Below are 922,746 nucleotides of genomic sequence, written 5' to 3'. Positions count from 1 at the left end.
TCAGCCGTATAAACAATTTGCGAATTTGCTTTGCCTGCGCGGTCAGGGTGCTGTACCTCACTTGACAATTTCAAAACCTTATCCAATAAGGCAAGCTTATCCACATTCGGATTGGCAGCCTGTTGCATGAGGTTTTCAACCATTGCCAGTTGTGCTTTATCCCCTTTGCTTTCAAGCGTTTGACGAATTGGTGTTAAGACTTTCTTGAAAGCAGCAACGATTTCAGCATTTTTCTTTGTCAGTCCCGCTTGTGTTTCCGGATCAACCGCCTTGACGATTTCAGACAACAAATCTTTCACTTTTTGAAGCACTGTTGCTTTTTCTTCTGTTCCAAGAGTGAAGCCAGATTTGATACCAGCGAGTTGCTCTTCAAAGTTTGCCTTTTGACTAGCATTTGTCACCTTACTCATCAAACTTTCAGCCTTATTGATAAAGGTTTGAATCTGTTCATCCGTCACTTCTGTCTCAGATGGTTCTTCTTTTGGCTTTTCAGGCTCTTTGCTTGGCTCAGTTTGCTTGCCACCATTAGGTTTGTTTGGCTGTGTTTGGTCCTTGCCCGTATCTTGGTTCGGTTTACTTGGGTTTGTCTGTTGATTACTTTGACCAGCTAGCTTTTTCGCTTCTGAATAGTCCGTACCAGGAACAATCATCCGCGAAATTTTTTCTTCTAGTGGCGACATTTGACTATAGTAAATGAAATGATAATGATTACCATGTGGCACTGCCACCCCACTAGAAGATTTTTTAGTAATCTGTGCCGGGTCAAATATCAAACCATCAGATTCCACATGACGTTGGTTTAACGGCATCAAGTACAGTTGTTTTAACAGATTGATGATTTCTTGATGAGCAGATGGAGTATTCTGATGACTTGGTTGTGATGGCTGCGCATGATGATTATTGCCCTGATGGGTCTGTGTTCCCGGCGTTGATGGTTGGTAATGGATGGAAGGTAGTGTAGTTCCGCCATTTGATGGTCTTGATGGCGTTGGACTTGGACTCGGAGTTGATGTCGTACCGCCAGATTTGTGTTTGTTGTCCCAATAGCTCTGAGCAGCAGCTAACTCACTAGGAGACAAATCTTTCTTTGGAATATAATGGAAATGATTACCATGCGGTACGATGAAGCCATCTCCAGTATCTTCTATCACATCTGTCGGATTGAAGACATAGCCGTCATCCGTCGTATAACGACCTTGCGCACGAGCTTCTTTGACAGCTGTTGTTACAGCACCACCTTTCGCTCCCTTATGGCCTTTGCCGCTATACTCTGCCCTTTGGCGAGCAATTTCTTCTTTTGTACGAACATTACTGGTATGATTTGGATCTTTCAAGTAAAGGTAATATTTCCCATTTACCTTGATAATGTAGCCATCTTTCACTTCGTTGATAATATCAGACTGCTGCAAGGTATAGTTTGGATCCCGCATAATCAGCTCTTCACTGATAATCGCATCATAAGGGACTTTCCCATTATAATAATGATAATGATCACCGTGAGAAGTTACGTAACCTTGGTCTGTAATTTTGACAACAATCTGTTCCGCATTGATTCCTTCTTTTGCGCTCACTTCATCAGGCGACAAATTCTCTGCTTGCTTGCCCTTGTTTGCTTTAGATTTTCCATTTACATAAGCAACACGGTTATTTTCCTTGCTAGATACTGTCTGATGACGCCCCAGCTCATAGCTACACAAACTTAGGACAACAACTGCAACAGAACCGATAAGATATTTTTTCTTCATGATTCTCCTCATTTTTTCAATTCTTTTGCCAATGTCGCTAGATTGGCTTCTAGATTTTCAAGATAAGTATGATTATTTTGCGGATCAGCTTCCAAAGGGTTTAATTGTTTTAGTTTAACGCCTGTAGATTTGACCAAAGTTTTCGCAACTTTTGATGAAGCATTACTTTCCACAAAAATGGTTTTAACTTTATAAGTTTTGACAAATTCTTCAATTTCCGTCAATTGGCGCGGACTTGGTTCCTGCTCTGGAGAAATCCCGGCAATCCCCAACTGCCTCAATCCAAATCGCTTCGCCAAATAAGAAAAGGCAGTATGCTGAGTCACAAATGTTTTTTGCCTTGCAGCTTTGAAAATCGGTTGATATTTTTTAGTCAATTCTTTTGCCTTACCTGCCAGCTCTTTCGCGTTTTTTTGATAGGTTTCTTTATTTTTACTATCAATCTTCGAAAGTTTATCAGCGATAATCTGTGCTTCTTCTGCCACTTTTTCTGGGTCTAACCACGTGTGTGGATCGTAAAGAGTCTTTTCATCCACTCCTTCACCAGCAGCTACATCTTCTAATCCCGGCACACGCTCCAGCTTCATCCCTTCTGAAGCTTCAAGTACCTTCACTTTAGATTTTTTCAAACTCGGATCTAAACTTCCAGCCCAAGATTCTAACGTATGAGAATGATAAACAAAGACATCTGCATCATAGATAGCTGCTACATCGTTGGCTGATGGTTCAAAGGAATGAATACCGCTACTTGATTGAATCATCCGAACATCGTTTAAATCGCCTGATACTTCTTTGACCATGGCATAAATCGGGTAAAAACTTGTTACAATTTTCAGACCTTTACTCTGTTTTTTTGGACTTGTTCCACACGCTGTCAACAACAAAGTCAATCCTACCACAAAAATAGAAAATAGATATTTCTTTAATTTCATAAACTACTCCTTAACCAGTTTATTAACCGGTTAATATGATACCACGATAGAAATTAACTGTCAAGAATTTTTTATCTATTTTTTTAACAATAAGAAAAAGCCCTCTAAATTAGAAAACTTTTAATCTTTTATATCATTGCTCTTTTCTCTATGAATCTCTTCTAGCATTCCTTCTTCTTCGGCTGTTAATTCATATTTTTCTAATAAATCTGGACGACGTTCATAAGTCTTTTTCAGACTCTCATACAGACGCCATTTTCGAATATTTTCATGATGACCGCTCATCAAAATATCTGGCACAACCATTCCACGAAAATCATAAGGGCGCGTATATTGAGGATATTCTAAAAGACCTGATGAAAAACTGTCATCAGTATGACTAACTTCCTTACCAAGAACTTCAGGAATCAGTCGTACCGTCGCATCAATCATCGTCATAGCAGCCAACTCTCCACCGGTCAAAACATAATCTCCAAGAGAAACCTCGTCTGTCACCAAACTCTTAATCCGCTCATCATAACCTTCATAATGCCCGCAGATAAAGATTAATTCTTCTTCTTGAGAAAGTTCTTCCGCATAGGCTTGATTAAATGTTCGACCAGCAGGATCCAACAAAACGACTCGTGGCTGATTTTTTTCAATCGCATCATAAGCATCAAAAATTGGTTGCGCTCTGAGCAGCATTCCCTGACCGCCCCCATAAGGCTCGTCATCAACGTGTCTCGATTTCTCTGCATTTTCTCGAAAATTATGATAGTGAATCTCTAGTAATCCTTTTTCGCGTGCCTTGCCAACTATTGAATGCTCTAAAGGGGCAAACATCTCCGGAAATAGGGTCAAAATATCAATCTTCATCGTCCAGTCCTTCCGGAATTTCCACATCTACTCGACTATTTTCAAGATCAATATTCAATACAGCAGGTGGAATATAAGGCAACAGTAAATCACGCTTGCCTTTGCGCTTTACCACCCAGACATCATTAGCACCGGGCTGCAAAATTTCTTTAATTGTTCCAATCAAAATATCCTGTTCATAAACATTCAAGCCAATAATTTCATGATAGTAAAATTCGCCTTCATCTAAATCCGATAAATCTTCTTCAGCCACTTTCAAAGTAAAATCACGATATTTCTCAATGTCATTGATATGGTACATTCCTTTGAATTTGATAATATCAAAATTTTTCATCTTACGATGACTGGAAATTTCCACATTCGTGACAAAATTATCTTTCTTATCGAAAAGGGCTAACATACTTCCCTTTTTAAAACGTTCCTCTGCAAAATCCGTCACCGATAGTACACGCATTTCACCTTGCAAACCTTGCGTATTCACAATCTTTCCAACATTATAATAGTTCATTTTCTCTCCAAGTACTAGCATTATCTTTTTTATTTTATCATGAATAAAGGGAATTCTCAAGAAAACAAAAACCCCTACTAAGACAAATCTTAATAGGGGATGGAGAGCGATAATTGTCCCTCGCTTTTTATCGCCTCAACAATTAACATCAGACTTTAAAACTTGGCTTTCAAGCTTAACCAACCTGTAAGTAATTATTTTTCTATAATTACTGTTTATCAATTTTTGAACCACGATTTAAATACTAGTTTGAACTATTATTATATTATTTATATCTATCATAATTTGCATCAAACCATTCTAATAAGGCCTGCGCTGTTGTAAATTTAATACTCTGTACCCTTACTTTGCCATCTCTAAGATAAAATAAGCTAGTTTGAGAAACTAAGTAATTCGTTTCTTTACAAATTCTGTAAGCTGAGATTTTCTTAGCACACAGTAATTCGATAATTAGTTCAATCTTTTTTAACATGATATCAACATTTTCCACTTCCAAAACCTCTCCATAACAATGAAAAAACTACTCTTAAAAGGTACCTACTTTTCTTCTTTTAGTAAGAGATAGTTAAATCACTACCTCCTATTTTTATAAAAATGAGTAAGCTGAACAAAAATGTTTTTATCCCACTCACTAAAAAACTATCAATACATAGAGTCATTCTTTTCCATAATTGCCAATCATAGCAGTTAAGATAGTTAAACTAACAGAGGTAAATTTTAAAATTTCCGAGTGACCATTTGAAAATAGAATTTATACTTTTATAATTCTAAAATCTTATAAAATAGAACACCCTTACCCTGTCTATTTATAAAAGAAAATGAGATGGGAGTATTCCCATCCCATTTCTAAAGGAGATAACTTAACAATACATTTACATTTTATTCTTCCTTTCTCTTCCATGACTTACCAATTAAAGTAGCTGAAGACGCTAGACCGACTAAGCCTATTAAAGGCAAGAATGGAAATTCTTTAGTGCCTGTTTTTGGTAATTTAGTATTCGCAGTTCCAACAGAGGTAAACTTAGATCCCACTGATTGAACATTTGAAAACGGAACTTTTGATCTGTAACCCAAATTAGTTGGAGCCACTGAATTTTGAACAGAGGCAAATGTATTTGATTTCTTGTTTCCGACCTGATTATTATTTCCGTTTTGGATATTCTGGTCAGTTTGATGTGTATTACCATCTGGATTAGACTTACCGCCTTGATGTGTATTGCCATCTTTACCGTCTTTACCGTCTTTACCTGCGTCACCCTTATCACCTTTATCGCCCTTGTCTCCTTTATCACCTTTGAGGGATTTCACGTAATCGTCAGGGGTCTTATTGCTATTACCTGGCAATTCTTTCCAGATGTCGTAGGCTGACTTACCAGCGTCACCCTTATCGCCTTTGTCGCCCTTGTCTCCTTTGAGGGACTTCACGTAATCGTCAGGTGTCTTATTGGCATTACCTGGCAATTCTTTCCAGATGTCGTAGGCTGACTTACCAGCGTCACCTTTATCACCTTTATCACCTTTATCACCTTTGTCGCCTTTGAGGGACTTCACGTAATCGTCAGGGGTCTTATTGGCATTGCCTGGCAATTCTTTCCAGATGTCGTAAGCTGACTTACCAGCGTCACCTTTATCACCTTTATCACCTTTGTCGCCTTTATCACCTTTGAGGGACTTCACGTAATCGTCAGGGGTCTTATTGCTATTGCCTGGTAATTCTTTCCAGATGTCATAAGCTGACTTACCAGCATCACCTTTATCGCCTTTGTCTCCTTTGAGGGACTTCACGTAATCATCAGGTGTCTTATTGCTATTACCTGGCAATTCTTTCCAGATGTCGTAAGCTGACTTACCAGCATCACCTTTATCACCTTTATCGCCCTTGTCACCCTTGAGAGACTTCACGTAATCATCAGGGGTCTTGTTGGCATTGCCCGGTAATTCTTTCCAGATGTCGTAAGCTGACTTACCAGCATCACCCTTATCTCCTTTATCGCCCTTGTCTCCTTTGAGAGACTTCACGTAATCGTCAGGGGTCTTATTGCTATTACCCGGTAATTCTTTCCAGATGTCGTAAGCTGACTTACCAGCATCACCCTTATCTCCTTTATCGCCCTTGTCTCCTTTGAGAGACTTCACGTAATCGTCAGGGGTCTTATTGCCATTGCCTGGTTGTTCTTTCCAGATGTCATAAGCAGACTTACCGTTTTGACCGTCTTTACCAGCGTCACCTTTATCACCTTTATCGCCCTTGTCACCTTTATCACCTTTGAGGGATTTCACGTAATCGTCAGGGGTCTTATTGCTATTACCTGGCAATTCTTTCCAGATGTCGTAGGCTGACTTACCAGCGTCACCCTTATCGCCTTTGTCGCCCTTGTCTCCTTTGAGGGACTTCACGTAATCGTCAGGGGTCTTATTGCTATTACCCGGCAATTCTTTCCAGATGTCGTAAGCTGACTTACCAGCGTCACCTTTATCACCTTTATCACCTTTATCACCTTTGTCGCCTTTGAGGGACTTCACGTAATCGTCAGGGGTCTTATTGGCATTGCCTGGCAATTCTTTCCAGATGTCGTAAGCTGACTTACCAGCGTCACCTTTATCACCTTTATCACCTTTGTCGCCTTTATCGCCTTTGAGGGACTTCACGTAATCGTCAGGGGTCTTATTGCTATTGCCTGGTAATTCTTTCCAGATGTCATAAGCTGACTTACCAGCATCACCTTTATCGCCTTTGTCTCCTTTGAGGGACTTCACGTAATCGTCAGGTGTCTTATTGGCATTACCTGGCAATTCTTTCCAGATGTCGTAGGCTGACTTACCATCTTTACCAGCGTCACCCTTATCGCCCTTGTCTCCTTTGAGGGACTTCACATAATCGTCAGGGGTCTTATTGGCATTACCCGGTAATTCTTTCCAGATGTCGTAGGCTGACTTACCATCTTTACCTGCGTCACCCATATCACCTTTATCGCCCTTGTCACCCTTGAGAGACTTCACGTAATCGTCAGGTGTCTTATTGGCATTGCCTGGCTGTTCTTTCCAGATTTCGTAGGCTGACTTACCGTCTTTACCGGCGTCACCTTTATCACCTTTGTCTCCCTTGTCACCTTTGAGAGACTTCACATAATCGTCAGGTGTCTTATTGGCATTACCTGGTAATTCTTTCCAGATGTCGTAAGCTGACTTACCAGCATCACCTTTATCACCTTTATCACCCTTGTCACCTTTATCACCTTTGAGGGACTTCACATAATCATCAGGTGTCTTATTGCTATTGCCTGGCTGTTCTTTCCAGATGTCATAGGCTGACTTACCGTCTTTACCAGCGTCACCCTTATCGCCTTTATCGCCCTTGTCACCCTTGAGAGACTTCACGTAATCGTCAGGGGTCTTATTGGCATTGCCTGGTAATTCTTTCCAGATGTCGTAGGCTGACTTACCATCTTTACCAGCATCACCTTTGTCGCCCTTCTCTCCTTTGAGAGACTTCACATAATCGTCAGGTGTCTTATTGGCATTACCTGGTAATTCTTTCCAGATGTCATAAGCTGACTTACCGTCTTTACCTGCTTGTCCGTCTTTGCCGGCTTGTCCATCTTTACCTGTTTCTCCTTTGAAATTGCCTTTCTTGACCCATACTCCATTTTCTCGTTTGAATAGATCCTTTGTGCTTAAGTTGATATAAGTATCTCCATCTACACCTAATGTTGGCTGCGGATCGGTCAATCCACTATGAGTGGCATTAACAGTAACTTTCATTCCAACTTTTATTTTTCGCGGCTTCGCTTCTCTAGTGACTGAGTTAGAAATTTCATAGCGTCCTTCTAATTTCCCATTCACTATCCGTTTGTTATACACAATCGTCCGTTCGCCATCTTCACCTTTTTGTGTCTCGGTTTGTGTACCATATGGCAAATTATAGTCAAATTCGTACTCTGTTGTGTAAGGGATTTTTGTCGTGACGGTTTCTTTTTCAATCGTTACTTCTTGTGTCCCAACTTCAACAATCGCTTTGACAGGGTCTTTCAGACGCTTACGACTTATTTCTTTAGCGAAATACTCAAAGAAATGCTCCTTACCGTAATAGGCATGGTCTTTATCATAAGCATAAGTGACATTATCTTCTCCCGTCTCACCAAATTTGATGATATTTCGCGTCCCTTTTGGAAGATTTTTATTTTCACGGATTTCTGTTTCAAAAGGAACTTGCCGGACAATCGCTTCATAAGCATACGGTTGTTTATCCTTATTGGTTAGTTCATAGCTTTCTCCACGATAATCTTTAAAACTTTGGGCATCTTGGTCTATTTGGAAGCCTGCACGAGCCAACAAACTAGACGATGAATCTCTCTCAATTTTATCCCATCTACCACTTGAATTCCATCTACCACCTATTCCTCCTTCAATCACACCATTCGCCTGAGTTACAACATTTAGAGAATGACCTGTAGAATATTCCTTTTTGTACCAATCATCCCATCTATCGTAAACTTGCTTATGAGTTGTTCCTGTATATTGATGACTTTGGCTATCCTTTGAAATCATATCCCAGCCTTGGAGCGTGACAGTTTTGACTTCTGTCTCATAAACTTTTTGTGTTCCATCATAATAGGCAACAATTTTATATTGATAAGTCTTCGTCTCTCCTTTCGCCATTAAAGGATTCGGTTTTTCACCTACCCATTCCAACTTATAGGTGATAAAATGGCGTTCATCTTTCTGTAATACAGAATATGTATCTTTCTTGTTATAATGTCCATCATCTTCAACGGTCTTTGTTCGTTTTCCTTCCAGTTCATTTTTAATATTCCGGCGATACACTCTATAGTACACCGTTGCCAATGTTCCATCTTCTCTGCGTGTATCATAGTCCACTTTTTCATAGCCTAAATGACCATACTCGATTTTATTTTTGGAATTATCTTGTAACAAATCTAAAGCGTAAGATTTCTTATCCCAAGTTTCAAATGTGAATGCTTCGTATTTATCTTCATCACCATGTCCTTTAGTCACAACAGGTCGGATTTTTGCTGTGGGATTATGCTGAACACCACTCCATATTTTCTTGGCAACTTCAGCTGGTTTCGTTTCTGTTTCTTTTAGGCTTTCACTTTTGAAATTAAATGCAATCCCTGACTTATCTCCCTTTGTTTTGCTTTCAAGGAGTAAATCTTTATTAGAATCATCGTCCTCTTCCTTAATCTCATATAACTCTCCAAATGTATAAGTTCGTGTATATTTTTTATCTCCGTCAATATATTTTTGAACTTGCTCTTTGGTGATCATATAGAGTTTCGCATTGCTTTTTGCCAACTTTTTAGCTACTTCTGGAGTGACTTCTTGAAACTCTTTATTATTATAAAAAGAATAGCCATTCGCTTTTGCTTCCTCCGCATCTGTCAACTCCTTCGAAAAAGGCCCTTTATCATTCCTATTAGTATAATCTGCAGGTTTTTCCAATCCCAGAATACCTGCTCTATACTTTAATTTCCCATCCACATCCTCTATGACAGTATAGCCATAATCATACTTGTTATCATTTGAAGATGTGATCCGGTGTGTCACACTTTTCTTTTTTTCAACCTCTGGTTGATGTTCTTTTGCCAAAGAAAGTAACTTTTCAGCTATTTGATTTGTTTTCTTAGTATTTTCGTTTTCAGTCTGTGAACGAATATCAAGATCATATGTGCTCGGCGGGATTAGATCAGTCCCTGATGGTGAAATATTAACTCCAGATGATGGATTATTTTTCTCGTTTTCAACGGGCGCCTTTGGCGACCGAGAAACCATTTCAAGGTTTTTAGGTTGTGGTTGAGCTTCCTTATTTGCAACAGATGTGCTCTCTTTCTCAACAGCAGTCACAGGAGCATTTGGTGATTGCGATGATTCAGCTGTGGCTGGTTGTTCAACTGCTTTATCCTCATTTGTACTACTTACAGGATTTTCCGAGATTGCAGAATCTCTTGCTGTTTCTGCAACTGCTTGATTTTCTGTTGAAGTAGTTCCTGTTTTTGAAGGTGCAGCTGAAGTAGTCAAGATTTCTTGATTGTTTTTTGTTGACAAGGCGCTATCCGCATTTGTAGAAGTAGTGGCTTCTTTTTCTGTCAGCACTTCAGTTGTACTTGCGCTAAGGCTATCTGCCTCAGCAACCTGATCCTGCAAAGTAGCACCTACAAATAATTGACCAACTAACACCGAGGCTACCCCTACTGCTAATTTTCTAATTGAAAATTTCTGTCTTTTTTCCCATTCCATAATATTTCCTTCTTCCTTCTTTCTTCTTTATTATATGGATTCTATTTGTTCTTGAACGATCACTTTTTTCCAAGCATTTTGAACCATTTTATATGAAAATAACTCAAGAGACTTATCGTAAGCTGCCTGAGCAAACGAGTCTTTCTCTAACAAACGACAATACCGGACAATCTTTTCAGCTAATCCATTGACATAGTCTTTATTATTAATCAAATAACCATTTTTATTCTCATCTACATAAGCTTGATGAATCGCAACATTGCCTCTCGCAATCAAAGCGACTCCTTGGTTCATAGCTTCCACCAATGTCGTTGCAAATGCTTCTGAATACGATGAAGCAAGATACGCTTCATAATCAGAATATTTAGTCATGATATTCTTGTGAAAACCTTTTAACTGAATATAATCATTTGCCTCATGCTGATCAATCAACTCTTGCAACTCATGATATAATATTCCGTCTCCGTATATGTCGTAGCTTATATCTGAAATAATTTTCCTAGCTCGTACAACGGCTTCAATTGCAGCTTTAATACCTTTACCTGGTACAAGATTTGAAACGCTTAAAAAACTATTTCTTTTCCGAATTTTACAGATAGCATGCTCCTCCACATGCATAACCGGGACAAAATAAACTCTAGCCTTTTGATTAAAGTGCTGATGTACATAATTTCTTACTTTATCAGGCTGACCAATCTCTGTCGATAAAACAAAGTCAATCCCACGACCAATTAAGGATAAATTATCAGCTATAAAACCAAAGACTTCTCCATCATAGTTCTCTATCGTCTCATGAAGATAGTAGGCTATGCGAGCTGTCTGATGATTTAAAATGAACGGATATAATTTAGGCTCAATTCTTTCAAAAACAATTACATCTTTATTGATAATGCCCTGCTTCTGAAAATAAATCTCTAATAGTTGACTGAGGTCAAACGTTTTCCCATTATATACATATTTTTCCGAAGTATAAGTATCAATTATTTTCTTGAGAACAATTTCACCTTTTGAATTATAATAATTGTATTCTGAATTTTCTAAAAAATGAACTCCATCTTGCTCAATATCTTTATAAATAATGCTAAGGTATTTTTGAGTCGAATAATAATCAACTTCCTTTAGACTATTCTTTTCATAATGCTTCACAAGAAAAATTCGTTTCCGGTCACCAAACAAGAGGCACCTGTATATATCACCACTCTCCATAGTCACAATCAATTCATTTGTTTCTTCATTTTCTTCAATAGATAAAGGACTTGCAGGTAACTCTTCTAAAAACTTCTTTTTATCATAAGAATAATCATCAAAAGGTAAATCCGTAAATACTTGTAACATCAATTGAACATTATTTATGTCATAACCATTCTCTTTGTAATCTTGAAGCTGATTAACATTTGGATTGTGTTTTAAAGCAATATAACGATATGGAATTGATAGTTCGTCTAAAAAACGTTGCCTTCGAATTTGTGCTTTTTCAATTCCAAACGGAACTCCAGAAATCATTCCAATATCTACAAAATATAACATTCTTTACTCTTTCTATAAAATAACTGTCACACCAAATTGATGTTCAATTTTTTGAGAGGCTTGGCGAATGACCTCTCCAGCCGAAGTCAATATTCTGAACAACTGCTCTAAATCATCTTTCACAATCCCGATATGACGCAAAAAAACTTTTCCATCATTATCTATACAAAAATAATAGCTTCCCGCTTGTTCTACATTCAATTCATTTACTAGAGATTCCCACTTGGAACGCTCTTCAAGATTCCTACAATAAGCAATATTTGTAAAAACGATTTGATAAATTGCTTCCTTGTCTTCCTTATCTAACTGAATTGCAAAGTCAACCATATGAAATTCGTTGATTTGCAACTTCCCTTGATAGATCCAAGACTGATCTGTTTCTTGTTTCTTTAGAGCAAATTTCTTCCCATCTAAGAACCGTTGAAATTTTTCATTTATTTGATCCACATTTACCTCCTTATTCATCAATCAAAATTATAGATTGGAATACTCTCTTTCTCTATGTTGTTGTATTCTTTCGAAAAGGAAATAATCTTTCTATTTTTTTGAATTGTTTCTTGACTTTCTTCTATTTTGTCAGATACTTCCTCTTCCTGCTCTGATAACAAGCGAACATCGATTGACATCACCGCATTTAAATAATCATTTAACAACTTCTCAACAGAATGCTTCATACTTTGCTCTTGTACCAAGATTTGTTGCTTTAGATCCGAAAGCAAACGAATATCTTTCTCAGCAACCTCTAAGCGTTGCTGAACATCATCTTCCACACCTCTCATCAATTTATCAGCCTCTTCTTTTGCGTCAAGAATAATCTTATCTGCACTTTTCCGAGCCTCTACTAAAATCTGAGTGATTTCCTCTTCTCTAGATTGGTAAACTTTCACTTGCTCTTTTAAGGACTCACTAATATCCATATAGTAATTTAGCTTTTTCTGAATTCTTTCTTTCTCCTCTAAAAGAGAGACAATATAATCATCCGTTTTTGATTTAGAATACCCAAATAATAACTGTTTTTTCATTGACACTGATTCTCTATTCTCCTTTCTTGTTTCTATAAACGCACGGACTGCTCAAAAACAATATTTTAATTTTCTATATTTCACCTCCTACATACCCTGTAGTGGTATACGGTATATATAATATATCATAGTAAGTGTTTTATAGCAAGCCCCATATTTGACTATTGGAAAATTTTAATATAGAATAATTAAAAACATACGCTGGAGACTACACAAAATATGGAACGAGAGAAACTTATTATGCGTTTGAAACGCTCTGAAGGACAACTTAGAGGAATACAAAAGATGCTAGAAGAAGAACGTGAGTGTATGGATATTATTGTTCAGCTAACAGCAGTACGTTCAAGTATTAACCGCGTCATGGAATTGGTGATAACAAAGCATCTATATACTTGTTTAGACAATCCTCTGGACGACCCCAAAAAACAAAGAAAAAGGATAGAAAAAGTCATTAAATATCTTGTAAGGGAACATGATAAATAAAAAATAAATCGGTTGAGTAAAATCTCAATCGATTTATTTTGAAGTACGTACTAAAATCATTACCCTATTCTTTAAAATTTATTAAGTGCAGATGACACATTAATGATAGCCTTAAAAATACCAATATAGACTTCTTGAACAAATTAAGACTAGGAAGTTATCATGACATGAAATGCTTTTAACTGACATTCATTCTCAGCAAAGTTAAATCACAGCAACTTTTTTCAATAAGTTTGCAATAAAAACAAAGTTAATTTTGTTTCAATTTGCTGAATCATTGTCTTAAATTGCTCAAAAGCTTCTCGCTGATATTCAATCAATGGAATATTTTGAGCATAAGCACGCATTCCAATACTTTGACGAGTTATTTCCATTAAATCAATATGTGCTGTCCACTCTTCATCAATAATGCTTAAAAGTATTAATTTGATATTATCTTCAGAAAAAGCTTCACCTAATTGTGCTTTTTTTACTCGATAAAAAAGTAAAGCCTGCTCTGCTAAAAATCGTTCTATGAATGATTGTGTTTTAGATTCCAAGTTATGCACTTGATCGCTTGATAATACTAAGGAAAAATCCTGTAAATTGTCTAATAACTCATATATCTTTTCACTACTAGAACCTTGCCAATAATTATTTATAGTTTTATTGAGTGTGCGACGGATAATCTGTTCAAAATATCTTGATAAACCACCATTCATCTTTAATAATCGAGTGCGCTCGTTATATATAATGCGTCTTTGCTCTGCTATGACATTATCATATTGCAAAACTTTAAGTCGGTCATCATAGTTATTTCCTTCAACTTGTAATTGCGCAGATTCTATATAACGACTGAGCATTTTACTTTCTATAGGAGCAGCATCTACTTTTAGTTTTTTCAAAAGCTTTTTAATTTGTTCTCCTCCACGTCGAACAAGTAGCTCATCTTCTAAAGAAATATAAAATCGTGAATATCCCGGCTCTCCCTGGCGCCCCGATCTTCCTCTAAGCTGATTATCAATTCGACGGTTGTCATGCCTTTCCGTGCCAATCACACAAAGACCACCTAAATCACGAACTTCCTGAGTCAATTTAATATCTGTTCCTCGACCAGCCATATTGGTCGCTACCGTCACTGCATATTTTTGACCAGCTAATTTTATGATTTCAGCTTCTGCTTGGTTACTTTTAGCATTCAAAACATGATGAGGAATCAGAACATTTGTCAACATTCTTGATAGACGTTCTGAGCTTTCAATAGATACTGTTCCAACTAACACAGGTTGACCAATTGCATAGCGTTTTTGAATTTCTTTCACAACAGCATGAAACTTACTATCTAATGTAGTAAAAATCAAATCTTGATCATCAAATCTTAAAATAGGTTTATTTGTCGGAATAACATGAACAGTCATATTATACACTTCTTGAAATTCTAATTCTTCCGTCTTTCCAGTTCCTGTCATTCCAGATAATTTGCTATACATTCTAAAAAAATTTTGAAATGTTATTGTTGCAAGAGTTTTATTTTCATCTTTTATAGTAACATTCTCTTTAGCTTCTAATGCTTGATGTAAACCATGAGAAAAACGCCGCCCAATCAAAATACGTCCTGTAAAACTATCAACAAGTTGAACTTCGTCATCATTTACTACATAATCAATATTTTTCTCCATCGTATAATTTGCTTTTAATGCTTGGTCTATATGATGAACTAATTTTATATTATGGTTAGAATACAAATTACGAATCTTAAAAATAGATTCTGCTTTTTTAATCCCTAATTCCGTCAAAGCAATCGCTTTAGTCGGAATATCAATCATATAATCAGTATCTTCATGTAAACTCTTAACAAAATAATCAGCTTGAAAATACAAATTTCCAGATTTTAATGAACCACCTGATATAATCAATGGGGTTTTTGCCTCATCCAATAAAACCGAATCCACTTCGTCAATCACAGCATAATTCAATGTTCGCTGAACACGATCAGAAATATCTGTTACTAAGTTATCTCTTAAATAATCAAATCCCAATTCACTACTTGTCGTATAAGTAACATCACAATTATAGGCTGCTCTTTTATCAGATTTAGATAATTTAGAATTACTTGCATTAATACCAACGCTCAGTCCTAGCAAAGTATATACCGGCTTCATTTCTTCGGCATCTCGTTTGACTAAATAATCATTAACTGTCACAACATGAACGCCATCACCACTCAAAGCATTTAAATATACTGGTAATACTGCTGTCACAGTCTTTCCTTCACCGGTTTTCATCTCAGCAATATTACCACCATGTAAAGAAATTGCTCCCATAATTTGAACTGTATGAAGTCTAAAACCAAATAAACGATGTATAGCTTCGCAGGCTAAAGCATAAGCTTCAGGGAGAATATGATCTAAAGTTTCTCCCTTAACAAGACGTTCTCTAAACCACAAAGTTTCTTTTTTAAAGTCACTTTCTGAATAATTTTTATAATTATTTTGAAGTTGCTCAATACTACTCGCTAATTTACGATATTTGTGCAATTCTAAGAGGTTTTTACTAAATAATTTTCTTATGTTTAATTCCATTATTTTTCAATTTCTAAAACATCCTACGTTACCCTTACTTATGAATAAGAAAAATTGTCTTTCAATGTAATAACAATATTTCGCTATTTCATTAAAAACTCACAATTGGACCAAATTTTTCTTCCATTTGTTCAATAACATACACCATAACATTCGCCCCTTCATTTAATAGATCATAAATCATCTGAACATCATGATGAACTTTCGTAATGTGTCGCGCAAAGATGCGCCCGTCATTTTCTAAACCTAAATAATAATAAAGTCCCATTTCGACGTTCAATTGGTTCAGAAATTCTAACCATTCACCTCTTTTTTCATAGGATTTACAAAAGCCTACATTATTAAATATAATTTGGCAAATCGCTCCTTCTAGCATTCCAATTTTTCTAAATGAAATTGCAAAATCCAGAATATGATAGTCTGATATTTCTAATTTCCCTTGATAAAGCCATTGATTATCATTAAAACTCACTTTCATTGGAAAATCATTCTGGACTAAAAGTTGTTGAAAATCTTGATTTAGTTTTTCTAACTCTTCCATGCTCTATTTTACCTTTCTGATAGTTAATAGTGGAATATCGTTCTGATCATCTTCTTGTAAAGGAAAGTTAATAATGTTCTTTTCTTCATCTTTTTTAGCTTCTTCTTTAAGCAAATCCAATTCTTGAAGTTTATATTCTTTATCTAAAGAAAGATGTATACTATCTAAATCAGCAATGTAATGTTCTAATAGCTTTTCTAATGTCGTCATCATAGTATCACGACGATTTAAAATCTGTTTTAACATTTCATTTAAATAATCATACTCTTCTTTATTGCTTATGAGCCATTCTTCACACTGGATGTTATATTTATCTTTCATTTCAACCGAATTTTTATTGGCACTAGCTATCATTTCTTTAGTACTATTTTGAGCTTGCATTGGAATTTCGATAAGCTGAGACTCGTTTTCTTTATACTGTCTTACTTGTTCAGCTAACTCTCGCTCAACATTTTCTGCTAATGTAATTTCAACATTCAATTGACGAATTTGTTCATTTAATTTCTCAATCTCTGTTTCAACTTTATCAACATCATATCCAAAAATAGATTTCGAAAATAATTTTTTTTTCATTTCTTGTTACCCCTTATATTCGTTTCAATTGAAAATTCAGGTACAGATTCTCCCTCGCTTTCTTTCAAACGGATTTCTGCCTTATCTCTGTCTAATGATTGAATCAAGGTCATCAATCTTGTACCTAGTTCATCTATAACGGAGGTTGCTGTCTTTATATTAGAATCCAAGAGACGAGAATCTGAAGACCTTAAATATTCTAACAATTGCATTAATTTGTTTCGTATGTCGTTTTTAATTAATACCTCTTGTTCTAGAATCATTTGTTTTTTTGCTTTAATATCATCGTCTAAAAATATCTGCTCTGCTCGTTTTGATAACAGTTCTTGTCTTGTCGTTTCAATAATAGCTTCAGCCTCTCCTTCTCCCCGTGAAATCAGTTCTTCTGATAAATCAGTTGCCTGATTTAGAATTGGCTTAAATAAGTCTTCTCGACTCTTAAAGTATTCTAAATCACGCTTTAAATCTTGGTTCTGTTTGTTTTTTTCTTGTAAAAGTATTTGAAGGTCTTCCGTCCTTTTTTCTAATATTGATAGCTCTTTTCTAACCTTAGCTGGTGAATATCCAATCAACTTTTTCGATAATTCCATATTTATATTCCTTAAAAATTATTAACTTTAATCTAAATAGCAGAATAAAAGCTCTCATTTTAACTTGATTTTTTAGAAAACAAATTAAAAAGTATTCAACTGACGTAATTCTGCGAGCACTTCTGAAACAGAAGCTCCTTCACATTCAAAATTCTCAAGAATCTCTATCACTGCCTGACGATTATTCCAACTATCTGCTTTAAAAACAGGTAAATAGTTGAGCAAAATTTCTGATACTTGATATTTTGTCCAATGGAAAGCCTCTTTGCTAAACAATACACGTTTAGCACTTTCCCATCCTTGTTTCAATTCTCCCACATGGTAGGAAATCATTGCTAACTCATAATGCAACAAAAATTGATAAATTGGCAGATGTATTACAATGGCTTCCTTTTCTGGGATATGAGCATCTTTAGCAGCTTTAGCGAATACATATGCTAAGTGATAATTCCCATGTTCACGCGAATAACGAATAGCTTCATATAAACTTTCTAATCTCTGAGGATAATATTCATACCCTTTTAACCAATAATACATAGCTTTAGCTTCGTCTCCCAATTGTTCAAAACAACATCCCACACGTGCATAAGCAGATGATATTTCTTGATCCCAATAACCAATTTCTATAAATTTTAAATACCATTCACTTGCCTCTTGGATCATTCCTGCTGCCATAAAGGATTGACCAGCATAAAAAGCATAGCGTGGTTTCAAATCTACATCTTTATTTGGATTGTAAAATGCAGCAACCAGCACTTGTGCATCATCATAGTATTTATTAGGATTCTGACTACGTCCCCCAAATCGACCGGATAATACATTATAATCACCGTCAATCTTTACATGCCAATTTTTATCACCTGTCACAATATACTCATGAACAACACTTCTCCAATGAAACTCTGGATTATTCTTAAATAAGAGTAAACGGTCATATACTGCACCATTATCATCTTTTAACCTAAAAGAATATCCATCTGCTACCAGATCAGGCAAATGAATTTCACCTTCAAAACGATCGTCTGCGTCAAAGACAAAAATATAATCGCTTTTACCGTCTGCATGCCTCAAGGCCAGTGTACGATTAACAGCAAAATTTTCCCAATCATCCTGATATAATTCACCAGGAATCTCTTTCTCTTGAAAAAACTCTTGTATTTCAGAAATAGTATTGTCAGTGGAACCCGTATCACTAATAACCCAATAATCCAGTGGAATATATTGGCAAATATTATCTAAGGTCTCTTTTATAATATGAGCTTCATTTTTAACAATCATATTTAAACAAATTGTTGCCATATTTCTCCTTCACATTGTTTCATATTAAAGAGGCATATCCTCTTTTTTATAAACTGCAACCAGTCCAACAGTTTATTTAATAAGTGATATCTAGTATTTATCTATTATATAAAATCCAAACAGACAACTTTTTATATTAAAAGTTGTCTGTTTTAGAATCAAGGCAAACCTTATTTTTCTAAGATTTTATAAGAAAAATCATTTTTCCTAGACTCACCACTATTGACCATCCTTTTTACGACGCATTTGTACTACACCTAATAGACTAAGAATAGTCGCACTGCCAAGAAGGGATAAAGTCATATCATTACTTTCACCAGTTTGTGGTAAACGATTTGAACCACGTGTTACACCTTGTGCTACATCTACATTACGATTTGAAACAGAAGCTCCCGAATCTCTTCTAACAATTCTAGTACGACTTAAATTCATTGGATTAATGATTGATGTTCCGCTACCTGTGTTGCTGCCTGAACCGGTGTTAGTTCCTGAGCCGGTGTTCGTACCGCTACCTGTATTGGTTCCTGAACCTGTGTTGCTGCCGCTACCTGTGTTAGTGCCTGAACCTGTGTTCGTGCCACTACCGGTGTTAGTGCCTGTGCCAGTGTTGGTTCCGCTACCTGTGTTAGTGCCTGAACCTGTGTTCGTGCCGCTACCTGTGTTGGTTCCTGAACCGGTGTTGGTTCCTGAACCGGTGTTCGTACCGCCACCTGTGTTAGTGCCGGAACCTGTGTTCGTGCCGCTACCTGTGTTGGTTCCTGAACCGGTGTTGGTTCCTGAACCGGTATTGGTTCCTGAACCGGTATTCGTTCCTGAACCGGTGTTAGTTCCTGAACCTGTATTCGTTCCTGAACCGGTATTCGTTCCTGAGCCGGTATTGGTTCCGCTACCTGTGTTAGTGCCTGAACCTGTGTTCGTGCCACTACCGGTGTTAGTGCCTGTGCCAGTGTTGGTTCCGCTACCTGTGTTCGTACCGCCACCTGTGTTAGTGCCGGAACCTGTGTTCGTGCCGCTACCTGTGTTGGTTCCTGAACCGGTGTTGGTTCCTGAACCGGTGTTCGTGCCGCTACCTGTGTTAGTTCCTGAACCTGTATTCGTTCCTGAACCGGTGTTGGTTCCTGAACCGGTATTGGTTCCTGAACCGGTATTCGTTCCTGAACCGGTGTTAGTTCCTGAACCTGTATTCGTTCCTGAACCGGTATTCGTTCCTGAGCCGGTATTGGTTCCGCTACCTGTGTTAGTGCCTGAACCTGTGTTCGTGCCACTACCGGTGTTAGTGCCTGTGCCAGTGTTGGTTCCGCTACCTGTGTTCGTACCGCCACCTGTGTTAGTGCCGGAACCTGTGTTCGTGCCGCTACCTGTGTTGGTTCCTGAACCGGTGTTGGTTCCTGAACCGGTATTCGTTCCTGAACCGGTGTTAGTTCCTGAACCTGTATTCGTTCCTGAACCGGTATTCGTTCCTGAGCCGGTATTGGTTCCGCTACCTGTGTTAGTGCCTGAACCTGTGTTCGTGCCACTACCGGTGTTAGTGCCTGTGCCAGTGTTGGTTCCGCTACCTGTGTTCGTACCGCCACCTGTGTTAGTGCCGGAACCTGTGTTCGTGCCGCTACCTGTGTTGGTTCCTGAACCGGTGTTGGTTCCTGAACCTGTGTTGCTGCCGCTACCTGTATTCGTTCCTGAACCGGTGTTAGTTCCTGAACCTGTATTCGTGCCTGAGCCGGTATTGGTTCCGCTACCTGTGTTCGTGCCTGAGCCGGTATTGGTTCCGCTACCTGTATTCGTTCCTGAACCGGTGTTAGTTCCTGAACCTGTATTCGTTCCTGAGCCGGTATTGGTTCCGCTACCTGTGTTCGTACCGCTACCTGTATTGGTTCCTGAGCCGGTGTTCGTACCGCTACCTGTATTGGTTCCTGAACCTGTGTTGCTGCCGCTACCTGTATTCGTTCCGCTACCTGTATTCGTTCCTGAGCCGGTATTGGTTCCGCTACCTGTGTTCGTACCGCTACCTGTATTGGTTCCTGAACCTGTGTTGCTGCCGCTACCTGTGTTAGTGCCTGAACCTGTGTTCGTGCCACTACCGGTGTTAGTGCCTGTGCCAGTGTTGGTTCCGCTACCTGTGTTCGTACCGCCACCTGTGTTAGTGCCGGAACCTGTGTTCGTGCCGCTACCTGTGTTGGTTCCTGAACCGGTGTTGGTTCCTGAACCGGTGTTCGTGCCGCTACCTGTGTTAGTTCCTGAACCTGTATTCGTTCCTGAACCGGTGTTGGTTCCTGAACCGGTATTGGTTCCTGAACCGGTATTGGTTCCTGAACCGGTATTCGTTCCTGAACCGGTGTTAGTTCCTGAACCTGTATTCGTTCCTGAACCGGTATTCGTTCCTGAGCCGGTATTGGTTCCGCTACCTGTGTTAGTGCCTGAACCTGTGTTCGTGCCACTACCGGTGTTAGTGCCTGTGCCAGTGTTGGTTCCGCTACCTGTGTTCGTACCGCCACCTGTGTTAGTGCCGGAACCTGTGTTCGTGCCGCTACCTGTGTTAGTGCCTGAACCTGTGTTCGTGCCGCTACCTGTGTTAGTTCCTGAACCTGTATTCGTTCCTGAACCGGTGTTGGTTCCTGAACCGGTGTTGGTTCCTGAACCGGTATTGGTTCCTGAACCGGTATTCGTTCCTGAACCGGTGTTAGTTCCTGAACCTGTATTCGTTCCTGAACCTGTATTCGTTCCTGAGCCGGTATTGGTTCCGCTACCTGTGTTAGTGCCTGAACCTGTGTTCGTGCCACTACCGGTGTTAGTGCCTGTGCCAGTGTTGGTTCCGCTACCTGTGTTCGTACCGCCACCTGTGTTAGTGCCGGAACCTGTGTTCGTGCCGCTACCTGTGTTGGTTCCTGAACCGGTGTTGGTTCCTGAACCGGTGTTCGTGCCGCTACCTGTGTTAGTTCCTGAACCTGTATTCGTTCCTGAACCGGTGTTGGTTCCTGAACCGGTATTGGTTCCTGAACCGGTATTCGTTCCTGAACCGGTGTTAGTTCCTGAACCTGTATTCGTTCCTGAACCGGTATTCGTTCCTGAGCCGGTATTGGTTCCGCTACCTGTGTTAGTGCCTGAACCTGTGTTCGTGCCACTACCGGTGTTAGTGCCTGTGCCAGTGTTGGTTCCGCTACCTGTGTTCGTACCGCCACCTGTGTTAGTGCCGGAACCTGTGTTCGTGCCGCTACCTGTGTTGGTTCCTGAACCGGTGTTGGTTCCTGAACCGGTATTCGTTCCTGAACCGGTGTTAGTTCCTGAACCTGTATTCGTTCCTGAACCGGTATTCGTTCCTGAGCCGGTATTGGTTCCGCTACCTGTGTTAGTGCCTGAACCTGTGTTCGTGCCACTACCGGTGTTAGTGCCTGTGCCAGTGTTGGTTCCGCTACCTGTGTTCGTACCGCCACCTGTGTTAGTGCCGGAACCTGTGTTCGTGCCGCTACCTGTGTTGGTTCCTGAACCGGTGTTGGTTCCTGAACCTGTGTTGCTGCCGCTACCTGTATTCGTTCCTGAACCTGTATTCGTTCCTGAACCGGTGTTAGTTCCTGAACCTGTATTCGTGCCTGAGCCGGTATTGGTTCCGCTACCTGTGTTCGTGCCTGAGCCGGTATTGGTTCCGCTACCTGTATTCGTTCCTGAACCGGTGTTAGTTCCTGAACCTGTATTCGTTCCTGAGCCGGTATTGGTTCCGCTACCTGTGTTCGTACCGCTACCTGTATTGGTTCCTGAGCCGGTGTTCGTACCGCTACCTGTATTGGTTCCTGAACCTGTGTTGCTGCCGCTACCTGTATTCGTTCCGCTACCTGTATTCGTTCCTGAGCCGGTATTGGTTCCGCTACCTGTGTTCGTACCGCTACCTGTATTGGTTCCTGAACCTGTGTTGCTGCCGCTACCTGTGTTAGTGCCTGAACCTGTGTTCGTGCCACTACCGGTGTTAGTGCCTGTGCCAGTGTTGGTTCCGCTACCTGTGTTCGTACCGCCACCTGTGTTAGTGCCGGAACCTGTGTTCGTGCCGCTACCTGTGTTGGTTCCTGAACCGGTGTTGGTTCCTGAACCGGTGTTCGTGCCGCTACCTGTGTTAGTTCCTGAACCTGTATTCGTTCCTGAACCGGTGTTGGTTCCTGAACCGGTATTGGTTCCTGAACCGGTATTGGTTCCTGAACCGGTATTCGTTCCTGAACCGGTGTTAGTTCCTGAACCTGTATTCGTTCCTGAACCGGTATTCGTTCCTGAGCCGGTATTGGTTCCGCTACCTGTGTTAGTGCCTGAACCTGTGTTCGTGCCACTACCGGTGTTAGTGCCTGTGCCAGTGTTGGTTCCGCTACCTGTGTTCGTACCGCCACCTGTGTTAGTGCCTGAACCTGTGTTCGTGCCGCTACCTGTGTTAGTGCCTGAACCTGTGTTCGTGCCGCTACCTGTGTTAGTTCCTGAACCTGTATTCGTTCCTGAACCGGTGTTGGTTCCTGAACCGGTATTGGTTCCTGAACCGGTATTCGTTCCTGAACCGGTATTCGTTCCTGAACCGGTGTTAGTTCCTGAACCTGTATTCGTTCCTGAGCCGGTATTGGTTCCGCTACCTGTGTTCGTACCGCTACCTGTATTGGTTCCTGAGCCGGTGTTCGTACCGCTACCTGTATTGGTTCCTGAACCTGTGTTGCTGCCGCTACCTGTATTCGTTCCGCTACCTGTATTCGTTCCTGAGCCGGTATTGGTTCCGCTACCTGTGTTCGTACCGCTACCTGTATTGGTTCCTGAACCTGTGTTGCTGCCGCTACCTGTGTTAGTGCCTGAACCTGTGTTCGTGCCACTACCGGTGTTAGTGCCTGTGCCAGTGTTGGTTCCGCTACCTGTGTTCGTACCGCCACCTGTGTTAGTGCCGGAACCTGTGTTCGTGCCGCTACCTGTGTTGGTTCCTGAACCGGTGTTGGTTCCTGAACCGGTGTTCGTGCCGCTACCTGTGTTAGTTCCTGAACCTGTATTCGTTCCTGAACCGGTGTTGGTTCCTGAACCGGTATTGGTTCCTGAACCGGTATTCGTTCCTGAACCGGTGTTAGTTCCTGAACCTGTATTCGTTCCTGAACCGGTATTCGTTCCTGAGCCGGTATTGGTTCCGCTACCTGTGTTAGTGCCTGAACCTGTGTTCGTGCCACTACCGGTGTTAGTGCCTGTGCCAGTGTTGGTTCCGCTACCTGTGTTCGTACCGCCACCTGTGTTAGTGCCGGAACCTGTGTTCGTGCCGCTACCTGTGTTGGTTCCTGAACCGGTGTTGGTTCCTGAACCGGTGTTCGTGCCGCTACCTGTGTTAGTTCCTGAACCTGTATTCGTTCCTGAACCGGTGTTGGTTCCTGAACCGGTATGTACAATCGGTTTCATAGGAGTATAAACATTATTTTTATACTCTGTTAATAAAGTGGTTCTTCTAGTACTAGAAGATTCTTCACCTTCGTCACGTTTCATACCTTCTATATTGTGTTTTACAATATCCGTCAGACTCTCTAATTTAACAAGCTCATTATCAATATAATCAAAAACCATTTCGCCATTTGGCAGCGTTTTGACATATTTTAACCCGTGCATCCAAAAGGCAGTTCCTTTAGGTTCTCTATAGTGGATACCTGAATGACGACCTGGACCACTCCAATGATACTCTGGAATATAATCCTTTGTATGAAATACACCAGGTGGTATCTGAACTTTACCACCAGACTTTCCTCCCCTACGTCCCGTGTCTTTATAATCAGTTCTATATTCTGCTCCTGCAGCTAATTTAACAACAGCTCCAGTAGAAGTAAATTGGATCTTTTCAAATATCTTCTTTAACTCTTCGTTTTTCTTGAAATCTTGAACAACTTTCCCTGGATTTGACTCATTTGTCCAACTTACTGGACTTCCGTCTTGATGAACTGCCGTAGCTGCATCATTAGCTTTATGTACAATCGGTTTCATAGGAGTATAAACATTATTTTTATACTCTGTTAATAAAGTGGTTCTTCTAGTACTAGAAGATTCTTCACCTTCGTCACGTTTCATACCTTCTATATTGTGTTTTACAATATCCGTCAGACTCTCTAATTTAACAAGCTCATTATCAATATAATCAAAAACCATTTCGCCATTTGGCAGCGTTTTGACATATTTTAACCCGTGCATCCAAAAGGCAGTTCCTTTAGGTTCTCTATAGTGGATACCTGAATGACGACCTGGACCACTCCAATGATACTCTGGAATATAATCCTTTGTATGAAATACACCAGGTGGTATCTGAACTTTACCACCAGACTTTCCTCCCCTACGTCCCGTGTCTTTATAATCAGTTCTATATTCTGCTCCTGCAGCTAATTTAACAACAGCTCCAGTAGAAGTAAATTGGATCTTTTCAAATATCTTCTTTAACTCTTCGTTTTTCTTGAAATCTTGAACAACTTTCCCTGGATTTGACTCATTTGTCCAACTTACTGGACTTCCGTCTTGATGAACTGCCGTAGCTGCATCATTAGCTTTATGTACAATCGGTTTCATAGGAGTATAAACATTATTTTTATACTCTGTTAATAAAGTGGTTCTTCTAGTACTAGAAGATTCTTCACCTTCGTCACGTTTCATACCTTCTATATTGTGTTTTACAATATCCGTCAGACTCTCTAATTTAACAAGCTCATTATCAATATAATCAAAAACCATTTCGCCATTTGGCAGCGTTTTGACATATTTTAACCCGTGCATCCAAAAGGCAGTTCCTTTAGGTTCTCTATAGTGGATACCTGAATGACGACCTGGACCACTCCAATGATACTCTGGAATATAATCCTTTGTATGAAATACACCAGGTGGTATCTGAACTTTACCACCAGACTTTCCTCCCCTACGTCCCGTGTCTTTATAATCAGTTCTATATTCTGCTCCTGCAGCTAATTTAACAACAGCTCCAGTAGAAGTAAATTGGATCTTTTCAAATATCTTCTTTAACTCTTCGTTTTTCTTGAAATCTTGAACAACTTTCCCTGGATTTGACTCACTTGTCCAACTTACTGGACTTCCGTCTTGATGAACTGCCGTAGCTGTGCCGTTCTGTGTATTATTTGCATCACGCTCTTCTCCTATACTTCCTCCTTTTGTTCTTAACATATCAGAATGCGTCTTAGACTTATCATTCATTGCTTGATTGGACGAGACACTACTTGTATGAGAAGACATATTTGATTGACTTTTATCAACAGGCGAAGAAACTGAAGAGGTTTCTGCTTCTTCGGTTGAAGAACTATTCTCTGACTTATTCGCAGTTGTTGGCGTTTTCTCTGACATCGTCGCTGATGCTTCGGATTTAGAAACTATTGTTTTTCCAGTTACTGATTGTGAATCACTCGTTGTTTTTGGCTCTGGTGATACTTGCTTAGTTGGTGCTGGATTTTCTGAAGCTGTAGTAGTTGGTGCTACGGTTTCAACGGTAGGAGGCGTTGTAGAGTCCTCTTTTTCACTTGAATTAACAGCGCTAGGGGAGGTTCTCCCTGTATTTTCAACATTAGTTCCAGCATTAGCTACAGTAGAAGAAGTAGCAGCCTCTGTAGCTTGCTCATCAACCAAAGCCGCTGTCGCTTCGTCCGCTTTTACTTCTTGAACATGATTGACAAAAAATTGTCCTACCAAAATAGAAGCAACACCAATACTTAACTTTCTTATAGAATACTTTTCGTGTTTTTTCCAATCCATATCTTATTTTCTTCCTCTCTTTATATATTGATAACAGGATATGATTTATAGTTAATTTATTATTTTGAAATTTCTTCGCCTTGAACTTTGATATTCTTTAATTTTTAATACTTCCTCTCTATTCGGTTACACTTGAAGAGACATAAAATCGCCCCTCTATCTGTTTTACATAAAATTGAAATGGATGTTCAGCAGCATATTGAGGATCAATAATAGCTTTTTCTTGCCATTTTTCATATTCCTGTATAAAACCACCATGCAACAATTTTTCAGCCTCCAATCTAGCCGCCACAGCCTGTTCAAATGTATCAAATGAACCTACATTGTAACTTTTTCGTTGCAAACCGATTCTAACTTGATATTTCCCGTTGTTCTTTTGGAACACTCCACGAAAACCACTCGTGTTGTCTTTTCGTGTTTTTCTAAATTTCAACCACTCAATACAAGTCTGATCCACAAAAGTTAGTTGGTCTCTTATATTCTCAGTGATTTCTCGCTTTTTACACCCACAGCTAGTACAATGACCATGAACTAACGAGTCTTCTGAATACTCTTTCTTATTCCCACAATCACATAAACAATTCCAAATAACAGAACCTTTATAATCTCTTTTAAAAGTGTCGTTTATAACCTTTAATCTGCCAAAACGTCTTCCCGATAAATCTGTTTTACGACCGGTTCTCTTTTTAGGAAATTTGGAACAAGTTGTCTTCCAACCATGATGCAAATCCTTAGTTGTCCTAAGGTGTATTTCTCCACATTTTTGACAAGTACATTCCCAAACTACTAAACCATTCTTCCGATTATCTGTTTTTCTTGTAACAAGCAAATCTCCAAAACTTTTTCCTGTTACATTCTTGCACTTGTGCCTGTTTTCGTATTCTAAACACCCACAACTTTTTGTTCTTCCAGAAACAAGATTATAGTAGCGAATATCTTTTTTATTTCCACAACTACATGAACAACGACACCAAGATGTTCTTTCTTTGCAATATACATCTTCTACAGTCAGTTTCCCATAAACTTTTCCAATTACCTCTTTTTTCTGACAAATTGATTTTCTTGTCATATTTTCATACATCACTCCCCGATCACATTTTCCTTCAAAATGTATGTTAAATAAATCCTAAGAGTCAAACTTTTCGTAATTTTTATCATAACAGTCCATAAGAGCAAGAGCTGTCTCAAATGTAATATTTCTTATTTTAGATCGCCCTTTCGAAAGTGCAACTATTGAAGCTTCATTAACTCTTTCTGCTCTACTGATACGATAAGCTGTTATCTTTTTATCAATTACCCATTGAACAACCGACTCTACTTTTTCCAATGCAGTTTTATTCATTAGTTCTCCTTTATAACTTAAAAATTGCATCTTCACACAACAGTAAACTGCTATATCTAGTGCAAATCAACCACTTAAATTTAGATACCTTAACGGGGTATATGTATAATATATAATGGATTTTCTTTTTTGTCAATTATCTACTTCAATTTTTTTATATTTAAATGTCATTTTAGAATGTTCAAAGTATTGAATCAAGATTTTCTCAAATTGTAATAAAAACAAAAAGCCAAATTCGATTTCTTGAAAATGGCTTTGTATCAATATATTTAATAAATACAGATGATTATTTAAATAGTTTCATATAATCGCTTTTAGTTGGAAATAAATAAGCAATTCTCACGATGGTGCTTTAGTCTTGTCAAAAAAGTTCACTTTGAGAGATGTTCTAGCTAAATACTATAATCTATTCAAATTCCTTATTCGCCTCCCGAAGAACTAACCTTTCCTCAGACACTTCAGGCTTCCCTAAATGCTGATTCAATATCTCCACATAAGTTTCTAGTCTCCTTACAAGATCTTCGTAATCATTTAAATAGTGACTGAACTGTTCTTGAAGTTTTATCATATATTGATTTACTTTCTCCAAAGTAGCACTCTCTGATAAATTCAATTTCGCGAAATCATATCTCGCAGGCTTTCTACTTTCCTGATTGTCACTTTTCAGATTAATAAACACTTCCGCCATCTTGTTTAAGATGGCGATTTTTTCTTGTGTCTCATCTAGTCTAATATCTAGCTCTGCCATTTCCGTTACAAACTCATTCTTCATTTCATGATAACTCTTATCGCTAGTATTTAGCTCAATCAAGAGATTGATTTCAGAAATTTTCTGTTGAATACTAGCAACAGTCGCTCTCCTATAGGGAAGTTTTTGACTATCCTGGGTTAACTGTCTTATTAGAGTGCATCCTTTGATATAGCGGTCTTTGTCCGAACTCTCTTTATTATAGACAAAGTAAGAGGTCGTTTCTCGAATATAGACTTTGTATTTTGTTCTATCGTCCTCTTCAATCATATCCAGTTGGTAGTTCGGAATAAAGATGATACCGTTTTGTTTTATTCCAAAAGAAACTTTGATGTAGATTCCTTCGTCAACTAACTTCTCAATTTGATTCGCTGCTAATTCTACCTCAAATTCATGTACAGCATCTCGATTCTTCTTAAATTCCTCATAAGCTGATTCAGTCTCATCAATACTAACCTTTTCCTGTTCCTGCTCTTCCTTAAAGTTACGATAGTGTTCTTGTAAATTTCCCTGCTCTTCTGGTGTTATTATATTTTTCTCTCCAAAATAACTTTGAAAGAATTGAACATCATAAAGTTTCTTATCACTTATTTCTTTATGGTTTAAACTAATCCGTCGTCCATCTTCTTCTAGAGTAAAGGTCACATTTCTCTGTTTGAAATCTATAGTAAGATTTAATTCTCTAGCTTTTAAAAGTAATTCCTCTAGAGAATTTGTTTTATCTAGTAAAAATTCCAATCGTTTTTCAATATCTTGTTTGGCAAAATAGGTTCTGAAGAACTCTTCATCATACAAATCCCGTTTACTAAGTTTGTTTCCACGAATAACCTGCTTCATATCTCTATCTGTCATCAGAAAACGACTATACTTGCTAGTAAAGTCTATTTTAACATGAATCCGATCTGCTTTTTTCAAAAAGTCCTCAAAAAAGTCAGACTGCTGCATCAAAAAATAGAGACATTGTTTCAGCTCAAACTTGTGGTTCGATTTTTTGTAGACCTCATAATCACGATGCGAATAACGATTCTCAATAATCTTTGCACCAACTATTTTAGAAATACGATCAGAAATCATGCGAAAATTTCTCTCCTGGGCATAGTCCCATTTAAATTTCTTGTCTGAGTTGATGTCAATGGAATTTATCACTATATGGTTATGAAGATGCGACTTATCCGTGTGAGTTGCTACAATAAATCGAAACTGTCCACCAGTTAATTCTTGAATTGTTTCATACCCTATGCGATTGACTTCTTCTGGAGATAAGTTATCATCAGGAGAAAAAGATTGTATCAAATGATGAGCATGAATCTTTTGTTGGCGCTTTTCTTGACGATCATTTCTGAAATTATAGAGAGTGTCGTTATTCAGAAAATTAGTATTGTACATCTCCACTGTTTCTTCATAAGTTGGAAAGTCTAAGTAATTGCTCATACCAAAATCAGATACCAACTTTAAATTGTTTGTTTTGTCAGGATTAAGGATATACTTAATCAATCGTCTGCGATATTTTTCTCCATGAGTCGCAAAATGTTTAGTGACTACCATAGAATGTCTTTATTTTTTCCACCTTTATTTGAAAATCCTTCTCAACCTCTGATACAAGCTCTACCATGCCTTGACGCAACTTTTGAAACTGTTCGTGAGAAATAATATGGTTCTGATTAACTGCATGTGCAATTTGATTGACGTTATTTCCAATCCGCTTGAGTTCAAAAATCAAGTCTTGATAAGTTGTCGTATCAATCGTAAGAAAGTTCATATTAGGGTTAAGCAAAACTTTTCTAGCATATTCAGAAAAAGTTTTACATCTACTCTTAGAAAGATGATTATTCAGTTGGTTCAATTCCGAGTCAGTCAGAAAAACTTTTTTCAAGTTTGTTCGATAACGATGCTCCATAGCAATCTCCTAATCCATATATTTGTCGCGAAACTCTGGACTGAGTTGATGAATTTTGTTCACTTCTGTAATCAATTCCTGAACACAATTTAAAAGAATTGAAACATGGTCTTGAGTCACTTGCTTATTCTCTTTTGCTATAACCAATACTTCATAAACATCACGGCTAATTTGTTCTAACTTTTGAGATTGCCACAGAGAAAAACAAGACTTTATGGTTAACTTTTCTTCATCAAAGGCCAATAATTTATCCCTTACAAAAGGAGAAAAGTGTCTATAATTCGCTTGATTCATCAGTTTTTCAATTCTATCCATCTCCTCCGCAGTTAGATTGATCTCTTTTCGGACATCTCGATATTGTTCTGTCATCTCAGTTTCCCCACTTTTATCATTCCTCGGGTTTAACCCGCCCCCGTAATACATACGGAGAATTTTTAAAGACCTCACTCGTTTCTTGTTCGGTCTTTGCGAGCTCAGTTATTGTGTCCACAATAACCTAAAATCTAATCGCCAGCTAACCAAAACCTTACAGGTTTATCAGCCGACGATAAGATAACTTGGTGGCTTCGCCCCCAAACCCCCAGTGAAAAATCAAGACCTGATTTTCTTAGGAATGATATAAGGATAACAAGGTGGAGTTGGAAAAGTTATCACAGGGAAATGAGGGGATGAAAAAAAGAGCCTCGTGGCTCTCTTATGGAAATTTAGATTATGCTAAATATTGAATCTCACCAAAAATACTTTCAATATTCTTTAACGCATCTTCCAGTGTATCAGAAATGTAGATTACACAAAGTTTTATTTTTGCTCTTGAACATGCTACATAAAGAAGATTGCGAACTTCTTGAAATTGTAAATCAGAATCAGTTAAATTATTATAATTTTCAAAAAAATACTTACAATAATTTCTCTTCCTAGCAAAGTTATCTTGTAATACAACAACTACATTATCAAATTCTAATCCCTTTGAACCATGCAATGTATAATAACTAATCCCCTCATTTTTTAAATCATCAAAAATATATTTATACCACTTGATAAATTGAGTAACATCTAACCTAAAAAAATTATCAATAACTGTCATTTCTCTTTCGGAATACTCCTCCGAATCCTGCAAATAGTAAAAATAATCATAGGCACGATTTTTAATGTTCAATAAAATATTTTCAGTAGTATCATCTATCGAGAATATTTTTCTTAAAATATCTTCACCTGATATTCGTTCTTGGATATTAGCAATTTTATTAATACATTCATCAATTGTCAATGTTGACAAGTTAATTCCTCTCAAACTACTAATAAACTGTTTCATCTCTCCGAATGTTATTGTTGATTTAGACGATCCTATAAACTGAACAATTTCCTTAACAGTTGAGTTATAATCTGATGACTTTTGAATAAAGTCTATGAAAGTAAGAATCTCTCTTAAAAGCCATCCCATATGCTGCAAATTTTTCTGCAAAAATTCATTATTCACATTATCAAAGTTATTGCCACTAAATCTAGGAAATTTTTTTATAATTGCTAATAATACATCGAATCCGCGTACCCTAGCAATATCATCATTCTTCATTAAAAGGCAAGCAGTATTACTAACTAAGTTTTTTTCCTGTAAAAAAATATCTAAGTCAAAATCGTCATCAGCTATATAAAAATTATAGGCTCCATTATCAAAATCAGTATATATAGATTGTTGACCAAAATTATCATTTCTAATCTTTTCAATCAACTCTACAATTTGGTTCGACGATCTACGATTAAAAATTTTAGTTATACTCTTATATTCTTCTTTATTTGGAAGTTTTCCCACTCCGGAACTATAAATATTTTGTAGAGTATCACCAAAAAAACCTACCACAAAGTTTTTTTTACAAATTGTGAATTTTCTAATACTATCCATTATATCGACAACTTTTTCATCCGTATCCTGATACTCATCAACTAAGACATATGGATATCTATCTGAAAACAATCTCTTTAATAAATTCTGACTCGTAATGATATTCCTACAGTAAAGCAATAATGTATCATGGCTAATGACATAATTTTCAAGTTTATCACGATTTCGAATAGGATTATAGATGATTTTTTTAGATTTCTTATTCTTAATTTCTTTCAATGTTTCTTCAAGTTTGTACTTCTTATCAACATTCTTAACTAAACTGTTAAACTTATTAACATTACTTAGATAGGGGCTAAAGTATTCACTGTACCCTTTAATCATAGATTTAAAATCTCCTGCAGGACTAATTGGTGTACTATAGAATACTTTCAGAAATTCTTCATCACTAATCGCATTATGGAAATCAACCAGATTAACACTGCCAGAAAGAGGATTATCAATTATCTTTTGTTCAATTCCGTTAAGTTCCTCTTTAATTTTTTTCTCATGTTCTATAGTCAGTAACTCTTGCTGAATAGAAATAAACCCCCATAGAAATTCATGGATTGTAGAGACCAGTATTGCAGAATTTTTACCAATCCGACTAAGAATCTCATCTTTAGCAGCATTAGTGTAAGTGATACACAAGATTTTTTGATTTCGTAATTTTAAATTTTCTCCCTCCGTCTTCAAAATATGTTCAATTGACTTTTGTAATGCATAGGTTTTCCCTGCACCAGCACCGGCATCAAAACAAAAGCTCTCAAAGTTATCTAAACACTCATTAATATCTTTCTGAATGTCTAACTCTAATTGTTTATTCTCTGTACTAATTGTATATGTCATTATTTACTCCTCAAAATAATCACAAAGTAAATTCAAACCTGATTCAACATATTGAGGTCGCTTGAGACTGAACTCTTTATCGGTTATCGATAAATATACAATCCCAGTAGAAAATTTTGATTTCCCATCAGATAATTTAACTTGATACATATAAGATTTATCGGCTATTTCTGATGTTTCATCAATATCACCAAAATACCTCATGTTAGGATGGACATATTGTAGTGCTTTAATCAAGGATTTCTTGTATTTATTTTCATCTTCGTTTCCTGCATTCGTTAAAACAATCGCTTCCTCAAAGCTAGTAGCATAATATCCATTTATTTTACCTTGCGAGAACATAGTGATGTTATTGTAATCAATAATCAATTCTTCGTTGTTAATAAGCTTTTCGATTATCTTGTTATTAATCTCACAATATTTAGCTTCTTCATCTTTTAGTTCCTTTTTTATAAAATATTGCAGAGTACCGTTCGTACTCAAAGAGCTTATCGCAGTCACATAGTTCGCCTCTAAATCTGATATGTTTGATGGAATCACATCCAGTTCACCATTATCTTTTATATCAATTTTCTTTTCATCTTCAGATCTTTTTAAATCCAAATCTGTAAAAATAACAGTTTTGATTCCTAACAAATCTAATAAACTAACGAACTGATGGGCATAGGCACCATCAATTCTATAAACTTTAATATGATGATTTTTCAATATTGGATGTTTATCAATTTCATATCTTAAATAGGTTTCTTCTGAAACACCCTCAACTAAAATGACTGCATCAGCAAAGAAAATATCTGATACCTCTAGCCTTAAATATTTCTTGATATATTCATAAGCTTTTTTGTCAATATCTCTACCAGATACTATTGCGTCATCACTTATATTTTTTATAATATTATTTACACCTGCTTGGCCTAGATAACTAATATTATTTAGAGTGTTTCCTGATTGAATCTTACTGTTTAAGATATGTGTTGAGTGAGTTGTAATGATAATTTGAAAGGTATCTAGCTGCTGTTTTTTACCTAGTAATGTAGCAATTGCTTTTGAAATATTCTTTATGAATAGTTCTTGCATCTGAGGATGCATAAATGACTCTGGTTCTTCAATACAGAGAATGTTTACTGAACCATTAATATCCTTCTCGTTGTATAGCTCAATATAATCAACAATCTTTGCAATAATAACCATCAAATTTGTGTATCCCATACCAAACTGACTTTCAGGTATATTGTTATTCCCCTCTTGGTACTCATAAATAATACTATTTGCAAAAATCTTCTCTAAAGTTACATCTGGATGTAAATTCATCTCTAAATTCTTAATTGACTCAATACTAGATACGGCACTTTGAAGAATATCCTTTATATTGGCATCAACCATATCTTTTACTTGATAATTAATATCATCAACTAAACTATTAATCTCTACAATATCATTATTTTTTATATAAGTTGAGACTATTTTATTATAAGCTTGTGAAAGTGTCTTGTCACTTTTTACCGTATTTGCTTCTATAGTTTCTACTTTTAGTAATGAAGATAAAGAAAATTCTTTAGCCGGCTCCTCTCTTCCTATAGGATAAAAATTTAATACAAAGTAATTACTGCTAAATAAAGCTAAAAATTGTCGATATTGAAGCTCTTTTTTATATAGTTCATCGTACTGTTGACTATCATTAGAATAGCTAGTCTTAATTTTAACCAGATCTTCTAAAAAAGCCACTTCATCCGCAACTTCATACTTAACATCGATAGTCACTTCAGCGATCTCTTGATTTTCATGAGTTTCAACTGTCTCTATACCACTTAAAATTAATATATCTTCAAAACTTGAAATCAAATCATTTCCATCATCAATTCCTAATATCAACTGAAACTCTAGTTTAGGAAAATGAGATTTATCAATACTTTTTATCTCTTCTTCAGATTTATTGTCAATATTTTCATGATACCAATCTGATAATATTTTTAAATTAAAATCGGTATGTTTGAATATACTACGACTGCCTGACTTACTATTTTGTAGTGTATTTAATAATTTGACAATTGTACTTTTACCAGAATTATTTTTACCTACAATTAATGATGAACTTTTTGAAATATACTCTTCTGTTATATTTATCTTTTTCAGTTCATCTTCAAGGTCTGACATTTCTGGCCATTTGCTATGAGCAAAGTCAATAGTTTGTTCCTCTGCACCATATTTTCTATAATTTTTTATTGATAAACTTTTTAAATACATAAAAATTCTCTCCTATTTTGGGGTTCTCATCCTTAACTCCCTCAACCGTTCCTGCCCCAACTTCATCATCTCCTCCTCCACTTTGTTCCATTTTCCAAATAGGCATTCGTGTAGTGCTTCTGCTGCTGAGGTTTTATTTACATACGAATCATAAACACACGATTGATCTCTTTGATAGATTTGAATCCGGTTAAAAAGTTTATCATTTTCTAACTCTCGTATATTATCAACCAAGTGTTCCACAATTCCATCATGATGTTCTTTTGGTGTTGCTCTGACTTGACTAGGATCTATGTCATAAAGTTCTTCATAGCGTATCAAGGTGCTAAGATAGGATAGTTCTGGCTTTGTTGCGATGAGCGCAAGTGATACTTGATAGCCTCGTGATGTTAATAATTGAGCTGTTTTTCGAGGGACTTCTGTTGTTCTTAGTGTTCCCTCAATTAATAAATGATAGCTTTGTTTGCTGAGTTCATCAATGAGGTGTTCAACCATATTCCCCGCAAAATCTTTGGTATAATCAACGCTATCTTTGCCATACTCTTCCTGCAAAGCCAGATAATTTGGATGCTGCGAATGGAAGCTGTCTCCGTCAATAATGATGATATTTCCTTGAAATTCCTTTTGCTTGATCCGATGAATAGTCGTCTTTCCAGCTCCACTTTGACCACAAAGCAGAACTGCTTGGGGATGTAGCGAGACTGTTTTTCCACGAGTTAAGGCACGAATATTACGCTTTAAAGCTTTTTGAAACTCCGCCTCACTAAATTCTGATAAAGTCATTAGGCCACCACCTGGTGATTGGCAAGGTTTAACATCCGCTCAATACCATCTAAATAGCCATTGTAACGCTCTAACTCTTCAAAGGTATCGACAAGATAAATCTTGGTATTCACTAAATCTGCTACATCATCACTCATCAGAATCCACGGATTCGATTCATCGTCAAATGCAATCCCTTGCTCATCTTGATAGCGATACAGTCTTGATAAAATGGCAGAACCTCGTTCTTTCAAAACTTCAATTTTTATAGTCAGCTGATAATCTTCTACGGGTGTCATCAGCTTATCTTCTCCAACAATATCGACATAAGACACATTAAATTTCTGACAAATCCGATCAATGAGTTCGGTTGAAACGGAGCTGGTTCCATTTTCATATCGACTTAGACTATTGCGAGAAATTCCAATAATTTTAGCGAACTCTGGCTGCGTTAAATCATGTGTTCGTCGTAAGGACTTAATATTATCTCCAATCATTTACTGCTCCCTCCTTGTATTTACTCTTATTATACCACAAAGAACGGATAATGCACCAATTTTGGTGCATTATCCGTTCTTTGGTTTCTTTGCCTGCTTAAATTCTTCAATCCGTTTCGCCAGTTGCTCGGTGTTCAGTTTGTTCTTGACATCAGTAATGGTTTCATCTAAAGTTCGTTCCCTTGGTATAGGTTTTGAGATGGTTTCTTCTGCTCTAGTGGTCTGAGTTTTTGAATCAAAGACAACATCTAGTAATTGGTCTACCTTAAATAATTCGGCTTCAGACATCCCTGATAAGCGATGAATGAGACGTTTAAAGCTATTCTGGTTATGAGTTTTCTTTCTGAATAATCGCATATTTTTCTCCTTATAAAAAGTAGTCCAGCTGGACTGCTCTCGCTTATAGGTCATCAATAGCTGCGGAAATAGCCTGTAGCTTTTTATTTTGAATCTTCTTTTCATCAATCAGCTGATGGAGTTCTTCAATTTGCTTTTGACAAGCTGAAATGTCATTGTTGTTTTGTGCAATTGTATTCGCCAAATGTTGTTTGTAGTCACTAGTGATATTTACTTTCAGCGACTGACTTTGCTTATCTTTTTCTTCAGTCTTTGATTCTACTTTAGCTTCTGGATTCTTTTTTTGCTTTTCAAAAGCAGCCACATAATCCACTTCTTCATTTGGCTGATCATCCTTTTTATGGAAGAGTGCTGCGATTTTAGCTCGCTCTTCATTTGAAGATGTTGGTGTCGCATCGTCTAGTGGCTGATCAAAATTCCATGATTTACTCATTCTGTATCCTCATTTCTATCATTTGGGTGGAGTGGGGCTTCTTTACCAAAGGCCTGTTCTAAAGCTTCATGAAAGGATAAATGACTAGATTGTTGCCGTTTGATAAAGGTACTGTACATAACTGTTTGAAGTTGGTCACGATAGTTTTCCAATTTTTCCGTCTCTCGCGAGACTTTTTCTTCTTGTCTAGCCACTTTTTCAGCCAGACGTTCAATCACACTCATAAAACATTCCTCCTTGTCACACTCTAGCTTATGACAAGACTCTTGATTTTGTTATCACAATTCTAAAACAGTCTCTCGTTTAGGTGGAGGATGATTCCTAATGACTTGTGCTTGGACTGATTGGATAACTTCCCCTAAAGAAATTTCCCTTTGTTGTTTCACCAAATCATTCCAGTCTGACTTGGTTTCAAATCCCTGTAATGGTGGCAATTCTTGAACGATTGGAATACCTTTCTCTGACAATTTCTGACAAAAGTCTCTCCCGGCTTCATCATTATCAACTGCCAATGTTATCATTTCAGGGTGTTCATTAAAATAGAGTGTCGTATCTTTGATGGCATATAGGTAGTTGGTTAACCGATTAGGTGTGACGGTGTCTAAAAAATCTAGTTTCCCTTGTTCCTCTGCTGCTAGACACAAGACTTGGTATGTAATCACTGAAAGTTTTAAGCCTTCCATTGAAACCAGGCGAACATCTGATAGCTGCTTTTGATGAAGCTGATAATAGCTCATCATATCAATAACCGATTCACAAAAGATGAGTCGATTAGGTTTGCCAACATCAAAACTAATACCCACATGACCATGAGACCCCTTCATGATTTTCTTCAAGTATCCTCGATCATGTCTTTGTTCATTTTTGACGAGACCTTGAAGGCTTGCTCCTTCTAGCTGACCATGGTAGTTGTAGCTCTTAAAGACAAGGACAGATTCCTGAAAGGTCTTTGTCTGGTAACATGCTTGAGCCAAGATTCCTTTTCTACCGAAGGCATTAATAACATCATCACTTAATCCACGAACCTGGGTCAAGTAAGTTCTTGCTTGCTGAAAAGTTTCTTCAGGCAAATAATAACGAAAAGGTCGATAAGTTTCTTCTATCGTTTTAGCCTGTTTAAAATCTCCAGTTTCAGGATAGGACACGGCTTCTTTAAAAGAAACACCTGCCACTAACTGAACAAAGTCAATCACATCTCCTTGTATATCTCTTGAAAACCATTTGAAAGTATTGGTATCGGCAAAAATCCGAAAGGAATCATGTTCTGGGTGTTCATAAACTTGTCCTGATAAACGTCTAAAGGAATAACCCAGACTCTCAGCCACATCTAAAATGGACTTTTGTTTTACTGCTTTAATTATTGTCATCTCATCTCCCTATCAAAAAAGCAGAAGAATCTCTCCTGCTAGTTTGTCTCATGTGTGATATCTCCTTGAATGTTTGGAATACTAGAGTTAGCGCCATCAGTAGCTTCTTTTAAGTTCTCTAGTTTTCCATTACAAATGGTTAGATAATTAACCAGGAGCTTGTCTGAAACCTTGGAGTAGGACAACTTAATCGTCTTAGTTTCTGTCTGAGTAGTTCGTTGTTGCTTCTTACTCAAATCAGATATATAGGTCACTTGATAGGATACTTCTGCGAGAGCTTCATTGGTTTCCGTATTAACATAGATATGAGCGGTTTCAAAGCGGTAATCCAAAATATAGTCCTTATAGACCTGATTGATGGAATCCTCTTGGCGAGCCACTTCTTCCTTATAAACAGAATCTGTCATATAGGGTTTGATACGAGCGTTATTTTCTCCTAGCTGAACCTTAGTATAATACTGTGTCAAAAACTCTTTAACTAGCTCATCTGATAAGACCGTTGCTTTTTCTTCCTGCCTTTCCTTTGTCACTAGCTTATTTGCTTCTGCTAGTATTTGGTGCTCAGTTTGCTTTGAAACGGATTGTGAGCCAATCGTATAGCCAATCATGACCATAAAACTTACTGCGACTAAACCTCCTACTCCAATCAGAAATCTAGCCTTTACTTTATTTAACATGGCTTTCTCCTTTTTTCACAAGATAGCAACATCATAACAAGATTGCCTTGGAAAAGTTATCACAAAAATATCGTAAGAATCATTATAATTTATGATATACTAGTGATAATAAATAGTTATCGGTAGGAGATTGAAAGTGAATGATAAAGTAGATTTAGTTGAAATAGAAAAGTTTTATAATGAACATGAAGTTATCTGGTATAACAGTTGGTATAGATATACGAATAAGTCAATTGAATTATTTTTACAGAAAAATTGTAGTTTTTCTAATGATGAAATTATTCTAAATGCAGGATCAGGAGGGAATACTTACGGGCTATCAGGGAACACAATCCATATGGATATTGCTGAAAGAACATTAAGTACAGTTTCTAACAAAATTATTGGAAATATAGAGAATGTTCCTGTTAACGATGAGTACTTTAATCATATTATCTGTGTAGGTTCTGTGATAAATTATTGTGACGCCAGCAAAGTGATTAGTGAATTTGAGCGTGTGTTAAAAGTTGATGGTACTTTATATTTAGAATTTGAACCTAGCAATAGTTTTGAGTATTTTGGAAGTAATAAATATAAAAAATCCGTCTCTATAATTGAAACGGATTACTTAAAGACTAGACATCGTAATTGGATCTTTTCTATAAAATATATTGAAAATTTATTAAAATCACAAGGATTTCAAATTAATAAAAAACAGCAATTTCATATAATAAGTTCTATCATTCTGAGAATAACAAATAACTACAATTTTGCAGCAAAGTTCACTGGACTAGATAACATTTTTAAATTTTTTCCAGGAATTCGAAACTGTTCTAGTAATATAATTTTGAAATGTACTAAAATTAACTAGACAGTATCTTTCTTTAGTAAGAACGGGAGTATGCTAACGATTATGCTAGAAATTCCACCAATTATTGGGGTAAAGATTGTAGTTGTATCAATTCCAAAATAATTAAATACTTTATAATACATAATGATAATAATTGGAAAAACGAATATTGATATAAACATAGATGTTAAACTATGGTTTAGTTTCTTTTTAGGTGTAGGTAGCTTTTCAACGCTACCTGCACTTTTGATTTTATCTTTATGAACTTCAATAAACTGCAATGGTTCAGGTAACTCTTCAAGTTTATTTTGAATATTAGCAAAAGTATTTTGTATTTGCTTATTGTAACGAAGTCTTTCACTTTCACTAAAAAACGGTGTATACCAATTTATATAGTATTCAAAATATAAAGATTGAATAATTCTAATATAAGTCTCTTTGGGAATCGTCTTTATGTTAGTATTTGAATTAATCATTAATTTAGCATCAAAGCTGCTGAACTCATTATCAATCCCTAAAGGTGGTGTATGGTAATCAGCATCTATAGTGAAAAAATTCTCTATTAATAGAATAGTTTTAAATATTTTACTCTCATCGTCAACTTCAACTCCGTTATTCTTATTACTGATTTCACAAATGAAATATGTGACCTCTAATAAACTGGATATAAACATTCTCAGTTCATTTAAATAGCTAAGGTAAGTATTATTTTTTCTGTATGCATCTTCAACAGCTATATACTCAATTACAACTGTTTTAGTGGATCTTAAGTATGTACACATTGCTAAGCCAATATTTGTATCGTTTAGGAAGAGAGAGAAAAAGTAGCTCTCAAATTCTACAGTTTTATTATCTAACCAATATGTTAGCTCATTTGTGTTTGTTCTAATGTCTGAAGGAGTAACTCTTGCATAAATTCTAACAGAATCAATATAGTCAATATCGGATGATGACTTAATTAACTTAATTTTGTAATTATTTTCAAGATATTGGTTGTTCATTTTTCAATCTCCTACCGATAACTATTTATTATCACTATACAAAGTGTATAAATCAGTCTATAATAGCGTCATTATCGTTAAAGGAGACTATCATGGATTATACTATTATTTCTAATTACCTAGATTATTGCAAAACTCATAAACGTTTGAGTGCACATACCCTTCGTGCTTATAAAAACGATTTAATGCAATTTTACAATTCAAATAAAGAATGTGTGGTAAGTTATATTGAAGGTTTGACACATTCAAACTTAAAAACAAGTACTTTACGACGAAAAATCGCAAGTTTAAAAGTGTTCTATGGCTATCTACAGTCACAAAACATCATTGCAGACAATCCTTTTAATCAGTTACGTTTTCAATTTCGAGCAGAAAAAACATTGCCTAAGACAATACCTCATGATAGTTTAAAAATCCTATATACCTATCTAAAACAAAAAGTTGTCTCTTCCAAAACTGTTTATCAAAAACAAAAAGCTGAAAGAAATTTGTTAATTATTTCATTATTACTTTCAACTGGTATTCGGATTTCTGAGCTTTGTCATATTCAAATCAAAGATATTAACCTAACTGAACAAACGCTTCAAATTCTAGGAAAAGGAAAAAAAGAACGCATTATTTTTTTAGGGGATGAACGGACTTTTCAGTTGCTAAAAGCTTATATCTCTTGCTATTGTAGCTATTTAGACGATTATCTATTTCCTGGAAAATCCCCACAAAAACCACTGACAGAACAAAGTGTTCGCTTACTTCTGAAAACGGCAAAAGACCAAACCAGACTAACTACAACGATCACACCTCATATGTTTCGTCATAGCTTTGCTACGATGTTATTAGATAACGATGTCGATATTCGTTACATCCAGCAGATACTTGGTCATAGTTCTATTTCTATAACTCAGATATATACCCATGTGTCACAGTCTAAACAAAAAGAAATACTAAGTTCTTATAACCCTATTGCATCTATTTACTTCTAAAAAATATAAGACTACCTCATTAAGGTAGCCCTATTTTCATGCCATTCTACTTCTCACAACTTTTGTCACAATACCAAGCGCCAGCAGAATATTAAAGACAATATAGAATCCTGTAAAGCTCCAAATACCATTGGTTGCTAAATCTTCTGTATAGAGATTTCGTTCTGTGAGGAAGAGGTAAATCCCATAGATTTCTATAAAGACTAATCCACTGATGAGTCCGATAAGAAACAAAGCACCTGAAACTTTCACAATCTGATAAAGGACAAGTAAAATCAGTCCTATTGCGGCAACAATCAGAAATACCTGTAACACCTGTTTCACGACTTCTTGCATACGATCCCCCTATCCCAATTGCTTACGGTAATAGTTAGCTTGTTCCTTGTCGAGTTCATCTAGTTGGGCAACCAAATCAAGGTATTCTTCTTTCGTCACTTCATCCAAGTCTGGAAAGTCATTCTCACGAGTTGTGATGATGACCTCTAATTGACTAGTGATTTCTTGTTTTGAAAAGCTAACATCAAGGGTTTCATCTTCATACTGTTCCTTTAGAGTTTGGTAATTTGCTCTATCTTCAGGGCATACAAATCCTTGAGCCAACCATTCTTCTAGTTGGTATCGTAAATCTTCTATGTTTTGAGTCATCGCGTGTTCTCCTTTAGTAATTTCTTAACTTCATTTTACCGCGTTCAAAAATTTTTGTCAGCCTTTTCAAAAATTATATATCCCAGGCTTTTTTTAATCTTTTCATGCAATCAGGTATATCCTCTAATTCTATTTTACTAAATCCTAAAAACAAATGTTCATGTGGACACTCTGCCTCGTCCTGCCAAAATTGCATCGTATCATAAACTTTAACGCCCTCATCAAGTGCACGTTTTATCACTTCAGACTGATTAATTTTAGTTGGAAAATTTACCAAAAAGTATTGTCCACTAACATTATGAGAAACCTTAATAGGTATTTGAAAACTATCAAATCCATCCTGAAATGCCTCGTATCGTTTTTTAAAAATGTGATTCATCTTTCTGACCAATCGATCATAATCGCCACTACTCAATACGTTAGCGAGTGCAATCTGATTAATAAGATTCACAGTACTGTTATGTAACTTAAATCTTTCTAAAAATCCTTCAGTAAATTGTTCAGGTAAAACAATATAACTCATTCTGAAAGAAGGCGATAAAATTTTTGAGAAAGTACCTAAATAAATAACGCGATCAGGATAATCTATTGATTTCAATGCAGGAACAGGTTTTTCATAATAGCGTAATTCACTATCGTAATCATCTTCAATGACAAACGAATCGTTCTGTTCAGCAAATTCTAACAACTTTTGACGTCTAGAAATTGGCATAATCATCCCCAACGGAAATTGATGTGATGGAGTTGTATAAATCATGTCAATCTTAGATGTATTAGAAAGGTCACCTATATATAGTCCTTTATCATCTACTTTTTCCGTACTAATATTGCAAGAGTTCTTTCTAAAAATCTCTCTCGCTTTTGGATAACTTGGCTCCTCCATTAGTACGTTTTTACTTTTTCCTAAAAATTGACATAAGTAATCTAAAGATTGTTGTAAGCCACTTGTGATAATAATCTGTCTAGGGTGACAAACAACTCCTCTTATTCGCTTTAAATAACGACAGATTTCCTTTCTTAAAGCTACATCTCCCTGAAAAGGTTGTAGACTAGATAATTTTTCTGACAATTCAAGTTGATCAATTGCGGTTAGATAATGCTTCTTCCACACTTTTTTAGGAAAGAGATTACTTGTATGGCTACTGTTAGTAAGATCATAAACGACATCTTCTTGAGTCAGTATCTCCTCATCCTTATAACTTTCATCAAATGTACACTTCTCTTTTCCAGAATGGAGCATTTTGGGAAGTTTTAAAACATAAAATCCTGAATTTTTTCGACTTTCAATATATCCTTCAAGTGTTAATTGAAGATAGGCTCTATCAACAGTATTCCTACTAACTTCTAACATTTTAGCTAATGTTCTTGCTCCTAAGATTCTTTCATTAGGTGATAAATAACCATTTATAATATCTAACTTGATTTGATTATAAATCTGTTCATATAATGGACGCTGTCCCTCACCTTTTTTAAGATTAATCATGTCTCCTCCATAGTGGCACCTAAAAATTTTCTGATATTGGTACTTTTTATTATACCACTTATCTATTAAAATTTTTAAAAAAGAGGTTATTAGAGACTGTTGTTTGTTCCACGCACTCTTTGCCTTGTATTCTTACATAAAATAAAACATCTAGATGTTATCATGCTCATTACCAATTAAACAAAGATCTGTGATTATAACTTCATTTAAATCGTCAAAGTGATTGTAAAATCTACTAATCCACAAAGCTAAACTAAGTATAAAACAAATCTAAAAAATAATTAAAGAAAGGGTTTATACTGGTGAGAGTTACCCGCTAGTATACATATAAGGTTAAACAATCATCTCTATTCTTAAAGCTATAGGAAACACACCCCTAATAAAATCAAAAAAATTCATTTGATGATAATTTTCCTCAGATTTATTTGAAAATGGTCTAAGCGATGTCCAATATTTGTCTAAGAATAATACTCTTAAATCATCCATGTTAAATGCTAATAGCATAACTGTAGAAAATAATGATTTTCTTTCATCACTTAAACTACATTTTCTAAAAAATAATCGCATCATTAGCGAAACAATTATATATGTACAATAAAATAAAAGGAGTTTTTTTATAATATGAAGCCTAATCGTTCAAACTCAACCATCCATATATTTCTAACTTTTGTTGCTATCTGTTTTCTAGCAACAGGAGGAATATTCGTTAAATTAAGCTCTTTACCACCTATAAATACTGGCTTTTACCGAGTACTTTTTTCTATTCCCATGTTACTCCCTCTTATCAAAAAAGAAGACATCCAATTAAGTAAAAAACAAATTTTAACTATTGTGCTGGCTGGTGCTTTTCTAGCTGGAGACTTAACACTATGGAATATTTCTTTCTCATATACAAGTGTTGCAAATGCAAATTTACTTGCCAATTTAACCCCCTTTACAGTAATTCCTTTTAGCTACTTTTTCTTTAAAGAAAAAATGACTAAGCGTTTTTTTCTAGGAAGCATCATTACCTTTTTAGGTGTTATAATTTTAACGGGAAATAGATTAACCCTAACATCAGATAGATTATTAGGGGATCTTCTAAGTATCATAACTTCTGCTTTCTACGCTATGTTTATGCTGACTGTTTACAAACTTAGAAATTATATTAAAAGCAATGTTATTATGTTCATTAGTGCTTTTGGAAGTTTACTAATTCTAGGAATTGTTATCTTTTTTACAGAAGGTTTTCATATTCCACATAACTTTTCTGAACTTTGGCCACTATTGGCACTTGCACTTATTTCTCAAATTATTGGTCAAGGACTATTAGCTTTTTGCCTTGGAAAGGTAAATGCCAGTCTCTTATCACTAATTACATTATCTCAGCCAGTTATAGCCGCTATCTATGCATGGATTGCATTCCAAGAAAGTTTAGACACACAATCAATGATTGCGATTTTGATTACTTTAGCCGGAGTTTATTTAGCTAAGACACAAACTAAACAATAAAATAAGTGGAAAAGCAAGCAATTTCTTATGCTTGCTTTTTATGACAACTATTTCACTCCATTTCTTAAACATCAAGCAATATTTGTTGGTCTTTTTGAATCTGGGTATTCTCATTAAATTTTGTCAAAGCTGCATCAATAACTTCAATCTCTGCTTCTTGTTCCACTAATGGGGCAAGGAGGTCATATTTTGCCTTGACCAACTGATAATCCTCTTCCTTTGGAAAGACTTTCTCAACTTCAACTTTCGCTACTTGTAACTTATCTTTTAGGTCCTTTACCATCTCTTCTGTCTTTTCTTGGTCATCAATAATATGATCAATAGCATTACTAATCCGTTGAATGGTTCCCACGTCTGATTTCAAATCAAGGGCGACTGTATATTGGTTATCACCTACAATCATTAAAGAAATAGTCTCTGGCAAGGGCTCACTAGGACCTCGAGTTGTCATTTTTAAATCAAATCCTCTAAATGTGGCAAGTGTTCTGACTTCCTTCGTTTCTGAGCGGTTATAGGTAATAAGTTTACGCATGTAGTCCCCTGCTTCAGCACGATTATCCTTTTCCTGATTGTCAAATCGCATGACAAAGTCTAAGTGCTTAGTTGCGAGGGATTGAGCAATATCCTTATCATATTGACTCAATCGTTTTTCCATGATAGGGACGTACTTCTCGCAATAGGAAACGGTATGGCGGTATTCATCTTTGGAGCGGTTAAAGGCTCGTTTTTGATTTTCTAACACCGTTAGTTCATTTTCCAACTCCATTTTGAGTTTGAGATAGGGATTACCAGTCGCTAAAGCCTTAAAATCAGAAGCTGTCATGGTTTGTTCATCAATGTCTTCTGCTGCTCGAATAGGTTCTTTAGATGTCATAATTTGTTTAATATAACGCAACTTATTTTCCTGTGTTGCCCACAAATAATTATCAAAAGAACCTTTTGTAATATAATGATAAATCTCTACATTTTGGTGCAAATTACCTTGTCTAATCAAACGTCCATTGCGTTGCTGGATGTCAGAGGGACGCCAGGGAACATCCAAATGGTGGACAGCTTTCATTCGTGATTGCACGTTTAGACCTGTTCCGCCTTTTTCCGTCGAAGCCATGAGAATCCGTACTTCACCACTATTGACCTTACGAGATAAGGAGTTTTTCTTCTCATCGGTATTGGCATCATGCACAAAAGCAATCTGCTCTTTTGGAATCCCTCGATCCACAAGAAGATCTTTGAGTTCATTGTAAACATCAAAACCTTCTTCTTTACTTCTAGGCGTTCCAATATCAGAGAAAATCATCTGAGTTGCTTTATCACCTTCGCCCTCACGGTAAATCCGATCAACATTATCAACGACTTGAAGGATTTTCTGATTGTCCGCTAAAGTATAAGCAGGGTCAATCAACCGCATATCAATAGCTAGTTTTCTGGCTTCACCAGTTATCTTTAACATGTTATCGGCACTAGGATCAACACTACCTGACTTGATAGCGTCTGAACGCTCGACCAACTCTTCTAAATAGTATTTCTGAGCTTGCGTTAATTCGCTTTCCACCGCAGTTATCTTAGCTTCTGGAACAGGTAAATCAAGCATGTCTGAAGTCTGAATATCAGCAGTTTCCTTGTAGATTCGCATGAGCTCAGGCAGGTTCACAAACTTCTTAAAGCGTTTCTTGGGTTGGTACTTATCCCCTGTTGGGGCAAGCTCCATTGAGTTTTCGATGTTCCCAAAAGCTCCAACCCACGAATCAAAATTGGATACCTGATATCGTTCTAAGACATCTGGCTGAATGTAATTCATCATGGTATAAAGTTCGCTGATAGAATTGGATACGGGTGTTCCTGTCGCAAAAACGACATTTCTATCTCCATGCTCTGCCTGAACCTGTCTCACCTTCATCTCCATATCCACATTCTTTTTAGAAGTGGTATTGGTAATGCCCGCGATATTACCAAGTCCAGTAATGGGCCTGATATTCTTGAAGTGATGAGCCTCATCCACAAAGAGAAAATCAATACCAAGGTTTTCAAATTCAATAAAGGTATCTCGCTCCAGTTTTTGGAGTTCTTCCAATTGGTGTTCCAATCCCTTGATGGAGCGCTCTGCTTCTTTAACTGTATAGTCAGAATCACTTCCTAACTTAATCTCTCGGAGTTGCTCTAGCTTATCGTGAATATAGGTGACCTGCTTCTCACGACTCATGGGGATTTTTTCAAACTGGGAATCCCCAATGACAATGGCATCATAGTCTCCTGTGATAATGCGTGATACAAATTGCTTGCGTTTGGCTTTGGCAAAGTCCTTCTTGGTGGTCACATAGACTTTCTTGGTTGGGAAAAATTTCATGATTTCTTGACCAAACTGGGCAGTCAAACTAGAAGGAACTACATAAAGAGGTTTATGCACCATCCCTAATTCTTTCAATTTGAAACCAGCTCCAAGCATGGTTAAGGTCTTTCCAGAACCGACTTCGTGAGCTAGTAGGGCACGTTTTTCCTCCACAATCCGTTGAATGGCATTCTTTTGGTGAGGACGTAAGGAAATATTCTGGGCAAGCCCATCGATGGTTAAATGACTGCCATCATGGACCTTGGATACCGTGCGATTATAAAGACTGTTATAGGTGTCTTCAATCATTTGTTGAACTTCAGGATACATTGACACAAAGTCTTGAAAGAGTTCTTGTAGGTGTGTTTCCTTAGCACGAAGAACCGTTGTTTTCTCGACATCGGTCACATCCTTTTTCTTGTCTCCTTCGACAATTTGTTTTGTGATAGTCGGTTGATTGGAATTAAGGAGGTTTTCAAAGATTTTTCGGCCACTATCATAGCGTGAGGCAGGGACACCTAAACTCCTGTCCGTTGCGTTGGAATAGGTGTAGGCAAACTTAGATTGGTAAGTGATGACTCCGTCAATGGGACTAACTTCAAGAACTGTCGCCACCTCTTGGTCAGAAAGCTCATAAGTTTTCCCCATAAAGGTTTCTTGGGCAAATTTCCCATAGACCGCCAGTGGAATCCAGCGTGAACCGATCCGATAATCAATATCTGCCAAAGTAATGCGTGCTGGTTTGACCGCTTCTAAAAGTCTTGCATAGTGCGTCCAGTCAAAATCGCGATTGTCTTGTTTAATGAATAGGTCCACCACTTCTAACTTGGTGATGACATCACCTGACAGAAAGTCTTGGCGAGAAACATAGGTCAGCTCCCCATTCAAATACTTCTCAGGATCAGGCATAATAAGGTCTCCTAGCTCCTCAATCAAGGTCATCTTAGAATCCACCTGATAAATGGACATCATATAAGCGACATCAACACCACGACCGTCAGCCAGGCTAGAATTTAAGGCATCAAGGGCTGTATGGACTGCTTTAACCTCTTTTTCAGGACGCACCAAAGCCTTTTCAAAGGCAAGGGATTTGGTGTAGATAACGGTTTTTCCACTTGGATCCAGACTTTCATCTTCCAAACTAGCAAGAAGTGAATACTTATCATCACTATCAAAAAGATTGCGATTAACAGCACTATTCAAATACCCATAGCGTTTGACAAAGCTATCATAGGTACGATTGAGTTTGCCTAACAAGTGGTTAAAGGTCTCCTTATCGTAGTCATAATAGCGTTGAATGGCAATGACCTCTTGGTAAGCATTACGAATGTCTACCATTCCTTTGATTCGTGCCACTTCTTTATCAGACAGAGGAGCTTCATAGAAAACTGTCTTTTTATAATAACCCTTAAACTGATCACGTTTGGCTGCATCATCGGTCACATAAACATCCAGAGCAGTGCTATCAGTCACCTCTAAGCTATTAAATCTATCAATCTGTTTTTGGGAATGTTTGGTGTCCCATGCTTTGAAGTTGCCTTCTTCATCGACATAGTAACTGATTTCTTCCGTCTTGGTTCCGACTCGAATGCCTTTGTTATCTCGATAGTAAACTGTAGAACCCTGGTAACCAAAACTGTACTGACCTAGATTCTCCCTCATTTCAGCTGGAATGGAGGTATCAATGACTTGTTTGGTCAACACATCTGGATTGATAATGATTTCATTTCTATCAATCACTCTTGCGGCCTTTACCTGATTCAGAGCAGTCTGAACGATTGCAATTATGTTATCCGTTTTTCCCTTAACAGAAAGAGTTCCACCGTTAAAGTTTCTGACTTCATAGGTTCCTAGAACTTGGCGATTGTATTCTCCATCAAAGTAAGGATTGAGCCAAATTCGGTCATCCTTGTCATAACGAATGGAACCTGAAAAGGCTAGGTCAGCTGCCACATATCCTTTGTCCAAGTGCTTCTGGAAGAACAACATATCTGTTGTAACATTGGTTCCTGCAATGGCCTTAAAAGCAGTATCTGGTAAACGCACACCACCAAGAAACTCGGTTGTCTCACGAATATCTTGAAGAATATTCTCCGTCCGTTTATCCATGGTTCCTGTGGAGGAGATAATAGTCACTTGCCCACCATCATGCACCAAATCAAGCGACTTCTTCACAAAATAGTCATGAATCATATAAGGCTTATCGTACTTGTTATCTGCAATCCGAATATTAGCAAACGGTACATTTGAAATTACCAAATCAAAGCTATTATCATTAAAAGCAACTGTCTCAAAGCCTTTGACTTCTATATGCGCATTTGGATGAAGGTGTTTGGCAATAGCTCCTGTAATGGTATCTAACTCCACACCGTATAACTCACTTTTTTCTCTCAAATGTGCTGGAATCGTCGCAAAGAAATTCCCTGTTCCCATGGAAGGATCTAGGATTTTACCACCTGTAAAGCCATCTCTTTCCAACTTATCCCACATCTGACGGATAAGGGCAGGGTCTGTGTAATAGGCAGTCAGAGAGGACTGTTTCATATCTGAGTACTCTTTATCTGTGACTAAGTTCTTGAGCTCGTTCCGTTCCTTAGAAAATTTAGGATTATAGTCATCAAAAAAATCATTGGCGAGTCCGCCCTAACCCACATACTTGGCCAAAAGTTCTTGTTCACTTGGTGAAGCATTGCGGTGCTCTACTTCTAGATTTTTTACCAATCGAATAGCGGCTATATTTGTCTCCACCTTATCTCTAGCTGTCTTAGGGTAAAAGTCTGTCAGATCTTCTGGAAAGTGAAAATCAACAGTAGGAATGGTTTCAACGACATCAGCTACCTCTGAATCAGTCTCCATCTCAATACTTTCTGGTACTTTCTCTTCTATTGCATTGACTGGTTTTGCTGTCATCATCACTTGAGAAACTGGCTCTTTTTGTTCTTCCATATCCATAAAGGAAAAGAGATCTAATTCCTGACTGGTTTGCTCCATCTCTTCTTTTTCTTCGACAGAAGGAACATGGAGAGCTTGGGTGATGTCGTCTAGTGTCCGTAAGAAAAGGACTGGATTTTGTTCAATCAAATCCGTGAAATCATTTTGTAATTCAATCCGAATGAGGTCATTAACCCCTGACTCTTCTATGGCTATCACCTTAAAGTCTTGTCCCTTATAAGTTACCATAGAGTCAAGGGGAAAACGTTCAAGAGCTTCTTGTAGGATAGGATTGTTGGGGGTTGGCTGAGGAATGGACATTTCAGCCTCAGTTTGAATAAAGGTGTCCCTCCAGTCTTTAAAGACAAGGTCTGGAGTTTCCTGTTTTTCTGCTTCAAAAGTTCTAGCTTCTTCCAAAGATAAGTCTTCGTGTAAAAAGCCATAAGCAACTGGTCTTAAATCTTCCAAATCCAGCTGACTGGTCAAGAAAAATTCAACCTTTTCATGGCTAAGTCCCATCTGAAGCAATTCTGTCGCAAGAGCTAGTTGAGTTACTGTGGCTTTGGGATAGCCACCTAATAATGCAAGGTCCGCATTTTCCAAACGGAAGCGACCTGCTGCATCTAGCAAAAGCCCATGTTGATTCTCATCAAAGCTCGTCAAGTCTATCCCTAAACTGGTGAGCTTTTCCGTATTCTCTGTTAAAATTGTTTGCCCAATCTCACCTAAAAGAGCTTCTTCTTGTATCGTTAAAGGACGCTGAAGTTTATAAACTGTCCCATCTGCTTCCAAATACGTCAGAAGCGTGTCACCTTCATAGATTGGGGTTATTTCCATCTCATGATCAAAATCCCCACGTCTAAGGTTCGGAAGTTTAGGGAGGTCGTTTCGTACCTGGTCAAAATGGCTCAGTATCTCAAATTTCTGAGTCAAATTCAATTTCTCATAAGCTGGTAAGTATTCTGTTTGACCCGTTCGAAAATCCAGTTGCGACAGGTCTTCATCAAGGCTTGCAATCATGATAAAGCCTTCTTCTCGAAAAGTAATCTCTTGAAGTGGTTCTGGTCCTATGACTTCTTTCTCTTCTTCAATAACTTTTGGTTTCACTGCCTCTGCTTCTGGTTCATAGCTCAAAAGAAACTGTTCAATATCACGACTGATACGGTCAGACAGGTTATTAGCCACACGGTACACATTGACTAAGTTTGCGGCTCTGCCTTTTTCCAACAGAGAGGATACTGAAATGGACTGATAAGCGCCTTCTTGGTCTAAGAGTTGAAAGCGAGTCGCCAGGTTAAAGAGGGCAACCTCAATCACTAAGGCTTTCTCATTGGTTGATAATTGGGGTAACTTATTTAGTCCAGCCTGACCAAATGTTTGCGTATAGGTGAGTAAGTCATGAGCTGCTTCAAATGGACTAGCTGCCACAAAGGCAGAGACATCCGTCTCAAACTGAACCACTTGAACAAGTGGTTTGACCTCTCCCCTATGGGTCGTAAAGTGTTGGATCAGACTGTCCCAGTCCTCATCAAAATGGGCTGCCTGATAACGTAAAAAAGATTCTAAAAGGCTGGGGTCACGTGGCAATCTTGCCCGCAACATCTCTAGTAAGTGTTCTTGATTCATGCTTCCCTCCAATCAAAAATGAGCTGAGAGGTATTCTCAGCCCACTGCTTTAATCTAGGACCAAGGCTCTTTGGTCTTTTTCTTGTGGCAACTTATCCATTAAAGTCGTCACATAGTGTTGTAAGAAATCACTTTTCTGGTCCAATAAGTCTTTCTGTAAAGCCATGTAGGTCACATCTCCAAAATAATCTTGGCTGGTTAGGGTTAAATCTTTTTGGAGAATGTCCTGCAAGGTCTCTAAGGTGAGAGACGAATAATCATCCTCATCCAAAACCTCATACCGAGCAAGGGTGTCCGAAATGTTGTTGGACGCTATCACTTCCATGATGAAACTAGCTCCCTCCCCTGTTCGATAGAGTTTCTCCAACAAATCGGTCAGCTCTTCTTGAAGCTGTTCCTGATATCCTTCTGCCTTTAGGCGTAAATCATCACTAACCAAAGGCAAGTCATCTATTGCCATAAAGTCACGATAGAGGGTATCAAGTAGTGACATATTATCAACACTTAACTCCATGGCTAGAAAGGCTTTAACCATATCTTCATAGTTTTCTCGTGCCATCTCTGAAAATGTCTTAGAAATGGTTTCATAGTTCCAAGTCATAGCTTCTCTCCTTACGCTGATGTTGAGTTGGCCATAAACCTTGTTGTACTTCTTCAAGATCCGTTAGCCCATCACTATCCGTGTCACTGCTCAAGGGATTGGTTCCTAGATCTAGTTCCACAGCGTCCGTTAAGCCATCCTGGTCAGAATCCGTATTGTAAATCGTTTTAGGTTCCATCTAGTTGTCCTCCATTTTCCGCTTTGAAAAGCCATAAGCTAAGCCTAAAAGAAGCCCTCCACCAACAAGCGCCAAGAGAGACTGACTCTCCCCTGTATTTGGGAGAACACTAGCAAGAACTGGTGGCTCAGGAGTCTCAACTGGTGGTTGTGATGGTGCTGGCTGATTTGGAGTTGGTGGTTCTGGTTCAGGGGTGTGCGTCTTAACGGTGTTTGAACTGATGGTATAACCATTAACAGTATGAAGCACTGTATTTTCCACCTCACCTGAAGCGATTCGTGTCATCTGCAAGTAAACATCTGCTTGAAATTCAGATTTTTCTGCGAGACTTTCTAAAAAATCTTTATCAAAGCGAATGGTGACTGTGCCTTTTGAAGTATCCACCTCTTGTAGCGTGTACTTGGTCACTTCTGTACCTTTTGGTAGAACACTTCCATCTTTTAGGGTGACATCCACCAAAGTATAAGCCTTGTAGACACCATTATAGGCATCGTGACTTTCATCGTAATCATCGTTAAAACGATAGTCAATGAGCGGTGTCGCACGATTAGCTGGAATGCGTGCCCCTACTAAGCGATAGTTAAAGACCTGATTCATAGCAAGACTTTTGCCATCAAGGCTCTTCTCCTTTTGAGACAAATCAACCACCACATCTTTTTGTGGATCTAGTTTTGGAACATTATTGACCACGGTTTCTGTCACATAGGCCATGCCAAAGTCAATCTGATAAGCCGTATTTTCATACTTGCCACCAGTCTTTGTCAGCTCATTCTTAATGGTCATCGGCAGTGTCACGACTAAAGTTTGACCTGTTTTAACATAAGTCTCGTAAAAGGCTTTTGAATCATCGGCACTTAAGACTTGAATGGCTCCTTTGGGTGTAAACTGGCGTTTGGCCATAGCTTCTTGAATGACTTGGGGGCTTCTGATAGGCTGGCGTAGGTTTTAACAGAGACACCTTTGACAAGATTGCCTGACTTATCCATGATGTGAACACCATCTGGATTTAAAGTCAGAGCTTCTTCGGGATAGTCATCTACCATGTAGAAACCTTTAGCAAGGGTATCATCTGTCACTACCAAGTCCTTGTACTGACTGTAATCCAGAACCATTTTATAGTAATTGATGGTATTAGGAAGAATGGTCTTGCCATCAATTGTGCTACCTGCTTTATTAGTATTAGACTTGTGTGGGGTAACTTTGGGTACATGATTAGTCACCGTGTTGGTCTTATAGGCTTGCCCAAAGTCCACTTGATAAGCCACATTATCATAAGACTTCCCTGAATGAAGCATGGATTCACGAACGGTCATAGGCAGTGTAATAGTAATGTTTTGTCCCTTAGTCACATAAGTATCATAAAAGACTTGAGGCTCTTCTGCCATAAAGACTTGGAAGGCTCCTTTAGGCTCAATCTTTCGTTTAGAAAGGGCTGCTTGTAGGTTTTTAGGCGCTTCTGATAAGCTAGAATAAGTTTTCACTGTAACACCTGATACTGCTTTACCATCAGATGTGGTTAGCTGAATCGCTGTTTCATCTGGTAATAGGGCTTCTTCGGGATAATCATCTACAAAGTAAAATCCTTGTGCAATTTGAGTCTTATCTGCTTTAATGCCTCGGTATTGGTCCAAGTCCCATGACAGCGTATAATGGTTTTTAGTTCCCACAAGCATGGGCTTCCCATTGATGTCCACCTTATCCTTATTCAGGTTTTGTTTCTTAGGCTCTGGAGAAACAAGGGTATTGGTCACTTCCTTGGTTTCGTAGCCATTGCCAAAATCGACTTGATAAGCCTTATTCTTGTAGTTAACAGTTTGACCATAAAGACTCTCTTTAACGGTCATTTTGGTTAGCAGTTCCAATGAAGTTCCTGTTTTAACGTACTGGTCATAGAAGGCTTGGTTATCGTGAGGCATGAAAACTTGAAAGGCCCCTTTTGGTGTGATCTTGGCACGAGCCAGTTTGTCTTGAAGGTCTTTAGGAGCATCCTTTATAGAAGCGTAAGCTTTGACAGAAATTCCTGACACAGACTTGCCATCACGAGTGGTGATGACTGTTCCCTGATCCACTAAATCCAGCACATCTTCAGGGTAGTCGTCCACAAAGAAGAAGCCACGTGCAATGGTCTCTTTAGAAGAGCTATCTCCCTTGTATTGGTCTAAATCCCAAGTCAAACGGTAGTGATTGGTGGTTCCTAAAGCAACCACGGTATCGTTAATGACGACACCGTCCTCATTTTCATTGCATTTCTGAGGTACAATGTGGCTGGTCGTATCTCCATCATCTGGTGTCCGAATGGTTACAACATTTGAAGTGACGGTATAAGCATTTGGTGTTCCCTTGTTCATCAAGAGCTTATAGCTGTTGGAATAAGTGGCCCCATCATTTTGAACAGTTCCATAAAGTTTTGGGGCAGTCAGTTGATAAACCTTGGTTAAGTCTTTATTAACCTCCTGCAACAAGTTTTCCTTGGCAGTTAAGGTCACAAAGTTCTTTTCCTGATTAAAGGTCACCTCATAGTTTCCGTTCTCCACTTGTGTTTTTTCCTTATCAAACACATAGCCTGCTGGCAGGTAGTCTTCGAAAGTAAGGCTTGTTGTTTTGGCACGATTGGAAGAAAAAGCGTCTACTGTCAGTGGGTAAATAACAGTTGAAGCCTTTGCGACTATTTTGCCATGAAGATTAGTTTGGTCTGTATTCACCACTTTTTTCATAATTTCGGGCGTTGTTGTCAGACGGTAGTCATGGTAGTGAACCATTGGCACTTGTGGTGCTTTGGGCAAGGGTTTTGAAGTAGGAATTTTCGGCGAAGTGACCTTTGTTAAGGTCAAGCTAGGTTGTGTCACTTTCTCTAGTGGTTTCTCTTTAAAAGTCACATGTGGCTCAGGTGTAAACGTCTTTGGTGTGAAAGTTTTTGGCACCACCTTAATCGGATCAGGTACGGGATCCAGTTTTGGGGTCACATATGGTTTAGGACTATACGGTTTAACAGTCCGTGCGACGGGCAAAGTATTTAAAGCAAACCAATAGGTCTTTCCACCCACCTGCATCGGCATGTCTCCCTGCCCAAAAGTCACTGTATAGGTATTCCCTGATGTGACGGTTGAGACAATTGCACCTTTATAGGCATAGCGACTAGAAGTCGTATCCCATTCCTCTGACAACTTCAAATCACTGGTACGGTTTGAACCTAGTGAACGAGCCAAGCCTTCATTTGTCACTTGAATCGTTGAGCCACTGATAGGCACAAATTTACCAGACGAATCCTTTACATATTCCAGACCGATATCATTATGATTCAGTGAGGAGTGGGTAAAGACACCTGGTTTTTCCTTAGTGAAAGCTACTTGCGTTCCATCTTCTAGGAAATACTTGGCTTTAACACGAAACTCCATCTTATCGGTTCGCCAATTTCCTGTTCCATCATTTCGGTAAGCGATAAAACCTTCTGTTGGATCGTTTGGCACGACTAACTGCACTGCATTGGTGCCCGTTGGCGAAACAAGATTAGTAATATCATAAGTGATACGACTAATCCTCTTTCCATCAAATCGGGCATTTTGTAAGTTTTGATAAGTGAAGCTTAAGGTTTCACCTGTCTTAAAAGAGTCATATACAAAGAAGCCTGTGGAATCTAAGATGTTAGAATAGCCTCCAAGCATGGCATCGCCTTTCGCAATAATACGGTCTGGATTGCGGGTATTCGTTCCATGTTTAGCTTGTGGTTCTCCATTATTCAAATTTAGGGCTTGAGCAAGGGCTTCTGAAATATAGCCCTCTTCTCCTTTAGAAATCTCCGCTAAATCACGTTTGTATCGGTCCATTTCTTTTGCATTATAAGCGTCAATGGCTTCATTTTCTTTCTTTGCGGCTTCTTCTTTTTCCTTGTTGCGTTTGGTGATAGCTGCAATTTCATCCGCACGATCTGTGGCCAATTTCTGCTGGTTGTTATTGTACTCATCAACAGCAGCTTGACCGGCTTTGTTTTCATCATCAATTGCTTTTTGCCCGGCTTGATTTCGCTTGTCAATCGCTTCATTATCAGCCTTTGCCTTAGCTAACCCAGCTTCATTTTCCTTTTGAGTAGCCAGGTTCTTTGCGACAAGGGCGTCTGCGGCTTTTTTCTTGGTCACATATTCTGCAAGATTATCCTTATTTTTCTGATTAATAGTAGCTACTGAAGATATGTAATCCTGATAGCCTGAAACAGTCGAGCCATCTCCTGACGATACCGTTTGAGCCGTTACGGTCACATTAGCAGACTTATCTTGACACTTCAATTCCGAAATTGTGCTATCCACCGAATTGTTTAAGGTGTTTCCTGCTTGAGTCGCTTCTTTGTGACTGGTCTCTAACGTGGCATTCTGTGATTCAACACGTGTTTTATCTTGTTCATAGGTTGCTTTAGCAGATTTGTAGGTCTCTGTGACCTTAGAAATCTCCTCAGCTTGTTTGGTAGCATCGGCCTCTGCCTTGTTTAATTGTTGGTTAGTCTCGCCAGCTGATGTCGTGTTGCCCAAATCCAGTGGTTGGTCTTGAACAGTCTTGACACCTTCTGCTTTCGCTTGATTGACAGCTTGGGTCACTGTATCATGTGGAACAGTTACAGTAATCGCACCATCTGTTTGACCAGTTGAAGCAAGACTCTTCGTCTGTTCCACAACTGGTGCTGGCTGTGCTTGAGCTAAATTGGTGGCAGGATTTTCCGTTCGTTGAATGATGTTATCCTGTGGTGTCGTTACTTCGTCAGCCTGCGCCACTGCACCGCCCCATGCGACAATAGCTGTCACCATGGTTCCAAGAGCTACCGAACACAGTGTGCGATACTTCTTACTTTTACGAAAGACGTGTTTCTCGCCTTTTTCCTGATTCACTAAAAAGTGATGATGACATTGTTTTGTCATAACTAATCCTTCTTTTCTTTTGATAAGTAGCAACAAACTGTCACTCTTTCCCCATCATAAAAAAGAAGGCTTGATTTTGGTATCACATCAAGTATGAGAATAGTAAACTGTATATATAACATCTAAAAATGTTGCTTTCGTGCCGTAAAAATGGTAAAATTGCGGTACAAAAGCAACAAAGAGAGGGTCGAATATGTCTAAAAAAGAATTGTTACTTGAGTACTTAGACAGTCACAATGGCATGATTACTTATAGAGATTGTAAAAAATTAGGTATTCCAACCATTTATCTAACTAGACTAGAAAACGAAGGGGTTATCTTTAGGGTCGATAAAGGAATCTATCTGTCCTCTAGTGGAGATTATGATGAATACTATTTCTTTCAGTATCGTTACCCCAGAACTGTTTTTTCTCATATCTCTGCTCTTTATCTACAGGGACTTACAGATGAAATTCCTCAATATTTTGAAGTAACAGTTCCAAAGGACTACCGTTTTAGGAATACACCATTAAATTTAAATATTCACACTGTTTCTAAAGATATTGTCAACCTAGGGGTCATCAGTGTAAAAACTCCAATGGGAAACACCGTTAACGTTTATAATTTTGAACGTGTTCTGTGTGATTTTATCCTTAATCGAGATAGCATTGATGCTGAGCTATTTGTTAAAACACTTCAAACTTATAGCAACTTCCCTAAAAGAAATCTCGCAAAGATCTATAAATATGCTACAAAAATGAATATCTTAGATGAAGTTAAACGAACTCTGGAGGTTCTAATGTGAATAAAGCAAAATTAACAGCACTCTGCCATAAAATATCGAAGAATACTGGATTAACTTTTAATTCCGTCATGACCTATTACTTTCTTGAAGCTATTCTGAAAAAATTAAGTCAGAGTTCTTATTCAAATCACTATATTTTCAAAGGTGGGTTCCTACTTTCAAACGTCATTGGGGTCGAATCTCGTAGTACGGCGGATATTGACTTCCTGTTTCATAAACAAACTTTATCAGAAGAAAATATTCAACAACAACTTGAAGAAATTTTAACTGAAGCGAAAGATGGTATTCAATTTTCAATTCAATCCATAACAGCTATTAAGGAAAGCGATGATTATGGTGGTTATCGAGCAACCATTTTATGTCAACTAGAAAATATTAAACAAATTATCCATTTAGATATTGCGACTGGAGACATTGTCACACCTTACCCTGTTACCTATGACTATAAAGCCATTTTTGATGATGGCAATTTTCCAATCATTGCTTATACGATTGAAACAATCTTAGCTGAAAAACTCCAAACCATTTATTCACGAAATTTCTTGAACAGTCGCAGCAAAGATTTTTACGATGTCTATATCCTTTCAAAGCTAAAGAAAGATGACATTGATTTTTTACAATTAAAGGTTGCTTGTGAAAGAACCTTTTCCTATCGTGAAACTGAACTCGATTTCAATAAAATCATTGAACTACTGGAGAGATTCAAATCTGACTCTGTTCAACAGCAACAATGGCAAAATTATTCAAAAAAATATAGCTATACAAAAGACATTCTATTCACAGATATACTTAATGAGATTATCAGCCTCCTGATAGCCCTCAATTCTAATCATAACGCTTAAATCGTGACTAAAAGACTTTAAAGCTAGCAGCTGACCTTGCCATAAAAAACAAAAAGAATATGCTAACATTTTTATACTTTGTTAGCATATCCTTTTTTCATTTCGTTGTGTAGGCAAAACTGATGGTACTATCCACTCCTGATAACTTGCGGAAGGTATAGTTGGGATTGCCATTATAGTTGGTCTCTGAGATAAGAAATGACCCATCTGGATAAACTTTCTCAATAAATGCCACATGCCCGTACTGTCCACCCGCAAAGGAGACAATCGCTCCTGCTTTAGGGATGGTTCCTGTTTCACCACCGAGACTAGCCGCAGTTCGTACCCAATCTTGACCATTGCCCATGGTATTGATAATCGGAATTTTCTCACCATTTTTACCTTTGAGTTTTAATCCTAATTGGTTAATCCGTGCAGCTACTCCCCATGTACATTGACCGTAGGCATAGCCCATACCGTCACCACCACCTGGGATAGAATTGTCATAAAGGTCACCACGAACAGCTTCCAAAGCTTTTGGATCACTTTGTGCGGTCCCACCATTTGGCTGGCTAAACCCTTTTTCGATTTGGTAATACCACTCAGTTGCTCTGGTTTGGCGCTCTAAGAGCTTATCTCCGCTATTTCCTTCCCAATAAATGAGAAAGAGTTGAGCAAGGTTTGCTGGACTTCCTGAATGTTTGAAAAAGTCCTTTAACCAGTTGGTGTAATAGGGATTATCCCCATGCAACATGAAATCCAGTTGTAAGCCTAAGTCATACCACTTCTGATTCTTTCGTTTGGCATATTCTAACAAAAGTGTGTGACGGCGTGACCCATCAGCAGTATCTGTCCACTGTCCTAATCCTAGTCCACGTCTCAAGATATTAGGGTAACGACCGTTATAAATAGCTGGATCACTCAGAGATAGCCACCCCTCATCATCCCAAGAGTTTTCTCTTGCCCCAACTGGAGGAGATAGGTAGTCGCCTTCAGCTCGTTTGGGATTGATAGAGGATTCTACCGACCAGTTTCCTAAGATAGCTGCGATGGCTTGATTGGTCGCTCCTTGACTTTTCAGGTACTCATAGATCGCTTTCGCTCTCGCAAACTCATCCCCGCCAAACTGACCAATGGCTGGTATAATAGTGGTTTGAAGCTGAATCACTTTAGGAAAGTAAAAGGCTGGATTGACATAAACCAATTTGTCCGTGTCATCATCTACCTTTTGATAGGTGACTTTTAGCCCCGTACCATCTTTAGTTTGGCCAATGACCTCTCCTGCTTGGACTCGCTGACCAGCCGTCACTCGACCAGTATGAACATTATAAAGAGTGAGTTGAGTCTTGTTTAGTCCCTTGCCTGATGTGAGGATAAGATTATCCCCATCAAGAGAGACTTTCCCATCCATAGGTGCCACAATCACTTGGTTCTCTTTAGCCTCTAGAATGATATGATGATGAAGCATTGGTTTCTCATCCATTACTTCGTAGCCATAGCGAACGGTCATGGTTAGAGCATCATCTTCCGTTTGTCCTTGAAAGGGATTCTCCAATTCCTGAAGGGCAAGGTAAGCTCCTTCCTCGCTCCATTCCTTCAGGTCAGCTCGTTCTTCATCAGAGAGTTTATAAGGAGGATTCTTAGTTAGGTCTGACATGGATTGAATAGATGAGCCACCATTTAAGTCCTGCCAAAGCTGACTCAAATAAGCTTGATAGGTTTGAGAACCTTCTTCCATCACTTCGTCTAAGGCATAATCCTGATACTTGTGATTCATGAAGGCCATGACCTCATCAATCTTAGTGTAGTAGGTAATGTCTTTATCATTGGTTCTCGTGTGCTCCGCATCCTCCCAGGTCAGATGGGTATAACTCTTGGTCAACTCTATCTCATCTTGTTGGATGAGACTGGTTCCTGAAATCCCCATGACAAAACTCATCATGAGAAGAAACAGAAACAAGAGGCCTGATACCACCCAAGTCATTGGATTTGTGATAAGAGCTGAAAAGAAGGTCAGGCTCCCCTTAATGGCTTGGATTATTTTTGAAAAGCCTGCAATACCTTGCTTCCCAGCCTGTTTAAGAAAAGTTTGGTAACGTCTTCTTGGCTTTAAAGGTTTTTGGCGTTTCCAGCCCTTCCCCTTTTTAAAGTTCTGATACCGTTCCTTGCCATGAGCAATCTTGTTTTTGGCAAAACGATGTCCAGTCTGCCCACCTTTCACAACGACTTTTCCAGCTTGATAGGTAAATCTAGCATAGAGTCTGCCTTTCAGACTGGTATCTTTTAGGGTTCTAAGACCATCTAAATCATCGTCTTGAGCAACTACATCTAGCGATTCGGACTCTAGAAAACGCAACCCTCGTTTAACTTTGGTAGAGGTTTTCTTGGCCTTATGAGCCTTTTTGAGCTGATGAACCTCACGTTTGGCGGAAGTGACTTCTTTTTCTGCCTGAAGGCGGTCAAGGTTTTTCTCTTTTTGGAACTGAAACCGTGAAGTTTTCGTTTCTTTTGACTCTTTGTGATAGGTAAACTTAGGATTGACAGTTTTCTCTTTTTCTTCTAGCTTGACCTCTGCCAAGTGTTTTCGGGCAAGCTTCAGACGATTTCTTGCTTGTGGGAGACGGTACTTTCTGATTTCTTTTGCCTTTAATCATCTGGGAGATACATAGGCGATAGACTCCTTAAAAGTTTCTGTCGCAGCTGCTTTTTCATCTTGATAGGCTTCTTTAAGAGTTTTCTTCTGTTCTTTTGCTTCTGCTTTCTCAGCTCGTCTGGTGAGAAAGCGCTTCTTAGGGAGAGCTATTTGTATGGCTTTCTTCTCCCTACGGTAATGAATTCGACTAGACTTTAAACTGCTTTGAAAGGTTTTTCGTGCAGTTTTAATGCTTTTCTTATCTGATATCATTTGTCAATCCTCATCTTTTCTGGATCGGTACTCATGATGTCAAAGAGCTTGGTTTGGTGTGGTATCTTATTTCTGAAAGGCACAACCGTTGAGCCAGCTTTAATGAGACCTGCTCCTTTTTCTGGATTAACCAAGTATTTCTCTAACTCCTTGGATAAACCTAAGAGGTGAACCAATTCTTCTCGGTCATTCTTAGCCTGTTTTAGGAGAATCATGAATTCGCTATTGGCAATAATGCGTCTGCCATTGGCATCAAGAAGCAGCGTTTCCACATTCTGCGTAATCCCTGTTGGCGTTGCCCCGTACTTCCGAACCCGACTCCAGAGTTTGAAGAAGAAATCAGAAGCGTACTTATTCAATAACAATAGCTGCATTTCATCAAAGTAAATCCATGTCTTCTTCCCTAGTTTTTGATTCTTCACCACTCGATTCCAAATCTGGTCAAAAATCACCATGAGGGCAATTTGTTTGAGTTCATCGCCCAGCTTTTTGACATTGTAAATGAGGAAATGGCTATCGGTTTTGATGTTGGTGCGGTGTGAGAAAATATCTAGAGAACCTTCCACATACAGTTCCATATCAAGAGCCAAGTCCTTCGCTTCTTGTTCAGGTTGCTTGGAGAGGACAAAGACCCATTCCACCAAAGACGGTTCTTGAAAATGCTTATAGGTCAAGCGTGTCACACGGTCAATCAGAGACTTCTCACGACCATCTATTTTGCGGTCCAACAATTTCCCAATCCAAGACAGGAGAAATTCTGACTTGACCTTAACAGGGTCTTCATCCATATTCTCATCTGACAAGTCTAGGACATTCAAGAAGGTGGTGGAGTCAGGCGCAATATCAATGCTTTCCCCACCAAAGGCTTGACCGATGATACTGTACTCATTTTCAGGATCGACGATGATGATTTCGGTATCATTATTCGCTTCTTTTAATTTAGTCGAGATAATTTCATGTTTTGTGGCCATGCCTTTCCCTGATCCTGATGTACCTAAAATAAGACCTGATGGGGTATTGAGTTTCCCACGGTCAATGGTAATGATGTTACTTGAAATCTGGTTAATCCCGTAAAATTTCCCGCCCTTGTCCTGAATATCAACAGAAGTCCAAGGTGAGTTGACGGCAATGTTTGACGTTAATAGCGAGCGTGACACCCCTTCTAAATAATTCTTCCCAAAAGGTAACAGACTATTAAAGGCAGCTTCCTGCATATAGGCCAAATTGTCAATGATGAGACCATTAGAGCCGGCCACTTGTTTGACAATGTCTAAGGATTGGTTCAGCTGATCCTCAGTATCCGCAAAGACCCCAATCAAAAAGAGGGTGTCAAAGAGCTTGTCGCCAGTCTGTGTCATAGTTTTAAGCAGCTCATCAGCTTCATCAATATTGCTTTCAAGAACCTGACTAACCTTTTCCAAATAAACACCAGATCGTGCCATCTTTTGTTGCTCGCCAATTTTTTGTGATTCCATCAATGTTTTCTTGGTTCGGAGCTTCTTCATGGCTTCTGACTTAACTGAGCCTTTGGCATGCAGGCTCATCATCACTTCCAAATCCGACTGTATCAAATCACGAATAAACTTGTCCCCTAACTCCATACCGTAATCCCGAACATAGACAATCTGTAGGAGTCGATTGTCTATTTCAATATGATTTTTATGTTTGAAAGATAAGCTTGGTGGTGCAATGAAATGTTTGGTGGTTTGTCCTGAACGCACGAGGTCTTGATAAGTAAAGGGCAGATGGTTTTCTCCGCGCAACATATCGGCCAGGTGATGGACTCGCTCTTCTCCTGTCAAGAGGTTAAAGCTAGCCTCGATTTCTGAAAGACCACTCTTGAAGTATTCTCCAATTTGAGACAAAGAGCGGTAAGCCAGTTTAGGCGTTTGGTCACTTTTCCCAAAAGAAATCAACTTGACAGCTGAAAAATTATTCTCTCCTGCTTCTAAGTTAGCATCCATCATACGGTTGAGTTCCTCACGGTAGGGATCAAAACCATCTTCATGCAAGGGATAAAGGACACTTTTTCGGAATTGTTCCAAGTTGACCTTCTTGTTAAAGATGGTCAGTTGGAAATTTGTTTTATCGTCCAGCGAATTGATTAAATCTGAATACTTCTCAACCATAGCCCCCTTATCCTCCCATCCCACGGTCTGGTAATTGACATCCCCTAAGAGATAGGACTGAGAGAAATAATCTGGGCTTACCTGCATGAGGCCATTGGGAAAGAGACCTTGATAAAGAAGAGTATTAAGTGTTGTTGGTAAAACCTCCTGTTTCTTTGGGGTTATCTTTTTGACCTTAGAAGAGGTCTTTGGTTTCATGAAGTGTTTTAAGTTTTTCATGGTGAATTCCTTTCTGTTCGATTAGGGTGCGGTCTGGTACCGTCATCTCGTAATGAAAACGGTATTTTAAATAGGTTTCAAAGGGGAGATCATTAGGACGATAAACCCCAAATAACATGAGGGGGATGGTAAACGTAAAAACAAATCCATAGACAAACCAGTCCCCAAATTGCCAATAAAAGAGATTTAGCCCTAAGACAAGGATGGTGATGGCAATAGCTGGCAAGACAAAAATGACTTGCCGTGTGGTAAAGCCTAACCAAGCCCTGTGTTGAACCTTTGTAACGTCCTTAAAAACACGTGTATTCATAAAATAGTAACTCCTTCTTTGATAAAAGGACCAAGATGGAAATCTTAGTCCAGTTTAAATTGTTTTGTGACTTTGACGCAGTAGGCGTCTGAACTCTCTACGCTAGTTCCTAGCTATGACAGTTCTAGTCGTCCTTGCGGAGGTCGGACAACGAAATCGACCGTAAAGCAGTACCTTGTTCCTCTTCGATTTCCAAGGAACAACCTTAAACAGTCCACTGGACTGTTTAAGCTATCCTACTCTCACATGCCCAAAATACTTCGGGCAGTGCGTTGACTGCCCACCAAGGCAATGATTAACAAAATAGCCTGCACTAAGCTACCAAACATAATGGCTAGGCTTTCCATAATCCCTGCCCCACTTGAAACAGCGATTTTTCCAGCTGATTCAAAAAGAGGTACAAGAGAGACGATGAGGAAAATCAAAACTCCTTGCAGGGCATAGACCATAATATTTTTAAGATAGCCAATCCCAATGCCACGCCAATCATCACTAAGGAAAGCTGGAATCGTCAGCGGCGCAAAAGGAATCATGAGATAAAGCTGGATAAAGCGAATGGTAATAAGAATATTCACGACCATCACACTGACTAAACGAACCAGCCAAATCATGATGGCAAAGAGTCCAACAATCATTTTTCCAACAATACCTGAGCCTTTAAAGCCTGAGATGGTATCATAGGCTGTTCCCCCATGTGACACCACGCCTGCCACCTGTTCGATGATGTGGGAAGCGACAGCTAAGATAGCTTCCACAATCACAGTGGTGTTGGTAATCACCACAGCCACCATGATGTAGCTGACAATCATTGGGGCAATGGCTTCAAAAGTCATGGCGCCTCCCGAACCCGCAATTTTCTTAGCCATCTTAGAAAATTCCAGAATCAAAACAACCGCTAAAATCGCTACCCCCAAAGGCTGCATAATCCCTTTGGTGACAGCAGACATATAAGACCAGACGGTTGGATTGTATTCTGCCAAGGATTTGATTAAATCAGCTGTTGATTTTAAATCCACATTAAAGCCTTCAAAAAGGCTGTCGCTTGAAATTTTCTCTGAGGCTAGAAAGACAAAAGCTGAGGTTAGTTTCATTATCATGTCATACCTAACCCCCTAAATTGTAATCTGGGTAACAAAGGCACCAGCAGCACCGACCATCACCCCACCCACAATTTCTAAGATGGCATTACGGACACCTGGTCCTCCATCTTTGATATTGGTCGAAAGGTTGATAATGCCCATCACAACAAGAAAAGCCCCTACGGCAATCAAGCCTTTTTGTAAGAGAGACATGGCTTGGGCAAACATGGAGCTGGCGTCCACTCCGTAAACAAAGCCTGCAAGTTTTTGATTCATATGATTCCTCGTTTCTATTAGTGTAGTGTGGTTTCTGTACTTAAATCCCTGATCTTATAATCCGATAAGTCAAGAAGTGCTTCCTTATTGCTTAGAGGGTCAATCTCATAGTGCCACCAACGAACGTCCGTTTCCTTATCTGCAAGGTATTGCCAGTTCTTATGTTTCAATGGGAAATATTTCTTCTCCTTAAAGACTGGAACTCCTGCAATTCGTACCAAACACTCATCTCGTTTCATATTTCCGACTTCATCAGGGGTCATGAGGTCCCTTGCAATTTTTTGATGAGAAGTAGAACCAGACCCTGTTTGGCCATAAGACCGACTGGTGTTCCTCACATCAATGGTTTGTTTGCCTAAAAGACTACTCATGAACTTGAAAGTCTCTTCGTCATTCCCACCCAGATACAGCAGACTGTCACAGTTACCAAGAATGGTTTTCCAAGCCTCTTTTTCCTTATAAAGCCCTTGAAGTTGAGCAATATTTTGAAGAATAGGTACGAGACTCATGTTTCGAGAACGAACCGTTGAAGTTTGTTCGGCAAAGTCTGGGATTTCTCCACAGTTCGCAAACTCGTCTAAGTAGGCTCTCACATGAATGGGAAGTTCTCCTTTGAAGTCTACATCAGCTTGTCTGGTTAAGGCTGAAAAAACCGTGGAGAAAAAGAGTGCAGACAAGAATCTGAAGGTCGTATCATTATCAGGAATGACCAAATAGACCATCGTCTTCTGAGTTCCCCATGTCTTCAAGTCCATGGTGTCCCGCTTGGTTAAATCAATGACGGATTGAATATTAAAGAGGGCAAACTTAGCCGTCGTCACAGCAATCACTGAATCCAATGTTTTGTCCTTATAGTTCTGAAAATCTGCCCAATTTCGCATGGTAAAATTCTCCATGCCATACTTCTTGGCATGATTTTCAAACATAACTTCAAGAACACTCTTATCTTGATTGTCTCCTTTAGATAAGAGTTTAATGAGTTTTCCAATTTCTGAAAAGGCTGGGTAACGCCCGCGTTTGCGACGACTGTCGGCTTCTTCTCGGCTACTCCCTGGAGGATTGTAAAAATCCACCAAGTAGGAAGCAATTGCTCGCACCAAGGTCATGGAGGCCTCATCCCAAAAGGGATCACTTCTTGAACCACTACCTTTCGTGTTGTTAAAGTACACCGTCAGCATGCGGTTCAAATCATTCTCAGTTTCCACATAACGAAAGGGATTAAAACCATCCGAATTAGTCATATTCACTATGTCTAAGACCTTGACCTGATAGCCATTTTCTAGAAAGAGCTTCCCAGTTTTTTCTGCCAAATGGTCCTTGGGATCAACCACAATGTTGGAACAGTTAAGCTGAATCAGATTTGGTTTGACAAAGCGAAAGGTCTTCCCTGCTCCTGACCCACCAATAACGACCAGGTTCTTATTTCGGTCAAACTGTGGAGCTTTCTTTTCTAAAAGAGTCAACCTGACATTTCGAGACAAGATGGTATCGTTCAAAGGATTCTTACTGGCAAAGGCTTTACGCTCACGACTATTTCCAAAACGAGCAGAGCCATACTCAGCCCCCTCTCTGTAAACCTTTTTGCCTGTTGAGATGTAAAGATAGACAAGCCCCATGGTCACCAGTCCAAAGAGAAAGCCTAAGAAGGATTTTCCAGTGAAGTTGACATCCCACAAGGGATGAAGCACTTGGTTTTGTCCCTCTCCTAAGAGATAAGCAAGACGTTCAATGGGTGGCTGATTGGGAAGACTCTCGTACAGCAAAACCAAACGATGACAGAAATAGCCAAATACAACCCCTAAGCTCCCAAAGACGAGGGCTTTTTTCCCTGAATACACTAGAGAGTCACCTCCTTGGTCTTCACGGCAGAAGATTCTGACACCACAATCTGTTCCTTAGCCTTTTCAATTTCCTCATCAAGGGTTTTATCGAATGTTAAGTCTTGAAGTTTTTCTGGATTAGAGACTAACTTTTTCAGTAACTCATCTAGGTGCCTGTCTAAAAGAGACTTGTCCTTGGCGTAGAAATGAAGATAGTTCCCTTGCCAGCTAATGGCAATGGGAAGGTTCTCGGATTCCATCAGTTCCTTGAATTTCTCCACATCAATCGGTTTATCCAACATATCCTTGGTCACGTTTACCGATTCAATGGCATAGGGACTTTGAAGCAGTTCTTCTAACTTTTGAACCCCAATCTTATAAGCGGAGTCTTGAGCTAGGGCTTGCCTAGCCGACCACTCTAAGAGCTTTAAGAGCGTTTGAACCGTAAACAGGCTACTTCTCTCCGCATATTGCAAAGCTTGGCGTTCCTGTTGTTCTGAAGACATAACTCCCTCCTTTGTATGATTCCCTCATAAAAATCAGGGTGCCTTCATAATACGAAAGCCTTCTTGATTTTGGTATCACAGAAATGATAGAAGAAAAACCGCACCATTCCAAGAGAGATGAACCAGAGTAGACATTAAAACATCCGTTTTGAGACGAACCAGTCCTAATGTCACTCCTAAGCTGCCATAAATGAACCAAGTTATCACGCTAGAAGGGTGGTGCGCTAAGGAAAAGAGGAAACTGATCAAAACAACCTGTAGGACTGGAAAAGTCAGCTTTTCCCATAATAACTCTCGATACACCACTTCTTCCACCACACTGGCATTGACTAAAAATAGAATAAAGGAGATTTTAGGAACTTGATTTTGAATAAACAGGACTGTTTGTTGGTTAGTCTCAATTCCTGAAAGCGTGACACTCATGGCAAGAGCTATACTCACCATCACGCCAAAGCTCCCTAAAAGCCAAACTCCTCTCTTTATCCAGGGCATGTTTCTTTTGGGAATGCCATAGTGTTTCCAAAACCACAGCAAAAAAGTTAAAAAAGCAACTTGTAAGACGATTAAGCCTATCCCATCAAGCCATCCCATTAAGAAGAGACTAACTAAGAGCACATTAGCATGAATGGCTCCGTACATCAGTAATATTCGTCCCATCTCTACCTCCTAAACAAATCTTCATAATCAATCTCTAAGACTGCTACAATTCTCTCCACCCATTTGAGTTGAGGCATGAGGCGATTGGACTTATAATGACGGAAGGTCTGATAGAGACGATTAAACTCACTGGGATAGACATATTGACCTTTAAAGATTTTCCGTGCTAAATCTGCCCAAGACATGCCCTTATCAATGAGGAGGATTTCTAAATTTTCCCAAAAGCGTTCGTTCATAGATCCTCCTGTTCTGTCAAGTCCTTAAAGAGATGTTCACGAAAGAGGACTTCCTTATGGTCTCTTGAAAGAAAGGTTCGTGCCTCTTCTAAACTCATATCGGGATACACTTTCTTCTGACAAACCACGAGAGGGAGACGTAAATTCTGTTCAGGTTTTCGAAGAACCAAAGTCACCAACTCACTCAATTTCATCCGTTCCTGACGTTTAAAGCGCTGAAAGGATGGAGCTAACATCTCAAAACAATCACTGGTTTTGGCAAATAAGTCCAGTAAATCCTCATGGGCCAAGTGACCAACATCTTTACAGGTATAGGAAATGTCATGTGACCTACAAAAGTTAAGGAGTTTCTGATTACGACTGGTATTTCGACTTAAATAGATTTCTAACATGTCTCCCTCCTATACGGATAAATCCTTCTGCAATTCTTGAGTCAGTGGTGTGAAAACTTTACTCCTATCAATCGGAGACTTGCCTTCGCCGAAACATTCAATCGTAATCAGACTTGTCATCTCCACTTCAGCTTGATGGATGGCTTCATCCAGTTCTGTACATTCCCTAATACTTTTATTATGTAACAACTTCATGTTCTTCTTCCTCAATCTTTCTAAATGCTCCAGCGATGGCTTCGATGACTGTCACGGTCACACTATTGCCTGCTTGTTTATACAGCTGGCTTTTACTGGAGACGCTTTCCGCTCTTTCATAGGCCCAGTCAGGAAAACCCTGAAGTCTAAAACACTCTCTGGGAGTCGGCCGTCTGATTCTTAAACGATAGAGTTTCCCATCAATGACAATCCCTGTCACCTCATACCACTTGTCCTTGCGATATTCAAGAGCTGCCACAACTACCCCCATATTGTCAGAAGTGGTTATCGTATTAGACACCCCTTTACCGACTCGTCCCCTTCGTTTTGTGGACTCTGGATAAGCAAGGTTGACAGAATCCCCTATTGTCGCCTTGGCATAACCTAGTTTAGTAGCTTCTTTGATTTTTAAATGCGGAGCTTCTTCACGACAAAGAATCTTAGGAACTTTATCGCCTCCCTGCATGGTGGTAAGTGTTGGGGATACCCCTGAGATATCATAGATGCGTCCCGTTTGAACAAAAGATGTTGGTAAGGTTCCTGCGACAACGACACCATGCCTATCTTGAGCAGTTAGAGTAAACATAGGGGCTTGATTGTCCTTAAAGCGTCTGCCATGTTGGCGTTTCTTCAGTCTATCTGGTGTTAAAACTGATATAGCAATTTTAGCTCCTTCCCCTTTTCCTCTGGTTAGGGTTGGGGATAATCCGTGACTCAAGTAAACCTCCCCACTCATGCCTTTTCCTGATGGATTAACATTGCCTAATTGCTCAAGACCAGTTGGGCTACTTTCTCTTCGGAGAGGAAATAAGAATCGGGGACGGTATCTTCTAGAATGTCCGATAATAAAGACCCTTTCTCTGTTTTGGGGGACTTGGAAATCTTTACTGTTAAGGATTTGCCATTCAACATCATACCCCAACTCATCCAATGTAGCGAGGATTGTTCGAAATGTCTCTCCCGTGTCGTGATTGAGTAAGCCCTTGACGTTTTCCAAGAATAAAAAACGTGGTTGGATCTGTTTGGCCGCTCGAGCAATTTCGAAGAACAAAGTACCTCTAGTATCCTCAAATCCCAATCGTCGGCCTGCGAGTGAAAATGCCTGGCAAGGGAATCCCCCACAGATGATGTCCACTTGTCCTCTAAGTTGTCTAAAATTTTGGTCTGTGACTTGTCTAATGTCATGAAATTCTATCTCTCCTTCAGTCTCATACATAGCTTTGTAAGATTTCCTCGCAAACTTATCAATCTCACAAAAACCAACACACTCATGGCCTTGACGCTCCAATCCCAGTCGAAAGCCTCCAATTCCAGCAAACAAATCTAAAAATTTCATTTTTCCTCTCTTTCAAAATAAAAAGAGCCTTACTATTTGTAAAACTCTTACTTAAATATGGTCATCCGTCTCTGGTGCACGGATGATTTCAATCAATAAAATAATAAGGGAGATGAGATAGACTCCACCTAGTATCCATCAAATCATCTTAATCACCTCCCTTAGCTTCTTGTCGCCTTAGTTGCTTGGTCCATTCAGACAGCACACCATTAAACACGTATTCAGCTATCGCTTCTGCCGACCGAGCAAATCTCATATGTTCCAAAGCGTACTGATAACGGTCACTAAAATAAATCATGGCGTAATCACTAGCTACCTGTGATAAACCGACTTGTCTCAACTGGTCATGAACCAAGCCCCAAATATAATCTCGATCGTACTTGGTCACTGAGTCAACTTTGGGAGAAAAGGTATCTTCTTGTTTTTCAACTACAACTTGTCTCTCCTCCTCGTCCTCAAAAAGGAAATCACTCTTTTCAGTTTCACTATATTCAGTCTCACTTCTTTCAGTCTCACTAGGGGCTGAATTTAAAACCGGCCCTGGCTGATTTGGAGACCCCCCTAGTGTTTTTTGAACACTACCCCCGTCTGAATGTAAGACTGGGGTGGTGTCATGTTCCAACTCCCCTAAATAAATCTTATTAGCCAAACGCCCTTTTTCACTGGAAGACTGTTGGACTTCATCAATGAGTCCAAATTCTCTCAATGTCTTTTTAATCGTCAGCAATTTAGACTTGGAACAACCAAGAAGTGCCATCAATTTTGAGTTGGAATAAATGAGATAAATAGCTCCATCCTCATCAATCCATCCCTTACTCAGAGATAATTCCAATCGATCTTTTAAGACCGCATAAGCCACCTTAACCTCTAGTTTCATCTCCTTATAGCGGTCACTCTCAAATAAAAGTTTTGGGAGCTTGTAGTAACGCTCTGACGTTTGATAGTGATTTGCGGTAATACGTTTCATGATTGTCCCTCCAACAATAAAAATCCAACATTACCCAGTTCATCAAATTGAATCAACTCTGCTTTCTCCATTTCAGCAACTAAATGTGTTGCTTCATCAACATCAATTCTCATGATAGCCATGAGATGACACATCACAGCATACCGTGATGACTTTTCTTCTTTTTCCATGATTTTCCTCCTCCTGAAAATAAAAAAGCGAGAACACTTATTAAAACGTTCTCGCTAGAATAAAAAAACTTTTCTCATCTAACACAAAAGCAGATATCAATAACCACTCTGCTCAATTCATTCTTTTTTTAAAAACAAAAATCCTGCCAAAGATTTTTTTGGCAGGATTTTTGGCAGGAAACCGAATCAATTTATCAGTTTCTTCAAATCGCTATGAGCTCTAAAAGACTGGTAAATCGGGATTCCGCTCTCAAATTGCTATGTGCTTCTTATTTAAGAGTAACTGAAGCTCCAGCTTCTTCCAATTTAGTTTTGATTTCTTCAGCTTCTGCAGTTGCAACACCTTCTTTAACAACAGTTGGTGCTCCATCAACAAGTTCTTTAGCTTCTTTAAGACCAAGACCTGTGATTTCACGAACAGCTTTGATAACGCCAACTTTCTTGTCGCCTGCTGCAGTCAATTCCACGTCAAATGAATCTTTTGCAGCAGCAGCTTCACCAGCGCCAGCAGCAGCTACAGCTACAGGAGCAGCTGCAGTTACACCAAATTCTTCTTCGATAGCTTTTACAAGATCGTTCAATTCAAGGATTGAAGCTTCTTTAATTTCAGCAATAATATTTTCAATGTTCAATGCCATTGTTATTTCCTCCAAATATATTTTCGTTATTTTATTATTAGTTTGTAGCATAGGCTACGCGCAACTTAACATTAAGCCGCTTCTTCTTTGTTGTCTGCAACAGCTTTGACTGCGAGAGCAACGTTGCGAACTGGCGCTTGAAGTACAGATAGTAGCATAGATAGAAGTCCTTCGCGGTTTGGAAGAGTTGCAAGAGCAACAATTTCTTCTTTAGATGCAACAGCACCTTCAATAGCTCCACCTTTAATTTCAAGTGCATCAGCTTCTTTAGTAAAATCATTGATGATTTTTGCTGGTGCTACAACATCTTCATTTGAAAATGCAACAGCAGATGGTCCAACAAAAGCATCAGCAAGGCCTTCAAGTCCAGCTTTTTCAGCTGCACGACGTAAAATTGAGTTTTTGATAACTTTATACTCAACTTCGCTTCCACGAAGATTACGACGAAGAACTGTGTCTTGTTCAACTGTAAGACCACGAGCATCAACAACAACGATACTTGCAGCTGCTTTCATTTTTTCAGCAACTACATCAACTAGTTCCGCTTTTTTTGCAATACTTGCTTCACTCATTTAGTGTTTCACCTCCGTAATTATTTTGCTTGGGGATTTTCCAAAAGAAAAACGCGCCCAAACCTAGACACGAAAGTACAATACGTTTCTTTTACACGATCCGTTTTGTCCTCGGTAGGATTTTTATGAGTCAAGCTCCCCTACTGTCTTAGGCAGTTTTTTCAAACCATTAATGATTGTAACATAAGAAAAAAAAGATTGCAAGAGTTTTTAATAATTTTTATAACTAGAACGAAAATCTATTCTTTTTAGTTAGCAGATTTATTAAATTATTGGAAAAATAAAAAAAGCAGACCATAAAGATCTGCTCTAACTATCTTATGTTTATTATGCTTTTACAATTGGAATCCAAAGTTCCATTTTGTAGTCTTTACTATCCATATCCCCTTCATAATAATATTCAAAGTCAGGTTTTCCTGAATGGACATAACCATGTTCTGGGAAAAATACTTCCATTGCATATTTCCAACCATTATGAATACATTCCGGAACACTTCCTGTTAACTCTACAATGGCATATTCTGCTTCTTCAACTTTCAAAACATCTAAACCCATACTTTTTGCTTTATCTACATCTGTAACGATGTACCCTGCTATGTAATTAATAGTACTTGGTTGTTCTACATTGTAACAAACACCGACACTTTGACCTTCTCCCAATCTTGCTAATTCATCATGACGATATTCTCCATATAGTTTATTCCAAACACTCGGACATAATGATGAATTGATATTTTGTTCATTCCTACCTGCAACTGTAAATGAATTTTTCTTTTGAATTGTGATGTTCATACTTCTTCCTCCTCTTACACTTAGTGCTAGCTGCACTCGTGAAACTATTTTGAATGGTTTTCCATTTCTTACCTCTGAAGGTGTAAATCCATGAAATTTTTTGAATGCAGTCCCAAATGAATCAGATGATTCATATCCATACTTCATCGCTATATCAATAACTTTAATATTGGTATCTCTCAGTAAAACAGCCGCTTCTGTCAACCTTCGACTTCTAATATACTCTGACAATGTTGTATCTGTTAATATAGAAAAGAGTCTGCTAAACATAGGATAAGAATAAGTGGATAAATGGGTAATTTTATCTTCATCTATTTCGCTATCCAGCACACTTTCAATGTAGTTAATTGTTTCATTAAAAAATTGAATTATCTGCATATTTTACCTCTATTCATTTTTTTATCCTATGTAAAGATACCAAAATCTCTAACTTCTTTACCTTTAGTACAATAATCTTTCAGAGTTTTATCCCTTGATACATTGAAGGCACAAATCCCTAAACTGTCCATCCAATTGGGCAATCTCCATCAGGGTATCTGCTAAAGAATTATAGGTTTCCTGCCTGCTGTCCAGATAAGCTTGGCTAAAAAGCATAGCAATTTTTTCCTTCAAGTCTGCTCTGACAGGATCATAATCTTTCAAAAATTGACTCAAGTAAAGACTTCTAACTGCTGCCAAACGAAATGAAAAAAATTGATGAAGTTGTTTTTGTTCCGCATTTAAGCCGTTTGCTCGAATAGTTTTAGCATAGTCCTCAATTATACCAACCTCACCATTTTCATATCGTTGTTTCATGATAACAGAGACACTGTGATAAATCTCCTGACTTGTTGGAAGCTTATTTCTTTGCAAATTTCCCCACATGGAATAAGCTCCTCTTTTATAGTCAATCGCTTCTGCTTTCCACGCTTTACAAAAATCACGAAAATCCATTTTCACACAAGGATAGCCTGCCGGATCATGGAAATAAATCCAATGCTCATCCATGTCATAAACTGAAACAAAATGATCCACACCTTGTAGATGGTTATAATTGAGATTATAAGTCAGATATCCCATATCCAAAGGACCTACAATAACAGAGCCATGGTCTAGATATGTCTTGAGTTTTTCTTTTAGTTCTATCACATTGACTGGCTCTGAAGAATCACAGAAAAACTCCTCATAGTCAAATCCAAGAATTTGTAAACAATGACTAATGGACTCATCTGGCATGCCATTATCAAAGAAAACCAAAGGATGTCTGTCATCTTTTTTCACAAGGGTAGATCCATTACCCATGACCATGATCGCTTCTAGGTAGTCCGAGCGAAAATCATAGCCCGCAGCCTGTAAGGCCATAGCCGTCGAATGAGAATAACAAATCGGAATATCACCAAAGTATAAATTCATCTTCCTACCTCCTTGCCTATAGTATAAACGATAGGAAAATTTATCCCCCATCAAATTTGTACGGAATTTATAGGTTTGCGTGGAAGAAAGAAATTTCACATGTTTTATTGTAAATCAAAAAAGCTATTAAAAAATGAAACTATTGTCTAAAAACATCAAAGGCTAAGCTTTTACTGCACTAATTGACAATTTTTTCTAACTATTAACAATGGTAACATAAGAAAAAATTACAAGACTTTTTGATCATTTTTTATAATTGGAGTGAAAAGCTATCCTTTTTGATTCGTAGATTTATTAAATTGTCGGAAAAAGAGAAAATGGTAAGAACTAATACGAAAAGACGATAGAATGTTTCATTCTACCGTCTAATGTGTTTTTATTCCTTGTTCAGTTCGACACTGGTTTTTTAATCTTCCCAAAATCAACGGTAATCTATTAAAGTCTTTTCTTTTAGAATGACAAGTATGCTAAAAGCTATGATTTCCGCTAGTACAGTAGCAAGCACATCGTATACGTCAAATACTACACTAGTATTAATCAATGGTAATAACTCATTAATAAAAGACCTCAGTACAACCACTATACATATATACATAAGTGTCTTTTTAGAAAATTCAATAGTTGAGACTTTATTTGCACTGAATGTTGGACTAAAAGGTTGTTTTAGCATAGCTGTTGCAATCCATGCTCCTCCACACAAAAGATAGGAACAACTGAATTAATTGAATAATATTTTCTTAAAAATATTGTGAGTAGCCAAATTAACAATCCTAAAATCGCCATAATTTCAATGGAACTGATTCTTAATTTTCTTTTCTTCATATGTTCCAACTTCTCATCAACTTTCAATTTATCCATTTTTATTGTACTAAATATCCCACCCTTATCTCGTCATAACAAAAAATATGACAATCTTGTAATATCAGTGTTTCCATTCAGCCTAGTTTTGTCTTTTCAAACATTTCTTCTTGCAGATTTAAATGCTAAAGTCCTCCGTAATAAAAAATTCACTAGTTCATCGTAAATGTTCCCAACATTTTACAAGCCTAAAATGTTTCCTTCAATCTTCAAAAAATGAAAGAATAACGGCTTTTTCTTGCTCTGTACAAGCAACCAGTGGGAGACGGAGTGAGCCGACTGCAAAGCCTTGATAATTTAGCACAGTTTTAAGTGACGCTAGGTTTGTTACGGAAAAGAGAGCTTCTATTTTGGGTAATAACTGACGTTGAATCTGAGCAGCCTTTTTAGTTTGTCCTCATCCAACTAGCTTGCAAAATACAATGATATAAATGCTATCTCATACTTCATTTCATCTTAAAAACAACTTCTGCTGTCGGACGCACTAAGCCACGCTCATGCAGGGTTTCAGCAATTTGAACAGAGTTCCAAGCAGCACCTTTAAGCAGGTTGTCTGAAACCACCCACATATGGATACCTTTTTCAGTATCCAGATCTTTGCGAATCCGTCCAACGAATGTCTCGCGTTTTCCGACAGCATTGACAGCCTGAGGGTAAATTTGACGGCTAACATCGTCCTCTAATACTGCTCCTGGGAAGTCTGCGATAGCTGCCTTGACTTCTGCAATAGGCGCTACTTCTTTTGTCTCGATATAGACAGACTCTGAGTGCGCTGAAAGAACTGGAATACGTACACAAGTTGCAGAAACTGCAATTGTTGGATCTTCCATGATTTTTTTGGTTTCATTGGTCATCTTCATCTCTTCGTAAGTGTAATCATTGTCCGTAAAGACATCAATTTGAGGAAGAGCATTAAAGGAAATCGGATAGTGCTTTTTGTCAGCACCTGCCGGAAGAATTTCTGCTTTCAAATCTTTTGGCATTATACCATCGTTTAAAACTTCACGTAGTTCCCGTTGCGTTTCTAGAATAGCTCCCATACCAGCTCCAGACACAGCCTGATAGGTAGATACGATAATGCGCTCCACCCCCCATTTCTGGCGAACTGGCTCAAGCGCAATCATCATTTGGATTGTTGAACAATTTGGACAAGCAATAATTCCCTTATGATTATCAAGTGCATGCGCATTCACTTCTGGAACTACTAATGGAACATCAGGATTTTGCCGAAAATAAGAGGTGTTATCTACTACAACTGCACCTGCTCTTACTGCATAAGGAGCGTATTTAGCAGAAATTGAACCACCTGCTGAAAAGAGAGCAATATCAACACCAGAAAAAGCTTCCTCGGTTGTTTCTTCAATCACCACTTCTTGATCTTTAAAGGATAGTTTCTTCCCCGCTGAACGTACTGAAGCCAAATAGCGTACTTTTTCAATTGGAAGACTTGATTCTTCCAACATTTTAATCATTTGAGCTCCAACGGCACCTGTAGCTCCCACCACAGCAACTGTGTATCCCATCACATACCTCTCTGAATTTTCAAAAAATTTGTGTATTGCTTGTATTATACTACTTTTCTAAAGAATTGAAAAGACTTACAAAAAATCCCTACTAAAAAAGTAGGGATTAAGGGCACTTATGTGTGATGAGCAGGTTCACACAACTCATCAAGGTCCGCTCCTGCGTATATGACCTCCCATGCTCAATATGTGGCTTGCGCCACCTATCGACTCATCGCATGAACCAATCTTACTATACTTATCAAATTATGTCAAGAAAAACTATTACATTCTCAACTCCTTCCACGTTTGAAATTAACATTTTAAAAGAGTAAAATAATTTTAGGAGGATAAAAAGTTATGGATACAACAAAACAGCCTGTCCTTATGCCTCAGGACACGAGAATAATGGCTCTCTTACTTGGTGCTGTAGGTGGCTGCCTTGATGTTTTCTCGCATATGCAATTTAGTACGCTAATCGCAACCCAAACAGGGAATATTCTTTTAATTGTAGCCGACTGGGATGATCCAACCGTAAAGACGGCTTATCGCATTCTTTCACTTGTCTTCTTTACTTTTGGTTTTATCCTTGGTATTCTACTTAAAGAACAGGCTCAAAGTTCACATTGGCGTACTTGGGGAATCTTACCGTTGACTCTCACGACTTTCCTCTTTCCTTTCTTTCACTCTCATTATTTTATCTGGGTGATATTATTTGCAACCTCTACAGGAATGGTCATGTTAACTTATACAGGCTCAAAAGTCGAGTCTCACCCCTACATGATTATGATGACCTCAGGAAATTATCGGAAAATGGTCACTGCTTGGTACGAGTATATTCGTTTTAAAGAGCGTAGACATATTATTCAAAGACAGGCTGTTAATTACTCTATGATTGTTGCCAGTTTCATCGGAGGAGCTATTTTCACTGAAGTTCTCACACGCTTCATTCATCAATATGCTATCTGGACAGTCACTGCTATTTTAACCATTATTATCGTCCATTATACTAGATATAATCGTATCCATCATTTAGAACAAAAGAATATTTAACATTACGCAACGCTCTAAACATAATTTAGGGCGTTTTACTATTATCAAAAGCATTCATCAATAAATCGAAACTTTATATACCTTTACAAGTACTTACTTCCTTCCCTGATACTGAGAGATGTCAGACCTTCTTTATGCGTTTGGATAAAATCCCGCACCCAATCAGGGTTAGTCTTTGAATAATCACGTAGCGCCCAGCCAATGGCTTTATTGATAAAAAACTCTGTCTGCTCCAGATTATTGAGAAGGATTTGCTCCAGCAGCAGAACATCCGTTTGCTTTTTTTGAAGTAATTGGTGTTCGATAGCCAATCGGCGCAACCAAATGTCCTCATCCGTACTCCAATCCAATACTATTTTCTTTGTCTCAGGATAGTGTAAACAAATATAACCTACCGAGCGACACAAAAAGTCAATCGTGTCCCACCAAGGCTTTATTTGTGCCAATTGCTTTATCTTTGGCAAATCATTTGAGGTCAAAGATTTTTGTTTTAGTTGTAAATAATCCAGCACCACATATTGCATTTCACGATAGGGATTTTCCCAAGCCTGATTGATAAATTTCCAATCTATCGTAGACTTGTGACTTTTCTTAAAAAATATTTTAGAAATTTGCCGCCTAATAGGTGTTTTAACTCCTAAAAATTCAAACTGATTTCTCATATACGCCTTCATGTGAACCGCATCATCACTGTTAGCTACTTCTTTTAAATCTTGAAAAATATCTTCTACATTCAAACTACCGTTCATTTTCAACACCCACATCTTTGACTAATTTAATTGATTTTTCTGGTTTACCCAAACTCTTCTGCAACCACGTTGTTATCGTGCCATTGACCAAATTTGTAACCAATTTTAGGAAAATGATCCACTTGCTGGTAACCACGTTTTTTATGGAAAGAAATACTGGCATCATTCAGCAGGGCAATACAAGCTAGAAAATGGACAATGCTTTGCTATTCAATAAGCAGTTCCAATTCATCATAGAGGGAGCTACCTCCCCACGACCACGACTCTCACTAGCTACATAAACTGACAATTCAGCCGTCCAATTGTAGGCCTCTCGATCATCATAAGTCGAAACATATGCATAACCGAAAATTTCCCCATTTTCCTCTGCCACTAGATAAGGATATTTTTTCAAAGTCTTTTCAATACGATCGGTAAATTCTTCGGCGCTGGGAATCTGGCATTCAAATGTAATAGCAGTATTTTCTACATAAGGAGCGTAGAGCGCTACAAGGGATGCAACATCAGATTTATGAGCTAATCTAATGTTCAGCCTAACGACTCTTTCTTTCCAACCTTTTTATTTAAGCCTATACAACTATACATAGTTTACCAAATTCAAAAATAAAAGGCTCTTGCGAACCTTGTTATTTAAAACAGTCCAATCGCTGTACCATCTGCTGCTACGTCCATGTTGAGTGCTGCAGGTCGTTTTGGCAAGCCGGGCATCGTCATAACATCACCAGTTAGGGCGACAATAAAACCTGCACCCAATTTTGGAACTACTTCGCGGATAGTGATTTCAAAGTTTTCTGGCGCTCCCAGAAGATTTGGATTATCTGAAAAACTGTACTGGGTCTTGGCCATACAAATTGGCAGCTTATCCCAGCCGTTCTTGACAATTTGAGAAATTTGAGTTTTTGCTTTCTTTTCAAAATTAATTTTTGTTCCACGATAGATTTCCTTGACAATTTTCTCGATTTTTTCTTCAACTGTCAGATTATTATCATAGAGTCGAGTGTATTTGGCGGGTCTCGTTTCAATCGTTTTGACCACAACTTCCGCAAGAGCCAATCCACCGTCAGCACCATCTGCCCAGACACTAGCTAATTCCACAGGTACATCAATTTGAGCACAAAGTACTTTCAGCTCAGCAATTTCAGCTTCTGTATCAGAAACAAACTCATTGATTGCTACAACAGCTGGAATGCCAAATTTACGGATATTTTCCACATGACGTTTGAGGTTGGCAAATCCAGCCCGCACTGCTTCTACATTTTCTTCGGTCAAGGCATCCTTGGCTACACCTCCGTTCATCTTAAGGGCACGGAGTGTTGCTACGATAACGACAGCATCCGGTGAAGTTGGTAAGTTTGGTGTCTTGATATCTAGGAATTTCTCAGCCCCTAGATCCGCGCCAAAACCAGCTTCAGTCACTGTGTAGTCCGCCAAATGCAGAGCTGTTGTTGTCGCCAGAACAGAATTACAGCCATGGGCGATATTGGCAAACGGTCCGCCGTGAACAAATGCAGGAGTTCCATAAATAGTCTGTACTAGATTCGGCTTTATAGCATCTTTCAAAATAAGAGCAAGAGCTCCCTCTACTTCCAAATCTCGAACATAAACAGGCGTCCGATCATGACGATAACCAATAACGATACTAGCTAAACGTTCTTTCAAGTCTTCAATACTTGTCGATAAGCAGAGAATAGCCATTATTTCAGATGCAACCGTAATATCAAAACCATCTTCCCGTGGAATTCCATTAACTGGGCTCCCCAGACCGACAGTAACGTGCCGCAAAGCACGGTCGTTCAAATCTACCACGCGCTTCCAAATGATACGCCGTTGGTCAATTCCTAAATCATTTCCTTGATGAAGATGATTGTCAATCAGAGCAGAAAGAGCATTGTTAGCGGTAGTAATCGCATGCATATCTCCTGTAAAATGCAGGTTGATGTCCTCCATTGGTAGAACCTGTGCATAACCCCCTCCAGCAGCTCCGCCTTTAATTCCCATAACTGGCCCAAGAGACGGTTCTCGAATCGCAATCATGGTTTTCTTTCCGATTTTGTTAAGAGCATCTGCTAAACCAATGGTAATTGTCGATTTCCCTTCTCCGGCAGATGTCGGATTAATCGCTGTTACCAAAATCAACTTACCAACTGGACTCTTTTGCAATTTCTGAATCTTATCAAAAGACAATTTAGCTTTGTATTTGCCATAAAGTTCTAAATCATCATAATCAATTCCAACTTTTTCCACCACATCAGCAATGGGCTGCAAGTCAACACTCTGAGCAATTTCTATATCCGTTTTCATTGGGAATCCTCCAGTTTTGATAAGATTATTATACCAAAAAATAAAGAAAACAAATTCTTTTAAAGCTAAACTTCTCAAAAACGTTCGGAAAAGTCTTTTTTATTTACGAATTAACTTTTTTTGTGTAAAATTTAATTATGAAACTATTGATTACTTCTGGCGGAACGAGCGAGAAAATTGATCAAGTTCGTTCTATTACAAATCACTCGACAGGAAAACTCGGTGCACTTATTGCGGAAAGTTTTTTGGCACGAGGCGATCAGGTCACCTTAGTCACTACACAGAGTGCTGTCAAACCCGCTTCTCATCCGAACTTAACCATTCAAATTATTAAAAATGTACAAGATTTGCTGGAAACAATGCAGCCTTTGGTCAAAACTCATGATGTTTTAATTCATTCAATGGCCGTTTCTGACTATACTCCTATTTATATGGCAGGATTTGACCAAATCACTGCTTCGCAGGATTTAACAGAGTTTTTGAACAAAACAAACGTCCAAGGGAAGATTTCATCACAAGATGATTATCAAGTTCTCTTCCTCAAACAAACGCCGAAAATTATCAGCCAAGTAAAAAAATGGAATCCCAATATCCGTCTAATCGGTTTTAAACTCTTAGTTGAAGTTTCTAAGGAAAAATTATTGGCAGTTGCTCGTGCCAGCCTTGTAAAAAATCAAGCTGAAATAATTGTGGCAAATGACTTGGATCATATTTCCAATCATCAACATCATGCTTACTTAGTTAAACAAGATTCTGTAATAGAAGCAACCACTAAAGAAGAAATTGCTCAACTATTGCTTACACATATTCATGCAAAGGACAATCTATGAAACATATCACATTAGCTGTCACGGGAAGTATTGCCGCCTATAAAGCTGCTGACTTGACTAGTCAATTGACTAAAGAAGACTTTGCAGTTACGGTACTGATGACACAAGCTGCAACTGAATTTATTACACCTTTGACTTTGCAAGTTTTGTCAAAAAATCTAGTTCACTCAGATGTCATGAAAGAGCCTGCGCCAAACAAGGTCAATCACATTGAAATCGCTAAGCAAACAGATCTCTTCTTAGTGGCACCCGCTTCTGCTAATACCATCGCTAAATTAGCCAGTGGCTTTGCAGACAATATGATAACAAGCACTGCTCTCGCTTTGCCTATAACAGTCAAAAAAGTGCTATCTCCTGCTATGAATACAAAAATGTATGAAAATCCAATCACACAAGAAAATCTATCTAAACTAGAAAAATACGGCTGGCAAATTATTCAGCCTAAAGAAACTGTCCTAGCTTGTGGTGACCACGGAATCGGCGCCCTTGCTTCTGTAGAAACGATTATAAAAAAAGTAAAGGAAATGATTTATGAAAAAACAATCTAATATTGCTCAAATTGCTATCTTTTTTGCTATTATGCTCGTCATTCATCTATTGAGTTCGGTGATATTCAACCTATTTCCCGTCCCGATTAAACCAACGATTGTTCATATTCCTGTTATTATTGCTAGTATCCTTTATGGACCAAAAGTTGGTGCACTTTTAGGTGCTTTAATGGGAATTATTAGTCTAGTTACAAATACAATTGTCCTCTTGCCAACAAGTCATCTATTTAGTCCATTTGTTCCTAATGGGAATATTTATTCGCTTATCATTGCTCTCGTTCCGCGAATTTTAATCGGAGTCACACCTTATTTTGTTTATAAATATCTTAAAAATAAAACTGGACTTATATTAGCAGGAACAGTTGGTTCATTGACAAATACGATATTTGTTTTAGGAGGGATTTTTCTACTATTCTCCAAAGTGTATAACGGAAACATTCAGTTGCTGCTTGCCTCTGTCATTTCAACCAATTCTATTGCTGAAATGATTATTTCTGCGGTTTTGACGGTTACCATTATCCCAGCACTTGAAAAAGTTAGAAAATAGTCACGTGAAAACGTGATTTTTTTATGAAAAAATGCTATAATGAAAACGGTTAAATAATAAAAAGTTTAGAATTCTAAGAAAAATAAAATGTTCATCATTCCGCTAAGGAAAGAAAGTTAGCTGCTATTTTTCAGATGTTTTCATAAACTTTCCAAATTGATAAAAGGAGACTTCACAATGACTTATCAAGATAATTTCAAAAAATGGTTTAATTTTACAGAACTTCCAGACTACCTTCGTAAAGAATTGGATTCGATGGACGAAAAGACAAAAGAAGATGCTTTTTATACAAATCTTGAATTTGGTACCGCTGGTATGCGTGGCTTGATTGGTGCAGGTACAAATCGTATCAATATTTATGTCGTTCGTCAGGCAACTGAAGGTTTAGCACGTTTGATTGATGAAAAAGGTGAGGATTTCAAAAAACGCGGTGTCGCTATTGCTTATGACTCTCGCCATTTCTCACCAGAGTTTGCCTTTGAATCTGCTGCGGTTTTAGCAAAACATGGCATTAAATCTTACGTATTTGAAAGTCTCCGTCCGACACCAGAATTATCATTTGCAGTTCGTCACTTAAAAGCTTTTGCCGGGATTATGATTACAGCCAGCCACAACCCTGCTCCATTTAATGGCTATAAAGTTTATGGCGAAGATGGTGGTCAAATGCCGCCTCATGATGCTGATGCTCTAACAGCTTATATTCGTGCCATTGAAAATCCATTTACTATTGAAGTAGCTGATGTTGAAGCCGAAAAAGCTTCTGGTTTGATTGAAGTTATTGGTGAAACTATTGATGCCGAATATCTCAAGGAAGTTAAAGACGTCAACATCAACCAACAATTGATTAAAGAATACGGCAAAGACATGAAAATCGTCTACACTCCGCTTCATGGTACAGGTGAAATGTTAGCACGTCGAGCATTTGCCCAAGCTGGTTTTGATTCTGTTCAGGTTGTTGAAGCTCAATGTGTGCCAGATCCAGACTTTTCTACTGTCAAATCACCAAACCCAGAAAACCAGGCGGCTTTCTCTCTCGCTGAAGAATTGGGACGCAAAGTTGGTGCGGACGTCCTTGTCGCAACAGACCCAGATGCTGACCGTGTAGGTGTTGAAGTTCTCCAAAAAGATGGTAGCTATCGCAATCTTTCAGGAAATCAAATTGGTGCAATTATGGCCAAGTATATCCTTGAAGCACACAAGATAGCTGGAACACTTCCTGCAAATGCAGCACTTTGCAAATCTATTGTATCTACCGATCTTGTAGCCAAGATTGCTGAAAGCTACGGCGCAACCATGTTCAACGTCTTAACTGGTTTCAAATTTATCGCTGAAAAGATTCAAGAATTTGAAGAAAAGCACAATCACACTTACATGATGGGCTTTGAAGAAAGTTTTGGCTACTTGATTAAACCATTTGTACGTGACAAAGATGCGATCCAAGCGGTATTAGTTGTTGCAGAATTGGCTGCCTATTATCGTTCTCGCGGCTTGACTCTTGCAGACGGAATCGAAGAAATCTACAAAGAATATGGTTATTATGCTGAAAAGACAATTTCAGTCACCTTGTCTGGCGTTGATGGCGCTGAACAAATCAAGGCAATAATGAGCAAGTTTCGTGATAATGCACCAAAAGAATTCAATGCTACTGCTATTGCAGTCACAGAAGATTTCAAAGCTCAGACTGCCACTACTACTGATGGAACAGTCACTGCCCTTACAACACCCCCTAGTGATGTATTAAAATATACGCTTACTGATGGTTCATGGATTGCTGTACGTCCTTCAGGAACAGAACCAAAAATCAAATTTTATATTGCCGTTGTTGGAAATTCCAGCCAAGACGCTCAAGCAAAAATTGATACAATTGAAGCAGAAATCAACGACTTTGTACAATAAGCAGAAAAACTGAAGCCTTTGGTTTCGGAATCTCACTTCTATAATCTTCAAATTTCGAGTCTGGGACGATCATGTCTCAGACTCGACTGCTTTTATAATAAAGAACAGTGCTTTGAATCTGCTTTGCAAGCCACAAATGCTATTTGCTTTTCAAACTTAAAAGAATGACTAATAAAAAATAAGGGAACTATATAGTAATTTACACCAATCACAATATGGAGTATTTTAAAATAAGATTTTTGTAAATTTTACAACTAAACTTTGTGATTGTGTAAACAGGTATATAATTCCAAAGAAAATAATCTTTTCTCTATTTACAACTTCCAACAGTCTAGTAGGCTGTTGCTTTGTCTCATTCATCTTTCAATATTTTACTTTTCATTTCAAATCTCTGCATTATTTTTATATTTATGGCATACTGGAATGAGCAAAAGAAATGAGGTTATTTTATGAAAAAATTTGCACAAGATATCAAAGTTTTAGAAATGACTACTGTTAATCGTGCTCGAAAAGCTATTGCAAACAAGGAAACAGCTACATTTTTCATTGGTCGAAAAACATGTCCTTACTGTCGTAAATTTGCCACTACGCTAGCTAGTGTTGTCGCTGAAACCCAAGCACACATTTTCTTTATCAATAGTGAGGAACCTAGTGAACTGGAAGAACTCCAAGCTTTCCGTTCCGAATATGGAATCCCAACTGTGCCAGGATTTTTACACACAGAGAATGGTCAGGTGACTGTCCGTTGTGACTCTTCTATGACAGCTGACGAAATCAAGACATTCGCTAACTTATAAAAATGAAGCTGGAATTAAAATTTCCAACTTCAAAGTATATTATAAACTAACTAAGCAGTAACTTTTTACTATCACCAAACGAGTCAGGGATCATATCGTCCCTGTCTTTTAATATTTAATTTCCTTTTTGAAAAGTTTGCCACATCTTTTGCTGAGGTTTAGCAAATGGATAGTTGTCAAATTCATCAGGATGCAACCATAAAACTTGTTCCTGTTTAGGCATTTCCGTAGCATTTACTACCTGACCATAAAGTAAACGGATCTGCCACTTGCGATGACTAAATACATGCTGAATCTGTGGGAAGTGTACTGACTGCCAATCCACTACTACATCATAATCCTGTTCAAAGCTTTCTTTGGGAGATAAGTCAAATGAAACTTGATTTTCAGCTATTTCAAAAAGCGATAACTGTTCATCATCAGGAAATTCACCTACTTCAATTAAAGGAAAATGCCAAAATCCGGCCAAAAGGCCGCTAGTCTCATTTTTTTCCAAGAGAAACTGTCCTTGAGCATCTTGGATAATCAAACCATATAAATAAACTGGAACTGGTTTTTTCTTAGGAGCTTTGATAGGGTACTTCTCCATGGTTCCATGTAAGTAAGCAGCACTAAATTCCTTTACAGGGCTATCTTCTGGTCGGGGATTCACCGGCGCTTCAATATCTGAACCCAAATCCATCAGAGCTTGGTTAAAATCTCCTGGCCTTTCGGGATCAATCAACATTTCCATCATAGTTTGAAAAACTTTCCGATTGGCTGGAATACCGATGTCTAAATTCACCTCAAACAAACGACTCAAAACTCGCATCACATTCCCATCAACAGCTGGCTCTGGCAATCCAAAAGCAATACTAGCGATAGCGCCTGCTGTATAAGGACCAATCCCTTTAAGACTGAAAATTCCTTCGTAAGTGTGAGGAAACTCACCCTCAAACTCTGCCACAATCTGCTGAGCCGCCTCTTGCATATTGCGCACTCGCGAATAATATCCTAGTCCCTCCCATGCTTTTAGTAAGCGTTCTTCTGGTGCGATTGCCAAATCTTGGACTGTCGGAAACCAATCCAAAAAGCGCTCATAGTAAGGAATGACCGTGTCTACCCGTGTTTGCTGAAGCATAATTTCTGAAATCCAGATATGATAAGGATTATTACTTCTCCGCCAAGGCAAATCACGTTTATTTTCATCATACCACATTAGTAACTTTTGGCGAAAGGATGTAATTTTTTCATCCTCCCACATTTCAATTCCGTATTTCTTCAAATCTAACATGAATTTAGTATATCATAAAATAAAACAAGAACCCAGAAAGTGAACTCTGGATTCTTTGTCATTCTTCTAATAATGACCGACTACTTGGCTGGCAGTAATTAACGTCAATTTATAAACATCGTCAGCATTACATCCTCGTGAAAGATCATTTACTGGATGATTCAACCCTTGCAAAATAGGACCAACTGCTGAAAAACCGCCGAGACGCTCTGCCATTTTATAGCTGATATTTCCAGCTTCGATACTAGGAAAGACGAAAACAGTCGCTTGTCCAGCTACATTGCTGCCAGGAGCCTTTAATTCTGCTGTTTTAGGTACAAAAGCTGCGTCAAATTGTAATTCTCCATCAATGGCAAGGTCAGGTCGCATTTCCTGCGCTAGTTTTGTGGCTTCAACGACTTTATCAACCTTTTCACCAAATCCAGATCCTTTAGTTGAATAACTAAGCATCGCTACTTTCGGATCAATACCAAAGATTTGTGCAGTTAATGCTGAGTTAATGGCAATTTCTGCTAATGTTTTAGCGTCTGGATCAATATTGATGGCACAATCACTGAAAACATAACGTTCATCGTCACGAACCATGAGAAAAGCACCAGATGTACGAGAAACCCAAGGAAGGGTTTTAATAATTTGAAGGGCTGGGCGAACTGTGCTTGCAGTAGAATGAACTGCACCAGAAACCATCCCTTGTACTTTTCCAAGATAAACGAGCATGACACCAAAATAATTGACATCCTCTTTCAAGAGTTTCCGAGCTTCGTCTTCTGTGATTTTTCCTTTACGGCGTTCAACGAAAGCTGCCACCATTTCTTCAAAGCAAGAACAATTTTGAGGATCAATAACCTCATAACCATCTGTCACACTTTCAATCTCAAGATAAATCCGAATTTTTTCAGGATTTCCTAACAAAACAGGTGTAATACTTGTTTCATTTACCAAACGTTTTGTCGCTTGAAGAATACGTGGTTCTTCACCTTCTGGTAGAACAATTTTTACTTCTTTGTCTTGAAGTGCTTCACGAATCGTTTCAAAAATTTTCATGTTTTACTCCTTTTTATTGCTTAATTTTTGAATCACTGCTTGGAAATCTTCCGGAAGAGGACTCGATTTATTCACAACTTCCTCATGAAATGGATTGTAAAAACGCAATGAATGGCAATGAAGAGCTTGTCGTGTCATGCCATCTGTCAAGCTGCCACCATACAAATCATCTCCTAATAACGGAAAGCCAATATAAGAAAAATGTACCCTAATCTGGTGTGTCCGTCCTGTGTGAAGATGAATATCGACAAGATAAACATCACCATATTGCGCTAGAACCTTATAGCTCGTATGAGCATATTTCCCATTTTTCGCTACACAGCGTGTAATAATACTGCTATCTTCTCGCGCGATGGGAGCAACAATGTCTCCTTCTGGCTTTAACGGTTCAGAACCCTTGACCAAAGCATAATAATGTTTCTCAATGATTTTCTTTTGCAACTGCTTGTCCAGTCTTGCATGAGCATAACCATGTTTTGCAAACAGCATCAGACCACTTGTATCTTTATCCAAACGTGTCACAATATGAATCTGTTGATTTTCATAATGATTAGAAATGTAATAAGCTTTTACAAAATTTGCCATTGTATTAGAATGATTCACACTAGGAATGCTTGCTATACCAGATGGCTTATTCAAAATTAGAAAATGTTCATCTTCATAGACAATTTCTAATTCTCTTTCTACTGCTCGTAGACTGCTAAAACTTTCTTCAGCTGGAATATCGATGGCAACTTTATCGCCAATATCTAACAAATAAATGGCATTTTGCTTCTTACCATTTACGTGAATATCTCCACCAGAAAACTTAATTTTTGCGAGCAAACTTTTGGAAATTTCGTGCTTTTTTAAAAAGGTCTTAACTTTAACATGTTCATCTGCAGTAAATTCAAACCTCATTCCTCCACCTCGCCAATAAAAGCATCTTTTACACGATTCCAGAAACTCGTATGACTCGGTGTAGCAAGAAAGTTAATCTTATGTTGATCAATTTGAAATTCAATTTTAGAAATATTGTTTATCATAAAATTCTGATTGTCAATCGAAATCGCATGTCGGTCATTCCAAGTCGGCACGATTTCAATTTTATCTTTCTTAGGAACGATAATTGAGGAGCCTAAGGTTCGAAATACACGATTGTTTAAACTTGCAACTTCTGCAATCTGAAGAGCTTCAATCGTTGGATGCAGAACAGCTCCGCCTAACGATTTATTGTAAGCTGTACTTCCTGTCGGAGTTGATACGGAAATACCATCACCACGAAAGCGCTCAAAATGCACTTGATTAATAATAACATCGGCGACCATTGTTCGTCCAGAACGCTTGATTGTCGCTTCGTTTAATGCACGCTTTATACAAATTTCATTATTTCCATGGAAAATTTTAACATTTAAAATCGGATAGGACACTTTCGCACCAGTATCTAATTTTAAGTTATTAATTAATTTGTCCAATTCAAAATCTCGATAATCCGTATAAAAGCCCAAATGTCCCGTATGGACACCGACAAAACGAACTTTATCCAACTGCTCTTCATACTTATGAAAAGCTGATAAAAGCATCCCGTCGCCACCGATTGAAATGACAATGTCAGGATTATTATCATTCAAAATAAAATGATTTTGCTTTAATTTTTGTTTTAATTGGCGACAAATTTCTTGGCTTTGCCGTCTGCGATTACTGATAATTCCTATTCTTTTATCTGTATTCTTCATCTGTATCGTCACTATTTCCTACGCCGTCATTCAATTTGCGACTGATTGGGTCAAATAAAGCTTGCGCTTCTTGAATATCATCACGAATTTTCCCCATTTCTTCGTCCAATTGATAGGCGATTTTTGCGGTAATCTCCAGACGTTTCTTAATTTCATCTGGAAATTCACCCTTATATTTATAATTCAGCGAATGTTCAATTGTTGCCCAAAAGTTCATGGACAAAGTGCGGATTTGAATCTCTGCCAAAACTGTTTTGTTGCCATCAATGGTATCAACCGGGTATTCAATAATGACATGATAACTTCGATATCCACTAGCCTTACGGTTTTTAATATAGTCTCGCTCTTGAACAATCCGCATATCATGCCGCTTTCGCAAAACATCCAAAACTTCTTCCACATCATCCACAAATTGAACCATGACCCGCAAACCTGCTATATCTTGCATATCTTGCGCTAGATTTTCCTCTTTAATCCCGCGCAAAGCCATTTTTTCTTTGATACTTTCTATCGGTTTTACACGACCTGTCACAAACTCAATCGGAGAATGCTTTTTTTGTTTTCGATACTGTTTACGAATCCCACGCAGTTTGATCTTTAATTCACCAACCGCTTGAATATAAGGATCCAGAAACTCTTCCCACTCTAATTGCATACACTCACCTTGTCATTTTACTTAATTTTTTATAAAATAAACACAATACTTATTATAACATAAATCGCTTTCAAACAAAAGAAAAGGATTGGAAAATGAATCATTTGGAAATTGAATACAAAACGCTTCTGACAAAAAATGAGTACCAACAGCTGTTACCACTGTTTTCAAAGATAAAAGCTACCAAGCAGATAAACTACTATATTGACACAGCCGACTTTTCAATTCGAGATGCAAAAATGGCACTTCGGATTCGTACTTTTGAAACTCGTGCCGAATTAACTTTGAAAATTCCGCAGCAGGTCGGTAATATGGAATACAATCAATTTCTCACTTTAGAAGAGTCTCACACTTTCATCAATACATGTGTGCTACCTGAAGGAAAAATACGCACCCTGCTGACTCAAGCTGCTATCAACCTCGAGAAATTAAAGGTTCTAGGGAGCTTGACAACTATTCGCTATGAAAAAGAAACTACTATTGGCTTGATGGCACTTGATGAAAATCATTATTTTGACAAAACAGACTATGAATTAGAGCTGGAAGTGACAGATGCTGAAATTGGAAAAGAACAATTCAATTACTTTTTACAAGCTCATCATATCCATTATAAATATGCAAAACCTAAAGTTGCAAGATTTGCTCAAAACTTATGAATAAAAAGCTGAAATTTTGCTTATTTTTTGATAAAATGGAGTGTAGAAATCAAAAGGAGTCTTATATAAGTTATGATGGATATACTGACGGATAAAGCACAGATGAAGTTGTTTGCACTAAATTCCAATCACGATATCGCCGAAAAAATTGCTCAAGCTGCTGGCGTATCTCTTGGAAAACTATCCTCACGTCAATTTTCAGATGGTGAAATTCAAGTTAACATCGAAGAAAGTGTACGTGGTTTTGATGTATTTATCATTCAGTCAACGAGTTTCCCTGTCAATAATCATTTGATGGAACTTCTCATCATGGTGGATGCCTGCAATCGCGCTAGCGCTAACTCTGTCAATGTCGTGATGCCATATTTTGGCTATGCGCGCCAGGATCGCACTGCTGCTCCTCGTGAACCAATTACGGCAAAACTGGTAGCAAATATGTTGGTAAAAGCAGGAGTTGATCGTGTTCTAACCCTTGATTTGCATGCCGTTCAAGTTCAAGGTTTCTTTGATATCCCTGTTGATAACCTTTACACTGTCCCTCTCTTTGCCAAACATTACTGTGAAAAAGGCTTGTCTGGTGAAGATGTTGTTGTGGTTAGTCCAAAAAATTCTGGTGTTAAACGTGCTAGAAGCTTAGCAGAGCATTTAGATGCTCCGATTGCAATTATCGACTACGCTCAAGACGATACCCACCGTAACGAAGGCTATATTATCGGAGATGTAGCTGGGAAAAAAGCTATCCTTATTGATGATATTTTAAATACTGGTCGTACATTTGCTGAAGCCTCAAAAATTGTTGAACGCGAAGGTGCAACAGAAATTTATGCAGTTTCTAGTCATGGTTTATTTGTTGAGGGAGCCGCTGAAAAGTTAGATAACTCTCCTATCAAAGAAATCCTGGTTACTGACTCAGTTGCAACGAAAGAAAAAACTCCGAAAAATGTTCAATACATCACTGCAAGTGGGCTAATCGGAGATGCAATCGTTCGTATCCATAAAAGAAAACCAGTCAGTCCACTGTTTGCTTACAATAAAAAGAAATAAGGAGAAATCTTGATTTATTTCGATAATGCAGCAACAACTCCTATGTCAAAGACTGCTATGACTGCTATGACACAGGTTATGGAAAATACCTTTGGCAATCCATCTAGCATTCATAGCCACGGCAGAGCTGCTAGTAAAATTCTTCGCAAAGCCCGACAAGAACTTGCTGACCTACTTCATACTAAAAGTCAACATATCATCTTTACATCAGGTGGGACAGAAAGTAACAATACAGCCATAAAAGGGTATGCCTTAGCCCATCAAGACCAGGGAAAGCACATTATCACCACTGCTATCGAACATCATTCTGTGCTTGCAACTATTGAATATCTGGTAGATAAGTTTGGCTTTGAAGCGACTTATATCCAACCCCAAAATGGAGAAATCACAGCTCAGCAGATAAAAGAAGCTCTTAGAGAGGATACTATACTTGTCTCCACTATGTATGCCAACAATGAAACTGGCTACCTGCTTCCAATCAAAGCAATTGCTGAAGTTTTGAAACATCATCCCGCTGCTTATCATGTGGATGCAGTACAAATTATGGGCAAATTACCTGTGTATCCCGAAGAACTAGGAATTGATTTTATGAGTGCATCAGCTCATAAATTTCATGGTCCTAAAGGCATTGGTTTCTTGTACGCCAATCAGATGAAATTTGATAAATTTTTACATGGCGGAGATCAAGAAGATAAAAGACGTGCAGGTACTGAAAATTTAGCAGCTATCGCTGGAATGATTGCAGCTTTAAAAGAAAATCTTAAGGGCTATCCAGAAAATATAAGTCATGTGGAAAGCTTAAAAAAACAGCTTCTCGCTGAACTGGACGGAATAGACTACTATGTCAATAATGATTCTCATACACTTCCCTATGTAATAAATCTTGGCTTTCCTAAACAGGCTAATGACTTATTACTAATGCGTTTAGACTTGGCAGGAATTTCTATTTCAACCGGATCTGCTTGTACAGCAGGTACAGTTGAACCAAGTCACGTTCTTGAAGCTTTTTATGGTAGTGATTCAGAGCGATTAAAGGAATCTATCCGCATTAGCTTTTCAGAACAAAATACTTCAGAAGAAGTTCACCAATTTACCACAATATTAAAAGAAATTTTAGGAGGATAAATAGATGGCTTTTCAGACCACTATTCACTTAAAAGATTGCCCATACAGCTACTCTCTTGGAGAAAACGTAAAAAAATTTACTTTGCGTGATAACACTTTTTCTGAAACAAAAGTTGGAAATTATGAATTAACACGTTTATTAGAAAGTGTTCCAAATAGTGGTGATGGTTTTTTGTTAAAAATCATTATCAACAAAGAGCTTTCAGGTGTGAAAATCAATATTACAGACAAATCTGGTCTTCGCTTGGTTAACATTTTCAAATCAGAAACCAATCAGATCATTCAAGAAAAATTTTATTTTCTAATGGATAGTTTGGTTGAACGTGGTATTTTCACCAAACAAGAACATTAAGTAAATAGCTATAGCTCAACAGTTCATTTTAGAACTGTAAAAAGATAAAAAATAGAGTAGGGTGACAAATCGAAAGTTTTGGTTTTTCTCCTACTCCTTTTCTATTTCCATCAAATAAGTTGATTTTTTCACAAACTTTCTATAAAATAGTCTTTGAAAGGATGTGATTTTGTGAAATCTGAAAGAAATACAACCATTCCACGCGCAACTGCTAAAAGGCTCTCTCTTTATTATCGGATTTTTAAACGATTTAATTCTGAAAAAATTGAAAAAGCCAATTCAAAACAAATCGCAGATGCTATCGGGATTGATTCTGCAACTGTTCGTCGTGATTTTTCTTACTTTGGTGAATTAGGTCGTCGTGGGTATGGTTATGATGTAAAAAAACTCATGAATTTTTTTGCTGATTTACTTCATGATCATTCTATTACCAATGTGATGTTAGTCGGTATCGGTAATATGGGACACGCATTACTCCACTACCGCTTCCATGAACGTAATAAAATGAAGATTGTTATGGCATTTGACACCGATGATCATCCTGAAGTTGGAACGATTACAAATGACGGGATTCCTATTTATGGCATTTCACAAGTAAATGATAAACTAAAAGATGTAGATGTAAAGACCGCTATTTTGACGGTTCCAAGTACAAGAGCTCAAGAAGTGGCAACTATCCTTGTAGAAGCTGGCGTAAAAGGTATTCTCAGTTTCTCACCCGTTCACTTAACCGTTCCAAAAGATGTTGTTGTTCAATATGTTGACTTGACAAGTGAGCTGCAAACACTCCTCTACTTTATGAAAAAAGGGTATTAAATAATTAGAAAGAGCAGATATTTATTTATGAAGAAACCCATTATCGGAATTACTGGAAATGAAAGACCCAACCCTGAAGACGAATTTGCCATCATGAGCTATGCTGCTAAAGGATTTGTGGAAGGCGTAAAAGAAGTTGGTGGAATTCCTGTCATATTGCCAATTGGAGATGCAGACATGGCTCAGCATTACATCAAGATGATTGATAAACTTATCCTAACAGGTGGACAAAATGTATCACCACAATTCTATGGTGAAGAAAAAATGATTGATAGTGATGATTATCATTTGGAGCGTGATGTGTTTGAATTATCCTTAATCCATGAAGCGATCCAACAGCAAAAACCAATTTTTACTGTTTGCCGCGGTACACAATTGTTTAATGTCGCAATGGGCGGAACTCTTTATCAAGATATTGAACATCATTGGCAAGACAGTTCTGCAGAGTATACTACTCAAAAATTAGTTACCAAACCTGGTTCTGTTTTGGAAAAGATTTATGGTGAAGTATCTCATATAAATTCTTTCCATCATCAAAGTATTAAAGATTTAGCAGAAAATGTCGAAGTCATCGCCCATGATCCAAAAGATAATACCATTGAAGCCATTACTACAACTGATGAAATCGCTTATCTGGGAGTTCAATGGCATCCAGAATTCTTATTTGAAACACGTCCTAAAGATCGGTTACTCTTTGACTATGTTGTCAATAAACTTTAAATCAATTCCGTTTCTTCTCGATAGCTATAATAATCTTTCTCAGCGACGATGAGATGATCCAGTAAGATGAAGCCCATTAGCTCACACGCTTCTTTTACATGTTTGGTCACTTCATCGTCGTTTCTGCTTGGTAATACAGCTCCTGACGGATGATTGTGCACCAAAATAACGGATGTCGCCATATGCCTCACGGCATAATGCAGAATTTCTCGCGGCTCTGCAATGCTACGTGACACACTGCCGATAAAAATAGTCTGTTGATGAATGATTTTATTTTGAGTGTCTAGATATAAAGCAACAAGATGTTCCTGTTTTTTATGCCCCAATTCCTGTTGCATTTTTTTCGCTAACTTTTGACTACTTAAAATTTGCTCTTGCATAATCAATTCTGCTTTACTAATTCGCTGTCCCAACTCAATCATGGCTTGCAATTCAATAGCTTTGATACGTCCAATTCCAGAAATTGATTGTAATTCTTGTAGTGTCATATTACGCAAATCATTTAAACTAGAAATTGTTGATAAAATTCGTTGGGAAACTTGAAAAACAGTTTCTTTTTTATTGCCAGTGCGGATAAGAATGGATAACAATTCTTGATTGCTCAATTGTTCTGCACCTTCTGCTACCAAACGTTCTCTTGGCAATAAAGAATCTTCCTGAAATGAAATACTATACATAAAAAACCTCCTCATATCCTTATTCGGAAAAGGAAGAAGAAAATAAAAAATCTGAGAAATTATTCTCAAATTTTTTAAGTTAGTATTTACATTTCAACGATTTTACCTGTTTCAAAGTAAACAACCCATTCGCAGATATTTTTAGCATAATCACCAATACGTTCCAGATATGAAATAACTTGGAAATAATCACGACCTGTAACAATCAAATCTGGATTTGCCTTAATTTCTTGCGTTGCCAAATCTCGAATATCATCAAAATACTGATTAATTTTCTCATCCATAGCTGCAACTTCATAAGCCTTATCCACATCACCATTAAGATAAAGTTCAAGTGCTGCTTCCACAAAGTTCTTAACATCACGCCCCATCTTGCTGATTTCTTCTTCAACAGATTGGATGCGAACTTCTCCTTTCATACGGATCGTCGCTTGTGCAATGGAAACGGCATGATCCCCCATTCTTTCCACATCACTACTTGCCTTCAAAACTGTAATAACGGTTCGTAAATCTTGTGAAACAGGCTGCTGCAAAGCAATGATTTCTAAAGACTTTTTCTCCAACTTTACTTCATATTCATTGACCTCTGCGTCTTCTTCAATAACCTCTTTTGCCAATTCACGATCGTGGGTCACAAATGCACGAACTGTGCGGTTAATCTGTGATAACACTTCATTTCCCATCGCGTAAAATTGGTTATGAAGTTTTGCTAAATCTTCTTCAAATTGTACTCTAAGCATAAAATTTCCTTTCGTCAGATATAAAGAGGATCAATAATCCTCGTGATTGGCTGAACTAACAAAAAGTAGCATCCATCTTTCTAGCCAAATTTTCCTGTAATGTAATCTTCTGTTTCTTTATGAATTGGACTGAGAAACATTTCTTTTGTAGTATTAAATTCAATTAAATCTCCACCCAGGAAGAACGCTGTCTTGTCTGAAATACGGCTAGCTTGCTGCATCGAACGCGTCACCAATAACATCGTATATTTATCTTTCAGTCCATGCAGTGTTTCTTCAATTTTTCCGGCAGAAACGGGATCAAGTGCTGATGTCGGCTCATCTAAAAGAATAATTTTTGGACTCGTTGCCAAGACACGCGCCACACAGACACGTTGCTGCTGACCACCTGACAAGCCAATGGCTGAATCATATAAACGATCTTTCACCTCATCCCAAATAGATGCACTCTTGAGTGAAGATTCAACAACTTCGTCTAACACCTCTTTGTCTCTAACACCATTGATTCGCAGACCATAGACAACATTTTCATAAATCGTCATTGGAAATGGATTGGGCTGTTGAAAAACCATTCCAATTTCTTTTCGAAGCTCTACCGTATCTGTCCTCGGACTATAAATATTATGTCCATTGTAAATTACAGTACCTGTCGTTGTAACCTCTGGATTCAAATCTCCCATCCGATTGATTGCTTTTAAAAGGGTTGACTTTCCCGATCCAGAAGGACCAATCAAAGCTGTAATCTCATGAGGCAATACATCTAATGATACACTATTGAGGGCTTTCTTTTTGTTATAATAAACCGACAAGTCCTTGATTTGTAAAATAGGTTCTGTCATTCTGATAATCCTTTAATAAATTCTAATTAAGCAGCAATTTTCTTAGCCAAAATGACCAGAAACATAGTCATTTGTAGACTGTAACTTAGCATTTTGGAAAATATTGGCTGTTTCATCATATTCGATTAAATCACCAAGATAGAAGAAACCAGTATAATCGCTCGCACGCGCCGCTTGCTGCATGCTGTGGGTCACGATGATAATCGTATAGTTCTTCTTCAACTCTAACATCGTTTCTTCTAACTGCGCTGTTGCGATTGGATCGAGTGCAGAAGCAGGTTCATCCATTAGAAGTATTTCTGGCTTCACGGAAATGGCTCTGGCAATGCAGAGACGTTGCTGCTGACCGCCTGATAACATCAAAGCAGATTTATGAAGGTCATCCTTTACTTGTTCCCACAGAGCTGCTTGTTTTAGAGATGTTTCTACAATTTCATCTAAGATTTTCTTATCCTTAACACCGGCACGTTCATGCGCAAAGGTGATGTTGCGGTAAACAGATTTGGCAAAAGGATTTGGTCTTTGAAAGACCATTCCGATATGCTTCCGCATTTCATAGACATTGATATCTGGGCGATTAATGTCAATACCTTCATACCAAATCTCACCAGTGACCTTAGCAATGTCAATCGTATCATTCATCCGATTCAAGCTGCGAAGATAGGTTGACTTACCAGAACCTGAAGGCCCGATAAGAGCTGTAATCTTATTTTTCTTGAACTGCATATCAACCCCTTTAATGGATTCGTTTTTACCATAGTAAACATGCAAATTCTTCGTTGATAAAACAACCTCTTCCTCAGGAAAAGTAACGATATGTTTTTCATTCCAGTTATATTCTGTCATTTCTTCTCCTTTTAGGCAGATGTTAATTTCTTATGCAGATAACTTCCGAGCTTACGAGCTCCAAGGTTAAAGATTAAAATAAAGATAAGAAGTACTGCCGCTGATCCAGCTGACACTTCTACTGCATCAGGAATCGTTCCTTCACTATTGACTTTCCAAATGTGAACAGCCAAAGTTTCAGCTTGACGAAAAACAGAAATTGGGCTAGTTACACTGAAAATATTCCAATTTGACCAGTCAAGTGCTGGGGCAGACTGACCTGCTGTATAGATAAGCGCAGCAGCTTCCCCAAAAATACGTCCAGAAGCTAATACAATCCCCGTCACAATACTTGGTAACGCTTCTGGAACGACGACATGGACGATCGTTTCCCAGCGAGAGATGCCAAGTGCAAGCCCAGCTTCGCGCTGTGTATGATGCACATGCTGTAAGCTGTCCTCCACACTACGTGTCATCTGTGGCAGATTAAATACAGTCAAAGCCAAAGCACCAGAAATGATTGAGAAACCATATTGAAATTGAATAACAAAAATCAAATATCCAAAGAGACCCACAACAACAGAGGGCAAGGAGGATAAAATTTCAATACAGGTTCTGACAAAATCTGTTACCGGACCTTTTTTTGCATACTCAGATAAGTAAATCCCTGCTCCCATTGATAGAGGAATGGAAATAATCAAGGTGATAACTAACAGAAACAATGAATTATAGAGCTGAATTCCAATTCCGCCGCCCGCTTGGTATGAAGACGATTGTCCCGTCAAGAATTTCCACGAAACATGAGGTAAGCCCCTTACTAAAATGTACAAAATCAAGGAAGCAAGAATAGCAACAATGATTCCTGCAATGGTATAGAGGACGCCTGTTGCTAATTTATCCATCTTTTTAGCGTGCATAGTTCTTCTTACCTCTTTCCTTTGTAATCAATTTAATCACAGTATTGAAGGCTAAACTCATCAAAAGCAGAACCAGAGCAAGCGACCACAAGACATTGTTATTAACGGTTCCCATAACGGTATTTCCAATTCCCATTGTTAAAATAGAGGTCAAGGTTGCAGCAGGTGTTGTCAGAGAAGTTGGGATAACCGCTGAATTTCCTACAACCATTTGAATCGCCAAAGCTTCACCAAAGGCACGAGCCATTCCAAAGACAATAGCCGTAAAAATACCTGAACGAGCTGCTTTTAGCGTCACACGCCAAATCGTTTGCCAACGAGTCGCTCCCATTGCCATACTAGCTTCTCGATAATGTCGCGGTACAGCACGCAGGCTATCTGTTGTCATAAAGGTCACCGTTGGTAAAATCATGACAAAAAGAACAAAAATTCCTGATAAGATTCCAAAACCTGTTCCACCAAAGATACTGCGAACAAAGGGAACAACTACCTGTAATCCAATAAATCCATACACAACCGATGGAATTCCGACTAGAAGTTCAATAGCTGGTTGGAGAATTTTTGAACCTTTAGGAGAAACCTCCGTCATAAAAACAGCCGCTCCAATTGCAAATGGTGTCGCCAATAACGCTGATAGAAGAGTTACGAGGAAAGAGCCAAGAATCATCGGTAGAGCGCCAAACTCCTTACCAGATGGATTCCATGTTGCTCCGAAAAGAAAACTGAAGATATTTACTTTATTAACAAAGAAGGTCGAAAGACCTTTCTCTGCTACAAACAATAAAATCATTGCAACGACAAAGACAATTAAACTCATACAAAGAAAGGTAATGGTTTTTCCAAAAGATTCTAAACGAGAATTCTTTGACTTTGTCAGCATTTTTTTTGCTACTTCGTTCATGTTATTCTATACTCTTTCTGTTACTTTGAGCTAATTGTTCCATCAAGACTACGAGTCACTTTCATATCATTGATAGGAATATAGCCCATTTTTCCCACAATATTATTTTGTACTTCTGCTGTCATTATATAATCCAGAAATTTCTTAGCAAGTTTATTGGGTTCTCCCTTAGTGTACATATGTTCATAAGACCAAAGTGGCCAATTATTAAGTGTTACATTTTTCTTTGTGGGTTTATAGCCATTCAAATTTAAACTTTTTACACTTGTATCAACATAAGAAAAAGCTAAGTAAGAAATAGCACCTGGAGTCTGCGACACAATCGTTTTGACCATTCCGTTAGAATCTTGCTCCTGCGCCTGCTTAGCTTCCTTGCCCTTCATAATAATACTATCAAAAACAGCACGGCTACCAGAACCGACCGCACGATTGATAATTGTAATTTCCAAATCCTGCCCGCCAACTTGTTTCCAGTTCGTATATTCACCAGTAAAAATTTTGCGTAGTTGATCTGTTGATAAATTATTTACCTTAATTCCTTTATTTGCAATAATCGCCGTACCCGCTACAGCAACTTGGTGATCCACCAAAGTTTTAGCCCTGATTCCGTCTTTTTCTTCTGCAAACAAATCACTATTTCCAATATCTACTGCACCTGATTGAACTTGTGATAATCCTGTACCTGATCCACCACCTTGCACATTGACAATTTTTTTCGGGTTTTCTTCAGTATATTTGTCTACAACTGCTTCAATCAAAGGCTGCAAAGCAGTCGAGCCTACAGCTGTTATTGATTCACCACGGTTAATCCAGGAAGCACAAGCTGACAAACTGATACTACAAAACATAAGAGTAATAAACAAAAGTATTTTTTTATGCTTTACCAAAATAATCTCCTTTTAAGATATGAAAACGCTTGTTGATCTATGGTTTTTCTAACTTCTTTGCATCTCATCTCACTATAACATATATAGATGATTTTGGAAAGATTTTTTATTGAAATCTGAGGCCTTTTGGAAAATAATTTTTCAGAATATTTCCAGTTACTTTTGCAAATCCTAGACCATTGCCTTGAACGATTATCTGGTACCAACCATTTCCATATTTTTGATCGAGATTTACTATTTCACCAGCAACATATTTTTTAAATTGCTCCTCATCAATTTCAATTACTCGCTTCACCTCGTTTGGTTTTAAAGCAAGACCCAAAGCAAAACTTGGTTCAAAACGTTTTTTCTTAAAGACTCCCAGATATAAGCCATTTCTAGCAATTTTTAATTTCGACATATCTGGCAGCCCTAGTGGTAACAGATACAAATGATCACCGAAAGTCTGTAACTCTCCAGTCAGATCTATAGCTAGATGTTCTCTTTGAAACTTCTGCCACAACATCTTCTGCTCAGATGTCAGATGGCTCTTTTTTACTTTTAATTTTTTTGCTGACTGCTTACTACAAAGGCGAAATTTTGCAACAAATTGACCTTCACCTTTGAAATGGTGAGGATACATACGTGCAGTTTCTGGAAAGTTAATACCTGCAATCATCCCATTGATTTTAGGAATTTCGACTAATTCAAGTGGATAATTTTCTAACAACCAATCCACTATCTGTTCGTTTTCCTCTGGCGACCAAGTACAAGTGGAATAAATGAGTTCGCCATTCGTCGCCAACATTTTTACCGTATTTTCCAATATCTCACGCTGAACCTGTGCACACCGAGTCGGATAAGATTCATTCCAATATTCCATTGCTTCCGGCTGCTTTCTAAACATTCCTTCACCAGAGCAAGGTGCATCTAAGACAATCAAATCAAAATAACCCTGAAAAACTTGGCTTAACCTATCAGCAGATTCATTCGTCACCACTACATTTCTCGCTCCAAAACGCTCAATATTTTCTACTAAAACCTTCGAACGCTTTGAATTGATTTCATTGGAAACAAGCACACCTGTATTATTCAAGTATGACAACAAATGAGTGGATTTCCCACCCGGCGCTGCAGCCAAATCAAGCACTTTCATATCTTGACGCGGTGCTGCAATTTGAGCAACCATTTGCGCAGCAGGTTCTTGAGAATACACCAAGCCTGTAACATGCTCTATTGATTTTCCAGAAATCTTGCCATAATAACCCCAGTTCGTGTTGGAGATAGGATTTAGAAAATGTTTTTGATGTGCTTTTAGTGGATTTACTCGAAAAGCGGAAACCGGCTCCTCATCAAAAGTTAGAAAAAAAGAGGGAGCCTCCTCTCCCAAAAGATTGTAGTATTTTTCTTTAAATCCTTTTGGAAAATGCATCTAATCCTCTCGCTTTCGATATATGTATTTTTTAATTTCGTCCAATTTCATCATTGGAATCATCATAATCCCCTGATGACTTTCAAAATCAGGCTGCTTACCATCAAATGTCACTGTCGTATATCCTAATTTATCTCCCATAATGGAAGCTGCAGCATAATCCCAAGGGCAAATATAGGAAATATAAGTCAAAAGTTGACCTGACAAAACCTTACTAAAGCTGATTGCAGCACTTCCATACACTCGAACTCCTAAGGTTTCTTTCGCTAAGTCAGCAATTCCCCAATCATTGCGCTCAAAAATACCAGCATTTGATGCCATTAAAAATTGATTCAAGGGACGATCTTGGTAAGGGGACAATTTCTGCTCATTGCAATAGACATCAAATTGACCACCACCATGGTACAACTTGTCTCCTATCACATCATAAATGACACCAAATTGACCAATCCCATTTTCAAAATAAGCCAATACAACAGCAAAATCAGCTTTTTGTGCGACAAAATTATTTGTACCATCAATAGGATCAATGACCCAAACATTGCCATCCGAAATAGAATGACGCAGTCCATTTTCCTCAGCTAAAATGTGATCCGTAGGATAAGCTTCTAAAATCCAGGTTACTAAATTATCCTGAACTTCCTTGTCCATTTGAGTTACCAAATCAGACGGACTGGATTTGGTTTCGATTTCTAATTGATCATCCAAATGCTCTTTGATGTAAGAAGCTACATTCAGAACAATTTGTTTGGCAAAATTAAATTTCTTTTCCAAGAGAAAACATTCCTTTCTCCTTTTGTTTTGCAGCTTGAACAGCTCGATATAAGGAATAGCCACTTGCTATTTCAAATTCACGTCCAATCCGCTTTTCTTCAGCTTTGCTTGGAACAATTTTTTTGAAGAGTTGATAGGACGCCAATATCTTCTCTGCTGCTATTTTCGCTTCATAAGCCTGCTCAACATCATTCAAAAAAGAAAGCACTGAAGCAAGCTCTTCAGTGCTCCACGACATGTCTAGTGGGTAACGATAGTTTTTATTCATATTATTCAATCTCAGCTCTTAGAGTTGCATCGCGCAATTCCTGTTTTCTATATCCGCGAGGTAAAAACGCACGGATTTCATCTTCGTTAAATCCAATTTGCATTCGTTTACCTTCTAAAATAATCGGGCGACGCAAAAGACTTGGATTTTCTTCGATTAAACGAAGTAACTCAGAAATTGATAAACTTTCAACATCTAAATTTAATTTTTGAAATATTTTGGAGCGAGTTGAAATGATGTCATCTGTTCCATTCTCCGTCAGAGAAAGGATATGTTGTAATTCTGGAGCAGACAAAGGACTCGTCATGATATTGTGCTCCTCAAAAGGAACTTCATGATTGGATAGCCATGCACGCGCCTTGCGACAACTTGTACAACTCGGTGATAAAAATAGTGTAACCATGCATTTCTCTTCTTATTATTTGTAACTGTTATCATTATACTAAATTTTATGTAAGATTACTAGGCATTTTTACAAATTTTCTCCTATTTTTTTAGGAAAAATAAGAAGCTTAATACATGATTTAGTGGTTTTCATTTTTAGGAGACCAATATCTTGCGATTTCCTTATCAACTTGCAATTGCTTGACTAGCTCGTCCACATTATCGAATTTTACCATATCTCGAATTTTATCCAACCAAAAAATACGAATAGTATCACCATAAATATCTTGTGAAAAATCAAAAATATTGGCTTCAAAACGAAGTTCATCACCTTCAAAAGTAACATTTTTCCCGACGCTAGCCATTCCGCGATACATCTGTCCGTCATGCTCTACATCGACCACATAGACACCATCTGCTGGTAAAATAACTCGATCCAGCGGAGCAAGATTTGCTGTTGGATAGCCAATCGTTCGCCCTCTTGCATTGCCATGAACAACAATTCCACTAGTGGATAGCGAATAGCCCAGCAATTGATTGCTCTCTGCGACATTTCCTGCCAGTACCGTCTCTCGAATGCGAGTTGAGCTAATTTTTACTCCATTGAAATTTACAGAAGGAACTATGATAACTTGTCCTTCAAACAGTTTCTCCAAATCTTCCGCACTGCGTCGATCAGAACCAAAATGATAATCAAAACCTGCAATGACTGTTTTTGCTTTCAAACGCGAGATGTATTTTGTAAAAAATTGTTCAGCCGTATTGCGAGCAAACTGACTAGTGAAATCAACCAAATAAAGATAATCTACGCCAAGATTTTCTAATTGTTGTAAGCGCTCTTCTGGGCTTGTCAAATGAAGCATTAGCGAAGGCTGATACCGTACAAAGGCTAATTTGGGAGATTCTGGGAAAGTCAGCACTGCAATTTTCAAATCCTTTGCTGCTGCAATCTTTCTCGCCTCAGCAAACAGTGCTTGATGACCTTTATGTAATCCGTCAAAATATCCTAGCACTAATACTGTATGTTCAATTTGTTGAATGTTTTGCTCATTTTTAATTCTAATCGTTTTCATCACTTATCTATTTTATCACAAAATGTTAAAGAAATACTTTTCTAGGTTTATATTCTTTGTTACGCTTTTCTAGAATAGCAAGTAATTTCCCTTGAAAAAATCCAGCTACTTGAGTTTCATTTGAATCTACATCAATAAATCGACCAAATCGAACATTTTCAGCTTGATTTTCAGTAAGCTCTACCTTAAGCAAATCTCCTATACCCAATTCGAGTGGTTGAAGAAAGGAGAAATCCCCTACTGTTACCTGCTCTGCTATTTCATCCAAGGTCAAGGCTTCCTCCAAAAGCATACCAGCTGCAGAAGTCCGAGTCAATTGAGACATGTGAGAAGCATATCCCAATTTTACTCCAAAATCAACTGCCAACGTGCGGATATAAGTGCCTTTGCCACATCTAACTCGAAAGTTAAATCGGGCTGTCTGATTTTCATAAGAAATGGGGCTAGTCCGCTCAAAGCTGTAAATTGCCACTTGTCGCTTCGGTTTCTCTACTGCTTCTCCAGTTCGAGCATACTCGTAGAGTTTTCGTCCATTCACCTTGACAGCCGAGTACATGGGAGGAATCTGAGTAATGAGACCTGTCAAACTAGCGATAGCCTCATCTACCAATTTTGCATCCAAGGGAGCCAATACAGGAGTCTTTGCAAGCACCTCACCGCTCGCATCTTCAGTTGTTGTTGAAAAACCTAAAGTGACTTCTCCTTCATAGATTTTACCTTCGTCCTGCATAAACTCTACCAATCGCGTGGCTTTCCCGACCGCAATAGGCAAAACCCCTACCACATCTGGATCCAATGTTCCTCCATGACCGATTTTCTTAGTTTGTAAAATCTTGCGCAGCTTAAAAACCGCATCGTGCGAGGTCATCCCCGCTTCCTTTTTTAAATTGATAATTCCGTCCATTTGATTCCTTTATTCTGCTAAAAATCCTAGCAACAATTGATTAAATTCCTTATTTTTCTCATAAAGAGCATGTCCACAGTCTGCTAAAATTTCCAAACGACTATTTGGAATAAGTTTTTCTAGCTCATACGATGCATCCAGTCCGATAACTTGATCATCAGCTGCACCAACAATAAGTGTTGGACATATTATGCTCTCTAATAAATTCGCTCGATGTTCTAAACAAGACTGCGCTTGTATTGACAAACGATGCTGATCTTTTATTTTCCCAAATTGACTTAAATACCAATAAAGATAACGAAGGTAGGAATAACTCTTACTTGTATAAGAAACACGGGCTATATCCAACATCAATTCTGTATAAGTTCCTTCTCTCGCTAGCAATAACCAATTTTTAACTCGTTTTTCAAGTAAACTAGTGGATTGGTCTGCCGTCACTGCTAACACCAATTTTTTCACCTTTTCTGGAAAGTCTAAGGTTAAATGCTGAGCAATCATTCCACCTTGTGCCCCCCAATACAAAATCCGATTCAATGCTTAAAGCATTCATAGCTTTCGCTATATCTGCAGCCATGTCTTTTGTAGAATATTTTTTTGGTAACTCATTGATACGACTGAATATATATACTTGATACTTTTCCCTAGATATCTATAAACAAAAGATAAACTCTGTGCCATTCCCTTGACTGTGTTTAGTCCATTTCCCAAACCGGGTATCATAACGAGAGTTTCCTTGCCCTTTCCAAAAGTTATATAATCGATACTTTTTTCGTTAAAATATAAGATCCGCCCTTTTGCTGTAGACATTACTTTGTTTCCTCTACTATTTTTCTCATGATTTATTTGTGTTGACTTTTTAAATACAAAGCAAAGCCGGCAGTCACTTTTTCAAATCCAACTGCCTGATAAAACCAATGTGCAACATTTCGTTTAGCAGTTAATCCACTGTTTAGAGCCAGTACCTTAATTCCTTCTTTTACCGCTTGTTTTTTCAACTTATTGATGAGCTTATTAGCAATTCCCTGTCGCCTTACCTCTTTTGCAACAGACAAAGCCAAAATACGATAGTAAGAGCCAGCTACTTCAAAAAAGAAGAGCTTTGCATAACCTAAGAAACCTAAAATCTCTCCGTTTCTTTCAGCTAAAAGATAGCTATAATGCGGCTGAGAGAGAATTATTTCTAAACACCGAGCCAGATTTGAAGCGGTCGTTGGATAGCCTATGTCTTCGTATAGAGGCAATAAGGCTTCAGCATCTTTTATGGTTGCTTTACGTATCTGCATAGGATCCTTCTAGTCTTCCTTCAAGGCTTCAAACTTGGCTTTCATAGTTGGATTTTTGCGAGTCAGTTTTTTGACTGAGACATCGTCCAGTTTGTTGTTAGCTAAGCGCAGCTGATTGTCTGACGTCTGAAGTGCTTGTTTGACTGCTTCCATTCGCTTGATGGCTTTATCGATTTCTTCAATCGCCTTGTTAAAATTCTTAGAAGCTGAATTATAATTTTTAGCAAAGGCTACTTTAAAGGTTTCTAAATCGTCTTCAAAGTGGGTAATGTCAATATTCTGCTCGCGAACCAGAGCCAGCTCCTGCTTGTATTTGAGAGAATTGAGCGCAGCATTGCGCAAAAGTCCAATCAACTGAATGAAAAATTGTGGCCGCACCACGTACATCTTCTCATATTCATGGCTAACATCGACAATACCGGTATTGAAATAGTCGTTGTCTGATTCCAGCATGCTTACCAAAACAGCATACTCACATTTCTTTTCCCTGCGGTCCTTATCCAATTCTTTGTAAAAATCAGCATTTTTATGCTTCTTCTCCGTATCGTCCGCTTCATTTTTCATTTCAAACATAATAGAAATGATTTCTACTCCGTTTTCACCACACTCACGGAAAATGAAATCCCCTTTGGATCCTCGTTCAGAAATTTTATTATCCTTCTCAAAGTAAGCATTAGGAAAAGCAAAACTGCGAACTTTGTTAAATTCGCTTTCAGCGTAGTGTTCTAAACTCTCTCCAATGGCTTTAGTAGATTGTTGTGCTTTAAAGTTCTTGTAAAATTCCACCTGTTCATTGGCTGCCTTTAGCTGAGCTTCGTAATTTTGTTTAATAGATGCAAGAGATAATTCATTTTCTTTCTCTTGCAACAAAAGCTGGTTTTGAATCTGGTCACGTTCTTTTTCAATGGTTGTCAGCGAAGCTTGTAATTCATTTTGGTGTTCCAACTTCATACGATCCAGTTGCGACTGCAAGTCCAGCAACTCCTTGTCTTTATTAATGAGTTTTTCAGACAGCGCCCGCTCTGTATCCTTTTTTATCAGTTCTTTTTGTGATTCAAAATTGGAAATAGTCGCCTTGAGTTCTTGGATTTCAAATTCTTTCTGGCTTAATGTTTGCTGTTGCTCATTCTGTGCCTTTTGTTTTTCCAGAGCTAACGCCTGCTCAATTCGAACATGGATCTCTTTGTCAAACTCCGCCGTTCGCACCTGAGCCAGAAGCTCGCTGTACTGACTTTCATTGACTGTAAAGACTTCCCCACAATTGGGACATTTGATTTCGTTCATAAGACACCTCATTCAAGAAATTTCTACATTTCATTATATCATTCTTAGATACAAATGAAAAACAGTAAACTTCGCCTCTATCATTTCTGTAGTAAGTAAATCCACTGTAGAGATTAAAGGGCTTTTTTCATTGCAGAAAAAAGCCTCATATTTAAATGGGGCTTAAGGCTTAAAGGTCATTTTTTGAGACACACAAACGAGGTTTAATCGACTCATGATTCAGCGGATTCAACGACGTGATAGCTGAAATCTTTCGGCTTTAAGCACCTGTTTGATTTTTCTAGCTCCAAATCGAGCCTTGTTTTCCAAAAAATATTTTTCACTCTCATCTCTAGATCTGTTTCTAAAACTGGTTCAACTACCTTGTAGTAATAACTAGAACGATATATCTTTCTGAACCAGTTCTATCGCCTTTTTTGGTTTTTCCTAAACCCATGAAAGCTAAATTTGTCTATCTAAGTTCAATCAAAATGTTACTCATGACTTCTTCTCAATAGGGGCAATACTGGCCAGAAGTTTCTTTAATCCAATCTCTGGAAAATTGATTTTCAATTCTTGGCTACTACCGCTACCTGATACTTCCAATACAGTTCCGTCTCCCCATTTTTTATGATGCGCAATGTCACCGATAGCCCAATCAAGATCTGGCTGAGTCGCTTCCACATTCTTACCGAACGGCAACTGACTTGAGGCAATACTACTTGGTGCTGCTTGTCGTTTTCGTTCTTGTAATGCTTGCGCGAGACTCATTCCTTGACCAAACTGGATAGTTTTTCCATTTACATAGGAGGCTTTAAAAGACGTATTGACCGGTCGAGCTAATCCTTGATAATCCAACAAGCTTGAGCTAATTTCATTGAGAAAACGAGTTGGCCGATTGTAATTAGTTTTCCCGTAAAGTAGCCGTGAACTAGCATTGGTTAGGAACAAGACTTTTTCAGCACGAGTAATTCCGACATAGGCTAATCGGCGCTCTTCCTCTAGCTCATCTTCATCTTCTGCCGCACGACTAAGTGGGAAGACATTTTCTTCCATACCAATAATGAAAACAACTGGAAATTCTAACCCCTTGGCAGCATGTAGCGTCATAAGTGTCACTTCTGAGTTTTCCTGAGTGCCAGCGTCATCTGTGTCCGCAACCAAAGCCAGATCATTAAGGAAACGGCTTAACTTATTAAGCCCCGTTTCTTCTGTATCATTTTCAGAATGTTCATCAAAATTTTTGGTAACCGATAAGAATTCTTCAATATTTTCGATCCGAGCCTGACTTTCCAGCGTCCCTTGAGCTACTAATTGCTCAGTGTAACCCGTCTTTTCAAGAACTATTTCCACCAATTCTGTCACCGTCAACTCATCCAATCGTTCGCGCAGATTCAAAATGAGATTAGCAAAGTCAAAAACTGCCTGAGCGGCTTTCCCCTTGACAGGTGAAAGCATAATCTGTGAGGAGGCTTCTAAAAGAGACACATTTTGACTGGCTGCAAAATTCCGAATCTTCTCTACTGTTCCCGGCCCAACACCACGCTTGGGCTCATTCACCACCCGCTCATAGCTGATATTATCACTGGTGTTGGCAATGAGATTTAGATAGCTAATGACATCCCGTATTTCCTTACGGCTATAGAATTTGGTGCCCCCCACCATAGTATAAGGAATATTAGCCTTGAGCAGGGCTTCTTCCACCGTCCGTGATTGAGCATTGGTCCGGTAAAGAACTGCAAAATCCTTATGACTGTAGCCTTCTCGGGTCAGCTGAACAATGGTCCGAGCAACAAAGAGAGCTTCATCCTGCTCGTCATTAGCTCGATAGTAGACAATTTCTTCGCCATCTTCATTCTGAGTCCAAAGATTTTTGGGACGGCGGTTACGATTATTTTTGATAACATCATTGGCAGCCTGCAGAATGGTCTTGGTCGAGCGGTAATTTTCTTCCAGCAGGACCACCTTGGCCTCCGGATAATCCTTCTCAAAATCCAGGATATTCTGCATATCGGCTCCCCGCCAGCCATAGATAGACTGGTCAGCATCCCCAACTACACAGATATTTTTAAAGCGAGAAGCTAACAATTTTACCAGTTGGTACTGGGCGTGGTTGGTATCCTGATACTCATCGACATGGATATACTGATAGCGCTGCTGGTAGTAGGTCAGGGCGTCAGGATTTTGGTCAAAAAGCCGCAGGGTCAGCATGATCAAATCATCAAAGTCCATAGCCTCTGACTGGCGCAGTTCCTTTTGATAAGCTGTATAGCACTTATCCACAATTTCTGTATACATATCACCAGCCATATTCTCATAGGCCACCTCATCAATCAGGTCGTTCTTGGCATTGGAAATGGTGCCCAGAATGGCGCGCTCATTCCACTTCTTAGGATCGAGATTGAGATTTTTGAGAATCCGTTTCATCAGTGTTCGCTGCTCACTAGGATCGACAATCGTAAAATTGCGGTTATAGCCGATATGGTCAGCTTCCCTACGCAAAATCCGCACGCACATCGAGTGAAAAGTCGCAATTAAACAATCTTCTGTTGCGGGATTTAAGGAAAATGCTCGCTCCTTCATTTCTCGAGCAGCCTTATTCGTAAAGGTGATCGCCAAGATATTCCAAGGATTGACTAACTTTTCATCAATCAAATAGGCAATACGGTGGGTTAAAACACGTGTTTTTCCAGACCCAGCTCCTGCCATAATCAGCAAAGGACCTTCCGTTGTTTGAACTGCCTCCATTTGACGGTTATTCATACCTGTTAATAAGGGATTCATCTTTTTTCCTCTTTCAAAGTCAATGGTTCTATTATAACAAAAATAACTCATAAGCTAAACTAGAAAGAGAAGTCTTCACACATTTCGTCCTATAAAAGTTTGAAAAATCACGTAAAAAGCGTTATAATAAACTTTCTGAAAGGAAAACTCATGAATAATCCAGCAAAAAATCTTAAACTCGCAGAGCGCGGTGCTATTTTAGCTATTGTAACCTACATCATCTTATCAATTGCTAAAATTATTGCTGGCTCTACCTTACAATCCTCCAGTTTGACAGCCGATGGTTTTAACAATGTTTCAGATATTGTGGCTAATATTGCCGTTTTAATAGGGCTTCGTATGGCACGCAAACCGGCTGACACGGATCATAAATTTGGCCACTGGAAAATTGAAGACTTGGCTAGTCTTGTCACCTCCCTTATCATGTTTTTTGTTGGCTTTGATGTTCTGATTGATACCGTTCAAAAAATTATCTCTCGCCAAGAAACAATCATTGATCCTTTGGGTGCGTTAGTTGGAATGGTCTCCGCTTTGATTATGACTGGTGTTTACTTTTATAATAAATCCTTAGCAAAAAAAGCACATTCTAAAGCTCTTGATGCTGCTGCCAAAGATAATTTATCTGATGCTATCACTTCTCTTGGTACAACGATTGCAATCATCGCAAGTGCCTTAAATTTCCCGATCGTGGATAAACTTGTTGCCATCATTATCACCTTTTTCATTCTTAAAACGGCTTACGAAATTTTTATGGAATCCTCTTTTAGTCTATCAGACGGTTTTGATGAAAATCTTTTAAAAGAATACAAAGAAGCCATTTTAGAAATCCCTAAAATTTCCCGTGTTAAATCTCAAAGAGGTCGTACTTATGGTAGTAACATCTATCTTGACCTCATTTTAGAAATGAATCCCGACTTATCTGTCTATGAAAGCCATGAAATTGCCGATCAAGTTGAATTTATGCTCAAAGATCGATTTGGAGTTTTTGATATTGACATCCACATTGAGCCCGCACCTATCCCAGAGGATGAAATTTTGGACAATGTTTATCGAAAATTATTTATGAGAGAACAATTAGTCGAGCAGGGAAGCCAATTAGAGGACTTACTAGCTCCTGAATTTGTTTACATTTCCCAAGATGGCTACCAAATGAACAAAAAAGAATTTCAAATCGAAAAAGGAAAGCAATCTCCTATTAAAAATTTCCATTTAACTTCTATCAGTCAAAAAACAAAATTAATTTGTTATGAAGAAGATGGAATTATCCATACCAGCCTTTGGCGTCGTCACGAAACATGGCAAAATGTTTTTCATCAGGAAACACGAAAAAGCGAAACTGAAACATAAATTTTCAGTTTCGCTTTTTTAACATTTAATGCTACTTCATTTTAATAAAACCAAATTGATCCAAGGGGAGCACTCTAAAAGAGATAACTCCCTTAATTTGTTTCTCTGCAATCAAACCAAATTTCCGACTATCTTCCATATTTTGTCGATTATCATTTAAGATCAAATAAGATTTTGCTGGAATTATATTTGTATTTGATTTTGTTAATGTCTGAATAGTAAAGTCATGAGTGAAATAGCCTGTATTAGTAGCCTTCGCTAAATATTTTTCCTTATCTTTCGTTAAATAATCTTCTGACTTAATTTTATTATTTAAGTACAGTACATCATCCATATAAACGACAGAGTCATTTCCTAAACCAACGACACGTCCGACATATTCTTTTCCATCCACCTCATACAATACAAAATCATCTCTTTTGATTTTTTTGTTCTTATTGGCAATAACAATATCTCTGTCTTTCAAAAAATGATTCGCATCTTTTGCGGTAATGCCATATGGTGTAAAAATAAAAATTCGCAAACAAGCGATAATTATTACAATGACGGATAAAATAATAATGTTCCTAATTAAATCTCTTTTTACCATTCTCTCTCCTATTCTTTTATTTATTATATCATGTTTTCAGAAAATAAACAAAGGCGGAAAAAGTAAATTGCTATTCCTATTTTTATCTGCAACTAAAAAAACCTACCAATCAAGCTAGAAAAACGTTGATTGATAAGCTTCTTTTCTTTTAGTAATACAAATTAACGAACTGTACGGATACGCATTGTGTTTGTTCCACCAGTTCCGACCGGAACACCAGCTACAATCACAATATTGTCGCCAGATTCCACAAGACCACTTTCAAGAGCAACTTTTTCAGCAACTTCAAACATATCATCAGTAGATGCAGGTTTTTCAGTTACTACTGGAATAACACCCCAGTTCAACATCAATGAACGTTGTGTCAATTCATCAAATGTAATTGCCAAGATGTCAGCATCTGGACGATATTTAGAAATCAAACGAGCTGTATTTCCTGATTCAGTCATTGTTACGACCAATTTGATGTCCATTGAGTTTGTAGCATCTTTAACAGCTGATGCCACAACTTCTGTTTTAGAACTACGTGCGTAATCAACTGATGACAAGCGTCCATACTCGTTCAATAGAGTTTGAGCGTTTTTATCAATTGTAGCCATTGTTGTTACAGACTCAAGTGGGTATTTACCATTTGCAGATTCACCTGAAAGCATTGTTGCATCTGTTCCGTCAATAACAGCGTTAAACACGTCTGATACTTCTGAACGAGTAGCACGCGGTTTTTCAGTCATTGTTTCAAGCATGTTTGTTGCTGTAATCGCAATTTTACCAGCTGCATTGACTTTTGTGATAATCATTTTTTGGTAAACTGGAACCATTTCAAATGGAACTTCAATACCCATGTCACCACGAGCAATCATGATACCATCAGCTACTTCAAGGATTTCATCCAAGTTTTCAATACCTTGTTGGTTTTCGATTTTAGCGAACAATTTCACATGTCCATTACCAGTTTCTTCACAGATTGCACGAACTTCATTAACATCTTTTGCAGTACGTACGAATGAAATAGCGATAAAGTTGATTCCTTGTTCCAAACCGAAACGAATATCATCATTGTCGCGTTCAGCAAGCGCTGGGAAAGGAATTTTTGTATTTGGAATATTCACACCTTTTTGTTTTGCGATAATTCCATCATTTTCAACCTCTACTTCAAATTCACGTGTAGCAGGATTTTTTGCAATAACGCGCAGACCAAGTTTACCATCATCAACAAGAACTTGTTTCCCAACTTCAACGTCATCAAAGATGTCAAGTGCACCTGCTACGTTCAAAGCAATAACTTCGCGAGTTGATTTGATACCTTGTTTCGTTGCAACACGGATTTGTTCACCCGTTTTGTAAGAGTATTCTTTAGCGTCACCTTCAAATAATTCTGTACGAATTTCAGGTCCTTTTGTATCAAGAAGATAACCAACTTTTTGACCAGCAATTTCTTCTGCACGGTGCACAGTAGCCATACGATCACCTTGTTCTGCATGATCACCATGCGAGAAGTTGAAACGGAATGTATTTGCACCAGCTTGGATTAATTTTGCAATATTTTGAGCCGATGCTTCAACATCTAATTTTTCGCTCCAATAGCCATCTTCACCAAATCTTTTACCACCACGGATTTCTACCGCAGGACCTAAAGTTGCAACGATTTTTACACGTTTATTCATGATATATGAAAACTCCTTTTTATTTAAATGGTCTTTATGACCAGAATAACAAATTAAAATTACATTGAAATGCTACGGTTTAATTTAGCAAGATCAAGATCAGCTTTATGTGGATTATTAACAATAATCTTACCGTCTTCTGTTAAACTAAATAAAGCACCCTCTTCTGCTGTACCAAGGATTGGATTTTCAACCATTTGTTCATTACGAATACCAACCGCAACACCACCAATACCCTTCTTAAGAAGGGTAACGGCATGAGCACCCATACGAGAAGCAAGAACACGGTCACGAGCAGTCGGGGAACCACCACGTTGAATATGTCCAAGTTCCGTCACACGAAGATCGCTCACATCACCAGCTTCTTTCAACTTCTTACCAAATTCATCGGCCGACATAACACCCTCTGCAAGAACAATAATATTATGTTTCTTACCTTCTTCATAGCCACGTTTAATACTTGCAACGATATCTTCGATTTTGAAGTCTTCTTCAGGAACGATGATTTCATCGGCACCTGTAGCAATACCAGCCCAGAGAGCGATGTCTCCAGCGTTACGTCCCATTACTTCAACAACAAAAGTACGACGGTGACTAGATGAGGTATCGCGAATCTTATCAATGGCATCCATCGCAGTTGTAACAGCTGTGTCAAAACCGATTGTAAAATCTGTACCAACGATATCATTGTCAATCGTGCCAGGAAGTCCGACAGCTGGGAAGCCATGTTCTGTCAATCGCATAGCGCCATGATAAGAACCGTCTCCACCGATAACCACAACTCCTTCAATACCATGTTTTTTGAGTTGCTCAATTCCTTTTAATTGTCCTTCTAATTGGGCAAATTCTGGATAACGAGCTGAGTGAAGGAAAGTACCACCACGTGAAATAATATCTCCAACTGATGCGGCATCAAGCGGATAAATTTCACCAGCAACCATGCCGGCATAACCGTCATAGATACCGTAAACTTCCATTCCTTCTGAAATTGCTTTACGAACAACTGCACGGATAGCAGCATTCATACCAGGGGCGTCTCCACCACTAGTTAAAACAGCAATACGTTTCATTCGTTTGTGCTCCTTTTTCTTTTTACATTCACCCTTGATTATACCACAATCAAAATCAAAATTCTTCTTTTTTCCTAATTTTTTATTGATAAATCGTTTTCATGGTTATTTTTTTCAATTCTTTTTGTAATTTATCTGATTTTTGAACACAATATTGCGTAATTGCTACTGTCTTTCTTTCATTTTCATAACGGATAACGACTGGAATATCTCCTCGAAATTGCTGTAAAATAGCGGATATTTCTGCATCACTTTCATGATTTTCTACTTGTATCCAAAAACGTTCTGTGTTAGCTTCCTGCAAATGGTTTAAAATCATCTGCAAACGATTCTCTCGTTTCTGAATCCGACCAGTCAGATAATAGAAACCTTTTTCATGCAAACCTTTGCCAAACTGTTTAAAGGCATCTGGAAACACTGTCACTTCCATTTTTCTTTTAGTATCACTTACTTGTAAGAACGCCATATTTTCACCCGTTTTGGTACGAATGACACGAATAGACAAAATTTCTACTAAAATCGTCGCATGAGTGTTTTCAACTAACTCTTGAATAGGAGTAAAGGATTGAATAGCAGCTTTTGCAAGCTTTACCAAAGGATGCTCGCTCAAACCAACACCGATAATTTCCTTTTCTAGCTCAAATTTCTCTGCTTCTGTATAAGCCTCCGCTTCTGTCCAACTATAATTTGTATCTGCAAAAAGACTGCCTAATTCATCTGCAAAGATAAACAAATTGGGAAGATTTTGCAGGATTTTTTGACGATTTTTTTCAAATACATCAAATAAGCCGATTTGTACTAAGGGAGTTAGTAACTGAACCTTATGATATTGTGTTGGTAATTTCAAAACGAAGTCTTCTACATTTGAAAACGGACGATTTTCAATAATCCAATAAGCAACATCGCGTGGCAATCCTTTAATGTTTTTCAAGCCTAAATATATCTGCTTGTCTTGGAATTTATCTCGATAAGGAATGTTATTGATATTTAAAGAAGCGACTTGAAAGTCGAACTCTAACGCATCTGTGATGTAATCACTGCTTGAATAATTCAGCATAATATCAAAGAAAATATCAGGATAGTGCGCTTTGAAATATGCCAACTGAAAAGCAAGGGCGGAGTATGCATAAGCGTGGCTGCGATTAAATCCGTAACCTGCAAACTTTTCCATAACCGCAAACACTTCTTTTGCTTTGATTTCAGAATGTCCAAGATCAAGTGCTCCTGTAACAAATTCTGCTTCCATTCGATGCATTTCAGTAGCATCTTTTTTTCCCATAGCTCTTCGCAAAATATCGGCTTTGCCTAAGCTAAAACCAGCAAAACGCTGAGCAACCTGCATTACCTGCTCTTGATACAGCATAATACCGTAAGTTGGAGCCAAAATGTCTTCCAAACTTGGATCCAGCATTTCTACCTTTTCTTGGCCATGCTTCCTTTTTACAAAATTATCTATATAATCACTAGCTCCCGGACGGTTGAGTGATGTAGTGGCGACGATTTCTTCAAATTGCACAGGCTGAACACGCTTCAAAAGGTTAATAGCGCCTGCTTGCTCAAATTGAAAAATACCCTTGGTTCTACCCGCTGCAAAAAGCTGCAAGGTTATAGTATCCTCCAGATCAATCTTTGCAATGTTAATAGCAACACCGTACTTCTCCAAAGCTGCTTCTTTCATTCGTTGAACAAAGGTCAGATTGCGCAAGCCAAGAAAATCCATTTTGAGCAGGCCATTGCTTTCAACCCCATGTGCATCATATTGCGTGATGTACATATCTTCCCCATATTTAAGTGGAATGTGTTCTGTCAGATCATTATCACTCATCACCACACCTGCTGCATGAATCGAGGTCTGACGTGGATTCCCTTCAATTTTTTTCGCAATTTCAAAAGCTTTTTGATACTCCAGTTTACTGTTAATAATCTGACGAAAAGACATATTTTTTTCATAAGCTAAAGTCAATGTGTCACGAAAACTGATTTTACGAGTAATGTTGGTCAATTCATATTCTGGCACCCCGTAGCGTTTAAAAACGTCACGAATTGCTTGCTTAGCCCCAAAAGTAGAATAGGTCACGATTTGCGCTGTATGCATCGTCCCGTAACGATCGCGGACATAGCGGATAAATTCTGGACGATAGACATCGGGAATATCAATATCAATATCAGGCATAGTATAACGTTCCAGATTTAAAAATCGCTCAAAAATTAGATTTTTCTCAACAGGATCAATCCCTGTAATTTCAAGAGCATAGGCAACTAGGCTTCCAACTGCAGATCCACGACCCATGCCCATATAATAACCCTGACTGCGACCAAAGCGCAGCAAATCCCAGACAATCAAAAAATAATCATCGAAACCCATTTGATGAATGATAGCCAATTCTTGATTCAAGCGTTCTTGATACGCTTCTGTCCATAATTTTTTTGTTTTTAATCCAGCCTCAGCTCGTTCTCGTAGCTCTTCTACTGCCGGTCGTTCTGGATTAAAACGCGGTAATTTTAACTCTGTATTAATTTCATAATGTACACCTGCGACTAACTGCTCCAGGTTATCCAGACTCTCTGGAAAATTTTTCTGAAAAGCCTGTGTAAACTGCTTAGACGATAATAAATACTCATTGCTTGGCAAATGTCCAACTTCTCGCAAACTACTGTTTTCCCGAATGGCCCGTAGCATCTGCAATGTTTCTAAATCTCCAGTATCAAAGTAACGAACCGTATGCAAGGGTACAGTTTTATGCATGAAATCTTGTTGAGGAGTATCTGGAAATACACCTATATAAAAATCTTTTCCCAAATCCAAGTCTCGAATTCCATCAAATACAGGAACAATAATCGCTATCCCTTCCAATAAATGCTGCAACTCTTCCCACTTGCTCTTTCCTATCATTTTTAATGTAGAAAGTTTCATTAAATTGCGATACCCTTGACTATCAAGAGCTAGAAAACGGAGATTAAGAGGAACTCCTGCATAATCCAAGGTCATTTCTATACCTAAAATCGGCTGAATTTTTTGCGCAGTCGCAATTTCCATGAAATGATAAGCTCCATAGAGATTGTCAATATCCATCATCCCTAGAGTTTGATATCCTAATGCTTTAGCTGTTTTCACATATTTCTTTATAGAAATCAAACTATCCATAAATGTATAAACAGTTTTCGTATCTAATTGAGCAACCACGGCATTCTCCTTTGTTTCTTCTCTTTTCTATTATACTAAATTTCTATTTTGCTTGCTGAAGAAAAAATACAGAATTTTTTTCTAAAAACTTGCTATTTTTTCAAAAATATTGTATTGTTTAATTAGTACAAAGATACAAAAAGGAGAAATCATGAGTTGGACTTTTGATAACAATCTTCCCATTTATTTACAGATTATGGATAAGATTAAATTGCAAATCATCTCCAACCAGCTACAAGCTGGTGAGAAATTACCTGCCGTTAGAGAATTAGCTGCAGAAGCCGGTGTAAATCCAAATACTATCCAACGAGCTTTATCTGACTTGGAAAAAGATGGTTTTGTCTATTCTCAACGTACAGCAGGACGTTTTGTCACTGATAATCATGACTTGATTTTAAAAACTCGACAAAAACTTTCTAAGGAGGAAGTGGAGAAATTTGTAAATGGTATGATTCATTTTGGTTATCAGAAAAAAGAATTACCAACAATTGTTGAAGATTATATAAAAGGAGTTTAGGAAATGGTCTTACTTGCATTTGAAAATGTCTCAAAATCCTACGGCAGCACACCTGCTTTAGAACACATCAATTTTGAAATCGAAGCTGGAAAAATTATCGGCTTGCTCGGTCCAAATGGCTCTGGAAAGACAACTATAATTAAACTTATCAATGGTTTGCTCCAGCCAAATGATGGGAAAGTTCTCATCAATGGGCTTCAACCGTCACCAGAAACCAAAAAAATCGTATCTTATTTACCAGATACGACCTACCTGAATGAAAAAATGAAAGTCAAAGATGCTTTGCAGTACTTTCAATCTTTCTATGCAGATTTTGAGATGGAGCGTGCTCAAGCCTTGTTACAAGATCTTCACATTGACGAAAATCTAGCATTCAAAAAATTATCCAAAGGAAACAAAGAAAAAGTTCAGTTGATTTTGGTCATGAGCCGCCAAGCCAAACTTTATGTTCTTGATGAACCAATTGGAGGAGTTGATCCAGCAGCACGAGACTACATTTTACAGACGATTATCAACAATTATTCACCTAGTGCTTCTGTTCTCATTTCAACACATTTGATTTCAGATATTGAACCAATCTTAGATGAAATTATCTTTATTGATAATGGCAAGGTCGTTCGGCAAGGCAATGTAGATGATATTCGTTATGAGTCTGGTGGATCCATTGACCAACTCTTCCGACAAGAATTTAAAGCTTAAGATAAATGAAGGAGATTAACTATGTTTTGGAATTTATTAAAATATGAATTTAAAAATGTAAATAAGTGGTATTTAGGATTATATGGAATCGTACTCTTTCTATCTATTAGTATTGGACTTTGGCTAAGACATTTTGCAAACGGAAGGAACTTTTTCGACCGTTTGCAGTCTTCTACTAATGAAGCAGGGAGTATGACAAGTACTTTCTTCGGTTTTACAATGCTGATTTTCTCAGGTCTCCTTGTGGCACTTGCAATTTCAACACTCTTTCTGATTATTCGTCGTTTTAAAAATAGTGTTTATGAAAGAGAAGGATACCTAACGCTCACCTTACCAGTTAATGAACACCAAATTATCCTTTCAAAATTACTTGGCGCTATTATATGGACGATTCTTAGTACCATTGCATTATTTCTTAGTTTTTTCATCATTGCCCTTATTGTGGGAACTGCTTTTCATACACAATCTGAAATTGAAACAGTTGTTCGATTACTTGGTAAACACTTTTGGGAAATGACTGGTGAAGCCTTGAAATCATTTGGATACTATCTTGTAGTCCTTATCCCAAATATCCTATTGATTTATCTTTCTATCTCTATCGGTCAACTCTTCCAAGATCACCGCACTGCAATAGCCTTTCTAACTTATTTTGGAATTCATTTTTCTCTGCTTATCGTCGCTAATTTGAGCGTTTCGGCTTTCCCATCACTTAATACTTTAGGTAGTTTTGGTGAGATAGTCGTATCTCTTCTTTTAGGTCTGATTTACTATGCTGGAACTTATTATATCCTCAAACATAAAGTAAATTTACAGTAGATAATACCATCTAATAGCAATACTCACAAAAAATAAAGTCATGAGTTCATCTTACTCATGACTTTTTCATTACTCAAAGCTTCATAGCCCATTTCATAGCTTGACTACAAAGGCTAACTCCTCAAAATAAATGGTTCATCTAACTTCTAGTTTGAACATTCATCTTTTTCTATCAGATAATCATAAATTTCCTGTACCGTTCCTAGAGCCATAAGTTCCTGCTCTTTGACAGTTATTTTAAGCTCCTGATAAATATGGCTACTTTCAATAGCTTTTTTTTCTGCGTTTTTATTTACCTGCATAACCCCATCTTGAATCGTCACAAAGCCTAACTCTTCAAAAATTTGAATCATCTTAATGAGTAGGATGGGATCAATTTTGAGATAAGCAGCTAGTTCTTTCAATTTGTAGCGTATATCAAACTCTGGAAACTGATAAATCGTTTTATAGAGTTTAGCAAACTGCTCTCTTGTTCCGAAACCTGTCAAATAATAGGGCTGAACAATCTCATTTTTAAAGTAAATTGCTTCAAAATTGCCCTGTTGAATAATTGCTTTGAGCTGATTTAGGTGCTCAGGTAAGTCATACACTACAACTGCTCTGCTCTTTTTCAAATCAGGAATTTCTCCTGAAAAACGTAAAACAGGAACATTTTCAGGCAACCGAGCATTTTTACCTCGGATATTAAAAAGCTGAATTCCATCGACCCTCGCATCCATCAGCATAAGCTGTAGGCTAGTCTGACCATTCCACTTGTTGACCGACAGAGTCACTGCTAACTCTAAATTTTTAGTTTGAGAAAATTCTGTCGCAAGCTCACCTAGACCAAAAGCCACTACTTCAAGAACTGCGCTAGCCTGAGAAATTTTCAGCTTAAGGTGCGCATTTCCCATCCCCATAGTGCGGACATTTTCAACCTTAAAATCTTTCAAATAGAAAATAGGCTTTTTATTGTCCATGCCGAAAGGAGCTAACTTTTCAAAGTTTTTGAGGGTCTCTAATGTCAGATCTGACAAAGCTAATTCTTCATCCAAAAAGAGTTCATTCTTAGTTGACAAATCCAGCTGATTATTTTCAATATAGGCTGTCAAAACCTGACTGAGTTCTTCTAATCGACTGACATCAAGAGTCATGCCAGCTGCCCCTGCATGCCCACCAAAAGCTACAAATAACTCTCGGTGAGGATCTAGAGCTTCAAAAATATCAACTGCTTCAATGCTGCGAGCACTACCTTTGGCTAAACCATTTTCAATATTCAGCACAATGATCGGCTGATGCAACTCTTCTAAAAGTCGCCCTGCTACAATTCCCAAAACACCTGGATTCCACCCCTTGCCAGCTAGAACCTGAACAGGCTTCTTAGGATCAATCATAAACTTAGCTTCATCATAGATATGCTGCACCATCTCCTTGCGTTCGTCATTTTTCTGATTAATCATCAGGGCAATGTCACGCGCTTCTTCTTCATCAAAACCGGTCAGAAGTTCAATAGCAGGATTGGGATCATCCAATCGACCTAGAGCATTGAGTCTAGGGGCTATTTGAAAACCGACTGTTTCTTCGTTCAGCTCGTCAGACTGTATACCTGCTATTTTGAAAAGTTCCTGCAAACCGATGCGCTGGGTGTTTTTCAAAACAGACAAGCCATATTTGACCAAAATCCGATTTTCCCCTGTCAAGCTGACCATATCTGCGATAGTCCCAATAGCTACTAAATCCAGCAACTCTACTTGAACTTCCTCTAAAAGGGCAGTTGCTAGCTTAAAAGCCACGCCGCAGCCAGCTAAGTGCTTAAAAGGATAATCAGCTTCTGGATGTTCCGGGTGAACAATTGCATAAGCATCAGGAAGTATTTCCGGCATAGAGTGGTGATCCGTCACAATCACATCCACTCCCATAGACTGAGCTAGTTCAATAGCTTTCAATCCTGCAACTCCATTATCCACTGTAATGAAGAGGGAAATACCCTGATTATCAATAAAATACTTATAAACGCTCGCGTTAGGACCATAACCATCTGTAAATCGATTGGGCAAATAGACCTGACACTCTGCTCCAAGTTGCTCTAACGCTTCTTTAACAATGGAAGCTGAAGTCATTCCATCCGCATCGTAATCTCCATAAATCAAGATTTGTTCATCATTTTCAATCGCTTGACGAATGCGCGTCACTGCCTTATCCATATCATGCAATTCATAAGGATCATACAGCTGGTCCAAACTAGGCTCTAGAAAGTCTCGCAATGCTTCTTCTGTCTGGATACCTCTCTGGTAGACTAGATTAGCTACCGAAGTCTCCAAGCCCAGTTTTTTAGCTTTTTTAATAAAGTCCTCATCTGAAAAATTTGTGGCAATCTGCCAATCATATTTTGATGTAATCATGAAATCATCTTTCTTTTACAATATAACTTTTATTATAACACGAAAAGACTAGCTTTCACTAGTCTGAACTTCTAATTTTATACATATAGCATTTTAGGTTATCCTACATAAATCAAACCTGTACAATTCGAATCAGACAGTTTTCGAAATCCAAGGCATTGATAAAGAGATAGCGTCTTATCAGATTGATCTATCACTAACTCAATCTGATAAACATCTGACCATTCTTCCAAAGTAGTCTGTAAGAGTTTACGTCCGATGCCTTGTCTCTGATAATTTGGTAGAACCAGTAGGTCTTGGATAAAAAGAACAGAAGCTCCATCTCCTACTGCTCTAAGAAGACCGACAAGACAGTCATTGTCATACGCTGCCACAGTGTAAAGAGAATTTTGAAAGGCCTGCTCTAGTCGCTCTGGATAATCCGTATAGTTACTCCAACCAACAGATTGATAAAGCAGAAGCAATTCCTCAACAGTTATTTGTTTATTTTCAACATAATGAATCATTCTTGAATCCTTTTTGCAGCCAAATATGTTGAAAAGCAGCAATATCACGATAAGGAGACTGTTGGCAAACTGCAAGCTCTATCTTCAACATCTTTTCCTGCCAAGTGACTGCTGTTTTAACTGCATTGTCTTGCAAGCCATAAAAAATTCGAATTCCTTGATAATTCTGAACAGTCAATTCAGACGTGACCTTTTGTAATAAGTCTGCTAAATCATAATAGGTTGCTTGTCCCATTGTATGCGATTGATAAGACTGCCCTGATAATAAATCTAACGCTAAATTCGTATCATTTGCAAACACTACTGTCTGCATAATTCGCCCCACTTCATTGTGCTTAACGAGCGAAATTTGTCCACCTTTTTTCAACAATCTACTAAATTCAGCTAGATAAAGAGCTGGAGTATCCACATACTCCAGAACATTATGGCAGATAATGAGGTCAAAATGAGCATTTGGAATATCTTTCAACATTTCTAGACTGCCTTGTAGTTGCTGATAATGGAAATTCTGCTGACGTTCTGCAATCATCTCGTCATTTGGTTCTATAGCTATTACCTGATTGTTTTGTGCCAAAAAATCCGCCACCAAACCAAAACCACTCCCAAAATCTAATACCTTTTTATTTTTTATATGTGCTAACTGAGCAAATAGAATCTCATAATAAAGCTTCCCCCATGGTTGATTTAAAAATTCCTTGTAAGCTGCCACGTCCATAAACGTCTCCTACTTATAATTGAACATTTTACTAGCTAGTCTGTCACCAAAGTTAGGAAAAAGCGTATAGAGCTTGTGAGCCGCCTTCAGTGTGAAAGGCATGATCAACTCTCGCTTCTTTTTCCCAAAATTGTTCACAATCTGCTTAGCAACAGTATCTGCTTCTAAAATGTATTTATCAACCGCCTTAACATAACTACCATCGGGGTCAGCTTTGTCAAAGAAAGCCGTCTTAATCGGTCCTGGATTAACCGTCGTCACATAGACATTGTAAGGCATCAACTCTAAACGCAAAGCATTGGAAAAACCAATTCCAGCAAATTTAGTGGCTGAGTAGAGACTAGATTTAGCACTAGCAATCAACCCAGCTGTACTAACAATATTGACAATATGCCCATGACCCGCTTGCTTCATTCTCTCCCCAAAGAGACGAGATAGATTCATAAGAGCAAACGTATTCACCTCAAACATAGCATGAATTACATCATTGCTAATCTTGTCAAATTCTTCAAAAATCCCATAACCAGCATTGTTAACGAGAACATCTACCTGTGCATACTTACAGTATAATTCTTTAGTAAAGGTTTCTAAAAATTGGTCATTCGTAATATCCAACTCAACGAATTCGCAATGTGCATGATTTGAATAAAGCTTTACTAATTTTTCCCGACTGCGTCCTACTAAAATCAGCTGATCATTTGGCAACAGCTTCACCATTTCCTGAGCCACACCGCCACTGGCTCCTGTGATAACGATTGTTCGCATGTGTTCTCCTTACTTTTCTTTCAAAAAATCCGTTTGGTTTTCAATCTCAAAAACAAGCGTTTCTGTATTCAATAAACTAATGCTGCAATGTTTCACAAGAAAAAGCCGACTCTTATTCGTCCATTCTATCTGGTTCACCAAATGATAGATAATGTTTATCACTCCACCATGTGTAACCACAATTTGTGTCTCATCTGAGTTATGATTTTCCTTCAAAAAAAGTTCAAACCAAGTTTTTATCCGTTGATAAAATTCTATCGGGCTTTCTCCATTTGGATAATGCTCGTCCATTGCAAGACTTCTAAAATAAAGATAAGGAAATTTTTGATCAGCCTCGCTATTTAACATTCCTGCCAAATCGCCATTATTTGTTTCGCGTAAGTCTCTTACTTTCTCCAATGGCAGCTGAAGCTTCTCTGCTAAAATCATTGCAGTCGTCTCAGCTCTTTTCAAATCACTCGTAATCACTTTTGTAAAGTGATAGTTTTCTTTGTGTTGAGCTAAGTAATTTGCCAATGTTTCTGCTTCCCTTTTTCCCTCAGAAAGCAAATCAAGTTGACTCCATCCTCCTCTATGTTGGTCAGAATCTTTTCCATGTCTAACAAATAATAGATTCATCATTGCCTCTTTCTTGCAAATTTCAAGAGCTAGCTTGGCAGAATTTTATAATTCCACCTCTTCTAAATCCTTGACCAAGTGGACATTTTCAAAAACAGAACTGGCATCTCTACGCATTTGACCAATATCCTTTGATAGAAAACGCGCGCTGATATGGTTGAGCAGGAGACGCTTAACACCAGCCTCTTTAGCAACTTCTGCTGCTTGTAGATTGGTAGAGTGACCGTGATTGCGAGCGATTTTCTCATCTCCTTTGCCATAAGTGGACTCATGTACCAAGACGTCTGCATTGACAGCAAGCCGCACACTGGCATGCGTTTTACGCGTATCTCCCAGAATAGTAATGATCTTGCCAGGTCGCGGAGCTGAAATGTAATCTGCTGCTATAATTTTCGTCCCATCTTCTAGCACTACGTCTTCCCCATTTTTTACCTTACCAAAGAGAGGACCAAAAGGAACACCTGCGACTTTCAATTTCTCAGCATCCAATGTACCTTCCAAATCCTTCTGCATAACACGATAGCCTACACAGAAAATACTGTGGTCTAGCTTCTCGGCATAAACTGTAAATTTATCAGTTTCTAAAATTTTCCCTAAGTATTTTTCGTCAAATTCATGAAAATGAATCCGATAAGGCAGGCGCGACCCCGACACACGAAGACTCGTCATGACAAAACTTTTAATGCCGACCGGTCCATATATTTCAATATCTGTTTGCTCTTCATTAGCTTGAAATGATCGAGTGGATAAAAAACCCGGTAGACCAAAAATATGATCCCCATGCAAATGAGTGATAAAAATCTTTCTAATCTTTCTGGGACGAATCGTCGTCTCTAAAATGCGATTCTGGGTTCCTTCACCACAATCAAACATCCAAATTTCATTGATTTCATCCAATAGTTTCAAAACCAGACTAGAAACATTACGAGCCTTAGAAGGCTGACCAGCTCCTGTACCTAAAAATTGTAGTTGCATCTTTTTCTTTCTATTTTTTATTAATATAAATCATCGCAGAGCGATTCTGAGAACGATAATAAAGCTGACCGGAATAGGTTTGAGCCAGCTGACTTAACTCTTCCTGATTATAGCCTTCCAGTTTTATCCGCCCATCCGCCAATTCATAGCAGTCAGTTAGAGCGGAAAGCGCCTGCTTTTGCACAATTTCTTCAGGAGCAGCCGGTATCATCCGAATAACTTTTCCATCTTCATAAACTAGATAATGAGGGAAAAGCTGAGCAATTTCAAAGAGTAAATCCTGCTCAATCACCTCTGGAATTTCTGGAAAAATTAATCCAATTCCATCTTCGTTTTCAAAACAAAAACCATATGATTTACCTGAAAGATTCAGTCGGATAAAAGGCTTTTCCTCCTCAAAATTAGGAGAGCTGTTAAAAAGTGATAATTCCTTACTCAATTCTAAAAAATAATCCGTTGCTGCCTCTGGACTCTTTTTTTGGTAGAGTTCAGAAAAATACGCATTGATTACACTAGGTGGCGGTGTGATAAAAGTCAACTTTTGCGAATTGGACAGCTTATCCAAAATTTTTTCTAGATAAATACGATCTAAACTCGTAAAGCCACCGTATTTAAGCGCTAAATTGATATAATCAGTCATAAAATTCTTCTAGTCTCCATTTATTTTTTTCTGCTATATAGCCAGAAATCATTTCACTTTCTTCCACATACTCTCTCTTATCGATAATTGCTAGACTTTCTAATTCATACAACTTATAGGCCTTGCCAGAGCCAACCTTGATACAAAAAGGAACAAATAATTCTCGCATCTTATCCAACAGAGCTTCTTGTAAGACTGCTCTGCTATTTTCCATCTTTGCCGAAATCAAGACATAGGGAGTTAAAGTTGGAAGAAAATTTCCTGCTTTGTCAGCTTTATTATAAAGGGTCAAGCGAGGAATATCTAGCATATCCAAGTCTTTCATAATTGCCAAGACCGTTTTTTCATGTTCCTCGTGATTCGGATCACTGGCATCAATCACATGAACCAAAAGATCCACATTTTTGCTCTCTTCTAAGGTCGATTTGAAGCTAGATATTAACTCAGTCGGCAAATCCTGAATAAAACCAACCGTATCCGTCAATGTTACATTCAGCCTCCCCGTCAGATTAGCACCTTTAGTTGTCGCATCTAAAGTGGCAAAAAGCTCGTCTGCCTCATATTGATTCTTGTTCGTCAAGGCATTCATAATAGTGGACTTCCCAGCATTAGTATAACCAATCAGACCGATTTTAAAAACACTAGAATCCAAACGTTTTTCCCGCACAGTTGCTCGATTTTTTTCTACAATTTTGAGTTGTCGCTCAATATCATGAATCTGATTACGAAAACTACGACGATTGAGTTCTAACTGACTTTCACCGGGGCCACGAGAACCAATTCCCCCAGCCTGACGGCTAAGCATAATACCCTGTCCAACCAGTCGCGGCAATAAGTACTTGAGCTGAGCCAAATGCACTTGAAGCTTCCCTTCATGACTCCTAGCCCGCATAGCAAAAATATCCAAAATTAACTGCATACGATCAATAACCTTGACCCCTAGAATCTCTTCCAAATTGATATTCTGACGAGGTGTCAAACGATTATTGACAATTACGGTGGAGATCTCATCTGCCTCTACCATGTGTTTTATTTCTTCTAATTTTCCAGCACCAATAAAAGTCTTGCTATCATACTTTTCTCGTTTCTGAATGTAAGAGGACACCACTTGAGCACCAGCAGTTCTGGCTAGACTGGCTAATTCTTCCATAGACAGGGAGAAATTATCTATTCCCTGCAATTCTACTCCGATAAGGATGACTCGTTCCTGCTGTTTTTCTGTTTCAATCATTCATAAATTCCTTTATATCCTGCATCATCCGCTCTTTGTCCTTCGGTTTTGAAACCTGATAAAAGGCTGCATTCATACGGTTGCGAAACCAAGTTAGCTGGCGTTTGGCAAAGCGACGAGTATGTTGCTTGATTTTATCCGTAGCTTCCTCCAAGGTCAGCTCCCCAGCAAAGTAAGGAAAAAGTTCCTTGTAGCCAATTCCCTTACTAGCTTGAACATGCGGATAATAATCATAAAGCCACTTTGCCTCTTCTAAAAGCCCAGCCTTCAACATTAGATCCACTCGCTGATTGATACGCTCATAGAGAACTTCTCGGGCATCATCTAGACAAATTAGCAGGGCATCATAATCAGACTGTTTGTTTTCAAGGTCCTTCCCCAAATGAGCAATTTCTAATGTTCGCATAGCTCTCCTACGGTTAATCTGGGGAATAGTCAATCCTAGCTTTGCTATTGTGCTAAACAATTCCTCATCTGTTAAAATATCTAACTCTGATCGATAGGCTAAAATATCCTCACGAGAAGCTGAACCACCCAAATGATAACCTTCCAGTAGACTTTGAATATAAAGTCCTGTTCCTCCCACAATGATAGGTATTTTTCCTTTTGCTAAAATCGTTTTAATAGCAGTTTCTGCCTCCTTTACAAAATCAAAAGCTGAATAAGCTTCACTCACTTCTCGCACATCTATCAAATAATGAGGAATCCCCTCTTGCTCTTCTGGAGTGATTTTAGCCGTTCCTATATCCAGTTTTTTATAGACTTGCTGGCTATCACCGCTAATAATCTCACCATTAAAACGTTTTGCAATTTCTACACTAAGAGCTGTCTTTCCTACTGCTGTAGGGCCTATAATCACAATTACCTTTGTTTTCATCTTTTCCCTTGAAAAAAATTTAATTTTTCGTTACTATATATTATAACATAAATAAAGTTCAAAAAAGGAGAAATCTAATGGCTAAAGGATTTGTTAAAGGGGTTGTTACTGGGGTTGCTGGTACTGTTGCTGCTGTTGCAGGTGCAGTTTATACATTTAAGAAAAAAGTGATTGAACCAGAAGAAAAGAAAGCAGCTTTCATCGAAGAAAATCGCAAAAAAGCAGCTCGTAAACGTGTATCACACTAAACTAGCTTATATACCATAAAAACTCCAACAAGTAACTCACTAAAAGATGAGTAGTTGTTGGAGTTTTTTTATAAAACATTCTTTCTTACACTGTGAAGATTATCCGTTTATTCATAACGTAAGGATTCAATCGGATCCAATTTGGACGCCTTATTAGCTGGCAAAATCCCGAAAATAATCCCGATAGTCGCTGAAAAAAAGACACTTCCAACAGCAGATACTGTTGTAATAGTAGGAGGAGCTCCGAAAAATGAATCTAAGTTATGACCAATAGAGGCTACGATAAGAGCTGCTAAAGCAAGCCCAATCAGACCACCGATTGCAGTCAACACCATTGACTCAATGACAAATTGCATCAAGATATTTCCACGAGTTGCTCCAAGCGCTTTTCGAAGACCGATTTCGCGGGTGCGTTCTGTCACCGATACAAGCATGATATTCATCACACCGATACCGCCAACCAGGAGGGCGATTCCTGCAATTGCACCAAAAACTATTTGTACAATAGCAATCTGGCTTTGAATAGAAGCCAATTGACCAGCTTGGTCCAACATTTGGTACTCGCCTTCTTTCACGCCAGACAACTTTGTCATCAAACGCGCTGCTGCACTTCCATCTTTCAATACATTATCTAATTTTTTGACGTGCACCACGACATTCATAATCTCGGCAGCATTGTATTCCACCGCCAACTGGGTGTTAGCCATTAGCAAATTTCCGTTGTTCATATTGGCTAAACGATTTCGTGTTTCATTTGGATCTTTATAAACACCAATTACACGGTAGTTATTATTTTCTAGCTGAACAATCTGATTGAGTGCTTTGTCTGCACCTCCAAAAAGAATATCAGCCAATTTTGTATCTATCAAAACAACTCTTGCAAATGTTTGATAATCATTTGCTGTCAGAATCCGACCTGCAACGATTTGAAATTTCTTTACTGTAAAATAAGTTGAATTAATACCTATTATAGGAATCTTATCCGCTTTTTTCTTACCATAATTTACCGTAGCAGTTGTGTTATTTGTGACATAATAGTTATCAATCCCGCTAATCTCATTCACTGCTTGTTTGACCCAAGCTTCTTTGATTTCGGGCTCTACTTCAGTCGAAACCGTCTCATCGCTATTTCCACTGTCAGCATCTTCACGCATTTCTTGATAACTTCTAACCCCATCTCCATTTTTACTTCTTTTATGTGAATAAAATATGGAGACATCTTGCTGAGCGCCACCTAAGACATCTGTGAAAGCTTTTGACATACCACTTCCTAGAGCCACAATCACCATGACAGACATAACACCAATAATAATGCCCAACATCGTTAAGAAAGAACGCATTTTATGCCCCATAATGGAGTTAATTGCAAATTTCCAATTCTGCATCATGCTTCTCCTTTCTTAGTATCCGATGAAATGACACCATCACGAATGACAATTTGGCGCTTTGCAAAGGCTGCAATTTCTGGTTCATGAGTGACCATGATAATCGTTTTCCCTTCACGGTTTAGCTCCGTCAGCAATTCCATAATTTGCTCACCTGTCTTGGTATCCAAAGCACCGGTTGGTTCATCTGCTAAGATAATGGAAGGATGATTAACTAAGGCACGCGCAATGGCTACCCTCTGTTTTTGACCGCCAGAAAGTTCTGACGGTAAATGGTGCATACGCGTTTCTAGCTCAACTTTTTTTAGGTATTGCTCTGCTAAAGCTTTTCGTTTGAATTGAGAAACTCCGGCATAAATCAAAGGAAGTTCTACATTTTGAAGAGCATTTAATTTTGACAACAAGAATAATTGTTGAAACACAAAGCCAATCTGCTGATTGCGGACTTTTGCTAACTTCTTTTCACCTAGTTCGGCGACTTCTTCTCCTTCTAAATAATACTCTCCACTCGTTGGTCTATCGAGCATACCAATGATATTCATTAGCGTTGACTTACCTGAACCAGAAGGCCCCATAATTGCAACAAACTCACCTTCTTCAACAGCCAAATGAATATCTTTCAAGACCTGAAGTTCTTGATCTCCATTGCGATAACTTTTATTCACATTTTTTAAATCAATGAGTTTCTTCATATGATTTCACCTCTTGACCATCTTTCAAGCTATCTGTCGGATTGGTGATAACTTTACTATCTTTTGTCAAACCAGATGAGATTTCTTGATGTTTAGCATCTGCATTTCCAAGTGTCACTTGAACTTTTTTCGCAGTTCCTTTTTCTATTGTCCAAATATAGCTCTTATTGCTTTCAGAAACGATACTGCTGACTGGCACAAGAATACCTCTTGTCTTATTTTTTACTTCAATATTAATGGAGAAACCTTGCTTCAAATCACCAATTTCACTTGTAATATCAACTGTATATGGATATTTTGCTCCTGAGCTCGCATTCCCTGCACCAGCTGCTGCTGTATTTTGGTTGTCTTTCGGATAATTGGAGATATAGCTGATTTTTCCAGTCCATTTCTTGTCTGGATAAACCTTGGACGTAATCGTCACTTCCTGTCCAACGGAAAGATTTGCTAAATTGTACTCTGATAGCTCCCCTTTTACTTGAAGGTTGCCGTTATTAACAATATGAACAAGTGTTTGATTTGCTCCTGTTGTAGACTTAGAAACATCGCGATTTACTTCTACTACGGTTCCATCATTTGCACTCGTTACAGTCGTCGCATTTAGCTGGGCTTGTGCTTTATTGACATTAGCTTCTGCATCTGCACGATTGTCTTGCAAATCCTTTAGTTGGGAATCAACAGACCGTTGTGCAGATGCAGTTGTTTTATCATCCGTAGCTGCATCACCTGTCGTTTCAATAGTTGTTCCATACGTTTTTAAATCATAAATTTGGCGATCGATTTTATTTAACGCGCGAACAGCAGTATCGTAAGCAGCTTGTGCTTCCACACTCTTGTATTGTACCAAAGCTTGACCAGCTGTTACTTTATCTCCAACATTTACAAGAACACTATCCAAATCACCTTTGGTACTATCATAATAGACGTACTGCTCATTAGTAGCTGCAATATTTCCTGACAATAAGACAGACGAAGCAACTGATCCTTCCCTCACTTTTTGCACTTGGATCGTTTTCTCTTTATCAGCGACATTATTACCATTGAACAAGAGAATCGTACCTATCGCTCCTAAAATAACAACCGTAGTTACACCAATTAGGCTAAACAACTGCCATTTCTTCAATTTTTTCATCTCTTTCTCCTCCTGATGAAAATCGTCCATTATTTTTTATATTATAACATACACAATTAGAAATAAGAAAACATTTACAAACAATTTCTTTACTCTTTTATCATTCTTCTATCTTCTATTCTTTATTCTTTTTGTATTAAATATATAATACAATAATACAATTAAATAGTCAAATCTTCTATCAATTTTTGTAGCAGATTTTTGCAATCATTTTCTAAAAACGTTACAATAATTTCATACTACAGATAAAAAGGAGACTCGTATGAGAACATTTGACATCATCGCCATTGGTGGCGGTAGCGGAGGAATAGCAACCATGAACCGTGCTGGAGAACATGGTGCAAAAGCTGCCGTTATTGAAGAAAAGAAATTAGGAGGCACCTGTGTCAACGTCGGTTGCGTTCCAAAAAAAATCATGTGGTATGGTGCACAAATTGCCGAAGCTATTCAAGACTATGGACCAGATTATGGATTTACTTCAGATAATCAGCAATTTAATTTTAGGACACTTCGAAAGAATCGCGAAGCATATATTGACCGTGCACGCCATTCTTACCATAATAGTTTCACTCGGAATGGAGTTGAGGTGATTGAAGGTCATGCCAAATTCATAGACCGCCATACAGTTGAAGTAAATGGCGAGATCATTCAAGCTAAACATATTGTTATCGCAACTGGTGCTCATCCTCATATTCCAGCAATCCCCGGAGCAGAATTAGGTGAAACTTCTGACGATGTCTTTGCATGGGAAGAACTCCCGCAGTCTGTTGCCATTCTTGGTGCAGGCTATATTGCAGTCGAATTAGCCGGACTTCTACATGCTTTAGGTGTACAAACCGATCTCTTTGTCCGTCGAGAACGTCCTCTCCGTAATTTTGATGCTTATATCATAGAAGGTCTTGTAGAAGAAATGAAGAAATCAGGTCCTACTCTACACACCCACAAAATACCAAAAAAGCTTGAAAAAGTTGAAAACGATTTGCTTCGCATCACTTTTGAGGACGGAACGAGCCACTTCGCCCAACACGTCATCTGGGCAACAGGGCGGACTGCAAATACCAAAGGGTTGAATTTAGAAGCTGCTGGTGTTACCCTTGATACTCGTGGCTTTATCACAGTCGATGAATTTCAAAATACAGCAACATCAGGTATTTATGCCCTAGGAGATGTTACAGGAGAAAAAGAATTAACCCCTGTTGCTATCAAGGCAGGACGTACCTTAGCAGAGCGCTTATTTAATGGAAAATCTGAAGCTAAAATGGATTATTCTAACATTCCAACTGTTGTCTTCTCTCACCCAGCAATTGGGACAGTTGGCTTGACTGAAGAACAAGCCATTCAACAATATGGAGCAGAAAACCTTCACATTTATACCTCTGGTTTCACTTCCATGTATTCAGCTGTCACCCAACACAGACAACAAGCTAAGTTCAAACTGATTACAACAGGAACAGATGAGAAAGTCATTGGTCTCCACGGAATCGGTTACGGAGTTGATGAAATGATTCAAGGGTTTGCAGTTGCTATTAAAATGGGAGCGACCAAAGCAGATTTTGATGCGACCGTTGCCATCCATCCTACTGGATCAGAAGAATTTGTTACCATGCGCTGAGAGTGGAAACAATTCCCATAAATGTCTTACTCTTAAAATTTTTCCAGCCTTATCTCAAGAGTCAGAAATGCTGGCTGCATTTCTGACTCTTTTAGTTTACACGATAACTTCTTCTCATTCCATAACTTATTCCTTCATTTTATCCGCTGGGAGTGGGACAGAACTCAAAATTAAAAATTTTAAGTTCGTAGTTCCACCCCCGCAAAGATGATTAGGAACTCTTGCGAGCTTGAACAGCGAAGAAAGAGTCCAATCAGCTACTGCGTCATTTGTTTATCACGAAACTCTTTCAGAAGTTGAAAACTTTTGTCCCAGCCTCCCTTTTTTCTTTGATTTTTTAGTCGATAAAGATGTAAATCTTTGTTCTGATCATATCAAACCTATTTTAGGAGATTTTCCTATGAAAAAAGTAAAAATAATTCTTGTAACTATTTTACTTATCTTTTTAAATATCTTTAGACTAATTGCATTTTTGATATTATACTTTCGCAACAAAAATAAAGGAAAAGTAATATACCGCAAAAAATAATTAAACTACTTCGACAAAAGGTGAATTCAGTTTATGCTTTCACCTTTTTATTTATTACTTGACATTTTTCGTATTTACTTTATAATAGTTACCATATTATAAAGTAAAGGGTTACAATAATGAAGAAATCATTTACACTTGTCCTGCCAGCTATTGGTGCAGCTTTGATAACTGTCCTTGCTCAGATTACCATTCCTATCGGTCCAGTTCCTTTTGCTCTGCAAAATATGGCAGTTGGCTTAATAGCCACTATTTTTCATCGAAAAGAAGCTCTATTAGCAGTTACACTTTATCTTCTTTTAGGTGCTATTGGACTCCCTGTTTTTGCAGGCGGAAGTGGCGGATTGCAGGCACTTGTTGGACCAAACGCAGGCTATCTCTGGTTTTACTTGTTCTATGCTTTGGTAACAGCTGGTCTGATTTCAAAAGATAGCAGTTTTTTAACGATTTTCTTAGCCAATCTACTCGGAGATGCTCTGGTTTTTGTCGGCGGCGTACTTGGTTTAATGTTATTAGCAAGATTTAGCTTAGATAAAGCTATCACTGTTGGAATTATTCCTTTTATCCTACCAGATCTCATAAAACTTATCGTAATTAGTCTTGTTACTATTCCTATTTTTAAAAATTTAAAAAACCATCCTTACTTTAAGCTAATAAAATAAATATTGTACAAACAATCTTAAAACTCGCTCATAGCAGGTTATTTTTATATGACTCAAAAATTTTTTGAATTTTGTTCTTAACAAAAATGACTGATAGTCATATAATATTTTATATAAAAATGACCGGCGGTCACAAAAGGAGTTCACTATGCCTATTAGAAAAGCAATCCCAAGCGATATTCCAGTACTCAATCATCTTTTAGAGCAAGTCTTGCTTGTTCATCATAAAGTCCGACCAGATATTTTCAAAGAGAGTGGTCGCAAATTCAACGATGAACAGTTGAAAACACTGATGTCTCAGGAAAATACACCAATCTTTGTCTTTGAAAATGAAGAAGGAAAAATCTTAGGTCATCTCTTTTGCATCATTAAAGAACCACAAAGTCTCGCACAAACACCTATCAAAACGCTTTTTATTGAAGACCTTTGCGTTGATAAAATGCTCGTGGTCAAAAAATTGGTGAGCAGCTCTGCCATTTTGCAGAAGAATTTGCCCAAGAAATTGGCTGTTACAACTTAACCCTTGATGTATGGAATGATAATGTCGCTGCCTTGCGCTTTTATGAACGTTTAGATCTAAAGCCCCAACAAACAATCATGGAAAAAATTTTAAAGAAATAGGAAAAATTCATGAGTCAGAGAGAAAAAAACTGCAATCCGAAAAACATGACTAGCCACAACCAAACAATAAGACTGCCCAAAATATTTTTGACTCTCTCTGCAGAAGAAACTACTAAAGGAGCTTTTTATAATGATTTCAAGAAAAATCTACTAAATACAAAAAACGGCTTAAACCGTTTTTTTATACTCAATTCCAGCCGATTTTATGATAAAATTCCCTCTAAATTTACAATTATTTCTCTTAATTGTTTTTCAAGAATTTCAGGACTAGCAGTGATGCTCATTAATAAGGCATTTAAAGATTTCTCAAATTGATTGGGAAGAAGGCTTGCATGAGCTTTTGCATACGACATCATTCTCTTTTCGCCGGGGTGGGTCAATTCATTAACTGCAAAAATAATGTCAAAATAGGATTCTAAAAAAGCTGTAACACGATGATTAACGCTAACAAAGTCTTTTCGTTTTGCTGCTTTTAAAATCTGCGTATCGTAGGACGGCAAATGTCCAGTTAACAAACTAAAATTTCGTGAAATGATATTATCTTTTAATTTCGGAGGAAAGGGAACGTTAAACCGTTCTTGCAATTTACCTAATTCTCCATCCGCATCATACAGAATCTTGCAGGTTTTTAAATTGTGCCAAAAGCAGGTAGTGTAGCCATTCCCGGCTTGGTATTTTTCTATAACATTTTCAAGATCTGTTGCAAAATGACAGATATTCCTGTAAAGAATATCAATATCAACACCATTATTTAAGGTACAATCATCTTCCAATTCCCAAAACTGATTACTCATTTCCATGTAAGAACAATATTTAGTTAAAATCGACTCTCGGCTATTTTCATCTGGAATGCTTGTGCAATAAATATATAAATCATAGTCCGAAGTCTCATCATAAGTTTCTCCACTACGAGAACCTCCTAAAGCAATAGCTGTCACTTCTGGCAAGTCAGAAAATGCTTTCCAAAGCTTCGCAAAAACTGTCATTATTTTCTCCTATGTCAACTTATTTATAAAAAACTTTGCCCTTATTATACACCATATTTTTTGAAGAAGAAAGATTTACAAGATAAAAATAGGGGTGAGACTAAGAACTAAAATTTTTAGTTCTGTCTCACTCCTAGTTTTAATATTACCGCACTTCTGCACCAATCGTTTCTTCAAGAGATTTTTGGATTTTTTCCATATAGCGAGCCACTTCTTCATCTTCCAAAGTATCCTCTGGATTTTGGAAAGTCAAAGTGTAGGCCATGGACTTCATACCAAGCCCAAGTTTTTCACCTGAGAAAACATCAAACAATTTAATATCTGTTAAGCGCTTCACACGAGCAGCTTCAATAGCTGCAACCACCTCTTTATGGCTGATTTCTGCTTTAAGAAGCAAAGCAATATCACGTGTTACAGCTGGGAATTTAGTAATTTCTACAAATGGTTTTGCTGGTTGAACCGCTTTTTCAATAGCTGTTAAGTTGATTTCTGCTACATACGTTTCTGGGATATTATAATCCTTAGCAGTTACTGGATGAACTTGACCAACAAAGCCAATAACTTGTCCGTCCAGCAAAATGGCTGCTGTACGTCCCGGATGCATGCTGGCTAATGCTTGCGTCACTGTGTATTCTACTTTCAGTCCAAGGCGGTCAAACAGTGCTTCCAGAACTCCTTTTGCATAAAAGAAATCAACTGGTACAGCAGAAGTTTGAAAATCTTTTTCAGATACCAAACCTGTCAAAGCAAAGGCAAAGCTATTGATTTCAGTTGGCAATTCTGCTGTTGGATTTCCAGCTTGCTCGAAGACTTTTCCGATTTCGTACAGCGCTAAATCTTTATTTTTTCGTGCAATATTATAAGCAACAGTATCCAAAATACCAGCTACCATATTTTGCCGAAGAACACTGCGTTCTACTGTCATTGGCCACATCAATTCTGTTAAGTTACTTGGCTTCATACTAAATTGCATAGCTTTTTCAGGAGTGGTTAGGGCATAGCTGATGACTTCCGTCAGACCAGCACCTTCTGCAACAGTACGAACTTTGCGACGAAGTTTTTGGGTTTCTGTTAATTCGCCAGCAGTTCCATCATCTTTAGGCAATGTTGCCGGCAATCTGTCATAACCATAAATACGTGCAATTTCTTCATAAAGGTCAGCTTCAATATGAATATCCCAACGACGAGGTGGTACACTCACTGTGAATTTCTCTGCATTACCAGTAAGACCAAAATCAAGACGGCGAAAAACATCTTCAATATCAGTATAAGTCAATTCTGTTCCAAGCACACGATTGACATCTGCCAATGTTGAAGCAACTTCAACATCCGATGTGTCCACTTGACCTGCTGAAACGATGCCAGCTTGTACATTTGCTCCTGTAAGATCTGCAATCATGCTAGCTGCCGCATCGAGGGCTTCTGTTACTGTTGCTAGGTTAATTCCTTTTTCAAAACGAGAGGATGATTCTGAGCGAAGATTGAGACGCCCACTCGTCTGACGAATGGAAGTTCCATCAAAAACTGCTGCCTCAAGCACTACACGCCTTGATTTAGGGGAGATTTCCGTTTCACTTCCACCCATAATACCAGCCAATGCTACAGGCTTATCTGCTACGGTAATAACAAGATCACTCGTTTCTAAATCACGCTCTTCATCATCAAGAGTTACTAACTTTTCACCTGCATGCGCTTCACGTACGACAATTTGATTATCTTCGAAAGTATCTAAATCAAAGGCGTGCATTGGTTGACCAAAATATAGCAACATATAATTTGTCACATCTACTACATTATTGATTGGGCGAATTCCCTCATTCATAAGTAGATTTTGAAGCCACTGCGGACTTGGAGTAATGGTAACATTCTCTAAAATACGCACTGCATAAAAAGGTACCTTTTCTGTTTCAATAGCAACAGATAGCTGTTCTGCTGCTTGCCTATCTGTCTCTAGTAACGGAAAATCTTGAAAATGAACTGATTTGTCATAAATCGCTGCCACCTCATATGCTACCCCACGCATTGAAAGAGCATCCGCACGGTTTGGCGTAATAGAAAGCTCAATAATTTCATCATCCAAGTCAAGATAAGGAAAAACGGAATCTCCTGGTACAGCTTCTTCTGGCAAAATTTGAATCCCTTCAGAAAATTCTTTTGGGACAATCGAGTCAGAGATACCTAATTCTCCAAGAGAACAAATCATTCCAAGAGATTCTAAACCGCGGATTTTTCCTTTTTTAATCTTGTAATTATCCGCAATACGAGCTCCGGGAAGAGCTACCATAACCTTGATTCCTGCTCGTACATTTGGAGCGCCACAAACGATTTGTCGAAGTGCTTCTTCTCCCACGTTCACTTGACATACATGCAAGTGCGTCTCAGGCACATCTTCACAGCTGACCACTTCACCAACTACAATTTTTGACAATCCCTCAGCAGGAGAGCTAACCCCTTCTACTTCAATCCCTGTCGTTGACATTTTTTCAGCTAATTCTTCACTCAGAACAGTTACGTCAACTAGTTCTTTTAACCATTTATAACTTACTAGCATAATTCATCTATATGAGTACATCAAAATCTTTGAGAATTTTTTGCTTTTTCTCAAAAATTTCACCTCATATTTATTTCCTTTCTTTTAATTCGCAGAGCTATTGAGAACACGAAAACAGTGCTCAACGCTTTCTCAATTATTTTAATTTTTTCCGTATGAGCCAATCAATGTCAACCGTTTCACCTGTCACATATTCATGCTCACTAAAACGCTCAAAACCATATTTAAAGTAAAAGTTTTGGGCCTTAAAATTCTTTTCCCAAACGCCTAGCCACACCCATGAACATTTTCGTTTCATAGCTTCCTGCAGGGCAAATTCAAACATTTCCTTGCCAAAACCTTGTCCTTGATACGGTTTCAAAACATAGATGCGATGCACCTCAAAAGCATTCCTCATTGAATAGTCTGCCTCTACTGGCTCAGTCTGTTCCTGCCCCCAGTTAAATTTGAGAAAACCAACAATCTTCTCTGTTTCATCTGACGCAAAATAGGTCTCTGACTCTACCAGTGCCAAATCCTTCTGAATCCGCTCAAGTGAGAGCTCATTCGCAAAATAATCTTGCATGTCTTCTGCCTTGATGTAAGGGCCAAAAGTTTCTAGATAAGTCTGCACTTCTAGTGCTCTTAGAACTTCAGCCTGTTCTTCTTTTACTTTTATTAACATACATTTATTTAAATTGTTCTGAGAACCGAACATCTCCTTGATAAAATCCGCGAATGTCATTGATTCCGTAGCGCAACATAGCCACACGTTCTTGCCCAAGGCCAAAGGCAAAACCAGAATAAACATCCGGATCAATGCCACTCATTTCAAGAACACGAGGGTGCACCATTCCGGCTCCCATAATTTCAATCCAGCCAGTCTTTTTGCAAACATTGCACCCTTGACCACCGCATTTGAAGCAGGAAACATCCACCTCAACAGAAGGCTCTGTGAATGGGAAGTAAGATGGACGCAGACGGATCTGACGCTCTTCACCAAACATTTTTTGCACAATGAGCTCCAATGTTCCTTGAAGATCTGCCATAGAAATATTTTTTCCGACAACTAAACCTTCAATTTGATGAAATTGATGAGAATGCGTTGCATCATCCGTATCCCGTCGGAACACACGCCCTGGCGAAATCATCTTCAAAGGTCCTTTAGAAAAATCATGTGCATCCATCGCTCGAGCTTGAACCGGACTAGTGTGAGTCCGCAGTAAAATTTCTTCTGTAATATAGAAAGTATCCTGCATATCACGCGCTGGGTGGTCTTTTGGTAAATTCATCCGCTCAAAGTTGTAATAGTCTGTTTCGACTTCAAAACCATCTACAACTTGATAACCCATTCCAATAAAAATATCTTCAATTTCTTCACTTGTCTGGCTAAGAACATGACGATTCCCAGCAATAATTTTCCGACCCGGAAGAGTTACATCTACTGACTCCCTAGCCAGCTGATTAGCAACTTTTTGCTCTTCCAATAGTTTTGCAGATTCTTCAAAAGCAGCAGTCAATACATCCCGTGCTTCATTGACATGTTTCCCGATAATCGGACGCATATCAGCAGAGACATCTTTCATACCTTTTAAAATTTCTGTTAAAGAGCCTTTCTTTCCAAGGACAGAAACACGCAGATTCTGCATTTCTTTTTCATTTTCAGTTGAAATTTTTTTCAGCGACGCCAGAGTTTCTTCTCTAAGCTTATTTAATTGTTCCTCAATGGTTAACATAATTCCTCCAAATATAAAAAACCGCTTGTCAGACTCCATAAGCGGAGCGTTGACACGCGGTACCATCCGTTTTCATCTGGTTTTCCAGACCTTAATTCTAAATCCCTTTGCAAGTGAATTTACCTAGTTTTCATCTAAAAAACTCTCAGTCTCTGGTTCTTCTCCCTGTCAAACTTCCCCTAAGCTACTAGTCTTGCGGATTCTTATTTAATTAATTGGTATTATACCAAATTTTATAGGATTTGTAAATAGAGCTTATTTAAATATGTAATGATACTCATGATACATATATGTAGCTGTTAATTCTATACTAACTCACTCAAGTATTCGTAGCGCTCATATTTCTCCAAAAGGAAATCATTTTTAACATCCAGTTCTTTTTGGAGTTCAGCGAGTCGACCAAAGTCCGAAGCATATTCCAGCATTTTCCGCTCAATAGTTGCAATTTCCTCTTCAAGTTTCTCTATATCACCCTCAATAGACTCCCACTCCTGCTTTTCAAAATAGCTCATGCGTTTCTTCTCCTCACGCACCTTCACTGGCTTTTCCTTTCCAGTCTTTTTGGAAATGGCAGAACTCTCAGCCAGAAAAGCTTTTTCATCTAAATAATCCGTATAATTCCCAAAGTACTCTCTGATAGTTCCCTCTTCAAAAGCTAAAATCTTATCTGCTACTTTATCAAGGAAATAGCGATCATGGCTGACTGTAATGACTGGTCCAGCAAAACCTTGCAGAAAATTCTCCAATACCGTCAGAGTTGCAATGTCCAAATCATTGGTTGGCTCATCAAGAAGCAAGACATTCGGCTTTTCCAAGAGAAGTTTCAGTAGATAAAGACGCTTTTTCTCTCCACCAGAAAGCTTTTCAATCAAAGTACCATGAGTAGAGCGCGGGAAGAGGAATTGCTCCAATAGTTCCGCAATTGATGTTGTTCCATTGCCTATTTTAACCTCCTCAGCCACTTCTTGCAAGAAATTGATAACACGTTTAGACCCATCTAATCCTTCAATTTGCTGTGAAAAATAAGCCACACGAACTGTCTCACCAATCATAAGTTGACCAGATTGAGGTGCTAATTTCCCAGCAATCAGATTGAGCAAAGTAGATTTTCCAACACCGTTATCACCCACAATTCCAAGCCGATCTTTATTTTGAATCAATAAGTTAAAATGAGAAAGAATCTTCTTGTCACCATAAGCAAAGTCAACATCTTTAAATTCAATCACTTTCTTACCAATACGACTGGTTTCGAAATTCATTTCCAAACTACTGTCAGTTGCCTGACCCGCTAAATCTTGCTTAAGGTCATGGAAACGATTGATCCGTGCTTGCTGCTTGGTTGCTCTGGCCTGTGGCTGACGGCGCATCCAGGACAACTCTTGCTTATACAGTTGCTGCTTTTTATGTAAAAGAGCAGCATCACGCTCATCCTGTTCGGCTTTCAAACGAACATAATCTTGATAATTTCCTTGATATTCAACTAAACTACCACTGTCTAACTCAAAAATTCGAGTTGAAACAGAATCTAAAAAATAACGATCATGGGTAATAAAAAGAACTGTCTTTTTGGAATTCTTCAAAAAATTCGTCAGCCATTCAATGCTATCAATATCCAAATGGTTGGTTGGTTCATCAAGGAGCAATAAGTCATCATCTCCTAACAGAACTTGTGCTAATTGAACTCGACGTCGCAAACCTCCTGACAAATCGCCAACCTTAGCAGATAAGTCGTTCAACCCCAGCTTAGACAAAACTGTCTTAACTTGACTTTCGATTTCCCAGACCTGAAGAGCATCCATTTCAGCCATCACTTTCTCTAAACGAGACTGATTATTTTCATCATAGTTAGATAGTAGTAGCTCATACTCACGAATGAGCTGCATTTCTCGTAAATTACTAGACAAAACTGTATCTAGCACCGTTTTATTGTCATCAAAGTGCGGTTCTTGAGTTAAGTAACCGATTTTATAGTCTGAATGAGCAGAAAAGGGATTGACATCCCCGTCAAATCCAGATTTTCCAGACAGAACGTTCAAAAGAGTTGTTTTTCCAGTTCCATTAACCCCAATCAAGCCAATGCGATCAAAACCATGAATAATAAAGGAAATATTTTTAAAAACAGTCTTATCTCCTACCGTTTTAGTCAACTTTTCAACAATAAAGTCACTCATCTTTTCTCCTCTACAAAAGCTAAAATAGCTTCAAGGCAGTTGTCCAAGACGCCATTCACAATAGCCATCTCAATCTCAGTCAAGAGCTGTCCTAAAGCAGGTCCAGGCTTAAAACCAAACTTTTTGATTAACAGGCCACCATTGACGACAATCTCATGTTTATCATGAATCGTTAGTGAATTATAAGTAAGATAAATCTTTTCAAAATCAACAGCTAATCCCTGTGCTTGACGAATTTCTTCTGCTTGTATCATCAAGTCCAACTCAAAACGATAGCATTCTTCCTTATTCAGAAAATGCGTTTGGCGAATAGTATAAATCATAACAATTTGCTCTACACGCTTTTGAAATTCATTTGAAGTTTTCCAATGCTTTAGGAATTTTTTAACATTTTTTACTTGAAGAACCATTAGAAGAGCAGCCCAGGCTTGCTCTGAACTCGTAAATTTAAAATCTGCTTCAACATCAAACATCGTTTCCAATTGTGATTGGCTGCTGCGCATGTCAGGTAAATAATCCGTTGCACCACTGGCAATCAGACTTTTCAATCCTTTACGCCAATAAAACGCTGTCAGTAATTTATCAAATTCAATAAAAGTCCGCTCTACAGAAATTTTTTCTAATAGCGGAGCACACATTTTCATGGCATTGAATGTGTCTTTGTCTAACGCAAAACCCAGAGTAGCCTGAAAACGAAATCCTCGCATGATACGCAAGGCATCTTCGGTGAAACGCTCCGAAGGTGTTCCTACAGCACGTAAAATCTGATGTTTTAGATCATTCAATCCTTCAAATAAATCAATCACATTCCCTGTTTCATCTAAAGCCAAAGCATTGATCGTAAAATCGCGCCGCTTTAAATCTTCTTTTAGAGAACGAACAAAGGTAACATGACTAGGTCTACGATAATCTACATAAATATCCTCGGTCCGAAAAGTCGTCACTTCGTATTCATGATTGTCCTCTAATACTAAAACTGTCCCGTGCTCAATCCCAACATCAATCGTTCGTTCAAAAATACGTTTGGTTTCTTCTGGATAACTGGAACTCGCGATATCCACATCATGAATCGGTCGATTCAATAAAGCATCGCGGACTGACCCACCGACAAAATACGCCTCAAAACCGGCATTCTTGATCTTCTTTAATACTGGTAAAGCCTCCTGAAATTCAGAAGGCAGATTTTCTAATCTCATAATAAATATTCCAATCGTCATATTTTTCTAATCATGATGTGGCTCATTTGAAAATTATTTACTACTTAAACTTAATTGAACACACTATCGGGAAAATCTATCCCTTAGCAAAATTAGGAGCAAGCATATCTCCTAGCCATCTTGCCTGTGAAGGTTCGATGAACTTTGTAATTTCATCCCAATCACTCTAACCACAGAAGCAAAGCCATGCTCTTAATACGCTCTATCACCAACTTATAGGCATTTCCCATAAAGCCTTTTAGGATAGGCGAATTGCACCTTAGACAATCGGGATATAAGCAAGAGCAATACTTCCTGCTCCCAAATGAGTTCCAATCACACTGCCAAATGTTGCAATGGGAATTTCTCCAGTAATTCGCTCTTCTACTAATAATTTATGTAGAAGTTCTGCTTTTTCCCGTGCATTTCCATGAATAATCATCACCTGGTAATTTCCTTGTGCAGTCTGTTCTTTGACAATCTCAACCAGACGTTTCGTAGCTTTTTTCTCGGTACGAATTTTTTCATAAACCTCAATGACTCCCTCGTCATTAAAGTAAAGAATTGGTTTGATACTGAGCAAGTTTCCAAGAATTGCAGCACCGTTAGACAAACGACCACCCTTCACCAAGTGATTTAAGTCATCTACCATGATGAAAGCACCAATTCCCTTAATTTGAACTTCAAGATTGTTTAAAATTTGTTCAAACAATAATCCCTGTTTAGTCCAGTTCAAAATATGCTCCACCATCATTCCAAGTGGCGCACTTGTGATTTTTGAATCCGGAAAAGCAATTTCTAAACTTGGAAATTCATCTTTCAAATACTGGATATTTTGATAAAAACCAGAAATTCCACTCGATAAAAACAAACCAATGACATGAGTATAACCTTGTCCTTCTACTAAAGAAAGGATATTTACTAAGCTAGCAATACTCGGTTGGCTCGTCTTTGGCAATTCACTAGAAGCTGCCATTTTTTGATAAAATTCACTAGCAGAAAGATTTTTTCCTTCAATATACTCAACCCCGTCTATACTAACGGGAATATCTAGGACAAATAAATGCTCATTTTCGGCTACTTTATTATTTAAATATGCTGACGAATCAGTAATTACAGCTAATTTCATGCATTAAAACTCCAAATTGATGCCTGGTAAATCTAAGGCGATTTCTGTTACTTCATAGGTCAAACGATTTAATACAGCCAAACTTGGCTGAGCTAATTGCTCCACCTCATCCTGCTCAAATTCACTCGGTTCGTTCACAATTCGCCCAAGAATATGATTGACTTGCGAGATTGTTCCACTAATGACAAAAGCATCAAAGACAATCATAAAGCTCACAATTACAACAATAGAGGTCACTTGCCCTTCCTGATCTTGATTTAACAATTGAAAATTGACGTCCACTTTTGTTTCTGGAGTTCCATTTTCTTTTTCCCATTCTAAATTACGAGCATCATAATGATATTGACTAACAAATTCTTTTTCACGTTGTAATTCCATTTCGTTTCTCCTCAAAATATGCGTTAGTAAAATTATATCATATTTTCCAGCACCTGACTATTTTAATCAGTATGAAAATCATCTTCTGCCAATGTTTCTTTTAGGATTAAAAAGGAGTCAGAGAATTTTTTCTCCAACTCCTAGAATGATGAAACTCATCATTATTTATTCAATGGTTTACGAAGTGCTCCGAATAGCACACCACTTACAATTGCGCCAATCAAGATAAAGATGATATAGAGAAGAGCATTTGAAGTAAGTGCAATAACAAAGATACCTCCGTGCGGTGCGATTAGTTTAATACCAGCCATGCCGACAAGGGCACCTGCTAAGGCAGAGCCAACCATAAAGCTTGGAATAGCGCGAGCAGGGTCAGCAGCACCAAATGGAATGGCACCTTCAGTGATGAATGATAGCCCCATAACAATGTTTGTCAAACCTGAATTACGTTCTTCTTCGGTGAATTTGTCTTTGAATAAAAGCGTTGCAACAAAGACTGCTAGAGGAGGAACCATACCACCAGCCATAACTGCTGCCATCACAACTGAACCACCTGTTGAAACAGTTGCTGCAAGAGTTCCTGTACCAAAAATATAGGCCGCCTTATTGAAAGGACCACCCATATCAATAGCCATCATACCACCTACAACGAGTCCAAGAAGGACAGCTGAACTACCAGATAAACCTTCTAGGAAACTATTCAATCCAGTATTGATAGCTGCCATTGGAATATTCACCAATAACATCAAGAAACCAGTTAGCAAGATTCCCAACAGCGGGTAAAGTAGAATAGACTTGATGCCCTCTAGTGATTTTGGAAGACCACTCAAGGCTTTTTTAAGAAAGTTTACAACGTAACCTGCAAGGAAACCACCCACTAGGGCTCCAAGGAAACCAGAAGGGACGCCAGCAAGAGCAAGGGTTGCTTTCCCGCCTGCTGCAAATGGAATTTTTCCAAAAGCAAGACCTGCTGAAGCCATGCTACCTGCTACAAACCCTGGTGCCAAACCTGGCTTTTCAGCAATAGAATAAGCGATATAACCAGCAAGAACAGGAAGCATAAAGCCAAAAGCCAAACCACCAATATTCTTAAACATAGCTGCAAGCTCATGGTAAGTTCCAAGATTTGCCAATTGATCTTTTGGAACTCCCATCGCTTGGTCAATCAAGAAGGCAATAGCAATCATAATACCACCACCAATAACAAATGGAAGCATTTGGCTAACACCACTCATTAAGTGTTTGTAGAAACCGCCTGCTGCATTCGCTGAAGAGGACGCAGCTGCTTTATTGGCTGCATGATATACTTCTGCTTTTCCTGACAATGCCAAGTTAATCAATTCTTCTGTTTTACGAATACCATCAGCAACCGGACGATTAATCAGTGGTTTCCCATCAAATCGATCCATTTCTACAGCTTTATCAGCTGCAATAATAACTGCTTTTGCTTTTTGAATATCTTCTGCTGTCAGTTTGTTTCCGATACCACTGGCACCATTGGTTTCGACTTTGATACCAACTCCCATTTCGGCGGCTACCTTTTGAAGCGCTTCTTGAGCCATATAAGTATGTGCAATACCTGTTGTACATGCTGTAACTGCAACAAGAAAATCACCATCTTTGCTTGCCGTTTCTACCGTTGCAGACTCTGCTGCTTTATCAGACGCTTGGTCAAATAACGCAATCACTTCGTCTGGTGAAGTCACTTGACGAAGTTTATCTGCAAATCCATCTTTCATCAGGTATTGGGACAATTCTGCAAGTGCAGCCAAGTGAGTATCATTCGCTCCTTCTGGTGCAGCGATCATGAAGAATAAATCTGTCGGTTGCCCGTCTAAACTTTCATAATCCACACCTTTGTTTGATTTTGCAAAAAGAACTGATGCTTCTTTTACTGCGGCATTTTTGCTGTGTGGCATGGCAATTCCGTCACCTAAGCCTGTTGACGTTAAAGCTTCACGAGCCAAGATTCCTTCTTTGAATGTTTCAAAATCTGTCACATAACCACTGTCAACTAAACGATGAATCATTTCATCAATAGCAGCTGTTTTTCCAGTCGCTTGTAAATCAAGCAACATTACATCTTTTCTCAGTAAGTCTTGAATCTTCATATTTTTTCTACCTCTACTTTTTCATACGTTTTGTTAATGAAATCGGCTGTCGCCAAATCATCAGAGAAGGTTGTTGCAGTCCCGCAAGCTACTCCCCACTTAAAAGCTTCAACAGGATTTCCTGAACGAACAAATTCACCAGTAAAGCCTGCAACCATGGAGTCACCAGCCCCAACAGAATTTTTTACGATTCCTTTGATTGGCTTTGCAAAATATGCTCCGTCCTTTGTTACCAAAAGTGCTCCATCACCTGCCATAGAAATAATGACATGTTGGGCTCCCTTGGCTAGAATTTCACGAGCATATTTCTCAATCTCATCCAGCTTTTCCAGCTTTACTCCGAAAATATCACCCAGTTCATGATTGTTTGGTTTGACCAATAATGGCTGAAATTCCAGTGAATCAATAAGTGTTTGTCCTTCAAAGTCACAAACAACCTGTGCGCCGGTTTGTCTTGTTAAACGAATCAACTCTTTATAGACGACATTCCCCAGATTTTTGTTACTTGATCCTGCAAACACCACTGTATCTTGCTCTGACAGTCCTGAAAGGATCTCTTTCAATTCTGCTAATTGCTCTGGTAAGACGGTCGGACCCGTTCCATTGATTTCTGTTTCAGCATCTGCTTTAATTTTCACATTAATGCGCGTATCCTCTAACACTTGAACAAAATTAGTCGCAATCGCTTCATTTTCCAAGGTATCAGTAATAAATTTTCCAGTAAAACCACCTATAAAGCCAGTCGCTGTGTTATCAATTCCCAAACGTTTGAGCACACGACTGACATTGATGCCTTTGCCACCAGCAAATTTATCATCGCTTTCCATACGATTCACGCTTCCAACATTGACCTTATCCAAACGGACAATATAGTCAATAGAAGGGTTAAGCGTAACAGTATAAATCATACTTCAATAACCTCCGTTTTTTCTTTTATCTTTTCCAATTGCTCATTGGCACATGCACTCGTAATAATGCTAGCACGTTTGATAGGGGCGACTTTCACGAAAGAGGAATGACCGATTTTTGAAGCATCAGCTAAGATGTAGGTCTGCTTGGCGTTTTCAAGAATCGCTCGTTTGACTGCTCCTTCTTCCATATCAGGTGTTGTATAGAAATTTTCATCAATTCCATTCATACCAATAAAGGCTTTGTTGAAATTCAACTGACCAATTTGATTCAAAGCAACCCCCCCGATACTAGCGTCTGTTGAGCTTTTAACCACCCCTCCGATAATAACTGTTGGAATGTTTTTCTCAACTAATTTTGTCGCATGGTGAATAGAATTGGTCACAACTGTCATATGTTTATTTGAAAGTTCATTCACTAACAATTCATTTGTCGTTCCAGCATCAATAAAAATAACATCTTGTTCTTGAATCAATTCCGCTGCTTTTTGAGCAATTCGTAATTTATCTTGAACGTTTTTGATAGATTTTTCTTGATTGCTTTCTTCCTCTTGAAGGAAATGAATATTTTCTGCACCACCGTGAATTCGGCGTAGTTTTCTTTCACTCTCCAATTCATCTAAATCTCTACGAACTGTCGATTCAGACGTGTCTAATAGACGCACTAAAGTATCTAGTGAAACAACTTGATGACGATTAATTTCCTCTAAAATTACCTGTTTTCGCTCTGATTTTAAGATAATTCCACCCCTTCCTGCAATCGTTTACAGATTCATTATACACCAATTTATTTCAAAGTCAAGCATTTTCTTTCAAAAACTATCATTTTTAATAAAATATCGAAATACAATAAGAAAAGGCTGAAATTCGCATTCAACCTTTTTTATACTATTATACTGTCGCTTTGATTGCTGCTTCAACAGCTGCTTTTTCTTTGTCAATCAAATCAATACGAGCGGAAATTTCTTTGATTCCCATACTAATATTACGGCTAATTGCCAAATCAGATAATTGTGGTTCAAAGAAGGCTTTGTATTCTGCTAAACGTTCATGCGTCTTAAAGGTACTTGCTGGATAAATGACAAATTTGTCAAAACTCATATCTCCACCAAGAGCTGCCTTAATCCAATCCCAATTGTCACGCGCCCAAGTCCAGACAGTTCCTTGTGTGAAATCATGTTGTAAGAAAGTAAAATACCAGCTCATTGCTAAATCCTGCGGTTTTACAATATCTTTATTTTTCCATTCTTCTAAAAGATGAGTGAGTGTTGTTTCGTTCTTCGTATAAGAAAGAGCCGAAGCCAATTGACGTTGGAAGTTGCCGTCAACCGTTGTAATGTATTTTGCTAAATATTTATCGGTCAATTCTTTTGTCTCATGGCGTTTGATTTGGTTAATCAAAATTTGCAAGCGAGTGGCTGCAGGAAGTTTTTCCAAAGTATCGTGATAAGCTTCAAAAATTTGGCTAGCTTTTTGACTCGCTTTTTCATCATCAGCCGCAATCATATTCGCTACAACGATTTGACGAACCAATTCATCTTCATCTGTTTCGCCTGCTTTAGCTTCAAAACCAAGTCGGTCAAAGTTAGCTTGATTCAGCTTAACAAGTAATTTCTTAAAAGCAACCTCTGTTTCTGTCCCTTCATCCACAAAAATCTTCAAACTAGTTAGCACAGACTTCACTGCAGATACCACAAGATAAGATGTTTCATTAGTTAATCTTTCAACCACTGGAATCAAATCTGCAAATGAAACAAAACCAGCTTCAGCCAACAAACGACGTTCTTGCACCACTTGCAACTTACTTGTATTATCTAAGTCTGTAATAGTTGCCAAAATATTGTCTAGCAATTCGCCTTGATAATCAGTAATGTAATGCGCTGTATTTTCTGTATTAAAACGAAGTGCTCCTTCATTTTGAGCTGCAAGAGCTGTATAATTTGGAATTTCAAGCGTTTCTGTTTCTAGAGTATCTGGGATACTAGTCCAATTACTATTCAATGGTACAACCCATAGACGACCTTTTTCTTCTTTTTCACCAATAAAGAATTGTTTTTGAGAAATTTTGAGAGTATCATTTTCCACAATCGCTGTCAAAACAGGATAGCCTGGTTGTTCTAGCCACGAATCCATAAAGGCTGCTACATCACGTCCTGAAGCTGCACCAAGAGCATTCCATAAGTCACGACCAATTGTATTACCATATTGATGTTTGGCAAAATAAGCATTCAAGCCTTTTGCAAAAGCTTCATCTCCTAGCCAACGACGAAGCATGTGCATGAGACGACTTCCTTTAGCGTAAACAATCGCAGGATCAAATAAGGTATTGATTTCGTCTGGATGTTTTACTTCCACATGGACAGATTGAACACCGTCAGTCGCATCCCGTTTTAGAGCCAGAGGAACGCCACTTGTTTGGAAATCCTCAAAGATGTTCCAAGTTGGTTCAATGGCATTCACACAGACATATTCCATCATGTTAGCAAAGCTTTCATTGAGCCAAAGATCATCCCACCATTTCATTGTGACCAAGTTACCAAACCATTGGTGCGCCAATTCGTGAGCAATCACAAGAGCTACTTGCTGACGACTAGTAACAGTTGAATTTTCGTCTACTAAGAGGTAAACCTCACGATAAGTGACCAAGCCCCAATTTTCCATAGCACCTGCAGAGAAATCTGGTAAAGCTACATGTAAGGATTGAGGAATTGGATACTTCACCCCATAATATTCTTCATAAAAGTCAATAGAGCGAACTGCAATATCTAGGGCAAACTCTAAGTTTGAAGCAGGGTGGGCTTTAGTAGAGTATACCCCCACCAAAGTACCATTCTTTGTTTTAGCTGTAACACCTTGCAAATCGCCAGCTGCAAATGCTAAGAGGTAAGAAGACATACGAGGCGTTGTTGCAAATGTCCAGATACCCGTTGCTTTCCGATTTTCTACATCAATTTCCGGCATATTTGAAAGCGCTATTTCTCCTGCTACTTGGTCGAATTTCAAAGAAAGATCAAAAGTTGCTTTTGCTTCTGGCTCATCTACGCTTGGAAAAGCTTCACGCGCAAAATGACTTTCAAACTGAGTAGAAAGCACTTCTTTTTTAACTCCATCAACAGTATAGTAAGAAGGATAAATTCCTGTCATATTATCTGTAATTTTACCTGTATAAGAGAGAGTTACTTCAACAGTTCCTGAATGACCAAGCTCAATATAAACTGCTTCATTTTCATTATCTACAGAGAATGGGCGTGATTGACCAGCTACTTCGACAGATTGAATCACTAAATCTTTCTGATGAAGTGAGATTTTTTCACCTTTTGCTTCTCCGCTAATAGTTACCTTACCTGTAAATGTTTTTTGCTCCCGATTCAAATCTAAAAAAATCGTATAGTGATTTGGAACAAATGTTTCAATAAAATGTGCAACTGCTTGCATGTATTTCTCCTTAATTAATAATATAATCTGTAACTATTGTATCATAATTCATGCCTGCTAACACGTATTCTTTATAGTTTTCCTACATTTTGTGATAAAATAGAAATACGTTATCATTTTAAGGAGAAATCATGTCTGAAATTTTTGATATTACGATCATTGGTGGAGGTCCCGTGGGACTTTTTGCTGCTTTTTATGCACACATGCGTCAAGCAAAGGTGAATGTGATTGATTCACTTCCTCAGCTCGGTGGACAGCCAGCCATTCTCTATCCTGAAAAGAAAATTCTGGATGTTCCTGGTTTTACTGATTTAACTGGTGAAGAACTGACTGAACGTTTAATTGAGCAACTGAAAACGTTTGAAACAAGCATTCACCTTGATGAGACAGTATTAGATATTGAAAAAAATGATGGATTGTTTTCCTTGACGACAAGTAAAGGAAAACACATTTCAAGAGCAATTTTAATTGCCATGGGAGGTGGAGCTTTTAAACCTCGCTCACTTGATTTGGACAATGTAGAACAATTTGAAAACATTCATTATCACGTTTCCAATATCAATCAATACGCTGGACAAAACATTGTGGTTCTAGGAGGTGGTGATTCTGCAGTGGATTGGGCACTTGCTTTTGATAAAATCGCTCCGACACATATCATCCATCGTCGAGACACCTTCCGAGCTTTAGAACATAGTGTGAATGAATTAAAAACTTCAAATGTAACAATCAAAACACCATTTGTACCAAATAAGCTTATCGGCGAAGGAAACAAACTTACTCATCTTGAAATCACTAAAGTAAAGAGTGATGAAAAGGAGCTTCTTCCGCTGGATCAACTGTTTGTCAATTATGGCTTTAAATCATCTGTTGGGAACTTAAAAAACTGGGGATTGGAGCTTAATCGTCATAAGATTATTGTGAACAGCAAACAAGAAACTTCTGTTGTAGGGATCTATGCTGCTGGAGATTGTTGCAGCTATGATGGTAAAATTGATTTGATTGCAACTGGTCTTGGGGAAGCTCCTACAGCCATCAACAATGCTATGAATTATATCTATCCAGAACAAAAAGTACAACCAAAACATTCGACTAGTCTTTAAGACGCAAAAAAACTTGAAGTTCTCAAAAGAGAACTTCAAGTTTTTATATGTACTGCACCTATTTCACGCTATCCATTTTTTCTCGGCAAGCCTTTTCGATGAGATCGAGTTTTTCAACACTTTCCTTTTCGTCTTTACCAATTGAATAGATGTATAGTTTGATTTTAGGTTCGGTCCCTGACGGTCTGAGTGCATACCATGAACCATCTTTAAAGTAATATTTCAAACAGTTTTGTTTTGGAAAATCAAGGTAGCCATCTTTAAAGTCAATCACTTTTTCAAGTTCCATTGCTCCAACTGTTGTCAAAGGATGTTCTCTAAATTCTTCCATCATTCGAGCGATTCTCTCTTGACCTTCTACACCTTCTAACTCAAGAGAAACTTGTCTTTCATTATAGAAACCAAATTCTGCATAAATATCATTTAAAACATCTAACAGAGTCTTACCCTGTTTCTTAAAGTAAGCAGCCATCTCCACGATCATCATAGAAGCACTGACAGCATCTTTATCTCTAACAAATGTTCCATAACAGAAACCGATACTTTCTTCGTAACCGAAAACATACGTTTTTTCTTTAGTACGATCATACTCGTTGGCTTTGCCACAAATATTTTTAAATCCAGTCAGGGTTTCTACTGTTTCAATACCATATTTCTTCGCAATCGCTCTAGACAAATCACCTGTAACAATAGATTTCACCATGACAGGATTTTCAGGTAAATTATTGAGAGCAGAACGTTGTGAGAAAATATAATAAGAAAGCAAAGCACCAATCTTATTTCCGTTTAAAAAGACATAATCACCGTTTGCATTTCTTACTTCCAGCGCAACACGATCGCAGTCTGGGTCATTGGCAATCAAAATGTCACAATTATTTTCTTTTCCAAGCTTTTCAGAGTAAGCAAATGCTTTCGGAAATTCTGGATTTGGATAACCAACGGTTGTAAAATCTGGATCAGGAAATTCTTGTTCCTTCACGACATAGATATTTTCAAAACCTCTTCTTTTTAAAATTTCTCTAACCGGAATGTTTCCTGTACCATTCAAAGGCGTATAGCCAACTTTGATAGATTTATCAACATCTTCATTGATGGTCAAGTTAAGAACTTCTTTGTAGTAATCTTCTTCGACAGATGCATCAATATAATTTGCAAGACCACTTTCCAAAGCTTCTTCAAAAGGAATAGATTTGATGTCTTCAAAGTTGACAATTTCATCCATGTGACCTGCAATTTGGCCTGCAATGTCATCCAAAATCTGTGAACCTTCTTCCCAATACGCTTTATAGCCATTGTATTCTTGTGGATTATGGCTAGCCGTTACCATAACTCCTGCTTTACAGTACAATTTTCTAATTGCATACGAGCACATTGGCGTAGGATGAATCCCATTGTAAATATAGGTTTTGATGCCGTGAGCAGCCATGATAGAGCAGGTCAACTCAGCAAATTCTTTTGATTTATATCTGACATCATAGCTGATTGCAACACCTCTTTTAATCGCTTCTTCACCATGGTCTTTCAAGGTTTCAGCCAATGCCTGGGCTGCTTTTCCTACCATGTATTTATTCATACGGTTGGTACCAGCACCCAATTTCCCACGAAGACCAGCGGTCCCAAACTCAAGACCTTTGTAGAATCGATCTTCGATCTCAGCTTCATCATCCTGAATAGACAGCAAATCAGCTTTCGTTTCTTCATCGAAGAAATCATTGTTTAGCCATTGTTCATAAACTTCTTTGTAGTTCATATAACGACTCCTTTTAATATATTATTTCTCAATAATTCCATTCTATACTACCTTTTCATTTTTAGCAATCCTTTTTCTGATTTTTATTTAAAACGCTTGTATTTTTTAGTTTTAATGGAAAAATCTAAAATGCTTTTAGAAGGAATAACTAAATATTTTTCTGAAAAATTTAAAAATTTCTCTCATTCAAATGATTAGGCATTGGCATTTTTATACTCAGTTTTCTATATTCTCCTACTATTTCAATCATTGACTAGAGACTCAACTTTGGATAAATCAGCATCAAAAATGAGCTCTATCATCTCTGAAGTGGATTTTATCACTACAGAAATTATAGAGCCTTCATTATCATTTTTTACTATTACTTATTTCATGCTCAATTTTTCATGAAAAATAAACTTCGACATCTTAATCACGCCACAAATCCATAGCATTCAAAAAATCATCTGAAACGGTGATATTTTGCGGATTGGTCGTTTCACGTTCCTCTCGCTTCGCTTCGACTTGGCTTACTGTTGTAATACCTTCACGACGCCAATTTCGTAAGATGGCTTGGATATACTTCCAATTTGCTTTGCCGTTAAAAACAGCTTCTCGAAGAGCAGCTGTGACGAGTTCTGGGCTGGTCTTATCATCTTGAATTGTTTTTGTTAAATCTTCTATTTCAAATGGTGTCAAGAGACGACCTAATTCTCTTTGGAAAGTCTCAACCAAGTCTTTTAAATTATTTTGAGAAATAGGCTGTACGACCGTTGAGTGACTTTCTACAATTTCATCCAATCGTTCAAGTGCTGGCAGTGCATCAAAAACAGCCTCAATCTCACCATTAAGTACAATCGTTTTGTACTGCAACAACCCTTTTTCTGTCAAATTTGACATAGAACGATTGACCTCTGTGACTGACTTCCCAATACTTTCCGCAATCCGATTAGGAGAAATCTCTTCTAATGACGTTGTATTTTGTAAATAGAAAAACTGCCAAACCAAAAAGTCGTCACTATTATCAAATATCTCATGAAAATGAAAAAGAAGCTCTGTTGGCAATACTAAATTGCCCGTCTTATACGCTGATAAATAAGTCATAACACCTCTTATAAATAAGCAAACAAGAAAGCGACATTAGCTGCATTTTTCCAGTCAAATGGCGTTTCTTGGTAAACAGCATAGTTGATACAATTGTTGAAGAACAGTGCCTCAGCTAGATTCCATCGCAAACATAGAGTTGAAATAATTTTCTGGGATATGGGGATCTAGCGCAACAACTGTGTTTCCGTCACTATTTTTTGCGGCATTAAATTCAAAATCAAGATATTCTCAGATCTTAAAATGTCGACAGCTAATAATTTCTTAATTTAAAATGACATTTTCGCTTAAAGAGGATCTGGCTTTCACTTATATCTTAATAGTGCATGAGAACCTTATAATCGTAGTCGCCAATTGCTTCGCGACCTTTAAGCTCATCTAATTCAATAAGGAAAGCACAGCCTGCAACGATACCACCTAGTCGTTCAACCATCTCAATCGTTGCCTTAACCGTTCCGCCCGTTGCAAGGAGGTCGTCAACAATCAGTACACGTTGTCCAGATTTGATGGAGTCTGCATGCATTGTTAAGGTATCTATACCGTACTCTTTTTCATAACTAGCTGAGATAACCTCACGGGGTAATTTCCCAGGCTTACGTACTGGAGCAAAACCAACACCAAGCTCATAAGCTACTGGACATCCAACAATAAAACCACGCGCTTCTGGACCAACAATCATGTCAATTTTCTTGTCTGTAGCATATTGAACAATTTCTCGAATGGCATAGCTGTATGCATTCCCATCTGCCATCAATGGGCTAATATCACGAAATAAAATTCCTTCTTGTGGATAATTTTCAATGGTTGCAATATAATCTTTTAAATCCATAACTGTCTTTCTATCAAAAAGTTTTTACTCCCTATTATACCATGTTTTTTAGGAAATAGGGCAGAAAAGTTTTTTAGTACAAGATTTTTTATTCTATTAAAAATGACAAGTCGTTCTAACTCTTTCTATTTCAAAATAATACTTGCGACAATCGGACTGACAATGACATACATAATCCCTGTCACTCCAATAGCCAGACCAGCCATAGCTCCTGCAACTTGTCCGTATTTAAAAGCTGTTCCAGTGCCAACAGCGTGACCCGTTCCTCCAAGAGCTAAACCCACTGCAACTGGATCTTTGATTTTTAAAATTCTTAAAACAGTCGGACCTATCACACTTGTCAAGATTCCTGTTGCTACTACGACCACCAAAGTCACTGTCGTTAGCCCTTGCATTTTATCCGTAATTCCAACCGCCATAGCTGTTGTGACTGATTTTGGAAAGAGTGAAATGGCTAAGAAAAAATCCATTCCAAAAGCCTTTGCGACCAAAGCTGTAAAACTGGTATTAACCACTACTGCTACAAAAGTACCAAGCAAAATGCTTCTGGCGTGGTGTTTCATGAGATGAAATGTTTTATACAAAGGAATTCCTAACGCAACCGTTGATGGCACAATGAGATTATTTAAATAGGCCCCACCAACATAGTAATTCTTGTAGGAAATTCCTGTCAATTTTAAAAATACAATAACAAATATGGTGGCGAGCAGCAAAGGAGTTGTCAATGGATGAGGAAATCTGCGAAATATCAGCATTCCTACTAAATAAGCAAAGATCGATAAAGCCAAACCAAATAAGGGATTGCCCCACAAATTAGACATTTCTTGTTTCTCCTTCTCCGTAGTCGCCTTCAAAGCGATTTTTAATCAAATGAACAACCACAGCAATGACAATCACATTAATGACAATCGCTCCGACAATAATCAAAACAATCGGCAATAAATAAGGAGCAATGACATGAAATTTATCCATAATTCCTACAGCCGGCGGCAAAAATAGAATCGTCATATTGGCTAATAAAAAGTTTCCCACCATGCTCACATGCCGCAATCTTAACATCTTAAATTGCAAAGCCAAAAAGAGAAAAATTAAACCGATAATACTTCCTGGAATCGGCAAATGAAAAAGATAGGAAATCCCTTCTCCTATCAAAGAAATCGAAAAAATAATCATCAATTGTACATATAATTTCACAAGAAACCTCCAAACTTTCTAGTAACAGTCTACTACTTTTCAGAAAAATTTCAATATTTTTCAAAAAATAAATGAGTGAATTCGTTTCTCACTCATTTTATCTTCTAGTAAAAAAACGCCACCAATGAGCGTTTTGTACCAAAACGGAAGACATGGGATTCGAACCCACGCACGCTTTTACACGCCTACTGCGTTTCCAACACAGCCTCTTAAACCTCTTGAGTAATCTTCCACGTTTATAAATGGAGCCGGTGGGAATCGAACCCACGTCCAAACACCTGCCAACACATTTGTCTACAACCATAGGTTATGTATTGGATTTAACTTCGCTTTGACACATAACTCAAGCCAAAGCCAAGCGAGTCTATTAATCTCTTATCAAGTCCCTAGACAAGACTTAATCGTATCTCGCTATTATTAAGACCTGTCATCGAACACGAGCGATCCGAATCTGGTCACGCTGGCTGTTTTTTAGGCAGCTAAAGCGTAAGAATTATTATTTTTTGCAGTTATATTTAACTGGCGCTTTACATCCGCTTGATGAGTCGCAAAATGTGCCTCATAATGCCTGTCGAATCCGTAACGACCCCAAGACATGAAAACATTATACCACACTTTTACTAAAAATTTCAATTTTTTGCGCTCATTGTTTTTGAAATCTACTTTTTATAAGAACTTTTATGCTATACTAAAATGGAATTTGTTTGAAAGGTTTGTTATCTAGATATGGTATTGCATCTTGTTTGGTTTCTTCCTGCTCTGCTTTTTTTCATTTTATTTTATATAGAGCCAAGGCGACTCTTCCATGCATATTTCTTTAGTATCATTCTTATTTTATTCGCCCTAATTATTTCTGGTCGTTTTGTAGTCCATATTGAGCAACTTGCCAATAGAAATCTAACAATGCTTATTTTACTCATCCTAGCCTTTTTCATTCCATTGAGTGTCATAGCTTCATCTAGTTATCTCATTTTTAATGGCCGGCAGATGATGATTTATGAGGGTAGGCATATAGCTAATCTCCTTTCCCTCTTTTATGGTATCACCATTGCTCTTTCCCTAGTGCTTACTTTTTTCTTCCCTCATTTTATCTTTCTTCATAAGATTCTATCTCTTACAAATGGACTTCTAATTTATGGTAGCTATCTTTATACGTCCTATATCCTTTACGGTTTTGTTTATAATATATTCCCCGTCATAAAACGTCCGGACTATCTTATCATCTTAGGCTCAGGATTGATTGGTGACCGAATACCGCCTCTTCTCGCTCAACGACTCGAAAAGGGGAAGACGATGTATGAAAAATTTCATAACTATCCCAAAATTGTCGTTTCTGGAGGAAAAGGTGTCGATGAACCAATAGCAGAAGCAGAAGCAATGGCGCAATATTTAAGGCAAGTAGGTATTCCACAAGAGGATATTATAATTGAACGGCAGTCAACCAATACCTTAGAAAATTTGCAGTTTAGCAAAACTATTTTAGACGAAAAAAGTAAGGAAAATTACTATTGCTTGGTCATCACCAATTCTTTCCACTCTTTGCGAGCTGGTATTTACATGCGAAAACTTGGCTTAAAAGGGCGAAGCATCGGATCTAGGACTGCTCTTTATTTTCTCCCATCAGCTTGGATTCGCGAAACAATCGGACTGATTGTACTCTATTGGAAATGGCACGCTATTTTTCTTGGATTTTATTTCATTATTTGGTTGATTAATCTCTTTCGATAATGTAATCTTTGCAGCTATTTGCCTTAATGGAGCCATTCACAAGCCACGATTAAAACCATCAACGAGGATAACAGGCAAACTAAAATGAATGCTTGCTATCGACTAGGACAATTATGTATAAAACCCGTTCTTGTTATCAGCCTAGCTGACATGTAAAACGAAACCTATTCCCTACATCTCCCAAACTGATCGAAGAAATGGACTGTCCCCTCAAAGATGTTGTGAAAAATAGTCGCGATACAGAATGATTGCCTTTCAATCTTAGTATGATCAAAAATAAAAAACACGAACTCATCCAATTAGCTAACTGCTAATCTAGACTGAGGTCGTGTTTTCATTACTTTGAGAGGTTTTGTCTATTCTCTTACTTATTAAGCTTCTTTCTTAGCAAATTGGCTCGTATATAAATCATAATAGAAGCCTCTATCAGCTAGAAGTGATTCATGAGTTCCTTGTTCAATAATTTGTCCGTCTTTAAGCACTAAAATTTTATCAGCTTCTTGAATTGTCGATAAGCGGTGAGCAATGACAAAGCTTGTCCGTCCTTGCATGAGGTTCTTCATCGCTTTTTGAATCAAGAGCTCTAAGCGCGTATCAACCGACGAGGTTGCTTCATCCAAAATTAAGATTTTGGGATTTGCCAATAGTGCGCGCGCAATGGTCAATAATTGTTTTTGCCCCAGCGAGATATTGCTAGACTCCTGATTCATTTCCATATTATAGCCACCTGGAAGTGTCCGAATGAAATGATCTACATTAGCAGCTTTGGCAGCATCCACAATTTCCTCATCTGTTGCACTCAGATTTCCAAAACGCAAGTTATCCTTTACTGTTCCTTCATAGAGCCAAGCGTCTTGCAAGACCATGCCAAATTGCTTGCGGTAATCTTGGCGCGATAAGTTACGAATATCGTGACCATCAACAGAAATTGAACCTGCTGTTACATCGTAAAAGCGCATGAGTAGATTGATGAGGGTGGTCTTTCCAGCACCGGTCGGACCGACAATTGCTACCATTTCACCCGGCTTTACCTCCAAATTGAAGTCGCGAATGAGCGGTTTGCTTTCTACATATTGAAAATCAACATGTTGAAAACTAACCTGTCCTGTCAAATCATGTTCTAATTGCTCTTTTATATCCGTTACTTCGTCTGGTTCATCTAAGACTTGGAAAATACGATCCAGCGAAGACTTAGCACTTTGTAATTGCCCAGCTAACTGCGTTAAATTTTGAATTGGTTGGTTTACTTGCCATACATATTGTACAAAAGCTTGCATGTTCCCAATTGTTAATTGTCCAGAAATGACTTGCAAACCACCAACGACCGCTACAAGCAGATAAGTCAAATCTGAAATTGCGTTCAAAATTGGCATCATCAAGCCAGAAATAAAACTAGCTTTGAACCCGACTTCTTGGAGGTTTTGCGTGATTTCTCGAAAATCGTCTGAAGATGTTTCTTCACGACCATAGAGTTTCAGCACATTAAAACCAGTTAGATTTTCTTGAACAAATCCATTCATGACACCTAGCGTATCTGCTTGCTTTTTAAAATATGGTTGTGATTTTTTCAAAATAAAGGTCGCCCCAAAATAGGTCAACGGAATGCTAGCAATCACTATCAAAGCCAGTTGAAAATTAAGATACAAGACCATTCCGATAACTAAGGTAATGGTCAAAACCGCATTTACAACTTGTAAGAATGATTGTTGAAGCGCATTTGAGACAGTCTCTACATCACTGGTAAAGCGCCCTAGCAAATCTCCAAATTGATGCTTATCAAAGTAAGAAACTGGAATTTGATTAATTTTAGAACTCAACTCATTGCGCATGTCACGTACTGTATTTTGCACTGCATTGGTCATAAAATAATTAGAATAGTAAGCCCCAATTTCATAGAACAAACCACGCAAAAGGTAAAGTGCCATTACCCCAAAGACATATGTTGTATTTATACTGGCGCCTTCGACTCCTTTTGCTATGTCCAGCACATTTCGTGTCAATTCTGTAATAGCAAGACCAAGTACAAAAGGCTCTAGCACGCTCATCACAATACTCACCACCTTCAAAAAGATAGCAAGGATTACTGAGAGTTTATAAACTTTTAAGTAACTCCACAAGCGCATAAAACTATGTTGTTTCATCTTTCCCTCCTATTCTTCTGTTAGTGATTGACTATTAAACTGAGAATTAGCAATTTCGCGATAGATGTCGTTTTGTCGCAACAATTCTTCATGTGTTCCGCGCCCGACAATTTCTCCTTTATCCAGAACAATAATCTGATCTGCATCCATAATGGTTCCCACGCGTTGTGCTACAATCAATACAGTAGCATTTTGCGTAACTTCTTTGAGTCGACTTCGAAGAATGGCATCGGTCTTATAGTCCAACGCAGAAAATGAATCATCAAAGATATAAATATCTGGTTCTTTCACGACAGCACGTGCGATAGAAAGGCGTTGCTTTTGCCCACCTGAGAGATTGCTTCCCCCTTCAGCTAAATGGGTTTCAAAGCGTTCTTCCTTACTTTCGATAAAATCTCTAGCTTGTGCTACATCTGCCGCTTGTGTCAATTCTTCATAACTGGCATGTTCTTTCCCATACCGCAGATTTTCTGCGATTGTTCCCGTAAACAGCAAAGCCTTTTGTGGAATGAAGCCTATCTTCTGCCGCAATGCTTTTAGATTATAAGAGCGCACATCTACCCCATCCACTAAAATTTTTCCTAAAGTTACATCATAGAAGCGTGGAATTAACTGCACCAGAGATGATTTCCCTGAACCTGTTGAACCAATAAAGGCAATTGTTTCACCAGGTTTTGCTTTGAAGGAAATATTATGCAAGACTGGACTCTCTGTTTCACCAGGATATGCAAAGGTAACATTGTCAAACTCTAAATAACCATGACTGTCTGTCTCAGTCACACCATCTTCGTTTGGATTGATCGAAATGGGCATTTCCATTACTTCTTTTAACCGTTCACTCGAAACAGCAGTTCTAGGATACATAGTAAACAAGCTAGACAGCAACAGAAATGACAGCAATGCATGAAAACTGTATTCGATAAAAGCAACCAAATCTCCAATTTGCAAGTCTCCTGTACCTAGTGGTTTTAAAGCAAAGCAGACAATGGCAACAATCATCGCGATGATAATTTGAACAAAAAGAGGTTCTGTCAAACCAGTTAACTTGAACAGACGATTCGAATTATTCGCATAAATATCATTTTGTGAAGCGAAACGCTCTTCTTGAAATTCTTCTCGAGCAAAAGCACGAATAACGCGCAGCCCCATTAAATTCTCACGTGCGTATTGATTGATTTTATCTAAAGTTTTTTGTTGTTTTTCTGATAAAGGACGAGTCTTGACTGCTATATACCAAACGACAATGCCGAGGAAAGGAACAGAAATTGCAACAATCCAAGCCAAGGAAGGACTAGTGAAAAAAATCATCACCACACTAGAAATCATCATCATTGGTGTAATGACACCCATTTTTAGGGATTGTTCTGCGAACTGCATCAAAACAAAAGCATCACTGGTAATCCGTGTCACTAAGGATGAAACACCAATCTGCTCGTATTCATGATGGGAATACTCTTGCAATTTGTCGTAGATGTCATTACGCATATCACGCACCATACTCGTTGTCAACTTACCAGCTGCATAAGAAAGCACGATCCGCCCCAAAATTCCCAACAAAATCACAATAAGCATCACAAGCGCCCAATAATACAAACGGTTGTTGTCTTCTTGGTTAATCCCTTCATCAATCATCCGTGCTAAAACAGTCGGTAAACCGAGATTCACCACAACAAAGAAGACCGCACCAAAGAAATCCAATAGCAACCATTTGGGATATTTTTTCAAATAAGACCAAATATACTTCATGTTTCTCCTCCCTACATCATAAAATAATCCGCAATAAAAAAGCACTTATACACTTTTTAGACAAAATAGAGCGTGCCAAAGCACGCCTATGCAAAAACAGTATAACAAAAAGATGATAAAAATGCAAAAGCATATGGGCTATTAACTCCAAATTTAGTTGGTGACCGTCACTTCTCCTGTCTGATAATTTAATCGAATTCCTGTCTGTACGTTTGGCACAAAGACATTTATTTCCAAACTACCGTCGCTAGACTTGGCTTCAATATGTGAACCAACCGGTACTAAATCCTGCTCACTTGCGTAAATCAAGGTCACTCGATACCGAACTCGTTTATTTTTATCAAGAGCTTTACGTACTTTCGTTTCATAAAAATTTTGACCTGTAGAATGGCTAGCATTTGCTTGATTCGCCCAAGCCGTTTGCACCGCAATATTTTTAGGATTGCTAGTCGAAGCATCAAAGCCTTTCAAGTTACCAATCAAGGCATAACCTAGCAGATGTCCACGGTCAACTGCATGATGATATTCACCCGATAAATGCTTCACCTGATGCCAGCCAGCAGGTGTCCAAGTTGTTGAACCATTACCTGTTTCTTCACGATTCCTATACTGACGAGTAGCTTTGGACAAAAGAGCATCTGCTACCGTTGGAACAGTTCGACCTCTGACCAATTTTGTCTTATTATCCGCATAAGGAATACTTCCCACTTTAGCATCTAAATCATTTTTATTCTCATTGACAATAAAAGCCCCTGCGCCATTCCACTCGATTTTCCCTTTGAGCTGTCGTTTGACAGAATCTGTTAAAATGCTCTGTGCTAATTCTTGACTGGGTGCTGCATAATTCTTACGAATACTCCTGTTAATAGCAGTGCTGTCAGAATGCTTCGTACTGCTATGATTATGATAATTGCTAAAAGAATAACCTCCCAGCGCAAGAACAAGTGCAAGAAATACGCCTGCTACACTTTGCGCTACTTTCTGGTTGGATTTCTTTCTCGCCATTTCTACTCCCCTTTAAATAAATAGGAGGGGGTGGGACTACAAAGTCAATTTCTACGAAATCACGACTTTTGTCTCACTCCCTCAAAGTTATTGCCCTCTAAAAACTGATACACTCAACAACTAGAAGTCACGCAATTACTGCATCTTGTAATCGAACATTTTTGAATAAGAAGTTAGTTTTTATTTTGCCTCTTTTTGCTATTAAAATTATCGTCCTGTAAATTTGCTGATAATGGTATGCCATTTATCTAGTGATAAAATTGACCACGGATCCTTACCACCATATCCTACCACTAATCCAACTGCAAACAAAATCAAACCAAACAATAAGACTGCCAAAACAATTCCGACTTGTTTTTTAACATATTTCAAATTATTATTCATCGTCTTCTTCCTTCACTCGCTTAATATTTGCACCCAAATTAGCCAGTTTTTTATGAAATTGATAATAACCTCTATCTAAATGAGTTAGTTGACCTACTTTTGTTTCACCGTCTGCAACCAAACCTGTCAAAATTAGCGCAGCACTCGCACGCAAGTCTGTTGACATCACTTCAGCTCCTTGCAAAGCTTGACCACCAACGATACGAGCTGTATCTCGCATAATTTCCGAGTGTAAACCCATTCGACGCATTTCTTCCAGATGTTGGAAACGATTCTCAAAAACAGTCTCAATCATAGTGGATTCACCCTTAGCAACCGTCATCAAAACTGTAAATTGTGCCTGCATATCTGTCGGGAAACCAGGATGAGGAAGAGTTTTGACATTGACTGCTCTTAGTTTAGAAATGTCAGATTGAATACGGATACCCTCATCTTCCTCCGTAACAGACACACCCATTTCTAGCAATTTCGCAATAAGTGGACGATTATGCTCCCAAATAGCATCTTGCACAAGGACATTACCGCCAGTCATAGCAGCTGCTACCATAAAAGTCCCGGCTTCAATGCGGTCTTGTACTACACTGTGGCTTGTCCCCATCAGCTCCTCAACTCCAGTAATGGTTAGTGTCTCCGTACCTGCACCACGAACTTTAGCCCCCATTTTGTTCAATAAAACAGCTAAATCAACAATCTCCGGTTCGCGCGCTGCATTTTCAATCACTGTTACACCATCCGCTAAAGTTGCTGCCATCATGATATTTTGCGTCGCACCCACACTTGGAAAATCCATGTAAATATGAGCTCCATGCAATCGGTTAGCTTTGGCCTCAATAAATCCAGCCGTCTGCTTAATTTCAGCTCCCATTGCCTCCAATCCTTTCAAATGAAGGTCAATAGGACGACTTCCAATCGTACAGCCACCAGGCATAGAAACTTTGGCATAACCATTTCTTGCCAAAATCGGACCTAATACCACGATAGAAGCACGCATTTTACTCACATATTTATAAGGAGCTTCTTCGCTCAACGGCTGTGTAGCATCCACCGTAATCCTGTTCTCTTCTTGTTCAAAAATCACTTTTGTATTCAATCCACGAACCACATTGTTCATCGTAAATACATCAGATAGAACCGGAACATTGGTTAGAGTTGTTTTCCCTGTCGTCGCTAGAATAGTTGCTGCAAGCAAAGGCAAAACAGCATTTTTGGCACCTTCAATTTTAACCGAACCGACTAATGGATTCGAACTGCCTTGTATAATAATTTTATCCATATTTCTCCAAAACACCTATTATATTTCTTTTCTTATCCTATAAATTACTATTAAACATATCTCGTCCCAATGTATAGAGATTAAGGAAGAAAGAACTGAGCAAAAACCCTAACGCAATACTAAGCAATAAAATTAGGAATCGGATCTTAAGAGCATTGTCAGCATTCACCTTTAATAGTCTTTCCCAATTCACAACAGTAGAAAGCAAGTGAAATGAAAGAAAAATAAAAATCATGTAGCTACTAAGCGTAAAAATTAACTGAATCATATCCCCATTATACCAAAAAAATAGATGAGAGCAAACTATCAGACACAAATCAGGTACTGATAGCAAAAAAGCCATTATAAAAAGGCCAATTGGCCTTTTCGTATTATAATCTTGTTCCAACGTTAATTCGATTAATGGCACGTTGAAGGGCAATTCTGGCACGACGTTCTTGGTCAATTAAATGCTTTTCCTGTGCTTCTTCAATGGCACGCTCGGCACGCAATTTTGCTCTTTCAGCACGACTGATGTCAATATCACGAGCGCGTTCAGCAGAGTCTGCAACGATGGTAATCAAATTATCAGCAACTTCGACAATTCCACCATTCACCGCAATCCAATTGACATGATCTTCTTCATCAATCCGCTTCACTTTGACCTCATCGACAGCCAAAACAGCAATCATGTTTTCATGATGCGGCAAAATCCCCATTTCTCCATCAAGAGTTTTAACGGAAACAAACGTTGCATGATGATCAAAAACCAGACCATCAGGTGTAACGATTTGTACTGTCATTTGAGCCATAAGTCACCTCTTAGAATCCCATTTTTTCAGCTTTAGCAACCACATCTTCAATAGAACCAACGCCGCGAAAGGCATCTTCAGGAAGATGATCATATTTACCTTCAAGAATTTCTTTAAAGCCACGAACCGTATCAGCAACTGGCACATAAGAGCCTGGTTGACCGGTGAATTGTTCCGCCACATTAAAGTTTTGTGATAAGAAGAACTGAATCCGACGTGCACGAGCAACCAAGGTCTTTTCTTCGTCTGACAATTCATCCATACCCAAAATAGCAATAATATCTTGCAATTCATGGTAACGTTGAAGGACGCGTTTTACTTCTGCTGCAACAGCATAATGCTCTTCACCGACAATTTCAGGAGCAAGCGCACGTGAGCTAGAAGCAAGCGGATCTACTGCTGGATAAATACCTAATTGTACCAATTTCCGTTCAAGGTTAGTTGTTGAATCTAAATGAGCAAAAGCTGTAGCTGGCGCAGGGTCAGTATAGTCATCAGCTGGCACATAGATAGCCTGAATTGAGGTAACAGAACCTTTTTTCGTTGATGTAATACGTTCTTGTAATTGCCCCATTTCAGTAGCCAAGGTTGGTTGGTAACCCACAGCTGATGGCATACGACCAAGAAGGGCTGACACTTCAGAACCTGCTTGAGTGAAACGGAAGATATTGTCAATGAATAAAAGAACATCTTGACCTTCCACATCACGGAAATACTCTGCAATCGTTAACCCAGTCAAAGCTACACGCATACGTGCTCCAGGCGGTTCATTCATTTGCCCAAAGACCATAGCTGTCTTTTCGATAACACCAGATTCTTTCATTTCCCAGTACAGGTCATTCCCTTCACGAGTCCGTTCCCCAACACCAGTAAAGACTGAAATCCCACCGTGTTCTTGGGCTATATTATGAATCAACTCTTGAATCAAGACAGTTTTCCCAACGCCAGCACCACCGAAGAGGCCGACTTTCCCACCTTTGAGGTAGGGGGCTAAAAGGTCAATAACCTTTATTCCTGTTTCTAAGATTTCTGATGAAGTAGATAACTCATCAAAAGTTGGAGCTTTTTTATGGATTGGTTGACGTTCTGCATCTTCACCAAATGGAGCCTCCAAATCAATGGTATCGCCTAAAACGTTAAAGACACGACCAAGTGTTTCTTTCCCAACTGGAACAGAAATTGGTCGACCAGTATCTAGAACTTCCATACCACGAGTCAACCCATCAGTGGATTCCATGGCAATAGTTCGAACCACTCCATCACCAAGCTCAAGAGCTACTTCAAGGACGATTTTTGATTTATTTTCGTCATTTTTATAGACTACAAGTGCATTATTTATCTCAGGTAATTTATCACCAGCTGCAAACGAAACGTCAACGACTGGTCCGATAACCTGAGCAATTTTGCCTGAGCTCATTCTTTTCTCCTCTATCTATTTATTTTATGTGACACTATTCTAGTGCACTTGCACCCGCCACAATTTCAGTAATTTCTTGCGTGATAGCAGCTTGTCTAGCACGGTTATACTGAATCGTTAAATCACTGATAACTTTCTTTGCGTTATCTGTTGCTGTCTGCATGGCGGTCATTCCTGCTGCATTTTCAGCAGTTTTCGCATCAATAATTGCCCCATAAATCATACTCTCAGCAAATTGAGGCAACAATTGATCCAAAATGACATCTCGACTTGATTCCAATTCCAAATTCAAAACGTAGTCTTCATCTGCTTCATTTGGATCCAAATCCACAATTGGAAGCATTTGTTCAACACGCATTTGGCTTGTTAAACTATTGACGTGATGATTATAACAAACATACAATTCATCAAATAATTCGTTTTGATACATTTCAACCGTTTTGTTAATGATTTTACGGACTTCATCAAAGCTTGGTTGATCTGCTAAACCACGCAGTTCATAAATTGGTTGGAGACCACGAGCACGAAAGAAATCCGAACCCATACTTCCGATTGAAATAATGACAAAATCATCTTTATCATGGTATTCCGCAAAAAGTTCCATCATGGATTTGAGAATGGTCGCATTATAACCACCTACCAAGCCACGATCCGATGTGATAACGATATAAGCCGTTTTCTTAACCGGACGACTAACAAGCATAGGATGGTATTTGGAATTTTGAGCTTCATGTCCATGAAGTAAATCCGTCAATAATTTTCTGACCTTAGAAGCATAGATTTGAAAATTTTTGGCTGCTTCTTCAGATTTTCCCAACTTTGCAGCAGACACCATCTGCATAGCATTTGTGATTTGACTGGTGTTTTTTGTGGATGCAATTTTATTTTTTATATCATTTAATGAAACTGCCATCTGATACCTCTCTTCTTACTTGAAGCTAGACTGATTGATAAATTCAGTAATTGCAGCATCTAGAGCAGCTTCTTCTGGAAGATCTTTTGTCCGACGAATAGTTTCATAGATGCCTTCATGATGAGCATCAAAGTAATCAAACAATTCTGCTTCAAAACGAAGAATATCATCAACAGGTACACTATCCAAGAAGCCATGTGTCAATGCATACAAGATAACCACTTGTTTTTCAACTGGTAGTGGTTCATGAACAGGCTGTTTCAATACTTCTACTGTCCGACGACCACGGTTTAACTTTGCTTGTGTCGCAGCATCCAAATCACTACCAAACTTGGTAAAGGCTTCTAGTTCACGATAAGAAGCAAGGTCAATACGGAGTGTACCAGCTACCTTCTTCATAGCTTTTATCTGAGCAGAACCACCTACACGCGATACAGATGAGCCGGCATCAATAGCTGGTCGAACCCCCCCATTAAAGAGACTATCGCTTAAGAAGATTTGACCGTCTGTAATGGAAATCACATTAGTTGCGATATAAGCTGAAATGTCTCCTGCTTGTGTTTCAATAAACGGCAACGCTGTGATAGAGCCACCGCCTAGTTCATCTGAAACTTTTGCAGACCGTTCCAAAAGACGGCTGTGAAGATAGAACACATCTCCAGGGAAAGCTTCACGACCTGGTGGACGACGAAGTAAAAGTGACAGTTCACGATAGGCAACCGCTTGTTTGGATAAATCATCATAAACAATCAAAACGTGTTTACCATTATACATAAATTCTTCTGCCATTGCCACACCAGCATAAGGAGCCAAAAACAGCAATGGTGACGGTTGAGAGGCTGACGCCGTCACAACGATTGTATAATCAAGCGCTCCATACTGACGAAGCGTTTCTACTTGCGTACGAACCGTTGACTCTTTCTGTCCAATAGCAACGTAGATACAAATCATATCTTGTCCCTTTTGGTTCAAAATCGCATCAATTGCAATACTTGTTTTACCAGTTTGACGATCTCCGATAATCAATTCCCGTTGACCACGACCAATTGGTACCAAAGCATCAATCGCTTTCAACCCCGTTTGAAGAGGTTCTGATACAGATTTCCGTTGCATAACTCCTGGAGCAGGCGTTTCAACTGGGCGTGTCTTGTCTGTCTTGACTTCACCAAGTCCATCAACCGGACGACCAAGTGGATCAACAACCCGCCCAATCAAAGCATCTCCAACAGGTACTTCCATGATTTTACCAGTACGACGGATTGTATCACCTTCGCGAATATCAGTAAAATCACCTAGAATGATAATCCCAACATCTGTTGATTCTAAGTTTTGTGCCATACCATATGAGCCATTTTCAAAAATCAACAACTCACCACTCATGGCATTATCAAGACCATGGGCACGTGCGATTCCATCACCAATATAAGTGACGACCCCTGTTTCCGTGACGTCAAAATTTGGCTGGAAATTTTCAATTTGTTGCTTAATCAAAGCGCTGATTTCTTGTGCGTTAATCGCCAAAATTCACACCACTTTCTATTTCAATTTTTCTTTTACTGTTTGTAATTGACGTTTAATACTTGCATCAATTGTCTTATTATTAGCAGTGATGATAAAGCCACCAATAAGGCTCGCATCAAGTTCTTCTTTTAAGGAACGAACTTGCAATCCAAATTTTCGCTCAACAATTGGAATAATTTTGGATTTTTGAGTCTCAGATAAAGTCTGAATGGATTTAATCGTCACTTCAAATTCATTACTAATCATTTCAAGCTGATGAAGACTTTCTACTAAAATATCATAAAAAAGATCTTCACGATGATTGTGAATAATAACTTCAATGAAGTTGTCAATCAAAAGCGAATCAGATCCTTGAAAATAGCGAAGGCTTTTTTCTTTTTCTGTATCATCAACACCAATGTGCGATAGAAAGGCAACTAAGTTTGTATCATCCAAAATGTCTTTCATTTGATGAAGCTGTTCAAAGACATTTTTTTGTTGCCCTTTTTCAATCACAAGTTGGACAAAAGGTGTGGTATATTTTTCAACTACCGCAAATCTTTTTTTGTCCATTAAGCATCTCCTAGCTTGTCAATGTACCGGTCAATCAACTCTTTGTGAGCTTCTTGATCCAACTGTTGGCCTAAAATTTTACTAGCAAGATTTACAGTCAAATCAGCTACATCACCTTTAATACTGTTCAAGGCTTCTGCTTTGGTTTGAGCAATTTCTTGATTTGCTTTCTCTTTTAAACGTCCAGCTTCATCAGCTGCATCTGCCAAGATTCCTGCCTTATTTTTCTCAGCAGTTTCTTTAGCATTCTCAATAATGGTTGTCGCTTCCTGACGACTACCTGCTAATTCTGTTTCTCTTTTTTGCGCTAAATCTTCTGCTTTTTGACGAGCTGATTCTGCACCATCAATATCGTCTGAAATCTTTTTAGCACGTTGCTCAAAAGTACTTGTGATATTCTCCCAGGCAAATTTCTTGATTAAAATGATTAACAGAAGAAATGAGCCTGCTACAAGGATAAAATCCCCAATAAGACTACCTAAAGTAATATTCATCTCTTATCTCCCTTCTATTCCTCACTGTTAATTTTCTTACCTAGATACATAGATGTCAACATGGTAAATACATATGCTTGAATACATGAAATAAAGACTGAAAAAGCAGTCCAAACAAGATTCAAGACAAAAGCAATTGGATACCAACCAGCAGCTTGTTGTGATAAAGTCAACAACAAACCAGACAGAACTTCACCCGCATAAATATTACCATAGATACGCAGAGCCAGAGAGGCAAAATTAGTGAATTCTTCCAAAATATTCATTGGAGTCATTCCAGCAGGTGTCGCAAATGCCTTGAGATAAGCTTTCACTCCCCGTCGGCGAATCCCTTCAACATGACAAATTAAGGTAATCAAAAATGAAAATCCTAAGTCAAAGGCAAGATTGGCCGTTGGAGATGTCCACAAATTATAACCATTGGTTGTCTGCACTTTTGCCATCAAACCAAGATTGTTAGCTACTGCAACGAAAAGGAATAAGGAAAAGATAAATAGAGAATAATTCTTTATATATTTATCGCCAATATTTCCCTTTGTAAAGCCAATAACAAAATCATAGAGGTATTCTAAGACATTTTGTTTGCCAGAAGGCTTCAGCGTCATTTTCCGACTAGCCCAATAAACAAAGGCAAATACGATAAATACAGTTAGAAGAGACATAGCAAGTAGAGTCAAATCAAAAGTCACAGGACCTAAAGTGATAGTTGGATTTATACTTTCTTCCAACGAACTCCACCCCCTTTTCTAAAGGATAACTTTCTTTTCTTATTTAATGATGAATGACATCGCAAGTGTTACGAAGAAAGTACCTTCGATAAAGGCAATCCCCATGATCATGAGCGTTCTCAACTGACCAATGATTTCTGGTTGACGTGATGCTGATTTAAATAGATTTGCCATTAAAAAACCTTCAGCGAGCGAAACACCCATACAGGCAAGACATAATCCAAAAAATGTTAAATTCATGATGAATTCTCCTTTATGTTTAAAATTTACTTACTTAGTTTAGTCCTAAAAATTCTTTTTGTCAAATGTTTTTGTCTTTTGGAAACGTTTTATAAGGATTTACTTCATTTTCCAAAAAAGCAAGGTATTTCTGCAATAATGATAAACCTAGATAGCGAAAATACGAAGTTTGTTTCACTATAAATCTACCTTTATAAAAAAATAGTAATCTTGTTCTTATTTATTGAAATCTGATACTTCACAAAATCTTCCTCTATCAAATGAAATAAACTAACTTTTCAACAAAGAGGCTGGATAGGTCCCAGCCCCTAGCTTAATCCTTTTTCAGGTTCCAAATTTCTTTGGCGTATTGTTCAATCGTATCATCTGATGTGAATTTATCAGACGTTGCAATATTAACAAGACTCATACGCGCCCATTTTTCTTTGTCGCGATAGAGTTGATCAATCTTTTCTTGTGCAGCTACGTACGAAGCAAAGTCTTCTAGAAGGAAGTATTCATCATTGTGTGTAATCAAAGCTTCATAAATCTCAGCGCCTTCATTCCGGACATTTGGAATGGTTCCGTTTACGAAACTATCAACTACACGCCGAATGACTGGATTGTCTTCGTAGACACCGCGTGAATCATAATCATGACGTGCGTAATGGTCGTAGACTTCGTTTTTGTTCATACCGAAAATCACAATATTGTCATCTCCAACTTCATCTTTGATTTCAATATTGGCTCCGTCAAGAGTTGCCAAGGTAATAGCTCCTGTCATCATAAATTTCATATTAGATGTTCCTGAAGCCTCTTTGGAAGCAAGAGAAATTTGCTCTGACACATCTGCCGCAGGAATGATGAGTTCAGCTAAACTGACACGATAATTTTCAAGGAAAACAACTTTTAATTTGCCTTGTAAACTTTCATCATTATTCACAAGATTTGCTACTTCGTTGATTAATTTAATAACAGATTTTGCAAAATGATAACCTGGTGCTGCTTTAGCACCAAAAATGAAAACTCGCGGCACCATATCTTTATCAGGATTATCTTTCAAATCCCAATATAGCTTAAGAATATGGAGCAAATTGAGCAATTGACGCTTATAGGCGTGAAGCCGTTTCACTTGCACATCAAAGATAGCTTCCGTTGACACTTCCACTCCTGTAGATTCTTTGATGAAAGCTGCTAAACGTGCTTTAGCTTCCTGCTTAACATTATAAAATTCGCTCAAAACATGCTGATCATCTTTGTAGTCTAAGAGTCTACGAAGTTCATGAATATCCGTCCGCCAGCCCTTACCAATCAAACGATCAATTTCATTTGACAATGGTTCATCTGCAATTTGCAACCAACGACGTTGAATGATGCCATTCGTTTTATTATTGAATTTTTCAGGATAAATAGCATAAAAATCACGCAACGTATCTTCTTTGAGAAGTTCTGTGTGAAGTTTGGCCACTCCATTGACCGAATGACCGCCAATAATCGCCAAATGTGCCATGTGGATTTGATTATCTTTGACAATCCGAGTATGTTCAATCACTTGTGGGTCAATGCCACGCGCAGCCATATCAGCAATATAACGATTGTCAATTTCAAGAATAATTTGATAAACACGAGGAAGAACATTTTTAAAGAGTTCCGCATCCCATCTTTCTAGGGCTTCTGAAAGGATGGTATGATTGGTATAGCTCATCGTCTGAACTGTCGCATTCCAAGCGTCTGCCCATTCAAGACCGCAATCATCTAACAGAAGTCGCATAAATTCTGCTGGTGCAACTGCTGGGTGTGTATCGTTAATATGAACCGATACCTTTTCATGAATTTGCTCTAAAGGCAGACCTTGTTTCCGATAGGATTTGATAATGGTCTGCAAACCGGCACTGGTCATGAAATATTCTTGAATCAAGCGTAGCTCTTTTCCTTCATAACTTGAATCATCTGGGTAAAGAATGGCTGTAATATCCTGTACCTTGCGACGCGCTTCAATCGTTGGATAGTCTAATTCATATTCTTCAGGAATTTCGACATCCCAAAGACGAAGATTGTTGACAACGTCATTTCCAAAACCAATTTGTGGTACATCGTAAGGTACTGCACGGAGAGTTTGCGAATTTTCATAAATGGGAAGCATTCGCCCTTCTTTGTTGGCTTGCAGATAGACATTTCCAAAGATTTTAACATCTACAACATCATGATCCTTACGTGTTTCCCAAACATTTCCGAGACTACCAAACCAATCATCAGGCAACTCGACTTGGTAACCGTCCACAATTTTTTGTTTGAATAATCCATAGCGATAGCGAATTCCATTACCAAATCCAGGATAACCTGTGGTTGCCAATGAATCCATAAAAGCTGCTGCTAAGCGACCCAAACCGCCATTCCCTAGCGCCATATCGTACTCAGCCTGTTTGACAGCTGTGAAATCAACACCTAATTCATCAAATCCTTCTTTGACAACATCGAGGATTCCAAGATTTAGTAAATTGGTTTCCAGCATTCGCCCAGGCAAAAATTCAATAGAAAAGTAATAAGCAATTTTTTGCTTGTCTTCTACTAATTTGTTTCGTCGCTCCAACCACATAGGAGTGATGTATTTACGAATTGTACGTGCTAAGGTTTGAAACAGTTCTGCCGAAGTGGCATCTTCTACTTTAATCAATTGTTCTTCATGCAAAATGTCCTTAAAATCATGAAGAAACTGCTCTTTTGTTAGTTCCATTTCTTAACGGCAAACTCCTTTCTATCAATAAAGAGATTGGTACAAATGACTGTAAGCTTGGCTAGCTGTATCCCATGAAAAATCACGTTCCATAGCTTGTATTTGAAGGTTATACCATGCTTCTTTATCATTGTAATATAAGTCGATAGCCATGTCAAATGTCCATTTCAGCCAGTAACCTGAGAAATTATTAAAGCTAAATCCAGTTCCTGTTCCTTCGTAAGCATTGTAGGGTTGAACGGTGTCACGAAGACCACCAACTTCATGTACAAGTGGCAATGTTCCATAACGCATTGCCATCATTTGGGACAATCCACACGGCTCAAAGCGACTCGGCATCAAGAACATATCACAAGCTGCATAAATTTCTTGGGCTAATTTCACATCAAAAGTGATATTGGCAGATAATTTTTCTGGATAAGCTTGACCAAACCAAGCAAATGATTGCTCAAAAGATGGGTCTCCTGTTCCTAAAAGGATAATTTGTACATCATCTTGTAGTAAATTGTGTAATTGATCCACAACTAAATCAAAACCTTTTTGCCGAGTCAAACGTGATACAATCCCTACTAGAGGTACATCATCTCGAACAGGTAGACCAACTTTTTCCTGCAACGCACGCTTATTAGCAAGTTTGCCAGATAAATCATCTTTATTAAAATGATGATCCAGTAACGCATCTGTTTCTGGATTATAAATATCTGTATCGATTCCATTGACAATACCTGAGACTTTACCCGACTCCATCCGCAAAATTTGATCCAAACCGCAACCGAACTCTGGTGTCATAATTTCATGTGCATAACTTGGTGATACAGTTGTTACACGATCTGCATATAAAATCCCTGCTTTCATCCAGTTGAGGCAGTCATTCCAACGCAATGTTCCATCTGCATAGCGCTCATAACCCACTCCGAATAAATCCCAGAGCATGCCATCGGAAAATTGCCCTTGAAATTCTAAATTATGAATGGTTAAAACAGTCCGAATTCCGTGATAAGCTTGAATCCAATGGTATTTTTCTTTCACTAAAAATGGAATCATCGCGGTATGATAATCATGCACATGCAGTACATCTGGAATGAAATCTACTCTTTCCATCAACTCAACAGCAGCCATTTGGAAATAAGCAAAACGCTCACCATCATCAAAATCACCATAAACATGACCACGAAAGAAATAGTATTGATTGTCTATAAAATAGAAGGTTACACCATTTAAAACTGTACGTTTCACACCGACATATTGACCGCGCCAGCCGACCTTTACTTCAAAATGGAACAAGTCTTCCATTTGGTCGCCGAATTTAGTCTCTACCATATCATAATAAGGCAACACCACTCCCACTTCATGACCAGCTTTCACAAGAGATTTAGGGAGAGCGCCAATGACGTCTCCCAATCCTCCTGTTTTAGAAAAAGGTGCACCTTCTGCTGCTACAAATAAAATTTTCATTGAATTCTATCCTCTGTCACTTTTTCGCCTTTTTTAAGAACAACTGGGTTATCAACTGTTCCTCGAACGGTCACATTCTCAGCAACCTCAACACCCTTATCTAAGATTGCATATTCTACAACAGCATTTTCGCCAATAAGGACACGTGGGAAAAGAATACTGTTTTTTACACGACTTCCTTTTTTAATACGAGTATTACGAGAAATGACAGAACCACTCACTTCTCCTTCAATAATACTGCCAGAAGCAAATTGAGCATTTGAAACCTTAGAACCGACTGCATAATAAGTTGGCTCTTCGTTTTTTACTTTAGTATAAATCTTTTGATTTGGAGAGAAAAGAGAATAGAATTTTTGTGAATCAAGCATATCAATATTGGCATTGAAGTACGAAGTGACAGAATGAATATTTGCTAAATAACCCGTATATTCATAAGCAAACGCTTTTTCCTGAGCAGCTAAATCACGTAAAACATAACGTAATTTTTGAGGAAATTCTTTTTGTGCTTCTATTTCTAACTTTTCAATCAGCCAAGGTGTATCCACAACAAAGATATCCGTTGACATGTTGTACAAATCCTGTTCTTTTTTATCATCAAAAAGATGGTGATTTTTCACATGATCTGTTTCATCAATTTCCAAAACAGCATTGACTTCGGAAATTTCTTCTTTTGGTAATTTTTTATAGACAACTGTGATCGGTTGATCAGTTGTACCATGTAAGTGGAAGACTTGGTTCAAGTCGATGTTCACCAAAACATCACAGTTCAATGCTACCGTTTGATCGCTGCCCGAACGTTTTAAGTAGGTCAATAATTGCTCGTAGTATTCTTTACCAACAGTAGAACTTTCTACGCGCGTATTATAAATACCAAGATAGTAGTGACTCAAAAGAGTAGACAGCCCCCATTCACGTCCAGAACGGATATGGTCAAAGACAGAACTAATATTATCTTGTTGGAAAATGCCAAAGACGCTCCGAATCCCTGCATTGGCCAGGCTAGACAACGGAAAGTCAATTAAACGATATTTCCCACCAAACGGCAAACTGGCAACTGGACGATGATTTGTCAAAGTAGACATATCATGAAATCCAACTGTATTTCCTAAAATTGCTGAATATTTATCAATCTTCATCTGATGGTACCCCCACTTTCTCATTGTATCCGATAACTTGTACTTCGTCTGTTCCATCAATTTCTACACCATCAGAAATGATAGCTCCTTCACCAATAATAGCACGTTTGATTTTTGCACCTTGACCAATGATAGCACCACTCATAATCACAGAATCTTCTACAACTGCATCTTTACGCACTTGAGCTTCCGTAGAAAGAATGGAATGCTTAACCGTACCATCTACCAAACAGCCGTCCACAACCAAAGAATCTTCTACATGAGCATTTTCTCCAAGGAAGTTTGGTGGAGAAATCAAGTTACGTGAATAAATTTTCCATTGACGATCCCGGCTGTCTAAAGCATTGTTTGGGTCAATATATTCCATATTGGCTTCCCAAAGTGACTCAATCGTTCCAACATCTTTCCAATATCCCTTAAATTCATAAGCATAGACACTTTCGCCGGATTCAAGATAATTTGGAATAACATTCTTACCGAAGTCAGACATATCTACATTGCTCTTTTCAGCAGCTACCAGCATATTACGCAGGCGTTTCCAGTCAAAGATATAAATCCCCATAGAAGCCTTAGTAGACTTAGGTTCAGCTGGTTTTTCTTCAAACTCGACAATGCGGTTATTGGCATCTGTATTCATAATACCAAAACGACTCGCTTCTTTTAAAGGAACATCCAGAACAGCTACCGTCAGACTGGCGTTGTTGTCCTTGTGAGATTGAAGCATATCATCGTAGTCCATTTTGTAAATGTGGTCACCAGACAAAATCAAGACATACTCAGGATTGATAGTATCAATATAATCAATGTTTTGATAAATCGCATGACTAGTTCCTTCAAACCAACGATTGCCCTCACTTGCTGAATATGGCTGGAGAATAGAAACTCCTGTGTTAATACCATCCAGTCCCCAACTAGAACCATTTCCAATATGACTATTCAAAGCTAATGGTTGGTATTGAGTAATGACACCAACATTATGAATTCCTGAATTGGCACAATTGGACAAAGCAAAGTCAATGATACGGTAGCGTCCACCAAATTGTACTGCTGGTTTGGCAATACTTTGAGTGAGTTTTCCAAGGCGTGTTCCTTGCCCACCGGCAAGAATCAAAGCTAGCATTTCATTCTTCATCTGTTACTCCTTTTTGGACTTCTTACTTCCATTTGCTGATTTCACACGACGTTTAATTTTCCAAATACTTGCCCCTAATGCTGGCAAAGTAAAGGTCAACGTCTGAGGATAATCCTTCCACAAGCCTTCTTGAGACTGAACTGTTTGATTATACTCTTTCCATACACCTCCCCATTCTTCTAATTCGGTATTCCAAATTTCTTCATATATGGCTGTCACCGGAACACCAATGGTAAAGTCTTTGCGCTCTACCGGAGCCATATTAAAGACGCAAATTAGCATATCTCCCTTGTCATTTTTCCGAATAAAGGAAAGTACACTTTGATCTGTATTATCCGCATCAATAATTTCTAAGCCATCCCAATTCAAGTCGTTTTCCCATAAAACACGATTTTCTTTATAAAGCTGATTGAGTTGAGAAGTGAAATGTTGCATCTTAGCGTTCATATCATCTGCCAAATCACGCCATTCTAAAGATTCTTCGCATTTCCATTCTAAGAATTGTCCCCATTCGCTGCCCATGAATAGTAATTTCTTCCCTGGGTGACATATTTGATAAGTATAGAGATTTCGCAGACCAGCAAATTGATTATACCGATCTCCCCACATCTTATGCATGAGACTCTTCTTACCATGTACCACTTCGTCATGAGAAAATGGCAATAAGAAGTTTTCAGAAAAAGCGTACATGAAACTAAAGGTTACTAGATTAAAATCATACTTGCGGTAAATCGGATCTTCTTCGTAGAAACGCAGAATGTCATTCATCCAGCCCATGTTCCACTTATAATCAAATCCAAGACCACCCATTTCTATCATCCCCGTAATCTTTGTATCACTCGTACTTTCTTCTGCAATCATCATGACATCTGGATGAGCAAGCTTGATAACCGTATTCAATCGTTGAAGGAAGTAATAACCTTCATAATTTCGATTACCCCCATCAATATTTGGTTGCCATGGACCACTATCGTAATCCAGATAAAGCATGTTGCTAACTGCGTCTACACGGATTCCATCTAAGTGATAAAAATCAATCCAAAACTTAATACTAGAAATCAAGAAAGACTGTACTTCATTCTTTCCTAAATCAAAGTTAAGAGCCCCCCAGCCATAATTGTGGGCACGGTCATGATCTTGATACTCAAATGTAGGTGTACCGTCATAATAAGCCAAGGCATCATCATTGATAGTAAAATGACCTGGCACCCAGTCTACGATAACTCCAATATTATTCACATGACATTCTTCTACAAAATCACGAAACTCTTCAGGAGTTCCATACGTATGCTCAAGTGCAAAATATCCCATCAGCTGATAACCCCAGCTCAGTCCAAGTGGATGCGCCATTAGTGGCATGAATTCCACATGAGTATAATTCATTTTAACCAGATAAGGAATCAGTTCTTCTTTTAATTGAGCAAATGAGTAGGAACTGCCATCTTCATTTTGCTTCCAAGAACCTGCATGAACTTCGTAAATATTCACAGGTCGTGAGAAAAATCCCCAACGTTTTCTGCGAGCTAACCACAAGCCATCTTTCCATTTCTTTTCAGGAATTGTCCGAACAACTGCACCTGTACCAGGACGTTTTTCAAAATAGATAGCTAAAGGATCAATTTTTAAAATTTCTTGACCGCTGCTTCGTCTAATATTGTATTTGTAAATATCTCCTTCCTTTGGCAAATCCGTGAATACTTCCCAAACACCACCTTCATTGCGTGTCATAGGAATCTGATTTTCATACCAGTCAGTAAAGTCTCCAATCAAATGCACACTTTGAGCATTTGGCGCCCATACACGAAATGTATAGCCGCTTTGTCCATCAACTTCATCTTGATGAACCCCCAAATAGTGCTGCAAATGGAAATTTTCACCTGTGGTAAAAGTTCTCAATGCTTCTTGTCTATCCATTTTTTCACCTCGTTTTGTAAGCGTTTTCTATAATTCTATTTTACTATTTTTCCTATTGCTTTTCAAGTAAATTTCCAATATTATTACAAAAAATTCGCAAAACCGAACTTTTCTTCAAATAATACTCACTATTATTAAAAATAACTAGATTTTGTTGGAATTCTAAAATTTTCATTCCATTCCTACTAAATAGCCACTAACATATCAAAGCTACTTAAATGAAAATTTTCATAAAGGTCTATATAGCTTTATAAAAAGGCCGCACAATGCTGCCTTTTCTATTTATTTTATAGTAGCAAATCGCAAAATTACGATCTAATTTCAAATATTTTTCCTCCACTCTCTGATTTACTATTATTTTATCGAACTTTTCTGAAATTTTCAAGCAATATTTTCAATAAAACACAAAATTTAGGAACTATTTTTAATTTTTATGAAGAAAACATTCGTGAATAAGAGGGCGATTTATCTATTCTACTTTCACCACTTGAAGCTGTGCTCCGCCTAACAACACTAAGTATTTTTCAACTTTTTCAATACTGTATGAACGACTAAGAGCTTCAGCATAAAGTGCTAATTGTGCTTGGTAGCGCTCCACTAATTCACTTGGATTTGTATATCGATCCGTCTTGTAATCCAAGAGAATGATTCGGTCCGTCAGCAGTAGATAACCGTCCAGAATCCCACGGACTACAAAATATTGTCCACTTGCTGGATCCTGCTTTAACATAGCAAAAGGAGCTTCACGATATACTCTGTCTGTATACTTCAAAAGGAGCTGTCCAAGTTCAGTCCCAAAGAAACTAGCTATCTTTTGCAAATCAATTTTCTTTTTAACACTTGCTTCTGCCTGAACCTGTTTTAAAACTTTTCTCAAAATAGCTATCGTAGGGGCTTGATCCAAAGGAATACGCTGCATCAGTTCATGGACGGCGCTACCAATTTGCGCTCCTGTAACTGGAGCTTTTTTAGCAAAATTTGGTAGCTCAAAAGAAGCTTTTCCTACAATGGTCGGATTCCTTTTCTCCATAATTTCAACGCCATCTGTATCTATAACTGGTTCATAAAATTTCTTGATTTGACTTGGTGTTTGAACACTCGGTAGATGAATGGCAGATCGATACTGAGTATTCAGTCGATCTACATTTTCCAAAATATCCAAAGCCCTGCGAATATCCTCAGATTGGCGATTGTCTATTAAATCCTCTTCAATAACCGTATCTTTCAATTTCAGTTGACCTATTTTTTCACTTGTCAAGTCATTATCTGTCACAAATCGCGTTGAAAAAGCTAGATTATCTTTCTCAAATACTACATGTAAAGCCCACATCCAATCTTGAAAACTTGTCATACTTTGCCTGATAGATGCAGCTAAATGCCCCTTCACTGGAGTAGGGAAGCTTTTTTTCTCCAAACTGTTCTGATGACCTTTACCAACTAAATACAGTTTCCTTTCAGCGCGTGTCATGGCGACATAGAGTAGACGCATTTGTTCCGAAATGCTGGCTAAATGAATCTCACGTTCATTTTGCTCATAAGGCAGAGTATCAATAGACAAACGAACATGGTTTGGAGCTAACTTATCAGCAACATCTACTGCTACATCAGCCACATACTTGATTCCAACACCATTTTGACGACTGAGAATCAAAGCGGAACTGCTATCTTTACGATTAAATACTTTGTCCATATTGAGCAAAAAGACATATTTAAATTCCAAACCTTTGCTCTTATGAACCGTCATCAGGCGAACCGCATGTTTCGGAGCTGCACTAACTACACTAGCTAAATCATTCTGTGTTTCCAAGATTTTATCAATCATCCCGATAAAACGTGACAAGCCTTTAAAACTCATTTTTTCGTAATCATTTGCGCGCAAAGTAAGGGCATAGAGATTAGCTTGACGTCCCGCTCCATTTGGTAAAGCTCCCACATAATCGTAATAAAAACGATCTTGATAAATTTTCCAAAGCAAATCATAGAGCGAATTTGTTTTTGCATACTCTCGCCAAGCCTGTAGTGTTCCTTGAAATTGCTGGATTTTTTTTAAAAGGGGAGGCGTGATAAGTTCAGGATATTGACCGTACCCATTCAGAGCATTCTTCAACTTCTCATAGAGATTTTCCTGATGGACAACATAATTTGCCTCAGTCACCTTCTTTTGCAAAGCTAAACGTGCCAATTCATCTTCTGTAAAGTTGAACATCGGCGATTTTAAAAGCGCCACTAAAGCATAATCATTGAGAGGGTTATTAATTGTACGCAAGGTGTCTAACATCACCATGACTTCAACAGACTGAAGGTAATTGTCCTCACCACCGTCTGAAACGACAGGAATACCATATTTAGCGAACTCAGCTAGAATCATATCGTTGCGTGTGCGTGAAGCTGTTAGTAAAGTAATATCCTCAAATTGGACATTTTCTTCATTATGCAAACGAATAATTTCTTTGATAACCAGCGCCACTTCTCCTGCAGAAACAGAAGAAACATCTTTGTCATTCTCCTCATTATCTGTCTCAAGAGTTCCGTCATAAATGAGAAACTCTGTCTGATACAAGGGATTTGGTTCTTTTTTATCAAGATTTCCAGCTACCAGATAATGCGTTTCATTGTAATCAATTTCTCCCACTTCTTCATCCATGAGGCGCTTAAAAACATCATTGGTGGCTTCCAAGACTTCCAAATGACTGCGAAAATTCTCTTTTAAGACAATCAATTTCCCTTGTTGACTATCGCTTTGATACAATTTGAATTTCTCATTGAAAATCTGCGGATCCGCTTGACGAAAACGATAAATAGACTGTTTAATATCCCCCACCATAAAGCGATTACCCCCATTTGATAACAGTTCTAGCATCCGCTCTTGCGTGTGGTTGGTATCTTGATACTCATCTACCATGACTTCATGGTATTTGTTCCTATAAAACTGACGCACATCCGAACATTCTTCTAAAATCTGAATAGCAAAATGACTAATGTCCGCAAATTCAAAAGCATTTTCTTCTTTTTTGCGATTCAAATAGCTTGTAACAAACAATTTCATAAATTGTTGCAAAACAAGTAAAATTTCTTTTGCTTCCTCATGGTAGGTCAATTGAAATTCAAAACGATAAAATTGATCTGCCAAGTCTCGTAAAACTTGAATTTTTTCTTTGCGTTTTTCGTTATAGTCGTTGATAATTTCTTTTAATTCTTCTTTTCGTCCGCTGTTCGTCAAGGCTTTCCCATTGCTGACCCGCGATATTTCTACAATGTTATTGAGCGCTGTGAGATAGGCTTCCTCAGAGGATTGTCCTTGTAAGCTTGCCAGGTCATCAAGCACACGCTGCACATTTTCAAGATATTTTGCTTTGGGAAATTCCTTGGCTTCATGAACCAAATGATAGCTAAAAAAATCTTCTAAATCAAAGAGGGCTTCTTTTGTTTGTGCTAAAAGTTGCGCTTTTTCTTCTTGGAAATCTGCAAACTCATAGCCTTTCAAAAAGTCTTTTTCCAACCATTCTATTGGACTACTAGTAGACTGCAAGAAAGAATAAATCTTATAAACCTGCTCGCGAAAACCAAGCAAATCTTTTCTCTGACCTGTAAAGTTTTTGACTAATTTTTTAAACAAAGTAGCCTGATCAGATTGATAGAAGTCTTCAAAAACTTGCTCAAAAACTTCGTTTTGTAGCAATAACTGCTCACTCGCATTTTGCAAAATGCGAAAATTTGGCGCCAATTCCAATAGATAACCATATTTATTCAGGACTTTTTGGGTAAAAGAGTCCATGGTTCCAATATCTGCATTCGGAATATCGGCTAATTGCTGAGCCAAGTGTTGTTTAAGTTCCTCATCATTTGTTTCTTTCAAAGCCTTGGACAGCTCTTTCTCCAAGCGCTCTTTTAATTCACTAGCTGCTTTGACGGTGAAAGTTGAAATGAAGAGCTGCTCAATACGAACTCCCCGCATAATTTGGTCAATAATCCGCTGCACCATAACAAAGGTTTTTCCTGATCCCGCAGAAGCAGAAACCAGAATATTTTGACCAGAAGAGTAAATGGCTTCAATCTGTTCTACTGTACGTTTTTGAACTTTGTCAGACTGAACTTCCTGATCCTGCAAAGTACGAATCTCTGCTTGATTCAAAAATGGTAGTCTCTTCATTTTTCTAGCTCCTCCTTCATCTTTTCTATCCACGCTTGACGCTTCTTCTCACCCGTTGAGTTCTTACCTTCTAATTTCACTAAATGTCGGGCACTAGAAAGATGAAGATTGGCTTCAAAACCTGTAATGGACTTATATTGTTCCACAAAAGGTGCAATACTTTTGCCATTTTCTGTATAAGGATTAATCTTAAAATGCCCTGTCAATATCTGCTCGGCAGCACGATGGTACAAGAGTGCATTATAAGCTAACAAAGTTTCTAGCTCTTCTTGACTTAATAAATTGACTTTCTTTTTATTATACAAATCATTGAGCTGATAAGCTTGCTCCGATAGAAATAGCCCCTTGTATTCTAACGTTTTCATCACCTCTTTGACTGCATCACTCTGCGACTTGGTCTTCGCTAAAGGTACGAGTGGATTGGTCATCTGCAAATACATGGCGCCAAAAACCTGTGCTTCATCATTCGTCCACTTTTCTTGTTTCAATGCCATTAGATACGTAGGTAATTGAGAATTCAAACCATTGAAAAATTTTTGAAAATCAAAATCTGTGTCACTTGATTTATAATCCACAATTCCCAGACTGTCATTACTTCTCAATCGGTCAATACGGTCAACTTTTCCTCGAATTTGAAGATTGCGACCATCTGATAAGGTTAAAAATTCTGCACTCTCTTGCCCAAAAACAGCCTCTTCCTGAATAGTTTCTACTAAATCATTTCTTTCTAGAACACGCCCTGTCGCATGCGCTGCGTCAAGCAAAACTTCATGAGCAAACAATACTTTGGCACTTTCGGTATAAAGAGCTTCAAACTCCGGTTCACAGCTTACTTCCTGAATGGCTTTTTCTAGACGGATGTCGAATTGCTCGTTCGATTGATCGTGCACGACTTTTTCAAACACACGGTGCAGAAAATTTCCATGACTGCGCGCATCTGGGTAAATTGTCATTTCTTCTTGCAGAGCCAAAATATACTTCAAAAAATAAGCATACTGATTACGATAAAATTCTGTCAAAGCTGAAGTCGACAATAGAAATGCTTGATGAGGTGGATAAAGGATTTGCAAAGTCTGCTCTGACAAGGTTTCTGTCTCAAGACTTGACGTGACATTCGGAATCGAAATGCCTTCACTTTCCAATTTTTTGCGCAAAACTCGTACAGCTACTGACCAAAAAGTCTGTTCTTTCTCAGTCAAAGAATGCTCTTTATCAATATCTCCTTGATTCAACTCAATAACCCTCGCCAATAAAGCACGATAAGTACCAATATCATCACTTGTTGCCTGCGGATGCTTCACCTCAATTGGCAAAGCAATTGGTTGCTCACGCAGTTCCAACAGATATGGAGAAATGTCATTCTCTATTTCATTGACAATCTGAGGAGTGGAAAGTACCAATCTATCCGTTGCAGCATTTAGAAGTGACAAGGCGACAAAACGATTTTTCTTGAGATTTTCCTGAGCAGCAATCAGCAATTCCGAATGCTCATCTGTCACTTCGTTTAGCAACAAACGGTCCTCATCTGACAAAAGAGTCTTATTTTGTGCAATTTTGGGAAAATAGTCTTGGGTCAAACCAATCGCGTAAACAAAAGGACTTGACAACGGCTCAATCAAGTCATAAGACTGAACGGTCACAACGTCTACTGTTGCTGGAATCGTTCGATAATTAGATAACAGCATTCCTGACTGCACCAAAGTCAGAAAATCATCTAGATTGACTTTGCTAGCTGAAAAGACATTGGCAAATTGTTCCAAAACATGGCAAAAAGCTTTCCAAACTTCTTCTTGCCGTTCTTGATCTTGCGGATTCGTAAAATCTACTAAACCAGCAAAATTCTGAGAAAAAGAAATTGTTGTTAAAAATTGATGAAATTTTTGAAGCAGGCCTGTCGCTGTTTGACCGCGAGATTTAAAAAATTCCAAAAGAGGAGTGACTATATTTTTTCTTAATTGATTGATATGAACTAGATTAAATTTTCGTTGTTGATTATGAGTAAATTCTTTAGAAAACTTACTCATTCCTCTCACGTCTGCAAAACGGATATATTGCTCAAACAAGTCTAGTTCTTCTTGCTTTAAATGACCATAAAGACCTGTTTTTAAGAGATTGAGCAAATCTTCCGTTCGAAAATTGTAGTGTTTTAAGCGCACTAAAGCTTCAATAAATTGCACCAAAGGGTGATGGGCCATAGCCTCACTTCGTCCCAGATAAAAAGGGATTTGATACTGATCAAAAATCGTCTTTAACTGTAAATGATACGCTTCCACATCTCCCAAAAGAACGCGAATATCCTTATAACGAACTCCATCATGAACTAACTGACGAATGCTTTTTGCCACATATTCTAATTCTTCTTTTTGATTGACTGTTGACCAAATCTGCACATGCGAGCGATCCTGCTCCGTTAACTTTAGGTCAACATCTGAGAAATCATACCGACTTTCTAACAGTTTTGAAATCTTTCCAAAAGCATCATCTGGCTGGCTTGCTGGTATATATTCAGGTTTCACTTCAAATTTACCTGCCAACTGTCGCAAGAAATCAACACTCGCCTGATAAAGATTGCCCTCTCGAAAACTTGCACGATACGCTTTTTCACTTGCATAAGCACCGATGATAATTTCCACACCCTTATTATACAAAAGCTCGATCAAATAAGCTTCCTCAGCCGAAAAGCGCGTAAACCCATCAATAATCAAGACTAAATCCTGCAGTTCCTCATCCACATCACCTGCTATAATATGATGGGTAAAGGCCATGATATTTGAATCAGAAGTAAATTCACTCTGATTAAGCTGATACATCACTACTTGAAAAATCTTGATTAAATCTGCTTTTTTCTCTGCTTCTTCCAAATAGTCTAGGTCTGTATAACTCATCTGAGCGACTTGCAGTTCATGATAGAGCTCAACCAATTGCTGAATAAATTGTGCATCCGTCCGAATGCCACCATACACCCTCAAATCATGCTCATTCATTTCTGAAAGCACTTTATAAAAGAGCATGCTAAGCCCAATATCATCTATGTTTTCTCCCTTTTGCACATCATTGAGGACAAAATAACGTGCCATCTGCGCAAAACGTGTCACTGTAATAGCAAAGGAAGCATGGTTTTCTAAAAGAGCCAAAACAGCGCTCTCCTTTTCAAATGAAAGAGAATTAGGTGCAATATAAAACACGCGCTTACCTTCCTGTGCCAAGCGTTCTGCTTCTTTCACCAAAATCGTTGTTAAGGGATTGCGAATATCTGTATAAAGTAATTTCATGAGCATCCTGTTTCTGTCAAAATATAGTTTAATTATATCATTTTTAAGGTTTTTCAACAGCGATTGACTGCATGCCTTTTCAAGAAAAATCCCCACAAGAATACTTGTGGAGAACTATTTTTAACGATAAGCTAAAGCTTTTTTGAAACTCTTCCAAATACCAATATCATCTGTTTGCAAAATCAAGCTGGAATAAATTCGACCAATATAAACCGTCATTCCAGTGGTAAATAAGAACGCAATCACAAAGGAAATCCACGCTTCCAAACTAGTTGCATAACCATTGATAGCACGGAAAGGCATAAAAAAGGTTGAAATAAATGGAATATACGAGCCAACTTTAAGTAAAATCGTATCACCTGCATTTCCAAGAGCTGTTACACCCAAGAATCCTAGTACAACTAGCATCACAACAGGCTGAACAGCTTTCCCAACATCTTCAATTCTCGTTACCATCGAGCCTAAAAAGGCAGACAAGACTACAAACATAAAGACACTCAAAGTAATGAAAGCAATGGTATTAAAAGAAATGGCTTCACCTAGATGCTTCATCAAATTTGGATTAGCTTGCAAAAATTCTTTTACAAAAGAAACCTTGTCAGAAAATATTAGTAAGAGCACTGCTCCTATCACGTAAATTCCTACATGTGTCAAAATTACTGCAAAAATTCCAGCCATTCGACCATAAAAATATTCAGATGCCTTGATACTGGAGAAAATAACCTCCATAATCTTTGTTCCTTTTTCGCTTGCAATTTCCTGCGCAGTTGAGCTTGTATAAACAATGAGAATCATGTACAATATCAAACCAATTGCTGTTGCAACAACTGTTTGAATCGTTTTCTTAGCCTCTTTCTTTTCGTCAATTTTTTCCTTAAAATCAATCCCCCTTGAAAGCAGTTTAACTTGGTTTGCTGATAAATTAGCTTGGCTGATATTTGCAACCTGCTGTAACTGTAGTAATTTCTGTGAAATTGCTGCCTTTGTAGTGCCATTCATCCCTGTATCAGCGACATAGGTTGCTTTAATTTGACCGCCTGCTTCTGATAGCAGCAAATACCCCCCGACATCACCGTCTTTTATAGCTTTCTTGGCTGCTGCTTCATCTTTATAATCGAAGTCCAGATTCTTGATATCTTTTAAAACTTCCTTGATTTGTGCATTGTCTGTTACAACTGCAATACGGCTAGAATTGCTACTTGACATGGAAGAAAGATACCCAACTCCAAAACTAAGACCAATAAAGATGAAAGGAGAAAGAACCATGAAGACAAAACTCCATGACTTGACATGACGAAGATAAGTCTCTTTGATTACAATTAACGTCTGTTTCATACTTCCACCCCTGATTCTAATTTAAAGATTTCATCAATTGTTGGAGCTTGTTGGTCAAAAGTTGCAATATATTGTCCTTTAGTCAGCAAGTCAAACAAGTCCTTCCCAGCTGTTTCGTCATCTAATATCAATCGCCATGTTCCTTGATTGGTCAGACTAGCTCTGCTTACGTGAGGAAGCGCCTCTAATTCAACTTGAGAAAGCGCACTAGATACAAAGAGTCGTGTTTTCCCATAGCGATTACGAACTTCTTGTACACTACCATCCAAAATGACTTTACCATCACGAAGCATGATGATCTTATCACATAATTCTTCCACATTTGTCATGACATGATCAGAAAAGATAATGGTCGCTCCGCGCTCTTTTTCTTCAATAATAACTTGCTTTAAAATCTCCGTATTAACTGGGTCAAGACCGCTGAAAGGCTCGTCTAAGATAATCAAATTTGGCTCATGTAGTAGTGTAATAATCAGCTGCACTTTCTGCTGATTTCCTTTTGACAAGCTCTTGATTTTATCAGTCAATTTTCCTTTAACTTGCAATCGTTCCATCCACTGAGGCAATTTTTCTCTCACAACTGCACTTGATACACCTTTTAAATTCGCCAAATAACGCACCTGCTCATAGACAGTCAACTTAGGCATCAAACTTCGTTCTTCTGGTAAATAGCCAATTTCCCGATAAGTATCTTGAGAAATAGCTTTGCCCTCAAAAGAAATCCTACCGCTATATTCTAAAAAACGCAGAATGCTATGAAAAATCGTTGTTTTCCCAGCACCGTTTTTTCCAATCAGACCAAGGATTTGTCCTGATTCAGCTCTAAAATCGACACCAAACAGAACTTGTTTTTGCCCAAAACTTTTTTCTAAATTCTGAATTTCAAGCATCCTAAACCTCCTAAAATTCTAAGTTTACTATATGCATATATAGATTCTCTATATTTAATAGTATAATCTTTTGAAAGCGGATTTTCAAGTTTTTGTGTAAAATTTTCTTATTTTTTTTACAACAAAAAGAGAGTCATCAATAGCCGCCATTTATAGATTGACTGCCTCTCACTCTCTTACCTTGATTCTATTTGCGCTTTACTAAGCCTTAAAAGCATCCACTAATACTTGAAATTCTTCATTGGAAAGCGTAATCCCTTTCCCCATTTTTGTATGGTCAGGACTCCAGCTACGGATATCGTATTTTGCTGGCGCACCATTGAAACTCACTCGGTTCAGCTCTTTTGTCCAGCCTTTTTCATTTTCTGACAAAACCAATAATTTTTCTTCTATCTCAAATTTAAACTCTGACATTTTTTCTCCTTTTTCCTCTTTCTTGATTTATTCGTAAAAAATTTACTTTTTTAGCAAGTTTATTATATAATATATTGTAACAAGTTATGGAGAATTTAGCTATGAAAAAATTTCTCGAAATGATTTTAGAACGCGCAAGTGAATTTATCAATTACAAAAAGAATACGCAAGAAATAGAGGAGGACAACGCCAATATTTTGCAGATGATTGAAACCGCTTTGCAAAAGAAATCAGGCGTACATGTCATTTTTTTAGATAAAAGTTTTACGGGTGATCTTGTCAAATATGACAAAGAACGCCAGCAGCTCATTATAAAAAATTTCCAGAAAAGCATGTCTACCATTATTCGTATTTCAGATATTAAGCGGATTCGTCTGGTTCCTAATACTATCAGAGAAGCACAAAAAAGAAATTCCAACCTCAAATGAGATTGGAATTTTTTATTCAAACAAACCATAATAATCCGCTATGGTCATTTTGGCTTTTTCTTCCTGTTTGAGGTCTTGGATGATCTGTCCTTCTTTCATGACAATGAGACGATTGCCATATTTGAGAGCATCCTCCATGTGATGAGTAATCATAAGAGCCGTCAGTTGGTCTCTTTGGACAAAATCATCAGTCAACTCCATAAGAGCAACACTAGTTTTCGGATCCAGCGCTGCTGTATGTTCATCTAGAAGAAGCAGTTCTGGGCGCTTGAGAGTCGCCATCAGCAAACTCAAAGCCTGTCTCTGACCACCAGAAAGAAATTCAATTGGCGTATCCAAATGCTTTTCTAAACCATTGCCGATTTTCTCTATTATTTCTTGAAATTCTTTGCGATAACGCTTCAGACGACGTGGGACCAAACGACGCTTTTCACCACGAAATTTTGCAATTAACAGATTCTCTGCCACTGTCATACGAGGAGCTGTTCCCATTTTTGGATCTTGAAAGACACGTGACAGATACTTAGCACGTTTCTCTGGCGAATAACTCGTCACATTTTCACCTAGAATATAAATACTGCCACTCGTCAATGGCAATGTTCCTGAGATGACGTTGAACAGAGTAGATTTTCCCGCCCCATTTCCACCTAAAATGGTAATGAAGTCATGCTTATGAATGGTCAAGGAAACATTGTCAAGAATCGTTTTTTCATCAAAGCCATTATTCACAACTTTCGTCGCATTTTTTAATTCTACAATTGCTGTCATTTGCTTAACTTGACTCCTTTAAAGAATTTATTTTTAAAAGTCGGAATCATGAGGCAAACCGCCAAGATAACCGCACTATACAGACGGAGATAACTGGTATTAAAACCAAGTGCAATCACAACCCAAATCAGAAATTGATAGAAAATAGCTCCGACAACAATCGTTAGTAAACGTTCTGCTAATGTCAGACTAGTAAAGAGCACCTCGCCGATGATGAGGCTAGCAAGTCCGACAACAATCACTCCAATACCGCGCGAGACATCCGCATAACCTTCCTGCTGAGCAATGAGGGCTCCAGCTAGAGCAATAACACCATTAGATAGCACCAACCCCATCAGCTCCATTCTCCCTGTGTGAATACCAAAACTCCTCGCCATATCAGGATTATCTCCTGTAGCAATATAAGCTTGACCCAATTTTGTATCTAAGAAAAAGAGCAATGCAGCTATTACCAAGCTAACAAAAAGTAGCCCTGTTAGAAGATTGTTGATTTCGCTAGAAAATGGCAGAAAGTCTTGAATTTGCTTGGTTCCTAGAAGACCAAGATTCGCTCGCCCCATTAACATGAGTATAATCGAATGGCAGGAAGTCATGACCAAAATTCCAGAAAGTAGAGTAGGTATTTTCCCCTTGGTATAAAGAAGTCCTGTTGCCATACCTGCCAAACACCCTGCCAGAATGGCAACAACAGTCGCCGGAAAGGGATTGATACCTTTACTAATCAGCGTAACTGCCACTGCTCCCCCCAAGGGAAAAGAGCCTTCGGCTGTCATATCAGGGAAATTTAAAATACGAAAAGTCATAAAAATCCCCAAACCTAGTATGGCCCAAACAAGGCCTTGTGAGACAATCGAAATAATCATAATGTTGTCCTAACTTTAAAAAATATCGTTTCTTATCAATCGGATTACTCAATGATTTGTCCTGCTTTTTTCAGAACATCATCTGGAATCGTTATTCCTAGCTGAGCAGCCACTTTTTTATTTATAACCGTTTTTCCAGTATTAAAGATTTCAACCGCTGTGTTTGCTGGTTTAGCCCCTTTCAAAATCTTCGCAGTCATTTTTCCAGTCGCTACTCCAAGTTCTTTTTGATCTACTACAACGGAACCTAGACCACCTTCTTTTACCATCGCCGTCGCACTTGGATAGATAGGTTTTTTAACTGTTTGATTGCTGGAAACAACTGTTGAAAAAGCAGAAGCAATGGTGTTATCAATTGGAATCCAAATGGCGTCTACTTTCCCTGTCATCACATTCATGGTTGAAGCAATCTCATTTGTCGAAGGCACAGAATAAGGAAGCACCTTATAGCCTGCTTTTTCAGCCAAAGTTGTAAATTCTTCTACCTGCGTTTTGGAATTGTCCTCACTACTTGAGTAAAGAATACCAATTGTTTTCACATTCGGTGTTAACTGTTTAATCAGATTTAACTGTTGTTCAGCTGGATTGTGATCAGAAACACCTGTGATATTACCGCCAGGCTGTTTCAAATCTTTGACCAAATTTGCTCCAGCTGGATCAGTCACTGCTCCCATAACAACTGGTTTGTCTTTCGTTGCACTAGCTAGCCCCTGAGCAGCAGGCGTTGCGATTCCAATCAGCACATCATTATTATTTGCGACCAGTTGCTTACTCATCGTTGCTACTTTACTTTGATCACCTTCTGCATTCATAAAATCAATCTTGATTTTCTTGCCTTTGTAGCCTTCTTGTGCCAAGCCTTCTTGAATGCCCTTATAAATCAAATCCAGCGATGGATGACTAACATATTGTAGTACGCCGACTTTTACTGTTTTTGTTGTATTGTTGATTTTTGTTGTTTTCCCATCATTAATGCTAGAATAAATGATTCCTCCAACAACTAAGACTACTAAAAGTGCAATAATTGCCATTAGTCGTTTATTTTTCATATCTGTTCTCCATTTCGTATGTTTCAAATGTTTATTCAAGTAAAATCCAGAGTCGCCATCGCTTAAACATACTTCCCCTCCATTTACAATAAAAGAAAAACCCACACACAGTTCATCCTGTGTGAGGGCGTAAATCGCGGTGCCACCTCAATTATGGGAAAAATCATACACTTTTCCCACATCTCTATCTTGTCTAACAACAAGTTGCACTATAAGGTGTGCTTACCGAATTTTTATCGTTTCAAATTCAAGTTCTATTCATTAGCCCAATTTCATAAAACTCTGCTGCTTGTTTTCACCAACCACAAGCTCTCTGCCAACAAATATTTTATTACTTTTCTAATTTGATATTATTTTAGAGGTTTCTGAAATAAATGTCAAGTATTTTGTCAAACTTTTCTGATAATAATTTTTCAACCTTTTCTTACTATTTTTTGTTATAATTTTCTTTAGTACCATTCAAGGAGAAAAACCATGTCCTTTGACGGATTTTTTTTACATCACATGACAGATGAATTGCGGCAACAGTTACTGTACGGTCGTATTCAAAAAATCAATCAACCGTTTAATCAGGAATTAGTGCTACAAATTCGCAGTAATCGACAAAATCATAAATTGCTCTTGTCTGTTCACCCTGTTTTTAGTCGCATTCAACTAACCCGTACCGCCTTTGAAAATCCAGCAGTGCCCACCACATTTATCATGGTTATGCGAAAATATCTACAAGGCGCTACAATTGAAAACATTTCACAAATCGAGAATGATCGAATTTTAGAAATTTCTGTCTCCAATAAAAATGAAATTGGAGATAACGTGGCAGCAACTCTTATCATTGAAATCATGGGCAAGCACAGCAATATCATCCTAATGGATAAGGCAAGCGGCAATATTATTGAAGCTATTAAACATGTTGGCTTTTCTCAAAATAGTTACCGTACGATTCTGCCTGGTTCAAGCTATGTCACTCCACCTCAAACAGATAAGCGCAATCCATTTACCATTTCTGATGAAAAATTATTTGAAATTTTGCATACAGAGGATTTGTCGGCCCGTTCTTTACAAAACTTATTTCAAGGATTGGGGCGCGATACAGCAGCCGAACTCAGCCAGCGCTTAACAAGTGATAAGTTAAAAATCTTCCGCGCCTTCTTCACTAGCTCCACTCAGGCAACCCTGACTAGCAAGTCATTTACCCCCATTCTCTTTGCGGATAGTCAGAAAGAATTTCCTAGTTTATCACAATTGTTAGATGCTTTCTATCAAGATAAGGCAGAGCGCGATCGCGTTAATCAGCAAGCCAGTGAACTGATTCATCGAGTGGAAAATGAATTAGAAAAAAACCGCAAGAAATTAAAAAAACAAGAGCAGGAATTAGTCGCGACTGAAAATGCTGAAGAATTTCGACAAAAGGGAGAACTCCTCACTACTTTTTTGCACCAAGTTCCAAACAATCAAGACCAAGTAGAACTGGACAATTACTACACAAGCGAGAAAATTACTATTGTGTTGGATAAAGCTTTGACCCCTAACCAAAATGCTCAGCGCTATTTTAAGAAATACCAAAAGCTGAAAGAAGCAGTCAAGCATTTAACGGGACTGATTGAAGAAACTAAAGAAACCATTCAATATTTGGAAAGTGTGGAAACCGCCCTGTCACAAGCTAACTTGACAGAAATTGCTGAAATTCGTGAAGAATTGATTCAGACCGGTTTTATTCGCCGGCGTCAGCGTGAAAAGATCCAAAAACGAAAAAAACCTGAGAAATATTTATCTACTGATGGACAGACAATTATTCTGGTTGGACGAAACAATCTGCAAAATGATGAGTTGACCTTTAAAATGGCGAAAAAAGAGGAACTTTGGTTTCATGCCAAGGATATTCCCGGCAGTCACGTGGTCATAACAGGAAACCTGCAACCAAGTGATGAGGTCAAGACAGATGCTGCGGAATTGGCGGCATACTTTTCTAAGGCGAGATTGTCCAATCTCGTTCAGGTGGATATGATTGAAGTCAAAAAACTTAACAAGCCAACAGGTGGTAAACCTGGTTTTGTAACCTACACGGGGCAAAAGACCCTACGCGTTACTCCTAATGAAGCCAAAATTAAATCCATGAAGATGTAAGGTGTCTACTAACTGGCACCTTTTTCTGACTATTTTTTATATGTCCGACCCTCGGATGAAATGAATCTCTTTTCAGGCAAGCTATCCGACCCTCGGACGGAATGAATCTCTTTTCAGGCAAGCTGTCTGACCCTCGGACGGAGTGAATCTCTTTTCAGGCAAGCTATCTGACCCTCGGATGAAATGAATCTCTTTTCAGGCAAGCTATCCGACCCTCGGACGGAGTGAATTACTTTTCAGGTAAGCTGTCTGACCCTCGGATGGAGTGAATTACTTTTCAGGCAAGTTATCCGACCCTCGGATGGAATGAATCTCTTTTCAGGCAAGCTGTCTGACCCTCGGACAGAGTAAATCAGTTCTCAAGCAGGTCGTCAATGTGGACGACAGCTTAAACCAGTTCTCGTTCACTTTGTCGACCGAGGCGACGAACTTGTTCTCATTATAAGGGACTGAAAAAACTTCTTAGAATAGTAAAAGGCTTAAAATCAGTGCTTTTAATAACACGATTTTAAGCCTTTTTGGCATCATTCTTTTGAATTTTGAATGGAATTTGAGCTTTTGTCTAACTTTGTCCACTGTTTTTATTCAGATTTCTCAATATCTTTCTTTAACTTCGACACATTCAATTTTGCAGAGAGAAAATCTTGGTCTTGAAGCGGAAAATGCTGCTCCAAAGCCGCAATCGTTCCGATTTCAACCTCTCCATTTTTCATGACAAAATCCATGACATGTCCACCGAATTGGTGGTCATCAGATAGAAAATGAAGATGATAACCAGCTACGCTGACGCCGTGAAACAGCTCCGGCGTCCAAAAGCCAACAATCGTTCCTGAAATGTGTTCTGCATGATACTCCGGCTGATGAGCTGCGATTTCTGCAAACCTCTTTCCCGGAAAGGATTTTGGAGCTATTCGCACGTGCATGCTGCTAAATTCACCATGAATCTTAATTGAGCGAAAAAGATTTTCCCCGACATAGCTAGCTTCTATGCGCTTCTTCAACGCTTCATCAGTCAGCTCAACGTCCTGACGAAAACACGCTTCTGCTCTGTGAAAAGCCACTGCAGCATAAGGAACCGTCCTATCTGTTGAAACTTCTATCACTTCAGGAGTTGCTCCTATTCCCTTGGCTTGATAAGCCTTGCCGTCAAGCACAATCAGCTCTCCGTCAATAGAGTCTAAAGTACCAATCCCTAAATCTCCATGTTGAAGCAATTCTTCAATCGTCATCGTCCCCTTGTAAAGCCCCGCCATCAAAGCCCCCAAAGTATTGTAGTGAAATAATGTTACAAGCTTTGCCATTTCTCCTCCTAGGCAATTTTTACTATCTTTCCTTGAAAAAAGCAGGTCTCACATCCAGCCTTTTACTGTCTAATACTGCACATTAACCGTACAAGAAAATGAGAAATTGAACTCTCTTGAAATAGTCTTGAGCCCTTTCCCAGTTTCAATTTAATAAAACTCATCTGGTAAAATCGTTTCTCCTAGTGTACTGCTGTCCTTGTAATCCACTGGCACATCAATGATAACCGGTCCATTTTCCTTTAAGGCTTTTTGGAGCAACTGTATTAATTCTGCTGGAGATGTTGCTCGGAATCCTTTCGCACCAAAACTCTCTGCATATTTAACAAAATCAACAGGCCCAAAGTCCACTCCAGATGAACGACCATATTTCATTTCTTCTTGAAATTCCACCATATTATAATGCCCGTCGTTCCAAATAAGATGAATAATTGGCAATTGCAGGCGAACCGCTGTCTCTAGCTCCTGAGCTGAAAAGAGGAAGCCACCGTCGCCAGACACAGAAATGATCTTTGTGTTGGGACGAACCAAGGCTGCCGAAATCGCCCAAGGCAATGCCACTCCTAACGTTTGCATCCCATTTGAAAAAAGCAAATGCCTTGGTTCATAGCTCTTGAAATAACGTGCCATCCAAATATAATGCGTACCCACATCTACTGTAACTGTCATATCATCTGTCGTATTTTCCTGCAAGACTTCGACAATATCCAGCGGGTGTAGTCGTCCTGTTTCAGTTTGGCTGCGGTCAAATTTCACATCACCGTCCATTTTATCTCGCAAAACTTGCAGATATTCCCGCGACCCTTCTGGTAATTGATAACCGTTGATCGCTGGCAGCAATAAATCCAAAGTATTTGCAATATCTCCAATCAGCTCACGCTCCGGTTGGAAGTAAGTATCAATCTCTGCTGGCTCTACGTCAATCACAATGATGCGGGCAGAAATTTCCGCATTCCAGTTGCGTGCTTCATACTCAATCGGATCATAGCCGATAGCGATGACTAGGTCAGATTTTTTCAGAAGCATATCCCCCGGCTGATTGCGAAACAGACCCACACGTCCAAAGAAGGTCGCTTCTTCCAAACCACGTGAAACAATTCCAGCACCTTGGAAAGTTTCCACCACAGGTAACTGTACTTGCTCCAACAACTGACGAATAGAAGCCGTCACTTTAGCACTTGAAGCGCCATTCCCCAAGAGAAGAACAGGTAATACAGCATTTTTAATCGCTTGCGCTAGATAGTTGATGTCAGCTACCGAGCTTGACCCCAACTGCGGATCCGTCAACGGTTTAATCGCTTTTACTTGCACTTGACTATCCACCACATCCTGCGGAATGGAAATGAAACTTGCTCCCGGCATTCCTGATTTGGCATGACGATAAGCATTGGCAATAATTTCTGAAAGAGTATTGCCATCTTGCACTTCGACAGAATACTTGGTAATCGGCTTAAACAGTGCAGCATTATCCATGGACTGATGTGCACGTTTGAGAAGATCAGCTCGTTTGACCTGACCGGCTAAAGCTAGTACAGGATCCCCTTCTGCGGTCGCAGTAACCAAGCCCGTTGCCAAGTTTGAAGCGCCTGGTCCACTGGTTGCAATCACGACACCTGGCTCTCCTGTAATCCGCCCAATTCCTTGTGCCATAAAAGCAGCATTTTGTTCATGACGAGCCACGATCAGTTGTGGACCTTTGTCCTCTAAGGTATCAAACACACGGTCAATCTTTGCACCCGGAATCCCAAACACATAATCCACTTTATGATTGATTAAACTATCTACAATTAGATCAGCACCAAATTTTTCAGTCATTTTCTTCGTCCTTCCTGAATATCACGCTCATCATTATATCATAATTCCCATGCGTCTTATAGGATTGTGCTTGTTACTCTTTTTACAAACTATCGTACAATTCCTGCATGATACCGTCATCCGGAACGAGGCGAAGATAATGCTCTGCTTGGTGTTTTGCTTTTTCAAATTCACCCATTTCACGAAGTAGATAAATATATTGCTCTAAAAATTCTGGATTTTCCTGTAAATCTGAGAGCAACAGACTGTAGCGCTCCAAAGCTGCTGTTGTATGTTCCAAAGCTTGATAGGCACGTGCAATATTCCACTTCGTCAGAACATTATCTACATCTCGCTCTTCAAATGCCAAAACTTCATCAAAACGCTCTTGCTGCACATAAAGATTCGTCAAACGTAGTACGATTTCTTCCTCGTCTTCAGCATGTTCTTGCGCTTGCAGCAGATATTCTTCTGCCTTTTGCTCATCGTGTAGCTCATAAGAAAGCTGTGAAGCCAGCAACAAAAGACGTGTATCAAATGGATTTTTGCTCAACCCCTGTTGCGTGAGGCGTAATGCCTCTTCTGCTTGATGTTCTGCATGAAGCGACAAAGCATAACCGTATTCATAGCCCTCAAAGTCTTGCGAAATCGTATCAATTTGCTTAAAGTACAGATTGGCTTTTTGATATTCTTTCTGATCATATAAAATCGTTGCTAGTTCAAAGGCCACCGTATCATCGTATTCAATCTCTAAAGCTTTTTCTAAAAACTCAATCGCTGCTTCAAATTTACCAAGACTTGCATAGGAAACGCCAATGCGCTGATAAGTAGAGACACCCGTCTGCTCATAAATGATACGATTGTCTAAACTAGCATACTCTTTAATGGCTTGCTTAAAATTTCCCAATTCAAAATCTATTTCAGCCAAACCAAAAGTTACTAACGGCTCGTCAGTCAATTGCTTTGCTTCGGCTAGTTTTTCTCTTGCAACGTCCGGCAACCCTTCCATTTGGTACAAATCGGCTTTGACCAATAGAGCTGTCACGTACCAATCACTATCAAAATTAATTTCTTCTAGATAAGCAAAGGCCTCTTCCACTTGTCCATCTTCACTAGCAATCTGTGCTAAACTAATATAGGATTCTGGATAGTGGGGAGCTAAGTTTTCATAAATTCGCTTAGCTTGAGGGAAAAAGCCGATACTTTCTAAGTAATCGGCCAATTCAAGTAATTCTTCTTCTGTATCATTTGTTAGGGCTCTCTCAAAATATTTATTAGCATGCGCCAAATCCTGCTTTTGTAGAGAAACGACCATTTTTTCACTGTTGTTCAATTCTCTCTCCTGTTTCATCTACTAATTCTTCTTCGTACAAACCGCTAACTTTTTTATACCATTTAAAAATAGCAGTAATCACAACTTTTGCAGAAGCATAGATTGGAATTCCCAGTAAAACACCCCAAATACCAAACATAGAACCAGCTGTCAAAAGGACAAAAAGGACATTAATCGGATGGATATTCAATTGGCTACCGAGAATCAATGGTGATACAAACCGCCCTTCAATCGTTTGCTCTACAATAAAGACAACAATAACTTTCAATAACATAAGCGGTCCAGCAATCAAACCTAAGACAAGAGCCGGTAACATCGCGAGAAAACTTCCTAAGTAGGGAACCAAATTTAAAATCCCTGCAGTTACTCCAAGCGTAACTGCATAACGAAGTCCTATTATCTTAAAGAAAATGATAAACATAATCGCTACAATGATAGCAACAGTCACCTGACCACGAACATAATTAGCAAGCTGTGTATTGACGTCTGTCAAAATTTGACCAACAGGGTCACGAAACTTTGTTGGTATGAATTTTGTCAAATAAGATTTCAAATTTTTCCCATCTCGCAAAAGGTAAAAAAGGATAAAAGGCATGATGATAATAGCTACAATCACTTGCGAAGCCGTACTAATCAATGTGCTCACCCAATTCACTGCTTTCGATGAAAAATTACTTGCCCAAGTCGTCACTTGATCTGAAAAATTGTTGGCAATTTCTTCCAATTGAGGCTTGACATCATCAGAAATACGATTTTCCAAAAAATCTTGAATGATTTTATTCGACTTTTGCAAATTAGCTGGTAAATTCCTTACAAAGCTCACAATCTGATGTTGCAAACTTGGAATTGCCACAGCCAATCCCCAAATCAAAAGCAAAGCAATCAAAATAAAAACAATCGTAATCGCAACCAAGCGATTTATTTTATGCTTCTCCATAAAATCCACGATCGGGTTCAATAGATAATACAAAAGCCCCGCTAAAATAACCGGCAGCATAATAACCCCGATAAATTCTAGAACAGGAATAAAAATGAAACTAATTTTGCTTAATACAAAAATATTCAATCCCAGCAATAATGTCACCAAAAAAACAGTGATTGCTTTATTATCTAAAAACCATCGAAAAAACCACGATAGACTGAAATCCTTCTTTTTATGTTCCATACAGACATCCTTTTCTTTATTTATCTCATTGTAGCATTTTTCACTAAAAAATTCTTGAAGAAAAAGTAGCCATTTGTGAATTTCTTCCTTGCGTCCAAGTCAAATATAAAAAAGTGAGGTTGGGACAAAAATTCCCAACCTCAAAGTATACTATATAATAAACCAACGCCGCAGTAACTGATTCCTCAAAGCACTACTTTGAGGAAACGGATAGAACTTGCGAAGCAAGTTTCAAGGCGGTTCGCTTTTCAAGCTTGGAAGAAAATTTTTGACGAAAACTTCGTTTTCTTCATTCACCACCTCAACAGTCTAGAAAACTATTAAACAACTTTACGAGGGGAGACTACGAACTAAATTTTTGTTTCATTTAGTTCTATCCCATTCCCACTTTTAGTCTTCTTTATCTGAGAAAAAAATTATAAAACGCATTCGTTTGCCATCAACCGCCTCGAAGCGATAACGCAAGTTGTGTTTCTCCAAAATTTGTTGAACAATAAAGAGTCCCAGACCTGTTCCACCGTCTTTACGATTGCGACTGTAATCTGGACGATAAAATGGTTGAAAGATTTGCTGGATTTGCTGTTCATCCAACACATGTTCCGCATCATTTTCAATCATTAACTGACCATTTTGAATCGTTAAAAAAATTTCCCCGCCAGCTAATGCATAATGAAAAGCATTGTCCAATAAATTTTTAATCGCTTTTAATAAATACATTTTGTTACCATGCACATGAAGTTCTTCTAAATGAACGATAAACTTGTAACCTTTCATATCAGCCAGCATTTTATAAGTATTTAAATTTTCCTCTAAAAGCTGCTTAAGTGAAAACTCCTCTTCTTCCGCTTCTATACGCATTTCAATCTTAGAAATCGCCAAAATGGATTGCACAAGTTTAGATTGCTCTTCTAAAATTTCACGACATTTATGTAAATATTTATCTTTATCCTTGAAGTCACCAACTCCATAGATCATACCATCTACAATTCCCATCATGCTAGTGATTGGTGTCTTCAACTCATGAGAGGTCATACGAAGGAACTCTGCTTTCTCCCGCTCGCTTTCAGCCACTTTTTCATTTTCCAATCGCAAAGCTTCAATACTCATCAACAGATTTTGATAAAGAGTGTTAATATCTTGAGCAAGATTAGAAATTTCATCATGACCTTTGACTGGACAAATTACATCTGGAGAAAGAGTTGCCATCTTACGCGTACTTTCTGAAATTTCTTTAATGCGTTTGGTTGCAAATCGACTGTAAAGAAAAGCTGCCACACCACCTAGTGCTAAAGAAAAGAATAAGATATAAGGATAGAGGCTTAACAGCACATAATTAGCATCCGATATTGGTTGGAGGGAATATTCTCCACGCAAAGTCAATGTGGTACCTTCTGCCGTTTTTATCTTCTTACTCATACTTTTGGTTTGATTATTCAAGCTCATGTCAGAGGGTAAAATTGTTAATTGAAATTCCCCCTTTTCATTAGCTAAATCAATACGAGGATAAATAAGTTTTCCTTTTGCATCTAATATGCTAAACCAGACGCGTGTATTCTTTCGATTGTAGTCACTTAAAAGCTTTCCCATGTCATCTGACGGTTTTCCTTGAACCTGCTGGGCAATTTGGGAAAACTCACTTTTAGCCTCTCGATGTTTGACTTGATCATAATAAACAGGCATCACAAAATAAAGTGTTGCCAGAACCGTTGTCACGACAATAAAAATAATCGTTCCTGTCAAAAGGAAATGCTTTTTAGCAATTCTCACTCTTCTTCGCCCCCAAGTTGATAACCCATACCGGTAATAGTTTTAAGAGGAATTCCGGGAATTTTTTTCCGAATATTTTTCACATGGTTGTCCAAAACCCGACTATCTAGTTCGCTATAACCCCAGATTGTATTCATCAATTGATCTCGTGTCACTAAATGATTTTTTCTTTTAGCCAGAGCTTGGATGATTTCATATTCTTTTTTGGTTGGAGTCATTTTTTCTTCTTGCCAATAAACTGTACAATCATCGATTGAAACACGCAAGTCCCCAACAAGAATTTCAGATTCTGTTACTGTACTACGGAAAATATTTTCAATCCGTTTCATTAAAATAAGTGGTGAAAATGGCTTAGTAACATAGTCGCTAATCAAATGGTTAAAGCTAACTAGTTGAGTATATTCATCATCTAGTGCAGTTAACATCATAACTGGAACCTGCGAAGTTTTGCGGACTTCCTTTAGTACATCCAAACCACTCATGGAAGGTAACATGACATCCAAAACGATTAAGTCAAATGATTTTTCTTCAAATATACGCAAAGCTTCTGCACCGTCAAAAACGGGAGTCACTTCATAATGGTTTTCTTTTAAAAACTCACAAATTACTTGATTGATGGTAGTGTCATCTTCTACTACTAAAATCTTATGCATTTTTTACTCCTTAAATTATAAATATAAAATGACGAATAATCCATATAAAGATTACTTTTATTATACAACAAAATAGAGAACTTACAAAGATTGAACATTGTGATATAGTATAAAATTTTCTTCAAAAAATCAAAGCATTTTCAGAAATCAGCGACAAATTCCTTAGTCTTTTTTGATAATTAAAAACCTTTATAAAATACTTATTACAGCAAACTTCTTTATCCTTTGGAAAAATCCTATTTCGCTTCTATAAATCTATTTTATTGTAACAAAGCTATCTGTTCCCTTTCTACCTCAAATCTATTTTTTATCTATTTTTTAAGCATAAGGATGAAAGGCGCTTTCATTTATGAAAACTATTTCATCTATTTTTATGTTATAATAAAAGTATCAAATTTTTTCGAGGTGAATGATGACTCAAACAGTTTATTTTGGAACTTATACACGTCGTAGCTCTGAAGGAATTTACAAGGCTGATCTTGATACTAGTACAGGTGACCTAACAAATTTAACACTTGTTGCCAAAGAACCGAATCCTACGTATTTAGCTTTTGACAAGCAGCATCACCTGTACTCTGTCGGAGCTGAATATGGGGAAGGAGGTATTGCAGCTTACAATAAAACATTCCAATTACTCAACCATGTTGTAGCTGAGGGAGCTCCTCTCTGCTATGTGAGTGTCGATGAAACAAGAAGTCTTGTCTACGGAGCAAACTATCATAAGGGGCAAGTCTTAGTTTATAGACGACAAGAAAATGGCAGCTTAAAATTAGTTGACTCTGATGTTCACATTGGGTATGGTCCGCATGAAAACCAAGCTGCTGCTCATGTGCATTTTGCAGATTTGACACCAGATAACTATCTGGTTACGTGTGATTTGGGGACTGACGAAGTCATTACATATGACATTAGTGATTATGGTCGGTTAATCCGATTAGATACCTATCACGCGACATCTGGTGCTGGTCCACGTCATATCGTATTTCATCCTCATTACAAAATCGCTTATCTTATTTGTGAATTAAACTCTACCATTGAAGTTTTAATTTATGATGGTGATGGTCAATTTGAACGCCTACAAACTATTTCAACCTTACCAGAAGACTTTTCAGAATTTAATGGAACAGCTGCTATTCGTTTATCTACAGATGGTCGGTTCCTTTACGGTTCTAATCGTGGACATAATTCAATTGTTGTTTACAAAGTGGTAGGAGACGGAACTCTTGAACTTGTAGAAATTGTTCCAACTAACGGAAAAAATCCACGAGATTTTAATATTACACCAGATCAACAGTATATTATTGCAGTTCATCAGGACTCAGACAATGCCACTGTCCTCAAACGCGACCCAGAAACAGGAAAACTAACAGAAATCTCACATGATTTCTTTGTCCCGGAAGGCGTTTGTGTTGCTTTTACTCATTAAAAAATAAGGGGATTACATACCTATTTACACAATTGCACAGTATAGTTGTCAAATTTACAAAAATCATGTTTTAAAAAACTACATATTGTGATTGGTGTAGACTGTTATATAATTCCTAAAATAAAAAACGCATTCCTGCTGAAATCTGAGATTTTCATTCAATATAAGTAGAAGAAAATTTGAAAGACATTGGTTATAAGTTTATAAGATCAAGTTATTGAACATTTCTCAAAAACAATTAAAATTACAATAAATAAGATTGTCTGCATGAACAAGTGATTTATCTGATTCAAAATTATATGAAAAATCACTTGAGAAAATATCTTAAACGAATAAAAAATTAAACTTGTTTGAAGAAGACCAAAATAAACTGATAAGTAACTTTTTAGGAATTGAAATTTAACCTACTTTGACAGATTCTTTGCCCTAGAAAGGGAATACACTGCAAAATACAAACTATATTATTTATAGAAAAAACACCTCTAAAGCTAGACTAGACATCAAAATCTAACTTTAGAGGTGAACTTGCTTTCATCTAGCTAACAAACATCTTGTCCACAATTTTATGTTACCATCCATAATTAGGCTCCATACAAGTAACCATGGCATTTAGCAATTCTTCAGGACTCACTATCTTCAAGCCACCATAAATAGGATCTTGAACCATATAAGATGGATCTAAATAATATACATAAGCCACATCTGTTCCATCTGCTGTTAACACATAACCTACTCCAATAACATTGTGCTCACCGCTTCTACCTGGATACATTTTTGAATTATCAAAAGTGTAATACATTGGATAGCCGTCATTGATATTTTGAACCAAGCGTTTTTTGAATAATTTCATATCTTCAGAACCAGAATTTGGATTTGTCACTGTAGCCAATCTATATCCTGCCTGATTACCATAAGGGACATCATAGCCAAACATATATCTATTCAGAACTCTTATCGCATTGCTGTTATGTGTCCCGAAAGATTCATCTGTTCCCATTTCATTAGCTAATTGAGCCTGATCAACATTTATCCCTCTACTAGCTAACATCATGGAAACTGTTGCTGGAGCGCAGTAATTCCAATAACGCTGAATAACGAGAGATACATTTAACCGTACTTTCTGTCCCCCCACAGCCTGCACCTGACTGCCCTGCACACCTTTTTCAATCAACAACTCCGCTGCAACACTAGAGTCCGTCGGAGGATTTCCCTCTCCCCTCTCACTTGGCTCGACTTCTCCTGACTCCCCGCCTTGTGTTGGACTTGTTTGCGAGTCACTGCTAGACTGAGAGGACGCTGCGGAATTCTGTTCTTTCTCAGAACTTTCTGATTTTTTACTAGAATCTACAGTTGATTTCTTCGTAGCATCTGTCTTATTTTTAGGCTTAGATTGCTCAGAAACTTTCGAGGAAGACGTGCTATTGTTTTTGGAGGAAAGTGAGGAATTTTGACTACTAACACAAGCAACTAGTACCATTATTAACAGCAAACCTACTAGCATTCCAATATTCTTTTTCATGCTTGTCACCCCTTTCTTTTATTCATCAAAGGCGAGGTATCTCATTACAGAATTGTCATTGGTGAAAATTTGTCCCTTCTCAATTTCTTTTTCATCCTTTAAAAAATCAACCCAGAAAATACCTGTTTTTGATAATAGAATAATCCCATCATCATAGTTGTAATTAATCATTTTTTTAAGATCAAATAAATAATATTGTGGTCTAACCCTATCTTTATCAATTCTATCGCCTAAAAATGTAATATAATTTCCTTTATAATCAAGAGTTTCAATCCAATTGGAAGAAAAGAATTGTTTTTCTGTTTCTATATTTCCTAAAGATAAATAGTTTATTCCAAGTTTATATTCGGATATAATAACATTTTTATCATTAGAAAAAAGCCCATTATAAAAGTTATCTTTCCTAGATAATTCCTTGACTTCTTTTTTTAATTCGTCATGTTCATTATATTTAATTATCTTGGTAACTTGATGACTGTTATCTATTAAAATATAATATACATTCCCATTAAAATAAATTGGGTGACTACTATTTTCTTTTTCAATTACTTTCATGTTTCCAGACAATAAATCAAAGGAATACGTTCTATAAATATCAGACTTATAAAACATATTCATATATAATTTATTACCCTGTCTCGCTATTTGCGTATAATGAATAGGATTTACATTTAAAACTGAATGAATGATTTTATAGTCCCCCTCACGTAAATTAAAGATAAAATATATTGATTTACGATTTACTTGATCAAATTCCTCAAAAATAATGTAATCTTTATCGGCATAATTAACAATAATAGTTACTATTTCCGATGTTTTATCCACATATTTTATTTTTTTAAAACTTCTATCTTTAATGTTTAGAACTGCCAAATAATTTTCACTTTGATTATTCATATCATACGCTTCACCTATGACTAGTGAATCATCTGTAAGATAGGTAGGAGTGAAATATACCCCTTCAGGATAAGAAATTTTTATAGAAGGTTTCAATAATTCTTCAGATGCAACAGTTTTAAATGCTGTTGCATCTGAAATCTGGTTAGTTTTTGTCTCAGTTGAATTACTTGATGAGCTCGCATTATCCCTATTTGAACAACCTGTTAAAAGAAGAAGAACAATGTAAATCAAAAAGAGGGGATAAATTCTAACTAAACTATTACCATGCATAACCACGGCCACCAGTTGCATAGCTCATATTTCGAATCGTAACTCGTTGGTTCATAACAAAACCACCATATCTTCCATATCCTGGGTCAACATATGTAACCGAGTTCCCGTTATCAAAATAGTCTCCTATAACACCAAAATGATACAAAGCTGTTCCGATATTATGACCTTGAAGATACACATCCCCAGGACTTTCCATCGTATTTACCATAACTGGATTTCCCCAACTCAATGCTTCTGTAATATGATTTTTCATTTTACTAATTTGTGTATAGGTATGCCACTCCCAATTAAATCTATATCTTGAACCAGCAACAACAGCATTCAATGCATTGGCTACTCCATTACCAGCATTAGTACCATTGGTTGTAGTCCCCAATAGTGCAGCCATTTGATGTTGGCTTTTATTATATCCTAATGACCTAACAATCATAGAAGCCGATGCTGGTCCACAGTAATAATCATTAATCTGTGTTTGGAATGGTATATTTAAAATAACTTGTTGTGGCTTTGCTTTCAACGTATTTGTTCCTGACCCTATCTCAAGAGGAGGGTATTCTGAAGGTGTTAACAAATCAACACCTCCATTAACCACTTTTTACTCCTTTATTTTTTATTAAACAAATGCATTCGCTTACACTTTAATTTTAATGCTTTTCTTTTAATTTTTCAACTAATTATGTATAAATATCCAATGTCAAATTCAATGGTAATTTCTTAAAGTCACCTCCAGTTTTCATCACAAATAAGAGTTAGATTGAAATGACAAAATAGTGCAAAACATTAGTAGGACTTATTAAACTAAAATACAAACATTTAACCCTCTCAGACCGTAATGACATTCAAATGAGCATTGAACAGAAAAAGCTTTCTATAAAATCAGTTCACAAATTGCTACCATTATTCTGGGCTACTTAAAAAAACATTGCCTACTTTTTGACTGATCCGAAAGTAAAGAATTAAAAAACACCTATACATTTACTCATTGAGGATCCACGTAATTTTCTTATAAAAAGGAATGGAAAACAATCGTGTTTTCATATAATACAAATAAAGAGAAGGAAATAAACCTTCTCTTTATTTGTATAACTTTTCAATTTAAAATCGGATATTTTCTCGTGTTTTTTCATACGATGTAACAAAACGATTGGTTACACCGGGCTCTACTACATCCAATGCTTGTGAGATTTCTTCAAATGAAGCTTGATAATCAAAATCATTCTCAAAAATTTCTAATGCACGATCGAAAGCAGCTTGTACACCTTCATCAAATGAACGATAGCGATTCGAATACTGTAATAATTGTTCTGTTAACGTTGCATTTTCAACAATTCGATAGGTTTCATTTTCAAGCTCATTCATATCATTTGTCAAAATTTCCAGCATACGATTCACCGATTCAATATTGACACGATACTGCTCCAATTCTGCCACTAAACTTTCCGTGTTATCACTTGCAGTAAAGAAAATGGTCAAGAAACTTCGTGGAATACCTGGCAAATTGCGTTTTTCCATATAACGTTTAATTGTATGCAGTTTGTTGATATAAATATTGACTTTTTGTCGAGCATTGTCATCATCTTTTTCAATTTTAGCCAATTTTTCACTCAGTACTAATTGCTCATCTTCAATTTCTTTCACGCGTTTTTGAATTGTTTCAAGATTTTCTTGAAGAACAGAATAAGCTTGTTTTCTTTCTGAAGAATCTTCAATAGCTTCTAAAACAACATCATCTAAACTCGAAAGTTCACTTTGAAGGCGACGAACATGATTCGTATCACTTTCTGTCAATAGATATAATTTTGAAAGGCGGGCAATCTCTGTCAACAGATTTTGATTGTTTTCTTTTGTATGACCCAAATAACCTGGTAAACTATTGACTAACTTGACAACTACTTTATGTGACTTGATTTCTCGGTTGAACATGTCATACAAAGCATCCACTTCTTCTTGAATTTGCGTATTTTCATACTGCGCATTATCCAATTCCAAACTGGCAATGTTTTCGCTATTCCGTTTCAAACTAGTGTGTAACTGTTGGAAACGAGATTCAATATCAGTTTCAATAAAGTGATATCCTGACTCCAACAGTTTGCGATAACCAGATTCCAAATCTTCTAACTGCTCTGGCAATTTTTCCACTAATTCTGATACAAGAGTTGGAATTTTTTCAACGATATGCGTCAAAGCAAGGATGTGATCTTCTGTTTTATCCAAAATTTCTGCTGCTTCAACAGGGTCTCCTGATGAATTTAAGGTTACAAATTGAGAGAATTCAGATTGAATTTTTTCTAATTGCTTTTCAATCTCAGGAAGTGCTGAACCATAACTTTCTGTATCATTCGCAACAGATACCTGTAACTTTTCATACAAATCCAAGGCATGCAGGACACGACCACTGTTTTTTGACTCTTGCTTTTCTAGCTCAGCAAGTGCGTTACGAATAGCAGTGATATCCTCTTCAATTAGGTCAATCTGACTTTCGATTTTATCAATACCGTGTTTTGCCTTTAAAAATCGAAACGAATTATTGTAACCTTCTGTCTCAAAAAGATTGTTTTCAATATCGGCAAAAGAATTCAAAGAAAGATCAACCCATTTTTGATTCCATTCACGAAAGGCCACTTGACTTTGTCCGATTAAGTGCATATTTTTAACTGCTTCTACTTCATCGTTTACAGGAAGATTATAAAGTTCTTCTTTGTGCTCTTCTAACTTAGCAAGTAAAGCATCATTTCTTTTTCTCAATAAGACAGCAGCTATATAAGCAACAATTAAGAAAACTGCTATCACTATAATTAGTACGATTAGTCCGTTAGACATGTAAAACTCCTTCAAAATATTACTTGAAAATAATCATGATTATTATATCATAATTTTACTGGTAAATGTGAATTTTTTCAGATTTTTTTAAACGTCCAATGTACTATAAACGGCATTTTCTTCGATAAATTCACGGCGAGGCTCCACACGATCACCCATCAGCATATCAAAAATCTTATCTGCTTCTGCTGCATCATCTACTGAAACACGCGCCATTAAGCGATGTTCTGGGTTCATTGTTGTTTCCCAAAGTTGGTGATCATCCATTTCACCTAATCCTTTATAACGCTGGATGCTTGGTTTGGAGCGACCTTCAGAATAACGTTCCAAAGCTAACTGCAGCTCTTCTTCTTGATTGGCTCCAGGTTGGATATATTCTTTCACTTCACTGCCAACTTTCACCCCATAAATAGGTGGTTGTGCAATATAAACATATCCTGCTTCCAAAACAGGTTTCATATAACGATAAATCAATGTCAACAGAAGAGTTCGGATATGAGCACCATCAACATCAGCATCGGTCATAATGACTAACTTTTGATAACGAGCCTTATTCACATCAAAGTCTGCGCCAAAGCCTGTTCCCATTGCGGTAAAAAGGCTACGAATTTCTTCATTTGCCAAGATTTTATCCATACTGGCTTTTTCAACATTTAAAATCTTACCACGAATTGGTAAAATAGCTTGAAATTCCCGATTCCTACCAGACTTAGCTGAACCACCTGCTGAGTCTCCTTCCACGATAAACAATTCTGTTTCGTGCGGATCATTGGAAGAGCAGTCTGCTAATTTACCAGGTAAGTTGGAGATTTCTAGTCCTGATTTCTTGCGGGTCACTTCACGTGCGCGCTTAGCTGCAATCCTAGCTTTAGATGCCAAAATTCCCTTCTCAATAATTTTCTTAGCAACTGCAGGATTTTCCAAAAGAAAATCTGAAAAGGCTTCACTAAAGAGACGATTGGTAATTTTAACAACTTCACTATTGCCCAACTTTGTCTTTGTTTGTCCTTCAAACTGAGGATTAGGATGTTTGACAGAGATGACAGCTGTTAAACCTTCACGAACATCTTCACCAGTTAGATTATCTTCATTTTCTTTTAAAAGTTTATTTTTCTTCGCATAGTCATTGATGACACGCGTGAGTGCTGTACGGAATCCTTGTTCATGAGTTCCACCTTCGTGAGTGTGGATATTGTTTGCAAAACTCATGACTGTTTCGTGATAACCTGTTGTGTATTGTATAGCTACTTCAACAGTAATATCATCCATTTCTCCGTCTGTATATATAGGATTCTCAAAGATAACGTCTTTGTTTTCATTGATGTATTGGACATAGCTAGCAATTCCACCTTCATAATGGTAATCTTTTGTTTGTTCCAATCCTTCGCGTTTATCTGTGATAGAAATCCGCAATCCGCGATTCAAGAACGCTAGTTCCTGTACCCGTTTATTCAATTTTTCAAAATCAAATTCAACAGTTTCTGTAAAGATTTCTGGGTCTGGAGTAAAGTGAACAGTTGTCCCTGTTCGATCTGTTTTTCCAATAATTTTCAAATCCGCTACGACCTGACCGCGACGATATTCTTGAAAATGAATCTGACCATTTTTGTAAACCCGAACATCTAACTGAGCTGAGAGGGCATTGACAACGGAAGAACCCACCCCATGAAGGCCACCGGAAACCTTATAACCGCCACCGCCGAATTTTCCTCCAGCGTGGAGAATCGTAAAGACTGTTTCTACCGCAGGACGACCTGTTTTCTCTTGAATATCTACAGGAATCCCACGACCGTCGTCGACAACTGTAATCGAATTATCTTTTTCTATAAATACTTGAATATGAGTTGCAAAACCTGCTAGTGCCTCATCAATTGAGTTATCCACAATTTCCCAAACAAGGTGGTGAAGTCCTTCCTTTGAAGTTGAGCCAATGTACATTCCTGGGCGCATACGAACAGCTTCTAACCCTTCGAGAACCTGAATTTGACTAGCATCATAATCCTGTGCTTGCATTTCTTTAGTTTCTTCTGACATACGATTCCTTTTCTATATTTTTATAAATTGCTCGAGATTTTCCATATTATCAAAGAGATAAGTCGCAAAACCAGCTGTTTGACCAGCTTCTATATCAATCGGACGATCTCCAATGACTAAACCATTCTCAATCTGATACTTGTCTTTTAAGTAAAGCATCGACTCAGGATTTGGCTTCCTTTTAAAGCCTCTACTAGAAGTCACAACTTCCGTAAAATATGCCAAAATCCCTGTTTTTTCAAGAATCTCTAAAACTTGGTCATTCCGATGAGAAATCAGAAAATTACGCCCTCCTTGCGCAAGAATTTTCTTAAGCAACTCCGAAGCCCCTTCAAATAAAACAGGATGAGCTAATTCTATCGCTTCGTTCGCTTTATAAGTTTGTAAGAATGGAGGAATGTCAGGCACAAACTGAGCAACTGCATAGGGAGTGGAAATCTTCAATGCCTTGTAAACCTCATCATGGTTAGCTTGAATACCAAAACTAGCTAATGTTTCTACAAAAGCAGCCGTTGAAGTCTCGTAATTATCGAGGAGAGTTCCCCCTAAATCCCAAATATAATCTTGATAATCCATATCCTTTATTATAACATATTTTTCTAAAAAATGGCGGTAAAAAGGGATAGGAGAGCTTATTTTAGATATGAATTCCCATAAAAAAACTTACTTGGTTAATTCCAAATAAGTTTCAGTATCCCAGAAAATCAATCACCATAAACATCATTGTAAAGCATTGCCGTTGCAAGCCGCTCACTATCTCCGCCTAACTGATGAACTAATTCATAAGCAAAAACTAGAGCAGTTGCAGGTCCTCGGCTAGTAATCACTTTCCCATCAACAACAACGGTTTGCTTGATATAAGTACCAGAATCAATATCTGATTCGATACCATCGTAACAGGTAAACTGTTTATCCTTTAAGATTCCTGCACGATTGAGTGCAATCGGTGCTGCGCAAATGGCTGCTATCCACTTACCATCTTCTTGCATCTTCTGTAGAGCTGACATCAAACGATCATCATCTCGCAAACTTGTCGCCCCAGGCATTCCTCCCGGCAGCACTACTAAACCATAATCCTCTAACTCTCCAGCCCAAACTTTATCTGCTTGAACTGAAATACCATGAGAACCCGTTATAACCTTTTCAAAGCCAACCATTTCGCAAGTAATATCAGCACGACGCAGAACATCCACAACCGTCAACGCTTCAATCTCTTCAAATCCATTGGCTAACATAACAGCTACTTTCATCATACTTCTTCTCCTTTATTTTAATTGTTTTAATACTACTTTTTTATGCCTTGTAGGATAATGGGAGCGTTTCTCATCTGAGAGATTATTTTGATAACTTATCGAAAGCAAGAGTCCGACACCAATTAAATTACTAATAATCGAAGAACCACCTTGAGAAATGAATGGAAGCGGGATTCCTGTTAAAGGTAAAATTCCTGTTACAGCTCCGATATTTTCAAAAATATGAAAGAGTAACATCATGATAAAACCAGTAGAAATATAGGTGTAAAATTGATTATTTGATTTCAGCGTAATTTTTAACATACGATAAATCAATAGCAAATACAAGGCAATCACAATCGTTGCACCGACAAAACCAAAATCTTCTGCAATGACAGTAAAAATCATATCACTTTCACGTACAGGCACCAATAGATTGGATACATTAAACCCTTGTCCCCAGAGACCACCACTACCAATTGCTATTTGACCTTGTGCCTGTTGATACGTAGTTGTTTGCGCATAATCAAATGGATTCAACCAAGCCAAAATTCGATTAATCTGATAAGTTGGGATCCCAATCTGATGCAAAAAGGCTCGCCCGTCTTTTGAAATGAAAATAAGTAAAAAGCCACCACCTACAATCAGAGCTGTCAAAACAACTGGTACGATTATTTTCCAAGACACACCGGACAAGAGGACAATTCCTGAAAAGATGGCAATAAAAACTAAAGCTGTCCCTAGGTCACTCTGCAATGCCAACAAAATCAGGACAGGCAAGGTATAAAGTGCTAATTCAAAAATCAGAAAAAAGTCTAATTGAATTGTTCGCTCTCTATCTTTATAGCGCTTCAAAAAATTAACAACGACTCGTGACAACATCAGAATATAAGAAATTTTCATGAATTCAGACGGTTGGAACAAGGTGACACGCCCTATAGTTACCCAGTTTTTTGCTCCTGTCGAAGCAACTAATTCTGAACTATAAAAAATAAGCGGAAGCACCATCAGGGATAAGCCAAATACATATAAGTATGGCGTTATTTGCCAAAGAAATTTTGTATTAAATAGCATAATAATCAAACTGATAACTGTCCCCAGAGCAATCCAAGCAATCTGTTGCCCTACAATCGGCCAAACATTTTTAGGATAATCATGACTAACTGCAATATAAATGGCAACAATACCAATAAAAAGCAAACAAAATACTGGTAATATTAAACTATAATCCACTCGTGAATCAATCGAGCGTTTTTGATAAGGCATATCTCCTCCAACATACGTAATAAACATCAAAAACTTTTACGAGAAAAAGTATTGAATAATTAAGCTAGATGCAGCAACTGCAAACCAAGCAAAGGCACCTGTTACCAACGGTGCTACACCTGCTTTTCTAAATTGTCCAAAGGATACTCTCGCCCCAATCCCAGCAAGAGCCATTGCCATGAGCCATTGTGACAAGAACTTCGTTGCAGGAACAAATGAACTTGGAAAAATCCCCATACTAGTAACAATGGATGCCACGACAAACCACAGAATAAACCACGGGAAAATTTTCTTTAAATCAACTTTTTGATGACTGTTTTGTGAGCGTATATATCGGACTCCTGCAAAGATGAGACAGGCTGGTACAATCATCAAAGCACGACTTAGTTTGACAATCGTTGCCAAATCTCCCGCCGACTGACTGTAAGTGTATCCTGCTGCTACAACAGATGATGTATCATTGATAGCGGTTCCTGCCCAAGTTCCAAAAGTTGCATTATTCATATGCATCAGATGCCCTAAAAATGGGAAAATAAAAACTGCTAAAATGTTAAAGAAAAAAATTGTTGAAATAGATAAAGCGATGTCTTCATCTTTTGCTTCTAAAATCGGTGAGGCTGCTGCAATGGCAGAACCACCACAAATAGCAGTCCCGAACCCAATCAAAGTGGTTAAAACTTTACCCATCCCCAACAAACGACCTACCACATAAGCTGAAAGAAAGGCGATGAGAATCGTTAAAATACTAATCTTTAATGAGAAAATACCCGTAGCAGAGACACGACCAATGGACATGCTGAACCCCAGCAAAATAATGGAATATTGCAGTAATTTCTTACCTGAATAAGCTAGACCAGCATGATAAGTCTTTTTTATATGAAAAAGATTATTGGCTAAAATTCCCAAAAGAATGGCAAAGACGCTGGAGCCAATCAAGGGAAAGAAATTTCCCAAGACGGTTGCTACTGCCGCTAATACAAAAGCAAAACCAATCCCTGGAAGATATTTTTGATACATATTGAACCTTCTTTCTTTGTGTTTCTATTATAACAAAATTTAAAACTAGCAGCAGAGAAAATCAGTATTTTTAACAAAAAAACTCAGTTTACTTTGAACTGAGTCATTCATAAATTGAAGTTACATCGTTTCCTTCTTCAAAAATTGCTCCATCTCTTTTGGAATTTGTTTCATACTTGTGATGGATAGTGGAGCAACTTTTTCCAGAGCTGTTTGAATTTGGCGTCCATATCGTTTGGTTAAAATGCGATTGTCTAAAATAACGACTGCTGATTGCTGCTCTTGGTGTCGAATTGTACGTCCTAAAGCCTGTTTTATCCGTAAAATCGCAACAGGTAAGCTATAATCATAAAAAGGATTCTTACCTTCTTGCCGCAATTTGCGATTGAGCTTCTGCGTAAAGAAATCACTCGGATTATCAAAAGGGATTCGCGTAATAACTTCAATCATTTGTTTCTGACTAGAAAAATCTGTCCCTTCCCAAAAGCTACCCGCTCCTAGTAAAATACTACTTTCCCCTCTATCAAAACGTCGTTTAATATTAGCGGCTTCACCATTCTTATACTGGGCTAAATGAGGAAGACGCAAGCGTTCTGAAACAGCCAGTAGTAACGATTTTGATGTAAACAAAACGAGGAGAGGAACCCCTTGAGTAGCCAACTTATGTACCCATTTAACAATCAAATCTGCATAAATATCTATATCCAACTCTAAAACATTTGGAAAATTCTTATCCAGCCATATTTTTTGCTGATATTTCTGCTTTTGTGGCAACTGATAAAATGGTGCATGTTCAAAACCAAGTAAATGAGCTAAATGCACTTTTTTGCTGATTTCCAGTGTAGCCGAAACAAACAAGACTTGAACTTCTTCGGGTAGCAAGGCTCTAAAATCTAGCATTTCTAAGCAAGCAGCTTCCAACATTGTCACTCGATAATCATCAAATCGCTCCTCTTTTAACCAGAACTGGTCATATTTTGTAGCGAAAATAGCGCGTAAGTCAGAAAGAGAGGAGGTATTTATCTCTGACAAGTCTTGTCGAAGTTTAGAACAAGTTTCCTTTGCCAGTTCATTTTTTCTGTAGCGTTGGAATTGTTCTATTGCATGAGCTAACTCAAATTGGATATCCTCTAACAAACGGCGTTCTAAGATAGTATTTACTTCTTTTAGTTCCAATTGAATCTGCTGCAAACATTTTGTCATATTAAGTGATTTTCGAGATAGATTTTCCAAAGCTAAAAACAACTTCTGCGCTTCATCCACAATCAAAAGCCGATTTTCTACAATTGACTTATCATCTTCTAACCGCGTCAAAAAATAGGCATGATTCGTCACTAACACACGACTACGCTTCGATTTTTCTTGACCTTTTTGCCAAAAATCTGTATCCCCAAAATGAGATTTTTTGCTCAATTTCCCGTCATGAAGAACCTGTTGTAAATAAGTCTGATAACGATGTCGTTGGCCAATTTCATCCAGATCACCCGATTCTGTTTCTGTAAGCCAAACTAAAAGTAACATTTTGCAACGATTGACCAGACGATTATCATCTACTTGTTGCAAACTATCATAAAAGAAGTCAAGTTTCAAATAATTGGCAGGACTTTTTAAGCTATGAAGAGAAATATGAAAAATTTGTTCTAAGTTCTGTCCTTCATTTGCCACAATCTGATCCTGCAATACTTTCGTAGGAACCGTCACCAAGATTTGCTTGCTCGTTTGACCTAAAGCTGGAAGTAAGTAACCATAGGTCTTTCCTAACCCCGTCTGAGCTTGTAAAAAGCTTGATTGATGACTTTTTAAAGCCTGTTCTACCGCATGAGCAAACTCATCTTGTTCTTTTCGTTCCTCTAAATCCAACAAATTGATATTGTGTTGGAAATTTTTGGATAATTTCCTTGCTTTTTTAATCTTTTTACTTTTTCTAAGAAAAATCCCCTGCCGCTTTACCAAATCATGGCAAGTGAAATCCGACATGTGATCAAAAGCATCCTCTATTGCCAAACGTGATTCATAAATCAAACTATTGGAAAAAGTTAACAAATATTCCACTAACTCTTTTGGAAGTTTTTGGATTTTCTCCTGTATTTTTAAAAATAAGGTAGCAGTTGCTGAAGCATCCGCAATCGCTGTATGTGCATGTTTTAAAGGGATGTCTAACTGTTCACATAATATTCCTAGATTGTATTTTTCAAACATCGGGAAAAAGACTTGTGCAAGTTCTACTGTATCTACCCTCGGAGTCACCAATTCAAACCCTTCCCAAAAAAGGGCTTCTGCAAGTAAATTGGCATCAAATTTCACATTATGAGCCACAAAAATGGCATCTTCAATCAACTCATATATCTCACGAGCCACTTGAGAAAAGTCTGGCGCCTTTCTCAATCGCTTATCTGTCAATCCTGTTAATTGGCGAATATGAGAAGTCAACTTTTCATGAGGATTCACATCGGTTTCATACGTTTTGACAATTTGACTATTTTCAATAAGCACAATTCCGACTTGGATAATCTTTGCATTGCTACTGGCACTGGTCGCCTCCAAATCTACCACAGCATATTTTCTTTTTTCTTGTGTCATACTAGAAAAATTATACCATAAATCCAACTATTTCGTATCACGTTTTATGTCTTATTTTCTTTTGACGAATAAAGTAATATTTCTTTTGTGTCATTTCTCACATTTTTTGTTAAACTATGAAAGGAAGGGAGATCTCATGATAACAATTCATAAAACTTTAAATTCTCAAGCATACGAAAATACTTATTATTTAGAAAACGAGCATCATCTTATCGTAGTTGATCCGGGTAGTGACTGGGAGAAAATTGCAGCAAAAATCCAAGAAATCAATAAGCCAATTACAGCTATTTTACTGACTCATACCCATTACGACCATATTATGAGTGTTGATTTAGTTCGTCAACAGTTTAGCAATCCACCTGTCTATGTCGCTGAAAGCGAAGCTACTTGGCTCTATAGTCCGGAGTATAATCTATCTGGACTAGAGCGTCACCAAGATATTGACGACATCATCCTCCAACCTGCCGATGTTTTCTATAATTATCATAATTCTTACAGCTTAGATGATTTTTATTTTTATGTCGTACCAACACCCGGACATTCAATCGGTGGCGTTTCAATTGTCTTTCCTAACGAGCGTTTTGTTTTAACTGGTGATGCCTTATTTTGTGAAGCAATCGGTCGAACGGATCTCTATACTGGAAACTTGGAACAGCTCATTGCTGGAATTAAAGAAGAATTGCTGACCTTGCCTAATTATGATGTTTATCCCGGTCATGGTTCTCAGACTACCATTGTTCACGAAAAAATGTTTAATCCATTTTTACAATGAAAAAAGCCCTAAACAGGCTTTTTATTATTGTTTTCTACTAAATCCTCAAGAATCGTCTCATAGACAGAACTGATCCAAATGAGCCAATAATGATTCCTACGACAAAAAGGAAGGCAATCATCAATGGAATAAAGGTTTGCGGTACAATCATTGAGAGATTCTGACTGGCAAGTGATGGATTGAACGATTTATAAGCTACTTCATAAACAAAATAAACTAATCCAGCTGGAACAACTGCTCCAAGTAAGCCAATCCAAGCTCCTTCTAGTAAGAACGGTCCTCGAATATAACTGTTTTTCGCACCTACCAGACGCATGATTTGGATTTCACGACTGCGTGAAATAATCGTAATCCGAATAGTATTTGAAATTAAGAAAATAGCAATAAAGACTAAGAGGAGTGCTCCTACAATACCCCACGTACGAATAAAATTAGCCAGAGCAAAAATACGTTTTGTATTGGCTCCACCGTATTCGACCTCAGAAACTCCTTCAATCTTCTTCGCATTATTTGCGACAGAAGTAACATACTTCGGTTCTGTCGTATCCACAATATAGGCATCATGCAAAGGATTGGCGTCCCCTTCAAAGAGTTTCCAATCTTTTCCCATGACTTCCGTTAATTTCTTTAATTGTTCTTCTTTGCTAGAAAATGTAACAGATTTGACATTGGCCATTTTATTAAGAGCATCATAGACCTTATGATAATCCTCATTTTTAACTTTTTGGCCTTCTTTTGTAATCGTCTCTTTATTATCTGCCGTATCTGGACGCATATAGACCATGACCCGCACATTGTTTTCAATATCTGTTGCTAGCTTCGCTGTATTTAAAATGACTGACACAAAGATTGCAACTAATCCCAGCGTAATCATCACGGAGCTGACTGCAGCAACCGTCATCCAACCATTGCGCTTTAAACTTTTAAGCGATTCTAGCAGGTGACTTAAAAATCTACTATTCATCGTATCCGTATTCTCCTTTTGCTTCATCACGCACCACACGACCATTTTCGATGGCAATAACGCGGTGACGCAAAGTATTTACAATTTGGCTATTATGAGTGGCCATTAAAACAGTTGTTCCTTGAAGGTTGATTCGTTCCAGAAGATTCATGATTTCCCATGAATTATCCGGATCCAAATTTCCTGTTGGTTCATCAGCGATTAGAACCTTTGGATTATTGACAATAGCCCGTGCAATCGCAATCCGTTGTTGCTCACCACCTGATAACTCATTTGGAAAAGAGCGAACTTTATGTTTCAAACCAACTAAATCTAGCACTTCCATAACACGCTTTTTAATATTGCGACGACGCTCACCGATAACTTCCATGGCGTAAGCGATATTTTCATAAACTGTCTTTTTGGGTAGCAATTTATAATCTTGGAAAACGACGCCAACATTACGACGCAACATTGGAATATCACGTTTTTTAATTTTAGCAAGATTAAAGCCAGCAACTTGCAGACTTCCCTTATCAACTTTCACTTCACGATACAATAATCGAATAAAAGTTGATTTCCCAGCTCCAGAAGGTCCTACAATGTAGGTGAATTCTCCTGGTTCCACTTTGATGGACACACCACGCAAGGCTGTTGTCCCGTTGTCATATTTTTTGACAACATCTCTCATTTCAATAATTGACATATATTGCAAAGAGTCCTTTCATTAAATACTCAAGTTACTAAAATGACACTTTCTGTGATAAAAGTCTTCTTTTTAGTTTAACCGCCATTTCAAGTAGGCATCTATGAAGCCATCTAAATCACCATCCATAACTTTATCAACTTGAGCTACTTCGTAACTAGTTCGATGATCCTTAACCATAGTGTAAGGTGTAAAAACATAGGAGCGGATTTGACTTCCCCAAGAGATCTCTTTTTTATCTCCTTTGAGCGAATCTACTTCTGCTGCTTTCTTTTCTTGCTCCATTTGATAGAGCTTGGCTTGAAGCAACTTCATTGCCCGATCACGGTTTCCATATTGTGTACGGTCAACCGTTGATTGTGTCACAATTCCTGTCGGTATATGCGTCAAACGCACCCCCGTCGAAACTTTATTGACATTTTGTCCACCAGCACCACCTGAACGAAAAGTATCCATCTTGATGTCTTCATCTCGAACTTCAATTTCAATCGTATCATCTAACTCCGGCATGACTTCTACTGATGTAAAGGAAGTGTGTCGACGCTTAGCTGAATCAAACGGAGAAATCCTCACTAATCGATGAACTCCCATTTCAGATTTCAACAAACCATAAGCATGAGGCCCTTCAAAAGACAAGGTAACAGACTTAATTCCCGCTTCGTCCCCCGCTTGATAATCCAAAACTTCAACCTTGAAACCATGAGCATTGCCAAAGCGTGTATACATACGAAGCAACATATCTCCCCAGTCCTGAGCTTCTGTTCCTCCTGAACCTGGGTGAATTTCAAGGATAGCATTGTTGTTATCATAAGGTTCTGATAAAAGCAAGGTCATCTCATAACTTGCCATCATCTTGTCCAATTCAACTAGCTTTTCTTCTAGTTCCTCTTGAACAGATGTATCTTCAGCCAAGAAATCCAGCAAAATTTCTAGTTCATCAAACAAATCAGTCATTTGCTGAAAGTTATTATAGGTTTGCTTGAGTTCATTGAGCTCCTGAGATGTCTTTTGAGCTGCAATGTTGTCATCCCAAAAGTCAGGTTCTGTCATCTTATTTTCTAAGATAGCAATTTCTTCTTCCAGACCTTCTAAGTCAAAGAGACCCCCTGAAAGAAGCTAATTTTTCACGATTTGCGTCAATTTTTTGACGAATTTCTGAAATGTCCATATCTACCTCTTTTCACATATCGTTTTATTATATCACAAGTCAGTATTTTTTTCTAATTTCTGACAGAATCCAATAATAGTTATTGTATAAAATTTCTAAGTTGTAATCAAGAAATTTCATTTTTTGTTACATGATTGTTAGATAGGTTGCTGGCTGAAGAAAAATATTAAGAAGATAGATTTACCGAAATGATCTGTATGGTAGTGTTCTACTTTGCAATTTCTCGCTCAAGAACTTCTAAAACACCTGATTCTTGATTACCTGGTGCTTGATACTTTGCTACTCTCTTTACTATTTCAGATTCGTTTTTCATCGCATAGCCTGCTCTACATAAGCTAGCTTTTCTAGGTCATTTCCACCGTCTCCAAAAGCCATTATCTCTTGTGGAGCTGATCTTTTGGAAAAAACGAAGCCAGTTGGGCATATTGATTACCTGAGATGACAACTACTTTAATATCTTTATCTTGCAACATTCGATAAATTTTCTCGAAATACTTCACATCATAGGTATTGTCAGAGCACAGAAATGTACCATCCACAACAAATGCCACTAATTTGATTATCTTTTATCCCTCCTCTTTACCTCAATTTTATACTAAAAAACTTAAAAATTCCTATGATTTTTGACGACAATCGTTCCTATCTCTTTTTTTAAAATACAAGAAGAAGCACTTTAATGAAGAAATTGTAGCTACACTTATCTCTTTTGAAATCTAGTACGAAAATAAGTGAATGGTTTCTTTCAGCTCGTCTGCAAGAACTTTTTCTTTATTTAATTGGAGATAAATTTCTAATAAGCACGAACGAACATTGGAAAACTGTATGAAGTCTATTGAGTTTTCTAACGGAAAGCTAAGTGAAGTTAACCAAACCGCAACTCTGGTTTGTGAGAGCCTCTCATTTAAAACAGCTTGATAGATTACTCGTGTTATAGGAAAATCTGGATGATAGATAATCTCAACTAAAAGATCTGCACCATGAGCAAAGGCATGCACCCAACCATATTCTTCAGAATAACCAGTACTATCATTTTCATACAATAAATAAGACAGACCTTGTTCAAATAGAGCCATTCTTTGATGACTAGAAAGTCTTTTAAAATAAAGTGAATTTTTCTTAGCATCTGCATTTAGCAAATTAGCGAATAATAAAGCCGTAAAAGATCGAATCAGAGTAGCCTGACCAACTTCTTCCTTTTTATACAAAAGCCCCTGTCGTTTAAGAGCTTCAACCACTACAAAATCAAACTGGTCCTTTGTAAATAACTGTTCTTGTATGGCTCTGGCTAGAGAAACAAAGATTAAGTCATCTCGTATTTTATAATTTGGATGACCAATATGATCTAACATCCAAAGGATTTCTTCTTGTTGATAAATTGGCATATCCTGTGCTAATTTTTCTTTTAGTATTTTTTCCATATCTTTCCTTTTCAATTAGATTATTAGATTATTAGATTATTAGATTATTAGATTATTAGATTATTAGATTATTAGATTATTAGATTATTAGATTATTAGATTATTAGATTATTAGATTATTAGATTATTAGATTATTAGATTATTAGATTATTAGATTATTAGATTATTAGATTATTAGAAAAAGTCATCCGAAGATGACTTTTTCTTTCTTAAATAGCATTCTTATCAAAGCCAAGTTTGCGTTGGATAAATTTGACAATTTCTACAATGATAATCATTGAAAAACTGCCAATAAGGACTGCTGCCCATTGTGAAAGATCCAATTTTGTCACATGAAAAATTCCTTCTAGTGGCTCAATCAAAATAGTAGAAGCCAACAAGATAAAGGAGACCAAGATAGACCAATTAAAGGTTTTAGACTTGAATGGCCCGACTGTTAGAAGTGATTGATAAACAGATTTCACATTAAAAGCGTGGAAGAGCTGAATTAATCCAAGCGTTGCAAAAGACATAGTTAATGCGTCTGCATGAATGGCTCTCATATCCCCAACATGAACAGGATTCATCAATGCATAAGCATAAACACCAAGTACCAAAGCACCTTGCAAGAATCCTTGATAAATAATCGAGCTCATGACACCACCTGAGAAGAAGCTAGACTTGCGGCCACGCGGTTTATGCGTCATAACGCCCGGCTCAGCAGGTTCAACCCCCAGAGCAATGGCAGGGAAAGTATCTGTCACTAAATTAATCCAAAGTAAGTGAACCGGCTGCAGCACATCCCAGCCAAAAAGAGTTGCTAGGAAAATAGTCAAAACTTCTGCCGTATTGGCTGAAAGCAAATATTGAATGGTCTTTTGAATGTTAGAGAATACTTTGCGCCCTTCTTCAACAGCCACGATAATCGTTGCAAAGTTATCATCAGCCAAAATCATGTCAGAAGCACCTTTCGAAACTTCTGTACCTGTAATCCCCATTCCAATACCGATATCGGCTGTCTTCAGGGCTGGTGCATCATTGACACCATCACCGGTCATAGCAACAACTTTCCCCTGATGTTGCCATGCTTTGACAATCCGTACTTTATGCTCAGGTGATACGCGCGCATAGACAGAATAATGACCAACAACTTTTTCAAACTCTTCGTCTGACAATTCGTTAAGCTCGGCACCAGTCATGACATGGTCTTTACTATCATCATTGATAATTCCTAGACGTTTGGCAATGGCTTCCGCCGTAGCTTGGTGGTCACCCGTAATCATAATTGGACGAACCCCTGCTTCCTTGGCAACGCGAACGGCTTCTGCTGCTTCTAGACGCTCAGGGTCAATCATTCCAATCATACCTGTGAAAATTAAATCATTTTCAAGATTTTCAGACGTTAAGTTTTCTGGGATTTCATCAATAATTTTGTAGGCGCCAGCCAACACGCGCAAGGCTTGATGAGCCATACCTGAGTTATTATCTTTAATCAGCTGAGTCGTTGCCTCATCAATCTGTGCAATAGTTCCTGCCTTGTCACGAGACACACAACGTTTTAAGAGTTGATCTGGCGCACCTTTTACAGCAACCAAAAATCTACCGTCCGGCAAAGGATGAATAGTTGACATGAGCTTACGGGTCGAGTCAAACGGCAACTCTGCTACACGAGGATATTGCTCTAAGAAAGCTTTAACATCATAGCCCTTATCAAGTGCATACTGAACAAAGGCTGTTTCTGTTGGGTCACCAATGAGTTTCCCCTCTTGGTCGATTTTAGTGTCATTAGCAAGTACAACCGAGCGTAGCAAAGGCAAGTCGAGCCCAAGCTCAATAGCTTGTTTTGCTTCGTGCAAGCTACCATCATAGAAGACTTTCTCAACTGTCATTTTGTTCATAGTTAACGTACCAGTCTTATCAGAAGCAATAATTTCAGTAGAGCCAAGCGTTTCAACTGCAGGAAGCTTTCTAACAATAGAATTTCTCTTCGCCAAAACTTGGGTACCAAGTGCCAAGACAATGGTTACAATAGCAGGAAGCCCCTCTGGAATCGCTGCAACAGCAAGTGCGACTGATGTCATCAATTCGCCCAGTGGATCTTTTCCTTGAATAAATACACCAACCACAAAAGTGATAGCTGCAATAATTAAAATCGCATAGGTGAGCACTTTTGACAGACCATTTAGATTTTGCTTGAGTGGAGTATCTGTTTCATCAGCGTTTTGAAGCATACCAGCAATATGACCAACTTCCGTATACATACCTGTATTGACAACTACACCCATTCCCCGTCCATACGTAACATTTGAATTTTGGAAAGCCATATTGATGCGGTCACCCAGTCCTGCATCCGCAGCTACATCAACAGTCAGATGTTTTTCAACAGGAACAGATTCACCAGTCAGAGCTGCTTCTTCGATTTTCAACGTGTTCGCTTCCAAAAGACGCATATCAGCAGGTACCACATCACCAGCTTCCAGTATAACGATGTCTCCTGGAACTAATTCCTTAGAATCCACTTCTGTCACATGCCCGTCACGCAGCGCGCGCGCAGCTGGGCTAGACATAGATTTGAGTGCTTCAATTGCTTCTTCTGCCTTGCCTTCTTGGTAAACTCCAAAAATGGCATTAATAATGACCACAGCTAGGATAATAATCGCATCTGCAATATCTTCACCACCTGAAGTCACAACTGAAAGAATAGCAGCAATCAGCAAAATGAGAATCATCAAATCCTTGAATTGCTCAACGAATTTCATCAGAAGGGATTTTTTCTCTCCTTCATCTAGTTCATTGCGGCCGTACTCATCTAAACGCTTAGTAGCTTCATTGCTTGTTAAACCCTGATTAGAAGTTTCCAAATTCTTTAAAACTTCTTCCGAACTTTGCGTATAAAACGCTTGGCGCTTTTGTTCTTTCGACAAAATAGTTCCTCCTTTAATCTCTTTTTGACAAACAAAAAGAGACCTGTTTGCTGTAACAAGTCTCGCTGTTTCATACAAGGCCGGAAATTGCTTTCGTATTGACGACCTTGTAACGGATATCCCGCTAGCTACTCCCTTGAGTGTTTTTATTATATCAGATTCTTCAATTTTTTCAAGCAAAAAAGTTCAATTTCTATCTATTTTGCCCAACAAAGAATAAGACGCAATAAATAAAATAATCGCTATGACAAGTGTCCCTGTTAGGTCAAAGAACATATTAAGCTTTGTCTTGTTATAAAAAACCAAATAAATCTGCTGAGAATAAAAATAGCCGCTATTACTAAACTAAAAAGGATTCTTCCCATTACTTTCTACCTCCACGAAATTTCCATTTGATAATCCGCAAAAGTTCGACCGCCATCAGGTGTTCTCAATTGATAATGCAGTTCAAGTGTCTGCTTTTTCAAATCAACCTGGTAATGACTTGTTTTTGTGATAAATTGCTGTATGCCGACCGGTGTGGGAATTCCAATCAAGGCTTCTCCTCCTTTGATAAACCGCATCAAAGATTTAGGAGTAGAGAAGCGTGTCATGACTAGTTCTTCATCCTGAAACTTCAAAACAACATTTTCATTCTCTTCATTTTCAAAACGCAAGTAATGATAAGCTCCCTTTTTCTGCCATTCTCCGTCATAAGTTTGATCAATTTGTTCTACTTGTTCATCAAACTGTATCTGATTTTTGATTCTAATCTTCACACTATAAACTCCTCATCTACTGCTTTTCTTTTCTATTTTATCAGAAAATCTCAAAGATTTCTTCCTTTCTTTCCTTTAATTTTTTCAGTGTGGTCTTCTTCTGTTTTATGGTATAATAGAGCCATGATTGAAAAAGTATTTCGTGATCCCGTGCACAATTACATTCATGTAGATCACCAAGTCATCTATGATTTAATAAACACTAAAGAATTTCAACGACTGCGCCGCATTAAACAGCTGGGAACTTCTGGCTATACTTTTCATGGAGGCGAACACAGCCGTTTTTCACATTGTCTTGGAGCCTATGAAATTTCCAGACGCATCACAAAGATTTTTAACGAAAAATATCCAGAAGTTTGGAATCGTCATGAAAGTCTCTTAGTCATGGCAACAGCTCTCTTACACGATGTAGGTCACGGCGCTTATTCACATACTTTCGAGCGTCTATTTGATACCGACCATGAAGAAATTACACGCCAGATTATCACGAGCCCTGAAACAGAGATTAACCAAGTGCTGATTCAAGTTTCACCTGATTTTCCAGAAAAAGTAGCCAGTGTTATCAACCATACTTATCCTAATAAACAAGTTGTTCAGTTGATTTCCAGTCAAATCGATGTGGATCGTATGGATTATCTCTTGCGAGATTCCTACTATACAGGTGCTTCTTATGGACAATTTGACTTAACACGGATTTTGCGCGTTATTTGTCCAGTAGAAAATGGCATTGCTTTCAAACGCAGCGGTATGCATGCTGTGGAAGATTATGTCGTCAGTCGTTATCAAATGTATATGCAGGTCTATTTCCATCCAGCTAGCCGTGCGATGGAAGTACTCTTACAGAATTTACTCAAACGAGCTAAATTTCTCTATGAAAAGCAGAAAGACTATTTTGCACTCTCTTCTCCCAACCTTATTCCTTTCTTTGAAAAAAGAGTGACTTTGAAAGATTATCTTGCTTTAGATGATGGAGTTATGAACACCTATTTCCAAGTTTGGATGACGAGTCCTGATACGATTTTATCTGATTTAGCACAGCGTTTCATCAACCGTAAAGTCTTTAAATCCATTATTTTCTCTGAAAAAAATGAAAAACATCTGAATATCATGCGGAATTTAGTTGCAGAAGTCGGCTTTAACCCTGACTACTACACTGCCATTCATCGTAATTTTGACTTGCCGTATGATTTCTATCGACCACATGTAGAAAATCCGCGAACGCAGATTGAAATTGTGCAAAAAGATGGCAGTCTTGCTGAATTATCCACTTTATCAGCTATTGTCCAAGCATTAGCTGGTACAAGACACGGTGACAATCGTTTCTATTTTCCAAAAGAAATGCTGAAAGATGCTGGACTTTTTAGCGAAAATAGCAAAACTTTCTTGTCGTATATCAAAAATGACCAATTTATCTATGGAGAATCACACAAACATGAGTATTAAATTAGTTGCCGTTGACATTGACGGAACCTTATTGAACAATAAAAGAGAAGTCACACCTGAGGTTTTCAGTGCTGTACAAGATGCGAAAGCTGCTGGAGTAAAGATCGTCATTGCAACCGGACGCCCTATTCCAGGAGTGAGAAATTTACTCGAAGAATTACACCTAAATGAGCCAGGCGACTATGTCATTACCTTCAATGGCGGGCTGGTGCAAGATACAGTAACAGGGGAGGAATATATCAAAGAACCCCTGTCTTATGAGGATTATCTGGACATCGAATGCCTCAGCCGCAAGCTAGGAGTTCATATGCACGCTATCACCAAGGACGGCATTTATACTGCTAACCGTAACATTGGAAAATATACTGTTTACGAAGCTGGGTTAGTTAATATGCCAGTCTACTACCGCACTCCAGAGGAAATGATAGATAAAGAAATCGTTAAAATCATGTATATTGACGAACCAGAAATTTTGGATCAAGCAATCACGAAACTTCCTAAAGAATTGTACGATAAATACACACTCGTAAAATCTGCACCTTTTTACTTAGAAATTGTCAAAAAAACTGTCAACAAAGGAGCTGCAGTCGTGCATCTAGCAGAAAAATTAGGATTGACAAAAGAGGAGACTATGGCGATTGGTGACGAAGAAAATGATCGTTCTATGCTAGAAGTCGTGGGAAATCCTGTTGTAATGGAAAATGGGACTGATGAACTGAAAAAAATCGCCAAATACATTACCAAATCAAATGACGAATCAGGCGTTGCATACGCTATTAGAGAGTGGGTTTTAAACTAATGTACACTTATAAAATCGGAATCTCTGCTCAAGAACACGATGATTTTGTTAAGCAAAGTTCTCAAACCAACTTACTTCAAAGCGCTTCTTGGGCAAAGGTTAAAGATAACTGGGACAATGAACGAATTGGTTTTTACAAAAATAATCAATTAGTAGCCTCGGCTAGCATTCTCATCAAGCCACTGCCGCTCAGTATGACCATGCTTTATATTCCGCGTGGCCCTATTATGGACTATCAAGATCAGGAATTGCTACACTTTGTTCTGACTTCTTTAAAAAAATTTGCCAAAACTAAAAAAGCTCTTTTTATCAAGTTTGATCCTAGTCTTTTCTTAGTTCAAAACCAAAGTGGGGAAGAACGACAGGATAATCCAAAAACTCTTGATTTGATTAACAACTTGCAAAAAGCAGGTGCTATCTGGCTTGGACGCACTGAATTATTGGATGAAACCATTCAGCCACGCTTTCAAGCAAATATTTACAAGGATAATTTCAGTGAAGAACTTTTATCGAAAAGCACACGACAAGCTATTCGCACTGCTCGCAACAAAGGTATTCAAGTCCAATTTGGTGGTTCAGAGCTTTTGGACGATTTCTCTGCTTTGATGAAAAAAACAGAAAATCGAAAAAGTATCCATCTGCGTGGTCAAAATTATTATCAAAAACTGCTGGATACTTACCCTGAGCAGTCCTATATCACACTTGCAAGTATTAATTTAAACGAGCGTCTAGAAAATCTCCAAGTACAAAAATCCAAGGCTGAAAAAGAAGCTAGCAAATTTACTGAAAAAACCAAGCCCGGTAAAATTGAAAACAACAAGCAGGAACAAAAACGGCTGCAAGAAGAAATGGATTTCTTAGCAGAAAAAATGACTCAAGGAGTCACAACAGTGCCTCTATCTGGAACCTTAGTTCTCGAATATGGAGCTACTTCTGAAAATATCTATGCTGGAATGGACGAAGAATACCGCCGCTACCAGCCAGCCCTCCTCACTTGGTATGAAACCGCAAAGCACGCCTTTGAACGTGGCGCCGATTGGCAAAATATGGGGGGAGTTGAAAACGATCTAAACGGCGGGCTTTATCATTTCAAATCCAAGTTCAATCCAACTATTGAGGAATATGTTGGTGAATTTAACCTCCCAACTAATCCTCTCTATCATCTCTCGAACTTTGCTTATACTTTGAGAAAGAAATACCGCAGCAAACACTAAGAAAGGAATCGCATGACACTCAAACAACTTCGTCAGGAAGAATTTGTAAAACACAGCGCTTCTTGCGCTCAACGTTCTTTTATGCAGACGGTAGAAATGGAGAAGCTCTTATCAAAATGTGGCTTTACTTGTCAATATGTAGGATACACAAATGAGCATGACGAAGTGACTGTTTCAGCTGTGCTCTACAGTATGCCCATGACAGGTGGACTTCACATGGAAATCAATTGCGGTCCTGTTTCAACAAATCCTCACGACCTGCAAGCTTTTTACCGTGAACTCAAGACCTACGCCAAAGAAAATGGTGCTTTAGAGCTAATTGTCAAACCTTATGAAACTTATCAAACATTTGACAGCAATGGTCAACCTACTTCGCCCGAAAAAACAGAATTGATAAAAGATTTGACAGACTTAGGTTATGAATTTGATGGTTTACAGACTGGCTATCCCGGTGGGGAACCTGACTGGCACTATGTCAAAGATCTGGCAAGTCTTACCGAAAAAGACCTCATCAAATCCTTCAGCAAAAATGGCAAATCAACCGTCAAAAAGGCGAATACTTTCGGCATTCAATTAAAAAAGCTGAAACGAGATGAATTAAATATTTTCAAAGAAATCACTTCTGCCACTTCCGAACGGCGTGAATATAGTGACAAATCTTTAGATTACTACCAAGATTTCTACGATGCTTTTGGTAATCAAGCAGACTTTATGATTGCAACGCTTAATTTTCAAGATTATCTGCAACATCTGCAAAATGATCAAAAAAAACTCAGACAAAAAATTCAAAAATTAGAAGCGGATTTAGAAAAAAATCCTCAGTCGGAGAAAAAGCACAATCAACTGCGTGAATTCTCTAGCCAATTTGAAAGTTTTGAAACACGTAAGGCCGAAGCACAAGAATTGATAGATAAATATGGAATGGAAGACCAAGTGATGGCTGGCAGCCTTTTCCTGTACACACCACAAGAGGCAACTTACCTCTTTAGTGGTTCCTATCCTGAATTTAACAAATTTTATGCTCCAGCGCTTCTCCAAGAATACGTCATGAAAGAAGCTATCAAGCGAGGTATTCCTTTTTATAATTTTCTTGGTATTACTGGAATTTTCGACGGTTCAGACGGCGTGTTCCGCTTTAAACAAAATTTCAATGGTTATATTGTTCGCAAAATGGGTACCTTCCGCTATTATCCACAGCCATTAAAATTTAAAATTCTCAGTTTGATTAAAAAATTGCTACGGCGCGCTTAAAACTCTCAAACAGCTTTTTGAGAGTTTTTAAAGTATTCATATGTTCTATAAGGATTTATCAGATATGCTTAAACGATTTATTTCAAAAAAACTACTAGCGATTTACTTTCTGTTTATCGTGCTGACATGGGTTGAGTCGGTCTTAAATCCTACCCTCGTTCGGATGATTATTGATAGTTTTCAAGCGAAACATTTAATGATTCTCTGGCAGACCTTGCTACTAGGAATTTTGGGAAATATCCTGATTCTCTTAGGTTTAGCAGGAAAACGTTATTACTATGCTAAGGTCATTGCTGATTTTAATAAGAAGCTAAAAGGAAAGATATTTGCGGCTTTTCTTTATGACAATCAACTGTCAGATAAAGATATTCTTTCCGATTTAGAAAATGATGTAAAGCAAAATAATAGCGTTTCCAATTCCTCGTTGAATTCCCCTAGAAATAAAATTATTGTGGACAACATCGTTTGAAAATTTTAAAATTCGCCCCGTTGTAAAATGAAGTGTAATAAAAAGGTCAGCATAAATATCCTGACCTTTTTTAACTTCCACTATTATCCATCTAAAAACTTCCGCCACTGCCCCCGTGACTTCTGTCTGATGAAGATGTATGTGTGCTACTACCCCCAGAATCACTGGAGCTGCTAGGCTCCGGTTTTGCTTTCTTATCTACATTTGAGTAGAGGAAGAATTCTTGAGCATTGGTAATCTGGAGACTATTTTTCTTGATGTAATCAGTGGCTCCGGTTTGATGATAGACAGATTTGAGCTGACCTTTCATTCCTGTTACGATGAGAAAGGCGATACCAAAGCCAATAGCCAATGCTCCAGGAATCCAGTACCAACTTAAAGGCTCCTTAGGGAGATTTTTTACATCATAAGGCTGCCCTTTTCGTGCTTGAGTGAGGAATTCATCACACTGCTCAGCGTAGGTTGTAAAAGCAGCATTGTAGTCACCATCTTTTAAATCAGGCAAGAACTGCTTTGATAGGTAGTCTAAGCCAGCATCGGTAAAAGCAGTGATGCCGTAGCCTGTCGTTGAAATATGCCACTTCCGTTCTGCCATACTGATTAAGAAAAGCACCCCATCATGATTTTTTCCTTGACCGTAGCCATTGTAGTCGAAGTAGTCATCTGCGAAGTCTTGAGCACTTTTTCCTTCCAGACTCTTAACGGTCACGACAACAACATCGCATTTTTGGCGCTGACTAATGTCTTGGAGCTTTGATAGTAAGACTTTTTCTTGATTCGGCTTCAGCAAGTCCGCTTCATCTACCAGTAATGGATTGGCCGATGCATTGAGCAATTTGGTTACTTTATTGAGATAATACCGAACACCGCTATAAATATTTTTCCCACTCTCAAAAGCTTTCCAAAGTATGTCGTCACTCTTTGCTCCTAGCTTTTCTTTAGCGTTTCCGGCATAATATAGGATCCATTCATTTTTTTCTTTATCAACAGCAAGGAGAATACCTTCAGCTGTGCCTGCAGATTCTTGATAAACCTTTTCAGCATAAGACAAAATACCATCTTCACCTACTGATTTTGCTGCTAAAAAGTAAACTTTCAAATGATATTGTTCTTCAATAGCTTTAGCCGCTTTGTTAATCTCTGTTATTTCCTTGCTTGAAAAGGCTGAGACTTCATCACGAATATAGCTGGTTTCTTCTGCACAGACAGTCCCAATCATGAGAAAGGAGAGAAGAAGAGTTGTCAGTAATGTTATGAATTTCTTCAACATAATCTCATCCTCCCTTCTTACAGTAAGTGAATCATCCATACAGCCGCATAACTAACTAAACTTGCCGCCACGCCCAGTCCAATTAGCCAACGTCTATAAGCTTGCTTGTCTAAGGGCAAATCTCCGACGAATTTACCAGTCTGACCATTCATCGCAAAGACAAACTTTTTGCCCCTCCAAGTCGTATTTAAGAGCCAAACTGGATAGAGAACATACTTAGTTGAACCATTTATCAAGCGAATATTCGAAGATTCTGGGGTAACGGCAGAAAACCCCGTAACTGTATCTTCAAAGGCTTCCTCCGTGCTTTGCTTGACACGGCTGTTAGCATGAGTAATGCTCTCCTCGGCTCCGACATCATATTTATCTGCTAGGTATCCTGCTAGGTAAGCTGTCTGAAAATCAACAGCTTCTGAAAAATCAAAGGGTTCAATGGATTCCATTAATTGATCATCCAATTTACTTGAACCGTCTACTGGGATATGTTCAAACGCTAACTGACCGGAACGAATAACTGAAAAATAGCTTGTTTCGGTATAGTCATACTCACTATCACTCCATGTTCTAATCCTGCTTGCTTTATAATGAACATCCGCATCTGCTTCTGTGTCAAAAAGCCAGAACGGAACATAAACCCCCTTTACTTCATCAATATGATTTTGGTCTTTAAAAACTTTTGGCAAGAGACGTTTCCCCATGAGATGCTTGTTCAGATTCGCCTTTGCTGCCTTTTTATCTAATTTGAACGGAATCACATAATCTGGCTTTAAATCACCAGCAAAGCGTCCCATCATAACAACAGGATTATCGCAGAATGGACACGAAGTGGCTGCTGTTGACTCGTCAGCAACAATTTCACCACCACAAGATTTACAGACATAAACTGATAGCTGATCAATCTCGCCCGTATCCCATTCACCACCAGCCTGCATACTCCAGGTCATATTTTCATCAGTCTGGGTTTTTAATTGTTCATCCAATTCCTTCAAACTTGACATATCCAATTCGGAATCACAATAAGGACACTTCATTTTCTGGATTGAACTATTAAATTCAAGAGCACCGCCACAATTTGGACATTTATATTCTTGTAAATCAGCCATGATGACCTCCTTTCTACTGTCATCGAGCTATGAGATAGTTAGAAAAGCTTTTAAACAAGGTCATTTTCATCAAATACATTGCCACATTCAGGGCAGAATTTAGGTGGATTATAAGCATCTTCTGGTTGCCAGCCACAATTGCTACAACGATATTGACGGCGGGTTTCTGGTTTCGGTTGACCACAGTTTGAACAGTATTTACCATTATTGACAGTCCCACAAGTACAAGTCCAGCTGTCACTCACAGGTTTTGGTGAACCGCATTCTGGACAGAACTTGCCGGATGCTTCATGCCCATTTGGACAAGTCCATTTATCTGCAGTAGTTTGAGTTTGAGAGGTTGCACTCGCTGTTTGCGTTTGCTGACTAGCGGCCTGCTCTTGTCCCATAGCAAAAAGATTTTGGGCATTCATACCGCCTGCGCCCGCTGCCATTCCTACTCCCATAAAGCCAGTCATAGCACCGCCTGGATTTTCAGCCGCTGCTTTCATAGCATCTGCCTGTGCACCGACTAAGGTAGCCGCTGCCATGGTTGGGTCCTTCATAATAGCCACACGTTGAGCCTGCTTAATCATTTCAGCATCTTCGTCTGGAAGAGTTACTGAACCAAGAGCTACACTGATGACTTTCAAACCACGAAGCTCGCCCCATTTGCTAGAGAGTGCTTCATTCATAGCATTTTCGAGTTCTGTATTATGGCTAACAATTTGATTTGGTCGCAATTCTAAATCAGACAATGTAGCGAATGCTGGTTGAAGAGCACTGATAAATTCTGTTTTCAGTTGTGATTCTAACTCTTCACGTAAATATTCTTTTTCGACATTGCCACAGACATTGGTATAGAAAAGAAGTGGGTCTGCAATCTTATAAGAATAAACACCAGAGCAACGGACAGAAACATCCACATCTAAGCCGATTTTTGAGTCCACTACACGAAACGGAATCGGATTTGGTGTGCCAAACTTATTATCAATCAGCTCTTTGGTATTGAAATAGTAAACACGCTGATCTTTGCCTGTATCACCACCATAAGTGAACCGTTTTCCGATTTGTTTGAAGGTCTCCTTAATGGAATCACCTAAATTACCTGTAAAAATGCTCGGCTCGCTAGAGGTGTCATAAGTGAATTGACCGGGCTCAGCACAAACTTCGACAATTTTTCCCTGCTCAACAATCATCATACACTGACCGTCTGCAACAGCAATTCCAGAACCATTTGAAATAATGTTGTCACTGCCCTTCGTATTGGATGAACGTCCAGATACTTGCTTTTGTCCTTTGACCACCATGACGGACTTGTCCATGGCATCACAGTAAAAGAATTCTTTCCATTGGTCAGCCAATACGCCGCCTACAGCACCAATTCCTGCTTTAATGAGTCCCATAAGAATCTCCTTTCTCTCTTTAAAAAGCATGTTTCCGCTACCTTAAACTGTACTACTGAACGACATCATCTCCTTTGTCATAAATTTGTAAATTTTTACAAAAAATCATACGCTAACTGGCAATATTTGTCTTTTTATCGCAACATAATCAGCTATATGAAAGCGCTTTATCTCCAAAACTATTTTACCATATTTTTATAAAATTGTAACTATCAAAAATATGAAAGCTATTTTTGGATTTATAAAACGCCAGAACTTAATCGTACAAATAAAAAAACGAATAATTCCGATGTTCTGACTAACAGAATATCGAAACTGTTCGTTTTTTGTATGATTTTTATGCAACTCTCTTAGATTTCATTTTTTGAAATCCTTGTAGAGACAAGCACAGATCTATCTCGCTTAAAGTAATATGACATTACAATTTTTCAGGAACAGCTGTAAGTAACTCTTGAATAGCTGCTTGGTTGCTTCCGCCAGCCATAGCCATATCTGGTTTACCACCACCACGACCATCTACAATTGGTGCTAATTCTTTAATTAAGTTACCAGCATGAATCTCCTTTGTCTTGCTAGCTACAAGGACATTGACTTTCTCACCAATAGCCGCCACAAGGACAAGGACATCTGAATAGTCTTTTTGTTTCCAAGTATCGGCAAACGTACGAAGGGCTCCAGCATCGGACACAGAAACTTGACTGGCGATAAAACTATGTCCATTAACTTCTTGAACATTCTTGAACACTTCACCCGAAGCCGCTGCAGCTGCCTTTTCTTTCAACTCAGCGTTTTCTTTTTGCAATTGACGTAATTGCTCTTGAAGAGTTTCAACTTTATGAGAGACCTCTTTTAGTTGAGGAACTTTGAGCGTTGTAGCAATGGCTTTTAGCACATCTTCTTCCTCACGATAAGCTTCAAATGCTTCTTTACTTGTCACAGCGAGAATGCGACGTGTTCCTGAGCCGATTCCTTCTTCTTTGATAATCTTGAAAAGACCAATTTCAGAAGTATTTTTCATGTGAGTACCACCACACAACTCAATAGAGTAATCTCCAATTGTCACCACACGAACTTCTTTTCCGTATTTTTCTCCAAAGAGAGCCATCGCACCCATTTCTTTAGCAGTATCAATGTCTGTTTCAATAGTTTTAATGTCAATCGCTTCCCAAATTTTTTCATTAACTTCTTGCTCAATGCGACGTAGCTCTTCTGCTGTAACTGCTTGGAAATGAGTGAAGTCAAATCGAAGAAATTCTACTTCATTGAGAGAGCCTGCTTGCGTTGCATGTTTACCTAAGACATGATGAAGAGCCGCATGAAGCAAGTGTGTTGCTGTGTGATTCTTCATAACACGGTGACGACGATTGTGGTCAATTTCAAGCTTATACTCTTGGTTTAATGCGAGTGGTGCTACCACTTCTACTGTATGGAGCGGTTGTCCATTCGGCGCTTTTTGAACATCTACGACTTGTGCAACGAGATTGCCTGCAAGGTCAAAGATTTGTCCGTGGTCTGCTACTTGTCCGCCCATTTCAGCATAAAATGGCGTTTCTGCAAAAACGAGGTAAGCCTTACCAGAAGTCACTTCTTCTACTTCTTTATCATCTGCCACAATCGCAACCAACTTCGCAGATAAAGCCTCTTTTTCATAGTTAAAGTGGCTTTCAGTTGTAATGTTTTGCAGTGTTTCATTTTGCATGCCCATAGAGCCACCTTTAACAACGCTAGCCCGCGCTCGTTCTTGCTGCTCTTTCATAGCAGATTCAAAACCTTCACGGTCTACTGTCATACCTGATTCTTCAGCGATTTCTTGGGTCAATTCTACTGGGAAACCATAGGTATCATAAAGTTTAAAGACATCAGTTCCTGAAATAACAGACTGTCCTTTTGTTTTTAGTTCCTTTACAATACTTTGTGCAAAGTGTTGACCTGAATGAAGTGTACGAGCAAATGATTCTTCTTCACTTTTGACAATTTTTTCGATGAAATCTTGCTTTTCAAGCACTTCTGGATAATAACTTTCCATAATTTTCCCAACTGTTGGAACGAGTTTGTAAAGGAAAGGCTCATTGATTCCTAATTTTTGACCATGCATAGAAGCTCGGCGGAGCAAGCGGCGTAAAACATAGCCACGTCCTTCATTTCCCGGAAGAGCACCATCCCCAATAGCAAATGACAAAGAACGGATATGGTCTGCAATGACCTTGAAGCTCATATTATCTCCGTCTGGATTATAATTCTTACCGGATAATTTTTCTACTTCGCGGATAATTGGCATAAAGAGGTCTGTTTCAAAATTTGTTTTTGCCCCTTGGATAACCGCTACCAAACGCTCTAAACCTGCACCTGTATCAATATTTTTGTGAGGTAGCTCCTTATATTCACTCCGTGGGATAGATGGATCTGCATTGAATTGAGACAGAACAATATTCCAAATTTCAATGTAACGATCATTTTCAATATCTTCTGCAAGTAAACGAAGTCCTTGATGTTCAGGATCAAAAGCTTCTCCACGGTCAAAGAAAATTTCTGTATCGGGCCCAGAAGGTCCTGCACCAATTTCCCAAAAATTATCCTCAATTGGAATCAAATGGCTTGGATCTACGCCAACTGAAATCCAACGATTGTAAGAATCATGATCGTCCGGATAATAAGTCATATAGAGCTTATCTTTCGGGAAATCAAACCATTCAGGGCTGGTTAAGAGTTCAAAGGCCCACTCAATGGCTTCATCACGGAAATAATCACCAATAGAAAAATTTCCTAACATTTCAAACATGGTATGGTGCCGCGCTGTTTTTCCGACATTTTCAATATCGTTCGTCCGAATCGCTTTCTGCGCATTGGTAATCCGTGGATTTTCTGGAATAATAGTGCCATCAAAATATTTTTTTAACGTTGCTACACCAGAGTTAATCCACAGCAAGGTTGGATCATTGACTGGCACTAAACTAACAGACGGTTCTATAGCATGCCCTTTTGAAGCCCAAAAATCTAACCACATTTGGCGTACTTGAGCGCTCGATAATTGTTTCATTTTTTCTTCTCCTTAAAACTTTTCTTTAGATGATTTTCCTATTGCCTATCTCGAACTCTAAGAACTATTTTCGAGAGCCTCCACATAGTCAATGGCGATACATAATGAAATGATCAAATCAGCATAGGAATCCTCATAAATCGTAACCTGATAAGTGGAAGTCAGATGAAATAACTCTTTTGAAATCTCTGCAATTACTTGTCCCTGATCATCTAGCAAACGAAATTCTAAATCCCAGATGTTTCCTTCCACGCGCAAACCTAAGTTGTCAAATTCATATTTATCTCGTAAAAAGGTAAATTTTTTACGAATATAAAAATTCGAACCATTGCACAATTGAACTTCAAATTGGGGCAAAAAAGTAAGTGTTTTTTTACTAATCTGACTCACTAATTCACCTTTATAGTCATAAATGGTGAAGGTTTTTGGAATTTTTAAAAAGCTTCCTTCCACTTGATAATCAACGTTTCCTCGATCATCTTTGATATCAAACTTTTCACTACCAAAGCGAAATTTCTGCTTTACAAGGTAGGTTTTCATGACAATTCCTCGCCAAAAAACAAGTTCACTAGACGAAGGGCGAAAAACCGCGGTACCACCTTCATTCAATGAACTTGTCATTCTCATTATGTATGCAATTTTTTCTCTGAGTAGCATGGTTTTAGCTCTCACATGGCTTGCAGCACCGCCAATTCTCTGGGCTAAGAGGTCAAAAATCAATTCTCAATAGATTTATTATACTCGCTTATGAGCTTTTCGTCAACTTATTTTGATGAAGATGACGAGCTAGATGTTGATTTGCTATCTGACTTGACATATTGTGAGAACAGATTCTGGAAAGCTTGATCTTTCACTTTAATGTTAGCTGCTTGCAATTCTTTGGCAACAATTCTTTGAATAAAGGTTCGATTGTTTTGCTTTTGTGTTAAGATAACATTTTTCAGTTGTTTCTTATAGTCTTTCCAGTTTGCTGATTTTTCAGACTTACTATTTAGTTTCACAATGTAATAACTTGAAGAATAGGTTGATGATTTAACGGTGATAACATCAGAAATACCATTTGCTTCAAGAGCAAAAGCAGCCTTTTTAACAGCATCTGGAACATCTGTTGAAGCTGAGTCAAACTTCACTTCGCCACCCTTATCTTTTGTCTTCTTATCTGTAGAATTTTCTTTGGCAATTTGTCCGAAATCAGCACCTTCGGCTTTTGCTTTTGCCAATACTTCTTTTGCTTTGTCTTGGTTGTCTACTTTGATGATTTGAGCAGTCACTTCTGGTGTATAAGATTCGTATGCTTTTTTATAATTTGCATCTGTCAATTCTTTTTCTGCTGCTTTTTTGACAGCATATTCGACCAATTTGTTGGTTCTGATTTGTTCACGATAAGTATCTTCCGTCAATCCTGCTCTTGCCAATACTTGTTGAAAAGCAGTTCCGTAAGTGCTCTTACTCTTATTGAACGTTTCAGTGACTTCTTTTTCTGTAACATGTTTACCATAACTCTTTTCAAAAACTTCTTGAATGGTCATATTGAGAAGTACTTGTTGAGCAGCTGCATTATTTTTTACTTTATTATAAAAATCATTGACAGTAATTGTATTTCCCTTCATCGTGATAATGTCTTTACCACCAGCTTGTGAGCATGCTGCTAATGTTACAACTGACAAAAGCGTAATAGCTCCTGCTAGAATTTTTTTCTTCATTATGAAAACTCCTTTATTTAATTCACTTTCTTATTGTACCATAAAATCAATTTAATATCTTAAATTTTTCTAAAAACTTGTTAATAATAAGAAAATCACAAATATCTCATTTTTTTCGAATCATCAACAAACCATCACCAAGCGGTAATAAGGTAGCTGTTAAATCTGGATTATCAAGCGTTGCATCAAATAAGTTTTGCAAGCCACGATAAATGGTTCTCTGACTTCGACGTACTTCTATTATATCCTTAGCAACATCTCCACCCTGGAAAACATCGTCTATGATGATAATTCCTCCCGAATCAAGGTGTTTCAGAACTTCCGGCAGAAAAACAACGTATTTGGACTTGGCAGAATCCATAAAGACAAAGTCATAGAAATCTTTCAAGCTGGGAAGAATAGCCATTGCGTCTCCTTCAAGCAATGTAATTTGCCTGCGCTTATCAAACTTGGCAAAATTTGCTTTAGCAAGAGCAATCATTTCTGGATTGCGATCAATCGTTGTAATTTGCGCATGTGGTGCATGTTCTGCCATTAAAAGTGCTGAAAAACCAATGGCTGTCCCAATTTCCAAAATTTTTTCAGGCTGTAACGTTTCTAACAAAAAACGAAAATATGCAACTGTTTCGTGAGGAATAATGGGAATATTTTCTGCATGAGCAAAATTTTCGAGCTCTTCCAAAGAGCCCGAAACTCGTTTTTGCCGTGTCCGCATAAAATCAACTATTTCTTCCTTGACAACGGGGCGACGCATATTGTGATTGGCATTTTTACTATAGGATTTAACCATTTATGCCAAGCCTAACTTTTCTACAAGTGCTTCAAATTCATCAAGACGACGTTCAAAGACTGCAAAGGCAGCATTGAGATAGTCTTCTTTTTCCATATCAACACCAGCTTTTTTAATGACATTCAGCGGATAATCAGAATTTCCTGCTTTGAGATAATGGAGATATTTCTCTTTATCTTCTTGTGTTCCATTGACAATTTTATCGGCTAAGGCAGATGCTGCTGAGAAACCAGTCGCATATTGAAATACATAATAGTCATAGTAAAAATGAGGAATCCGTGCCCATTCGTATTGAATTTGTGGATTATCTTCTTTCGTCAATCCATAATATTTTTCGTTCAAATCTGCGTATAAATTATTCAAAAATTCACTAGTTAAGACTTGACCTTCTTGATCAGCCTTATGGATAGCATGCTCAAACTCAGCAAATTGAGTTTGGCGGAAAACAGTTCCGCGGAAGCCATCCAAGAAATGATTCAGAATCGCAAAACGAGTTTGATCGTCATCTACTTCTTCCAATAATTTCTCCGTCAGTATATTTTCATTGGTAGTAGAAGCAATCTCAGCTAAGAAAATAGAATAATCACCATAAACATAAGGCTGTGTTTCACGAGTATAGCTAGAATGCATACTGTGACCCGTTTCATGAACCAAGGTGAAGAGATTATCTAAGGTATCTTGCCAATTCAGCAACATAAAAGCATTAGTATCGTAAGAGCCGCCAGAATAAGCTCCTGACCGTTTACCTTGATTCTCACAAACATCAATCCAACGCTCTGAAAAGGCTTTTTTCACTCGGTTAAGATAATCATCTCCAAGAATTGCTAAAACTTCTTCCGCTTTCATCAAAGCTGCTTCATAGGTAAATTTATAATCTATCTCTGATAGCGGTGTATAAACGTCATACATCTTGAGATCTGAAATGCCTAAAATCTTAGCTCGCAACTGAACATAGCGATGTAAGAGCGGTAAATGTTTGTTGACTGCAGACACCAAGCTCTCATAAACACTTTCTGGAATAAAGTTAGCAGACAAGGCTGCTTCGCGTGCCGAAGAAAACTTACGTACTTTTGCATTGTAATTATGCACCTTAACATTTGTTTGGAGTGTCTTAGCATAAGTATGTTGATATTGTTCATAAACGCTATAAAGTGCTTCATAAGCTTCCTTACGGACTGTACGATTTTTTGACTCCACTAAGCTAATGTAATTTCCATGCGTCAATTGTACTTCATTGCCTTCTTCATCATGTACAATTGGAAAGACGATATCGGCATTGTCCAAAATTCCAAAAGTATCACCAGCAGCACTAAAAATTTCACCAGCACCTGCCAACAATTCTTCCTCGCGTTGAGAAAGGATGTGAGGTTTCTTTTGCAATAACTTGTCAAAGAAGTGCTGATAGATTTGCAATTCAGGTTTTTCAACTAAGAAAACCTGATACTGTTCATCTGTAATTGCCATAAATTCTGGCTCATAGAAAGCAAACACCTGCCCGAACTCGCTATAAATAGCCATGCCCTTGGCTTGATACTCTTGATATTTTGCCACACGCGTATCTTGGTCATTTTTCATGTGAGCATAGGAATAGAGCTTTTCAATACGACGCATTAAATCCATTTGGATGTCTGTCGTTTTTAAAAGGCTATCGGCTGAATCCAAAAGATGACCTGCTAAATGACTAGCTTCTTTTAATTCCTTTGAAACTTGCGCTAATTCCATTTCAAACGCTTCATCCGTTGGGAAAATCGTCGTTAAATCCCAAGTGTATTTTTCTTCAATTTCATTTCTTTGTTTTGCCATAAAATTTCCTCCGTCTTTCCTATTCTATCATAAATACTGATAAAATCCTTGTATAAAAAGCTGGAGGATAGAGAATTTGGAAATTTTTATTCTTTTCCTTTTCATAATAAGCTGAAAATTGTTGGTAATAAGGTGTGAGGTCTTGAAAAATCTGACAAAAAGAGCTGGCACGAACAGGCTGAACCTGCGGATAAAAGTCACTAGCCGTTTTAGTCAATAAATTATCACCCGCTTGATACAATTCTGCCTGTAATTTCATCCATTTAGGTTGTTGATAATAGAGCTGTTGACGAACATAACGGCAAATATTTTTATCCTCTTTTGCTAAAAAACTGGTCATCTCCTGCCGTTGAAAGGGCGTTCGCAGAACAGTCAAAAGGCTGCCCTGACCAAAAGGAAAAGACTGGACCTTATATTGAGCTCGACCATGCAAATCTTCGTGAATCAGATACTTGAGCCGAATCTCCTGCTTTTTATCATCCAATTCCCACAGATAAAAGCCCATATTTTGACTGAAATAAAGAAAATCTTTTTGTAAATTAGTTAAAGAATCTTTCAGCCAAAGTTTCTTTCCTAATAGCCAAAGAACATGATAACTGTGCTGATGATAACTGTCCGTACGCTCTTTTAAGCGCTTTTGACTCAGCGAACTGCATTGAACTTCAAGCGCAATCTGTTTCTCTACTAACAGATCTGCAATTTGTTGCAATTTAGGTAAATACGCTTCCACTTGAACTGCATGATTAGACTTTCTGGCCCAAGTAAACAAGGCAGCTTTCAAATTCAGGTGTTCTGCGCTTTCATTTTCCGTATAAAAATGACAGTCTTTTAAAGAAATATGAGCAAAATGCGGTCGCATGACTCTTCCTTTTTTAAAACGGACCGCCTCCAAACAAGCTGGACAGAGAAATTTATCCAGCGGATTTACCGTATCTTCCACAGCATTTAGTAGGTTCCCATTTTCCTGACAAGCTATTAGCATAAATTATTTTCCCCTTTTACTGAAATTATTCGCAAAAAAGAGAAACTTCCGAAAAAGTTTCTCAAATCTTTTATAAGGGGAAACAAATTTATTGAATCGCTTCAGCACCGTTCATTTCTTCTTTGTACAACTTAGTATCATACATCTTAATAAATGGATACCAAATTACAAAGGCAGCCAGAGCACAGATAAGTGCAACCACAAAGGCACCAATATTACCACCTGAACCAACGTATGCTCCAATACCAATAGGTGTTGGCCATGGTGTTTGGGCAATCGCTTTACCAACTAGTCCAAGTTGAACAGACCAGTAACCAATCGAAGCAGAGACGATGGGAGCCAAAATAAACGGAACGGTCAATATTGGATTATATACAAGTCGAAGTAAGGATTATTTTCCCGATGGGAGTCAATAGCAAAGGACATGTAGTAGCTAAAGCCAATATAGTCAACACTGCCCGCCAGCAAGTCTTCCTGATCCTGCTCGCTAAAGTCCACCTTTATTCCCTTTCTTTCCCAGTATTTGAGAATATGCTTAGGATATCGACCAAAGACATGCACGTCTGTAAAGTAATAACGCTTCTGCATAGCTTTCATAGACATAAGAATATCCTTTGGATTACAAATAGCCGGATAAATAGGACACATGGCAATCATACATCCGATTTGGAAGTCAGGATTGATCTCATGGCCGACCTTAACAGCACGCGCTGAAGCCACTAGTTCATAGTGGGCAGCCTGGTACATGATTGCTTCGCGATCATCGCCTTCCTTGTAGACAATCCCAGAGTTGGTGAAGGGAGCAAAATCTTCCTGATAATTAGCTTGATTATTGATTTCATTGAAAGTCATCCAGTATTTGACTTTATCCTTATAACGCTCAAAAACAACTTCTGCAAAACGGACAAAGAAGTCAATCACCTGACGATTTTTCCAACCACCGTACTCGGTTACCAAATGATAAGGCATTTCAAAGTGAGACAAAGTGATAATAGGCTCAATACCATACTTGAGGCATTCATCAAAAAGGTCGTCATAAAATTGTAGACCGGCTTCATTAGGCTCTCTTTCATCTCCTTTAGGGAAAATCCGCGTCCAGGCAATAGAAGTCCGGAAACACTTGAAGCCCATCTCTGCAAAAAGAGCAATATCTCCCTTGTAACGATGATAAAAATCAATGGCCTCATGGTTAGGATAGTACTTGCCTTCTAGGACCCCTGGGGTAATTTCCCGAGGCACTCCGTGACGAGCTGCGGTCATAACATCCGCCACACTGATACCTTTTCCACCTTCCTGCCAGCCACCTTCCAGTTGATGTGCCGCAACAGCTCCACCCCAGAGAAATCCATCTTTAAAAGTTGACATATCTAAAGTCCTCCTGATTTTGATATTTTCATTATACATCTAAGAAAGCGCTTTTAAAATCTATATTTTTGCCACAATAATGCGGAAAAATGATAGATTCGTATTCATAGGTAGACTTTAATAAACGGAACTTCCCTTGATTTAATATCACCTTTTACTATTAGACTATCATTTTTAGCTATCTATCGAGCTATTGATTCCATTATCTGTACATGCCTCTTTTTATTCAAACATCAAAAGTGACAAAGTACTTAATAAAGGGGCTGGAAAAAATCCAGTCCCTTTATACTTCTCTTAACCAAACAATTTCTGATTTGACTTGTTTGGTACTTTCAAAAAGAAAGCTAAAACAAGCACTAGAACCATTACACCAGCTAAGAAAAAACTCATCATTTCATAGCCAGATTTATCAATAATATCTCCTGCAATATTTTGAATAAGAATGGTTCCCAAATTGCGCGCTGTCTGCACCAAAGCAATAGCTGTGACCAAATAATTCTCATCTACTATGTTAGCAACAATCTTCAAAGTCACCATAATCAACAACATACCTGTAGCATGCTTTGACATTAAAGTTAAGAGAATTTTGGAAGTAAGCCCCAAATCCAATCCATAAATCACATACTGTAAAAGCAAAATCCCCAAAGGAATATAGAGCAATTTTTTAATTGGAACCTTATCCATAAAAAGATAAGAAAAGAAAATCAATGGCGACTCGCAAATTACAGAAATAGCTACCACAGTTGTCGCCATATTAACACTTAAACCGCTATGCTCTAGCATAGAAGGGATATATGTATGCCCTGTATTTCCAACTCCAGAATAAAGTGCCACGATAAGAAGGTAAAACAAATATGTTTTGTTTTTGAAAATTTTCCCAATAGAAGAGTCATTTTTCATTTGTGTGGCTTTTTTTGAACCTTGATTATGTTTTGGGTCAATCCCAAATACCCCAAGAATACTCACACACATCATACCGATAAACACGATGAAAATTGCTTGCGGTGAGATGAATTTATAAATCAATCCTGCTAATTGTGAGCCCATTGCATAACCAAAAGTACCCCAGATACGGATTTTCCCATAAGTATAAGGGCTTCTAGCAGCCAACACATCCATAACAGGATTGACTCCATTGACCAACATTAAAACAGCACTATACCAGACTGTCAACAATAAAAGATTATTGGCTTGCATAAAAAATATTGCAGCTATATTAATCAGAAGAAAACTATAAATGGTCACTTTTTTAATGCCAATCTTATCGTTTAAAATCCCCATGAGTGGCTGAACAATCATAGAAGAAAAGAATGAGGCAGAGACAACAAGTGACACCTGACTAGCTGAATAACCCTTATCAAGCATATATACTGAAATTAAAGTCGAAAAAAGTGCATATGCTAAAAAATAAAAGTTATACATTAAAAAATAGGCAAAATAGCTATTTTGAAATTTCCTAAACATGACTTTTTCTTTCTCCCTAAAAAATGTGATAAAACTCGACTGGAATCACCAATCGAGCTTTCTATTCTACAAATAAATGATTAACGTTTGTTACGACGAGAAAACTGAGTATTGCTATGAGAAGAGCGATTCATTCTTTTTTGCTTTCGTCTCATGATTTCAAAAACAATAATCAACAAAAAAATCACTATGGGAACTGCAATAAAAATATAATAATCTAAAAAAAGTTGCTTCAAACTTTTTCCGTTAGACTTTGCTATAGTACTTTGTACTGTTGATTTAGCTGTATTATTTTTAGTTGCTCTTTTCTTTACGTCTGTGACACTTTCTCCATCTGCAATGAGCGAAGAAAGTTGCTTCAAACCATTATCATTTTTTAACACTCCATTTTCCACAACTGGTTTTGCTGACGCCCCTTTTTTCACAGTTGCATAGAAATCTTTTGACAGGTTATATCTTTTTCCATTGATTGTTTGTTCTCCAGCCTTGAAAATTTTTTTGTACTCATAATCAGCATAAGCTTTCTCAATCAAGGCATTGCCAAATGGATGGCGGTAATATTCTCCATCTTGGTCAGACCAATTCCCAACTCCCATGATAACACTAATCAAGCGTTGTTTTCCACGCTTAATCGTTGCAATGTAGTTAAAAGCTCCTCGTGGACTTGATCCTGTCTTTAAGCCATCAACCCCCTTTATAGCATATCTTGCACCAGGAAGTGAGTAATTATAAGTTTCAAAAGTTTCTTCATACGGCGTTCCCTTTTTCACCGTTACAACTGATTTATTTGTGTAGTTTAAAATATTTGGATAATTTTTGACAAAATTGTAGCTTAAAATAGCTAAATCACGTGCTGTTGTCTGATTGGCAGCATTATTATCATAACGTTGTGGCGTGTATAATCCTTTAAAAGAAACCGCTGCAGCTCCACTGGCATTAAACCATTTTGTATTGGTCATGCCCAACTCTTTTGCTTTGGCATTCATCATGTCCAAAAATGTATCTGGATCATTGTTTGATAGATAATTCGCCAACATAACTGTCGTTGCATTTGATGAAGGAACTGCTGTCATGGTAATCAATTCAGAAACAGTATAATCTACACCGGCTACTATTTTATTGTTGGAAATCTCGTAAATATTTGCAATAGCCTGATCACGTGGTGTCGCTTTGATAACTGTATTTTCACTCAACTTTCCTTGCTGAATCGCTTCAAAAACTAAATACAAAGTCATCAATTTGCTCATGCTAGCTGGGTCACGAACTTCATCGATATTATCTTGCCAAAGAATATTTCCCGTATTAGCATCTACTATCAAGGATGATTTCGGACGATTGATTGGATTGACCTTTTCGTCTGGATACATTTTTTGCGCCATATCAACTAACTCGTCCGCATGAATAGTGATTGTTCCCACACACAACACAAAAAAACAAACAATAGTTAACAACTTTTTCACTAGAATCCTCCTGAGTTCTCACTTATCTTCTAGTATAGCATATTTTCCCTGTAAGATAAGGAATTTTTTTTAAATAATAAAAAACCTACCTAAAAATTAGATAGGAAATAGATTCTTATTTTTTTAAAATGCTTAAGGCTTCTTTATCTGCGATAACAACCACATCTTCATGTTTTTGAAGAGCACTTCCAGGCAATTCTTCTGTAATCGGTCCTTCTACTGTTCCTGCAATCGCTTTAGCTTTTGAAGCACCATAAGCAAATAAAATAATAGATTTTGCATCGAGAATATTCCGAATCCCCATTGAGTAAGCTTGCGTCGGTACATCTTCTATTTTATCAAAGAAACGAGCATTCGCTTCAATAGTTGATTGCTCCAAATCCACTACATGAACAGTACTATCAAAGCTCGTCCCTGGTTCATTAAACCCAATATGACCATTTGTACCAATTCCCAAAATTTGCAGGTCAACGGGATGCTCTACCAAAATTTGGTTGTAGCGTTTCACTTCTGCTTCCGCGTCTTCAGCAACACCATTTGGTAAAAAGCTTTTTTTAAAAGGCTTTTGATTAAATAAATGTTCTTGCATAAAATAACGATAAGACTGAGGATTTTCCCCACTTAATCCTATGTACTCGTCTAGATTCACACTGGTTAAGTCTGACAAATCAAGGTCACTTTCAACAATTTGCTCATAAAAACTCAAAGGACTGCTTCCTGTTGCCAAACCTATCGTTTTTGCTCCTTCAGCTAATTTTTCTTTTAACAATTCAAAGGCTACTCTGCCACCGGCTGCTTGATTTTCTACTTGAATAATTCTCATCGTTGAGCTCCTTTTCTTTACTTAATCATATTATATGGTATAGACCAATTTTTGTCAAGAGAATTTGTTTCTTTTTAAAAAATCCACGCTTGTTTGCACGAAAAATCGTGCTATAATAGAAGAATGTTAGTCTATTTATTCTGTTTATTTTTCATGGGAGTTGCTTTTCTTATTACTGCAATCTTTCTCAACACCAAGCAAATGTGGCGTTATCTCTTACTGATTTTAGGAATTTTACTCATGTGTCTGCCACTGCTTGCTTGTTGTTATTCGTTATGGATTTTAGTTACAGCTTAAGGAGAATATATGAATACTGCTGATTTTGACTTTCATTTGCCAGAAGAATTAATTGCACAAACCCCTTTAGAAAAACGGGATGCCTCACGTCTCTTAGTCGTAAATCACAAAACTGGTCAAATGGAAGATACGCACTTCGATGCAATTATTGATCAATTACATCCTGGAGATGCTTTGGTCATGAACGATACGCGCGTCTTACCTGCACGCCTTCACGGTGAAAAACCTGAAACAGGCGGGCATGTTGAATTGCTACTCTTGAAAAACATCGAAGGTGATGATTGGGAAGTGCTGGCAAAGCCAGCTAAACGCTTAAAAGTTGGGGCGGCTATTTCTTTTGGCGATGGACGCTTGACAGCAACTGTCTTAGAAGAATTAGAACACGGCGGACGAATTGTACGTTTTCACTATCAAGGGATTTTCTTAGAAGTACTTGATAGTCTCGGCGAAATGCCTTTACCACCTTACATACACGAAAAACTAAAAGATCGCGAACGCTATCAAACAGTCTATGCCAAGGAAAATGGCTCAGCTGCTGCTCCAACTGCGGGGCTTCATTTTACAAAAGAATTACTTGCTAAGATTGAAGCAAAAGGCGTGAAATTAGTTTATCTAACGCTTCACGTCGGGCTAGGCACCTTCCGACCTGTCTCTGTAAACAATGTAGATGAACATGAAATGCACTCAGAATTTTACACTTTATCAGACGAGGCCGCTGAAACGCTTCGACAAGTCAAGGCTAGTGGAAAACGTGTCATAGCTGTCGGAACAACTTCTATCCGTACACTAGAGACAATTGGCTCAAAGTTTAATGGAGAAATTAAAGCTGACTCCGGCTGGACCAACATTTTTATCAAACCAGGTTACGATTGGAAAGTCGTAGACGCTTTCTCTACCAATTTCCATCTGCCCAAGTCAACTCTCGTCATGCTCGTTTCAGCCTTTGCAGGGCGAGAATTGGTGCTCTCCGCTTATCAACATGCCATTGATGAAAAATACCGCTTTTTCAGCTTTGGAGATGCTATGTTTATAAAATAATAGGTGAAATATGAATAAAATTGAAAGCCGTCATCGATTAATTCGTTCGCTTGTCCTAGAGAAAAAAATTCATACACAACAAGAATTACAAGATTTGCTTTCTGCAAACGGTGTTACTGTCACACAATCTACTCTTTCTCGCGACATCAAAGCTTTAAATTTAGTAAAAGTGCACGAAGCGGATGTTTCTTATTACATTATCAACAGCATGGCGCCTTCACGCTGGGAAAAGCGCTTGCGCCTCTACATGGAAGATGCTTTGATTATGCTGCGACCCGTTCAAAATCAAGTTGTTATGAAAACGCTCCCTGGTTTGGCACAATCATTCGGCTCTATCTTAGACGCTTTGGAGTTTTCTGAGATTGTTGCAACCGTCTGTGGTGATGATGTCTGCTTGATTATCTGTGAGGACAATCAAAAAGCGCAAGACTGTTTTAACAAATTAAAACAATTTGCACCTCCATTCTTTTTCAGTAAAGATTGAACAATAAAAAAACTAGCACTTACCTTTATCGACTGCACCCCAAAAGTTAGATTTCCTGACTAACTTTTGGGGTGCTTTTTCGATGAAATTAACTTACAAAGAGAACGGACTGATTTACTATTATCATCTAAGATGTCAGTACCACTGTTACACTTACCTTTGTCGGGTATATTTTTTACTACAAAAATATACGGCTCAAAACTAAAAGAGTTTTCATTCAAAAACGACTTCTCCTACTCGAATGTCCGTCCTATCTTTCAGATTATCTTCAGGACATTCTTGAAAGGCAAGAACAAGATCCTGAGCACCTTGAAGCTTTCTTATTTTCAATGCCAATTTGGAGTCAATCAGTAAGCTTATCAAGGACCTCAAATACCTAGCTTCCGGATTTTAAAACTTTTCAAACTTTAAAACACACATTTTCATTGCCTTAAACATCAAAAGAGAGAAGACAACTTTTTGTCCTCTCTCGATGTTAGATGCAGTCAACTCACTACAGTTAATAAAGAGCCTATATGAGTACGTTACCAGACTTACTACTCTGTCTCTTCACTTTTCTTGTTACGTGCTAAACCATATAATACACCTGTACTTACAATGACAGCCATTGCAGCAGCTGTAAAGAATGGGCTATTAGTTTCACCAGTATTTGGTAAAGCTTTTGTACCTGAATTGGTATTAGATTGGTTTTCCGTTTGGTCCTTACCTTTTGGTTCGTTGCTATCCGCTTGGGTCGGAGTCTTCGTGACATGAACCTTCACTGGAACTTCATCCTTCGAGCCATCTGGATAAGTCACAATCACCTTCGCATCTTTATCGCCTGGCGTTGTGGTATCAACCGGTGTTTCGTATTCAAACTTCGTTCCTTTTGGCAATTCTGGAACGTTACCAATGGAATCTTCCGCTTTTGGTGTTTCTCCTACTTTAACCGTTTGGTCCTTACCTTTTGGTTCGTTGCTATCCGCTTGGGTCGGAGTCTTCGTGACATGAACCTTCACTGGAACTTCATCCTTCGAGCCATCTGGATAAGTCACAATCACCTTCGCATCTTTATCGCCTGGCGTTGTGGTATCAACCGGTGTTTCGTATTCAAACTTCGTTCCTTTTGGCAATTCTGGAACGTTACCAATGGAATCTTCCGCTTTTGGTGTTTCTCCTACTTTAACCGTTTGGTCCTTACCTTTTGGTTCGTTGCTATCCGCTTGGGTCGGAGTCTTCGTGACATGAACCTTCACTGGAACTTCATCCTTCGAGCCATCTGGATAAGTCACAATCACCTTCGCATCTTTATCGCCTGGCGTTGTGGTATCAACCGGTGTTTCGTATTCAAACTTCGTTCCTTTTGGCAATTCTGGAACGTTACCAATGGAATCTTCCGCTTTTGGTGTTTCTCCTACTTTAACCGTTTGGTCCTTACCTTTTGGTTCGTTGCTATCCGCTTGGGTCGGAGTCTTCGTGACATGAACCTTCACTGGAACTTCATCCTTCGAGCCATCTGGATAAGTCACAATCACCTTCGCATCTTTATCGCCTGGCGTTGTGGTATCAACCGGTGTTTCGTATTCAAACTTCGTTCCTTTTGGCAATTCTGGAACGTTACCAATGGAATCTTCCGCTTTTGGTGTTTCTCCTACTTTAACCGTTTGGTCCTTACCTTTTGGTTCGTTGCTATCCGCTTGGGTCGGAGTCTTCGTGACATGAACCTTCACTGGAACTTCATCCTTCGAGCCATCTGGATAAGTCACAATCACCTTCGCATCTTTATCGCCTGGCGTTGTGGTATCAACCGGTGTTTCGTATTCAAACTTCGTTCCTTTTGGCAATTCTGGAACGTTACCAATGGAATCTTCCGCTTTTGGTGTTTCTCCTACTTTAACCGTTTGGTCCTTACCTTTTGGTTCGTTGCTATCCGCTTGGGTCGGAGTCTTCGTGACATGAACCTTCACTGGAACTTCATCCTTCGAGCCATCTGGATAAGTCACAATCACCTTCGCATCTTTATCGCCTGGCGTTGTGGTATCAACCGGTGTTTCGTATTCAAACTTCGTTCCTTTTGGCAATTCTGGAACGTTACCAATGGAATCTTCCGCTTTTGGTGTTTCTCCTACTTTAACCGTTTGGTCCTTACCTTTTGGTTCGTTGCTATCCGCTTGGGTCGGAGTCTTCGTGACATGAACCTTCACTGGAACTTCATCCTTCGAGCCATCTGGATAAGTCACAATCACCTTCGCATCTTTATCGCCTGGCGTTGTGGTATCAACCGGTGTTTCGTATTCAAACTTCGTTCCTTTTGGCAATTCTGGAACGTTACCAATGGAATCTTCCGCTTTTGGTGTTTCTCCTACTTTAACCGTTTGGTCCTTACCTTTTGGTTCGTTGCTATCCGCTTGGGTCGGAGTCTTCGTGACATGAACCTTCACTGGAACTTCATCCTTCGAGCCATCTGGATAAGTCACAATCACCTTCGCATCTTTATCGCCTGGCGTTGTGGTATCAACCGGTGTTTCGTATTCAAACTTCGTTCCTTTTGGCAATTCTGGAACGTTACCAATGGAATCTTCCGCTTTTGGTGTTTCTCCTACTTTAACCGTTTGGTCCTTACCTTTTGGTTCGTTGCTATCCGCTTGGGTCGGAGTCTTCGTGACATGAACCTTCACTGGAACTTCATCCTTCGAGCCATCTGGATAAGTCACAATCACCTTCGCATCTTTATCGCCTGGCGTTGTGGTATCAACCGGTGTTTCGTATTCAAACTTCGTTCCTTTTGGCAATTCTGGAACGTTACCAATGGAATCTTCCGCTTTTGGTGTTTCTCCTACTTTAACCGTTTGGTCCTTACCTTTTGGTTCGTTGCTATCCGCTTGGGTCGGAGTCTTCGTGACATGAACCTTCACTGGAACTTCATCCTTCGAGCCATCTGGATAAGTCACAATCACCTTCGCATCTTTATCGCCTGGCGTTGTGGTATCAACCGGTGTTTCGTATTCAAACTTCGTTCCTTTTGGCAATTCTGGAACGTTACCAATGGAATCTTCCGCTTTTGGTGTTTCTCCTACTTTAACCGTTTGGTCCTTACCTTTTGGTTCGTTGCTATCCGCTTGGGTCGGAGTCTTCGTGACATGAACCTTCACTGGAACTTCATCCTTCGAGCCATCTGGATAAGTCACAATCACCTTCGCATCTTTATCGCCTGGCGTTGTGGTATCAACCGGTGTTTCGTATTCAAACTTCGTTCCTTTTGGCAATTCTGGAACGTTACCAATGGAATCTTCCGCTTTTGGTGTTTCTCCTACTTTAACCGTTTGGTCCTTACCTTTTGGTTCGTTGCTATCCGCTTGGGTCGGAGTCTTCGTGACATGAACCTTCACTGGAACTTCATCCTTCGAGCCATCTGGATAAGTCACAATCACCTTCGCATCTTTATCGCCTGGCGTTGTGGTATCAACCGGTGTTTCGTATTCAAACTTCGTTCCTTTTGGCAATTCTGGAACGTTACCAATGGAATCTTCCGCTTTTGGTGTTTCTCCTACTTTAACCGTTTGGTCCTTACCTTTTGGTTCGTTGCTATCCGCTTGGGTCGGAGTCTTCGTGACATGAACCTTCACTGGAACTTCATCCTTCGAGCCATCTGGATAAGTCACAATCACCTTCGCATCTTTATCGCCTGGCGTTGTGGTATCAACCGGTGTTTCGTATTCAAACTTCGTTCCTTTTGGCAATTCTGGAACGTTACCAATGGAATCTTCCGCTTTTGGTGTTTCTCCTACTTTAACCGTTTGGTCCTTACCTTTTGGTTCGTTGCTATCCGCTTGGGTCGGAGTCTTCGTGACATGAACCTTCACTGGAACTTCATCCTTCGAGCCATCTGGATAAGTCACAATCACCTTCGCATCTTTATCGCCTGGCGTTGTGGTATCAACCGGTGTTTCGTATTCAAACTTCGTTCCTTTTGGCAATTCTGGAACGTTACCAATGGAATCTTCCGCTTTTGGTGTTTCTCCTACTTTAACCGTTTGGTCCTTACCTTTTGGTTCGTTGCTATCCGCTTGGGTCGGAGTCTTCGTGACATGAACCTTCACTGGAACTTCATCCTTCGAGCCATCTGGATAAGTCACAATCACCTTCGCATCTTTATCGCCTGGCGTTGTGGTATCAACCGGTGTTTCGTATTCAAACTTCGTTCCTTTTGGCAATTCTGGAACGTTACCAATGGAATCTTCCGCTTTTGGTGTTTCTCCTACTTTAACCGTTTGGTCCTTACCTTTTGGTTCGTTGCTATCCGCTTGGGTCGGAGTCTTCGTGACATGAACCTTCACTGGAACTTCATCCTTCGAGCCATCTGGATAAGTCACAATCACCTTCGCATCTTTATCGCCTGGCGTTGTGGTATCAACCGGTGTTTCGTATTCAAACTTCGTTCCTTTTGGCAATTCTGGAACGTTACCAATGGAATCTTCCGCTTTTGGTGTTTCTCCTACTTTAACCGTTTGGTCCTTACCTTTTGGTTCGTTGCTATCCGCTTGGGTCGGAGTCTTCGTGACATGAACCTTCACTGGAACTTCATCCTTCGAGCCATCTGGATAAGTCACAATCACCTTCGCATCTTTATCGCCTGGCGTTGTGGTATCAACCGGTGTTTCGTATTCAAACTTCGTTCCTTTTGGCAATTCTGGAACGTTACCAATGGAATCTTCCGCTTTTGGTGTTTCTCCTACTTTAACCGTTTGGTCCTTACCTTTTGGTTCGTTGCTATCCGCTTGGGTCGGAGTCTTCGTGACATGAACCTTCACTGGAACTTCATCCTTCGAGCCATCTGGATAAGTCACAATCACCTTCGCATCTTTATCGCCTGGCGTTGTGGTATCAACCGGTGTTTCGTATTCAAACTTCGTTCCTTTTGGCAATTCTGGAACGTTACCAATGGAATCTTCCGCTTTTGGTGTTTCTCCTACTTTAACCGTTTGGTCCTTACCTTTTGGTTCGTTGCTATCCGCTTGGGTCGGAGTCTTCGTGACATGAACCTTCACTGGAACTTCATCCTTCGAGCCATCTGGATAAGTCACAATCACCTTCGCATCTTTATCGCCTGGCGTTGTGGTATCAACCGGTGTTTCGTATTCAAACTTCGTTCCTTTTGGCAATTCTGGAACGTTACCAATGGAATCTTCCGCTTTTGGTGTTTCTCCTACTTTAACCGTTTGGTCCTTACCTTTTGGTTCGTTGCTATCCGCTTGGGTCGGAGTCTTCGTGACATGAACCTTCACTGGAACTTCATCCTTCGAGCCATCTGGATAAGTCACAATCACCTTCGCATCTTTATCGCCTGGCGTTGTGGTATCAACCGGTGTTTCGTATTCAAACTTCGTTCCTTTTGGCAATTCTGGAACGTTACCAATGGAATCTTCCGCTTTTGGTGTTTCTCCTACTTTAACCGTTTGGTCCTTACCTTTTGGTTCGTACTTATCCTTAAGCGGAAGAACATTGATGGTAACTGTCTTAGGTTCTGCTTGATTACCTGCTTTATCTTTTGCAGTAAAGGTAATTGCGCCCTTATCTGCTAAAGTGGCTTTCATAATTGTCACTTTCATGACTTTCTTATTAGCTTCGTTAGTAAGATACTCAATTTTAACACGACCTGCAATGATATCTTTTCCATACTTAGCTTTAAGATCATCTAAACCTAGAGCAACTTCATTTTCGTCTTCAACTGTAACCGTAAAGGTAATATCTTCATCCACTTTAACAGTCTGTTGCTCTGGAGTGACGGTTAATTTTGGAGCTGTATTATCAGTTTTTTTCGATGTAACGGTTACTTTAACATTCACATCATCAACAGTACCATCTGGATAGTGAACTTCAACAATTCCGTCTTTTTCACCTGATGTTGAGGTGTCTGGTTTATGACCATCTTTCCATTTATACGTTGAATTTGATGGCAATTCATTTGTATTTGCAATGCTATCTTTTGCATCTAATTCCGCGTGTTGTTCAACAGTCCTATGCTTAGCCTCTGGTGAATACTTAATATTATCTGGATATTTCTTAACTGTTACATTAACTGGAACTGTATCAACAGTACCATCTGGGTAAGTCACTGTTACATTACCTGTAATAGCACTACCTGGTTTTGCATCAGCTGGGATCTTAACAGTTACTTCCCCAGTGTTTTGATCAACTGTAATAGGCGAATTAGGTTCGGTCTTATAAGTTGTTCCTGCTGGAATTTGCTTATTATTTTTTTCTTTGATTTTAAGATTTACTGTATCATTTGGATAGCCTGAACCATTATCATACTGCGGCGAATATTCATCGGCATCTTTAGCTAATGTAGAAACATCTACAGTTGCAATTTTACTAAAGTTATAAATACCGCGACCAGCTGGATGAGCAATGCCTCCGCCAGTTTCACGAGAAGTCATCCCAACCGTTACCCAAACTTTATTGACTAGGTCAGTATTCTCGCGAAAACGGCTCCCCCAACCCATCCAATCACCAAATTGACTATCAACATTAGGAAGCTGACCTAACTCATTTAACTCTTGTCTATTGATTTTTGTATCAAAGTTGTAAATCCGAGTACCTGATTGACTAGATGAAGCGAGCCAATCTTCAAAACCATATTTAGAGTAGTATACGTGTTTCTCAATATTATATTTTTGCCCTTTTTCTTTATTAGAACCTGTATTACCTAAGCGATCACCGTTCGTCCAATCGTCCATAAACTTAGAAGAACCTAAAATCTCCGCTTCTTTCCCGTTAACGTTAACCTTACTTGGGGTAAACAATTTTCTACTAGAAGCCCCCCATCGGTCTACATCACTAGGATAACTAGTCATAGTTTGTAGTGTTCCTGTGTAGCTCACAGACTGCACCACCATATTTTCTGGCTTGTGAAGACCACGTGAAGTGGTAAAAAGATAGTAAGGTCTAGAAAAATCCTTAGCTACCCCCATAAATTTACCTGAGGCATTGCCTTTTACAACAATTTGCCAGTGGATAGTATCTTGCTCTCTATCATATTCTGCTCTGACACGGAGAATTTCATCAGCATAGTTATCATTCCCTCCGGGTTTTTGTGACCAACCAGTTGAAAAATCATTATTTTTAAACTCTGCATATGTTACTTCGGTAACACCGTTTCTCCATTTAATTCGAGAAATTTGACCTTTACCGGTTTCAGCCATTGTTTTAGCAACACTATTATCTTCTAATTTATCATCTGGTTTCCAATCAGCGTCTCTTGTTTGTGAACCAGTCACAAATTGAGCACCTTTTATTAAATCCGAAATTTCTGTTGTTTTAGGAGCAGACTCGCTCATCAAATCGTCTGCTACATTGTTGCTAGACTCTGTTTCTGATGCCTTTTCTACTTTTTTAGTAGTTTCAGTAGTGGAGTTAGCTTGGTTAGTAGTTAAATCAGAAGATACTGAGGAAATTTCTTCCTGTTTTTTATCTTCTTTATTATTAACCGTTGTAATTTCCTCTGAATTCAACACCGAACCTTGTGTCGCAGTTTTTGGTGTAATTTCAGTTGCAGATACTGCTGCATTCGATCCCAAAAACATTAATGTCGCGATAGCAATACTCGCTGCCCCGAATTTAAATTTTCGAATAGAAAAACGTTGTCTAGTCTGTGAAATATCGTATGTTTTCTTGTTAACCTTAAACAAAATAACACTTCCTTTCTTAATTATATAATAATCATATGGGAATAAACCCAATGCTTTATTTATTTTACCATTAATAGAATATTATTTCTATACAAATAAGCACTTTTTGTTAACTATTCATAAACTAATTACTATAAACTTGTACAAATGTATAGTATAATAGCTAAAGAATCTAACGCTGATTGTAGAGATAATAAAATGAAAGATAAAACTAAAATTGATGCAGAATTCTTAAAAGCTCTTTCAATATTAATGTATTCAAAAGACTTATCACAAATAAGTGTAAGTGAAATTTGTAAAAAAGCCAATTTGAGTAGAGGAACATTCTATAACTACTACAATTCAAAAGAAGAATTCATTAATGAGTCTATTTTAATAATACTTGATGAAATCACTAAAATATTATACACAGATCTTTACTTTGAAACTGAAATTTTAGTAAAAATGTTGTCCTATCTTTATAATAACAAGGATATCATTCTAGCTTTTATACTCTATTTTCCAGATATCATCTTAATTGTAAATGAATATGCAAAAGAAATCGTTTTACATTCTAAAAAAATAAATAAACAAAAGCTTAGAGAGGCCTATGGAATTCCACCAAATTTTGCTCTAGATTTATATACTACGAGTATCATCAGTATTATTTTTATTTGGATAAAAAATGGTTTCAAAGAAACCCCCGAAGAAATTGCAAATTTCATAAAAATATCTGTAAAAATATAGGTTTCTCATTAGACTCTATAATTTCTGTCGTGGATAAATCCATCGCAGGGACTATGGAGCTTTTTAAATTCAGATAAAAATGGAAAATGGCTCTTTGTCAACTGTAGGGGGTAAGGAAAAGTCAACATCGAGAAAGGACCATATTGGTCTCTTCTTTTTTGATGTTTAACGTGATGAAAACAGGCTTCTTAAAGTTTTAAAAAGTTTCTAAAGACAAGCCCCTGATGTTTGACGTCTTTGGGTTTAGGAACTTTGAAAACCTTAAAACTCGTATTTTTATCGCTTTAAACATGCAAAAAGAGAAGACAAGTTTCGTCTCCTCTCGTGCTCAGCTATAAGTCACCCACTATAGTTGACATTGAGTCCTAAATCCTTACAATAATTATTTGTCCAATTTTCGAGGCGGTTTACCTCTAACTAATACTAGCTTTTTATTACTTGCAATTAAATAGCCTCTCCAGCCAACCGATAAATCGTTTCAGCATAAATATCCATTGCCTTATATAGATCGTCAATCACAGTTCGTTCATTCGCTTGATGTTCTGTTTGCAAAGCACCAGGGAAAAGTGCACCAAAAGCTACACAATTTGGCATAGTACGAGCAAATGTAGCACCGCCAGAAGACACAGCAGGGCTATCATCATTGGTTTTTTCTTTATAGACAGCCATTAAGGTGCTGACCAATTCACTATCAAGTGGCACATATAACGGTGCAAGATAGTCAAATTCTTCATAACGTAATTGATATTTTTCAGCAATTTGACTTAGTTCTCGTACTAATTTATCTTTGTCAGCAAGAACTGGAATCCGCAAATCAATCCGAATCTCGGACTCGTCTTGATTTATAGTTAGCCCAGAAACATTGAACGACAACGTTCCTGAAGGTTCATCTGAAATTTCACCAAACAAGCTGCTGCCTGTAGCATCTTCACCAACTGCTTCAGCCATAAATTGAATAGTAGAGTGTTGAACAAGTGGATTTAGCCCCATTGCCAAACGTACAATAGCATTCACTCCCTCGGCTGCATCTTTTGAATGCTTAGGGACACCAATGACTGTTACTGTATCTGCAGTTCGTTCGTATTCAAAAGCCTGTTTTTTCAATTCATCTTCTAATGAATCTGCTAAATTTCCCGTATAGCTTGCTTTTGCAGGTACAACATTAAAAGCTTCTCCTGCTTCAATAGCAAGTTCTTGCGAACCTGAACCATGTAACTTAACTTGCAGTAAACCTTTTTCAGCATAAGTCAGCGGGAAAGAAGAATCCGGTGCAAAACCAAGCGTCGCTGTTTCTTCCAGCTCATTGTAACGAGCCATACAGCGCCACAGAGTTTCTTCGTCTGTACCATAGATGAAACGAATCCGCTTGTTAAATGTCACACCTGCATCCATCAGTGCTTTAACAGCATAAAGTGCAGCTAGGGATGGACCTTTATCATCTTGAACACCGCGTCCATGTATCCAACCATCTTTTATAGTTGCTTCAAATGGAGGAGTTTCCCAATCGGACAAATCTCCTGCTGGAACAACGTCTAAATGGCAGAGAACGGCCAGGAGTTCTTCTCCCTGACCGATTTCTGCATATCCATAATAGCCTTTAGGATCAATGTAAGTTTTAAAACCTAAACTCCTAGTGATCTCTAGCATTTTTTCTAAGACGTTTTGAATAGATTGTCCGAAAGGTGTTCCATTTTCCCCTTCATTAAGAACTGACGGGTAGGAAACGATTGTTTTCAGCGATTCTAAATAATCAGATTTAATTTCTTCGGTTAAAAATTGTTTCATAAAGAACACCTCGTTATTTTCCTATTATAAGAACGTTCCTAAAATAAGAAGTAGGATACTTACTACAAAGATTCCAGCAGCCAATTTTGCAACGAATTTCCACCAAGTACTCAATTCGATCCGTCCAAGAGCAAGAGCTCCCATTACGATACCAGATGTTGGAGTAAGAAGGTTCAAAAGACCGGAAGCTGATTGGTAAGCAGTGATAATCAAGCTTGCTTGCACATTGACAAATTTTCCAAGTGGTGCCATGATACCCATTGTTGCACTGGCAAGACCAGAGGTTGATGGGATAAGGAATGACATTGGCAGATAGAATAGGTAAGTCAATACAATGAATACTTGAGATGATAGACCCTTGAGTCCTACTTCACCCCAGTGAAGGATTGTAGCAGTAATCATACCATCGTTCATGATAACTTGAATACCACGCGCAACAGCTACGATAAGCGCAACACTTAGAAGATCAGCCGCACCATTGATAAAGACAGTGATAAAGCGGCTTTCTTTCATGCGGTAAACAAAACCAATGATGATACCCATTACCATAAAGAGCATTGCCCCTTCTGGGAAGTACCAGGTACCCAAAGCAGATGTTGAACTACCAACAATCTTACCAATGAACGGAAGTCCAACCAACCATTTATTGAAACTTTCAAAAATAGTTACCTTCAAGTCTGTCCATGGAATGAAACTCATAATCATGAGAACAAAGGTCAAGACAAAGAGTACCAACACTTGTTTTTGTTTCTTGCTAAGAGTGGATTCTACATTAGCAACTGCATCTACATTAAAGTGCTTCAAATCTTCTTCACGATGACTGTAAACCAAAGATTTTGTAGGATCTTTTTGAATCTTATCTGCATAACGATATACGAAATAAGTACCCAAAGCTGTCATCACAACAAAGAAGATTAACCGAAGAACGATACCGTCACCAGTACCTACACCTGCTGTCGCAGAAGCTATACCTGTAGCAAATGGATTCAGAGTAGAAGCCAAACATCCAATTTGAGAACCAAGAAGGATAATAGCCACCGCAGTCAAACTATCAAATCCTACTGCCATCATAACTGGCACAAGAAGTGGATAGAAAGCCATGGTTTCTTCACCCATACCATAAGTTGATCCACCAAGGGCAAACAAAGGCATCAAGACTAAAATCAACATCTTTTCGCGACCCTTGTACTTCTTGACGATGGAAGCAATCCCTACATCAAGGGCACCTGTTTCATTCACTACTCCAAGGAAACCACCAACCATCAAGATAAAGAAGGCGACATCAATCGCTGCTGAAGTTGGTTCTTTTCCAAGCATAGCACGAATAGGAGCCATCAAGACATCCCAAATCCCTTGTGGATTTTGAGCAACGGTCTTGTAAGTTCCTGTAATCAGATTACCAGCTTTATCAGCATCGTATTGACCTGCTGGGATAATCCAGGTCAACACAGCCATAATTGCAATGATAATCATCAAAACGGTATAAGATGACGGCATCTTAAACCCTTTTTTTGCTTTTTCACTCATTTGTTTTCCTCCTAAATGTAACAAATTGTAAAAATTTAACCGAATCCCATTTTCAGAAAGCGCTTCCTTTGACTATATTTTAACATATTCATCTGGAAAAAACTAGTAATTTCCAAAAAAATTATCATTTCACAACAGTAAAATAGATCAAAAGAAAGCAAATCTAAAAATAGGAAACATTAACGTTGTTTTAAAAAGTTTTATTACAATTTTAAACGAAGCAATAATAACACTCTGTTATCCTTTTTCAATAATCGTTCCGCTTTCAGACTCAATTAAAGCGCCTAAGTTTTCAAGAGAAGTAATGACCGCTTCACCTTCTGGTCGATCATTTACAAAGGCAATAGCTGCTTGCACTTTAGGTAACATACTTCCTGGGGCAAATTGATTTTGCTTGATGTATTCTTCCAACTGAGCTACATTGACACGCTCTAACTTGGCTTGATCTGGTTTATTGTAGTTGACATAGACATAATCTACACCGGTCAAAACGATGAAGAGATCTGCTTCGACCAATTCCGCCAGACATTGTGAAGCAAAGTCTTTGTCAATTACTGCTTCTACGCCTGCAAGATGACCATTGTCTTCCTTGATGACGGGAATACCGCCACCACCAGCAGCCACAACGACGTGTCCTGCATTGATGAGTGTACGAATGGTTTCAATTTCTTTGATTCCAACTGGTTTTGGTGACGCAACTACTTTTCTCCAGCCACGTCCAGCATCCTCTTTGAAAGTAGCTCCGCTCTTTTCAGCTTCTGCTTTTGCTTCTTCTTCTGTGTAGAATGGTCCGATTGGTTTGCTTAAATTTATGAAAGCAGGGTCATTTTTATCAACCACTACTTGTGTCACAACAGAAGCAACTTCTTTTTCAATTCCTTCTTCATGAAGTGCATTTTGTAGAGCATTTTGCAACCAATAGCCAATACTTCCTTCTGTCATTGCAACAAGCGAATCTAACGGAAATGCTGGATTTTTTTCAGAATCTGCTGCTAAATGTTGCAACAAAAGATTTCCAACTTGCGGTCCATTCCCGTGAGTGATAATCAAGTCATCACCATTTTTAATCAATTTTACAAGATGACTTGCTGTTTCTGCTAATGCTTCTTGTTGTGCTTTTGCTGATGGATCAGATGAAAGGATGGCATTCCCTCCCAAAGCCACAACGATTTTACGATTTGCCATAAATAATTAGCCTCCTTAGAGTTTTCTTCTTATAGTGCTTCAATTCATTTTAATGAGCTATAACAAACTTTAGAACGAGGTTAGAATAATAATGTCTCAAACTACATTTCTTTGAGGGTGATTGCATCGGCAATCATAGTTGTTTATCTTATCGCCTTTTTCCCCTATTTAAATCATACTAAAATTGAAACGAGCACTATCAAAAATGAGGACTGGACTAAAGCTATTAGTCGCAGCCCTCATAGCTGTTGGTAAACGGTTTTAGTTTTAAATTATACTTTTGGAATATAAAGGTTTCCAAGAGTTGCTGCCATAACTGCTTTAATAGTATGCATACGGTTTTCAGCTTGGTCAAATTGGCGAGCATATTTGCTGCGGAATACTTCGTCAGTTACTTCCATTTCTTCAACGCCGAATTTTTCAGCAACATCTTTACCATAAACAGTATTTGTATCATGGAAAGCTGGTAAGCAGTGCAAGAAGATCAAATCTTCATTGTCAGCTTTCTTAATCAAATCCATATTTACTTGATAAGGTTTCAAAAGTGCGACACGTTCTGCAAATTTGTCTTCTTCACCCATAGATACCCAAACGTCTGTGTAAAGGACATCCGCACCTTTAACAGCTTCATCTGCATTGTCAGTAATTAAGACATGTGCGCCACTTTCTTTCGCATATCCTTCTGCCAATTTCACAATATCTTCAGCTGGGAAGAGTTCTTTGGGAGAAAAGATATGAACATTTACACCGAGGATAGCACCTGTTACAAGGAGACTGTTTGCAACGTTATTGCGTCCGTCACCACAGTAGACAAGAGTCAAGCCTTCCAAACGACCAAAGTTTTCTTGAACTGTCAAATAGTCAGCTAACATTTGAGTTGGATGCCATTCGTCTGTCAAACCATTCCATACAGGAACGCCTGAAAATTCTGCTAGTTCTTCTACCATACGTTGGCTAAATCCACGGAATTCAATCCCGTCAAACATACGTCCCAATACTTTAGCTGTATCTTCAGTAGATTCTTTCTTGCCAAGCTGAATGTCGTTAGCTCCTAAGTATTCTGGATGAGCACCAAGATCAATTGCTGCCGTTGTGAAAGCTGCACGAGTACGAGTTGACGTTTTTTCAAACAAGAGAGCAATATTTTTACCAGCTAGGTAGTGATGCTCAATATTGCGCTTTTTCAAATCTTTCAAGTGAGCTGCTAAACCAATAAGATATTCTAATTCTGCACGTGTAAAATCTTTTTCTGCCAAGAAGCTGCGTCCTTGGAACACTGAGTTTGTCATTCTATTATTTCCTCTTTCTAATCTTAAAGTTCTTCACGTTCAAATGGCATTGACATACAACGAGGTCCACCACGACCGCGAACCAATTCACTTCCGCGAATCTTAATCAAACGAAGTCCGTATTCTTCAAGAATCTTATTTGTGACAACGTTACGGTCATATACCACTACCACACCTGGAGCGATTGTAAGGGTGTTTGAACCGTCGTTCCATTGTTCACGTGCTGCTGCTACTGTATTTCCGCCACCGCAACGAATCAAATGAACTTTATCAATACCAAGATTCTTAGCAAGCAATTCTGCTAAATCACCTTTTTCTTCTGCAATATGAAGTTTTTCATTTTCATAAGTAACAGAATAAACGCGAAGATCGCCTTCAATTTCTGGATGAATAGTGAATTTATCATAATCAACCATTGTGAAGACCGTATCTAAGTGCATGAATTTACGATTATTAGCAAATTCAAATGCAATCACTTTCTTAAAGCCAACATTCTTCTTAAAGATATTGACCAAGAGTTTTTCAATAGATGCTGCGTCTGTACGTTGTGAAATACCTACTGCAAGAACATCTTTAGAAAGAACTAGTTCATCTCCACCTTCGATACGAGTTGTTTCTTCACGGTTATAAACCAATTCAACATTGCCACCATATACTGGATGGTGTTTAAAAATGTATTTACCATAAAGTGTTTCACGATTACGTGTATCTGAATACATGTGATTCAGTGAGACAGCATTCCCAATTGTTGCAAATGGGTCACGAGTGAAGTAAAGGTTTGGCATTGGATCAATGGCAAATGGATAGTCAGATTCTACCAAATCCGTCAAACCTTTGGCGTCTACTGGAATTTCTGGCAGTTCAGCTTTTTGGAAACCAGCCATTGTCTTTTCAACCAATTCAAGGTTATCTTCTATACCATGAAGAATATCACGGATAGCAACTTTTGTTTGTGCTCCGCGAATATTTGCTTCATTCAGATATTCTTCAATAAATTCATTACGAATTTCTGGAGAAGTCAATGATTCAGCAGCCAACTTTTCAAGGTAAAGAACTTCAATACCTTCTTTACGAAGAGCGTCTGCAAAAGCATCATGTTCTTTTTGAGCGTCTTCCAAAAATGGAATATCGTCAAAAAGCAGACGTTCCAAATGATCCGGCATCAAGTTTTCCAACTCTTTACCTGGACGATGCAGCATAACTTTTTTCAGTTTTCCTATTTCTGAGAAAACATGAATAGGATGTGTAGACATCTTATGTCCTCCTCTTTTTCTTTGTGACTTAAGTTTCTTTAAGCCCTATTTACATGTTTTATTGTAATATCTTTTGTTTGCGCTTTCACAATCAATTATACATTTAGAATGCCAAATCCTTTGCTTTTTTTAAAAGAAATTCTAATATTATTTCAAAATAAAACGCTTTCTCTAAATATTTTATGCATTTTATTGGTTTTATGAATAATTATTTTTTAGAAACAAATGAAGTTTTTGAGTATATTTTAAATGTTTAGGTTTCTAAATTAAAAAAGGACCAAAAATTGCTTTTTTGACTGCAATTCTGTCCTTCTTTTCTACATATCTTCAAAATACTTTAAAAAGTATTCTTTATTCAAAAAGACGAGTTTCTTTCGATTATATTGAATAATGTTTTCTTCTGTTAATTTTTTCAAAACTTGATTCACCGTTTCACGAGTAGTCGCACCTAGTTTAGCCAACTCTTTCATACTAAGTGCAAAAGGGATGTCATCTCTATATTGGCAAAAATCAATACATAAAATTGAAATCGCTTGAATAACTCGCTCTGTCGCACTAGCCAAAACAGAATTTCGCAAACGTAACTCATGAAAACGTAAAATATTTGACAACTTATGTGTGATAAATAACATCTGCTCTATTATTTGTTTGGAATAATATTCATACAAGTCAACAGGAATAGAAAAATATTCTAAATCTGTCACAGAAATCCCAGAATAATGATAATCTTTATCCTCAAACATGCCACCATAAGGAAACATGGTATTTTCTTTCACATAGTCAATGTAATTAAACGAATCTGTCTGGTCATACTGTTCAATCCGAACATAGCCCTTATAAATCAAAAAAAGTCGCTCTCGTTTGTCTCCAGAAAAGAAAATAATTTGCCCTTTTGGCACTTTGCGAAATTGAATCTCAACAGCTATTTTATCAAAAAATTCAACTGGTAAATTTTTAAAAGCAGGATGTTCTCTAATGTAACGATAATGCTCTTTGTTAATCATGATATTCTTGTGATCCTTTTTGCATTCTGTTTTTATTATAACATAAAAAGCTCTCAGCTAAAAGAGAGCCTTTACATTTTTAATAGAATCCTATCTTTACCAGCACAATTTTTGGAATTTGCGTCCATGCGCTTTAATTCATATTCACACGATGCCATTCATTGATAACATAAGCTAATTGACCAACTTGTGTAATACCAACACCGCTAATTTCATCACTCTCAGGAGTTGTCCCACCCAGCCCCGCTGTATAAAGAGCAATCAAATAAGGCTTTTCTTCACATACAATTGCATCTACATTTAAAGCTTCTGCAACATAACCTGGCTTTTGATAAATTGGAATATCTCTTACATACCGTTTATAGTATTCGTTTGGAAAAGATTCACCGATATAATACAAAAGATCTTTATACTTTTCCTGATGTTTCCAAAGGTAATCCAAAACCTGAATATAATAGTCAGTCGTGGTTTGATTTTGTTGGTTGATCGTCTCAACTTCCCCCTTGCCTTTTCCATAGCTCTGATACATTGTATAGGCTTTATCCAAGCCACCTAAGCGCTCAGCTAAGGCATAAGCTGGCGTATTTTCAGAATAAAGAAGGGAATACTCCTGCATTTCAGGGATGCTCATGGTCCCATTAAATGCTGCTACATAGTTATTATGTTCACCGATATACTCATAGCGAGTATGGGTAATATCAAACCGCTCGGTCATTGATAAATTTCCTTTTTCTACCTCATCAACGACCAACATATTTAATGGCAATTTGTAAGTCGAGCCCGCTGTCATCGGTTGCGTTTCATTCATAGCGTAGATTTGTCCACTCGTTAAGTCCTTATAAGAAAATGCAACCTGCGAATGCTCTATTCCCATCTCATCTAGATAAGCCTTTACAACTTGAACCAAATTTAGATTAGCATAATCATAATACAAACCATAGGCTTCCATTACAGGCAAATCAGATTTCATGACTTTCTGCCTTTCTTCCATACTCTTTGACGAAACACGAGTGACTAATTTCGACTCTTTTGACGAATTTTTTGGCTTTTCTTGACTGGTAGGATAATTTGCAGCTACTTTCGTAGGATGTGCCTTTCTAGCTTGGCCAAAGTATACAGCACTTGATACTAATACACCACACATCATAAAGCAACCAATCAAACAAAGAATCATTGTCTTTCTACTCACGCACTCCTCCTAACTTATATACCTCATTATATAGGAAGAATGGACATTTGACAAGATGGAATGCACAGAATCATCATCCGTTTTTAATTCTTACTAATGATGATTCAATAGCGTTTTCTATCATTCAATCCTTTTCTCATCCCTAGATAAAATGATAATGTAAGAAGAACCATTGCCAACCCAAATCGGAATAATCCTTTACTCTTTTTGATGCCAGTTTTGGGTAATTGCAGATTCTTTTGCTCTTTTATCCCATTAAATTCCATTTCACTATTTGTCGGCAATACTGAAGTTTTATGAGTATGGTCTGCTGAATTTGATTTTGAAATTTCACTAAAGTCTTTTGGTAAGGATTCCTCATTGTTTTTTAAGTCAATAGAAGCTGGTTCTTGGTTTTGTTTAACTTTTTTATCATTTTTATTCTCTTGATGTTGAGAATTATCTTCTTGCTTTTTGCCTGCCGGCGCTTTATGAAAATACAGATAATCATAGAGTTCTTGAGCAGTGATACCTCCACCGACCCAACCGGAAGTTAATGTGCCATTTTTAAGATAGAGTATCGTTGGGGTCCCAGGAATACCAACTGTTTTAAATAAAAATTCTTTGGCATATTCATCAAAATCTTCACCGTCCGTATTATAGTATTCTAATTTTCCACCTGTTAATTGATTAAACTTTTTTAGTTCAGGAGAGAATTGTCGACAAAAATAACAAGTTTCCCGTCCTACATAAATCGTATGTTCTTTATTATCCGAAGTAAAAGCCGAATAAACATCTTTTATCGTAGCCTTAGGAAGTTCAGCTATATTCTCACGATAAGTAGCAACATCAACCTCTTTTGATTCTTGAGAATTTGGAACGCCATTTGCTGCAGAAGTTTTGTTTGAAGTCGAAGCAGATTTATTGTTTGTCAAGTTTTCCTTTTCTACAACTGTATCTTCCTTTGACTCTGGCATACTTACGGATTTCGTATCTGTTACAATTGAATCTTGATTTGCGTCATTTTTAACAACAGCTGCTGTCGAAGCTTCAGACACTATTTCAGTTGTATCTGGGCGTTGCTCCTCCTTATGAACTCCATCAGCAAAAACCATGTCGTTTCTAAAAGCAAGCAATAGCACCGAACTAAATAAAAGTGATTTTAGCAATTGTTTTTTCATCATTTTAAACTCCTTTATGTTCTATTTACAGTATAATACAACTATCTCGGTTTCATTTTCAAAAATCCTAAAAGGTAGCTCTGATAGCCTGAATGGTAAAAAGTAAGAAACAGGAAAACAAACAAGCTGTCTTCCTGTCGATAATTTTCAATATCAAATGATAAATTTTCTTAAATATTTAAAATATGAACGAAAATATACCACAAATAGGATACTGATAGAAATGAAAGAATGATAATAAATTTCTTATGTGAAGTTACAAAATATATTATCAAGAGAACCAGTAAATATAATAAACTAATTAGTAAAAATTTTATCATCATCTTATTTTTTTGAGATTTTCTTACATTTATCCAGAAAGTAAATAATTGGTTTATCTAACCAAGTTAATATCATCATAGTGATAAAACCTAGTGCGAAACTTTTTATATCAAACATTTATTCCCCCATTTCACTTACCACCAACAAGTAGCTCCATAACCAACTCCACCAATAATAGCTCCCCCAACAGCTCCTGCAACTACTCCTTGCCATGTTCTGGTCTTGATTCCTAATCTCAATCCATTACCTGCACCACCAGCAATACCCGATTTTGCAAAATCACCCCAATTACAACCTCCTCCTTCAACACGTGCCAGCATTTCAGAGTTCAGTGCTTCAAATTTTTCCAATGTTTTTGTATTCATGATGAATACCTGTTTTTTATTTTAATAATTTCAACCTGTTGCAACTTAATAAACTTAGTATAGCACACGACGTATTTTATAAATCTGCAAATCCTGAATGGTACTTCTGACGTCCTGAATAGTGATTGTTCCAAATTGGTCTGCTAAAAATCAAAGACTCTAAGTGAATTATAACTTAGAGCCTTTTTAGAAATGCTATAAAAGTGGTCAGAAAAATCAATTTATTTATCTACAAACTCTCTTGAATACGGTATTCTTTTTCAAATGTTTTTTGAGAAACTACCCGATGATTGCTTATATCCAAATAATCACCAATATAGCCCAACACATACATACCATAACCTGCAAATCCACCGCCTATTGTTCCAACTGTACCAATTTTTAAATTCTCCACAGTAGAAGGATTCAGACCAGCCATTAAAATCCGAAGATGATCATCCAACCAATACAAGTAATTTTTAGCAAACGCTTCTTTCACCCAATCAGGTTGTTCAGCTTCTCTGCTAATTTTCCAAACATCAGCTATTTTATTTTTATAAATCGCTTTCATTTACACCCTCCCAGATATTATCGAAAATCTTTCTTGATATGCTACTCTCCTATTTTCCACACAATTTTGTGTCCACTTATTATACCATGTCCAGTACCAATCTTTTCAGTGGTCTTACATAGAAGCTAATTATCAATCCACACAAATACCTAGATTATTCTAATATGATACAAAGCCCTCAGCTCCTTTAACTGACTTGATTCAGTACTTGACAGTCGTATATTATTGTTTAAAAGTACTTTAGAAATATCAATATTCATACGATTCAATATATAAGGTGTAGATGTCCCATCAAACTTCAATTCTGTTCGATAAGAATCTAGCACTTGATATAGTGGATTCGCGTTTTTACTATCAAATTCAGAAAACATTTGGTTGATAAGAAAAATTGCTCGTCCTCTTCTTTCCTGCCCACCAGCAAACCATCTTAAAGTTCCCATAATATTACTCCTAAAACAATCTAATTTTTATATTCGCTTTTAAAAGACTTGTTAATGTCTTGGAATCTACGGACCATATTCTGCCCAGCCTTTAACAATAACATCTGTAGTTGCTTGAAATATTCCTTTAGTAACTTTATAATCTCATCGACCATTACTATAGCGACATGCATAACCATTTGCTCCTACCATAACAGGCTTTCAATATCCTGAACCTCCACCACTAATTTCGGAAAGCTGAACATCTGATAGCTCATTTACAACTTCACCTTTTAGATTTAACATAAAATTCTCACTCTCTTTCATTTTTTAATATATTATTATTTAAACACAAAATATAACCAACAGTATAAAACACAACAATAATATGACAATAGAAAAAGGACAAAATATTAGGAATATCTGAGAAGAAAATTTTATAACCAACAAATGTAATTATAACAATAAAGATCAGCAATGTTTTTTTAACAAACTTTTTGTATAAATCAAAAGTTTTTGATAAAGTAATTTCAGGTCTATTCTGTTTGTATGCAAAATAATGAATTAATATTTCTAATACCAAACTAGAGAGACCAAGGTTTAGTATGTTAATCACTTTAATTTTAAAATACATTCCTACTATAGTAATTAATATAATAGATATCAGCATTGTTATTATTGCTCTCTGTGTATTCTTCATATTTATCCCCTTTTAACCTCCTTAACAAATAAATTGTTTCCCTAATAACTAGCTCTACCAAATTTGCAAGAATTTCAGAATTCAACACTTCAAATTTTTCTAATATTTTTATATTCATCATAATACCTATTTTTTAGCTCACTTTGTTCTATTTCAATCTAATAAACTTGATATAACATTTTTATCTTTGTAGCTGTCCAAATCTTGAATAGTATAAATCTTAAAATAGTCTACCAAAAAACCAAAGGTTCTAAATAACGAATCACTTAGAACCTTTTTTCTGAAAAAACGTGCCTATTTTTTGATAAAATATTACATAAAACTCAATTTGTCACATAGTAAACTGGGGTAAAACATGTAGACAAATAAGCATCACTATAGCTGACAAAGTAATAGCAGATATCAAAGTAACTTTATTATTCAGTTTCAATATTTTTATACAGATAAAAATATAGACTGAACTCACTGTATAAGTTACAATAATCGCATAAAGTTGCTTTAAATCATGTGCCCAATAATCTAATAACATGGCTCCTATCAAGCCACACAAAATACATAATTGTAGCTTCTTTAAATAGGTCATTATGTTTATCCTCTTTATTAGTTTGTACTATAAACCACTACATGCAGCTAATACTCCCGGAACGCTACCTATTAAACTAATCGGAGCTAACATTCCTCCAAATGTCGCTCCCCATGTTGCGGCTAAACAAGTATAATGTGCTTGTGTCATACCTGTAACAGGTGCTCCTCCTGGTCTCTTTCCCCCTTCAACACTTGCCAGTATTTCAGAGTTCAGTACTTCAAATTTTTCGAGTGATTTTGTATTCATGATGAATACCTCCTTTTTATTTTCATATTTTTGTCCTGTTGCAACCTGACGAATCTAGTATAGCATATAACATATTTTATAAATCTGCAAATCCTGAATGGTACTTCTGACGTCCTGAATGGTATTTTTAACCATTTAGGACGTCAAAGCCATCATTTGGGATCTCAATGAAATGTTTTATAAAAATTTTGTAGAATAAGAATATAAGGTTACTTCAAAATAGGAGATACGATGAAGAAATTAGCATTTTCACTCATTTTTATAATACTTTTTACTATTTTACTGGCAGGTCTTCCAGAAACTTTAGCCCTTCATATTGCTATTTTGTTTCAGTGGAATTTGACAGCAGTTGGTGTTATGGTATTAATTCAAGAGATATTGATGCTGTTCTTCATCCTTTATCTCTTGAAACGAGCAGATTTATCCTCTATTTTTAAAAGGAAGAAAATCCGTAAACGTGATATCGCAGCTTTTCTTACTTTACTGTTCATCTTTTTCTTATTGGCAGACATAAGGAAAGACTTGGTGCAATATATGGCGCGAACGACTATGAATACCAAACTTTATAGTAAGGTTGGTATCTGGAGTGGAGGAAAAATTTTTGATATTTGTAGTATTCTCATAACGGTATTGATTAGTCCAATTATAGAAGAACTTTTTTATCGAGGATATGTCATGTCTCGGTTCTTTACCAATTCAAACTATTATTTAGACGTCTTGCTTTCTGCTAGTCTATTTACGTTAGGACACATGATCTTACTTCAGAGAGACTGGGTCAATCTCAGTTTTTACTTTTTAAGTGGATTGGCATTATCTCTATTTTACCGTTATAGTCAAAACATCCGACTTCAGATTCTCTTTCATGTATCGTGGAATTTATATACTTTCATAGCCTCTATCTGGTATATCCTTTATAATTGGATTTATTTTCATTTCTTTTTTTAGTAAGCAAAAACAAACTGATAGCTATAAAGTGTTATCAGTTTGTTTATTTTTTGAATCTATCGAATATTTTTATATTTTGTTCTTGTGAACTTCCAATCCTTTTTATATAATAAATACTAGAATTACACATAATTCTTACATATTTTATCAATCGGGAACATTATAAAAATGAATATTTTTATTTTAGAAGATGATCTTACTCAACAATATTATATGGAGACTATTGTTGAAGAAATTATCGAAAAACATCATCTTCAATATCATCATTTTGAAGTTGTTGGAAAACCTAAACAATTACTAGAAGCCATATCTGAGAAAGGAAGCCATCAGATTTTCTTTTTAGACATTGAAATCAAAACCGAGGAAGAAAAGGGCTTAGACGTTGCTAAAAAGATACGCGAGATAGATCCTTATGCCATCATTGTCTTTGTAACCAGTCATTCTGAATTGATGCCTACAGCGTTTAAGCTGCAAGTGGGTGCCCTTGATTATCTTGACAAATCGTTATCAAAAGAAATCTTTAAAAAACGGATCGAAACTGCACTGCTACATACTGAAAGCCTAACAGGTAAAGGGCTGGCAGACGATGCTCTTCTCTTTGAAACACCTCATACACAAATACAAGTGCCATTTAAAGATATTCTTTATATTGAAACTTCCTCTCGTCCTCACCGCTTAGTTCTTTACACACATAGAGGACGTACGGAATTTACTGCTAATCTTTTAGATATTTTAAAAAAAGAAAAACGGTTCTACCAATGTCATCGCTCCTTTGTTGTTAATCCAGCTAATGTCCATCAAGTGGATAAAGTAAATCATATCCTTCACTTCCAGAATGGTGCTACTTGTCTTGTTTCTAGATCAAAAATAAAAGGGTTAACAGAAGCCATTGCAGCCCTGCACCGGAGGGAATGATATTATGGTGCAATTATCATTGATTATCATAGACATGTTTTTATTGTTGTTTCTGTTTTCCTACATTAGTGGACAAAAATTAACAACTAGAACATATCTGATAGCAATTCTAACCAATTTACTTTATAGTATAATTTTTTCTTTTATTCCAAATAGTTTATTTTCTTATCTGATAGGTCCAACTTATTTTTTAATTTTTTCTTGGATTGTTGGAAAATCTTACAACAAAACATTAAAAATTTTTTACGGACTTTTTCCAATCACACTATGGAATTTAATTCAACGCTTGATTATTTTTTTCATATCTCCTTTATTTAGTTTTAGTGTAGAATGCCTCAATAAAAGTTTTTTTGGTCCGATTGTCACATCAATTATGGCAACGCTGATAGTATTACTTTTTTTGCGTTTAATTCAATATAATTTTAAGACATTAAAATCTCAAAAAATTAATCACAACGATAAGAAAATTATCATCTTTGTAAATATCAGCATGATTGTTTATCATCTTATTGTTCAAGTTCTATCTTATTTAGAAAACGAGAGTAACATACAGACACTAAATTTTAGAGAAAGTTTAGTAGTTCTTTATCTTATCCTTTTTGTGAGTGTTGCCAATTATTTAGACCGTCATTTACGAGAGAGAATCCAAAATGATTTAATGCTTCAAAAAGATTTACAGTTAAAAAATATGGAAAACTACAGTCATCACATTGAAGAACTGTACACAGAAGTTCGGAATTTTCGGCATGATTACGAAAATATTTTAATGACCTTAAAATTAGGAATTGAACAAAATAATCTAAGTATTGTAAAGAATGTATATCATTCTGTTTTGAAAGATTCCAATAAGCGCTTTCGCAATCCCAAGTATGATATCGGACGGTTAGTCCATATCAAAAATGAAGCTTTAAAGAGCCTGCTAGCTGCTAAATTTGCACAAGCTCAAGAGCATAATGTAGCCGTTTCATTGGAGGTTCCAGAAGATATTTACCCACAAGGAATGGAATTAGTTGACTTTATCACCATTGTCTCCATTTTGTGTGATAATGCGATTGAAGCTGCCGCTCCAACTATGACGATTGCTTATGTTTTGTCAGAAAACAAGCAGGTATTCTCCATTGAAAATACTATAAAAGAGGAACATATAGACATGTCTCGTATTTTTGATGCAGGAGTTAGTTCTAAAGGAGCTGGGCGAGGAATTGGATTATCAAATGTCTTAGCAATTCTGGATAGGTACCCAAATGTTTCTCTTACTAGCGCTAGTCAAAATTATCGTTTCCAGCATGTCCTTGAGATTCATCTGAATTAAAGAAAACCATTGCTGTAATATCAAGTACAGTAATGGTTTTTATGTTATCCTAAATCAGGTTGTCCAAGTTTGCCTAATTTATACTTTTTTAAATAAGGACTAAATAAGTCTTCCAACCAGCCGCCACCGACGACTTGTTCGAGTTCTTGACTTGTAAGTGTATGAAAATGATCCAATGTTTGTTTTTTGTCCATAATAGGAACCTCCTTTTTGATATATTTATTATAATCCAACTGTTGAATAATGAATCGTTAAATCTTAAACGGTAGTGATTTCGTCCTAAACGGTCATTCGACATTGTTTAACAGTTTGTCTTTGTAGTAATCAAAGAATGATTTTTTCGCAATGACAATAGTTACTCTTCCTTGTAGACCATACTTGATAACTTGTCCATTGGACTTAGAAATTTTAGCTTTGGTAGTTACTTTAAAAAGGTTTCCTTGTTTTGTTTCAGTAGCGGAAGTATCAATTTTATTGATATTTCCGATAATGGTGATGGACTGCTTTCCAATTTTTTCTAAAGTTAAACGAGTGGTTTGTCCTTTTTTTAAATTGGTCATATAGGCTGAAGGTACATAATAAGTGATAAGGACTTCGTTTGTTTTGGTGATATCTGGATAGATTTGGGCAATTTCAGTTCCTTTAGGTAATAAGTTGTTCCCTTTTAACTTTTCACTAATATGCAGAACACCTGTTTCGGGAGCGACTAATCTATTGTTTTGAAGCTGTACATTTGCTTGATTCAATTGATTCTGTAAATCAGTGATTTGCGTTATAAGGGTTGCTAACTGTTGGTCAGCCGTTTGGATAAATTGTGTGCGGAGCACTTCGATTTTCGTAGAAAGACTATTGTCATAAGTCGCCGCAGTTCCAGTACCAGCTTTTTGAATCTTTAGATTCGCAATGGAAGAGTTTAAATTGGATATATTGGTATCAATTTGAGACAAATACTGATTTGTGAGGGAAGTATCTGGATTAGCTTGATACTGTTTCTTATACATGTTGAATGTTGTTTGATGTGGATTACTCTTGGGTAAATGTGAAGCATTCTCTGAGATGACCTGATGCAGTTCACGATAATCATTTATCTGTTTTGTTAAATCATTGATTTGCTGATCAATCGCAGCAATTGTGTTATGAGCCAAAGAAGCTTGTTTACTGACTTCGATATTGCTTTTTGAAATTCCTAATGATAGATCCTGTGATTGTTTGATAAAATTGTTAAAAGTATTAGCATAGCCAAATTCATCTTCACCCGAAAAAAGATTTATCCCTTGATGCAAACTCGATTTGAGTGTTTCTAAGCCAACTTTTTGTCGTTGATAAGTCGCAAGTTGAGTTTTAATAGCTGTTTGTTGAGAGACTTCCATATTTTTTACATATTGAATCAACAACTCTCCTTTTACGACTGCCTTATTTTCAGCTAAATGGTTAATCAAAATCGTATTATTGCTGCTTGATTGGATCATAGCAATGACTTTCGTTGGCGTAATTTCACCGATAGATTTGACAGTCACTTCCTTTTGACCAATAATGGAAAAAAGAACCAGAAATAGAACGAACAATACCAAAGGAAGAATAAGAACGGTCGCAAAGTTATGGTATCTTCGATGATAAAATTCTACACTTTTAAACAAATTGGGATTCATAATTCACTCCTTATTTATTAAATAAATGATGATAAAAGCCTTGTCTTTCCATCAATTCAGCGTGGGATCCAGTTTCAATAATCTGCCCTTTATCAAGAACAATCACTTGATTTGTCCGCTTTGAAATGCTGAGACGATGAGCAACAAAAATAATCGTTTTGTCTTTTAAGCCCATCAGATTGTCAATGACCTTTTTCTCAGTTAGAACATCCAATCCGCTCGTTGCCTCATCAAGAATAAGAATTGGTGACTTTGTTAAGAGGGCGCGTGCTAGAGCAATTCTTTGCTTTTGTCCACCTGATAGACCAGCTCCATCGGACAATTCTGTTTGATATCCCATAGGCATTTGTTCAATATCCGAACGAATTTCTGCAATTTCACAAGCGCGAATAATCTCTTCTTGAGAAAATATTTGATTCGTCCCTAATGTAAGGTTTTCTAAGATAGAACCACTAAAAATATAGGCTTGTTGTGGTAAATAATTGATATATTGACGAAGCGTCTTCTTATCAATCATTTTAAGATCATTTCCATTGAGACGGATTTGCCCTTTATAAGGCTCATAAAAATGAACCATCATTTTGGCAAGCGTTGTCTTTCCCGAACCACTGATACCGACTAAGCTCACCTTATCTCCTATTTTTATTGTTAAGTTAATATCCGATAACGTATCTCGTCCGAAACCGTATTTATAGGAAACATTATGGAACGTAATATCACCAGCCAAGAAATTTTTCTCTGTAATGACTTGTTTGGTTTTGAATTCGGATTCTACCAGATAGACTTCATTCAACCGATTGTTGGCAACCTTAGCCGATTGCAGCTTGGTTTGCAGATTGATGATACTTTCAAGTGGACTTGTAAAATACGAAAGGAGTGCATTAAAAGTAATCAGCTGTCCAATCGAAATTTTTTGAGACATAGCCAGAGAGGCTCCAACCCATAGAATAACAACATTCAAAATAAATTGTGCTCCTTGTTTGAGAGCTGTCTGCATAATGGAATATTTACTTAGCTTGAAAGTCTTATTCAGATAATCGACAAACTCACTATCAATCTTTTGGTAACGACTTTCTTCGCTGGTTAAAGATTTAATCGTTTCAATGCCATTAATATCTTCGATAATAGCAGAATTTACCATGGAATTACTTTGCATGACGTCATGATTCATTTTTTCAAAAGGCTTTATAAAAGCAAAAATAATCACTGTATAGATAGGAATAGCAAGCAGAGTGAGGAAGAAAAGGTTAGTATTCTGTAATAATAGTACCCCTCCTACCATTATCAAAATAAAAAGGTCAAGAAAGAGTGAAAGTATTGTAGAAGCGAGAGCATCAATAATGGAATTAGCATCTGTAAAACGAGAAATAATCTCTCCAGTGCGTCTCGTAGCAAAAAAAGACATCGGTAATTCAAAAATGTGTCGAATATATGATAAAATTACATCGATGGTTAGTCGCTGACTAAGTATAATCAATAAGTAATCTCTGGAAAAACTCATCATTTGCTGCAAGATGTAAGTAATGATAAGCCCAATTGAAACGATTCCAAGAGTTGATTTCATCTGATTTGGAATGTATTCATCCAAAATCCCTTGCAGATAATAAGAACTAACAATGTTGATGAGGGTCACAAGCAAACTAGCTAAGACAATATAAAAAATCAAAGAACGCTGTTTAAAGATGAGTGGTAAAAAGCTAGTAAGCCCATTCTTCTTATCCTTATGTGGTTTATAGCTAGGTTCTGGTGCTAAAAAAATAGCAACACCAGTCCATTCTGTTGCAAATGTTTCTTTTGATATCTTAGTTATTTTTACACTTGGGTCAGGATCTCCAACTAGCAGACCTTTTTTCGTATTTTTATAGATAACATAATAATGTGGGAGTTTAGCTTTTTTCTGAACATGAACGATAAAAGGATAGGGAATAGCTTCCATATCAAACAAGGACATATCCCCTTGAATCGGTCGTGTCTCAAAGCCTATTTCTTGTGCTGCTTGAACAATTCCAAGAGCCGTTGTCCCTTCTTTACTTGTCTTAGCAAGTTCTCTCAGATGTGCAAGAGAGTAGTCTGAACCATAGTATTTTGCAATGGAAGCCAGCGCAGCGACACCGCAATCTCTTGCATCTATTTGAGGAACAAATGTTTTCTTAACATTCACAACAATGATTTCCTTTCTAAAATAAACTCGGATTATTTTTTACGTAGCTAATAGTAGACACGTAATTTGAGATAAGCGTCTATTAAAACATAATTTATCATCATACTAAAAGCAGAGCCGGTTAGTAGTATACTTAATATGGGAATAGAATGGATAAATAAATAGCTGAGTGATAAAAAAAGAATAAACAGTGCTGTGGCATTGCTATTTCCCCAATTTTGAAATTTTTCTAGTCGTAATAATGCAGTATTTGAAATATGAAATATTTTTTCTAAAATGAACATGTATACAGAAGAATTCCTTTCCTTTTTATACTCTGATTATCTCAAAATATTTCTGAAAAGCATTGAAAAAATCCCAAATGGTAGCTATAAGGTCCTGAATGGTTCAAAAAATACCGTTCAGGACCTATAATAGACCGTTCAGGATTTGCTCAGTTATCTTTCATTTGATATGGTAGGATATAAGTCAGGAGGAAACATAATGATTCAAATTCAACCTTTTTCGTTTATTAGCTCTATGTCGCTATATTTTATCGCTCTCTATCTTCGCACGATCCATCAATTATTTAAAATAAAGCTGCAATTGACGCATTCTGTACAAAGAACTTTTCGTCCAACTACTTATTTTGTGGTACAATCCAAATTTTTCTCATTTAAAGATGCCACCAAAAGAATTGAAACAATCCGAAAATACGATAAAAGAGGGAAAATTGTCCTTATTGGAGAACATATTGATTATGAACTGCTGTTTAGAAATCACTATCTTGTTTTCGGTGTCATTGATCGAACCAATGATCATTCTCTAAAATTTCTCAAGGAACAAATCTGGTTTTATTTGGCTGGAATTTATAAGTAATTCTTATGATATATGACAACAGAAAAAGACGAACCCTTTTCAGATTCGTCTTTTTCTATTTCGCTTTATATTTTATTTCGCTGCTTTGTACAATTCATCGACCTTATTCCAGTTGATAACTGAAAAGAAAGCTTTAATGTAGTCTGGGCGAACATTGCGATATTTCACATAGTAAGCATGCTCCCAAACATCAATTCCCAAAATAGGTGTTTTTCCTTCAGAGATTGGCGTATCTTGGTTAGCAGTTGACATCACTTCTAACTTACCTTCTTTGTTTACCACTAGCCAAGCCCAGCCTGAACCAAAGCGAGTCGTTGCAGCTGTCGTAAAGGCTGTTTTGAAATCGTCAAATGAACCAAAAGTTGCTTCAAGATCTGCTGCTAATTCTGCTGATGGTGCTGTTTCTTCTGGTGTCATCAATTCCCAGAAAAGAGCATGGTTGAGATGACCACCACCATTATTGATTACTGCTTGACGAATATCGGTTGGAATAGACTCAACATCAGCTAAAAGTCGCTCTAAATCCTCACCGATTTCAGGATGTTTTGCTAGTGCCGCATTTACATTATTTACATAAGTATTGTGGTGTTTGTCATGATGCAAGTGCATGGTTTCTTCATCAATATACGGTTCCAAAGCATCGTAAGCATAAGGTAGATCAGGTAAAATAATTGCCATTGGTTTTTCCCCTTTATCATTTTATATGAAAATGATAACGTAGACCCACAAAATTTTCAACTTATTTGCTTATAAGTTGTGGGTTACAATCTTTAATAAAGCTAAGTCAAATAAGTAATCTTTTTCGTAAACCCCTGATTTAATTTGATAATCTGTTTCAATCAAGCAGGAGAGAGACTTTTGTAAAATTTCCAAGGATAATGAGCGGACATCGCGCAAGGCGTATTTAATTTGATAAGGATTCACCTTTCGTCCCAAATAACCAGACAAATCTGCTACAATCTGACTTTCATTACGTCCATTTTCAAAGAGGATTTTCACTTGTGCAAATATACGAAACCGGCCCAACATAATCGCAATCAGCTTGATTTCATCTTCACCTTGCAAGGTCAAATCTCGTACCAAACTTCTCGCTGCGTCCACCTTTTGATGCAAAATCATCTGGGTAAGATCAAAAATATTATCCTGTAAAGTTTTTGGAATTGCTTCAGCAATGTCCTCGCTTGTAATGATGCCATCTTTTTTATAATCCTTTAAAAAAGCTAAGTTTTTACTAATTTCACTAAAATCGAAACCAGATTTAATAAGTAATTCTTCTAAAACTTGCGAACGAAGTTCTAACTCCTGTTCTTGAACTTGCTTACTAAAGTAGGTGCGTAATTCTTGTTCTTTGGGCTCACTTGCTTCAAAAATTTTACCATCTCGCTTGAGCAATTTTACAATTCGCCGTTTACTGTCTAACTTCCCTTCTGCAAAAATGACTAATTTTGTCGTATCTGCAGGATTTTCCAAATATTGCTCAAAAGATTTTAATTCCTCATCTGTCAAATAGCGCTTTTTAGCCGTTGTTATATCTAAAAAATGATCCAAAATAACGATTTTCTCTTCGGAAAAGAGGGGCAAACTCACTAAATCGATCTCCACATCTGGATAAGCAGCTTCTTTCATATCGAAATGGGTATAACGTAAATCTGCAGCTTCATAACAAATCTGCTGTAAGAACTGAGATTTTAATAATTCAAACTGACCCACGTCATCACCAGTCAAAATGGTTACGGCCGGCAAATTTTCTAAGCATAGCTGATTAACTTCTTCAATTGCTAGCATGATAACCTCCTTTTACGAGATTTATTTTTTAACACACTCTTTACTCTATCACAACTCTTGGGAAAAGACTGATTGGCATCTCAAACCAACTCCGTCCCACTTGCATCTTGCTTGATTTTGCCAGCTTTCATCAGACCGCCTAAAGCTTTTTTAAACTGTCCTTTGGAAATGCCAAAGGTAGTCTTTATATCCTCTGGGGACGACTTATCATTCAAAGTCATAAAGCCTCCTTGACTTTCTAGATATGTCAGAATCATTTGAGCATCATTTTCCAGCATCTCAAAAGAGCGAGGTTTGAGTGAAAGATTGAGGGTACGATCAACTTCCCGAAAGCCAATCACCCGCACATCTAGCACTTGACCGAGACGTGGCTCGGTATAACGTTCGCTGGGGTGGATAAAGCCCAGCATATTATTCTCCGGCAGATAAACAAAGGTGCCAGAGAGTTTGAGTCGATAAACAATGGCTGGCCAATTTTGATTTTGCATATTATTGTATGCAGGACGCGCTAAGCGCTGAAAATCCTCCTGATAGGCCAAAAGTCCCCAGATTCGGTCTTTTTTATCGACATCTAGGCGAATATAAAGCTGATCCCCTTTTTTTGGCCAGAGTTCTTTTATCTCCGGCAAGATGTCCAGCGACACTACGATTTGCTTATCCGGAAGTCCTGTGTCGACAAAGACCCCCAGATCTTTGCGAACTTCTGTTACCATCCCCCAACCAAAAGTCGTCTGAGTTGCTGTGACTTCGAGAGTCGTCAGGCGAAGTCTCTGTTTCATATCACTATAAGCAAAACCTTTGACCGTTTCTCCTAGCTGATACTTACCTTCTTCTTTAGCTAAAGCATAAGTCTGACCATCCTTTTGAACAAAGTAAAAGCGATCGTTTTCATCGGTTACTAGACCTGTTATAAATGTTGCAAGATTTGTATTCATTTTTCTCTTTCTATCATTTAAAGGAGCATTGCTTCAGCTCCCTTTCAAAAGAAACTCAGCTAGCCAAACTAACTGAGTTTTAGTTTTTCATTTTCAATCATGGAAAGAAACATCACACTTCAAGCAATTCTTTTTCCTTAGTAGAAGTCATTTCATCGATGTGTTTAACAGCGTCATCCGTTACTTTTTGAATGTCTTTTTCAAGACCTTTCAGTTCATCTTCAGTAATTTCTTTTGCTTTTTCTTGCTTTTTTGCTTCATCCATAGCATCACGGCGGATATTCCGGATAGCAATCTTAGCATTCTCTCCAACTTTTTTTACTTCTTTAGCCAAATCACGACGAGTCTCTTCCGTCAAAGCAGGAATGACGAGGCGGATAACAGAACCATCACTAGCAGGTGTAATACCCAGATCAGAAGCATTCAAAGCACGTTCAATATCTTTGATAGATGATTTATCAAAAGGTGTTACCAATAACACGCGCGCTTCTGGAATTGTGATAGAAGCAATTTGATTGAGTGGAGTTTCCACTCCATAGTATTCTACTGTAATGCGATCTAAAAGACTAGCATTCGCACGCCCAGCACGAATACTACCAAATTCACGCGCTAAACTTTGGTGTGATTGGGTCATTCTTTCTTTCGCTTTTTCTACAATTGCATTTGCCATAACTTAATCCTCTTCTTTTTCTACATTATTTGAAACAGTTGTTCCGATTTGTTCTCCGAAAACAACCCGTTTAATATTACCAGATTCGTTCATATTGAACACAACAAGGTCAATATCATTGTCCATTGAAAGGGTAGAAGCTGTTGAATCCATAATCCGCAATCCTTTGTTAATCACATCGCGGTGAGTCAATTCATCAAACTTCACAGCTGTCTTATCTTTCTTTGGATCTGCATTATAGACCCCATCAACACCGTTTTTCGCCATAAGAATCGCATCAGCTTCAATCTCGGCCGCACGAAGGGCAGCTGTTGTATCCGTTGAGAAATAAGGTGAGCCAACACCGGCACCAAAAATGACGATACGACCTTTTTCCAGATGGCGAAGTGCTCGTCCACGAATGTAAGGTTCTGCCACTTGCTGCATTGCAATCGCAGTTTGGACACGAGTATCCACACCTACTTGTTGCAATGAATCAGCCATCACCAAAGCATTCATAACGGTCCCAAGCATTCCAGTATAGTCAGCCTGCACACGATCCATTCCTGCTTCTGCCGCAGGCTCTCCACGCCAGAGATTCCCACCACCGATAACAAGGGCGATTTCAATACCCAAATCATGCACTTCCTTGATTTCCTCTGCCATTTTTTGAACGGTTGAAATGTTAATTCCTATCCCTTTCTCACCAGCAAGAGCTTCACCTGATAACTTGATTAAAATACGTTTATATTTCGGGACTACCATTTTTACTCTCCTTATTTTATCTGTACTATTTTACCATAATTTATAATTTTTATATAGTCCTATTTTTTAAAATATCAAAATTAACAAAAGAAATTTAGTTTTTTTGACTGTCTCCTACTTCAATAATGTATGTAGCATATCCTTTTTTCTCTTAATAGATTAATTGATTTATTCCAAAAACGTTGTTGCTTTTATCTACTGTTTTTATCAGTCTGATAAACTCCATTTTAATATGAGTTATTCATAAAAAACCCTATCCATCGATAGAGTTTTTATTTCTTAAATTAAAGCGAGTTGACATCAACCTTAATACCTACACCTTGAGTAGTAGTGATAGTAAGATTTGTCATGTATGTTCCTTTTACAGTAGCTGGTTTTGCTTTGGCAATCACATCGTGGAATGCTTTAAAGTTTTCAACCAACTTGTCAGCTTCAAATGAAACTTTACCAATAATAGCTTGTACGTTACCTGCACGGTCTGCGCGGTAAGTAATCTTACCCCCCTTAGACTCTTCAACTGCTTTTGCAACGTCCATTGTTACAGTACCAGTTTTAGGGTTTGGCATCAGGTTACGAGGACCAAGGACACGTCCAAGGCGACCTACAAGTGCCATCATGTCAGGTGTAGCGATTACCACGTCAAAGTCCAACCAGCCGTCATTGATTTTTGCAACGAGATCATCTTCACCAACAAAGTCTGCACCAGCAGCTTTTGCTTCTTCTGCTTTTGCACCGCGTGCGAAAACAAGCACACGCTGAGTTTTACCAGTTCCGTTTGGAAGAACCATTGCACCACGGATTTGTTGATCCGCTTTTTTTACGTCAATGTTCAAGTTATAAGCAACTTCTACAGTTGCGTCAAATTTTGCAAAGTTTGTTTCTTTTGCAAGTGCTACAGCTTCTTCTACACTGTATGCTTTTGTGCTGTCGATTTTTTCAAGAGCAGCACGAAGTTGTTTGCTTTTTTTAGCCATTTTCTATTCTCCTTGTAAGTGGTTCAATCGATTTTCATCTCCCACGTCCTTCTCGTCTGATGAAGTCTTGCGGGTTTGGGTGTTATTGATTAGTCAACAACAGTGAATCCCATAGAACGAGCAGTACCTTCGATCATACGCATTGCAGACTCAAGGTTTGCAGCGTTCAAATCTGGCATCTTCGTTTCAGCAATTTCTTGTACTTGTGCACGAGTAACTGTTGCAACTTTCGTTTTATTAGGTGTACCTGATCCTTTTTCGACACCAGCAGCTTTTTTCAAAAGAACTGCAGCTGGTGGAGTCTTTGTAACGAAAGTAAATGATTTGTCTTCGTATACAGAGATAACAACTGGAATAATCATGCCAGCTTGATCAGCTGTGCGAGCGTTGAACTCTTTTGTGAATCCCATGATATTGATACCGGCTTGACCAAGCGCAGGACCAACTGGTGGAGCTGGAGTAGCTTTACCAGCAGGGATTTGCAATTTTACAAGTTTTTCGACTTTTTTAGCCATTTTTAAATCCTCCTTTGTGGTTTTGGCGGCAATTAAAGATTTTTACCTCCCACAAGTATGCTCATGCATACCTTTCTATTATACACTAAAACTGCTAAATTGCAAGAAAAAATACGAAAATTTTTTCTATCTTTCTCCAGTTTTTATGGTAAAATAAACTTATGACATTATTAAAAATAGCTTCTGTTTTATTTATCTTTTTAACTATTATTTTAACTATTATTATCACCAAATTATTTCGTCTGAAACAATTTGGCTTAAATTTTGCAGATTTGGCCTTTCCACTTCTCGTGCTAGAATTCTATGTCATCTCAGATAAAGCTTTCTATCACAGCTTATTGCCAGAGCTGACTTTAGCGCTCTCTGCCTTAGCAATTGCTATTACCGTTTATTTTCTTAGAGTTAAACGCAGTTTTTACTATCCCAGATTTTTTAAATTCTTCTGGCGAGCTGGTTTTATTTTGACCTGCTTTCTATATCTCGCTATGGTGATTGGTTTGTTTTTATCAAAATGAAAAAATATCGGAAGTTTTAGATTTCCGATATTTTTTTTGCTGCTTGATATCTGTTCAACCATTGATCACATGTAGCAAATAATCGATTACTAATATATTGAAAGAATCTCATTAGCGATTCTAACATTAAAGAGAGAATGATTGTGAGGATAATGGTGATAGGTGAGATTTTAGATAAAGAAAAGATAGAGTGAAATAATAATCCTGAAACTATTAACCCAATAATATTAAAAAGTACTATCGTCGTTTTCATTCGATTGAGTGGCTGGATTAGTTTTATGATAATAATAAAACCAACTACGGCTAACAAGATAACTGAAGAAGTTGCAACTTCTTGCGTAGATAATCGAAAAATTCGACCGCACACCATGACAATCAAAACGGCTAGCAAATCAACAAGCGCTGCCGGTATAGCATTCTGCAAAACTGTTCTAATAAAACGCCCCCGAATGCGTTGTTTATTCGGTTCCAGAGCTAACATAAATCCCGGAATCCCAATCGTAAATGCACTAATCAAAGAAATTTGGGAAGCTTGTAATGGATAAGTAAAAGCAAACAAGCTAGATAAAATAGCTAGCGAAATGGAAAAAATATTTTTTACAAGAAATAAGCTAGCAGAGCGTTGAATGTTATTGACAACTCTGCGTCCCTCTGTCACAATGTGGGGCATATGTGAAAAATCAGAATCCAGCAGAACAACTTGTGCAATTTGCTTAGTAGCATTATTGCCAGATTCCATAGCAATGCTGCAATCTGCTGTCTTCATCGCTAAGATATCATTTACACCATCCCCTGTCATGGCGACTTTGTGCTGATTGGCTTGAAGCGCTTGAACAAATTTTTGTTTCTGTTGAGGAGTTACTCGACCAAAGATAGTATATTTTTCAACTGCTTGAGTGATTTTTTCATCAGTATCTAACGTTTGTGCATCTATATAATTATCTGCATGAGGAATCTCTGCTTTGGCAGCAACTGCCGCAACTGTGACAGGATTATCTCCTGAGATAACTTTAACTTCCACACCTTGAACATTAAAATATGAAAATGTTTCAGCCGCATTTTCTCGAATTGGATTTTCCAAAAGGATAAATAATAGTGGTTCTATCGTTTGAGTTAACTCACCTGTAAATGGTTGTTCTTTTGACTCAGCAAAAACAAGAACCCGCGTTCCACTTTCTGCATACTTTTGGATATAGCTGCGATATTCTTCCAGTTTTTCTTTTAATACAAATTCTGGAGCTCCTAAAATAAAGGTTCCCTCGTTAAAGCAAATGGCACCAAATTTGTTTTTTGAGCTAAACGGAAAGGTTGACAATACAACCCAAGACTCTTTTGCTATTTCTGACACAAAAAAGTTTCGAATCGCTGCAATCGTTTCATTCTCATCTGGACTTGCAGCGAGATATTGTTTAAGGGCTTCGCGTGAGGTATTTTCGTTTTGATGGACAGAAAAAATTTGTGTGACCTTCATCGTATTTTCCGTAATGGTCCCAGTCTTATCTACACATAAAACATCCACACGAGAAAGAGACTCTATCCCTTTCATGCTATTTAACAAAACTTTCTGTCTCGCCAGACTAACCGCTCCTAAAGCTAAGGCTAAAGTCATCAACAGGTAGAGACCTTCTGGAATCATACCAATAATCGCCCCTACTGTAGAGACAATACTAACCTGAAAACTTTCATGATTGGTCACATAGCTTTGGAAAAATAAGATGAGTCCCAAAGGAATAATCAAAAATCCAATCGCCTTGACCAGATTATTGACAGAATGAACCATTTCAGATTCTTCTTTTCCAGATACTTCCTTGGCTTTCAACGTTAGTTGATTGATGTAAGAATCATCGCCTACTTTTTCTAAACGAGCATAAGCTTTGCCAGATACGACAAAACTACCTGACATGATGGTGTCATTTTCTTTCTTTACAATTTCGTCAGCCTCACCAGTTAATTGTGCTTCATTGACCCTCAAACCACCTGATACAAGGCAAGCGTCTGCATAAATTTGGTCACCTGAGGAAAAAAGAACGATATCATCTTGTACTAGATCTTTCGTGTCTAGCTGAACTTCTCTTCCGTCTCGCATGGCAATTGCCGTATTGTGATGAAGCAACTGCATTTTACTCAATATTTTTCTAGCTCTTAATTCCTGAACAATTCCAATCAAAGAATTAATAATAACAATAGGTAAAAAAAGTAAATTATTCCATGATTGTACAATAACTAGCAACACAGCAAGGACAAAAAATATAAAATTAAAATAAGTAAACACATTCGACTGAATGATTTGCCAAGTTGTTTTTTCCGTGCTAACCGTTACTTCGTTGACCAAGCCTTTTTGGACGCGTGCTTTAACTTCTTTTTGACTAAGCCCTGTAAGTATCTCTTTTGACATATAGCCTCCATTTACAAGTCATGATCTAATTTTATCAAAAAAGTCGAGTTTAAACCGTAGAAAAGTTACAGAATTGAAAAACATGAGATTTTCCATACTTTTTCTACAGAACTTTTGAAAGTTGATGAAAAGAAGCGATTCTACAACAAAAATGGCTTTTTTCATAAGAACATTTGTTTCAATCAAACAAATTAGAAAATCTTCTTATCTCAACCTCAAGGAGTATAAACTTTTCAATAGCACAGTCCATTTTTAGTTGTTCAATAACACTTTTCTTGGCTTGGTTCCTTCTGCTGGTCCGATAACACCAGCAGCTTCTAGCTCTTCCATAAGCCGAGTTGCACGATTAAATCCGACAGACAATCGACGTTGGAGCATTGAAGCACTGGCCTTTTGAGTTTCTATAACTAAAGCCTTGGCTTCTTCAAAGAGTGGATCTCCTTGTTCACTCTCGCTACCTGAATCCATATCATTTTCAGATACTTCTCCCGGGTCAAAATTATCATCATAATCAGCTTCTGCCTGATTCTTGACAAAGGTTACAATGCGCTCTACATCTTCATCAGAAATGAACGATCCTTGCAGACGAACAGGATGATTTTCATCAATCGGCTTAAAGAGCATATCCCCACGTCCCAAGAGTTTCTCAGCGCCATTTTCATCTAGAATCGTTCGACTATCGGTTCCGCTAGAGACAGCAAAAGCAATTCGTGACGGAACATTTGCCTTGATGAGTCCAGAAATAACATCAACTGACGGACGTTGGGTAGCTAAAATCATATGAATCCCAGCTGCTCGTGCCTTTTGCCCTAAGCGAATAATGGCATCTTCCACTTCTTTGCTAGCTACCATCATGAGGTCTGCCAACTCGTCCACAATGACCACAATCAAAGGAAGAGGAATTTGTTTATATTCCGGTTGACTTGCATTGTATTCAGCTACCTTAGCATTGTATCCTGCAATATTGCGAGCACCGACCTTAGAAAAGAGCTCATAACGATTTTCCATTTCATCTACCACTTTTTGCAAAGCTCGACTCGCCTTGCGAGGGTTGGTCACAACAGGGATAAGCAAGTGAGGAATATCATTATAAACAGACAATTCAACCATTTTAGGATCGACCATCATGAACTTGACTTCATCTGGTCGTGCTTTCATGAGAATACTAGCAATAATGCCATTGACTGCAACAGATTTCCCTGAACCAGTCGATCCTGCTACTAGCAAGTGAGGCATTTTTGCCAAATCAAACGTCCGAACAGATCCATTGACGGCTTTTCCTAGAGGAATTTCGAGGAATTTCTTATCATCTGTCTTAGACTGTTCCCAGAGTTCACGGAAAGTGACCATCGCAATCTCTGAGTTTGGTACTTCAATTCCGACCAGAGATTTACCTGGAATGGGTGCCTCAATCCGCACATCTTTAGCGGCCAAAGCCAAAGCTAAATCGTCAGAAAGATTGGAAATACGATTAACCCGCACGCCGACAGCTGGTTTAACTTCATACTTAGTCACAGATGGTCCGATTTCAGCTCGTTCAACAGTAGCACGAATACCAAAGCTAGCAAAGGTTTCTTCTAAAATCTTGATATTTCCGCGGACAATTTTCTTTTCTTTTGATTGATTTTTAGGCTTATCAGGCGCAAACAAATTGATCGTTGGCAGTTTGTAATCGAAACTTTCTTTAGGAGTGAAATTCACTTCCACATCTTCATCTATATCATCTTGCTGATCTTCTTCGTGTGATTTCTCAGTTATATCCTCATCATAATCGTAGATTTCCGGTTCTCCCTCTTCAAATTGAATCGGAGTATGCGCCAAAACATCATCATTTAAAATTTCTCCCATTTCAGGATCAATTTGAGATTCATCTTGCTCCATCTGAATAGCATTCATTGTTTCCTGTGCAGCTTTTTCTTCTTTCTCCACAAATCGTTGTTGGCGCTTCGCTTCCCGCTTTTCATTCCATGTATGATAAACTTCACTTAATTTTTCAAAAATATCATAAATTGAATATGGACTGATAAGAAGGAAACCTAACAATATCAAGAGAACACCAATAAAGTAAGAACCAATATTTGAAAATAAAAAGGCCACAGGAGCATAAAGAGCAGCTCCTAATAAACCGCCACCAGCAAAAGTACTGACTTTAAATGAGCTTAAATCTGTTAAAATCCGTGACAAGGTTATACTCAGAACCTGCTCTTTTAAATTTAAAATATTTACAAAATAAGCTTGAAATATGAGTAGAAAGCCAATAAAAATACTGAAAAAGCCTGATTTATAACCTTCATGCTTATTGACCCACTTAAAAAAGAAAAGATAAATGAGACTACCTATAATAGCTATATAGGCCAAACTTCCTACTAACAATCGAATAAGGTTGTAAAGAGTGATTCCAACGGCACCCCATTTTAAGGCTGCAAAAAGAAGCAAAAAAGCAACTCCGAAAGTTACTAACATCCTTCGAATAGCTTTTTGACGCTCTAATTCTGCTTTTGTCGGCCGTCGTGTTGTTCGGCCTTGTCTACTATTTTTCTTATTTGCCATAACCTTTATTATATCATAAGTTAGCTGCTAATCCAATGAAAGAAAAAAGCAGAAGTTCCATGTTTCCACTTTTTAAACAACATTGCTTACTTCCAAATCACATCATCATTCCCATCATCTTCTGGCAAGACAAACCACAAAATCAAGTAAGGGATCAGACCGATTCCATATACAAAAAATGCTACTCCCCAGATTAGTCGTACAATGGTAGGATCAATGTCAAAATAATTTGCAACACCTGCACAAACACCCGCAATTTTTTTATTTCGCACGTCTCTTGTCAATCTTTTAGCCATTCTCTATCCCTCCTTTATAGATTTATTATAACATAAAATGTTTATCATTAAATTAATCTAATAAAGAATTTCCGTATACTAATTGTCAAAAATTCATCGTCAGCAGGATTAAAAACATTACTTTTGCAATCGACCTAGAATAAAGTGAGAAATTGGTCCAACAATCAGAAAATTCAAAAGAAAAGCTACAATAAAATTGGTTAGCCAAGTTCCTAGATAATTGGCTAGTGAAAGCGGTACGCTATTAAAAAATATACCATAAAAAGGCATCGGTGAAACCATGATCAGAACCATACCACCTGAAACAAGAATAATTTTCTACCAAGTTTTATGGCATTCCGTTAAAAATTTAAAAGCAAGTTCTTTTACAACGGATTCTGCTACAAGTAGGTCCAAGAAAAAAGCGATAAACAATCCTGGCACATATCCCATTGCTAAATGAATCCCCCAAAAATGCCCTACAACAGCCAACTACAAAATGCTCATTTCCAAAACCCTCATGCTACACATGAGGACTGTAAAAAATAATGATTTCCTAAAATTCTTAGGCAGCAAATGCCTCATTTCTTTATTGCTAAACGCTGTTTTAGTACAAAAAAAGAGCCCGATAGTGCCTTTTAGTTAGCATAGATAACCCTCAAAAGATTTGAAAAATTAGCTTGTTTATAGTAAAATGTGAATAGTTTTAAATTCAGAAAGGACATGTATGAAAAAATTACTCATTTTAGCATTGGCTGGAGCCTTATTTTTAACAGGCTGTGGCAGCATAAAAAAAGCTATTCGGGGAAATGAGACTTCGGGATCAAGTACAACAACATCCAGCTCAGATACCACAGATAAATTAGCTGAAGAACGAAAAAAAGTATTGACAGATAAGAATATCTCTTTCCCACAATTGTCTGATAAAGTCGCAGATAATGAAGCACAAGTGAAAATAACAACGACGGAAGGTGCTATCACTCTAAAACTTTTTCCTAAATATGCTCCGCTGGCTGTAGAAAATTTCTTGACTCATGCTAAAGAAGGTTATTACAATGGCTTGATTTTCCATCGTGTCATCAAAGATTTTATGATTCAAACAGGAGATCCCCTAGGAAATGGTACTGGCGGGGAATCAATTTGGAAAGGAAAGAATGAAAAGATTGATTCTGGAAGCGGATTTAAAACAGAGATTTCTCCTTATCTCTACAATATCCGTGGTGCGTTATCAATGGCTCGTTCTTCAGATCCAAATTCTAACGGTAGCCAATTCTTTATCAATCAAAACAATAAAGATAATTCTAGCAGACTATCAAGCGATGCTTATCCTGAAAAAATCATTGAAGCCTATAAAAAAGGGGGGAATCCTAGCTTAGACGGCGATTATACAGTTTTTGGACAAGTTACTTCTGGTATGGAAGTTGTAGATAAAATTGCTACAACAGAAACCAGTGAAAACGATAAACCTAAAAAAGAGATTAAAATTGAGAAAATTGAAATCATCAAAGATTATACATTTAAGAAATAAAGACAAAACAGAGTCTGGAACAAAAATGTTCCAGACTCGTTTGCTTTCTATACACAGTAGTTAAGTGGGCTCTAATGCGCTAATGTTTCATCTTTTACAGACCTACTAGACCTTGCAGAGGTGAGATGGTAAAATCGATTTCTTACGAAATACCGATTTTTATCCCACCCCCCCCGTTTTGTTTATTCTTACGTTAATTGATTAAAATCCCAAATCTGATCCATCCAGCCTTCATAGAAATCAGGCTCGTGGCAGACCATGAGAATGCTGCCCTTGTATTCTTTCAGAGTTCGCTTCAGCTCTTCCTTGGCATCTACATCCAGGTGGTTGGTCGGCTCGTCCAGCACCAGAACATTATTTTCTCGGTTCATGAGGAGGCAAAGGCGAACCTTGGCCTGCTCCCCTCCGGATAGGACTTGAATCTGACTTTCGATATGCTTAGAAGTTAGACCACATCTAGCCAGAGCTGCTCGAACTTCTGCCTGATTAAGAGCTGGGAAGGCGTTCCAGACTGCTTCGAGCGGTGTCTGACGATTGCCACCTTCGACTTCCTGCTCGAAATAGCCCAGCTCCAGATAGTCACCACGCTCGACTTGACCAGCTATTGGAGGAATGATACCTAGCAAACTCTTTAGCAGGGTGGTTTTTCCAATCCCGTTCGCCCCTATGATAGCCACCTTCTGATTGCGCTCAAAAGTCAGATTAAGAGGCTGGGTCAGCGGACGGTCATACCCAATCTGCAAATTCTCAGCCTGAAAGATAAAACGACCAGGCGTGCGAGCAGATTTGAAGTCAAAGGAAGGCTTGGGCTTTTCACTCTGCAGCTCAATAATGTCCATCTTATCCAGCTTTTTCTGACGGGACATTGCCATATTCCGAGTAGCTACACGGGCTTTGTTGCGCGCTACGAAGTCCTTGAGGTCTGCAATTTCCTTCTGCTGACGCTCATAAGCTGCTTCCAGTTGAGATTTTTTCATTTCATAGACTTCCTGAAACTGATAATAATCTCCAGAATAACGAGTCAAATGCTGATTTTCCACATGGTAGACGATATTGATCACATCGTTTAAGAAAGGAATATCATGCGAGATCAGAACAAAGGCATTTTCATAGTTCTGTAGGTAGCGCTTAAGCCAGTCAATGTGCTCAACATCCAGATAGTTGGTTGGCTCATCCAAGAGTAGGATATCCGGTTTTTCAAGAAGCAGCTTAGCCAAGAGAACCTTGGTCCGCTGCCCACCAGATAGCTCTGTCACATCACGCTCCATACCGTAGTCCATGACACCCAGAGCTCGTGCGACCTCGTCAATCTTAGCATCTAGAGTATAGAAATCTCGACTCTCCAAGCGATCCTGTAGCTCGCCCACTTCCTCCATAAGACCATCAACATCGACTCCTTCCTCAGCCATGCTCATATAGATTTCATTGATGCGGGCCTCAGTTTTGAAAAGCTCGTCAAAAGCTGTGCGCAAGACATCGCGGACAGACTGGCCTTGATCCAACACAGCATGCTGATCCAGATAGCCAGCAGTTACATATTTGGACCACTCAACCTTACCCTCGTCTGGTAGCATTTTCCCTGTCACAATGCTCATAAAGGTTGACTTACCTTCACCATTAGCACCAACCAAGCCAATATGCTCACCCTTGAGCAGACGGAAGGATACATCCTCAAAAATAGCCCGGTCACCAAAACCGTGGCTGAGATTTTTTACTTCTAAAATACTCATCTTTTCTCCTCTATCATTGATTGCAGTTCCTTGATTATACCATCAAAAGGGATTTTTTGGCAAGACAGAAGAAAAGGAAAAGCGAGCAACTTAAGTCTCGCTTGCTTGTTCTCAATTCGCATGATAAGTATGCTTAGTAATCCACTGGGTCAGTTTGATATTAAGCCAAAAACCATAAATACCAAAAGTAACAAGCGTCAAGACCCACCACTTAATCCAATTTCCAAAAAGCTGTATTGCAGTACCGTCAAAATAGAGACGGTGCCCGTCATTGACCGTATGCTTTACCTTCCAATTATATAGGATACACATGCCTCAAGGTGCACAGATACCCAGCGTCAAAACTGTAATCAAGATAGCTAAAATAGCATGACCAATGTAAGAAAATAGACCACCACCAAAATAAGACTCTTTGTACATACTATCTCCTCCCCTATTTAAACCAACTCTTTCAGAAACTGAATCAGGGTTTCTGCTGAGCGTTTCCCGGCTTCAAGAATGAACTCATCAAAAGTAACATTAGCATCATGACTAGCTGTGTCACTCATAGCCCGAATAACCATAAAAGGTAGGCCAATCGAGTGAGTAGCTTGGGCAATAGCAGCGCCTTCCATCTCGACAGCTAAGACATCTGGAAAATGCTCCTTGATGCGATTAATCTTATCTTGACCGGCAACAAAGCTGTCACCTGTCGCAATCAAACCAACACGACTCGTCTGATGTGTCTTTTCCAAAACTTTCTTCATTTCAGCAACCAGATAGCGACTAGCTTCAAAATAAAGCGGCTGCCGTGCCATTTGTCCGTATTCATAACCAAAAGCTGTTACATCTACATCGTGGTATACTAGACGGTCAGCAACTACAATATCGCCGATTTCCAACCCTTCGGCTACCGCTCCAGCAGAACCTGTATTGATGACAGCTGTCACTTTAAAGTCATTGACCAAAACAGCTACACTCATAGCAGACATGACCTTGCCGATGCCGCTTTCTACCAGCACAACTTCATGTCGACCGATACTTCCTGTATGGTAAACATGCCCCAAACGTAAGTGTTTTTCAGCATTTTCTAAGTTTTCCACTAAGATTTTTAATTCCTCAGGCATAGCTGCAATAATTCCGATTTTCATTATTTCCTCTCATTCTATCATAAAAAAAGCGAAAGTCTAAGCTTCTCGCTTTTTTATAGCCAAATAATAGCAGCAATCAAAGCCATCAAAAGCAGGACAATCCAAAATAAAATTTTGTTTAATTTCGCTTGAAATACTCCACGTTTTGCATTTTCAATGCGTCGGCTTTTGGTTACCGTTGGTTCCACATCAATTTGCAGCGTATCTTGATTGAAGCCACTATTTTGAGAGGAATAACCAAACTGGCTTCTAGTCGTTTTTAAAATTTTGGTTTCTTCCTCATCATGCAAAGGTGGACCTGAAATATCTTCACCACGATTTGCCCTTTCAATCATTTCATCTGTTAATAAAGGTCTTCCCATGAGCATCCCCCTATCTTCGATTTGTTTTCATTTCCCAATACTGGAGTGCAATGATGGTTTTGGCGTCACAAATATCACCACTAGCAAGGAGCGCTTTCGCTTCTTCCAATGTCACTTCATAGAGTTCTAAAGTCTCGTCCTCATCTTGTGGACGAGGATTTTCAACTTTTGTCAAGTAGCTAGCGCTATAAAGTCGGATTCGCTCATTGCAAAAGCCAATCGCCGAATAGAAATCATAGAGCAACTCCAATTCACCTGTATAGCCGGTCTCTTCTTCCAATTCACGCAAAGCAGCAGCTTTAGGATCCGCATTTTCACCGACTTCTAACTTGCCTGCCGGAATTTCATAAGAGGTTGCTTCAATAGCTTTGCGGTACTGCTTGACCAAAATCATTTTGTCTTCTGGGGTTAATGCAATAACTGCCACAGCTCCATTATGAAAAATCAAATCACGATAAGCTGTACCTTTCCCAGCCGGTAGCTGAACTTTATCCTTGACAAGGTTAAAAATAGGACCTTGATAAATTTCTGTTCGTTTTAGCGTTTTTTCTTCAAAATCCATAGCCGTTCCTACTTATTATCTGGATGATGTGGCAAGCGTTTTGCGTATTCGTCTTTGTTAATCTGACGTCCACGTCCGATGGCAATAGCGTCTGCTGGTACATCCTTAGTAATGGTTGAGCCTGCACCGACAAGAGAATTGTCTCCAAGCTCCACTGGCGCAATAATGGTCGAATTAGAACCTACAAAAACATTATTTCCAATGACTGTCTTAAATTTATGCTGTCCATCATAATTCACTGTAATCGTTCCAGCACCAAAGTTAACATTCGCTCCCACTTCAGAATTTCCAATATAGGTCAAGTGTCCAGCTTTGGTATTTTCACCGATAGAAGAGCCTTTCACTTCAACGAAATTTCCTACATGTACATTTTTAGCAAGATGTGAATTTGGACGGACATGAGCGTAAGGTCCTACCGTTACACCATCTGCAACTGTAGACTCCTCAATCATCGAATTTGTAATCACAGTTTGTTCTCCGATAATAGAGTCAACGATATACGTACCGTTTGTCAAAATGCTGCCTGCACCAATTTTCGTTGTTCCTTTCAAGGTAACATTGGCCTCAATTTGGACTTCTGGTTCAATTTCTACATCTACATCAATATAAGTCCCTTCTGGATTAACAAAACTAACACCATTTAGCATGTGAGCTTGATTGATGCGCCGATGCATAATGCCTTCTGCTGTTGCCAACGCTATACGGTCATTAACTCCCAGACTTTCATCAAAATCTTTCAGAGTATAAGCGCCGACTTTTTCACCATTTTCACGGAAAATGCTGATTACATCTGTGATGTAGTATTCTCCTTGCGCATTATTGGTGTTGATATTTTTCAATGCCTCAAAGAGACGAGCATTATCAAAAACGTAAGTCCCTGTATTGATTTCCTTGATTTGTTTTTCAAAATCCGAAGCATCTTTTTGCTCCACAATTTTGAGTACTTCTCCATGCTGATTACGGACAATCCGACCATAACCAAATGGATTTTCCGCTTCTGCTGTCAAAATCGTTGCAACATTCTTGTGATTGATATGAAAGTCAATCAGATTTTTCAGGCTTTCTCCTGTAATTAAAGGAGTGTCTCCTGCAATCACCAATGTTTGTCCTGCCAGTCCTTTCAGTGCAGGCTCTGCCATCATAACTGCATGACCAGTTCCCAACTGCTCGGTCTGACGGACAAATTCTGTCTGACCTGCCAATACTTGCTCAACCATTTCTGCTTTGTGCCCAATCACCGTCACAGTCTTTCTTGGTGCAATGGCAGTAACACTTCTAAACACATGTTCTAACATGGAAATTCCAGCAACTTTGTGGAGCACTTTTGGTAGATCTGATTTCATACGAGTGCCTTTTCCAGCTGCCAAAATAATTGCGTAATTTGTCATAATAGTTCCTTTTATCAAAGTAAATTTACTTTATTATATCACTTTTTGTATCATTTGTTAAGATTCTCTCTGTAATGCTTTAATCTGCATCTTTTATAGTGGATAAACCTTGTGAAATTCTTCTAAGACAACACCGCTTTCTTGCGAAAATTCCAAACCGACTTCTGCCAACCACTCTGTAAAAAGTTCCTGATGGACTTGCTGCCAATAAGTCAATGATTTGTCTCCCTCTCCTTCCTTGAAAGCATGGTCTGCTGAGACTTGACAAAAAGGCACTACAGAGACTTTAGTAATTTTAATGATACAGACGGCCCTGCCCTGACTGTCTAAGATGACATCAAAGGTTCCTGCTTGCGGCAAGGGTTCATTTTCAATCTTATAAAGTTCATAAGCCGAAGCTGTCGCTGTCTTCTCTCCACGCAGCACCAAATCAGCCAGTTGATCTGCAAAGACTCCGAAGGCCCAAGCATCGATTTTATCGCCAATAGCTGGATTGATTTTCCTATATGCCTGCCACATTTCTTTTGGAGTCATATTTACTCCTGCCTTTCTAAAGTGAAAATTATTATTTATAAAAAATCTTCCTACAAATCTGTATCTTTATCAAAGTCAATAAAGCTTATCATTCAAAATCTAAAAAGTCATCATGCTCATAATAGTAAAGCAGAGCCTGCAAGCACTCTTCATCAGTCGCTTCTGCTTTCTGCTCCATGACTGATTAGAGAACATCCGCAAAATCTTCACCATAATAAATCAGCTCCAGTCCTTGCTCCCTTACCTGTGTAGGGTAAACATCCTTAGCATCCACCACTTGAGGATAATCAGCAAGCAAGTAGCTAGTCTGAAAATTCAATCTTCCCTTGTCCTTAGCATACAAACAAAAATCATCATCTAGCTCTTCAGATTTTACAGCCTCAATGATGTCTTTTAAGAAATAGGTTTGGTTTTTCTTCATTGGTCAAAACTCCCTTTCCATTCATAAGCCGGATAAGCTCCTAGGCACTGATAGCCGAGGCTTTCTGCAACCTTCTTGGAAGCTCTATTGTGCGCATCCCATAGAGGAAAGAGTGAGCGCTTTTGAGCTTCTAGAATCATCTGGGCTCCTAGGATTTTGGCCAAGTCCTGCCCTTGGTATGCTGGCTTTGTGGTAATTTCAATCTTAAGGGCTCCTTGATAGACCAATCCTGTTGATACAGCAGCAATGATTTCTTCTCCCAAACAGAGTATAAAGCCAAAACCACCCGCTGCTTGAAACTGTTTAAAATCAGCAAAGTCACCCTGTAAATCCTGGGACCAAACTTCCTCAGCTAGACGCTCATATCTCGTCTCATCAATCAGAAAAAGTTGGCAGTTTGCTAGTATCCTGCTCTGCCATTTCTCCAAAGCCTCTGTGTCAAAGTCGACCCTGTCCGCAAAAGCATAGCGAGTAAACCGATGCAGCACACTCTGGCTATCCAAGAACTCCTGCCAACTAAGCTCCTCGGAGATAATGACCTTGTCAGCCAAGCTATATTTAGTGCTATACTCCTGCCAAAAATCTGAATCCGCCTGACCAGCCGGAAAGATGAAATTTCCTAATTGGTATAGGCAGGCTGTCTCAGATTCATTTATGAAGAGCTTCCCTAGGCCAGCATCCAAGCCGTAAACAACCATGTTTTTAGACCAAGAGTAAAAATACTTAGTCTTCATTGCTTTCACCTTTGATTCCCTCACTTCAAACTCCAGCCACCATCGATTTTGAGAATTTCGCCCTGCATGGGCTGAGCTTTTCCTGAGGCGAGAAATAGAGTCAACTCAGCTACTTCCTCTGGTTCTATCCAACGCTTAATAGGGGTTTCATTTGCCACCCAATCTGCTAAGCCACCTGGTTCAAAATCTGCCGCAGTCATCTTGGTTTTGACTGCTCCTGGTGCAATTCCAAAAATCTGAATTCTTGCTTCAGCATAATCAAGTGCTAATTGCCTGGTAAATCCTGCTAAAGCATGCTTAGAAGAGGTATAAGCATGACCGCCACCACCAGCTAAACTCGATGCGATAGAGCACATATTGATAATGATGCCTGAATTTTTCTTCAACATCTGTGTCAGATAATAACGAGTTAATTCTACCGGTGTCACATAGTTAATCTCGAAAATTTCTTGGATTTCTTGAGCAGTCTGCTCCAGTAAAGGTTTATAATCATCTAGTACTCCAGCTGTATTGCAGAGGACATCTACCTGCGGACACCAGTCAAAAATCGGCTGAAGCGATGCTGTCAAGTCTCTCTGTAAAAAATGAAAATCGCCCATTAGATTCGGATGTTCAGATTGATCTACACCATAAACACGGAAGCCATTTCCCAAAAAGAGCTGTGCCTGTGCCCGTCCAATTCCTGAACTGACTCCCGTCACCAATACTGTCTTAGTCATGAACTTCCACCCAGTCATCTGCTAAGACATCACAAGGAGTCGGGCTCCACATGGAAAAGCCCTCTCCTTCGCCTGACACGTTGATAAGAAAGTACGGAGTCACATCAAGTGTCAATCCATTTTGTTCAATGCTGTCAAAAAGCTGGATGTAGTTCTCTGCCCCACCCCAACCAGTACGAACGTATTTCTTCTTAGCTTTCAGACCTGGTAAAATTTCTTCAAATGTCATTATCTTATACCTCTTTCTTCTTTTCATATAACTAGTATAGCAAAATATGATGTCCTACGCTGTTTTTTCCTTGCCTTTTGCTGCTACTTTTGCTAGACTAGCAAGAGTAAATGAATTTTGAGTAAGTATTTTTGTTTTTCATCTTTACTTTTTCTATTTTTTACACAATCTTTTAGAGAAAGGAAGTAAGATGTATGACACAAGGTACAGTAAAATGGTTCAATGCTGAAAAAGGCTATGGTTTTATTTCACAGGACAATGGACCAGACGTTTTTGCTCACTTTTCAGCGATTCAATCTGACGGATTCAAGTCACTGAATGAAGGTGACAAAGTAATGTTTAACATTGAAGAAGGTCAGCGCGGTCTTCAAGCAGTCAATATTACAACATTAGCATAAAACAAGACAAGACTGGAAATCCCAGTCTTTTTATTGTTTTAAAATGACGTTATAATGTCAAGCTCACTTTTTTACCATAAACAGTCAAATTTGCAAAGATAATGAAATGTGTAGGGACATCTACTTAGTGCCTCCGCTTTTTCATTTCACTTTTTACCTATTTTTTCTTTCAGCAAACGGATGAACTCTTCATTGGTTCCATTCGTTATAATAGCATTCATCACTATCTTTCTTTGCAACAATTTAGTGAAAGTATCAGTTGGAAGTTGTTCTACTAATTCTTCCCAACTTCGTTTCGTCAACTGATTCAGGTCCTTTAAACTACTTGCTTCCAACCGTTTTCTTTCCGCTTCATTTTCAGGATAACCCATACCAAACTCGCCATCAAATAATTTATCCAATGTATATTGCAGGTTCAATTCTCCTTGCCAACCAAAATTTAACCCTAATGGCAGGGAAGCAACATTTCCTCCATTGATTCGTCCAAAGAGGAAAGCATCTTGTGGGGTCTCTATATAGCCACACAAAAGACCTGGTAAACTATTACAGGCAAGCATCATACCTTGACCTGAAGAACAACCTGTTACAACAAAATCCACTGCTCCACTTTCTATTAAGAGACTAATCATCATCGCTATCTCAACATAAGAATACTGCTCGTTCTCCTCCTCAAAAATACCAAAATTTAGCACTTCGTCAGACGCTTGGACTGCTTTTTTTACAGATTCAAATAGCAGCGAATTCATATTTCTTCGAGTGGTTCCTTGGATAACCGCAACTCTCATTTCAACTCCTTTTCCATTTTGACAAAAAGGTAACTATCGCCATTGCTTTCCTGAGGCTGCCGCCCAATCACATTGAAACCACAGCTAAGATAGAGCTTTTGAGCTCTTTGATTAAAATCTGCAACTGAGAGAGTTAGGCTTTTTACTGAGATATTTTCTTCAATAAACTGCAGAATAGTTTGTAAAAACTCTTCCCCTTGACCTTTACCACAATACTCTGGCTTCATCCCTAAACCTAGCTCTTGCTTGTCTTTGCCAACTGGGAAAAGACAGAAAAAACCATACAATTCATCATTTTTGAGAATTTGATAATAGTGATTGCCACGCGCTTCAGGAGATAAAATTTCTTCATAATCCTCAGGATCTGCTTGCATATCATAAAAGCTATAAATTCCTTCATAATGCCAATCATTAGCAATTTCTTCTGCATTACTTTGCCTTAATGGTTCAATCTTCATAGATATCATTTCTCAAAATTCCCAATAAAAACGTTTCTGATCAGCTTTTTCCTCACAATCCAATTTTCGATAAAACTCATGAGCCTTCATTCGTGAAATACCAGAGTTTATTCGAATACCTGTGTAACCAGCTGCCACGCCCTCTTCACGAATAGCCTGCATCAAAGCTTTGCCATATCCCTGACCTTGAAAATCTTTGTCAACTGCTAATGCCAACAGGTTGAGTAAAGGCGGAAAATAGAGGCAATCATAGCTAGCTGCATGAGCATAGCCAATCACTTGTCCAGTTTGGTTTTTGGCTACTAAAATAATCTGTCCTGGCTGCTGCAAAACTCGTGCTAATTGAGCTTTCGTTGCTCCAACATCATAATTGTAACCCAAGATCTCCAGGTTGATTTTTTGGATAGCTGCTGCATCTGACAATTTTGCATGATAAATCATCAAAATACCTCATTTCTGTTTCTATTATATCAAAAAACAGCCTAGCTGGCTGTCTGGATTAAAACTCATCAATTGATTTCTGAATGGTGGTAGCCATAGATAAAATAGATTATCGTTCCGACTAGTAAAGCAAGCCCAAATGCTAGCCAAGTATCAGCACCATATTGGCTCATGAAAGACAGGCAGATAATAATCGATAAGATAGGCGTCAACGGTACCAAAGGAGTTTTAAATTCCCCTGCTTGAGGAAGCCCTTTGTCCTTTCGAAACTTCAGAATAGCAACTGCTAACAACATCAAATAAGCCAATGTACAGATATTCAAAAAGGAGGCAATACTTGCTAAAGGAAACATCCCCGCACAAACTGCTGCAGCTATTCCCACCAAAATCGTAGCATTTTTCGGAACCCGGCTAGTAGCAGTTAATTTTCTAAAGGACTTTGGCAGCAAACCATCACGCGCAATGCTATAAATCATGCGTGACAGAGCATAAGTCATGGAAATGCAGACAGTAATCAACGTCAAAATAGCCACTACCGACACATAATTAGCCGCCCAGCTAAGCCCCACACTACGAAGGGCGAAAGCGACTGCATCGGCTACATCTAACTGGCTGTAGTGAACAATCCCTGTCAAAACCAATGTCACTAATATATAAAGAACTGTTACAATGGATAGAGACAACACAATCCCTCGTGGAACATTTTTTTGTGGCTCCTTTATCTCGTCCACCGCCATAGATATGGACTCAAAACCCAAAAAGGCAAAGAACATCAGAGAAGCACCAGCCATAATACCAACTTCACCACCATACAGTTTACCAAACCCAAATGGAGCAAAATGAGACCAATTTTCAGGCTTAATAAAGAAGATTCCTGCCAGAATAAAAAGAGCAAGTGCCGAGAACTTCAAGACAACCAAAGCAGAATTAAACCGCAAAGCTGCTCTAGAATTTAACAGCACCACACCAGTTACAAATACCAAAACCAGTATCGGCAGTAAATCTATATAAGTCCCCGCCTGCGGATTAAAGGTTCCATTGAGCATCTTGGGCATACTCAAACCAAATCCATTCAGCAAACCTTTCAAATAGGATGCCCAACCAGATGCCACGCTAGATACAGCTGTCATAAATTCCATAATGGTCAGCCAGCCTACTATCCAAGCTGGAAACTCACCTAAAACAGCATAAAGATAACTATAAGCACCCCCATTTGCAGGAATTCTTGACGCAAATTCTGCATAAAAGAAAGCAGACATACTCACGCAAAGAGCAGAAATAATAATCGAAACAACTAAAGCAGGACCAGCTAATGTGGCAGCTGCCGTTCCAGTAATCGTAAAAATCCCCGTTCCTACCATAGCGCCAATTCCCAACAAAATCAAATCCAACAATCGTAAATGACGCCGCATGCCAGTCCGATCTCGACTAACATCTTTTTTTCTAAATATACCCATCCCAAACTCCAATTTCCTAGATTGAATTATTCTACCATAAAAGCAACTAAAAAGGAATCCGACAGACTATTTTTTATGAAGGAAATTAAAACAAGAGTAAGATTTAACTTACTCCTGTTTTAATTACTATGTCAATAACATTTTTCATTATGCTTATCACTAATCTCCAACTTACATCGACACAATCTTTCGATAACTGCGTGATGTGATGAGAAAGACAAGTATATAGACGATAAAGAAGATAGTACAAACACTAAGCGTAACAGTTAGCATTAATGATGCATTCAACACACCTAAAACTTTCAACATGAGACTTAGCATATGATAAGCAAATGCCAGATGCACAAAAGCGAAAGCAAGCGGTAAGAAGAACACAGTCAAAATTTGTTTGCGAATGGTGCGCTTGGTCTGCTTTTCATCTAATCCTACCTTTTGTAAAATTACAAAGCGGTCTCGGTCTTCATACCCTTCTGAAATCTGTTTGTAGTAGATTACCAAAACCGTTCCCAGCATAAAGACAATTGAAAGGAAAATACCAATAAAGAAAACGCCACCTAACATACTCATAATTTCCTGCACACCTTGGATTCTTGTATAACCATACACACCGGCATTATCGGGGAGCGTCGTATTGAACTGTTTCAGCTTCTTCTGGTAAGCTGTATCCAAATCGCCCTTTTTCTTATTAGAAGCCCTGATATTCAAGCCGCCATATAATTCTGTATTAATCGTGTAATGTTGCTTTTGGGAATCCACCAATTTTTGTGGGTCATTAACCACCATAAAAAGTGATTGAGGGATAATGATATTATACTGATCTGTAATGTTTCCAAGAACAAAGTCCTCTTTTAAAAGTTCTTTAACTATCAATTCTTGCCCGTTCAGCTTAAGAGGCTGAGTTTGCTTGATAGAGATTCCTTTTGCAAAGATTACTGTCTCATTATCTTTTAAATTCAATATTTTGCCCGTCATTTTCCGATAATCATCAGCTGAAAACAGCAGAATATAAGCCTGTGGAGAAACTCGTGTTTCACCTTTTGGATAAATATCAAGCTGATTGCCCTTTTGATTTTTAATTCCCATCGAATAATATTGATAAGCATTTTTCTTAGTGACTGTTAAATGATTCTCTTTTGCAAATTCTGTCAATGCCTGATCCAATTGAGCAGCTGAAACTGCATTCCCCTTTATCGTATAATCTTGGGGATACATCACGCTTTTAAGATAACCAGCACCTGCATAAATATTGACACCTCCAGCCAGGGTGACCAAAACCATCGTTGAAAGAATCGCAATCGTTGCCAATCCCACTGCATTTTTCTTCATCCGAAAAATCAAATTGGACACAGAAATCATATTATTAGGTTGATAATAATACCGTTTATTTTTCTGAAGCAACCGTAAAAATACCGTAACTCCTGCATTGAACAGCAGATAAGTCCCTAAAATAACAAAGAGAACAGCTATAAAAAATATACCAATTGCTGTCAGTGGATTTTTGACACTCAGAGCTAGGTAATAAGCATAGCCTAAAGAAATCGATCCAATAATCGTTTGAATCAGAAGAAATCGTCCTTTTCTTTCACCGCTATTCTTTTCTTTGGCCAATTGCAAAGCATTAAAACGTAGAATCCTCAAACCGTTGACAAGCACCAAGCCCGCAAAAATAACGCCATAGATGACAACAACTGAAATAAGAACTACCCATTGAAACGTGGATACTAAGACAACTTTTAACCCCATCAATTTCAGTAAAAAGGCATAAATCAGTTTATCAAATACAATACCAAATCCAAGACCAATCGTGACAGTCGTCGCTCCTAAAATCAATAACTCAATGAACACCATGGTAAAGAGATGACGTTTATTAAGCCCTAGCATTCCATAAAGACCTAGCTCTTTCGAACGGTTTTTCATGACGAAACTATTAGCATAAAAAACGATAATCGCTGCAGCAATCGTCACAATAATCACTCCAAGAGCCAAGACAAATGAAATAGAACTTGCCCCCTGCATTTTTTGTAAATGAGGATTAAACGTTAAAGAATTAAAAATATATGAAATAGCGACGACTAAACAAGTTGCCAACGCAAATGGATAGTATAATCTACGATTTTTCACTAGGTTAGAAACCGCTAATTTTCCCGCTAATCTAAGCACCTTGATTCACCTCGCTTGCCATGACCGTTAAGGTATCAGAAATCTCTTGGAACATCTGCCGCTCCGTCTTGTCGCCTCGGAAAATTTGGTTATACAAAATGCCATCCTTAATGAAAAGTACCCGCTTAGCACGACTTGCCGCCGAAGTCGAATGCGTCACCATAAGTATCGTTTGACCACGATCATTAATGTCATCAAATACATCTAAAAGCGCCGCAGAGGATTTTGAATCAAGCGCCCCAGTTGGCTCGTCCGCTAATAAAATCTCCGGCTCAGTAATAATCGCTCGTGCCACTGCCACCCGTTGCTTTTGACCACCTGAAATCTCATACGGAAACTTCTCTTGTAAGCTGTTAATCCCTAGTTCATTACAAGTTACCACCAACTTTTTCATCATTTCAGAAATCGGACGGCGCGATAAGACCAAAGGCAGTAAAATATTGTCTTTCACAGACAAGGTGTCTAACAAGTTAAAATCTTGAAAGACGAAACCTAATTTCTCCCGCCGGAAGCTAGAAGCTTGATTGTTTTTAATCGTTGCGGTATCGGTGCCATTAAGAAAGACGCGTCCTTCGGTTGGCTTATCCAGTATGGCAAGGATATTCAAGAGGGTGGATTTCCCAGAACCGGATTCCCCCATAATGGCGACGTAATCGCCTTTTTCCACTGTGAAATGAATGTCTTTCAGCGCTTCTACTTGATTACCTTGAAAGCGCGTTTTATAAATCTTTTTAACATGTTGAACATCTAATAATGTCATCGTTTTCTCCTAATAATTTTTATACATCTATCATACTGAAAAGAAAAGCAACTTTCCATACTTTAACCTTTCATTTTTTCACTTTATCTTACATTTTTGTAAGATTGCTTGAATCTGTACTGATATAAAAGGTATATCTCAATGACTATATTGCAGCCAGAAATAATATTGACTAGTTGCACAACCCATTTTTGTCTTTTCAATCTCCTCTTTGGAAATCTTTTCTGTTCTTGCAATGGATTTTTTCTTTAATAAATTTGTTTTCATGATCTGCCTCCTTGTAAAAGTTGAATGTCATCAGAAATTCTTATAAACTTTCTGTTTTTCTTTACATTTATATGATACAACTCCAAGCACAGCCTTACCATAACTTAACCTTTCATTTAGGCTCTAAAAACTTACATTTTTGTAAGAAAAAAGGCTTGAACATGTGTTCTCAGCCTTCTGAATATAACCACAATATCGAACTTATTCTCTTGTACGATTTCTTCTTAATTTTACAAGTGCCTCATTGATTTTCTTTGTTTTTAGATAAATGTCTAAACGAACGAACAGCCAAATTAAAATGTAGATAACAATAAAATCCAACCAAAATTCAGTCCGTGCCATATTAAAAGCCCAACCATTATAGACCATCATGACACTAACCACCATTAAAGTAAGAAAAAAATGAATCGTCAACTGCAGCAAATAAGAAAAATGGTCAACCTCAAATAGCAAAGTAAACAAACCAATCAAAGCACCCATTATCAAGATGCTGATGATATTAATGGTTGTCACTGGTGATTGCTGAATACGAAAAGCCAAGACAAGTAAATAAGCTAAGGAACCAGTACGTAGACCTTCTAGCATAGATACTACAATTTTTAATGTTTGCTCCTTTCTACAAACCAAGATAATCCATTAGTAATCTGATGTATATTCGACTAACACTTGATTTAATATTGTTCGTCAATCAAGCTGTCATACTTCCCGAAAAGCTATCCGACAATGATAGTAAATGATCAATATTGATAACAGCATGTTTAGAAATCTGAATAAAATTTTTACGATTAATCCGACTTACAATGAACCAGCTCATCAGGAGCGACTTTTTGCTATAAGTCACATCAGACTTCACGAAGCTGTGGCATACTGAGTTGAAGAGGATGACGATTCGGTGAATAATGGAAAGTGTCCATTTAGTTTACCTCTCTGCTTTTTTCTTCACTTGCAGTGTACACCAAATGGGCTTTTTTGTGAAGCAAAATCAACTAGCAACAGGGGGAGCATGTTTCTTTTATTGTCAATAGAGAGTCCCATTTTAATTGAATCCCCATCATCTTTTTAAAATAATCTTGCGCTGCTGTATTATGATGAAAAGTAGTAGCTAAGTTATCTTTCATCATTACTTGCCTAAAGAGAGATGCAACATAAGTAGAGGGGGTACATTTCATAATCATTTGAGCAAACGATGGCAGAACTCCTATTGGAATGTAAGTTCCAACTAAGAAGCCAGAAGCAGCTCCGATAATTGTTGCTAACTTTCCAAGCGTATCTACTGATTTGAAACGATTCACAAGAATACCATTAAAAATAGAACATAAGAGTGCATTGAGCACCATAATAAGGAGAATTTGAGGCAGCAAAGTCCAATCAAAGACAATCTGATCTTCCCAGATAAAGTAGCCTTCCATGACAGCAAACATAATGATTTGCATCAAAAATCCAATAAAGGTCGTACTCAGAAGGTAACTGATAGACAAGCCCCAACGTCCCAAGTCTGTCAGAATCAAATCTTGTGTTACTTTGCTTCCTCTATCTTTTGCTAGTTGAGAGAAACTGGAAAATGTCGTGGTCAATCCTGTAATGGCAGGCGTTCCACTAATCAGCAACGAATCCAATAACTGATTGCTATGAGGGACTTGACTCCAAGAATCCTTGATATTTGCTTTCAAAAAACTAAGTACAAAATAAAGGAAATCATCGCGCCAAGAAGGGATAAAATCACTCCACTACGATTACGAAAATAGAGTAAGAAATTTCTTTTAATGAGCATCATCATGTTAACGTACCTCTCTTCCTGTTAATGCCATAAATGCGTCATCCATTGTTCCTGGGCGAAATTCAAATTGCCGAATAAAAGAACGACCACGTGTTAGAAGTCCTAAAGCCATTCCTGTCGTTTCTGGATGTATCAAAAATTCATTTGGTCTGACTTCCTCAAAAGAAATATTTCCTTCCATAATTTCTTTAAAGTCAGCAGAATTCGTCACAAATACCTTCAGAAAATTCTGGGCGTATTGTTCCTTAATTTGGTCAGCAGAGCCTTTGGCAATGACTTGCCCATAATCCACAATATAAATCATATCCGCATCATCAGCTTCATCTAAATAATGAGTAGTTAAGATAACAGTCATTTTTTCTTTCATTTGTAAGTGATGTATCAAGTCCCATATAACCTTTCTGGTTTGAATATCTAAACCTGTAGTTGGTTCATCAAGAAAGAGAACATCTGGGTTATTCAATAAAGCACGTGCGATATCTACTCGTCGCTTTTGCCCACCTGATAAAGTCCCATATAATTGTGTTGAAAATTTTTTCAACCCTAATTGCTCAATTAAACTATCAACTTTTCCTTTGTCAATCCTATTATATTGACCTGCCCTAATGTCTAAATTTTCTCGTACTGTTAGCATATCATCCAAAACGCTATTTTGGAAAACAACGCCTAATTTAATGTTACTATTATACAAGATCTCTCCTGTTGTAGGTTGTAAAAGTCTGGTTAACATTTGAATTGTTGTGGACTTTCCAGCACCATTTGTCCCTAAAATAGCCGTAAAACTGCCTGCTTCAATCTGAAGATTCAGATCATGAACTGCTCTCTTGTTACCATAAATTTTACTAAGATGTCGTTTTTCTAGTATCATAACGTTCCTCCAATAGATTTTATGAGCTTATCATACTCCTCATTTTTTAAAAAATCTCGTATTTTTGGATAAGAGATTTTGCTGGCTAGACAAGAGGTCAGAATTGCAAGATAAAACCACTCGCCAAAAGACGAATGGTTCAAAATACTTATCTTGCTATGATTTTTCGATAACTTCTAGATGTTAACATGAAAACAAGAATATAAACGAGTAGGAAAATCCCGCAGGTTGTAATGGTTGTTTGGATTAAAAGTGGTACATTTGTTGCGCCTAAGAGGGCTACAATCAGCTGCAACATGTGAAAGGCAGCAGCAATGTGAAGAAAGGCAAAAATAAGTGGCAAGAAGAAGACTGTTAAAATCTGCTTGCGAATGGTTGCCTTGGTTTGCTTTTCATCTAAACCGACTTTTTGCAAAATAACAAATCCTTCCCGGTCTTCGTATCCTTCAGAAATTTGTTTGTAGTAAATAACCAATACTGTTCCTAGCAAGAAAATCACTGATAAGAAGATACCAATAAAGAGGAGAGTCCCTGTTACACCTTGGTATTCTTTTTCAATCCTTTTACGTTCAGAAACACCAACGCCTCCTTTTTCTTGACCTTGCTGCTCATGAATCGCATCGAAAAGACTCTCTTGAAGTTTGACCTTTTTATCAGAAGATTGAATGCCTATAAAATAAGTGTAGGCTTCTTTAAGACCAATTTGATTAGGCTGATTAACCACCATATAGATAAATTTTTGTGATATGAAGTTAAAGTCAGTACTAATCTTTCCATGTGTGAAATCTGTTGTCAGATACTCTTTTATTTTCCATGATTTTCCGTTGATTGTGAGAGCTTGTTTTTGATTGATTTGAAGATTTTTGGTATAAAGGAGCGCTTCATCATCAGCTAAATGAACTTTCCTTCCTGTCATTTTTTCGTATTCTTGACGACTGATAATAAGAAAACCTCCAAACATTTTTTGAGCTTCTTCTATGCCTAGTTGCTTTGTATTTTCAGAAACTGTTAATTGGTTTCCCTTGATTTTTGAAATAGTGGAAATTTGATAACTATAATCTTCATACTGAGCATTGCGTATTCCCTTTTTGCGCACGACGTCTTTCACCGCCTGTAAAATTGCAGCATTTTTATCTGTCGTTGTTTCACCTGTAATTGAGATATTGTAATCCTTTGGATACAAAGAAGTCATGTAATCTTTTCCGCCAACATAAATATTAAGCGAGCCCACCAGTGTTACTAAGAGCATGGTTGAAAGAATGGAAATCGTTGCTAATCCAGCTGCATTCTTGCGCATACGAGAAATCAAATTAGAAACCGAAATAAAATTCTGCGTTTTGTAGTAGTATCTTTTTCTTTTCTTTAAAAATTGCAATAGTGTAATCGTTCCTGCATTAAAGAGGAGATAAGTTGCTAGCACAACCATGAGAACTGCGATAAAAAAATTCAAAATTGCGGCAACTGGTTTCTCAACTGTGAGGGCAATGTAATAAGCCATAGCTAGCAGTCCTAGTCCTAGGAATGTTTGCAAGCCAAGGAAGCGTCCCTTTTTTTCTCCAGCTTTCTTTTCTCTCATCAAATGAAGCGAGCTGTAACGAAGCAGGCGTATAGAGTTTAACAAGAGAATGATCACAAAGGCAACACTCAGACTGACTAGAACAGTAAAGACATTCAACCATTGAAAAGTTGAAGCAATGACGACTTTCAGACCCATAAATTTCAATAGAACAGCAAACAATAATTTGTCTAAAACGAGACCCAAACCAAGTCCTAGCCCCACAGTTACTAAAGCAAAATAAAACAGTTCAAAGAAGGTCATCAGAAGCAACTGGTGCTTTTCCATTCCTAAAATGCTGTAAATTCCCAGCTCTTTGGAGCGATTTTTCATGACAAAGCTATTGGCATAGGTCACGAGAATCAAGACGGCAATCTGAATTACCCAAATTCCAAATTGCAAGGTCGTACGAGCAGCCGATCCACCATAAGTAGATTCCAGATTAGGACTATAAGCTAACGATACAAAACTATATAAAATTGCTGTCGCTACAATGGTTGCCAGAGCAAAGGGATAGTATAAGCTCCGATTTTTTACCAAGTTTGAAAGTGCAAGTTTATTGGTTAGTTTGAACATAATCGCCCACCTCGCTTGCCATGACTGTTAAGGTATCTGAAATCTCTTGGAACATCTGCCGCTCCGTCTTGTCGCCTCGGAAAATCTGATTGTACAAAATCCCATCCTTGATAAAGAGCACACGTTTGGCGCGACTTGCCGCCGCTGTCGAATGCGTTACCATAAGAATGGTTTGTCCGCGGTCATTGATGTCATCAAATACATCTAAAAGCGCCGCAGAGGATTTTGAATCAAGCGCCCCAGTTGGCTCGTCCGCTAATAAAATCTCCGGCTCAGTAATAATCGCTCGTGCCACTGCCACCCGTTGCTTTTGACCACCTGAAATTTCATAGGGAAATTTTTCTTGCAGTTGGTTAATTCCCAATTCGTTACAAATTGTAACTAGCTTTTGCATCATTTCCGTGATGGGACGGCGCGATAGGACGAGTGGCAAGAGAATATTGTCCTTGACTGACAGTGTGTCTAACAAGTTAAAATCTTGAAAGACGAAACCTAATTTCTCCCGCCGGAAGCTAGAAGCTTGACTGTTTTTAATCGTTGCTGTATCAGTACCGTTGAGAAAGACACGTCCTTCGGTTGGCTTATCCAGCATGGCAAGGATATTCAAGAGGGTGGATTTCCCAGAACCGGATTCCCCCATAATGGCGACGTAATCGCCTTTTTCCACTGTGAAATGAATGTCTTTCAGCGCTTCTACTTGATTCCCTTGAAAGCGCGTTTTATAAATCTTTTTAACATGTTGAACATCTAATAATGTCATCGTTTTCTCCTATCTATTTTAAAATCCTAAGTAGAGAGTTTGAACAGATTGACGAACTGCATAGCCAAATTCTGATCGTTCAATTTCTTTCAAACTAGGTTGACCTTGTGAAGTTTTGCTTTTGAATTGTTTTTTCAATCGTCTCATCTTCTGCTCCTTCTTCTTTCTGACAAGTTTATTGTAAGATATCTTGTGGTGTTCATCCATAACTTAATCTTTCATTTATTGCTTTTATCTTGCATTTTTGTAAGATTCATTTTTGCACTAGATAAGCAATCAGAGCAATCAACCAGAGATGAGCAGGGTAAAATACATAAAAGAAATATTTACTCCACTTAGTCACAGGACCGCGCTCACCATTATAGAGCGAAATGAATGGCAGCACTGTAATAAAGAGCCAATCCGAATTATAAAGCATCATTGAGAGGGTTGTAACCCATGTCGGATAAATCTGAATGCTCATACAAAATAGGGCAAGCGCTAAAATACCATACAGCAGATTTCGTAAGTTTTTCTTCTCTCGACACGTGTAAGTAATCAGCATAAATGGAATCAAGGGCAGGCCACCTTCCGTTATGAAACTAGCTGCCAGCAAAACAAGAATCCCCAGAAGAAAACGAATAGAATTTTCTTTCATTCGATAAGTATGATTACTCTTGGAAATGCCGAAAAAAAGATTGAGCACAAGCACGCCACATGTCAAGGTTAAGAAAATATTATTGTTGAGCTGAACGCTTTTTGCCTGGAAAAGAAAATTGATAACTGTATTTCCTATAAACATAATAGCAGCCCAAGAAAAGAGACGGAAATTGTAAAGCAAACGGCTGCGAGTATAGATAAAACCTTCCACTGCTGCAAAAGCAAACCAAGCCGCAACACAGCGTGTCAAAGCATGAAAAATACCAGCCCATTCCCCCGATAATAAACCTGGTATTTTATCCAGATGATCAAAGACCATGAGAAAAGCCATTAACAATTTTAGCTGAAAAGCATTTAAACCTTTTGTTTTCATTTTAGTTTCTCCTAAATATGAACTTATTTTCTAACTCTATGATACAAAAAAAGAAAGGTTACCACCATAACATAACCTTTCATTTGTATCGGTTTTTCTTACAGTTTTGTAAGATTGTCAGCTTATTCAAACAGCAGTTTCTGCTCTTTAAACGTAACCATGACGGTTGTCCCTTCACCTACAACCGACTGCAAGTGCAGTTCATGTCCTAACTCGTCCGCAATCTTCTTAGACAGGTAAAGACCTAAACCAGATGATTGCTGGGTTAAACGACCGTTATAACCAGAGAAGCCACGCTCAAACACACGCAAAATATCACTGTTTTGAATGCCCAGACCTGTATCTTTCAGATAAAGCGTATCATCTTTAAAATAAATCTCAATGCCACCTTGACTGGTATATTTCAGACTATTTGAGAGAATTTGCTCCAAAATCACCACAAACCATTTTTTGTCCGTAATAATCGTTTGTTTCAAATCATGCAAGTCCAAACTTAAGCCTTGCTGAATAAAGAAAATGGCATATTTTTTGACAACTTCCTTGACCATTTCCTCTATGTTTTCTTTCTGGACACTCAAATCATCATGAAAACTCTCCAAGCGCAAATATTGCAATACCAGATTGGTATAAGAATCGATTTTAAAAATTTCTTGCTCCAGCTGCTTTTTCAGTGTTTGCTCACCCAAATCCTGCACCAAAAGCTTACTAGCAGCAATCGGTGTTTTTATCTGATGCACCCAAAGTGTATAATAATCCAACAAATCATTCTGCCTAACCCGCTCCTGTGCTTTTAGCTCCTTTTTTTCATCCTCTAATTTTTCTATTTTGGAAAATAGCAGAGCTTCTAAAGGTGTATCTGCTTGTCCCTCGCCATATAAAGCAGCTCGTCGAAAGTTTTGATAGTGCTTAACAATATCAAACACAAGACCAATCATGCTAAGCAAACACAGCATCAACATGACATAGTATAATACAGCTCGCGCATCATCATACAGTAGACTAAAAACAAATAATATCATATAAAATATCAGCAGAATAATAAAAGAAAATTGACGCGAACGCAGATAATATCTGAAAAACAACCATTTATTTTGAGAATTCATTCGTCAATCCGTACCCAATTCCTTTCTTGGTTTCAATAAAACTTTTCAGTCCAGCATCTTCTAATTTCTTGCGCAGACGGGCGATATTGACTGATAAGGTATTGTCATCAATAAAGAAATCACTGTTCCACAGTTCTTTCATGAGATCATCACGCGAAACAATACTGCCAGAATGCTCAAATAGCACACGCAGAATTTGAAATTCATTTTTCGTTAACGCAATCACTTCTCCATCATACATCATATCCATGGACTTGAGATTGAGAATAACCCCATGGTATTCCAACAAACTTTGATCTGTCCCAAATTCATACGAACGACGCAAGAGTCCTTGAACCTTAGCCAACAAGACATTATTGTCAAATGGCTTCGTCACAAAATCATCTCCGCCCATGTTAATCGCCATGACAATATCCATCGCCTGATCACGTGAAGATAAAAACATAATAGGCACTTTAGAAATCTTGCGAATTTCTTGGCACCAATGATAACCATTAAACAACGGTAGACCAATATCCATCAGGACTAGATGCGGTTCTTCCTTGACAAAAATCGTCAGCACCTGCATAAAATCCTCTACAGCAATCACCTCAAATCCCCATTGTTCCAGCATTTTTTTGACTTGTTGACGAATGACGGCATCGTCTTCCACTAATAATATCTTGTGCATGCTATCCCTCTCTTCTGTTTTCTTTTTCTATTATAACAAAGACTTGATGAAATATGCTATACTAACAGTAAATCTACGAAAGAGAATGACTATGGGAAATATTTTTAACTATTTAGAAGACATACAATACGATAACATCTATGATCAGCCCTTTACAGAGCTGGATTTTTTGCTCCTAACCGAAATTACTTACTTAAACTACGATACAATCGTCACGGACAGTCTTGAACTACAAAAAGCGATCCGTTTAATTGATGTACCACAATATATGTCTGAAGTAAACTCCCTGATGAATACCAAACATCGCTTAAAGCTTTTGACGCAGGCTGCTATAGTGAAGCGTTATAAAAACCTCAAACTCTTTGGGTATGTAAACGATATTGATCTTGAGATGCAAAAGCAATTTGCCGCTATGGTTTATAAAATTAACTTAGACACCTATGTCATTGCTTTTCGCGGAACAGATGATTCCATTATCGGCTGGAAGGAAGATTTCCATATGACTTATATGGAACATGTCCCTGCCCAGCAAACTGCTGTGCACTACGTTCAAAAGGTTATGAAGGCATTTCCAAAAGCCACCTTTATCTTGACCGGACATTCCAAAGGTGGTAATCTAGCGACTTATGCTAGCAGCCAAGTAGAGCCTGCTTTGCAAGATAGAATCAAGCAAATCTACAGTTTTGATGCTCCAGGATTAAACCATACGATTATTGAAACAGAGGGATATCAAAGCATTGCTTCAAAAATCAAACGCTACATTCCGCAGGGCTCTATCGTCGGAATGATGTTGGAAACGCCTAAACAAGCTCACATTGTTAAAAGCGTAGCCATTGGTGGAATTGCTCAACATGACACTTTCTCTTGGCAGATTGACAATAAGCACTTTGTTTTACTTAACACGCTCAATCCAGACAGCATTCAGACAGACAAAACTCTAAAAGAATGGGTGGATGCTGTTCCAGATGACGATCTAAAAGATTTCTTTGATGTCTTTTTCGGTCTCATTTTAGACGCTCAAATTACATCTATTGATGAATTTTTCCAGCCCAACAGTATCAAGAAATTACTGACTATTGTCCAAAATGCCCAAGCCCTAACAGACCAAGAAAAAGAAATGCTGAACCGCTTAACTCGACTCCTCATTTCAATCCGTTACCAAACTTGGATTGATGATTTTAAAACACCCAATCCAGCCACTTTTATGACCGATATACGAGGGAATTGGGCTAGTCTGGCGGAGAGGCTTTCATTTTTAAATAAAGATGAATAGTACTTTAACTAATTTAATCAAAAAATGAATGACTAATCACATTTGTAAGACCGTCATTCATTTTTTATTCTAATATTATTCTTTCTAAATCACCCAATCAAACTACCATTTGGTACGCTTGAGTCTACTGTGAGAAGGGTCAATTGGTCCCCATATTCGGCTGAGAGAATCATACCTTGGCTGATACGTCCCATCATTTTGCGTGGCTTAAGATTGGCTACGATTTGTACCTTCTTACCGACTAACTCTTGTTCGTTTGGATAGTATTTAGCAATCCCAGAGAGGATTTGACGATTTTCTGCATCTCCAGCATCCAAGCGAAATTGGAGTAATTTATCACTCCCTTCCACTTTAGAAACTTCTTTGACTTCTGCGACACGAATTTCCAGCTTATCAAAGTCGTCAAATTTGATTTCTTTACGGTTGAGTGTGAGCTCTACTTCTTCTGGCTTCCATTCCTTCTTAATAGCTGGCTTGCCACTTTCCATCTGCTCTTTGATATAGGCAATTTCTTCGTCCATATCAAGACGTGGGAAGATTGGTGTCCCTTTGGCAACTACTTTAATACCCGTTGGCAGTCCTGCTAAATTTAGATTTTCTAGGTCAAAATCTGCCTCCAAACCAAGCTGTTCCATGATGGCATTTGATGTGGTCATCATAAATGGCTGAATGAGATGAGCCACCACACGTAAACTAGCTACCAAATGTGCCATAACCGCTGCTAAGTCATCACGTTTAGCTTCATCCTTAGCCAATACCCACGGAGCTGTCTCATCAATGTATTTATTGGTACGAGAAATAATATTCCAAACCGCTTCAAGGGCGCGTGGATAATCCACAGCATTCATTTGTTTGTGGTATTGTGCCAAATTATCAGCAACTACTGCTGCCAAATCAGCATCGAAGTCCGTCGCATTTTCCACATAAACTGGAACTTCACCTTCAAAATACTTGTTAATCATGGCAACCGTGCGGTTGAGGAGGTTACCGAGGTCATTGGCAAGTTCATAGTTGATACGACCAACATAATCTTCTGGCGTAAAAGTGCCATCAGAACCGACCGGCAGACTACGCATGAGATAATAGCGGAGCGGATCAAGTCCGTAGCGCTCTACCAGCATTTCTGGGTAAACGACATTTCCCTTAGACTTAGACATCTTGCCGTCCTTCATAACAAACCAACCGTGGGCAATCAAGCGCTCTGGCATCTTCAAGTCCAACATCATGAGCATGATTGGCCAATAAATGGAGTGGAAACGTAAAATGTCCTTCCCAACCATGTGAAAGACTGTCCCATTCCAGAATTTATCAAAGTTGGCATGGTCATCTTGACCATAACCGAGTGCTGTTGCATAGTTAAGGAGAGCGTCAATCCAAACATAAACGACATGTTTAGGGTTTGATGGCACTTTAACGCCCCAAGTAAATGAAGTACGCGATACAGCTAAATCTTCCAAACCAGGCTCAATAAAGTTCTTGATGATTTCGTTCATACGACCATCTGGCTGTATAAAATCAGGATGAGCATGGAAAAAATCTACTAAACGGTCAGCGTACTTACCCAAACGCAAGAAGTAAGATTCTTCTGACACCCATTCAACTTCGTGACCTGATGGGGCAATTCCTCCGATAACTTTGCCAGTTTCATCACGAAAAACTTCTTCTAACTGACTTTCAGTAAAAAATTCTTCATCAGAAACAGAGTACCAGCCTGAATATTCACCCAAGTAAATATCATCTTGAGCTAAGAGACGTTCAAAGACATCTGCCACAACTTTTTCATGGTAGTCATCAGTTGTGCGGATAAATTGATCATAAGAGATATCCAATAATTCCCAGAGTTCTTTTACTTCTTCTACCATTCCATCCACATATTTCTGAGGAGTTATGCCCGCTTCTTCTGCTTTTTGTTGAATCTTTTGACCGTGCTCATCAAGCCCTGTCAAATAAAAAACATCATACCCCATGAGACGCTTGTAACGAGCGAGGACATCACAAGCAACAGTCGTATAAGCACTCCCTATATGGAGCTTGCCACTTGGATAGTAAATCGGTGTTGTAATATAAAAATTCTTTTCAGTCATCGTTTTTCCTTTCAAGGCAAATGAAACCTTTTTTAGTAACACCTCATTATATCATATTTCATAAGGTTTGAAACAAGAAATAAAGAGGCAAAAAGCTGAGCAAAAGTTTTCATTTCTTTCTAATAAGTCACTACATTCAAATTTCCATTTTCATACTCAGCAAGAAAGATATCTGACAAATTGTTATACCCTTCATTTTTCATTTTTTCCAGCAGCCACTCTTCTGTTTTATCAATAGACTCCAACACATCGGTTTGAATCACTCCGTCTGTAATCACAGGATATTTTGGATTTTCTTCACCGGATTGAACCACAATTAACTGTCCATTCTGTTCTAGAACTGCTCGCTTGACCTGTTTGATTTGATAAATCCCTTGCCCGCGCAGTTTAAGTGCCACGTCCGAAGCATCTAAACCTGCAGAACGGCAGGCTTCCACATCCAATTGACCGCGTTTAATCAACACAATCGGCTTGCCATCAATCACACGTTTGACAAAGTGATTATTTGTCTTCAACCATTTCAAACTCAAGACCAAAATCGTCCAAATCAATAAAATCACACAATATTGGAGAATGGTAATAGCTGGATTGTAAATCACGCCACCAATAATTCCCCCTAAAACATAATTCTGAACTTGATCGCTAGCTGAGTTTGGGGCTAAATTGCCCTTGCCAGATACATTGATAACAAAAACCAAAGATAATAACCCAAGTGCCAACTTAATCGCAACATCTACATAAGAAAATGTCATTTTTTAACCTCCACTAATTGGATATCTGTTGTCTTATGCAATTTAATTTTTTCCAGTAAATACTTATCTGGCTCACTGCCACTCATAGCTCGATAAAAATCTTTTCCAACTTTTAAAATTGCTCCATCCGTCGCAGCTGAAGTGTTGACATAAACCTCTGACTTATCTACTCCCAAATCTTTTGAAATAACTTCAATAAAATGAAGAGAGATTTGGAACTGGTTATTAGAGGCTTGATTCGTCTGAAAAGTGCTAATCCCAATCAGAACGATAGCAATCAAAGACAAAATGGAGATAATCGCCAATTCACGAAATTTCGAATCGCGCTTATTTCGATAAGCCTTAAAAGCAAAAAAACCTGTCACAAGTAACAACAAAATAGAAAGTCCAATCGTCCCCCAGTTTTGCTGGTTGATTTGACTCAAAACATAATCATAAGAATAAAATTTCATTTTTTCTCCCTCTATTTTTTCGGTCTATTATAGAAAATTTTTCAATATTTTTCAATATTTCTAGAAATCGTATTTTAACAAGATAATAGGAGCGAGACAAAAATCAGTCACTCAAAGAGTTCAATTTTGTCGTCCCGCTCCCACAACGATAATTAGACTAAAAAAGTTTCAAGCTAAACAGCAACTGTGTCGTACAAGTCGCATCATAAACATCTGAAATAAGAGTCTTTCTTTTCAAATCCAATCTAGCAATGAATCAGTGTATCCTTTTAGATACCCAGTAAGAATAAATCATTGGCACTACAATCATAATGATTAGAGTAAAAACAAGCACGAACGTAACTGCAATCTGAACGAAACCATTAAAGAAAATGATAATACCACCAATCACCCAAATTTTACCAGCCAGGCGGTGTGTTCGTATCCAATTATCATCATTATCCAAAGTCCATGGCAAACGTATACCAACCGTATAATTGCGACGAGTTTTTGGCATGTAATTCCCAATAGCAATAAATAGAACTCCTAAAAACATACCATTCATCAGAGCATGATTAACTGCATAACCCAAGGCTTGCGCGTAAATAACTGTCATGACTAAACAAGATGTCAAAGGAATAATCCAATAAACCAGATGCCACATTTTCAAGCTAATATTCTTAGATTTAGGATCCTTGCTAGTCACAAATAAACAAAACCAATGTAGAAGCAGCAGAAAACTAGGAATACCAAAAACTGTAAACCCTCGACTACTGAATCCATTTACTTGATTCGAAAAATCAAAATGCGTTGCGACTGTTTGGGGCAACTGTTGCCAGAAAAGGCAGCCTATCAACATAGGCACCAAAATACTAGCACTCGTTAGTATCAATAGTTTTTTATCAATCTTCATTAGTTTTATCTCCTTTCAATTCAGCTAACCAAACTACAATGTCTTCCAAGACTGAAGTATTGAGTTCATAATAGATATAATTTTTCTGGCGCGTCTCCAAAATCAAATCTGCTTTTTTTAAAATATTAAGATGGTGCGAAATGGTAGCTCCCGTCAGCTCAAAATGTTCCGCTATTTCCCCAGCGGACAGACTGCCCATTTTTAGCAAATCTAAAATCGCTCTTCTCACAGGATGAGATAAGGCCTTAAAGGTATTAGCGAAACTCATGAGTTTCCCTCTTTTCTTTTTGTAAAATGGCTAGCGCTAAACACAAGAAAGGTAAAACTGCCAGAAGTCCTGTGGGTGTCGGACCTAGAATACGCAAGGCTAATGCTTTTTCTGTTGGCAATTGAAATAAAAGACCCACGCCAACAATGGCATTAACAGCACCGTGCAAGAGTGCTGGAGCCCAGATAGAATTCGTCTTTTCCATCACCCAACTTAATAAAACGCCTAAACTAAAACAAAAAACAAACATTGCAAGCACTCCCAGCCAAGGATATGCAAAATAAGTTAGTCCATAATTATATCCCTGCAAATTAATCGGCAGATGCCAAATACTCCAGATAAGTCCAACTAATAAGTGCGCTTGAACTATTGAAAAACGCTTGCGTAGTGCTGGATAAAGATAACCACGCCACCCAATTTCCTCACCAATAGCAAACAGACTATTAAGAAAAGGCGCATACGTCAAAGCTGAAAATAGTTGTGCAAAAATAACGATCTGTATGGGAAAATTTATTTGAGAACTACCTGTTCTTCCCAGCATTTCTCGCAACGTCTCAAAACCAAGACTAAACTGTTTGCTAAAGACGATGTAATACAGTCCTGCTCCTAAAAAACTCAATACCGCAGGCAACCAAAGTGCTAATAAATAATAGCGCCAACATCCTTTGAGATTTGTTGAAAATTGAGCCTGTAATTTCATGTTTGCTGATCTCATTTTCTTTAAGATAAAAAAAGCAAAAGCTGGCATCCACATGGCAAGAATAGTTCCAGCCTGAGCGATAGGCTCGCCAAGCTTGACATCAGCTAACCATAGCCCAATCCAAATCAACCAAGCTAAGCTATAAGATAAAAAAATAAAAGTAAGCATATCCGTTTTCTTCGACATTTAAGTTACACTTTCTATTTAGATAATCTTCTAAATAGAATTATACTCTTTCTTTTAAAAAACACAAGACCTATTTAGATTTTTTTCTAAATAGTTTTAAAAAAGAAAGAGGACAGGACAAAATCAATAACTTAAAGTGTTGGATTTTGTCATTCCGCTCCGTAGCAGCAATGATTAGCTCCAGTAGTCCGAGGAGCTGTTGAAGGCTACAAATACAGCTAACGAGATCAGCGTCAATAAACTTGATTAAAACTTTGTTATTGCTTTCTACGAAAGATCTATTTATCACCTGCCACATTTTTTGAGTAAACCACACTAAACTGCGTTTTACAAACAATATTATTATAAAAACATTTTCCCAAATCTCTTTTACAAAATCAAAGATACTATCAAAACAAGAAGAACAGTAAGAATAGAAAGTGTCACAGCCAGACTTACCCAAAAACCAGCTGTGTTCCTTGGATTGATCCCAATTCCCACACCGATTTCTTTAGGTATCCAAAATGGTTCAGTAGAAGATTGCTTTCCCTTCAAACGAAGTAACCTAATAAGGTACCAAATAAAGAATATGAATAAAACAATATGTAACAATAGTCCTCCCATTATATCTCCTTTCACCAGTATTATACACTTTACTCTCCTTTTTACAACCTCAAACTCGCCGAGTCAGTCATTTTTTGATACAATAGAAAAAAATGAATCTAGAAAAGGTATCTATATGAAACTCATTTCTTGGAATATTGACTCTCTCAACGCAGCTTTGACCAGCGACTCCGCACGTGCGCAATTGTCACAAGCTGTTTTACAGACTTTAGTAGGATTAGACGCTGATATTATCGCCATTCAGGAAACTAAATTATCTGCTAATGGACCAACTAAAAAACATCTAAAAGTTTTGGATGAATTATTCCCACATTATGAAACTACATGGCGCTCTTCTATAGAACCTGCACGTAAAGGTTATGCCGGAACTATGTTTTTATACAAAGAGAATCTATCTCCAAAAATAACCTTCCCAGAAATCGGTGCACCTTCTACTATGGATGCCGAAGGGCGTATTATTACCCTTGAGTTTGAAAAATTCTTTGTCACACAAGTCTATACTCCCAATGCAGGTGATGGACTTAAACGCCTAGTAGAACGCCAAGTGTGGGATCAAAAATATGCTGATTATCTAACAGCTTTAGACATAGAAAAACCTGTCCTTGCAACAGGGGACTACAATGTGGCCCACAATGAGATTGACCTCGCTCATCCTTCTGGCAACCGTCGCTCACCTGGATTTACAGATGAAGAACGATCCGGATTTACCAATCTGTTAAATCGTGGTTTTACTGATACTTTCCGTTACATTCACGGCGATATTCCAAATGTTTATAGCTGGTGGGCACAACGCAGCAAGACCAGCAAAATCAATAACAGTGGCTGGAGAATTGATTACTGGTTGACCAGCAATCGAATTGCAGATAAAGTAACCAAGTCAGAAATGATTGACTCAGGTACAAGGCAAGACCACACACCAATTGTATTGGAAATTGAGTTATAAAAAAAGAGGTTTCCCCTCTTTTTTTTTCAATCAAAATGGTACAACTGCGGATATTGATCGCATTTAGGATTTCTAGGATGGCAAATTTCGCGTCCAAAGCAAATCATAGCCTGATGCGCAGGCAACCATTCACTTTTTGGTAAAACTTCCATCACTCGTTGTTCAACGTCTAGCGGGGTAGCTGACTTTTTGACAATATCATGGTGTTTGCAGATTCGCTCCACATGGGTATCCACTGCAAAAGCAGGAATACCAAATCCAACACTCATGACCACATTCGCTGTTTTACGCCCTACACCAGCCAAACTTTCTAATTCTTCCCATGTATGAGGAACTTGACCATCAAAGTCATCGAGCAATTGCTGAGCACACTTTTTCAAAAATTTAGCTTTATTACGATACAGTCCCAGACGAGCGATATAGCTAGCAATTTCGCTTTCTGACGCCGCAGCCATTTCTAATGGAGTCGGATAAGCTTTAAAAAGGGTTGGTGTAACCGTATTAACCGCTGCATCTGTTGTTTGAGCTGACAATATGACCGCTACCAGCAGTTCAAAATGATTTCTAAAATTTAGGCTGGGCTTGGCATCTGGAAATAGGGCAATTATCTCCTCAATCACCTTTCGTGCACGTTTTTTTGATAAAACCATTTTTTCCCTTTCCCTTTGTTTATTAAAAATATTATAACATGAACGCCAATGATACCAAAATGTAGAGCTTAAAAAAGTGGGACAACCGTCATGGTTTCAAAGAAATCCATTTCGTCATCTCACTTCCTTTTTATTCTATAAATCTAATGTCGCATACTCTGTACGGTAGCCTATTTGCAGGATTTTCCCATCTTTTTCTAAGATCGGACGCTTGATGAGCATGCCGTCTGCTGCTAGAAGATCTGCGGCTTCCTCAATTGACAATCCTGATAGTTTGTCTTTCAAACCTAACTCACGGTATTTGAGTCCGCTAGTATTGAAGAAAGATTTAAGGCTCAAATCAGAATTTTCAATCCAAGTTAGAATCTCCTCTTTACTCGGTGTTTCTTTGACAATATCTACTGCTTCAAAGTCCAAACCCAATTGGTTTAATTCAGTTTTAGCTTTGCGACAGGTCGAACATTTTGGATATTCAATAAATCGTAACATATTTTCTCCTCCATTTATCATTTATCTAAAGCTTTCTCGTTAAGCTCAACGCCCTCATGCTCCAAAAGCCACCGTTTCTTGTCCAGCCCCCCAGCATAGCCAGTTAGTTGTCCTTGACTGCCTAGCACCCGATGACAAGGAACGATGATAGAAAAAGGATTTCTACCTACAGCACCGCCAACAGCCTGCGCAGAACGATTACCTAACTTCTTTGCTATCTGACCATAAGTAACTGTTTCTCCGTAAGGAATAGTTTGCAGATAAGCCCAAACTTGTTGTTGAAAATTTGTCCCAACAGAAGCTAAAGGAAGACTCGAAAAATCTGGACAATCTCCGCTAAAATAGTGTTCTAGCAAAAGTTCCGTTTCTTTCAAAACGTCATTTTTTTCCAGAAGCAGGTTTCCTTCTTCTAAACCATGTTCAAAATATTTCTGCTGTAAAAACCAAACTCCAACAAGACCTGATTCATTAGCAACAAGAGACATTTCTCCTAAAGGAGAGAGATACATTTGTTTGTAAAAAATCATGATTTTTCTCACTATTTCGCTTGTTCATGGTACCGTGCATAAAGCGAACTTTTATTCAAACCGTATTTTTTTGCCACTTGTTTGATAGCCTGATTTTTCTTTGTCCCCGCTGCTACTAACTGTTCAATCTCTACCAACAAATCCGCTTCTGACTGTTCAACCTCTTCTTCCTTAAAACCTTCTACGATTAACAAACATTCGCCTTTTAGTGGATTTTCCGTAATAAAGCCAATCACTTCCGAAATCAAGCCGCGCTGGTATTCCTCATAAATCTTAGTTAATTCTCGTACTAGTACTACAGAACGATCCCCATAGATACTGAGCATATTTTCTAAAGTAGCTTTGACCCGATGAGGAGATTCATAAAAAATCTGAGTTTCAGGATAAGATTTCTTACTTTCAAAAAATTCTTTCTGTTGTCCAGCCTTGCGTGGCAAAAATCCATAAAAAACATGAGGTTGCGGAGCTAGACCGCTTGCTATCAACGCTGAAATTCCCGCACTCGGTCCAGGCACAGTTACTACTGCGATTCCCTCAGCAATAGCAGCCTTGACGAAATCATGCCCTGGATCAGAAATACTAGGTAAGCCGGCATCCGAAACCTGAGCAATATCCTGCCCGCTTTTCAGCAAACGAATCAAATCAGGAATTTTTTCTTTGGCATTATGCTCGTGAAAGCTAATCTGCTTCGTCGCAATGTCAAAATGTCTAAGCAAAAGACCAGTATTTCTGGTATCTTCTGCTGCAATATAATCGACTTCTTTCAGAGTATTCACCATGCGAATACTCATATCATCCATGTTCCCAATCGGAGTTGCCACTAGATAAAGCTTTCCATAAGGCGACTGATCTTTAAAACTTTTTTGAATCTGCATGCCTACTCCCTAAACAGCAACTCGTCACAAAACATGCATTCTGCATCATTTTCACGGCGTTGGCCATAAAAATCCGTACAGACATGAAAACCATCTTCGTATAATTTACGCAGATTATCGCGATTTCTTTTTGTTTTTGGTGTTGTTGTATGCTCCACTTGGCCCAATCGCTCTCGTAATTTATCATTTTCCAAACGAAGCACTACGTTTTCTTCTACTACGCCTTTCAGATTTTTCTTAATTGCCTCTACTTCTGCCAAAGTCACAAGCAGATTTTGAGAAAATTCATCCAGCGCATCAAATAATTCTTTTTTATTCATCCCCACTACCATTTTCCTATGCTAATACAGCACATCAGATTCTTTCTTGTAACACCATATATTCGAGTGCATTTTGAAAACTAACATTTGCTTGCCACATTTTCCTCGCTGTAAATATACCGTCTAAATAATAGCGTCCACACTCTGTTTCCATCTCTTTAGCAAATAAAATTTCCAGCACCTTCAAAGCCTGTCCTTGCTTTTCCTTATCATCAGCCAGACCAGCTAACTTCGCAACCTGCAAATAGGCGATTGCTTTTTGATTCAAGCAAAAAGATACAAAACATTCACATTCATTAACTAGTTCAAAAAATGATGAACTAGCTGCCAAACGCATAGCTTCTTCTTCCGTCTGACTGTAAACCGTCAACAATTCTGCTTGCGTCTTCATCACTCCAGCTTGTTCTAATTTCTCTAGTAAATAAGGACTATTTTTCGGAAAATAAAATCGCTGCGCTCGACTTTTAATGGTCGGCAAAATAAGGTTTTCATCTGCCGTCAACAAGAAAATATACACTTCACTTTGCGGCTCTTCGATGACCTTTAACAGCGAATTAGCTGCATTGACATGCATCTTGTCCGCATCACAAATGATAAACACTTGCTTGTTGCTCTCAAATCCAGACTGCGAAAAATTGCGTACCAATTCTCTGACTCGCTCTGTCTTTATAATATGATTGATTGGTCGAACAACCGTTACATCTGAAAAATCCTCTTCCTCAATCAAACGACAATTTCGGCATTCTCCACAAGGCAAGACACCATTTTTATTAGTGCAAAACAAACTCTGAGCTAAACATTTAGCCATCTCAAAACTGCCGAAAGCTCCTGTAAACAGATAAGCATGATTCAGACGATTCTGCTGTAAAATTTGCTCAAAACGCTCAAACAAGACTGGCTGTAACCGAGCTAATTCTTCTATTTTCATCTTAAACTCTCAACATGCTCTGCTAGCACTGCTACCGTATCGGAAATTACTTTTTCAAGTGGCTGACTGGCGTCAATCCTTTTCATACGATTTGGCTCTTTTTCAAGAATAGATAAATATCCTTTACGGACTCGTTTATGCCATTCCACACTTTCTTGATCTAAACGATCTGCTCCCCTATCCTTACTCTTAGCAATACGGGCTAAGCCTTCTTCTGCTTCAATATCAAAATAAAGAGTCAAATCTGGCTTCAAACCGTCTGTTGCAAAATTATTTAGCCAGTCAATGTCTGCTACCTTGAGCCCGCGACCAAATCCTTGATAAGCAACAGAACTATCAATAAAACGATCTACTAACACAAGCTCACCGCGGTTCAAGGCTGGTACGATGCGCTCTACCAAATGCTGCCTGCGGCTAGCAATATAAAGTAGCAATTCTGTTTTTTCATCGATTTCTGTATGCTTAGGATCTAAAATAATATCACGGATTTTTTCAGCAACCGCTACTCCACCAGGTTCTCGCGTTGTGATAAACGCCTGCCCTTTTGTTTCTAAAATAGGAATCAAAGCTTCTAAAACACTTGATTTCCCTGCACCATCTGGTCCCTCTAAAGAGATGAACATTCCTTTTGACATAGTAACTCATTTCTAATTTTTCTATTCTCTATTTTATCAAAAAAAGAAAGAAAAATCACCGACAAAAAAACTTTAAAAATTAGTTTCAAAATTGTACATAAGCTTTCAAGATTTGATACAATAGAGTGTGCAGAAACTATTAGGAGGTTATCATGTCTAAGTTTAAAAACTATCTGACGATTATTCTAGGAGCTGGAATTTTTGCTTTCGCCATCAATTATCTGATTATTCCAAATCATTTGTATGAAGGGGGCGCAACTGGGGTGACTCTCATCACATACTATTTACTTAAAATTCCCGTTTCACTGATGAATCTCATCATCAACATTCCTCTTTTCATCATTGCCTGGAAAGTCTTTGGCTCACGGCTATTATACTCTAGCATCTTAGGAACCTTTGCAGTCTCTGGTTGGCTGACTATCTTTGAGAAAATTCCTTTCGTGATTAACCTTGAAGGCGATCTCGTAATTGTAGCGCTCCTAACAGGGGTTATTGCTGGCGTTGGACTGGGAATTGTTTTCAATGCTGGTGGCACCACTGGTGGTACGGACATCATTGCTAGAATCGCTAACAAGTATACGAACATCTCCATGGGAAAATTGATGTTTACTGTAGACTTCTGCGTCCTTATTTTCACTGTACTTGTTTTTAAAGATGTTCGCCTAGTGACTTATACCTTGATTTTTGTCTTTATCGCTTCACGAGTGATTGACTTGATTAGTGAAGGCGGTTATGCTGGTAAAGGATTTATGGTGATCACAAATCATCCAGAAGAGTTAGCAAAGAAAATCGATGAAGATCTAAGCCGCGGAGTTACTTTCATCAATGGACAAGGTTACTATAGTGAAAACAACTTAAAACTCATTTACTGTGTCGTTGGACGGAACGAAATGCAAACGATGAAAAATGTGATTCATAGTGTTGATCCACGTGCCTTTATTACGATTACAGATGCTCATGAAATTCTGGGTGAAGGCTTTACTCTAGATGCTAATAAACAACCACTTCAAAGATAATAACTATAAAAAAACGCATGCTACTAGTTTTTACTGATTCCATGCGTTTTTATTTTGTTATAAAGCTTTTGCTGAAGTACGGGTTATATCCTCAACCTGAATGTCTTTATCTTCAAATTTTGCTTTCAAAGCTAGCAAATCAATATCGCCATCGATTTGCACTTCAATAACAACTTTCCCATCTTTTCGTGGAATATTGACAGCATTAGAGATATTAAGATTTTCTTCAACAATTAAATGCACAATTTTTTCCAACACACCGACTTCATCTTCTGTAATGAAGCGAACACGGATGCCTTCTTCTCCATAGCCAGCAATTTCCAGAAAGGCTCTAAAAACATCACGATCTGTAATAACACCATAAACTTGTTGGTTATCCACAACTGGTAAAATTCCAATCTTGTTTTTTAACATTAAATAAGTTGCATCTTCCAAGCTAGCGAATTGCGACACTGTCACCACATCACGAATCATGACATCTTTGATTTTGGTCTTGTTTAACAAATAATTCATCTCATAAATAGACAAACTCGTTGCTTTTGAAGGACTTGCTTCGGCAATTGTCCCTTCAGTTACCAAACCAACCAATTGGTCATTTTCAATCACAGGAAGTCGATGCAATCCCTGCTCACGCATAATATCAGCAGCATGTGCTACCGTCGTGTCTGGACTAATGTACACCACTTTTCGTGTCATAAAATCTTTAACTGCCATGGAAATCTCCTTTATCTCTGATTTTTCAGTTCTATTATACTGTATTTTTCAGCTTATTTCAAACGCTTTCAAAGTCATTGTTCCGCTTTCCAATAATAAATTAGTGAATAAAAAAGAAGCAGAAAACCACTTCTTTTTGTCCTCATTTCACCCACCAAGATAAGCTTTGCGAACTTCATCAGAAGCGAGCAATTCTTTTCCTGTGCCAGACAAAACAATGTTTCCTGTTTCTAAAACGTAGCCACGGTCAGCAATCGAGAGCGCTTTATTAGCATTTTGCTCAATCAATAAGACAGTTGTGCCTTGCTTTTGAATATCTTGAATAATATCAAAAATTTCTTGGATGAAAAGAGGAGCCAATCCCATTGAGGGCTCATCTAAAAGCAAGAGTTTAGGAGTAGACATGAGAGCCCGTCCCATGGCAAGCATCTGCTGTTCACCTCCAGAAAGAGTTGCAGCATCTTGATTCTTACGCTCTTCCAAACGTGGAAAACGTGAAAAAACTTTCTTTAGATTTGCTTGATTTTCATCACGATTTGTTTTCAGAAAGGCACCCATTTCCAGATTTTCCATAACGGTCAAACCTGAGAATACATGGCGTCCTTCTGGTACTTGAGACAGTCCTGCCGCCACAATTTTCTGAGCAGGAACTTTTTGAATTTCATTTCCTAAAAACTCAATTTTTCCTGAACTTGGACGAACCAGTCCTGAAATTGTCCGAAGAATCGTCGTTTTTCCAGCACCATTTGCACCAATAAGAGAAACAACTTCTCCTTCATTGACTTCAAAACTGACATCTCGGACTGCCTGAATCATGCCATAATGGACAGAAAGATTCTCAACTTTTAGCATAGACATTAGGCTCCACCTCCCAGATAAGCTTCGATAACACGTTTATCATTTTTAATCTCATCAGGAGTCCCATGTGCAATCAACCGACCATATTCTAATACATAGATTCGCTCAGTTACTTCCATGACGAGGCTCATATCGTGCTCAATCAACATAATTGTGATTTGAAATTCATTTTTAATACGACGGATTAACTCTGTCAATTCTGCTGTTTCCTGCGGATTCATTCCCGCAGCAGGCTCATCTAAAAAGAGAATTTTGGGTTCTGTTGCTAGAGCACGCACAATTTCCAACCGCCGCTGCTGTCCGTAAGCTAAATTTTTAGCAAGAGTCTCTGCTTCTCCGTCTAAGTCAAAAATTTTCAGTAATTTGAGAGCTTTCTCACGCAATTCTGCCTCATTTTTATAGAAAGCTGGCAAACGAAAGAAGCTAGCAAAGACATGTGCTTTATGATGATTTCCAAAAGCAATCAGGACATTATCTAGCACTGTCAAATCCTTAAATAATCGAATATTTTGGAATGTGCGACTAAGCCCTAACGAAGCAATCTTATAAGGAGCTTTACCATTGATCAAATGGCCATCCAAAGTCACACTTCCCTCACTTGGTTCATAAACACCCGTTAACAAGTTGAACAACGTTGTTTTCCCTGCACCGTTTGGACCAATGAGACCAACTAATTCCCCATCATTCAGCTCTAAGGTTACATCACCCACAGCGGTCAGCCCGCCGAAATTTTTTGTTAGATTTTTTACATCAAGAAGCGCCATTAGTTGACCTCCTTATCGTTTTTAAAGAAGCGTGAGAAGTTCAATTCCCAAGTACCAAGAAGTCCACCTGGTCGGAAAATCATCACCAAAATCAAAGCAAGAGAGTAAATAATCATACGAATACTTGCCACATTTTGTAGCACCATGTTTAAGATACCTAAGAGAATTGCTGCAACAATAGTACCTGTCATAGAACCAAGACCACCAAAGACCACGATAATCAAGACATTGATACTATTGATGAAGGTATAATCTTTCGGCACAACAGAACCAATAAATCCAGCCTGAAGTGAGCCTGCAATACTAGCTGTTATAGCTCCGAAGACAAACGCAACCACTTTAATTTTAGTAGTGTTGACCCCTACAGATTCTGCCGCAATTTCATCTTCACGAACTGATAAGGTTGCTCGTCCAATTGGGCTACGCAAAAAATTGATGGTCAAAATAGTTGTAATAACTACAAAGAAATATACCATTTGCCAATTGGTAAAGGCAGGAATACCCAAGATACCCGCAGCTCCATTGGTCAAATCACCACCGTTAATGATTAAAATGCGAATGATTTCAGAGACCCCAAGCGTTGCAATCGCTAAATAATCACCTTTCAAGCGAAGAGTAGGAATCCCGACAATCAAAGCTACTGTTCCTGCAATCACCGCTCCTAATACCATAGCTGCAAAAAAGGCCGGATAAGTAGCTGATTTCGAGCCAATAATCGCAGCTGCATAGGCGCCAATTGCCATAAATCCAGCATGTCCCAGAGAAAATTGACCTGAAAAGCCAACAATCAAATTTAAACCTACTGCCAAAATGATGTTAATACCAATTTGTTGTAAGATTTGTAGATAAAAATCATTCAAAACTCCTGCACTAGCAAGCAAGGTAATCAACCCATACCCAGCAAGAAGGAGAACAAACCATAAAATATTTATTTTTAAATTCTTCTTCATAGCTTACACCTTCTCTTTCACATTCTTACCAAGAATCCCTGCAGGACGAACGAGTAAAATTAAGATTAAAATACCATACACAATCGCATCACGGAAATCTGACATACCAAAAGCTGTTGCAAAGGTTTCTAACAAACCAATGACAAAGCCTCCTAATGCTGCTCCAGGGATAATGCCAATCCCACCAAGAACTGCAGCAACAAACGATTTCAGCCCTGGAGTCATTCCCATCAATGGTTCAAGGGAATTATAATAAAGCGCAATGAGCACACCTGCCGCTCCTGCCAAAGCAGAACCCAAAGCAAAAGTGAAACTAATCGTCCGATTGACATTAATTCCCATTAGTTGCGCCGCATCGCTATCGACCGAAACTGCCCGCATGGCTTTTCCCATTTTTGTTTTTTGAACGATGACTTGTAACAACACCATTAAAATTAGTGAAACAGCCAAAATCATTAATTGGATATTGGTGAGACTAATCGGTCCAAAACTATAACGAACCGTTTCAATCACTTGGGGGAACGAACGAGTATTGGCTCCTACAAAATACACCATCACGTACTCCAAGAAAAACGAAACACCAATTGCAGTAATCAAAGCTGCAATTCGAGTCGAATTTCTCAACGGACGATAAGCCAAAAATTCGACTAGTACGCCTAAAGCCGCTGTCCCAATCATTGCCAAGATTAAGGCAAGGAAAAAATTAAGATGAAGGGAATTTATCAAGAAATACCCCATAAAAGCACCCATCATGTAAATATCTCCATGAGCGAAGTTGATGAGTTTGATAATTCCATAAACCATGGTATAGCCGAGAGCGAGTAAAGCATAGACGCTCCCTAAAATTAGACCATTAACAAGTTGTTGGAGCATGGCCACCACACTTTCTAAATATAATATCGATGAAAGGATGATGTGGTGATTCACATCTTTCTTATCCTATCGCAAAAAAGAGTGAGTAAGTCGCGGTTTCAAAGAAATTAGTTCTCCTCACTCTCTATTCCAAGTTTGAGCAAAAGAAGTCGTCAGTTCCTTTTTCTCACCTTATAGCTGATTGATGTTAAACAATTTAAGACAGATCTGGCAGTTACTCTATCTTACAAATCATAATGAGCTACATTCTTAAAACTAAGATATCTATCCTAACTACTTCTTTTAATCCACATAAAGAGAAGTAACTATCTACGATGTCCACCATAAATAGTTACTCTTCTATACACTATAAAATATATTTTAAGCAGTTCTTTATGAAAGATTATGGCTTAACTGTTTCAGCTGCTGTGACTTTCCCATTATTCATGGTCATCATAAAGGCTGTTTTAACAGTGTTATGATTCTTGTCAAAGCTGGTATCACCTGTTACACCTTCAAAATTCTTTGTCTTGGCAAGATTGTCTTTGATGTCAACAGATGTTTTCGCACCCTTGGCGGCATTGGCAACAAGATAAACAGAATCATATGCTAGCGCTGCAAATGTTGAAGGTTCTTCATTGTTGTATTTAGCCTTGTAAGCTTCTAGGAATTTCTTAGCTTTCGCTGAGACATCAACTGTCGAAGAAAAACCTGAGATGTAGTAGATATTTGAGGCTTTGACTGGAGTTGCTTGTTGGACAAATTCCTCACCATTAAAGCCATCACCACCAACGATTGGTTTATCAATTCCCATACCACGCGCTTGATTGACAATTTTACCAGCTTCAGTATAGTAACCAGGGATGACAATTGCATCAAAATCTTTCCCTTTCATCTTGGTCAAAGCTGCTTGGAAGTCCGTATCACCAGCGACAAATTTTTCATCTGCAACAATCTTGCCTTTATACGCATTGCGGAAAGCTTTTGCGACACCTTTAGCATAATCACTTGAATTATCCGTATAAAGCACAACTTTTTTCGCTTTTAACGTTTCTGTGACATACTTAGAAATAATCTTCCCTTGGAAACTGTCTTGAAAAGTCCCAATGAATAAATACTCTTGATTTTTTGTCAAGCCATCTTGAGTAGCACTAGGTGAAATCAACGGTACACCTGCTTTTGTCGCATTAGAAACAGCTGCTGCCGTTGCACCAGAAGTCGCAGGTCCTACAACTGCATTGACTTTCGATTGGGTTACTAAGTTGGTCGTTACAGAAGCTGCTTCTGCTGTTTCAGATTTATTATCTTTGTCCACTACTTCTAGTTTTTTTCCGTCAATACCACCTGCTTTATTGATTTCTTCAACTGCAAGCTGAGCGCCTTTTTGCTCGGCTGTACCATAAGCAGCTGTTGCGCCTGTCTCTTCAAAGTTAAATCCAATTTTAATCGTCTTATCAGCAACTTTTGTACCTGTTGCATTAGATCCACCTGACTTCACTTCCCCACAAGCGGCAAGAAGAGCAACGCTTGCAAGAGCAACAAATGATAGCGCAATTCTCTTTTTCATATTCTTAACTCCTTGTTTCAAAATAATATGTTAAGAATATACCGAATTATCTGACAATTGTCAAGTAGTCAACAGAATTTTTTTACATGTTTACGTTTTCCTTCTCTCTAAACAAACTTCCAACGAAGTCTGTATCCAATTCTTGAATATGACAAACCCGTACTTGTTTGACATATTTTTCCTTAGATAGTTTCTCAACAATACCATCTACTTGCGCAGTATCTACATACAACTGGAGATAACGATGCTTTTTAGAATGATAGACAATATCACCAATGGACGCAATTCTTTTTATGTCACGATTATAATATAAATAGACAATGATACCTGTTCGTTCTTCTTTTTTAAACATGAGTTTTCTTTCTAACATTTTTTCATTTATAAGTATATCAAAAAAATGCCCATCAGAGGACATTTTTTTCAGATAATAGCAAAGAGAGTATTAGTTCAAGTTGTTATTTGCCATGATTTCATCAATGAAACCATAATCTAGTGTTTCTTGAGCACTCATCCAGTAGTCACGTTCAGCATCTTTATGAACTTGCTTAACGGTCTTACCAGAGTTATCTGCAAGAATTTTTTCCAAATTGTTTCGAGTTTTCATCAAATGTTCAGCAGCAATCGCCATATCGGTTTGTTGCGTACCGCCACCAGTTCCACCCATTGGTTGGTGAATCATGTACTCTGCATTTGGCAACATAAAGCGTTTGCCTTTAGCACCACTTGAAGCGATGATGGTTCCCATGGACGCAGCCATTCCCATGACAATTGTTTGAACATCTGATTTGATGAAGTTCATTGTATCGACAATCGCTAGACCCGCCGATACAGAACCTCCTGGTGTATTGATATAAAGATAAATATCCTTTGTACTATCTTGAGCGTCTAGGAAAAGTAATTGGGCAATAATGGAATTGGCCATGTTGTCTTCAACTGCTCCAGTTAGCATAATAATGCGATCTTTTAAAAGGCGTGAGTAAATATCGTACGAGCGTTCCCCACGGCTTGTTTGTTCAATAACTACAGGAATCATTGTATTCTCCTTTTCATCTGATATTTTAATCTGACCAACAATTCTTAGTAAGATTTTTCAAATATGAGACTATTATAGCCTTTTGGTCAAAAAAGGTCAAACATAAAACTTATTATTTTGTACCAAAAAGACGATCTCCTGCATCTCCCAATCCTGGAACAATGTAGCCATTTTCATTCAAGTGATCATCAAGGGCTGCCGTAAAGATTTCCACGTCTGGGTGAGCTTCTTGTAAAGCTTTCACGCCTTCTGGAGCCGAAACAAGACAGACAAATTTAATATTGTGTGCTCCACGTTTTTTCAGTGAATCAATAGCTAAAATAGCTGAGCCACCTGTTGCTAACATCGGATCCACTACGAAAATTTGACGTTGGCTAATATCTTCCGGTAATTTCACAAGGTATTCAACTGGTTTCAAAGTTTCTTCATCACGATACATTCCAATATGTCCGACTTTAGCAGCTGGTACAAGACTCAAAAGACCATCTACCATACCAATACCTGCACGTAAGATTGGGACAATAGCTAATTTTTTACCAGCTAGTTGTTTTTGAACTGTCTTTGTAATGGGTGTTTCAATTTCCACATCTTCTAATGGTAAGTCACGTAAAACTTCATAACCCATTAGCATAGCAATTTCATTTACTAACTCACGAAAAGCCTTGGTAGATGTATCTGTACGGCGTAAGATAGACAATTTATGCTGAATGAGCGGATGTGCGATCACTTGAAATTTTTCCATGATTGGTGTTCCTTCTTTCAATTTATTCTTCTTATTATAACAAAAAAACATAAAAAAGGCTTATAATAAACAAGCCTTTTCAAAGATTACCAAGTCCTTATAACCATTCGTGGTATTTTTTTATATATAAATGCTTCACAAATGTAACACTTGCCATATACAATACCATAATGAGGATTAGGAATAAGAAATACATCCCATTTAATGGAGTGACTTTTAAAAGAGCTGCAAAAGGACCGTAGGGCAATAAAGTCACAAAGAAGACTGCCGCTAGAGTGGTCATGACTACAGATAAAGCTGGTCTACTTTGAATAAATGGTAACTTGGGCGAGCGCAACATATAGATAACCATCGTTTGCGTCCACATGGACTCAATAAACCAACCTGTTTGGAAAATCGTAATGAAATTACTAGACATACCATGATGATAAACAGACCCTGTTATCATTGGTGCAATGATAAAGAACAAAATTAAAAAGGTTGTACAGTCAAAAATAGAACTAATTGGACCAATCCAGGCCATGAAACGAGTAATGGATTTTGCACTCCAAATGCGAGGCTTTTGCAAAAATTCACGGTCTACATTGTCAAATGGTAAAGCGATACAAGAAATATCATAGACCAAATTCAACACAATCAAATGAATCGGTGCCATGGGCAAAAATGGTAAGAAAATACTTGAGATTAGCAAGGAAAAGATATTTCCGAAGTTGGAACTCACTGTCATCTTGATGTACTTGGTCATGTTGGCATAGACTTTTCGACCTTCCACCAAGCCTTTTTCAAGCACCAATAAGTCTTTATCTAACAGAATAACATCAGCTGTTTCTTTCGCAATATCAACAGCTGTATCAACTGAAATACCTACATCAGCTACTTTCATAGAAGGAGCATCATTGATTCCATCACCCATATAACCAACCTTGTGCCCGTTTGCTTTCAGTTGTAAAATGATGCGCGCCTTTTGGTCAGGCGATAATTTAGCAAAAACAGTTGTGATTTCAACAACTCTGCTCAATTCTTCATCCGACATCGTTTCAATCATAGAGCCTAGCAAGATGTTCTTTGCATCTAAGCCAACCTTCTCACAAACTGCTTCTGTAACTTTTTCATTGTCACCTGTTAAAATTTTGGTAGCTACGCCATACTCGGTTAATGCTTTAATAGCAGGGGCTGCTGACGGTTTTGGTGGATCGAGAAAAGCAAGATAACCTGTCAGAATCATGTCAGACTCATCTTTGACCGTGTATTCATAATCAGCATCCAAGTCCGAACGATAACTGACTCCCAGCACACGCAGACCTTGCTCATTTAACTGTGCGACTTCTGTTAAAATTTCTTGACGGATTTCTTCTGTCAAAGGAAGGATTTTCCCCTTGTCTTCGACATAATTTGAAATGGCCAGCATTTCTTCTAAAGCACCTTTTGTCACCATGCTAACGACATTCTCATCATCTCGAACCAGCACACTCATGCGGCGACGTTCAAAATCAAAAGGTAATTCATCAATTTTCTTAAAAGTTTGGTCTAAATTGCGAACGATTTCGTGTTTTTCAGCTTCTTTTTCTGTCCGATTGATAATGGCACGATCCATCAGGTTTTTTAACCCTGTTTGATAATAAGAATTAAGATAAGCTCGACGAAGCACTGCCAAATCAAGATCTCCATGAATATCAAGTGGATACTCCAAAACAATCTCATCTTGTGTCAATGTCCCTGTCTTATCCGTACAAAGAATATCAATTGCTCCTAAATCTTGAATGGCATTGAGTTTCTTGATGACAACTTTTTCTTTTGCCATAAGAATTGAACCCTTCGCTAAGCTTGCTGTGATGACCATAGGAAGCATTTCTGGCGTCAAACCGACACCGACACTTAATGCAAATACCCCAGCTTCTAGCCAATCTCCATCTGTCAGACCATTGATAAAAAAGACAATAGGTACGAGTACCAACATAAGACGAATCAACAACCATGAAATACTGTTCATTTCTCGTTCAAATGAAGTTGGTTCATCATAAGTGTTAAGCGTTTGCTCAATAGCTCCCATTTTTGTGTCGTCGCCAACAACAAGCACAAGCGCGATAGCACGACCAGAGATTACATTGGTTCCCATAAAGGCAAGTGAGTCAGATTCAAGTAAACTCTCAGTTTCTTTTATCTCACATTTATCCAGTGCCATTTTTTCAACAGCGTCACTTTCACCTGTCAAACCTGACTGTTGTACGAAGAAGTCGCGCGAATCCAAAATTAGCACATCTGCTGGCAACATGTCTCCTGCACTCAAGCGGATAATATCTCCCACCACTAATTCTGTAATCGGAATTTCTTGCTCTTTTCCCTCACGAACAACTGTCACTGTATTGACAATCATACGCGAAAGATTACTGGCAGCTTTGTCACTCCGCAATTCTTGCACAAAGCGAATACTACCAGACAGCAAGACAAGGACAACAATAATGATAAACGTTGTCGGATCTTCTTGCCCTGGCTTTGCCAGCCAAACATTGGTAACCAAGGACACCAATGCAATGAGTAAAAGAATAACGGTAAATGGGTTGATAATAGACTCATAAATTTTTTTAACAATTGAATCTTCTTGCCCTTTGGTCAATTCATTTTCACCGTATAGATCGCGATTTTCTTCTACTTGCTCCTCTGTCAAACCCAATCTAGATGTGTTGAAAAATGTCATCGTATCCACTACAGACATACGAAGAGCATCTGTTAATCTTTCTTTTGCTGTTTTCACTTATTTTCTCCTCTATATAAGATACATCCGAGTGACAAAATAGCTGCATACAGCCTTTTTACTCAGATGTCATTCATTTGCTAGAGTCGATTCCAAGGGAGCGTGAGGAATGCTCAGATATGGTAATCGACTGTTTTCCTGTTGACTCGGGTGATCATCATTCGGCATATTCTCCACTCCTTTCCCTTGCATTTTCTTTTTAAAAAATCAGCTCAAAACAATAAAATCCTACCATGAAAAACATGGCAGGACTGTATGTCTTGTGTTACCGTTCAAGCTTTAACTCCGTAGGGCAATGAAATGACATTAGTCAAAACCTTAGCGATCTCAACTGCTAACCAGCGCATAGTGTCTCCACTACTTTGCGGTAGTCATCCGTATCCCTATGGTAGCCTCACCTACCGATTTTTCATACTAACTATACTCCTCTTAAGAACGATTGTCAACCAAAAGTGACTGTTTTCGAACATTTCTTTTTATTTTATTTGGGCAAGCAACGCACGATTCTCTTACAAATTTCTTTTACCAAAGACTTAGGCGCTGCAATATTTAGTCTCGCATGCAGCTCCCCCTCACTTCCATAATCGCTTCCTCGATTGAGAATGACTTTTGCTTGGTCATGCAATAAAGTAAAGAGTTCATCATCTGTCAAACCATAGTCACTGAAATCAAGCCATATCAGATAGGTCCCTTGTGGTTTCATAACCTTTAAACGCGGAGCTTCTTGGGCAAAATACTCTACTGCAAATTGAATATTTTCTTCTAACACAGCTTTCAAATCTACCAACCAAGGTTTCCCATAACGATAGGCTGTTTCTGTCGCAATGTAGCCTAAACTTGACACTTCATGGTGATTATTAACAAGTTGCTGGTGTTTAAACTGTGCATATAGCGTAGGATTTTCAATGACAGCATAGGAATTTTTAGTCCCTGCAATATTAAAAGACTTGGTAGCACTAGAAAGTACCAGAGCAAAGTCTTTAAAATCCGGTGAAACAGTATTAAAGGAAACATGTTGATAACCAAACAAAGTCAAATCTTGATGAATTTCATCTGATACTAAAATAACATGGTGCTTTTGACAAAGCTGACCTACTCTTTCTAGAACTTCTTTTTCCCAGACACGTCCTCCGGGATTGTGCGGGTTACAAAGAAGATAGAGCTTCACATCATTTTCGACAATATCTTTTTCCAATTGTTCAAAATCAATTTGAAACAGACCATGTTCTTCTTTTAGAGAATTGGATACTAATTTTCGATGATTTAACTGGACACTACGGGCGAAAGGCGGATAGACAGGAGAATTGATTAGGACCGCTTCTCCTTCTTTGGTAAAGGCTTGAATCGCAATAGAAATGGCTGGCACAACACCTTCCACAAAAACAATAGAATCCTTATCAAACGAATACTGATGTTCGCTTTTTTCCCAATCCAACACCGCTTGGAGCAACTCATCACTCGCATACGTATAGCCATAAACTAACTGTTCTGCATAGTCGTGAATCGCATTTTTCACTTCTGGCATGACTTCAAAGTCCATATCTGCAATCCATGCTGGTAGCAATTGAGGATCAGTCTCTGTTTCTTTCCATTTATAAGTGTGGTGAGACAAGCGATTCGGTGCTGTTTGAAAATTGTATTTGCTCATATTATACCTCCAAAGCAAATGTTAAATCTGTTATCAAATCTTGGCTATCCTCAATCCCAATGGACAATCGGAAAAAATCATCTGTTAAACCATAGCATTTTGATATCTTCGCTAGAATAGCCTAGCATTAAATATCCTTTCAAAAAAGCTGCTCTATAATTTTTATTGAAGGATTCATCATTTATAAACTTTTATTGCAAGAATAGCTATTTTTATTATAGCTTAATTTTTATAAATTTTCTACAACATTAAAAAGCCTTACGACTTTTTAATGAATATGAAATTTTTGACGTAAAACTTGAGCTTTTTCACCAATAAATCGGTCTAACAAGCGAACCCGCAAAGCCATTGCTCCATAAATGATAATTCCCAGACCACCAATCATAATTAAATAAAGCATGCTAGAAATGCGTCCATTTGGATAAAAGACAACTCCCAGTACCACTTCCACAATGGCAATTAAAAGAGACATGATAGCAGTTAAAATCCCTATCAATAAACTCCGTTTAACGAGAATTCTTTGATTGAGTCCTGTTACTTGGCGAATGTGTTGGTACATCAAAACAATTGGAACAATCAGTCCGACTGTCGTTGCAAGAAGCGGACCATAAGCTCTGAATAAATAAATAAATGGAATTTGCAAAATAAGCTTAACAAGAACTCCATAGCCAAAATAGATAATAGCTTTGCGATTTTGGAAAAGCGCTTGAATCATTGGCGACAAGACAGTATAAATGCCTAAAATAATTGTCTGTAACATAGCAAAAATGAACAAACCTAAAGCTAAACGATCTGGTCGCCCATAAAAAATTGTGTATAATGGACGCGCCACTAAGACAGAGCCAATTGTTGCTGGTAAGAGAAATAACAGTAACATACTTAAGTTATCTTGAACAAGACGTGCTGCAGACTTCAAATCACCTTTGACATAGTTTTCTGTTAGCAGTGGAATTCCTACACCCCCGATAGAAGTCGCTACCGCAATCAAAATCATAGTAATTTTATTGGGATTAGCGGAGAAATAGCTAAACATAACCACCAGCTGAGAATTCGTATAGTTCGTAAACCATTTCATAATATTGATAAAAGTTACTTGGTCAATAATCTGGAAAAGCTGAATGGCAGAACCAGTGATAATAAACGGAATAGCTTCCCGAATCGTATCCACTAAAAGAGCACGACTGTTAATGTTGGTGCTTGACACTGGCTTATGCAGAATAGATGACAGCAAATTCGCTTTCCAGAGGAAATAAACCAAAACCGCCATACTGGCAAACATGCCAATAAAAGCAGCAAATGTTGATTGTGTAACTGCAGCAGCATAGTCTTTAGAACCCAATTTCATAATAAAGAATGTTGTCAAAAGCATCCAAATAACACGAATCACCTGCTCAGCAATTTGACTGATTGCATATGGTTTTAAATTGTTAAATCCCTGGAAAAAGCCACGGATAACACTCATAGCTGGGAATACCAGTACTGCCCAAGATAGGCTTTGCATGACAGGAATGAGTTCTTTCCCAACGCCTGATACATGCGCAAAGAAAGGTGATAAGAGATACATCACCACTGCAAAAATGGCTCCCAACAAGAGCATAAATTTCAAAAATTCACGAATGAGGGTAAAACTATGATCCTTTTGATCCATTGTGTTGTATTTCGCAACTTGCTTAGCGACCGCAACAGGTACGCCTGCTGTGGAAATCAGAAGAAACCAAGCATAAATATTATATCCCATCGTAAACAAGCCATTAGCTTCTGCACCATGTTTGCCCATCCAGATATACCAAGGAATGATATAAATCGCCCCTAAAAAACGGCTGATAAAGTTACTTGCTGTCAACCAAGCTGTCCCTAGAAGCATTTGTTTTTGTTGAGTTGTTGTTTGTTGATCCATACATAACCTCTAAAAGTAGTCTTATCTTATTATAAACTTTTCCTTTCCGCTTGTAAAACCTCGCCATTAGGTTTACAATAGAAATATGATAACAATTGAGAACGCATTAAAAATTTTAAAAAATGATCACAATTTCCGCGAAATCATTGATAAAGGTGAATACTATTATAACATTACTGATGTCACATTTGATAACATCAGCTATGACAGCCGCGATGTGACTGCTTCAACTCTTTTCTTTGTCAAAGGTGACAATTTTAAAAAAGAATTTTTGGGAAAAGCGGTTGAATCAGGCTTACGGTTCTATGTCAGTGAGACGGATTTTGAAGTAACTATCCCAGTAATTCTAGTCAATGATGTCAAACAAGCCATGAGTCTTCTTGCCATGGAATTTTATGGAAATCCGCAAGACAAACTCAAACTGCTCGCATTTACAGGAACCAAAGGAAAGACAACTTCGGCTTATTTTGCCTATCACATCCTCCAACAAAGTCATCAGCCTGCTTTGTTGTCTACTATGAACACGACGCTCGATGGAGAACATTTCTTCAAATCTACTTTGACAACACCGGAAAGCTTAGATTTGTTCAAAATGATGGCGACAGCGGTTGAAAATGGCCGAACTCATCTGATTATGGAAGTTTCCAGCCAGGCTTATTTAAAAAAGCGAGTTTACGGTTTAACTTTTGACGTTGGTGTTTTCCTCAATATCAGCCCTGATCATATCGGACCAATTGAACATCCGACATTTGAAGATTATTTTTATCATAAGCGACTCCTCATGGAAAATAGCCGAACTGTTGTCGTTAATAGCGAAATGGATTATTTCCAAGTGGTGGCTGAGCAAGTTGCATCTATAGAACATGATTTCTATGGACAATATTCCGACAATCAAATTCATCATTCGCAAGCATTTTCTTTTGAAACAAGCGGAATCCTCACAGAAAAATTTGACATTCAGCTAATCGGACGTTTTAACCAAGAAAATGCACTTGCTGCTAGCCTTGCCTGTCTACGCTTAGGTGCCACTATTTCTGATATAAAAAAAGGCATTGCTGCTACACGTGTACCTGGGCGCATGGAAGTACTGACTCAAAACAATGGTGCAAAAGTTTTTGTTGATTATGCGCACAATGGTGTCAGTCTGGCTAATCTCCTATCTGTCGTTCAAGAACACCAAAAAGGCAAAATTGTTTTAGTACTTGGTGCAACCGGAAATAAAGGAGAAAGTCGTCGCAAAGATTTTGGACAACTACTCAATCGCCATCCAGAATTGATAGTTATCTTGACAGCAGATGACCCTAACTACGAAGATCCGATTGCCATTGCTAAAGAAATTGCCAGCTACATTTCTTTTGACGTTTACACGATTGCAGACCGCAAAGAAGCTATCAAAAAAGCTCTTAGCTTAACAAACAAAGAAGGCGATGCTGTTATTCTAGCTGGTAAAGGTGCTGATTGTTACCAAATCATAAATGGAGAAAAAACAGTCTATCTAGGCGATTACGCGATTGCGGAAAGGTATTTATAGAATTGAATAAAGGTCGAGATAACAGTCTTCGACCTTTAATTATTGAAAAAACAACAACTTTATATTAGTAAAGTAAAATAAGCATCATTTTTTAGAAATCAGAATCTTGCCTTATGATTTTACTTTCTCCAACTAATCAAAACATACATTAGACTTGAACCATAGATATCCGCAAGAGCATGCGCGAGGAAGAAAGGTAAGAGATTTTTAACCTTATATTTGTAAAGGCAATAATATAGAAGTCCAAAACCAACACCGATCGTCAGTGCCCAGAGCATTCCATGATAAGTGTGGAAAGAAACACGAATGATCATCGAATAAAGAAGAACCCACCATTTATATTTTTCTTTTACCGAAGTTAATAAGCCTAAGAAGAAAAATTCTTCATAAAAGCCATTTAGCAAAGCATAGAGAATCATCATCGGTGTCAAATCGGTAAATTTACGGAAAATTTCTAATAGATCAATGTATTTCCATAACTGGGGATCAAAATAGTTATATTCTCCGCTAAGGGTCGTCACGGTATCTGCTAGAATCCCCATAACTGCAAAAATAAATGGAACCCAAAAGAGTACAGACCACGATAGACGAATCGGCAACTGTCTAAAATCAAACCGACGAAGTATTAAGTAGGCTATCGTCAAAGCTAACATGAGAAGTTGTAATTCTAAGTTACTAGAATAAGCGGCTCCATCATTTGCTGTTTTACTAGTTGCATCTGCTACTGCTGTTGTAGTGGACGGAGACAAGCTAGCAAGATAAAGTTCTGTTGAACGATAGATAAATCGCCCAAATAGCAAGACCGTCACGATGACAATATCAAACCATTTCAGATACTTCGGGGGTTGAGTGGGACAAATTCTTGCTAAAAGATTCACGATATATTCCTTTCATAAAACGAAATGGGAGAGGGACGGAACTCAAAACTAAAAATCTTTAGTTTATAGTCTCACTCCGCAAGGTTGCTCAACAGTCTGGGAGCCTGTTGAGGTGGCGAGTGCAGAAAACGAAATTTTCGTCAAAAGTACTCTTCCGAGCTTGAAAAGCGAACAAACCTTGAGGCTTGCTTTAACCCCCCTATTCGCCAATTCAAAGCCGTGTTTTTGACACATCTTCATGGAAGGGTTCTTTTCAACCTCCAATAGTCCAGTGGACTATTGGAGCAATCTGCTACTGCATCGTTGATTTATTGCACCGTATCCTTTGAAGCTAGAGACTTTCATCCCAGCCTCATACCAACCATAACCATTGTACCTATAAATCTATCAAAAAATCTCAAAATTTTATTATTCTATGATGTTTATTGTAAAAGTCTACAGACTTTTGTACACGAAAGGTTAAGGTTTCTTTATCAAAATCCAGTTTCAACTCATAGTTTCCTGATTCGTTAGGTACGATATAGCCTAAAATCACTAGAGCATCTACAAAAATATCGTGCCGTTTTTGCATCAGCTCAGTTTTACGACCATACTTTAGCAGAAAAGTTGTCATATATTTTAGAGCATACTCCGGATTAACATCTCCTATCAACTTATAAAGCTTTTGTTGCTGATTATTCAATGAATATTGTTGCTTTAGCTTATAAAAATAATTGGAAAGTGTCAGCTGCTCTCTGAGAAAATCTGTTGTTTCCACTAAAATAGCCTGGTTGGTCTGATTGGTCAAGCGTGTCTTAAAGCGCACATTCCGCAATTCTTTATAAAGAGAACTGTCATCTCGTACAAATACTTCCTGATCCAAAGACAAATCCGTCACATTTTGCAGTAGAGGAAGGGTTTGTTGATACCGTTTGTTTGCTCGAACCACATAGCCTGCCTTGATATAGTCCTCTATAGAGCGATCAATATTGGAAAAGTTTGCAAATTCGCACTTTATCTCTCGCAAAGTAACATCATCATGTCGGTCTAAATAATTTATCAATTCATGAAAAAAAGGCTGACGTGTTAAACGACTGGGATTGATTACTTTAATCATCTAATCTTCCTTTATAAACTAATTTTTCGGATTGAGCCAATTGGCTAGGATTGGTTCCTGGCTGATGAAGAGGAACTGCTAAACCTAACTCTTTGTAATACTGCTGCCAAAAAGGAGCTATTTCCTCTTTTTCATCACCGAACTGCATAGGAATGGTTTCAAAAATGGGGAGGATTTCTGCAATATATTCAGAACAATAAAAGCCTGTCGTATCTGGATAAAAGCTATTATTATAAGGTTTATAAAGGTGTTGCTCTGCTCTTTTCCAGACAGCTTTTACATCTATGTCAGAACAAGCATAAACAGCATAACATTCATCAACCTGTAAAAATTGATCTATCGGTTCTTTAATGACACCGCGCTTGCTTGTCGCATGGTAAATCCAACCAGCAAAGAAGATTGCCACATGGTTATACCAACCAGTTGATCGCTGAATGGCCTCTGCTATATCAGATTGACTGGATACAAAAATTAAATCTCCATTTTGTAAATCTTGAATCTTCATAGAACTATTGTATCAAAAAAGGAGCCGAAACTCCTTTTTCTTCCAAATTTTTATCCATTAAAACTTTCAGTCAATTGTGGTACAACTTGTTTTTTACGAGAAACCGCACCAGCAAGGAAAGCATGATTATTTTCAAGTGTGAAATGGAAAGCTGCTTCCACTTTATCCATATTGCCTCCAAGTGCAAGGATTTCTGAGTTAGAATTGATAATATCGGTAATCATCAAAACGAAGTCAGAATAACCATTAGCCGCATTTGTTTTTTCAATAGCTGCTTCCAGTTCAGCTTGACGTTCTAAGACTTCTGCAATATCAACTGTGTTGACTTGTGCTACACGAACTTGGTTTCCGTTTAATTCAAATGTTTTAGCATCAATATCAATCAATTCCTCGGCTGTTTTGCTAGCTAAGTTGGTTCCAGCTTTAAGCATAGCCAAACCGTATTCTTCCAAATCAACTCCTGCAAGCTCTGCCAACTCAGGTGCAATCACTTTATCACTCGGATGAGTGGTTGGTGATTTCAGAAGAAGCGTGTCTGAAATCAAACCTGAGAGCATCAAACCTGCGAGTTCTTTTGGTACAGCTACACCAGATTCTTTAAACATGCGATAAACGATAGAAGAAGCTGAACCGACAGGCTCCAAACGCATATAAAGTGGACTAGCTGTTTCAAAATTTGCCACACGATGGTGATCCACAACGCCATAGACTTCTACTTCTGCAATGTCAGAAATAGATTGTTGAAATTCATTATGGTCTGTTAAAATGACTTGCTCAACTCCTTCTGCTTTGGCAGATGTCACCACACGCGGTGCCGTTACTCCAAAATAATCCAAAACAAAAGCTGTTTCTTCATTTGGTTCTCCCAAAGCAACCGCTTCTGTATCCAAGCCATAAGCTTCACGCGCAAGATAAGCAAAGGCCACAGCTGAGCCAATCGCATCTGAATCTGGATTTTGATGACCGAAAACTAAAATTTTAGACATGATCGTACCTCGTAAACTTTTTATATACTTTATTTTAGCACAATTTTAAGATTTTCACAAAGAGAGGAATAGAAAAGCACCCAATCGTTAGTTTTCCTGTCTAACTTTTTGAGTGCTGATCAAAATCTCACTTCCTGCTTTTATTAACTATTATGTACGCGGTTCATATACTCGGTATAAGATTCTGTTTTCATAAGTTCTTTGGCATTTGCTACTCGATCAGCAGTTGGCGGCTTTATACCTTCTAATGGATAAGGAATGCCCAATTCACGCCATTTAAATTCTCCCATTGTATGATAAGGTAGCACTTCAAATTTATCAACTGTTTTTAACGTTTTGACAAACTCACCTAATTCTTTTAAGTCGTCATCACGGTCTGTTAACGTTGGAACCAAAACATGGCGAATCCACATTGGAACACCTTTATCAGACAGATATTTTGCACATTCCAAAATATTCTTATTGGTGTGCCCTGTCACAAATTTATGCTGGGCATCATTGATTTCTTTAATATCCAGCAACACTAAATCTGTCACTTCAAGCAGGCGATCAAAAACTTTGAGATACTCTGGTGTATTGCGGAACGGCATCGCACAAGTATCTAAAGTGCAATGAATTCCCAATTCTTTAGCTTTGGTAAAAAGTGCAGTCACAAAATTAATCTGCAAAAGAGCTTCACCACCACTTACTGTAATCCCACCTTTTTTACCCCAAAAGCCACGATAACGAAGCGCTTCTTGCAAAACGTCTTCAACCGTTCGCTCTCTTGAATTATTGGTTTCCATTGCCCATGTATCTGGATTGTGGCAATATTGGCAACGCATTTTACAACCCTGTAAAAAGACAATGAAACGGATACCAGGCCCATCAACAGCTCCAAAACTTTCAGTCGAATGGACCATACCTGTTACTTTTCCATAATCAATGACTTCTTTTTCCATCGTCTTATCCTCTTGAAAACGTTTTATAATACTATTATAACACTTCTTTTCTAGATAGAGGGACAATTTATCTATTTTTTAGAAAATAATCTGTTTTTCAGTTTCATTTTCAATATTTTTCAAAAAAACGAGAGAATCTTAAAACTCTCTCGTTCATCTATTCCTTTTAATCCGTCACTTTCTTTCGCCAAAGGATGGTTGCGCTTAAGATGACAATCCCTACAACAGCGACTTCAGCGCCTGTTGTTCCTGTAGATGGTAAAATTCTCTTTTTAGTTGGTTTATCATCTTTATTTGGTGGCGTTGTACTATCACCGGAAGGAGGAGTTGGTTGTGACTCATCCTTCTTACTGAAGTCAAGCTGTGCAATGACGGGATCATGGTCTGATGCCCGACCGTGTTCTTCCATGAAAGAAGCATTAATGTGAACTGGTGAGAATACTGTTTTGTCAGCAATATTTTTTGAAACAAAGATATTGTCTAAACTTTGATTGCTACCACGGTAAAAATAAGAATAGCGGTCTGCTGCGTCGTGATTCAGCATCATATTGACTAATTCATTACCAGCCACTGCTTTGGCAGTTTCCGAAAATTCAAAGTCATTAAAGTCACCAGTTAAGACAAACTTCAAATTTGGATTTTGCTTCAAACCTTCTTTTACAAAAGCATTCAGCAACTTAGCTTGTTCAATCCGTTGTGCCAATGTATTTTGCACTGATGGTTGTTTAGAACCATATACTGCATCATCACCGAGTTTGGATTTCAAATGATTGGCAATCACGACAATATGCTCGCCCTTAAATTCAAACTCTGCTGCTAAAGATTTTCGAACTTTCGTAAAGGCTGGATTGGTTGGATCGATCCTTGCAGGATTTTTCACCAAATGCCCATCTTTGAAGGCAGCTGCTTCTGTGCTACTTCCTGCTTCACGCTCAACTAACTTCACTCGTTGAGGATTATACAAGTAAGCCACACGAATATTGGAGCCCGGCTTTCCACCATCTGCTCCATCAACAGGGGCGACTTCGGTATATTTGTATTCTTTGCCACCTAATTGTTTAATTTTAGCAGCCAGTTTTTCACCGCTTTGCACACCGCTAACAGTACCATCATTAACGCTTCCATTATTGTCTTGAACTTCTATAAGAGTAATAATATCTGGACTATGAATTTCGTTGATAAAAGATTTAGCAATTTTTTCCACTTTTGCATCAGGCGTCTCACCTGCTGCATTGTTTGCTGAGAAGTTTTCAATATTATAAGAAGCAATAGTCAATTTATCTTCACTTGGATAAATCTTAGAAACCTCTCTTTGTAGACCGCCATCTTGCAGATCTGGCAACTTCGTTGGCTCCAACTTATAAACCTTGCTGCGATAAGTTACAACACCAGAAACATCTTCATTAAAGTAATCTTTAGCTTTTGCAATATATTTATTCCCAACATAAACGGGGATAGTTGCTGTATTTTGGACATTAGGGCGAAGGTTGACACCACCGATATTATTGAGCGGCAGCGCTTGATAACCATTCGGCAAGAGATAAATATCTCCTCGATATTGTGGGCCAAGCACACGAGGTTTTTTCACTGTTGTCAACATACCCTCCAGACTTTCCCAATAATCCAATGCATCATGTTCTGGATCATAAGTAGTCGGAGTATTATCCACGATATCTTTTGGCATACGATCTGAAATATTAACTGGTTCTGGTAATGTAGCTGTGCCATCTTTCGTTACTTTTGAAGCAATCAATTGTGTTACAGTTAAGCTGTCAGTTGGTTTACGGAAAGTTTGTCCAGGACGAACACTGAGTTCTTCCATATAACCTTCTTTGATTTGACCTTCAATCGTCAACTGATCGCCAACTGTAACCTTTTCTTTTGAGACGACATAAATAGCATCTGAGGTCTTAGTATTGCCATCGGCTTTGAGATCTTGTACATAAAAACCATACCGATCTATCTTTGTTACAACAACATTTGAAACCTTGACTTTCTTCCCATTATAAGGTGATTCATGGGCTTCCCCTTGTATTTGACCGATATTTGCCACTGTTGTAAATTCAGAAGTTGTAACATGGGCTTCACCGCTTGCAGCTTCTGTCTTAGGCGTCTCTTCCCTTGTACTACTTGGCTCATTCGTATTGCTCGTTGAACTATCAGAAATTGCTTCTGATGGCTGTGATTGTGTCGTTGAAGTTGAAGCAACTGAGCTAGATTTCGAAGTAGTTACAGATGATTCTGAGCTCGAAGATGAAGAGCTTGTCTCATTCGCCTGAGCAAGAGGACTTAAAACAGTGCTAGCGAGCAAAATAGCTGTCGCAAACAAAACAGGTAATTGTTTTGATGTTTTTTTCATATATTCTCCTTTACATCATAAATTGGAAATCAGCTTTCCTTGAGATGTATTTCTACCGTAACTATTATAAATAAAACGGAAGAATATTGCAAGCGCTTTCTCTCAGGCTTTAAAAATCGGCTGAATGATTCAGTCGATTTTGGAATTTCTTACTGTATCTAGCGCTTATTCACAATAATTGCCAAACTTTCATAAGGTCTCAAGGTCACAACTGCTGCTATTTGAGCTACCTCACAATTAGAAAGGAGGACTTCACCATTCTGGTACTCCGGTAACACGTCTACTGTAATCGGATCTGAGTAGAAGTTATTGAGCACTAACAGTTTTTCATCACCCAATTGACGCTCGAAGGCATATACTTGCTGGCTATCTTCATAAGCTGGTTTGTAGCTGCCCTCCGCTATAAGAGACAATTTTTTACGAAGAGCAATCAATTTTTGGTAAAAAGTAAAAATTGGACCTTGAATTTCATTATTAACATTGATTTCAGAGTAGGATTTAGCTGCTTTTAACCAAGGTGTTCCACTTGTAAAGCCAGCATTTTCTGAATCATCCCACTGCATAGGAGTTCGGGAATTGTCACGAGACTTAACCTGAATAATCTTAAACGCTTCTTCTGGTGTTTTGCCAGCATTTAATAGCATTTGATAAGCGTTGAAAGATTCGACATCTGCATAATCTTCCATGCTGTCATAGTCGGGGTCAATCATACCGATTTCTTCTCCCATATAGATATAGGGCGTTCCGCGAGACAGATGAATGCTTGCCGCAAGCATGGTCGCTCCTTCATTGCGAAAATTCTTAACATCTACAAAACGATTCAGTGCACGGGGTTGGTCATGATTATTCCAAAACAGAGCACTCCAACCGTTATGGTCGCTCATTTCTTTGCCCCATGTATGGAAAAGGCGCTTTAATTCTTCAAAATCAAAATTCTTCAACGTCCATTTTTGTCCATTTTCATAATCTACTTTTAAATGGTGAAAATTGAAAGCCATAGATAATTCGTGGCGTTCTGGAGCTGTATAAAGAATACAATTTTCAATGTTCGTAGCGCTCATTTCACCAACAGTCATAATAGCCTCATCCGTTCCAAAAGTCTCCTCATTCAACATGTGAAGATACTCGTGTACGATAGGTCTATCAGTATAGGCTGGCTTCCCGTCATTCTCCGGACAATTCTCTAATATTTCATCCTTCCCGATGACATTAATAACATCAAAACGGAACCCCTTCACACCCTTATCTAACCAGAAATGAACAACTTTAAAAAGTTCTTCACGGACACGAGGATTGTGCCAATTGAGATCAGCCTGCGTCACATCGTAAAGATGCAGGTAATACTTACCCGTGTCTCCAAAAGGAGCCCAAGCGCTGCCGCCAAACTTAGACAACCAGTCTGTCGGCTCATCACGTAGGAAAAAGAAATCCTGATAATAGTTATCTCCAGCCAAGGCTTTTTGAAACCACTCATGCTCTGTCGAACAATGGTTGAGCACCATATCCAACATAAACTCGATACCATATTCTTTTCCAACTTGAATCATTTCTTCAAAGTCGTCCATACTCCCAAAGAGTAGATTTACCGCAGTATAATCAGAAATATCGTATCCATTGTCATGCTGTGGACTAGGATAGAAAGGATTGAGCCAAACCATATCCACCCCCAACTTAGCAAGGTAAGGAATTTTTTCAATGATCCCTTGTAAATCTCCAATACCATTTCCTGTAGTGTCTTTATAAGATTTTGGATAGATCTGATAGACTACTTTTCTTTTATCGAATGTCATTTGTTTTCCTTTTCTATTTTACAAAAGAAAGAGATGGGGCTTACGCTCCCACCCCTGTATAGTTTTATATTGTATCACGAATTTCTTCAAACTTTATACTTATCAGAGAAGAATATTTTATTGCAGACTATACTTTGTTCAGTTATTCATTCACCTAGCTCAGTCTACCTGCGATGAATGTTAGCCAATTCGTGTAGCCGTCATGAGCTTATCACCAAGTTCAATCATCCGTGGAAGTTGACCACGTTCATCTGCTTGAAATTGATCTTGGTTGGTGATAATCACCGGCGTTTCTGTCACATAACCTGATTCTTTAATTGCTGACATGTCAAAAGAAATCAACTTATCTCCCACACTAACTTTATCTCCTTGAGCCACATGAGCTTCGAAGCCTTTTCCTTCTAAATTCACCGTATCCATACCAATATGCATCAATAACTCGACACCTTCATCAGAAACGATTCCTACAGCATGTTTAGTTGGAAAAAGCACTGATACAACACCATTCACCGGTGCAATGAGTTCACCTTCGCTCGGTTCAATTACTACACCTTGTCCCATGGCACCTTGTGCAAAAACAGGATCGGTTGCTTGGCTTAATTCTTTCACTTCTCCAGCAAGTGGGCTAGCAATTTCTGCAAAATCCACTTTTGGAGCTGCTTCTTTTGCTTCGTCAATGGCTTCAATTTGCGGTGATTTGACACTTTCATCTTCTGCTTTTGTAAACACACCTGTCTTACGGAAGAAGAACGTCAAAATCATCGGTACTGCAATAGCCACCAGCATGACAAAGAAGAATGGCAGCATGTATTTCGCTTGAATAGACAAGATACCCGGAATCCCACCGATTCCGATAGCATTTGCTGTAACATTAAATGTTACAGACAAGAGGCCTGCAATAGAAGAACCAATCATCCCTGCCACAAATGGATAAACATATTTCACATTAACTCCAAATAGTGCCGGTTCTGTGACTCCAAGATAGGCAGAAATTGTTGCAGGTAGGGAAATCTGTGCTTCACGTTCACTACGACGATTCATCAGATAATAAGCAAATACAGCTGAGCCTTGAGCGATATTTGACAAAGCAATCATTGGCCATAGAGCCGTGCCACCTGTATCGGCAACGAGCTGTGTATCAATAGCATTGGTCATATGGTGCAAACCAGTGATAACAAACGGAGCATAGAGAGCACCAAATATCGCACCAAAGAGCCATTTAACGGGACCAGTCAACCCTGCCAGCACTGCTGTTGACAACCATTGCCCAAGTGTCCAACCGATAGGTCCAAGAACTGTATGAGCTAAAATCAATGCCGGAATTAATGATAAGAAAGGCACAAAAATCATGGATACAATTTCTGGAATCCGTTTCCGCCAGAAAATTTCAAGATAGGAAAGAGACAAGCCTGCAAGTAGGGCAGGAATAACTTGTGCTTGGTAACCAATCTTTCTGACGGTAAAGAAGCCAAAATCCCAAACCCATTTTTTGGCAATTTCTGAAGCTGGCGTACCAGCTACTGAGTAAGCATTGAGCAATTGCGGAGATACCAAACAGATTCCCAAGACAATCCCAAGAATCTGACTAGTTCCCATTTTACGAGAAACCGACCAAACAATTCCAACTGGTAAAAAGTGGAAAATCGCTTCACCAGGAAGCCACAAGAAAGAGTTAACACCACTCCAAAACTGTGAAACATCCACAATCGTATTATAAACTGGTGTACCATCTTTAGCATACTGTGCTACACCATCAACGATCTTTTGCCCCAGAGCTTGAATTTGCACACCTTCCAAAATATTACGGAATCCTAGAATCAGCCCCCCAACGATAATCGCTGGAATGATTGGGGTGAAAATTTCCGCCAACATTGTCATCACACGCTGCACTGGATTTTGATTGCTCTTAGCAGCGGCTTTTGCTGCTTCTTTTGAAACACCTTCAATCCCTGATACAGCTGTGAAGTCATTGTAAAAAATCGGAACATCATTTCCAATAATAACCTGAAACTGCCCTGCATTAGTAAAGGTTCCTTTAACCGCTGGAATGGCTTCGATCGCTTTTACATCTGCTTTTTTCTCATCAGCTAGCACAAAACGCATCCGAGTCGCACAATGGCTAACTGCGGAGATATTCTCTTTGCCACCAATGGCATCTAATAAAATCTTGGCATCTTTCTCAAATTTTCCCATTTTCTGCTTGGCTAGGATCAACCTAACACTCTCCTTCTTTTTTTCATCATTGTACAATTGATGTTTTTATTGTAAACGATAGCAAAGATGTATGCAAGTTGTGTGTAGCATATTCCTCATATTTTTGATAAAATTAATATAGTTGTATGATAAAAAACAAACAAGTGAGGGGATTATGAAGAAATATGAACAAATTTTTAAATTCATAGAACAAGATATTCTAAATGAAAAATATCAAGTTAATGATTATCTCCCTAGCGAGCATGAACTCGTCCAAACCTACAAAGTCAGCCGTGATACCATTCGCAAGTCACTTGATTTACTTCAAAAAGCTGGTCTTATCCAAAAACTGAAAGGGCAGGGCTCTAAAGTTACTAAACAAGAACAGATTGACTTTCCTGTCTCCAATCTGACTAGTTACCAAGAACTCGTGCAACAGCATGGGATAAATTCTAAAACAAATGTCATTCAGTTAGAAAAAATCACGGTTGATAAAAAGTTATCCAATCTCACAGGCTTTCCTGAATACCGTCTGGTATGGCGAATTGTCCGCCAGAGAGTAGTCGATGACGTCGCTTCCGTCTTAGATATTGATTACCTTGATAAGAGCCTTGTCCCTTCCATGACTCGAGAAATAGCAGAACAATCGATTTATGCTTATCTAGAAGGAAAACTAGGGCTGCACATTGCTTATGCCCAAAAAGAAATCACAATTGATCCAGCTACGAACCGCGATAAAATTTTGATGGACATTGAAAATGATCAACATGTCGTTTCTGTTAAGTCCAAAGTCTATCTTACAGATGGACAGCAATTCCAATTCACAGATAGTCGCCATAAACTGGAAAAATTCCGTTTTATTGACTTTGCTAAGCGACAAAAACGATAACTCCCCCTCAGAAATACCACTTTCACAACTTAAAAAAACTAAAAGAAGCTGAGATTATTTCTCAACTTCTTTTTCTTCTTCTACTATTTCAGAGACTTCTACTTTGAGTTTTGTCACACGTCCATTTTTCACTTTATCATTGGTTAAAATGAGCTTTTTATTCTGACTTTCTACTTCATAACTCAAACGTTCCTTAGCATCCGGTATGGAGCCAACGCCCGTCAGATAATAACCAGCAATCGTATCAACATCATCACTTTCCAGTTCCATTTCAAAATACTCATTAAAATCATTCAAACTCATGGTTCCAAGGACAAAGTAAGTATGCTCAGAAACCTGATACACTTCTACTTCAGCCTTATCTGTTTCATCATCTATCTCGCCAACAATCTCTTCCAATAAGTCTTCAAGCGTTACTAAGCCAGACATACCACCATATTCATCTAGCAATATTGCCATTTGATTTTGAGTATTCCGCAACTCTGTCAACAAGTCATCTACAAAAATCGTTTCTGGCACAAAAAGTGGCTCTTGCAAAATCTTTCGCAGCACAATGTTATCAAAACCATTGGTAAAAGCCTCATTTAATAGACGCTTGGTGTGAATCAGTCCAATAACATTGTCTTTATCATCATCATAAACCGGAATCCGTGAAAAGTTCTGCTTCAAAATGCTTTCAATAATTTCCTTGGTATCATCATTGATGTCCACCATAAAAGCATCTGTACGAGGAACCATCACTTCACGCGCCATCATCTCATCTAGTGAAAAAATTCCTTGCAACATTTCAATCTCATCAGCATCCAGGGTTTCTTCACTATTCGTTAGCATATATTCAATCTCATCACGAGTCATTTTCTCATCAGCATCGTCAAAGGTCATCGGCGTTATCCGACTAAGCAGATTAGTGGAGGCTGATAAAAGCCAAACAAAGGGACCAACAATTTTCCCTAAGAAAATGATAACTGGTGCTGTATGAACTGCTAGAGCATCTTTGAGATTCAAAGCAATTCTCTTTGGATATAATTCCCCAAAAACAATAGAAACATAAGTCAAAATAGCAACAGATAAGAAGCTTGCAATCGCTCTTGCTGTCTCAGAATTTCCCATCCAAGAAGCAATTTCCCGACCGAGTGTATTAGCCAAACTAGCTCCTGATAAAATTGTAATCAAAGTAATTCCAACTTGAATGGTGGATAAAAAGTGATTAGGTTTTTCCAAGACTTTCAATAAGCGAATATATTTTGCATCGCCTTCTTCAGCCTTTTGTTCCACACGAGCGCGGTTTAAAGACACCATCGCCATCTCAGCTGCTGAAAAAAAGGCGTTTAATAGTGTTAAAACCAATAATAGTAAAGCTTGCAGTAACAAGGTCTGACTGCTAGGGTCTTCCATGAATGTTCTCTCCTCATATATAAGTAATCTTAATTATAGCATACTTTTTGACTTCTTGCACAAGGAGTATTAAAAAGAAAAATTTGGAAGGAAATTACAAAGAAAATTATTTATTAAGATTCTAAATTTTGCAAAACGGTTTCCAGGCGTGAGATTGCATCAACAGGAAGCGCCGTTTTCGGGTATTTTTGGTTGAAAGCAAGCAAGAAATTTAACCGTACCTGCATTCTTTCTCTGATTAATTGTTTATAGCGAGAATCAAAACTTGGAACAGGATAGCCCTCACATTCCATATATTCAAAACCTTCCAACGAGCCAAATGGTTTAAAAATTGCCTCTTCATCAACAATTTTTTCAATAATACTCAGACTAATCTCTTTTGAAATTCCTTTTCCCATATAAAATCCAGTATTGATAATATAACAGTCGACACCAGATTCAAAAAGGCTGCGAAATTTCCGATAGTCTTCTACCAATGGATACACTCTAAATGGATTAGCATAAGGTTCAATCACCAAATCATCATGCTTGCCAATCACATTTTCAGCGTTAGAACGCTTGGTCATCAATGTACACCCCATCGTAGAAGCCATCAGCGGATCATTGATTTTAACTAAAGGCGGGAGAGAATCGTCTTTCATAATCCAGAAAATAGCTTGGATAGATTCATCAATTCGATCGACCCGATTTGGCGTTGCAAAACGAGACTTGACTGTCCGACCATTTCCGTTTCGAATATCTTCTGTCACTAATTTTTTTAATCCATTGTCATCTAGTGTTACACCACAATTCTGAACGGTCACAAAGAAATCTTGTTCCTTATGTCCAATTGGATAATCATTCGTTTTATCAAAGTAGGATGGTTCCAAAGCAATGGACGAGCCATCTTTTATAGAAATAATAAAAGCGTCATCATGCAAAACCTTAATATCATATTTTCCATTGTGTTTGGCATGTGTCAGTGTGGATTTCCCTGAACCAGATAAACCAAAGAAAGAAGCTACATAATCTTGTTTATCCGCTTCTTGTTTAAAAATTTTCAAGCCGCCATGACACGCCACATAACCATTTCTGGCAGCTGTTGCCCAAGCTAAGGTTAAGGTTGCTTTTTTTAACTCACCAAAGTAATTTAAGCCCAGAATAGTAACACAATTATGCCGAGTGTCAAAATAAACCAATCCTTCAGGATAATCCGGATGTTTCCATTTTGGATCGAAAAAGACAAATATATCATTTTCATCATACTTTTTAGAAGCTCTCAACCGATTTTTAAATTCTTCATCTAAAATTTGGAAATTTAAAAGCCATGAATACAAATTATTGATTTCATCCTCGGGAACCATGAGATGAGCACAAGCCATAAAAGCCTCATCAAGCCCCACAACTGCATCTGCCTTATAAAATCTCCGATGATGAGCCTGGTAGATTGCACTACGTACAATTGAAAGCAGCCTTTCATCTTCCTCACTGTCTCTACCAAAAATCCGTCGAGCCTCAGCCGTTCGACCAACAACTGCGCCAGAATTCGTTAATAAAACACGAGCATAAGAAGGTAAGCCCAGTTCCTTCGTATGAATCACGGGCATATCTAAAACAATTGTCCCAGCAGCTGCGGAAGCCAATTGATAAGCTTCTTCTACGGTTTTTATTGCAACAACCTGATTTTCATAAAAAGCTGTTTCAATGATTGCCTTCAAAGGAGAGAAATAAGAAGAATCTTTTCTTATTTCCTGCGGAGAATATTTACGACGTGTTACCATAAGTGCACCTCCTCTATCTTATTAGTTCTATTTTAGCATAAAAATACATTTTTAGTTTTAATAAAACGCATTATAAAAAAGAAGTCTTTTCCAGCTCGGAACGTAATTCAGATAACTTTAAAACAAAAAGTCTGGGATACAAATTTCCCAAACTCTTACAAGATATTGTTTTTATAACGAAGCGCAGTAGTTGAGAGTGGGCTGACAAAATCAATTGCTTTCGCAATACCGATTTTGTTTCCCTTCTTACTTGTTGATAATCCCATACTCTTCGTTTTTCTTTTGTTCCTGTGTTGATCGGTGATTATCATATAAATTTGCTAGGAACTTCGCAATTTCTTTCAGAATGGAATAAGTTGGAATCGCTACAATCATCCCAACAATCCCATAGATATTACTCGACAAAAGTAAGAGAACCATAATGGTAATCGGATGCACCTTCATCACACCACCTACAATTCGTGGGTAGAGAATATTACCATCAATTTGTTGCACAATGAGCATATAAAGAACAGCAATGACCATTTTTTGAGGGTCCATAATCAAATAGGTAATAATCATTGGAATTAAACCAATACTTGGCCCAATATAGGGAATTAAATTTGCAATAGCAGAAAAAATAGCAAATACCAAAGCATACTTCAAACCAATGACGCTATAACCAATGAAAGCCAACGTTCCTATAATAAAAGCATCAATCGAAATCCCACTAATATATCGTGCAATCGTTGCATTTAGATTGGTCAACAGCTTACTGATATTCAGCTTATCTCGCTTCAGAACAGTTCTTTCCAACATCGGAAGCAATTTGTCTCCATCAATTAAGAAATAAACCAAGAAAATCGGTGTCATAATCAAGATTAAAAGCGTGTTTAAAACAGCTGACACAACACTTCCCAAGCTATTAGTTACACCGTTTAGGATATTTTGTAAAATATCCACATAAGATAAATTTAACTGCCGCAAGATTGATTGAATATTAAAGTTTTTAAATAATTCATTCTGAGAAAGTTGATTAATCCACTTTTGTAACCCTTCATAAACATCCTGAGTAGAATTGATCAAACTAGTCAACTGCGTAATTAAAATAGGCAAGAGATAAATGATACCCAAGGTAATAAGCCCAAACAAAAGCACCAAGGTAATTAAAACACCAAAAATCCGCTTAACTTTCAGTTCTTTCTCCAAAAATTTCACCAATGGATTGGTTACATAATATAAAAAGCCTGCGACAAGAAAAGGAATTAAAACCGTATTTAAAACACTCACAAAGGGGGAAATCAGACCTTCCATTTGTCGCCAGATAAAAAAGATAATTGTCAGTAGTAAGACTTCGGTGGTCCAAAAAAATAACTTACTTTTATGAAACATACAGTTCCTCCTAACAGCTATTCTATCATATTTTCCAGGAAAAATGAGTGCTTTTTTAAAAATGAATCAAATTATTTTTTAAGAAGATGTACTTCTATCTCACAATTCCAAAAACTAGTTCATTTTTCTCGCTTGCTTATAAATCATGATAACATAGACTCGTGATTCTAGAATAAAGGGTTCGCTAATAGATTTAAATGCAAATTTTTCATACAAACCAACAACCTACTCTTGCTCCTCTATCCGAATCTCTCTTTCAAGCCATTTTTCAGCACAAGTCTCCGGATTAACTTGCACCCAAGTCCTTGACTGCGAGCAAATGTCGCCGTTAGAACACAACCAAAGTAAATAGTTTCTCTCTTTCAAATATTCTCGTTATACAAAAAACTAAGCCCAAGTTAGTAAAAACGTTGAGCTTAATCTTTTCTGTTATTGTTCATTCCTTTATGTTGACCAGAGACTAAGTGTGTGCTCAGTCTCTTTATTTCGTTTCAAAACCTTCTGCAAGCACTTGCGCAAAATGTTCTTCAACAATTTCTGCACAGTGATCACAAACAATTGCATGATAGCTACGTTCTGTGACTGTTTCATCTACTCGACGGCAACGTTCACAAACTTGACCTACTGCATGCTCTACTGTAAAAGCTACATCCTCGAAAGCAACCGCATTTTCCGGGGCTATTTCATCTGCAATTGTTAATTCGGAAACAATGAGAAGTTGAGCAACATCACTATTAATCGCTTCAAGCAATGTTCTCACTACTTCATTTGGATAAACCGTTAAGTGAGCTTCCAAGGATTTTCCAATAACCTTTTCATTACGTGCTTCTTCCAAAGCTTTTTGAGCTTGACTGCGGAAGTTCATAAAGGCTGTCCAAGTATCCAACAGTTCTTCCTCATTAGGGAAAGTCTGCGCATCTGGCAATTCCGCTAACTGAACAAACACTTCAGGTTCATGCTCTAAGTAAGACCAGATTTCCTCTGCTGTATGTGGAATAATAGGAGTCAACAATTTTGTAATGTTTACTAGAATATCATAAAAGACGGTTTGCATTTGACGACGTTCTAATGATTTAGCTGCTTCAATGTAAACAACATCTTTTGCAAAATCAAGATAGAAAGCTGATAAATCAACTGTCACAAAGTTTACAATTGCTTTATAAATATCTAAAAATTCAAAGTCCGCATAAGCTTTACGAATGGTCTGAATAAGTTGATTAAAACGAACCATCATATATTTATCAACGGAGCGAAGATCATCGTAAGCAACAGTATCTTCTTTCGGATTGAAATCAGATGTATTGGCTATCAAGAAACGGAGGGTGTTCCGAATCTTACGGTAAGTTTCAGAAACTTGGCTCAAAATATCCATAGAGATACGAACGTCGTTACTAGAGTCTACACTCGTTACCCAGAGCCGCAAGATTTCCGCACCAAATTGTTTTTCAACATCACTTGGAGCAATCGTGTTGCCGAGAGACTTCGACATTTTCTCGCCTTTACCGTCCAAAGCAAATCCTTGTGAAAGAATTTGTTTGTAAGGGGATACACCATGATTGGCAACCGATGTGATAAGTGATGAGTTGAACCAACCACGATACTGGTCTGAACCTTCAAGATACAGGTCAGCAGGATAAGTCAATTCTGGGCGATTCACAACTACGCCATTCCAGGAAGAACCTGAATCAAACCACACATCCATAATATCTGTTTCTTTAGTGAATATACCATTCGGTGATCCTGGATGAGTAAATCCTTCTGGAAGTAAGTCTTTCGCTTCCCGTTGCCACCAAACAATCGAACCATGAACAGCAAAAAGTTCTGCCACATGCTCAATCGTTTCTTCTGTCATAACCGGTGTCCCATCCTCTGCATAGAAGATTGGAAGTGGCACTCCCCAAGCACGTTGACGAGAGATAACCCAGTCGCCACGGTCACGAATCATGTTGTAAAGACGCACTTTTCCCCATTCTGAGTGGAATTTAACCTTTTCAATCTCATCCAAGATTTCTTGACGGAATTTTGATACAGATGCAAACCACTGTGGTACGGCACGCCAGATGATTGGTTTTTTCGTACGCCAGTCAAATGGGTAAGAGTGAGAGATTTCTTCTTGAGCAAGGAGCAAGTCACCAAGTTTCTCAATAACAGTTGGTGCAACCTTGTCATAGAATTGGCCTTCAAAGTCAGGACCAGCATTTTCCATCATGATACCGCGTTCGTTAACAGTGACAAACACTTCCAAGCCGTTGGCAACACCGACATTATAGTCGTCCTCACCAAAGCCTGGTGCTGTATGGACAATACCAGTACCAGAATCTGTTGTAACATGGTCACCAAGGATGACAAGTTCTTCTACTTCAATATCCCACGGGTGTTCCGTCACGATGTGGTTCAACTCTTGACCACGGTAAGTAGCCAACACTTGAACATCAATCCAGCCAAATTTCTCAGATAAGCTATTCAACAATTCAGACGCTACAATAAACTTGCGAGTTTCACCTGCTGGCTGTACCAAAACATAATCAATATCTGCACCCACTGTCAACCCACGAGAAGCTGTGACGGTGAATGGAGTTGTGGTCCATACAACAATGTAAGTATCTGTATCTAGAACGCCTTTTCCATCTTTAACTTTGTTGGCGTAGTAAAGTGAAGTTGAAACCAAATCATGGTATTCAATCTCTGCTTCAGCCAGGGCTGATTCAGATGACCAAGACCAGTAAACTGGTTTCGCACCACGGTAGATATAGCCTTTTTTCGCCATTTCTCCAAAAACACGAATTTGAGCAGCTTCATAGTCTGGAGTCAAAGTCACATATGGATGTTCCCAGTCACCTGAGACACCTAGGCGTTTGAAATCTTCACGTTGTTTATCCACTTGACTCAGTGCATAATCACGACAAAGCTTTAAATATTCTGCCAAATCCATTTCTTTTCGTTTCACACCTTGCTTCGCTAGAACTTGCTCAATTGGAAGACCATGCGTATCCCACCCTGGAATGTAAGGTGCATAATAGCCAGACATTGATTTTGAACGCACAATAATATCTTTTGAGATCTTATTCATAGCATGACCAACATGGATATTTCCATTGGCATATGGAGGTCCATCATGAAGTGTGAAATGCGGTTTTCCTTCATTCAATTCTTGACGGCGTTGATACAATTTTGCATCTTCCCATTCTTTTTGCCAAAGAGGTTCTTTATTCGGCAAACCAGCACGCATTGGAAAAGCTGTTTTTCCAAGATTAAGAGTTTCCTTTAATTTCATAAGTTCTCCTTTTTCATATTAGTAACATATTAAAATAAAAAAACCACAAATTCATCCAAAGGACGAAAATTCGTGGTACCACCTTCATTTAGACAAGAATAATATTCCTATCCCTCTTACTCGTAACGTGAGTTAAGCGCTAAATCTTACTGTTTTTCAGATCTAAGTTTGTAAAATGATAATCCTAACAAAAGGGATTACAGATCTCTCACCGTCACCTGCTCGCTGCGAATATTTTGTTAGCATCTTGTTTTTACATTTTCTTATAAAATATCTACTGATTCTGTTGAGTTCTCATCATTTGTTAAATGCAAACCCAAAACAGACTCGTCTAAAGTTTCAAATGCTTGTGTTTCTGCTAATTCACGATTTGCTTCTTCAATGCGTTGCTGTAGTTCTTCTATTTCTTCCGGAGAAAATTGACGTGTCAGATCAATTTCATCTTCTTCTGCTGTCTCAACAACTTCCCCTAGAGCTGATTGAACAACTTCTTTAAAAGCTTCATCGCTTGTTTGCAAGTAAGTAGCTGTTGGACGAAGAATATCTTCCCATTCTGAAGAATTCACAATGCTTAATTGACTTTCAATTGTTGATTTTAAACGTTGGTGGAAGACACGCGTTTTATTTTTCAACTCTTCTGTTTCAACAGCCACTTTCTTAGCATTATCTGTCGCTTGACGAAGAATTTCATTAGCCTTGTATTTTGCCTCATCCAACAAATGTTGGGCTTCTTGCTCAGCTTTATGAACAATGTTTTCAGAACGGTCATTTGCCGCTTGTTTCACACGTTCTGCTGTATCTTGTGCAATCAATACAGACTGGCTAAGGGAATCCTTCATCTCGTCAAAGTAAGTCAAACGTTCTTCCAGATTTTTAATTTTTGACTCTTGCTCATGATTCACACGAACCAAATCTTCATAATCTTGGACAATGATGTCAAGAAATTCATCTACTTCGTCAACATCATATCCTCTAAATTTGTGAGCAAAAGCTTTATCTTTAATTTCTAATGATGTAATAGCCATATTTTCTCCTTACTTACTAGACAATAATTCAACAGTTAATTTGTACTTTCCATTTTTTGAAAAGTCATTTTCTCTTAAAACTTTTACTCTTCCATATCCTCGTACACTAATCAAGTCATTTAATAACAAATGATGACTAGGATTATCCAACATAGAATAATTTACCCTAACTTGCTTTGTTGCTATCAACTTAGTCGCAACACTTCGTGACAAACGAAATGAAGCAGCTAAGACTTTATCCAAACGCATACTAGAAACAAGCACATCTCTTAGCTTTGAATCTGCTTGAACAGCTATCAGTTGTGAAAAATCCACTTGTTTCAATTTTACAGATGTCTTTGCTATCCTTGAGATATGATCGATGAAAAATTGAGTAAATTTTCTATCTACCATAATTTGTACTCTACCAGAAGCAACAAGAATATCACCAAAAACTTTGCGCTCAATTCCTAATTGATTCAGCACTGTTCCCATTATTTGCGAATGGGTTAAGTGGTGAAATTTATTCGCATAGCTGATTTCTAACAGATCTATTTCAAAATCACTTACTTGCAACTCATAGTAGAGAGGAGCAATAATGACTTTAGCCAATTCACTCGTATAATAATCCGAACTTGAAAATATTTGCAATTGCAAATGATTTCCAAGATTCCGTAAAATTTCAACTTGGTGTGGATTCACAAACGAAGTTACTTCAAAAGAATAAGAATCCTCAACTCGCTGCATCTTTTCTAAGCTTTTATCAACAAATTCACGATCTTCTTCTGTAAAATGTTGGTATAAATGTTTAATATTCCTCATGAATTTAAGCTAAAAGCAAAAGAGCATTCAAAATGATGCCAGAAACCAAATTCAAAAGAAAGATAACGATAAGAATCGTCCAATCAAGACCAGCAAATTGTAAATTGAAACGTTGAAATGGTTTCAAAACAGGCTCTACTATCCGTAAAATCAACTGACCAAGTGATGTTTGATAGGCACCTGGAAACCAAGATAAGAGAGCATACACCACTAAAATAAATGAATACACTCTTACCAAATTATAAAGTATATTTACAATCCAAACCATGTTTTTATCTACGTTTCATATCAAAATCAAATTCGCCACTTTGTAAATCCTCAGGTAATTTCAAATCCTCAACATTTACAACAACATTGATTGGTGTTAAAAGGTACATTGTACTTGCAACTTTTTTTATATTTCCTGCAAGCACATAACGAGCACCATCCAAATAATCCAAACAACGACGAGCTTGCACTTCTGTCATATATTGAAAATCAATCAAAATGCTTTCATTAACAATTAACAAATCAACAATTTCAGTTGTTTCTTCATATTTTCTTGGATAACGAACATTGATTGTCACTTTGTCATCTGAAATTGTCCGATGTTGTGCCAATTCTTGCTGACGTGCATGCAGACGAGTAATGTTCTCATTTGCTCCCGACTTTGTAGAAGATTGTGAAGAGCTACTCGCTGTATGTACTAGTCTTTCTTTGGTAGGTGTAGATTGATTACTCACACGCGGTGGCAACTCTGGCGTTTGAACGCTTGCGTCTTCACCATCTTCTGTAAAGTAATCAATGAATTTATCAAATCTATCTTTAAGAGACATAATACTTTCCTATTTAAAAAATGCGGTACCAATTCTGACAAAAGTCGAACCATTTGCAATGGCTATTGCATAATCGCGGCTCATTCCCATACTTAAATCAGTAAAAGGCATGTTGGGTAACTGTTTACGTTGTAATCTTTTTTGTAATTGATTAGCTTGTTGGAAAATAGCATTTAATTCAGCCTCATTCGCTTCAAATGGTGCCATTGTCATCAAACCAACAATCTGAATCTTTTCAAGTTTTTCTAGCTCAGGTAAAATAGTATCAATTTCCTCTACAGTAAAACCATGTTTACTGGCTTCTTTGGAAATATTGACTTGTAAAAAGCATTTAATGATATGCTCTGCTCTTTTGTTGATTTCTTGAGCTAATTTTACTGAATCCAAGGCATGGAAATAGTCTACATAGTTAATGACATCTTTCACTTTTCGCCTTTGAAGCGTACCAATTAAGTGCCAAATCACATGTTCATCTTGTAGATCCTGATATTTATCTAGAAACTTATCTACTCGATTTTCACCGATATGATGAATCCCTGCTTTAATCAGTTTTTTAGCAGTAGAGCTGTCAACATATTTGGTGACAGCTATTACTTCTACTGATTTTTCTGAGCGATTAACTTGTTGTGTAGCCTGTGCTACATTCTCCAAAATTTGAGATGTATTCTTTTCTAAATCCATTTTAGCGGTTTTTAAAGAATGGTGGTGTTTCTAATTCATCGTCATCAGAACTAGTATCTTCATAACGTTCTACAGCTGGTGTAGTATTCGTTTCTGTTGAACGAACAATATTTTCACGACGCAAATCCCAGTCACCAAATGCTGAAACTTTTGGGCTTTCTGCTCGTTGATGGCTTGGCTTTGGTACTTCAAGATTTTCAGTCAAGTCAAAGTTACGATCGTAGCCTTGAGTTCCTCGAGAATTACGATTTCCACGAACTGCAGTTGAATAAGAATTTTGTTGAGAAACTGGGCGAACACCACTTACTCGATCAATTTTTTCTTGACGAACACCTGTTGCAACAACTGTCACACGAATTTCATCTTTCATACTATCATCAATAGATGTTCCTAGCCAGATATTCACACCATGACCAGCTGCCTGATTGACAATTTCTGATGCTTCTTCTGCTTCAATCAAAGTCATATCAAGCCCACCTGTAACATTTATGATAACATCTTCAGCTCCATCAATCGTTGTTTCAAGAAGTGGTGAATAGATAGCCTTACGCGCAGCTTCAATAACACGTTCTTCACCACTACCAATACCAATTCCCATAAGAGCATCGCCTTTATTTGCCATAACTGTTTTCACATCAGCAAAGTCAAGGTTGATAAGTCCTGGGCTTGTAATCAAGTCTGTAATTCCTTGCACACCTTGTCGAAGGACATTGTCTGCCTCGCTCAAAGCTTCAAGCAGAGGGGTTTTCTTATCAACGATTTCAAGCAAATTATTGTTTGAAATGATGAGAAGCGTATCTACATGCTCACGAAGTTCATTGATGCCTTCAATTGCAAAGTTCCCGCGCTTACTTCCTTCAAAGCCAAATGGACGAGTGACAACTGCAACTGTTAAAGCTCCCAGTCCTTTTGCAATACGAGCAATAACCGGTGCAGCACCTGTACCAGAGCCACCGCCCATACCAGCTGTAATAAAAACCATATCAGCTCCTGTAAGAGCTTCTGTCAATGTTTCTTCGCTTTCTTCAGCCGCTTTACGACCGATTTCAGGCTGTCCTCCAGCACCAAGACCACGCGTCAACTTTGGACCAAGCTGAATGACTGTTTCTGCTTTTGAACCACTAAGAGCTTGAACATCTGTATTGGCAGCGATAAATTCAACGCCTGATACTCCTTCATCAATCATGCGGTTAATGGCATTGCCGCCACCACCACCGATACCAATAACTTTAATTACTGCTCCTTGTGTCGCAGCTGTATCAAATGAAAATGTCATAATGTATTACCTTCTCCTTTAATCAAACATATTACCAAGCAGATTTCGAACACGATCTGTCAATTTTTCTTTTGGCTGTTGAGATTGTGTTGGAAGTGGTTCTGGACATTCAACTTCTTCTACTGCTTCATCAACCAAAGCCGCAGTTGGCTGTTGTGGTTGAGTAAAGCGTTGCAACGGATTGAACGACTGACTTTGCTGTGTTGAACGAGAGAATTCAACTGGCTGATGCCGTAAAAGTTCATCACCATGAACAGCAGCTTGTGCTAGAACATCCACTTCAGATAAGTTTCCTGCATACTCTGATAAACTAATAACATGGGCAAACGCTGGATTACGAATACCGATTTGATTTGGAACATATAATTTAACGGGAACACCGAAAACTTCTTGTGCCAATTCAACCACGCCCGGCAAAATCGCACCGCCTCCAATAATAACAATACCACCTGGAAGCTCTAATAAATGTCTTCTCTCTAAATCTTGCTTGATTTGTTCAAAGATATGTTTAACACGCGCTGAAATAATTTCTGCTAAATAACGCTCTGTCACTTCAACTGGTTCCACTTCACCAATTACTTCCACTTGGAAAGACTCATTGCTAGCGGCAGGTACGTATGCTTCTCCATAGTTAAACTTCAAGCTCTCTGCCAACTTCTTAGATGTTTTTAAAACCTTAGAGATGTCTTTTGTAACATATTCGCCACCTTCTTGATAGATATTGGTAAATTGTAATTCTTGATTGCGAACAGAAGCTGCAGTTGTTTGGCCGCCCCCCATATCAATGACAGTTGCACCAAACTCACGCTCTCCTTCATTCAGAACGGATTTTGTCATAGCGAGCGGAGAAATGATAATGTTTTCAACTTGAACTCCTGCACGCTCAACCGTTTTTCTCAAATTATGAAGAATAGTACGTGGACCTGTATATAGAAGACCACGCATTTCTAAACGAATTCCCATCATTCCGCGAGGATCACGAATTCCTTGAAAACCATCTACGATGAATTCCTCTGGAATAAAGGTAATAACTTCCCGGTCTGGAGTCATACTTTTTGTCAAAGCAGATCGTACAACATTTTCAACATCTGCATCTGTAATTTCTTTCGTTTCACTTGTCACAGGAATCATACCTTGTGTTGCTTCAATCTGCAACAAGTTAGCAGGCAAACCAACATTCACCAACTTAATTGAAATCCCTGCTTTTTCCTCTGCTTGTGAAATTGCAGACTTTATAGCACTTGCTGCTGCTTCGATATCTACAATGATACCATCTTTGACACCAGCACTTTTGGCGTTACTAACCCCAATTACATTTAATTCATTGTTTACGTGTTCTGCTACCAAGACCTTAATGGAGCTTGTTCCGATATCTAATCCTGTAAAAAAGCCATCTCTAGCCATTAGACCATTCCTCTCTGTTTACCAAGTTTCTCACTTATCAATTTAACTATCAAAAAAGTATAGTTATTCAAAGCATATTATAACATAAAAATTTAAAAAGTGGTTAGATTTTCTGCATTATTTTAGCTAATTCGATAACTAAATATCCCTGCTTCCATATCCACAATACTTGCTTCGGTTAATTGTGGTTTAATTTTTTCATAATAAGGTAGCTTTTTGGCCACTTCTGACAGAGGAACTATAATTTTATTTCCATCTGTCATCATGAGAGTCAACAAATCCTCGGTCGCTTTACTTGGTGTATGCTGAACTGTTTGAATTTCCGATTTGATCGTATCGGAAATACCTGCTAATTGTCGCACAAATTTCTTAAGCATAGCTTTATCTGAAAAATCAAGTCTAATATAACTTTTAGGTAATTGTGATTTAGTAACTGGGTTAGCAATTTCTTCTCCGCTAGATAATACTGGAAAATATTGCTCTCCAGAATAATCATAAGCGACAACTTTATATTCTGTCACTTTAATTTTGAATGTAATGGGGAACCGGTACGTTATTTCTGCCTTTTCAGCCCATAAATTTGACTGTTTGATATTCTTAGCATGGGCTTTTTGGCTCAAATAGGTTGTCAAGGTGTAGTCCTCTTTTTGAATACTAGAAGCCTCCAGAACCTCTGTTTTGGACAGTTGCTTATTCCCCGTCACCTCTATATTCTTTAATTTTGAATAAGGACTAATAAAATAAACAGCTAAAATCAACAAAACAGAACTTAGAATCAAGACTGGAAGAGCACGGTAAACATGACGAGGAGCAATTTTTTCTCTAGTCTCTTTTTCATTTTGTTTGGCTTGTTTGCGCTCTGCTTTCTTCTTTTTTCTCAAGTCTGTTTTATCAAGAGGCTTATCTTGTTCTTCCTCAGAGAACTCTGTACTAGTGGATTCTTCCAAGTCTTCTGATTCTGCTTTTTGAGTATCAGATGTTACTTCTGGCTTTTCATCTTCCTCGCCTGCATCTAATTTCTCAGGATTTGGCAAATGCTGCTTTTTTTGCTCTGCCAGTTCTTTCTCTTTTTCAGCTTCTTCTTGAGCTTTTTTTTCAAGATATTCCTTGTTTCTTTTTTGCCACTCAGAAAGTTTTTCTGTCTCTTGTCCTTTCTGATCCTCTTGCTTCTTTTTTGTCATTTTCTTCCTTTATCTATGTCATTTTTTAAAAGGTTATAAAATTCATCTAACGATTTTATTTCTTGAGACTGTTTCATGGTTCGTTCATACATTTCTTTCCGCTCAAGCATTTCGGCAATCACTTTTTGTAGATTTTCAAAGTTTAGTTGACCCTCGTCCAACTTCTTAGCATAGCCTTTTTTTACAAAATAATCTGCATTTTCAATCTGATCACCACGACTTGCTTCTCGTCCCAAAGGAACAATCACATGGAGTTTTGCCATAGCCAATAACTCAAAAATAGTATTAGATCCGCCACGTGTTATAACGACATCTGCTAAGTTCATCAATGGTTGATAGAGATCTGTCACATAGGCAACCCGATAGAGATGATTGGATAATTCATCTAAATGAGCATCTCCTGATAAATTGATAACATTGTAGTGCTGAGTTAATTCTATTTTATTTTCCGTTACCAAATCATTAAAGACCTTAGCACCAGCCGATCCACCAACAAACAGAAGGGTCGGAAGATTTTTATCAAAATGTTGCTGAATCCTTTGAACCTGCTCATTTGGTGCAGTTATTTTTTCTCCTACTTTTGTTACAGCTCCTACATGTTCAATTTTTGTCAAAGCATGAGCTTGTTCAAAAGTCGAATACATTTTCGTAGCACATTTGTAAGCAATTTTATTGGCCAAACCAATCGAGAGGTCTGACTCATGCACATAAACTGGTACTCTAGATAAACGCGCTGCAATGACAGGAGGAACCGATACAAACCCCCCTTTGGAAAAGAGAACTTGTGGACGAACTTTTACCATAATCCCTAAAGATTGTAAAATCCCCCACGTTACTTTGAAAATATCCAGCATATTTTGCCAAGAAAAATAACGGCGTAGTTTCCCTGTCGCTATGGAATGAAAAGTTATATTCAATCCCAACTTCTGGATTTCTTTGTATTCAATCCCATGTTTGTCACCAATATAGTGAACTTGCCAGCCTGCGTCTAGGAATTTTGGAATGAGCAAAAGGTTTAGCGTCACATGACCAACTGTTCCTCCGCCTGTAAATATAATCTTTTTCATCTTAACCCTTTAATTCTTCAAATGTTGTAATAAATTCATCGCCCCGAACTTCAAAATTTGGATACATGTCCCAGCTAGCATTTGCAGGACTGAGCAGAACAATGTCGCCTGCTTGAGCTTCAGCAAAAGCTTTTCTAGTTGCATCTTTCACATCAGTAGCATCAATATAGCTAACATCTGCTTTAGCCGCTGCTCTCTTGACACGTGCTGCGGATTCTCCAAGAATAATCATTTTCTTCAATCCTTGAATATCTGGGATCAATTCGTCAAATTCGTTGCCACGATCCAGTCCACCAGCAATCAAGATAACCTTGCTATTCTCAAAACCAGATAAGGCTTTTTGTGTTGCTATAATATTTGTTGATTTGCTGTCATTATAAAATTTTACATGGTTCATTTCACCAACATATTGAAGGCGGTGTTTAACGCCACCAAAACCTGCCAATGTTTCTTTGATGACTTGATTTTCAATGCCACGTAGTTTTGCAACTGCAATAGTTGCGAGGGCATTTTCAACATTATGACTCCCTGGCACACCAAGCTCATCAGCTGCCATAATTGCCTCCCCACGAAACATCAAAACATTTCCCTCTAAGTAGGCACCATCTACTCTTTCTTTTGTTGAAAAGGGTACGACAGTCGCCTGTGTCTTTGCAGCCAACTCTTTCGCTAATGTTTGGTTGAAATTCAATACAAGAAAATCCGTTTTAGTCATATTGTTTTGAATGTTCCACTTAGCCGCTACATATTCCTCAAAAGAGCCATGATAATCAATATGAGTTGGCATCAGATTGGTAATCACTGCAATTTTTGGACGAAAGGTTTCAATGCCCATGAGTTGGAAAGAAGACAACTCCATGACCAAAGTATCATTTTTTGTTGCAGTTGTTGCAACTTGACTGGCTGGAAAACCAATATTCCCAGAAAGCAAACCATTTTGACCACCTGCAGTCAAAACTTCCGCAACCATTGTTGTCGTCGTTGTTTTTCCATTAGAACCCGTAATCCCAATAATTGGAGCATCTGAAATCAAATAGGCCAGTTCAACCTCAGTTATAACTGGAATTTTCTTTTCCAAAGCTCTTGCTACCATAGGATTGTCATAACGAATACCAGGATTTTTGACCATCAATTCAAACTCTTCATCCAAGAGTTCCAAAGGATGCCCACCTGTTACAACTTTGATTCCTTCTTCAAGGAGAGACTGAGCAGCAGGATTTTCCTCAAATGGCTTCCCGTCATTCACTGTAACAATCGCTCCTAACTTATCTAATAAACGAGCAGCAGATTCACCAGACTTGGCCAAGCCTAAAACTAAAACTTTCTTATTTGCAAAATTTGTAATGTGCTTCATAACACGCCTCTTTTTAATTCTTCTGTCTCTATTTTACCTTTTTTTCAGAAAATAAAAAAGCCTTTATGGCTTTTTATTCTTATCTGTCACGAAGTTTTGAGTGAAACGATATTTTTTTATCTTTTTGTGACAATTTTGAAATATCACGTAGCGAAAAATATGCTACGCCAATCATTGCAATTCCTATGAAAAATTCGGACGGTAATTGAAAAATTTGAAATACTGCTAATCCTAATAAAATGATAAAGGCTACTAGGGCAATCACTAAAACTACTACATTTAAAGTCCCTTTAATGCTTTGCGGAGCAGCAAAAATGTAAAATAACAGAATGAGAATCCCAAAGATTAAATAAAACATTTCTGCTCCTTTCTAGCCTATTTGCTTCTTTAATATATTAACAACGAAGCAAATCGTTCTTTCATTATTCAGCTGATTTTTTCTTTTTAGCAGCTTTGGCACGTTGATTTTTATCAAGAATTTGTTTCCGCAAACGGATCGATTCTGGTGTCACTTCCATGTATTCGTCATCATTCAAAAATTCGAGTGATTCTTCCAATGTCAAAATACGAGGTGTTTTTATAACCGCTGTTTGATCTTTCGTTGCAGAACGTACATTAGTCATTTGTTTGGCTTTTGTAATATTGACCGTCAAGTCGTTTTCACGTGAATTTTCACCAATAATCATTCCTTCGTAAACTTCTGTACCTGGATTGACAAAAATGGTTCCACGTTCCTCAATAGACATGATTGAATAAGTCGTTGCTTTTCCTGTATCAATCGAAACAAGAGCTCCGCGACGACGACCGCCAATCTCACCTGGAATCAATGGTAGGTATTGATCAAAAGTATGGTTCATAATCCCGTAACCACGCGTCATAGAAAGGAATTCAGTTGAGTACCCAATCAAACCACGTGCAGGAACAAGAAAAATCAAACGAGTCTGTCCATTTCCTGTTGATACCATATCTAGCATTTCACCTTTCCGTTCAGAAAGACTTTGGATAACCGAACCTTGATATTCTTCTGGAGTGTCAATTTGCACACGCTCAAATGGCTCACATTGCACACCGTCAATTTCTTTGACGATAACTTCTGGACGCGATACTTGTAACTCATAGCCTTCACGGCGCATGGTTTCGATTAGGATTGATAAGTGTAATTCCCCACGACCTGACACAATCCATTTATCTGGTGAGTCAGTCGGATCCACACGAAGTGAAACGTCCGTTTGCAATTCAGCCTGCAAGCGTTCTTCAACTTTCCGAGACGTTACCCATTTCCCTTCACGACCAGCAAATGGTGAATTGTTCACTAAGAAAGTCATTTGCAGTGTTGGCTCGTCAATGTGAAGAATCGGCAATGGTTCTACCACATCCGTCGGAGTAATGGTTTCACCAACGAAGATATCTTCCATACCAGATACAGCAATCAAATCACCCGCTTTGGCTTCGTCAATTTCACGACGCTCTAGCCCAAAGAAACCAAATAACTTGGTAACACGAAAGTTTTTCGTTGTGCCATCTAGTTTAGAAAGAGTAACTTGATCACCAACTTTCACCGTTCCGCGGAAAACACGACCAATCCCGATACGCCCCACAAAGTCATTGTAGTCCAAAAGAGAAACTTGGAATTGAAGGGGCTCATCTGAGTTATCAACTGGTGCTGGGATATGATCAATAATTGTATCAAAAAGTGGTGCCATAGTGTGTTCTTGGTCAGCTGGATCATCTGACATAGAAGATGTCCCATTAATAGCTGAAGCATAAACAACTGGGAAATCTAATTGGTCATCGTCAGCACCGAGTTCAATGAAAAGTTCAAGAACTTCATCCACGACTTCCGCTGGGCGAGCTGATGGTTTGTCAATCTTATTTACTACTACAATTGGTACAAGATCTTGTTCTAAAGCTTTTTTCAACACAAAACGAGTTTGTGGCATAGTTCCTTCATAAGCATCAACAACTAGAACAACCCCATCAACCATTTTCATGATCCGCTCAACTTCTCCACCAAAGTCCGCGTGCCCTGGCGTATCCATAATATTGATGCGAACACCATTATAAGCAACAGCTGTGTTCTTGGCGAGAATGGTAATCCCGCGTTCTTTTTCAAGATCGTTGGAGTCCATTGCTCGTTCTTGCAACTCTTTACGCTCATCCAATGTATGTGATTGCTTAAGCAACTCATCAACCAAGGTTGTTTTCCCGTGGTCGACGTGAGCAATAATAGCGATATTGCGAATGTCTTCTCTTAATTTTGTCATTTTGTCCTCTATATCTTATGTTTTATTTCTAACTGAACAATTATATCACAGATTGAGGTAAAAAACACGGTTAAACCAGGTGTAAATGTTTTCATTAAAAAATCAATCTTCTCCAATTTTATTTCCATTTCTTATCACAAAAAATTATGGTATGATAAGAAAAAATTCAAGGAAAATGATATGCGTTTAGATGTCCTACTAGCTCAAGCTCACATTAGCCGTAAAAAAATGAAGCAAGCTCTCCTAAAAAAGAAAATCTTGGTAGATGACTGCCCTGCTCGAAAACTTAGCCAAAATGTTGATACAAGCTTACAGACGATTACAATAGAGAAACAACCTATCTTCACCAATTCACATCAATATTTTATGATCAATAAACCACCTGGTGTTGTGACTGCTAACTCTGATATGAAACACCAAACCGTTCTGGATCTCATCAGACCTGAAGACTTCAATGAACACCTATATTCTGTTGGGCGACTTGATCGAGATACTTCTGGACTATTGTTAATAACCGACAACGGACCTCTCGGTTTTCAACTACTACATCCTCAATACCACATCGCAAAAACATATGAGGTTGAAGTGAACGGTCTCCTAGATAACCAGATGATAAAAGCCTTTCAAAAGGGCATCGTTTTTCTTGATGGAACAATTTGTAAACCAGCTCTACTTACAATTCATTCTTCTACTCCAAACAAAAGTACTGCGACAGTCACTATTTCTGAGGGAAAATTTCATCAAATCAAAAAAATGTTTTTGACTGTCGGTGTCAAAGTTACTTCTCTTAAACGGACTCATTTTGGAGCTTTTGAGTTAGACCCAAACTTAGCCGCAGGAGAATATCGAGCATTCAACCAATCAGAACTCGAAATAGTGAAGCACTACCTAGAAAAAAGCTATTAAAAGTGAGCAATCCTTTTAGATTACTCACTTTTAACTTTTCCTTTCCATCCATCTAGTCCTGTAGAGAGGATGTAAATATTTTGATAACCTTGCTTTTTCAATAGAATAGCTGCATTCATCACACGTTGTCCACGACTATTTTCATATAGTAAAACAGCCTTGTCCTTACGAATCGCTCCTAAGCTTGTTTTTAATTGCTGTGACGGAATATTTCGTGCCCCTAAAATATGTTTATGACGAAAATCGGCTGGATCTCGTAAATCAATCAACTGACCTTGACGAATCATATCACCAAATTCCGCATTATCTACCACTTTAGCCGCACGACGGACACGTACATAGTTAAAGCCCATCCATCCTAACATTCCAACAATAATTACCAATAAAATCCAGTTTAACATGTTTTCTCCTCATTCTTTTTCAAATATTGTAATTCTAATCGATGCTCTCTTCGTAAGATGCTTTCAGCTTCTAGATAGTCTAGTTTTTCTATCAAGCCTGCATCGTAAATCCTCTCTAGCTCAATTTTCATCATTTCAATATCATACAAGCGCTTCCCCATATAGATAATAATACCAAAACTTTTGAGGTATTGCTGTACATCATAAAGTGTTTTCATGAGCCTTATTTTACCAGAATTTTAAGAGTATTTCAAGGTTAAAAAGAGGATGTTTATCTCTTTAAGCATTCAAAAACAGACAAAAAAGCCACCGAGTTTGGTGACTTCTATAGGGAGATTATTATGAAAAAGAAAAGTTTAGGATTTTATCAAATAAAGTTAGGAGGTCTTCATCTGATGGTATTAGTATAACGCTATCTCCTTAAACTTATCTTAAACTCTAAAAAATTTTTTTAATTTATTTTCTACTTTCAAAATTCTATTTACAATCCTGGAACTTGTCCAATTTCTGCTGTCAACATCCAAATGTTCTTTTCCAAATCGGCTTTGGCACCAACAAAAATATCGTTCGTAACATCGTCTCCTTCTTCATCTGTTGCATCCAAAGCTTCTTGGTAAAGCTTCACCAAGTAACGGAAGATTTCGATGACACGTTCCAAACTTTCTTCGACACTCTTGCTAAATTTTCCTTCTTTTTCTTCAATATTGCTGTGTTGGATGAATTCACTCAAAGTTGAATATGGAGTTCCACCCAGAGTAATCAAACGTTCACTCACTTCATCCAAAGTTGTATCCAAGGATTCCATATATTCATCCATCTTAGGATGCCAAACCATGAAACCAGCTCCACGCATGTACCAATGTACTTGGTGAAGAGCAATACGAGCAGTGTATAAATCTGCTACCGCTTGGTTCAATACCACTTTTGTTTTGGGAAGAGACTTATTCAAAGATCCAACACTTGAGAAAGTTGCAACATCCTTGACTGCTTCGTTGTTTACTTTAATCATTTTCTTTACCTCACTTTATTTAGAATGATTCTAATTTTTATTATAATTTAATTATAATGTTTCTAAATAAGAAAGTCAACTAATTAAACTCATAAATTTCTTTTATTAGAGAAGTTGCAATTTTTTAGAATAATTTACGAATAAAAAAGTATGATTCATTTTTATTTTTTCTTGGTTGGAAGTATTGTAGCTTCCTTTTTAGGACTGGTCGTTGATCGCTTTCCTGAACAGTCTATTATCACACCTGCTAGTCATTGCAACGTTTGTGGACAGAAATTAGCACCTCGTGATTTAATTCCTGTTCTTTCACAGCTTATCAATCGGCTGCGTTGCCGTTTTTGCAACTCAAAAATTCCCATCCGTTACATCCTTCTAGAACTAACTGGTGGCTGTCTCTTTCTTGCAACATCTTTAGGTTATCTAAACATCAACCGGCTCGTTTTGCTTGCAATGGGAATGACCTTATCCCTTTATGATCAAAGAGAACAAGAATATCCTCTCCTCATCTGGTTAATCTTTCATATTTTTCTCCTTTTTTTGACAAGCTTCAATCTTTTAATGGTTGCTTTTTTAGCACTTGGGATTTTGGCTCACTTCGTTGATTTACGTATCGGTGCAGGAGACTTTCTTTTTCTGGCATCTTGCTCAACTATTTTTCATCTGACTGAAGTTCTTCTCATTATTCAAATTGCTAGTATCATTGGTCTGCTCCTTTTTGGTTTAAAATCAAAAAAAGACAGGTTAGCCTTTGTTCCCTGTCTTTTCTGTGGTAGCAGCATCCTGATAATGATACAATTTATCGTTCTTCACCAAAATGCCTTATGATTTATTTGAGAGTTGCTTTACCAAAAATTTATAAAATAGAAAAGCTAGATATCCGCCTAATGTATTTGTCCATAAGTCATCTATTTCAAAAACACGATTGGCATCAATTAAAATATCTAGTAAAATCTGGGTGCATTCGATAAACAAGCTCATTGAAAAACTGGCAAATAGCACACGCTTAGCGCTCCTCATCTTAGGAAAAAGCCAGAGAAGTTGAAAAATCAGTGGGCTAAGCAGAAAAATATTCATTATATTTTGCACAAAAACCTTAATTAATTGAAAGAAAGAAGTAATTTGCCCAAGATTGATAAAAGAATTAAAAGGAATGAGAAGCACTACAATACGACCAAACTGCTGAATCCCCGGCGTCTCCATTCCCTTTTCTGGCACTTGAGGGAGAAAACACATTAGACATAATAATAAAATGTAGAAAATGCTTCCCCAAGTAAGAAAAGTACGTCCCTTAACGGTTAATTCACCATCTGTTTTCAATAGATTGTTCAATTTAAGCATGCTTGGTAAGAGCTTTCTCCTTGTCTTGCTTCATGGTGTTTGAGCGCAATTGACCGCAAGCTGCATCAATATCCGTACCATGCTCCTGACGAACAACACAGTTAATGCCATTCTTTTTCAGAGTATCGTAGAAAGCCATTACACGTTCTTTGGGACTGCGACTATATTGATCATGTTCGCTAACTGGATTGTAAGGAATCAAATTGACATACGATAGCTTTTTGATGTTTTTGAGCAATTCAGCTAATTCCAATGCCTGCTCTACTCCGTCATTGACTTCATTTAACATAATATATTCAAAGGTCACTCGGCGGTTGGTCGTTTCAATATAATATTCAATTGCCGCAAATAACTTCTCAATTGGAAAGGCACGATTGATTTTCATAATGCTGGAGCGCAATTCATTATTGGGTGCATGAAGAGAAACAGCTAAATTAACCTGCACTCCTTCATTTGCAAAATCACGAATTTTATGCGCTAATCCAGAGGTTGAAACCGTAATGTGACGAGCCCCAATAGCCAGTCCCTTGTCATCATTGACGGTTCGCACAAATTTGAGAACATTGTCATAGTTATCAAAAGGCTCTCCAATCCCCATGACCACAATATGACTAACTCGCTCACCTTGTCCTCGCTCATCAAAATATTTTTGTACCAACATAATCTGAGACATAATCTCTCCGTTATTCAAGTCACGCTGCTTTTTAATCAGCCCACTGGCACAAAAAGTACAGCCAATATTGCAGCCCACTTGCGTGGTTACACAGACTGAAAGACCGTAATGTTGCCGCATAAGAACTGTCTCAATCAACATGCCATCTGGCAATTCAAACAGATATTTCACTGTCCCGTCTGCTGATTCCTGCACAATTCGTTGCTTCAGTGGATTTACGACAAATTCATCATCCAATTTTGTTAACAAATCCTTTGAAATATTAGTCATTTCTGCAAAAGATTGAACTCGTTTGCGATAGAGCCACTCCCAAATCTGAACAGCTCGAAATTTCTTTTCTCCTTTACTTTCTATCCAATTTATCAAGTCTTGACGAGTCAAACTATAAATTGATGGTTTCATGTTCTTCCTCTCTATACCAGCTCCCAGTTTTTGCTATTTTTGACGAATAACAAAGTGACGTTGATTGTTTGTCTGCTGCTTTCCCTCATTCTGTCTTTTTGTTCTCTGTTTTTGGCGTCTGCTACGCTGACGATTTTCACGCTTCGGCTGCTCTTGCTCCTTATAGGAGCGAGCCTGTTTAGAACGGCGTGGTTTGATTTCATTTTCCTTTTTGTGATGAGATTTTTTATCAAAGGACGCTCGACGCGGTTTCAAATTTTCCAAGACAAAATAAGCACAGCCATAATTGCAGTATTCTAACAAATAATCTTCTAAGCGACTGATTTTTTCCTCGCTTTCATTTGCCTTGTCATCTTTATAAAATCCACGCAAACGCAACTGCTCGTTGCCCCAGTCGCCAACAATATAATCAAATTTTGTTAAAATATCTGAAAAACGCTGATTAAAAGCTGTGACATCAAAACCTTCTTTGTAGTTGTCCACCAAATCAAATTCAATTGTCTCAGCCATCACTTTTGTTCCTATTTGCCGAAATTCCGGTCCAGGAAATTTATTGTAATTATATAATTCAGGTGCAATTTCTTTTCGCATAGTTATCCTTTATAAACGTTATTTACTTGTATTATCTTATTTTACCATAAAAAGAAGTGTTTTTGACAGTTGAAATATGGAATAAAAAAAGGGAATGGGACAAAAATCGATATTTCGTAAGAAATCGATTTTATCGTCTCACCCCCGGCAAAGTTGAGTAAGTCTGCAAAAGCTGATAGCCTCAGCACATTAGAAATCATTCAACTATTGCATTGTATTCTTTGAAACTGAAGACCTTCATCTCAGTCTCATATTGCCAACTGGTTCTTTTAGTTTTCTTCATTATTTAAGATTTTTTAGTACTTTTGAGGTAATCAATTGCGTCTTGCAAGGTCTTGACAGGTACAATTTTCATTTTAGTTTTAATTTTTTTAGCAGCTGCCAAAGCTGTCTCATAATTTGTTTTCGCTTTAGGATTGGATTTTTTCACTTCCTTGGTGACTGGATTATTTGGCGCAAAGAAAATTTCTGCGCCATTTTTAGCTGCTGAAACAACTTTTTTATCAATCCCACCAATATCACCAACTTTTCCTTCACGGTCAATCGATCCTGTCCCAGCAATATTTCTGCCATCTCTCAGTGTCGGGTCTGCAATCTGTGTATAAATCGCCAAGCTAAACATCAAGCCCGCACTTGGTCCACCAATCCCCGCTGTTGAAAATTCAATTGGTATATTACTTGTGACTTCTGTTCGGTCAATTAAGCTAATACCAATTCCATTTTTTCCATTTTCAAGTTTGATAATTTTACCTATAGCAGATTTTTTCTGACCGTCTTCTACATAGTTCACCTTGACCTTGCTGCCAATTTTCTGTGAGCCTACATAATCAATCAAATCTTTTGAACTGTTGAAAGTCTTATCATTCACGCCTGTCACAGTATCTGCAATATTTAGAATCCCTTTAAAGGTTGAATTCTTGGTAACTTGCAACACATAAACACCCAAATATTTCAAGCTAATATCCTTGCCCGCTTTTTTCAAACCTTGATATTTGGCTAAGTTTTGTGATGTTTCCATATAAAATTGATTGATTCGCATATATTCTTTATCAGAAGTTCCGCCAGTCAGATCTTTCGCCGAATAAATATCTGTAAAAGGAGTCAACCAAGCATAAACCAAATGAGCAAAGGTTGCATGCTGAATCCCAACAGTGACAAAGTTATAAGAACCTTTTTCCTTATCCACTTTATTATCTACACGTAATACTTGCCGAACATCTGCTGCACCACCTGGCACTTCAATGTAATAAGGCAGAGGAACTATAAAAGACATGAACAGTAGAAGCAGCCCTACTACAGCCACTATCGGCCATTTTTTAAATTTAGTTCGTGATTTTTCCATGTTGTTTCTTTAACTCCTTTACGACACTTTCGGGCACATACTTTGAAACATCCTGCTCAAAAGCAATCAATTCACGAATTCTTGATGAGCTGAGATGCTGATAAGCTGGGGTGCTAATCAAAAAGATGGTATCCAATTCAGGTGCCAATTCATGATTGAAAAAGTTGAGCTTTCCCTCATAATCCAAATCTTGGCTATTTCGTAATCCCCGTACAAAAGTTGTCACTCCTAATCTTCGTGCCACTTCTACTGCTAATTCGTCATGAGAAATGACAATTTTAACATTATCCAAATGAACTAGAGCAGCTGCTATCATTTTTTCTTTCGCTTCAATACTAAAAAAACTCGTTTTCTCAAGATTATAAAAAATACCAACATAAAGACAATCAAAGAGCTTGCTAGCTCGCTCAATCAAGTCAACATGCCCCTTTGTAATCGGGTCAAAAGAACCCGTAAATAATCCAATTTTATCTGACATAAACCGTCACCTTTGAAATTCCATATATTTTTTGCTTCCAGATGCCTAGTCCTGCGATTTCCTCTGGTAAATCCACCGACTTGTCTGTCTCACAAACAACCAGTACATCATCGCTCAGAAGCTCTCGTTCAACCAATTTTTCAACATCTGCAGCAATCCGCTCTTTTGCATAGGGTGGGTCCAATAACACCAAATCAAACTGTCCTGTGACCAATTCAAGCGCTCGATTGGAGTCCATTTTAAGCAGTTCAAATCGTTCTTTTTCCTTAGTCATGCTGATATTTTGGCTGATAATCGCTTGCGCCCTGCGGTCTTTTTCAACCAAAACAGCCGATGTTATGCCTCGCGAAATAGCTTCAATCGCTAAACTGCCACTTCCAGCATACAAGTCCAGAACCTGTCCTCCATCAAAATAAGGACCAATCATATTAAAGATAGCTCCTTTAACCTTGTCCGTCGTGGGTCTGGTTGTTTTGCCTTCTAATGTTTTAAGAGGACGCCCCCCATATTTCCCTGCAACAACTCTCATAAAGAATATTATAACAAAATCTCGAAAGAATGTATCAGTTTTTCTTCTGTGATAACTGTAAGTCAATTGGTTTTTCTGTCTAACTTTTGGAATGCAGCTCAAATATGATGATTTACCAATACAGTTTTTTTGCAATTAACTCAAGATAATTGCAAACCAAACAAAAATCCCCTGATATAAATCAGAGGACCGATTGATTATCTCACTTCAAGCAAGCCAACGTCACCATCTTCACGACGATAGAGAACATTGGTTGTGTTGTCTTCTACATCAGTATAGATGAAGAAATCATGTCCCAATAAATCCATTTGAAGAAGAGCTTCTTCTAAATCCATTGGTTTTAAGTCTATTTGTTTTGAACGCACCACTTTTGCAGGTGCAGCTTCTACTTCTTCAATAACAGCATCTGTAAATAACTGACTGGTTGATTTTTTATTACGGTTTTTACGCTCAATCTTTGTTTTATTTTTACGAATTTGACGTTCAATTTTATCTGTCACCAAGTCAATAGAACCATACATATCTTGAGAAACATCTTCTGCACGAAGAGTGATAGAACCAAGTGGAATAGTTACTTCAACTTTGGCTGTCTTTTCACGATATACTTTCAAGTTTACACGAGCATCCAATTCTTGATCAGCTTGGAAATATTTCTCGATTTTTTCAAGTTTAGAAACTACGTAATCACGAAGCGCTTCTGTTACTTCTAGATTTTCACCACGGATACTATATTTAATCATATAAGTACCTTCTTTCTAAGCATTTTGTTTTTCTTTACTTTATTATAACGCTTTCATTTTTTTTTTGCAAATTTTTTGTTATCTTGCCAATGAAAATGTCAAAATTTCTTTCACACCCGCTTCCACTAAAATATCTTTGGCAAGTTGTAAGGTTGCTCCTGTGGTATAAATATCATCTATCAAAAGAATTTTTGCTGGAAGTGTAACCTTGTCTTTCACTTTAAAGCACTGCTGACTCTGCAATCGCTCCTCTCTCATCTTGCTTGATTGAGCAATTGTATCATATTTTTCTAAAATTTCCTTAAATTTCAACTTTGTACACTCAAGAAAAGCTGTTACTTGATTAAACCCTCTTGCTTGATACTTTTCTACACTCACAGGAATTGGCACGAGTGTATAATCGCTATAATTTTTTAATTCTTGATGCAAAACTTCAGTAAATACAGAAGAAAGAGCATAATCTCCTTGAAATTTATATTGACTAAAGAAGTTTTTCATAGCTCCATTATAGACAAAACAACTCTTATGGCAAACTTCTTTTCCTTTCTTTGTCCACACATCACAGTCTATGCAGATTTCATCTATTCCGTCACGATAGCACTTAGGGCAATGTTGCGCTGAAATACGCTGGAATTTTTCAAAACAGGCATCACAAGCCTTTGCTTTGGGCTTCTTCAAAGTCAGCAAATCACAAAATATTAGCTTTTCATCAAGTAGACTTTCACATAACAGACAGTTATTCATAAACCAGCCTCCTGATTCATCTCCCGAATTTCTTTAATAGCTTTTTCTATCGCCATAGTTGTACCATCATGAAAAAAGATTAACTCGCCTGTTGGTCGCTCCATACTACGACCAACACGACCAGCAATTTGTACCAAAGCGCTGCGACTAAACAGACAATGGTTAGCTTCCACCACAAAAACATCTATACAAGGAAAAGTCACGCCACGTTCCAGAATCGTCGTTGATATTAAGATTGTGATTTCTTTTCGACGAAATTTCTCTACAACATCTAGTCGATTTTCAGTCGTCGAAGCAACAAAGCCAACTTTTTCATTAGGGAAATTGTTTTGGAGAACCTCTGCAAATTCTTGTCCTCTTTTAATCTCAGAAGCAAAAATGAGAAGAGGAAAACCTGTTTTTCTTTGCTTTTTAACAAATTGTTCCAACTTAGGAACTAGCTTTTTTTGATTCAAGTATTTTTGAAAATCTGCCAGCCAAACTTTTCGAGGAACAATTAAAGGATTCCCATGAAAACGTCTAGGGAGACTTAAGCGGCTCAACTCTCCCTTGCTAACTCTTTTGTCCAGCTCATCTGTGGAGGTTGCTGTCAAGAAAATTTTCGTGCCTTGTTCTTTGACTGCTTGATGAACCGCATGATAAAGCATTGGATTGTCTACATAAGGAAAGGCATCTACTTCGTCAACGATGAGCAGATCAAATGCTCGGTAAAATTTGAGGAGCTGATGCGTTGTGGCAATCACGAGAGGACTGCGAAAATACGCCTCTGATTCGCCATGCAGGAGTGAAATATCACAAGCAAAATCTATTTTCAGTCTACGATAAAGTTCTAAACAGACATCAATTCGTGGGCTAGCCAAGCAGACGGCCCCGCCTTGATCAATAACTTGTGCTACCACCTGATAGATCATTTCTGTTTTTCCAGCTCCCGTGACTGCATGGACCAAGCTATCTTTTCGCTTGGCAACTGCCTCCACAAGTCTTTGAGAAACCTTGGCTTGAAATTCTGTTAACGTTCCTTGCCATTTTAAGACATCCGCTTTAGGAAACTCTTCCTGTGGAAAATAATAGAGTTCTTCATCACTTCTGACCCTTCCTAAGATCAAGCAGGATCTACAGTAGTAAGCACCTATTGGCAGTTGGTGTCTTTCTTTATCAACTGCTTGCCCACAGCGATTGCAACATAATTTCCCTTTTTCTTCTTTCATTGCTGGTAAAGTTTGCGCATATAATTGCAATTCTGCTGGTAGTTGTGCTTTTGTAAACATACGACCTAAGCAATCTTGTAATTCTATCATATCTATTTATTCGAAAAAACTTTGGCAAAATACAAGTTTTTTTGTAAAATGAAGATATGGAGTTTAGAACAATCAAAGAGGACGGACAAGTCCAAGAAGAAATCAAAAAATCGCGCTTTATTTGTCACATCAAGCGTGTAACAACAGAGAACGAAGCACGAAATTTTATTCAGGCTGTCAAAAAAGAACACTACAAAGCTACTCATAACTGCTCTGCCTTTATATTAGGAGAGCGGAGTGAAATGAAGCGAAGTAGTGATGATGGAGAACCAAGTGGGACTGCTGGTGTACCTATGTTAGGCGTTTTAGAAAATCATCAACTAACTAATGTCTGTGCTGTCGTGACACGCTATTTTGGTGGTATCAAGCTAGGGGCAGGAGGTCTTATTCGGGCGTATAGCAGCAACGTTGCTTTAGCTATCAAAGAAATCGGGATCGTCCATATAAAAGAACAACTTGGACTGAGGATCGCTCTCTCTTACAGTCAATATCAAGAATTACCCAATTTTCTTAAAGCTAACCATTTACAAGAACAAGATACATCCTTTACAGAACAAGTCCAAACGACCATTTTTGTTGATAAAGATGATAAGGACAGCATTATAGAGGAGTTGATTGAGTTGTTTAATGGAAAAATCGACATTACTGACCAGGGATTGCGGAAAGTTGAAGTTCCCATTTCTTTATCCTAAATATTAAAAAAAGCTATCACCTTGATAGTTTTTTTATATTTTACAAAGACTTCTTTTCGTTTTATACTGATGGTATCAACAGAATTGAGGTATTATTTTATGGCAAAAATTTATCGTAACATTACAGAACTCATCGGAAATACTCCTATCGTCAAGCTAAACAAGCTGGTTCCAGAAGGCGCAGCAGATGTCTATGTCAAACTAGAAGCTTTTAATCCAGGCTCATCTGTCAAAGATCGCATTGCTCTCAGCATGATTGAGAGTGCTGAGCAAGAGGGCTTGATTCAACCAGGTACAACCATTGTCGAAGCAACCAGCGGAAATACCGGAATTGGTTTGTCTTGGGTAGGTGCTGCAAAAGGTTATAAGGTTGTTATTGTCATGCCAGAAACTATGAGTGTTGAGCGTCGCAAAATTATCCAAGCTTATGGTGCAGAATTGGTACTAACTCCCGGAAGCGAAGGAATGCAGGGAGCGATTGCCAAAGCTGAAGAAATTGCTAAAGAACGAAACGGCTGGCTACCACTTCAGTTTAACAACCCAGCTAATCCAGAAATACACGAAAGAACAACAGGAGCAGAAATTATCGCTGCTTTCGGTGAAAAAGGATTGGATGCCTTTGTCGGAGGAGTTGGCACAGGCGGTACTATTTCTGGTGTTTCTCACGCTCTCAAAAAAGTCAATCCAGATATACAAGTTTATGCAGTTGAAGCAGATGAATCAGCTATTCTTTCCGGCGAGGAGCCCGGGCCTCACAAGATTCAAGGTATTTCTGCTGGTTTTATCCCAGAAACACTAGACACTCAAGCTTACGACGGTATTGTCCGCGTTACTTCTGATCAAGCACTTGAACTTGGACGTCGTATCGGTGGACAAGAAGGTTTTCTGGTAGGTATTTCTTCTGCTGCAGCTATTTATGCTGCACTTGAAGTAGCCAAAAAACTAGGAACAGGTAAAAAAATTCTAGCTCTTGCTCCAGATAACGGCGAGCGCTACCTCTCAACCGCTCTCTATAATTTTGAGGTTTAGAAATCGAGGTATATACACGTATAAACTTTAATTTGAAGTTACTAACAGTTTAAAAAGAACAACTCAATGATAGAGCTGTTCTTTTTTTGATGGATGGAGATGTTGGAAGATGTTGGTAACTTTCTTATTTCAGGATGCTTCTGTAAAATTTTAGTTCAAGACTAAAGTATCTTGTTAAAAAATAATCTGCTCAATCTCTGAAACGAAAGGCTGAATATGCTACACCACAGTTTCTTTGGAAAGAGCGGAATAAAAGACATCCTGAAAGAGTTCTTTCTAAATGGTCAACAATGTAACAGGACTAAAGCTACTGTATAACAGAAATTTCGCAATGTGCAAGGATCCCAAATCCGCTTCGGCTGTGCTATCACCTGTTGACTTGTGATAATCCATAATTTCTTTATAAGCCTGCTCGTAGAAAATGCCGCTACACGTTCAAGCACCGCAAGATAAGCCAACGACACTAAATCATCCACTTGCTGAAAACCAACTCCAGTCTACCAAAGGTCGCGCTTTGCTCAATAAGGGAAATTGGGATTGTCAATATTGTATGTTGGTTTCATATTAAAATTATTCCTTTACTATCTAAAACAAAAGACTATTTCTTAATTAACTGCCTTTTATTATACAAAAAACAAGTCCAACCTTGCAGTTAAACTTGCTTAAGAGATTTATTTTCATCTTTTACCTTTAAACTTTATAAACATCGGAACGCTTTGCCACATGGACATTTATAATGGCAAAGTCCTCATCATCAACCTTGCAATAATATGATAAGATCCTACATGAAAACGAACATAAGCAGATAAATTACCTGTCAGATATTTCCCCAACGCGCTTTAGGAAAATCAACATCTACTAGATGTTTGTCAATCCATCTAGCAATGACTTTCTGCGTTCCACTATCCAGTTTGTCCATAGCCTTGAAAAAAGTTGAAGGGTAGCGAACTTGGTATTTAACCATAGTACTCCATCATTTCATCATGAGAGTAAGTCACTTGCCCATTATCAAGCCACTCCTGCATAACCAAATCAGCTTCTTGAATATCATAGAGATCTTCCAATTTTTCTGCTAAAACCTGTGCAATAAATTCAGATTTGCTAATGCAAAGTCAATTCTTTATTTAAATCATCTGACCAAACAAACTGAAGTTGGTACTACCATGAAATCACTTCTTTTAAAATTTTTCTTTGCAGTTATATTTTACTACATTTTGAGGTAAGAAACAAGTTGGATGGTTTCTAAACTTATTTATTCGGGGAAAACTGGAGAAAATATAATTCAAATAAATATATCTTTTGATTCCTTGTATTAAATACTTTTTACTGAATAATTCATTATTTCATAGAAAAATATTCTTTCATTTATTTTTCAGTAACTATCTCACTATAAATGTTACTACTAGATTATCAATCATTTGAAAACTGAAGTCTGTTTTATTGTACTATATTAGTTTTAACTATTAAACAGTGAGCAATAAAGTTATCTATTATTTATGGCTTTGTTCCCCAAAGTGCAACATTATTAAAAATAAGATTTCTATAAATTGAATGAAATTCAGTAGATAAAGATTGCGAAGCAATGTATTCTTTGATACTTTTCTCTACATTTAAACGTTCCTCTTCGTTATTCTTATTGTGAAAGAACATATATACAAACCCATATTCAACTAATCGATTATTTTGTTTCAAATGTACTGCATATCTATTAAGTTGCTCAATTCCTAATTGACACTTATCTTGCAACTTATAGTAAGATCTCCCTTCATAAACAGATTTTATAAATGAAAATTTAACTTCTATGATTGCTCTTTCTTGACCATCATTTAAATATATATCTACCGATTCCTCATCATGTTTATATGATGTACAATATTCAGGAGAAACCTCACCTTTTATTTTACTTCTTAAATACTCTAATAAAATATTACGTAATTCTTGTTCTTTTATTTCAGCTTTAATTTTACCTGAATCATTAAAACATTTATTATAATAGCCATTTTGAAATTGACACTCTATTCTAAAGACTTCAAATACTTCTTCTAATGATGAAATTGGCTTTAATGAGTTTAACTGATCTTGCATTGTTTTAGTCTTTGCTAAACAGGCTTCTACATCTGTGTTCACCTCACCATTCTGAGCAACTAGTTTCATCCCTTCATTAACAGCATAGACAATACAACTGTCTCTTTTAGAAATATCTAAAACCTTATTAATAAATTCAGATTCAGAAATTTTACATGAGCCTATTTCCATAGAGGTAATCTCAGTTGTATTTACATTTATACAATGTATTTGAGATTTGGCCGAACCTGATATCCTTTTCAACAAATCATCTAATTGTTCTGTTATTCTTGAAGTACATTGTGTACATATTACGACAGCTTTCTTCTGCTCTGCAAAGATATCTAATAATTTACTCTCACTAATTACACTTTCTGCCTGTGGGGCTCTTTTTAAAAATTTTTCAAAATCAACCATTCATTTTCTTCCCCTCAAGATATTCTTCAAAAACAAAATCCAACCAACTAATAAATGCATCATAATTTTCTAAAATAACACCAGCTGATTTTGCGTTGTTCTGAAATTTTACTAGTAGATTATAAAGTTGATTATCATTTAATGAAATTTCAGTTTTATTTCTACTCAATGCTTCTTCGATATTAGGTTCATTGAAGAAAACAGATAAAACAATCTCATCGCTATAAGATGAAATAAGATTTACAAAATAAGAAATTGCTTTTAAATCATTATTAAATTTTTCAGATTCTTTCTGCCTTTTATTACAATAATTTTTTAATTTCTCGCAAATATTGATTTTAAAACCTTCAAGTAAAATATAGTTTTGAGAATTTAACATTGCCAACGTATCCTCCATTTGAGATGCATTAACTATTCCAATTTCTGAATCTATTGTCAATTCATCTAAAATTATATTTTCATCATCATTATTTAAATATGAGCTAGCAACTGTAAATATATAGATATAGCGAAAAACTGCGTTCTTAGTTATATTTTCTTTATATCTAAGTGAATACAAGAAAAGTGACATATAGTAAAATAATTTTTTGTCCATATTATCTCCTTAATAATTTATAAATATCTAATTCTTCTATATCTTTATAATGTTCATTTGCTAGCCTTGAAATTTCTAATAAATTAATAATTTTAATCGTATCGCTATTTTTCTTTATAAGTAAACTTACCAATGAACTGTTACGTGCATTAGCAGATAAAAATAAAGTATTCCCTGATTTTATATAACTATTAAAAGTATCGACAGCATGCCCTTCAAAAAAATAATCTAAAGTACTATCAGGTGTCTCACTCATGAAATAAGTATCTTTATGGAAAAACTCTAATGTAGCTAACCTAAAGGCCATATCAACAAAAATTCTTTGTGATTCAGAGAGTGACTCTTCACTCTCACGTGGTGAATTATTTAGGTAAAACTTAAACAATGTATTTTCTCCGCTACCAACTAGTTCTAATCTAATTTTCGAATCATTTCCTAAAAATGAGTATGCATACTTATAAAATATTTTACTAAAATTTTTAAACACCTTTTTTATACTTAGATCAATATCATTAGCTAATCGGACTTCTTTTTGCTTTGTTTTCTCCAACAAGTTTAAATAATGCTCTTTTTCTCGCTCTAATTGTCTATATTTTATAATATTATCATTGGAAATAATATCAATTTTTCTTTTTATTTTTAACTGTTCATCTGTTATTTTTAAAAGCTTGGATTCTTCACTTCTTATTGACTCTTTAATATTGTCAATCTCATTTTTCAACTGCTCATATATTAAATCTAACTTTTTCTTTCTAATTTGTAGATTTTTTTGATTGATTTCTATTACTGTTAAGTCTGTTTCTGTGCTGATATGTATTGTACTTTTGCAAAAAAAACATTGTAAAATATCAGTATTAAATTCAATATGATTTGCTCCACAAAATGGACACATTCCAGAATTTATAACTGGAACAAATTTATCATAAAACTCTTGATAAGAACTAGGAAAAATATTTCCATACCATTTTTTCTCAAGCTCTCCTATTTCTGTCCTAAGTTTATCCGCTTCTGATCTATTTTGGACTCGTTCTTTATTTCTTCTATTTAAGAGTTCTCTGGCTTCATCAACTTTTTTATTAATTATCTTAATTTTTGATTCTACCTTTTCTAAATCTTCAATAGAATATTCCTCCTCCGGAGTCTTATTTAAATCTTCCCCTAAGAAATCTTTCACCATTGACATTTTATACGATTTCAATCTTGATTGACTATCATATTTTTTGATCAACTTCTGAGTTTCACTATATTCAAAGTACTTTTCTCTTGGCATAAACTTACTTAACACTAACTTACTGAGATTTTCATCCCAAAATGCAAAGTTCCTTGCCTCCGAAAAGAACATTATTTCTGTCATCATTAAAATGAATGAGTTTATATCTGGAAATCCTGAAGATTTGATTACTGCTTCATGATATTTATTAATTAAAGATTCACTAAGTTGGCTATCATTACTTGAAGAAAAATATTTTCTTTCATACTTCTCATAATCTAATTCTTTTTCTTTCTCTTCATTCTTTTCCCCATTGATACTAAAGCTAATTAACCTATGTGAATACAAGCTATGCCTGGTTAAAAAAGTGTCATTGGCAATTGAAAATTCAACTTCTACTACCGCCTTATTTGAAGGTAATTGCATCCGATTTTTAAAATAATCCTTCTCAAACATTGGACGTCTAGATTTTTGTTGATCTTTATAATTTCGAACTTCCACTTTTCCCTTGTAAGGACCTATTATCGAATATTGTATTATATTAAGTAATGTTGTTTTTCCTAAACCATTAGTACCAAAAATAATATTTAATTTATCAGACATTTCTATTTCAAGAGGACACTGATATAAATCAAAATTTTCAATTTTTAACCGTTTAATCTTAGGTAAGTAATAATTAAATTCTATCATATTATTTTTTCTCCAATACTATTACACCCTCAAGCAACTTACTGATTTTTTCTTTTTGCTGAGGACTTGGATTTAAGTAGCGTGCTTTTCTTATTTCGACGACTTCAAATCCAATGTTTTCAGCAATCTCAGAGCAAATCTCTAGTGTGTTAATTAGAACACCAAAATATGCAGAATTTGAAACATTGAAGTATGCTCGTCGGCCTTTCTTAAGCTTTTGATACATTCCTTCAAAAATAATATGCATATCTTCAAAATAAGCTACAATCATTTTTAAAATTTCTGAATTCCACACTAGAGAATTTCTACTTGAAGATTTAATTTCTGATATTGCTGCATCAAGAATTTTACTTTTTACACCTGTTAAATGAGGTATTTTTAATTGTACATGTGAACGAATCGTCTGCTCACGTATTTTTTTTATATCATTATAGTTTGTTAGAAAATCCAAAGCCTTTAATTCAAGCATGTAGGAATCCGTATAATCTCTTGAATTCAGATATGGAGGAGAAGTAATAATTAAATCTACAGAGTTGTCTTCTACATTTTCAAAAATAAGTTTTCTTGAATCGCCTAAATACAATAAATTATGATTAGAAAACTTCCCTACCTCCTTTTTCTCAATATCTTCAATGATCACATTATTTATGAAATCAAAAAAACTAGTCATTACTTGTTCTTGGGAATACTGAGTTTCTTGCCAACCTTTTTTATAAGATAAACACTTCCCATTTCGATACAAATTACTGTATCCTAATAATATATTTGCTAAACAAACAGTATAAACTTCTTTATATAAAGTCGTTGACAAACTATTGATCGCGCTCTTAAGTTTTCCAATTGCAATAAAGACTTCACGATCTATATTCCATTTCTTTTTTTCTTGCCCCTCAATTAATGTAGAAAATCCACTATCTAAATTAATTTCTTCATCATTTAAAGAAAATGCATGTTTCTTCATTTTTAAAATATGAGACTTAATTGTCCGTATTTTATATTGAGATACTTTTAACTTCGCTTTGGATAAAGTAAACATAAAAGGATTTACCTCAAACGATATACAGCTTATTCCTCTTATAGACAATTCCAAAGCTGTTGTTCCACTTCCTGAAAACGGCTCCAAGCACATCTCTATCTTTTGAGGTTGCTCGTTTACTATGGCGTTAATAAATTCTTTTGAATATCCTTCAACAAAAGGATACCACCTATGTATACTAATGTCTTTATTTTTATTGAATTGCATAATTCTTTCATATTCATTAACATAATTAACATATCTATACATTATAGTTCTCACTTCATTCAATTCATATTTTTTATTAAAAATTTAAAACAATCTGTTTTAATTATAACACAAAAACACAGCTTTTACACCGTGTTCTGTGGTTATTTAGCCAATTTCTCCATATCAGCCTTACGCGCTACAGTCGCATCATACTTAGCTTGGTAGTCAGCTTGTTTTTGTCGCTCTTTCTCGACGATTTCGGGTTTGGCGTTTTGGACGAAACGTTCGTTGCCGAGTTTACGTGCGACCATGTCCAATTCTTTTTGCCATTTAGCAAGTTCTTTGTCAAGACGTGCCAATTCTTCTTCAACGTTAAGAAGGTCAGCAAGTGGCAAGAAGATTTCAGCGCCTGTGATAACGCTAGACATTGCCAATTCTGGTGCTTCAATGTCAGAAGAAATTTCAAGTTTTTCAGGATTTGTGAAACGTTTGATGTAGTTGACATTGGCCTTGAAGAAGTCTTCCAAGTTGCTATCGCTTGTTTTAATAAGGATGGTGATAGGTTTGCTTGGGGCTACGTTGACTTCTGCACGCGCATTACGTACAGCTCGAATCAGGTCTTTGAGACTTTCCACGCCAGAATGCGCCATTTGATTTTCAAAAGTAGGATTAACAGTTGGATAAGCTGCTGTCACGATAGAACCATCTACGTATTGACCGAAGATTTCTTCTGTAACAAATGGCATGATTGGGTGAAGGAGGCGCAAAATCTTATCAAGTGTGTAAAGAAGAACAGAACGAGTAATAACTTTTTCGTCTTCATTGTCGCTGTAAAGTACTTCTTTCGTCAATTCAACGTACCAGTCAGCAAATTCATCCCAGATGAAGTTGTAAAGAATATGACCAGCTATACCGAATTCGAACTTGTCGAAATTTTCGGTGACTTTGGCAATGGTTTCATTGAGATTATGAAGAATCCAGCAATCAGTGACGTTCCCAGCTTTTCCCTCTACTACCAAAGCAACATTCTGGCTAGCTTGGTCAAGGGTCAAACCGTCATTGTTCATGAGAATATAGCGGGAAATGTTCCAAACTTTGTTAATGAAATTCCAGGCAGCATCCATCTTTTCATAAGAGAAACGCACGTCTTGACCCGGTGCAGAACCGTTTGATAAGAACCAACGAAGCGCGTCAGCACCATATTTTTCAATAACATCCATTGGGTCAATACCGTTACCAAGTGACTTAGACATCTTGCGTCCTTGCTCGTCACGGATAAGACCGTGGATAAGAACGTTTTCAAATGGACGGCGTTCTGTGAATTCCAATGATTGGAAAATCATACGTGATACCCAGAAAAAGATGATATCGTAACCAGTTACTAATGTTGACGTTGGGAAGTAACGTTTGAAGTCTTCTGCTTCTGTGTCAGGCCAACCCATAGTTGAGAATGGCCAAAGAGCAGAGCTGAACCAAGTGTCAAGGACATCTTCATCTTGCTTCCAGCCATCACCCTCTGGAGCCTCTTCGCCCACATAGATTTCGCCATCTGCATTGTACCAAGCAGGGATTTGGTGACCCCACCAGAGCTGACGAGAAATTACCCAGTCGTGCACATTTTCCATCCATTGAAGGAAAGTATCGTTGAAACGTGGTGGGTAGAATTTCACTTTGTCATTAGTATCTTGGTTGGCAATGGCATTCTTAGCCAATTGGTCCATCTTGACAAACCACTGGGTAGATAAACGTGGCTCGACCATAACGCCAGTCCGCTCTGAGTGACCAACACTGTGAACACGTTTTTCGATTTTGACAAGAGCGCCGATTTCTTCCAGTTTCTTCACAGTTGCTTTGCGTGCTTCGAAACGATCCATGCCAGCAAATTCACCAGCAAGTTCGTTCATTGTACCGTCATCATTCATGACATTAACTTGAGGAAGATTGTGACGCTGACCAACAAGGAAGTCATTAGGGTCGTGGGCTGGAGTGATTTTAACCACACCAGTACCAAATTCTGGGTCGGCGTGTTCATCAGCCACGATTGGAATAGGTTTATTGACAATTGGCAGGATGACATTTTTACCAATCAAGTCTTTGTAGCGAGGATCTTCTGGATTGACAGCGACAGCCGTATCTCCAAACATGGTTTCGGGTCGAGTTGTTGCCACCTCAAGAGCGCGTGAGCCATCTTCCAACATGTAATTCATGTGGTAGAAAGCACCTTCGACATCTTTGTGGATAACTTCGATATCAGAAAGAGCTGTACGAGCTTTTGGATCCCAGTTGATGATAAATTCACCGCGATAAATCCAACCTTTTTTATAAAGTTCAACAAAGACTTTACGAACTGCTTTTGACAATCCTTCATCAAGGGTGAAACGTTCACGAGAGTAATCGACAGAAAGCCCCATTTTACCCCATTGCTCCTTGATAGTGGTAGCATACTCGTCTTTCCATTCCCAGACTTTATCTAAGAATTTTTCACGACCGAGGTCATAGCGTGAGATACCATCTTCAGCAAGGCGTGCCTCAACTTTAGCTTGTGTTGCAATCCCCGCATGGTCCATACCAGGAAGCCAAAGGGTATCAAAGCCCTGCATACGCTTCTGACGGATGATAATATCCTGCAAAGTCGTATCCCAAGCGTGACCAAGGTGCAATTTCCCCGTCACATTTGGTGGTGGGATGACAATTGAATAAGGGGGTGCTTTTTTGTCGCCTGATGGCTTGAAAACACCCTCCTCAAGCCATTTAGCGTAACGTCCAGCCTCAACCTCGGCTGGATTGTATTTTGGTGAAAGTTCTTTAGACATAATGTGTCTCCTAAATTTATATTATTCTTTATTAACTAGTTTTACAATTCCAATTTCACTAAGATGCATATAAATTGCATCAATATCTGCTAATCCCAGTAAAGGTCTTGTTGTGATATTAGCTGGATTGTACTTTAAATTGTATTTTGTTCTTTCAACTATACAGTATTTTTTATGTACTAATCCAAAATTTTCAAGTGAAAGTTTTAAATTTATTAAATTACAATGGTGTATATTCAAAAGAAATTTATTATATTCACCATATAAAATCGTAATTGCTTCCATATAAGATTTAACCAACTTAACTGCATCAATATCATTTCTTGCCTCTATTTCATTGCGCAATTTTTTCCAATTGAAACTAGAATTTAATAAATAGTCTTTTTCAATCCAAAGACTAATAATTGCCTTTTCGTCATCGACGTAATCTTGTTTCTTATGAAGTGCAGAGATTGGAATTCCAACATGTTGTGAAAAATTTCTAAGATTATAGCAAAATCGATAAGCAAAACTATTGTCATATTGTTGACTAGTAAGTTTATGAAATTTTTTAAATTTTTGCCTATGTTTTGTTTTTATCTGATTTTCAGCAAAATCAACAAATAATTTTCCACTAGAAAGTAAGTGCATCATGAAACGATTTACATCAAGCTCATTAGTCCCCTTATTTTTCTTCTCTAACTCAGAATTCAACTTCAAAAAATCAAAAACGTCCGAAATAAACATTTTATACATTACTTTAAGTCTTTCAAATTCCTGTTGAATGTTGGAAATTTGATTAGAAATTTCTATTAAATCTTCCTTATTAATTGGAAATTCAGTAATAACCAAATTATTTTGTTCAGAATCCATTTCATAGCATCCCAGACTTTCAATAACATCAGTATCTTTCAAATGAGAATATTTTTCATCGATTCCTTTTATTTGTTCTTCTGTTAAAATAGAATTTTCTATAATCATCTCCCCTCCCACTCACTCCTCAGCAATCCATAACGCAATAAATTACAGCGTTTGCCTTGTGCGTCTTTGCGGTCACGGACGCGAGATTCGAGGGTGAAGCCAAGTTTTTCAGCAATACGCTGGCTTGCTTTGTTGTATCCATAGCATTCAATTTCGATTTTGTGAAGATTGAGTAGGGTAAATCCAACTTCCAACAGCGCACGCGCAGCTTCTGTCACAATACCTTGCCCCCAATAATCTGGGTGAAGCAAATAGCCCATTTCAAGAACATCATCAGCATGGCGATTATTAAAATCAATCGAGCCAATGACTTCATCTGTTCCTTTCAAGCAGATACCATAACCAGACGGTATTTTTTGCTCAATCCAGCGCTTTGGCATAATGTTTTCGAGATAATTTTCCTCTTCTTCCACGCTTTCTGCAGGTGGAAAACCAGCTGGCCAAGTCACCTCTGCCAAACTCGCATAAGCAAAAATCTCTTTAGCATCTGAGACTAGACGTTCGCGCAAATACAGCCGCTCTGTCTCAATATCAGGAAGTTTATTATCTTCAATTTGACCTAAAATATTTATCATAATTTCTCTCCCCATTCCGCTTATAAAAATTCGCCCCTGCCATACATGACAGGGACGAATCACTCCGCGGTACCACCCAATTTCGGGCCAAGAACCCGCAGCTTTCTTTATTTCATTGTAACCATCAGCAACCAGTTTTGACATTTGTGCGGATTTCTCAGCAGCACCGCTTTCTGTGACAAATGGGACTCAAAACACCTCTAATGACCTTATTCTATCATGTTTCCTACGGAAAATCAATAACTTCTCTCACCAAAAAGCCCGTCTGGCAAATCATGAAATCCTTTTCCTGCTCGATAATTAGCAAATTTTCCTACAAGAAACTCATAAGCATCTAACCGGCTTTCATAACGAATCGCAGCATCCTTTGCTCGCTCATCTTTATCAGCTTCATAGACAGCTTGACTTTCCTTGAGCGCCATCTGGTTAATCTTAACTTGAGTTTCAACCCAAGCTTCAAAGTCCTTTAAAAATTCCTGTTCGTACGTCATTGTTCCTTCTTTCTAATCCAAACCACGATAAACATCACCATCTATCTCACGGAAAGGTTGAATATCCTGCACATATTCCAACACCCCCTGAAATTCTCCCGCTTCATCATGTACTGCGGCATAAGTCACATGGACAAATTTTCCCCGCGATTCCGACTTGAACCACATAACAAACTTGTCTCGCTTGCCTTCACGCAATTCCTTAAAAATAAAGCGAACTTTCTCCAAAAACTTAGGCGGGTGGCACAGCTCGACATTGCGCCCCACTTGACCCGGCGTCCGTTTGAAAATCATCTCATCAGCTGGCACACTGTCATTATAATACTGGAAAATATCTTCCTTATTGACAAAGGTAATCTCCATTGGCAAATGATTCAGGATCAGATTTGCTTGCTCCACTGACAAATAGCCATGTCCAAACGGCTGTTGGTTCTGCCGATCAAAGTTGTTTTCTACCTTTTTCTTTTTTGGCTCAAAAGAAATGGTGACCTGCCCATCAGGTGTGTCAATAACTTGCTGAAACTTACCATCATTAGTTTGCTCTGAACGGGCTAGCGCTTCGCTTGTCACCTTAGTAGAATTGTCTGTTTCTTTCTCCGAGAATGAATGACGATGCGGAATCCACTTCTCTGCTGGCTGAATGATTGCATAACCATAAACATCACTTTCTTCCGCAATTTTCAACCAATCATCCTGTGTAAAAGATTCCAACAGAATCATGAGTAAAATTGATTCTTCCTTAAAAATCATGGCTTCAAACTCAGTTGCAAATAATCGAAACTTTTCTGCGACCTCTTCAATGTCTAAGGCAGGCAACTGCTCTGCCGCTGTTTTTACTTCTTTAAATAATTCACGGATTTGGTCGTCCACACCCCACATGACCTTAGGTGGTGAATCATGTCCATAGCTCTCCATGATTGGAAACATGAGTTCTTCTTTGCGCTTGTAGTGGCGCTCAAATTGTTCCACCAAGCTCAACTGTCGTTTCAAGCCCTTGCGAATTTCTTCCTGCATTTCCTCATCAGAATTTGCATAAGTATCCAGCAGTCTACCTACTCGCATCAGAGCTGCTCGCAAAGCCAAATTTTCCTGCTTGAAAATCTGCACAGGATGACCTGAATGATCCGTATCTGCAACTTCAACGTCTCTAACAGCTCCCTTAAACAGATTCGCATGGACATTGCAAAGAGACATCACATCCTCAAAGGTTACACCCGTGTCGGAATTCATCAGCTCATGTTCCATCAAGCTGATTTCAATAGCAGAAACACCGGTAAAATGTTTATTAAATTCTTCTTGAACTGCTTCTGCCTTTGCTCCATGGTGCAAATCAAGCAAAATATTCTTCAAAACCTCAATTCGTTCATCTACCATTAGTCTAGTCCTATCACTTCATAGCCATTTGCTTTTAAGGTCCTAACAATTTTCTCCATCGGTGTGCCTTCCAGCTTAGACCCCTGCTTCAGCGAAACTTTCCGCCCAACTGTATTACGCATGAGAGAATTTGCCAAAGGTTTAAACCCAAGCTCCACTAAAATTTCCAGCACCTCTGGATGTTTGTCAATCACCTCTGCAACAGGAATTGATACATCAATGATATTGTCCATTCCTCACCTCATCCTCATTTTTCTATCATTATAACATAAAAAAGTGTCGACTTCTCAGTAAAATGAAATCCAGCATTGTTCTCTTTAAGGGATTCCCAAATTCTGCTTTATAAATTGCTTTTCTTCATTGAAATAACCTATAACTATTTTTAATAGGCTATAAATTATTGTTATAGGATATCTATTTTACTCTTTTTCACAATCAATGGAATTGATAAATCAAGTGCTCAGAGTGAATTGTATCACAAATAAAAGAAATTTTAATAAATACTAGAGTTGAAAACGCTTTTCTACCCGTGATATAATAATAGAAAAAACAGATTAAGGAGATTTTATGTCTATTACAAATTTACTGAACATCAAATATCCAATTGTTCAAGGTGCTATGGCTCAAATTTCTCACTATCAGTTAGCTGCTGCTGTTTCAGAGGCAGGCGGTTTGGGAATTATCGCTTCAGGTGGCATGACTGGTGAACAACTGCGTAAAGAAATTCGTGAATTACGCAAGCTAACAGACAAGCCCTTTGCCGTTAATGTGATGCTAATGATGAAAAATATCGAAGAAATTGTCAGAGTCATCATTGAAGAGAAAGTCCCTGTTGTCACAACTGGTGCAGGTACTCCAAAATTCATTCTACCCTTTTTAAAAGAAGCCGGTATCAAAGTTATCCCAGTTATTGCAAGCGTGAAGCATGCTAAAAAAATGCAAGAATTAGGTGTTGATGCCGTTATCGCAGAAGGATCAGAAGCGGGCGGTCATATCGGCGAAACAAATACGATGGCTCTGTTGCCACAAATTGTTGACGCTGTTGACATTCCCGTGATTGGAGCAGGTGGAATTGCGGATGGGCGTGGACTTGCTGCTGCTTTTGTTTTAGGTGCACAAGGCGCACAACTTGGAACTGTATTCCTCGCCTCAGAAGAATGCCCCATTGCCGAAAGCTATAAAGAAGCTGTCATCCATGCCAATGACACAGCCACAGCTGTAACTGGGCGCATTACTGGTGCACCTGTTCGCTGTATTCGAAACGAAATGACCGATCACTACATAGAACTTGAAAACAAAGGGACCAATCGTGAAGAACTAGAAGAAATCACAATCGGTGCCCTCTCAAAAGCTGTCTATCAAGGAGATACCAAACATGGCTCCATGATGTGCGGTCAAATCGCTGGCATGATAAACGAAATCCGACCATGCAAAGACATCATTGAAACCATCGTAGCCGATGCTCAAAAAGTGTTAGAAAATACAGAGATTAGGCTGTAAATGTTTATAAAAATATTGTGAAAATAATCCGCACCCAAAAAGTTAGAGAAAAATCTAAACTTTGAGGTGCGGTTTAAAATTTTACTATTTACCACAATAATTATCTGAATTTATTATAATATTTCCATTTTTTGAAAATGCAACATTAGCAATATTTTCTTTATTGAAGAAATTAAAATTCACAATACTAGTAAATGCAAGAGAAGATATATTAAATACTGAAGAAATCCTAGGATATCTTATTGACTCTCGGAATTTGTGCAAAATTTATGAAAATATGCTCATGTATATTCAAATAGAGAATTGTCTAAAAGATTTTAAGATGAATAATGTTTAATAAATTGATTGACAACTTGTCTTTTTATTATAAGTTAATACTTCCACATTTTAAGGCAACCTTTGATTTTATTTCTCCCAATTTATAGACATATTTTGCAAACTAAACAGCAAAAATCACAAAATTTAATTCAAATACATCCATTTAAAAACACGAATAAAATAAAACGAGCATTTTCACTAAGAATTTGCTCGTTCGCTATATTCAGGATAGGACTTTTCTCCATCTATTTTTATTTCCATAATATCCCTAATGTTGTAATAGACGCTTCTTTGTCAGATAGACAATTTGGAAATCTTTGGGCTTCATTTCTGATTCATTGTCATTTTCCCACTCTATTAAAACTAATTTTTTTCTCAAGACATCATCTTTAATTGAACACAAGTCAAATTTATTTTGACCTCAGCTGTTTTCTTCCTGCTTCACCAATTTCACTACAGCCTCGGTCCTAGCTGTGTGCGGAAACATATCCACCGATTGGATATAATGGACATCATAGATCTTGCTTAATTGCACCAAATCTCTGGCTAGACTAGAGACATTACAAGAGACATAAATCATTTTCTTAGGTGCATAACGGACAATCGTCTCAAGCAGCTTTTTATCCAAGCCAGTTCGTGGTGGATCGACAATCAAAGCATCCGCCCGATAGCCTTCCTTATACCAACGAGGAATAATGCTTTCAGCAGTCCCAGTCTCATAATGAGTATTGTTAAAGCCTAAGCGAGCAGCATTTCGCTTAGCATCTTCAATAGCTTCCGGAATAATGTCCATACCTCGCAGAGACCTGACTCTTTTAGCAAAGGCAAAGCCAATCGTTCCCACGCCACAATAAGCATCAATCAAATGCTCTTCAGATGTCACATCAAGCGCCTTGACTGCTTCACTGTAAAGCACTTCTGTCTGCTCTGGATTGAGCTGGTAAAAAGCCCTAGGCGATAAGGAAAACTCGTAATCCAAAACACCTTCTTGAATTGTCTCTTTTCCCCAGATAATTTCCGTCTTATCTCCATAAATTTCACTTGATTTTGTCGTATGGTAATTGACCGCCACTGTTTCTAATTCTGGAAATTCTGCTGTTAAATCTCGAATGACTGGAGAGAAGTCCAACTTCTTTCCCGTGACAAAGATCATCTGCACCTGTCCCGTTTTCCGAGCCCTGCGAATCATAACCGTCCGAACGCCTGCTCTCTTACGCTCATCGTAGATAGGAAGATTGTACTTCCCCAAAAGGAGAGCCACTTTATTGATGATTTTCTGCGTTACCTTATCCTGAACCAAACAGTTTTTCAAAGAAATCAGATAATGGGAATTCTGCGCATAAAGCCCTGCTTTGACTTCATCTCCTAATTTCCGTGTCTGAAATTGAAGCTTAGCCCGATAGTAAAGTGGTTCTTGCATTCCAATCGTTGGACGAATCTCGTAGTTTTCATAACCAGCTGGTGCAAATTTTTTCAAAGCCTGCCGTAATAAATCCGTCTTAAATTCTAACTGTTTATCATAATGCAAGTGCATAATCTGGCAGCCCCCACATTTTTCATAAATCTCACAAGGCGGCTCTACTCGATACTTAGAATGCTTATTAATCGTCAAGAGCTTTGCTTCGACAAAATTGCGCTTAACCGTCGTAACTTGACAAAAAATATCCTCACCTTTTAAAGCACCTGGTACAAAGACTAAGGTCTTTTTATAAAATCCAATCCCTTCCCCATTAATTCCCATTTTCTTAATTTTTAAAGGGATTCTTTGCTTTACTTTCAAACTCATAAGCCTATTATACCATGCCAACACGATAATGTTGAGAATATGGTACAATAATCAGTATGAAAAAAGAAAAAGTAACTCTCACAATTTCTCAATTCCCAGAAAAATTACGAATATATACAGAGAAAGCCACTTTGTATGACAGTTCTTCCCACTCAGGCGCAACCGTGCTTTATCTAGACACAGGCTACTATCTTAAAATAGACCAAAAAGGAAAGCTAGCACGAGAGGCACAATGTGCTAAATGGTTTGACAAACAAGGGATCGGTGTTCCTGTCTTGACATACATCAGCCAAGACAGGGACTACTTGCTCACTAAAGAAGCATCCGGCATATCAGGATTGGAAGTGCTAGACCAACCAGAAGTCCTCTGCCAAACCATGGCAACAGCGCTAAGACAGCTCCATAACCTCCAACCAGGCCACTTTCCCACAAACTCACTTCTAAAGAACTATATTCAGCTAGCGGAAGAGAATTATCAAAAAGGGCTTTTCTATGAAAAAGCTCTCCTGCCACAATTTCAGATTCGCAGTAGAAAAGAAGCCTATCAGCTTATCCAAGAACAGGGACATCTTCTTACAAGAGATGCATTTATTCACGGTGACGCTTGTTTGCCCAACTTTATCTTAAAAGACGCTAAGACGTTCTCCTGTTTCATTGATGTTGGGCTATCTGGCTTTAGTGATCGCCACATTGACCTTTACTGGGCTATCTGGTCACTGAATTATAATCTAGGCAATCCAAAATACAGCGACCTATTTTTGGACTACTATGGTCGAGAAAATATCAACTCCGAGAAATTACGACTTATCGCAGCTTTTGAAGCATTTGGCTAATAGTCACACTTACTATTCCATCTATCAGCTCCAAATTTCACACAAGTTATCGAAAGAATGATTATGAAAATCACTAAAATTGAAAAGAAAAAGCGTCTCTATCTTTTAGAATTGGACGAAACTGACAAACTTTACATCACTGAAGATACTATCGTTCACTTTATGTTATCAAAAGGCATGAACATTAGTGAGCAAGAATTAAAAGAAATTCAGAACTACGCACAGTTTTCTTACGGAAAAAATCTAGCTTTATATTATCTTTCTTTCAAGCAAAGAACTGTCAAAGAAGTGCGGGATTATTTGACAAAATACGAGATTTCCTTAGATACCATCGAGAAAGTGCTAACGATTCTCATAAAAGATAACTGGATAGATGACAGACAATATGCTTATTCCTTTATTCATTCCAATCTTCTATCTGGTGATAAAGGTGCTTTTGTCCTCAAGCAAAAATTGGCTCAAAAAGGTATCACAGCTCCTATTATTGATGAAGAATTATGCAAATTTGATTTTACAGAAGTAAGTCAAAAAGTTGCTGCAAAACTACTCCGCAGCTATCAAAGCAAACTACCAAGTAAGGCCCTGCAGGATAAAATTCTTCAATCTATGATGAACAAAGGCTTTTCCTATACCGAAGCTAAGGCAGCTTATCAAACCTTAGACATCAAAGAAGATGAGGAAACTCAGCAGAAATTACTGTACAAAGAATTAGATAAGCAATACCGCAAATATTCTAAAAAATATGACGAATATGAGTTAAAACAACGCCTCACCCAAGCACTCGCTCGCAAAGGTTATGATTTTTCTGATATTGCTAGCGCTCTCAGAGAATATCTATAAAAAATGTAAGGTTTATTTATGTTTTTTCATGAAAATATGTTACAATAAGAGCGATAACCTGATTAATTGTAGAAAGTTGGTAGAAGATGAAGCTTCCAAAAGAAGGCGACTTTATTACAATTCAAAGTTATAAGCATAATGGAAGTCTGCACCGCACCTGGCGCGACACCATGGTACTAAAAACAACAGAAAATGCCATTATTGGTGTCAATGACCACACCTTGGTCACAGAAAGTGATGGTCGACGTTGGGTGACACGTGAGCCAGCTATTATCTATTTTCACAAAAAATATTGGTTCAATATTATCGCTATGATTCGCGAAAACGGAGTTTCTTACTATTGCAATCTAGCCAGTCCGTATTATCTTGATGCAGAAGCATTAAAATACATAGACTACGATTTAGACGTCAAAGTCTTTACCAATGGTGAAAAGCGATTACTTGATGTCGATGAATACGAGCGTCACAAACGGCAGATGAACTACTCTAATGATTTAGATTATATCCTCAAAGAGAATGTCAAAATCTTAGTAGATTGGATTAACAATAAGCGCGGACCTTTTTCGCAAGCCTATGTTAATATTTGGTACAAACGTTATGTAGAGCTAAAGAGTCGCTAAAGTTTCCAAAGGACCACTGGTCCTTTTTGATTTTCAAAGAACAATTTCTTGCAATTCAAGGTTATTTTATGTATCATATAGAAAATCCTTTGATGAATAAGTACAGAAAGGAAGAGACAATGGCTTTTACAAATACACGTGGACGCTATGCTAGCTTTGGCGTTGTAACAAGTTTACCAGATAATATCATTGATTCTTTCTGGTATATTATTGATAATTTTCTAAAGGGTGTGTTTGAGCTAGACGAACTGCTTCAGTTTGAACTCATCAACAACAAAGGAAAAACAACTTTCCGATTTTCACAAGATAGTCTAGCAACCATTCTTACCTTTGATTTTAATGACGCTTTCGACCCATTTTTTCCACGAGAAATTTTTGTAACTGACAATAATGGTAAAGAAACTATTATGCTACCAGACGAATATACTTTGATATGATAGCACAAAATCTGAAGCATACAAGATTGATGGCTGCTTAAAAATATCTGAGAATAAGTAAAATCCCTCAATAATTTATTGAGGGATTTTGTTATTTTTAGTAGGATTCTTTTATGTGTTTATTTTTCCGTTTCTCCGTCAGTTTCTTCTTTTGACTGATTCTGATTAAGAAAATTCATTGCTTCCTTGGTCCAAGTTGGCAAACTTTTAGCGAGCGGTGTAAAACCAATCTTGTAACGGTCATTTGAAAAACGATGACGTTTCGGTAAATGATGTTTTTCCTCTTCCAATGTTCTCATCGACAAACTAGCCTTACCTGAAAATTCATCATAGTCCATCACTTGCACCAAGACCGGATCATTCACATGCAGAATATCACGGATATTTTCGATGTAACCTGTCCGAATCTCTGAAATATGAATCAAGCCTATTGTTCCTGTTTCCAATTCTACAAATGCACCGTAAGGCTGAATTCCTGTAATTCTTCCTTTTAGTTTTTCACCAATTCTCATTTTAATCCTCAATTTCAATGGTTTCAATCACGACATCTTCAAGTGGTTTATCCATCGCACCAGTTTCAACAGCTGCAATCTTATCCAATACCTGATAAGAAGATTTATCTAATAATTGACCAAATACAGTATGGCGGCGATCCAAATGCGGCGTTCCACCATTGCTTGCATAGATTTCAGCAATTGGTATCGGCCAACCACCACGTTCCAATTCCTTTTGTGCATAAGGAATCTTGCTGTTTTGCACAATAAAAAATTGGCTGCCATTTGTGTTCGGACCAGCATTGGCCATCGAAAGTGCACCACGGATATTGTACAGTTCCGGAGAAAATTCATCTTCAAACTTTTCTCCATAAATAGATTCGCCACCCATACCCGTACCAGTTGGATCACCACCTTGAATCATGAAGTCCTTGATAATCCGGTGAAAAATGATTCCATCATAGTAGCCATCTTTTGATAAAGCGATAAAATTAGCCACTGTCTTCGGTGCCTGTTCTGGAAATAATTGAAATTTCAAATCACCGTGGTTGGTTTTAATAGTCGCTTTCGATCCTTCTGCTGTTTCCATCGTTACTTGTGGAAAATGTAATTCTTTTTCTATCATTCCTAATTCCTCCAAAGCATAAAAAATGCCATCTTCTTCTACTTTTTTTGTCACAAAGTCAGCCTTGGCTTTTATTTTTTTATGTGAAATGCTCATAGCAATACTGATACCTGCATAATCAAACAACTCTAAATCATTGAGTTCATCTCCAAAAACCATCACATTCTCAGGCTTCAACCCTAGATGCTCCACAACTGTCGCAACTCCAGATGCTTTTGAACCATTTGTTAGAACTACATCTGATGAATGCGGATGCCAGCGAACCAATCGTAGATGTTCTTCTAACTCTTTGGGCAATTGCAAGCTATCTCCGATATCTTCAAATGTCCACATTTGATAAACGTTGTGATCTTGATAAAAATCCGGCTGAATAGGTAAATTAGGATAAACAATATCAATGGCTTCATCAATAAGCGGTGTTCGCGTCGAAAGCGCTGCCTCATGACTACCAACGAGGCCAAAGTCAATCCCAACTTCCTTCGTCCAAGCGATATAAGTTTCTACTAAATTTCGATCAATCGGGGTTTGCGCAATAACCTTTCCTGCTTTATCTTCAATATAGGACCCATTCAAGGTGACAAAAAAATCAGGCTGCAACGCTTTCAACTCCGGCACCACACCAAAAATTCCTCTCCCTGAAGCAATTCCCGTCAAAATTCCTTTTTCTTTTAATTGTTTAAAAACCGTTTTGATCGATTCTGGAATGTAGCCAGTTGCTTTTACTCGCAAGGTATCATCAATATCAAAAAAGACGATTTTGATCTTCTTGGATTTGTATTTTAATTTTGCGTCCATAATCTCCCTCTAACAATAGCAATTTATTTATTTTTCTATTATACCACTAAATATCATCCTGTGGGACGAGGTGATGCTGGAAGGCATAGACAACAGCTTGTGTACGATCACTTACTGCCAATTTGGACAAAATATTCGACACATGCGTTTTCACTGTCTTTAAAGAAATAAACAACTCATCTGCTATGCGTTGATTTTCATACCCCTTCGCCAGTAGTCCTAAAATATCGCGCTCACGCGCTGTTAGCTCTTCATGTAATTCAATATGATTTCGATGGTATTCCACTTTCTGACTGACCTCTGTTTCAATAGCAAGTTCACCCTTGGCTACCTTTCGAACTGCTCGTAAGATATCGTCAGCACTAGATGTTTTAAGCATGTATCCTTTAGCTCCTGCATCTAAAACTGGGTAAATTTTTTCATTATCCAAATAAGAAGTCAGAATGAGAATCTTAGCTTCAGGCCATTCTTTTAAAATAGCTAGAGTTGCTTCAATTCCACTCATTTCAGGCATAACAATATCCATCATAATAACATCTGGTCGTAATGCTAAAGCTTTTTCAACTCCTTCACGACCGTTTGAAGCTTCTGCCACTACATCAACATCATCTTGTAAATCCAAATAACTTTTCAAGCCAAGTCGTACCATCTCATGGTCATCTACTAATAAAATCTGCATCTCAAGCTCCTTTCAATAATGGTACACGAATATCAATCGCTACTCCCTGCTTCGGAGCTGTTAAAATCTGCATCGTTCCCGCCATATCATTTACTCTTTCTTCCATATTTTTCAGACCATAACTCAACTCATCAGACGAAGTGTGCTCAAAACCAATCCCATCATCTGTCATCTTCAACTGCAATTCATTCTGAGTTTGATACAGATATACATCTAAATGATTCGCATTGGCGTGACGGAGCGTATTACTGATAATTTCCTGAGCAATTCGAAAAATATGCTCCTCAATCTGTTTCGGTAATTGTTGAACATCATGATGAAAACTCACTTCAATATCACTCTTGTCTGATAACTCCTTTAAAATAAGGTTTAACCCTTCAACCAAACTTTTCCCTTCCAACTCTGTCGGTCTCAAATGTAGAAGCAAGATACGCAAATCCCTCTGAGCAGTATTTAAAATTCCTGATACGCCCGTCAATTGTTTCGATAAGGTGTCCGTATCTAAGTTCTCCACTTGCCCTGTCACACCTGATAAAATCATATTGGCAGCAAAAAGTTCTTGACTGACCGTATCATGTAGGTCACGCGCAATTCGCTTGCGCTCTTTCTCAATAATCGTCTCTTCATTTTGTAAGGCACGGTTCTCTGACTTTTGTAGATTTTCTGTTAAATGATTTACTTTCTCTGATACCTGCCGAAAGGAAGCGTCAATTTCCGGTTGCTGTACTTCTTGTAATTTTCGACCTTCCAAAATATTTTTCAAATTCGACTGAATGGTCGACAATGTTACCGTTTGAACCACTTTGATTCCTAAAATCATCAGCATCGTTAGAGATACAGTGAGCACAATCACAAAGAAACTGAATTTTTCCAGTCTCTCTACATTACTAAAAACCAATTGCCAGTCAAAATCAAATAGAGCAAAAATATAATGAATAATAATCCCTAAAATGAGTAAGGAATAAAAACTAATCAAGAGATAGTAGACTTTTTTCATTTACGAACCACCTCAATATTCCCTACAAATGTTGATAGGATAATTTTGACACTTTTATGTGCTCGTTTAAAGTCTGGCGTCGTTAGACTGAAACTTTCATTTCGCAATTCATAGATAGGTTGGTCTAAAAACTGCAATTCACCGTATAGATTATTCACTTTCAAGCTGACTGCCACATCAACTGGCACAATAATTTTTGTATTCCCGAAAAATTTTCGCAAAACAATCACATTATCATGGTTTGTAACAATCACTTGCTCCAAATGAATCGTGTCCTTGCCCATGAGACGGAAAAGGTTGATATCGTCAAATTGACAGGTATCAGACGAAGCAAAATGATGAAGATTTCCTAACCATTGATTATTCTCTCGTTTTTGCTCCATTGCATCATCAAAGATGAGAGTTGTCGCTTCATTTTCTTTATAAATATAGGGATAAGCTACAATCATGCCATAAATGACCGCAAAGAGCAAGGCAGCAATGACATAAGGATTGAGCATAATAATGAAAAAAAGCAATATGGTAGAAGTTACTAGCAGAAAATTTCCTCTTTGTTTACCAAAATAATAATAGAGCAGCAACAAGAAAAGCACCAAAAAAAGAATAACACGTGAAAAGTGACCAGACAAAATCGTCACTAATGCAAATGTTAATAGAATAGATTCAACAAAAATGAAAAATTGGATCTTTCGCATAATCTCGATACCTTTCTGCTTCTATTGTATCAAAAACTTTTAAAAATTCCTCCGACTAAGGTATGAAAATAAAGCAATGAAATGGAACTAAATATTTTCAGGTTCTAGTATGTAGTCCTAGAAATTAACATGTTTATTTACAATATACTGGATAAACTTGATTAATCAGAAACAACGCTTATCAATGCTGTAAAACGAGCGCAAAAAAAGTGAGGGAAAATCGGTTAAAAACTACGACTTTATCCTCTCACTTGTTTAATTGCTTGCACTAGCACTTGTGTCTGGCGTTTTTGAACTTGAACCATCATTACCACTAGTTGATGAGTTACTAGACGATGGACTATTTTTTTCTGAACTACTTTCAGATTGCAAACTACTTTCAGATGTAGACGAACTTTCGGTTTTCGGCTCATATACATATAGGACAATGCGGTCGCTCTTCAAATCCAAGGACTGATTTGCTGCTGGCGTTTGTTTAATAATCGTATTTGCTTGTGTTCCCGCCGGAGCTGTTGGAACCGTTCGCTTTTCAATATTAGCACCTTGAATGCCAAGCACTTGCGTTAAATTGTTATAGGCAAATTCATAGGTTGAACCGATATAACTTGGCATGACAACACTTGAAACGGACTTGGCTACTTTCAAAGTAATACGAGCTTTTGAAGTCAAATCATATGTACTACCTGCTGCTGGCGTTTGACCAACGACTGTTCCAGCCGCATACTCACTACTTTCAACTTCTTCTGTTTTAATTAAACCTTTTGAAACCTTGTATTTTTGGACTAGATTGTTGATAGCATCCGCTCTTTTCTGACCTTTATAATCTTCCATAATAAAGGTTTTTGTACCTTTGGAAACAATCAGATCCACCGTGCTTCCGTCGCGACGCTGTGTTCCCGCTTCTGGATTGGTGCGAATAACAGAATCCTTTTTGACAGAGTCGCTATATTCATCTTTTTCCTTACCAACTTTCAAACCTGCTGTTTCAATTGCAGAACGAGCCTGTGCAACAGTTTTTCCAGTAACGTCTGGAATTTTTACATTTGACGGACTCAAATAGACTAATGCCACCAGAGCAGCAATCACTAAAACTACTGCCGACAACAGAACCTTATAACGCGTTCTTAAACGACGCTTTTTCTTTGTTTTTGGCTTGGTTGTGGGTTGAGAATTACTACTGACTGTTTCTTTTATAGGCGTAGGAGTAGTTGGTTTGCTTGCAGAAATTAAGGTATTTTGTGACACTTTAGGAAGCGTCTTGGTATCTGCTTTGGCAGTATCATCAAAAACCAACTTTTTCTCATTTCGGCGATCTGCGGATAAGCAGCTTGATAAATCCACATACATTTCTGCAACAGATTGATAACGATCTGTTAATTTTTTAGCCGTTGCCTTGATGACTACATTTTCTAGAGGCTGTGGCACATTTGGATTTTCAGCAATCACAGAAGGAAGAGGCTTTTGGAAATGTTGCAAAGCAATTGTGACAGCACTATCCCCATCATAAGGGATATGTCCTGTCAACATTTCATAGAAAATGATCCCCATAGCGTAAATATCGCTTTGAACGGTCGCTTTTGAACCACGCGCTTGTTCTGGTGATAGATAATGCACAGATCCCAGCATTGAATTTGTTTGCGTCAGGCTCGTTTCAGCAAAAGCTACTGCAATTCCAAAGTCCGTTACTTTTGCATCGCCATCTGGAGTTAAAAGGACATTTTGTGGCTTCAAATCACGATGAACAATTCCATGCGTATGCGCCAAACGCATTGCCAAAAGAATTTGTCCCATAATCCGAACCGCTTCTTCATTAGATAAAGGAGCATGCTCTTTAATATAGCGTTTTAAGTCAAGCCCAGCCACATACTCCATTGCTAGATATTGCTGACCTTCTTCTTCTCCAATATCGGTAATCCGGACAATATGAGGATGATCCAAGTCTGCCATCGCTCGCGCCTCTCTTTGAAAGCGCGCCACAGCAATCGGATCCGTCTGGTAATTCGTTCTTAGAACTTTCACCGCGACTTCTTCCCCGTCTAAAATCAAATCTTTGGCCAAGTAAACATCTGCCATGCCACCTCGCCCAATTTGTTTGATGATTCTATATCGCCCGGCAAATATCTTGCCGACTTGAATCATTCTGCATCCTCCTTATGATAATGAATCAGGGCAACTGTAATATTGTCCAAACCACCTGCGTTATTTGCAAAACGAATCAAGGTTTCTGCTTTCTCTGAAAGAGTGATGTCGCTTGTCACAATATCATAAATTTCACTTTCTGAAATCATATTAGACAAACCATCACTATTTAAAACAATGTAATCATCGTCCTCTAGACTAATCATGCCGACATCCGGTTGCACTTCACTTCTTTGACCGATGGATTGTGTGATAATGTTTCGTTGCGGGTGACGTTCTGCCTCTTCAGGCGTAATTTGTCCTGCTTTAAGCAATTCATTTACCAAGGAATGGTCGCTCGTCAACTGTTTATAACTTTCACCACGAATTAGACCGATACGAGAATCCCCCACATGAGCATAAATGGCTTGATTGCCAATAACAGCTAACGCTTCAAGCGTCGTCCCCATTCCTTTATACTCTTCATCTTGACCAAATTGGTGAACCTTTTGATTTTCTGTTTCAAGGTACTCTGCAAACCATTCACGGACACCATTAATAGAATCAATTTGAGTGTCCACCCAAGCAGCACCAAGGTCTGTGACAGCCATCTCGCTAGCAATATTGCCTGCCCGATGTCCGCCCATACCATCTGCCAAAAGAATCATTGTCATACCAGCACGATTAACAAATTGATTGGCATAATCTTGATTGTTTGTACGTTTCTGACCAACATCTGTTAATAATGAAATTTCCATACTGTCAGTTTCCTCCTGTTAAGATATTCGTTTAAATTGACTGATGAAAAATCCGTCACTTCCATATAATTCCGGTGTAATTAAGATACAACCGTCTTTTAGAATATCCTGTCTATTATGTTCTAGTTTTACCTGTTCAAAATTTGGATGAGCTGCCAAAAACTGCTCAACCACTTGAAAATTTTCTTGCGAAACAATCGTACAGGTACTGTAAGTTATTATACCACCTTTTCGCAAGCTTTGACAAACACTATCCAATATCTCTAGCTGAATTTTTTGCAACGAGATAAAATCTGCATTTTTTTTATTGTATTTAATATCTGGCTTCCGCCGGATCAGACCAATTCCTGAACATGGTGCATCGACTAAAATTTTATCAAAGGCATCCACTCCAAAAGTCTCAAAAACCCTTCTGGCATCCAATTTTTGGGTAATGACCCTATCTGCTAAACCTAAACGTTGTGCATTTTCTTCTATTAAAGTCAGCTTATGATCATAGAGATCTAATGCCATAACTTGCCCTGTCGTTAAGTAAGAAGCAATGTGCATGGTTTTGCCCCCCGGTGCACTGCATGCATCTAACACTTTCTCGTCACCTTGTAAATCAAGTGTTGGCGCAACCAATTGGCTAGACTCGTCTTGAATGGTTATTACTCCTTCTTCAAACAAGGCATGCCCTGCAAAATGACCATGATTTTTCACCAACGCACTCGGAGCTAATAGTGAATCTTCTGCCTGCAACAATTGTTTTAATTCTTCTTTGCGACTTAAGTCCGCCACTCGAACGCTAGCTTTATTCCGAAGAAATAAGCTCTCAAAAATGGCTAAAGCTCGTTTTTCACCATACTCTTCGATAATGACTTTCACTAACCAAACCGGCAGAGAATACTGAATAGAGTACCGTTTATTTTTACGCTTAATACTGGCTATATCTGCCACACCATCCTGCAATAGTCTTCGCAACACTGCATTGACGAACTTTTCGCTTCCCTTTTTTCGTGCCTTTGACAGTTCTACCGCTTCATTAACAACTGCATGCGTCGGAATTTTATCAAGATACTGTAATTGATACAAGCTCATCAACAAGAGAATATAAAGCCAAGAATCCAGCTTTTCACGGTCTTCAACAACATGAGACAAATACCATTCTAAGGTCATTTTGCGCGCAACTGTTCCGTATACAATTTCTGTTACAAGCCTTTTATCAACAGAACTTAACGACGCCTCTAGCAAGGCTTGATTCAAGGCAATATTTGAATAAGCTCCTTCTGAAAAGACCTTTTCTAAAACAGCAAAAGCTGTTTGACGCGCTGTCTTTTTCTTATCGACCAAAGAAATCACCTACCGATAATTGTCGCCCCAAACCGTTCAGAAAATCAACGACAGCCATTTTAGGCTTTCCTGCTGGCTGTACAACTTTAAGAAAGATTGCACCCTCACCAGCTGCTATAATCAATTCTTTTTTTCCAATAACAAGAATTTCTCCAGCTTGTCCTGAGCCCTCTACTGGAGTAGCTTCGTAAATTTTAAAACGTTCTCCATTTAAAAGCGTATGTGCCACTGGCCAAGGATTCATTCCTCGAATTTGGTTAAAAATTTGGTGATTTGTCTTAGTCCAGTCAATGCGCTCTTCTTCTGGTGAGATATTTGGCGAAAAAGTAACTTGATCTTTGTCTTGCGGAACTGGTTTTAAATCCCCAGCTATATAACTAGGCAAGCTCTCAAGCAGTAAATCACGCCCTACAAGTGCTAGCTTGTCAAACATCGTACCAACATTATCTGTTTCCTTGATAGGAATCGCTCGACGCGCAATCATATCACCCGCATCCATCTCTTTGACCATTTCCATGATGGTCACACCAGCTTCTTTGTCACCATTGATAATGGCGTAGTGAATGGGTGCCCCTCCACGATATTTAGGCAACAACGATGCATGCACATTGACAGCAAAACTGACCGAATCCAGTAGTCGACTCGGCAAAAATTGACCGAAAGCTGCTGTGACAATCCCGTCTGCACTAAGCGCCATTATTTTCTCCAGTTCCTCACTTCGAGACAACTTTTCTGGCTGATAAACGGCTAAATGATGATCTACAGCCACCTGCTTGACTGGTGTCATACGGATTTCTTTTTTGCGTCCTACTGCACGATCTGGCTGGGTTACAACTGCCAAAATTTCGTACTGCTTGCTTTCCAATAATCCTTTGAGCACTGTTGCAGAAAAATCCGGCGTTCCCATAAAAATAATTTTTGTCATGGTTTCCTCATATTCTTTTTACTATTATATCAGAAGAAGTCACGCTTTTCCTCAAAAAAAGCTAAAAATATCCCTACATAAAGCTTTGTGGCTCATGATCTATGCTCAAACGTAAATCTTTATTGTCCTTTTGTTGCGTCCAATCCAAAATCTGATTTAAAACATCTGGCAAATGATCTTCAAAACGGTATTTAATCATCAACTGATAATGGTAGAGATTATGCGTGCGAGCAATCGGCTTGGGAGTTGGACCTAATATCTGAACTTTATCTGACAAACCAGAACGTAGTATATTCAGCACTTCGTATGACTTTTTAATCACCGCTTCTTCTATTTTATGAGACAAGGTAATGCCCACCGTAAAATAATAAGGTGGATAAGCCAACTGCCTTCTAACACGCATTTCATAAGTATAAAAGCCTTCATAATCCTGATTTTTCGCAAATGCAATCGCATAATGATTCGGATTGTAACTTTGAATAATCACCTGACCTGCTTTTTCAGCTCGTCCTGCACGCCCGGAAACCTGAGTCAAAAGTTGAAAAGTTCGCTCAGATGAGCGGAAATCAGGTAAATTCAGAGCCGTGTCTGCATTGAGCACTCCTACGAGAGTGACATTTGGAAAATCTAGTCCTTTTGCAATCATTTGGGTTCCCAGTAAAATATTTGCTTCTCCTCCCCCAAACTCTTTGAGAATTTGTTCGTGACTGCCCTTTTTCCGAGTAGTATCAACATCCATTCTCAAAATTCGAGCTTGCGGAAAAGCTTCTACTAATTCATCATAGGCTTTTTGGGTTCCTGTCCCATAGTAACGAATACTCCGACTGGAACAATTCGGGCAACTATGAGGAATACCTTTTGAAAATCCACAATAGTGACAATTCATACTTTTGGTATCCATGTGCAAGGTCAGTGAAATGTCACAATTTGGACAAGTGTCAACCGTCCCACATTCTCTACACATGACAAAACTAGAATAGCCCCGTCGGTTCAGCATCAAAACAACTTGCTCTTTTTTTTCTAACCGGTCTTTAATTGCTTCTAAAAGAACCGGAGTAAAATCACTAGCTTCGTTTTGCCCAATATAATCACGAAAATCCACAATTTCTACTTTAGGAATCTGAGCATGCGGATTTGCTCGCTTGGTCAGTTGCAAAAAATGATAAACACCTTTGCTAGCCCGCGCTCTGCTTTCTAAACTCGGCGTCGCCGACCCTAGTACCAGAACGGCTTGATTGTACTTTGCACGTAGTAAGGCAACATCTCGTGCATGATAGCGCGGATTAGAGTCTTGTTTGTAGCTCGCTTCATGTTCCTCATCAATGATAATAGCGCCAATGTTTTTTAATGGAGCAAAAATAGCAGAACGCGCACCAACAACAACTTGTGCTTCTCCTCGCTCAACCTTGCGCCATTCATCATATTTCTCACCATTAGAAAGTCCCGAATGAAGAATAGCAACTTTTTTACCAAACCGAGAAATAAAGCGATTAGTAACTTGCGGTGTCAAAGAGATTTCAGGAACTAACATAATAGCTGTTTTACCACGGCTGAGTGCTTCTTGAATAACCTGCAAATACACTTCCGTTTTGCCACTCCCTGTTACTCCTTCTAGTAGAAATGGCTTCCCCGTGTGCCCGATTTGCTGAGTAATAGCTTGAACAGCCACTTTTTGCTCTTCATTTAACACCAATGCAGACGTCGCTGAAACATTCTCAAAATAAGCCTTAGAACGACTCACCTCTTTTTCAACGATTTGCAAAGCTGCTTGCTCTATAAAATAGTGAATAATTTCCCGTGAAAATGTTTCTTTCAAATCTGCTAAACGGTGCATTCCAGTCTGAACTTGCAAAATGTCTCGCAAGGCTTGCTTTTTTTTCGCCCGATTGGGAATGACCAATTGAGCTAAAATCTCGTGATTAACCTGATACCATTTTTCTGTTTTGATATGTTTTTGATCGGTTGCCTGATATTCCAACTGAATCGCTCCTTGCCGCGTTAAACGCATGACCTTAGCTTGCAGTTCTTTATCAAGTGATGAGAAATGCTGCTGATCTACATTGCCAAAAATGAGCAGTCGATCTTCTTCAGTCAAAGAGGGTTGAGCATGGAGAATTTTATCATAACTGGAGTTTAGAAACCTCGGCAACATAGCTTTTAAAATTGAAATTTTGTAAGAAAAAACAGATTTTCTCGATTCTTCTGCCAGCCACAGCTGCTCCTCATTTAAAACTGGCGTAAAGTCCAATACTTCCACGATTTCTTTCAATTCTGTCGTCGTTTCTTCTTCTAGCGCTACGACAATCCCTTGAATCAAGCGATTGACTTTCCCAAAAGGCACATGCACACGCATGCCAATTTCTAGCATAGTAGAAAATTCTTTCGGAACTGCATAACTATAAGGTTTATCTGTCTGCATTAGAGGAACATCCACAATGACTTTTGCAATCTGCACTTTCTCACCACCTCGCATTTCTCAGTAAAAGAAAAAATAAGATTGAGCTGACCCAACCTTAAATTTTTTCACCCTCTTCTTTTTCCTTGGCAATTTGTTCTTTAATTTTACGCTCTTCTTCTTCTTTACGAAGTCGCTCTTCTTCAAGGCGACGACGAACAGCTTCTCGCTTGCCTTCAGGATCTGGGTGAATCCCAACATTGCCAGATTCGATTTCTTCCAAAGCACGAAGTGTTGATTTGACAGACTTAAACTCTTGAGTTGGAGTAGCCCCCTCTTCCAATTCATGAGCACGTTTTGCTTCAAGAATCACCAAGGAATATTTTGAAGGTACCTTATCAAGTAAGGTGTCAATTGAAGGTTTTAACATCATAATTCTTTACCTAATTTCTAAATTCTTATCTAACTGAAAGTTGTTCTGATAGCATATCTTGATAGTGACCGATAACACGCTCCACTCGAAAATGTTCAGCTTCAATCACACGTTTGACGCGCTCTGCTGCTAAGGGAACTTCATCATTGACAATCGCATAGTCATATTCGCGCATGAGAGCAATCTCTTCTCTTGCCTTAGCAATGCGTCTAGCAATTACCTCAGCACTATCTGTTCCACGCCCCACCAAACGATCTTGTAATTCTGCCAAATCAGGTGGCGTCAAAAAGATAAAAACAGCATCTGGAACTTTTTTCTTCACTTGAAGTGCCCCTTGAACTTCAATCTCAAGGAAAACATCAATTCCTTTATCTAAGGTTTCATTCACATAATTCAAAGGAGTTCCATAGTAATTACCGACATACTCTGCATATTCCAACATCTGACCTTGTCGAATCAACTCCTCAAATTCTTCTCGCGTACGGAAAAAATAATCCACCCCGTCCACTTCACCGGGACGCTGAGCACGAGTTGTCATGGATACAGAGTATCGAAACTGATTGTCCGAGCTTTCAAAAATCTCACGTCGAACCGTTCCTTTTCCCACACCTGAGGGACCAGAAAAAACGATCAACAAGCCACGATCCGCCATCATATCTCCTTCATTATCTTTCTAACTAGTGTAACAAAAAAGCAGTATTTTTTCAACTGCTTTTTCTCATAGATATGTGCCTGTTTTTGAAAATCAATACAAGCACATTTGCTTACAGAGAGTTATATATCATAGATGCGCAACTCATTTTAAACAGTGTCTATTTTGCGTAATCCACAGCGCGCAGTTCACGAATAACGGTAACTTTGATATTACCTGGATATTCCAGATTGTTTTCAATCTTTTCACGCACATCATGAGCGAGAATCGTGACCTTATCATCCTTGATTTGACCAGGATTAACCATAATTCGGATTTCACGACCTGCTTGTAAGGCAAAACTATTTTTCACGCCTTCAAAGCTATTGGCAATTTCTTCCAAATCTTGGAGACGTTTGATATAGCTTTCCAGAGATTCACTGCGTGCGCCTGGTCGAGCGGCACTGAGAGCGTCTGCTGCAGCTACGATAACAGCAATGACACTTTCTGCCTCTACATCACCATGGTGACTGGCAATCGTGTTAACCACAATTGGATGTTCCTTATACTTACGAGCCAATTCTGTTCCAATTTCCACGTGGCTACCTTCCACTTCACGGTCAATAGCTTTTCCAATGTCGTGAAGGAAACCAGCACGGCGAGCTAAGGCAGCATTTTCACCAAGTTCACTTGCAATGACACCAGATAATTTCGCGACTTCAACAGAATGGCGCAGTACATTTTGACCGTAGGATGTACGGAACTGCAAGCGTCCCATAATCTTCATTAAATCGGGATGCAAATTTGGTGCACCGATTTCATAAGCCGCTGCTTCACCATACTCACGAATCTTATGATCAATTTCCAGACGATTCTTCTCTACCAATTCTTCAATACGAGCTGGATGGATGCGACCATCTTTCAATAATCCTTCCATTGTCATACGAGCAATCTCACGACGAATTGGATCGAATCCAGATAGGGTCACCACTTCTGGTGTATCATCAATAATGACATCAATACCTGTCAAACTTTCAAAGGTCCGAATATTCCGACCTTCCCGTCCAATAATCCGCCCCTTCATCGTATCATCTGGCAGATGAACAGTTGAATTGGTTTGCTCAGCAACGTAGTCACCTGCAATTCGTTGCATGGCTTGGACTAAAATATCCTTCGCTATTTTATCAGAACGTTCTTTGACATCTTGCTCTGCTTCACGAATCCGTGTCGCAATTTCCTTCGATAACTTATCTTCAGTCTGAGTGAGAATAATATCTCGGGCTTCTGTTTGTGAGAGTGCGGCAACACGTTCTAATTCTGCTTCTTTGTGTTGCTCCAACTCTGTCAGTTTGTTTTCACGCGCCTCAAGGTTTTTTGTTCTGTCAGAAATACTTTGTTCTTTCTGATCGAGTGTTCTTTCTTTGTTGGTCAAATTGTCATCTTTACGATCAAGACTCGTCGCACGTTCTGTCAAACGACTTTCAAGTTGCTTCAATTCTTGACGATCAGATTTAAATTCTGCCTCAACTTCTTCTCGATATTTTCTGGCTTCTTCTTTTGCCTCTAACAGTGCTTCTTTTTTAAGGGATTTACTTTCGCGCTTGACTTCTTTTAATAACAAATCCGCTTCACGCTCAGCTTGTCCACGTAAATTAGTTGCTTCTTGTTCAGCATTTAAAAGAGTAAGTTCCGCAGCTTCTTTCGCTGATTTCATGCGAGCTAAGATACTTACATACCCAATGACTAAACCAATGATGACGGCAAAAACACCTGCAAAAATCATTTCCATGTTTTTACCTCAAATTATTGATATTGAATTGTAAAATTCTTAATTATTTTATCATAAAAATCCATTTTTCACAAACTAAATTATTATTGAAAGTGAACATTTTCACATATTATTTTATTCGCCCTTCTCTCAGCCAAGGTTTCTTAAAAAAATAAATTTTTCTTTATTAAGGTAAAATATGCTATAATTTAGTAAAAGCAAAAGGAGTTCTATTTTATGGTCAAAGAAGTCATTGTTGAAAGTTTTGAGTTAGACCACACGATTGTCAAAGCCCCTTATGTACGTTTGATTGGCGAAGAAATCGGTCCAAAAGGTGACGTTATCTCGAATTTTGATATTCGTCTGGTTCAACCTAACGAGGATTCTATCCCAACCGCTGGACTACACACAATTGAGCATCTCCTAGCAAAGCTCATCCGCACTCGGATTGACGGTATGATTGACTGCTCACCTTTTGGCTGTCGTACTGGCTTTCACATGATTATGTGGGGACGACATAGTACAACCGAAATTGCCAAAGTCATAAAAGCCTCTTTAGAGGAAATTGCTGGAGAAACCACCTGGACTGATGTTCCCGGAACAAGCATTGAATCCTGTGGAAATTACAAAGACCACAGTCTCTTTTCTGCCAAAGAATGGTGCAAGTTAATTTTAGCTCAAGGGATCTCTGACGATCCTTTTGAGCGGCATCTTGTATAAAATAAAAAAACGGACAGGAAATGCAAATTCTCCTGCTCGTTTTCTTTTTTATTGACGAATCAAATAATCAAATGCTCCCAAAGCTGCCGTCGCTCCTGAGCCCATTGAAATAATGATTTGTTTATAAGCGCTATCTGTACAATCACCTGCTGCAAAAATTCCTGGCACATTTGTAGCACCATGTTTGTCAACAATGATTTCACCACGCTCATTTAAAGCCACTGAGCTATTCTTAAGCCAGTCTGTATTTGGCAAAAGACCGATTTGAACAAAGACACCACTGAGCTCAATTTTATGTTCTTCATTATTCGCACGATCGAGATAAGTAATAGCTTCAACTTGATCGGAACCATGAATTTCTTTTGTTGCTACATTGGTTAGAACCGTCACGTTTTCAAGTTGATGCACGCGGTCTTGCAACACTTGATCAGCTTTCAAAGTTGGTAGAAATTCTAATACATAAACATGCTCTGCCAGACCAGCTAAGTCAATTGCTGCTTCAATTCCAGAATTACCTCCACCGATAACAGCCACTTTTTTACCTGTGAAAATAGGACCGTCACAATGTGGACAATTAGTTACACCTTTGGTTCGGAATTCTTCTTCACCAGGAACATTGACATTTCGCCAGCGAGCACCAACAGAAAGAACTGCCGTTTTCGCTTTCAGAACAGCTCCATTTTCAAGTTCCACTTCAATCAAATCCTTTTTCTCGATGTTTTTAACACGTTGGTTCTTCATGATATCAATTGGATATTTTTTTGCATGTTCTTCTACTTGCGCCATCAGCTTAGGTCCTTCTGTATAAGGAGTACCAATCATATTTTCAATACCAACGGTCTCCATCACCTGTCCACCAAAAGTTTCAACGACCATACCAGTACGAATGCCTTTACGAGCGGCATAAATCGCTGCACTGCTCCCTGCAGGTCCGCCTCCAACAACCAACACATCAAATGGTTCTTTATTGTCAAATTCCTCACTTGAAGCAGGTCCAGAAATCTTATCAAGCAGTTGCTCAATTGTCATACGACCATTCGCAAATTCTTCACCATTCAGGAAAACCGTTGGAACAGCCATGATCTTTTTATCTTCAACTTCTTGTCTAAACATGCCTCCTTCAACCATTGTGTGGCTGATATTAGGATTCAAAATAGCCATCACATTGAGAGCTTGCACAACGTCTGGACAATTATGACAGGTTAAGCTGACATAAGTTTCAAAATGAAGCGGGGATTGGATAGCCTGAATTCGGTTTATAACAGCATCTTCTACTTTGGGTGCGCGACCAGAGACTTGTAGCAAAGCAAGAACAAAAGATGTAAATTCATGTCCCAAGGGAAGTCCTGCAAACTGCACACGCCCTGCTTGACCAACTTGTGTAACAGTAAAACTTGGTTGGCGATTAGTTTCTGTATTTTCCAGTGATAAACGTGGAGACATCGCTACGATTTCCTCTAAAAAAGCTCGTACCTGCTCAGAACGCTCATCTTGACCTAAAGAAGCCTGAAACACAACATCAGATTCTAGAAGCTCCAAATACTGCTTAAGTTGCGCTTTAATTGTTTCATCTAAAGCCATAAGAAGCCTCCTTAAATTTTACCAACTAAATCAAGACTTGGTGTAAGTGTTTCAATTCCTTCTTTCCATTTAGCTGGGCAAACTTCACCTGGATGACTCCGAACATATTGTGCAGCATGGATTTTGTCAATCAAGACAGAAGCATCACGCCCAACACCGTCTGCATTGATTTCAAGTGCTTGTACAACTCCATCTGGGTCAATGATAAAAGTACCACGTTGAGACAATCCACTTTCATCTAACACATCAAAACCAAGTGAAATGGTATGAGATGGATCGCCAATCATGATGTATTCAAGTTTTCCGATGGCATCTGAATGATCATGCCAAGCTTTGTGTGTAAAATGGGTATCTGTTGAAACAGAATATACTTCTACACCTAACTTTTTAAGAGCTGCATACTGCTCTTGCAAATCTTCCAACTCAGTCGGGCAAACAAATGAAAAATCAGCAGGATAGAAGCAAACAACGCTCCAATGACCTTTTAAATCTTCGCTAGAAACTGTGATAAACTTCCCATTTCCAGCATGATAAGCATCTGCTGTAAACTCGACAATTTCTTTACCAATAAGTGACATAAGGATTACCTCCAAAAATAGTTTAATTATAAAATAAAAACCTTATACGTTTTATTATAGCGTATAAGGTTTTTAGAGTCTAATAATTTGCTTGAAAACGTTTCCTAATAATCTAAAGCATCTGCATAACCCGCGCCATTTCCTACAAAATAGCCAGTTTTACAGTTGATACTAAAGAGATACGTTCCGTCTGTTCTAAATAGATTGTAATAACCATTTCCATTGATAATATTCACACGTTCAAGAATATAATCATCTCCCGTGAAATATCCACGTTCCCGTGAGGTTGCTAAGATTTTCTCTAACACACCAGGATTGAAATTCCAAGAAGGATTACTAGCATCATTGATTTTTGCTTGGTCGTACGGGACTCGACTTAAATGTCGCTGTAAAGTTGGATCAGAAGCTGGTGTGGCTGGAGTAGCTGCTGGTGCCTCAGTTTTCGGCGTTTGAGTTTGTGCCGGACTTTGAGACGGTGTAGTGGCGGTCTCAGATTTAGGAGCAGAAATCGCTGATTGCTGGCTCTTTCCTAGACTGATAGCAGCTTTCAAGACTTTATCCAAATCTGTATTTCCTGTTGTAATATCTGTAAATTTAGCATCATTTTTAATTTTTGCTTTAGTATCTAAAATACCATCTGTAATGGCTACTGAAGTAAACTGTGCATTCACAGTTTTTACAGCTTCAACTTGTTTGAGCAAGCTGTCGTATTTTTCCTTAGCAACATTGTATTCCTTTGTATTCTTTAACTTTTCTAATGCTGCTTTCAATTTATCTACATTGCCAAAACTACTATTTTTCAAAGCTAATTTATTTGCATCCGTAAAGAATGAATCATAAAGACTGTTGAAAGCCTTCAAATCCTTATTTTCAGAGCTAGAAGTAGTAGAAGATTTACTTGTTTGGCTTGTTGAATTTGTAACTGGTTTTGCTTGCTTTCTATTCAAAGACAGATAAACAGTCCCACCGATTAAAGCCAGTAAAGCTACACTTGCTGCAGAATACAGGACTTTCTTATTTTTATAAAATGGAACGTTCCCTGTTTCCATTTCTTCATCAGATACTGTAAAAGTTGAAAAACTTTCCATTGTCTCAGTTGAGCTCACAGGAATGTTGTCCATTTCAGGCTGAATTGCTTCCATTACTTTCGTCTCAGCCTCTGATTCCTCCGAAATCTGTGTGCTGTTTTTTTCCAAAGTTTCCTGCGGCTCTGCTTCGCTGGCTGCAAGTGCAGCGACCGTTTCATCAAAGGCAGACTCCTCAGACGCTACATCCGCAGCTTCTAAGACTTCTTCCTCTTGAACACCCTCGTGCATCTCTCGGATAAATTCTGCCAAATCTAACTGACTCAGTTGTTCCTGTCCCTCTACTTCAGACGCTGTCTCTGCAGATTGAGCCGAAAATTTTCCAGCTTCAATTTCTTGACGGTGTTGTTTAATGTATTTATCCAGCACATTATCCTCTTCCGTCACCCCTGCTTCAAGCTCTTCGCTTTTTCGAGCAGCCTGACCAATTGTCATTTCTTTAGCTGTTTCAAAATCAAGAATTGATTCTTCTTGTTCTGACAAATATTTTTCGTCTTTACTCACGGCAAATCCTTTCTAATCTATCCGGCGCTTGACTCTCTGGCCAAAATATTGATATAAATCTACTTTTAAAGTCCCGTTATAGAGTTTACGTTTTTTATCGGCTTGACTACCAAATTTTGTTTCAAATGTTTCATCACTAGTTAAGATAAATTTACTCCACGTCTTTAGTAGTGCAAAAGTCTGTCCCATTTCTTGATAAAGTTTGGTCACAGCATCATCATTCAACAATCGCTCTCCATAGGGTGGATTGGAAATAATGACACCATTTATCTTGTTGGTGTGCAAATCTTGCAAACGCATTTGCTTAAAAACAATCTGCTCAGAAACACCTGCTTCTTCAGCATTTCGCTTGGCAATCTCTACCATCCGCGCATCAATATCAGTTCCTAAAATATCCAACTGAATATCTTGCTTAATCTGCCCTAAAGATCTAGCGCGAACACAACCAACCAAGTCTGAGTCAACCCAATTCCATTCTTCAAATGCAAAATGGCGATGAAGCCCCGGCGCCATATTCATGCCAATCATAGCTGCTTCAATACAAAAAGTTCCTGAACCACAAGTCGGATCAATCAGAGGTTTATCTGGATACCAATTGGATAAGAGTAAAATTGCAGCCGCCATATTTTCTTTAATGGGCGCGCCACCTTTTTCAGTCCGATAGCCACGTTTAAAAAGGCTAGAGCCTGTCGTGTCAATCAAAACAGTCGCTACATCTTTCAAGATAGAAACTTCAATTTTAAACTCAGCTCCATTTTCCATTAGGGGGACACCCTCTGGTCGAGCATAGTGCTTTTGCAACTTTTTGACTACTGCTTTTTTAGAAATAGCTTGCACACTTGGTTCATTGTGGAGTTTTGATTTGACACATTTTGCCTTAGCAATTGGAAATTTTGCCCCAAGTGGCAGGTAGTTTTCCCAATCTAAAGCAAAAATCCCCTGAAATAATTCCTCAAAAGTCTTAGCTGGAAAGTTGCCAACAACAATTTTAATACGGTCTGCTGCACGCAACCAGAGATTGGATTCAATAATGGTCTCGACAGTTCCTTCAAATCGAACACGTCCATTTTCCACTTGACATTCTAAGCCAAGATTTCTGATTTCACGACCAACTACAGCCTCTAAACCAGCCGCAGCAGTCGCAATCAACTTAAATTTTGTTTTCATTTACCCTCTCAAAATAAAAGCTAGCATAATACGCTAGCTAAACCTATATGCAACTTTCTATAAGCCATGTTTTGTTCCAGAAATAACTAGGTATCATTTCCTTCGATAATCATCTGTCTACTGTTTCCAGTCAGAATGCTGCGTTCGTTTCCACGCATTCCGTGCCCCGACCAAAGTTTGGGTTGCTAGCTTGAGGGGTTTACCGCGTTCCACTTCTTGTGTTTCCACAAAAACTACGTCACTGTGGCACTTTCAGACCTATTTTGACTTATCAAAGACTTAGCCATTTCAGTCGCCGTAACGGATACTTCCGTCCCTAGGCTTATTGTTTCACCTAGCACAAACACTACGGGCATCACAGCCCGTGCTAGCATGGACTTTCCTCATGAAAATAAAATATTCTCACGCGATTATCCAAAAATTGCACATTACTTATTAAATTTCGTTATTTAAGATTTGCTTGCCGAATACTTCTTTTTCCAAACGATTTAAGCGTTTTAAAATATCAAAATTTGTCAGCGTAGCAGATGCCACTTGAGGGGTTTCCATGATAGATTGCGTCAAAGGTGAAGTTGTCGCCTCATTTGACTTTTTAGCGAGTTCTGCTTTCAAACGAGCATTTTCTTCACGCAGTTCCTTTACCAAAGCAGCATACGTTTCGTAATCTTTAATGACATCATCTAAAAATTCATCTACTTCTACTTTACTATAACCTCGGACGCCAACTTTAAAATCTTGATCAAAAATATCTTTCGGTGTGTAAATAATACTTGCCATTTCTCTCTCCATTCTCGTTCATTACTTTAATTATATAAAAAATGAACCGCAAAAATCAAGATTAAACATCTAATTTTCGGAAAAATTTTCTGCGACTTCGTTCAAGTCATCAAATGTTAATTTTTTGATAGAATATTGTTCTTGACTTTTCATCATTTGATAAAGATATTTCAAATTCGTCTCATTTTCTTCATCGTAAAAAATATAGGCACCATCTGTATTGTTGAGTAGAAAATGGTTGTAGTCACGAAATTGACTCGGGTTTTCATAATGCGGATAAGCATATTTTACAAAGTCCACCTGTTTGAAATGGTTTAATTTTTCTTGATTGACTTCATTCCAATTTTCCCCCTGATTCTCAAAAGTGAAAATTGTTGCCATTTGAAAATCGTAGTTTTGCTGTAATTCTTTTGCAACTTCTAGTACCCAAACTTCAAAGCCTAAATTTCCAGTGAAAATCAGCCATTCCACTCCTTGTTCCAATAATCGAGTCAAATCACGTTGAATCACTTTTTTAATAATCTTGATTCGAGGATCTTTTTCATCAAAAATTCCCAGATCAAAATTTCGATAGCCCACTACTAATATACTAACCACTTAAATTATCCCTTTATTTCCTTTTTTATGTTATAATAGAGTGATGTTATTGTACCAATAAGGAGATATATGGTCAACTATCCACATAAAGTTTCCTCGCGCAACTCATTGAAATTTCCTAAAAAGAAATCAGTTGATTTTGCCAATCGAGGAATGTCTTTTGAAAAAATGATCAATGAAACAAATGATTATTATCTTAGTCATGGGTTGGCGGTCATTCACAAAAAACCGACACCTATTCAAATCGTAAAAGTGGATTATCCTAGGCGTAGTCGGGCAAAAATTGTAGAAGCCTACTTTCGACAAGCCTCTACAACAGACTATTCTGGTGTCTACCAGGGGCGTTACATAGATTTTGAAGCAAAAGAAACTCGTCAAAAGGCTTCTATGCCTATGAAAAATTTTCATGCGCATCAAATCGAACACATGGAACAAGTCGTCAAACAAGGAGGAATTTGTTTCGTTTTATTGCACTTTTCAGCCTTAAAACTGACGTATTTGCTTCCTGCTCCTTATCTGATTAACTTCTTCAAGATTGACAAAGGGACAAAATCCATGCCACTTGATTACATTCAACAACATGGATATTCTATTTCACAGAATGGACTTCCTAGCATTCCGTATCTTGAAATCATTCAACAAAACTTACTAGGTGGTAAAATAAATGAATAAGCAATCTTTACTGACAGCTGCTAAATATGCTGCTATCGGTCTCATCTCGTTATTTCTTCTAGGAGTTGTTGCTGGCGGAGGAATCTTTCTCTATCAAGTTCACAAGGCGCCCGCCTTGTCAGAAAAGAAACTAGTTGCTACAACTTCCAGTAAAATCTATGATAGTGAAAACAATCTTATTGCTGACTTAGGCTCTGAAAAAAGAGTAAACGCAGCAACAAGTAATATTCCAACTGGTTTAGTTCAAGCTATCGTTGCAATTGAAGATCACCGTTTCTTCAACCATCGTGGTGTGGATTCTGTTCGTATTTTAGGTGCTTTTTTAAATAACTTGCGCAAAGGAAATCGGCAAGGCGGCTCCACTCTGACACAACAATTGATTAAGTTGACTTATTTCTCTACCTCAACTGCCGATCAAACGCTATCACGTAAAATCCAAGAAGCCTGGTTAGCAGTCCAGCTGGAGCGCAAAGCCACTAAGCAAGAAATCATTACTTATTATGTAAACAAGGTCTATATGTCAAATGGTAACTACGGTATGCAAACAGCTGCTAAAAGTTATTACGGCAAAGATTTGAAAGATTTGAGCTTGGCTCAAACTGCTTTATTGGCAGGGATGCCTCAAGCACCAAATCAATACGATCCCTATACACAACCAGAGGCTGCTAAAAATCGTCGGAATCTTGTCTTATCAGAAATGTATAAACTCAAATACATCTCTGCTGAGCAATATGAAAAGGCAGTCAACACCCCCATTACCGATGGTCTGCAAAGCTTAAAAAATTCTGCTTCTTATCCGGCTTACATGGACAATTACTTAAAACAAGTAATTGAGCAAGTTCAGCAAGAAACTGGCTATAACTTGCTGACGACAGGAATGGAAGTCTATACTAACGTCAATAGAGTTGTTCAAGAACGCCTTTGGAACATTTATAATAGCAATGAATATGTTGCCTATCCAGATAATGAACTGCAAGTAGCTTCTACGATTATGGATGTTACAAATGGCAAGGTGATTGCTCAACTAGGAGCTCGAAATCAAACTTCAAATGTTTCTTTTGGTACCAATCAAGCCGTTGAAACCAATCGTGACTGGGGTTCAACCATGAAACCAATCACCGATTATGCTCCAGCCATTGAAAACGGAGTTTACACTTCGACAGCTGCTTATATTAGCGATACCCCTTATCATTATCCTGGAACAACTACTCCGGTTTACAACTGGGATATGCGGTATTTCGGAAACATCACCATTCAGTATGCACTTCAGGAATCTCGGAACGTCCCAGCTGTCAAAACATTAGAAGCTGTTGGTCTCAGCAAATCAAAGAAATTCCTTAATGGACTTGGCATTGATTATCCAGATATGGTCTATGCAAATGCCATTTCAAGTAATACCACAAAATCAGATAAGAAATATGGTGCCAGCAGTGAAAAAATGGCTGCTGCCTATGCTGCTTTTGCAAATGGAGGAACTTATTATAAACCTCAATACGTCAGCCGTGTTGTCTTTAGTGACGGAACTTCAAAAAACTTCGCTAATCAAGGCACAACCGCAATGAAAGAAACAACTGCGTACATGATGACAAATATGCTGAAAACAGTTCTCACTTCAGGTACAGGAACCAACGCAGCTATATCAGGTGTCTACCAAGCCGGTAAGACAGGGACTTCCAATTATTCTGATGATGAATTGGCGAAACTAACAAAACCTTATGGTGGTTCAAGTGTTGTGACTCCAGATGAACTATTTGTTGGTTATACACAGAAATATTCAATGGCAGTGTGGACAGGTTACACCAATCGTCTCACTCCTGTTCTGGATGACGGTGTGAAAGTTGCAACAGATGTTTACCGTGCTATGATGTCTTACTTGTCTGAAAGTGGGACAGAAGACTGGGAGATGCCTAGCGGTCTCTATCGTAGCGGAAGTTATGTCTTTTTAGCCAATGCAACTAATAGATATCAACAAAATTATTATAATTCTACTTCAAGTTCTAGCTTAGAAGAATCGTCTACATCTTCAAATAGTCAAGAAAGCTCTACTCAAGAGTCATCAAGTAGTTCTTCATCAAGCAGTTCCTCATCAAGTACGGAACCCAGTGCTTCCACGTCTACAAATTCTCCTAATAACAGTAGAAATTCGGAAACTCCTCCTTCACGAAATCAATAACGAAGAAGTTTCTGAAAGCCAAGCAGTTTAGAAGATAACATCTTTAAATCAGAGTTTTGTAAAAATTAAAAAACACGAACAATTCAAATCCAGTTGCTTACTGGTCTTGATTGCTCGTGTTTTTCTATTTCATTCTCTTACAGAGTCTTTTAAAGCAAACTTAAAAATTTATCCTACTTCTTTTTATTCTTATTTGCTAGCCAGAGCTCCCATTGGATCCCACGGAGCAAGCACTTTTGGCTCTGCTTCATAGGCCGCTAGTTCTTCAGTTGTTAAAAATTCTTTGCGGACAACGATTTGATAAGTGTATTCGTCCATCCAGTCATCGCTAGCAACAAAATAGCCTTTGTTCCCAACTTTATCACCCCAAGAATTTTCCACTTTCCATTTTGTTGATTTGCCATTTTCGTCCAAGTCAACACCTGTCAAGACCATAGCATGAGTCATGAGACTTTCACTGTAATCCAAGCGCCCTGCTTTGTCTTGTATCAATTCAATATCCATGCTGGAAGTAAAATCATACATATCATTCACCATCACACCAGCCTTGCGATTGCTAGATTGACCCACATCAGAACCAAACCAAACCGTTTCTCCTGCTTGCATTTGAGCAATGGCCAGTTCTTTCAAACGATTCATATCGACATTCAAATAGCGGACGTCACGTGCTCCTACGACATTTCCTAACATCTCGACAGTGTAAGATTTACCATAAGGTTTGTCAGCTGTTGGGGCATTGATGATGGATACATAGTCATCTAGCTTAATATCCACATATTTTTTGTAAAATGCTTGTGGTGTCAGTCCAGTTTCACTGTGGAAATTGTTATCTTTATCACGATAAGCAAAATCAAAAGTACAAGGTGGGAGTCCAAATGACATTGCTAAGAAATTAAAGATTTCTTGCAAGAGCTCTTCTTTTTTAGCTTGAATAGCTGTCGCATCTGCTCCACTAGTAACCAAATCACGCAAGATTTGTGCATCTTGACGGAGTAATTTATTGAGATATTGGTTGAGCTCACGGCTATTGCTAGATGAAATGGATTCTGGGTAAACTGATTTTGGAACAACTCCATATTTTTCAAAAAGTGCCACAACCATATCCCATTGTCCGCCGTCTTGTTGAGGCGTATCTAAGAGGAATTTCACTTTGCGACTTGTTAAGTCTTGGTCAGCTGTTGCTAAGACTTGCTCTAAAAACCAGTTGGATTTTTCATATTTATCCCAGAAGAATGTATGGGCTTGTGACAATTCAAATTCTTCTAATTGAAAGCCCGCAATCATTTTGTGGCGAAATGTATTGAGTGCTGCAAACATCCAGCAGCGACCAGAAGCTTTTTGATTGCTGACCTTATCTTTGGTCAAATCAATTGAAAATACAGGATTGTTTTCAGCAGCGCTATTGCGTTTTTCCAGTGAAGTTAATAAGCCATTGTGACTGACTGCATTTTCAATTGCAGCATATTTCACATTTGCTTCATAATTAGCATATAATTTATCTGTAAATTGTTGATCTAATGAATTCATAGATACCTCCTTCTAATTCTACACACTATTATAGCTTATTTTTAAAATTCTTCAAATAAAAAGTTAGGCGCACCTAACTTTTTCGCTCTACATCTGATTTTAATAACCTACGGATTTAAAAAACGTAAGTTAGAACAATTCTTCTGCTTATTTCCAAAAATTATCGAAGATGGTAATTGGCAAATGACGTTTGTGCTCACCTTTTTTCCACCAAGATTCAATAGTCGCCTGTGCTTCTTCTGATACAGTTTTGCCTTCCAGATAATCATCAATTTCATTGTAAGTAACACCGAGAGCAACCTCGTCTGCAATCCCTGGTTTTTCTTCTTCCAGGTCTGCTGTCGGCACTTTCTCATAGAGAATGGGGTCCGCACCCAAGGCAGCCAATAGCTGTTTCCCTTGACGTTTATTGAGACGATAAAGTGGTAGAATGTCTGCACCACCATCACCAAATTTCGTAAAGAAAGCTGTCACATTTTCTGCAGCATGATCTGTTCCAATAACTGCCCCATTATAGGAACCAGCTAAAGAATACTGCGCAATCATACGGCTCCTCGCTTTGATATTGCCTTTATTGAAGTCTGAAACCTTAGCACCAGTTGCTCCCACAGCAGCTGTCATCGCATCTGCGGATTCCTTGATATTTACTACAAGGCTGACATCTGGTTGGATAAAAGCGAGCGCTCTTTGGGCATCAGCTTCGTCAGCCTGTACTCCATATGGTAAACGCACTGTGATAAATTGATAGTTATTATCGCCAGTCTCAGCTCGCATTTCTTCTATGGCCAATTGTGCTAAACGTCCTGCCAATGTTGAATCCTGTCCACCTGAAATTCCTAACACATAGGACTTCAAAAAGGAATGTTTTTTTAGATAAGCCTTTAAAAAATCAATAGACTTACGGATTTCTTCTTGTGGATCAATGACAGGTTTCACACCTAATTGCTGGATAATCGTTTCCTGTAAGGTCATTTTGTTTCTCCCATTTGGCTTGCTTTTTTGCGCATTTGATCAATCAAATCCACCTTATCTTGCCATACATCACGTGCCAAATCCACAGGATAATCTTGTGGATTGAGAACCCGTTTGTATTCATCCCACAACTTATCAAACTCTTTGCGAGCATATGTTTGGATTTCTGTTAAGTTTGGCAATTGGTACACAAGTTGACCTTGTTTAAAAATGTCTACCAACAGAGGTACTGCATCAAAATTTGTCACAGTTTTATTAATGTAAGTGTAAGTCGGATGGAACATTTCTAATGCTGTTATCGCATTGACATCTACACCGTCATAAGTGATGTAATCTCCTTCTGATTTCCCTTTTGCACGGCTAGTAATGCGCCAAACTTGTTTTTTACCTGGTGTTGATACTTTTTCCACATTATTAGAGAGCTTGATCGTATTGCGCAAATTGCCATTTTCATCTTCAATAGCCACAATCTTGTAAACTGCTCCCAGCGCTGGCTGGTCGTAAGCAGTGATGAGCTTCGTTCCGACGCCCCAAACATCAATTTTGGCTTTCTGCATTTTCAAGTTGAGGATTGTATTTTCATCCAAGTCGTTTGATGCATAGATTTTCGCATTTGGGAATCCAGCTTCATCCAGTTGCTGCCGGACTTTTTTAGAAATATAAGCCAAGTCACCTGAGTCAATCCGTACACCGAGGAAATTGATTTTGTCTCCCATTTCACGTGCCACACGAATAGCTGCTGGCACCCCCAGACGAAACGTATCATAGGTATCCACTAAGAAAACACAGTCATGGTGCGTTTCAGCATATGCTTTGAAAGCTTCATAATCATTACCATAGACTTGAACGAGCGCATGAGCATGCGTTCCCAAGACTGGAATATCAAAAAGTTTTCCAGCACGCACATTACTGGTTCCATTTGCTCCACCAATAACTGCCGCACGAGTCCCCCAAATAGCTGCATCCATTTCTTGTGCTCGGCGGGTACCAAACTCCATTAAAGGCTCATCTTCAATGACTGAGCGAATCCGGGCTGCTTTTGTCGCTACCAAAGTTTGATAGTTGACAATATTTAATAACGCTGTCTCCACTAATTGGCATTGGGCAAGTGGGCCTTCTACTTGAACAATTGGCTCATTGGCAAAGACCAAGTCGCCCTCTTGTGCAGAGCGTACTGTTAATTCCAATTTTAAATTGGCTAGATAAGCTAGAAATTCTTCATCATAGCCAAGAGAACGAAGATAGGCAATATCACTTCCTGAAAATGTCAAATGATTTAAATAATGGATCATCCGTTCCAAGCCTGCAAAAACAGAATAACCACTGTGAAAAGGCTCTTTGCGGAAGTATACTTCAAAAACTGCTCGTTTATTGTGAATATTTTTTCTAAAATAAACTTGCATCATGTTGATTTGGTACAAATCTGTATGCAAAGTTAAACTATCATCTGGGTACATAATGACTCCTTGTAAGATATATTTTCACTTATTATACCACAAATAAAAAGAGCAAGCGGAAATCTTGTCAATCTTTGAATGGCAAAAACAATTATTTTTAACTTTTAGTGATTATAAGATTGCGTTTGATTATATATTAGAATGTTTATCCATTACTTTTTTCATCAGAAACTTCTCCCTGTTGACAATCTCATTACCAATATAAAAAGCTAAGAAAGTCTTGAAACAACTTGAAAACATCGTATCATTTTTCTTAGCTTTATGACATATTTATTTTGATTTAAACTTCCATTGGCTGTACATTCCAAATCCAACTATCCAGATGGCTGATCCGATAGCACCCACAACAGTTGACTTTTGTAAAAAGAGCGTGACAAATACAAAAGCAAAGAAGAGTAAGGTGAGTGGGTTGAGAAATTTGTAAGCTGGCATTAGATAACCATCTGCCATAAATTCTTTTGATTTTCTGTATTTCAAGTGAGCAATCATAGTGAGGGCGTAGATAGCAATGTAAACACCTGATGAAGAGGCTGTAATCAAAACAAAAGAATCGGACACTCCCGGTAAAACCTTAATAAAAGCAGCCAATGCAATCACTACCGCTGATGTCAAAATAGCATTTTTCGGAACGTTCTGTCTGGATAATTTGCCAGCACCAATTCCATTCAGAAAGCGGTTTGGCGAGTCATGAGCAATTTGATACAAATGGCGTCCTGTTGAATACAAAGTAGAGTTCAAGGCCGAAGCGGCTGAGGTCAGTACCACAAAATTAATCAAAGCTGCCGCCCATTTAAGCCCTGCTAACTTAAATACGATAACAAAAGGAGAGTCTGTTGTTGCTAAATCTCTCCACGGGATGATCGCCATAATTGCCAAAAGTGAGCCACCATAGAACAAGACAATTCGTAAAGGAATTTCCTTTATTGCTTTAGGCAATACTTGACGAGGATTGGCTGTTTCTGAAGTCGTAATTCCAATAAATTCAATCGCCTGATAAGCAAAGAAAACCATTTGAAAACCCATGACAAAACTCATAAAGCCATTGGGGAAAAGTTGGAAATTTTGACTGATATTACTTAAACTGGCTACACCATTTGGGGTTTTAAAGCCTGTCAACACCATAAAAATAGCTGTCACAATCAAAGCAATAATCGCTACAATCTTAACCATGGCAAACCAAAATTCAACCTCGCCAAAGACTCGTACCGCAATCAGATTGACCATGCTCAAAATAGCAAGGAAGACAATTTGAATCAACCAAGCCGGCCAAGTTGGGAACCAAAATTGGACATATTGCGCAACTGCCGTGATTTCTGCCATACCAATAAAAATGAGGGAGATCCAATACGACCAGCCAGAAAAATAACCCCAGCCAGTACCAAGATATTTTGTGATGAAATTGATAAATGTATGCTGGTCTGGATCATAGTACAGCATTTCTCCAATCGCCCTCATCATCAAATACATAAAGACACCTGTCAACATATAAATGAGGATAATAGACGGTCCTGTCAGACTAATCGAACGTCCAGCTCCCAAAAAGAGACCCGTCCCAATAGTCCCAGCGATAGCTATAATTTGCACATGGCGATTTTGCAAACCACGTTCCATCTTGTTTTGATTTTTTTCAGAATGTTTATCACTCATACAAGTCTCCTTTTTACGTGAACTTTTCTATTGTACCACAATTCTGACAATTTCACTAGTCATTTATGAAGGCAGGAGAATTGAACAAGTCCAAAGAAGCACTCTTATTATCACTCCATCAGTGCATTGATGTGTTTTTGCTAATCAGAAAAGACTGGATATGAACCCAGTCTCAAAAATTCTCTGTAATATATTTATAAACTTCTTGTCCTGCGATTGCTCCGTCACCAACAGCTGTCGTTACTTGACGAAGGTTCTTTTCTCGAACATCACCAATGGCATAGATGCCAGAAATAGCCGTTTTCATATGATTGTCAGTCACAATCCAGCCAGCTTCATTGGTAATGCCCAAATCTTTGACAAACTCACTGACTGGCTCTAATCCAACATAGATGAAGACACCGCCAAATTCATGTTCAGATATTTCACCTGTTTTGATATTTTCTACTATAACGCTGCTAACACGCTTGTCTCCTTTGATTTCCTTCACAACTGAAGCCCAAATAAAGCGGATTTTTTCATTGGCAAATGCACGATCTTGAAGCACTTTTTGTGCACGGAGTTCATCGCGCCGATGAATAATCGTCACCGTTTTTGCAAAACGAGTCAAAAATACAGCTTCTTCCACTGCAGAGTCGCCTCCACCGACTACTAACAAATCTTCATCACGGAAAAAGGCACCATCACAAACTGCACAGTAGGAAACACCACGACTGTTGAGCTCTTCTTCTCCTAACACGCCAAGATGGCGGTGGAAAGCTCCCGAAGCAATGATAACAGTCTTTGTTTCAAAAACTTCATCTTCTGTGAATACTTTTTTCACATTTCCATGATCTTCAATCTTTTTAACATAGCCAAACAAATGCTCTACTCCCAATTTTTCGAGCGGTTCAAACATTTTTTCTGCTAGTTCTGGACCACTAATATTAGCATATCCAGGATAATTTTCAATATCTGAGGTATTATTCATTTGCCCGCCTGGAATGCCTCTCTCCAAAAGAGCAACTTTGAGGTTACTTCTAGCAGCATATAAAGCTGCTGTCATTCCCGCTGGTCCTGATCCAATAATAATTGTATCGTACATATCATCACTTCCTTTATTGTAATCACTGTTATTCTAACGTTAGTAGAGCTTTTTTTCAAGAATTATGCTTTTAAGACAAGTAAAATCCCCATCATAGCAAAAGATAAAATCGGAATTGTCATCACTGCGATTAGCAACATGTCATACAGATGAGCTTGTCGATCTCTGACCGTTTTATCAACACGCCGGACAGCGCGAAGGCCAATCCATAATCCTAAAAAACTCCCTACCAATAGTGCTGTAATCAGTAAACTCTCTAAATAAAGTATAAAAACTCGAAATAACATGTCATTCTCCCCATCAAATTAACTTTTACATAACATAAAATGCTTGAAATAAACCCAGCTAGCAAGAACTGAGCTTCTTTTTTATTATATCAAATATATGTCCGTTTGTAACTGGCAAAAAATTCTTTTGTGCGTTCTTCTTTAGGGTGGCTCATTATTTCTTCGGGAGTTCCCATTTCAATGATGTGTCCTTTATCCAAAAAGAGTACCTTGTCTGCCACTTGAGAGACAAAGGACATATCATGACTAACTAGAATCATGGTCTGACCAGCCTTGGCTGCATCTGCAATAGATTTTTCAACTTCTCCTACTAGTTCAGGATCCAGGGCAGATGTTGGCTCATCCAATAGTAACACATCTGGTTTCATCGCTAAAGCTCGTGCCAAAGCGACCCGTTGTTTTTGTCCACCTGACAGATGATGTGGATAGTGATTTTCACGATCCGACAGACTAACTTTTGCCAATTCTTCTTTGGCAAGATTCGTTGCTTCTTGGTCTGAGAATTTTTTTACAACCAACAAACCTTCTTTGACATTATCCAAAGCTGTCCGACGATTAAAAAGGTTAAACTGTTGAAATACCATCGCCAACTTTCGCCTCAAAGTTAGAATTTCTTCTTTGCTAATCTTGGAAAAATCAACTGTAAAATCATCAATTGTAATTGTTCCGCTATCTGGTTGCTCTAAATAATTCAAACTGCGTAAGAAAGTAGATTTCCCTGCACCAGATGAGCCAATCAAAGCAACTACTTCACCTTTTTGAATCTCTAAGCTAAGATTGTTTAAAACTATTTGTCCAGAAAAGGATTTGCTGAGATTTGAAATACGAATCATTAACGAACATCTCCTTTCGTTCGTATTTGTGGATTGAGATTATCAGGCACTTCAATCACCATTTTCTTTTCGATAAACCGCCCAAATAGTTCAATCACAATATTCACGCCCCAATAGACAAAAGCTACCGAGATAAAGCGCTCGAAGTAGCGGTAATCTGCACCGCCCAAAATCTGCGCTTGAGCAAAAATTTCCACAACTCCAGCACTGAAAGCCAGAGAAGTACCTTTGGTCAGACCAATCAGAGAATTAATTAGAGTCGGTGTAGCAACGACTGCTGCATTTGGGATAATGATACGACGATAAACTTGCCTATTTGTCATGCCCAAACTACGAGCCGCTTCGATCTCTCCATAATCCACTGATAAAATCGCTGCTCGAATAGTTTCGCTGGCATAAGCTGCTTCATTAAAGGCAAAAGCTACAATTGCAAATAGATAAGCTGGAATAGCATTTATATTTAGACCCGTACCGAATCGCAAGTTGATTGCTTTCAGAAGCAAAGGAATCCCATAATACGTTAGCATGAGCTGAACAAGCACAGGCGTCCCGCGCAGAAAGCTAACGAAAAAGGCTTGAAGAGGATACAAAATCTTCACACGATTGATTTTGACAATCGCAAAAATGAGAGCCAAAATCAAGCCAAAAAAAGCTCCTCCAAAAGTCAATAGCAAAGTTGTCGGTAATTTTTCGATAATTCTTGGCAGTCCGTCAAACACAGATCGCCAGCTAAAAAGCTGCCCGTCTGGAATTTTCTGAATCAATTCTTGATACCAATTAGACGCTAAAATCACTGTTGTAACAATCATTGTAACTTCTCTTTCTCAATAATGTCTAATTCTATCACAATTTTATAAATTCACCAATTATTTACTACGATAAAAATAGACTAGCAAGACTAGTCTATCACATTCGTTTTATAAAAAATAATTGTTTTTATTTATGAGAGTGATAAAGAAATTTTAAGACTAAAAGCTCTGACGTTTCGCTTTTCTTTCTGCACGACCGCGTGCTCGATTTTCAGCACGCCTGGTTTTTCGGCGTTTTTCATTGACAGCCCATTGAATTTTCTTTTTATAGCCCGGTTTGATTTTTTTCTTCTTCTTTTTAACCAAACCAATCATCTCTGTATCCAATTTTTCTTGGCGTTTTTCACGATTAGAACGACGATCTCGGTCATAAGTATCCTGAAACTCATCAGCTTTTATCATCTTAGGAATGAACTGAATTCCCAATTTCTCTAACTCGCGAATATCTGAATCATCACTTGGCTGATATAGGGTAATGGCAGTGCCTGGCAGCCCATTTCTACCTGTTCGGCCTACTCGATGAACGAAGAAAGATAAATCTTGCGGAATCGCATCATTGATAACATGACTGATCCCTTCAATATCAATCCCTCTTGCTGCTAGATCGGTCGCCACAATATATTCAAATTCCAGATTTTTCACTTGATTCATAATCCGTTTGCGCTCTCGCGGAGGAACGTCTCCGTGAATTTTAGCGACCTTAAGTCCTTGCGCTGTCAAATAACTGTGCAGCTCATCAGCTCGTGTTTTAGTATTAACAAAAATCATGGCTAGATAAGGCTGCAAAAGCTGAGTGATTTGGTAAATTTGCGCATTTTTATCCTGACCTTTAGTCGAAATCAGCCAGTTTTCAATCGTATCAGAGATGACTGTTTTGGTCTTGATCTGCTCTATGACAGGGTTTGATAGATATTTTTTTAAAAATGGCTGTAATTTTTGTGGAATCGTTGCTGAAAAGACTAAAAATTGCAATTCTTTTGGCAAACTGGACGCAATCTTATCCACTGTTTCTAAAAAGCCCATATCCAAGGTCATATCTGCTTCATCTACTACAAAGGTATTCGCCTTATGAATAGCCAAATCACCTGATTTCACCAAATCATAGATACGTCCCGGTGTTCCAATAACGATATGCGGCTGACTGAAAGCCAATTTCCCAATCTGACGATTTTTATCAGTCCCCCCAACATAATGAGCCACTCGAATTTCCTTATCAGAGAAAGTAGCAATTTGGCGTGCAGCTTGATAAATCTGCGTGGCTAATTCACGACTGGGAGCTGTAATGACAGCCTGAACATTATCTGCATCCTCATTCATCTTTTGAAAAATCGGTAATAAAAAAGTGTGGGTTTTCCCTGAACCTGTTTTGGACTCTCCAACTAGATCTCGACCCGCAAGTACGATTGGAATCAATTTTTCCTGTACTTCTGTCGCCTCGACAAAGTTCAAATCTATTAATGCCTCTTGAATATAATCTTTAAACTTAAATTCTGTAAATTTCATGTTTTCCTCTATTCGTTACTTGTCCTACCTATTATACCAGAACTTACTTTAAAAATAAAAACGAATCATTTCTTTTGTCATTTCCCGCCCTTTTCTATGAAGCTCTCTCTTTTTATGATACAATAATGTTAAGTTCACAAAAAGGGATTACCATGAAAAAATTTATTATTACTCTTGTAACAACTCTCTTACTTATCTTAACTCCTACTGTTTGGGCCGATAATTTTGACGTAGGCGCCAAGCACGCTATTGCGGTTGATGCTACAACTGGAAAAATCTTGTATGAAAAAGATGCTGATCAGCCAGTTGAAGTTGCTTCTATTACTAAATTGCTAACAGCTTATTTGGTCTATGAAGCCATTCATCAAGGAAAGTTCACTCTACAAACCCCAGTGGATATTTCTGACTATCCTTATCAACTAACCGTTAATCCAGATGCCAGTAACGTTCCGTTGGAAGCAAAACGGTACACTATCGAAGAACTATTAGAAACTTCCTTAATAGCCAGTGCCAATAGCCCAGCGATTGCTTTGGCTGAGAAGGTCGCAGGTAGTGAGAAAAAATTTGTGGATTTGATGAAAGCTAAATTACAACAATGGGGAATCAAAAATGCCACTATTGTCAATGCTTCTGGACTTAAAAATTCTGTTTTAGGAGAAGAACATATTTATCCTGGTTCAAACAAAGATGATGAAAATAAATTGAGTGCTTATGATATTGCAATTGTTGCTCGTCGTTTAATTCTTGATTACCCAGAAGTTTTAGAAATTACCAAAAAAGCTACATCTAACTTTGCAGGTATGACGCTTACATCATCCAATCATATGCTTAAAGATATGCCGGCTTTTCGAGCTGGAGTGGATGGTCTAAAAACTGGTTCTTCTGATAAAGGAGGAACTTCCTTTGTCGGAACAATCCAGCAGAGAGGCATGCGTTTGATTACAGTCCTTCTCAATGTCGATCATGCAGATAAAGATGAAAACGCCCGTTTCACAGCTACTTCTAGGTTTATGTCTTATATTTATCAGCAATTTACTGTCCAAACTCTTGTAAAAAAAGGTAAAGCCTATGATAAAAGTTCTGCTCGCATTATCAACGGTCAAAAAGATGAAGTCACTGCCGTTGCAAGTAAGAAACTCACTATTGTGCGGAGATACAATCATAAAAAACCTACTGTCCACTTTACAACCGATAAAAAAGGGTATCCTACGCCTTTAAAAAAGGGTGTCGTTGTTGGAAAATTGACCTATACAGACAATGATTTGATTGGAAAAGGCTATCTTGACAAGAAACCACCGACTATTTCCATGCTTTCAGCAGAAAGAATAGAACGCCCCTTCTTCCTCAAATCTTGGTGGAATGAATTTGTCCAATATGTCAATGAAAAATTATAAAAAATCGCGATAATGCACCGCACCCCAAAAGTTAGACAGAAAAAATCTAACTTTTGGGGTGCGGTGCATTTTTTATTTAACCTCAATTATTAATCTTTTTCAGACTTTTCAGCTTCTTCAATTGCCTTTTTAAGAGCATTCCAGCCTAAGGTTGAGCATTTAATACGCTGAGGAAATTTAGCAACACCAGCCAAAAAAGCTGCATCTCCCAATTCCGCTTGCTGCTTATCTTCTTTCCCTTGAACCATTTGAGAGAAAATCTCTGCCAACTTTAGTGCTTCATACTTCGTCTTCCCTAGGACTACATCAGTCATCATACTAGCTGATGCTGTAGAAATACTGCAACCAGAATTCACAAATGCAATATCCTCAATCACTCCCTGCTCATCAAACTGAACCGACAGACTGATGACATCTCCGCAGGTAGGATTATTGAGATTCACTTGCTCCACTCCTTCCAAACGACCTTGATGATGAGGGTGAGCTGAATGATCCGTCACAACTGCCTTATAAAGGCTATTTAGTTTAGAAAGTGCCATCGAAAAACTCCTTTGTTTTCTGCAAAGCTTCAACGAGCTTATCACAGTCTGCTTTGGTATTATACATATAAAAGCTAGCTCGAACAGTCGCTACCACCCCTAGGTAACTCAACAAGGGTTGAGCGCAGTGATGTCCGGCTCGTACAGCCACGCCTTCATAATCCAGAGCTGTTGCTACATCATGGGGGTGAAGACCAGCTAGATTAAAAGAAATAACACCTGACCGCTGAGCCAAATCCTCCAAACCATAAATGGTGAGACCCTCAACAGCTTGTAATTTGGGAAAGACATAAGCCAGTAATTCTTGCTCATATTGATGAACAGTTTCCATTCCGATCTTATCCAGATAATCAATAGCGGCAGCTAAACCAATAGCTCCAGCTATATTGGGCGTGCCTGCCTCAAACTTCCAAGGGAGCTCTTTCCATGTTGCTTTCTGCTCATAAACAAAATCAATCATTTCCCCGCCAAATTCTACCGGAGGCATTTGATTCAAGAGTTTCTCTTTTCCATAAAGCACACCGATACCCGTCGGACCTAGCATCTTGTGACCTGAAAAAGCAAAGAAATCAACATCCAAGTCTTGAACATCAATCTCCATGTGAGGTACAGATTGGGCTCCGTCCACTACCAAAAGAGCATCTGTCTGATGCACTAGCCCTGCTATTTCTTTTATAGGATTCACCACACCTAATACATTAGAAACGTGAGCCAAGGCAACAAACCGCGTCTTTTCAGTCAATTTTGACTGAAAGTCAACAAGGTCTAACATGCCGTCTTTCAAATAAGCATAAACCAATCTGGCACCTGTTTTCTGACAGGCTTCTTGCCAAGGAATGATGTTAGAATGGTGTTCCATAACAGAAATCAGCACTTCATCTCCTGGCTGCAACACACTTTCAGCATAGTGCGCCACCCAATTGAGCCCAGTCGTCGCACCTCTCGTAAAGAGAACTTCTTTCGTTGAAGCAGCATGGATAAAAGAGCGCACTCGTTCCCGCGCAGCTTCATAAGCTGCCGTTGCCTGCTCAGCTAGCGTATGAACACCACGATGAACGTTGGCATTATCTTTTTCGTAATAATCCGTAATTGCTCCTAAAACCTGCCTTGGCTTTTGAGTCGTTGCTGCATTATCCAAATAAACCAGTGGCTCATCATTGACGATCTGATCCAAAATCGGAAAATCTTTCCAAAGGACTTCTACATCAAGTTTAGACATTTCTTTTCCTATCTTTTATTTTTAGCTAAAATTTCATCAATAGTTTCAATCATCTCAACACGGACTTCTTTGACCGGAACTTCAACGATAACAGAACCTAAGAAACCACGCACGACTAACCGTTCTGCCGTTGCCTGATCTAGCCCTCGACTCATAAGATAGTACATATCTTCTGGATCTACCTGACCGATAGACGCCGCATGCCCTGCTGTCACATCATTTTCATCAATCAAAAGAATAGGATTAGCATCTGAACGTGCTTTGTCAGACAACATGAGCACTCGACTTTCCTGTTGCGCATCTGCCCCCTTAGCTCCCTTGATAATGTGACCAATTCCGTTAAAAGTCAACGTTCCCTTTTCCAAAATCACTCCATGTTGGAGGATATTGCCGATCGAATTGCAGCCGTAATTGGTGACGCGACTGTCAATCCCCTGAATCTGCTTACCACGAGAGAGAGCCACCACTTTCATATCTGCATGACTTCCGCGCCCAAACAAATCACTGTCAAAATCAGCAATCACATTCCCTTCATTCATGACTCCAATCGCCCAATCAATCATAGAATCATCGTCCAACTTGCCCCGACGACTAATATAAGCGGTCACATTTTCTCCTAGTCGATCAATAGCTGAAAACTTAATCTGAGCTCCTGTTTGGGCAATGACTTCCACCGTGATATTTGCTGTCGCAGAAACACTGCTAGAACCATAAGTTTCCAACCGTTCTAAATAAGTCACTTTAGAATGTTTTCCTGCGATAATCAGAATATGCTTGTTAAATGGCACATCACTTTCACTATCTTGGTAAAAAATGCCTTCAATGGGCTGATTGATTTCAACATTATCCGGAATATATAGCACCGCTCCACCATTGAAATAAGCTGTATGGTAAGCTGCTAGCTTATCTTCGTCATATTTAACAGCAGACATAAAATGTTTCTCAATGATTTCTGGAATTTCCTCAAGAGCAGAATAAAAGTCTGTGAAGATGACACCCTGCTCCGCCAAGTCAGCCGGCAATTGCTCTAAAACAGTCTGCGTTCCAATCTGAACTAATTTCAAATGATTATCCAGTGCTGTAAAATCAGGTACATTTGCAAGAGATTCACTTTCTGAAAGCGTGCCGTCTCCCAAGTTCCAGCGGTGAAATTTCACGCGCTCAATGATTGGTAACTTCAACTCTTCTATTTTATCAAAAGCAGCTTGACGAAGATTCGCCAACCACTCAGGCTCCGCATGCATTTGTGAAAAATGTTTAATGGTTTCTTTTGTCATTTCATTCTCCTATCTTTTTCAAGCAAAAAGAAGGGGTAACTAAACTTCTTCTTGGTAATCAAAACCAAGTTCTTCAGCTAATTTGGCATAGCCTTCCTGCTCTAAACGAACAGCTAAGTCTGGGCCACCTGAAGCCACTATTCGCCCATCCATCATAACATGCACCACATCAGGCGTAATGTAATTCAACAAGCGTTGATAGTGCGTAATAATCATAGCTCCAAAATTTTCACCACGCATGGCATTGACACCCTTAGATACCACTTTCAGCGCATCAATATCTAATCCAGAGTCAATTTCATCCAGTAGCGCAAAAGTTGGCTCTAGCATCAACAATTGCAAGATTTCATTGCGTTTCTTTTCACCGCCAGAAAAGCCTTCATTCAGATAACGCTCGGCCATTTCCTCTTTCATATTCAGCAATTCCATCTTTTCGTCCAATTTCATGATAAAATCACGAACAGAAATTTTTTCGTCGTCTTCTTTACCTGCATTCATAGCTGCACGCAAAAATTCTGCATTGGTAATACCTGGAATTTCACTTGGGTACTGCATAGCAAGAAAAAGCCCCATACGAGCTCGTTCGTCCACATCCAGTTCTAAAACATTGACACCATCGAGCAGAACCTCCCCTTCGGTTACCTCGTAATTTGGATTTCCCATAATGGCGGCTGATAGAGTTGATTTACCTGTCCCATTTGGGCCCATAATCGCAGCTACTTCTCCTGTTTTAAGAGTCAGATTAACTCCTTTTAAAATTTCCTTTCCTTCGATTTCTACGTGGAGATCCTTGATTTCTAAGACAGACATGGTAAATTTTCCTTTCTTTGTAACCATAATATACCTTATAAGTATAGCAAAAAAAAGCCAAAAAGGCTTTTATTTTGTTTTAATTTAAGATTCTATTTCTTTTTTCTATTTCTGAATTTTGTACGAATTTCTTCTCGATAAGCAGAATTTCCAATGAACCGAAGAACATTAAGGAGTGGTGTCCGATTTTGACCCAAAACACCGATAAGTTCCGATAAAAGTTCCACTCCAAAGAGCAGACTAATCACTAATAGTACACCACCAATTCGACTTGAAACATTTAGCAAAAGAGAAATCATGGCAAAAATCATCGAAATGCCATAAATAACCAAGACTGTCCCACGATGGGTCAAGCCCAAAGAGAGCAGGCGATGATGAAGGTGACGCTTATCTGGCGTATAAAATTTTTGACCAGATAAAGTTCTACGCACAATCGCTAAAAATGTGTCTGTAATCGGCACACCCAGAATAATCATCGGAGTAATCACCGCGACGGCTGTCGCATTTTTCAAGCCTTGCAGTGACAAAACAGCAATCATAAAACCGATAAACAGTGCTCCCGTATCACCCAGATAAATAATAGCTGGGTGATAATTGTAAGGAAAAAATCCCGCGATAGACATGACCAGAACAAAAATAGTTAAGGTTAAAAACACATTGTGATCCGGCAAGAAAAAATAAGAAACGATCCCCATTGTCACCAGCGAAATAATCGATACACCACTCACTAATCCGTCTAACCCGTCAATCAAATTGACGGCATTGGTAATCGAAATAATCCAGATAACCGTCAAAATAAAAGATAACCAAGGGGCAAAGTGCAATAGTGGTCCGCCAAAAGGAATTTTAAAATGATTCAAACGGAAATCAGTCAATAACCAAATCAAACTGGCAGCCAACACAATTCCTGACATCTTTGCTAAAGGCTTCAACTCTTTCACATCATCAATAAGCCCTGTTAAAGCAATGATACCGCCGCCTGAGACAACCGGCCAAATATAATCAAAATAACCCTTTCCATGAAAGGTCGCTTGCACAATCATCGGCATAAAAACAAGTGTAGCAACCGAGAAAGAAATGACAATCGCTAAACCTCCGCTGCTTGGCATTGGTTTTTTGTTGATTCTTCGAGCATTGGGATAATCAACCGCGCCTATCTTAAATGCCAATAGACGCACTAAAGGTGTGAGAATTACACCAATAAAAAAGGTTCCAAGCAACACCAAAATGAATTTTAAAGGGAAAGGAATCATGAGCATTTAACCTTTTGAAGACTGGCAACCGCCTCGTTGACAAGCAATAAATAACCATGCTCTTGCAAAACAGCTCTTGTCACATCTGTGTCTTCCGCATGTTCACGCATAGAAGCCAAAAGCCAAGCTGGATAACGCTTAGGATGTCCTTCAATATCAACCAAGATTGTTAAATAATAGTAACCATCCATTTTGTACAACTCCGAAGTGTTAACAGCATAGTCTACTGTTTTAGAAAAGACAATCGCTTCTTTCAAGCTGGAAAATTTCAAGATATAATAGATATATTTTTGAGTAAGGTCGTCACTGTTTTCTTCTTGATCTTCTATGTCAGAAGTGCTCATATTATTTTCTGCTTCTGCCGTTTCCAAAGACCGAACAGCTTCAATATCGTCTTTGCTTTTCTCAAAAATATTTTTTTCTAATGTCTTTAAAAATTCATCTGGAGACATTTGAGACAACTCTTCTACATCTGGTAAATCTGCCAAATCATCAAAGTTCAGATTCTTATCAATCTTAGACTTGGTGACAAAAACATCCAGTCGGTCTGGTTTAGGAGTTACACGAAAACTGAGCATACCGCTATCCAAAAAACTCTCTGGCATTTCCAACTCATCTAAAATTGCATAGAAAAACTCTTCTGTCTTTTCTTGCGGAACGAGAAAATCTGCCATCTCCATTCCACGTTCTTCTAAATCTTCTAATTTTATTGTGATCTTAATCGTTGTATCACTAATTTGCTTCATTTCCATCGCATTACCTCATACTTCTAGTCTTTTCATTATACTAAAATTTCGTCTTTTTTACAAAAAATAGACAGCTTTTGTTTTCTTTGACGAACTAAAAAACTCAACAAAAACTGTTGAGTTTTGAATACTTAAAAAATAGCTTTAAAGATTCCGTACACGATAAGCAAAACACCGAGCCCGATACGATATTTCCCAAAGATCGTAAAGTCGTGCTTTTTCACATAATCCGTCAAGAAACGAATCACATAGAGACTGACCCCGAACGCAACGCCCATTGCTACAAGCAGCAAGAAGAATTGCCCAAATCCAAGTGTGTTTCCTTTGATGATAAACTTCAAAATCTTCCAAGCACTTGCACCAAACATAACAGGAATCCCTAAGAAGAAGGTGAACTCTGTCACCACGGAACGACTAGTACCATTTAAAAGCCCTCCTACAATCGTTGCTCCAGAGCGACTGGTACCAGGAAAGAGTGACAATACTTGAAATAACCCAATGTAGAGAGCAGTTTTATAAGGCAATCGATCTAAGCTGGTAATTGTCGGTTCTACGTTTTTATTACGTTTTTCCAGTAAAATGAAAGCAACACCGTAGATAATCAACATACAAGCAACAGAAATGAAGTTATAAAAATGTGCATCAAACCAATCATCCAAAGGTAAGCCAATAATGGCAGCCGGCGCAGCTGCAATCACCACTTTCGCCCATAATTGCCATGTTTTCTGCACTTCACGCGCTGTCTTTCCCGACTTAAAGGGATTTAATTTATCAAAATAAATCACGACAACCGCTAAAATCGCTCCTAATTGGATTACAACATTGAACATCTCCATAAAGGCAGCATTCTGATTTTTATACTTGATAAACTCCTGTATCAAAATCAAGTGACCTGTGCTAGAAATAGGCAACCACTCTGTAATTCCTTCCACAATCCCAAAGATGATGGATTTTAAAATTTCAATGATAAACATGTTTTTCTCCTAAGATTGATTTGTTTCATTATAGCATAATTTCAAGTGAGAGAATAGGGCACTTTTTTAAAAAGCGCCGCCTCCTCCGCCTCCGCCACCACCAGAGAAGCCGCCACCGCTACTTCCACCTGATGAAACAGAGAAACTGCTAGCCGAATTAGCTGCTGCCCCATAGCCAACAAAAGCATGTGAGCTCGCATGAAAATCATACACCATATCCTGATAAACAAAAGCATTCATCGATGGATTATCAATTGTGATTTTTCGTAGTTTCATCGTCTTGGTCACCTTATCTGCACAATTAAACATAGCAGCATAAACCAATAATCTGTTCCACAAAATCACTCCTTCCACTTCTGTATCCTTTAAATGAGCAATCTCATGCAGCATATTAGCAAAACTCTTCCAGTAATAATAGTTTTCTGCCCCTTCTTCATTTAAGACGCCATCACGCTTCACCATTTTGCATTTTCTTAAAAGGTAATACAGCATTCCGCCAGCAATGAAAAAGATAACTGCAAATTGATAAAATACGAGTCCATACTCCAAGAAAATCCAAGCTAAGATGCCAAGAGAAGCAAACACAATAAGATTCATAAGGAGCATTGAAAGATATAAACACAAGAGCTCCTTTTTAGCAACAGGGCGATAATTATTTGGTAATTGCTCACGCTCAATAATTTCATGTATATTTTCTGTAATAAGTTTTAAATAGCATTTTAATAGTTGTCTCACTCTGTTGCCTGCGCTACGAACAGCTTTCTCGCCACTATTATATATCTTATCGTCAATTTTAAAATCTGAAAACAAATTTTTCACAAGCAACTGCTTGTTGTTTCCCATAGCCATTTTTAAAAATTCTTTTTCAAAATCAGCTAAACCCTTATCTGTCACTCTTTGTAATTTTGGCTGTTTCGTATCATCTGTAAAAACAAGATTACCTCGATCAATCAAATCTAATAAAGTAGCTTGGACAAGATTTTCAAATTTCAGAGATGTAGCTTGTCGCTCAGTCGGATCCAATTCTGTCAAATCTACTGAATAAACATTTGAAGCAATGACCATTGGTGGTAAATCTTGCGGTATTTCATACAAACGAGCATGCTTAGGAAACGTTACACGGGATTTTGTTCTAAGATGAAAAATAATGTAAAAAGCCAAACTAATTAGGCCAACCAATACCAAAGCAAGTGGTAAGTCCCAGTCTACTAATCTCTGGTATTTTTTTGTACTGGTGGCAACTTCCTTTTCAACTTGACGAAACTCTTGCAACCGATTGCGTTTTGTAACAGCTAAACTATTTTCAGGAACAGTTACTAGCGATCGATCCCAATATGCATGAAATTCTAAATTTCTATTTTTAGCAATACTAGAGACACGGATCAGATAGCTATCTCCCTCTCGTGTCACTTGAGCTGGCTTCATAAAATAACCCGTGTGAGCATACAATTCAGTCTGTTGTGAAGTAGCTGGAGGAGTAATCCGAAATTCTACATTATTTAATTTTTTATCCCAATCACTGATTGGAATCCAGTGTAATTCTACAATATCATTGTAGACAAACAACATATTCTTCAACTTCCAAGTAACCGTAATGGTTACACGGTCTCCTTTATTACCGGCATTATAAATTTTATATTTATAACCACCCGCAATGTATTCCTGAACAGCAGTAATATCCGTTTTTGGTTGTCCATTTCTTAAAGCTAGAATCGTCGGCTTTCCTTCCACATCAAAGCCCAGAGGAACTTTACCAGATGTCCCCAAAGTAATGATTTGTCCCCTGTAGCCGCTTGAGAAATGGTAATTGACTGTTTCAACAAATGTCGCTGTATTATCAGAATGAATCTGTAAATTGCCTTTATAGGATTCAATATCGTAACTCACTGCCAAAACTCGCTGGCTAATGAACAAACACGAGAAAAAAATCACTATACTCCAAAAGAACTTTTTCATCTGACAACCTCCTTTTACTGGTTAGATTTATTATACCATTTTTTCAAGTAAGGGTTTCCCCAATATTGAAAAGCATGTCATTTTTCGGTACAATGAAAGGAAGCTATTTTTAGATGAGGAGAAAATATGAAGAAATTATTCTTATCTCTATTTGCACTTCTGCTGCTTAGTTTCGGATTTGCAAATAGAGCTCAAGCCGATGAATATTTACGTATCGGAATGGAGGCAGCTTACGCTCCGTTCAACTGGACGCAGGACGATGACAAAAACGGCGCAGTCAAAATCGAAGGTACCAATCAATATGCCAACGGTTATGATGTCCAAATTGCAAAACAAGTCGCAAAAGAATTAGGTAAAAAACCGTTAGTGGTCAAAACGTCTTGGAATGGTTTGATTCCTGCTTTAACATCAGGAAAATTGGACATGATTATAGCAGGTATGAGCCCAACTGCCGAGCGAAAAAAAGAAATTGCTTTTTCAAATAGCTACTATACTAGTGAGCCAGTGCTACTTGTCAAAAAAGATAGTGCCTACGCCAATGCCAAAACCTTAAATGACTTCAAAGGGGCAAAAATCACGTCCCAGCAAGGTGTCTATCTTTATAATCTAATTTCACAATTGACTGGTGCTAAGCAAGAAACTGCAATGGGAGACTTTGCTCAAATGCGCCAAGCACTTGAGTCAGGAATTATAGACGGCTACATTTCTGAGCGCCCTGAAGCCCTCACTGCAGAAGCTGCGAACTCAAAATTTAAAATGATTCAGTTCAAAAAAGGTTTTGAAGTGAATCAAGAAGACGCTACCATTGCAATTGGAATGCGCAAAAACGACAATCGTATAGAGCAAGTTAATGCTGCTATCGCTAAAATCAGTGTCAAAGACCAAACTGCTTTAATGGATAAGATGATTCGAAATCAGCCTGTTGAGACAGACTCTAGCCAAGATAAGACAAGTTTCTTTGGACAAGTAACAAAGATTCTAAAAGATAACTGGCCCCAGTTTCTGCGTGGAGCTGGTTTAACTCTTCTCATTTCCATTACTGGCACAATTGCAGGACTCATCATTGGACTCTTAATCGGTGTCTATCGCACAGCTCCTATGGCCAAAAATAAAGCTCTAGCGATGTTACAAACCTTATTCGGCTGGTTCTTAAATATCTATATTGAAATTTTCCGTGGAACGCCTATGATTGTTCAATCGATGGTTATTTACTACGGTACAGCACAAGCTTTTGGGGTTTCTATTGATCGGACAATCGCTGCTATCTTTATTGTTTCAATCAACACCGGCGCTTATATGAGTGAAATTGTCCGCGGAGGAATTTTCGCCGTTGACAAAGGACAATTTGAAGCCGCAACCGCTCTAGGAATGACACATAATCAAACCATGCGCAAAGTTGTTCTTCCACAAGTCGTACGAAATATTCTACCTGCTACAGGGAATGAATTTGTCATCAACATTAAAGATACTTCTGTACTGAATGTTATCTCCGTTGTTGAACTTTATTTCTCAGGAAATACGATTGCCACTCAAACTTACCAATATTTCCAAACTTTCACTATTATTGCTGTTATCTACTTTGTCCTAACATTTACTGTCACTCGCATTCTTCGCTATGTAGAACGCCGTTTTGACACAGACGAGTACACAACAGGCGCTAATCAAATGCAAACGAAAGGAATAAAAGCATGAGTGATATCATTTTAGAAATTAAGCATCTCAAAAAATCTTATGGCCAAAATGAAGTTTTAAAAGATATTTCTCTCACTGTCCACTCCGGCGAAGTTATCTCTATCATTGGAAGCTCTGGTAGCGGAAAATCAACTTTCTTGCGCTCTATCAATCTCCTCGAAGAACCAAGTGGCGGTGAAATCCTTTACCGTGGAGAAAACGTGCTAGAAGAAAATTATAATCTCACCCACTACCGTGAAAAATTGGGGATGGTTTTCCAAAGTTTCAATCTTTTTGAAAATCTCAATGTTCTTGAAAATACCATTGTTGGACAGACAACCGTTCTCAAGAGAGAACGCGCAGAGGCTGAAAAAATTGCCAAAGATAATCTTGAAAAAGTCGGTATGGGCGAGCTTTATTGGCAAGCAAAGCCAAAACAACTCTCTGGCGGACAAAAGCAACGTGTCGCTATTGCACGCGCCTTATCTATGAATCCAGATGCCATTTTATTTGACGAACCAACATCAGCCCTCGACCCTGAAATGGTCGGTGAAGTACTAAAAATTATGAAAGACCTTGCTCAAGAAGGTTTAACCATGATTGTCGTCACCCATGAAATGGAATTTGCGCGTGATGTTTCAAACCGTGTCATTTTCATGGACAAAGGCATCATTGCTGAGGAAGGTAAACCAGATGATATTTTCACTCATCCTAAAAAAGAACGTACGAAAGAATTCTTACAACGCTATTTACGATAAAAATAGGAAAGACGAGACTAAAACATCTAGCCTCGTCTTTTTTTCTATCCAAAATAGTTACTATCTCTTTTGAAAACTAATTTTTATTCAAACAAAACAAAACGTTTGAACATATATTTCTTAGAAAATATACTATAAAAAAGTAAATTTCTAATTTTTTGGAATATTTTTTATAATATAATCTATCAAAGAAAGCGTTTTATGATTTTTTTGTAAGAATATTCGTTTAAAGCGTATGATATTTTTTTGAATAAATAAGTTTTTTTGTATATAATTATTCATTATTTTAATCTCAAGCCGCATTATTGTACGATAGTAAATAAAAAAAGCAGGCTGGCAGCCTGCTAAAAATTCGATGGTTAGTTTTCAAATTTTTCGTGATTTTTGTCGTAAAAATCAATCAATCCGAGAGCGGTTTCAAATGAAATATTCTTCACTTTAGCACGTCCTTGAGCAAGAGCAATGATAGACATTTCACGAGCGTTCGTTTCTTTACTGATGCGATAACCCGTGATTTTTTTATCACGAACCCAGCTAACAACTGATTCTACTTTTTCAAAGTTAGATTTAGCCATTTCCTTCTCCTATTTATTATTTCTAACTAAACATTTTAAATGTTTTTATTTGTTTTGTCAATGGAAAAGACAACTTATTTTGATGAATAAAATAATTCAGAATATTCTTTATTTTGCTTTAAGAGCTGATAAAATTTGCGTTCGGATACTTTCTACTCCGTCAGGATTGGCTGGTAAGAAAATTGTATTATTTCCCTTATTATCTGCAAAATTATTCAATGTATCAAGATATTGGTTGGTTAAAAGAATTGACATGATTTGTTCTTCTTTCAATTCAACATTTGCACCTTTTAACTCTTTGATAGAGTCTGCCAAGCCATCCACAATCGCTTTACGCTGTTCTGCAATCCCAACACCATGAAGACGATCTTTTTCTGCTTCTGCTTCTGCAGCAGTGACAATTTTAATTTTATCGGCTTCAGCTAATTCTTGAGCAGCGACACGTTTCCGTTGAGCAGCATTGATTTCGTTCATTGATTGCTTAACCTCTGCATCTGGCTCAACTTTTGTAATCAAGGTTTTTACGATAATATAACCATAAGTAGACATTTCTTCTGCTACTTGCTTTTGTACTTCAAGTGCGATTTCATCTTTCTTTTCAAACAATTCGTCCAATGTCAATTTAGGAACAGATGACCGCAAGGCATCTTCAATATAAGACTTAATTTGAGCTTCTGGACGAATCAATTTATAGTAAGCATCTGTTACGTTATTTTCATTCACACGATATTGCGTTGCAACATTCATCATGACAAATACATTATCTTGTGTCTTCGTTTCGACAACAATCTCACTTTGCAACAGGCGTAATTGCACACGTGCTGCGATATGATCAATACCAAATGGCAAGCGTAAATGAATTCCGCTATTACTAAGTTTTTGATATCTACCAAAGCGCTCTATAATTGCTACAGACTGTTGACGAACAACATATAAGGAACTAAAAAGAATAACAATCAGTACGACAACAATAATTGGCAATACTAAAAATAACATGATATGAAACTCCTATCTTCTTTTTCAAGATTATAGCATACTTAAACGTGTTTATCAAACAAAAGCGATAAAAAAACTTTTATGTTTTTTAGATGATTTAAGGCAGTAGTATATAATCTATTTTCATATAATTGATATCAAAGGCCTCTCACTTTTTATCAATGATGAATTGGTTTTAACATCCAGCTAGAAAATACAATTAGCAAGGTTGCCACTGTAAACAATGCTGCCATATACGGCCAAGCAGTGACAATTGTTCCACCTGATTGAAAAATATCAATAATGGAAAGGACCCAGTTTTGCGGCAATAATTTTCCTATCGCTTGCATATAGCTAGGGGTAATTTTAAGTGGCCATAAACAGCCTGCTAACATGGATGTTGGCATAATGATGAGGTTTGCCAATTGGCTACTTTGTTGACTATTTTTAGAAACTGCACCCACGAATAGACCAAAACCAATTACTAACAAGCTAAACAATAAAAAGGTTGTTAAAAGTACCCAGATTGGAATGTAAAAGCTGATATTTACAACTTTTAACATCCCTAAAATAATAGCAATTTGAATGGCATAGACTATCAAACCAACACAAACATAGCTCAACATATATTGTAGTCTTGATAATTTAGATAACGTCAATCGATTGTAAATTTGGGAAACCTTATCGGTCAAGATTCCGCTATAAATCACACTAGCGCTTCCTAACATAAGAATCAAAAGAAAACCAGTAGTAGTTGAGGAGACAGACTTACTTTGTGAACGGTCGCTTAATGTTGTTTGCTGAACTTTATAAGATACTTTGTTATTATGAGCTAAAATATTGTTAAAAATAGTTTGGTTTCCAGCTGCAGCATCACCTATCGTATTATAATTTTCTAAAAGATAGTTAGCATTGGCTTTAAACCACTCTGTCACTTGACTACTAGATATAGCTCGCAAATTCAATGTTTGCTTTTGTCCATGGAGCACTTTGTTTCCAAAGCCTTTGTCAATCACCAAAACAGCTTCTAATGTTTTATTTTTTAAGTAGTTATCAATCTGTTTTCCATCAAATTTTGTGTAAATATTATATTTCTCATTTTGTTTAATTTGCGAAATAAATTGCCGTGAAATTTGACTGTTATCCTTATCTAAAATTCCAATCTTTGCAGCACTTTCACCCGTAAAACTCAAAGACAGTGCCAATAAGGTTGTCAAAATTGGCAATAAGATAAAGGTCACATAGCTTGATTTTTTGCGACAAATCTTCTTAAAAAGAATTTTCATAAAAGAAATCATGCTGTCACCTGCTTTCTCATCCGAACTAGAGCAAAAAGGATAAAGATAGTTCCCAAGCCCAAGTTAACTACTAATGTCGTTGGAATAGGATTCGTTTGTCCTCCAAACATAAGATAAAACAAACTATCATTAACCCACTTAATAGGTGAAATAGTTGATAATTGATTAATAAATGTACTATTAAGAGTAGACAATGGAACGTAACTACCACCCAAAAAAGCAAAGACTGGAATGATTGCATTTGAAGCTACCATTAAGAACGATTCATTCCGGATACCACTAGCTAATCCAATCCCAATCCCAATTGAAAGATATACTAATGATGCTGTTACACCCACAATCTGCCAGTGATGACTTCCCCAATTCACTTGCATAACAAAGCGGGTAAAGAAATATAAGATAGCTAGTTGAACTCCTGTGGCAAACATTCCTCCTATTAACTTTCCTAAAAGAATATGTGTATTTGAAACACCTGTCAAGTGAATGCGGCTTACAGTACCTAATTGATTATCTGAGAGAACCAAATTCATCGCTGACATAATACTGTAAAATGTAATCATCGTAAACATAGAAATGGCATAGTAGTCTGCCGAAGTCATTCCTTTACTTGTTTGAATAGAAGTTGTTTTTATATAATCAACTGTTCGTTTCTTGATATTATTTAGAGCGGTTGGATAAAGGTCGCTAATAGAATCATACGTTTTAGCATTTTCTACATAGGTATCGACCAACATTCTCACTAAATCGGCATTTTGCTGATTGATACGGTTTGTCGTCACCTTAATCGTTTTATCACTTTTTACCTCTAAAGTAGCTGTCAGAGCACCTTCACTGACTTTTTGTTTATCTGCAGAAAGATTCTTACTAACAGTTGCTTCAAGTCCCAATTCTTTATTCAATGTCTTTAGAAATTTTACGAAACTTTTTTGATAATCTGTCTCAGTTCCTTCGAGCTGATAGCTAACCTTTAACTGAGGAACGGTAGTTGTCGTATTAAAACTTGATTTGAATGCAAAACTTAAGATAACAATCATCAAAATCGGAAAAATAATCATCATCAGAATTGCCGTTCGATTTCTAAAGATTTGTAGACTTTCTTTTTTTATTAAATGAAATAGAATCATAGCAACCTCTAATCTCTTAATTTCTTACCTGTTAAGTGTAAAAAGATTTCTTCTAAATTCAAATGTGTATGCCGAATTTCACTAAAATGAATATGTGCGCAATTTAGTTTTTCGATTACCGTTTGGATACTTTCATTTTCAACTGTTATGATTGTTTCATGATCTAGCTCCGTAATTTTCCAATTTGACTCATGTACAAATTCAAAGCCTTCTCCGTCTGTTATAGTTACCATGATTTTTTGAGCAAAGTCTTTTTCATAGCGTTTTTCTAAATCACCCATGCTTCCTTCTTCGATCACTTTTCCATGATCCATGATATAAATATAATCACATAGCGCTTCTACTTCTTCCATATAATGAGTTGTATAAATAACCGTTGTACCTCGATCATTGAGAAGACGAATCGACTCAAGAATATGATTACGTGATTGTGGATCGATTCCCACTGTAGGTTCATCAAATATAATCAACTGCGGAGAATGAACCAGAGCACATGCAATGTTTAAGCGTCGCTTCATTCCACCTGAAAATTGACGTGGAAAATTTTTGGCTTGATCGGTCAAGCCCACAAATTCTAAACTTTCCAGTACCTTTTCTTTTAGTGTTGCTCCCTTTAAACCATAAAGTGAACCGAATAATTCTACATTTTCATAAGTTGTAAGATCTGGATAAATAGCAATATCTTGTGGGACATAACCAATCTTTGAACTTACTTTTTTAATAGCTTTTATTGATTGACCAAACAAACTAATCTTTCCAGATGTCGTTGGAGTTAATCCTAAAATCAAATTGATTAGACTCGATTTTCCAGCACCATTTGGTCCCAATAATCCATAAATTCCTTTTTTTTCAAGTGAAAAAGATACGTGATCAACCGCTGTTTTCCCTCCTGAATACACTTTGGTAACATCTGTTAATTCTACAAGACTCATAACTGATCCCTTTCTTCAATTTATCTATGTTGTTCTTTAAAACTAATCATCATGTAAGTTAAACCGAGAAGTAACGCACCAACTAGCCAACCATATACTATGGTAGCTACCATACACCAAATACCTATATTTAAAAAGAGTAACAATGCTGCCATTCTTTCTAAATTACCTTTAAAAGAGCAAGCTTTTACAACAGAAAAGCTAAGCACAACAATAGGTAAATTTAAGCTCATTTTTCTAAAAAAAAGATTTAGAATTCCAAAATAGAGAATAGCATCTGTCAAAGTGGTCAATAAAATCAAAGCAAAACTAAGCAACGGTTGTTGTTTGGAAAATGCTAGCCATGCCATTTTTTGAAAAATTACTCGACTGTCTACTTTAAAAACAACCTCTAATAACCCAATTAAAACAAACATTGTAACTTCTATTAAGGCTAATAAGTATAATAGTAAAAATAAGAAAAATCGCCAATTCCAATTTAGCTGTCCCAAAAACAGAGTAAAATTGATTTCACTTTTCCCTACGTTTAAAAGCAGGAAACAAGCAAGAATCAGACAGAATTGAACACCTAATAAAATGATTTCAATCATTTGATGATAAGGTAAAGAACTAGCATGGTGCAAGTGCCAACGTCTCAATAGTCTCAAATGATCTCTGTTTAGCCAAAAGGTAACACAAGCAAGAAAAATCAGAGCTACAGTTATCACAATGATTGTCATAAGACTCTCTCCTTTTTCGCTTGATAAATGCTCAGGCAGTCAATCCATAAATTACCACCAACATGCACAAGGAGAACCAACCAAATATTCCCACTCCAATAATAAATCATACCATACAGAAAACCTGTTAGTAATTTTGCATACACAATCTCTTTTCCCATTAGAAGGTGATTGAAGGCATAAAAAACGGTAGTAATGATGAGCACCAAAACAAATGGTAATTTCCAATTTTGCAAGAGAATTTCAAACCATACCAAACGATAGGTTATTTCCTCAAAAAAGGCTAAAAAAAGCGTCAGTGCAACATCAATAGGATGAGAAGCCGCTCCCACAAAAGAAATTTTCAACAATAGCCACTTTTTAGCTTTTAAACAACGAAGACTATATGAGAAACTAACTTCCAAAATAAATATTCCAATCATCAAGCAAATAGCAAGAAATAGATAGGTTAAACTTACTTGCCCACGAAAGTGAATCAGTTGAGGATGCAGCAAGTTGAGGCTCAAAAATATCAATAAATAATAAATATTGACTGCTTTTAAAAATCGAGACAAATCAAATCCATAACCATTTGGATTACTTCCAAAAATCGCCTGCATAGGAATAGATGGATTTAAACTAACTAATAAAAAACATAGACTAAGGCATTGGGTGTACAAATTCATTCGTCACACCTCCAAACTGTCTCATACGCGGATGATTTGCAAATGGAAAAGCTGGAATACACATTTCAAGCAAATCTGGCATTAAGACACGTGTAACATACCATCCTTTTTCAGTCGCTTCTGGTGGAGTCATATCTAAAAAAACTGCATTGGGACTGACTTTCTTCGCATAAGCAAGTAAAATCTTTAAATCTTCTTTTTTATTCTTGCCACTATGATTCTCTAGTTCACTTAGTGTGACGTTCCCAGAAATAAGTGGTTCAAAAGCTTGCCATTTCTCCTCTAGATTCTTGGGATGTGCATAGTAGAAAACATTACTGTCCAAATCTAGAAATTGTGGACTCTCACTTTCAATATTGACCAAAGCTGCTTGATTATAGAGTAAATTATAATAGTAACTATAACTAATAGCAGCAGCTTCCATAATTCCTCTAAGAAGTGTGTGCTTCGGATCAAGACCCGCTTGAACTCCAAACAAAAGATAAGGTGCTTCTTGATATTTATTTTTCAAAATAATACCAAAAGTATAAAGAGGATTGTCCTCACCAATTGTCATATCAATCGGAATAATCTCATAAAGGCTGTCCTTACCTAAATGCGCATCTTCTAAGATAGCTAAAATCTCTGGATCATCAATTTCAATACGGCAACAAGGTTTTTTAGTATGCCAGCTTAGCATCATTGAGTCAATTTGCAAATATTCAATAACACTGTTACACATAGCAGCTTCCAAAGTTTTATGAGAAGCTGTTCCTGTTGAAAAACCTGGAATAACATACTGCTCACCTATTTCATGATTGGGTTTATAACCTACACAAAGCATTTGGACAGGAATATACATTTCTTCATCTTCAAAAAGCATGGGACATTTTACCCAGCCCAAAATATCTTTTTCTGTTACTTCCTTTTGACACATTGTCATATTCAAAGCAATATTTTGTTCAATCTGCTCTTTCGTAAAAACACGTAAATACTCTAACGGCATAACACGATTCGTTTTGCTTAATTCCTCATACGAAGCATAAACAATCTTATCTGCTAATAAATCCCCAGCAATAATTGTTGCATAACGCTCAATACTCTCGCCTACGTACTTAATTAATGCTTCTTCGTAGTGGCTCCCATATCCAATAATATGGTAACTAACTTGACTATTTTCACCAATAAATTGTTTATGATACTCTGGCATCTGCCCCGTTACACTTTTTAAATAAACATCATGAGGATGATTACAGATAGGAACTTGAGATTGATTTAAAATCCCTGTTCGATTACCACTTATCGCTTTAAATTCTGAAAAAATATGATTAAATGATGGATAAAAGTTTAACATACATCTATTCCTTGTCTTCTCTCAACAAATTTCTAACTATTTCACGTGTTGAAATTTGCTGATCCTCATATCTAAGTTTTGCTAAGGCACCTTGCGTTTGAGAATTAGCCATTTTCAAAATATCTTGCACTTGAATTTCCAAAGTAGGTAAGTAGATACTTAACAGGCGTCCCTCAAATTTTGAATTTCCCGTACGAGCTACTAAAAAAGCTTCACTAATGACTAAATTCATTAGGATATTCAATAGTGGTAAAAATGCCTGACTGACAGATTGTGTAGGTGGTAATAGTTGATTTGCAAAATGTTGATACAAAGTATGATCTTGTAAACGCGCTAAAACACGTCGTTCCAAACTATCGAAATCTGCTGTGTGTGGTGGATTCAAAGTACAAGCATGGATAAATGGACCATCCACAAACCCAACAATCAACTGCTGTTTCAAAGAAACAATGACTTCGTTTAGATGACGCATCATTGTTATGTTGAGTCGCTCTTGACATACAACAATAGCTTGATAAACTTTTAATTCTTCTATCAATATCTGCATATTTTGTCGATGAACTAAAGCATCCAGACGCGATGACACATCAGTAGTTTGAATTTTCGATTTTAGTTCATCACTTGCAACCTCAATGTTCACTCCCATCACTTTTGCTAATTCACAGGCAGAATCATTTACAAAATCAACATCGCTGATAAATAATATTGAAGCTGTATTCATTTCTTGTCCATCTTCTGCAAGAAAACGAGAGCCTCCCATTAAAATTTGCATCATATTTTCTTGAATGGCATACTTATCTTCTTGCATCAGCAAATCACTATAATACAATGCTTCAATAACCTGAGATAATTTCGCAAAATCATCTGCATCTAAACGTTCTTCAAAAGCAGTAATATCAATTGCTTGTCCTTTAAACAACGCAGAAATCATCTCGCAATAGACTGCTTTTAATACTTGAGATTCTTGACGAATGTCCAAAGTAGCTTCATTAAAGTCCCAAATTCCTTTTCTAAAACAAAATATTTCATTGAATTGAACAATTCGAACATTACTATTTAATTGATATTTCATGAAAACTCCTTATTTCCGACAACAGTCATATGTATCACATGATGATTAATTCCATCTAGACCTAACTTTTCTTCTATATATTCTTTATTGTATCCACCAATATCCAAACTGCCATATATCAACGCTGTAGAGACCAATTGAATATTTTGAGCTATTTCACCAGCTTCAATAAATGCATAAGCCGTTGCTTGATTACCATATTTTCTAGTGTTTTTTAGATAATTATAGGCATACATAAAAATAAGATTGCTATCTTCTGCATTGATTGCTCCAAACTCTGCAAGAGCTCTCATATCTTCTGCTGGAGCAATGAGATGGCATCTCAAAGCATGTTGATAGGGTAAATATTCATAATAACCATCTTCTAATCCTTCAACTTGTCTCGCATAAAAATAGAGAGTAATCGGATATAGTCCTCCCCCAGAGGCACAGTTTCTTAAAGCAACTTTTTTTTGAATCTCTTGCTTAACAGTTGCTTCCCCACTGACACCACAAGCATAGTAAAGTAAATTCGCTAAATCTTGTTTTGGCATTTTCATTGCTTTGAACCGGCGGTGGCTACGTCTATTCACAATACAGGTAGATAAGGAGGGAGCTAACTTTTTGGCTTGAGGCAATGCTATAACATCTTGAAAATCTTCAAAATAAGAACTATTGGTAAAATTTGTGACAGCTGAGTCTGTAAAAAATTCGGAAACACTCATTTTAAAACCCAAGTAATCATTATTAGCCTTATAATTCATTAAAAATTCTTGACTTAAATTATCGCTTTCATAAGGCATTAGATGTTGAGCAACTAATTGCTTTGATGTTTTTAAAACAGTTTGATGATGATAATCCGAGAAAGAGAAGTAATTGGTATTAAATTCAAATAATTGACGAGCTTCTTCTCCTGTAAGATGTCTTGGAACAGTCGAACGGATATTATCCTTTGAAAAAAATGACATACATACCTTTCTACTCTTACAATAATAAAGAGTAGTAATTCATTAACACATATGATACCAATGAATTACTACCAAATAGTTAAACTAGGTTATGTAAATATCTAATTGTACCTAATTTTATCAAAGCAAATATCATCCAGAAAGCTTTTATTAGGTTCTACTAATAGCTAGCAATTAGTGAATGTATCAACTCTCTGGATAATATTTGATAGCATTATTTACCTGGTGATGGTAAAGTTGTTGAACCACCAGTTGAATTTCCACCTACTGATATAGAGAAGCAGCATGTACAACTACAGCAGCAACATCCGCCAGGCGCAACTTGTGTTGTATCTGCCACACTAGTAGCTAAAACATTTGAAGAAAATTTCAACATAGATTTTACCTCCTTATAAAATGATGTGTAATATTACAAATTGTGATAGAAGTTAGGGAATCAAACATTGGCTGAGTCATGATATCAATTCTAATCTAGTAGACTTAAAACGGCCTAACCTCAGATAATAACATCGTACAAAGCAAAAGCTAGCTAATCTTTGTACTTTGTAGTAAGACAATCGTCCAATTTCTATCAAAATATATTATATAAGAAAAGCGTTTTCAAGTAAACTTTTTCAAACTACTTTTTGAGTAATTTTTTTCTTTTTTGCAGTATAAATACTTTATTTTGTATATAATTATGTGTTTTTTATTCACAATAGAAAACACATAATCCGGTGAACTTTGAGTCAGATAAATTTCTATCTTCGAACAACTCTATTTCTACAACCAGCCATTTTCTTAAGCAATCCGAACTGCTTCGACTCGATTTTCTGCTGCCAATTTTGTTAAAATACTTGACATATAATTTCGGACTGTTCCGTGTGACAAGTAAAATTTCTGAGCAATCTCTTTACTTGGAAGTCCTGCTGCTGCCGCTTTTAATACCGAAGTCTCTTGATTAGAAAAGGGATTCTTACTCGTCATCATGACTTCCATCAGCTCAGGCGAATACTCTTTTTCCCCTCTAAGGCGGTGTGAATCGTTTTCATCAGATTTGCAATGCTGCGCTCCTTTAAAACACAAGCATCCACATCGGTTTTCACAGCCCTTTCAAAATATCCTGAACGTTAAAAGTAGTAACGATAATCACTTTTATTTCAGAGTATTACTCTTTTAGCCACTCCAACACTTCCAAGCCTGTTTTTTTCGACATTTCTACATCTAAAATAGCCACATCTACCTTTTGAAATTGTAGTAACTCTATCGCTTCCTGACCATTTGCTACTTGATAGACTTCTTCCACATCTGGCTGCATGTTCAATAATTGATACAAAGCATTTCGTAACATACTTTGATCTTCTGCTACTAAAAGTTTCATCTTTTACTCCTCTATTGCTATCACCACTTGAATTTTAGTTGGCTTGCGGTGATTTAAAATCTCTACATTACCAGACAAAATCGTTAAACGCTCACAAATAGAATGTAACTCCTTTCCTGTTATTTCCTCAAAACCTATTCCGTCATCTTCCACATCAAGAATCAAGTTCCTTGCATCTGAAATGAGATAAATTATACAATGTTTAGCTTGAGCATGCTTGATAATATTTGCTGCTAATTCTAGTAAAATCATAGTAATGCTGGATTGCATGCTAGGTGAAATACTAGCTATATTGAGCTGATTGTCCAAATGAACACGAACATCACTCATTTCCAACATGGTCTGAATCGTTATCAACTCTTCATGCAAAGTTCGACTTTTCAAATTATCAATAATTCGTCTCACATCAGCCATTGATTGCTTGCTAATGTCATGCACTTCTGCCAATTCTTTACCTGCTTGCTCATATTGACTCATCTTGAGAAGTTGTTGGACTAATTCTGTTTTCAAACTCAGCATGGCAAAGGTGTGTCCTAAACTGTCGTGCAAATCACGTCCGATTCGATTGCGCTTATTTTCTGCTAAAAAAAGATTAAGTTGAGCAGGTACTAGCTCCATAAAATCAGACACAAGAAAACCACTTCTGTTGGATATGTCAAGAAAAAGTAGACACAAAGTTAAGTGAAAACGAGGGAAATCATTATATTTGATAAAGCATTTAAACTCTCTGCTGTCAGACTCATTACAGAGGAAGAGCAGTCTGTAAAAAGCGTTAGTTCGACTTTAGGAATTCATCCAAATAGTTTATATCGTTGGGTTCAATAATATGAAAAATATGGAGAAAGTGCATTCCCAGGTCATGGGAGCGCTCTTCATCATGCTCAATTTGAGATTAAAAAACTCGAAAAAGAAAATAAGATATTACAAGAGGAATTAGTTCTTCTAAAAAAGTTCCAGGTCTTCTTGGAGACAAAACGAAAATAAAATTCCAATTTTTAAAGGAAAATAGTTCTAGCTTAAATATTAATCATGATTGTCAAACACTTCAAGTATCTCGTTCAGGTTTCTATACCTATCCAAAACGTAAGCCATCTTCAAGACAGATAGAGAATGAAACATTAAAGGAGATTATTAAGGCTATTTTCTATGACCATAAAGAACGCTATGGTAGTGTCCGAATCACTCAAGAACTCTATCGACAAGGGATAAAGGTCAATCGTAAACGTGTTGGTAGATTACTTCATGAACTTTGTCTCTATGCTAAAGGAAGCCGCTATAAATACAAGTACTATAACCGTCGGCGTTCCTCATTGACACGTCCAAATTTGATTAATCAGTGTTTTCAAACGAAAGGTAAGAATGAAATCTGGCTAGGAAATTTAACTTATATTCCTACAAAAGCAGGAACACTTTATTTATCTGTCTTTATAGATATCTATAGCAGAAAAATTGTAGGTTGGGCGATGGGAAATCGCATGCAAGACCAGTTGGTAACAGATGCTTTTAATCAAGCTTATCATAGAGAAAGACCTAAGGAAGGATTAATAGTCCATACAGATCAAGGTTCACAATATACCGGAGCACGATTCCAAGACTTGCTTAGGAAGAAAAAATGCAAATCTAACATGAGTCGAAAAGAGAACCCTTACCTTATGGAATCCTTTTATAAAACATTAAAAAGAGAGCTTGTCAACGATGCACATTTTGCATCCATTGAACAAGCTCAACTTGAAATCTTTAAATACATTGAAACCTATTATAATCCAAAACATCTTCATTCTGCATTAGGATATCGGTCACCAATAGAATTTGAGACAAATAGTCTCTAATCCACTTAACTTTGTGTCTACTTTTTCTTGACATATCCACTAATAGTGTTTTTCTACTGTCCCATTTTGGGGGTGCAGTGCCAGCATTTTACTTCATTTTTTCTTCCTTGATTTGCTCAGAAAGCTGTATTCGATGAAGACCAAAAGTCATTAAGTCTGAAAATAGAAAAGTAACCAATAAAAACGAAAGATAGGAGATATCAACCGGATTTTTCATATAAAGACTAATTAGAAGAAGGGGTTGCAAGGTCAAAAAACTCCCAAAGCGCCAGGATTTAAAAGACATCTCCTTAAAATGATAAACAAAAAGATTGGAAAGATAAAAAATGTACCAGACAAAACCAGAATTCAACTAAATCGAGCTATAGAAAGTATAGACAAGTAAAATCAACCACGAAATCTGTTGAAACATTTTATGATTACTTAGCAAAATCGTATAATACGCACCGATAAAAATAGCTGTCCACAGCAAGGTTAAAAGCGGGTAATCACCACTTATGACACCCGCTATCGGAAAAAAGATAAAAACTACAGCAACATGAAACATATGGTGAATATTTTTAAATTTTTCCCACATCAAATTATTTTACCTCAATCCGTTTTTTATGCACAAAATCAAACCACTCACACACAAGGTAAATACAACTAAGTTAGAGTACAGAACCCCAATCAAGACGATGCTGGTTCAAATAGACAGAAATCAAGTTCATCAATTGATAAGTTGGCAAAGTTTTGCCGATTGCCTGCATCAAACTCGGAAACATCGTCAATGGAAACCAAAGCCCATCGAGAATAGCTAAGGTCATATAAACAATATTGCCAATCACAGAAACAAACTGTGTATTCGGAATCAGCGCTAGCAACAGTCCAAGTACAACAAAGGCTGCACTCCCCATCATCAATATCCCTGCCGATACAAACCAATCCATCATTGGCACATTCACATGACGGACGATATGCCCAACTGAAAATACGACTGTAATCGCAGGCAAGTAATCTATCATCATCGCCAAAAACTTAGATATATAATATTCTACCACAGAAACAGGAGAATGAACGATTGTTTTCTGCCAATTACTAATTTTATCTGTATGCAATGTACTAGGAAAAGAGAAGAAAGCTGTTGACATCATACTAAAGGCTGTCATTGAAAACAAATAATCTCGCAAAAAATTACTTGGTAGAGTATATTCCAGAGAACAATAGATAAAAATCCGTCGGCATCCCAATAGACAATAAATAGTAAGTCACTTGTCGTTTTGCCAATATCAATTCGATTTCCATTAAACTCATCAATTGTTTCATCACAAACTCCTATTCTTATGTTGTCTCAAAAATACTATCCAACAACGTTCGGTTGCGTACTTCAATTTCCTCAATCGTACAGCCATTATGGATCAAGACTTGCTATACTTTACTGGCCTCTTTAGTTGCAAAGGACAGAGCACTTTGCTTGATTTCGATTTCGGTTGCTTCAGGTAAGTTTTCTACAATAGCTTGGTAAGAAAGCGGAATAGTGAAGTGCTTTTCCTGTTCTTCACTACGCATGGCATACGGCGTCGTATCTCGGATTAGTTCTCCCTTATGTAGCACCAAAATACGATCCGCTGTATGCTCCACTTCTTCGATATAGTGAGAAGAATAAACAATAGTCACACCATTTTTCTTTAGTTCATCCACAACTTCCCAAAAATGCTGTCTTGTAGAAGTAGCCATAGCAGAAGTTGGTTCATCTAAAAAGAGTATCTTCGGACGCCCGATAAGAGCTAAAACAAAAGAAAGTAACCGTTTTTGTCCACCAGATAATTTACTGGCCAACTGTTCTTTTTGCTTATCCGTAAATTTCAACAGAATATCAACTTCCTGATCGCTCAGACTATTTGGGTAAATACTTTGGAAAAAGTTTAATAGTTCATTTACCTTCAAATCTGCCACGACTGTGTTTTCTTGTGGCAAAATAGCAACTACCTGTTTCAATTGATTATTTGTCGGCTGCAAACTCTGAATCCTGACCTGTCCACCTGTAAGAAACTTATCACCCAACAAGCAATCCATTAGTGTCGTTTTCCCAGCCCCATTTGGACCAATCAACGCCACACATTCTCCATCGTTAATTGTAAAAGAAATATTTTTCAAAATTTCTTTCCCACGAATCTCTTTGGACAAATCCTTTACTTCAATCAAATTCATCTTTTTCCTCCTTGATAAGTACATACATAAAGACTGAGCAACCAAGATTGCAAAGACACTCCAAAAATAGTGTAAAATACCAGTGGTCTTAATCCTACTTCCAAAGAACAAGCGTACAGAATACTCGTTATCAATCTTCATCAAGATATTACATTATAATGACCAATTCTCATTGATTGCTGAATCACTAAAATATAGAGAGCTGAACATCATTATCATAAGCAACAAAAGAATCAAACATCTTTTTCATAAACCAGTTGCCTTTCCTTTTGATAATTCTATTATATATTTTGTCAAAAATTCCAACTAGATGATTTTGTCATCGTTTCACATGACAAATGTCACAAAAAAGGCGACTCGGTTGAGTCGCCTTTCAGGCTCTATAATTTCTGTAGTGGGTAAAACCACTTTAGGGATTATGGAGCCTATTTTGTTGTAGAAAAAAAGTCCCATAAGACCTATAATGAAAAGTGACCAAACCATCATTAGAAAGAATCTTATGGAACAATTAAATTTTATCACAAACTTACTCGGAATAAAAGACCCTAACATCACCATCTTGGATGTTCTAGATGCTGGAACGCATAAAGAAATCATTGCTAAGCTTGATTATCCTGCGCCTAAATGCCCTCACTGCCAAGGACAAATGGCTAAATATGACTTCCAGAAAGAATCAAAAATTCCCTATCTAGAGTGTGCGGGATACAAAACGCTGATTCGTTTGAAAAAACGCCGTTTCTGCTGTCAGGCTTGCGGAAAAATGGCTGTAGCTGAGACTTCCTTAGTCAAGAAAAATCACCAAATCGCAACTATCGTCAACCAGAAAATCACACAAAAATTGATCGAGAAAGTCCCTATGACTACCATCGCTGAAAGTTTATCTGTATCTACTTCCACCGTCATTCGTAAATTGAAAGAATTCAAATTCAAGACAGATTTATCTTTCCTTCCAACTCACATGTCTTAGGATGAATATAGTTTCAAGAAAGGCAAGATGGGCTTCATTGCACAGGATTTCGACTCAAGACAGGTCATAACTATCCTAGATGGACGAACTCAAGCGAGAATTCGCAATCACTTCCTTCATTATTCTAGACAGGTTAGATGCCGAGTGAAAATCATTACCATGGATATGTTTAGTCCTTATTACGACATCGCCAGAAAACTATTTCCAAATGCTAAAATCATCCTTGATCGCTTTCACATTGTACAACATCTCAGCCGGGCTATGTGTCGTGTTCGTGTTCAAATCATGAATCAATTGGATCGAAAATCGCACGAATATAAGGCACTGAAACGCTACTGGAAACTCATTCAACAAGATAGTCGAAAACTAAGTCATAAACGCTTTTATCGACCGACTTTTCGTATGCACTTGACAAATCAAGAGATTCTTGAAAAGCTGCTCTCTTACTCTCAAGAACTCAGAGAACACTATGAACTCTACCAACTCTTACTTTTTCATTTTCAAGAGAAACAAGCTGAACATTTCTTTGGACTCATTGGAGAAACAATTTCTTGTATAAATCCTATCTTTCAGACTGTTTTTAAAACCTTTCTCAAGGACAAAGATAAAATTATCAACACTCTTGAACTCCCTTACTCAAATGCAAAGCTAGAGGCCACTAACAACCTCATCAAAGTCATCAAGCGAAATGCTTTCGGCTTTCGGAACTTTGACAACTTTAAAACTAGAATTCTCATCGCTTTAAATATCAAAAAGGAGAGAACCAATTCGGTTCTCTCCAGGGTATGACTTTTGGGTAACCCACTACAGTTGACAAAGAGTCGCCTTTCAATGATTCTTTGATTTTATTCAACACTAAAAAGATATGGATAAACTGGTTGTCCACCTTTATGGATTTCCACTTCTACATCTTCAAATTTTTCAGTAATATCTTGAGCCAATTCATTGGCCAAATCTTCACTTCCATCTTCACCGATGTAAATCGTCACAATTTCGCTGTCTGTATCTAACATTTTACTGAATGTTTCATTCAATGTTGTCAACATATCCGGATTAGACACAACAATTTTTCCATCTACCATACCAAGATTATCGTTTTCATGAATTTCCAATCCATCAATCGTTGTATCGCGAACAGCTGTTGTCACACTACCACTTATCACATCCGTAAGAGCAGCCGTCATTCGGTCATGATTTTCCTCAATAGATTTACTTGAATCAAAAGCCAATAGGCTTGTTAAACCTTGCGGAATCGTTCTTGTTTCTATTACTGCAGCAGGTTGTTCAATTACCTCAGCTGCCGATTGTGCCGCCATGAAAATATTCTTATTGTTTGGCAAGATAATGATATGGCGAGCATTGACCTGTTCAACTGCCTTAATAAAATCTTCTGTTGAAGGATTCATCGTTTGACCACCGGAGATGATGTAGTCTACTCCTTGTGCCTTAAAGATTTCTGCCAAACCTTCACCAGCCACAACTGCAATAACAGCATACTCCTTTTCTTCAGCAGTTTGCTTGTTCTCACGCTCTTCCTTTTCAACTTGTGCATCATGTTGATTGCGCATATTATCTACTTTGACTTTGACAAGGCTTCCATATTTCAAGCCTTCCTGCATGACTAAACCTGGATCTTCCGTGTGGACATGAACCTTTACAATTTCGTCATCATTGACGACAAGGAGTGAGTCCCCCAATTCATTCAAATAATTGCGAAATTCATCATAATCAAATTCTTTTACATACGTTGGACCTTTTTTCAAAGCCACCATGATTTCAGTACAATAACCGAATTTGATGTCTTCTGTTGCCACATGACTCGCTACTGACTTATGATGCTCTGCATTAATCATTTCCGTCATTGTTGCAGGCGTTGCCTGAAACTCTTCGGATGCAATGTATTCACCTGTCAACGCTGCCAAAAAGCCTTCATAGATGAACACCAAACCTTGACCACCAGAGTCCACAACTCCCACTTCCTTTAAGACCGGAAGCATATCTGGTGTCTTCGCAAGAGCTATCTTAGCACTCTCAAGAGCAGCCTTCATCACCTCAACAGCATCGTCTGTTTCTTCTGCTTTTTTTCTAGCACCGATTGCAGCCCCGCGAGAAACAGTTAAAATCGTTCCTTCAACAGGCTTCATCACAGCTTTGTAGGCCACTTCAACTCCAGACTGAAAAGCAAGAGCTAAATCTTGTCCTGTTAATTCTTCCTTTTCTTTCACACTCTGAGAGAAGCCACGGAAAAGCTGTGAAGTAATAACACCAGAATTCCCACGCGCCCCCATCAAGAGACCTTTAGCAAAAATTCCAGCCACTTCACCAACAGTAGAAGCAGATTTATCTGCAACTTCCTTTGCCCCATTTTCAATGGTCATTCCCATATTGGTACCTGTGTCACCATCCGGCACAGGAAAAACATTTAAAGAATTGACATATTCAGCCTGTTTATTCAAACGAGTAGATGCAGACTGCACCATTTCTTGAAATAAACTAGTAGTAATATTTGACACGATTATTCTCCTACAACTTTAATATTTTGGATATAGACATTTACTGTTTCAGCAGTAATTCCAAGCTGATTCTCAAGACTGAATTTCACACGCTCTTGAATATTTTTAGACACTTCACTTATCTTAGTACCATAGCTCAAAACTGTATACACATCAACAGCAATGCTTCCTTCTTCCGTTGTTTTTACTACAACACCTTTTGCATAATTTTCTTTGCCCAACAAAGCTTGGAAATTATCCTTAATGGCATTTTTACTGGCCATTCCGACTACACCAAAAATTTCAGTTGCCGCTCCGCCAACGATTGTCGCAATAACATCATCTGTCAGCTCGATTTGACCATCTTTTGTATTGATTTTTACAGTCATAATTTCTACCTCAAAAGTATTTTATAGTTTATTTTACCATATTTTATGCGGACTGTACAAGAGAGAGTACATCATTAAAAAGGATTCAATCAATACGGAATGTTTCTTTTACTTATCTTAAAATAAACATATCCGTAATCCGCTTTCTTATGCAAAAGAAAATGAACCTCTCAAAGGTCCATCCTTTCGTTAATTAAACGCGTTCAACTTTGCCAGATTTAAGGGCGCGTGCTGAAGCCCAAACTTTCTTAGGTTTACCATCAACTAAGATTGTCACCTTTTGAAGATTTGGTTTCACAGTACGTTTTGTTTGGTTCATTGCGTGAGAGCGGTTGTTTCCTGATACAGTTTTACGACCTGTAAAGTAACATACTTTTGCCATTTATACTTGTCCTCCTGATTAGTTTCACGGGCTTTATACCACATACCGTAAAATTTTATCACAATTTTTAAGATTTTGCAAGACTATTTTTCTTATATTTCAAAATTCAAGTAGATCAATGACTTTCTTAAATTTTAAATATAAATAATTCCTAAGCGACCAAAAGATACATCTCCTTTTACATAAAGAGTCTTATCTTTCTCATTGATATTACGGGGATTCGTCACTGTACCAAAAGCATTATCCACATCTAACTCTACACGCCAATTACTTGGTACATATAATGTAGCATTCCCAAAAGATACATCAATATCAAAAGTTGCAGAGTCTCCTTTAATGATAGCATTGTCAAAATAAACCGTAGCATTCCCAAAAGCACAATCTAGTGTTTCATAAGTAAAATCATCCGAATGGATATAGCGTGTACCACTTCCAAAATTGATGTCTCCATTTATGACACGACGAGCATTTTGACCATGATAAATACCCCAAATTCGTTTTGGTTTGAAAATCAATCCAATACCAATAGAAGCCAAAATCCCTGCTAGGAAAATCGTTCCAGATGAGATGGGCAAAAAATGATAGCTGCTATTTGCAACGATTAAGGAAATAATGGCTAAAATAATCCCGCCAGATAAATTTCCTCTCCAAAAATTTTCAATTGCAAAGTAAGCAAATCCAAGCACAACAAGCATTGGCCAAAAATTGAAATCAATAAGCGGAATACCAAAATTTCCTTGTAGCAGCACCCAGCCGGCTAATACCAAAAGCCCCACTCCAAACAATGTTTTTCTCATAATATTTACCTCATTTCACTTAATTTTTCTTTTAGGAATTGAAAATAATGCCTAGACACATGCACTTGCTTATGGGTATCATAAAAGCGAATACTGCTCGTTCCTGAAAAAGACTTTTCTAATGAATAAATTGCTTTAATATTCGTAATCGTTGATTTAGAAATACGACAGAAATACCGCGGCAAACATTCTTCTAGCTCATACAATTTCAGTTTGACTTCATAAGCATTATTTCGAGCATGCGCAAAAATTTTATTTCCATCCGTTTCAAAGAAGAGGATATCTGCTAAATCAACATAATATTCACTCGTATCTTTGTAAAAAAGTATAGATGGCTTGGCAACTTCTTCCAGAGAACGTTGAATGCGCTCTATCTGTTCATCAAAGCGAGGTGCCTTAATGACAATTTCTGCTTCTTCCAGATTCGAATCTAACTCTACTCGAATTTTCATAAACGCTCCCCTCGCTTTTCTTTATTTTATTATAACAATTGTCACATGAAATTCAAGCGATTTTCAGTAAGTGGTTCATTCGGATAGGTAAGTGGTCGTGAAATCTGAATAACTTACTTGTTTTTCATGAGCTGACCAGATTATAGCCCCTTTTTACGTACTGTATAAACAACAAAAAAGCCTTCAATTCAATGAAGACCTTCAATGATGCCGATTATAGGGCTTGAACCTACGACCTACGCGTTACGAGTGCGTTGCTCTACCAACTGAGCTAAATCGGCTAAATAAACGTATAAATCTATTCTAGCATGCAAATTTGATTTGTCAAGAGGAAACGAAAAAATAATGAATCCTATACTACATCACAAACAACTCAAGTCAAAAGAAAATCCCGCCAAAGCGAGATTTTCTTTTTTATTTGGTAAGCTTAATTAAGCTTTACCTTCTGAACCGAATACGTCGATACGTTCTTCAACAGCTTCTGTAATTGCTTCGAAACCTGGTTTCAAGAATTTACGTGGGTCAAAGAGTTTCTTCTTATCGTATTCTGCTTCGTTTGCTTCGTATTCAGCAGCAAATTTACGAGTAGCTTTAGCAAAAGCAATTTGACATTCAGTATTTACGTTAACTTTTGCCACACCCAATTTGATAGCTGCTTGGATTTGGTCATCAGGAATACCTGAACCACCATGCAATACGATTGGGAAGCCAGGAACAGCTTCTGTCAATTTTTGCAAGTGATCAAGGTGAAGACCTTTCCAGTTAGCTGGATATGGTCCGTGAATGTTCCCAATACCTGCTGCAAGGAAGTCAATTCCAGTTTCAACCATTGCTTTTGCATCTTCGATTGGAGCCAATTCACCGTCACCGATGATACCGTCTTCTTCGCCACCGATTGTGCCAACTTCAGCTTCCACTGATACTCCATTTGCATGCGCAAATTCAACCACTTTACGAGCTTTTTCAAGGTTTTCTTCAACTGGAAGATGAGAACCATCAAACATAACTGAAGTATAACCAACTTTGATACATTCAAGTGCATCTTCATAATGACCATGGTCAAGGTGAATAGCAACTGGTACAGTAATTCCCATTGATTCTACAAGGCTTTCAATGAGGAGTTTACATACTTTATAACCACCCATATATTTAGCAGCACCCATAGAAGTTTGGATAAGAACTGGAGCTTTTTTAGCTTCTGCTGCACGCAAGATAGCTTGAGTCCACTCAAGGTTGTTTGTATTAAATCCACCAACTGCATAACCATTGTCACGAGCTGCTTGGACAAATTTTTCTGCTGAAACGATTGCCATTAGTATTAGGCCTCCTATTTATTTTTATGGGTTTCCCCACTTACATTGTTTATTTTATCACTTTTCAGGAAAAAATACCAGCATTTCCTAATCTTTTAAGCGTTTTCTCATATAAAACAATTTTCTCATTCTCATATTTCAAAATGGCAAAACAAAAAAAACTGACCGAAGCCAGCCTATCTGATGCGGAGAGAGGGACTTGAACCCTCACGACCTAAAGCGGTCACAGGATCCTTAGTCCTGCGCGTCTGCCAATTCCGCCATCCCCGCGATTGAGTACTTTATTAGTATAACAAGATAGAACCACCTTGTCAAGAAATTTTTTTGAAAAAATGGAACTGTCAGTAAACAATCCGAAACATTCATTTTAAGCAGTATCGTTTTAAAACAGCTCTTTTCGTACAAAAAAGAAACTTCTATGAAACTTATCGTTCATAGAAATTTCTTGTACCCGTTTTATTTTACATGATTTTCATAATCATCTTGTGCTTTTTGATTAGACGCTTCTTTTTCTTTCAGCCATTTCTTTTTAGCACTTTCGTATTCTTTAGTCGTCACAATTTTATCTTGTAATTTAACATATTTAAAGTAGTTGCTTGAACCACCTTTAATCCCTACCAGAGAGTAAGAACGACTAAACGGAACAGTCTTTGTCACAGACGGAGTCCCTCCAAGAGAGAGATTAGGCATTGTCAAAGCACTATCAATCAACCACGCTTGTGCTTCAGCATATTTTTCATAACGTTTCGTCTCATTGGTTTCAGCATTTGCTTCCTCAAGCATTGTAGTATAGGTATCCAAACCAACAGCCTTTATCTTAGCATTCTCTTGACCTGGTTCTAAGCCAAAGTTCTGCAAACTACCACCATTTTTAGTATTCAAGGTATCTAGATAAGTGGATGGGTCTTGATAGTCTCCTGACCAACCACCATTGTACAAATCATAATCTTTTTGAGCGGCAGTATTGGCAAAATAACTGATATTGTTCAGTTCATCTGAGCTCATCTGCTGAATATCAATCACAACATTATCGGCTCCTAAGACAGACTCAACAGATTGTTTCATAGAACTTTCCCACTGAACACCGATTTTACTAGTTTGATCAGCTGGTACGTCTAAGTGAATGGGAAATTGAACACCTTTGGCCTGCAATTCTGCTTTTGCCTGAGCAAATTTAGCTTTTGCTTTTTCTGGATTGTAGTAAGCATCTTGCGCATCAGTCAGATTCATATTAGACCATTCTGAACCATAATTTACTAACTTAGAGGATACCACATCGCCAAAAGACTTATCTCCAATGGAAACAAATGTTGGTGGCACGAGCGTGTTCCGCAACACCTTTGTTGCACCATCTTTCCCATTACTTTGTGCACCGTAAGAAGTGCGGTTATAAGCAAAGTTGATAGCTTGACGAAAGGCTTTGTTTAGTACCGCTTCTTGCGTTGAAGATTTTTGAGCATCTGTTTTCTTAGATGTGTGATTGTAAGACTGACGATTTAAGTTAAAATTGTAATAATAACTAGTTGCATCTTGTAAACTATAGATGATATTGTTGGCATATTGTTTCTTGACAGAAGCAAAACTTGAACTATTTGGATAGAGACGAGCCGCACTATAGGCGCCATCTGTGAAGTTTCGGATAAGCGCTTCTTGGTCCGATCCATCATAATAAGTCAATTTGATATTGTCCAAGTGAACATTCTTTTTATCATAGTAATGAGGATTTTTAGCAAATTCCATAGAGGATTTAGCCGTCAAAGACTTCAGCAGATATGGACCGTTGTAAAGAATGCTACTCGGTTTCACAGAACCAAAATTCTTTCCTTGCGATTTCAAAAAGTCCGCATTTACTGGAAAGAGAATATTATTGGTTGTTTTTGAATTCCAATAAGGTTCCGTACGACTTAAAGTATACTGTACTGTATAATCATCTACAGCTTTCACACCAACTGTTGAAAAATCTTTTGTCTCCCCTTTGATATACGCATCTAATCCTTTGACAGAATCTTGCACAAGGTAAAGGGCTTCAGATTTATTATCTGCAGCATATTTCAAACCTGTCACAAAGTCTTGTGCTTTTACACCTGCGTACTCTTCACCTTCTGATGTGTACCATTTTGCGTCTTTACGTAATTTATAGGTATAGGTCAAACCATCTTTGGAGACTGTCCATGACTTAGCGAGTGCTGGAACTAAGTTTCCGTATCGGTCATTTTCTAATAATCCATCAACTAAATTGGTCACAACATCTGAAGTTGTCGCACGATTAGCCATCAGATAATTCAACGTGTCTGGATCTTGTGTATACACATATGAGTATGTTGACGTATTAGAAGTTGACTTGCCACAACCTGCTAATAAGATTCCAGTGCTTAGCACAACTCCCGTTGCAATAATCCATTTTGATGATTTCATAGATAAACCTCCTCTAATATCACATTTAATTACATCGCATATTATGCCAAAACAGTTTTAAAAAGTAAAAATCATTTTTTAACAAAAAATATTATCCATTTAAATAATAGTCATTTATTGGGTTATACAATCAAAATAGTTTTAATTATGCATAAAGAATCAAAAATTACAAATTCCGCTATCTAGACTAAGTTGAATAAACATTCTTTTTAAGTTAAAAAAATAAGATACTCTACTTTATTAAAACAGCAACCGCTACCCTCCTTTGACTAAATATTGAACCTATTATACACTTTTTTTATATAAATACAAGATAAATTATGAATTTTTAGAAAATTTTTCAGATATTATATAAAAAACTCATTTTAAAGTACTTTAAAATGAGTCACTTCTCTTATAAATATAAAATCGCAAGTGTTAGTAAACTAGCTATAAGACCGATTCCCCAGAAAAAGAAATCAACTTTCCATTCGCTCCAAGCTTGACCATGACCTGACAAACCACCTAGTTCAAAATGGTGGTGAACTGGTGTCATCCGAAAAATCCGTTTGCCTCCAGTCAATTTGAAATAAGAAACCTGCATCATAACTGAAGTTGTCTCAAAGACATAGACAATCCCAATGATAAGAAGCGTCCATTCTTGGTGAAGTGCTATCGAAATTGCTGCTAACATACCACCAAGAGCCAAACTTCCTACATCCCCCATAAAAATCTTGGCTGGTTTATGATTGAAAATAAAGAATGCAAGCAGACCACCAATCATACTCAAAATAACAATTAAAATATCTAAACGATGTTGAACTGTCGCAATGACTGCATAAGCTACTAAACTGATTGTAACAGAAATACTGGCCAATCCATCAATGCCATCTGTCAAATTGACTGCGTTGGAAAAGCCAACCAACCAAAAGAGAGTAAAAGCAATATAAAGATAGCCTAAATGAAGTGGGAAACCAAAAACATTGAGTAAATCTCCCCCACCGTGGGTATCAAAAAAGAAGTAAAAAACAATGCCACCGATAATTTGAAGAGCTAGTTTCTGCTTGGGATTTAAACCTTCATTTATTTTACGAAAAATCTTTAAAAAATCATCCAAGAAACCAACGATACCATACAAAACCAGAATAAATAGTACCATCAAGGCAGCACTTGAAAGTTCTTTAGAAATGAGAGCTGTCACAAAACTAGATAACACAGAGGCTACCAAAAACACAGTTCCTCCCATAGTAGGAGTTCCAGCTTTTGCTTGGTGTTGTTTCACATCTTCGTGCATTTGTTGACCGGAAATATGGGCTTTGTGATAAAAACGAATAAAAGCAGGTATTCCAACTAAAGTTAGAATAAAAGTCACAATACCTGCAATGATAGCTTGTAACATGCTAATCTCCTAATGTAATTGTTATTTCTTTTATTTTTTTGAGCGATGCGTTGGTCCTGACACTTTGAGCTACAACTTTTGAGCCTTTACCTTTGACATGGACTTTTATGCCTAACCAATCACCAAATGTTTCAGCATTTTTCTTCGTCCAACCATACATATCAGGCATTTCTGTAAAATCATCTGTTAGGATAAGAATTTGCTGGTTGGACTTCAGCTCTTCATCTGCTTTCGCGGAAACTTTCTTAATATTTTTACCGGTTCCCAAAACAATAGGTTGCACAAGATTGCGTCGTAATTCATCAGCCAAATCACCAGGACTAGTATTCTTAGCGGAGGGCATTTTATAAGTCAATTCTTTTGAAACAGATTTTAGAACAGGAGATTGTGTCGTCAAGTTCAGCGTATCTTTCATCGCTGCAGCCTCTTCCAATACAGGGTTAACAACTTCTTTCCAGAAAATGGGTTGGAAAGATTCTGAAGGTTGCTTCAGAGTTACATACATGATAAAATCAGGATTTTCAGCTGGTGTCATAGCCACAACAGAATAGATGTAATCATTTTCACCTGTTAGATAACCACTACCATTTTCACCTGCAATCTGCGCTGTACCTGATTTAACCGCCACATTTTGGTTAGGCACTCTGATAATTGGACCACCTTCCGCCTTACTATACAAGGTTCCGTAAACAGGATCTGTACCGACAGTTACCATATAATCTCTCGTTGTCTTAGCAGCCTCTTTTGAAACAGGACGCCCAACAATCTCTGTAGAACTCTTGCGTGCACGACCACTTTTTGAATCGTAGATAGCACTAATGAATTTTGGTTCAACCATTACGCCATCATTGGCTATGGAAGAAAAAGCCCGTAACATTTGTACTTGCGTAACTGAAATTCCCTGACCAAAGGCACTCATTGCATAGGTTACGATATTATCTGCCGGAAGACCACCGTAATCTTCATAATTCATTCCAAAACGCGTGGGTAATCCAAATTTAAATTTGCTAAGGTAGTCTAGCCATTTTTCATCTCCCATTTTCTTTTCAAGAGAAGCCATTCCCACATTACTAGAAAGGGCAAAACCTTGGGCATATGTTAGTGTTTGCCCTTCAGAAAGCCCCATATTGACAAGCCAGTCACGAATCGTCACATCTGCAATTTGCAGCCCACTATTATTATAGGTTTCGTTTGCTGGAAAAGTCTTGTTATCTATCGCCGCAGCAAGTGTCATGACTTTCATCGTTGAGCCCGGTTCATATTGATTTTGATAGAGAGCACTGGACCAAGCGAAGTCTTTTGTCAGATCTTGCTTCGTATCAGCATCAAAGCTTGGACGCTGTGTCGTTGCAAGAATCTCCCCAGTTTTTGCACTGACTAATGTGGCACTGGCATAAGTTCCCTTAGCTTTTTCTACAAACGCATTCATCCGCGTTTCAAGGAAAGACTGTAAGTCTGAGGATAAGGTTGTATAAATATCTTTTCCATCTTGTGTTTTCTTTGAAACCTTGTCAGATCCTGGTACTATATTTCCGTTTTTATCTTTTTCATAGGTGATGACTCCATTTGTTCCGGCTAATGTCTTATTTAAAGCAGCTTCTAAACCTGTCGTACCAACAAGCGTTTTGCTACCATCTTTATTTTCCTGAAGTTGCGCTAATCCAATAAACACTGAAGCAAAATTCCCATTTTTATAACTTCTATTTGGACTAGTTGTAAAATCAACTCCTTTTATTTTTGCCTTTTTCAATTCCTCACGAATGGTATTCATATTACTATAACTGATTCCATTTCCTTGGGAACCAAATGAAACTTGCTGTAATTTTTTTCGAGATAATTGCTTTTTGACGTAATCCTTATCCATGCCGAGATGCTTATTAAACACTTCAGCTACTTTGTCATATTGAGATTCTTCTACGTAAAGAATTTCTCCAGTTGCTGACTTATAGTTTTTATCAATAACAGCATAAACATTATAGGAAGTTGCGTCTTCAGCTATTGGAAGACCATTGCGATCATAAATCGTTCCACGCTTTGCGGGTACAATCCTTGTCACGTGATGCACCAGACTTGCTTGTTTAGCCAAGTTCACACCAAACTTTTTTCCAGTTCCAATGATAATTGCAAAATTGATCAAGAAAACAAAAAAGACAAAAACCGTCAAAACGCTTAGGTTTTTCCCCACTCGTCTACGGTTATAGTTAGGATTTCTCCGATTTTTCAAAGCATGGTTTAAAATTTGTCTTTTGAGTCCATTCATGCTTTATTCCGCCGTTCTGATATTTTCATTATTTTGGGTCATTTCCTGTGAACTTGCTAATTTTGACAAACGTTCACTACGAATCAATTCGTTTACTTCTTGTTTAGCATCATCTAGTTCTGTGCGCTTTGCTTCAATTTTTGAATTGACAGTCGTTAAATCACGTTGCACCTGCAATAATTTTGTTTGCATAAAGACAACACTAGTTGCTAAGATAACCGCTGTCAAGACTATCGCTCCATAAAATGCTTTCTCAACACGAGAAAATTTTTGAATTCGTGCCTGAAGTATCTGGCCAGTTGTTCTTGTTCTAGTTGCCATCTCAATCCTCACTTATGTACTTTTTGCGCCACACGCAGCTTAGCTGAATGGGCTCGATTATTTTGATCTAATTCTTCTTGACTTGGTAAAATGGGTTTCCGAGTGACCAACTTCATTTTAGGCTGTAATTCCTCTGGAATAAACGGCAACCCTTTCGGTACTTCTACTGTTGAGGCTACTTTAAAAAGCTGCTTGGTCAAGCGATCCTCCAACGAATGAAACGTAATCACCGAAATACGCCCATCAACCGTCAACAAGTCCATCGCTTGTTGAATGGACTCATCTGCCGCTCCCAACTCATCATTAACTTCGATGCGAATGGCTTGAAAAATCTGTTTAGCAGGGTGCCCCTTTTTTTTCAATTCCTTGGCAGGCTTAGCAGATTTGATAATCTCTGCTAACTCCGTAGTGGTCTCAATCGGTTTCTTTTCACGCATTTGCTCAATTTTCCGAGCAATTTGCTTTGAAAATTTATCTTCTCCATACTTGAAGAAAATCCGCACCAAATCGTGATAGCTGTATTGATTGACTACTGCATAAGCCGTCAACTTTGCATCCTGATTCATCCGCATGTCAAGCGGAGCATCCTGTTTATAGGAAAACCCACGCTTGCGCTCATCCAATTGCGGACTAGAAACCCCTAAATCATAACAAATGCCATCAATTTCTTCAACACCTAGCTCATGCAAACGTTCCTTTAAATGACGAAAATTATCATTAATAAAGGTCACCATTCCTCGCGCTACATAAAGCGCTAAGTGTTTTTGAGCATAATCAATAGCGGTCTGATCTTGATCAAAAGCATATAAATGACCGTTTTTTCCTAATTTACTCAAAAGATATTCGCTATGCCCTGCCCCACCTAATGTCGCATCAACATAGATTCCATCTGGTTTTACATTAAGCTGATCAATGGTTTCGTGTAGAAGAACTGTTACATGATGAAATTCATTTGTCATATCTTCACTATTATACCATAAAGATTTAAAAAATGAATTTCAGAATCATGTAAAGTTTTTTGTCAATTATACTTGACATATTTACTTAGTTTCTTCTATAATAATATAATTATAAAAGTCAGTTATATTTGACATCAAACCAAGGATAAAAGCATGAATCGAGTAAAAGATTTCCGAAAAAAATTAGATCTCTCACAATTGGACCTTGCTAAAAAGATTGGCGTTTCGCGGCAGACAATTAACATGATTGAAAACAACAAATATAACCCAACACTAGAACTTTGCATTAGTTTAGCGCTAGCTTTAAAGACAGACCTAAACACACTTTTTTGGAACAAGTAAAAAATAGAAAGACTAAATTCAAATGAATCTTCAACAATACAAAAAAATTATCTTACCTATTCTAGCTATTCTCCTTATCATTTCCTTCTACTTTTTCTTCACCTTGACAGATCCGATATTGTTTTGGATAGATGTGGCAGTGATTGCTTGCTGCATCTTTCTCGGTCGAAAATTTTTGAAGAAGGATTAGACTTCTTGCGCCTTCCTTCTCGTTTTTTAAGCTGCTTTGTGGTAAAATAAAGTCATTATTCTATGAAGGAAGATAAGAATGTCACGTTTTTTATCAAGATTGTCTCCTGCGAGGCGTATTTTATTGAGTTTTGCCTTCGTTATCGTGGTGGGCTCTCTTCTTTTAGATCTGCCTTTCGTGCAGGTAGCAACTTCTAAAGCCAACTATTTCGACCATCTCTTCACGTCGGTTTCAATGGTCTGTGTGACCGGACTTTTTACGCAGTCTGTTGCAGATACTTACAATATTTGGGGACAGATTATCTGCATGCTTCTTATTCAAATCGGTGGTTTGGGGCTGATTAGCTTCATCGGGCTGATTTATGTCCGCTCCAATCAGAAACTCAGCCTTTCCAATCGGACCACTTTGCAAGAAAGTCTCAGTCAAAACGAAACAAATTCTATACGTGATTTTCTCCGCTCGATTTTTCTAATCACTTTTAGTATAGAAACCCTTGGAGCCTTGATTCTCAGTTTTCGTTTTATCCCTCTTTTAGGCTGGGGAAAGGGCGCTCTAACTTCCATTTTCCTTGCTATTTCTGCTTTTTGTAATGCCGGATTTGATAATTTAGGTAGTAATAGTTTACTAGCCTATCAAACAGATGCTCTGGTTAATTTAACTATTGCTGCTTTAATTATCATGGGTGGTTTAGGTTTTTCAGTTTGGTTCGACCTAAAAACAAATATTCAAACAAATGGTCGAAAAAGAAAACTACGTTTTCATACAAAATTAGTTCTAGCTTTGACTGCCATTATCTTAATAAGCGGAACCTGTTTGACACTCTTAACGGAATATCACAATGCAAACACAATCGGTCGGCTTCCTATGGGAAATAAACTCTTAGTTAGTTTCTTTCAAACCGTCACCATGCGGACAGCTGGATTTGCAACGATTGACTATACTCAAGCTCGTCCGGTGACACTACTTCTTTACATCATTCAAATGTTTCTAGGGGGTGCTCCTGGAGGAACAGCAGGCGGACTGAAAATTACCACTTTCTTAGTTGTATTAGCCTTTGCTCGAACAGAAATTCTTGGTTTGCCTAATACAAATTTCGGACACCATACCTTTTCTCCATCCACCATTCAAAAAGCTTTCAGTGTTTTGATTGTCTTTACGACAACCTTTATTTTAGGACTGACATTCTTAACATTGACTGCAGATAATGGGCATCGGTTCATCTATTTAATGTTTGAAGCGATGTCTGCTCTTGGAACGGTGGGAGTGACTGCAAATTTAACACCTACTTTAAATCATGCAGCTTTAACAGTTATCATGTTTTTGATGTTTATCGGACGGATTGGACCGTTGACATTAATTGTCAGTCTCTCCAATCGAAAACCAAATAAAAAAGAAGCGATTAAGTTTGCCAATGCAAATATTATCGTTGGATAGGAAGGAATTTCATGGATAAACGAACAATTGGTATACTAGGGCTAGGAGTTTTTGGTCGCAGTATCATTAACACACTTTGCAAATACAACTGCGATATTATTGCAGTTGACGATCATGATGATGTCATCAATCATTTTGAACCAGTTTTGGCACGCGGAGTTGTAGGAGACATTACAGACTATGATTTGCTACAGGCAGCAGGAATTGATACTTGTGATACTGTAGTGGTCGCTACTGGGGATAATCTAGAATCCAGCGTCCTTGCCGTCATGCACTGTAAATCTTTAGGCGTTGAAAAAGTGATTGCTAAGGTAAAAAGCAAGACAACCCGAAAAGTGTTGCTAAAAGTCGGGGCTGATCGCTGCATCTCCCCTGAACGTGAAACTGGGATTTCACTTGCTAAAAATATCTTGCACCAAGCCACTACTGATGTGATTGAATTAGACAAAAATGTAGCCATTGTTGAATTTTATCCACCTCAATCCTGGATTGGTAAAAATTTAGCACAATTGAAACTTCGTCAAAACTATAATCTGAATATTATCGGTTTTCGAGAAAGTCCTAATGGTGTACTTAATATTGATACACCACCTAGCTACATTTTTAAAGATAAAGAACTGTTAATGGCTGTCGTTGATAGTCAAACATTTGATCATTTTGAGGATATTACCAAATAGCCAAAAATCGCTGAGAATATTTCTCAGCGATTTTTATATCATTTCTGTTACGAATTTGGATCATCCAAACTTCTACCGTGCAGGCCTTTTTCTCGTTGGACTTGACGGAGCTTTTCTGGCGTGATGTCATTTCCTGCTTCATCTACAATCTTGATTCCTTCGATGTGGTGACGAACGCTACGACGATACCCTTCGATATATTCTTCCCGCAACTTAGCTTGCTCTACTTTCTCTTCGGGTGTTAAGCCAACTGTTTTCTTTTTCTTGGCAAGCTCATTGATTCGTGCAATTTTCTTTGAATCCATAAAATTCACCTCTTATCATTTCGTATTGATTTGGTTAAATTGTGCCACTTTTTTAGCTTTTGTTGTTAAAGAAGCTAAGAGCGCCAAACGATTTGCTCGAATAACTTCATCTTCTGCCATGACCATGGTGTTATCAAAGAAGGCATCAATGACCGGACTTAAAGCAAATAATTGTTCAATATTACCTGCAAGATCATCAGATAAAGTCAAGTGCTCGATTGCTGTATGAAGTTCTTTTTCCTCTTCATTTTCAAACAGACTTTCATTCACAACACTCACTGCTTCTGCTTTTTCTGCCAAATTAAAGACACGTGCCAAACTTTCAACTGCTGGTTTGAAAGAATTTTCTTGTGCTTTTTCTGCTAGAAGAGCCGCCACCTCGACCAAATCACGTACAACAAACGTCGAGCTGTTGAGCACAGCTGTTACGATATCTTTCGGAATATCATTATCCATCATTTTTTCAATACGCGCACGGAAGAAATCAAGTACCTGCTCTTTGTTACTATATGTGAGACTATCAAACTGCAGCGCATAGAGCTGTTCTATCAATTCATCTAAGGCAATATGCCAACCAAATTTATCCAAAATGCGCACAACACCTTGTGTTGCCCTACGAAGAGCATAAGGGTCATTTGAACCGCTTGGAATGAGTCCGACTGAGAAGAACGAAAGAATCGTGTCTATCTTGTCTGCAATGGCTAAAATAGCACCAACTTTCGTATCTGGCAATTCACCGTCACTGGCAGTTGGTAAATAATGCTCTCGAATAGCTCTAGCTACTGCTGTGTTTTCTCCTGCAAGTAGAGCATATTTTTCTCCCATGATACCTTGCAATTCATCAAATTCTCCAACCATACCGGTCAATAAATCAAATTTGTAAATAGATGCGGCACGGGTTACATCTTTCACTTCCCGAGTAGATAAGTGTGCTTTTTCTGCTAAAAGAGCTGCGATCTTTGCTGTTCGTTCCATGTGCTCCGCTAATGAGCCAATTTTTTCATGGAAAGTTACATTTTTCAACTTGTCAACCAAGTCAGAAATAATCAATCGTTGATCTTCGCGCCAGAAAAATTCTGCATCTTCTAACCGAGCCACTAAAACTTTCTGATTTCCTTTAACGACATTTTCGAGGTGTTCTGCATTTCCGTTGCGTACCGATACGAAATATGGAAGAAGCTTGCCATTTTCATTGCGAACAACAAAATAACGTTGATTAACCTTCATAGACGTAACAAGGACTTCTTCCGGAACATCTAAGTAACGATCGTCAAAACGCCCAATAAAGGCGGTTGGATACTCAATCAAGTTCAGCACTTCATCTAACAAATTTTCATCAATTTCCACATGAACATTGTGCATTCTCTCAATTTCTTTGATTTGATCCAAAATCATGTTTTCCCGTTCCATTGGACTCGCAATGACAAAAACTTCGCGCAGATCTTCTTCATAAGAATCTGCAGACTGAATCTTCACTTCATGACCTAGAAAACGATGGCCTCGACTTGTCCGTCCACTTTCAATATCAAACAAATTCATCAAAAAAGATTCATCATCCAATAACACGGTGAGGGTATGAACAGGGCGAATATATTCAAATGTATGACTACCCCAGTGCATATTTACAGGAAAAGTTAGTGATCTCAATACATCCACAATACCGTCAATCAATTCCTCAACGGGTTTTCCGATTTCTTGTTTGGTCACATAGACATATTCCTCACCTTTTACTTCACGAAATGTGATATCTTCAACCGTCAAGCCTTTTCCACGAACAAAGCCTTGCGCAGCTTTCGTAAAATGACCATCTGCATCCAAAGCAATTTTCTTACTTGGTCCTTTGAAGTCTTCTGTCAGGTCTGTTTGCTTTTCACTTAGATTAGACACACGTACAGCCAAGCGACGAGGAGTGGAAAACATTTCAATCTTATCGAATGTCAAACGATTGTCTGTTAAAAAGGCTGCCATTTTATCACGCAATTGTTTCATGCTTGGTGTTACAACATAAGCAGGCATTTCTTCAAGCCCTAACTCAACCAATAAATTCTTCGTCATTTTTATTCCTCCTCAGCCAATAATTTCTCACGTGTTGCTTCGTCTAACAATGGATAGCCTAGCCGTTTGCGTTCAGCCACAAAGGTTTTAGCAACAATGCGTGCTAAATTCCGAATCCGAGCAATATAACCGGCACGCTCTGTTACGGAAACCGCTCCGCGAGCATCCAATAAATTAAAGGTATGAGAACATTTCAATACATAATCATAAGCAGGGTGCACAAGATTATATTCCAAGCAGCGTTTCGCTTCTGCTTCAAAATGATCAAAATTTTCTAAAAGCAAGGCTTGGTCGCTCACTTCAAAACTGTATTTTGAATGTTCAAATTCTGGCTGACGGAAAATTTCGCCGTACTTAACTCCATCTGCCCACTCAATATCATAAACGGAATCCACCTCTTGGATATAGGACGCTAGCCGCTCCAAACCGTAAGTTACTTCAGAGGTAACTGGACTGGTAGACAAACCACCGACCTGTTGGAAATAAGTAAACTGCGTGATTTCCATACCGTCAAGCCATACTTCCCAACCCAAACCTGCAGAACCAGTTGAAGGATTTTCCCAATTATCCTCGACAAAACGAATATCATGCTCCAACGGGTTAATCCCCAGCAATTCTAACGACTGCAAATACAACTCTTGAATGTTGCTTGGGCTTGGTTTCATTACAACCTGAAACTGATGATGTTGGTAGAGGCGATTCGGATTTTCGCCATAACGCCCATCTGCTGGACGTCGCGAAGGTTCGACATAAGCCGCATTCCATGGCTCAGGTCCAATGGCACGAAGAAAAGTATATGGGCTCATGGTTCCAGCACCTTTTTCATTATCATAGGCCTGCATGAGCATGCAGCCCTGTTCATTCCAAAACTGCTGCAACGTTAAAATGATTTCCTGAAAGGTTAATTTTTTAGACATTTATAACTCCTTATCCCTTATCATCAAAAAAAGTAGAACTGCATCGATACGACACCCTATACAGCTTTGCATAGGGGCGTCAAAACGCGGTTCCACCCTAGTTTATTACTTCATTGTTAATATAGCCTTAAGATAACATCAAGGACTAAAATTTACCGAAAGCTCCATCTTCATTTAGCTCTTATCTGGCTTCCACCATCCCAGACTCGCTAGCAAGTAATTGCATGAGACTTCTTTCATACAAAACATTATAGCAAGAAATAGAAAATTTGTAAAAGGAAAATATTTTATTTTACATTGGGTATCAAAAAAAGTCAACAAAAGTGTCTAATTTTTCTTTCTTGCACTCTTCACTAAAGTTTTCAAATCTATTTTTTACCTTGTTCATTCATTTCTTGCTTTCTCACAATTTCAAATTGAATTTTTGAATTTCCCGTTGTTTGTTTTAATATCTTTTCAGCCATTTTTTCAAGTGCTACCAATCTAAATGTACTATCCATAATATATTGAGTTAAATAGATTTTAAATTCATCACATTTTTCAATTAACTTCGTTTTATCTGAAAAGTCATCAGCGACTCTGGTATACTCTGTAAAATCTGTAGCCTTAGAAATTTTTTCAAAAAATCGATTAAATAAGTCAACTTCTTCATTAACTTCTGTTTTTAATTGGGAAAGCTTAACATCATCTTGAATAACTATACTTAATAACAACTCATCTCTCAAATCTATATAGTGATAATATTTAGGAATCAAGCGTTTATAATAAAATTTAACAAACTCAGTTGTGAAATTCAATTCCTCTGCAAAATTTTCTACAAACCATATCCCCTCATCACGAAACATAGCCTCAGCTTTTTTAACTCATTCAAAATTTGATAAGACCTTTCAGCTCGTTCAATAGTGAATTGTAAGAAGATTTGTTCTCGTTCATTTTCTTCTTGTTTATCAAAATATTCTCGTTGTAGCTTATGTTCTTCTTGTAATTGCTTTGTTTGTTGTTTGTTCTGGATATTCGCGACATACACAGCTATTCCACCACCAAATAACGCTCCAAGCATTGAACTGACAAATTGTGAATTAAAAAAATCAATCAAACTTTGAAAAATATCTAATTTCTCCATAATATTCTCCGTCTACACTCTTAATTTTCGTCAAACATTAATTGAAATTCTCAATTCATCTAATTATGTATTAGATCTTGAAGAATATTCATCACCTCAAATATTCAATATATCCTGAGATTTATGCTGTATATCAGGACAAATAAAGCCTTAAATTATTTTCATCCGAATCTTTTTTAGAAAATAATACATACAAAATAGTAAAATTGTACCAATAAATCCTCTAATAGTCAATAAATTCATCTCTTCTCCCTAACTTTTCAATTATCTTCTAGCATTCTTTCGTTTAGCACACATAAAGAAAAGACGTTTTTCGTACCATCACAATATCAAAACCATTCCCAAAATCCAAATAGTATCAACCACAATAATTCTCCTTTATCTATATTTTATTAATTCCTCAACAACTTCATTAATTTTATCTATCTCTTCATCAACTATTTTCATGAAATTGTCAAAATTAATATCTACATAATACTCAATAAAATCCCTAAAATAATTGTCCGGAGTTGAAAACTGGGAATAAGGAATTTCTTTAATAGAATAATGAAAAATATTATTTCTAAATTGACTATCTCTAAGAAAATATTACCTTTTACGTAAATAGTAGTTTGTATTTTTTCTGCTAAACCAGAATTAATACTTTTGGAATATTTACTTAGAATTTTTGCTAAAGAATTGACGCTAACTAGATAAGATTGGATTTTTGAACGATAGAATATATTACCTTTATTTTAGAATACTTTCGGGAATAAGCTATTTAGAAAATTGTTCTGACATAGAATATTGAATAACTGTAATTGAACTTCAAGTGGCAGATTCCCTAGTAAAATATCTTGCCTTCTGTTATCCATTAAAAACTTATCAATATGTCTTAATTTACAACTTGAAATATCCAGTTTCATTGCTGGATCTAAATTAAAATCTTTTTCAAAATTTGAAGTGACCGAATTGATAAAAGCAGACAGATCACGAGAATAATCAATAAAAATTGGTTCTATTTCTTGTTCCCACTTTTCTATAGTTGTAAATTTATTTAACCTCAAAATATATACTCATTTGACTAATGTTTCCATAAGGAATATCATCAATAGTAAAACTCCCAAATCGTGCTGCACAAAGCAATAAACAAAAAATTTTTGATAAAAATTATAGTTCGACTCTAATAGGCGCTTTCTTTCAACCGCACTATTACTTAACTTATTACAAGCTTTTGCAAATTTATTATCAGAATAGAGCTTCACGCCAATTCTAATTTTTTTCATCATGGTTACAAGGTTTACATCTCTGATGTTTGGTAATTCTAAAATGATTCCTTGTTCTTGAAACTTCTCAATCCAGCCTAAACAAATTGATGATAAAAACGGGAAAAGTGGTATGAATATCTCAGAATTATCAAAATCGTCGGTAAAATTAGTTATTATATATAAAATTTGCTTTGCTTCCATCGTTTCTTGTAATAGAAAGTATAAATGATATATTTCCCAATAATTTTTCTTCGTTCATAATAATTCGCTTCCCATTTTTCACTCACCTGCAGTTTCATCAAGTTTGTGTAGGTTTCTTTTGATAGAATTATACCACGAAACCACCAAAAATCCCCTAGAAATCATTCTAAGGGATTGACTTTACCCTGCTGCCATCTCTGCCACTTGTTCCGTTTTTGCTTTCTTGCTTGGACTGGATAGGCGGCGCTTGCTGTCGCGGATGGTGTTGAGGTCTTTGAGGAGTTTAGCAAAGTGGAGTTTTTCGGGATAGGCTTCTGCGGAGGCTGCGGTATAGCGCATAAAGAGGTCATAGATACGGGAGAGCTCGGTACGCAACTGCTTGGTTTTGCCGACTTCTTTGCTGGACTTGGCTGCACGCGCCAGAGCTTCTGCCCGGTCATAGTCTTCCTGAGCTGTTGCCACGGCGGTAAGCATCGGCAGAAGACCCAAGGTAGTCACTGCTGCATCATAAGGTTCCTCCTTGAGGGTTTTGAGGAGACTCTTGATTTCAGCAGTTGCGACATCGTTGGTATGCTTGGTGATGTCCTTATACTTCGCAAGGACTGGCGTTAGGGTTTCGTGGGCAGCTTTGAGATTGGGCTCCTTGATTTTGGCAAAGCCCCTATGCAAGGTAAACAGTCCGACTAGGGCACTGTCCCGCTCCTTATCCACTTCTGCTAGACTCAAGGTTTGTTTATTTTCTACGCTGGCCAACTGGGCTTGGAATTGCTCCAGCTTACTGTCAAAGACTTCAAGATGATCATCATACATAGCCTCATCCTTGTAGGACTTGGCAAAGCTAGTAAGAACCTGATGAGAGTCCGTCATCAAGCTCTCAAACTCACGGTTAGTAAAGTTGCTGTAAGGCAGGGGGCGAATGGTGTAGGTTTTTGTCATAATAATCCTTTCCAAAAATATGATAAAACAAGTATAGCATGTGGTGATAAATCTTTGGCAAGGCTACTCTGAAATGTTGTTTTTAAGCTCCGAAAAGGCATTTTCCTCTTTTTCAAAGAAAAAAGGCAGCAAAAATCCCCATCTGATTGCTAGTAAACCTTCAGATGGGAACTATTTGTCTATAAAAAACGAATCATCCGAGCATTCAAGACTTAGAATACCTAGAAACTTTAGTGATTAGTATCATCCTAGCCATAGAATGCCAATTAATTTTAGTAAATCCTGTCATTCGAGGGATAGATTATTTGGAAATTTTCATAAATAGGACTATCTGAAAGCTAGATTCCCTCCAAATTTTAGTAAGGAAGACGATTCGACTCCTAGATTGGAGTAGGACGTTGATAAATGATATTGACTGAAGCCTTGACTGCTTCTTTTCTTCCTTATCTTCCCACTCCCAGTAGCTCAATAACCTCCTCAATCAGCCCTTTGATTTCTTTATCGCACAGAAGAGAAAGTTTTGATTACAGTTTCAGTCAATCATCATCTAAAAATCCATCTTATCTGGATCTGGAGCGCCGCCTTCAAGACCTTGAATGTTTTTCAGCACTTCTAGATCTGCTGGACTGAGGGTAATGTCAAAGCAGTCCAGATTGCTCTTGATTCGCTCAGGCGTAACCGACTTGGGCAGGGGCAGGAAGCCCTCTTGCAGGCTCCAAGCCAGAGCGATTTGGGCGACAGATTTGCCGTATTTATCTGCCATAGCCTCGACTTCTTCATTGTGGAAAAGTTCCCCTTGACCGAAGGGACCCCAAGCCTCTAGGAGAATATCATGCTTACGACAATAATCCACCGTTTCAGCCTGATAGACACCAGGCGCCAGACGAATTTGATTGACCGCGGGCAAAATACGCGCTGTCTCAAGCAGAGGCTCTAGGTGGTGAGGCAGGAAATTGCTGACACCGATAGCTCGGATTTTCCCCTCCCGATAGAGGTCTTCCATAGCCCACCAAACCTCCCGATTGCGCTCCTTCCAAGCTTCCTGCTCCCGCAGAGGTTTCGGATTAGGCCAGTGGATAAGATAGAGGTCCAGATAGTCCAGTCCCAAACGCTCTAAGGAGCGGGCAAAAGCTTCTTGAGTCTCCTCATAAGTATGATTACCATTCCAGAGCTTGGTCGTAATAAAGAGCTCTTCTCGCGGTATACCACTGTCTTTGATTGCACGACCCACACTTCCCTCATTCTTATAAACAGCCGCAGTATCAATGTGCCGGTAGCCTGCTTCAAGTGCTGTCAGCACTGCCTGATAGGCCTCTTCACCATCCTGAGCCTTCCAAGTTCCAAAGCCCAAAACCGGAATCTCTACACCATTGTTTAATTGATAACGTTCCATCTCCGTCTCCTTTATTAAGCAAGCAGGCAGCCCAGTCAACTACCCCTTCCAACAAAAAATCTATTTCTTAGCTTTCTTTTTCAAGGATTTGGGTTTAAAGACATTCTCCTTGGTTGGTGCCATTCCCCTGCCGAGAAAACTATAAGTAATAAAAGTTATGCCAACTACAATCATGAGCATACGACTCAGATAACCTCATTATATCACGCTCCTTATTGCAATTCAAATCCTTAAAAACCTTTTCTTAACTACATGTATTTTAAAAAGTAAAATGAAAAGAGTCGGTTTCCCAACTCTTTCAAGATAAAAAGATTCTATTTAGCTTCATATCTTTTTTCGCCATCCAAGTAGGTTGCAACCAGTTCCAAATCCTTGTCAAGAACGATAAAGTCAGCGTCGTGACCTTCCTTGATTTGACCGCAAACATCCTCAATATGAACGGATTTTGCTGGATTGAGTGTCGCCATCATAACAGCTTGGTGCGCATTAGCAATGCCCCATTTTACAACATTTTTTAGACCATCTTTTAATTTCAAGATAGAACCGGCTAGGTTGCCTGTTGATTTGAGTCGAGCAGTGCCATTTTCCACTACAACCGGAAATTCACCCAGCATATAATCGCCATCTTCTAGTCCACCAGCTGTCATACAGTCGGTAATGAGGGCAATATGTTCATGACCTTTTTGCTTCATCAAAATGTCACAAGCCTTTGGATCCACATGGTGTCCATCACAGATCAGCTCAGCATAAGTGTGTGGCAGCTCGTACATAGCGCCGACCATGCCCAGCTCACGGTGAGTCAGACCACGCATGCCATTATAAGCATGAACCCAGACACTAGCGCCAGCATCTACCGCAACTTTAGCTTCATCAAAAGTTGCATTTGAGTGTCCAAGTGCAACTGTTACGCCTTCATCAGTAATGGTTCGAACAAAATCTTCAACACCTTCTCGTTCTGGAGCTAAAGCGATTTTATTGAGCAAACCATTCGATGCTTTTTTCCAAGCACGAAATTCATCCATTCGAGGATTTTTCATGTAAATTGGATTTTGGGCTCCTTTATATTTTTCTGTGAAATACGGACCTTCAAAATATAAGCCACGAATTTTGGCGCCTGTCGCTTCCTGATAATGAGCACCGATATTTTCTGTCACAGCCAAGAGTTGTTCATAGCTTGAAGTCAAAGTCGTTGGCAGAAAACTAGTCACCCCCGTCGTTAAGAGACCTTCACTCATCGTATGAAGGGTGCCCTCAATATTGTTATCCATGACATCGACACCGCCAAAACCATGAATATGGGTATCCACCAGTCCCGGTGCGATAGAATAACCTGTATAATCTATCACATCCGCACCTGCCGGAATAGCTTTCGTCCATTTGCCAAATTTACCATCTGTGATCTCTAAGTAGCCACCTTGACGGATACCATGGGGATAGAAAAATCGATCTGCTTGAATATATTTAGGCATAATAAAACCTCCTTCTTTCAGTGAGAGTTTATATAAGCTGTCACTTTAGACAACTGTAAATGGTATTTTAAATCACTCTCGCATTGTTCATTATGTCTCTTTCATTATATCGCTTTCTTTTCTTTTTGTAAATGGTATAGACCTATCTTGCTAGATTTTAAGTGATTGTATAAACACTACTGTTTATACTATTTTCTATACTGTCCATTTAACAAACTTGTAGTACACTTCGTTTAAAAGAGTGATCTAAGTTCCATATTGGCAGGAGCCGACTTTGATGCTGCTTATTTTAGGACAAATACTAGTACTCATTCCATTTGCAAGTCTTGTTTGCTAGATATTTTTCGATATTAAATTCAGACCAACCTTATAGTCGTCTTGTTTTTTCTTGTTGTTTTCATATTTTTAGTACTAAATAGATAATTTCTGTCAAATGAATCAATTAAGGCACTCAACCTAAACCATCAAGTTTATATTCGACTTTCCGGTTACTACCTTATTTAAGTCTTTATGTTCTATCTTTTATTGAATAATTATTTGTATAATGCTATAATAAAAGTAGGAAAAAGTATTTTGTGTTGATTGTTGTCACAAGGAGCTGATTCCAAATTCAAATTTAGAAGAGACAAATCAGCTTTAAATGACTTTAGTCTTCACCTAGCACACTTATCTTTGGAGGTGTACCATGAAAAAGAAAGTCTTTACAGTTGTTGTTTCCTTACTTGCTATTCTGTTTTTAACTGCTTGTGGTAATAATAAGAAATCAACAAACACATCATCTTCTGAAGTACCCAAGACTAGTTCTAGTCAAAAAGCAGAACAAAAATCAAAAGTTGTTGAATTTTCTACCACAGCTACTGATACAGTTATTTATGAAAGCAAAGGTCTTACGGTCACCTATAAAGGGTTGGAAAAAGATAATTATGAATATACTCTTAAACTAGCTTATAAAAATACTTCCAATAAGGAATATGAAGTGCAAACTCGTAATGGTAAAGTCAATAATATTTCTAATAGTGATGACCATAAAATTATCATTTGTTCTGATACCTTAAAAGCTTCTGCTGTTTCTGAAGGTGGGATTAAATTACCAATAAATGCATTGGAAGCGGTTAGTATTACTAAGCCAAAAGTTTTAGAATGCAATTTAGAAGTCATTTATGATATCACAGAAACCATAGCCAAAGTACCAATTAAGGTTACTTTTGAATAATTCAGTAGGAGCTAATGTTTAGCTTCTCTCACATCATGTATGTATACAGTACATAGCAGCTAAATTAACTTTCAATACATATTGTTCTAATAATAAATTAAACAACCAGCCATTCCTCGCTTTATGAGGATTGGCTTTTTATATGACTAGTTTCCGAACATCCTTAATAAACTAGTTATGACAATCTCCCCATCACAATAATATTCTCATCAAAAAACATGAGTCTGGCTTATAGAACATACTAAAACTTTTTTTAATTCAATACCCACAATCTACTGATAGCCAGCAATAAGAGGTTCGAATAGTTTAACAAATGCAATTTTACAAGAAAGATTTAATCAAAAATAAAAAGTATATTTCGAAATTTGTATTTTTCTCCTTGATGAACTGGTTTAGAGTTTGTAAGTTTTGATAAAGATAAACTGTGACATCTTTCAAGTTCTATTCAACCTCTATTTGCTCTATCACATTGGATTAATAACAGAGTCAAGCTAGTATTACAGCACAGATGTTCCACTTTTTCTTGTGTACCCAACTTGATCTCATAGAGCCATTATTAATAAACTTTCTACTTGATCATGCAAGATAAGTAGAGTACAAAAAAACAAACTGCACCAGCAGTTTGTTTTTCATGATTATATTTGTTCCGCTTGGACCTTTTCCGCTAAGTTCATGGCGTGATCCGCTACTCTCGTATAGTGAGAGATGATATCAATAAAGTTTACGCCTGCTTGTGTCGAGCATTCTCCTCTATTCAGACGATGAATGTGCGTTTTCCGTAGCTTTCGTTCCATTTTATCAATCGCTTCATGCTTCGTTACTAAGCTATCCGCCAACTCAAGGTCATTATTTTCTACAGAAGCCAGGGATTCTTTAATGAAAGTCAGAGTCATGTTATAAATCAATTCTAACTCTTGCAAAGCTGCTGGAGAAAATTCCACCTTTTTCCGACGGATATAATCTGTCAAGTTAATCAACGCTTCACCATGGTCTCCGATTCTTTCTAAATCTCGAGATGAATCCAAAATATTTGTCAGCACTTCACTTTCTTTTTGGCTAAGAGGCTCACTAGATAAATCAATGAGGTAACGTGTGAGATCTTCATCAATTTTATTGATTGCTTCTTCTACCTTGTGTCCCTTGTCTGCTGACTTTTCAGTATTGTTCACAATATAATCATAAGCCAACTCAAATGAACGCATCGCATAACGTCCTAAATGAAGCAATTCTTTTTTGGCATTTCCAAGCGCCAAAGACGGAGCTTGTTTGATTAAAATCGGATCTAAATAAAGCGGTTCATATTTCACAACTTCATCTTCACCTGGAATCAGTTTTGTTACCAAGGTAGCTAACAAGCCAATAAATGGAAATTGAATAATCGTATTGGTAACATTAAAAGTTCCGTGAGCAAAGGCGATGGTCATTTCTGGGCTTAAATGGAGTGCTGCTTGAAACCACTGAATTAAGCTCGTAAATGGACCTAAAACGATCAAGCATAAAACGGTACCGACCACATTGAAAGTGACATGGGCACCTGCCACACGTTTAGCAGCAATATTGGCTCCTAATGATGCAATAATCGCTGTAATCGTTGTCCCGATATTATCCCCAAAAAGGACTGGCAAAGCTCCCTTTAACTCAATCAAGCCGCTCGCATATAAATTTTGTAGAATACCAATAGTTGCTGATGAGGCTTGGATCAGCAAGGTAATACCTGTCCCTACAAATACACCTAGGACTGGATTTCCACTCAACTTTATCATATACTCACGAAAAGCATCTAAATTTTTCAATGGCTCCATAGCACCACTCATCAAATTCAAAGCAAAGAAGATCCCCCCCACCCCAAATAGAACGCGACCGATATTATTGATAGAGCGTTTTTTGGTAAAGAAGAGACAAATCGCTCCTAAAAAGAGAATGGGTAATGCATAATCGCCCAGTTTAAAACCAATGATAAAAGAGGTTACCGTTGTTCCAATATTGGCCCCCATGACAATCCCAATTGCTTGTCTGAGCGTTAAAAGACCTGCACTCACCAATCCAACTGTAATAACTGTCACACCTGAACTTGACTGAATCAAGGCTGTTAGACCAATTCCAACTAGAACACCAAAAAATGGATTGCTGGTATATTTGTCAATGAAATAACGAAGCCGATCACCTGCAGCCTGCTGCAAACCATCTCCCATCATCCGAATACTATATAGGAAAAGTCCTAAACCGCCTAAAAAGCTAAATATAATTTGCTGCCAATTGATGGACATCTTTTCTCCTCCGAAAAATCTGTAGCGGATTATCTCCTTTTCTATTTTAAAGGATAAGTGTAAAAGTAACAAGCCTTTTTTAGCATTTTTATCAAAAAAAGAAAGAAAAATAGAATTTCCTTTCTTTTTAAATATATTGATATAGCTAAAATCACGCCTTATTTTTGATCTAAATCACGGAGCATTTGATCAATTTTGTTCCCATATTCAATCGATTCATCCTTGATGAAAGTCAAATCAGGGATTTTGTACATCTTCAAGTTGTGACCCAATTCACGTTTGATGGTTCCTTTCGCCTTTTCTAAACCGGTCTGAGCTTTTTCTTGTTCAGAAGCAAGGTTGCTCATCAGCGTGTAGTACACTTTTGCCATTGACAAGTCGCCCAACATTTGCACACCTGTAATGGTAATTCCTTGAACACGTGGATCACGAACTTTTTTTTGCAAAATCTCATTGACTTCGCGTTTGATTTCCATCCCCACACGATCCACACGAAATTGATTTGCCATGATGTCTCCTTTCGCTTATTTTAGAAAAAGGTTGAGGCAGACTTCAATATATCACAGTCTGTCTCCCTTTCATTTATATTATTTTGCGATTTCTTCCATAATGTAAGCTTCAATCATGTCATCCACTTTGATGTCATTGTAATTCTCAACCATGAGACCGCCTTCTTGTCCATTTCCGACTTCTTTCACATCATCTTTATAATGTTTCAAACTAGCAAGGGCACCATCAAAGATAACAACGCCATCACGAATGACACGAACCTTAGAATCACGAGTTACTTTACCGCTAACCACCATAAATCCGCCGATGGTACCGAGTTTAGAAACCTTGAAGGTTTCACGAATGACAGCTTCGCCAATAATTTTTTCTTCAAATTCTGGATCAAGCATCCCTTTCATGGCATCTTCTACTTCTTCAATCACTTTATAAATGATACTGTGAAGACGCATTTCGACGTCATCCGCTTCAGCTTGTTGACGAGCTTGTGGAGTAGGACGAACATTGAAACCAATGATAAAGGCATTGGAAGCTTCCGCAAGAGTGACATCTGATTCGTTAATCGCACCAACTGCTGAGTGAACAATTGTTACTTTAACACCTTCCACTTCAATCTTCTGAAGAGATGCTGTTAATGCTTCCGCTGAACCTTGTACGTCGGCTTTGATAATAACATTGACAGACTTGACTTCACCAGCTTTAAGGGTATCAAAGAGATTTTCCAAACTAACACGATGCGTTGCTTGACGTTGTTTCATGAGAGCACGTTTTGCACGTTCTTCACCAGCTGCACGCGCTGCTTTTTCATCTTCATATACGGCAAAATGGTCACCAGCCATTGGTGTTTCATTTAAACCTGTGATAGATACTGGTGTCGATGGCCCCGCAACTTTCACTCGACGTCCACGGTCATTAGTCATAGCACGCACACGACCAAAAGTATTACCAACAACAATTGGATCTTGTACATTTAAGGTACCTTGTTGAACAAGCAAGGTTGCAACTGCACCTTTTCCTTTATCCAAGCGCGCTTCGATTACTGTACCAATTGCGCGAACCTTTGGATCAGCTTTTAGCTCTTGAATTTCAGCTACAAGGAGAACGGTTTCGAGCAGTTCATCAATATTTTGGTTGAACTTAGCTGAGATTTCAACAAATTCAGAATCACCGCCCCATGCTGTAGACATAACTCCATATTCAGCTAATTCACCGATGACACGTTCAGGATTAGCACCTGGCTTATCAATCTTGTTAATCGCTACAATAATTGGCACATTGGCTGCTTTTGAATGGTTAATCGCTTCAATTGTTTGAGGCATGACTCCATCATCTGCTGCTACGACAAGAATCGTAATATCTGTGACAGAAGCACCGCGCGCCCGCATAGAGGTGAAAGCGGCATGCCCTGGTGTATCAAGGAAGGTAATTTTCTTACCATTTTCTTCAATCTGGTAAGCACCAATATGTTGTGTAATCCCACCTGCTTCACCTGTAGCAACACGAGAATTACGCAAGGTATCCAAAAGTGTTGTTTTCCCATGGTCAACGTGTCCCATGATGGTCACAACTGGCGGACGTTCTACTAAAGCATCTGGATCAAGATAATCTTCATCCACAAAGAAGCGTTCGATATCTGCATTATCGACTTCAACTTTAGCATGTGCTTCAATGCCATAATCTACCATCAGAAGTTCAATAGTATCGCCGTCCAACGATTGATTCTGCGTTGCCATAACCCCCATCATAAAGAGTTTCTTGACAATTTCGGCTGGTTCACGTTTAATCCGTTTTGCAATTTCTGCAACGGTCATACCTTCTGTGTATTCAAATTCTTTAGGCAATTCATGGAACTTGCGTTCTGTAACTGGTTTTGGAGTTGGAGTGTTATTCCGATTGTTCTTGCCTTTTTTATTTTTTTTGTTATGATTCCAATTACTATTCTTTTGATTTCTCACTTGATTTTGACTGCTTCGATTCTTTTGTTGTTTTCTTGGACCATCTTCTTCGCGATCAAAGTCATCACGTTTCTTGTCTGGTCGAGCTTGTTTTTTCCGACGAGTATCAACTGCAGGAGTTGGAACCGCCTCAGGGGCAACTTGAGATTGTGGAGCCGGCTTCGTAGCCTCCACGATAGGCGCTGCTGCTTTGAATAATTCTTCTACCGGTTCTTTCCGTTTCTTCTGCTCACGTTGAGCTGCCTTTGCGGCTTGAGCTTGCTTGAAACGCTCCTCACTTCCGCGAGCATATTCGGCATTCTGTTCTGCTTTCAGAGCCGCTGCACGCGCCTTGAAATCAATGCGTGGTCCTTGATTTGTTTGAGGGCGATTCTGATTTGCAATATTTGAACGATTTTGTTCTTGACGACGATTATCCTGATTGCGATGATCGCGATTGTCGCGTTTCTCGCTGCGATTCACACGGTCATTTCGATTTTGGTTGTTTCGATTATTACGCGGATTGCGCTCTTCTCGATTTCGCTTTTCACCATTTTGTTGTTTTTGTGGCCGATTTTCTCGCTGTTTATTTCGTCGTTCTGCCTGTTCTTTCGCTTTCGCTTCTCGCTCAGCCTTAAAATTACGACTTTTTGGCTTCGCTGGTGCAGCTTTTCTTTCTACTTCCGACTTTTGTGTCGGCGCTGCTGGCTTAGGCATTACTTTTTCAGTCATTGTTACTTCTTTTGCTGCTGAAGCCGACTGCTGCTCTTTAGCCAAAGGTTGATCTGATTTTTGATTCGTTTCTTTTTTAGGAGCTGCTACTTGGGAAAAACTGGCTGTGATACGCGCGGCCACTTCATTTTCAACGCTGCTGGCATGACTTTTCACCTCAATACCAAGCTCTTTTGCACGCGCCACAACTTCCTTACTTTCTTTTCCCAGTTCTTTCGCGATTTCGTATAATCTTACTTTAGACAAATCTTGTCCTCCTCTTCTATTCCATAAGAGACCTCATTTTCTTTGTAAATCCAGCATCAGTGATAGCAAGTACTTTTCTAGACTTGCCCACAGCAGTGCTTAATTCCAGTGTTGAAAACACGGTTGATACTTCTACTTTATAGTAATGACTTTTATCAGTAATTTTTTTTGTCAAGTTCGGAGCAGCATCATTGGCTAAAAAAACCAGTTTTGCTTTTCCGTCTTGTATTGCCCTAACGACCAATTCTTCACCAGATATGATACGATTGGCTCGTTGTGCTAATCCAAGTAAATTGGCTAATTTTTGTTTATTCAAGACCTAACTCTCTTCTTTTAACCTTATGATCCACGTAAGCAATCAGCTCATCATAAAATGCTTCTTCGACTTCCATATTGAAGCTACGGTTAAAAACTCGCTTTTTCTTAGCTTTAAGTGCTTCTTCATTATCAAGCTTGATATAAGCTCCTCGTCCATTGGCCTTTCCTGTCGGGTCAATAAAAATTTGGCCTTCTTTATTTTTGACAATCCGAAGCAAATCACGCTTGTCAATAACTTCATTAGAAACTACTGATTTTCGTAAAGGGATTTTTCTTGTTTTTGCCATTTCCCCCTCCTTAGTCTTCTGCTTCAACTTCACTTTCTAAAAATTCTGTTTCCACAGGACTTTCAATTGTTGCAAATTCATCTGCTTCTTCAGCAAATCCACCAAGCTCACCTGCTTCTTCCATAGCTTCAAATTCACTTGCAGATTTGATATCAATTCTATAACCTGTCAAATGAGCTGCTAAGCGCACATTTTGCCCTCGACGCCCAATAGCAAGTGATAGCTTATTATCTGGTACAACAACAAGAGCATGCTTGCTATCCTCACTATCAAAGATAACTTGATCGACTTCTGCAGGAGCAATCGCATTGTAGATAAATTCTGCAGGATCTGCCACCCACTCAATGACATCAATATTTTCCTCTACAGGAATCATACGGCCAGATTTGGCATCATATTTAGCCGGATGAAATTTGCTGGTAATTTTCTTAATATTTGCACCACCACGACCAACAATTGTACCGATTGCATCTACATTGGGATTGTGACTGCGTACAGCAACCTTAGTCCGATCACCTGCTTCACGAGAAACACTCATGATTTCAACTGTTCCGTCATAAACTTCTGGAATTTCCTGCTCCATTAAACGCTTGATCATTTCTGGATGGCTGCGGCTGACAAAGACATTGACACCGCGAGGATTGTCTTCTACCTTATAGACAAAGACTTCGATGCGGTCATGAGAAGCAAATACTTCACCAGGAATCTGGTCTTGCTTCGACAACTGTGCTTCAATGCTACCTAGATTGACATAGATAAAACGATTGTCAAAGCGCTCGACTGTTCCTGACATGATTTCATTTTCATGTTCTTTATACTTATTGTAAGTGATTGCGCGTGTCTGCTTGCGCATTTTTTCCATAATCGTTTGCTTAGCAGACTGAGCTGCTACCCGTCCAAATTCAGTTGGTGCCTCTTCAAATTTTATTTTATCACCAAGTTCATAAGCCGAGCTAATAGCAAGAGCATCTTTTAAACTGATTTCTAAACGGCTATCAAAAACTTCGTCTACCACTTCACGAACGGTATAAACACGAAAATCTCCTGTTTTTTCGTTGAATTCAATGGCTGCACTATCTGCTTGACCATAGCGACGACGATAAGCCGAACGAAGTGACTCCGTCACCGCTTCGATAATATCTTCTTTTTTGATCCCTTTGTCTTCTTCCAAAATACGGAAGGCCTCTAGCATTTCTTTACTCATGTTTTTTCAGCTTTTGTGGAAACAAAAGCAATCCTTTCTTTATTATATTCTTGCTAAAATTTGACTGCTAATCTTGCTTTGGATACTAGCTGGTAAGGAATTTGAACAACTTTCTTACGAGTCTTATCCATATATTCCATTGTTAAATAATCTTCCTCGAAAGAAAGCAGTGTCCCCTCAAAGACTTTACTTTTATCAAGTGCTTGATACAGACTAACATGGATATATTCCCCAACTGCAGCTGCTAGTTGTTCTTTCGTTTTCAGCGGACGTTCCAACCCTGGGCTAGTTACTTCAAGAAAATACTGCTCAGGAAAGGGATCCGGCTTAATCATATCTAAAAGTGGACTGATGATGTCCGTCAATTCTGCCGTATCATTAACAGTAATTCCTCCCGGCTTATCTACAAAAATACTAAGAACATGGTCGCTCCCCATTTTACCGTACTCAATATCCACTAATTCATACGGCTCTTGAACGACCGGTTCAACAACTTCTTTTACTAATTTGACAATCGTTGTGATAAGACTACACCTCCTCACAGATAAGAGGCGAAGATATTTCCTCGCCTCTCTTTCATATTCATTATCTACATTATAGCATAAGAAAAAGGAAAATACAAGAAAATTTATTCTTGTATTTTATTTGATTTGATAATTGTGTCTAACAAATCATTCTTAAGCAAATTCACCATAACACTCAATAAAAGAAATTATCATTAAAACCACGCCCCACACAATTTTTATTTTGGACTTAAATAACAAACAATTGACCTACAAGATAAGTCACTGTCATGGTCAAAAGTCCAATGACTAAATTTCGAATCATGGCATTTTTTATCGGTGCTTTTCCTAATTTAGCGCTAGTATATCCCGTCCCTAACAATGCTAAAGCAACAACAATGACTGTTGCTGGAATGCGATAGCTAGCAGGAAGGAAAACTATGGTTAACATTGGAAAGATGGCTCCTACTGCAAAAGCAATAAAACTAGATATTGCTGCATGCCATGGATTTGTAAATTCTTCCACCTCAAGTCCATATTTTTCTTCTACCAAAGCCTTAAGCGGATTTTTCAAAAAAGCTCGATTGGTCAAGAGTTGGGCAGATGTCTCACACTCGCCATTCTGGATATAAGCTGCATAAAGTGACTGTCTAGCAATCTCTGGATTTTTTGTTAAAAGTACTCGTTCTCTGGCAACTGCAGCCTTCTCCGTATCCTTTCGGGTTGAAACAGATACATATTCACCACCTGCCATGGAAAAAGCTCCTGCAAATACTGCCGCTAAACCTGAAAGAAATATAATCCAAACACTTTCCGTTGCACTTGCTACTCCTATAACGACACCCGCAATAGAAATAATACCATCATTAGCCCCCAATACTCCAGCCCGTAAAATATTTAGTCGACCGCTAAAGTTCTTATCAATCTCCTGATTATTTGTCATCCTAAAACTTCTCTTTTCTTTTTTATTTAGAATTATTATAAATAAAAATCTCATAGGACACAATAAAAAATCGGAAAATGAGAAAAGTTCCACTATTTTAAGATAAAATTCCTTAGATATCTACTCAAAAAATGATAACTTTACTGTTTAGCAGACATAAGGCAGATAATTGTAACAAATTATAGCTAACTTTAAAGTTAAGGAAAAGCCCTCTGATGGATAGCACAATCTTCTGTAACATTTTGAATCGTTATGCTGTCACTATTTTTGTACTCGTGAATGGTTTTGAGAACACTTCTCAAAACCATTTTATTGCTTGAAATATCGGCTACTACTTCGTTATTTAAACTATTTTCCTGAAAACCAAAAAAGACCGCATGGCCTTTTTCATTATTTATTTTACATTAAAACGCTGCTTCGACTCGATAAATGACTTGGCCTTTATTAGCAAATTTTTGCTCGTATTCTGTCATCACATTGTCTTCAAAGTCACTCGCATGTAAATCCAACCAAACGCTATTTAGTTTCATACCATATTGGGAAAAACTAACAAGGCTATACTCAAAGAGACCACGATTATCTGTTTTAAAATGAATTTCACCATGATCTGGTAAAATCCGCTTAAAGGTATCTAGAAAAGATTTATAGGTCAAACGACGCTTTTCATGACGTTTCTTAGGCCAAGGATCAGAAAAATTCAGGTACAAGCGATCAATCTCCCCATTTTCAAAATAGTTAGTCAAATCAGAACCATCTACCCAAAGAAGTTTGATATTTGGAACATCTGTCGCTAAAACCTTGTCCAAAGCATAACTCAAAACAGATTTTTGAATATCAATTCCAATATAGTTAATTTTTGGATGAGCTTTTGCCATTCCTGAAATAAATGCACCTTTTCCACTCCCTACTTCAACATGAATAGGGTAATTATTTCCAAAAATCTCATGCCACTTGCCTTTTGCTTCAGTAGGATTTAAAATCACATACTGGGGATTCGCTTCTAGTAATTCCGTCGCTCCCTTACGATTCCTGACTCTCATAGTACCTTTCTTCCGTATTTTGAACGGAAGTTACGTAGTGCATAAATCTCCCGATTCACATTTTCTAAGTCTGCATTCTCATAGTACTTGGCAATCTGGCACAAGTAAGCATATTGACCATACCAGTATAATTTCTTCAATACGGTTGCATTATACCGATAGCCATAATAGGTCAACCATTCTTTCCAACGTACTTCTGGAATATAGTGGCTTAACATATGGGCTACATCAAACATTCGATCTGTCAAACGCACAGAATCCCAATCTACCAAATACACCAAACCGCTATCTGTTTCAACCCAATTGCTATGTCGAACATCGCCATGTACAATCGTTGCATAATCCTCACGAAATTGTGGCAGACTACTGTGCATATCTTTTAAAACAGATCGCAAATAATGATTATGACTAAGTGCAATTGGCGCACGATCTAACCAAGACTCAACTAAATCTGCTGGAGTTTCCAGAGCATAACCTAGCCGGCGTAATTGCGTCATTAACGGACGTGAACGGTGCAATCTTGTCAAAATATTCACAATTTGCTTTTTATCCATTTCATCCGGTGTCAAAATTTTTCCTGACAGCCACTCTTGCGCGCTCATGACATTACCATCTGCCATGCGACGACTCCACAATAGCTGTGGTGCAATTTGTTCTCTAGCTAAACCTACTAAGATTGGGGTTGTATTCATCTTGACGAAAACGCGCGCCCCATCTGGATAGGTGCCCATGTAGGCTTTTCCACTTTTACCTGCAATCGGTGTCAGAGTTAGCTCATTATCAACCAAGTCCATGATTCCCCTCCGTAAAAAGTTTCCTATCTATTTTACTAATTTTACTTCCTTTAGTCAACCAAACTTTTTAATTTAACTGGTAAATAGAGAAAATAAAGCAATAGTGTAACTCCTGCCATGAAAAACAATGCAACTCTATCTTGGAAAAATAGCAACGCCATAATTGTTTCAACTAACAGCACACTGTAACCAACAAGAACAATCACTTGTCTCACACCCTTTAACTTTAATCCGATTTCTAGAGGAAATAAGAATGTCAAATATTGATAATCAAAAGCATTGTACAAAGCGGTCAATTGAAATAGCAAAAGATAATTCAACAGTATCACAAAAACAGCCGCAATCCAAGATTGACCGAGCAAGCCAATTCCTAAAAGAGATAGAAATAGCAACCGCATGGTCAAAGCCAGAAAATCACCATTTCGCAAATAAGAGCGTAAAAACATATTCTGCCAGGTTGTTGATTGCCTTTTTGGCAAAATAGTTGTCAAACTATCAAGATAGGCTCGGCGTTTCACGCTATTGGAGATTCCTTTTACATTGGTAAAGAGAGCAAAGAAACGCAAGATTGTCTGCTTTCGTCTCTCTTCGTAGTCAATGAGATAGCTCCAATTTATGCCTACACCTTGATAAAATCTTTGGCTCTTTTTCAAAAATAGAAACCATTTTGCTATTAACATAAAAAATACAAGAATAAACCATCCCCAAAATGGTAATCCTAGCGCCAAAAGGAGTGGCGCTGCTAGTAATAGAATAGCCGTTTGAAATACACTCCATAATAAATAAGATGAACACACTTGTTTTTGTAAATAACTTTTTAATTCTTCTTCTTTGACCAACAAAAATAGACTATCTGGCTTTTCCATATACGTTGCAATTCTTCCCAAAGGCAACAAGAACACCAAAAGAACTGCTAAAGCAAGAATAATTGGCAGGTGATTTTTAGGAAAATTTCGCAACAGTTGACTATATTGAACAGCTAAAAAGCCAATAAAAACTAATAAAAATAAAACAAAATGGTCGTTAAAAACATAGCGTGAATATTTCAAACATTGATTGCGAAATACTTGCTTGCGCTTTTGAAACACTTCTTTCATAGGCTTGCCTCTTCTGTCAATGCCAGATAGATCTCATTCAGGCTAGCTTCTGGCATAGAAAATTCTGATTGCAACTCTGATAAGTTACCTTTCGCTCGGATTTCCCCCTTGTGCAAAATCACGAATGAATCACACATTCTTTCTGCTGAGTCCAACACATGCGTACTCATCAGGATAGACTTGCCTTTTGTCTTTTCATCTTTCAAAAGCTCTATCAAATCAGCAATCGCTACTGGATCGAGTCCCAAAAATGGCTCATCCACGATAAAGAGACTCGGATCAACTACAAAGGCGCAAATAATCATGACTTTTTGCTTCATTCCCTTTGAAAAGTGAACGGGGAACCAATCCAATTTTTCTTTCAAGCGAAACTTGGTCAATAATTGCTCCACGCGCGCAAAAGCTACCTCTTGATCGACATCATAAGCCATAGCAACTGTTTCAATGTGCTCTCTTAAAGTCAATTCCTCATATAAACTAGGAGTCTCTGGAATAAATCCAATTTTCTTACGATAAGCCATGGGATTGTCTTGCAGTTTAGCGCCGTCAATTAAAATTTCCCCTTTATAAGGAGTTAAAAGTCCAATAATTTCATTGATTGTTGTAGATTTACCCGCACCATTCAAGCCAATCAACCCTACTAGTTCGCCATTTCCTACTGTAAAACTAACATCTTTTAAAACAGGAATATTCACATAGCCTCCTGTAAGCCCTTTTATTTCTAACATATTTTCTCCAAATTCTGGTATAATGTTCTTATATTATAACAAAATCTAGCAAAGTGGAGGTAAATTTTGATGGAAGATTGCATTTTTTGTAAGATTATTGCAGGAGAAATTCCATCTTCTAAAGTTTACGAGGATGAGCAAGTCTTGGCATTTTTAGATATTTCACAAGTTACTCCTGGGCACACCTTAGTTGTACCAAAAGAACATTTTCGTAATATGCTTGAAATGGACGGGGAAGCAGCCGGCCAACTCTTTGCATGCATACCAACTATTGCTCGTAAAGTGATGAAGGCGACTGACGCAAAAGGAATGAATATCATCAATAATAACGAAGAAATCGCTGGTCAAACTGTCTTTCATACACATGTCCACTTAGCGCCACGTTATACTGAAGATGATGATTTGAACGTAACCTTTGTTGCTCACGAACCCGACTTCCCTGCATTGGCAGCTTTAGCCGAAAAAATTTCAAATGCCTAAGGAGAAACTATGAAATTTAGCAATTTATTGTTATTCACAGGTGCAGCTACTGCCAGTTTTTACCTTGTTAAAAATAGAAAAAAAATCATGGATGAAGCTGTTGAAACCTATGATTCTATAAATAGTATACAGCAGGACCTTCAAAACATTCAAAAAAATGTACAAATCATTCAAGCACAAAAAAGCCATTTAGAAGCTATTTCACAGGATTTGACTTACCAATTTAAACTCTTTGAACAAGAAGCTACTGCACGTCTTCAGCAAATACAAGATACCTGGAATGCTCACAAAAAATAGATATAAAAAGGAATTTAGCATTTGGCTAAATTCCTTTTTATTACTGCACATAATACTATCCATTTGGATCTGCCCCATACGAACTGTTTGAGTAGGCTGATGAATCGGTCACACCATTTACTATACCACTCCCTGATTGACCAGAACTAGGAACAGCGTTGCCATACAGTTCTTCATATACAACAGCATTTGTTTCCAATTTAGTCACTTCTTCCAAACCTAATGATTTTCTCAAAATATTTTGCATTTCCAATAAATGCTCTGATGTGACGATTTGATAAGAACCACCATCTGCTAGGGTTGCTTCTTCGCCTTTTAACTGCTTACTTTTAATATTCTTGAAAGCATCTTGATAACCTAATAATTGAGGAATACTACCAGAAGACAACTCAACATTCGTCTGCATATTATTGCTAACAGCCTTTAAAATAGCTTGATAGTGACTAACACTATTTAAACTCAATACTTTTTGGACTACTTTTTGAATCACCTCACGTTGGCGCTTTTGACGTCCATAATCCCCTTCCGGATCTTGATAACGCATCCGCGAATAGACCAGTGCTTGATCACCATTGATATGTTGTTTCCCTGGTTCAACAACTGCTTTGTATTCTGGCTCGTTTTCTTCAATCGAGATAGGAAAACCAAGGGTGTTATTGACCGTAATGCCTCCAACAGCATCAACTAATTGTACCAGACCTTTCATATTGATCAGAACATAACGATCAATGTGAATATTCATCATTTTTTGAATCGTTGAAATCGCTAGTTCGGCACCACCATTAGCATAAGCTGCATTAAGTTTTGCTTGCGTTGTCCCATCAGCGGTTTTAATTTTGGTAAGAATATCCCTTTCCAAACTCATCATTGTCGTTTTTTTTGTCTTAGGATTAACTGTTACGAGAATCATGGAATCACTATTTCCAGCCCACCGATCTGAGCGTGATCCACTACCTGTATCCACCCCCATCAAAAGCAAGGTCAAAGGTTTGGTAGCGGCAATCACATTTGTTTCTTTCCCAAAGCTTTTATAAGTCTTAGACAAAGCATCTGTTGATTGGTTATAAATAGTAAAACCATAAACGCCTAGCCCCGCGATAGTTACAAGGCATAAGCTCAAAAACATTAAGATAATTTTTTTAAACATATTTATTCTAGTCTATCAGTTTTCCCATTAGATAAACATCAAGAAATTCCCCTTCTGTAAGATAGGCCCCTCTTTTTTGAACGCCCTCAATCTCAAACCCAAATGCCTGATACAAATGAACAGCACGTTCATTTCTTGCTTGTACAGTCAATTCTAATCGCCGAATCACTCCAGAATTCTCTGCCCAATTTATCGCCTCTTCTAAAAGAAACTTTCCTATGCCTTGATTCCAAAATGCTCTTTTAACCACGATAAAGATCTGCCCAATATGTCGAATCCGCTCATGAAAATCAGCTGTGATACTCACAAGACCAGTAATTTCATTATCTAATAGTGCAATTAGATAAATCTGATTATCTGACGCGGCCTGATGTTCAATGAAAGAGCTCATCTGCTCTTCTGTCATCAAAATCCCTGCGTCATCTAATGTCATGTAATCTGACTCTTGCCCAACCTGATTAAGAAAATCAATCAAATGTACAGCATCCTGAATCTCTGCTTCTCTTATCAGCAATTCTAACTCAGCCATTGAAAAGTTCCTCAAGTAAATTCTCAGCTCGATGACCTTTTGCGTCAAAGATCAATTCTCGACCATCATTTTTTCTTAGAATCGTCAATTTGAGATAATCGCTTGGTAAACTATCTTCCAATAATTCACCCCATTCAATGACTGTTACCCCTTCACCAAAGAGAAAGTCATCTAAATCAATCGAATCTGGATCTTCCCCAATGCGATACACATCCAAATGATAGAGTGGAAGGCGACCATCATATTCCCGAACAATCGTGTAGGTCGGACTTTTAATCATTTGTTTGATATCTAGCCCACGTGCTAATCCTTTGGTAAAGGTTGTTTTTCCAGCTCCTAGATCACCTGTTAAAATCAAAACATCTTGTTTTTGGAGTAAAGCGCCTAATTTCTCACCCCACGCCATTAACTCATTTTCATTATGACTAAACATTTTACTATTATATCAAAATTTTTCGTTTTCTGCTAAAATTTGACAAAAGAAAAAGGGGTGGGACAGAACTCATTTTGAAAATTTTTAGTTCGTAGTCTCACTCCCACAAAGATGATCAACAGTCTGAGAGACTATTGAGGTAATGGATAAAGGAAACAGAGTTTTTGTTAAAAAGACTCTTCTGAGTTTGAAAAGCAACTATTCTTGAGACTTGCTTCGCAATCTCTATTCGCCTCCTCAAAGCTGTGCTTTGAGCAATCAACTGCTGTATCGGTGATTTATTCAACAGTATGCTTGAAGCTAGGAACTTTCGTTCCAACCTCATTTTTTCAATCATTAAGCCAGAGCTAGACTGATAAAGTTTAGGATAAATAAGACATCCAACACCCAGATAATGGGATGAACTTCCTTAGCTTCACCCTTGATGATTTTCACAAAAGCATACATGATGAAACCTGCAGCAATACCATGAGTAATACTGTAAGTAAAGCCCATGAAAACGGATGTAAAGAATGCTGGTACTGCTTCTGATAAATCGTCCCATTCAATATCTTTCATGCTAGAGAGCATCATCATTCCCACAATGATAAGAATAGGTGCTACCGCTACTGTTGGTACAATAGCAAGAAGTGGACTAAAGAAACTTGACACAGCAAACAAAGCTGCAACAACAAGCGCTGTCAAGCCAGTACGACCGCCCGCTTCAATTCCAGCTGCACTTTCTACATAAGTCGTAACATTTGAAGTCCCTGCAATCGCACCAATAGTTGTCCCAACCATGTCTGAGAATAATGCCTTATCCATTTTAGTTTGAAGGCCAGACGAATCTTTAGCAGCTTCTTCATCTGCAATGTTAAAGATGCCCGCTTTGCGCCCTGTACTAATCAACGTTCCAATGTTATCAAAAATATCTGTTAATGAAAAGGCCAAAATAGCAAGAAGCACTTCTGGGATACGAGAAGGTTTTGCAAATAAAGCTAACAAACCGTTTTTGCCTAAAGCTGCACCAAAAATCTTTCCTAAATCCTGAACAGCAGCACTGATATTATTGGAAGCAAAATTGATTTTTGAAAGATCTACAACTCCCACCAAAATGGCTACGATTGTGGTTGCCGCAATAGATAATACAATACCTCCACGCACACGTTTCAAGACAAAGAAAATGGTGATGAAAATTCCAAACAAAGCTACAAGAACAGCTGGGTTGTTAAAATCTACCAAGCCCGGCGTTGCCATTCCATTGGCTGTAATAGCTGCTTGTGCCTTATCAGCACCTTTTCCTGTAACGCTATAAGTTCCCGGATCAATTGAGAATTTCAAAAGTCCAGCTTTTTTAACTCCAATGTAAGCTAGAAAAATCCCAATCCCACCAGAAATAGCATATTTTAAACTTTCTGGAATTGCATGAATAATAATTGTACGAACTTTGGTTAGCGTAACAACAATGCTGATAATCCCGCAAAGAAAAACCATCGCCAACGCTTCTTGCCAAGTATAACCAAGCGCAAAAACAACGGTATAAGTAAAGAAAGCATTCAATCCCATACCAGGAGCCTGGGCATAAGGAATATTGGCATACAAAGCCATCATCAGCGTTCCAGCAACAGTCCCAATGATTGTCGCCAAAAAAACACCTTGAGCTGGCATCCCTGTTTGACTGAGCATCTCAGGATTGACAAAGAGAATGTAACTCATTGCAAAGAAAGTGGTTAAACCAGCAAGAACTTCTGTACGAACAGTTGTACCATTTTCTTTTAGTTTAAAAAACTTGTCCATTTTTAAATCTCCTTAAAATTTACGAACGATAGTAGATATAATAACACAAAACATTCATAATTTCAACAGATTTTCAAAAAACAAACAAATTATTGCAGTGAGTTTTATCTAAAATCTTTATTTAGACTGATTTTTACTCAAAAAGACCAAGGACATGATTTGAATAAAGGTAAACCCTAAAATGAACAGCAGACTCTCCCGCTGCAAAGACACTGCCAGACGCTCAAAAACTAGTGTGGGATGACTAACTAAATCCCAAGAATTAAGTCGATCATAACGACCTATATAAATGGCTAAACTAGATAAAAACGACACCGCTCCAATAGCTAAATACTCTGTCCACCAATTCAACCTTAAATAATGTACAATCATGTTCCAGCTCTCAATTCCACATAAAACTCCAAAGAAAATACTTGGAACAAATGCCATAAAAAGATGTAAGCTTTCTCGATTCCACAAGGTATCACTCACCCAGTGCATGTGTACCAAGTCCGTAATCATATAGAACGTATTGGGGTAAAATGCTAGCCAAAGAAGAATGACAGGTAGGAAAAACCATTTCTTTTTAAACTGAATGGCTAGAAAAGCTGTATCATAGGCAATCAAAGCTAAAAACATATTCCAGATCAAATCCGGTCCCTTCGTTAAAATTCCTTCGACATAAACGATAGCAGAAATGATTGCAAAGAAAATATGAATGATAATTGTTTTACGCATACTCGATGTCCTCCTTCATTATATAAGAAAACATTATATCACAAATTATGCACTTTCATCTTAAAATCTGCTATAATAGAAAACAGCACAAATGAAAGAGTAAATTATGACAAAAAAAGTAATTGCAGTAGATTTAGACGGAACTTTGCTCAATTCTGACAGCAAACTGTCTGAATTTACAAAAGAAACCATTAAAAAAATTTCTAAAAAAGGCCACCATGTTGTTATCACAACAGGACGACCTTATCGGATGGCACGAGAATTTTACAAAGAGTTGGAGTTACATACGCCAATGATTAATTTCAATGGTTCTTTGACTCATATTCCTGAGAAAAAATGGCAACAAGAAAGATGCATCACCTTAGACAAAGAATATCTATTGGATATTGTCAAACGGAAACAAGAAATTAAAGCGGACTTCATCGCTGGTGAGTACCGAAAGAAATTTTATATTACAACACCAAATGAAGCAATTGCCGATCCAAAATTGTTCGGTGTGGAATCCTTTCGACCTGAAAATCAATTCATCCCTGACTTAGTGACTAAAAATCCCAATTGTATCCTCTTGCAAACACACGCTACTGATAAATATGCCTTAGCTGATGAATTAAATCAATTTTATCAACAGCAGCTCTCTATCAACACTTGGGGAGGACCGCTAAATATCCTTGAATGCACTCCAAAGGGCGTAAACAAAGCCTTTGCTTTAAAATATTTATTAGATATTCTGAACGTAGATCGAAAAGATTTAATTGCTTTCGGAGACGAGCACAATGATACAGAGATGTTAGCATTTGCCGGTACAGGCTATGCTATGAAAAACGCTAGTCAAACACTTCTTCCCTATGCAGATGAACAACTACCACTGACCAATGATCAAGATGGAGTGGCTCATCAATTATTGAAACTATTTTTATAACAATGCTTAGAGTTGGACAGGTCTTCTGCCCGATTCTTTTTAGTAGTTTGTTACAAAATCATGTAGTAAAGTGGATTCAGTTTTATGCTATAAATTTTATATGATGAATTTAGCTTTTTGGATTTAACATTTCTCTAAATTATTTATTGAGTTTTCTTTTTCTGTTCGATGTTTTCCAAGAAAAGAAAGAATATTTTTCATACTTTCATAATTTTTTGTAAACGTTTTTCAAGGTTAATATATTGTTTAAATGACTAGCCTTATCTGTTTACAATCTGTCAAAAATATGAAAGAATTTGACTTTTTTTAGCTTAAACTATTGCATTTTTCATGAAAACGTTTTATACTTAAATAGTCTTAAATTTTTCTTAAACTTAAGTCAAACATTTTATAAGGAGGAAAGACAATAATGAGTATCGGAATCATTATTGCAAGCCATGGTGAATTTGCTGCTGGTATTCATCAATCAGGTTCTATGATTTTTGGTGAGCAAGAAAAAGTTCAAGTTGTAACTTTTATGCCAAACGAAGGTCCTGATGATTTGTATGCTAAGTTCAATGATGCTGTGGCTGCTTTTGACGCGAACGATGAAATTCTAGTTTTGGCTGACCTTTGGAGTGGTTCTCCATTTAACCAAGCTAGCCGCGTAATGGGTGAAAATCCTGACCGTAAGTTCGCGATCATTACAGGTTTGAATCTGCCAATGTTGATTCAAGCTTATACAGAACGAATGATGGATGCCAATGCTGGCGTTGACACTGTTGTCGCAAACATCATCAAAGAAGCCAAGGAAGGAGTAAAAGCTCTTCCTGAAGAACTAAATCCTGTAGCTGAAGTAGCAAGTGCGCCGACTGCACCGACTGCTCAGGCTACTATTCCAGAAGGAACCGTTATTGGCGATGGCAAGTTAAAAATCAATCTTGCACGTATCGATACACGTCTTCTGCATGGTCAAGTTGCGACTGCTTGGACACCAGATTCTAAAGCAGATCGTATCATCGTTGCTTCTGACTCAGTAGCGCAAGATAAGCTTCGTAAGGAGCTGATCAAGCAAGCTGCACCTGGTAATGTCAAAGCAAATGTTGTCCCAATCGACAAATTGATTGCAGTAGCAAAAGACCCTCGTTTTGGTAACACACATGCATTGATTCTTTTTGAAACTCCTCAAGATGCACTCCGTGCGGTTGAAGGCGGTGTCGATATCAAAACACTTAATGTTGGCTCAATGGCTCACTCAACGGGTAAAACAATGGTCAATAACGTCTTGTCAATGGATAAAGATGACGTTGCAACCTTTGAAAAATTGCGTGACCTAGGAGTCGAATTTGACGTACGTAAAGTACCAAACGACTCTAAAAAAGATTTGTTTGACTTAATTAATAAAGCCAACGTTCAATAATAGAAAGGATTTAGAATATGTCAATTATTTCTATGATTTTAGTGGTCTTCGTTGCCTTTCTTGCTGGACTTGAAGGAATCTTAGACCAATTTCAATTCCACCAACCACTTGTTGCATGTACACTTATCGGTCTTGTAACAGGACACTTGGAAGCGGGTGTAATGCTTGGTGGTTCACTACAAATGATCGCTCTTGGTTGGGCAAATATTGGTGCTGCTGTTGCGCCTGATGCTGCTCTTGCATCTGTTGCTGCCGCTATTATTATGGTACAAGGTGGAGACTTTACAAACAAAGGTGTTGCTGTCGCAACTGCTGTTGCTATCCCACTTGCTGTTGCTGGTCTTTTCCTTACAATGATCGTTCGTACTATCTCAGTTGCCCTTGTTCATGGTGCTGATGCCGCTGCTAAAAAAGGTGATATCGCAAGCGTAGAACGTGCTCACTTGTTTGCTCTTGTCCTTCAAGGTTTGCGTATCGCTATTCCTGCTGCGCTTCTTCTTGCTATCCCAGCTGAATCAGTACAAAACTTACTTTCTGCAATGCCTGCATGGTTGTCAGATGGTATGGCTATCGGTGGTGGTATGGTCGTTGCCGTTGGTTATGCTATGGTTATCAATATGATGGCAACTCGCGAAGTATGGCCATTCTTTGCTATCGGTTTTGCACTTGCAGCTGTTAGCCAATTAACTCTTATCGCTCTTGGTACAATCGGTGTTGCAATCGCTCTTATCTACCTTAACCTTTCTAAAAAAGGTGGCAATGGTGGCGGAGGAGGTTCTGCTACATCAAATGACCCAATTGGTGATATTTTAGAAGACTACTAAGAAAGGAGCTACTAATATCATGACAGAAAAAATTCAATTATCAAAATCAGATCGTCAAAAAATTTGGTGGCGTTCAACTTTCTTGCAAGGTTCTTGGAACTATGAACGGATGCAAAACTTAGGTTGGGCTTATGCGTTAATTCCGGCTATCAAAAAACTCTACACTAACAAAGAAGACCAAGCTGCTGCTCTTGAACGTCACTTGGAATTCTTTAACACTCACCCATACGTAGCTGCACCTATCATCGGGGTTACACTTGCTTTGGAAGAAGAAAAAGCAAATGGTGTTGAAATTGATGATGCTGCCATTCAAGGGGTTAAAATCGGTATGATGGGGCCTCTTGCTGGTATCGGCGACCCTGTATTCTGGTTCACAGTTCGTCCTATCCTTGGAGCTCTTGGTGCCTCTCTTGCTTCAACAGGGAACATCATAGGCCCAATCCTCTTCTTCGTTCTTTGGAATCTTATCCGTATGGCCTTCTTGTGGTACACTCAAGAACTCGGTTATAAAGCTGGTTCTGAAATTACTAAAGATATGTCAGGCGGTATCCTTCAAGATATCACTAAAGGAGCTTCTATTCTCGGTATGTTCATCCTTGCTGTGCTTGTTGAACGCTGGGTAAATGTTAGCTTTGCACTTCAACTTCCTTCAACAAAACTCTCAGAAGGAGCTTACATCAATTTCCCTAAAGGTGCTGTAAGTGGTGAACAGCTTCAAAAAATCTTAGGCGATGTCGCAAATGGACTTAGCTTAACTCCTGAAAGAGCAAACACGCTACAAGGTCAATTAAATTCATTGATTCCTGGTTTGATGGGACTTCTCCTTACTTTCCTTTGCATGTGGTTGCTTAAGAAGAAAGTTTCACCAATCACTATCATCATCGGATTATTCATCGTTGGTATTATCGCCAAGGTTATTGGTTTGATGTAAAATGAAAAGAAGGCAGAAGCCTTCTTTTTTTACTGTTAAATTTTTAAAATTTGGCAATCAAAGATACCTTTCAAAGAAGAAAATAAAAATTTTTCAATGCAAATATGGTATAATGAAAAGGAAAGATTTAAGAAAAAGAGGGAAAGATGGCACAATCACAAAATACAAAAATTGATTTTCAAACAACCGGAACTTCTTATCTGGGAATTGGAGGAAAAGTTGGTAAATTTTTAATTGGAGATAAAGCACTTGAATTTTATGCGGATGCCAATGTTGAAGATTACATCCAAATCCCTTGGGATACTATCAATCAAATTGGCGCTAATGTTTCAGGCAAACGAATTAGTCGTCATTTTGAAGTTTTTACCGACAAAGGTAAATTCCTCTTTGCCTCAAAAGATGCTGGGACTATTTTGAAACATGCCCGAAATCATATCGGTAATGACAAAGTCGTTAAACTACCAACACTGATTCAAACAATTGGTCAATTTTTTAAAAATCTATTTGCAAAAAAATAAGAATTTTTGTATAATCGTAAGAAACGGATAAGTAAATCTAGTATCTCTTTCAGAAAGTCTGCGGCAGCTGTGAGCAGATAGAGAGCTAGCTTGAAATTCTACCGTACTACTAATTTCATAAATAATCAAGTGCACTTATGTGAAGTTGGATGGAACCGTGGCCCTGCCACTCCAACAGTTTCACAGGTGCACTTTTATTCTAGGAGGTCTTATGTTAGATATTAAACGCATTCGCACAGATTTTGATACTACTGCACAAAAACTAGCAACTCGTGGCGTTGATGCTGTAACACTTGATAAAATGAAAGAGTTTGATAGCAAACGCCGTGAACTCTTGGTTAAAGTCGAAAATTTAAAAGCAGAACGAAATACGGTGTCAGCAGAAATTGCCCAAGCAAAACGTAATAAAGAAAATGCTGATGATAAAATTGCTGCCATGCAAAAATTATCTGCCAAAGTGAAAGCATTAGACGCAGAATTAGCAGAAATTGACGCTACATTAACTGAATTTACAACCACATTACCAAATATTCCTCACGATAGTGTACCAGTAGGCGCTGATGAAGATGATAATGTAGAAGTCCGCCGTTGGGGGACACCACGTGTATTTGATTTTGAAGTAAAAGCTCACTGGGATCTTGGAGAAAATCTTGATATTCTAGACTGGGAACGCGGAGCAAAAGTCACTGGCGCTCGCTTCCTCTTCTACAAGGGACTTGGCGCTCGTTTAGAACGTGCTATCTACAATTTCATGTTAGACGAGCATCAAAAAGAGGGCTACACAGAGGTCATCCCCCCTTACATGGTTAATCATGATTCAATGTTTGGAACAGGTCAATATCCAAAATTCAAAGAAGATACTTTTGAATTGTGCGACACTAATTATGTTCTCATTCCAACTGCTGAAGTTCCTTTGACAAATTACTACCGAGACGAAATTCTAGACGGGAAAGACTTGCCAATCTACTTCACAGCTATGAGTCCGTCTTTCCGTTCCGAAGCTGGTTCTGCCGGTCGTGACACGCGAGGTCTGATTCGTCTGCACCAATTCCACAAAGTGGAAATGGTTAAATTTGCCAAGCCAGAAGAATCTTATGAAGAGCTGGAAAAGATGACTGCAAACGCTGAAAACATCCTGCAAAAGCTAAATCTGCCTTACCGTGTTGTAGCTCTTTCTACGGGAGATATGGGGTTCTCTGCTGCTAAGACCTACGACTTGGAAGTCTGGATTCCAGCACAGAATACCTACCGTGAAATTTCTAGTTGCTCTAACACAGAAGATTTCCAAGCTCGTCGAGCTCAAATCCGCTACCGTGACGAAGCAGACGGCAAAGTTAAACTTCTACATACTTTGAATGGTTCTGGTCTTGCAGTTGGTCGTACCGTTGCAGCTATTCTTGAAAATTATCAAAATGAAGATGGTTCTGTTACGATTCCAGAAGTGCTACGGTCATACATGGGTGGTGTAGATGTCATCGCACCGAAGTAACATAAAAACTCTGAGATTTTCAAATCATCTCAGAGTTTTCTTATCTCTTCATTTGATTGTTTCGCTTTTTAATCATTGCACTGCGAATAACACTTATCACAGTTGGAAGTAAGGTAACAATGACAATTCCAAAAATAATAGCTGAAAAATGAGTTTTCACAAAGGGAATATTCCCAAAAAGATAACCCGCCCCTGTCGCAATCAAAGACCAAGATAAGGCAGCAAGGAAAGTTCGTTTCAGAAAAGAATGAATAGGGAATTGACTAATGCCTGCTACAAAAGGCACAAAGGTACGAATAATGGGAATATAACGTCCTAAAATAATGGAAGAGGAACCATGTTTTTCAAAATATACCTCCGCTTCTTTGATATTCTCTTCTTTTATCAACTTGCTGAAAAATTTATAATGTACAAAACGATAGCCCAAGGTTCTGCCAATAAAAAAATTACAGGTATCACCAACAAAAGCCCCAACGAAAAATAGGAGCATAAAAAGCAGAACATTAAAATGCATTTCTGGATTGGCTGATAAGGCACCGGCGGCAAAAAGTAAGCTGTCTCCCGGCAAAAACGGAAATACAACAGCAGCTGTTTCAATAAAAATCACCAAAAATAAAATCAGATAAGTCCAGCCACCTACTGCATTGGCAATATTGTAAATATGCTCGTCAATATGCAAGATAAAATCAATAATAAACATCTCTTCTCCTTTTGTCTATTACCTATTATATCAAAAAATAAAGCGAAAAAACTGATTTGCAAAAAATAAAAAGAGCAGTGTAGAAAACTATCTTCTGCTCTATTTTATTAGTATTTTCTAAATCGTTGATAGCGATTTTCTAACAATTCTTCAACCGGTTGCTTAGATAAATAAGTAAGCTCTTCTACAATTTCCTGCTTCACAGCATTCAGTAAATCTTGATTTCTAAGCCCTGTCTCAGCAATGACTTTATCTACTACTTTCATCTCAAGAAGTTCATGAGAGGTGATTTTCATGAGTTCCGCTGCTTCCATAGCACGACTGCCGTCTTTCCATAAAATGGAAGCAAAACCTTCTGGGCTGAGAACGGCATAAATCGAATTTTCGAGCATCCACACTCTATCTGCGACCGCTAAAGCGAGCGCACCACCAGATCCGCCCTCACCGATAATAATAGCGATAATTGGCACCTTTAAATCACTCATTTCGAGCAAATTACGCGCAATCGCTTCTCCTTGGCCGCGCTCTTCAGCCCCAACCCCTGGATAAGCACCAGCTGTATTAATAAAGGTCACAATAGGACGAGCAAATTTCTCTGCCTGCTTCATCAAACGAAGTGCCTTCCGATACCCTTCTGGATGAGGCTGACCAAAATTACGGCGCAAATTATCCTGAAGGTTCCGTCCCTTTTGAATCCCTACAATAGTGATTGGCTGGCTATTCAGAGTTCCAATACCACCAATTACCGCTCCGTCATCTCGGAAAGAGCGATCTCCATGCAATTCAATAAAATCTTCACAAATTCCTTGTGCAAAATCCAAAGCTGTCAACCGCGCCTGATCTCGTGCTTCTTTAATAATTCGAGTAATCTTCGTCATTGTTTACCTCCATGGAAAGCAAGCAGTCTAGCAATGGTGGAACGCAATTCCAAGCGCTTGACAATGGCATCAACAAAACCATGCTCAAGCAGAAATTCTGCTTTTTGAAAATCGTCTGGCAATTTTTCGCGGACAGTGGTTTCAATCACTCGACGACCTGCAAAACCAACTAACGCTTGCGTTTCAGCCAAGATAATGTCTCCCTCCATGGCAAATGAAGCCGTCACTCCACCTGTTGTTGGATCAGTTAAAACTGTCAAATAAAACAAGCCAGCATTGGAATGTCGTCTCACTGCTGCGGACACTTTAGCCATTTGCATTAAACTCATAATCCCCTCTTGCATGCGCGCACCACCAGATGCGGTAAACAAAGTGACAGGCAGCCTATGTTCTGTGGCATATTCAAAAAGACGAGTAATTTTTTCACCAACAACCGTTCCCATAGATGCCATGATAAAATTGGAATCCATAATTCCCAAAGCCGTCTTTTGTCCATCAATTGTAGCAATTCCTGTGAGCACTGCTTCATCCAAGTCTGTTTTTTCGCGAATCTTTTTCAATTTCTCACGATAATTCGGAAAATTCAGAGGATCCTTCGTTTCAATCCCTGTAAACAATTCCTCGAAGCTATTGGCATCTACGGTCAGATTGAGACGTTCAAAAGCTGAAATACGAAACGTATAACCACACTGTGGACAAATACATTCACTTCCTAAATCTTTTTGGTAAATGATATGTTTACAACCTGGGCACTTTGAAAATAATTCATCGGGAAACTCAGGCTTTGATTGAGGCGTTTCGCGATTAGAACGATTTGGATTGATGCGAATATATTTATCCTTTTTTGAAAACAAAGCCATGAATTCTACTTACTCCTTTATTTTTTATCTTGATAAGCTGGTAAAAATTTCTCCATAAGAAAAGCTGTATCATAATCTCCAGCAATAACATTTGGATTAGCAATCAAATCCATTTGAAAGCGAGTATTTGTCACCACACCATCAATTTCTAATTCATAGAGTGCGCGTTGCATCTTCATTAGTGCATCAAAACGATTTTCACCATGCACAATAATTTTGGCAATCATACTATCATAATAAGGTGGAATCGTATAACCTGGATAAACTGCTGAATCTACACGCAGCCCCACACCACCATTTGGCAAATAAAGATTGGAAATCTTTCCTGGACTTGGTGCAAAGTTGAAGGCAGGGTTTTCAGCATTGATTCGACATTCAATAGCGTGTCCCGTTATATGTATATCTTCTTGACCAAAAGCTAGCTCTTGCCCCGCAGCGATTTTTATCTGTTCCTTAACAATATCGATCCCTGTTACAAATTCTGTTATCGGATGTTCAACTTGAACACGAGTGTTCATTTCCATGAAATAAAATTCTCTTTTTCCTTCGTCAAACAAAAATTCAATCGTCCCTGCATTTTCATAGCCAACAGATTGAGTAGCTCGTACAGCAGCTTCACCAATTTGACAACGAAGGGTCTTACCAATTGCAACCGACGGGCTTTCTTCCAACACTTTTTGATTATTTCTTTGAAGCGAGCAATCGCGTTCACCTAAGTGAACGACATGACCATGTTGGTCAGCCAAAATTTGAACTTCAATATGCCGAGCTGGGTAAATGACCCGTTCCATGTACATAGCACCATTTCCGAAAGCTGCTTTGGCTTCACTAGAAGCCGATTCAAAGGCAGCTGCTAAATCTTCTGTCTTTTCAACTTTCCGAATACCTTTGCCACCACCGCCAGCAGAAGCTTTGAGCATGACTGGATAGCCAATTTTTTCTGCAATCGCAAGTGCTTCGTCTGACGTATGAACTTCACCATCAGAACCTGGGATTACAGGCACATTCGCCTTAATCATCTGAGCACGCGCATTGATTTTATCACCCATTAAATCCATTACCGCTCCCGACGGACCAATAAATTTAATGCCAACTTCCTCGCACATGGTCGCAAACTTAGAATTTTCACTCAAAAAGCCAAAACCCGGATGAATTGCTTCAGAGCCTGTTAAAACAGCTGCTGACAATACTGCATTCATATTGAGGTAAGATTCTGTAGACTTTGCTGGACCAATACAAACTGCTTCATCTGCCAGTAAGGTATGGAGAGCTTCTTTATCAGCTTTTGAATAAACTGCTACTGTCGTAATTCCTAATTCTCTGGCCGCTCGAATAATTCGTACCGCAATTTCCCCACGGTTGGCAATTAAAATCTTACGAAACATGGTGAAATCTCCTTTTATTGTCCGAGTGCAAAAGTTAAAGTACCACTTGCTGCTAACTTCCCGTCAACTTCTGCTTTAGCTTCCACAACAGCAATTGTTCCACGACGTTTGACAAATTTAGCAGTCATGATAAGCTGGTCACCTGGAACAACTTGTCTCTTGAACTTGACCTTATCCATACCAGCATAAAAGACTAGCTTACCTTTGTTTTCTTCTTTAGACAATTCCAGCACACCAGCAGTCTGAGCCAAAGCTTCCATAATGAGAACGCCAGGCATAACAGGATACTGAGGAAAATGTCCGTTAAAGAAAGGCTCATTAATTGTCACATTTTTAAGAGCGACAATTTCATCTTCACTGACTTCCAAAACGCGATCCACCAACAGCATCGGGTAGCGGTGAGGAAGCGCTTCTTTTATTGCATTGATATCAATCATTTAATGCGTACCAGCCCTTTCCCAAATTCAACCATTTCTTCATTTTGAACCAGAATTTCTGTAACTAGACCGTCTTTAGGTGACGGAACTTCATTCATGACTTTCATGGCCTCAATAATCATCAAGGTCTGACCTTTTTTCACTTGATCACCAACTGATACAAACGGTGGCTTATCCGGACCAGCGGCTAAATAAGCTACCCCAACCAAAGGACTTTCTACAACATCACCTTCAGCTGCATCCGACTTTGCTACAGATATTGTTTCTTCAGTTGTATCTGGAGCCAGCATTTCTGTTTGTGAAAGAGTATTTGCGATACCTACCGAAGGCTGGATTGGCGCTACTTGCGGAACTACTTTGGCAGATGGTGTCGCAACTTGTCCTTCATTTTTACTGAAAGTTAATTCATCGCTTTGATTTTTATAAGAAAATTCGCGTAAACTTGATCGGTCAAATTGAGCCATCAAATCTTTGATTTCATTAATATTCATTTAAGCCTCCCAGCGCTTGAATGCAAGAACTGCATTATGTCCACCAAAACCAAAAGTGTTTGAGATAGCATAAGGAATATCATACTCTTTCCCTTGCCCATAGATAACATTTGCCTCCATGTAGTCTGAGAGTTCTTGTGTTCCCGCAGTCATTGGTACAAAGCTATGACGCATCGCTTCAATAGTTGCAATAGCTTCAACAGCTCCAGCTGCTCCAAGTAAATGACCTGTAAAGGACTTTGTGGAAGAAACTGGTACTTCTTTTCCTAAAGCAGCGACAATTGCCTGGCTTTCACCTTTTTCATTAGCTTGTGTAGAAGTTCCATGAGCATTCACATAAGCAATGTCTGAAGGGTAAATTTCAGCTTCCTCAAGTGCCATTTTCATCGCCTTAATCGCACCAGCTCCTTCTGGATGTGGGGAGGTCATATGATAAGCATCACAAGTATTACCATAACCAACAATTTCTGCTAAAATCGTTGCTCCACGTTTTTCAGCGTGTTCCAAACTTTCTAGAACCAGCATCCCAGAACCTTCACCCATAACAAATCCATTCCGATCTTTGTCGAATGGAATAGAAGCACGAACTGGATCTTCAGTTGTAGATAAAGCCGTCAAAGCTTGGAAACCAGCGATAGCAAATGGTGTAATAGATGCTTCAGCCCCACCAACGAGCATAACATCTTGAAAACCAAATTTTATAGAGCGAAAAGCATCTCCGATAGCGTCATTTGATGAAGCACATGCTGTATTAATGGATTTACAAACTCCATTTGCGCCAAAGCGCATAGCGACATTCCCAGCTGCCATATTCGGCAAAGCTTTTGGTAGCGTCATTGGTTTGACACGTCTTGGACCTTTTTCGTGCAAGCGAAGAACCTGATCCTCAATTTCTTTAATGCCACCAATACCTGATGCGACAATAACACCAAAACGGTCATGATTGATGCTTTCAACATCTAACTTTGCGTTATTTACAGCTTCCTGTGCGGCATAAAGTGCATAAAGAGAATAGTTATCAAAACGATTGGTATCTTTTTTGATAAAATATTTATCAAAAGGAAAGTCTTGAACTTCTGCTGCATTGTGAACAGCAAAATCACTATTGTCAAACTTCGTGATTGGACCAATTCCAATCTTGCCGTTTACAAGACTATTCCAAAACTCCTCAGGTGTATTCCCAATCGGTGAAGTCAGTCCGTATCCTGTTACAACAACTCGATTTAGTTTCATATCGAACTCCTTTATTCTGATTTATAGCTAAGAAAAATATCTCTTCAAAACCTTCTATTTTTGTCCAACTTAATTTATCGTTACATGGCTAAGCCACCATCAATAGCAATAACTTGTCCTGTTAAATACTCTTGACGAGCTAGAAAGGTCGCTACTTCTGCCACTTCACTGGTATTACCAAAACGCTTCATTGGAATCTGAGCTAGTGTAGTTTCTTTTACTTTATCAGACAAAACATCGGTCATATCTGACTCAATCATGCCTGGTGCAATAGCATTTACTCGTACATTACGAGCTGCTACCTCACGTGCTACAGATTTAGTGAAACCAATAAGCCCAGCTTTAGAAGCTGCATAATTTGCTTGACCGACATTCCCAATCAAGCCGACAACACTAGATACATTGATAATAGCACCCTGACGAGCTTTTGTCATTGGCTTCAAAACCGCTTGTGTCATATTAAAAGCACCAACAAGATTCACTTTCAAAACCTGCTCAAAATCTTCCTCAGTTAATTTCAACATAAGTTTATCTTTTGTGATACCAGCATTATTGACCAGAATATCCACGCTTCCAAGTTTTTCAATAGCTTCCTCTACCATTCGCTTAGCATCTGTACTATCTGATACATCACCAGATATCGGAATCACCTGAACTCCATAATCTGAAAATTCAGAAATGAGCTCCTCACCAATCTCACGGCGACCATTTAAAACAATGTTGACACCTAAGCTTGCAAACCTATGAGCCATTGCAAGTCCAATGCCACGTGTTGAACCAGTTATAAAAATATTTTTTCCTTTAAGTTCCATACCTATTCCTTTTTTTCTAGAAGAGCAGTCAAGCTCTTCGCGTCTTCTACTTGATAAACATTAGCTGTCTTATCAATTTTTTTCATAAAACCAGACAAAACTTTTCCAGGACCAATCTCGATAAACTTTGTTACACCAGCTTCTTGCATTCTGGCAATGCTGTCATAAAAACGAACCGGCTCCATCACCTGACGGGTTAATAGCTCTTTTATCCGTTCTTTTTCCATGACAGTAGCTTCTGTATTTCCTACCAAAGGGAGTTTAAAATCAATAAATTCGACTGCTGCTAAAACTTTTGACAATTTATCACTAGCTGGCTTTAACAAAGCTGTATGAAATGGGCCAGAAACTTTGAGTGGAATCAAACGTTTCACGCCAGCTTCTTTTAACAATTCCACAGCTTTGTCAACCGCTTTAACTTCACCGCCAATAACAATCTGGCTAGGTGTATTGTAGTTTGCTGGTGATACAATTCCCAGCTGACTAGCCTCTTGACAGGCCGTTTCAATCGTAGCCAAATCAGCATTTAAAACCGCAACCATTTTACCAGAGCCAGCAGGAGCTGCCTCCTCCATAAAAACACCACGCTTTGCCACCAAATCAACCGCCGTTGTAAACTCCAAAGCACCAGCGGCTACCATAGCAGAGTATTCTCCAAGAGAAAGACCTGCTACTATGGCAGCTTGTATTCCTTCCTCCTGCAATAACCGATAGATAGCCACAGAAGTCGTCAAAATCGCTGGCTGAGTATACCGTGTCTGATTGAGTTTTTCTTCCTCACGATCAATTAAATTCCTTATGTCATAACCTAACACTTGGCTTGCTTCATCATAGGTTGCTCGCACTACATTGTACTGATCATAAAGGTCACGAGCCATTCCCAAATACTGAGCTCCCTGACCTGCAAATAGAAAGGCTGTTTTAGTCATTTCTAGTTACTCCTGCCCAACGGCTAGCCTCTTTTTGGATTACCTCTGCTGCACCGTAGTATATATCCTTCAAAATTTCTTCAACTGTCTCTTCTTTGCTAACAAGCCCCGCAATTTGTCCTGACATGACTGATCCATATTCCACATCACCCCGAACAACTGCATTTGCCAAAGCTCCTGCACCCAAGTTTTCAAAAACAGTTAAATCTGGATTTTCTTGCTTAAACGCATCCTTTTCTGCTTGATCAAATTCTCTAGTCAGTTTATTTTTCAAAGCTCGTACTGCATGACCAAAATGTTGAGCAGAAATAGTCGTATCAATATCACGGGCTTTTAAAATCATATTTTTATAATTTTGATGTGCATTTGACTCTTTTGCGACAACAAAACGTGTCCCCACTTGCACAGCTTCTGCACCAAGCATAAAGCCTGCAGCTGCACCACGACCATCTGCAATTCCCCCTGCCGCAATCACAGGGATATCAATCGCTTCAACAACCTGACGAACCAGTGTCATAGTCGTTAATTTTCCGATATGACCTCCTGCTTCCATCCCTTCAGCAATAACTGCATCTGCGCCAATTTTTTTCATTCGCTTAGCCAATGCTACACTTGGTACCACTGGAATGACTGTAATCCCAGCGTCATGAAATCGTTGCATATATTTACTTGGATTTCCTGCGCCAGTTGTCACAACCTTGACACCTTCTTCAATGACCAAATCAACAATATCTTCCACAAAAGGAGACAACAGCATAATATTCACGCCAAAAGGCTTGTCTGTTAATGATTTAATCTTATCAATATTAGCTTTAACAACTTCTTTTGGTGCATTACCACCACCAATAATTCCAAGACCTCCAGCTTTAGATACAGCCCCAGCTAAATCACCATCAGCAACCCAGGCCATCCCACCCTGAAAAATAGGATATTTAATATTTAACAATTCTGTGACACGTGTTTGCATAATACCTCCTTACATGTTGCTTAAGTAATGGCTCAATTCTTTCAATTCAAGCACTTGTATACTTTGAAAATCAAACTATTACCTAAACAAGAGGGAGCGGAACATATCATCCAACTATAGACTTCATTATCCCACTCCGACAAAATTAACTCTTTACTGTTCTTTTTTCTCAAGCAAATCGGTTATACAGTTAACTTCACTGCCTACCTCAATACTTTTTTCAAAAGAGGGCGAGAATCTTATCTCAGCCCCGTTTCAACTTTTTATTTTGTTTTTTCTTCAACATAGGCAACTAAGTCACCAACTGTGTTCAATCCTTCTTCGGTTTCAATTTGAATATCGAATGCATCCTCAATTTCTGAGATAACTTGGAACAAATCCAATGAATCTGCGTCAAGGTCATCAAAAGTTGACTCAAGAGTAACTTCTGAAGGTTCTTTGCCAAGTTCTTCCACAATAATTTCTTGTACTTTTTCAAATACTGCCATGATAGACTCCTTTAAAAATAAATATTTATATTCATGTGATTACCACATAATAACTAAATTGTAACAATAAGTGTGCCCCATGTCAAACCTCCACCAAATCCTGATAGCAAAACTGTTTGGCTGCCATCAAGATGAATGAACCCCTTTTCAACACACTCAGATAAAAGAATTGGAATACTTGCCGCACTCGTATTCCCATATTCCATCATATTCGCAGGAAGTTTTTCCCTTGCTACACCAATTTTTTTCGCCATTTTATCTAAAATGCGAATATTGGCCTGATGTAATAGTAAATAGTCAATATCCTCTACTTGAACATTACTGGATTCAATCGTGTCTTTAATAGAAGCTGCCACATCTCGAATAGCAAAATCAAAAATTTTACGACCATCCATCGTTAAATATAGTGCCGCTTCTTCCTTTTCGGAATAAGGTGAGGACAAACCATATTTACTACAAGTCAAGCTTTCCCCACGCGAACCATCCGTAAATTGACTTTCAGCGAGAAAATGCTGTCTCGAGGAACTTTCAAGAAGCACTCCTCCAGCACCATCACCGAAAAGAACCGCAGTTGATCGATCAGACCAGTCAAGGACTTTTGATAAAGTTTCACTTCCTATAACAAGACCTTTCTGATAACGACCTGAGGAAATTAACTTCTCAGCCATCGACAGGGCAAAAATAAAGCCGCTACAAGCTGCTGTCAAATCAAACGCAAAGGCATGATGGGCGCCAATATTTGCTTGAACTCGTGCAGCCGTTGAAGGCATCATAGAGTCTGGGGTAATAGTTGCTACAATGATAAAATCAAGCTCATTTGCATTGATGTTCGCCTTTTTCAACAATTGATTTGCCACTTTAGTAGCCAGATCACTCGTTGACTCCGTTCGTGACAGATGTCGACGCTTTATTCCTGTTCGACTGGATATCCATTCATCGCTCGTATCCATGATTTTTGCCAAATCATCATTTGTAACCACCTGACTCGGAGCATAATGAGCAACTTGACTAATTTTAGCATAATTCATTATTTCAAATCCTCTAGAAAATGATACAGATTAGTTAGCCCTTTCCCCATCACTTCCATCTCATTGCTGTCCATTCCGTCTATGATTCTCTCAACCATTCTCTTGTGGAATCGTCTATGCAAACGATAAATCAGTCGGCCATTTTTTGTCAAATTTAGATGAACCACACGGCGATCAACTTCCGAACGTGTTCGTTCAATATAACCTTTTCTTTCGAGGTTGTTTAAACTAGTTGTTACGGTTCCTAATGTCACCATCAATTCCTTCGCAACACTGCTAGGGGTTGCATTGGGATTCTTTCCAACCACATCAATCGTATGCATTTCTTTGATAGAGATATCCTTGAAGCGACTGCCTCTCAAACTAGATTCTTCAATAACCAATACATTATTGAAAATAGACGTTAAATAATCATTGACCAATTGGTAATCCAAAAATCTATCCTCCTCTAACAAAAAAACTTTTATCATCAAAACATTTGACTAAAAAAGTATATCAGATATCAAAATAAATTGCAACTACTTTTTTACTTCCCAGAAAATTTAGGACGACGTTTTTCTGCATAGGCTCGAACTCCTTCTTTAAAATCCTCTGTAAAAGCGAGAGATTTCTGCAATTTTAATTCCAAATCAGCATATTTTTGCCAACCTGCAAACATACTCTCCCATATCAACTCCTTAATAGCTTGGTAGGAATTTATAGAATGTCGCTTTAATTTCTTAATCAACTGACTTGTCACGTTACCTAATTTTTCAACTTCACAAACCTTATACAACAGCCCATAATCCAAGGCCTTTTCAGCATTCAATGCCTCACCTGTCATCACTAATTGAGTTGCTCTCGTCACACCGATCGCTCTTGCAAGCAAATACAATCCTCCCGCATCCGGAGAGAGACCTACTCCCACAAAAGCTTGAATAAAACGAGAACGCTCCGTCGCAATACAGAAATCCGCAGCTACTACCATATTAGCTGCTGCACCAGCAACTGGTCCATCCACACTCATAATGATCGGTTTAGGTAATTGTTTCATTGAGTAAGAAATTTCATTTACCAATTCAGCGATTTTTACCAAAGACTGAATATCATCTGCCTCCACCGCACGCTGCATTTCTGCCAAATCCCCTCCAACAGAAAACACTTTTCCATTTGCATTAATTAGCAATATTTGAACTAATTCATCTCCAGAAGCCATTTTTATCGCTCTTAAAATTTCTTCACACATGGGAACATTAAACCCATTGGAAACCTCTGGGCGATTCAAAGTCAATGTTGCAACACCGTCATTAACGCTATATAAAATATTTTCAAATTGCATTTAATTGCCTCCGACAATTATTTTCTTTGTAAATTAAATTATTTGACTATCAAATAATGCGATTACATTCTAGCATAAAATAATTGCTTTTGCAAGGAGGGAAGGTAAATTTGAAAAAAATTCAGAATTTTGCTATAATTTAAACAATTAGTCAATAGGAGAAGTTATGAAAGTTGTTAAATTTGGAGGAAGCTCACTTGCCTCTGCTACCCAATTAGCAAAAGTATTACAGATTATCAAAGAAGATTCTGAACGGCGTTTTGTGATTGTATCTGCTCCCGGAAAACGAAATGCGCAAGATACAAAGGTAACAGATGCCCTCATTAAATATTATCGAGACTATGTTGCTGGTAATGACGTAACAAAACATCAACAATGGATTATTCAGCGCTATCAAGACATGGCGATAGAACTGGAGCTCAAGCCAAATATTCTAGAAAGAATTTCAAAAAGTATCCAAAAGCTCGCAAGCCTTCCTATCAAAAATAATAAATTCCTATATGATACTTTTCTTGCTGCAGGTGAAAATAATAATGCGAAACTTATTGCAGCCTATTTCTCCCAAAATGGGATAAATGCACGTTATGTTCATCCCAGAGAAGCAGGACTTATTGTGTCCAGTGAGCCAGGAAATGCGCGACTTCTCCCCTCCAGTTATGATAAAATCGAAGAATTAAATGAAGCTGATGAAGTATTGATTATACCAGGATTCTTTGGAGTAACAAAAGACGACCAGATTTGCACCTTTTCACGTGGTGGGTCTGATATTACTGGCTCCATTATTGCTGCAGGTGTAAAAGCTGATCTTTATGAAAATTTTACAGATGTTGATGGTATTTTCGCAGCTCATCCTGGCATTATTCACATGCCACATTCCATTCCAGAATTAACCTATCGTGAAATGCGTGAATTAGCTTATGCAGGTTTTACTGTATTACATGACGAAGCACTCATTCCAGCTTACCGCGGAAAAATTCCACTCGTTATTAAAAATACAAACAACCCTACTCATCCTGGAACGAGAATTGTTTTAAAGCATAGCAACGGGGATATTCCTGTGGTAGGTATCGCTGCAGATGCCCATTTCACCAGCATCAACATGTCTAAATACCTCATGAACCGTGAAATAGGTTTTGGTAGAAAAGTTTTGCAAATATTGGAAGATCTAAATATCCGTTGGGAGCACATGCCTACTGGTATCGATGACCTATCTATTATTCTTCGGAATCGTGAATTAACCCCTATTAAAGAGGAAGAAATTCTTCGTCAATTAAGACAAAAGTTAGAAGTAGATCACGCAGAAATAGAGCATAATCTCTCAATTATTATGATTGTCGGTGAAAAAATGAAAAGTCACATTGGTTTGACTGCTACCGCAACAAAAGCATTATCAGATAATCACATTAATATCCAAATGATTTCACAAGGATCTAGTGAAGTTTCAATTATGATTGTTATTAATTCCGAACAAGAAAAAGCAGCTATTAAAGCACTATACAAAGCATTTTTTGCATAAAATTGACTCTATCATGACAGTCATGATAGAGTCAATTTTTATTACCATTGAAATATCTTAGCTACATTATACAAGAACCATAAAAAATAAAGAAGACAAAGTAACAAGCTTTACAATTCCACTTTGTGTGATAAACTATGTGCCTTTTGTATCATATTTTTCTCCCTTTACTTTACGGTAGGCCTGAGCACCGTTATTGTAGGGTGTTTGGAGTTCTTTAGGTATAACCTTTGATACGCATCCGCATAGCGGAAGATATTTATCTTCCACCTCACAGACCCAGACAGACAAAGAACACATAATAAAAGAAATCTTGTTTAAACAAGATTTCTAATCATATACAACTCCGGCAGTAGGACTCGAACCTACGACATCATGATTAACAGTCATGCGCTACTACCAACTGAGCTATGCCGGATAAATGCTAAGCGACTACCTTATCTCACAGGGGGCAACCCCCAACTACTTCCGGCGTTCTAGGGCTTAACTGCTGTGTTCGGCATGGGTACAGGTGTATCTCCTAGGCTATCGTCACTTAACTATATGAATGGACTCGGTCAAAAGTTTCGCTTCCTCTATCTCCCAAGCCAAAACATCCACTGGATATTTCGTCCACTCAAAATTGAATAACGCTCTCAAATCGTTTCAAGCATAAACTAAACATTCTGTGCTCTCAATAAAATTGTACTCGGGCTAAATCCTTGGAAAAAAGATAAATGGTCTGGTGATCATTGAACACTACTCCCATTTCCTATTTCTCAAGGGGATTTTTCACCCTTAGTAACTAATCTAGGATAAGTCCTCGAGCTATTAGTATTAGTCCGCTCCATTGCTCACACAACTTCCACTCCTAACCTATCTACCTGATCTTCTCTCAGGGCTCTTACTGATATAAAATCATGGGAAATCTCATCTTGAGGTGGGTTTCACACTTAGATGCTTTCAGCGTTTATCCCTTCCCTACATAGCTACCCAGCGATGCTCTTGGCAGAACAACTGGTACACCAGCGGTAAGTCCACTCTGGTCCTCTCGTACTAGGAGCAGATCCTCTCAAATTTCCTTCGCCCGCGACGGATAGGGACCGAACTGTCTCACGACGTTCTGAACCCAGCTCGCGTGCCGCTTTAATGGGCGAACAGCCCAACCCTTGGGACCGACTACAGCCCCAGGATGCGACGAGCCGACATCGAGGTGCCAAACCTCCCCGTCGATGTGAACTCTTGGGGGAGATAAGCCTGTTATCCCCAGGGTAGCTTTTATCCGTTGAGCGATGGCCCTTCCATACGGTACCACCGGATCACTAAGCCCGACTTTCGTCCCTGCTCGAGTTGTAGCTCTCGCAGTCAAGCTCCCTTCTACCTTTACACTCTACGATTGATTTCCAACCAATCTGAGGGAACCTTTGGGCGCCTCCGTTACTCTTTAGGAGGCGACCGCCCCAGTCAAACTGCCCGTCAGACACTGTCTCCGTAGATGATCAACCTACCGGGTTAGAGTGGCCATAACACAAGGGTAGTATCCCAACATCGCCTCCATCGAAACTGGCGTCCCGATCTCATTGGCTCCTACCTATCCTGTACATGTGGTACAGACACTCAATATCAAACTGCAGTAAAGCTCCATGGGGTCTTTCCGTCCTGTCGCGGGTAACCTGCATCTTCACAGGTACTAAAATTTCACCGAGTCTCTCGTTGAGACAGTGCCCAAATCATTACGCCTTTCGTGCGGGTCGGAACTTACCCGACAAGGAATTTCGCTACCTTAGGACCGTTATAGTTACGGCCGCCGTTTACTGGGGCTTCAATTCATACCTTCGCGTTACCGCTAAGCACTCCTCTTAACCTTCCAGCACCGGGCAGGCGTCACCCCCTATACATCATCTTACGATTTAGCAGAGAGCTGTGTTTTTGATAAACAGTTGCTTGGGCCTATTCACTGCGGCTCAGTTAAACTGAGCACCCCTTCTCCCGAAGTTACGGGGTCATTTTGCCGAGTTCCTTAACGAGAGTTCTCTCGCTCACCTGAGGCTACTCGCCTCGACTACCTGTGTCGGTTTGCGGTACGGGTAGAATATAGATTAATGCTAGAAGCTTTTCTTGGCAGGGTGACATCACTCACTTCGCTACTAAACTTCGCTCCCCATCACAGCTCAACGTTACAGATATAAGCATTTGACTCATACCACGCCTCACTGCTTAGACGTGCTCTTCCATTCGCACGCTTGAGTTAGCCTTCTGCGTCCCTCCTTCACTCTATACTCTAGTACAGGAATCTCTACCTGTTGGCCATCGGATACACCTTTCGGTCTCTCCTTAGGTCCCGACTAACCCAGGGCGGACGAGCCTTCCCCTGGAAACCTTAGTCTTACGGTGGATGGGATTCTCACCCATCTTGCGCTACTCATACCGGCATTCTCACTTCTATGCGTTCCAGTGCTCCTCACGGTACACCTTCGCCACACATAGAACGCTCTCCTACCATACCTATAAAGGTATCCACAGCTTCGGTAAATTGTTTTAGCCCCGGTACATTTTCGGCGCAGGGTCACTCGACTAGTGAGCTATTACGCACTCTTTGAATGAATAGCTGCTTCTAAGCTAACATCCTAGTTGTCTGTGCAACCCCACATCCTTTTCCACTTAACAATTATTTGGGGACCTTAGCTGGTGGTCTGGGCTGTTTCCCTTTCGACTACGGATCTTAGCACTCGCAGTCTGACTGCCGACCATAATTCTTTGGCATTCGGAGTTTATCTGAGATTGGTAATCCGGGATGGACCCCTCACCCAAACAGTGCTCTACCTCCAAGAATCTTCATGTCGACGCTAGCCCTAAAGCTATTTCGGAGAGAACCAGCTATCTCCAAGTTCGTTTGGAATTTCTCCGCTACCCACAAGTCATCCAAGCACTTTTCAACGTGCCCTGGTTCGGTCCTCCAGTGCGTTTTACCGCACCTTCAACCTGCTCATGGGTAGGTCACATGGTTTCGGGTCTACATCATAATACTAAGTCGCCCTTTTCAGACTCGGTTTCCCTACGGCTCCGTCTCTTCAACTTAACCTCGCATCATAACGTAACTCGCCGGTTCATTCTACAAAAGGCACGCTCTCACCCATTAACGGGCTCGAACTTGTTGTAGGCACACGGTTTCAGGTTCTCTTTCACTCCCCTCCCGGGGTGCTTTTCACCTTTCCCTCACGGTACTGGTTCACTATCGGTCACTAGGGAGTATTTAGGGTTGGGAGATGGTCCTCCCAGATTCCGACGAGATTCCACGTGTCTCGCCGTACTCAGGATCCTGCTAGGTATAAAGACTATTTTAAATACGAGGCTCTTACTCTCTCTGGCAACCTTTCCCAAGGTCTTCTTCTATAATCTTTACGTCCACTTCGCAGTCCTACAACCCCGAAGAGTAAACTCTTCGGTTTGCCCTCCTGCCCTTTCGCTCGCCGCTACTTAGGCAATCGCTTTTGCTTTCTCTTCCTGCAGCTACTTAGATGTTTCAGTTCACTGCGTCTTCCTCCTCATATCCTTAACAGATATGGGTAACAGGTAGTACCTGTTGGGTTCCCCCATTCGGACATCCCTGGATCTACGCTTACTTACAGCTCCCCAAGGCATTTCGTCGTTTGTCACGTCCTTCTTCGGCTCCTAGTGCCAAGGCATCCACCGTGCGCCCTTACTAACTTAACCTTATTTTGACCTTTCAGTCATAAACTCATTAATATTCACAGCGTTTCGGTTTATTTTCTTGTTACTATTTGATATCGTTATTCAATTTTCAATGGGCTAATTAGGTTCGTGTTCAACTTCTTTACCCGTTGAACACCTATCCTATCTTATCTAGTTGAACAAGAATCTCATTTCTTTGCATCCTAGATAATGGAGCCTAGCGGGATCGAACCGCTGACCTCCTGCGTGCAAAGCAGGCGCTCTCCCAGCTGAGCTAAGGCCCCACAAGACCTCTCAAAACTAAACAAAACGAACTCAATGGCTTCCGATTTTTCCTTAGAAAGGAGGTGATCCAGCCGCACCTTCCGATACGGCTACCTTGTTACGACTTCACCCCAATCATCTATCCCACCTTAGGCGGCTGGCTCCTTACGGTTACCTCACCGACTTCGGGTGTTACAAACTCTCGTGGTGTGACGGGCGGTGTGTACAAGGCCCGGGAACGTATTCACCGCGGCGTGCTGATCCGCGATTACTAGCGATTCCGACTTCATGTAGGCGAGTTGCAGCCTACAATCCGAACTGAGACTGGCTTTCAGAGATTAGCTTGCCGTCACCGGCTTGCGACTCGTTGTACCAGCCATTGTAGCACGTGTGTAGCCCAGGTCATAAGGGGCATGATGATTTGACGTCATCCCCACCTTCCTCCGGTTTATTACCGGCAGTCTCGCTAGAGTGCCCAACTGAATGATGGCAACTAACAATAAGGGTTGCGCTCGTTGCGGGACTTAACCCAACATCTCACGACACGAGCTGACGACAACCATGCACCACCTGTCACCGATGTACCGAAGTAAAGCTCTATCTCTAGAGCGGGCATCGGGATGTCAAGACCTGGTAAGGTTCTTCGCGTTGCTTCGAATTAAACCACATGCTCCACCGCTTGTGCGGGCCCCCGTCAATTCCTTTGAGTTTCAACCTTGCGGTCGTACTCCCCAGGCGGAGTGCTTAATGCGTTAGCTGCGGCACTAAGTCCCGGAAAGGACCTAACACCTAGCACTCATCGTTTACGGCGTGGACTACCAGGGTATCTAATCCTGTTCGCTCCCCACGCTTTCGAGCCTCAGCGTCAGTTACAGACCAGAGAGCCGCTTTCGCCACCGGTGTTCCTCCATATATCTACGCATTTCACCGCTACACATGGAATTCCACTCTCCCCTTCTGCACTCAAGTTAAACAGTTTCCAAAGCCTACAATGGTTGAGCCACTGCCTTTCACTTCAGACTTATCTAACCGCCTGCGCTCGCTTTACGCCCAATAAATCCGGACAACGCTCGGGACCTACGTATTACCGCGGCTGCTGGCACGTAGTTAGCCGTCCCTTTCTGGTTAAGTACCGTCACTGTGTGAACTTTCCACTCTCACACACGTTCTTCCTTAACAACAGAGCTTTACGATCCGAAAACCTTCTTCACTCACGCGGCGTTGCTCGGTCAGGGTTCCCCCCATTGCCGAAGATTCCCTACTGCTGCCTCCCGTAGGAGTCTGGGCCGTGTCTCAGTCCCAGTGTGGCCGATCACCCTCTCAGGTCGGCTATGTATCGTGGCCTTGGTGAGCCGTTACCTCACCAACTAGCTAATACAACGCAGGTCCATCTGGTAGTGATGCTCTTGCATCTTTTAACATCTTACCATGCAGTAAAATGTCTTATGCGGTATTAGCTATCGTTTCCAATAGTTATCCCCCGCTACCAGGCAGGTTACCTACGCGTTACTCACCCGTTCGCGACTCACTGATGAAATTGTAGCAAGCTACGGCTTCATCGGTGCGTTCCACTTGCATGTATTAGGCACGCCGCCAGCGTTCGTCCTGAGCCAGGATCAAACTCTCATATAAAGTTTGAGCTCTCACTCATTTCTGTCACTGACAGATTTATTTTTCTTTTGTTTGACGGACTGTCTCTCAACAGTCGCCTGCACATTGGTTCGTCTTGTTCAGTTTTCAAAGGTCTTTATCGCCCTCAAGCGACAACTATCTTAGTATATCACCTCCTCCTCTTCTTGTCAATACTTTTTTTCATCTTTTTTTATTTTCCTCTAGCTTTTTTCCCTGTGCCAAAATTCAAGTCTAAGTTTGCCCCTCTTATAAAACCAGTCTAGGAGATTTGTAATCTAATACTCTCTTTGAATAGTTATTTATCCAATTTTCAATAAATGCGACTTGTTGCTGAGTCGCATTTTTGTTTCCCTTAGGCAATTCCAATTGATTGAGCGTATCCAGTACAAAGTTAGTATCTTGACAATCTGAAATGGTGTAAGCTACAATCTCACGATTGTAGAGATCCATGACGGAAGATAGGTAGACAAAGTAGAGATAGGTAATGCCTGTGACAAGCTTCTCCATTGGCTTTTCTACTTAGAAATCACGATCTAGCTTATTCTCTGTCACATAGTAAGGCTGACCTATATTTGGCACCTTCTTAGGACGTGCACGACAGAGCCAACTATTCTCCTTCATAATTCGATAGACTTTCTTGCGATTAACAATTAGTCCATGGATTTTCTTAAGTAGTCGTGTAATAGTACGATAGCCGTAGATAAAATGATGTTCCATACAGAGTTGCACCTGTAGTCGTAGTTGTTCTACTTCAGATAGCTCCTCCAGAACCTTTACCGTAATGACCTTGTTAGACTTACCTGCTTTCTTCATTTCGATACAGGCTAACTTAGTTTCCACTGAATAGGCTTTTTTGAGCATAATAAAACACTCCTGTTTCTAGTTTCCTAGATTTCAACAGAAGTGGTTTTCTTATGTCTCATTTTGAGGGTGTAGTGCCTATTATCATAGAATTTTTATATCATTTCTTCATATATTTATTGTTTATCTTTAACAATCATATTTAGTTGTCTATTTATGACTTAACTTTCTAGTCAAAAAATCACCAGCAAACTGGATAGTAAAGATAAGAATAATGATAATCACTGTTGCTAAAATAGTGACATCATTGTTATAACGATTGAAACCATAAGCAATAGCAACATTGCCAATCCCGCCGGCTCCGACAGCACCGGCCATGGCTGTTTCCCCAATCAGAGAAATGAGAGTCACAGTCGTCACACGAATCAAATCTGGCAGACCTTCGCGTAGATAGACACCTACTAGATCACCGAAAGTCGCTCCACTAGCTTGAGCAGCTTCAATCACACCAGCATCTAATTCGGCGAGAACAACCTGAACTTGACGAGCAAAGAAAGCAAATACAGCAAAAGAAAGTGGTACGATAGCTGCATTTGGTCCAATGCTAGTTCCTACAATCAAATGGGAAAACGGAGAAAGAACGGCTAACAAAATAATAAATGGAATTGCGCGAAAGATTGACGTGATTTTATCTAAAACCCAAAAAACTACTTTATTTTCCAAGACTCCTCCCGGAGCAGTCAAAACAAGAAAAAGCCCAGCAATTAACCCTAATAATCCACCAATAATAAAAGAAGTGACTGTCATATATAATGTCAAGTAAATAGCTGTTCCCCAGCCAGCTTGACCACTCCACCCCATTCGATAAACATTCGGCAAGTATGTTTGAATAAAGTTTTCCATCTATGCTTCTCCCTTCAATACCGTTAATTGAACCCCAGCTTCACAAATAGCTGTTTTAGCCGCTACTAGATTTTCCTTTTGACCAGATAAAACAACGACCAGTTCTCCGACAGGTGTTCCCCCTAAAATTTCAATATTTCCATAAAGTATGTTGGCAGTAACTTGATGATGTTTGTAAATCTCATTCAGCAAGGGTTCATCTGTAGAGGTTCCCGCATACTTCATTTGTACTAATAGGCTATTTGAGGCTAAATGTTTGACAATCTCTTGCTGTTCAATCTTGTCCATAGCTTCATCAATCCCTGTTGCAGTGGAGATAAAGTCTTTGGTTAAATCTTGCTGAGGATTAGAGAAAATATCCAAGACAGAACCTTCTTCAATCAATTGACCATCTTGCATAACAGCAACACAATTAGCGATATCTTTGATAATTTGCATCTCATGAGTAATCAAAACAATCGTTAATCCGAGCTTTTGATTCAAATCTTGTAACAATGTGAGGATTTGTTTAGTTGTTTTGGGATCTAGAGCAGAAGTTGATTCATCCGAAATCAAGATTTTGGGGTCATTTGCCAAGGCACGCGCGATTGCAACCCGTTGTTTTTGCCCTCCAGAAAGCTGAGAGGGATAATTTTCAGCGCGATCTGCTAAACCAACCAACTCCAACAACGTATGTACTTTCTCTTTCTTTTCTTCTTTTGATAAGCCAGAATGTTTCAACGCAAACGCAACATTTTCTTCCGCTGTTAATTGACTCATCAAATTAAAATGTTGGAAAATCATGCCAATATCTTGACGTTTGCGACGCAGTTGTTCTGCTGTCAGAGTTACTTTATTGTCAAAAAGAACATCCCCATCTACAATAATTTTCCCATTCGTTGGAACTTGCAGTAGGTTAATAACACGAACCAAGGTTGATTTCCCAGCTCCAGAATAGCCAACAATTCCATAAATATCTCTTTCTTGAATATGAAGTGTCACATCTTTAACTGCTTGAATCTGACGTTTCTTTTGTTGAAAAGTTACATCAATATGATCTAACTGAATCATTTCTTTACTCATAACTTGCAATCAGCTCCTCTACTAATTCAATATGGGTGTAATAATCTGAAATGCGTACATTCTCATCACCACCATGGTCACGACTATTTGCATTACCAAGTCCAAAAGCGACCATCGGCACTTCAAGTGCTTCAAAAACAGTGTGCATGGGACCGGTTCCTGCGGTTGTAGGCAAAACAGAAACACCTTCTGGATAAAATTTCTTAGCCAGTTCAATAACCTTTAAAATCGGTGGCGCACTCATATCACTACGATAACTCATTTCGCCCAAAGTATAGACTAATTCTACCTTATCAAAACCATTTTTATCGAGTTGTTCTCGGATTAATTCTAATACTCTATGAGGTTCTAGTCCTGGAACTAAACGAACTTCTACTTTTGCTGAGGCCTCTGCAGGAAGGATTGTCTTGACCCCTTGTCCTTGGTAACCAGAAGTAATTCCTTCAATATTAAAAGAGGGTTCAAAGAAGATTCGATTTAAAAAATCTTTTTTCTCCGCTTGTAATAAAGGTAATTTCAAACCGTAAATGGTTTCTACTTCTTCTGGACTGCGCTGAGCGTATCTCTCCACCAAAGCCAATTCTCGTTGATTGGGTGTCATTACTTGTTCATAAAGTCCCTCTACTTTAATGCGTCCATCCTTATTTCTCAAACTAGTAAGGGCATTAATCAAGTACCAAGAAGCTGAATCAATCACGCCACCAAAACTGGAGTGAATGTCCACTTCTGCACTTTTAACCTTGATATCAAACGTGACAATTCCCTTATTTCCACCAGAAATTTCAAGTTGACCTAAAGAATTTTTAATGCCTTGTTCCCAAACCAACAGGTCTGCTCCATGTAGAAGAGATTTGTGTTTCTCTAGATATTTCTCCAAATCAACCGAAGCTGATTCCTCCGCACCTTCCATGATAAAAATGACAGTAACAGGCAAGTCATCATGCGTTTGTAGGTATTTTTGAACAGCCGTCAAACGTGCAATAATATGCCCTTTGTCATCATCGACTCCACGACCATACATACTACCATCCCGAATAGATAGAGTGAACGGATCATCTGTCCAAATTTGATCACTATCTGCCGGAACTGTATCATAGTGGTTGTAAAAAATAATTGTCTTAGCTGTTGGATTCTGACTTTTAAATTTTGCTATCACAAATGGCGCTGTATAGCTTTCATCTAATTCCACCTCTGCACCGGCTTTGATAAAGATTTCTTTTAGATAAGCAGCAACTTCTTGTAGACCAACCTGTTGGGCAAAGATTGATTTTTTAGCAATCAACGCCCGTAAAACGGCAATATAGTCTTGTGCCACCATATCCTCGTCAAATCTTTTAATTTGTTCTTCTTCACTTGAAAATGTCATCTTTTTTCCTCATAGTTATGGCGACAAAACTCAGTCGGCGATTCCAACTGAGTTTTGTCAAACTGAAATACAGATAAATAGGGTGAATCTTACCAAACTGGTTGATCTAGACCATCTGATGTTTCGTCAACTACTTTTTTGACTTCATCTGTATGATAGGCTTTGATAATTTTCTTAATGGCATCTGCTTTTGGAGATTTTTCCCAATCTTTTTTAGCTGCAATGATATTAAACCATTGTTTTGAGTTTTTATCTTTCGGTTCAACAAACAGAGCTTTTTTAAAATCAATTTTTGCTTCGGTAACAAAAGTATTATTGACAACAGCTGCATCTACAGATGTCAATGAACGTGCTGTTTGACTGGCATCCAATTCTGTAATTTTCAATTTCTTTGGATTTTCTTTGATATTTGCCACAGTTGCCAATTCATTCCCAGATTTGTCTAATTTAATCAGACCTGCAGATTGCAATAGATTGAGTGCTCGACTTTCATTTGTTGCATCATTTGGAACTGCGATTTCTGCACCATTTGGAATTTGACTTACCTTCGTATATTTATTTTTCCCATTTTTTGTACCAGAATAGAGGCGAATTGGGGCAATATAAGTTTCAGCTGCTGCGACTAAGTTTTGCTTGTTTTCCTTATTCCAGTTGTTCAAAAAATAGTAGTGTTGGAAAGCATTGATATCCACTTCACCATCAGCAACTGCTTTATTCGGCTGAGAGTAATCCGTAAATTCTGTAAATTGCAACTTGATGTTATCTTTTTTCAACAACTCTTGAATCTTGTTCCAACGTTTTTCTTCCGAATCACTTTTTGTCATCACACCAATTTTAACTGTCTTGGCATCAGTATTTTTATTTCCCGAACCACAAGCTGCTAAACCAATTACTGCTGTCGCTGCTAGAGCTGTTATTCCAAACCATTTTTTCAATTTCATTTTCATTCTCCTTTAAAAATCTTATGAAAATAGTATCGCACATATTTATCTGATTGACAAATTGTTATTTCATAACAAGGGTTATAGTTTTAAGCTATAACTAAATTTATTAAAAAACCAGCTGACATTTAACATCTAACTGGTTTTAAGTTTCTTATTTCACATCTGCTTCTGCTGGCAAGTAACTACCACCAAAGAATTTTTGAGATAATTTTTCCAGAGTCCCATCTTTGTACAAGTCTTGAATGCGCTTATTGACAAATGTTTTCAATTCATCTTGCCCCTTTGCTAAAAGTGGATAAACATAAGGTTGTTGATTGCTTGGTAAATCAATCACTTTTAGGTTATCCAGTTTTTGATTTTTAATAACTGTTTCAACACCGATTTTATCAAAAATCTTATAATCAAACTTTCCATCATTTAAATGGTTCATAATTTGTTGAAAATCCGCTTTTGTATAGCTAATTTTTGTTGGATTGTTAGCATGGGCTTGATTGTATTTTTCTAATTGTGCGGCAGTCGTTGTCCCTTGCACTACTTCTGTTGTCTTACCACCAATATCATCCAATGATTGAATAGTTTTATCAGATTTTTTCACTACTAAGACATTTGGATTTTTAGCAGTCGGAGCTACATACAAATACTTCCCTGCACGTTCTTTTGTATAGCTGATATTGTTCACTGCCATTTGGTAGCGATCGCTATCTAGACCAGCGAAAATACCAGACCACTCTGTCGTTTCAAATTTGACCTTATATTTATTAGAACCTTTAAAAATGGCACGAATAACTTCAATCTCATAGCCGGTTAGTTTCCCATTTTCTTCATAGTTAAATGGCTTTGGTGAAGCATTCGTTGCAACTTTGACTTCTGTTTTCCCAGATGAAGTAGCTGACTTTGAATTAGAGCACGCTGCTAACATTCCTGCCGTTAAAAGTCCAAGAGCTACTAAAGAAGAGTATTTCAATACTTTTTTCATATTCCTACATAACCTCTTTCATTAAGATAAATCCTATCATATCAAATATTTTTCTTCTTGACTATTATTTGATTTTTATCCAAGTGATAGATTTTCTTTATCAAGTAGAGCTAAACGAAATCAGATTTTTACCAAACATTGATACATTTGACAAATAGTGGAAAACTCAATTACTTTTCTAAACTAGCTACGCGTGTTAAAGCGACATCAATATTAGCACAAAAGTTGTCTGCACCAACTCTTATCAATAAAGCTTGCTTTTTCCATGACATGGTAAGGTTGTTCGTTGACATTTGCCAAGGATCTCTTTAAGAACATCCAATCCCGAAATATCCATTACAGAAACACTGCGCATACGAAGAATTAAGACATTTTTACCTTGTTCAGACTAAAGAAGTCCTTGATTTGTCCAGCGATGATTTCAACAGCTATTCCAAGTGTAAAGCCAACCGTGATGGTCTTTGAAATAAATTTAATCAGATCATCAAAATGCAACAAACCCATGCCGACGAGCATTAGACCAGCTAAGAAAGTAGCCACTGTCAGACCAGATAGACCGTACTGCGCAATAATTCCATAAATGATAACAACCAAAGCGGCTGTTGGCTCACCAATCTGAACACGACTCCCACCTAAAAAAGGAAATGAAAAAACCAACTACAGCAGCTGTATAAAGAGCTTGCTCTGGATTGACCCTCGAAGCAATCGCTAAAGCAATTGACAATGGTAAGGCAATGATTACCACGATAATCCTTACTACAAGGTCTTTGACAAATTGTGCACCCCAATAATTCTGTACCACACTAAAAACTTAGGATTGATATGCTTAAAAGCGTCCATTTTCCCCTCCTCTTTTTCTCTGTTCCCAGACGCTTGCGAGAACCTTATTACCATTGTAATATAACCCCATGTAAAATCTCTAGATGACCTGAATATGAAAACGTATCAGAAAAGGCGATAATTATTTCACCATCGCCTTTAATAATCTTTCTCATTCGTTTTTATCCTTCAGTGAAGAGATTGAAAGACTGGCTAAACCAAGGCCAAGCATTGTCAGTGCAGCCTTAGTGTCCAGTTTTCCTAAAGCAGATAAAACCACAACAACAATCCCCATGGCTACTCCAAGTCCTCTCAACACGGTGTCAACAATATCAGATTTCCCATTTTTCTTGTTTTCTTTCATCACTGTCTGTCCTTGCATCAGCTCATCTACCGATGTATCAAACAGGTCTGCTAATTTAGGAATGGTATTAATATCTGGATAGGATAAATCTCTTTCCCATTTTGAAACAGCCTTATCAGTGACCCCCATCTTTTCAGCCAGTTCTAATTGTGTCATCCCTTTTGCTTTCCTTAATGATGAAATCATCATACCTAGTGTTTGTTTTTTCATCAGATTTTTCCTCCCTCCATTTGCTAATTATATTGTAGCACCTTTTCTTACAAACTCAATCGACCAATAGTTTACTTCTCTCAACTTATAGTTTATCACTGGTTTATCTGCTTTTTACGCTCCTTATTTGAATTTTTAGAATAAGCTGAGCTACAACAAGCAGTCTTGGAAACCAACCTCACTCTTCAACTACATATTATTAGCTAGCCCACCTTTTCTACCAAACTTCATGTCTACTCTATCAAAGTAAAGAAGATACTAGCTCAAAATACTTACGGTCTTATAACTAAATTTCTTAAAAAACACTGAGAGATTAGTAAGTAACAAAAAAAGAGACTGGGACAAAATTATCTCAGTCTCAATCTGTATTAGTAAAAAACTATTGATGCAGTAGCTGTTGGACTCTTCATTTGCTTTTTAAGCTCAAAAGAGTATCTAAGCACCTCTTTCTTCACTATTAAAATCCTTCTACATTTGTATAAATCTTTTGGACATCTTCGTCATCTTCCAAAACAGCATACAATTTTTCAAATGTTTCTAAGTCTTCACCTGATAAGGTCACATCAGATTGCGGAATCATTTCCAATTCGGTAACTTGGAATTCCTCCACACCAGATTCGCGGAGAGCAGTCAAGGCTTTGTGCAAATCTGTTGGTTCTGTATAAACGGTGATAGTACCGTCTTCTGCTTCTACATCATCCACATCAACATCAGCTTCTAGCAGTTGTTCAAAGACACTATCTGCATCGTCTCCTGTGAATACAATCACACCTTTATTATCAAACATATAAGACACTGAGCCACTCGCTCCCATGTTTCCACCATTTTTACCAAAGGCAGAACGAACATTTGCTGCAGTACGATTGACATTTGAAGTTAGTGTATCCACAATAAGCATTGAACCATTTGGACCAAAGCCCTCATAACGTCCTTCAGTAAAGGTTTCGTCTGTATTTCCTTTTGCCTTATCTAACGCTTTGTCAATAACATGCTTCGGCACTTGCGCTTGTTTAGCACGTTCAATAACAAATTTCAAAGCTGAATTTGATTCTGGATCTGGTTCTCCTTTTTTAGCTGCTACATAGATTTCAACACCAAATTTAGCATAAACTTTTGAGTTTGCTCCATCTTTTGCTGTTTTCTTTGCCACGATATTGGCCCATTTACGTCCCATTGGATATTCTCCTTTAGATTTTCACTTTTTCAATCTTTTTTATTATAACACAAGTCAACCTGAATTTCACTAGCAAATTAGTGACAAGAGACTGTTCTATAAGACAATTTTTTCATCAATCTACTATAATCGGGATCCTTCCAAAATTCTGTTCCTCTAGCTTTACATTTCCTAGTTGGTAAATACGATCAGCTTGCTGCGTTAAGGAATCCCATGGCTCTTGACCAATGCGGCTGATGACTTCGATTTTCTTTTTCATCTTTTTAAGATGTTCTTGACCTGCTTGAGTAAAACCTAATACGTGAATTCCGCTAGGCAAAAGCTCATCTCTTGCACCAACCAAAATATAGGTCAAAATCCGTCTGATTCGTGCTTTCGTATATCGCTTGGTAGCCACTTGTTCAACCAACTCTTCTGTGGTATAACTGGTTTTTGCTGCTTCCCGCAAGCGCACCGCAAGTTCCTGATTAACCTGATAAAAAGTAGTCAGATCAGGATGACTAATCATCTGATAACGCAAAAAAGGATAGAGTGCTGACCAGGTCACTTTGGGAGACTGAATCAGAAGTTCATGATCTGGAGTGAATTTTGCTAGAAAACCTGAACAATTCATTCGCTTTCTCAGAGCAGTAGCCGAAGCATATTTTTCATTTTCTTCCTGTGAATGGTAGCCTGCTCCCTGACGTATGATTGGTGTCAATTGAATATCTTTTCCAGCGCAAGCTTTGGCATAAGAAAGCCCTAAAATGTGATTTGGGGTATTTCCAGTGAAGTGCACACCAGCAAATCTCTCCCACATTTTTTGTGTCTTCTGTGGATACGATAAATCAGCTGGCAAACTTTGCAAGTAATCCACCATATTCTGTTGATTATCCCCATAAATTTGTGAAAAGTGCTGATAATCCAGATTTTCTTCCGTCCCAAAAGCCAACTTATCCACACCTAGACGCTCTAAAATGTCCACCGCACCTTGTGCAAAGTAATCCGCTGACTGAACAGCCACCAAAAATGGCAATTCAACCACCAAATCAGCGCCATTTCGCAGAGCCGTTTCCGCGCGTGTCCACTTATCCACAATCGCAGGTTCACCACGTTGGACAAAATTACCCGACATAGCAACAACCTTCACACCATCAGCCTGCGACAGCAAATATTTGTGACCATTGTGAAAGGGATTAAATTCTGCGATAATACCAGTTACTGTCATCTCATTTCTCCGCTACAAAAAACCAACGCTTGCTTGTTTCTATTGGTGCCTCGTCTTCAAAATCTGCATATACCTTGACATTTTTAAAACCTGCTTGCTCTAACAAAATATCATAGGTCAAAATATCATAAGTGCGTTCTTCATGAACTTCGTCGTAGCGTGTAAAGCGCCCATCCTCATCTTGTAAGAAGAAAGTCAATTCGTGCACAACAGAATGTGGTGCCTCATCAGCATAGGTATCCCAAACCATGGCAAATTTTTCTGCGTTTTCATGGTAAGAATAGCCAGGAAAGACGGTATCTGTCTGATAGATTGAGTGCACGTCAAAGATGAATACTCCGTCCTCATTCAAACAGTCGTAAACTTGTTGAAAGACATCACCAACCTCAACTTCATCAGCCATATAACAGATAGAATCTGAGTAACAAGTCACCAAATCGTAATTTCCTGCTTGCGACAAATCAAGCATATTGCCTTGTTTGAATTCGATAACTTCGCCTGCTTCTTTAGCCCGTTTTCTTGCGATTTCAAGCATATCCTCACTCAAATCAAGTCCGGTCACATAAAAGCCAACTTTAGCAAAACGAACGGATTGAATCCCTGTTCCACAAGCTAACTCTAAAAGCTTTTTCTTATCTTTTGAAAAATGGCGGAGCGAAAAGTCAGTCCATTTATCATAAAGGCTGTCATCCATAATAGCATCATAGACTGATGCAAACGTTTCATAAGTTGTCATCTTACCTAACAGTACCAAAAACAGGTACTTTCCTTTCTCCTCGTTGAAAAGGGCTGGGACAACGTCCTCAACCCTTCATTGATATTTTTAATTACAAGGTTTGTTTCTCAAGTAATGGTGTTACATCAATACCGACCGCTTCATACCAGAGTTTTTCAAGATTATAGTGACTCCGCATTTCCTCGGAAAAGATATGAACGACCACACCACCTAAGTCTAGAAGCACCCAGCCTCCAGCAGCATCCCCTTCTACATGACTAGCTAACAGCCCTACTTCTGTGACTTTCTCACGGATATTTTCTGCAATAGCTTCTAGTTGACGACTATTCATAGAGCTAGCAATGACAAAATAATCAGTCATCGTCGTCAATCCCTGCAAATCTAGCACGGTGATATCTTCCGCTCGTTTTTCATCTGCTGCTTTTACAACAATTTCTAATAATTCTTTTTCTTTCATTTAATCCTCTTTCAAATAGTACACATGTGCATTATAGGTCTCCAAAGCTTGGGGATAGATCGGCAAGCCCTGATGAGCCAGATATTCCACTGTACGCGCTGTTTCATAAGCCACGGCTTGGTTGAGCGAAACGTGAGCAATCTCACGCGCCCGCTCCACTCCTGAAAAGTTCCGATTAGGCTCAATATAGTCTGCTACGTAGACCACCTTATCTAAATCGGACATTTGGGCAGAACCTACGGTATGAATCTCAATAGCTCGTAGAATTTCTGGATCACTCAATCCTAAATCTTCTTGAATTTTGTAAATGCCGACCATGCCATGCCAAACATTATTTCCCCAATCTTTCAGTTTTGGATCCAGATCATACTTATCAATCAGCGCCAGAAATTCTTCGTCAGAGAGCTTTTTCGCATAATCATGGAGCAGACCTGCCAAACCAGCTTTTCCTACATCTACTCCGAAGCGCTCTGCCAAGTTAATCGCTGCTTGTTCCACTCCCAGACAATGTTTAAAACGTTTTTCTGGTAACAGTTGCTGCATTTTGACTAAAAGCTGATCACGAGAAATTCCCACGTAGCTTTCATATCCCATTATTGTAAAGACCTTCTTTCTCGATATAGTTTAAAACTAGCTTAGGTAAGAGAAAATTTGGTGTTCGTCCTTGAGCCAGAAAGTCCCGAACCATGCTAGAAGAAATATCCATGAGCGGCACATCTACCCAAATAACTGGGTAGGACGTTCCTGCTTTATACCTAGGGCGTTGAACACCGACAAATTGAACCAAATCAACCAATTCATCAATCCGATACCATTTAGGAAGATAATCTACCATGTCCGCTCCGATAATGAAATAATAATCTGTATCTGGATGTTTTTCTGTCAAGAGCTTCATCGTATCATAGGTATAACTAATACCTTTTCTCTCAAGTTCAATGGTTTCAATTCCTAAACCTTTGATGCCTTCAATTGCCAACTCCAACATTTTCAATCGGTGTTTCTCATCAATCGTTGTTTTCTTATCAACATGGGGCGGCTCATACTCAGGCATGAGCAAGACCTGATCTAAACATAGCTGCTGACGAACTTGATCAGCTACGACCAAATGAGCATTATGGACTGGATTGAAGTTTCCACCTAAAATCCCAACTTGCTTTCTTTTTTTTGCTTTTACTTCTGGTTCCAACTTCACCTTGGTGAAAGGAGTCAGTAATTCAATTGCCATAGGCTACTTCCTCTAAATTTCTTTTACCTTTACTGAAATTTTGCGTTTTTCCTTTTTGCTAGACTGCTTGTACAAAATCAAAATACGACCAATTTTTTGAACAGTGTCCACCCCGATTTCTTCTTCGAGAATTTCTGCTACTTCATGAATGTTCTCATCTGTATTTTGCAGAAGAGTCACTTTAATCAATTCTCTAGCATCTAGAGCTTGACGGACACTTGTTTTAATCTGGTCGTTGAGGCCGTTTTTGCCAATCTGAATAATGGGTTTGAGACTGTGAGCTTGACTATTTAAAAAAGCTCGTTGTTTGGATGTTAATGACATAGATTCCTCTTTTGTTTCTTATTTCGTTTATCTTCTCTTTATTTTTCTAACAGCCATTTCTTCTTAGATAATGGCTTTGCGGGTCACCACTGCTACTTCCTCTGGCGCCCAAACTGCAATCTGTGCTGGTCCTATCACACGAATCCAGCCCAAACCTGAAAAGACTACATCTGTTTTGGTTTCAATTTTCAACTCATGCTTGACTAGCTGTGGAAAATCTGCCACTTCTTTTTTAGAGGGCGGTGTTAGCAAAGAACCAACATGCTTTTCATAAAATTCTCCCGCTCCTGCAAGCTTGGTGCGATGCAGCTTTAGTTCATTGTCAAAATAAGCAGTAAAACCTTGTTTGTTACCCGACACAAAATCAAAGCGTCCCAAGCCTCCTAAAAAGAGGGTTTGTTCAGGATTGAGTTGGTAAGTTTTGGGCTTGATTTCCTTTTTCGGGCTGACATATTTGAAATTTTTAGCAGATAAATAATGAGCCATTTGGTAGCGGTGGATAATTCCAGGTGTGTCGTAGATATGACTACCATCAACCAGAGGAATCTCAATCTTATCCAAAGTAGTGCCAGGAAAACGGGAAGTGGTGATAATGTCCTTATCCCCAGTGATTTCCTGAATAATAGCATTGATTAGCGTTGACTTACCAACATTAGTTACACCGACCACATAGACATCTCGGCCTTTCCGATATTGCTCAATCTTTTCAATTAGTTCTTTAATGGCTTGCTTGTTTTGAGCTGAAGTCAGAACTACATCAACAGGACGCAGACCTTCCTCGTGAGCCCTCTCTGTCAACCATTGGGTCACTTTGCTAATCTTAACAGACTTGGGAAGAATATCTTTTTTATTCCCAACTAACAGCACATCATTACCAGCCACAAAGCGTGGTAAACCTGGAATGACCGAACCATTAAAATCAAAAATATCTACTACATTGACTACGAGAGCATTACTGTCACCCACTTCGTGGAGAAGCCTAAGAAAATCATCGTCTGTCAGCTGCACATCAGTAATTTCGTTGTAGTGACGGAGACGAAAACAGCGCTGGCAATACAGTTCGCCTGTCTCCATTCCCTTTTCCAAAGCAGACTGAGGGGTATAGCCCAACTTGTCCTTATATTTTGTCTGAATCGGTGCTCCACACCCAATACAGAAAATGTCTTCCATATTTAAATTCCTTTTTTGTATTCAATCATTCCATATTTTTTAGTGATTTTTTTCAAAACTCTCCGCTCACGCGCCCGATTAATCTGAGTTTTTATTGAATCATGCTCAACCAGCGGCTTGACTAAAATCGAACGAATTCCGGCTCTATGAGCAGCTCGAATATCCGTCATAAGCTGATCGCCCACCATGACCACTTCGTTTTTCTCAAAACGGAATTCTTTCAACGCACGATTAATCCCCCAAGTGAATGGTTTCATGGACCAACAAACATAATCAATTCCAAATTTTTCAACTGCTCGCTTCACTCGTTTTTTGGTATTATTAGATACCACAATAATTCGAATCCCTGCATCTCGCACATCGTGAAGCCACTGCTTCATTTCTGGTGTTCCATCGGGATTGTTCCATGCGATAAGAGTATTATCTAAATCCACCAAAACAGCCTTGATACCGTGTTTTTTTAAACTTTCAACTGTCAAATCATAAACTGCCTCAATCGCAAAATCAGGCATGTAGTTTTCAATTGCCACATTTCTCTCCAAACATTATACTTCTACCTATTTTAACATAAAAAAAAGGTTTTCGCACCCTAGATCTTTTCATCGATTTTATGTACAATTTGCCAAAAAATGTTTAAAAATGTTATAGTAAGAATAGAGAATTTAACACGGAGGAACTTATGGCAAATACGAGTAAGAAAATGACTGCCGTCTCCCCTCTTTTACAAAAATTTATCAACTGGGCTTCTATTGTTGGAGCAGTTGGAACAGTAATTTTCTGTATCTGGGCCTATTATACTGGCATTTTACAATCTAAAGAAACCCTGTCCGCCTTTATTAAGCAGGCTGGATTTTGGGGACCACCACTTTTTATTTTCCTGCAAATCCTACAGACAGTTGTTCCTATTATTCCTGGAGCTTTGACTTCGGTTGCTGGTGTTTTTATTTATGGTCATATCATTGGAACCATTTATAATTATGTTGGAATTGTCATCGGCTGTGCTATTATTTTTTACCTAGCGCGTACCTACGGTTCTGCTTTTGTCCAATCGGTCGTCAGCAAACACACCTACGACAGGTATATCGGTTGGCTGGACGAGGACAATCGTTTTGAACGTTTTTTCATCTTTATGATGATTTGGCCTATCAGTCCAGCAGACTTCCTCTGTATGCTGGCTGCTCTTACGAAAATAACTTTTAAAAAATATATGATTATTATTGTCTTGTGCAAACCCATCACGCTTGTCATCTATACTTACGGTTTGACATACATCATCGACTTCTTTTGGCAATTATTTTCAAAATGAAAGACAGAGCAATGCGATTCGCTCTGCCTTTTATAAGATTCCTTTCCTTTTTTCTAATATCAAATCTTTTATAGAAATCAAGAAGACCGCCGATAAAATCATAAACATACCAGCAAAGTCTACAAGATAAAATTGCTCATGCATAATGAGAAAGGCAAAAAATACAGCCGATATGGGCTCAACAGCCGCTAAAAGGCTAGATTTAACAGGTCCAACTAAACTGGTTCCTTTGAGAAATAGCGTATAAGCGAGGATTGTTCCCACTAAGATAATGCCCACCAAAGCTAGGTATACTTCCATTGACAATCGCAAATGAAAATGTAAGATACCACTAAATGGTGTTAGAGCAAGGCCTGCTAATGTCATCCCCACTCCAATCACCGGAATACTGCCCCACCTTTTTATCAATTGAATTGGGATTAAAATATATAAAGCGTAAGTGAAGGCAGCAAATAATCCCCAAAAAAGCCCTGCTGGCGTTACAGATAAGTGATCGAGCTGTCCATGAGTGGCAATCAAAAAAGTACCTCCAATAGCTAATACCATAGACAACACTTCTGTTATAGTAGGTGCAACCCAATCTTTGAGGCAAGTATAAGCAAGGATTCCAACCGGACAGACATATTGCAGAACAGTAGCTGTGCCTGCATTACTTTCATAAATAGATTTTAAATAAGCAAATTGATTGAGCAAAAGTCCTAATAAAGCAAAAAGCACTAATGACATCATCGCTTCCTGATCTTTTAGCATTTCAAATAATTTTTTGCGATTGGTTAATACCATATACGATATCAACAGAACTCCCGCAATTAAAAGTCGAACATTCGTTAAAACTAAGACGGGAAATCCATGCGCCATTAAGTATTGCCCACTCGTACCTGACAATCCCCATGCAACTCCTGCTACTAATGTTAACATTGTTCCTTTGGCTGTCTTTGACATTCCACTTCTCCCTTTCATCGTATGATTATAACACAAAAAATCAGCCGAAACGACTGATTTTTTATATTTTACAATTTTTCCAACTCTTGATTGAGCAGTTTTTGGGCTACTTGTGGATTAGCTTGGCCTTTGGTAGCTTTCATGAGCTGACCAATCAGTGACTTAGCTGCATTTTTGTTGCCGCCCTTGTAGTCATTGAGAGCTTTTTCATTGTTGGCAAAGACTTCTTGAATGATTGGTAATAGCTGGGTTGGGTCTGAGATTTGGATCAGACCGGCTTTTTCCACATATTCCTTGGCTGATCCACCATTCTTCGCCAAATGAACAAAGACTTTTTTGGCAATTTTAGAAGAGATAGTGCCATCTGCAATCAAGGCAATCATTTCTGTCAGATTTTCCGGTGTCAACTTAATCTCAGAGATGGTCTTACCTTCTGCATTGAGGTATTGCGCCACTTCACCTTGCAGCCAGTTTGACACAGATTTTGCGTCTCCGCCTGCTGCTACTGCAGCTTCAAAGAAGTCTGAGAGATTTTTCGTTGCCGTTAATTGTTTGACATCATAGTCTGATAGTCCGAAGTCAGCTTTATACTTAGCCCGACGTTCTTTTGGAAAAGCTGGTAAATCTGAGCGCACCGCCTCAATCCAGCTGTCATCAATCTCAAAGATTGGCAGGTCTGGCTCTGGAAAATAACGATAATCTGCCGAACCTTCCTTGACTCTCATCAAAAGAGTCTCACCTGTCGCTTCGTCATAACGGCGAGTTTCTTGACGAATCTGTCCACCGCTACGCAAAATCTCAGCCTGGCGTTTTTCCTCAAAAGCCAAGCCCTTGCGGACAAAGTTAAAGGAATTAAGATTTTTTAGTTCTGTCTTGGTACCAAATTCTTCTTGGCCATAAGGTCGGATAGAAATATTTGCATCCACCCGCATGGAGCCTTCCTCCATCTTGACATCGGAAATACCCGTGTATTGGATAATTTCTTTGAGCGCTGTTAAGTAAGCGTAAGCTTCTTCTGGACTGCGCATGTCAGCTTCTGAGACAATCTCGATCAAAGGCACTCCTTGACGGTTAAGGTCAACATAAGAATAACCGTCACTGCCATGGGTATTCTTGCCAGCATCCTCTTCCAAATGAGCCCGCTCAATGCGAATTTTTTTAGTCGTGCCGTCTTCTAGCTCGATTTCAATCCAGCCATTATAGCCAATGGGCTCATCAAATTGAGAAATTTGATAGGCTTTAGGATTATCTGGATAAAAATAATTCTTGCGGTCAAAGTGCATTTTTTGATGAATGTCCATATTGAGCGCCAGAGCAGCCTTGATACCGTAATCAATAACTCCCTTATTCATTACTGGCAAGACACCTGGAAAAGACCAGTCAATGATATTGGTGTTGGTATTTGGATCTTCCCCGAAATGAGCCGGTGCTGGTGAGAAAATTTTTGAATTTGTTTTTAATTCAACATGGACTTCCAATCCAATAATCGTTTCAAAGTTCATTTAATATCCTTTCTAAATATTTATAGCCTTAACAGTTCTTTCTTTTTCAAAATAAATTCTTCATCTGTGATAATACCTTCATCTAATAACTTTTTGTATTTAAGTATCTCGTCAGCAGGAGAAATAGTTGATACTGTATTTACTGGCATATGTGTTTCATTCACTTTTTCTAGTATAAAGTTTTTTGCATAATTAAAACTGTCTGCAACAACTTTAGATGCTATAGATATAGAATTAGGTTGTTTAGCGGCACTTTTGTCAGGATCATTAGACCAATAACTCTTTCTAGTATTTTGCATGCCTCCAGCCGAAATTTCAAAATATCCACTACCTAGAAAACCATAATTTACTTCTGCATTTGTAATATTTTTATATGGCATTGAAAATATACCGTTACCAAATGTATGTCCTGTCATATACCCTTACTTTACTATGTAAACATTTTTATCTGTACAAAAGAGAAATTCTTTAAACGTCCCCTTAAGTGCAACATAAAGTATCTCATTATCCCCTATAACTGAGTTAGCAATATTTATCAATAAATCAAGATAAGCTGGCTGATGATAAAGTTTAGACTGATAAATACGAACCATCTCTTATTCTCCAAAAATGACTGGCTTTTGCTTGTGGTAATCTGTCGTTGCTTCAAAAGCAGCTGCGACTTGGTAAATCGTTTCTTCATCAAAGTGGTTACCAATCAGCTGCAGACCAACAGGAAGACCGTCTGCAAAGCCAGCTGGGATCGAAATGCCCGGCAAGCCAGCCAGATTGACTGGAATGGTCAAAAGGTCGGCCAGATACATGGCTACCGGATCTTGGTTTTGACTGCCCAAGTCATAAGCTACCGTCGGTGCAGTTGGACCTAAGATCAAATCATATTTTTCAAAAACCTTGGCAAAATCTTGCATAATGAGCGTCCGAACTTGACCCGCCTTTTTGAAATAAGCATCATAATAACCAGACGATAAACTGAACGTTCCTAGCATAATTCGGCGCTTGACTTCCTCACCAAAACCTTGGCTGCGAGATTTGACATAGACATCCTCTAAGTTTTCAATCTCTTCTGCCCGATAGCCGTAGCGAATCCCGTCAAAACGTTGCAAGTTGGAACTGGCTTCAGAAGAAGCGATGATATAGTAGACTGCAACACCGTACTTGCTGTGCGGAAGGCTGACTTCTTCAACAATTGCTCCCAGACTTTCCAAATGCTTAGCAGCCGCTAAAATGCGTTCTTTGACTTTTTCATCAATCCCCTCACCCATGTATTCTTTGGGAAGAGCGATTTTCAATCCTTTAATCTCTCGACCAATCTTGCTAGTGAAATCAGGAACAGCTCGTTGAGAAGAAGTAGAGTCTTTTTTGTCATTGCCTGCAATCACTCCCAAAAGCTGAGCATTTTCTTTGACCGTCCGAGAAAATGGTCCAATCTGATCTAGCGAGCTACCAAAAGCAATGAGACCAAAACGAGAAACTCGTCCATAAGTTGGCTTGAGACCAACCACTCCGTTAAAGGAAGCTGGCTGACGGATCGAACCACCGGTATCAGAACCTAGAGACAGGCGAACTTGACCAGAAGCAACTGCTGTCGCTGAACCACCAGATGAACCACCTGGAACTTTTGTAGCATCCCAAGCATTTTTCGTAGTCTTAAAATAAGAGTTTTCGCTAGAACCACCCATGGCAAATTCGTCCATATTGGTTTTACCAACGATAATCATGTCCTTGCTGTAGAGCTTCTCCACACTGGTCGCATCGAAAATCGGCTTGTAATTGTAGAGAATTTTTGAGGCAGCTGTCGTTAGAATCCCCTTAGTAGAAATATTGTCCTTAACAGCCAGTGGAATGCCGCTCATGAGATTATCCGCATCAATTCCCTTTGCATCTACTGCTGCTGCCTGTGCCACTGCTTCTTCTTCACTAATCGTAATAAAACTATCAACTGCACTTTCTCGACTTTTCATATCTTCCAGAGTAGCTTTCGTCAGCTCAACTGCTGAAAGTTCCTTTTTGACAAGGAGATCATGCAATTCTTCAATTGTTTTTTGGTTTAAAGTCATTAGGCATCTCCTCCGTCATCTAGGATGGCAGGAACCTTGATATAGCCCCGCTCTTTTTCAGGTACATTTTGGAAAAGTTCTTCTCGATTCCAACCTGCAACTGCTACATCTTCACGCATATAGTTGACATTTTCTGCCACGTTTGATGTAAAAGGCACACCAGTTGTATCAACTTCGTTTAACAACTCCACCATGTCCACAATTTTTGACAAAGTTGTCGCAAATTCTGCTGTTTCTTCAGGTGAAAAAGCTAGTTTTGACAAGTGAGCAACATGCGTTACTTCCTCTTGAGTAATTTTCATCTCTGTTTCCTTTCTCTTCTTTTATTTTTCAGCATAACTGAAAAATAATCGTCTTCTTATTTTATCACAAATAGGCTTAGTTCTTCAATTCCAAATGCAGGTCTTTCAGCTGTCTTTGGTCAACCAAACTTGGACTTTCCTGCATCGGATCAAAGCCAGTACCATTCTTCGGAAAGGCGATGACTTGGCGGATATTTTCTTCCCCAGCTAAAATCATAACCAAACGATCTAAGCCTAGAGCCAAGCCGCCGTGCGGTGGGAAGCCGTATTCCAAGGCTTCCAGGAAGAAACCAAAGTCCCGCTCATAGTCTTCTCGGCTCATGCCTAATAGCTCAAACATGGCCTCCTGAGCCTTCCGGTCGTGAATACGAAGGCTTCCTCCACCAATTTCATAGCCATTCAAGACAATGTCGTAGGCATGGCTGCAAAATTGACCTGGCTCTTGCCCATCTTCAAAAATCCCCTGTGTGAAAGGATGGTGCATGGCTTGATAGCGGTTTTGGTCCTCATTCCACTCCAGCAGGGGCCAGTCCACAACCCAGAGAAAGTTCAGCAAGCTCTGGTCGATCAAATCAAGATGTTTTGCCACTTCTAAACGCAAGTACCCTAGAGCTTCTTGAGCTTGTCTTTTCTTGGCAATAACTAGCAAAAGTAAATCACCGTCTTGTGCTTTAAATCGCTCTATGAAGGCAGCTACTTCTGTTTCAAAAGTCGAAGCCAAATCCCCTTGAAGCCCACCAGCTTCCACCTTAACGCTTGCAAACCTACTAGCTCCAAATCCTTTCATTTCCTGATAGAAATGACTAAGCTGCTTTTTAGTGAATTCATTCGCAGCATTAGGAACACAGATACCCATCACTTCCTCTTGGTTATCCAAGGCTTTCTTGATGAGAAGCGATTCATTTGCTTGGCACAAATCCGTCAAACTATTCAGCTCTAAACCAAAGCGCGTATCTGGCTTATCAGAGCCGAAGCGGCTCATAGCCTCTTCATAGCTAATAGTTGAAAAAGCTTCTGTTAGCTCTAAACCATGAGTTTTCTTAACAACAGCTTTGAGCATGCCTTCAACAAGTCTGCGAATGTCTTCCTCACTAACAAAACTCATTTCCATATCAACCTGAGTAAACTCAGGCTGACGATCTCCTCGTAGGTCCTCATCCCGAAAGCAGCGAACAACTTGATAGTAACGCTCCAGACCAGCTCCCATTAAGAGTTGCTTCAGCATTTGCGGACTTTGAGGCAAGGCATAAAATTGATTTTTAAAAACTCGACTAGGAACCAAAAAATCTCTAGCTCCTTCCGGTGTAGACTTTGTCAAGTAAGGAGTCTCCACTTCCATAAAATCCTTACCGTTTAAATAGTCACGAATTGTGCTGGTTACTTGATGACGAAGTTTGAGGTTCTCTGTCATCTTACTCCGACGCAAATCTAGATAGCGATATTTCTGTCGCAAGTCTTCTCCTGTATGGGCGTGCTGATCGAGTTCAAAGGGAAGAGACTTACTGTTTGCAAGGATTTGAATAGCCTCCGCTCGTAGCTCCACCTGTCCAGACTTGATAGCTTTGTTGACAAAGCGATTTTCTCGTTTGACAACCTCTCCCGTAACAGAGATAACATCTTCCTTATGTAGATGATCAATTCCCGCAAAAGCTGGGCTATCGCCTGCGACAAAAACTTGAAGTAGTCCTTCTCGGTCTCTTAGCTCTATAAAAGCTAATTTCCCATGATTTCGGATATTGGCAACCCATCCGGTCGCTGTCATTTTCTGACCAACCTGTTCTAAACCGTAGTTTCCGATAAAAACTTCTTTCATGTTCTCTACCTCTTTCTAAATTCATGTTCAGTTTAATCACCAATTTACCACAAATTACATATAGAAATCTACGCCCATAGATCTAATGCTATAAAGCATTAAGCAATTTGGGGTTACAGATTTTGTCCAAAGGACAAAACTGCATCCACTCCTCTATGTGCTAAGAATTATAAGGAACATAGACTTTACTGCGTAAATCTATGTCCATAGCTCTAGACTCTAAAGCATTAAGAACGATGGAAAAACGGCTTTCGCCTGTAAAACAGACGAAAGCCGTGGTACCACTGTTATTCGTTGCATTGCAACCTCTGGCTCGTAACGTGAGCAGCCGTTTGTGCTTTGATTCACACAAATCATTCGCAACAATATAATAGTTTTAAACAATATTATCTTTTGTCATAAATAGCATAGAAAAAACCATTTTATCATTGACAGTATGTTCTTCGGATTTTGCTTTCTTGGTGCTGCTCTCAGCTTTCAGCACTTTCTGTGCAAGTCAGCAAGCCTACTCTACTGCTTTTTTACTTTTAAATTGTTATCTATTATAGTCGAACCTAAAACATTTTGCAAGTGATTGAGAGCAAATTTATGATTTTCTTCAGAAAGAGAAGCTACCGCAGGTTCTACCACCTCAATTTGATACCCTAAATTGTAGGCATCGATTGCCGTATGTAGGACGCAAATATCCGTCAAGACTCCTGTCAGAATCACCGTGTCTACTTTTCTTTCTCGCAGACGTATATCCAAATCTGTGCCGGAAAAGGCAGAATAATGGCGCTTATCCATCCAAAAGACTCGAGAGTCCGCTTGATAGGTTTCATAAAAGTCAGCCAATGGTCCATAAAGATTGCGTCCACTAGTTCCTTTGATATTGTGTGGTGGAAAGAGTTTACTTTCTGGGTGGAAAGTATCTCCTTCGTCATGCGCATCAATTGCAAAAAAGATATAATCTCCTCGCTCAAAAGCTGCCTCGGTCACTTGGGCAATAGCTTCAGAAATTGCCTGAGCTGGAGCTCCAGCTGTCAACTTGCCATCATCTGCCACAAAATCCACCGTATAATCAATCGAAATCAATGCTTTTGTCATCAGTAGTCTCTCCTTTTAATCTCTTCAAAGACATCGGGAATAAGGACTTTAAGGTAGGTTCCTTTCATTCCTAAAGAACGACTCTCAATAATGCCTGCACTCTCTAGTTTACGCAAAGCATTGACAATCACTGAGCGAGTAATCCCAATACGATCTGCAATGACCGATGCTGTCAACTGTCCTTCATTACCATTTAGTTCACCTAAAATAGCTGAAACAGCTCGTAATTCTGAATAAGATAGCGTATTTACAGCCATGGTTACGGCTGTTCGACGTCGAATATTTTTTTCATCTTCTTCTCGTTGGAAGTTGAGTAGCTGAATCCCAACTACTGTACTTGCAATTTCAACTAAGATCAAGTCATCATCATCAAATTCTTTATCATTTCGCCAAACAATCAATGTTCCTAAGCGAATCCCTGATACATGAATAGGCGAAATCGTCGTCAAGCCATCTGGAAATTCATCTTTGGTTTCGACTGGAAAAATAGATAAAGCATGATTGACAGGAAGATTAGCTTCTGTATCATACATCAAATTCGCTGTGCGAACATACTCTTCTGGGAAGATTTTTGTTTGATAAAATGCTTCCACCCGGTCATTATTCGTCTTGTAGCGCATAAAATACCCCAAAAGACGCCCCTTGCTGTTTACAATACAAGCATTGCAATCCATAATCTCAGCTAACTGCTGAGTAATAGCATTGTAAGGCAATTCTTCCTGTAAGCGCTCATCTGAACGACGCAAAATAGATGTAATTTTTCGTGTTTTTGCTAATAAGTTTGCCATAATTTACCTCGCATATAATCTTATTGATTATACCATAAAACGCTTTATTCTTCAACAATTATCTGAAAATTGTTTATTGAAACACAATTAAGTCTCATTAACTTTTTCAAAACTCCTCAATCCCCATTTCCAATACCAAAAAAGCAACCTTTCGGCTGCCTGTATGATTATCTTCGATATTGCCTTAAGAAACGCGTCATTTTTTCTTGGATCTGTGCTAATTCATCTACACGTGGCAGATAAACGATACGGAAATGATCTGGATCTTTCCAATTAAATCCGCGTCCGTGTACCAGCAAAATCTTTTCTTGCTTTAAGAAATCAAGCACGAATTGTTCGTCATCATCCACTTGATACATTTCTCTATCAATTTTTGGAAAAATATACAGTCCTGCTTTAGGTTTGGTCGCAGACAAACCTGGAATTTCATTGATAGCCTTGTAAATAAAATTCCGTTGCTCATAAATGCGACCACCAGGAAGTAACAATTCGTCTACTGACTGATAACCTCCAAGAGATGTTTGGACCACATGCTGAGATAAGACGTTTGAGCACAACCGCATATTTGACAGCATATTCAGTCCTTCGATATAATCTTTCACATGAGATTTTGGACCTGAAAGCACCATCCAGCCTACGCGAAAACCTGCGATACGGTGCGATTTAGACAAACCGTTCATGCTGACGCAGAAAAGATCCGGTGCCAGACTAGCAATCGCTGTATGTTTCTCACCATCCATCACTAAACGGTCATAAATCTCATCCGCAAAAATAATCAAGTTATTTTGTCGTGCAATTTCAACAAGATATTCTAGGACTTCCTTAGGATACAAGGCACCGGTCGGATTGTTTGGATTGATAACGACAATAGCCTTTGTATTAGAAGTAATCTTTGATTTGATATCTTCTATATCTGGATACCAATCCGCCTGCTCATCACAAAGATAATGAACCGCATTGCCTCCTGCTAAGCTAACAGCAGCTGTCCAGAGCGGATAATCAGGCATCGGCACTAGAACTTCGTCCCCATTATCCAGCAAGCCCTGCATTGACATAACAATCAGCTCGCTAACCCCATTACCAAGATAAACGTCCTCAATATCGACATTTGGAATATTCTTCAACTGACAATACTGCATAATGGCTTTCCGAGCAGAAAAAATTCCTTTCGAGTCTGAATAGCCCTCGCTATCCCGTGCATTCATAATCAAATCATGAATCACTTCATCTGGTGCCGTAAAACCAAATTCGGCAGGATTTCCTGTATTCAAACGGAGGATCTTCTCACCATTTGCACGCATTCGCATGGCTTCTTCTAGGACTGGACCACGAATATCATAAGCTACATGTTCTAACTTTGTCGATTTATTAAATTCTTTCATCGAACTTTTCCTCATTTCAAAAGAGTCAATTTATTATAACGCAATTTTTCTAAAAAATCTAAAAAAGTTCTTGTAAAGTCTACCTGAAAATGCTTTACTTTTTTCATGTAAAGGGTTACAATATTAGTAAAGAAAGAATGGAGGTATCCCTATGCTACAAAGATATCAAAACATTATGGTCGCTGTTGATGGTTCTCACGAAGCTGAGCTTGCTTTTGAAAAAGGGGTAAATGTGGCACTAAGAAATAATTCACGTCTCACAATCGCTCACGTTATTGATACACGTGCATTGCAAAGTGTTTCCACATTCGATGCCGAAGTTTATGAAGAATTACAGGCAGATGCTAAAAAATTAATGGATGAGTATGCCCAAAAAGCAAAAGAAGCTGGCGTCACAGACGTTGTCACAATTGTTGAAATGGGTAACCCTAAAACCTTACTTGCAACAGATATTCCAGATGAACAAAAAGTCGATCTCATCATGGTCGGTGCTACTGGGCTCAATGCCTTTGAACGTTTATTGGTCGGTTCCTCATCTGAATACATCTTGCGTCATGCAAAAGTTGACTTACTTGTTGTTCGTGATAAGGAAAAAACATTATAATCCAAAGATAAAGAGAGATTGGCATAACCAGTCTCTCCTCTTTTTTATTCTTCATTTTTTTCACAATTCCGTTGATAAGCTTGAATTTGACGTTCAAGTTCTTTTTTGATAGCAGGCTCCGGTGCATAATTTTTTTCCCAATCATCTGGTTTTAAAATTTTATGAGTAACTGGGTCAAAGTGCGCTTTACCATCTGGGAAGAGTTTCCCCATATTCGCTTGGTGTACAATTTCAAATAAGCGCTCAGGATCTACTCCCATTAAAACAAAACTACCATAAGTAAAATATAGCATATCAATCAGTGCATCTACTTGTCCAACGAGAGACATCTCTGCATTACTCTTCTGTTTAACCTTATCGGAAGCTTTATCTATCGCTTTATGCAAAAATTGAATAGACTGATTGAAAATTTCTTCTGAAGGACTGGCTGCTCGTAAAAATTCCACTAGTTCTTCTACCTTGAAGCCTGCACGATGACGAGCACCCTCTGTTGTCCACAGGATGGGCTCTTCCTGCGTGCATTCATCCATTATCCCATGAAATTCTTTGACCTTATTAAAGTGGTGGTCGCTACTGACAAAGACTTTTTCACTCGCCAAAATACCAAAATGCTCCAAAGCCTTATGAATTCCGTCCTGACTATTACTGCTAGTAGTGTGTTTCGCAACTTCTTTCACTCGACTGGTTCCATTTCCCATGGCGATGGACATACCAACCCCCGCTAACATTTCAACATCATTATCAGAATCACCAAAAGCCATGACTTGATTGATATCAAAGCCATATTCTTTTCCAACCAGCTTAATTCCCTCTAGCTTGGACATACCCTGATTGATAATGTCAGCCGCAAAAGGACTGCTGCGAGTAAATTTTAAATTTGGAAAATCGGCTTCTATAGATTGTGTTTCTCTCGGGGTTGCCAACATTAACACTTGATAAATCGGCTCTTGAATAGATTTAAATAAATCATTCTGTTGTTGAGGAAGCGCCTTGCTGATTACATGATTGAAACTTTTATTAACCAAGTGTGTCATCTTTTTCGGAACAAAACGACTGGTCCATTGAGAAAATTTGCTCATGCCAAAACTCATGATTTTTGAGCCAACCACTCCTGATTCTGTTCCAAATGAAATTTCTATTTTATGCTGGTGAGCATACTGAATCAAGTGACGCAAGCTGGTTTTATCAATTGGCTTAGCAGAAATGACTTTATCTTTTGAAAAAATATATTGTCCATTATAGGTCACCGCAAAATCTAAATCCAACTGTTCCATAAAGGATTGGACAAAAAAGGGGCCTCTTCCTGTTGCTAAACCAACTAAAATACCTTGCTGTTTTAAACTATGGATCGCTTGTTCTGTGGATTTCAAGACCGTCCGACTATCATTTACTAATGTCCCGTCAATATCAAAAAAGACTGCTTTGATTTCCATTCATTTCTCATCTCTTTCTTTTATGATACAATAATTATAGCATAGATTCAGGAGAAGCTCACTTATGACCAAAAGAATTCTAGTTTTACATACTGGCGGTACCATTTCCATGCAAGCTGACACTGCTGGAAAAGTTGTCACAACTGAATACAATCCCATGAACCATGTCACAGTTCCTCTAGAAGGCATTCAAGTTACTGCTCTTGATGTTTTCAATATTCCTAGCCCTCACATGACACCACAGTACATGCTGCAATTGTACAAAAAAATCAGAGCAGATGGAAAGCAATTTGACGGTGTTGTGATTACTCACGGAACGGACACTCTAGAAGAAACAGCATATTTTTTGGATACGATGGAACTTCCAAATATTCCTGTTGTTTTGACTGGTGCCATGCGAAGCTCTAATGAACTAGGGAGTGATGGGGTTTACAATTACTTGTCTGCACTTCGTGTTGCAAGTGATGAAAAGGCACGCGGAAAGGGCGTTCTAGTAGTTATGAATGATGAAATCCATTCTGCAAAATACGTAACAAAAACACATACAACAAATGTCAGTACCTTTCAAACGCCAACTCATGGTCCACTTGGATTGATTATGAAAAAAGAAATTCTCTATTTTAAAACTGCCGAACCACGCGTACATTTTCATTTGAATAAGATTACTGGCTTGATTCCTATTATCCCCACCTATGCTGGAATGACAACCGAATTGCTGGATATGTTAGATTTGAAGAGAATAGATGGTCTCGTCATTGAAGCCTTCGGAGCTGGGAATCTACCACAAGAAGTGGCACAAAAGCTCAGTCATATGACTGCTTCTGGTCTTCCAATTGCATTGGTATCCCGTTGCTTCAATGGTATTGCAGAGCCAGTTTATGCTTATGAAGGAGGTGGCGTGATGCTTCGTGAAGCAGGAATTATGTTTGTTAAAGAATTAAATGCTCCTAAAGCTCGTATCAAACTTCTCATCGCCCTTAACGCTGGACTTCAAGGGCAGGCATTAAAAAACTACATAGAAGGCTAGATTCTTATATAAATAAAAAGCCTCGATTAATTCGAAGCTTCTTAGGAGATTTATGAAAAAAAGTTTTTTAACTCGCTTGTTTTTTTAGTTATCTACCATATATTTCTAACTCCTTTCCCGTTTTTTTGAATGTCTTGTTATAATTCACTTTAATGTTTACTGTCATTGGGCTTACCCCTTTCTTTTTGATGAATTTAGTATAGTCCGAAAAACTTAAAACAGGCTTATAGATTTCTTTCAGAAAACTTAATCTAAAATTTAGTTTGTAGTCTCTCCTACAAAGCTGCTCAACTGTCTCCTGGACTATTGAGGTAATGAATGAAGAAAACAAAGTTTTTGTCAACAGCACTTTTTCAAGCTTGAAAAGCAAACGAAAAGTGACTTACTTTCAAGTTTTATCTGCAACGACGTAGTGTTTTGCGTAATTAGTTACTTCGTCGTTGCTTTATTACACAGTATGCTTTGAGGCTGGATTTTGTTCCAGCCTCTTTTTCGTTTCATCTTCTAATCCAAGTAGTCCTGCTTGTCCAAATGAAGAGCTACGATATGCCAGTCTGCATGCGTTCTCCAATCAGAAATGGACACAATTTGACTAGCGACTTTTCTGGCTTCTTCTAAAATTGGATAATCCTCTATAATATCCGCCACTTGAAACTCTGGAATCCCTGATTGACGCGTGCCGAAGATTTCACCAGAGCCACGCATTTTCAAATCTTCCTCAGCCAAGATGAAACCGTTAGTCGTTTCCGTCATGATTTTCATGCGTTTCTTGCCGGATTCTGTCTTAGGATTAGCCACGAGAACCGCATAAGATTGCTTGTCTCCACGTCCTACCCGACCACGTAACTGGTGGAGCTGACTGAGCCCAAATCGATCCGCATCCATGATTAGCATGACCGTAGCATTGGGGACATTGACACCGACTTCAATAACAGTCGTGGAAACCAGAATGTCAATTTTTCCTTTCTTAAAATCCTGCATAATGGTATCTTTTTCTTCGCTCTTCATTTTACCATGTAGCAGAGCTACTTGTGCTTTGTCACCGAAATAAGCCTTTAATTCCTCTTCCAAAGCAATAGCATTTTTCAGATCCAGCGCTTCCGACTCCTCAATCAAAGGAGAGATGACATAGACCTGAGCACCTCGTTGCAGCTCTTTCTCCAACCAATTGAGAACCACATTCAGCTGCTCGTGCTTGACCCAGCGAGTGATAATCGGCTTACGCCCCGCTGGCATTTGATCAATAACCGACACATCCATATCGCCAAAGGCAGTGATCGCAAGTGTCCTCGGAATCGGTGTTGCAGTCATCATGAGCACATCAGGATTATTTCCTTTTTCTCGCAAAATTCGTCTCTGTCCCACTCCAAAGCGGTGCTGTTCATCAATAATCACCAGACCAAGCTGATGATATGTCACACTTTCTTGAATCAAAGCATGAGTACCGACAATCATATCTACCTGACCAGCCTCAATCGCTTCTAGTGCTTGTCTGCGTTCTGTCGGCTTCATTCCTCCTGTCAACAGAATTATCCGTAGTTCAGGAAAAAGTTGGCTCAAGCTATCAAAATGCTGCTCTGCCAAAATTTCAGTCGGTACCATAAGAGCAGACTGAAAACCAGCCGTATAGGTAGCATACATGGCTAAACCTGCAACCACCGTCTTTCCACTACCCACATCTCCCTGCAAAAGCCGGTTCATGTGGGTTGGTGCTTTCATATCTTGTAGAATTTCATCAAGACTCCGCTTCTGGGCAGCTGTCAATTCAAAAGGTAGCAGTGTCAGCTTTTTTTCTAATAAATCATCTCGCCAAGGAATAGCTAACCCTTGACTCGCATTCTTGCTTTCGCTCTTTAGGACTTGTAACTGCATTTGAAAGTAAAAAAGCTCTTCAAACTTGACCCGACGCAAGGCTTGTTTGTATTCTGTTAAGTCTTTTGGAAAATGCATTGCTCGTACGGCCTGACTGCGTTCCACTAACTGATAGCGCTCCAGCAGAATTTGAGGCAGATTTTCTTCCAACAGAAGTTCTAAGCCTTGGTCAAAAGCTGTCTTAATGACTTTCACCAAACTAGCTTGACTAATCCCTTGTGCCACTCGATAGACAGGCTGTAAGTCATCCTCCACTTGTGCTAAGATTTTCATACCTGTCAGACTCGCTTTTGCTTTATCCCATTTCCCGAAAATAGAAATGGTTGAACCAACCTCCACTTTGTCTGCCAGATAGGGTTGGTTAAAAAAATTGACTGCAAGCACCACTTCGCCTTGTTTTATAGTAAAACGTAGACGATTACGTTTATAGCCATAATACTGCACATTGGCTGGCGTAACGACAAGTCCTGAGATAACCGCCTTTTCACCATCTTCCAGTTCTAACACATTCTTACTTTTAAAATCTTCATAGCGAAATGGAAAATAGAGTAGTAAATCCTGTAGGTTTTCAATTCCCAGCCTAGTAAACTTTTCAGCAGATTTCGGTCCTACACCCGGCAGAACCGTTAAAGGTTGGTGTAAATTCATAATTCCTCTTTCAGTTCTGTTTCTTAAGAATTTATAAAAGCAGGCTAAAACAGACACCCTCCAATAGCTCTTTGGATTGTTTCCGACTACTTTTAGATTTCAACTCATTCTTTGTAAACTCTAGGGACGCGGTCGCTGATCAAACAAACCACCTCGTAATTGATGGTTTCCCGTTTTTCTGCCACATCTGTTGCAGAAATAGCTTCTTTACCACTTTCACCGATAAGGATAACTGACGTTCCAATAGGATAAAACTGAGGTAAACGAACAGTAATCTGATCCATAGATACGCGTCCAACAATGGGACAAGGATTCCCATCAACTAAAACATTAAAGCCTTGCATATCTCGCGTCCAACCGTCAGCATAGCCCAGCGGAATCGTCCCAATGAACTGTGGGCTATCGCTAGTGTAAGTGGCTCCGTAACCAATATCTGCCCCTACTTCTAATTGCTTGACATGAACCAATTCTGAAACCAATGAAAGAGCTGGTTTGATGTCATAAGGCAGCTCCAAAACAGTTCCACTTGGATTAAGCCCATAAATGACATCGCCCAAACGGACTGCATTCATAATCGTCTCACTATGCCACAGAGTCGTTGCCGAATTACTAGCGTGAACAATCGGTGGAATAGTTTCTAATTGCCCTAAAATTTCTTTAAAACGTGCTAACTGTGCCTCAAATTTTTGCGTATCTGCTTCATCAGCTGTCGCAAAATGGGTGAAAATTCCTTTGACCTGAGCACCTGCCTTTTCCAAACGATGAATCGCTTCTTGAGCGTCTTGGCTATTTCGAAAACCAATCCGCCCCATTCCAGAATCAATTTTTATATGAACAACCAGTCCAGTTAGGTCTATGTCTGACTTCAAAAGCAAATCAATCCATTCTAAACTAGCCACCGTATAAGTAATCTTGTATTTAATTGCCAATGGAACAGACTGGATAGTTGATACTCCCAGAACCAGAATTTTTTTTAAAATAGCTGCTTCTCTCAGCTCTACCGCTTCATCAATATTGGAAACACAAAAGCCATCCACAATTGACTCAATAGATTGCGTAACAGCAACTGCACCGTGACCATAGGCATCTGCCTTGACAACAGCCCATTTTTCTACATTGTCTGGTATATGCGCTGCAATTTGTTTAATATTAAATTGAATAGCAGCCAAATCAACAATAGCCTTAGTAGGCCGATGATTACTCGTTTTCATGATGTTCCTCCAAAATAACACTAGCTGTGACGACATTATCTGTGTGGCTGAGTGACACCCAGACCTTGCCAGAAAAAGGTGATTTGCTAAAAATAGGCGCTCCCTTTTCATCGTTTAAAATTTCTAAATCCTGAAAAGTGACACAGCCGATACCAGTCCCCCACGCTTTAGAAAAAGCCTCTTTAGCAGACCAACGCCCCGCCAAATATTCCATTTTTCGCTTACCAGTCAGTTTTTCAAATCGGTCAAATTCTGCGGCTGTCAAAACTTTCCTAGCAAAGCGAGCATTTTTTTCATAAACTTTTTGAATAGAAGAAATTTCCTCTATATCAATACCATGTCCTTTAATCATCTTTTTAAAAAGAGTTGAGACTAGTCTCAACTCCATCCTTTTTATTTTTCATTTTTAGATAGGGTAGTGTAAATTTCCTTGACTAATCTGACTGTATTATCCCAACCCAAACAGGGGTCTGTGATGGATTTTCCAAACACCTCAGGCTCATTTTGACGGCCATCTTCTAAGTAAGACTCGATCATAAAGCCGCGTACAACTTTTTTGATTTTCTCATTCCAATCACGGTTGATTAAAGTTTGACGGACAATTCGTACCTGTTCTAAATACTGTTTTCCAGAATTATCATGGTTGGTATCAATGATGATAAAAGGATTTTCTAAGCCCATTTTTTCATATTGAGCAATCGTATCTAGTAAATTATCATAGTAATAATTTGGGATGTTCTTTCCGTATTCATCAAGACCACCGCGCAAAATAGCATGCGCTAAGGGATTACCTGAAGTTTCTACTTCCTTACCAGCAAACAAGAAACTTTGTTTGTTTTGGGCTGCATAAATCCCATTAAACATAACATTAAGATTTCCAGAAGTGGGATTTTTTAAACCAGTCGCAACGTCAGCTCCACTAGCTACAAAACGGTGTTGCTGATCTTCCACAGAACGCGCTCCAACGGCCATGTAAGAAATCAAATCATCTACCAAAGGAAGATTTTCCGGATACAGCATTTCATCAGCAGTCGTCATTCCTGTTTCTGTAATCACACGATAGTGCAAATTGCGTACTGCTTTAATGCCGTTGATTAAACTTGGTGCTGCTTTCGCATTTGGTTGATGAATCAAGCCTTTATAGCCGTCACCATTGGTACGAGGTTTTGCCGTATACACACGCATCACCATAAAAATACGGTCTTTTACCTCTTCTTGAAGGGCAGATAAACGTTTTGCATATTCTAGAACAGCCGCTTCATTGTCAGAAGAACACGGACCGATGACTAGCAGAATGCGGTCATCTTCTCCGCGAATAATTGCGTTTAGTTCCCGATCTCGTGCTTCTTTTTTGGCTAAAGCATCTCCTTTTAATTTCGATAGATTGCGAACCTTTGCTACGTCAATTGGCTGACTAGTTGCTTTAAATGTCATAATCTCCCCCTATACACTACTTATCTATGGCGCCCATGACAATTTTTGAATTTCTTCCCGGAACCACATGGACATAAGTCATTGCGCTTCACTTTTGTCAAATCGATATCACTAGGTAAGCCAGATTTTTGTGCTGCAATATTACGTGTTGCCGTTGTACTGATATGGTGTTCCGTCCGTGGACGCTCTTGCTCATGAATTTGAGCTTTCATCATCAGCCGTGTAACATCAAACTCAATCGAACCAATCATATCATTAAACATGCGGAAACTTTCTGCTTGATATTCAACAACCGGATTGTTTTGTGCATAACCTCTTAGTCCAACGGCATTACGTAATTGATCTAAAGCATCAATATGGTCAGTCCATTTATTGTCCACTACACGCAGAATCAAAACTTTTTGGAATTCTCTGACTGATTCTTCATCTCGCAATTTTGCGACCTGATTGTCATATACTTCCAGTGCTCGTTGATACAAGTTTTCCTTTATTTCATCATCTGATAAGTCGATTAAGTCTGATATGTTGATAGAATCTTCGGGCACCAGATTATATTTAGCAAAATTCACAATAGCTTCGATTTTTTCTTGCTGTTCGGCACGACTATTGCCATCTACAAAACGATTAATAGTCCGCTTCATCATAGCGTGAATTTCCGGTGCTAAATCACGATCAGCCGTAATGACATCATAACGTTGTGCATAGATAATCTCACGCTGCTCACGCATGACATCATCATATTGAAGGACTTGTTTACGTGTATCGTAATTGTTCCCTTCAACACGCTTTTGGGCTCCTTCCACTTGACGAGTAAACATTTTGGATTTGATAACCGACTCTTCTTCACTCATTTTGAAGCGTTCCATAACTGCTTTAATCCGCTCTGAACCAAAACGACGCATGAGCTCATCTTCAAGTGACAGATAAAATTGCGATTCCCCTGGATCTCCCTGACGTCCAGAACGACCACGAAGCTGATTATCGATACGACGACTTTCATGACGTTCTGTACCAATGACACAAAGCCCACCTAACTCGCGAACGCCTTCACCAAGTTTAATATCCGTACCACGACCAGCCATATTGGTTGCAATCGTTACAGCACCCCGCTGACCAGCATTCATAATGATTTGCGCTTCTTTATAGTGATTTTTCGCATTCAATACTTCATGAGGAACTCCAGCTTCGACTAATTTTTTAGAAATATAATCACTCGTTTCAACAGCAACCGTCCCCACAAGCACAGGTTGCCCTTTTTCATGACGAGCTTTCACATCTTGGACAACTGCTTTAAATTTTGATTCAATACTTGGATAAAGAAGGTCTGGGTGATCAATACGAGCCACCGGACGGTTTGTAGGAATCGGAATCACTCGAATATTATAAGTTTCGCGGAATTCTTCTTCTTCTGTCTTGGCCGTTCCCGTCATTCCTGACAATTTCTTATACATACGGAACAGATTTTGGTAAGTGATAGAAGCTGAGGTCTTCGTTTCATCTTGAATTGGTACACCTTCTTTAGCTTCAATTGCTTGGTGGAGTCCATCAGAATAGCGGCGACCTTCCATTGTCCGACCTGTAAATTGGTCAACAATCAAAATTTCCTGTTCTTCACTAACCACATAGTCAATGTCCAACAGCATAATATAATTTGCACGAAGAGCATTGTCAACAAAGTGAGTCAGTGCTACATTTTCAATGTCATACAGGTTTTCTAGTTTGAAATAACTTTCTGCCTTATCAATCCCCGAATCAGAAAGTCCAATAGTCTTAGACTGAACATCAATAATATAATCATCTTTGTTTAATGATTTTACAAAGCTATCTGCCATATGATAAAGCTGATTTGTATCAGACGAAGTTGGTCCGGACACAATTAAAGGGGTACGAGCTTCATCAATCAAAATGGAGTCCACTTCATCAACCAAAGCATAGTTAAGTGGGCGTTGCACCATATTTTCAGCACGCACTACCATATTGTCGCGCAAATAATCAAACCCAATCTCTGCATTCGTTGAATAGGTAATATCACAAGCGTAGGCTTCTTTCTTTTCTGCTGATGACTTTGCGGCAAGGTTAATACCAACAGAAAGTCCCAACCAAGAGTACAATTCACCCATTTCAGTTGCGTCACGTTCTGTCAGGTACTCATTTACTGTGACAACGTGTACACCTTCACCAGACAAAGCATTCAGATAAACCGGCATGGTCGCAGTCAAAGTCTTTCCTTCCCCTGTGCGCATTTCTGGTACATCTCCATGATGTAAGACAATCCCGCCCATAATCTGTACGGGGTAAGGGAAGAGGCCCAACACACGTTTTGCGCCTTCACGAACAACTGCAAAGGCCTCATAAAGCAAATCATCTAATGACTCACCATTTTGATACCGCAACTTAAATTCATCTGTCTTTGCTTTCAAAGCCTCATCTGACAAAGCAGCCATTTCATCTTCATAAGCCATGACTTTCTTCGCCATTTTTTCTAATCTTCTTAATTCGCCTTTATCATTTTCGATAATTGTTCTTAAAATATTCGCCATTTCTTTCCTTACTTGTAATAATTCTTATTTTAAAATGTTCTTTTCATTATAGCATTTTTCACTATATCTTTCAAGAAAATAAAAGGATAAAAACGGCAGTTCCATTCAAAACTACCGTTCTATGTCCTTACTCTTTTAAGTGATAAGAATAACTAGCTACAACAACATTTTCATGCCATCTGAGAAAATATTTCAATTTCAAGCTCATTTGATTGTGCAGCATATTTTGCCAGCTATGATTTGGAATGAACTGTGGCACTAATACCGTTACGGTATAACCTTTCTTCTGCGCATTACGAGCGACTTTTGTCACATACTGTACTGTTGGTCTGATGATATTACGGTAACTTGTTTCTACATTGACAAATTGGATATCTGAAAAATGGTGTTTAAATTCACTTGCTACTTCTTCATCTTTTTCTTGTGTTTCTTTAGTAGATACGTGCATAGCAATCACTTCATCACCAATACTACAAGCATAATTCATCGCACCGGCACTAACACGCGTAACATTCCCAACAAGGACCAAAACCAGATTGCCTGCATAGTTCACTCGTTCGACTTCTTTATTCAAGCGCAGTTGCTTAGCAACTTTGTTATAATGATTTTTGATTGTTAAGAAAATCCAAAGTAAAATAATAATAATTGGGAAGAATGGCCAGATATCTCGCAAACGGAAAAGCAACAAAATCGCCACAATCGTGTAACAAATTGCTGCACCCAGAATATTTGTTACAGAATATTTTAAGAAATGTTTTCCATGCTGTTTGCGCCAATGTATGACCATTCCTGTTTGAGAAAGCGCAAAAGGTACAAATACACCAATCGTATAAAGTGGAATGAGCCGCTCAGTATTTCCATTGAAAATCAACAAAAGAAAAATTGCACCAATGGCCAAGGTCAAAATCCCATTTGAATAACCAAGGCGAGCACCTTTCTCCATATACATATGTGGCATATATTTATTTTTTGCCATATTGTAAGATAGCATAGGAAAGGCCGAAAAGCCTGTATTAGCCGCCACAGCAAGAATGAGAGCTGTTGACAGTTGGAAAATATAAAAGAGAAGCCGCCCAATAGGTGAATTTCCCAAAATAGCTTGTGCCATTTGAGCGAGTATTGTAACGTCTTTTATCGGAACGATTCCAATCCAGTAGTTTAAAAAAGTAATACCGGCAAACATGAAGCCTAAAATGGCAGCCATAATTGCTAATGTTTTCGCTGCATTTTCAGCTTTTGGTGTTTTGAAAAATGGTACAGAATTTGAAATAGCTTCCACACCTGTCAGAGAAGCTGAACCGCTCGTAAAAGCACGTAACAGAAGCACTAAGCTAACGCCTGAGATGGATTTTCCGATAGGAGCCGTTGCATGATAAGATAAATTTCCCAGCAATAATTGCAATAAGCCAAAGCCAATCAAGAAAACAGTGCTTGCGATAAACAAATACACTGGAATCATAAGAGAAACTGCAGATTCCCGCAATCCGCGTAAGTTCATTAGCATTAAAGCCAGCACTAAAACGATCGAAATATGCAAGTTATATGGATGCAATGCAGGAATTGCTGACGTAATCGCATCTGCTCCAGACGAAACAGATACCGCTACCGTCAACATATAATCAACCAGCAAACTACCACCTGAAATCAGACCAGCTTTTGGTGAAAGATTTTCCGTTGTAACCATATAAGCCCCACCACCTTGTGGATAGGCATGAATCACCTGACGATATGAAATAGTCAAACTAGCCAATAAAATCAGCACCACAATACCAATTGGTAACGACCACCAAATCGCACCAGCAGATACAGATACCAACACTAAAACAACTTGTTCAGGACCATAAGCAATCGAAGACAGAGCATCACTTGATAACATAGCTAGAGCTTGCAACTTTGTTAATAGGTTTTCTTCTTCTCCCTCATCACTTGATTTCAAAGGTCGACCAATAAAAATATTTTTCAACTTGGAAAACATATTTTTCTCCTAAATTTTTCAATATCAGCCATTATAACGCTTTTCTGAAATAGTATCAATGTTTTCTGAAAATGACATCATTTTTTAATATAACTGATAATTTCTGCATAAATAAGAGAATAAAATAGACTACTATAATTCCTTTGAAATCATCTGTAAAAATGAGTAAACTAATGAACCACTACATCATGATGCTTTAGACTTATGCTTTTAAAGAGGTTGCGGACTTTTTCCCAACCTCTGATTTTCTATATAAAAGTTATTAAGGATGACTGACAATCATTTCAAGATCTTGTCCCTCAAAAGTCCAAGCCTCCAGGTCGCTTGGTAAAATGAAATGGTCTCCTTTTGCAATCGGATAAGCTTTCTCATCTACTGTCAACATCCCTTGTCCTGCCAACACACTCACCAATAAATAAGGAGCTGTTTTCTCAATCGCAACTTTCCCTGACACTTCCCATTTGTAAACGGCAAAGAAATCACTGGCAACCAAAAGGGTTGATTGCAAATCATCTGCTTTCACAGTAACTGGTCGACTATTGGCCGGCGCACCGATATTGAGTACATCAATGGATTTTTCTAGATGAAGCTCGCGCAAATTGCCTTGAGCGTCTTTTCGGTCGAAATCATAAACACGATAGGTAGTATCACTGGACTGTTGCGTTTCTAAAATCAAGATACCTGAGCCAATGGCGTGCATGGTGCCACTTGGAACATAGAAGAAGTCCCCAGCCTTGACTGGCACCTTGGTTAAGAGCTTCTCCCATTCTTTCTTTTCAATCTGCTGGCGCAACTCTTCTCGTGACTGAGCACTGTGTCCATAGATGATTTCTGCTCCTTCATCTGCCGCGATCACATACCAGCACTCGGTCTTTCCTAATTCTCCTTCGTGCTCCATAGCATAGTGGTCATCTGGATGAACCTGAACACTAAGCCAATCATTGGCATCCAAAATTTTGGTTAAAAGCGGAAAAACAGGCTCGTTGCTATTGCCAAACAATTCACGGTGCTCAGCATAGACTTTATCCAATCCTTGTCCTGCAAATCGACCGTTTTTTATAGTAGATACTCCGTGTGGATGAGCTGAAATCGCCCAGTATTCGCCTACTTTATCACTGGGAATTTCATAGCCGAATTCATCTCGTAGCTTCGTTCCACCCCAGATTTTTTCCTGCATAACAGATTGTAAAAATAATGGTTCTGACATCATTTCCTCCTTTAATATTGTATAAACAACTTAAATATTTTTAACATCTAAAAGCGAATACCCTCTCGTGTCAAAGCGATTGCGGCTTCTCGAGTACTCAATCGGACGCCCATTTTCGAGATAAACAACTTGTTCAACCTGCAAAAGTGGATCGTCATTTTGACAGTCCAGATACATTTTATCATATTCATCTGGCTTTTCAGCTGTGATATGGCGATAACTTCCGGCAAATTTTAAGTTTAATTCATCCCATAAATAAGCATAGATAGACTGAAGTAAAATACTCTCATCCAATCCTGGCACCAAATCACACGGCATATAAGTGTGTTCCAACACATAGGGCTTCTCATCAAGCAGACGCAAACGTATGATTTTATAAACTGGCGTCGTCACTTCCACTTGCAGGCGCTCTGCAATCTCGGCTTCTGGGAATTCAACTGCAAACTGAATAATCTGGCTCGTTAATTTTCGGTCATCATTTTTGAAATCTTGACTCAACCCATTGTAATTATTCAAGCGAAATTTTGAATCTTCTTTATCCCAAAAAGAGGAATTTAACACTCTCGTTCCATTTCCTTGTTTGGAAAAAATCAATCCCTCAATGGTTAGAATCTCAACAGCTTTTTTTATAGTCATTCGGCTAACACCGAACTCTTTTGATAATTCAGACTGAATAGGCAACATGGAGTCTACTGGGTAGACTCCATTTGCGATTCTATCTCGAAGTATATTTGCTATTTCTTCGTATTTAGGCATATGATAGCTCCTGCAAATCTGTCATTCATCTCATTATAATACAGAATCAGGTTGTTTGTCCAGCATACGAAGGAATGGATACCAGATAAATCCAACAATCACCATATCCACTAACTGAAGGACACCACCTAAAATGGAATTGGTTGCTAGCATTCCGCTAAAGAATACGGGCACCGTCCAAGGAACTGCCACTCCTGTTGGAGCTGGAACAATTCCTACTGCCATCACAATATAGTTAAACGCAGTCACAACAATCGGTGCTAAAACCCATGGAATCAGAATAGTCGCATTCAAAACGATTGGCAAGCCAAAGATAACTGGTTCATTGACATTGAATAGCCCCGCGCCAAGAGCAAGTCGTCCAACGTCCTTATACATTTTCTTTTTCAGAATAAAAGCCATAATGATAACTACAGCTAGCGTCATCCCAGAACCACCTAAACCAACAGTAAATGTTTCCATAAATGATTTGGAAATAATGTGTGGCAAATGCTTGCCAGCCTGATAAGCCTCTAAGTTATCCAACATCAATGTATTCCAAATTGGATCCATGACAGAATTAACAAGAATTTGTCCATGAAGTCCAAAGAACCATAAAAATTGAACAAAGAAGATTGCCACTAAAGTTGCCCAGATACTACTTCCCAAGCCAACCAGCGGCGTTTGAATAACCTTATAAATAATATCATGAAGATTTGCATTGAAAAATCCTGTCAAACCAGCATTGACAAACAAGAATATGGAAAGAGTCAATACGGCAGGAATCAAAGCCGCAAACGACTTGGCTACTGCAGGCGGAACGCTGTCTGGCATTTTAATCTGCCAACCTTTTTTCGTTGCCCAGCAGTAGATTTCCGCTGCCAAAAATGCAACTAGCATTCCAAGGAACATCCCTTTTGCCCCTAAACGGTCTAAACTCAAGATGCCTGAAATTTTTTCACCTTTTTCTGACATGGTATAAAAAGGTGTCAAAAGAAGAAAACTAGAAAAGGAAACTGCTCCTCCAAAAATTCCTTCCACATCATAAGATTTTGATAAATAATAGCCAATACCAAACGTTACAAAGATTGTCATAATTGACATCGTTGCATTTTGTCCACTGCCAAACAGATTAGACAAAGTAGCTTTCGTTGCATCATTAAAAAATGGCAAATTGTTAAATACCACTACAATTGAGCCAAACATCGTTAATGGAAAGGAGAGCATAAAGGCATCTCGTAAAACAGCCAAATAACGATTGGAAGCGAGTTTGTTTGCCAATGGCAACAACTTATCACCGATTTGATCTAGAAACTTGTTCATCAATCTTCCCTCTTTTTCTTTTTTGATACTCTAACTATACTATACTTTTTATAAAATGTCTATACTTTTTATATAAAAGATTGACTTTTTTTAAAAAAAGTATAGTATTATATTGTAGACTATTTTTAAAAAGGAGAAAATATATGACATTTTTAACATTTCCAAAAGGCTTCTTTTGGGGAACTGCTTCCAGTGGACCGCAAACAGAAGGTCGATTTGACGGCGATGGAAAAGGAGAGAATATCTGGGACTATTGGTACAACAAAGAACCTGAAAAATTCTTCAACCATATTGGACCTGATAAAGCTTCCTATAATTATCAGTATTACAAAGAAGATGTGCAACTAATGAAAGCAACTGGACACAATTCTTTCCGCACTTCTATCCAATGGAGTCGTCTAATCCCAGAAGGCGTTGGTGCTGTTAATCCAAAAGCTGTAGATTTTTACAATTCATTCATTGATGAACTGATTACAAATGGAATTGAACCATTTATTAACTTATACCATTTTGACATGCCAATGGCACTACAAGCAAAAGGTGGTTGGCTGAATCGGGAAACGGTTGATGCTTATGTAAACTTTGCAAAAACCTGCTTTAACCTATTTGGTGACCGCGTCAAATATTGGTTCACTCACAATGAACCCATTGTCCCCGTCGAAGGTGGTTACCTCTACAATTTCCACTATCCAAATGAAATCAACATGAAACACGCTGTACAGGTGGCTTTTCACGAAATGCTCGCCAGCAGCTTAGCTGTCAAAGCCTATCACGAAAAGCAAGATGGTAAAATTGGGATTATCCTCAACTTAACCCCAAGCTATCCGCGTGATGAGAATAATCCTGAAGACGTCAAAGCTGCTCAAATTGCAGATGCTTTCTTTAATCGCTCTTTCTTAGATCCTGCCATCAAAGGCGAATACCCTGCTGATTTGATTGCTATCATTAAAGAATTGGATATGATGCCAGAATACACAGCTGAAGATTTGCAGACCATTAAAGAAAATACCATTGACTTGCTTGGTGTCAATTATTACCAGCCACGCCGAGTTAAAGCAAAGGAAAACCCTGCTGATAAAGACCCGCAAAATCCTATGCCAGATGATTTCTTTGACTACTACGATATGCCAGGTAAAAAAATGAACCCTTATCGCGGTTGGGAAATCTATGAAAAAGGAATCTACGACATTATGATGAATGTCCGTGATAACTATGGAAATCTTCCTTGCTATATCTCAGAAAACGGCATGGGCGTCGAAGGTGAGGAGCGCTATATCAACGCCAATGGTCAAATTGAGGACGACTACCGTATTGACTTCATCAAAGATCACCTCCGTTACCTACACCAAGCCATTGAAGAAGGAGCTAACTGCATCGGCTATCATCTTTGGACTTGTATGGACAATTGGTCCTGGTGCAATGCCTACAAAAATCGCTATGGTCTCATTGCCGTTGACCTTGATAAGAAAGGAAAACGAACGATTAAAAAATCAGGTTATTTCTTTAAAGAGTTGTCTGACAAAAACGGTTTTGAAGATTAAATGTGACAAAACTCCCCAAGGGTTCCGATACCTTGGGGAGTTTATGCTAAATAAAAGATAAAAAATAAACCTATAACATGTAACTAATTCACACAAACACTATAAGTTTATTCTTAGGAGGTTTAGTAATAAATTATTTTTCTTCTAGCTTTTTATATAATTCAAGCATCTCTAATGCCACTTCACGTAATGTCATTGTTGTCATCAAATGATCCTGGGCATGAACCATGATGATCTCAATCTTAATCTCAACGCCACTTGCGTAATCTTGCAACAATTTCGTCTGTGCGTGATGTGCTTCAACCAACTCTGTATTCGCGGCTTCCAATTTTTGAGAAGCTTCATCGTAGTGACCAAGTCGCATCGCTGCAAATGCTTCGTGTACCGTTGCACGCGCAGTTCCACTATGAAGAATGATTTCAAATGCTACTACTTGTAATTCTTCTGTATTCATAACACCCTCTTTATAGATTGTCTGTGACTACTTTAGCCAAAGCTGCGACTCCTGTTGGGATTGGAACATAGGCTTGAGGTGGAATTTGAACAACTGGACGTCCAACTTTTTCTCCGAGGTCAGCAAATTGTTTGAAATACATTCTTGTTTGAGGACTAATTAAATAAAGATCAAATGTGGCAGATTCAATTACTTTATTTCCTTCTGTTGCTCCAATTGCTTCAACAGTAATATCTTGTCCTTGACCTTGAAGGTATTCAGTTGTCTTTTTAGCCATGAGAGAAGAAGACATCCCTGCTGCACAGATAATTAACGCTTTTGTCATGAAATTTCTCCTTAAAATTTTGTATATGAGGTAAGTTTTTATTAACAAATTACCTATCATTGAAATTAGTATAGCACAGTTTTTGTTAAATGTATAGTCTTTTATATATAAAGATTATACTTTTTCAAAAATTTAATAACAAAAAACTCTTTCCGGTCAAAGTTTGACTAGAAAGAGTCCCTATTGTAATTTATCGTTTGTCATTTCCTTTACGCATACTCTGCGTCTTCATCGAATTGACTATTGTAAAGATCAGCATAGAAGCCATTTTCTTCCATCAATTGATCGTGATTTCCTTGTTCAATGATATTACCATTACGCATGACCAAAATCAAATCAGCATTACGAATTGTTGACAAACGGTGAGCAATGACAAAGGAAGTTCGTCCTTCCATCAACTTATCCATCGCTTTTTGGATCAATTCTTCTGTCCGCGTATCAACAGATGAAGTCGCTTCGTCCAAGATAAGCAACGGAGCATCTTTAAGAAGGGCACGCGCAATGGTCAGCAATTGCTTTTGCCCCACAGAAAGACTTACTGTATCGTCCAGCACCGTATCGTATCCTTTTGGCAAAGTCTTGATGAAGTGATGAACCCCAACAGCTTTGGCAGCTGCCACAACTGCTTCGTCAGAAATATTCTTCTGATTGTAAATCAAATTTTCTTTAATCGTTCCCTCAAATAACCAAGTGTCTTGAAGGACCATTGAGAAAGCATCGTGTACCTCAGAACGTTTCATTTGCTTGGTATCAACACCATCAATAGTAATCCGCCCTTTCTCAATTTCATAAAATTTCATCAACAGATTGACAATCGTCGTTTTCCCAGCACCGGTCGGACCGACAATGGCAATCTTTTGCCCTGCTTTGGCATTGGCAGAGAAATCATGAATAATCGTTCGATCTGGATTATAACCAAAGAATACCTTATCAAAGGCAACATCTCCTTTTAGGGTCGTGAGTTGTTGCGCTTTGTGTTCATCATTTTCCATTTCAGGCTCTGCTAAAAATTCAAATACGCGTCCCATGGCAGCGCTAGCTTGTTGAAGAGTAGTAATCCCTTGTGCAATTTGGGACAAGGGTTGAGAAAAAATCCGTACATATACCATAAAGGCAACAATCGTCCCCATCGTGACATCACCATTCAATGCCATGCTCGCTCCAACCAATACGACCATCACATAACCAAAGTTCCCTGTAAATATCATTAACGGCATCATAATTCCAGAAATAAATTGGGACTTCCACATACTACTATAAAGATTCGTATTAAGCATTTGAAAGGCTTTTTTTGATTCCTCGGTAGCATTATAGCTGACAATGACATTGTGACCAGAATACATCTCTTCCACATATCCATTGACACTAGCAAGATTCTCTTGTTGTGCGCGGAAAAACCGTTGTGATTTACCCATAATCAACGCAACAAAGACAAAACCAATCAAAACCGATCCAATCGTTACAAAGGATAGAACCACGTTGTTATAAAACATCATAAAGAGAACAGCAATAAGAAGCAAACTTGATGAAATCACTGTGCCTAAACTTTGGTTCAGAGATTGTCCAACAGTATCCACGTCATTAGTGACTCGTGAAAGAGTGTCCCCTTGCGAATGGCTATCAAAATACCGCAAGGGTAATTTATTGATTTTCTCCGCAATGGCTGTCCGCAAACGCTTTGAAAAATGCTGAATCACTGAAGAGATGATGAAGGATTGCATATAATTTAATAAAGCACCCACTCCATATAAAATCGCTAAGAAAAGAGCAATATTAGAAATAGCTTTCAGATCAATTTGGCTTGTCATTCCTTCTGTGATAAGGTTGGTAATTTCTTTTAATTTGACCGGACCATAAACCGTGATAACACTAGATAGCATTGCTCCCACAAATGCAACGAGCAATGGAAACTGGAATCCTTTGATATAGGGTTTCACTTGGCTAAATAAAGATGATTTTTTATTTTCCATTTTCCAATTCCTCCTTTGATAATTGTGAGTAAGCAATTTCTTGATAAACTTCGTTTGTCGCTAGCAGCTCTTTGTGAGTTCCTTGCCCAACAACTTTCCCTTTATCCAACACCAAGATCTGATCAGCATCCATGATCGTTGAAATCCGCTGAGCTACGATCAATCTGGTTGTAGCTTTCACTTTTTTCGCCAATTCTTCTCGCAAAATACGGTCTGTCTTATAGTCCAGTGCTGAAAATGAATCGTCAAAAATCAGAATTTCAGGTTTCCTAGCAAGTGCACGCGCAATCGCCAGCCGCTGCTTTTGACCACCAGAGAAATTGGTTCCGCTTTGTGCGACCTCTGAGTGCAGACCACCTTCTTTTTCTTCAACAAATGATTTCGCTTGTGCCAAGTCCAACGCAGACCACATTTTTTCATCATCCAATGGACTTTCATTGCTTTGTCCAAAATCTAAATTACTCTTTATATCACCAGAAAAGAGAACAGCTTTTTGTGGAATGTAGCCAATTTTATTATGCAAATCTTCCAACTGATAATCTTTTACATTCACGCCATCTACTAAAATTCTTCCTTCTGTCACATCATAGAAACGAGGAATTAAACTAATTAGGGTTGATTTCCCAGAACCAGTTGATCCGATGAAAGCTACCGTTTCGCCCGCTTTAGCTGTAAAGCTAACATGTTCAATGACAGCCTCAGAGTTTTTAGTATAGCGGAAAGAAACATTGTCAAATACCACTTCACCTTTGACATCTTTAGCTGTTTTGGGTTGCATTGGAGATTCAATCGTGGAATGCAAATCAAGTACCTCATTAATCCGCCCCGCAGACACCAAGGTACGAGGAAGAACGATAAACAGAGCAGCCATGAGCATGAAGCCCATTACGACCTGCATAGCATAGGACATAAAGACAACCATGTCACTAAAGATTGGCAAACGTCCTGGTAAAGCTGCATCTTGAATCAAGTAAGCACCAATCCAGTATATTGCCAAGGTCAAACCACTCGAAATCCCCATCATAATCGGATTTAAAATAGCCATGAGCCGACTAACAAAGAGATTCAACCGAGTCACTTCAGCATTTGCCCCTGCAAATTTATCATCCTGATAGTCTTCAGCATTGTAAGCCCGAACAACACGAATCCCTGTTAGACTTTCACGCGTAATACTATTTAACTTATCAGTCAACCGTTGAATAACAGATTGCTTTGGAAAGGCCAACGTCATCAAAACTGTCGTCATAATCATATTCACAATAACTGCGACAATAACTGCCCACAACCAGTATTCTGATTTCCCAATGATTTTTGTAATCGCCCAAATCGCCATAATCGGCCCACGAGTCACGACTTGCAAGCCCATAGTAATCATAAGCTGAATTTGCGTAAGATCATTGGTTGTCCGCGTTAAAAGACTTGGAATAGAAAATCTCTTAATCTCAGCATTTGAATAATCCAGTACACGATTGAAAATATCTGAGCGCAAGCTCGTTGTAAAGCTAGCTGCCAATCTAGCCGCAATAAAACCAACTACCACAGCACTGAGAAAACTAGCAAATGACAATCCAATCATTTTCAAGCCCGGATTCCACAAATCAGAAACGACCGTTCCTCTCGTCTGTAGGAGTTCCGTAATTTTTGAAATATAGGTTGGAACCTCTAAGTCCAAATAAACTGCCAAACAAGTAAATAAGATACTGATGATAATCATCCCTACTTCTTTGACAGTTAAACGTTTAAACAATTTAACCATTCGCTTCTCCTTTTTCTAATTTTTCAATATTCTGATAAAATCGCCCCATTATTTGAAAAAAAGTCACCAAATCTTCTTCTGAAATGCCAGTCAATAAGCAGCGATCCATCTCATCAAAGAAATCCCGAATTTTATTCATGCGCTCTTTTGATTCCGATGTCAAACGAATAATCTTAGCGCGCTTATCTGCTTCACTCACTTCCAGATAAATCAAGCCATTTTTAACCATTCGCTTCATTAAATTACTAGCAACTGACTTGGTAATTCCCAACTCCTGCTCAATATCTTTAATAAAGGTCATCTTGCCACAATCTTCTCGATGATTCACAAAATGCAATACTTGCCCTTGTGGACCCGCCATAAATTCAATCCCTCGTTCTTTGGCAATTTTTTGAATCATCAGATGTGTCTTCCGTCCAAATCGCTTGAATTCCAATAATGGTTTTTCCATTTGATTTCCTTTCAAATAGTTCTCTAGAGAACCAGTTAGTTTTCATGAGAACTATTTTACTATAATTCAAATGAATGTCAAGTAATAAGTTTCTATGAGAACTATTTTTATTAAAATAAAATAGCTGACCAAAAATTCAGCCAGCTATCCTTATTTTTTATATAAGACGTTTACTTTTCAGCACTGTCATATTTTCCAGTATGAAACTCTGTGATACTATCATGTCCCGGCAACTCTGGTAAACCTAAAGAATCCTCACGAGTAAAGGCTTCACGCAAACCAGATGTCCAGGCGGTTTGCTCTAGTTGTTCTGGACTAATTTGGTGTACAATTTCATCACCACGACCTTCTTTTATCTTTTGCCCAAACAACGGATCAATCAATGTTCCGCGACCAACTGCAATCAAATCAGTCGGATTCTGTGCAATCGCATCCTGCGCATCTTCCTCACTAAAGACACCGCCAACAATAATTAGCTTAGTTTGATTATCTAGAATGGATTTAAAATGCTCAGCATAAGTCCGATCAGAGCCAACAGGTTTTGACGCATATCCTTCCCAGAGCGACAGATGAATGTAATCCAACTCATATTTGATGACCTCTCGAATCAAGGCTTGGGCTTCTCTATAACTATAACCGACCTCATCTCCGTGAATTTCTTCAGGACTGATCCGATAGCCTACGATAAAATCTTTTGGTGCATATTCTTCTACTACTCGTTTCACTTCTTTTACGACCGCAAGAGGAAAAGCCATGCGTTTTTCTAAAGAACCGCCCCATTTATCCTCACGCACATTTGAGAAACTTGAAAAAAATTGCTGCAAGAGATAATGATTTGCACCATGAATTTCCACTCCTGAAAAACCAGCCTCAATAGCACGCTTAGTGGCACGTCCAAAATCTTTAATAATTCCTTCAATCTCAGCATTCGTCATTTCACGAACTGGATAAGACAAAAATGAAAAATCAAGAGCACTAGGTGCCAAAACCTCCTCACCTTTAACAGCGCGACCAGAAGCTTCGCGCCCACCATGATGAATCTGCAAAATAGCTTTGTTGCCATTTTTCTGCAAGGCTGCCGCAATCTTTTTAGCTCCCTCTAGATGCTCATCGGAGTAAATTCCTAATTGTTCAGGATAACCTGGTCTAGAGCAAGGTCCACCTGACTCACTCACATAATGGTACTCAGCAATCAATAATCCTGCCGCCTGTGAACGAGCATGATAATAGCGCAAGGTATCATCAGAAACGAAACCACCTTTCAAACCACTAAAGGTTAGCATTGGTGGCATAACCAAACGACTAGAGAGCTGAGCACCATGACGGAATTGAACCGTATCTATAAGACTCTTTGACATGACAAATCCTCCTTAAAATTTAAATTTTTGATTCCACTATTATTTTATTAAAACCATCATCGCAAATAATAACTCATTTAGCTAAGCATATTCCCCAGACTTCATTTCCAGCAAATCCACTTTTTGCATCACAAATCAACCATTCCCTACGCTTTTTTAAACTATAAACATTGTTCATCAAGATTCATTCGACAAAACTTACAAAATTCTAGCATTTCTTCACTATTAGTCGATTTTTTCCGACATAGCATATATTACACGTTCTTCTATATCAAAATACCTTCCAAGTGATCCAATTCATGCTGACAAATTTGTGCTGGAAAATCTTTCAAAATCAGAGTTTGCTTTTGCCAATTCTGATCCAAATATTCAACCGTAATCTCCTTATAACGCGTCGCCAGGCAACTTCCCACAAGTGACAAGCACGATTCTTCTACTTGGTAAGGTGATACTTTCTTTTTCAAAATAGGATTGAACATGATAATTGGCACCATACCATACATAAAAATAATCGCTCGTTTTTGCACCCCAATCATATTGGCCGCCATTCCGACACACCTATCTTGATTTGCTTTTAAAGTATCTAATAAATCCTGCCCAATTTCGATATCTTTTTCGGTCGCTAATTGCGCTTTCTGTTGTAAAAATAATAGATCTTTTACAATTGGTTTAATCATTTCCCTCCTCATTAAAAAAGAGCAAGTTTATTCAATATCCTTTTACTTGCTCTCAATTCACTTAATTATCCTTTGACTTTTTCACTGACTTTTTTAGCTAAGACAAAATTTCCAAGTGTTGCTGAGCCATTTCCAGCAACAGCTGGTGTCACAATATAGTCACGCACATCAGGCACTGGCAGATAACCGTTCAAAAGAACAGTGAATTTTTCACGAACGCGATCCAGCATATGTTGTTGCGCCATGACCCCTCCACCAAAGACAACAACATCGGGACGGAAAGTCACTGTTGCTTGAATCGCTGCTTGTGCAATATAATAAGCTTGAATATCCCAGATAGAGCTGTTTAGTTCTATATTTTCTCCTCGAATGCCAGTACGAGCCTCTAAGCTAGGCCCGGCAGCCAATCCCTCCAAACAACCATTATGGAATGGACAAACACCATTAAATTCTTTCTCTACATCCATCGGGTGTTTCGCAACATAATAATGCCCCATCTCAGGATGACCCGTTCCACCAACAAATTCACCACGTTGAATAGCACCAGCACCAATACCTGTTCCAATCGTATAATAAACCAAATTTTCAATACGACCACCAGCATTGTTTCGTGCTACTATTTCACCGTACGCAGAGCTATTAACATCTGTCGTAAAGAAAATCGGTACATTCAATGCACGCCGCAAAGCACCAACAATATCAACATTTGCCCAGTGTGGCTTGGGTGTAGTTGTAATAAAACCATACGTTTTTGAATTTGGATCAATATCAATCGGTCCAAAAGAACCAATTGCCAATCCCGTCAAATTCTCAAAGCGTGAGAAAAATGCAATTGTTTTATCCAATGTTTCAATCGGTGTAGTCGTTGGAAATTGTGTTTTCTCAACCACTTCAAAATTGTCGCCACCAACTGCACAAACAAATTTTGTACCACCAGCCTCTAAGCTTCCATACAATTTTGTCATTTCAAAACCTCTTTATATTTTGTTTTATTCTCTATTCATTATAGCATATATTCATGTCACTTCTGAGTACAAATTTCAGTTATTCTTCTCTTTTTCAAAGAAAAGCGAACAAACATTCATTTGCTCGCTTTATCTTACATTAGGCTTTCAACTCAATGACAGCCTCTCCCTTAGTTACTGCACCCTCTGCAACAGGAGTGACAGAAGCGTAATCAGCCGTGTTGGTAACAATCACCATGGTTGTGTCATCAAGACCAGCGGCTGCAATTTTGGCAACGTCAAATGTACCAAGAACATCACCTGCTTTGACTTTAATACCTTGAGCAACTTTTTGATCAAATCCATCACCGTTCATAGAAACTGTGTCGATACCAATATGAATCAAAATCTCAGCTCCATTTGTCGTTTTCAATCCGTAAGCATGACCAGTTGCAAATGCGATTGTCACTTCTGCATCAGCAGGAGCATATACCACACCTTCGCTAGGTTTTACTGCGATTCCTTGTCCCATAGCACCACTTGAGAACACTGGATCATTAACATCTTTTAAATCAACGATTGAACCAACGATTGGAGAAAGGATTGTTTCGTCAGTAAGAACTGGCGCAGCAGCTTCATTCGCTTCGACTACTTCTTTAGCTTCAGTAGCTTCTTCTTCAGCATCTTTATAACCAAATGCATAAGTCAAACCAAATCCAAGACCAGTTGTTACAAGTACCATAAAGATATATTGAAGAACTTGACCATTCAGATAGAGAAGCGTACCTGGGATGATGGTAATCCCAAATCCAGTCCCAGCAAGTCCAAGAATAGAGGCTAACCAACCACCAATAGCACCGGCAGCAAGACCCAGAACGAATGGTTTACCATAACGCAAGTTCACCCCGAAAATAGCTGGCTCAGTGATTCCAAGACCTGCAGAGAGAGCTGCTGGAAATGCAAGAGCTTTTAATTTTTTAGATTTTGTTTTTACACCAACTGCAAGAGTTGCACCGGCTTGGGCTGTCATAGCAGCTGTAATAATCGCATTAAAGGCATCTTTTCCTTCATTGGCAATCAATTGCGCTTCTAATAAGTTGAAGATATGGTGCACACCTGTTACCACAATTAGTTGGTGAATACCCCCAAGAATCAAACCTGCTAAGCCAAACGGTAAGGCAAGAATAGCTTTTGTTGCAGCAAGAATAACATTTTCAAGTGAATGGAAAATTGGACCAATGATAAAGAGACCCAGAACTGACATCACAAGGAAAGTCAAGAATGGCACAACAAGCAAATCAAGCACATCTGGAATTTTCTTATGCAACCATTTTTCAAGCTTCGCACCAAGTAGACCAATGAAGAAGGCTGGCAAAACTGAATTTTGATAACCAACGACCGGAATAAAACCAAAGAACATGATTGGCTTGGCATCACCAGAAGCAACAGCCCAAGCATTTGGAAGAGCTGTATTTACCAGCATCAAGCCAAGTACAATACCAATAACCGGATTCCCACCAAATACACGGAAAGCCGACCAAGAAATCAAAGCAGGGAAGAAAGCAAAAGCTGTATCTGTCAAAACGACTGTATAAGTATAAAAATCTGATGCAGCAAAAGCTTTTGAGGTTGTCCCAAATAATCCAAGAATCGTATCATTATTAATCGCACCACGAATCCCCATGAAAAGACCTGTTGCTACGATGGCTGGTAAGATAGGTACAAATACATCACCAAATGTACGAACAGCACGTTGGAACCAATTTCCTTTTTTAGCAGCTTCTGCTTTTTGTTCACCAGTTGAAGAAGTTGGTAAGCCAAGTGCAACCACTTCATCATATATTTTATTAACGGTACCAGTCCCAAAGATAATTTGATATTGACCTGAATTAAAGAATGCTCCTTGAACCTTCTCAAGATTCTCAACCCTGTCTTTAGCAATTTTAGCTTCATCCTTGACCATAATACGCAGACGGGTTGCACAGTGAGCAACACTACTTACATTGTCTCGTCCACCGATGGCTTCAATGACCGCTTTTGCAATGTCTTTATTTTCCATTTGCATCTCCTTATTGAAAATAATTAACTTTTATGAAAGCGATTTAATCGCTCCTACGACTATTATTTTAACATGATTTAAAAACATGTCAAGCGTTTTGCAGAAATTTTATTTTTTTCTGCTAAAAAGTTGATTTTTCTAAAGAAAACGTTTACTATATAAGTAAGAAAACTATATTGGAGGATAAAAGATTGGCTTGGACAACCGAACAACGCTACAAACGTTATGAAAACTGGACAACAGATGAAATCAATCAAATAAAAGAAAATATTGAAAAATCTCCTTGGCGGACTAGTTACCATGTAGAACCTCAGACAGGATTACTCAATGACCCAAATGGCTTCTCTTATTTTAATGGTAAATGGATTGTGTTCTATCAGAACTTCCCTTTTGGAGCAACCCACGGTCTAAAATGCTGGGTACAGCTCGAAAGTGATGATTTAGTCCATTTCACAGAAACTGGTCTACGAGTTCTACCAGATACGAAACTGGATAGCCACGGCGCCTACTCTGGCTCTGCTATGCAGTTTAATGACAAGCTTTTCCTTTTTTATACCGGAAATGTTCGCGATGAAAATTGGGTACGCCACCCATACCAAATCGGAGCATTGCTGGATAAAGAAGGGAAACTCGAGAAGATTGATAAAGTCTTGATTGAGCAGCCAAAAGAAGCTACAGATCACTTTCGCGATCCACAGATTTTCAATTATAAAGGCCAGATCTATGCCATTATCGGCGGACAAAATCTGGACAAAAAAGGGTTTATCAAGCTTTATAAAGCAGTTGAAAACGACTATACAAACTGGGAAGAAGTCGGCGATTTAGACTTTGAAAATGACAATACAGCCTATATGATGGAATGCCCCAATCTTGTCTTTATTGATGAAACACCTGTTTTGCTCTACTGCCCTCAAGGTTTATCAAAAAAAGTTGCTCCTTACGACAATATTTTCCCAAACATGTATAAGATGGGTCAATCGTTTGACATAGCAAAGGCAGCAATTGTCGATCCTAGTCCTCTGCAAAATTTAGATTATGGATTTGATTGCTATGCCACCCAAGCTTTCAATGCTCCAGATGGCCGTGTCTTAGCAGTCAGCTGGTTAGGTTTGCCGGATATTGCTTACCCATCTGATCGTTTTGATCATCAAGGAATTTTCTCGCTTGTCAAGGAATTAACACTAAAAAAAGGAAAACTCTATCAATATCCTGTTCAAGCAATCCAAAACCTGCGGAAAGAGAATAAAGTATTCACCAACCAAGCAAAAACAAAAAATAGCTATGAACTGGAATTAGAATTTGCAAGTGGTTCACAAACTGAAATTGTCCTCTTTGCAGATCAAAAACACAAAGGCCTCCGTATTCGCTTCGACATCAAAAATGGTCAAGTAACAATTGACCGTAGTGAAGTTGGCGAACAATATGCTCTTGAATTTGGGACAGTTCGCCGCTGTATGATTGAAAACCAAACTACAACTGCCTCAATTTTCATTGATAAGTCAGTTTTTGAAATTTTTATTAACAAAGGAGAGAAAGTATTTTCAGGTCGCATTTTCCCACATAATGACCAAAACGGCATTTTTATCACTGAGGGAAATCCAACCGGAACTTACTATGAATTAGATTATGGTCGCAAAACTAACTGATGTAGCAAAACTGGCAGGGGTCAGCCCCACAACCGTTTCCCGTGTGATTAACAAAAAAGGCTACCTCTCAGAAAAAACAATCACAAAAGTAACCGAAGCTATGCGAGAATTAGGCTACAAGCCTAATAATCTCGCTCGCAGCTTACAAGGAAAATCCGCTAAATTAATTGGACTGATTTTTCCAAATATTAGTCATATATTTTATGCTGAACTCATTGATAAATTAGAACACGAGTTATTTAATAGAGGTTACAAAACAATTATCTGCAACAGCGAACACAATTCAAGCAAAGAAAAAGAGTATCTGGAGATGCTAGAAGCCAATCAAGTCGATGGCATTATCTCTGGCAGCCATAACTTGGGCATTTCGGATTATGACCGCGTAACAGCCCCTATTATCTCTTTTGACCGCAACTTGTCTCCTTCTATCCCTGTTGTATCTTCTGACAACTATGCTGGTGGGACCCTAGCCGCAGAAACATTGGTCAAATCTGGAGCTAAAAAGATCATTATGATTACCGGAAATGATAATTCCAATTCACCAACAGGTCTCCGCCATGCAGGCTTTGCCTCTGTCCTACCAACCGCTCCTATTATCAATGTATCTAGTGACTTCTCACCCATTCGCAAAGAAATGGAAATCAAAAATATCTTAAAAGATAAGAAGCCTGATGCTATTTTTGCTTCAGATGATTTAACTGCCATTTTAATCATGAAAGTCGCTCAAGAACTGGGGATCAACATCCCAGAGGAACTAAAAGTTATTGGTTATGACGGAACTTATTTTGTGGAAAATTACTATCCACAGCTCGCCACTATTCAGCAACCATTAAAAGATATAGCTTGCTTACTGGTCGATTTATTGCTGCGAAAAATTGAAGGAGAAAAAGTTCCAACAACGGGTTACTTCTTACCTGTTCACCTTTCTTCAGGAAAAAGCATTTAACACTGTGAAATAATGAAAACCCACTTAATTTCTCCATACTTAAGTGGGTTTAATCTTTATACGTTTCCTATGGACTTCTATTAATTATTCTACAAGGAGAAACTTATCAATTGCCTGCGCGCAGCCATCATGATCATTATCAGCTACGATGACATCCGCCAATCCTTTAATACTCTCATTAGCATTTCCCATAGCAATGCCCAAGCCTGCTTCACGAATCATACTTTCATCGTTATCTGCGTCACCAACAGCAATGATCTGTTCCATAGGAAGTTGCAAATATTGAGCCAGGTGAGCTAAACCTTGCCCTTTTTCAACACCCCGCGCTGTTAGTTCAAGACCACTTACTTCTGATTTTATCATGGCAATATCCTCAGATAACAAAACCTCATACGATTGATCTCGTTCATCAGCTGTTAAGTGATAGATGTTGATCTTACCAAAATTTTCTCTTTCCTTTGCTAACAAATCACAGATATTATCTACTAATACTGCTGTTTCATCATACAGTTCAGTATAAATTTCCATATAGTAGTTCGCAATGTTCTCAAAATGAGAGCGCTGAAGATAGCCTTGTCCATTTATCATACCGACCACCATTAAATCGTGAGCTTCTGCCAACGCCTTCACTTTATCCACCACAACAGCAGGTAATGTTTGCTCCGCTAAAGTTTGCTTCATTTCCAAATCATAAATCAATGCACCACTAGCAAGAACGGCATAGCGAATCCCTTGCAAATCTTTTTTATAAAGACCTAGTTCTGACAGAGAGCGCCCTGTTGAAAGTGCAACTTGTTTTCCAGCTGCATGCACTCTGTCAATAGCTGCAATACTACTTTTAGCAATCGTCTTTTGACTGGTCAAAAGCGTTCCATCCATGTCAAATGCAATCAATTGATACATAACATTTCTCCTTTTTTTACTAAAATTAGTATAGCATAAAAGCTCAAAAATAGTAAAAAAGCTTAAAACCATGTTATCAAAAACGTTGGTTTTAAGCTTTTTTATTGTCGTTCATTCCTTAATTTTAACTAGAGACTAAGTTCTTATTTAACCTCTTTAATTGTCAACAAAGTTGAAGATCTATTTACAATTCTTTTTTATACTTTTCAACTTCTGCTTTATTAGCCCAGACAAAGTGTCCTGGACGAATTTCAACCATTTCTGGCTTATCTACTGAATAATCATGTTGAGCAGCATCATAAACCTTCAATACTTTCTTCCGCTCCAATATTGGGTCTGGAATTGGAACAGCAGATAGCAATGACTGCGTATAAGGATGGATTGGATTATTGAAGAGTTCTTCTGTTTCAGCCACTTCTACAATCACACCCTTATAAATAACAGCAATACGGTCTGAGATAAAACGTACAACTGATAAATCATGGGCAATGAAAAGATAAGTCAAGCCTAGATCTTTTTGGAATTTCTTAAGAAGATTCAAAACTTGTGCGCGCACAGAAACGTCAAGTGCTGAAATCGGCTCATCTGCAATCACAAAATCTGGCTCCATAACAAGCGCACGAGCAATCCCAATCCGTTGACGCTGACCACCAGAAAATTCATGCGGATAGCGGGTCAAATGCTCTGATAACAACCCTACCTCATGAATAATATCTTTCACCTTTTTCTGACGTTCTTCTTCATCTTTAAACAGATGGAAATTATACAGACCCTCTGAAATAATATAATCAACCGTCGCACGTTCATTCAAACTAGCAGCAGGGTCTTGGAAAATCATTTGAATCTTGCGAATCACTTCTGATTCTTCCTCTTTTGATTTCTTACCATTGATTCTCTTTCCATCAAAGAAGATATCTCCCTTGCTAGTATCGTTCAAACCAATAATGGCACGACCGATTGTTGTCTTACCAGAGCCGGATTCTCCTACAAGTGAAAACGTTTCTCCTTTATTGATAAAGAAATTAGCATTTTTTACAGCAACAAATTTCTTGCTTCCTTCACCGAAGGAAATTTCCAAATCTTTAACTTCTACTAATTTTTCAGGCATTTCCTTCCTCCTAAGCGTCTAAATGAGCAAAGCCCATTTTTGAGCTAATTTTTTCATGTAAATCATCAATAACAGCAGGTTTATTCACTTTTGGAGCATTTTCATGAAGCAACCACGTTTTTGCCCAATGTGTATCTGATACATAGATTTGAGGTGGTTTTTCCTCAAAATCAATTTCCATCGCATAATCTGAACGAAGAGCGAAAGCATCTCCTTGCAAGTGTGAATAAAGAGACGGCGGTGTGCCAGGAATAGAGTAAAGCTCTCCTTTATCATCTGCCAACTGTGGCAAGCTTGATAACAAGCTCCAAGTATAAGGATGACGTGGATCATAAAAGACGTCTTCTACTGTACCATACTCGACGATTTCTCCAGCATACATAACGGCAACTTTATCCGCAATACTTGCTACCACTCCAAGGTCGTGGGTGATAAAAATAGTAGTGAATTGATACTCTTGTTGCAATGATTTCAACAAATCAATGATTTGTGCTTGAATGGTAACATCAAGAGCTGTTGTAGGTTCATCACAGATTAGAATATCAGGACGACAAGCAAGCGCAATGGCAATAACGATCCGTTGACGCATTCCTCCTGAATATTGGAAAGGATACTCACTAAAACGCTTTTCAGCATCAGGAATACCGACTTTATTCATATAGTCAATAGCCATTTCCTTCGCTTCTTTTGCCGTTTTCTTTTGATGTTTTACAATAACTTCTGTAATCTGGCTACCAATCGTATTAATTGGGTCTAAACTTGTCATTGGGTCTTGGAAAATAGTCGCAATTTTAACACCACGAATAGGTTCCCAATCTTTATTGGATTTCAATTTTGTCAAATCTTGTCCACGATAGTTAATCGATCCTTGCGCTACTCGACCATTATCCTCTAACATTCCAGTAAAAGTCTTTGTTAAAACAGATTTACCAGAACCTGACTCTCCTACGAGAGCAAGAACTTCACCTTCGATGAGGTCAAGTGATACACCACGAATGGCGGTTAAGACTTTATCACGAACGTCAAATTCCACGACAATATCGCGGGCAGTCAATATTACATTTTTTTCTTGTGTCATATTTACTCCTATCTATGTGTACGTGGATCACTAGCATCCGCTAAGTTCTGACCGACAACGAATAGGGAAAGGGAAACCAAAATCAACGTTGTTAATGGAATCCAGAAAAGATATGCATTTGTTGTAACATTTTGTGAATAATCCGAAATCAAACGCCCTAAACTTGGCACCGTCACAGGAAGTCCCAAACCAAAGAAAGACAGAAAGGCTTCGTATGAAATGAAACTTGGAAGTAATTGTGAAGCAGTTGTCACAATCACAGAAACCAACTGTGGCATAATATTTTTTACAATGATTTTAACAGTCGGTGTTCCCAAAGTGCGACTGGCAAGGTTATACTCTAAATCACGATAACGTAGAATTTGAATACGAATATTGTAAGCAATCCCAATCCAACCAGTGATGGTCATAGCAAAAATCAAATTCCAGAAACCTGCACCGATTGAGTAAGTCAAGACAATGACAATCAAAAGCGGTGGAATGTTAGAAATGATATTATAAATCTCAATCATCACACGATCGACAGTCTTTGAAATTCCCCAGATACCACCAATAACAATACCAATCACAAGGTTAATCATGGTTGCAATAACTGAAATAAGAATAGAGTTACGTGCTCCAAACCACACTCCGTCAAAGAGGGATTTTCCGTTACTATCTGTACCAAACCAATATTGAGAATTCGGTTTGATATAACGAGCACTAAAATCATTTACTTTACTTACATCATTAAAATCGAAATTTGAAAAAATCGGATAGATGAAACTCATCAAAACAATTGCAACAAGAATACCCAACATAACAATTGTTGATTTTTTCCTTAAGAATTGACGCATAACAGATTTCCAGTAAGAATAAGCTGGTGCATCAATTATTTCAGAGGCAAAATCATCGCGTTTTACAAATGTGAACTTACTTTTATCAATTGTAGCCATTATTTACCTCCTTTTGATGTTAATTTAATACGTGGGTCAAGTATGGTCATCAGAATATCACCCAATAGAAGAGCGAAAATAGAAAGACATGTAAAGATAAATACAAGACCAACGACCATAGAATTATTAGATGCTTTAACAGAGTCAATCAGCATTTTACCCATTCCAGGGAAAGCAAAGATTGTTTCGGTCAAAGTCGCACCTGTGATAACTCCGATAATAGCGCCAGGTATACTGGATACAAGTGGTACCATGGCGTTTTTAAAAATATGTTTATTTGAAATTTCTTGTTCAGAGAGACCTTTTGCCCGTGCAAAACGAACAAAGTCTTGTGATTGCAGGTCAATCATATAACGACGAATCCAAACAGCTGTCCAAGGCGCACTCAAAAGCCCAAGAATAACTGCCGGAAGAACATAGGAACGCCAATCTCCTGCTCCCAAAATAGGGAAGGAATCCGGCAATCCAAGAGCCGAACCAATCAACCGAATGATATAAACCAAAGCGATAGTTGGCAATGACATCAAGAATGTCAAGGCTCCTGTCGAAATACTATCAAACAATGTATTCTTAAAGCGAGCCATGTAAGATCCAAGCGGAACAGCAATTAAGTAAGATAAAGCCAGACCAATCAAACCAACAATTGAAGAACTTACAATCATTGATGGATATTGGTAGTTACTTTCTGTTGCCGTATATGGATCATCTTTTCCATAATTGGCAACATCACGCGCATCGGCTTGTTTTGGAGATTTATAAGTTCTTGTATAAATGTTGACAGACGAAGTTTTCTTACCTGTCGGGAATTGAACTTCAGAAGTTTTCGTTTGTCCTTGCCCTTGCGAAATAACTTGTAAAACAGGAAGATTCGCATAAGTTGGATAAGAAATACCTAGATTTAATCTCACAAAATTCTGATGAACAAACGGAAATTGCCCATTAAAGTACAATAAATACTTATGTTTCGTTCCAGAACCAACAACAGACCAACCAATAGCAGGATCATTTTCAATACGAAGATAACGCTTCAAGTTTGGATTAGAAGCATCTTTCACAGCACCTGTATGGTCAATTTGAATCAAATTGCCATAGAAACCAAGAACGCGTTCATAAACTGGAACCTCTCGAGTTGCATAAAATTGCTTACTTTCTTTGAATTGCTGCAATTTCCAACCACGCCCCAACTTTTTGATGTAAGCTTCATAGATTTTTTTATTTGCATTAGTAGGTTCTACTGTTACAGAAGGATTCTCTTTACTAGCTTTTTCTTGTAATTCCTTCGTATCATAGTAGTCAATGTAACCCATACGCTCAAAAATTGTATTTTCATAATTAGTCTTTTTATCAGGAGTTGTAGCTATTTTATTATAGTTTGGATCCTGCTTGAAAATCAACTTTCTTGGCACCATAGTATAGATAATGGTGTAAGTCAATGTTGTTACCATGAAAATAGATACTAAAGAGCGTAAGATACGCATAAAAATATATTTCTTCATTTACCGTTTCCTTTAAAATCCCAAAAGAACTTTCTCCCCTGTTAGAGAAAGTTCTGATGAGAAGTTTATTTTACATGATCTGCTAATTCTTTGGTATTTACTGATTTAGCATGAGTCACATCAGATATTCTACTTCAATCACTATGATTAAGTTATTAAACCTAACCTGTCAGTCAAGACCGAAGGAAGGGATAGAAAAATGTCACGCGTTACGACAAATACCTATTTTCGATTTTAGAATACCTTCAATTTTAAACTGATTGTTTAAAATTATACCACAATTCTAGTCAATTGTAAAATCAATTGTCAGAATATTTTTATCATAAATGAACCTTTTTTGTTTTTCTGTTAAATTTTTTTCAATTATTTAACATGATCTGCAAGTTCTTCTTGAGCTTTTTTATTAGATTTTGATCGCTCTTTATTCCATTTAGTCATAGCTTTCTTGTACTGATCTTGTGTAACAGGCTCATCTTGGAGTTCAAGATATTTATATAGAATGATTTCACTATTCCCTTTGTTTCCTGACCAAGCAAATGGATTAGTAAATGGCACTGTGCGAGAAAGAATTGGGCGACCCGTTAGCGTTGTTGTTGGAATAACTAATGCATTATCAGTCAACCAAGCTTGGGCTGCCGCATATTTTTCATAGCGTGCATTCGTATTAGTGGTTTCTTTTTCAGCCTCGTTCAACAGCTTTTCATATTCGTTCATACCGACTTGTGCTGCTGCAGCGTTATTCGTACCTGCATCAAATCCTAGATAGGTCTTTGTGCTTTCACCGCTTGAAGGTTTGATGATATCAAGATAGGTAGATGGATCTTGGAAGTCTGGACTCCAACCAACATTATCAGAAAGATCCCAATCTTCTGCAGCTGCAGATTCAGCAAAGTAAGTGATATTATTTACATCGTCTTTAGACATTTGTTGAATGTCAATCACAACATTTTCTTTGCCAAGATTTTTTTCAATCGATTGTTTCAATGATTGTACACGTTGAACTTTATTCGTTGCCGTTTGGTCAACTGGCATGTCAATGTGGATTGGGAATTGAACACCGTCTGCTTGAAGCGCTGCTTTCGCTTTGGCTAATTTTTCCTTGGCTTTCGTTGGATTGTAAAGACCGTCTTGCGCATCATTTAAGTTGACATCTTTCCAACTTTCATCGTAGCTGACTAATTTTTCTTTGACCAATTCTCCAAAGTTCTTATCATCTGTTTGAACAAAAGTTGGTGGTACAAAGAGATTACGAAGCATCTTTGTCGCACCATCTTTACCATTCACCTGTGAAGCATAAGCAGTACGGTCAAATGCAAAGGTAATTGCTTGACGGAAATCTTTATTCAATAATGCTTTCTTAGTAGATGTCTTTTGAGCATCTGTTGTCTTTGATGTATGATTGTAAGATTGACGATCGATGTTTGTAGCCACTAGATAAGTGGTTGCATCTTGTGGAGTATAAACGATGTTGTTTTTGTATTTCTTGCTGACAGAAGCATAACTTGGACTAGTTGGAAATACTTTTGCATTGGTAAATGAACCGTCACTAAATCCTTTAGCAAGTTTATCTTGGTCTTGACCATCATAGTAAGACAATTTGATGTTATCAATGTGTACATTTTTCTTATCCCAATAGTTTGGATTTTTAGCCAATTCAACAGATGATTTTGCAGTGATAGATTTTAGCAAGTATGGTCCATTATAAAGAAGACTAGATGGGTCTGTTGCTTGTGCAAATTTATTTCCTTTTGATTTCAAAAATTCTGCATTAACTGGCGCTAAAACCCCCATCGTAGTCTTTGAATTCCAAAAGCTTTCTGGTCGATTCAGAGTATATTGAACCGTATAATCATCAACCGCTTTGATACCGACAGAAGAGAAATCTTTATTTTCACCCTTCATGTAAGCATCCAGGCCTTTGATTGAATCTTGTACCAAATAAATAGCATCGGATTTCTTATCTGCAGCGTGTTTCAAACCAGCCACAAAGTCTTGCGCTTTGACTTCGGCATACTCTTCACCTTCGGATGTATACCATTTGACACCTTTACGAAGTTTATAAGTGTAAGTCAAGCCATCTTTGGAAACCGTCCAATCCTTTGCCACAGAAGGGATTAAATTTCCGTAACGGTCATTTTCTAAAAGTCCATCAATGACATTACTTGTAATATTTGAAGTAGAGGCCTTCCCAGTTGTCAAATAATCCAAATTATCTGGATCTTGCTCATAAACATATGAAAATGTTTTGTTGCTAGAACTTGTTTTAGAGCCAGAACAAGCCGTTAAGGCTCCTGCTGCAAGTAGGCTAACAGCCGCTAAAGCAATGATTTTACTTTTCTTCATGAATATTCCTCCCAAATTCATTATTTTTATACATTCTAGCACACAAACAGTAAAAAGTAAATAGAATTTTCTAAATTTTACGACATATTTTGAAAGCTGATTTAATAAGGTTTATATTAATCTATTAACCTTTAGAAATTAAAAAAGCAGGTTTTCCTCATCTTTTAGTGAGTTTTACCTGCTTTTATCATTGTATTATTTTACATGATCAGCTAATTCATCTTGAGCTTTTTTATTAGACTCGGCTTTTTCTTTTTGCCATTTCTTCTTGGCTGCTTCATAGTCTTTCTTCGTGACAGCATCTTTACCGACTTTAATGTATTTATAGTAGGTTGAGCTACCTTTACTACCTGTTTGCGCAAATGCACCTGAGAACGGTTGAATGCGTGACACAAAAGTTCCGGCACCTGTTGAAGCCATTGTTGGCAAGACAAGCGAACTGTCTGTTAACCAAGCTTGTGCTGCTGCATATTTTTCATAACGTTTTGCAATGTCTGTTGTTTCTGCACCTGCTTCATCGACTAATTTATTATATTCGTCCAAGCCTACTGCTTTAGCACCGGCATTTTCACTACCAGAGTCAAAACCAAACCAAGTCTTCGTATTGTCAGAAGCCGTTGATTTCAAAATATCAAGATAAGTAGATGGATCTTGATAATCAGGACTCCAACCAACAGCACCTGAAATATCCCAGTCTTCTCCAGCTGCATTTGGAGCATAGTAAGTGACGTTATTAAAGTCGTCTTCTGACATCATATTCAAGTCCATGACAACATTTTCTTTGCCGAGTACTTTTTCAACAGATTGTTTTAAAGACTGCATCCGAGCAACGTAGTTCTTAGAAGTTTCTACAACAGGAACGTCTAAGTGGATTGGGAATTTCACACCTTGAGCTTGCAAAGCTTCTTTTGCTTTTGCAAATTTTGCTTTTGCTTTTGTTGGATTGTACAAGCCATTTTGTGAATCAGCTAGTTTGACACCCTTCCAGTCATCGCCATAGCTTGCTAATTTTTCTTCTACAACATCACTAAATGATTTTTCACCAACTTGAACAAAATTAGATGGTACAAACATATTACGGATTGCTGTGGCAGCACCATCTTTACCATTTACTTGTGCTGCATAAGATTCGCGGTCAAGTGCAAAGTTCAAAGCTTGACGGAAGTCTTTGTTCAACAATGCCTTTTTCGTTGAATTTTTTTCTTCATCTGTTTTCTTAGCCGTATGGTTGTAAGATTGACGGTCAATATTAAGGGCTAAAGCAGCCGTTCCAGAGCCTGCTTCTGCTGTATAGATATTGTCCTTGAATTGTTTTTCAAAAGTTGCAAAGTTTGAACTTGTTGGGAAGAGGCGTGCGTATGAGTATGCCCCATCTTTGAAATTACGAGCCAATGAGTCCTGGTCTTGACCATCATAGTAAGCAAGTTTAATGCTATCAACTTTTACTTTATCTTTATCCCAATAATGTTTGTTTTTAACATATTCTACCGCAGATTTTGCTGTGATAGCTTTCATCAAGAATGGTCCATTATAGAGGATTGAGTTAGGGTCTGTTGATTGGCCAAATTTATTTCCTTTAGATTTCAAAAATTCGGCATTAATTGGCCACATAATGGCAGAGGTTGTCTTAGAATTCCAATATGGTTCTGGCTTGTTCAATGTATACTGAACAGTATAGTCATCAACCGCTTTCACACCTACCGTTGAAAAGTCTTTTGTTTGACCATTCACGTAAGCATCTAAACCTTTAATTGAGTTTTGAACCAAATAAAGAGCCTCAGATTTTTTATCGGCAGCATGTTTCAGTCCAGTTACAAAATCTTGCGCCTTGACTTCAGCATATTCTTCACCTTCTGATGTGTACCATTTGGCACCCTTACGAAGTTTATAAGTATAGGTTAAACCATCTTTTGATACAGTCCATGACTTAGCCATTGATGGTACAAGATTTCCATATTTGTCATTTTCTAACAATCCGTCAACTCCATTTGTCACAAGATCGCTAGTGGTTGCTTTTCCTGATGTTACATAATCCAAAGTTTCTGGATCACCAGAATACACATAACCAAATTTTGTTTCAGCTGAGTTTGATTTCGAACCCGAGCAAGCTGTTAAAAAACCAGCAGTTAGTAGGGCTACCCCTGCTACTGCAATAATTTTACTTTTTTTCATAGGTACCTCCGAAAACTATGATATATTCTAATTATACTATATCTTACTAAAAAGTAAAGAATTTTCAAACAAATCTTTTACTAAAAAATGTGATTGTATTCCAAATGCCTTCAAAAAAACAGATTTACTTCTCGTATCCTATCAGTGAATACACTGTTTTTATGTCTTTTTCTCTGAACAAATGACATACGTTTCAAACTCCAGATTCGGCATACATTCTGCTAAATCGTTCTCAATGCGTTTCAGTGCTTCTAAACGCATTTCAACAGATGTATGAGCATTTCCTTGAATGATAAAAATAGCATTCTTTGTCTCGTCATCAAATTTATAGTTTTCTCCGTCACGAACATCTAGCCATGCTAAAATTCCTTTTTGATCACGATAAACATAATCAGTCTGTGAAACGTGTTTTTCCGTGGATAAAATCGGTAGAAAAACATCTTCTTTTTGACTAACCGTAAATTCAATTTGCCCCGCTATTTTATCCAAATCATGCCCACCGATGGCTAATAAAGAATGTAAAGATTCAACATTATAAATATCAATAATACTATTAATATTCGGGATGGATCCTCGATGTCGAATATTCCGAATAAGCGCCAAAACGGTAGGAGGATTCTTCTTGACACTACGTCCGACACTTTGCAACAAATCCTTGTAGCCTTGAATGACTGGAGTATCAGACACCTCATCGATATCGCAATTCAATGCCCACTTTTCCATCTCTTTTTGCTTTTTCAAAAATGAAGCAGGTAAAGGTGCATGTGGATCTACATTTTTAGCGATGCCAATAACCACATTTTTAATCCCAAGCATTGCGAGACTTTCATTCAGTATAAACTTCATCATGATCCACCTCCGTTTCATTATTTATTGAGCTCATCAACTATTCAAATTGTATCATTTTTAGGAGAAAATTTCTTACTTTAGTTTTAAAATGCTGTCTTTCATTCATATTAACAAATTTTTCTCCTATGAGAAATGCTAAAAAGACTGGAATTGCTTCCAATCTTATTTCTCACTATTTTCAACTGCTGCTGTAACAAAAGCTGTATAAAGTCCTTCTGGACGATTAGGACGGCTAGATAATTCTGGGTGGTATTGACAAGCCACAAAGAATTTATTTTCTGGAATTTCTACAATTTCCACCAAGCGATTGTCCGGTGAAACTCCTGAGAATACAAAACCGGCATCTTCAAATTGTTGACGGAATTCATTGTTAAATTCGTAACGGTGGCGGTGGCGACGCTGAACAACTTCTTGATTATCATAAGCTGCAGCGGCTTTGGAACCACGTTTCAACTTAGACGGATAAAGTCCTAAGCGAAGCGTTCCTCCCATATCTTCTACATCAATCTGATCACGCATCAAATCAATAACAGGATGCTTCGTATCAGGATTTAATTCTGAAGAATTAGCATCTTCAAATCCTAGCACATGGCGAGCAAACTCAACACAAGTCAACTGCATACCAAGGCAAATTCCAAGCATTGGCACATCATTTTCACGCGCATATTGAATGGTCGCAATCTTTCCTTCGGTTCCGCGATGACCAAATCCCCCCGGCACAATAATACCGTCTGCATCTTTCAACAATTCGGCGACATTTTCAGTTGTGACATCATTTGCATTGACCCAATTCAGCTTGATTTCTGCATCATTGGCATAACCAGAGTGCTTGAGAGCTTCTACAACAGAGATATACGCATCTGGCAACTCCACATATTTCCCAACAAGCGCAATTTTTACTTGTTTCTTCAAGTTCATGACTTTATCAACCATAGCAGACCAATCTGTCATATCTGCTTCTGGCACGTCCAACTTCAAGTGATCACAAACGATTTGGTCCATGTTTTGTGCTTGCAAATTCAGCGGAATTTGATACAAATGTTCCACATCTAGCGACTCAATCACTGCTTCTGGTGCTACATCACAAAATTGTGCCAATTTGTTCTTAATATTTTGGCCAGCCGGTTTTTCAGTACGAATAACAAGCATGTTCGGTTGAATTCCAAGACCACGCAATTCTTTTACAGAATGCTGAGTGGGCTTCGTTTTCATTTCCCCAGCAGCTTTCAGATAAGGAAGCAATGTCGTGTGGATATACATCACATTATCTGCACCAACATCTGCCTTCATTTGACGAAGTGCTTCTAAGAATGGCAAACTTTCAATATCTCCAACAGTTCCTCCTACTTCTGTGATAATCACGTCAGAGTCTGTTGTCGTTGCAGCGCGTTTAATTTTTTCTTTTAGAGCATCTGTAATGTGTGGAATGACTTGAACAGTTGCTCCAAGGTACTCACCTTTACGTTCTTTACGAAGAACTTCGCTATAAATCTTACCTGTTGTCACATTTGAATATTTATTTAAGTTGATATCAATAAAGCGTTCATAATGCCCGAGGTCTAAGTCAGTTTCTGCACCATCATCCGTCACAAATACTTCACCGTGTTGATAAGGGCTCATCGTTCCTGGGTCAATATTGATATATGGATCAAACTTTTGAATGGTTACCTTAAGACCACGATTTTTCAAAAGACGACCAAGACTTGCTGCCACAATCCCTTTACCGATCGAACTAACTACACCACCTGTAACAAAAATATATTTTGTTGCCATACATTCTCCTTATCTAAGATACAAAACTCATTTAGAAAACACACGAAAATGGGAAACGACTATTCATAAATCAACCTTTGCTTTTTCGATGTTTTCAGGCGTGTTCACTTCTAATAGCAAAAACAAAAACAGCTCCCTAGAGCTAGGGAGCTTTTGACTTCTTAAAAGAAGTGCCCGATATTATAATATCGCAGAATAAATTTTTTGTCAAATAAGAACAGAAGCAAACGTTAGCGGACTTAACTATTCTTCATCCTCTGAATCCACCTCATCATCTGAATAGTCTTCATCCTCTTCATTGAGTTCGACTTCTTCACCTAAATCATCAGGTGCAATTTCATTGATTTCAGCATCATACGCTTCTACTTCACTCTTTTCGTCGTCCGGATTATCCTCGTCATAATTAAGGGCAGGATCTGCTTCATATGAGTCTTCATCTTCTGGATCATCGTCATTGTAATCAATGGCATTTTCATCTCCGTCCATAAAGGCATTCACACGTTTTTTCTTCCGTTTCTTAGGAGTTTCTTCATCGTTATCTTCAAGGGCGATAATTTCCTCATCCACCTCGTCAATCGCATACCATGAACGCAAGCCCCATTTGTTATCTCCTAGAGGAATGAAACTGCCGTCTACATTTAACTCTGTATAAAAAAGCGGCAAGGCTTCACGAATATCACTATTTGATTTTTCAAGGTAATTTTGAATTTCATTGACAAGGTCATTAAAATACATTTCATGATTGCGACCACGTGTCTCTAAAATAGCACGCGCCACTTCAATCATAGAAAGTTCACTTTTTTCTTGTCCAGCAAATACTTCTAATTCCAAAATTGATCTCCTTTTAAGGTTTAAGAGCTTTTTTAGACTTGCTCTTAAAAATTAATTTGTTGAATTTTCGCTACTTTTTATTGTACGATAAAAATCTTCTTTCGTCAAAAAGAATTTTATTTTCCAATCAAGAAAATCACTCTTTTTCATCAAAATGACTTCTACTTTTATATAAAAGAAGCAAAAAGGCAATTCAGCCGAATCTCCGACTGAATTTGCCTTATGTATCATTAGATTATTTTACTTTTGCAGTACTTGTAATCAATTCAACGGCTTTTTTAATAACAATATCATGTTTCAACATATCTGTTGAAAGAAGTTGACGAACACGCTCCACTTCCATATTGTAGTCAGTTGCAAGTGAAGAAATTTCTGCTTCGATGTCTTCATCGCTCGCTTCAAATCCTTCTGCTTTTGCAACAGCTTCAATCACAAGATTAGTCTTAGTACGTTTTTCAGCGTCAGCTTCATGTTGTTTATGAAGATCTTCTTGAGTTGTACCAGTGATTTGGAAGTACATGTCTGGTGAAATACCTTGACGTTGCATGTTCCCAAGAAATTCATTTACAGAGCGATGAACTTCTTCGTGAACCATTTCTTCTGGCAATTCAACGATTTCTGCATTTTCTACTGCAAGGTCAAGTGCCGCAGATTCAACTGCATCATCAAACGCAATTTCTTTTGATTCAGCCAATTCTTTGCGGTATTTTTCTTTTAATTCATCCAGTGTTTCAACATCTTCATCAATGTCTTTGGCAAGTTCGTCATCTACTTCTGGAACTTCTTTTTCTTTGACTTCATGAATCGTAGTCACAAATTTAGCATCTTTACCTGCAAGATCTGTTGCTTGATAGTCTTCTGGGAATGTCACGTTTACTTCTACTGTTTCACCAGCAGCATGTCCAACTAATTGGTCTTCAAAACCTGGAATAAATTGACCGCTTCCAAGTTCAAGTGAGAAGTTATCTCCTTTACCACCATCAAATTCAACGCCGTCAACTGTTCCAACAAAATCAATCACAACTGTATCACCATTAGCAGCCTTATCTTCTTTCAATACAAGTTCTGCTAAATTATTGCGTTCGCGTTCAACTTTTGCATCTACATCTGCATCAGATACTTCTTTAGAGACATCAACAGATACTTCTAAGTTTTTATACTCACCTAATTTTACTTCGGGTTTTGTAACCACTTCCGCAGTAATGGTCCAATCTTGACCTTTTTCCATAGACGCCACATCAAATTGTGGTTGAGCAACAACTTCGATCTCTGCTTCTTTAACAGCAGCTTCATAAGCAGCTGGGAGAAGAGCATTTAATGTATCTTGGTAAAGAGCTTCTTCACCAAATCTTTGATTAAACACTGGACGAGGAAGATGACCTTTACGGAAACCTGGTACATTCAGATTTTTCTTAACTGAGTTAAATACACGATCCAATTCTGGCTTGATTTGTTCTTGACTAATTGTAAATGTCAAAACTCCGCGATTTGTTTCTTTGCTTTCAAATGATACAGACATTCTGTCATTTCTCCTTAAAATTTATTGAATACAATCAATTATACCATAAATACACGTTATTTCACAAATTTTCTAATGAAAAATTTAACGATTTTTCCGTCCATTTGCTGATTTTGCTCTTTATGCTTTTCGAATTTTATCTTTTTGGTAAGCAGCTCGCGCTCCACCGATTAGCTTTGGACGACTGGCAAGCGCAGTCACATGCGCTTCTCCGAGTTCTCTCAAAATTGGTCGTACTGGAATTTGGACGTGCTTAATATGCATACCAATTGCTGTATCTCCGATATCCATCCCTGCTTGAGCCGTAATAAATTCCACTTCAACTGGGTTGTTCATATATTTAAAAGCTGCTAGTTGACCACTTCCACCAGCATGAAGAGTTGGCAACACATTGACAATTTCCAGATTTTGTTTCTGCGCCAATTCTTTCTCCACGACCAAAGCACGATTGACATGTTCACATCCCTGAACTGCCAAGTAAATTCCGCGAAGTGACAACATATCCAACATAGTTTTGACAACAACTTCTCCCACTTCTTGACTGGAATTTTTTCCAATATGCCCTCCAATCACCTCACTGGAAGACAAGCCCAGTACAAAAATATCACCGGAAGATAGTGCTGATTTCTCTAAAACATCTGCTAAAATGGTTTGAGTTTGTTTTTTCAATTCTTGTAAATTCATCATTTTACCTCGTTTCATTTTGTCATAAATACTTCTGAATATATTTACAAATAGAGCTTTTAAAAGCCCAAGAGGACACCGCCCTTATTTGTTTAACTTTTTCAAAACATCTGTCAACAGTTTATTCAAAATAGATCCGACAATTATCCCTAAGGTATTTTGGCAAAAGTTAGGAAATATTTCTGGAAAAGCCGCTCCCCAACCATGCATGATAGTGGAAGCAACAGCATAACCTCCTACCATAACAAGCGTAGCTAACACCAAACCGAGATAACGACTTTTTCCTTTAAAACCTGCAAAATATCCTTGTAAACTATGAAAAATCAAGCTAAAGAACATCCACTGTGGATAACCTGAAAGCAAATCAATGAGAAAGCCAGCTAAACCACCGACGATGGCTCCTTCTTTTCTGCCAAAATAAAAGGCGGTAAAGAAAATACCTGCATCAAGGAACGTTAAAATCCCCGTTGGTGTTGGAATTTTTAAATAGTAGCCCAAAACAACTGTCAACGCAGCAATCATGGACAAAAGGACAAGTTTATATGTCTGATTTTTTTTCATATTGAACAACCCCATATTGATCTGAATGTTGGATAGCTTGGTAAACAAATTTTTTTGAAATTTGAACTGCTTCAACAATTGATTTTCCTAACACTAACTGACTGGCAATGCTAGAAGCAAAGGTACAGCCAGCGCCCGTGTTATTGTTGTCTAAAACAGGTGATTCCAGAAATTGAAACTGCTCTCCATTATAAAAAACATCAACTGCTTTTTGAGAATCTAGACGATTCCCTCCTTTGATAACAACGGATTTAGCACCTAAGAAATGGAAAATTCTAGCCGCTTCTTTTACGTCTTCCACCGTTCGCAACTCTTTTTGAGCCAATAGTTCGGCTTCTGGTAAATTAGGCGTGATAATACTTGCATAAGGGAAAAATTTAATCAGTTCCTCTCGAAGTGCTGAGACCTCGACATCATGAGTTTCCTTGCAAACCAAGACAGGATCTAATACGACAGGAATGCCTGCATGAGCTTTCACAAAATCCAAGGCCAAATCTGCTATTTCAACATTTGGTAAGAGTCCTAGTTTGATGGCTGAGAAAGGCACATTCTTGAGAGAATGAAGCTGCTGAGAAAAAACAGTAGAATCAACAGGAATGACTTCAAAACCTTGCTCTGTCATGGCTGTCAGGCAAGTCACTGCCACAAAACCATGCAGTTGATTGACTGTATAAGTAGCTAAATCAGCGTGCAATCCGCCACCACTAAAGATATCATTCCCTGAAATTGCCAGAATAAGATTATTCTTCATATCGTATCTCCTTTAGATAAAGTCCGTTTGGTGCTGCTGTTGGTCCAGCCAAATGACGATTTTTCTCTGTTAAAATTCTATCAATTTGCTCAACTGGCATTCGTTTATTTCCAATTTTCAATAAAGTACCGACCATATTGCGAATTTGCTTATACAAGAAGCCATTGCCAGAGAAAGTAAAAATCAGAAAGTTGCGCTTCTCATCGAAATCTAAGTATGCTTTTGTAATCGTCCGAACTTTATTTTCCACACTAGTCCCTGAAGCTGTAAAACCTGTAAAATCATGAGTTCCTTCTAACTTTTCAATAGCTTCTTCAATCAAACTCAAATCAAGCGGATAAGGGTAATGGGTTGCATAATGGCGCATCATAGGATTTTTAGGACGCCCGATATCCACTATAAATTCATAGGTCTTGCTGTGTTTACAATATCTTGAATGAAAATCTTCATTCACCTCTTCTACGCTAATAAAATCAATGTCTTCTGGTGTCTGCGTATCAAGTGCGAAACGTAGTTTTTCTTCATCCCTTTTTTGTGGTAAATTAAAATGAATTACCTGCCCCAAAGCATGAACGCCACTGTCTGTGCGTCCAGCTCCATGAACGATGACAGGCTTTCCTCTATTGATTTTAGTTAAAGTCTTTTCAATCTCTTCTTGAACGCTGCGAGCATGAGGTTGCCGCTGAAAACCAGCAAAGTCATGACCATCGTAAGAAATAATCGCTTTATATCGTGTCATGTGTTTATTGTAACAAGAAATAAATTGGAAAACAAGAAACTAAAAACACAATTGTCCGGGGACAGATTTTCATTAAAAATATGCTACACTAGAATACGGAGGAAAGATAAATGACTGATATTACTTTTTGCGAAAAGAAATCTCGATTTCGTTACAAAGCTGCTGCCGTCATTATTGAAGAAGGCGCGCTTGCTTTTATGACCAATCCAAACGAGGATTATTTTTATCCTTTAGGTGGAGCTGTTCAGCTAGGAGAAACTTCAGAAGAAGCTATTCTTCGAGAAATTAAGGAAGAAACTGGACAGGACTACGAAATCGATCGATTGCTGTTCATTCACGAAAATTTTTTCCAACAAAGTTCTGGCAAATTAGCCGGTCTGAATTGCCATGAAATTTCCTTTTATTACTTGATGAAGTCAAAAGGCCAGCAGTTCCCAAGCTTTTCTGCTGCCGAAACAGTTGAATGGATTCCACTAGATCGAATGGATGAGTATCAAGCCTACCCAAATTTTCTAGCAAAACTTGTTTCCACACAACCAACTGGTATCAAGCGCGTCATCACCAAAGATGAAGAACACACAATTTTATCCTTATAATATAAAAGAGCAGCGTCAAACTGCTCTTTTCTTATTGCTCAAAGGCATCTTTCATTTTATCAAAGAAACCTTTTTTCTTTGGATTGATTTTCATATCACCAGCTTCTGCAAACTCTTTCAGTGCTGCTTTTTGACGATCGTTGAGGCCAGTCGGCGTCACAACATTGACAGTTACATACTGGTCACCCATGCTTCCGCCACGCAAGCTCGGAGCTCCTTTGCCACGCAGACGGAAACGTTTGCCAGTCTGTGTTCCTTCTGGGATATTCAGCTCCACATCCCCGTGAACAGTTGGAATATCCACACTGTCACCAAGAGCTGCTTGGACAAAGTTGAGATTGAGCTTGTAGTAAATGGTAGATCCGTCTCGCTCAAACTTGTCGCTCGGCTCAACTTGAACTACGACATAAAGGTCACCATAAGGACCACCATTAAAGCCAGCCTCACCTTGTCCAGACAAGCGAACCTGTTGACCAGTTTCAACACCTGCTGGGATTTTTACATGGACACTATGAGCTTGTTTTTCATGCCCTGTTCCGTGACAGGTTTGGCAAGGTTCTTTAATTTCTTGCCCTCGCCCATGACAGACATCACAAGTTACTTGGCGACGCATCATACCAAGAGGAGTTTGCGTATCAACATTAATCACTCCTGCTCCGTGACAGCGACTACAAGTGACTGGACTAGTTCCTGGTTTCGCACCCGAACCATGACAAGTATGGCAGGTAGCCTCACGATGATATTTAATTTCTTTATCTGTACCAAAAATGGCTTCTTCAAACTTCAGGTTGACCCGATATTGAAGGTCATCCCCTTGACGAGGTGCATTCGGGTTGCGAGTTGAACCACCTCCGCCAAAGAAGCTAGAGAAAATATCTTCAAAACCACCAAAGCTAGAACCATCAAAGCCTCCGAAACCGCCAGTTCCACCGCCGAAGCCGCCATTAGCACCTGCGGTACCATATTGATCATAGGCTGCCCGTTTTTGCTCATCGCTCAAGGTTTCATAAGCCTCTTGGACTTCTTTATATTTTTCTTCAGCACCTGGTTCTTTATTGATGTCCGGATGATACTTTTTAGATAATTTCCGATAGGCTCTCTTGATCTCGTCTTGAGAAGCATTCTTGGAGACGCCTAGACGGTCATAATATTCTGTATTGTTCATGTAAGATACCAAGACCGTAAAATTCAACTGAAAAATAGGAAATCAGGCGACGGAGTGATGCTCCTAGGCTGATTTCTCTTTTTTCTGAGAATTTAGGTCGGGTTCAGTTCCTTTCTAATTTAGTATAAGAAAGAACCGGAAGTTTCCATTCCAATTTCTTTCTTACCGAAAAACAGAGGCTGGGCTGCAACCTCTGGATTTCTTATAACAAATTCGGATTCTCCCTGATTATATTGATAATATCTCGAGCATTAGTTATATTTTCTGAATAACTGCCACTAGTACCATCATCATCTTCGTAACTATAATTACTTGTTAATGAATAATCACTTTCAATGATGTATTCTTTAACCCAATTCCTAGTATATTTACCATCCGAGCTCCAATTGTCAAAGCTACCTTCTTCAGTATGTCTATTCCCTACTGAATTAATAAAACGCATTAACCAATCTACATCACTATCATTCAAATGAGAACCCGCAATATCAATGTACTGTGAAAGGTAATCTCTTTCTTCTCTAGTAGCCATATCATTCTCCTTTAAGTATAACTATCTAATAATCAGGAAAAATTATGTTATATATAACTAAATAAATCTTCTTATTTTTCCGTAAACTCTCCGTCTACGACATCATCACCTTTGTTATCGCCTGTATTTGCTTGATTTGCACCTTCTGCTCCTGCTTGAGCTTGTTGGGCTGCAGCTGCTTGTTCGTAAAGTTTCACAGCGAGAGCTTGCGCTTTTTCATTGAGTGTTTCAAGTTTTGATTTCATGTCATCCAAGTTGTTGTTGTCTTGGGCTTTTTTCAATTCATCAAGAGCAACTTGAGCAGCGTCACGTTCTGCATCAAAGCCTTTGCCTTCTGTTTCTTTGATAGTCTTTTCAGTCGCAAAGATAGCTTGATCTACTTCGTTGCGAAGATCTACTTCTTCTTTACGTTTTTTATCTGCTTCGGCGTTTGCTTCTGCATCTTTCATCATGCGGTCAATTTCTTCATCTGTCAAACCTGAGTTCGATTGGATAACGATATGTTGTTCTTTTTGCGTACCAAGGTCTTTAGCCTTAACAGACACGATACCGTTTTTGTCAATATCAAATGTTACTTCAATTTGAGGGATACCACGAGGTGCAGCAGGAATGTCTGTCAATTGGAAACGTCCAAGTGTCTTGTTATCTGCTGCCATTGGGCGTTCACCTTGAAGAACATGGATATCCACAGCTGGTTGGTTATCTGCAGCTGTTGAGAAGACTTGTGATTTAGAAGTTGGGATAGTTGTGTTGCGGTCAATAAGTTTTGTAAATACACCACCCATAGTTTCGATACCAAGTGACAACGGTGTTACGTCCAAAAGGACAACGTCTTTAACATCACCAGTAATCACACCACCTTGGATAGCAGCACCCATAGCAACCACTTCGTCAGGGTTTACAGATTTGTTTGGTTCTTTACCAGTTTCAGCTTTTACTGCTTCCACAACGGCTGGGATACGTGTTGAACCACCAACAAGAATAACTTCATCAATTTCTGACAAGCTAAGACCAGCGTCAGACAATGCACGACGAACAGGTTCTTTTGTGCGATCCACAAGCTCACGAGTCAAGTCATCAAATTTCGCACGTGTCAAGGTCATTTCTAAGTGGAGAGGTCCAGCTTCTCCCGCAGTGATGAATGGCAAGCTGATTTGAGTAGAAGTTACACCAGAAAGGTCTTTCTTAGCTTTTTCAGCCGCATCTTTCAAACGTTGAAGAGCCATCTTGTCAGTTGACAAGTCAATACCATTTTCTTTCTTGAACTCAGCTACCATATGATCAATAATCTTTTGGTCAAAGTCGTCACCACCGAGTTTGTTGTCCCCTGCAGTTGCTAATACATCAAATACACCGTCGCCTAATTCAAGGATTGACACGTCAAATGTACCACCACCAAGGTCAAATACAAGGATTTTTTCTTCTTTATCTGTCTTGTCCAAACCATAAGCAAGGGCTGCTGCTGTTGGTTCGTTGACAATCCGTTCTACTTCAAGACCAGCAATTTTACCAGCATCTTTAGTTGCTTGACGTTGCGCATCGTTGAAGTAAGCAGGAACTGTGATAACTGCCTTAGTTACTTTTTCACCAAGGTAATCTTCAGCATAGCCTTTCAAATATTGAAGAATCATAGCTGAGATTTCTTGTGGAGTATACTCTTTTCCATTTGCTGAAACTTTTTCAGAAGTTCCCATTTTTGATTTAATGGAGATAATCGTATCAGGATTTGTCACTGCTTGACGTTTTGCTGCGTCACCAACGATGATTTCACCGTTTTTGAAAGACACAACTGACGGTGTTGTACGGTTACCTTCTGGATTTGCGATAATTTTGCTTTCAGTTCCTTCAAGAACTGCAACTGCTGAATTTGTTGTACCTAAGTCAATACCGATAATTTTAGACATAATAATGATACCAAGAACGCCGACAATGCGACTGAAAATTAGGGAACCAACGAAGCATTCGATGAATGCCAGGCGGTTTATCTATTTTCCGAGCATTTCGTTCGGGTTCAAATCCTTTCTTATTTCCTATTTTTACTTTAATTTTCTTTTTGATACTCTTCTTAGGTGGCGACGCCGTCAGAGCTTGACTTCGTCAATCTCTTTGACTAAACTTTGAGCCTAAAGTCTCAAAGTTTGCGTAAGTAGCGCCACGACAAAGAGTATCGTCTTTGGTTCGCTTCGCTCATCAGAAGCAAAGCTAAACGAATGTTTTCTTCCTTCATAGTTTATTGTCGTTTCGGACAAGCTTTACGCAGTAGCTGATTGGCAGTTCACTTCGCAAACGCTCGTGACCAGCCTAATCACCCTTGCGAGGGTGCGTCAACGAAATCACAGATTTCTGACTTACCGTCTAATTATAAACAACCACCATTGCTGGTCGAAGAATACGATCGTGAAGTTTGTAGCCTTTTTGGAAGACCTGTGCAATAGTGTCGGCAGGGTGCTCATCATCAGCTGGAACTGTTTGGATGGCCATGTGATAGTTATGGTCAAATGCTCCGTCCGCTGCGATTTCTTCAATTCCCTCTTCCTTCAGAGCGTGAATCAAGCTTTCCTGCACCATCTCTAAGCCTTTTTTGACATCATCCGTCAACCCTTCGACAGCCAGAGCTCGCTCTAAATTGTCCAATGAAGGCAAGATAGCTTTTGCCAGATCCTGACTGCGGTACTTTTGCAGCTGCTGGCGTTCTTCACTCGCCCGACGCTGGATATTCTGCATTTCTGCATGAGCACGGAGATATTTATTTTCAAAATCTTCTGCACGCTCATTGGCTAGTTCTAATTCTGTTTTTTCAGGACTTACTGATTCAACCTGCTCAGTTGTTTCTACAGCTTCCTCTTTTACTTCTACATCTTCTGGATGTTCTTCTTGTTTATGTTTTGCCACAAGGCACCTCCTTTTTAGGAATATTTATACTATAATTAATGGACTTCATAGTGATTACTACTCAGATATCGATAAAAATCAGTCAATTTCATGGTCAGCACACGGTTGACAACATTCATCTGGCTGACCAGCCGTTGGTAATCAAGATTGACAGGCCCGACAACTGCCAGCACCCCAAAACCTCGATAAGGAATGAGGAATTTGCTGGAAATTAGAGTCAAATCAGCCAAACAGCTTTCTCTGCTGTCTGCCACGCGCACACTTTGCATCTGATCTTCAGCTAAACTATCTCGAAGTTCAAAAGCTACTTTTTGGGGCTGATCAAAGAACTGATAACTCTCTAAATCTGCAAAATCTAATAATCTTACCTTCCCAGACACAATGACATTTTCTTTGAAAATATCACTAAAGATATGCTCGAAAAGATCCAGAACATTGTCGGTCGTTGTAAAATAACGCTGGATAATCTGAGGAATCTCTGTTCGGATTTTATAGTGAATATCAAGAACTGTTTGTCCTAAAAAACGATCTTGAATCAATTCTTTCAGCTGAACTAAATCACCTCGTAGGAAATTACGGGGGATCACGAACTGGCTGGTAATCGTATTGGACTCATCTAAAGTGAAAACTGCTAAAGCTGTATGTTGGCTGAGAATCACGATGTCAAAAGCAGTCAAGCGTTGTTGACTTGGCTCTACATCAAGTGCTGCCACTGTACATCCGCTCAACATTGAAAGAACATCTGCTGCCTGTTGAAGAACATCCTCTAACTTGAAGAATTCACGATCAAATGCCTTTATCACTTCATAGAGTTCATTTTCAGCAAGACGATCAAAGGAAAGGGAGTGTTTGACAAAGTATTGAAAACCTGCAACACTAGGCTTACGTCCACTTGATGTGTGTGCTTTTTCTAAAAGGCCTTGTTTTTCAAGAATAGCCATATCATTACGAATCGTCGCACTGCTTGATTTGATTGACTCTTGTAGCGCTTTGGATCCGACTGGCTCGTGGGTCTTGGTAAAGATATCAATAATCAAATTCAAAATCTCATTTTGACGCTCCGTGACCACGGCATCACCTCCAATCAAGATTCCAATCTCAATTAGCACTCAACCGACTCGAGTGCTAACTCATGATTCTATTATACACTCTTCCACACCAAAGTCAAGACAAAAACTCAAAAAATTAGCACTCTTTTTACAAGAGTGCTAAAAATCAGACTTAAGATGAAGTATTTGCACATCATTCTTCTATTATCTTAAACCCTAAGCTAGTGCTATCACGGAGAAACATCTGAACAGTTTCCAATGAATACTCATATAGATCTTTGCCATTGAGAGATAATTTTTGAATCAAATCTGGTGTACAAGTGATAATATCTACACCTAACTCGTCTGCTTGATAAATATTGTATGCTTCTCGTGGACTCGCCCACAGCAATTCCACACTAGATTTTTGATGACATAAAGTCAAAGATTCTTTCATAATCGGTATCGGATCCACACCTGTATCAGCTATCCGCCCCGCAAAGACAGACACGATTGATGGCAGTCCTGCCTTTAAAACTGGCACAATTTCCTTGACTTGTTCTACAGTAAACACCGCTGTCACATTAACTTTAATTCCTTTAGATGTTAATCGATCAATGAGAGGAAGAGTTGATTCACCTCGAGAATTGATGACCGGAATTTTCACATAGACATTTTCACCGAGAGAAGCTAAGAATTCTGCTTCTTTCTCCATGATTTCCATCTCGTCTGAAAACACCTCAAATGACACTGGAAATTCTGTAATTTTTGTCAACACTTCTTTGGCAAATTCTACATAACTTGTAATGCCCGCTTTTTTCATTAGACTAGGATTGGTCGTAAAACCCGATACTAACCCAGACTCTAAATCCTTTAACATCTTATCCAATACCGCACCATCTGAGTAAACTTTAATAGATAATGTTTTAACCATATTTTTCTCCTTTATGTTATTCTTCAGAAATATTATTTAAAGCTGTATTTCCCTTTGTAATGATGGATGGTAACAGTAAAACCACGACTAAAACCGCTACAATCAGATAAACACCGATTTGTCCAATGGAATTTCCAACATTACCCAGCAAAATTCCAAATACGCCAAAGTCAAAATCGCCAAACGTTGTATTTGCAAAACCCAATTTTCCTAAAACGGGTAAGAGCGTTGCAGGAAGAAAGGCTAGAAACAAACCATTTACAAAAGATCCCAAAATAGCTCCACGTCGCCCCCCTGTTGCATTTCCGAATATTCCAGCAGTTGCTCCACAGAAAAAGTGAGGCACCATACCAGGAACAATCAAAACACCACCAATTGCTCCTAACACGAACATACCAAGCAAACCTCCAAGGAAACTAAAAGCAAAACCGAGAATAACAGCCGTCGGAGCATAAGGAAAGAATACAGCACAATCCACAGCAGGAACAGCATTCGGAATCAATTTCATTGCGATACCTTGGAAAGCTGGAATCAAATCTGCTAAAATCATCCGAACACCAGCATAAACGATAGCGACACCAACTGCGAATGTCAAACCGCCTACAATAGCAAAGATGAACGGATTTTTCCCTGCTGCTAATTCTGTTACAGTTTTAGGATTATTGATGAGACAGGCTACAACTGCAATGAGGTAAAATACGACCATCACCAAGCCTGTCGAAATGGTTGTATTTCTCAAAAAACTCCACTTCTCAGAGATATGCAATTCTTCCGTACTGGGACTGTTTTTGCCAACTTTAGAACCAATCCAAGCTGACAGATAGTAACCCAGACTACCAAAATGTCCCATAGCAATCTCATCTCCATCGGTGACTTTCAGAGTATACTTTTGCCCGATAGCTGGCGAAATTGCAGACCAGGCCCCAAGAATAAAGCCGCCAACCGCAACTAAAGCCATTCCTTTAAAGCCAATCGCTCCCAATACTGCAGACAAAAGACAAGCCATAAAGAAACTATGGTGTCCTGTTAAAAAGATATATTTGAATCGCGTGAAACGTGCAAACAAAATATTTAAAACCAAGCCAACAATCAAGATAGACATGGTTTCAACACCTAAAATCTTCTGAGCTACCGAAGTTACAGCTTCATTATTTGGTACAACCCCTGTAATGCCAAAGCCTTGGTCAATCAAAGTAGCCAAAGGAGCTAGGTTTTGTTGGATAACAGTCGCTCCAGCAGCTAACATCAAATACCCTAGAATAGGTCCTAATGTTCCTGTCAACACCTTGTGACTCGGAGTGCGCAAAGCGACTAAGCCAACAAAGGCAATCAGGCCCATCAAAAACGCAGGTTCGCTCAAAATATTTTGTAAAAAAGTCAGTACTCCATTCATCATAAAACCTCCATTCTTATTAAGGATTCATTTCTTCTAAAACTGGGACCAAATCTGCTTCAATCTTTTTACGATTTGTGTAGCTTTTGACAATACAGACTTTGGTTTCTACTGGAAAAATATCTTTAAATTCTTTAACTGTTACGTAAAGATCGGCACCTTTTCCGACTGCAGCATTTGAGTCACAAGACTCTACCTCCACTTCGATACCCAAATCTTTAGCTATTGCTTCCACCTTTAAACGTAGTAAAAGACTGCTGCCGATACCATTTCCACAAACTGTTACAATTTTAATCATAGCTTTCTCCTTTCTCAATTGCTTCTGTGATGATGCATAGTATTTCATCAATTGTTTCCGCCCTAATTAAGCTCCCTACTACTTCTTCATCATCCAAAATCATTGCCAGCTCCTGCAACGACTTTAGATGGGAAGTCGAATCAACTGCAGCCAAGACAAAAATTAGTTGAACTTGCTTTTCCTCATCTCCTTCATCTGTTATATCAAAATCCACAGGTTGTTTGAGTTGCAATAAACTAATTCCCAATTTATCAACTCCGTATTCAGGCGATGCATGTGGAACAGCAACCCTTGGTGCCAGTACAATATATGGTCCCATTTGCTCCACCGAATCAATCATCCCTTCCACATAAGATTGGTGGATATAACCTTGTTCCAGCAATGGAGCAGATGCCACTTGAATCGCTTTCTTCCAATCAGGCACACACTCTATCTGCCTTATTAATTTTCTTTCCAGTAAATCTACCAAACCATATCCTCCTAGTTCTTGTTTTTCTTGATTACCCATGATGTAAGTCGATAATTCTCTGCGAAGCTTACTCATATCCTTGATCTCTGCATGCCTATGGATAATCTGCAATAATTCTTCAACAGAAATTCCCATTTCATCTATATTAAAGTCGGTACAAACTTGTTTTTTCAACATGATTTTCTCCATTGAATTCATCAAAGGTTTTAACAAATAAAGTGGCTTATTCGTTTCAAAATAAATTGTTGAAAAAATCATGTCGTAAGTAGAAACACCAATTTCTTTCACCTGTTTTAGCTGGTGCACCTCTCGAAATACCATTTTAGGAAATAGCTGCTTTAACTCCGACTGAAGAATCAAAGAAGAACTAACACCATTTGGACAAATAGTTAGAGCAGTCAACTTCGCACTCTGATTTGATGTCCCAATCTGCTCCAGATACCCACCAAAATGAATGGTGAAATAAGCAATTTCATCATTGCTAATCGTCTTTTTCAAATATTTTTCCAAAGGGCTCAAACTTCGCCTTACAAGATGAAAGAGTGAATTGAAATCCTTTAGAATCTGCTCTTTTAAAGGATTATTCAATGGAATATCAAACAAAAGTCGATAAAAAGCCGGATAAAGATGAGCATATAAATCTTTTCTAAATTGAATGGAATCTCTAAATTCAATCCCTGTATAAGCTTTTACTTGATTGATAATCCGATCCATAATGAAAATCATTAACGGGTCTGGATTGTCTATCAAATCTCCTTGAATACATCCTGCTAACCGACTCATGATAAAATAACGTTTCTGCTCTAGCAAAGGATAAGAAACCACCAACTCTTTCACAAGTCTCCCTATGGAAGATTGTTCCATTTTCGATAAATATGGAGGTCCAATGACAGTCTGTTCTTCCCATTGTTGGCTAGCCAAAACCGCTAATAAGTAGCTCACTGCTTTGGTTTTTTCAAAAATAAAAACCAAATGATATTGACAGCCCAAATCATATAAGAAGTTATAAATCTCTTCAACATTTATTTGAAGCTGGCATTCATCCAGCACATATTTGATGACCCAACTGCCACTAGCTTTGGCTAAGATATTTTCTACCACTTGCTCAAGTAGAAGCATACGCTTTGTGTCGGTTGCACGTATAATGTAACCTTCTTGTCGAGTATAGACAAGTTGTCCCCCATATTTCTTTGCCTGCAATCTCGCTTTTTTTAAATCAGATAAAACCGAATTTTTACTCATCTGAAGTAAGCATTGCAAATGAGTATTAGAGACAAAATCAGTATTCAATAGAATATAAAGTATGATCATATCCAATCGCTCTTCAAAGAACAAATATTCACCTGAGTCTAATGACATCCGGGAAAATAGATCATTGAGAGAAATACCTGGCATTTGAATATACGATTCTTCTATTTGTATCCGTGGTAACCCCACACTAAACAATATATCATTGATTTTACGTATATCCGTCAGCACCATTTTTCTATTGGATTTCAGGAGAACAGCTAATTCTAATATAGAGGCATTCGGATAGCTAGAAAAGATTTGAAATTTTTCAATGAGCTCATTTGATAACACGATGATACCTCCTACAATTTTAGTATAATATAAAAAGTATCCGCTTTCAATTCAGATTCAGCCCAATTTATTACCCAGGTCATTAGCTTCGAATTGTGCTTTGGTCGAGAAATATATGAAAAAGCAGGGAAATTTCCCTGCTTTTTCATATACAAATTCTATCTAAACTCCCTTGATTTGTTCATATCAGTTGATTTTGAACACTTTATTTTGCTGACTGTTCTGCTAGTTCTTTTGCCCCCACTGTGCGATAAGACATATCACCAACATATTCAACTGTAAAGCGACCCTCTTCGTACTCAACAACCGTCACACTACCATTATCTAAACCATGCGGTCTTGTTTGGTCAATGAGATATACAAAAGTTCCAATAGTCATGCCGTGGCTAGCAATCAAAGCATTGCCACCACCAGAGGCTTCTATTTCTTTTGCAATGTCTAAAAATCCTGTCCAAATACGATTGCTCAATTTTTCCCAACTTTCAGCCCAACCAGCAGTATCCACTTCCACCAGACCTTCGGCCAACTCAGGATAACTCAATTGATGAACATGCTCTACGTTAAAAACACGCGGCATCACTCCCATGAACAATTCGCCATCATAGGCTCCATCAAAACTGCCAAAACACCATTCGCGAAGTCGTTTATCTGTGCGATAAGGAATGCGTCCTGTTAAACCGAGTTCCTCTAGCAGAATCCCCATGGTTTGAATCGTCCGCCCACTATCACTAGAAAAAGCTTTTGCAAATTGAATCCCAGACTTGCGAAGTCCAATCCCTAGCTCACGAATTCCACGTTCTCCCACAGCGGTCAAAGGTGTATCAGACCAGCCTTGTGCCCGACCGATTGTATTAAACATGGTTTTCCCATGGCGAACAATGTATAGTCTTGTTTTTGCCATATTTTACCTCCGTTTTTCTCACTATATTATATCATTTTTTGCAGAAAATCGTTTGAGAGATGAAAGAAAAATCAGGAGTAAGATAAAAGTCACAATTTGTAAACATCAACTTTTCTTACATTCCCGTTTTTATAATTATTTTTGTTTTTCCAGTATCTTAGCACCCACTTGGCGATAAGACATGTCTCCTAATGTTTGAATGGTAAATTTCCCATTTTCATATTCCACAACTGTTACACTGCCATTTTGCACGCCAGGATTTTTGGTAATCGCTTCATCAATCAGATACGCAAAAGCACCGATTGTCATACTATGACTGACGACAAGAGCATTGCCTCCGCCAGAAGCTTCTACATCTTTAGCAATCGCTGTAAACCCATCCAGAATCCGACTGCTCAATTGTTCCCAAGGTTCAGCCCAACCAGCTGTATCGACTTCAACCAAGCCATTCGCCAACTCAGGTAGACTCAGCTCCTTATAGTCATCTGTATTAAGAACTCGTGGAATCACGCCATAAAAAAGCTCACCACCATAGGCTCCATCAAAACTTCCGAAACACCACTCACGAATCCGTTTGTCAAAAGTATAAGGAATGTTGCCTGTTAAACCGAGTTCTTCAAGGACAATCCCCATGGTCTGAATCGTTCGCCCAGAGTCACTGGAAAAAGCTTTAGAAAATTTCAACCCCGACTCTCGCAGACCAATTCCTAATTCATGGATGCCACGTTCCCCTTCAGCCGTAAGTGGCGTATCACTCCATCCTTGCGCCCGACCAATTGTATTAAACATCGTTTTTCCATGACGAATAATGTATATTTTCGTTTTTGTCATTTCAATCTCCTTTTCAAAAGAAAAGGCCTGTCATACAGACCACATTTTAATTTTTAAAACTATGAATTGGTGCTGGAATTTGTCCACCACGCGCGATAAAATCAACAGATGACGCCTGATTAACTTTCATGACCGGAGCCGTTCCTAAAAGACCGCCAAATTCAATCATGTCCCCTTCTTTTCCTTTAGGAATAATCCGCACCGCTGTCGTTTTCTGATTGATAACGCCAATTGCCGCTTCATCGGCAATCATAGCTGCAATGGTTTCAGCAGGTGTTGCCGCAGGAATCGCAATCATATCCAAGCCTACTGAGCAGATAGCAGTCATGGCTTCTAATTTTTCTAGATTGAGAGATCCATTTTGAACTGCTGCAATCATCCCCTCGTCTTCTGAAACTGGAATGAAAGCACCAGACAAACCGCCGACTTGATTGCAAGCCATTACGCCACCTTTTTTGACTTGGTCATTAAGCAAAGCCAAAGCTGCCGTCGTTCCATGCGTACCGACCGTTTCCAATCCCATTTCTTCCAAAACACGAGCGACAGAATCCCCAACAGCTGGCGTTGGTGCCAAACTTAAATCAACAATTCCAAATTTCACACCTAGGCGCTCTGAAGCCATTTGACCGACCAATTGACCGATACGAGTGATTTTAAAGGCTGTTTTCTTAACCGTTTCTGCCACCACATCAAAGCTCTCACCACGGACTTTTTCCAGCGCACGCTTGACAACACCAGGACCAGAAACCCCAACATTGATGACTACATCCGCTTCACCGACACCGTGAAAAGCTCCTGCCATGAAAGGATTGTCCTCGACAGCATTCGCAAAAACAACTAATTTCGCAGCTCCCATATCAGAAAGTTCAGCCGTTTCCTTGATGACACGTCCCATGTCTGCCACCGCCGTCATGTTAATGCCTGACTTGGTGGAACCAATATTGACAGAGGAGCAAACCTTATCAGTCTCCGCTAAAGCTCGCGGAATGGAACGGATAAGGATTTCATCTCCTTTTTGATAACCCTTTTGCACTAGAGCAGAAAAACCACCGATAAAGTCAACACCGATTTCTTTTGCTGCTCGATCCAGCGCCTTTGCCAGTGGCACATAATCCTCACTATCGGTCGCTGCCCCAATTAGGGAAATAGGCGTGACAGAAACGCGCTTGTTGACAATGGGAATCCCTAGCTCAGCAGCGATTTCATCTCCGACAGCTACCAAATCTCTAGCTTTACTGGTAATCTTCTGATAGATTTTTTCCGCCGCTCGCTCAATATCCGTATCAATACAGTCGAGAAGTGAAATGCCCATAGTGATAGTCCGAATATCAAAATTCTGCTCCTCAATCATGGCAATCGTTTCAGTAACCTGCTTTATATCCATTTTTTCACCTCTGTTAGATATTGTACATGGCATCAAAAATTGCTGCACTTTGAATATTGATTTTAATATTGAGAGTTTTGCCAAAGGCTTCAAACTCCTCGCGCAAAACAGTGAAATCTTTCTTTTCATCACTAGAAACGACTGCCATCATCGTGAAAAATTCATCTAAAACCGTTTGTGAAATATCATCAATATTCAAACCAAGCTCTGCAATCTTGCTAGACACTCCTGCCACAATCCCCGTTCTATCCTTGCCAACAACCGTAATAATCGCTTTCATTCTTTGCTCCAATCAACATACTTTTTCCTATTGTAGCATAAGTAAAGGAAATTTGCATAAACTGAAAGAGAAAAATCCGAATTTTAATCCTCAAACCTTGCTTAATCGTTATCAATTGATTGTCGATTCTTTCCAATGAACACGACAATCCAGCACTTGCTGCTTTTCTTCCTGATGACGACCTTCAATCTGATCAATCAGAATTTTCGTTGCTTGCTGCCCTTCTTCAAAAGCTGGTTGGACAATTGTCGTGATGCTTGGTGAAGATAAGCTCGTCCATTCTGTATTATCAAAACCAATCAAGCCCACATTTGGTATATCAAAATCCAAGTCTTTCATAACGGTAAACACCAGTGGTAAAGCCCAGCAATTTGGTGCAAAAACTAAGGTTTTCTCTCCTGAATTGACTTCCTTTTGCAAAAATTCTTTCATTTTATCTAAGTCAGTGTGCTCATCCTCAATAATCAAACTTGTATATTCTAAGTTGGAATCTGCCAAAGCATCCATAAAGCCACTAGCTCGTTCAATCCGTGTACTCAATCGGCTAATATCTGCCGTGATGAGAATATATTTTTCATAACCTTTTGCAACACAAGCCTGTGTCACATCATAGACTGCATCGTAATTATTCGTTTTGACCCAACTTGTCCGATGTTCATACAATTGACTATCAAAAAAGACCATTCGCTTCTTTTTTTCCTCAATAATGCGAGAATATTTTCTAAAGTTTGAAGTCGGCTGAATAATGAAACCATCCACTCCTAACAAAAGCATACTTTCGATATATTTGTCTTCACTTTCTTGGTTGTAATTGCTATTTCCAATCATAACCTGATAACCATTTTGATGTGCAATATCCTCAATTCCTTTGACAATCTGATTTGAAAAACTATTGGTAATATCGCCAATCAAAACGCCAATCAATTTGGTTCGCTTGGAGTTGAGGCTGCGCGCTACAATGCTAGGCTTATAATTAGTCTCTTCAATAACCTTTTTGATTTTCTCTCTGGTTTCCTGAGACATTTTTTCATATTTACCATTTAAGTAAAAGGAAACAGTCGTTTTTGAGGTCTGAGCAATTTCTGCAATATCTTTTATGGTCAATTTTTTTGCCAATTTAAGGTCCCTCCTAAGCACTCATATTATAACATATTTTATCACAAAACGATGGCTTCAAATCCCATAAAATCAGACTTTTCTAACTTTTTAGTCTGATTTTTGTACAAGTTTTTTTGTCATAGATAACACATTTTCCTCTCATTTTAATACCATTGACCACACATAATTTTTCTCCTTTGTAAATATCATCATTTAACACTAAGATCAGTTTATTTGTGCAGTCATTTTCTATTTCAATTGCAAGTGCATTAGGAAGCCGGCGCCCATCTGTTTGATAAACTGTATGATATTTTACAGTAAATGATTGATCCATAATCAGAGTGGCATCAATGATTCGATCTGAAAATTTCTGTATTTTGACCAATTTATGACTTTCTTCCAGTTCATTGTATTTCTTAGAAATGAACGTTTTTTCTAACGCCAGCGGAATCTCGCTCCAAATCTTAAGGTCATTGACTTGACTTGGACTACCAGCAACTTGGCTGTCTAGTATAAATTGAGTTCGTAATTCATGCTCTCCAGCACATCTAATGTCATCCACTACAAGCCAAACACCTTCTTCCAACATGATGATTTTCCGAGTATGCAAGTAAGTAAATGGATTTGAAGCCAGATAACTCCCCTCTACATAGTGAATACCTGCGTTCTCTTGATATCCGCAAAACAAAGATTGTGGATAATTTTCGTAATCCCAAGAACCAGATACTATTTCAGGCGGTGTCTCATCAAGGATACATCCGGTATGACTCCAGGCACTTTTTAGAACAGAACGTTCTCCTATCTCTCTGTAGGTATAGCGACCAGAATCCACAAAAATTAGCTTGCCTTGATCCTGCAGGCAAAAGCTATTTTGATCACTGTGAGTATGGGCACTACCCATCGGTCCATTTTTGAAAAAGAAATGGCTCCGAGGCGTCTGAATACAAACCTGACCAGAATCCTTGAAAAAAGCAGTTCTTGTTCCTTGTTTTTGAGCTTTTAATGTTGCTAAACGATCAGCACCTTTTCTCCCAACCAACAGCAAACTATATGGATCTAAGTATGGATTTTTTAATGAGAGTAATTGTTCATCTTCTAAAACGAGAGCAGATAAATTCAGAATATCCCACGTATCTGTACAGTCGCTATCACCAAAAGCAATCGTCTTTCCATCCAAGCCTGTCATCATCTGAATGTAGGTAGCCATTTTCCCTAACAAAGTCGCATACTTGTGCTTCAACTCTGGTAGCAAGATACACAATTCTAACAGAGCTTTATAAACTTCTACATGATACAAAATAGACTGCTCAAACTGGGTGCCATCTTCTAAAATTTGAATTTGTACCTGTTGCTGTAATTCTTCTATTGCAGACAGATATTCTTCTTCAATATCGAGCTGTTCTGAAAAGAAATGATAGATGGCAATCATTGGAATGGTCTGCAAAATCCCCCAATTACTGAGTGTATACTTATCACGATAACACCTTCTCATAAAATGAATCTGAGTTTCAAGAGAGCGGTAAATGATTTGCAACTCCTTTTCTTCCAGCAAATCCAATTCCAGTAAAAACAGCAAAATTTTCAACCAAGTAAAACAGCGAATCCCTGTATCTAAGGTTCTAGTCGTCAAAGATTGCGGAGAAAATTCCTGTACTTGCTCTATCCAATCAAAAATGAAAAACTTCAATTTTTGAATATATCGCATGTCTCCCTCGACCAAGTAACCAATAACAAAGTTCAGTAAATACTCCTGCCGATTGAGCATGTACGTCCACTCTGGATCTTCTTCAAATAGCACTTCCCAATTCATCGGCTGAATCTGATGTTTTCTCGGGCACGGCTCCATATCCCAATTTCCATCAAACAAAAAATAATGGCTAAACATTCGTTCAAGGGAGTGCTGAATGCGGCTATATTCTTCCTTTTGATAGCGAAGAATATAATGTCGATAATACTCTATATCAAAATCTTCAAAAAAAATAGTTCGTTCTTGTTTCATATTTCCTTACCTAAAAAATGGTTGATACAGTTCTGCTTCTCTAGAAATCTGCCTTTTATCCTACCCTACAAAGCAGATTAGGTTCTCTCCATTCGCTTTTTTAAGCCTGGAAGAGAACCTAATCTGTCATCTAGTTGTTGATTTATTATACAGTACGCTTTGAGGTTAGAGATTTTTATCTCCAATCCATCATGAATAAAGCAAGCAGCATTCGTGTTACTAGATTATCAATACAAACATTATATAATGCTACACCTTACCATTAATCAGAGGTTGGAAACTTCTGTCCTTGTTCCTTTGTCTTTCCCATTATGCTTTCTTTTTCTACATAAATCGTTACATTCTTAGCAATTTGCAAGGTTACCAACTCATCTTGAATGGAAATAATTTTACCATGAATTCCAGACAGTAATAGAACTTCATCACCAGCTTTTAAAGAAGCTAGATAAGTTTTTCGTTGCTCCATCTGTTCTTGAAGCATTTTTTGCTGACGGAAATGACTGATGCTTGACAGTATAATCGGAGTTCCTGCCAAAACAATCAATATTCCATAAAGTAAAGTCGTATTCATTATGCTAAAATCTTAAGCCAGCTGCCAATAATACCAATGATAACTGTCAGAATAACTAGTTTGTAGGTTGTCCATTTCTTTTCTTTGATCAAATAGTAAACCAAAAGAGTAAAGAGAGCTGGCAGAAGCGCTGGTGCTACTTTATCAAGCATACCTTGAATGCTCACGATACTTTGATTTGTACCTGCTTTTACTTTTCCAGCGGCAAATGTAATAGGCACTGTCATCTTAACAGAAGTAGCTGCTAGACCTGCAATAACCGTCACGCCAATGATATTAGCAATCCGCGAAATAGTCGCCATTTGCTCACTCAGTTTGTCAATGACAGTTGTTCCCAACTTATAGCCATACAAACCAGTAGATAATTTAATCCCTGTCAAAATGGTATTCATAGCCAAGAAAAACAAGATTGGACCAATAATCAAACCATCTTTCGCAAAAGAAGCTGCGATTGTGGAGAAGAGTGGTGCCAAGCAGAATTGTGAAAGTGAATCTCCAATCCCGGCCAAAGGTCCCATCAATGCCATTTTAATGTTACGTGTTTCTTCTGTGGGACGATCATTTTCTAACATGACTAAGTGTAAACTCGTAATAAAGGGTAGAAAGTGAGGATTCGTATTGTAAAATTCACAATTTTCTTCTAATGCTTTGTAGAGACCTTCTTGATTATCACCATAGTGTTTTTTCAAAGCAGGATACATAACATTTGCATACCCTAACCCTTGATAATTGCTGTAGTTAAAGCCATTTTGTAAAAAGAATGCCCGCAAAGATGTTTTGAGATAATCATTCTTGTTTAATTTAGATCCAGTCATCGTGTGCTTCCTCCTCTACCACATGATCTGCTGTTTTTGGTTTGTTGTAAAATTCAATTAAAGCAAAGATTGTACCTACAATAGCAATACCGATTGTCGGAATTTTTAGATAAGCCGCACAAACATAACCTAGTAATACAAACGGGATCAATTCTTTCTTAGCCATGACAGATAAGATCATTGCAAACCCAATAGCCGGAAGCATTTTACCAGCAACCGTTAAACCAGAAAGTAATACTGGCGGAATGTAGCCTACTAATTTCAGCAAAGTATCCATTGACAGAGCACCCAAGCATCCCAAAGCAAAGCCAATCACAGCAAACAACCAAATCGTCGCATTCAACGTAATTTTGAATTTCTTCATATCACGATTTTTCAAATGCTTCATAGCTGTTTCTGGCGCACCTGCACGTACCGTATATGCAAAAGTTTGTACAAATTGAATTGCAACGGCAATTGGAGTAGATAGAGCAAGTGCTGCTTCTGGCGTAACTTTTCCTGCACTTGTAATCGCCATCAACGTTCCAAAAATACCAGGTCCGATTGGATTTGGCGGAACCGTTCCTCCAGCACCAACACCAAATCCCATATAAGCCAATTCACCAATCGCTCCCATTGTTAAAGCAGTTGGCAGGTCTCCTAAAATAATCCCTACGCCAAATGACAAAACAATACATCTGTTCGTATAAATCCCTAACAGCATTCCACTAAAACAGAACGCTGTCCATAAACCAATTAAAATCGCTTGAAATAAATTAATTGACATCATGAATCTCCTTTTTTTAAATATAATCCAATATATTTACTTCTACAGCTCCATCATTACCGCTTGGAGTTGTTTTTGTATTAAAAGTTACCTGATAAGACTGACTCAGTTCCTTAATCGCTGCCTTATCCTCTTCTCCAAGGAAAATAGAACGTGTAACCTGTTCTTTTCCTTCTGCATTGTGAATATTTCCAATATTGATTTCCTTAATTGGAACACCACCTTTTACCAAAGTTAGTGCATCTTTCATATCTTTCAAAACAATAAATATCGTTTGAGCAGGATTTGCTTTGTGAATAATATCAATAACTTTTTGCAACGAGAAGAAGCGCATGGCAATAGAATCTGGTACAACCGTCTTCATCAATGTTTGTTGAATCTTATCAGTACTCACTTCGTCATTTGCCACGATAACTGTATTGCAGCCTAGATATTTCACCCATAACTGTCCTTGGCCATGAATCAATCGTTCATCCACACGGGTCATAATAATATTTGGTGTTGTCATCTCTCTCCTCCTACCAATATAAATTCCAATCTTTATAGAAACGTATTAGAGCTTCCAAGTAATAATAATCGCCCCATATATTGCCTTCATCTACTCCTTTACCAGAATGCCATGAGTACACTCCATGAAGAAGCGTCGCTCCTCCAGGCTTGTACTGATCACTAGCATAATCTTCTATCAGAGAGCGAAGCATAGCGTGCATCGCATGTTTGTAAATGTCTTTATCTTCATCTATTTCCGGCAAGTATTTCAGCATCTCATGAATCCCACAGACCGCAATAGCTGTCGCAGAAGAATCACGAGACTGTTTACTACCATCACTAAAGATTAAATCCCAATAGGAAACATGATCTTTTGGCAGGCGATTCAAGAAGTAATTCGTTACACCTTTGAATAAATCAAAACAAGATTCATCTTTCAAATGGCGATAAGTCAATGGAATACCATACACACCCCAAGATTGTCCTCTTGCCCAGCAAGAATCATCGCTATAACCTTGTCTTGTTACACCTTTTAGAGGGTGACCTGTTTCAGGATCGAAGTAAAATGTGTGAAAAGATGAGGCATCATCACGAATGACATTATTGACAGAGGCATAAAAATGTTTTTCTGCAATCTCATAATATTTTTGCTCACCTGTTTCTTGATACGCAAAGAATAGCAACTGAATATTGAGCAAACAATCGATAATCAAACGATAATGTTCTTTCTTACCTAACTCACCCCAAGCCTGAATAAAGCCTCCTTTTTCTTGATAGCGTTCAATCAGCTTATCTGCTGCTTTTAAGGCAGCCTCTTTAGCATTTTGGTCACCATCCAACTTATATTCACTCATGCACGATGGAGTATAAAGAAAGCCTAAGTCATGGTGATCTAGTTCTACTCTTTTATTGACCCGTTCCAAGAAAGACAAGACATTTTTATGAGCTATTTCTTTAAATTTTTCATCATGACTGTATTCATAAGCCAGACACAGTTCTCCCGTCCAAAAACCATTGGTCCATTCTGTATTATCCATAATTGGATAAACATTATCAAAGGTTGCGGGAGTCGGGAAGTCTTCCTTAAAATAATCAAGATTAATCTCTAACTGCCGAATGACTTTCTCAATTGCCTGTTCTACTTCATTTTTTGTCAAAAGCGGAACTTCTACAAATCGTTCAGGAGCGTTAATTTCTTCAATCGTAACTTTTTTAATCATTCCTTTTACCTTTTTAAATTCCTGACTCAAAATCTTCTTCTATTACTTCTGAATCATCTGAAAACAACTCTCTGCCATTGACAACACCGCCATGTGCTGCTGCAACTGCTTTTTTAGCAACTTCATCAAATGAAAGTGTCATTCTCGCAAAAACGGTTTCCAGCAACATAGCTAAATTCAAGCCTGACAAAACATTCATTTGCAAATCTGGTCTATTTCCCATTATCGTGGATGCCACCTTAAACGGCGTTCCACCTAATAAATCACACAAGACTAAGACCTCTTCGTCGCTTGTAATAGCAGCTAGAATTTTTTCTTTTAGTTCGTTTGCGGACATGCCTTCCACAAAATCAATAGCATCTACTTTCTCTTGCTCGCCCGCAATCAATTTCAAAGAACTATGAATCCCTGTAGCGAAATTTCCGTGTCCTATAACTATGATTTTCATACATTCTCCTCTCTTTTAAGTTTACCGGTTTACTTACATTTTCCATTGTAGCCTATTGTTTTTTACTTGTCAATACTTTTTTAAAAAAAATATTAGCGCTTACATCTCTTTTGAAATCTATATTTCTTTTTAACATTTAGTAGATTATCTTCAAAAATCCGAAAAGCAGATTTTTACAAAGGTTCCACTACTAAATATCAAAAAAACATTTTTTATCGTTGACAAAACCGGTTTACTAGAATATAATCTTGTTAGAATGAAATCTTATTAAACTGAAAGGAAATAAAATATGACAGAAAAAATTTTCTCCATAGAACAATTTTCTCTAAAGGGAAAAATCGCCCTTATCACTGGAGCTTCCTACGGAATAGGTTTTGCCATTGCCAAAGCCTACGCTGAAGCAGGAGCCACTATTGTTTTTAATGACATCAACCAAGAATTAGTTGACCGAGGTTTAACTGCTTATCATGAAGCAGGAATCTCAGCACATGGATATGTTTGCGATGTTACTGACGAAGCTGGCATCCAAGCAATGGTTGAGCAAGTTGAGCGAGAAGTCGGCATTATTGATATTTTGGTCAATAATGCAGGCATCATTCGCAGAGTTCCTATGTGCGAAATGAGTGCGGCTGATTTTCGCAAAGTGATTGATATTGACTTAAACGCCCCGTTTATTGTTTCCAAAGCCGTCATTCCTTCGATGATTAAAAAAGGACACGGAAAAATCATCAACATTTGCTCCATGATGAGCGAGCTCGGTCGCGAAACAGTCAGTGCTTACGCCGCTGCTAAAGGTGGACTCAAAATGCTAACGCGTAACATCGCTTCAGAATACGGCAGTGCTAATATTCAGTGTAATGGTATTGGTCCTGGCTATATCGCCACTCCTCAAACAGCACCATTACGCGAATTACAAGAAGATGGCTCACGCCATCCATTTGACCAATTTATCATCGCTAAAACACCTGCGGCACGCTGGGGGAATCCAGAAGACCTCATGGGACCAGCTGTTTTTCTCGCTAGTGATGCTAGCGACTTTGTCAATGGACATATTCTCTACGTTGACGGCGGTATCCTAGCTTATATCGGAAAACAACCAGAATAGAAAGAAGAAATAAAAATGAAAATTGCTTTAATTAACGAAAATAGTCAAGCTGCTAAAAACCACATTATTTATGATGCCTTAAAAGAAACAACTGACAAAAAAGGATATGAACTGTACAACTACGGTATGTATGGAAAAGAAGGCGAAAGCCAATTAACTTATGTTCAAAATGGTTTACTGGCAGCCATTCTCTTAAATACAAAAGCTGCTGACTTTGTCATCACCGGTTGCGGTACTGGTGAAGGAGCGATGGTTGCTTTAAATAGTTTTCCTGGTGTGGTCTGTGGCTTGGCTGTCGAACCAACAGACGCCTACCTCTTCTCTCAAATAAATGGTGGCAATGCTCTTTCAATCCCTTATGCAAAAGGCTTTGGCTGGGGTGCAGAATTAAATCTAAAATTGATATTTGAACGACTTTTTGCTGAAGAAGTTGGCGGTGGCTATCCAAAGGAAAGAGCAATTCCTGAACAACGAAATGCTCGTATTTTAAACGAGGTTAAAAAGATTACCCATAACGACCTGCTAAGCGTTCTAAAAAACATCGACCAAGATTTCTTGAGAGAAACAATTGCAGGAGAACATTTCCAAGAATACTTCTTTGCGAACTGCCAAGATAATGAAATCGCAGCTTACTTAAAAGGACTTCTTGATGCATAAATCCATTTTGCAACCCGAAAGGAATTGACACATGACGAAATTATTGCTATTTGGTGAGCCACTGATTCGAATTACGCCTGTAGACGTTTCTTCTCTTGGTGACCAAGTGGTCAGCACAACTTATTTTGGCGGATCGGAAGTCAATATCGCCTGTAATTTACAGGCCTTAGGAATTTGCACAAAACTTTTTACAGGATTGCCAGATAATGAAATTGGTAATCGATTCCTAACGTTTTTGAAACAGCATGACATCGACACTAGCACTATTTTCCGACTTGGTGACCGACTTGGGGTTTATTATCTGGAAAATGGATTTGGTTGCCGCCAAAGTGAAGTTTTTTACGACCGCAAGCATACTAGTATCAGTCAGATTCGTCCTGAAATGCTGGATATGAACAGCTTGTTTAAAGGAATCAGCCATTTTCATTTCAGTGGCATCACAGTTGCCATTGATGAGCAAGTCCGCGAAGTGCTACTATGTCTTTTGAAAGAAGCAAAGCAAAGGAACATCACCATTTCTATGGATCTCAACTTGCGCACTAAAATGATTTCTGTCTTAGAAGCCAAATATGAATTTTCAAAATTCGCTCGCTATGCCGACTATTGCTTTGGAATCGATCCAATTATGGCAGATGAAACAGATCTTGACATGTTTCTAAGAGAAACAGCAAGTTTGGCGGAGATTGAAAATCGCATGCGTCATTTAAAAGAAATCTATTCTTTTAAAGCCATTTTTCATACGTTCCGCTCCACTGATGCACAAGATAAAAATGTCTATCAGGCTTATGCGCTCAGTGATACATTTGAGCAATCTGTCCAGCTAAAAACTGCTGTCTATCAACGTGTTGGAAGCGGAGATGCTTTTGTTTCTGGCGCACTCTATCAATTACTCATGCAAGCTTCTTTAAAAGATACACTTGACTTTGCTGTTGCGAGTGCGACCATGAAGTGTACTCTTGCTGGCGACAGTATGAGCAAATCTGCTACAGCCATTGAAAAATTGCTAACAACCACCAAAGATATTATTCGTTAGGAGAATAGCATGACCAAATCAGATATCATTATTGAATTAAAAACACAAAAAATTGTCGTTGTTGTTCGTGGAAAGACAAAAGAAGAAGGACTCAAAGCATCTATCGCCTGTATCAAAGGTGGTATCAAAGCTATTGAAGTTGCTTATACCAATCAATACGCTAGCGAAATTATAAAAGAGCTAAACCACCTATATCAAGATGATGCCAGTGTTTGTATCGGAGCTGGAACTGTACTGGATGCTGTAACCGCAAGAGATGCAATGCTAGCAGGTGCTCATTATATTGTTTCTCCTTCTTTCAACTCTGAAACTGCAAGAATCTGTAATCTCTATGGCATTCCCTATATTCCGGGTTGTATGACCTTAACAGAAATCACCACAGCACTGGAAGCTGGCAGTGAAATCATCAAACTCTTTCCAGGAAGTGCTCTAAGTCCAAAATATATCTCTGCCGTTAAAGCACCGATTCCTCAAGTAGCTATCATGGTGACAGGTGGCGTCAATTTGGATAATGTTTCAGATTGGTTTTCTGCTGGTGCGGATGCCATTGGTATTGGTGGAGAATTTAACAAACTTGCCAGCCAAGGTAATTACGAAGCGATTACAACAATTGCTAAACAATATACCGCACTGAAGTAAAAAATCTAGTCCTTTTCTATTAAAAAAAAGAAAAACAAGAAATCTATTATTGAAAAATACAAGCTAAACAGGCTAGGAAAATCCTAGCCTGTTTTAACTATCTTACACTATCAAAACACCTATAGAGGACGATTTGTCAAACCAGATAACCCTACCTATTTTTTCGTTTTGCTAAGTAGATACTCCCGTTAAGAACTACCAACCCTACAACAATCAAGGCACCCATAACTGTCGTTCCTGTCCTTGGTAAAATCTTTTGTTTTGGTGCTGGCGGTTGAGATGGATCATATAAATTCTTCAATACAAAACCTGATGCTGCATCACCACTAATCTCTGCACGATAAGAAGCAACAACCTCTTCAGTGATGGTATAATGAATTTCTTTTCCATTTTTATATTTTGGTTTATTGGTAAATTCTGCACGCCATTTACCGTTTTCATTTGGTTTAATCGTTTGAGATTCTATCTTTTTCCCGTCAGCCAGCAAATTCACTGTAATATGATTTGGACGTTTTCCAGCTTGATTATCTTTGTCATCCCAATGTTTCACAACCGAGATATTCGTTCTTGCCTCATCAAACTGATCTGTAATATTTAATCTATCATTTTTGACAGTTGCCGTATTATTCTTAGCTTTAAGGATATTCACTTGTCCAGCTGTTGTTACCTCAAAAACAATGTCACTGACAGCTTTGTAGCCATTAGGAGCCGTTTCCTCATGAAAAGTATAAATTCCAGGATCTAAACTTAATTCATGTGTTTTTCCTAACTCTGATGTCCAAGAAGCAACGACCTCTCCCTGTGTTCCTTCTCCTTTGTAAACATGAAGTTTGGCACCTGAAATCATTTTACCATTTGGATTTAGCTTGCTGATTTTTATCTTCTTGTTCCCTACTTTTTGATTGACAATCGTTCTCAAAACAGTTTGTTCTGTTCCAAAATCAGAAGGGGAAATCTTGAACTTTTCATCCCTTTTTTTATAACCATCTGGTGCCTTGCTCTCTTTCAAGGTGTATTCATCTTTCAAAAGATGTGACAATTCTCCCATACCATTGGCATCCGTTGTAATAGTCCCAATCACTTCTTTCGTACGATTGCGAATCACTTGAAACTCAGCATTTGAAAGAGGCTGACCGTTAGCATCAACTTTTTTAACCTTAATCGTGAAGTTTTGTCCATCAGCCTTCCCATTGGCTTTTACATATCGTGTCTCAACTTCTGTAGTTCTATCTACAGTATTGTCAGCTGTTAATTTGACCTTATTTATAAAAGCATCTCCAATCTTCGGCTCACCATTCAATTTCACTTTATAATTGATATAGTAGCCCTCATTTGAAGCAATGTCACCAATTTTGACAGTAGCTTTTCGCTTATTTACTATAATATTAGCCTTCAATTTAGCTGTCACATCTTCTGCTTGCTGCAATTCCCATTCGGAAGTTGTCGAATTATAAAGCCATACTCCCTTGATAATCTTGACAGAATCGGCTTCAATAACACCATTCCCCACAAACTCATCTTCAATAACAGCATTTTTAAAGGTTTCTTGTGTTCGGTTTATCGCTACATCATAGCCCAATCTCTCTGGATCATTGGTCAAAGGCCATCCGCCCTTTACAATTGCAAATTTTTCTGCTTCACCTGCACCAACAAAACCAGGTTTCCCTGCATTCGTTATCTTACCATCAATTTTAAATTCTAAATCAACTTTTCCGTTGACTTTATGCTCGCGATGATCAAAACGAACATGAAAATCAAATGTCCCTTTAATATCCGAATGTTTTTCAACATAATCCGTATAAGTAAGAACAATTTTTTTATTTGTTGCATCAATATTTGCTACTGCAACAATATCTCCCTGACTGCTTACAATATTGAAACTTTTATTAGGCGAGTTATAAACAAGCTGTTTAGGGAAATCAATTGTAGTCGTATCACCAGCTGCTACCGTATTATTTGGTAACGAGAAAGTTGCACTAACCTTAAAATCCTGCCATTTTTTAAGGTCACCTTGGAGAGGATTTCCGTCACTATCCGTCACCTTCATTGAAGTGATGACGTTTGGAATCGTCTTAGCATGAATTACTTGCTTCACCGTTATGTGAAAACTAAAAAGGAGAGCTAGCAGAAATAGTGCACCTCTGATAATCTTATTTGTTCTTCTTTTTATTTTAAACATTTTATCCTCCTGTCAATAGATTATATTTATCATTTTTTAGAGATCATCCTTATTTATTATACCATATAATAAATAAATTTAGGAAATGATATACCTGTTCACACAACCACAAAGTATGATTGTCAAATTTACAAAAATCTTATTTTAAGATACTATATGTTGTGATTAGGATAAAGTGCTATATAGTTCCCTGAATTTAAAACGAGTAACGATCATATAATTCTATGTAAAAATTTTATTTTTTTATTATCATGACTATGAATGAAGTAAAAACAAAAAGCCGAAAATCAAATCAATTGATTTTCAGCTTTTGGAGATTTATTTCAGCCGAAGAACAACGTAACCACTTCCCACCAATAATATGCCCAAAAGGGGTAAAATAGTGGCTCCTTCTCCCGTTTGAGGAAGAGTTTTCTTTTTTCCTTTAGGAAGGGCTGTCTCAGTCTCACTTTCTTTCATTTTCTTTCCCTTATTTTTTGATGAATTTTCATCAGTTGGTTTTGCTATTGCTAATTCTTTAAAGACCTCGTCTTTGCTAGCAGAGCTTTTTGTTTCTGGATTATAGTACGAAACTTTGTATTCATTGTCTTCTTTTCTAATAGTGTACAACCCTCGTTTCCTTACTTGGAATCGGTCTGAAATAGTCGAAACAGAATCATCATATTTCACAATGCCCCAAACTTGTTGTTGAGCATCATAAACAGCTTGCAATTTATCATTATTTTTAAGGAGAGCGCCTTCCAAATCTTTCACCATTTGATTAAAGGTGGTACGATCTACATTGGGAATCATCATATAACTATAGCTATCACCATCTCCCTTATGAGTCTGACTAATGGTAATAAAGGTATTCTGCACTTTCGCATCGGATTGAGAAGCATTGATATCTTTCCAAGTCCCTTCTTGAATCCTCTTCATCATTGTAATGTCTGTCTTTTTAAAGAAGAAATAACCGATATTTTTATTTTTGTCGTTTGACTCTAGAAAGACACTCTTCGTCGCATTATACGGATTTTCTTTGTCCGCTAAACCTTCTTCTTTATCATTAACATATACTTTGTAAGGACTTTCTGGGTTTTCTTTTCTTTGCTCAATGGTGGTTGAGACTGTATCATTTGAACGGTTTTGAATGGCACTTCCAAGAAAAGCTATGTTACCATTTAACATAAACCAACTCTTATGTGCTGTCAATGTTTTATTCCAATTTGTAAAATCCATAGCTGCTGTCGCATTTTTTTCATCTAGCTTGTTTGTCCCTACAAAACCAGATGGCAGCACGCCTTGACCAGAATCATCTTCTCTAGGAGCAGACGTTTCGGTCGTTCCTGGCAATTTATACGGATTAACAGTCGCCCAATAATGATTACTATAATGGCTCAAATCTCCATTATAAAGATAAAACATGCCATCTCCTGTATACCAACCTTTTCTGTTTTCCTTGTTCATTCCTTCATAATTTTTGGTTCGGCTGGAGAACATAGACAAGCCGAAGCCAAAATCTTTTTCAGCATGATACAAAGCTAATTTATCCATTGCATTAAAAGCTGATAAGTAACTCTCTCTTGAGATTGTTGCTACAGAGGCATCATTTAACAGATTTTCCATCAGGCTAATATCACGATATGTTTTCAAATTGTTAAATACATTATAGAACGTATCGGATTGGATAATCGTCTTAATAATTGATTTCAATTTTTGTTTTGTTGCTTCATCTGACATTTCTGCAATTCGATGAATGCCTCGAAGTACTTCAACTGCTGCCACATGGTCTTCACTATTAGCACGACTAATAGAGCGTCCGCGACTCAAATCCATTAGCTCTCCATGAACAATCAAAGGCAAGAATGATTTGTCAATCCAATGATACATGGTCTTCATTTTTTCTGTTGCTATAGGAGTTGAAGTTTTCTGAATAATCGGCAACAATTGAGAAAGCCCATCAATTAAAACATTGCCATAAGCTCCTGTATAAGCAACATTGGTATGATCGATATAAGAGCCGTCTGGATAGAAGCCTTCACCACTATTTACCAAAGTGAAAACTTGCTCAATGGAACGAATCGTAGCAGCAACTTCTTGTTTATCTTTGCGCAACAGGCCTGCAATGATTTTTACACGTCCCATATCCACTAAGTTACCACCTAAGGCTTTAAATGGCGTAGTTGTTTTCCGGAAATATTCTGGATCTGGTACGAATTTTTCAATAACATCAGTATACGTTTTTATTTCATCATTTGAAAAATATTCCTGCATCAAAGACAGTGTATTATTAATGGCTCTTGGTGTACCAATCTCGTAGTCCCACCAATTTCCAACGATATTTTTAGAGCTATTGTATACATTTTTATGAAGCCATTCCATAGCCTCTCGAACAGTACGGATAACGTTGGCATCTTGATAATAGCTAGAGTGAGGATTCGTAATCTGCTTTGCCATTTCTTCTAACTTGCGATAAGTTGCTGTCAAGTTAGAAGAAGTTTCATAGTTTGCTAATTTTTCCCATAAGTAAGTTCGATTTTCTTTAGATGAGATTGTTTTCAAGTTTTCTGTTACTTTGTCCTCTAATTCTTTGTTAAAAGTAGACATGTATGGATCTTTTGGATTGAAATAGCGATTACCTGCAATAATATCATTCCAGTCTTCCAACAGTTGACTATATTGATCTTTAGCAGACCTCGTTACCGTTAAAGGAATTGTCTTTACGACTTTGCCGTCTTTTTCAACTTTAATATTCGTCAGACCTTCTTTTAGTGGTTCAACAATTCCATTTTTTACAGAGGCTATTGTACTATTTTCTATTGAATAATTATATTCCACTTTGTTTAAAACATATTTTTTCCCTAATGGAAGATCAATCTTATCTTCTATTCCCTTTTCTGTTTCCTGCGGTTTTTCTTCCACCTTATTTCCATTTTCTACTAATTCAACATCTTTAAAAGAAACTGAGCCCGTTCCTTTATCATAAAACAACTCTATTTTAATTTTTTTAGCAGCTGAAAGAGGAACATAATCTTTTTCCAACACTTTCCAATCGGTTGTTCCTGATATTTTTTCAGAATACCAAAGATTCTTCTGAGTCCCCTCTCCTTCAATGATACGAACATAAGCTGCACCAGTTTTATTTTCTGCTTTGATTTTAAAACGGAGTTTGTATTTTTTGCTGGCATCAACAGTTAGCTCCTGATGCACAACTGCTCGAAAAGGTTCCGAACTAGACAGCATAACAGCTTGATCAATCACTTCTATCTTTCTAGAAGGAGTATTGTCTTTGTAATTGTTATCTATCCAAGCTGTCCAACCAATAGCCTTTGTCCCTGTCCAATAACCTTGCTTATCTTCTAACTGACTAAAATCTCCATTTTTCAAAAGATTATAAATAGCTTGATTTACCATGCTCTGTTGGTTTGTCTCTTCTGTAATTTTCTCTATCTGAGTATCTGCTTGTGAAGTTACTCCAGAGTTCTGAGATGGATTAATTGTTGCTTCATCTGCTCTAACAATCGTCGAAGCATTCGCCAATAAGATTCCAGATAAAAGCACAGATGAAATGGAAATAAGCAACTTTTTCGATACAAAATGATTTCTAATTTCTGAATTCATATTCAACTCCTATACATATAAATTTCAATCATTGAGAGGATTATTCAGTACATCTCTTTTTGTTAGTAAACCGGTTTATATAAAGCATATCATTTTTACTGTTTTTTGTAAACGTTTTCTGTTACATTCATCATAATTTTTTGTTTCCACTCATATTCATTACATACCTATTGTTTTATACATATTTCTGTTTTTTATCTATATTTTTCCTTGAAATCGTTTACATTTCCTGGTATACTACCTTTGTATACTTCAAATAATAAAGGAGGTTTCTTATGAAAAATTCATATAAGAAACGGTTGTACACAAATGTTCTCAGCTTATCAGCTGCCGTTCTTGTTGCAGTTTTAACGCAAGGAAATGCTGCTGCAGATACGCAAGATAGCACGGAGAAGCCTATTACTAACAAGACAGAAACAGTAGTTCCTGCCGAAAAGGCAAGTACGGAAACAAATGCAACTAGAGCGAATGTAACGCCAGATTCTTCATCAACTGGAGTTCAGCTTCCCACAACAACCCATCAAGAAGAAGCACAGAAATCGGAAAACACTCCTTCAATAGACAGCCCAACTTCTACTACAAACGAATCCGGAACAGAGACGCCTGCAACACCTGCAAAAACAGAAACACGAGCAGCTGGAACAGAAGAAAAGAAGGTCCAATTAACTGATAGTACAGTCCATATGTCTGAAAAAGCTACAATTACTGATACTGTGCAGGAACAGGGAGCTCAAGCTGGTAAGATTACCTGGAAATTAGATAACAAGCCGATTAGTGAGTGGAAAACTTGGAAGATGGCTGATGGAACCTTCTCAGGCGACCCATTTGTCACTGTAGAGGAAAAAGCTGATGGAAATGACCTCAAAGTTTCCCTTAAATTTAATGAGCTATTTGGTCAAGACTTAAGCCTGCGGACACCAAATAATATCCGCAGAACCTACCGCAACTTTATGGGTACTCATGAATTAGTCGGAACCAGTGAAGATCTAGGCCTGACCATTCGCAAGAACATCGTTCTGCGACCTTACGAAGATTTCCATACTCATGGCGAAATGCTGGCAGCTATCGAAAAGAGCCGGCAGGATGCTAAAACGGATCGTCTTGTCAAAATCGAAACGACTGGTAAAAGCGCTCAAGGACGCGATGTTAAACTTGGTATCATCAGTTCCGATCAAAAGAGCATTGACGACTATCTCAATACAACCAATCGACTCGCTCTCACTAAACCAGCTGAAATGTTAGCAGCTCTGAAAAATGGCACACTGGACTATAAACTGCCAGTCCTTATCAACAATACCCACGCCGATGAACAACCTGCTATCGACATCATCACTGGACTCTTCAATACTTTTGCGACCAAAGATCAAATTTCTTTCCAAACCACTGATGCTAATGGCAATGCTAAGACTGTCACACTCAGTGTCAAAGAACTCCTCAAGAAATTCATTTTCCTCTTTGACTTTACTGAAAATCCTGACGGAGATGTTGCCAATACCCGTGCCCTAGCTAACGGAATCGATCCAAACCGCGATACTAGCTATCAGGCCAACCCAGAAACCCGTATTGTTGCTGGACTCATCAACAAATGGAATCCAATTGCACTTTACGACATCCACGGCTTTGTCAAGGACTTCCTGATTGAGCCAGCTACTCCACCGCACGATCCAAACTTTGAATATGACCTTTTGGCAAAAAATATGTTGGAAAATGCCCACCACATGGGCCGTGCTGGTGTTGCCAATTCCAAGTATGATCACTACATCATTCCTAAACTAGACTGGGGCGATGGCTGGGATGACTCCTTCTCTGGCTACACTGGTGTCTATGCTATGTACCACGGAATATTAGGACATACCGTTGAAATCCCTGAGGGCAATCAAGAATCCTATAAAGCTGGTTATCACGCTGTCCTTGGAGGTATCTCTTACCTGTCCCAAGATCCTAATAAACTCATGGAAATGCGCCTCAACTTCTATCTCCGTGGCATCAACAAGGTTGAAGATCCAAAAGCTGAAAATGAATTAGTTGGACCAGACGGTAAAGTAGTCGGTCGTATCAAACATGGACAAAAGAAATTCTTCCCTGATTACTATGTCATTCCAATGGAACTTGACAAATCCAATGACTCTCAACAAGCCTTTAATATGATTGAATACTTCAAGAGAAATGGGGTTGTCATTCAAGAATTGAAGGAAGATACTGGCGGTTATAAGAAAGGCGATTTGGTTGTTGACATGGCGCAAGCCAAACGTGGTTATGCCAATCATATCCTCTACAAGGGTTCCAACGAATCTGCTTGGGCTGCTATGTATGCAGAACTGCTGGTTAATTTCCCAGATATGAGAGGTTTTAAGGCTGTAGCTGTTTTCAAAGATAAACTCTTTGACGGTAAACTCGGTGAAGTAACTGCTCTTCGTGCTACTCGAACCAGTGAAATTGACCACAAAGCACCGTATTATGTCATTGCCAATACTTCAGAAAGTGCCGTTCGCGCTGTCAATCGTGCAATCCGAGACGGTAAGAAAGTTTATTTGACAGATGACGGCTATATCGTAGATACTCCTACTTTTGCCAACCTGCTGAACAACTTTGCAATTTATGGAGATGCACTGTATAAAGTTCCTCAAGGTCAAGCCTTAAAAGCTTTAAAAGTTTATGCACCGCCTCATCAATATTATTGGGCTGGTGTAGATACTCCTGCTCATACTGCTCTTGCTTTGAAGAATTTGGGATTTGATATTGTCAATACCCCTGAAGAAGCTGATGTGATTGTTCTAGAAAGCGATAATTTTGACAAGTCTCTTCTCGGTTTGAAACCGACAATCATAGTTGGTGGCACTGCTATGCAACGCCTTGAAAAACTCGGTGTCCTTAGTGGCTTTGATGCGGAACATTTCAAAGGTGGTAGTGATTACGAAGGCCTGATGAAAGCTATCATTGATGATGCAGATCCGCTAACCAGTGGTTACAATAAGAATGACCTCTTCTATTCTAATTCTGGAAACTGGATTGCCAAGGTTCCTGCCAATTTCAAGACTTTGGCAACAATTGCAGGTAGCGACTACTACATTGCTGGTTGGTGGCCAGGAAATGAAAACTTAGCTAATAAAATTGTTGCGATTTCCGGCAGCTATAAAGACCAACCTATGTTCATCTATGCTGGAAATCCAACTAATCGTCTGCATACTATTCATTTCTACCGTTGGGTATCCAATGCTATCTTTGGCAGTCAATTAGCTCAACTGAAAGATCTTGAGAAAGAACAAAAACCTTCTACTGAAGTTGTTGAGATCATCAATCAAAAACCTCAGGCAGCTCAAGCGACAACCCTACGCTACACTCCTCAACCTCAAATGATGAGCACTGCTAAAAAAGCTCAACTTCCTCAAACTGGAAATAAAGAAAGCCAAAGCAATCTCATCATTGCTAGCATGTTCATTCTTGTCAGTGGCTACTTGCTCCATTTAAAGAAAAAAGAAGAATAAGTATCTTCTTTTATAACTATAACTTAAAACTTCCTCGGATTTAATATTCGAGGAAGTTTATTTTATAAAGCATCTAGCGCAACAAGAGTAATCATTGCTGCTTCATAATAATTTTCTTTTGACAAATCTTGCATAAAGATATATTTGTTCTGCTGAACCAGTTTGCGATATGCCGAATTTCGATTAGCCGCATAAAAAATTGGAGCACCAAAGCTGGCAGATTGATAATTATTTAGCGCTTTTCCTTTCAAAGTATAGCCTGCATAAAGAATCTCTTGTTTCATAAAGAAATTCATCATTTTATCTAAAATCTTCTGACTTTGTTTATCCTGACTTTGCGCTAAATTATAAGGTAAACGACAAGCATTGTAATAATAATCACCGTCATATTTAGAAGCGACCGACTTTTTCTCAACTGCACGAACCGTATTTGCCTCCACCCAAAGAAAATCTGGAAGTAGACCTGTTTTTGTTTTAGCACTCATCATTTCCAATTTAGATAGCATGTTTGATCTGATATTTAACCATTGCCTATTACCTGTCAACTTGTAAAAAGCTTGGAATTGAGCTGGAAGAACATCTGATGTTCGCATTAAACGATAGTATTTTGAGTCTGAAGTTGCCCAATTTCCAACCGTCAGCACTCCTGTTGTACTGTTATAATTATAAGTCAAAATATCCTTCAAAATTGCCTTGGCCTGCGCATTATAAACGGCAGCCTTTTGTGGCCATAGTTTAGCTGCTTGAATCAAAGCATATGCAATATAAAGATCGCCATCAGTTGCATTATTAGTTTCAGCTTTAACGATGCCATTCTTAACCGTTTGCCGCCATGACATCAGCTGCGTATTTTTTATACGATGTGCCAAATAATAATTGTACAAACGTTCAAAATCTTTCAGGCTAGCATTCCTTTGTTTTGCAGCTTCAACAGCAATCACCATTCCATAGCCTTGTGATTCAGACAAGACAACATCTTTTTTCTTATTATTGGTTGTTTTTACATAAGCTTGATCTTTTTGTCGAACAACATAACCTTTTAACCATTGTTGAGAAATCTGACTTTTTAAATGACCTGTACTATTTATTCTGACATAAGTAAAAATCGCAGTTAATGTCAATAAAATACCAACTAGCCAAACATATCTTAAATTTGTTCTTTTCACGTTTCCTCCTATCCTGCAAATCGCTTTGTTTTAACCCATTTGGTTCCATCACGGTGGAAGAGTTTGTCCAATGTAACAGAAGTTACAGCATCAATTGAAACAATAATAAATAACTGCGAGTAAGTAAAATAAGATACCAATGCTAACCAAATCTGCTTAGAAGTTGCTTGACCAAATTGGGAAGCAAGAGAGATATTGATTTGTAAGAGATACAGCATAATCATCAAAAGCCAATTAAACAACATCAATTGCGCAATGTAAATATTACTTGAATCAAATGTAAAAGGAATATGAACACTTGGGACAAATAGATGAACGATAATAGCAATCACATTTGACAAAAGGACAATATCCGATAAAATAATCGCTGCATTAAACCAGAAGAAGACACAAGAATAGTAGGCTACCTCTAATTTCACGCGCCAATTGCTCTTGTCAAACAAATGCTTGAAATTTGAAATAACAACTTCATAATTTCCTTTAGCCCAACGTTTCCGCTGCATATAATAGCTTTTAACTGTCTCTGGTTCTTGTTGGAAAGCTTCAGAATTATAAGCCAAAGCAATCAATTTCCCACTTTGCATAATTTTAAAAGAAATATCAGTATCTTCTGTCAAGGCGCCATTTCGCCACCCACCAATACTTTTTACAAATTCCGTATTGATGATAAAATTTGTACCAGGAATACGACCAATTTTAAACATATGCCACATACCAACATGCTGAATTCGTTGCGTCACGACAATCTCTTGATTGATACAACGTGTTAAGAAATTTTGATTAGCATTTCGTGTCTTGTTTCGACCAAAAGAGGCCACATGGCGTTCAGGATCTTCCAACACTTTTTTAACAAGAAAATAAAGAGCATTTTTCTCTGGCATAGCATCCGCGTCATAAACACAGATATAATCGCCCTTAGCTATTTTCAAAGCGTCATTTAACACACCCGCTTTCCCTCCGGTCCCTTTTCGATCAGTAATGGTAATATCTCTTGTAGCGTACTCTGACATCGCCTTTACGTTTAACATTTCTTGATAAGTATCATCTTCGCAATTATCTGCAAATAAAAGCAGTTCAACTTTATCATGAGGATAATTCATATCCAAAATAGCCCTTGCGGTTTGCGCAATGACCACATCTTCATTATGAGCTGGTACGACGATCGTGACCTTTGGATAATACTTTAAAGGACTAACATCTACTTTAAAATCACTATGTTTCAACCAAAAATGAACACCAGAACTCAAGGTTACTAGACTCCAAATTAAGGACAACCAAATGGATACCAAGGTTATAATCATAATCAACTGACTAATCATGGTTCACCGCCTTAAAGTTTTTATTTACTCTATTGTAAATGACTAAATAGCAAATAAATAATACAACGAAGCATAAAGTAAAAAAGATACTAATTGCTAATGCTACCCCGAAAAAAATATTGGTGATTGTCACAAATTTCCTCCTAATATTCTACAATAATGTCTGTTTCAAGTTGTCTGTCCAGATTTTTAACAAAATCATCAAAGTTTAAAAACTTTTCACAATTTTCTGAATCAATCAACAGATAGCCTGATTTATACTGCACTTCGTGCACACTTTTACTAGTTTTAAAGCGAAGCAAAGACAATTTAGCAAGCATATTGTGCTGGAATATCTCTGCTGGAGATTGCCCTTCTCCCGAACATAAAATGAGAAAATTCCCATTTGAAAGATAATAAACAGCACCTGTTCCCTGCATACATTTCTTTAAAGTCACATAGATCCGCACCAACATCCAACGGAATTCTTTAGGATAAATTTGTTGAAAATAATCATTATGTGCCCAATGAACTAATAAAGCTTGTAAACTTTCTTCTCGCCCATCTTGAATAGCTTGTAAATGATGTTGATACATTTCCCTTACTTGCTCAGTATGATCCTTGACAATAGAAAGATAGGTTCGTCGGTGAACATTGACTTGTTGTGATATGCTTAAAATAAGCGGAAAGGTAATCAATAGTAGAAAACATTGATTTGTTGGTATATACACAACACCTGCAACCAAAAAAATTGTTGCCAATACACTGCTAAAGATCAGTAACCAAGTGAGCAGCATATCTGGTAAAAGAAATACACTCAAAACCGCAAGAACTATCAAAATAATTTCAATATTTAAAATACTGCTCGCAAAATAGAAACTATAACTAACAATTGCTAAGATAATCAAGATAAGTAAAGCAATTGTCCATTCCAGTTCTCTTTTTCGATACATCTTATTCTCCTATCACAAAATTTTCTGGTCTTTCTGCACGACCAAAGTAATACGCAATCGCTTCTACAATCCGCTCAGAAGCTCTACCATCACCGTATGGATTGCTAGCTTGAGACATTTGATGATAAACAGTCTCATCTGTCAACAATGTCTCCATAGCCTCGCGAATATTCTCACTTTCTGTTCCAACTAACTTCAATGTCCCAGCAGTCACGCCTTCTGGTCTCTCTGTCGTATCACGCAATACAAGCACCGGTTTTCCTAAAGAAGGGGCTTCCTCTTGGACACCTCCAGAATCAGACATAATGAAATAACTTCTCGCTGCAATATTATGAAAATCCACAACATCTAAAGGCTCAATTAGATGAATCTGCGGATGATTGCTAAGAATTTCCTTTGCTGCCTCTTGAACGGCTGGACTTAAATGAACAGGATAAATGACCTCAACATCATCATGCGCTTCGACCACTTGCCGCAAGGTTCTAAACACACGACGCATTGGTTCTCCTTGATTTTCACGACGGTGCATGGTAACAAGAATAAGCCGATGATTTGATGGTATTTGCTCCAAAACATCATGATGATAATTCTCTTGAACAGTCAATTTTAAAGCGTCAATCGCTGTATTCCCTGTAACAAATATGGTTTTTTCATCATGATTTTCCTTAATGAGATTTTCTTTACTTTGCATCGTTGGGGCAAAATAGAGATCTGTTACAGCATCTGTCATTTGACGATTCATTTCTTCTGGAAATGGAGAATACTTTTCCCATGTCCTCAAACCAGCTTCCACATGTCCAATTCGAACTTGATTATAAAAAGCTGCCAAACTTGTTGCAAATGTTGTCGTTGTATCTCCATGTACCAAAATGATGTCAGGTTTCACTTCTTTTAAAAGTTTGTCCAGTTGGTTTAAAATTTTTACAGTAATATCCGTTAATGTTTGCTGCTTTCCCATGATATTCAAATCAATATCTGGTTCAATATTAAATGTTTGTAATACTTGATCTAACATTTGTCGATGTTGTGCAGTCACAACTGTCATAGTTTCAAATTTCTCTGATTGTTTTTTCAATTGAAGAATAAGTGGAGCCATCTTGATAGCTTCAGGTCTTGTACCAAAAACGACCATTACCTTTATTTTTTTCACGTTTTCCTCCTTATAACAGAATGACACAAATAAAAACGCCTAGCTAAAATAAGACAGCCACCCCCTACTATACACTAATATTGTACCGCTTTAAATTTATACCGTCAATATTTTAGCATATAGTTTTTATGATTTTAATCTATTCTCCATGTAAAATATCACATAGCTATTAAGATTTTCATAACAGTAGAATGCTCATAAGCTAAAAATTGCACATTTGCTATTACATCATAATTAAACTATTTTATAAATCTTTTTGCTTAGCTTTTACGACATCATTTATAAATGTCAACTATCTTTCACATTGCATAAGCAGATATTAAATATTTTGTATTTATTAAATGCTATAAAATTATTCCAACAATTCCACAGTTTTTTATTGAAATCTTTTTCTATTTTCTTTATACTAAAAAAGAAAATAAGAGGTATTTTCATATGGTAAAAGGTAATAAACAAAAAATTTTAGACGCCTTCTACGATTTAGCGATGCTAAATCCTGATGAAACTAATCTTTCGATGAGCGAGCTCGCCAAGAAAGCTGGTATTTCACGTCAAGCAATCTACAAACATCATTTTCACAATATTGATGATATCATTGCATTTATTCATGATAGTATCGATAAACCTGTTTACGAGACATTTTTAGAATATAGTACATTGACAAATAAAGACCCCTTTCTTTTCATTGCAGATAAAATTTTTCCTATCCTTTATGAAAATAGAAAATGGTTAAAGATGCTGTATTCTAGCTCAATGGACCCTCATTGGACCAATTATTTAAAAAAGATTTACACAAAATGGGCGCTTGAAAATATCAAACCGAATCAATCACTTATTGATTTACCAGGTAACTTTATCATCTCCCTACTGGTTCATTATGTGATTGCCAACATTGAAGTGTGGATAACCCAAGAAAATCCACTCCCACCACAAATCTTCAAAGAAAAATTTTTAACCCTCGTTCACACCTCAATTGATCAATACATATCGTCAGAGAAAACTGAAAACTAACTATCACAAAAGAGACTGAGCAAACAGTTCAGTCTCTTCATTTTAGACTAACTCTAATACATTGAAATAATAGTTGAGGTGAGTTTCTCAAAAATGGCACAAAAAACACCCAATGAGGTAAACATTGGGTGTTTGTAATCGTTGCTGTAAAGCGGTTCTTAACGTTTTGAGAATTGTGATGCTTTACGAGCTTTCTTAAGACCTGGTTTGAACAGAATTAGTTTTAATAAATTTCAAAACCCTTTAAAATCAGCGCTTTCCCCTATTTACAGAAAGCGAATTTTCATCTAATTTTAACTAATTTGATTTGAATGGTGTGAATTTTACCCCACAAATACACGAATTGAGCTGCTAAATACCAAAATTCACACCATTATTGTTTAAAAAACAAAGCAAGTGATTTTCTAACAGTCACTTGCTTTTTGTATCAATGATTTTCTACAAAATCTAAAATATCTTCATAGGTTAATAAGGAAACAATCTATTCAACAGTTAAATGAAGTGTTTTTTATTTTTGATATACGATAAATCATGTTTTCTAAATATCATAGGGTTTGTTATTTAAAATATATTTGTGATAAGGTTTATGTAATGCAGGATGGAGTTTTAATTAGTGATGATAAATTTGTAGTTAGGGGTGAAAATATTGCTTTTCAAAAAAGAAACTTTTGCCTAAAATTCAAATGAAACATTGGAATTTCTAAATCTTAGTTATTATATAAAGACGCTTAACCTTTCTTTATGGGGAAATATTATATTAGAGCTTGCCTATTTGAGATATTGACAATTTTGGTTAGTTAATGTTAAGATATACCTACCGACATATATATCGGTAAGGAGGATAAATGAAAAGAGAACGGCTAACAGCAAATGAAAGAAAATTAGAAATACAGAATATTGCATTGGAAGTTTTTACAATAAAGGGATATAAAAACACAAGTATGCATGATTTAGTACAAGCTACCGGACTATCCGCAGGAGGATTGTATCATCATTATAAAAGTACATCTGAAATTCTTTACGACATGATGATCCGAGGTTGTAAATATAGGGAAGATATTATTAAAAAAAAGATATCTGAAATTCCAAAACCTTTAGGTATAGAGGTGTTAGCTGAACTAATTGTTGATAAGGCACTTTCCAGCAATACATTTGTTCCAATATATGTTATGTTCTTGCAGTCGATGCAGGAAGATGAAACCTTACAACAACTTTATAAAGATATAAGGGATAGTAATATAAGGGATTTTGAGCAAATGTTAGAGGAAAACGGATGTTTGAAGATTTCTAAAGAATCTTGGAGTCTACTCAATGATTTGGTTAATACTTTCATTTTAGGTTGTGAGACATTAGGAATCAGGGAACATTTAATTTCACAACGTCACATTCTTAAAAAAATGATAATTGACGTTCTAATAGAAAACAGAGAAGAGGTGTAATTGTATGAATAAAAATAGTAAAGAGCTGTTAACAGAGCAGCCATTACAAATATTAATTAAGCTATCATTACCTGCGATATTAGGAATGATTGTTATTGGCTTATATCCGCTAATGGATGGTATTTTTGCGGGTCAAATACTTGGTGAAAAAGCCATGACGGCAGTAGGCATTGCTACCCCATTTACCTACATCAATACTGGGATTGCTACTTTGATTGGTGTAGGGTCGGCATCTCTACTTTCCAGAGCAATTGGAGAAGGAAATCAAAGAACCATTGACAAAGTTATGGGGAATCTTTGCTTTTGGGTTTTGTTATTGTCAACAATAGTTACAATATTAGGTATTTTATTTTGCGGACAGCTTCTTATGGTATTTGGAGCTAAGGGAGAACTTTTAGATCTTTCTACTCGTTATTTACGAATTATTTTTCTTGGATCCCTATTTGTGAATTTTGCACAGGCAGCTAATATGGTAATGCGTGGTGAAGGGTTAATGAAACGAGCCATGTTAATTATGTCATTGGGAGCAGGAATAAATATAGTATTAGATCCGGTTTTAATGATAATGTTTAAAGGACATGGAGTCGAGGGAGCTGCTATTGCTACAATAACAGCACAATTTATTCAAGCAGTATTTACGCTTTGGTATTTTAAGAAAAAAAGTGAAACTGTAAAAATTGGTTTGATGAGAAAAGAAAAGGAAATAACAGGAGAGATGTTTTCGGTAGGAGTTTCTGCTATGCTTATGCAGGTGCTTACTATTATTCAACAGAGCTTTCTTTATAGTCAGGCATTTCGATATGGAGGAGAAACATCAGCAGCCATTATGGCAGTATCATTAAGAATACAAGCTTTTTCTTTCATTCCGCTATGGGGAATGAGTCAAGGATTACAACCCGCTATTGGTGCCAATTTCGGAGCGAAGCAATATAATAGGGTGAAAAAAATATTTAATGTTTTTACTATTAGTTCAATCGTATTGGCAGCTTGTTTTTGGATACCAGCAGAAGGATTTGCTAAACAGATTCTTAATTTATTTGGATTGTCTGATGAAACACTACTTTTAGCGGTTCCAAACTTTCGTATAATGTATAGTATTTTCATTGTTTATGGGGTAATGATTATGATTATGACATTTTTCCAAGCGATTGGAGATGGTAAAACAGCTGGTATTCTAGTTATGTTAAGGCAAGTGATTTTATTTATTCCAACTATGATTTTCCTTCCGCACATATTTGGAGCACAAAGTATTTGGTATGTTATACCTATAGTTGATGGCATTGTTATATTATTGGGATTGCAAAGATATTTTACAACAGTTAAGAAAATGAAATAGCTAATAAATTATGTAGAAGAGCAGCAAATCGAAAGGTTTACTGTTTTTTCTTGTTTATTATAAAAAGAAAGGAATCTCTATTCCTTAATGTGAGCATACCGAATTTATGATATAATAATAGTAGCACTATACAAGGAGGTGTGCCGTGACTCTTGATGTAAATAAAGAAGAATTAACAATTTTAGGGATTCCCTTTGATAACTTTTCAGATTTTGATACCGTCTGGTATGCTATTGGGTCATCAATGATTGAAAATTATGAACCTACCGTTCAAGATGTGATTGATTTAAAAACTTATGTTATCAACAGACGAAAGGAATTGAACATTGGTTAAAAATCAATACGAAGGCTACGAGTACATTGACCCTAATCACCAGTATACCTATCCAAATTCTACAGTCTTAATCAACAAACAAAATATCACAAACGTTGAAGAAGCCTATCGGAATGAGCATTTATTCGTTACTAGAAGGCTTGCAGACTTGCGCTTGAAACCTATTGAAGTCTGTTCTATTAGTGATATTTTAGCCATTCATAAATATTTGTTTCAAGATGTCTATGCTTGGGCGGGACAATATCGCAAGGTGAATATCTCGAAAAGTGGTAATCCTTTTATGCCAATACAATCTTTTAGTACTGCTAAAGCCTATATAAACCACCTTATTCATACCTATTATCAAACTGCTAATTCAAAAGATGAGATTATTAAACAATTAGCAAAAATTCTTGATAATCTTAATTACTTTCATCCTTTTCGAGAAGGGAATGGACGAACTCAACGAGAAGTCATTCGTTCCTTAGCACTATCAAAAGGGTATTCTGCACAAATACGAGTGGAACAAGATGATGAAGTTTATAACCTTTATATGGATGGAACAGTCTATGGAGATTTAGGAAAATTAGAAGAACTACTTTGTAAAATATTGATAGAAATTTAAGAAATAATTGTTTAACATCATAGGCTACAATGATATATTAAAAATTCTCAACTGCACAAAAATGAATACGGGCAATTTTTAGTTATTACCATATAGTTCTGTGGCAACTTCAAAATTTAAAAAAGCAAGAATCAATGACGATTCTTGCTTTTTATCTAGTCTACTTTAACTCCTTTTGTATTAGGAGAATCCATAACAATATGACCAGTCGTTCTTGTAATTAAATGAGTTGACGATTTCCCACTGTTAGAGTCATATGTATAAAAAGTAATATATTGACTATCAAAGATAGTTGCCTTTCCGACACTATTAAACCTATGATAACCACGTAAATCAAGTGGAGTGTCTCGTGGCAATGCATTCCAATAGTCAGACCTTACATATTCAAATTCTTCACTAATAGTCTCATTACCAGAAGCATCTGTCTTAATGTTTACTTTCAAATCTTGATTCATTGCATCCTTACCAATATATTTCTGCGCTGTTGCAAGTGAAGCTTGCCCATCAGGATTAGTAGTTCCCTTTAAAGATGTAATCCAATCTTGTTTGACTTGTTCATACCATTTTGGAAGCTGTTTTAAGATTTCTTTGTCAGACATTTTGCTGATATCTCCAAGTTTTAAACTCCTTGGTACGGAGTAAATTTTAACCTTACCTTTATTCACCAACCAAATAGCAGATATTTCTGCATTTTTATCTACTTTTAAAACATCATACCATAATTCATTTTTTGCTGTCTTAAAATGTTCATAAATACCAACTGGTTTTTTAAATTCATTTGTTGCTGATTTTTCTGTCTTTTGAGCAGTTTCTGATTGCTTTTGTATCGTGGAGCAAGCACTCAATATCGTTACTACAGATAAAGCTAAACAGATTACTTTTACAATTTTTTTCATATACTCCCTTATCCTCTTCTTCCCTGTTTTCTACGTACACCAAAGCTAAGACTTGCTAAGATACCCATACCTATCAATGCCAACCATGAACCTTTTTCTCCAGTTTGTGGGAGTTGTTTGTCAGTTCGGCTATAAATATAGCTTGAGTGAATGGTTGGACGAATCTTTTTGCTTGTGGTCATTGGTTTGGCAGTTTGACGCATTGAAAGAGCTTGTGCTTTTTCTTCTGCTGCTTTCTTAGAAGCAACCCACTCCTCATAAGCCTTCTTCACCGCCTCATACTGGCTATTTGCATCCCGTTGGTCTCTCAACAACTCTGCTAATTTGCTACGCTCTACATTCACCTTCGCAACAGCTTCCTTATGCTTCGCACTTGCTTCCAATTGTTTTGATACCGCTTCACCAAGCAACTTATCTGCGTTCTTATACATGACCAGCAAGTTTTGTTGGTCTTTGAGGGTTCCTTCCAGTTTTGCACGTTCCGCAGCCAATTTGGCTTCCGTGTTCTTCGCAGCTGCCACCGCTTGTTCTGCGGCTACCAATTTGGCATCTTCATTTGCTTTACTTGCTTTCAACACAGCCAAGTTGTTTTCAGCTGCCGTCAAGGCTTGTTCTGCGGTACGAAGCGCCGCTTGTTTTTCTTTGATAGATGCGTTCAAGTTGGCAACCGCTTTGTCTGCCGCATCTTTACGAGCTTGCGCATCCTTGCGAGCAGTCGTTGCTTTTTCAAGGGCTTCACTAGCAGCTGGTGTAGCGTCTTTCACCCCGGTGAGTGCTGCCAATTTGGCTTTGGTAGCGTTGAGCATCTGTTGCGCTTCCATTGCTTTGGTTTCTGCTTCACGAAGGGCGGTCGCAGCCTTTTGAGCCGCTTCTTCTTTGGCAGCCAAGACCGCTTGCGCTTTTTGCAAGGCAGCTTGTTTTTCTTTGATAGATGCGTTGAGGTTGGCAACCGCTTTGTCTGCACTCGCTTTGCGTGTTTCTGCGCTAGTACGCGTTGCAACTGCTGCACGGTGTGTCATTTCAGCGCTAGGTGTTTGGAGCGCTTGGTTGCGTACAGTAGCCAATTCGCTTTGTGTCGTGCTCAGCGCTTGATGAGCTGCATCAAAAGCAGCTTGTTTAGCAGTCAGAACCCCATTGGCTTCATTGAAGGCTGTGAGTGCGGCTTGAAAGTCACTTTCGGCTTGAGCCAAGTCTTTTTCCAATTGCGTCGTGTCATATGGGTCTGGTAGGGCTTGACCGGCGTGTGCAGTTGGGAAACCAACGTAATGCATGCGACCAAGACCGTTTGGCGTCACACTGGATGCAACACCAACCGCTGTATCATCTTGTTCATTAATAAGCATGTTTGCCATATGACCAAAATTACTATGATAATCATCCACCATCATGCCGACAATGGTTCCTGCAATAAAGCGATACATTTCCGTCATGGTTGTGGTGCGAGTGCGAAGTGTACTAAGGTTTTCATTCATCCATGTCAATTTTGAAGAAGGTGTTTCACCAGCAGCCAGTGCTGCATGACTGTGACCAGATGACCATGGTTTGTTTTCTTTGGCATACGCTTCGGCAACTTTTTGTACATAGTCTATTGCTTCTTCGGTTGTATATGTTTTTACATTTGTACCCCAGATTTGGCGACGTACTGCTGTAACTAAGTGTGCATAATATTGGGTTAAGGCTTTTGCTTGTTCACGGGTCATATGAGCCGGATCAACGGTTGATGGGTCAATTGGTACATTTCCATCCCGTTCAATGTCGTAAGCACCTTCTTCAATCCACTTGTTGAAGACTTCTTGAAGCGCATCTTTATCGGCTTCTTCACGGTCAGAATCCAAATACTTCTTATACGCATCAATCACATATTGTGGCACAGTAATGGTAGACAACTTCTTCTTAGCATCCAATTCTTTCTGCAAGGCATCGCGTTTGGCTTCTGCTGCTTCTTTGGCTGCTTTCTTGGCTTCGGCATTTTTCTTGGCTTCCGCAAGGGCATTTTCGGCGTCCGTTTTAGCTACAGCTTGTTCTGCTTCTTTTGTGGTTAAGTCTTTGATTTTGGCATCACGATCGGCGTCTGCTTTCTTGGCTTCATCCAATTTTTGAGCGGCTTCCACTTCTTTGGTTTTGGCGTCAGAAAGAGCCTTCTCAGCAGCTTTTTGTTCATCCAAGACCTTTTGGGCGCCGGTTCCATCGAGGGCTGCCTGAGCCGTTTCTACGTCCTTTTTAGTAGTGTTGACATCCGCTTTAGCAGCGCTATCGGCTGCCTTTTTCGCAGCAGCATCGGTTGCCGTATCGGTTGCCGTTTTGCTTTGAGTGGTTGCTTGGTCTTTCAAGTCCTTGATTTGGGTATGACGGTCGGCATCTGCCTTTTTAGCGGCTGCCAATTTTTGAGTAGCATCGCTTTCTGCCGTTTTGGCATCTTCTAAGCCTTTGTTGGCCGCTTTTTGTTCATCAAGAGCTTTTTGTTCGCCTGTGCCATCGAGCGCTGCTTTGGCGGTATCGACCCCTTTTTTAGCCGTATCAACTGCTTTTTGTCCAGCGTCTACCCCTTTTTGGGCTTGTTCTACCGCTTGTTTTTGGGTAGTAGCCGCGTCAGTCGCTTTTTGTGTGGCGTTAGCTGCGGTATCACTTGCTTTTTGATTTTGTGCAATCTCTTTTTGCGTATCAGTTACGCCTTTCTCTGCTTGAGCAATTGCATCTGGTGTAGCGGCAGCCTTATTCTTCTCCGCTTCGGCTACCTTGGCATTGGCATCTTCTACCGCCTTTTGGCTGTTCGCTTCCATTTGAGCACTTTCAGCTACTTTCCCAGCTTGGTCGGTCACCGCCTGATCAGCTTGTTGTTTGATGCCATGTGCTTCCTCAACCGTCTTCTCTGTTGGGGTGGTGGTGACCACAGCGCTATCCTTCGTCAATAGAACACCGTCTAAGACTTTAATATTATGTGCCTTGGGTGCTGTTACATCAGAAGACAGACTAGTTGACGGTTTGGTCAATTCTTCTGCTTGCACAGTTGCCCCACTAGCTACACCAAACGCAGCCAGTGCTATAGCCCCTGTCGCCGCACCTTTAATAACCTTGTTTCCCATAGTTCCCCCTGTTTTTTAACTTTTAGGAAGGCTTGACTACAAAGTCAAGCCTTGTTATATGTAGTATAACAAGCGTTTTTGTCAAGTATTTAGCACTTGTTTAGAACTATTTTAACACAAAATTAGTCTACAGGCAATATATTAGATATTTTTAGCTTGTATGCTGGTTATTTTGTACTTGTAAACTCTGTATCATATTTTATATACGAGGTTATCATTATGACAAAATTTTATTTACGGCAGTACATAGGAAAAAGAGTACGAACTTTACGAAAAATCAAATCAATGAGTCAGCAAGCTTTAAGTGAAAAAGCAGATGTTGGAACGGATTATATTTCAAATTTAGAAACGAAAGGCTCTAACATCAAAATAGATACGCTTGAGAAAATTTTGACTGCATTAGATTCTAATACCGTAGAATTTTTCGAAAGTCAGGTTAATACAGAAAATAAGGAACTGCAAAAATTAGTTGATGATTTGCTTGAATTACCCTCATCTGAACAAAAACAACTATTAACTGCTTTTCAAATTCTTATTAAGATAGCGAAAGATAAAAATTAAAACTCATTTAATATACAAAATACGAACAATATTTGATCAGTTAATTACTGAACTTACATTGTTCGTGTTTTATTTTTTAGAAGTCACTAATCTTGAATTCTAATTGATAAAAGATGATCTTAAAATTATGTAAACTTAATATCTGAGTGTAAAAAGTAATAATTATTTAAAATATTTTCTTATTTCTCTTTCATCTATTTCAATATAATCTGAAATAAATGTTAATAGCTCATCTACAGTTCCATTAAACAAAGCAAAATCTGGGTTAAATTCTTTTGAGATTGAAATAATTTTTTTCACATATTGCGTTTCAACTTTTACAAGTTGTTTTATTAATTCCAAAGCATTGTCCAACAAAGCGTGGTATTGTTCAAATTTGTATGATGTTACTAATCCATGAGAAATGATTTCTTCATCAATTAGTTTATCTCTATAATTGTTTATATCATTTTCATACTTATTACGCACAATATAACCTAATGATTGGTTATTTTTTATTTCTTTTAAAAAATAGTCAATAATAAGATTGAAATATTTTAAAAGAGTTTTATTTAGGTTTTTTAGATCTTTACATTCAATATTATTATTATTTATAACAAAATAATTTTGATAGCTACATTTTAAATATGATACGAGAATACTATTACTATAAACAACACTAACAATTGCACTTGCTACAATACTATTAAAATTCGGCAAATTTATAAGTTCTTCGCGTTCAAAATTTCTCTCTCCTAATATCATTGAAAATTCAGCAGAATCGCAAAGAATATCTATTACTCTCTCAAAGTTTTCATCGTTTTTTAGAATACTTTCTAAAAATCCAAGATATAAAATTGCTAAAGCAATAATCTCATATTCAACATCTTCGCCCCATAGAAGTTGCCCTGTAGTTATTTTCATGTTTTCTGATATTAATTCTGCAACAGTATACGACATTAGGGGTCTTTTTGTTTGTTGATTGTTATAATTCATTATTCTACTCATCACCTCAATAGCTGCTTGGTGATCATCAATATTGCTTCCATAAAATGTTCCATATTTTGTTTTTAAAAGTGAGTATGGTTGTATATCTTTATGATTGGAAAGATACTTATCTATTCGTTGAATGATTAAACTATTGACTAATTTGCTAGCAAGCGAAAATTCTTTTCTTGTATTTTTATTTAACATTTTTACATTCCTTTTCTTAATACATTTTTAAAGCTATTGTACAATATTTATAACAAAAAATCAAAAAATAGTTAACTTTACGTACAACTATTTTCATGATAATATAATTGATAAAGAGGGGAGGTGATTGTAATAAATCAATTACTTAAAAAATTATATTATGAAATCGTTGAATTTCGCTTGACAAAATTTGGAAATATCTCATATCAAAAAATTACAAACGATCGTTATTTTGATAATGTACCAGTCAACCTTTGGCAGTTATGGTATGGAAATAGTTCATTGTCATTTAGAAATCTCGGTTTTAAATACGTTTCAGATGTTGAACAAATGTCAAATGATGAATTAATTGGTTCAATTTATAAAGAATTTTGTTCAATTGCTCAATTGCAAAATATATTTGCAAATTTTTCAAAGCAGAATTGCGAGGATAAGTACTAAAATATGGAACTTTTCGGAATCAAAACAAATAGTGAAATTTTGATGCATAATACAGTTAAAATTCAAAAAACTAGCGAAAAAACAGGAAATACATATAATGTAGAAGCTGTTCCAACTTTACAATTAATCTCTATTGGAAAAGCTATTCAGGATGGCGAAAGTTGGAAATATTCAGTTGTAGATAAAAAATATGATTTACAATATATAGTTAAAACTTCTAACTACGTTGAAGCACAATTTGGAACAATATTAGAATTTAAAAATATCTACTGTGGTGTATTGCAAACAGGAAAAGTCTGGGTTAAAGCTGACTCTGTAGCTCTCGTTACTCATCAACAACGTAATGCGTAAATACAGAAGAATCAAACGACAAGCGAATAGTAAACTACAAGGCTATCAACGTGCTCTGATAGCTTTGGCAGTTACTATTCTTTGTTACATAGTATGTTTAACTATCATAAATGCTAATAACTTTCTTTCTAAATTGTTTATTCTTCCAAGTAAATTTTTCTTTTTTGCAATTCTAGTAGCTATTACTACTTCAATATTGAGCTGGAAAAATCGTGAAGAAGTATCAAAATTAAAGATTAAAAGTATGTCAAAACAAGCATATAAATTAGCACGAAAAATACATCGATTGTTTAATGATAAACAAATTACCGATGTTCTAAAACTCTCAAATTCGACGCGATACGGCGATGAAATGCCAGAAGTTGCAGTTTTTATAGAAGAAAATTTAAATGAGGGATTCATAGCAATTGAAAACATTGCGAATTATGATAGAGCAGACAGAGAAAAATTTGAACAGAGGATCTCGGGACTTTTAGCAGGTAAACATCAACGCTTCGCAGTCGTTTCAAGTGAGTTAATATCTGGTGATAGTTATATTATCTTCTATTTTGAAGATACTTTGACTTCGCAACGTTTATATATCAAAGATAATATGAATTTTTTGAAAGAGTTTGTTAGTGATGATAAACACGCTCTTAAACTTTCAAAAAATTTAACGTGGCATGCTGATATAACAGCTCACTTGTCAATTATAGCAAGGACACGTGCGGGAAAATCAGTTTTGGCTGGACGGTACATGGCTAACTTAATGTTGCTACAGGATTGGATGGTAGAATACAATTCTGCCAAATATGACCGGTATGTAAAAGAATTTAACGGACAATCTGACCCTACTAAGATTGTAGAACGCGCTGAATACTGGTGCTCCGTGATGGATGAACGACTAGCTGAAATCAATGAAGCAGGTAAGGAAAAATATCTTGAAATGGATAACATGCCAGATATTGGCCTATTCTTTGATGAGTTGGGGAATCTTAACGCTTCTCTTGAATCATTAGATAAGGTTGATAAAAAGCTCAAAATCACTTCACGGTAGACTACTGCTATTAACCGTTTATCAGCCACTGGTGGAGCTGCTGGTATTCATGTCATTGCTATATCACAGTTTGCGACAAAAGAAGGTTTTTTGCCTTCGTTAGCTCGTGTCAATTGTTCAGATGCTGTAATCATGCTTGGGGGTGCAGCAGATTCAGCAGATGAACGTAAGTATCTTATGAGTGGATTTGCCGACATGCCTAAACGTAGCTATGGAAAAGGTCAGGGAATCGCTCGTATTATTGGCTCTGGTAAAAAGTGGGAAGTTCCACACTTTTATGAAACAGCTTGGTTTGATGAGAGTTAAAATTATTTGATTTAACTGACTAGCGACATCTGTCAGTTGAATCAAATGATTCATGACGAAACCGACGAGTCATGAGGTCGGTCAGCTTGAAAAGCTGAAACAAATTTTAACTATTCTTACGCCTGCAGAGCACTGGGCTTGTCAAGTGCTCTGCATATAAAAAAGATTGATAGGACAAGGATTTGAAGTAAATTATCAAATTTCAAATCCTTGATTTATCAAGAGAATAATTAATAGAATAATTAAAAAGGAGAAATTCTTATTATGGCTAAAAAAGAAGCTAATCTTACAGCAATTATGCTTGTTCAACAACTTGAAGAAGAATACTGGTTATCTAATGACTACAAATCAGTAATTCAAAAAGCAAAGGATGGCAACTGTCGCCCATTATTAGAAATGATTATTCAAAAATTAGAAGAACATGATATCATTGCCAAAGAAGCATATATAATCAAACACGATAAAGACAAAGTAACTATTTGGAATCCTGACAAGATGAAAAATGAAATTAACGATAAAGAAGAACACGTACATGCTCTTCTAAAATTTGAAAAAGGGGCATCATTAAAGAAAATCGCTCTTGCTATTGGTGTAGAGCCACAATACTTGGAAAAATTGAAATCTGGGCGATATGGCTATGATAACTGTTTGGCTTATTTAGTTCATGCAAAAGATGAATCAAAATATCAATACCATCCAGAGGAAGTTATAACATTGTTAGGCGAAGATTATACAAGTTTATATCATCGTAACATGAAAACTTGGGTCAAAGGTCGAGCGACTAAAAAAGCGAAAGAAACAAACCTTAGCATAGATTGGTTAATTGAAAAAATATTGGCTGGAGAAGTCACAAAAAGCAATATTATGTTGACTGATGATTACTATACCATTTATGGTCAGCATAAACGAAAAATAAATGAAGCTTTAGATACTGCTGGCGAAAGAAAAAGTTTTCAAGCAATTGAAGATATTGATTCAGGCAAATTCAAAAAAACTATAATTTTCTTACAAGGCGAAAGCGGGCAAGGAAAAACTAAACTCAGTAAATCTATAATCAACATTGCTCAACGAATTGCCTTTAACAATGGATATCCTTGGGATTCCTGCTCTACTGCTTCTACCAATGCATTTGATGAATACAATGGTCAAGATGTTCTATTTCTAGATGATATGCGTGGAGATAGTTTAACAGTATCTGATTGGCTTAAGCTATTAGATCCCTACACAATCAGTCCTATATCAGCAAGGTATCATAACAAAATGGGAGCAGCTAAGCTCATTATCATTACTTCAACAAAAGCACCCTTAGAATTTTTTAGCCTAGCAAAAGGTAATTTCGGAGAAGACTTAGGACAATTTGTTAGAAGAATTGATTTGTTAGCTGAAGTTGGTGACAATATAAAATTATCTAAATCAGTAAAATTGGAATCTATGACCTCGCCATTTTCTATACCACTATCCACATTATCTTCTCACTCATTCAATTTTCAAAACTTTGAAGTTTTTAATAGAAATATGGCTATTGATTACATTATAAAAACCATTATCCGCAATATGCAATGGAACAAAAAAGAACGTATCACTCACACCGACCAAAGTACGAAAGATACGCTCACTCAACCGAAATAGCAACAAATCTACTATCTCTGTTGCTATTATCTCAAAATAACTTTAAATAAACAAGAGGTGACAGCATGCAAGTCATTTTACTAGACGAGCAAATACATCAAATCCAACTTTTAATATCTGATTTAATCAAACAAGAAATTGAAAACAGACTAAACAATAGCAATCTCGAAAGTCCATTCTTGAATAAGCGGCAAGCCTGTGACTATCTAGGAATTTCCAACAATACACTTGATTCTTGGATAAAAAAGGGATTACCGGTTATTCGAATTGGAAAAACAGTCCGATTTGATAAAACTGAACTCAATCGCTGGTTGCAAAATCAGTAACATTTTTACCGTAGTTTGTTATAATGAAGCTACGGTATTTTTCTAGCTCAATTCACAAGGAGAATACTATGTCAATTAAAAAAAACCAAAATGGAACTTATCGCTTACGGATCTACATTCCTGAAGAAGTCAAAACTTCTCTTGGAATTGATAAAAAAGTGATTGAAAAACGGTTCAAACTAAAGGGGGAAGCAAAAAAATACGAACTAGAGTTACAGAATAAAATCGATAGAATTCTAAGCGGTGATAATGTTTCAACACTTGAAAAAACTGGTTCAATCCAATTCAAAGACTTCTATGAAAACGTTTGGTGGGAATCCTATAAGGCAGGTCAGACAACTTCAACCTTAAAACCACCCTCTCAAGCTACCATTGACGGTACAGAGATTGTCTTCAGAAAGCACATTCTGCCCATGCTAGGGAATTACTCGATTGACTTTCTTAACCAAAATAAGCAGGTTATTTTAAACCTATTAACCCAAAAAGCAGAAGAATATGCAAACTTCAAGGCCATTAGAAGCTATGTTAATTCTATCTTTGACTGGGCAGAAGAATTGGAATACATCGAAACTAACCGTATTTCAAAAACTATCAGACGAATAAAAGCAATTAAGAAAATCAAGTTACAAGAAGCTAAAAATGATGAAGATTTATATCTATCACAATCCGAGCTTCAAGCATGGTTTACAGCTTTTGAAGAAGACTTAGAAAATGATAAGATCTTATTCAAAGATTATGTGCTGTTCTACACAACATTTTTCTTAGGAGATAGAAAATCTGAAAGCTATGCTCTACAATGGAAACACATTAACACCAAGCAACAAGAAATTCAGCTAGTACAGGCCTTAGATAAATACAAAAATCCAAAATCTACCAAAGGAAACAAGAAAACAACTTTCCAAATTCCAACTGAACTAGCTGATTTACTTCTATCTTGGAAAAAACAACAAAAAACCGAACTAGCAAAATTTGGTATTATTCAATCTAATGAACAATATGTGTTTACCTATATTGACATGAAGGGGAATGTTAATAGCCCTTTACACGCTGATTACCTCAATAACAAGATGAAGTCCGTCAAACGTCGTCATAAAGAGCTAACACATGCTACACCACACAAATTGCGTCATACTGGAGCAACACTTGCCAAACAAGCTGGAACTTCACTAGAAGCAATTTCAGAAGCTCTAACGCATAGTGACACCATCACAACCAAAACCTACGTTAATACCTCTAACGTGGTTCCAATGGCAGTTGGCGAAATCGCCTACCGTAACCTAAAATAAATAACGGTGTGAATTTGGTGTGAAAAGTGGTGTGAATTTTGCTAAAAATTATCAAAAAAACACCCCATGGTGTGAACCATGAAGTGTTGTAAATGCTGTATTGTAGCTGGTTCTTAACGTTTTGAGAACTGGCTAGCTTTACGAGCTTTCTTAAGACCTGGTTTCTTACGTTCCACCATACGGGCATCACGAGTAAGGAGACCAGCGCGTTTGAGTGAATCGCGGAAGTCTGGATCTACTTGAAGAAGGGCACGAGAGATACCGTGACGGATAGCTCCTGCTTGACCAGCGTAACCACCACCGATAACGTTTACAAGAACGTCGTATTGACCAACAGTTGAAGTAACTGCAAATGGTTGGTTGATGACAAGGCGAAGGTCAGCGTGTGGGATGTACTCTTCAACATCTTTTTTGTTTACAGTGATTTTACCAGTTCCTGGAACAAGGCGAACGCGTGCAACAGCGTTTTTACGACGTCCAGTACCTGCATATTGTGCTTGTGACATAGCTTATTTGTTCCTTTCCTTAGATAAGTCCTGAAATATCAAGAACTTCTGGTTGTTGTGCAGCATGAGTGTGCTCAGCACCTACAAATACTTTCAATTTCATACCTTGAGCACGGCCAAGAGTATTGTGTGGAAGCATACCCTTAACTGATTTCTCAATCAAGCGAACAGCGTTCTTAGAGCGGAGTTCACCAGCAGTAATAGATTTCAATCCACCTGGGTACATTGAGTGAGTGTAGTAAACTTTATCAGTTGCCTTTTTACCAGTTAATTTTACTTTTTCAGCATTGATAACAATTACGAAGTCACCTGTATCAGTATGAGGTGTAAAAGTTGGTTTATTTTTTCCACGAAGCACGCTTGCTACAACAGCAGAAAGGCGTCCAAGAGATACATCAGTAGCGTCTACTACGTACCATTTCCGTTCAACTTCACCTGGCTTAGCCATGTATGTTGTTTTGTTCATGATTTCTCCTATATGAATATCGTTTTTGTTTACAGAGCGGATGTTCCGGTCCGCAAGTTATTTGGAAGGTTCCGGGGCCTTACAAATGGGGTAAACAATACCGCCTACTATCATACCAAATTTTAGGGGTAAAAGTCAATATATTTGGTAAATTATTTATGAAAGAACGGTTTCATTCCGTTTAATCTTGATTTTCATGGGCAATACTAAATAATCCCAAAGTTCCAGGACCAGTATGGGTGGCAATAACGGGCCCTAATGGTAGGATTAAAACCTCATTAACTTGCTTTGACAGAAGAAGTTGCTCTTTTAATACTTGAGCCACATCCTGACTGTTTGACCCTGCATAAGCAATTACCACACGTGGATCAGAAATACCTTCCAAAGTCATGCGCACTACCTCAGCATGAGCTTTTTTCTTGCCACGAACTTTAGCCACAGAATCTAGCCTACCATCTGCCTTAACAGCAATAATTGGCTTGATATTGACCAAATTCCCCATGAGAGCTGCCGTTTTTGAAATCCGTCCGCCTCGCATGAGATGGTTCAAATCATCCACGAGGAAATAAGTACGCACTTTTGGCAGTAAGAATTCTATCAAGGTTACTACCTGTTCTAAACTTTGCCCAGCAGCTTTTGCTTCTACCGCTTTCATCACTAAAAGACCTTCTCCCATAGATGCAGCCTTGGTATCTATCATTTGGATGACAGCTTCTGGAAAATCTTCTAAAACTATATCCCGTGCCATGACTGCACTCTGATAAGTTCCTGATAAAAGAGATGCAAAAGCAATATAAAGGACTGGCATGCCGATCTCAGCATAGTGACGAAAGATAGCTTCAAACTGACCAACATTGATTTGACTAGTTGTCGGCTGGCTACCGGCTTCCATTTTAGAAAGAAGCTGCTCACTCGTTAGTTTCTTATCTCCGACTGTTTCATACGTCTCTCCATCCAGCTGAATGGTCAGACCGAGAATTTGAACATCATTTTCTAAAGCCCAGCTTTCTGGAAGATCTGCTGTTGAATCCGTTAAAATCTTAAAAGTCATCTTTCTTTTTTCTCCATCATTTTCTATAAATTGCGTAAGGTTGGATTGTCCATAGGACATAAAGGTGGTTTTCCCATTTGAAGCTGTTGGCTCATTTGATTCAGATCCGACTTTGTAACAGCTACTTTCTTTTCTAGTTCACAAGCCGAAACACGCAAAGCTCCTTGGGCAAAGACAGTCCACTGCTCATTTAAATTGCTCATTACCACAGATGATTGAGCTCGTGGTTTGCTACTTCATATTCAATGCCATCATCTACCATTTCGTTCTCATCAATCAAAACGACTGTCACACTGAATAAGTTCTGACGAACACTAAGCATATCTTGAGCATTGAAGTCACAAATTCTTTCCAAATCTTAAAAATCAGCCTCATTCCTCAACTTATCAGGAAAAAATTTCGTTCTACACTCCGTTCGCTCTGGTTTAAAAATGGACCAATTTCCTTTCAAAAGGCAGTCATCTGGCAAGCATAAACTAGTAAAATTTGTCTTTTCATAAGCGATTTCTAAACACTTCATACATGAGAATGGCTGCAGCCACACTAGCATTAAGGCTCTGCACATGTCCATTCATAGGAATGGTAATCATTTCATCTACATGCTTTTTAATATTAGCAGAAATGCCTTTACCTTCGTTGCCGATAATCAGAGCGAGTTTGCCTGCTGTATTCCACTTAGTAGACGGAGTTCCATTCATATCCGTTCCAAAAATCCAAAAACCTGCATTTTTCAGCTTGTCCAAAGTTTGGCTGAGGTTGGTCACCCGAGCGATCGGAACGTGCTCTACAGCTCCTGTAGAGGTCTTAGCAACGACCGGCGTGACACCAACTGCTCGATGTTTCGGAATAATGATGCCTGTAACATTTGTCGCATCAGCCGTCCGTAAAATAGAGCCTAAATTATGCGGATCTGTTAGACCATCTAAAATGAGCAAGAGAGGATTGTCTTCCTGAGTTGCCATTTTCAACATCGCCTCAAAATCCGTATAAGCAAATTCTGAAACACGCAAGACAAAACCTTGATGAACGGCACCATCTGTCATTTCTTGTAGTATTTTTTTGGTAGTCCAAGAAATGGAAACCTTTTTTTCTGCTGCCAAATCTTTCATCTTAGCAACATTTTTCCCACGTAGATCATCTTGAATATAGAGTTTATTTCCAGTATTGGCCATGAGAGCTTCCGTCACAGCATGTACACCGTATACAATATCGTTATTTCCCATGACTTTAGTATAACATAAAATTTAAAACGCTTCTTCTTATTTTATAAATCACTTTACCGTTAAATCCAAATTTTCTTCTATAAAAAATGCAGGAGTCTTGTATTAAAAACAAGGCATCCTGCATTCTCTTATTAGTTATTCTAAAGGCATTGTAAATTAATAAACTGTCTTTTCTGTTTCTGGATCAAAGAAGTGTGCTTTGTTCAAGTCAAAGCCAAGGTCAATACCTGCTCCAGCTTTGAGGTAATCACGAGCATCTACTTTAGCAATAAATTCATTGTCAGCCACTTGGCAATACAAATGAGATTCCGAACCAAGCAATTCGGATACAGAGATTTTAGCATGTACTACTGAATCTGGGAAGGTTTCAAGGAAAGCAGCTTCTGTATTGATGTCTTCTGGACGAATACCAAAAATGAGTTTCTTGCCTTCATAGCCTTTTTCACGAAGTACCTTCAAGGCACCTTCTGGTACTTTCAGAGAAAGGTCTTGTGCTACAATTTCATCACCTTTCAAAGTTACATTGATGAAGTTCATCGCTGGGCTTCCGATAAAGCCTGCAACAAATTTATTAACTGGGTTTTTGTAAACTTCTTGTGGGGTACCGATTTGTTCTATACGTCCAATTGTACCCGTTCCTGAAGGATTCTTTGTTGCAGACATGATAACGATACGATCAGCCAAAGTCATTGCTTCTGTTTGGTCATGGGTAACATAGATAGTGGTTGCCCCAATACGACGGTGGATTTTAGCAATTTCTGCCCGCATAGATACCCGCAATTTAGCATCCAAGTTAGAAAGCGGTTCATCCATAAGAAATACTTTTGCATCACGAACAATAGCACGTCCCATCGCTACACGTTGACGTTGCCCACCAGAAAGGTCTGCAGGTTTACGATCTAAAAATTCTTTCAAGCCAAGAATCTCTGCTGCTTCATTTACACGTTTTTCAATATCATCCTTGCTGTGTTTACGAAGTTTCAAACCAAAAGCCATATTATCATGCACAGTCATGTGTGGATACAAAGCGTAGTTTTGGAAAACCATGGCAATGTCACGATCTTTTGGCGCAACATCATTGACCACGCGGCTATCAATTGAACATTCACCTTCCGTGATATCTTCAAGTCCAGCAATCATACGAAGTGTAGTAGATTTCCCACATCCTGAAGGACCAACGAAAACGATAAATTCCTTATCTTTTATATTCAAGTTGAAGTCTTCTACAGAGTAATGTTCGCTGTTTGGATATTTTTTGTAAATATTTTTTAAATTTAATTCTACCATAAAATAGAACTCCTTTGTTGTTATGATTTCATTCTATATGAAAACGCTTTATTTTTCTATGGCAATGTGAACAAATTTAAAAGAAAATGTCTTGTGCAGGGTGCACAAAACATTAGAATAAATCAGTTAAAATAACATGATAACATAGCGTCAAATCTGTTAGGTCTTTTAGCTGTAAACCCGTCAATTCTTCCCATTTATCGATGTGATATTGTAACGTGTTCCGATGAATATACAACTGCTGAGCAGCTTTTGTCACAACCGCTGTATTTTCCCACAAAGCGGCAATAATATCAACGAGCTGATCCTGACTTTCAATCAATTGATGAAGTTTCTTCGTTAAGAGTGGCAATATGAAATCCTTTTGGCTAATCCCCCATAAAAAGAGTTGGGAAAAAGAATGGACATTAGAATGCTGAGCTTGTTCCCACCATTTAGCAAAAAGGGTATTCTCTGCTCGAAATAGCTCAGAGTAGCTTTCTTCAAACATTCTAGTCCAAATCTGTCCGATTTGAATTGTCAGAGTTAAGCTAAAGTCATATTCGATGGCTGATAAAGTATCATGAAGGACAGCTTTTACGGGGATAAGTTGCGTTTGATCTAGTACAAAGATATAATCCTGAGAAGACAGCTGAAAATCTGCTATTCTATTGGGCAGTATGGTCCGCATCATTTCTAACCAAGATCCGATTGTTTCATTTTCATAATGGAATAAATGACAATGAACAAATTGTATCTTTTGTACACTTTTTGGCAATTTGCCACGACTATGAACCAGATAATCGTACCAAGGTCCACCATCAAACGCTGACTCTTCTCCAGTCAGTAAAGAAACAAGCTGTTGTTCTCTTTCTGTCAAGCTACTCATTTTTAATAACAGCCATTGATTTTTTGATAAGGGAATTGCCACTTCATCTTCTTTTACGTTCGGATTGGATTGAAACTTCCCTTGAGGAAACCATTCTAACAAATTACTTTTTATCATGATTTGTGCTCTCCACTCTGACAATGCACCAGTCAATTAACTCTTCTAAGCGCTCAATAGCTCCCGTCATATGTAGGTAGCCCATAATAGCCTCAAAGCCTGTAGACATGCGATAAGTAATGATATCGGCATTTTTAGCTTTTGTATGACTATTGGCATTGCGTCCACGCTTGTAGATTTCTTCTTCCTTTTCTGTCAGGATTCCCTCTTCTAACATGAGAGAGATGAGATTGGCTTGCGCTTTAGCCGAAACATACTTAGTCGCTTCCCTATGCAGCTGATTGGGCTTGGTCAGTCCCTGAAAAATTAGGTGACGTCGGATATACATGGAGTAGACAGCATCTCCCTCAAAAGCGAGGGCGATGCCGTTAATCAAATTGACATCAGTCACGGGTCCACCTCACTCCGTCCTTACCATCTAATAGCCTGATTCCTTGTGCTGCCAATTCATCACGGATCTTATCAGCTGTCGCAAAATCCTTGGCAGCACGCGCTGTTTGGCGCTCCTCAATCAAGCGTTCAATGTCCGCATCCAAGACTTCTTCTACAAAGACGATGCCAAAAACTTCTAAAAGCTTAGCAAAGGCTTCCTTGACTTCAGCGGTGTAGTTGCCTGAGTTGATCCACTTGGCTAGCTCGAAGACAACCGTGATGCCATTAGCTGCATTGAAATCTTCGTCCATAGCGGCAGTGAACTTATCCAGCAAGGCTTGAAGCTGAGCTGAATCCGCTTGATCAGTGAAAGGCTGCTCATAGGTATTCTTCAAATATTTGAGATTAATCGCTGCATCATGGACAGCTTTTTCCGTGAAATTAATCGGCTTGCGATAATGCTGGGTAGCAAAGAAGAAACGCAGTACCTGACCGTCAATGGTCTTAAGAGCATCATGAACGGTGATAAAATTGCCTAGAGATTTGGACATCTTAACGTCGTCGATATTGACAAAGCCATTGTGCATCCAGTAGTTGGCAAAAGTCTGACCAGTTTTGGCCTCCGACTGGGCGATTTCATTGGTATGGTGAGGAAACTCTAAGTCTGCTCCGCCACCGTGGATATCAATGGTATCGCCCAAAATCTCCGTTGACATGACCGAGCACTCGATGTGCCAGCCCGGACGACCTGCCCCCCAAGGGCTATCCCAGAAAATCTCGCCCGGTTTAGCCGCCTTCCAGAGGGCAAAGTCCACTGGATTTTCCTTGCGGGTGGTCTCCTCATCTGTCCGACCAGAAGCACCTAACTCTAAATCAGCCAAGGTTTTATTAGCTAGTTTGGCATAATTGTGAGACTTTTCCACTCGGAAATAGACATCACCCTCTGACTCATAAGCGTAGCCCTTATCCACCAACGTCTGCACAAAGTCAATGATATCCTCCATAAAGTCAATCACGCGCGGATGCTGAGTAGCTGGCTTAACACCTAGTTGTTCAACGTCAGCACGAAAAGCTGCGATGTACTTGTCAGCCACTTCTTTTGGTGTGATGCCTTCTTCCTTGGCTCGATGGATAATCTTATCATCTACATCTGTAAAATTGGATATATAGTTGACCTCAAAGCCTCGATACTCAAAATAGCGACGAACCGTGTCAAAAGCTACTGTTGAGCGGGCATTACCGACATGAATGTAATTATAAACCGTCGGACCACAGACATACATGCGAACTTTACCCTCCTCAATAGGCACAAATTCACGCAGGCTGCGAGTCATAGTATCATAGATTTTGATCATATTTTACGATACTGAGAGTGACTAGAAAGTAGATAAAATCAACTGCAGAAGCAGTCATCTAGTGTCAAACTTTCTATTCCTACTCAGTTCCTTTCTAGTTCCTTTGCTATTGTCAAAGCGATCGTGAAAAAAGTCATGGCATCAGTCTTCCGTTCGTTATGGCGGGCATCCCAGGTTCGGTTATGATGATCCACATAGTCAGCTGTGTAGAAGAACTGATAGACTTTAGTCTTGCGAAATTGGCTCCAAGCCATAATAGCTGAAGCTTCCATGTCCACCACTTGGGCTCCAACAGTTAAGCGACGCTTGACCTTATCAGGCGTTTCCCGATAAAAGGCATCAGTCGTCCAAGACTTGGCGCGGATATGCTCAATATCGTGCTTGTCAAAGATAGCTTCCAGCTGAATCAACAGGGGCTCGTCATAAGCGATTTCATCACCCGGTGGGGCATAGTGATAGCTAGTGCCTTCATCTCGCAAAGCAGCAGCAGGCAGGATAATCTTGTCCGCCTCAATCGAGCGATCCAAAACACCACAAGATCCTAGAATGATGAAATTCTTGAAACCTCTGGCTGCCAATTCCTCCAATTGACCAATCATTGATGGAGCTCCAATAAGCGCTGTCATGACCGCAACTTGATTTCCATCACATTTATATACATACCAGAGAAATTGACCGTTCAGATTTTTTAAACAGCCTCCTGGATAAACTTCTTCTGACTCAATCAAACATTTCAAAATTTCTCCGTTAAAAGACAAGATGATAGTTTTACAAATCTCTCCCTTAGCAATAACCTTCCTGTCTGTTGGTTCAATAACCCCAGCTACATCTTCAAATTCCTCTAATAGCACGCTATATACACCTTCTTTTGAGCCTACATTTAACCATTTCTCACTACAATTTAGATGAGTAATAACTTTCTTCGCGGATTTCTTCTAAATTCTTGATAGTTGGAGTATCTTTTTGACCATGCACACGGACGATTTTAGCCGGTATACCAACAACTGTCACATCACTTGGTACATCTGCCACCACTACTGCACCCGCTCCTACCCTGGCATTTTCACCGATTTCAATCGGACCAATGAGCTGCGCATGAGCGGAAATGAGTGCGCCTTGGCGAACCGTTGGGTGACGTTTCCCAGCATCTTTGCCAGTTCCTCCAAGAGTAACACCATGATAAAGCATCACTCCTTTTTCCACAACAGCCGTCTCACCAATCACTAAGCCACTCCCGTGATCAATGAAAACACCCGAAGCAATCTTTGCTCCCGGATGAATCTCAATCTGGGTCCAAAAACGCCAAAATTGACTATGCATCCGAGCTAAGAGTTTACAACCATGATTCCAAAGAAAGTGAGAAATCCGATGAGCTGCTAAAGCCTTAATACCAGGATAAGTCAACAGCACCTCGAGCAAGGAGCGAGCTGCTGGATCATTTTCTTTTACAATCGCTATTGTCTCTTTCCACCAACCCATGATGACTCCTTTCTAGCTTTAGACTGAAAGTAAACACTTAGCTACCTTTCTAGTCTTGTGCCTTTTCTTCTCGAACAACTTTATGCTCTTTATGTGTTTTATGATGATGTTTTTTCTCCTTATCCTCTTTAGGAGGGCGCGGAAGCAATGCTTTCATAGAAGCATCCACACGACCTTTTTCATCAATCTTGATGATTTTGACATCTACTTCATCACCAAGTTGTACCAAATCTTCAACCTTATTAGTACGCGTCCAAGCCATTTCAGAGATATGCACTAAGGCATCTGTCTTGTCAAATAGATTGACAAAAGCACCGAATTTCTCAATTCGAACCACTTTTGCATGATACACTTCATCTACTTTCGCTTCACGCACAAGAGCTGTAATGATTTCCTTAGCACGATTAATCGCATCTTGATCGCTAGAGTAAATAGAAACATTTCCTTCCTCGTCTATATCAATCTTGACACCTGTTTCTGCGATAATCTTGTCAATCGTTTCACCGCCCTTACCAATGACAATCTTAATCTTATCAACATCAATCTTAATGGTGTCAATCTTCGGAGCAGTTGGAGCGAGTTCTGTGCGGGGAGCTGGAATCGTACGTTCAATCAAATCTAAAATTTCAAAACGTGCTTTTTTAGCTTGAGCCAATGCTTCTTGCAAGATCTCAGCAGTAATTCCTTCAATCTTGATATCCATTTGAAGAGCAGTAATTCCTTCACGTGTACCGGCCACCTTGAAATCCATATCTCCGAAATGATCTTCTAAGCCTTGAATATCTGTTAAAATCGTGTAGTTGCTACCATCTGAAATGAGCCCCATAGCGATTCCGGCTACAGGTGCTTTAATTGGTACCCCACCGGCCATGAGAGCAAGTGTCCCAGCACAAATCGAGGCTTGTGAAGATGAACCATTTGACTCAAGAACTTCTGCTACCAAACGGATTGCATAAGGGAAATCCTCTAGACTAGGGAGAACTTGCGCAAGTGCACGTTCACCAAGAGCTCCATGACCGATTTCCCGACGACCAGGTGCTCCATAGCGTCCCGTTTCTCCTACAGAATATTGTGGGAAATTATAATGATGCATAAAGCGTTTCTTGTATTCTGGATCAAGTCCGTCCACAATTTGCGTCTCACCCATTGGCGCCAAGGTCAAGACAGATAAAGCCTGCGTTTGCCCACGAGTAAAGAGACCAGAGCCATGCACGCGCGGCAGATAGTCAATTTCAGCATCCAATGGACGAATTTCATCTACCTTACGACCATCTGGACGAATCTTGTCCTCAGTAATTAAACGCCGTACTTCTGCATGCTCCATTTGTTCTAAAATTTCAGCCACATCACGCATGATGCGGTCAAATTCTTCGTGGTCAGCATATTTTTCTTCGTAAAGGGCTGTTACTTCGTCTTTGACCGCTTGCGTTGCGGCTTCACGAGCTAATTTTTCTTCTACCTGAACGGCTTTTTGAAGATCAGCGTTATAGCCGGCTACAATTTCTGTTTGCAATTCTTCATCAACACGAAGAAGCTCAACTTCTGCTTTTTCTTTTCCAACTACTGCCACGATTTCTTCTTGGAAAGCAATCAATTCTTTCACTGCTTCATGACCTTTCAAAAGGGCTTCCAGCATCACTTCTTCTGATAATTCTTTGGCACCAGATTCCACCATGTTAATCGCTTCTTTAGTTCCTGCAACGGTTAATTCCAATAACGAAGCTTCTTTTTGTTCTTGACTTGGATTGATGACCAATTCTCCATTGACATAGCCAACCTGCACACCAGCAATTGGACCATTAAAAGGAATATCTGAGATTGATAACGCAAGAGATGAACCAAACATAGCTGCCATAGGTGCTGAAGCATCCGCATCATAAGAAAGAACGGTATTGATAACCTGAACTTCATTGCGGAAACCTTCCGCAAACATGGGACGAATGGGACGGTCGATTAAGCGAGCGGTCAAAGTCGCGTCCGTTGAAGGGCGTCCTTCGCGCTTGTTAAAGCCACCAGGGTATTTCCCAGCTGCGTACATCTTTTCTTCATAATTGACTTGAAGCGGGAAGAAATCGCCAGTCGCCATTTTCTTTGACATAACGGCTGCTGTCAGAACGGTACTTTCACCATAGCGCACCACTACGCTACCATTCGCTTGCTTCGCCACTTGTCCAGTTTCAACCACTAATTCTTTGCCAGCAAAAGTGGTTTTAAATATTTGTTTTACCATAATTATTCCTCTTTGAGTCTATACTCAATTTCTAATTTTTTATACGTCTTGCCTACAAAGATCAAGATAGATTTAGGATATTAAAAATGAATCCTGAGTTCCACTCCAAAAATTTCTGCTTGCATAATTAGGCATAAGCTTTGTTTCAATAAAATAACTCATTATCCTGTTCAGCACACCTTTTGCCATAGCCGCGACTGTTGATAGAAAGTTTAAGCGTTTTTTATACTTTGTCTATCCTCATCTTTGTATCAAGCACGTATAAACTTTATTTTATCATATTTTATACCAAAAGAAAAAGCCTTAAAATAGCTTTTTAGCAAGAATTTTTGAAATGTTATCTATTATTCTTATTTTTTGCTATACTAGAAAGAAAGCTAGTAACAAGGAGAATAGATATGGTTGAACAAAAACAACGTTCTGAGTTTCCAGAAAAGGAACTGTGGGACTTAACAGCTCTCTATCAAGACCGTGAAGATTTCCTACGGGCGATTGAAAAAACTCGTGAAGACATTAACCAGTTCATACGGAATTATAAGGACAACCTCCATACTTTTGAGGATTTTGAAAAAGCCTTTACCGAATTGGAACAAATCTATATTGAAAGAAGCCATATCGGCAACTACAGTTTTATGCCACAAACAACAGACTATAGCGATGAAAGTTTTGCCCAGATTGCTCAAGCTGGTACAGATTTCGAAACAGAAGCTAGCGTTGCTCTCAGCTTTTTTGATGCAGCCTTGGTCAATGCTGACGAAGAAATTCTTAATCGTCTCGAACAACTAACACATTTGACTGCCGCAATTCGCCAAGCTAAAATCAAAAAAGCCCACTATCTGGGAGCGGATATTGAAAAAGCCTTGACCAATCTAGGTGAAGTCTTTTACAGTCCACAGGATATTTACACCAAGATGCGGGCTGGCGACTTTGCCATGGCTGACTTCGAAGTAAACGGCAAAGTTTATAAAAACAGCTTTGTTACCTATGAGAATTTCTATCAAAACCATGAAAATGCAGAAATCCGTGAAAAAGCTTTCCGCTCTTTCTCAGAAGGCCTTCGTCAGCACCAAAATGCTGCTGCTGCTGCCTATCTGGCTCAGGTCAAATCTGAAAAGCTTCTAGCAGATATGAAAGGCTATGACTCTGTCTTTGACTATCTTTTGGCTGAGCAAGAGGTAGATCGCTCTATGTTCGATCGGCAAATTGACCTCATCATGACTGAATTTGCACCTGTTGCACAAAAGTTCCTCAAGCACGTTGCTAAGATCAACGGCCTCGAAAAAATGACCTTTGCAGATTGGAAGCTGGACTTGGACAGTGCACTCAATCCTGATGTCACTATTGAGGATGCTTATGACTTAGTGATGAAATCCGTTGCTCCACTCGGAGAAGAATATACACGCGAAATTGCCAATTACCAAAAAGAGCGCTGGGTGGATTTTGCAGCGAATGCTGGCAAGGACTCTGGCGGCTATGCCACTGATCCTTATCGCGTGCATCCTTATGTTCTTATGAGCTGGACAGGCCGTATGAGTGATGTGTATACTCTGATTCATGAAATTGGTCACTCTGGTCAGTTCATCTTCTCTGACAATAGTCAAAGCTATTTCAATACCCACATGTCGACCTATTACGTAGAAGCTCCTTCTACCTTCAACGAACTCTTACTTAGCGACTATTTGGAACATCAATTTGACAATCCACGTCAAAAGCGATTTGCACTCGCTCACCGTCTAACGGACACTTACTTCCATAACTTTATCACCCATCTCTTGGAAGCAGCCTTCCAACGCCGGGTTTATAATCTCGTTGAAGCAGGCGAAACTTTTGGAGCAACGAAGCTTAACAGTATTATGAAAGAAGTTCTGACCGATTTTTGGGGTGATGCAGTCGAAATCGATGATGATGCTGCGCTCACTTGGATGCGGCAAAGTCACTATTATATGGGACTATACAGTTATACCTATTCAGCAGGGCTTGTCATCTCTACTACCGGCTATCTTCATTTGAAAAATGACAAAAATGGAGCTCACGATTGGCTCACCTTCCTCAAATCTGGTGGAAGTAAAACGCCACTTGAGACTGCTCGTATCATCGGAGCTGACATTTCCACAGACAAACCACTCCGCGACACAATTCAGTTCTTGTCTGATACAGTTGATCAGATTATTACCTACAGCGAGGAATTAGGAGAATAGATTATCTACACAGCTTCAGATTTCAATTTGAAGCTGTTTTATATGAATTGATTTAAAACAAAATTTTTAAGTTTGTGGTAATTTGAAAAATTTCACTTCCTAGTTATTGAAAGCGATAACAAGTTGTGATATGATATTTTCGAAAACCAATTTATGTGAGGGAAATATGAAAAAGTGGAAAAATAATTCTAGGCTCAACATCGTTCTTGCTATCATGAGTGTTGTTCTAATCATCTTATTGGCTCCAATTACAATGCCATTAATGTTTCTAGGTGGTGTTTTTGGTATTTGGTATTTCGCAAAGCGAAATCCAAGTGTTTTCAAAAGAAATATAGCAATTGCTGCAGCGATAATAGGAATACTAGGAAGCTATACAGTAAGTAGACTCAATTTTGAATCCTCTGAAAGCCAACAAAGTCAAACCCAAGTAGTGCCATCTACATCTAGAACTTCATCTTCAAACTCTTCAAAAGCAAGCAGTTCCTCCTCAAACTCCGATTCTAGTAGAGAAAAAGAAGAAAAACTCGAAAAAGAAAAGAAAGAGGAAAAAGCGGAGGAAGAGCGAAAACAAAAAGAGGCGGCAGAGAGAAAAGCTAAAGAAGAACAGGCTCAAAAAGAAGCTGAAATCCAGCGCATCACCCAGCAAGGTGAACAGGCTGTTAAACAACTTGAGGATAATCAAGTAGCCGAGAACATTGCTCCAGCTCAAGCTGCCGTTGAGCAAATTACCGATCCAAATAAAAAAGGAGCTCTTCAACATCGAATTAATCTTGTACAAAATGCAATTCAGCAACGAGCTGAGCAAGCTCGACAAGAGGCAGAGAGACAAGCAGCATCTCAACAAGAAGAGACTGTAGCTGCTAGTGGCTATTTTAGAGATAAGAGGGGCAGATGGCATCGCCCAAATGGTCAATATGCTTCAAAGAAGGAAATTGCAGAAGCGGGATTGCCTTGGTAAAATACATTCCTACAATATATTAAAAAGAGAAATGAGATCTTGTAACAAGGGACATTGTTTTCCATCATAATTCCCATCAAACAGGTAGTTTACAAGCACACATGATTGGAGACTGGGACGAAAGTTTCTAGCTTCAAAGGAGACCGTTTAATAAATTAACGATGCTACAGCTAACCACTCCAATAGTCTACTGGATTATTGGATGTCGGAAATAAAACATCCATAAGGATGTGTCAAAAACACGACTTTGAATTGGTGGATTTTGCAAAGCAAGTCCTCAAGTCTATTGCTTTTCAAGCTCGGAAGAGCGCCTAATCATCCTCGTAGGAGTAAGACAACGGACTAGATTTTTTTCAAAATGGGTTCTGTCTCACTCCCTTTTATTTTGTATAAGATAAACTATATACCTTTTTACGTCATATTTTCCCCTTTCGCTTTATCGTAATCCTGAATATCTTTATTGTATCGCATTTGGAGTTTTTGGGTATAACCAACATTGCGCACCCGCATAATAAGTGGTTTATTTGTCTCGCACCTTACGGAGCGAGACGGACTAAAAGTCACAAAATAAAAAACTCTCTGAAATCAGAGAGCTAATTTGAGCTCGGGCTAAAATCCATACAAAACAAAAAGGCTACCCAATTTAGAGTAGCCTCATTTTCAAGATATGCTCAATTGAACACGGCCTAAGCATGCTGATAAAAACACAAAGCCCTCTGAAGTCAGAGAGCTGATTTGAGCTCGGGCTAAAATCCTAGTAAAAAAGATGAAACTCCTTGTGTTCATCGAACACTATATTGTTTCCCTATTTCATACGGATTTTTGGCGCCCTTAACATCATGATTCTTGCTGGATAAAACGTTTATAGACAAGGCGACGAGCCGAAGATTGTACTGATGATACATCGAGGCGAAGCCAACGAAGTATAGAAACGTTTTAGACGCAAGATTAGCGACGAAGTCCAAGAGAGTTGATTAACTCACGGTAACGGTTAACGTCGTTCTTACGCAAGTATGCAAGAAGGTTACGACGGCGACCGATTTTCTTCATCAAACCACGGTAAGTAGCGTGGTCTTTTTTGTGTTGTTTGATGTGTTCGTTAAGGTGGTTGATTTCCCAAGTAAGGACAGCTACTTGTACCTCTACTGAACCAGTGTCACCTTCGTGACGTGCATATTGTGCAATGATTTCATTTTTTTTCTCTTTTGAGATTGCCATGATAAGCTCCTTTTCTTTACGCTTCATCCGAGTGACAGGTTTGGCATGGCCTGCAACCAAGAAGAAGTTATTTGTCTCTATGACATTCTTATTTTACCAAGAAGGAAAGTTTTTGTCAACTGATACAAATTATAAGAGTTCTACGCCAAATCGTTTGAGACTTTTTATTTCTTCCTGTGTCAAACGACGAAAAGTTCCTGTTGCCAACTCTTTATCCAAACTTAATGGCCCCATAGCAAGGCGCTCTAAGTCTGCTACTTTTTTACCACAAGCTGCAACCATTCGCTTCACTTGATGAAATTTTCCTTCAGAAATTGTAATCTCTACAAGAGAAGTCTGTTGCTCTTCATTTACTTTTACTATGGTCAACTTTGCAGGCTGACAGGTAAAGTCCTTAAGCTCTATTCCTGCTTCAAAGCGTGTCCTATCTTCTTCAGTCATGATGCCATCTACTTTTGCACGGTAAACTTTTGCTACATGTTTTTTAGGAGACAACATCGCATGTGCCAAAGCACCATTATTGGTTAATAACAAAAGTCCGTGAGTGTCAATATCAAGTCGTCCAACTGGAAAAACTTCTTTCTGGCGTGCACTTTCATCTAACAAATCCAAAACTGTTTGATGATTAGCATCTTCAGTAGCTGAAATGACGCCTTTCGGCTTATTTAAAAGATAATAGACAAATTTTTCATAGTCCAATACTCGCTTATTGACTGAAATTTCATCTTGATATTCATCTACTTGTACTTTCGCTGATGTGACAGCCTTCCCGTTGACCAAAACTTGTTTCTTCTTTAAAAGTTGCTTGACTTCTGTTCGTGAACCAAGCCCCATTTCTACTAAAAACTTATCTAATCGCATCTTTTTCCTCGTTTTGTTTATGAGTGACAAAAGCCGCTAAAGTTGACGTTGCCATCATGAAAACTCCTAATACACTAAAAATAAAGATTGGGGCAGAAGAAATGATTCCAATCAAAGATAAGACGAATGTTGATACCGAAGCACCGCTACTGCAACCCAAAACGACAATCGCTGTTGCACGATTTACCAAATGAGTAGGGATTTTCTCCGATACAATATGAAACACCGCTGTTAGAGATACACTATAAGCAAAGCCAGCCAAAAGAGCACTCAAACTTAAGAGCCAAATCTGACTTGAAAATCCAATCATCACTTGACTTAGACCAAAAACAATTCCCGTTACTGTCAATAAGCGATTTTTCAATACGCTCACTAGACTGGCAAAACTAACACCAGCCAAAATTCCCACTAGTTGCATACAGCTAAGAACCCAGCTGGCTGTTTCAGCGTTGCCGATCTCTGCCTGTAAGACTAGACTAGGGATCCGTAAAGTGATAGCGACATTAGCACAAACAATCATACCAGCTATGAAAGCTAAAAAGATACTCAAATTTATTTGTTTTCTAGTCATTTTACGAACAGATTTGAGATGTTTATGCTTATCGGATTCATTCTTTTCATAAGGAACAAACATAAGATACAGTGCCAAAACGATGAAACCAACTGTATAAACCAAAAATGTAGTTGTCCAACCAAAGTGTAAGAGTTGTCCGACCGCTAAAGTCAACAAGGCCATCCCAACAACTTCCGCTGAACCACGATAGCCTAACATTTGCACACGCTCTCTCCCTTGAAAGCGCTCGCTAATAATAGCAATTGCTCGAGGATTCATCATACCTAAACCTAACCCAAAAACAAAGCGCGAAGCAAAAACGAGATTATAAGATTGATTGAAAAATGGGATAAGACCACAAATAGAATACAGGATTAGCCCTAGTATAATCATGAACCGCTCAGATACAAAGCGTTCCAAAACACTATTAAACATCAACAAAGACATGATCCCAATGGACGGTAAGGAGACTAATAATTCTACTTGGCTGGAAGAGTAATTCTTATAATACTGGAACATAGCCGGCAAGCTACTAGAAATTGAAAATGCCGTTGTTAAAACCAATGATAAAGCCAAAATGCTAGCTTTTTCCATGAATCTTTTCATCTTATCTTCTTTCTAAAATCACACTACCACTATCATACAGTTTTTTACGAAAAGACGCAATCTAGCAACGTATGAAAACAAAAAAGAAATCAAGACTGCGCATAAGATACAACATTGATTTCATTTTACATTTGTCATACACTCAAAGTAAAATTCACGACATAAGGCATGAGGACTATGAAGCAGAAATGCATAGTCTCCTTGAATAATTTTCTCTGTTTCCTCGCGTGTTAGAGGATCTGTTTCTTTATATAATTTTCAAATTTTCTCTTTCTTTCCAGCTTGATACTACGTTCACGGAAATTATACACTCGGATGCGGTATTTTTTGCGATTATAAGCTGCATCCTCATATGAGATAGATAACAATTCATTTCTTTCATTTAGCAACTGATTTTCTTTTCTAACATTTCCTTCTCATCTTGGTATTTCATCTGGATAATCCCACAAATAAGAGCGACAAACATATAAGCCGCAAAGGAAATTCATCTATCTGTGTTATAGACGATTGATTGCCAATTTCTCCCAGAAAAAATAGTTGCTACAAATAATCCGATTATAGAAAGACTTCCTGCAAAAATTCCATAGATTGTTCCAAAAATAATACTAATCAAAGTAACAAAAAGCAAACAGATGTCAATTAATTAAAAACGTTCAACATTGCGCTCAATACCCTAGGCAAGAAAAAAGCAAATAAAATCTCAGCTATCTTTTGATAAGTCTTATTCGATTTTTTACTTTCTTTAATAAAATTTTTATACAAATCGGCTAGATCATCTAAAAGTGAATAATGAATAAACCATCCATAAGTTGTCTTAAATTATCTTCATCTTATGGAGTGGTAAAGACAAAGTTCAGGTGATTTGGAATCAATCACTATTTTACTGTTAGAGAATGCCAGCTCTTCTAACTTTTGTGCAACATGCTGAAAAGTAATTTCAAACGGATTATAAATGTTTAAAATTTCTGTTTGCTCATTCCAACTATCAAAAATTTTGCTGATCAGCTCTACTAAATCTTCTGAATTGATAAAATTCGCAATTTCATTGGGGTGCTTTTCGACATGAGCGGTTGTGCCTTTTTGAACCTTATCAAATAAACGATAGAAATAATCTTCCAGCAGTCTGGAAGAATACAAATAAGGACTACAGACTATTTTAAGAGATTGTCTGTTCACTTTAGCCCAGTGTTTACAAAGGCTTTCTGCTGCTATTTCTAACTCTTGAGGATAGTTAAGCACCTCTGGGCCTGTTACATAAAGAATCTCAGAATGAGATAATTCCTCGGTACAATTTAAAAAGTTTGCAGTCGTTCTGGTTCCCCTACTTAAAAAGTAATCTTATTTTTTACTAGTAATATTTTATGTGCCCAACTACATGTCATACATATTTTAGCATAAACTCTAATATGATTTTTAACTAACTTTTCAAAAGTTCTTATATGCCGGTATAGCCTACCTTTTCAGGCATTTCCGTCATTTTGTTTATCGGGAGATACTCACATATTTTCTTAACTCTGCTTGTGTTTTTGCTTTGAAAGGTAGTAAAGAAGTAGTAAAACATCTCTTTTCCTTTAAGCCGCCAGTTTGAAAAATTCCGCCTGTGCGCTGTCAAAGGTGGCGTGTGCGTAATAGTTCAGGGTCATTGTAATGTTGGCGTGTCCCATAAGATACTGTAAGGCTTTCGGATTCATTCCCGCATTTGCCATGTTGGTGCAGAATATATGCCGCAAGGTATGAGGTGTTGTTACCGCCGGTAGAGCTTCCTCATGGCTTTTGTTATACTTTTCTACCAGCCTGCGAAACATAGCATCATAGTTGATACAAGCCTGTGGTGTTCCGTTCTTTGTGATAAAGAGAAAGCCTGTATAACCGTCAACGGTAAAATCACTTTTTCTTCGGTTTTGCAGCACTCTCTGTAAGGCTTCAAGCACACGGTTGCTCATTGGAATTTTGCGAATACCATTGTCCGTTTTCGGTGTTTCAATGCGGTAGGACTTTTTCCCGAAGTATTGAAGCTGATGATCCACATTGACTGTCCGATTTTCAAAGTCAATATCTCTGTCCGTTAGTCCGCAAAACTCGGAGATGCGAAGCCCTGTTCCAAGCAAAATGATAAGCTCGTCATAATGCTTGTAATAGGCCTTATCGCTTTTCACAAAGGAAAGCAGGCTTTCTTCCTGCATGGGCGAAAGAGGTATCTTCGGCTCGGTGTCATCCTCAATGACTATATTGATATGAAAGTCAAAGGGATTTTTTCTGATACAGTCCTGAATTGCGGTGTAAAATGCTGCCTTCAGAGAACGCTTGTAATTGCTAATGGTTTTGAAAGAATAGCCTTTTTCTTTCATTCTTAAAGCCCATTCCTTTGCATCAGACATTTTTACATTCTCAATGCTGCATGCTCCGAACGTATCTTCCTCAAGTATTCTCATGAGTTGCTTTCTACCTTGCTTTGTATTGTGCCTTACATTTGCATGGCTTCGTATCTGCTTTGCATATAGCTGGCATACGGACATTTTCTTTCCTACAGGGTCAATCCCGTCATCAAGGTCTTTTTGTATCTCCTTGACCTTTTCACGCAGGGATTTATCTTCACGCTTGCCCTTAGGTGTCTTATCCGTAGGAACTAATTTCCATGCGTACACAAACTGCGGCTTTCCAAAGGTATCTGTATATTTGTAAGCATATCTCCCGTCTTTTCTCTGGCTCTCACCTGACCGCAAAATTCGGTTTTTGCTGTCCTGTCTTTTTTCTGACATTTTATGCTCCTTTCCAAGACGGAAAGATCCTTGATATGCTACATTTATTATAACATCGTCAAGGCCCGATCTCCATTAGATTGTGTCAACCGTATCTATCATTTTTTCAAACTGCTTGCGCTTGATCTGAATACGGTTGCCGTTCATAATAACCCAAGTTGCAGTAGGATTTTCTTCCGCCAGCTTTCGCAGCTTGTTTTCTCCGATGCGAAAATACTTTGCCGCTTCTTCTATGGTAAGGGTATATTTCTCCCAGATAGGCACATCCGTTTGATTCATCCCATCGCCCCCTTTCTTAAAATAGGTATAGTAAAAGGTCTGATATTTTAAGAAGGCAATACCGGATGGCTGTAAGCATTAGCCTCACGGGAATCTCACCCCTGCATGGTTCTCATCCAGCCCTACCCATTGCCTACGACGCTTCTATACCCTAAAGGGCACTTACGCTCGGACTGTGGCTGTAAGGGAGTATCATTATGTATTTTGTGCCGTCATGGCTTGCAAGGTGCTACGCTTGCTTTACGGTAGAATATTTCTCGCTCGGCTTCCGGCTAGGAAAGTGTCATGGCGCATTTTCCGCATAGCTAAAGCACAAAAGGAAAGTGTCCGGTTTGCCCTATGATACGCCGCCATTATCTTGCGGGTATGTTTGTCAAAGAACAGGTGGCAGATGATTTCTGCCTTATCTGCGGAAAGGGGAACGCAGATCGTTACAGTCTTAAATCTTGAAAATCAGGACAGCCTGCATGAGTTTTGAGCGAAGGCGATCTCGTATATCCTCATCTATGTCGTAATAGGTATTTCCCCGCTCATCACGGAGCTTTCTCATAGAAAGGTGTGCGATATAGCCTGCGTAATGCTGGCAGACAATATTCATTGCCTGCGGCTCTCCCTTGGTTGCGGCTATGATTACCGGATAAGGTAACAGGCCGCGTTCATCGTTTCCTGTTTTACCAACTTGGGTAGTCATAAGCGTGTTCCTCCAAATAGCGTTTTAACAGCTCAAATGAGCTGGTTCTCCGATACTGCACCGTGCTTCTTGGAATCTGATAGAGTGCTGCAATTTCCGCATCGCTCATATCAAAGAAATAGTAGAGCAGGACAGCTTTTCTTTTTTCTTCCGGCAAGCTGCGGATCGCGTCAGCGATAAGCTTTGCACTCAATTCTTTTCCTCTTGCGAAAAAGGTTTGTTCTTCTTTATCTTCTGTAAAGAAATCTTCACAGGTATAAAGTTGGTTTTCCTCTTTCGGCGTCAGGTCAGAAAAGTTAATTTCGTGCGCCTGCCGCTTCCTAATGTCCCGATGGACATTGATACTTTCATTTTTCAATGTCCGCTTGCAGAAGCCGTTAAATGCGCAGCGTATCTGCCATTCGGTTCTTTCAGGTTCATCCATGGTATTCACCTCCTTTCGCAGCCGCGAAAGCGGGTAGAATTTCCCCTTTCGTAAACCCTCAACACCGAGGAATTGAAAACTGCCAAAGAAAAGCGAATATTTTTTGAAAAAAATTTTTGCAGGCACAAAAAAATCCCGACTGCATAGGGCAGCCGGGATCGAACATGAAAAGATATGGATATGATTTAAGCGATCATCCGTAAAAGCACGGAAACCCGGAGATAGAATATATCCCTTTTAACAAGATTTTAAGATAACGAAAAATGAACACGGCGATACCTCCTTTGATACCGCCGCTTTTCATAACCTATGATTGATTTTAAGCTTCCGCTTCTTTATTCAAGCAGGATAAAAACGGCGGTCATATATAACTTATGTATTGAGACTTTTGCATAAGTAGGTTTCTCCTTAAAATAAAATGAGCTGGCAATTACAGTTTTATAACTGTAAATCACCGGCTCTGTGTCTTTGCATCTGGCTCTTGAATAATTGATACATTAAATTGTTTGACGTTGACTAAAGTTTCCTATTTGCACTTCGGACAGAACAGGGGAAAGTTTTTTAACTCCGTATTTTCTCTAACTTACTCCCGCGTTTTATTTCCACAAACAGGGCAGAGTAACCATTTTACTTTACTCATATTTTTATTCATAATAATCACAAACTTTCTTCAAAAATTAACTTTGTTTACCCTTGATAATCTCACAATCATCTATTAAAGATGCGTTTTCAAGCAATCGTAAGAAATCCAAGATAATATGCCGAAAAAAGTTGAGCAATAAATACCAATAACAATCTACAACTTTTGAGGTTTTTTTCTTTGGTACATATATATCCTCCACATACAATCCCTATAATACTAAAACACCATCCGGCAATAACAATAGTCATAAGTTCATAAACAAGAATTTCATATATTGAAAACCAATGAACCATTCCGGTAATTCCAGAAATCCCAAGCATAGTTCCACAAATATATAGATACATATGATGTCGTGTACATCTCTTCCGCCTTTGTAGAGTTGAAATGATGCATATAATCAGTAATGTTAAAAATAATAATGTAGTTGATATATAAGTTCCCAAGCTGAACAAAAATGCTATTTTCCCTTTTGTGTTGGTGGCAGGGATATAATCATGAGCTACTCTAAAGCTCATAGAATGTACTTTGCCGTCAGTTATATTAAAAGCAAGTATTTTTTCTTCAGGACTCGCATCCTTGCAAAAGAAAATGTTAGAATCTATTTGTTCGTAATATTGCTTTTTATCTTCAAATGGCATAGTAAGACAAAGACGATTTCCACCTGTCACCCTAATGGAAATCATTTGCATTTTCCCTTGTATTTTTCCAACATTTTTCAATGCAGAGCGGGCAGGAAGATAATCTCCACTTAACATCTTGAGATCTAAATTTTCTTTTATCGTTTTTTCATCAGCTTCTGTATATGCAATTTTTTCCATAATCTCCGAGCAAAACTCCGTCTCCATTACATTTGTCAATATTAAAATTGCTCTCTCATTTTTTGGTTCTACCCATATTTGTGTTTTGAATCCGTATGTTCCTCCTTCATGTCCAAGTAGTTCCGGATTATTCGCATATTGCCAGAAGCCGTGAGATAAACCTGAATTTGCACCATAGGAGCGATAGGTTTCTGTAAACATTTCCTTTTTAGTATGAGAATTATTAAACAATAGATTATCTTTGTCATTATTTTTAGCCAGCTCTTGTGCATAATTCAACAAATCCCCAGCTGAGCCATTCATTCCACCAGCAGGGTACATTCTTAAATACATATTCGGTTCTTTGCGGAATCCCTTTTCAGAAAAAGAATAACCGACTGCCTTTCTTGCCAAAATCGTAGGATTCTCATTCTGAAATGGACCTATCGATGTATTGTTCATATCTAAAGGTTTCAAAATGTGTTCATTTACATATTCTTTGTAATTTTGACCGCTCGCTCTCTCTACAATAAATGCAGCTAATGCAGCACCCCAATTAGAATATGCGCTTACCTTGCCCGGTGAAAATACCTGTTCGGGCTGGTGTGAAGACAAGACTTCGGCTAATGTAAATTCCTTATCTCTTTCAAAATAGCGAAGGTTGATGAGCTGCTCCTCAAAACCCGCCGTATGATTCATGAGATGACGCATTGTAATAGGAGTATCATAATGCAAATTTTTCAAAAAACCTTTTGGTAAATAGTTGCGGATGTCCGCATTCAAATCAATTTTTCCTTCTTCACTTAATTGCATTGCGCTTACCCATATAAAGGTTTTCGATATTGATCCCCCTTCAAAAACTGTGCTTTTAGGATCCATAGGTATATTTTTTTCTAAATCAGCATAACCATAGCCTTTTGAAAATACGATTTCTCCGTGTTCAGATACAATGACACATGCTCCCAGAACGCTTTTACCTATATATATGCATCCGCAACTTTATCAATAGCGGTTTCGTAATTGTCAGTTACTTCCGCAGCATAAATAAAGGAACGCGGGAACAAAACGAAAAAAGCAAAAGCAATGAAACAACTCAAAATGAAGATTTTTTTCATGATATTTCGCCAACTTTCACCTTGCTTATTTCCTGTGCAAGCTTAATGAGATGCTTGTATTCACTAATTAGCAATATAATTGCAATCAAAATTATAACAACATCATTCAAAGGTAATGCCAGCCATACTCCGAGAACATTTCCGTTCAGTAAACGAGGTAATATCAGTACCAAAGGAACCACAAGTGCAAGCTGCCGTAGTATAACCAATACTCCCGCCTGTTTTGCTTTACCGATAGCTTGAAAATAAGTGACTGTCATTATGAGCATGCCATAAGTAGGAAATATGCAATACATAAGCCTAAAATTAGATACTCCTGAACTTACAATAGCTGAATCGGTAATAAATGCAGATAATATCTGCACTGAAAAAATTTCGATTATGGCAAAGAAAAATCCGGCAAGACAAGTAGAACCTATGATAAATATATTCGTAAGTTTTTTAACCCTTATATATTCTTTTGCTCCGAAATTTGTTCCGACAGCAGGCTGCATCCCTTGACTCATTCCCCATATCGGAACAAATGCAAGCTGCATAACTCTTTGAGCGGCTCCCATAAGAGCTATTTGCTTTTCTCCGCCAAAATGCACTGCCGTATTATATACAACTGTCATTTGAACCAACATCATAATTTGCATGAGCATAGCACTCATTCCCACGGAAAAAATTTCTGGTAATAAATCTTTTGCAGGTTTTATCCCATGAAAACGAACCACCGGACTTTTTTTCAAGAAGTATAGTAGGGTTGCTGAAGCCTGAATAATTTGAGAAATCACAGTTGCGATTGCAACAGCTTGCGGTCCCCGAGATGGCATAAGCAGAATGAATATCGGATCTAATATAATATTCAGAATAGCACCGGCAGCCATGATTCCCATTGCAACTCCCATGCGACCCTCTGCCCTTATTACCATATTTGCGCCCTGCATAAAATTTACGAATATGGAGCCGAGATATACTGTTCTTAAATAAGAAACACCCATCTCCAGCACTTCACCGCCGGCACCAGATAAGCGTAAAAATTCAGGAGCAAATATGATACCGATAATCATAACTACTGATGATAAAATGATTACCAAGAAAGTCAGATTTCCTATAATCTTATCCACGGTTTCTTTATCTTTTTTTCCGATTGCCCGAGAAAGTACAGAGCCCGAACCTATCCCAAGAAGAACTGCAATCGCATTATTGATCAATACAAATGGAGATGCCGCCGAAACTGCACTCATGGCATCGGTTCCTACCATTTGCCCAACATAAATTGAATCGACAAAGGCATATAATCCTACTATCAGTTGACCCAAAATCGCTGGCAAACTAAGGCTAATCATCAATTTCCAAGGATTTTCTGTAAGTAATTTATCACGAACATCCATTATAAGACCCTCCTTGTCTTTTATTTTTATGTTTTATCTATATTTATTCTGTATTCACAGCAAGAATGCATGAATTCCTCATCATGGGTGATTGCCAAAATGATTTTTTCCTTTCCTGTTTATAAAATAAAAGTCGCATTTTTCACCGTTCATTCCCAATGTTTGACTTCGCTCAAATACAAATCCCTTTATATTCCCGAATACAATATGATCGCACAGACAGAATATTTCACAAAGCTCCGGGCATTGAAAAAACTTGCAAGTATCCGCCCAAAGGCATTTGAGTACATCGACGCGGTAGTATTTTCCGTCATCCGATAGAATCCAGCTTTTCCAGATTTCATCCCCCGACATCCCTTTTCTCATAAACAAACGAAACAGCCTGAAAAAACCGGGGATATGAAAAAGCGTTTTCAAAAGCTTATGTGCCTTTTCAGCAATATAAAATGAATACTCCTTTACCAATTCTTTCGCCTCATTTTTTGAAAACCCTTTATCTATGAAGCATCGATACAAGGCTATATTGGAAAGAATGCTGCTTTTTTTCTGTTTATCTGTCCATGACCCTTGATTGACTTCTTCGATGAGTTGTTTCATTTTCGTTTTATGTTCTGCATCTATATCTTTTAATATCTGCGCATCTAACTTTCCAAAGTAAAATTTTTTGTATGTCATTCTCGACCTCCTAATTTCCATCCGATTGCATTTCCACGGATTTCCACAAATCGTCGGTAAAGTCCTTCCTGCTGTATCAGTTCCTGATGTTTTCCTCTTTGCACAATCTGTCCATTTTCAAGAACAAGAATTTGATCTGCTTCCCGAACCGTATTCAACCTGTGCGCAATCATCAGAATTGTTTTATTTTTTGTCAGTTCTGAAATAGCCTGCTGCAATTCCCGTTCGTTTTCAGGATCAACACTTGCCGTGGCTTCATCTAAAATAACAATAGGTGCATCCTTCAAAATCGCTCGTGCGATAGAAATTCGCTGCTTCTCACCGCCGGAAAGGGTTGCACCTCCTTCTCCGATCTTTGTTTGGTATCCGTCCGGAAGTGCGGATATGAAATCATGACAGCATGCTTTCTTTGCCGCTGTAATCATTTCTTCTTTTGTTGCCTGCGGTTTTCCAAAAAGAATATTGTTTTCGATTGTATCTTCAAAAAGGTAAACCCTTTGAAACACGATGGAAAAATTTTTAAGAAGGCTGTCGCAGGTATAGCCCTTGACATTAACGCCGCCTAAAAGAATTTCACCACTCTTTACATCCCAAAACCGTGCAATTAAACTGCAAAGGGTTGTTTTTCCACTTCCAGATGGACCTACAATGGCACAACTCGTCCCTTTAGGAACAGAAAAGCTTACATTGTGCAGGATTTCCTTTTCATCATATGCAAAAGAAATGTTTGAAACGGTAATGTCGTATGCTTTCGGAATAAGGTCGGTTCCGTTTTCATCAAGAAGCGGCATATTGGATATCGTTTCCAATCTATCTAAAGAAGCATCCACAACCCTTGCAACAGCAGCCGTACTTCCTGCAAGCTCCACAGTCGCATAAATCATAAAACTTGCGACAATGAGGAGCAGACACTTTTCGGGAGTTATTTCTCCGTTCATGAGTAGGTACGGGGCAACAACGAGGATTGCGAATCTGGCAAATTTGAATATCATTTGAAAGACGGCAGCCAAGCCGGAGAAAACTTTTTCCAAAGCGATGTTTGCCTCTGCGCTTTCATTGATTGCAGCATCTACGGATTTATCCGAACGGTCGGCAAGTCCGAATGCCTTGACCACGGACATCCCTTGTATATATTCTAAAATGCCTGTAACAAGTCCTGCCTGTGCAGCTTGTCTGCGCGGAGAATATTTAGTGCCGGCTTTTTGTATTTTTGTGTACACACAAAGGGAAAGAAAAAGCCCTATGAACATCAAAGCTCCAATTTTCCATTCATAAAACAAAAGCCATATTCCTATCACTGCAGCATGGATAAATCCTCCGGCTACCGCTTCCATAATGGTAACCGCATTGGTTTCCAAATCTCCAAGCGTTGTAGTAACTGCCGCTGTAATATCTCCAAGTCGATGCTCATTAAAATATCCCATAGGGACGCGTTTTAATTTTTCTCCAAGCTCCATGCGCCATTTGGAACACATAGAGAAACTTCCAAGGGTTCTTTTTACAGCAGAAAAATTCGTAAAGAGAATGCGCCCTGCAATACTTAAAAGCATAATCCCCAAGGCTGCCCATACCGTTTTAACCGGCATGTAACCGCTTGAGAGTGATAGTAGTATTCCATTCAGAACTGTAAGCACAGCCATAATAGGAAGCATCTCAAACACGGAATTGCACATATGAAAGATAAATGATAAAATCAGTTTTTTTCTTTCCGTTCCTGAAAAATCCAAAAGTCGTTTGAACATCTGAATCATGCTGACACCCCCTTAATATCAAGTGTGCTGATATGTGCATCCCAAAGTTCTCTATAAAGAGCACAATTTTGGGTAAGTTCTGTATGTTTTCCTTCCGCTTCTATATTTCCTTCATTGATAACGATAATCTTATCGGCTGATGTGATAGTAGATAATCGATGTGCAATGACAATCAGCGTTTTTCCCGCTACAAGTTCGCCGATAGAGTGCTGAATGATCGACTCATTTTCAGGGTCTGTAAAGGCGGTAGCTTCATCTAAAATAACTACGGGACTGTCCTTTAATATGGCTCTTGCAATGGCAATGCGCTGCTTTTCTCCGCCGGAAAGAGTGCTTCCGCTGTCTCCGACAACGGTATCGTAGCCGTTTGGAAATGATGCAATAAAATCATGGCATGCTGCTTTTTTTGCCGCATTTTCGATTTCACTATTTGTAGCATCCGGCTTACCAATTCGTATATTTTCTCGTATAGAAAGATGAAACAAATAATTGTCCTGTGAAACATACGCAATATGTTCCATAACCTGCGAAAGAGGTATGTTCTGCACATCAACACCGCCTATTTTTACAGTTCCGCTTCCCGCATTCCAGAAAGACGCAATGAGTCTGGCGACAGTGGATTTGCCCGATCCCGACGGTCCTACCAAAGCCGTTATTTCATTTTCATTAGCTTCAAATGAAATGCCGTGTAAAACCTCTGTATCTTTGTAAGAGAAAGAGACATTGGAAAATTCTATTTTTTCTCCTTTAAGCGGTACTCGTTTTCCCGGACGTTCCATTTCTTCCGTATCCAAAAGGCTGCCGATTTCTTTCACGGTGGCGTCTACCATAGCAAGGCTGTCTGTATATCGCAATGCCTGAATAAGCGGAACAATCAGACCTAATGATAAAATAATGCAGGATATAAAACTGCCTGCGCTTATGCTTCCGCCTATATAAAACAAACTTCCGACAGGAAGAACTCCGATTAGACTGGAGGGGGCTATTGCAATGCCTGCCGCATAGTACGGATTTGTCTTTTTGAACCATTCAGATTTAGAATTTTCATTCTCCTTTACAGCTTCCGCATATTTGCGGTAAGAATCGCTACTTTGATTAAAAGCCTTGACCACTTCGATTCCACCTATATATTCAACCGTAGCGGCATCCATAGCTTTTGCGGCTTTAATAACTCTGTCATAACGCTTCTCATAATCTTTCATCATTCCCATATAACAGAGCATCCCGATAGGAAATGTTGCAAGAGCAATAAGTGCCAGCCTCCAATCAAGGAACATGAAATAAATCAACATTAAGACAGGAATCATAATATTTGCTGTCAATTCCGGTATTATGTGAGCAAGAGGTAACTCCAATTTTTCAACCGTGTCAACAAGCATAGTTTTGAATTTTCCTGACGGGGTATCCAAGACAAATCCCATGGGCACTCGTGACAACTTTTTCGTAAGTGCAGTACGAATATTTTTCAATACAGTAAATGCGGCTCTGTGAGATCGTATTGTAGATACGGTTGATAAACCAAGCTGCAAAAGATAACCCAAAAGCGCAATTACCGCCATTAGTATTATTGACTTCAAACTGTAATCGCCGGCACATATTTGAATAATAATGCGTGAAACCGCAATATACGGAACGATTCCAAACCCTGCACCAAGAACGGCAAAAACAACCGAACTTAAAAGTAAACCTTTACAGGATTCTGCAAATTCAAATAAGCGATACAATGTGTTTTTATTCTTCATTCCAATCTCCTCCTGCTAAAATATAATTTTCGATATTTTTCTTTTCTTCACCTCTCAAATCGGCAATTATTTTACCGCCTGATAACAGCAGAACTCTGGAACATATTGTTTTTATAAATTCAATATCGTGTGTAATAACGAGCAGGATTTTTTCCTGTTCAGAAAGTCGCTCTATCATCGTTCCTACTTCTCGCATGCTTTTTAAGTCAAGTCCGCTGGTCGGTTCATCGAAAATAAGAATTTCTTTATCACAAAGCAAGCTGATTGCCACTGCCAGCCTTTGTTTTTGTCCTCCCGAGAGTGAAAGAGGATGTCTGTTTTTTAATTCGGAAAGAGATAAGGCCGATAAAGTTTCATCAATAACAGACTCATTTGTTGTTTTTGTTCCGAGTGTGCATTCCGTTTCCACACAATCCGTAAAAAGCTGATGCCCGACATCCTGCATCACCATGTAAGATTTTTTAATACGCGCTTTTGCAGACAATTTCTTGCCGTCTATAAAAATATTTCCCGATTTTTGTTTTATCAATCCGCATATCGTGCGTGCCAGTGTTGTTTTTCCTGTTCCGTTTGCACCGGTAATTGCGACGATTTCTCCGCCGTTTGCGGTGAAAGAGATGTTTTGCAAGATAATCTTTTCGTCATATTTGACATGAATATCTTTTAGCTCTAAGGTATGTTCGGAAAATTTTTTACCATTGGTATTTGTTTTGATTTCAGAAAGATTTCGACACCTGAGTCCCATATTTTGTATTTGTTCAACCGGAAGCCGACAAAAATCCTGTATACTCATATCCTTAAAAATCTGACCATCCTGCATTAAGATGACTCTGTCTGCAATATCTGTTAAATACCACAAGCGATGCTCTGCAATGATAATCGTTTTTCCCTGCCGTCTTATTTTTTCTATCAGTTTTTTTAGTTCAAGCACAGAGTGAAAATCCAGATTAGAGGACGGTTCATCCAACACAAAAATATCCGGATTCGTGGCATACACAGACGCAAATGCAATTTTTTGTTTTTCCCCTCCGGAAAGTTCAAAAATACTGCATCCTTTTAATTTTTCTATATGCAAATCTTTAGTAACCCTTTCAAGCTGCTGTTTTAATTCTTCCGTCTCAAGCATTCTGTTTTCCAGTCCGAAAACAATTTCACTATCTGTATCTGTGTTGAAAAATTGTGTTCTCGGATTTTGAAAAACTGTGCCGACACTATCGGAAAGAGTTGAAATTTCAGTCTCGGCAACATTCATGCCTTTTACAGTTACTTTACCTGAAAGCTTTCCTTCAAAAAAATGAGGAATCAGTCCGTTCACTAATCTCGTAACAGTCGTTTTTCCACATCCGGATGCACCGCACAAAAGAACACATTGTCCTTTTGGAATATTTAAGTGTAATTCCCGTAAAGAAACTTTTTCCATATTCTTGTAGAAAAAAGAAAGTTTTATAAATTCAATCAAGGGAATACACCTCCTCGTAAAAAATCAAAAAATATCATGCAAATAATCCCTATATAGATTGTTACAATCAGAGCATCATGGATTGAAAAACAAACTTTTTCTATACAACTGCGTCTTCCGACATGATCAATTCCCCTTGTAATTGCGGCTTGTGTGATTTCATCAGAGATTTTGGAAGCGGATACCAGCATCGGTACATATACATACTCCATTATTTTAACCGGATGGCGTAAAAATCCTGTAAAAGAAGCGGTTATCCCTCGAAGAGCCATGGCGTCCTTAATATAGTTCCATTCCTCAGCCATTGTCGGAAAGTATCGCAATGTAACAGAAAGCGCAATCGTAAAGCCTTTAGGCAAATGCAGTCGACTGAATGCAGCTAAAAAAGCACTGACCCTTGTCGTGCGTATTAAAAATGCACCAAGCATAAAACAAGGAATCAGTTTCCTTATATAGACATCAAACATATATATGATGCCTCCGATTGTAACGGGTAATTTTAATATCACAAACAGCTGTACCATCAATAATACAATAAAGAGAATTCCGTATCTTGAAGCAGTGCGGAGCTCTTTCGCCTGCAAGAGCAAGAATACGGGGATTGCTGTAAAAAGGCATTCTATGACGATACTTTCATTCAAAAAAACGGAAATACCGGTTATTGATAAAATCAGCAGCTTTGTTCTTGGATCTAAAGCCATTTATATAATCCCCACTTTTTCAAAATGTTTTTTCAATAATTTTTTACCAATAAAGCCTCCGATTATGGCACAAATAATTGTCCCCAAAATCATTAAGGGGATAATCCACCAATTTATTCTGATTGCATTGATGATTCCTTCAAAAGAAGAAACATCTCCTTTTCTACGCATGAATTCATCAAACTGTGCAGGCATGATAGCCATAGGGATATAAGCTCCCATTGGAGACAGTGCAAACACGCAATATGCAAGTAAATTTCTTCTGAATGATTTGAATTTTCCTGTCTGGCAAATAAAGTCCGCAATAAATCCAAATACGATGAAAAATGCAGACATCATCCAGAACATACCGGTAACGAATAATAAAATCCCGGCAAGTATGCCAAGTATGGAAAGTGAACCTCGCTTCGGTATTTTAGCGATATATAACATAAAAACACTGCCCGCAAATAAAGCGACTATCATCGGCATAAACGGAAAAGTTGCAGGTGTCATCTGTGCGATACCGCCTATCACAAATGCAATAACAAAATAAATAAGTGAAAAAACACCTATGGAAATGTAATCTCGTGTCAATAATTTGTTTTCATTTTTCATAATAAGAACATCCTTTCCAACATAAATATTAGCCTTTTCTAACTTGAATATAAAAATTTTTACAGCTTATGTAAGCCGTAAAAGTCCCTCCCATCCGGAATTAAAAAAAACGGCAAGTTCTTCAATATATTCAATCGCCTGTTCTCTCGTCATATCATGAACAACTGTTTCAAATGCAGCTGTAAAATATGCACTGGTAATCATGTGATGTAAATCATGGCTGACACTTCCTGTCATTTTGCCTTTTTCTTTAAGAATAGCATAGTATTTTTCTGTACGGGATACTTCCAATTCTACAAGTTCATGAATATAATCTTTATATTTTGTGCCCTCAGAACAGCAAAGTACGAGCTTGAATTCCTCAAAATAATCATAAATATAATTTACAAAATGCAGAAGGTATTTTGTAGACAACTCTCTGCTTTCCGAAGTTTTATTTTCGGGGATTAAATTAAAATGGGCATCTTGTGCAGCTCTGAATTGTTCTGTCAAACCGTCTGCCGCTTCAGAAACAAGTGCTTCAAATAAAGCTGCTTTATCCGGATAGTATCCGTAAAAAGCACCTTTGGTAAATCCTGCTTCCGCTACAATTTTTCTGAGAGACGCATCCTTAAATCCCTTCGCTAAAAATTCCCGTTTTCCCACTTCTAATATTTTTTGTTGCGTTGCTGATATTTTCATCAAATGCCTCCTCGCTAATATACCAACGGTATATACCACTGGTATATTAGCATAATTTTTATTTTTAGTCAATATAGTTTGGATAAATAAAACAGTTTATGCCAATGTCGTTTTATTTTCTTTTTATTTGCAATTTTTGGCAAAAGGCAAATTACCGTTGTTATAGAGATTAAGGGATAAGAAGAATAGCAAGCATAGGAAAGGAGTACCATTTCCGTAAAAAATCTCTATTCCCCGCATTTCCGGCGTCAGAGATTTTGCTTGTTGGGAAGTGTCCCAAACCCTCTATGAAAGCAGAAAGGAAATTCACCTATGAATAACAGAAAAAGAAATGTGCAGATTAAATTTCGTGTTACAAAAGAAGAACGCAGCCTAATTGAAGAAAAAATGAAACAGGTGCCTACAAGTAACATGGAAGCGTACCTTCGGAAAATGGCGATAGACGGATATATCATTCAGATTGATCACAGCGATATAAAGAAAATGACGGCAGAGCTTCAAAAAATCGGGGTCAACATCAATCAGATTGCAAAAAGAGCCAATGCAACAGGAAATGTGTATCAGGAAGATATAGAAGAAATCAAAGGAGCCTTAAAAGAGATATGGCGGTTACAAAGATTAAGCCTATTAAAAGCACACTGAAAAAAGCACTTGAATATATCCAAACCCCCGATAAAACCGATGATAAAATGCTTGTATCTTCTTTCGGATGCAGTTATGAAACCGCAGATATTGAATTTGCCTTTACTCTTTCACAGGCACTTGATAAAGGAAACAATTTAGCCCATCACCTGATACAGTCCTTTGAACCGGGAGAGGTCAGTTTTGAAAAAGCCCATGAGATTGGAAAGCAGCTTGCGGATGCCGTAACAAAAGGACAGTATGAATATGTCCTAACCACTCATATTGATAAAGGGCATGTCCATAATCACATTATTTTTTGTGCCGTTAATTTCGTGGACTATCATAAATATAACTCCAATAAAAGAAGTTACTACGGGATCAGGAATATCAGCGACCGCTTATGCTATGAAAACGGCTTGTCGGTTATCACTCCGGAAAAAGGGCGAAAAGGAAAAAGCTATATTGAGTATCAGACGGTAAAGACAGGTACAAGCTGGAAAGGAAAACTAAAAGAAACGGTTGACCTTCTGATTCCTCAGGTAAAGGATTTTGAAAAGCTTTTAGAGAAGCTGCAAGCTTCCGGTTATGAAATCAAACGCGGAAAATATATATCCTGCAGAGCACCCGGACAAGAGCGATTTACAAGACTGAAAACTCTCGGTATTGATTATACGGAAGAAGCAATCCGAAAGCGCATTGCAGGAATAAGAAGTCGTAATGTTAAGATACCGAAGCAGGAACAAGGAATATCCCTACTGATTGATATTGAAAATAATATCAAGGCGCAGCAGTCGGCAGGCTATGAACATTGGGCGAAGATCCATAATCTGAAACAGGCTGCAAAGACAATGAATTCCCTTACGGAAAATAACATCTTGCAGTATGAAGATCTGATAAAGAAAATAGATGAAATTATCCTTGACAGTGAACAGACAGCATGCAGCTTAAAGCAGAACGAAAAGAAACTTTCCGATATGGCTGTTCTTATAAAAAATATCTCAACCTATCAAAAGACAAGGGATATTTACAGAGGATATATCAAAGCAAAGGATAAGGAATCATATAGGCATAAACACGAAAGTAGTCTGATACTTTATAAGGCTTCGGGAAAGGCACTAAAGGATGCAGGCGTTACAAAACTTCCGAATATTACCGCTTTGCAGAAAGAATATGCCGCCCTGCAAAAGAAGAAAGAAGCCATATATTCCGACTACGGAAAGCTGAAAAAGAAAGTCAAGGAATGTCAAAAGATCAAGCAGAATGTTGATACGATTTTACAAAGAAAAAATCCGAGCAAGGAGCGTACAAAATCCCTTGAATGATTCCTCTTGTGAATACCATTCATCGCTTTTGCTTATGTCTATCTTGGTTTTTTCCATTTCCCATAGGCAAAGACTTCGAGCTGTTCTCCAGGATAAAGAGCCCCTAAATAGTCTTTTAGGTCAAAACGGATGTCGTAGCGGTCGTGGTATTCGTCAAAGATAAGGGCTCCCTGTTTCATAATTTTTCTCCTTTAGAAATCATTTCTTCCGTACATATCGTGATTGAAAAGGGAGCTGTAATAGTTTCCTATGGTGGACGGGGCGTTAAAAAGCACCGCCTTTAGATACTGCTTTATGTTTCTTACCTTTGTGGTATTTTCCTGCATACAGTCAAGGACAAACTCGATATGGCTGCTGTCAAGCTTCATAAATTTTGCCTTTACAAGCTCCGCCGGGTATTCATCACCTGCAATTAAGATTTTCTTTCTTTTGCTGCATACGGTTTCAAGAATCAGGTCAAGGATTTCATCTATGCGATCACGGTCAAGGTGTTTGGCGTTTATGAGGTGTTCATACTCGATATTGTCCTTGATAATTTCCTCATAGATTTTATATGCGTCTTTCTCATCCGTTCCTTTCTTTTCCGGTAATGACTTATCCAAAGGAGAGGGGTCAGGGGAAAGGATAGGAATGGAATCGGTATTTAATCCATCTTTATTTATTTCTTCTTTTTTTGATAGATCCGTATTTTGTATATCTTTATTTAATTGCATTGGATTTTCCGATGTCGGATTATCCGCTTTCGGTTTTTCCAATACCGGCTGATCCAATACCGGACTAATCGGCTGTTCATAAATGGTGTAGGTAATGGCTGTCATTTTCCCTTTTTCATCTCTGCCCTGCGACCTTTCTATATATCCCGCTTTTTCAAGCTCCAAGACGGCGGTACGAATGGCGTCTATGCTTTCTTTGTTGATATGGGAAAGCCCTGCAAGGGTATAGTCCCAGTTTTCCGGAAGCGACAGCATTTGAGAAAGCAGCCCCTTTGCCCTTAGGGTCAGTTCCTTGTTTCGCAGGTGATGATTGCTCATGACGGTATATCCCTTGTTTTTCTCTACTCTGAAAACTGCCATGTTCTTTGCTCCTTTCGTTTTATTTTGTTACGCAGTTAAAGGGCGATTTTGAAAGAAAAGGTATATTCCCCTTGCTTTGTCAAAACCGCTCTCTGAAAGCCTTATATTTCAAGCCTGTATATGCCTCAACTTCGTAACATTGGCATGAAAAAAGCGGTGTCCTTATGCTTCCTTTGACGGAAGCGAAAGATCACCGCTTTTACGATTTCCTATTTAATTTTGATCCCTGCAACATACCTTATGGCATCTGTGATAAAATACCTTTATTCGCAAGAGTTTTTACAGCACATCAAGGCTTTTTCCTTAAAAGTAGTAAATTGGTAGTAAATTCAGCTTGTACTCTTGCAAATATCCCTGTATTTCAAAGGGTTTGAGGGTTAATGATTAAAGTTTTGCTAGAAACTTTAAGCAAAATAAACTAATTTTTTACTAATTTATTTGTACACACATTCTTTACATTGCTATTTACTTGTATTTCTTTCTCCTTTCTTTCTCCTCTATTTTATGTTATATTTAACGTATATCAAAACAATTTAACTTGGAATAAAAATCCAATTTGAAAACAAAGGAGAAAAGATGTCTGTTATTGAAAAATTAACAAAACCGGCTCATTCAATTGATATGAATGATATCATTCGTGAAGGGAATCCAACGCTTCGAGCAGTAGCAGAAGACGTTACTTTTCCACTTACAGATCAAGAAATTATCTTGGGTGAAAAGATGCTTCAATTTTTGAAAAATTCACAAGATCCTGTAATAGCTGAAAAAATGGGGCTTCGCGGCGGGGTTGGTCTAGCAGCTCCACAACTAGATATTTCTAAGCGAATTATTGCCGTCTTAGTTCCAAACATGCCAAACAAAGATGGCAATCCCCCTAAGGAGACCTATGCTTTACAAACAGTTATGTATAATGCTAAAGTAGTGGCACATTCTGTCCAAGATGCGGCACTTGCTGAAGGAGAAGGATGCTTATCAGTTGACCGCGAAGTTTCTGGTTATGTTGTTCGCCATGCACGTGTCACTGTTGACTATTTTGACAAAGAAGGCGAAAAACACCGCATCAAACTAAAAGGGTATAATGCTATCGTTGTGCAACACGAAATTGATCATACAAATGGTATTATGTTTTATGACCGTATCAATGAAAAAGATCCTTTCGCTATCAAAGAAGGAATGTTAGTGATCGAATAGAAAAAGTAGGGTGAGAATCATTCTCACCCTACTTTTTCTATATTAACTCCCTCTCTTCCAAAAAATAGCAAGGAGAACAATGGCTCCTAATACAGATGGAATAATAGCTGTTTCTGATAAATGAGGTCCCCAATTTCCAAATAGGGCTTGACCAATCCATGCCCCAAACCAGCCTAATAAGATCTTTCCAATGCAGCCCATTTTCTCTCCACGGTTAGTGATTGCTGCCGCAATCAGACCAATAATAAAGCCAACAAACATACTTCCAATCATTTACTTCTCCTTCCTGATATTCTGCAAAGTCAAACATCTTTTCTTAACATCTCTTCAAATAACAAGGGGGGTTACTTTTTTGAAAGACAACCAAACTTAAAAGTACTATCGATGCAAGCATTGTCTTTAGGAAAAATTCACGTGCATGATGAAAATTTCTTTGAGTTTTTTTAGCTTCTGCTGAAATAGTTAATTGCATAACAAAACCTTTTTATTGGCAAATGTCATACAAAGAACAACCGTAATCTATAAATTTTGTAAAAAGCTTTACAAGCAGTAAAAATTTTCACTTAAACATGTATATTTTAGTCTAGTCTTTGGAAAAATACCTAGCTGTTCGTGGAAAATTAATACTATTTCGCGAATAAACCAGCGGGAATTCTCGGTTGGAAACAGCCGTATCAGTTGAAAATCCCGCATTCATCAAAAGAAGACGTCTTAAAACAAATCATCAAACAAACTTAGCTGATTGTCTTCTGGCATATTGCTCAGGATGCCCATATCGTCCATTTTTTCGACTAAAGTAGCTGATAACCCACCACGTTTTCGCAACTCAGTCTTGGAGAGGAATTCTCCCTCTGCCCGCGCTTTAACCAATTGATTTGCAACGTTGTCACCCAGACCGTCCATGGCAGAAAATGGAGGAATCAACATATCTCCATCAATCAGAAATTCTGTCGCGTCACTCTTATAAAGATCGAGTTTCCCAAATTTAAAGCCTCTTTCCAACATTTCATTGACGATTTCCAAGGTTGTATACAGGTCAATTTCTACATTGGACGCTTCATTATTTTTACGTTTTTCAGAGATTTCATTCATTTTGCGCTTAACTGAATCTAATCCGCTACTCATGACTTTAATATCAAAGGCTTTGGCACGGATAGAAAAGTAAGCACAATAGTAATAAATCGGATGATGCACTTTGAAATAAGCTACCCGTAGAGCCATCATTACATAGGCAGCTGCATGGGCTTTAGGAAACATGTACTTGATTTTTCCGCAAGATTCAATATACCATTCAGGGACATTGTTTTCTTTCATAGCGGCAATATAACCATTACGCTCTTCGTCAGAAATTTTCAACCATGCACCTTTCCGCACACGCTCCATAATGGTAAAGGCCATTTTTGGTTCTAAGCCCTTGTGCATGAGATAGACCATGATGTCGTCCCGACAACCGATAACGGTAGATAAGTCCGCAATTCCCTGCTTAATTAAATCTTGTGCATTTCCAAGCCATACGTCAGTACCGTGAGACAAGCCTGATAATTGAAGTAATTCTGCGAAAGTTGTTGGGTGAGTTTCATCCACCATGCCCCGTACAAAGTTGGTTCCAAACTCAGGAATCCCCAGCATACCAGTTGCCGTACCTATTTGCTCTTGTGTTACTCCCAGAACATCTGTTCCTGAAAAGAGTGCCATAACTTCCTTATCATCCATAGGAATATCATTAGGGTCAATACCTGATAAATCCTGCAATTTCCGAATCATAGTCGGATCATCATGACCGAGCACATCGAGTTTCAGGACATTTTCATCAATATCATGAAAATTAAAATGAGTCGTTTGCCATTCGGCAGTCAGGTCATCTGCTGGATATTGAACCGGCGTGAAATCGTAAACGTCCATGTAGTTTGGAATAACAACAATCCCACCAGGGTGCTGTCCGGTCGTTCGTTTAACACCTGATGCACCTTGCGCCAATCGCTCGACTTCTGCATCGCGATAAAATTTATTGTAATCTCGCTCATAACCTTTCACGAAACCATAGGCTGTCTTAGCTGCAACTGTACCAACAGTACCAGCCCGAAAAGCATATTCCTCCCCAAAAATGTCTCGAACATCTAAGTGGGCACTAGGCTGATCCTCTCCAGAGAAGTTCAAGTCAATATCAGGGACCTTGTCTCCGTCAAATCCAAGGAAGGTCTCGAAAGGAATATCCTGGCCATTCTTGCTCAGCTTGTGGCCACATTTTGGACAGTCCTTATCCGGCATATCAAAGCCAGAACCATAGGAGCCATCCGTGATGAACTCGCTGTATTGACATTTACCACAGACATAGTGGGGTGACAAAGGATTGACCTCAGTAATCCCAATCATGGTCGCCACAAAACTGGAGCCAACCGAACCACGCGAACCAACTAAATAGCCTCGTTTATTAGAACGCTGTACGAGCATTTGTGAAGCCAGATAAATCACGGCAAAACCATTCCCCAAAATAGAGGATAATTCCCGTTCAATTCGATGATCTACAATATCTGGTAGTGGATTACCATAGATTTCAAAAGCCTTTGCGTAAGTCAGCTCAGCGACTTTTTCTTCAGATTTATCAATAAATGGTGTATAGAGGTCCCCTTTTACCACTTCGATTGGTTCAAAGCTTGACGCCAACTGATTGGGATTCTCAATGACCACTTGTCGAGCTAGTTCATCACCTAAAAAAGCGAATTCATCCAGCATTTCATTGGTTGTACGGAAATGTGCTTTGGGAAGTGGAGCCGGTTGAGCATTTTCACCGTGACCTATGGTCCGGTTAATCATGGCACCTTGTCCCAAACTCCTAACGATAATCTCCCGATAAATTTCTTCCTCAGGCTCAATATAATGCACATCTCCCGTAGCCAGAACTGGTTTGTCTAAGCGTTCACCCACTTCAATCAAATTCTTGATAATCGTGTGCAGCTCCTCCATATCCTTAACCTGCTCTTTGGCAATCAATGGAGCATAAATCGCTGGAGGCATGATTTCGATAAAGTCGTAATATTTCGCTACTTCGACAGCTGCATCCAGACCCTGTGAAACAACCGCATCAAACACTTCTCCTTCTGAACAAGCAGTTCCTAGAACCAAGCCTTCTCGATGCGCATCCAAAACCGTTCGAGGAATCCGTGCTACACCTTCAAAATATTTAGTATTGGACAGGCTGACCAATTTGAAAAGATTCTTCAACCCTGTTTGATTTTTCACATAAATCGTAGCGTGTTTCACTCGTGCTTTTTTATAGGAATTTTCATCTACCAAATCCGTATTCAACTTATTAAGATTGGTAATTCCACGCTTTTCTGCTACATCTCTGATGAAGATAAATAGCAGTCGTCCTGTCGCTTCCGCATCGTAATTAGCCATGTGGTGATGGTCAAGCGATACTTGAAAACGCTTGGTTAGAGGCCCCAAACCATGCCGCTTGTATTCTGGATAGAGATTGCGGGCAAATTCCAGCGTGTCAATGACTGGTTGGGTAATTTTTGGCAGGCCATGACGCTCATAGTTGACATTCATAAAGCCCACGTCAAAGGTAGCATTATGGGCGACAAGTACCGTATCTTTGCAAAATTCCTGAAATTCCTGTAAAACTTGCTCAAGTGGTTTCGCATTTTTAACATGTTCATCTGTAATTCCCGTCAAATCTGTTGTAAACGCACTCAAAGGGTGTCCTGGATTAATAAATTCGTCAAATTCCGCGATGACATTGCCCTTGTACATCTTGCTGGCTGCCACCTGAATCAAATCATTATAAATAGCAGACAAACCAGTCGTTTCTACGTCAAAGACAACATAAGTAGCTTCTCTCAACTCCATATCTATTTCATTGTAAGTAATGGGCACACGATCTTCAACAATATTGGCTTCCATACCATAAATCAACTGAATCCCGGCTTTTTTAGCAGCTTTATAACCATGAGGAAAGCTCTGCACATTGCCGTGGTCAGTAATCGCAACTGCTTTATGCCCCCACTTCGCAGCTGTCGCAATCAAGTCTTCGACTTCTGGTAGGGCATCCATAGTTGACATATTGGTATGCGCGTGAAATTCAATCCGTTTCTCACCTTCAGGCATGAGATCTTTACGGTCATAATGCACCACTTCCTGTACATCTTGTACATTCATAGTCAAATCATGCGTGAAGTTATTCATTTCAATATTTCCACGTACACGCAACCATGAATTTTTCTTAATCATGTCATATTTCTTAGCTTCTTCTTCATTTTTAAACCATTTCTGAAGCGCAAAGCTAGAAGTATAATCGGTCATCTTAAAATTAATGAGTACGCGTCCTGTGCGAGTAACCTTTTTTTCAAGATCGAAAACCATTCCTTCAAAGACAATCCGGTTTTCCTCAGTCTGAATGGCATTCATCTGCGTGATTTCAGCTTTATCCAATTTTGGTCGTGCAATAGCTTTTTTCGCTTGAAAACCAGAGTAACTTGTCTTTTCTTCAACAGGTGGAGCTGCCATTTTCTGCAGCGCTTCTATGGCTTTTAGAGCTTCATCATTCGCTGCTTGTACAATCTTTTCTTTCTTAGCTTGGAAAGTTTCGACTTGCTGCTGTGTTAAAGCATCGCTTGCCTTAACCTGACATTGAAATTGTGGAAAACCAAACTTGACCAACTGTTTTGCCAAATTTGGCAAATGAGTCTTCTGAAAATGATCCGTATCAATGCTTGAAGGACCTTCAATCACTAATTGATTTCCTTCAGCATGCACCTTCAACCCTTGATACATACTGCGAAATCCCTGACTAGTACAAGGATCTTCTGTAAAAGCTTCTTGATAATAAGCCTGCAATAGCTCATCTGTGAAATCTTTGTTTATTGTCCTTATCTCAAAAACTGCTTGATTCCCCGTTTTAGAAAATTCTTCCTTCAAGCACTTTTTCAATTCTTGAAATATGTCAATCGGCAAAATTTCTTCAAAAGAAAAATGAAATTCCCAGATATGGCTGACTTTATGCACCAGAACTTGCTCAATTTCTGCATGTAAAAAGGCACTTGATTGTCTCATATCAAGTGGCATATTGATTTGATTCATTAAAATTTCAAACGTTGATGACATCTTTTTCCCTCGCCTTGTAATGACACTATTCTACCATAAAACAAAGGATTTTTCGATTAAAAAATAAAGAATCCCCTTTATCTTGCCACTAGTATAAACCATTTTTATTTTAAGTCACATCTTGCTAGCTAGCTTAAGAGTAAGTATCTGGAAAATATAAGCACCTTTACTATAATAAAATAGGAAAATCTTAGTCCACTTTTTCACACATTCACAAAGCACAAGCTAAAAGACAAAGAAAAAACAGAATCCCTCAAAATAAGGGCGTTCTGTTTTTCCTTCCTATTATTTATAACCTTGTAACGCTTTTTGGCGTTCTTCAGTTTGGCCTTTCGCATCTAATTTTTTGCCTTTGTAAACTGTGCTTTCCCATGAACCGTACATTGGATTTGGGAAGATAATGAATTTTTCGCCAAATTCTTTCTTTAATTCTTCCAATTTCTTGCCACGTTCATCAGCTGATGTCTTTGAGAAATCTGCAAAGTCAACCAGATTATCTCCTAGCAACATAACCAGATTCGTTTTTTCCTGAACTTTTTGACGGCGACCTTCTTTGGATTTCACGCCTTTTTCTAAAAACATCAAATGATCTTTCCCTTGTACAGGAATACCTTCTTTTTCTAAGTTCTTAATCGTTGCATCTACTTGATTTGCCGCACGGTCAGAAATATAGTAGATTTGAACACCATTTTGATGAGCATATTGAAGAAATTCTTTCGCACCAGGAACAGCTTTAGCTGAAGCTTTCTGTACCCAAGCATCCCAATTTTTAGGATTAAAAGCTGTGCCGTCTTTGACATTCTGTACTTGGTAAGGGCTATTGTCTAAGACCGTTTCATCCAAGTCAAGAACGATTGAATAGGGCTTATCTGTCGGCTTTTGCAGTAATTCTTTCAATCGGTTCGTGGCGACATTATAACCTTGTAGATACAGAGCCTTCGCTTCATCAGACTTTTGATACCAAAGTGTGCCCATGGTATTTTCTCTTGAGCGCAATTGATCATAAGTCATCGTAACTTTATTGTCAGATGTGTTGCTTTGCGTAGCCTTATTATCAGTTGCTTTTGTCCCACAACTAGTCAATAAAATAACTGAAGCAAGAGCTGAAAAAATTGTGATTGTGGCTTTAGATGATTTCATAAAACCAATTCCTCCTAATATTAATCTATCAAAATTATAGCGTTTTCATAAAAACATTTCAAGTTATCTGACCAATTATACAGACGAAAAACAGATTGGCAGAAAAATCTCCAATAAATCCATCAAAAAATCGAGTAGGAGCTAATTTCTAGTTACTCTCACACTACCCGTACGTGCCGTTCGGCATACGGCAGTTCAACTAACTTTTAACGCATGTCGTTCAAAATAATAATCTAAACAGCTAACCAGTCCTCGTTTTGCGAGGGCTGGTTCTGATATAGCTTGCTTGAATACCGACTTGGTCGCAACCAATTGATAGTGCTCACCCCAACCTGAGAATTTATCCGCTATCCATTTAGGAACGCCTAATTTTAGTAATCCCCATAGTCGTCTCGATTTCTTCTATTGTTTCCAGATAATCACTTGGATACGAGTTCTCAAACGCTCATCTATTTGAGTTACTACCTTTTTCATGTCGCCAAGAGAAAAATAGTTTATCCACCCTCGTATAACCCAGTTTAATCGCTCAATGTGTGTTGTTAGGTCCATACTCCACTTTCTAGTCGTCAGTCGTTTCAACTTTCGTTTAAAGCTCTGAACACTATCCTGATGAGGACGACTCTTCCAACCTTGCGGAGACTTCCAAAAACCAAAACCTAGGTACTTGAGTTGGCTAGGTTTCACGATTTTAGTTTTTGTCATGTTCACTTTCAGCTCCAATCACTTCTCAATAAAGCGACTGACTAAGTACATAACTCACTTGGCAACTGCTTCGCTCCTAACCGTGATTCCGCAATCATCTGCGTACCGAATGCAATGAAGACCTCGTTTCTCTAGTTCCTTATCCAACTCATTAAGCATGATATTTGATAACAGCGGAGATAAGTTACCCCCTTGAGGTATCCCTACAAGAGTCTTGTGACGTTGATCATTGATAATTACCCCCGATGAAGGTATTTCCGAATCAGTAATTCTGTATCTCCATCATGAATAATATTCTGCACTAGAGACATGAATCTATCTTGCGGTACTGTGTCGGAGAATTTCTCTAGGTCAATATCCACAATCCACTCATAACCATCATTAAGGCACTCAAGTAACTTGACAATGGCTGTCTCACAAGAACGATTTGGTCTGAAACCATAGCTGTATTCTGAGAAACGAACTTCACAGACTGGACTCAGGACTTGAACGATAGCCTATTGTATCATTCTGTCCGTGACAGTTGGGATTCCTAGGTTGCGGATGTCTCCATTGGGTTTCGTAATTTCAATTCTGAGTACGGGCTGAGGTTTATCCTTCCTCTCCTTGATAAGCTGTTTTGTTTCTCGTCAGTTTTGACGGAGATAGCCGTCCATCTGTTCGATAGTAATTCCATCGATACCAGCAGATCCTTTATTAGTTTTCACCTGTTTATAAGCTTCAAGCATATTGTTACGAGATAATATCATACTTAGCAATTCTGACATGTGTGGATTCCCTTTCTGTTTTGTTGCCTGTAGGCTATCTTATATTGGTAAGCTGTCCACTATCAATACGTACTAACTTTCAGCTCTATCAGACTGTTCGTTTTACAGACACAAGTGTCTAGGATTACTTCGATTAGTTATTCACCCCTTCACTCCATCTCCATTACAGAAACTTCTTCACTACTATGGATTCGACTGACTTCTTGTCGTTCGTTGTTACTAGGTTTTACCCTCGACAAGACCTCACGGGATAAGTCATACATCTTTCCTCGTTTACTCTCGTGATTTACGCATATAGGTTACGACTGCCTATTTGGATTTTAGGGTTATAAGACCCATCATCCGCTATATGCGCCTTCATATCACGTTTCTATTCGTACAGTCACGATTTCGCTATCCCTTCCTCTCCTTGCTACCTCACGATAGTCAGGCTTGGGAGTCACTATTGGGTTCACCAGTAGCGAATGCCCCAAATGACTTGCACCTCAGATGTATGACATGCCCGTCGTACACAAAAAATCTCTGTTTTTTCACAGAGATTTCAATCATTTTTATTTCATTTATAAAAAACAGTAATAATGCTCGCTACAATAATTAGCAGCAAACCTACAATTAAAAATCAATATCTGTCAGCCATTTGATAGCATCTGTTGTGCTAGACAATACACGCCCTTGAGCACTATTTTTCATCATTTGATCAATAACAATTTGTGCCTCGCTATAAGTCGAACCACCTGAAGTTGCAAAAGTTGCGACTCGTTTACCAGCTAAATCCAGACTTTCCATTACTGTTTGGATAAGGCGTGGCGGACGTCCCCACCAAATCGGATAACGCAGACCAATCATCTGTGAATGTGTTGGACAGACATAATACCATAACCATACGAACCATCATAAAGGAAATGTTCACAAAGGAATTCTCCCCATAGCGGTTCGTATACCGTCTGAATCATCCAAGTGTTACCAGCACGATGAGACAAACTATAGAGGACATAAAACTCGTATAACTAATCATCCTATGATGCAAATGATGGATTAGCTCCATCATTTTAGAAATAGCATAAACAAAAGACTAAGTCATAGAAAAGCTCAGTAAACTCTACTTTTTTTGCTTGTATGATAACTCCTTAAAAATAATATTCATAAAGAAAGAGAATGAATTGTTCTTATAAACTAGTCATCATTTTCTTACTTTTTACCATAATTTTCAAGAGCAAGCGTAGCAAGTTTTTATTCGAGGTATAGTGTTTATAAACAGAAAAAGGCTTCAGCTAACATACGCTTTTCTAAGCTTATAAAAATTCTAGCAGAAGTTAATTTCTGCTAGATTTTTTTATTTCACAACAATATTAACCAATTTGTTAGGTACGACAATGACTTTGATGACTTGCTTGCCAGCAATTTCTACTTGAATTTTTTCGTTGGCAAGAGCAAGTTTTTCAAGATCCTCACGGCTTGAGTCTTTTGGTACAACAAGTTTCGCACGAACTTTACCTTTGATTTGAACAACGATTTCTACATCGTTTTCAACGAGTTTTGATTCGTCCCATGTTGGCCAAAGAACATATGAAATTGATTCACCAGATTGTGTCAATGTTTGCCACAATTCTTCTGAAAGGTGTGGCGCAAATGGTGCTAACAATTGTATAAAACCTTTAGCGTAGTCAGCAAAAAGTTTGTCTTCTTTGTTTGCAGCATTAATGAAAACCATTAATTGAGCGATAGCTGTATTGAATTTCATGGCTTCAAGTTGTTCTGTAACGGCTTTGACAGTTTCATTATAAACTTTATCCAAATTACCATTATTTTTAGCCACAATTTCTTTTGTTGTCAACAAACGATAAACACGGTCGAGGAATTTACGTGAGCCTTCAAGTCCTTCTTCAGACCAAGCAATAGATGCATCCAGCGGCCCCATAAACATTTCGTAAACGCGAAGAGTATCTGCACCATACTGCTCCACTACATCATCTGGATTAACAACATTCTTCAAAGATTTAGACATCTTAGCTGGAGCTTGTTCCAATTCTTCACCTGTTTCGATATTGAAGAAAGAACCGTCACGTTTTTCAACTTTGTCAGTTGCCACAAGCGCACCACGGTGATCGCGGTAGCTTGTTCCCAAAATCATCCCTTGGTTAAAGAGTTTTTGGAATGGTTCTTTAGTTGGAACGACACCTAAATCATAAAGGAATTTATGCCAGAAACGAGCGTAAAGAAGGTGAAGCACAGCGTGTTCTGCACCACCAATGTAAATATCAACTGGTAACCATGCCTTAAGCAGTTCTTCATCAGCTAATTTTTCTGTATTGTGTGGGTCAATGTAGCGCAGATAATACCAGCTTGAACCTGCCCATTGCGGCATGGTGTTAGTTTCGCGACGGCCTTTGACACCATCTTCACGCGTAACTTCCAGCCAGTCTGTCAAGTTAGCAAGTGGACTTTCACCTGTCCCTGAAGGTTTGATATCTTTTGTTACTGGCAATACAAGTGGTAGTTGATCTTCTGGAACAGCTGTTGTTGTGCCATCTTCCCAATGAATGATTGGGATTGGTTCCCCCCAATAACGTTGACGTGAGAAAAGCCAGTCACGCAAACGGTAAGTGACTTTCTTGTTGCCAACACTTTCTGCTTCAAGCCATTCAACCATTTTATCAATAGCTTGCGCTTTATCAAGACCATCTAGGAAGCCAGAGTTGATGTGAAGACCGTCTTCTGTGTAGGCTGCTTCCTCAACATTTCCACCTTCGAGAACTGGAATAATTTCTAAATCGAATTGCTTTGCAAATTCCCAGTCGCGATCATCATGCGCAGGAACTGCCATAATAGCTCCCGTCCCATAGCTAGCAAGCACATAATCGGCAATCCAGATTGGAATTTCCTTACCATTAACTGGGTTAATGGCATAGCTACCAGTCCAGACACCTGTTTTTTCTTTGGCAAGATCTGTACGAGCGAGGTCAGATTTAAGGCTAGCCGTACGTTTATAATCGGCAACGGCTTGAGCTTGCTCAGGACTTGTAATAGCATCAACAAGAGCATGTTCTGGTGCTAGAACAGCATAGGTAGCACCGAAGAGTGTATCTGGACGAGTTGTAAAAACGGTGAAGTCTTTATCAGTATCTTTTACTTTGAACGTTACATTTGCACCAGTTGATTTACCAATCCAGTTCCGCTGCATATCTTTGATAGATTCTGGCCAATCAAGGTCATCTAGATCTTCCAAGAGGCGTTCAGCATAAGCTGTGATTTTAAGCATCCATTGACGCATTGGTTTACGAACAACTGGATAACCACCACGTTCAGATGTACCGTCGGGAAGCACTTCTTCGTTGGCAATGGCCGTTCCTAGTTCTTCAACCCAGTTTACTGGCACTTCAGCTTCGTATGCCAAACCTTTTTCATACAATTTTGTAAAAATCCACTGTGTCCACTTATAGTAGTTAGGGTCAGTTGTATTGACTTCACGATCCCAGTCATATGAGAAACCGAGGCTATTGATTTGACGTTTGAAGTTGGCAATATTTTCTGCCGTAAACTCAGCAGGATCATTTCCCGTATCCATTGCGTATTGTTCTGCTGGAAGACCGAAAGCATCCCACCCCATTGGGTGAAGAACGTTATAGCCCTGCGCACGTTTGAAACGACTAAGAATATCAGTTGCAGTATAGCCTTCTGGGTGTCCTACGTGAAGACCAACACCAGATGGGTAGGGGAACATATCCAACGCATAAAAGTTTGGTTTTGCACTATCCATTCCTGTTTTGAACGTCTGATTATCAGCCCAATAGGTCTGCCATTTTCTTTCAATTGATTTGTGATTATAAAAAGTCATTGATTCACTCCAATTTTGTGATGTTATTATTATACCATTTTTAAGCGATTTTAAAAGGCATAATTAGAGAAAAGCGTGCTTTGACTAACTGAATTTATTATGTGACTAATCTCAATTAACTTTTGCTGGAGATTTTACTTTAAATTTTTTAAACTTCCCCCTTGATATGGATTTTGTCTTTGTAACTTAATTCATAAAAAATACCCCAAAAGTTAGATTTTTTATCTAACTTTTGGGGTACAGGTCAATTTTCATTTGAGAACTTTTTATATTCTTCTGCTACTAACAAACGTTGAAATTACCAAATAATCACGCGATCTTCTGGTTTGCGCCACATGCCGTCGCCTTCTTTAACATCAAAAGTTGTAAAGAAATCATCAAAGTTTGGCAATTGAACATTCGTCCGAAGTTTTCCGGGAGCATGCACATCTACACTTGCTAGCATTTGCATATATTCTGGACGAGCTTTCATGCGCCAGATACGAGCAAAGTTGGTAAAAAATTCTTCCGCAGAGAAGTCAGCTTCTTTCTTAGCTGCTTCCAGCGCTGCCGCAATCCCACCGAGGTCTGCAATATTTTCTGAAACAGTCAGCTTTCCATTGACTTTAGCTCCGTAAGAATCTTGTCCGTCAAATTGCTCAATCACCTTCTGAGTCCGAGCTGTGAAAGCTTCGTAGTCTTCTGGCTTCCACCAATTTTTAAGGCTACCATGCTCGTCAAAGGAAGCACCGTTTGAGTCAAAAGCATGAGAGATTTCATGCGCAATTACTGCACCGATTCCGCCATAGTTTGCTGATGAAGATTGATGCAAATCATAAAAAGGTGCTTGAAGAATAGCGGCTGGAAAAACAATCTGATTTTGTTGTGGATCATAGTAGGCATTTACCAGATGAGCTGGCATGTGCCATTCACTGCGATCCACTTCTTTGTTCCATTTACTCCAAGTGTGTGCAATGGCTACTTTCGCTAAATTTTGAGCATTTTCAATTAAACCGAGCTGTTCATCAATCACTTTTTTCGCATAAGTTTCTGGCAATTTCTCTGGATAACCAATATGTGGAGTGATAACATTGAGTTTGACAATGGCCTTGTCCCGTGTCTCCTTAGCAAGCCAATCAGCTGTTTCTAAGCGTGATTTATAGACATCAATCATCGTCTTGACCTTATGTTCCACATCTGCTTTGGCTTCTGGTGAGAATTTCTCTTCTGCATACCAAAGACCGAGGGCTTGGTTATAAGGTGCTTGTGCTAGTTGATAAGCTGCTTTTTCTTTTGGACGAGCTTCTGGAACGCCTGAAATAGCACGCACATAGGTGCCTGAAAGGACGCGAATTTCTTCTGTTAGCAAGGAAGTCCATGCTCCAGTAGAGAATAATTTCAGTGCTGCATGCAAATATTCCCAATTTTCTTCTGAATAATATTCCGCTGCAAACTCTTTCCAAAAACGCTCTTGAGGAACAATCACCTTGTCTGGGCTTTGTCCCAAAATCTCTGTAAAAATTACATCAAGTGGCAATTCTGGAGCGAGCTTCGTGAAATCTGCCCAATCATAAGGGTGATATAACTTCACATATTCTGAAGTTTCTTCATTGGAAAGGACATACTTAGCTAATTTAGCATCTAATTCCAGATATTTATCCAAAATATCTTTTGTTTCTTCTGCTGAAAAGCCAAATTTAGGTAATAATTCTTCCTGCATCTTGCGCCAGATTGTCAGCAATTCCTTGCCTTTTTCATTTCCTTCTTCATAATAGGTCGTATCTGGTAAAATGATTCCAGGTGCATCGGCCCAGAGAACATTCATTTTAGCATTCATAAAGTCTGGCGCGACGTCAAAAGTAAAAGCATTCGGCTTTCCAGCCATTTCATACTCAGCAATCTTCGCTGCAAACTCCTTGAAAGAACTTAAAGCTTTATATTCTTCCACAAGCGGCATTGCAGGGGTAACTCCTGCTTGTTCCCGTCCGTCAAAATCTGCCACCAAACGGTGGTATTTCACAAAATTTTGCAAAATTGGATCTTCTGGAACATCTTGACCTGCTAACCATTTATCAGTTGTTGCTAGCATCAATTTTTCAATATCTTGATCCAAATCCATAAATCCACCTGTCACAGGCTTGTCCTCAGGAATCACAGCAGTCTTTTCCCATTCACCATTGACATAATTAAAAAAGTCATCTTGTAAACGTGTCATCTTGTTCTCGCTTTCATTGTTTTATCTTAATCCTATCAAAAAAGTTCTGAATAATCAAACTTTTATCAAAAGAGATTTTTATGCCAAATCTTGCTTCTGATTTTTCTTAAAAATTCTAAAAATTAACTTGACTTAATTTTTGTTTTAATGTATATTAACTGTAGGGGTGTATAAAATGATACGTATCGAAAATTTAAGTGTTTCTTATCAGGAAACACTTGCTCTCAATCAGATTTCTTTGGAAATCCAAGGCCCAACTATCATGGGAGTTATTGGTCCCAACGGAGCTGGTAAATCAACCCTTTTAAAAGGAATGTTGGGCATCATTGATCATGTTGGACAAACTTACCTTGATGATAAAGAATTCTCAAAAGTACTTAGCCATGTAGCTTATGTGGAACAAAAAATTCACATTGACTACAACTTCCCTATCAAAGTGAAAGAATGTGTGTCTCTTGGACTGTATCCAAAAGTGAAACTCTTCCACAGACTAACAAGCAAAGACTGGGACAAGGTGACAAATGCGTTACGCATTGTCGGCTTAGAGGATTATGCTGAACGCCAAATCAGCCAATTGTCAGGAGGGCAATTTCAACGGGTCTTGATTGCGCGCTGTCTAGTACAAGAAGCTGACTGTATCTTTCTGGATGAACCATTCGTTGGAATTGATTCAATCAGTGAAGAAATCATCATGACAACGCTACGCAGTCTAAAAGAACAAGGAAAGACGATTCTCATTGTTCACCATGACTTAGGAAAAGTCCCACATTACTTTGATCAAGTTTTAATTTTGAATAAAGAACTCATTGCCATTGGAGAAACTTCATCAACTTTCACAGAAGAAAACTTGAAAAAAGCCTATGGCTCTCAGCTTTTTGTGAATGGAGGTCTCTAATATGTTTTCAGAATTTATTGATGGACTACAAAATTTCCATTTTCTACAAAATGCACTGATTACGGCCATTGTCATCGGGATTGTTGCTGGAGCAGTTGGTTGCTTCATTATCCTAAGAGGCATGTCCTTGATGGGCGATGCCATTTCACATGCAGTCTTGCCAGGAGTTGCACTCTCCTTTATTTTAGGAATCAACTTCTTTATTGGAGCCATTGTTTTTGGACTTTTAGCTTCGGTCATTATTACTTATATTAAAGGAAATTCAATTATCAAAAGTGATACTGCCATTGGAATAACTTTTAGTTCCTTTTTAGCTCTTGGAGTCATTTTGATTGGAGTTGCTAATAGTTCAACCGACCTTTTCCATATTCTTTTTGGAAATATCTTAGCTGTGCAAGACATTGATATGTGGATTACAATTGGTGTAGGAATCGCTGTTCTAATTATTATTGGACTATTCTTCAAAGAATTATTGATTACATCTTTCGATCCACTTCTGGCAAAAGCGATGGGGATGCCAGTCAACTTTTATCATTATCTCTTAATGATTCTCTTGACGCTGGTTGCAGTTACAGCTATGCAAAGCGTGGGAACAATTTTGATTGTTGCTATGCTGATTACACCTGCTGCTACTGCTTATCTTTACGCTAACAGTCTTAAAACGATGATTATCTTGTCTTCTAGCTTGGGGGCAATTGCATCTGTCTTAGGACTTTTCATTGGCTATACCTTTAATGTTGCGGCTGGCTCAAGCATTGTACTGACATCCGCCATTATCTTTGCCATTAGTTTCTTTATCGCTCCAAAACAACGATTTAACAAACTAAAAAATAAACCCAAGCTAAAATAAAATTAGTATTTCATTTATTAAAGGAGAACCTTATATGAAAAAATTAGGTTTTATCGCCGTTCTGTTTTTAGCCATCGTCGGACTTGCTGCCTGCGCTGGTCAAAAAGGAACTTCTACCAACAAATCTTCAAAATTGAATGTTGTTGCTACCAACTCGATCATCGCTGATATTACCAAAAATATCGCTGGTGATAAAATCAATCTGCACAGTATCGTTCCTGTCGGAAAAGATCCACATGAATACGAACCATTACCAGAAGATGTGAAAAAAACGTCAAAAGCTGATTTGATTTTCTACAATGGTATCAATTTGGAAACCGGCGGAAATGCTTGGTTTACAAAATTGGTCAAAAATGCGAAAAAGACTGAGAACAAAGATTACTATGCTGTAAGTAACGGAGTGGACGTTATCTATCTGGAAGGTCAAAATGAAAAAGGGAAAGAAGATCCTCATGCTTGGCTCAATCTTGAAAACGGAATCATTTATGCTAAAAACATTGCAAAACGTTTGATTGAAAAAGATCCTAAAAACAAAGAAACTTATGAAAAGAATCTGAAAGCTTATACTGCAAAACTTGAAACATTGGACAAGGAAGCAAAAGCAAAATTCAATAATATTCCTGCTGAAAAGAAAATGATTGTTACCAGCGAAGGTTGCTTCAAGTACTTCTCTAAAGCTTATGGTGTCCCATCTGCTTATATTTGGGAAATCAACACTGAAGAAGAAGGAACTCCAGATCAAATCAAAACATTGGTTGAAAAACTTCGTAAAACAAAAGTGCCATCACTCTTTGTTGAAAGTAGTGTTGATGACCGTCCAATGAAGACTGTTTCAAAAGATACAAAAATTCCAATTTATGCCAAGATTTTCACTGATTCAATCGCTGAAAAAGGTGAAAAAGGTGATAGTTACTACGACATGATGAAATGGAATTTGGATAAAATTGCTGAAGGTCTTAGCAAATAAGAAATGGAAAAAGGAGCCGGAATTGATTGCCAGTTCCTTTTTACTTGAATTTTCCTTAAATAGCCAATACTTCATTCTACTAAGCAAATGGCTAACGGCTGTATTCTTCAGGTATTTTTGGTATACTAAATACGATAAGGAGTAAACAACATGACCCCAAACAAAGAAGATTACCTCAAATGTATTTACGAGATTGGTACGCATAGTCAAAAAATTACAAATAAAGAAATTGCTGCTCAAATGCAAGTATCCCCTCCAGCTGTCACAGAAATGATTAAAAAGATGATTGCTGAAAAATTAATTATCAAAGACAAGATTAAGGGCTATTTATTAACCAATCTTGGTCTTCACCTTGTCTCTGAACTATATCGCAAACATCGTTTAATTGAATACTTTCTAGTGCATAATTTACAATACACTACAACAGATCAAATCCATGAAGAAGCAGAAGTCTTAGAACACACTGTTTCAGAATTATTTGTCGAGCGATTGGAAAAAATGTTGGATTACCCAGAAACTTGTCCTCATGGCGGGACCATTCCCCAAAAAGGTGAATTACTGGTTGAAAAATACCAGTTAACGTTAAACCAAGTCCAAAATGCTGGAGTCTATCGCTTAGCAAGAGTTCATGATGAGTTTGAATTATTAAAATATTTGGAAAAACACGATTTACATCTGGGAGATACGCTGATTCTGGAGCAATACGATCCTTATGCTCAACTATATTTGCTCAAAGTAAATGAAAAAGAGCTGCAAATCAATTCAACGATTGCCCAACAACTTTATGTGGAAACGCTCTAAAAGGAAGCGGGACTGTCAAAGCTTCTAACATCAGTGCATTAGAGGTCACTCAACTACTTCGTATTGAGTTTTATCCTAGAAAGCAAACAAGTCTGGAACAGTTTTGTCCAGACTCGTTTTTATTTATCATTTTCTCAACGATTCTTCGTATCTAACACAATCGTCACCGGTCCGTCATTGACTAACTCAACCTGCATATCAGCTGCGAAAACACCTGTTTTAACAGGTATTTCTCGACCTAGCAATTCGTTAAAATCATCATACAATTGACTAGCCAAGTCTGGTTGAGCAGCGCCTGTAAAAGCTGGACGATTCCCTTTTTTTGTATCTGCGTAAAGGGTAAATTGAGAAATAGAGAGAATTTCTCCTTTCACATCTTCGACAGATAAATTCATTTTATCTTCTTTATCTGAAAAAATCCGCATATTGGCAATTTTTCTTGCTGCATATTCTACATCTTCTTGAGAATCATCTGGTGCTACACCGACTAGTAACAGCAGTCCTTGCTGAATCTGATTGTAAAGTTCGGTATCAATTGATACCGAAGCTCGCTTCACACGCTGAATCACTATTTTCATTTTGAACTTCCTATTTTTATATTGAGAAAAAATCACAAGAGATTGCTTGAGTAGAATCTTTCTGCTCTGCTGTTCTCACTTAGCCATTTGTCCGTTTAACCGAATAGACTTCCGGCACACTCTTAATCTTATCAACTACTGTTGTCAGCATAGATAAATTAGCAATTCCGAAAGAAACATGGATATTGGCAAATTTCATATCTTTGGTTGGCTGTGCATTGACGGTGGAGATATTTTTGGTTGTGTTGGACAAGACTTGCAAGACATCATTCAAAAGGCCAGTGCGATTGAGACCATATATATCAATGTGAGCAGTGTATTCCTTAACAGAACTATTGTCTTCCCATTCGACATCAATCAAGCGCTGCTCATAATTTTCCTGCGCTCGCAGATTCATACAGTCCTTACGATGAATGGCAACCCCGCGCCCCTTTGTAATGTACCCGACAATCTCATCACCAGGAACTGGATTACAACATTTGGCAATCCGTATCAAAAGCCCTGACGCACCTTGGATAATGACGCCGCCCTCATGTTTGACCTTGAGGGTGTCCTTGTTTTCAACCTTGACTTCACCGCCCTTAACAAGCTCTTCTGCTTCAGCTCTTGCTTTAGCACGCTCTTCTTCACGGCGTTCTCTTTCTGTCAAACGATTAAAAATCGAAACAGCACTAACTTCACCAAAACCAATCGCCGCAAAAAGAGTTTCTTCTGTTTTGTAACTCGTTTTTTGCAGGACTTCTTCCATGTGTCTTTTGTCCATGTATTTGTTAGCCACATAGCCATTTTCTTGAAATTGTGCTTGCAGAAGTTCTCGACCTTTAGAAATGGATAATTCCTTGTCTTGATTTTTGAAAAATTGACGAATTTTATTGCGTGCCTTGCTAGTCTTAACAAGGTTAATCCAGTCACGACTCGGTCCAAAGGAATTGGAACTGGTAATAATCTCAACTTGGTCCCCTGTTTTTAACTTCGTAGTCAAGGGCACCATGCGACCATTTACCTTTGCACCAACCGCTTTTTCACCCACTTTTGTATGGATTTCATAGGCAAAATCAATCGGTCCTGAGTCTTTTGGCAGCGAACGAACAGCACCATCCGGCGTGAAGACATAGATTTCTTCAGCAAGGTAATTTTCCTTGACGGAATCCACAAAATCCTGTGCATCATTGGACTGGTCTTGGAGTTCCATCATCTCCTTAATCCAATTCATCCCAATCGCCGATTCTTTGCTATCAACCTGCCCTTTAATACCTTTTTTATAGGCCCAGTGTGCAGCAACCCCGTATTCTGCCACTTCGTGCATTTCTTTGGTCCGAATTTGAAACTCAATCGGTCCCTTAGGCCCATAGACGGTCGTATGGATTGACTGGTAACCATTTGCCTTGCGATTAGCAATATAATCTTTAAAACGTCCGGGCATTGGTCGCCAGAGTTCATGAATGTAGCCCAACATAGCATACACATCACTTTGCGTATCTAAAATGCAACGAATAGCGATCAAGTCATAAATCTCATCAAAACGCTTTTTCTTGTCCTGCATTTTCCGATAAATGGAGTAAATATGTTTAGGACGACCATAGATTTGCCCATGAAGATTGCGCTCAGAAGCATAGGTTTCAATCTTGTGAACCACTTCATCAACTAAATCCTCACGTTCCCGACGTTTTTCCTTCATCAGGTGGGAAATCTTATAAAACTCTGTCGGATTCAAATATCGAAAAGCCAAATCTTCTAGTTCCCATTTGACGCTCGAAATCCCCAAACGATGAGCTAATGGAGCATAAATTTCCATGGTTTCGCGTGAGATCCGTTCCTGTTTGTCTTTGCGCAGGTGCTTAAGTGTTCTCATATTGTGCAAACGGTCTGCTAGTTTTACCAAAATGACACGGATATCCTTGGACATCGCCATTAGCATTTTGCGGTGGTTTTCAGCCAACTGTTCCTTGTGAGACATATACTTGACTTTACCAAGTTTGGTCACACCATCGACAATCAGGCGCACATCATGTCCAAATTCGCCTTCCAAATCGTCCAAAGTTGCAGCTGTGTCTTCTACAACATCATGTAAAAAACCGCAAGCGACACTGACCGCATCCAACTTTAGCTTAGCTAAAATCCCTGCCACTTGAATCGGATGGATGATATATGGCTCACCTGATTGGCGAAATTGCCCCCGATGCCGATCTACCGCATAAAAAAGAGCTTTTTGAATCAAGGTGACGTCTTCTGATGATAAATATTTTCTAGTAAGAGCGACCACTTGATCGCCCGTCAAATTCACTTCTTTTGGCATTTTCTCTCTCCAGTTCTTCCTACCATTTTATCATTTTTAGACCGATATGAAAACAAGGAAATACAGAAGAAAGCAATAGAATCATAAGAAATACCTAAAAGCTGCAGATTCAATACCATTTCCCCAATATTAGGAAAAAGAACATGGCATCATTTCAGGTAAAAAGCCCGCCTTTAAATAGGCGGGTTGTGATGGAAGAAGTGATGTTTTTCAGTATGCAACATATCTCCGATAAATTCAACATAAGCATAAATGAGATAGCAAGCTGATACAACACCTAGCATAGCAATCAACAACTCAAATAAGGTAGATAAAGACATGATGAACCTCCTCTCCTTATCAAGCAAAAGCGGTTTTCGCCATCTAGCTAGCAAATTTGTTCCTGTACTTCCATCCTTTCTAGCTAAGCTAGATATTTCACTTATATTATACCAAAGTTAGGAGTTAAGAACAATAAAGATCAGCCCTATTAATGAAACTTTCCGACTACATCAACTCTATCAGTACACTGACTGCACTGAGTGCGTAAAGTGGAGCTGTCTCTGTCCGCAAGATACGTGGACCCAGCCCTGCAAGTATAGCTCCCATCTCTTCCAATGTGGCAATTTCTGCTGGAGACAGGCCACCTTCTGGACCAAAAATAAATAAAATCCGACTTCCTTTTTTGAGTTCTGTCACAGCCTTTACCAAAGCAGCAGACTCTCCCTCTTTAGCAGATTCCTCATAAGCTACAATAACACGGTCAAACTGGCTCAAACAATCTAAAAAATCAATTTTCTTCTCGAAAAGTCGAACTTCTGGTACCCAATTGCGTTTGCTCTGCTCTGCCGCTCCCAAAACAATCTTCTCTAGTTTATCTGCTTTTTTAGCAAGTTTCTTACCGTCCCACTTGGCAACAGACCAGTCGGCCGGAAAGGCCCAGATAGCAGCTGCACCCAGTTCCGTCGTTTTCTGAGCTACCCATTCCAGCTTGTCTCCTTTGGGAAAGCCAGAAGCAACCGTCACATGAATCGGCAGCTCCGCGTTGTCTGGTAAATCTTCTACCAGATTCAGCACATGGCGCTCTCTATCTGCAACTCTTGCTAGGCGTTTAATACCATCCTCAAAAACCAGCACTACCTCATCATCTTCTACCAAACGCATAACAGAAAACATATGCTTCACTGTATCCTTGTCCCTCACAGTCAGTGGGGATTGGACGACTCCCTTGATAAAATACTGCTGCATTTAGCCTCCTATCACGCCGGAAATATTCTGTGTTTTCTTAAATACACAGGCATGCCATTCGCCTTGTATCATATGAGTTTCTAAGAAAAATCCAGCAGCTTCAACCGACTCTCTTACCATGTTCCATTTCTCGGAAATAATGCCACTCATAATCAGATAGCCTTCATTCTTGAGCAAACGGTATGCATCATCAGTCAGATTTACCAGAATATCCGCTAAAATATTGGCTACAATGACATTCGCTTTAATATCCACACCCCGCAAGAGATTGCCAGTAGCTACCTGAATATTCTCCATATTTGCATTCAGTTCAATATTCTCCTGCGCCACACGTACAGCTATTTCGTCTAAATCATACGCATAAATCTTTTTTGCACCCAAGAGTGAGCTTGCTATAGAAAGGACTCCACTACCTGTCCCTACATCCAGCACCGTCTCACCACCTCGTAGTACTTGTTCTAAGGCAAAGAGACTCATCTTGGTCGTTGGATGAGTCCCTGTGCCAAAGGCCATGCCGGGATCCAGCTTAATCAGCTTCTCTCCCAGTCCCGCTTCATAGTCCGTCCAAGATGGCACGATAGTCAAATCATGGGTAATTCGAGCTGGTTCAAAATATTTTTTCCAATTGTCCGCCCAGTCTTCCTCAGCCAGTTCCTGCCGAGTCAGCTGAATATCTCCCGTCTCTAATCCGAAGTCATCCAGCTCAGCCAGTCGCTCATTGGCCTTGGCTGCAACAGCCTCTATATCCACCGAATCCGGGTAGTAGCCAGTAATCTTGACCCGCTCGCTCTGCTCAACTTCTGGAAAAAGCTCACCATACTGGTCGACCTGCCCCAGATAATCTGCGCTGTCATCGATAGCCACACCCTGACTGCCCAGCTCAATCAGAATATTCGAGGCTGCTTCCTCCGCCTCACGCTTCACTTCAATCGTTAACTCCTGCCATGTATCCATTGCTCACTCCTTCTTTCACTCAATTGTTTTGGTCATATAAACCATATCCATATCCTCTTTTTCCGGCTTGATATGGGTTTTCCGGTAGCCATTTTTCTCATAAAAGGCCACCATACCCTCATCCTGCAAGACAGTGCACAAATCCCATTGTTTGGCAGCTGAGAACTGTTCCTCTACAAGTTTCAAACCTGCTGAACCAATTCCCCGGCCTTGATAATCGGGCAGAATCGCCGCTGTTCCCAGCCAACACTCTGTCTGCTCATCGTTGGTCTGGATACGGATAAACCCACACACTTCCTCATCATCCTTGACAAAATAATAAAAGCTATTAGGACGTTCTGCCAACTTCCACTGGATGCGCTCCCGTTCTTCCAGATAAGGATCATACTCATCCTGATATTTGTCATAAACTGCCTTAAAAGCAGCCCGCTGAATACTGACAATGGTTTCTAAATCTGTAGCTTCTGCTTGTTCTATATAAATCATCTTTGAACCTCCTCCAAATAATCTCTCAATCTACTTTTCAACTGTGGAATGACGTTTTCGTCTGCTAATAATTCTTCTATATTTACCAATTTGTAGCCCTGTCCTTCATTACCAAAGACAATCTGATCAATCTCCTTCTGGCTAATCACTCCCACTATAAACACAGAGGTCTTAGCCGGATTGACAATGCCTTGGTAGGCTTTGACCCAAAGAATTGAGCTTTCCTTAATCGTAATGCCTAATTCCTCAAAAACTTCTCGCTTGATACACTCAAAAGGCGTTTCTTCCTTTTCTCTCCCACCGCCAGGAAAATCCCACATATTGGGATAAGGAATAGTGGGAATATCGTCTCTTAAAATGGTTAAAATTGTATCGCCATACAGTAAAGCAATTTTACAACCTGAAAAATCAAACGTTTGATACAAAACAGTCATATCACTCATTCTTCCCTACCTCCGTAAAATCAGTGTTCTTCTTAGGCACGCTTGTATTTCAGTATCTCGGATAGGGATAAAAGTCCGTCTCTTTCAAATCTGCTCTGGCTTTTTCAAAAGCTTTATTATTCCAGACAATTTCAAATTCCTCTGCCGCTGGATCTGCCAGAAAATCCATGAGAGCATCTAATCCCTCTTCGGCTGTCTGCTTCAAAAAATCCACAAAGTAGGTCAAGAATTCACGAGACAAACCTTTTTTTGGCTCGTAAGGGACAACTGTTAGATAATCCTCTGTTTCAAAGTGAGACTTGGCAGGATTATAAAAGAGAACGCTTTCTTCAAAGAAAATGTCTTCTGTGCTACTTTCTCCATCCACATCTAACAGTTCGATGCCATTTGCATTTTGTACTTCTAAGAGAAAGGACACTTCTACGGCATGATTCTTCTTATCCCAGTTTATCTCATAGTCAAATGGAAAGCATTGCCCCATTTCTTCATTTAATATATCCAAAAATCCATATTTAACCATAGCCAGCCTCTCTCCAATCCTTTAAAATGTGTTAAAATAGATACAACTATAGTAACATAAATCAGAACAGTTGAAAAGAATACCAATAAGGAGGAAAACGTATGCCAGAAAATTTAGCTATCCGCATGCGACCTAAAAATATTGATCAAGTCATCGGTCAGAAACATCTGGTCGGCGAAGGAAAAATTATTCGTCGCATGGTGGAAGCCAATCGTCTGTCTTCTATGATTCTCTACGGACCGCCCGGCATCGGTAAGACTTCCATTGCTTCTGCCATCGCTGGTACTACAAAATTTGCTTTTCGGACCTTTAATGCTACCGTTGATAGTAAGAAGCGTCTGCAAGAGATTGCGGAAGAAGCCAAGTTCTCTGGTGGTTTGGTGCTACTTTTAGATGAGATTCACCGCTTGGATAAGACCAAGCAGGACTTCCTCCTCCCTCTGTTAGAAAACGGTCTAATCATCATGATTGGTGCCACAACAGAAAATCCTTTTTTCTCCGTCACTCCCGCTATTCGCAGCCGGGTACAGATTTTCGAGCTGGAGCCTCTGACAAATGACGATATTAAACAAGCTATTCAAACAGCCTTGGCAGACACTGAACGAGGTTTTGATTTTCCTGTCCAATTAGATGATGACGCACTGGACTTCATTGCCACTTCCACAAATGGAGATCTGCGCTCAGCCTTTAATTCTCTAGATTTAGCAGTCCTCTCTACCTCAGCGGATAATTCAGGCGTTCGCCATATCACTCTGGATATTATGGAAAACAGTCTACAAAAGAGCTACATCACTATGGACAAGGACGGGGATGGTCACTATGACGTCCTGTCCGCCTTACAGAAGTCTATTCGGGGGTCTGATGTCAATGCCAGTCTCCATTATGCAGCTCGCTTGATTGAAGCTGGAGACCTTCCCAGCCTCGCACGACGCCTGACGGTCATTGCTTATGAAGACATTGGTTTGGCAAATCCCGATGCTCAGATTCATACAGTGACCGCACTTGAAGCCGCTCAAAAAATTGGGTTCCCAGAAGCTCGCATCCTCATTGCCAACATTGTCATTGACCTAGCACTTTCTCCTAAGTCCAACTCGGCCTACGTAGCCATAGACAAAGCACTCTCTGACTTGCGCCAGAACGGAAATCTTGCTATCCCTCGCCATCTACGAGACGGTCACTACGCTGGTAGTAAGGAGCTGGGAAATGCCCAAGATTACAAATATCCACATAACTATCCTGGTAATTGGGTACAGCAAAACTATCTTCCTGAAAAAATAAAAAATGCCGATTATTTCACTCCGAACGAAAATGGGAAGTACGAACGAGCCCTTGGAATGACTAAAAATAAGATTGATCAACTCAAAAACCACTAAAAAATCGTGGTATCGTTTGCAAAAAATCAATTTTTTCTCTTGAATTTTTCAAAAATTGTGGTATCATAATTATAGAAACGCTGTGGTGTACGACTTCACACTTAAGTGTTGACCGACTATTTTTTGTATTATTAGGGAAACAAAAGACTTCTAACAGCTTGCAGGCCGTTTCACGCGGAAGCAGCTTCAGTTAGAGCGAGTTGCCCACCTGCTTAATTGCGCGGGTTCAATACAAATCGTGAAAGTTCGGCACCAATACAGCTTTTTCTGTTGCCTCCTTAGCTCAGTTGGTAGAGCAGTGGACTCTTAATCCATGGGTCACAGGTTCGAGCCCTGTAGGGGGCATAATAAAATTTAAGTAGAAAGCCTATATGATAGGCTTTTTTGTTGTTCTCACTTATAATCTTCTAACCTTGTTATAGTTACAAAAAATAATAAAACAGCCTTTTTGTTTCACAAAAAGCCATACTAAAATTCTCAAACTATCTATTTCCTTTCTTGACATCTCCCATCAAAAGAGTTAAAATGCTTTCATTATCAAACTATACTATATAGGGGATGTAGATATGAAATTTTCTAATTGTTTATTGCTATTTCTTGCAGGAACTGTTCTTGTTTTATTAGCACTTTTTCTATTTACAGATCCAGCAGCTAATCTTGTTGCTTACAGCTGGTGGATTGCATTTGGTTTATTGGTTGCTTCTATAGTGGTTATTTTAAGCTATTTCTCTGTGCCAAAAGAGCTTCGCTCACCTGTTTATCTTTTCCAAAGATTATCAACCTGCTCTTAGCTATTTACCTCGTTGCTTATGGATTGTGACCTTACCTGTCATCATTCCAACCATGTTAGGAATTTAGTTAATTGTAGAAGCCATTATTGCTTTCTTTAAAGGTAATTGTCTAGGACTGATTTTCTCTGCTATTGGCAATCACATCATGTGGGTGGCGCTACTTGTATTTCTGCTTAGATTAGTCATTTTGTTCAATCCAATAGCTACAAGCGTCTTTGTCATTTATGCCGTTGCTTTTGTATTTTTAATTGCTGGTTTTACCTATATCGTTGATGCCTTTCGTAAATAATCTAGCTGCCATTTTGGGCATATTAAAATAGCTGGGAAGTTACATTCTCAGCTTTTTCATATCTTATTTGTCACTTTTTCGCATTCCATTCAGCATAGAATTGATCTAAGTATTCTTCCAAAAAGCGATGTCTACTTTCTGCCATTTTTTGAGCAGCAGCGGTATTCATCATGTCTTTTAATTTGAGTAATTTCTCATAGAAATGCATGATAGCTGAACTCTTCCCAGTACGATATTCTTCCAATGTCATGTTTTCTCTCGGCTGCAAATCTGGATCGTGAATCGGTCTCCCTATATGACCTGAATAAGCCATAGCTCGCGCTATTCCAATCGCTCCAATCGCATCCAATCGGTCGGCATCTTGAACAATTTTGCCCTCCAAAGTGCTGATATTCTTCTGTTGATGATCACCTTTAAATGACATTGTTGAAACAATCTCTAACACATGAGCTATTTCCGCCTCTGAAGCCTGATGATTCTGTAGCCATTGCTCAACCTTTTGCAAGCCCACTTCTTCACTCTCATTTAACTTCCCGTCAGCTATATCATGTAGTAAGGCAGCTAGCTCACAAATAAAAACATCTGCTCGTTCTTGTTTGGCAATTTCTACAGCAATATTTGTGACACGTACAATATGCCACCAATCATGTCCGCTTGTTTCGTCTTTCAGTTCAGCATAAGCAAAATCTCTAGCTTCTTGAAGAATTTTCGTTTGTCGATCAGTTATCATCTGTCTCTCTTTTTTATTGATGTATACAAAAATCTCGAAGCTATTTCGAAACTTTCTTGATTAGACTCATTTTTCAAGCCCAATCGTTTTCATTTTTTGTTGAATTTGTTGGTAGACGTGATTCCAGTCATTTGGATTTGCAATATCTAAATCATCCGTTGCAATTCTCATTTTAGGACTGTAGTTGTAATCCTCATACCAATTTTGATAATGCTTATAAAGCAGTTGATAGTAGTCAGCTAGTCCATTTTCTTCATTTGGTTGCTCATAATTGCGACCGCGTTTTTTGATATTGTTCATAATATGGTCGAAACTACCATCTAAATAAATCAACAAATCTGGCGCTTTCTTAGGCAGACCTTGGATTTCTTCCATCATATTGTCCAAAAGTTCCAAGTAGATATCATACTCTTGCTCACTGATACTTCCCTTGAGTGTATTGATATAAGTAAACAAAGCGTCTTCATAAATAGAACGATCTAGAATATTATTGTCATCATGATAAGCCGCTTTGATCATTTTAAAGCGTTTATTTAGAAAATAAATCTGCAAAGCAAAGCCATATTTATCTGGGTCTTCATAATATTTATCCAAAATAGGATTTTCTTCTACCGGTTCAAAAAATGGCTGCGTTCCTAATTCCTCGGCTAATCGATAAGTGTAAGTCGTCTTACCTACCCCAATCATGCCCGCTAAAATAATCACTATCTTCCTGCACCTCCAAAATCTATCTAATATCAGGTCATCAACTTCAATAAAAACACCATATATTGTGCTAAAAAAAATAATAACACAATATATTGATGGCGTCAAGATATAAAACTTCTAAATGTACAAACAAAAACAACCTTGTAAGAAGAAACACGATCAACTCTAGTACAAGTGTTATTTTTAGTATTCTCCATTTGTGACAGTAAATTTAATATGCGAATAATCTTTTTCTAAATCTTTCCCCTTCAAAAAAGCTACTGCATCTTTTTTTATCTGAATGAGGTCAATTCCTTGTGCCTGTGCTGCAAAAACACAACCACAATAGCATTGTCGATAAATGTCGTACTCTTCACACATTTCGACTGAGCGCTTATAGCCTTGATTTTTCTTGAAATCACTAGGAAGATACTGCGTTGCATAAACTTTCTGTACTTCAATTCCAACGCTATTGATTGTCTGCGAATTTTTATGAGGACTGATTGTCAAGGCGCTTCCAAAATAGTCAAATCCCAAATCAACCGCCACTTGCGCTGTCTTATCCAAGCGATAATCATAGCAGACTTTGCAACGATCGCCACCTTCTGGCTCTTCTTCCAAACCGTGTACTGTCCGGAAAAATTCTTGTGGCTCATAGGGAGCTTCTAAATATTGAACATGATTACCAGTATTTTCATTGAAATCGTGAACAAATTTTTGGGCAACATAGGCACGGCGTTGGTATTCTGCCTTGGGGTGAATATTTGAATTGGCAAAATAAACCGTCACGTCCGCATACTGGGTTAAATACTCCAGCGTATAAGTTGAGCAAGGTGCACAGCAGGTGTGCATCAAAATCGTAGGACGCTTCTGGTCTGCTTCCCAAACTTTGACCATTTTTTGCATCACGCGGTCGTAATTGATCTTTTGATTGGGATTCATTTTACTCAGAATTTCTTCAACATCAATCATTGTTTTCTCCTTAGAAATGTATCACTATTTTACCACAGAAAAGGAGCAGAGACAAATAGACAAAAGAGAATAACTTTTTCAAACAGCATTAATTTATCAAGCAAGAAAAATAAAGTTCTGGTTCTTTTGGCTCTCTTTGTATTGATTGTACATGTACCCAGCTAAAAACTTTAAAAAAAGTGAGTTTGGATTTATCAAATCCACACTCACTTCGCTTTTTATATCCTTCAAAAGCACGTTTGCGCTTCAACATAAAAGCAATCTCGTGCAACATTAAACATCGTTAAGAGCTGTATGAGAAAAACAAATCTTCTCTTATTCATCAAATAATTCGTTGATTTTCTAGCTTGTTTTACTCTTTAAACTCTCTATATCTTAAATTACATCATCCCGCCCATCATACTTGGATCCATTGCTGGAGTTGGGCTAGCTGGTTCTGGTTGGCTGGCAACAACTGCTTCTGTTGTCAAAATGAGGCTAGCTACTGAAGCTGCATTTTGAAGGGCAGAACGAGTGACTTTGACTGGGTCAATGATCCCTGCTTCAATCATGTTAACCCATTCGCCAGTTGCAGCATTAAAGCCTGTACCAACTTCAGAGTTTTTCAAACGGTCAATGACGATCGAGCCTTCAAATCCTGCATTGAGAGCGATTTGACGAACTGGTTCTTCCAAAGCACGAAGAACGATATTACGACCTGTTGCTTCATCACCTGATAAGTCTAAGGCTTCAACAGCATTTAAAACATTCACAAAGGCTGTTCCACCACCTGAGACAATTCCTTCTTCAACAGCGGCGCGAGTTGCATTGAGGGCATCTTCAATGCGGAGTTTCATTTCTTTGAGTTCTGTTTCTGTTGCAGCACCCACTTTGATGACTGCCACACCACCTGACAATTTTGCTAAACGTTCTTGTAGTTTTTCTTTGTCAAATTCAGATGTAGCACTTTCAATTTGCGATTTAATGACAGCCACGCGGTTAGCAATCGCTTCAGCAGCTCCTGAACCTTCCACAATCACTGTGCTATCTTTATCGACAGTCACTTTTGAGGCTTGTCCAAGTGCTTCAATGGTTGCATCTTTCAATTCTAGACCAAGATCTTCTGTAATCACTGTACCGCCAGTCAGAATCGCAATATCTTCTAACATAGCCTTACGACGGTCACCGAAGCCTGGCGCTTTCACAGCGACTACATTGAAAGTACCGCGGATTTTATTTAACACAAGAGTTGGAAGAGCTTCACCGTCTACATCATCTGCGATAATCAATAATGGACGACTAGTCTTCAAGATATTTTCCAACAAAGGAAGAATTTCTTGGATATTAGAAATCTTCTTATCTGTAATCAAGATATATGGATTATCTAAATCAGCAACCATTTTTTCATTATCTGTTACCATGTATTGAGAAAGATAGCCACGGTCAAACTGCATACCTTCCACAACATCAAGCTCTGTTTCCATTCCTTTTGATTCTTCAATAGTGATGACACCGTCGTTGCCAACTTTTTCCATAGCTTCAGAAATGTATTCTCCGACTTTTTCAGAACGTGATGAGACAGCTGCAACTTGCGCAATCGCTTCTTTATTAGAAACCGGAACAGAATTTGCTTTTAAGGCTTCAACAGCTGTTGCAACAGCTGTTTCAATACCACGACGAATGCCAATTGGGTTTGCACCAGCCGTTACATTTTTGATTCCTTCACGGACAATGGCTTGGGTCAAGACAGTCGCAGTAGTTGTTCCGTCACCAGCGATATCATTAGTTTTTGAAGCAACTTCTGACACCAACTTAGCGCCCATGTTTTCAAAATGATCTTCGAGTTCAATTTCTTTTGCAATAGTCACACCGTCATTTGTGATGAGTGGTGAGCCAAATGATTTTTCAAGAACAACATTGCGTCCTTTAGGTCCTAAGGTTACTTTAACGGTATCTGCCAAAATATCAACACCACGTACCATAGCACTTCTTGCATCTGCTGAAAATTTAATATCTTTTGCCATTTTTACAATTCCTCTTTCTATAAATGTTTAATTTATTCAACAATCGCTAGAATATTTGTCTCATTGACAACGAGATACTTTTCTTCGCCGTCTTTGACTTCAATTCCTGCATGGCTTTCAACGAGAACAGTATCATCGGCCTTCACGCTTGGAGCAACGAGTTCACCGTTGAGCGTACGAATTCCTTCCCCGACAGCTATAACTTTTGCCATCTTCGTTGCATCTTGTCCTGCGCCTGCAATGACAAAGCCACCAACTTTTTGTTCTCTTTCTTCTACTTTTAGGACCACACGGTCGCCTAATGGTTTAAGCATTTGTTTACCTCCAATATCTTGTTTTAGCACTCTATATACACGAGTGCTAATATTTACATTTTCTATTGTATCACTTGGTCAGAAATAGTCAAGAAAAAAACTCTGTCAAATGACAAAGTTTTTAAGGGGAAAGCAAATAAGTTTTTATTAGACCAATCTTAATTTTTCGTCAAAATCGTCAATAACTTTTTTAAGATTCAATCGTCCTTTATAAATACCATAACCAAAGACAAGCATTGCTAGAATCCCTAGGACCGCTAGGATCGTTCCAGCAATAAAGGCAATAAAATTGGTCTGACGGAAGAAATAAACCAGAACAAGACCGATACTAGCAATAGTAAAGAAGAGACTAAACCAACGCCCTAGATTTTCAATCATGTGTTTTTGGTATTGAATTTCCGTTTCATATCCTTGAATCAATTCTTGTTCTGTCATATTTTTCTCCTATTTAGTATTTCAATCCTGGGTTGAAGAAGCCAACCAATACACCAAGGAAAGCAATTACTACAAGAAGCAACATTACTTTGATAGGTGAGAGATTTTTCTTAGCCATTAACCACCAGCAAAAGACGATAAACAAAGCTGTCAATAAACCTGGATAAACACCGTCTAATTGGCTTTGTAAAACCAAGAAGGCTTTCCCTGAAGAATCTTTCAATTTGAAAGCTGTCTTAACAGGTACCCATGTCGCTGCAACCGCACCGATGACCATACCACCAATGATAGACACCGACTTACGGATAGCTTGTCCTTGAGGGCCTACAAGAAATTCAACTGCTTTATCTCCTAGTTCGTACCCTTTAAAGTAGGCGAATTTCATACCAAAGTAGGCGAGCAAGTTCCAAACCACGATATAGAAAATCGCACCAAGTGGTGAGCCACCATTTGACAAACCGAGAGCAATACCTAGTATAATCGGAATCAAGGTACCAACAATCAGTGAATCACCAATTCCTGCAACAGGTCCCATGAGACCAGCACGAAGACCGTTGATTGTTTCATCATCTACTCCATCAGCCCCATTCGCACGCGCTTCTTCTAAACCTGCTGTAATCCCTACAATCAATGCACCTAATTGCGGCTCCGTGTTAAAGAATGCGGTGTAGGTGTGCATTGCTTTTGCTTGATCTTCTTTTTTAGAATATAATTCTTCCACAATTGGTAGCATTGAAGCCAGATATCCAAAGGTTTGCATGTGTTCTTGTGAGAAGCAAGTTAAGTTCCCATAATACCAATGATGAAAAGATTTTCCTAATGTTTTTTTCGTTAATTTAACCATTTTAAATATCCTCCTCATCGTCATCATCAAAACTTGCACTGGCAGCCGCTTGTGCTCTTACATTTTTCGCCATTTGAATTTCATAGAATAATACTGCAAAGATTAATGAAATGACTGCACAAGATACAAGGTTAAGTCCTAATGAAGCTGCTAAAGTAAATCCAACAAAGAATGGAATGAAATCAACAGCTTTTTCAACGATTTGTTTTAAGAGGATGGCAATTCCGACACATGGAAGGAGAGAGCCGACCGTAAAGAGGGTTTTCATTGGAATACCATCCAATGGAAGAGCTGTTTTTAAAGCAGTAACCGCATCGGCACCTAATTTACACATAATAAGCGTTGGCAAGAATGAGAATACTAAATGGGAAATCCATGGGAAGCCCCAGTCTACCACATATAAGCGTTTAAATTCACCTTTTTCAACAGCTTTCCAGCCAATATGTTGCCAAAGTAGATTCATAGTAGCTGTACCATAGAAAAGAACTGTACCGACTGTACCAACGAGTGTTCCCATTGATTTAGCCAAGTTAGCAGCATCTGCAGAGTCAAGTGACAGTCCTTGTGATTGAATAGCAACCATTGCCAGAGGAATCCCAATATAAGAAACCGCACGAACGTCAGCTGAAACAGTACCGCCAGGTGTTACCAAAGCGATGTAAACAAGTTGCATCGCAACCCCACAGATGATACCTAATTTCACATCTCCTAGGATCAGTCCTGAAACAAGACCACCTACAAGTGGGCGCCCAAGAGTATAGTTACCAATGGATGTACCACCTAGGCCAGGCATGGATGATAGACAGGCAAATAACCCTAATAAAGCGGCTTGAAACCACGAAATTGTCATAATAAAGCCTCCTTAATGCTTATTATATTTTATTAAAAACCGAATTTAGACTTGAAATCGTCCCAATAGCCAATAGACACATCTGGTAAGAGTTGGAATTTTACTTTATAGCCAGCTTTTTGAATTGCTTCAAGTGCTTCTGCTTCTTCCTGTGTAATGGATTGATTGTTTCCCAATTTAGTAGCACCCGGACGATCATTAGCTGGACCAACGATGATTTCTTTGATATCACCAGGCACAAAACCTTGATCAACTAGTATTTCTTTCATATCAATTGGATTTTTAGTAATCAAGAAATAGCGACTATCGGAATCCAATACCTTTTGTGATTTTTCTTTCCATGCTTCTTTTGTCCAAACAAATGTTTTTTTATCAGAAGCTGCTTTATAGGCTTGCTTTAAAACTGCATTTCCTGCTGCAGCATTATTGACAGCAACTAACCCGTCACAAGGATATTCCTTTGCCCAGCGAGTTACTGTTTGACCATGAATCATACGGTCATCAATACGCACAAATGAAATTGTCATGATACATCTCCTTTTTACACTCTTTAAATATCGTCTTCATCCTCTTCGTCACTAGAAGTCACATCAAATTCTTGCAATGCTTCGGAAGCTTCTGAGAGAATGGCTTGTGTCAATTCTTTTCCTTCTAGCATATCTTTCATCACTAAACCTGTGAGTCCCATTGTTAAATTGAGACCACCAAGTACGACTGCAGTATTTAACTTGTCAAGTTCCGCTAAAACATTGCAAGCTGTTGTCAAAGGGCTTCCTCCGACAATATCTGCTAATACCAAAACCGTATCTTCTACACTAAGACCGGATAATGCTTGCCGAAAGTCAAGAGCAAAATCATCAACAGACTTGCCTTCTTTTAATCCCACTGCAATGACTTGATCTGTCTTATCACCAGCAAACATCTTAAGCGAGCTTTGTACTCCTTCTGCTAGTCCACCATGACTGACTAGTACCAGATATTTCATGTTCTTTCCTCCTTCATTTCCTGTCTTTATTTTACTAAAGCTGGAACCGGTTTCATATTGTCAAATGTCACTTTGTAAAGATGACAATTGTTAATTAAAATGTGACATTTGTCATCTAGATTTTCAAAAATAAAAAATAGCCAACTTTGAGCTGAACTGCGCCCCAAAAGTTAGACTCAAAAATCTAACTTTTGGGGCGCAGCTCAATACTCACTTAGCTATTTTCTTTTTAATACTGTTAAACTTCTATTTGCCTGTTTCTTCCATTTCTCTTTGAATACTTGGCAAGCGACTGTCGATTTCATTGTTCTTGAGAGTATTTTCGAGTAAGTAATCAATGCGTTCCAGAGAGTGATAATCCACATCTCGACTAATATCTAAGACAGAATGTTTCATCATATGATCCAATCTTTGAGAAGTCAATGAATTCAGCCCAAAATCATCTGCTTGTAAAATCTTTTTCGTCTGACTGCTTTTAACAACTGATAGCAAGACAGAGGTTCCTTGCGACTTTTCAAATAAATTCTGTTGAGTTTTTTGATTTTGACACAATAATTTCATAAATTCCCAAGCTAATTTATCTTGTTTTGTCTTTGAAGACATGGCAAAAAGGGACGTTTTCACTTGTGTTGCAGGAATGCCTGCTTTAGCAGCTGGCATGGGAATACAAGTCCAAGAAAATCTAGAATACTTTGCTACATGATAAGGATAAGGTTTATAAGTCCGATATTGCGCCAAACTCATAGGATAAAAGGCTACCTTACCTTCATCAAAATCATTTGACGTTACCTTGTACCGTTGATTCAATGAAGTTAATTTGCTGATAAAGGACAACGCTTGATGCATTTCTGCGCTATCAACATTGACACCACTTTGATTTCTCAGATGACCATTATAAGCTACTAAGGCCTGCTTCCAGGTATAATCCGTAATACCATACTGGTCAATCAGACCGTCCCCGTTTGTGTCCTTTGTGACTTTTTGACAAATCGCATACAAGTCTTCTAAAGTCCAATTAGAATCGGGAATCGAAACTCCTTCCTTTTCCAGTAAATCCTTATTGACACACATCATGACAGGATTGCTTTCAATCGGCAAAGCATAGCTGTGCCCCTGATATTGTCCGGCTTGATAAGCAACTGGATAGTAAGCGGCAACTTCATCTTTGCTAAGTAAAGAGTCTAAGGATTTGAAAGCCCCGGAAGCCGCTAACATCGAAAAATCATTTTCAGGCACCATAAACACATCTGGCTGTTCCCCTTTTAAAATTTTTTCAGCTAGCCAGCCGTCGTAATCTTTCTTAGGAATACCACTCTCATAGACCACTCTAACTTGTGGATGTGACTTTTCAAATTGTCGAATAATATTGTCTAATATTCTATTTTCACGGCTATTTGGGACATCCCAGCTACTACCAGCATAAACTCCGATTCGCAAAATTTTCTTCTGAGTAGATGTCCATAAAACAAAGCCCAGAGCCACTAGAAGAAGGCTTGAGATTAAAATTACCATATATCGAAATTGCCACTTCATTTGTCATTGTCCTTATTAAAATCACGCTGGGTAACACCTGTCTGTACAGCCCATATAGCTAATTGCGTGCGGTCACGTAAGTTTAGCTTTGATAAGATGCCAGATAAATAATTCCGTATAGTCCCTTCAGACAAGAACAACTTCGCTGCAATTTCCTTGTTTGAAACTCCAAAACCAATTTGTTGGATAATCTTCCACTCAGTCTGACTCATATCTTCTACATTTTCTTCCGCAACAGAAATGGCAAAATTCGACTGCGCCATTTGTGAAAAGATTTTAAACACTTTGCTAGCAATGTTCGGATTAATCATAGCTCCGCCTTTGTAAACCGTTTGAATAGCTTGATACAATTCTTCAGTAGAGACTCCTTTTAAGATATAACCAGAAGCACCATATTTTAAAGCAGAAAAAATGAAATCATCGTCATCAAAAGTTGTTAGAATAATAATTTTGATATCTGGATAGTGTTCTTTAACTGCCTTTGTACAGAGAACACCGTCCATAACAGGCATTCGAATGTCCATTAAAATCACATCAGGGTGTACATGATGCAGTTTGTCAAGCACTTCTTTGCCATCTCCGACTATTCCCACTACTTCAATATCTGGATGTGCCGATAAAACAATCTGTAAAGACTCACGAATCAAGGCCTGATCATCTGCAATTAAAACTTTAATCATTCTTTCCTCCTATTTTCGGAATTTTAATATAGGTATAAAAGCCATTACGATTTTCAAAATGGACACTACCGCCAATAATCGCTAGGCGTTCCTGCATTTGCTTTAGACCATAACCATAGTGAAGCTCGTCAAAACCAACTCCATCATCTTGTATAGTCATGATATAATTCTCTTCTTCTAATAACTCAATCCAAACCGTTTTGGCATGCCCATGCCGTACCGAATTGGTAATGGACTCTTGAATCACCCGAAAGACAATATCTTCTTTTGCAATATCCAAATCAATTGTGGCCCATTCATAGCGAAAATGAATTTCCAAATTAGAAATGGCTTCATATTCTCGAATAATTTTGAACAACGCTTCCTTTAAGCTATTATTTTCTAAAGCACCAGGTCGCATTTTATTGAGTGAACCTCGCACATCACGGATACCATCCCGTACAACCACAGAAACATTTTCTAACTGTTCCTTAGCACGATTTTTGTCAATATCCACCAATACTTTAACTGCATCAATCCCCGCAGAAATCCCTGTCAAAGCATGCCCTAGCGTATCATGAATTTCTCTAGCGATTCGCTTTCTTTCACGGTCTTCTGCGATTTTTTCAGATAAGGCTAAATAACTATTCAACTCGCGATTGGCTTGTGCGGCCATGCGTAGCTCTTCTTCAATATGATGTTTTTCGGTCATCGCAGATAAAATATAGAATAGTAGAGAAATCATAAAGACAACTAGATTCAGTGAAAAGAGAAAATTCTTTCCAAAAAGGAGAGCCATGCGAATCGATTCTGGACAAAAGCGAATATAAGTATCTAACGAAGGCAATTTGACAAAAAGCGACATTAAATCATAGTTGGATAAGAGCAACATGGTAAAACTCAAAATGATAAAGGAAAACCAGTATTTCCGATCTTTTGAGGTGTTAAATTCTTTGGAACCATAAAAAATATCTGCAAAAACTAAGAGAATCAGACCATTATAAGAAGAATGCAAGACAGAAAAGATAACTAACATCAGCAAAATCTCAATAATAGTTACTTTATCATAAACGGATAGCTGATTTGGATGCTTCTCACGGTAATAAAAAACCAACAATAAGCAAGCATAAAAAGCAATAGACATCCAAAAGCTAAAACTCGGCGATCCTGGTATAGCATCTAAACGTCCTAACAGTGAATGAGCATATCCTTTTACCACTACATAATTTGTTGCAAAAAGATAAATAGAGGCATTATAAACAATGGCAATAAAATTGATGACCATCAAAGCAATTTTGCTATAAAAGATACTTCTATTTTGTCTCATTATTGCCACCCTGTAATTGTATATTGAGCGATATTCTCTTTATTTACTAAATGAACAGGAATGAGATATTCCTCTTTGTAAGCTTGATGTTTCATCATGCGCTCAATCATTTCTGTCACCTTTCTGCCCATTTGAATCGGAGACTGAGCAACCGTCCCTTGAATATCATTGGTATTTGCCAAGAAATTTTTAATATCAGGTGAGCCATCTACGCCATAGATTGCAATCTTGTCTGTCACACCTTGATCTTTTATAGCCGCAAGAGCTCCGATAGCTGCACGATCATTTAAAGACATGACCACATTAAATTGCATCCCTTCATTCAGGGCTTTTTTTACTTGAGGCATACTTTCTTCTGTTTGCCCCAATGTCTCTCGCTCAGAGACCACCTGATAAGCAGGATGTCCTTTAATCGTGTCTAAAAATCCTTGAATTCGGTCCATCGCAGACACTGCATTACGATGTTCCAACAGTAAAATCTTCGCACTTGATAATCGTTTCATCATATCATTTGCGATTAACACGCCTGCTTGATAATTATCAGATACAATAGTTGTATCAACCTTGGCTTCCTTACTAATCGGTGCATCTACAACAATAATTTTAATACCTACTTTTTTAGCTTTCCTCAAAGATGCAATAATTTTTGAACTATCGCATTTAACAGGGTTAATGACAATGACATTCACTTTTTCTTGAACAAAATAATCAATCTGCTGGCTTTGCTTGTCTTCGTCTAGTTCTGGGTCTCGCACATAAAGCCGATTGCCCTGTTGATTCGTTTTTTTCTCAATCTCCGCATTTAAAGTTTTATAAAAATCATTATTCATCGTCATATAGGTTGCTCCTATCTTGACCTGTTTACTATCTGATGAAATTCCCTTTACATAGAGAAAAACTAAGCCCGTCAAAACAAAAACTAATAGAGAAAATAATAGATATTTACGACAATTGCGATATTGCTTTTTTCCTTTACCTGCTCTCATTCTTTCTCCTTATCAACAGCAATCTTAAACAGAAAACTCTGTTTTAGCTAGGTTTATTATATTATATTTATACAAAAAAACAAAACTTCGACAAGAAAAAGAAGTGTGAAAAACTTGAAAAATCCCTCTCACTTTCTTGTTTTTAGACTCAAGTTGAAACTAAATGCAACATCTTTTCAGATTGTTGGTTTCTATATTGTGCATATTTTTCGTACGTTGTTGAAAGCACAAAATGTTAACAGTTTTTACTCTAACTAGAAATAAGGTAGACTGGATGTTGTCCAGCCTACCTTATTTTTATTTAAAACGGCAATTCTTCTTCTAGAACCAAATCTGCCAAGTCTGCACCTGTATTATTCTCACGAAGAGCTCGTTGGGCACGACTTTCTAATAACTGGAAGCCGTTGCAAAGCACTTCTGTTACATAATGTGTCACACCGTCTTTCTCATAACGGCGAGTACGAAGTTCTCCATCAAGAGAAATTAAGCTTCCTTTTGTTGCATAACTTGCTAAGGTTTCGGCTAATTTGCCCCAAACAATGACGTTTACAAAATCCGCTTCTCGCTCGCCATTTTGTCCTTTATATCGGCGATTAACAGCAAGCGTTGCACGCGCCACAGATTTATCATTAGCTGTTTTATTTAACTCTGGTGTATTAACCAAGCGACCAATTAAAATTACTTTATTATACATTTTCTTTTCCTCCTAACTATTTATTCGTAAGAAAAAAGAAAAAATCGTGAAAATTCACGATTAATTTGTACTTATTCTTGCCAATGTTTGATTGGATCAAAAGCTGTTCCTACTACTTCTGAGCTTGCTAATTCAATAATTCCGCGCTTTTGTGGGGCATTTGGCAGTTGCAACTCACGAGGACTGCACATCATACCAAAACTCGCTACTCCACGCAGTTCACCAGGAAAAATCAAGTTTCCTTTTGGCATCATAGCACCAGGTAATGCCACAATCGTCTTCAGACCCACTTTAGCATTAGGCGCTCCTGCTACGATTTGAATTACTTTTTCTGCTGCGACTCTTACTTGACAAATATTGAGATGGTCACTATCCGGATGTGCTTCCATTTCAACAATTTCACCCACTACAAATTTTGGAGTAAGGTCATTGACTAATTCTGGCTCAAAACCTGCTTGACTCAATTCTTGGTTAAGAATTGAAATTTCTTCATCGGTCAGGAAAACTTGTCCGCGATCAGTGATATTAAAAAGATTGGAAACCCCAAAAATATTCCAAGCAACCGTTTCTCCAGTATCTTGGCGATAGACACGCGCCACATCACCTTTGCGTTCAGCAGATAACTTAGCATCTTGACTGTCTGCAACAATCACCATCAACACATCGCCAACATGCTCTTTATTATATGTAAAAATCATTGTTCCTCCACTATATACAATTCATACTAACTGTGCTAAAAATTCATTGATTTGCATCTTCGTTTTTCGCTCTCGATTAACAAAACGACCAATTTCTTGCCCATTTTCTAAGACTACCAGGCTAGGAATGCCATAGATATTCCATTTTTTGGCAACTTCCATATAGTCATCACGATTAACCTCAACAAAGGTAAAATCGGGATTTTCTGCTTCGATTTCAGGCAGCAATGGTTTTAGAAAACGACAATCTCCGCACCAGTCAGCTGTGAAAAGGAAAACAGTTTTTCCTTCACGATTTACTAATGTTGCTAATTCTTCGATAGTTGCTGGAATCATCATTGCTCTTCCTCATAGCTCAATTCGCCATTTTCATACACAAATGTAAAGTGCCGATCATCTTCGTACACCACACCACCAACCAATTGGTGTTCATCTGACTTGTATAATTGCACATACAGTGTAGCAATTGATCCTAATTTAGACAACCTTTTCCGAATGTCAGCAACTAATTGCTCACGCTGCTCAGCTTCTTTTCGTTCATCCAACGTTTTTTTAATAGCATAAGCTGCAATCCCTACTCCCGCAAGTGCAGCCGTTGTTAATAGAATCTTTTTAGCTTTCATGACAATATTTTAACACAAAAGATAAATTGGGACAAATCGAAATACTATTGTTTTTTATCTTTGAACGCTACCCAACTATGATAGAAAATGATAAAATAAGAGCAGAAAGAAGGTTAATGATGTCAGAATTATTTTCAAAAATTAAAGAAGTGACAGAAATCTCTGCTATTTCAGGGAACGAAGCGCCTGTCCGTGATTATTTGCGTGAAAAAATCACCCCTCATGTGGACGAAGTCGTAACAGACGGCCTAGGAGGCATCTTCGGAGTGAAACATTCAGAAGCTATTGATGCACCACGTATACTCGTTGCTGCACACATGGACGAAGTTGGCTTCATGGTGAGTGAAATCAGAGCAGACGGAACTTTCCGAGTCGTTCAAATCGGAGGTTGGAATCCACTGGTTGTCAGCAGCCAACGCTTTAAATTATTTACTCATACAGGAAACGAAATTCCTGTTATTTCAGGCTCCATTCCACCGCATTTGACACGTGGAACAGGTGGACCAAGTCTACCAAGGATTGAAGACATCGTTTTTGACGGTGGGTTTGCTGATAAAGCGGAAGCTGAAAGCTACGGGATTCGTCCCGGTGACACGATTGTGCCAGACAGTTCCGCTATCCTCACAGTCAACGGCAAAAATGTCATTTCTAAAGCTTGGGATAATCGTTACGGCGTCCTCATGGTAAGTGAACTGGTTCAGGCACTTTCTGGACAAAAACTTGACAACGAACTCTATGTTGGGGCAAACGTCCAAGAAGAAGTTGGCTTACGTGGTGCTCATGTTTCAACGACTAAATTTGACCCAGAAGTTTTCCTTGCGGTGGACTGTTCTCCAGCTGGTGACATTTATGGCGATCAAGGTGCCATCGGAGAAGGAACCTTAATTCGTTTCTTCGATCCAGGACATCTCATGCTACCAAATATGAAAGACTTCCTTTTGACAACCGCAGAAGAGGCAGGTATCAAATATCAATACTACTGTGGCAAAGGCGGTACTGATGCAGGTGCAGCACATCTGAAAAATGGCGGCGTACCTTCAACTACTATCGGTGTCTGTGCACGCTATATTCATTCTCATCAAACGCTCTATGCAATGGACGACTTCCTCCAAGCTCAAGCTTTCTTACAAGCTCTGGTTAAGAAGTTGGATCGCTCAACTGTTGATTTGATTACACGTTATTAAAGTTTGAAGCTAGGAACTTTTTTCCCAGCTTCAAACTTTACTGTCTCAATGTATTTTTGCTATTAGAAGTAAAGAGACTGAACGTCATGTTCGGTCTCTTTTGGATGTTTATTCATCATTTTTACTTATTATTTAAGCCCATCAACTTACGAAACTCAGGAATCCGTTGCAGCTGCGGAACAATGAGCATCGTCACAAATACTCGTAAAGGAATTTCAAAAACTGACCAAGCCCGAGCTGCATATAGAGCAAAAAATGGTACCTTATATTGCAAATGTAGAACTAGTGGTATCAATGTAAATGTTCCCACTCCCATAATAGCTAATGTGGCTAATGTAACCCACAACCAGTCTTTCTTGCGCTCTACTTTCAATTCTTTTCCATAAAAGAAATAACCATAGAGCATACCTTGCAGCGCTTCAATCAATGTAAACCAGATAATAAATGGATGTCCTTGATTTACAAAAAAGAAAGAGGCTACATCGTAAATAGCAGAAACCAGACTAGACAATAATGGACCAGCAATCGTTCCCATAAGGGTATAGCTAATAAAGGCAGGGCTTAGCTTCCATAAATTAGGAATAACAAAGACTGAGAACTTCTCCAACACAAAGCAGAGAGCCACAATCATAGCAAGGGCAACCAAAAGTTGCACCGACAACTTAGGCGAATTCTTTTTCATAGTTCGCTCCTTTTCTATTCGGGAGCCGTCTGATCGACAGCGGATGCAATGGCCTACCGCACAAAAGTTTCGTTGTATGGCAACATCCCATCCATACACACTTAACGCAGACCACTTACTCTGTGCAAATGAATTGCTCTTTTATTCTATCATATTTTAATTAGTTAGAAAATTATTTTTGGGAACTATATAGCACTTTACCCTAATCACAATATATAGTATCTTAAAATAAGATTTTTGTAAATTTAACAACTATACTTTGTAGTTGTGCAAACAGGTATATAATTCCCTTATTTTTTATCTATCATTCAGTAGATATTTTCTGACTTCTGCAAGGAAGTAAAGAGAGCCTGTGATAAGCAACAGCTCTTTCTCTTCGTGTTCATCTCTTTGATACTGTGTTAAATAATGCTCCCAATTAACAAAGGCAAGCTTTTCATTCTTTGCCAAACCTTGCATCTCTTCTTTTGAAAAACTTCGTGCATCAGCAAATGAAGTTAGTAATAATTGTACTTGTGGAACCTCTTTTAACAAAGCAATCATTTCTTGTACATCTTTTGTCTGAATACAAGAAAATAAAACCTTTTTTTGATAATCTGGAAAATGGCTTTCTATAGAAGCAATCAGTGCTTTCATTGCATGAGGATTGTGTGCACCATCTAGAAAAATCAAAGGTGCAGCTGAAATTTTTTCCAAACGAGCAGGCCAATACGTTTGTTTCAATGCCCGTCTTATCTCATCTTGCCTTAACAACGGCAAACCTTTCAAGTAGCAATAGTGATCGCACAATTCAAGCGCCAATCCCGCATTCTCAACTTGATGAACACCAAAAAGAGCACTTTGATAGCCTTCTTTCAGCCTACATGCGTTTGAAAACAAGAATTCTTCTACCTCTGCCGAACTTTGCACAGGCTCCACCTGATAGTCTTGCCCGTAACAAACATGAGGAGACTGAAGTTGTTGAGCCTTATTGTGAATAACTGCCAGTGGTTCGGAAGCAATCTTTCCTGTCACCAACGGCACACCCTCTTTGATAATACCGGCTTTCTGCTCTGCAATGTCTGCTAAGCTTGTTCCTAAAATTGCCGTGTGATCAAGTCCAATTGTCGTAATAGCTGTTAAATCCGGTTGACATACATTGGTGCTGTCCAATAAACCACCTAGCCCTACTTCCATGATAACTACATCTACCTGTTGCTGAAGGAAATACTCATAAGCCAAAACTGTGATAATTTCAAACTCTGTTATTTCCTGTAAAATCGTATCATCTGCCTGTTTTTTTAATAAGCCCTGATAGGTTTGCAATAAAGAATGAAAATCTTGGTCAGAAATAGACACTCCATTGATGGCAATTTGTTCATTATAAGACATCAGATAAGGTGATGTAAACGTTCCAACACGTAGCTTCTTTGCTTGCAAAAGCTGACGTAAATGCGCAATTGTTGATCCTTTTCCATTGGTACCGGCAACATGAATGACCGATACTTGCAAATGCGGATTCCCCCGCAATGCTAAAAGCCGCCTCACTCTTTCTAAGCCCAAATGTGGTTCTGTTGTTTGATGCTGCTGCAACCATTCTAAGTGTTGTTCTTCTTTTTCTTTCATCATCTTTCTTATCCAATCTATAATGCCCTCATTTTATCATAGAAGTGAGATTTCTACAAAAAGATTTACCAAAAAATCAGCAAGAAAATAAGAGAAACACTATTACGCACTAAATGACTAAAAACAGAGAATTCTAAACGAAGACTTGACTTTGGAATAACAAAAGAAAGCAATAACCCCAAACCTGTATAAATGATAAAGCATACCAAATCAGCTGGATTTCGTAAAACGATAAATATCAAACTTCCTATAATAAAACTCGCTCGTGCTTGACCTTTTAAAAATAGAAAGCGAACAACATAGGATCGCACTTCAGGAACGAGCGCAACTACATCAACACCTAGTAAAAAAAGAGAGGAGTGAATGAAAAGACTCATAAACAATTTCTGACTTTCTGAGACTTCTGCCAAACCTTCTACAATCATCAGATAAGCTCCTATCGCATTGATAAATACCATCATAAGATAGGAAAAACGTAGTAAGGGCCAGTAACGAGCAACCAATATCTCTGATTTAAAATTAGTTAATTCTCTGGAAAAATAACGAAAATAAAGTAGTCCACAAAAAAACAAAATGAACAAAAATACAAAACTGGACTGCTGAAAGGTTAACGATTTGGATAAAGGTGTCGTCAACAATACCAAGGTAATCTGTGTTAGAACGATCAGCAAGCTCATTTGAAGAATATTTTTTATGTTTTTCATTTTAACTCCTTTTTCTACCTTTTTAGTATAAAAAATTTCAACGATTTTACCAGGAAATGCCCTAAAAGGTTATCTTTTATACCTAAATAGGAGAAAATGAAATAAAGTAAAATAAGAATTTTCTTAACAGTCCATCTTTATCCCACAACAGTTTTTTTAATAAATTGAAACAAAGTGTTCATTCAAAAAATAAAAATAGAAACAATCTCTTTAGGACTATAAGTCAAATTAAGATTGTGCCTATTTTTTAAATTATAATTTAGTTCTTGTTTCAGACCTATTTAATCATTTTTCTTCACTAAAATTTCAAGAGTTTCAAGAAGATTTTCTCCATTGACTTCAATCGTATCACCAGTTGCTTTGATTTTAACTTCAACGATTCCATCTGCAGCTTTTTTCCCGATAGTCACACGGATTGGTAGCCCAATCAAGTCACTATCGCTGAATTTCACACCAGCGCGCTCATTGCGGTCATCTGTTAAGACTTCATAACCAGCCTTGACTAGTTCTGCCTCTAGTTGTTCTGTCAAAGCAAGAGCTTCTTCATCTTTGACATTTACAGGGATTAGATGCACATCAAATGGTGCTAATTCTTTCGGGAAATTGATTCCCCAAGCATAGCGATAGTCTCCTTTTGGTGTTTTATTGACGAAGAGACGTGCGTGTTGCTCCATAACAGCTGATAAGAGACGGCTGACACCAATACCATAGCAGCCCATTACAACAGGAACTGCACGACCATTTTCATCTAAAACAGTCGCATTCATACTTTCTGAATAACGAGTTCCTAATTTAAAAATATGTCCAATTTCAATGCCACGTGCAAATTTCAAGATACCCTGTCCATCTGGTGAAATTTCTCCTTCACGCACCTCGCGAATATCCACATATTCTGCTGTGAAATCGCGGTCCGGATTAACACCGGTCAAATGATAACCGTCTTCATTGGCACCAACCACCGCATTTCGAACGTCCTCTACTTTGCGATCAGCGATAATTTGAACATCTTCTGGAAGATGAACAGGTCCAAGAGAACCAAAGTTGGCTCCAAATAATTCACGAACTTCTTCTTCACTTGCTGGTTCAAAAAAATCAGCACCTAGATAATTTTTCAGCTTGACTTCATTCAGTTGATCATTCCCAACAAGAAGCGCTATAATCGGTTTCTCATCAGCAATATAAACCAACGTTTTAATTGTTTGGCTTTCATCAACATGAAGAAAAGCAGCGACTTCATCAATTGACTTGCAATCCGGGGTCTCTATACGAGTCAATTCCTCTTCTGCCACGACACGATTGCTTGGTTTGTATTCATTTGTTGCCATTTCCAAATTTGCAGCATAGCTTGACTCGCTTGAATACACAACAGTATCTTCACCAGACACCAACCAACTTGTCAATTCAGCTTTAATGGCTTCTTGCACATCAGCTGGAATTTCATCAAAGCTAGCGACTGACTTGTCCAAGACAACCCAACGGCTGAGGTCTGTCCGTTCAGGTGTAATGGCCATAAATTCTTGACTATCCTTTCCACCCATGGCACCACCGTCACCGATAATACCTTTAAATTCAATCTCACTACGAGTAAAAATATTTTCATAAGCCGTCTTGTATTCATCATAAGTCACGTCTAGGCTATCGTAATTGGCATGGAAGCTATAACCATCTTTCATGATAAATTCACGTGTCCGCAAAAGACCATTCCTAGGACGTTTTTCATCACGATATTTAGCTTGGATTTGATATAGATTGAGCGGGAGCTGTTTATAAGACTTGACAGAATCCCGTACAATTGCGGTGAATGTTTCTTCGTGAGTTGGCCCCAAGATAAAATCTGAACCTTCACGATTTTTTAATTTATAGAGATCTTCACCGTAAGTTTCATAACGACCAGATTCACGCCAAAGATCGGCACTAAGAAGTGCTGGAGCCAGCATTTCGACTGCACCAATTTTCTCAAATTCTTCCCGCATGATTTTTTTTGCTTTTTCAATCACACGATTTGCTAAGGGCAAATAAGAATAAACACCTGCTGATATTTGACGGACATAACCAGCCCGCAACATCAAGGCATGACTAATGACTTGCGCATCACTAGGCATTTCCCGCAGTGTTGGGATTAACATTTTACTTTGTTTCATAAATTCTTCCTTTTATTTATTATTTAGAATTCACCTTTTAAAAGAAGGTTCTCATAATATCATTCCAGGTCACCGCAATCATTAGGAGTACCATAACAGCGACACCTGCCAACGTGACATAGGTTTCTGTTTCCTGCTTTAATGGTTTACGACGAATGGCTTCAAGCAGATTGAGCACAATTTTTCCACCGTCAAGCGCCGGGATAGGAATGAGATTAAAAATGCCGATATTCAGAGAGAGCATAGCTAATAAAGCGATAACACTTTCAATTCCACCTTTAGCTGCTTCACTGCTGGCTTTGTAAATCGCCACAGGACCGCCCAGTTTATTGATGTCTGGATGGAAAATTAAATTTTTTAAAGCATCAAAGATGCGGAAACTAGCGTTCCAAGCCATGCTAAATCCGCCCGCAATCATAGACGGAAAATCCGATTTCAAGCCCGGCATCACTCCTAATAAATATCTACCTTGCTCTTTTTTAGGCTTAACTGTCAGCTCTTGAACTTTATTTCCGCTTTTAACAGTCACATTTAGTTCTGACTGCCCTTTACTGTTTTTCGTCTCAGACTGAACAGCTTGGGTCAAATCCGACCAATTCTTGATTTCTGCTTGACCAACTTTTAAAATTTGGTCATTGTTTTTTACACCAGCCTGAGCTAAGGCGCCCCCCTGTAAGACACGAACATGATTTGTATGCTGGTCTGCAACGCCCCCCTGCATAAAAATCAACAGCAAAAATGCTACAATCCCCAAAATGAAGTTGTTCATTGGTCCCGCAAAGTTGGTAATGAGGCGACCGCCAAGGCTGGCATTTTGATATTGGACATCAAGTGGTGCAATCCTCACTTCTGTATCGTCTTCTTCTACGATTGTTGCGTCATGGTCAACCGCATACGTTTTTTGCTCATCTAGTACCAAACCAGTGATTTCAAGCTTATCTTCTAAATCAAAGCCTGTCACATTCATGGGCAAAGCCGTCTGGTCGATTTTCTTGCCCGAAAGATTGATTCGGATAACCTTGCCTGCTTCATTTAAAGTCAAACTAGCAGGTGTTCCCGTCTTAATCTCTGTTGCGTCATCACCCCAGCCTGCCATACGAACATAGCCACCTAGCGGTAACATCCGAATAGTATATGCTGTTCCATCTTTGCCAATATGAGCAAAAATTTTTGGACCCATTCCAATGGAAAACTCGCGTACCAAAATGCCTGATTTTTTCGCAAAATAGAAATGTCCAAATTCATGAACGACAACAATAATTCCAAAAATAATGATAAAGGTGATAATTCCTATAATACCTGACTGCATTACACCAACCTTTCTACGTTCTCATAGTAATGATTTTCCTTCATTTTATTTTATAGCAAAACAAGGATACTCCATTTTGCTTAAGTTTTGCTTACATTATACATCTCGCAAAAGAAAATTTCCATTTCTGGAAATTCTTTTCGGCTTTCTCATTAGAATAATCCAAAGAAATGCATCAAGGGAAAGACGAACAACATACTGTCAAAACGATCCAAAACACCACCATGACCTGGGATAAATTTACCTGAATCTTTTACTCCAAAATGGCGTTTAATCGCACTTTCTACCAAATCTCCAAATTGACCAGCAATACTAAAGAATACAGCAAAAAGAAGCATGATGGGGAGGTGATGAGGTGCAGCAACATTTTTATCAAACAACATAAAAATGAATGTCACTAGGACTGCTGAAACAATCCCACCCAGACTACCTTCTACGGTTTTATTTGGAGAAACATGAGGAGCTAAACGACGCACACCATATCTTCGCCCGACCAAATAAGCTCCGCTATCAGTTGCCCAGACAATAAACAGAGCCAGTAGTACTTTATCAAAACCAGCTATACGCGCATCTAGCAAGGCATTGAAACCAATCCCTACATAAAAACTAGCAGCAATCGGATAAGCGGCATCTTCAAAACTGTAATGTTTCCCTAAAACAGTTGAGCCCAACAATATAAAAACAACTAAACTATAAGCCACCACGTTTCCATCTACCGGCAAAAATTTCAAATAATTTTCGAGTGGAATAGTCAGCACAAAAGCAGCCAACATGGCTAAAATACCCTCTAAAGTGGTTGTCCTAAGTCCTTTCATTTGTAGCAATTCATGAACACCTAGCATAGCTAAAAGTCCCATACCAATTTGCAGAAGAGGCCCTCCCATCATCAAAATCGGAATGAAGATAGCAAGTGCTATGCCTCCAAAAATCACACGTCTTTGTAAATCTTTATCCATAAATTCTCCTACACACCGCCAAATCGACGATTTCGTTTACTATATTCCTCAATAGCTGCTTTCAATGCTTTTTTATCAAAATCCGGCCATAAAATATCTGTAAAATACAGCTCGCTGTATGCACTTTGCCAAGGCAAAAAATTACTTAAACGCACTTCACCACTTGTCCGAATAATCAAATCCGGATCACGCAACAAGCGAGGTAGATTGCTGGTTTGTAAGTAGTTGGCAATCATTTCTTCATTAATCTCGCCCGGACTGAATTTAGCATCTAACACATCTTGAGCAATCATTTTAACAGCCTGAACAATTTCAGCCCGACCGCCATAATTCAGGGCAAAATTGAGGATTAAGCCTGTATTGAGCCGCGTCAATTCTTCCGCCTTACAAAGCACCTCATAAGTTGCCTTAGGCAAACGTTCTGTATCTCCAATCATTTGAATTTTGACATTATTTCGATGCAACTCAGGCACATAACGATCATAAAATTCAACAGGCAAATTCATGATAAAACTGACTTCTTTTTGAGGACGAGACCAATTTTCTGTAGAAAACGCATAAACTGTTAACACCTGAACACCCAATTCCTTGGCTGCAATCGTAACATTTTGCAATGTTTCCATACCGGACTTATGTCCAAAAACACGTGGCTGCATGCGCTTTTTAGCCCAACGACCATTCCCGTCCATAATGATACCGATATGCCTTGGTATTTGTAACGGTATTTCTATTTTTTCTTTTTTCTTAAAACTAAACATCTGCTTGTTTTCCTAATAAAGTTTTACATTTCATTATATCATAAATCCTATAGATATGCGCAATTGACCTCTATTTTTGTCCCTAAACGAACAAAACAGCCGAAAGGCTGTTCTGCATTATTGTAGTTGCTATTTTATTCTTCGATAGCTGAATCTTCTGACATCTCAACGCTTCCATCAGCTCCTGCAACTGCTGTGATTCCCTCTGTCAGCGGCAATACAGTTTTGATAGCAGTTAATTCAAACGTCAAGTAAATACCATCTACATCAAGGACAACTGTTTTCTTTTCAGTATCGACTTCATCAACCGTACCATACAAACCACCAATTGTAATAACTTCATATCCTTTTTGTAATTTATTCAAGCTTTCCATCCGTTTATCTGCTTGTTTCTTTTGAGAACGTTGCATGAAGAACATCAAGCCCATCATCACAACCAACATAATTAAAATTGAAAAACCGTTACCCATTTTAGTCTCCTTTAGATTTCATATATTATCTACTATAGCAGATTTTAAAGAGATTTACAAGACAGTTCCATTGATTGTACAAAACTCTATCTCAAGGCTGAGATTAGCAATTAACTCTCTTTACTTCATGACCTGTTTTTTCCAACAAACGAAGAAAATCGCTATAAGCAATGTTGAGCGTGGTACTATTTACAAATGGATGAAAACCAACGGTTAAACTAGGATCGACTTCCTCGTCCACAATAAGCTGAACTTTCTTTTCCTTATCAAAAAGCAGCCCAAAAGGTGTGACTGCACCTGGCTCTACTTGCAAAAGCTCCTCTAGTTCCTTGTCATTAGCAAAAGATAACCGTTTTTCATCTAAGACTTCTGCCAAATGTTTAATGTTTGCTCTTTTCTCGTCGCGCAAAATGACTAAATAAAATTGTCGTCCTTTTTTACTTTTCAACACGAGATTTTTCACCTGCTGTCCTGGCAAAACAATTCCTTTTTCAGCCGCTTCAATCACTGAAGAAATTGGTTCATGATCTAGACGCTCATAAGCAATATGCAAATCTTCCAATACTTGATAAATCTTTTCTTCGTTTGTCATTTATCCACTCCTTATGTAAGAGGTTCCCTGCTTTTATTATACCACTTTCACAAACAAAAAATCGAGGCAATCTCACCTCGATTTTCGAGATTTTATTTCAAGTTTTTCACAACCTCAACGATATGTTCAACTGTGAAACCGTACTCTTTCATTACTTTAGCTGCTGGAGCAGAAGCACCGAATTTATCAATACCGATAACAGAACCGTCAAGTCCAACATATTTGTACCAAGATTGGGTTGCAGCCATTTCAATGGCAACACGGCGGCGGACTGCATTTGGTAGAATTTCTTCTTTGTAAGCAACGTCTTGTGCATCAAAGATGTCTGTTGATGGTACACTGACAACGCGAACTTTTTCCCCTTGTACTTCCAACTCTTTTGCAGCTGCAACAGCTAAGTTGACTTCAGAACCAGATGCAAGAAGAATTGTATCAAAACCACCTACTGTTTCATACACCACATAAGCGCCTTTTGCTACCTTGTTAAAGTCAGTTTCAGCTTCAACAGTCAAGTTTTGACGAGTAAGAACCAACGCCGTTGGAGTTGTTTTACTTTTCAGTGCCAGGTACCAAGCCGCCTGTGTTTCACGCGCATCCGCTGGACGGAAAACAGTGAGATTCGGAATAGCACGAAGTCCAGCTAAATGCTCAATTGGTTCATGAGTAGGTCCATCTTCACCGACTGCAATCGAATCATGGGTAAAGACATAGGTCACCGGTAAACCTTGAAGAGCTGACAAACGAACGGCTGCTTTAACATAATCTGAGAAAACAAAGAATGTACCACCGTAAACACGAAGCCCTCCGTGAAGTGCCATACCATTTAAAATAGTTCCCATAGCAAATTCACGTACACCGAATTGAATGTTGCGGTTAAGGCGATGGGCATCATCTTGCAAGCCATCTTCTTTGATATAAGTCATATTAGAATGAGCTAGGTCAGCAGAGCCGCCAAGGAAAGTTGGAAGAACTTTAGCTGCTGCATTCAAAGCATCTTGACTAGAATTACGAGTAGCTTGCGAGAAGCCTGTTTCTACTACTGGGAAATCTTCTGGCTTGATCTCAACTGGATCTTGTCCCGCAATAACAGCAGCTACTTCATCAGCTAAGTCAGGATAGGCTTGTTTGTATGCTTCAACAAGTTTTACCCAAGCATCATAAGCAGCTTTCCCGCGCTCTGCTACATTGACCCGATAATCTTCGTAGACTTCTTCAGGAATTTCAAACGGTTCGTAATCCCATGTAAGAGCTTTGCGAGTAGCGGCTACTTCTTCCGCACCAAGAGGAGCTCCATGAACGGCATTAGTTCCCTGTTTATTTGGCGAACCATAACCAATCACTGTTTTCACTTCAATTAAGGAAGGTTTACCAGAAACTTTTGCAGCTTCAATCGCTGCATTGATTGCTTCTAAGTCTGTCCCATCTTTAACCAAAGCAGTATGCCAACCATAAGCATCATAACGTGCCCGAACGCTTTCTGTAAAGGAATCCTTGGTTTCTCCATCCAGATTAATATCGTTGGAGTCATAGAGAACAATGAGTTTATCTAATTTTTGCAGACCAGCGTAAGAAGCCGCTTCGCTAGATACACCTTCCATCAAATCCCCATCACCACAGATAACATACGTATAGTGGTCAAAGATATTATAGCCTTCACGATTGTATTTTGCTGCTAAAAAACGTTCTGCTTGTGCAAAACCAGTTGCCATAGAAATTCCTTGACCAAGTGGACCAGTTGTCGCATCTACACCAGCAGTATGTCCAAATTCGGGATGCCCAGGCGTTTTAGAACCCCATTGACGGAAGTTCTTGATTTCTTCCATTGTGACATCTTTAAAACCTGATAAATGAAGCAAAGCATAGAGCAACATAGACCCATGCCCTGCTGACAAAACAAAACGATCGCGATTGATCCAATTTGGCACTTCTGGATTGATGCGCATTTGCTTGGTAAACAAGTCATAAGCCATCGGAGCTGCGCCCATGACAACACCTGGGTGACCAGATTTTGATTTTTCAATGGCATCAATTCCTAAAAAACGAATGGCATTGACAGATAAATTTGACATTGAACTCTCCTTTTTATATAAGCACTTATCTTTAACAAAGATACGCTATTAATCATTTGGAAAACGATAACATTCCATCCTCTATTATATGAAAATTATCCGCATATCGCAATGTATACGGATAATTCCCACTTAATTTTTTTATAGTAAAGCTTTAAATTGAATGTTTGAATCATGCTCAAAGCAATCATCAAAGCCACGTGGGTGATGATATTCAATCCTGTCTTTGTCTTGCGGATAGGTATATTTACCACCGACTTCCCAGATGAATGGATGGAATTGATATTGAAGGCGCTCTTTACGCATCTTCCACAAGGCTAAAATCTCGTCCGTTGAAGCCATGAAGTTAGACCAAATATCATAATGAACTGGAATAATAACTTTGGCACGAAGGTTTTCAGCCATACGAAGCAAATCAATCGAAGTCATCTTATCTTGAATACCGATTGGGTTATCACCATAGTTATTAATAGCCACATCAATCTTGAAATCTTTTCCGTGTTTGGCAAAATAATTTGAGAAGTGCGAATCTGCACCATGATAAATTGTACCACCTGGCGTTTCAAAAATATAATTGACTGCTTTACGCGCCATTTCTTCATCTGTTACAGGCAGACCTTTCAGTTCACCATCTTGGGCATCAGCACCATCAACTGGAAGTGTTACCAAGCAAGTTCGGTCGAAAGATTCCACAGCTGATACTTTAATATCTTTAAACTCAAAACTTTCGCCGGGTTTAATCACGATGATACGTTCTTCTGGGACACCCCATTTTTTCCAGATTTCGCCACATTCATAAGGTCCGACAAATTTAACATGATTCAATTTCGGATTGTTGATAATCGCTGCTGCAGTATTGATATCAATATGGTCACTGTGAAAATGCGATACCAGATAATAGTCCAACTCATTAATCATAAATGGATCAATCACCATTGGCTGCACACGCAGATTTGGCTGCAATTTACGTACGCCTGCCATATTTGCCATTTGATGTCCCCGCACCATATCTTTGACCTTTTTAGTTGATTTTCCGCGGTTAGACCAAAGATCCATGACCACATTAGCTCCGCCTGGCGTCTTAATCCAAACACCACAATTCCCTAACCACCACATAGCAAAGTTACCTTCAGGCACTACTTCTGCTTCAATTTCTTCGTTAAGCCAAGTGCCCCATTCTGGGAAAGTACTTAAAATCCAAGATTCCCGAGTAATTTCGTTTACGTTTGGCATGATCGTTCCTCCTCAAGATAATGTTATATTTCTATCTTTAGTATAAGCTGCTCTAAGAGAGAAAAAAAGACCAAATAAAACACAAGGCTGTGTTCAAGATTGGACTATTTTTAGTACCTAAAAAAGCCGGGAATTCTATCCCTAGCTAGTCATCCATTCTTTCATTCTTCCGTTGAAGTTGATAATAATTCTTCGTTTACAAGTTTTTGAATTTTATTTTTCAGCTCTTGTGTCCGAGCTGAATCTTTGATGTAAGACGCTAAAAGGTGCTCTAACTCTTGACTAAATCGTACTCCTTTAGTCGAAAGAGCTTGATCTTTGACAAAAGAAGTAATATTCAATACGTCCTCGTAATCCAAAATGGGCTGAACCTGGATCGTTGGCAGAGTGGTTTCCAAGCCGTCATTTGTCGTAATTAATAAATCCACATCTAAAATGTCTTCGACGCTTTTGAATTGTTCTGTCGTAAAAACAGCACTTAAATTTTCATTTGGTAAATGATACAAGCACTGTTTGAGTAGCAATTTCTGCACAGCTACTCCTTCATCACAGACTAAATAAATCCGTTTGGCATCTTGTTTTTCAGCACGATTATGTTTTAAGAATCCACCCATGTGCAAGGCAAGGTAAGCAACTTCATCATCGGTTAATGAAATAAGCCAAGCTTCCTCTAAAATCACAGAACAAGACTTAGTGACTGCAAACAAATCTGCATATTTTTCCTTGATCTGTCGTGTCAATGGATTTTTAGACAGAATACCGTAGGTTTTACGAAATAGTAGAGCTTTGCAATGCGTCAATAAATTCCGCAACAAATCTTCTTTATTTTCAATTTCAAAGTGCGAACTAACTTCAAAACGCCAGATAAACTCATCAATCGCTTCTTTTAATTGGACAAAATCTTGACTGGTTGCATGAATATCCCGATCTTTCCGGTAAGAAAGCAAAAGAACAGTTAAGAGTGAAATCTCAATATCATTTAGTTTCAAGCCAAATGTCGCCCCTAAATTGTTATTCAAATGTTTAGCTGCTTGATATTCAATCCGCTTGCGAATCAAGGTAAACTCACGCTTCAAATCTTCCTGTTCTTCCTCACTTAAAGCCATATTTCGACAACTCAACAGAAGATATGGCAAGACTTGCAACATAAATTTGATTTCATGGCGATTGATTTTCTTACCTAAGTCTTGCTCTACATCTTGTACCCTTTGGTTAAGAAAGTCTTGTAAATCATCCGACAGAAGAATCTCATCACCAACAAAATTCCTTATCTTCTTTGTTAAAATCGTAACAAAACTATGATTTCCCTCTGCAAAAATGTGATACAAGAGAGAATGTACATATTGGATTTTATTGAGTGGATGACATTTCAAAAGATATCCTTGCGCTTTTGTGGATGTAAGGTTGACTTGATACTGCTCTGAAGCTAACTGATTGCGGATTTCATTCAAATCATTAAGAACGGTATTCCGAGACACCTCGGTCAATTCCATCAGTTTTTCAATGGTGACACGCTTGTTTGCAACACAAATATACAGAACAGTCAACTGCATGCGCTCGGTCATGCTCATGACATAACTATAAGAATCGACTCCTTCCAGCAAGGATTGGCATAATTCCTTTTGCTGTGCAGTTAAGACAATCCCTACCCTCGGACGACTGCTAATCATTTCACCAACCTCTGCCAAAGCGTCATTGATTTTTTCCAAATGATAATAAATCTTCCTCCGTGATTGATTGGTTGCCCGTGAAATCGTCATAATCGTTTCTGGCTCTTTCAACTGAATGAGGTATCTTAGTAAGTCACAACTTGTCTGGTCCAATAGTATCATCATTTACTCCTTGAAAGGGACTGTAAATTATTATAACATCTTTTCACACATCTTCCTACGAGATTGAAACGAGTCCATCTGTTATTTTGGTTATCTTTGAGTTTGTTGCGGAAGCAGAATGAGAAAAGCAGGGTGTGGAACTGCCAACCATGACACTCTGAATCATAGTAATCGTTCCACCCCTTGATAGGTTTCTTATCGTCGTTCTTACTTTTTCTGTCCGTAGTAAGCATTCTTGCCATGTTTCCGCAGGTAATGCTTATCTTTGAGCTCTTGCGGTACTTCTGCAACAGTTGGATTGATAGCTTCCGTATAGCGTGCCATGCGAGCAGCTTCTTCAAGTACAACTGCATTATAAACAGCAGACTTTTCATCCTTCCCCCAAGCAAATGGTCCGTGGTTGCGGACGGTTACACCTGCTACTGCGAGTGGATCTAAGCCACGCTTGGCAAATTCTTCAACAATGACTTTACCAGTTTCTTTTTCATACTCGCCATTGATTTCTTCAGTTGTCAAAGCACGAGCGCAAGGAATAGCACCGTAGAAAGTGTCAGCATGCGTCGTGCCATAACAAGGAATATCACGTCCTGCTTGAGCCCAAGCCACACCTTCTGTCGAGTGCGTATGGACAATACCGCCAACCTCTAGGAATGCTTTATACAACTCAACATGCGTCGGCAAATCTGATGACGGATTGAGATCACCTTCGACAATATTGCCATCCAAATCTGTCACAACCATATTTTCTGGAGATAGATTTTCATACGCCACACCAGAAGGTTTGATGGCAATCAAACCTTTCTCGCGGTCAATCGCCGAAACATTTCCCCAAGTAAACTTCACTAATCCGTGCTCTGGAAGCTCCATATTGGCTTTATAGACACGTTCTCGTAATTCTGGTACTAACATTCTCATAACCCTGCTTTCTCAATGAGTGGATAAAGGAAATCCTGCGCTTCTTTGATAGCTGCTTTGGTTTCTTCCACCGTTTCACAATTTTCAGACCACATTTCAATCAAAAACGGTCCTTGGTAGTTGGTTTTTTTCAAAACGGCAAACATTTCTTCCCAGTTGACACAACCTTTGCCAAAAGGTACATCTCGAAATTGCCCTTTAGAATGCTCCGTCACGGCATAGGTATCTTTTAAGTGCAGCGCAGCAATTGCCTGATGACCAAGGTAAAATTCACTCCAGAGGTCATTATGCCAAGCAGAAACATTACCTGTATCTGGATAGACAAAGAGATAAGGCGAATTGATTTCTTTCGCCACAGCCAGATATTTTTCAATGCTGTTGATAAATGGGTCATCCATAATTTCAATCGCCAGCATGACCTGCGCCTGCTCAGCCCAATCACATGCTCGTCGCAGATTTTTTAAGAAACGAACGCGTGTTTCAGACGATTTTTCTTCATAATAAACATCATAGCCGGCTAATTGAATGACCCGCACGCCTAAATCCTGTGCTAATTCGATACATTGTTTCATCGTTTCAAGCGATTTGGCTTCTAGTTCAGGATTGTTTGAGCCTAATGGATAACGCCGATGACCGCTAAAGCATATGCTGGGAATCCGCACACCGGTATCATAGATGGCTTTGACAAGCTCTAGACGTTCTTTTTTGGACCAAGTGAGACGTGCCAGCCGAGCATCTGACTCATCAACCGACATTTCCACAAAATCAAAGCCCATTTCTTTGGCAAATTCTAACCGTTCTTGCCAAGAAAAATGCTTCGGTGTCGCCTTTTCATAAATTCCAATTGGACGTACCATAGCTTACCCCCAGATTCGCTTGATTTCGTCTTTGAAAGCACGCGCTGCTGCTGCTGGATTTTCAGCTTCTGTTATACCGCGTCCAGCAATAAAGGTAAAAACATCCACTCCTTCAAAGAGTTTGAGTGTATCCACATTCAAACCACCTGTCACAGACACACGGAAACCCATTTCAATCAATTTCTTAACTTTATTGAGATCTTTTTCACCCCAAGTTTCGCCGGCAAGAAGGGCATCGCGTGATTGGTGATAAATGGCTTGCGAGATACCAGCATCCAACCAAGTCTGAGCTTGCTCATAAGTCCAATCACCGTAGAGCTCAATCTGAATTTCACCGCGTTCACCGCGTTCTTCTTGTATAGCTTTCAGGGCTGCTTTCATGGTTGGAATCGTCGCACAACAAATGCAAGTCATCCAATCCGCACCGCGTACGGCATTATTTTTAGCAACTGTCCCACCAGCGTCAGCACATTTAGTGTCAGCTACGATGATTTTATCAGGAAATAAACTACGCAGCACTTCTACCAACTCACTGCCGACTTGCAAGAGGCAAACTGTTCCTGCTTCAATAACATCTACTTCATGACCTACCGAGACAGCTGCTTTAATAGCTCCTTGCAAATCGGAATGATCCAGTGCAACTTGTAAATTTGGAATATGTTTTGACATCATTTTCTCACTTTCTATTTTCTAATATATTGAAACACAACCATTTACTAACTATCTAAATCCAATCCTTCTAAATAAGGACTATTTTTTGACTCATCAATCAAAGCTAGAACTTCTGCTTCTGTTTGACAAGCTAACAAACGATTAATAGAATTTTCCAATTCAAAAAGAGCAATGATTTGTGGAATTGCAACACTCGTATGAATTTTTGAACTCGTTGCTGCAAGAGCTAACAAAACACTCACGCCTTTTCCGTCCGAGAAAGTTACAGGCTCCTTCAACGTCACCAAAGAGAAAGCATCTCTTTGAACACCAGCTTCTGGTCGTGCATGCGGCATAGCCATACCGGGCATCAAAATATAGTAAGGACCATATCCTTCTGTGGATTCGATGATAGCATCATAATATTCAGGCTTAACAGCTCCACTTTCAATCAAAGGGTCAACAGCAAGTTTGACCGCTTCTTGCCAAGTTGAAGCAGAAAGACCTAAACGAATGGAGTTGTTTTCAATCAATGCTTGCTTTAGGTTCATCATGTTTCCTTTCATCAGTTATAAGAATAAGAAAAAGTCCTTTTCTAAAGAAACTACCGCTTCCTATCCGTTCTAACATTTTCGTCCAAGTTCTATTCTTGTTAAGTGAATGAGGCTAGAGCGTTTGCTCTAAGCCCCTCATCCTTTCCTATTGTATCAATCTTATGACAAGGTCAGTCGTCCTCATCACTCTAGTACCTGAGACAATTTTTCAGTAATTTCTTTGTCATCCATCAGATTATCCAGACCAATCAATTTACCATTTGTCCGTCCATCCAATTCATGAATCAAATGAAGAGAAGCAATGACAATATCATAACCAGAAGCAAGGCTTTTTGCTTCTCCAACACTGCAAGAATTGACGGTAAAATCTGTTTGTCCTAATTTTCGCAGAGCATTTTCTACTTTCATCTTAATCACCATAGATGAGCCCATGCCATTTCCGCACGCTGTTAATACCTTAACCATATTATTTTCCTCCAATATTTAAATCTATTTTTATTCTTCTGCTTGAACATCACCACGATAGTAGGCTTCCTTGTCTTTTGCTTTGGCAAATTGTAGTTGTGGAATAATCAGCAAGAATACACAAACAAGAATGTAACCTACAATGCCAAGATATTTGAAAAGATAACCAAAACCAAGCCAAGGGAATTCAAAGTCAATATTTCCATGGTAACCACCGTAAGAAGCCAGACCGAGAAGTGCCACACAGAGAGCACCAAGCGCTACTTGCAATACACCTGAAATAAAGGACAGGATAACCGCCGCTTTCCAGCCACCACGCTTATCCGCATAAACTGCAATCGCTGCATTATCAAAGAATACTGGAACGAAACCAGTGATAATGAGAATTGGATTCTTAAAGATAATTAAGAGCATAATGGTAATCAATTGACCAATTAAGCCAAAAGCAAATCCTGAAAGCACCGCATTTGGTGAACCAAAACCATAAGAAGCTGCAACGTCCACAGCTGGGAATGAACCAGGAAGCAATTTGTTAGAGATACCTTGGAAGGCATTCGTCAATTCTGCTACAAACATCCGCACCCCTTGCATCAAGACAAAGAGATAAACTGAGAAAGTAAAGGCTGTTTGAATGATATACATGTAAAAATCTTGCTTAGCAGGGTTGTAAACTGTACCTGATGTAATGACTTTTGCATTGGACATGATATCCGGACCCAAAATTAAGAGAATAGCTCCAAAGAAAACCAACATCAACGTCGCCGAAGCAACCACTGTATCATGGAAAATAGACAAGAATTTTGGCAACTTCAAATTGTCAAGATTTTCTTCTTTCTTGCCAAATTTGTCTGCAACTTTATCCACAAACCAAATCGCAAATTGTTGTTGGTGACCAATCGCAAAACCACCGCCACCAGTTAAACGTTGTGTTGCTTCTACTGTCATATTAGAGCTGACTGCCCAGTAAAGTCCACAGATGACACCGATTGCCAGCACGCCCCAGCTATTACGCAATTGAGGAACAAGGAGAAGAACCATCAATGAAACGGTCGCTGCTTGTTGAACCATGATATGACCTGTAATGAACAGCGTCCGTACTTTCGTAATTTTCCGAAGAGCAACGAGCAGGATGTTGACACCAAAACCAATCAAGAGTGCTGTTGTTGCTGCTCCGACAAAGTTTGGAAATTCTTCTGCAATCTTTGTATTTGCCGCTGTCAATCCAAAGTAAGGGTCAATTACCGCTGCACCAATCTTAAACTTAAAGTTCAGAGCCGCTAAAATCGGACGGAAAGTTGTTACCAAACCTCCAGCCCCAACGTTCAACAGCATATAACCAACTGTCGCTTTGATGAAACCAGCATAGACATCATGCGCTGGTTTTTTCAATAACGCATAGCCAATGAGAACCAAAAGACCTACAAAGAAGGCCGGATTCTGCAAAATGTTTTGCGAGAACCAGTTCAGAATGTTTAAAATGATGTTCATTTTAACTCTCCTTTTTTCTATTTTATTTGTTCTTTCTAAGTCTATTATAAAAGATGTAAGCGGTAACAAAAAGACCAAGAATTACACAAGCAACTGTTCACTCTTGGACCTGAAAATTAAGCACACTTAAAAAACGCCGGAAATCCACTCCGGCGTTACTATTCTGTTTATTTTTTAGTTTGATGCTCTTTCGCTTCTTCGATAACTAATTCATCATCTTTCAAATCTGCAAGAAGATGTTTCGCATCTAAATGATCCAAATGGAAGTCGGTTACTTTATCACGAATTTGTTGCTCAATCACACGACGAAGCGGACGAACACCCATGACTTCATCATAACCCTCTTCTGCTAGATAATGTTTGGCTGCATCTGTTACTGTTAACGTGATGTCTTTCTTGGCAAGTGTTTGGTTGACTTCATCCAACATCAAGTCGACGATTTCAGCTAAATCCTCTTTACCAAGATGAGAGAATTCAATGACTGCATTGAAGCGATTCAAGAATTCTGGGCGGAAGTATGGTTTTAAGCGATCCATAATCTTCCTATCCTTTTCCTCATCACCAGTAAAGCTTTCATACCCAAATCCAGCATTTGATGTAGCAATAATAACTGTGTTCTTAAAATTGACAGTATTTCCTTGCCCATCTGTCAAACGACCATCATCCAAAACTTGTAGTAACAGCGTGATGACTTGCGGATCGGCTTTTTCAATTTCGTCCAGCAAGATGATAGAGTAAGGATTCCGACGAACACGTTCTGTCAAGGTATTGCTGTTGTCATCATAGCCGACATAACCAGCTGTTGTACCAATCAACTTCGACACAGCCGTGCGGTCAGAGTATTCAGACATGTCCAAACGGATAATGGCTTCTTTAGTACCAAACATATCAAGCGCTAATTGCTTCGCTAGCTCTGTTTTTCCAACACCAGTTGGGCCGACAAAGAGGAAGCTACCAATCGGACGATTTCCTTCATCAAAACCTGCACGATTCCGACGAATAGCGCGCGCTACTGCTTCAACTGCTTCGTTTTGTCCAATGACTTTTGTCTTCAATCGCGCATTCATCTCTTTCAACCGTTCAATATCACTAGTCCCCATTTGGGAAACAGGAATACCCGTCATACGTTCTACAGATTCGGCTACATCATTGACAGTTGCAGTCACTTTCATGTCTTCCGTATGATTTTCAATCTTTTTTTCTAGCTCTTCAATACGCATCTTGGCATTCAAAGCAGTTTCAAAGTCTTCTTTTTCAACCGCAGCTTCTTGCTTTTTCTTTTGCTCTGCAATTTCACGTTCCACTGTATGCACATCTGTAACAGGATGTTGAGCTGCTAAATGAGCCGCTGTCACATCCACTAGGTCAATCGCTTTATCTGGCAAGCTGCGTTGTGGAATATATTGAATAGAAAAGTCCACGGCAGCTTTTAACACTTCATCTGGCAAGATGACATTGTGGTGTTTTTCGTATAAATCACGAATTCCTTGCAAAATCTTGTAAGTATCTTCTGCAGATGGAGCATTGACTTTTACTTCATTGAAACGACGAGCTAAAGCTGCATTCTTCAAAATGGTATTTCGATATTCATCCTGAGTCGTCGCACCGATAACTGTCAGTTCACCACGAGATAAAGCCGGTTTCAAAATATCTGCTAGACCTTTTGATCCACTATCACCGCCTGTGCTTCCAGCGCCGAGAATTTGATGAATTTCATCAAAGAAGAGAATGATATTGCCAGCCTCTTTCACTTCAGATACTAAATTTTGAATATTTTCTTCAAAACTACCACGATACTGTGTCCCTGCTTCTAAACCAGAAATATCAATAGAAACAATCTCTTTATTCTTAATGGCTGCAGGAACATCTCCATTAACAATCGCTTGCGCTAAACCTTCGACAACTGCAGTCTTACCAACTCCAGCATCTCCGACTAATACTGGATTGTTTTTCGTCCGCCGAGAAAGGATTTCAGCCGTTTCTTGAATTTCCTTATTGCGTCCAATAACAGGATCTAACATATCTTGACGCGCTTCTTCTGTCAAATTACGCCCTAACTTCGCTAAAATACCATCTTGTTTGAGTCCACCTGCTTGCCCCTGCATTTGTGATGTCTGACCTTCCGCTACTTGCTTCGGTAATTTACCTGTTGCACGATATTGTGCAAATTCTTCCGGTGTCACTTCACGTCCATTGATAAGATAACGCCGATTTTCACTGTTAAAACCGCCCATTCTTCCCATCAATTGATTGAAAAGATCATCCATATTATCAAAGTTGTTATAGTTATTATTCATATCTGCACCTCGCTTATGTTTTACATAATTTTTGAAACTGCTTAAAATATAAGACAAAGTGAGCAACTCTATCTTTTGGATTTATATTTATCAAAGGCAGTTTAATAGTTTACATAATTTTTATTATCTCCCAAAATAGAGATGAAATTCTTTTAGCAAAATACCTCTAGAAATTCATCTTGTTTTGGCGAGTGTAACGGATTTTATCTCTTTCCGTTTACAATTGTAATTATACAGTGTTCCAAACAAAAAGTCAATAGATTTTTGTAAAAAATTACATAATTTTTGATATTTTGAACTATAATCTTAACAATAGTTTTTCTAATTTCATTTTCCACAATTTCACCAAAATTAACTTTTTTACTTTATGTCAATGCTACAAAAAATCACCAAGTACTTTCTCGATGATTCTTCTTTTTATTCTACTGTAACAGATTTAGCAAGGTTTCGTGGTTTATCTACATCTAAACCGCGATGCAAAGTTGCAAAATAAGCAATCAACTGTGTCGGCACGACCATAGAAATTGGTGACAGATATGGATGAACAGACATTAAAACAATATCGTCCCCTTCTTTTGCTACATTTTCTTCTACAACGGTCAAAACATTTGCACCACGCGCCACAACTTCTGATACATTGCCGCGAGTATGACTGGCCAATTGCTCATCGGAAGAAATCAAGGTTATTACTGGCGTACCGTCTTCAATCAAAGAAATCGTTCCATGTTTTAACTCTCCAGCAGCAAATCCTTCACACTGGATATAGGAAATTTCTTTTAATTTTAGGCTGGCTTCCATAGCAACATAATAGTCTTGTCCTCGACCGATATAGAAAGCATTGCGTGTTGTTGCGAGTAACTCATGTACTTTTTCGTCAATACTGTCTTTTTCAGATAGCGTAGCCTCAATGGCTTGCGCCACAATGGATAATTCATGCACTAAATCAAACTGTTTTGCTTTTTCATTGGCATTGGCATCTCCAACTGCTTTTGCTAGAAAAGCCAGAGTCGCAATCTGTGCCGTATAAGCCTTAGTTGAAGCAACAGCAATTTCTGGTCCAGCATGCAGCAACATTGTATGAGTCGCTTCACGAGACAAAGTGGAACCTGGTACATTGGTTACAGTCAAGCTTGGGATTCCCATAGCATTGGCTTTAACCAAAACTTGACGGCTATCGGCCGTCTCACCAGATTGGCTAATCAGGATAAACATTGGTTTCTTGCTCAGTAATGGCCATCTGTAGCCCCATTCTGAAGAAATCCCTAATTCCACAGGTGTGTCCGTCAATTCTTCTAGCATCCGCTTGGTTGCAAATCCAGCATGATAAGAAGTTCCAGCCGCTAAAATATACAACCGATCAGCCTCTTGAACAGCGTTTATAATAGCTGGATCGACAACTACTTGATCATTATCGTCTGTATATCCTTGAATCAACTTACGCATCACTGTTGGCTGCTCATCAATTTCTTTGAGCATATAGTAAGGATAAGTGCCTTTGCCAATATCTGATAAATCAAGTTCCGCAGTATAACTATCGCGCTCAATTGGATTCCCGTCGTAGTCCTGTACTTCTACGCTGTCAGCGGTCACAATTACCAGTTCTTTATCATGAATTTCCATGTATTCGCTGGTTTCACGAATCATCGCCATAGCATCCGAACAGACCATATTGTAGCCTTCTCCTAGGCCAATTAAGAGCGGTGATTTATTTTTCGCCACATAGATCACGTCTGCATCCTCTGCATCCATTAAAGCAAAAGCATAGGAACCTTCAATGATGTGGAGCGCTTTTTTAAAAGCATCTAGTACTGAGAGTCCGTCCTCTTCAACAAATTTTCCAATCAAGTGAACCGCAATTTCTGTATCTGTCTGACCCTTCAAATCATGTTCAGCAAGATACGTATTCTTAATATCTAGGTAATTTTCGATAACACCATTATGCACTAAAACAAAGCGTTCAGTTTGAGACGTATGCGGATGCGCATTGCTTTCACTTGGTTTTCCGTGCGTTGCCCAACGTGTATGCCCAATACCAGCCGTTCCAGCTACATCAATCCCGATTTTTGAACGAAGGTCGGCAATACGACCAACCGATTTGACTAAGCTAGATGTTTTCCCATTTGTCACAAAAATTCCCGCTGAATCATATCCCCGGTATTCTAATTTTTCTAGACCCTGCATTAAAATATCTGTTGCATTCCGATTTCCAACAACTCCGACAATTCCACACATACTATTCTTTCTAGCAAACGACTTTCAGAAGTCTGCCATCTCCTTCTTTGATTTTTTAAATTGGTATAGTCTAATAATAGCTATACAAAACAAGCTAAGTCAGTATATAATTTTATTGTGAATTTGTCAACAATAAAATTGGTATAGTTCAAAAAAGAAAGGCGGTGCAACCAAGAGACTCCAAAAGCAAATTTAGTTGTCTTCTATAAACAAAAAAGTAATCTGCTCTAAACGTTTTCTTTACAACATCAAAGTATACTTTGGGCATAGTCTATTGAACATTCAATCTGTGATCTAAATAATCCGCTACTTCATAACTAGAAACAAAAAGACTGGATAAAACCAGCCTTTTCTTCCATATGATTGCTCTAGGTTCAATCTTTTAACATTTCATTTTTGATTTTTAAATCGTTCAACATCACGAGCAATAACCAATTCTTCATCCGTTGGAATAACCAGCACTCGAACCTTGGAATCTGGCATTGAAATATCTCCATAATTACCAAAAACATTCTTTTCTGGGTCAAGTTCACAACCAAACCAAGAAATTCCCTCAATAACTAATCGACGAATCGTCACAGAATTCTCACCAATTCCAGCGGTAAAGATAATGGCATCTGCTCCGTTTAAAACAGCCAGATACTGACCAATATATTTTTGAATACGATCAACAAAGATGTCATTCGCCAACTGTGCTTTGGCATCACCAGCGCGCATAGCGGCATGAATATCACGCATGTCGCTGGATTTCTCAGATACCCCTAAGAGACCTGACTCACGATTTAAAATACGATTAATATCTTCCGGCGTATTCAAATCTTCTGTATGCTCCATCAGATAAGGAATAATCGCTGGATCAATATCCCCTGTGCGAGTTCCCATCATCACGCCACCTAGCGGAGTAAAGCCCATTGAAGTGTCAACAGATTGACCACCTTTGACTGCTGTAATAGAAGCACCATTCCCAATATGGCAAGTAATTAGTTTCAGATCTTCAAGCGGTTTGCCAAGCACTTTAGCGGCTTCCTTGGCAACATACTGATGACTTGTTCCATGCGCACCATATTTACGCACTTTGTTTTCAGTATAATATTTAGTTGGCAATGGATAACGGTAAGCTTTTTCAGGCATTGTTGTATGAAATGACGTATCAAACACAACGACACTTGTAATGTCTGGCAACAATTCTTTAAATGCACGAATTCCTGCTGCATTTGCTTTGTTATGAAGTGGTGCAAGAAGCGCTAATTCTTCTACTTTTTGAATCACTTCTTCGCTATCCACAAGTGCAGATTCTTTAAAATATTCACCACCTGCAACGACACGATGACCGACACCTGTGATTTCATCATAGGCTTTAATAATATCAAAGCGCATTAAATCATCTAACAAAATTTTAACAGCTTGTGTGTGGTCATCAATATCTAAAATTTGTTTCTCCGCACGACCATCAAATTTGACCGTTGAAATGGAATCTTTGAGACCAATTCGCTCAATTAACCCCTTAGCGATGACCTTTTCAGCTGGCATTTCGTATAATTGCCATTTTAGACTAGAACTTCCGGCATTGATTGAAATTGTTTTTGACATAAATTACCTCTTTTAAGCGTTTTCATTTATTATATCAAAAACTTGTTTAAATTTCACTTTCTTGGCTCCAATTTTGAAACTTTTCGCTAAATGTCAATAAATCCGCTTGATTCTGCAAATCAGATAAAGCATAAACAAATGGTTGGACAGTTTGTTCATCTTGCTTTTTCAGTACAAAAATTGTTTTAGCGTATGCTGCATTTCCAAAAAGAGACTCTGGTAACGCAATCATTGCAACTATTTGTGCATGCTTCTGCAACCAATTTTTTAATAAATCACTTTGTGTGCTAGTCAGTAAATCATTTGGTGCAAGGAAAATAGCATAACCATCCGATTTGAGATACTTGAGCGATTGTTCCATTAACAAATGATGAGCATAAGTATGCTCCTGTCTACTAGCCACTTCATAGCGCGTCGCAATGTTATCATCAGGATAAAAGCCAACTGGTAAATCACTGATAATCACATCGCTTTCTTTCAATACTTGTGGGCGCACCGCATCACCTTGCACAAAACTAACTTTTGCATCCATCACATCTGCGATACTGGCTGATATATCAATTAGCAGATCGTCCAATTCCAGCCCTAGATAATCCACATTTTTATTTGTATTATTGAGAATGGTTTCTGCCAAATTTCCCATTCCACTACCAATTTCCAACACATCAATATGTTCTTTATTACTCAATTGGTCAATGAGAAATGTTACGATAAAACCAATAGAATCCGGAGTAAATTGATGATTAGCTTGCAAAGGCTCTGTTTGAGCCGCTTTCATCAGCAAAAATTGGTATGCTCGTCGCCATTCTTCTTTATCTAATTTCAAAGATTTAAGTGTTTCATTATTTTTTTTGACAATAGCTAGCTCTGTATTTCCATCCAGATAAACCCCATTTTGCTCGACCAAAGCATCATAAAAATTCGTCAAAAGAGTATTTTGGAGCTCCTGGACATTCTCTAACAAAAGCGAATAAGCCTGTTCTATTTTTTCAAAATTCATAGTATCCTCCACTCCCTATCATACCAAAATTTATCTCTTTTTGCGAGCGAGTCCTCAGTTGCTCACATCTAGTTCTATTCTCACTTATTCGTCTAAATTGTCATTGGTTTGATTGGAATGCATAAGTGGGAAGCGAAATTGATAACGGCGACCAGTGTTCATTGTTACTGTCAGGATGAACTCTTTCTCATCTTTCTGATCTTGCACATACCCCTGTTCAAAATTCCTTTGTTTAGGATTTTCATTTGCTACAGCTGCCATTGCATAAGCCTGTATTCGCTCTCGGTTTAGGGTGAAATTCCTGTGATTTGCAGTTTGCCGATGAAGGTAAAATTGCAAAAGTAAGCTAAAGACGGCTGTTATAAAAAGGGCATAGAGCATAATACCTGCTTTAACTCTTTGTTTCCACACGATAGACGAACTCCCTTTCCAATCCTCGCTTAAATGTCATTCTGATATGAATCAGCTCATTTTTCTGTGAGATTTCTGCTTTTTTCACATTATAAATCATAGGCTGATAGCCTTTCCCATTTGCATTGGTTTTTCTGAAATCTTGTCCACTTGACTTTCCAAATGCAATCGTCTTACCGTCCTGCTTCATGTATAAACGATTATTCTCCACTTTTTCAAATGAAGAACGAATCAATTCCGCTTCTAATTGATGGGCAAACAAAAGCCATTCTCGTTGTTCACTGTGTTGTCGAGCTCGGACCTCCGAAGCCAGAAGACGCGTCATCGATTGAAATAATAGCACACTCCCGCTGATTACAAAGAGGGCAACCAGAGCCTCTAAAAGTGTAAAAGCTTTCACTTTATTTGCCTTGAACACCGACAATCAGCTCCTTCCCATGATAAATCTGGATGCCTTGTTGACTTTTTTCAACACGAACTTCAATACCGTTTATTGTTAAATGGCTTTGCTTTGTTTGTAATGCCATATTAGCCACTCTTAGAACTTCTTCTTTTTTCAGCAAATCATTTTCTGTCTGTCGAGACTGATGGAGCTGCCCCAATAACAAGGTCACAATAAACGCAAAAACAGCCAATGCCAATAAAGCTTCTAATAAAATCGTTCCTCTAACGCATTGTTTTCTTAAATTTTCCATTTCCTAGATATAATTGATACGTAATTGTTTGCTTATTTGTCTGAAAGATAACCTTTCCGAGCGATGAATTACCGCCTGCCTTGTCAAAATGAAGTGTCAGGTCTTCCGGAGCCTGAATCGAGCGAGGAACTGCCAAATAGCTGTAACCATTGGAAATCCTCTCGCGAGAAAAATTCATGTCCAACTGACTTTGAGCTGCACTACTCAACTTCTGACTTTCCCGATAAAAATGCTCAAACTCTAGAAAGAAAATTTGCTGTTCTACTTGCTCAAACGATGAACGTACTGAACCTGACACAGCAAGCAATAAGAGACTCGTCATAAATAAGGTCAGCAAACTTTCCAAAAGCGTAAAACCTTTAATCTGCAACTGTGCGAGCTTCTTTTGTATGTTTTGCATAATAAGCCTTGTATGATGCTGCTTGCTTGTCTGTAATAGTTCCTTCACTGACTAATTTTGAAAGCGTCGCTTTTTCATTAGTATGATTCACTTCAAAAAGCTCTGCCTGACTTTCGACAACCTTCACAACAGCTGCATTTCCTTTTTCCGTTACAGCTTCTTTTTGTTTGGTCAAATTCGGAACAAACAAAAGCATCAAAACACTGATGATTAGAAGCACCACTAACATTTCCACCAAAGTGAAAGCTTTTACCTTTATATTTTTAATTTTTTTCATAACTGAACCTCCATATTTTGATAAATTGGCAGCAACATGGCTGCATACAATAAAACAATAACCAGTGCCACAAAAACAAAGACAAGCGGCTGCACTAAGTTCATAGCTTGATTGATCCGACTAAAAAACTTCTCCCACGTTTTTTGAGCATAAACTTCTAATTCACACCCTAATTTGGATTTCACTTCACCGTATTCAATTATCAAACCCAATTCCTTTTTAAAAAACGGGTAGTGTTTAACCACTTGGGAAAATTCCTGACCATTTTGCAGCGCAACTTCTAAGTCTTTTCCAATTTCTTGAAACATAGCAGAGCGTTGCCCTTGCATCATCTGAAAAATCTGACTGAGTTCTAAACCTTGACCAATCATATTTCCCCATTCGCGCGCATAATAAGCTGTCAAATACGCTTGAATAAAAGTTCCACAAAAAGGAAGTCGAGCCAAGAAGCTAAACACTACTATTTTTGAGCTTTTTCTAAACCAATAAAAACCTATCGCTAACAAAACAAGGACTACTCCTAATGAACCCAGAAAAATTTGCGGCAACTGACTAATCAGCTGCGTTGCACTATTTTGGCGTTCTAACTGCGGAAGTAAATAATTGCGCAGCCCTAACATAATGAATACTAAAAAAATAAGTAAAATGAATGGATAAGTGGCTACCTCAATTAACTTTTTCTTGACTTTTGAGACATTTTCCAAGTATTCCTCAATCTTAGTCAGGCTGAGTGAGAGATTCCCATGTAGCTCTGCCAGTGAAAGCTGGGTGACAACACTATCTGAAAATCCTAAACTAGCCATAATTTCTGAAAAAGGTTTTCCTGTTGCTAAACCCTCTTTCATCTTTTCTACATAGGTTTTTTCTAGCAGGGCACTCCGCTTCAAAAAATCAATCATTTCTGCTAAATGAAAGCCACTAGAAAAAAGATTATTCAGCAACTCTACGACTTTTTTCTGCCTACCTATGGATAATTTTTTCCGTTTCTGCCTGCTCAAAAGTGATATGTCCTGCTGCATAAAGCTGATCAATCTGCTTATTCCAGTCACTTGGCTCATGCTCTTGATACCTTTCACTGACAAAATCCACTATTCCTCCTTTCGCAATTAACCGTTGGTAGCAAATTCCTTGCAAAACAATTTTCAGCTCTGCTTCTGTCACTCCCAACTCCAGCAACCGTTCATAGACACCTCGTACGCTTTTAGCATGAATAGTTGAAAAAACAGTCACTCCCGTTAAGCTAGCTCGAACAACTGCCCGTGCTGTCTCCGCATCACGAATCTCTCCGATAATCAATAAATCCGGTCGATGCCGAAGAGAAAGTTTTATCAAACTTTCATAAGTTAAACCAATCGCTTCGTTCAGCTGCAGCTGTAACATCCCTGCTTGTTTGATTTCAACCGGATCTTCAATTGACATGATTTGCTGATCGGCAAAACGCTCTTGAGCCAACTGGTGCATGAGAGTAGTTTTACCACTTCCTACCGGTCCTGAAAAAAGGTAAAGCCCTCGCTGTTTGAAACGTTCTTTCAACTCCGGAATTTGAGCAAACCAAAACTTCAGCTCTGCTTCTTCATCATGCAATAGACGAATCACCAGGCTTTCATATCCACGGTAATCCCCTACTGTTGACAACCGTAGCGACGTTTTCTTGTCACTATATTGATAATCACAAGAGCCCAGCTGACTGCGACGTTTTTCTCCCACATTCATCCCAGCAGTAAACTTGAAATGACTGATTACAGCAGCTAGCTCTTCAAATTCATAATTGCGTATAAAACGGCGTTCATCTCCAATTCGCATATACAACTCGTAAACATTTTCCTTCGGAACAAAATAAATGTCCTGTGCTCGTTCTTCCTTAGCTTGACAAATAATAGCCTGTGCAATGTTTTGAACCATATCTCCTCCTCACTTTATATTATTCGCAGAAGAAAATAAAAAAATGATGAAAAATCACCATTTTGTAAATTATTTAAACGTTAGAGAGCAAGCACGATGTTTCTCTTCACTATTTTGTTTATTATAGCCCGGTCTCCATTTCTCTTTAGGAATGACACCATCATTTTCCAATAAAGCGAGAGAATGGTATTGCTGGACAGAATCACTACATTCTTCACACCAGCGCAAATCTTCTGCATCCCAAAAAATGGACATTAAATCACTTCGACTTTTATAGAAAGGAAAAGCAGCTACCAACTTCAGCCATTGGCGCTTATAATACTTTAAAGCAGTATAATAGTCATCAAAATGTTGTATAGATACGATATTAGCTTCCCAGTCATCAAAAAACCACCAAGGCTCATCTTTGCCATACATTTCAATCACACAATACACCTGCTTCACCTCCCTTTGTTCTGTTTATTATATCGGAAATGCTAAATTTTTTAAACAGATATGCTCCATTATACAAGTTTTTCGCCATTTGCTCAAAAATGTAGAAAAAGTGGCATTATTTTGATTAGTACTTTTTCATTCATCAAATAAGAAAACGAGACTCTTCTTAAGCCTCATTTCCAATTTATTAATACAAATCAAGGTAGTTATCTACTTCCCATTGGGAAACGAAAGTGGCATAGCTTGCCCATTCGATGCGTTTTGCTTCCACAAAACTTGTATAGATATGACTACCCAAGGCAGCTTTTACAACTTCATCTTCTGTTAGTGCTTTCACCGCATTGTGGAGAGTAGATGGAAGATCCGTAATCCCTGCTTCTTTACGCTCTTCTGCTGTCATAACATAGATATTTTCTTCAATTGGAGCAGGTGCTTCAATTTTATTTTCAATCCCATGAAGTCCAACTTCAAGAAGAACCGCCATAGCGATATAAGGGTTAGCCATTGGGTCAACCGAACGCAATTCCAAACGAGTCCCCATACCGCGTGAAGCTGGCACACGAACAAGCGGAGAACGGTTACGTCCTGCCCAAGCAATATAAACCGGAGCTTCATAGCCTGGAACTAAGCGTTTGTAAGAATTTACAGTCGGGTTCATGATAGCTGTATAATTGTAAGCATGCTTAATTAGGCCACCAAGAAAATAGTAAGCTGTTTCTGATAATTGCATACCATTTGGATCTTCTGGATCAAAAAATGCATTTTGACCATCCTGATTAAAGAGCGACATGTTACAGTGCATACCTGAACCGGCAATACCAAATTTTGGTTTTGCCATGAACGTTGCATACAGACCATGCTTACGAGCAATTGTTTTAACAACCAGTTTAAACAACTGAATCTTATCACAGGCACGAAGTACTTCATCATATTTGAAGTCAATTTCATGCTGACCGATCGCTACTTCATGGTGACTGGCTTCTACTTCAAATCCCATCGTTGTGAGGACATTGACGATTTCACGACGAGTATTGTCAGCCAGATCAGTCGGAGCAAGGTCAAAATAGCCACCCTTATCATTCACTTCAAGAGTCGGATCGCCATTCTCATCGAGTTTAAATAGGAAAAATTCTGGCTCAGGACCTAAATTAAAGGATTTGAATCCTAATTCTTCCATGTGACGTAAAGCGCGTTTTAAATTTCCACGTGGATCCCCTTTAAAGGGAGTTCCTTCTGTTGTATAAACATCGCAAATTAGTCCTGCGACACTGCCATTTTCATCTCCCCAAGGGAAAACAGTCCATGTATCCAAGTCAGGATAAAGGTACATATCTGACTCATTGATACGCACAAAACCCTCGATAGAAGAACCATCGAACATCACTTTGTTGGACAAAACTTTATTCAGCTGTTCATCTGTCGCCGGAATTTCGACATTTTTCATCGTTCCCAAAACATCCGAAAACATCAAACGGATAAAGGTAACATTTTTTTCTTTCACTTCGCGACGAATGTCAGCTACTGTAATTGGCATGAGTATCTCCTTATGAAATTTTTAAAAATTGATGTTGGTCAATGCATACGACCAAATGGTGGAAGGGAAGAAGCAAAGCGCCCTTGTTGCAAAATATCGTTATGAAGGGCTCGACGAACGTCTTTCTCGCTCACTGGCTTTTTATATCTCGCTTCACGCTCAGCATATTTCCGTTTAATAGCAGCAATATTGTAACCTTCTGAAATGTAATCTTTAATCTCTAACAAGCGATCCATATCATTTAATGAATACATGCGGCGATTTCCTTCATTTCGATCAGGTTTAATCAATTCTTGATCTTCATAATAACGAATCTGACGTGCCGTCAAATCTGTTAATTTCATAACGCTACCAATGGGAAAAACAGCCATATTGCGACGAAATTCCTTTTCCTTCATTGCAAATTCCTTTCTCATGCTCTATTATAGTCCGAAAAATTTTTCCTGTCAAGAATGTATGTTAGGTTTCCTGACATCACTTCTTGTTTTTTAATATCAAAAATTTTCTCAATCGATTTATATCAGAATTGACTAACATGGCAATAAATACCCCCATAAAGGTTTCAAATACCCGTGCAAATACATACAAAATTGTCTCTCCTGTTGGAACTGATAGGGTAATAATCAGCATAGCAGAAACACCACCAATCACCCCTGCCTTATTGTTCATAGCAACATTTGTCATAATGGTTAACATGGTACAAATCGGAACGAGAAGCAAGGTTACCCAAAACTGATCATGAAAAAGCTGATTAATAAGAAAGAAGAACAAAGCATACAAACCGCCAATACTGTTTCCTAAGATACGAGATGTTCCAAAATGAACACTCTTATCAAAATCCTCTCGCAAACTAAAAACAGCTGTTAAAGCGCCAATCTGTAGCCCTTTCCAACCCAAAAATCCAAAAATTAAAAGGACAATAAAAACAGCGATTCCTGTTTTAAAAGTCCGCATTCCTAATTTAAATTTCGATTTATCAAATTTGTACTTTTTAAAATAACCCATTCATACATTTCCTTTTACCCTTATTCTAACATATTTTAGAGAAATTTTGAGGAAAAGAATGATGGTTTCCAAACAGGTCTATCAAAGCTTTCCTATACATTTTTTAGAGAAAGTTCACAAACATCTTCTACTTGACCATCACTTCCTATCTTTATCAGTTTTAATCCCGTCAGGATTCCCGAGACAGATGGATAATGAGCAAAACAGTGAAGGTAAAGCAGAGCCCATTTTTTCTTTTGGAACTCGGTTGGCTAATGTCACATGCGGAACCCAGTTTTCAAGAAGATAGGAGGAAGATTGGTCTACATAACTTGCAATCTTTTTATGTAACTCTGCATGAAATGCAGTTAATTCTGACGTTTTAACAGGATTGAGTGTAACAATGGAAGAACCTAGAAAGGACGAAATAGAGCTAAAGTTCAAACTTACAGCTGACTAATCTTCGCCATCTCTTCCGAGATTAGCTGGATATCAGCCAAATCTACTTTTTCAAGAGACGAAAAAGTCAAATGTGGTTCCCGATCGACTACTTCATAAGTGTAGTTTGATAGACTATTGACACTCAAACTGCGCCAAATAGAGCGGACTCGTTCTTGGCTATACCTATCTAGAGCTCCTATAATAGTATACATATCGTTTCTCTGTAAAAGAAAAAGTGGTTGAACCACCTTTCCTCTATTATTTTTTTGTTCTAGCCTTATTTTTCAGTCAATGCTGCAAGACCTGGGAGTACCTTTCCTTCAAGAAGTTCCATAGATGCACCACCACCGCGTCACAAATACTTTCACTAACACAAAAAGGTGAACAAGCCACCTTTTTGTTATCATTTCAGTTTTGCTCCTTTCTCTCCAAAATCAGGATTTTGGAGAGACTAACGGGCTAAAACTTATTTTTCAGTAAGAGCTGCAAGTCCTGGAAGAACTTTACCTTCCAACAATTCCATAGACGCGCCTCCGCCCGTACTAATCCATGAGAATTTATCTGCACGACCAAGGTTGATAGCTGCAGCAGCTGAGTCACCACCACCGATAATTGATTTAACGCCTGGTTGTTTAACGATAGCGTCCATTACACCGATTGTACCAGCTTGGAAATCAGGATTTTCAAAGACGCCCATAGGTCCGTTCCAAACAACTGTTTTAGCACCAGTTAATTCTTGGTCAAATTTAGCGATTGATTTAGGACCGATATCCAAACCAAGGAAGCCAGGGTCTACTGCTTCACCTTCAGTATTTTTCACTTCAGTGTAGTCAGCAAATGCGTTTGCTTCTTTAGAGTCAACTGGCAAAATGAGTTTCCCATTTGATTTTTCAAGAAGAGCTCTAGCAATATCGAGTTTGTCTTCTTCAACAAGTGAATTACCGATTTCGATGCCTTGTGCTTTGTAGAATGTGTAAGTCATCCCACCACCGATAAGAACTTTATCAGCTTTTTCAAGAAGATTTTCGATAACACCGATCTTATCAGAGACCTTTGAACCACCAAGAATGGCTACGAATGGACGAACTGGATTTTCAACAGCTTCTTTGATATAAGCAATTTCGTTTTCAAGAAGGAAACCAGCAACAGCTTTTTCAACGTTTGCTGAGATACCAACGTTAGATGCATGTGCACGGTGGGCTGTACCGAATGCGTCGTTTACGAAGATACCATCTCCAAGTGATGCCCAGTATTTACCAAGTTCTGGATCATTTTTAGATTCTTTTTTACCGTCAACATCTTCAAAACGAGTGTTTTCAACAAGAAGAACTTCGCCGTCTTTAAGAGCATTAATAGCTGTTTCAAGTTTTTCACCACGGGTAACACCGGGGAAGATAACTTCTTGACCAAGTTTTGCAGACAAATCTGCTGCTACTGGAGCAAGTGATTTTCCTTCCTTATCAGCTTCTTCTTTCACACGCCCAAGGTGAGAGAAGAGAACAGCACGTCCACCATGTTCGATGATATATTTAATTGTTGGCAAAGCCGCAGTAATACGGTTGTCATTAGTGATAACGCCATCTTTCAAAGGTACGTTAAAGTCAACACGAACGAGAACTTTCTTTCCCTTCAAATCAACGTCTTTAACAGTCAATTTAGCCATTTAATCAGACTCCTTATTATTTTTTGTACATGATAATTATATCACAAAAGCGATTAAAAAGGTAGCAAAATCAGACACTTTTCCTGTCTTATTGACAAAGCTCTATCAGCACACTACAATAAAGATAAAAAGGGCAAATCATATGAAACAAACATTATCTATCGTCCAAAAGAAAGTTGACCAAGATTTAAACATCATTGCCATCTTGACTATGCTTCCGCTTATCGGATATTTATTTTTCCAACAAGAAATAACTGATTTCACCCATCAGTCATCGTTTCCCATTTGGCTTCGCCTTCTCTTTCTCGCAATGTGTCAGTTTGGTGCAGCTGGTCTAGGGACTAGCGTCGTTCTGATTCGTCGCAAAGAAAGCTGGAAAGAATATGGATTGGTTACTAAACATTTTCTCCCGTCCTGCGTCCAAACTGCAATCACCTGTCTTCCTTTGCTGCTTTTCCTCATCATTACAGGACAAGTTCACACCTACCTCCCATTTCAATCAATCTCCTTAACGAAAGAAATTCTTGCTAGTTCTTTTCCGACAAACATCTTAGGTTACTTGCTCATTTCTCTTATCTGGGGATTCTGAGAAGGTTTTAATTATGTTGTAATTTCTAGGAAAATCAATCTTCGCTATCCACGTCAAAATAAGAAAATTGACCTTGGTGCCCTCATTTGTGCTTTGATTTGCCTCCTTGTTCATGGAATGATTGGCTTGGATGCGACTTCTCTATTTGAAGCAATCGCCGTATTCATTCTCATTTATGGCATGCTGGTCATTCAGAAACGGACTGGGAATGCATGGAGTTGTATTCTCATCTTTTGCTTCTTTTGGAATGCATTTTAATACTAGCCAAAAATCTAATTTTGACGGCCCCTTTTTACACTTGAATCAAAATTAAAATGCGATATATTCGCTATGCAAAGTTAGCTAAATTTGAAAATTACCAGAAAATTTTTCATAAAATTCCAAACCTAACAAAAAGAGTCGAAGATTTCGACTCTTTTTTATTATTTTGCTGGTGTGGTTTCTTCCACAGTTTCTGTTGCCGTTGTATCTTCGATAATTTCAACTTCATTGACAGCTTGCGGCTCAAGATTACGGTAGCGTGCCATACCTGTACCAGCTGGAATGATTTTACCAATGATAACATTTTCCTTTAGACCAAGCAGATGATCTTTCTTACCACGGATAGCCGCATCAGTCAGAACACGAGTGGTTTCTTGGAAAGAGGCAGCTGATAAGAAACTGTTGGTTTCCAGAGAGGCCTTGGTAATTCCCATAAGAACAGGACGAGCTGTTGCAGGTACACCGCCTGAGATAACTACATCTCGGTTAGCATCGGTAAAGTCTGTAATATCCATGAGTGTGCCCATAAGAAGATCAGTATCTCCCGGATCCATGATGCGCACCTTGCGAATCATTTGGCGAACCATTACTTCAATATGCTTGTCACCGATTTCTACCCCTTGACTGCGGTAAACTTTTTGCACTTCAGCTAGCAGGTAAGTCTCAACAGACAAGACATCACGAACAGCCAATAAATGTTTTGGTTGGATAGAACCTTCTGTTAATGCTGCTCCGCGAGAAACTTGGTCACCTATAGCCACTTTCATACGAGCTGTAAATGGTACAACGTATTCTCCTTCACCGGTTGCACCCTTGACAAAGACTTTCTTAGTCCGAGTAGATGCATCTTCTTCAATCGCAGTGACTTCACCTTTAACTTCTGTGATGACTGCTTCCCCTTTTGGATTACGGGCTTCAAAGATTTCTTGAACCCGAGGAAGCCCCTGAGTAATATCAGTATTAGAAGCAACACCACCCGTATGGAAAGTCCGCATAGTCAATTGTGTACCAGGTTCACCGATAGATTGGGCAGCAATGGTTCCAACTGCTTCCCCAACTTCAACAGCGTCGCCCGTTGCCAAGTTGATACCATAACAGCGACGGCAAACGCCATGACGCGTATTACATGTAAAGACAGAACGGATAGTAACTTCTTCGATACCAGCGTTGATAATTTCATGCGCTACATCTTCTGTAATCAATACATCTGGACCAACGATGACTTCACCTGTTTCAGGATGTTTAACCGATTTTTTCGTATAACGACCAATCAAGCGCTCTTCCAATGGTTCAATCATTTCTTTGCCGTCAGTAATAGAGCGAATCACAAGACCACGGTCAGTTCCACAATCGTCTTCACGAATGATAACATCTTGCGCCACATCAACCAAGCGACGAGTCAAATAACCTGAGTCGGCAGTCTTAAGGGCTGTATCAGTCATCCCCTTACGAGCACCGTGAGTAGAGAAGAACATTTCCAAAACAGACAGACCTTCACGGAAGTTAGACAAGATTGGCAACTCCATGATACGGCCATTAGGAGCAGCCATCAAACCACGCATACCGGCAAGTTGCGAGAAGTTAGAGATGTTACCACGGGCTCCAGAGTCCATCATCATAACGATTGGGTTCTTCGGATCTTGGTTAGCAACCAAGCGTTTTTCCAATTTTTCACGAGCAGCACGCCATTCTGCAGTAACCGCGTTATAGCGCTCATCGTCTGTAATCATCCCACGACGGAATTGTTTCGTGATTTGTTCAACACGTTTATGTGACTCTTCGATAATTTCTGCCTTATCTTCAACGACTGGAATATCGGCAATCCCTACTGTCAAACCAGCAAGCGTTGAATGATGATAGCCGAGATCTTTCAGACGGTCTAGAAAAGCAGACGTTTCAGTTGTACGGAAACGTTTGAAGATCTCAGCAATGATATTCCCGAGATTTTTCTTCTTAAATGGTACGTTTAATTCAAGTTTACTGATGGCTTCTTTGACATCTTGACCAGGTTCTAAGAAGTATTTAGCTGGCACACCTTCTGCTATGTTGGAGGCAATTGGTTCTTGCAAATACGGCAATTCATCTGGCATGATGTCATTGAAAAGAATCTTACCAACTGTTGTCAAAAGAATCTTGTGTTTTTGATCTTCCGTCCATGGTTTGTTCAAACTATCAGTCGCAATCCCAACACGTGTATGTAAATGCACATAACCATTCCGAAGAGCCATTACAGCTTCGTCACGGTCTTTAAAGACCATACCTTCACCTTCACGACCAGCTTCTTCCATTGTTAGGTAATAGTTCCCTAAGACCATATCTTGTGACGGTGTTACGACTGGCTTACCGTCTTTTGGATTGAGGATGTGCTCAGCAGCTAGCATAAGAATCCGTGCTTCTGCCTGAGCTTCTTCCGACAATGGTACGTGAATAGCCATTTGGTCTCCGTCAAAGTCGGCATTGTAGGCCTCACACACAAGCGGGTGCAAACGAAGAGCTTTCCCGTCAATTAAGACTGGCTCAAATGCTTGAATTCCTAATCTGTGAAGTGTCGGTGCGCGGTTAAGGAGTACCGGGTGTTCTTTAATGACATCCTCTAAGATATCCCAAATACGTTCATCACTGCGTTCCACCAAGCGTTTAGCAGCTTTCACGTTTTGCACAATATCACGCGCTACAATTTCACGCATAACAAATGGTTTGAAAAGCTCAATTGCCATTTCGCGCGGCACACCACATTGGTACATCTTGAGGGTTGGCCCTACCGCAATAACCGAACGTCCGGAGAAGTCAACCCGTTTACCCAGCAAGTTTTGACGGAAACGTCCTTGTTTCCCTTTAAGCATGTGGCTCAATGATTTGAGCGGGCGGCTACCTGGTCCAGTAATTGGACGACCACGACGACCGTTGTCAATCAACGCATCAACCGCTTCTTGCAACATCCGCTTTTCATTTTGCACGATGATTCCAGGAGCATTCAGCTCCAAAAGACGTGCCAAACGATTGTTCCGATTGATAACACGACGGTAAAGATCGTTCAAGTCAGAGGAAGCAAAGCGTCCACCGTCCAGCTGAAGCATTGGACGTAAGTCTGGCGGAATAACTGGCAAGATGTTTAAGACCATCCATTCTGGTTTGTTACCAGATTTTTGGAAAGCATCTAAAACATCTAAGCGGCGTATCGCTTTGACGCGCTTTTGCCCAGTTGCAGTTTTTAATTCTTCTTTGAGGGCTGCAATTTCTTTTTCCAAATCTACTTGTTTCAAGAGATCTTGGATAGCTTCAGCACCCATTTTTGCAACAAATGATCCTGAACCGTATTCCCGCAAACGTTCACGATATTCCCGCTCCGTCATAATAGATTTGTGCTCAAGTGGCGTATCTTTTGGATCAATTACCACATAAGCTGCAAAATAAATGACTTCTTCAAGAGCACGAGGACTCATATCCAATGTCAAGCCCATGCGACTCGGAATCCCTTTAAAATACCAAATATGAGAAACAGGAGCCTTTAACTCAATATGTCCCATACGCTCACGACGCACTTTTGTACGAGTGACTTCAACACCACAACGGTCACAAATGATTCCTTTATAACGAATCCGTTTATACTTTCCACACGCACATTCCCAATCTTTCGTAGGACCAAAGATGACTTCATCAAAAAGTCCTTCACGTTCTGGCTTTAGTGTACGGTAGTTAATTGTTTCAGGTTTCTTCACTTCCCCATAAGACCAAGAGCGGACTTTACTAGGTGAAGCTAGGGTGATTTGCATACTTTGAAAACGATTTACATCAACCACTATTTCTTACCTTTCTTTATTATCTATTGAATCAGTTCTTATTCTTTTCCTTCAGCTTCAAAAGCTGCTCTCGCTTCTTGAGCTGCCTTTTCACGCGCTTTTTCAAGGTCATCTACGTGAATCACATCGTCATCCATGCCTTCATCCAAGTCACGAAGTTCTACTTCATTGTCATCTTCATCTAGGACGCGCATATCAAGACCAAGTGACTGCAATTCTTTCACAAGAACACGGAAAGATTCTGGCACACCTGGTTTTGGAATTGGTTTACCTTTAGTAATAGCTTCATAAGCTCTCAAACGACCATTGATATCATCTGACTTGTAGGTCAAGATTTCTTGCAGGACGTTAGAAGCACCGTAAGCTTCCAAAGCCCAAACTTCCATTTCTCCAAAACGTTGTCCACCGAATTGCGCTTTACCACCAAGTGGTTGCTGTGTAACGGTTGAATAAGGACCAACTGAACGAGCATGAAGCTTATCATCGACCATGTGGTGCAATTTAATCATATACATGACACCGACAGATACACGGTTGTCAAACGGCTCGCCCGTACGACCATCATAAAGAATCGTCTTGGCATCGCTATCCATGCCTGCTTCACGAACAGTATCCCAAAGGTCATCTGAGCTTGCTCCGTCAAATACTGGCGTTGCTATGTGGATACCAAGGTTGCGAGCAGCCATACCAAGGTGAAGCTCCATAACCTGTCCGATATTCATACGTGATGGCACCCCAAGTGGGTTCAACATGATGTCTACTGGTGTTCCGTCTGGAAGATAAGGCATATCCTCAACTGGAACGATACGGGAAACAACCCCTTTATTTCCGTGGCGTCCGGCCATCTTATCCCCAACGCGGATCTTTCGTTTTTGAGCAATGTAAACACGCACCAACATGTTGACACCAGATTGCAATTCATCACCGTTCGCACGAGTAAAGATTTTCACATCACGGACAACCCCAGCACCACCATGTGGTACACGAAGAGATGTGTCACGTACTTCACGAGATTTATCACCGAAAATTGCATGAAGCAGGCGTTCTTCAGCGGATAAGTCTTTTTCACCTTTCGGCGTTACTTTACCGACAAGAATGTCGCCCTCTTTCACCTCAGCACCAATGCGGATAATTCCCATTTCGTCAAGGTCTCTTAGCGCATCTTCCCCAACGTTTGGAATTTCGCGCGTAATTTCTTCAGGACCAAGCTTTGTATCACGTGTTTCTGATTCAAATTCTTCCAAGTGAACAGAGGTATAAACGTCATCTTTTACTAGACGTTCACTCATGATAACGGCATCTTCAAAATTGTAACCTTCCCATGTCATATAAGCAACGATTGGATTTTGTCCAAGCGCCATTTCACCTTTTTCCATAGAAGGTCCGTCTGCAATAAAGTCGCCTTTTTCAACCGTATCGCCAACTTTCACCAGCGTACGTTGGTTGTAAGAAGTACCAGAGTTTGAACGGCGGAATTTCGTAATATGATAGACATCAAGCGAACCGTCTTCACGACGAACTTCAACTTTGGCAGCATCAGAATATACAACTTTACCGTCGTGTTGTGCAATAATCGCCGCACCAGAATCGTGAGCTGCTTGGTATTCCATTCCAGTTCCAACGTATGGTGCATGCGGATCAATCAACGGTACTGCTTGACGTTGCATATTGGCACCCATGAGGGCACGGTTTGAGTCGTCATTTTCAAGGAAAGGGATACATGCTGTCGCAACGGCAACTACCTGTTTAGGCGACACATCCATGAAATCCACCTGATCTGAAGGAAATTCTTGGTTATTCCCTTGGTGACGTCCCATAACAATCGCTTCTGCAAAACGCCCGTCTTCTGTTAATTTAGAATTTGCTTGAGCAACGATGTATTCATCTTCTTCATCCGCTGTTAACCAGACGATTTCATTGGTGACCAGACCTGTTTCACGATCCACTTTACGGTAAGGCGTTTGGATAAAGCCATATTTATTCAAATGCCCATAAGAGGACAAGTTATTGATCAAACCAATATTTGGTCCTTCAGGTGTTTCAATCGGACACATACGACCATAGTGGGTATAGTGCACGTCACGCACTTCGTATCCTGCACGGTCACGTGTTAAACCACCAGGTCCTAAGGCAGATAAACGACGCTTGTGAGACAACTCAGACAGTGGATTGTGTTGATCCATAAATTGAGACAATTGAGAGGAACCAAAGAATTCTTTGATAGCTGCTGTAACTGGGCGTATGTTAATGATTTGTTGCGGAGTCAGTACTTCGTTATCTTGCACGCTCATGCGTTCACGCACATTGCGCTCCATGCGAGACAATCCAAGACGCACTTGGTTAGCAAGCAATTCACCTACCGCACGAATCCGACGATTTCCCAAATGGTCAATATCATCCACACGACCGATGCCTTCTGCTAAGTTAAGGAAGTAGCTCATCTCAGCCAAGATATCCGCTGGTGTAATCGTATGAACCCGATCACCTGGATTAGCGTTCCCAATAATAGTTACCACGCGATCTGGATCAGTTGGTGCCACGACTTTGAATTTTTGAAGAACGACTGGATCTGTCAATACAGCTGCATCATTTGGAATATAAGTGATTTTATTCAAATCTCCATCCAAATAGTCTGCAATACTATCAATGACACTACGCGTCATAACTGTTCCGGCTTCTACTAAGATTTCTCCTGTTTCTGGGTCAACCAAAGGTTCTGCAATCGTTTGATTTAACAAACGTGTTTTGATATTTAATTTTTTATTAATCTTGTAACGACCAACTGCCGCCAAGTCATAACGATGTGGATCAAAGAAACGAGCAACCAACAGACTACGTGAGCTATCCGCTGTCTTAGGCTCACCTGGACGAAGGCGTTCATAGATTTCTTTCAGCGCTTCATCTGTACGTGAATCCATCGGATTTTTGTGGATATCTTTTTCAATCGTGTTGCGAACGAGATCGCTATCACCGAAAATATCAAAGATTTCATCATCACCAGAGAAACCAAGTGCACGAACAAGCGTTGTAAATGGAATCTTACGAGTGCGGTCAATCCGAGTGTAGGCAATATCTTTTGAGTCCGTTTCCAACTCTAACCAAGCTCCACGGTTTGGAATGACGGTTGAACCATACCCAACCTTCCCATTTTTGTCTACTTTATCATTGAAGTAAACACCTGGAGAACGAACGAGCTGTGATACGATAATCCGCTCACCACCGTTGATGATAAACGTTCCCATTTCTGTCATGATTGGAAAATCGCCAAAGAAGACCTCTTGCGTCTTGATTTCGCCGGTTTCTTTATTGATTAAACGGAACGTCACAAAAATAGGCGCAGAATAGCTGGCATCGTGAATCCGTGCTTCTTCTAAAGTGTATTTGGATTCTTTGATTTCATAACCAACAAACTCCAAATCCATAGTGTCTGTAAAGTTTGAAATAGGAAGTACATCTTCAAATACTTCTTTCAAACCATGGTCAAGAAAATCTTTGAACGAATCCGTCTGGATTTCAATCAAATTTGGTAAATCAAGAACTTCCTTGATTCTTGAAAAACTACGACGAGTACGGTGTTTCCCGTATTGAACTTCATGTCCTGCCAAGTTTTTTACTCCTTCTTCTTTCTACATTCTCTATTACATGATAGAGTAGCAATTTCATTTGTCCTTTCTGATAAATTTTCAGAATCTTTAAGTTTTGATAACAAACGATGAAAATCCCAAAAATAGGCACAAAAAGAGCAGCTAAATCTGACTCTAAAAGTATGATTTAACTGCTGTGAGCTTTATATGGACAATATTTCAAATAAAGCAGACGACAAATTATTAATAATATTATACCCTATTTTACTCTGCTTTTCAAGTTTCTTTACTTATGAAAGTGTTTTTATTTTAACGTCCACCTAAAAGTGCTGCCCAAGCTTTTTGATAATCACTATCTGTCCCACCGATTCCAAATTTATAGGTGGTCATCGGAGCGCCATTTTTCGCCCAGTAACTAGTAACCGTCTGACCAGTCAGGCTCATGCTACGACCGTTGACTGTGACTGTTCCAGCTCGTTCACCTGTTGCTTTGAGAACATTGGACTTAATCACGCTTGAATCCAAATTGAACTTATCACCAACTCCCCAAATATTTGGATCAGCTTGATGAATTGCATTCACCAAGTGAGCCATATACTGAGCATTGTTATTGTAACCCGTCAAAGGTGCCATTGAAGCATTATTGTCATGACCGATCCAACCACCCAACGTTAATTTTGGAGTGGATACCATAAGCCACATATCTCCATTGCTGTTGGTTGTCCCCGTTTTTCCTATCCAATCAGCATTAGCCAAGCCACTATTAATCTGTGCTAAACGAGATTTGAAAGTCGTCGTAGCACCTGAACTCAACACTCCACGCATAAGGCTTTGCATAATCGTTGCTGCGGCCTTGGAATAAACTTGAACAGGTTTAGCTTTATGTTCATATACAACTTTCCCATTCTTTGCCGTAATTTTTTCAATCATATAGCGCTCTTGATAAGCCCCATTATTGGCTAAAGTTTGAAAACCATTGGTATGCTGAGCAACAGATACTTCAACCCCACCGCCCATTGGCAAACTTTCAATATCGTAATTTTCAATTTGATAGCCCATTTTTTCCATATAACCTCGAACATTGACCCCTTTGTCACGAAGCAATTTATAGGTCCAATAAGCTGGAATGTTCCAAGAAGTATTTAAAGCCTCCTGCAAATCCATCATAGCCGTACCACGGCTATCTACGTGCATAATGGGCTCGCCGCTAGAGAAATTCGCCGGATAATTAGACAGCATACTGGCACTGCCCATCAGGCCTTGGTCAATGGCTATGCCATAAGCTAAAATCGGTTTAATGGTTGAGCCTGGTGAGCGCTCCGTATCAAAAGCGTGGTTGTTTTGGTTGGAAGCATAGTCACGTCCTCCTATAAAGCCCAAAACAGCACCCGTCCGATTGTCCATGAGAACATTTCCCGCTTCAACTGCACCTGTTCCATCATCTAACACACCACCAAAATTAGCAATCGCATTTTGCATAGCGTTGTGGATATTTTTGTTAATCGTTGTGGTAACAGTATAGCCACCCTCACTCAACTCTTTTGCAGCTAATCCTTTATAGGCTTTCACAGTTGCATCATTTTTCAATTCCTGTTGTGAAACATTGTCTCGCCTAATCAAGTATTCATACATTGCTTTTTGAGCTTCTTTCATCGCAACGTAATATAAATAATCATGCGAATTTTTTGAAGAGCGTTCGGCAGGCAGAAAATCCCGTTTCAAATCATAATCTTTATACAATTGGTACTCATCTTTATTAATCGCACCTGTTCGATACATATTGTAAATGACTTTTTTAGCACGGTTGAGTCCTAATGTCATGTCTTTAGCACTTTTCAGACTACCATCAGCTGCATAAGGAGAATAAACAATCGGGCTTTGTGGCAACCCCGCAATAAAAGCTGCTTGAGGTACTGTCAACTTGCTAGCAGGTACTCCAAAAATTCCTTGGGCTGCTTCTTCTACACCGGCAATATTTTGCCCTTTATTATTTCTTCCAAACGGGGCCACATTCAAATAAGTCGTTAAAATATCATCTTTGCTCATACAGCGTTCTAAAGCCAGTGCATCAATGATTTCTGTCGCTTTACGCTTGAAAGTTGGTGCATCACCAACAACTTGTTGTTTGATTAACTGCTGCGTTAAGGTAGAACCACCACTTGAGGAGCCAATCCCTGCAACAGAGCCTAGTGTTGCCCGCAAAACAGCTTTCGTAACAACCCCATGATGCTTGTGGAAATTTTCGTCTTCCGTAGCAATGACTGCTTTTTTTACATTAGCAGAAATAGATTTGCTAGCTACTGATATTCTTAGTAAATCACTATCAATTGCTGAAATTGAACTACCATCAGCATATTTTAATTCAGAAATAGCCGAGATGTCTTGGATTTTTTTGATGAGCTCTTCTTTTTTAGGAGTTTCAACCTTATCGAAGATTCTTGCACCATAACCCAATGCAATACCTCCACCAAACAAGCACCCTAAAAAAACAAGCACAAAAAAGACATTTGATAATAATTTCAGAGTACGAAGGACAGTTCCACCAATACTCAAAATTGTCCAGTTTTCCTTTTTATTTTTGCTAGGACGATCTGTTTGAAAAAGTTTCTCAAACAATTGTTGTATTTTTTCTAAAACTTGTTTAAACATTCTTTCTCCTTGGGCTTTCTGTGCCTATTATAGCAAATTTATGAAACTTCTGACAACAAGAAAGGCAAGCCTTAGCTGAAATCATTGTTTTTTTCATTATTTTTGCGATTTTACTATATTCTAGTGCTTGTTTGTGATACAATGTTACAATAACTAGAAATTTTATAAAGGAGAGACAGATATGCACATTTTTGATGAGCTAAAAGAACGTGGTTTGGTTTTTCAAACAACTGACGAAGAAGCATTGCGCAAAGCCCTAGCAGAAGGAAATGTCAGCTTTTATTCTGGTTATGACCCAACTGCTGATAGCTTACATCTTGGTCACCTTGTACCAATCCTTGTCATGAAACATTTACAGTTGGCTGGTCACAAACCCTATGCTCTCGTTGGCGGTGCAACTGGCTTAATTGGCGATCCATCATTTAAAGATACAGAACGGAGCTTACAAACAAAAGACACAGTTGAAGGCTGGGTACGGAGCATTCAAGCTCAAGTATCGCGTTTTCTTGACTTTGAAAATGGCGACAACAAGGCTGAAATGGTCAACAACTATGACTGGTTCTCCGACATTAGCTTTATTGACTTTCTACGTGATGTTGGAAAATATTTCACTGTCAACTACATGATGAGTAAAGAATCCGTAAAAAAACGGATTGAAACAGGCATTTCGTATACCGAGTTTGCTTACCAGATTATGCAAGGCTATGACTTTTTTGAGTTAAATCGACAATACGATGTCACTTTACAAATCGGTGGTTCAGATCAATGGGGCAATATGACTGCTGGTACAGAATTACTTCGCCGCAAAGCAGATAAAACAGGCCATGTTATTACAGTGCCTCTTATCACAGACGCCACTGGTAAGAAATTTGGTAAGTCAGAAGGCAATGCTGTATGGCTCAATGCCGATAAAACCAGTCCTTACGAAATGTATCAATTCTGGATGAATGTCATGGATGCAGATGCCGTGCGTTTCCTAAAAATCTTTACACTTCTTCCACTTGATGAAATCGAAGAAATCAGAAAACAATTTGAAGCAGCTCCCCACGAACGGTTGGCACAAAAAATCTTAGCACGAGAAGTGGTCACGCTTGTACATGGCGAAGAAGCCTACAAAGAAGCGCTCAACATCACCGAGCAGCTTTTTGCTGGAAATATTAAAAATCTTTCTGTCAAAGAACTGAAACAAGGACTTCGCGGGGTGCCAAATTATCAAGTGAAAGTAGATGACAATCTCAATATCGTAGAAATGTTGGTAACAGCTGGCATTGTCAATTCTAAACGCCAAGCGCGTGAAGATGTTCAAAATGGCGCTATTTATGTCAATGGCGAACGTATTCAAGACCTTAACTATACATTAACGAATGCTGACAAATTAGAAAACGAACTGACCGTTATTCGGCGTGGGAAGAAAAAATATTTTGTTTTGACTTACTAATCAAAAATGAAAAGGCTGGGTTTAACCCCGGCTTTTTCTTTATTTTAATTAGCATAATGCATTGACCTAGTTGTACCTTGAAAAATAAAAAACACAAATCCCGTCTTAATAAAGAAGAACTCATTTTCAGTTTCCTTTCTTTATCATCGACTTGCCAAAGCATTTCTCACATGTTACACTAGTCAGAGAAATCTATGAAAGAGAAAACGCATGAAACCCAAACTCAAACGTTTTGAAACAGCTAATCTTTTTGCTTGCCCTTTTTGCCAGCAAGCCTTGTTTTTAGCAGAAAATAGTCTTAAATGTAACAATAAGCATTCCTTTGATCTAGCAAAATTCGGTTATGTCAATCTGGCACCACAGGTGAAGCAGTCAAAAGACTACGATAAAACCAACTTTCAAAATCGACAATTGATTCTCGAAGCAGGATTCTATCAGCCAATTTTAAACAAACTGTTAGATATTTTAACTTCTTTTCCACAGCATGCTAATCTGTTAGATATTGGCTGCGGAGAGGGGTACTATGCTCGAAACCTGCAAGCACAGATGACTGATCAACACATCTACGCGTTTGATTTATCAAAAGAATCGATTCAGCTAGCAGCCAAAAGCGACCACAGCATGGCAGTAAATTGGTTTGTTGGAGATCTGGCGCATCTTTCCATTCAAGATACCAGTATGGATGTGATTTTGGATATTTTCTCTCCTGCCAATTACCAAGAATTTCAGCGTGTATTGCGGAAAAACGGCTTGCTGATTAAAGTTATTCCCAATAGCCAACACTTGCAAGAAATCCGAGGTATTGTAGCTGATAAATTAACAAACACGAACTATTCCAATCAAAACATCCTTGATCACTTCAAGGAGTCCTTTACCATTATAGATTCCTATGACGTTGCTGGTACTTTTTCACTAAAGGAAAATGAAAAAATGGCTCTGCTGAAAATGACTCCGCTTCTTTTCAATATGGATATTGAAAAAATCGACTGGTCATCTTTACATGAAATCACCATTGCTGCAAAGATTTTGGTCGGTCAAGAAAAATAAACACAAAAGAGGTAGAAACAGACTGCCGCGAGATACAGCAGTCTATTCAACCCCTTTTTATATGCCTCGATTAAAAGCAAGAAAGACCATTCCCAAAACTAAAACTAAATAGATAACCAGCGCTAAAACACGTTGCCCCACTTGATAAGCTCTTTGCTCGCCATGGACTGGGAAAATAACAGCACACAGAGCGCCTCCGACTGCACCGCCTAAATGTCCTGCCAGACTGATTCCCGGTGTCAAGCTTAATACCAAGTTCATAACCAGTAGAATTAAGTAAGATTGACCAAGTTGCTGAATATAGGGATTGTGAACCGCATAGCGCAACGTAATAATAGCGCCAAAAATTCCAAACAAAGATGTAGAGGCACCCGCCGCCACAGCACTTGGAGTGAAAAAGAAGACAAAAGCATTTCCTAAAATCCCAGACATCAAATAAAGAAACAGAAAATTCCATGAACCAAAAATGTCCTCAGCTTGGCGTCCGATAAAATACAGCGTAATCATATTCATCACAAAATGCTCCAAGCCGATATGAACGAAAATCGCTGATACCAAGCGCCAAATCTGACTTGGAAAATATTGGATGCTTCGCCCATGCATGGCGCCAAACTCATAAATTGTTTGAGTACTGCTGTAAGCAAATCCACGCAATAAAAACATGGTTAGAAAAAGTCCTGTCGTTATAAGTAATAAAATACTTGTCACAGGATACTGTTTATTATAAATTTTATTCACAAATCAATACCTCCTGAATAGGAATATCGTAATTATCCGGTTGAAAATCCGCTAATTGACAAGGATAAATTGTACTTACTGTCATTCCCTTAAAATCAGCCAAGTAGCGGTCATAATAACCTCCACCATAGCCAATCCGGTAGCCACCTTTATTAAAAGCAACACCCGGTACGTGAATCAAATCAATATGAGTTTTCTCTACCACTTGTCCACTCCTTGGCTCCCAGATACCAAAAGCAGTCAATTCCAAGTCATTTAGATTATAATCCACAAAAACCATGCACCCATGAGGATAAGTCTTCGGAATAACAATTCGCTTGCCATCTGCTTGTGCTTGTCTGATGAAAAGCCCCGTGTCAAACTCATGTGGCAAAGATAAATAAGTCGCAATTGTTTTAGCGTGTTGGTAAACAGAGGATTTCAGCAAGTACTGTGTGAGCAAAGCATCTCTCTGCTGTTTTGCTATCAATTCCTGTCCTTTCATTTCTCTTACTATCTTTTTACGTAAAGTCGTCTTCACTTATCTTCTCCTTGATAAGGTTGTCAGAATTTCCAATCCGTCATTTATTAAAGTAACAACAAAAACTTTCCAACTTTTTGATTAGCAAAATAGCAAAGATGCTTCAGTTGATATCAGTTTCAGATAATAAAAAACATGAAATGAATACTCTAATCTAAGCATGGCTCTTTTTTCTTTATTTAATGAATCAAATCCATCCCAGATGCCAAAATTTAATGACAGAATCTGGGTACTTCGTCTGCTAACTTTCCTTCAAATAGCACTTTTAAATTTGCGTTTTTATCCAGTTGTAACAAGTTGGATTAATTCCTGAGTAGTCATTTAAGTAGCTAATATAGGCCTTTTTTTACTTTAATTTAGTATTAAAAATTATTATATCATAAAATCAAGTATTTCATCATATAGAAAGCAAAAACACCACAAAGTTCAAATATTGTGATGTTTTTTTAGTTAACTTATTGAATATGTTTCAGCATCTTCTCAATATGCTCAATGGACTTTTCACGTCCAAGCAGATAAATGGTATCTGGTAATTCTGGTCCGTGCATTTCGCCCGAAACAGCGATTCGGATTGGCATGAAGAGATTTTTACCTTTGATACCCGTTTCTTTTTGCACTGCCTTGATTTGCGGGAAGATATTTTCTGATTTGAAGTCTTCATCACTCATAGCTTCCATTTTTTCTTTGAATGCTTTCAAAACAATCGGTACCGTTTCGCCTGACATAAACTCTTTTTCATTTTCTGTTAGCTCTGGGAAATCTTCAAAGAAGAGGTCTGTGAGCGGTACGATTTCATCAACAGATTTCATCTGTGGTTTGTAGAGTGCGACCAATTTCTCAGCCTTATCTGTTAAACGACCAGCTACATCCAAATAAGGTTTTGCCATCTCAAAAATGGTTTCAAAATCCGCATTTTTAATGTATTCATTGCTCATCCAATCTAATTTCTTTTGGTCAAAGGCAGCCGGAGACTTACTGAGACGATGTTCATCAAAGAGTTGGATCAATTCTTCGCGAGAGAAAATTTCATTTTCACCGCCAGGATTCCAACCAAGGAGAGCAATAAAGTTAAACACTGCTTCTGGTAGGTAGCCTTTTTTACGGTAATCTTCGATAAATTGAAGTGTATTCGTATCACGTTTTGACAATTTTTTGCCTGTCTCCGAATTGATAATCAAGGTCATGTGACCAAATTGCGGTGCTTCCCAACCAAGTGCTTCATAAACCATGAGCTGCTTAGGTGTGTTAGCAATATGGTCATCTCCACGGATAACGTGTGAAATTTCCATTAAGTGATCATCAATAACAACGGCAAAGTTGTATGTTGGATAACCATCTTTTTTCTGGATAACCCAATCACCACCGATGTTGCCACCTTCAAATTCAATCTCACCTTTAACAAGATCATTCCACTTGTAAATACCAGATTCATTGACTGCAAGACGGACTGTTGGAACGATTCCTTTAGCTTCACGCTCTGCGATATAAGCTACTTTTTCATCTTCAGACATTCCTAGATATTCATTGATGTAACGAGGCGTTTCTCCAGCAGCTTCCTGCTGTTCACGCTCTGTAGCTAATTCTTCTTCCGTTACGTATGATTTGTAAGCCAAGCCTTTTTCGAGCAACTCATTGATATAACCTTGATAAATATCCAAACGTTCAGATTGGCGGTATTTTTCATGCGTTTCTGGACTTTCATCCCATTCAATCCCTAACCAGCGAAGATTTTCCAGCTGCGAACGCTCCCCGTCTTTGACATGACGCTTGCGGTCTGTATCTTCGATCCGAATAATAAACGTACCACCGTAGTGACGAGCATAAAGATAATTAAAGAGCGCAGTCCGCGCATTTCCGATGTGTAACAGTCCCGTTGGACTTGGTGCGTAGCGCACACGAATTTTATTCGCCAATTTCATTTCTCCTAATGTTTATCTTAAATTTCTAACAGGAAAACCCTGTTTCTATTTTAAACGTTACTATTATACCACAAGTTGTCGAAAAGAAATAACAGAAGCGATGAAACTTTATTATTCTTCGAATCATTTACAGAAGATGAGCGAAGAACAAACTTTCTCTACAGAATTTCCTTAGCAATATAGAAACCGTCGCCTATCTCACCTATCAATTCAATGTTCAGTTACACTTACTTACCCAAACACCTTCTTCAATACTTCACCAATCGTTGTCACACCAATAACTTCAGTCTTTTCGGGAATATTCAATCCGTTCAAAGAGTTTTTAGGAACATAAATTTTTGTGAAGCCTAACTTAACAGCTTCGTTGATGCGCTGCTCAATGCGATTGACACGGCGGATTTCGCCTGTCAGACCAATTTCGCCAATATAACATTCTTGAGGGTTGGTTGGCTTTTCCTTATAACTGGAAGCAATGGCTACCGCAACCGCTAAATCAATAGCAGGCTCATCTAAGCGCACACCACCAGCTGATTTGAGATAAGCATCTTGATTTTGCAGAAGCAAACCAGCTCGTTTCTCCAAAACAGCCATAATCAGGCTGGCACGATTGAAGTCCAGACCTGCCGTTGTCCGCTTGGCATTGCCAAACATGGTCGGTGTCACCAAAGCCTGCACTTCCGCCAAAATCGGTCGTGTCCCCTCCATCGTCACCACGATAGAAGAGCCTGTCGCACCATCTAAACGCTCCTCTAAGAAAACCTGACTAGGATTGAGCACTTCAACCAGACCACCTGACTGCATCTCAAAAATGCCGATTTCGTTGGTCGAACCGAAACGATTTTTAACTGCCCGCAAAATGCGGAAAGTATGCTGACGTTCTCCTTCAAAATACAGCACTGTATCTACCATATGCTCTAGCGTTCGTGGACCAGCCAGCGTTCCTTCCTTGGTCATATGACCAACGATAAAGGTGGCAATATTGTTAGTTTTCGCCAACTGCATGAGTTCTGCTGTCACCTCCCGCACTTGCGAAACCGAGCCCTGCATGCTGGAAATTTCCGGCGACACAATCGTCTGAATGGAATCGATAATCAAAAAATCCGGTTTGATTTTTTCAATCTCAGCACGAATATGCTGCATATTGGTCTCGGCATAGAGATAAAATTCACTATCAATATCTCCTAATCGCTCAGCTCGCAGTTTAATCTGCTCAGCAGACTCCTCGCCGCTGACATAAAGAACCGTTCCCTTATGAGAGAGTTGGGTTGAAACCTGCAATAAAAGTGTCGATTTCCCAATGCCGGGATCTCCTCCGATTAGAACTAAACTTCCCGGCACCACACCACCGCCTAAAACGCGGTTAAATTCGTCCATATCCGTCTTGGTGCGCTTCACATCAATAGAAGTTACTTCTGCCAATTTCATCGGTCGTATTTTTTCTCCGGTCAGAGAAACACGCGCATTTTTGACTTCTGCCACTTCTACTTCTTCGACAAAAGACGACCAAGCACCACAATTCGGACAACGCCCCAGATACTTGGGCGAATGGTATTCACAATTTTGACAAACAAATGTCGATTTTTTCTTGGCTATGATAGATTCCTCTTTCTTAATGCCCAGTGCTTCCAAAACCACCTGTCCGCACACCTTCCGCTTCATCTCCATCTGCAATCAAAAATGGTGCAAAGACAGCCTGAACCACACGTTCCCCCACTTCGAGGACGACTTCCTGATCTGTGATGTTTTTCATCTGAGCAAAGATATGCCCTTCATTTCCAGGATTGCCATAGTAATCCCCGTCAATAACGCCTACAGAGTTAATCAAAACTAATCCTTTTTTACGTGGATTAGATGAACGATCATAAAGATAAAGCACTTCACCAACCTGCATATAGGCCTTGACACCTGTTGGCACTAATTTAATCTCTTTTGGCGCAATAACTGTACGCTCTGCCACTTTTAAGTCATAACCTGCCGCATGAGCCGTCTCACGCTTTGGCAGTAAATTTTCATTTGTAAAGCTTGAAACAAGCTCAAAACCACGAATTCGCATCTTTTTCTCTTTTCTACTTTTACTTTCCCTATTATACTAAATTCGTAAAAAACACGCAAAATGCAGGTCATCTTTCAGCCTGCACTTTTTAATTTATTCTGGCTCATTCAAAAATCGAATCACTTGCTCGTTGGCATCCACCTCAGCTTTCGCTCCAAAAGGAACAATTGCTCTTGGGGTAGCATGTCCAACATTTAAATTATATAAAATAGGAATATCTGTATCAATGACATCAAGCAGGATTTGTTTATATTCTCCATAATAAGTTTCATCCATTGGTTTTCCGACAAGAATCCCATTTAAAACCGTAAAAATTCCCGTTGCTTTTAAAGTTTCTAACATTTTTCGATATAAAGCTGGTTCTGGTTTTTCCTCACTGGTTTCCAACAAAAGAATTTTTCCTGCCCACTCTGAAAGACTAGGAAAGAGCTGATATTGCGCACACAATTCAATCGTATCCTCGTATCTTGTATTATCAAATATCTGATAGAGTGACTCCAAGCAACCACCTAAAATTTCTCCAGTAAAGATTGCTTTGCCTTTTAGCAATTCAAATCCTTGATTTTCATGACGAGTTCGTTTCGTTCCCAGGGCTTTTTCACTGAAATCCGTTCTCTCCTCGTACCAAACTTCGCTCGGGCGGATTTCTGAGATACTGCCTGTCGTAATCAATTCTTTAAAATAAGCAAATGTGTAAGGGAGCATATCTGTCTCTAGTTCACAAACATCAGCAAGAAAAGACTGCCCATAAAAAGTCTTGATCCCTAACTTGTGCAGCATAAGATGATTGATCGTAGTATCAGAAAAACCTAGGAATACTTTCTGGTGTACAACTTTTTTTAGCTCATCATTCTCAAACAAATAAGGCAGCAACCGATAAGTATCATCTCCACCGATAGCACATAAAATCATATCAATTGAAGAATCCTTGAAAGCCTGAATCAAATCTTGCGCTCTGGACTCAGGATGATCTGCCAGATAGCCCATTCCTTTTTGTGCATGCTCTAAAAACTTCACTTCAAGCCCCAAGTCTCTCAAGCGCTTTACTCCCAAGTTCACTTCATGTTTAACAGCACTTTCTCCAATGATTCCACTTGATAAACTAACGATTCCAACGGTCTTTATCATCTTCTTTCCTCCTTAATCAATGATTTGAAACATTATAACATAAATCAGCCAAAAACAACGACAAAAATATAAAACAAAAAGACCACCTTTTGGTGATCTTTATAGGGAGATTATTATGAAAAAGTTTAGGATTTCATCAAATAAAGTTAGGAGGTCTTCATTTGATAGTTTTATTATAGAATGATTTTCTTAAATGAAGCTTAAGACTCATTTTAAATTTATAACTCCCTCAAAAGGTACTGAAAAAATTCTAGATTTCCTTTTTCCTCATTGATTAAAAACTCTGGGTACCATTGAAGCTCGATGATACGACTACCATCTAGCGACTCAGTCGCTTCAATATTTTTAACTCCATGATAAAATACTGTTGCGCGAAAATTCGGTGCCAAATCCTTAACTTAACAATCTAAACTAATGTTAAACAAGAAATTTATCGCTTTCTATGGTAAAATAAGACTAGAAAACTCTACAAGGAGAAGAACATGGAAAAACAAACAGTTGCTGTTTTAGGCCCCGGTTCATGGGGTACTGCTTTGGCACAAGTATTAAATGACAATGGACATGAAGTCCGTATTTGGGGTAATCTTGCCGAGCAAATCACTGAAATCAACGAACACCATACCAATAAACGCTATTTCAAGGATATCGTTCTCAATGAAAAGATTACTGCCTATTATGACTTAAAAGAAACTCTTGACGGTGTTGATGCCATTCTTTTCGTTGTTCCAACAAAAGTCACACGTCTCGTAGCTAAACAAGTGGCTGAAGTATTAGACCATCCAGTCAAAATCATGCACGCTTCAAAAGGACTCGAACCCGATACTCACAAACGACTTTCCATAATTTTAGAAGAAGAATTATCTCCAAATTTACGAAGCGAAGTGGTTGTCGTATCTGGACCAAGCCATGCTGAAGAAACTATCGTTCGTGATATTACTCTTATCACAGCAGCTTCAAAAGACTTAGAAGCAGCAAAATATGTTCAAGAACTTTTCAGCAATCACTACTTCCGTCTCTACACTAATACAGATGTCATCGGCGTAGAAACAGCCGGCGCACTAAAAAATATCATTGCTGTCGGAGCAGGTGCCCTTCATGGTCTCGGTTACGGTGACAATGCCAAAGCTGCTATTATCACACGCGGCTTAGCAGAAATTACTCGTCTTGGCGTCAAACTCGGTGCTAGTCCCTTAACATATAGTGGCTTATCCGGAGTAGGAGATTTAATTGTCACAGGAACCTCCGTTCACTCACGTAATTGGCGCGCTGGTGATGCTCTTGGTCGTGGCGAAAAGTTAGAAGATATTGAAGCCAACATGGGCATGGTTATCGAAGGCATTTCCACCACCAAAGCTGCTTACGAACTCGCACAAGAACTGGGTGTCTATATGCCAATTACTCAAGCGATCTATCACGTGATTTATGAAAGCCTTAACATAAAAGACGCCATTTATGATATAATGAATAATGAATTTAAAGCTGAAAACGAATGGTCGTAATTAGCTACTACAAAAAAAGGAGGGTCATATGACTCAAGTAAGAAAAGCTGTTATCCCTGCTGCTGGACTTGGAACTCGTTTCTTGCCAGCAACCAAAGCGCTCGCCAAAGAAATGCTGCCTATCGTTGACAAACCGACTATTCAATTTATTGTCGAAGAAGCATTAAAGGCCGGTATCAAAGACATCTTGGTCGTAACCGGAAAATCTAAACGATCTATTGAAGACCACTTTGATTCAAACTTTGAATTGGAGTATAACCTCAAAGAAAAAGGGAAGTCTGACCTTTTAAAACTTGTAGACGAGACTACCGGCATTGGTCTTCATTTCATTCGCCAAAGTCATCCACGCGGACTTGGCGATGCCGTTTTACAAGCCAAGGCATTCGTTGGTAACGAACCCTTTGTCGTTATGCTAGGTGATGATCTGATGGACATTACAAACGACAAAGCAGTTCCGCTAACCAAACAGTTAATGAATGATTACGAAGAAACGCATGCGTCAACCATTGCTGTCATGAAAGTACCACACGATGACGTTTCATCTTATGGTGTTATTGACCCACAAGGTGAAGGAGTAAATGGACTCTACAGCGTGGAGACCTTTGTTGAAAAACCAAAACCAGAAGACGCACCAAGTAACCTTGCGATTATTGGTCGCTACCTTTTGACACCAGAAATCTTCTCCATTTTGGAAACACAAGCTCCAGGTGCTGGAAATGAAATTCAACTGACAGACGCCATTGATACTCTCAATAAAACACAAAGAGTATTTGCCCGTGAATTCACAGGTGATCGTTATGACGTTGGTGACAAATTTGGCTTTATGAAAACATCTATTGATTACGCCCTCAAACATCCCCAAATAAAAGATGACATGAAACAATACATCATTGAGTTGGGTAAGAAATTAGATAAAAAAGAGAACTAACAGATAGCGATTAGGATTGACAGTAACATCAAAAGTCTCTCCCATCATTACATTTTACTGTAAAAATAGAAATCATAACCATCCATCAATGCTCTGCGCCTCAAACATCTAATGATTGGAGTGTAGTTCACAAGCGGGTGGTTTTTTTATCTCGCATCTTTCAGAACGAGACGGACTAAAAGACATATCATGATATAAATTTAGAAAAATGATATTTCAACCTCTTTTTTATTTCTTTTCTCACTTTTTATAATTGTGATTCAAAACAAAAGAAAACATAGAAATAATGAGGATTTTCACTTGCAGAATATATGAATCTTATTGTATTATTTATGAAATTTTGGTAATATATATATTATAATACAAAAATTCTTGTATGAGGAAAGTTAGTGTCTGGCAATCCTTAAAATAAATAAAGAATAGAAAGGATTAAAATGTCAAAAAAGAAAAAAGACACACCGTTAGTCTTTCTAGTCTTGTTGAAGTGGTTAGCTGAACTGATTTATTTCGTAGGAATTGTGTTCGTTGCTGGCACGGCTCTCCTACTCTTAACATATAATATTCTCAATATACCGCTAGACTATATCCACATTGCAGCTTTACTCGCTTCTTTTATCTATATATTGGCTGGATTTTTAGTGGCAAATAGTTCCGAAGACATCGTTATTGCCAGCAATTACTTTAAAATTCTATCTGCTCTTGGTTACTTAGCGGTGATTAGCTACTTTGACAATCAACTATTTGATTATTTAAAAAATCCAATCGTTGATATCTGCTTGGCAATACCATTTTTAATTGCCATTATCTATAAAAAATTTTATAGAAAAATGATTTATCATGCCGTTTTTAAAAAAAATCATTCCGTCTCTTTTTATAGTGAATATTCAAGTATTGAAGAAATAAAAGCTTCCATGCTTGAAGCCGTCCGTGAAGCAGTGAAAGACGAACACAAAGAGAATGTAGAAGTCGTTGGAAAGAACTTTAGGCAAGATGTAAAGGGAAATATCATCGGTATTTTTAATATTTCACTAGCTCGTAAATTATTTAAAATCACTCAGCCAAAACTAATGCTGATTACCTTAAACTTTAATATCAATAATAATGAATAGGAGTCTATAACCATGTCAGAAATCGAAAAGCCTGTTTTAACACTAGAACAAGATCGCTTCTTAAAAAACAAATCATTTGATACTTACAAAAAGAAACTTGAAGTCTTATCAAGAGCATACAGTGCCAATGCGATGAAAACCATCAATGGTTTCTCATTAGATTCAGAAGAACAATACAAAGCACTGTTTGAAGCTGTATTCTCAGGTGTCTGGGATGTAGATACAGGTATGCGTTATGTCAATGTCACAGAAATCATTGGTGTATCCAGTTTCTTGAGTGGCCAAAAAGATGAAAATGGCTATTATGTACGCAATGCTGATGGGGAAATTGTTTGGGATATTGTAGATATTGACGAAGCTGAACTTTTCACAGATGAACAAATCGCAACCATCGTTCCGAAAGAATATCGTGGGAAATCATTTGTTCTACGTGAATTAGATGCACGTAAAGAATGGGGAGAGAAACAATCTGTTGACGGCAGCACTGCATCTGTACAACCTGTTGAAGAACCCATCATCGAAGTAGAACCTGAGCCTGAACCAGTTGTTCAACCAGTTCCTGATGTTGAAACAAACACAATAAACCAACAAAAACCAGTTGTAAAACCAGACCCCGTTGTAAAGCCACGTCCAATGACGAAAGCTGAAAAGCAACTACAAAAAAAAGATTACACAAAAGAATCTATTAAAATCATCAATGCAACCATTGATAGTCTTGGATAATAAAAGTTTCTAATAATATTAAAAACCTTTCAACAATATTTGAAAGGTTTTTGACTTGTTCTCAATTTAAACAGAAACCTAAAAACGATTTACTTAATTTTGCAAAATAGACTACTTTTATGAACTCAATTACCCCCACATCATGTCCAAGTACATAATCCAACTACAACATCCATAACAAAGAGGTTGAGACTTAGTCTCAACCTCTATTTGTTGCTATAAGTATAGCACAGAAAGAGTTAGCGTTAGAATTATTCTTCCTCTTTACGTTTCTTGAAGCCAAGCATTGACAATGCTGTAGCTGCAAACGCCAAACCTGTCAACGCTGCACCAGTATTTGTAGCTTCACCTGTTGAAGGTAAACTTACTTTCGGAGTTACTGGTTTTTTTGGAGTAGTTGGTACTACTGGAGTAGGGGTTGGTGTAGGAGGTGTTTGCGGTTTTTCAGGTGTATTAGGAGTTTCTGGCGGTGTTTGTGGTTTATCCGGAGTCTTAGGTTTATCTGGTGTTACCACTGTTACCGTATTAGAATTTCTTTCAACACCATTGATGATTTCAGTAAAGGTGTTCTTTACTGTACCATAGCCTAATTGTTTCACTTGCATGTAACCTGTAGCTTGGAACTCACTATTATCTGAAATACTGTTCAAGAAAGCACTAGAGAATGAATACAGAACTGTTCTCGTCTTGTGATCAACAGTTTGGTTGACAAACTTCGTCAAATCTGTACCCTTGGCAAGCTTTTGACCATTCTTAAGAAGAATATCTGTCTTCGCATACCATTTGTGGACACCATTGTATTCTACTAATGAAGAGTATTTATCTCTTACTTCCATCTTTTCAATAGCTTGTCCACGATTTGCTGGTAAATAAGAAGTTTCCAATTCAAAGTTGTAGACTTGTCCAACCTTAACAGTCTTATTATTCAATGAATTTTGGTCTTTTTGACCATCTTCAACAGTCGCTACAACATCTTTCTTCGGATTGATCTTCGGAATGTTATTCGTTACTAGATTTGTTTCATGGATACCAGTAAAGTCAATTTGATAAGCTCGGTTATCATACTTGCTAGCTTCCTTGATTTCCTTCTTAACAGTTGTTGGGAAGACAAGTTTCAGATTGATACCCTTCAAGACATACTTGTTTGTGTAAGCTACTGGATCATCTGCAGTAGTTACAGCAAACTCACCATCAATCTTCAAGCCTTTAGCCTTGATATAATCTTGAACCTTTTTTGGAGCTTCTGCAACAGACTTGTAAATTTTCGTTGTAAAGCCACTTTGAACCTTACCGTCTGCTGTTGTTACACGAACACCAGCCAAGTTAGGAGTCACATGCTTACTTGAGTATTTTTCAACAACCATCAAGCCTGCTTGCTTATCTTTATCTGTTAAGCCTGTCATACCTTTGTATTGGTCATTGTCAATATCAATCGTATAAACTTCGGTTGACCCTGCCAACATGGTCTTACCGTTGACATCTTCACCCTTAGCGTTGGTTCCTTTCTTCTTAGGTTCCGCTTTCACTTCCTTGTAGACATAAGTAACTTCGGTTACACCTTTTGTAACTTTACCTTTTTCATTACCCTTTGTCTTTTCAGGAACAAGGTTATAGATTTTATCACCAGACTTGATCGCTGTCGTCTTGTGGTCTGTCGTATCATAATCTTCACCAACACGAGCATGAGAAGTATCCGTTACATCTTCTTTGATCTTCTTACCAGATTCATCCACATAGTGAACAACTACATCACCATAATCTTGAGGAGATTCTACCGTTACCGTATTAGAATCACGTTCGACATTATTGATGATTTCAGTAAAGGTGTTCTTTACTGTACCATTGCCTAATTGTTTCACTTGCATGTAACCTGTAGCTTGGAACTCACTATTATCTGAAATCTTGCTCAAGAAATCTTTAGAGAATGAATACAGAACTGTTCTTGCTTTATGGTCAATTGTTTGGTTGACGTATTGTGTCAAATCTGTACCCTTGGCAAGCTTTTGACCATTCTTAAGAAGAATATCTGTCTTCGCATACCATTTGTGGACACCATTGTATTCTACTAATGAAGAGTATTTATCTCTTACTTCCATCTTTTCAATAGCTTGTCCACGATTTGCTGGTAAATAAGAAGTTTCCAATTCAAAGTTGTAGACTTGTCCAACCTTAACAGTCTTATTATTCAATGAATTTTGGTCTTTTTGACCATCTTCAACAGTCGCTACAACATCTTTCTTCGGATTGATCTTCGGAATGTTATTCGTTACTAGATTTGTTTCATGGATACCAGTAAAGTCAATTTGATAAGCTCGGTTATCATACTTGCTAGCTTCCTTGATTTCCTTCTTAACAGTTGTTGGGAAGACAAGTTTCAGATTGATACCCTTCAAGACATACTTGTTTGTGTAAGCTACTGGATCATCTGCAGTAGTTACAGCAAACTCACCATCAATCTTCAAGCCTTTAGCCTTGATATAATCTTGAACCTTTTTTGGAGCTTCTGCAACAGACTTGTAAATTTTCGTTGTAAAGCCACTTTGAACCTTACCGTCTGCTGTTGTTACACGAACACCAGCCAAGTTAGGAGTCACATGCTTACTTGAGTATTTTTCAACAACCATCAAGCCTGCTTGCTTATCTTTATCTGTTAAGCCTGTCATACCCTTGTATTGGTCATTGTCAATATCAATCGTATAAACTTCGGTTGACCCTGCCAACATGGTCTTACCGTTGACATCTTCACCCTTAGCGTTGGTTCCTTTCTTCTTAGGTTCTGCTTTCACTTCCTTGTAGACATAAGTAACTTCGGTTACACCTTTTGTAACTTTACCTTTTTCATTACCCTTTGTCTTTTCAGGAACAAGGTTATAGATTTTATCACCAGACTTGATCGCTGTCGTCTTGTGGTCTGTCGTATCGTAATCTTCGCCAACACGAGCATGAGAAGTATCCGTTACATCTTCTTTGATCTTCTTACCAGATTCATCCACATAGTGAACAACTACATCACCGAATACTTGTTTATAGATATACGTAACATCTGTATTTCCTTCAACAACGCGACCTTGTTCAAGACCTTGAGTCTTTTCAGGAACAATTTCATATGTACGACCATCTTTTGTAGTAATCGTCTTATGAGCGTGATCACGAGTATCATAAACAGTGTTGATTGGAGCACCGACTGTATCCTTTTCAGGGTCTTTAATGACTTTACCATTTTCATCTTTATAATGAACTGTTACATCACCGACTACTTCATCATAAACATAAACAACGCGAGTGGTTCCTTTGACAATCTTACCACTTTCTTGACCTTGAGTTGCTTTTGGATCAATGCGATAAACCTTACCATCGGCTGTAGTAATTCTAGTTGGTTTGTGATCGGTTGTATCGTAGTTTGTACCAACTTTACTATCTGGTGTATCCACAACACGTGGTGCAATGGTATTGCCCTTCTTGTCTTGGTAATCAACAACAACATTACCATATTCTTCAGGTGCATCTGGAATCAGATCATAGAAGTAAGTAATATTGGTATTGCCTTCAACGACTTTCCCTTTTTCTGCCCCTTGAGTAGCTTTCAGATCCAGTTTGTACTTCTTGCCATCAACGGTCGTGATGGTATCACGGCGTTGGTCTGTGGTATCGTAATCCGTACCCACTTCTGAACGTGGTGTATCAGTCACTTTCGGTGCAATCGTAACGCCGTCTTTGTTCTTGTACTCAACGGTGACATCCCCATATTTCTTCTGTGGTGCATCTGGAATCAGATCATAGAAGTAAGTAATATTGGTATTGCCTTCAACGACTTTCCCTTTTTCTGCCCCTTGAGTGGCTTTCAGATCCAGTTTGTACTTCTTGCCATCAACGGTCGTGATGATATCACGGCGTTGGTCTGTGGTATCGTAATCCGTACCCACTTCTGAACGTGGTGTATCAGTCACTTTCGGTGCAATCGTAACGCCGTCTTTGTTCTTGTACTCAACGGTGACATCCCCATATTTCTTCTGTGGTGCATCTGGAATCAGATCATAGAAGTAAGTAATATTGGTATTGCCTTCAACGACTTTCCCTTTTTCTGCCCCTTGAGTGGCTTTCAGATCCAGTTTGTACTTCTTGCCATCAACGGTCGTGATGATATCACGGCGTTGGTCTGTGGTATCGTAATCCGTACCCACTTCTGAACGTGGTGTATCAGTCACTTTCGGTGCAATCGTAACGCCGTCTTTGTTCTTGTACTCAACGGTGACATCCCCATATTTCTTCTGTGGTGCATCTGGAATCAGATCATAGAAGTAAGTAATATTGGTATTGCCTTCAACGACTTTCCCTTTTTCTGCCCCTTGAGTAGCTTTCAGATCCAGTTTGTACTTCTTGCCATCAACGGTCGTGATGGTATCACGGCGTTGGTCTGTGGTATCGTAATCCGTACCCACTTCTGAACGTGGTGTATCAGTCACTTTCGGTGCAATCGTAACGCCGTCTTTGTTCTTGTACTCAACGGTGACATCCCCATATTTCTTCTGTGGTGCATCTGGAATCAGATCATAGAAGTAAGTAATATTGGTATTGCCTTCAACGACTTTCCCTTTTTCTGCCCCTTGAGTAGCTTTCAGATCCAGTTTGTACTTCTTGCCATCAACGGTCGTGATGGTATCACGGCGTTGGTCTGTGGTATCGTAATCCGTACCCACTTCTGAACGTGGTGTATCAGTCACTTTCGGTGCAATCGTAACGCCGTCTTTGTTCTTGTACTCAACGGTGACATCCCCATATTTCTTCTGTGGTGCATCTGGAATCAGATCATAGAAGTAAGTAATATTGGTATTGCCTTCAACGACTTTCCCTTTTTCTGCCCCTTGAGTGGCTTTCAGATCCAGTTTGTACTTCTTGCCATCAACGGTCGTGATGATATCACGGCGTTGGTCTGTGGTATCGTAATCCGTACCCACTTCTGAACGTGGTGTATCAGTCACTTTCGGTGCAATCGTAACGCCGTCTTTGTTCTTGTACTCAACGGTGACATCCCCATATTTCTTCTGTGGTGTTGGAGTCGTTTGATATTTCAGAGTGTGGTAGTGATAAGTTGCCTTACGAGTAGCAGGTTTATCTGGTGCAGTTGGTGGAGTTGGTTTTACTGGTTCAGTTGGTGCAGTTGGTTCAATTGGTGCAACTGGTTTTGTTGGTTCTTTTGGCTCTTCCGGTTTTGTTGGTGCAACTGGTTTTGTTGGAACACCATTAGCTTTAATATCTGAGTTGAAAGCGAACCAAGGCGTTGCACGACGAACGGAACCAAATTCCACTTCAATATCTGGACTGGTTACTTGACCAACAATAGCACCATACCATTTATAAGGAGCATTGGGACCATCCCAGTCCTTTGAGTCAAACCTCGACCCTTCAGATCTGCTTTCATTATTGTTACTTGAATAATACCCGTCATATTGGCGTTCTATTGATGACCCATTAATTTGAATAAGTCTACCACTAAAACTGAAAACTTTTTCGATTGTTGGTCTATTTGCTGCTTTAGGTGAAGCATTAGATGCTCCAGTACCACGGTTCAATGAAGAAAAGCTTACTAAGGCTCCCGTCATATCCATCTTATTGCCATCTTCATCGTAGAAGTAAGCTTTCATATTAATTCTAGTTCTACCATAAAGACTCATATACCAAATAGTTTTAGTAGGATCTTTTTCGAGAAAGGCAGGGATTTCATTTAAACCGTCTATTCCTGTCTCTTTTAAAGTGTAGACATACTCTACTTTAGAAATCTTTTTCCCTTTAAAGTAAGAATTTTGGAGATTGGTATATCGTGCTACAAGCGGTTCCCCTTTGCGTAGCATAACTCTTGAATTGCCACTAACATCATTTGTCGCGTTAAAGTCGGTCTCACCATCGCGGGGATCTTTACTGCCTAGTTTATTTTTTATATGATTATAAAAATAACGTTTTAGTTCTTCTTTGGTATATACTTTATCTCTTCCAGGGAAAGTCAGTTGAGCATTGGGCTCATTTTTAAACACTAATTCTTGAGCAAGTTGTTGTGTTATATAGCCATCTTTATGCTTATTTCTTTCCCATTCTGCTAATGCTGCTTTATAGTCTTGCAAATCTTTTTCGTATTTTGCTTGAGCAACGATGTAATCTGCCAAGTCTTTTTCGTATTTTGCTTTAGCAGCATAGTATTTGGTTAAATCTTGCTCGTACTGTGCTTTATCAAGCTCAAATTTAGCTTTCTTGACTTCATAATCAGCCTTATCTTTGTCATATTTTGCTTTATCTTGATCATATTTTGCTTTAGCTGTATCGTAAATCGCTTTAGCTGTATTGTATTTAGCTAGTTCAGCATCATACTTTTCTTTAGCTGTTTTATATTTAGCAGAGTCTTCTTTAGCAGCTTCCGTTACTTTTTTGATGTCATCGGCCTGCTTTTTATAGTCTTTTTTAATCTCAGCTACTTTCTGATTCTTTTCAGCTTCAGTTGTAACTGTTCCATGATTAATATCTGTTCCTTTTTGAACATCAACTCCTGCTTTTTTAGCATCATTGACAGCTTTATCAAGCTCAGAAGAATCTACATTTACATCTGTTGTTGTACTTGTTTGTGCTGAAGGCTTAACAGTTGCTGGTGTTTCAGTCTTTGCAGTAGCTGGTTTCGTTGCACTTTCAGTCTTTGTAGCAGCTGACGCTGTTGTGTTATCAGTCGTTGAAGTGGATCCTGCTGGAGCAGTTGTGGTACTTGCTGCTGGAGTTGTTTCTTTTACAGTTTTTGCTGTAGAACTACTCGCTGCTTCAGTTGCTGCTGCTTTTGATTGTGCAGCAAGACTTGTATCAGAAGCTTCCGCCACTGGAGCTGGCGTTGTTGGCTTCGTTGCCTTTACTTCATCAGCAGCTACACCTTGGTGAGCGCTAAGGATTGCAATTGTTCCAAGGGTTAAAACACCAATGGTACCATAAATTTTGTTTTTTCGGATCGAACCATGACCCTTCGTTTTGCTATTATGAAACATAAAATTCCTCTTTTCTTTTTAATAATTATCCAATTAACCAATTATCTTTCTCAAAAGGCTTAACTTTTTTAAAGCCTAATAGAGCTAAGATAAACAAACCAATCGTTGCGAGAATCGTGGCTGCTTCCCCCGTATCCGGCAACAACGTAAACTTACCATTACTTGACTTGACAGTAACCGTTCCATCAGGATTTGCCCTAGCACCTACTTGCGCAGCTGGTACAGATGTTTTAGAGCCATCTGCGTTTTTGATGGTGACTTCCCCTTGGTCATTACCAATAATCTCAAAGCCCTTATCCGTCAAAAGCGGATCAGCTGGTGAAATAATGGATCTGATCGGATTGTCAATCGTATCACCCTTTTTCCCGCTCACAGATGAGGCATTGTTAAGGTTAAACGTTTCATCCTTTTTCAAGTCCACATCAGAAGTTGTAGATTTGTCTGTGTTCTTTTCAGTCAAGACAGACGGATTGACAACATCGCTAGAAGTATCTGTCGATTCAAGCTGAGTATCTAGCATCCCATTATGCGGAATCTTATCTGGTGGTGCTACAGTATCTGCTATAGAGCTATCTGGACCGACCGACGAATCCGTTGAGGGTGCAGCTGGAGTTTTGGGTTTATCTTGTGGGGTTGTTCCTTTATTAGATAAATCCGATTCACCCGGTTTGGTCTTATCTGGGGGAGTTGATTCTGCCCTTGGTGGCACTACCTTACTAGAAGAATCTGGTGTTTCTGTGACCAGATCATAGTAGTAAGTAATAGTGGTATTCCCTTCAAGAACTTTCCCTTTTTCATAACCTTGTGTAGCTTGCGGATCAAGACGGTATTTCTTGCCCTCTGAACTAATAATCGTCTCTCTTCGGTAATCTGTCGTATCATAATCCGTTCCCACCTCAGAAGTCGGCGTGTCTAACTCTTTTGGTGCAATCAAAGCGCCATCTTTACTCTTGTACTCAACAGTGACATCACCATATTTCTTTTCTGGCTCCGATTGATTTGGCTTTGAAGACTCAGTTTCTGATATTCCGGATCGTTGCTTTTCTGACTTCAATGGGGGTGCTGATTCTATTTTCGGCTGTTCTACCTTATTTGAAGTATCTGGTGGGTCAGTCTTTTCTTTATCTGGCACGCTTGGCGTTGGTGGTGTCGCCTTTGAAGGGTCTACCTTGTCTGACGCACTTGGAGTACTCGGATTAACAACTGACTTAGCCCTATCAGGAGTTGCAGGAACAGTCGGAGCTTTCGCAGCTGTTGTTGCATTTGTAGGTTCCTTATTAGACTCCATTGTTTCAGTAGAAGCCTTTTTATCATTGCCAACAGTTGGTGTCACAATCGTTGTGGTGATCGAACGTTCAACGTCCCGAGCCAACACAGGATTTGCACCTAAAGCTGATAATAGTACAGCCGTTGACGCTAAAAAGAACTTGCTTTTTTTCATTTAAATATCCTCTCAATATTTTAACATATCCAATATGTTAAGCCCTAGTTTGAAAAACTATTCACTCTTTATGATAGTAATATTTTCCTAAAATGTCAAGCCAATTATAGCATTTTCACAAATTTATTTAACCATATTACAGAGGTATTTTACATTTTTTAACATACTGTAAATAAATGTAGATGTATTACAGATAGATTACAGATGACCGATAGAAAAGTAAACTAAAACGCCAACATTTTTTTGGCAAAATTGGTCTAGACATATTTAAACAGTCTGTTGCATTGACTACATTTGCGCCTCTTTAGTCAAGAAAATTTAAGACACTATTCCAATAAGATTATTGCAAAAAATGAATATTTTCTCCCCTTATAGTGCATAGTTACGCACTTTGTGACTGGCTTGTGTATTTTTAAAATAAGAAGATGAAAGTCAACTTATAAATACAAACACCTATACGAGATTTAGAGCAACATTACAGGTATTCATAAAAGTCTTTTGAAAGTAGCAGAAAATTTGAACTATTTTTTATGACTTCATACAATAAAAAGATAGTCCGCTTCTTTCTATATTGAAATTTGGGAATACGAAAAGCCAATATTTTCAAAAAGGAAAACTATTTTAAGCTGATACTGAAAGTAAAGAAATATCAAAACGTAGAACATTCGATGTGCTAACACTTGAAGAACAAGAACAACGTCTCGAACGTATAAAGAAAACTCGCTTAGAAGCACAATGGAACTTACACCGTCTAGTTGATTGTAATATTGATGAGGTTGACTTCTTTTCTTACATTAACCACTATAGAACCACTTCAAAGACCTACTCAAAACATTTATTAAACGCTTTAACTATAACATATTCAAAACAATGAAAAGTCAACTTAAATATATTGCAGTATTAGAAAAGCAAAAACGTGAAGCATGGCACGCTTATATTCTACCTTTCAGGGTCCCTTATATTCCACATAGTCAACTCTTAGAACTATGGGGACACGGAGCAGCTCGGATAAATAAAATCGATGTCGATAGCAAAGAAAATCCTGGTCGATATGTTACAAAATACTTTGAAAAAGGTATCGGACAAGAATTGTTGGAAAATTTCAGTAAGCAAGCCTATTTATCATCTCGTAACCTGAAAAAACCTGATGAAGATAAGTTTTATACCTATGAAACTTTTGACTACAATAGCTCAACAGTCCTATATAAAACAGAATACACTACAAGGTTTATAAAGACAGCCAGTATTTCGATAACCATGTAAAATACAAGAAGATCAGAATAGATAAAGATAAGGAGTAAGTCACATGATAGCAACTGTAAATAAAAATGATTTGGTTGCCCTTGGTTTCTCTGAGGGAACTTCTAAACGTATTATCAGACAAGGAAAGGAACTGCTTATAGAAAGAGAGGTTTCAGAATTTACCAAAACAAATGTATTGGCACAATTCCTGCTACTATCGCTACTGAACTACTTGGCTTTGATGTCCAGAACAGCTCACTTTCTAGGGGATAAGATATGGCGATTAGAAAAAGCAAAGACGGTAGTTGGGTTGTAGATATCAGCAATGATTTTGACCCAATCACACTAAAGCAACGTTGGCTTAGTAAAAAAGGTTATAAGACGGAAAAAAAAGCTACCGAGGCAGAACACTATCTACGAAGTGTAGAGCTAAAAAAACGCTTCTATGGGGCTAAAATAACTGTTCCTATGCTATATGAACTGCTAAAGGAAGATGATGATATAAATCATCGAGAAATCAGCTATATCAACACACAAGAAAATAACGACAACAAACACATCAAAGACTATTTTTCTATAGTCCAAAGCTAAACTATTGAACCGTTTCAGAATTTAAAGACTTTTTGGAATTATTTACCCCAGAAGAATATCACTATCAATTATTATTTAAGGTTCTGTACTTCACTGGCATGCGACTAGGAGAGGTTTTGGCTCTCAATTGGAATGATATTGATTTTTCTAGAAATATAATAACTGTTTCAAAGTCAGTCTACTTCAAAAAAGGAGTTAGTTATATCAGTCCCCCTAAAACTAAAGCTAGCATTAGGCAGATTGTCATTAACTCTAAATTGATGAATGAACTAGAAGTATGGCAACACAAACAATATGAGTTGCTGAAGCAATTTTCAAATGATGATTGTACAGATTTACAATTATTTCAAAGTAGCCCTGTTCCAATTACTAAAGATAGTATTGAAAAGTATTATCATGGTTTATTAAAACGTAATTCTAACCTTAAAAAAATAAGAATACATGATTTAAGACATTCCCAGGCTTCCCTTTTAATCAATCAAGGCGAAGATTACCTTGTTGTGAAAGAACGTCTCGGACATGCGTCTATAACAAGCACAATTGACACTTACTAACATTTATATCCAAGTAAACAAATTGCATTGGCAGATAAACTTGATAGTTTATTTTAATGGTTGAAGAAATATCATTTGTCTTTTTGAACAATATATGCTATCATGGAGGTGTGATGAAAAAGCTAATATTTGAGTTCTATACAAGGCCAAATGGTCATAATGAATTTGTAGAGTTTTATAAATCCTTACCACAAAAAGATAGAGAAAAACTACTGGCAACTATTAGCATGATACAAGAACATGAGCTATTAACTGCCCAGCGTATGGAATGGGTAAAGAAATTAAATAGTGATATTTTTGAAATTCGTTCCAAAGTATCATCTAATATTCAACGTGCTCTCTACTTTCATGCTGTCGATAATAGATATATTATTACACATGGATTTACCAAAAAAATCTCAAAAAACACCCATTAATGAAATTAAAAAGGCACAAGTCATCAAAAAAGAATTTGAAGGGGAACAGAAAAATGAAAACAATTAAATTCAATGATTTCTTAAATGAACAACTTAATGATAATTCTTTTAATGAGGGCTACCAAGCTGAAAAAGCCATTTTAGAAAGTGCGCTAGCTGTTGCTAATGCCCGTTCAAAAGCAGGTCTAACACAACGTCAACTTTCAGAATTATCCCATGTTCCTCAATCAACTATCGCTCGTATTGAAAGAGGACATAACACTAGCATTGAAACTATGAGCAAATTAGCTGTAGCTCTTAAGCAAGAACTAAAAATTAGTATTGGGTAGTTAGTTTTAGAGAGAAGAAGGATAGAACCTCTTCTCTTTTTCGTTACCTAAAATTACTATCCCCAAAAATAAACTAGAAATTTTTAGTAACTTTAGACTCAGATATTGAAAAAAAGAAAAGACAAGGTTTCTAAACCTTGTCTTTTCAACTATACCGGCGGCCGGGGTCGAACCGGCACGTCCTTGCGGACACTGGATTTTGAGGCGTATTAGGGTAGTTTGATAAATACAAAAACGTTGATTTTACGGCATTTATAACAACTTAAAACGAACAAAAACAAGTAAAAATTACGAAATTCAGGAACTTATAAGGAACTCAAATTGTAGAAGACCTCATCATTAAAGCACTCTTTACAGAGTGCTTTTCTATTATTTATCAGGCTTTTTCGAGAAATAATATTTGGGATTTTTTAATCTTTCTTTTGCTTGCAGATATTGCAAGGTAGTAACTCCCTCCTCATCCATAGGATTAGTATAATATACAGTTTTTCTATCTTTGTTCCATGCTTTAACATTGATAGGTGTGAAAAAAAGTTCAAACAATGCTTTTGTCATAACATACATTTCCTCAGACTGTGTTACCTGAATTGGTCCAAAGTTTTCTTTTAATTTTTCAATAGCTTCAAAATGCATTTTAGCTTCATCATCTTCTAAAGATAATTTAAGATTGTGCAATTCTTTAAGACTATTCTCCTCTGCTTCTTTGATGGCAACTTCATTCCAATTTGCAATTTTGATTAAGTAATCTTTGACAGCTCTAGAAAGTATGTCTAATTGTGCTGGTGAAAATACTCTTGTTCGTTTTTTTCCAATTAAACGAACCTCTGCATCTGCCCATAATCCCTCTTTTTCCAATGTCCTTTGGAACTTCATTTTTAATTTATTTCTATTTTTTTTTGTATCCTCTATATTGAAAAATGTAATTTGTTCATCTATATAACGGCTTAATGGTATCTTATTATTCATATTTCCACCTCTTGTTTTGTTTCTTATCGATAATCACATTGTATCATGTTTTGTTATAAAATGCAATAAAAATAGCATTTCTGGAAACATTTTTTTGTTGCTTGTTTTTAAATAAGATGGTAAGATAGAGTTATAGAAATCAGAGGCCTCGATTTCTACAGAAATATTCTACTATCAAAGGAGACATCAAGCTTATGTCCATTTTCGTCACAAAATCTAAAACTCAACGTATCAAGCAGTTCGCAGATAATCTCGCAGTCATCAAAGCCTATATTGAGACTGAACAATCCGAGCGTGCTCTTCCATATTTAGCCGAACTTCAAAAGCTCTATATAGCCGAAATCAACAAAATCATCAACATTCGCTAATAATCTAGAAAGTACAAACGACTATGACTACATCTACTACTCAATCAATTTTTTCAAATACTTTAAGTAACACTCGAGTCAACTTAGACATTCGATACGCTTCCTTGCTATCTACGAGTGCCATCATCGCCGTCAACGTCGCCCCGCCAGAAGCCTACCATAGCCTCGTGGGCTTTGAGGACTACGTTGATAGTAGTGGTAAAGCTAAGAAGCGTCCTGTGTTTACTCAAGATGTAACTGGCTATCAGCTACGCGCAGTAATGCCGTCCGACGAGACGGTAACAAAAGATAAGTATATCAAGCTCATTTTGCCAACTCAAGAAATTGCCCAAAAAGCAAAATTTGGCAAACTCTATCGTTTGGTCAACCCACGTGGAAAGCGCGATTATAAGTCGTTTGATATTTACGAGATTTATGCTGACGACATCACAGAAATCTCAATGCATCGTGGATAGATTATGCAACAAATATCAACAATAAGATATAGACTAAACAAAAGTAACGGACGTCTAATGCGGACGAATCTTACAATAGTAGAATTGCTTCTCATTGCTGGAGCATCTCTACTATTTGTGAGTTATGTAGGCAGAATCATAAGTAATGTATTCATTAGATTCCGAGTTCTGGAAAATCAACATATATTTCTGACTATCATCTGGTATCTCGGTCTAGCCGTCTTGCTCGGAACTTTTGGATATGTCTTGTATGATATGACCTACCATATACATGAGGTAGGTAGTATACTGAAGTATTTGAAACTACGTACAATAGAGAAACAGACACACAGAGCGTTGAAAGATAGTGCGGTTGCTAATACTCGCCCTGGAACGAAGTTTGTGGAAGTTTCACAAGCCGTAGCCTGCTTCAATAAGCAGAGCGGAGGCATGACGATTACAATCAATAAACTAGCTGGACAACAGACCGAAGAACTAGAAAAATTCGCTGATATCCTTTCGTCATGCCTTGTTGGTATCAACCGCTCTCTATTCGTCCATGATTACAAGATAGCAGAGGATAGAACAACCTTTACGTATTTGTTAGATGGCATAAAGGAAGGTAAAGCAAGACGGCTAGTGCCTAGTCGGATTGAGGAATTGCGGACTACTAGAGATTATGAAATCCTGATTGAACAAGAGCTAACATTCTCTATGTTAAAGAATCATCATTGCCTCTTAGTTGGTCCAACAGGTAGTTCTAAAACAACTCTCTTGAAATCTATATTAGCTCAAGTATTTATGTTTCGAAATGAAGTAGATATAGCTATTTGCGACACAAAATCAGAATTTAGTTCGTGGCAGTTTTTGCTCCCAAATAGTATTGTCTCAAATTCAAAGGATATCGTAACATATTTTGAACAGCTCTTGGAATTGGTTATTGAACGCGAAAAAACAATAGCCGACCTATCTGCTAAAAATGACCTAACAGGTGCGACATTCACAAATTTCGAGGAAATGGATATGAAACTCTGTATAATCGAGGAATACTCTGCTCTACTACTTAGTTTACCTGATTCTAAGACACGAAATCACGTGCAAGCGTTGGTACAGTCTATCGTTTCTCGTTCCCGCTCAAGCGATATATGGTTGTGTATTTGCTTACAACAACCTAATGCTCAAATACTCGGCGGTACAGCTCTACGTGACTGTCTAGGCGTTCGGATATGTCTATCTAACGGCTCAATCTCTGACGAACTAGCACGCATGGTATTCGGCGGTAATGTTGATTTAATAGATAACCGTGCCGAACGTTTCTCGGGCTATATTCAAACAACAGACAACCAAATGAGTCAGCCAAGACATTTCTATAACATTAATTTACATGAGTATGGGTTAGAAAAAATCAGTACATTCCATTACGCCTACGAATACGGTAAACAATTACGCGATAAAAAATCGTGACTGTCTAGCGTAGTCTGACTGACACAATTTTTTATCCCTGAGACCAACGGTCTCATAAAAATTATTCACTCCATAAAAACTGGGATATGGTAATAACCCCAGTTGGAGTTTAATAAAAAACATGGATAAACCCTTTAAACGAAAGGATTTTCACTAGATAAAATGATAACTATAGGTATTGACCAATTTACACTAGTTTTACAGTCGACTGTTGATTTTGAACTTGATAAGTGGGTAGATATTGCTCATGAAATGATTAACGAGTTTCTCGACCTTTCCCAGCTTATCAAACTATATGGAGAGTTTTCCAAAAATACATCACAAAATCCACAAGGATATAATACGAGCTATTCATTTGATAATGTACCGTTCTATCTGGTCGTTGCATATCATAGCTTTCAGCCTTCAATGGGGATTATCATCAAATTTTCTGCCCACGCTTGGGTCGATTATCAAGACGAATATAAACAAAATATAGGGCAAACAATCAATATACACACCTTTCTACAAAGCATTCAATCTAATATGTATCGTATGAGACTATCGCGAATTGACCTTTGTGTTGATTTTATCAATGAGGGATTCAGTGTCGCAAAAATAGCCCGTAGTTTTGAAAAAAAGAACCTTGAGGTACGATATGGTAAATATAAACAAGGATATAATAAATAGAATCATCAACGAAAATCAAATTAAGCCTTATCCGCTTAATCCTGCCAAATTACGACATCTTGCTAAAGATTTCAAGGCTGAAACTATCTATATAGGCTCACGCTCACGTAATACCGCAGCACTTCTTAGAATATATGACAAAAAGGTAGAACAAACACGATGAGCCAAATATATAAAGAATTAGCTGAAAAATCACAAGATTGGGTACGGATTGAATTTGAAGCCAAGTCACACCTAGCTCATGAGTTAACCTCAGTATTTCTATCCAGTCAGTCAGATTTAGAAACAAAAAATATAATATTATCGGCCATATTAGATAAGTACATGCTATTCTATAAAAACTCAGGACGGCTACACCCTATCACTAAACGCATGTTAGAGGAGTTGGCAAATAAAAATTTCAAATTCACACCTCTCAAACCCCAAGATAATTCATTTGAAAAGTCATTAACTCACATCAAAAAGGGGTCTGGGTTGTTTCCAACTCTTTGGAAAGCCGACCAGATTTGGGGAGAAGGTAGCTCGGAAGAATTGATGATATGGCTACTAACTGAATATAAGACATCGTTCTTTCCCAATCCAACTCATAATAGTTGGCTTAGTAAACATAAATATAAACTCTCAAAAACTAAAAAACCATGGATAAGGTCGCCAAAAATATGAGTAAAACTATCACGAAAGAAGATTTGATAAAGCTGGGTTACACAGCTAATACTGCAAAAACAATTATAAAAAAAGGGAAAGAAATACTTGTCAAACAAGGATTTTCCCTGTATGATAATAAACGAGTGGGTGCTATACCAGCCACAATAGCTTCATCTATTGTTGGATTTGATATAGAAAAAGAGAGCTAGTATTGGAAAATTCCAATTCTATGCTCTCACTTCTACAATTCGAGTATACCATAGTTTTGGAATTTCTCAAAGGAGAAAAACTATGAGCGTTACAAAAACAACAAATGGCACGTATCAAGTAGATATCAGTGCTGGGTACAGTCCAGTTACTGGCAAACAAAAGCGTATCAAACGTAAAGGTTTCAAAACGAAAAAAGAAGCTCTACAAGCCGAACAAGAAATTCGGCTCGTAGAGTTCCATGAAAATCGGTACGGAACAACCATTACACTCCACTCACTCTATCAATTACTTAAAAAGGAGGATATACTGAACAATCGAAAAGCAAGTTATATCAATACACAAGAAAATAACTACAATCGACATATAAAGACTTATTTCAACGAAGTTGATGCTAAAAAGCTGACATACGTTGATATTTATGATTTCAGAGAACACCTCAAGCAAAAGTCTCACAAAAGGGGAAAAAACAAAGGCTTAAGCAACAATACAATAAACAAAATTATCATTCTACTGAAAAAAATTATTGATGTAGGTATTAGAAAAGGATATTACAAAGATAACCCTGTCAAACTACTTCGCAAATTGCCAACAAGCAAAAAAGAGATTAGTTATTGGACTATAGGAGAATTTCAACAGTTCAAATCACTATTCACTCCTGAAGAGTACCCTATCCAACTATTTTTCACAATTCTGTACCTCACAGGTATACGATTAGGAGAAGGATTAGCCTTGACATGGGCTGATTTAGATTTCCAGAAAGCCACTATCCGCATTAACAAGACTGCTCACAGAAGAAATGGTCAAAATATTATCGACACGCCAAAAACAAGTAGTTCAAATCGTATCATATCAATCAATAGAAAATTACTAGAAGAACTCATTGAGTGACAGAACAAACAGAAAGAACTACTTGCTGATTTTACTAAGGATTTCAATAGTCTTCAAGTTATTCAAAGCCAGCCAATCGAAATAGGAAAAAATACGATTGAGAAAGTATATAAACAAGTTCTCAAACGTGACAGTAGTCTAAAACCAATCCGAATTCATGATTTTAGGCACTCACACGCTTCTCTACTCATCAATCAGGGAGAAGACTACCTCATCGTAAAAGAACGGCTTGGACACTCTTCTATTACTACTACGATTGATACCTATTCTCACCTATATCCAAGTAAGCAGAAAGAATTAGCTGATAAACTAGACTATCTCTATTGATATAAGGAACGATAAGGAATCGTGACTAAAAAATAAGGAATTTTAAGGAATTCTTACCAGTAGAGCCAGTAGAAAAAACAGAAGTTAAAAACCTCTGTCTTCCCTATTAGTTAAGCAATACCGGCGGCCGGGGTCGAACCGGCACGTCCTTGCGGACACTGGATTTTGAGTCCAGCGCGTCTGCCAATTCCGCCACGCCGGCAAGTTAAACTGGGGTAGCTGGATTCGAACCAACGCATGAGGGAGTCAAAGTCCCTTGCCTTACCGCTTGGCTATACCCCAATACTATAAAATAGGCGAGTGATGGGGATCGAACCCACGCATGCCAGAGCCACAATCTGGTGTGTTAACCACTTCACCACACCCGCCATAATTCTATACACGGGCAGTAGGAATTGAACCCACACTGAAGGTTTTGGAGACCTTAGTTCTACCTTTAAACTATGCCCGTACAAGATGGAAGGGGAGGGATTCGAACCCCCGAACCCGAAGGAGCGGATTTACAGTCCGCCGCGTTTAGCCTCTTCGCTACCCTTCCTAATATCAAACAAATGGCGCGAGACGGAATCGAACCGCCGACACATGGAGCTTCAATCCATTGCTCTACCAACTGAGCTACCGAGCCTACCTATTGCGGGAGCAGGATTTGAACCTACGACCTTCGGGTTATGAGCCCGACGAGCTACCTAGCTGCTCCATCCCGCGCTATTCCTACTAAGGAGGATGTGGGATTCGAACCCACGCACGCTTTTACACGCCTGACGGTTTTCAAGACCGTTCCCTTCAGCCAGACTTGGGTAATCCTCCGATAAATATAGTCCGTACGGGATTCGAACCCGTGTTACCGCCGTGAAAAGGCGGTGTCTTAACCCCTTGACCAACGGACCATGTTATTCTCAAAATGGGCACGAGTGGACTCGAACCACCGACCTCACGCTTATCAGGCGTGCGCTCTAACCACCTGAGCTACGCGCCCAAGTTCAAAAACTTGGTGTGAACATCTCCGTTCAAAGCGGGTGACGAGAATCGAACTCGCGACAACAGCTTGGAAGGCTGTAGTTTTACCACTAAACTACACCCGCTTAAGAAATGGGAGTTAACGGGATCGAACCGCTGACCCTCTGCTTGTAAGGCAGATGCTCTCCCAGCTGAGCTAAACTCCCTTGGAATGGAGTTTAGCTCAGCCAACGGTGAGAAACTTCGTTTCTCTTATCCACCGATTGAAATGTCGATTCCCTCTCCATTTCAACTAAGCTAAACTCCCCTTTGCTAAGCGACTACCTTATCTCACAGGGGGCAACCCCCAACTACTTCCGGCGTTCTAGGGCTTAACTGCTGTGTTCGGCATGGGTACAGGTGTATCTCCTAGGCTATCGTCACTTAACTATATGAATGGACTCGGTCAAAAGTTTCGCTTCCTCTATCTCCCAAGCCAAAACATCCACTGGATATTTCGTCCACTCAAAATTGAATAACGCTCTCAAATCGTTTCAAGCATAAACTAAACATTCTGTGCTCTCAATAAAATTGTACTCGGGCTAAATCCTTGGAAAAAAGATAAATGGTCTGGTGATCATTGAACACTACTCCCATTTCCTATTTCTCAAGGGGATTTTTCACCCTTAGTAACTAATCTAGGATAAGTCCTCGAGCTATTAGTATTAGTCCGCTCCATTGCTCACACAACTTCCACTCCTAACCTATCTACCTGATCTTCTCTCAGGGCTCTTACTGATATAAAATCATGGGAAATCTCATCTTGAGGTGGGTTTCACACTTAGATGCTTTCAGCGTTTATCCCTTCCCTACATAGCTACCCAGCGATGCTCTTGGCAGAACAACTGGTACACCAGCGGTAAGTCCACTCTGGTCCTCTCGTACTAGGAGCAGATCCTCTCAAATTTCCTTCGCCCGCGACGGATAGGGACCGAACTGTCTCACGACGTTCTGAACCCAGCTCGCGTGCCGCTTTAATGGGCGAACAGCCCAACCCTTGGGACCGACTACAGCCCCAGGATGCGACGAGCCGACATCGAGGTGCCAAACCTCCCCGTCGATGTGAACTCTTGGGGGAGATAAGCCTGTTATCCCCAGGGTAGCTTTTATCCGTTGAGCGATGGCCCTTCCATACGGTACCACCGGATCACTAAGCCCGACTTTCGTCCCTGCTCGAGTTGTAGCTCTCGCAGTCAAGCTCCCTTCTACCTTTACACTCTACGATTGATTTCCAACCAATCTGAGGGAACCTTTGGGCGCCTCCGTTACTCTTTAGGAGGCGACCGCCCCAGTCAAACTGCCCGTCAGACACTGTCTCCGTAGATGATCAACCTACCGGGTTAGAGTGGCCATAACACAAGGGTAGTATCCCAACATCGCCTCCATCGAAACTGGCGTCCCGATCTCATTGGCTCCTACCTATCCTGTACATGTGGTACAGACACTCAATATCAAACTGCAGTAAAGCTCCATGGGGTCTTTCCGTCCTGTCGCGGGTAACCTGCATCTTCACAGGTACTAAAATTTCACCGAGTCTCTCGTTGAGACAGTGCCCAAATCATTACGCCTTTCGTGCGGGTCGGAACTTACCCGACAAGGAATTTCGCTACCTTAGGACCGTTATAGTTACGGCCGCCGTTTACTGGGGCTTCAATTCATACCTTCGCGTTACCGCTAAGCACTCCTCTTAACCTTCCAGCACCGGGCAGGCGTCACCCCCTATACATCATCTTACGATTTAGCAGAGAGCTGTGTTTTTGATAAACAGTTGCTTGGGCCTATTCACTGCGGCTCAGTTAAACTGAGCACCCCTTCTCCCGAAGTTACGGGGTCATTTTGCCGAGTTCCTTAACGAGAGTTCTCTCGCTCACCTGAGGCTACTCGCCTCGACTACCTGTGTCGGTTTGCGGTACGGGTAGAATATAGATTAATGCTAGAAGCTTTTCTTGGCAGGGTGACATCACTCACTTCGCTACTAAACTTCGCTCCCCATCACAGCTCAACGTTACAGATATAAGCATTTGACTCATACCACGCCTCACTGCTTAGACGTGCTCTTCCATTCGCACGCTTGAGTTAGCCTTCTGCGTCCCTCCTTCACTCTATACTCTAGTACAGGAATCTCTACCTGTTGGCCATCGGATACACCTTTCGGTCTCTCCTTAGGTCCCGACTAACCCAGGGCGGACGAGCCTTCCCCTGGAAACCTTAGTCTTACGGTGGATGGGATTCTCACCCATCTTGCGCTACTCATACCGGCATTCTCACTTCTATGCGTTCCAGTGCTCCTCACGGTACACCTTCGCCACACATAGAACGCTCTCCTACCATACCTATAAAGGTATCCACAGCTTCGGTAAATTGTTTTAGCCCCGGTACATTTTCGGCGCAGGGTCACTCGACTAGTGAGCTATTACGCACTCTTTGAATGAATAGCTGCTTCTAAGCTAACATCCTAGTTGTCTGTGCAACCCCACATCCTTTTCCACTTAACAATTATTTGGGGACCTTAGCTGGTGGTCTGGGCTGTTTCCCTTTCGACTACGGATCTTAGCACTCGCAGTCTGACTGCCGACCATAATTCTTTGGCATTCGGAGTTTATCTGAGATTGGTAATCCGGGATGGACCCCTCACCCAAACAGTGCTCTACCTCCAAGAATCTTCATGTCGACGCTAGCCCTAAAGCTATTTCGGAGAGAACCAGCTATCTCCAAGTTCGTTTGGAATTTCTCCGCTACCCACAAGTCATCCAAGCACTTTTCAACGTGCCCTGGTTCGGTCCTCCAGTGCGTTTTACCGCACCTTCAACCTGCTCATGGGTAGGTCACATGGTTTCGGGTCTACATCATAATACTAAGTCGCCCTTTTCAGACTCGGTTTCCCTACGGCTCCGTCTCTTCAACTTAACCTCGCATCATAACGTAACTCGCCGGTTCATTCTACAAAAGGCACGCTCTCACCCATTAACGGGCTCGAACTTGTTGTAGGCACACGGTTTCAGGTTCTCTTTCACTCCCCTCCCGGGGTGCTTTTCACCTTTCCCTCACGGTACTGGTTCACTATCGGTCACTAGGGAGTATTTAGGGTTGGGAGATGGTCCTCCCAGATTCCGACGAGATTCCACGTGTCTCGCCGTACTCAGGATCCTGCTAGGTATAAAGACTATTTTAAATACGAGGCTCTTACTCTCTCTGGCAACCTTTCCCAAGGTCTTCTTCTATAATCTTTACGTCCACTTCGCAGTCCTACAACCCCGAAGAGTAAACTCTTCGGTTTGCCCTCCTGCCCTTTCGCTCGCCGCTACTTAGGCAATCGCTTTTGCTTTCTCTTCCTGCAGCTACTTAGATGTTTCAGTTCACTGCGTCTTCCTCCTCATATCCTTAACAGATATGGGTAACAGGTAGTACCTGTTGGGTTCCCCCATTCGGACATCCCTGGATCTACGCTTACTTACAGCTCCCCAAGGCATTTCGTCGTTTGTCACGTCCTTCTTCGGCTCCTAGTGCCAAGGCATCCACCGTGCGCCCTTACTAACTTAACCTTATTTTGACCTTTCAGTCATAAACTCATTAATATTCACAGCGTTTCGGTTTATTTTCTTGTTACTATTTGATATCGTTATTCAATTTTCAATGGGCTAATTAGGTTCGTGTTCAACTTCTTTACCCGTTGAACACCTATCCTATCTTATCTAGTTGAACAAGAATCTCATTTCTTTGCATCCTAGATAATGGAGCCTAGCGGGATCGAACCGCTGACCTCCTGCGTGCAAAGCAGGCGCTCTCCCAGCTGAGCTAAGGCCCCACAAGACCTCTCAAAACTAAACAAAACGAACTCAATGGCTTCCGATTTTTCCTTAGAAAGGAGGTGATCCAGCCGCACCTTCCGATACGGCTACCTTGTTACGACTTCACCCCAATCATCTATCCCACCTTAGGCGGCTGGCTCCTTACGGTTACCTCACCGACTTCGGGTGTTACAAACTCTCGTGGTGTGACGGGCGGTGTGTACAAGGCCCGGGAACGTATTCACCGCGGCGTGCTGATCCGCGATTACTAGCGATTCCGACTTCATGTAGGCGAGTTGCAGCCTACAATCCGAACTGAGACTGGCTTTCAGAGATTAGCTTGCCGTCACCGGCTTGCGACTCGTTGTACCAGCCATTGTAGCACGTGTGTAGCCCAGGTCATAAGGGGCATGATGATTTGACGTCATCCCCACCTTCCTCCGGTTTATTACCGGCAGTCTCGCTAGAGTGCCCAACTGAATGATGGCAACTAACAATAAGGGTTGCGCTCGTTGCGGGACTTAACCCAACATCTCACGACACGAGCTGACGACAACCATGCACCACCTGTCACCGATGTACCGAAGTAAAGCTCTATCTCTAGAGCGGGCATCGGGATGTCAAGACCTGGTAAGGTTCTTCGCGTTGCTTCGAATTAAACCACATGCTCCACCGCTTGTGCGGGCCCCCGTCAATTCCTTTGAGTTTCAACCTTGCGGTCGTACTCCCCAGGCGGAGTGCTTAATGCGTTAGCTGCGGCACTAAGTCCCGGAAAGGACCTAACACCTAGCACTCATCGTTTACGGCGTGGACTACCAGGGTATCTAATCCTGTTCGCTCCCCACGCTTTCGAGCCTCAGCGTCAGTTACAGACCAGAGAGCCGCTTTCGCCACCGGTGTTCCTCCATATATCTACGCATTTCACCGCTACACATGGAATTCCACTCTCCCCTTCTGCACTCAAGTTAAACAGTTTCCAAAGCCTACAATGGTTGAGCCACTGCCTTTCACTTCAGACTTATCTAACCGCCTGCGCTCGCTTTACGCCCAATAAATCCGGACAACGCTCGGGACCTACGTATTACCGCGGCTGCTGGCACGTAGTTAGCCGTCCCTTTCTGGTTAAGTACCGTCACTGTGTGAACTTTCCACTCTCACACACGTTCTTCCTTAACAACAGAGCTTTACGATCCGAAAACCTTCTTCACTCACGCGGCGTTGCTCGGTCAGGGTTCCCCCCATTGCCGAAGATTCCCTACTGCTGCCTCCCGTAGGAGTCTGGGCCGTGTCTCAGTCCCAGTGTGGCCGATCACCCTCTCAGGTCGGCTATGTATCGTGGCCTTGGTGAGCCGTTACCTCACCAACTAGCTAATACAACGCAGGTCCATCTGGTAGTGATGCTCTTGCATCTTTTAACATCTTACCATGCAGTAAAATGTCTTATGCGGTATTAGCTATCGTTTCCAATAGTTATCCCCCGCTACCAGGCAGGTTACCTACGCGTTACTCACCCGTTCGCGACTCACTGATGAAATTGTAGCAAGCTACGGCTTCATCGGTGCGTTCCACTTGCATGTATTAGGCACGCCGCCAGCGTTCGTCCTGAGCCAGGATCAAACTCTCATATAAAGTTTGAGCTCTCACTCATTTCTGTCACTGACAGATTTATTTTTCTTTTGTTTGACGGACTGTCTCTCAACAGTCGCCTGCACATTGGTTCGTCTTGTTCAGTTTTCAAAGGTCTTTATCGCCCTCAAGCGACAACTATCTTAGTATATCACCTCCTCCTCTTCTTGTCAATACTTTTTTTCATCTTTTTTTATTTTCCTCTAGCTTTTTCTTTCATCGTAATCTTGTAAGTAGGTCCGTAACTCCCGAAGCATCGCTTGGCGTCCTTGAAACCGTTCATCTGCTAGTAAGCGCTCATACTGTTCTTGTTTCTCTGGACTTAGCTGTTTTTGATAGCTCTTTAGTTGGTCTCGGAGAATCACCAATTCATCCAAATAGAGTTCTTTCAGGCTGAGCTTGTGACCTATCTCGCTCACTTCCTCATAGACTTGACGGTCTAGTTTGCGCTTTTGGCTTTCTTGTTTACGCAGGATGTCCTTGATGTGATTACGGAACTTGGTCTTATAGTAAACATAGAGACGACTTTCTGACTCTACCAGTTGCGGAAAGCGACTCACCAACTCATATAAGACCAGCATCCCTTCTTGGTCCCAATCACTTAACTCCCACAGGTGGACATAATATTCCCGGCGACACTTCAGTACGATCCCTCTCACTTTGTCATACAACTCCTTGAAGTCCATTTCATAACCCTCCTTTTTTCTTACCTCTTTAGGGTATCATGAAGGAGGGCCCTTTGAGCTTCTACTATCTATTCTTTCCCTTATCATCTCCCTTCCAACCTTCTCGGCAACTTCCCTATCACTTTAGAAACTTTCTGATCCTGTTCAGCAATGAAAGTGAAAAAGAGAGAACTACTGCTCTCTCAATCCTATATTCATTTCTTCTTAAAATTTTATTCTGTGATAAATTTACTCAGGATACCATTGATAAACTTGCTTGATTTCTCATCTGAGAACTTCTTAGATAACTCAATTGCTTCATTGATTGCAACTAGTTGAGGAGTATCAAATTCTGCCATTTCAAACAGTCCCAAACGAAGAATATTTTTTTCTACTAATGTAAGACGTCCTAAGGTCCAGCCTTCTTTTAGATATTGACCTATTTTCTCATCCAATTCACTTTTGGACTGTTCGACACCCATGACAAGGTTCAATAAAAATGTAGGAATTTCCACATCTGAATCGCTTGTAGAATCTTTATCATATGTATATGCAAAGCGACAAGCTTCTATCACATTTCTTTCATATTCCAAACTCATTAACGCTTGAAAAGCACGCTCACGTAGTTGTCTTCTCATTTCCAGCTGTACATCAGTCATTGAGAAAATCCTCATCGAACAAATCTTTTAAATCCGGTTTTGGTGTTTTTTCTGGAACAATGCCAGCTACATGAATGTTCACTGCAGATAATTCAACCTCTGCCATATCAGAAACAGCACTTTTCACTGCTTTCTGAATAGCCATTGCTACCGCTGGAACACCTACACCGTATTCTAAATATAAATAAATATCAACAGTTACTTCACCATCACTGGCGGTATGAAGATAGACGCCACGTCCTAAAGAACGTTTTGCAAGGCTATCAGACATGCTTTTATTTGCGAAAGAGTAAACGCCATCCATTTTAGCCGTTGCAATGGCAATAATTTTTTCTAAAACACGTGGTGCGATAACGATTTCGCCTAATTGTTCAGTTGCCATAACTTGTCCTTTCTTAAGACACAAAGACATTCAAGGAGTCTGTTCAATATTTGTCAGACTCTTAGTCTGAGTTTAATAGTAATTTAAGAACTTCTAGTTCTTAGAATAAATTATGCACGAGAAACGTAGGTTCCTTCTTGCGTATTGATAATCAATTTTTGTCCGACTTCGATAAAGTCCGGTACGTTTACTACGAGACCCGTTTCAAGAGTAGCTGGTTTACCAGAACCTGTTACTGTTGCTCCTTTAATAGAAGGTTGTGTATCTGTTACAACTAACTCTACGGTCGTTGGAACCGTAACACCAATAACTTCACTTCCGTAGAATTGAATTTTCACTTCTGAATTTTCAAGGATAAATTTCAATTCTTGCTCTACATTTGCTACTGGGATTTCATATTGCTCAAATGACTCTGTATCCATGAAATAAGCCGTGTCATCCATCTGGTATAAGTACTGTGCTGGACGTGTTTCAATAATCGCTTGTTCAAATTTTTCTTCTGGACGGTAAGTTGTATCAAAAGTTGAACCTGTACGTACATCACGTAGTTTCATACGCATAACAGTATTCCCTTTACCTGGTTTATGGTGGCTTGCTTCAAGGACACGAATCAATTTCCCATCCGTTGTTTCAAACGTCATACCAGCTTTCAGCTTACTTGCTTCAATCATTATTATTACCTCTTTTAAAATAGATTTCTCTTTATTTTATCATAAAGATTGACAATTCTCAAATTATAATTAGCTCTTTTGGGGCAAGAGTCAATACTTCGCAACCTGTTTCCGTGATGACAAGATCATCTTCAATACGGACGCCATATTTACCATCCAGATAGATACCTGGCTCATCTGTTAAAACCATCCCTATTTCAATCGGCTCAGAGGACTTACCAAAGTAAGGAATTTCATGAATATCAAGCCCAATTCCATGACCAATCCCATGAGTAAAATAAGCTCCGTAACCCGCATCATTGATGATCTGACGTGGAATCCGATCAAAGTCAATACGACTGACTCCAGCCTTGGCTTGATCAATCAAAGCCTTGTTGGCACGCAAGACAATATCATAAATCTCACGTTCCTCATCCGTCACATGACCTACATGAATAGTTCGTGTCATATCACTAACATAGTGATTGTAATAACAACCAAAGTCCATCGTCAAGGTTTCACCAGTTTGAATCACTTTCTCACTAGCTACTCCGTGAGGCATGGCAGAACGGTATCCTGAGGCGATGATGAAATCAAAAGACGCACCTGAAGCACCAAGTTTGCGCATGCGAGCATCTAAAAAGTTCATAACTGCCAACTCGGTTGTCTCACCTGGTTTGATAAAGTCTAATACATCTAGAAAGGCTTGATCGGAAATTTGACAAGCTTTTCGAATCGTATCAATTTCTTCCGCATATTTTATCATGCGCAGATTCTCGATGAAACTGCTCATAGGTATCAGTTCATAGGCTGCAAATACGCTTTTCAGCATCTTGAAATAGGCATAGGACACTTGATCATCAAAGCCAATTTTTTCTAATTTATCGTCCCCAATGATTTTAGCGATTTCCCCCAAAGCATCACGCGTTTCAATAATATCAAATCCTTTGACCACACCTTTGGCAATCAAGGTGTAGCGGGAATCTGTCAAAAAAATCCGTCGCGTTTTGCTAATGAAAACTGTCGCTTCTGTTCCGCTAAAACCCGTCAGATAGTAAATATTCTTCAGATTGGTTACTAAGACAGCATCACACTCTGTCTGTTTTAAGGCTACTTCAAATTTTTCAACTCTTGATAACATGAGAAAACCTCCGTAAAATGATTCAATTTATTATAGCAAAAAAATACTGAAAATAATACAATCTATATAGTTAGGATTAGATGAAATTGACATTTGAAAGCGCTAAATGTATAATTTTTGTTAAACAAGAAAGAATGAGGTAACGATATGAATAAAACAGAATTACTGTTACAAAGACTAGATGATATTGGTCAGTCTCTAAAAGATTCGAAACAAGCACTAGCTTTGCTGGCACTTGGTTCTTGCGGAACAGAAAGAGAACGATTGGATCAGTACTCAGATTTAGACTTCTTTGTTATTGTAAAAGATGGCTACAAGCAGACCTATATCCAAGACCTAACCTGGTTAAGTAAGCTAAAACCAATTGCATTTCACTACCAAAATACAGCGGACGGACATAAAGTTCTATTTGAAGATGATGTTTTTTGTGAATTTGCTGTCTTTGAAGCTCATGAACTAGTAAACATTCCCTTCGCTGAAGGCAAGATTATCTGGAAGGAGATCGGTTTTGATGAAACAATCTGTCAGCCACAAAGACTGCCATCAAAAGAAAACAGAGACCGTGAATGGCTGTTGGGAGAAATTTCATGTAATCTATATTTAGGGCTAGGTCGCTATCAGCGAGGCGAAAAATTAGCTGCTTATGATTTTATCCAAAACAGATCCGTCAAGCTTTGGACTGAACTAATCAGTTTGGAAACAACTTCTAAATCTAATTTTATAGATATCTTTAATACCAACAGACGATTTGAAGAAGGTTATCCAAAGGAAGCCAAGCAATTGCCTCACTTTTTGCAAGGTTACGAACGCATTTCTGAGTCTGCTCAAGCACTCCTAGAATATCTGGATAAACACTATTCTCTTAACCCATTTATAAAAGAAAAAATTCGTAATTTATTATAAAAAAGACTCTGCCTAAAAAAGCAGAGTCTTTTAAATCTTATTTTAACTTTCCTTTTAGATACTGGCCAGTATAGCTAGCAGAGTTTGCAGCTACTTCTTCTGGTGTACCAGTAGCAATAATAGTACCTCCACCAATACCACCTTCTGGTCCAAGGTCAATAATGTAATCGGCCGTCTTAATAACGTCCAAATTATGTTCGATGACGAGAACCGTGTTGCCATCGTCTACAAAACGTGATAGCACTTGGAGAAGTTTCGCAATATCCTCCGTGTGCAGACCTGTAGTTGGTTCATCCAGAATATAGAAAGACTTACCTGTTGAGCGCTTGTGAAGTTCGCTGGCTAGTTTCATCCGCTGAGCCTCCCCACCAGACAGAGTTGTGGCAGGTTGCCCCAAGGTTACATAACCCAGCCCTACATCTTTGATGGTCTGAAGTTTCCGCTCAATTTTAGGAATATGCTTAAAAAATTCCACTGCATCATTGACCGTCATGTCAAGGACTTGCGAAATATTCTTCTCCTTGTAATGCACTTCCAAGGTTTCACTATTGTACCGTGTTCCATGGCAAACCTCACAAGGGACATAAACATCTGGTAAAAAGTGCATCTCAATCTTGATAATCCCATCCCCAGAGCAGGCTTCACACCGCCCCCCTTTCACATTGAAAGAGAAGCGCCCTTTTTTATACCCACGAATCTTGGCTTCGTTAGTCTGAGCAAAGAGATCGCGAATATCATCAAAGACGCCAGTATACGTCGCTGGATTGGATCTTGGCGTTCGGCCAATCGGGCTCTGGTCAATATCAATCAAACGATCAATATGCTCAATGCCTGAAATATTTTTGAATTTACCCGGTTTGTCTGAATTACGATTGAGTTTTTGAGCGATTGCTTTTTTCAAAATGGAATTAACCAAGGTCGATTTCCCAGAACCGGAAACCCCTGTCACGGCTATAAATTTTCCCAACGGGAAGCGGACCGTGATGTTTTGCAAATTGTGCTCTCTCGCACCTGTGACTTCAATAAAGCGGCCGTTTCCTACGCGGCGCTCCAATGGCACTGGAATTTCACGTTTGCCCGATAAATACTGACCTGTAATTGATTTCTTGCTTTTTGCAACTTGCTCTGGAGTGCCTGCCGCAACAATTTCACCACCAAAAACACCTGCTCCAGGTCCAACATCAATCAACCAATCAGCTTCGCGCATAGTATCTTCATCATGTTCAACTACGATGAGAGTATTGCCCAAATCACGCATTTTTTTGAGACTGGCAATCAAGCGATTGTTATCCCGCTGGTGCAAGCCAATAGACGGTTCATCTAAGATATAAAGGACTCCACTAAGGTTGGAGCCAATTTGAGTTGCCAAGCGAATCCGCTGACTCTCACCACCTGATAGAGTTCCAGCAGAACGAGATAGTGTCAAGTAATTAAGCCCGACATTATTCAGAAAAGTCAAGCGATCTCGGATTTCTTTGATAATCGGTGTTGCAATGGCCACTTCATTTTCAGTCAAAGTCAGATGAGAAAGTAATTCTAAATGATCTGCAATAGACAAATCAGACACTTGACCAATATTGAGACCATTTTCACCGCCTACTTTAACAGACAAGGCTTGTGGATTCAGTCGATAACCATGACAGCTTGCGCAAGTCAGCTCATTCATATAAAGTCGCATTTGGCTACGGGTAAAATCACTATTAGTTTCATGATAGCGGCGGTTGATATTGGTTACTACTCCTTCAAAAGGGATGTCGATATCCCGCACGCCACCAAATTCATTTTCATAGTGAAAATGGAATTCCCGACCATCTGAGCCAAAGAAAATCAGCTGTTTTTCTTCCTCATTCAATTCCTCAAAAGGCTTATCCATATCGATGCCAAAGGCTTCCATCGCCTGAGCTAACATTTGCGGATAATAACTAGAAGAAATTGGATTCCACGGTGCTAGAGCTCCTTCACGTAATGTTTTACTACTATCAGGCACTACAAGATCCAAATCAACCTCTAACTTGATACCTAAGCCGTCACAGTCAGAGCAGGACCCAAATGGGGCATTAAAAGAGAAAAGGCGCGGTTCTAGCTCAGAAACCGTAAAGCCACAGACTGGACAGGCATAGTGCTCGGAAAAAAGCAACTCTTTTCCATCCATCGTATCAATCACCACATAGCCTTCAGCCAGACGAAGAGCCGCTTCTACCGAGTCAAAGAGACGACTGCGTACGCCGCCCTTAATGACAATCCGGTCTACCACTACTTCGATATCATGCTTTTTCGTTTTAGAAAGCTCTGGGACTTCGGTTACATCATAAACGTCCCCGTCCACGCGCACTCGTACGTACCCATCTTTTTGGATTTTATCAAAGATTGTCTTGTGCTGTCCTTTTTTCTTACGGATAACTGGCGCTAGAATTTGTAATCGCTGACGTTCGGGTAATTCCAAAACTTGATTGACGATTTGTTCTACAGAAGAAGCTTTAATGGCTCCATGCCCATTGATACAATATGGAGTTCCCACACGCGCATAGAGCAAACGGAGGTAATCATTGATTTCTGTAGCTGTTCCGACTGTTGAACGAGGATTCTTGCTAGTCGTTTTTTGGTCAATAGAAATAGCAGGGCTAAGACCGTCAATTGAATCCACATCCGGTTTTTCCATGTTGCCCAAAAATTGACGAGCATAAGCCGACAGACTTTCCACATAACGCCGTTGTCCCTCTGCGTAAAGAGTATCAAAAGCTAAACTAGACTTGCCCGAACCAGACAAACCAGTCACTACAACCAGTTTGTCCCGCGGAATCGTAACATCAATATTTTTTAAATTATGAGCTCGTGCTCCATGAATGATAATTTTATCCTGCATTCTTACCACACTTTATTTTAAACTTCTTTCTATTATAACAAAATTTTCTTCAATCTTTTACCCAAAAACTCGGAATTTTATAGTATAATAGTACGGTGTGCAAATAACTGAAGGAGGAAAACATGAAACAAGTCTTTCTATCAACAACAACTGAATTTAAAGAAATTTATACGCTTGAGTCGGGGACTTGGATCAATTTAGTCAACCCTTCTCAAAGTGAGTCTACTGAAATTTCCAATGCCTTTGACATTGATATTACGGACTTACGAGCACCCCTTGACGCAGAGGAAATGTCTCGTGTTACCATCGAAGATGAATATACTTTGATTATCGTGGATGTTCCAATTACAGAGGAGCGAAATAATCAGACTTACTATGTCACCATTCCTCTGGGAATTATCATCACTGAAGATGCGATTATTACTACCTGTTTGGAAAAACTTCCATTACTTGATATTTTTATTAATCGACGATTACGTAATTTCTATACGTTTATGCGTTCTCGCTTTATTTTCCAAATTCTTTATCGAAACGCCGAGCTGTATTTGACAGCGCTTCGTTCCATTGATCGTAAAAGCGAGCAAATTGAAAGTCAGCTACACAAGTCAACTCGGAATGAAGAACTAATTGAACTCATGGAACTTGAAAAAACGATTGTCTATTTCAAAGCGTCCTTAAAAACCAATGAGCGTGTAATAAAAAAATTAACCAGCGCTACAAGTAATATCAAAAAATATTTGGAAGATGAGGATTTGCTAGAAGATACACTCATCGAAACTCAACAGGCAATTGAGATGGCGGATATTTATGGAAATATCTTGCACAGTATGACAGATACGTTTGCTTCTATCATTTCAAATAATCAAAATAACATCATGAAAGCTCTAGCTTTAGTGACGATTGTCATGTCCATTCCAACTATGATTTTCTCAGCCTATGGAATGAACTTCAAAAATAATGACTTACCACTTAATGGGGAGCCACATGCTTTTTGGATTATTATTTTCATCGCCTTTGCGATCAGTGTTTCACTGACAGTTTACCTCATTCACAAAAAATTATTTTAATTAAAAGGAGATCTTATGACACAAGTTTCTTTGGATAAACTCAGCAAAAAAAATCAAGAATTTGTCCGTATCGCAACCCACCAACTCATCAAAGATGGAAAGACAGACGAAGAAATCAAAACCCTGCTAGAGGAAATCATCCCAACGATTCTTGAAAATCAAGCAAAAGGAATTACCGCTCGCGGACTTTATGGAGCACCTACTGTTTGGGCAGCGAATTTTTCAGAAGCAAAACAAAAAGAAGCTCAAACTATCAAAGAAAATACCAATCCGTATCTCATGATTATGGATGCTTTCTTATTTGTCTTTAGTTTATTTGCTATCTTAAATAGTAGTGTTAACTTATTCTCCAAAAATCCTAGCAATTATGGTATTGTGACAATTGTACTTGGTAGCGCGGTGGGGGCACTCGTATTTTACGGAATGTATTACTTTATTTACCGCTTTTATTATTCCGACCAAGACCAAAGTCAAAAGCCACCATTTTTCAAATCGCTCCTAATCATTTCAGCTGCTACGATATTATGGGCTATTGTTCTTTATGGAACAACCTTCCTATTGCCAGCTATTTTAAATCCAAAACTACCAAACCTATTTATCCTTGTGTTCGGTGGTGGAACGTTGGCACTTCGTTTTTATCTCAAAAAGAAATTCAACATCCGCAGCGCTCTTACCTCACCAAGACAACTCTAATCCTATTCTTATTTAAACATCCGCCTGTTGAAACTAAAACAAGCGGATGTTTTGAATAAGAAATTACCGCTTCAAATCAATTTCGAGCATAAGAAAAGCAACCCGTTAAGTTGCTCACTTGACTTTATATAAAAAGAGCCTGATTTTTATAAATTCAAGCTCTTTTTATATTTTAATCTTCGTTTACGAACGGCATCAAAGCCATTACGCGAGCACGTTTGATAGCTGTTGTTACTTTACGTTGGTTCTTAGCTGAAGTTCCTGTTACACGACGAGGAAGAATTTTCCCACGTTCTGAAACAAAACGGCTAAGAAGCTCAGTATCTTTGTAATCAACATATTCAATCTTGTTTGCTGCGATGTAATCAACTTTTTTACGGCGTTTAAATCCGCCACGACGTTGTTGAGCCATGTTCTTTCTCCTTTATATCATTATTCTGTTTGTCCATTAAAATGGTAGATCGTCATCTGAGATGTCCATTGGATTGGTATTCCCAAATGGATTTTCATCACGAGAAAAGTTAGGTACTTGGTTGGCAGAAGTTGCGTTACCAAAATTGGAAGATGAATTTCCGAAGTTGTTGGAAGCATAGCCACCAGAAGATTGACCTTCACGACTAGCACGGCTTTCCAATAGTTGGAAATTATCCGCTACGACTTCTGTCACATAGACACGTTGACCTTGCTGATTTTCGTAGTTACGCGTCTGAATACGACCAGTAATTCCGATAAGAGCTCCTTTTTTAGCCCAATTTGCAAGATTTTCTGCCTGTTGGCGCCAAATTACAACATTAATAAAGTCTGCTTCTCTCTCGCCACTTTGATTTTTAAAGTTGCGATTAACAGCAAGAGTAAAAGTTGCGACCGCTTGATTTTGCGGCGTATAGCGAAGTTCGGCATCTCGGGTCATCCGACCCACAAGTACAACGTTATTTATCATAGTAACCCTTCTTACGCGTCAAGTTTGACGATCATGTGACGAAGAATGTCAGCGTTGATTTTTGAAAGACGGTCAAATTCATTCAAAGCGACTGCATCTTCAGCCTCAACGTTTACGATATGGTAAAGTCCTTCACGGAAATCTTGGATTTCGTAGGCAAGACGACGTTTTTCCCAATCTTTTGATTCAACAACAGTTGCACCGTTGTCAGTCAAGATAGAGTCAAAGCGTGCTACCAAAGCGTTTTTTGCTTCTTCTTCAATGTTTGGACGAATAATATAAAGAATTTCGTATTTAGCCATTGATTTTTCCTCCTTTTGGTCTAATGACCCCCAACTATTGCAAGGGGTAAGTGAGGGATACTCACGAACAACTATTATACTAAACTTTCTGGGAAATAGCAAGAAAAACCCGTATGTGTTTTTTGAAACGTTTTTTAATATCTTCTTTTTTAGTACATTTTCTTTACATTTCCTACTCCAAAACCTTAAAGAAAGCTGATATCAGTTAGCTTTAAGTTAGCATCTCTATACTAATGTGTATCTTTTCTATCATTTGTCTAAGAAAGGAGTACACACATGGATTTTTTAGTCATTCCTGCTTACAAACCTGACCTCACTCTCATTCATCTTTTACAAAGGGTGAAGGCAAAGAGTTCCTTGCACGTCGTTGTTGTTAATGACGGTAGCCCAGCTAGTTATGATTCGATTTTTCAAGAAGCTCAGAAATACGCTATTATTTTATGCTATCCAAGCAATCAGGGAAAAGGACAGGCATTGAAAAACGCTTTTACTTATATTGATACCTTAGGACAATATGGGACAGTAGTTACAGCTGATGCGGATGGTCAACACAACGTATGGGATATTTTTCGCGTGAGCAAAAAAGCTCAAGAAAACCCCAACCACTTAATTCTGGGAGTTCGTTCTTTTTCTGGAAAGGTCCCTTTGCGATCGGCTTTTGGAAATAAAGTAACACGATTCCTATTTCAGCGACAGACTGGTGTTTCTGTGACAGATACTCAGACCGGACTTCGTGGCTTTACAACCAATATGATTCCATTTATGTTGGAGATTGAAGGGCAGCGTTATGAATACGAAATGAATATGCTGTTATCTGCTTCTACAAAATATCCTATCAGCGAAGTTCCAATTGAAACCATTTATATCAATGACAATCAAGCTTCTCACTTTAGACCAATACGCGACGGGCTCATGATTTACAAAGATATGTTTAAATTTGCTCTTTCTTCAATTAGTAGTTTTTTGATTGACTATATCGTCTATGCGCTAGCCCTTTTGGTGCTTGCTACAGTGCCAACTAGTCTCAAAATTTTACTGGCAAATGGAGTAGCTCGTGTCACGAGCTCAATTGTCAATTATTCCACAAATAAAAAACTGGTCTTTAAAAATAAAGACAGTATTGCCAAAACAGGGACTGGTTATTTCGGGCTAGCCTTGGGCTTGTTTATCCTCGACACCCTTTTAATCAGACTATTTTACGCCGTTTTCGGTCTCAATTTGCTGATTGTTAAAATCATTGTCGGATCACTGCTCTTTTGCCTATCTTGGCTCGTTCAAAAAAAATTATTTTCAAAGAAAGGACGCATACTTTATCATGAAGTTTTTCAAAAAATCCTATGCTTATGCTAGTCTCTTTGGTATGCTGTTGACAGGGGCGTTTACCTACTCCATGTTAAAAACTTTTGTTCTGTCAGAGGCCATTACAACAGTCAAATCCTCTTCTACCTCAACCAGCACAACAAATGCTAAAACAGCAACAAATGCGACAAAGACAAATAAAAGCTATAAGGACGATAATGTTTCCATTAACCTAACTACAAAAACCGTCAGCAACACAAAAGTGTACATTGCAGATATTACGGTCAGCTCCCCTAAATATCTTAAAACTGCTCTAGCACAAAATACATATGGAAATAACGTAACCGCTAAGACTTCGGTTACAGCAGCCAATAACAATGCCATTCTGGCTATCAACGGTGATTTCTACGGAGCAAATACAACTGGTTACGTCATCCGCAATGGTGTTGTCTATCGAAATACCGTTCGTGAAGATGCTAGTAATGGTGATCTAGCAATTTATAAAGATGGGAGTTTCGGAATTGTTTACGAAAATGATGTTTCTGCTGAAGACTTGGTTAAAAATGGTGTTGTAAACCTTCTTGCCTTTGGTCCTACTTTAGTTAACAACGGTAAGATTACTGTTTCAAGTAATTCGGAAGTGGGGCAATCCATGGCTTCTAATCCACGTACAGCTATTGGGATAATTGATAAAACCCATTATGTCATCGTTGTATCAGACGGCCGAACATCTGAAAGTCAAGGCCTGTCTCTTTACCAACTAGCTCAGGTGATGAAATCCTATGGTGTTAAAACTGCTTATAATCTGGATGGCGGTGGTTCGTCTACTCTTTACTTTAATGGAAAAGTCGTCAATAAACCAACGACTAACGGAACAATTTCAGAAAGGGCGGTGAGTGACATTGTCTACATTGGTTACTAAAACAAACAACAAGCGTTTTAAAAAGACAGCGGTGGTCTATACCCTAATTACAGTATTTTTCTTTATCTTTAGTCGCATTTACGAATACTTCAGTTTTGGAGAAACTTCAGTCTATATGCACTGGCTCTTCGGAGTACCGCTGATAGGCGGGGGCGTGCTCCTTATTTTTCAAAAACTTATTCCCAATCTTTCGCGACTCAGTCTCAATCTTTGGAATTCTGCGGTCGCAACCATTGCCGCTGGCGTTCTTTTTCGCGGTATTGTCAATCTATCTGGTCGCTCTACCACACTGGATTTACCTTACTGGTATATTGGAATTGGATTAGCCGGGCTAGCTCTACTCTCAATGATTTTTACCAGAAGCGTATGAGAGATAGACATACAAGATACCAAAAAGTATTAACACATACAGAACTTAAAGCATCATGGTTCCCCCTCTTTACAAAACAAGAGTCTGAGAAATCTTATTTTCCCAGACTTTTTTCATTTACAGTCATAAACATCACCTGTCAGTGGATCAATAACTTCTGCTAGCTTAAAATGCCCCTGGTTATAATGGAAATGACAGATAGCACAGTTACCAAGCGCTCCTTGGGATCCAGACTTTGAGCTGTAACCTTGAGATAGAAGGCCCACATAGCACCACCGTGACTGACTGCTAGAATTGGTTCTGCTTGAGCTTTTTCCATAACTTCAGTCAATGTCATCAACACCCGCTCACCAACTTGTTCAACAGCCTCTCCTCCGTAAGGAACAAATAAATCTTCAAAAGAAGTGGCTCCTGCGCGAAACTTAGATTGCAGTCGCTCAGGCTGCACTTCAAAAAGACCAAAATTCCATTCTTTTAGCCCCTTTACTCGTAAATAAGAATTTGTCCGTCCGTCACTAGCTCTAATGTGTCACAAGCTCGCTCTGAGGTTAACTGTAGGCAGCATCATCAAAAACAATGCCCGCATCCTTAAAATATTGACCTGCCTCCTGAGCTTGATAAATCTCCAAAGGCGTTAAGGGAGCATCACACCAACCTTGAATCCGATACCGCTTATTGAATAAAATTTGCCCGTGTCGCATCAAATAAAGTGTTTTTGTCATAAACTATTCCTCTAAAGAAGTCCTAATTTTTCAAAAGCATTGTAGAAACTGTCCTCAACCACATCATCAGTAATCACATCAGCCATGGCTAGAATTTCTGGTCCACCATTTTCCATAGCAACTCCAACTTGGCAATATTCCAGCATAGGAATATCTACCTTAGCGTCCCCAATAGCAATCGTATCTTCTTTTTTCGCTCCTAGATATTCGAGCAATACATCAATTGCGTGAGCCTTTGTAATATTCTTGACTCCCAAATCACCAAAAAGAGCGTGCTCTCCTTTGCCACCCCATGTACCAGCTTTCAACTCCGGAAAAGCTTCTTTAGAATCCAAATGATCTTGATAAGATTTGAGAATAAAACTGATTTTATTGAGATCTGCACGATAAAGTTCAGCTCCATAAACTAACCCATGAAGAGCTTCTTCAGCTTCCAATTGTCCTACTTCTTCTGCACTCACTCCCTTTTCCTGAGCATAGGCGCGTAATACTGGACGAGCTACCTCACGAAAATCTTCACTGGCAAACAGACCATTATTGCTCTCCAAGTAAAATTCCAAGCCGCGTCTATGCAACCAGTCCACTACTCGTTTTTCCACATCCAACGGAATCAACTGATGCATGATAATCTGACCTTTTTGCTCTACATAAGAACCACTCCCACCAACCATACCATCAAAACCAATCTTCCAGATTTTCTCAGGCATTTCAGCCCTACTACGTCCAGTACAGACATAAACCAGATGATCTTTTTCACGCGCCTGACAAATACCTTTACAGCAGAGGCAAGAATATGATTCGCATAATCAACAATCGTACCATCTACATCTAAAAAGATAATTTCCTTCATTATAGTTCACCTGCTTTCGTCAATAAATTATTTTCTACTATTCTATTATATTTTTCTTTTCCTACTCTTTTCTATAGATACTCACAAATACTGATACTATTCTATGAAATATATTTCTAAATACACATCTAATGCAAAGAGAAAACAATCTACTCATCACAGATTCATCAGAATTCAAAATAGTAAAAAGCCTTTTCAACAGATAAAAGAAAGCTAGCTGGAAAGGTTCATATTTATTTTAAAAGTTACAATTATTCTTCTACTGTTTTCACTTTATTGACAGCAATGACAAATGGAAGGATTTACCAAACGTTATACCGATCTTCCTATTAAAGAAATCTGGCTGCCTGATGTTCCTGCTGGTAAAGAAAAACAAGATATCATAGCCGCCATGCCTCAAAAAATGTGGGACGCTTCGGGATATGATGTGAAAATTCATTCAACCTTGGATTGGACAGAAGCTCTGAAGAACGCTGATTTTGTAACAACACAGTTTCGCGTGGAACAACTCTCCGCTCGCATTCTTGCCCAAGCAATCCCTGTTTCCTATCGACTACTTGGGCAAGAAACAAAGGAGCCTGGAGAAATTTTCAAAGCCCTTCGAACGATTCCAGTGATTTTAGCAATTGTCGAAGACATGAAATGACTCTGCCCCCAATGCCTGGCTCATCAACTTTACAAATCCAGCAGGTATGGTCACAGAAGCTGTTTTGCGTTATGGAAATTGGGAAAAAGTCATCAGGATTTGTAATATACCAGTTGCAGCCAAGATGCGAGAAGCTGAAGTTCTTGGTATGGATTCAGAAAATTTAATTTACCAATTCGCTGGAGTCAATCATTTTCATTGGCATAAGGTTGCAGATAAAGACAGCAATGATATCGCCTTAACCTTGATTGATAAATTATTTGATAACAGTAAAGGAATTCCTAAGAATATTTACGAAATTCCTTACTTTAAAGAACAGCTTCAACAAATGAAGATGATTCCTTGTGATTATCATCGCTATTATTATCGTTTTGAAGAAATATCAACTCATAACTTAGAGGAATATCGGACAATCGGTACGCGTGCTGAGCAAGTCAAACAAATTGAACACGATTTATTTGAACTTTACAAAAATCCCGCCCTCAATTACAAACCAAAACAACTGGAAGAACGCGGCGGTGTTTATTATTCAGATACCGCTTGCAAAACAATTGCTGCTATTTATGCCAATAAAAATACTGAAATGGTGGTGTCCACTCGAAATAACGGTGCCATTCTTGATTTACCATCCGAATGTACCGTAGAAGTAACGACCTATATTGGGTCTCAGGGAGCTCGAACTGTTTCTTTTGGTTCTTTACCAACTGCCGGCTACAAGTAATGAAATCAATGGAGTTGTTAATCATTGAAGCAGCTGTTTCTGGAAACTATGGTATCGCTCTGCAAGCTTTTACGATCAATCCCCTCCTTCCTTCAGGTCATACTGCCAAGCGGATCATGGATGAGCTGTTTTTAGCTCACAAAAGCTATTTACTGCAATTTGCAAAGGCGATTGAAAAATTAGAACACGAAGGCATTACGATTAAAGATGAATTAGCTCGCAACTTAGCTAAAGAACAATTAGTATAAATAGCTATTCGTTTTTGTCATATGAGTAGATCTCTCATTGTTTCTTATTGACTGACAAGAACTAGACAGTGCAATTGACAAACCTAGTCCCTTGCTATTTTAAGAAATCAATGTTAAAATAGCAGCATAATAAAACAACAAAGAACATTTGGGGTGCTGAGGCTGAGATTATACCCATTGAACCTGATACAGTTAATACTGGCGCAGGGAAATGTATAATGAAAAACTAGAAAATCTAACCATTCTTTTGATTAGATTTCATTTTGTCGCGCTAAAACTCCTCATCTGCTCTGTTAGAAGGAGTTTTTTATGTTTCAAAAATGGAGTTTACGAGATGTTATCCTCTTAGCTCTTTTGGCTATTCTTTTCGGTGGAATCTTTGTCGGTTCTAGCTTTCTCTACAATATCTTATCAGCTGTTCTGGCACCTATCGGGCTCGAGCCTTTTGCCAATGAAATTCTCTTTGGTCTGTGGTGTATGGCAGCTCCGATGGCGGCTATGTTACTGCGCAAACCGGGGAGCGCCACGATTGGTGAGCTTTTAGCTGCGCTTGCTGAAGTACTGTACGGTAGCCAATTTGGCATGAGCACTTTGATTTCTGGCTTCATACAAGGATTTGGTAGCGAGATTGGGTTTGCTGCGACCAGATACAAACGCTATGATTGGTTGTCACTTACTTACAGCGCCATTGGTACAACCCTTTTGAGCTTTACCTATGAATATTTCAAAATTGGTTACTACGCTTTCAAACCCGGTTTTGTCTTAGCATTGCTTATTGTTCGCTTCTTCTCTGTATTCTTCTTCTGCGCTGTTCTAGTTAAAATTATTATGAATCTTTATGACAAGATTAACCAAGCCGCTGGTAAATAATATGGGATTAACATTAGAGCATATTTATCTTAGAGATGTCTTTGAAAACTTAACCTTTACCTTTGAAACAGGAAAAATGACACTCTTGATTGGTGATACCGGTGCTGGCAAATCAACCCTTTTTCGGATTTTAACAAATTTCAATGAATTAGACTTCGCTGGAGAGGTAAAGTTAGGTCATACATTGCTGTCTCATTTACCGATTCATGAACGAGTTACCTATCTTAGTATGATGTTTCAAAATCCAAGCCGTCAATTCACCATGACAACCCTTTATGAGGAATTGATTTTTACCTTGGAAAATCTCCAAACGCCTGCTGAACAGATTGATGAAAAAATCAAGCACGCTGTCACTCTTGGGAAAGTGGAACACTTGCTCCATCGTAATTTTCTGACCTTATCTGGCGGAGAAAAACAACAAGTTTCTCTAGCCATTCTGCTAGCTATGGATTCACAAATTATTTTGTTGGATGAGCCCTTTGCTTCTGTCGATCAAGTAGCACGCAAACGCTTGATTCATTTACTAGCAGATTTGACAAAAATGGGGAAGACCGTTATTTTATGTGACCATGATCGTAGCCTCTATGCTGACTATGTCGACTGTCTTGTTGAATTAAAAAATGGGAAACTTTTTGAACAAGATGTAGCTCTTTTAAAAAAGGCTCACCCAAGCTATCAACTGGTACGTAAAAATACCCAGCGAAGTCCTCTCTTACAATTGCAACATGTTTCCTGTCAATTTGACAAAAAAATACTTTTTACAATTGAGGACTTTACTTTTCAGCAAGGTATTACGACTCTCATCGGAGCTAACGGTGTCGGCAAGTCCACTCTCTTTCGTGCCATTTTGCAATTGCAAAAATACAAAGGCAGCATGCGTTATCAGGGCAGAAAAATTAAGAAGAACAAGAAGTTATATCGCCATATTACTGCTGTTGTTCAAGATGCTGAAAAGCAATTCATTCGGACGACCCCTGCAGAGGAATTAAACCTGCCCTCTCTTTCCAATGAAAACCAAGCAAAGGTACAAGAAGCCTTAACTTTATTTGGTTTAGACAGGAAAATGGATTCTAGTCTTTTCCACTTGAGTGGTGGGCAGAAAAAAATCATTCAATTATTATCTATCCTGACCTTGGAAACCCCTGTCATACTCATGGACGAACCATTTACTGGGTTAGATAAAAAGGCCTGTGATTTTTTTGCCAATTGGATTAAAGACAAGGCTGCTCAGCAAAGCTTTATAATTATTTCTCATCGTTTGGAGCCCTTGGACGGCATTAGTGATCATTTGGTAGAGCTGACGTCCGACGGGCTGACAGAAAGGAGGTCGCTATGAAAAAAGAAGAAACAAATGTCTTCGCACTTGTGTTCCTTCTCATTGCCTTGACATTAGAAATCTCCTTTATCCGATCAACGTGGCTCAACTGTGCTATTGTCGTAGGAGTACTCGCCCACCTCATTTATCTAAGGAAATGGTGGGGCATTTTCTGGACACTGCTCTTACCTTTGCTACCAGCATTAGCAAATTACTGGGCTATTCAACTTCATGGAGATAACAGTCAAGCAATGATACTGTTTACCCGATCTTTTGCTTTAGCAGCTTTGGGAATGACCTTTTTATATAGTGTTCATCTCAATCAGCTCTTGCGCTATTGGCATAAAAAAGGGCTTCCAAGTCACTTCACCTATGGACTGCTCGTTGTACTAAACGCCATTCCAGTCATTCAAAAAGAAATCCAAGCTGTCCGAGAAGCGAGTCTCCTGCGAGGAAAAACACTTCATTTCTGGTCACCACTCTTTTATATCAAAGCTATTTTTATCGCTTTTAATTGGCGAGATTCTTACATAGAAGCTATGTACGCCCACGGATTTGATGAAACAATCAAGCGAAGTTGTTACCGACAATTGGAAACACCCAAAAGTGCAAGTCTTACTTGCTTCTTGATTTTCCTCCTTATCAATTTGACCCTTTTGATCCCAAGATAGAACTCGACATAAAAAATACTGTGGAACTTCTCACAGTATTTTTTATGTCGAGTTCTTGCCAATCTTTCTACTCAATTTCCACACAAAAAGCATCCCAGCCTTGTAATTTATGGGTTTGAAGTATCTTAGTTACATCTGTGTTAGCAATCAAAACTTCCTTTACAGTATTTTCCAAGACAAAACTTTGCTCTTCATTTGAGAAGTTCATCACGACCAGATATTTCTTTGTTGTCGTTTCTCGTAAATAAGCAAACACCTTATCAGCCGTTTCAAGTAGTTTAAAATCTGCTGTTACCAACCAATTATTGCTCTTTCTCAATTGAATTAATTGTTGATAAGTATAGAAAATAGAATTCGGATTTTCCAAAGCTGCTTCAACATTGACTGTTGGATAGTTAGGATTGACAGCCAGCCAAGGTTGACCAGTTGAAAAACCAGCATGTTGATGGGCATTCCACTGCATAGGCGTGCGAGCATTGTCCCGCCCAATCGTACGAATACTGGCCATAATATCATCAAGCGGCACACCCTTATCAAGGGCTTCGTGGGCATAGTTGAGAGATTCAATGTCTTCAACATCTTCTAAGTTCTTGAAAGGATAATTGGTCATACCAATTTCTTCCCCTTGATAAATGTAAGGAGTTCCACGCATCAGATGAAGGAGAATTGCTAAAGCTTTCGCTGACTTTTCGCGGTATTTCGTATCATTTCCCCATATGGAGACAACGCGCGGAAGGTCATGGTTATTCCAAAAAAGCGAATTCCAACCTTCCTCTACACCTAGTTCATTTTGCCATTTGGTAAAAATTTCTTTTAATTTTGGTACGTCCAATTCATCTGCTACGTCCCATTTTGGTTGATTCGGCTTATGTTGAAGACCAATGTGCTCGAATTGGAAAACCATAGATAATTCATGATTCTTTGGACCTGAATACTGTTTTGCAATGTCAGGAGTTGCTCCCCAAGTTTCACCAACTGTCAATAAATCCTTATCCCCAAAAGTCGCACGGTTCATTTCCTGCAAGTAAGGATGCAGCATTGGACCATTATTGACAATTTTCTGGTCAGGTAGCTTGCCAATCATATCAATCACATCCATGCGAAAGCCACCAATTCCTTTGTCAATCCAGAAATTCATCATCTTGTAAATTTTTTGACGTAGAGCTTCATTTTCCCAATTAAGATCCGGTTGTTTTGTGCTAAAGAAATGTAGGTAATATTGACCAGCTTTTTTATCATATTGCCAAGCAGAGCCGCCAAAAATAGAGTCTAAATCATTTGGTTTGTCTCGCCAGATATAATAACTGTGCTCTGGACTATCTGGATGTTCTCGCGCCTCTACAAACCAAGCGTGCTCATCAGAAGTATGATTGACCACCAAGTCCATAATGATTTTAATATCGCGCTTCTCTCCTTCTGCAATCAGTTCCTCCATATCCTCCATAGAGCCAAAAATATCTGCAATTGCTTCGTAATCAGCAATATCATAACCGTTATCGTCCATCGGACTCTTATAAACCGGAGAAAGCCAAATAGCGGTAATTCCAAGTTTTTTCAAGTAATCCAATTTACTTGTAATTCCTTGTAAATCGCCAATTCCATCTCCATTGCTATCCATAAAACTTTTTGGATAAATCTGATAAATTACGGCATCATGCCACCATTTTCTTTGCATTATGCATCTCACTTTCATCTTTTTCACCTTCCATACTATATAATTTTTCACTTCTTTGCAAGCGTTTGCGTTATATTTTAGTCTTCTTTTTACACGTAAAAAGCTTAACTCTGTAAATTTTAGAAATATTTGAGAATTACTCGAGACTTATTTGACAAACATTTTGTATACTAATCCTTGAAGAGAGGAGAAACTCTACGATAGAAAAAATGGAGGTCACATTATGGAAACTATTTTGAATGTGAAACACATCAGTAAGAGATTTGGTCAACAGCTGGCTCTAGATGATGTTAATCTTACTGTGAAGCAAAAAAATACAGCCTCCTTTGATTGAAAGGAAACTGTGTTTTTTATCAATTTAATACAATTTCAAATCTCGTGGATCTACTGGAAATGTTGGATTATAGGGATTGTGACGAAGTTTGAAATGTTTAATTTCTTCAATCGTTTGTGTACCAGACAGTTGCATGACGGTTCTCAATTCTTCATTGATGTGTTCAAAGACTTGGCGAACTCCTATACTACCACCAAGCGCTAAACCATAAATAACTGGTCGTCCGATAGCCACTAAATCTGCTCCAGAAGCCAACGCTTTAAAAACATGCTGACCACGACGAACACCAGAGTCAAAGACAATTGGTACTCGTTTGTCCACTGCTTCTGCTACTTCTTGCAAGGAATCAAAGGCTGCTGGCCCACCATCAATTTGCCGACCGCCGTGGTTTGTCACCCAGATCCCAGAAGCACCTGCGTCAAGTGAGCGTTCCACATCTTCACGGCATTGCGGTCCTTTGACATAGACCGGAAGACCAGAGTAAGCAGCAATAAATTCTACATCACGAGGGGATAATTTTTGCTTAGCAGATTTGTAAACAAAATCCATCGTCTTACCAGCACCGTCAGGGAGGTATTCTTCCACAATTGGCATTCCAACTGGAAAAACAAAGCCATTTCGTTTATCTACTTCACGATTCCCCCCAACAGTTGCATCGGCTGTCAGGACAATTGCTTTATATCCTTCAGCTTTGACTCGATCCATAATGTGACGGTTAATACCATCATCTTTACTGAAATAAAATTGAAACCAATGGGGGGTTCCTTGAAGGGCTTGGGAAATTTCTGGAAGGTCAACTGTGGAATAAGAGCTGGTGGTATAAAGAGAGCCAAATTCGTGCACTCCCTTAGCTGAAGCTACTTCTCCCTGTTCATTTGCCAACTTATGAGCGGCTACTGGTGCTAAAATAATTGGAGAAGACAATTTATCCCCATCAAATTCAATCTCTGTACTTGGATTCTCTACATTGCGAAGCGTGTGAGGTACAATTAGCTTATGATTAAAGGCACGAATATTTTCTCGCAAAGTAAAGGTATCCTCAGCTCCACTTGCAATGTAACCAAATGCAGCTTTTGGAATGACTTTTTGAGCCATCGGTTCTAAATCATATGTGTTGATGAAATCAATTGGACCTTCAGCATTACTAGTTTGGTAAGACATCATATTTCCTCCTGTCTTATATGCGCATATCCATAGAGAAAATTCAATCGAGTCTTTAAAGCAAGCGCTTTCATTTTTATGTGACAAAACTCAATCCTATTCTCTAACAGATGAGAATAATAGCAATATGTATAAAATTTATACCATTTTGATAAATTGAAACAACTTTTACAATTTGTAATAGGGCAGAAGCGGGAAATCACTTCCCACCCTTGCACCTATAAGGATTGTAAAAATTAAAATAAATGGTCTAGCGTGTTATGGCTTGACACCATATTCTTTGAAATAAGCTGTAATCGGACGAAGTTCTTGCCCATCATAAGTTGCAAAGAATTCTTCCGGACTCATTTGTCCATGAGTTTCTTGGTAACCAGCAGAGATTCTTTCGACAAATTCGCCATCAACAATGTCTAGCTCTAACTCTTCCACAGGGATGCTACGCTTATCGGTGATTTTGGCATCAATCAGAATAGGTTTTCCAGCTCTTGAAACTTCAAGGGCGCGATCAAAAGCAGCTGGCAATTCTTCTAAAGTTTTAACTGTTATTCCCTCTACACCCATTCCTTCCGCGACTTTAGCAAAATCTACTTCATAAAGATCCACACCTGAAAAGTTCATGACCAAATCTTCCTGTTCAGACTTGATAAAGTTGAGTGAATTATTAGAAGTGACAATATTGATAACTGGCAACTGATATTTGACTTGGGTCGTCAAATCTTGCATGACCATTGAAAACGCACCATCTCCAGCAATATTGAAAACTTGACGATTTGGAAAAGCAAATTGACCTGCGATAGAAGCTGGTAAGCCATACCCCATCGTAGCAAAGAGAGCTGAAATTGTCCATTTCTTCTCTGGTGTAAAGTTCAAAAAACGGAAGCTATTGATAATGTTGTCCCCGACATCAATGCCATAAACAGCATTGGCATCTGAAATACGATTGATCTCACGATAGACTTGTTCAAATTCTAATGGTCCATCCATTTTTTGCATTAAACGTTCCAGATAGGATTTCCAATCCTTCATGGCTGCCACACTAGCTTGATAAAATGGACGCGGAGCAATGGTTGCACTACGTTCCAAAGCTTTTTGGAGAAAACTTCCAGAGTCCGATAAAATTCCTAAATCTAGATAGTGATGACGACCAAAATTAGCCACATCAATATCCACCGATACAAACTTGAAATAATGAGAACGATAAACTAAGTTAGCAAATGGAAAATTTGTCCCAATAGCAATGACAAGATCAGCTGCTGCAAATGCTTCATCACCAACCTTAGAAGCAGCCCGATTAAGTGTGCCTAAATTCGCTTCAAAGTCTTCGGGGATTTTCCCCTTTGCAAGACCCGCGACAGCAATCGGAATTTGTAATTTTTGAGATAATTCTACCAATAAATGAGCCTTGTCGCCAATACCAGAACCCACATGGAAAATAGGACGTTTAGCCTCTTTTACCAATTCAAGAAATTGATCCACTTCAGTATCTGTCGCCTGTGGAAGTGGCAAGCTTTTTTCTGCTGTATGTGAAGCATAATCTACATCTGGAATTTCTACATAACCAAAATTATTTGGCATGATAATAACAGACACGCTACTGTTTTTATAGGCTTCACGAATCGCTTTATCTACAACATAAGGTAAGCTTTCCGGCGTCATCACTACTCGGTTATAGACTGCTACATCACTAAACATGGGTAACTCAGAAAACTCTTGAAAGTAATCATAATTCATATTCGTACTTGGTACTTGACCCACTAAAGCCAAAACTGGAGCATGATCTTCACGCGCATCATACAAACCATTTAAAAGATTGATGGCACCAGGACCAGCAGAACCAAGCGTTACTCCTATCTTTCCAGTCAATTTGGCATGAGCTGCTGCCGCAAGAGCTCCAACTTGCTCATGACGAACTTGTACAAAGCGAATGTTTTCTTTCTCCAAATCTAGTGCATTCATAGTTGAATTGACAGAACCGCCAGGATAACCATAAACATTTTCAACACCCCACGCTTCCAATACACGAAGCATGGCGACAGCAGCAGGAACTGTTTTTACATCAGACATCATAATCCTCCATTACCAGAGAATGGAATTGCAATTTCAAAATCTATTTTTTAGTCACGTTAATATCATAATACTTTTTGAATTCGTTTACAAAAAATTTGCTCACAATTTTTCACAATCTCAGAAAATATCACAAAAACTGATACAAAATAGCATTCCCTTCACCTTTTGACCGAATTTGTGAAGAAATAAACAATGTTTTTGAATATTAAAAAATAAAAAAACACCTACAGTTTTTTAACCGTAGATGTTATGCTATTAAATCAAGCAATAGCAATATACCGTCTCTTTCCGCTAAAAGCGATGTAAGAAATCCATGTTACACCGTCTGCGTTTAAAACCTTGTCATAAGTGACCGATTGTCCAGCATTATAATAAGCTAGTTCAGGAGCCGACATTCTAGGTTCCGCTTTGATAGAGGAACGTTTCGTGAAACGATAGACACCTTGAGCAGGGATAACTGGCTTTTGAGAAGACGGAGTAGACGGTTTTGGCGTTGTTGCTGACGTAACATAATCTCCACCTTCAAAGCCATAATATTCCTCTAAACTCAAACCAGAATGATAAATCTCATCAGCTTCCTTGCCAATATAACGAATATGCCATGCTTCTGGCATATAGCCTGTTGAAGCTTCTTTACCTGGTTGATAACGAACTACAAAACCGTAGCGATGTGCATTATTTTTCAACCAAGTACTTGCAGCAGCATCTTCCAAAAGATTACCAGCTTTATCCGTTAAGTCAAAGACAAGACCTGTTTGGTGTTCACTATAGCCCGGACGTGCAGAGTAACGATCCGCAGCAGCTTGACCATCTTTGTTCACATAATTTTGATACAGAACTTTTTGATAATCATAACTTCTAAATCTGCTGTAAGCATAACCAACATTATAGCCTTGAGCAATCATATCATTTCTTAATCGAAGAAAGGCAGCTTTTGCAGTTGGATTTTCACCAGGATTGTAGTTAGCAGCCATCGGATGTTTTTTATTTGCCACTACAATCTCGTCATATTTTCCTTGGACAAAGTAGTAAGAGCCATTATATTGTACTTCTTTTACACTCGTTTGAGATCCTTCTACCTTAGTTGTTGTGCCGGTTACCCCTTGCAGGCTACCATCCGACTGAACATAGTACATGTGAATGTTGTATTCGCCTCGATTATTTTTATGGCGTCGAATATCCACACTCAACTTGTAGCTACCGTCTGTTTGCTTGGCTGCATCGTACCAAATCACATCATCTTGACCGCCTTGGCTGGACCAAACAGGCAACTTCACCGTTTTAACACCCTTGGTAGAGCTAACATCCGTCACCACCACATCAAAGCCTTGCGAAGTTTTATTCTCAATGTGAATCGTGCCAGTCACACTATATTTTGGCTCTTCCACCTTAGTCGTAGTACCCGTTACACCCTGCAAACTACCGTCCGACTGAACGTAATACATGTGAATGTTGTATTCGCCTCGATTATTTTTATGGCGTCGAATATCCACACTCAACTTGTAGCTGCCGTCTGTTTGCTTGACTGCATCGTACCAAATCACATCATCTTGACCGCCTTGGCTGGACCAAACAGGCAACTTCACTGTCTTTACGCCCTTGGTGGAGCTGACATTTGTCACTACCACATCAAAACCTTGCGAAGTCTTGTTTTCAATGTGAATCGTGCCAGTCACCTGAACAGGCTTAGGAGTTTCTTCATTTGATAAGGTTGCAATTGGGATATAACGACGTGTTCCACTGTAGCTAACATAACTAATCCATTGATGATGATCTGCGTCCAATACCTTATCATAGCGAATTCTTTCTCCTCTTGCAAAGGTAAATTCAGTCTTAGCCGTCATTGTGGGACTATTTTTGACTTCAACTTCCTTTTTAAAAGTATAAACTCCTTGAGACGGAATGGATTCTCTTGCAGAACTTGGTGCCACTACGGTTGTCTTGGTACCACTAACACCTCTTATTTTACCATTTGGTTCAATGTAGTAGAGATGAATATTGTATTCACCGCTTTCATTTTTATGTTTACTAATGTTAACAGTGACTTTATAGTTTCCATCATTTTGCTTGCTAGCGTCATACCAGATAATATCGTCTTGCCCACTATTCTCTGTCCAAATAGGAACTTTTACTCTAGAAATTCCATTACTGTCTGATACGTTAGTAATCAAGACATCGAAACCTTGGGAAGTCTTGTTTTCAATGTGAATGGTACCTGTCACGCTGTATTTCGGTTCTTCTACTTTGGTTGTTGTGCCGGTTACCCCTTGCAGGCTACCATCCGACTGAATGTAATACATGTGTATGTTATATTCACCGCGATTATTTTTATGACGGCGGATATCTACACTCAACTTATAGGTGCCATCTGTTTGCTTAATCGCATCGTACCAGATCACATCATCTTGACCGCCTTGACTAGACCAAATAGGCAACTTCACTGTCTTCACACCCTTGGTCGAGCTGACATTCGTCACCACCACATCGAAACCTTGGGAAGTCTTGTTTTCAATGTGAATCGTACCTGTCACTTGACTTTGAGCTGGTCTTTGAGGTGCTGGCTGAGCTAACTTTGTAACAGCTGCATAACGACGCATTCCACTATAAGAAATATAGCTAATCCATTGATAACCATCATTTTCCAACACTTTATCATAGTTAACGCTATCGCCTCTATTAAAAGTAAATTGTGTCGGAGCTGACCATTTGGCTTCATTCTTAACCTCTGCCGTTTCAGAGAAAGTATATCTTCCTCTAGAAGGGAGTGTTCCTGTTGAAGAAGGTGTTGGCTTTGCAGGTTGAACTGGTTCTGTTACCAACTTATTAATAGCCGCATAACGACGGATACCGCTATAAGAGCGATAGCTAAGCCATTGGTAACCATCCGCAACCAAAACTCGGTCATAGTAAACGCGATCGCCTGCATTCACATAAAACTGCAATGCTGCACTCGCTTTCGGTTCATTTTTCACTTCCGTACGTTTCGTATAAGTGTAATAGCCCTGACTTGGTAAGGAAGGTACACTTTGCGCTACTTTGGATTCTGCAAGACGAGCTTGTTGTGCCGTTTGCGTTTTATCCATCAATTTCGCAACATCAATTTCTTCTTTCCTTGCTTCTTTTTCGACAGGACTCTTTTCAACTTTTGCAGTTGTTGAAGAATCAGCTGTGTCTGTTGTTGCATCAACAGATGAATTTGTTGTTTCGTCTTCTGTCTGTGTCGCTGCATCAACAGTCGTTGTTTGAGAAGGTGTCGTCTCTGTAGCTACAGAAACAGCTTTATCCGCTGAAGAACTAGTTGGCGCAGTTGTTGTTACAGCAGTTTCTTTTTGAGTTGTTGCTGTTTGAGGAGCCACAGCAGTTGATCCAGTTGTGTTTTGAATATTATTTTTTGCGGCAGTATTTACTTGAGACGTTTCAATACTTGTGTCTGTTGTAACTTGTTCATCAGCCGATACTGCTTGACCACCCATAAAGAGGACACACCCAATCAAAACAGAAGCTGCACCACACGAATATTTACGAATGGAAAAACGTTGTTCTTTGTGATCAAACATTTTTTTCATCACTTATCCTACTTTCTAATTTATTTCTATCATCTTAATTTCTGTAGAAAGGATGTGTATTGGCATTTTCATCTTGCCCACTCAAAATCCGGTCTGTATTAGAAACCTGTCCCGTAACAGGATCAGCTACACCAGCAGGAACCACAATAAAAGCAGCACCACCTACTTGAGCGTCTTTAGGATAAATCGTTCCCCAAAATGTGTTTGCGACTATTTTTTCAGAAGTAAGACCATACTCTCTTTTCTCACCTGCAAAAGCAGCTTGACCACTAGGATTAATGGTAATACTTTTTCCCAAGTCATTACTCCAAGTTCCTGAAATTGTTGAAAAATCACCACTAGCAAGAGCGTTTACGTCAACTGTAGACTTTGTTTCTGCTGCAGGAGAAGTATTACTATCGGCGTTAGTTGTACTTGAAGAGGGTTGAGTAGTTGACGATTGAGCAGGTGACATCTGTTCACTAGCAGCAGATTGAGTACTGTCCCCTGCTTTTTTATTACTACTCGCGTTAGCAGTCATCTTTTTCTTAGCTTTAGATGATTTTGCTTTTTTAGAACTACTTTGTGCAGTCTTTACTGTCGAATGGTCATTCGAATCACTTTTTGTTTCATTTTTATGGCAAGCGCTCAGTAAAAGCAAAGAGCACAACATAGTTATACTTACTAATTTATATGAATTTTTCATTGTATTTCCTTTCTTTTTCAGGAATCCTCAAATTCCAAAATCATTATACAACTTTGTTTTGTAAAAATAAACACATTTTAGAAATATTTGTAATTTATTTGTAACATATGTGTATTTTCTATTTTCTGCCTTTAGAAAATTAGGCAATGAGGTACAATTTCCTGTTGCATATCCCCAAGTATCTACTTGATTCGGATTATTCCTCCAAGCCACTGGATAATCATCTCCAATAACCACTCCATTGTTCACAGCTAATGCATGACGCGCTATTTTCGAGACAAGCATAGTTTTTGTTGCGCCCTCTTTTAACTCATTTGAGTGTTTATCAACTAAGTTATTCTTATTTTTTGAGACATTATTATCGCCTTTTTGAGTAGAAGAAGCAGTACTTAAAATTATATTATTGTTAGATTCACTAGTCTCCTTGACTTTCATGTCTGGTGTGGACGAAACTGATGAATTATTTTCATGTTCCACTTGAACATTAGATGTTGAAACAGTAGACGTTACTCCATTTTCTGATATCGGCTTAGTATCTTCGACTGGTTTAGTTTGAACCGTAACTGAAACTGATTTTTCTTTATTGTGAACTTGAACATTATCAACTATAGATACTTTATTTGATACACCACTATCCACAGCTTGATTATTCTTAGAGTTGTTTTCAACATTAGAATTTATCATTTTATCAGAATGGGAAACAACAGACTCTGTTGTAGATGAAACAGTAGACGTTGAGGTTGTCTCATCTGCCGAAACATTAGCAACATTAAACAGAAAGCATCCTAGCAGTACAGATGCAACACCAAATGAATATTTCCGGATTGAAAAGCGTTGAACTTCTTTATTAAAATTTTGATTCTTCATAATTATTATTTCTCCTTTATCTCTTAGTAATTGGTATATCTTAATTATTACTGTTTAACAATAGAAACTCCTCCCGGATCAACACCTAATAAACTAGGATATTTTTTGGGTACTTGACCAAAAATAATCCAAACAAACGATAGAAACAACAAAACTTTGATAACATTCTTCATGTTTTTCAGAGAGTTAAATCCCCTTTCTAGGTACACATTATATCCCTTTGAATAAACTATTGCAATAGATTTTTATAAAAATAATTATTTTTTTTAAAATTATAACTATAATTATTTTATGTATTTGGGCATGTTTCCATAGTTTTAATGTAATTTTTTCAAAAATAAAACACAAATAAAATTATCTCCATCATAAACTGGACATAAATTTATTCGTGTTTCTCATATTATATCTTATTTTTAACTTATATTTTTTTAAAATTATCACGAAGATACTTTTCAAGTATTAAAGCCATTTTTTCATTACCGCTGAGTTTATATAATACTTGCGAAAATGTAAAATATTGCTTTACAATACTTTGGCTAGAAAAATCCTCGCTAATATTCGCTAATATACAGTATAAATCTGCTAATAAATAACTACAACTGTATTCATTACATTTTTCAATAACATCAAGCGTTTCTTCTATTCCCTTCTCAATCTGAAAACTTTTCCAAAGATATCGGCAAAAATTATATCTAATTTTAATATAAATTTTCAGTTCTATTGTATGAGTAAAATCAATATTTTGAAGTTTAGATATTATTGCTTGATAACATTTTTCAAATTCATCATTATTTTTTTCTTCTAAAAAGAAATCAAGCAAGGTATTAGAGATACGAAGGTACATTAACTCATCTTTATTTAATCGCACAAGCATTTGTTCTAATTTTATAATAGCCTCCTCTCTTTTATTATCACAATGAAATGAAACAATTGCTCCTATCCATTCAAGATAATTTTGATCTGATAGTGACAATCTATGCCATTTATCAATTTCTAAACTGTATAAATATTTTAATGAATCATACTCACGCTTTACTAGAAAAGATTCTACCAACTCTTTAAATTGTACCAACTTAGATGTCTCGCCAAGTACACTATCATCAAAAAAATAGTTCATTGTAACATTCATTTTTTTTGATAATGAATATAAAAGATCCGAACCAGGCATATACTTGCCCTTTTCCATTCTACTAATTTGACCTTGTTCACATACCCCTTCTGCTAATTCTTTTTGGGATAGCCCTAATTCCAATCGTTTACTTTTTAATCTTGTGGCTAATAATGTACTCATACTACTCCCTTAACATTTTATAATTTATTTTTCATTATATCATATGAGTTAAATTATATAAAATTAATTTTATATGACAATAGTGATTTTTATATTAGTTTCATTGAAACGAGGTCAAAATTGCTAATCTATAGTCGACGCAAAAATTATAACTGCATGGCTATTCGCCCTGCCAACACTTGGTATCCCGCAACGGTCAAATGCAGTCCATCAGTGGTAAATGCTTCTGCTAATTGTCCTGCTTCGTCTAACAGACTGTCGTAGACATTGACAAAAGTCACATTCATATAAGCAGAAGTCAACTTTTGATAAGCATGATTGAGAACTTGAATTTTTTGATTGTTTCTGCGATGAACGCGCTTTTTGTAAGTAGGGCTTTCATTGACTGGTAAAACAGACAGAAGGCAAACTTCTGCAAGAGGATAATTTCTAGCAATCGTTTGGATGATGCTTTCCACATTTTTTACCGTTTCTTGCTGCGGAATTTCCTTTCCAATATCATTAGTGCCGATGAGAAGAAAAATCTTATCAACTGCCTGCCCAAATAAAAGAGATTCTAAATGCTCTAGCAACAAATCGGATCGATAACCTCGAATTCCACGGTTTATTAGTGTTTTTGACGTTTTTAATAACTCATGTAATGGAAAATACTCTACGATAGAATCTCCCAGAAAAAGTACATCGGGATCTTTGATGGATATACAATTCAAATCTTGGTATTTTTTTCTAATTTGTTCTTGTTCATTTAAAAGCCATTGGTCTAGTAATTGAACTGTCATATACACGCTCCTTTGCTCAAATAGTTCTCTAATATTTTTAAGACCCCTGCCTCTGTATTGGCTGGTGCAAGGTGATCGGCAACTGTTTTTACTCTCGGATCAGCATTCTCCATAGCATAGGAAATCCCTGCTAATTGCAGCATTTCAATGTCATTTTCACTATCTCCAAAGGCCATGATGTCTTGCTCTTGAATTTTCCATTTTTGCATCAGTTGTTTCAATCCCCAAGCTTTATGTATCCCTTTTTGTAAAATATCAATCGCTCCATAACCGCTTGTGACCGCATTTAAGGTACCTTCAAAATCCTGATTGAGCTGTCGAGTAGCTTGAACTGCTACTTGCTCGTTTACCATCATACTCATTTTCAAGACTTGTGGAAAATCGTCCGGACGCAATGCTTCGACAAAGTTTATCTTTTGATAAAATTCTTGCGCCATTTCTGCTGTCATGACTTTTTCAATCATAGGGAAAACCGTCCCCATTTTGACAAAAGCTCCATTTTCAGCTGTGACAATGAGGTGCACATCACGTTCTCTCCCTTCAAAGTAAGACAAGACTTGTTCCACCAAGTCTGGAGACCAACATGTACCCAGCAGTACCTCGTTTTTATCAAAAATCCGCGCACCATTTGCGGCAATCAAGGTCAAGCGCTCCAGCAAATCACCAAATAACAAGCGCATTCGGTGAATTTCATTGCCCGTTGCCACCACAAACCGAATCTCCCGCTTGTCCAGCTCATCCAATATATTTTTCAACCGACCTCGATCGAATTCCCCTTTTTCATCTAAGAGCGTTCCGTCCATATCGGTCACAATCATCTTAATTGTCATGTTATCACCTCTAACAATCATTCATTTCAAATTCAAATCTCGTCGTCCATTTATTTCATAATGTTCGACTATCCTTTCGCCATTTCTATAATTCCGCTTGGATAATGCAAAACATTATTGGCTACATTTACATCTTATTTCAAAAGGATTATATTACGTCTAAATATATCCCAGTAAACAAAGTTTTTCTTTTATTTTACCAAAAAGAGAGTTGAAGAGAAAACAATTGTATTCCAGCAAGGATTGGTCTTTTTAGTTATAGTTTAAAACTATATTCTTTTCTCTAAATTAACTATTTTTCAAACATGCTCAGCTTTTGTACAATAAAAAGCAAGAAATCTAGAAAGAGGCATGTATATGACACAATCAAAATTCCAACTAGTTGGATCTCTTCTTCGTCCAGCTGATCTGCTTAATTATAAAAATAAAATTGAACATCGTGATGACATTCAGTATCCTTTTTATGATAGTTTTCCGGGTTATCGTGAAACAGAAACAGCAGAGATTAAAAAGGTCATTGCTGATGAAAAGGCAAATGGTATTGATATTTTGACAGATGGTGAATATTCTAAGTCCATGTGGCATTTAGATTTTATTTGGGGACTTAAAGGTATTGAACGTTACATTGCAGACCACGGCTACACTTTTAAAGACCATGATGGCGGACAGTACGAAACACGTAAAGACATCGGTATTCGCATTAGACAGCCACTTTCAGGTAAAAATCATCATTTCTTAGATAGTTACAAACTGCTCAAGGAAGAAGCTGGTGATACGCAAACAAAATTAACGATTTGGGGACCTGCGCATGCTTATACTGAACTGGCTATCTTTGATAAACTTGCTGGTGAAGGGCAAGTTTACAAAACCAATGACGAATTAAAAGCTGATCTTATCAAGGCCTACAAGGAATTCTTGACAGAATACAAGGAAGCTGGCGGGGCAATCATCCAGTTTGATGATTGCCTTTGGGAACTTTTTGATGAATCAAATCCTGCTTCGTTTTTTGCTGATGGCAATGCTGCGCTAGCTGACTTAGCGGATGATTTTATTGCGATCAATAACGAAGTAGCTGATTACGGTCATCAATTAGGACTCAAAGTTTGGACACATAACTGTCGCGGAAATTATGAAAGCCGTTCTGCCTCAGGCGGAACTTATGAAGCGATTGCGGAAAAATTCTTGCGTGATCAACACTATGACCGCTTCTTCTTAGAATGAGACAGTGACGTCTCAGGTGATTTGAAGGCTCTTGCTTCTCTTAAAGATAAAGATGCTGAGGTTGTTCTTGGACTCCTTTCCAGTAAGACAACTGATCTTGATGATGAAGAACGTGTTCTCAAGTTATTAGAACAAGCCAGCACCATTTTGCCTAAGGAACATTTGCTGCTGTCACATCAATGCGGTTTTGCCTCTTGTGATTCTGGCAATGAGTTGGCTATCCCGCAGCAATGGGCTAAAATCAAACAAGGCCAAGAAATTGCTAAGAAATTTTTGGGTTAAACTGCAAGCACATGACTATTTAGCGAATACTGACAAAAACGCGAAAACAAACTTCTTTTTGAGGGTTGGCTTTTTGATTTCCAGCAATAAATACCACTGAAAAAGAATACTATTAAAATGATTTCTCTATTGAGAAATTTTTGAAGACAAAACTACAATAATCTACACTTCAACCATTTTCCCTTGCCCCTCTGTTACAACAGTTCATTTGTGTAATCTGAAAAAGACTGAATCGAAAGATTCGGTCTTTTTTATAAGGAGCAAATTTATCAAATTATACTGTCAATTCAATCTGATTGCCTTCTAAAGCCAGAATGCAGCTTTCATAGTAACCATCACCTGTCAGACGCGGTCCGCTTAAAAGCTGATAGCCGTCTGCTTGAAGCCTCGCTGTCAGTTCATTTACCTTTTCTCTACTTCCTAGACTAAATGCCAGATGGTGATACCCCAAAAAGAGAAGTTCTTGGTTGTTCTCCGCTAAACCTTCCTTTCGAGTCATGATTTCCAATCTCGCCCCTTCGTCAAAGCTGAGGAAGTAAGACTGAAAACCTGTTTTTTTATTATGGTAAAGCTGATTACTTTTCGCTTCAAAATACGTTTCAAAGAAGCGTTTAGCTCCTTCTAAATCTCGAACATAAAGGGCTGCGTGCTCAATCTTCATAGAGTTTTCCTCCATTCGTTGCAATAACTTCTTTATACCAATCAAATGATTTCTTCTTATAGCGAGCCAAAGTCCCTGTTCCATCATCGTTTCGATCAACATAGATAAATCCGTACCGCTTGCTCATCTGAGCTGTTGAAGCAGACACAAGGTCAATACAGCCCCAAGTGGTGTAGCCCCAGAGTTCAACACCATCTTCAATTGCTTCGCCGACCTGCTGTAAATGCCGTTTAAGATAATCAATGCGATAATCATCTTCAACGGTCGGACCATCAGGACCATCTACCAAGACATCTTTCGCACCAAGACCATTTTCTACGATAAAGAGCGGTAATTGGTAACGGTCATAGAAAGCATTGAGAACCAGACGCAGACCAATTGGATCCACTTGCCAGCCCCATTCTGAAGCAGTTAGATAAGGATTTTGCAACCCACCCAGCACATTTTCACGACCGGAAGAATAACTTTCCGGATCATGGGCAGCAACCACACTCATGTAATAAGAGAAGGAGATGAAATCTACGGTATGCTCTGACATCAATTCTTTATCACCCGGTGCAAATTGGATCTCAATGTCATTTTCTTTGAAGAATCGGTTCATATATGCTGGATATTTACCACGCGCATGAATATCTGAAAAAAGATAATTCTGATTTTCAAACGCACGGGCAGCCAGTACATCCTCTGGTTTTGGCGTCATCGGATAAGTCGGCATGGATAGTACCATGCACCCAATCTTAAAGTCTGGATTGATTTCATGCCCAATTTTAGTTGCAAGAGCTGATGCCACTAGTTCGTGATGAACAGCTTGATAAAGATCTTGTTTGGACAATTCTTCTACTGGAGTTGCAATCCCTCCACTCATAAACGGCGCATGAAGAACAGAGTTGATTTCATTAAAGGTCAACCAATAGTTCACCTTGTCTTTGTAACGAGTAAAGACGGTACGAACATAGCGCTCATAAAAGCCAATCAAATCACGATTTGCCCAACCATTATACTGACGCGCCAAATGCAAAGGTGTTTCATAATGTGACAAAGTCACCAAAGGTTCAATGTTATATTTGGCCAATTCATCAAAAAGGTCGTCATAAAACTTTAGACCTGCTTCATTTGGCTCCGTTTCATCACCATTTGGAAAAATCCGTGACCAAGCAATAGAAGTACGATAAACCTTGAAGCCCATTTCTGCAAAAAGGGCAATATCTTCTTTGTAACGATGATAAAAGTCAATTCCTTCCAATTTTAGGTTATCAGCTGTTGGCTTATCTGTAATCAAAGGATTGAGATCACCTGCATTAGCTGGTATGCCACCTTTTGGCGTCACATCTTGAACCGAAAGACCTTTACCGTCCACATCGTAAGCACCCTCGTATTGATTGGCAGCTGTTGCACCACCCCAAAGAAAATCTGCTGGAAATTTACCCATGGTTTCTACCTCTTTTATTTTTCACTTAATTATATTATAATCTTAGGCAAGAGTATTTTCTAGCACAATTCTCTTATAAATTGGTATTATTCTACGAAAGAGGCTACACTTATGGATCTAGGAACATTACACAAAAATATCGTTTACAAAAATCAAGGTACTCCTTACTCTCTCACACGAACCATTACCAAAAATGGACAGCCGGACATTCTCTTTCATTGGCATACGGATGTTGAACTGATTTACGTCCATGAGGGGACAGCACAGTTTCACATTGATTATGATTACTTTAATAGTGAAGCAGGTGATATTATCCTCATTCGTCCCAATGCCCTTCACTCGATTCACCCGATTGAAAATCGCCGCCATTACATGGACGCTATCAATTTTCATTTGGATTTAATGGGCTATTCTGCTATGGACCAAGCTAGCATTGACTATCTGCAACCGCTTTATAATGGTCAACTGGATTTTGTTCATGTTATCAAGCCCAATCAACCAGCCTATACAGATATTCGGCAATGTTTACTTGATGCTATGAAAATAGGCTATTACCGCACAAAATATTTTGAATTTCAACTCAAAGCCCAGCTCAATCAACTCTTTTATCTTTTATTTGAAAATGGTTATGTCATTTCAAAAGAGCAAACCTTAGAAGGCTATCGCAAGGAAGAAAAAATCCGTACCATTATTGACTATATCAGCGCTCATTATCAAGAAGAGCTCACTATTGACCAACTTGCCAAAATTTGTGGTTACAGCGATACACATTTCATGAATTTCTTTAAGAAACATTTGGGGGTGTCTTGTATAGAATATGTGATTCAATTTCGCTTGCGAAAAGCGGCTGAACTCTTGCAGCATTCTACCTTACCCGTCTTAGAAATTGCTACACAGTCTGGCTTTAACAATCTCTCTAACTTCAATCGGCAATTTAAAAAGTATTACCAACTAACTCCTAGTCAATATCGTAAAAAATAACAAGGAGGGACTCCATGAAAGATATTATCTGGTTATTTCCGCTGCTTTTCATTTTTCATGATTTAGAAGAAATCATTGGTTTCATACCATGGCTACAGCGGAATGAGCAGCTACTGGTCAAAAAAGCCACGGTCATTCTAAAGGCCCACAAAGACTTATCCACAGAAGGGTTCGCACTAGCTGTAGCAGAAGAATTTGTCGTGGTTTTCTTTGTCTCTTTCTTTGCTATTTTTTACCATACTCGCTTCCTTTACCTCATCTGGTTGGGTGGATTCATCGCTTTCGCTCTTCATCTGGTGCTTCATATCCTGCAAGCTATCTGGATTAGGCGCTATATACCAGCTCTTGCAACCTCTATCCTGTGTTTACCGGTTAGCAGTATTATCATTTGGAAAACCACCACTTTACTTCATATCAACACAATTGAACTTCTTGTTTTCAGTCTCATTGGCGTTCTCATCGTTATCAGCAATCTATTTTTTGCACTTTGGTTAGGAAAACAATTTTCTGCCCGGTTAAACTAAAGCCATTTTGAATATCTAAAAAACGCTTAAACATTGTCTGCTGCAAGACTCTTTTAAGCGCTTTTTATTTTAATCGAAACTCATTTGCTCCATTTCAAATTTACATGCTCATTCATTTCCTGATAAGCTGTGTCAATTCGTTCTTTGGTGGCTTGGTCTAATTGATTACGGTATTTTCCACCTTCAATGAAATCTTCCAAAATATAGGTCTGGTAGGTGTAGAGAGGATAGCCTTCCGGTGAATACGTCCCTTTTGCCACACGACTCACCCAACTCGGATGTGCCTGTACATCCTTGATAATTGTCCCTTTCTTTGATTTTTCAACCGTCACGTCCATGAGCACGCCGCGTTCTGTCCATTTCTTATTTTCCACACCGTCCATTGTCTCGATTCGCTGATTGGAGATAAAATTTCCCATAGAATAGATAATGAATTTCTTTTGCCCATTTTGTTTGACGACCTCTGATGGTTCAACGACATGCGGATGTCCGCCGAAAATAATATCTGCTCCCCACTCAATCATCTTATGATAAAGAGTTTTTTGCTCCTGTGTCGGTTCCAATTGATATTCAACCCCCATCTGAGGCATGACAACGGTTATATCAGCTTCTTTTTCGGCTTGCTTAATTTCTTTTTTCATCTTTTCTTCATTTAAATCCGACAAATGATGATTGTAGTCTGCATGAGAGATATTTTCCTCCAAGCCGTTAAACCCATAGGAATAAGCTAAGAGCGCAATTTTAATCCCATTCACTTTTTTAATCACAAGTGAGGCTTTATCCCTGTTTTTATGTGTATAAACCCCAATCGGTGTAATTCCGTGCTGCTCAAATGCTTTTGCTGTTGAAAAAACACCTTCCAATTGAGAATCCAAAATGTGATTGTGTGCCAAATCCACAACTTGATAACCAGCATCTTTGATAGCTGACACCACCGACTCTGGCGCATTGAACAGTGGGTAACCCGCCAAAGGATAATTTGGTCGGATAGTCCCCTCGAAATCTCCTAATACCAAGTCCGCCTTTTTCAGCCAAGGTTTGACATATTGATAATTTTCTGTGAAATCATACGTCCCATCTGACTGTAAAGCACTCATATATAGAAGATCATGATATAGCAGATCTCCGTTTGCCATGATACGAGCCGTCTGTACACCATTTGGGGTAGAAGACATTTTTTTCTTTTGTACAACACCTGTTTTTGTCGACTTTCCCTTAATCGTAATGCTATCGTTTATTTTTTCAGCTACTAAAATCACACTTGCTGCTACAAACACGGCGCAAAGCAAGCCTAAAATAAACTGCCAATTGGTCGCTGACTGTATTTTTCGTTCCATTCTTTTCATGTTCTATTCTCCTTTATCTACATTGTAGCATAAAGAAGCGAACATGACGCAGGAAATTAGAAATAATAAAAAGGACGAAGCAGATTATACTGTTCTTCAATTGGATTTTTCGACCAACTGTTTGAAACTGTGTAAATACTTGTCCTTTTTCTTAAATTATTTACTTACTTTTAATAATGCGTTGCCTATCCGTACATCACCATGAGCTAGCGCTTCAACTGCCTTATAATTAGCTGTATTGGTAACAATGATAGGAGTCGTAACTGAGCACCCAGCAGCACACCATAAAGAATCAGTCTGAAACCTTGAATAGCTGTCAAACCAGAACCAATCAAGCTAGAAGCTGTATTAGCGATTGGTCCCACAAGTAAGAAGGTCAAAGATACTGCAATCATAAGAGTCACGAATGGAACCATGAACACTTTGACAAAGTCTGGCGTGATTTTTTTCATGAATATCTCGATGTGAGATGCCACCCAAACTGCCAAAATAGCAGGAATAACCGTTGACAGATAGTCTCCTGTCGGCAAGCCCAATGGAATACTAAAGAAGTTTACTGCTCCAACTTTCCCCAAAGCTGTCATACTAGCTTCCAAGTTCGGATAGACTAGAGCCGCTGCAATTGCTAATACAGTGAAGTCATTCATTTTGAACTTACGAGCAGCATTGAGAGCAATCATAATCGGTAAGAATTGGAAGAATCCGTCACCTGCCGCTGTCAAGACAAGTGCAACACCATTGTTCTTTGCTGTCCAGCCTAAGGTTGCGGTCAGGATAGCGACCACACCGTTAATAATCCCAGCTGCCGCTAAAGGACCAAGGAAGGGTTGAAAGTCAATAAAGGCATCGAGTGGATTTTTCTTCACCGCTTCTTCATGTGCTTCCACAGTACCTGCACCCTGCACACCACCGACTGCCAATACCGCTGCATAAACATCAGGGACATGATTTCCAATCACAACCTGATACTGACCTCCAGCCTTCACTACGGTCATTACACTATCACGCGCCATAAGATAGTCCGTATCTGACTTGCTTTTACCTTTTAGAGTAAAGCGTAAACGGGTTACACAGTGCTTAACACTGCTAACGTTATCACAGCCTCCGGCGTGATTGAGAATATCCTGAGCTAAGTCCGTATAATCTTTTTCCATAACAGGCCTCCTTTAATTTTTAGGCCGGCCATTTGTTACACATATAAATATAGAAAACTGTAACAAAAAACCTAAACATACACCAAATAGAAAGTAGTTTTCCTACCTTATATCTCGTATTTATCTAGGTTTTGCCTGCATGACCAGTAATAATCCATGAATTAAGCATAGCACAAATTTTGAGATTTGCGAGCGGTTTCTAAAACTTTTTTTAAATAATTATCAGGTGATAAATAAAATAATCGTCTGTTAATTATTTAAAAAAACTTTGACAAGTCGTTCAACCTATCAAAGTTCTTAAAGAGAATGTTATTAGATTATTTAACCATTTGATTTAGTCGTTCATACACTGCAACAACTTCTTTTGCTAAATCAATAAACGTTAAGCTCGTCATCAAGTGATCTTGAGCATGCACCATCAAAAGACTGAGCTCAATTTTTTCACCTTGAGCTTCTTGTGTCAGCATCACTGTCTGTGACTTGTGTGCTAAAACTAATGCCTTATCTGCTGCTTTTAACTTTTCATGTGCTTCTTCAAAGAGACCGTTCTTAGCTTTTTGAATCGCTTCAAAAGCATTGCTCTTCGCCTCGCCACCATACATAATGAGGGACATGATACTTTCTAAATTTGAATTTTCCATATCAATCTTCTAGCCTCCGATCAGTTCCTCAGCTAACGCTAGCACCTGTGGACCGTTCATCATGCCATAATCCACCATTGGGATAACTCCAACTGGGATATTCTTTTGAGCTAACTTTTCTGTGAATTGATCTAAAAGATAGCGCACCTGTGGACCTAATAACAAAACATCTACTTTCTTCTCAGAAAGGATATCATCTACTTCTGGTGCTGGAACTGCAAAAATTTCTGCATCTAATCCTTTTTCATCGGCTGCAGCTTGCATTTTTGTAACAAGCAAGCTGGTACTCATACCCGCAGCACATGCCAACATAATGGTAACTTTAGTCATAATTGTTCCTTTCTATTCATTAAAGTCAACGATCTTTTCTACCGATTAACGGATCTTGCTAAACGTGACACAGTATGTCGAACGCCACGAATAGTATTGCTCAGTGCATAAATATTATCCACTACTGCCAAACCACCATAGCCTGCATCCCCAATATGTTGAATATCAACACCACAAATTTTATTACGAAGTGCGATTTGTTTAATTGTTTCAATATCTGACGTCTCTTGGCTAGTGCCAATAGCGCTTAAGACTAAACCTCTTTTACTATGTACTAGATCTACGACAGCTCTCATTTCTTCATCACTGAAAGCAGGAACTGTACCAACCGCTGGCACCAAAATCACATCTGCACCAGCTTCTAATAATTGTTCAGCTATCTGAATGTCTGCAACCGGCTCGGATACCCCTGCACCGTGCATTTTCCCAGCTATAATCAAACCTGAAAAATGCTGCTTAGCTAATTTTACTGCATCAATAATTTCTTTATTGCTAACTCCTGTTCCTGGATTACCTGTCAAACAAACAAAATCAAAACCTAATTTTTCAATTTGTTCAAAAGAAGCCTGACTAGCTTGCCGACCGGCAGCAATCACTTGTACTTCTTCCAACATATCCGCTTGTAGATCAATAGGCTCCAAATTCACTCCAATCGGAGCGCCTACCAAGCGATGCAATTCGTGAACAATTTCCTCTTTTTTACAATCTAAGCCAAATATTTCTGGTTGGAAAACATCTAAGCAATTCAGCAAAATCATATCTGCACCGAAGGCTCTTGCAATTTCAGCATTGGTGATATCTCCGACAAAGGTTTCACGAATGACAACATTTTCGGATAAAACAACTCGCCCTTCACTCGCTTGAATGCTTTGCTTGAGCTCTTGGGCTGTCATATTCAAAATTTCCGAAGGATTTGCACTAATTAATCGTTTCATATTCTCATCTCCCTACTGATTTTCTTCTGCTTTAAAGCGTTTTTCAATATTAATTACAAATGGAATATAGATTAAAATATCAATCACAATAAGAACAGCTTGTAAAATAGACGCTTTAAAACTTCCCGTTGCCAGCAAGCCACTAATAATCGGAGGAGTTGTCCAACCTGGGTCAGTATATGTTAACGGTACAAGACCACTTGCCATGGATGACCATGCAACGATGAGATTCGCAATCGGTGCCAAAATGAATGGGAACAGAAGCAAGATATTTAAAACAATTGGAACACCAAACATCGTTGGCTCATTGATATTGAACAAACCTGGAACCACTGTAATAGGTGCCAGTGTTTTAATCTGCTTGCTTGATTTTCTCTTTTTCGCCAAATAACCAATCGCTAATACCAAGCCAATAGTTGCGCCGCCACCGCCAATGAAGACGAAATTATCCATAAAGACACTGGTAAAGATATGCGGTAGTTTTTCCCCTGCTTGATAAGCAACTTTATTGGCATCGAGATTCGAAAGCCACAATGGTTTCATAACCGCATTGACAACATTTCCTCCATGAAGTCCAACAAACCAGAATGAACTATTTAAAGCAACTAGAATTATCAAACCAAATAAATTATTACCTAGTAGACCTAGCGGTTTTCCTAAAACAGTTTGAGCTACCGCATGCAAATTTGGTAGTTTTAAACTGGCTAAAAGGGCATAAACCAACAACCAGCCTGTGATAATCACTGCACCTGGAATAATGGCGCTGAAACTTTTTGAAACTGCCGGTGGAACACCATCAGGCATTTTAATTTGGACATTATGATTGATGAACCATTGATAGATATAACCATTCACTAAACCAAGAATGATTGCTACAAAAAGGCCTTGTGAAGCTAAAAATGCTGTGGGAACACCGTTTCCCGTTTTAGTAGCAAGAAATGGTGTCACTGTGATAAAGGCAGCAAGCGAGATAATCCCAGAAGGAATCCCATCCACTTTGTATTGGCGGCTCATATAGTAGGCAATCCCAAAACTGGCTACCAAACCAATCAGACCAAAACTACTATCCACGCCTTTCCATAGATAGGCAGAAACCCCAATTTTTGTCAAATAAGCTTCCCATCCTGGAACAGGAAAACTAGCAATGACCATAAACAAAGAACCAATCAACAGTAATGGTACCGCAAGCGTAATGCCGTCCCGAATTGCTACTAAGCCTTTATTGTTCCCCAACTTAATAGCAATAGGCATTAGTTTTGCTTGTAAAAATTTGTCCATCTTTACAATCTCCTTTGATTATAATATATTATTAAATAGCAGACAAAATCAACTTTATCTCGCTTTTTAATTATATTTTAAAACAATTATTCCAAAAAGTCAAGCGCTTTCACTTATATTTGATAATTTTTTATAATCAATATATAATAGATGCAGGGAAGGATGGTAGATAATGAATCAAACGAAAAAACAAGCTGAGTTACGAACAATTATTTTAGATAAAATTTACGCCAAGGGGCCAATTTCTCGCATTGATATTTCAAAAGAGACGGGCATTACTCCTGCTACAGTTAGTGCGATTACAGGAAGTTTGATCCAAGAAAAACTGCTGTATGAGCTGGGGGAAGATGAAGAACACACAAAAGTCGGGCGAAAGAAAATTCTCTTGGGTATAAAAAAACAGCACTCTTATTTCATCGGTTGCGAACTATCAGAAAAGTATTTTTCTTTTGTGTTGAGTGATAATACAGGAAATGTGATTGATAAAGATAAAGCAACCATCACCTCGGAAAAAATTCTAGCAGAAGGCGCTGATTTATTTTGTCATTTACTTGAACAATTCATTTTTCGGAACAATTCCTATACAATTCAAGCTGTAGGAGTAGCCATTCCAGGTCGCTATCTGCACAATGATTTGATTACAACAAACAATCAAACATGGAAACAATTTGATTTAGCGAAGATTAAAAACGAGTTCCCTTTTCCAATTTACTTTTCTAATAATGTCAATTGCATGGCACTAGCAAAGCGCCTTTTTTCTGCTTACCAACTGGATGAGAATTTTATCTATTTTCATTTTGCACGGGGTATGCACTGCTCTTATATGTACAATGGCAAAATCTACGGCAAAAGCAATATTGTCATCGGCGAAATTGGTCATACCGTCGTTTGTCCTGACGGAGAAGTCTGTGGTTGTGGACGCAGAGGCTGTTTGCAGACTTATGCTAGTGAAAGCTGGCTGATAAAAAAAGCAAAAATCATCTTTGAAACTGCCGAGTTGACACATTTAAAATCACTTGTCACAGATAAAGAAGAGATCACGATTCAAACTATCCTCACAGCATATAACTTAGGAGACCAAGCTATTCTCAATCTCCTGCATTTGGCATTTAAGTATTTGGCACAATCCCTGCTAAACCTTAGCATGATGATTGATGCAAAGAAAATTTATCTGCACAGTCCCATCTTGACTGATGACAAAGTCATTGCAGCTTTCTATCAAGAAATCTCACAACAACCAAAACTACTCTTCAAAGACTTGCCTGAACTCATTATCGAGCCTTACAATGACTTTACTGGTGCAGTAGCAGGAGTTGCGCTTTGTCTGCAAAAGGAATTGCTGAGTGTTTAAGTAAAAAAATCAGGAAATGATATGTTTTTATCATTTCCTGATTTTTATATTTATAACAAATTATTTCAATCGTACTTATAAAAGATGAAAAGACTAAGCTTTTTGCCCAGTCCTTCTTTTTTATTCTAATGGCAGTTCGTCCCACGTTACTTCATATGTGAAAGTAAGTAGCCATATCCTGCTGCTTCCATTTCTTCTTTTTTGATAAAGCGTAGTGCTGCCGAATTGATACAGTAGCGCAGTCCGCCTTGGTCTTGAGGACCATCTGTGAAGACATGCCCCAAATGCGCATTTCCAGAGCGAGAACGTACCTCGATTCGCTCCATACCGTGACTTTTATCTTGATAATACTTAATCACATCTTTGGCAATTGGTCTTGTAAAACTCGGCCAACCACAACCCGAATCAAATTTATCACCGGCAAAGAACAGTGGTTCTCCTGTTGTCACATCTACATAAATGCCTTCTTCAAAAGTTGCAAAATACTCATTTTGGAATGGTCGTTCAGTTGCAGCATGTTGGGTGACCTGATAAGCTTCTTCAGACAATGTTTCCTTTAAAGTTGGCTCACTCGGTTTCACATATTGTTTCGGATCTACTAAAGGTTGGTAAGCGTCATTAACATTGATATGACAATAGCCACTGGGATTTTTCTTGAGGTAATCTTGATGATAGTCCTCTGCCAATACATAATGACGCAGTGGTTCTACTTCTACTGCAATCTCCTGACCGCATTGCCGCTCTTGCTCTTTCACGACTTCATTGATGACTGACATATCCGTGTCATTTGTATAATAAATCCCTGTGCGGTATTGACGGCCAACATCGTTTCCTTGCTTATCGATAGACAGCGGATCAATCACACGGAAATAGTAGAGCAAAATTTCTCGCAAGCTAACCAGATTTTCATCATAAGTCACATGAACCGTTTCCGCATGGTCTGTCTGCTTAACCAGCTGATAGTTTGTCGTCTCAACCTGCCCATTGGCATAACCGACAGTTGTAGCAGTCACACCTTTGATACGAGAAAAATATTCTTCTAACCCCCAAAAACAGCCTCCTGCTAGATAAATTTCAGCCATAAAAACACCTCATTTCTTTGTTCTTATTTTCTCATAAATCTCTAAAATATTATAAGGATTTGATTAGAACTTTCTTGAGAATGATGTGAAAAAAGACGTAGAAAACGCTTTTTTACTCTATATAGTGCAATTTCCCACGAAAATCTTCTATGCTTTCATAGCCTTTTTCTACCATAATCGCTTTCATCTCATTTGTAATGCGATTAAAAGCTCCTACGCCTTCTTTATGGAGCGTCGTTCCGACTTGCACCATACTGGCTCCGCAAAGAATGTGCTCAAAAGCATCTCGGCCAGTCAGCACACCACCGGTACCGATGATTTGGATTTCCGGTTTCAAACGTTGGTAAAAAGCATGAACATTGGCCAACGCGGTTGGTTTGATGTACTCCCCACCAATTCCACCAAACCCATTTTTCGGATGAATGACGACTGTTTCATCGTCAATATACAGCCCGTTGCCAATTGAATTAACACAGTTGACAAAACAAAGTGGAAATTTATTGAAAATCGCTGCTGCCTGATCAAAATGCGCAATATCAAAATAAGGTGGTAATTTAATCCCCAACGGTTTAGTGAAATAGGCAAATACTTCACTCAAAATTTTTTCCGTCATTTCAAAATCATAGGCAATTTGTGGCTTGCCAGGAACATTGGGACAAGACAGATTAAGCTCGGTCAATCCTTTAAAATCACTGTCTTGTACCTTTTTCAAAAGAATGTGAGTTTCTTCTGGTGACAGCCCCACAAGAGATAAAAAGAATGTTTGATCGGGTTCTATCTTTTGCAAATCTAACAAGTAATCCAGATAGTAATCTAGTCCATGATTTGGTAACCCCATTGAATTGATTGAGCCGAGCGGCACATCTTGGTAGCGAGGTTCAGGATTTCCTACTCTCGCTTGCAAAGTGGCTGTCTTAGTGACAAAGGTTCCTGCAGCAGATTGTTTGACTTTTTCTAGCTCCTCTATTGTCATACAAGCTACTCCAGCTGCATTCATCAGGCAATTGTCAAAAGAAAAACCAGCAATTTGTGTTTGAGTTGATACCATGAAATACTCCTTTAGTTTTTTCTATTGTACCACTAAAAGCAGAAATATGACTCTTTGAACAGAATAGAAGAAAAAAATGTTCGGGATAAACAAATATATTTTTGATACGCAAAATTCTGGCATCAAACTCCGTCGGAATTTTCAGAAAATTCAACTTTTTTCTTTACAGTATAAAATTTTTCTGCTATAATGACACACGTAATAAACGATAATCTACACTGATTTGGACGAAAGTCTAGCATGTTCAGCGTAATTGAACTCGACCTAAAAACTTCAGAAAAAAGATAAATATTCCTTGAAGCATCGCTTCTTCGTCATATTTCCTATTTTTCTTTTGTTTTTCACGGTCTTAGTATCTTATTTAAGGAGAAGTCTATGACAACTGCTAAAGAATATATCCAAAGTACTTTTGAACTGGTGAAAGCTCGCAATGCTCACGAAGCAGAATTTCTACAAGCGGTGGAAGAATTTTTAAACACGCTCGAACCCGTTTTTGAAAAACATCCTGAATACATTGAAGAAAATATCTTGGCACGTATCACCGAGCCAGAACGCATCATCAGTTTTCGCGTCCCTTGGGTTGATCGCAACGGCAAGGTGCAAGTCAATCGTGGTTACCGCGTTCAATTCAATTCCGCAGTTGGCCCCTATAAAGGCGGACTTCGGTTCCACCCAACAGTCAACCAAGGAATTTTGAAATTCCTCGGTTTTGAACAAATCTTTAAAAATGTCTTGACCGGTCTACCGATCGGTGGTGGTAAAGGTGGAGCTGACTTTGATCCAAAAGGCAAAACAGACGCCGAGGTCATGCGTTTCTGTCAAAGTTTTATGACAGAATTACAAAAATATATCGGCCCTTCTCTTGATGTCCCTGCAGGTGACATTGGAGTTGGTGGACGTGAGATTGGCTACCTCTATGGTCAATACAAGCGCCTACGCCAATTCGATGCTGGGGTCTTGACTGGTAAACCTATTGGCTTTGGTGGTAGTTTGATTCGTCCGGAAGCAACTGGTTATGGACTTGTTTACTATACACAAGAAATGCTCAAGGCAAACGGTGAAAGTTTTGACGGAAAGACCGTTGTCGTATCCGGTGCTGGAAATGTAGCTCAGTATGCTGTGCAAAAAGCAACTGAACTCGGTGCCAAAGTCATTTCTGTGTCTGATTCAAATGGTTATATCATTGACAAGGACGGAATTGACTTTGATCTTCTGGTAGATGTGAAAGTAAAACGCCGTGCTCGTCTGACAGAATACGCTGCCGAAAGAGCAAGTGCCACTTACTACGAAGGCTCTGTCTGGACTTACGAAGGTTCCTTTGACATTGCTCTGCCATGTGCTACTCAAAATGAAATCAACGGTGAAGCAGCAAAACGCTTGGTTGCTCAAGGAGTTCGCTGTGTATCAGAAGGTGCCAATATGCCAAGCAATTTGGATGCTATTGCCGTTTACAAAGAACATAATCTCCTTTATGGTCCTGCTAAAGCCGCCAATGCTGGTGGAGTTGCTGTATCTGCACTCGAAATGAGCCAAAATAGCCTCCGTCTTTCATGGACGCGTGAGGAAGTTGATAGTCGTCTCCAAAACATCATGACAAATATTTTCAACACCGCTAAGACAACCGCTGAAAACTACGATCTTGGTAACGATTATCTAGCCGGAGCAAACATTGCTGCTTTTGAAAATATTGCCAATGCGATGATTGCCCAAGGAATTGTTTAAACGAATACATGACAAAAGGCTGTGGACAGGTTTGTCCACAGCCTTTTACTGTTCTTCTGCTGAAATAAGCAATCAATCGCTATTTCTAAAACTTCACGCTTTTGGTTTCTCCCCACCTAACATTGTCATAAGCGAGAGTATAGGGCTGCTGCGAGCCGTCCTCACCGTCATACATCAGCTTCCATTCCACCTTTTCGCCCGCCGCAAGCTCCTCTTTTATGTTGGTAGTATCAAAAGTAGTGTCATCCAAGACATAGGATTCTCCCATTTCGTCTTGTAAATCAAAGTCATAGACATTGAGAGGGAGAGATTCGCTAGAGGTATTTTCGATAATGACCTTGGCGGTAATCGTTGCTCCTGTTGCTTGCCCTTTTATCCGCTCTTTGGAGTCCACATGAATGTATTGAACAGTGATTTTTATTCCATTTTCAAAACGCACGCTGTCTCCCAGACGGTGATGTTTATAACTATCTTGATAAACTGCAGTTCGAGCATCATGCCCTAGAAAGGCAAAGTTAAAAATACTTAAACCAGCCACCACGAGGGTCATGAATACAAGCATGACACAGCTAATGATGGTCGTCCAAAACAAAGGCTGCTTATACAGGGGCTGTTTCAAGCGATAGACGTGACCGGCAGGGGTTTTTATTTCATGCGGTACTTGTTCTTCCATGATAATCTCCTTTCTGCTTACGCTGGTGCATAAATCGTTGGCAAATCAATTCCTTCCTTTAATAAAGCGTCATGATACAGCCTGTAAAATTGATGGTAAACGATGCTTTGGCTACCACTTTGGACGGTGATACTAATACGAAAATAAAATTGACCATTTTCGCTAACTTGCGGACCTAAAATCGTCGGTTCCTGCAAAATTTCTACTTGATCGCCCGCATATTCTTGATTGACCTGCTGGATAATCCGAGTGACCTTCTCCAAATCCGTCTGAGCGTATAATGGAATATCAATGAGCGCTCGCATATTACCGCGTGAGAGATTGCTGACGACGGTAATGTTGCGATTAGGAACGTAATGCAAAGTGCCATCTGCATCGCGCACTTGTGTCGTCCGAATTCCGACACTCACAACTGTTCCTGCGATTTTAATCGAGCCATTAGTCAGACGAACGCTGTCTCCGACATCCAACTGCCGCTCCAGCAAAATAAAGAAACCATTGACTAAATCAGACAAGAAGCCTTGCGCTCCCATCCCGATTGCCACCCCAGCAATCCCAGCTCCTGCTAGTAAACTAGACACCGGCAAGCCTAAAATCGCTAATATCCAATAAATCAAGAGAAAGTAAAGGGTGTAATTCAGCAAATTTTCCATCAAACGAGTGAGGGTCTTTTGCCTCCCTTCGTCTTGACTAGAGAGTTTCAAAGAGGGGGAGATAATCTTTCTTACGAGTACATGTACCAGCTTTTTAGCGAGGTAAAAGAGAGCTAGCAAGAGCAAAAGTGAAACGAGCTTGCTAAAGACATCATCTACCAAATGAGACCAGTTGAGTTTTTCAAAATAACGAGAGAATACATTCTTGTTCGCAAATAGCATAGCTACCTCCTACTTATTTCTATTATACCATATCCGAGTCTTATCGGCGCACGTACTCTGTCGTCAAGGATAATTTATCTGGCTTTCACCTCATCTACGAGTACAAAAAAGTTGGGAAGATCCCAACCTCATTTTTTAATTAGTTCACTTCTACTTTAGGCACTTTCCCCTTGCGGCGGGCAAGAATATCCGCATAGTATTTGCGGCTGTTGTTGAGTACGGAAAGGACATTTTGGTAAAACTCATCTGATTTGACCTGACTTAAAATTTCGACATAGTCCGCCAACTGTTGGTAAGGTGTCGCCACTTCTTTGCGCAATTGTTTAACATCATAGCTCACTTTTTGTAACTTCTCTTGTGAGCGGGAGGCAAAGAGTTGCTCAAAAGCGGCGTGGCTCTCCGTCAGATTGTCAACAAATTTCCCAATCGCCAAAGTCCCCACCTGCTCCTTATAGGGGGCTGTTTTGAGTTTTTCCAGCAAGCTGTCAATGAGGGCTGTTTCTTCCTCGTAGTGCTTGGTGTGTGCACCCTTGTACTGCTCAAAGAGGCGTTTCAAACTTTCATACGCTGACTTTTCCTCTTCACGCTTGGCTGCCCGATAAGGCTTAATCGCATCACGAAGAGCTTGCAAATCCGCGTCACGCAACTCGTCAGCCGCGCTAATAGACGCTGACTTTTCGATCGCCCGAATCTGACCCAGCGAAGCCTGATAAGCTGGCAGAGCCACTTTTAGCTTCTTTACCAAAGCAGCTAACACTTCTTCATTTTTGAAGTCTAACCCTTCTTTTTCCACATCATCTAAAAATCGAGTGATGAACTGAACAAACTCGGCTGAGCGGAGATTACTAATTTTAAGTCCAATGAGCTTTTCTTGCTTCATACATTCCTTCTTTCCTTTTTTATTTGTCACTTAAAGTGACCGTCTCAATGACTTCTCCTTTTTCCATCAGCGCGGCGGATGACCTCAACTACTTTTCGTTTGCTTCGTCCGCTCGGCGGAAAGTTTCTCTTCCTTTTGGTTTACTCCGTCCGCCCGGCGGACAGCATGAATCAAAAGAAATTTATCTCGTCCGCCGGGCAGACGGTCTGAACTACAAGCCGTTTGCCTTGTCAGCCGCGCGGACGAAGTGAAATTGTCTCGTTTCACCTCATCAGTCAACAAAATTCAGAAAAATCATCTCATTTAGTATAACATGAATGGGAAATTATAGGAAATTTTCTGAAAAAGAATGATTAAAAATCCGAACGATGGAAATGACGAACTTCTTCTGTAAGGATACGATGAAATTCTAATTCCCCTGTTAATTCTAATAACTGTAGCCCTTGAGTAATTAACTGTTCGTCATGCCTACAGATACCCAACCGAACCTGCGAGAAGCCCAACTGATCATAACGTTTCAACTTCCTAGCCAACTCAAATGCACGATTTGTAATACGACAACAATCATTAAAATAATTATTCCACAAATACATACCTGCCAGGTTTGTTAAAAGCGAAAAGCTATGGTTTTCCATATCTTTGTAATGTTTATATTTATCTAAACTATATAAAATTTTATCTGTTATATTTTTAAGTGATTCTATCGGGAAATAAAATAGTATTGTTGAAAGAATCCTTAACTCACTTTCATACCATGTATCTCGTCCTTCAATTTCTTTCCATAAAATCTCTGCTAATTGTTGTGCATGCTCATTTTTATTCCCCTGTCTTATTTCAATAATGATTTTTAAAATCATTTGAATGTTTTCTATAGCTAAATCATCGTTAGTAACAGTATTTAGATATTCTTCACACATTTCACCTAATTTTTTTAATTTCTTAGTATTATAAAATGATAAATAATTCGTTACATCATGAATAATTCTTTGTCTCAAATTGCTGTAATTTATCTCATAAAGATAATTAAACTCTTCAAACGTCATATCAATCTTCCGCAGTAAATGATCCATCGTCTGATAACTAGTCATACTTTGACCACTTTCAAATTTAGAAAGATTTGATCGTGACATCCAATCTCCACAAACTTCTTTTTGGGTAAATCCCTTAGATGTACGAATTTGTTTATATACTTTACCAATATCTTGATACATAGCTTTACCTCTTTGAAATATTTTAGGTGAAAAAATAAGACATTTTGAAAACGTTGCCTATTTTTATTGTATCATAATAGGCGAAAGGAGGGAATAACCATAAAACATAAAATCATAAAAACTTTATTTCGCTTATCTCTGCTTGTAATAATTCTTTCAATTATACCTGAAGGATGGTGGGGATTTTGATTTTATAAACAACAAGGGGGTGATTATCATGCGCTAGGTCGTTTATTTATTAGATTTTTATTGTTATAGTCAATTTTTGCAATTTAAATATTCAAATAGAAAGAAGGGATTTTTATGGATAAAAAATATTTTCGTTTTATAACAAAGACTGTATTAGCATTCTCGCTTATCGGAGTCAGCGCTCTTTCATCTAATGTTTTTGCTGCGGAAAAACCAGCAAATCCACTTCCAAGTAAACCACTTAGCAATGACCCATATGAAGGGTTAAAAGATAATCAAGTTGTAATTGCTTGCCCAGAAGGTGGATTTATCGTAAAAAAAGACGGTAGTTCTAATTTCTCTAAAGAGCACGTAGAAGAAAACGATGGTGTTTTAATGACTGTTAAAGAATTAAAACAGCAAAACAAAAAAGATCCTACTGTAAGTGGAGATAAGTTATTTAATAACGGTATTACTCTTTTTAGAGGACCGTCTCCATACGGAGTATCTGTTCGCTATTTAGCAAATGGGGAAGCTTATCGTTCTGAACCATTTAGCGGATCTGGGTGGCGATTCTCTGGTTACCGTTTTTATCCAGCTAGCGGAACAGGAGGCTACCTTGCATGGACTAGTTCTGGAGATGACGGACGTGTAGGAGATTTAGGACAAGCTATTAGTACTTATAAAGGTTCCCTAGCAGGAACTGCTCTCTATGCTCGCGAAGGACGTAAATATATTTGGAGTCAAAATGGTATGCTCTATTATACTTTCAACCCTGTTTCCGGAACACGTTATGTAGTAGAAAATTGGTAAAATAATATACTGGATTTTCTACATTTTCAAATCTTAGCCATCTTGAAGTCCTTATTCTTTTACTGTATAATATAAGTGAGAAGACGTCATCACTTTATTTTATGGAAATGGGGTGATACCAATGGGCTAAGGAATTTCATCATACACAATTATAAACATAAGATTCACGAGGTACCTATCATGAAAATCAAAACAAAAATCACTTTATCAACAGTGAGTGCTTTGACACTCGGTATTCTTTGCTATAGCGTAGCTTTCCCTGCTGCTGCAAATGACCAAGTTAAAACGGTGCCAACAAAAGAAAATTATACGGTTCAAAAATTCGTTGAACAATATAAACATGCACCGCAAGAACAAATCGATCAATTCTTTGCAGGGGTGAATGACAACGACAAAATCATTGCCGAAGAAGTCCCTGGCGATGAAGAAGGAACGACTGGTGTTGCTTTCTCTTATTCTAAAGGAAACATCTCTTCTAAAGTAGGTAAAACTGTTGACGCAAATGGAAAAGTTTCTGAGCTTGACCTAAACAGTAAGGAAGCGACAACTTTCGGCCAGCTGAAAGAAGCTATCAAAAAAGTACGCAATCATTAATATCTCTGCCTTAGCAGAGAGGTAGAGGGGCAGTGCCCCTCTATTTTTATCACAAAAAGACAGCCTTACAAATTGTAAGGCTGTCTTTTGATAGGATCATTAGCTCAATTCCGCTACAATAGCTTTCAACTGATCTTTTGAATGAACACCAACCAGTTTTTTCACTACTTGCCCATCTTTTTTAAAGAGAAGTGTTGGAATAGACATAATCCCAAATTCAGCTGGTGTGGCTGGATTTGCATCCACATCCATTTTGAAAATCTTCAATTCATCTTCATGCACTTCTTCGGCTAATTTCTCTAAAATCGGTGTTTGCATGCGGCAAGGACCACACCATACTGCCGAAAAGTCAATGAGGACAAGTCCGTCTTTTGTTTTTTCTGCAAAATTTGCATCTGTAATTGCTGTTACCATATTATTCTCCTCTGACGATGACCGATGTCATCGCTCTATTTCATTTCTTGACAACATTCTACACTAAAAAGAGAAATTTGCAAAATATTTGCTACGGAGCAGATTAGCATTCAATAATTCCAGAAATAGTCTTTTATAAATCAGCAAGTACTTAAGATTAACATCTATTGTGACAGAATGTGTTACGGAGCAGAGTTAGTCACTCAAAGAAAAATGATTCGTCATCAAGTTGCTAGCGTCTAAGAGGATTTTATCTAGAAGTTGGTCAGTTGCTTCTTGTACTTTATCACTTATCGCCTGGTTTTCTGCTTCAAAGTCAACTGGATCGCCATTTGCCAAAGATCGGTCAACTCGACCAATCATTTCATGCCCCAGAGCCATGGTTGTTTCTTGGTAATCATCTAAATCTCCCAGATGACTAGAAAAATGAGCATCAGCCAAAGTAGCAATTAAGCGATTGGTCCAGTAGAAGGAATCCGTCGAAACCTTGTCCGTCGTGTTGGCAAAGTAGGCTGGTGTTGTAGAGACTTGGGTAAAGAAAGGCACCGCCGTATTGTAAGGCATAGAACCATAGGACAACCATTGAATGCCCGTTGTTTCTTGCGGTTTATTGGGTCTCAACTGCAAGATCGACGTTTGACTTGTACGGTTAATCCCAATCGTGCGGAAGGTCCGCTGACTGTGAGATGTACCTTCTAAGTCATAAGGATCATAAGGAGAGTCTTGGTAATGACCGCTGAGAACATACTTGACATCTTCAATCGTGATTTTACGGTATGATTTTTGGCACCAAGGAAGGAAAAAGGAGCGTGGGTCTTGCTCAATTTCCGGATTGAGAAAACGCTGAATATCCCAAGCCCGCGGTGTATTGTAATGGCGATCCTTGTCCTTCTGGCTACCAAAAGCATAGCGCGGATTGAAGCCCTCATTCGAGTAATTAAGATTGAGATGATTTTCCTCGATAAAACTTTTAAGATTTGGATGGCAGAGGAAATGCTCTGGGTTATCAAATTCAAAATAATCAAGGCCTAGCTGGTTTGGATTGGTCACATAGGCATCGTCAGGCACGCGTCGTGCCATCCAGTGATGTCCGCCGATTGTCTCCAGCCACCAGATTTCGTCCACATCAGAAAAAGCAATCCCATTTGACTCATAGGTGCCGTATTCTTCAAGAATCTTTCCTAAGCGCAGCACGCCCTCACGCGCCGTTTTGATATAAGGCAACACCAAGGTCAGCATATCTTCTTCTCCGATACCAGTCGCTACCAAAGGATCGGCCCCCAATACTCGACTATTCGTGGTAATCGTCTCTGTCTCGCTCATGGCTACATTGTAAACATTGATGCCTGCTTCGCCCCAAATCCCGTCCTTAGGAATGGCGTCAGGTACTGCTGTATAGCGGACTGGATTGTCCGGTAAATCTATCTCAAAGGTTGACAGCACAGATTTGTAATGCCGCGGCTGATCTTCTGGGCTAACAACAATAAATTTCTTGGGCGTAAACACACCATTTTGTGAATCTTCTGTACGTGCAACGATAGTTGAACCATCATAACTCGCTTTTTTCCCAACTAAAATCGTCGTACAAGAATCTTGCATACCTTTTTGTCTCATAAATGTTTCCTCTCTTCTATCTTTCTTTTTTTATCCTGAACAGCCTTGCTTTGTTCATCAACTCTGCATTACTTAAACACCACAATCGTTGCTCCGCTGCCTCCGGCATTTTGCGGTGCATAGCCAAAACTCTTGACATGCTTGTTACGGCGGAGATATTTGGTGACGCCTTCGCGAATGACGCCTGTCCCAATTCCGTGGATAATGTCCACCTGTGCCATATTGTTGAGCAGGGCTTGGTCGATAAAGGTGTCCAGCTCTTGCATGGCTTCTTCATAACGTTTTCCTCGCAAATCCAGTCGGGCTCTTGGTCCGCTTGTGGTTGTTCGTTTCACCACATTGACCTGCTTGCGCTTAGGTTGTTCTTTTTCAGATTTGAGCAGATTAAACTCTGCTTCCTCCAAGGTCATTTTGATGAGCCCAACTTGTGCTTCCCAGCGGCCGTCCTTGAGCTGATTGACAAGTGTCCCTCTCTGACCGTAGCTAATCACCAGAATATCGTCTCCCACTTTTGGTTTCCGTGCTTTTTTGGCTTGTTTCAACACTTTATTCTGTGACAAATCCACCGTTTCAGGAGCCAATTTTTTCAGCTGGCTTTTGGCTTCGATAATTTCGTGCGGTTTGAGACTGGACTTAGCATGTAGATTTTTGAGAATCGTATCACTCTCGGTCAGCGCCACATCAATGATTTCCTGCGCTTCCAGCCTTGCCTTATTTAGCTCAGTTTCTTTTTCCAGATTGAACTCATTGTAGAGCTTTTTAAGAGCGCGGTTAAATTTGAGATTTTCTTGCTCCACCTCTCGGATATTATCCAACCGCTTGCGGCTTTCCAAGGTCTGCTCTTCCAAGCGCTCAATAACGCGATTAACATCGCTGTCCGTATCGGTCAATTCTTGAGCATCCTTGATCACTCTATCAGATAGACCTAAACGCCTTGCGATCTCAAAGGCATTGGAGCAGCCCGGCACTCCCTGCATAAAGCGATAAGTTGGTCTTAGACTTGCCGTATCAAACTCCATGCTAGCATTTTGTACGCCAGCCATTTCAATCCCATAGGCCTTAAGCTCCGGGTAATGAGTCGTTGCCATTGTCTTAACCTGCCGCAGCCGCAAGTCCTCAAGGATGGCCATTGCAAGAGCTGCTCCTTCCTGCGGATCAGTTCCAGCTCCCAGCTCGTCCAAAAGCACCAAAGAATTTTCGTCTGACTGCTCTAAAATGGCAACAATATTGGTCATGTGGCTAGAGAAAGTCGATAAGCTCTGCTCAATAGACTGCTCGTCTCCAATGTCCGCAAAGATTTGGTCAAAAATCCCCACTCGGCTCCCTTCATCTGCCAAAATAGGCAGGCCAGACTGTGCCATAAGCTGAGCCAAGCCTAGGGTTTTGAGCATAATGGTCTTCCCACCTGTATTAGGACCAGTAATGACGATTTCCGTTAAATCCGACGCAAAGTACAAATCATTAGCCACTGCATTTTCTATCAAGGGATGAGTAACATGGAGCAGGCGAATATCCTTACTATCAGACAGCATCGGCACCACCGCGCCTCTCTCCTGCATAAAACACACTTTTGCCCGAACTAGATCCAAATGCCCAATAATCCAAGCGTTATTAGCAATTTCAACAATATGAGGACGTATTCGATCGGACAACTCTTGCAAGATACGTAGAATCTCATGACGCTCGTCTGCCTGCGCATTGGTGATTTCTTCATTGAGGTTGACTACTGCCCTCGGCTCGATATATACTGTATTTCCACTAGCAGAAATATCATGTATCACGCCTGAAATCCGATTACGAAATGTATTCTTAACTGGCAAAACATTGCGACCATTTCGACTGGCTACTACTTGATCTACCAACATATCGCCCTTCGTTTTGAGAATATCTTGCAAAATATCTCTCACTTGAACTTCATTTTCTTGAATTTTCCGGCGAATGCGAGCTAAATTGTCACTCGCAAAGCTTTCGACAAATCCACCCTCATTGATGGCTTGCAGCAATCCTTGCAGGTTAGGAAAAGCCAGTAATTTTTCAAAAAGACGGTTCAAGCGTTGCAAATCAACATTTTCCAACTCATCATAGAAATCAGTCAATTCTTGCGTGACAGTTAAAACCCGCTTCAGAGCGAGAAATTCTTCAATGTTTAAGTCGCCTTCCAGCTCCAAACGCTTGGCCAGTCCAGTAATATCTTGAGTCGCAGCCAAGCTGAAATGCGGACGCTGCACAAAAATCTGCTGCATGTCCGTCATTTCTAAAAATGCTGTCTCCAACCGTTCCTGTTTATTAGATGGAAAAAGCTGTCCTAGCTCTAAACGGCCTTGTTCTGTCAGCAGATAGGGTTCAAAGAGTGCCTTGATTTTCCCAAATTCTAATGTTTCTAAAATTTTTCTATTCATATGCTTATCTTTCCCGATGAAAAAGAAACTCAGCTAGCACCACCAACTGAGTCTTTGTATTATCCAATGATTTTGGTCACCCAGAGTTGTTTTAACACTCCTGAAGTAATCGGTGTGTGACTAATAATAAAACGAGCTATACTACTTGTATTGAGATGATTTTGAACAACTGGCAAGGGAATCGTCGCCAAAACAGTTAGGAACATTTGAATCCCAAACAAGGTAACACAAAGAGCTAAAACACCACTAGCAACATTGTACCAACGCTCATTAGCTTTTTTATTTGGAACCAAGTGGATAAAAATTCCAATAAAACGAGCTACACTATACACAATCGTATAAATGACGAGATAAGCCAGACCAGCATAAAATACCTTGTCCAACTGGAACAATTGGCTACTTGGGAAAAAATACGTAAATGTCCCTTCCTGGGCACTCGCATAAGGTACTAAAAGATTGATTTGTTCACCTAAAGATTGGTATAGTAGCCCTGCGATAATAGCTGAAACGATCGCCGAAATAGTATAATAAGTTTGTAGTACAATTCCGCGCGAGTAGCCAATGTAAAAACTCCAAGCTAAAATCAGCAAAATCACTAACGAAATCATACAGTTTCCTCTTGTTCACTAACTTTTTGCTTGTTGGCTTCTAGCACTTTCTTGCGAAGTTCTTCCAGCTCTTGCTCCTTGTCATCAAACTCAATTTCACGTGACAATTGTGTCGCTAAGCTATTGACTGCCAGTAAAATAGCTAGTGTTTCATCATCAGCCATAGGCATCTTTTCTTTAATTGCGTGATATTTTTCTGTCGCAACCTTTTCGACCTCTTCCATGAATAAATTATCGTGTTCTGTTGTTAAGGTTACGCTTTTCTTTCCGAAAATAAATTTGTATCGATTTAAGTTTGCCATAAAATCACCTCAAAATATTATACCAAAAGGAAGCCATTTTGTCAGTTTTTAAAGAAATTTATCACTTTTATGGTACAATAACAATATGGAAAGTATTACCTTACAACCCAGTGAGAAACAAATTCAAGATTTTGTTGCCCAATACCAGGAACAGCTTGTTTCTAGTAAAAATCCTTATATTCGTTACCTTTTTAAGCTTGATAAGGCAACTGCCTCCATCTACACTTCAGGAAAAATCCTCTTCCAAGGAGAAAAAGCAGAGCAGGCAGCACAATTTTTTGGCTATCAGTCTTCCAGAGAAGAAACGACAGTTCCTCAGCAAAATTGTCCTCTTATCGGGACAGATGAAGTCGGCAACGGTTCTTATTTCGGCGGACTTGCTGTTGTAGCATCTTTTGTCACACCAGAACAGCATAATTTTCTACGAAAGCTGGGAGTTGATGACTCTAAAAGCCTGACAGACCAGAAAATCAGGCAAATCGTTCCTTTGTTAAAGGAAAAGATTCAGCACCAAGCTCTGTTACTGTCTCCAAAAAAATACAACCAAGTCATTGCTGCTGGCTATAATGCAGTCTCTGTCAAGGTTGCTCTCCACAATCAAGCTATTTATCTGTTACTACAAACAGGAGTACAGCCCCAAAAAATCGTTATTGATGCTTTCACCAGCGACAAAAATTATCAAAAATATCTCCAGCGAGAAAGCAATCATTTTCCAAACCCTATTACGTTAGAAGAAAAAGCCGAAGGCAAATACCTAGCGGTAGCAGTCAGTTCTATGATCGCACGCGACTTATTTTTAGAAAATCTTGAAAATTTAAGTCAAGAGCTCGGCTACGAATTACCTAGCGGAGCAGGAGTAAAGTCCGATAAAATCGCAAGTCAGCTTCTTCAAACCTACGGTATGAAGAGTTTGGAAGCAAGCGCAAAACTACATTTTAAAAATACTGAAAAAGCCAAAAAACTTCTAGAAAGGTAAGTTATGCAAGCAAAATCAACTACTTTTTCAAAATTTATGAAAGAATGGGGATTTTTTATCCTCTTTATGGCGATCCTATTCTTATCACGCGCCTTTTTTTGGGTTCCTGTCAAGGTAGATGGTCATTCAATGGATCCGACTTTAGCTAACGGAGAATATTTATTTGTGGTCAAACACCTCCCTGTCAATCGCTTTGATATTGTCGTTGCAAGCGAAAAAGACGAAGATGGAAAAACCAAGCAAATTGTCAAGCGTGTTATCGGTCTTCCCGGAGACACTATCCGTTATGAAAATGACCAACTTTATATAAATGGTAAAAAGACTAATGAACCCTACCTTAAAAACTATATAGCAAGATTCAAAGAAGATAAATTGCAGTCAATCTATTCTTATAATAGCTATTTCCAATCTTTAGCAGATAAAGCCAAGTCCTTTACGCAAGATGCCAATGGCAACACAAACTTCACCATTGAAGTTCCAAAAGGTGAATACCTGCTTCTAGGAGATGATCGTCTCGTTTCAAAAGATAGCCGTCAGGTAGGAACGTTTAAAGCTAGTCAACTTCAAGGTGAAGCAAAATTCCGCTTCTGGCCTTTGAATAGAATTGGCACTTTCTAGTCAAGGAATTTTACTTTGATTATTTGAGTCTGGAACATCCGTTTCCAGACTTTTACCATATCTTTTTGATGACAAATCATAACGGTTGGTTAATCATTCTAGCTCCTTGTCAGGCAAGAAAGGTGGATAAGCTAGTTGCTTATGTGAAGGCGGGACGACAAAAGTAACTTCTTACGCAATACTGACTTTTGTCCCATTCCCATTCTTTTAGTATTAAACAGGAAAATTATGGAATTTTACTTTTCAGGTACCATCGAACGTATTATCTTTGAAAATCCCAGCAGTTTTTTTCGGATTCTGTTGCTAAATATTGACGACACCGATGCGGATTTTGATGATTTTGAGATTATTGTCACCGGCACTATGGCAGATATTATAGAGGGGGAAGACTATACTTTCTGGGGAAATCTCGTGCAACACCCTAAATATGGTGAACAGCTCAAACTAATACGCTATGAGCGTGCTAAACCAACCAGCAAAGGCTTGGTCAAATATTTTTCAAGCGACCATTTTAAAGGAATCGGTGTAAAAACAGCACAAAAAATTGTGGATCTCTATGGCGATAACACGATTGATAAGGTCTTGGCAGAACCTGAAAAATTACATGATATTGTAGGCCTTTCTGCTAAAAATCGCGAAGCCTTTATTATGAAACTAAGACAGAACTACGGTACCGAGCGAGTCCTTGCAAAGCTATCTGAGTACGGCATTTCAAATAAACTTGCCTTTCAGATTCAAGATTTTTACAAAGAAGAGACTCTCGAAATTGTCGAACACTATCCTTATCAGTTAGTGGAAGATATTCAAGGAATAGGATTTAAAATTGCCGACCAACTGGCGCAAAGCTTAGGAATTGAAAGTACTGCTCCAGAGCGCTTCCGTGCAGGATTACTCCACACACTTCTAACCCAGTCCATGGAAAAAGGCGACACCTATCTTGAAGCAAAAGAGCTTCTGGAACATACGATTGAACTTCTGGAAAGCTCCCGACAGATCGAACTAGATCCAAATTCCGTTGCAGATGAGCTAGCTCATTTGATTGAAGAAGATAAAGTCCAAAATGTCGATACGAAGATTTTTGAAAACAGTCTCTTTTTTGCTGAAGAAGGAATCTGCAACAATCTCTTACGCATTCTGGAGAAGGAAAATCAAAATAAATATGAATCGGAAAAAATCGAAGCTGCTCTTACTCACATTGAGGAAGAATTTGCTATTTCCTATGATGCTATCCAGAAACAAGCCATTTGCAATGCTATCCAGCACAAAATTTTCATCTTAACAGGTGGTCCTGGAACTGGAAAAACGACCGTTATCAATGGAATTATTGCTGTCTACGCTCTGCTACATGGTCTGGATTTACACAAATCTCAAGATTTACCTATCCTTTTAGCCGCTCCAACTGGGCGCGCTGCTAGACGCATGAATGAATTAACAGGACTGCCAAGCGCGACGATTCATCGGCATTTAGGCATGACAGGAGACGATGACACCAGTCATTTAGACGATTATTTGGACGCAGATTTTATTATTGTGGACGAATTTTCAATGGTAGATACTTGGTTAGCCAATCAACTACTCAGCAATATCTCTTCCAATAGCAAGCTACTCATTGTCGGAGATGCCGACCAGCTACCCTCTGTCAGTCCTGGACAAGTGTTAGCAGATTTGCTGAAAATCCCCCTCCTTCCACAGACCAAATTAGAAAAAATTTACCGGCAGGGCGAAGCTTCCACGATTGTTACCTTAGCTAGTCAGATTCAAAAAGGTGTTTTACCGCCCGACTTTACTGAAAAAAAAGCAGATCGTTCTTATTTTGAAGCGCGTAGTGAACATATTCCGCAGATGATTGAACGTATTGTAGAAGCTGCTATCCGCAGTGGCATTCCAGCTCAAGGTGTGCAGGTGCTTGCTCCTATGTACCGTGGACAAGCCGGCATTGACCACATCAATAAACTCATGCAAGATCTGATTAATCCTGCCGAAAAAGAACAACTCGTCTTTGAAGCAACTGATGGTCAATATCGACAAGGCGATCGGGTTATTCATCTGGTCAACGATGCTGAAAGCAATGTGTTTAATGGTGATTTAGGCTATATCACCGATTTGCTACCAGCAAAATATACGGACTCTAAGCAGGACGAACTGACTATCAATTTCGACGGCAATGAGATTGTTTATCAACGCAGTGAATGGTACAAGATTCGTCTGGCATACGCTATGAGTATCCACAAATCTCAGGGCAGTGAATTTCCAGTCGTCATTTTACCGATTACGTCCAGCAGCCACCGCATGCTGCAACGCAATCTTATCTATACTGCTATCACCCGCGCCAAGAGCAAATTGATTCTTCTTGGGGAAAAGTCTGCCTTTGCTTTTGCTGTCCAAAATACTGGGACAACACGTAAAACCTACCTGAAAGAACGCTTTGAAGACTTTCTCAATGTAGAAAAAGTTATACACACTTCTGTGGATAATTTGGAAACAACTGTGGAAAACTATGTCTTGACTGAGGAAAATTTCTTGAAAATCAATCCCATGATTGGAATAACGGATGAAGATATTCAGAACATTTTTGGAGAATAATATAAAATAGGAGCGAGGCAGAACTAAAACTTGAAAATTTTTAATTCCTAACCTCACCCCCACAGAATTGCTCACCAACCCAAAAACTGTTGAGTTGGTGAATGACAAAAACGAAGCGTTCATCAAAAATCCTCTTCCGATCTAAAAAAGTGAATGAAGAAGGACTTCCTTCGCAAATCCTAACTTCAACCCCAAAGCATCACTTTGAGCCATTAGCTACTACACTCTTGATTTATTGCATCATATCTTTTGAGGCTGAAGACTTTCGTTTCAGCCTCATTTTACATTCCAAATCCAGTTACTGTCACACCCAAAAGGCGTACACCTCTTGCTTGCTCATCTAAGCTATCATAAATCTCATGTGCAATGCGCTCAATCTGCTCTGCATCTTGCGTCCTGGTCACTAAACTTTGCCTCTTTGTCAACGTCGAAAAATCTGCATAACGAATCTTCAGGACAATCGTCTTTCCAGACTTTTCATGTTTTTTTAAACTACGAGCAACCTTTTGCGATAAAAGTGTCAATTCCTTTTTTATGTCGTCTTCGTCATACAGTAATTTTCCGTAAGTCCTTTCCTTACCAATAGACTTACGAATACGATTGACTTTCACTGGTGAATTGCTGATGCCTCTTGCCTTGCGATAAAGGTCAAAACCAAACCGCCCAAACAAATCAATCAAGGTCATCTCAGAAATTTTCAACAAATCTTCCCCCGTATAAACACCCATATCATGCAGCTTTGCTACTGTCTTTTTCCCAACACCGTAAAATTTGGCAACATCCATTTGAGACAGAAAAGATTCTGCTTCTCCCGGCAAAACCACGGTCAGCCCGTGAGGCTTTTCATAGTCACTAGCCATTTTTGCCAAAAATTTGTTATAGGAAACACCCGCAGAACTTGTTAAATGAAGCTCTGTCCATATCTCGTGCTGGATTAACTTGGCTATCTTGACAGCAGATTTCATTCTCAGCTTATTTTTGGTCACATCTAGATAGGCTTCATCAATACTAATGGGCTCAATCACATCTGTATATCGCCTGAAAATTTCTCGAATTTGCTGGCTAACCGCCTGATATTTCTCATAATTTCCCGAAATGAAAATCGCTTGCGGACAACGTTCGTACGCTTCTTTGGAACTCATTGCTGAATGCACGCCGAACTTTCGCGCTTCATAATTACAAGTCGAGACAACGCCTCGTCCACCTGTCAAACGGGGATCAGCTCCAGTGATGACTGGTTTACCTTTTAGTGCTGGATTATCTCTTTCTTCTATAGCGGCAAAAAATGCATCCATATCAATGTGAATAATTTTCCGAGACATATCATTGATTAGAGGAAAGATTAACATCAACACAACTCCTTTTTTGCTTCTGTTCTTTCATTATACAATTTTTATATAATATTTGAAAATAGCTTGTGCTTTTTCAAATATATAATACAATTATTTCTTGTTTTTAAATCTGTATTATAAAAGAAAGTGCTTTTATAACTAGATTCTATTTGTGGAAACGATTACTATATGATATACTTACTTTATAAATGTAACAGTTCTCTGTTGCTAGAAAGATACAAGAGGAAAAAACATGGTTGTTAAAACTGTTGTCGAAGCACAAGATATTTTTGACAAAGCCTGGGAAGGCTTCAAGGGTGAAGATTGGCGAGAAAAAGCCAGTGTATCTCGTTTTGTACAAGCAAACTACACTCCTTATGATGGAGATGAAAGTTTCTTAGCTGGACCAACTGAACGTTCTCTTCACATTAAAAAAATCATTGAAGATACAAAAGCACACTATGAAGAAACGCGTTTCCCAATGGATACACGCGCCACTTCAATCGCTGACATCCCAGCTGGATATATTGACAAAGATAATGAATTGATTTATGGTATCCAAAATGATGAATTGTTTAAATTGAACTTCATGCCAAAAGGTGGTATCCGTATGGCGGAAACTGCTTTGAAGGAACATGGCTATGAACCAGATCCTAAAATGCATGAAATTTTTACAAAATATGTAACAACTGTAAATGACGGTATTTTCCGTGCTTACACAACAAATATCCGCCGTGCACGCCATGCGCATACTGTTACAGGTTTGCCAGATGCTTACTCACGCGGACGTATCATTGGTGTTTACGCACGTCTTGCTCTTTACGGTGCAGATTACTTGATGGCAGAAAAAGTTGAAGATTGGAATGCCTTAACTGAAATTGACGAAGAAACAATCCGTCTCCGCGAAGAAATTAACCTTCAATACCAATCATTGAAAGAAGTTGTTCGCCTGGGTGACCTTTACGGACTTGATGTTCGTAGACCTGCAATGAATGTAAAAGAAGCTATCCAATGGGTGAATATCGCTTTCATGGCTGTCTGCCGTGTCGTAAATGGTGCTGCTACTTCTCTTGGACGTGTGCCAATCGTTCTTGATATTTATGCAGAACGCGACCTTGCTCGTGGTACTTTCACAGAATCAGAAATCCAAGAATTTGTTGATGACTTCGTCTTGAAACTTCGTACTGTAAAATTTGCTCGTACAAAAGCATACGATCAACTCTACTCAGGTGACCCAACCTTCATCACAACGTCTATGGCAGGTATGGGAAATGATGGTCGTCACCGTGTGACAAAAATGGACTACCGTTTCTTGAATACACTTGACAATATCGGTAACTCACCAGAGCCAAACTTAACAGTTCTTTGGACAGATAAATTACCATATGCATTCCGTCATTACTGCATGCACATGAGCCACAAGCACTCTTCTATCCAATACGAAGGTGTAACAACAATGGCGAAAGATGGCTATGGTGAAATGAGTTGTATTTCATGCTGTGTGTCTCCGCTTGACCCAGAAAATGAAGAACAACGCCATAACATCCAATACTTCGGGGCTCGTGTAAACGTGTTAAAAGCTCTTCTTACAGGTCTTAACGGTGGTTACGATGATGTTCACAAAGATTACAAAGTATTTGACATTGAACCTATTCGTGATGAAGTCCTTAACTTTGATACTGTTAAGGCAAACTTTGAAAAATCGCTCGATTGGTTGACAGATACTTACGTAGATGCATTGAATATCATTCACTACATGACAGATAAGTACAACTACGAAGCTGTTCAAATGGCCTTCTTGCCAACCCACCAACGTGCTAATATGGGATTTGGTATCTGTGGATTTGCCAATACAGTTGATACATTGTCAGCTATTAAGTATGCGACGGTCAAACCAATCCGTGACGAAAATGGTTATATCTACGACTACGAAACTACTGGCGAATACCCACGTTGGGGCGAAGACGATCCTCGCTCAAACGAATTGGCTGAATGGTTGATTGAAGCTTACACTACTCGTCTGCGCAGCCACAAACTCTACAAGAACGCAGAAGCTACTGTATCCCTTCTTACAATCACTTCGAACGTTGCCTACTCTAAACAAACTGGTAACTCACCGGTCCACAAAGGGGTATACCTCAACGAAGATGGTTCAGTGAACTTATCTAAATTGGAATTTTTCTCACCAGGTGCGAACCCATCTAACAAAGCTCGTGGTGGTTGGTTGCAAAACCTCAACTCACTAGCCAGCCTTGACTTTGGCTATGCAGCAGATGGTATCTCTCTCACTACACAAGTTTCACCTCGTGCTCTTGGTAAGACTCGTGAAGAACAAGTGGATAACTTGGTCACAATTCTTGACGGTTACTTTGAAAATGGAGGACAACACGTCAACTTGAACGTTATGGATCTTAAAGATGTCTATGATAAGATTATGAATGGTGAAGATGTTATCGTTCGTATCTCAGGTTACTGTGTCAATACCAAATACCTTACTAAAGAACAAAAAACTGAATTGACTCAACGTGTCTTCCACGAAGTGCTTTCAATGGATGATGCCCTTAGCTAATTCAATTCTATTCTCAAAAACCAGTTGGAAATTCCAGCTGGTTTTCTTCTTTTTTATGCTATAATAGAGATATTGTTAGTTAAAAGAAAAGGGTGTACAGATGGTAGAGAAAAGAGATGTAGAAAGGGAAGACAAATTTAATCTAACTGTTGATGTCCTGATGTTAGCAGGTACGCTTCTACTTCAAAGTGGTTCTGAAATTTATCGGGTGGAAGATACCATGATTCGGATTGCTCATTCTCAAGGAATTATGGATTGTAATGCACTCGCAATGCCAGTTGCTATTTTCTTTTCAATTGAAAACACCAATATTTCGCGTATGAAACGGATTACTCACTCAAATTATAATATTGAAAAAGTATGTGATGTCAATCAAGTATCACGCGAGCTTGTTAGTGGAGATATCACTCTTGAAGAAGCGTTTGAGAAATTAGCTCAGCTAAAAAAGAAAAAAGCGCCTTATACAAATAAACAGCTAACGCTAGCTGCTACTATTAGTGCCCCTTTTTTCTCCATCATGTTTGGTGGCAATCTCTATGATGCACTCGGAGCTGCTCTTGCGACCTTCTTTGGCTTTTCTTTTTCTCTTTTGGTTAATAAATATGTGCGTATTCCCTTTGTCACAGCTTTTGCCGGTGCTTTTGTTTTTGGACTGCTGGCACAAATCTGGGCACGCTATTCTGGCTTTCCTTCAAGTGCTGACTTAATCATCGCAGGTGCTGTCATGCCTTTTGTTCCTGGTATTGCTCTAACCAATGCTGTACGTGATTTAATGACCAATCATCTCAACTCTGGAATGAGCAAAATCTTTGAAACATTGCTAATTACCCTAGCGCTAGGAGCAGGCACTTCCGTAGCTCTCGTCCTAATGAAATAAAAGGTGAATCCATTGATTGTCTTACTACAAGCTGCCGCAAGTTTTCTTGCGATTGTAACGTTCTTAATCGTTTTAAATGTTCAAAAAAGCATACTCATTCCAGGGGGAGCTCTTGGAATGTTTATCTGGCTATTATATTATGTACTAAAAGGTCCGACAAATGTCATCATTGCTACGTTCATCGCAGCTATTATTGGGTCTTGCACTAGTCAAGTGTTGAGTATTCTCTACAAAACGCCCGCAGTCGTTTTTATCTTAGCCATTTTGGCTCCTTTGGTTCCAGGTTACCTTTCCTATCGTACAACCGCTTTTTTCGTTACCGGAAATTATAGCCACGCTATGGTAAATGCCACACTAGTGGTAATTCTGGCCTTAGTGATTTCGATCGGAATGGCAAGTGGCACAGTGGTGCTTAGACTATACCATTATCTACAAAAGCATCGCTCCTCATAATTCGACATAACTCCTGAAAATGTCCCAAGTCTTTCTTTTCGCAAGAAGGCTTTTTTCTCAGTTTCCACTTTAATTATGATAAAATGGAATAGAATAAGTTTGGTATCAAATCGAAAAATATATAGAGGTAATGATGAACATTGGAATTGATAAAATTGGCTTTGCAACAGCCAATTATGTATTAAAGTTAGCCGATTTAGCAGAGGCACGTAATATTGCGCCAGAAAAATTAAGTAAGGGACTTCTGGTAAAGGAATTCAGTGTCGCTCCTGTTACAGAAGATATTGTAACGATGGGAGCAAGCGCTGCAGCAGCCATTTTGACAGAAGAAGATAAAAATGAGATTGACATGGTTATCGTAGCCAGCGAATCTGGAATTGACCAAAGCAAGGCTTCCGCTGTTTTTGTTCATGGTCTACTCAGAATTCAGCCATTCGCACGCAGCTTTGAAATGAAAGAGGCTTGCTATAGCGCTACTGCCGCACTGGATTATGCGAAGCTGCATGTTGAAAAGCGTCCTAGTTCAAAAGTATTGGTCATTGCAAGTGACATTGCCAAATACGGTATTGAAACACCGGGAGAGCCAACACAAGGGGCTGGAGCAGTGGCTATGCTCATCACAAATAACCCACGGATTCTCATTTTTAATGAAGATAATGTTGCTCAGACGCGAGATATTATGGACTTTTGGCGACCAAATTATTCTACAACGCCGTTTGTCAATGGTCTATATTCTACTCAGCAATATTTGGATAGTTTAGAAACGACTTGGATAGAATATCAAAAACGCAACCAAGTGTCCTTAAAAGATTTTGCAGCAGTTTGCTTCCATCTGCCTTATCCCAAACTAGCCTTAAAAGGGCTGAAAAAGATTATGGATAAGAGTTTGCCAATTGAGCAGCAAGAGCAACTACAAGCGAATTTCAAGCAATCTATTCTTTACAGCCAAAAGGTTGGGAATATCTACACAGGCTCTCTCTTTTTAGGTCTACTTTCTCTGCTTGAAAATAGTACGTCTCTTAAAGCAAGTGACCGGATTGCACTTTTTAGCTATGGGAGCGGGGCTGTGTCAGAAATCTTTAGTGGTCAGCTCGTAGCAGGCTTTAAGCAGCAACTGCAAACCAATCATATGGAAATACTCAACAATCGCACGCTGTTAAGCATTCCAGATTATGAGAAACTATTTTTTGAAGAAGCAAATCTGGATAAAAACGGATCTGCTAGCTTTACAAACTATGAAAACCAAGACTTTGCTTTAGCAGAAATTGTTGAGCACCAACGTAGATACATCAAGGTGGAAAAATAACATGAAGTTAAGTTGGACAGGTTTTTCTAAAAAATCGCTACAAGAACGATTAAAGCTCCTGCAAGATTATCACTTGCTAACCGAAAACAATCAAGCAAACCTTGAATATAATCACACACTTCCTCTTTCAACGGCTGATCAGATGAGCGAAAATGTCATCGGAACCTTTGCCCTTCCTTACGCCTTCGTTCCCGATGTCATGGTAGACGGACAAGTTTATCAAGTTCCTTTTGTAACAGAAGAACCTTCTGTCGTTGCGGCTGCCAGCTTTGCAGCAAAAATGATTAAACGTTCTGGAGGCTTCAAAACAACCATTCACAATCGCCAAATGATTGGACAAGTTGCCCTTTATCATGTGCCAGATATTAAAAATGCCATAAACAACATTCAGGAAAAGAAGCAAAAGTTACTAGAATTGGCAAATCAAGCCCATCCATCAATTGTCAAACGTGGAGGTGGAGCACGCCATTTGCATGCAGAATACCTAAATGGTGAAGCTGAATTTCTAATCGTCTACCTAACAGTTGACACCCAAGAAGCTATGGGAGCCAATATCCTCAATACCATGCTAGAAGCATTAAAAACACCATTAGAAGAGTTATCTGGTGGTAAAAGCTTGATGGCAATTTTATCAAATTATGCGACGGAAGCCTTAGTAACTGCCACCTGTGAAATTGATATCCGTTTTCTCGACCGAAATAAGTCAGAAGCCCTTGATATTGCTAAGAAAATAGTGTTAGCAAGCCAATTTGCCAAGCAAGATCCTTATCGCGCCAGCACCCACAACAAAGGAATCTTCAATGGGATTGACGCCGTCGTACTGGCAACAGGAAATGACTGGCGGGCAATTGAAGCGGGCGCACATGCCTATGCTAGCAGAAATGGAACTTATCAAGGATTGACGACTTGGTCCATCAAGGAAGCTTCTCAAACACTCTACGGAGAGATTACTCTTCCACTTCCCATCGCTACAAAAGGCGGTTCCATCGGACTCAATCCTACAGTAGAAGTTAGCTTTGACTTGCTAAACCAACCAACCGCCAAAGAGTTAGCCAGTATCATTGCGTCTATTGGTTTAGCACAAAACTTTGCGGCTTTGAAAGCACTGGTCAGTACCGGCATTCAGCAGGGTCACATGAAACTGCAAGCTAAATCTCTCGCTCTTTTAGCCGGAGCTCAAGACACAGAAATCTCTCCTTTGGTTTCTCAACTCATTTCCGAGAAAAATTTTAGTCTCAAAAGAGCACAAGAAATTTTAGAAGACTTTCGTCAAAAATCATAAGCAAAAAAGAATCCGATAAGTGAACAACTCATCGGGTTTCTTTTTTCATTTGATTTTGTGCTTCTCGCAAACGTCCATACAAAAGATAAGGTACTTGCCTTAACTCCGTCAAATTTTGACAAGCAAGTGCACACATAATCAAGCGTATATCTTCCTTCCAACTATTGATAATAGAAATGACTTCGGTTACTGAATACCTCTCGATTAATTCTAACATCGTGCGCGAAAGCCCAACAGCTTTAGCGCCTAAAACAAATGCCTTAACCATATCAAGCGGCTGACGTACTCCGCCGCTAACAAGAAGGTCCATTTTATCCATCATCGACCGAGCATTCAATAAGGCTTGGAGAGTAGACTGCCCCCAATCATTGAGATAATCTCGATTGCCGCCACGCCTGTTTTCAATATAGGCGAAGCTCGTTCCGCCACGTCCAGAAAGGTCTACTGTTCGGATACCCAAGTCATAAGCCGTTTGAATCGTCGCTAAGTCCATACCAAAACCAACTTCTTTTAGTACGATTGGAACTGTGCTTTTTTCAGCATAGTCTTTTAAATGTGCTCGCCAAGTTTTAAAGGAGCGTTCTCCTTCTGGCATGAGCAATTCTTGCATGAGGTTCACATGCACTTGCAAAAAAAGAGGATGAAGAGCTGTGATTGCATGCTGACCTAACTCATACGGCTTATCCAGCCCAATATTCGTTGCAAGGAGTAGATCTGGCTTATCTTTTTTAACGGCATAAGAATCATCCGCTGGATTATTCAAAGCAGCACTGTAAGATCCTGTGACAAACAGAATACCGCACGCTTCCGCTACTTGAGCTAAGCGTTGATTGATGTCTTTCCCCTTCTCGCTTCCACCTGTCATAGCATTAATGTAAAACGGAAACTCCCAGTCTCTACCTGCAAAATGCGTTGTTACATCAATCTCGTCCAAATCATACTTAGGAAGCGAGCAATGAATGAGCTCCATGTCATCAAAACTATTATAAGGCGACTCGTACTTGAGTGCGTACTTTATGTGTTCATCTTTACGATTTCGGCTCATCTATCCCACCTCTCCTTATATAAAACCTCGATTCCTGCCGCTTGCCAACGCTCCACTAAGATTTGACTGGCTTCGGAATCAAAAGACAAGGCTATGCCACAATCACCACCGCCAGCACCGCTGCTTTTTGCCATACAGTCCAATCCTTGACTAGACCTTTTTAAAGCTCTCAATTTTTCATTATAAATAGCAGGGCTAAGTTGCAGCAGGAGGCAACTAACTTTTTCTAGACTTTGCTTCACAATTTCTTTCTCACCAACAAGCAACGCTTTCTCCAGTCGAAGGACTTCTTCTTGCGTTTGTGTTAAAAAGCTTGATGAGATTTTTGCTTTGACTTGATTGATGAGAACGCTAGAAATAGCTGGTTCTCTCGTCCAGCCCACGAGGAAATCACATGGAAGCTGTGGATGGATTGTCCGGATAATGTATCCCCAATCTTGTGTCACTATCTTTTCTAAAGGAAGCTCATTGATCTGCTCTGCTATTTTTTTTCGATTAAAAGATTGGTAATAAATCAAGTCCTCATAGGCGATACAAGCTACATCCCCCATTGAACCATTATCTCCCCGTTTAAGGAGGACATAGGCTGCCAACTTAAAGGTTTCATCCGCAGATAATGGCACATCAAACAAAGATGCTATCGCCCTTATCGTCACAACCACTACGCTACCACTAGACCCCAAACCGATTTTTTTCCCATCTCGTTCCATTTTTCCAGTAATGGTTAAAGAAAACGGGCTTAATGAAATAGATTGACTTTGTAAAAACTCATTCATGACAGCAACCGTGTCTTGAATGAGACTGTAATCATCATCAGGTGTCAGATCCACAGCATGGTCAAACATATCTGAAAATAAGTGATACTGTTCAGCAAAATGAATTTTCCCAGTCATGTAGATAGGAATATGTTTCAAAATCGCTCCTTGCCCCGCCGTCAAGACAGAATATTCTCCTGCTAAATATAATTTCCCACATGTTCTTACTGTCTTAGTCATCTGGTAATTCCTTCGTTTTAGAAACAATGAGATGATATTTTTCAGCAAATATTGGTACTAAATGTTCCAAATCTTCTTCTAAGCACAAAACTTTTACATTTGGCCCTGCATCCATGGTGAAATAGCAGCGCTCTCCCTCACTTCGTAATTGCTTAACAAAATCCATCGCTTCATAAGTTTTCTCGGTCAAATAAGAAAAAGGGGGGGTTGCAGTCTGAGTGGTAGCATGCATGGCAAGTGCATTTTTTTCTGTTAGTTCTCCAATTTTAGAAAAATGATTGTTAGAAAGATAAATCAGCATAGCTTTGTAATCTTCTTCTGACTGTCTCACCCAATCATCAAATATTGTTGAAGTTTCTGCACACCGTTTCATACCTTCACGACTCGAAATAGGCTTTTTCTGATCATATAAGACCAACATAATCATGGCTAATTTCAAATCCGTCTTTACTGGATAAATTTCACCGCTATCTTTGTCCCAAGCCGAAATTGGACCATAAAAGCTCCGCGAAGACGAGCCAGAAGCTAATTTTGCTTTTTGTGCCAGTTGTTTTGTGGACAAGTGTAGTCCAAAAAATTCATTGCATGCCTTAACGAGGGCAGATAAACCGCTTGAACTAGAAGATAACCCTGCTGCTGTCGGCATATTATTTTTTGTATCAATTCGCACAAACCCAGATCCTGCAGGACGGAAACGATCTATAATTTCACTCATTTTTTTGTGTTCAGTTTGATCTTGCAAAATACCATTGATGTAAAATTCATCTGACTGGGCACTGACCGGCAAACTTGATAAGCTCGTTTCTGTGTACATATTTTCCAAGGTCAAAGAAATGCTGCTCGTCGCAGGAATCATCTTAGCAGTATCTTTCTTACCCCAATATTTGATAATGGCAATATTAGCATAAGACCGCACGTTTACAGACTTTCGATCCATGTATGCACCGCTCCTTTCTCTCTCAATAACTGGGATAGCCAACTAGCTTTTTCTTTGTTAACCACTAGAGCAATGATGCAACCGCCAAGACCACCACCGCTCATTTTCGCACCAAGTGCTCCATTTGCTTGCGCCATAGAAACCAGTTTATCTGCTTCTGGGCAACTAACACCTAAACTTTTTAGGCTGAGATGAGCTTCTGACATAGCCATACCAATTGCTTCTAAATCTTTAATTTTCAACGCTGCTTCAACTTCATTCGTCAATTTACCAAGCTGATGCAAATGTGGCAAAGCCCTTCTTCCAATACTCTCCACCTTTTGAATCGCTTCGCGTGTATGCCCATAAATCCCTGTGTCTGCTATCACAAGATAAGCTCCAAGATTCGTCTCGAACTCTGAAAAACCAACATTTTTGATAAATTTAATAGCACGATCGCTCAAGCAAGTCTTCGCATCCAATCCACTCGGATTCATGTGGGCAATCATCTCCGCTCGATTCGCTAAAATCTCAAGAGTTTCTTTATCTAAATCTTGTTCATAATAGTCAAAGACAGCTCGAATCGCAGCAATGCTCACTGCCGCAGAAGAACCCATTCCCCGCTTTTCAGGTACCATTGATTCAATCTCGCACCGAATATCAGCCTCTTGTATCCCTAAAAATTCTAAAGAAGCAAAAACCGCCATAGAGAGGGTATCTTCCTCGTATAAAACCCATGTATGATTTGACGGTAGAATACGACAAGTCACTTCGATATTATTTAAAGGCAAGGCTAACGCAGGGTAACCATATACAACAGCATGTTCCCCTATCAAAATAATTTTACTATGTGCCCGACCGACACCTACTTTTTTCGTCATAGTCTCTCTCTATATCACATACTTCATCTATTATTTTAATATAATTCAGAGAAAAAAGCGATCGTTATTTTTCAATTCCTTTTATATTATAAACTAATTTATTTCAACCCTTAAAACAGCGAAAAAGAGCAGGAAACCCAGCTCTTACTCTTACTGTCTTCATTTTTACAGTTCTTGTTTTATAAAATCCATGAGCTTATTGCGTTCTAAAATCCACTGCTCACGTTCATCCTTCTCATACGTCCGATTGGAAAGAAAAATAACTGCTTTCTGCTGCGCACGATTAAGCATAATAAACGTTCCTGTATAACCTGTGTGTTGCAACCATTCTCCATCTAAATCCCAAGCAAGACTGCGCTTTTTCCCAACTTCTCTTGAAAAATTTTGCGTCAAGATTGCTGCGAAATCATCCTGCAAATAATGTTCCAAAAATATTTCTAAATCTTGAACAGTAGAAAACAGACCCGCACTCCCTGCATGTCTGCCCAATACACGCGCTTTTGGGTCATGTACAATTCCTGCTTTTACACCACGAACAGTCGGAACTGCCTGTGCGACAGGTCCAAAGACTGTTTTTTTCATATTCCATGGTTGAAAAATCTTCTGCTTAAATATGTCAGTCAAAGATTGACCAAAGATTTCTTCCAACATAAACCCTAACAACAAGAAATTCACATCTGTATAACGAAAACTCTTGTCGTCTAGTACTGTCAAATGATTCAAGGCATCCGTTAATTCTGTGGCATTGAGTTTATTACGATTGGGAATAAAAGGATCGACCCCTGATGTGTGAGTGGCTAGCTGCCTCACCGTGACAGAATCATCCTGAAAAGCTGGGTAGTAATTCGTCAAAGGCTGATTAAGATCAACAGCTTGCTGATCCACCAAGAAAGCAAGTATCGTTCCGACACCCACAACCTTACTGACGCTTGCCAAGTCATACAATAATCCCGCCCGACTTTTCTCACCCTGTTCAGGATTGCTCTCACCAAAATAGTATTCTTGCCACTTTCCATGAGCATATAAAGCTAAGCTAGCTCCAGGATAGATTTGCTGCAATATCTGCCGTTCGACTTTTGAGAGAATCTTATTCAAACTCATACTGCTTCAATCCAAACTTCAATCTGGCTGTCATCTTTTGTTAAGAAAAATTTACCCGATTTAGGTATAAAATTTTCTCTTCCTTGAAATAAGGTTTGCAAAGCTGCTACGTCGAACTGTTCAACGGTAAATTTAAACATTGCCAAGTCCCAAGTTTGACTGCTCTCTATCACCAAATCCGGCCCATCTGCTTGTGAGAATGCTAGAATAGACTGATTTTCTAGCCATTCCCGATAAAAAGTGACTGCCTTTTCCTCATCTAGAACGTTAATCTGAATTTTCTCTATGGTAAATTGACTAAGTCCAATAAAATCCTCTAGTGGCTCAAATGCTGGGGCTATCAGCATTCTATCCAAAGTCGTCCAGTCTTCCTCACTATGCAATAAAAACTTATCTCCTTCTGGAGAGCTTGCTTCAAAGGCATAACCATTTTTCCCTTGATACAGCGTATCAATCTTATTGCCACGCGCTAAAAGTGCTTCAATTTCTCGTGGATTGGCTACTTTGATAATAATTTTAGCTAATTTCTTTGTTCCTACAACTTTGCGAGTCCGCATACTGGGTGACTCTTCTAGCTGTAATTTTTCAACCTTTGTTTGATCTCCAAGACTGACAAAAGCTCCTTCTTCTAACAGATCTTTCATCCCTAAAGTTTGACAATAAAAAGCTAGATTGTTTTTCCGATTGTTGATTTTCAATACCGGTATCATATTTACAATTTTATTTGTTGAACGCATAACTTCCTCCAAGCCTTTCTATTTTAAATAATTTTTGTATATTTTACAAATATTTATGTTCAAATAGAAAAAATTGTACTATTACTGATAAATATTTTGCGCCACTACCAAATCATTTGCTGACTCAAATTCATATTGCAGATAAGATTGATAAGTTCCCGGAGTAATAATCCCACGCATATCTAAAATAGCTGTTCCAGCCTGTCCAATGATACTATCTGCAAGCAAGCAGCAATTAGTAGACAGGATAAAATAGGTTTTAAACTGACTCGTTTTAAACTTATATAATTGAGCTCCTAATCCATGCTTCAATTTATAAGCATATGTATGGTCATTATTTTTTAACTCAGCCGATGGATTCCACACTGCTAGTAGTTCATCAATTTCAGCCAAGCGTTTCTCCACAGCGATCTTCTGCTCATCCGTCAAATATAAACCATAGCCAAACAAGGTTTTCTTGCTTTCTTGCTTACACAGTTCAATATAAGCATCTTTATCCACTTTAAACAAAACACCATCTCCAATCGTGCCAAATAAACGCTCTGAAAAGACATCATAACTGCCATAAGAAATAACTTTTCCTTGATAGCAAATATCAACATGCCCAATCATCCCAAAAAGATTTTGATCCGATGTATGAACGAGCACTTCTAAGTCAACCGACTTTTGATCATTTTGAATACGGCTGTAAACTTTTTGGTGACCTCGTTTTTCACCCTGCAACAAATGATTGAAACGATTCAATTGCTCTGCTGGGAAAAAGGCGGCAATAATGACAGGCAGATTAATCCGAATACGATGCCAAAGCTGTTTTTGTTCCAAATCTGTATTGAAAAAAGCACCATCACGAACATTGGAAAAGCCTAACAGTATCAGGTAAATACCAACGATCAAAAATTGTAAACGCCCATCTGTACTGGGTGAAAAAATGGTTGTTAAACCAATTCCTCCATAAAGTACGGTATCAAAAAAATAGCGAAAACCACCTTTTAATTTATTTTGACGATAAAGAAGATAAGTAATGCCATAGACAGCTGCCGTACACAGTTGATAGCATCCTAATATGATAATGACAATATTGACCGGCAAATTACTGGCACGATTAAGAAAACCAACAACCAGTCCTACAAGAACATGAAAAAAAGCAGAGCTAAGACTAATACGATTCTTCTTGACTAAAAAACGAAAGAAGAGGTTGCTAACTCCGACAAATATAAAGTAGATAACTAATAAATCTAGAGCGAATTTTGTAACATCAACACCATTTGCGATAATAATGACTCCAAAAAGAATCGCCAAAATGCCGAATAACAGTGTCCGTCTGCCACTTAATCTATCTAATTCCATCTCATCTCTCCCAAATAAAAGATGGGAGCAGGACAAAATCGGTATTTCGCAAAAAACGATTTTGCCTTCTCACTCCCGCATAATGACTAACTTTGTTGTCATTTTTCACACAGCAAGAATTTAGAACTACCAGTCAACCACTGCGTTTCGTTGTAAAAATAATATATATTGTAAGAGGCTGAAACATTTTGGTCTCAAACTCATTGCATTTGTTATCTCTAACCTGTCAGTATAACATTTTCACTCAGTAAGCGTCTAGTCATTTTCCCATTTTTAGCTCAATCTATCGCTTGCCCATCAAAAAACGGCTCGCCAGAACCGTTCTTCATTTTTACAGATTATCCATAAATCAACTTGTAAAGTGCCACAGCAACAATACCGGCAAGAATCGGAGATACGACTGGTACCCAAGCATACCACCACTTTGAATCTCCTTTATGTTCACCAAGAACTGATTTCGGAAGAAGGAAGTGAAGAATACGTGGACCTAAGTCACGTGCAGGGTTCAGACCTGGACCTGTAGGACCACCGAGTGATGTTACCAATGCCATCACAAGAAAACCAAGCGCTAAATGAGCCACAGCGAGACCAGCATTGATGTGGGATCCAATGGCAACTTTTCCTTGAAGTTGTGTTGCATCAACTCCTCGAGTTGCAGCGTATTTGATAACTTCTGCACCAAAATAATTTTTGGTCATCGCCATTGCCGCAAAGAACAGCACAAATGATCCAATAAATTCATTGATAAAACCGTTTATCATAGAAGCAGCATGTGATTGCTTGCTTCCATCATCTGTATTCACAATGGTTGAGAACGAACCCAAAATAGCATTTGGATTGGTTGTTTGTAAGTAATAAGGACGGTGACTTGCTACTACTAGTGCTTGACCAAACATTGCTCCTAATAACTGTGCAATAATGTAAGGTGCGACTTGCACCCAAGGGAAGTAACCGCTAATCGCAAGTCCTAGTGTGAAAGCAGGATTGATATGGTTTCCTGATACATTTCCAAACATAAGAGCAGGAATCATAACCCCCATACCGTAACCAACTGCAATGACTAACCAGCCACTTTGATGACCTTTCGTACCCTTTAACTCAACATTGGCAACAGCTCCGTTCCCCAAGATAATGAGAATTGCCGTTCCAAGAAATTCTGTAATATATTTCACAATCCATGTGACGTCCATTTTTGTTCTCCTCTTTCATTAAAAAATTTTAGACAAATCCTATTTTATCAGTTACAATGGATAATGTAAAGGTTATTTTTTGACAAAATGTAAAAAAAGGAGTAAAAATATGCGTTACAACCAGTATAGTTATACACCAGAAACAAGCGAAAAAATCCTAGCTGAAATGGAAAGCATTGGATTTTCTTTCCGCCAAGAGTATTCTGATAAAGAAAATTTAGAGACTTTTGTACGTAAAACTTTTTTTAATTATAAAAATACAGACTATGCCTTAAAATCTTTGGTTGCCAATTCAAAAACAGATTTACTCAGCTTTTTTACGTCCAATCAGGAATTGACAGCAAAAATTTTTTATACGATTGCTTTTCAATTGCTAGAATTTGTGCCATTTGTTGACTTTGACGATGTAGAAAAGTTCCGAAAAAACGTAAATTTCCCCATTATCTATGGAAACCTACTTGAAAATCTCTATCAGTTGCTCAATACGCGCACCAAAAATGGTAATCTTTTGATTGACAAACTCATCAGCGACGGCTTGATCCCCGAAGACAACACCTATCACTATTTCAACGGAAAGAGTTTAGCTACTTTTACTAGTCACAATGCTATCCGTGAAGTTGCCTATGTAGAATCGCGCGTGGATACTGATAAGGATAGTCTACCTGATTTGATTAAGGTCAGTATCATTCGTCCTCGTTTTGACGGACAAATTCCTGCTGTCATGACTGCTAGCCCTTACCACCAAGGAACGAATGATAAAGCTAGCGACAAAGCTCTTTATAATATGAATATGGATTTGGCAAAAAAAGAGGCTGGAAAAATTACTGTTCATGAACCAGAAGTGCACTTGATTGAGCCTCAAGGACAAGCTACATTAGTTGAGCAAGCAGAAGAAATACTCGGTCATATCGGAACTTATACACTCAATGACTACCTTCTTCCTCGTGGTTTTGCTAATTTATATGTATCAGGTGTGGGAACAAAGGACTCTGACGGTCTTATGACGAGCGGAGATTATTATCAAATCGAGGCTTATAAAAATGTTATTGATTGGTTAAATGGTCGCTGTCGTGCTTTTACTGACCATACCAGACAACGAGAAATCAAAGCCACTTGGTCCAATGGGAAGGTTGCTACAACAGGAATCTCTTACCTCGGAACTCTGTCAAATGGGCTGGCTACAACTGGCGTAGATGGTCTTGAGGTCATTATTGCTGAAGCTGGCATTTCTTCTTGGTACAATTATTATCGTGAAAATGGTTTGGTGACAAGTCCTGGGGGCTATCCTGGTGAAGATTTTGACTCTTTGACTGAATTAACTTACTCACGCAACCTCTTAGCTGGTGAAAATCTTCGTCACAATACTGCATATCAAGCTCATCTGGCGGAATTAAAAGAAAATCTAGATCGTAAAACGGGCGACTATAATCAATTTTGGCATGATCGCAATTACCTTATCCATGCCCACAAAGTCAAAGCTGAGGTTGTCTTTACGCACGGATCGCAAGACTGGAATGTCAAACCGCTGAATGTTTACAATATGTTCCACGCACTACCAAAACATCTCAAAAAACATCTATTTTTCCATAACGGCGCTCACGTTTACATGAACAATTGGCAATCCATTGATTTTCGTGAAGCTATGAATGCACTTCTTAGTAAGAAACTACTGAATTACGATTCACGCTTTGAATTACCAACTGTGATTTGGCAAGACAATCGTCAGGCTCAAAGTTGGCTGTCTTTAGAAACATTTGGCGATCAGAAGTACGGCACTCATTTCAACCTAGGTAAAGGCACACAAATTATCCCAAACCAATATGCTCAAGAAGACTACGACCGTTTTAGCAAAACTTATCAGACTTTCAAAAATGAACTTTTTGACGGAAAACTCAATCAAGTGACAGTGAATGTGACACTGGAAAAAGATTTATTCTTAAATGGCCCTGTTAAACTTAACCTTCGCCTTAAATCCAGTACTGATAAAGGCTTGATTTCTGCACAATTACTGGATGTTGGTCAAGCTAAACGGCTCCTTCCACTACCTAGTGTACTTGCACCAAAAGCTATGGATAACGGTCGCTTTTATATGTTAGAACATTTGATGGAATTACCCTTCAAAGAAACACCACATCGCGTCATCACCAAAGGTTTCCTAAATCTTCAAAATCGCACTGATTTGCTAACAGTCGAAGAAGCCACACCAGATCAATGGATGGAATTTTCTTTTGAACTTCAACCCACTATCTATAAAATGGCAGCAGGTGATACACTCCGTCTTGTCCTTTATACTACTGACTTTGAACACACTGTCCGTGATAATACCGACTATCACTTAACAATTGATTTAGAAAAATCTAGCCTAGATATACCAGATGTGTTAAAATAAAATCATAACTATTGAATATTAAGGAGAACCCAAATAATGATGAACATGCAATCAATGATGAAACAAGCACAAAAGCTACAAAAACAAATGGAAAAAGGACAGGCAGAACTGGCTGCGACAGAATTTATTGGCAAATCTGCCCAAGGTCTCGTAGTCGCAACCCTTACAGGTGATAAAAAAATCGTCAAAATTGACTTTCAAGAAGCCGTTGTAGATCCAGAAGATTTAGAAACTTTATCTGACATGACAACCCAAGCCATCAATGCAGCTCTTGATGAGATTGATAATGCAACAAAGAAAAAATTAGGTGCATTCGCAGGGAAGTTACCATTTTAAAATACACTAAAAAACCAACCCCTCCTAGTTCATTACTAAGAGGGGCTTGTCTTATGTAAAATTAAAAAAGTCAAAAGCTTGATTGATTAGCAAGTCGGTGTATTTAGGATTATTTTGCAATTCTTTAATAGCTGTTTGTACTAACTGCACATCATCAGTGATAATGCCATCTACACCTAAACGCAACGATTTTGAAATAGCATTTTCATCATTGACCGTCCAATCATACAGTTTCTTGTCCGTTTGCCACAGCTTGAAAATAAAATTATCATCAAGTGTGGAGTACTCCATTGTATAGCCACTTGCCTTAGTGCGTGGGAAAATGGTATTGTAAGGAAGAATGAAAAAAGTTGGAATGCTGGCATCATATTTAACTACTTTATTGATGACTTTATAATCCAGTGAATGCATTTGGTGGCCATATTGTTTAATGGTGTTCCCATATTTATTCAGAAAGCGATCCATCATATCAGGTGAATCTTTCTTACTGGTTTTTATTTCAATCAGCAAGCGTTGACCCAATTCATTAGCACGTTTTAAATAAGCATCAAAACTCGAAATCTTTGTACGATAGCCATTTTCAGTAACATCCAAAGCTGTTAATTCTGTCAACGTCAAATCTTGTGGCTTCGCGTTAACTCCAGTCAAGGCAGATAAATTCGCATCATGCATCATGACAAATTGTCCATCCTTTGTTTCTTGAACGTCCATTTCAATATAGTCTGGCTTTAATAAGGCTGTCTTCTCTAACGATTGGATCGTATTTTGGACACCGTTTGCCTGTGAAACACCACGATGCGAAATCACAGCAGGATTGTTGCTCAACGGAATCTGAAGATAGCTATAACCCTCAGCTGCAAATGCTAAAAAAGCAATCGACATAACAACCCAACGATAGAGTCGATCTAACTTCCTGCGTGCACTGTGACAAAGTCTTTTCTCTGTCAAAAAAGCTACAAATTTAACTAAAAAATAGGTCAACATCAAATAGTGAGTCGTTTTCATCAGCACATAATTGACAACTCCGGTTATAAGCGCAGTTTGATTGGACTGACCGTCCGTATAAGTTTGAAGGCACAATAATGGAATCGTTATGGCGAAAAAGAGTAGAAAACTCTTGGTAACAATCCAAAATAAGTGCCAAGAATAGAACAGCAAACGCTTATGTGTTTTTTCCAAACTAAATCGAACCGCTTCTCTGACAGAGACATTTTCAATCAGAATTTTTGGCAACGCAAACATCAAACGGACAGCAATCAACAGCATCAGCAATACTAGTAAAGCAAGTCCAATTCCAGCTAAAAAGTAAGTATCTCGTAAATAAGACACGATAAAATTCGGAATTAAAATTTTATTTAAATAATAAATTTTCAAGATTTTCCGAATGAACGGAAAAAGCAAACCAATGTACAATAAAACAAATGCAACTTTGCTGGGACGAACTTGTTTTAAAAGTGAAAAACCATCAGAGACTGTTTTTTTAGTGAATGCAAAAAGTGTACTTCCCTGCTGAGTCAGCAAATTATGAGCACCTAAAAAGAGCAAACCAACCTGAAAATAAGCGACTAGCAGGTTCACTAGAAATAATACAATAAATGCTAGAGTTAGCAACAGATTGCTGGATAGTACCGCTAAGACATTATTGTACGATAAAAATTGATAACCTGTCAGCCTCAGCAAAGAATCTGCAGCCCAGGAATTAAAAGGTAACCAGAGATACTCCATTACCATAAAAATGATAAAAAATAAAAATAAAATTTTATCAAGGTTGTAATACAGCTTATGAAAGTCTAAACGTTGTTTCATCGTTCTCCTTTAACTATCTCATCAGTAGAAGCATAGAGAGGATTTGCTATGCGAATCAAATCTCCATAACTTTTCTTTAATGTTTCAAAAGCAGTTCTAACCTCTATAGGAATTTCTACGTGCGAAATATAGCCTCTTCCCCTTGGTCCATAGCCCGATTCATCATCTGACAAACGATGAATTTCTCCCATCAACAGACTGATATAATGCTCTATTTCCCACATACCGTAAATAGACTGTTTAAATTCAAGCTTCTGATTCTTTACGGTTACATCAGCCTGATAAGTAGCAAAATTGATGATACATGTATCTGGAGAAAGATAGTTCCTGATTCCCGCTTCCATACGCGCCTGCATTGTCGCATCTTGACTAAGAATGATAGAATGAAAATCAATCTTTTTTCTTTTCAGCAAATCCAACAAATAAGTGATGTTGTTCCCACAATTAGTCGAGTGAAATTCCAAGTAATCAGCCGTTAAATTATACCTTTCTTTCAAATAAGCATTAAAAATTTCTGCCTCCGAAAAAGTTTGGGTTCCTATTTTCGGATATTCCTTTGCGACCACTTGCCGAAGAATCTCCGTCGTATGTCCTACCCCACCGACAATAATATAAGTCTTTGCTACTCCCTCTAACATAGCCTGCGCCAAAACGTCTCCACCAGCCAAAATACTTCCGCCAAACAGAACCATGACATCAACTTGTTTCAAGTGATATTTCTTTTTCAACGCTAACTGTGTTAATTCTGGCAAATCGCGTTTTCCACAAAAAGAGCCAAGGATATTGATATTGTTTGCTAGTTCTTCCTTTACCATACTTTTCATTCTATAAAAAAATCCCAGTTTCTTCAACCGAGATTCTCATTATCTTCCAAATAATCTTGCAAAGAAGCCCTTTTGTTCTTGTGCTTGTACTTTTTCCTTAGCTTCGTCTAATTCTAATAGCAACGTTTCACGTTCATTCATGGCCTTTGCAGTCAGTTGTTGCTGTTGATCTAATTGCTTATCTTTTTCAGCGATTTGAACATCTTTCACACGCAACTGCTCATCTTTTTTAGCCAATTGAACATCTTTTGCTTTTAGCTGATCATACAAGCGCACGATTTCAGCATTTTTCTCATCTACTAAAATTTCCATGAGTTCACGCTGTTTCACGTCCTCGCTGACTGGTTCATCTTCAAAAATCGTCTTTTTGTAGATTTCCTCCAGTTTTATCAAACCGCTACGCGTTACAACAGTGACCCCTTTTTCATTTTTGTCAGTATCTTCGGGTGCAAGAGTTTTAACTCGATTGTTCATTGCCTGACGGCTAATTCCTAAAATTTCGGCTAACTCGCTGACTGTTTTTTCAATTGCCATAATTTCCTCTGAAACTTTTTCTAGATATAGATACCTAAATCTTATCATATCAAGGCTTAACTGTCAAATTTGCTCTGGATTTTAGGGAATTTCACTGCATTTATGATACAATGAAATTTAAAGATTCCTTACAGATTTATCTAAAGAAAGAGATACTATGAAACACTTTGATACAATCGTTATCGGAGGTGGTCCTGCCGGCATGATGGCTGCCATTTCCAGTTCTTTTTATGGACAGAAAACCCTGCTCCTTGAAAAAAATAAAAAATTAGGTAAAAAACTAGCTGGAACAGGTGGCGGTCGCTGCAATGTGACTAATAACGGTAACTTGGATGACCTCATGGCTGGCATTCCTGGCAATGGTCGCTTCCTCTACAGCGTTTTCTCTCAATTTGACAATTATGATATCATCAACTTTTTTACAGAGAATGGTGTCAAACTCAAGGTCGAAGACCACGGTCGTGTTTTTCCAGCTACAGACAAGTCTCGGACGATTATTGAAACCTTGGAACAAAAAATGAAAGAGCTAGGTGCTACAATTAAAACACAGACAGAAGTGGTTTCCGTAAAGAAAAATGAAAATTGCTTTATTATCAGGTCAAGTGAGTACATTTGGAGCTGCGATCGCTTAATTGTCACAACAGGTGGCAAGTCCTATCCTTCAACTGGCTCTACCGGCTTTGGCTATGAGATTGCTCGCCATTTCAAACATACGATTACCGAGCTAGAAGCTGCTGAAAGCCCGCTTTTGACTGACTTCCCACACAAGGATTTACAAGGAATTTCCCTTCAAGACGTCACTCTCAGCTACGATAAACATGTCATCACTCACGACTTGCTCTTTACCCACTTTGGCCTATCCGGTCCGGCAGCTCTGCGCTTGTCTAGCTTTGTCAAAGGCGGCGAAACCATCTATCTAGATCTTCTGCCACAGATGAGTAAACAGGATTTGGCAGACTTTTTAGAAGAAAATCGGGAAAAATCCTTGAAGAATGCCTTGAAAGCCTCACTCCCTGAACGCTTGGCTGAATTTTTTGTTCAAGGCTTTCCTGAAAAAGTCAAACAGCTAACGGATAGAGAACGTAATCAACTCATCCGGTCCATCAAGGCTCTCAAAATCTCCGTGACTGGTAAAATGTCCCTTGCTAAGTCCTTTGTCACAAAAGGCGGAGTCAGTCTCAAAGAAATCAATCCAAAAACCTTAGAAAGCAAGCTCGTACCTGGTCTACATTTTGCTGGTGAAGTGTTAGATATCAATGCTCATACTGGCGGTTTTAACATCACCGTAGCTCTTTGTACCGGCTGGGTGGCAGGGAGTGTGCATTATGAGTGATTGCTCATATTTTACTATTCAGCTCAAACAAAAGGAATCATAAAATGAATCGACTCGAAAATGTAGAATTTGTCAACGCTGTTCTTGGTGAGTTTCCAGATTGGATAGACTTGAAGTAGAACAAAATAGGCTAGGAAATTCCTAGCCTATTTATTTCGCATTGGTTCGAACGTAAGCCGCAATCACTTCTGCAGCGTACTGAGCTGTACCTGAACCAAATTTATCAATATTTTCTTTAAACTCAAGATTTGCCACATAGCCTTTTCCGATAGAAGCAAAAACTTCCAACGAGCAATCAAAACCATAAGTTCGGATAGCCTGTAAAAGATTACCTGCTTGCACTTGATTTTCTGCTGCATCTACTTTCAAACCTACTTGTAGATTTTCTGCCAAATTTCGGAATACTTGATTAAAGGCTTCCGTTGCTTGCTCCTCTTGACCTGCTTGTCTACTTGCCGCTTCATCTATAACAGCTTGCCCATATTTTTCGACAGCTTGGTCGCGATAGTTTTGATGATCTTGATAGGTAAATCCAACAAATTTTTCTTGTGTTGTCATTTTTCTTTCTCCTTTTTGTGCTTGAATTGTCTTTTGTAAGGTAGAAATCAAGGTATCTAAATGTTTCCTTTCCTGCTGCAAATACTGCAACTGTTTGTTCAAGTGAGGCAATAATTCCTGCTCTTGCTGACTTAGCAGCTCTGCTATTTCCTTTAAAGAAAATCCAAGATATTTGTAAAATAAAATAATTTGCAGGCGTTCCAAATCTGACTCACTATAAATTCGATAACCATTGGCTGACTTCTGCGGAATCAGCAGTCCAATTTTATCGTAGTGATACAACGTTTTAACAGAAATACCAGAAAGTTGCGCAGCTTCTTTGATTTGATACATGATTTCCTCCTTACAATGATGATTATACACCCTGACCTAAGGTCATAGTCAACATATTTTTAAAATATTTATCAAAAAAAGATAGCTGGGAGAAACTATCTTTGTGAAAGAGTATATAAGAGAGCAAGAAAACTATTCCATGCAACATGAGTTGCCATGCTATAGTAGATCCTATTTGTTTTCCTAAAGACCCAACCTAAAATGAGTCCGGGAACAAAATATAAGATAAAATCTGTCGTTGACCAGCCAAACTGCACAATATGACCCATACTAAATAGACTAGCAGAAACGACTAAATCCAAACGGAACCTTTGAAATCTCTTTAAGGCTGTCATGACAACGCCTCGATAAATCAATTCTTCCCAAATGGGAGTCAGAATACCCAGAATAATCCACATCCCCCAAAATAAAGCAGCACCTCTTATTGATTGCAAAACTTCATTGATGGCATTTTGATTTTGTCCATACGGAAAGATCAGTGTCGCCAATGAATTCCACAGCAAATTCATAACGAAACCTGCGACACTATAACCTAGATAAGACCATTTGAATTGCGGTTTAACGATAATCAATTTTTCTTTATGTTTATAAATGACAAAAGTCAATAAAGCCACATGGCAAGCTGTAGCAATTGTTAGCCAAAAATAATACCAAGCATCTGATAAACTTCTAACAAAGTCTAAATGAAACAGCAGCCCTAAACCAGAATAATGAGATAGCCAAATACAGCCTATGCATACATAATATCCTATTGTCTTCTTCCACATAGAGCATCCTCCCTCTATCTTTTATAACATCACATTATGGCCTTTTCTTTGAAAAAGCAGGTGCTAGCTGACCAACCCAACCCCAAGCACCATTACCACCAGAATTTCCCCATCCCATATAGATGCCGGGAGTTCCATAAGGGGTACCCGGACCACCTCCAGGAGTGATTGTTGCTAGATTTCCGCCCGTTATTTGTGCTAAATTTTGTTCTTCTAACAATTGAAAGGTTGTATTTAATTTTGTATCTCCTTTATTCTATCAAATCTCCATCAAAAAAATTCATCAAAATCCTGAATGGTAGTTATTTTGTCCTGAATGGTAT

Annotated in this window: 803 protein-coding genes, 19 tRNA genes, 6 rRNA genes, 2 other RNA genes, 49 pseudogenes, 3 riboswitches and 2 other annotated features (1 of these 884 running past the window's edge); of the genes and pseudogenes, 169 read left to right on the top strand and 710 right to left on the bottom strand. The window is 38.5% G+C overall.

Annotated elements, in window-relative coordinates; genetic code table 11:
- From H8787_RS05310 to H8787_RS05270, 9 genes are all read right to left on the bottom strand, one after another.
- On the bottom strand, positions 1–1,745 hold the 5' portion of the coding sequence (locus H8787_RS05310; RefSeq protein ID WP_187327616.1) for a pneumococcal-type histidine triad protein. The gene continues 877 nt to the left of window position 1, outside the view; 1,745 of the gene's 2,622 nt are visible here — the first part of the coding sequence; it begins with the start codon at positions 1,743–1,745; the stop codon falls past the left edge of the window.
- Between the two features lie 8 nt (positions 1,746–1,753).
- Entirely contained in the window at positions 1,754–2,677 is a 924-nt protein-coding gene (locus H8787_RS05305) for a metal ABC transporter solute-binding protein, Zn/Mn family (protein ID WP_006267085.1), read from the bottom strand.
- Between the two features lie 120 nt (positions 2,678–2,797).
- Positions 2,798–3,532: a tRNA (guanosine(37)-N1)-methyltransferase TrmD gene (trmD, locus tag H8787_RS05300; protein WP_115263100.1), complete on the bottom strand. Its 735-nt coding sequence runs from the start codon at positions 3,530–3,532 to the stop codon at positions 2,798–2,800.
- On the bottom strand, positions 3,522–4,040 hold the full coding sequence (gene rimM, locus H8787_RS05295) for a ribosome maturation factor RimM (protein WP_187327615.1): 519 nt from the start codon (positions 4,038–4,040) through the stop codon (positions 3,522–3,524). The genes trmD and rimM overlap by 11 nt, the downstream gene beginning before the upstream one ends.
- A gap of 265 nt (positions 4,041–4,305) precedes the next feature.
- Complete coding sequence (locus H8787_RS05290) at positions 4,306–4,530, bottom strand: hypothetical protein (protein ID WP_262350669.1); 225 nt, start codon at positions 4,528–4,530, stop codon at positions 4,306–4,308.
- Positions 4,531–4,919: 389 nt separating this feature from the next.
- A complete protein-coding gene (locus H8787_RS05285; RefSeq protein ID WP_187327613.1) occupies positions 4,920–10,298 on the bottom strand; it encodes a G5 domain-containing protein in 5,379 nt (1,792 codons plus the stop codon).
- Between the two features lie 30 nt (positions 10,299–10,328).
- Positions 10,329–11,825 (bottom strand): glycosyltransferase, encoded by a 1,497-nt coding sequence (locus H8787_RS05280; protein WP_187327612.1) that lies wholly within the window; start codon positions 11,823–11,825, stop codon positions 10,329–10,331.
- 12 nt (positions 11,826–11,837) lie between these two features.
- A complete protein-coding gene (locus H8787_RS05275; protein ID WP_049480558.1) occupies positions 11,838–12,272 on the bottom strand; it encodes a hypothetical protein in 435 nt (144 codons plus the stop codon).
- A gap of 17 nt (positions 12,273–12,289) precedes the next feature.
- The gene (locus H8787_RS05270) at positions 12,290–12,847 is read right to left on the bottom strand and encodes a DivIVA domain-containing protein (RefSeq protein WP_049476491.1); all 558 of its coding nucleotides are present in this window, start codon (positions 12,845–12,847) and stop codon (positions 12,290–12,292) included.
- A gap of 219 nt (positions 12,848–13,066) precedes the next feature.
- Here H8787_RS05270 and H8787_RS05265 point away from each other — a divergent pair, with 219 nt between their 5' ends.
- On the top strand, positions 13,067–13,330 hold the full coding sequence (locus H8787_RS05265; RefSeq protein WP_187327611.1) for a metal-sensing transcriptional repressor: 264 nt from the start codon (positions 13,067–13,069) through the stop codon (positions 13,328–13,330).
- A gap of 224 nt (positions 13,331–13,554) precedes the next feature.
- Here H8787_RS05265 and secA (H8787_RS05260) read toward each other — a convergent pair whose 3' ends face one another.
- The 20 genes from secA (H8787_RS05260) to H8787_RS05165 all read right to left on the bottom strand — a co-directional run bounded on the left by secA (H8787_RS05260) (position 13,555) and on the right by H8787_RS05165 (position 39,674).
- A complete protein-coding gene (gene secA / locus H8787_RS05260; RefSeq protein ID WP_187327610.1) occupies positions 13,555–15,891 on the bottom strand; it encodes a preprotein translocase subunit SecA in 2,337 nt (778 codons plus the stop codon).
- A gap of 91 nt (positions 15,892–15,982) precedes the next feature.
- The gene (locus H8787_RS05255) at positions 15,983–16,432 is read right to left on the bottom strand and encodes a hypothetical protein (protein WP_048801095.1); all 450 of its coding nucleotides are present in this window, start codon (positions 16,430–16,432) and stop codon (positions 15,983–15,985) included.
- A 3-nt stretch (positions 16,433–16,435) separates the two neighbouring features.
- Complete coding sequence (locus tag H8787_RS05250; RefSeq protein ID WP_115263095.1) at positions 16,436–17,005, bottom strand: DivIVA domain-containing protein; 570 nt, start codon at positions 17,003–17,005, stop codon at positions 16,436–16,438.
- The gene (locus H8787_RS05245; protein WP_187327609.1) at positions 17,002–17,595 is read right to left on the bottom strand and encodes a DivIVA domain-containing protein; all 594 of its coding nucleotides are present in this window, start codon (positions 17,593–17,595) and stop codon (positions 17,002–17,004) included. Before H8787_RS05245 ends, H8787_RS05250 begins: the two co-directional genes overlap by 4 nt.
- Before the next feature lie 84 nt (positions 17,596–17,679).
- Positions 17,680–18,894, bottom strand: a complete 1,215-nt coding sequence (locus H8787_RS05240) for a glycosyltransferase (RefSeq protein ID WP_049476486.1) — start codon at positions 18,892–18,894, stop codon at positions 17,680–17,682.
- Between the two features lie 219 nt (positions 18,895–19,113).
- Positions 19,114–26,622: an LPXTG cell wall anchor domain-containing protein gene (locus H8787_RS05235; protein WP_187327608.1), complete on the bottom strand. Its 7,509-nt coding sequence runs from the start codon at positions 26,620–26,622 to the stop codon at positions 19,114–19,116.
- 118 nt (positions 26,623–26,740) lie between these two features.
- Entirely contained in the window at positions 26,741–27,691 is a 951-nt protein-coding gene (locus H8787_RS05230) for a hypothetical protein (protein WP_262350616.1), read from the bottom strand.
- Between the two features lie 57 nt (positions 27,692–27,748).
- Positions 27,749–27,964: a hypothetical protein gene (locus H8787_RS05225; RefSeq protein WP_049476725.1), complete on the bottom strand. Its 216-nt coding sequence runs from the start codon at positions 27,962–27,964 to the stop codon at positions 27,749–27,751.
- A 406-nt stretch (positions 27,965–28,370) separates the two neighbouring features.
- Entirely contained in the window at positions 28,371–30,257 is a 1,887-nt protein-coding gene (locus tag H8787_RS05220) for an SAG1250 family conjugative relaxase (protein WP_187327607.1), read from the bottom strand.
- The gene (locus tag H8787_RS05215; protein ID WP_187327606.1) at positions 30,244–30,609 is read right to left on the bottom strand and encodes a MobC family plasmid mobilization relaxosome protein; all 366 of its coding nucleotides are present in this window, start codon (positions 30,607–30,609) and stop codon (positions 30,244–30,246) included. The genes H8787_RS05220 and H8787_RS05215 overlap by 14 nt, the downstream gene beginning before the upstream one ends.
- 9 nt (positions 30,610–30,618) lie before the next feature.
- On the bottom strand, positions 30,619–30,978 hold the full coding sequence (locus tag H8787_RS05210; RefSeq protein WP_187327605.1) for an SAG1252 family conjugative relaxosome accessory protein: 360 nt from the start codon (positions 30,976–30,978) through the stop codon (positions 30,619–30,621).
- A gap of 340 nt (positions 30,979–31,318) precedes the next feature.
- Entirely contained in the window at positions 31,319–33,337 is a 2,019-nt protein-coding gene (locus H8787_RS05205; RefSeq protein ID WP_187327604.1) for a UvrD-helicase domain-containing protein, read from the bottom strand.
- Between the two features lie 3 nt (positions 33,338–33,340).
- Complete coding sequence (locus H8787_RS05200) at positions 33,341–35,581, bottom strand: AAA family ATPase (RefSeq protein ID WP_187327603.1); 2,241 nt, start codon at positions 35,579–35,581, stop codon at positions 33,341–33,343.
- Between the two features lie 12 nt (positions 35,582–35,593).
- Positions 35,594–36,364 carry a type II toxin-antitoxin system toxin PezT gene (gene pezT, locus H8787_RS05195; RefSeq protein WP_187327602.1) on the bottom strand — a complete coding sequence of 257 codons (771 nt, stop codon included), beginning with the start codon at positions 36,362–36,364 and terminating at the stop codon, positions 35,594–35,596.
- On the bottom strand, positions 36,364–36,840 hold the full coding sequence (gene pezA, locus H8787_RS05190; RefSeq protein ID WP_187327601.1) for a type II toxin-antitoxin system antitoxin PezA: 477 nt from the start codon (positions 36,838–36,840) through the stop codon (positions 36,364–36,366). The genes pezT and pezA overlap by 1 nt, the downstream gene beginning before the upstream one ends.
- A gap of 69 nt (positions 36,841–36,909) precedes the next feature.
- Positions 36,910–37,197 carry a hypothetical protein gene (locus H8787_RS05185; protein WP_187327600.1) on the bottom strand — a complete coding sequence of 96 codons (288 nt, stop codon included), beginning with the start codon at positions 37,195–37,197 and terminating at the stop codon, positions 36,910–36,912.
- A gap of 43 nt (positions 37,198–37,240) precedes the next feature.
- Positions 37,241–37,630: a DUF5945 family protein gene (locus tag H8787_RS05180; protein WP_058669452.1), complete on the bottom strand. Its 390-nt coding sequence runs from the start codon at positions 37,628–37,630 to the stop codon at positions 37,241–37,243.
- Positions 37,627–37,854, bottom strand: coding sequence for a DUF5965 family protein (locus tag H8787_RS05175; protein ID WP_007520115.1), 228 nt, complete (start codon positions 37,852–37,854; stop codon positions 37,627–37,629). Before H8787_RS05175 ends, H8787_RS05180 begins: the two co-directional genes overlap by 4 nt.
- Positions 37,855–37,908: 54 nt before the next feature.
- Positions 37,909–38,997, bottom strand: a complete 1,089-nt coding sequence (locus H8787_RS05170) for a DUF3991 domain-containing protein (protein ID WP_187327599.1) — start codon at positions 38,995–38,997, stop codon at positions 37,909–37,911.
- A 38-nt stretch (positions 38,998–39,035) separates the two neighbouring features.
- Complete coding sequence (locus tag H8787_RS05165; protein ID WP_187327598.1) at positions 39,036–39,674, bottom strand: peptidylprolyl isomerase; 639 nt, start codon at positions 39,672–39,674, stop codon at positions 39,036–39,038.
- A gap of 136 nt (positions 39,675–39,810) precedes the next feature.
- Here H8787_RS05165 and H8787_RS05160 point away from each other — a divergent pair, with 136 nt between their 5' ends.
- Entirely contained in the window at positions 39,811–40,524 is a 714-nt protein-coding gene (locus H8787_RS05160; protein ID WP_187327597.1) for a methyltransferase domain-containing protein, read from the top strand.
- Here the strand turns inward: H8787_RS05160 and H8787_RS05155 are convergent.
- Entirely contained in the window at positions 40,521–41,504 is a 984-nt protein-coding gene (locus tag H8787_RS05155; protein ID WP_187327596.1) for a hypothetical protein, read from the bottom strand. The genes H8787_RS05160 and H8787_RS05155 overlap by 4 nt on opposite strands.
- 92 nt (positions 41,505–41,596) lie before the next feature.
- On the opposite strand from H8787_RS05155, the gene H8787_RS05150 reads away from it, so the two are divergent.
- A complete protein-coding gene (locus H8787_RS05150) occupies positions 41,597–42,484 on the top strand; it encodes a tyrosine-type recombinase/integrase (protein ID WP_003038768.1) in 888 nt (295 codons plus the stop codon).
- 36 nt (positions 42,485–42,520) lie between these two features.
- Here the strand turns inward: H8787_RS05150 and H8787_RS05145 are convergent, their stop codons facing one another.
- The 3 genes from H8787_RS05145 to H8787_RS05135 form a co-directional block, all read right to left on the bottom strand.
- Positions 42,521–42,820, bottom strand: coding sequence for a DUF5966 family protein (locus H8787_RS05145; protein ID WP_187327595.1), 300 nt, complete (start codon positions 42,818–42,820; stop codon positions 42,521–42,523).
- A gap of 9 nt (positions 42,821–42,829) precedes the next feature.
- Positions 42,830–43,129, bottom strand: coding sequence for a DUF5962 family protein (locus H8787_RS05140; protein WP_187327594.1), 300 nt, complete (start codon positions 43,127–43,129; stop codon positions 42,830–42,832).
- Positions 43,130–43,202: 73 nt separating this feature from the next.
- Positions 43,203–44,612 (bottom strand): PLP-dependent aminotransferase family protein, encoded by a 1,410-nt coding sequence (locus H8787_RS05135; protein ID WP_187327593.1) that lies wholly within the window; start codon positions 44,610–44,612, stop codon positions 43,203–43,205.
- A gap of 621 nt (positions 44,613–45,233) precedes the next feature.
- Here H8787_RS05135 and H8787_RS05130 point away from each other — a divergent pair.
- A complete protein-coding gene (locus tag H8787_RS05130) occupies positions 45,234–46,103 on the top strand; it encodes a DMT family transporter (RefSeq protein ID WP_039676633.1) in 870 nt (289 codons plus the stop codon).
- Positions 46,104–46,167: 64 nt separating this feature from the next.
- Here the strand turns inward: H8787_RS05130 and H8787_RS05125 are convergent.
- The 6 genes and pseudogenes from H8787_RS05125 to H8787_RS05110 all read right to left on the bottom strand — a co-directional run.
- Positions 46,168–51,261 (bottom strand): annotated as a pseudogene (locus tag H8787_RS05125) (SNF2-related protein); the annotation flags it as partial.
- Between the two features lie 449 nt (positions 51,262–51,710).
- Positions 51,711–52,413 (bottom strand): annotated as a pseudogene (locus tag H8787_RS10280) (hypothetical protein); the annotation flags it as partial.
- A gap of 56 nt (positions 52,414–52,469) precedes the next feature.
- Positions 52,470–52,986 (bottom strand): annotated as a pseudogene (locus tag H8787_RS10275) (hypothetical protein); the annotation flags it as partial.
- A gap of 49 nt (positions 52,987–53,035) precedes the next feature.
- Entirely contained in the window at positions 53,036–53,587 is a 552-nt protein-coding gene (locus H8787_RS05120) for a hypothetical protein (RefSeq protein ID WP_049481185.1), read from the bottom strand.
- Positions 53,571–53,765 (bottom strand): thrombospondin type 3 repeat-containing protein, encoded by a 195-nt coding sequence (locus tag H8787_RS05115; RefSeq protein ID WP_007518250.1) that lies wholly within the window; start codon positions 53,763–53,765, stop codon positions 53,571–53,573. Before H8787_RS05115 ends, H8787_RS05120 begins: the two co-directional genes overlap by 17 nt.
- Positions 53,766–58,669: pseudogene (locus H8787_RS05110) on the bottom strand (SspB-related isopeptide-forming adhesin).
- A gap of 193 nt (positions 58,670–58,862) precedes the next feature.
- Here H8787_RS05110 and H8787_RS05105 point away from each other — a divergent pair.
- Together H8787_RS05105 and H8787_RS05100 are read left to right on the top strand one after the other, a co-directional pair.
- A complete protein-coding gene (locus tag H8787_RS05105) occupies positions 58,863–59,453 on the top strand; it encodes a type IV toxin-antitoxin system AbiEi family antitoxin domain-containing protein (RefSeq protein ID WP_049476708.1) in 591 nt (196 codons plus the stop codon).
- A complete protein-coding gene (locus H8787_RS05100) occupies positions 59,450–60,295 on the top strand; it encodes a nucleotidyl transferase AbiEii/AbiGii toxin family protein (protein WP_187327592.1) in 846 nt (281 codons plus the stop codon). Before H8787_RS05105 ends, H8787_RS05100 begins: the two co-directional genes overlap by 4 nt.
- Positions 60,296–60,392: 97 nt before the next feature.
- Here the strand turns inward: H8787_RS05100 and H8787_RS05095 are convergent.
- The 20 genes and pseudogenes from H8787_RS05095 to H8787_RS05000 all read right to left on the bottom strand — a co-directional run bounded on the left by H8787_RS05095 (position 60,393) and on the right by H8787_RS05000 (position 79,246).
- A pseudogene (locus tag H8787_RS05095) lies at positions 60,393–63,179 on the bottom strand (phage tail tip lysozyme).
- Positions 63,176–65,527 (bottom strand): VirB4-like conjugal transfer ATPase, CD1110 family, encoded by a 2,352-nt coding sequence (locus H8787_RS05090; protein ID WP_187327591.1) that lies wholly within the window; start codon positions 65,525–65,527, stop codon positions 63,176–63,178. The pseudogene H8787_RS05095 and the gene H8787_RS05090 overlap by 4 nt, the downstream one beginning before the upstream one ends.
- A complete protein-coding gene (locus H8787_RS05085) occupies positions 65,484–65,837 on the bottom strand; it encodes a PrgI family protein (RefSeq protein WP_037613260.1) in 354 nt (117 codons plus the stop codon). The genes H8787_RS05090 and H8787_RS05085 overlap by 44 nt, the downstream gene beginning before the upstream one ends.
- Positions 65,838–66,079: 242 nt before the next feature.
- Positions 66,080–66,934 carry a type IV secretion system protein gene (locus H8787_RS05080; protein ID WP_106100917.1) on the bottom strand — a complete coding sequence of 285 codons (855 nt, stop codon included), beginning with the start codon at positions 66,932–66,934 and terminating at the stop codon, positions 66,080–66,082.
- 15 nt (positions 66,935–66,949) lie between these two features.
- Positions 66,950–67,192, bottom strand: a complete 243-nt coding sequence (locus tag H8787_RS05075; RefSeq protein WP_115233522.1) for a hypothetical protein — start codon at positions 67,190–67,192, stop codon at positions 66,950–66,952.
- Between the two features lie 17 nt (positions 67,193–67,209).
- Positions 67,210–69,030, bottom strand: coding sequence for a VirD4-like conjugal transfer protein, CD1115 family (locus tag H8787_RS05070; protein ID WP_187327590.1), 1,821 nt, complete (start codon positions 69,028–69,030; stop codon positions 67,210–67,212).
- Positions 69,030–69,518: a hypothetical protein gene (locus tag H8787_RS05065; protein ID WP_007518273.1), complete on the bottom strand. Its 489-nt coding sequence runs from the start codon at positions 69,516–69,518 to the stop codon at positions 69,030–69,032. The genes H8787_RS05070 and H8787_RS05065 overlap by 1 nt, the downstream gene beginning before the upstream one ends.
- Positions 69,519–69,593: 75 nt before the next feature.
- Positions 69,594–70,175: a CPBP family intramembrane glutamic endopeptidase gene (locus tag H8787_RS05060; RefSeq protein ID WP_187327589.1), complete on the bottom strand. Its 582-nt coding sequence runs from the start codon at positions 70,173–70,175 to the stop codon at positions 69,594–69,596.
- 2 nt (positions 70,176–70,177) lie between these two features.
- The gene (locus H8787_RS05055; RefSeq protein WP_003033668.1) at positions 70,178–70,411 is read right to left on the bottom strand and encodes a hypothetical protein; all 234 of its coding nucleotides are present in this window, start codon (positions 70,409–70,411) and stop codon (positions 70,178–70,180) included.
- Positions 70,408–70,803, bottom strand: a complete 396-nt coding sequence (locus H8787_RS05050; protein ID WP_106380297.1) for a hypothetical protein — start codon at positions 70,801–70,803, stop codon at positions 70,408–70,410. Before H8787_RS05050 ends, H8787_RS05055 begins: the two co-directional genes overlap by 4 nt.
- Positions 70,804–70,812: 9 nt before the next feature.
- A complete protein-coding gene (locus tag H8787_RS05045) occupies positions 70,813–70,998 on the bottom strand; it encodes a hypothetical protein (protein WP_007518276.1) in 186 nt (61 codons plus the stop codon).
- Positions 70,982–72,334 (bottom strand): DNA (cytosine-5-)-methyltransferase, encoded by a 1,353-nt coding sequence (dcm, locus tag H8787_RS05040; protein WP_187327588.1) that lies wholly within the window; start codon positions 72,332–72,334, stop codon positions 70,982–70,984. The genes H8787_RS05045 and dcm overlap by 17 nt, the downstream gene beginning before the upstream one ends.
- A gap of 148 nt (positions 72,335–72,482) precedes the next feature.
- Entirely contained in the window at positions 72,483–73,301 is an 819-nt protein-coding gene (locus H8787_RS05035) for a replication initiator protein A (RefSeq protein WP_187327587.1), read from the bottom strand.
- On the bottom strand, positions 73,298–73,471 hold the full coding sequence (locus H8787_RS05030; RefSeq protein WP_187327586.1) for a hypothetical protein: 174 nt from the start codon (positions 73,469–73,471) through the stop codon (positions 73,298–73,300). Before H8787_RS05030 ends, H8787_RS05035 begins: the two co-directional genes overlap by 4 nt.
- A gap of 269 nt (positions 73,472–73,740) precedes the next feature.
- Entirely contained in the window at positions 73,741–74,109 is a 369-nt protein-coding gene (gene rplL / locus H8787_RS05025) for a 50S ribosomal protein L7/L12 (RefSeq protein WP_003024225.1), read from the bottom strand.
- A gap of 71 nt (positions 74,110–74,180) precedes the next feature.
- Positions 74,181–74,681, bottom strand: a complete 501-nt coding sequence (gene rplJ / locus H8787_RS05020) for a 50S ribosomal protein L10 (RefSeq protein ID WP_003029380.1) — start codon at positions 74,679–74,681, stop codon at positions 74,181–74,183.
- A 36-nt stretch (positions 74,682–74,717) separates the two neighbouring features.
- Positions 74,718–74,852 (bottom strand) — a sequence feature (ribosomal protein L10 leader region).
- A gap of 156 nt (positions 74,853–75,008) precedes the next feature.
- Entirely contained in the window at positions 75,009–75,851 is an 843-nt protein-coding gene (locus H8787_RS05015) for an AraC family transcriptional regulator (protein ID WP_003029379.1), read from the bottom strand.
- An 87-nt stretch (positions 75,852–75,938) separates the two neighbouring features.
- Complete coding sequence (locus H8787_RS05010) at positions 75,939–76,865, bottom strand: DNA repair protein RadC (RefSeq protein WP_187327585.1); 927 nt, start codon at positions 76,863–76,865, stop codon at positions 75,939–75,941.
- Positions 76,866–77,925: 1,060 nt separating this feature from the next.
- Positions 77,926–78,111: pseudogene (locus tag H8787_RS05005) on the bottom strand (dihydrodipicolinate synthase family protein); the annotation flags it as partial.
- Between the two features lie 58 nt (positions 78,112–78,169).
- Positions 78,170–79,246 (bottom strand): aspartate-semialdehyde dehydrogenase, encoded by a 1,077-nt coding sequence (locus H8787_RS05000; protein ID WP_187327584.1) that lies wholly within the window; start codon positions 79,244–79,246, stop codon positions 78,170–78,172.
- 339 nt (positions 79,247–79,585) lie between these two features.
- Here H8787_RS05000 and H8787_RS04995 point away from each other — a divergent pair, with 339 nt between their 5' ends.
- On the top strand, positions 79,586–80,278 hold the full coding sequence (locus H8787_RS04995; RefSeq protein WP_187327583.1) for a YoaK family protein: 693 nt from the start codon (positions 79,586–79,588) through the stop codon (positions 80,276–80,278).
- A gap of 83 nt (positions 80,279–80,361) precedes the next feature.
- Here H8787_RS04995 and H8787_RS04990 read toward each other — a convergent pair whose 3' ends face one another.
- The 3 genes and pseudogenes from H8787_RS04990 to H8787_RS04980 form a co-directional block, all read right to left on the bottom strand.
- Positions 80,362–81,015, bottom strand: coding sequence for a DNA alkylation repair protein (locus tag H8787_RS04990; protein WP_187328368.1), 654 nt, complete (start codon positions 81,013–81,015; stop codon positions 80,362–80,364).
- A gap of 1 nt (position 81,016) precedes the next feature.
- Positions 81,017–81,559 (bottom strand): annotated as a pseudogene (locus H8787_RS04985) (N-acetyltransferase family protein).
- 98 nt (positions 81,560–81,657) lie between these two features.
- Positions 81,658–83,328, bottom strand: coding sequence for a formate--tetrahydrofolate ligase (locus tag H8787_RS04980; RefSeq protein ID WP_048800462.1), 1,671 nt, complete (start codon positions 83,326–83,328; stop codon positions 81,658–81,660).
- Between the two features lie 137 nt (positions 83,329–83,465).
- On the opposite strand from H8787_RS04980, the gene H8787_RS04975 reads away from it, so the two are divergent.
- The 5 genes from H8787_RS04975 (at position 83,466) to H8787_RS04955 (ending at position 87,946) form a co-directional block, all read left to right on the top strand.
- Complete coding sequence (locus H8787_RS04975; RefSeq protein WP_187327582.1) at positions 83,466–84,158, top strand: phosphopantothenate--cysteine ligase; 693 nt, start codon at positions 83,466–83,468, stop codon at positions 84,156–84,158.
- The gene (gene coaC / locus H8787_RS04970; RefSeq protein WP_003069474.1) at positions 84,155–84,706 is read left to right on the top strand and encodes a phosphopantothenoylcysteine decarboxylase; all 552 of its coding nucleotides are present in this window, start codon (positions 84,155–84,157) and stop codon (positions 84,704–84,706) included. The genes H8787_RS04975 and coaC overlap by 4 nt, the downstream gene beginning before the upstream one ends.
- Positions 84,690–85,253 (top strand): ECF transporter S component, encoded by a 564-nt coding sequence (locus H8787_RS04965; RefSeq protein WP_006270556.1) that lies wholly within the window; start codon positions 84,690–84,692, stop codon positions 85,251–85,253. The genes coaC and H8787_RS04965 overlap by 17 nt, the downstream gene beginning before the upstream one ends.
- 177 nt (positions 85,254–85,430) lie before the next feature.
- Positions 85,431–87,149: a phospho-sugar mutase gene (locus tag H8787_RS04960; RefSeq protein WP_187327581.1), complete on the top strand. Its 1,719-nt coding sequence runs from the start codon at positions 85,431–85,433 to the stop codon at positions 87,147–87,149.
- A 449-nt stretch (positions 87,150–87,598) separates the two neighbouring features.
- The gene (locus H8787_RS04955) at positions 87,599–87,946 is read left to right on the top strand and encodes a thiol reductase thioredoxin (RefSeq protein WP_006270586.1); all 348 of its coding nucleotides are present in this window, start codon (positions 87,599–87,601) and stop codon (positions 87,944–87,946) included.
- A 115-nt stretch (positions 87,947–88,061) separates the two neighbouring features.
- Here H8787_RS04955 and mutY read toward each other — a convergent pair whose 3' ends face one another.
- The 5 genes from mutY to H8787_RS04930 form a co-directional block, all read right to left on the bottom strand.
- Positions 88,062–89,219 carry an A/G-specific adenine glycosylase gene (mutY, locus tag H8787_RS04950; protein WP_187328352.1) on the bottom strand — a complete coding sequence of 386 codons (1,158 nt, stop codon included), beginning with the start codon at positions 89,217–89,219 and terminating at the stop codon, positions 88,062–88,064.
- A gap of 66 nt (positions 89,220–89,285) precedes the next feature.
- The gene (gene pta / locus H8787_RS04945; RefSeq protein ID WP_003069485.1) at positions 89,286–90,263 is read right to left on the bottom strand and encodes a phosphate acetyltransferase; all 978 of its coding nucleotides are present in this window, start codon (positions 90,261–90,263) and stop codon (positions 89,286–89,288) included.
- 3 nt (positions 90,264–90,266) lie between these two features.
- On the bottom strand, positions 90,267–91,163 hold the full coding sequence (locus tag H8787_RS04940) for an RluA family pseudouridine synthase (protein WP_003069487.1): 897 nt from the start codon (positions 91,161–91,163) through the stop codon (positions 90,267–90,269).
- Positions 91,160–91,978 carry an NAD kinase gene (locus tag H8787_RS04935; RefSeq protein ID WP_003069490.1) on the bottom strand — a complete coding sequence of 273 codons (819 nt, stop codon included), beginning with the start codon at positions 91,976–91,978 and terminating at the stop codon, positions 91,160–91,162. The genes H8787_RS04940 and H8787_RS04935 overlap by 4 nt, the downstream gene beginning before the upstream one ends.
- Positions 91,962–92,633 carry a GTP pyrophosphokinase family protein gene (locus tag H8787_RS04930; RefSeq protein WP_003069492.1) on the bottom strand — a complete coding sequence of 224 codons (672 nt, stop codon included), beginning with the start codon at positions 92,631–92,633 and terminating at the stop codon, positions 91,962–91,964. The genes H8787_RS04935 and H8787_RS04930 overlap by 17 nt, the downstream gene beginning before the upstream one ends.
- Positions 92,634–92,728: 95 nt before the next feature.
- On the opposite strand from H8787_RS04930, the gene H8787_RS04925 reads away from it, so the two are divergent.
- From H8787_RS04925 to H8787_RS04900, 6 genes are all read left to right on the top strand, one after another.
- Complete coding sequence (locus H8787_RS04925) at positions 92,729–93,289, top strand: CYTH domain-containing protein (RefSeq protein ID WP_187328351.1); 561 nt, start codon at positions 92,729–92,731, stop codon at positions 93,287–93,289.
- An 84-nt stretch (positions 93,290–93,373) separates the two neighbouring features.
- Entirely contained in the window at positions 93,374–94,333 is a 960-nt protein-coding gene (locus H8787_RS04920) for a ribose-phosphate diphosphokinase (protein WP_100207696.1), read from the top strand.
- Positions 94,334–94,342: 9 nt separating this feature from the next.
- The gene (locus H8787_RS04915; protein ID WP_187328350.1) at positions 94,343–95,458 is read left to right on the top strand and encodes a cysteine desulfurase family protein; all 1,116 of its coding nucleotides are present in this window, start codon (positions 94,343–94,345) and stop codon (positions 95,456–95,458) included.
- 4 nt (positions 95,459–95,462) lie between these two features.
- A complete protein-coding gene (locus H8787_RS04910) occupies positions 95,463–95,810 on the top strand; it encodes a DUF1831 domain-containing protein (protein ID WP_003069499.1) in 348 nt (115 codons plus the stop codon).
- A 171-nt stretch (positions 95,811–95,981) separates the two neighbouring features.
- Positions 95,982–96,626: a redox-sensing transcriptional repressor Rex gene (locus H8787_RS04905; protein ID WP_070668039.1), complete on the top strand. Its 645-nt coding sequence runs from the start codon at positions 95,982–95,984 to the stop codon at positions 96,624–96,626.
- Between the two features lie 27 nt (positions 96,627–96,653).
- The gene (locus H8787_RS04900; RefSeq protein WP_187328349.1) at positions 96,654–97,346 is read left to right on the top strand and encodes a gamma-glutamyl-gamma-aminobutyrate hydrolase family protein; all 693 of its coding nucleotides are present in this window, start codon (positions 96,654–96,656) and stop codon (positions 97,344–97,346) included.
- Here the strand turns inward: H8787_RS04900 and radC are convergent.
- The 17 genes and pseudogenes from radC to pcrA form a co-directional block, all read right to left on the bottom strand.
- The gene (gene radC / locus H8787_RS04895) at positions 97,343–98,023 is read right to left on the bottom strand and encodes a RadC family protein (protein ID WP_006267165.1); all 681 of its coding nucleotides are present in this window, start codon (positions 98,021–98,023) and stop codon (positions 97,343–97,345) included. The genes H8787_RS04900 and radC overlap by 4 nt on opposite strands.
- Positions 98,024–98,109: 86 nt before the next feature.
- Positions 98,110–98,763 carry a phosphate signaling complex protein PhoU gene (phoU, locus tag H8787_RS04890; RefSeq protein ID WP_003069505.1) on the bottom strand — a complete coding sequence of 218 codons (654 nt, stop codon included), beginning with the start codon at positions 98,761–98,763 and terminating at the stop codon, positions 98,110–98,112.
- Between the two features lie 80 nt (positions 98,764–98,843).
- Positions 98,844–99,602: a phosphate ABC transporter ATP-binding protein PstB gene (gene pstB / locus H8787_RS04885; protein ID WP_006267322.1), complete on the bottom strand. Its 759-nt coding sequence runs from the start codon at positions 99,600–99,602 to the stop codon at positions 98,844–98,846.
- Positions 99,603–99,644: 42 nt separating this feature from the next.
- On the bottom strand, positions 99,645–100,448 hold the full coding sequence (gene pstB, locus H8787_RS04880; RefSeq protein ID WP_003033284.1) for a phosphate ABC transporter ATP-binding protein PstB: 804 nt from the start codon (positions 100,446–100,448) through the stop codon (positions 99,645–99,647).
- Positions 100,449–100,459: 11 nt separating this feature from the next.
- Positions 100,460–101,344, bottom strand: coding sequence for a phosphate ABC transporter permease PstA (pstA, locus tag H8787_RS04875; RefSeq protein WP_003024156.1), 885 nt, complete (start codon positions 101,342–101,344; stop codon positions 100,460–100,462).
- Positions 101,334–102,245, bottom strand: coding sequence for a phosphate ABC transporter permease subunit PstC (pstC, locus tag H8787_RS04870; protein WP_187328348.1), 912 nt, complete (start codon positions 102,243–102,245; stop codon positions 101,334–101,336). The genes pstA and pstC overlap by 11 nt, the downstream gene beginning before the upstream one ends.
- 20 nt (positions 102,246–102,265) lie before the next feature.
- The gene (locus H8787_RS04865; RefSeq protein WP_048800800.1) at positions 102,266–103,132 is read right to left on the bottom strand and encodes a phosphate ABC transporter substrate-binding protein PstS family protein; all 867 of its coding nucleotides are present in this window, start codon (positions 103,130–103,132) and stop codon (positions 102,266–102,268) included.
- 106 nt (positions 103,133–103,238) lie between these two features.
- Positions 103,239–104,543, bottom strand: coding sequence for an RsmF rRNA methyltransferase first C-terminal domain-containing protein (locus H8787_RS04860; RefSeq protein ID WP_187328347.1), 1,305 nt, complete (start codon positions 104,541–104,543; stop codon positions 103,239–103,241).
- A complete protein-coding gene (locus H8787_RS04855) occupies positions 104,544–105,317 on the bottom strand; it encodes an inositol monophosphatase family protein (RefSeq protein WP_037597201.1) in 774 nt (257 codons plus the stop codon). It lies immediately after the preceding gene.
- Positions 105,301–105,585 (bottom strand): UPF0223 family protein, encoded by a 285-nt coding sequence (locus H8787_RS04850; protein WP_037597265.1) that lies wholly within the window; start codon positions 105,583–105,585, stop codon positions 105,301–105,303. The genes H8787_RS04855 and H8787_RS04850 overlap by 17 nt, the downstream gene beginning before the upstream one ends.
- A 1-nt stretch (position 105,586) precedes the next feature.
- Positions 105,587–105,988, bottom strand: coding sequence for a Spx/MgsR family RNA polymerase-binding regulatory protein (locus H8787_RS04845; protein WP_003024146.1), 402 nt, complete (start codon positions 105,986–105,988; stop codon positions 105,587–105,589).
- A gap of 121 nt (positions 105,989–106,109) precedes the next feature.
- Positions 106,110–107,042 carry a bifunctional riboflavin kinase/FAD synthetase gene (locus H8787_RS04840; RefSeq protein WP_003069522.1) on the bottom strand — a complete coding sequence of 311 codons (933 nt, stop codon included), beginning with the start codon at positions 107,040–107,042 and terminating at the stop codon, positions 106,110–106,112.
- 25 nt (positions 107,043–107,067) lie between these two features.
- Positions 107,068–107,946, bottom strand: coding sequence for a tRNA pseudouridine(55) synthase TruB (gene truB, locus H8787_RS04835; protein WP_187328346.1), 879 nt, complete (start codon positions 107,944–107,946; stop codon positions 107,068–107,070).
- Positions 107,947–107,955: 9 nt separating this feature from the next.
- Positions 107,956–108,753, bottom strand: a pseudogene (locus H8787_RS04830) (alpha/beta fold hydrolase).
- 32 nt (positions 108,754–108,785) lie between these two features.
- On the bottom strand, positions 108,786–109,229 hold the full coding sequence (locus tag H8787_RS04825; RefSeq protein ID WP_003069529.1) for a GNAT family N-acetyltransferase: 444 nt from the start codon (positions 109,227–109,229) through the stop codon (positions 108,786–108,788).
- 9 nt (positions 109,230–109,238) lie between these two features.
- The gene (locus H8787_RS04820; protein ID WP_187328345.1) at positions 109,239–110,513 is read right to left on the bottom strand and encodes a DUF2130 domain-containing protein; all 1,275 of its coding nucleotides are present in this window, start codon (positions 110,511–110,513) and stop codon (positions 109,239–109,241) included.
- 477 nt (positions 110,514–110,990) lie between these two features.
- Positions 110,991–113,276, bottom strand: coding sequence for a DNA helicase PcrA (gene pcrA, locus H8787_RS04815; protein WP_187328344.1), 2,286 nt, complete (start codon positions 113,274–113,276; stop codon positions 110,991–110,993).
- 150 nt (positions 113,277–113,426) lie between these two features.
- Between pcrA and H8787_RS04810 the strand changes: the two genes are divergently transcribed.
- On the top strand, positions 113,427–114,623 hold the full coding sequence (locus tag H8787_RS04810) for a cation diffusion facilitator family transporter (protein WP_039676966.1): 1,197 nt from the start codon (positions 113,427–113,429) through the stop codon (positions 114,621–114,623).
- A gap of 31 nt (positions 114,624–114,654) precedes the next feature.
- Here the strand turns inward: H8787_RS04810 and lepB (H8787_RS04805) are convergent, their stop codons facing one another.
- The 4 genes from lepB (H8787_RS04805) to H8787_RS04790 all read right to left on the bottom strand — a co-directional run bounded on the left by lepB (H8787_RS04805) (position 114,655) and on the right by H8787_RS04790 (position 121,130).
- A complete protein-coding gene (lepB, locus tag H8787_RS04805) occupies positions 114,655–115,212 on the bottom strand; it encodes a signal peptidase I (RefSeq protein ID WP_003069538.1) in 558 nt (185 codons plus the stop codon).
- 161 nt (positions 115,213–115,373) lie between these two features.
- Complete coding sequence (pyk, locus tag H8787_RS04800) at positions 115,374–116,876, bottom strand: pyruvate kinase (protein WP_039676964.1); 1,503 nt, start codon at positions 116,874–116,876, stop codon at positions 115,374–115,376.
- Between the two features lie 59 nt (positions 116,877–116,935).
- Positions 116,936–117,946 (bottom strand): 6-phosphofructokinase, encoded by a 1,011-nt coding sequence (gene pfkA, locus H8787_RS04795; protein ID WP_003069674.1) that lies wholly within the window; start codon positions 117,944–117,946, stop codon positions 116,936–116,938.
- An 82-nt stretch (positions 117,947–118,028) separates the two neighbouring features.
- A complete protein-coding gene (locus H8787_RS04790; protein WP_187328343.1) occupies positions 118,029–121,130 on the bottom strand; it encodes a DNA polymerase III subunit alpha in 3,102 nt (1,033 codons plus the stop codon).
- A gap of 151 nt (positions 121,131–121,281) precedes the next feature.
- Here H8787_RS04790 and H8787_RS04785 point away from each other — a divergent pair, with 151 nt between their 5' ends.
- From H8787_RS04785 to H8787_RS04775, 3 genes are read left to right on the top strand one after another with little or no spacing between them, the layout of a single operon-like run.
- Positions 121,282–121,647: a GntR family transcriptional regulator gene (locus tag H8787_RS04785; RefSeq protein WP_187328342.1), complete on the top strand. Its 366-nt coding sequence runs from the start codon at positions 121,282–121,284 to the stop codon at positions 121,645–121,647.
- Between the two features lie 3 nt (positions 121,648–121,650).
- Positions 121,651–122,346, top strand: coding sequence for an ABC transporter ATP-binding protein (locus tag H8787_RS04780; protein ID WP_003069677.1), 696 nt, complete (start codon positions 121,651–121,653; stop codon positions 122,344–122,346).
- A 21-nt stretch (positions 122,347–122,367) separates the two neighbouring features.
- The gene (locus H8787_RS04775) at positions 122,368–123,162 is read left to right on the top strand and encodes an ABC-2 transporter permease (protein WP_049476681.1); all 795 of its coding nucleotides are present in this window, start codon (positions 122,368–122,370) and stop codon (positions 123,160–123,162) included.
- Positions 123,163–123,308: 146 nt separating this feature from the next.
- On the opposite strand, the gene recJ is transcribed toward H8787_RS04775, so the two are convergent.
- From recJ to miaA, 9 genes are all read right to left on the bottom strand, one after another.
- Positions 123,309–125,543 (bottom strand): single-stranded-DNA-specific exonuclease RecJ, encoded by a 2,235-nt coding sequence (gene recJ, locus H8787_RS04770; RefSeq protein WP_187328341.1) that lies wholly within the window; start codon positions 125,541–125,543, stop codon positions 123,309–123,311.
- Positions 125,544–125,641: 98 nt separating this feature from the next.
- A complete protein-coding gene (locus H8787_RS04765; RefSeq protein ID WP_049476679.1) occupies positions 125,642–126,049 on the bottom strand; it encodes a GNAT family N-acetyltransferase in 408 nt (135 codons plus the stop codon).
- Positions 126,033–126,764, bottom strand: a complete 732-nt coding sequence (locus H8787_RS04760) for a class I SAM-dependent methyltransferase (protein WP_187328340.1) — start codon at positions 126,762–126,764, stop codon at positions 126,033–126,035. Before H8787_RS04760 ends, H8787_RS04765 begins: the two co-directional genes overlap by 17 nt.
- Positions 126,765–126,773: 9 nt before the next feature.
- Positions 126,774–127,529 carry an SDR family NAD(P)-dependent oxidoreductase gene (locus H8787_RS04755; protein ID WP_187328339.1) on the bottom strand — a complete coding sequence of 252 codons (756 nt, stop codon included), beginning with the start codon at positions 127,527–127,529 and terminating at the stop codon, positions 126,774–126,776.
- A gap of 9 nt (positions 127,530–127,538) precedes the next feature.
- A complete protein-coding gene (locus tag H8787_RS04750) occupies positions 127,539–128,147 on the bottom strand; it encodes a histidine phosphatase family protein (protein ID WP_187328367.1) in 609 nt (202 codons plus the stop codon).
- A gap of 45 nt (positions 128,148–128,192) precedes the next feature.
- Entirely contained in the window at positions 128,193–129,122 is a 930-nt protein-coding gene (rnz, locus tag H8787_RS04745; protein WP_187328338.1) for a ribonuclease Z, read from the bottom strand.
- A gap of 10 nt (positions 129,123–129,132) precedes the next feature.
- Positions 129,133–129,762 (bottom strand): cystathionine beta-lyase, encoded by a 630-nt coding sequence (locus H8787_RS04740; protein ID WP_187328337.1) that lies wholly within the window; start codon positions 129,760–129,762, stop codon positions 129,133–129,135.
- On the bottom strand, positions 129,755–130,993 hold the full coding sequence (gene hflX / locus H8787_RS04735; RefSeq protein WP_187328336.1) for a GTPase HflX: 1,239 nt from the start codon (positions 130,991–130,993) through the stop codon (positions 129,755–129,757). Before hflX ends, H8787_RS04740 begins: the two co-directional genes overlap by 8 nt.
- Complete coding sequence (gene miaA, locus H8787_RS04730) at positions 130,986–131,870, bottom strand: tRNA (adenosine(37)-N6)-dimethylallyltransferase MiaA (protein ID WP_049476675.1); 885 nt, start codon at positions 131,868–131,870, stop codon at positions 130,986–130,988. The genes hflX and miaA overlap by 8 nt, the downstream gene beginning before the upstream one ends.
- 77 nt (positions 131,871–131,947) lie before the next feature.
- Between miaA and H8787_RS04725 the strand changes: the two genes are divergently transcribed.
- Positions 131,948–132,118: a DUF3042 family protein gene (locus H8787_RS04725; protein WP_003024081.1), complete on the top strand. Its 171-nt coding sequence runs from the start codon at positions 131,948–131,950 to the stop codon at positions 132,116–132,118.
- A gap of 107 nt (positions 132,119–132,225) precedes the next feature.
- Here the strand turns inward: H8787_RS04725 and H8787_RS04720 are convergent, their stop codons facing one another.
- The 3 genes from H8787_RS04720 to H8787_RS04710 are packed head-to-tail and all read right to left on the bottom strand — an operon-like array spanning position 132,226 to position 135,327.
- Positions 132,226–133,503, bottom strand: coding sequence for an ABC transporter permease (locus H8787_RS04720; protein WP_039676945.1), 1,278 nt, complete (start codon positions 133,501–133,503; stop codon positions 132,226–132,228).
- Complete coding sequence (locus tag H8787_RS04715) at positions 133,503–134,195, bottom strand: ABC transporter ATP-binding protein (protein WP_187328335.1); 693 nt, start codon at positions 134,193–134,195, stop codon at positions 133,503–133,505. The genes H8787_RS04720 and H8787_RS04715 overlap by 1 nt, the downstream gene beginning before the upstream one ends.
- A complete protein-coding gene (locus H8787_RS04710; protein ID WP_003069696.1) occupies positions 134,179–135,327 on the bottom strand; it encodes an efflux RND transporter periplasmic adaptor subunit in 1,149 nt (382 codons plus the stop codon). The genes H8787_RS04715 and H8787_RS04710 overlap by 17 nt, the downstream gene beginning before the upstream one ends.
- A gap of 262 nt (positions 135,328–135,589) precedes the next feature.
- On the opposite strand from H8787_RS04710, the gene gorA reads away from it, so the two are divergent.
- The 4 genes and pseudogenes from gorA to H8787_RS04690 all read left to right on the top strand — a co-directional run bounded on the left by gorA (position 135,590) and on the right by H8787_RS04690 (position 138,751).
- Positions 135,590–136,939, top strand: a complete 1,350-nt coding sequence (gene gorA, locus H8787_RS04705) for a glutathione-disulfide reductase (protein ID WP_187328334.1) — start codon at positions 135,590–135,592, stop codon at positions 136,937–136,939.
- Between the two features lie 229 nt (positions 136,940–137,168).
- Positions 137,169–137,468, top strand: coding sequence for a hypothetical protein (locus H8787_RS04700; RefSeq protein ID WP_187328386.1), 300 nt, complete (start codon positions 137,169–137,171; stop codon positions 137,466–137,468).
- Between the two features lie 119 nt (positions 137,469–137,587).
- The gene (locus H8787_RS04695) at positions 137,588–138,130 is read left to right on the top strand and encodes a biotin transporter BioY (protein WP_003069700.1); all 543 of its coding nucleotides are present in this window, start codon (positions 137,588–137,590) and stop codon (positions 138,128–138,130) included.
- A gap of 148 nt (positions 138,131–138,278) precedes the next feature.
- Positions 138,279–138,751, top strand: a pseudogene (locus H8787_RS04690) (GNAT family N-acetyltransferase).
- A 203-nt stretch (positions 138,752–138,954) separates the two neighbouring features.
- Here the strand turns inward: H8787_RS04690 and H8787_RS04685 are convergent.
- The 12 genes from H8787_RS04685 to H8787_RS04630 all read right to left on the bottom strand — a co-directional run bounded on the left by H8787_RS04685 (position 138,955) and on the right by H8787_RS04630 (position 155,331).
- Entirely contained in the window at positions 138,955–139,737 is a 783-nt protein-coding gene (locus H8787_RS04685; protein WP_006267479.1) for a nucleotidyltransferase domain-containing protein, read from the bottom strand.
- 145 nt (positions 139,738–139,882) lie between these two features.
- Positions 139,883–142,288, bottom strand: a complete 2,406-nt coding sequence (pheT, locus tag H8787_RS04680) for a phenylalanine--tRNA ligase subunit beta (protein WP_187328333.1) — start codon at positions 142,286–142,288, stop codon at positions 139,883–139,885.
- Positions 142,289–142,424: 136 nt separating this feature from the next.
- A complete protein-coding gene (locus tag H8787_RS04675; protein ID WP_187328332.1) occupies positions 142,425–142,952 on the bottom strand; it encodes a GNAT family N-acetyltransferase in 528 nt (175 codons plus the stop codon).
- A 4-nt stretch (positions 142,953–142,956) separates the two neighbouring features.
- The gene (gene pheS / locus H8787_RS04670) at positions 142,957–144,003 is read right to left on the bottom strand and encodes a phenylalanine--tRNA ligase subunit alpha (RefSeq protein ID WP_187328331.1); all 1,047 of its coding nucleotides are present in this window, start codon (positions 144,001–144,003) and stop codon (positions 142,957–142,959) included.
- A 305-nt stretch (positions 144,004–144,308) separates the two neighbouring features.
- The gene (locus H8787_RS04665) at positions 144,309–146,174 is read right to left on the bottom strand and encodes an ABC-F family ATP-binding cassette domain-containing protein (protein ID WP_187328330.1); all 1,866 of its coding nucleotides are present in this window, start codon (positions 146,172–146,174) and stop codon (positions 144,309–144,311) included.
- Entirely contained in the window at positions 146,171–147,370 is a 1,200-nt protein-coding gene (locus tag H8787_RS04660; RefSeq protein ID WP_187328329.1) for a CCA tRNA nucleotidyltransferase, read from the bottom strand. Before H8787_RS04660 ends, H8787_RS04665 begins: the two co-directional genes overlap by 4 nt.
- Before the next feature lie 280 nt (positions 147,371–147,650).
- Complete coding sequence (locus tag H8787_RS04655; RefSeq protein WP_049476665.1) at positions 147,651–148,499, bottom strand: DegV family protein; 849 nt, start codon at positions 148,497–148,499, stop codon at positions 147,651–147,653.
- A 3-nt stretch (positions 148,500–148,502) separates the two neighbouring features.
- Complete coding sequence (locus H8787_RS04650) at positions 148,503–148,877, bottom strand: DUF1149 family protein (protein WP_003069715.1); 375 nt, start codon at positions 148,875–148,877, stop codon at positions 148,503–148,505.
- A 161-nt stretch (positions 148,878–149,038) separates the two neighbouring features.
- On the bottom strand, positions 149,039–150,988 hold the full coding sequence (locus tag H8787_RS04645; RefSeq protein ID WP_006270594.1) for a fructose-specific PTS transporter subunit EIIC: 1,950 nt from the start codon (positions 150,986–150,988) through the stop codon (positions 149,039–149,041).
- A complete protein-coding gene (pfkB, locus tag H8787_RS04640; RefSeq protein WP_049476661.1) occupies positions 150,985–151,896 on the bottom strand; it encodes a 1-phosphofructokinase in 912 nt (303 codons plus the stop codon). The genes H8787_RS04645 and pfkB overlap by 4 nt, the downstream gene beginning before the upstream one ends.
- Positions 151,893–152,636, bottom strand: coding sequence for a DeoR/GlpR family DNA-binding transcription regulator (locus tag H8787_RS04635; RefSeq protein WP_037566155.1), 744 nt, complete (start codon positions 152,634–152,636; stop codon positions 151,893–151,895). Before H8787_RS04635 ends, pfkB begins: the two co-directional genes overlap by 4 nt.
- A gap of 151 nt (positions 152,637–152,787) precedes the next feature.
- Positions 152,788–155,331: a M1 family metallopeptidase gene (locus H8787_RS04630; RefSeq protein ID WP_187328328.1), complete on the bottom strand. Its 2,544-nt coding sequence runs from the start codon at positions 155,329–155,331 to the stop codon at positions 152,788–152,790.
- 131 nt (positions 155,332–155,462) lie between these two features.
- Here H8787_RS04630 and H8787_RS04625 point away from each other — a divergent pair, with 131 nt between their 5' ends.
- A complete protein-coding gene (locus tag H8787_RS04625; protein WP_126441300.1) occupies positions 155,463–156,431 on the top strand; it encodes an NAD(P)/FAD-dependent oxidoreductase in 969 nt (322 codons plus the stop codon).
- A gap of 58 nt (positions 156,432–156,489) precedes the next feature.
- On the opposite strand, the gene H8787_RS04620 is transcribed toward H8787_RS04625, so the two are convergent.
- The 9 genes and pseudogenes from H8787_RS04620 to ssrA form a co-directional block, all read right to left on the bottom strand.
- On the bottom strand, positions 156,490–158,181 hold the full coding sequence (locus H8787_RS04620) for a phospho-sugar mutase (RefSeq protein ID WP_187328327.1): 1,692 nt from the start codon (positions 158,179–158,181) through the stop codon (positions 156,490–156,492).
- 408 nt (positions 158,182–158,589) lie between these two features.
- Positions 158,590–159,264: a DnaD domain-containing protein gene (locus H8787_RS04615; RefSeq protein ID WP_006270564.1), complete on the bottom strand. Its 675-nt coding sequence runs from the start codon at positions 159,262–159,264 to the stop codon at positions 158,590–158,592.
- A gap of 8 nt (positions 159,265–159,272) precedes the next feature.
- A pseudogene (locus H8787_RS04610) lies at positions 159,273–159,432 on the bottom strand (homoserine O-succinyltransferase); the annotation flags it as partial.
- 2 nt (positions 159,433–159,434) lie between these two features.
- Positions 159,435–159,533: pseudogene (locus H8787_RS10270) on the bottom strand (homoserine O-succinyltransferase); the annotation flags it as partial.
- A gap of 47 nt (positions 159,534–159,580) precedes the next feature.
- On the bottom strand, positions 159,581–160,093 hold the full coding sequence (locus tag H8787_RS04600; protein ID WP_006267445.1) for an adenine phosphoribosyltransferase: 513 nt from the start codon (positions 160,091–160,093) through the stop codon (positions 159,581–159,583).
- A 125-nt stretch (positions 160,094–160,218) separates the two neighbouring features.
- Positions 160,219–160,914: an LrgB family protein gene (locus H8787_RS04595; protein WP_003040138.1), complete on the bottom strand. Its 696-nt coding sequence runs from the start codon at positions 160,912–160,914 to the stop codon at positions 160,219–160,221.
- Positions 160,907–161,287, bottom strand: a complete 381-nt coding sequence (locus H8787_RS04590; protein WP_003040069.1) for a CidA/LrgA family protein — start codon at positions 161,285–161,287, stop codon at positions 160,907–160,909. Before H8787_RS04590 ends, H8787_RS04595 begins: the two co-directional genes overlap by 8 nt.
- 144 nt (positions 161,288–161,431) lie before the next feature.
- A tRNA-Ser gene (locus H8787_RS04585) sits at positions 161,432–161,519 on the bottom strand.
- 8 nt (positions 161,520–161,527) lie between these two features.
- Positions 161,528–161,877, bottom strand: a transfer-messenger RNA (tmRNA) gene (ssrA, locus tag H8787_RS04580).
- A 136-nt stretch (positions 161,878–162,013) separates the two neighbouring features.
- Between ssrA and H8787_RS04575 the strand changes: the two genes are divergently transcribed.
- Complete coding sequence (locus H8787_RS04575; RefSeq protein ID WP_187328326.1) at positions 162,014–163,015, top strand: YdcF family protein; 1,002 nt, start codon at positions 162,014–162,016, stop codon at positions 163,013–163,015.
- Between the two features lie 371 nt (positions 163,016–163,386).
- Here H8787_RS04575 and H8787_RS04570 read toward each other — a convergent pair whose 3' ends face one another.
- From H8787_RS04570 to H8787_RS04455, 24 genes are all read right to left on the bottom strand, one after another.
- Positions 163,387–165,156: an ABC transporter ATP-binding protein gene (locus H8787_RS04570; RefSeq protein ID WP_039676902.1), complete on the bottom strand. Its 1,770-nt coding sequence runs from the start codon at positions 165,154–165,156 to the stop codon at positions 163,387–163,389.
- A 9-nt stretch (positions 165,157–165,165) separates the two neighbouring features.
- Positions 165,166–166,902, bottom strand: a complete 1,737-nt coding sequence (locus tag H8787_RS04565) for an ABC transporter ATP-binding protein (protein WP_187328325.1) — start codon at positions 166,900–166,902, stop codon at positions 165,166–165,168.
- 153 nt (positions 166,903–167,055) lie between these two features.
- Positions 167,056–167,907: a DNA/RNA non-specific endonuclease gene (locus H8787_RS04560; protein WP_187328324.1), complete on the bottom strand. Its 852-nt coding sequence runs from the start codon at positions 167,905–167,907 to the stop codon at positions 167,056–167,058.
- A 207-nt stretch (positions 167,908–168,114) separates the two neighbouring features.
- Positions 168,115–168,291, bottom strand: a complete 177-nt coding sequence (locus H8787_RS04555) for a DNA-directed RNA polymerase subunit beta (RefSeq protein ID WP_003069742.1) — start codon at positions 168,289–168,291, stop codon at positions 168,115–168,117.
- The gene (gene murA / locus H8787_RS04550) at positions 168,284–169,564 is read right to left on the bottom strand and encodes a UDP-N-acetylglucosamine 1-carboxyvinyltransferase (RefSeq protein ID WP_048800084.1); all 1,281 of its coding nucleotides are present in this window, start codon (positions 169,562–169,564) and stop codon (positions 168,284–168,286) included. The genes H8787_RS04555 and murA overlap by 8 nt, the downstream gene beginning before the upstream one ends.
- Positions 169,565–169,601: 37 nt before the next feature.
- Positions 169,602–169,832 (bottom strand): DUF1146 family protein, encoded by a 231-nt coding sequence (locus tag H8787_RS04545; protein ID WP_080564559.1) that lies wholly within the window; start codon positions 169,830–169,832, stop codon positions 169,602–169,604.
- A gap of 103 nt (positions 169,833–169,935) precedes the next feature.
- A complete protein-coding gene (locus tag H8787_RS04540; RefSeq protein ID WP_003069748.1) occupies positions 169,936–170,355 on the bottom strand; it encodes a F0F1 ATP synthase subunit epsilon in 420 nt (139 codons plus the stop codon).
- Between the two features lie 10 nt (positions 170,356–170,365).
- Positions 170,366–171,772: a F0F1 ATP synthase subunit beta gene (gene atpD, locus H8787_RS04535; protein ID WP_039676894.1), complete on the bottom strand. Its 1,407-nt coding sequence runs from the start codon at positions 171,770–171,772 to the stop codon at positions 170,366–170,368.
- 34 nt (positions 171,773–171,806) lie between these two features.
- Positions 171,807–172,685, bottom strand: a complete 879-nt coding sequence (locus H8787_RS04530; protein ID WP_003069751.1) for a F0F1 ATP synthase subunit gamma — start codon at positions 172,683–172,685, stop codon at positions 171,807–171,809.
- Between the two features lie 15 nt (positions 172,686–172,700).
- Positions 172,701–174,206 (bottom strand): F0F1 ATP synthase subunit alpha, encoded by a 1,506-nt coding sequence (atpA, locus tag H8787_RS04525; RefSeq protein ID WP_003069752.1) that lies wholly within the window; start codon positions 174,204–174,206, stop codon positions 172,701–172,703.
- A gap of 15 nt (positions 174,207–174,221) precedes the next feature.
- On the bottom strand, positions 174,222–174,758 hold the full coding sequence (locus tag H8787_RS04520) for a F0F1 ATP synthase subunit delta (RefSeq protein ID WP_025271879.1): 537 nt from the start codon (positions 174,756–174,758) through the stop codon (positions 174,222–174,224).
- Positions 174,758–175,252, bottom strand: coding sequence for a F0F1 ATP synthase subunit B (gene atpF, locus H8787_RS04515; RefSeq protein WP_003037243.1), 495 nt, complete (start codon positions 175,250–175,252; stop codon positions 174,758–174,760). The genes H8787_RS04520 and atpF overlap by 1 nt, the downstream gene beginning before the upstream one ends.
- A gap of 14 nt (positions 175,253–175,266) precedes the next feature.
- Positions 175,267–175,980 carry a F0F1 ATP synthase subunit A gene (gene atpB, locus H8787_RS04510; RefSeq protein ID WP_003025280.1) on the bottom strand — a complete coding sequence of 238 codons (714 nt, stop codon included), beginning with the start codon at positions 175,978–175,980 and terminating at the stop codon, positions 175,267–175,269.
- A gap of 39 nt (positions 175,981–176,019) precedes the next feature.
- Positions 176,020–176,220, bottom strand: a complete 201-nt coding sequence (locus H8787_RS04505; RefSeq protein ID WP_003025282.1) for a F0F1 ATP synthase subunit C — start codon at positions 176,218–176,220, stop codon at positions 176,020–176,022.
- A gap of 313 nt (positions 176,221–176,533) precedes the next feature.
- On the bottom strand, positions 176,534–178,933 hold the full coding sequence (locus tag H8787_RS04500) for a glycogen/starch/alpha-glucan phosphorylase (protein WP_039676884.1): 2,400 nt from the start codon (positions 178,931–178,933) through the stop codon (positions 176,534–176,536).
- 24 nt (positions 178,934–178,957) lie between these two features.
- Positions 178,958–180,388: a glycogen synthase GlgA gene (glgA, locus tag H8787_RS04495; protein WP_039676882.1), complete on the bottom strand. Its 1,431-nt coding sequence runs from the start codon at positions 180,386–180,388 to the stop codon at positions 178,958–178,960.
- Positions 180,385–181,524 (bottom strand): glucose-1-phosphate adenylyltransferase subunit GlgD, encoded by a 1,140-nt coding sequence (gene glgD / locus H8787_RS04490; protein WP_039676881.1) that lies wholly within the window; start codon positions 181,522–181,524, stop codon positions 180,385–180,387. The genes glgA and glgD overlap by 4 nt, the downstream gene beginning before the upstream one ends.
- Positions 181,514–182,656: a glucose-1-phosphate adenylyltransferase gene (locus tag H8787_RS04485; RefSeq protein ID WP_003025294.1), complete on the bottom strand. Its 1,143-nt coding sequence runs from the start codon at positions 182,654–182,656 to the stop codon at positions 181,514–181,516. The genes glgD and H8787_RS04485 overlap by 11 nt, the downstream gene beginning before the upstream one ends.
- Positions 182,657–182,659: 3 nt before the next feature.
- Positions 182,660–184,570, bottom strand: a complete 1,911-nt coding sequence (gene glgB / locus H8787_RS04480) for a 1,4-alpha-glucan branching protein GlgB (protein ID WP_049476643.1) — start codon at positions 184,568–184,570, stop codon at positions 182,660–182,662.
- A gap of 469 nt (positions 184,571–185,039) precedes the next feature.
- Entirely contained in the window at positions 185,040–188,720 is a 3,681-nt protein-coding gene (gene addA, locus H8787_RS04475) for a helicase-exonuclease AddAB subunit AddA (protein ID WP_187328323.1), read from the bottom strand.
- On the bottom strand, positions 188,717–191,992 hold the full coding sequence (gene rexB / locus H8787_RS04470; protein WP_187328322.1) for an ATP-dependent nuclease subunit B: 3,276 nt from the start codon (positions 191,990–191,992) through the stop codon (positions 188,717–188,719). Before rexB ends, addA begins: the two co-directional genes overlap by 4 nt.
- Before the next feature lie 120 nt (positions 191,993–192,112).
- Positions 192,113–193,327 (bottom strand): ABC transporter permease, encoded by a 1,215-nt coding sequence (locus H8787_RS04465; RefSeq protein WP_070668115.1) that lies wholly within the window; start codon positions 193,325–193,327, stop codon positions 192,113–192,115.
- A complete protein-coding gene (locus H8787_RS04460) occupies positions 193,324–194,217 on the bottom strand; it encodes an ABC transporter ATP-binding protein (protein ID WP_187328321.1) in 894 nt (297 codons plus the stop codon). Before H8787_RS04460 ends, H8787_RS04465 begins: the two co-directional genes overlap by 4 nt.
- A gap of 201 nt (positions 194,218–194,418) precedes the next feature.
- Positions 194,419–194,631, bottom strand: a complete 213-nt coding sequence (locus H8787_RS04455) for a YdbC family protein (RefSeq protein WP_048800268.1) — start codon at positions 194,629–194,631, stop codon at positions 194,419–194,421.
- Between the two features lie 86 nt (positions 194,632–194,717).
- Between H8787_RS04455 and H8787_RS04450 the strand changes: the two genes are divergently transcribed.
- On the top strand, positions 194,718–195,059 hold the full coding sequence (locus tag H8787_RS04450; protein ID WP_187328320.1) for a hypothetical protein: 342 nt from the start codon (positions 194,718–194,720) through the stop codon (positions 195,057–195,059).
- Between the two features lie 12 nt (positions 195,060–195,071).
- Here H8787_RS04450 and H8787_RS04445 read toward each other — a convergent pair whose 3' ends face one another.
- From H8787_RS04445 to trpX, 3 genes are read right to left on the bottom strand one after another with little or no spacing between them, the layout of a single operon-like run.
- Complete coding sequence (locus tag H8787_RS04445; RefSeq protein ID WP_006269920.1) at positions 195,072–195,827, bottom strand: ABC transporter ATP-binding protein; 756 nt, start codon at positions 195,825–195,827, stop codon at positions 195,072–195,074.
- The gene (locus tag H8787_RS04440) at positions 195,824–196,690 is read right to left on the bottom strand and encodes an ABC transporter permease (RefSeq protein WP_187328319.1); all 867 of its coding nucleotides are present in this window, start codon (positions 196,688–196,690) and stop codon (positions 195,824–195,826) included. The genes H8787_RS04445 and H8787_RS04440 overlap by 4 nt, the downstream gene beginning before the upstream one ends.
- A gap of 44 nt (positions 196,691–196,734) precedes the next feature.
- Positions 196,735–197,739: a tryptophan ABC transporter substrate-binding protein gene (trpX, locus tag H8787_RS04435; protein ID WP_049476637.1), complete on the bottom strand. Its 1,005-nt coding sequence runs from the start codon at positions 197,737–197,739 to the stop codon at positions 196,735–196,737.
- Between the two features lie 120 nt (positions 197,740–197,859).
- Positions 197,860–198,096, bottom strand: a binding site (T-box leader).
- 117 nt (positions 198,097–198,213) lie between these two features.
- On the opposite strand from trpX, the gene fbp62 reads away from it, so the two are divergent.
- Positions 198,214–199,863 carry an Rqc2 family fibronectin-binding protein Fbp62 gene (fbp62, locus tag H8787_RS04430; RefSeq protein WP_187328318.1) on the top strand — a complete coding sequence of 550 codons (1,650 nt, stop codon included), beginning with the start codon at positions 198,214–198,216 and terminating at the stop codon, positions 199,861–199,863.
- 581 nt (positions 199,864–200,444) lie between these two features.
- On the opposite strand, the gene budA is transcribed toward fbp62, so the two are convergent.
- From budA to H8787_RS04400, 6 genes are all read right to left on the bottom strand, one after another.
- A complete protein-coding gene (gene budA, locus H8787_RS04425; RefSeq protein ID WP_187328317.1) occupies positions 200,445–201,164 on the bottom strand; it encodes an acetolactate decarboxylase in 720 nt (239 codons plus the stop codon).
- A gap of 150 nt (positions 201,165–201,314) precedes the next feature.
- Positions 201,315–202,979: an acetolactate synthase AlsS gene (alsS, locus tag H8787_RS04420; RefSeq protein WP_187328316.1), complete on the bottom strand. Its 1,665-nt coding sequence runs from the start codon at positions 202,977–202,979 to the stop codon at positions 201,315–201,317.
- Positions 202,980–203,061: 82 nt separating this feature from the next.
- Positions 203,062–204,291 carry a tetratricopeptide repeat protein gene (locus H8787_RS04415; protein ID WP_262350660.1) on the bottom strand — a complete coding sequence of 410 codons (1,230 nt, stop codon included), beginning with the start codon at positions 204,289–204,291 and terminating at the stop codon, positions 203,062–203,064.
- Positions 204,278–205,456 carry an AI-2E family transporter gene (locus tag H8787_RS04410; protein WP_003069788.1) on the bottom strand — a complete coding sequence of 393 codons (1,179 nt, stop codon included), beginning with the start codon at positions 205,454–205,456 and terminating at the stop codon, positions 204,278–204,280. The genes H8787_RS04415 and H8787_RS04410 overlap by 14 nt, the downstream gene beginning before the upstream one ends.
- A 390-nt stretch (positions 205,457–205,846) precedes the next feature.
- Positions 205,847–207,223, bottom strand: a complete 1,377-nt coding sequence (locus H8787_RS04405) for a sensor histidine kinase (RefSeq protein WP_003069789.1) — start codon at positions 207,221–207,223, stop codon at positions 205,847–205,849.
- Positions 207,220–207,876 (bottom strand): response regulator transcription factor, encoded by a 657-nt coding sequence (locus H8787_RS04400; protein ID WP_115262998.1) that lies wholly within the window; start codon positions 207,874–207,876, stop codon positions 207,220–207,222. The genes H8787_RS04405 and H8787_RS04400 overlap by 4 nt, the downstream gene beginning before the upstream one ends.
- A gap of 412 nt (positions 207,877–208,288) precedes the next feature.
- On the opposite strand from H8787_RS04400, the gene H8787_RS04395 reads away from it, so the two are divergent.
- Positions 208,289–209,302: a lactonase family protein gene (locus H8787_RS04395; protein WP_003069792.1), complete on the top strand. Its 1,014-nt coding sequence runs from the start codon at positions 208,289–208,291 to the stop codon at positions 209,300–209,302.
- Positions 209,303–209,870: 568 nt separating this feature from the next.
- Here the strand turns inward: H8787_RS04395 and H8787_RS04390 are convergent.
- From H8787_RS04390 to H8787_RS04345, 10 genes are all read right to left on the bottom strand, one after another.
- Positions 209,871–210,821 carry a C39 family peptidase gene (locus H8787_RS04390; protein WP_187328314.1) on the bottom strand — a complete coding sequence of 317 codons (951 nt, stop codon included), beginning with the start codon at positions 210,819–210,821 and terminating at the stop codon, positions 209,871–209,873.
- Between the two features lie 18 nt (positions 210,822–210,839).
- Positions 210,840–211,991, bottom strand: coding sequence for a hypothetical protein (locus H8787_RS04385; protein WP_187328313.1), 1,152 nt, complete (start codon positions 211,989–211,991; stop codon positions 210,840–210,842).
- Positions 211,981–212,586, bottom strand: coding sequence for a C39 family peptidase (locus H8787_RS04380; RefSeq protein ID WP_187328312.1), 606 nt, complete (start codon positions 212,584–212,586; stop codon positions 211,981–211,983). Before H8787_RS04380 ends, H8787_RS04385 begins: the two co-directional genes overlap by 11 nt.
- A gap of 503 nt (positions 212,587–213,089) precedes the next feature.
- Complete coding sequence (gene ezrA / locus H8787_RS04375; protein ID WP_048800847.1) at positions 213,090–214,814, bottom strand: septation ring formation regulator EzrA; 1,725 nt, start codon at positions 214,812–214,814, stop codon at positions 213,090–213,092.
- Positions 214,815–214,901: 87 nt separating this feature from the next.
- A complete protein-coding gene (gene gyrB / locus H8787_RS04370; RefSeq protein ID WP_187328311.1) occupies positions 214,902–216,848 on the bottom strand; it encodes a DNA topoisomerase (ATP-hydrolyzing) subunit B in 1,947 nt (648 codons plus the stop codon).
- A gap of 12 nt (positions 216,849–216,860) precedes the next feature.
- Positions 216,861–217,424: an HAD family hydrolase gene (locus H8787_RS04365; RefSeq protein WP_003069805.1), complete on the bottom strand. Its 564-nt coding sequence runs from the start codon at positions 217,422–217,424 to the stop codon at positions 216,861–216,863.
- 128 nt (positions 217,425–217,552) lie between these two features.
- Positions 217,553–218,101 (bottom strand): DJ-1 family glyoxalase III, encoded by a 549-nt coding sequence (locus H8787_RS04360; RefSeq protein ID WP_037591102.1) that lies wholly within the window; start codon positions 218,099–218,101, stop codon positions 217,553–217,555.
- Between the two features lie 12 nt (positions 218,102–218,113).
- Entirely contained in the window at positions 218,114–219,346 is a 1,233-nt protein-coding gene (locus H8787_RS04355) for an FtsW/RodA/SpoVE family cell cycle protein (RefSeq protein WP_049476628.1), read from the bottom strand.
- Positions 219,347–219,382: 36 nt separating this feature from the next.
- Entirely contained in the window at positions 219,383–220,363 is a 981-nt protein-coding gene (locus H8787_RS04350; RefSeq protein WP_187328310.1) for a YeiH family protein, read from the bottom strand.
- A 120-nt stretch (positions 220,364–220,483) separates the two neighbouring features.
- A complete protein-coding gene (locus H8787_RS04345; RefSeq protein ID WP_187328309.1) occupies positions 220,484–222,943 on the bottom strand; it encodes a bifunctional DnaQ family exonuclease/ATP-dependent helicase in 2,460 nt (819 codons plus the stop codon).
- Between the two features lie 136 nt (positions 222,944–223,079).
- Here H8787_RS04345 and H8787_RS04340 point away from each other — a divergent pair, with 136 nt between their 5' ends.
- Positions 223,080–223,715, top strand: coding sequence for an MBL fold metallo-hydrolase (locus tag H8787_RS04340; RefSeq protein WP_003069821.1), 636 nt, complete (start codon positions 223,080–223,082; stop codon positions 223,713–223,715).
- A 37-nt stretch (positions 223,716–223,752) separates the two neighbouring features.
- Here H8787_RS04340 and ftsX read toward each other — a convergent pair whose 3' ends face one another.
- The 8 genes from ftsX to H8787_RS04300 form a co-directional block, all read right to left on the bottom strand.
- On the bottom strand, positions 223,753–224,679 hold the full coding sequence (ftsX, locus tag H8787_RS04335; RefSeq protein WP_049476626.1) for a permease-like cell division protein FtsX: 927 nt from the start codon (positions 224,677–224,679) through the stop codon (positions 223,753–223,755).
- The gene (gene ftsE, locus H8787_RS04330) at positions 224,672–225,364 is read right to left on the bottom strand and encodes a cell division ATP-binding protein FtsE (protein WP_003069826.1); all 693 of its coding nucleotides are present in this window, start codon (positions 225,362–225,364) and stop codon (positions 224,672–224,674) included. Before ftsE ends, ftsX begins: the two co-directional genes overlap by 8 nt.
- A 72-nt stretch (positions 225,365–225,436) precedes the next feature.
- Positions 225,437–226,532, bottom strand: a protein-coding gene (gene prfB, locus H8787_RS04325; RefSeq protein ID WP_134970971.1) for a peptide chain release factor 2 whose coding sequence is annotated in 2 segments (ribosomal slippage) — positions 225,437–226,459 and positions 226,461–226,532 — 1,095 coding nt in all. Because the reading frame shifts where the segments join, the coding sequence is not laid out codon by codon here.
- A 208-nt stretch (positions 226,533–226,740) separates the two neighbouring features.
- Positions 226,741–226,845: a hypothetical protein gene (locus H8787_RS10105; RefSeq protein ID WP_003069829.1), complete on the bottom strand. Its 105-nt coding sequence runs from the start codon at positions 226,843–226,845 to the stop codon at positions 226,741–226,743.
- A gap of 61 nt (positions 226,846–226,906) precedes the next feature.
- Complete coding sequence (locus tag H8787_RS10100) at positions 226,907–227,083, bottom strand: HAD hydrolase family protein (protein WP_247927008.1); 177 nt, start codon at positions 227,081–227,083, stop codon at positions 226,907–226,909.
- A gap of 162 nt (positions 227,084–227,245) precedes the next feature.
- Positions 227,246–227,950: a DUF2785 domain-containing protein gene (locus H8787_RS04310; RefSeq protein WP_187328308.1), complete on the bottom strand. Its 705-nt coding sequence runs from the start codon at positions 227,948–227,950 to the stop codon at positions 227,246–227,248.
- Between the two features lie 210 nt (positions 227,951–228,160).
- A complete protein-coding gene (locus H8787_RS04305; protein WP_187328307.1) occupies positions 228,161–230,854 on the bottom strand; it encodes a cation-translocating P-type ATPase in 2,694 nt (897 codons plus the stop codon).
- A 371-nt stretch (positions 230,855–231,225) separates the two neighbouring features.
- Positions 231,226–231,612, bottom strand: coding sequence for a DUF1934 domain-containing protein (locus tag H8787_RS04300; protein WP_003025360.1), 387 nt, complete (start codon positions 231,610–231,612; stop codon positions 231,226–231,228).
- 123 nt (positions 231,613–231,735) lie between these two features.
- Here H8787_RS04300 and H8787_RS04295 point away from each other — a divergent pair, with 123 nt between their 5' ends.
- The 5 genes from H8787_RS04295 (at position 231,736) to H8787_RS04275 (ending at position 236,788) form a co-directional block, all read left to right on the top strand.
- Entirely contained in the window at positions 231,736–233,055 is a 1,320-nt protein-coding gene (locus tag H8787_RS04295; RefSeq protein WP_187328306.1) for an HD domain-containing protein, read from the top strand.
- Positions 233,045–233,854, top strand: a complete 810-nt coding sequence (gene yidA / locus H8787_RS04290; protein WP_006267278.1) for a sugar-phosphatase — start codon at positions 233,045–233,047, stop codon at positions 233,852–233,854. Before H8787_RS04295 ends, yidA begins: the two co-directional genes overlap by 11 nt.
- Positions 233,854–235,068 carry an aminoacyltransferase gene (locus H8787_RS04285; protein WP_187328305.1) on the top strand — a complete coding sequence of 405 codons (1,215 nt, stop codon included), beginning with the start codon at positions 233,854–233,856 and terminating at the stop codon, positions 235,066–235,068. Before yidA ends, H8787_RS04285 begins: the two co-directional genes overlap by 1 nt.
- 12 nt (positions 235,069–235,080) lie before the next feature.
- Positions 235,081–236,319 (top strand): aminoacyltransferase, encoded by a 1,239-nt coding sequence (locus tag H8787_RS04280; protein WP_187328304.1) that lies wholly within the window; start codon positions 235,081–235,083, stop codon positions 236,317–236,319.
- A gap of 64 nt (positions 236,320–236,383) precedes the next feature.
- A complete protein-coding gene (locus H8787_RS04275; RefSeq protein ID WP_187328303.1) occupies positions 236,384–236,788 on the top strand; it encodes an ABC transporter ATP-binding protein in 405 nt (134 codons plus the stop codon).
- A 91-nt stretch (positions 236,789–236,879) separates the two neighbouring features.
- Here the strand turns inward: H8787_RS04275 and H8787_RS04270 are convergent, their stop codons facing one another.
- The 14 genes and pseudogenes from H8787_RS04270 to H8787_RS04205 form a co-directional block, all read right to left on the bottom strand.
- Positions 236,880–238,058 (bottom strand): TPM domain-containing protein, encoded by a 1,179-nt coding sequence (locus tag H8787_RS04270; protein ID WP_006270171.1) that lies wholly within the window; start codon positions 238,056–238,058, stop codon positions 236,880–236,882.
- Between the two features lie 17 nt (positions 238,059–238,075).
- Positions 238,076–239,161, bottom strand: coding sequence for a hypothetical protein (locus tag H8787_RS04265; RefSeq protein ID WP_003069849.1), 1,086 nt, complete (start codon positions 239,159–239,161; stop codon positions 238,076–238,078).
- Positions 239,162–239,211: 50 nt separating this feature from the next.
- On the bottom strand, positions 239,212–240,546 hold the full coding sequence (locus tag H8787_RS04260; protein ID WP_037597404.1) for an SPFH domain-containing protein: 1,335 nt from the start codon (positions 240,544–240,546) through the stop codon (positions 239,212–239,214).
- A 418-nt stretch (positions 240,547–240,964) separates the two neighbouring features.
- Positions 240,965–243,583 (bottom strand): alanine--tRNA ligase, encoded by a 2,619-nt coding sequence (gene alaS / locus H8787_RS04255; protein WP_187328302.1) that lies wholly within the window; start codon positions 243,581–243,583, stop codon positions 240,965–240,967.
- Positions 243,584–243,640: 57 nt separating this feature from the next.
- On the bottom strand, positions 243,641–244,210 hold the full coding sequence (locus H8787_RS04250) for an LURP-one-related/scramblase family protein (RefSeq protein WP_080654547.1): 570 nt from the start codon (positions 244,208–244,210) through the stop codon (positions 243,641–243,643).
- Positions 244,211–244,347: 137 nt separating this feature from the next.
- Positions 244,348–245,286: a peptidylprolyl isomerase PrsA gene (prsA, locus tag H8787_RS04245; RefSeq protein WP_003069861.1), complete on the bottom strand. Its 939-nt coding sequence runs from the start codon at positions 245,284–245,286 to the stop codon at positions 244,348–244,350.
- A 106-nt stretch (positions 245,287–245,392) separates the two neighbouring features.
- Positions 245,393–246,076 (bottom strand): O-methyltransferase, encoded by a 684-nt coding sequence (locus tag H8787_RS04240; RefSeq protein ID WP_187328301.1) that lies wholly within the window; start codon positions 246,074–246,076, stop codon positions 245,393–245,395.
- Positions 246,077–247,879: an oligoendopeptidase F gene (pepF, locus tag H8787_RS04235; RefSeq protein ID WP_048800444.1), complete on the bottom strand. Its 1,803-nt coding sequence runs from the start codon at positions 247,877–247,879 to the stop codon at positions 246,077–246,079.
- Between the two features lie 19 nt (positions 247,880–247,898).
- Positions 247,899–248,861 carry a competence protein CoiA gene (locus H8787_RS04230; RefSeq protein ID WP_187328300.1) on the bottom strand — a complete coding sequence of 321 codons (963 nt, stop codon included), beginning with the start codon at positions 248,859–248,861 and terminating at the stop codon, positions 247,899–247,901.
- 88 nt (positions 248,862–248,949) lie between these two features.
- Positions 248,950–249,246: pseudogene (gene celB, locus H8787_RS04225) on the bottom strand (PTS cellobiose transporter subunit IIC); the annotation flags it as partial.
- Positions 249,240–250,226, bottom strand: a pseudogene (locus H8787_RS04220) (6-phospho-beta-glucosidase); the annotation flags it as partial. The pseudogenes H8787_RS04220 and celB (H8787_RS04225), both read right to left, overlap by 7 nt.
- Before the next feature lie 294 nt (positions 250,227–250,520).
- A complete protein-coding gene (locus H8787_RS04215; protein ID WP_049494016.1) occupies positions 250,521–251,690 on the bottom strand; it encodes an MFS transporter in 1,170 nt (389 codons plus the stop codon).
- Positions 251,691–251,770: 80 nt separating this feature from the next.
- Positions 251,771–253,150: a DUF1958 domain-containing protein gene (locus tag H8787_RS04210; RefSeq protein WP_187328299.1), complete on the bottom strand. Its 1,380-nt coding sequence runs from the start codon at positions 253,148–253,150 to the stop codon at positions 251,771–251,773.
- 115 nt (positions 253,151–253,265) lie between these two features.
- Positions 253,266–253,973, bottom strand: a complete 708-nt coding sequence (locus H8787_RS04205; protein ID WP_003069878.1) for a glucosamine-6-phosphate deaminase — start codon at positions 253,971–253,973, stop codon at positions 253,266–253,268.
- 306 nt (positions 253,974–254,279) lie between these two features.
- Between H8787_RS04205 and queA the strand changes: the two genes are divergently transcribed.
- The 3 genes and pseudogenes from queA to H8787_RS10095 all read left to right on the top strand — a co-directional run.
- Positions 254,280–255,308: a tRNA preQ1(34) S-adenosylmethionine ribosyltransferase-isomerase QueA gene (gene queA / locus H8787_RS04200; RefSeq protein WP_187328298.1), complete on the top strand. Its 1,029-nt coding sequence runs from the start codon at positions 254,280–254,282 to the stop codon at positions 255,306–255,308.
- Positions 255,309–255,318: 10 nt separating this feature from the next.
- On the top strand, positions 255,319–255,792 hold the full coding sequence (locus H8787_RS04195; RefSeq protein ID WP_003069883.1) for an arginine repressor: 474 nt from the start codon (positions 255,319–255,321) through the stop codon (positions 255,790–255,792).
- A 237-nt stretch (positions 255,793–256,029) separates the two neighbouring features.
- Positions 256,030–256,271: pseudogene (locus H8787_RS10095) on the top strand (transposase); the annotation flags it as partial.
- A gap of 57 nt (positions 256,272–256,328) precedes the next feature.
- Here the strand turns inward: H8787_RS10095 and H8787_RS04190 are convergent.
- A complete protein-coding gene (locus H8787_RS04190) occupies positions 256,329–263,462 on the bottom strand; it encodes a Rib/alpha-like domain-containing protein (RefSeq protein ID WP_262350659.1) in 7,134 nt (2,377 codons plus the stop codon).
- A gap of 198 nt (positions 263,463–263,660) precedes the next feature.
- Here H8787_RS04190 and H8787_RS04170 point away from each other — a divergent pair, with 198 nt between their 5' ends.
- A complete protein-coding gene (locus H8787_RS04170; RefSeq protein WP_049476574.1) occupies positions 263,661–264,188 on the top strand; it encodes a TetR/AcrR family transcriptional regulator in 528 nt (175 codons plus the stop codon).
- 444 nt (positions 264,189–264,632) lie between these two features.
- Here the strand turns inward: H8787_RS04170 and H8787_RS04165 are convergent, their stop codons facing one another.
- The 14 genes and pseudogenes from H8787_RS04165 to H8787_RS04105 form a co-directional block, all read right to left on the bottom strand.
- Positions 264,633–265,973 (bottom strand): dipeptidase, encoded by a 1,341-nt coding sequence (locus tag H8787_RS04165; protein ID WP_187328297.1) that lies wholly within the window; start codon positions 265,971–265,973, stop codon positions 264,633–264,635.
- A 24-nt stretch (positions 265,974–265,997) separates the two neighbouring features.
- Positions 265,998–267,500 carry a YfcC family protein gene (locus H8787_RS04160; protein WP_003069901.1) on the bottom strand — a complete coding sequence of 501 codons (1,503 nt, stop codon included), beginning with the start codon at positions 267,498–267,500 and terminating at the stop codon, positions 265,998–266,000.
- Positions 267,501–267,737: 237 nt separating this feature from the next.
- Positions 267,738–268,685, bottom strand: a complete 948-nt coding sequence (gene arcC, locus H8787_RS04155) for a carbamate kinase (RefSeq protein ID WP_003028182.1) — start codon at positions 268,683–268,685, stop codon at positions 267,738–267,740.
- A gap of 272 nt (positions 268,686–268,957) precedes the next feature.
- The gene (argF, locus tag H8787_RS04150; RefSeq protein WP_003028184.1) at positions 268,958–269,974 is read right to left on the bottom strand and encodes an ornithine carbamoyltransferase; all 1,017 of its coding nucleotides are present in this window, start codon (positions 269,972–269,974) and stop codon (positions 268,958–268,960) included.
- Between the two features lie 23 nt (positions 269,975–269,997).
- Positions 269,998–271,227: an arginine deiminase gene (arcA, locus tag H8787_RS04145; protein ID WP_003069908.1), complete on the bottom strand. Its 1,230-nt coding sequence runs from the start codon at positions 271,225–271,227 to the stop codon at positions 269,998–270,000.
- A 317-nt stretch (positions 271,228–271,544) separates the two neighbouring features.
- Complete coding sequence (locus H8787_RS04140; protein ID WP_003069910.1) at positions 271,545–272,231, bottom strand: Crp/Fnr family transcriptional regulator; 687 nt, start codon at positions 272,229–272,231, stop codon at positions 271,545–271,547.
- 133 nt (positions 272,232–272,364) lie between these two features.
- The gene (locus tag H8787_RS04135; protein WP_187328296.1) at positions 272,365–273,420 is read right to left on the bottom strand and encodes a serine hydrolase; all 1,056 of its coding nucleotides are present in this window, start codon (positions 273,418–273,420) and stop codon (positions 272,365–272,367) included.
- Positions 273,421–273,524: 104 nt separating this feature from the next.
- Positions 273,525–274,583, bottom strand: a complete 1,059-nt coding sequence (locus H8787_RS04130) for a thioredoxin family protein (protein ID WP_187328295.1) — start codon at positions 274,581–274,583, stop codon at positions 273,525–273,527.
- 452 nt (positions 274,584–275,035) lie between these two features.
- A complete protein-coding gene (locus H8787_RS04125) occupies positions 275,036–275,266 on the bottom strand; it encodes a Blp family class II bacteriocin (RefSeq protein WP_006270136.1) in 231 nt (76 codons plus the stop codon).
- Positions 275,267–275,495: 229 nt separating this feature from the next.
- Positions 275,496–275,816 (bottom strand): hypothetical protein, encoded by a 321-nt coding sequence (locus tag H8787_RS04120; RefSeq protein ID WP_006270149.1) that lies wholly within the window; start codon positions 275,814–275,816, stop codon positions 275,496–275,498.
- A 149-nt stretch (positions 275,817–275,965) separates the two neighbouring features.
- On the bottom strand, positions 275,966–276,256 hold the full coding sequence (locus H8787_RS04115; protein WP_006270118.1) for a bacteriocin immunity protein: 291 nt from the start codon (positions 276,254–276,256) through the stop codon (positions 275,966–275,968).
- A gap of 66 nt (positions 276,257–276,322) precedes the next feature.
- A pseudogene (locus H8787_RS10225) lies at positions 276,323–276,541 on the bottom strand (garvicin Q family class II bacteriocin).
- Between the two features lie 7 nt (positions 276,542–276,548).
- Positions 276,549–276,869: a hypothetical protein gene (locus tag H8787_RS04110; protein WP_039677379.1), complete on the bottom strand. Its 321-nt coding sequence runs from the start codon at positions 276,867–276,869 to the stop codon at positions 276,549–276,551.
- Positions 276,870–277,545: 676 nt separating this feature from the next.
- Positions 277,546–277,767 (bottom strand): Blp family class II bacteriocin, encoded by a 222-nt coding sequence (locus tag H8787_RS04105; RefSeq protein WP_048800277.1) that lies wholly within the window; start codon positions 277,765–277,767, stop codon positions 277,546–277,548.
- A gap of 231 nt (positions 277,768–277,998) precedes the next feature.
- Here H8787_RS04105 and H8787_RS04100 point away from each other — a divergent pair, with 231 nt between their 5' ends.
- The 3 genes from H8787_RS04100 (at position 277,999) to H8787_RS04090 (ending at position 280,939) form a co-directional block, all read left to right on the top strand.
- Positions 277,999–278,712, top strand: a complete 714-nt coding sequence (locus H8787_RS04100) for a CPBP family intramembrane glutamic endopeptidase (protein WP_006270152.1) — start codon at positions 277,999–278,001, stop codon at positions 278,710–278,712.
- A 168-nt stretch (positions 278,713–278,880) separates the two neighbouring features.
- Positions 278,881–279,627 carry a response regulator transcription factor gene (locus H8787_RS04095; protein WP_006270174.1) on the top strand — a complete coding sequence of 249 codons (747 nt, stop codon included), beginning with the start codon at positions 278,881–278,883 and terminating at the stop codon, positions 279,625–279,627.
- A gap of 400 nt (positions 279,628–280,027) precedes the next feature.
- The gene (locus H8787_RS04090) at positions 280,028–280,939 is read left to right on the top strand and encodes a sensor histidine kinase (RefSeq protein ID WP_262350658.1); all 912 of its coding nucleotides are present in this window, start codon (positions 280,028–280,030) and stop codon (positions 280,937–280,939) included.
- Between the two features lie 44 nt (positions 280,940–280,983).
- Here H8787_RS04090 and H8787_RS04085 read toward each other — a convergent pair whose 3' ends face one another.
- The 3 genes from H8787_RS04085 to H8787_RS04075 all read right to left on the bottom strand — a co-directional run bounded on the left by H8787_RS04085 (position 280,984) and on the right by H8787_RS04075 (position 284,749).
- Positions 280,984–281,133, bottom strand: a complete 150-nt coding sequence (locus H8787_RS04085; protein WP_003025431.1) for a ComC/BlpC family leader-containing pheromone/bacteriocin — start codon at positions 281,131–281,133, stop codon at positions 280,984–280,986.
- A gap of 93 nt (positions 281,134–281,226) precedes the next feature.
- Positions 281,227–282,588 carry a bacteriocin secretion accessory protein gene (locus H8787_RS04080; RefSeq protein ID WP_187328293.1) on the bottom strand — a complete coding sequence of 454 codons (1,362 nt, stop codon included), beginning with the start codon at positions 282,586–282,588 and terminating at the stop codon, positions 281,227–281,229.
- A 10-nt stretch (positions 282,589–282,598) separates the two neighbouring features.
- Entirely contained in the window at positions 282,599–284,749 is a 2,151-nt protein-coding gene (locus H8787_RS04075) for a peptide cleavage/export ABC transporter (RefSeq protein ID WP_039676797.1), read from the bottom strand.
- A 483-nt stretch (positions 284,750–285,232) separates the two neighbouring features.
- On the opposite strand from H8787_RS04075, the gene H8787_RS04070 reads away from it, so the two are divergent.
- Positions 285,233–285,607 carry a hypothetical protein gene (locus tag H8787_RS04070; protein WP_187328292.1) on the top strand — a complete coding sequence of 125 codons (375 nt, stop codon included), beginning with the start codon at positions 285,233–285,235 and terminating at the stop codon, positions 285,605–285,607.
- A 72-nt stretch (positions 285,608–285,679) separates the two neighbouring features.
- Here the strand turns inward: H8787_RS04070 and H8787_RS04065 are convergent, their stop codons facing one another.
- From H8787_RS04065 to rplK, 7 genes are all read right to left on the bottom strand, one after another.
- The gene (locus H8787_RS04065) at positions 285,680–286,285 is read right to left on the bottom strand and encodes a superoxide dismutase (RefSeq protein ID WP_006267096.1); all 606 of its coding nucleotides are present in this window, start codon (positions 286,283–286,285) and stop codon (positions 285,680–285,682) included.
- A gap of 69 nt (positions 286,286–286,354) precedes the next feature.
- Positions 286,355–287,392 carry a DNA polymerase III subunit delta gene (gene holA / locus H8787_RS04060; protein ID WP_187328291.1) on the bottom strand — a complete coding sequence of 346 codons (1,038 nt, stop codon included), beginning with the start codon at positions 287,390–287,392 and terminating at the stop codon, positions 286,355–286,357.
- Between the two features lie 80 nt (positions 287,393–287,472).
- Positions 287,473–288,327 (bottom strand): RNA-binding virulence regulatory protein CvfB, encoded by an 855-nt coding sequence (gene cvfB / locus H8787_RS04055; protein ID WP_187328290.1) that lies wholly within the window; start codon positions 288,325–288,327, stop codon positions 287,473–287,475.
- A gap of 112 nt (positions 288,328–288,439) precedes the next feature.
- Positions 288,440–288,997, bottom strand: a complete 558-nt coding sequence (gene frr / locus H8787_RS04050; RefSeq protein ID WP_003069936.1) for a ribosome recycling factor — start codon at positions 288,995–288,997, stop codon at positions 288,440–288,442.
- Positions 288,998–289,000: 3 nt separating this feature from the next.
- Positions 289,001–289,741: a UMP kinase gene (gene pyrH / locus H8787_RS04045; RefSeq protein ID WP_003069937.1), complete on the bottom strand. Its 741-nt coding sequence runs from the start codon at positions 289,739–289,741 to the stop codon at positions 289,001–289,003.
- A gap of 284 nt (positions 289,742–290,025) precedes the next feature.
- The gene (gene rplA / locus H8787_RS04040) at positions 290,026–290,715 is read right to left on the bottom strand and encodes a 50S ribosomal protein L1 (protein WP_003073378.1); all 690 of its coding nucleotides are present in this window, start codon (positions 290,713–290,715) and stop codon (positions 290,026–290,028) included.
- Positions 290,716–290,804: 89 nt separating this feature from the next.
- Positions 290,805–291,230 carry a 50S ribosomal protein L11 gene (gene rplK / locus H8787_RS04035; RefSeq protein ID WP_003025466.1) on the bottom strand — a complete coding sequence of 142 codons (426 nt, stop codon included), beginning with the start codon at positions 291,228–291,230 and terminating at the stop codon, positions 290,805–290,807.
- Positions 291,231–291,391: 161 nt separating this feature from the next.
- On the opposite strand from rplK, the gene H8787_RS04030 reads away from it, so the two are divergent.
- Positions 291,392–291,745, top strand: coding sequence for a DUF3397 domain-containing protein (locus H8787_RS04030; protein WP_039676792.1), 354 nt, complete (start codon positions 291,392–291,394; stop codon positions 291,743–291,745).
- 16 nt (positions 291,746–291,761) lie between these two features.
- Here the strand turns inward: H8787_RS04030 and H8787_RS04025 are convergent, their stop codons facing one another.
- From H8787_RS04025 to H8787_RS04015, 3 genes are all read right to left on the bottom strand, one after another.
- Complete coding sequence (locus H8787_RS04025) at positions 291,762–294,140, bottom strand: cation-translocating P-type ATPase (protein WP_187328289.1); 2,379 nt, start codon at positions 294,138–294,140, stop codon at positions 291,762–291,764.
- Between the two features lie 252 nt (positions 294,141–294,392).
- A complete protein-coding gene (locus tag H8787_RS04020) occupies positions 294,393–296,690 on the bottom strand; it encodes a DNA translocase FtsK (protein ID WP_187328288.1) in 2,298 nt (765 codons plus the stop codon).
- Positions 296,691–296,776: 86 nt separating this feature from the next.
- Complete coding sequence (locus H8787_RS04015; protein ID WP_003032121.1) at positions 296,777–296,986, bottom strand: PspC domain-containing protein; 210 nt, start codon at positions 296,984–296,986, stop codon at positions 296,777–296,779.
- Between the two features lie 706 nt (positions 296,987–297,692).
- Here H8787_RS04015 and H8787_RS04010 point away from each other — a divergent pair.
- Entirely contained in the window at positions 297,693–298,493 is an 801-nt protein-coding gene (locus H8787_RS04010) for a peptidylprolyl isomerase (RefSeq protein ID WP_187328287.1), read from the top strand.
- 188 nt (positions 298,494–298,681) lie between these two features.
- Here the strand turns inward: H8787_RS04010 and H8787_RS04005 are convergent, their stop codons facing one another.
- From H8787_RS04005 to H8787_RS03955, 11 genes and pseudogenes are all read right to left on the bottom strand, one after another.
- Positions 298,682–300,223, bottom strand: coding sequence for an ABC-F family ATP-binding cassette domain-containing protein (locus H8787_RS04005; RefSeq protein WP_187328286.1), 1,542 nt, complete (start codon positions 300,221–300,223; stop codon positions 298,682–298,684).
- 111 nt (positions 300,224–300,334) lie between these two features.
- Positions 300,335–300,643 (bottom strand): annotated as a pseudogene (locus tag H8787_RS04000) (hypothetical protein).
- Positions 300,644–300,660: 17 nt separating this feature from the next.
- On the bottom strand, positions 300,661–301,353 hold the full coding sequence (locus H8787_RS03995) for a 5'-methylthioadenosine/adenosylhomocysteine nucleosidase (protein ID WP_003069954.1): 693 nt from the start codon (positions 301,351–301,353) through the stop codon (positions 300,661–300,663).
- Between the two features lie 53 nt (positions 301,354–301,406).
- Entirely contained in the window at positions 301,407–301,715 is a 309-nt protein-coding gene (macP, locus tag H8787_RS03990) for a cell wall synthase accessory phosphoprotein MacP (protein WP_003034247.1), read from the bottom strand.
- Positions 301,716–301,725: 10 nt separating this feature from the next.
- A complete protein-coding gene (locus H8787_RS03985) occupies positions 301,726–302,277 on the bottom strand; it encodes an NUDIX hydrolase (RefSeq protein WP_187328285.1) in 552 nt (183 codons plus the stop codon).
- Between the two features lie 8 nt (positions 302,278–302,285).
- Positions 302,286–303,665, bottom strand: a complete 1,380-nt coding sequence (gene glmU, locus H8787_RS03980) for a bifunctional UDP-N-acetylglucosamine diphosphorylase/glucosamine-1-phosphate N-acetyltransferase GlmU (RefSeq protein ID WP_187328284.1) — start codon at positions 303,663–303,665, stop codon at positions 302,286–302,288.
- Between the two features lie 93 nt (positions 303,666–303,758).
- The gene (locus tag H8787_RS03975) at positions 303,759–304,199 is read right to left on the bottom strand and encodes an ASCH domain-containing protein (protein WP_006270161.1); all 441 of its coding nucleotides are present in this window, start codon (positions 304,197–304,199) and stop codon (positions 303,759–303,761) included.
- An 88-nt stretch (positions 304,200–304,287) separates the two neighbouring features.
- Positions 304,288–304,620, bottom strand: a pseudogene (locus tag H8787_RS03970) (hypothetical protein).
- Positions 304,617–305,354: a GNAT family N-acetyltransferase gene (locus H8787_RS03965; protein WP_187328283.1), complete on the bottom strand. Its 738-nt coding sequence runs from the start codon at positions 305,352–305,354 to the stop codon at positions 304,617–304,619. Before H8787_RS03965 ends, H8787_RS03970 begins: the two are co-directional and overlap by 4 nt.
- A 20-nt stretch (positions 305,355–305,374) precedes the next feature.
- Complete coding sequence (locus tag H8787_RS03960; RefSeq protein WP_049476599.1) at positions 305,375–306,073, bottom strand: 3-oxoacyl-ACP reductase; 699 nt, start codon at positions 306,071–306,073, stop codon at positions 305,375–305,377.
- Positions 306,066–306,302 (bottom strand): DUF2829 domain-containing protein, encoded by a 237-nt coding sequence (locus H8787_RS03955; protein ID WP_003069968.1) that lies wholly within the window; start codon positions 306,300–306,302, stop codon positions 306,066–306,068. The genes H8787_RS03960 and H8787_RS03955 overlap by 8 nt, the downstream gene beginning before the upstream one ends.
- A 194-nt stretch (positions 306,303–306,496) precedes the next feature.
- On the opposite strand from H8787_RS03955, the gene H8787_RS03950 reads away from it, so the two are divergent.
- The gene (locus tag H8787_RS03950) at positions 306,497–306,700 is read left to right on the top strand and encodes a cold-shock protein (RefSeq protein ID WP_003069970.1); all 204 of its coding nucleotides are present in this window, start codon (positions 306,497–306,499) and stop codon (positions 306,698–306,700) included.
- A 146-nt stretch (positions 306,701–306,846) separates the two neighbouring features.
- Here the strand turns inward: H8787_RS03950 and H8787_RS03945 are convergent, their stop codons facing one another.
- The 17 genes and pseudogenes from H8787_RS03945 to H8787_RS03875 all read right to left on the bottom strand — a co-directional run bounded on the left by H8787_RS03945 (position 306,847) and on the right by H8787_RS03875 (position 321,349).
- Entirely contained in the window at positions 306,847–307,485 is a 639-nt protein-coding gene (locus H8787_RS03945) for an RpiB/LacA/LacB family sugar-phosphate isomerase (RefSeq protein ID WP_187328282.1), read from the bottom strand.
- Positions 307,482–307,943, bottom strand: coding sequence for a GNAT family N-acetyltransferase (locus H8787_RS03940; RefSeq protein WP_006270143.1), 462 nt, complete (start codon positions 307,941–307,943; stop codon positions 307,482–307,484). The genes H8787_RS03945 and H8787_RS03940 overlap by 4 nt, the downstream gene beginning before the upstream one ends.
- Before the next feature lie 12 nt (positions 307,944–307,955).
- The gene (locus H8787_RS03935; RefSeq protein WP_187328281.1) at positions 307,956–308,384 is read right to left on the bottom strand and encodes a GNAT family N-acetyltransferase; all 429 of its coding nucleotides are present in this window, start codon (positions 308,382–308,384) and stop codon (positions 307,956–307,958) included.
- 68 nt (positions 308,385–308,452) lie between these two features.
- Positions 308,453–309,841: an APC family permease gene (locus tag H8787_RS03930; protein ID WP_187328280.1), complete on the bottom strand. Its 1,389-nt coding sequence runs from the start codon at positions 309,839–309,841 to the stop codon at positions 308,453–308,455.
- A gap of 171 nt (positions 309,842–310,012) precedes the next feature.
- Complete coding sequence (locus tag H8787_RS03925) at positions 310,013–312,001, bottom strand: ABC transporter permease (RefSeq protein ID WP_187328279.1); 1,989 nt, start codon at positions 311,999–312,001, stop codon at positions 310,013–310,015.
- A complete protein-coding gene (locus tag H8787_RS03920) occupies positions 311,994–312,761 on the bottom strand; it encodes an ABC transporter ATP-binding protein (RefSeq protein WP_187328278.1) in 768 nt (255 codons plus the stop codon). Before H8787_RS03920 ends, H8787_RS03925 begins: the two co-directional genes overlap by 8 nt.
- A 138-nt stretch (positions 312,762–312,899) precedes the next feature.
- Positions 312,900–313,028: a hypothetical protein gene (locus H8787_RS10090; protein WP_006269823.1), complete on the bottom strand. Its 129-nt coding sequence runs from the start codon at positions 313,026–313,028 to the stop codon at positions 312,900–312,902.
- Positions 313,029–313,229: 201 nt separating this feature from the next.
- Positions 313,230–313,655, bottom strand: coding sequence for a DUF3021 domain-containing protein (locus tag H8787_RS03915; protein ID WP_262350657.1), 426 nt, complete (start codon positions 313,653–313,655; stop codon positions 313,230–313,232).
- Positions 313,645–313,824: pseudogene (locus H8787_RS03910) on the bottom strand (LytTR family transcriptional regulator DNA-binding domain-containing protein); the annotation flags it as partial. The gene H8787_RS03915 and the pseudogene H8787_RS03910, both read right to left, overlap by 11 nt.
- A gap of 208 nt (positions 313,825–314,032) precedes the next feature.
- Positions 314,033–314,805, bottom strand: a pseudogene (locus tag H8787_RS03905) (ABC transporter permease); the annotation flags it as partial.
- 1 nt (position 314,806) lies between these two features.
- Positions 314,807–315,673 (bottom strand): ABC transporter ATP-binding protein, encoded by an 867-nt coding sequence (locus H8787_RS03900; protein ID WP_187328276.1) that lies wholly within the window; start codon positions 315,671–315,673, stop codon positions 314,807–314,809.
- 148 nt (positions 315,674–315,821) lie between these two features.
- Positions 315,822–317,804, bottom strand: a complete 1,983-nt coding sequence (locus H8787_RS03895; RefSeq protein WP_187328275.1) for an ABC transporter permease — start codon at positions 317,802–317,804, stop codon at positions 315,822–315,824.
- A complete protein-coding gene (locus H8787_RS03890) occupies positions 317,785–318,564 on the bottom strand; it encodes an ABC transporter ATP-binding protein (protein ID WP_039676769.1) in 780 nt (259 codons plus the stop codon). Before H8787_RS03890 ends, H8787_RS03895 begins: the two co-directional genes overlap by 20 nt.
- An 18-nt stretch (positions 318,565–318,582) precedes the next feature.
- Positions 318,583–318,711 (bottom strand): hypothetical protein, encoded by a 129-nt coding sequence (locus tag H8787_RS10085; protein ID WP_262350656.1) that lies wholly within the window; start codon positions 318,709–318,711, stop codon positions 318,583–318,585.
- Between the two features lie 106 nt (positions 318,712–318,817).
- Positions 318,818–319,576 (bottom strand): TraX family protein, encoded by a 759-nt coding sequence (locus tag H8787_RS03885; RefSeq protein ID WP_187328274.1) that lies wholly within the window; start codon positions 319,574–319,576, stop codon positions 318,818–318,820.
- A 122-nt stretch (positions 319,577–319,698) separates the two neighbouring features.
- A complete protein-coding gene (locus H8787_RS03880) occupies positions 319,699–320,679 on the bottom strand; it encodes a sensor histidine kinase (RefSeq protein WP_070669226.1) in 981 nt (326 codons plus the stop codon).
- The gene (locus tag H8787_RS03875; RefSeq protein WP_003069999.1) at positions 320,663–321,349 is read right to left on the bottom strand and encodes a response regulator transcription factor; all 687 of its coding nucleotides are present in this window, start codon (positions 321,347–321,349) and stop codon (positions 320,663–320,665) included. The genes H8787_RS03880 and H8787_RS03875 overlap by 17 nt, the downstream gene beginning before the upstream one ends.
- A gap of 91 nt (positions 321,350–321,440) precedes the next feature.
- On the opposite strand from H8787_RS03875, the gene H8787_RS03870 reads away from it, so the two are divergent.
- The gene (locus tag H8787_RS03870) at positions 321,441–322,622 is read left to right on the top strand and encodes a DUF2974 domain-containing protein (RefSeq protein WP_187328273.1); all 1,182 of its coding nucleotides are present in this window, start codon (positions 321,441–321,443) and stop codon (positions 322,620–322,622) included.
- A gap of 89 nt (positions 322,623–322,711) precedes the next feature.
- On the opposite strand, the gene metG is transcribed toward H8787_RS03870, so the two are convergent.
- The 7 genes from metG to H8787_RS03835 all read right to left on the bottom strand — a co-directional run bounded on the left by metG (position 322,712) and on the right by H8787_RS03835 (position 328,559).
- Positions 322,712–324,706 (bottom strand): methionine--tRNA ligase, encoded by a 1,995-nt coding sequence (gene metG / locus H8787_RS03865; protein ID WP_187328272.1) that lies wholly within the window; start codon positions 324,704–324,706, stop codon positions 322,712–322,714.
- A 119-nt stretch (positions 324,707–324,825) separates the two neighbouring features.
- Entirely contained in the window at positions 324,826–325,458 is a 633-nt protein-coding gene (locus H8787_RS03860; protein WP_187328271.1) for a DUF421 domain-containing protein, read from the bottom strand.
- On the bottom strand, positions 325,455–325,910 hold the full coding sequence (locus H8787_RS03855; RefSeq protein ID WP_187328270.1) for a DUF3290 family protein: 456 nt from the start codon (positions 325,908–325,910) through the stop codon (positions 325,455–325,457). Before H8787_RS03855 ends, H8787_RS03860 begins: the two co-directional genes overlap by 4 nt.
- A 256-nt stretch (positions 325,911–326,166) precedes the next feature.
- Positions 326,167–326,802 (bottom strand): SdpI family protein, encoded by a 636-nt coding sequence (locus tag H8787_RS03850; RefSeq protein ID WP_187328269.1) that lies wholly within the window; start codon positions 326,800–326,802, stop codon positions 326,167–326,169.
- Complete coding sequence (locus H8787_RS03845) at positions 326,792–327,070, bottom strand: autorepressor SdpR family transcription factor (protein ID WP_003070009.1); 279 nt, start codon at positions 327,068–327,070, stop codon at positions 326,792–326,794. Before H8787_RS03845 ends, H8787_RS03850 begins: the two co-directional genes overlap by 11 nt.
- On the bottom strand, positions 327,057–327,956 hold the full coding sequence (locus tag H8787_RS03840; protein ID WP_187328268.1) for a CPBP family intramembrane glutamic endopeptidase: 900 nt from the start codon (positions 327,954–327,956) through the stop codon (positions 327,057–327,059). The genes H8787_RS03845 and H8787_RS03840 overlap by 14 nt, the downstream gene beginning before the upstream one ends.
- 369 nt (positions 327,957–328,325) lie before the next feature.
- A complete protein-coding gene (locus tag H8787_RS03835; RefSeq protein WP_020997663.1) occupies positions 328,326–328,559 on the bottom strand; it encodes a hypothetical protein in 234 nt (77 codons plus the stop codon).
- A gap of 115 nt (positions 328,560–328,674) precedes the next feature.
- Between H8787_RS03835 and H8787_RS03830 the strand changes: the two genes are divergently transcribed.
- Complete coding sequence (locus tag H8787_RS03830) at positions 328,675–329,502, top strand: exodeoxyribonuclease III (protein WP_187328267.1); 828 nt, start codon at positions 328,675–328,677, stop codon at positions 329,500–329,502.
- Positions 329,503–329,528: 26 nt separating this feature from the next.
- Here H8787_RS03830 and nth read toward each other — a convergent pair whose 3' ends face one another.
- The 7 genes from nth to tmk all read right to left on the bottom strand — a co-directional run bounded on the left by nth (position 329,529) and on the right by tmk (position 333,926).
- Positions 329,529–330,152 (bottom strand): endonuclease III, encoded by a 624-nt coding sequence (gene nth / locus H8787_RS03825; RefSeq protein ID WP_070669231.1) that lies wholly within the window; start codon positions 330,150–330,152, stop codon positions 329,529–329,531.
- A 135-nt stretch (positions 330,153–330,287) separates the two neighbouring features.
- Complete coding sequence (locus H8787_RS03820) at positions 330,288–330,641, bottom strand: arsenate reductase family protein (protein WP_003034329.1); 354 nt, start codon at positions 330,639–330,641, stop codon at positions 330,288–330,290.
- Between the two features lie 17 nt (positions 330,642–330,658).
- Positions 330,659–331,168, bottom strand: a complete 510-nt coding sequence (locus H8787_RS03815) for a methylated-DNA--[protein]-cysteine S-methyltransferase (protein WP_006269848.1) — start codon at positions 331,166–331,168, stop codon at positions 330,659–330,661.
- Between the two features lie 11 nt (positions 331,169–331,179).
- Positions 331,180–332,043, bottom strand: coding sequence for a 16S rRNA (cytidine(1402)-2'-O)-methyltransferase (rsmI, locus tag H8787_RS03810; RefSeq protein WP_134971133.1), 864 nt, complete (start codon positions 332,041–332,043; stop codon positions 331,180–331,182).
- 2 nt (positions 332,044–332,045) lie between these two features.
- A complete protein-coding gene (gene yabA, locus H8787_RS03805) occupies positions 332,046–332,363 on the bottom strand; it encodes a DNA replication initiation control protein YabA (protein ID WP_187328364.1) in 318 nt (105 codons plus the stop codon).
- Positions 332,364–332,397: 34 nt separating this feature from the next.
- Entirely contained in the window at positions 332,398–333,291 is an 894-nt protein-coding gene (locus H8787_RS03800) for a DNA polymerase III subunit delta' (protein WP_187328266.1), read from the bottom strand.
- Positions 333,288–333,926 (bottom strand): dTMP kinase, encoded by a 639-nt coding sequence (gene tmk / locus H8787_RS03795; protein ID WP_187328265.1) that lies wholly within the window; start codon positions 333,924–333,926, stop codon positions 333,288–333,290. Before tmk ends, H8787_RS03800 begins: the two co-directional genes overlap by 4 nt.
- A 152-nt stretch (positions 333,927–334,078) precedes the next feature.
- Here tmk and H8787_RS03790 point away from each other — a divergent pair, with 152 nt between their 5' ends.
- The gene (locus tag H8787_RS03790) at positions 334,079–334,942 is read left to right on the top strand and encodes a YitT family protein (RefSeq protein ID WP_048800515.1); all 864 of its coding nucleotides are present in this window, start codon (positions 334,079–334,081) and stop codon (positions 334,940–334,942) included.
- 57 nt (positions 334,943–334,999) lie between these two features.
- Here H8787_RS03790 and H8787_RS03785 read toward each other — a convergent pair whose 3' ends face one another.
- The 13 genes and pseudogenes from H8787_RS03785 to H8787_RS03725 all read right to left on the bottom strand — a co-directional run bounded on the left by H8787_RS03785 (position 335,000) and on the right by H8787_RS03725 (position 348,719).
- Positions 335,000–335,656 carry a CBS domain-containing protein gene (locus H8787_RS03785; protein WP_006269836.1) on the bottom strand — a complete coding sequence of 219 codons (657 nt, stop codon included), beginning with the start codon at positions 335,654–335,656 and terminating at the stop codon, positions 335,000–335,002.
- Positions 335,657–335,803: 147 nt separating this feature from the next.
- Positions 335,804–336,514, bottom strand: a complete 711-nt coding sequence (locus tag H8787_RS03780) for an ABC transporter ATP-binding protein (protein WP_003070044.1) — start codon at positions 336,512–336,514, stop codon at positions 335,804–335,806.
- Positions 336,514–337,278 (bottom strand): ABC transporter ATP-binding protein, encoded by a 765-nt coding sequence (locus H8787_RS03775; protein WP_070669232.1) that lies wholly within the window; start codon positions 337,276–337,278, stop codon positions 336,514–336,516. Before H8787_RS03775 ends, H8787_RS03780 begins: the two co-directional genes overlap by 1 nt.
- Entirely contained in the window at positions 337,278–338,228 is a 951-nt protein-coding gene (locus H8787_RS03770; RefSeq protein WP_039676746.1) for a branched-chain amino acid ABC transporter permease, read from the bottom strand. Before H8787_RS03770 ends, H8787_RS03775 begins: the two co-directional genes overlap by 1 nt.
- A 3-nt stretch (positions 338,229–338,231) precedes the next feature.
- A complete protein-coding gene (locus H8787_RS03765; protein ID WP_003043257.1) occupies positions 338,232–339,101 on the bottom strand; it encodes a branched-chain amino acid ABC transporter permease in 870 nt (289 codons plus the stop codon).
- 382 nt (positions 339,102–339,483) lie between these two features.
- Positions 339,484–340,647: an ABC transporter substrate-binding protein gene (locus H8787_RS03760; protein ID WP_187328264.1), complete on the bottom strand. Its 1,164-nt coding sequence runs from the start codon at positions 340,645–340,647 to the stop codon at positions 339,484–339,486.
- 82 nt (positions 340,648–340,729) lie between these two features.
- Complete coding sequence (locus H8787_RS03755; protein WP_003073520.1) at positions 340,730–340,999, bottom strand: DUF2129 domain-containing protein; 270 nt, start codon at positions 340,997–340,999, stop codon at positions 340,730–340,732.
- A 90-nt stretch (positions 341,000–341,089) separates the two neighbouring features.
- Complete coding sequence (locus H8787_RS03750; protein ID WP_262350666.1) at positions 341,090–341,704, bottom strand: ATP-dependent Clp protease proteolytic subunit; 615 nt, start codon at positions 341,702–341,704, stop codon at positions 341,090–341,092.
- An 88-nt stretch (positions 341,705–341,792) separates the two neighbouring features.
- The gene (upp, locus tag H8787_RS03745) at positions 341,793–342,422 is read right to left on the bottom strand and encodes a uracil phosphoribosyltransferase (RefSeq protein WP_003025639.1); all 630 of its coding nucleotides are present in this window, start codon (positions 342,420–342,422) and stop codon (positions 341,793–341,795) included.
- A gap of 97 nt (positions 342,423–342,519) precedes the next feature.
- Positions 342,520–345,174 (bottom strand): magnesium-translocating P-type ATPase, encoded by a 2,655-nt coding sequence (mgtA, locus tag H8787_RS03740; RefSeq protein ID WP_187328262.1) that lies wholly within the window; start codon positions 345,172–345,174, stop codon positions 342,520–342,522.
- Between the two features lie 260 nt (positions 345,175–345,434).
- Positions 345,435–345,587, bottom strand: a riboswitch (M-box (ykoK) riboswitch).
- Positions 345,588–345,655: 68 nt separating this feature from the next.
- Positions 345,656–346,822 (bottom strand): MalY/PatB family protein, encoded by a 1,167-nt coding sequence (locus tag H8787_RS03735; protein ID WP_187328261.1) that lies wholly within the window; start codon positions 346,820–346,822, stop codon positions 345,656–345,658.
- A gap of 1 nt (position 346,823) precedes the next feature.
- A pseudogene (locus tag H8787_RS03730) lies at positions 346,824–346,919 on the bottom strand (PLP-dependent transferase); the annotation flags it as partial.
- A gap of 171 nt (positions 346,920–347,090) precedes the next feature.
- Positions 347,091–348,719 (bottom strand): polysaccharide biosynthesis protein, encoded by a 1,629-nt coding sequence (locus H8787_RS03725; protein WP_187328260.1) that lies wholly within the window; start codon positions 348,717–348,719, stop codon positions 347,091–347,093.
- Positions 348,720–348,804: 85 nt separating this feature from the next.
- Here H8787_RS03725 and H8787_RS03720 point away from each other — a divergent pair, with 85 nt between their 5' ends.
- Positions 348,805–350,250: a UDP-N-acetylmuramoyl-L-alanyl-D-glutamate--L-lysine ligase gene (locus H8787_RS03720; RefSeq protein WP_187328259.1), complete on the top strand. Its 1,446-nt coding sequence runs from the start codon at positions 348,805–348,807 to the stop codon at positions 350,248–350,250.
- Positions 350,251–350,369: 119 nt separating this feature from the next.
- Here the strand turns inward: H8787_RS03720 and H8787_RS03715 are convergent, their stop codons facing one another.
- The 8 genes from H8787_RS03715 to treP all read right to left on the bottom strand — a co-directional run bounded on the left by H8787_RS03715 (position 350,370) and on the right by treP (position 360,998).
- On the bottom strand, positions 350,370–351,128 hold the full coding sequence (locus H8787_RS03715; protein ID WP_187328258.1) for a CPBP family intramembrane glutamic endopeptidase: 759 nt from the start codon (positions 351,126–351,128) through the stop codon (positions 350,370–350,372).
- 397 nt (positions 351,129–351,525) lie between these two features.
- A complete protein-coding gene (locus tag H8787_RS03710) occupies positions 351,526–352,224 on the bottom strand; it encodes a DUF1803 domain-containing protein (protein WP_187328257.1) in 699 nt (232 codons plus the stop codon).
- Positions 352,217–352,729, bottom strand: a complete 513-nt coding sequence (locus H8787_RS03705) for a YiiX/YebB-like N1pC/P60 family cysteine hydrolase (protein WP_003070095.1) — start codon at positions 352,727–352,729, stop codon at positions 352,217–352,219. Before H8787_RS03705 ends, H8787_RS03710 begins: the two co-directional genes overlap by 8 nt.
- A gap of 50 nt (positions 352,730–352,779) precedes the next feature.
- Positions 352,780–353,715, bottom strand: coding sequence for a manganese-dependent inorganic pyrophosphatase (locus H8787_RS03700; protein WP_037597626.1), 936 nt, complete (start codon positions 353,713–353,715; stop codon positions 352,780–352,782).
- Positions 353,716–353,858: 143 nt separating this feature from the next.
- Positions 353,859–354,656, bottom strand: coding sequence for a pyruvate formate-lyase-activating protein (pflA, locus tag H8787_RS03695; protein WP_003070100.1), 798 nt, complete (start codon positions 354,654–354,656; stop codon positions 353,859–353,861).
- Positions 354,657–354,822: 166 nt separating this feature from the next.
- The gene (locus tag H8787_RS03690) at positions 354,823–357,015 is read right to left on the bottom strand and encodes an endonuclease/exonuclease/phosphatase family protein (protein WP_187328256.1); all 2,193 of its coding nucleotides are present in this window, start codon (positions 357,013–357,015) and stop codon (positions 354,823–354,825) included.
- 158 nt (positions 357,016–357,173) lie between these two features.
- Positions 357,174–358,805 carry an alpha,alpha-phosphotrehalase gene (treC, locus tag H8787_RS03685; RefSeq protein ID WP_187328255.1) on the bottom strand — a complete coding sequence of 544 codons (1,632 nt, stop codon included), beginning with the start codon at positions 358,803–358,805 and terminating at the stop codon, positions 357,174–357,176.
- Between the two features lie 180 nt (positions 358,806–358,985).
- Complete coding sequence (gene treP, locus H8787_RS03680) at positions 358,986–360,998, bottom strand: PTS system trehalose-specific EIIBC component (RefSeq protein WP_187328254.1); 2,013 nt, start codon at positions 360,996–360,998, stop codon at positions 358,986–358,988.
- 175 nt (positions 360,999–361,173) lie between these two features.
- Here treP and treR point away from each other — a divergent pair, with 175 nt between their 5' ends.
- On the top strand, positions 361,174–361,887 hold the full coding sequence (gene treR / locus H8787_RS03675) for a trehalose operon repressor (protein ID WP_115262922.1): 714 nt from the start codon (positions 361,174–361,176) through the stop codon (positions 361,885–361,887).
- 54 nt (positions 361,888–361,941) lie between these two features.
- Here treR and H8787_RS03670 read toward each other — a convergent pair whose 3' ends face one another.
- From H8787_RS03670 to typA, 17 genes and pseudogenes are all read right to left on the bottom strand, one after another.
- A complete protein-coding gene (locus H8787_RS03670; RefSeq protein WP_187328253.1) occupies positions 361,942–363,282 on the bottom strand; it encodes a hemolysin family protein in 1,341 nt (446 codons plus the stop codon).
- Positions 363,283–363,395: 113 nt separating this feature from the next.
- Positions 363,396–365,042, bottom strand: a complete 1,647-nt coding sequence (locus tag H8787_RS03665; RefSeq protein ID WP_187328252.1) for a phosphoenolpyruvate carboxykinase (ATP) — start codon at positions 365,040–365,042, stop codon at positions 363,396–363,398.
- A gap of 246 nt (positions 365,043–365,288) precedes the next feature.
- Positions 365,289–366,413 (bottom strand): AI-2E family transporter, encoded by a 1,125-nt coding sequence (locus H8787_RS03660; RefSeq protein ID WP_187328251.1) that lies wholly within the window; start codon positions 366,411–366,413, stop codon positions 365,289–365,291.
- Between the two features lie 481 nt (positions 366,414–366,894).
- On the bottom strand, positions 366,895–369,687 hold the full coding sequence (ileS, locus tag H8787_RS03655) for an isoleucine--tRNA ligase (RefSeq protein ID WP_187328250.1): 2,793 nt from the start codon (positions 369,685–369,687) through the stop codon (positions 366,895–366,897).
- A 263-nt stretch (positions 369,688–369,950) separates the two neighbouring features.
- Positions 369,951–370,712 (bottom strand): DivIVA domain-containing protein, encoded by a 762-nt coding sequence (locus tag H8787_RS03650; RefSeq protein ID WP_003070139.1) that lies wholly within the window; start codon positions 370,710–370,712, stop codon positions 369,951–369,953.
- 9 nt (positions 370,713–370,721) lie between these two features.
- Positions 370,722–371,513 carry an RNA-binding protein gene (locus H8787_RS03645; RefSeq protein ID WP_187328249.1) on the bottom strand — a complete coding sequence of 264 codons (792 nt, stop codon included), beginning with the start codon at positions 371,511–371,513 and terminating at the stop codon, positions 370,722–370,724.
- 4 nt (positions 371,514–371,517) lie between these two features.
- Positions 371,518–371,781 (bottom strand): YggT family protein, encoded by a 264-nt coding sequence (locus H8787_RS03640; protein ID WP_003028359.1) that lies wholly within the window; start codon positions 371,779–371,781, stop codon positions 371,518–371,520.
- A 4-nt stretch (positions 371,782–371,785) separates the two neighbouring features.
- Positions 371,786–372,151 (bottom strand): annotated as a pseudogene (locus H8787_RS03635) (cell division protein SepF); the annotation flags it as partial.
- Between the two features lie 86 nt (positions 372,152–372,237).
- A pseudogene (locus tag H8787_RS10265) lies at positions 372,238–372,328 on the bottom strand (cell division protein SepF); the annotation flags it as partial.
- A 9-nt stretch (positions 372,329–372,337) separates the two neighbouring features.
- Positions 372,338–373,009, bottom strand: coding sequence for a YggS family pyridoxal phosphate-dependent enzyme (locus tag H8787_RS03630; protein ID WP_187328248.1), 672 nt, complete (start codon positions 373,007–373,009; stop codon positions 372,338–372,340).
- Position 373,010: 1 nt separating this feature from the next.
- Positions 373,011–374,285 (bottom strand): cell division protein FtsZ, encoded by a 1,275-nt coding sequence (gene ftsZ / locus H8787_RS03625; RefSeq protein ID WP_003070147.1) that lies wholly within the window; start codon positions 374,283–374,285, stop codon positions 373,011–373,013.
- Positions 374,286–374,303: 18 nt separating this feature from the next.
- Entirely contained in the window at positions 374,304–375,689 is a 1,386-nt protein-coding gene (gene ftsA, locus H8787_RS03620) for a cell division protein FtsA (protein ID WP_187328247.1), read from the bottom strand.
- A gap of 122 nt (positions 375,690–375,811) precedes the next feature.
- The gene (locus H8787_RS03615) at positions 375,812–376,870 is read right to left on the bottom strand and encodes a cell division protein FtsQ/DivIB (RefSeq protein ID WP_039676713.1); all 1,059 of its coding nucleotides are present in this window, start codon (positions 376,868–376,870) and stop codon (positions 375,812–375,814) included.
- A complete protein-coding gene (locus H8787_RS03610; RefSeq protein ID WP_049476515.1) occupies positions 376,867–377,937 on the bottom strand; it encodes a UDP-N-acetylglucosamine--N-acetylmuramyl-(pentapeptide) pyrophosphoryl-undecaprenol N-acetylglucosamine transferase in 1,071 nt (356 codons plus the stop codon). Before H8787_RS03610 ends, H8787_RS03615 begins: the two co-directional genes overlap by 4 nt.
- A gap of 1 nt (position 377,938) precedes the next feature.
- A complete protein-coding gene (murD, locus tag H8787_RS03605; protein WP_187328246.1) occupies positions 377,939–379,291 on the bottom strand; it encodes a UDP-N-acetylmuramoyl-L-alanine--D-glutamate ligase in 1,353 nt (450 codons plus the stop codon).
- 79 nt (positions 379,292–379,370) lie between these two features.
- Positions 379,371–379,649 carry a DUF3165 family protein gene (locus tag H8787_RS03600; protein ID WP_003070154.1) on the bottom strand — a complete coding sequence of 93 codons (279 nt, stop codon included), beginning with the start codon at positions 379,647–379,649 and terminating at the stop codon, positions 379,371–379,373.
- A 64-nt stretch (positions 379,650–379,713) separates the two neighbouring features.
- Positions 379,714–381,555, bottom strand: a complete 1,842-nt coding sequence (gene typA, locus H8787_RS03595; RefSeq protein WP_003070156.1) for a translational GTPase TypA — start codon at positions 381,553–381,555, stop codon at positions 379,714–379,716.
- A 180-nt stretch (positions 381,556–381,735) separates the two neighbouring features.
- Here typA and H8787_RS03590 point away from each other — a divergent pair, with 180 nt between their 5' ends.
- The gene (locus tag H8787_RS03590) at positions 381,736–382,461 is read left to right on the top strand and encodes a pseudouridine synthase (RefSeq protein WP_134971179.1); all 726 of its coding nucleotides are present in this window, start codon (positions 381,736–381,738) and stop codon (positions 382,459–382,461) included.
- 20 nt (positions 382,462–382,481) lie between these two features.
- Here the strand turns inward: H8787_RS03590 and H8787_RS03585 are convergent, their stop codons facing one another.
- The 3 genes from H8787_RS03585 to H8787_RS03575 form a co-directional block, all read right to left on the bottom strand.
- Positions 382,482–382,862 (bottom strand): rhodanese-like domain-containing protein, encoded by a 381-nt coding sequence (locus tag H8787_RS03585; protein ID WP_187328245.1) that lies wholly within the window; start codon positions 382,860–382,862, stop codon positions 382,482–382,484.
- Positions 382,856–383,080 carry a YqgQ family protein gene (locus tag H8787_RS03580; protein WP_003070161.1) on the bottom strand — a complete coding sequence of 75 codons (225 nt, stop codon included), beginning with the start codon at positions 383,078–383,080 and terminating at the stop codon, positions 382,856–382,858. The genes H8787_RS03585 and H8787_RS03580 overlap by 7 nt, the downstream gene beginning before the upstream one ends.
- A gap of 263 nt (positions 383,081–383,343) precedes the next feature.
- Positions 383,344–383,871: a Dps family protein gene (locus H8787_RS03575; RefSeq protein WP_187328244.1), complete on the bottom strand. Its 528-nt coding sequence runs from the start codon at positions 383,869–383,871 to the stop codon at positions 383,344–383,346.
- 150 nt (positions 383,872–384,021) lie between these two features.
- Here H8787_RS03575 and H8787_RS03570 point away from each other — a divergent pair, with 150 nt between their 5' ends.
- The gene (locus H8787_RS03570) at positions 384,022–384,696 is read left to right on the top strand and encodes a prepilin peptidase (RefSeq protein ID WP_003070165.1); all 675 of its coding nucleotides are present in this window, start codon (positions 384,022–384,024) and stop codon (positions 384,694–384,696) included.
- Here H8787_RS03570 and H8787_RS03565 read toward each other — a convergent pair.
- From H8787_RS03565 to H8787_RS03525, 9 genes are all read right to left on the bottom strand, one after another.
- A complete protein-coding gene (locus H8787_RS03565; protein WP_003070167.1) occupies positions 384,691–385,209 on the bottom strand; it encodes a VanZ family protein in 519 nt (172 codons plus the stop codon). The genes H8787_RS03570 and H8787_RS03565 overlap by 6 nt on opposite strands.
- Positions 385,202–386,284: a 23S rRNA (adenine(2503)-C(2))-methyltransferase RlmN gene (gene rlmN, locus H8787_RS03560; RefSeq protein WP_187328243.1), complete on the bottom strand. Its 1,083-nt coding sequence runs from the start codon at positions 386,282–386,284 to the stop codon at positions 385,202–385,204. The genes H8787_RS03565 and rlmN overlap by 8 nt, the downstream gene beginning before the upstream one ends.
- A 33-nt stretch (positions 386,285–386,317) precedes the next feature.
- Entirely contained in the window at positions 386,318–386,875 is a 558-nt protein-coding gene (locus tag H8787_RS03555) for a YutD family protein (RefSeq protein WP_003070172.1), read from the bottom strand.
- 286 nt (positions 386,876–387,161) lie between these two features.
- A complete protein-coding gene (locus H8787_RS03550; RefSeq protein ID WP_070669255.1) occupies positions 387,162–388,217 on the bottom strand; it encodes a SepM family pheromone-processing serine protease in 1,056 nt (351 codons plus the stop codon).
- A complete protein-coding gene (coaD, locus tag H8787_RS03545) occupies positions 388,198–388,695 on the bottom strand; it encodes a pantetheine-phosphate adenylyltransferase (protein WP_003070176.1) in 498 nt (165 codons plus the stop codon). The genes H8787_RS03550 and coaD overlap by 20 nt, the downstream gene beginning before the upstream one ends.
- A complete protein-coding gene (rsmD, locus tag H8787_RS03540) occupies positions 388,685–389,233 on the bottom strand; it encodes a 16S rRNA (guanine(966)-N(2))-methyltransferase RsmD (RefSeq protein ID WP_186821957.1) in 549 nt (182 codons plus the stop codon). The genes coaD and rsmD overlap by 11 nt, the downstream gene beginning before the upstream one ends.
- A gap of 188 nt (positions 389,234–389,421) precedes the next feature.
- Complete coding sequence (gene hpf / locus H8787_RS03535) at positions 389,422–389,964, bottom strand: ribosome hibernation-promoting factor, HPF/YfiA family (protein WP_003032381.1); 543 nt, start codon at positions 389,962–389,964, stop codon at positions 389,422–389,424.
- A gap of 78 nt (positions 389,965–390,042) precedes the next feature.
- On the bottom strand, positions 390,043–390,708 hold the full coding sequence (locus tag H8787_RS03530; RefSeq protein WP_187328242.1) for a ComF family protein: 666 nt from the start codon (positions 390,706–390,708) through the stop codon (positions 390,043–390,045).
- On the bottom strand, positions 390,705–392,006 hold the full coding sequence (locus H8787_RS03525) for a DEAD/DEAH box helicase (protein ID WP_187328241.1): 1,302 nt from the start codon (positions 392,004–392,006) through the stop codon (positions 390,705–390,707). Before H8787_RS03525 ends, H8787_RS03530 begins: the two co-directional genes overlap by 4 nt.
- Before the next feature lie 56 nt (positions 392,007–392,062).
- Here H8787_RS03525 and H8787_RS03520 point away from each other — a divergent pair, with 56 nt between their 5' ends.
- Together H8787_RS03520 and cysK are read left to right on the top strand one after the other, a co-directional pair.
- On the top strand, positions 392,063–392,698 hold the full coding sequence (locus H8787_RS03520; RefSeq protein WP_003070186.1) for a YigZ family protein: 636 nt from the start codon (positions 392,063–392,065) through the stop codon (positions 392,696–392,698).
- Between the two features lie 99 nt (positions 392,699–392,797).
- The gene (gene cysK / locus H8787_RS03515; RefSeq protein WP_187328240.1) at positions 392,798–393,727 is read left to right on the top strand and encodes a cysteine synthase A; all 930 of its coding nucleotides are present in this window, start codon (positions 392,798–392,800) and stop codon (positions 393,725–393,727) included.
- Positions 393,728–394,417: 690 nt separating this feature from the next.
- Here cysK and H8787_RS10220 read toward each other — a convergent pair.
- The 12 genes and pseudogenes from H8787_RS10220 to H8787_RS03455 form a co-directional block, all read right to left on the bottom strand.
- Positions 394,418–394,691 (bottom strand): annotated as a pseudogene (locus H8787_RS10220) (type II toxin-antitoxin system RelE family toxin).
- Positions 394,684–394,791 carry a hypothetical protein gene (locus H8787_RS10080; RefSeq protein WP_231870254.1) on the bottom strand — a complete coding sequence of 36 codons (108 nt, stop codon included), beginning with the start codon at positions 394,789–394,791 and terminating at the stop codon, positions 394,684–394,686. The pseudogene H8787_RS10220 and the gene H8787_RS10080 overlap by 8 nt, the downstream one beginning before the upstream one ends.
- Before the next feature lie 430 nt (positions 394,792–395,221).
- Complete coding sequence (locus H8787_RS03500) at positions 395,222–396,208, bottom strand: hypothetical protein (RefSeq protein WP_096362590.1); 987 nt, start codon at positions 396,206–396,208, stop codon at positions 395,222–395,224.
- On the bottom strand, positions 396,201–396,803 hold the full coding sequence (locus H8787_RS03495; RefSeq protein WP_096362589.1) for a hypothetical protein: 603 nt from the start codon (positions 396,801–396,803) through the stop codon (positions 396,201–396,203). Before H8787_RS03495 ends, H8787_RS03500 begins: the two co-directional genes overlap by 8 nt.
- A 1-nt stretch (position 396,804) precedes the next feature.
- Positions 396,805–398,703, bottom strand: coding sequence for an AAA family ATPase (locus H8787_RS03490; RefSeq protein WP_096362588.1), 1,899 nt, complete (start codon positions 398,701–398,703; stop codon positions 396,805–396,807).
- A gap of 1 nt (position 398,704) precedes the next feature.
- The gene (locus H8787_RS03485) at positions 398,705–399,946 is read right to left on the bottom strand and encodes a hypothetical protein (protein WP_262350655.1); all 1,242 of its coding nucleotides are present in this window, start codon (positions 399,944–399,946) and stop codon (positions 398,705–398,707) included.
- 143 nt (positions 399,947–400,089) lie between these two features.
- A complete protein-coding gene (locus tag H8787_RS03480; RefSeq protein ID WP_187328239.1) occupies positions 400,090–402,741 on the bottom strand; it encodes a valine--tRNA ligase in 2,652 nt (883 codons plus the stop codon).
- A 21-nt stretch (positions 402,742–402,762) separates the two neighbouring features.
- Positions 402,763–403,701 (bottom strand): hypothetical protein, encoded by a 939-nt coding sequence (locus H8787_RS03475; RefSeq protein ID WP_003070201.1) that lies wholly within the window; start codon positions 403,699–403,701, stop codon positions 402,763–402,765.
- Positions 403,698–404,276 carry a GNAT family N-acetyltransferase gene (locus tag H8787_RS03470; RefSeq protein ID WP_003070202.1) on the bottom strand — a complete coding sequence of 193 codons (579 nt, stop codon included), beginning with the start codon at positions 404,274–404,276 and terminating at the stop codon, positions 403,698–403,700. The genes H8787_RS03475 and H8787_RS03470 overlap by 4 nt, the downstream gene beginning before the upstream one ends.
- Positions 404,277–404,512: 236 nt before the next feature.
- Positions 404,513–404,767, bottom strand: coding sequence for a DUF1912 family protein (locus H8787_RS03465; protein ID WP_039676675.1), 255 nt, complete (start codon positions 404,765–404,767; stop codon positions 404,513–404,515).
- A gap of 12 nt (positions 404,768–404,779) precedes the next feature.
- Positions 404,780–406,141: a DUF438 domain-containing protein gene (locus H8787_RS03460; RefSeq protein WP_187328238.1), complete on the bottom strand. Its 1,362-nt coding sequence runs from the start codon at positions 406,139–406,141 to the stop codon at positions 404,780–404,782.
- Positions 406,141–406,374 (bottom strand): DUF1858 domain-containing protein, encoded by a 234-nt coding sequence (locus H8787_RS03455; RefSeq protein WP_003070208.1) that lies wholly within the window; start codon positions 406,372–406,374, stop codon positions 406,141–406,143. The genes H8787_RS03460 and H8787_RS03455 overlap by 1 nt, the downstream gene beginning before the upstream one ends.
- Before the next feature lie 334 nt (positions 406,375–406,708).
- Here H8787_RS03455 and H8787_RS03450 point away from each other — a divergent pair, with 334 nt between their 5' ends.
- Positions 406,709–407,641, top strand: coding sequence for a nitronate monooxygenase (locus H8787_RS03450; protein ID WP_187328237.1), 933 nt, complete (start codon positions 406,709–406,711; stop codon positions 407,639–407,641).
- 739 nt (positions 407,642–408,380) lie between these two features.
- Here the strand turns inward: H8787_RS03450 and rlmD are convergent.
- Entirely contained in the window at positions 408,381–409,745 is a 1,365-nt protein-coding gene (gene rlmD / locus H8787_RS03445) for a 23S rRNA (uracil(1939)-C(5))-methyltransferase RlmD (protein ID WP_187328236.1), read from the bottom strand.
- A 56-nt stretch (positions 409,746–409,801) separates the two neighbouring features.
- Here rlmD and H8787_RS03440 point away from each other — a divergent pair, with 56 nt between their 5' ends.
- The 4 genes from H8787_RS03440 to H8787_RS03425 all read left to right on the top strand — a co-directional run bounded on the left by H8787_RS03440 (position 409,802) and on the right by H8787_RS03425 (position 412,475).
- Positions 409,802–410,578 (top strand): aminoglycoside 3'-phosphotransferase, encoded by a 777-nt coding sequence (locus tag H8787_RS03440; protein ID WP_187328235.1) that lies wholly within the window; start codon positions 409,802–409,804, stop codon positions 410,576–410,578.
- A 63-nt stretch (positions 410,579–410,641) separates the two neighbouring features.
- Positions 410,642–411,418 (top strand): recombination regulator RecX, encoded by a 777-nt coding sequence (recX, locus tag H8787_RS03435; RefSeq protein WP_187328234.1) that lies wholly within the window; start codon positions 410,642–410,644, stop codon positions 411,416–411,418.
- An 86-nt stretch (positions 411,419–411,504) separates the two neighbouring features.
- Entirely contained in the window at positions 411,505–412,038 is a 534-nt protein-coding gene (locus H8787_RS03430; RefSeq protein WP_003070217.1) for a DUF402 domain-containing protein, read from the top strand.
- 119 nt (positions 412,039–412,157) lie between these two features.
- A complete protein-coding gene (locus H8787_RS03425) occupies positions 412,158–412,475 on the top strand; it encodes a DUF960 domain-containing protein (protein WP_003070218.1) in 318 nt (105 codons plus the stop codon).
- 119 nt (positions 412,476–412,594) lie between these two features.
- Here the strand turns inward: H8787_RS03425 and H8787_RS03420 are convergent, their stop codons facing one another.
- The 13 genes from H8787_RS03420 to H8787_RS03360 form a co-directional block, all read right to left on the bottom strand.
- Positions 412,595–412,987: a S1 RNA-binding domain-containing protein gene (locus H8787_RS03420; protein WP_020997633.1), complete on the bottom strand. Its 393-nt coding sequence runs from the start codon at positions 412,985–412,987 to the stop codon at positions 412,595–412,597.
- 1 nt (position 412,988) lies between these two features.
- Positions 412,989–414,389 (bottom strand): bifunctional Cof-type HAD-IIB family hydrolase/peptidylprolyl isomerase, encoded by a 1,401-nt coding sequence (locus H8787_RS03415; RefSeq protein WP_187328233.1) that lies wholly within the window; start codon positions 414,387–414,389, stop codon positions 412,989–412,991.
- 46 nt (positions 414,390–414,435) lie between these two features.
- On the bottom strand, positions 414,436–415,068 hold the full coding sequence (locus H8787_RS03410) for a response regulator transcription factor (RefSeq protein WP_003070225.1): 633 nt from the start codon (positions 415,066–415,068) through the stop codon (positions 414,436–414,438).
- 1 nt (position 415,069) lies between these two features.
- The gene (locus H8787_RS03405; RefSeq protein ID WP_048800478.1) at positions 415,070–416,065 is read right to left on the bottom strand and encodes a sensor histidine kinase; all 996 of its coding nucleotides are present in this window, start codon (positions 416,063–416,065) and stop codon (positions 415,070–415,072) included.
- Positions 416,062–416,760: a cell wall-active antibiotics response protein LiaF gene (gene liaF / locus H8787_RS03400; protein WP_003070232.1), complete on the bottom strand. Its 699-nt coding sequence runs from the start codon at positions 416,758–416,760 to the stop codon at positions 416,062–416,064. Before liaF ends, H8787_RS03405 begins: the two co-directional genes overlap by 4 nt.
- Before the next feature lie 255 nt (positions 416,761–417,015).
- Positions 417,016–418,899 (bottom strand): Stk1 family PASTA domain-containing Ser/Thr kinase, encoded by a 1,884-nt coding sequence (gene pknB / locus H8787_RS03395; protein ID WP_048800476.1) that lies wholly within the window; start codon positions 418,897–418,899, stop codon positions 417,016–417,018.
- Positions 418,896–419,636, bottom strand: coding sequence for a Stp1/IreP family PP2C-type Ser/Thr phosphatase (locus H8787_RS03390; RefSeq protein WP_003028411.1), 741 nt, complete (start codon positions 419,634–419,636; stop codon positions 418,896–418,898). The genes pknB and H8787_RS03390 overlap by 4 nt, the downstream gene beginning before the upstream one ends.
- Positions 419,637–419,654: 18 nt before the next feature.
- Positions 419,655–420,968 (bottom strand): 16S rRNA (cytosine(967)-C(5))-methyltransferase RsmB, encoded by a 1,314-nt coding sequence (gene rsmB, locus H8787_RS03385; RefSeq protein ID WP_187328232.1) that lies wholly within the window; start codon positions 420,966–420,968, stop codon positions 419,655–419,657.
- Positions 420,958–421,893: a methionyl-tRNA formyltransferase gene (fmt, locus tag H8787_RS03380; RefSeq protein ID WP_003070241.1), complete on the bottom strand. Its 936-nt coding sequence runs from the start codon at positions 421,891–421,893 to the stop codon at positions 420,958–420,960. Before fmt ends, rsmB begins: the two co-directional genes overlap by 11 nt.
- Positions 421,894–421,966: 73 nt before the next feature.
- On the bottom strand, positions 421,967–424,348 hold the full coding sequence (locus H8787_RS03375; RefSeq protein WP_187328231.1) for a primosomal protein N': 2,382 nt from the start codon (positions 424,346–424,348) through the stop codon (positions 421,967–421,969).
- Between the two features lie 58 nt (positions 424,349–424,406).
- Positions 424,407–424,721, bottom strand: a complete 315-nt coding sequence (rpoZ, locus tag H8787_RS03370; protein WP_003070247.1) for a DNA-directed RNA polymerase subunit omega — start codon at positions 424,719–424,721, stop codon at positions 424,407–424,409.
- Positions 424,722–424,746: 25 nt separating this feature from the next.
- Positions 424,747–425,373: a guanylate kinase gene (gene gmk, locus H8787_RS03365; RefSeq protein WP_003070249.1), complete on the bottom strand. Its 627-nt coding sequence runs from the start codon at positions 425,371–425,373 to the stop codon at positions 424,747–424,749.
- A gap of 160 nt (positions 425,374–425,533) precedes the next feature.
- Positions 425,534–427,141 (bottom strand): ribonuclease Y, encoded by a 1,608-nt coding sequence (locus H8787_RS03360; RefSeq protein WP_187328230.1) that lies wholly within the window; start codon positions 427,139–427,141, stop codon positions 425,534–425,536.
- Between the two features lie 216 nt (positions 427,142–427,357).
- Between H8787_RS03360 and H8787_RS03355 the strand changes: the two genes are divergently transcribed.
- Complete coding sequence (locus tag H8787_RS03355) at positions 427,358–427,840, top strand: S-ribosylhomocysteine lyase (RefSeq protein WP_003070253.1); 483 nt, start codon at positions 427,358–427,360, stop codon at positions 427,838–427,840.
- A gap of 48 nt (positions 427,841–427,888) precedes the next feature.
- On the opposite strand, the gene ahpF is transcribed toward H8787_RS03355, so the two are convergent.
- The 7 genes from ahpF to H8787_RS03320 all read right to left on the bottom strand — a co-directional run bounded on the left by ahpF (position 427,889) and on the right by H8787_RS03320 (position 434,129).
- Positions 427,889–429,421, bottom strand: coding sequence for an alkyl hydroperoxide reductase subunit F (ahpF, locus tag H8787_RS03350; RefSeq protein ID WP_049533524.1), 1,533 nt, complete (start codon positions 429,419–429,421; stop codon positions 427,889–427,891).
- An 11-nt stretch (positions 429,422–429,432) separates the two neighbouring features.
- Positions 429,433–429,999, bottom strand: a complete 567-nt coding sequence (gene ahpC / locus H8787_RS03345) for an alkyl hydroperoxide reductase subunit C (RefSeq protein WP_037597732.1) — start codon at positions 429,997–429,999, stop codon at positions 429,433–429,435.
- Positions 430,000–430,103: 104 nt separating this feature from the next.
- Complete coding sequence (locus H8787_RS03340) at positions 430,104–431,588, bottom strand: cell division site-positioning protein MapZ family protein (RefSeq protein WP_187328229.1); 1,485 nt, start codon at positions 431,586–431,588, stop codon at positions 430,104–430,106.
- 12 nt (positions 431,589–431,600) lie between these two features.
- Positions 431,601–432,755, bottom strand: coding sequence for a class I SAM-dependent RNA methyltransferase (locus H8787_RS03335; protein ID WP_187328228.1), 1,155 nt, complete (start codon positions 432,753–432,755; stop codon positions 431,601–431,603).
- Positions 432,756–432,810: 55 nt separating this feature from the next.
- An RNA gene (gene rnpB / locus H8787_RS03330) (RNase P RNA component class B) lies at positions 432,811–433,177 on the bottom strand.
- Between the two features lie 13 nt (positions 433,178–433,190).
- Positions 433,191–433,532, bottom strand: a complete 342-nt coding sequence (gpsB, locus tag H8787_RS03325; RefSeq protein WP_106383710.1) for a cell division regulator GpsB — start codon at positions 433,530–433,532, stop codon at positions 433,191–433,193.
- Between the two features lie 69 nt (positions 433,533–433,601).
- The gene (locus H8787_RS03320) at positions 433,602–434,129 is read right to left on the bottom strand and encodes a DUF1273 domain-containing protein (RefSeq protein ID WP_187328227.1); all 528 of its coding nucleotides are present in this window, start codon (positions 434,127–434,129) and stop codon (positions 433,602–433,604) included.
- A gap of 69 nt (positions 434,130–434,198) precedes the next feature.
- Here H8787_RS03320 and recU point away from each other — a divergent pair, with 69 nt between their 5' ends.
- The gene (gene recU / locus H8787_RS03315) at positions 434,199–434,801 is read left to right on the top strand and encodes a Holliday junction resolvase RecU (RefSeq protein WP_003070265.1); all 603 of its coding nucleotides are present in this window, start codon (positions 434,199–434,201) and stop codon (positions 434,799–434,801) included.
- The gene (gene pbp1a, locus H8787_RS03310) at positions 434,794–436,974 is read left to right on the top strand and encodes a penicillin-binding protein PBP1A (protein ID WP_187328226.1); all 2,181 of its coding nucleotides are present in this window, start codon (positions 434,794–434,796) and stop codon (positions 436,972–436,974) included. Before recU ends, pbp1a begins: the two co-directional genes overlap by 8 nt.
- Positions 436,975–437,163: 189 nt before the next feature.
- Here pbp1a and pepC read toward each other — a convergent pair whose 3' ends face one another.
- The 9 genes from pepC to H8787_RS03265 form a co-directional block, all read right to left on the bottom strand.
- Positions 437,164–438,501, bottom strand: a complete 1,338-nt coding sequence (gene pepC, locus H8787_RS03305) for an aminopeptidase C (protein WP_187328225.1) — start codon at positions 438,499–438,501, stop codon at positions 437,164–437,166.
- 147 nt (positions 438,502–438,648) lie between these two features.
- Entirely contained in the window at positions 438,649–439,473 is an 825-nt protein-coding gene (gene nadE, locus H8787_RS03300; protein ID WP_187328224.1) for an ammonia-dependent NAD(+) synthetase, read from the bottom strand.
- A complete protein-coding gene (locus H8787_RS03295; RefSeq protein ID WP_187328223.1) occupies positions 439,470–440,930 on the bottom strand; it encodes a nicotinate phosphoribosyltransferase in 1,461 nt (486 codons plus the stop codon). The genes nadE and H8787_RS03295 overlap by 4 nt, the downstream gene beginning before the upstream one ends.
- A gap of 270 nt (positions 440,931–441,200) precedes the next feature.
- Positions 441,201–442,577, bottom strand: a complete 1,377-nt coding sequence (locus tag H8787_RS03290) for an amino acid permease (protein ID WP_187328222.1) — start codon at positions 442,575–442,577, stop codon at positions 441,201–441,203.
- A 172-nt stretch (positions 442,578–442,749) separates the two neighbouring features.
- On the bottom strand, positions 442,750–443,661 hold the full coding sequence (trxB, locus tag H8787_RS03285; RefSeq protein ID WP_187328221.1) for a thioredoxin-disulfide reductase: 912 nt from the start codon (positions 443,659–443,661) through the stop codon (positions 442,750–442,752).
- A gap of 62 nt (positions 443,662–443,723) precedes the next feature.
- Positions 443,724–443,948, bottom strand: a complete 225-nt coding sequence (locus tag H8787_RS03280; RefSeq protein ID WP_003070280.1) for a DUF4059 family protein — start codon at positions 443,946–443,948, stop codon at positions 443,724–443,726.
- Between the two features lie 89 nt (positions 443,949–444,037).
- On the bottom strand, positions 444,038–444,781 hold the full coding sequence (locus H8787_RS03275; protein ID WP_049476974.1) for an amino acid ABC transporter ATP-binding protein: 744 nt from the start codon (positions 444,779–444,781) through the stop codon (positions 444,038–444,040).
- Positions 444,781–445,590 (bottom strand): amino acid ABC transporter permease, encoded by an 810-nt coding sequence (locus H8787_RS03270; RefSeq protein WP_003070284.1) that lies wholly within the window; start codon positions 445,588–445,590, stop codon positions 444,781–444,783. The genes H8787_RS03275 and H8787_RS03270 overlap by 1 nt, the downstream gene beginning before the upstream one ends.
- A 159-nt stretch (positions 445,591–445,749) precedes the next feature.
- Positions 445,750–447,093 (bottom strand): DEAD/DEAH box helicase, encoded by a 1,344-nt coding sequence (locus H8787_RS03265; protein ID WP_187328220.1) that lies wholly within the window; start codon positions 447,091–447,093, stop codon positions 445,750–445,752.
- Positions 447,094–447,245: 152 nt separating this feature from the next.
- Here H8787_RS03265 and pbp3 point away from each other — a divergent pair, with 152 nt between their 5' ends.
- Entirely contained in the window at positions 447,246–448,487 is a 1,242-nt protein-coding gene (gene pbp3, locus H8787_RS03260) for a D-alanyl-D-alanine carboxypeptidase PBP3 (protein ID WP_187328219.1), read from the top strand.
- An 89-nt stretch (positions 448,488–448,576) separates the two neighbouring features.
- Here the strand turns inward: pbp3 and sufU are convergent, their stop codons facing one another.
- The 8 genes from sufU to H8787_RS03220 form a co-directional block, all read right to left on the bottom strand.
- Positions 448,577–449,026 carry a Fe-S cluster assembly sulfur transfer protein SufU gene (gene sufU / locus H8787_RS03255; RefSeq protein ID WP_006270080.1) on the bottom strand — a complete coding sequence of 150 codons (450 nt, stop codon included), beginning with the start codon at positions 449,024–449,026 and terminating at the stop codon, positions 448,577–448,579.
- The gene (locus tag H8787_RS03250; protein ID WP_187328218.1) at positions 449,013–450,245 is read right to left on the bottom strand and encodes a cysteine desulfurase; all 1,233 of its coding nucleotides are present in this window, start codon (positions 450,243–450,245) and stop codon (positions 449,013–449,015) included. The genes sufU and H8787_RS03250 overlap by 14 nt, the downstream gene beginning before the upstream one ends.
- An 8-nt stretch (positions 450,246–450,253) precedes the next feature.
- Positions 450,254–451,522, bottom strand: coding sequence for a Fe-S cluster assembly protein SufD (gene sufD, locus H8787_RS03245; RefSeq protein ID WP_048800821.1), 1,269 nt, complete (start codon positions 451,520–451,522; stop codon positions 450,254–450,256).
- Between the two features lie 39 nt (positions 451,523–451,561).
- Complete coding sequence (gene sufC, locus H8787_RS03240; RefSeq protein ID WP_003070295.1) at positions 451,562–452,332, bottom strand: Fe-S cluster assembly ATPase SufC; 771 nt, start codon at positions 452,330–452,332, stop codon at positions 451,562–451,564.
- 92 nt (positions 452,333–452,424) lie between these two features.
- Complete coding sequence (locus H8787_RS03235) at positions 452,425–453,591, bottom strand: glycosyltransferase family 4 protein (protein ID WP_150203091.1); 1,167 nt, start codon at positions 453,589–453,591, stop codon at positions 452,425–452,427.
- A complete protein-coding gene (gene mecA, locus H8787_RS03230; RefSeq protein WP_003070299.1) occupies positions 453,582–454,337 on the bottom strand; it encodes an adaptor protein MecA in 756 nt (251 codons plus the stop codon). Before mecA ends, H8787_RS03235 begins: the two co-directional genes overlap by 10 nt.
- A 125-nt stretch (positions 454,338–454,462) precedes the next feature.
- Positions 454,463–455,305, bottom strand: a complete 843-nt coding sequence (locus H8787_RS03225; protein WP_187328217.1) for an undecaprenyl-diphosphate phosphatase — start codon at positions 455,303–455,305, stop codon at positions 454,463–454,465.
- Positions 455,306–455,371: 66 nt separating this feature from the next.
- On the bottom strand, positions 455,372–457,261 hold the full coding sequence (locus H8787_RS03220; RefSeq protein WP_187328216.1) for a DUF2207 domain-containing protein: 1,890 nt from the start codon (positions 457,259–457,261) through the stop codon (positions 455,372–455,374).
- 126 nt (positions 457,262–457,387) lie between these two features.
- Between H8787_RS03220 and H8787_RS03215 the strand changes: the two genes are divergently transcribed.
- Positions 457,388–458,953, top strand: coding sequence for an ABC transporter substrate-binding protein/permease (locus H8787_RS03215; RefSeq protein ID WP_187328215.1), 1,566 nt, complete (start codon positions 457,388–457,390; stop codon positions 458,951–458,953).
- Positions 458,950–459,690: an amino acid ABC transporter ATP-binding protein gene (locus tag H8787_RS03210; RefSeq protein WP_003070309.1), complete on the top strand. Its 741-nt coding sequence runs from the start codon at positions 458,950–458,952 to the stop codon at positions 459,688–459,690. Before H8787_RS03215 ends, H8787_RS03210 begins: the two co-directional genes overlap by 4 nt.
- Before the next feature lie 359 nt (positions 459,691–460,049).
- On the opposite strand, the gene H8787_RS03205 is transcribed toward H8787_RS03210, so the two are convergent.
- The 13 genes and pseudogenes from H8787_RS03205 to H8787_RS03145 form a co-directional block, all read right to left on the bottom strand.
- The gene (locus H8787_RS03205) at positions 460,050–460,265 is read right to left on the bottom strand and encodes a hypothetical protein (RefSeq protein WP_003025899.1); all 216 of its coding nucleotides are present in this window, start codon (positions 460,263–460,265) and stop codon (positions 460,050–460,052) included.
- Positions 460,266–460,373: 108 nt separating this feature from the next.
- On the bottom strand, positions 460,374–461,261 hold the full coding sequence (locus H8787_RS03200; RefSeq protein WP_003036319.1) for an SPFH domain-containing protein: 888 nt from the start codon (positions 461,259–461,261) through the stop codon (positions 460,374–460,376).
- Between the two features lie 158 nt (positions 461,262–461,419).
- Positions 461,420–462,538: an ABC transporter permease gene (locus tag H8787_RS03195; RefSeq protein ID WP_048800824.1), complete on the bottom strand. Its 1,119-nt coding sequence runs from the start codon at positions 462,536–462,538 to the stop codon at positions 461,420–461,422.
- On the bottom strand, positions 462,535–463,662 hold the full coding sequence (locus H8787_RS03190; RefSeq protein WP_049482247.1) for a SagG family ABC transporter permease subunit: 1,128 nt from the start codon (positions 463,660–463,662) through the stop codon (positions 462,535–462,537). The genes H8787_RS03195 and H8787_RS03190 overlap by 4 nt, the downstream gene beginning before the upstream one ends.
- Positions 463,663–463,670: 8 nt before the next feature.
- Positions 463,671–464,594, bottom strand: a complete 924-nt coding sequence (locus H8787_RS03185) for an ABC transporter ATP-binding protein (protein ID WP_048800826.1) — start codon at positions 464,592–464,594, stop codon at positions 463,671–463,673.
- 20 nt (positions 464,595–464,614) lie between these two features.
- Entirely contained in the window at positions 464,615–465,313 is a 699-nt protein-coding gene (locus H8787_RS03180) for a SagF family protein (protein ID WP_048800827.1), read from the bottom strand.
- Entirely contained in the window at positions 465,310–465,978 is a 669-nt protein-coding gene (locus H8787_RS03175) for a CPBP family intramembrane glutamic endopeptidase (RefSeq protein ID WP_048800828.1), read from the bottom strand. Before H8787_RS03175 ends, H8787_RS03180 begins: the two co-directional genes overlap by 4 nt.
- The gene (locus tag H8787_RS03170; protein WP_187328214.1) at positions 465,953–467,311 is read right to left on the bottom strand and encodes a YcaO-like family protein; all 1,359 of its coding nucleotides are present in this window, start codon (positions 467,309–467,311) and stop codon (positions 465,953–465,955) included. The genes H8787_RS03175 and H8787_RS03170 overlap by 26 nt, the downstream gene beginning before the upstream one ends.
- A 4-nt stretch (positions 467,312–467,315) precedes the next feature.
- Complete coding sequence (locus H8787_RS03165) at positions 467,316–468,383, bottom strand: streptolysin associated protein SagC (protein WP_048800830.1); 1,068 nt, start codon at positions 468,381–468,383, stop codon at positions 467,316–467,318.
- Positions 468,380–469,330: a SagB family peptide dehydrogenase gene (locus H8787_RS03160; RefSeq protein WP_187328213.1), complete on the bottom strand. Its 951-nt coding sequence runs from the start codon at positions 469,328–469,330 to the stop codon at positions 468,380–468,382. Before H8787_RS03160 ends, H8787_RS03165 begins: the two co-directional genes overlap by 4 nt.
- A gap of 214 nt (positions 469,331–469,544) precedes the next feature.
- Positions 469,545–469,706, bottom strand: coding sequence for a streptolysin S family TOMM toxin (locus tag H8787_RS03155; protein ID WP_080980148.1), 162 nt, complete (start codon positions 469,704–469,706; stop codon positions 469,545–469,547).
- A 404-nt stretch (positions 469,707–470,110) separates the two neighbouring features.
- Positions 470,111–470,690 (bottom strand): annotated as a pseudogene (locus H8787_RS03150) (DNA-binding response regulator).
- A 3-nt stretch (positions 470,691–470,693) separates the two neighbouring features.
- A pseudogene (locus tag H8787_RS03145) lies at positions 470,694–471,293 on the bottom strand (sensor histidine kinase); the annotation flags it as partial.
- 93 nt (positions 471,294–471,386) lie between these two features.
- Here H8787_RS03145 and H8787_RS03140 point away from each other — a divergent pair.
- Positions 471,387–472,519 (top strand): annotated as a pseudogene (locus H8787_RS03140) (IS3 family transposase).
- A gap of 91 nt (positions 472,520–472,610) precedes the next feature.
- On the opposite strand, the pseudogene H8787_RS03135 reads toward H8787_RS03140, so the two are convergent.
- The 3 pseudogenes from H8787_RS03135 to H8787_RS03125 form a co-directional block, all read right to left on the bottom strand.
- Positions 472,611–473,096, bottom strand: a pseudogene (locus H8787_RS03135) (sensor histidine kinase); the annotation flags it as partial.
- Between the two features lie 4 nt (positions 473,097–473,100).
- Positions 473,101–473,824 (bottom strand): annotated as a pseudogene (locus H8787_RS03130) (ABC transporter permease).
- Positions 473,825–473,839: 15 nt separating this feature from the next.
- Positions 473,840–474,709: pseudogene (locus tag H8787_RS03125) on the bottom strand (ABC transporter ATP-binding protein).
- A 499-nt stretch (positions 474,710–475,208) separates the two neighbouring features.
- Between H8787_RS03125 and H8787_RS03120 the strand changes: the two are divergent.
- Positions 475,209–476,465, top strand: a pseudogene (locus tag H8787_RS03120) (ISL3 family transposase).
- Positions 476,466–476,521: 56 nt separating this feature from the next.
- Here H8787_RS03120 and H8787_RS03115 read toward each other — a convergent pair.
- The 13 genes from H8787_RS03115 to rsmH form a co-directional block, all read right to left on the bottom strand.
- Complete coding sequence (locus H8787_RS03115; protein WP_003033748.1) at positions 476,522–478,189, bottom strand: DAK2 domain-containing protein; 1,668 nt, start codon at positions 478,187–478,189, stop codon at positions 476,522–476,524.
- Positions 478,190–478,191: 2 nt separating this feature from the next.
- Positions 478,192–478,557 (bottom strand): Asp23/Gls24 family envelope stress response protein, encoded by a 366-nt coding sequence (locus H8787_RS03110; RefSeq protein ID WP_003025907.1) that lies wholly within the window; start codon positions 478,555–478,557, stop codon positions 478,192–478,194.
- A 193-nt stretch (positions 478,558–478,750) separates the two neighbouring features.
- Positions 478,751–478,939 (bottom strand): 50S ribosomal protein L28, encoded by a 189-nt coding sequence (rpmB, locus tag H8787_RS03105; protein ID WP_003025909.1) that lies wholly within the window; start codon positions 478,937–478,939, stop codon positions 478,751–478,753.
- A gap of 134 nt (positions 478,940–479,073) precedes the next feature.
- A complete protein-coding gene (locus H8787_RS03100) occupies positions 479,074–479,736 on the bottom strand; it encodes a LiaF transmembrane domain-containing protein (RefSeq protein WP_006270081.1) in 663 nt (220 codons plus the stop codon).
- Positions 479,737–479,741: 5 nt separating this feature from the next.
- Positions 479,742–480,188 carry a LytTR family DNA-binding domain-containing protein gene (locus H8787_RS03095; RefSeq protein ID WP_003025913.1) on the bottom strand — a complete coding sequence of 149 codons (447 nt, stop codon included), beginning with the start codon at positions 480,186–480,188 and terminating at the stop codon, positions 479,742–479,744.
- Between the two features lie 208 nt (positions 480,189–480,396).
- Positions 480,397–480,469: transfer RNA gene (locus H8787_RS03090), tRNA-Thr, on the bottom strand.
- Between the two features lie 150 nt (positions 480,470–480,619).
- Complete coding sequence (locus H8787_RS03085; protein WP_003070319.1) at positions 480,620–481,501, bottom strand: class II fructose-bisphosphate aldolase; 882 nt, start codon at positions 481,499–481,501, stop codon at positions 480,620–480,622.
- A gap of 184 nt (positions 481,502–481,685) precedes the next feature.
- A tRNA-Leu gene (locus H8787_RS03080) sits at positions 481,686–481,771 on the bottom strand.
- Between the two features lie 186 nt (positions 481,772–481,957).
- Positions 481,958–483,916 carry a peptide ABC transporter substrate-binding protein gene (locus H8787_RS03075; protein ID WP_187328211.1) on the bottom strand — a complete coding sequence of 653 codons (1,959 nt, stop codon included), beginning with the start codon at positions 483,914–483,916 and terminating at the stop codon, positions 481,958–481,960.
- Between the two features lie 394 nt (positions 483,917–484,310).
- A complete protein-coding gene (gene mraY, locus H8787_RS03070) occupies positions 484,311–485,294 on the bottom strand; it encodes a phospho-N-acetylmuramoyl-pentapeptide-transferase (protein WP_187328210.1) in 984 nt (327 codons plus the stop codon).
- A 1-nt stretch (position 485,295) separates the two neighbouring features.
- Positions 485,296–487,554: a penicillin-binding protein PBP2X gene (gene pbp2X / locus H8787_RS03065; protein WP_187328209.1), complete on the bottom strand. Its 2,259-nt coding sequence runs from the start codon at positions 487,552–487,554 to the stop codon at positions 485,296–485,298.
- A 3-nt stretch (positions 487,555–487,557) separates the two neighbouring features.
- Positions 487,558–487,875 carry a cell division protein FtsL gene (gene ftsL / locus H8787_RS03060; RefSeq protein ID WP_003070323.1) on the bottom strand — a complete coding sequence of 106 codons (318 nt, stop codon included), beginning with the start codon at positions 487,873–487,875 and terminating at the stop codon, positions 487,558–487,560.
- 8 nt (positions 487,876–487,883) lie between these two features.
- Positions 487,884–488,834, bottom strand: coding sequence for a 16S rRNA (cytosine(1402)-N(4))-methyltransferase RsmH (rsmH, locus tag H8787_RS03055; protein ID WP_006270105.1), 951 nt, complete (start codon positions 488,832–488,834; stop codon positions 487,884–487,886).
- Between the two features lie 153 nt (positions 488,835–488,987).
- Between rsmH and H8787_RS03050 the strand changes: the two genes are divergently transcribed.
- From H8787_RS03050 to H8787_RS03040, 3 genes are all read left to right on the top strand, one after another.
- Complete coding sequence (locus H8787_RS03050) at positions 488,988–489,176, top strand: helix-turn-helix transcriptional regulator (protein ID WP_003070327.1); 189 nt, start codon at positions 488,988–488,990, stop codon at positions 489,174–489,176.
- Between the two features lie 268 nt (positions 489,177–489,444).
- Positions 489,445–490,800: a TrkH family potassium uptake protein gene (locus H8787_RS03045; protein ID WP_003070328.1), complete on the top strand. Its 1,356-nt coding sequence runs from the start codon at positions 489,445–489,447 to the stop codon at positions 490,798–490,800.
- Positions 490,801–490,811: 11 nt separating this feature from the next.
- Positions 490,812–491,477: a potassium channel family protein gene (locus H8787_RS03040; protein WP_003070330.1), complete on the top strand. Its 666-nt coding sequence runs from the start codon at positions 490,812–490,814 to the stop codon at positions 491,475–491,477.
- A gap of 47 nt (positions 491,478–491,524) precedes the next feature.
- Here the strand turns inward: H8787_RS03040 and H8787_RS03035 are convergent, their stop codons facing one another.
- The 9 genes and pseudogenes from H8787_RS03035 to nagA form a co-directional block, all read right to left on the bottom strand.
- Positions 491,525–491,782 carry a DUF896 family protein gene (locus H8787_RS03035; RefSeq protein ID WP_003070331.1) on the bottom strand — a complete coding sequence of 86 codons (258 nt, stop codon included), beginning with the start codon at positions 491,780–491,782 and terminating at the stop codon, positions 491,525–491,527.
- A gap of 15 nt (positions 491,783–491,797) precedes the next feature.
- Positions 491,798–493,837, bottom strand: coding sequence for a glycine--tRNA ligase subunit beta (glyS, locus tag H8787_RS03030; RefSeq protein ID WP_187328208.1), 2,040 nt, complete (start codon positions 493,835–493,837; stop codon positions 491,798–491,800).
- Between the two features lie 2 nt (positions 493,838–493,839).
- On the bottom strand, positions 493,840–494,754 hold the full coding sequence (gene glyQ, locus H8787_RS03025) for a glycine--tRNA ligase subunit alpha (RefSeq protein ID WP_187328207.1): 915 nt from the start codon (positions 494,752–494,754) through the stop codon (positions 493,840–493,842).
- A 368-nt stretch (positions 494,755–495,122) separates the two neighbouring features.
- Positions 495,123–495,877, bottom strand: a pseudogene (locus H8787_RS10260) (hypothetical protein).
- 734 nt (positions 495,878–496,611) lie between these two features.
- Positions 496,612–496,923 (bottom strand): hypothetical protein, encoded by a 312-nt coding sequence (locus H8787_RS10060; protein WP_004224255.1) that lies wholly within the window; start codon positions 496,921–496,923, stop codon positions 496,612–496,614.
- Positions 496,924–496,932: 9 nt separating this feature from the next.
- Positions 496,933–497,325 (bottom strand): hypothetical protein, encoded by a 393-nt coding sequence (locus H8787_RS10055; protein ID WP_224785098.1) that lies wholly within the window; start codon positions 497,323–497,325, stop codon positions 496,933–496,935.
- Between the two features lie 180 nt (positions 497,326–497,505).
- On the bottom strand, positions 497,506–498,261 hold the full coding sequence (locus tag H8787_RS03010; protein ID WP_187328206.1) for a DUF6261 family protein: 756 nt from the start codon (positions 498,259–498,261) through the stop codon (positions 497,506–497,508).
- Between the two features lie 547 nt (positions 498,262–498,808).
- The gene (locus tag H8787_RS03005; RefSeq protein ID WP_187328205.1) at positions 498,809–499,654 is read right to left on the bottom strand and encodes an aldo/keto reductase; all 846 of its coding nucleotides are present in this window, start codon (positions 499,652–499,654) and stop codon (positions 498,809–498,811) included.
- Positions 499,655–499,968: 314 nt separating this feature from the next.
- Positions 499,969–501,123, bottom strand: coding sequence for an N-acetylglucosamine-6-phosphate deacetylase (gene nagA, locus H8787_RS03000; RefSeq protein ID WP_037597806.1), 1,155 nt, complete (start codon positions 501,121–501,123; stop codon positions 499,969–499,971).
- A 685-nt stretch (positions 501,124–501,808) separates the two neighbouring features.
- Here nagA and H8787_RS02995 point away from each other — a divergent pair.
- Positions 501,809–502,336, top strand: a complete 528-nt coding sequence (locus H8787_RS02995) for a hypothetical protein (protein WP_187328204.1) — start codon at positions 501,809–501,811, stop codon at positions 502,334–502,336.
- Between the two features lie 635 nt (positions 502,337–502,971).
- On the opposite strand, the gene H8787_RS02990 is transcribed toward H8787_RS02995, so the two are convergent.
- From H8787_RS02990 to H8787_RS02935, 12 genes are all read right to left on the bottom strand, one after another.
- Positions 502,972–504,603 (bottom strand): Na/Pi cotransporter family protein, encoded by a 1,632-nt coding sequence (locus tag H8787_RS02990; RefSeq protein ID WP_187328203.1) that lies wholly within the window; start codon positions 504,601–504,603, stop codon positions 502,972–502,974.
- Between the two features lie 158 nt (positions 504,604–504,761).
- A complete protein-coding gene (gene rbfA / locus H8787_RS02985) occupies positions 504,762–505,112 on the bottom strand; it encodes a 30S ribosome-binding factor RbfA (RefSeq protein WP_150203129.1) in 351 nt (116 codons plus the stop codon).
- 78 nt (positions 505,113–505,190) lie between these two features.
- Positions 505,191–508,022 carry a translation initiation factor IF-2 gene (gene infB, locus H8787_RS02980; protein ID WP_187328202.1) on the bottom strand — a complete coding sequence of 944 codons (2,832 nt, stop codon included), beginning with the start codon at positions 508,020–508,022 and terminating at the stop codon, positions 505,191–505,193.
- A 16-nt stretch (positions 508,023–508,038) separates the two neighbouring features.
- The gene (locus H8787_RS02975; protein ID WP_020997605.1) at positions 508,039–508,338 is read right to left on the bottom strand and encodes a YlxQ-related RNA-binding protein; all 300 of its coding nucleotides are present in this window, start codon (positions 508,336–508,338) and stop codon (positions 508,039–508,041) included.
- Complete coding sequence (gene rnpM, locus H8787_RS02970) at positions 508,331–508,627, bottom strand: RNase P modulator RnpM (protein ID WP_003070354.1); 297 nt, start codon at positions 508,625–508,627, stop codon at positions 508,331–508,333. Before rnpM ends, H8787_RS02975 begins: the two co-directional genes overlap by 8 nt.
- A gap of 10 nt (positions 508,628–508,637) precedes the next feature.
- Positions 508,638–509,831 (bottom strand): transcription termination factor NusA, encoded by a 1,194-nt coding sequence (gene nusA, locus H8787_RS02965; protein ID WP_003078357.1) that lies wholly within the window; start codon positions 509,829–509,831, stop codon positions 508,638–508,640.
- Positions 509,832–509,884: 53 nt separating this feature from the next.
- The gene (gene rimP / locus H8787_RS02960) at positions 509,885–510,373 is read right to left on the bottom strand and encodes a ribosome maturation factor RimP (RefSeq protein WP_187328201.1); all 489 of its coding nucleotides are present in this window, start codon (positions 510,371–510,373) and stop codon (positions 509,885–509,887) included.
- A 211-nt stretch (positions 510,374–510,584) separates the two neighbouring features.
- Positions 510,585–511,277, bottom strand: coding sequence for a VIT family protein (locus H8787_RS02955; protein WP_187328200.1), 693 nt, complete (start codon positions 511,275–511,277; stop codon positions 510,585–510,587).
- A 404-nt stretch (positions 511,278–511,681) separates the two neighbouring features.
- Positions 511,682–512,317 carry a tRNA (guanosine(46)-N7)-methyltransferase TrmB gene (trmB, locus tag H8787_RS02950; RefSeq protein WP_020999041.1) on the bottom strand — a complete coding sequence of 212 codons (636 nt, stop codon included), beginning with the start codon at positions 512,315–512,317 and terminating at the stop codon, positions 511,682–511,684.
- Positions 512,314–513,111 carry a cell cycle regulator CcrZ gene (gene ccrZ / locus H8787_RS02945; RefSeq protein ID WP_006269344.1) on the bottom strand — a complete coding sequence of 266 codons (798 nt, stop codon included), beginning with the start codon at positions 513,109–513,111 and terminating at the stop codon, positions 512,314–512,316. The genes trmB and ccrZ overlap by 4 nt, the downstream gene beginning before the upstream one ends.
- 50 nt (positions 513,112–513,161) lie before the next feature.
- Entirely contained in the window at positions 513,162–514,208 is a 1,047-nt protein-coding gene (locus tag H8787_RS02940; protein WP_187328199.1) for an ABC transporter permease, read from the bottom strand.
- Positions 514,205–514,936, bottom strand: coding sequence for an ABC transporter ATP-binding protein (locus tag H8787_RS02935; protein ID WP_039676506.1), 732 nt, complete (start codon positions 514,934–514,936; stop codon positions 514,205–514,207). The genes H8787_RS02940 and H8787_RS02935 overlap by 4 nt, the downstream gene beginning before the upstream one ends.
- Positions 514,937–515,005: 69 nt before the next feature.
- On the opposite strand from H8787_RS02935, the gene H8787_RS02930 reads away from it, so the two are divergent.
- Together H8787_RS02930 and H8787_RS02925 are read left to right on the top strand one after the other, a co-directional pair.
- The gene (locus H8787_RS02930) at positions 515,006–515,416 is read left to right on the top strand and encodes an HIT family protein (protein ID WP_003070368.1); all 411 of its coding nucleotides are present in this window, start codon (positions 515,006–515,008) and stop codon (positions 515,414–515,416) included.
- 9 nt (positions 515,417–515,425) lie between these two features.
- Positions 515,426–515,713 (top strand): hypothetical protein, encoded by a 288-nt coding sequence (locus H8787_RS02925; protein ID WP_037597822.1) that lies wholly within the window; start codon positions 515,426–515,428, stop codon positions 515,711–515,713.
- 55 nt (positions 515,714–515,768) lie between these two features.
- Here H8787_RS02925 and brpA read toward each other — a convergent pair whose 3' ends face one another.
- The 5 genes from brpA to H8787_RS02900 form a co-directional block, all read right to left on the bottom strand.
- Positions 515,769–516,860: a biofilm formation/cell division transcriptional regulator BrpA gene (brpA, locus tag H8787_RS02920; protein WP_039676503.1), complete on the bottom strand. Its 1,092-nt coding sequence runs from the start codon at positions 516,858–516,860 to the stop codon at positions 515,769–515,771.
- A 7-nt stretch (positions 516,861–516,867) separates the two neighbouring features.
- Positions 516,868–517,389 carry a GNAT family N-acetyltransferase gene (locus H8787_RS02915; protein WP_003070373.1) on the bottom strand — a complete coding sequence of 174 codons (522 nt, stop codon included), beginning with the start codon at positions 517,387–517,389 and terminating at the stop codon, positions 516,868–516,870.
- Complete coding sequence (tsaE, locus tag H8787_RS02910) at positions 517,382–517,822, bottom strand: tRNA (adenosine(37)-N6)-threonylcarbamoyltransferase complex ATPase subunit type 1 TsaE (RefSeq protein WP_003070375.1); 441 nt, start codon at positions 517,820–517,822, stop codon at positions 517,382–517,384. The genes H8787_RS02915 and tsaE overlap by 8 nt, the downstream gene beginning before the upstream one ends.
- A gap of 336 nt (positions 517,823–518,158) precedes the next feature.
- Positions 518,159–519,598 carry an NCS2 family permease gene (locus H8787_RS02905; RefSeq protein WP_049482190.1) on the bottom strand — a complete coding sequence of 480 codons (1,440 nt, stop codon included), beginning with the start codon at positions 519,596–519,598 and terminating at the stop codon, positions 518,159–518,161.
- A 117-nt stretch (positions 519,599–519,715) separates the two neighbouring features.
- Complete coding sequence (locus tag H8787_RS02900; protein WP_187328198.1) at positions 519,716–520,315, bottom strand: DUF1361 domain-containing protein; 600 nt, start codon at positions 520,313–520,315, stop codon at positions 519,716–519,718.
- A 106-nt stretch (positions 520,316–520,421) separates the two neighbouring features.
- Between H8787_RS02900 and H8787_RS02895 the strand changes: the two genes are divergently transcribed.
- The 6 genes from H8787_RS02895 (at position 520,422) to serS (ending at position 526,395) form a co-directional block, all read left to right on the top strand.
- A complete protein-coding gene (locus tag H8787_RS02895) occupies positions 520,422–521,234 on the top strand; it encodes a Cof-type HAD-IIB family hydrolase (protein WP_003070380.1) in 813 nt (270 codons plus the stop codon).
- A gap of 409 nt (positions 521,235–521,643) precedes the next feature.
- Entirely contained in the window at positions 521,644–522,633 is a 990-nt protein-coding gene (locus H8787_RS02890) for a PTS sugar transporter subunit IIB (protein WP_187328197.1), read from the top strand.
- Positions 522,634–522,650: 17 nt separating this feature from the next.
- Complete coding sequence (locus tag H8787_RS02885) at positions 522,651–523,457, top strand: PTS mannose/fructose/sorbose transporter subunit IIC (protein WP_003070383.1); 807 nt, start codon at positions 522,651–522,653, stop codon at positions 523,455–523,457.
- A 19-nt stretch (positions 523,458–523,476) separates the two neighbouring features.
- Entirely contained in the window at positions 523,477–524,388 is a 912-nt protein-coding gene (locus tag H8787_RS02880) for a PTS system mannose/fructose/sorbose family transporter subunit IID (protein WP_003070386.1), read from the top strand.
- Positions 524,389–524,534: 146 nt separating this feature from the next.
- Complete coding sequence (locus H8787_RS02875; protein WP_003070388.1) at positions 524,535–524,906, top strand: DUF956 family protein; 372 nt, start codon at positions 524,535–524,537, stop codon at positions 524,904–524,906.
- A gap of 211 nt (positions 524,907–525,117) precedes the next feature.
- On the top strand, positions 525,118–526,395 hold the full coding sequence (gene serS / locus H8787_RS02870; protein WP_187328196.1) for a serine--tRNA ligase: 1,278 nt from the start codon (positions 525,118–525,120) through the stop codon (positions 526,393–526,395).
- Positions 526,396–526,435: 40 nt separating this feature from the next.
- Here serS and H8787_RS02865 read toward each other — a convergent pair whose 3' ends face one another.
- The 14 genes from H8787_RS02865 to H8787_RS02800 form a co-directional block, all read right to left on the bottom strand.
- Positions 526,436–527,095, bottom strand: a complete 660-nt coding sequence (locus H8787_RS02865) for a VTT domain-containing protein (RefSeq protein WP_006269362.1) — start codon at positions 527,093–527,095, stop codon at positions 526,436–526,438.
- Positions 527,096–527,202: 107 nt separating this feature from the next.
- A complete protein-coding gene (locus H8787_RS02860; RefSeq protein ID WP_003070395.1) occupies positions 527,203–527,973 on the bottom strand; it encodes an acetyl-CoA carboxylase carboxyl transferase subunit alpha in 771 nt (256 codons plus the stop codon).
- A complete protein-coding gene (accD, locus tag H8787_RS02855; RefSeq protein WP_187328195.1) occupies positions 527,970–528,833 on the bottom strand; it encodes an acetyl-CoA carboxylase, carboxyltransferase subunit beta in 864 nt (287 codons plus the stop codon). Before accD ends, H8787_RS02860 begins: the two co-directional genes overlap by 4 nt.
- A 17-nt stretch (positions 528,834–528,850) precedes the next feature.
- The gene (gene accC, locus H8787_RS02850; protein ID WP_187328194.1) at positions 528,851–530,218 is read right to left on the bottom strand and encodes an acetyl-CoA carboxylase biotin carboxylase subunit; all 1,368 of its coding nucleotides are present in this window, start codon (positions 530,216–530,218) and stop codon (positions 528,851–528,853) included.
- 14 nt (positions 530,219–530,232) lie between these two features.
- On the bottom strand, positions 530,233–530,655 hold the full coding sequence (gene fabZ / locus H8787_RS02845) for a 3-hydroxyacyl-ACP dehydratase FabZ (protein ID WP_003070400.1): 423 nt from the start codon (positions 530,653–530,655) through the stop codon (positions 530,233–530,235).
- Positions 530,652–531,146 carry an acetyl-CoA carboxylase biotin carboxyl carrier protein gene (gene accB / locus H8787_RS02840; protein ID WP_187328193.1) on the bottom strand — a complete coding sequence of 165 codons (495 nt, stop codon included), beginning with the start codon at positions 531,144–531,146 and terminating at the stop codon, positions 530,652–530,654. Before accB ends, fabZ begins: the two co-directional genes overlap by 4 nt.
- The gene (gene fabF, locus H8787_RS02835) at positions 531,147–532,379 is read right to left on the bottom strand and encodes a beta-ketoacyl-ACP synthase II (protein ID WP_003070404.1); all 1,233 of its coding nucleotides are present in this window, start codon (positions 532,377–532,379) and stop codon (positions 531,147–531,149) included.
- Positions 532,380–532,459: 80 nt separating this feature from the next.
- The gene (gene fabG, locus H8787_RS02830) at positions 532,460–533,191 is read right to left on the bottom strand and encodes a 3-oxoacyl-[acyl-carrier-protein] reductase (protein WP_187328192.1); all 732 of its coding nucleotides are present in this window, start codon (positions 533,189–533,191) and stop codon (positions 532,460–532,462) included.
- Positions 533,192–533,193: 2 nt separating this feature from the next.
- Positions 533,194–534,120, bottom strand: a complete 927-nt coding sequence (gene fabD / locus H8787_RS02825) for an ACP S-malonyltransferase (protein WP_187328191.1) — start codon at positions 534,118–534,120, stop codon at positions 533,194–533,196.
- Entirely contained in the window at positions 534,113–535,087 is a 975-nt protein-coding gene (gene fabK / locus H8787_RS02820; RefSeq protein WP_039676482.1) for an enoyl-[acyl-carrier-protein] reductase FabK, read from the bottom strand. Before fabK ends, fabD begins: the two co-directional genes overlap by 8 nt.
- 263 nt (positions 535,088–535,350) lie before the next feature.
- Entirely contained in the window at positions 535,351–535,575 is a 225-nt protein-coding gene (locus H8787_RS02815) for an acyl carrier protein (protein WP_003026017.1), read from the bottom strand.
- A 53-nt stretch (positions 535,576–535,628) separates the two neighbouring features.
- Entirely contained in the window at positions 535,629–536,603 is a 975-nt protein-coding gene (locus tag H8787_RS02810) for a beta-ketoacyl-ACP synthase III (RefSeq protein WP_187328190.1), read from the bottom strand.
- Positions 536,603–537,037 carry a MarR family winged helix-turn-helix transcriptional regulator gene (locus H8787_RS02805; RefSeq protein WP_003070414.1) on the bottom strand — a complete coding sequence of 145 codons (435 nt, stop codon included), beginning with the start codon at positions 537,035–537,037 and terminating at the stop codon, positions 536,603–536,605. The genes H8787_RS02810 and H8787_RS02805 overlap by 1 nt, the downstream gene beginning before the upstream one ends.
- Positions 537,038–537,129: 92 nt before the next feature.
- On the bottom strand, positions 537,130–537,921 hold the full coding sequence (locus H8787_RS02800) for an enoyl-CoA hydratase (protein ID WP_003070416.1): 792 nt from the start codon (positions 537,919–537,921) through the stop codon (positions 537,130–537,132).
- A gap of 166 nt (positions 537,922–538,087) precedes the next feature.
- Here H8787_RS02800 and H8787_RS02795 point away from each other — a divergent pair, with 166 nt between their 5' ends.
- Positions 538,088–539,437: an aspartate kinase gene (locus H8787_RS02795; protein ID WP_187328189.1), complete on the top strand. Its 1,350-nt coding sequence runs from the start codon at positions 538,088–538,090 to the stop codon at positions 539,435–539,437.
- Between the two features lie 344 nt (positions 539,438–539,781).
- On the opposite strand, the gene H8787_RS02790 is transcribed toward H8787_RS02795, so the two are convergent.
- The 25 genes and pseudogenes from H8787_RS02790 to H8787_RS02675 form a co-directional block, all read right to left on the bottom strand.
- Positions 539,782–539,855, bottom strand: a tRNA-Asn gene (locus H8787_RS02790).
- Positions 539,856–539,860: 5 nt separating this feature from the next.
- Positions 539,861–539,976, bottom strand: a 5S ribosomal RNA gene (gene rrf, locus H8787_RS02785).
- 251 nt (positions 539,977–540,227) lie between these two features.
- Positions 540,228–543,130 (bottom strand): 23S ribosomal RNA (locus H8787_RS02780).
- A gap of 190 nt (positions 543,131–543,320) precedes the next feature.
- Positions 543,321–543,393 (bottom strand) — tRNA-Ala (locus H8787_RS02775).
- A 56-nt stretch (positions 543,394–543,449) separates the two neighbouring features.
- A 16S ribosomal RNA gene (locus H8787_RS02770) occupies positions 543,450–545,005 on the bottom strand.
- Together the 16S, 23S and 5S rRNA genes with 2 tRNA genes alongside form the textbook arrangement of a ribosomal RNA operon.
- Before the next feature lie 246 nt (positions 545,006–545,251).
- Positions 545,252–545,365: pseudogene (locus tag H8787_RS02765) on the bottom strand (IS30 family transposase); the annotation flags it as partial.
- A gap of 159 nt (positions 545,366–545,524) precedes the next feature.
- A complete protein-coding gene (locus H8787_RS09945; protein ID WP_222848866.1) occupies positions 545,525–545,866 on the bottom strand; it encodes an IS3 family transposase in 342 nt (113 codons plus the stop codon).
- Between the two features lie 150 nt (positions 545,867–546,016).
- Positions 546,017–546,709, bottom strand: coding sequence for a methionine ABC transporter permease (locus H8787_RS02755; protein WP_187328188.1), 693 nt, complete (start codon positions 546,707–546,709; stop codon positions 546,017–546,019).
- Positions 546,710–547,771, bottom strand: a complete 1,062-nt coding sequence (locus tag H8787_RS02750) for a methionine ABC transporter ATP-binding protein (RefSeq protein ID WP_187328187.1) — start codon at positions 547,769–547,771, stop codon at positions 546,710–546,712.
- Positions 547,764–549,137: a M20/M25/M40 family metallo-hydrolase gene (locus tag H8787_RS02745; RefSeq protein WP_187328186.1), complete on the bottom strand. Its 1,374-nt coding sequence runs from the start codon at positions 549,135–549,137 to the stop codon at positions 547,764–547,766. Before H8787_RS02745 ends, H8787_RS02750 begins: the two co-directional genes overlap by 8 nt.
- Before the next feature lie 89 nt (positions 549,138–549,226).
- Entirely contained in the window at positions 549,227–550,078 is an 852-nt protein-coding gene (locus H8787_RS02740; RefSeq protein WP_119056560.1) for a MetQ/NlpA family ABC transporter substrate-binding protein, read from the bottom strand.
- A gap of 154 nt (positions 550,079–550,232) precedes the next feature.
- The gene (locus H8787_RS02735) at positions 550,233–551,057 is read right to left on the bottom strand and encodes an amino acid ABC transporter substrate-binding protein (RefSeq protein ID WP_187328185.1); all 825 of its coding nucleotides are present in this window, start codon (positions 551,055–551,057) and stop codon (positions 550,233–550,235) included.
- A gap of 170 nt (positions 551,058–551,227) precedes the next feature.
- Positions 551,228–551,350: a hypothetical protein gene (locus H8787_RS10050; RefSeq protein WP_261674374.1), complete on the bottom strand. Its 123-nt coding sequence runs from the start codon at positions 551,348–551,350 to the stop codon at positions 551,228–551,230.
- Positions 551,302–551,412, bottom strand: a complete 111-nt coding sequence (locus H8787_RS10255) for a hypothetical protein (RefSeq protein ID WP_119056564.1) — start codon at positions 551,410–551,412, stop codon at positions 551,302–551,304. The genes H8787_RS10050 and H8787_RS10255 overlap by 49 nt, the downstream gene beginning before the upstream one ends.
- A 26-nt stretch (positions 551,413–551,438) precedes the next feature.
- Positions 551,439–551,897: pseudogene (locus H8787_RS10215) on the bottom strand (SulP family inorganic anion transporter); the annotation flags it as partial.
- A gap of 151 nt (positions 551,898–552,048) precedes the next feature.
- Complete coding sequence (locus H8787_RS02720; protein WP_187328184.1) at positions 552,049–552,450, bottom strand: helix-turn-helix domain-containing protein; 402 nt, start codon at positions 552,448–552,450, stop codon at positions 552,049–552,051.
- Positions 552,451–552,907: 457 nt separating this feature from the next.
- Positions 552,908–553,624 carry a YebC/PmpR family DNA-binding transcriptional regulator gene (locus tag H8787_RS02715; RefSeq protein ID WP_134971617.1) on the bottom strand — a complete coding sequence of 239 codons (717 nt, stop codon included), beginning with the start codon at positions 553,622–553,624 and terminating at the stop codon, positions 552,908–552,910.
- 115 nt (positions 553,625–553,739) lie between these two features.
- Complete coding sequence (locus H8787_RS02710) at positions 553,740–554,831, bottom strand: nucleotidyltransferase (protein ID WP_187328183.1); 1,092 nt, start codon at positions 554,829–554,831, stop codon at positions 553,740–553,742.
- 1 nt (position 554,832) lies between these two features.
- Positions 554,833–555,567: a class I SAM-dependent DNA methyltransferase gene (locus H8787_RS02705; protein ID WP_187328182.1), complete on the bottom strand. Its 735-nt coding sequence runs from the start codon at positions 555,565–555,567 to the stop codon at positions 554,833–554,835.
- 91 nt (positions 555,568–555,658) lie between these two features.
- Positions 555,659–556,024, bottom strand: a complete 366-nt coding sequence (gene rsfS / locus H8787_RS02700) for a ribosome silencing factor (RefSeq protein WP_187328181.1) — start codon at positions 556,022–556,024, stop codon at positions 555,659–555,661.
- Entirely contained in the window at positions 556,025–556,618 is a 594-nt protein-coding gene (yqeK, locus tag H8787_RS02695; protein WP_187328180.1) for a bis(5'-nucleosyl)-tetraphosphatase (symmetrical) YqeK, read from the bottom strand.
- A complete protein-coding gene (locus H8787_RS02690) occupies positions 556,608–557,249 on the bottom strand; it encodes a nicotinate-nucleotide adenylyltransferase (protein ID WP_020998008.1) in 642 nt (213 codons plus the stop codon). Before H8787_RS02690 ends, yqeK begins: the two co-directional genes overlap by 11 nt.
- Before the next feature lie 12 nt (positions 557,250–557,261).
- Positions 557,262–557,573, bottom strand: coding sequence for a ribosome assembly RNA-binding protein YhbY (gene yhbY / locus H8787_RS02685; protein ID WP_006270302.1), 312 nt, complete (start codon positions 557,571–557,573; stop codon positions 557,262–557,264).
- A gap of 63 nt (positions 557,574–557,636) precedes the next feature.
- Complete coding sequence (yqeH, locus tag H8787_RS02680; protein WP_187328179.1) at positions 557,637–558,743, bottom strand: ribosome biogenesis GTPase YqeH; 1,107 nt, start codon at positions 558,741–558,743, stop codon at positions 557,637–557,639.
- Positions 558,744–558,745: 2 nt separating this feature from the next.
- Complete coding sequence (locus H8787_RS02675; protein ID WP_006270212.1) at positions 558,746–559,273, bottom strand: YqeG family HAD IIIA-type phosphatase; 528 nt, start codon at positions 559,271–559,273, stop codon at positions 558,746–558,748.
- A gap of 149 nt (positions 559,274–559,422) precedes the next feature.
- Here H8787_RS02675 and H8787_RS02670 point away from each other — a divergent pair, with 149 nt between their 5' ends.
- Complete coding sequence (locus tag H8787_RS02670; protein ID WP_187328178.1) at positions 559,423–560,049, top strand: TVP38/TMEM64 family protein; 627 nt, start codon at positions 559,423–559,425, stop codon at positions 560,047–560,049.
- A 30-nt stretch (positions 560,050–560,079) separates the two neighbouring features.
- On the opposite strand, the gene H8787_RS02665 is transcribed toward H8787_RS02670, so the two are convergent.
- The 10 genes from H8787_RS02665 to H8787_RS02620 all read right to left on the bottom strand — a co-directional run bounded on the left by H8787_RS02665 (position 560,080) and on the right by H8787_RS02620 (position 569,921).
- Positions 560,080–560,991: a DMT family transporter gene (locus H8787_RS02665; protein ID WP_187328177.1), complete on the bottom strand. Its 912-nt coding sequence runs from the start codon at positions 560,989–560,991 to the stop codon at positions 560,080–560,082.
- Positions 560,992–561,059: 68 nt separating this feature from the next.
- Complete coding sequence (gene gatB, locus H8787_RS02660; protein WP_048801213.1) at positions 561,060–562,493, bottom strand: Asp-tRNA(Asn)/Glu-tRNA(Gln) amidotransferase subunit GatB; 1,434 nt, start codon at positions 562,491–562,493, stop codon at positions 561,060–561,062.
- A 20-nt stretch (positions 562,494–562,513) separates the two neighbouring features.
- Positions 562,514–562,909: an SHOCT domain-containing protein gene (locus H8787_RS10035; RefSeq protein WP_247948167.1), complete on the bottom strand. Its 396-nt coding sequence runs from the start codon at positions 562,907–562,909 to the stop codon at positions 562,514–562,516.
- Positions 562,910–562,915: 6 nt separating this feature from the next.
- Positions 562,916–563,086 (bottom strand): hypothetical protein, encoded by a 171-nt coding sequence (locus H8787_RS02650; protein ID WP_006270305.1) that lies wholly within the window; start codon positions 563,084–563,086, stop codon positions 562,916–562,918.
- A 3-nt stretch (positions 563,087–563,089) separates the two neighbouring features.
- On the bottom strand, positions 563,090–564,550 hold the full coding sequence (gatA, locus tag H8787_RS02645; RefSeq protein ID WP_006270265.1) for an Asp-tRNA(Asn)/Glu-tRNA(Gln) amidotransferase subunit GatA: 1,461 nt from the start codon (positions 564,548–564,550) through the stop codon (positions 563,090–563,092).
- Entirely contained in the window at positions 564,550–564,852 is a 303-nt protein-coding gene (gatC, locus tag H8787_RS02640; protein WP_003026120.1) for an Asp-tRNA(Asn)/Glu-tRNA(Gln) amidotransferase subunit GatC, read from the bottom strand. The genes gatA and gatC overlap by 1 nt, the downstream gene beginning before the upstream one ends.
- 76 nt (positions 564,853–564,928) lie before the next feature.
- Positions 564,929–566,665 (bottom strand): aspartate--tRNA ligase, encoded by a 1,737-nt coding sequence (gene aspS, locus H8787_RS02635; RefSeq protein WP_187328176.1) that lies wholly within the window; start codon positions 566,663–566,665, stop codon positions 564,929–564,931.
- 510 nt (positions 566,666–567,175) lie between these two features.
- On the bottom strand, positions 567,176–567,751 hold the full coding sequence (locus tag H8787_RS02630) for a cysteine hydrolase family protein (RefSeq protein WP_003031209.1): 576 nt from the start codon (positions 567,749–567,751) through the stop codon (positions 567,176–567,178).
- Complete coding sequence (codY, locus tag H8787_RS02625; RefSeq protein ID WP_003070508.1) at positions 567,751–568,539, bottom strand: GTP-sensing pleiotropic transcriptional regulator CodY; 789 nt, start codon at positions 568,537–568,539, stop codon at positions 567,751–567,753. Before codY ends, H8787_RS02630 begins: the two co-directional genes overlap by 1 nt.
- A gap of 167 nt (positions 568,540–568,706) precedes the next feature.
- On the bottom strand, positions 568,707–569,921 hold the full coding sequence (locus H8787_RS02620; protein ID WP_003070510.1) for a pyridoxal phosphate-dependent aminotransferase: 1,215 nt from the start codon (positions 569,919–569,921) through the stop codon (positions 568,707–568,709).
- A 151-nt stretch (positions 569,922–570,072) separates the two neighbouring features.
- Between H8787_RS02620 and H8787_RS02615 the strand changes: the two genes are divergently transcribed.
- Positions 570,073–570,525 carry a universal stress protein gene (locus tag H8787_RS02615; protein WP_048801206.1) on the top strand — a complete coding sequence of 151 codons (453 nt, stop codon included), beginning with the start codon at positions 570,073–570,075 and terminating at the stop codon, positions 570,523–570,525.
- Positions 570,526–570,569: 44 nt separating this feature from the next.
- Here H8787_RS02615 and H8787_RS02610 read toward each other — a convergent pair whose 3' ends face one another.
- Positions 570,570–571,958 (bottom strand): Cof-type HAD-IIB family hydrolase, encoded by a 1,389-nt coding sequence (locus H8787_RS02610; protein ID WP_187328175.1) that lies wholly within the window; start codon positions 571,956–571,958, stop codon positions 570,570–570,572.
- A gap of 64 nt (positions 571,959–572,022) precedes the next feature.
- Between H8787_RS02610 and H8787_RS02605 the strand changes: the two genes are divergently transcribed.
- Positions 572,023–572,985 (top strand): asparaginase, encoded by a 963-nt coding sequence (locus H8787_RS02605; protein ID WP_187328174.1) that lies wholly within the window; start codon positions 572,023–572,025, stop codon positions 572,983–572,985.
- A gap of 504 nt (positions 572,986–573,489) precedes the next feature.
- Here the strand turns inward: H8787_RS02605 and recG are convergent.
- The 9 genes from recG to celB (H8787_RS02560) form a co-directional block, all read right to left on the bottom strand.
- A complete protein-coding gene (recG, locus tag H8787_RS02600; RefSeq protein ID WP_187328173.1) occupies positions 573,490–575,505 on the bottom strand; it encodes an ATP-dependent DNA helicase RecG in 2,016 nt (671 codons plus the stop codon).
- 104 nt (positions 575,506–575,609) lie between these two features.
- A complete protein-coding gene (gene alr, locus H8787_RS02595) occupies positions 575,610–576,716 on the bottom strand; it encodes an alanine racemase (RefSeq protein WP_187328172.1) in 1,107 nt (368 codons plus the stop codon).
- Positions 576,703–577,068, bottom strand: coding sequence for a holo-ACP synthase (gene acpS, locus H8787_RS02590; RefSeq protein ID WP_037565938.1), 366 nt, complete (start codon positions 577,066–577,068; stop codon positions 576,703–576,705). The genes alr and acpS overlap by 14 nt, the downstream gene beginning before the upstream one ends.
- Before the next feature lie 41 nt (positions 577,069–577,109).
- Positions 577,110–578,150, bottom strand: a complete 1,041-nt coding sequence (locus tag H8787_RS02585; RefSeq protein ID WP_003070524.1) for a 3-deoxy-7-phosphoheptulonate synthase — start codon at positions 578,148–578,150, stop codon at positions 577,110–577,112.
- A 20-nt stretch (positions 578,151–578,170) separates the two neighbouring features.
- Positions 578,171–580,690, bottom strand: coding sequence for a preprotein translocase subunit SecA (gene secA, locus H8787_RS02580; protein WP_006267982.1), 2,520 nt, complete (start codon positions 580,688–580,690; stop codon positions 578,171–578,173).
- A gap of 127 nt (positions 580,691–580,817) precedes the next feature.
- Positions 580,818–582,665, bottom strand: a complete 1,848-nt coding sequence (locus H8787_RS02575) for an APC family permease (RefSeq protein WP_187328171.1) — start codon at positions 582,663–582,665, stop codon at positions 580,818–580,820.
- Positions 582,666–582,927: 262 nt separating this feature from the next.
- Positions 582,928–583,872: a mannose-6-phosphate isomerase, class I gene (gene manA / locus H8787_RS02570; RefSeq protein WP_187328361.1), complete on the bottom strand. Its 945-nt coding sequence runs from the start codon at positions 583,870–583,872 to the stop codon at positions 582,928–582,930.
- Between the two features lie 30 nt (positions 583,873–583,902).
- Positions 583,903–584,628: a GntR family transcriptional regulator gene (locus tag H8787_RS02565; RefSeq protein WP_003070533.1), complete on the bottom strand. Its 726-nt coding sequence runs from the start codon at positions 584,626–584,628 to the stop codon at positions 583,903–583,905.
- A 33-nt stretch (positions 584,629–584,661) separates the two neighbouring features.
- A complete protein-coding gene (celB, locus tag H8787_RS02560; RefSeq protein ID WP_003026140.1) occupies positions 584,662–585,930 on the bottom strand; it encodes a PTS cellobiose transporter subunit IIC in 1,269 nt (422 codons plus the stop codon).
- Positions 585,931–586,073: 143 nt separating this feature from the next.
- On the opposite strand from celB (H8787_RS02560), the gene H8787_RS02555 reads away from it, so the two are divergent.
- On the top strand, positions 586,074–587,471 hold the full coding sequence (locus H8787_RS02555) for a glycoside hydrolase family 1 protein (RefSeq protein WP_187328170.1): 1,398 nt from the start codon (positions 586,074–586,076) through the stop codon (positions 587,469–587,471).
- A 133-nt stretch (positions 587,472–587,604) separates the two neighbouring features.
- Here H8787_RS02555 and H8787_RS02550 read toward each other — a convergent pair whose 3' ends face one another.
- The 9 genes from H8787_RS02550 to H8787_RS02510 all read right to left on the bottom strand — a co-directional run bounded on the left by H8787_RS02550 (position 587,605) and on the right by H8787_RS02510 (position 597,465).
- Entirely contained in the window at positions 587,605–587,925 is a 321-nt protein-coding gene (locus tag H8787_RS02550) for a PTS cellobiose transporter subunit IIA (protein WP_003031767.1), read from the bottom strand.
- Between the two features lie 10 nt (positions 587,926–587,935).
- Positions 587,936–588,250, bottom strand: a complete 315-nt coding sequence (locus tag H8787_RS02545; protein ID WP_003031794.1) for a PTS cellobiose transporter subunit IIB — start codon at positions 588,248–588,250, stop codon at positions 587,936–587,938.
- Between the two features lie 209 nt (positions 588,251–588,459).
- A complete protein-coding gene (locus tag H8787_RS02540) occupies positions 588,460–590,220 on the bottom strand; it encodes an ABC transporter ATP-binding protein (protein WP_187328169.1) in 1,761 nt (586 codons plus the stop codon).
- A complete protein-coding gene (locus H8787_RS02535; RefSeq protein ID WP_187328168.1) occupies positions 590,210–591,976 on the bottom strand; it encodes an ABC transporter ATP-binding protein in 1,767 nt (588 codons plus the stop codon). Before H8787_RS02535 ends, H8787_RS02540 begins: the two co-directional genes overlap by 11 nt.
- Positions 591,969–592,427, bottom strand: coding sequence for a MarR family winged helix-turn-helix transcriptional regulator (locus H8787_RS02530; RefSeq protein WP_003070542.1), 459 nt, complete (start codon positions 592,425–592,427; stop codon positions 591,969–591,971). Before H8787_RS02530 ends, H8787_RS02535 begins: the two co-directional genes overlap by 8 nt.
- Before the next feature lie 170 nt (positions 592,428–592,597).
- Positions 592,598–593,785, bottom strand: a complete 1,188-nt coding sequence (locus H8787_RS02525; protein WP_187328167.1) for an NADH-dependent flavin oxidoreductase — start codon at positions 593,783–593,785, stop codon at positions 592,598–592,600.
- A gap of 266 nt (positions 593,786–594,051) precedes the next feature.
- The gene (locus tag H8787_RS02520; protein WP_187328166.1) at positions 594,052–594,462 is read right to left on the bottom strand and encodes a peptide deformylase; all 411 of its coding nucleotides are present in this window, start codon (positions 594,460–594,462) and stop codon (positions 594,052–594,054) included.
- A 65-nt stretch (positions 594,463–594,527) separates the two neighbouring features.
- Positions 594,528–595,427, bottom strand: coding sequence for a fructokinase ScrK (gene scrK / locus H8787_RS02515; protein WP_006270296.1), 900 nt, complete (start codon positions 595,425–595,427; stop codon positions 594,528–594,530).
- Between the two features lie 139 nt (positions 595,428–595,566).
- Positions 595,567–597,465: a sucrose-specific PTS transporter subunit IIBC gene (locus tag H8787_RS02510; protein WP_003070553.1), complete on the bottom strand. Its 1,899-nt coding sequence runs from the start codon at positions 597,463–597,465 to the stop codon at positions 595,567–595,569.
- Between the two features lie 191 nt (positions 597,466–597,656).
- Here H8787_RS02510 and H8787_RS02505 point away from each other — a divergent pair, with 191 nt between their 5' ends.
- On the top strand, positions 597,657–599,111 hold the full coding sequence (locus H8787_RS02505; RefSeq protein WP_187328165.1) for a sucrose-6-phosphate hydrolase: 1,455 nt from the start codon (positions 597,657–597,659) through the stop codon (positions 599,109–599,111).
- Positions 599,092–600,057 (top strand): LacI family DNA-binding transcriptional regulator, encoded by a 966-nt coding sequence (locus H8787_RS02500; protein WP_058669830.1) that lies wholly within the window; start codon positions 599,092–599,094, stop codon positions 600,055–600,057. The genes H8787_RS02505 and H8787_RS02500 overlap by 20 nt, the downstream gene beginning before the upstream one ends.
- An 84-nt stretch (positions 600,058–600,141) precedes the next feature.
- On the opposite strand, the gene H8787_RS02495 is transcribed toward H8787_RS02500, so the two are convergent.
- From H8787_RS02495 to truA, 15 genes are all read right to left on the bottom strand, one after another.
- A complete protein-coding gene (locus H8787_RS02495; protein WP_187328164.1) occupies positions 600,142–600,960 on the bottom strand; it encodes a Cof-type HAD-IIB family hydrolase in 819 nt (272 codons plus the stop codon).
- A gap of 184 nt (positions 600,961–601,144) precedes the next feature.
- Positions 601,145–602,068, bottom strand: a complete 924-nt coding sequence (locus H8787_RS02490; protein WP_003070566.1) for an ATP-binding cassette domain-containing protein — start codon at positions 602,066–602,068, stop codon at positions 601,145–601,147.
- 10 nt (positions 602,069–602,078) lie between these two features.
- A complete protein-coding gene (locus H8787_RS02485; protein WP_006268109.1) occupies positions 602,079–603,146 on the bottom strand; it encodes an ABC transporter ATP-binding protein in 1,068 nt (355 codons plus the stop codon).
- 8 nt (positions 603,147–603,154) lie between these two features.
- Positions 603,155–604,081, bottom strand: a complete 927-nt coding sequence (gene oppC, locus H8787_RS02480) for an oligopeptide ABC transporter permease OppC (RefSeq protein ID WP_187328163.1) — start codon at positions 604,079–604,081, stop codon at positions 603,155–603,157.
- The gene (locus H8787_RS02475) at positions 604,081–605,577 is read right to left on the bottom strand and encodes an ABC transporter permease (protein ID WP_187328162.1); all 1,497 of its coding nucleotides are present in this window, start codon (positions 605,575–605,577) and stop codon (positions 604,081–604,083) included. Before H8787_RS02475 ends, oppC begins: the two co-directional genes overlap by 1 nt.
- Positions 605,578–605,940: 363 nt before the next feature.
- Positions 605,941–607,920, bottom strand: a complete 1,980-nt coding sequence (locus H8787_RS02470) for a peptide ABC transporter substrate-binding protein (protein ID WP_187328161.1) — start codon at positions 607,918–607,920, stop codon at positions 605,941–605,943.
- 195 nt (positions 607,921–608,115) lie between these two features.
- Positions 608,116–610,092, bottom strand: coding sequence for a peptide ABC transporter substrate-binding protein (locus tag H8787_RS02465; RefSeq protein ID WP_003070579.1), 1,977 nt, complete (start codon positions 610,090–610,092; stop codon positions 608,116–608,118).
- Positions 610,093–610,251: 159 nt separating this feature from the next.
- The gene (locus H8787_RS02460) at positions 610,252–610,941 is read right to left on the bottom strand and encodes a B3/4 domain-containing protein (RefSeq protein WP_049481631.1); all 690 of its coding nucleotides are present in this window, start codon (positions 610,939–610,941) and stop codon (positions 610,252–610,254) included.
- A gap of 162 nt (positions 610,942–611,103) precedes the next feature.
- Positions 611,104–612,714 (bottom strand): CTP synthase, encoded by a 1,611-nt coding sequence (locus tag H8787_RS02455; RefSeq protein WP_126467591.1) that lies wholly within the window; start codon positions 612,712–612,714, stop codon positions 611,104–611,106.
- Between the two features lie 243 nt (positions 612,715–612,957).
- Entirely contained in the window at positions 612,958–613,545 is a 588-nt protein-coding gene (gene rpoE / locus H8787_RS02450; protein WP_003070583.1) for a DNA-directed RNA polymerase subunit delta, read from the bottom strand.
- A 235-nt stretch (positions 613,546–613,780) separates the two neighbouring features.
- Entirely contained in the window at positions 613,781–615,064 is a 1,284-nt protein-coding gene (tig, locus tag H8787_RS02445; RefSeq protein ID WP_003070584.1) for a trigger factor, read from the bottom strand.
- A gap of 120 nt (positions 615,065–615,184) precedes the next feature.
- Entirely contained in the window at positions 615,185–615,748 is a 564-nt protein-coding gene (locus H8787_RS02440; RefSeq protein ID WP_022524559.1) for a TIGR01440 family protein, read from the bottom strand.
- 84 nt (positions 615,749–615,832) lie between these two features.
- Complete coding sequence (locus H8787_RS02435; RefSeq protein WP_006270221.1) at positions 615,833–616,309, bottom strand: ECF transporter S component; 477 nt, start codon at positions 616,307–616,309, stop codon at positions 615,833–615,835.
- Positions 616,287–617,060: a bifunctional hydroxymethylpyrimidine kinase/phosphomethylpyrimidine kinase gene (locus H8787_RS02430; protein ID WP_003070587.1), complete on the bottom strand. Its 774-nt coding sequence runs from the start codon at positions 617,058–617,060 to the stop codon at positions 616,287–616,289. The genes H8787_RS02435 and H8787_RS02430 overlap by 23 nt, the downstream gene beginning before the upstream one ends.
- Positions 617,050–617,799: a tRNA pseudouridine(38-40) synthase TruA gene (gene truA, locus H8787_RS02425; protein WP_003070588.1), complete on the bottom strand. Its 750-nt coding sequence runs from the start codon at positions 617,797–617,799 to the stop codon at positions 617,050–617,052. Before truA ends, H8787_RS02430 begins: the two co-directional genes overlap by 11 nt.
- 110 nt (positions 617,800–617,909) lie before the next feature.
- On the opposite strand from truA, the gene H8787_RS02420 reads away from it, so the two are divergent.
- Positions 617,910–618,395, top strand: coding sequence for an NUDIX hydrolase (locus tag H8787_RS02420; RefSeq protein WP_187328160.1), 486 nt, complete (start codon positions 617,910–617,912; stop codon positions 618,393–618,395).
- A gap of 31 nt (positions 618,396–618,426) precedes the next feature.
- Here the strand turns inward: H8787_RS02420 and dnaJ are convergent, their stop codons facing one another.
- The 21 genes from dnaJ to H8787_RS02315 all read right to left on the bottom strand — a co-directional run bounded on the left by dnaJ (position 618,427) and on the right by H8787_RS02315 (position 639,486).
- A complete protein-coding gene (dnaJ, locus tag H8787_RS02415; protein WP_187328159.1) occupies positions 618,427–619,560 on the bottom strand; it encodes a molecular chaperone DnaJ in 1,134 nt (377 codons plus the stop codon).
- 202 nt (positions 619,561–619,762) lie between these two features.
- Entirely contained in the window at positions 619,763–620,089 is a 327-nt protein-coding gene (locus tag H8787_RS02410; protein ID WP_102568263.1) for a hypothetical protein, read from the bottom strand.
- A gap of 71 nt (positions 620,090–620,160) precedes the next feature.
- Positions 620,161–621,993 carry a molecular chaperone DnaK gene (dnaK, locus tag H8787_RS02405; RefSeq protein WP_187328158.1) on the bottom strand — a complete coding sequence of 611 codons (1,833 nt, stop codon included), beginning with the start codon at positions 621,991–621,993 and terminating at the stop codon, positions 620,161–620,163.
- A 451-nt stretch (positions 621,994–622,444) separates the two neighbouring features.
- Positions 622,445–622,981, bottom strand: a complete 537-nt coding sequence (grpE, locus tag H8787_RS02400; RefSeq protein ID WP_187328157.1) for a nucleotide exchange factor GrpE — start codon at positions 622,979–622,981, stop codon at positions 622,445–622,447.
- A gap of 35 nt (positions 622,982–623,016) precedes the next feature.
- On the bottom strand, positions 623,017–624,051 hold the full coding sequence (gene hrcA / locus H8787_RS02395; protein WP_006270270.1) for a heat-inducible transcriptional repressor HrcA: 1,035 nt from the start codon (positions 624,049–624,051) through the stop codon (positions 623,017–623,019).
- Positions 624,052–624,223: 172 nt separating this feature from the next.
- Positions 624,224–624,943 carry a transaldolase gene (locus H8787_RS02390; protein WP_003070595.1) on the bottom strand — a complete coding sequence of 240 codons (720 nt, stop codon included), beginning with the start codon at positions 624,941–624,943 and terminating at the stop codon, positions 624,224–624,226.
- A 16-nt stretch (positions 624,944–624,959) separates the two neighbouring features.
- The gene (locus H8787_RS02385) at positions 624,960–626,336 is read right to left on the bottom strand and encodes a PTS ascorbate transporter subunit IIC (protein WP_003070596.1); all 1,377 of its coding nucleotides are present in this window, start codon (positions 626,334–626,336) and stop codon (positions 624,960–624,962) included.
- A gap of 19 nt (positions 626,337–626,355) precedes the next feature.
- Positions 626,356–626,634, bottom strand: a complete 279-nt coding sequence (locus tag H8787_RS02380; protein ID WP_003035564.1) for a PTS sugar transporter subunit IIB — start codon at positions 626,632–626,634, stop codon at positions 626,356–626,358.
- Positions 626,627–628,684, bottom strand: a complete 2,058-nt coding sequence (locus H8787_RS02375; RefSeq protein ID WP_187328156.1) for a BglG family transcription antiterminator — start codon at positions 628,682–628,684, stop codon at positions 626,627–626,629. The genes H8787_RS02380 and H8787_RS02375 overlap by 8 nt, the downstream gene beginning before the upstream one ends.
- A gap of 205 nt (positions 628,685–628,889) precedes the next feature.
- Positions 628,890–629,585, bottom strand: a complete 696-nt coding sequence (locus H8787_RS02370) for a histidine phosphatase family protein (protein WP_003070598.1) — start codon at positions 629,583–629,585, stop codon at positions 628,890–628,892.
- Positions 629,586–629,720: 135 nt separating this feature from the next.
- On the bottom strand, positions 629,721–630,416 hold the full coding sequence (locus tag H8787_RS02365) for a histidine phosphatase family protein (protein ID WP_187328155.1): 696 nt from the start codon (positions 630,414–630,416) through the stop codon (positions 629,721–629,723).
- Between the two features lie 46 nt (positions 630,417–630,462).
- Positions 630,463–631,800 carry a PFL family protein gene (locus H8787_RS02360; protein WP_003070600.1) on the bottom strand — a complete coding sequence of 446 codons (1,338 nt, stop codon included), beginning with the start codon at positions 631,798–631,800 and terminating at the stop codon, positions 630,463–630,465.
- 13 nt (positions 631,801–631,813) lie between these two features.
- Positions 631,814–632,080, bottom strand: a complete 267-nt coding sequence (locus tag H8787_RS02355; RefSeq protein WP_003035507.1) for an ACT domain-containing protein — start codon at positions 632,078–632,080, stop codon at positions 631,814–631,816.
- 111 nt (positions 632,081–632,191) lie between these two features.
- A complete protein-coding gene (locus H8787_RS02350) occupies positions 632,192–633,196 on the bottom strand; it encodes a LacI family DNA-binding transcriptional regulator (RefSeq protein ID WP_020999406.1) in 1,005 nt (334 codons plus the stop codon).
- Between the two features lie 82 nt (positions 633,197–633,278).
- A complete protein-coding gene (locus H8787_RS02345) occupies positions 633,279–635,177 on the bottom strand; it encodes a heparinase II/III family protein (protein ID WP_187328154.1) in 1,899 nt (632 codons plus the stop codon).
- A gap of 262 nt (positions 635,178–635,439) precedes the next feature.
- Positions 635,440–635,748, bottom strand: coding sequence for a preprotein translocase subunit YajC (gene yajC, locus H8787_RS02340; RefSeq protein ID WP_006270279.1), 309 nt, complete (start codon positions 635,746–635,748; stop codon positions 635,440–635,442).
- The gene (locus H8787_RS02335) at positions 635,748–636,563 is read right to left on the bottom strand and encodes a PTS system mannose/fructose/sorbose family transporter subunit IID (protein WP_003035586.1); all 816 of its coding nucleotides are present in this window, start codon (positions 636,561–636,563) and stop codon (positions 635,748–635,750) included. The genes yajC (H8787_RS02340) and H8787_RS02335 overlap by 1 nt, the downstream gene beginning before the upstream one ends.
- On the bottom strand, positions 636,550–637,329 hold the full coding sequence (locus H8787_RS02330) for a PTS mannose/fructose/sorbose/N-acetylgalactosamine transporter subunit IIC (RefSeq protein ID WP_003070605.1): 780 nt from the start codon (positions 637,327–637,329) through the stop codon (positions 636,550–636,552). The genes H8787_RS02335 and H8787_RS02330 overlap by 14 nt, the downstream gene beginning before the upstream one ends.
- 16 nt (positions 637,330–637,345) lie before the next feature.
- Positions 637,346–637,837 carry a PTS sugar transporter subunit IIB gene (locus tag H8787_RS02325; protein ID WP_003035570.1) on the bottom strand — a complete coding sequence of 164 codons (492 nt, stop codon included), beginning with the start codon at positions 637,835–637,837 and terminating at the stop codon, positions 637,346–637,348.
- 10 nt (positions 637,838–637,847) lie between these two features.
- On the bottom strand, positions 637,848–639,038 hold the full coding sequence (locus H8787_RS02320; RefSeq protein WP_187328153.1) for a glycoside hydrolase family 88 protein: 1,191 nt from the start codon (positions 639,036–639,038) through the stop codon (positions 637,848–637,850).
- A 13-nt stretch (positions 639,039–639,051) separates the two neighbouring features.
- On the bottom strand, positions 639,052–639,486 hold the full coding sequence (locus H8787_RS02315) for a PTS sugar transporter subunit IIA (RefSeq protein ID WP_003035587.1): 435 nt from the start codon (positions 639,484–639,486) through the stop codon (positions 639,052–639,054).
- Between the two features lie 289 nt (positions 639,487–639,775).
- Here H8787_RS02315 and H8787_RS02310 point away from each other — a divergent pair, with 289 nt between their 5' ends.
- Genes H8787_RS02310 through H8787_RS02295 form a run of 4 tightly spaced genes read left to right on the top strand, consistent with a single transcriptional unit; the run spans position 639,776 to position 642,920 of the window.
- On the top strand, positions 639,776–640,591 hold the full coding sequence (locus tag H8787_RS02310) for a gluconate 5-dehydrogenase (RefSeq protein WP_003035431.1): 816 nt from the start codon (positions 639,776–639,778) through the stop codon (positions 640,589–640,591).
- A gap of 15 nt (positions 640,592–640,606) precedes the next feature.
- Positions 640,607–641,248: an RpiB/LacA/LacB family sugar-phosphate isomerase gene (locus tag H8787_RS02305; protein WP_009569354.1), complete on the top strand. Its 642-nt coding sequence runs from the start codon at positions 640,607–640,609 to the stop codon at positions 641,246–641,248.
- Positions 641,249–641,279: 31 nt separating this feature from the next.
- The gene (locus tag H8787_RS02300) at positions 641,280–642,281 is read left to right on the top strand and encodes a sugar kinase (RefSeq protein WP_187328152.1); all 1,002 of its coding nucleotides are present in this window, start codon (positions 641,280–641,282) and stop codon (positions 642,279–642,281) included.
- 9 nt (positions 642,282–642,290) lie between these two features.
- The gene (locus H8787_RS02295) at positions 642,291–642,920 is read left to right on the top strand and encodes a bifunctional 4-hydroxy-2-oxoglutarate aldolase/2-dehydro-3-deoxy-phosphogluconate aldolase (protein WP_006268263.1); all 630 of its coding nucleotides are present in this window, start codon (positions 642,291–642,293) and stop codon (positions 642,918–642,920) included.
- Between the two features lie 151 nt (positions 642,921–643,071).
- Here the strand turns inward: H8787_RS02295 and H8787_RS02290 are convergent, their stop codons facing one another.
- On the bottom strand, positions 643,072–645,099 hold the full coding sequence (locus tag H8787_RS02290) for a SpaA isopeptide-forming pilin-related protein (protein ID WP_039677667.1): 2,028 nt from the start codon (positions 645,097–645,099) through the stop codon (positions 643,072–643,074).
- A gap of 318 nt (positions 645,100–645,417) precedes the next feature.
- Positions 645,418–648,699: a polysaccharide lyase family 8 super-sandwich domain-containing protein gene (locus H8787_RS02285; protein WP_187328151.1), complete on the bottom strand. Its 3,282-nt coding sequence runs from the start codon at positions 648,697–648,699 to the stop codon at positions 645,418–645,420.
- Between the two features lie 275 nt (positions 648,700–648,974).
- Here H8787_RS02285 and H8787_RS02280 point away from each other — a divergent pair, with 275 nt between their 5' ends.
- Positions 648,975–652,184: an LPXTG-anchored zinc carboxypeptidase gene (locus tag H8787_RS02280; protein ID WP_187328150.1), complete on the top strand. Its 3,210-nt coding sequence runs from the start codon at positions 648,975–648,977 to the stop codon at positions 652,182–652,184.
- Between the two features lie 62 nt (positions 652,185–652,246).
- Here H8787_RS02280 and H8787_RS02275 read toward each other — a convergent pair whose 3' ends face one another.
- The 4 genes from H8787_RS02275 to wecB all read right to left on the bottom strand — a co-directional run bounded on the left by H8787_RS02275 (position 652,247) and on the right by wecB (position 656,751).
- Positions 652,247–653,350 carry a glycosyl hydrolase family 8 gene (locus H8787_RS02275; RefSeq protein WP_003070614.1) on the bottom strand — a complete coding sequence of 368 codons (1,104 nt, stop codon included), beginning with the start codon at positions 653,348–653,350 and terminating at the stop codon, positions 652,247–652,249.
- A gap of 8 nt (positions 653,351–653,358) precedes the next feature.
- On the bottom strand, positions 653,359–654,669 hold the full coding sequence (locus tag H8787_RS02270; RefSeq protein WP_037598007.1) for a glycosyltransferase family 2 protein: 1,311 nt from the start codon (positions 654,667–654,669) through the stop codon (positions 653,359–653,361).
- 143 nt (positions 654,670–654,812) lie between these two features.
- The gene (locus H8787_RS02265; RefSeq protein ID WP_119056641.1) at positions 654,813–655,601 is read right to left on the bottom strand and encodes a hypothetical protein; all 789 of its coding nucleotides are present in this window, start codon (positions 655,599–655,601) and stop codon (positions 654,813–654,815) included.
- Position 655,602: 1 nt separating this feature from the next.
- Complete coding sequence (gene wecB / locus H8787_RS02260) at positions 655,603–656,751, bottom strand: non-hydrolyzing UDP-N-acetylglucosamine 2-epimerase (protein WP_187328149.1); 1,149 nt, start codon at positions 656,749–656,751, stop codon at positions 655,603–655,605.
- A 435-nt stretch (positions 656,752–657,186) separates the two neighbouring features.
- On the opposite strand from wecB, the gene H8787_RS02255 reads away from it, so the two are divergent.
- From H8787_RS02255 to H8787_RS02235, 5 genes are all read left to right on the top strand, one after another.
- Positions 657,187–657,762, top strand: coding sequence for a TetR/AcrR family transcriptional regulator (locus H8787_RS02255; protein WP_049477144.1), 576 nt, complete (start codon positions 657,187–657,189; stop codon positions 657,760–657,762).
- Between the two features lie 845 nt (positions 657,763–658,607).
- A complete protein-coding gene (locus H8787_RS02250) occupies positions 658,608–659,201 on the top strand; it encodes a TetR/AcrR family transcriptional regulator (RefSeq protein ID WP_017649257.1) in 594 nt (197 codons plus the stop codon).
- 4 nt (positions 659,202–659,205) lie between these two features.
- A complete protein-coding gene (locus tag H8787_RS02245; protein ID WP_017649258.1) occupies positions 659,206–660,537 on the top strand; it encodes an MATE family efflux transporter in 1,332 nt (443 codons plus the stop codon).
- 145 nt (positions 660,538–660,682) lie between these two features.
- Entirely contained in the window at positions 660,683–660,871 is a 189-nt protein-coding gene (locus tag H8787_RS02240) for a hypothetical protein (protein WP_014713950.1), read from the top strand.
- Complete coding sequence (locus H8787_RS02235) at positions 660,864–661,475, top strand: Fic/DOC family protein (RefSeq protein ID WP_017649259.1); 612 nt, start codon at positions 660,864–660,866, stop codon at positions 661,473–661,475. Before H8787_RS02240 ends, H8787_RS02235 begins: the two co-directional genes overlap by 8 nt.
- 155 nt (positions 661,476–661,630) lie before the next feature.
- Here the strand turns inward: H8787_RS02235 and H8787_RS02230 are convergent, their stop codons facing one another.
- The gene (locus tag H8787_RS02230; RefSeq protein ID WP_048800906.1) at positions 661,631–662,371 is read right to left on the bottom strand and encodes a hypothetical protein; all 741 of its coding nucleotides are present in this window, start codon (positions 662,369–662,371) and stop codon (positions 661,631–661,633) included.
- Between the two features lie 8 nt (positions 662,372–662,379).
- The gene (locus tag H8787_RS02225) at positions 662,380–665,454 is read right to left on the bottom strand and encodes an SEC10/PgrA surface exclusion domain-containing protein (RefSeq protein ID WP_187328148.1); all 3,075 of its coding nucleotides are present in this window, start codon (positions 665,452–665,454) and stop codon (positions 662,380–662,382) included.
- Positions 665,455–665,673: 219 nt separating this feature from the next.
- Here H8787_RS02225 and H8787_RS02220 point away from each other — a divergent pair, with 219 nt between their 5' ends.
- Positions 665,674–666,015 carry a helix-turn-helix domain-containing protein gene (locus H8787_RS02220; RefSeq protein ID WP_187328147.1) on the top strand — a complete coding sequence of 114 codons (342 nt, stop codon included), beginning with the start codon at positions 665,674–665,676 and terminating at the stop codon, positions 666,013–666,015.
- Positions 666,016–666,177: 162 nt separating this feature from the next.
- Here H8787_RS02220 and H8787_RS02215 read toward each other — a convergent pair whose 3' ends face one another.
- Positions 666,178–667,188 (bottom strand): hypothetical protein, encoded by a 1,011-nt coding sequence (locus tag H8787_RS02215; protein WP_187328146.1) that lies wholly within the window; start codon positions 667,186–667,188, stop codon positions 666,178–666,180.
- Between the two features lie 123 nt (positions 667,189–667,311).
- Between H8787_RS02215 and H8787_RS02210 the strand changes: the two genes are divergently transcribed.
- From H8787_RS02210 to xerC, 7 genes are all read left to right on the top strand, one after another.
- Positions 667,312–667,629 carry a hypothetical protein gene (locus tag H8787_RS02210; protein WP_187328145.1) on the top strand — a complete coding sequence of 106 codons (318 nt, stop codon included), beginning with the start codon at positions 667,312–667,314 and terminating at the stop codon, positions 667,627–667,629.
- Between the two features lie 3 nt (positions 667,630–667,632).
- Complete coding sequence (locus H8787_RS02205; protein WP_187328144.1) at positions 667,633–667,980, top strand: hypothetical protein; 348 nt, start codon at positions 667,633–667,635, stop codon at positions 667,978–667,980.
- 244 nt (positions 667,981–668,224) lie between these two features.
- Positions 668,225–669,016 (top strand): cell division protein FtsK, encoded by a 792-nt coding sequence (locus tag H8787_RS02200; RefSeq protein ID WP_316242646.1) that lies wholly within the window; start codon positions 668,225–668,227, stop codon positions 669,014–669,016.
- A gap of 90 nt (positions 669,017–669,106) precedes the next feature.
- The gene (locus H8787_RS10210) at positions 669,107–669,322 is read left to right on the top strand and encodes a hypothetical protein (RefSeq protein ID WP_316242645.1); all 216 of its coding nucleotides are present in this window, start codon (positions 669,107–669,109) and stop codon (positions 669,320–669,322) included.
- Positions 669,323–669,586: 264 nt separating this feature from the next.
- A complete protein-coding gene (locus tag H8787_RS02195) occupies positions 669,587–670,951 on the top strand; it encodes a Rep family protein (protein WP_187328143.1) in 1,365 nt (454 codons plus the stop codon).
- Between the two features lie 65 nt (positions 670,952–671,016).
- Positions 671,017–671,277: a helix-turn-helix transcriptional regulator gene (locus H8787_RS02190; RefSeq protein WP_187328142.1), complete on the top strand. Its 261-nt coding sequence runs from the start codon at positions 671,017–671,019 to the stop codon at positions 671,275–671,277.
- Between the two features lie 68 nt (positions 671,278–671,345).
- Entirely contained in the window at positions 671,346–672,563 is a 1,218-nt protein-coding gene (gene xerC, locus H8787_RS02185; RefSeq protein WP_187328141.1) for a tyrosine recombinase XerC, read from the top strand.
- Between the two features lie 113 nt (positions 672,564–672,676).
- Here the strand turns inward: xerC and rpsI are convergent, their stop codons facing one another.
- From rpsI to pnp, 13 genes are all read right to left on the bottom strand, one after another.
- A complete protein-coding gene (rpsI, locus tag H8787_RS02180; RefSeq protein ID WP_003026228.1) occupies positions 672,677–673,069 on the bottom strand; it encodes a 30S ribosomal protein S9 in 393 nt (130 codons plus the stop codon).
- Between the two features lie 19 nt (positions 673,070–673,088).
- The gene (gene rplM, locus H8787_RS02175; protein WP_187328140.1) at positions 673,089–673,535 is read right to left on the bottom strand and encodes a 50S ribosomal protein L13; all 447 of its coding nucleotides are present in this window, start codon (positions 673,533–673,535) and stop codon (positions 673,089–673,091) included.
- A gap of 181 nt (positions 673,536–673,716) precedes the next feature.
- Complete coding sequence (locus H8787_RS02170; protein ID WP_187328139.1) at positions 673,717–674,586, bottom strand: DegV family protein; 870 nt, start codon at positions 674,584–674,586, stop codon at positions 673,717–673,719.
- Positions 674,587–674,609: 23 nt separating this feature from the next.
- Entirely contained in the window at positions 674,610–674,789 is a 180-nt protein-coding gene (locus H8787_RS10250) for an NYN domain-containing protein (protein ID WP_262350664.1), read from the bottom strand.
- Positions 674,789–674,941 carry a hypothetical protein gene (locus tag H8787_RS10245; RefSeq protein WP_155114447.1) on the bottom strand — a complete coding sequence of 51 codons (153 nt, stop codon included), beginning with the start codon at positions 674,939–674,941 and terminating at the stop codon, positions 674,789–674,791. The genes H8787_RS10250 and H8787_RS10245 overlap by 1 nt, the downstream gene beginning before the upstream one ends.
- Positions 674,942–675,080: 139 nt before the next feature.
- Entirely contained in the window at positions 675,081–675,809 is a 729-nt protein-coding gene (gene rlmB / locus H8787_RS02160) for a 23S rRNA (guanosine(2251)-2'-O)-methyltransferase RlmB (RefSeq protein ID WP_187328138.1), read from the bottom strand.
- Positions 675,810–675,965: 156 nt separating this feature from the next.
- Positions 675,966–677,096 (bottom strand): ABC transporter ATP-binding protein, encoded by a 1,131-nt coding sequence (locus H8787_RS02155; protein WP_187328137.1) that lies wholly within the window; start codon positions 677,094–677,096, stop codon positions 675,966–675,968.
- A gap of 112 nt (positions 677,097–677,208) precedes the next feature.
- Positions 677,209–678,081, bottom strand: coding sequence for a helix-turn-helix domain-containing protein (locus tag H8787_RS02150; protein ID WP_187328136.1), 873 nt, complete (start codon positions 678,079–678,081; stop codon positions 677,209–677,211).
- On the bottom strand, positions 678,068–678,472 hold the full coding sequence (locus H8787_RS02145) for a Mini-ribonuclease 3 (RefSeq protein ID WP_039677651.1): 405 nt from the start codon (positions 678,470–678,472) through the stop codon (positions 678,068–678,070). The genes H8787_RS02150 and H8787_RS02145 overlap by 14 nt, the downstream gene beginning before the upstream one ends.
- Positions 678,465–679,808, bottom strand: coding sequence for a cysteine--tRNA ligase (cysS, locus tag H8787_RS02140; RefSeq protein WP_187328135.1), 1,344 nt, complete (start codon positions 679,806–679,808; stop codon positions 678,465–678,467). The genes H8787_RS02145 and cysS overlap by 8 nt, the downstream gene beginning before the upstream one ends.
- 83 nt (positions 679,809–679,891) lie before the next feature.
- On the bottom strand, positions 679,892–680,659 hold the full coding sequence (locus tag H8787_RS02135; RefSeq protein WP_187328134.1) for a nucleoside phosphorylase: 768 nt from the start codon (positions 680,657–680,659) through the stop codon (positions 679,892–679,894).
- Positions 680,660–680,702: 43 nt separating this feature from the next.
- Positions 680,703–681,287, bottom strand: a complete 585-nt coding sequence (cysE, locus tag H8787_RS02130) for a serine O-acetyltransferase (protein ID WP_003070672.1) — start codon at positions 681,285–681,287, stop codon at positions 680,703–680,705.
- Positions 681,288–681,336: 49 nt separating this feature from the next.
- Positions 681,337–683,517 (bottom strand): polyribonucleotide nucleotidyltransferase, encoded by a 2,181-nt coding sequence (pnp, locus tag H8787_RS02125; protein WP_187328133.1) that lies wholly within the window; start codon positions 683,515–683,517, stop codon positions 681,337–681,339.
- Between the two features lie 398 nt (positions 683,518–683,915).
- On the opposite strand from pnp, the gene pepF (H8787_RS02120) reads away from it, so the two are divergent.
- Positions 683,916–685,715, top strand: a complete 1,800-nt coding sequence (gene pepF / locus H8787_RS02120) for an oligoendopeptidase F (protein ID WP_187328132.1) — start codon at positions 683,916–683,918, stop codon at positions 685,713–685,715.
- A gap of 166 nt (positions 685,716–685,881) precedes the next feature.
- Positions 685,882–686,673, top strand: a complete 792-nt coding sequence (locus H8787_RS02115) for a mitofilin family membrane protein (RefSeq protein WP_187328131.1) — start codon at positions 685,882–685,884, stop codon at positions 686,671–686,673.
- Positions 686,674–687,621: 948 nt separating this feature from the next.
- Here the strand turns inward: H8787_RS02115 and rpsO are convergent.
- The 19 genes and pseudogenes from rpsO to H8787_RS02025 form a co-directional block, all read right to left on the bottom strand.
- Positions 687,622–687,891: a 30S ribosomal protein S15 gene (gene rpsO / locus H8787_RS02110; protein WP_001018251.1), complete on the bottom strand. Its 270-nt coding sequence runs from the start codon at positions 687,889–687,891 to the stop codon at positions 687,622–687,624.
- A 129-nt stretch (positions 687,892–688,020) separates the two neighbouring features.
- On the bottom strand, positions 688,021–688,752 hold the full coding sequence (locus H8787_RS02105; protein WP_037598047.1) for a pseudouridine synthase: 732 nt from the start codon (positions 688,750–688,752) through the stop codon (positions 688,021–688,023).
- Complete coding sequence (locus H8787_RS02100) at positions 688,739–689,911, bottom strand: MFS transporter (RefSeq protein ID WP_187328130.1); 1,173 nt, start codon at positions 689,909–689,911, stop codon at positions 688,739–688,741. Before H8787_RS02100 ends, H8787_RS02105 begins: the two co-directional genes overlap by 14 nt.
- Positions 689,912–690,037: 126 nt before the next feature.
- A pseudogene (locus H8787_RS10020) lies at positions 690,038–690,243 on the bottom strand (transporter); the annotation flags it as partial.
- Between the two features lie 493 nt (positions 690,244–690,736).
- The gene (locus H8787_RS02095) at positions 690,737–691,150 is read right to left on the bottom strand and encodes a hypothetical protein (protein WP_187328129.1); all 414 of its coding nucleotides are present in this window, start codon (positions 691,148–691,150) and stop codon (positions 690,737–690,739) included.
- A gap of 332 nt (positions 691,151–691,482) precedes the next feature.
- Positions 691,483–692,670 (bottom strand): site-specific integrase, encoded by a 1,188-nt coding sequence (locus H8787_RS02090; protein ID WP_048801118.1) that lies wholly within the window; start codon positions 692,668–692,670, stop codon positions 691,483–691,485.
- Positions 692,671–692,745: 75 nt separating this feature from the next.
- On the bottom strand, positions 692,746–692,949 hold the full coding sequence (locus H8787_RS02085) for an excisionase (RefSeq protein WP_048801117.1): 204 nt from the start codon (positions 692,947–692,949) through the stop codon (positions 692,746–692,748).
- Positions 692,950–693,388: 439 nt separating this feature from the next.
- Positions 693,389–693,640 (bottom strand): helix-turn-helix domain-containing protein, encoded by a 252-nt coding sequence (locus H8787_RS02080; protein WP_187328128.1) that lies wholly within the window; start codon positions 693,638–693,640, stop codon positions 693,389–693,391.
- Positions 693,621–694,064, bottom strand: a complete 444-nt coding sequence (locus H8787_RS02075) for an RNA polymerase sigma factor (RefSeq protein ID WP_048801115.1) — start codon at positions 694,062–694,064, stop codon at positions 693,621–693,623. Before H8787_RS02075 ends, H8787_RS02080 begins: the two co-directional genes overlap by 20 nt.
- Before the next feature lie 451 nt (positions 694,065–694,515).
- Positions 694,516–694,704 (bottom strand): annotated as a pseudogene (locus H8787_RS10015) (cysteine-rich KTR domain-containing protein).
- An 89-nt stretch (positions 694,705–694,793) separates the two neighbouring features.
- On the bottom strand, positions 694,794–696,434 hold the full coding sequence (locus tag H8787_RS02065) for a serine hydrolase domain-containing protein (RefSeq protein ID WP_262350663.1): 1,641 nt from the start codon (positions 696,432–696,434) through the stop codon (positions 694,794–694,796).
- A gap of 181 nt (positions 696,435–696,615) precedes the next feature.
- Positions 696,616–697,995 (bottom strand): MATE family efflux transporter, encoded by a 1,380-nt coding sequence (locus tag H8787_RS02060; protein ID WP_048801114.1) that lies wholly within the window; start codon positions 697,993–697,995, stop codon positions 696,616–696,618.
- A gap of 81 nt (positions 697,996–698,076) precedes the next feature.
- Positions 698,077–698,670 carry an L-2-amino-thiazoline-4-carboxylic acid hydrolase gene (locus tag H8787_RS02055; protein WP_187328127.1) on the bottom strand — a complete coding sequence of 198 codons (594 nt, stop codon included), beginning with the start codon at positions 698,668–698,670 and terminating at the stop codon, positions 698,077–698,079.
- Complete coding sequence (locus tag H8787_RS02050) at positions 698,667–700,421, bottom strand: ABC transporter ATP-binding protein (RefSeq protein ID WP_187328126.1); 1,755 nt, start codon at positions 700,419–700,421, stop codon at positions 698,667–698,669. The genes H8787_RS02055 and H8787_RS02050 overlap by 4 nt, the downstream gene beginning before the upstream one ends.
- Positions 700,418–702,163: an ABC transporter ATP-binding protein gene (locus H8787_RS02045; protein ID WP_187328125.1), complete on the bottom strand. Its 1,746-nt coding sequence runs from the start codon at positions 702,161–702,163 to the stop codon at positions 700,418–700,420. The genes H8787_RS02050 and H8787_RS02045 overlap by 4 nt, the downstream gene beginning before the upstream one ends.
- Entirely contained in the window at positions 702,153–703,622 is a 1,470-nt protein-coding gene (locus tag H8787_RS02040; protein WP_187328124.1) for an ABC transporter ATP-binding protein, read from the bottom strand. The genes H8787_RS02045 and H8787_RS02040 overlap by 11 nt, the downstream gene beginning before the upstream one ends.
- A complete protein-coding gene (locus H8787_RS02035; protein ID WP_048801109.1) occupies positions 703,619–704,323 on the bottom strand; it encodes an energy-coupling factor transporter transmembrane component T in 705 nt (234 codons plus the stop codon). Before H8787_RS02035 ends, H8787_RS02040 begins: the two co-directional genes overlap by 4 nt.
- The gene (locus H8787_RS02030) at positions 704,324–704,920 is read right to left on the bottom strand and encodes an MptD family putative ECF transporter S component (protein ID WP_048801108.1); all 597 of its coding nucleotides are present in this window, start codon (positions 704,918–704,920) and stop codon (positions 704,324–704,326) included.
- 66 nt (positions 704,921–704,986) lie between these two features.
- Complete coding sequence (locus tag H8787_RS02025) at positions 704,987–705,601, bottom strand: TetR/AcrR family transcriptional regulator (RefSeq protein ID WP_048801107.1); 615 nt, start codon at positions 705,599–705,601, stop codon at positions 704,987–704,989.
- Between the two features lie 312 nt (positions 705,602–705,913).
- Between H8787_RS02025 and H8787_RS02020 the strand changes: the two genes are divergently transcribed.
- A complete protein-coding gene (locus H8787_RS02020; RefSeq protein WP_048801106.1) occupies positions 705,914–706,243 on the top strand; it encodes a plasmid mobilization protein in 330 nt (109 codons plus the stop codon).
- Entirely contained in the window at positions 706,204–707,547 is a 1,344-nt protein-coding gene (locus H8787_RS02015; RefSeq protein WP_187328123.1) for a relaxase/mobilization nuclease domain-containing protein, read from the top strand. Before H8787_RS02020 ends, H8787_RS02015 begins: the two co-directional genes overlap by 40 nt.
- Positions 707,548–707,588: 41 nt before the next feature.
- On the opposite strand, the pseudogene H8787_RS10240 reads toward H8787_RS02015, so the two are convergent.
- Positions 707,589–707,726: pseudogene (locus tag H8787_RS10240) on the bottom strand (DUF5348 domain-containing protein); the annotation flags it as partial.
- Positions 707,727–707,738: 12 nt separating this feature from the next.
- Positions 707,739–708,620, bottom strand: a complete 882-nt coding sequence (locus tag H8787_RS02005) for a DUF6017 domain-containing protein (protein WP_187328121.1) — start codon at positions 708,618–708,620, stop codon at positions 707,739–707,741.
- 576 nt (positions 708,621–709,196) lie between these two features.
- On the opposite strand from H8787_RS02005, the gene def reads away from it, so the two are divergent.
- Complete coding sequence (gene def / locus H8787_RS02000) at positions 709,197–709,811, top strand: peptide deformylase (RefSeq protein WP_003070685.1); 615 nt, start codon at positions 709,197–709,199, stop codon at positions 709,809–709,811.
- A 42-nt stretch (positions 709,812–709,853) separates the two neighbouring features.
- On the opposite strand, the gene H8787_RS01995 is transcribed toward def, so the two are convergent.
- The 7 genes and pseudogenes from H8787_RS01995 to H8787_RS01965 form a co-directional block, all read right to left on the bottom strand.
- Positions 709,854–710,084 carry a GlsB/YeaQ/YmgE family stress response membrane protein gene (locus tag H8787_RS01995; protein WP_187328120.1) on the bottom strand — a complete coding sequence of 77 codons (231 nt, stop codon included), beginning with the start codon at positions 710,082–710,084 and terminating at the stop codon, positions 709,854–709,856.
- A gap of 438 nt (positions 710,085–710,522) precedes the next feature.
- Entirely contained in the window at positions 710,523–714,917 is a 4,395-nt protein-coding gene (locus tag H8787_RS01990) for a PolC-type DNA polymerase III (protein ID WP_187328119.1), read from the bottom strand.
- Positions 714,918–715,202: 285 nt separating this feature from the next.
- A complete protein-coding gene (locus H8787_RS01985) occupies positions 715,203–716,057 on the bottom strand; it encodes a 5'-nucleotidase, lipoprotein e(P4) family (protein WP_115263492.1) in 855 nt (284 codons plus the stop codon).
- Positions 716,058–716,252: 195 nt separating this feature from the next.
- Positions 716,253–717,526, bottom strand: a pseudogene (gene ltrA / locus H8787_RS01980) (group II intron reverse transcriptase/maturase).
- Between the two features lie 612 nt (positions 717,527–718,138).
- Entirely contained in the window at positions 718,139–718,372 is a 234-nt protein-coding gene (locus tag H8787_RS01975; RefSeq protein ID WP_134971481.1) for a flavodoxin, read from the bottom strand.
- A gap of 487 nt (positions 718,373–718,859) precedes the next feature.
- Positions 718,860–721,361 carry a leucine--tRNA ligase gene (gene leuS, locus H8787_RS01970; RefSeq protein ID WP_187328118.1) on the bottom strand — a complete coding sequence of 834 codons (2,502 nt, stop codon included), beginning with the start codon at positions 721,359–721,361 and terminating at the stop codon, positions 718,860–718,862.
- Positions 721,362–721,659: 298 nt separating this feature from the next.
- Positions 721,660–723,555, bottom strand: a complete 1,896-nt coding sequence (locus H8787_RS01965) for a M13 family metallopeptidase (RefSeq protein ID WP_070668270.1) — start codon at positions 723,553–723,555, stop codon at positions 721,660–721,662.
- 175 nt (positions 723,556–723,730) lie between these two features.
- Between H8787_RS01965 and H8787_RS01960 the strand changes: the two genes are divergently transcribed.
- From H8787_RS01960 to H8787_RS01945, 4 genes are all read left to right on the top strand, one after another.
- On the top strand, positions 723,731–724,450 hold the full coding sequence (locus H8787_RS01960; RefSeq protein WP_003070701.1) for a metal ABC transporter ATP-binding protein: 720 nt from the start codon (positions 723,731–723,733) through the stop codon (positions 724,448–724,450).
- Between the two features lies 1 nt (position 724,451).
- Complete coding sequence (locus tag H8787_RS01955) at positions 724,452–725,300, top strand: metal ABC transporter permease (protein ID WP_003037625.1); 849 nt, start codon at positions 724,452–724,454, stop codon at positions 725,298–725,300.
- Between the two features lie 34 nt (positions 725,301–725,334).
- The gene (locus tag H8787_RS01950; RefSeq protein ID WP_003070702.1) at positions 725,335–726,267 is read left to right on the top strand and encodes a metal ABC transporter substrate-binding protein; all 933 of its coding nucleotides are present in this window, start codon (positions 725,335–725,337) and stop codon (positions 726,265–726,267) included.
- A 150-nt stretch (positions 726,268–726,417) separates the two neighbouring features.
- Entirely contained in the window at positions 726,418–727,068 is a 651-nt protein-coding gene (locus H8787_RS01945) for a metal-dependent transcriptional regulator (RefSeq protein WP_003070703.1), read from the top strand.
- A 134-nt stretch (positions 727,069–727,202) separates the two neighbouring features.
- Here the strand turns inward: H8787_RS01945 and dtd are convergent, their stop codons facing one another.
- The 8 genes from dtd to H8787_RS01905 all read right to left on the bottom strand — a co-directional run bounded on the left by dtd (position 727,203) and on the right by H8787_RS01905 (position 733,572).
- Positions 727,203–727,646: a D-aminoacyl-tRNA deacylase gene (dtd, locus tag H8787_RS01940; protein WP_187328117.1), complete on the bottom strand. Its 444-nt coding sequence runs from the start codon at positions 727,644–727,646 to the stop codon at positions 727,203–727,205.
- Between the two features lie 79 nt (positions 727,647–727,725).
- Positions 727,726–729,942 carry a RelA/SpoT family protein gene (locus H8787_RS01935; protein ID WP_187328116.1) on the bottom strand — a complete coding sequence of 739 codons (2,217 nt, stop codon included), beginning with the start codon at positions 729,940–729,942 and terminating at the stop codon, positions 727,726–727,728.
- A 173-nt stretch (positions 729,943–730,115) separates the two neighbouring features.
- On the bottom strand, positions 730,116–730,262 hold the full coding sequence (locus tag H8787_RS01930) for a hypothetical protein (protein ID WP_003070706.1): 147 nt from the start codon (positions 730,260–730,262) through the stop codon (positions 730,116–730,118).
- 166 nt (positions 730,263–730,428) lie between these two features.
- A complete protein-coding gene (locus H8787_RS01925; protein ID WP_187328115.1) occupies positions 730,429–731,169 on the bottom strand; it encodes a 16S rRNA (uracil(1498)-N(3))-methyltransferase in 741 nt (246 codons plus the stop codon).
- The gene (gene prmA, locus H8787_RS01920; protein ID WP_187328114.1) at positions 731,170–732,123 is read right to left on the bottom strand and encodes a 50S ribosomal protein L11 methyltransferase; all 954 of its coding nucleotides are present in this window, start codon (positions 732,121–732,123) and stop codon (positions 731,170–731,172) included.
- 15 nt (positions 732,124–732,138) lie between these two features.
- The gene (locus H8787_RS01915) at positions 732,139–732,609 is read right to left on the bottom strand and encodes a GNAT family N-acetyltransferase (RefSeq protein WP_003070709.1); all 471 of its coding nucleotides are present in this window, start codon (positions 732,607–732,609) and stop codon (positions 732,139–732,141) included.
- Positions 732,606–733,052 (bottom strand): NUDIX hydrolase, encoded by a 447-nt coding sequence (locus H8787_RS01910; protein ID WP_003070711.1) that lies wholly within the window; start codon positions 733,050–733,052, stop codon positions 732,606–732,608. Before H8787_RS01910 ends, H8787_RS01915 begins: the two co-directional genes overlap by 4 nt.
- A 49-nt stretch (positions 733,053–733,101) precedes the next feature.
- On the bottom strand, positions 733,102–733,572 hold the full coding sequence (locus H8787_RS01905) for a DUF3013 family protein (protein ID WP_003070713.1): 471 nt from the start codon (positions 733,570–733,572) through the stop codon (positions 733,102–733,104).
- Positions 733,573–733,673: 101 nt separating this feature from the next.
- On the opposite strand from H8787_RS01905, the gene H8787_RS01900 reads away from it, so the two are divergent.
- The 3 genes and pseudogenes from H8787_RS01900 (at position 733,674) to H8787_RS01890 (ending at position 736,025) form a co-directional block, all read left to right on the top strand.
- The gene (locus tag H8787_RS01900) at positions 733,674–734,945 is read left to right on the top strand and encodes a replication-associated recombination protein A (RefSeq protein WP_037598104.1); all 1,272 of its coding nucleotides are present in this window, start codon (positions 733,674–733,676) and stop codon (positions 734,943–734,945) included.
- 272 nt (positions 734,946–735,217) lie between these two features.
- Positions 735,218–735,290, top strand: a tRNA-Lys gene (locus tag H8787_RS01895).
- A gap of 221 nt (positions 735,291–735,511) precedes the next feature.
- Positions 735,512–736,025: pseudogene (locus tag H8787_RS01890) on the top strand (DUF308 domain-containing protein).
- Positions 736,026–736,095: 70 nt separating this feature from the next.
- Here the strand turns inward: H8787_RS01890 and H8787_RS01885 are convergent.
- The 18 genes from H8787_RS01885 to H8787_RS01800 all read right to left on the bottom strand — a co-directional run bounded on the left by H8787_RS01885 (position 736,096) and on the right by H8787_RS01800 (position 750,365).
- Entirely contained in the window at positions 736,096–736,755 is a 660-nt protein-coding gene (locus H8787_RS01885; RefSeq protein ID WP_119056694.1) for an HD domain-containing protein, read from the bottom strand.
- 66 nt (positions 736,756–736,821) lie between these two features.
- Positions 736,822–737,460: a deoxynucleoside kinase gene (locus H8787_RS01880; RefSeq protein WP_003070721.1), complete on the bottom strand. Its 639-nt coding sequence runs from the start codon at positions 737,458–737,460 to the stop codon at positions 736,822–736,824.
- A gap of 186 nt (positions 737,461–737,646) precedes the next feature.
- Positions 737,647–738,414: an epoxyqueuosine reductase QueH gene (locus H8787_RS01875; RefSeq protein WP_187328113.1), complete on the bottom strand. Its 768-nt coding sequence runs from the start codon at positions 738,412–738,414 to the stop codon at positions 737,647–737,649.
- 380 nt (positions 738,415–738,794) lie between these two features.
- Positions 738,795–740,417 carry a chaperonin GroEL gene (gene groL / locus H8787_RS01870; protein WP_022525276.1) on the bottom strand — a complete coding sequence of 541 codons (1,623 nt, stop codon included), beginning with the start codon at positions 740,415–740,417 and terminating at the stop codon, positions 738,795–738,797.
- Between the two features lie 32 nt (positions 740,418–740,449).
- On the bottom strand, positions 740,450–740,731 hold the full coding sequence (gene groES / locus H8787_RS01865) for a co-chaperone GroES (protein WP_187328112.1): 282 nt from the start codon (positions 740,729–740,731) through the stop codon (positions 740,450–740,452).
- 147 nt (positions 740,732–740,878) lie between these two features.
- Positions 740,879–741,166, bottom strand: coding sequence for a DUF202 domain-containing protein (locus H8787_RS01860; protein WP_187328111.1), 288 nt, complete (start codon positions 741,164–741,166; stop codon positions 740,879–740,881).
- A gap of 13 nt (positions 741,167–741,179) precedes the next feature.
- Positions 741,180–742,010, bottom strand: a complete 831-nt coding sequence (locus H8787_RS01855) for a PTS system mannose/fructose/sorbose family transporter subunit IID (RefSeq protein ID WP_003070729.1) — start codon at positions 742,008–742,010, stop codon at positions 741,180–741,182.
- 1 nt (position 742,011) lies between these two features.
- Positions 742,012–742,860: a PTS mannose/fructose/sorbose/N-acetylgalactosamine transporter subunit IIC gene (locus H8787_RS01850; protein WP_003028530.1), complete on the bottom strand. Its 849-nt coding sequence runs from the start codon at positions 742,858–742,860 to the stop codon at positions 742,012–742,014.
- Between the two features lie 32 nt (positions 742,861–742,892).
- Complete coding sequence (locus H8787_RS01845; protein WP_003028529.1) at positions 742,893–743,387, bottom strand: PTS system mannose/fructose/N-acetylgalactosamine-transporter subunit IIB; 495 nt, start codon at positions 743,385–743,387, stop codon at positions 742,893–742,895.
- Between the two features lie 23 nt (positions 743,388–743,410).
- On the bottom strand, positions 743,411–743,845 hold the full coding sequence (locus H8787_RS01840) for a PTS sugar transporter subunit IIA (RefSeq protein WP_006268115.1): 435 nt from the start codon (positions 743,843–743,845) through the stop codon (positions 743,411–743,413).
- A 246-nt stretch (positions 743,846–744,091) separates the two neighbouring features.
- Positions 744,092–745,378: an ABC transporter substrate-binding protein gene (locus H8787_RS01835; protein WP_187328110.1), complete on the bottom strand. Its 1,287-nt coding sequence runs from the start codon at positions 745,376–745,378 to the stop codon at positions 744,092–744,094.
- Positions 745,375–746,058: a response regulator transcription factor gene (locus tag H8787_RS01830; protein WP_003070735.1), complete on the bottom strand. Its 684-nt coding sequence runs from the start codon at positions 746,056–746,058 to the stop codon at positions 745,375–745,377. The genes H8787_RS01835 and H8787_RS01830 overlap by 4 nt, the downstream gene beginning before the upstream one ends.
- Positions 746,051–747,364 (bottom strand): sensor histidine kinase, encoded by a 1,314-nt coding sequence (locus H8787_RS01825; RefSeq protein WP_187328109.1) that lies wholly within the window; start codon positions 747,362–747,364, stop codon positions 746,051–746,053. Before H8787_RS01825 ends, H8787_RS01830 begins: the two co-directional genes overlap by 8 nt.
- The gene (locus H8787_RS01820; RefSeq protein WP_187328108.1) at positions 747,364–748,350 is read right to left on the bottom strand and encodes a sugar ABC transporter substrate-binding protein; all 987 of its coding nucleotides are present in this window, start codon (positions 748,348–748,350) and stop codon (positions 747,364–747,366) included. Before H8787_RS01820 ends, H8787_RS01825 begins: the two co-directional genes overlap by 1 nt.
- Before the next feature lie 301 nt (positions 748,351–748,651).
- Positions 748,652–749,044 carry a single-stranded DNA-binding protein gene (locus H8787_RS01815; protein ID WP_187328107.1) on the bottom strand — a complete coding sequence of 131 codons (393 nt, stop codon included), beginning with the start codon at positions 749,042–749,044 and terminating at the stop codon, positions 748,652–748,654.
- A gap of 71 nt (positions 749,045–749,115) precedes the next feature.
- Entirely contained in the window at positions 749,116–749,742 is a 627-nt protein-coding gene (gene ytpR, locus H8787_RS01810; RefSeq protein WP_003070743.1) for a YtpR family tRNA-binding protein, read from the bottom strand.
- Positions 749,743–749,763: 21 nt separating this feature from the next.
- Positions 749,764–750,081 carry a thioredoxin family protein gene (locus H8787_RS01805; RefSeq protein ID WP_003070744.1) on the bottom strand — a complete coding sequence of 106 codons (318 nt, stop codon included), beginning with the start codon at positions 750,079–750,081 and terminating at the stop codon, positions 749,764–749,766.
- Entirely contained in the window at positions 750,078–750,365 is a 288-nt protein-coding gene (locus tag H8787_RS01800) for a DUF4651 domain-containing protein (protein WP_187328106.1), read from the bottom strand. Before H8787_RS01800 ends, H8787_RS01805 begins: the two co-directional genes overlap by 4 nt.
- Before the next feature lie 119 nt (positions 750,366–750,484).
- Here H8787_RS01800 and pepA point away from each other — a divergent pair, with 119 nt between their 5' ends.
- Positions 750,485–751,549, top strand: a complete 1,065-nt coding sequence (pepA, locus tag H8787_RS01795) for a glutamyl aminopeptidase (protein ID WP_187328360.1) — start codon at positions 750,485–750,487, stop codon at positions 751,547–751,549.
- A 121-nt stretch (positions 751,550–751,670) separates the two neighbouring features.
- Here pepA and H8787_RS01790 read toward each other — a convergent pair whose 3' ends face one another.
- The 36 genes from H8787_RS01790 to H8787_RS01615 form a co-directional block, all read right to left on the bottom strand.
- A complete protein-coding gene (locus H8787_RS01790) occupies positions 751,671–752,231 on the bottom strand; it encodes a folate family ECF transporter S component (RefSeq protein ID WP_187328105.1) in 561 nt (186 codons plus the stop codon).
- A 35-nt stretch (positions 752,232–752,266) separates the two neighbouring features.
- A riboswitch (THF riboswitch) is annotated at positions 752,267–752,356 on the bottom strand.
- 172 nt (positions 752,357–752,528) lie between these two features.
- Positions 752,529–753,836, bottom strand: coding sequence for a bifunctional folylpolyglutamate synthase/dihydrofolate synthase (locus H8787_RS01785; protein WP_115263512.1), 1,308 nt, complete (start codon positions 753,834–753,836; stop codon positions 752,529–752,531).
- Positions 753,837–753,901: 65 nt separating this feature from the next.
- Entirely contained in the window at positions 753,902–754,540 is a 639-nt protein-coding gene (locus H8787_RS01780) for a CPBP family intramembrane glutamic endopeptidase (RefSeq protein ID WP_187328104.1), read from the bottom strand.
- A 281-nt stretch (positions 754,541–754,821) separates the two neighbouring features.
- Positions 754,822–756,681 carry a proline--tRNA ligase gene (locus tag H8787_RS01775; protein ID WP_187328103.1) on the bottom strand — a complete coding sequence of 620 codons (1,860 nt, stop codon included), beginning with the start codon at positions 756,679–756,681 and terminating at the stop codon, positions 754,822–754,824.
- A 37-nt stretch (positions 756,682–756,718) separates the two neighbouring features.
- Positions 756,719–757,990, bottom strand: coding sequence for a M50 family metallopeptidase (locus H8787_RS01770; RefSeq protein WP_187328102.1), 1,272 nt, complete (start codon positions 757,988–757,990; stop codon positions 756,719–756,721).
- Between the two features lie 152 nt (positions 757,991–758,142).
- A complete protein-coding gene (locus tag H8787_RS01765; protein ID WP_003070759.1) occupies positions 758,143–758,946 on the bottom strand; it encodes a phosphatidate cytidylyltransferase in 804 nt (267 codons plus the stop codon).
- A gap of 8 nt (positions 758,947–758,954) precedes the next feature.
- Positions 758,955–759,704 (bottom strand): isoprenyl transferase, encoded by a 750-nt coding sequence (locus H8787_RS01760; RefSeq protein WP_187328101.1) that lies wholly within the window; start codon positions 759,702–759,704, stop codon positions 758,955–758,957.
- Positions 759,705–759,838: 134 nt separating this feature from the next.
- A complete protein-coding gene (yajC, locus tag H8787_RS01755; RefSeq protein ID WP_119056711.1) occupies positions 759,839–760,174 on the bottom strand; it encodes a preprotein translocase subunit YajC in 336 nt (111 codons plus the stop codon).
- A 103-nt stretch (positions 760,175–760,277) separates the two neighbouring features.
- Positions 760,278–760,766 carry a prolyl-tRNA synthetase associated domain-containing protein gene (locus tag H8787_RS01750; RefSeq protein WP_187328100.1) on the bottom strand — a complete coding sequence of 163 codons (489 nt, stop codon included), beginning with the start codon at positions 760,764–760,766 and terminating at the stop codon, positions 760,278–760,280.
- A gap of 92 nt (positions 760,767–760,858) precedes the next feature.
- Positions 760,859–762,835, bottom strand: coding sequence for a transketolase (gene tkt / locus H8787_RS01745; protein ID WP_187328099.1), 1,977 nt, complete (start codon positions 762,833–762,835; stop codon positions 760,859–760,861).
- Between the two features lie 141 nt (positions 762,836–762,976).
- Positions 762,977–764,068, bottom strand: a complete 1,092-nt coding sequence (gene ulaG, locus H8787_RS01740) for an L-ascorbate 6-phosphate lactonase (RefSeq protein WP_187328098.1) — start codon at positions 764,066–764,068, stop codon at positions 762,977–762,979.
- Between the two features lie 161 nt (positions 764,069–764,229).
- Positions 764,230–765,900, bottom strand: a complete 1,671-nt coding sequence (locus tag H8787_RS01735; RefSeq protein WP_003070769.1) for a BglG family transcription antiterminator — start codon at positions 765,898–765,900, stop codon at positions 764,230–764,232.
- 207 nt (positions 765,901–766,107) lie between these two features.
- A complete protein-coding gene (locus tag H8787_RS01730; protein WP_003070771.1) occupies positions 766,108–766,809 on the bottom strand; it encodes an L-ribulose-5-phosphate 4-epimerase in 702 nt (233 codons plus the stop codon).
- 2 nt (positions 766,810–766,811) lie between these two features.
- Positions 766,812–767,672 (bottom strand): L-ribulose-5-phosphate 3-epimerase, encoded by an 861-nt coding sequence (locus H8787_RS01725; RefSeq protein ID WP_187328097.1) that lies wholly within the window; start codon positions 767,670–767,672, stop codon positions 766,812–766,814.
- Positions 767,673–767,675: 3 nt separating this feature from the next.
- On the bottom strand, positions 767,676–768,341 hold the full coding sequence (locus tag H8787_RS01720) for a 3-keto-L-gulonate-6-phosphate decarboxylase UlaD (protein WP_003032302.1): 666 nt from the start codon (positions 768,339–768,341) through the stop codon (positions 767,676–767,678).
- 47 nt (positions 768,342–768,388) lie between these two features.
- On the bottom strand, positions 768,389–768,874 hold the full coding sequence (locus H8787_RS01715) for a PTS sugar transporter subunit IIA (protein WP_006269994.1): 486 nt from the start codon (positions 768,872–768,874) through the stop codon (positions 768,389–768,391).
- A 186-nt stretch (positions 768,875–769,060) separates the two neighbouring features.
- Complete coding sequence (locus H8787_RS01710) at positions 769,061–769,342, bottom strand: PTS sugar transporter subunit IIB (RefSeq protein WP_003032305.1); 282 nt, start codon at positions 769,340–769,342, stop codon at positions 769,061–769,063.
- Between the two features lie 30 nt (positions 769,343–769,372).
- A complete protein-coding gene (locus H8787_RS01705) occupies positions 769,373–770,830 on the bottom strand; it encodes a PTS ascorbate transporter subunit IIC (RefSeq protein ID WP_003070775.1) in 1,458 nt (485 codons plus the stop codon).
- A 167-nt stretch (positions 770,831–770,997) separates the two neighbouring features.
- Entirely contained in the window at positions 770,998–773,127 is a 2,130-nt protein-coding gene (locus H8787_RS01700; RefSeq protein ID WP_150202404.1) for an ATP-dependent Clp protease ATP-binding subunit, read from the bottom strand.
- 417 nt (positions 773,128–773,544) lie between these two features.
- Positions 773,545–775,359, bottom strand: a complete 1,815-nt coding sequence (glmS, locus tag H8787_RS01695) for a glutamine--fructose-6-phosphate transaminase (isomerizing) (protein WP_187328096.1) — start codon at positions 775,357–775,359, stop codon at positions 773,545–773,547.
- 390 nt (positions 775,360–775,749) lie between these two features.
- Positions 775,750–776,949 carry an acetate kinase gene (locus H8787_RS01690; RefSeq protein ID WP_003070781.1) on the bottom strand — a complete coding sequence of 400 codons (1,200 nt, stop codon included), beginning with the start codon at positions 776,947–776,949 and terminating at the stop codon, positions 775,750–775,752.
- Between the two features lie 46 nt (positions 776,950–776,995).
- Positions 776,996–777,949 (bottom strand): class I SAM-dependent methyltransferase, encoded by a 954-nt coding sequence (locus tag H8787_RS01685; protein WP_187328095.1) that lies wholly within the window; start codon positions 777,947–777,949, stop codon positions 776,996–776,998.
- A gap of 84 nt (positions 777,950–778,033) precedes the next feature.
- Complete coding sequence (comGG, locus tag H8787_RS01680; protein ID WP_003070783.1) at positions 778,034–778,360, bottom strand: competence type IV pilus minor pilin ComGG; 327 nt, start codon at positions 778,358–778,360, stop codon at positions 778,034–778,036.
- Complete coding sequence (gene comGF / locus H8787_RS01675) at positions 778,341–778,778, bottom strand: competence type IV pilus minor pilin ComGF (RefSeq protein WP_003035329.1); 438 nt, start codon at positions 778,776–778,778, stop codon at positions 778,341–778,343. Before comGF ends, comGG begins: the two co-directional genes overlap by 20 nt.
- Positions 778,762–779,055, bottom strand: coding sequence for a competence type IV pilus minor pilin ComGE (gene comGE / locus H8787_RS01670; RefSeq protein ID WP_115263522.1), 294 nt, complete (start codon positions 779,053–779,055; stop codon positions 778,762–778,764). The genes comGF and comGE overlap by 17 nt, the downstream gene beginning before the upstream one ends.
- A complete protein-coding gene (comGD, locus tag H8787_RS01665) occupies positions 779,027–779,455 on the bottom strand; it encodes a competence type IV pilus minor pilin ComGD (RefSeq protein ID WP_181877616.1) in 429 nt (142 codons plus the stop codon). The genes comGE and comGD overlap by 29 nt, the downstream gene beginning before the upstream one ends.
- Positions 779,415–779,732: a competence type IV pilus major pilin ComGC gene (gene comGC / locus H8787_RS01660; RefSeq protein ID WP_006269985.1), complete on the bottom strand. Its 318-nt coding sequence runs from the start codon at positions 779,730–779,732 to the stop codon at positions 779,415–779,417. Before comGC ends, comGD begins: the two co-directional genes overlap by 41 nt.
- Entirely contained in the window at positions 779,729–780,751 is a 1,023-nt protein-coding gene (comGB, locus tag H8787_RS01655; protein WP_048800655.1) for a competence type IV pilus assembly protein ComGB, read from the bottom strand. Before comGB ends, comGC begins: the two co-directional genes overlap by 4 nt.
- Positions 780,693–781,634, bottom strand: a complete 942-nt coding sequence (comGA, locus tag H8787_RS01650) for a competence type IV pilus ATPase ComGA (protein ID WP_037598168.1) — start codon at positions 781,632–781,634, stop codon at positions 780,693–780,695. The genes comGB and comGA overlap by 59 nt, the downstream gene beginning before the upstream one ends.
- 69 nt (positions 781,635–781,703) lie before the next feature.
- Complete coding sequence (locus tag H8787_RS01645) at positions 781,704–782,069, bottom strand: DUF1033 family protein (RefSeq protein ID WP_126441775.1); 366 nt, start codon at positions 782,067–782,069, stop codon at positions 781,704–781,706.
- A 187-nt stretch (positions 782,070–782,256) separates the two neighbouring features.
- A complete protein-coding gene (gene glnA, locus H8787_RS01640; protein ID WP_006269977.1) occupies positions 782,257–783,603 on the bottom strand; it encodes a type I glutamate--ammonia ligase in 1,347 nt (448 codons plus the stop codon).
- Between the two features lie 38 nt (positions 783,604–783,641).
- Complete coding sequence (locus tag H8787_RS01635) at positions 783,642–784,001, bottom strand: MerR family transcriptional regulator (RefSeq protein WP_003070793.1); 360 nt, start codon at positions 783,999–784,001, stop codon at positions 783,642–783,644.
- A 76-nt stretch (positions 784,002–784,077) separates the two neighbouring features.
- A complete protein-coding gene (locus H8787_RS01630; protein ID WP_187328094.1) occupies positions 784,078–784,608 on the bottom strand; it encodes an FUSC family protein in 531 nt (176 codons plus the stop codon).
- A 138-nt stretch (positions 784,609–784,746) separates the two neighbouring features.
- Positions 784,747–785,031 carry a 2'-5' RNA ligase family protein gene (locus tag H8787_RS01625; protein ID WP_048800650.1) on the bottom strand — a complete coding sequence of 95 codons (285 nt, stop codon included), beginning with the start codon at positions 785,029–785,031 and terminating at the stop codon, positions 784,747–784,749.
- 2 nt (positions 785,032–785,033) lie between these two features.
- The gene (locus H8787_RS01620) at positions 785,034–785,240 is read right to left on the bottom strand and encodes a hypothetical protein (RefSeq protein ID WP_006268044.1); all 207 of its coding nucleotides are present in this window, start codon (positions 785,238–785,240) and stop codon (positions 785,034–785,036) included.
- Between the two features lie 254 nt (positions 785,241–785,494).
- Entirely contained in the window at positions 785,495–786,691 is a 1,197-nt protein-coding gene (locus H8787_RS01615) for a phosphoglycerate kinase (protein WP_003070796.1), read from the bottom strand.
- A gap of 142 nt (positions 786,692–786,833) precedes the next feature.
- On the opposite strand from H8787_RS01615, the gene H8787_RS10010 reads away from it, so the two are divergent.
- Positions 786,834–787,280, top strand: coding sequence for a hypothetical protein (locus tag H8787_RS10010; protein WP_262350648.1), 447 nt, complete (start codon positions 786,834–786,836; stop codon positions 787,278–787,280).
- A gap of 422 nt (positions 787,281–787,702) precedes the next feature.
- On the opposite strand, the gene rpoC is transcribed toward H8787_RS10010, so the two are convergent.
- The 3 genes from rpoC to pbp1b all read right to left on the bottom strand — a co-directional run bounded on the left by rpoC (position 787,703) and on the right by pbp1b (position 797,574).
- Positions 787,703–791,341 (bottom strand): DNA-directed RNA polymerase subunit beta', encoded by a 3,639-nt coding sequence (gene rpoC / locus H8787_RS01605; RefSeq protein WP_187328093.1) that lies wholly within the window; start codon positions 791,339–791,341, stop codon positions 787,703–787,705.
- Positions 791,342–791,379: 38 nt separating this feature from the next.
- Positions 791,380–794,946 carry a DNA-directed RNA polymerase subunit beta gene (rpoB, locus tag H8787_RS01600; protein WP_006268060.1) on the bottom strand — a complete coding sequence of 1,189 codons (3,567 nt, stop codon included), beginning with the start codon at positions 794,944–794,946 and terminating at the stop codon, positions 791,380–791,382.
- Between the two features lie 288 nt (positions 794,947–795,234).
- Positions 795,235–797,574 (bottom strand): penicillin-binding protein PBP1B, encoded by a 2,340-nt coding sequence (pbp1b, locus tag H8787_RS01595; protein WP_187328092.1) that lies wholly within the window; start codon positions 797,572–797,574, stop codon positions 795,235–795,237.
- Positions 797,575–797,755: 181 nt separating this feature from the next.
- Between pbp1b and tyrS the strand changes: the two genes are divergently transcribed.
- Positions 797,756–799,012 (top strand): tyrosine--tRNA ligase, encoded by a 1,257-nt coding sequence (tyrS, locus tag H8787_RS01590; protein ID WP_049481474.1) that lies wholly within the window; start codon positions 797,756–797,758, stop codon positions 799,010–799,012.
- A 210-nt stretch (positions 799,013–799,222) separates the two neighbouring features.
- On the top strand, positions 799,223–800,059 hold the full coding sequence (locus H8787_RS01585) for a putative RNA methyltransferase (RefSeq protein WP_187328091.1): 837 nt from the start codon (positions 799,223–799,225) through the stop codon (positions 800,057–800,059).
- A gap of 57 nt (positions 800,060–800,116) precedes the next feature.
- On the opposite strand, the gene H8787_RS01580 is transcribed toward H8787_RS01585, so the two are convergent.
- The 7 genes and pseudogenes from H8787_RS01580 to H8787_RS10005 form a co-directional block, all read right to left on the bottom strand.
- Positions 800,117–800,797 (bottom strand): rhomboid family intramembrane serine protease, encoded by a 681-nt coding sequence (locus H8787_RS01580; protein ID WP_006268016.1) that lies wholly within the window; start codon positions 800,795–800,797, stop codon positions 800,117–800,119.
- Positions 800,790–801,317 carry a 5-formyltetrahydrofolate cyclo-ligase gene (locus H8787_RS01575; RefSeq protein WP_048800644.1) on the bottom strand — a complete coding sequence of 176 codons (528 nt, stop codon included), beginning with the start codon at positions 801,315–801,317 and terminating at the stop codon, positions 800,790–800,792. Before H8787_RS01575 ends, H8787_RS01580 begins: the two co-directional genes overlap by 8 nt.
- Positions 801,318–801,772: 455 nt before the next feature.
- Entirely contained in the window at positions 801,773–803,230 is a 1,458-nt protein-coding gene (gene gltX, locus H8787_RS01570) for a glutamate--tRNA ligase (protein ID WP_187328090.1), read from the bottom strand.
- Between the two features lie 237 nt (positions 803,231–803,467).
- Positions 803,468–804,865 (bottom strand): DNA repair protein RadA, encoded by a 1,398-nt coding sequence (gene radA, locus H8787_RS01565; protein WP_048800687.1) that lies wholly within the window; start codon positions 804,863–804,865, stop codon positions 803,468–803,470.
- Positions 804,846–805,289 carry a dUTP diphosphatase gene (locus tag H8787_RS01560; RefSeq protein ID WP_134971393.1) on the bottom strand — a complete coding sequence of 148 codons (444 nt, stop codon included), beginning with the start codon at positions 805,287–805,289 and terminating at the stop codon, positions 804,846–804,848. The genes radA and H8787_RS01560 overlap by 20 nt, the downstream gene beginning before the upstream one ends.
- Before the next feature lie 93 nt (positions 805,290–805,382).
- On the bottom strand, positions 805,383–806,417 hold the full coding sequence (locus tag H8787_RS01555; RefSeq protein WP_187328089.1) for a S66 peptidase family protein: 1,035 nt from the start codon (positions 806,415–806,417) through the stop codon (positions 805,383–805,385).
- 218 nt (positions 806,418–806,635) lie between these two features.
- Positions 806,636–806,815 (bottom strand): annotated as a pseudogene (locus H8787_RS10005) (gamma-glutamyl-gamma-aminobutyrate hydrolase family protein); the annotation flags it as partial.
- Between the two features lie 84 nt (positions 806,816–806,899).
- Here H8787_RS10005 and H8787_RS01550 point away from each other — a divergent pair.
- The 4 genes from H8787_RS01550 (at position 806,900) to H8787_RS01535 (ending at position 810,676) form a co-directional block, all read left to right on the top strand.
- Complete coding sequence (locus tag H8787_RS01550; RefSeq protein WP_187328088.1) at positions 806,900–807,916, top strand: NAD(P)H-dependent glycerol-3-phosphate dehydrogenase; 1,017 nt, start codon at positions 806,900–806,902, stop codon at positions 807,914–807,916.
- 28 nt (positions 807,917–807,944) lie between these two features.
- Entirely contained in the window at positions 807,945–808,844 is a 900-nt protein-coding gene (gene galU / locus H8787_RS01545; RefSeq protein WP_037598195.1) for a UTP--glucose-1-phosphate uridylyltransferase GalU, read from the top strand.
- Between the two features lie 434 nt (positions 808,845–809,278).
- On the top strand, positions 809,279–809,953 hold the full coding sequence (locus tag H8787_RS01540) for a hypothetical protein (RefSeq protein WP_003070819.1): 675 nt from the start codon (positions 809,279–809,281) through the stop codon (positions 809,951–809,953).
- 12 nt (positions 809,954–809,965) lie between these two features.
- Positions 809,966–810,676, top strand: a complete 711-nt coding sequence (locus tag H8787_RS01535; RefSeq protein ID WP_039677600.1) for a hypothetical protein — start codon at positions 809,966–809,968, stop codon at positions 810,674–810,676.
- A 251-nt stretch (positions 810,677–810,927) separates the two neighbouring features.
- Here the strand turns inward: H8787_RS01535 and H8787_RS01530 are convergent, their stop codons facing one another.
- Positions 810,928–817,692 carry an SspB-related isopeptide-forming adhesin gene (locus H8787_RS01530; protein ID WP_187328087.1) on the bottom strand — a complete coding sequence of 2,255 codons (6,765 nt, stop codon included), beginning with the start codon at positions 817,690–817,692 and terminating at the stop codon, positions 810,928–810,930.
- Between the two features lie 25 nt (positions 817,693–817,717).
- A complete protein-coding gene (locus H8787_RS01525; protein ID WP_187328086.1) occupies positions 817,718–819,133 on the bottom strand; it encodes a MucBP domain-containing protein in 1,416 nt (471 codons plus the stop codon).
- 530 nt (positions 819,134–819,663) lie between these two features.
- Between H8787_RS01525 and H8787_RS01520 the strand changes: the two are divergent.
- The 5 genes and pseudogenes from H8787_RS01520 to H8787_RS01500 all read left to right on the top strand — a co-directional run bounded on the left by H8787_RS01520 (position 819,664) and on the right by H8787_RS01500 (position 822,265).
- Positions 819,664–820,434 (top strand): annotated as a pseudogene (locus H8787_RS01520) (Rep protein).
- Between the two features lie 5 nt (positions 820,435–820,439).
- Positions 820,440–820,648: pseudogene (locus tag H8787_RS01515) on the top strand (DUF3173 domain-containing protein).
- Positions 820,649–820,651: 3 nt separating this feature from the next.
- Positions 820,652–821,520: pseudogene (locus H8787_RS01510) on the top strand (site-specific integrase).
- Between the two features lie 113 nt (positions 821,521–821,633).
- A pseudogene (locus tag H8787_RS01505) lies at positions 821,634–822,003 on the top strand (type II toxin-antitoxin system RelE/ParE family toxin).
- On the top strand, positions 821,990–822,265 hold the full coding sequence (locus H8787_RS01500) for a multiprotein-bridging factor 1 family protein (protein ID WP_006270606.1): 276 nt from the start codon (positions 821,990–821,992) through the stop codon (positions 822,263–822,265). Before H8787_RS01505 ends, H8787_RS01500 begins: the two are co-directional and overlap by 14 nt.
- Positions 822,266–822,634: 369 nt before the next feature.
- Here the strand turns inward: H8787_RS01500 and H8787_RS01495 are convergent, their stop codons facing one another.
- Complete coding sequence (locus H8787_RS01495) at positions 822,635–823,231, bottom strand: hypothetical protein (protein WP_187328085.1); 597 nt, start codon at positions 823,229–823,231, stop codon at positions 822,635–822,637.
- A gap of 194 nt (positions 823,232–823,425) precedes the next feature.
- On the opposite strand from H8787_RS01495, the gene H8787_RS01490 reads away from it, so the two are divergent.
- The 7 genes and pseudogenes from H8787_RS01490 to H8787_RS01460 all read left to right on the top strand — a co-directional run bounded on the left by H8787_RS01490 (position 823,426) and on the right by H8787_RS01460 (position 828,236).
- The gene (locus H8787_RS01490) at positions 823,426–823,599 is read left to right on the top strand and encodes a hypothetical protein (protein WP_187328084.1); all 174 of its coding nucleotides are present in this window, start codon (positions 823,426–823,428) and stop codon (positions 823,597–823,599) included.
- 218 nt (positions 823,600–823,817) lie between these two features.
- Complete coding sequence (locus tag H8787_RS01485) at positions 823,818–824,054, top strand: hypothetical protein (RefSeq protein ID WP_187328083.1); 237 nt, start codon at positions 823,818–823,820, stop codon at positions 824,052–824,054.
- Positions 824,055–824,351: 297 nt separating this feature from the next.
- Positions 824,352–825,497, top strand: a complete 1,146-nt coding sequence (locus tag H8787_RS01480) for a hypothetical protein (protein ID WP_187328082.1) — start codon at positions 824,352–824,354, stop codon at positions 825,495–825,497.
- 162 nt (positions 825,498–825,659) lie between these two features.
- Complete coding sequence (locus H8787_RS01475) at positions 825,660–826,166, top strand: hypothetical protein (protein ID WP_187328081.1); 507 nt, start codon at positions 825,660–825,662, stop codon at positions 826,164–826,166.
- A gap of 159 nt (positions 826,167–826,325) precedes the next feature.
- A complete protein-coding gene (locus tag H8787_RS01470) occupies positions 826,326–826,829 on the top strand; it encodes a replication initiation factor domain-containing protein (protein ID WP_187328080.1) in 504 nt (167 codons plus the stop codon).
- The gene (locus H8787_RS01465) at positions 826,826–827,020 is read left to right on the top strand and encodes a DUF3173 family protein (RefSeq protein ID WP_187328079.1); all 195 of its coding nucleotides are present in this window, start codon (positions 826,826–826,828) and stop codon (positions 827,018–827,020) included. The genes H8787_RS01470 and H8787_RS01465 overlap by 4 nt, the downstream gene beginning before the upstream one ends.
- An 82-nt stretch (positions 827,021–827,102) precedes the next feature.
- Positions 827,103–828,236: pseudogene (locus H8787_RS01460) on the top strand (site-specific integrase).
- A gap of 118 nt (positions 828,237–828,354) precedes the next feature.
- Here H8787_RS01460 and H8787_RS01455 read toward each other — a convergent pair.
- The 21 genes from H8787_RS01455 to H8787_RS01355 all read right to left on the bottom strand — a co-directional run bounded on the left by H8787_RS01455 (position 828,355) and on the right by H8787_RS01355 (position 838,143).
- Positions 828,355–828,438: transfer RNA gene (locus tag H8787_RS01455), tRNA-Leu, on the bottom strand.
- Positions 828,439–828,446: 8 nt separating this feature from the next.
- A tRNA-Gln gene (locus tag H8787_RS01450) sits at positions 828,447–828,518 on the bottom strand.
- A 13-nt stretch (positions 828,519–828,531) separates the two neighbouring features.
- Positions 828,532–828,604: transfer RNA gene (locus tag H8787_RS01445), tRNA-His, on the bottom strand.
- Between the two features lie 12 nt (positions 828,605–828,616).
- Positions 828,617–828,687, bottom strand: a tRNA-Trp gene (locus H8787_RS01440).
- A gap of 6 nt (positions 828,688–828,693) precedes the next feature.
- A tRNA-Tyr gene (locus H8787_RS01435) sits at positions 828,694–828,774 on the bottom strand.
- A 14-nt stretch (positions 828,775–828,788) separates the two neighbouring features.
- Positions 828,789–828,861 (bottom strand) — tRNA-Phe (locus tag H8787_RS01430).
- 6 nt (positions 828,862–828,867) lie between these two features.
- A tRNA-Met gene (locus H8787_RS01425) sits at positions 828,868–828,941 on the bottom strand.
- A gap of 12 nt (positions 828,942–828,953) precedes the next feature.
- Positions 828,954–829,043: transfer RNA gene (locus tag H8787_RS01420), tRNA-Ser, on the bottom strand.
- 8 nt (positions 829,044–829,051) lie between these two features.
- A tRNA-Glu gene (locus H8787_RS01415) sits at positions 829,052–829,123 on the bottom strand.
- A gap of 15 nt (positions 829,124–829,138) precedes the next feature.
- Positions 829,139–829,212, bottom strand: a tRNA-Ile gene (locus tag H8787_RS01410).
- A 35-nt stretch (positions 829,213–829,247) separates the two neighbouring features.
- Positions 829,248–829,318: transfer RNA gene (locus H8787_RS01405), tRNA-Gly, on the bottom strand.
- Positions 829,319–829,326: 8 nt separating this feature from the next.
- Positions 829,327–829,399, bottom strand: a tRNA-Val gene (locus H8787_RS01400).
- A 105-nt stretch (positions 829,400–829,504) separates the two neighbouring features.
- Positions 829,505–829,620, bottom strand: a 5S ribosomal RNA gene (gene rrf / locus H8787_RS01395).
- A gap of 251 nt (positions 829,621–829,871) precedes the next feature.
- Positions 829,872–832,774 (bottom strand): 23S ribosomal RNA (locus tag H8787_RS01390).
- Positions 832,775–832,964: 190 nt separating this feature from the next.
- Positions 832,965–833,037, bottom strand: a tRNA-Ala gene (locus H8787_RS01385).
- Between the two features lie 56 nt (positions 833,038–833,093).
- Positions 833,094–834,649: ribosomal RNA gene (locus tag H8787_RS01380) — 16S ribosomal RNA — on the bottom strand.
- A gap of 200 nt (positions 834,650–834,849) precedes the next feature.
- Positions 834,850–835,332 (bottom strand): sigma-70 family RNA polymerase sigma factor, encoded by a 483-nt coding sequence (locus tag H8787_RS01375; RefSeq protein WP_187327892.1) that lies wholly within the window; start codon positions 835,330–835,332, stop codon positions 834,850–834,852.
- 212 nt (positions 835,333–835,544) lie between these two features.
- The gene (gene nusB / locus H8787_RS01370; protein WP_187328078.1) at positions 835,545–835,970 is read right to left on the bottom strand and encodes a transcription antitermination factor NusB; all 426 of its coding nucleotides are present in this window, start codon (positions 835,968–835,970) and stop codon (positions 835,545–835,547) included.
- The gene (locus H8787_RS01365) at positions 835,963–836,352 is read right to left on the bottom strand and encodes an Asp23/Gls24 family envelope stress response protein (RefSeq protein ID WP_187328077.1); all 390 of its coding nucleotides are present in this window, start codon (positions 836,350–836,352) and stop codon (positions 835,963–835,965) included. The genes nusB and H8787_RS01365 overlap by 8 nt, the downstream gene beginning before the upstream one ends.
- 110 nt (positions 836,353–836,462) lie before the next feature.
- On the bottom strand, positions 836,463–837,023 hold the full coding sequence (gene efp / locus H8787_RS01360; protein ID WP_003026309.1) for an elongation factor P: 561 nt from the start codon (positions 837,021–837,023) through the stop codon (positions 836,463–836,465).
- Between the two features lie 58 nt (positions 837,024–837,081).
- Positions 837,082–838,143: a M24 family metallopeptidase gene (locus H8787_RS01355; protein ID WP_187328076.1), complete on the bottom strand. Its 1,062-nt coding sequence runs from the start codon at positions 838,141–838,143 to the stop codon at positions 837,082–837,084.
- A 147-nt stretch (positions 838,144–838,290) separates the two neighbouring features.
- On the opposite strand from H8787_RS01355, the gene H8787_RS01350 reads away from it, so the two are divergent.
- Positions 838,291–839,046, top strand: coding sequence for a hypothetical protein (locus tag H8787_RS01350; RefSeq protein WP_049476946.1), 756 nt, complete (start codon positions 838,291–838,293; stop codon positions 839,044–839,046).
- A 37-nt stretch (positions 839,047–839,083) separates the two neighbouring features.
- On the opposite strand, the gene uvrA is transcribed toward H8787_RS01350, so the two are convergent.
- The gene (gene uvrA, locus H8787_RS01345; RefSeq protein ID WP_187328075.1) at positions 839,084–841,909 is read right to left on the bottom strand and encodes an excinuclease ABC subunit UvrA; all 2,826 of its coding nucleotides are present in this window, start codon (positions 841,907–841,909) and stop codon (positions 839,084–839,086) included.
- 122 nt (positions 841,910–842,031) lie between these two features.
- Here uvrA and H8787_RS01340 point away from each other — a divergent pair, with 122 nt between their 5' ends.
- Together H8787_RS01340 and H8787_RS01335 are read left to right on the top strand one after the other, a co-directional pair.
- Complete coding sequence (locus H8787_RS01340) at positions 842,032–842,976, top strand: magnesium transporter CorA family protein (protein WP_187328074.1); 945 nt, start codon at positions 842,032–842,034, stop codon at positions 842,974–842,976.
- Positions 842,977–842,991: 15 nt separating this feature from the next.
- Positions 842,992–843,669, top strand: a complete 678-nt coding sequence (locus H8787_RS01335) for a DUF1129 domain-containing protein (RefSeq protein ID WP_187328073.1) — start codon at positions 842,992–842,994, stop codon at positions 843,667–843,669.
- A gap of 172 nt (positions 843,670–843,841) precedes the next feature.
- Here H8787_RS01335 and rpsR read toward each other — a convergent pair whose 3' ends face one another.
- From rpsR to rpsF, 3 genes are read right to left on the bottom strand one after another with little or no spacing between them, the layout of a single operon-like run.
- On the bottom strand, positions 843,842–844,081 hold the full coding sequence (rpsR, locus tag H8787_RS01330) for a 30S ribosomal protein S18 (protein WP_000068664.1): 240 nt from the start codon (positions 844,079–844,081) through the stop codon (positions 843,842–843,844).
- A 36-nt stretch (positions 844,082–844,117) separates the two neighbouring features.
- The gene (locus H8787_RS01325) at positions 844,118–844,609 is read right to left on the bottom strand and encodes a single-stranded DNA-binding protein (RefSeq protein WP_003030533.1); all 492 of its coding nucleotides are present in this window, start codon (positions 844,607–844,609) and stop codon (positions 844,118–844,120) included.
- 11 nt (positions 844,610–844,620) lie between these two features.
- Positions 844,621–844,911: a 30S ribosomal protein S6 gene (gene rpsF / locus H8787_RS01320; protein WP_003026325.1), complete on the bottom strand. Its 291-nt coding sequence runs from the start codon at positions 844,909–844,911 to the stop codon at positions 844,621–844,623.
- A 276-nt stretch (positions 844,912–845,187) separates the two neighbouring features.
- Here rpsF and H8787_RS01315 point away from each other — a divergent pair.
- The 3 genes and pseudogenes from H8787_RS01315 to H8787_RS01305 all read left to right on the top strand — a co-directional run bounded on the left by H8787_RS01315 (position 845,188) and on the right by H8787_RS01305 (position 847,502).
- Positions 845,188–846,230 (top strand): annotated as a pseudogene (locus H8787_RS01315) (GtrA family protein).
- A complete protein-coding gene (locus tag H8787_RS01310) occupies positions 846,227–847,132 on the top strand; it encodes a phosphodiester glycosidase family protein (protein WP_187328071.1) in 906 nt (301 codons plus the stop codon). The pseudogene H8787_RS01315 and the gene H8787_RS01310 overlap by 4 nt, the downstream one beginning before the upstream one ends.
- Positions 847,107–847,502, top strand: a complete 396-nt coding sequence (locus H8787_RS01305; RefSeq protein ID WP_187328070.1) for a hypothetical protein — start codon at positions 847,107–847,109, stop codon at positions 847,500–847,502. The genes H8787_RS01310 and H8787_RS01305 overlap by 26 nt, the downstream gene beginning before the upstream one ends.
- 113 nt (positions 847,503–847,615) lie before the next feature.
- Here H8787_RS01305 and H8787_RS10000 read toward each other — a convergent pair.
- A pseudogene (locus H8787_RS10000) lies at positions 847,616–848,224 on the bottom strand (histidine phosphatase family protein).
- A gap of 11 nt (positions 848,225–848,235) precedes the next feature.
- Positions 848,236–849,074 (bottom strand): annotated as a pseudogene (locus H8787_RS01285) (Cof-type HAD-IIB family hydrolase).
- A 292-nt stretch (positions 849,075–849,366) separates the two neighbouring features.
- Here H8787_RS01285 and H8787_RS09995 point away from each other — a divergent pair.
- From H8787_RS09995 to H8787_RS01255, 4 genes and pseudogenes are all read left to right on the top strand, one after another.
- Positions 849,367–850,689: pseudogene (locus H8787_RS09995) on the top strand (6-phospho-beta-glucosidase).
- Between the two features lie 139 nt (positions 850,690–850,828).
- A riboswitch (TPP riboswitch) is annotated at positions 850,829–850,916 on the top strand.
- An 82-nt stretch (positions 850,917–850,998) separates the two neighbouring features.
- Entirely contained in the window at positions 850,999–851,559 is a 561-nt protein-coding gene (locus tag H8787_RS01265; protein WP_187328067.1) for an ECF transporter S component, read from the top strand.
- A gap of 1 nt (position 851,560) precedes the next feature.
- Positions 851,561–852,895 (top strand): ATP-binding cassette domain-containing protein, encoded by a 1,335-nt coding sequence (locus H8787_RS01260; protein ID WP_187328359.1) that lies wholly within the window; start codon positions 851,561–851,563, stop codon positions 852,893–852,895.
- Positions 852,892–853,545, top strand: coding sequence for an energy-coupling factor transporter transmembrane component T (locus H8787_RS01255; protein WP_187328066.1), 654 nt, complete (start codon positions 852,892–852,894; stop codon positions 853,543–853,545). Before H8787_RS01260 ends, H8787_RS01255 begins: the two co-directional genes overlap by 4 nt.
- A 67-nt stretch (positions 853,546–853,612) precedes the next feature.
- Here H8787_RS01255 and H8787_RS01250 read toward each other — a convergent pair whose 3' ends face one another.
- The 9 genes from H8787_RS01250 to H8787_RS01210 all read right to left on the bottom strand — a co-directional run bounded on the left by H8787_RS01250 (position 853,613) and on the right by H8787_RS01210 (position 866,800).
- Positions 853,613–855,220, bottom strand: a complete 1,608-nt coding sequence (locus H8787_RS01250; RefSeq protein ID WP_187328065.1) for a glycoside hydrolase family 13 protein — start codon at positions 855,218–855,220, stop codon at positions 853,613–853,615.
- A 358-nt stretch (positions 855,221–855,578) separates the two neighbouring features.
- The gene (gene lctO, locus H8787_RS01245) at positions 855,579–856,715 is read right to left on the bottom strand and encodes an L-lactate oxidase (protein ID WP_003070883.1); all 1,137 of its coding nucleotides are present in this window, start codon (positions 856,713–856,715) and stop codon (positions 855,579–855,581) included.
- 258 nt (positions 856,716–856,973) lie between these two features.
- Positions 856,974–858,779 carry a pyruvate oxidase gene (spxB, locus tag H8787_RS01240; protein ID WP_187328358.1) on the bottom strand — a complete coding sequence of 602 codons (1,806 nt, stop codon included), beginning with the start codon at positions 858,777–858,779 and terminating at the stop codon, positions 856,974–856,976.
- A gap of 263 nt (positions 858,780–859,042) precedes the next feature.
- Positions 859,043–862,348: an LD-carboxypeptidase LdcB/DacB gene (ldcB, locus tag H8787_RS01235; RefSeq protein ID WP_187328064.1), complete on the bottom strand. Its 3,306-nt coding sequence runs from the start codon at positions 862,346–862,348 to the stop codon at positions 859,043–859,045.
- 34 nt (positions 862,349–862,382) lie between these two features.
- Positions 862,383–863,033, bottom strand: a complete 651-nt coding sequence (locus H8787_RS01230) for a DUF6287 domain-containing protein (protein WP_187328063.1) — start codon at positions 863,031–863,033, stop codon at positions 862,383–862,385.
- 27 nt (positions 863,034–863,060) lie between these two features.
- Positions 863,061–863,900 (bottom strand): YSIRK-type signal peptide-containing protein, encoded by an 840-nt coding sequence (locus H8787_RS01225; protein WP_187328062.1) that lies wholly within the window; start codon positions 863,898–863,900, stop codon positions 863,061–863,063.
- Positions 863,901–864,318: 418 nt separating this feature from the next.
- Entirely contained in the window at positions 864,319–865,191 is an 873-nt protein-coding gene (locus tag H8787_RS01220; protein ID WP_020997590.1) for a helix-turn-helix domain-containing protein, read from the bottom strand.
- 146 nt (positions 865,192–865,337) lie between these two features.
- Positions 865,338–865,970 carry an SGNH/GDSL hydrolase family protein gene (locus tag H8787_RS01215; protein ID WP_187328061.1) on the bottom strand — a complete coding sequence of 211 codons (633 nt, stop codon included), beginning with the start codon at positions 865,968–865,970 and terminating at the stop codon, positions 865,338–865,340.
- Entirely contained in the window at positions 865,967–866,800 is an 834-nt protein-coding gene (locus H8787_RS01210) for a Cof-type HAD-IIB family hydrolase (RefSeq protein ID WP_187328060.1), read from the bottom strand. The genes H8787_RS01215 and H8787_RS01210 overlap by 4 nt, the downstream gene beginning before the upstream one ends.
- A gap of 357 nt (positions 866,801–867,157) precedes the next feature.
- Between H8787_RS01210 and H8787_RS01205 the strand changes: the two are divergent.
- A pseudogene (locus tag H8787_RS01205) lies at positions 867,158–868,303 on the top strand (cobalamin-independent methionine synthase II family protein).
- A gap of 274 nt (positions 868,304–868,577) precedes the next feature.
- On the opposite strand, the gene H8787_RS01200 reads toward H8787_RS01205, so the two are convergent.
- Positions 868,578–868,964, bottom strand: coding sequence for a VOC family protein (locus H8787_RS01200; RefSeq protein ID WP_006269802.1), 387 nt, complete (start codon positions 868,962–868,964; stop codon positions 868,578–868,580).
- The gene (locus H8787_RS01195) at positions 868,954–870,393 is read right to left on the bottom strand and encodes a glycoside hydrolase family 1 protein (protein ID WP_187328059.1); all 1,440 of its coding nucleotides are present in this window, start codon (positions 870,391–870,393) and stop codon (positions 868,954–868,956) included. The genes H8787_RS01200 and H8787_RS01195 overlap by 11 nt, the downstream gene beginning before the upstream one ends.
- A 111-nt stretch (positions 870,394–870,504) precedes the next feature.
- On the opposite strand from H8787_RS01195, the gene H8787_RS01190 reads away from it, so the two are divergent.
- Together H8787_RS01190 and H8787_RS01185 are read left to right on the top strand one after the other, a co-directional pair.
- Positions 870,505–871,374 (top strand): AraC family transcriptional regulator, encoded by an 870-nt coding sequence (locus H8787_RS01190; protein WP_039677432.1) that lies wholly within the window; start codon positions 870,505–870,507, stop codon positions 871,372–871,374.
- A gap of 14 nt (positions 871,375–871,388) precedes the next feature.
- Positions 871,389–871,898: an HXXEE domain-containing protein gene (locus tag H8787_RS01185; RefSeq protein WP_187328058.1), complete on the top strand. Its 510-nt coding sequence runs from the start codon at positions 871,389–871,391 to the stop codon at positions 871,896–871,898.
- A gap of 80 nt (positions 871,899–871,978) precedes the next feature.
- On the opposite strand, the gene H8787_RS01180 is transcribed toward H8787_RS01185, so the two are convergent.
- The 6 genes from H8787_RS01180 to H8787_RS01155 form a co-directional block, all read right to left on the bottom strand.
- Positions 871,979–873,244, bottom strand: coding sequence for a CapA family protein (locus H8787_RS01180; protein WP_187328057.1), 1,266 nt, complete (start codon positions 873,242–873,244; stop codon positions 871,979–871,981).
- 206 nt (positions 873,245–873,450) lie between these two features.
- On the bottom strand, positions 873,451–874,398 hold the full coding sequence (locus H8787_RS01175; RefSeq protein WP_187328056.1) for a PTS transporter subunit EIIC: 948 nt from the start codon (positions 874,396–874,398) through the stop codon (positions 873,451–873,453).
- Between the two features lie 317 nt (positions 874,399–874,715).
- A complete protein-coding gene (locus tag H8787_RS01170; protein WP_049476153.1) occupies positions 874,716–875,039 on the bottom strand; it encodes a PTS lactose/cellobiose transporter subunit IIA in 324 nt (107 codons plus the stop codon).
- Positions 875,040–875,048: 9 nt separating this feature from the next.
- Positions 875,049–875,369: a PTS sugar transporter subunit IIB gene (locus tag H8787_RS01165; RefSeq protein WP_021002125.1), complete on the bottom strand. Its 321-nt coding sequence runs from the start codon at positions 875,367–875,369 to the stop codon at positions 875,049–875,051.
- Positions 875,370–875,407: 38 nt separating this feature from the next.
- Entirely contained in the window at positions 875,408–876,304 is an 897-nt protein-coding gene (locus H8787_RS01160; protein WP_187328055.1) for a haloacid dehalogenase-like hydrolase, read from the bottom strand.
- 12 nt (positions 876,305–876,316) lie between these two features.
- Positions 876,317–877,582 carry a PTS sugar transporter subunit IIC gene (locus H8787_RS01155; protein WP_187328054.1) on the bottom strand — a complete coding sequence of 422 codons (1,266 nt, stop codon included), beginning with the start codon at positions 877,580–877,582 and terminating at the stop codon, positions 876,317–876,319.
- Positions 877,583–877,754: 172 nt separating this feature from the next.
- Between H8787_RS01155 and H8787_RS01150 the strand changes: the two genes are divergently transcribed.
- A complete protein-coding gene (locus H8787_RS01150; protein ID WP_187328053.1) occupies positions 877,755–878,933 on the top strand; it encodes an ROK family transcriptional regulator in 1,179 nt (392 codons plus the stop codon).
- A 146-nt stretch (positions 878,934–879,079) separates the two neighbouring features.
- Here H8787_RS01150 and msrB read toward each other — a convergent pair whose 3' ends face one another.
- Together msrB and H8787_RS01140 are read right to left on the bottom strand one after the other, a co-directional pair.
- Positions 879,080–880,015 (bottom strand): peptide-methionine (R)-S-oxide reductase MsrB, encoded by a 936-nt coding sequence (gene msrB, locus H8787_RS01145; RefSeq protein WP_003070919.1) that lies wholly within the window; start codon positions 880,013–880,015, stop codon positions 879,080–879,082.
- Between the two features lie 112 nt (positions 880,016–880,127).
- A complete protein-coding gene (locus H8787_RS01140) occupies positions 880,128–881,063 on the bottom strand; it encodes a dihydroorotate oxidase (protein WP_187328052.1) in 936 nt (311 codons plus the stop codon).
- Between the two features lie 375 nt (positions 881,064–881,438).
- Here H8787_RS01140 and gdhA point away from each other — a divergent pair, with 375 nt between their 5' ends.
- A complete protein-coding gene (gene gdhA, locus H8787_RS01135) occupies positions 881,439–882,785 on the top strand; it encodes an NADP-specific glutamate dehydrogenase (protein ID WP_119055708.1) in 1,347 nt (448 codons plus the stop codon).
- Between the two features lie 85 nt (positions 882,786–882,870).
- On the opposite strand, the gene H8787_RS01130 is transcribed toward gdhA, so the two are convergent.
- The 4 genes from H8787_RS01130 to H8787_RS01115 form a co-directional block, all read right to left on the bottom strand.
- The gene (locus H8787_RS01130) at positions 882,871–883,458 is read right to left on the bottom strand and encodes a DUF4352 domain-containing protein (RefSeq protein WP_187328051.1); all 588 of its coding nucleotides are present in this window, start codon (positions 883,456–883,458) and stop codon (positions 882,871–882,873) included.
- 17 nt (positions 883,459–883,475) lie between these two features.
- The gene (locus tag H8787_RS01125; protein ID WP_003070923.1) at positions 883,476–884,333 is read right to left on the bottom strand and encodes a mechanosensitive ion channel family protein; all 858 of its coding nucleotides are present in this window, start codon (positions 884,331–884,333) and stop codon (positions 883,476–883,478) included.
- A 139-nt stretch (positions 884,334–884,472) separates the two neighbouring features.
- Positions 884,473–885,213 carry a DUF6261 family protein gene (locus H8787_RS01120; protein WP_187328050.1) on the bottom strand — a complete coding sequence of 247 codons (741 nt, stop codon included), beginning with the start codon at positions 885,211–885,213 and terminating at the stop codon, positions 884,473–884,475.
- A 353-nt stretch (positions 885,214–885,566) separates the two neighbouring features.
- Positions 885,567–886,424: a helix-turn-helix domain-containing protein gene (locus H8787_RS01115; protein ID WP_187328049.1), complete on the bottom strand. Its 858-nt coding sequence runs from the start codon at positions 886,422–886,424 to the stop codon at positions 885,567–885,569.
- Positions 886,425–886,727: 303 nt separating this feature from the next.
- On the opposite strand from H8787_RS01115, the gene H8787_RS01110 reads away from it, so the two are divergent.
- Together H8787_RS01110 and H8787_RS01105 are read left to right on the top strand one after the other, a co-directional pair.
- A complete protein-coding gene (locus H8787_RS01110; protein ID WP_187328048.1) occupies positions 886,728–887,405 on the top strand; it encodes a hypothetical protein in 678 nt (225 codons plus the stop codon).
- A gap of 180 nt (positions 887,406–887,585) precedes the next feature.
- Positions 887,586–887,999: a hypothetical protein gene (locus tag H8787_RS01105; RefSeq protein ID WP_003070926.1), complete on the top strand. Its 414-nt coding sequence runs from the start codon at positions 887,586–887,588 to the stop codon at positions 887,997–887,999.
- Positions 888,000–888,098: 99 nt separating this feature from the next.
- Here the strand turns inward: H8787_RS01105 and trxA are convergent, their stop codons facing one another.
- From trxA to H8787_RS01080, 5 genes are all read right to left on the bottom strand, one after another.
- A complete protein-coding gene (gene trxA / locus H8787_RS01100; RefSeq protein WP_049476324.1) occupies positions 888,099–888,413 on the bottom strand; it encodes a thioredoxin in 315 nt (104 codons plus the stop codon).
- Between the two features lie 195 nt (positions 888,414–888,608).
- Entirely contained in the window at positions 888,609–890,027 is a 1,419-nt protein-coding gene (locus H8787_RS01095; protein WP_187328047.1) for a C69 family dipeptidase, read from the bottom strand.
- A gap of 68 nt (positions 890,028–890,095) precedes the next feature.
- Positions 890,096–892,426: an endonuclease MutS2 gene (locus H8787_RS01090; protein WP_187328046.1), complete on the bottom strand. Its 2,331-nt coding sequence runs from the start codon at positions 892,424–892,426 to the stop codon at positions 890,096–890,098.
- Positions 892,427–892,485: 59 nt separating this feature from the next.
- Positions 892,486–893,034, bottom strand: a complete 549-nt coding sequence (locus tag H8787_RS01085) for a CvpA family protein (protein ID WP_003070931.1) — start codon at positions 893,032–893,034, stop codon at positions 892,486–892,488.
- Entirely contained in the window at positions 893,031–893,336 is a 306-nt protein-coding gene (locus H8787_RS01080; RefSeq protein WP_003070932.1) for a hypothetical protein, read from the bottom strand. The genes H8787_RS01085 and H8787_RS01080 overlap by 4 nt, the downstream gene beginning before the upstream one ends.
- A gap of 85 nt (positions 893,337–893,421) precedes the next feature.
- On the opposite strand from H8787_RS01080, the gene rnhC reads away from it, so the two are divergent.
- The 3 genes from rnhC to H8787_RS01065 all read left to right on the top strand — a co-directional run bounded on the left by rnhC (position 893,422) and on the right by H8787_RS01065 (position 897,513).
- Entirely contained in the window at positions 893,422–894,312 is an 891-nt protein-coding gene (gene rnhC / locus H8787_RS01075) for a ribonuclease HIII (protein ID WP_039677444.1), read from the top strand.
- A gap of 3 nt (positions 894,313–894,315) precedes the next feature.
- Positions 894,316–894,930, top strand: a complete 615-nt coding sequence (lepB, locus tag H8787_RS01070) for a signal peptidase I (RefSeq protein WP_187328045.1) — start codon at positions 894,316–894,318, stop codon at positions 894,928–894,930.
- A 228-nt stretch (positions 894,931–895,158) separates the two neighbouring features.
- Positions 895,159–897,513 carry an ATP-dependent RecD-like DNA helicase gene (locus tag H8787_RS01065; protein WP_187328044.1) on the top strand — a complete coding sequence of 785 codons (2,355 nt, stop codon included), beginning with the start codon at positions 895,159–895,161 and terminating at the stop codon, positions 897,511–897,513.
- 281 nt (positions 897,514–897,794) lie between these two features.
- Here H8787_RS01065 and dinB read toward each other — a convergent pair whose 3' ends face one another.
- Positions 897,795–898,862, bottom strand: a complete 1,068-nt coding sequence (dinB, locus tag H8787_RS01060; protein ID WP_187328043.1) for a DNA polymerase IV — start codon at positions 898,860–898,862, stop codon at positions 897,795–897,797.
- 235 nt (positions 898,863–899,097) lie between these two features.
- Between dinB and pflB the strand changes: the two genes are divergently transcribed.
- The 5 genes from pflB to H8787_RS01035 all read left to right on the top strand — a co-directional run bounded on the left by pflB (position 899,098) and on the right by H8787_RS01035 (position 905,331).
- Complete coding sequence (gene pflB, locus H8787_RS01055; RefSeq protein WP_006270642.1) at positions 899,098–901,413, top strand: formate C-acetyltransferase; 2,316 nt, start codon at positions 899,098–899,100, stop codon at positions 901,411–901,413.
- A gap of 100 nt (positions 901,414–901,513) precedes the next feature.
- Positions 901,514–902,290: a threonine/serine exporter family protein gene (locus tag H8787_RS01050; RefSeq protein WP_003070940.1), complete on the top strand. Its 777-nt coding sequence runs from the start codon at positions 901,514–901,516 to the stop codon at positions 902,288–902,290.
- A gap of 12 nt (positions 902,291–902,302) precedes the next feature.
- Positions 902,303–902,743, top strand: coding sequence for a threonine/serine exporter family protein (locus H8787_RS01045; protein ID WP_048800288.1), 441 nt, complete (start codon positions 902,303–902,305; stop codon positions 902,741–902,743).
- A 133-nt stretch (positions 902,744–902,876) separates the two neighbouring features.
- Positions 902,877–904,049 carry a hydroxymethylglutaryl-CoA synthase gene (locus tag H8787_RS01040; protein ID WP_003070942.1) on the top strand — a complete coding sequence of 391 codons (1,173 nt, stop codon included), beginning with the start codon at positions 902,877–902,879 and terminating at the stop codon, positions 904,047–904,049.
- A 1-nt stretch (position 904,050) separates the two neighbouring features.
- Positions 904,051–905,331: a hydroxymethylglutaryl-CoA reductase, degradative gene (locus H8787_RS01035; protein WP_187328042.1), complete on the top strand. Its 1,281-nt coding sequence runs from the start codon at positions 904,051–904,053 to the stop codon at positions 905,329–905,331.
- Positions 905,332–905,359: 28 nt separating this feature from the next.
- Here the strand turns inward: H8787_RS01035 and fni are convergent, their stop codons facing one another.
- From fni to gla, 8 genes are all read right to left on the bottom strand, one after another.
- Positions 905,360–906,376: a type 2 isopentenyl-diphosphate Delta-isomerase gene (gene fni / locus H8787_RS01030; protein WP_006270648.1), complete on the bottom strand. Its 1,017-nt coding sequence runs from the start codon at positions 906,374–906,376 to the stop codon at positions 905,360–905,362.
- Positions 906,373–907,371: a phosphomevalonate kinase gene (locus H8787_RS01025; protein ID WP_003070945.1), complete on the bottom strand. Its 999-nt coding sequence runs from the start codon at positions 907,369–907,371 to the stop codon at positions 906,373–906,375. The genes fni and H8787_RS01025 overlap by 4 nt, the downstream gene beginning before the upstream one ends.
- Complete coding sequence (gene mvaD, locus H8787_RS01020; protein ID WP_187328041.1) at positions 907,364–908,308, bottom strand: diphosphomevalonate decarboxylase; 945 nt, start codon at positions 908,306–908,308, stop codon at positions 907,364–907,366. Before mvaD ends, H8787_RS01025 begins: the two co-directional genes overlap by 8 nt.
- Positions 908,290–909,168 carry a mevalonate kinase gene (mvk, locus tag H8787_RS01015; RefSeq protein ID WP_187328040.1) on the bottom strand — a complete coding sequence of 293 codons (879 nt, stop codon included), beginning with the start codon at positions 909,166–909,168 and terminating at the stop codon, positions 908,290–908,292. Before mvk ends, mvaD begins: the two co-directional genes overlap by 19 nt.
- Before the next feature lie 165 nt (positions 909,169–909,333).
- Positions 909,334–910,269 (bottom strand): serine hydrolase domain-containing protein, encoded by a 936-nt coding sequence (locus H8787_RS01010; RefSeq protein ID WP_187328039.1) that lies wholly within the window; start codon positions 910,267–910,269, stop codon positions 909,334–909,336.
- Positions 910,266–911,006: a CppA N-terminal domain-containing protein gene (locus tag H8787_RS01005; protein ID WP_049476312.1), complete on the bottom strand. Its 741-nt coding sequence runs from the start codon at positions 911,004–911,006 to the stop codon at positions 910,266–910,268. Before H8787_RS01005 ends, H8787_RS01010 begins: the two co-directional genes overlap by 4 nt.
- A gap of 81 nt (positions 911,007–911,087) precedes the next feature.
- Positions 911,088–912,353 (bottom strand): DUF308 domain-containing protein, encoded by a 1,266-nt coding sequence (locus H8787_RS01000; protein ID WP_187328038.1) that lies wholly within the window; start codon positions 912,351–912,353, stop codon positions 911,088–911,090.
- Between the two features lie 338 nt (positions 912,354–912,691).
- Positions 912,692–913,543, bottom strand: a complete 852-nt coding sequence (gla, locus tag H8787_RS00995; protein WP_006269234.1) for an aquaglyceroporin Gla — start codon at positions 913,541–913,543, stop codon at positions 912,692–912,694.
- Positions 913,544–913,652: 109 nt separating this feature from the next.
- Between gla and H8787_RS00990 the strand changes: the two genes are divergently transcribed.
- On the top strand, positions 913,653–915,932 hold the full coding sequence (locus tag H8787_RS00990) for a Xaa-Pro dipeptidyl-peptidase (RefSeq protein ID WP_187328037.1): 2,280 nt from the start codon (positions 913,653–913,655) through the stop codon (positions 915,930–915,932).
- A gap of 36 nt (positions 915,933–915,968) precedes the next feature.
- Positions 915,969–916,268 (top strand): YbaB/EbfC family nucleoid-associated protein, encoded by a 300-nt coding sequence (locus H8787_RS00985; RefSeq protein ID WP_003070954.1) that lies wholly within the window; start codon positions 915,969–915,971, stop codon positions 916,266–916,268.
- 51 nt (positions 916,269–916,319) lie between these two features.
- Here the strand turns inward: H8787_RS00985 and H8787_RS00980 are convergent, their stop codons facing one another.
- The 3 genes from H8787_RS00980 to H8787_RS00970 are packed head-to-tail and all read right to left on the bottom strand — an operon-like array spanning position 916,320 to position 919,432.
- On the bottom strand, positions 916,320–918,074 hold the full coding sequence (locus H8787_RS00980; RefSeq protein WP_187328036.1) for a glycerophosphoryl diester phosphodiesterase membrane domain-containing protein: 1,755 nt from the start codon (positions 918,072–918,074) through the stop codon (positions 916,320–916,322).
- Positions 918,071–918,889, bottom strand: coding sequence for a hypothetical protein (locus H8787_RS00975; protein ID WP_049482115.1), 819 nt, complete (start codon positions 918,887–918,889; stop codon positions 918,071–918,073). Before H8787_RS00975 ends, H8787_RS00980 begins: the two co-directional genes overlap by 4 nt.
- A gap of 48 nt (positions 918,890–918,937) precedes the next feature.
- A complete protein-coding gene (locus tag H8787_RS00970) occupies positions 918,938–919,432 on the bottom strand; it encodes a DUF536 domain-containing protein (RefSeq protein ID WP_003029403.1) in 495 nt (164 codons plus the stop codon).
- A 157-nt stretch (positions 919,433–919,589) separates the two neighbouring features.
- On the opposite strand from H8787_RS00970, the gene H8787_RS00965 reads away from it, so the two are divergent.
- A complete protein-coding gene (locus H8787_RS00965; protein ID WP_187328035.1) occupies positions 919,590–920,765 on the top strand; it encodes an NAD(P)/FAD-dependent oxidoreductase in 1,176 nt (391 codons plus the stop codon).
- Between the two features lie 150 nt (positions 920,766–920,915).
- Here H8787_RS00965 and H8787_RS00960 read toward each other — a convergent pair whose 3' ends face one another.
- The 3 genes from H8787_RS00960 to H8787_RS00950 form a co-directional block, all read right to left on the bottom strand.
- Positions 920,916–921,656: a MerR family transcriptional regulator gene (locus H8787_RS00960; RefSeq protein ID WP_187328034.1), complete on the bottom strand. Its 741-nt coding sequence runs from the start codon at positions 921,654–921,656 to the stop codon at positions 920,916–920,918.
- 95 nt (positions 921,657–921,751) lie between these two features.
- Positions 921,752–922,423 (bottom strand): CPBP family intramembrane glutamic endopeptidase, encoded by a 672-nt coding sequence (locus H8787_RS00955; protein ID WP_187328033.1) that lies wholly within the window; start codon positions 922,421–922,423, stop codon positions 921,752–921,754.
- 34 nt (positions 922,424–922,457) lie between these two features.
- A complete protein-coding gene (locus H8787_RS00950; RefSeq protein ID WP_039677462.1) occupies positions 922,458–922,643 on the bottom strand; it encodes a hypothetical protein in 186 nt (61 codons plus the stop codon).
- Between the last annotated feature and the right edge of the window lie 103 nt (positions 922,644–922,746).

It is taken from the genome of Streptococcus sp. NSJ-72 (assembly GCF_014334035.1).
GTDB lineage: Bacteria > Bacillota > Bacilli > Lactobacillales > Streptococcaceae > Streptococcus > Streptococcus constellatus.
The sequence above is the reverse complement of the archived record's forward strand: the minus strand, read 5'-3'. Positions and strand labels throughout refer to the sequence as shown.

Excerpts from the sequence above, each read along its gene's own strand:
- H8787_RS02550 (WP_003031767.1), bottom strand. The coding sequence starts at position 587,925 with ATGAATACAGAAGAATTACAAGTAGTAGCATTTGAAATCATTCTTCAT.
- H8787_RS04520 (WP_025271879.1), bottom strand. The coding sequence starts at position 174,758 with ATGGACAAAAAAAGATTTGCGGTAGTTGAAAAATATACCACACCTTTT.
- H8787_RS03710 (WP_187328257.1), bottom strand. The coding sequence starts at position 352,224 with ATGATTAAAGTAATCAATCCCAGTCGTTTAACACGTCAGCCTTTTTTT.
- H8787_RS02035 (WP_048801109.1), bottom strand. The coding sequence starts at position 704,323 with ATGGCTTTAGATCCAAGAACAAAGCTGCTGATTTTATCAATAACCGGT.
- H8787_RS05055 (WP_003033668.1), bottom strand. The coding sequence starts at position 70,411 with ATGAACGAACGCTTTTGGGAAAATTTAGAAATCCTCCTCATTGATAAG.
- H8787_RS04845 (WP_003024146.1), bottom strand. The coding sequence starts at position 105,988 with ATGGTTACACTATTTTTATCACCGAGTTGTACAAGTTGTCGCAAGGCG.
- rimM (WP_187327615.1), bottom strand. The coding sequence starts at position 4,040 with ATGAACTATTATAATGTTGGAAAGATTGTGAATACGCAAGGTTTGCAA.
- H8787_RS04775 (WP_049476681.1), top strand. The coding sequence starts at position 122,368 with ATGTTTTGGAATTTATTAAAATATGAATTTAAAAATGTAAATAAGTGG.
- H8787_RS04645 (WP_006270594.1), bottom strand. The coding sequence starts at position 150,988 with ATGAAGATTCAAGACTTACTGAGAAAAGATGTAATGTTGCTTGATTTA.
- H8787_RS01170 (WP_049476153.1), bottom strand. The coding sequence starts at position 875,039 with ATGGAAAATTCAAATTTAGAAAGTATCATGTCCCTCATTATGTATGGT.
- H8787_RS01025 (WP_003070945.1), bottom strand. The coding sequence starts at position 907,371 with ATGACTAAGACAGTAAGAACATGTGGGAAATTATATTTAGCAGGAGAA.
- H8787_RS01690 (WP_003070781.1), bottom strand. The coding sequence starts at position 776,949 with ATGTCAAAAACAATTTCAATCAATGCCGGAAGTTCTAGTCTAAAATGG.
- H8787_RS04820 (WP_187328345.1), bottom strand. The coding sequence starts at position 110,513 with ATGAACGAAATCAAATGTCCCAATTGTGGGGAAGTCTTTACAGTCAAT.
- ahpF (WP_049533524.1), bottom strand. The coding sequence starts at position 429,421 with ATGGCTTTAGATGAAACAATTAAAGCGCAACTTAAGCAGTATTTGGAG.
- H8787_RS04450 (WP_187328320.1), top strand. The coding sequence starts at position 194,718 with ATGGAGAATTTAGCTATGAAAAAATTTCTCGAAATGATTTTAGAACGC.
- H8787_RS02520 (WP_187328166.1), bottom strand. The coding sequence starts at position 594,462 with ATGATTAAACCAATTGTAAAAGATCTATTATTTTTACAACAGAAAGCG.
- H8787_RS03580 (WP_003070161.1), bottom strand. The coding sequence starts at position 383,080 with ATGAAAACACTTTATGATGTACAGCAATACCTCAAAAGTTTTGGTATT.
- H8787_RS02320 (WP_187328153.1), bottom strand. The coding sequence starts at position 639,038 with ATGATTAAAAAAGTTACGATTGAAGAAATTAACGCTCCTGAACGATTT.
- H8787_RS01365 (WP_187328077.1), bottom strand. The coding sequence starts at position 836,352 with ATGGCAACTGAACAATTAGGCGAAATCGTTATCGCACCACGTGTTTTA.
- H8787_RS04975 (WP_187327582.1), top strand. The coding sequence starts at position 83,466 with ATGAAACTATTGATTACTTCTGGCGGAACGAGCGAGAAAATTGATCAA.
- rplM (WP_187328140.1), bottom strand. The coding sequence starts at position 673,535 with ATGAACAAAACAACATACATGGCTAAGCCAGGTGAAGTTGAACGGAAA.
- H8787_RS01220 (WP_020997590.1), bottom strand. The coding sequence starts at position 865,191 with ATGAGTACATTATTAGCCACAAGATTAAAAAGTAAACGATTGGAATTA.
- nusA (WP_003078357.1), bottom strand. The coding sequence starts at position 509,831 with ATGAGTAAAGAAATGCTAGAGGCCTTCCGTATTTTGGAAGAAGACAAA.
- dnaJ (WP_187328159.1), bottom strand. The coding sequence starts at position 619,560 with ATGAACAATACAGAATATTATGACCGTCTAGGCGTCTCCAAGAATGCT.
- H8787_RS02940 (WP_187328199.1), bottom strand. The coding sequence starts at position 514,208 with ATGAAAGAAGTGTTTCAAAAGCGCAAGCAAGTATTTCGCAATCAATGT.
- xerC (WP_187328141.1), top strand. The coding sequence starts at position 671,346 with ATGTCAATTAAAAAAAACCAAAATGGAACTTATCGCTTACGGATCTAC.
- H8787_RS00965 (WP_187328035.1), top strand. The coding sequence starts at position 919,590 with ATGAAACACTTTGATACAATCGTTATCGGAGGTGGTCCTGCCGGCATG.
- H8787_RS02080 (WP_187328128.1), bottom strand. The coding sequence starts at position 693,640 with ATGACTACCCAAGTTGGTAAAACAGGAAACGATGAACGCGGCCTGTTA.
- galU (WP_037598195.1), top strand. The coding sequence starts at position 807,945 with ATGACTCAAGTAAGAAAAGCTGTTATCCCTGCTGCTGGACTTGGAACT.
- H8787_RS03590 (WP_134971179.1), top strand. The coding sequence starts at position 381,736 with ATGCGTTTAGATGTCCTACTAGCTCAAGCTCACATTAGCCGTAAAAAA.
- H8787_RS02170 (WP_187328139.1), bottom strand. The coding sequence starts at position 674,586 with ATGACTTTTAAGATTTTAACGGATTCAACAGCAGATCTTCCAGAAAGC.
- comGE (WP_115263522.1), bottom strand. The coding sequence starts at position 779,055 with ATGGAAAATTTAAGAAAACAATGCGTTAGAGGAACGATTTTATTAGAA.
- H8787_RS03935 (WP_187328281.1), bottom strand. The coding sequence starts at position 308,384 with ATGATTTATCATGCAAAATTGTCAGATGCAGCAGCTATCCAAAAAATC.
- H8787_RS02710 (WP_187328183.1), bottom strand. The coding sequence starts at position 554,831 with ATGACAGTAACTGGTATTATCGCAGAATTTAATCCCTTTCACAATGGT.
- coaC (WP_003069474.1), top strand. The coding sequence starts at position 84,155 with ATGAAACATATCACATTAGCTGTCACGGGAAGTATTGCCGCCTATAAA.
- H8787_RS02615 (WP_048801206.1), top strand. The coding sequence starts at position 570,073 with ATGCTACAAAGATATCAAAACATTATGGTCGCTGTTGATGGTTCTCAC.
- H8787_RS03085 (WP_003070319.1), bottom strand. The coding sequence starts at position 481,501 with ATGGCAATCGTTTCAGCAGAAAAATTTGTCCAAGCAGCTCGTGACAAT.
- lepB (WP_187328045.1), top strand. The coding sequence starts at position 894,316 with ATGCAAGCAAAATCAACTACTTTTTCAAAATTTATGAAAGAATGGGGA.
- H8787_RS05200 (WP_187327603.1), bottom strand. The coding sequence starts at position 35,581 with ATGTATTTAAAAAGTTTATCAATAAAAAATTATAGAAAATATGGTGCA.
- H8787_RS02030 (WP_048801108.1), bottom strand. The coding sequence starts at position 704,920 with ATGAAAAATGAAAACAAATTATTGACACGAGATTACATTTCCATAGGT.
- H8787_RS00955 (WP_187328033.1), bottom strand. The coding sequence starts at position 922,423 with ATGTGGAAGAAGACAATAGGATATTATGTATGCATAGGCTGTATTTGG.
- H8787_RS04760 (WP_187328340.1), bottom strand. The coding sequence starts at position 126,764 with ATGGACGTGGCAGCTTACAAGGAATTTTTAAATCAACCATGGGGGAAG.
- H8787_RS01560 (WP_134971393.1), bottom strand. The coding sequence starts at position 805,289 with ATGCGAATTCGTGGTTTTGAGCTTGTTTCAAGCTTTACAAATGAAAAT.
- H8787_RS03045 (WP_003070328.1), top strand. The coding sequence starts at position 489,445 with ATGTCACGTTTTTTATCAAGATTGTCTCCTGCGAGGCGTATTTTATTG.
- H8787_RS04980 (WP_048800462.1), bottom strand. The coding sequence starts at position 83,328 with ATGAAAACGGATATAGAAATTGCTCAGAGTGTTGACTTGCAGCCCATT.
- msrB (WP_003070919.1), bottom strand. The coding sequence starts at position 880,015 with ATGGCTGAAATTTATCTAGCAGGAGGCTGTTTTTGGGGGTTAGAAGAA.
- arcA (WP_003069908.1), bottom strand. The coding sequence starts at position 271,227 with ATGTCTACACATCCTATTCATGTTTTCTCAGAAATAGGAAAACTGAAA.
- H8787_RS04260 (WP_037597404.1), bottom strand. The coding sequence starts at position 240,546 with ATGGGACTCATTAAAGCAGGAATTGGTGCTGTAGGCGGCGTATTGGCT.
- H8787_RS05280 (WP_187327612.1), bottom strand. The coding sequence starts at position 11,825 with ATGTTATATTTTGTAGATATTGGAATGATTTCTGGAGTTCCGTTTGGA.
- scrK (WP_006270296.1), bottom strand. The coding sequence starts at position 595,427 with ATGACAAAATTGTATGGAAGCTTAGAGGCTGGTGGTACAAAATTTGTT.
- H8787_RS04925 (WP_187328351.1), top strand. The coding sequence starts at position 92,729 with ATGAATCATTTGGAAATTGAATACAAAACGCTTCTGACAAAAAATGAG.
- H8787_RS01255 (WP_187328066.1), top strand. The coding sequence starts at position 852,892 with ATGAAAAAAGAAGAAACAAATGTCTTCGCACTTGTGTTCCTTCTCATT.
- nagA (WP_037597806.1), bottom strand. The coding sequence starts at position 501,123 with ATGCCTAAATATATTCAAGCAGATCGATTTTTCTATCCCCATGGTATC.
- pcrA (WP_187328344.1), bottom strand. The coding sequence starts at position 113,276 with ATGAATCCCTTATTAACAGGTATGAATAACCGTCAAATGGAGGCAGTT.
- H8787_RS01950 (WP_003070702.1), top strand. The coding sequence starts at position 725,335 with ATGAAAAAATTAGGTTTTATCGCCGTTCTGTTTTTAGCCATCGTCGGA.
- H8787_RS01125 (WP_003070923.1), bottom strand. The coding sequence starts at position 884,333 with ATGCTATTTGCGAACAAGAATGTATTCTCTCGTTATTTTGAAAAACTC.
- H8787_RS02865 (WP_006269362.1), bottom strand. The coding sequence starts at position 527,095 with ATGTTTATTATTGATTTTATCTTGCATATTGACGAGCATATTTACAAT.
- H8787_RS04010 (WP_187328287.1), top strand. The coding sequence starts at position 297,693 with ATGAAAAAATTACTCATTTTAGCATTGGCTGGAGCCTTATTTTTAACA.
- treR (WP_115262922.1), top strand. The coding sequence starts at position 361,174 with ATGAAGAAATATGAACAAATTTTTAAATTCATAGAACAAGATATTCTA.
- H8787_RS02875 (WP_003070388.1), top strand. The coding sequence starts at position 524,535 with ATGGCACAATCACAAAATACAAAAATTGATTTTCAAACAACCGGAACT.
- H8787_RS01215 (WP_187328061.1), bottom strand. The coding sequence starts at position 865,970 with ATGACAGTTCAATTACTAGACCAATGGCTTTTAAATGAACAAGAACAA.
- H8787_RS04625 (WP_126441300.1), top strand. The coding sequence starts at position 155,463 with ATGTCTGAAATTTTTGATATTACGATCATTGGTGGAGGTCCCGTGGGA.
- H8787_RS03250 (WP_187328218.1), bottom strand. The coding sequence starts at position 450,245 with ATGTCTAAACTTGATGTAGAAGTCCTTTGGAAAGATTTTCCGATTTTG.
- H8787_RS04215 (WP_049494016.1), bottom strand. The coding sequence starts at position 251,690 with ATGTTTAGGAAATTTCAAAATAGCTATTTTGCCTATTTTTTAATGTAT.
- H8787_RS04825 (WP_003069529.1), bottom strand. The coding sequence starts at position 109,229 with ATGCAGATACGTAAAGCAACCATAAAAGATGCTGAAGCCTTATTGCCT.
- recX (WP_187328234.1), top strand. The coding sequence starts at position 410,642 with ATGAAAATCACTAAAATTGAAAAGAAAAAGCGTCTCTATCTTTTAGAA.
- H8787_RS01040 (WP_003070942.1), top strand. The coding sequence starts at position 902,877 with ATGAACATTGGAATTGATAAAATTGGCTTTGCAACAGCCAATTATGTA.
- H8787_RS03570 (WP_003070165.1), top strand. The coding sequence starts at position 384,022 with ATGATTCATTTTTATTTTTTCTTGGTTGGAAGTATTGTAGCTTCCTTT.
- H8787_RS04280 (WP_187328304.1), top strand. The coding sequence starts at position 235,081 with ATGACACTCAAACAACTTCGTCAGGAAGAATTTGTAAAACACAGCGCT.
- H8787_RS04020 (WP_187328288.1), bottom strand. The coding sequence starts at position 296,690 with ATGGCAAATAAGAAAAATAGTAGACAAGGCCGAACAACACGACGGCCG.
- H8787_RS04125 (WP_006270136.1), bottom strand. The coding sequence starts at position 275,266 with ATGAATACAAAAACATTGGAAAAATTTGAAGCACTGAACTCTGAAATG.
- H8787_RS04360 (WP_037591102.1), bottom strand. The coding sequence starts at position 218,101 with ATGATGAAAGTAGCTGTTATGTTAGCCAATGGATTTGAAGAGATTGAA.
- H8787_RS04505 (WP_003025282.1), bottom strand. The coding sequence starts at position 176,220 with ATGAATTTAACATTTTTTGGATTATGTCTTGCCTGTATGGGTGTTTCG.
- H8787_RS03735 (WP_187328261.1), bottom strand. The coding sequence starts at position 346,822 with ATGAGCAAATACAATTTTCAAACAGCACCGAATCGCTTGTCTCACCAC.
- H8787_RS09945 (WP_222848866.1), bottom strand. The coding sequence starts at position 545,866 with ATGCTCAAAAAAGCCTATTCAGTGGAAACTAAGTTAGCCTGTATCGAA.
- dcm (WP_187327588.1), bottom strand. The coding sequence starts at position 72,334 with ATGAAATTTTTAGATTTGTTTGCTGGAATTGGAGGCTTTCGACTGGGA.
- H8787_RS05255 (WP_048801095.1), bottom strand. The coding sequence starts at position 16,432 with ATGGAAGAGTTAGAAAAACTAAATCAAGATTTTCAACAACTTTTAGTC.
- H8787_RS01760 (WP_187328101.1), bottom strand. The coding sequence starts at position 759,704 with ATGTTTAGTTTTAAGAAAAAAGAAAAAATAGAAATACCGTTACAAATA.
- H8787_RS02460 (WP_049481631.1), bottom strand. The coding sequence starts at position 610,941 with ATGATGAAGTTTATACTGAATGAAAGTCTCGCAATGCTTGGGATTAAA.
- H8787_RS04015 (WP_003032121.1), bottom strand. The coding sequence starts at position 296,986 with ATGGCTAAAAGATTGACAAGAGACGTGCGAAATAAAAAAATTGCGGGT.
- H8787_RS04755 (WP_187328339.1), bottom strand. The coding sequence starts at position 127,529 with ATGCGAACAATCGTTATCACAGGAGCCAGTGGCGGTGTGGCTCAGGAA.
- H8787_RS03835 (WP_020997663.1), bottom strand. The coding sequence starts at position 328,559 with ATGGGAGGACTATTGTTACATATTGTTTTATTCATATTCTTTATTTGG.
- H8787_RS10035 (WP_247948167.1), bottom strand. The coding sequence starts at position 562,909 with ATGACAGGACATACATTTGGTAACGGTATATTTTCAATGCCATATAAA.
- H8787_RS02325 (WP_003035570.1), bottom strand. The coding sequence starts at position 637,837 with ATGACAACACCAAATATTATTATGACCCGTGTGGATGAACGATTGATT.
- H8787_RS03200 (WP_003036319.1), bottom strand. The coding sequence starts at position 461,261 with ATGTTATTTTTAGTATTGCCAATTATTGTTGTCGTACTGATTGTTATT.
- H8787_RS05155 (WP_187327596.1), bottom strand. The coding sequence starts at position 41,504 with ATGAACAACCAATATCTTGAAAATAATTACAAAATTAAGTTAATTAAG.
- H8787_RS04785 (WP_187328342.1), top strand. The coding sequence starts at position 121,282 with ATGAGTTGGACTTTTGATAACAATCTTCCCATTTATTTACAGATTATG.
- secA (WP_006267982.1), bottom strand. The coding sequence starts at position 580,690 with ATGGCGAATATTTTAAGAACAATTATCGAAAATGATAAAGGCGAATTA.
- H8787_RS01325 (WP_003030533.1), bottom strand. The coding sequence starts at position 844,609 with ATGATAAATAACGTTGTACTTGTGGGTCGGATGACCCGAGATGCCGAA.
- H8787_RS05130 (WP_039676633.1), top strand. The coding sequence starts at position 45,234 with ATGAAGCCTAATCGTTCAAACTCAACCATCCATATATTTCTAACTTTT.
- H8787_RS03845 (WP_003070009.1), bottom strand. The coding sequence starts at position 327,070 with ATGAGTTTCGCTAATACCTTTAAGGCCTTATCTCATCCTGTGAGAAGA.
- H8787_RS02815 (WP_003026017.1), bottom strand. The coding sequence starts at position 535,575 with ATGGCAGTATTTGAAAAAGTACAAGAAATTATTGTGGAAGAACTTGGC.
- H8787_RS03755 (WP_003073520.1), bottom strand. The coding sequence starts at position 340,999 with ATGTTTAAAAAAGAAGAACGAACAGGTATCATTGTCTATTTATATTAT.
- H8787_RS04355 (WP_049476628.1), bottom strand. The coding sequence starts at position 219,346 with ATGCCTTATCAAAAACGCTCGATTGATTCACGAGTGGATTATAGTTTA.
- pbp2X (WP_187328209.1), bottom strand. The coding sequence starts at position 487,554 with ATGAATGGACTCAAAAGACAAATTTTAAACCATGCTTTGAAAAATCGG.
- H8787_RS02205 (WP_187328144.1), top strand. The coding sequence starts at position 667,633 with ATGGAACTTTTCGGAATCAAAACAAATAGTGAAATTTTGATGCATAAT.
- H8787_RS01375 (WP_187327892.1), bottom strand. The coding sequence starts at position 835,332 with ATGGACTTCAAGGAGTTGTATGACAAAGTGAGAGGGATCGTACTGAAG.
- glmU (WP_187328284.1), bottom strand. The coding sequence starts at position 303,665 with ATGACAAATTACGCAATTATTTTGGCAGCTGGAAAAGGCACTCGTATG.
- H8787_RS01845 (WP_003028529.1), bottom strand. The coding sequence starts at position 743,387 with ATGACAATTTCATTTGTGCGTATTGATGACCGTATGATTCATGGTCAA.
- ulaG (WP_187328098.1), bottom strand. The coding sequence starts at position 764,068 with ATGCCAAACGTAAACGAAATTACTCGGGAATCTTGGATTTTAAGTACT.
- H8787_RS01800 (WP_187328106.1), bottom strand. The coding sequence starts at position 750,365 with ATGAAAGCTAAAAAGATTCTATTAACAACGGCTGCACTTGCGGGAGTA.
- H8787_RS04340 (WP_003069821.1), top strand. The coding sequence starts at position 223,080 with ATGATAACAATTCATAAAACTTTAAATTCTCAAGCATACGAAAATACT.
- trmD (WP_115263100.1), bottom strand. The coding sequence starts at position 3,532 with ATGAAGATTGATATTTTGACCCTATTTCCGGAGATGTTTGCCCCTTTA.
- H8787_RS03270 (WP_003070284.1), bottom strand. The coding sequence starts at position 445,590 with ATGATTGTTACAACAGTGATTTTAGCGTCTAATTGGTATCAAGAATTG.
- H8787_RS03095 (WP_003025913.1), bottom strand. The coding sequence starts at position 480,188 with ATGAAAATTCGAGTAGAGTTAGATTCGAATCTGGAAGAAGCAGAAATT.
- H8787_RS04540 (WP_003069748.1), bottom strand. The coding sequence starts at position 170,355 with ATGGCTCAAATGACAGTACAAATCGTTACACCTGATGGTCTGGTTTTT.
- H8787_RS01615 (WP_003070796.1), bottom strand. The coding sequence starts at position 786,691 with ATGGCTAAATTGACTGTTAAAGACGTTGATTTGAAGGGAAAGAAAGTT.
- H8787_RS03870 (WP_187328273.1), top strand. The coding sequence starts at position 321,441 with ATGGGAAATATTTTTAACTATTTAGAAGACATACAATACGATAACATC.
- H8787_RS01010 (WP_187328039.1), bottom strand. The coding sequence starts at position 910,269 with ATGAGTTTGAATAAGATTCTCTCAAAAGTCGAACGGCAGATATTGCAG.
- tyrS (WP_049481474.1), top strand. The coding sequence starts at position 797,756 with ATGCACATTTTTGATGAGCTAAAAGAACGTGGTTTGGTTTTTCAAACA.
- H8787_RS02045 (WP_187328125.1), bottom strand. The coding sequence starts at position 702,163 with ATGAAGAATAAAAACACATTGTATCGCTTATTTGAATTTGCAGAATCC.
- H8787_RS04545 (WP_080564559.1), bottom strand. The coding sequence starts at position 169,832 with ATGATTCAGTTAATTTTTACGCTTAGTAGCTACATGATTTTTATTTTT.
- pta (WP_003069485.1), bottom strand. The coding sequence starts at position 90,263 with ATGAAAATTTTTGAAACGATTCGTGAAGCACTTCAAGACAAAGAAGTA.
- H8787_RS04810 (WP_039676966.1), top strand. The coding sequence starts at position 113,427 with ATGAATAATCCAGCAAAAAATCTTAAACTCGCAGAGCGCGGTGCTATT.
- H8787_RS05305 (WP_006267085.1), bottom strand. The coding sequence starts at position 2,677 with ATGAAATTAAAGAAATATCTATTTTCTATTTTTGTGGTAGGATTGACT.
- H8787_RS01005 (WP_049476312.1), bottom strand. The coding sequence starts at position 911,006 with ATGCGTTCAACAAATAAAATTGTAAATATGATACCGGTATTGAAAATC.
- H8787_RS01225 (WP_187328062.1), bottom strand. The coding sequence starts at position 863,900 with ATGAAGAATCAAAATTTTAATAAAGAAGTTCAACGCTTTTCAATCCGG.
- H8787_RS04860 (WP_187328347.1), bottom strand. The coding sequence starts at position 104,543 with ATGCATTTTCCAAAAGGATTTAAAGAAAAATACTACAATCTTTTGGGA.
- gmk (WP_003070249.1), bottom strand. The coding sequence starts at position 425,373 with ATGGCGGATCGTGGCTTGTTGATCGTTTTTTCTGGTCCCTCAGGTGTG.
- H8787_RS03885 (WP_187328274.1), bottom strand. The coding sequence starts at position 319,576 with ATGAAAACAAAAGGTTTAAATGCTTTTCAGCTAAAATTGTTAATGGCT.
- H8787_RS02735 (WP_187328185.1), bottom strand. The coding sequence starts at position 551,057 with ATGAAAAAAGTATTGAAATACTCTTCTTTAGTAGCTCTTGGACTTTTA.
- H8787_RS01750 (WP_187328100.1), bottom strand. The coding sequence starts at position 760,766 with ATGACAAACGAAGAAAAGATTTATCAAGTATTGGAAGATTTGCATATT.
- H8787_RS03355 (WP_003070253.1), top strand. The coding sequence starts at position 427,358 with ATGGTCAAAGAAGTCATTGTTGAAAGTTTTGAGTTAGACCACACGATT.
- H8787_RS03585 (WP_187328245.1), bottom strand. The coding sequence starts at position 382,862 with ATGTTAAACTGGATTTTATTGGTAATTATTGTTGGAATGTTAGGATGG.
- pyrH (WP_003069937.1), bottom strand. The coding sequence starts at position 289,741 with ATGGTAGTCCCGAAATATAAACGTATTTTAATCAAGTTATCAGGTGAA.
- alr (WP_187328172.1), bottom strand. The coding sequence starts at position 576,716 with ATGAAAACGAGTAATCATCGGCCTACTAAGGCTATTGTTGATTTGGCT.
- H8787_RS02935 (WP_039676506.1), bottom strand. The coding sequence starts at position 514,936 with ATGTTAGAAATAAAAGGGCTTACAGGAGGCTATGTGAATATTCCTGTT.
- atpD (WP_039676894.1), bottom strand. The coding sequence starts at position 171,772 with ATGAGCTCAGGCAAAATTGCTCAGGTTATCGGACCAGTCGTTGACGTT.
- H8787_RS03005 (WP_187328205.1), bottom strand. The coding sequence starts at position 499,654 with ATGGAACGTTATCAATTAAACAATGGTGTAGAGATTCCGGTTTTGGGC.
- H8787_RS04110 (WP_039677379.1), bottom strand. The coding sequence starts at position 276,869 with ATGTATTTTAAAATTAAAGTGATTAACATACTAAACCTTGGTCTCTCT.
- H8787_RS04560 (WP_187328324.1), bottom strand. The coding sequence starts at position 167,907 with ATGGCGAGAAAGAAATCCAACCAGAAAGTAGCGCAAAGTGTAGCAGGC.
- H8787_RS04780 (WP_003069677.1), top strand. The coding sequence starts at position 121,651 with ATGGTCTTACTTGCATTTGAAAATGTCTCAAAATCCTACGGCAGCACA.
- tmk (WP_187328265.1), bottom strand. The coding sequence starts at position 333,926 with ATGTCAAAAGGAATGTTCATCTCTTTAGAGGGACCAGATGGTGCAGGG.
- H8787_RS05235 (WP_187327608.1), bottom strand. The coding sequence starts at position 26,622 with ATGGATTGGAAAAAACACGAAAAGTATTCTATAAGAAAGTTAAGTATT.
- H8787_RS04485 (WP_003025294.1), bottom strand. The coding sequence starts at position 182,656 with ATGAAGAATGAAATGCTAGCTTTGATTCTTGCCGGTGGGCAAGGAACA.
- H8787_RS03995 (WP_003069954.1), bottom strand. The coding sequence starts at position 301,353 with ATGAAAATCGGAATTATTGCAGCTATGCCTGAGGAATTAAAAATCTTA.
- H8787_RS04765 (WP_049476679.1), bottom strand. The coding sequence starts at position 126,049 with ATGATTCATTATGTTGAAAATAAACAAATAACTGTTGAGGAATTGCTT.
- ileS (WP_187328250.1), bottom strand. The coding sequence starts at position 369,687 with ATGAAATTAAAGGAAACTCTTAATCTTGGAAAAACAGCTTTTCCAATG.
- H8787_RS04960 (WP_187327581.1), top strand. The coding sequence starts at position 85,431 with ATGACTTATCAAGATAATTTCAAAAAATGGTTTAATTTTACAGAACTT.
- H8787_RS01930 (WP_003070706.1), bottom strand. The coding sequence starts at position 730,262 with ATGTCTTTATCTACCTTATTTGAGTTGTTGATTGCTATGCTAGGTGTT.
- H8787_RS03175 (WP_048800828.1), bottom strand. The coding sequence starts at position 465,978 with ATGAATTTGTACACCCAATGCCTTAGTCTATGTTTTTTATTAGTTAGT.
- H8787_RS04570 (WP_039676902.1), bottom strand. The coding sequence starts at position 165,156 with ATGAAACAACATAGTTTTATGCGCTTGTGGAGTTACTTAAAAGTTTAT.
- pyk (WP_039676964.1), bottom strand. The coding sequence starts at position 116,876 with ATGAATAAACGTGTAAAAATCGTTGCAACTTTAGGTCCTGCGGTAGAA.
- cysE (WP_003070672.1), bottom strand. The coding sequence starts at position 681,287 with ATGGGTTGGTGGAAAGAGACAATAGCGATTGTAAAAGAAAATGATCCA.
- H8787_RS02485 (WP_006268109.1), bottom strand. The coding sequence starts at position 603,146 with ATGACACAAGAAAAAAATGTAATATTGACTGCCCGCGATATTGTCGTG.
- H8787_RS01705 (WP_003070775.1), bottom strand. The coding sequence starts at position 770,830 with ATGAACATCATTTTAAACATTCTGAACTGGTTCTCGCAAAACATTTTG.
- H8787_RS02215 (WP_187328146.1), bottom strand. The coding sequence starts at position 667,188 with ATGTTAAATAAAAATACAAGAAAAGAATTTTCGCTTGCTAGCAAATTA.
- H8787_RS02410 (WP_102568263.1), bottom strand. The coding sequence starts at position 620,089 with ATGGCTACTAGAGAAGAAAGAGATTACCTTTCACAGTACATTGATATT.
- H8787_RS05205 (WP_187327604.1), bottom strand. The coding sequence starts at position 33,337 with ATGACATATACAATTAGTACAGAGAATAAACAATTAGAGTTAGACATT.
- treC (WP_187328255.1), bottom strand. The coding sequence starts at position 358,805 with ATGACATTCGATAAAAGAAAAGTAGTCTATCAGATCTATCCAAAATCT.
- H8787_RS01815 (WP_187328107.1), bottom strand. The coding sequence starts at position 749,044 with ATGTATAATAAAGTAATTTTAATTGGTCGCTTGGTTAATACACCAGAG.
- H8787_RS02510 (WP_003070553.1), bottom strand. The coding sequence starts at position 597,465 with ATGGAAAATAAAGACATTGCAAAAGCGGTCATTGAAGCCATCGGTGGA.
- H8787_RS00975 (WP_049482115.1), bottom strand. The coding sequence starts at position 918,889 with ATGGTAAAGGAAGAACTAGCAAACAATATCAATATCCTTGGCTCTTTT.
- H8787_RS04710 (WP_003069696.1), bottom strand. The coding sequence starts at position 135,327 with ATGAAAAAATTGAAGAAATGGCAGTTGTTTAGCCTAATTGGTGTAACT.
- H8787_RS02225 (WP_187328148.1), bottom strand. The coding sequence starts at position 665,454 with ATGGGAAACAAGGTTATTAAAGGTGCGGCGACAGGGGCTATAGCACTG.
- gdhA (WP_119055708.1), top strand. The coding sequence starts at position 881,439 with ATGACAACTGCTAAAGAATATATCCAAAGTACTTTTGAACTGGTGAAA.
- rnpM (WP_003070354.1), bottom strand. The coding sequence starts at position 508,627 with ATGGCAAAAACAAGAAAAATCCCTTTACGAAAATCAGTAGTTTCTAAT.
- H8787_RS04840 (WP_003069522.1), bottom strand. The coding sequence starts at position 107,042 with ATGAAAACGATTAGAATTAAAAATGAGCAAAACATTCAACAAATTGAA.
- H8787_RS02230 (WP_048800906.1), bottom strand. The coding sequence starts at position 662,371 with ATGAAAAAAATTGTAAAAGTAATCTGTTTAGCTTTATCTGTAGTAACG.
- ezrA (WP_048800847.1), bottom strand. The coding sequence starts at position 214,814 with ATGTCTAACGGACTAATCGTACTAATTATAGTGATAGCAGTTTTCTTA.
- fabZ (WP_003070400.1), bottom strand. The coding sequence starts at position 530,655 with ATGATTGATATCAATGCAATAAAAGAAGCGCTTCCTCACCGCTACCCG.
- H8787_RS02360 (WP_003070600.1), bottom strand. The coding sequence starts at position 631,800 with ATGGATATAAAGCAGGTTACTGAAACGATTGCCATGATTGAGGAGCAG.
- H8787_RS01130 (WP_187328051.1), bottom strand. The coding sequence starts at position 883,458 with ATGGAAGAACAAGTACCGCATGAAATAAAAACCCCTGCCGGTCACGTC.
- H8787_RS03425 (WP_003070218.1), top strand. The coding sequence starts at position 412,158 with ATGGCTTTTACAAATACACGTGGACGCTATGCTAGCTTTGGCGTTGTA.
- H8787_RS03690 (WP_187328256.1), bottom strand. The coding sequence starts at position 357,015 with ATGAAAAAAACATCAAAACAATTACCTGTTTTGTTTGCGACAGCTATT.
- mecA (WP_003070299.1), bottom strand. The coding sequence starts at position 454,337 with ATGGAAATGAAGCAAATTAGTGATACAACGATTAAGATCACAATAAAA.
- H8787_RS02290 (WP_039677667.1), bottom strand. The coding sequence starts at position 645,099 with ATGTTTAAAATAAAAAGAAGAACAAATAAGATTATCAGAGGTGCACTA.
- pepF (WP_187328132.1), top strand. The coding sequence starts at position 683,916 with ATGGTTGAACAAAAACAACGTTCTGAGTTTCCAGAAAAGGAACTGTGG.
- serS (WP_187328196.1), top strand. The coding sequence starts at position 525,118 with ATGTTAGATATTAAACGCATTCGCACAGATTTTGATACTACTGCACAA.
- H8787_RS02915 (WP_003070373.1), bottom strand. The coding sequence starts at position 517,389 with ATGGCTGAGTTAGAATTGCTGATAAGAGAAGCAGAGATTCAGGATGCT.
- H8787_RS03945 (WP_187328282.1), bottom strand. The coding sequence starts at position 307,485 with ATGAGAGTTGCGGTTATCCAAGGAACCACTCGAAGAAATATGAATTCG.
- pstC (WP_187328348.1), bottom strand. The coding sequence starts at position 102,245 with ATGAACGAAGTAGCAAAAAAAATGCTGACAAAGTCAAAGAATTCTCGT.
- pheT (WP_187328333.1), bottom strand. The coding sequence starts at position 142,288 with ATGCTAGTAAGTTATAAATGGTTAAAAGAACTAGTTGACGTAACTGTT.
- H8787_RS01735 (WP_003070769.1), bottom strand. The coding sequence starts at position 765,900 with ATGATACTATTGGACCAGACAAGTTGTGACTTACTAAGATACCTCATT.
- H8787_RS04410 (WP_003069788.1), bottom strand. The coding sequence starts at position 205,456 with ATGGAACATAAAAAGAAGGATTTCAGTCTATCGTGGTTTTTTCGATGG.
- H8787_RS01910 (WP_003070711.1), bottom strand. The coding sequence starts at position 733,052 with ATGAGTGATATGACTGTTTTGTATCAAACGTTTGATTTTTCAGGTTGT.
- H8787_RS01540 (WP_003070819.1), top strand. The coding sequence starts at position 809,279 with ATGTCAAAAAAGAAAAAAGACACACCGTTAGTCTTTCTAGTCTTGTTG.
- H8787_RS02885 (WP_003070383.1), top strand. The coding sequence starts at position 522,651 with ATGTCAATTATTTCTATGATTTTAGTGGTCTTCGTTGCCTTTCTTGCT.
- H8787_RS03930 (WP_187328280.1), bottom strand. The coding sequence starts at position 309,841 with ATGGGTATATTTAGAAAAAAAGATGTTAGTCGAGATCGGACTGGCATG.
- H8787_RS01990 (WP_187328119.1), bottom strand. The coding sequence starts at position 714,917 with ATGTCATCAACGTTTGAAATTTTAATGAATCAAATCAATATGCCACTT.
- H8787_RS02100 (WP_187328130.1), bottom strand. The coding sequence starts at position 689,911 with ATGAAAAGATTCATGGAAAAAGCTAGCATTTTGGCTTTATCATTGGTT.
- H8787_RS01535 (WP_039677600.1), top strand. The coding sequence starts at position 809,966 with ATGTCAGAAATCGAAAAGCCTGTTTTAACACTAGAACAAGATCGCTTC.
- H8787_RS02305 (WP_009569354.1), top strand. The coding sequence starts at position 640,607 with ATGAAAATTGCTTTAATTAACGAAAATAGTCAAGCTGCTAAAAACCAC.
- H8787_RS02255 (WP_049477144.1), top strand. The coding sequence starts at position 657,187 with ATGGTAAAAGGTAATAAACAAAAAATTTTAGACGCCTTCTACGATTTA.
- H8787_RS05080 (WP_106100917.1), bottom strand. The coding sequence starts at position 66,934 with ATGATAATGAAACTAACCTCAGCTTTTGTCTTTCTAGCCTCAGAGAAA.
- H8787_RS05010 (WP_187327585.1), bottom strand. The coding sequence starts at position 76,865 with ATGAATTTATACTTTGGTGATATTCCGATTTGTTATTCTCATTCGACG.
- H8787_RS01120 (WP_187328050.1), bottom strand. The coding sequence starts at position 885,213 with ATGAAGCAAGAAAAGCTCATTGGACTTAAAATTAGTAATCTCCGCTCA.
- sufC (WP_003070295.1), bottom strand. The coding sequence starts at position 452,332 with ATGTCTGTCTTAGAAATCAAGGATCTCCACGTAGAAATCGAAGGAAAG.
- H8787_RS01975 (WP_134971481.1), bottom strand. The coding sequence starts at position 718,372 with ATGATTGGTCTGCGTTATCCGATTTGGTGGGGACGTCCGCCACGCCTT.
- H8787_RS03360 (WP_187328230.1), bottom strand. The coding sequence starts at position 427,141 with ATGGAAATGATTTTTGCAGGTGTTTTTGCCGTCATCATTGGTTTAGTC.
- rplL (WP_003024225.1), bottom strand. The coding sequence starts at position 74,109 with ATGGCATTGAACATTGAAAATATTATTGCTGAAATTAAAGAAGCTTCA.
- H8787_RS03720 (WP_187328259.1), top strand. The coding sequence starts at position 348,805 with ATGATAACAATTGAGAACGCATTAAAAATTTTAAAAAATGATCACAAT.
- H8787_RS02750 (WP_187328187.1), bottom strand. The coding sequence starts at position 547,771 with ATGAGTAAAGAAATGATTCAGTTAGATCATATTGATGTAACTTTTCAA.
- nusB (WP_187328078.1), bottom strand. The coding sequence starts at position 835,970 with ATGACTGATGTACAGCTGGAAATGAGAAGACAACTACGTGAGCGTGCT.
- H8787_RS04205 (WP_003069878.1), bottom strand. The coding sequence starts at position 253,973 with ATGAGAATTATTCAAGTAGAAAATCAAGCAGCCGGTGGCAGAGTAGCC.
- comGA (WP_037598168.1), bottom strand. The coding sequence starts at position 781,634 with ATGGTTCAAAACATTGCACAGGCTATTATTTGTCAAGCTAAGGAAGAA.
- H8787_RS01190 (WP_039677432.1), top strand. The coding sequence starts at position 870,505 with ATGGATCTAGGAACATTACACAAAAATATCGTTTACAAAAATCAAGGT.
- H8787_RS02800 (WP_003070416.1), bottom strand. The coding sequence starts at position 537,921 with ATGCAATTTGAAAATATTTTATATAGCGTTAATGACGGTGTTGCAACA.
- macP (WP_003034247.1), bottom strand. The coding sequence starts at position 301,715 with ATGGGAAGACCTTTATTAACAGATGAAATGATTGAAAGGGCAAATCGT.
- comGB (WP_048800655.1), bottom strand. The coding sequence starts at position 780,751 with ATGCAGCAGGACATATCACTTTTGAGCAGGCAGAAACGGAAAAAATTA.
- H8787_RS01840 (WP_006268115.1), bottom strand. The coding sequence starts at position 743,845 with ATGAAATATCTGGTACTAGTCAGTCATGGTGGACTAGCAGAAGGAGTA.
- H8787_RS02060 (WP_048801114.1), bottom strand. The coding sequence starts at position 697,995 with ATGGATGTTCGTGATAAATTACTTACAGAAAATCCTTGGAAATTGATG.
- H8787_RS03895 (WP_187328275.1), bottom strand. The coding sequence starts at position 317,804 with ATGTTCAAACTAACCAATAAACTTGCACTTTCAAACTTGGTAAAAAAT.
- rlmB (WP_187328138.1), bottom strand. The coding sequence starts at position 675,809 with ATGGGAAATAACGATATTGTATACGGTGTACATGCTGTGACGGAAGCT.
- rpsO (WP_001018251.1), bottom strand. The coding sequence starts at position 687,891 with ATGGCAATCTCAAAAGAGAAAAAAAATGAAATCATTGCACAATATGCA.
- trpX (WP_049476637.1), bottom strand. The coding sequence starts at position 197,739 with ATGAAAAATAAACGACTAATGGCAATTATTGCACTTTTAGTAGTCTTA.
- gpsB (WP_106383710.1), bottom strand. The coding sequence starts at position 433,532 with ATGGCAAGTATTATTTACACACCGAAAGATATTTTTGATCAAGATTTT.
- H8787_RS01355 (WP_187328076.1), bottom strand. The coding sequence starts at position 838,143 with ATGTTATCAAGAGTTGAAAAATTTGAAGTAGCCTTAAAACAGACAGAG.
- fabF (WP_003070404.1), bottom strand. The coding sequence starts at position 532,379 with ATGAAACTAAATCGAGTTGTTGTAACAGGATACGGACTGACTTCACCG.
- H8787_RS05270 (WP_049476491.1), bottom strand. The coding sequence starts at position 12,847 with ATGAAAAAACAGTTATTATTTGGGTATTCTAAATCAAAAACGGATGAT.
- H8787_RS03600 (WP_003070154.1), bottom strand. The coding sequence starts at position 379,649 with ATGTTTTATTTAATCTTTGGGATTCTCATTCTGTTATTTTACATTTTT.
- dtd (WP_187328117.1), bottom strand. The coding sequence starts at position 727,646 with ATGAAAATAGTGATTCAGCGTGTGAAGCGAGCTTCGGTATCAATTGAT.
- H8787_RS04100 (WP_006270152.1), top strand. The coding sequence starts at position 277,999 with ATGAAGAAATTAGCATTTTCACTCATTTTTATAATACTTTTTACTATT.
- rlmD (WP_187328236.1), bottom strand. The coding sequence starts at position 409,745 with ATGAGTTTGAAAGTAAAGCAAAGAATCCCTTTAAAAATTAAGAAAATG.
- H8787_RS03670 (WP_187328253.1), bottom strand. The coding sequence starts at position 363,282 with ATGGAAGACCCTAGCAGTCAGACCTTGTTACTGCAAGCTTTACTATTA.
- H8787_RS10050 (WP_261674374.1), bottom strand. The coding sequence starts at position 551,350 with ATGTCAACGAACAACCTTACCATGTCATGGAAAAAGCAAGCTTTATTG.
- atpF (WP_003037243.1), bottom strand. The coding sequence starts at position 175,252 with ATGAATATTACTTTAGGTAGTCTTATTGGGGATTTTATCCTTGTAGCA.
- H8787_RS04555 (WP_003069742.1), bottom strand. The coding sequence starts at position 168,291 with ATGAATAATAATTTGAAATATGTTAAAAAACAAGTCGGAATTGTTTTG.
- H8787_RS02705 (WP_187328182.1), bottom strand. The coding sequence starts at position 555,567 with ATGACAACTTATGAAACGTTTGCATCAGTCTATGATGCTATTATGGAT.
- H8787_RS04910 (WP_003069499.1), top strand. The coding sequence starts at position 95,463 with ATGGCTTTTCAGACCACTATTCACTTAAAAGATTGCCCATACAGCTAC.
- H8787_RS04930 (WP_003069492.1), bottom strand. The coding sequence starts at position 92,633 with ATGCAATTAGAGTGGGAAGAGTTTCTGGATCCTTATATTCAAGCGGTT.
- H8787_RS04530 (WP_003069751.1), bottom strand. The coding sequence starts at position 172,685 with ATGGCAGTTTCATTAAATGATATAAAAAATAAAATTGCATCCACAAAA.
- H8787_RS04365 (WP_003069805.1), bottom strand. The coding sequence starts at position 217,424 with ATGGATTATCAAGATTATATTTGGGATTTAGGGGGAACTCTCCTCGAT.
- aspS (WP_187328176.1), bottom strand. The coding sequence starts at position 566,665 with ATGAAAGAAGTTTTTATCGGAAACTACGGTTTAGAACAGGTTGGTCAG.
- H8787_RS03040 (WP_003070330.1), top strand. The coding sequence starts at position 490,812 with ATGGATAAACGAACAATTGGTATACTAGGGCTAGGAGTTTTTGGTCGC.
- H8787_RS02300 (WP_187328152.1), top strand. The coding sequence starts at position 641,280 with ATGACGAAATTATTGCTATTTGGTGAGCCACTGATTCGAATTACGCCT.
- H8787_RS03700 (WP_037597626.1), bottom strand. The coding sequence starts at position 353,715 with ATGTCTAAAATTTTAGTTTTCGGTCATCAAAATCCAGATTCAGATGCG.
- rplJ (WP_003029380.1), bottom strand. The coding sequence starts at position 74,681 with ATGAGTGAAGCAAGTATTGCAAAAAAAGCGGAACTAGTTGATGTAGTT.
- cysK (WP_187328240.1), top strand. The coding sequence starts at position 392,798 with ATGGCAAAAATTTATCGTAACATTACAGAACTCATCGGAAATACTCCT.
- truB (WP_187328346.1), bottom strand. The coding sequence starts at position 107,946 with ATGGACGGAATTATCAATTTAAAAAAGGAAGCGGGGATGACCTCGCAC.
- H8787_RS04390 (WP_187328314.1), bottom strand. The coding sequence starts at position 210,821 with ATGAAAAAGAATATTGGAATGCTAGTAGGTTTGCTGTTAATAATGGTA.
- H8787_RS01985 (WP_115263492.1), bottom strand. The coding sequence starts at position 716,057 with ATGAAATCATCTAAAGCCACAATCACAATTTTTTCAGCTCTTGCTTCA.
- H8787_RS01470 (WP_187328080.1), top strand. The coding sequence starts at position 826,326 with ATGAGCCAAATATATAAAGAATTAGCTGAAAAATCACAAGATTGGGTA.
- H8787_RS03640 (WP_003028359.1), bottom strand. The coding sequence starts at position 371,781 with ATGGTTTGGATTGTAAATATACTTTATAATTTGGTAAGAGTGTATTCA.
- ldcB (WP_187328064.1), bottom strand. The coding sequence starts at position 862,348 with ATGAAAAAAATGTTTGATCACAAAGAACAACGTTTTTCCATTCGTAAA.
- H8787_RS04685 (WP_006267479.1), bottom strand. The coding sequence starts at position 139,737 with ATGACAGTTTTTGCGAAGCTTTGGAAAGCATTTTCTGACTTGCCAGAA.
- H8787_RS05145 (WP_187327595.1), bottom strand. The coding sequence starts at position 42,820 with ATGCAAGAAGTCGTGAAACAGGTGTTACAGGTATTTCTGATTGTTGCC.
- H8787_RS01210 (WP_187328060.1), bottom strand. The coding sequence starts at position 866,800 with ATGACAATTAAGATGATTGTGACCGATATGGACGGAACGCTCTTAGAT.
- murD (WP_187328246.1), bottom strand. The coding sequence starts at position 379,291 with ATGAAGCACATTACAAATTTTGCAAATAAGAAAGTTTTAGTTTTAGGC.
- H8787_RS03185 (WP_048800826.1), bottom strand. The coding sequence starts at position 464,594 with ATGAGTCTTGTAGAATTAACAGATGTTACCAAAGTGTATTCAGGAGGG.
- argF (WP_003028184.1), bottom strand. The coding sequence starts at position 269,974 with ATGACAAACTCAGTGTTCCAAGGACGCAGCTTCTTGGCAGAAAAAGAT.
- H8787_RS04165 (WP_187328297.1), bottom strand. The coding sequence starts at position 265,973 with ATGAAACAATTTTTAACCGAAGAAATTAAATCTGATTATTTAGAATCG.
- H8787_RS03575 (WP_187328244.1), bottom strand. The coding sequence starts at position 383,871 with ATGATTAAAGTAAACAACGAAGCAGTCAAGGATGTTGCAACTTTCTCA.
- H8787_RS05220 (WP_187327607.1), bottom strand. The coding sequence starts at position 30,257 with ATGGTAGTCACTAAACATTTTGCGACTCATGGAGAAAAATATCGCAGA.
- H8787_RS03210 (WP_003070309.1), top strand. The coding sequence starts at position 458,950 with ATGAGTGATATCATTTTAGAAATTAAGCATCTCAAAAAATCTTATGGC.
- H8787_RS03470 (WP_003070202.1), bottom strand. The coding sequence starts at position 404,276 with ATGATAAATATTTTAGGTCAAATTGAAGATAATAAACTTCCTGATATT.
- H8787_RS02385 (WP_003070596.1), bottom strand. The coding sequence starts at position 626,336 with ATGAATGGAGTACTGACTTTTTTACAAAATATTTTGAGCGAACCTGCG.
- recU (WP_003070265.1), top strand. The coding sequence starts at position 434,199 with ATGGTCAACTATCCACATAAAGTTTCCTCGCGCAACTCATTGAAATTT.
- H8787_RS02895 (WP_003070380.1), top strand. The coding sequence starts at position 520,422 with ATGACAAAAAAAGTAATTGCAGTAGATTTAGACGGAACTTTGCTCAAT.
- H8787_RS04965 (WP_006270556.1), top strand. The coding sequence starts at position 84,690 with ATGAAAAAACAATCTAATATTGCTCAAATTGCTATCTTTTTTGCTATT.
- H8787_RS04900 (WP_187328349.1), top strand. The coding sequence starts at position 96,654 with ATGAAGAAACCCATTATCGGAATTACTGGAAATGAAAGACCCAACCCT.
- H8787_RS01905 (WP_003070713.1), bottom strand. The coding sequence starts at position 733,572 with ATGGTTAAATATGGATTTTTGGATATATTAAATGAAGAAATGGGGCAA.
- H8787_RS01900 (WP_037598104.1), top strand. The coding sequence starts at position 733,674 with ATGCCAGAAAATTTAGCTATCCGCATGCGACCTAAAAATATTGATCAA.
- H8787_RS05230 (WP_262350616.1), bottom strand. The coding sequence starts at position 27,691 with ATGACAAGAAAATCAATTTGTCAGAAAAAAGAGGTAATTGGAAAAGTT.
- H8787_RS01630 (WP_187328094.1), bottom strand. The coding sequence starts at position 784,608 with ATGGGTTATTTTAAAAAGTACAAATTTGATAAATCGAAATTTAAATTA.
- manA (WP_187328361.1), bottom strand. The coding sequence starts at position 583,872 with ATGTCAGAACCATTATTTTTACAATCTGTTATGCAGGAAAAAATCTGG.
- H8787_RS04160 (WP_003069901.1), bottom strand. The coding sequence starts at position 267,500 with ATGAGTGAAAAAGCAAAAAAAGGGTTTAAGATGCCGTCATCTTATACC.
- H8787_RS04750 (WP_187328367.1), bottom strand. The coding sequence starts at position 128,147 with ATGAATCTATTATTTGTTAGACATGGAAAAGATTCTGACCAACATAGA.
- pepA (WP_187328360.1), top strand. The coding sequence starts at position 750,485 with ATGTCAGAATTATTTTCAAAAATTAAAGAAGTGACAGAAATCTCTGCT.
- rpsR (WP_000068664.1), bottom strand. The coding sequence starts at position 844,081 with ATGGCTCAACAACGTCGTGGCGGATTTAAACGCCGTAAAAAAGTTGAT.
- H8787_RS05060 (WP_187327589.1), bottom strand. The coding sequence starts at position 70,175 with ATGGGACGAATATTACTGATGTACGGAGCCATTCATGCTAATGTGCTC.
- H8787_RS01050 (WP_003070940.1), top strand. The coding sequence starts at position 901,514 with ATGGTAGAGAAAAGAGATGTAGAAAGGGAAGACAAATTTAATCTAACT.
- H8787_RS02585 (WP_003070524.1), bottom strand. The coding sequence starts at position 578,150 with ATGACATTTAAAGCAACTAGTCAGCCAATTGACGTAGCAAAGGTTCGC.
- H8787_RS03900 (WP_187328276.1), bottom strand. The coding sequence starts at position 315,673 with ATGATACTAGAAAAACGACATCTTAGTAAAATTTATGGTAACAAGAGA.
- H8787_RS01175 (WP_187328056.1), bottom strand. The coding sequence starts at position 874,398 with ATGGAAAAAGATTATACGGACTTAGCTCAGGATATTCTCAATCACGCC.
- pezT (WP_187327602.1), bottom strand. The coding sequence starts at position 36,364 with ATGACTTTATCAGAATTTAGTGAGGCGGAGTTTCAAAAAGCTTTAAAG.
- H8787_RS03800 (WP_187328266.1), bottom strand. The coding sequence starts at position 333,291 with ATGAAAATAGAAGAATTAGCTCGGTTACAGCCAGTCTTGTTTGAGCGT.
- H8787_RS02015 (WP_187328123.1), top strand. The coding sequence starts at position 706,204 with ATGGCGGTTACAAAGATTAAGCCTATTAAAAGCACACTGAAAAAAGCA.
- H8787_RS01960 (WP_003070701.1), top strand. The coding sequence starts at position 723,731 with ATGATACGTATCGAAAATTTAAGTGTTTCTTATCAGGAAACACTTGCT.
- H8787_RS01160 (WP_187328055.1), bottom strand. The coding sequence starts at position 876,304 with ATGAAACGATTAATTAGTGCAAATCCTTCGGAAATTTTGAATATGACA.
- H8787_RS02090 (WP_048801118.1), bottom strand. The coding sequence starts at position 692,670 with ATGTCAGAAAAAAGACAGGACAGCAAAAACCGAATTTTGCGGTCAGGT.
- H8787_RS02530 (WP_003070542.1), bottom strand. The coding sequence starts at position 592,427 with ATGGAAAAACCATTATTGGAATTCAAGCGATTTGGACGGAAGACACAT.
- H8787_RS05030 (WP_187327586.1), bottom strand. The coding sequence starts at position 73,471 with ATGGAAAAAGAAGAAAAGTCATCACGGTATGCTGTGATGTGTCATCTC.
- H8787_RS04275 (WP_187328303.1), top strand. The coding sequence starts at position 236,384 with ATGCTTAAACGATTTATTTCAAAAAAACTACTAGCGATTTACTTTCTG.
- pfkA (WP_003069674.1), bottom strand. The coding sequence starts at position 117,946 with ATGAAACGTATTGCTGTTTTAACTAGTGGTGGAGACGCCCCTGGTATG.
- H8787_RS02455 (WP_126467591.1), bottom strand. The coding sequence starts at position 612,714 with ATGGCAACAAAATATATTTTTGTTACAGGTGGTGTAGTTAGTTCGATC.
- fni (WP_006270648.1), bottom strand. The coding sequence starts at position 906,376 with ATGAGCCGAAATCGTAAAGATGAACACATAAAGTACGCACTCAAGTAC.
- H8787_RS03660 (WP_187328251.1), bottom strand. The coding sequence starts at position 366,413 with ATGTTTCATAAAAGTAAGTTATTTTTTTGGACCACCGAAGTCTTACTA.
- H8787_RS04400 (WP_115262998.1), bottom strand. The coding sequence starts at position 207,876 with ATGCATAAGATTTTAGTAGTAGAAGATGACACTACCATCAATCAAGTA.
- comGD (WP_181877616.1), bottom strand. The coding sequence starts at position 779,455 with ATGCAAAACATACAAAAGAAGCTCGCACAGTTGCAGATTAAAGGTTTT.
- rsmH (WP_006270105.1), bottom strand. The coding sequence starts at position 488,834 with ATGACAAATGAATTTCATCATGTAACAGTTCTTCTACACGAAACCATT.
- acpS (WP_037565938.1), bottom strand. The coding sequence starts at position 577,068 with ATGATTAAAGGACATGGTATTGATATAGAGGAAATTTCTTCTATTCAA.
- H8787_RS00970 (WP_003029403.1), bottom strand. The coding sequence starts at position 919,432 with ATGGCAATTGAAAAAACAGTCAGCGAGTTAGCCGAAATTTTAGGAATT.
- H8787_RS04025 (WP_187328289.1), bottom strand. The coding sequence starts at position 294,140 with ATGTCAAAAGAGATACTTACAGGGCTTAGTCAAAAAGAAGTTAAAGCA.
- efp (WP_003026309.1), bottom strand. The coding sequence starts at position 837,023 with ATGATTGAAGCAAGTAAGCTGAAAGCTGGTATGACGTTTGAAACAACG.
- H8787_RS05135 (WP_187327593.1), bottom strand. The coding sequence starts at position 44,612 with ATGATTAATCTTAAAAAAGGTGAGGGACAGCGTCCATTATATGAACAG.
- pezA (WP_187327601.1), bottom strand. The coding sequence starts at position 36,840 with ATGATTGGAGATAATATTAAGTCCTTACGACGAACACATGATTTAACG.
- H8787_RS01140 (WP_187328052.1), bottom strand. The coding sequence starts at position 881,063 with ATGGTATCAACTCAAACACAAATTGCTGGTTTTTCTTTTGACAATTGC.
- rnz (WP_187328338.1), bottom strand. The coding sequence starts at position 129,122 with ATGCAACTACAATTTTTAGGTACAGGAGCTGGTCAGCCTTCTAAGGCT.
- H8787_RS04695 (WP_003069700.1), top strand. The coding sequence starts at position 137,588 with ATGAAGAAATCATTTACACTTGTCCTGCCAGCTATTGGTGCAGCTTTG.
- H8787_RS03075 (WP_187328211.1), bottom strand. The coding sequence starts at position 483,916 with ATGAAATCATCAAAATGGATTATTGCAACGGGAGTTGTGCTAAGCACT.
- nadE (WP_187328224.1), bottom strand. The coding sequence starts at position 439,473 with ATGACCTTACAGGAAACGATTATCCAGCAATTAGGTGTGAAACCTGTC.
- H8787_RS03830 (WP_187328267.1), top strand. The coding sequence starts at position 328,675 with ATGAAACTCATTTCTTGGAATATTGACTCTCTCAACGCAGCTTTGACC.
- H8787_RS00980 (WP_187328036.1), bottom strand. The coding sequence starts at position 918,074 with ATGAAACAACGTTTAGACTTTCATAAGCTGTATTACAACCTTGATAAA.
- H8787_RS01965 (WP_070668270.1), bottom strand. The coding sequence starts at position 723,555 with ATGACACGTTTACAAGATGACTTTTTTAATTATGTCAATGGTGAATGG.
- fmt (WP_003070241.1), bottom strand. The coding sequence starts at position 421,893 with ATGACAAAAATTATTTTTATGGGAACGCCGGATTTTTCTGCAACAGTG.
- H8787_RS05215 (WP_187327606.1), bottom strand. The coding sequence starts at position 30,609 with ATGGAGCATCGTTATCGAACAAACTTGAAAAAAGTTTTTCTGACTGAC.
- H8787_RS01620 (WP_006268044.1), bottom strand. The coding sequence starts at position 785,240 with ATGTATACTATTATAGGAGCTCTAGATAGGTATAGCCAAGAACGAGTC.
- H8787_RS00990 (WP_187328037.1), top strand. The coding sequence starts at position 913,653 with ATGCGTTACAACCAGTATAGTTATACACCAGAAACAAGCGAAAAAATC.
- H8787_RS02380 (WP_003035564.1), bottom strand. The coding sequence starts at position 626,634 with ATGATTAAAATTGTAACAGTTTGTGGAAATGGTATCGGCAGCAGTCTT.
- H8787_RS02270 (WP_037598007.1), bottom strand. The coding sequence starts at position 654,669 with ATGATTAGTCAGTTGATTATGATTATAACCTTGGTATCCATTTGGTTG.
- H8787_RS03760 (WP_187328264.1), bottom strand. The coding sequence starts at position 340,647 with ATGAAAAAGAGAATTGCGCTATCATTTGTTGCTCTTGCAAGCGTTGCT.
- H8787_RS04940 (WP_003069487.1), bottom strand. The coding sequence starts at position 91,163 with ATGAGGTTTGAATTTACTGCAGATGAACATGTTAAAGTTAAGACCTTT.
- H8787_RS02665 (WP_187328177.1), bottom strand. The coding sequence starts at position 560,991 with ATGTCAAAGACAGCCAAAGGAACAATGTTAACATTAGTAGCAGGAGTT.
- H8787_RS04140 (WP_003069910.1), bottom strand. The coding sequence starts at position 272,231 with ATGATTAACAAAGAGCATTATCGTTACATTAGAGAACATCCTGCTTTT.
- H8787_RS03480 (WP_187328239.1), bottom strand. The coding sequence starts at position 402,741 with ATGTCTAAAGAACTTTCACCAAAATACAATCCAGCCGAGGTTGAGGCT.
- treP (WP_187328254.1), bottom strand. The coding sequence starts at position 360,998 with ATGGGAAAATTTGAGAAAGATGCCAAGATTTTATTAGATGCCATTGGT.
- H8787_RS05105 (WP_049476708.1), top strand. The coding sequence starts at position 58,863 with ATGTCTAAAAAAGAATTGTTACTTGAGTACTTAGACAGTCACAATGGC.
- H8787_RS02345 (WP_187328154.1), bottom strand. The coding sequence starts at position 635,177 with ATGAAACAAGAACGAACTATTTTTTTTGAAGATTTTGATATAGAGTAT.
- H8787_RS04460 (WP_187328321.1), bottom strand. The coding sequence starts at position 194,217 with ATGCTTGAAATTCAGAATTTAGAAAAAAGTTTTGGGCAAAAACAAGTT.
- H8787_RS04270 (WP_006270171.1), bottom strand. The coding sequence starts at position 238,058 with ATGTTGAAGAAATTCATAACATTACTGACAACTCTTCTTCTCTCCTTT.
- H8787_RS01265 (WP_187328067.1), top strand. The coding sequence starts at position 850,999 with ATGTTTCAAAAATGGAGTTTACGAGATGTTATCCTCTTAGCTCTTTTG.
- recG (WP_187328173.1), bottom strand. The coding sequence starts at position 575,505 with ATGAATTTACACCAACCTTTAACGGTTCTGCCGGGTGTAGGACCGAAA.
- H8787_RS03490 (WP_096362588.1), bottom strand. The coding sequence starts at position 398,703 with ATGATAGAATTTAATTATTACTTACCTAAGATTAAACGGTTAAAAATT.
- H8787_RS04595 (WP_003040138.1), bottom strand. The coding sequence starts at position 160,914 with ATGTCTAATTTGTGGGGCAATCCCTTATTTGGTTTGGCTTTATCGATC.
- H8787_RS01150 (WP_187328053.1), top strand. The coding sequence starts at position 877,755 with ATGAATCAAACGAAAAAACAAGCTGAGTTACGAACAATTATTTTAGAT.
- H8787_RS01200 (WP_006269802.1), bottom strand. The coding sequence starts at position 868,964 with ATGAAGATTGAGCACGCAGCCCTTTATGTTCGAGATTTAGAAGGAGCT.
- H8787_RS03100 (WP_006270081.1), bottom strand. The coding sequence starts at position 479,736 with ATGAGAAAAACATTGTTTGGAGTGGGGCTTTTGGTATTAGCCGGCTGG.
- rlmN (WP_187328243.1), bottom strand. The coding sequence starts at position 386,284 with ATGAAACCATCAATTTATAGTTTGACTCGTCAAGACTTGATAAATTGG.
- H8787_RS03875 (WP_003069999.1), bottom strand. The coding sequence starts at position 321,349 with ATGCACAAGATATTATTAGTGGAAGACGATGCCGTCATTCGTCAACAA.
- H8787_RS04720 (WP_039676945.1), bottom strand. The coding sequence starts at position 133,503 with ATGCAGAATTGGAAATTTGCAATTAACTCCATTATGGGGCATAAAATG.
- H8787_RS02605 (WP_187328174.1), top strand. The coding sequence starts at position 572,023 with ATGACCAAAAGAATTCTAGTTTTACATACTGGCGGTACCATTTCCATG.
- H8787_RS05120 (WP_049481185.1), bottom strand. The coding sequence starts at position 53,587 with ATGACTTGGAACTATGAAACCATTTCTAAGACATTTTCAGAGATGGCA.
- H8787_RS03955 (WP_003069968.1), bottom strand. The coding sequence starts at position 306,302 with ATGACATTTGAAGAAATTTTACCAGGTCTGAAAGCTAAGAAGAAATAC.
- H8787_RS01260 (WP_187328359.1), top strand. The coding sequence starts at position 851,561 with ATGGGATTAACATTAGAGCATATTTATCTTAGAGATGTCTTTGAAAAC.
- glmS (WP_187328096.1), bottom strand. The coding sequence starts at position 775,359 with ATGTGTGGAATTGTCGGAGTTGTTGGAAATCGGAATGCAACAGATATT.
- H8787_RS03520 (WP_003070186.1), top strand. The coding sequence starts at position 392,063 with ATGGAGTTTAGAACAATCAAAGAGGACGGACAAGTCCAAGAAGAAATC.
- H8787_RS03205 (WP_003025899.1), bottom strand. The coding sequence starts at position 460,265 with ATGGCTAAATCTAACTTTGAAAAAGTAGAATCAGTTGTTAGCTGGGTT.
- glyQ (WP_187328207.1), bottom strand. The coding sequence starts at position 494,754 with ATGTCTAAAAAATTAACCTTTCAGGAAATCATTTTAACGTTGCAGCAG.
- holA (WP_187328291.1), bottom strand. The coding sequence starts at position 287,392 with ATGCTAGCAATTGAAGAAGTTAATCAGCTATGCTTAGAAAATTTGCCG.
- H8787_RS01490 (WP_187328084.1), top strand. The coding sequence starts at position 823,426 with ATGTCCATTTTCGTCACAAAATCTAAAACTCAACGTATCAAGCAGTTC.
- alaS (WP_187328302.1), bottom strand. The coding sequence starts at position 243,583 with ATGAAACAATTATCGAGCGCTCAAGTACGCCAAATGTGGTTAGATTTT.
- upp (WP_003025639.1), bottom strand. The coding sequence starts at position 342,422 with ATGGAAAAATTTCAAGTGATCGCACATCCGCTCATTCAGCATAAATTG.
- yhbY (WP_006270302.1), bottom strand. The coding sequence starts at position 557,573 with ATGTCATTAACATCCAAACAACGAGCTTTTTTAAATAGTCAAGCTCAC.
- H8787_RS10055 (WP_224785098.1), bottom strand. The coding sequence starts at position 497,325 with ATGGAAGCAAAGCAAATTTTATATATAATAACTAATTTTACCGACGAT.
- H8787_RS02495 (WP_187328164.1), bottom strand. The coding sequence starts at position 600,960 with ATGTATCAATTGATTGCATTTGACATGGATGGAACGCTTTTGACCAGT.
- H8787_RS04620 (WP_187328327.1), bottom strand. The coding sequence starts at position 158,181 with ATGAACTACAAAGAAGTTTATGAACAATGGCTAAACAATGATTTCTTC.
- H8787_RS03860 (WP_187328271.1), bottom strand. The coding sequence starts at position 325,458 with ATGACATTTTCTTATGTAGATGTTGCGATTAAGTTGGCACTTGGGTTA.
- H8787_RS02650 (WP_006270305.1), bottom strand. The coding sequence starts at position 563,086 with ATGGTTCGTATTTATCAGTCTAAACTTTATCATCAGCCAGCTTATCTT.
- H8787_RS03550 (WP_070669255.1), bottom strand. The coding sequence starts at position 388,217 with ATGGAAAAATCACGAACTAAATTTAAAAAATGGCCGATAGTGGCTGTA.
- H8787_RS01875 (WP_187328113.1), bottom strand. The coding sequence starts at position 738,414 with ATGATTGATGTTGAAGAAATTCTGAGTAAAATGAATCCCAATCAAAAG.
- pknB (WP_048800476.1), bottom strand. The coding sequence starts at position 418,899 with ATGATTCAAGTCGGCAAGATATTTGCCGGGCGATATAGAATCATCAAA.
- tig (WP_003070584.1), bottom strand. The coding sequence starts at position 615,064 with ATGTCTGTATCATTTGAAAGCAAAGAAACAAATCGCGGAGTTTTGACA.
- H8787_RS04665 (WP_187328330.1), bottom strand. The coding sequence starts at position 146,174 with ATGAGTGACTTTATTGTTGAAAAGTTGACTAAAACGGTAGGAGATAAG.
- H8787_RS02005 (WP_187328121.1), bottom strand. The coding sequence starts at position 708,620 with ATGGCAGTTTTCAGAGTAGAGAAAAACAAGGGATATACCGTCATGAGC.
- rpsI (WP_003026228.1), bottom strand. The coding sequence starts at position 673,069 with ATGTCACAAGCACAATATGCAGGTACTGGACGTCGTAAAAACGCTGTT.
- H8787_RS05050 (WP_106380297.1), bottom strand. The coding sequence starts at position 70,803 with ATGTTAGAAATCTATTTAAGTCGAAATACCAGTCGTAATCAGAAACTC.
- pbp1b (WP_187328092.1), bottom strand. The coding sequence starts at position 797,574 with ATGTTTAAACAAGTTTTAGAAAAAATACAACAATTGTTTGAGAAACTT.
- pbp1a (WP_187328226.1), top strand. The coding sequence starts at position 434,794 with ATGAATAAGCAATCTTTACTGACAGCTGCTAAATATGCTGCTATCGGT.
- H8787_RS01340 (WP_187328074.1), top strand. The coding sequence starts at position 842,032 with ATGAAACAAGTCTTTCTATCAACAACAACTGAATTTAAAGAAATTTAT.
- H8787_RS02540 (WP_187328169.1), bottom strand. The coding sequence starts at position 590,220 with ATGGAAAATAAAAAATCATCTTTATTTAGCCAAGTGAAACCCTATATC.
- truA (WP_003070588.1), bottom strand. The coding sequence starts at position 617,799 with ATGACACGATATAAAGCGATTATTTCTTACGATGGTCATGACTTTGCT.
- H8787_RS03215 (WP_187328215.1), top strand. The coding sequence starts at position 457,388 with ATGAAGAAATTATTCTTATCTCTATTTGCACTTCTGCTGCTTAGTTTC.
- H8787_RS02740 (WP_119056560.1), bottom strand. The coding sequence starts at position 550,078 with ATGAAATTGAAAAAATGGTTTGGAATAACAGCTCTAGCAGCGACAGCA.
- trmB (WP_020999041.1), bottom strand. The coding sequence starts at position 512,317 with ATGAGAGTCAGGAATCGTAAGGGAGCGACGGAATTACTAGAAGCGAAT.
- H8787_RS03665 (WP_187328252.1), bottom strand. The coding sequence starts at position 365,042 with ATGGTAACACGTCGTAAATATTCTCCGCAGGAAATAAGAAAAGATTCT.
- H8787_RS02535 (WP_187328168.1), bottom strand. The coding sequence starts at position 591,976 with ATGGTTAAATTGTTTAAACGTTTAACTGTCAAAGAAGTAGGGATGATT.
- queA (WP_187328298.1), top strand. The coding sequence starts at position 254,280 with ATGAATACTGCTGATTTTGACTTTCATTTGCCAGAAGAATTAATTGCA.
- H8787_RS02715 (WP_134971617.1), bottom strand. The coding sequence starts at position 553,624 with ATGGGACGTAAATGGGCCAATATCGTGGCAAAGAAAACAGCAAAAGAT.
- H8787_RS01165 (WP_021002125.1), bottom strand. The coding sequence starts at position 875,369 with ATGACTAAAGTTACCATTATGTTGGCATGTGCTGCGGGTATGAGTACC.
- H8787_RS03765 (WP_003043257.1), bottom strand. The coding sequence starts at position 339,101 with ATGCTCCAACAACTTGTTAATGGTCTAATTTTAGGGAGCGTCTATGCT.
- rsfS (WP_187328181.1), bottom strand. The coding sequence starts at position 556,024 with ATGAAAGAAAAAGAATTATTAGAAATTGTTGTAAAAGCAGCAGATGAA.
- H8787_RS03170 (WP_187328214.1), bottom strand. The coding sequence starts at position 467,311 with ATGTTAAACTTTTATCCATCATTTAATCATATTTTTTCAGAATTTAAA.
- H8787_RS03495 (WP_096362589.1), bottom strand. The coding sequence starts at position 396,803 with ATGGACAAAAAATTATTTTACTATATGTCACTTTTCTTGTATTCACTT.
- H8787_RS02280 (WP_187328150.1), top strand. The coding sequence starts at position 648,975 with ATGAAAAATTCATATAAGAAACGGTTGTACACAAATGTTCTCAGCTTA.
- pepC (WP_187328225.1), bottom strand. The coding sequence starts at position 438,501 with ATGAATTCATTAGATCAACAATTTACAGATAAATTATATGCTAATTAT.
- H8787_RS01085 (WP_003070931.1), bottom strand. The coding sequence starts at position 893,034 with ATGATTTCGTTAGTGATTTTGCTGATTTTAGCTTGGAGTTTTTACATT.
- H8787_RS03405 (WP_048800478.1), bottom strand. The coding sequence starts at position 416,065 with ATGAAAAAAGTCTACTATCTCTTGATTAGTTTTTATTCCTTACTCATT.
- H8787_RS01090 (WP_187328046.1), bottom strand. The coding sequence starts at position 892,426 with ATGAATAGAAAAATTTTAGAAACATTAGAATTTGGGAAAATCAAGGCA.
- H8787_RS01350 (WP_049476946.1), top strand. The coding sequence starts at position 838,291 with ATGAATAAAACAGAATTACTGTTACAAAGACTAGATGATATTGGTCAG.
- H8787_RS04385 (WP_187328313.1), bottom strand. The coding sequence starts at position 211,991 with ATGCATGGTAATAGTTTAGTTAGAATTTATCCCCTCTTTTTGATTTAC.
- H8787_RS02500 (WP_058669830.1), top strand. The coding sequence starts at position 599,092 with ATGGTCGCAAAACTAACTGATGTAGCAAAACTGGCAGGGGTCAGCCCC.
- H8787_RS01855 (WP_003070729.1), bottom strand. The coding sequence starts at position 742,010 with ATGGTTAAATTAACGAAAAAAACATTAGGAAAATCTTTTCATCATTGG.
- H8787_RS01105 (WP_003070926.1), top strand. The coding sequence starts at position 887,586 with ATGAAAATCAAAACAAAAATCACTTTATCAACAGTGAGTGCTTTGACA.
- H8787_RS10105 (WP_003069829.1), bottom strand. The coding sequence starts at position 226,845 with ATGAAAAACGAATCTGAAATAGTAAAGAGAGTAGCAAAGTATCAAGCA.
- H8787_RS02155 (WP_187328137.1), bottom strand. The coding sequence starts at position 677,096 with ATGGTAGAATTAAATTTAAAAAATATTTACAAAAAATATCCAAACAGC.
- H8787_RS01115 (WP_187328049.1), bottom strand. The coding sequence starts at position 886,424 with ATGTATCAAGATATTGGTAAAGTATATAAACAAATTCGTACATCTAAG.
- H8787_RS02880 (WP_003070386.1), top strand. The coding sequence starts at position 523,477 with ATGACAGAAAAAATTCAATTATCAAAATCAGATCGTCAAAAAATTTGG.
- H8787_RS03410 (WP_003070225.1), bottom strand. The coding sequence starts at position 415,068 with ATGCAGATTTTATTAGTAGATGACCATGAGATGGTACGACTTGGCTTG.
- glgD (WP_039676881.1), bottom strand. The coding sequence starts at position 181,524 with ATGAAGATTGATAAATATTCAGCAATTTTAGGAAATACAGTTGGATTT.
- H8787_RS03475 (WP_003070201.1), bottom strand. The coding sequence starts at position 403,701 with ATGATTATAGAAAATTCTATTTTAACAGAAGAACAAATAAAAGGAATC.
- H8787_RS10085 (WP_262350656.1), bottom strand. The coding sequence starts at position 318,711 with ATGAGACGATTGAAAAAACAATTCAAAAGCAAAACTTCACAAGGTCAA.
- H8787_RS01500 (WP_006270606.1), top strand. The coding sequence starts at position 821,990 with ATGAAAACAATTAAATTCAATGATTTCTTAAATGAACAACTTAATGAT.
- H8787_RS03775 (WP_070669232.1), bottom strand. The coding sequence starts at position 337,278 with ATGGCGCTTCTTGATGTAAAAAATCTAACAAAAAATTTCGGCGGGCTG.
- H8787_RS01475 (WP_187328081.1), top strand. The coding sequence starts at position 825,660 with ATGATAACTATAGGTATTGACCAATTTACACTAGTTTTACAGTCGACT.
- H8787_RS01335 (WP_187328073.1), top strand. The coding sequence starts at position 842,992 with ATGACACAAGTTTCTTTGGATAAACTCAGCAAAAAAAATCAAGAATTT.
- H8787_RS03500 (WP_096362590.1), bottom strand. The coding sequence starts at position 396,208 with ATGGTTGATTTTGAAAAATTTTTAAAAAGAGCCCCACAGGCAGAAAGT.
- H8787_RS01730 (WP_003070771.1), bottom strand. The coding sequence starts at position 766,809 with ATGTTAGTACCAGAATTACGAGAACGTGTCTATAAAGCCAATATGGAG.
- H8787_RS04030 (WP_039676792.1), top strand. The coding sequence starts at position 291,392 with ATGACATTATTAAAAATAGCTTCTGTTTTATTTATCTTTTTAACTATT.
- H8787_RS05250 (WP_115263095.1), bottom strand. The coding sequence starts at position 17,005 with ATGAAAAAAAAATTATTTTCGAAATCTATTTTTGGATATGATGTTGAT.
- H8787_RS01715 (WP_006269994.1), bottom strand. The coding sequence starts at position 768,874 with ATGAACCTAAAGCAAGCATTGATTGAAAACAACTCCATTCGTTTAGGT.
- prsA (WP_003069861.1), bottom strand. The coding sequence starts at position 245,286 with ATGAAGAAAAAAATTCTAGCAGGAGCTATTACGCTTTTGTCAGTTGTA.
- H8787_RS05225 (WP_049476725.1), bottom strand. The coding sequence starts at position 27,964 with ATGAATAAAACTGCATTGGAAAAAGTAGAGTCGGTTGTTCAATGGGTA.
- accD (WP_187328195.1), bottom strand. The coding sequence starts at position 528,833 with ATGGCTTTGTTTTCAAAAAAGGATAAATATATTCGCATCAATCCAAAT.
- H8787_RS03180 (WP_048800827.1), bottom strand. The coding sequence starts at position 465,313 with ATGACAATCATTGTGATAACTGTAGCTCTGATTTTTCTTGCTTGTGTT.
- recJ (WP_187328341.1), bottom strand. The coding sequence starts at position 125,543 with ATGATTACATCAAAATATGATTGGCAGATTGCCACAAATTTTTCAGAT.
- ftsL (WP_003070323.1), bottom strand. The coding sequence starts at position 487,875 with ATGGCAACTAGAACAAGAACAACTGGCCAGATACTTCAGGCACGAATT.
- mraY (WP_187328210.1), bottom strand. The coding sequence starts at position 485,294 with ATGTTACAAGCTATCATTGCAGGTATTGTGACTTTTATTCTAACTTTA.
- H8787_RS03780 (WP_003070044.1), bottom strand. The coding sequence starts at position 336,514 with ATGTCTATGCTAAAAGTTGAGAATCTTTCTGTCCATTATGGCATGATT.
- H8787_RS01155 (WP_187328054.1), bottom strand. The coding sequence starts at position 877,582 with ATGGACAAATTTTTACAAGCAAAACTAATGCCTATTGCTATTAAGTTG.
- H8787_RS01095 (WP_187328047.1), bottom strand. The coding sequence starts at position 890,027 with ATGAGACAAAAAGGTATGCAAGATTCTTGTACGACGATTTTAGTTGGG.
- pstB (WP_003033284.1), bottom strand. The coding sequence starts at position 100,448 with ATGACAGAATATAACTGGAATGAAAAACATATCGTTACTTTTCCTGAG.
- H8787_RS04565 (WP_187328325.1), bottom strand. The coding sequence starts at position 166,902 with ATGAAGTATATTTGGTCTTATTTGAAAAAATATCCCAAATGGTTGCTA.
- tkt (WP_187328099.1), bottom strand. The coding sequence starts at position 762,835 with ATGTCAAATTTATCTGTCAATGCCATTCGTTTTTTAGGAATTGATGCC.
- H8787_RS01835 (WP_187328110.1), bottom strand. The coding sequence starts at position 745,378 with ATGAAGTGGCAATTTCGATATATGGTAATTTTAATCTCAAGCCTTCTT.
- fabG (WP_187328192.1), bottom strand. The coding sequence starts at position 533,191 with ATGGAACTTAAAGGAAAAAATATTTTTATAACTGGTTCAACACGTGGC.
- H8787_RS03890 (WP_039676769.1), bottom strand. The coding sequence starts at position 318,564 with ATGACATTATTAGATGTTCAACATGTTAAAAAGATTTATAAAACGCGC.
- H8787_RS02810 (WP_187328190.1), bottom strand. The coding sequence starts at position 536,603 with ATGAATTATGCTAAAATTAGTCAAGTTGCTCATTATGCTCCGAGTCAG.
- H8787_RS10255 (WP_119056564.1), bottom strand. The coding sequence starts at position 551,412 with ATGCGCAGTGTTTCTGTAATGGATATTTCGGGATTGGATGTTCTTAAA.
- H8787_RS02795 (WP_187328189.1), top strand. The coding sequence starts at position 538,088 with ATGAAAGTTGTTAAATTTGGAGGAAGCTCACTTGCCTCTGCTACCCAA.
- H8787_RS01720 (WP_003032302.1), bottom strand. The coding sequence starts at position 768,341 with ATGTCAAAACATATTCCAAATTTACAAGTTGCACTGGATCATTCCGAT.
- H8787_RS04500 (WP_039676884.1), bottom strand. The coding sequence starts at position 178,933 with ATGGAACTAACAAAAGAGCAGTTTCTTCATGATTTTAAGGACATTTTG.
- comGC (WP_006269985.1), bottom strand. The coding sequence starts at position 779,732 with ATGAAAAAAATTAAAAATATAAAGGTAAAAGCTTTCACTTTGGTGGAA.
- frr (WP_003069936.1), bottom strand. The coding sequence starts at position 288,997 with ATGGCAAATGCAATTGTAGAAAAAGCGAAAGAAAGAATGACCCAATCA.
- H8787_RS01805 (WP_003070744.1), bottom strand. The coding sequence starts at position 750,081 with ATGATGATTCCAGCAACTATCGAAGAATTAGCAACATTAGTAAATCGT.
- H8787_RS04630 (WP_187328328.1), bottom strand. The coding sequence starts at position 155,331 with ATGCAAGCAGTTGCACATTTTATTGAAACATTTGTTCCAAATCACTAT.
- H8787_RS04310 (WP_187328308.1), bottom strand. The coding sequence starts at position 227,950 with ATGGAAAAAATACTAAAAGAAAAATTAGCACAGGATATGCCAATTTAT.
- H8787_RS03280 (WP_003070280.1), bottom strand. The coding sequence starts at position 443,948 with ATGTTATTTCGAGTTTTTATACTTTATTTAGAGAGTTTACTGATTACA.
- pnp (WP_187328133.1), bottom strand. The coding sequence starts at position 683,517 with ATGGTAAAACAAATATTTAAAACCACTTTTGCTGGCAAAGAATTAGTG.
- H8787_RS01180 (WP_187328057.1), bottom strand. The coding sequence starts at position 873,244 with ATGAAAAGAATGGAACGAAAAATACAGTCAGCGACCAATTGGCAGTTT.
- H8787_RS02430 (WP_003070587.1), bottom strand. The coding sequence starts at position 617,060 with ATGAAGAATAATCTTATTCTGGCAATTTCAGGGAATGATATCTTTAGT.
- H8787_RS01080 (WP_003070932.1), bottom strand. The coding sequence starts at position 893,336 with ATGGCAAACTTAAATCGATACAAATTTATTTTCGGAAAGAAAAGCGTA.
- pflA (WP_003070100.1), bottom strand. The coding sequence starts at position 354,656 with ATGGAAAAAGAAGTCATTGATTATGGAAAAGTAACAGGTATGGTCCAT.
- rexB (WP_187328322.1), bottom strand. The coding sequence starts at position 191,992 with ATGAAATTACTTTATACAGATATTCGCAATCCCTTAACAACGATTTTG.
- rsmI (WP_134971133.1), bottom strand. The coding sequence starts at position 332,043 with ATGCAGATTCAAAAAAGTTTTAAAGATCAGTCGCCTTATGGAAAGCTT.
- leuS (WP_187328118.1), bottom strand. The coding sequence starts at position 721,361 with ATGACTTTTTATAATCACAAATCAATTGAAAGAAAATGGCAGACCTAT.
- pfkB (WP_049476661.1), bottom strand. The coding sequence starts at position 151,896 with ATGATTTATACTGTTACGCTTAACCCTTCTATTGACTATATTGTCCGT.
- H8787_RS03035 (WP_003070331.1), bottom strand. The coding sequence starts at position 491,782 with ATGGATTCAAAGAAAATTGCACGAATCAATGAGCTTGCCAAGAAAAAG.
- H8787_RS01785 (WP_115263512.1), bottom strand. The coding sequence starts at position 753,836 with ATGAAAGAAAAAGAAGAACAACACTTAGAATGGTTGCAGCAGCATCAA.
- H8787_RS02575 (WP_187328171.1), bottom strand. The coding sequence starts at position 582,665 with ATGTTTTCCAAGTTGAAAAATATTTTTATTGGTCGACCTTTGAAATCA.
- H8787_RS02250 (WP_017649257.1), top strand. The coding sequence starts at position 658,608 with ATGAAAAGAGAACGGCTAACAGCAAATGAAAGAAAATTAGAAATACAG.
- H8787_RS05245 (WP_187327609.1), bottom strand. The coding sequence starts at position 17,595 with ATGGAATTATCGAAAAAGTTGATTGGATATTCACCAGCTAAGGTTAGA.
- H8787_RS03630 (WP_187328248.1), bottom strand. The coding sequence starts at position 373,009 with ATGGATTTAGAAAAGAATACATCTCAAATTTTGGAGAATGTAGCACAG.
- H8787_RS02085 (WP_048801117.1), bottom strand. The coding sequence starts at position 692,949 with ATGAATCAAACGGATGTGCCTATCTGGGAGAAATATACCCTTACCATA.
- H8787_RS02955 (WP_187328200.1), bottom strand. The coding sequence starts at position 511,277 with ATGACAAATAATCAGGAGATTGATAAGAACTTTAGCGGTCGACTAAAT.
- spxB (WP_187328358.1), bottom strand. The coding sequence starts at position 858,779 with ATGTCTGATGTAAAAACAGTTCCTGCTGCTGTCGCCATGCTTCGTGTA.
- uvrA (WP_187328075.1), bottom strand. The coding sequence starts at position 841,909 with ATGCAGGATAAAATTATCATTCATGGAGCACGAGCTCATAATTTAAAA.
- H8787_RS03815 (WP_006269848.1), bottom strand. The coding sequence starts at position 331,168 with ATGATTTTTTACAAACAAATGTATCTCTCTCCTTTAGGAGAAATGTCT.
- H8787_RS03645 (WP_187328249.1), bottom strand. The coding sequence starts at position 371,513 with ATGAGGAATATTAAACATTTATACCAACATTTTACAGAAGAAGATCGT.
- H8787_RS02525 (WP_187328167.1), bottom strand. The coding sequence starts at position 593,785 with ATGTCAAAGAGTCTTATAGATACGGTTCAATTCCGTCATGGTGCTCAG.
- H8787_RS03275 (WP_049476974.1), bottom strand. The coding sequence starts at position 444,781 with ATGATTCGTATTTCAAATCTCAGCAAATCCTTTTCTGGACAAATAGTT.
- H8787_RS01780 (WP_187328104.1), bottom strand. The coding sequence starts at position 754,540 with ATGAAAAACATAAAAAATATTCTTCAAATGAGCTTGCTGATCGTTCTA.
- H8787_RS04955 (WP_006270586.1), top strand. The coding sequence starts at position 87,599 with ATGAAAAAATTTGCACAAGATATCAAAGTTTTAGAAATGACTACTGTT.
- gyrB (WP_187328311.1), bottom strand. The coding sequence starts at position 216,848 with ATGTCAGAAGAAACTAAAGAAATGCAAGCACAGGATTATGATGCTAGT.
- H8787_RS03220 (WP_187328216.1), bottom strand. The coding sequence starts at position 457,261 with ATGAAAAAGTTCTTTTGGAGTATAGTGATTTTTTTCTCGTGTTTGTTC.
- H8787_RS05115 (WP_007518250.1), bottom strand. The coding sequence starts at position 53,765 with ATGGAACCTAAAACGATTTACAATACGGATTCTGACCAGGATGGCTTA.
- miaA (WP_049476675.1), bottom strand. The coding sequence starts at position 131,870 with ATGAAAACAAAGGTAATTGTGATTATAGGCCCTACAGCAGTAGGAAAG.
- fabD (WP_187328191.1), bottom strand. The coding sequence starts at position 534,120 with ATGACTAAAACAGCCTTTCTATTTGCAGGTCAGGGAGCTCAGTATTTG.
- H8787_RS05090 (WP_187327591.1), bottom strand. The coding sequence starts at position 65,527 with ATGAAAAACTTAAAACACTTCATGAAACCAAAGACCTCTTCTAAGGTC.
- H8787_RS01790 (WP_187328105.1), bottom strand. The coding sequence starts at position 752,231 with ATGAAAAAGAATTCGCCTAAGTTGTCGGTGCAACTTTTGGTTGCCCTT.
- rpmB (WP_003025909.1), bottom strand. The coding sequence starts at position 478,939 with ATGGCAAAAGTATGTTACTTTACAGGTCGTAAAACTGTATCAGGAAAC.
- yajC (WP_006270279.1), bottom strand. The coding sequence starts at position 635,748 with ATGAATACGACTTTACTTTATGGAATATTGATTGTTTTGGCAGGAACT.
- H8787_RS03725 (WP_187328260.1), bottom strand. The coding sequence starts at position 348,719 with ATGGATCAACAAACAACAACTCAACAAAAACAAATGCTTCTAGGGACA.
- rplK (WP_003025466.1), bottom strand. The coding sequence starts at position 291,230 with ATGGCTAAAAAAGTCGAAAAACTTGTAAAATTGCAAATCCCTGCTGGT.
- H8787_RS05065 (WP_007518273.1), bottom strand. The coding sequence starts at position 69,518 with ATGTCTTCAGAACAACAGGAACGCCAAGCTTTGCAATATGCGGAGAGA.
- H8787_RS02050 (WP_187328126.1), bottom strand. The coding sequence starts at position 700,421 with ATGATTCAGATGTTCAAACGACTTTTGGATTTTTCAGGAACGGAAAGA.
- H8787_RS03110 (WP_003025907.1), bottom strand. The coding sequence starts at position 478,557 with ATGACTGTAAAAATCAATACAAAAGATGGTCAAATCGAGCTGACAGAT.
- H8787_RS04120 (WP_006270149.1), bottom strand. The coding sequence starts at position 275,816 with ATGAAAGCGATTTATAAAAATAAAATAGCTGATGTTTGGAAAATTAGC.
- H8787_RS02930 (WP_003070368.1), top strand. The coding sequence starts at position 515,006 with ATGGAAGATTGCATTTTTTGTAAGATTATTGCAGGAGAAATTCCATCT.
- H8787_RS05140 (WP_187327594.1), bottom strand. The coding sequence starts at position 43,129 with ATGACTCAAAACATAGAAGATTTACGATACCAACTAGAAGAATGGTTG.
- liaF (WP_003070232.1), bottom strand. The coding sequence starts at position 416,760 with ATGCGAAAGATCCAATTTTTCATTTTTGTTGAATCTATTCTATTAACA.
- H8787_RS02115 (WP_187328131.1), top strand. The coding sequence starts at position 685,882 with ATGAAAAAGTGGAAAAATAATTCTAGGCTCAACATCGTTCTTGCTATC.
- H8787_RS01110 (WP_187328048.1), top strand. The coding sequence starts at position 886,728 with ATGGATAAAAAATATTTTCGTTTTATAACAAAGACTGTATTAGCATTC.
- H8787_RS02195 (WP_187328143.1), top strand. The coding sequence starts at position 669,587 with ATGGCTAAAAAAGAAGCTAATCTTACAGCAATTATGCTTGTTCAACAA.
- H8787_RS05165 (WP_187327598.1), bottom strand. The coding sequence starts at position 39,674 with ATGTTAAATAAAGTAAAGGCTAGATTTCTGATTGGAGTAGGAGGTTTA.
- H8787_RS01310 (WP_187328071.1), top strand. The coding sequence starts at position 846,227 with ATGAAGTTTTTCAAAAAATCCTATGCTTATGCTAGTCTCTTTGGTATG.
- mvaD (WP_187328041.1), bottom strand. The coding sequence starts at position 908,308 with ATGGATCGAAAGTCTGTAAACGTGCGGTCTTATGCTAATATTGCCATT.
- H8787_RS02620 (WP_003070510.1), bottom strand. The coding sequence starts at position 569,921 with ATGAAAGAATTTAATAAATCGACAAAGTTAGAACATGTAGCTTATGAT.
- H8787_RS03525 (WP_187328241.1), bottom strand. The coding sequence starts at position 392,006 with ATGATAGAATTACAAGATTGCTTAGGTCGTATGTTTACAAAAGCACAA.
- H8787_RS01635 (WP_003070793.1), bottom strand. The coding sequence starts at position 784,001 with ATGAAGGAAAAGGAATTTCGTCGCAATATGGCTGTTTTTCCCATTGGT.
- H8787_RS03420 (WP_020997633.1), bottom strand. The coding sequence starts at position 412,987 with ATGAGAATTGGTGAAAAACTAAAAGGAAGAATTACAGGAATTCAGCCT.
- gla (WP_006269234.1), bottom strand. The coding sequence starts at position 913,543 with ATGGACGTCACATGGATTGTGAAATATATTACAGAATTTCTTGGAACG.
- hpf (WP_003032381.1), bottom strand. The coding sequence starts at position 389,964 with ATGATTAAATATAGTATCCGTGGTGAAAATCTAGAAGTAACAGAAGCG.
- H8787_RS05150 (WP_003038768.1), top strand. The coding sequence starts at position 41,597 with ATGGATTATACTATTATTTCTAATTACCTAGATTATTGCAAAACTCAT.
- H8787_RS02200 (WP_316242646.1), top strand. The coding sequence starts at position 668,225 with ATGTCAAAACAAGCATATAAATTAGCACGAAAAATACATCGATTGTTT.
- rplA (WP_003073378.1), bottom strand. The coding sequence starts at position 290,715 with ATGGCTAAAAAAAGCAAACAACTTCGTGCTGCTCTTGAAAAAATCGAC.
- H8787_RS04095 (WP_006270174.1), top strand. The coding sequence starts at position 278,881 with ATGAATATTTTTATTTTAGAAGATGATCTTACTCAACAATATTATATG.
- H8787_RS00985 (WP_003070954.1), top strand. The coding sequence starts at position 915,969 with ATGATGAACATGCAATCAATGATGAAACAAGCACAAAAGCTACAAAAA.
- H8787_RS01185 (WP_187328058.1), top strand. The coding sequence starts at position 871,389 with ATGAAAGATATTATCTGGTTATTTCCGCTGCTTTTCATTTTTCATGAT.
- phoU (WP_003069505.1), bottom strand. The coding sequence starts at position 98,763 with ATGCTTAGAGTACAATTTGAAGAAGATTTAGCAAAACTTCATAACCAA.
- H8787_RS02020 (WP_048801106.1), top strand. The coding sequence starts at position 705,914 with ATGAATAACAGAAAAAGAAATGTGCAGATTAAATTTCGTGTTACAAAA.
- H8787_RS05170 (WP_187327599.1), bottom strand. The coding sequence starts at position 38,997 with ATGACAATAATTAAAGCAGTAAAACAAAAGTCCATTTTAGATGTGGCT.
- H8787_RS02265 (WP_119056641.1), bottom strand. The coding sequence starts at position 655,601 with ATGTATCGAAAAAGAGAACTGGAATGGACAATTGCTTTACTTATCTTG.
- H8787_RS03880 (WP_070669226.1), bottom strand. The coding sequence starts at position 320,679 with ATGAATTCTCAAAATAAATGGTTGTTTTTCAGATATTATCTGCGTTCG.
- H8787_RS02690 (WP_020998008.1), bottom strand. The coding sequence starts at position 557,249 with ATGGCAATTGAATTACTGACTCCTTTCACCAAGGTGAAGTTGGAACCA.
- accB (WP_187328193.1), bottom strand. The coding sequence starts at position 531,146 with ATGAATATTAATGAAATCAAAGATTTGATGGCTCAATTTGACCGATCA.
- radC (WP_006267165.1), bottom strand. The coding sequence starts at position 98,023 with ATGTATAGTATTTCATTTCAGGAAGATTCTTTATTGCCAAGAGAACGT.
- H8787_RS01230 (WP_187328063.1), bottom strand. The coding sequence starts at position 863,033 with ATGAAAAATTCATATAAATTAGTAAGTATAACTATGTTGTGCTCTTTG.
- H8787_RS02925 (WP_037597822.1), top strand. The coding sequence starts at position 515,426 with ATGAAATTTAGCAATTTATTGTTATTCACAGGTGCAGCTACTGCCAGT.
- H8787_RS05180 (WP_058669452.1), bottom strand. The coding sequence starts at position 37,630 with ATGAGTAAATCATGGAATTTTGATCAGCCACTAGACGATGCGACACCA.
- H8787_RS01495 (WP_187328085.1), bottom strand. The coding sequence starts at position 823,231 with ATGAATAATAAGATACCATTAAGCCGTTATATAGATGAACAAATTACA.
- H8787_RS03850 (WP_187328269.1), bottom strand. The coding sequence starts at position 326,802 with ATGAAGATTGATAAAAAACTATTGATACTAACGAGTGCTAGTATTTTG.
- H8787_RS02565 (WP_003070533.1), bottom strand. The coding sequence starts at position 584,628 with ATGCCTAAATACGAAGAAATAGCAAATATACTTCGAGATAGAATCGCA.
- hflX (WP_187328336.1), bottom strand. The coding sequence starts at position 130,993 with ATGATTGAAACAGAAAAACAGCAGGAACGAGTCATCCTTATCGGAGTA.
- H8787_RS05185 (WP_187327600.1), bottom strand. The coding sequence starts at position 37,197 with ATGCGATTATTCAGAAAGAAAACTCATAACCAGAATAGCTTTAAACGT.
- H8787_RS01725 (WP_187328097.1), bottom strand. The coding sequence starts at position 767,672 with ATGGTACGTCCAATTGGAATTTATGAAAAGGCGACACCGAAGCATTTT.
- H8787_RS03790 (WP_048800515.1), top strand. The coding sequence starts at position 334,079 with ATGTCTAAGTTTAAAAACTATCTGACGATTATTCTAGGAGCTGGAATT.
- H8787_RS02905 (WP_049482190.1), bottom strand. The coding sequence starts at position 519,598 with ATGGACAAGTTTTTTAAACTAAAAGAAAATGGTACAACTGTTCGTACA.
- glgB (WP_049476643.1), bottom strand. The coding sequence starts at position 184,570 with ATGGATAGACAAGAAGCATTGAGAACTTTTACCACAGGTGAAAATTTC.
- H8787_RS01700 (WP_150202404.1), bottom strand. The coding sequence starts at position 773,127 with ATGAATAATAACTATAACAACTTTGATAATATGGATGATCTTTTCAAT.
- H8787_RS03840 (WP_187328268.1), bottom strand. The coding sequence starts at position 327,956 with ATGTCGAAGAAAACGGATATGCTTACTTTTATTTTTTTATCTTATAGC.
- H8787_RS02390 (WP_003070595.1), bottom strand. The coding sequence starts at position 624,943 with ATGGTTAAAACATTATCTATTAAAGTTTACTCAGATGGTGCGGTATTG.
- H8787_RS03290 (WP_187328222.1), bottom strand. The coding sequence starts at position 442,577 with ATGAGTGATAAACATTCTGAAAAAAATCAAAACAAGATGGAACGTGGT.
- H8787_RS01955 (WP_003037625.1), top strand. The coding sequence starts at position 724,452 with ATGTTTTCAGAATTTATTGATGGACTACAAAATTTCCATTTTCTACAA.
- fbp62 (WP_187328318.1), top strand. The coding sequence starts at position 198,214 with ATGTCCTTTGACGGATTTTTTTTACATCACATGACAGATGAATTGCGG.
- gatB (WP_048801213.1), bottom strand. The coding sequence starts at position 562,493 with ATGAACTTTGAAACGATTATTGGATTGGAAGTCCATGTTGAATTAAAA.
- H8787_RS04740 (WP_187328337.1), bottom strand. The coding sequence starts at position 129,762 with ATGACTGATTATATCAATTTAGCGCTTAAATACGGTGGCTTTACGAGT.
- H8787_RS01850 (WP_003028530.1), bottom strand. The coding sequence starts at position 742,860 with ATGACAATTTCGTGGTTTCAAGCCGCTTTATTAGGGTTATTTGCCTGT.
- H8787_RS02355 (WP_003035507.1), bottom strand. The coding sequence starts at position 632,080 with ATGAAAGCGATTATTACGGTTGTTGGCAAGGATAGAACGGGGATTGTG.
- glyS (WP_187328208.1), bottom strand. The coding sequence starts at position 493,837 with ATGACGAAGAATTTATTGGTTGAGTTAGGGCTTGAAGAAATGCCTGCT.
- H8787_RS10010 (WP_262350648.1), top strand. The coding sequence starts at position 786,834 with ATGAAACAAACATTATCTATCGTCCAAAAGAAAGTTGACCAAGATTTA.
- H8787_RS02370 (WP_003070598.1), bottom strand. The coding sequence starts at position 629,585 with ATGGCAAAAACAAGACTATACATTGTTCGCCATGGGAAAACCATGTTT.
- H8787_RS03855 (WP_187328270.1), bottom strand. The coding sequence starts at position 325,910 with ATGAAATTTTATTCTTATGATTATGTTTTGAGTCAAATCAACCAGCAA.
- rbfA (WP_150203129.1), bottom strand. The coding sequence starts at position 505,112 with ATGGCAAATCAATTTCGTGTGGATCGTGTGGGGATGGAAATCAAACGC.
- H8787_RS03265 (WP_187328220.1), bottom strand. The coding sequence starts at position 447,093 with ATGAAATTTACAGAATTTAAGTTTAAAGATTATATTCAAGAGGCATTA.
- H8787_RS04615 (WP_006270564.1), bottom strand. The coding sequence starts at position 159,264 with ATGACTTATTTATCAGCGTATAAGACGGGCAATTTAGTATTGCCAACA.
- H8787_RS02555 (WP_187328170.1), top strand. The coding sequence starts at position 586,074 with ATGACATTTTTAACATTTCCAAAAGGCTTCTTTTGGGGAACTGCTTCC.
- H8787_RS02465 (WP_003070579.1), bottom strand. The coding sequence starts at position 610,092 with ATGAAAAAAAGTAAAATTATTGCAGTAGCAGGGGTAGCCCTACTAACT.
- H8787_RS01550 (WP_187328088.1), top strand. The coding sequence starts at position 806,900 with ATGGAAAAACAAACAGTTGCTGTTTTAGGCCCCGGTTCATGGGGTACT.
- H8787_RS04115 (WP_006270118.1), bottom strand. The coding sequence starts at position 276,256 with ATGGGAACTTTAAGATGGTTTGCTGGTGGGCAGGAAAGAAGAGGACGA.
- H8787_RS04070 (WP_187328292.1), top strand. The coding sequence starts at position 285,233 with ATGATTCAAATTCAACCTTTTTCGTTTATTAGCTCTATGTCGCTATAT.
- H8787_RS03975 (WP_006270161.1), bottom strand. The coding sequence starts at position 304,199 with ATGACTCCAAAAGAAATGTGGCAGGCATATAGGAAAATCAATCCAGCT.
- H8787_RS04195 (WP_003069883.1), top strand. The coding sequence starts at position 255,319 with ATGAATAAAATTGAAAGCCGTCATCGATTAATTCGTTCGCTTGTCCTA.
- H8787_RS02075 (WP_048801115.1), bottom strand. The coding sequence starts at position 694,064 with ATGGATGAACCTGAAAGAACCGAATGGCAGATACGCTGCGCATTTAAC.
- pstB (WP_006267322.1), bottom strand. The coding sequence starts at position 99,602 with ATGACAGAACCTATTTTACAAATCAAGGACTTGTCGGTTTATTATAAC.
- H8787_RS02720 (WP_187328184.1), bottom strand. The coding sequence starts at position 552,450 with ATGAAAAAACAAACACTAGGTATGATGATTTCATCATTAAGGAAAGCA.
- def (WP_003070685.1), top strand. The coding sequence starts at position 709,197 with ATGTCTGTTATTGAAAAATTAACAAAACCGGCTCATTCAATTGATATG.
- sufU (WP_006270080.1), bottom strand. The coding sequence starts at position 449,026 with ATGGCACTTTCTAAACTAAATAGCCTTTATAAGGCAGTTGTGACGGAT.
- H8787_RS10090 (WP_006269823.1), bottom strand. The coding sequence starts at position 313,028 with ATGAAAACAAATTTATTAAAGAAAAAATCCATTGCAAGAACAGAAAAG.
- H8787_RS05075 (WP_115233522.1), bottom strand. The coding sequence starts at position 67,192 with ATGAATCAAAAACTTGCAGGCTTTGTTTACGGAGTGGACGCCAGCTCC.
- H8787_RS01065 (WP_187328044.1), top strand. The coding sequence starts at position 895,159 with ATGGAATTTTACTTTTCAGGTACCATCGAACGTATTATCTTTGAAAAT.
- celB (WP_003026140.1), bottom strand. The coding sequence starts at position 585,930 with ATGAACAAGTTTCTAGATCAAATCGGTGATAAGTTGTTGCCATTGGCA.
- H8787_RS03430 (WP_003070217.1), top strand. The coding sequence starts at position 411,505 with ATGAAGCTTCCAAAAGAAGGCGACTTTATTACAATTCAAAGTTATAAG.
- H8787_RS01915 (WP_003070709.1), bottom strand. The coding sequence starts at position 732,609 with ATGATTTATATAGAACAAGCAGAAGCTACAGATTTAGAAACCATTGTC.
- H8787_RS02335 (WP_003035586.1), bottom strand. The coding sequence starts at position 636,563 with ATGACTGGATCTAAATTAAACAAGAATGATTATCTCAAAACATCTTTG.
- H8787_RS03530 (WP_187328242.1), bottom strand. The coding sequence starts at position 390,708 with ATGAATAACTGTCTGTTATGTGAAAGTCTACTTGATGAAAAGCTAATA.
- H8787_RS02890 (WP_187328197.1), top strand. The coding sequence starts at position 521,644 with ATGAGTATCGGAATCATTATTGCAAGCCATGGTGAATTTGCTGCTGGT.
- H8787_RS03465 (WP_039676675.1), bottom strand. The coding sequence starts at position 404,767 with ATGACGTACGAACAGGAATTTTTAAAGGACTTTGAAGCTTGGGTTGAA.
- murA (WP_048800084.1), bottom strand. The coding sequence starts at position 169,564 with ATGGATAAAATTATTATACAAGGCAGTTCGAATCCATTAGTCGGTTCG.
- H8787_RS01765 (WP_003070759.1), bottom strand. The coding sequence starts at position 758,946 with ATGGATAAAGATTTACAAAGACGTGTGATTTTTGGAGGCATAGCACTT.
- ccrZ (WP_006269344.1), bottom strand. The coding sequence starts at position 513,111 with ATGGACTTGGTTGATAATGAGCTAACTCTGACACCGATTGCAGGTAAA.
- H8787_RS04850 (WP_037597265.1), bottom strand. The coding sequence starts at position 105,585 with ATGAATAAAAACTATCGTTACCCACTAGACATGTCGTGGAGCACTGAA.
- H8787_RS02105 (WP_037598047.1), bottom strand. The coding sequence starts at position 688,752 with ATGCGATTAGATAAGTTTTTAGTAGAAATGGGGCTTGGTTCACGAACA.
- H8787_RS01820 (WP_187328108.1), bottom strand. The coding sequence starts at position 748,350 with ATGAGAGCAGGTAAAGGAAAAAAGCAATATCGCAATTGTCGTAAATAT.
- H8787_RS03415 (WP_187328233.1), bottom strand. The coding sequence starts at position 414,389 with ATGGACGCAAAATTAAAATACAAATCCAAGAAGATCAAAATCGTCTTT.
- H8787_RS04285 (WP_187328305.1), top strand. The coding sequence starts at position 233,854 with ATGTACACTTATAAAATCGGAATCTCTGCTCAAGAACACGATGATTTT.
- pflB (WP_006270642.1), top strand. The coding sequence starts at position 899,098 with ATGGTTGTTAAAACTGTTGTCGAAGCACAAGATATTTTTGACAAAGCC.
- H8787_RS04715 (WP_187328335.1), bottom strand. The coding sequence starts at position 134,195 with ATGAAGAAACTCATTGATTTAAAAAATGTGAATAAAAGTTATCGCAAT.
- H8787_RS02440 (WP_022524559.1), bottom strand. The coding sequence starts at position 615,748 with ATGAATTTACAAGAATTGAAAAAACAAACTCAAACCATTTTAGCAGAT.
- pstA (WP_003024156.1), bottom strand. The coding sequence starts at position 101,344 with ATGCACGCTAAAAAGATGGATAAATTAGCAACAGGCGTCCTCTATACC.
- H8787_RS04445 (WP_006269920.1), bottom strand. The coding sequence starts at position 195,827 with ATGACAGCAATTGTAGAATTAAAAAATGCGACGAAAGTTGTGAATAAT.
- H8787_RS01035 (WP_187328042.1), top strand. The coding sequence starts at position 904,051 with ATGAAGTTAAGTTGGACAGGTTTTTCTAAAAAATCGCTACAAGAACGA.
- H8787_RS05000 (WP_187327584.1), bottom strand. The coding sequence starts at position 79,246 with ATGGGATACACAGTTGCTGTGGTGGGAGCTACAGGTGCCGTTGGAGCT.
- arcC (WP_003028182.1), bottom strand. The coding sequence starts at position 268,685 with ATGGCAAATCGTAAAATCGTTGTGGCTTTGGGAGGGAATGCCATCCTT.
- H8787_RS04170 (WP_049476574.1), top strand. The coding sequence starts at position 263,661 with ATGAAAGATAAAACTAAAATTGATGCAGAATTCTTAAAAGCTCTTTCA.
- H8787_RS03390 (WP_003028411.1), bottom strand. The coding sequence starts at position 419,636 with ATGGAAATTTCATTATTAACAGATGTTGGTCAGAAACGTACAAACAAT.
- ftsA (WP_187328247.1), bottom strand. The coding sequence starts at position 375,689 with ATGGCTAGAGATGGCTTTTTTACAGGATTAGATATCGGAACAAGCTCC.
- glgA (WP_039676882.1), bottom strand. The coding sequence starts at position 180,388 with ATGAAAATTTTATTTGTAGCAGCAGAAGGTGCACCTTTTTCTAAAACA.
- H8787_RS01530 (WP_187328087.1), bottom strand. The coding sequence starts at position 817,692 with ATGTTTCATAATAGCAAAACGAAGGGTCATGGTTCGATCCGAAAAAAC.
- H8787_RS02025 (WP_048801107.1), bottom strand. The coding sequence starts at position 705,601 with ATGAAAATATCAGCAACGCAACAAAAAATATTAGAAGTGGGAAAACGG.
- H8787_RS03610 (WP_049476515.1), bottom strand. The coding sequence starts at position 377,937 with ATGAAAAAGATTATATTTACAGGCGGAGGAACAGTTGGTCATGTGACG.
- rnhC (WP_039677444.1), top strand. The coding sequence starts at position 893,422 with ATGGAAAGTATTACCTTACAACCCAGTGAGAAACAAATTCAAGATTTT.
- H8787_RS04600 (WP_006267445.1), bottom strand. The coding sequence starts at position 160,093 with ATGGATTTAAAAGATTATATTGCAACCATTGAAAATTATCCACAAGAA.
- H8787_RS03615 (WP_039676713.1), bottom strand. The coding sequence starts at position 376,870 with ATGACAAAAAAGAAGCAAGAGGATCAGAAAGGACAAGAGACAGAAAAA.
- H8787_RS04455 (WP_048800268.1), bottom strand. The coding sequence starts at position 194,631 with ATGTCAGAGTTTAAATTTGAGATAGAAGAAAAATTATTGGTTTTGTCA.
- codY (WP_003070508.1), bottom strand. The coding sequence starts at position 568,539 with ATGGCAAACTTATTAGCAAAAACACGAAAAATTACATCTATTTTGCGT.
- H8787_RS01860 (WP_187328111.1), bottom strand. The coding sequence starts at position 741,166 with ATGACAGAACAAGAATTGATTCAAGGATATGAAACGGAAATTCAATAC.
- budA (WP_187328317.1), bottom strand. The coding sequence starts at position 201,164 with ATGGCAAAGCTTGTAACATTATTTCACTACAATACTTTGGGGGCTTTG.
- H8787_RS02245 (WP_017649258.1), top strand. The coding sequence starts at position 659,206 with ATGAATAAAAATAGTAAAGAGCTGTTAACAGAGCAGCCATTACAAATA.
- H8787_RS02745 (WP_187328186.1), bottom strand. The coding sequence starts at position 549,137 with ATGACATTTTCAAGTGAAGAAGAACAAATTAAAAGATTTGACGAGGAT.
- H8787_RS02900 (WP_187328198.1), bottom strand. The coding sequence starts at position 520,315 with ATGCGTAAAACAATTATCATTCATATTTTCTTTGCAATCATTTCTGCT.
- H8787_RS02470 (WP_187328161.1), bottom strand. The coding sequence starts at position 607,920 with ATGAAGAAAAGTAAAATCATTGCTTTAGCGGCTGTTAGCCTACTTGCA.
- H8787_RS03225 (WP_187328217.1), bottom strand. The coding sequence starts at position 455,305 with ATGTTTATCATTGAAATTTTAAAATCCATCATCTTTGGGATTGTGGAA.
- H8787_RS01775 (WP_187328103.1), bottom strand. The coding sequence starts at position 756,681 with ATGAAACAAAGTAAAATGTTAATCCCAACACTGCGGGAAATGCCTAGT.
- H8787_RS05175 (WP_007520115.1), bottom strand. The coding sequence starts at position 37,854 with ATGAGTGTGATTGAACGTCTGGCTGAAAAAGTGGCTAGACAAGAAGAA.
- H8787_RS04240 (WP_187328301.1), bottom strand. The coding sequence starts at position 246,076 with ATGGTTAAATCCTATAGTAAAAATGCCAATCACAATATGCGTCGCCCC.
- H8787_RS03985 (WP_187328285.1), bottom strand. The coding sequence starts at position 302,277 with ATGGATTTTGAAGAAAAAACGCTAAAACGAACAGAAATTTATCAAGGT.
- gorA (WP_187328334.1), top strand. The coding sequence starts at position 135,590 with ATGAGAACATTTGACATCATCGCCATTGGTGGCGGTAGCGGAGGAATA.
- H8787_RS02285 (WP_187328151.1), bottom strand. The coding sequence starts at position 648,699 with ATGAATTCAGAAATTAGAAATCATTTTGTATCGAAAAAGTTGCTTATT.
- H8787_RS02995 (WP_187328204.1), top strand. The coding sequence starts at position 501,809 with ATGAAAAAGAAAGTCTTTACAGTTGTTGTTTCCTTACTTGCTATTCTG.
- H8787_RS02365 (WP_187328155.1), bottom strand. The coding sequence starts at position 630,416 with ATGACAAAAACGAAAATATACATTATTCGTCATGGAAAAACGATGTTT.
- H8787_RS04935 (WP_003069490.1), bottom strand. The coding sequence starts at position 91,978 with ATGAAGAATACAGATAAAAGAATAGGAATTATCAGTAATCGCAGACGG.
- H8787_RS05035 (WP_187327587.1), bottom strand. The coding sequence starts at position 73,301 with ATGAAACGTATTACCGCAAATCACTATCAAACGTCAGAGCGTTACTAC.
- H8787_RS04065 (WP_006267096.1), bottom strand. The coding sequence starts at position 286,285 with ATGGCAATTATTTTACCTGATCTACCTTATGCTTACGATGCTTTGGAA.
- oppC (WP_187328163.1), bottom strand. The coding sequence starts at position 604,081 with ATGGCTACAATTGATAAAAGTAAGTTCACATTTGTAAAACGCGATGAT.
- H8787_RS04660 (WP_187328329.1), bottom strand. The coding sequence starts at position 147,370 with ATGAGATTAGAAAATCTGCCTTCTGAATTTCAGGAGGCTTTACCAGTA.
- H8787_RS04995 (WP_187327583.1), top strand. The coding sequence starts at position 79,586 with ATGGATACAACAAAACAGCCTGTCCTTATGCCTCAGGACACGAGAATA.
- gatC (WP_003026120.1), bottom strand. The coding sequence starts at position 564,852 with ATGAAAATTACTCAAGAGGAAGTAACGCATGTTGCTCACTTGTCAAAA.
- H8787_RS03190 (WP_049482247.1), bottom strand. The coding sequence starts at position 463,662 with ATGATTCTATTTCATTTAATAAAAAAAGAAAGTCTACAAATCTTTAGA.
- H8787_RS01885 (WP_119056694.1), bottom strand. The coding sequence starts at position 736,755 with ATGATAACTGATCGACAAACGAAAATTCTTCAAGAAGCTAGAGATTTT.
- H8787_RS01770 (WP_187328102.1), bottom strand. The coding sequence starts at position 757,990 with ATGCAGTCAGGTATTATAGGAATTATCACCTTTATCATTATTTTTGGA.
- H8787_RS04395 (WP_003069792.1), top strand. The coding sequence starts at position 208,289 with ATGACTCAAACAGTTTATTTTGGAACTTATACACGTCGTAGCTCTGAA.
- accC (WP_187328194.1), bottom strand. The coding sequence starts at position 530,218 with ATGTTTCGTAAGATTTTAATTGCCAACCGTGGGGAAATTGCGGTACGA.
- H8787_RS04725 (WP_003024081.1), top strand. The coding sequence starts at position 131,948 with ATGGCTAAAGGATTTGTTAAAGGGGTTGTTACTGGGGTTGCTGGTACT.
- H8787_RS01465 (WP_187328079.1), top strand. The coding sequence starts at position 826,826 with ATGAGTAAAACTATCACGAAAGAAGATTTGATAAAGCTGGGTTACACA.
- H8787_RS02610 (WP_187328175.1), bottom strand. The coding sequence starts at position 571,958 with ATGGAAATCAAAGCAGTCTTTTTTGATATTGACGGGACATTAGTAAAT.
- secA (WP_187327610.1), bottom strand. The coding sequence starts at position 15,891 with ATGGAATTAAACATAAGAAAATTATTTAGTAAAAACCTCTTAGAATTG.
- H8787_RS04105 (WP_048800277.1), bottom strand. The coding sequence starts at position 277,767 with ATGAATACAAAATCACTCGAAAAATTTGAAGTACTGAACTCTGAAATA.
- yidA (WP_006267278.1), top strand. The coding sequence starts at position 233,045 with ATGAGTATTAAATTAGTTGCCGTTGACATTGACGGAACCTTATTGAAC.
- dinB (WP_187328043.1), bottom strand. The coding sequence starts at position 898,862 with ATGTTAATCTTTCCTCTAATCAATGATATGTCTCGGAAAATTATTCAC.
- H8787_RS03455 (WP_003070208.1), bottom strand. The coding sequence starts at position 406,374 with ATGGACAATATCATTGATGTATCAATTCCTGTTGCAGAGGTGATTGAC.
- H8787_RS03010 (WP_187328206.1), bottom strand. The coding sequence starts at position 498,261 with ATGACAAAAACCTACACCATTCGCCCCCTGCCTTACAGCAACTTTACT.
- H8787_RS05240 (WP_049476486.1), bottom strand. The coding sequence starts at position 18,894 with ATGGCAACAATTTGTTTAAATATGATTGTTAAAAATGAAGCTCATATT.
- H8787_RS01935 (WP_187328116.1), bottom strand. The coding sequence starts at position 729,942 with ATGCCAAAAGAAGTGAATTTGACGGGCGATCAAGTGGTCGCTCTTACT.
- tsaE (WP_003070375.1), bottom strand. The coding sequence starts at position 517,822 with ATGTTTAGTCATAATGAAAATGAGTTAATGGCGTGGGGTGAGAAATTA.
- H8787_RS02475 (WP_187328162.1), bottom strand. The coding sequence starts at position 605,577 with ATGAAGAAATATATTTTTATGCGTATCTTACGCTCTTTAGTATCTATT.
- H8787_RS05210 (WP_187327605.1), bottom strand. The coding sequence starts at position 30,978 with ATGACAGAACAATATCGAGATGTCCGAAAAGAGATCAATCTAACTGCG.
- H8787_RS03155 (WP_080980148.1), bottom strand. The coding sequence starts at position 469,706 with ATGTTGAAATTTTCTTCAAATGTTTTAGCTACTAGTGTGGCAGATACA.
- H8787_RS04295 (WP_187328306.1), top strand. The coding sequence starts at position 231,736 with ATGATTGAAAAAGTATTTCGTGATCCCGTGCACAATTACATTCATGTA.
- H8787_RS01945 (WP_003070703.1), top strand. The coding sequence starts at position 726,418 with ATGACCCCAAACAAAGAAGATTACCTCAAATGTATTTACGAGATTGGT.
- H8787_RS03335 (WP_187328228.1), bottom strand. The coding sequence starts at position 432,755 with ATGAAAACAAAATTTAAGTTGATTGCGACTGCTGCGGCTGGTTTAGAG.
- H8787_RS00960 (WP_187328034.1), bottom strand. The coding sequence starts at position 921,656 with ATGTATCAAATCAAAGAAGCTGCGCAACTTTCTGGTATTTCTGTTAAA.
- H8787_RS01585 (WP_187328091.1), top strand. The coding sequence starts at position 799,223 with ATGAAACCCAAACTCAAACGTTTTGAAACAGCTAATCTTTTTGCTTGC.
- pbp3 (WP_187328219.1), top strand. The coding sequence starts at position 447,246 with ATGAAAAAATTTATTATTACTCTTGTAACAACTCTCTTACTTATCTTA.
- dnaK (WP_187328158.1), bottom strand. The coding sequence starts at position 621,993 with ATGTCTAAAATTATCGGTATTGACTTAGGTACAACAAATTCAGCAGTT.
- brpA (WP_039676503.1), bottom strand. The coding sequence starts at position 516,860 with ATGTTTAAAAAAATTATCTTAATGTTTTTGAGCTTATGCCTTGTAACT.
- ahpC (WP_037597732.1), bottom strand. The coding sequence starts at position 429,999 with ATGTCACTTATTGGTAAAGAAATTGTCGAGTTTACAGCAGATGCTTAT.
- H8787_RS02545 (WP_003031794.1), bottom strand. The coding sequence starts at position 588,250 with ATGACAAAAGCGTTAATTATCTGTGCAGCAGGGATGTCTTCTTCTCTC.
- ftsZ (WP_003070147.1), bottom strand. The coding sequence starts at position 374,285 with ATGACATTTTCATTTGATACAGCTGCGACACAAGGAGCAGTAATTAAA.
- metG (WP_187328272.1), bottom strand. The coding sequence starts at position 324,706 with ATGACTGAAAAGAATTTTTATATTACAACACCGATTTACTATCCAAGT.
- H8787_RS02420 (WP_187328160.1), top strand. The coding sequence starts at position 617,910 with ATGACTGATATTACTTTTTGCGAAAAGAAATCTCGATTTCGTTACAAA.
- gatA (WP_006270265.1), bottom strand. The coding sequence starts at position 564,550 with ATGACTTTAAACCAAAAAACAATTGAAGAATTGCATGATCTCCTTGTC.
- H8787_RS03165 (WP_048800830.1), bottom strand. The coding sequence starts at position 468,383 with ATGAAATATCAATTAAATAGTAATGTTCGAATTGTTCAATTCAATGAA.
- H8787_RS04005 (WP_187328286.1), bottom strand. The coding sequence starts at position 300,223 with ATGAGTATTTTAGAAGTAAAAAATCTCAGCCACGGTTTTGGTGACCGG.
- groL (WP_022525276.1), bottom strand. The coding sequence starts at position 740,417 with ATGGCAAAAGATATTAAATTTTCAGCAGATGCAAGAAGTGCTATGGTA.
- fabK (WP_039676482.1), bottom strand. The coding sequence starts at position 535,087 with ATGCAAACACGTGTCACAGAATTGTTAAATATTAAATATCCTATTTTT.
- H8787_RS03705 (WP_003070095.1), bottom strand. The coding sequence starts at position 352,729 with ATGAAGATTCAAGATTTACAAAATGGAGATTTAATTTTTGTATCCAGT.
- yabA (WP_187328364.1), bottom strand. The coding sequence starts at position 332,363 with ATGAATAAAAAAGAATTATTTGATGCGCTGGATGAATTTTCTCAAAAT.
- addA (WP_187328323.1), bottom strand. The coding sequence starts at position 188,720 with ATGAAGAGACTACCATTTTTGAATCAAGCAGAGATTCGTACTTTGCAG.
- H8787_RS01685 (WP_187328095.1), bottom strand. The coding sequence starts at position 777,949 with ATGAATTTTGAAAAAATAGAACAGGCTTATTCGCTTTTGTTAGAGAAT.
- H8787_RS04655 (WP_049476665.1), bottom strand. The coding sequence starts at position 148,499 with ATGAAATTAGCTGTAATTACTGATTCGTCAGCATATTTAAATAATAAA.
- H8787_RS03960 (WP_049476599.1), bottom strand. The coding sequence starts at position 306,073 with ATGACTAAGACAGTATTGGTGACGGGAGTCAGTTCAGGAATTGGACGG.
- H8787_RS03295 (WP_187328223.1), bottom strand. The coding sequence starts at position 440,930 with ATGTACCCAGATGATAGTTTAACTTTGCATACAGATTTGTACCAAATC.
- H8787_RS05285 (WP_187327613.1), bottom strand. The coding sequence starts at position 10,298 with ATGGAATGGGAAAAAAGACAGAAATTTTCAATTAGAAAATTAGCAGTA.
- H8787_RS04230 (WP_187328300.1), bottom strand. The coding sequence starts at position 248,861 with ATGCTAATAGCTTGTCAGGAAAATGGGAACCTACTAAATGCTGTGGAA.
- prmA (WP_187328114.1), bottom strand. The coding sequence starts at position 732,123 with ATGGATACATGGCAGGAGTTAACGATTGAAGTGAAGCGTGAGGCGGAG.
- H8787_RS04650 (WP_003069715.1), bottom strand. The coding sequence starts at position 148,877 with ATGGAATTACAACGTGAAAAAGAATTTGTTAGTCAATATCATTATGAT.
- H8787_RS05045 (WP_007518276.1), bottom strand. The coding sequence starts at position 70,998 with ATGAAGTTGTTACATAATAAAAGTATTAGGGAATGTACAGAACTGGAT.
- alsS (WP_187328316.1), bottom strand. The coding sequence starts at position 202,979 with ATGACTGAAAAATTTGGTGCTGATCTAATTGTAGATAGTTTAATCAAT.
- H8787_RS01825 (WP_187328109.1), bottom strand. The coding sequence starts at position 747,364 with ATGAGACAAAATAGAAGTATCTTTTATAGCAAAATTGCTTTGATGGTC.
- H8787_RS03965 (WP_187328283.1), bottom strand. The coding sequence starts at position 305,354 with ATGAAGACTAAGTATTTTTACTCTTGGTCTAAAAACATGGTTGTTTAC.
- trxB (WP_187328221.1), bottom strand. The coding sequence starts at position 443,661 with ATGTACGATACAATTATTATTGGATCAGGACCAGCGGGAATGACAGCA.
- pheS (WP_187328331.1), bottom strand. The coding sequence starts at position 144,003 with ATGTTAACCATTGAGGAACAATTAAATAAGCTTAGAGAAGAAACTCTG.
- H8787_RS04350 (WP_187328310.1), bottom strand. The coding sequence starts at position 220,363 with ATGTATCAAAAATATCTTCCAGGGATTGGTTTTGCTTTTGTATTAGCG.
- H8787_RS04085 (WP_003025431.1), bottom strand. The coding sequence starts at position 281,133 with ATGGACAAAAAACAAACATTGGATCATTTTCATACACTTACAAGTCAA.
- H8787_RS02315 (WP_003035587.1), bottom strand. The coding sequence starts at position 639,486 with ATGAAAATCATAGTTATAGGACACGGAAATTTCGCTACAGGGATTCAT.
- H8787_RS03555 (WP_003070172.1), bottom strand. The coding sequence starts at position 386,875 with ATGCGAAAAGAAATTGCACCTGAATTATATAATTACAATAAATTTCCT.
- rpoZ (WP_003070247.1), bottom strand. The coding sequence starts at position 424,721 with ATGATGTTAAAACCTTCAATTGACACCTTACTTGATAAGGTACCTTCA.
- H8787_RS03785 (WP_006269836.1), bottom strand. The coding sequence starts at position 335,656 with ATGGCAGTTAAAGATTTTATGACACGAAAAGTGGTGTACATTAGTCCA.
- cysS (WP_187328135.1), bottom strand. The coding sequence starts at position 679,808 with ATGATCAAAATCTATGATACTATGACTCGCAGCCTGCGTGAATTTGTG.
- H8787_RS04130 (WP_187328295.1), bottom strand. The coding sequence starts at position 274,583 with ATGATGAAAAAACAATTGCTAAAATCACTTTTATTTAGTTCGGTGCTA.
- ytpR (WP_003070743.1), bottom strand. The coding sequence starts at position 749,742 with ATGATTTTTACATATAATAAAGAGCATGTTGGCGATGTGTTGATGGTG.
- glnA (WP_006269977.1), bottom strand. The coding sequence starts at position 783,603 with ATGCCAATTACAGTAGCTGACATTCGTCGCGAAGTGAAAGAAAAAAAT.
- H8787_RS04575 (WP_187328326.1), top strand. The coding sequence starts at position 162,014 with ATGGTATTGCATCTTGTTTGGTTTCTTCCTGCTCTGCTTTTTTTCATT.
- H8787_RS04440 (WP_187328319.1), bottom strand. The coding sequence starts at position 196,690 with ATGATTATTTCGATTGTCTCACAAGGCCTTGTTTGGGCCATACTAGGT.
- H8787_RS02220 (WP_187328147.1), top strand. The coding sequence starts at position 665,674 with ATGACAAAATTTTATTTACGGCAGTACATAGGAAAAAGAGTACGAACT.
- cvfB (WP_187328290.1), bottom strand. The coding sequence starts at position 288,327 with ATGAATACAAATCTTGCAACATTTATAACAGGTCTAGTAACCGATGAA.
- H8787_RS02990 (WP_187328203.1), bottom strand. The coding sequence starts at position 504,603 with ATGTCCATCAATTGGCAGCAAATTATATTTAGCTTTTTAGGCGGTTTA.
- yqeH (WP_187328179.1), bottom strand. The coding sequence starts at position 558,743 with ATGGAAGACATTTTCTGTATTGGGTGTGGAGCACCGATTCAGACAAAA.
- H8787_RS02490 (WP_003070566.1), bottom strand. The coding sequence starts at position 602,068 with ATGCCTGAAAAATTAGTAGAAGTTAAAGATTTGGAAATTTCCTTCGGT.
- H8787_RS02330 (WP_003070605.1), bottom strand. The coding sequence starts at position 637,329 with ATGTCAATTAATTTATTTCAAGCGATTTTAATTGGTTTATGGACAGCG.
- H8787_RS03485 (WP_262350655.1), bottom strand. The coding sequence starts at position 399,946 with ATGCAATTCAATAAAAATAAAGACATTAGTATACATAGGTGGTATCCT.
- H8787_RS03050 (WP_003070327.1), top strand. The coding sequence starts at position 488,988 with ATGAATCGAGTAAAAGATTTCCGAAAAAAATTAGATCTCTCACAATTG.
- pepF (WP_048800444.1), bottom strand. The coding sequence starts at position 247,879 with ATGGCAAAACAAAGAAATGAAATTGAAGAAAAATACACTTGGGATTTA.
- H8787_RS03195 (WP_048800824.1), bottom strand. The coding sequence starts at position 462,538 with ATGATTTCTTTTATGAAAATTCTTTTTAAGAAGATTTGTCGCAAAAAA.
- H8787_RS02860 (WP_003070395.1), bottom strand. The coding sequence starts at position 527,973 with ATGACGAAGATTACTCGAATTATTAAAGAAGCACGAGATCAGGCGCGG.
- H8787_RS01250 (WP_187328065.1), bottom strand. The coding sequence starts at position 855,220 with ATGCAAAGAAAATGGTGGCATGATGCCGTAATTTATCAGATTTATCCA.
- H8787_RS03460 (WP_187328238.1), bottom strand. The coding sequence starts at position 406,141 with ATGGTAGATGAACGAATTGAGGTTTTGAAGAATATTTTGCTTGATTTG.
- H8787_RS04675 (WP_187328332.1), bottom strand. The coding sequence starts at position 142,952 with ATGTTAATAAAAGTAAAAGAAGAACAGGCTGAAGTTCTAAGAGCACTA.
- H8787_RS03450 (WP_187328237.1), top strand. The coding sequence starts at position 406,709 with ATGTCTATTACAAATTTACTGAACATCAAATATCCAATTGTTCAAGGT.
- H8787_RS04250 (WP_080654547.1), bottom strand. The coding sequence starts at position 244,210 with ATGAGAATGACAAGTTCATTGAATGAAGGTGGTACCGCGGTTTTTCGC.
- H8787_RS02295 (WP_006268263.1), top strand. The coding sequence starts at position 642,291 with ATGACCAAATCAGATATCATTATTGAATTAAAAACACAAAAAATTGTC.
- H8787_RS02755 (WP_187328188.1), bottom strand. The coding sequence starts at position 546,709 with ATGGAAAACTTTATTCAAACATACTTGCCGAATGTTTATCGAATGGGG.
- H8787_RS01555 (WP_187328089.1), bottom strand. The coding sequence starts at position 806,417 with ATGATAAAGACCGTTGGAATCGTTAGTTTATCAAGTGGAATCATTGGA.
- H8787_RS03950 (WP_003069970.1), top strand. The coding sequence starts at position 306,497 with ATGACACAAGGTACAGTAAAATGGTTCAATGCTGAAAAAGGCTATGGT.
- H8787_RS04345 (WP_187328309.1), bottom strand. The coding sequence starts at position 222,943 with ATGACACAAGAAAAAAGAAAATATGCTGTGGTAGATTTGGAGGCGACC.
- H8787_RS02435 (WP_006270221.1), bottom strand. The coding sequence starts at position 616,309 with ATGAAAAAAAATCAGACATATAAACTTGTCCTTTTGTCCATGATTGCT.
- H8787_RS04265 (WP_003069849.1), bottom strand. The coding sequence starts at position 239,161 with ATGGCTGATTTACAAGAATATAAATGTCCAAATTGTGGCGGTGCTCTT.
- H8787_RS03650 (WP_003070139.1), bottom strand. The coding sequence starts at position 370,712 with ATGGCTATTACATCATTAGAAATTAAAGATAAAGCTTTTGCTCACAAA.
- H8787_RS03920 (WP_187328278.1), bottom strand. The coding sequence starts at position 312,761 with ATGACATTATTAGATGTTCAACATGTTAAAAAGATTTATAAAACGCGC.
- rpsF (WP_003026325.1), bottom strand. The coding sequence starts at position 844,911 with ATGGCTAAATACGAAATTCTTTATATTATTCGTCCAAACATTGAAGAA.
- nth (WP_070669231.1), bottom strand. The coding sequence starts at position 330,152 with ATGGTTTTATCAAAAAAACGTGCACGAAAGGTGATTGAGGAGATAATT.
- H8787_RS04465 (WP_070668115.1), bottom strand. The coding sequence starts at position 193,327 with ATGAAACAGACGTTAATTGTAATCAAAGAGACTTATCTTCGTCATGTC.
- H8787_RS05015 (WP_003029379.1), bottom strand. The coding sequence starts at position 75,851 with ATGCAGATAATTCAATTTTTTAATGAAACAATTAACTACATTGAAAGT.
- H8787_RS01710 (WP_003032305.1), bottom strand. The coding sequence starts at position 769,342 with ATGGTTAAGGTATTAACAGCGTGCGGAAATGGCATGGGCTCATCTATG.
- ftsE (WP_003069826.1), bottom strand. The coding sequence starts at position 225,364 with ATGTCAATTATTGAAATGAGAGATGTTGTCAAAAAATATGACAACGGG.
- H8787_RS01995 (WP_187328120.1), bottom strand. The coding sequence starts at position 710,084 with ATGATTGGAAGTATGTTTGTTGGCTTTATTATTGGTCTGATTGCGGCA.
- typA (WP_003070156.1), bottom strand. The coding sequence starts at position 381,555 with ATGACAAAATTAAGAGAAGACATTCGCAATATCGCTATTATTGCTCAC.
- H8787_RS03160 (WP_187328213.1), bottom strand. The coding sequence starts at position 469,330 with ATGTCATTTTTTTCAAAGGATAATATCCGTTCGACTGTTCCAAGACAT.
- H8787_RS03565 (WP_003070167.1), bottom strand. The coding sequence starts at position 385,209 with ATGCTTAAATTGAACAATCTATTGAAAACAGATGGTGAATTAACCGTT.
- H8787_RS02670 (WP_187328178.1), top strand. The coding sequence starts at position 559,423 with ATGGCAAATACGAGTAAGAAAATGACTGCCGTCTCCCCTCTTTTACAA.
- H8787_RS05085 (WP_037613260.1), bottom strand. The coding sequence starts at position 65,837 with ATGAATACACGTGTTTTTAAGGACGTTACAAAGGTTCAACACAGGGCT.
- mvk (WP_187328040.1), bottom strand. The coding sequence starts at position 909,168 with ATGACGAAAAAAGTAGGTGTCGGTCGGGCACATAGTAAAATTATTTTG.
- H8787_RS01830 (WP_003070735.1), bottom strand. The coding sequence starts at position 746,058 with ATGATTAAAGTTTTAATTGCAGATGATCAGGCCTTGATTCGTGAGTCT.
- lepB (WP_003069538.1), bottom strand. The coding sequence starts at position 115,212 with ATGGTAAAAAGAGATTTAATTAGGAACATTATTATTTTATCCGTCATT.
- mutY (WP_187328352.1), bottom strand. The coding sequence starts at position 89,219 with ATGTTAGATTTGAAGAAATACGGAATTGAAATGTGGGAGGATGAAAAA.
- sufD (WP_048800821.1), bottom strand. The coding sequence starts at position 451,522 with ATGACAAAAGAAACCATTAAACATTTTTCACAAATGCATGCGGAGCCT.
- H8787_RS02055 (WP_187328127.1), bottom strand. The coding sequence starts at position 698,670 with ATGACATACAAAAAATTTTACTTTGGAAAGTTAGATGCGCAGATATTA.
- H8787_RS01525 (WP_187328086.1), bottom strand. The coding sequence starts at position 819,133 with ATGAAAAAAAGCAAGTTCTTTTTAGCGTCAACGGCTGTACTATTATCA.
- H8787_RS10250 (WP_262350664.1), bottom strand. The coding sequence starts at position 674,789 with ATGAGCAATTTAAATGAGCAGTGGACTGTCTTTGCCCAAGGAGCTTTG.
- H8787_RS03440 (WP_187328235.1), top strand. The coding sequence starts at position 409,802 with ATGAAAAAAGAAAAAGTAACTCTCACAATTTCTCAATTCCCAGAAAAA.
- yqeK (WP_187328180.1), bottom strand. The coding sequence starts at position 556,618 with ATGGGATATGAAAGCTACGTGGGAATTTCTCGTGATCAGCTTTTAGTC.
- trxA (WP_049476324.1), bottom strand. The coding sequence starts at position 888,413 with ATGGTAACAGCAATTACAGATGCAAATTTTGCAGAAAAAACAAAAGAC.
- H8787_RS02630 (WP_003031209.1), bottom strand. The coding sequence starts at position 567,751 with ATGACAAAAGCATTGATTTCGATTGATTATACGGTGGATTTTGTGGCA.
- H8787_RS01925 (WP_187328115.1), bottom strand. The coding sequence starts at position 731,169 with ATGCAGCAGTATTTTATCAAGGGAGTCGTCCAATCCCCACTGACTGTG.
- H8787_RS03940 (WP_006270143.1), bottom strand. The coding sequence starts at position 307,943 with ATGAAGATTGAACCATTAAGGCAAAGTAATGCAGAAGAAATTGCTAAT.
- H8787_RS01000 (WP_187328038.1), bottom strand. The coding sequence starts at position 912,353 with ATGGAATTAGATAGATTAAGTGGCAGACGGACACTGTTATTCGGCATT.
- ftsX (WP_049476626.1), bottom strand. The coding sequence starts at position 224,679 with ATGAATAGTAGATTTTTAAGTCACCTGCTAGAATCGCTTAAAAGTTTA.
- H8787_RS02310 (WP_003035431.1), top strand. The coding sequence starts at position 639,776 with ATGACAGAAAAAATTTTCTCCATAGAACAATTTTCTCTAAAGGGAAAA.
- H8787_RS03235 (WP_150203091.1), bottom strand. The coding sequence starts at position 453,591 with ATGCTCATGATTCCTTTCCCTTTAAAATTCATTTTGGTGTTGCTTGGA.
- coaD (WP_003070176.1), bottom strand. The coding sequence starts at position 388,695 with ATGTCAGATAAAATTGGATTATTTACGGGTTCTTTTGACCCGATTACA.
- groES (WP_187328112.1), bottom strand. The coding sequence starts at position 740,731 with ATGCTTAAACCATTAGGCGACCGTGTGGTCCTAAAAGTAGAAGAAAGA.
- yajC (WP_119056711.1), bottom strand. The coding sequence starts at position 760,174 with ATGGGTAACGGTTTTTCAATTTTAATTATGTTGGTTGTGATGATGGGC.
- H8787_RS03820 (WP_003034329.1), bottom strand. The coding sequence starts at position 330,641 with ATGTTACGATTTATTGAATATCCAAAATGTTCGACCTGTCGCAAAGCT.
- H8787_RS02150 (WP_187328136.1), bottom strand. The coding sequence starts at position 678,081 with ATGATAAAAAGTAATTTGTTAGAATGGTTTCCTCAAGGGAAGTTTCAA.
- H8787_RS03770 (WP_039676746.1), bottom strand. The coding sequence starts at position 338,228 with ATGAAGAAGAATTTAAAAATAAATATTTTATGGTTTGTTCTCCTTCTT.
- H8787_RS05265 (WP_187327611.1), top strand. The coding sequence starts at position 13,067 with ATGGAACGAGAGAAACTTATTATGCGTTTGAAACGCTCTGAAGGACAA.
- lctO (WP_003070883.1), bottom strand. The coding sequence starts at position 856,715 with ATGTCTTACCAAACTAGTAATGCTGAAGGTCCAATTGATTTCATCAAC.
- H8787_RS02190 (WP_187328142.1), top strand. The coding sequence starts at position 671,017 with ATGCAAGTCATTTTACTAGACGAGCAAATACATCAAATCCAACTTTTA.
- H8787_RS01195 (WP_187328059.1), bottom strand. The coding sequence starts at position 870,393 with ATGGGTAAATTTCCAGCAGATTTTCTTTGGGGTGGTGCAACAGCTGCC.
- H8787_RS04080 (WP_187328293.1), bottom strand. The coding sequence starts at position 282,588 with ATGAATCCCAATTTGTTTAAAAGTGTAGAATTTTATCATCGAAGATAC.